Origin of the sequence: Rhodococcus sp. AH-ZY2, from assembly GCF_030916465.1 — a bacterium.
Classification (GTDB): domain Bacteria; phylum Actinomycetota; class Actinomycetes; order Mycobacteriales; family Mycobacteriaceae; genus Rhodococcus; species Rhodococcus ruber.
In genome coordinates, this window is sequence record NZ_CP126458.1 from 1,417,817 (window position 1) to 2,340,562 (window position 922,746).

Genomic DNA, 922,746 nt, shown 5'->3' on the forward strand with positions numbered 1-922,746 from the left:
GCGGGGCCGTTCCGTGGTGCCCTCGGCAGGATTCGAACCTGCGACTTCTTGCTCCGGAGGCAAGCGCTCTATCCCCTGAGCTACGAGGGCGTTCCGGACTCCACCGGTTGCGCGGTGGGGCGGGAGTTAGCGTAGCGCATTGTCGGCGATACGCCACATCGCCTGGTCGGAGCGGGTTTCTCCGGGGCCTCGCCGGGCATCCGGCAGGCGCGGATGCGCCGTCCGGAGACGAACTCTTCGGCGAGTGTTTCCCGGAACGGCCGGCGCGGGCCATCCGCGCGGGGCAGGCTCGACACGAGACCGGACACACACCTGCAGGAGAGGACCGTACGTGGACGCAGGACCCGACACGGCAACCCGCACCGGACCGCTGAGCCGCGAGGAGCTCGCCGCGCTCGACACCTGGTGGCGAGCCGCGAACTACCTGTCGGTGGGGCAGATCTACCTCATGGGCAACCCGCTGCTGCGCGAGCCGTTGCGTCCCGAGCACATCAAGCCCCGGCTGCTCGGACACTGGGGCACCACCCCGGGGCTGAACTTCGTCTACGCCCACCTCAACCGCGCGATCGCCGCCCGCGAGCTGGACGTGATGTACGTGATGGGTCCCGGGCACGGCGGTCCCGGGCCCGTCGCCGCGGCCTGGCTCGAGGGCACCTACAGCGAGATCTACCCCGACGTGTCCCAGGATGCGGACGGCATGGCCCGGCTGTTCACCCAGTTCTCGTTCCCCGGCGGCATCCCTAGCCACGTCGCCCCCGAGACACCCGGGTCCATCCACGAGGGCGGCGAGCTCGGGTACGCCCTGTCGCACGCCTACGGCGCCGCCTTCGACAACCCGGACCTCATCGTCGCTGCCGTGGTGGGCGACGGCGAGGCCGAGACCGGGCCCCTCGCCACCAGCTGGCACTCCACCAAGTTCGTCGACCCGCGCCGGGACGGCGCCGTGCTGCCGATCCTGCACCTGAACGGGTACAAGATCGCCAACCCGACCGTCCTCGCCCGCATCGACCACGACGAGCTCGAGCACCTGCTCCGCGGCTACGGCCACGATCCGGTATTCGTCGAGGGCTCCGATCCCGAGCGCATGCACCAGGCGTTCGCGGCGGCCCTGGACCACTGCGTCGATGCGATCCTCGAGATCCGGCGCCGCGCCCGCCGCGACGGGGTCACCGAGCGACCGCGCTGGCCGATGATCGTGCTGCGTTCCCCGAAGGGCTGGACCGGACCGAAGGAGGTCGACGGTCTCCCGGTCGAAGGGTACTGGCGCTCGCACCAGGTGCCCTTCGCCAATGCCCGCGACGACGAAAGCCACCGCAAGATTCTCGAGGAGTGGCTGCGCAGTTACCGGCCCGAGGAACTGTTCGACGACCACGGTGCCCCCGTGCCCGCGATCCGCGACCTGCACCCGGCGGGGGAGCGGCGGATGAGCGCCAACCCCCATGCCAACGGCGGGCCGCTCGTACGAGACCTGGCGTTGCCGGACTTCCGCGACTACGCCGTGCCGGTCGAGGCGCCCGGTACCGGCAGCGTCGAATCGACCCGCGTGCTCGGTACCTTCCTGCGCGACGTCATGCGCGAGAACACGAGCACCTTCCGCGTGTTCTCACCGGACGAGAACAACTCCAACCGGCTCGGTCCGGTCCTCGAGGCCACCGCACGCACCTGGAACGCCCGCATCCTGCCCGACGACGACCGTCTCGCCCCCGACGGGCGGGTCATGGAGATCCTGTCCGAGCACACCTGCCAGGGCTGGCTCGAGGGCTATCTGCTCACCGGCCGGCACGGCTTCTTCTCCTGCTACGAGGCCTTCGTCCACATCGTCGACTCGATGTTCAACCAGCACGCCAAGTGGCTGCGCACCACCAACGGCATCGACTGGCGCCGGCCGATACCGTCGCTGAACTACCTGCTCACCTCGCACGTGTGGCGGCAGGACCACAACGGCTTCTCGCACCAGGACCCGGGCTTCATCGACCACGTCGTCAACAAGAAGGCCGACGTCATCCGCGTGTACCTGCCGCCGGACGCGAACACCCTGCTGTCGGTGGCCGACCACTGCCTGCGCACCCGGCAGTACGTCAACGTGATCGTCGCCGGCAAGCAACCGCAACTGCAGTACCTCGACATGGATGCGGCAATCGTGCACTGCACCAAGGGAATCGGGATCTGGGACTGGGCCGGCACCGACCAGGGGGTCGAACCCGACGTGGTGCTCGGCTGCGCCGGCGACGTGCCCACCATGGAAACCCTCGCCGCCGTGGAGATCCTGCTCGAATGGTTCCCCGACCTGAAGATCCGCGTCGTGAACGTCGTGGATCTGATGCGGCTGCAGGACCACACGGAGCATCCGCACGGACTGTCGGACCGCGAATTCGACTCGCTGTTCACCACGGACAAGCCGGTGATCTTCGCCTACCACGGCTACCCGTGGCTGATCCACCGCCTGACGTACCGGCGTACCAACCACGACAACATCCATGTGCGCGGGTACAAGGAGGAGGGCACCACCACCACGCCGTTCGACATGTGCGTGCTCAACCAGATCGACCGGTTCGACCTCGCCATGGACGTCGTCGACCGGGTGCCCCGTCTGCATCCGATCTCCGCGTACGCGCGCGAGTACCTGAAGAACCGGCTCGTCGAGCACCACCAGTTCATCCGCACGCACGGGGAGGACATGCCCGACATCCGCGACTGGGAGTGGGGCCGGTCCGGCCGGTAGACGCGGAGGGGGACGGCCCGGACGGGCCGTCCCCCTCGTGCGGGTCCGATCGGTCAGTTCACGGGCAGCGGCTGCGCACCGCGCTCCGCGAGCATCGCCGTCATGAGCTCCGACTCGCTGGTCTGGGTGTCGACCATCGTCTGCGCCAGGGTGCGCACCGCCGGCTGGCCCGCGTACTGCGCGCCGTACTCCATCATCGGCAGCCCGCCCTCGTGGTGGCGCAGCATCAACTGCAGGAAAAGCACGTCGAGTTCCGGACCCGTGGCGCCACGCAGGCTCGCCAGGTCCTCGGACGTCGCCATACCGGGCATCCGGGCGGTCCCCGCCCCGTCCGTGTGCGCGGCGCCGTCCGCGTGGCCCACGTCGCCGTGGCTGTGGCCGGAGTCCTCGGTCATCCACGTCATGTAGTCCCCGGCCGGCAGCAGCGGCTGCCCCCACAGCGACAGCCAGCCCTGCATCTGGCCGACCTGGTTCTGCTGGGTGGTGAGAATGTCGTACGCCAGGTTGCGGACCCGCTGGTCGTCCGACGTCGTCAGCGCCACGGCGGACATCTCGACGGCCTGGTTGTGGTGGACGGTCATGTCCTGTGCGAACCCGACGTCGACGGAGCCGGCGCCCGGCGTCGCCGGCTGCGAGTCCTCGAGCGGGATGCGGGCCAGGAATCCGAGCAGGAACCCGATCGCGACGGCGGCGACCAGGCCCAGGATCAAGCCGGTCGTGCGCCGGCCCGTGCCGGCGGTGGCGGTGTCGCTCGTCACGTCAGCTCCCCGCCGGGGCCTGCATGTCGGCGGGCAGCTGCTCGGTGCCGTCCACCGTGCCGCCGTCCATCGGCACCGCGTCCGGGCCCGGCGTCGAAGGATCGAACGGCGGGGGGCTGCTCGGGTCGAACGAGCCGGGCAGGGTGGAGCAGCTCGCGCCGACCTCCGGGTAGGTGTAGCGGTTGAGCCGCAGCGACGCGATGAAGTGATCGATCCGCTCGTCGTCGGCGGCGTCCACCTTCAGCTGATGCCCCCACGACTGCAGGGCGATGGGGGAGTCGAGCCCAGGGTACGGCGACATCATCAGGTAGGACTTGCCGTTCACCTTCGCCGCGAGCGCATCGACGCCGGCCTGATCGACCAGGTCGGGGTTGTAGGTGATCCACACCGCGCCGTGCTCGAGGGAGTGCACGGCGTTCTCGGTGCGGATCGCCTCCGGGTACACGGTGCCGGTGCACGTGGCCCAGATCGCGTCGTGCGGCCCACCGAACGGCGGGGTCTGGTCGTACGCCACGCGCTGCGTGGACCCGATGTGCTGGCCCGCGGGGTAGTCGACCGTCACGACCCCCTCGATCGCGGTCGACGGATCCTGATTCGACTCGGACGGCGTCCACGCCGCCAGCGCCTGGGAGTCCTGGTACTTCGGGATGATGCTGGCGGCGATCACCGCGACCAGCGCGATCACCGCGACCACCCCACCGATCAGCAGCCACGGGATCTGCCGCTGCTTGGGCAGGCCGCGACCGCCGCTCTTCTTCTGGGCGGCCTTGATCGCCTTCGCAGACTTGGCACCGGACTTCTTGCCGGGACCGCCACTTACCGAACCGCTGGGCATCGTTGGGTGCTCTTTCGACGGATGGACAACGAGGGGCGCACGACGCTCGGTCCGCGCGTGCTCTGTCAACTCTACGGGCGGACGGTGGGCGGACGTCCCCGCGGCGGCCGGGCGGTGACCGCGACAACAGGCCGGACCGGCGTCACGGCGGGGGAGGCGGAGCCAATAGGATAGAGACCCGTGACTCCTGCCGACCTTGCCGAACTGCTCCACGGAACCGCTGCGAGGGTGCTCGCCGAGCGTGACCTCGACGTGTCCGTCCTGCCCGCGACCCTGACGGTCGAGCGGCCCCGCAACCCGGAGCACGGCGACTACGCGACCAACGTCGCGATGCAGGTCGCGAAGAAGGCCGGCGTGAATCCGCGGGAACTCGCGGGCTGGCTGGCCGAGGCCCTCACCGCCGCCGACGGCATCGAGTCGGCCGAGGTGGCCGGACCGGGCTTCCTGAACATCCGTCTCGCCGCCGACGCCCAGGGCGCGATCGTCGCCCAGGTGCTCACCCACGCGGCCGCGTACGGCAACGCGGACACGCTGGCCGGAACCCGCATCAACCTCGAGTTCGTCTCCGCGAACCCGACGGGCCCGATCCACCTCGGCGGCACCCGCTGGGCCGCGGTCGGGGACGCGCTCGGCCGGATCCTCACCACCCAGGGCGGCGACGTCACCCGCGAGTACTACTTCAACGACCACGGCGCCCAGATCGACCGGTTCACCCGCTCGCTCATCGCCGCGGCGCAGGGGCAGCCCGCGCCGGAGGACGGGTACGCCGGTGCGTACATCGTCGACATCGCGCAGGCCGTGCTGCAGCAGCGCCCGGACGCGCTCGCGCTGCCCGAGACCGAACGGCACGAGGTGTTCCGCTCGATCGGCGTGGACCTGATGTTCGCCCACATCAAGCGCACCCTGCACGAGTTCGGTGTCGACTTCGACGTGTACTTCCACGAGAACTCCCTGTTCGAGTCGGGTGCCGTGGAGAAGGCCGTCGAGACGCTCAAGACCTCCGGGAGCCTCTACCACCAGGACGGCGCCTGGTGGCTCAAGAGCACCGACTTCGGCGACGACAAGGACCGCGTCGTCATCAAGAGCGACGGCAACGCCGCCTACATCGCCGGGGACATCGCCTACTTCCAGGACAAGCGGGCGCGCGGCTTCGACCTGTGCATCTACATGCTCGGCGCGGACCACCACGGCTACATCGGCCGCCTCAAGGCCGCCGCCGCCGCATTCGGCGACGACCCGGACACCGTCGAGGTGATGATCGGGCAGATGGTCAACCTCGTGCGCGGCGGCGTCGCCGTGAAGATGAGCAAACGCGCCGGCACGGTCATCACCCTCGACGACCTGGTCGAGGCGATCGGCGTCGACGCGGCCCGCTACGCGCTGGTGCGCTCGTCGGTGGATCAGAGCATCGACATCGACCTCGAGCTGTGGGCCAGCACCACCAACGAGAACCCGGTCTACTACGTCCAATACGCGCACGCCCGGCTCTCGTCCATCGGGCGCGGCGCCGCGGAGCTCGGTCTCGGCGCCGAGGGCGCCGACCTGTCGCTGCTCGACCACGAGCGCGAGGGTGAGCTGATCCGCACGATCGGCGAGTACCCGCGCATCCTCGCCAAGGCCGCCGAACTGCGGGAACCGCACCGCGTCGCGCGGTACCTCGAAGAACTCGCCGGCGCCTACCACCGCTTCTACGACTCGTGCCGCATCCTGCCGCAGGGCGACGAGGAGCCGGGACCGCTGCACACGGCGCGGCTCGCGCTGTGCGCGGCGACCCGCCAGGTGCTCGCCAACGGACTCGGACTGCTCGGCGTCAGCGCCCCGGAGCGGATGTGAACGCGCACCCCGCCGGTCCCCGGCACGCCGAGATCCCGCACGCACCGGGCCTGACCGAGCGGCCTGCGAACGCCGCCGAACTGAACCTGCTGCACCCGAACGTGTGGCCCCGCAACGCCCGGCGCGGCGACGACGGTGTCATGACGATCGCCGGTGTGCCCGTGACCGAGCTCGCCGAGCGGTACGGCACCCCGCTCTTCGTCGTCGACGAGGACGACTTCCGCTCCCGGTGCCGGGAGATCGCGGCCGCGTTCGGGCCGGGCGCGAAGGTCCACTACGCGTCGAAGGCGTTCCTGTGCACCGAGATCGCGCGCTGGGTCGACCAGGAGGGCCTGTCGCTCGACGTCTCGACCGGCGGTGAGCTCGCCGTCGCGCTGCGCTCCGGCTTCCCGGCCGGAAAGATCGCCATGCACGGCAACAACAAGTCCGTGGCCGAGCTGCGGACCGCGGTCGCCGCGGGCGTCGGGCACATCGTGCTGGACTCCATGTCGGAGATCGACCTGCTCGACGCGTTCGCCGGCGAACTCGACGTGGTGCAGGACGTGCTGATCCGCGTCACCGTCGGCGTCGAGGCGCACACCCACGAGTTCATCTCCACCGCGCACGAGGACCAGAAGTTCGGCCTGTCCCTGGCCGGCGGAGTGGCCATGGCCGCCGTCCGCAAGGTGTTCGCGAGCGATCACCTGCGCCTGGTCGGCCTGCACAGCCACATCGGCTCGCAGATCTTCGACGTCGACGGATTCGAACTCGCGGCGCACCGGGTCATCGGCCTGCTGCGCGACGTCGTCGACGAATTCGGCGTCGACAAGACCGCGCAGATGAACATCGTGGACCTCGGCGGCGGCCTCGGCATCTCCTACGTGCCCAGCGACGACCCGCCGCCCGTGGAGGAACTCGCCGCCAAGCTGCGGCACATCGTGCAGACCGAGTCCACCCTCGCCGGCCTGCCCGAGCCGACCCTCGCCGTCGAGCCCGGACGCGCCATCGCCGGCCCCGGCACCGTGACCCTCTACGAGGTGGGCACCATCAAGGACGTCGCGGTGGGCGCGCACCAGGTGCGCCGCTACATCAGCGTCGACGGCGGCATGAGCGACAACATCCGCACCTCGCTGTACCAGGCCGAGTACGAGGCCCGCCTGGTGTCGCGGGCCGGCGACGGGGAGCCGGTCGTGTCCCGCGTCGTCGGCAAGCACTGTGAGAGCGGCGACATCGTCATCCGCGATGCCTGGATGCCCGCCGACCTCGAAGCCGGCGACCTGTTGGCCGTCGCCGCGACCGGTGCATACTGCTACTCGATGTCCAGCAGGTACAACCTGCTGCCCCGTCCCGCCGTCGTGGCGGTCAAGGACGGCGCCGCTCGCGTCGTCCTGCGTCGGGAAACCGTGGAAGATCTGCTCAGCTTGGAGGTTACGGAGTGACGACCGAAGCGGTGACCAGCGAACCGGGGCAGCGCCCGATCGGTGTGGCTGTGCTCGGGCACGGCACCGTCGGAGCCGAGGTCGTGCGCATCATCCGCGACGATGCCACCGATCTCGAGGCGCGCATCGGTGCGCCGCTCGAGCTGCGGGGGGTGGCCGTGCGCACCGTCCGCGACGACCGCGGCATCCCGCAGGACCTGCTCACCACGGACGCCGAGGGTCTGATCACCCGCGACGACGTGGACATCGTGGTGGAGGTCATCGGCGGCATCGAGCTGCCGCGCAAGCTCGTGCGCGCGGCTCTCGACTCGGGCAAGTCCGTGGTCACCGCCAACAAGGCGCTGCTCGCGGAGTACACCGGCGAACTCGCCGAGGCCGCCGAGGCCAAGCGCGTGGACCTGTACTTCGAGGCGGCCGTCGCCGGCGCCATCCCGGTCATCCGGCCCCTGACCCAGTCCCTCGCCGGTGACAGGGTGAACCGGGTGCTCGGCATCGTCAACGGCACCACCAACTACATCCTCTCGGCCATGGACGAGACCGGTGCCGACTACGCCGAGACGCTCGCCGAGGCGGTCCGGCTCGGGTACGCCGAGGCAGACCCGACCGCGGACGTGGAGGGCTTCGACGCCGCGTCCAAGGCCGCGATCCTGGCCTCGATCGCGTTCCACACCCGCGTCACCGCCGGCGACGTCTACCGCGAGGGCATCTCGAAGATCACCGCCGCCGACCTGACCACCGCGCGGGCACTGAACTGCACCGTCAAGCTGCTGGCCATCTGTGAGCGGATCACCACCGACGGCCGGGACCGGGTCTCGGCGCGCGTCTACCCGGCGCTGGTGCCGCGTGAGCATCCCCTCGCCGCCGTCAACGGTGCCTTCAACGCGGTCGTCGTCGAGGCCGAGGCGTCGGGCCGCCTGATGTTCTACGGCCAGGGCGCCGGCGGCTCGCCCACCGCGTCCGCCGTGATGGGCGACCTGGTGATGGCTGCCCGCAACCGGGTGCACGGGGGCCGGGGACCGCGGGAATCACGGTACGCGGACCTCGAGATCGCCCCGATGAGCGACATCGTCACCCGCTACTACGTCAACCTGCAGGTCGCGGACCGGGCGGGTGTGCTCTCGGCGGTGGCCGCCGAGTTCGCCAAGCGGGACGTGAGTATCGCCGCCGTGCGCCAGGAGGGCGCCGGCGAGGGGGCCCGCCTCGTGGTGCTGACGCACTGCGCCACCGACAAGGCGCTGTCGGACACCGTCGCAGCGCTCGACCAACTCGAATCCGTGATCGCTGTGACCAGCGTCCTGAGACTGGAGGGATCCGCCGAATGAGCGCGCCCGAGAAGAACACCGCCACCCCCGTGCACACCCCGTGGCCGGGTCTGATCGAGGCGTACCGCGACCGGCTCCCGATCGGTGACAACTGGAAGACCGTCACCCTCCGCGAGGGCGGCACCCCGCTGCTGCCGGCCGCTCACCTGTCGGAACTGACCGGGTGCGAGGTCCACCTGAAGGTCGAGGGCCTGAACCCGACCGGTTCGTTCAAGGACCGCGGCATGACGATGGCCGTCACCGACGCCCTCGCCCGCGGTCAGCAGGCCGTGCTGTGTGCCTCCACCGGCAACACCTCCGCGTCCGCGGCCGCGTACGCCGTCAAGGCCGGCATGGGCTGCGCGGTGCTGGTCCCGGACGGCAAGATCGCGATGGGCAAGCTGGCCCAGGCGGTCATGTACGGCGCAAAGATCATCCAGGTCCAGGGCAACTTCGACGACTGCCTCGAGCTCGCCCGCAAGACCACCGCCGAGTTCCCCACGATCGGCCTGGTGAACTCCGTCAACCCCGTGCGCATCGAGGGGCAGAAGACCGCGGCGTTCGAGATCGCCGACGCGCTCGGCGACGCACCCGACGTGCACGTGCTGCCGGTCGGCAACGCCGGCAACATCACCGCCTACTGGCGTGGCTACACCGAGTACTTCGCGGACGGTCTCACGACCCGCAAGCCCCGCATGCTCGGTGTCCAGGCCGCGGGCGCGGCGCCGCTGGTGCACGGTGCCCCCGTCAAGGACCCGGAGACGATCGCCACCGCCATCCGGATCGGCGCCCCGGCGTCGTGGAACGGCGCCGTGACCGCCAAGGAGGAGTCGGGGGGTGCGTTCCGGGCGGCCACCGACGAGGAGATCCTCGAGGCGTACCGGCTCGTCGCCGCCACCGAGGGCGTGTTCGTCGAACCGGCGTCCGCCGCCTCGATCGCCGGACTGCTCGCCGCCCGCAAGGAGGGCTGGCTCGATTCCGGGCTGAAGGTGGTGTGCACCGTCACCGGCAACGGTCTGAAGGACCCCGACACGGCACTGCTCGGGATGCCGCAGGTGGAGCCGATCCCGGTCGATCCGGTCGCGGTGGCCGCAGCGCTCGAGCTGGCCTAGTGACCGCCTCGCCCTCCTCCGTTGGGAAAGACGACATGACGCAGACGTTGCCCGTCGGGATCTCCGTGACCGCCCGGGTCCCGGCCTCGAGTGCGAATCTGGGACCGGGTTTCGATTCGCTCGGGCTGGCCGTCGGGTTGTACGACGAGATCACCGTCACCACAACCGCATCGGGCCTCGAGGTGCGCGTCGAGGGCGAGGGCGCCGAAGAGGTGCCGTGGGGGCCGTCGCACCTGGTGGTGCGGGCGGTCGAACGTGGCCTCGAAGCCGCCGGCGTGTGGGCGGACGGCCTGGATGTGTTGTGCCGCAACGTAATTCCGCATTCGCGGGGGCTGGGCTCGTCGGCGTCGGCCGCCGTCGGGGGTCTGGCGGCCGCCAACGGGCTCGTGCGCAAGGTGGCGCCCGAGCGCGTGCTCGACGAGTCGCAGCTCGTCCAGCTCGCCTCCGAATTCGAGGGCCACCCGGACAATGCCTCCGCCAGCATTCTCGGGGGCGCGGTCGTGTCGTGGAGCGAGTCGGTCGTCGGCGACGAACAACGCACCTACCGCGCGGTGCCGCTCGCGGTCCACCCGGCGATACGGGTCGTCGTGCTGGTGCCGTCCTCGCGCTCGTCCACCGCCCACACCCGCGGCCTGCTCCCGGATCTCGTGCCGCACCGCGACGCGGCGTTCAACGTCAGTCGCGCGGCACTCGCCGTCGTCGCCCTCACCGAGCGGCCGGACCTGCTGATGCCGGCGACCGAGGACCTGCTGCACCAGGCGCAGCGCGCGCCGGCGCTGCCGCTGACCACCAAGTGGATCGCCACCCTGCGTGCCGCGGGCATTCCCGCCGCGGTCTCCGGTGCCGGTCCCACGGTGCTCGCCCTGACGACCGAGCCGCTCCCCGCGGACCTGCGGGCGGCCGCGGAGGCGGACGACATGACCGTGCTCGAACTCGACGTCGCGGACGGCGTGCAGGTCGTATGACCGAGCCCCAGGGCCTGTCGAGTCGGGAGCCGACCCCCGGCGACACGGCCGGGGGTTCTCCTTGCTCAACGTACAGTTCGTCGCTATTCTGTGCTTAGTCCGCACGTCGTGCGTTTCCGTCGCTGGCTTTCCAGGGCATTCACTCCAGATTCATCGGGGCGATCGATCCTGGATCGATCCTCTCCTGACATCGTTTCGGGGAGACGGACCGACCGCATCTGCCGGAGGATGGCGTGATGGCGGGCGTGCCGACCGTTCGATCCGTGAACACGTACGGCAATCCCAGATCGATGCCAGATCTGCGGAACGAACCCTCGACTCTGCGTGGCGCGAGTGAGGGAAGGAAAGGATCTCCGTGACAGATACGGACCTGATCGCTACGCCTGTTCTCGATACCACGGATTCGTCCGCGGGAGCGCAGGCCACCGATCCTGCACAGACTGCACCGCGTGCCGGCCGGCGTGGTGCCGGTCTCTCCGGCATGGTGCTGGCCGAGCTGCGGACCCTCGCGGCCGAACTCGGCATCAAGGGAACCTCCGGGATGCGTAAGGGCGATCTCATCGCCGCGATCAAGGAGCGGCAGAGCGGCGGAGCCGCCGAGCCGGCTCCTGCGCCGGAACAGCCCGCCCGGACCGCCCGGACTCGTCGCGCCCGTGGTGCCGCCCAGGACGGGGCCGGCGCCGACACCGCCGCCTCTGCGGACACTGCCGCCTCCGCCGCCGAGTCGGCGCAGGCGCAGCCCGCTGCGACGACGTCGCCCGAACGGCCTGCCGCGGCGGAACAGCCCGCCGAGGGCGAGGCCGAGGGTGGCCGCCGGGGTCGTCAGCGTCGCGGTCGCCGAGGTGGCGACCAGGCCGCCGAGACGGCCACCACCGAGGCCCCCAAGGACGCCGCCGAGGCACGAGCCGACGAGAAGCCGCGCGCCGAGGAGAAGGCCGAACCGTCCGACGGCGGTCGCCGCGAGCGCGGTCAGCGCGACGGCCAGCGTGACCAGGGCGAACGCCGCCGCGAGGACCGTGGTCAGGGTCCCCGTCAGGACGGCCGCGACGGCCGGGGTGGCGACGACGACGAGGACGGCCGCGGACGCCGCGGCCGGCGCTTCCGGGAGCGTCGTCGCGGACGCGACCGCGGCGAGGCCGGCGGGGACACCCGCGAGCCCGAGATCCGCGAGGACGACGTCCTGCAGCCGGTCGCCGGAATCCTCGACGTCCTGGACAACTACGCGTTCGTCCGGACCTCCGGGTACCTGGCCGGTCCCAACGACGTGTACGTCTCGATGAACATGGTGCGCAAGAACGGCCTGCGCCGCGGCGACGCCATCACCGGCGCGGTCCGCGTGCCGCGTGAGGGGGAGCAGGGCAACCAGCGGCAGAAGTTCAACCCGCTGGTCCGGCTCGACACGGTCAACGGCGGCGACGTCGAGGCCGCCAAGCGCCGCCCGGAGTTCAACAAGCTCACCCCGCTGTACCCGAACCAGCGGCTGCGGCTCGAGACCACCCCGAACATCCTCACCACCCGCGTGATCGACCTGATCATGCCGATCGGCAAGGGCCAGCGTGCCCTGATCGTCTCGCCGCCGAAGGCCGGCAAGACGACGGTGATGCAGGACATCGCGAACGCGATCACGACCAACAATCCCGAGTGCTACCTGATGGTCGTGCTGGTGGACGAGCGGCCCGAAGAGGTCACCGACATGCAGCGTTCGGTCAAGGGCGAGGTCATCGCCTCGACCTTCGACCGGCCGCCGTCGGACCACACGTCCGTCGCCGAGCTGGCCATCGAGCGTGCCAAGCGGCTCGTCGAGCAGGGCCGCGACGTCGTCGTCCTGCTCGACTCGATCACCCGCCTCGGCCGCGCGTACAACAACTCGTCGCCGGCGTCGGGCCGCATCCTCTCCGGTGGTGTCGACTCGACCGCCCTGTACCCGCCGAAGCGGTTCCTGGGCGCGGCTCGCAACATCGAGAACGGCGGCTCGCTCACCATCATCGCCACGGCCATGGTGGAGACGGGTTCGACGGGCGACACGGTGATCTTCGAGGAGTTCAAGGGCACCGGCAACGCCGAGCTCAAGCTCGATCGCAAGATCGCCGAGCGACGCGTGTTCCCGGCGGTGGACGTCAACCCCTCCGGCACGCGCAAGGACGAGCTGCTGATGAGCCCCGACGAGTTCGCGGTGGTGCACAAGCTGCGCCGCGTGCTCTCCGGCCTGGACTCGCACCAGGCCATCGATCTGCTCATCGACCGGCTCAAGAAGAGCAAGAGCAACATCGAGTTCCTCCTGCAGGTGTCGAAGACGGCGCCGGGAGCACTCGACGACTGATCGCCGCGGCCGCGGCGGCGCATGCCCGGGACGGAATTTCTCGTCCCGGGCCTGCGTTTGGCATAATCGAACAGCTCAGTCCGGTCCCGGTTCACGTCTTCGATCCGCGGAGGCGACCCGGCGGCCACGAAAGGGACACCATGAAGGCAGGAATCCACCCCAACTACGGGACGACCACCGTCGTCTGCGGTTGCGGGAACACGTTCGAGACGCGCAGCACCGCGGAGTCGGGACGGATCACCGTCGAGGTCTGCTCGCAGTGCCACCCGTTCTACACGGGCAAGCAGAAGATCCTCGACACCGGCGGACGCGTCGCCCGCTTCGAGGCTCGCTACGGCAAGCGCGCCTCCAAGAAGGCCGCTGCCGACCAGTAGCTGTCTCGCCGACGCCCGGTTCTGTCTCAGTCACAGGCCGGGCGTCGGCTTTTTTTCTCCGGATCCGTGCGCGGCACGGGCCGCCACGACGGACGAGTGGAGCGAATCACATGGCGGGGCAGACCAAGCCGTCGGCCATCGACGACATCCTGGCCGAACACGCCGGACTCGAGCAGCAGCTGTCCGACCCGGCGCTGCACAACGACCCGGCGGCGGCGCGCAGGGTCGGCAAGCGGTTCGCCGAGCTCGCTCCCGTCATGGCCACCTACACCAAGCTGCGGGCCGCGCGCGACGATCTCGAGGCCGCGCGGGAACTGGCCGCGGACGACGCCGCGTTCGCCGCCGAGGTGCCGGCTCTCGAAGAACGCGTCGGCGAGCTCGACAAGGCCCTCACCGACCTGCTCGCCCCCCGCGACCCGCACGACGGGGACGACGTCGTGCTCGAGGTCAAGTCGGGGGAGGGCGGGGAGGAATCCGCGCTGTTCGCCGCCGACCTCGCCCGCATGTACATCCGGTACGCGGAACGCGCCGGCTGGCGCGTGGAGGTCCTCGGCGCGACCATCTCCGATCTCGGCGGCTACAAGGACGCGACGCTGTCGATCAAGTCGAAGAGCGATGTGCGTGACGGTGTCTGGTCCCGCCTGAAGTTCGAGGGCGGGGTGCATCGTGTCCAGCGCGTCCCCGTCACCGAGTCCCAGGGCCGCGTGCACACCTCCGCGGCCGGCGTGTTCATCTATCCCGAGCCGGACGAGGTGGAGCAAGTCCAGATCGACGAGTCGGATCTGCGCATCGACGTGTACCGCTCCTCCGGCAAGGGCGGTCAGGGCGTCAACACCACCGACTCGGCGGTGCGCATCACGCACCTGCCCACGGGCATCGTCGTCACCTGCCAGAACGAGCGGTCCCAGCTGCAGAACAAGGCGCGGGCGATGCAGGTCCTCGCCGCGCGGCTGCAGGCGGCGGCGGAGGAGGCCGCCGAGGCGGAGGCGTCTGCGGGACGGGCCAGCCAGGTGCGCACGGTGGACCGCTCCGAACGCATCCGCACCTACAACTTCCCCGAGAACCGGATCACCGATCACCGCATCGGCTTCAAGGCCCACAACCTCGACGCGGTGCTCGACGGCGACATGGACGCCCTGCTCGATGCACTGGGCACGGCCGACCGGGAGGCCCGGCTCACGGCGGAATGACGCGTGAGCCGGGTACCGGTCCGTTACGGAGCGGGCTCGCCGGGCTCGTCACCCGGGTCGTCGTCCCCGGGCACCTGCGAGATGTCGATGCCGGGAAGCAGGAAGCAGTTCTCACCCTTCGCGTTCCGGTGCGGTCCCCACACGGCGGACACGACCGTGCCGGGCCCCGTGTTCAGGAGCGCGACCGGAACCTCGCTGCTCTGCGGCGACGCGGTCAACGAGGCGCCCCCGGTCTGCCAGGTGGCCGTGTTGACCCAATTGAGCTGCCCGTTCTGCGCCTTCTGCTCGCCGACCGCGAAGAACAGCTGACCCTCCTCGAGGGCCTCGCTGTCCGTCTCGGTCACGCTGTGGACCGGCGCGACGTAGCTGCAGAGCAGCGGGGTGGGTTGGACGTCGATCGGCGACGCGGACGCGAGTCCGGGTGCCGCGAGGGCGCCGGCGGCACCGAATGCGACGACGGACGCTGCCCGAACCGTGAATTTCGACTTCGTCACAGGAAGATCCTCTCCGTAGTTCCGTAGTCCTGGTCCGAATCGGACGATTCCGATCATGCCGTACACCGACCCGATGAGTGACCTGTCCGTTTCCGTCGCGTGACCGGCATGGCAGTCTGTACGCCGTGACTCGTCAACCCCTGCGCCTGGCGATCCTCGAAGCGGTGTCGGTGCTCGAGGAAGCCGGTGTCCCCAGTCCGCGTGTGGACGCCGAACTGCTCGCCGCGCACCTGCTCGGCATCGAGCGCACCCGTCTCGGGCTCGTGCCGCTCGTCGACCCGGCCATGGTCGACGCGTACCGGGCGATGATCGCGCAGCGCGCCAAGCGGATCCCGTTGCAGTACATCACCGGCAGCACGGGAATGGGGGAGATCGACATCGAGGTGGGTCCCGGCGTCTTCGTCCCGCGACCCGAAACCGAACTACTGCTGGCCTGGGCCCTGGCGCACCTCGAGGGCCTGCAGGAAAATCCGCCGGTCGTGCTCGACCTGTGCACCGGCTCGGGCGCCCTCGCGCTGGCGATCGCGCACGCCCGGCCCGACGCGATCGTGCACGCGGTCGAACTCGAGCCCCATGCCCTCGCCTGGGCGCGGCGGAACGCGGAACGCTGCGCGGCGGCAGGAGACACGCCGATCCTCCTGCATCAGGGAGACGTGACGGACCGCAACCTGCTCACCGCCCTCGAGGGCCGGGTCGACGTCGTGGTGTCGAACCCGCCCTACATCCCCGAGGGCACCGACCTCCCGCCCGAGGTGATCGAGCACGATCCGCACTCGGCGCTGTTCGGCGGCCCGGACGGGCTGTCGGTGATCAAACCGATGGTCGCGAACATCGCCCGGTGGCTGCGCATCGGCGGTGCGGTCGGCATCGAGCACGACGACACCAACGGGCCCCTGGTCGCGGAGCTGTTCGCGCAGCGCCGCGTGTTCGGTGAGGTGACCGAGCACCCGGATCTGGCGGGGCGGCCGCGGTTCGTCGTCGCCCGCCGGGTCCCGACCGACGTGGAGGCGCGACGTGCCCGAGCGCAGGGGGAGTCCGGTGTGTGATGCCGGACTCGTTCGCCGCAGTGGAAGGATGAACCCGTGAGCACTGTCTACGACTGCAACAGCCCCGATTCCCGGGCCGCCGGCCTGACGGCCGCCAAGGGCGCGCTGAAGGCCGGCAGGCTCGTCGTCGTCCCCACCGACACGGTGTACGGGCTCGCGGCGGATGCCTTCGACAGCGATGCGGTGACCGGCCTGCTGCGTGCCAAGGGCCGGGGCCGGGACATGCCGGTGCCGGTGCTCGTCGGGTCGTGGAACACGATCGACGGCCTGGTGAACACCGTCCGCCCGCAGGCGCGGGAACTGATCCGCGCGTTCTGGCCCGGCGGTCTGAGTCTTGTTGTGCACCAAGCTCCCTCGCTCGCGTGGGACCTGGGGGATACGCGCGGCACCGTGATGCTGCGCATGCCACTGCACCCCGTGGTGCTCGAGCTGCTGCGCGAGGTGGGCCCCCTGGCGGTGTCGAGCGCGAACGTCTCCGGCCGGCCGCCGGCCACCACGGTGGACGAGGCGCGCGCCCAGCTCGGCGGATCGGCCAGCGTGTACCTCGACGGCGGCCCGGCCGAACACGCCGTCGCCTCCACCATCGTCGACCTGACCGCCGATCGTCCGCGCGTGCTGCGCGAGGGGGCCGTGGCGGTCGAGGACATCGCGGAGGTGCTGGGCGAGGATCCGGCGCAGCTGCGTACCGGCGGGGAGTGACGGCGGGGACCGGACGAAGTGACTGTCGCCGACACGGCATCCCTGGTGCTGGCCCAATCGGGCCGCGGCGCCGGCGTGCCCATCCGCGAGCTGTTGCTCGTGCTCCTCACCGCCGCGGTCGTCACCTTCCTCTCGACGGGGGCCGTGCGGATCGCCGCGATCCGGTTCGGCGCCGTCGCGGTGCCCCGGGACCGGGACGTGCATGTGCAGCCGACACCGCGGCTGGGCGGCGTCGGAATGTACTTCGGCTTGGTGGCGGGCCTGCTGTTCGCCCAGCAACTGCCCGCCCTGACCCGAGGGTTCGAGTACACCCCCGACATGGGAGCGGCGCTGGTCTCGGGCACCATCATCGTGATCGTCGGGATCATCGACGACCGTTGGGGACTCGACGCGCTGACCAAGTTCGTCGGGCAGGTCACGGCGGCGGGCGTGCTCGTCGTCATGGGCGTGAGCTGGATCGTCATCTACGAGCCCTTCGGTGGCAGCACCCTCATCCTCGACCAGCTGCAGGCGGGACTGTTCACCGTCCTGGTCGCGGTGGTGATGATCAACGCGATGAACTTCGTCGACGGTCTCGACGGTCTCGCGGCCGGTCTCGGGCTGATCGCGGCCGTCGCGATCTGTGTGTTCTCCGTCGGGCTGCTGCACGATCAGGGCGGGGATGTGGGGGCGTATCCGCCCGCCCTGATCGCCGCGGCCCTCGCGGGAGCCTGCCTCGGCTTCCTGCCGCACAACTTCCAGCCGGCCCGGATCTTCATGGGCGACTCCGGATCGATGCTGATCGGCCTGATGCTGGCGGCGATCTCGACGAGCGCGTCGGGACGCATCCCCTTGGCGGCCTACGGCACCCGCGACCTGCTCGGCCTGCTCTCCCCGCTGATCCTCGTGGGGGCGGTCATGTTCATCCCCATCCTCGACCTGCTGCTGGCGGTCGTCCGGCGCACCCGGGCCGGGGTCAGCCCGTTCAGCCCGGACAAGATGCACCTGCACCATCGACTGCTGCAGATCGGGCACTCGCACCGCCGGGTGGTGCTGTTGATCTACCTGTGGGTCGGGGTGCTTGCGTTCGGGGCCGTCGGTTCCTCGCTGCTCGACCGGCGGGCCGTCGTACTGCTCATGGCGGGTGGACTGGTATTCGCGCTGGTCGTCACGGCGGTGCCGTCGCTGCGTCACGACGACGCCGGCCGTCCCCGGCGACGCCGGCGCCGGGGACCGGTCCGTTAGGCTTGACTCCCGTGACCTCCCCGGATCAGCCCTTGCCCGCCCTGCCCGATTCCTCCGCGCCGATGCGCGCCGCCGTCCGGTACGGCGTGCTCGGGCTCATCGTGCTGACGGTCGTCGCCACCGTGATCGGTGGCCTCGTCGCCGGTCTGCCGGGCGTGTGGGGTGCGCTGATCGGCGCTGCCGTGGGCGGCGGCTTCATCCTCTTCACCGCGCTCGGCGTGCTGCTCACCGCCCGTCTTCCGGCGACGACGGCGGGTGCGGTGCTGCTGGGCACCTGGCTGCTCAAGCTGATCCTCGCGATCGTGGTGATGATGCTGCTCAGGCCGCTCGACTTCTACGACAAGGGCGTGCTCGTACTCACGATCGTCTTCGCGCTCCTCGTCGTCCTGGGCGCCGAGACCTACGGCGTGCTGTCGCAGCGCGCGCTCTACGTGGAGCCTGCCGGTAGCGCTGAGCAGGGGAACAACGACGAGCGGTAGTACCGTCGTTGTCAATGACCTCGCGGTACGGGCACCCGCCTACACAACGTCGTAGAAGTGTTGATAAGGTCGTCCCAAGCGAGTGCGACTGCCTGCGATTCCCGAGGAGTCGAGTGCGGTTGTGTCCTCGCAGGCGGTCGTGTTCGAATGGCCGCCGAGTCGACGAGAGTCGCCGACACCGACAGACGCTGGCCCCGATCGGGAGCCGACAGCAGCTGGCGAATACGCGAGCCGACCTGGTCGACTTGTTGGATCGTCAATGTCCGATCGAACCGCAGACGGCAATGCCTGCGGCCGACTACGGGAGAGAGCGCTGAGCGTCACCACCTTGGCTGCCGGAGAATTCCACGCGCCGTCACTAGCCGATTTCTTCCCCCCAGCAGTTCTGTTCGAAGGCACCCCCTTCGAAATGGACCGCCTGATGCTCATCCGCGTCGTCGTGGCCGTGCTCGTGGCGCTGTTCTTCGCGCTCGCGATGCGCAGCCCGAAGATCGTGCCCCGCGGTGTGCAGAACGTCGCCGAGATCATGATCGACTTCGTGCGGATCAACATCGCCGAGGACATCCTCGGCAAGCAGCAGGGCCGCCGATTCCTTCCGGTTCTCGTGACCATCTTCTTCCTCGTGGTCGGTCTCAACCTGACGTCGGTCATCCCGTTCCTGAACATCTCGTCGAACGCGCGTATCGGCATGCCGATCGTCCTGGCCGCGCTCGCCTACGTCGTCTTCAACTACGTGGGCATCAAGAAGTACGGGTTCTTCCGCTACGTCAAGAGCAGCATCGTCGTGCCGAACCTGCCGCCCGCGCTGCACGTGCTGGTCATCCCGATCGAGTTCATCTCGACGTTCCTGCTGCGCCCGTTCACGCTCACCATCCGTCTCATGGCGAACATGCTGGCCGGCCACATCATGCTGGTGCTGTTCTTCAGCGCAACCCAGTTCTTCTTCTTCAGCGCCGACGGCGCGATGAAGATCTTCGGTATCGGCTCGCTGATCGGTGGCATCGCGTTCACCTTCTTCGAGCTGCTGGTGATCGTCCTGCAGGCGTACATCTTCGCGCTGTTGACTGCGGTGTACATCGACCTCGCGCTGCACGCCGAAGAGCACTAGCACGCCGACCGGCACTACCCACACAACACACAGACTGACTCGGTTGCCGATCCCCGGGGCCGAGCCACAAGAAAGGGAATGGAACACCAATGAGCGTTGCGCTTCAGGCAGTTGACGTCCTCGCCCAGACGGAGAGCACCATCAGCGGTCTCGGTGCGGTCGGCTACGGCCTCGCGGCCATCGGCCCCGGCATCGGCATCGGCATCGTCGTCGGCAAGGCGATCGAGGGCATGGCCCGCCAGCCCGAGATGGCCGGCCAGCTGCGCACCACCATGTTCCTCGGTATCGCGTTCACCGAGGCCCTGGCGCTGATCGGTATCGTCGCCGGCTTCATCTTCTGATCTGACGACCATGGCTGACAGCATCCTGTTGCTCGCGGCGGAGGCAGAGGACCAGAATCCTCTGCTTCCCGCGACGTACGACATCGTCTGGTCGCTGGTCGCCCTGATCATCGTCGGGCTCGTCTTCTGGAAGTACGTGCTTCCGCTGTTCCAGAAGGTGCTCGACGAGCGTTCGGAGCTGATCGAAGGCGGCATCAAGAAGGCCGAGGAAGCTCAGGCCGAGGCAAAGGCCGCGCTCGAGCAGTACCGCGCGCAGCTCGCCGAGGCCCGCACCGAGGCGGCGCAGATCCGTGAGGAGGCCCGCGCCCAGGGCCAGCAGATCATCGCGGACATGAAGGCTCAGGCCCAGGAGGAGAGCGACCGCATCGTCGCCGCCGGTCACAACCAGCTGCAGGCCCAGCGCCAGCAGATCGTGACCGAGCTGCGCGGTGATCTCGGCCGCACCGCCGTGGATCTGGCCGAGAAGGTCATCGGGGAGTCCCTCTCCGACGACGTCAAGCGTGCCGGCTCGATCGACCGCTTCCTCAGCGAGCTCGACTCCCTCAGCGCTGACTCTGCATCCCGAAAGTGAGCACCATGTACGCAGCAAGCCGTGAGGCACTCGCTCAGACGCGTTCCGCGCTGCAGGGCGCGTTGGCGTCGAGCACCGCATCCGCTGCCGCGGGTGCCGCAACTGCAGCTGCGGCGCAGGCCGGCTCCGAGCTGTTCTCGGTGGTCGAGGTGCTCGACGATCAGCGCACCCTGCGGAGTGCGCTGGCCGACGCCTCGGCCCCGGCAGCCGGCCGGCAGGCGCTGGCCGAGCGGGTCTTCGGGAGCAAGGTCTCGCCCGTCACCCTCGCGACCCTGAAGGCGGCGGCAGGGCAGGACTGGTCGACCCAGTCCGACCTGACCAACTCCCTCGTTCAGCTGGGTCGCGAAGCCCTCCTGACGGCAGCGGCCGACCAGAACCAGCTCGACACCGTCGAGGACGAGCTGTTCCGGCTCGGTCGCATCGTGGCCGGCAACGCCGAGCTCGAGCAGGCCCTCTCCGATCGCACCAAGCCGCTGGCGGCCAAGCGCGAGTTCCTCTCGCGGTTGCTCTACGGCAAGTCCACCGCGATCACCGAGGCCCTGGCCGTGCAGGCCGTCGGACGGCTGAAGAGCAAGGCCCCGGCCGATGCGTTCGACGAACTGTCGAACCTCGCCGCCACCCAGCGGGACCGCGCCGTCGCCCATGTGCGCAGTGCGGCACCCCTCAGCGCGGCGCAGACCGAACGGCTCACCGGTATCCTGACCAGAACGTACGGCAAGCCGGTCACGGTGCACGTCGAGGTGGTTCCCGAGCTTCTCAGTGGATTGGTCGTCCGGGTGGGCGACGAGGTCATCGACGGCACCGCCGCGGGTCGACTCGCCGCAGTGCGCAAGAGCCTCACGTAGTCCACTACCGAACACACACACATTGCGATCTTTTCGAAGACCAGATACCGAGAGCAGGAAGAACATGGCGGAGCTGACGATCTCCTCCGACGAGATCCGTAGCGCGATCGACAACTACACCGCGAGCTACTCCCCGGAGGCCTCCCGCGAGGAGGTCGGCGTGGTCGCCGACACCAGTGACGGCATCGCGCACATCAGCGGTCTGCCGTCGGCGATGGCCAACGAGCTGCTGGAGTTCCCCGGCGGTGTGCTGGGCGTGGCCCTGAACCTCGACGCCACCGAGATCGGTGCTGTCATCCTCGGCGACTACCAGGACCTCGAAGAGGGCCAGGAAGTCAAGCGGACCGGCGACGTTCTGTCGGTGCCGGTCGGCGACGGCTACCTCGGCCGCGTCGTGAACCCCCTGGGTCAGCCGATCGACGGCCTCGGCGACATCGAGGCGACCGAGAACCGGGCCCTGGAGCTGCAGGCCGCGACCGTGCTGCAGCGCCAGCCGGTCGAGGAGCCGCTGCAGACCGGCATCAAGGCCATCGACGCGATGACCCCGATCGGCCGCGGCCAGCGCCAGCTGGTCATCGGTGACCGCAAGACGGGCAAGACCGCCGTCTGCGTCGACGCGATCCTGAACCAGAAGGCCAACTGGGCCACCGGCGACCCGAAGCAGCAGGTCCGCTGCATCTACGTCGCGATCGGCCAGAAGGGCTCCACCATCGCGGGCGTCAAGGCTGCCCTCGAGGAGCACGGCGCGATGGAGTACACCACCATCGTCGCGGCCCCCGCGTCCGACTCCGCCGGCTTCAAGTGGCTCGCCCCCTACACCGGTTCGGCCATCGGCCAGCACTGGATGTACCAGGGCAAGCACGTGCTCATCGTGTTCGACGACCTCACCAAGCAGGCCGAGGCGTACCGCGCCATCTCCCTGCTGCTGCGCCGCCCGCCGGGACGTGAGGCCTACCCGGGCGACGTGTTCTACCTGCACTCGCGTCTGCTGGAGCGCTCGGCCAAGCTGTCCGACGAGCTCGGCGGCGGTTCTCTGACCGCCCTGCCGATCATCGAGACCAAGGCCAACGACGTCTCGGCCTACATTCCGACCAACGTCATCTCCATCACCGACGGCCAGGTCTTCCTCGAGTCCGACCTGTTCAACAAGGGCATCCGTCCCGCCATCAACGTCGGTATCTCGGTTTCCCGAGTCGGTGGCGCCGCGCAGACCAAGGGCATGAAGAAGGTCTCCGGCTCGCTGCGTCTCGAGCTTGCGCAGTTCCGCGAGCTCGAAGCGTTCGCCGCCTTCGCCTCCGACCTCGACGCGGCGTCGAAGGCGCAGCTCGAGCGCGGCCAGCGTCTGGTCGAGCTCCTCAAGCAGGACCAGTACGCCCCGGTCGCCGTCGAGGACCAGATCGTGTCGATCTACCTCGCCGGTCAGGGTGTCTACGACTCGGTGCCCGTCGGTGACGTGCGCCGCTTCGAGACCGAGCTGCTCGAGGACCTGCACCACAGCGCGTCGGGTGTCTACGAGCAGATCGCCGGCGGCAAGGCGCTGACCGACGAGTCCGCCTCCGCGCTGCTCGCCGCGACCAACAAGTTCAAGGAGGGCTTCATCGCCTCCGACGGAACCCGCGTCGTGAACGAGGCCGAGGCCGAGGCCCTGGGCGCCGACGAGGTCGAGCAGGAGCAGGTTTCCGTCAAGCGCACCACTGTTCGCAAGTGAGCGTGGAGACCATGACCCAGCGTCCTGTGAAGGGAGTGTGATCGACGAATGGCAAGCCTGCGCGAGCTCCGCTCGCGGATCAAGTCGGTCAACTCGACCAAGAAGATCACCAAGGCGCAGGAGCTGATCGCGACGTCGCGGATCACGAAGGCTCAGGCCCGAGTGGCAGCGTCCAAGCCGTACGCCGAGGAGATCACCAAGGTGCTCTCCGAGCTGGCAAGTGCGTCCGCGTCGCTGGATCACCCCCTGCTCAACGAGCGGCCCAACCCGAGGCGTGCTGCGGTCCTGGTCGTCACCAGCGACCGCGGTATGGCCGGTGGCTACAACGCCAACGTCCTCAAGGAGGCCGAGGAGCTGCGTCAGCTGCTGGTCAGCGAGGGCAAGGAGCCGGTGCTCTACGTGCTCGGTGCCAAGGGCCTGAGCTACTACACCTTCCGCGGCCGGCCGGTCGCGGGGGCGTGGACCGGGTTCTCCCAGGAGCCGCGCTACACCGATGCGGCCAAGGCGAGCCGTCACCTGGTGGAGCTGTTCATGGCGGGCTCCGGCAACGAGGTTCCCGCGCCGAACGGTGAGGGCACGATCGAGGGCGTCGACGAACTGCACATCGTCTACACCCGCTTCGTCTCGATGCTGACCCAGAGCCCCGAGGTGCGCCGCATGGCGCCGCTCGAGGTGACCGTCACCGAGGACGAGATCGACCTCGGTGAGGACATGCTCACCGACGGCCGGCACGTCGGCAGCAACGGCGGTCCGCGGCCCGGCTACAACTTCGAGCCGGAGGCCTCGACGCTGCTCGCGGCCCTGCTGCCGAAGTACATCAGCACCCGCATCTTCGCGTCGCTGCTCGATGCCGCGGCGTCGGAGTCGGCCGCACGGCGTACCGCCATGAAGGCGGCCACCGACAACGCCACGGAACTGGTGAACACCCTCAGCCGTCAGGCCAACCAGGCCCGCCAGGCCCAGATCACCCAGGAAATCAGCGAGATCGTCGGCGGTGCCAACGCGCTCGCCTCGAGTGCAGGAAGTGACTAAGCACATGACCGCAGCAGCAACCGATAACTACGGGGCGGGGGTGGCCTCGGCCACTGCCGGCCGCGTCGTTCGGGTCATCGGGCCCGTCGTGGACGTCGAGTTCCCGCGTGGTGCCGTTCCCGATCTGTTCAACGCCCTGCACGCAGAGGTCACTCTGCCGTCCGTGGCGAAGACCCTGACCTTCGAGGTCGCGCAGCACCTGGGTGACAACCTGGTGCGCACGATCTCCATGCAGCCCACCGACGGCCTGGTGCGCGGCACCACGGTCGTCGACACGGGCCGCCCGATCTCGGTGCCGGTCGGCGACGTCGTCAAGGGCCACGTGTTCAACGCCCTCGGTGACTGCCTGGACGCCCCGGGCACCGGACGCGACGGCGAGCAGTGGGGCATCCACCGCAAGCCGCCGGCCTTCGACCAGCTCGAGGGCAAGACCGAGATCCTCGAGACCGGCATCAAGGTCATCGACCTGCTGACCCCGTACGTCAAGGGCGGCAAGATCGGTCTGTTCGGTGGTGCCGGCGTCGGCAAGACCGTTCTGATCCAGGAGATGATCACCCGTATCGCGCGTGAGTTCTCCGGCACGTCGGTGTTCGCCGGCGTCGGCGAGCGCACCCGTGAGGGCACCGACCTCCACCTCGAGATGGAGGAGATGGGCGTCCTCCAGGACACCGCCCTCGTCTTCGGCCAGATGGACGAGCCGCCGGGAACGCGTATGCGCGTCGCCCTGTCCGCGCTGACCATGGCGGAGTACTTCCGCGATGTCCAGGGCCAGGACGTGCTGCTGTTCATCGACAACATCTTCCGCTTCACCCAGGCCGGCTCCGAGGTCTCGACGCTGCTCGGCCGCATGCCGTCGGCCGTGGGTTACCAGCCGACCCTCGCGGACGAGATGGGTGAGCTCCAGGAGCGCATCACCTCGACCCGTGGTCGTTCGATCACCTCGCTGCAGGCGATCTACGTGCCCGCCGACGACTACACCGACCCGGCGCCGGCCACGACGTTCGCGCACCTCGATGCGACCACCGAGCTCTCGCGTCCGATCTCGCAGATGGGTATCTACCCCGCTGTGGACCCGCTGACGTCGACCTCGCGCATCCTCGAGCCCGGCATCGTCGGTGCCGAGCACTTCCGGGTCGCCAACGAGGTCAAGCGGATCCTGCAGAAGTACAAGGAGCTGCAGGACATCATCGCCATCCTCGGCATGGACGAGCTCTCCGAGGAGGACAAGGTCCTCGTCGGCCGCGCCCGTCGTATCCAGAAGTTCCTCGGCCAGAACTTCATCGTCGCCGAGAAGTTCACCGGCGAGCCCGGCTCCGTGGTGCCGCTGCGTGACACCATCGAGGCGTTCGACCGCGTCACCAAGGGTGAGTTCGACCACCTGCCCGAGCAGGCGTTCAACAGCTGCGGTGGACTCGACGACGTCGAGGCCGCTGCCAAGAAGATCGCCGGGAAGTAGTCCGCGATGGCTGAAATGACCGTGGACCTCGTTGCCGTCGAGGAGCGCCTCTGGTCGGGCACCGCCCGGCTGGTCAGCGCCCAGACGACCGAGGGCGAGATCGGTGTCATGCCGGGCCACGAGCCGGTCCTCGGCCAGCTCGTGGAAGGCGGTGTCGTCTCCATCACCACCGCCGACGGCGATCGGGTCGTCGCGGCCGTGCACGGCGGTTTCCTCTCGGTGACCGCCACGACGGTGACGATCCTCGCGGAGGCTGCGGAGCTGACGGAGAACATCGACGTCGAGTCCGCGCGCGCCGTGCTGAGCGACAGCCAGGACGAGGCCGAGATCGCGGCAGCCCGGGGCCGACTCCGGGCCGTCGAGCGGGCCTGACGGATACGACAAGCCGCGACGGAGCCGACGAGCAGTGTCAGTTGGAATGATTGTTCTCATCGTTCTGGTGATACTGCTCGCGGTTGCCGTCGCGGCTTTTCTGTATCGCCTCCTCACCCTGCGGGGCGGGGGTACCGCAGCGATACTGCGCCGGCTGCCCAACGGCGCCGGCGCCGGGTGGCGGCACGGCGTCATCCGTTACGGCGAGCGCACGCTCGTCTTCTACAAGCTCTCGAGCCTGCGTCCGGGTCCGGACTCGCGGCTGGCCCGGCAGGGCGTCGAGGTACGCAATCGTCGAGCGCCCGAGGGCAGCGAGTACGACATCATGACCGAGGACATCGTGATCCTCGAAGTCCAGGATGGCGCAAGCAGTTTCGAGATTGCACTCGACAGCGGCGCGCTGACCGCCTTCCTGTCCTGGATCGAATCCCGTCCGTCGGACCGGTCCGTGCGCGGTCGGCCGAACTGACGCCCGGCCGACCGTTCTTCACGCGCCCGCGCCCGGCTTCCAGAGCACATCCCCGCCCGGGTTCGCGACCCGGCCGAGGATGAAGAGCAGATCCGACAGCCGGTTGAGGTACTTCGCCGGCAGCACATTCGTATCGTCCGGGTGAGCGGCCACCGCCGCCCACGCCGAGCGCTCCGCCCGCCGTGCCACCGTCCGCGCCGTGTGCAGCTGGGCCGCCAGGACGGTACCGCCGGGAAGAATGAAGGAATCGAGCGGCGCCAGACCCTCGTTGAACTCGTCGCACCAGCGTTCGAGCCGATCGATGTACGCCTGGGTGATCCGCAGCGGCGGGTACTTCGGCTCCGGTACCACCGGCGTCGACAGGTCCGCTCCGGCGTCGAACAGGTCGTTCTGGATCTGGCGCAGGACAGGCGCCATCCGCTCCGGTACCTCGGCCGACGCGAGCGCCACCCCGAGTGCCGCGTTCGTCTCGTCGCAGTCCGCGTACGCGACCAGTCTCGGGTCGTTCTTCGACACCCGGGAGAAGTCGCTGAGGCCCGTCGTACCGTCGTCGCCGGTGCGGGTGTAGATCCGTGTGAGATGGACAGCCATGCAGGTCACGGTACCGCTCCCGTATTCCCGCAGTGTGGTCGATAGGCTGTGGCGTTGTGAGTGATCGCTTTCTTGTCTCCGGTGGTAACCGGCTTGTCGGTGAGGTTGTCGTCGGGGGCGCCAAGAACAGCGTGCTCAAGCTGATGGCGGCCGCTCTGTTGGCGGAGGGGACGAGCGTCATCACCAACTGCCCCGACATTCTCGACGTCCCGCTGATGGCCGAGGTCCTGCGCGGGCTCGGATGCGACGTCGAGCTCGAGGGCGACGAGGCGCGCATCACGACTCCCGCGCAGCCGAAGTATCAGGCCGATTTCGCCGCCGTCCGGCAGTTCCGGGCGTCGGTGTGTGTCCTCGGGCCGTTGGTGGCCCGGTGCCGGAAAGCCGTCGTCGCGCTGCCGGGCGGTGACGCCATCGGTTCACGCCCCCTCGACATGCACCAGACGGGGCTCCGACTGCTGGGGGCGCACAGCACCATCGAGCACGGCTGCGTGGTGGCCGAGGCCGACGCCCTGCACGGCAACGCGATCCGGCTGGCCTTTCCGTCGGTCGGGGCCACCGAGAACATCCTGATGGCCGCCGTCCTGGCGAACGGCGAGACCACGATCGACAACGCGGCCCGCGAGCCGGAGATCGTGGACCTGTGCAACATGCTCGTTCAGATGGGGGCCCGCATCTCCGGGGCCGGCACCTCGACACTGACGATCACGGGCGTTCCGCGTCTCGAACCCACCACCCACCGTGTCATCGGAGATCGCATCGTCGCGGCGACATGGGGGATCGCGGCGGCGATGACGCGCGGCGACGTGCGCGTGCGTGGCGTCAACCCGAAGCACCTGAGCCTCGTGCTCGACAAGCTCCGTGCCGCCGGTGCGGAGGTGACCCCCGAAGTCGACGGCTTCCGGGTCGTCCAGCACGACCGTCCCCGAGCGATCAACTTCGCGACCCTGCCGTATCCGGGATTCCCCACCGACCTCCAGCCCATGGCGATCGGTCTCGCGGCAGTCGCCGACGGAACGTCGATGATCACGGAGAATGTCTTCGAGGCGCGGTTCCGGTTCGTCGAGGAGATGATCCGCCTCGGGGCCGACGCTCGCACCGACGGACATCACGCCGTGGTCCGCGGAGTCGAGGAGCTGTCGAGCGCGCCCGTGTGGTCGTCGGACATCCGGGCCGGCGCCGGATTGGTCCTGGCCGGGCTGTGCGCCGACGGCGTGACCGAGGTGCACGACGTGTACCACATCGATCGCGGCTACCCGAGGTTCGTGGAGATCATCGAGGAACTCGGGGGCGTCATCGAACGGGTGAACTCCGAATCCTGATCTCGTTGCCTCGAAAGTAGTTGTGCGCCAAGGTGTTTCATACATCACGTTGAGCGAGATCCGCCTCCGGAGTCGAGTGTGCCGCGCATCACTGGGAACGGGCAACGCGGCGAAGGTGCCGGAGACGGTCTGCCACCAGGGGAAACGGCACCGCCTACGAGCCTGACCAGCGGATTTGGCGTCCAGTTATTCGTCCCGTAACTTATTCCAGGTCAGAGCGACACGGACACCGACCCGGCCCGCAGGGGCTCGGGACAACGAGGTTGGACGCAGGCGCCTGATTGTTCGGTTCGGAATCTTCTGGTAGGGTTCTGGGCCGTTGCCGATCCCACCGAGTGCGTCGGGTTTGTTCCCGGCGGGTGGTGTGGGTAGGCTGGAACGGTTGCCCCGGAGCGCCGCGGACGTTGGTTCGCGGGGTGATGGTGTGTGCGTGTTCTTTGAGAACTCAACAGTGTGCCGATGAATGTCAGTGCCAAATTATTTTGGTGCGGCCACTTCACTTTTGTGGGGTGGTTGTTGCTGGCTGCCGCATTCTTCCGTCTGTGGTGGTCAGTGTTTTTGCTAGTTTGAGTTTTTTGCTAGTGATTCGGCTCTACGCTTATGGCTGATCGGCCCTTCGGGGTTTGATTGAGAGTCTTCAACGGAGAGTTTGATCCTGGCTCAGGACGAACGCTGGCGGCGTGCTTAACACATGCAAGTCGAACGATGAAGCCCAGCTTGCTGGGTGGATTAGTGGCGAACGGGTGAGTAACACGTGGGTGATCTGCCCTGCACTTCGGGATAAGCCTGGGAAACTGGGTCTAATACCGGATAGGACCTCGGGATGCATGTTCCGGGGTGGAAAGGTTTTCCGGTGCAGGATGGGCCCGCGGCCTATCAGCTTGTTGGTGGGGTAACGGCCCACCAAGGCGACGACGGGTAGCCGGCCTGAGAGGGCGACCGGCCACACTGGGACTGAGACACGGCCCAGACTCCTACGGGAGGCAGCAGTGGGGAATATTGCACAATGGGCGCAAGCCTGATGCAGCGACGCCGCGTGAGGGATGACGGCCTTCGGGTTGTAAACCTCTTTCAGTACCGACGAAGCGCAAGTGACGGTAGGTACAGAAGAAGCACCGGCCAACTACGTGCCAGCAGCCGCGGTAATACGTAGGGTGCGAGCGTTGTCCGGAATTACTGGGCGTAAAGAGCTCGTAGGCGGTTTGTCGCGTCGTCTGTGAAAACCCGCAGCTCAACTGCGGGCTTGCAGGCGATACGGGCAGACTTGAGTACTGCAGGGGAGACTGGAATTCCTGGTGTAGCGGTGAAATGCGCAGATATCAGGAGGAACACCGGTGGCGAAGGCGGGTCTCTGGGCAGTAACTGACGCTGAGGAGCGAAAGCGTGGGTAGCGAACAGGATTAGATACCCTGGTAGTCCACGCCGTAAACGGTGGGCGCTAGGTGTGGGTTTCCTTCCACGGGATCCGTGCCGTAGCTAACGCATTAAGCGCCCCGCCTGGGGAGTACGGCCGCAAGGCTAAAACTCAAAGGAATTGACGGGGGCCCGCACAAGCGGCGGAGCATGTGGATTAATTCGATGCAACGCGAAGAACCTTACCTGGGTTTGACATACACCGGACCGCCCCAGAGATGGGGTTTCCCTTGTGGTCGGTGTACAGGTGGTGCATGGCTGTCGTCAGCTCGTGTCGTGAGATGTTGGGTTAAGTCCCGCAACGAGCGCAACCCTTGTCCTGTGTTGCCAGCACGTAATGGTGGGGACTCGCAGGAGACTGCCGGGGTCAACTCGGAGGAAGGTGGGGACGACGTCAAGTCATCATGCCCCTTATGTCCAGGGCTTCACACATGCTACAATGGCCGGTACAGAGGGCTGCGATACCGCGAGGTGGAGCGAATCCCTTAAAGCCGGTCTCAGTTCGGATCGGGGTCTGCAACTCGACCCCGTGAAGTCGGAGTCGCTAGTAATCGCAGATCAGCAACGCTGCGGTGAATACGTTCCCGGGCCTTGTACACACCGCCCGTCACGTCATGAAAGTCGGTAACACCCGAAGCCGGTGGCCTAACCCCTCGTGGGAGGGAGCCGTCGAAGGTGGGATCGGCGATTGGGACGAAGTCGTAACAAGGTAGCCGTACCGGAAGGTGCGGCTGGATCACCTCCTTTCTAAGGAGCACTTCTCCCGGCGAGGGTTCACACAGGTGAATGCCTCTCGGGCAGAGACTGTTTCGTTCCCACACGTGGAACGGCAGGAGCTCATGGGTGGAACGCTGACAGGTATTTTCTTCGTCACCGCCGGTCCGAGTGCCGGCGGGAAGAGAGTTATATCGGTGCACTGTTGGGTCCTGAGAGAACACGCGAGTGTTTTGTCAGCGACGATGACCGGGAACGGGAAGGGTTCTTCTTTCCCCAGTATCGGTTGTTGTGTGTTGTTTGAGAACTGCACAGTGGACGCGAGCATCTTTGTTGTAAGTGTTTATGAGCGTACGGTGGATGCCTTGGCACCAGGAGCCGATGAAGGACGTGGGAGGCTGCGATATGCCTCGGGGAGCTGTCAACCGAGCTGTGATCCGAGGATTTCCGAATGGGGAAACCCAGCACGAGTGATGTCGTGTTACCCGCGCCTGAATATATAGGGCGTGTGGAGGGAACGTGGGGAAGTGAAACATCTCAGTACCCACAGGAAGAGAAAACAACATGTGATTCCGTGAGTAGTGGCGAGCGAAAGCGGAAGAGGCTAAACCGGGCACATGCGATACCCGGCAGGGGTTGTGTGTTCGGGGTTGTGGGGTTCGATGTGTCGGTGCTGCCGCACCGGCCGACAGTGAGAAATCGCCTGTGTTAGTCGAAGTGGTCTGGAACGGCCCGTCGTAGAGGGTGAGAATCCCGTAGACGAAAACACGGTGACTGTCGATTCGGATACCCGAGTAGCAGCGGGCCCGTGAAATCTGCTGTGAATCTGTCGGGACCACCCGATAAGCCTGAATACTCCCTGGTGACCGATAGCGGACTAGTACCGTGAGGGAAAGGTGAAAAGTACCCCGGGAGGGGAGTGAAATAGTACCTGAAACCGTGCGCTTACAATCCGTCGGAGCCTTCGAGCAGTTTGGTCTGCTGGGGGTGACGGCGTGCCTTTTGAAGAATGAGCCTGCGAGTTAGTGGCATGTCGCGAGGTTAACCCGTGTGGGGTAGTCGTAGCGAAAGCGAGTCCGAACAGGGCGTATCAGTGGCATGTTCTAGACCCGAAGCGGAGTGATCTACCCATGGCCAGGGTGAAGCGACGGTAAGACGTCGTGGAGGCCCGAACCCACTTAGGTTGAAAACTGAGGGGATGAGCTGTGGGTAGGGGTGAAAGGCCAATCAAACTCCGTGATAGCTGGTTCTCCCCGAAATGCATTTAGGTGCAGCGTCGCGTGTTTCTCACCGGAGGTAGAGCTACTGGATGGTCTAGGGGGCCCACAAGCTTACCGAAATCAGCCAAACTCCGAATGCCGGTGAGTGAGAGCGCGGCAGTGAGACTGCGGGGGATAAGCTTCGTAGTCGAGAGGGAAACAGCCCAGATCGCCGGCTAAGGCCCCTAAGCGTGTACTAAGTGGAAAAGGATGTGGGATCGCTGAGACAACCAGGAGGTTGGCTTAGAAGCAGCCACCCTTGAAAGAGTGCGTAATAGCTCACTGGTCAAGTGGTTCTGCGCCGACAATGTAGCGGGGCTCAAGTACACCGCCGAAGCCGCGGCACTCACACAACACCCACTCGTTTCTGCGGAGACGGGTGCAGTGGTGTGGGTGGGTAGGGGAGCGTCGTGCCGCCGGGGAAGCGCCGGAGTGATCCAGGTGTGGAGGCGGCGCGAGTGAGAATGCAGGCATGAGTAGCGAAAGACGAGTGAGAAACTCGTCCGCCGAATGACCAAGGGTTCCTGGGCCAGGTTAATCCGCCCAGGGTGAGTCGGGACCTAAGGCGAGGCCGACAGGCGTAGTCGATGGACAACGGGTTGATATTCCCGTACCCGTGTGAACGCGCCCCTGGTGAATCAGTGATGCTAACCGTCCTGAAGCCGGCCGGTTCCTTCGGGAATCGGTCGTGTGGATGCACGGGACCTTCGGTGGTAGTAGCCAAGCGATGGGGTGACGCAGGAAGGTAGTGGGGCCGGTCAGTGGTTGTACCGGTGTAAGCCTGTAGGGCGTGACATAGGCAAATCCGTGTCGCACGAGCCTGAGAGGTGATGCGTAGCCGAATGAGGCGAATTCCATGATCCTATGCTGCCGAGAAAAGCCTCTAGCGAGCTTTCACACGGCCCGTACCCCAAACCGACACAGGTGGTCAGGTAGAGAATACCGAGGCGATCGAGAGAACTGTGGTTAAGGAACTCGGCAAAATGCCCCCGTAACTTCGGGAGAAGGGGGACCAGCCCTGGTGAAGACCTTCGCGGTCGGAGCTGGGGGTGGTCGCAGAGACCAGAGAGAAGCGACTGTTTACTAAAAACACAGGTCCGTGCGAAGTCGTAAGACGAGGTATACGGACTGACGCCTGCCCGGTGCTGGAAGGTTAAGAGGACCGGTCAGCGGAGCGATCCGCGAAGCTGAGAATTTAAGCCCCAGTAAACGGCGGTGGTAACTATAACCATCCTAAGGTAGCGAAATTCCTTGTCGGGTAAGTTCCGACCTGCACGAATGGCGTAACGACTTCTCTGCTGTCTCAACCACAGACTCGGCGAAATTGCATTACGAGTAAAGATGCTCGTTACGCGCGGCAGGACGAAAAGACCCCGGGACCTTCACTACAGCTTGGTATTGGTGTTCGGTTCGGTTTGTGTAGGATAGGTGGGAGACTGTGAAGCGGTGACGCCAGTTACCGTGGAGTCGTTGTTGAAATACCACTCTGATCGTATTGGACCTCTAACCTCGGACCCTGATCGGGTTCAGGGACAGTGCCTGGTGGGTAGTTTAACTGGGGCGGTTGCCTCCCAAAATGTAACGGAGGCGCCCAAAGGTTCCCTCAGCCTGGTTGGCAATCAGGTGTCGAGTGCAAGTGCACAAGGGAGCTTGACTGTGAGACCGACAGGTCGAGCAGGGACGAAAGTCGGGACTAGTGATCCGGCACCGGCATGTGGAAGCGGTGTCGCTCAACGGATAAAAGGTACCCCGGGGATAACAGGCTGATCTTCCCCAAGAGTCCATATCGACGGGATGGTTTGGCACCTCGATGTCGGCTCGTCGCATCCTGGGGCTGGAGTAGGTCCCAAGGGTTGGGCTGTTCGCCCATTAAAGCGGCACGCGAGCTGGGTTTAGAACGTCGTGAGACAGTTCGGTCTCTATCCGCCGCGCGCGTTAGAAACTTGAGGAAGGCTGTCCCTAGTACGAGAGGACCGGGACGGACGAACCTCTGGTGTGCCAGTTGTCCCGCCAGGGGCACGGCTGGTTGGCTACGTTCGGAAGGGATAACCGCTGAAAGCATCTAAGCGGGAAGCCTGTTCCAAGATGAGGTTTCTCACCCCCTCGAGGGGGTAAGGCCCCCGGCAGACCACCGGGTTGATAGGCCGGAACTGGAAGTGCGGCAACGCATGCAGGTGACCGGTACTAATAGGCCGAGGACTTACCACGAAGAAGCTACGCGTCCACTGTGCGGTATCTGAAACAGCACACACATCAGATACCGAAGCCCGACAAGGGTATTCGAGAACTCTGATGCGTGACGTTTCGCAGAGTTACGGCGGCCATAGCGACAGGGAAACGCCCGGTCCCATTCCGAACCCGGAAGCTAAGCCTGTCTGCGCCGATGGTACTGCACCCGACAGGGTGTGGGAGAGTAGGACACCGCCGAACACCCGTTACCGGAAGCCCCCCGACCTCGTCGGGGGGCTTCCGGCATTTCCGGGTCCGCCGGGACCACCGAAAGCCCTGGAAATGCCGGCGGGGTCAGTCCTGAGTTAGGACATTACTGGCGGGTAGAACACCTGTCGAGGCTTCCACCTGCGCATTCACGACGTCGACGAAGCGGATCGGGACACTAAGCAGGTAGGTTCGGGCCGTGGCATTCGTGCGGAAAGTGCGCACCGCATCCGGAGCGGTCGCGGTGCAGGTCGTGCGCAAACACCGCGGCCGGCACGAGATCCTCGCTCACGTCGGGTCCGCGCATACCGACGTCGAGCTGGGCATTCTGCTCGAACGAGCCCGACACCTGCTGCACGGCGATCAAGGCGTGCTGGAGCTGGATGTGCCGACGCCCGTCGAGCAGATCGCCGATGTTGCCGACTGGCGGACCGGCCAACTGCCCGGCCCGACGACGAGCAAGGGTGGCGAGCTCGCCGGGGCGGGACGAACCGTGCGCACCAGCGCCCGGTTGCTCTACGACGTGCTCACCTTCGTCTACGACGGGCTCGGCTTCGACATCATCGACGACGCGGTGTTCAAAGACCTGGTCATCGCCCGGATCGTCGAACCGACCTCGAAGATCGATGCCCTGCGCGTCCTCGGCGATCTCGGCGCTGATCCGGTGTCGTACAAAACGATTCAACGCCACCTCGCGCAGATCATCACCGGCGACTACCGCGACCGGATCGCCCGCCGCTGCTTCGAGTACGCGGCCAGCACCGGCGGGTTGGGATTGCTGCTGTTCGATGTGACCACCTTGTACTTCGAGGCCGAGAAGGAAGACGACCTGCGCAAGGTCGGCTACTCCAAAGAGCGCCGGGTCGATCCACAAATCGTGGTCGGGTTGCTCGTCGACCGCACCGGGTTCCCACTGGAGATCGCCTGTTTCGAAGGCAACAAGGCCGAAACCCACACCCTGGTCCCCATGGTGCGTCAGTTCCAGGCCCGGCACGACCTCGAGGGCGTGGAGATGGTCATCGCCGCCGACGCCGGCATGCTGTCGGCGGCGAATCTCACCGCTCTCGACGAGGCCGGCCTGAAGTTCATCGTCGGCTCCCGGGTGACGAAGGCGCCCGCTGATCTGACGTCCCATTTCCATTGGCACGGTGATGTGTTCACCGATGGGCAGATCATCGACACCGTCACCCCCCGGCACGCCCGCAGCGTGGTCAACACCGTGAAAAGGCGGGCCGAACCGGTCTGGGATCCGGTTCGGCATCCCACCTCGTGGCGGGCGATCTGGCAGTACACCCGCAAACGTGCCGTGCGCGACAACCAGACTCTCAATGCCCAGGAGGCGAGGGCGCGGGCGGTGGTCGAGGGCACCCAGAAGTCGAAGGCGACGCGCTTCGTCAAGACCACCAGCGCAGGTCAGCGACTCGATGATGCCGCGCTGGCACGAGCTCGATCGCTGGTCGGCTTGAAGGGATACGTCACCAACATCCCGGTCACGCTCATGGAACCGGGCGAGGTGATCGGCAAGTACCACGACCTCTGGCATGTCGAGCAGTCGTTTCGCATGTCGAAGACCGATCTGCGGGCACGGCCGATGTTCCACCGCACCCGCGACGCCATCGAGGCGCACCTGACCATCGTGTTCGCCGCTCTGGCCGTCGCCCGCTGCGCCCAGGACCACACCGGTGTCGCGGTCGCGAGGCTGGTCAAGCAACTGCGGCCGCTGCGGACCTCGACCATCGCCATCAACGGTGCCGTCCAGGACTTTCCGCCGCAGATCCCTGCTGCCGAGCTGGAGATTCTCACCCGTCTCGGGTTCGAATCGGGACACTAAGCCAAATGTCCTAACTCAGGCGGCACGAAGAAAGCCAAGGCCACTCGGTTCGTCAAGACCACCACGGCCGGTCAGCAACTCGATGGTGCCGCCCTGGGCAGGGCCCGGTCCCTCGTCGGCCTGAAGGGATACGTGACCAACATTCCGGTCACGCTGATGGAACCGGGTGAGGTGATCGGCAAGTACCACGATCTCTGGCATGTCGAGCAGTCGTTTCGCATGTCGAAGACCGATCTGCGGGCACGGCCGATCTTCCACCGCACCCGCGACGTGATCGACGCACACCTGACCATCGTGTTCGCGGCATTGGCAGTCGCGCGCTGTGTTCAGGACCGGACCGGTGTCGCGATCGCACGAGTGGTCAAGCAACTGCGGCCGCTGCGGACCTCGACGATCGCGATCAACGCCGCCGTCCAGGACTTTCCGCCGCAGATCCCGGCCGCCGACCAGGAAATTCTGTCTCGCCTCGGGTTCGAAGCGGGGTACTAAGCGAAACGTCCTAACTCAGGAGGGAAACGCCCGGTCCCATTCCGAACCCGGAAGCTAAGCCTGTCTGCGCCGATGGTACTGCACCCGACAGGGTGTGGGAGAGTAGGACACCGCCGAACACCCGTTACCGGAAGCCCCCCGACCTCGTCGGGGGGCTTCCGGCATTTCCGGGTCCGCCGGGACCACCGAAAGCCCTGGAAATGCCGGCGGGGTCAGTCCGCCGACGGCACCGCCAGTCGGGTCACTTCCGACCGCCCGCGCAGGGTCACTTCACCTTTCGGCGCCCATCTCGTGCGCTCGTGATCGGCGGCCGCCTCTACTGCCCGGGACGAGGCGACGACGTGGCCGGGGATCGTCTTGGCCAGATCCGAGAGTCGCGCAGCTTCGTTCACCGGATCGCCGATGACCGTGTACTCGAACCTCTCGTGAGCCCCTACGTTTCCGGCCACTGCGAGTCCGGCTGCGACCCCGATCCCCGCCTCGCACTCGGGGACGTCGGTGCGCAGTCGATGTGCCATCGTCCGGGCGGCCACCAGGGCGTTGCCCGGCGGATCGTCCATTGCCACCGGGGCGCCGAAAATGGCCAGTGCCGCGTCGCCCTCGAACTTGTTGACGAAACCGCCGACGCGGTGGACCTCCTCGACCACGACTTCGAAGAAGCGGTTGAGCAACTGTACGACCTCGGTCGGCGGACGATCTGCAGCCATTGCCGTCGAACCGATGATGTCGATGAACAGCACCGCGACATCACGTTCTTCGCCGCCGAGCCGCGGTGACGAGGCCAGCGCCGCCCGGGCGACGTCCTGCCCGACGTGCCGGCCGAAGACGTCGCGGATCCGTTCGCGCTCACGCAGGCCGTCGGCCATGCGATTGAATCCGGCCTGCAATTCGCCCAGTTCCGTCCCGTCGTAGACGACGACCTCCGCATCGAGGTCGCCCCCCTCGATGCGGGCCATGCCCGCCCGCACGGACTCGATCGGCGCGATGCTTCGCCGGGCGGTGAGGAACATCAGCAGCGATCCCAACACCAACGCCAGTCCGCCGATCGTCAGGATCGTCACCGCGAAGCGGACGGGCGACACGGGACGGACGAAGCTGAAGACCGCGACGAGCATCAACCCGATGACGGGAACGGCGCTGCCCAGCACCCACGCCACCATGATGCGTCCGCTGGTGCCGGTGAGACGGCGCCGCGGGGTCGCGCCGGCCTCGAGGGCCCGGGCGGCGATCGGTCGCAGTGCGAACTCGCTGAAGAGGAAGACGAAGCCACAGACCGTCAGTCCCGCGAGAGCAATGGTGAACGCGACCTTCGGGATGGTGCGCGGATCGAGCACCCCGAAGGCGGTCGCGAACAGCACCAGTCCCAGGGCCCAGAACGCGCCCTGCTGGGCGGTGAGCCGCATCGGTAACCGCATCGTGGCGCGACGTTCCTCCGGCGAGGGATCCCGGTCCTCGAGGATCCAGCGCAGTTGTGCGAGCCCGCGTCGCGTCCCGACGATCGTTCCAAGGACGATCGCCCCCACGACGTACACCGGCGCGACGACACCGGTGACGACGACGAACTCCGGGCGCAGCACCGAGGGACCCGGGATGACGACATTGATCAGTACCGCCGTGATCGCAGCACCCGCGATGTTCGTGCCCAGCAACAGCAGGGTGAGCAACGTCTGCACGCGAACACGTTGGCGCTGGACGGATTCCGCGGGTGCGCCGAGCAGCGGTGAGCCGAGTGGCGAGATGCGACGAGTGCGAGGCATGGTCGTTCGAGAGTAGTCCGGGGCGATCCTCTAGGGTGGCAACGTGCGCCTTGTGATTGCCCGCTGTCGAGTCGACTACATCGGACGTCTGACGGCACACCTGCCGATGGCGCGTCGGCTGCTCCTGGTCAAAGCCGACGGATCGGTCAGTGTGCACGCCGACGACCGCGCCTACAAGCCCCTGAACTGGATGAGTCCGCCGTGTTGGCTGGTCGAGGAGTCCGCGGAAGATGCGAACGCTCTGTGGGTGGTGACCAACAAGGCGGGTGAGCAGCTGCGCATCACCATCGAGGAGATCGAGCACGATTCCAGCCACGAGCTGGGCGTGGATCCCGGCCTGATCAAGGACGGTGTGGAGGCGCACTTGCAGGAACTGCTCGCCGAGCACGTCCAAACCCTCGGGCGCGGCTACACCCTCGTCCGGCGTGAGTACCCGACGGCCATCGGTCCGGTGGACCTGCTGTGCCGGGACGCGGACGGCGGCACGGTGGCCGTCGAGATCAAGAGGCGAGGCGAGATCGACGGCGTCGAACAGCTCACGCGGTATCTCGAGCTGCTCAACCGGGACCCGCTGCTCGCGCCGGTCAGCGGTGTCTTCGCGGCACAACAGATCAAGCCGCAGGCCAAGACCCTGGCCACCGACCGCGGTATCCGCTGCCTCGTGCTCGACTACGAGGCGCTGCGCGGCACCGAGAGCAACGAGTTCCGGCTGTTCTGAGATGCCGCGCCGCAATACCCCCCGATCACAGCGCAGGCGCCGGCCCGAGACCGGCGCGTCGGCGTTCTCCGGGGCGACGTCCCGCACCGAATCGGGCCCGTGGGGTGCGGAATCCGAGCGTTACACCGTGCGCACCGTCCCCGGCTCGCGAGCAACGAAGGCGTACCGGTGCCCCGGATGCGATCACGAGATCGCGCCGGGAACGCCGCACGTGGTTGCCTGGCCCGCCGACGACATAGGGGGAGCAGACGAACGCCGGCACTGGCACAACGGCTGCTGGTCCGGCCGCGGCACCCGCGGACCGACCCGACGGTGGTCCTGACGGCTCGCCGTCGTGGTCCTGACGGCTCGCCGTCGTGGTCCTGACGGCTCGCCGTCGTGGTCCTGACGGCTCGCCGTCGCGGTCCTGACGTCGGCTCAGTTGCGGACCTTGCTGGCCACCGCGGGTGACCGGCCGAGCCGGTCGGTCGCAGGTGCTTCGTTGCCGGACCGCTTCCCCTGTTCGCCCGGCCCGCTCTTCCGGTCGCTGTCCTCGGACGTGCCGGCCGTCGCCGGCAGTTCCTTGGTGGCCGGTTCCTTCTCGGATTCTTCGGTGGCGATCTCCGTGGTCGCATCGGTGTCGCCGTCGGTGGTGGACGCGTCCCGGTCGCGGTCGAGCAGCTCACCTTCGCGCGTCACGGCAGCCAGCATCGAGGGCACCGCCTCGAGCTGACCGCGCACACCGTCCAGCTGGCTGAGGATGCGGCCACGCAGCACCCGCAGTTCCTCGGTCAGATCGCGGGCGTTGGCGATCTTCCGTTCGGACTGTTCGGTGGCGATCTCGAGCCGGCGTGCCGCCTCGCGTGATGCGATCTCGAGACGCTGTTCGGCCTCGGCCTTGCTGGATCGTTCGAGTTCGTCGAGAGCGCCGAGGACCTTGCTGCGGCGCTCGCTCATGGCGATCTCGAAATCCTGCTGAACCTGGTCCCGCTTGGCCTCCGCCTCCGCCGCGAGACGATCGCGCTCGGCTTCGGCGGCGGCGACGATCCGGGCGGCCTGGGCACGTGCCTCGGACATCGTCCGGGCGTGCTCGGCTTCGAACGCCTTACGCCGCTCGGCGAGTTCGGCGATCATCGCCTCGTAGTCGCCGCGCAGCCGGATGCCTTCCTGTTCGGCCAGGGAGATCATCTCGGCGGCATCGGCCTCGGCCCGGGCCCGCAGCTCGGACGCCTCGTCGGAGGCGAGGCGCAGCATGCGGGAGATTCGGTCGCTCATACCCTCGGCCGTGGTGGGCGGCACCGAGAGACGATCGACATCCTTGCGCAACTCGTCGATCTCGTTGCGAGCGTTCTCCAACTGTCTCGCCAGGTCGCGCGCCTGGGCGGCGGCCGCATCCCGGTCCGTCGCGGTCACGCGCAGCTCGGCTTCGAATCTGGCGAAGTAGTTGGTCACCTCGTCGCGGTCGAATCCCTTGCGCACGATCGAGAAGGGCAGGTGGCTGGGGGTGCGATCGCGATCGAAGACCATGGCGCCAATCTACCTGCTCGCGGCAGCCGGAGCTGCGCGTGCCGCCTCCCTGTGCTAATGCTGCGGCAGCGCACACCGGGCGGGTCGACCGGGCGGGACGCGGGTTGTCAGTGCGATCCGTGTGCGGCGGGTTCGACGAGTTCGACGAGCACGCCGCCGGCGTCCTTGGGGTGGAGGAAGTTGATGCGCGAATCGGCGGTGCCACGTCGCGGGGCGTCGTACAGCAGGCGCACGCCCCGGGCACGGAGCTCGGTGGACACGGCATCGATGTCGCTGACGCGGTAGGCGAGCTGCTGCAGGCCCGGGCCGCTGCGGTCGATGAATTTCGCGATCGTCGAGTTCTCGTTCAGCGGGGCGAGCAGCTGGATCGCGGTCGCGCCCTCGGGCGAGCCGGGAACCGACAGCATCGCCTCGCGCACGCCCTGCTCCTCGTTGACCTCCTCGTGGGTCGAGACGAGTCCGAGGTTCTCGGCGTACCAGGTGAGGGCGGCGTCGAGGTCGGGAACGGCGATACCGACGTGGTCGATGGCAGTCACGAGCCCGGAGCTCAGAGCCGCGAGCGGAGTCGAAGTGGGGGAGGTCTCAGTCATGAATAAAGACGTTAGCGCTAACGTTAGATCAGTATGCGCCGGGATGGGGCTCGTCCGCCCGCAGCCCCGCGCAGGAGCCGTGACCCCACCACCGGAGGAACCCTCGTGACCAGTTCTGTCATCGTTGCCGGAGCCCGGACCCCGATGGGGCGTCTGCAGGGCGCCCTGAAGGACTTCTCCGGCTCGGACCTCGGCGGGGTCGCCATCGCCGGGGCCCTGGCCAAGGCCGGGGTCGCCCCCGAGCAGGTCGAGTACGTGATCATGGGGCAGGTGCTCACCGCCGGGGCCGGGCAGATCCCGGCCCGCCAGGCCGCCGTCGCCGCCGGCATCCCGATGGACATCCCCGCCCTGACCGTGAACAAGGTGTGCCTGTCCGGCATCGACGCGATCGCGCTGGCCGACCAGCTCATCCGCGCCGGCGAGTTCGACGTCGTCGTCGCCGGCGGCCAGGAGTCGATGAGCCGGGCCCCGCACCTGCTCGCCGACTCCCGCGCCGGGTTCAAGTACGGCGATGTGACCCTGCGCGACCACCTGGCCTTCGACGGGCTGCACGACATCTTCACCGACCAGGCCATGGGTGCCCTGACCGAGGCCGCCAACACCGGCGCGGCGGCCGTCTCCCGCGCCGAGCAGGACGCGTTCGCCGCCGCCAGCCACCAGCGGGCGGCCCGCGCGCACAAGGACGGGCTGTTCGACGACGAGATCGTGCCGGTGTCGATCCCGCAGCGCAAGGGCGACCCGGTCGTGGTCACCGCCGACGAGGGCATCCGCCCGGACACCACCGCCGAGTCCCTGGCCAAGCTGCGGCCGGCGTTCGCCCCCGACGGCACCGTCACCGCCGGCTCGGCCTCGCAGATCTCCGACGGCGCGGCCGCGGTGGTGGTGATGTCCAAGGCCAAGGCCGAGCAGCTCGGCCTGTCCTGGCTCGCCGAGATCGGCGCGCACGGGGTGGTCGCCGGTCCGGACTCGACGCTGCAGTCCCAGCCGGCGCGGGCGATCGCGAAGGCCTGCGCGCGGGAGGGCCTCGAGCCGGCCGAGCTGGACCTGGTGGAGATCAACGAGGCGTTCGCCGCGGTGGGGATCGCCTCGGCCCGTGAGCTCGGGATCGACCCGGCCAGGGTGAACGTCAACGGCGGGGCGATCGCGCTGGGGCACCCGCTGGGGATGTCCGGGGCCCGGATCGTGCTGCACCTGGCCCTCGAGCTGGCCCGCCGCGGCGGCGGGGTCGGGGCCGCGGCCCTGTGCGGCGGCGGCGGCCAGGGCGACGCCCTCATCGTCCGCGTCCCCAAGGCGTAACCCGCCGCTCCTTACTCCTGTCACGGCCTCGACGCAGTGCGTCGGGGCCGTGACGTCTCTCACAGCAACGACGGGTCGTCGTAGGCGATCGGCACAATGGTGTGCATGGCGAACTTCTTCGATCTCAGCACCCCGGCCAAGCGGTTCCGCTTCGTCGCAATCCTCGAGGCCTTCACCTGGGCCGGCCTGCTCGTCGGTATGGCGTTCAAGTATCTGCCGGAGAACGGCAACGAGATCGGCGTGAAGATCTTCGGGCCGCTGCACGGCGGCGTGTTCGTCGCCTTCGTCCTCGTCGCTCTCCTCACCGCACGGGCGCTGAAGTGGAACCTGGTCACCACCGGCCTAGCCCTGATCTCCTCCATCCCGCCGTTCGGCACGATCGTCTTCGAGTGGTGGGCTGCGCGCACCGGCCGTCTCGCGGAGTTGTCCACGCAGGCGCGTCCGGCCGACGCGCCCGCACTCGCCTGACCTGCTGTCACCTGTCGCGCGGAACGTGACAGACTGGACACCGTGACTCGACCAGGTTCCCGTCCGTCAGCACGTTCCGCCGCGACCGCCGCGGCAATGTCCGGCGCGGTGGATCTCGCGCCCCTCAAGGAGCGGGCCGCCGCCCCCCCACCTCCGCCGCAGTCCGACTCCGGCGCCGCCGTCGCGACCGGCCTCGCGCCCGTCGTCGACGTCACCGAGGCCACGTTCGAGGCCGAGGTGCTGCAGCGCTCGATGCAGGTCCCGGTCATCGTGGACCTGTGGGCCACCTGGTGTGGCCCGTGCAAGCAGCTCTCACCGGTTCTCGAGAAGCTGGCGCACGAGGGCGGCGGCAACTGGGTTCTCGCGAAGGTCGATGTGGACGCCAACCCGCGGATCGCTCAGGCGTTCGGCGTGCAGTCCGTGCCGACCGTCGTCGCCATCGCCGCGGGACAACCCCTCGCCGACTTCCAGGGCGTCCAGCCCGAACCGCAGCTCCGGCAATGGCTTGCCGCCATCCAGGACGCGGTCGCCGGCAAGCTGTCCGGCCCGCCCGGAGGGGAGGTCGCGGAGGAACCGGCGGAGGACCCGCGATTCGTCGCGGCCGAGCAGGCCCTCGATGCGGGGGACCTGGCGGGTGCCGAAGCGGCGTACGAGCTGATCCTCAATTCCGAGCCCGCCAATGCCGACGCTCTGGCCGCGTTGCGGCAGGTCCGGTTCCTCGCCCGGGCGCAGACTGTGCCGGCCGACGCGATCGCCCGGGCGGATGCCGCCCCGGCCGATCTCGATGCACAGCTCGCTGCGGCCGACGCGGAACTGTTCGCGCAGCAGCCCGAGGCTGCGTTCGCGCGGCTGATCGGGTTCGTGGCCCGCAGCGCGGGTGACGAGAGGAACGCGGCCCGTGCGCGGCTGCTCGAATTGTTCGAGCTGTTCGACCCGGCAGAGCCGTTCGTTGTCGCGGCGCGGCGCAAGCTGGCGTCGGCGCTGTACTGAATTCTCCCCCGTGCGGTGGGCGCTCCGGCTTTCCGGATCGCCCACCGCACACTGTTCGGTGGCGGCGGCTCAGTGGCGGCGGCTCGGCGGTGGCGGCTCAGTGGTAGCGCCCGGAACAGGCGGCCTCCCCGCCGAGAACCCCCGTCCGGAACGCGTCGACCCGGGAGAACCCGCTCGGCACGGTGTTGCCGTTGACATCGCTGGCGGCGAGACCGTCGGCCAGCAGACCGGAGACGGCCTCGTCCAGGTCCCCCGGTGACAGCCACACCATGTCCTCGGCCGGTTGCGAGCCGGTGCTGTCGGGGCTCAGTTCGGCGCTGATCACACCGGCGAGACAGGCCGCCTGCAGCGCCGTCCGAGGCTCGACGAGCGCCTGACCGGCGGCGTTCTGCACGGCCAGCGCATAGCGCGATGCGAGCAGGACGTACGCGGCGTAGTCGCCTCGCACGTCGGTCGTGATGCCCCCGGCGCCGGTCTGCAGCGGAGTGCCGCGGTCCGCAAGTTCCTCGACGTCGACGCCGATGGTGTTGGTGGCGGGACAGTACGACACCGGGGACGTGGGCTTCGCATCCGGGCAGCCGAGGTCGGCCCCGGTCAGGTCCAGTTCCGGTTGCCGCGGCAGATCGAACACCCGGCGGAACGACGCCATCAGCGCCTCCACCGACTCCTCGGTCACGGGGAGTTCGCCGTCGTCGGAGCTGTCGAAGAACTGCGGTAGATCGGCGCGCCGGGACTCGATCTCGGCGGCGTCGATGCGGGTGCACGATCCCGCACCGTCGGTGAAGCCGATCTGGAACGCGGTGACACGTTCGAATGCCGACCCGTGGATCGCACCCGGGTCGTTGGGATCGCTGTCGCGGAAGGACACCATCGACGCCAGCACCGAGTTCAGCCCGTCCGAGGTGTTGAGCCGGAAGTGCTCCGAGTTGCCGGCGGCGACGTGCCGCATGAAGGCGCCCGCGAAGCAGTCCGCCTGCTGTTCGAACACGATGCCCGGATCGTCCTCGGCAACCGTTCCGGCCTTGAACTGCACGGCGTGACCGTACTCGTGGGCGAGCACCGTCACGGCCGCCATGGGACCGAACGTCTCGATGAGCTGCGGCATCAGGTAGGTGCGGTCCCAGCCGATGACGTCGTCGCGGTTGCAGTATGCGGCGTTGACGAATTCGAACGTGGATTCCCCGCAGAATCTCGGGCCGCGCTCGTCGGGATCCCACGAGACGATCGTGCCGACGGGCTCGAACGCTCCTCGCGCGATGCGGGGGAACTCCTCGGTCCAGTAGGCCTCGATGTCGGCGACGGCGTTGCCGGCGAGCACGTCGACGTCCCCGCCGTCCGAGTTCTCGATCGTCACCGGCGCATCCGTGGCGCCGGGCCGCGGACCACTGGGGCCCGAGGAGACCGGCAGACCGGCCACGGAGAACGGGTTGTCGTAGATGGAGACGGCGGTGCCCTCGATACGAGCGGCACATCCGGCGAGCACCATCACGGCCAGCGCCGGTACCGCGAGGCGGAACGGCAGCCGCGTCCGAGTCACCTGGTCTTCTCCTGTCGTCCGAGGACGGCGGTCACCGCTGCAGCGTCAGCCAGATCGCACCGTAAGCAGGCAGCGTCACCTCCGCCGACGCCGGGCGCCCGTGCCAGGAGCGTGCCGTGGCCGTCACGGCACCGAGGTTGCCGATGCCGTTGCCCTGGTAAGCCGTCGAATCCGTGTTGAGGATCTCCGACCACTGTCCTGTTTCGGGTAGTCCGACACGATAGTCCGAATGGGTCGATCCGGAGAAGTTGAACAAGCACGCCACGACCGAACCGTCGCTCCCGTGCCGGAGGAAACTCAGCACGTTGTTCGCCGAGTCGTTGGCGTCGATCCACGAGTACCCGCTCGGTGAGGTGTCCAGCGTCCAGAGGGCGGGGTGTTCCCGGTAGATCCGGTTGAGGTCGGTGACGAGCTGGTGGACGCCCTGGTGCAGCGGCCCGTTGTGCGGATCGTCGAGCTGCCACCAGTCCAGGCCCCGTTCCTCGGACCACTCCGCGGTCTGGCCGAACTCCTGTCCCATGAACAGCAGTTGCTTGCCGGGGTGCGCCCACATGTACGCGAGCAGTCCGCGCAGGCCGGCGGCCTGTTCCCGGTCGCCGCCCGGCATCCGGGTCCAGAGCGTGCCCTTGCCGTGCACGACCTCGTCGTGGCTGATGGGCAGGACGAAGTTCTCACTCCAGGCGTACACCAGGGAGAAGGTGATCTCGTGGTGGTGGTACGTGCGATGCACCGGGTCCCGGCCGATGTATCCGAGAGTGTCGTGCATCCAGCCCATGTTCCATTTCATGGAGAACCCGAGACCGCCCGCATGGGTCGGCCGGGTGACGCCGGGCCAGGCCGTGGACTCCTCGGCGACCGTGACGACGCCGGGGTGGAGCTTGTGCACGGTCGCGTTCATCTCCTGCAGGAAGGCCACCGCTTCGAGATTCTCCCGGCCGCCGTACACGTTGGGGGTCCAGCCGCCCTCGGGCCGCGAGTAGTCGAGGTAGAGCATCGAGGCGACCGCGTCGACGCGCAGGCCGTCGATGTGGAACTCGTCGATCCAGTACAGCGCGTTGGCGACGAGGAAGTTGCGCACCTCCCGGCGACCGAAGTCGAACACGTACGTGCCCCAGTCCAGCTGTTCGCCGCGGTGCGGATCCGGATGTTCGTAGAGGGCGCTGCCGTCGAACCGGGCCAGCGCCCACTCGTCCTTCGGGAAGTGGGCGGGCACCCAGTCCACGATCACGCCGATGCCGGCGGCGTGCAGCCGGTCGACGAACGCACGGAACTCGTCGGGCGTGCCGAATCGCGCAGTGGGTGCGTAGTACGACGTGACCTGGTAGCCCCACGAGCCGCCGAAGGGGTGCTCGGCGACCGGCAGCAGCTCGACATGGGTGAAACCGGCCGCCGCGACGTACTCGGCGAGCTGGTCGGCCAGCTCGCGGTACCCGAGACCGGGCCGCCACGAGCCGAGGTGCACCTCGTAGACGCTCATCGGCTCCTGCCACGGGCGGGATTCGGCCCGGGCGGCGAGCCAGGCGTCGTCGCCCCACTCGTAGCTGCTCCGGTGCACCACCGAGGCCGTCGCCGGGGGTACCTCGGTGGCGAACGCCATCGGGTCGGCCTTGTCCTGGACCGAGCCGTCGCGGCCGTGGATCCGGAACTTGTACAGCGCACCCGGCTCCACGTCGGGCAGGAACAGTTCCCACACGCCGCTGGAACCGAGGACCCGCATCGGCGCGAGCCGGCCGCCCCAGCCGTCGAAGTCGCCGACGACCGTGACGCCCCGCGCGCCGGGCGCCCACACCGCGAACGACGTGCCCCGGACCGGGCCGTCGGGGGTCTCGTACGAACGCTGATGCGCCCCGAGGATCTCCCACAGCCGCTCGTGCCGGCCCTCGGCGAACAGGTGCAGGTCCAACTCCCCGAGCGTGGGCAGGAAGCGGTACGGGTCCGCGACGACGACGGTGTGCTCGAACGGGTAGGTCACCACGAGGCGGTAGTCCGACAGGTCGTGCACCGGGACGAGCGCGCTGAAGACATCGTGACCGAGGGGCTCGAGGGGATGATCGATGCCGCCGATGCGCACCGCCACCTTCTCCGCCTGCGGGCGCAGAGCCCGGATGATCGTGCCTTCGGGGTGTGGATGGGCGCCGAGCACCGAGTGCGGATCGTGGTGCTCGCCGGCCGTCAGCCGGGCCAGGTCGTGCGGGCTGGGGGAGTGGCGACGAATCGGGGGCACGGTCACGAGTTCCTCCTGTAGGCGAGGGTGGTTCGCGTCGGCACCCCGATCGGCGGCAACGCCAGAATGTGCGCGACGGCGCGCCAGGGTTCGAGCCGGACGAAGTTGGCCTGACCCCACGAGTACTGCGCGCCGGACACCTCGTCGAACACCGTGAGCTGGTCGTGCCATTCGTGACCGAGCGCCGGCATGTCCAGCCAGATGGTGCCCTGCTCGGCCCCGAAGGGATTGAGGTTGATCACGGCGAGGACCGAATCCCCGGTCCGGGGATCGAATTTCGAATACGCGATCAGGGCGTCGTTGTCGATGTGGTGGAAGTGGATGTTGCGCAGCTGCTGCAGAGCCGGGTGGGCCCGCCGGATGCGGTTGAGCGTGGCGATCCACGGCTCGAGCGATTCACCGCGACGGCGGGCCTCGTCGAACCGTCGCGGACGTAGCTGGTACTTCTCCGAGTCGAGATACTCCTCGCTGCCCGGTCGCAGCGGGATGTGCTCGTAGAGTTCGTAACCGGAGTACACCCCCCACGACGGTGCGAGCGTGGCGGCCAGTGCCGCGCGCAGCGCGAACATCCCGGGGCCGCCGTGCTGCAGGGTCTCGTGGAGGATGTCGGGGGTGTTGACGAACAGGTTCGGACGCGCCTCGTCCGCCTTCGCCGCGATCTCCTGGCCGAACTCGGTCAGCTCCCACTTGGCGACGCGCCACGTGAAGTACGTGTAGGACTGCGTGAACCCGCGTCGGGCGAGCCCGTACATGCGGGCGGGCCGGGTGAACGCCTCGGACAGGAACAGCACGTCGGGGTCGGTGCGCTTGACCTCGGCGATCAGCCACTCCCAGAAGTTCGGTGGCTTGGTGTGCGGGTTGTCGACGCGGAAGATCTTGACGCCGAAGCTGATCCAGTGCCGCACCACGCGCAGTACCTCGGCGTAGATGCCGTCCGGATCGTTGTCGAAGTTGACCGGATAGATGTCCTGGTACTTCTTGGGCGGGTTCTCCGCATAGGCGATCGTGCCGTCCGGCAGGACCGTGAACCACTCGGGGTGCTCCTTCGCCCACGGGTGGTCCGGGGCGCACTGCAACGCCAGGTCGAGAGCGACCTCGAGATCCAGTTCGCGCGCACGGGCGACGAAGGCGCGGAAGTCGTCCTCCGTGCCGAGCTGGGGGTGGATCGCGTCGTGGCCGCCCTCGTCGGAACCGATGGCCCAGGGCGAGCCCACGTCGTCCGGGCCGGCGGTGAGGGTGTTGTTCGGTCCCTTCCGGTTGATCTTGCCGATGGGATGGATGGGCGGCAGATACACCACGTCGAATCCCATCGCGGCGACCCGCGGCAGCTCCGCCGCGGCGGTGGCGAAGGTGCCATGCCGGGGTGTGCCGTCCTCGTTCCAGCCGCCCGTCGAGCGGGGAAAGAATTCGTACCAGGAACCGAACAGTGCCCGTTCCCGGTCGACGACGGCGGTGTATGCCTTCCCGCGGGTGACCAGCTCGCGCAGGGGATTGGCCCGCAGGATCTCGGTGATGTCGGCGGCGAAGGCGGGCGCGATCCGGTCGGCCAGCGGCCGCTCCGAACGCAGCGCCGCGGCGACGGCGAGCAGGGCCGGCCGGTTGGGGCGCGGCGCGGTCTTGGCGGCCTTCTCGAACAGCCGGGCGCCGATCTCGATGTCGTTCGCCAGGTCTTCCGGGCCCTGCCCGGCGGCGACCTTCGCGTCCACCGCGTGCCGCCACGTGGTGACCGGGTCGCTCCAGGCCTCGACGCGGTAGGTCCACAGTCCCGGACTGGTGGGGGTGAATACGGCGTGGAAGGTGTCGGGTGCTTCGCCGGGAACCATCGGAATCCGGATCAGCTTTCCCTCGCTTTCCGGGTCCGAGCCCGGCCCGCGCACGGCCAGGGTGGCGGCGACGGCGTCGTGACCCTCGCGCCACACGACCGCCGACACGGGAAGCACCTCCCCGACGACGGCCTTGACCGGATGTCGCCCGCCCGAGATGTCGGGACGGACATCGTCGATGCCGAGCCGTCCTGTTGCGCTGGCTCCGATTCGACCTGTCACGCTCGCTCCGTTCCGTCTGTCACGCTGGCTCCGTTCCCTTGCACGGACTGCTGACGAGCCCGTCGGACGCGGCCCGTCTCCAACCGTAATGGAGGGGCGCACCGCCGTCCCCTCGTGCGACGCGTAACGTCGCCGGAGCTCCCAGACAGCTGTTACCCGGCGCCGACGCGACTAAACGGGAGGGGCATCGGCGCCCTCGTCCGAGTCCTGCCGCCGACACGAACCGCCCCGTCGAGGCGCGGCACGGAAACGTCCCCGGCCTGTTCGCCGGCCACCCGGCCCGGCCCCCGGACGTCTGCCGCATTTGCCGGTCTTCGCGGACGGCGGATTGTCGGTAGTCTTCCCGGGGTGAGAGCCTTGCGTCGGTTCACCGTACGAGCCCACCTTCCCCAGCGGCTGGCCGGCCTGGGCCCGCTCGCCGTCAACCTGCGCTGGTCGTGGCACACACCCACGCAGGACCTGTTCGCCTCGATCGATCCCGGCCTGTGGCGTCGCGTCGAGCAGGACCCGGTGCGGATGCTCGGCGAAGTGCCGCCGGCCCGTCTCGACGCGCTCGCCGCGGACGAGGAGTTCCTCGCACGGCTCGACGCCGAGTCGGCCGATCTCGACGACTATCTCGCGAGACCGCGCTGGTACCAGCACGAACAGAACGAGGGCACCCGGCTGCCGTCCGGCATCGCCTACTTCTCCATGGAGTTCGGTGTTTCCGAGGTCCTGCCGAACTACTCCGGCGGACTCGGCATCCTGGCCGGTGACCACCTCAAGGCGGCCTCGGACCTCGGACTGCCGCTCATCGGTGTCGGCCTGCTCTACCGTTCCGGCTACTTCCGGCAGTCCCTGACCGCCGACGGATGGCAGAGCGAGCACTACCCGAACTACGACCCGCAGGGGCTGCCGTTGCGGCTGCTGACTGAGGCGGACGGCACCCCCGCGCTGATCCAGGCCGCGATGCCCGGCCATCGCACCCTCACCGCCCGAGTGTGGATCGCCCAGGTCGGTCGCGTTCCGTTGCTGCTGCTCGACTCGGACATCGCCGAGAACGACGAGGAACTGCGCGGGGTTACCGACCGTCTCTACGGCGGCGACCAGGACCATCGCATCAAGCAGGAGATCCTGGCCGGGGTCGGCGGAGTACGCGCCGTCCGGGCCTACACCCGCATCGCGGGACTGCCCGATCCCGAGGTGTTCCACATGAACGAGGGACACGCCGGGTTCCTGGGTGCCGAACGCATTCGCGAACTGGTCACGGGCGCCGGTCTGGACTTCGACGAGGCGCTCGCCGCCGTACGCGCCGGCACCGTCTTCACCACCCACACCCCGGTGCCCGCGGGCATCGACCGGTTCCCGGCGGAACTCGTCCGGCACTACTTCTCCGGGCCGAACGGCGAGAACGAGTCGGCGCTGCTGCCCGGCCTGGGAGTGGACCGCATCCTCGCCCTCGGCCGGGAATCGGACTCGCGGGTGTTCAACATGGCTCATCTCGGTCTGCGGCTCGGCCAGCGCTGCAACGGCGTGTCGAAGCTGCACGGCCGGGTCAGCCGCGAGATGTTCGTCGACCTGTGGCCCGGCTTCGACGCAGGCGAAGTCCCGATCGGGTCGGTGACCAACGGCGTGCACGCGCACACGTGGGCCGCCCGGGAGTGGCTCGAGTTCGCCAACCGCCTCGCCGGTCCCGACCGGGTGGAGGAAGCCAAGGGTTGGGAACTGCTGCAGACGGTCGAACCGCGCGAGCTGTGGGTCACCCGTAACACGTTGCGTGCGCAACTGGTGGAGGAGATCCGCCGGCGGCTGCGCCGGTCCTGGCTCCAGCGCGGCGCCACCGAGGCCGAACTCGGCTGGGTGGACGGGGTGTTCGACCCGCACGTTCTCACCGTCGGGTTCGCGCGCCGGGTGCCGACCTACAAGCGGCTCACCCTGATGCTGCGCGACCCGGAACGACTGCGGGCCCTGCTGCTCGACGAGGACCGTCCCGTGCAACTCGTCGTCGCCGGCAAGAGTCACCCCGCCGACGACGGCGGGAAGGCACTGATCCAGCAGGTGGTGCGGTTCGCCGATGCGGCCGACGTGCGTCACCGCATCGTCTTCCTGCCGGACTACGACATGTCCATGGCCCGGTATCTCTACTGGGGCTGCGACGTGTGGCTGAACAATCCGCTGCGTCCGCTCGAGGCATGCGGGACGTCCGGGATGAAGTCGGCTCTCAACGGCGGGCTCAACCTCTCCATCCGCGACGGCTGGTGGGACGAGATGTACGACGGTGAGAACGGCTGGGCCATCCCCACCGCGGACGGGGTGATGGACGAACATCGCCGGGACGATCTCGAGGCCAGCGCCCTGTACGAGTTGCTCGAGCGGTCGGTCCTGCCGCGGTTCTACGACCGGGACGGCAGCGGTGTACCCAGGCGATGGATCGAAATGGTGCGGCACACGCTCCAGAACCTCGGTCCGAAGGTGCTCGCCTCCCGCATGGTCCGGGACTACACCGTGCAGTACTACGCGCCGGCCGCTGCCGCCGCACGCGAGGCGGTCGCCGACGGCTTCGCCGGGGCGCGGCAGCTCGCCCACTACCGGCGCCGCGCCGAGGCCGCATGGCCGGCCGTGCGGGTGGCCCAGGTCGACAGCGCCGGACTGCCGGACATCCCGGAGATCGGGTCCAAGCTGGCCCTGACCGCCCACGTGTACCTCGGTGGTCTCCGTGCCGGCGACGTGGTCGTGCAGGCGGTCGTCGGCCGGGTCGGACCCGACGACACCCTGTCCGACGTGGTGACGGTGCCGATGCGGCACACGGGCACGGATCCGCTGGGCGAGGTCTTCGAGGTCGAGGTCGCGCTGCCGATGGCCGGGTCGGTCGGCTACACGGTGCGGGTGCTTCCGCACCACGAGCTGCTCGCGTCGGACGTCGAACTCGGCAAGGTCGTGCTCGCCTAGCTGGTCCTCAGCTCGGGGTTCGGGGGCCGCTCGCGTCGAGCAGGACGCGTGCGGCGTCGCGGGCCTGCCGGGCGACGGCGGGGGAACCGGAGATCGCCGCCGTCGCCATGGCCCCGTTGGCCAGGATCGCCAGCTGGTCGCCCAGTGCCGGGGGGCTACCCGCGTCCGCGACGAGTCCGCGCAGGTAGCGCCGGAACGCGTCCTTGTGCGCGCGGGCGATCTCGGCGACGTCGCCGGAGATGCCGCCGAGTTCGCCGAACGTGTTGATGAACGTGCAGCCGCGGAAGTCGCTGCAGGCGAACCATTCCTCGAGAAAGTCGAACACCGCGAGAACCCGCTCGCGCGGATCGGCGCGGGCGTCGACATACCGGCGCAGATCCGTCAGCACGGTGTGATCACGCCGGGTCAGTACGGCCGCCACGAGCCGGTCCTTGGCGGGGTAGAGCTGATAGAGCCGCTTGAGCGACACCCCGGAGCGGGACCGGATCGTGTCCATGCCGACGGCCTGGATGCCGTGCTCGTTGAACAGTTCCTCGGCGGCATCGAGCAGCCGGGTCTGCGCGGTGTCCGCGTCCATCGAGCCCCTCCTCTTGCGTAGAGAACCATCGTTCTCTACGCTACACCCCGTACTGGAGAACGATCGTTCTCCGACCGATCCGAGGAGGACTCATGTCCGCTTCCGCCGTCCGTCACCGCACCGAAACCATCGACGGGCTCGACGTCTCCTACCGCGAGGCCGGGGACCCGGGCGCCCCCGCACTCGTTCTGCTGCACGGCTTCCCGTCCAGCTCGCACATGTTCCGGCATCTGCTCGGCGAGCTCGCCGACGAGTATCACCTCGTCGCCCCCGACCACATCGGCTTCGGGCGATCGGCGATGCCCCCTGTCCACGAGTTCGACTACAGCTTCGACCGTCTCGCGCAGGTCACCGCCGCGCTGCTCGACCGGATCGGGCTGACCCGCTTCGCCCTCTACCTCCACGACTACGGCGCCCCGATCGGCCTGCGGATCGCGGCCGGGAACCCCGAGCGCGTCACCGCGCTGATCACCCAGAGCGGCAACGCCTACCGCGAAGGGTTCACCCCGTTCTGGGAGCCCCTCTTCGCCCATGCGCAGGACCGCACCGCCCACGAACCCGCCGTCCGTGCCCTCCTCGAGCCGGAGGCGACCCGGTGGCAGTACGTCCACGGCGTGCCCGAGGACCGCCTCGACCGGGTCGCCCCGGAAGCCTGGCTGCTCGACCAGATGGGCCTCGATCGACCCGGCAACAAGGAGATCCAGCTCCAGTTGTTCTGGGACTACCAGTTCAACCTCGACGCGTACCCGGCGTTCCAGGAGTACTTCCGCGCCTGGCGGCCGCCGACCCTGGTGACGTGGGGTCGGGGCGACGAAATCTTCGGTCCCGCGGGTGCGGAAGCATTCGCCCGCGACCTCCCCGATGCGGAGATCCACCTGCTCGACGCAGGCCACTTCGCCCTTGAGACGCACGGGCCGGAGATCGCGAACCTCGTCCGCGGATTCCTGGGACGCACTCTGCCCGGACGCACCCCCGAGGCGGAAGGAGCCTGGTCGGATGCCCGCGCTGCTCGATGATGCACCGGACGGGTCCGGCCGTGCTCTGGCGGCCGCCCTCGCGCCGGGGGCGGTCGCGATCGGCGCGGCCGGCGCGCTCGCCGCCCTCGAGAATTTCGCACACTGGGCGGTGTTCGGGCTGCCGTACGTTGCGTCCGCAGCCCTCATCGCTCTCGCACCCGGCACCCCGGCCGCCCGGCCCGGAGCGATCGTGCGCGCCTACCCCGCGGCCGCGGCCGCGGCGCTCGTCGTCGCGGCCGTTGCCGGTCCGTCGCAGGCCGGAGCCGCCGTCTCGGCGGGCCTCGCGGTCGTCGCCATGGCGCTGCTGCGGGCGCCGCACGTGCCCGCCGCCGTGTGTGCCGGCGCGATCGGGCTCACTGACCCGGGGATCGGCTACGTGGGAACCACGCTGGTCCCGGCGCTCCTCGTCGTCCTCGGCGTCGCGACCGTGGCCGGGCGGGTACTGCCCGGATTCGTCTATCCGGCGCGGGTCGCCCCTGCCGCCTGACCGGGACGGTCGCCGTCGCTGTGCGCACATGCTCGCTTCGAGGTATGGGACCGCGCCGCCGTGGGTATACACCGGATGCGTCCGACCGAGGACGCATCGAAATTCGAGGAGGAGGATGCACTCGCGACACGCCTCTCAGGCGTTCACATCGACCGGGATGTTCTACCGTGGGGTCCGCGCCGAGCCGGGCCAGGTGACGATGCTCCGGCAGGCCCTGGACCGGTGGCTGGACCGCCTCCACCTCGAGGCCGAACTCGGACAGGACGTGCTGCTCGCCAGCTACGAAGCGCTGGCCAACGTCGTCGAGCACGCGTACGCCGACGGACCCGGAGATCACCGCGGTGCGGTCGACCTGGAGGCCGTGTACCGACCCGACGAGCACTCCGTCGAGGTGGTCGTCACCGATCACGGCCGATGGCGGACCCCGGCGTCCGGCGACAGTTGCCGCGGCCATGGGCTCGCGCTGATCCGGACTCTGACGTCGCACACCGATGTCGTCTCCGTCCCCGACGGCACCTCGGTCTCGATGAGGTGGGACGTGGCGGATCACCCCGCGCTCGTCGCGGCACCGTGACCCGAGAGTGCGCGGCACCGTGACCCGAGAGTGCGCGGCACCGTGACCCGACAGTGACGGATCACCGGCTTCCGGAAGCGCCCCCCTGCGGCGCTGTCCGGAAGCCGGTGATCCGGTCGGAGACCACCGACGCCGGGAGAACGTCGGTGGTCAGCTTCTGGGGCCGCGCCGGCTCGACGCCCATCCCGGGCGCCGCCGGGTCGCGGCGGGTGTGCGGTCGACGCGTGTGTGGTCGTCCGCGAACATCGCGTCGATACGAGCCTTGATCTCGGCCGTGCTCATCGCCGAACCCGGGACGGTGCTCCGGTGGGCGAGGTGATCGGGGTGGTTCATCGGTTCCTTGCTCGGGTGGGCTCGGCAGAGCCGGTCGGATCGGGTGGTCAGGGGCGGATCATCAGGGCCGCGCCCGCGACCGTCGCGACCGTGAGGAGTGCCGCCAGGGCGCCGAGGGCGAGAGAATGACTGATTGCGACGACGAGCCCGCACGAGAGGGTGCCCGCGCCGGCGACGATCGCCGGCACCGAGAGCAGCGGCGAGCCATCGGCGGGGGTGGCGGAAGGGGCGACGTGAACCATGGGTGTTCCTTCTTCGCGGATCGTGTCCAGGAGGTACACCGACGTGGAACGACGAGCAGCCGACGTGTCGCGGTGTTCTCCCGAGAACTTGTCCACACGATTCGTGGAGAGCGAGAGGGGGAGCACCGGGGGTCGGGGCGGCTCCGATTAGAGCGTCGCCGGGATCTGGGGCGGACGCTCTGTGTATCAGGATATGTCATGTGACCCGAACGGCGCCAGCCGATCACTGTGATGTATGTCACTATTTGTGGGTACTGATGAAGGGACCGCAGCGTGTTCGACCAGGACGAATTCATGGCGGTACTGTCTCGATTCGCGCGCCGGCTGCCCACCTCCTACGACGTCGGGGCAGCGCTCGACGAACTCGTCGACGGAGTGACCGGCGTTCTGGGCCTCCTCGGTTGCGGGGTGAGCCTGCAGTGCGAGGGCCGGCTGCAGTTCGTCACCGCGGCCGCGGAGGTGGTAGGGAAGATGGAACGCTGCCAGGAGGACACCGGCGTGGGACCGTGCCGGTACGCGTTCGATCGTGGCGAACCCATCGCGGTCGCCGACGTGCGGCAACGCCAGGACCTGTGGCCGGAGTTCGCAGAGAAGGCGCGCGAGTACGGGATCGCGGCGGTGGCCGGGATCCCGATGCAGCTCGCGGACGAGAAGATCGGCGCCCTCGACATGTACGCGTGCGAACCACGCGACTGGGCGGATCGTGAGATCGCGGCGGCGCAGGTGTGTGCCGACATGGCCACCGGTTACATCGTCAACGCCAACAAGCTTCGGCAGCACGAGCAGTTGAACGCGCAACTGCAGACCGCTCTCGATTCGCGCATCGTCATCGAACAGGCGAAGGGCGTCATCGCGCAGGCCCGGAAAATCACCCCGGACGAGGCGTTCCGGCTGATCCGCGGCCACGCCCGCAGGAATCAGGCGCCCGTGCGGTCGGTCGCCAAAGCCATCGTCGACGTAGGTCTGCGGGTCTGAATGCCGCGCCGCGGCGGCGGCGCCGGTTCTCACACCGGGCGGACGTTCTCCGCCTGAGGTCCCTTCACGCCCAGCCCGACCTCGAACTCCACGCGCTGGCCCTCCGTCAGCGAGCGGAAGCCCGTGCCGGCGATCTCCGAGTAGTGGACGAAGATGTCGGGACCACCTCCGTCCTGGGCGATGAACCCGAACCCCTTCTCCTCGTCGAACCACTTGACGACGCCCTGTGGCATATCCGAAAGCTCCCTGTCCCTGCGGCCTTCGAATCCGGCCGCTGCGCCTGCTTCGATGCTGCCGCGAAACAGCCGGAAATTCCGGGAATCCCGGGAACGAATCGGGGAACCGACGCGTCGCGGCTCGGTCAGCCGCGCAGCCGGGTGAGCGCCTTGCGCACCACCTCGGGGTCGGCGGTCTCCCAGAACGGTGGCAGCGACGCGCGCAGGTATCCGCCGTACCGGGCGGTCGCCAGGCGGGGATCGAGCACCGCCACGACCCCCCGGTCATCCGTGCTGCGCAGCAGCCGCCCGACGCCCTGCGCGAGCAGCAACGCCGCATGGGTGGCCGCCACCGACAGGAAGCCGTTGCCCCCGCGCGCCTCCACGGCCCGTTGCCGCGCCACCAGCAGCGGGTCGTCCGGCCGAGGGAACGGAATCCGGTCCAGGATCACGAGCGAGAGCGACGGCCCCGGGACGTCTACGCCCTGCCACAGCGACAGAGTCCCGAACAGGGACGTCGGTTCGTCGGCCGCGAACTTGTCCACCAAGGCGCCGGTTGCGTCCTCGCCCTGGCACAGGACGGGTGTGTCCAGACGCTCCCGCATCGCCTCCGCGGCCGCCTTCGCGGCGCGCATCGACGAGAAGAGTCCGAGCGTGCGCCCGCCGGCCGCGGCGACCAGCTCCGCGATCTCGTCCAGGTACGCGGGGGAGAGCCCGTCGCGGCCCGGCGGCGGCAGGTGCCTGGCGACGTACAGGATGCCGGACTTGGCGTGGTCGAACGGTGATCCCACATCCAGGGAGTTCCACCGCAGGTCCCCGTCGTCGGACGGCGGTTCGGTCCCCGACGCTGCGCCCGTGTCGCTGCGGGCCGGAGACTCCGGGGGCAGCCCCCAGTTGACGGCGAGCGCGTCGAACGAACCGCCGACCGTCAACGTCGCCGAGGTCAGCACGACCGTCGCCTCGGCGAACAGCCGGGAGCGCAGCAGTCCGCCGACGGACAGCGGCGCCATCCGCACCGTGTGCCGAGTGTTGCCGCGGAACTCGTCGGCGGCATGCCAGACGACGTCCCGACGCGCGGCGGGATCGGTCTCCTCGAAGGCGGTCAGCACCCGCACCGCGCAGTCGTGCACCTCGTCGACGTCCGCGAGCGCCTGGTTGCGGGCGGCGGCGGCCTCGGCGTCGAGCCCCGGCTTGGGCGGACCCAGTGCGGTGCGCACGGCCCACGCCGCGTCCCGGATCGCGGCCAGCGCCGCGCCCGCACCGTCGGGCAACTCGTCCCACCGTCCCGGCGGCAGCTCCTCGAGCAGCGCCTCCCAGTTCTCCGCGGCCCCCTCGAGACGGTCCACGTCCGCGTCCTCGACCAATTTCACGCAGCGCCGCGCAGCTGCCGAGACGGTGCCGCCGGACAATTCGGCCGTCGCGACGCCGGTGACGCGGTCCACGAGTTCGTGCGCCTCGTCGACCACCACCACGTCGTGCTCGGGGAGGATCGACAGCCCGCTGATCGCGTCGATCGCCAGCAGGGCGTGGTTGGTGACGACAACGTCGACCTGCCCGGCCTCGGCCCGGGCGATCTCCGCGAAGCAGTCCTCACCGACCGGGCACCGCGACTTGCCCAGGCACTCGCGTGCGCTCACACTCACCTGACGCCACGCCTGGTCCGACACGCCCGGCACGAGGTCGTCGCGGTCGCCGGTGTCGGTCGTCGACGACCACTCCGTGACCCGCCGCACCTCCCGGCCGATCCGCGACAGCGCGAACGCATCGAACAACTGGTCGTCGGCCGGGGGCTCCTCCGCCAGACCGGTGTGAATCTTGTTCAGGCACAGGTAGTTACCGCGGCCCTTGAGAATCGCGAACCGGGGACGCCGACCCAGCGCCGTCGCCAGCGCGTCGGCCAATCGCGGCAGGTCCCGGTCCACCAGCTGACGCTGCAGCGCGATCGTCGCGGTGGAGACCACCACGGTCCGGCCCGTCTGCACCGCATACCGCACCGCCGGCACGAGATAGGCCAGCGACTTACCGGTGCCGGTGCCGGCCTGGACGGCCAGGTGCTCACCGGTGTCCAGCGAATGCGCCACGGCCGACGCCATCGTCAGCTGGTTGCGCCGTTCCTTGCCGCCCAGCGCGTGCACCGCGGTGCGCAGCAGGTCGGGCACATTCGGGAGTTCGGGCACCGCGCCAGGGTACTGGGCACCACCGTCAGCTTCGCGGGCCGACCTGTCCGACCAGGTCCACACCCGCCGCCTGGAGCGACGAGAGGGCCGACTCGACGGTCGTCGCGCTCACCCCCGCGGTGTACGGCAGCAGCACCCGGGTCTCGAACCCCGCGGCCGCCGCATCGAGCGCGGTCGCCCGCACGCAGTGATCGGTCGCGATGCCCACGATGTCGACCTCGGTGACGCCGTGCCGGCGCAACCACTCGTCGAGCGACTCGCCCGTGTCGTGACTGCCCTCGAAGCCCGAGTACGCGGCCTCGAACCTCCCCTTGGAGAAGACCGCCTCCACGCGGGCGGTGTCGAGCGCCGGATGGAACTCCGCACCCGGCGTTCCCACGCGGCAGTGCGGTGGCCACGAGTCGACGAAGTCCGGCTCGTCGGAGAAGTGCGCACCCGGATCGACGTGGTGATCCCGGGTGGCGACCACGTGCGCGTAGTCCCGCGCGTGCGCCGTCAGATACCGGCTGATATCGGCGGCGACCGCGGCACCGCCGGCCACGGCCAGCGACCCGCCCTCGCAGAAGTCGTTCTGTACGTCGACGACGATCAACGCCCGCGACATCGTCCTCACCTCACGAATCGGGTCGGCACCGCCGCGTCACCCGCCGACAGGGTCAGACCCTCCCAGGGAAGACTGATCAGCCCGTGGGCGAGCAACGCCCGGCTCTCCTCCAGCGTAGCCACGTCGTCGACGCGCTCGCCGTCACAGATCAGAGGAACCATCAGCTCGTGCACCACCTCGCCGTCGCCCTCCGGGACCGGGGCGTCCGCCGGGTAGATCACCTCTTCCACCAACGTGCCGGTCGGGCGCGCGAACCGCACTGCCCGCTTGGCGCCGCCCCGGGACTCCTTGTGGGCACTGCGCTTCTCCACCGGAATGCCGTCGACCTCGACCAGCTTGTAGACCATCCCGGCCGTCGGCGCGCCCGACCCGGTCACCAGCGACGTACCCACGCCGTACACGTCGACCGGCTCGGCGCGCAGACCCGCGATCGCGTACTCGTCCAGGTCACCCGACAACACGATCTTCGTGTTCGTCGCGCCCAGCTCGTCGAGCTGATCGCGCACCTGCCGGGCCAGCACGCCGAGATCACCCGAATCGATCCGGACGGCCCCGAGGTCGGTGCCGGCCACCTCGACGGCCGTGCGCACCCCGTTGGTGATGTCGTACGTGTCCACCAGCAGCGTGGTTCCCACCCCGAGCGTCTCGACCTGACTGCGGAACGCCGCCGCCTCGTCGCGACCCGCACCCGTCGTGTGCACCAACGTGAACGCGTGCGCCGCAGTACCCGTGCCCGGCACCCCGTACCGGCGTACCGCCTCGAGATTCGACGTCGCATCGAAGCCCGCCAGATACGCGGCCCGCGCACACGCGACCGCCGCCTCCTCGTGGGTGCGGCGCGACCCCATCTCGATCAGTGTGCGGCCGTCCGCGGCGCTGACCATCCGGGCCGCCGCCGAGGCCACCGCGCTGTCGTGGTTGAGGATCGACAGGATCAACGTCTCGAGCAGCACGCACTCGGCGAACGTGCCGCGCACCGCGAGCACCGGCGAACCGGGAAAGTAGAAGTCGCCCTCGCGGTAGCCCTCGATGTCGCCGGAGAACCGGTAGTCCCGCAGCCACTCCACGGTCGACGCGTCGAGGAATCGTCCCGCGACCGCGAGTTCCGCCTCGCCGAAGCGGAACGTCCCGAGCGCATCGATCAGCCGGCCGGTCCCACCGACCACGCCGTACCGGCGCCCGGGCGGCAGACGCCTCGCGAACACCTCGAACGTGCAAGGGCGGGAACCGGTGCCGTCCGCAAGGGCAGCCTCGAGCATCGTCAGCTCGTAGACGTCCGTGAACAGGGCGGTGCTCGCCGTCGCGGTCGGTCGGAGAAGGGAATCGGGCACCCGATCACTGTAGAGGGGCACGGTGGGATGCCGCTGTATCGGCAGGCGCGGACGCCGTACCCTGGAGCCATGGCGATGTGTTCCTCGACAAGCCCGTTCGACACCGCCCCCACGGAGCCGTCCGACGCAGTCATCGTGGCTTCGTTCCCCACGGTCACCCTGGCGGCAGGGCAGGCAATGCCGGCGGAAGCCGAAGCCGTCGAGGAGATCGAAGCCGTCGACCGGCCCTGGGTCACCGTCGTGTGGGACGACCCGGTCAACCTGATGCACTACGTGGCGTACATCTTCCAGAAGCTGTTCGGGTACAGCAAGGCCAAAGCCACCGAACTGATGCTCAAGGTGCACAACGAAGGCAAGGCGGTCGTCTCGAGCGGTTCGCGTGACAAGATGGAACACGACGTGCAACGCCTGCACGCCGCGGGGCTGTGGGCGACGATGCAGCGGGCCGAGTGACCGGCCGCCCGTTCGCCGACAATTCCGACCGCGGAGCCAGGAGGAGCCGACCGACGTGCGGCAGTGGAGCAGGAAGAACTCGCTCGGAGGCGTGAAGCTGCGATCCGAGATGGACGCACACGAGGCGTCGGTGCTGCGTTCGCTCGTCGCATCCGTACTCGGCATGCTCGAAGAACGCGCCGACGGCGCACCCCAGGACGACCTCGCCGCGCTCACCGGCCTGCGCACCGGCAACTCCGCCCCGCCGGACGTCCCCGCCCTGCGGCGGTTGCTGCCCGACTTCCACCGGCCCGACGCCGACGCCACCGTGCATCCCGACGACGAATCGGCCGACCTCAACGGCGCCCTGCGCAGCCTGCACGAACCCGACATCATCGACGCCAAGCTCGCCGCCGGAGCCGTCATCCTGCGCACCGTCCCCGAATCGGGCGGGAAGGTGGTGCTCACCCCCGAACAGGCCGATGCCTGGCTGTACGGGCTCAACGACCTGCGGCTCGCGCTCGGCACCACCCTCGGCATCGACGACGACACCCCCGAGGCGCTCGACGAAGACGACCCGCGTGCCCCCCACCTCGACGTCTACCACTGGCTGACCTGGATGCAGGACTCCCTCGTCCAGGCGCTGATGCCGTGACGGCCGCGCCCGGACCCACCGACTCGCTCACCGACGTCGCCGGCATCCGCGTGGGGCACTGGCACGCCCTCGACGCCGAGGTCACCCTCGGCTCCGACGACACCTACGGCACGGGACGGGCCACCGGATGCACCGTCGTCGTCCCCGACCGCGCCGTCACGGCCGCCGTCGACGTCCGCGGCGGCGGTCCCGGCACCCGGGAAACCGACCTGCTCGACCCCAGCCACTCCGTGCAGCGCGTCGACGCCGTGCTCCTCACCGGCGGCAGCGCCTACGGTCTCGCCGCCGCCGACGGCGTGATGCGGTGGCTCGAGGAACAGGGACGCGGCATCGCGATGGGGCCGCCGGGCGCCGTCGTGCCCATCGTGCCCGGCGCAGTCGTCTTCGACCTGCCCGTGGGGGCATGGACCGCCCGCCCCACCGCCGACAGCGGATACCGGGCCGCCGCGGCGGCCGGCACGACCGTCGCGCGCGGCACCGTCGGCGCCGGGGTCGGTGCACGCGCCGGCACCCTCAAGGGCGGCATCGGCACCGCGAGCCTGACCCTGACCGACGGCCCCGCCGCCGGCGTCACCGTCGCCGCCCTCGTCGTCGCCAACCCCGTCGGGGCCGTGTTCGATCCCGAGACGGGCCTGCCGTGGGGCCTCGGGCCCACCCGGGCCGCCCGGCTCGGACTCGTCGCCCCGGCCGCCACCGAGATCGCCGCCGCCAACGCCCTCACACCGAAGGGCACCGCCTTCAACACCACCATCGGCGTCGTCGCCACCGATGCCGACCTGACCGCCGCCGCCTGCCGCCGCGTCGCCGTCGCCGGGCACGACGGACTCGCGCGGGCCGTCCGCCCCGCGCACTCGCCGCTCGACGGCGACACCCTCTTCGCCCTGGCCACCGGGACCGCGACGGTGCCCGCGCCGGCGCGCCCGATCCCCGACGCCTTCGCCCCCGAACTACCCGTGCTGGCCGCCGTGTGCGAGGTGGCCGCCGAGGTCGTCCAGCATGCCGTCGTCGACGCGGTGCTGCACGCGACCGCGGTCGCGGGCATCCCCGCCTACCGCGACCTGTTCCCGTCCGCCTTCACGACCGGGGGCGCCACGTCGCGCTGACGGGCTCAGCCCGGCGCACCCTCCGGCACACGCTTCATCTGGTCACCGCAACAGATCTCCGAATGCGCCATCTCCTCGTTGCACGGGCACGACTTCTCGTAGACGAGCTGCGCACCGCACTTCTCGCAGGCGTAGCGATCTCCGACGCTTCTGGGCACGACTGCCTCCCCGGGTGGACGGTGAGTTCCACGGTAGCCACCGCACCGCCGGAATACTGCGCTTTCCCGGGGCTCGCGCCCGGTGCCGAGCGGGGCGCACGTCGGTAGGCTCGAAGGCCAGGAACACCACGCAGGACACACGCGAAGGGCGAGCGCATGACCGTACCCGACGGTTCCCGTCCCGGGCTCCGGCCCGTCTGGCAGCGCGCCGCGCTCCTGATCGCCGGATTCGTCGCCCTGCTCTACGCAATCGAGGCCGTCGACGCCGCCGCGCCCGCCGAACTCGACTCCGCGGGCATCGAACCGAGAAGCGCCGACGGACTGTGGGGAGTGGTGTTCGCCCCCGTGCTCCACGCCGACTGGGCGCACTTGAGCGCCAACACCATTCCTCTGCTCGTGCTCGGATTCCTCGTGCTCGTCTCCGGGATCGGCCGCGGTCTGGCCGCCACCGCGATCATCTGGATCGTCGGGGGACTCGGTACCTGGCTCACCGCCGGTGCCGGCTTCGTGCACATCGGTGCGTCGATCCTCGTCTTCGGCTGGCTCACCTACCTGATCACGCGCGGCATCTTCACCCGGCAGGCGAACCAGATCGTCATCGGCGTGATCGTGCTGTTCGTCTACGGCAGCATCCTGTGGGGCGTGCTGCCCAGCGACCCGCGTGTCTCCTGGCAGGGGCACCTCTTCGGCGCCGTGGGCGGCGTTCTGGCCGCGTGGCTGCTCTCCGCCGACGAGCGTCGCCGGCGGCGTTCGCCGGCCGTGCCGACCTCGCCGTACCGGTGAGACGCACCCCCTCCCGGCAACTGACCGATCGGTAGGATCACAGCGTCGGCGCGACTGTGACATCTCTCGATCAATACCCGTGTTGGCTTCGTCGCAACCACAGGGACGTGGCAGCATGAGCCCCATGCGCATGACCGTCCTGGGGTGTTCCGGCAGCGTGGCCGGTCCGGATTCCGCCGCGTCGGGCTACCTGATCACCGCCCCGGGCACCCCGCCCCTGGTGATCGACTTCGGCCCCGGGGTCCTCGGGGCATTGCAGCGGTACGCCGATCCCGGCGAGGTCTCGCTGTTGCTCTCGCACCTGCACGCCGACCACTGCCTCGACATCCCGGGCCTGCTCGTCTGGCGGCGCTACTCCCCGAACCGCCCCACCGGACGCACCCTCGTCTACGGCCCCTCGGACACCAGCGTCCGCATCGGAGCCGCCTCCGCCGAGATCGCCGGCGAGATGGACGACGTCAGCGACACCCTGGACGTGCGTCCCCTCGCCGACGGAGAAGCCTTCCGCTTCGGCGCACTCACCATCCGCCCCGGCCGGGTCGACCACCCGCCCGAGGCATACGGATTCCGCATCACCAGCGACTCCGGACGCACCGTCGTCTACACCGGCGACACCGGCATGTGCGACGAGGTCGTCGACCTCGCGCGCGGTGCCGACGTCCTGCTGTCCGAAGCCTCCTGGACCCATGCGCCCGACGACCGGCCCGGCGGCATCCACCTCTCCGGCACCGAAGCCGGCCTGGTCGCCGCGCGTGCCGGGGTGGGGGAGTTGCTGCTCACCCACATCCCGCCGTGGACCTCGCGCGAGGACGTCATCGCCGAAGCCAAGGAGCAGTATTCCGGGCCCGTCCACGCGGTGTCCGCCGGGGACGTCTACCGCATCTAATAGGCTCGTCCGGGTGACCACACGAGAAGACGGCAGAGCGGACGACGAACTCCGCCCCATCCGGATCACCCGAGGATTCACCAACCACCCCGCGGGCTCGGTGCTCGTGGAATTCGGCCAGACCCGCGTCATGTGCACCGCCAGCGTCGAAGAAGGCGTACCGCGCTGGCGCAAGGGTTCCGGTCTCGGCTGGCTCACCGCCGAATACGCGATGCTCCCCGCCGCCACCCACACCCGCAGCGGCCGCGAATCCGTCAAAGGCAAGCTCGGCGGGCGCACCCAGGAGATCAGCCGCCTCGTCGGCCGCGCCCTGCGCGCCTGCATCGACCTCGCCGCGCTCGGCGAGAACACCATCGCCATCGACTGCGACGTCCTGCAGGCCGACGGCGGCACCCGCACCGCCGCCATCACCGGCGCCTACGTCGCGCTCGCCGACGCCGTCACGTGGCTCAGCGCCGCGGGCCGCCTCACCGATCCGCAGCCCATCTCGTGTGCCATCGCCGCCGTGAGCGTCGGCGTCGTCGACGGCCGCGTCCGTCTCGACCTGCCCTACGAGGAGGACGTGCGTGCCGAGGTCGACATGAACGTCATCGCCACCGACACCGGCACCCTCGTCGAGGTCCAGGGCACCGGGGAAGGTGCGACGTTCGCCCGCTCCACCCTCGACAAGATGCTCGACTCCGCGCTCGCCGGCATCGCCGAACTGTGCGAGATCCAGAAGCAGGCGCTCGAAGCGCCCTACCCGGGCACGCTCCCGCAGCCCGTGACACCCGAGCGCACCCGGAAGAAGTTCGGTGTCTGAGATGGTGCGGGTGCTCGTGGCGAGTCGCAACGCGAAGAAGCTGCGCGAGCTGCAGCGCGTCCTCGACTCCGCCGGGATCGCCGGGATCGACCTCGTCGGCCTCGACGCGGTGCCGCCCTACGACGAGGCGCCCGAGACCGGCGCGACGTTCGAGGAGAACGCGGCCGCCAAGGCGCGCGACGGCGCAGCCGCGACCGGAATGGCTTGCGTCGCAGACGATTCCGGTCTCGAAGTCGATGCCCTCAACGCGATGCCCGGGGTGCTGTCCGCGCGCTGGTCGGGACGGCACGGCGACGACCACGCCAACACCGAACTGCTGCTCGGGCAGCTGCAGGACGTCCCCGACGAGCGACGCGGGGCGGCGTTCGTCTCCGCCTGCGCCCTCGCCGTCCCCGGTGACGACGGCGAGATCGCGGTGCACGTCGTGCGCGGGGAGTGGCGCGGCGCCATCGTCCACAGCCCCCGAGGCGCCAACGGGTTCGGCTACGACCCGGTGTTCCGGCCGGAAGGCGAGGACCGCACCGCAGCCGAACTCAGCGCCGAGGAGAAGGACGCGTCGTCGCACCGCGGGCGGGCGCTGGCACAGCTCGTGCCGGACCTCGCCGCGCTCGCGCGCTAGACCGCCGCACCGAGCCGAGGATTCGAGCGCTGAGGATTCGAAGGCTGGGATTCGAGGGCTGGGGATTCGAGCGGATAAACGGAATCCGCCCACGCCGTGGCGTGGGCGGATTCCGGTCGATCGCGTGGATGTGGGCCGGCGTCAGACGCCGAAATCGGCCTTGACCTGTTTCGTGCGCTGGTGCTCGACGAAGAACGACAGGAACGGGATCGTCCCGGCGAGGAGGGTGCCGATCGTGCGGCCCGCGGGCCAGCGCACCTTGATCGCCAGGTCGAGCGTGAGCACGAGATACACCGCGTAGACCCAGCCGTGGACCACGGCGATCCAGCCGGGAACGTTCTCGACCTTCAGGATGTACTTCGCGACCATCTCGCCGGTGAGCACGAGCAGCCACACGCCGGTGATCCACGCGAGCGCGCGATACCGGGTCAGGGCCGAGGCGATCTTCTTCTGGTCGGCTTCCGGGCGGGACTGCGGCGTGGTCGAACCGCTCGTCTGGTCGGGTGCCTGCTCGGGGGTCGTGCTCACTGAGCGCTCCTATCGGACCTGCGCGCCAGCTGCGCGAGGTAATCGTTGTACTCCAGCATCTGCCGGGCCTCCGGGTCGTCCGGATCGACGTCCGCGTTCGGATCGAACTGCACGCGGGGCCGCTGGGGGAGGAGATCCTCGGGAATCTCGGTGGGTTCCTTCGGTTCCGACGCGCGCGGCGCCCCCGTGGCCTGACTCTCGGCGTCCTCGGACTCGAGCTTCACGAACCGGCGGTAGGCGTAGACACAGAAGAAGGCGAACGCGGGCCACTGGAGTGCGTAGCCGAGGTTCTGGAACGTGCCGCCCACGGCCTCGAACCGGGTCCACTGCCAGAAGCCCAGACCGAGACAACCGGCCGCGGCCACCGTCACCAGTACGACGAGGGCAAGGCGACGCGGCGGACGGTTCTCGGACACGTCATCAAAAGTACCCGAGCGGCCCCTCGACCTGCCAAGAGCGGTCGAGGGCCGTGGGAGAGGTCACGTGGTGCGCGAGGGGGGACTTGAACCCCCACGTCCGAAGACACGGCGTCCTAAGCGCCGCGCGTCTGCCTGTTCCGCCACTCGCGCGTACCAGCGTCACTTTACGCGATCACATCGGTGCTTCTTCGCTCGACCTAGGGGGCTCCGAAGCGCTTTCTCGCGGCCCACGTCGGGGTTTGACTATGGCAGTTGGGGCACAGGAATCGGATGTTCTCCGGACGGGAGTCGTTCGGATTCCCATCGATGTGATCGACATGGAGCGTGATCGGATAATCGCACCACTGATCCCCGAGGCCGCATCTCTCGCACTTGTACGCGCGGCCGGACTCGACGAGGGCGCGGCGGAGTAGAGGCGGTTTCTGTCGGGGAGCGTCAATCGGTTTGCGGACCAGGACTTCTTTCCATTCGAGACGGTTCAGTGCACGCCCACCCCTGGTGTGCGCCGATCCAGTGAAGTGGGACGTGTCGATGCCCAGCTTCTTGATCCGCCGGCTCAGGTGGTGGTGCGAACCCCCGCTCGGAACGAGACCGAGGTAGCGCATGACCCCCGCCACGCTCGTCGAGTTTCGGACCGCCTCCTCGAGGATTTCCAATGTGTACTTCGTCGACCGCCCCATCGCCCCCCCTGGATCGAATGTGTGTTCGATACGAAGACTGTATCCGACGGTTCTGACAAACCGCGGAAAACGCCCTCATGCACGCGTTTCGCGGCCCGTCAAGATGGTAACGATTGTGTAACGATAAACGTGAGGGATTCCTCAGGTTGATGGACGTCCTCGTAGCCGCGCAGCCTGCGCCGACTCTCCCTACCGGTGAGTCACTTCTCCGACCTGCTGTGAGTGATCTCACGCGCCCTTCCGTACCCGGTAACCCGCACGGAACAAAACATGAGGAACCCCTCATGATTTTGTGTCACTCTTGGGTAGCCCGAACGAGCAGATCAGAGCCATCAGAACGCTAACGGCGGCGCGGGCGGCCAACGAGAGAACCACGCCCTCGAGGTGTTCAGGAGAGGAACTACACGCGTGACGATCGACGAGACCACACCAGCCGACAACGGACGGAACTCGAAGGCATCACGACGCACCGGCGACCGGGGGATCGGCCCCGCCTCCCGAAAGGGCGCGCTGGTCGACAAGCTCCTCGCCGGGGAGTCGTACGCCCTCGCCTTCGGCGGCCAGGGTGCCCCGTGGCTCAGCTCCCTCGAGGAACTCAGCCGCGACAACGGACTCGAGCCGGTCCTGACCGAACTGGTCAACGAGGCCGACGCGCTGCTCGCGCCCGTCGCACACGACCTCGTCGTGGTGCGCCCGAGCGGCTTCGACCCCATCGCTTGGATGCTCGAGCAGGAAGTCGCCGACGAGGACGAGACGCCCGTCGCCGGTCCCTCCGAGACCACACTGACCTCTGCCGCGGTGTCGCTGCCCGGCGTGTTCCTGACCCAGGTGGCCGCGCTGCGCGCGCTGGCGAACCAGGGCCTCGACGTGACCGCGCAGGCCCCGGCCGCCGTGATCGGCCACTCCCAGGGCGTGCTCGCCGTCGCGGCCACCGAGGCCGCCGGCGCCAAGGACGGGCAGATCCTCGCGATCGCCCAGCTCATCGGTGCCGCTGCCACCCTCGTCGGCCGTCGCCGCGGCATCATCTCCGGCGCCGAGCGCTTCCCGATGCTCGCCGTCGCCAACGTCGACCCCGAGCGCCTGCGCGCCGTCGTCGCCGAGGTCTTCGCCGACCAGGATCCGCAGCGGTCCGCCGTCGTCGCCATCCGCAACGCCCGTCGCCGCGTCGTGCTGTCCGGTCCGCCGGCCGCACTGGCGCGCGTGCAGCAGCGCTGCGAGGAGATCGCCGCCGCGGAGACCCGCGAGCGGGAGGCGAAGAAGCGCGGCGGTGCCGTGTTCGCCCCGACCTTCGAGCCGGTCTCGGCCGAGATCGGTTTCCACCACCCCGCGCTGGCCGACGCTGTCGAGCAGGTCGCCGACTGGGCGTCGCGCTGCGGCCTGGACGCCGACCTCGCCCGTTCGCTGGCGCAGGAAGTGCTCGTCGACCCTGTCGACTGGGTCGCCCTCGTCGACGACGCCGTCGCGGCCGGTGCCTCGTGGATCCTGGATCTGGGTCCCGGTGAGCTGCTGACGCGGATGACCAGCTCGGGCCTGCGGGGCCAGGGTGTGGGCATCATCGCCGCCGCGACCCGCGGCGGTCAGCGCAACCTGCTGACCCCGGGCGCGGAGCCCGAGGTGCCGCAGCCGTGGTCCGCATTCGCGCCGAAGCCGGTCACCCTGCCCGACGGCCGTCAGGGTGTCGAGACGGCGTTCACGCGCCTGACCGGCCGTTCGCCGATCCTGCTGGCCGGCATGACGCCGACCACCGTCGATCCGAAGATCGTCGCCGCCGCGGCCAACGCCGGCCACTGGGCCGAGCTCGCCGGTGGCGGTCAGGTCACCGAGCAGATCTTCGCCGACCACGTCGAGGAGCTGAAGGGGCTGCTCGAGCCGGGCCGCGCCGTGCAGTTCAACTCGATGTTCCTCGACCCGTACCTGTGGAAGCTGCACGTGGGCGGCAAGCGGCTCGTGCCGCGGGCCCGCGCCGCGGGCGCACCGTTCGACGGTGTGGTCGTCACCGCCGGCATCCCCGAGCTCGAGGAAGCCGTCTCGATCATCGAGGAGCTGACCGAGGCCGGCATCAGCTACGTCGCGTTCAAGCCGGGCACCGTCGCGCAGATCCGCTCGGTGATCCGCATCGCGAACGAGGTGCCGAACTACCCGGTCATCGTCCACATCGAGGGCGGCCGCGCCGGTGGCCACCACTCGTGGGAGGACCTCGACGACCTGCTGCTCGCCACCTACGCCGAGCTGCGCACCCGGTCCAACCTGGTGCTGTGCGTCGGCGGTGGCATCGGTACCCCCGAGCGGGCTGCCGACTACCTGACCGGCCGCTGGTCCACCGCCCACGGCTTCCCGGCGATGCCGCTCGACGGCATCCTGGTCGGCACCGCGGCGATGGCGACCCTCGAGGCGACCACGTCGCCCGAGGTCAAGCGGATGCTCGTCGAGACCCCCGGCACTCCGGACTGGGTCGGCGCCGGCACCGCCTCCGGCGGCATGGCCTCCGGCCGGAGCCAGCTGGGCGCGGACATCCACGAGATCGACAACGCGGCGTCCCGCACGGGCCGCCTGCTCGACGAGGTCGCGGGCGATGCCGAGGCCGTGGCCGCACGCCGCGACGAGATCATCGCCGCGCTGGACGTCACCGCGAAGCCGTACTTCGGCGACGTCGCGGAGATGACCTACGGGCAGTGGCTCACCCGCTACCTCGAGCTCGCCGTCGGCTCGCAGGAGGTGGCCGACGCGGCCGAGAACCCGTGGATCGACGTCACCTGGCGTGAGCGTTTCCGCGAGATGCTGCAGCGCGCCGAGTCCCGGCTGCACCCGGCCGATCGTGGCCCGATCCCGACGCTGTTCGCCGACGATGCGGCCCTCGACCGGCCGTACGCGGCGCTGGCGGCGCTGACCGGGCAGTTCCCGGATGCCGAGTCGGTGGTCCTGCACCCGGCCGACGTTCCGTTCTTCGTCGCGCTGTGCCGCACCCCGGGCAAGCCGGTGAACTTCGTGCCGGTGGTCGACCAGGACGTGCGTCGCTGGTGGCGGTCCGATTCCCTGTGGCAGGCCCACGATCCGCGCTACAGCGCCGATCAGGTCTGCATCATCCCGGGCACCGTCGCCGTCGCGGGCATCACCCGCGCCGACGAGCCCGTCGGTGAGCTGCTCGACCGGTTCGAGAAGGCCACCGTCGACGAGTTGGTCGCGGCCGGTGTCGAGCCGGTGCAGATCGCCGCTCGCCGTCACCAGGACCTTGCGTCCGGTCTGCTCGACGCCGTGCTGTCGGCTCCGGATGTGAACTGGGCCGGCCGGCAGACCGTGAACCCGGTGCACCGCCTCGGCGACCTGGACGAGTGGTCCGTCGAGTCCGACACCGCCGCCGTGCACGCCGCGACGGGCGCCACCCTGAGCGTCCTCGACGCCGAGCACGTGGGCCTGACGGTGCCGCTCGCGGGGGACAAGACCGTCGAGATCCGCCTGACCGTGCCGGCCGCCGTGCACACCGGTGGCGCTCCCGTCGTCACCGCGGAGGACGCGTCGGCGTCCATGTCGGCGCTGCTCGGTGTCGCCGCGGGCCAGGAGCTGCCCGCCGTGAAGAAGGGCGCGGCCCGCATCACCCTCGGCTGGCTGCCGGAGAAGATCGCCGACCATGCCGGTGTCACGGGTTCGGGACTGCCGTCGACCCTGACCCCCAGTGCCCACGGTGTCCCCGACGTCCTCGTCGGCGCGTGCTGGCCGGCGGTGTTCGCCGCGCTCGGCGCCGCGCAGACCGACGACAGCCTGTCGGTGATCGAGGGCATGCTGGACCTGGTCCACCTCGACCACGCCGTGGACGTGAAGGACGGTCTGCCGACCGATCCGTCCATCCTGGGTGTCAAGGCCGAGGTGCAGGACGTGGTCGACACCGACCTCGGCCGGGTGGTCGAGGTGCACGTGGAGATCACCGCCGACAACGGCAACGGTTCCGGCGACGCCACGGTCGCGACGCTGATCGAGCGCTTCGCGATCCGTGGCCGCATCGGCAAGGCGGAGCTGGCCGATCCGGTCCGCGCCGGCGGTGCCGTGAGCGAGGACGCGGTGGAGACCCCGCGTCGTCGTCGCCGCGACGCCGTGATCGTCGCCCCGATCGACATGAGCGCCTTCGCGCGTGTCTCGGGCGACCACAACCCGATCCATACCTCGGACAATGCCGCCCTGCTGGCCGGCCTGGGCACCCCGATCGTGCACGGCATGTGGCTCTCGGCCGCCGCCCAGCAGGTCGTCACCGCCCTCGAGGCCGACGCCAAGCTGCCGGCCCGCCGCCTGACGGCGTGGACCGCGCGGTTCCTCGGCATGGTGCGCCCCGGCGCGCAGATCGACGTGCGAGTCGACCGCATCGCGACCGACCGCGGCGCCGAGATCGTCGAGGTGGGCTGCCGCGTGGACGGCGACCTGGTGATGGTCGCCACCGGCCGCACCGCTGCCCCGCGCACGGTGTACGCGTTCCCCGGCCAGGGCATCCAGCGGCCCGGCATGGGCCTGGACGCGCGTGCCCGCAGCAAGGCCGCCCGGGAGATCTGGGATCGCGCCGACAAGCACACCCGCAAGGCCCTGGGCTTCTCCATCCTGGCCGTGGTGCGCGACAACCCGACCGTGCTCAAGGCCCGCGGTGTCACCCACAAGCACCCGGACGGCGTGCTGCACCTGACCCAGTTCACGCAGGTCGCGATGGCGACCCTGGGTGTCGCCCAGATCGCGGAACTGCGTGAGGCCGGCGCCTTCGTCGAGGGCGCGTTCCTGGCCGGTCACTCGGTGGGCGAGTACAACGCCCTCGCCGCGGTGGCCGGGGTGCTGCCGCTCGAGGCGGTGCTCGAGGTGGTGTTCAGCCGTGGCTCGGCGATGCACGCCCTCGTGCCGCGCGACGAGCACGGCCGCTCGAACTACCGCATGGCCGCGATCCGTCCGTCGCAGTTCGGTGTCGCCGATGCCGATCTCGAGGCGTTCGTCGCCGGGGTCGCGGAGGAGACCGGGGAGTTCCTGCAGATCGTCAACCTGAACCTGCGCGGCTCGCAGTACGCGATCGCCGGCACGGTCGCCGGTCTCGAGGTCCTCGAGTCCGTGATCGAGCGCAAGGTCGCCGAGTTCGGTGGCAAGCGGGCGTTCATCCTGGTTCCGGGTATCGACGTGCCGTTCCACTCGACCGTCCTGCGCGGCGGCGTGGACGACTTCCGGGAGCGTCTGCTGAACCTGCTGCCGGAGCAGATCGATCCCGACATCCTCATCGGCCGCTACATCCCGAACCTGGTGCCCAAGCCGTTCGACCTGGGCCGGGAGTTCGTCCAGGAGATCGCCGACCTGGTGCCGTCCGAGCCGCTGGCCGAGGTCCTCGCGGACTTCGACACCTGGGCGGCCGATCGCTCGAAGCTGTGCCGCGTGGTGCTCGCCGAGCTGCTCGCGTGGCAGTTCGCGTCCCCGGTCCGCTGGATCGAGACGCAGGACCTGCTGTTCGCCGACGAGGCCGACGGTGGCCTGGGCGTGGAGCGGTTCGTCGAGGTCGGCCTCGGTGCCGCCCCGACGGTCGCGAACCTGGCGTCGCAGACGCTGAAGCTGCCGGGCCGCTTCGGGCAGCCGGTCGAGGTGCTCAACATCGAGCGTGAGGCCTCGGTCGTGTACTCCACGGACGTCGATCCGGCGCCGGTGGAGGACGACGAGCCGGCCTCGGCCGAGACGTCCGCTGCCGCCCCGGCCGCGGCTGCCGCTCCGGCCGCCGCACCTGCCGCTCCGGCGGGTGGACCGCGCCCGGACGACATCGCGTTCAAGGCCGCCGACGCCACGAAGGTGCTCATCGCCCTGTGGACGAAGCTGCGCCCGGATCAGGTCGGTCCCGCCGACACGATCGAGGCGCTGTGCGACGGGGTGTCCTCGCGGCGTAACCAGCTGCTCGTCGACCTCGGTTCGGAGCTGTCGCTCGGTGCCATCGACGGTGCGGCCGACGCCGACATGGGCGCGCTCGCCGGCACGGTCGATCGCCTGGCCCGCACCTACCGGCCCTTCGGCCCGGTGCTGTCGGATTCGATCAACGACCACCTGCGCAAGGTGTTCGGCCCGTCGGGCAAGCGTCCCGCGTACGTCGCCGACCGCGTCACGAAGGTGTGGGGTCTGGGCGAGGGCTGGGCGTCGCATGTGACCGCGGAGGTCGCGCTCGGCAGCCGGGACGGTTCGTCCGTCCGCGGCGGTGCGCTCGGCGGCCTGTCCGACGGCGCGCTGTCCGACGGCGGTGCCGTCGACAAGCTGATCGATGCGGCGGTGCAGTCGGTCGCCGGTCGCCGGGGCGTCGCGGTGTCGATGCCGTCCGCCGGTGGCGGTGGCGGCGCCACCGTCGACGCCGCCGCGCTCGGCGAGTTCGCCGAGGGCATCACCGGCTCGAACGGTGTGCTCGCCAAGACCGCGCGTCTGATCCTGTCCGAGCTGGGCCTGGCCGACGCGGTCTCGGACCTCGCGGACAAGGCGGACACCGAGCTGGTCGACCTGGTCTCGGCGGAGCTCGGTTCCGACTGGCCGCGGCTGGTCGCCCCGGCGTTCGACGCCCGCAAGGCCGTGCTGATCGACGACCGGTGGGCGACGGCCCGTGAGGACCTGGCCCGCGTGTGGCTCGGTGCCGAGATCGCCGCGGAGCGCTTCGCCGGTGCGGGCGCCACGGTGGCCGCGCACGCCACGTTCTGGGCGGGTAAGGCCACCGAGGCCGGCCGCGCGGAGCTCGCGCCGACCTTCGAGGCGATCGCGACGGCTGCCCGGCAGACCGGCGACGCCGAGTACGCGGGCGAGGTCGCCGTCGTCACCGGCGCCAGCAAGGGCGGGATCGCGGCCGCGGTCGCGGCGAAGCTGCTCGCCGGCGGCGCGACGGTCGTGGTCACCACCTCGAGCCTGAGCGACAGCCGCCTGGGCTTCTACAAGGAGCTGTACGCAGGCAACGCGCGGTCCGGTGCGGCCCTGTGGGTGGTCCCCGCCAACATGGCGTCCTACTCCGACGTCGACGCGTTGGTGCAGTGGCTCGGCACCGAGACCGTGGAGACCGCGGGCGGCGCCAAGAAGCTGATCAAGGAGGCCCTGACCCCGACGCTGCTGTTCCCGTTCGCCGCGCCGCGCGTGGTCGGGTCGATGGCCGACGCCGGTGCCCGCGCCGAGATGGAGATGCGGGTCCTGCTGTGGTCGGTGGAGCGGCTCATCGCGGGGCTGGCCGACATCGGCTACGACCGCGACGTCGACACCCACCTGCACGTCGTGCTGCCGGGTTCGCCGAACCGCGGCAAGTTCGGCGGCGACGGTGCGTACGGCGAGGCGAAGGCCGCGCTGGACGCGATCGTCAACCGCTGGCACGCCGAGCGCACGTGGGCCGAGCGGGTCACCCTCGCCCACGCCCTCATCGGCTGGGTCCGGGGCACGGGCCTGATGGGCGGCAACGATCCGCTGGTCGAGGCCGCCGAGGCCGCCGGGGTGCGCACCTGGTCGACCGACGAGATGGCCGTCGAGCTGCTCAAGCTCGTCACCGCCGGCTCCAAGGAGTCCGCCGCGGCCGCGCCGCTGGTGGCGGATCTGACCGGGGGCCTGTCCGAGGCCGACATCGACCTGCCGGCTCTGGCCAAGCGGGCCCAGGAGGAGGCCGAGGCCAACGCCGCCGCGGAGCCCGAGTCCGACGAGGTCACCATCGCGGCGCTGCCCGCGCCGCCGCGCCTGGACGCGACGACGCCCGCGCCGGAATGGAAGGCGCTCGACGTCGATCCCGCCGATCTGGTGGTCATCGTCGGCGCCGGCGAGCTCGGCCCGTACGGCTCGGCCCGCACCCGCTTCGAGATGGAGGTCGACGAGGAACTGTCGGCCGCCGGTGTGCTCGAGCTGGCCTGGGTCACGGGCCTGGTGGCATGGGAGAACGATCCCACCCCGGGCTGGTACGACGCGGAGACCGGCGAGCTGGTGCCCGAGGCGGAGATCGCCGACCGGTACCACGACGCGGTGGTCGAGCGCTGCGGCATCCGCCGCTACGGCGACGACGGCGCGATGATCGACAATGCGGCGCCGCTGCTGACCTCGGTGTTCCTGGACAAGGACCTGTCGTTCGTGGTCGGGTCCGAGGCCGAGGCCCGGGCGTTCGTCGACGCCGACCCGGAGAACACCGTCGCAAACTCGGTTCCGGACAGCGGTGACTGGACCGTCACCCGCAAGGCCGGCACCGAGATCCGGGTGCCCCGCAAGATGAACCTGACCCGCACGGTCGGTGGCCAGATCCCGACCGGGTTCGACGTCACCAAGTGGGGCATCCCCGCCGACATGGCCGAGTCCGTGGACCGGGTGGGCCTGTGGAACATCGTGACCACGGTCGACGCGTTCCTCTCGAGCGGTTTCACCCCGTCGGAGCTGATGCGCTGGGTGCACCCCTCGTATGTGGCGAACACCCAGGGCACCGGCATGGGCGGCATGACCTCGATGCGGTCGCTGTACATCGACACGCTGCTCGGTGAGTCCCGCGCGAACGACATCCTGCAGGAGGCCCTGCCGAACGTCATCGCCGCGCACGTCGTGCAGTCGTACGTCGGCGGCTACGGCGCGATGGTGCATCCGGTGGCGGCGTGCGCGACGGCCGCGGTCTCGGTCGAGGAGGGTGTCGACAAGATCAAGCTGGGCAAGGCGCAGCTCGTCGTCGCCGGCGGTTTCGACGACCTCGGCATCGAGGGCATCGTCGGGTTCGGTGACATGTCGGCCACCGCGAAGTCGGACGACATGACGGCCAAGGGCATCAGCGATCGCCGGTTCTCCCGGGCCAACGATCGCCGGCGCGGCGGGTTCGTCGAGTCCGCCGGTGGCGGCACGGTCCTGCTCGCCCGCGGCGACCTGGCGCTGGAGATGGGCCTGCCCGTCCTCGGTGTGGTCGCCTGGGCCGGTTCCTTCGCCGACGGCGTGCACACCTCGATCCCGGCCCCGGGCATCGGTGCCCTCGGCGCGGGTCGCGGCGGGCTCGAGTCGGGCCTGGCGCGGGAGCTGCGCAAGCTCGGCGTCACCGCCGACGACATCGCGGTGATCTCCAAGCACGACACCTCCACAGCGGCCAACGACCCGAACGAGGCGGAGCTGCACGAGCGCCTGGCGGGGTCGCTGGGCCGCAGCGACGGTGCGCCGATGTTCGTGGTGTCGCAGAAGTCGCTGACCGGTCACGCCAAGGGTGGCGCGGCGGCGTTCCAGCTGATCGGCCTGTGCCAGGTCCTCAGCCAGGGCGTCGTCCCGCCGAACCGCAGCCTGGACTGCGTCGACGACAAGATGGCCGGGTTCGAGCACCTGGTGTGGCCGCGCACCCCGCTCCGCTTCGGCGAGCGGTACGCGCTCAAGGCCGGTCTGCTGACCAGCCTCGGGTTCGGCCACGTGTCGGGGCTGATCGCGGTGGTCCACCCGCAGGCGTTCGTCGAGGCGATCCCGGCGGAGCGCCGGCAGGCCTACGTCGAGCAGGCTCAGGCCCGCGCCGTCGCCGGTAAGCGCCGCCTCGCGGAGGCGATGACCGGGGGTGCGGCCCTGTACCAGCGGCCCGCCGACCGCCGCTTCGGCGGGGACTCGGTGCCGGCGGACGCGGCACGCCAGCTCGAGGCCGACGTGCTGCTCTCGCCGCAGGCACGACTGGGCGACGGCGACGTGTACCGTTCGGGTCTGCCCGGCTGCAAGTAGCCGCCGGCCGCACGGTCACAGAGAGCGGGTCACGGGACGGATGGGAGTTGCGGGGATCGGGTTCGACCTGGTCACGGTGTCGGAGTTCGAGGAGCAGCTGGGCCGCGCAGGTACGGCGATGCTCTCGAACTTCACGCCGGGCGAGCGTCGGGACGCGAACACCCGCAGCTCCCGTCCCGGCCGGCACTTCGCCGCCCGGTGGGCTGCGAAGGAGGCGCTGATCAAGGCGTGGTCGGCGTCGCTGTTCGGCAGCCCGCCGGTGCTGCCGGAGACCGTGCACCGGCAGATCGAGGTGGTCTCCGACGCGTGGGGGCGGCCCGGGATCCGGCTGCACGGCGACGTCGCCGCGCACCTGACCGGGGTGCGGATCCACGTCTCGCTCACGCACGACGGAGACATGGCGGGGGCGTTCGTCGTGCTCGAGGAGGACCCGCAGGGGTAGCGGCCCGGGTTTCAGGCGGAGGAAGTGCGGACTTCCTCCGCCTGCCGCGTTTCGGGGTCGTCGGCCCGGCGGGACTCCTCCGCCCGGGAGGCCTCCTCACGGCGCTTGCGTCGCTTGGCGCTCGTCCGGGACTCCTTCTCGGCCACCATCAGGTATGCGCCCATCAGCCGCTTGAGTTCGACGACCGCGTCGGCGTGGCTCTGGTCGTCCTGCACGGAGAAGTTCAGCATCGAGTACACGACGTGCACGAGCACCTCGGCCATCAGGGTGCGGCGCTCGCGGGGGGTGTCGGGCATCAGCGGAGCCAGCATCCGCGCGATCTGCTCGGCGAACTCCTTCTCGTGGATCGCGCCGGTCGCCCGCGTCGACGGGGTGGACTGCATCGCCAGCCACACCTCCCGCCGCGACGGGTCCGACATCCACAGCCCGGCGAGATGGTCGACGAAGGAGTTGAGGAACCGCAGCCAGTCCACGGACGGGACGACGCCGTCGAACTTGGCGAGTTCGTCCTGCACGCCCACCAGGTCCTGCCGGTTCAGTTCACAGACGATGACGTACTTGTTGGCGAAGAACTGGTAGAGGGTGCCGATGGGGACGTCGGCCCGGGCGGCCACCTCTTCGCAGGTGAACGACTCGAAGCCGACCTCGGTGAGCAGTTCGCGGGACGCGGCGAGCAGCGCGTCGAACTTGCGCCGGCTGCGCTCCTGCGTCGGGCGGCGGCGCGGCACGAGCTCCTGGGGGGCCGCCTGGACCTCCAGCGCCGGGTCGATTCGGCGTGGGGTACGGCCGCGCTTCGTTGCAGACTCCACGCGCCCAGGCTAGCCGGAGGTTGTCCGAATTCCGAACTTCTAGCTGTGAGGGCGAGTCCCAGCTAACACCGCGGAGCCGCCGTCGGCTCACTTGACGAGGGTGAACTGCATGACGTCGATGTGTCCCGTCCGGAAGTGCTCGGCGGAACCGTTCAGGTACTTCATGAACCGCTCGTACATCTCCTCCGACGACAGGGCGACCGCCTCGTCGCGGCGGGCCGACAGGGCCGCGGCCCAGTGTTCGAGGGTGCGGACGTAGTGCGGAGCCAGGGCCTGGATGCGGTCGACCCGGAACCCCGACCGCTCCGCGCCGTCGACCACCGTCTCCGGCTGCGGCAACTGCCCGCCGGGGAAGATCTCCCGTTTGATGAAGATGTGGAACAGCGCGTTCTCGCGGGTCACCGGGATTCCCCGCTCGCGCAGGGTGGTGAGCCGGTGCCCCACGATGGTGTGCAGCAGCATCCGGCCGTCCGGCGGCAGCATGTCGTGGCACTTGGTGAAGAACTGGTCGTAGCGTTCGCTCCGGAAGTGCTCGAACGCGCCGATGCTCACGATGCGGTCCACCCGCCCGTCGAACTCCTCCCAGCCCTGCAGACGCACGTCCACGGTGCGGGGGCCGGGCAGTCGCGCGGCGAGATCGCGGACGTGCTCGTACTGGTTTCGGCTGAGGGTGAGCCCGATGGTGTCCACGTCGTAGTGCGTGGCCGCACGCAGCATCGTCGAGCCCCAGCCGCATCCGACGTCGAGCAGTGTCATGCCCGGGTGCAGGTCGCACTTGCCGAGCGACAGGTCGACCTTGGCGGCCTGGGCCTGCTCGAGCGTCATGTCGTCCCGCTCGAAGTACGCGCAGCTGTAGGTCATGGACGGGTCGAGGAACAGGGTGAAGAACTCGTCCGAGAGGTCGTAGTGGGACTGGACCTGCCGGTAGAAGGGCGTGAGTGCGGTCTGCGGACTGGGTGGCATCGCAGTGCCTTCCGTTCGAGGGTCGGCCGGCCCCCCGCCTCCCGTGGACCGTTCCGCCCGTTGGCGACCCCGACATCGCGAAATGTACGCCGGATATCGGCGCGCCGGGCATGCTTCGATCGGGACGGGCTGTACCCGTACCGAAAACGAGACACAACGATCGGGAGGTGCCGTGGACGTCGCGGAGATGTGCGAGCGGGTGCGCCGGCTCCTGCCGGCAGCGCGCGCGGACCTCGCGGAACTCGTGGCCTTCCGGTCGGTGGCGGATCCGCGTCTGTTCCCGCCCGAACAGTGTGTCGCGGCCGCGGAATGGGTGCGCGACGCGTTCACCGCCGTGGGCATCGAGGGCACGGGGCTGATCGAGACCTCCGACGGCTCCCTCGCGGTGTTCGGGCACACCCCCGCACCGCCGGGGGCGCCGACCGTGCTGCTCTACAGCCACTACGACGTGCAGCCCCCGGGCGACGAGTCGCTGTGGCACAGCCCGCCGTTCGAGCTCACCGAACGCGACGGCCGGTGGTACGGCCGCGGTGCCGCGGACTGCAAGGGCAACCTGGTGATGCATCTGCTCGCGCTGCGGGCGCTGCGTGAACTCGGGCCGCTGCCGGTCGGGGTCCGGATCGTCGGCGACGGCTCGGAGGAGACCGGCGGCGGTGGTCTCGAGGACCTCGCCCGGGCGCGTCCCGAGCTGTTCGCCGCCGACCTGGTGCTCGTCGCGGACTGCGGCAACGCGGAGGCGGGACGGCCGACCCTCACGACGTCGCTGCGCGGCCTGGCGAACGTCGTCGTGCACGTCGACGCCCTGGCCGGGGAGATCCACTCGGGGCAGTTCGGCGGCGCGGCCCCCGATGCTCTCGCTGCGCTGGTGCGCCTGCTGTCGAGCCTGCGCGACGAGGCCGGCGACACCGTGATCGACGGCCTCGACAGCCACGGCACGTGGGAGGGCGAACCCTATCCGGACACCACGTTCCGCGCGGATGCCGGTGTGCTCGAGGGAGTCTCGTTGCTGTCGTCCGGGACGGTCGCCGACGCCGTGTGGGCGCGGCCCGCGGTGACGATCCTCGGGATCGACGCGCCACCCGTCGTCGGCTCGGCGGCCGCGGTCGTGCCGCGCGCGTCCGCGCGGCTGAACCTGCGGGTCCCACCGGGGACGGACCCGCTCGCCGCGCAGGATGCCCTCGTCGCGCACCTGCATGCGCACGCGCCCTGGAACGTGCGGGTGCGGGTCGACCGGGAGGGTGTGAGCGAACCGTTCCGGGCGGCGACCGGCGGGCCGGGATACGCCGCGCTGCAACGGGCGCTCGGCGCCGTCTACGGACGCGAGGTCGGCACGGTCGGGCAGGGCGGCTCGATCCCGCTGTGCACCGTGCTGCAGCAGGTGCTGCCGGACGCGGAGATCGCGCTGCTCGGCGTGGAGGAGCCCGGCGCCCGCATCCACGCGCCCGACGAGAGCGTCGACCCGTCCGAACTCGAGCACATGGCCGTCGCGGAGGCGCTGGTCCTCGCCTCACTCGGCCGGTGAACCGGAGGTCAGACCGACAGGTCGCGGCGCAGTTTCGCGACGTGCCCCGTGGCGCGGACGTTGTACTGCGCGACCTCGATCCGGCCGTCCTCGTCGACGACGAACGTCGAACGGATCACGCCCGTGACGGTCTTGCCGTACATCTTCTTCTCACCGAACGCACCCCATGCCGTCAGCGTGGTCCTGTCCGGATCCGACAGCAGCGGGAACGTCAGCTGCTCGGCGTCCCGGAACTTCGCGAGCTTGGCCGGCTTGTCGGGGGAGATGCCCACGACGGCGAGCCCGGCGCCGTTCAGGTCGGCGAGGCTGTCGCGGAAATCGCAGGCTTGCTTGGTGCACCCGGGAGTGCTTGCCGCGGGGTAGAAGTACACGATCACCTTGCGTCCGCGGTAGTCCGACAGGGATACCTCGTTGCCGTCCGCGTCGGGGAGGGTGAATTCGGGAGCCGTGTCGCCGGGAGCGAGCCTGCTGCTGTTTTCCGTCACCTCCGAGAGGGTAACGGACCTGTGCGTCCACTACCGTGGTCGCAGCACAGTGCAGCGACCAACTGGAGGATCACGTGGGTAGGGACACCGAGGCCATCGAACGGGACATCGAGAACGCCCGCAACCAGCTTGCGAGCACCCTCGACGAATTGAGTGTGCGCGCCAGCCCGAAGAACGTGATGGCGCACACCAAGCAGACCGTGATGGAGAAGGTGAACCAGCCCAACGTCAAGTACGCGCTCGTCGCGGTGGGCGCCGTCGTCGGTGCGCTGGTGCTGCGCAAGCTGTTGCGCTGAATTCTGTCGCGCCGAGTTCTGTCGCGCCGAGTTCTGTCGCGCCGAGTTCTGTCGCGCCGAGTTCTGTCGCGCCGAGTTCTGTCGCGCCGAGTTCCGGCCCCGAAGGGCACCGTCGTCCGGCGTACCGGACCGCGGTGCCCTTCGTCGTCTCCGGGCGGCGTCGGCGCGCGGGCCGATCGGTGACCTTGGACCGTTCCGAGTTCGATCATGGCGTGATTGACTGAGAGTGAGCCACACCGCGCCATCTCGGAGGGGGCTGACGGCCATGCCGAACGCACAGCGGATTGCACGACTTCTTCTCGTCTCGATCCTGACCGCCGTGGCCCTGCTCGGCTCCGGGGCTGCGGCCACTGCTGGGACGCTCGGCGGTGCTTCGCCGACACGGCTGCCCACGTCGGCGCTCGAGCCGGCGAACGGCGCGGTGGTGGGGGTGGGGCACCCGGTGACCATCCGGTTCGGCGCCCCCGTCGCCGACCGCGCCGTCGCCGAGCGTGCCGTCGAGATCACCACGTCGAAGCCGGTGAGCGGCCACTTCGCGTGGCTCGACGACCGCCGGGTGCAGTGGGTTCCCGACGACCTCTGGCCGGGGCACACCACCGTGACCGTCGCCGTCGCCGGAGCGCGCACCCAGTTCCAGGTGGGCGACGAGTTCGTCGCCGTCGCGAACCGCTCGACGCACCAGTTCACGGTCCTCCTCAACGGCGAGGTGGTACGGACGATGCCGGCGTCGATGGGCAAGCCCGGCTACGAGACCCCGGTCGGCACGTTCTCGGTGCTCGAGAAGTTCCGCGACCTCGTCATGGACTCGTCCACCTACGGCGTCCCGATCGACTCCCCGGAGGGCTACCGCATCGACACCGAGTACGCCGTGCGGCTCACGTGGGGCGGCATCTTCGTGCATGCCGCGCCGTGGTCGGTGGACTCGCAGGGGTATGCGAACGTCAGCCACGGGTGCATCAACCTGAGCACCGAGAACGCGCAGTGGTACTTCGACCGGGTGAAGATCGGCGATCCCGTGATCGTGGAGGGCTGACCGGCGGGCTTCGCCCGCCGGCGCACCGGACCCGGGACGGCTACTTGATCACTGCGCCCGCGTCGATCGGCAGCTGCACCCCGGTGACGTAGCGACCCGCGTCGCTGACCAGGAACAGGATCGCGTTGCTGATGTCGACCGGTTCGACCCATTCGATCGGCAGGGCGTTCATGGTCTTGAACGACTCGCCCGCTTCCTCCCGGGTGATCTCCGACGGCTTCTTGTCCGGGTTGAAGACCGCGTAGGTCTGCTCGTTGTGGATCATGTCGGTGTCCACCGACGTGGGATGCACCGAGTTGACCCGGATCATGTGCGGGGCGAGCTCGTTGGCGAGGGTCTTCGTCAATCCCACCACGCCGTGCTTGGCCGCGACGTAGTGCGCCAGGTTCGCCAGTCCCTTGATGCCGGCGGTGGAACTGGTGAGCACGATCGCGCCGCCGCCGTCGTTGGCCTTCAGGTGCGGCACGGCTGCCCGCACCGTCTTGAACACCCCCGTGAGATTGATGTCGATCATGTCGTCCCACATCTCGTCCGTCAGGTCCTCGACGGGCGCGAAGGTGGCGATGCCGGCGTTCGCGAGGACGATGTCGAGCCGGCCGAGCTGGGCGACGCCCTCGTCGACCGCCGACTTCAGGGCGGCACTGTCGCGGACGTCGGCCTGGGTGGCGACGATCCGCCGGTCCAGCGCCTCGACCTGCCGAACCGTCTCGGCCAGGTCGTCCGGCGTGGCGAGGGGATAGCCCACGGAGTCGACCTGCGCACAGAGGTCGACCGCGATGATGTCGGCGCCCTCCTCGGCCAGCCGGACCGCGTGACTGCGGCCCTGCCCGCGTGCAGCACCGGTGATGAATGCGACCTTGCCCTCGAGCTGACCCATGGTGGTACTCCTCCGGCATTCGGTGTGATGTTCGTCCCACAGTAGGTGGGTTCGACGGGCATCGGACCGAAATCGCAAGGCGGCTCGGCACACTCAGTCGTCGCGGCATGCCGGTGCGAGCCGGACACGCACGCCTCGTCGTCATCTGATGTGCGGCGCGGATACTGCCTCGTTCACGAGGGAGAGGAAGCGCCGTCCTCCTTTCGGGGGGAGTGGTGGTGTCGGGCGAACCTGTCGGTGGGGTCGGTTAGCGTGCCGGGCATGGGGGTCGAGGTGGTGCGCTACAACTACCGGTTGCGGCCGGGCACCATCGCCGAACATGCACTGATGCAGGAGTGGCATCGCTGCCGGTTCCTGTGGAACGAGGCGGTGCACCAACACAAGGCCGGTCGCCGGCCGACGTTCGGGAAGCTGGCCAAGCAGTTGACCGACGCCCGGGCCCGCTCGTCGTGGTTGCGGGACGGCTCCCAGGTCGCCCAGCAGCAGATGCTGCGCACCTACGCGCACGCGCTCGACGCGTCGTGCACGGTCGAGGGCCGGGGCCGGCCCAGGTACAAGGCGCGGAGGAAGACCCTGCCCTCGCTCGAGTACACCCGCCGCGGGTTCCGGATCCGCCACGGCCGGTTGGTGCTGCCCAAGGGCGTGCGTGTGCCGGTGGTGTGGTCGCGGGTGTTGCCGTCGGCGCCGTCGAGTGTGCGCATCACCCGCGATTCGTTGGGGCACTGGTACGCCTCGTTCGTGGTGACCCGCGAGGCCGAGCCGATCCCGGCCGCCGACCCGAACAGCGCGGTCGGGATCGACTGGGGCGTGGCCCGCACCGCGACGGCCACCGAGGAGCGGTTCGACCTGCCGCAGCACGGGCACCGGAAACGGTGTGCGGCGCAGGTGGCGAGAGCGCAGCGGACGATGGCGCGGCGCCGCCGAGGCACGGGGCACCCGCCCTCGAGGGGCTATCGCCGGGCCCGCACCCGGGCCGCGAAGGTGCAGAAGAAAGCGGCCCGGCGCAGCCGGCACGACGGCCGGATCTGGGCCCGGGCCGTGGTCGAGGCGCATCATCTGGTCGCGGTGGAGGATTTCCGACCCCGGTTCCTGTCGAGGTCGACGATGGCGCGCACGGCCGCCGATGCCGCGGTCGCGACGGTGAAACGGGAGTTGATCGAGCGGGGCAGGCGGGCCGGCCGGAAGGTGGTGCTGGTGCGGCCCGCGTACACGACCATGACGTGTTCGAGGTGTTTCGCGAGAGCCAAGCAACGCCTCGGACTCGGGGAACGTATCTTCCGGTGCTGGGCGTGCGGGCATACCGCGTGCCGGGACCGGAACGCTGCCAGGGTGATTCTGGCTGTGGCGGAGCGTGGCCACACCGGTGTCGACGACGTGAGTCAAGCGGATCACCTCCCTCCCGGTGGTGGTGCGGTTGCGGTCTGAGCCGGGAATCTCCTTCTGGAAGGAGAGGCGTCAACGGAGGAAATCGAGGATCACGACAGCTGTCTGCGCGGGCTGCCCCAGCCAGGGCGCGTGTCCGCCCGGGAGGACTGCCAGCTTCGCCGAGGGGATCAGGTCGGTCACCCCCCCGCGCGACGGTGACGTCGCCGAGCGGCTCGTCGCGGCCCCAGACGAGAAGCGTGGGCATGGTCAGGCGGCCGAGTTCATCGGGACGTACGCGCGTCCGCCGGCGGAACCCGGACGGCGTCAGCAATGCCAGGGGAGACACGAGTGCGTGTATCTCGTCGCGCGCGGCCGACTCGGCGACGGGGTCTCTGCGCATGGCAACGAGCAGATCGATCAGGTCGGGATGCCGGACCAGCGTCGCGCGTTCCCCCATGACGGCGGCAAACCGGAGCACGGACTCCCGGCCGGGCGGAACGAGACCGGCCGCCAGCCTGCCGAGCCCCGGAGTGGCGAGTACCCGGTGCGGCAGCGGGCACCGCGTCCCCGGAAAGGCGGGCGGCCCGACTAGTACGAGCCGGCCGACCCGCTCCGGGTGCGCGAGTGCGTACCAGGTGGCCCACACACCGCCCGCGGAGTGCCCGAGCAGCACGGTCTCTTCGAGGCCGAGGCCGAGGACGTCGAGCAGGCGATCCAGCCACCCGACCGCCGCTGTGCGGAAGTGCCGTCGGGGGTGGTCGATCGGGTCGCTGAGGCCCCGGCCGGGCAGGTCCGGGGCAATCGCGCGGACGCCGTCGAGTTCGGCGAGTAGCGGCAGAAAGAATCCGGCAGCGACCCCGGTGCCGTGGAGCAGGATCATCGGCGGTCCGGCGCCCTTCTCCAGGACGTGCACTCGGGTGGGCAAGTCCGATTCCACCCTGCGGCTGTATCCCGAGCCGTCCGGAAGCACTCGTTCGTACCATGCTCGCAGGCCCGCGTGGCCGTCGTCCGCCGACGTCCCAGCGTCTCGCACAATGCTCTTCGTGAACATGGCCCCAGTTTGTTCGCGACGGCCGAGCGCTCGCATCGGGCGAATTGTGCAGTCCGTCATCCCGCACAGGGGAAATCTGTGTACGACACCGCCGGCGAAGTGCCGGATCGGCGGGACCTGCTTCGCGGGATGCACGAGTTCGTGTCGGGCTGGACGGGGATGACAGCGGACACGACGGAAAGAAGAAGGAAGGCTGGCGATCTCGCAGATCGCCGGCCTTCCTTCGTGCTGTGCGCCATCAGGGACTCGAACCCCGAACCCGCTGATTAAGAGTCAGCTGCTCTGCCAATTGAGCTAATGGCGCTTGGCGGTGCGTCTCCGGGCGTTGTCCCGGCGACGAAGGAAAGACTACACACCTTCCAGGAGCGCACCAAATCGGCTGGTCATGCCGCATTTCGGTGGAAGCGGGACGTAACGCCGAGGGGGCCGGCGGCGATTGGTATTCGAACGTTATTCGCGTCGTCGACGTCGCGGCGGCTGTGCCTCGAGCGGGGCTGGCATCATCGAACGCACGCGCATCGACGTGCAGTTTTGCGGCCCGGGGGAGGCCCGGAATCGGAGGGTGAGAGTGGTTGGGAACAGTGCGGCGCCGCGCCGCCGGCGGAATCGGCATGCCGTCGCGGCGGTGCTCGGGGCGGTGTTGGTCGGCGTCATGACCTTCGTCACGGCCTGCTCCGGCGCGTCCGGCGCCGGCGGGGCCGAGGAGGTGCCGATCGATTCGAATCCCCTCGCCGCGCTCATCAAGCCCACGGTCTCGGCGAGCGTGGTCGACGGGGGAGTCGGCTTCTCGCCCATCGAGCCGGTGACCGTCTCGGTGGTCAACGGCAAGCTCGAGTCCGTCACGCTGCTCAACCCGGACGGGGAACCCGTAGCCGGGGCACTCGGTCCGGACGGAGCCACGTGGGCCAACACCGAGCCGCTCGGCTACAGCCGGCAGTACCGGCTCGAGGCCGTCGCGTACGGGCTCGGTGGAGCGACGACGACCGTCGTCTCGTTCACCACCAGCGCCCCGGGAAATCTCACCCAGCCGTACGTGATGCCGGGTGAGGGCGCGGTCGTCGGCATCGGCCAGCCCGTCGCGATCCAGTTCGACGAGAACATCCCCGATCGTCTCGCTGCCGAGCAGGCCATCACCGTCGTCACCGAGCCGCCGGTCGACGGCGCGTTCTACTGGCTGAGCAACCGTGAGGTGCGGTGGCGGCCCGAGAACTACTGGGCGCCGGGCACGAGGGTGACGGTGGACGTGAAGGTCTACGGTCGCGATCTGGGCGACGGTCTGTTCGGCCAGTCGGACGTGCACTCGAGCTTCACGATCGGCGATGCGGTGGTCATCACCGCCGACGACAACACCAAGCAGGTCACCGTCAACCGCAACGGGGTCGACGTGATGACGATGCCCACGTCCATGGGCAAGGACGGCACGCCCACCCCCAACGGCGTGTACACGATCGGCGACCGGTTCGAGCATCTGGTGATGGACTCGTCGACCTACGGCGTCGCCGTCGACTCCGCGGAGGGGTACCGGACCCCGGTGGACTGGGCGACGCGGATGTCCTACAGCGGGATCTTCTTCCATTCGGCGCCGTGGTCCCTCGGCGACCAGGGCGTGCGCAACGTCAGCCACGGCTGCCTCAACCTGAGCCCGGCCAACGCCAAGTGGATCTTCGACAACACCAAGCGCGGTGACATCGTCGTCGTGCAGAACACCGTCGGCGGCATCCTCTCGGGCACCGAGGGACTCGGGGACTGGAACATTCCGTGGTCGACGTGGAAGGCCGGAAACGCGCGCGCCTGATCCGGCGCCCCGGCGTGAGGCAGGCCGGGTCCGCCTCCTGCGGTAGCGGTTGGCACGAGACCCCCGGGATCGACGATCCCGGGGGTCTTCCCGTGTCGGGTGCCGACCGCCGGGCAGCCCGACCGTGGAGGGTCGACATGCGGTCCTGCGCGGCGGAGAATCAGGGAGAAGGCATGCCTACCTGTGACGTCGACCGACCGTGGACCACCGAGCGTGGCCCGGCGGACAGGTCCGAGTCGAGGAGGATTCATGTCTGCGACGACAGATCCCACGTTCTACCGCAGCCCGAGTGACGCCGTGGCAGCCGCGCCCGAGCGGCTTGCCTATGTGGCTGCCTTCGATCCGGCCGGCCGGGCGAAGGACGCGATCGCAGTGGTCGATTGCGAGCCGGGTTCGCCGACATACGGTGGTGTGATCGGCTGGACCGAGCTGCCGACGGCGGGCAACGAGTTGCACCACTTCGGATGGAACGCCTGCTCGAGCGCGCTGTGTCACGAGGGGCACGGTCACGAGGGGCACGGTCACGAGGGGCACGGCGATCACCACGGCCAGCCGCTCGAGCGGCGGTACCTGGTGGTGCCGGGCATCCGCTCGTCGAGAACGTATGTCCTCGACACCAAACCCGATGCGCGGCACCCGGTGGTGACACGCACGATCGAGGCCGCCGAGCTCGCCACGAAGGCGGGATACTCGCGGCCGCACACGGTGCATTGTGGACCGGGTGGCATCTTCATGTCCGCCCTGGGAGGCGCCGACGGCGCCGAGGGTCCGGGTGGTGTCGCGCTGCTCGACCACGACACGTTCGACGTCATCGGAGCCTGGGAGGCCGAGCACGGCGAGCAGTCCCTGGCGTACGACGTGTGGTGGCACCTGAAGCACGACACGGTGATCACCTCCGAGTGGGCCACGCCGTCGATGATCGAGAACGGACTGAACGCCGAGGACCTCCTCGGCCGCAGGTTCGGACACCATCTGAACTTCTGGAGCATGTCCGAGCGCAAGCCGACGCAGCGCATCGATCTCGGTGACGAGCATCAGATGGTTCTCGAACTCCGCCCGGCGCACAATCCTTCCGCGGCGTTCGGGTTCGTGGGCGTCGTCATCAGCGTGGAGGATCTGTCGGCGTCGGTGTGGATGTGGCACAAGAGCGACGACCGGTGGGCGGTGGAGAAGGTGATCACCATTCCGGCGGAGCCGGCCGACCCCGACGATCTGCCGCCGGCGCTGAAACCCTTCGGCGCGGTACCGCCGCTCGTCTCCGACATCGACCTGTCGGTCGACGACCGTTGGCTGTACGTCTCGTGCTGGGGCACCGGAGAACTCAAGCAGTACGACGTCGGCGACCCGTTCCACCCACGGGAGACGGCATCGGTGCGCCTCGGTGGGATCGTGGGCCGCGCGCCGCACCCGGCGGTTCCGGACCTCCCGATCGCGGGAGGCCCGCAGATGGTGGAGATCAGTCGCGACGGGCGCCGGGTCTACGCCACCAACTCGCTCTATGCGGCCTGGGACGAGGTCTTCTACCCGGACGGTGTGGGGGCGTGGATGGCGAAGTTCGACGCCGATGTCTCCGCCGGCGGCCTGGTCGTCGACGGCGGGTTCTTCCCGCACGGCGACGACTTCCGCGGACTTCGGGTGCACCAGACGCGCCTGCAGGGCGGGGATGCGTCCAGCGACTCGTACTGCTTCACCGGGTGAGCGTCGTCGCACGGCGCCTTCCGCCCCATCGTCTGGGTACACCCGATGGCTGCCCGGACCGTGTTCGGACGGGGGCACTGGTGCGGAGTTCGACACACGGCGCCGAAAACAGGCGAGTCCCTGACCGGCTTCCGCCGATCAGGGACTCGCCCTGTGGGGGTGAGTGACGGGACTCGAACCCGCGACAGCCAGGATCACAACCTGGTGCTCTACCAACTGAACTACACTCACCATCGCATTCGCGATCGGCCTGGGCCGGTTGCGCCTGCGGTACAGATACTAGCCTGAGTTTGCCGGAAACGGCGAATCCGCAGGTCAGGCCGGGCCCAACTCCTTCGTGACGGCGGCGATCTCGGCGGACGGGGGGCCCGGAGGTGCGACGAACGCGGTACGCCGGTAATACCGCAACTCGCGAATCGACTCCTTGATGTCGGCGAGCGCCCGGTGTGACAGGCCCTTGGCCGGTTGGCCGAAGTAGATCCGCGGGTACCAGCGGCGGCACAGCTCCTTGACGGAGCTGACGTCCACCATCCGGTAGTGGAGGTAGGCGTCGAGCTCGGGCATGTCGCGAGCGATGAACCCGCGGTCCGTCGCGATCGAGTTGCCCGCCAGGGGCGCGGTGCCGGCCTCCGGGACGTGTGCCCGGATGTAGTCGAGCACCATCTTCTCCGCCTCGGCGACGCTCACCGTGGACCTGCGCACCTCCTCGGTGAGCCCCGAGCGCTCGTGCATCTCGGTGACGACGTCGGGCATCGCGGCGAGTGCCTCGTCGTCGGCGTGGATGACGATGTCCACCCCGTCTCCCAGCACGTTGAGATCACTGTCGGTGACGAGGGCGGCGATCTCGATCAGCTGGTCGCTGTCGATCCGCAAGCCGGTCATTTCGCAATCGATCCACACAAGTTTGTCCTGCACGAAACACAGCGTAGTCAGCCCGGTCGTGGCGATACGGTCACGGTGACCATTCCGCGGCCGCACGTGGACGAGGAGGACACCGGATGACGGTCGATCCGACGCCGAGTCCGGTGTGCCGTTTGGGCTGCTCCCGCAGCCCAAACGGCACACCGGGCGCTACGCGCCCAGCTTCTTGTAGAAGGCGCCGACGATCGGCGCGACGACACCGCGCGGGGTGTAGTTGCCGGCGACGGACATCGCCTTGCTGATCAGGCCCGGCACGATGCGCATCTTGTTCTCCGCGAGCGCGTCGAGCGACACCTTCGCGGTGTGCTCGCTCGAGATCCACAGGAAATCCGGCACGAGCCTGTCGACGATCGACGCCTCGGCCGGGTCCGGGGTCTCCGTGCGCACCGGGCCCGGCGCCAGCAGCGTCACGTGCACGCCGCTGTCCTTCAGTTCCCCGCGCAGCGACTCGGAGAAGGTGTTGACGAACGCCTTCGTCGCCGCATAGGTCGCGTTGTTGGGTATCGGCATGTTGCCCGCCGCGGAACCGACCATCAGGATCGCCCCGGATCGGCGCTCGACCATCTGCGGCAGCACCGCGAGGGTCAGATCGTGCACGGCGACGGCGTTCAGTTCGACCTGAGCCCGTTCGTAGGCCGGATCGAGCTGGGCCACCGGGCCGAACGTCGCGATGCCCGCGTTGTTGCACAGGATGCTGATCGGGCGCTTGCCGAGTTCCTCGACGAGCGCGGTTCGTGCGTCGCGGTCGGACAGGTCGCACGCGCGGACCTCGACGGTGACGCCGTGCTTCGCCCGCAGCGCCGCCGCGAGCTCCTCCATCACGTCGCCGCGGCGGGCGACCAGGATCAGCGAGTGCCCGCGCGCGGCGAGTTCGGCGGCGAGAGCCTCGCCGATGCCGGAGGAGGCGCCGGTCACGACGGCTCGGGCGTCGGGGGTGGGAGTCGGCAGAGTCATGGTCGCTCAGCGTAGCGGCGGCCGGCTCAGATGCGATCCGCCAGGCGGGTGCCCTGCTCGATCGCGCGCTTGGCGTCGAGCTCCGCGGCGACGTCGGCCCCGCCGATGACGTGGGTGGTCACGCCCGCGGCGGTGAGCCGATCGACGAGGTCACGGACCGGTTCCTGCCCCGCGCAGATCACCACGTTGTCGACGTCGAGCACCTTCGGGTCACGGCGCTCCGCACCGAAGCTGATGTGCAGGCCGGCGTCGTCGATCCGCTCGTAGTTGACACCGCAGATCTCGTGCACCTTCTTGTGCTTCAGGGACGCCCGGTGCACCCATCCGCTGGTCTTGCCGAGGCCCTTCCCGATCGGGCCGGGCTTGCGCTGCAGCAGGAACACCTCCCGCGGCGACGGCGACGGGCGGGGCGCGGTGAGTGCCCCCGGGGCGGCCTTCGGGTCGGTGACGCCCCACTCGCGCTTCCATTCGGCCAGGTCGAGGGTGGGGGAACGGTCGTGGGTGAGGAACTCGGAGACGTCGACGCCGATCCCGCCCGCCCCGATCACGGCGACACGGGCGCCGACGGGCGCACCGTCCCGGACGACCTGCGGGTAGGACAGCACGCTGGGATGATCGATGCCGGGGATTGCGGGCACGCGGGGGGTGACGCCGGTCGCGACGACCACCTCGTCGTACGCGCCGATCAGGTCGTCGGCGCCCGCGCGGGTACCGAGGCGGACCTGCACCTTCGTCAGCTCCAGCTGGCGGCGGAAGTACCGCACGGTCTCGGCGAACTCCTCCTTGCCGGGGATGCGGCGGGCGATGCCGAACTGGCCGCCGATCTCGTCGTCGGCTTCGAACAGGGTGACGGAGTGGCCGCGACGGGCCAGGTTCACGGCCGCCGCGAGTCCGGCAGGTCCGGCGCCGACGACCGCGACGGTCTTGCGGCGGCGGGTGGGGGCGAGCAGCAGTTCGGTCTCCCGGCCGGCGCGGGGGTTGAGCAGGCACGAGACGTGCTTGTTGACGAAGGCGTGGTCGAGGCAGGCCTGATTGCAGGCGATGCAGGTGTTGATCTCGTCGGGTACGCCGGCGGCGGCCTTGCGGACCCATTCCGGGTCGGCCAGCATCGGCCGCGCCATCGAGATCAGCTGTGCGTCGCCGCGAGCGAGGATCTCCTCGGCCGTCTCGGGCATGTTGATCCGGTTGGAGGCTGCGACCGGGATCCCGACGTGCTTCGCCAGCTCGGCGGTGACGTCCGCGAACGCGGCGCGCGGGACGGAGGTGACGATGGTGGGCACCCGCGACTCGTGCCAGCCGATGTCGGTGTTGATCAGCGTGGCGCCCGCGCGTTCGATCTCCTGGGCGAGGGCGACGATCTCGTCCCAGCGCTGGCCGCCTTCGACGAGGTCGGCCATGGACAGCCGGAAGCAGATCCCGAAGTTCGGCCCGACGGCCTCGCGGGTGCGGCGGACGATCTCGACGGGCAGCCGGCGACGGTTCTCGGCGCTGCCGCCCCACGCGTCGGTCCGGCGGTTGGTGCGCTCGGCGAGGAACTGGTTGATGAAGTACCCTTCGCCGCCCATGATCTCGACGCCGTCGTAGCCGGCCTGCTGGGCGAGGCGGGCGCAGCGGACGTAGGCGCGGATCTGCCGCCGCACCCCCCACGAGGTGAGCCTGCGCGGGCGGAACGGGTTGATCGGTGCCTTGATCGACGACGCGGACACACTCAGCGGCCAGTAGCTGTAGCGCCCGGCGTGCAGGATCTGCAGCAGGATGCGGCCGCCTTCCGCGTGGACCGCATCGGTGATCGTCCGGTGCCGGCGGGCCTCGAGCCGGTTGGTGAGTTTGGCGCCGAACGGCAGCAGCCAGCCGGTCCGGTTGGGGGCGTAGCCGCCGGTGACGATGAGGCCGACGCCGCCGCGGGCGCGCTCGGCGAAATACGCGGCGAGGCGACCGGTGTTCCTGGCCCGGTCCTCGAGACCGGTGTGCATCGAGCCCATCACGACCCGGTTGGGCACGGTGAACGGCCCGAGATCGAGGGGGGAGAGCAGGTGGGGATACGGATTCGTCACGTGTTGTCCTCGATGGTGAGGGCGTCGAGCACTTCCTGGCACCAGTCCGCGAAACCCTGCTCGACGCGGATGCCGCCGCGCAGGACCAAGTACTGGTGGAGTGAGGGCCCGGTGAGCCGGTGAGGTGCGGGGAAGTCGCGTTTCTCGATGGTGCGGTACACCTCGAGGCGTGCGGCGTGGGCGTCGCGGTGGCGGGTGAGCTCCGCGAGGAGGGCGGGGAGGGTGTCGGGCCCGGCGGCGCGGATCTTCACGGCCAGGTCGCTGCGTAGTTGCTCGGGGTCGGAGGGCTGGGAGATCCAGCGGTCCAGTTCGGTGCGTCCAGCGGCGCTGACGCGGTAGACCTTCTTGTCGGGTCGCCCGTCCTGGGGCACGGTGCGGCCGGTGATCCAGCCGCTCTCCTCCATCCGCCGCAGCACGCGGTAGATCTGCTGGTGGGTTGCGCTGTGGAAGAAGCCGATCGACTTGTCGAACCGGCGGGCGAGCTCGTAGCCGGAGCCGGACCGCTCGACGAGTGCGGCGAGCAGCGCGTGTTCCAGTGCCATGCCGCGAGTATGCACCGAGGTGCATATGCAATCAAGTGCACATTGGAGAGGACGTCCGCGAACCACCCGGTCAGTCGCGAACGCGATTGTGTTCGCGGCTGACGGGGGATCGCGCGGATCGTCAGAGGCCGGTTCTCGGCGCGACGATCTCCTAGGCTGCGGGCATGAGTGCGCACACGGACGCCGTCGCCGGGATCGGGGAGGCCACCTCGCGGCGCCAGGTCTTCGCCTGGGGCATGTGGGACTTCGGGTCGTCGGCCTACCACGCGGTGGTGCTGACCTTCGTCTTCTCCGTGTATCTCACCGACGCCGTGGGCGACGACCTGCCGGGGTCGATGTCGGCGAGCACGTGGCTCGGGTGGGCGCTGGGCATCTCGGGGTTCGTCATCGCGATCACCGCCCCCGTCTCGGGGCAGCGCTACGACGCGGCCGGCCGGCGCAAGCGGTCCCTCGCGGTGCTGTCCTACACCGGCGTCGCGCTCATGGCGGCGATGGTGTTCGTGCGCGACGACCACCGTTACCTGTGGCTGGGCCTCGTGCTGCTGGGGGTGTCGTCGGTCGTCGTCGAACTCGCGCAGGTGCCCTACAACGCCATGCTCCGGCAGGTCTCCACCGAGGAGAACATGGGCCGGGTCTCCGGTCTGGGCTGGGCCATGGGCTACGTCGGCGGGCTGCTGCTGTTGCTGCTCGGGTACTTCGGTTTCATCGCCGGCGACGGCGACACCCGCGGCTTCCTCGGGGTGAGCACCGAGGCCGGTCTCAACATCCGCCTGGTGGTGCTGGCCGCGGCGGTGTGGTTCGCGATCTTCGCCGTCCCGGTGCTGCTCGCGGTGCCCGAGGTTCGGCCCACCGGCGCCGATCCCGGCGCGGAACGGACCGGGATCGTGCACTCCTACCGGGTGCTGCTGCGCGACCTCCGCGAGCTGTGGGCGATGGACCGGCGCACCGTCGGCTATCTCGGCGCGTCGGCACTGTTCCGCGACGGTCTGGCCGGGGTGTTCACGTTCGGCGCGGTGCTCGCGGTGAACGTGTACGGCATCGACGCCGCCGACGTACTGCTGTTCGGTGTGGCCGCGAACGTGGTGTCGGCGCTCGGTGCCCTCGCGGCGGGGCGCTTCGACGACCGGGTCGGCCCCAAGGCGGTGATCGTCGCCTCACTCACCGCCATGATGGCCGTCGGCATCGTGCTGCTTCTGGTGTCGGGGCCGGTGATGTTCTGGATTTTCGGTCTGCTGCTGTGCCTGTTCGTCGGGCCCGCGCAGTCGTCGGCCCGCACCTTCCTCGCACGCATCACCCCCGCCGGACGGGAGGGCCAGATGTTCGGGCTCTACGCGACGACGGGCCGCGCCGTGTCGTTCCTGGCCCCGACCCTGTTCGGGCTCTTCGCCTGGACGTTCGGCGCGGACCGGGCCGGAATCGCCGGTCTGCTCGTCGTGCTCGGCGCCGGGCTGGTGGCGCTGCTCGCGGTGCGGGCCCCGGAAGGTCAGTCCTTGAAGTAGGCAAAGACTTTGCGGGAGCGTCCGTTAAGGTTCGTTGTCGCTGCTCGCGTGCGGTCTAGCCCTCCGGGTGCCTTCACTGTTGTTCGCTCGGATTCGCTGGCCCGACTGACACGCACGTGACACGAGCCGACGGCGCGTATACGGGATCGGGCGCGGTAGCGCCGGCGGGCTCAGTGCTGAGCCGTGGCACCGAGCCGGCGCAGCTCGACGACGAGCTCGACGACGAGCTCGCCGGCGGCGGCACGCACGGCAGCCACACGGCCGGCGATCGCAGCCGTGGTGTGGGCGGCCTCGTGCACGGCGCCACGGTTGGCAGGATGGACGTTCGCGAGCTGGTCGACCCGACTCCGAGAGCGGTCGGCGAGCATCGCGGCGCGGTGTGTCACGTGGGCGGCCCGGTCGAGCTGTGCGGCCAGCTCGGCGACGAGCTCGTCAGCGGCGGCGATCGAATCAGCGCGGCTCGTGCGGGCGAGCTGCAGCAGCTCGTCGACGGTCATTCCGTGAGGTCGCATCGGTCCTTCCGGGGAGATCGTGAGGGCGTCACAGCCTGGGGCCGTCTTGCGTTGCGGACGCTATCACCGCGAATGGACCCGACAGGCAGCGAGTTGAGCTCGCCGATGAGGCGACGGCGGCCCCGGCAGACCTACACGCCGCCGAGGTTCCTCGGGTGCTCGAGGCGGCCGACGAGGATCGCATCGGGCATGGGTGGCACCGCTGTGCGGGCTGCGGTGCGGCGAGATCGCTGGGCTCCGGTGGCCCGACGTTGATCTCGGCGCCGGCACGCTCACGATCGCGAACAGTCGGGCACGGGCCGGCTCGCGCACAGTCGAGGGTGAGCCCAAGTCTGCGGCCGGACGGCGCACACTCCCGATTCTGCCGGCGCTACGGGTGGCGCTCGAGGCGGCACGCCGGCGACAGCAGCGCGAGCGGCTCGCCCTGGGCCCGGACTACGGCGCCGGCGCTTACGTCGTGTCGAACGAGGCCGGCGAGCCGTATTCACCCGAGGTGATCTCGGAATACTGGCGCCGGCATGTGCGCCGGGCCGGTGTGCGCCCCATCCGGCTGCACGATGCGCGGCACACGGCGGCGACGGCGCTGCATTTGCAGGGGGTGCCGGTGGCGGTGATTGCGGCGTGGATCGGGCACAGTGACGGGAGTTTCACGCTGCGCACGTACGCGCACAGTCAGCACGAGGCGCTGCAGGCTGCGGCCGCGGTTCTCGGGGGTGTTGTGACAACGGCGTGACACTCGGGCGGCCTGCAGCGGCCCCGGTCTCGGATTCATGCAGCTCGTGAGCGGTTTCGAATGCGGGAAGGATGGGGTGCTTGTCAGTCCTTGAAGTAGACGAGCTGGTGGCTCGTGGCGAGCAGCGTGCCGTCGCGGCTCCACAGCTGGGCGGCCTGGTCGAAGTAGCCCTGCGAGAAGCGGTGCGTGCGCGCGGTGCCCAGCACGAAGTCGTCGCCCTGGGCGTCGAGCTGTGCGGCGTCGGCGTGGAAGTACACGGTCAGGGACACGGTCCCGGCCGGCATGTACCGGCCGCGCCGCAGGAACACCCTCGGGTAGAAGACGTCGCACAACGCCGTCAGCGCCGGGAAGTCGAGTGGGCGGACCGGTGCGTCGCGCACCCACAGTGTCGTGGTGGAGTCGGGGTGCTCGGCGGCGTCCTGCTCGGGCACCGCGCCCTCGACGAACCGCATCTCGTAGTTGCGGGCCCAGGCGATGAAGTCCGGAAAGGTCCGGGCGGGAACCGTCTCCGCGGGCGGCACCTCCGGAACGTCGAGCTCGGTGTCCGACCAGGTGTCGCGGCGGGTGCCGAACACCGCGGTGGCGGTGGTGGTGACCATGCCGTCCTGCGTCAGCTCGAGCAGCCAGTGCTGGTTGGTGCGGTTGGTGCGGACCGCCCGCAGGGTGATGTCGAACTCGCCGTCGGCGACCGGGCCGGCGTAGTTGACGGTCAGGGAGATGGGATCGCCGAGCCGGTCCGGGTGCTGCTGGACGGCCCGCAGCAGGGCGGCGGCGGTGACGCCGCCGAACGGGCCGACCATGTTCGTGTACTCGGGGCTGGTCCGCCCCCGCGTGTGACCGTCCTCCGCGGGCTCGAGCGCCACGGCGGCGTCGAAGGGGTGGGGCGGGGCGGCGATCTCGGTCACGACGACTCCTCGGGAAGAACGGGTCCGTTCCGGCGCGAACCGGACTTAAGTATGACAACATACATAGAAATCGGCGGCAAGAGCGGAGCAGGAACATGGCGAGGCGCAGCGACCCGACCACCGGCCCCCGTGCCGCGATGATCCGCAGCGCGATCCGGCTCATCCGGGAGCGGGGCGTCGCCGCGACCTCGTTCGCCGACGTGCTCGCCCACAGCGGAGCGCCCCGCGGGTCGGTGTACCACCATTTCCCGGGCGGAAAGGCGCAGCTCGTCGAGGAGGCCACGCGCAGCGCCGCCGATCACCTGGGCGACGGCGTGACGCGGGTGCTGGAAGCCTCGGACACCCCCGGTGCGCTGCGGGCGCTCGCCGACCTGTGGCGCCGCGGGCTCGAGGACGGTGACTACGCGGTCGGCTGCCCGATCGTCGCGGCCGCCCTCGGCACCGAACGCGGCGCCCGCGACGTCGCAGGCGTCGCGTTCGAGACCTGGTGCGACCTGCTCGCCGACGCTCTCGTCGCGGACGGGGTCGGTCCGGAACGCGCACGGTCGCTGGCGGTGCTCGTCGTCGGCGCGCTCGAGGGCGCGCTGGTGCTCGCCCAGGCACAACGCACCTCGGCGCCGCTCGACGCGGTGGTCGACGAGCTCACGGTCCTGTGCCGATCGGCGATCGACCCTGCTGTCGGGCCGTGTTTCGGAAGTGTGGAATCACCAGGCCGTTCGGGCGGTGAGGCGTGTCGCGAGCGCTGAATGAGCGGAGATTCCGGAGAGGGTTCATCGAGGGAGGGCCCGGCACCGCTGCGACGGGGATCGAATGCCTTCTGTTGCAGCACACCGGCTGAGTGCTTCGAGTGTCAGCACCGTCGACTATTCGGTGGACTTGGGGTGCGCAGTGCCGGCGGCCTTGATCCACAGGGTGCGGCGAGCGGTGTCGACGAGATACCACAGCCGTCCGCCGGCGGTGACCTCGTACTGCCACTGCTCCGTCACCGTCCCGCCGTGCGCGGCGGTGGCCAGAGAGCCTTTGAGTTGATGGTGTCGCGAGGTCGGTGCCGGTGTCTCGGGGCGGGCGCGCAGCTCGTTCCACGCGGTGAGGGTGTTCGACGGCGCCTGCTGACACAGCGCTTCCCACCCTTGACGGCGTCGGTAGTGGCGAACCGTAACTCCCACCCGCCGGTGGGGTCGGCGGGCGGGGCGACCCGGTCACCGCGTTCGGGGCTCACGCAGCGCCCGGCGGGGAAACCACACCGTGGTCTTCGTCGGTGTCGGCGGCGAGCAGGGCCGCAAGGTCCGGATCGGCCAGCGCTTCGGCGGTGTGCCGCCAGGCATCGATCACCTGTACCGCCGGGGCCGGGTTGTCGAGCGATTCTGCAGCGCGCAGCGTCGAGACCAGCTCGAGCACCAACTCCTGGACCTCCTCGCGGGAGAGGAACGTCACCCACGGGAACACCTCGGGCAGCACCTCGGTCACCAGCTCCCGCGCGCGGGTGTCACGTCGCATCACCGCCACGAACATCCGCGTCGTCACCGACGCCGCCGCGTGCTCGAGCTCCGCCCGCGCCGCGGTGGTGAGCACCAGGTCCTCCGCATCGCGCCGGCGCACCCGCAGCGACTGCGCCGGTGAGCGCCGGAGCCGCTCGACCGTGGCCTTGCCCCGCAACTGCAGGTCCGGGAACGACACCTCATCCATGCGCATACTTTAGAATTGCTTCTAAAGTCATGGTCTGTCGAGGCCCGCCACTCCTCGGATGGACCGAAGCGACGATCGCGATCCGGTCCGATCTAGTCCGCGATGGTGACCAGCACCTGTTCCGCGGCGTTGCGATGGCCGTCCGCGTTGGGATGGAGGGGGGCCGCCGGCTGGGACGGGAACAGGCCCTCGGTCCAGCGTTGCGCGGCCGGCTGGCACGCATCGTGCCCCACTGTGGACTCGCGCAGGTCGACGTAGTCGACACCCGCCGCGTCGGCCTGCTGCCGCATCGCGGCGTTGAGCCGGTCGATCTTGGCCTGCAGGTACGTCGCGTCGTCCGGCAGGATCGGCTGATCGGGATAGCAGCCGCCGTCCCGGATCCCGGTCGGGTAGCCGACCAGCAGGATGCGCGCCTGCGGGGCGCGGTCGCGGATCTCCTGCGCGATCGCGCCGTAGGTCGGCGCGAAGTCGTCGATCGCGCGATCCACGAGATCGACGCCGTCGCGGACGTTCGCGGTCGCGCACAGGGGTCCGGCCGGTGCCGAGGCCCTTCCGGACGAGCGATCGAGCGCGAGACACGACCCGGCCAGCGCGACCAGGCCGATGTCGTTGCCACCGATCCCGACGGTGACCAGCTCGGTGTCGGGGGTGAGCGCCTCGTACTGGGCGGCCACGGTGGAGCCCGACGAGACTACTTGGGGCCCTGACAGGTTCGCTGTCGTCGCGGAACTGCACGACACGTCGCGGAAGTCGTCGATGCCGAGTGTCCGGGCCACGGCATGGGGATAGTTGCTGCCCGAGCGGGCGCATGCCGGGTCGACCCGGGGCGGGATCATCGGGCCTGCCGTGAACGAGTCCCCCAGGGCCACATAGGAACTGTAGGCCGGACCCGGATCGGACCCGGTCGACGCCCCGGACCCGGTCGACGGCCCGGGATCGGTGCAGGCCGCGGCGGCCAGCACGGAGAAGGCGGCGGCCGCGACCGCGCCGAGCCGGCGGTGCCGTGCCGTGGTCACGGCGTCTCGTGCGGACATCCGCTCACGGCCGGTCGTCGATCCGGGCGAGGATCGCCTTCGCCAGCGCGTCCGGCGCCTCCTCGGGAACCCAGTGGCTGACGTCGTCGAGGACGACGAATTCGTATGGCGCGTCGACGAACTCGCCGCAGCGCTCGGCGCCCGCCCGGCCGAGGGCCGAATCCGCTGTGCTCCACACGTAGGTGGTGGGCACCCGCACCGGCGCGAGTTCGGCGAACTCGCGTGTCATGGCGCGGTACCAGTTGAGCGTGGCGGTCAGGGCGCCGGGCTCGGACAGCACGCGCACGTACTCGTCGATCGACTCGGAGCTCACCCGGTCGCCGTACATCGCGCGCAGCCGACGAGCTTCGTCCTCGAGCAGGACGTGCTCGGCCTTTCCCTCCTGCCGGAGCAGCTTGATGTAGGCCGCGCGGGCCTGCTGATCGGCGTCCTCGCGCAGGGCCCAACCGTAGGCCGCGGGGTGCGGCACCGACACCGCGGTCAGGGTCGTGATGCGGTCGGGGTGGTGTGCCGCGACCTGCCAGGCCACGGCCGCCCCCCAGTCGTGCCCCACCAGGTGGGCCCGGTCGAGCCCGGTCGCGTCGAGCAGCCCGACGACGTCGCCGACGAGCAGGTCGACGGTGTAGGCCGCCACGCCGTCCGGGCGGGCACCGGGGGAGTAGCCCCGCTGGTCGGGCGCGAGTACCCGGAGTCCCGCCTCCGCGAGCTGCGGGGCGACGGACTCCCAGCTGCGGGCGGTCTCCGGGAAGCCGTGCAGCAGCACGACCGGCGTGCCGTCGACGGGCCCGGCGGTGTGTACGTCGAAGGTGAGGTCTCCGAGGGTGACGCGCGTGGTCTCGAACATGGCGCCCACCGTACGGGTTGCCGTCAGCGGTGGGTAGGTCTCCAGGCCCCCATGCCGAGAACGATGAGACGCATCTGTTTCTCGGCGCGCGCCAGGACCTCGGCTTCCGCCGGTCCGCCGGGCCGGTCCACGTCGAGCAGTTCGAGCACCACCTCGAGCATGGCGGTCACCAGCAGGTCGGCCGCCATCTCCAGGTCGTCGACCTCCCAGTCCGCCATGCCGGGCATGCGGGAGAGGTCGACGGAGAGTTCGCTGGTGATCAGCCGCAATTCGACGGTGACGGTGCGCGCGACGGCCGGTTGCCCGCCGTGGCGCTCGCGGGCGAGGAACCGGAACGCCTGTTCGTGGGCGCGGACCTGCCGCACCAGGGTCTCGAGCGATGCTCGCGCCGAGGACGGGCCGCGCGCACGCCGGGCCTCGCGCAGCAGCCGGCGGAGCATGCGCATGGTGTCGGCGGCGAGCGCGACGCCGAGTTCTTCCATCGAGTCGAAGTGGCGGTAGAACGCCGTGGGCACGATTCCGGCCCGACGGGCCACCTCGCGCAGGCTCACCGTGGCGAAGCTGCGATCGGCCGAGAGCTCGAGCGCGGCGTCGAGCAGGGCCTGGCGGGTGCGCTCCTTGCGCGCAGCCCGCGTCGCGGGTTCGGGAACGGGGGCTGCGGACACGGGTTCGAGTCTAGGCAGTGCGGTGAACCGGTGGCCGGGGACGGGGGTGACGGCGGCCACATCGACGTTGACAGCGGGCCGGGCGGGCCTGGCACACTGAGTTCAGTGCACGTTTGTACACTGAAATTGGAGACTCGCTCGAGAGGAGCGACGCCATGACACTGCTTCATCGCGCCCGACGCGCCGCGGGGCCGGATATCGGACGAAAAGCCCTGATCAAGGCGCTGAACGTGCTCTCCGCCCCGCATCACCCGGACCGGTACCTCGAACTGGCCGATCCTCTCCTGGCCGTGCAGCGCACCCGGGCCCGGATCACGCACGTTGACCGAACCGTCCCCGGGTCGGTGACGCTCGAGCTGCATCCGGCCCGGCCCCTCGAGTTCCGGGCCGGCCAGCACGTGCAACTCGGCGTGGTGGTGGACGGCGTGCGGCACAGCCGCACCTACTCGCCGGTCGGTTCCCAGCATCGCCCCGACGGGCGCATTCAGCTCACCGTCGGGGTGCGGCCGGACGGTGTCGTCTCACGGCACCTGCACGAGAACGCCGCCGCGGGCGACGTCGTCGACCTCGCGGCCGTCGCCGGCGAGTTCTGCCTGCCGGCGCAGCGGCCGGACCGGCTCGTGCTCGTCAGCGGCGGCAGCGGCATCACTCCGGTGCTGTCGATGCTGCGCACCCTCGCCGACGAGGGCCATTCCGGGACCGTCGCCTTCCTGCACTACGCGCCGACCGCCGCGCACGTGCCGCACCGGGAGGCCATCGAATCCCTGGCCGACGCCCACCCCGGTATCGACGTGACCTTCGGCTACACCCGGGCGGCGGACGGTGCCGTGCGAGGCCACTTCGAGCGGGACCACCTCGAGCAGGTCGCACCCTGGTTCGCCGGCGCGCCCGCCTACGTCTGCGGCCCGGCAGCCCTCGTCGACGGCGTGCGGGCGGTCTACGGTGACGCCGACGCCACGCATCTGCTGCACACCGAGCAGTTCACGCCGCCCGCGGTGGTCCGCGACGACGACGCGAGCGGCACCGTGACCTTCGCCGCCTCCGGGATCCGCGCCGACAACAGCGGCGTCACCGCCCTCGAGCAGGCCGAGGCGGCCGGACTCACCCCGCAGCACGGCTGCCGCATGGGAATCTGCCACTCCTGTACGGTGACCCGGCTGTCCGGCTGCACCCGCGACGTGCGCACCGGCGAGACGGACGACGAGCCCGGCGCCGAGGTGCAGATCTGCGTCAACGTCCCCCTCGGCGACGCGGCCTTCGACCTTTGACCCCATCGAAACACCTGGAGGACAGCATGTTCGGTTTGTCCCTTCCCCTTCCCGCATTCCTGGCCGGCCGTCGCGAACCCGACCCGGCACCGGTCGTGCTGCGCCGCGAGCAGGTCGAGGAGATCGGCCGCGAACTCGACGCGCTGCGCGAACGCACCGTCGCCTCGCTCGGCGCGGCCGACCGTGAGTACATCTATCGCATCGTCGGGACGCAGCGACGCTTCGAGATCGCCGGTCGCGCACTGTTGTTCATGGGCTTCCTGCCGCCGGCCTGGGTGGCGGGCGTGGCGGCGCTGAGTGTGTCGAAGATCCTCGACAACATGGAGATCGGCCACAATGTGATGCACGGCCAGTACGACTGGATGCGGGAACCGGAACTGAACTCCCGCAACTTCGAGTGGGACACCGTATGTCCCGCCGACCAGTGGCGGCACTCGCACAACTTCCTGCACCACACCTACACCAACATCCTCGGCATGGACCGCGACGTCGGCTACGGCATCCTGCGGATGGACCCGGCGCAGCGCTGGCACCCGTACTACCTCGGCAATCCCGTCTACGCGACGGCACTGATGCTGTTGTTCGAGTGGGGCGTGATGCTGCACGACGCCGAGGTCGAGAACGTGGTCGCCGGCAAACGGAGCTGGCGCGACGTGATCCCGCTCGCCAGGGGCTGGTGGCGCAAGGCGCGTGGCCAGGTGGTCAAGGACTATGTCGCCTTCCCGCTGCTGTCCGGGCCGATGTTCGTGCCGACGCTGCTCGGCAACGTCGCCGCGAACCTCGTCCGCAACGTGTGGGCCTTCTCCATCATCTTCTGCGGGCACTTCCCGTCGGGGGTGCAGTCCTTCACCGAGGAGGAGACCGCGCACGAGACCCGCGGCGAATGGTATGTGCGCCAGTTGCTCGGCAGCGCGAACATCACCGGCACGCCGTTGTTCCACATCATGTCCGGCAACCTCTCGCACCAGATCGAGCACCACCTGTTCCCGGACCTGCCGGCGCACCGGTACCCGGAGCTGGCACCCCAGGTGCGGGAGCTGTGCGAACGGCACGGCCTGCCCTACAACACCGGCGGACTGCTCGCCCAGGTCGGTTCGGTGTGGCGCAAGATCGTGAAGCTGGCCCTGCCGCCGAGTTGGGTCACGGAGGAGCCCACGACGTCGGTGCTCATCGAGCGCAGCGTGCCGGTCGCGGGTACCCTCGCCCACGACAGCGCCTGAAGGGGGTACCGCCATGGTGGGTAGGTTCGAACGCAACAAGGACACGTTTCAGGAACTGACCGAATCCGCGGCGACGCACGTCGGCAATATCGCCGGCATCATCACCGGCGCGGTCCGGGAGGTCACCCGCGAAATCGGGGACTGGATCAGCGACGGCATCGAGATGCGCGAAGCCGCCCGCAAGGCCGGCGCCGACGACGAGCGCGGAGCGGGTCCGTCGTCCGAGCCTTCCGGCGGGCAGGTGTAGCACACGGACCGATCCGAGAACGCAGAGACGGCGAGGGTTCGGGTCAGATGACGCCGAGCGCGAACATCGCGTCGGCCACCTTCACGAAGCCGGCGATGTTGGCGCCGTGGACGTAGTCACCGGGCTTGCCGTACTCGGCGGCGGTGTCCACGCAGTTCTGGTGGATGTCGCGCATGATGCCGGCGAGGCGCTCGTCGGTGTAGTCGAAGTGCCACGAGTCGCGGGAGGCGTTCTGCTGCATCTCGAGGGCGGAGGTCGCCACGCCGCCGGCGTTGGCGGCCTTGCCCGGGGCGAACGCGACGCCCGCCTCGCGGAACACCGCGATGCCGCCGGGGGTGGTGGGCATGTTCGCGCCCTCGGCGACGACGCGCACGCCGTTGTTCACCAGGGTCTTCGCGGCGGTCTCGTCCAGCTCGTTCTGGGTGGCGCAGGGGATCGCGACGTCGCACGGCACGTCCCAGATCGAACCACCGGGGAAGTACTGCGCGTCGGGACGCTCGTCGACGTACTCGCTGATGCGGCCGCGACGGACTTCCTTGATCTCCTTGAGCAGCTCGAGGTCGATGCCGTTCTGGTCGACGATGTAGCCGGAGGAGTCGGAGCAGGCGATGGCGATGCCGCCGAGCTGGTGCACCTTCTGGATCGCGTAGATCGCCACGTTGCCCGACCCGGAGACGACGACCTTGCGACCCTCGAGCGAGGAGTTCACGGACTTGGCCATCTCCGCCACGAAGTAGGCGACGCCGTAGCCGGTCGCCTCCTTGCGCACCTGCGAACCGCCCCAGGTCAGACCCTTGCCGGTGAGGACGCCCGACTCGTAGGAGTTGGTCAGGCGCTTGTACTGGCCGAACAGGTAGCCGATCTCGCGTCCGCCGACGCCGATGTCGCCGGCCGGGACGTCGGTGTACTCGCCGACGTGGCGGTGCAGCTCGGTCATGAAGGACTGGCAGAAGCGCATGACCTCCTGCTCCGACCGTCCCTTGGGGTCGAAGTCCGAGCCGCCCTTGCCGCCGCCGATGGGCAGGCCGGTGAGGGCGTTCTTGAAGATCTGCTCGAACCCGAGGAACTTCACGATGCCGAGGTTGACGCTCGGGTGGAAGCGCAGGCCGCCCTTGTACGGACCGAGCACGCTGTTGTACTGCACCCGGAAGCCGCGGTTGACGTGCACGTTGCCCTGGTCGTCGGTCCACGGCACCCGGAAGATGATCTGCCGCTCGGGTTCGGTGAGCCGCTCGATGAGTCCGGATTCGAAGTACCGGGGGTGGCGCTCGAGAACGACGTGCAGGGACTCGAACACCTCGGCGGCTGCCTGATGGAACTCGGGTTCACCGGCGTTGCGCGCCTTCACCTGTTCGTAGATCTCTGCAATGCGGTCCGCGGTCGACACGCTCACCTACCTGACTGTGAGGAGACTGTTACATGGCGTTAACACGTTGATTCTAGGCGCAGCCACGAGAGGTCCCGTAGAGGGGTGGCGAGCACCCACATGCGTGCGGCGTCGGCCCGGCACGGCGGGGGAGGTGGTTACGCAGGCTCCGGGAGGGTGGCTTCCGGACCCGGGCTGCCGCCGAGTGCGGCGACGAGGCGTTCCCGTGCGCGTCCGAGGTGGCGGGTGATCGCCTCGACCGCCGCCTCGCCGTCGCCGGCCAGGACGGCGTCGAGAATCTGCTGGTGTTCGGCGGCGATGCTCGCGGTGGTGAGCAGTTGTTTGCCCTGCACCTGCACCATGCACAACCGGACCTCGGACACGAGCGAACCGAACATGCGGCTGGTGCGCGGGCTGCCCAGCGCGTCCACCAGGGCGGCGTGGAAGCGCATGTCGGGATCGACGACGGTGAGCGGGTCCCCCTCGGTCATGGCGGCGATCTCGGCATTGGCAGCCGACGCCGCCGCCGGCACCGTGCGGGTCTCGGCCAGCGCCCGCAACACCACGGATTCCAGGTGGGCTCGGGTGCGGTAGATGTCGCGCACGTCGTCGGGACCCAGGTGGGGCACGCGGGCGGTCTTGTGGACACTGCGCTGCAGCAGACCCTCGCCCACGAGCTTCTCGATGGCCGCCTTGGCGGTCGGCCTGGCGACCTCGTAGGCGCGCGAGACCTCGGCCTCGGTGAGCGCATCCTCGTGTGTCAGCTCGCCGGCGAAGACCCGTCGGCGGAGTTCGAGGGCGAGGGCGTCGACGATCGACAGGGCTTCGACGCGTCCGGCCAACGCTCCGCTCCTTCCGGCTCTCCGCGCACCCGCACGGACCTGCACGAATCCCTGCATTCTTGCACGACGCCGCACATACATCCTTGACACGCTTGTGTACTTGTCTGACAATTCTTCGCGATCGGCAGCAGGCCTCACGACGAGAGGGCGTTCATGGACCAGCAGACACTCGACCCGACCGGCGGTTCCCTCGCCTGGTCGGCCGTGACCGGCCAGGCCGGGGCCGTCGTCCCGTGCCGCCTGATCGACTGGAGCCTCGGGTCGCTCGGGTTCGCCGTCGCCTACCGGCAGCCCACCCCCGTTCTCGATCGGACGGTCCCGTGAACGCCGGCGCCGTAACTTCTGTCCCCGGCACCGGGCAGGCCGTTGCCGCACTCGTCGCCGCCCTCGGCGACGTCGTCGTCACCGATCCGGACCGGATGCTCGCCTACCGGCGCGACCAGTCGCTGCTCACGCCCGCCGGGACGCCGCTCGCGCTGGTCCGGGCCCGGGACGCCGACGACGTCGTCGCCACCCTGACCGTCGCGCACCGGCACGGCATCCCCGTCGTCACCCGCGGCGCCGGCACCGGCCTCGCGGGCGCGGCCAACGCCCTCGACGGCGGCATCGTGCTCAGTGTCGAGAAGATGAACGCCATCCTCGACATCGACACCGAATCACGCACCGCCACAGTGCAACCCGGCGTGATCAACGGTGATCTTGCCGCCGCGGCCGCTGAGCGGGGGTTGTGGTACGTGCCGGATCCCGGCAGCCGCGCCGTCTCCACCATCGGCGGCAACCTCGCCACCAACGCCGGCGGCACCTGCTGCGCGAAGTACGGCGTCACGGCCGACCATGTCGCCCGCATCAAGGCGGTGCTCGCCGACGGGCAGATCATCCACACCGGCGCCACCACCCGGAAGAACGTGGCGGGACTGAACCTCACGCAACTGCTCGTCGGCTCCGAGGGCACCCTCGCCGTCATCGTCGAGGCCACGGTGCGGCTGCGCGCCGCCGCAACCGCGGCGGCCACGGTGGTCGCGAGCTTCCCGGGCACCGCGCAGGCCGTCGCCGCGGTCCTGGCCATCCGTGAGCAGGCCGAACCGTGCCTCGTCGAACTGATGGACCGGACCACCATCGCCGCCGTCGACGACATGACGCACATGGGGCTCGACCGCACGGCCGGCGCGCTGCTGCTCGTCCAGTGCGACGGGCGCGACGCCGCCGCCGAGGCCCAGGTGTGCGCGCTGGCCTGCACCGCGGCGGGCGCGACGGAGGTGTACGACACCGCCGACCCGGTCGAGGGGGAGGAATTCATGGCCGCGCGGCGGGTGGCGCTCACCGCGCTCGAGCGGTGTGGCAGCACCCTGCTCGACGACCTGGCCGTCCCCGTGCCCCGGCTGCCCGAGATGCTCGCCGCCATCGAGGCGATCGCCGCGCGGCACGACCTGCTCATCGGCACGTTCGGGCACGCGGCGGACGGAAACCTGCACCCCACCATCGTGTTCGACGCCGCCGACGAGGCCGTCGCGCGACGCGCCCGGCAGGCGTTCGACGAGATGGTCGCCGAATGCCTGGCGCTCGGCGGGTCGATCAGCGGTGAGCACGGCATCGGAGTGCTCAAGCAGCTGTACCTCGAAACACAGGTCGGCCCCGTCGAGCGCGCCCTCATGCACCGCGTCAAGGCGGCGTTCGACCCGACCGGGATCCTCAACCCGGGACGCGGGATCTGACGGGACGGCGACCCGGGACCGACTTCCGTCCCTACCGGCCGACGGCTGAGGGTGGCACGGTGAAGGTCGACACAACGGCCCAGGTGCGGAACGGGAGAGTGCGGCAGTGGCGACGCAACCGGAATCCGCGCGGCGGGAGAAGCTTCGCCGTGCCTTCGAACCCACGCTGCTCGCCGTCACCCTCACCGCCCTGACGGCCGGGGGCATCGCGTGGCTTCTCGACGCGCACGCCGTCGCCGACGCGTGCTGGATCGCCGGCACCGTCGTCGCGATCGTCCCCGCCACCTGGTGGGTGATCGATGCGCTGCGGCGCGGACGCGTCGGGGTGGACCTGATCGCGGTGCTGTCCCTGGTCGGCACCCTGCTCGTCGGCGAATACGTCGCCGGGGCGCTCATCGGCGTGATGCTCGCCTCCGGGCAGGCCCTCGACGCGGCCGCGGAACGTCGTGCCACCAAGGACCTGCGTGCCCTGCTCGAGCACGCTCCGCACACCGCCCGTCGCCGCGTCGGCGACGAGGTGGAGGTCGTGCCGCTCGGCGACGTGGTGCCCGGAGACACCCTGGTCGTGGGGCCGGGGGAGGTGGTGCCGGTCGACGGCTGGGTCGCCTCCGAGCTCGCGGTGCTCGACGAGTCGGTCCTCACCGGCGAACCGATGCACGTGCAGCGCCGCACCGGGGAGGCCGTGCGCAGCGGCGTCGTCGCCGCCGGCGGCGCCTTCGAGCTCCACGCCCGCGCCACCGCCGAGGACAGCACCTACGCCGGCATCGTGCGCCTGGCCCGCGAGGCCGCCGCCGAGAGCGCCCCGGTGGTGCGGATCGCGGACCGGGTCGCCGCGTGGTTCCTGCCGCTGTCGCTGACGGCGGCGGGACTCGCGTGGCTGATCAGCGGCTCGGCCACCCGCGCCGTCGCCGTGCTGGTGGTGGCCACCCCGTGCCCACTGCTGCTCGCCGCGCCCGTCGCGATCGTCTCCGGCCTCTCCCGCGCCTCGCGACTGGGGGTGGTGATCCGCAGTGGCGGCGCACTCGAGAACCTCGGGCACGCGACCACCCTCGTGATGGACAAGACGGGCACGCTCACCAGCGGCCGGCCCGCCGGAACCGACATCGTCACCGCGCCCGGCGGCGACGGCACCGAGGTGCTGCGCCTGGCGGCGTCCGCCGACCAGCTCTCCCCGCACGTGCTCGCCGAGGCCATCGTGCAGGAGGCGAAGATGCGAGGGCTCGTCCTGTCGCTGCCCACCGACGTCGCCGAGCAGGCCGGCACCGGCGTGGCCGCGACCGTCGACGGCCGCCGCGTCACCGTCGGCAGCCTGGTCCTGCCCGACGACGCGCCGGGGTGGGCGCGGGCGGTGCTCAGCCGTGCCGCCCTCGACGGCGCCGTCGTCGCCTGGATCACCGTCGACGACGCTCTGGCCGGCGCCCTGCTGCTCGTGGACCCGCTGCGCCGCGACGCCGCGCGCACCCTGCGGCGGCTGCGCGCGGCCGGCCTGGACCGGCTGGTCATGCTCACCGGCGACCGTCGCGAACCGGCCGAGGAGATCGGCTCCGTCCTCGGCCTCGACGGCGTATACGCCGAGCAGACCCCGGCGGACAAGGTCAACGGCGTCCGCGCCGAGCGGGAGGCGGCGGTCACGGTGATGGTCGGCGACGGTGTCAACGACGCCCCGGCCCTCGCCGCGGCGACCGTCGGAGTCGCGATGGGTGCCCGCGGATCCACGGCGAGCTCGGAGGCGGCGGACATCGTGCTCACCACCGACCGGCTCGACCGGCTCGCCGATGCGATGGAGATCGCCCGCCGCTCCCGGCGCATCGCCGTGCAGAGCGCCGTCGTCGGCATGGGCCTGTCGCTGGTCGCCATGGGATTCGCCGCGTTCGGATACCTGCCGCCCGCGGTGGGCGCGTTGCTGCAGGAGGGCATCGACGTCGCGGTCATCCTCAACGCCCTGCGTGCCCTGCGCGGTGACCGGGACCGGGAGCTGGCCCTGCCCGACGACACCGAGGCGATGCTGCACCGGTTCTCGGCCGAACACGATGTGCTGCGGGACGACCTCGCGATCCTGCGCGACACCGCCCAGCTGCTCGCCTCCGGTGATCTGCCGGCTGCTCATGCCGCGCTGCGCCGCACCGATGCGTTCCTGTTCGACACGCTGCTTCCGCACGAACGGGCCGAGGACGCCGAGTTGTACCCGGCGCTCGCGGTCCCGCTCGGCAGCGGAGAGGCGACCGCGACGATGAGCCGGATGCACGCCGAGATCGACCGGCTCAGCCGCCGCCTGCGCACTCACCTGGCGCAGGCCGACTCCGGCGGCGGCCTGAGACCGGACCAGTGCGACGACCTGCTCGCCTGCCTGTACGGGCTGTACGCGCTGCTGCGGTTGCACTTCGTGCAGGAGGAGGAGAACTACTTCGCCCTCGCGCCCGAGGCCGAACGGACGGACGGCTCGGCCTGAGCGGCGCGGGCGGACGGCGGCGGACGCTCGTATCCGGTTCTGCCGACGCGACGTTCGCGGTGGAGCCGTCGGTCAGCGTCGGGCCTCGGCCGCGATCATCGACAGAGTCGGCCGTGCCATGGCCCGCACGAACGGCCCGGCCGCCGTCCAGTAGCGGCGGAAGAGTCTGCGGGCCTTTTCGTCGGTGCCGTGCACCCGGATCTCGGTGAGCAGGACGCAGGTCTGCGCGCCGTACGGCAGAACGGTGAAACTCCATGTGCCGACCCCGCATTCGGGAACCGAGATGCTCGACAGGGGCGTGCCGGGATCCCAGTCGACACGGCCGTACCCCGGCTCCCACCACCGGCCGACGAAGCCGAGCACGAGTTCGCGCCCCGGTTCCTCGGCGACCACCTCGAAGCCGCCCTGCGGACCGATCAGGTCCCCGAGACGGACCGCGCGGCGCGCCCGCACCGTCCGGTGCCGCGGCGCGCGCACGGCGTCGAAGGCCATCCGGGCCAGATTGGGGGCGGCGATCACCGGGGATCGCATGAAGTCGATGCGGCGGATCGCGGCGAACGTGTCCCCGGCGGGGGCGTCGACCACCCGCGCGCGTACGACCCGTTGCTCGAAAACCGGCAGCTGCCGGTCGGTCGCAGTGGAGTCACCGTCCGGCATTGTTGCTCCTCGGGAGCTGCGCCGTCCGATTCGCCGACAGCTGCCGGACCATCACCCAGCGCGCGACGAGGTAGCCGAGGACACCGCCGTAGACGGCCTTCAGTACCAGGAACCATCCCGTCGACAGCCCGGACACACCGAGCAGGTGCAGCACCCAGATCGCGAGCACGGAGACGGCCGCGGCGGCCGCCCCGAGCGACAGACCCAGAGACCAGGTCCCGGACGGCAACCGCGACAGCCACCGACCGGCCTGCGGGGCGTCTGCGGTGGTTGCGTCGAGCCCTCCGCGCAGCGCCCGACGCACCCCGGCGGCGGAGAACCCGGCGACGAGCACGGAGAGGATGATCGCGGTCAGCGCGATGTCGACGACGATCCCGTCCGCGGACCACAGCGGCACGAAGGACGTGCCGCGCTTGCCCGCCCACGCCAGCAGTGGATTGACGACGACGTTCACCAGGCCGGTGACGACGGCCTGCTTCCGGACATACGAGGCAGCAGAATCCACGGCCCATCCTCCCGATCCCGGCCCGCGGGAGCGGGCCCCCTCTCATCGTGAACCGCGGAACCGTGCTCGTTCCAGGGCCGTAGGTCCCCAGCGACGCCGCACGGGCGATGCCGACGCGGCGAAGGCCCGACGTCCTGCCCTCGGTCGCGGGTTAGTCGTCGTCGCACTAGCTCAGGCGAACCGTGCCTCCCGGGTGCAGTTGGGCGACCCGGCCGCGGCATTCGATCTCGATCGGCGCCTGCATCCCGGGACCGGCGCTCACCTGGACCTCTCTGCCTTTGATGCGCAGGCGAAGACGGTAACCCCGGTAGAAGATGGGGAACTCCAGGGCGCCCAGCGGCTCGGGCCACTGCGGGGAGAACACGAGCCGGCCGCCGCGGGTTTCGAGGCCGGGGACGCACCGCTGCAAGAAGTCGACGCTGCCGGCCATGGCCGCGAGATGAATGCCCTCCATGGTGGTGCCGCCCTGGATGTCGGCGATGTCGGCCTTCAGCGCCTGGTAGAAGTAGTCTACGGCCTCGTCCCGGTGGGCTCGGGCCAGCACCCAGGAATGGACCACCCCGCTCAGGGTGGAGCCGTGCGAGGTTCGCGCCATGTAGTAGTCGATGGTCCGCGGGATCTCCTCGGTCGGGAACCGGTAGCCGAGCCGTTCGAGCAGTTCCTGCAGTTCGTCGGCGGACAGCAGATAGAACAGCATCAGCACGTCGGCCTGCTTCGACGCCCGGTAACAGTTGACGTCGTCGCCTTCGGCCTCGAGGATCCGGTCGAGTCGCTGGATGTCGCCGTAGCGGCGCCGGTAGCCGTCCCAGTCCAGCTCGGCGAGCTCGTCGTACCCCTCGAACTGGCTGAGGACACGGTCGTGGAACGGGACGAACATCTTGCGTGTGATGTCCTCCCAGCGTGTCGTCTCCTGCGCGTGCAGCCCCAGCGCCTGGGTCAGATACGAGCGGATCTGCAGCGGGAGCAGGTCGAGTGTCTCCAGCGCCCGCAGGATCACCCAGACCGACATGACGTTGGTGTACGCGTTGTTGTCGATCCCGTCGTACGGGGCGCCGGGGTAGCCGGAGTGGAACTCGTCGGGGCCGATGACTCCCCGGATGCTGTACCGGTCGCGAGTCTCGTCGTAGGACGCGAGGTCGGCGTAGAAGCGGGCGATCTCGACGAGCATCTCGGCGCCGTACTCGATCAGGAACTCCAGGTCGCCGGTGACCTGGTAGTACTGCCACACGTTGTAGGCGATCGCGATGCCGATGTGGTGCTGGCGCCGGCTCGGATCCGGGTTCCACCGCCCGGATCTGGGGTTGAGGTGGAGCTGCGGGCTCTCCTCGCGGCCGTCGCTGCCCGACTGCCACGGGAACATCGCGCCCCGGTGCCCGGCTTCGCGTGCCATCCGGCGCGCCTCCCGCAGGCGACGGTAGCGGTAGCGCAGCAGCGACCGGGTCAGCGCGGGCAGCCGCAGGTTGAGCACCGGGAACACGAACAGCTCGTCCCAGAAGACGTGCCCGCGGTACGCCTCACCGTGCAGCCCACGGGCCGGCACGCCCACGTCGAGGTCGGTGGTGTTCGCGGAGACGGTCTGCAGCAGATGCAGAAGATGGAACCGGACGACGCGCAGGGCGTGGCCGTGACCCGGACCCTCGTAGTCGATGCCCAGGTGATCCCACAGGTATCCCCAGGCGAGCACGTGGCCGTCGAGCAGTTCGTCGAACCGGCCCAGCCGGGGGAGCCACCGCGCGGCTTCGTCGGCCGGTTCGGACACCGCCGGGTCACGTCCGGTGAACACCGTCACGATCTTCTCGAGCGTCACGGCCCGGTCGGGGTCGACGTCGACGACGATCTCGTGTCCGATCCGGTCGCCGCCGTCGACCAACCGGCACTCGGCCGCAACCGGTTCCCCGCCGCACCACACCGTGTGCCGGGCCGCCATCGCCACCGGGATCCGCGACTGGTTGGTCTGCACCGCCAGCAGCACCGAGTCGGCCGACAGGGCGGTGGCCTGCAGCGGCCCGAGGTGCTCGTCGGCGAGGGCGCGGTAGCGCTCGACGAGGGAGTTCCGGACCGTGCCGTCCAGCAGGGAACGGATCTCGAGCCGGCCCGACCAGTCCTCGGCCGCGATCGTCGTCTCGAGGGCGCAGGCGTGCGGGACGTTCATGGCGACGAACCGCCGCTGCCGCACCGAGGTGGTGCGGCCCGCGGCGTCGCGGAAACGCAGCCGCCGGGTGAGGACGGCGCGGCGCAGATCGAGGTACTGGTGGTAGTCGAGCAGTTCGGCCGAGTCGAGGTCGAACCACTGCCCGCCGTCGACGCGGAAGGTCACCGGCAGCCAGTTCGGCAGGTTCACCAGACTCTCGTGGTCGACGATGCTCCCCGAGACCTCGTCGTCGAGCCGGTTGAAGATGCCGGCCACGTAGGTGCCGGGGTAGTGCACGCCGTCGGCCCGGGATTCGGGAGCGCAGCCGCGGGTGGCGAAGTAGCCGTTGCCGACCGTGCAGAGGGCCTCGCGCAGCTTCTCGGTGGACGGGTCGTAACCGTCGAAGAACATCGTCCAGGCGTCGTCCGGGGGCGGCGCGATCCCCGGGTCGCTGCCGAGCAGATCCGCCAGCCGCTGCAGGATCTCGCGAACCCGGTCCGGGCCGTCGACCGCGAACTGGGCCGTCGACCGCCGGTCACCCTCCCCGGGGTGGCGCACGACGACGCCGATCCCGGTCGACGTCAGGGCCCCGAACGCCTCGTCGCCGGTGAGGTCGTCGCCGATGTAGACCGGCATGGGGTCGCCTGCGCCGCGGACGTGCTCGAGTACCCAGGCCACCGCCCGTCCCTTGTCCCACTCGACGTCGGGGCGCAGTTCGGTGACCCCGCGCCCGTGCGTGACCCGCAGCGGGCCGTCCCGGCCGGCCGCATCGCGCACCGCCGCGAGGACCTCATCCATCCGGTCCCCGGCGACGTGGCGATGATGAACGGCGACGGTGAAACGCTTGGGCTCGACCAGAACGCCGGGCACGGCGGCCAGGCTGTCCCGGAGGGCGACGGCGAGCTGCCCGAGGTCGGGCACCGCGCGATCGGCGGCCTCGTGCCGGTGGTACGTGCCGTCCGGACCCACGAGCTCGAAACCGTGGCTACCCGCGTACCAGAGGCCGGGCACGCCGACCCGCGCCTGCAGGTCGGCCACATCGCGGCCGCTGATCACGCCGACCGGGCAGTACCGGGCGAGCCGGGCGAGCTCCTCCGCCGCGCCGTCCACGAGGGTGGCCGCACTGGGATCGTCCGCGAGGTGGGCGAGGGTGCCGTCGAAGTCCAGGAACACGGCGTAGCGGCGGGTGCGCAGCATGGCGGTCGCCTGGTGCCGGGATGCCAGGGCGTCCGGGATTTCCGACAGCCGGCGGTCACGGGGACGCGGTTCGACCGTGGGGGTGGTCATCGGCTCGGCTCGGATGATGAGTGCATGGCAGTCTGTCCCTCGGCGCCGTTGCGGAACAGGCCCACAGGAGTTTTCCCGATTCTACGATGTGCTCGCCGGTGGGCAGGCCCGTTTCGATGCGGCCCGCCGCCGGTCGGGTCGGCTACGACCAGGTCCTCGGGTTGAAGACGACGTAGAACCAGGCATTCGCCGCGGGATCCCACGAACACGACACGAGGACGACAGCACCGATGGACCGATCGAACGCCTCGGCCTTGGAGCAGACGGCGCTGCCTTCCGGCCCCGCGAATTCGGCGCGGTAGAGCGGACCGATGCGCCACGGCGCCGCAGCGGCGGTCCCGGGTCCCACGGTGGCACCGAGGACGACCGGGGCGGCGACCAGACCGGCGAGGGCGGCGGCCCGGCGGGCGACCTTCTTCGACACGAGGACTCCTTCGGTTCGGGAACGGTCCCGGCAGCCTGTCGCGTCCTCCGCCGGAACCCGCCCCTCGATGATCACCGGCGGACACCCGCCGCGCAGGCGTTCGCCCGAACCGGCACCGCTGTCCGGAATCAGACCTCCAGCTGCTCGGCCTCCTCGATTGCCGCCTGCAGCTGGTCCAGTAGCGCTCGGGCCTGCGCGATGTCGAGAGCGACACCGAGGCCTTCCGGCAGGTCGAGCACGACGCCGGGTCCGTTCGCGCGGGCGGTGACGGGATGATCGCCGGTCGTATCGGTCACGGCTGGGTCCTTCCGGTTCGGGGGCACGGTTGCCGGGTCTCAGTCTGCCCGGAAGAACTACCGTGTGGGTGCGGGCGCACAGGCCGGTGCCGGAAAGGTGGATCGATGGCTGTCACGAGCGCCGGGATTCTGCTGTACCGGATCGACGATGCCGGTGTGCTCGAGGTGTGGATCGTGCATCCGGGCGGCCCGTACTGGACCGGCAAGGACGAGGCGGCCTGGTCGATTCCCAAGGGTGTGTACGGCGAGGACGAGGATCCGTTCGCCGTGGCGCTACGGGAATTCGAGGAGGAATGCGGAATGCCCGCGCCCTCGGTGGACTACGAGATGCTCGGGCGGTTCAAGCAGCCCTCCGGGAAGATCGTCACCGTCTACGCCGCCGAGACCGCCGCGGAGCTGGCCTTCCTGGGCAGCAACACCTTCGATCTGGAGTGGCCGCCGCGGTCCGAAAAGGTGCAGAGCTTTCCCGAGGTGGACGACGCCCGCTGGTTCCCGCTCGCCGTCGCGGACGTCAAGCTCGTGAAGGGGCAGCGCCCGATCCTCGCCCGGCTCGGCGAGCGGGTGCACGCGGCCGGCCGGGCGTCCGCGGGGACGTCCAGCAGCGGAACGGAGGACGCGGGTACGTGAGCAAGACCGTGCTGATCACCGGGGGAGGGCGGGGACTCGGCCGGGTCACGGCCGGGAAGCTCGCCGCCCGAGGGCACAACGTCCTGCTCACCGCGCGTACCCGGGCTGCCGCGGAGGACGCCGTCGCGGCGATACGGCGGGAGCATCCCGGTGCGCGAGCCGAGCCCCGCTGGGTGGACCTGTCCTCCCTCGAACAGGTCCGCTCCTTCGCCGTCGCGGAAGCCGCGCGGGGCGCACCGATCGACGTGCTGTTCCACATCGCCGGAATCCTGCAGACGAGCAAGCAGCGCCGGCTCACCGTCGACGGGTACGAGGAGACGGTGGCCGTCAACGTCCTGGCCCCGTTTCTGCTCACCCGCCTGCTCCTACCGGCACTCGAACGCAGCGAGGCCGCGCGCGTCGTCACCGTCGGCTCGCGGCTGCATCTGCCCGGATCCCGCGGTGCGCCGGTCGACTTCGACTTCGCCGACGTCCAGCTCGAGCACGGGTACCACCCCGATCGGGCGTACAAGAATTCGAAGCTGGCGGTGCTGTGGTTCACCTACGAGCTCCAGCGCCGCCTCGAGGGGCGTCCGATCACCGCGAACGCCGTGTGCCCCGGTTTCGTGCCCACCACCGCTGCGGCGAGCACCCGCGGTCTCATGCGGCTGTTCATGGCGCACGTGTTGCCGCACATGCCGTTCGCCACGTCCGTCGACGCGGCCACCGACTCGCTGGTGTTCATGGCCGTCGACCCGTCGCTCGACGGAATCGGCGGCCGGTTCTTCGGCGAGTGCCACGAGATCGACTCCAGCCCGCAGTCCCACGACGTCGCTCAGGCCCGGCGGTTCTGGGAACTCGTCGAACGCCTCACCCGCGCGGCGTGACCGCACAGCCCGCGACCGGCACAGACGCGCGGGCGCCAGTCAACCGCGGCGACTATCGGGGCCGCGGCTGACTGGGAACGCCGCGGATACTGGACCCCGGCCGGAGGCCGGCAGTGTCACCGCGGCCGGAGGCCGGCAGTGTCACGGTGCCCCCGGCAGGACTCGAACCTGCCCTCGTGTGCTTTCCGTCGTAGCGGATGACGTGGCCTTTCGTACCGAATCACCTGCTAGTCATGCAATCTACACTGTGGACACTTGGAGACGCCAGTAGTCGGTTCACGACATGTCTATAGCAGGGAGATTGCACACACATGCCAGCCAAGAAGGGAATGAGAGGGTGGGGGAGGCTCCGGCAGCTCCCCTCGGGACGGTGGCAGGCCGGCTACGTCGGACCTGACGGGGTGCTCTACCGGCCGCGCTCGACGTTCGGCGCCAAGATGGACGCTGAGGGGTGGCTCGCGCACGAACGCCGCCGAATCGACCTCGGGGTGTGGGCACCACCTGGCGCCGAACCGGAACAGGCCGAAGCCCCCACCCTCGAGGCGTACGCCGCACAGTGGCTCAGCGAACGCAATCTCAAACCGCGTACCCGCGCCCTCTACCGCGACCTGCTGCGCCTGCACATCCTTCCCGTCCTCGGGGATGCGGAACTGCCTGCGATCACCCCCGCGGCTGTCCGAAGCTGGCACGCCGGACTCGGGACCAAGACACCGACCCGCAACGCACACGCCTACGGGCTGCTGCACGCGATCCTGTCGACAGCCGTGGACGACGAGCTGCTCGACGTGAACCCGTGCCGTATCCGCGGTGCCAGCAAGACCAAGCGCGCCCGCACCATCACCTTGCTGACGCCGGCCGAACTCGACGAGCTCGCCGCCGCCATGCCCGACCGTCTGCGCTGCTCTGTGCTGCTCGCCGCCTGGTGCGGTCTGCGCTGGGGTGAAACCTCGGAGCTGCGCCGCAAGGACGTGTCCGCCGACCGGGCCGTGCTGCATGTGCATCGGGCCGTGGTCTACCGCAACGGGCAGTTCATCGTGTCGACTCCGAAGACCACCGCGGGCCGTCGTGATGTTGCCATACCGCCGCACGTCGCCGGCCTGATCGCCGAGCACCTGGACGAACACGTGAGCCGCGGGAAAGAGTCCCTGCTGTTCCCCTCGGAGAGGGGTGGGCACATGGGCGACTACGAGTACCGGAAGGCGTTCAAGAAGGCCGCAGCGTCGATCGGCCACGACGGACTGCGGGTGCATGACCTTCGGCACGTCGGGGCCGTTCTCGCCGCGCAGGCCGGCGCGACCACCGCCGAACTCATGCTCAGGTTGGGGCACACGACGCCGGCAATGTCGATCCGATACCAACACGTTGCCGCGGGCCGGGATGCTCAGATTGCTGCGAGGATGTCCGTCCTGTCACGAAAAGACAGTGGCGTCTAGTGCGACAAAATCGACGTGTGACGCAAATCACTCGTTGCAGTGTGGAGCAACGTTTTTTGCAGTACTTGCAGGTATTTGCCGCCCCGCCGTGTTGCATGACGACACACCGGGCGCGCTCGCTGGTTCACCCATTCGAGTTGTCGACCGAATTTCTGTCGGGGCCTATGTGCTCTTATATGGACATGCGGGAATAACCCGTACAGCGGGAGGATCTGACCAGCCCTGAGGGGGAATCGAATTGCCTAAGAACAAGTCTCAGCGACGACTGGTGTCCATCCCAATTGCCGCCGACGAATACGGCGTCTGCACAAAGACGCTTCGCCGGTGGATCGCAGATGGACGCATCACCGGATACAGGTTCGGGCCGCGCATGATCCGAGTCGACCTCGACGAAATCGAACAGGCCGTCCTCAAGCCGATGAGCGCGGCGTGACCGGCCCCGCGCCGACCATAAAGACGTACACAATTCACCGTTTCCCCGGCCGCAACAAGCCGCCAAGCAACCACGGCCGGGGACGGCACGAACGCCCACAACTCCGAATGAGGGGACATTCATGCCCGAAAGTAGGCGCACACGCGCCGGTCGTCAACACGTACCCGTGAATGGCGCCGCCCCCGGCGGGATAGACCAGGGGCAGGCTCAGGAGATCACCGGGGGGACGGTATCCAACGTCGATCATATCCTGTCACTCGGACTTGATCGCCGCTACGACGTACCGCCACCGTCCGAACGGCAAGTGCTCGCCGCCCTGGCCGTCGTCGCCGCGGCCGGCTACAGCATCGCCGTTCGCTGCACCCGCTGCGGACACCCCCTCGTGACTGCGACAAGCGTTGCCCGACACCAGGGGCCGCGCTGCGCCGCCAAGGGGGTGCAGGCATGAGTGACCAGGCCAATGAACTGCTCGAGGCCGTCCTCGGCACCGATCCGGCGCTGACACGGCCGATCCCGTCGTCGACCGTCCTGGCCGACTACGTCATGCCCCACATTCTGCGCACCCGCGACGACGGCACCGGCAACCTCCGGCAACTGCCGCTGATCGGCTCGCAGGAGTGGCACCGGGCATCGGACGGGGTGAAGTGGGCCGTGATCGCCACCCTCGCCCTGCAAGGCGTATGGGCCGCGGAACGGGGACCGGACGAGCGCGTCGCCTACGCCGAATCCGGGGACCGGGTCGACTCACTGATCGACTGGGCCGCCGAAGCGTACCGACTGGGATTCGAGGCCGGTCGCCGCGACCAGGGAGGCCGGCGGCGGGGGGTGGCAGCCGCGTGACCCTCGCCCCGGTCGTCGACCTCAACTCAACGGACACGTTCTGGTCGTGCCGTCCCGCCCTCGCCCATGTCCTCGAGTTCGCCCGCGGCCGCCGCGCTGGACCGTGGGCCGTGCTCGGGGTCGTGCTCACCCGTGCCGTCGCATCGGTCGAACCGAACGTGATGCTGCCGCCGACGATCGGCAGTTCTGTGTCTCTCAACATGTTCTGCGCCCTCGTCGGTCCGTCCGGTGCCGGCAAGGGCGCGGCCGAGGGAGCCGCCCGCGACGCAATCCAGTTCCGGGACTTCGGTGGCAGTCTCGTCGACACCGACACCTTCCCGCTCGGGTCCGGGGAAGGACTCGCGCGCACGTTCCGCCCAGCCGGTGCCGACGACGACGAACCCAACGACCGCACCAGGGCACTGTTTTCGGCACCGGAGGTCGACACGCTCGCCGCCCTCGGGTCGCGCCAAGGATCGACCCTCATGCCCGAACTGCGGAAGCTGTTCATGGGGGAGCCGATCGGCTTTCAGAACGCATCGAAGGCGACCCGGTCGGTGCTCCCGGCACACTCCTACCGGGCGTGCGTCACTGTGGGAGTGCAGCCCGTCAAAGCCGGTCCGCTGCTGCACGACGCGGACGGGGGTACTCCGCAGCGGTTCGTGTGGATGCGCGTCGACGACCCGGATGCCCCAGACACCCCGCCGGCCGAGCCGGCACCTCTGGTCGTGAAGATGCCCCGCTGGGGAGCCGGGGCAGCACACCTCGAGGTGCCGGAGGTGGCACGCGAGGCGATGGACCGGCACCGGCTCGCCACCCTGCGCGGCGAACCCGTCGACCCACTCGACGGGCACCGGATGCTCACCCGGCTCAAGGTGGCCGTGGCATTGATGATCCTCGACGGCAGGACCGTGCCGACCGCCGAGGACTGGACGCTGGCCGGCACCGTCATGCGGGTATCGGACCGCACCCGCGCCGGCATCGAACACACCCTCGCGGAGAAGACCAGGGCAGCGAACCGGGCGCGTGCCGAGGCGAAAGCCGCCGAAGCGGAGATCATCACCGACCGCACCGACGAGAGCGACCGGAGGCGCATCCGCGGCGCCGTCCTGCGGTGCCTCGGCAGGCGCGGGTCCGCCACTCGCAGAGAGCTGCGGAACACCCTCAAAGCCAACCTTCGGGACCGTCTCGACGACGTACTCGACGAGGCGCTCGAGGCCGGCGCAATCGCGTTCGACGGCACTGTCTACCGGCTCTCGGATGCGTAGGACGGGGGTAGGACCGTAGGACTTCGCGTCCTACCCGCTGACCTGCGGAAATGGGGTAGGACTACCGGTCCTACGGTCCTACCCCCTCTACATCTCACCTGGGGAAACGAAGGAAATCATGACCGGAACCGCCCGATTCGTCCGCCCGTCCACCCACACCCGAGCACTCACCGCAGAACCGCGATTGCAGGCCATCGAAGCCATGATCGACGCGCTCTGCGAACTCGTTCGCCCCGCCGACACGATGTGCGCCGGCTGCATCTGGGACACGATCGTCAAACCGCTCGCAACACCGCTCGTCGGGTGGGGCCGCGGCTACGAGCCGAAGCAAGCACGAGACCCGAGAAGGGCCGACGAACCTCGATTCCGCATCCTCACCGTGTCCGAGATCCGAGCCGAATCGAAGGATAGGCCGGCGCCCATTTCTGAGACCGAAGCATGGATGCGGACGACGGAAGCGTGGGACGCCGTCACCGGCCCTTGGCTTGCGCGCCTCGAGGCCGCAGACCCCGCCAACGGGCACGGCATATGCCGGCACCGGAGGAACCGGTGACCCGCCGGCAAGCCCGCCTGTACCCGATCCCGCCGACGCTCACCGCTCTCGTCGATCCTCGTCTGACCGGCGCTGCCTGTACCGGGAGGGCACCGTACTTCGACGCCGAGCTCCCCGACGAACAACCCGAACACCGATCGGCACGACTCGCGTGGGCCACCCGCGAATGCACCCGATGCCCCGTCCAGTCCGCGTGCCGTGTCGCCGTCACCGAACTCGACCAACCCACCGGCCTGTGGGCCGGACACCTCACCGACCCGGCCGGCACTCCCGGCCGCCCACGAAAGGCTGCAACAGCATGACCAACAACGACATCCCGAACCCGCTTCCCTCCCACGCGATGATCGTCGACGACGACGGCCAACCGCGCAGTGTCGTGGACATCGACCGGATGCAGTCCGACAGCATCGAACTCGCCTACGAAATGGCGATGCACTGCGGAGACGAGGATGCTCTCGACGCCATCTCCTCGAAGTGGCTCGACCGTGTCGGCGTCGAGGGGTTCGGATACGTCACCGCCGGCGCCCTGCGCATGATGACCCACTTCATCCTCGACCCCACATTGCAGACCGTCGACCAACTCGCCCCGCAACTGCGCTTCCGCGACAAGCTCGTCGATGCCTACCGCAACTCCAAGGCCACGCTATGAAGCTCCGCGCCCGCAACATCCGACCCGAAGTCCTCACCGACCCGACCGCCGCCCGGCCCGTACTGATCCGGCTCTGCGGTCTGTGGCTGGCCCTCACCCCCACCGAGGCATACGCCCTCGCCGACCAACTCCACGACGCTGCGGAGGAGACACACCATGCCTGAACCGACACCACCGACACCCGACAACGTCGCCACCGCCCACCTCGAATTCCTGGCACTGGTCGACGCCGTCCTCTCCCACGACCACAACCGCGTGCGCACCCTCGTCCACGGCAGCGACCTGCTCCCCTGGGAACTCGCCATCGCCGGCGCACAACTGTTCGCAGCGATCACCCCCAACCTCGCCGACGACTGGCTCGACCAGCTTCGCCACCACGTCATCACCCACCCCGCAAAGGACTCCTCCCATGACTGAACCCGTCACCGGCATCGGCCCGCAGAAACCCCAACCCGACCCCCGCGGCATCCTCACGTTCGACTACCTGCCCGAGCATATGCAGGCCCTCGAGGACGCCCGGCAGGCCGCCGACTACGACGACGCGCTCCACCACCGCGGCCCCTGGACCCGCCCGGCCACCGACACCGAACGAGAACTGCTGCTGCACCTCGGCTACGAACTCCGCGACGGCCTGTCCACCACCGTCGAATACCTCACCCCAGGGGTACGTCGCCGCACCTGGAACCTCCCTGAACCCACACCACAGGAGTCAGCCGGGTGAACGTGCGCGTGAAATCCGTCAGCCGCGGCGAAGTCCTCGCCTTCGTCGGCCGCGACGAGATCCGAGTCCGACGCCGACGCAACCACATTTGGCGGTGCGACCACTGCCCCGATCACACCACCTGCCCCCATATCGACGCCACCCGACAGACCCTTCGCGAAGGAGCCATGTAGATGACCACCCCGAACCCCACCCCCGCCGACACCGACCCGAACACCCCCGGACAGACACCCGTCGACACCCCGCCCGCCGACCCCACCACAGAACCGTCAGCCGAACCACCGGCCGAACCCAAGTCCGGCAACAGTGAAGCGGCCCGCTACCGACGCCAACTCCGCGACACCGAAGCCCAGCGAGATCAACTCGCCGAACGCATAACCGTCTACGAACGCGGCGAAGCCCAACGTCACGCCGACCGGCTCGCCGACCCCACCGACCTGTGGACCGCCGGCATCGAACTCGACGAGCTCCGTGGCGTCGACGGCACCATCGACCCCACCAAGGTCGCCGCCGCGGTCGACCAAGTGCTTCGGGACCGCCCCCACTGGGCCAAGTCCCGCACCCCGCAACCCGACCGCCGGCAAGGCGCATCCGGTGAACCCGTTCACCCCGGCCGCGGTTGGTCCGGCGTCCTCAAACGCTAGAATGAACGGTGGGTGATCACCCAGGCCAGGCGCCGGAGATCACCCACCGTTCGCCCCAGGGGGCACCGCGAGAGCGCCGGGAGCGCCAGCGACACACCATCCGATCCCCCTGTGAAGGACACATCATGGCTCTCGCCACCGACTCCGTCAACGTCCACGGCATCCTGCCCGACGAGATCTCCGCACTGATCGTCCAACCCGTCGCCCGCAACTCCGCCGCGATGGAAGCGTCCACGGTCGTCGACACCGGCGTCCACGAGTACCGCATCCCGATCGTCGCGGCCGACCCCGCCGCGGCGTGGGTTCCCGAAGGCGGTGAGATCACCGCGTCCGACGCTGCCCTCGACGAACTCGTCGTCGAATTCAACAAGCTCGCCGGACTGTCGATCATCTCCCGCGAACTCGCCGAAGACTCCAGCCCCCAGGCACAGGAAATCGTCGGTGCCGGCCTCGCCCGCGACATCGCCCGCAAGCTCGACAGCGCATTCTTCGGCAGCACCACCACCAACGGCCCCGACGGCCTGCTGTCCCTGACCGGGGTGCAGAGCGTCGACACCGGCGGCACCATCACCAACGTCGACCCGTTCGCCGAAGCACTATCCAAGGCCGAAAACGTCGGAGCCGAGATCAACACGTTCATCGCCCACCCCGACACCGTGCTCGCCCTCGCCAAGCTCAAGACCGGAACCGGACTGAACACCCCGCTGCTCGGCAACGACCCCTCCGCACCGACCAAGCGCGTCATCCAAGGCGTTCCGCTCGTGTCGTCCCCGGCCGTCGCCGCCGGCGACATCTGGGGAATCCCCCGAGACCGCGTGCACATCGTGCTCCGCCAGGACGTGACCCTCGACGTGGATCACTCGGTGTACTTCACCAGCGACCGTGTCGCCGTGCGGGCCACGATGCGCGTCGGGTTCGGGTTCGTGCACGAGGCCGCGATCGTGCGCATCCACGACGCCGTGTAACGAGCCGCTGACCGTGGCCCCGGTGCGCAACCTCCCCAGCGTACCGGGGCCGCTCCCGTCTCACCCCCACCCCCATACCCCCGAAGGACCCCCTCTCCCCGACCGCGGGAGAGGTGAGAAATCCGCGCGGTGGGTTCAGACATTCCGGGGACCGCGCCCCGAACGGCCCGATCTATCCCGCCGATCATGAGTCCGACCGGAAGGCCAGCCGCGGGGTGGACCGACGGCCACCGCGGGCCGTCGTGGTGCCGGGACTCGATTCCGTCGTCCTCGAAGCTGTCCCAGTCGTGACCTTGGTGTGTGCACCAGGCCGGGCATAGCGGTGGGAGCGGAGCGCTGGCAAGGTCGATCGGTTCGTTCAGCACGTGGGTTCCTTCTGTCGATGCTGTTGATGTTGATACTGGCAGTTCACCGCGTCACGGCAGGGGGTGCGAGTTGGACCGGCTACGCCGGACTGTGCTTGACCGAGCGGACACCGCAGAGCGGTGCCTGTGCTGCTGGCCCCTTCCCCAACGTCGCCCGGTCGCCATGCCCTCATAGACCGTCTGAGCCAACACGAGTAGCCCCACGCCCTCCTGAGCGTGCGGCTGTGCTGGACCCGGCCGGAGGTGTGCACTCCCGTGCGGTCGGGTGCCCCGCGCCGTTCGCGGGGACTAGGGATGGATCACGGACCGTCTCGGTTTACGTCGGAGGCGGCAGAAGCGACGTGCAGAGGCTCGCGGACCGCGGCGTGCAGGGCCGTGGGGGTACGCGAAAGTGCGGACCCCCACGACGCAACAGGCCGGGGGTACTCGCTCAGCGAGTAGCGGACAGTTGCTCCACGCGGCGCCGTCGGCGCGCGTTCTCGTCGGACCGGCGCAGACAGTCGGGGCACATCACGGTCGGTGCGGATCCGTGCCGGTCGTGGCCGTCGAGCGGGGTGTGTGCCTGGAACGGTGCGGTGTGTCCGCACAGGGCGGGAACGTGGACGCCTTCGGTCTTGACGCGCTCGAGGTTGTGGCGCAGGACGATGTGGCTGAGTTTGTCGATGCTCATGCCTCACCATGCTTCTCGGTGACGGCACCGAAAAGGCCGTGACGTGCCACGTTGTCGACGCCAGGAGTCTGGTTCCGGGCATCTTTGTCGGGGCCGACAAAGTTGTGGTCGACACGGAGAAGGTGGTGCAGCCGCTCCGGGTAGTCGCAGCGCGTGCAGGTCGGTTCGTCTCCGAAGTAGCTCATGCGTGCCACCCGAGGGTGACAGCGGCGTCCAGCGCTGCGAGGGGCAGGCCGTAGACCAGGCCGAAGCCCAAGACCGCGGCTACCGACAAGACCGCAAGGTTCCCGGCGCCGGGAACCGTTTCCTGCGATCCCAGAAGAAGGGGGTGAGTGGTGCGCGCACCCTTTTCCGCGGCGCCAGGAAATAGCCCGTGAGGTGCCACGTTGTCGGCGTCGTCATCCTGGTCTACCTGCGATTTTGTCGGCGCCGACAAAGTTTCGATGTGCAGCTGCTCGACGGGGATGCAGCACTCGAGGGCGGGGCAGCCGTCGGCGGGCTCGAGGACGACGGTGGCGCACAGTTCGCCGGCGCACACGTGGAAGTCCAGGACCTCGAGGACACGTTCGCCGGGACCGGCGGTGAGGGTGGATACACTGCTGGGACGGTTCATCGGACTACCTTCCGATCGGGCCGAGGCCCTGGAAGGTGTTGTGAGCACCGACCGGGGCCGCTCTGTTTCGGTGACGGAAGGCCCGTTCGGGTAGGTCGATTGCTCGGAGATTGCACCCACCCCCCTGCTAGAGTGGCGGAAACCGCCGCTGAGCTGCGGTTTCTGTGGTGCCCCCGGCAGGACTCGAACCTGCGACCTAGAGATTAGAAGGCTCTTGCTCTATCCAGCTGAGCTACGGAGGCGCGGCCAGAATCTTAACTGTTTGCCGGTGCGTGCCCGACCGAGGCCCCGCCGCTGCCGGCGCGGTGGGCGCGTGCGTCCCGATCGGGCGGCGAATCCGCCCGTCGCGCCGCGAGCGCGGGCATACACTCCGTAGGTAGCTGAAATGTGAGGTATGCCACATGCAAGTACCTTCGGCTTTCGAATACGAGCGCGCCACCGGCATCGAACACGCCATCGCTCTACTGGACGAACGCGGCGAGGAAGCCCGAGTCGTCGCTGGTGGGCACAGTCTCCTGCCGATGATGAAACTGCGGCTCGCCGGCCCCGAGTGTCTGATCGACATCAACGACCTGGCCGGCGAGCTCGGCTACATCGCCGTCGAGCCCGACGTCGTGCGGATCGGCGCGCTGGCGCGGCACCGCGAACTCCTCGAAAACGAGGCGCTCGCCGAGATCTTCCCGATCTTCCGCGACGCCGAACGCGTCATCGCCGACCCCGTGGTGCGCAACCGCGGCACGATCGGCGGGTCGCTGTGCCAGGCCGACCCCGCCGAGGACCTGTCCACCGTGTGCCAGGTCCTCGACGCATCGGTCGTGCTGCGCGGTCCGCGCGGCAGCCGGACGCTGACGATGGAGGAGTTCCACCTGGGCCCCTACGAGACGACCGCCGCCGCCAACGAACTGCTCGTCGAGGTCCGGCTGCCGCGACGGGGCCGCGGGTCGAGCGCCTACGCCAAGGTCGAGCGACGAACGGGGGACTGGGCGATCGCCGCCGCCGGCGCGGCGGTGTGGATGAGCGACGGCGCCATCGACGACGCGCGCGTCGGCCTCACCGCGGTCCGGGCGGACGCGCAGGCCCTGGCCGGCATCTCCGACCGGCTGCGCGGCGCGACGCCGTCCGAGGACCTCTACCGCGAGGCCGGCGAACTCGCCGCCGCCGCGAGCGACCCGGTCGCGGATCAGCGCGGCACCGTCGACTACAAACGCCACCTCGCCGCGGAGCTCACGGTGCGGACCCTGCGCCGCGCCGTCGAGCGGCTCACCACCTCCGAAAGGGGTTGACCCGATGCGTGTTTCGATGACCGTCAACGGAGACGAGGTCAGTGCCGAGGTGGAACCGCGGCTGCTGCTCGTCCACTTCCTGCGCGATCACCTCGGCCTGACCGGCACGCACTGGGGCTGCGACACCAGCAACTGCGGCACCTGCGTCGTCGCGGTCGACGGCGAGCCCGTCAAGTCGTGCACCATGCTCGCTGCCATGGCGAGCGGCCACGACGTGCGCACCGTCGAGGGACTCGAGCGCGACGGCGTGCTCGACCCCGTCCAGGAGGGCTTCATGCGCTGCCACGGGCTGCAGTGCGGCTTCTGCACCCCCGGCATGATGATCACCGCCCGCGCCCTGCTCGACCGCAACCCGGACCCCGACGAGCAGACCATCCGCGAGGCGATCTCCGGGCAGATCTGCCGCTGTACCGGCTACACCACCATCGTGCGGTCCGTCCGCTGGGCCGCCGAACACCCCGCCACCGAGAAGGCGCCGTCATGACCGCCGTCGACCCGACCCCCGAGCTGCTCGACACCGTCGACAACGACGAGAAGCCGTGCGGCCACGGCCGCATGCTGCGCAAGGAGGACCCGCGATTCATCCGCGGCCACGGCCGCTTCGTCGACGACGTGCAACTACCCGGCATGCTGCACCTGGCGATCCTGCGCTCCCCGGTCGCGCACGCGAAGATCCTCGGCATCGACACCAGCGCCGCGCAGGCCCACCCGAAGGTGCGGGCCGTCGTCACCGGCGCCGACCTCGCGGACAAGGGCCTGGCCTGGATGCCGACCCTGTCCAACGACGTCCAGGCCGTCCTCGCCACCGACAAGGTCCGCTTCCAGGGCCAGGAGGTCGCCTTCGTCGTCGCCGAGGACCGGTACTCCGCCCGCGACGCCCTCGAACTCATCGACGTCGAGTACGACATCCTCGATCCGGTCGTCGACGTCCGTCGTGCCCTCGCACCTGAGGCCCCGGTGATCCGCACCGACCTCGAGGGCAAGACCGACAACCACTGCTTCGACTGGGAGACCGGGGACGCCGCCGCCACCGAAGCCGCGTTCGCGAAGGCCGACGTGATCACCCGGCAGGAGATGGTCTATCCCCGGGTGCACCCGGCGCCGATGGAAACCTGCGGTGCCGTGGCCGACTACGACCGGATCACCGGCAAGCTCACGCTGTGGTCGACGAGCCAGGCGCCGCACGCCCACCGCACCCTCTACGCCCTCGTCGCGGGTCTGCCCGAACACAAGATCCGGGTGATCGCCCCGGACATCGGCGGCGGGTTCGGCAACAAGGTGCCCATCTATCCCGGGTACGTCTGCGCGATCGTCGCGTCCCTCGTCACGGGCAAGCCGGTCAAGTGGATGGAGGACCGCAGCGAGAACCTGGTGAGCACCGGCTTCGCCCGCGACTACGTGATGGTCGGTGAGATCGCAGCGACCCGCGAGGGGAAGATCCTCGCGATCCGCACCCAGGTCCTCGCGGACCACGGCGCGTTCAACGGCACCGCCGCCCCGGTGAAGTACCCGGCCGGCTTCTTCGGGGTGTTCACCGGCAGCTACGACATCGAGGCCGCCTACTGCCACATGACCGCCGTCTACACCAACAAGGCGCCCGGCGGCGTGGCCTACGCGTGCTCGTTCCGCATCACCGAGGCCGTCTACCTCGTCGAGCGGCTCGTGGACTGCCTGGCCTACGATCTCGAGCTCGATCCGGTGCAGCTGCGGCTGCAGAACCTGCTGCGGCCCGAACAGTTTCCGTACACCAGCAAGACCGGATGGAAGTACGACTCCGGCGACTACGCGACCACCCTGCGCAAGGCGGCGGAGATGGTCGGGTACGAGGAGTTGCGCCGCGAGCAGGCCGAGCGCCGCGCGCGGGGCGAACTGATGGGCATCGGCGTGGCGTTCTTCACCGAGGCCGTCGGTGCCGGCCCCCGCAAGGACATGGACATCCTCGGTCTCGGCATGGCCGACGGCTGCGAGCTGCGCGTGCACCCCACCGGCAAGGCGGTGGTGCGGCTGTCCGTGCAGACCCAGGGCCAGGGGCACGAGACGACGTTCGCGCAGATCGTCGCCGAGGAACTCGGCATCCCACCCGAGGACATCGACGTCGTGCACGGCGACACCGACAACACCCCGTTCGGTCTCGGCACCTACGGCAGCCGGTCCACCCCGGTCTCCGGCGCGGCCGCCGCCCTCGTCGCGCGCAAGGTCCGCGACAAGGCCCGGATCATCGCCTCCGGCATGCTCGAGGTGTCCGTCGCCGACCTCGACTGGACCAAGGGCTCCTTCCACGTCAAGGGCGATCCGACCGCGTCGGTGACCATCCAGGACATCGCGATGCGGGCGCACGGCGCGGGCGATCTGCCCGAGGGTGTCGAGGGCGGACTCGAGGCCCAGATCTGCTACAACCCCGAGAACCTCACCTACCCGTACGGGGCGTACTTCTGCGTCGTCGACGTCGACCCCGGCACGGGTGAGGTGACGGTCCGCCGATTCCTCGCCGTCGACGACTGCGGCACCCGCATCAACCCGATGATCATCGAGGGCCAGGTCCACGGCGGACTCGTCGACGGCATCGGGATGGCGCTGATGGAGATGATCGAGTTCGACGAGGACGGCAACTGCCTCGGCGGCTCGCTCATGGACTACCTCATCCCCACGGCCATGGAGGTGCCGCACTTCGAGACCGGGTTCACCGTCACCCCGTCGCCGCACCACCCGATCGGCGCCAAGGGCATCGGCGAGTCCGCGACCGTCGGCTCGCCGCCCGCCGTGGTCAACGCCGTCGTCGATGCCCTGCGCCCCTTCGGGGTGCGGCACGCCGACATGCCGCTGACCCCGTCCCGGGTGTGGGAGGCGATGCAGGGCCGGACCACCCCGCCGATCTGACCCACCGGCCCGAACCAGGGAGAGCCGTATGGACCTGACGATGCGTGCCGCGGAACTGACCCGCCGGCGCCGGGCGTTCGTCCGTGCCACCGTGGTGCGCGCCCAGCGGCCGACGTCCGCGCGGCCCGGCGACTGCGCGCTGGTACTCGACGACGGCACGATCGAAGGCTTCGTCGGTGGCCAGTGCACCGAGACCTCGGTGCGGGACGCCGCGCGACAGGCCCTGACCACGGGGGAGAGCACCCTGCTGCGGGTCCTGCCCGGCACCGCGCAGACCTTCCCCGACACCCCGGGGGCCACCGTCGCGGTCAATCCGTGCCTGTCGGGCGGTGCGACGGAGATCTTCCTCGAGCCGCAGCTACCCGCCCCGATGCTCGTCGTGTCGGGGTCGACGCCGGTGGCCGAGGCCGTCGCGGACTTCGCCGCGCGGCTCGACTTCGTGGTCGACCGCCTCGAGCCGGGCGCCACGCCCGCCGCCGACGCCGCGGCCGTCGTCGTCGCGAGCCTCGGTGGCGAGGAGCCGGGCGTCATCCGGGCCGCCCTCGACGCCGGGATCGGCTACGTCGGGCTCGTCGCCAGCCGGCGGCGCGGCGCCGACGTGCTCGCGCAGGCCGAGGTGCGCCCCGACGAACGAGCGCGCGTGCACACCCCCGCGGGTCTCGACATCGGGGCGCGCACCGCCGCGGAGATCGGGCTGTCGATCGTCGCCGAACTGGTGCAGGCGGTCCGCCGCGAGAATCTCGGGTCGCCCACCGCGCCGATCGCGGCCCCGCACACCGCGGTGGACCCCGTGTGCGGGATGACCGTCACCGTCACCGCCGACACGCCGCATCTGTCCGACGCCGGCACCGATGTGTGGTTCTGCTGCCCGGGATGCCGCCGCGCCTACCAGAAGGAACACGCCACGTGTTCGTGACGGGACCGGCTCCGGGAGCCGGCCGATGAGCGTGTTCGCCGACGTCGACGACGTCGTCCGCCGGTTCGACGACCGGGACTACCTGCTCGACGAGGGCACCGCCACCGCCCTGTATCTCGCGGTGGAACTCGGCCGGCCGCTGCTGCTCGAGGGCGAACCCGGCGTCGGCAAGACCACCGCCGCCAAGGCCCTCGCCGCCGCCGTGGGCACCGAGCTGATCCGGTTGCAGTGCTACGAGGGTCTCGCCGCGAGCGAGGCCCTCTACGACTGGAACTACCAGCGGCAGCTGCTCGCGATCCGGCTCGCGGAAACCCGCGGCGAGACGCTGCGCGAGGCCGACCTCTACACCGAGGAGTTCCTGCTCGAACGGCCGGTGCTGCGCTGCGTGCGCCACCGCGGGCCCACCGTCCCGGTGCTGCTCATCGACGAGATCGACCGGGCCGACGACGAATTCGAGGCGCTGCTGCTCGAGTTCCTCGGCGAGTACTCGGTCACGATCCCCGAACTCGGCACCCTCGCCGCCGCTCGGCCCCCGATCGTCGTGCTCACCTCCAACCGCAGCCGCGACCTGCACGACGCGCTGCGCCGGCGCTGCCTGTACCACTGGATCGACTATCCGGACCGGCACCGCGCCGTGGCGATCCTGCGCCGCACCGTCCCCGCCGCGAACCTCGCGCTGGTCGAATCGGCCGCCGACTTCGTCGCCTCCGTGCGCCGGCTGGACCTGGACAAGGCGCCGGGCATCGCCGAGACCATCGACTGGGTGTCCGCACTCGTGGCGCTCGGAGTGGCGGATCTGGTCCACCCGGGCGCGGTGGCGACACTGACCGCGCTCGCCAAGACCCCCGACGACCGGACCACCATCCGCGCCGAATACGAGGAGTTCCGCGCGTGAGCAGCGCGCTGCTGCTGCGCGGCGTCGACCTCGCCGCGTTCACCGTGGCGCTCACCGACCGGTTGCGCCGCGCCGGCGTGCCCGTCGCCGCGACCGCCACCGCGACCCTGGTGCGGGCACTGCGCCTGCACCCGCCGCGCACCCGCAGTCGCCTGTACTGGACGGCGCGGATCGCCCTCGTCGACCGGCAGGACGCGCTCGAGGCATTCGACGCCGTCTTCGCCGAGGTCTTCGACCAGCAGGCGCTCGCCGTCGACCCGCACGCCCGGCGCACCGGACCCGACGGGGCGACGGGCGCGGGGGAGACCACCGTGCCGGCGCCGCACGCGCCGCCGGGGGCGCCGCAGTCCGGTGTGCCGTGGCACACCGGCGCCCCGCGTCGATCCGGCGGACCCGGCGAGACGGGCCGGCCCGGGCCATGGGCGCCGAGCCCCGTCGAGATCGTCGCCGACCAACCGTTCGGCGACCTCCGGCCCGAGGACCTGCGCCTGCTGGGGCAGTGGCTCGAGCAGGCCCGGGTGCGCTGGCCGCGGCGCCTCGGCCGCCGCCGCACGCCGCACCACCACGGCCGCCTCGACGTGCGGGCCACCCTCGCCGCCTCCCGGCACACCGGGTTCGAGCTGATCCGTCTGTGCCGGGCGCGGCCGATCCGCCGGCCGCGCCGGATCGTGGTGCTGTGCGACGTGAGCCGGTCCATGCACGGCTACGCCGACACCTACCTGCACCTGATGCGGGCCGCGGTGCGCGCCGGCGACGCCGAGGTGTTCGCGTTCTCCACGAGCCTGACCCGGCTCACCGCGACCCTGGCGCACCGCTCCGCCGAGCACGCCGTCGCCCGCGCCAACGACACGGTCGTCGACCGCTACGGCGGCACCCACATCGCCGGGAGCCTCGAGGCGTTGCTCGCCTCCCACCACGGCAACCTGCTGCGCGGCGCCGTCGTGTTCGTCGCCTCCGACGGGTGGGACAGCGACGATCCGCAGGCGCTCGGCCGGGCCGTCGCGCGGATCCGTCGCCGCGCCCACCGGCTGGTGTGGCTGAACCCGCGGGCCGGCCGGCCCGGCTACCGTCCCGAGACGGGGCCCATGGCGGCAGCGCTGCCGCACTGCGACGCTCTGCACGCGGCCGACACCCTCGACGCCCTGCGCGTGGTGTTCGATCTCGACCCGGTCGCCGGGTGGGTGGCGCACGTCTCCGACGGTGCGTCGTAGCGGCGCTCGCCGAGGTCCTACCCTGGTACCTATGGCATCACCCGAGCTCGCGTCGGCCGCGCCGACCTCCTCGCCGCCGGCCGGGCGGCGCAACACGTCGGCACTGTACGTCCTCCTCGGGCTCGTCGCCGCGGTCGTCGCGCCGATCGTGGTCGGTCTGTCCGCCGCGCAGGCGCTGGTGCTGCTGGGCATCCCGGACCCGGGACCGCTCACCACCTACGGACTGCCCGCGGTGCGCGCGATCGCGGAGGTCGCGGCCGTCGCCGCGGTCGGATCGTTGTTCTTCGCCGCGTTCCTGGTGCCGCCGCAGCGCAGCGGGGTGCTGGACGTGGGCGGCTACCGGGCCGTGCGGACCGCGGGCGCCGCCGCCCTGATCTGGGCGTTGTGCTCGGCGGTGCTGGTGCCGCTGACCCTGTCCGACACCTCCGGGCAGCCGCTGGCCGAGGCGCTGAAGCCGGAGAACCTGTGGGGCGCGATCGGGCAGGTCGACACGGCGCTCGCGTGGGCGTGGACGTCGGCGCTCGCCCTGATCCTGGCGGTGCTGATCCGCGCCGCGGTGCGCTGGTCGTGGGTGCCGTACCTGCTGCTGCTGTCGCTGGTGACCCTGATGCCGCTGGCCCTGACCGGGCACTCGTCGTCGGGCGGGTCGCACGACATGGCCACCAACAGTCTCGTGCTGCACCTGGTCGCGGCGTCGGTGTGGGCGGGCGGGTTGTTCGCCCTGCTCGCCCACGGGTGGCGCCGCGGCACGCACACCGACCTCGCGGCCCGCCGGTTCTCGTTCGTCGCCGGGCTGGCGTTCGCGGTGATGGCCCTGAGCGGGGTCGTCAACGCCGCGGTCCGGCTGCCCGCGGACGAGCTGCTCACCAGCACCTACGGCCGGCTGATCGTGGCCAAGGCGCTGGCACTGATCGCCCTGGGTGTCCTCGGGTGGATGCAGCGGCGCCGTGCGCTGCCCGCGCTCGAGGCGAACCCCGACGATCGGGGCGCGCTCGTCCGGTTCGCGGCCGTCGAGGCCGTCATCCTGGCCGCCACGGTCGGCCTGGCCGTCGGGCTGGGCCGCACCCCGCCGCCCCCGCCCGCGACGGTGCCGTCGCTGCTCGAGGTGGAGCTGGGCTACAACCTGGACGGCCCCCCGACACTCGGCACCCTCTTCTTCGGGGCGTGGCGCTTCGACCTGATCTTCGGCACGATCGCCCTCGTCCTCGCGGTCGCCTACGCGATCGGGCTGTGGACGCTGCGCCGGCGCGGCGACAGCTGGCCCGTCGGCCGGTCGATCGCCTGGTTCTCCGGCTGCTTCGTGCTGCTGGTCGCCACGTCGTCGGGCGTGGGCATGTACTCGCCGGCGATGTTCAGCGTCCACATGGGCGCCCACATGGCGATGTCGATGCTGGCGCCCGTGCTGCTCGCCCTCGGCGGGGCGATGACCCTGGCGCTGCGGGCCTTCAAACCGGCGGGCCGCGACGGCTACCCCGGCCCGCGGGAATGGCTCCTCGCGTTCCTGCACAGCCCGCCGTCGCGGTTCTTCACCCATCCGGTCGTCGCGTCGGTGATGTTCGTCGGCGGCTTCTACGCGTTGTACCTGGGTGGGATCTTCGAGGCCAACGCCGACAGCCATGCCGCGCACGTGCTGATGAACCTGCACTTCCTGATCAGCGGCTACCTGTTCTACTGGGTCGTGATCGGCGTGGACCCGTCGCCGCGGGACGTGACGCCGGTGACGAAGCTGGCGATGGTGTTCGGCTCCCTGCCGTTCCACGCGTTCTTCGGCGTGACGTTGATGAGCATGGGCTCGGTGATGGCGGAGTCCTACTATCGCGGGCTCGGCCTGGCCTGGAACAGCGACCTGTTCGCCGATCAGAAGGTGGGGGGCAGTATCGCCTGGTCGGCGGGGGAGATCCCGCTGGTGCTGGTCATGCTGGCGCTGCTGGTGCAGTGGTCGCGCAGCGACGAGCGCACCGCGCGACGGGTGGACCGCGCCGCCGAGCGCGACGACGACGCCGATCTCGCCGCCCACAACGCGATGTTCGCCGAGCTGGCGCGGCGGGACCACGAGGGCCACTAGGTTCGCCGGCGCCGCGCGGTGTCGGTGCGCCGCCGCCGCGCGGCCTCGGTGCGCAGCCGCACGATCACCGCGGACAGCACCGCCACGGCCGCCGCGCCGCCCGCCGCGACGGCGGCCGGGACTGAGGTGAATCCGGTGTCGCCGCTGCGGGCCACCGCGATCCACACCAGGCCCCACGCCATGGCCGCGGCGACGGCGAGCCGCCCGTGCCCGGCGATGGCCAGGAGCACCGACACCGCGGCGACCGCGACCAGGACGATCACCGCCCAGGCGTCGGCGCCCAGCGAGAACGGGTCGACGTCCGCGGCGCGCAGCGCCGCCGCCGTGTTCGCGACGGTGGCCACCGCGACCCAGCCCAGGTACAGGAACATCGTGCCGTCCACGACGACCGCTTCCACGCGGGACGACGGCGCGGTGCGGGTCAGGCCGAGGAAGATCCGGACCAGCACGGCCAGCAGCGCGACGATGACCGCGACGCTGAGCGCGAGCAGTTCGAGCTGCACGACGAGGATCCACGCGGCGTTGAGCAGCATCGACGCGGCGATCCACCAGCCGAGCGCCCGCTGGCGGGGGTCGGCGTGGTGCGCGGGCAGCGCCTGCCACACCGCGAGCGCCAGCAGACCCGCGTAGATCACCGACCAGATCGCGAATGCCGGACCGCCCGGCGCCACCGCCGTCGCATCGGCGGAGAGCGCCCCGTCGGCCACCTCGGAGATCGGTGTGCCCACCACGGCCCCGGAACCGAGGAAGGACAGAGCGACCGCGGCGATCGCCGACACGGCGACGCCTGCGACGCGGAGCCGATCGGCGGCGGTGGCCTGTGGGGTCGTCGAGCTCGCCGGGAAAGTCGTCATGCCTCGGAAGATGCCCGGCGTCACCGTGCCCGAAACGTCCTGTCCGGCTGGGCGCCGCTGCTAGGTTTGAGCGCCTGTAGGTTCGAGCGCCTGCACCGACGACGGGAGGACACGATGAGGGGAATCGGGTGGCGGCTGCGGGCGCTCGCGTGCATCGGGGCCGTGGCGGCCGGGCTGGTCGTGCCCGCGACGGCCGGCGCGCAACCCGGGCCCGGCACGGTGGTCGCGGTCGAGTCACTGCCCGGTGAGCTGTCGGTGCCGGGAGCGGCCACGGCCGAGCGACTGGCCTTCCGCACCCAGTGGCGATCGGGTGCGTCGACGACCGCCTCGGGTGTCCTGTACCTGCCTCCGGGTCAGGCGCCCGAGGGTGGCTGGCCGGTCGTGTCGTGGGCCCACGGCACCGTCGGCGTCGGCGACGACTGCGCCCCGTCGCGCAACCCGCGCACCGACCGCGACCGGGCATATCTCGGACACTGGCTGTCCCGGGGCTACGCCGTGGTCGCCTCCGACTATCCCGGCCTGGGCAGCGACGGGCTCCACACCTACCTCGACGGGCCGAGTGCCGCGAACAGCGTCGTCGACGTCGTCCGGGCCGCCCGCGCCGCCGAGCCGTCGCTGTCGAACCGGTGGATCGTGATCGGCCAGTCGCAGGGCGGCCACGCGGCCCTGCACACCGCGCTCCTGGCGACGTCGCGGGCCCCCGAACTCGACTTCCGCGGCATGATCGCCACCGGCGCGCCGTCGAACCTCGAGACGCTGTTCCCGTTCGGCGGTCCCGGCTTTCCGGATCTGGGCCTCGACGGCACCACCGTGTTCCTGTCCTACGTCCTGGCCGGTCTGCGAGTCGCACGGCCCGACGTGGACGTGAACAGCTACCTCACCCCGGTCGGACGGGACGTGGTCGACGACGCGGAGCGGCTCTGCTACGCCGAACTCAGCGACCGCGTCGACGGCATCGGAGTGGGGGAAATCCTCGCCCGCCCGCTCGGCGACGACCGCATGCGCGCGGCCCTCGCCGACTACATGGGAGTGCCCACCCGTGGCTACGACCGGCCGCTGTTCCTCGGCCAGGGATTGCGCGATCAGGTCGTGCCGGCGCCGCTGTCGTTCAAGCTCGTCGCCGACCTGTGGTCCGGGGGTACAAACGTCGACTACCGCACCTACCCCAACGGGCATTCCGAGACCATGTTCGACGCACTGCCGGCCACCACGCCGTTCGCGGCGACCCTGTTCGGCGGGTAGAGCCGCTGTTCGTGCGGGGCCCGGTGATTGTCGAGGCTGCTGCGGGTCGACGCGTCAGCTGACGCGGGCGCAGGGCCGCAAGATGTTCGACCTGCACGAGGCCGGCGCGAAGACTGTGGTCGCCGGCGGATCGGCCCAGTCAGCCGAATCCGGCGACGATGAGGGTGTCGCCTTCTCGACAGGTGGCGAGGGCTTCGCACAGTCCGGGCCGATGTCGTGGCCCCGTCCCGCGGTGCGCGAGTGGTGTGCTGTTGTGTTACAGGGCGTCGGGTCGACGGCCGTCGATCCGTATGACAGGCAGCCACGTCGCGAGGGTCCGGCCCAATGAACCGACAGGACGTTCGCCGAACACGCACAGGGTCTGCTCCCACGGGTGTCCGAACGTGCCCTCGCTGAGGTCGTCGCGCAGAAAGAGGTGGTAGTCGCCGTTGGGGTAGACCGGAACCCGCCACTCGGTGTCCGGGGTGGCGGCATGCACGGCCGTATCGAGCCGATAGCAGGTGTGCTGCCAGTCCAGCACCACGAACATCGGGTCCTCGGGGAAATCGGAGACGAAACAACGTAACGCTTCGGCGTTGATCGCATCGAAGCGGCTCTGCCACGCGCCTGCGATGTCGGCAGGCGCGGTGAGATCGAACGTGATCGACGGTGTCGGTTCTGCCATCGCCGGCCAATCCGACTCGGTAAGACCAGGCCGGAACCTGAACCGGTCGGTGAACTGATCCCAGTACCGGTTCTGGTCGTCGAGTGTGGTCCAGCCCGGGGGCAACGGGCTACCGAAGTCGAGTGTGTGTCTCATCATGGCGCGTCTCCTCGTAACCGGTACCGCCGCGCCCACAGCGATACCTCTGTTGCTGTGCGGGACCATCACAAGGGCGGGGTCACACGTGGCGTCGCCGCCAGGTCCACACGCACAAGGCAATTCCCACGAGTGATATCGCAGGTAGTACCCATCTCCACCGACGCAATGTCATGAACCGCTGGTACTGCTCGTTCGACAGGAACTGCAAACCCGGCTGATTCACGGTGGGCGGATCCCACCAGTAACTGCCCGAGCCGGTCAGCACCTGAGGCCATGCGAAGACACTCACCGCAGCCGCGATGACGATGCAGGTCGCCGGGAATGCCACCCAGAACCACGGAAACCCGGAAGCGCGTTCCACCCGGTCTCGCTGTCGCACCACCACGCCCGCCACCAGCCCCATCAGCGCCAGAACTCCGAACACCAACCATGCCATGCGCTCGGACGATACGGCCCTTCCGCTGGAAGGTCGGGAAACCAACGTACGGAGTGCTGTTCGAAGATCGTCGAACAGCACAGCAGCCTGGGCCCACGGAGCGGTGACATCGAGACCACAACCGGCCGATCCCGAGCTCCGGGTGGCCGGCGGAGCGTAGCGTGCGAAACGTGTGATCCGGCGGCCGTAATTCGGTGACAGTCAGGACGGAAGGGATCGGACCGATGGCGAAGATGAGCCGCACCACCACGATCGAGGCGCCCGTGGCGGAGGTGTTCGAGTTCGCGAAGGACGTCGGGAAGTTGTGGGTCTGCTTTCCCGACTGCGCAGTGAGGGACGTCGACCTCACCCCGGACGGGGTCGGGACGAGTGCCGAGTGGTTCGAGAAGCTGCTGGGCCTGCACCTGAAAGGACGCGTGGAGTACACCGAGGTCGTCCCCGGCGAGCGCATCGTGGCCCGATCCAGCATGGGACCGGTCTGGACCTTCACGTTCGCGCCGCAGGACGGCGCGACGAGCCTGACCTTGGACTGCGAATGGACACTCGACGTTCCGGTCGTCGGGGTGCCCGTCGAGGAGTTGATGTTCAAGTTGAGCGGGGGTGACATCGAACGGATGCTCGCGACCGTGAAGGCACGGGTCGAGGGTGCCCGGACTCCGGCCGCGCCGCCGAGCGCGCGTGCGGCGCAGAGCATCACGATCGATGCCCCCGTCGAGAAGGTGTTCGGGTTCGCGCGCGACATCGGGAAGCTGTGGTCCGCTCACCCGAACATGGCGGTCCGGGAGGTCCACTCGACCCCGGACGGTGTCGGGTCGAGCGCCCAGTGGTTCGGAGGACTCCGGGGCCTGCATTTCGAGGATCACGTCGAGTTCGTCGAGGTCGTCCCCGACGAACGCATCGTCGTCCGGTCGACGCCCCGGGCGGGCATCGAGTTCCTGTGGACGCTCACGCTTGCGCCCGCCGACGGCGGCACCGAGGTGACGCTGGCAGGAACCTCGCATGTCGCCGTCCTCGTCGCCGACGTCCCCCTCGGCGATCATCTCCCGAAATGGACCGAGAGCAGCATGCAGCAGATGCCGGCCCACCTGAAGACCCGGATCGAGCGTGTGGGCTGACCCGAGCCGGTCGCGCCGGGTGCCGGATCGCACCGTCGCAGCGGCCGGCACGCCGTCCCCGACCGCGCGTCGTCGGCCGTGTTGTTCCCGTCCGGGCTGTGCCCGGCCGTCGCGGTCGCCGAACCGGTGCCCGGGGCGGTGATGTCCGTGGAACCGCTGCCGGCCGAGCTGTCCGTGCCGGGCGCTGCGGTCGCGGAGCGGCTCACCTACCGCACCCAGTGGCGCTCCGGTGCCGCCGCCGTCGACACCGGGGTGCTGTTCCTGCCGCCGGGCCCGACACCCGAGGGTGGCCGTCCGGTGGTGTCGTGGGCCCACGGCACCGTCGGTCTCGGCGACGACTGTGCCCCGTCGCGCAACCCACGCGTCGACCGGGAACAGCGGTATCTCGCGCACTGGCTGTCGCAGGGCTACGCCGTGGTGGCCGCCGACTACCCCGGACTCGGCACCGACGGCCTGCACACATATCTCGACGGGCCCACGGCCGCGAACAGCGTGATCGACATCGTGCGGGCGGCGCGCGCAGTGGAGCCGTCCCTGTCGCCCCGCTGGGTCGTCGTCGGTCAGTCGCAGGGCGGGCACGCGGCGCTGCACACCGCGCACCGGGCCACGGCGCGCGCGCCGGAGCTCGACTTCCGCGGCGCGGTCGCCACCGGTGCGCCGTCCAACCTCGAGCTGCTGTTCCCGTTCGGTGTGCCCGGCTTCCCCGACCTCGACCTCGACGGGCTCGTCTCGTTCAGCGCGTACATCATGGCCGGTCTGCGGACGGCCCGTCCCGACGTCGATGTGAACAGCTACCTCACGCCCGTCGGACGCGAACTCGTCGATGCCGCCGAGCGCCTCTGCTACAGCGAGCTCGAGGACCGCGCCGCCGGTGTGGCCGTCGGGCAGCTGTTGTCCCGGCCGCTCGGTGACGACCGGATGCGCGCCACGCTCGCGGACTACCTCGGCGTCCCGGCCCGCGGTTACGACCGGCCCCTGTTCCTGGGCCAGGGCCTGGAGGACCGGATGGTGCCGGCCCCGTTGTCGTTCAAGCTCGTCGCCGACCTGTGGGCCGGCGGCGCCGACGTCGACTACCGCACCTATCCGGCCGACCACTTCGCCACCCTCTTCGAGGCCCTCCCCGACACCACGAGGTTCGTCACCGCCCGATTCGTCCGGTAACGCCGGACGGTCGGGGACCGACGTGCGAGGTGGTGCCTGCCGACGACCGGCACGCGCGTCGGACGAGCGGAGGACTTTCATGGGCCGGACCAGGCGGTGGCGATGGGCGCTGTGTGCGGTCGGTGCGGTGCTGGCGGGCGGGCTCACTCCGCCCGTCGCCGGGGCCGAACCCGCAGCCGCCGACCCCGGCGCGATCGTCTCGGTCGAACCGTTGCCACCCGAACTGTCGGTGTCCGGCGCCGCGGTCGCCCAGCGGCTCACGTACCGCACCGAGTGGCGCTCCGGTGCGCCGGCCGTCGGCACCGGAGTGCTGTTCGTGCCTCCGGGCCCGGCCCCGGAGGGCGGCCGGCCGGTGATCTCCTACGCCCACGGCACCGTCGGCATCGGCGACGACTGCGCACCGTCGCGGAATCCGCGCGCCGACGTCGAGCGCGCGTACCTCGAACACTGGCTAGCCCAGGGGTACGCCGTCGTGGCGGCCGACTACCCGGGACTGGGCACCGACGGCGTCCACACCTACCTCGACGGCCAGAGCGCCGCCAACAGCGTCGTCGACATCGTGCGCGCGGGCCGTGCCGCCGAGCCGTCGCTGTCGCCGCGGTGGGTCGTCGTCGGCCAGTCGCAGGGCGGGCACGCCGCGCTGCACACCGCACACCGGGCCTCGTTGCGGGCGCCGGAACTCGACTTCCGCGGCACGGTCACCACCGGGGCGCCGTCCAACCTCGAGCGGCTGTTCCCCTTCGGCGGGCCCGGATTCCCCGATCCGGGTTTCGAAGGTCTGGTCGCGTTCAGCTCCTACATCTTCGCCGGACTCCGCGCCGCCCATCCCGACCTGGACGTGAACAGCTACCTGACCCCCACCGGGCGGGAGTTCGTCGATGCGGCCGAACGACTCTGCTACAACGAGCTCGACGCGCTCGCCAGCGACGTCCGGGTCGGCGACCTCGCGGCGCGGCCCCTGTCCGAAGGCCCCTTTCCCGCCGTGTTCACCGACTACCTCGGCGTCCCGACCAGCGGGTACGACCGCCCCATGTTCCTCGCCCAGGGCATCCACGACACGATGGTCCCCGCGCCGTTGTCGGCCGGGCTCGCAGCCGACCTGCTGGCGGCGGGTGCCGACATCGACTATCGGGTGTACGTCGCCGGCCACAACACGACCATGACCCGTTCCCTGCCCGACACCACCCCGTTCGTGGCGCGGCTGTTCGCCTCGTAGCCGGGCCGCTTCCGGGTCTTACCGACCGGGCCGATCGTCCGGGATGTGGTGTCCGCGGGTCGGCCCGATACGCTGGACCTATGGCGGAGTTCATTTACACGATGAAGAAGGTGCGCAAGGCGCACGGTGACAAGGTCATTCTCGACGACGTCACCATGAGCTTCTACCCGGGTGCCAAGATCGGTGTGGTCGGACCGAACGGCGCGGGCAAGTCGTCCATCCTCAAGATCATGGCCGGGCTGGACCAGCCCAGCAACGGGGAGGCCTTCCTCGATCCCGAAGCCTCCGTCGGCATCCTCCTGCAGGAACCGCCGCTCAACGAGGACAAGACCGTCCGCGGCAACGTGGAGGAGGGTCTCGGCGAGATCAAGGTCAAGCTCGACCGGTTCAACGAGATCGCCGAGCTGATGGCGACCGACTACTCCGACGAGCTCATGGAGGAGATGGGCAAGCTCCAGGAGGAACTCGACCACGCCAACGCCTGGGACATCGACTCGCAGCTCGAGCAGGCGATGGACGCCCTGCGCTGCCCGCCGCCGGACGAGCCGGTCACCCACCTGTCGGGCGGTGAGCGCCGCCGCGTCGCCCTGTGCAAGCTGCTGCTGAGCAAGCCCGACCTGCTGCTGCTCGACGAGCCCACCAACCACCTCGACGCCGAGTCGGTGCTGTGGCTCGAGCAGTTCCTCGCGAGCTACCCCGGTGCCGTCCTCGCCGTCACCCACGACCGGTACTTCCTCGACCACGTCGCGCAGTGGATCTGTGAGGTCGACCGCGGCAAGCTGCACCCGTACGAGGGCAACTACTCCACCTACCTGGAGAAGAAGGCCGAGCGCCTCGAGGTGCAGGGCAAGAAGGACCAGAAGCTGCAGAAGCGCCTGCGCGAGGAGCTCGAGTGGGTCCGGTCCGGGGCCAAGGCCCGCCAGACCAAGAACAAGGCCCGTCTGGCCCGCTACGAGGAGATGGCCGCCGAGGCCGAGAAGTTCCGCAAGCTGGACTTCGAGGAGATCCAGATCCCGACGCCGCCGCGCCTGGGCGACGTCGTGGTCGAGGTCGACCACCTCGACAAGGGGTTCGAAGGCCGCGTGCTGATCAAGGACCTGTCCTTCACGCTGCCGCGCAACGGCATCGTCGGCGTGATCGGCCCCAACGGCGTCGGCAAGACCACCCTGTTCAAGACCATCGTCGGCCTCGAGAAGCCGGACTCCGGCACCGTGAGGGTCGGCGACACCGTCAAGCTGAGCTACGTCGACCAGTCCCGCGCGAACATCGACCCGAACAAGACGGTCTGGGAGGTCGTGTCCGACGGGCTCGACTACATCGAGGTCGGCCAGAACGAGATGCCCTCACGGGCGTACGTCAGCGCCTTCGGCTTCAAGGGACCGGATCAGCAGAAGAAGGCCGAGGTGCTCTCCGGTGGCGAGCGCAACCGCCTCAACCTGGCGCTGACCCTCAAGGAGGGCGGCAATCTGATCCTGCTCGACGAGCCGACCAACGACCTCGACGTCGAAACCCTCAGCTCGCTCGAGAACGCGCTGCAGAAGTTCCCCGGCTGTGCCGTCGTGATCTCCCACGACCGCTGGTTCCTCGACCGCACCTGCACCCACATCCTCGCGTGGGAGGGCAACGTCGAGGAGGGCAAGTGGTTCTGGTTCGAGGGCAACTTCGAGTCGTACGAGGCCAACAAGGTCGAGCGGCTCGGAGCGGAGGCGGCGCGTCCGCACCGCGTCACCCACCGGAAGCTCACCCGTGACTGAGCGGAAGACCTTCACCTGCACGCTGGAGGTGCGCTGGGCCGACTCCGACCGCCTCGGGCACGTCAACAACACGAAGTTCGTGGAGTACATGCAGGAAGCCCGGATCAAGTTCCTGCAGAGCGGCCCGTTCGCGCGCGGCGCCGTGGTGGTGCGGAAGATGGACGTGGAGTTCCTGCGTCCGCTCAAGGACGACTCCGGTCCGATCACCGTCGCCATCTCGGTACTGCATGTGGGCAACAGCTCGTACACCCTGCGGCACGTGATCACCGATGTGCAGGGCCACCCGTGCGGCTCCGGGGACGCGGTGCTCGTCGGGTTCGACCCGCGCACGGAGACCGCCCGGCCGCTGTCCGCCGAGGAGCGGGCGGTTCTCGAGGAGTACGTCGCCGCCCCGGTCGCCTGACCGCCCGGCGCGGGATTCCCCCCTCACACCCGGCGCCGCGGATAGGCTCGCACCAGAGCCTGTCCGCGGCGCTGCCGGTTTCCGGCCGCGAATGAGGGAGTGAGCACCATGGCCGAGTCCGCCCCACCCCACGGGGTTTCGCCGAACCGGCAGCTCGCGGCATCCGCTCTCGAGGACAGCTACCGGCGCTACGCGGACACCGTCGACGCCCCCGAGCGCGCCCTGGCCGCTCACCTGGACCTCGGCCGGCAGCGGCACGAGGCCGAGGTCCTGACCCGCGTCTACCGGCCCGGCGACCGATGGGACATCGGTGCCGCCCTGCAGATCGTCACCGACGACATGCCCCTGCTCGTCGAATCCGTCATCGCGCTGCTGACCCGGCTCGGCGTCGCCATCCGCGAACTTGTCCATCCCGTCGTGTCCGTCCGGCGCGACGAGGACGGCGGCCTGCGCGAGATGGTGGCCGACACGACGCCCCCGTCCGGCTTCGTCACCGAGTCGTGGATACACGTCCAGTTGCATCCGGCCACCGCCGAGGCCGCCCTCGACGCGGTCGGCACCGAGATCGGGGGCGTGCTCGCCGACGTCCGGCAGGTCGGCGCGGACACCGCCGAAATGCTCGTCCGGGAACGCGATCTCGCCACCGAACTCGACGCGCTCGCCGAGAACCCGCCGCCGCGGCGCGCCGCGGAGGATCTGCGGGAGACGGCGGCGCTGCTGCGCTGGTTCGCGCGGGGCAACTACACCGTCCTCGGCTATCGGCGCTACGACGTCGTCGCCGACGCCTCGGGAACGCGCCATGCCCGCGCCGTGCCGGGCAGCGGACTCGGGGTGCTGCGCTCCGACCTGGCCGCCGACGACGTGATCGACATGTCGGCAACGGTCGAGGCCGCCGACCGCCCGCTGCTGGTGCTCACCCAGGCGTCCCTGCCTGCCACGGTGCACCGCTCGGTGTACCCGTACTTCGTGGGAGTCGCCGTTCTCGACTCCGACGGCCGGGTCGTCGGCGAGCACCGGTTCCTCGGTGTGCTCGCCGTGACCGCGCTGCACGAGAACGTGCTCGACATTCCGGTGCTGGCCCGGCGGGTACGAGAGGTGGTGGCCCGCGCCGGCGTGGAACTGTCGTCGTTCACCGGACAGGCCATGCTCGAGGTGCTGCAGGCGCTGCCCCGGGTGGAACTGTTCTCCGCCGACACCGAGACCCTCCACGAGACCGTCACCGCGGTCGTCGCGATGCGCCGGCAACTGCGGCTGTTCGTGCGGGTCGATCCCTACGGCCGCTTCGTCTCGTGCCTGATCTACCTGCCCCGTGACCGCTACAACACCCGCGTGCGGGTCGCGATGCAGCAGATCCTGCTGCGCGAGTACGGCGGAGGTGCCATCCACTACACCGCCCGGGTCACCGAGGGCGATCTGGCGTTGCTGCACGTGACCATCCGGACGCCGCCGGGCCAGGCCCTGCCGCGGATCGACACCTCCGAGGACAATCGGCTGCGCATCCAGGCCCTGCTCGCCGAGGCCAGCCGCAGCTGGGACGATCACCTCGCCGACCTGGCCGCCACCGACCACACCGTCGATCCCGTGCTCGTGCAGCGGTACGCGGAGGTGCTGCCCGACGGCTACAAGGAGGACTTCGACGCAGACCGGGCGCTGGCCGACATCGCCCGTCTCGAGGCGCTGCGGGACGGCAGCATCGACCTGCTGCTGTACCGGCGGCCCGGCGCCGACCCACGGCGTTGGCGTTTCACGCTCTACATCGGAAGTGAGGGCATCACCCTCAGCCAGGTGCTGCCGGTGCTGCAGAGCCTCGGCGTCGAGGTACTCGACGAGCGGCCGTACCAGATCATCCGCGCCGACCGGATGAGCTGCTGGATCTACGATTTCGGACTGGTCCTGCCCGTCGACCTCGAACCCGACCCGAAGGTGACCACCCGCTTCACCGCGGCGTTCGCCGCCGTGTGGCACGGACTGTCGGAACCGGACCGGTTCAACGAACTGGTCCTGCGGGCCGGAATGGGCTGGCGGCAGGCCATGATGCTGCGCGCCTACGCCAAGTACCTGCGGCAGGCCGGCTTCCCCTACAGCCAGTACCACATCGAAGGAGTCCTGCTCGCCGACCCGGCCACCACCGCGCTGCTCGCGGAGCTGTTCGAGGCGATGTTCGACCCGGACGAGGCGTCCGCCGACCGCGAGCAGGACACCACCGCCGAACTGGCCGGCCGGATCGACGCCGTCGTCGGTCTCGACGCCGACCGGATCCTGCGCGGCCTCTTCGGCCTGATCCGGGCGACGTTGCGTACCAACTACTTCGTGTCGGGCGACGACGGGGCCCTCCCGCCCGCACGCGCCGACGCCGCACCCGCCCGGGCCCTGTCGTTCAAACTCGACCCGACCCGCATCGACGAGTTGCCCCAGCCGCGACCGAAGTTCGAGGTGTTCGTCTACGCCCCCGACGTCGAGGGTGTGCACATGCGTTTCGGGGCGGTCGCCCGCGGTGGCCTGCGCTGGTCGGACCGGCGGGAGGACTTCCGCACCGAGATCCTCGGTCTCGCGAAAGCGCAGGCCGTGAAGAACGCCGTCATCGTCCCCGTCGGCGCCAAGGGAGGCTTCGTGGTCAAGCGTCCGGTCTCGCCGACCGGCGATGCGGCCGCCGACCGACAGGCGGTCCGCGCGCAGGGCGAGGCCTGCTACCGGCGGTTCATCGCCGGTCTGCTCGACGTCACCGACAACCTCGACCGCGCGCGGGGTGTGGCCGTGCCGCCGCCGCGGGTCGTCCGCCGCGACGGCGACGACACCTACCTCGTGGTCGCCGCCGACAAGGGCACCGCCACCTTCTCCGACCTCGCCAACGAGGTCGCCCGCGAGTACGGGTTCTGGCTCGGCGACGCCTTCGCCTCCGGCGGCTCCGCCGGCTACGACCACAAGGCGATGGGCATCACCGCCCGCGGAGCCTGGGAGAGCGTCAAGCGGCACTTCCGTGAACTGGGCGTCGACACCCAGAGCGAGGACTTCACCGTCGCCGGCATCGGCGACATGAGCGGCGACGTGTTCGGCAACGGAATGCTCCTGAGCACGCACATCCGGTTGGTGGCCGCGTTCGACCATCGGCACATCTTCCTCGATCCCGATCCGGAGCCCGCCGCTTCGTACGCCGAGCGGCGCCGCCTGTACGAGCTGCCCCGTTCGTCGTGGGCCGACTACGACACGGACCTGATAAGCACCGGCGGCGGGGTATGGGAGCGCTCCCTCAAGTCCGTCCCCCTCAGCGCCGAGGTGCGGAGCGTGCTCGGACTCGACAACGACGTCACCGAGCTCTCGCCCCCCGAACTGATCCGCGCGATCCTGCGCGCCCCGGTGGACCTGCTGTGGAACGGTGGCATCGGCACGTACGTCAAGGCCGCTCCCGAAACCGACGCCGACGTGGGCGACAAGAGCAACGACGCGGTCCGCGTCAACGGCGGCACCCTCCGCGCCCGGGTGGTGGGGGAGGGCGGCAACCTCGGCGTCACCCAGCGCGGCCGCATCGAGTACGCCCGGGCCGGCGGCAAGATCAACACCGACGCGATCGACAACTCCGCCGGGGTCGACTGCTCCGACCACGAGGTCAACATCAAGATCCTGCTCGACTCGATGGTCACCGCCGGCGCGCTCGCCGCCGCCGACCGCAATCCGCTGCTCGAATCCATGACCGACGAGGTCGGGCGAATCGTCCTCGAGGACAACATTTCCCAGAACAACCTGCTCGGCTACTCCCGCACCGGCGCCCCCACGATGCTCGCGGTGCACCAGCGGCTGATCGCCGATCTCGTCGCCGAGCGCGGGATCGACCGGTCCCTCGAGGCGCTGCCCGGCGACGCCGAGATCGAGCGGCGCCGCCTCGAAGGTGAGGGACTCACCTCGCCGGAGCTGTCCACCCTGCTCGCCCACGTCAAACTCGCCCTCGCCGACGACCTGCTCGACACCGACCTGCCCGACAGCGAGACCTTCGCCGGACGGCTACCCGGCTATTTCCCGAGGCAACTGCGCGAACCCTTCCGCGCCGGCATCCGGTCCCACCCCCTGCGCCGGCAGATCGTCGCGACCATCCTCGCCAACGAGACCGTCGACAACGGCGGGATCAGCTACGTCTACCGGCTCTCCGAGGAGGCCGGCGCATCGAGCACCGACGCCATCCGCGCCTACGCCGCCGTCACCGAGATCTTCGACCTGCCCGGCGTGTGGGCCCGTATCCGCTCCGCCGACACGACCACGGCCGTCGCCGACGACCTGCTGCTCGAATCGCACCGCGTCCTCGACCGGGCGTCGCGGTGGCTGCTGTCGAACCGGCCGCAACCTCTGGCCGTCGGCGCCGAGATCAGCCGGTACCGGGCGATGTTCGCGCGGCTCGCCCCCCGCGTGGGGGAGTGGATGCAGGGTCACCACGTGCAGGACCTGAAGGAGCGCGCCGAGCCGCTGCTCGCGCGCGGCGCCCCCGAGGAGTTGACGTGGGACGTGTTCCGCCTCCTCGACCAGTTCCCGCTGCTGGACGTGATCGACATCGCCGACATCGCCGAACGGGACGAGGCCGAGGTCGCCGAGCTGTACTACGCGATGGACGCGCACATGGGGATCGACTGGCTGCTCTCGGCGGTGACGTCCCTCGAACGCGGCGACCGCTGGCACTCGCTGGCGCGGCTCGCCCTGCGCGACGAGCTGTACGGGTCGCTGCGCACGCTCACCCTCGACGTGCTCGCCACGGCCGAACCCGGCGAGAGCACCCGCGAGATGATCGAGGACTGGGAGCTGACCAACGGCTCGCGGCTCGGCCGCGCGAGGTCGGCGCTCGAGGAGATCTTCCTGTCTGGAAACCTGGACCTCGCGACGCTGTCCGTGGCGGCGCGTCAGGTCAGGAGCATGGTGCGCGCCGGCGCACCCGACAGGAGGTAGACAGTTGAAGCACGCCGGGGCCGACCACCGTGGAGCCGTGGGGACCGCGCAGTGAGCGACGCGACCGAACAGTTCGGCTTCCACACCGCGGTGGAGGTCCGCTGGTCCGACATGGACGCGTTCCAGCACATCAACCACGCGCGCATGGTCACCCTCCTCGAGGAGGCCCGCATCCCGTGGTTGTTCGCCGACGGCCGGCCCACCGTGAACCTGCGGGAAGGCGCCGTGATCGCCGACCTGCACGTGCGGTACCGCGGCCAGTTGCGGCACGAGGACAGCCCCCTGGACGTGCTGATGTGGATCGAGCGGGTGCGGGCGGTCGACTTCACCATCGGCTACGAGGTCCGGCCCGGTGGTGCGCCGGCCGACGCCACGGCCTCCGTCGTCGCCTCGACCCAGATCGCGGCGTTCGACATCGGAACCCAGCGGCTGCGCCGGCTCACCGATCCCGAACGCGAGTACCTGCAACGGTGGCGTCGTGACTGACGCCGTCGGAGCGGCCGGGACGGCACCCGAACGGTGGTTGCAGATCCCGGACCCCGTCGACCGCGCCGACCTCGTCGCGTTCCTCACCCGTGCGGTCCGTCTCGACGAGGCCGCCGTGGTGCGGCTGCGGCAACGGCGCGACGGCCTCCTCTCGGCCTGGGTGAACACCGGATTCGATGCCCTCGCCGTCCGGGTGCTGCGCGGCACGGTCGCCCCGCCGGACACGACCGTCGCCGCGGACGGGCTGCGCGCGATCCTCGTCGCCGCCGGCGACGACGGGGTGGATCCCGGGTGGGCGATGGACTCGGTGTGGCGCGGCGCGCTGCCCCCGGAAACCGGGTACGTCCACCTCGACGACGTTCCCGCCCGCATTCTCGTCGACCTCGCGCAGCGCGGCGTCGCGCTCAGCCGCGAGCAGGGACAGGGACCGCCGTCGTCGCTGCTCGCGCAGGAGGTGCTCGAGGTCGCCGGCGGGGGAGAGCGGGCCGGGGTGCCGATGCGGCTGGTGTTCGCGCTCAACGCGATGGGGTTCGTGCCCACCGGCGGCGCCCGCGCGACGGCGGAGATCGACCTGGACCGGATCGATCCGGCCGAGGTGGTGCGCGTGCGGGCGACGGCGACGTGGCTGCGGCTCGACGCCCGCTACGGATCGGTCTACCTCCGTCGCGGGGGCGGTCTCGGCCTCAGCGTGCGCTGACGCCGCCGGCACCAGGGTGAGTGGCCCGGTCGGCGTGCAGTGTGCCGTCAGATCAGCCACGCCGCGCAGTTGCCGCGCAGCTGTCCGTCCACGAGCGGAGCGCTGGACAGGATCACCGTGCCCGGCGGCATCTCCACCGGGTGCTCGGTGGTGTTGAGGGCGCAGATCAGCCCCCCGGGCCGGCGGAAGGCCAGGCATCCGGGTGGGCTGCCGTACCACTCCACGTCGGGGCCGTCGAACTCCGGCCGTCGCCGTCGCGCCTCGAGCGCCGCCCGGTACAGCGACAGGGTGGACGAGACATCCTCGAGTTGCGCCTCGACGGTCAGCTCGGACCACTCGTCCGGTTGCGGCAGCCACGTCTGTGCTGCGGTGGTGAAGCCGAACGGCGGCCGGGCGCCCTCCCACGGCATCGGCACCCGGCACCCGTCCCGGCCGCGGTCGGTGTGCCCCGACCGCTCCCACACCGGGTCCTGCAGCACCTCCTCGGGCAGGTCGTCGACGTTGGGCAGACCGAGTTCGGCACCGTTGTAGAGGAAGGCCGCGCCGGGCAGTGCCAGCTCGACGAGGATCATCGCCCGCGCGCGGTCGCGCCCGAGCGGCCCGCCGCCGTAGCGGGTCACCTCACGCTCGATGTCGTGATTGGACAGCGTCCACGTCGCGACCCCACCGATGGGTGCGACCGCGGCGAGCGACGTGTCGATCGCCTCCCGGATCCGGGCGGCGTCCCAGCTCGCGAGTGCCAGATGGAAGTTGAATGCCAGGTGCAGTTCGTCGGGGCGCAGGTACTCCGAGAACAGCACATGGTCGTGCACCCAGATCTCGCCGACGGCCACCGCGTCCGGGTACTCGTCGAGCACCGTGCGGATCCGGCGGTGGATGTCGTGGACCTCGGCGTTGTTGAAGCGGGGATCGTCGTCGAAGTGCCGCAGCAGCCGGTTCTGTTCCCAGTGGTCGAAGTCGGGCAGCCCGCCGGGTTTGGCCATGCCGTGCGCGACGTCGATGCGGAAGCCGTCGACGCCGCGGTCGAGCCAGAAGCGCAGGGTCTTCTCCAGGTCCTCGAACACCTCGTCGTTGCGCCAGTTCAGGTCCGGCTGCTCCGGCGCGAACAGGTGCAGGTACCACTGGCCGGGCGCGCCGTCGGGGTCGGTGACGCGGGACCATGCGGGGCCGCCGAACACACTCGGCCAGTTGTTCGGCGGCAGGTCGCCGTTCGGCCCGCGTCCGTCCCGGAAGTGGTAGCGGGCCCGCGCGGGGCTGCCGGGCGCGGCGGCCAGGGCCTCCCGGAACCAGGGATGTTCGGAGCTCGTGTGGTTGGGGACCAGGTCCATCACGACACGGATCCGGCGCGCGTGCGCGGCCTCGATCAGGGCGTCGAGGGCGGCCAGGTCGCCGAACAGGGGGTCGACGTCGCGCGGATCGGACACGTCGTAGCCGTGGTCGGCCATCGGGGAGCGCATCACCGGGTTCAGCCAGATCGCGTCGACTCCCAGCAGCTCCAGGTATCCGAGCTTGTCGCGGATCCCGTCGAGGTCGCCGACGCCGTCTCCGTCGGAGTCGGCGAACGAGCGGGGGTACACCTGGTAGAAGACGGCGTCCGCCCACCAGCGTTGTTCAGGGGTGCCGGGGGGAGTGCTCACAGCCACCCATAGTGCCAAACCGACAGGTGGGCCACGACTCGAATGTCGCCGCCCCGGCCCGTCGTCAGATCGGCGAGTTCATCATCGAGTCCGCCGCCATCTCCATGTACGCGATCAACTGGCTGCGGTGCGCGTCGTCGAGCGTCTGCGAATCGATCGAGGCGATGGCGGTGTGCATGCAGCGCAACCAGGCGTCGCGTTCGAGCGGACCGATCCGGAACGGGTGGTGGCGCATCCGCAGCCGCGGGTGCCCGCGCTCGTCCGAGTAGGTGCGCGGTCCGCCCCAGTACTGCTCGAGGAACATCCGCATGCGACGTTCCGCGGGCCCGAGGTCCTCCTCGGGGTACAGCGGGCGGACGATCTCGTCCTTGGCCACTTCCTCGTAGAACCGCGCCGTGAGCTTGTGGAAGGTCTCGGCGCCGCCGACCGCGTCGTAGAAGGTCTGCTCGTCACTCATGGGTTCTGCTCACCGTTCCTCTCGCTCGTCCATTGTGCCGGTTCGGTGGGGACGCGCCCGAGCCGCATGTCGCCGGTACCGGATGTTCACCTCCGCGACCCGGAAAGTCCGCAGAATCGGGGTGCGACGTGCGTAGATCCGTGGTCAACTTGTGAGCAGTCTTCCGGAGGTCGTATGAAGCACCGACGCAGCGCACATCGACAACTCCCGCCCGCCGACGCCCCCACCGGGGCGCCGGGGGCCAACTCCCTGTGTGTCGTACGCGACGACGCCGTCCCGGATTGGGTCAAACGCCGCGTACTTCTGCTCAATGCCACCTACGAGCCGCTCACCGCGTTGCCCGCCCGTCGTGCGGTCGTGCTCATGGCCGGCGGCAAGGCCGACACCGTGCACGACGACCCGCTCGGCCCGTTGGTGCGCTCCGCGGAGTGGGCCGTGCAGATCCCGTGGGTGATCCGCCTGCGGACCTTCGTGCACGTGCCGTACCACGCGCGGGTGCCGATGACGCGTGCCGCGCTCATGCACCGCGACCGGAATCGGTGCGCCTACTGCGGCGCCAAGGCCGAGACCATCGACCACGTGGTGCCACGCAGCCGCGGTGGGGAACACTCGTGGGAGAACTGTGTGGCGTGCTGCGCGTCGTGCAATCACCGCAAGGCCGACAAGCTGCTCAGCGAACTCGGCTGGACGCTGCGCGCCGCGCTCGTGCCCCCCAAGGGCAGGCACTGGCGGCTGCTGGCGACGCTGCCGGAGTTGCATCCGACCTGGTTGCCGTACCTCGGCGAGGGCGCGGCCTGACCGACGTCGCCGCAAGTCGGGGCAAGCGCGCCGGGATCGGACATGCTGGGCTACCGTTTGCGGTGTGAGCATTCTCGAGACAACCCTCATATTCGTTGCCATCCCGGTGGCGATCATCGTGATATTCGGGGTCTTCTCCGTCTTCACGAAGCCGATTCCGGGCACGCGGCCCGCCGAGTACAAGCTCGGGGAGAAGTGGGACCACGAGCCGATGCTGTGGAGCGCGGTCGACGAGGTCACCACGCACGGCCATCACGGTGGGCATCATGAACTCGTCGCCGGCGCGCCGGTCGACCCGATCGGAGGTAGGGCAAGTGGCAAGTGGTGACGTGATGCACAGCCGGACGGCTGTCGCTCCCGCGGAGCTGCCGTACGGTGCGGCCCTGACGTCGAGCGGCCGTATCTCCCGGACCCGTGTCCTCGACGGCCTGTTCGAGGGCCCGCCGTTCAGCGACCGCGACATGATCGCTCTCGACGATGCGCTCACCGAGGCCACCCGGGCGACGAAGGTGCGCTTCAACGTGTACGTCGCGGACGCCGCAGATCCCGCGATCACGACCGACGCGGTGTTCCCGACCACGCCGGAATCGTCGAACTCGGTGCTCATCGCCGTGTACCCGAACCAGCGCGCCATCGAGATCCGCAGCGGACGCGGCGTCGCCGACCGCGTCGACAACCGGATCGCGCAGCTCGGCGTGACCGCGGCGATCTCGTCGTTCGGCCAGGGCGACCTGATCGACGGCATCGTCAGTGCGATCCGCGTGATGGCGAACGCGATCACCGCGCCGTAGAGCCCCTCGTTGCTGTGGCCGAATGTCACATCGGGTCGATTCCGTCGACCGGATGTGACATTCGGCCACACGCGTAGGGCGGCTAGGACGCGTCGAACGCCCGGGCCTTCAGCGACCGGACGATCCCCGCGCGACCCTCGCTGATCAGCCGGCGCAGGGCCGGCGGGTGATCACCGGCGAGGAACTCGTCGGCCGCCGCCACCGACGACTCGCTGATCGACCACGACGGGTACAGCCCCACGACGACGGTCTGCGCGACCTCGCTGGAGCGGCGCTCCCACACGCCCGGCACGTCGGCGAAGTACCGCGCGACGTACCGTTCGAGCAGCTCACCCTGTCCGGCCGGCGCGAAGCCGCCGATGATCGCGCGAGCGGTGATGTTCGGGATCGAATCGTCGCCCACCACCGTCTCCCACACCTGCTCCTTGACGGCCTCCTGCGGCCGCGCCGCCCGCGCGGTGGCGGCCTGCCGCGCGCCGGCAGCCGTCGGATCTCGCTCGGCCTCGGCATCGATGAACGGCGACTCCACCCCCTCGGCGTCGATCTCGCCGGCCGCGGCCAGCGCCTGCACGATCCGCCACCGCAGATCCGTGTCGACGACCAGTCCGGCCAGCCCGACGTTCGCCGGATCGGCACCGAGCAGCTCGCCGAGCACCTCGGTGTGCCACGGCGCGAGCCGGGCCGTGGTCAACGCGTTGACGAACGCGAGCTGATGATCCGAGCCCGGCTGCGCCTCGCGGGCCAGTTCCAGCAGCCGGTTCGCGTAGTCGTTCCAGCCCCGCTCGGTCGCCCAGCCGGGGTCGGCGTAGCTGCCGAGCGCGGTGTGCGCCTGCATCAGCAACCGCTGCACCACGCCGACCTCCGTCTCGGTCGCGATACCGCGCTGCACCAGCGCCACGAAGTCGCGGGCCTTCATCTCGGCCTGCCGGGTCATCTCCCATGCGGCGGACCATGCCAAGGTGCGTGGCAACGGCTCGGCGATGTCGCCGATCCGGTCCGTCAGCACCTCGAGCGACCGGGGATCGAGACGCACCGAGCAGTAGGTGAGGTCGTCGTCGTTGACGAGCACGAGCCGGCCGCGGTCCACGCCGACGAGTTCCGGCACCTCGGTGCGCTCGGTGGCGTCGAGATCGATCTCGACGCGGTGCGTGCGGAGCAGCTTGCCCGAGCCGTCGTCGTCGTAGACCCCGATCGCGAGCCGGTGCACCCGATGTTCCCCGGCGCCCGGATCGGCACCCTCCTGGATCACCGCGAAACGGGTGAACCGCCCGTCGTCGTCGACGTCGAAGTCGGGACGCAGGATGTTCAGGCCGGTGGTCTTGAGCCACTGCGCGCCCCATCCCGACAGGTCCCGGCCGGACGACTTCTCCAGCGCCGCGAGCAGGTCGTCGAACGTGGCATTGGCGAAGGCGTGCTCGCGGAAGTACTCCCGCAGGCCCGCCAGGAACGGTTCCTCCCCGACGTAGGCGACGAGCTGCTTGAGCACGGACGCGCCCTTGGCGTAGGTGATGCCGTCGAAGTTGACCTCCACCGCCGCGAGGTCGGGGATGTCCGCGGCGATCGGATGGGTCGAGGGCAGCTGGTCCTGGCGGTAGGCCCATGACTTCTCGACGTTCGCGAACGTGGTCCACGCGTTCGTGTACTCGGTGGCCCGCGACTGGCACAGCACCGACGCGAAGGTCGCGAACGACTCGTTGAGCCACAGGTCGTCCCACCAGCGCATGGTCACCAGGTCGCCGAACCACATGTGCGCCATCTCGTGGAGTACGGTCTCGGCGCGGCGTTCGTACGAGTAGCGGGTGACCTTGGAGCGGAAGACGTAGTCCTCGAGGAACGTCACCGCGCCGGCGTTCTCCATCGCGCCGGCATTGAACTCGGGGACGAACAGCTGGTCGTACTTGCCGAACGCGTAGGGCAGGCCGAAGTTCTCGTGGTAGAACGCGAAGCCCTGCTTGGTTTCGGTGAACAGCCGGTCGGCGTCCATGAACTCCGCCAGCGAGGCGCGGCAGTAGATGCCGAGGGGGATGGTGCCGTGTTCGTCGGTGTAGACGTCGGTCCACTGCGCGTAAGGCCCGGCGATCAGCGCGACGAGGTAGGTGCTCATCCGCGGGGTGGTACGGAAGACGTGCCGGCCCGGCTCCGCGGTGACGTTGTGCACGGTCTCGGAGTTGGAGATCACCGACCAGTCCGCCGGCGCGGTCACCGCGATGTCGAACGTGGCTTTCAGGTCCGGCTGGTCGAAGCACGCGAACATCCGCTTCGCGTCGGCGGTCTCGAACTGCGAGTACAGGTAGACCGCGTCGTCGGTGGGGTCGACGAACCGGTGCAGGCCCTCGCCGGTGTTCGTGTAGAGGCAGTCCGCCTCGACGGTGAGTTCGTTGCGCGCGGCCAGTCCGCTCAGCGCGATCCCGTTCTCCTCGGTGTATCCGGAGACGTCGACGGACTTGCCGTTGAGGGTGGCCGAGTGCACGGACTGCGCGATCAGGTCGACGAAGGTCGACGCACCGTCCGTGGCGTCGAATGTGATGGTGGTGGTCGAACGGAACGTGGTCGTTCCCGCAGCGCCCGCGCCGTCGGTCAGATCCAGCTCGATGCGGTAGTTGTCGACGGTCAGGACCGCGGACCGCTCGGCCGCCTGCTCGCGGGTCAGATTCGGTGGTGCCACGGAAGACTCCTTCTCAAGACGGGATGCGACTCGGGTGCCATCCCATCATGTGAGGGACCGGTTCACCCGGCGACCTCCGCGAGGGGCACCTGCGGATCGGAGAGTCGGTGCGGGTCGACGGATTCGCCGGAGGAGATCAGCGCGCGGATGTCGTCGCCCGCGTCCCAGATGTTGACGTTCATCCCGGCGCGGACCCGGCCGGCCGCGTCGAGCCAGAACGCGAGGAACTGCCGGGAGCCGACGTCGCCGCGGGTGATCACCCGCGCCTCGGCGGGTGCGTGCCCGACGTACTCCATGCCCAGGTCGTACTGGTCGGTGAAGAAGTAGGGCAGGCGGTCGTAGGAGGCGGGCCGGCCCAGCATGGTGGCGGCCGCCACGTCGGGCTGGTTGAGCGCGTTGGCCCAGTGTTCGACCCGGATCCGGGTCCGCAGCAGCGGATGCTCGGCGGCGGCGATGTCGCCGACCGCGACGATGTCGGGATCGCTCGTCGCGAGAGACGCATCGACTGCCACGCCGTCGCTCGCCACGGTCAGTCCCGCGTCGCGGGCGAGTTCGACGTTGGGCTGCGCCCCCACGGCGACGAGGACCGCGTCGGCCCGGATCTCGGTGCCGTCGCCGAGGCGCAGGCCGGTGGCACGGCCTTCGACGGTGAGGATCTCCGACACCGTCGTCGACAGACGCAGGTCCACACCGTGGCTCCGGTGCAGGTCCGCGAACACGGCGCCCATCTGCTCGCCGAGTGCGCCGGACAGCGGCTGGGCGGCGGCTTCGACGACGGTCACGTCGGCGCCGTGTCCGCGCGCCCCGGCAGCGATCTCGAGACCGATCCAGCCGGCGCCGACGATCGCCAGGTGCGGCGCCGGACCCTCGTCGCGGCGGACGGCCGCGAGCAGCGCGTCGGACTGCTCGACGGTGCGCAGCATGTGCACGCCCGCGGCGTCGATGCCTGGCAGCAGGATCCGTCGCGGGCGCGAACCCGTCGCGAGGGCGAGCTTGTCGTAGCGCACGGTGGAACCGTCGGGCAGGGTGACGGTGTGGGCTCCCGGGTCGAGGGCGGTGACGGTGACGCCGAGTTCGACCTCGACCCGGTGGTCGCGGTACCAGTCACCGTGCTGCACGGTGAACTCCGCAAGCTGCTTCTTGCCGGCGAAGTAGTCCTTCGACAGCGGTGGTCGCTCGTAGGGGAGGTGTTCCTCCTCGCCCAGGAGGAGGATCCGGCCGGGGAAGTCGCGGGCGCGCAACTGCTCGGCCGTCTTGGCGCCGGCGAGCCCACCGCCGACGATGACGAAGAGCTTCTCGTTGGACATCGCGCATCCCCGTTCCGTGCGGCACCGGTCCTTCGACGGTACGTCGGTGGAGGCGCGGGAACCGGCGGTTCGGGAAGAATCCGACGACGACCGGCGTTGAATCGGACCGTAGTCCGAATTTCTGCAGCGAGGAGACCCCGTGAGCGACCCGATCTCGAAGGACACCGCCGACTTCTGGTTCGACCCGTTGTGCCCCTGGTGCTGGATCACCTCGCGCTGGATCCTGGAGGTGGCGCAGGTCCGCGACATCGAGGCGAAGTTCCACGTGATGAGCCTTGCCGTGCTCAACGAGGGCAACGACGACCTGCCCGAGAACTACCGGGAACTGATGACCAGGGCATGGGGCCCGGTGCGCGTGGCGATCGCCGCGGCGCAGAAGTACGGCGACGAGGTCCTCGAACCGCTGTACACGGCGATGGGCACGCAGATCCACGACGAGGGCAACAAGGACTTCCCGGCGGTGATCGCCAAGTCCCTCGCCGACCTGGGCCTGGATCCGGACCTCGCGCGAGCGGCCGAGACCGACGCCTACGACGAGGCGCTGCGCACCAGCCACGCCGCCGGCATGGACGCGGTCGGTCCGGATGTCGGCACGCCGACCATCCACGTCAACGGCGTGGCATTCTTCGGTCCGGTTCTCTCGCGGATCCCGCGCGGCGAGGAGGCAGGGCGGATGTGGGACGGGGTGGTGGCCATGGCGTCGTACCCGCACTTCTTCGAACTCAAGCGCACGCGCACCGAGGACCCGAGCTTCGAGTAGGCGCCTTCGGCGCCGGTGTGTCCTTTGGGCGGCTACAGCCGCCCAAAGGACACACCGGCGGCGCAGCCGCCTATTCTCGACGCCATGCGCGTTTACCTGGGTGCCGACCACGCCGGCTTCGAACGTAAGAACCAGATCATCGAACACCTCACCGCCAACGGCCACGAGGCCGTCGACTGTGGCGCGTACGAGTACGACGCCCTCGACGACTACCCGGCGTTCTGCATCGAGGCCGCGCGCCGCGTCGTCGCCGACGAAGGCAGCCTCGGCATCGTTCTCGGCGGCAGCGGCAACGGCGAGCAGATCGCGGCGAACAAGGTGCCGGGTGCCCGCTGTGCCCTCGCGTGGAGCGTGGAGACCGCCAAGCTGGCCCGCGAGCACAACAACGCGCAGCTCATCGGCATCGGTGGGCGCATGCACAGCCTCGAGGACGCCTTGGCCATCGTCGACGCGTTCGTCGCCACCCCGTGGTCGGGGGAGGAACGGCACCAGCGGCGCATCGACATCCTGAGCGAGTACGAGAAGACCGGGCAGGCCCCGGAAGTTCCCGGCGCGCCGTCCTGACGAACGGAGCCTGATCGACCGTGCCGGAGGGACCATCCCTGCACCGGCTCGCCCGGTTGCACCAGCGGCGTTTCTCGGGTGCGCCCCTGCGGGTGTCGAGCCCGCAGGGGCGCTTCGCCGGCGATGCGGCGCTCGTCCACGGCCGGGTGCTGCTCCGGGCCGAGGCTCTCGGCAAGCATCTGTGGCACCACTACGACAACGGCCTGACGGTGCACGTGCACCTGGGTCTGTACGGCTCGTTCACGGAGGCGCCGGTTCCGATGCCGGACCCGGTCGGGCAGGTACGGATGCGCATGGTCGGCGCCGAGTACGGCACCGACCTGCGCGGTCCGACCGCGTGCGAGGTCCTCACCCCGGACGAGGTGGCGGCGATCGCCGCGCGGATCGGCCCCGACCCGTTGCGGAAGGACGCCGACCCCGAGCGGGCGTGGGCGCGAATCTGCAAGTCCCGCAGTGCCATCGGCTCGCTTCTCATGGACCAGTCGGTGATCTCGGGGGTGGGCAACATCTACCGGGCCGAAGTCCTGTTCCGGCACGGCATCCATCCGCAGCGCCCCGGACGTGATCTCACCCGAGCCGAGTTCGACGGCATCTGGGACGATCTCGTCGTGCTGATGCGGACGGGAGTGCGACGCGGCGCGATCCACGTCGTGCGACGCGAACACGACCGCGGGGCACCGGCCTACGCGAAGGGCCGTCCCCGGACCTACGTCTACCGGCGTGCCGGTGAGCCCTGCCGGTTGTGCACCACACCCGTCCTGCACTCGATCATGCAGGGCCGCAACCTGTTCTGGTGCCCCGCCTGCCAGACGGGCTAGAAGTCGAAACCGCCGAAGTCGCCGCCGGCCCCGAAGTCGCCGCCACCGTAGTCACCGCCGCCGTAGTCACCGCCGCCGTAGTCACCACCGGCGTCGCCGTAGTCCCCGCCGTCCTGGCCGGCCTCGAGGCCCTGGTCGTATCCGGAGTCGAAGCCCTGCTCGAACGCCTGTGCGTCGTAGGGCACCCCGGCCATGCCGGAGAACATCGCCGAGAACAGCAGCATCGATCCGACGCCCCACGCCCCCGCGACGAGGGCGGGCTTCCACCAGGGCTCGGAGTACCAGCCGGCCGGTACCGGCCGGCCCGCGACGCGACCGCCCGGGAAGTAGTTCGGGGTGCGCGACGACGGGGCCGGTGAGGCCGCCACCTTGCGTCCCTCGAAATCGATCTCTCGGTTCTCGGTCACCCGGCCGGCCGTCTGCTGGCCGTCCAGCGTGGGGATCTCGGGACCGGGATCCATGCCCATCGCGAGACGAGCGGCGCGGATGTAGTACAGCCCCTCGAGAGCGGTCTGCTTGGCCAGCCGCGCCTGCACCGGCGTCCGGGCCTGCTCGATCTGTGATCCGGCGGCGGTGTAGCGCTCGGACGCATCGGCGAGCGCCTGCTTGGATGCGGCGTCCGTGCCGGAGAGGTTGTAGATCTGCCCGCCGAGCCGTTCGATGGCCTGGCGGGCATCGGCCTTCGCGTCGTCGAGTTCGTGGGCTCCGCGCCCCGACTTGTTCCGTTGCGCCGCGGACACCAGGAACACGACGGCGACGAGGACGGCGACGATCAGTAGGAGTTCCACGGCGGTCCCTTCCGGCGGACTGGACGGTCGACGTCCAGCCTACCGGCGGCTCAGGCGTCGAGGACGGCGTGGAATCCGCCGCGCATGCAGTCGTCGAACACCTCGAGGTCGGGAACCGCGCCCGTGTCGAGAGTGAATCCGACGCAGCACGTGTGCAGATACGACATCAGGGTGACGTTGAACGCCGAGCCGAGGGTGGGACCGAACGCGTAGTACCGTTCGACCTTCGCGCCGGCCATGTAGAGCGGCACCGGCGACCCCGGCACGTTCGAGGCGAGGAAGTCGACGTGCTTGAGCATCTCGCCGACGACAGCCGGGGGGAGCAGATTGAGAGGGGTGGCGAGGGCCTGCGCCATCGGCACCGCAGGCTCGTGCCGCCAGCCCTCGACGATCTTGTTCACCTCCTGCATGAGCGTGAGGGGATCGTCGGAACGCACGGGCAGCGGGAAACGCGCGAGGTTGATCCGGTTGCCGCCGAGGGTGTCCTGCTCGGTGCGGATGCTCAGCGGCATCGTGACCCGTAGCTCGTCGACGTCGGTCCCGTGGCGGCGGTGGTAGTCGGCGAGGCCGACGAGGACTGCGGTGAGGAAGGCGCTGTTGAGGGTGGCGCCGCCGCGGTGAGCGGCATCGCGCAGCCGGTCGAGCGGCACGTCGATCACGTGGAGCCGGCGGCTGAGGCTGCGTTGCGTCATGACCGGGGATTCCAGTCGCAGGATCGGGCGCAGGTAACGGGCGACGGACACCGCGACCCCCGCGGCACTACGGGCGGAACCGATCGGGTTCGTCACGACGGCCCGGGTGGTCGGCCAGATCGAGGCCAGCCCGCGTCCCGCCAGTCCGCGGAGCTGCGACCAGTCCCAGCCGATCGCCTCGGCGGCCAGGTCCAGGCTGTCCGGGGACTCCGGGGCGGGCGGTTCCGGGGCGGGTTCGCGGGGCGTGCCGTCGCGGTCGAAGTCGACCAGCCGCGCAGTGATCTGCATACCGCCGATTCCGTCGGTGAGCGCGTGGTGCACCTTGATCAGCAGCGCGGCCTGACCGCCGGCGAGTCCGTCGACCACCGTCATCTCCCACAGCGGCCGGTCCTTGTCGAACGCGGCCATGGCCGTGGTCCGAGCGAACTCCAGGACGTCGTCGAAGTTTGCCGGCCCGGGCAGCGAGACCCGGCGCATGTGCCAGGACAGGTCGAAGTTCGCATCCGCGACCCATCGTGGCGGCGCGAGCCCGAAGGGCACCTCGACCACGCGATGGCGGAAGCTGGGCACCTCGCGGGTGCCGCGGTCCATCATCTCGCACAGACGGTCCCAGTCGGGTGAGGCGTCGAGCAGGACGACGGCCACGATCGTCGAGCGCAGCGCGGGGTCGCGCTCCATGCTCCAGGTGAGGTAGTCCGTCTGCTGCATGTGACGGTCGGCTGCGTTGCTCATCTCGGTAACTTCTCACACGGGCCGCCGGGACGATCGGGTTTCGCTCCGTCCGCACCGTCGGACCGGGGACGGCACCACGGCCCGGCGCGGAATCCGGAGCGGATACTCCGAACTCTAGGCGCCGGGCCGTGGTATCGATAGTGACTTTCGTCCGGGTTGTGCGGCCGTCAGGCGGCCGAGGTGGCGGCTTCCGTCCGTCGTCCGAGTCGCTGCAGGGGGCAGTGGGTACTGCGGCTGCAGGCGAAGGTGGTGCCGGCGGCGACGAGGGTGAGTACCGCTGCGGCGATGCCGACCAGAGGATGAATCTCCTGGGCGAGGATGACCGAGGACATGATCAGGACGAACCAGCCGAAGCCCTTGCGCAGCGAGTCCGGGTCGACCATGGAGGTCAGGCGTCCGCCGATGAGGCTGCCGACGACGGCGGCGGCGGTGACCATCGCCGCCAGGCGCCAGTCGATCTGCACGGTGGACAGGTAGCCGCCGAGGCCGGCGAAGGACTTCATGGCGATCACGATCAGCGAGGTGCCGACGGCGACGGGCATGGGCAGTCCGCCGAGCAGGGCGAGGGCCGGCACGACGAGGAACCCGCCGCCGGCGCCGACGAGGCCGGTGACCAGGCCGACGACCACGCCGTCGAGGAGGATCTTGCCGACCGGCATCGAGTGGGTGCCGTCCGAAGCCGCGGTCTTGTTCTTGCGGCCGCGGAGCATCGCGATGGCGGTGGCGATCATCATCGCGGCGAAGGCGAGCAGCAGGATGCTGCCGGGAACGAAGCGCGAGAGCAGGCCGCCGGCGTAGGCGCCGACCATGCCGGCCAGGCCGAACAGGATGCCGGTGCGCCACTGGACGCGGCCTGCCCGCGCGTGGGAGATCGCGCCGACCGCGCTGGTGACGCCGACGACGAGCAGCGAGGTGGCGATGGCCTCCTTGGCGTCCATACCGGCGACGTACGCCAACAGCGGGACGGTGAGGATCGATCCACCGCCGCCGAGCAGTCCGAGGGTGACGCCGACGAGGACCGCCAGCGCAACGGTCAGCGCGATCATGATCAGTTCCTTTCGGCCGGAGCGGTCTTCGAATCGACCAGCTGGGCGACGATGGTCTGCGGATCACACGAGGCGCCGCGGTTGTAGGGCAGCTTGGAGAGCAGCATCCCCATCGCGCAGGTGTTGGACAGCGCGGCGAAGGTGAGGCCGCCGCCGACACCGGCGGCGAGCCACTTGAGCTTGGGGACCGCGATGCTGCCCAGGACGGAGGTCAGCACGAGGGAGCCGGCGACGAGGCGGACCTGCCGTTCGAGGTCCCAGCGCTCGACGCCGCGATTGACGGAGAAGCCGTTGGCTTCCCAGCCCGTCATGCCGCCCTCGAGGATGTGCACGTTGAACAGCCCGGCCGTGCGGAGGGTCTCTTCGGCCTGGGTGGCGCGCTGGCCCGACCGGCACACGAGGACGACGTTCTCGTCGAGGTGGGCGAGGAACTCGTCCCGGTGCTCGCGCAGCAGGTCCAGGGGGACGTTGTAGGCGCCGGGGATGTGCACGGACTCGAACTCGCCGGGTGTGCGGACGTCCACGACGCGGACGTTCTTGCCGGAGTCGAGGAGCTCGCGCAGGGCGGCGGGATCGAGGGTTGCGGGGCTCGGCTCGGTCATGGGGGCCTTTCGGGTCGGTGGCGCGAACGCGCGAGGGGCGATCGCCGTGGGCAATAAACCCCGGGGGGTATGTCGGCGACAATGATAAGCATACGGGAGGGGGTATATGCAAGGCGGACACAGGCCGTGGGTCGCCTTCGTGACGCACTCCACCCGCATACCCCAGGGGGTACTTGACATACCCAGGGGGGTATATGTCAGGATGGGGTCAACGCAGAACGCGACCGGTCTTCGCGGCCGAGGAGAGGGAGAACCGAATGATTCTCGAGCAGTACTACATCGAGTGCCTGTCGCACGCGTCGTACCTGATCGGTGACGAGAGCACCGGCCGGGCGATCGTGGTCGATCCGCGCCGGGACGTCACCGAGTACCTCGACGACGCGCGCAGGCACGGGCTGAGCATCGAGGGTGTGATCAACACCCATTTCCACGCCGACTTCGTCTCCGGGCACCTCGAGCTGCTCGAGGCGACCGGGGCGTGGATCGGGTTCGGCGAGGCCGCCGAGGCGGACTACCCGATCCGCCGGCTGCGCGACGGCGAGCACCTCTCGCTCGGGGAGGTGGACCTCGAGATCCTGTCCACCCCGGGGCACACCTGGGAGTCGATCTCGGTGCTGGTGCGCGAGCATCCGGGGGCGACGCCGACGGCGGTGCTGACCGGGGATTCGCTGTTCATCGGGGACGTGGGCCGGCCGGACCTGGTGAACCTGGGGGATTCGTCGACCGAGGACCTGGCCCGGGCGATGTACCACACGGTGCACGAGAAGCTGCTGACCCTGCCCGATCAGGTCACCGTGATGCCCGCGCACGGCGCCGGCTCGTCGTGCGGGAAGAACCTGTCGGCGGAGCTGACCTCGACGATCGGGGAGCAGCGGGTGAGCAACCCGTCGGTGCAGCCGATGAGCGAGGAGGCGTTCGTCGCGCTGGTCACCGAGGGCCAGCCCGCGGCGCCGTCGTACTTCTCGGTCGATGCCGGGTTGAACAAGAGCCTGCATCCGCTGCTCGATCAGGGCCGGGCCATCCCGGCGCTGAGCCCGGAGCGGGTGCGCGCGGAGCTGGCCGCCGGGACCCGGGTGCTCGATGCGCGCAGCGTGGACGAGTTCGCGGCGGGGCATCTGCGCGGGTCGGTCAACGTCGGGTTCGACGGGCGGTTCGCCGAGACCGGCGGCATGGTCGCCGAGGTGGGGGAGCCGATCGTGTTGATCACCTATCCGGGCGAGGAGCAGGACGCGGCGGTGCGGCTGGCCCGGATCGGGTCGGACAACGCGCTGGGGTATCTGACGGTCGATCACGACGGGGTGTTCCCGGCGGAGCTGGCGGAGCTGGTGCAGAGCGCGCCGCGCACCACCGTCGCCGAGCTCGACGAGATGCTCGCCGCGGAGGCGGTGGCGTTGGTCGACATCCGCAATCCGGGGGAGCGGGAGTTCGGGACGATTCCGGGGGCGGTGCCGATTCCGTTGGCGCAGCTGCGGGCGCGGCTCGAGCAGGTGCCCACCGGCAAGCCGATCGTGGTGCACTGTGCCGGCGGGTGGCGGTCGAGTGTGGCCGCGTCGCTGCTGCGGGCGCAGGGCTTCGAGAACGTGTCGGACCTGCTCGGCGGGTACAACGCCTGGGCCGAGGCCCACGTCCCCGCCTGACCGGCGCCGACGAGAACGAAAGGAACCATCCGATGGCAACGAAGAATCTCACCCTCGCGGACTTCGAGTCCACAATCCTCGGCAACGACATCGTCCTCGTCGACTTCTGGGCGTCGTGGTGCGGTCCGTGCCGCGCCTTCGCCCCGGTGTTCGAGAAGTCGTCACAGGCGCACCCGGACATCGTGCACGCCAAGGTCGACACCGAGGCCGAGCAGCAGCTCGCCGCGATGGCCGACATCCGCTCGATTCCGACGATCATGGCGTTCCGAGAGGGCGTCCTGGTCTTCTCCCAGCCCGGCGCCCTGCCCGCGGCCGCCCTCGAAGACCTCATCGGGCAGATCGAGGCGCTGGACATGACCGAGGTCCACGCCCGGATCGCCGACCAGAAGGCCGCCGCCGGCGCCTGACGCCGACCCTGTCACCCCTAGGAGGACCCCATGTGTTACCCCGTCACCTGCCCGAACTGTGGGAAGACCGGCTGGGGCGGCTGCGGCCAGCATGTCGATGCCGTCATGCGTTCCGTGCCCGCACCCGAGCGCTGCACCTGCGGCCAGGACACCACCCCCGGTGCGCAGGCACACACCCTCGGCGGACTCTTTCGCCGCTGACCGCACCTCGACGAGACTGCGCCTCCACCGCATTCTCCGCCGCGGCAACACCCCGCCCTGCGCGAGCTGGGCGGGGTGTTCGCGTCGCGGTCCGAGGGCCAATGACCCTTCCGCGGTCCGCGTGCCGGTGAAAAACTCGTAGACGCCCACTCGAGAAGGGACATCCGTGGTGAACAGAGCGATGGGGCCGGTGGACACCATCTGGCTCAACATGGACCGGCCCGAGAACCTCATGATCATCGACTCGCTGATGTTCTTCGAGGGGCCCGTGGACTGGTCGCGCGTGGTGTCCCTCGTGCAACGCCGCTTCGTCGACGCCTACCCCGCTTTCCGGCAACGCCCGGTGCAACCGCGCACCCACATCGGGTCGCCGCACTGGGAGGACGACCCGGCGTTCGATCTCGACAACCACCTGATCCGGACGACCCTGCCCCGCAGTGACGACGCGACGCTGCAGCGGTACATCGAGCAGCGGATGCCGGTGCCGTTCGATCGTCACCGCCCGCTGTGGGAGATGCACCTCGTCGACGGATACCGGCACGGAGCCGTCGTCTACACCCGGCTCCACCACTGCATCGCCGACGGCATCGCGCTCAACCAGGTGATGCTCTCGATGACCGGCGAGACTCCGGACAGTGACCTCGACGCCCCCGGGGCTACCGAGCCCGAGCACCGTGCCGGTCTCCTCGAGGGCGCGGCCAAACTGGCCGGCACCGCGATAGCGACCACCGCCGGTGCCGCGTCCGGAGTCGCCCACATGCTGTGGGACCTGCCCAAACTGCTCGACCCGCATGTCCTGGGCGACGCCTTCACCCAGGTCGAACGCACCGGCGGGATCGCGGACAAGCTCGTGCTCGGTCCCAAGCCGCACACGCCGCTCAGTGGCCGACCGGGAACGGCCAAGCGCGCGGTGTGGTGCGAGCCCTTTCCGCTCGACGACATCAAGCACATCGGTCACGAGACCGGCACCACCGTCAACGACGTGCTCATGGGAGCCGTCGCCGGCGCACTCGCGACGTACATCCGTGAGCACGGCGGCGAGCCGCAGGACGTACCCACGATGGTGCCCGTCAACGTTCGCCCCCTCGACCAGCCCCTCCCGAAGGAACTCGGGAACCAGTTCGCACTGGTGCTCTTCAAATACCCGTCGGCGCTGGCGACTCCGCTCGAACGCATCGTCGAGACCCACCGGCGCATGGAGGTCATCAAGCACTCACCGGAGGTGACCCTCACCTTCGGCCTGATCAAGGCGATCGGGCGTACCGGCCCGGAACTGGAGAGGTTCTTCGTGGACTTCTTCTCCGACAAGGCGATCGGGGTCACCACCAACGTCCCCGGCCCGACGGGCGACCGGTACCTGGGAGGAACGAAGATCCGCGGTGTGCTCGCCTGGGTGCCCGGCGCAGGCGAGCAGACCCTGGGTGTCTCGATCTTCAGCTACAGCGGCAGGGTCCGGGTCGGCTTCAAGGCGGACGCGGACCGGGTGCCCGATCCCGAGAATCTCGTCCGCGCCTTCACCGACGAGATCGACGGGCTGCTGCGGCTCTCGCACGCTGTGTGACACGCCCCGAATCCGCCGATTCGATGCCCGCGCCGGGGGTGGATGTCTACCGTCGGCTCATGAGCGAGCACGGGCACTACCAGGAAATCCTCAACGTACTGAATCCGCAGCACCGGGCGCTGCGTGCGGCGATCCCCGAGGTCTATCAGGGTTTCAACGCACTGAGCAAGGCCGCCTTCGCTCCCGGAGCCCTGGATACCAGGACCAAGGAACTGATCGCCCTCGCGATCGGCGTCGTCGACGAATGCGACGGCTGCATCGCCTCCCATGCGCGCAGCGCCGTCCGTGCCGGAGCGAGCAGGCAGGAGGCGGCCGAGGCGATCGGCGTCGCATTCCTCATGCAGGGAGGTCCCGCGACGATCTACGGTTCGCGGGCGTACACCGCGTTCTGCGAATTCGCCGACGCCGAGGAGCGGCGGGACCGGTGACGGTCCGGTGGAGGGGATGACGGGAATCGAACCCGCGTAGCCAGTTTGGAAGACTGGGGCTCTACCATTGAGCTACATCCCCATGCATGCGATCGACCCGGGTTTCCGGGTCCGCCGCGTGCAGGAACAGACTGTACCGAACCTCGCTTTGGATTTCATAATCGGGGGGCCGTAGGATTCTCCCGCGGGTCCCCGGAAGGTTCCGGGTGCCGGTGTTGACGGGATGTGGCGCAGCTTGGTAGCGCATCCGCTTTGGGAGCGGAGGGTCGCAGGTTCGAATCCTGTCATCCCGACCAGGAAGAACTGGGTGGAAGACCGCGCACCCGGTGACAGCTTGATCGAACGACACACGAGCACGAACAGAACGACACACGAGCACGACAGAAGGAGCATGTCCGTGAAGAGCACCGTCGAGCAGCTCAGCCCGACGCGAGTCCGTATCAACGTTGAGGTGCCCTTCGAGGAGCTCCAGCCTGATTTCGACCGCGCGTTCAAGGCACTCGCCAGCCAGATCCGACTGCCCGGCTTCCGGCCGGGTAAGGCTCCGCGCAAGCTGCTCGAGGCCCGCGTCGGGCGGGGCGCCGTGCTCGAGCAGGTCGTCAACGACGCCATCCCGGCCCGCTACAGCGAGGCAGTGACCGCCAACGAGGTCAAGGTCCTCGGCCAGCCCGAGGTCGACATCACCAAGCTCGAGGACAACGTCGAGCTCGTCTTCACCGCCGAGGTGGACGTCCGGCCCGAGATCGCCCTGCCCGACTTCTCCACCATCGAGGTCACCGTCGATCCCGTGGAGATCACCGACGAGGCGGTCGAGGAGCAGCTGCTGTCGCTGCGTCAGCGTTTCGGCACCCTCACCGGTGTCGAGCGTCCGGTGCAGGACGGTGACTTCGTGTCCATCGATCTGTCCGCGACCGTCGGCGGCGAGGCGGTCCCCGAGGCCTCCACCACCGGTCTGTCCCACGAGGTGGGGTCGGGTCAGCTCATCGACGGCCTCGACGAGGCGCTCGTCGGCATGTCCGCGGGCGAGTCGAAGGAGTTCACCACCACGCTGGTCGCCGGTGACCATGCCGGCGACGAGGCCGTCGTCACCGTCACGGTGAACAGTGTCAAGGAGCGCGAGCTGCCCGCCGAGGACGACGAGTTCGCCCAGCTCGCGAGCGAGTTCGACACCCTCGACGAGCTCAAGGCGGACCTGCGCGAGCGGGTCTCCCGGGTCAAGAAGGTCGAGCAGGCCGGTCAGATCCGCGACAAGGTTCTCGACGTGCTGCTCGAGACGGTCGAGGTGCCGCTGCCCGAGGCCGTCGTCCAGGCCGAGATCGACGGCGCCCTGCACGACGCCATCCACGCGCTCGATCACGACGAGACCAAGCTCGACGAGCTCCTCGAAGAGCAGGGCTCGAGCCGCGAGGAGTTCGACAAGGACACCCGTGAGTCCGCCGAGCGCGCCGTGAAGGTGCAGCTGCTGCTCGACGCGATCGCCGAGGCCGAAGGCACCACCGTCGAGCAGGAAGAGCTCACCGAGCGCATCTTCTTCCAGGCGCAGCGCTACGGGATTCCGCCGGAGCAGTTCATCCAGCAGATCGGCCAGGCGAACCAGCTGGGCGCCGTCTACGCGGACGTCCGTCGCGGCAAGGCCCTCGGCAGCGTCGTCGACCGCGCGACCGTCACCGACACCAGTGGCGCCACGGTCGACACCTCCGAGCTGTTCGGCACGAAGAGCGACGACGAGTCCGAGGACGCCGAGGCTCCGGGCGGCGAGGGCGAATCCGAGTAGTCGGCCGAGATCCGTTGCCGCACCGCGCGATTGCATGCGGGGCGTGGCAACGGTCCTCCGCCGGGTACGCCGAGTGGAAATTTCCGCTTTGAGCGAAGTGGGGCGGCACCGGGCATCCGGTGCCGCCCCACTTCGTTACTGTCAGTGTCAGCAATCCACGATTGACGAGAAGGCAGGTACCGTGACTCCTCAGAATCCGGCGACATCCATCGGTCCCACGATGACCTCGGCCACCGCTGGGCTCAACCTCAGCGACTCGGTCTACGAGCGGCTGCTGCGCGAGCGGATCATCTTCCTCGGTACCCAGGTCGACGACGACATCGCGAACAAGCTCTGCGCGCAGATCCTGCTGCTGTCCGCGGAGGATCCGACTCGCGACATCTCGCTCTACATCAACTCCCCGGGTGGATCCGTCACAGCCGGCATGGCGATCTACGACACCATGAAGTTCGTCGAGTGCGACGTGGCGACCTTCGCGATGGGTCTGGCTGCCTCCATGGGGCAGTTCCTGCTCTCGGCCGGCACGCGGGGCAAGCGGTACGCCCTGCCGCACGCGCGGATCATGATGCACCAGCCGTCCGCCGGTATCGGCGGTACCGCGAGTGACATCGCGATCATGGCGGAACAGTTCGCGCACACCAAGCGGGAAATGGCGGAACTGATCGCCGAGCACACCGGCCAGACCGTCGAGCAGATCACGAAGGACTCGGACCGCGACCGCTGGTTCACCGCCAAGGAAGCGCTCGAGTACGGCTTCGTCGATCACGTCGTCTCGCGGGCGCAGCAGGCCGGCGGCACCGGCAACTAGTTCCGAGCCCCCCGATCCGCTCTACGCCCCACGAATTCCTGGAGAAGCGATGACCAACCTGTTCGATCCGCGCCAGCTCGGCGGCCAAGCTGCTGCCGCACCTGGGGGCACCGCCCCCGCATCCCCGGCGAGCCGCTACATCCTGCCTTCGTTCATCGAGCATTCGAGTTACGGCGTCAAGGAGTCCAACCCGTACAACAAGCTCTTCGAGGAACGCATCATCTTCCTCGGCGTGCAGGTGGACGACGCCTCCGCGAACGACGTCATGGCTCAGCTGCTGGTGCTCGAGTCGCTGGACCCGGACCGCGACATCACGATGTACATCAACTCGCCCGGCGGCTCCTTCACGTCACTGATGGCGATCTACGACACCATGCAGTACGTGCGGGCCGACATCACCACCGTCTGCCTCGGCCAGGCCGCATCGGCGGCGGCGGTGCTGCTCGCTGCCGGCACCCCCGGCAAGCGGCTCGCCCTGCCCAACGCCCGCGTGCTCATCCACCAGCCCGCCACCGGCGGCATCCAGGGCCAGGTGTCCGACCTGGAGATCCAGGCAGCGGAGATCGAGCGCATGCGCCGCCTGATGGAGACGACGCTGGCCAAGCACACCGGCAAGGATCCCGACCAGATTCGCAAGGACACCGACCGCGACAAGATCCTCACCGCCGCGGAGGCCGTCGACTACGGTCTGATCGACAACGTGCTCGAGTACCGCAAGCTCTCGGCTCAGAAGTAACCGCCTCGGCCCGGCCCGGAGTGCGCCCCGCGCGCCTCCGGGACCGGGCCGGTGTGCTCGAGCGGCGTTGCCGCTGCGGCGCACAAATAATGGCCCGAATCGCCCGGAACCGGTCGACCGCCGTCGCTGTCTCCGGGTACGGTCGTTCCAAGGGCCCGCTCCCCGGACCGGCGCTGTCGGCGGTCGCGGGATCGGTTGCACGCTCACGAGGAAGTAGGGACCTGACAGATGGCACGTATCGGTGACGGGGGCGACCTGCTCAAATGTTCTTTCTGCGGAAAGAGCCAGAAGCAGGTCAAGAAGCTCATTGCGGGCCCAGGGGTCTACATCTGCGACGAGTGCATCGACCTGTGCAACGAGATCATCGAGGAAGAGCTGGCCGAGTCCAACGAGGTCAAGCTCGACGAGTTGCCCAAGCCGGCCGAGATCCGCGAGTTCCTCGACAACTACGTCATCGGGCAGGACTCCGCGAAGCGGACCCTGGCGGTGGCGGTCTACAACCATTACAAGCGCATCCAGGCGGGCGAGAAGGCGCGCGATACGCGTGGCGAGTCGGTCGAGCTGGCCAAGTCGAACATCCTGCTGCTCGGACCCACCGGCTGCGGCAAGACGTACCTGGCGCAGACCCTGGCGAAGATGCTGAACGTGCCGTTCGCGATCGCCGACGCCACCGCCCTGACCGAGGCCGGCTACGTCGGTGAGGACGTCGAGAACATCCTCCTCAAGCTCATCCAGGCGGCCGACTACGACGTCAAGCGCGCCGAGACCGGGATCATCTACATCGACGAGGTCGACAAGATCGCCCGCAAGAGCGAGAACCCGTCCATCACCCGCGACGTGTCCGGTGAGGGCGTCCAGCAGGCGTTGCTGAAGATCCTCGAGGGCACCCAGGCGTCGGTACCGCCGCAGGGCGGGCGCAAGCACCCGCACCAGGAGTTCATCCAGATCGACACCACCAACGTGCTGTTCATCGTCGCCGGTGCCTTCGCCGGACTCGAGCGGATCGTCTCGGACCGGGTGGGCAAGCGCGGGATCGGCTTCGGCGCCGAGGTGAAGTCGAAGGCCGAGATCGATACCACCGATCACTTCGCCGAGGTCATGCCCGAAGACCTGATCAAGTTCGGGCTCATCCCCGAGTTCATCGGTCGCTTGCCCGTCGTCGCCTCGGTGACGAACCTCGACAAGGATTCGCTCGTGCAGATCCTGTCGGAGCCGAAGAACGCGCTCGTCAAGCAGTACGTCCGGCTCTTCGAAATGGACGGGGTGGAACTCGAGTTCACCCAGGACGGCCTGGAAGCCGTCGCCGACCAGGCGATTCTGCGTGGTACCGGCGCCCGCGGTCTGCGCGCCATCATGGAGGAGGTCCTGCTGCCGGTGATGTACGACATCCCGAGCCGCGACGACGTCGCCAAGGTGGTCGTCACCGCCGAAACCGTCAACGACAACGTGCTTCCTACGATCGTGCCGCGCAAGCCCGAGCGCGAGCGTCGCGACAAGACCGCCTGATCGCGGAACACGGAGTAGGCCCCGGCACACGACGTGCCGGGGCCTACTCGTATGGCCGGAACCTGTGTGACCGAATGTCACATCGCATCGATGTGATCGACGCGATGTGACATTCGGTCCCTGGGGGGAGGGTCAGATCCGGTTGCCGAGCTCGCGCAACGGGGTGCGGAAGGTCTCCTTCGCGGACAGCGCGGAGACCGCACACACCAGGCAGGCGCCGGAGGTCAGGATGGCGACGGGCAGCCAGTTCGTCGGGTCGCCGCCCATGAGCGCGGTGCCGATGGCGGGGGCGAAGCCGGCGATGGCGAAGCCGAGCTGGGTTCCGATCGCCATACCGGAGTAGCGGACCTTCGTGTTGAACATCTCGGCGTAGAACGACGGCCAGATCGCATTGGGTGCGGCGTAGAGCAGACCCATCAGGGCGATGCCGGCGGCGAAGATCAGCGCGACGTTACCGGTCGAGATGGCTTGGAAGTACACGAAGACGAACACCGCCGAGCCGAGGACGCCGGTGACGAAGACGGGCTTACGGCCGACGCGATCCGACAGGGCGGCGAGGGCGGGCTGACTGAACAGGGCGACGGCGTTGGCGGCGATCGCGACCGCGAGCATCGTCGACTTGGCGATGCCCACTTCGTCGCTGGTCGCGAACGCCAGGCCGAAGACGGCGAAGATCGTGCTCACGACCGCGACGAAGGCGCAGAAGACCACGCGAGCCAGGTTGGCGGAGTGGGTTCGCAGCAGGTCGGCCACCGGCAGCTTGGCGACGTCGTCGGCCTTCTTGGTCTCCGCGAACTCCTCAGGCTCCTCGAGCTTGCGCCGCATGACGTACGCGGCGACGAGCACGAGCAGGCTGCCCCAGAACGGGACGCGCCAGCCCCAGCTGTAGAGGATGTCGTCGGGCATGGCCGCGACGGGCAGGAACACCAGGCTGGCGAGGATGAAACCCGCTTGGGTGCCGTTGAGCGTCCAGCTCGCGAAGAATGCGCGACGGTTCTGCGGGGCGTGCTCGAGGGTCAGGGAGCTGGCGCCGGACTGCTCGCCGGCGGCGGAGATGCCCTGGAAGATGCGCATCAATACGAGCAGGGCGGGGGCGAGCACGCCGATCGACTCGGCGCTGGGGATCAGGCCGATGCCGAAGGTGGCGACACCCATCAGGATGAGGGTGAACAGCATGACGTTCTTGCGCCCGACCCGGTCACCGAAGTGGCCGAGGACCACGGCGCCGAGGGGACGCGCGACGTAGGCGACGCCGAAGGTCGACAGGGACAGCAGTGCCGCGTGCCCGCTGTCGGGGAAGAACACCGTCGGGAAGATCAGGGCAGCGGCGGAGGCGTAGATGTAGAAGTCGTAGTACTCGAGCATGCTGCCGAGAAAGGCCGACGACGCCGCGCGCTTGACCTTGGTGGTGTCGTGCGGGCGGGCAGCGGTCGTCATACCGGAATTCTCCGGCGTGTCGAGGGTGTGCGCGGTCATCGCGTCTCCTGTGCGGAAAAGATGGGGGATGTTCGAGATACGAACCCGGGTTCGTTCTGCGTCGTTCCGAATGTAGGCGCCATCACACGCCCGCCGCAAGATGTATGAACTAGATAGTTCATAAATTTTCGGGAGGCGTGCCGGTGTGCCGTGGCGTCGGGGTCGCTCAGTCGGGCGCGGTCGTCAGGTAGGCGACCACGAGATCGCCCAGCATCCGCCGGTGCCGGGTCCGCAGTTCGTCCGTGGCGAGATCCTGGTCGAACAGTGCCTGCCAGGTGTACCGGTTGGCGGTGCGGAAGACACAGAAACTGCTGATCACCAGGTGGATGTCGAGAGCGTCCACGCCGTCGCGGAAGATCCCGTCTGCCCGGCCGCGTTCGAGGATGCCGGTGAGCACGTCGACGGCGGGCGCCCCCAGGCCGGCGAGCCGGGTCGACCGGCGGATGTGCTCGCCGCGGAGCATGTTCTCGTTGGCGACGATGCGAATGAAGTCGGGGTGCTGGTCGTGATGGTCGAACGTGGCCTCGGCCAGCGTGCGGATGGCTTCCACGGGGCCGAGGTCCGCGAGGTCCAGCTCCCGCTCCTGGGCGCGGATCGTTCCGTACGAGTTCTCGAGGACGGCCCGGTAGAGGCCCTCCTTGTCGCCGAAGTAGTAGTAGATCATCCGCTTGGTGGTCTGCGTGCGCTCGGCGATCTCGTCGACCCGGGCTCCGGACAGCCCCTTGTCCGCGAACTCCGCCGTGGCCACCTCGAGGATGTTCTCCCTGGTGAGGTCGCTGTTGCGGCGGCGTCGGCCGGTGGTCTGCTCGGTTGCCATGGCGCCACCCTATCGACCGGGTGTTGTGCCGGCGCCCTCCGTGGCCGTACGCTGTGTCTTGTAACTCACTAGTTCGTACATTGCGCTGGGAAAGGCCCGCCATGACCGACTCCATCCTCTGCGGCCTCATCGGAACCGGCATCGGTGCGTCGTTGACCCCGCCCATGCACGAGGCGGAGGGCGCGCGACAGGGTATGCGCTACGTCTACAAGATCGTCGACCTCGACGTGCTGGGTCTGGCGGTGGCCGATCTGCCGCGGCTGCTCCGCTCCGCGCACGACCTGGGCTTCCGTGGCCTGAATATCACCCATCCGTGCAAGCAGGCGGTCATCGAGCACCTCGACGACCTCTCCCCGGAGGCGAGCCGGCTCGGTGCCGTCAACACCGTCCTCTTCGACGGAGGCCGGGCGATCGGGCACAACACCGACTGGTCGGGATTCGGTCGCAACTTCGACCGGGGTCTGGGCGGTGTCGCCCTCGACAGGGTGGTCCAGCTCGGGGCCGGGGGAGCCGGTGCGGCGGTCGCCTATGCGGTGCTCACCCGCGGCGTGCGCGAATTCACCGTCGTCGACGCCGATCTCGCGCGAGCCACCGCACTGCGCGACAAGCTGACCGTGTTGTTCCCGGGCGCCGCTGTCGGTACGGCGACGCCGGACGAGCTGCCCCGATTGTTGGCCGCCGCCGACGGCCTCGTCCACGCGACGCCCGTCGGCATGGCCACCCACCCCGGGACGGCCTTCGACCCGGCGCTGCTGCGGCCCGACCTGTGGGTCGCCGAGGTCGTCTACCGGCCCATCGAGACCGAGCTCGTCCTGCGGGCTCGGGCGCTCGGCGCCCCGACGCTGACCGGGGCGGGGATGGCCGTCTTCCAGGCCGTCGACGCATTCCGCATCTTCACCGGCGTGGAGCCCGATGCGGAGCGGATGCTCGCGCACATGACCGCCCTGATCGAAGCGGAGAAGGTCGCCGTCTGACCGGCACGTCCGGGTGCGTCCTCCGGGGCGTCTACCGTTTGGGCACGCGGAGCATCGCGCAGGCCAGATCGACGATCTCCGACTCGAACGCTCCCAGTTCGGGCGCTTCCCCCACGTCGTGGGCGCGTTCCCAGGCGGCGTAGGAGCCGATGACGAACCGCACCGTCAGGCCGACCCGGCGCCGGGCCTCGGCCTCGGCCAGCTCGAGACTGTGCACGATCGCCTCGAACAGCGACGTGAGCACCGTGAGCGACTCGTCGGTCGGGTAGTAGTCGGCACGGGACGCGCCGGAGGCGGGGATCGTCAGGAACTCCAGGGGCGCCACGGCGAGCCACTGCTCGTTGAAGCGGGCCCAGTAGCTGGGCCGGCCGCGGGCGACCTCGGTCGTGAGGGGGTGGACGTAGGCGAAGACCAGCCGTTCCAGGCGCGGCGGCGTGTCGAGGCGGGCGGCGTCCACGAGGGCGGCCCGTTCCGCGTTGACTCGCGGTGCGTGCCGGGTCCACACCGCGTCGAGCAGTCCGTGCCACGACCCGAAGTGGTACGCGACGGCCGAATTGTTGCGCTGACCGGCGGCTTTGACCACCTCCCGCGCCGAGACGCCGTGAATGCCGCGGTGCGCGATCAGTTCCTCCGCGGCATCGAGCAGGGCGAGACGACCCGTTGACACGACCATGACGTCCACTGTACTAAGAAGCTCAACTTTCCATTTAATACGAGCATCTTAACGGAGGAACTCGTGACCCGACTTTCCGGCAGGCGCATCGTCGTCGCGCTCGCTCTGTCCTCGGTAGTGGCTGCATCGGCGTGTTCGGAGTCGAATCCGCCGCCGTCCGAGCGCGCACCCGGTGCACTCGTCAGCTCCCGCCCCCTGACCACCGCTGCGGCACTGCCCAGTGCGGCGCGTACCGACCTGATCACCTACCTGTCCGAGGATGCGGCCGGCCGCACGATCCTCGTATCCGGGACGGTCGCAATCCCCCGGGGCGATGCGCCCGACGGTGGGTGGCCGGTGATCAGCTGGGCCCACGGCACCACCGGTGTCGGGGACGCCTGCGCACCGTCCGCCGACACGGTCGGCGGGCCCGCCCACGGCTACCTGTCCCGCACCACCGCCATGCTCGATCGGTGGGTCGCGGACGGCTACGTCGTCGTGCAGACCGACTACGAGGGGCTCGGCACGCCCGGCGGCCACCCGTACATGAACGGCGACAGCGCCGCGAACACCGTCGTCGACATCGTGCGGGCGGCACGCGAAGCCGATCCCGGGGTCGGCACCCGGTGGACGGCGATGGGCCACAGTCAGGGCGGGCACGCCGCGCTGTTCACCGCCGCGCACGGCGCCGAGCGCGCCCCCGAGCTCGAACTGCAGGGAGCGGTCGCCTATGCGCCGGGCAGCCGCACCAGCGAGACGGCCGCCTACTTCGAAACCGGCGGTCCGGGCATCGCGCAGGCGCTGAGCTTCCTGCCCGTCCTGCTGCTCGGCGCCGAGGCCGCCGACCCGGACATCGCGGCCGACGCGATGCTCACCGACGCCTCCCGGCCGCTGCTCGCGGCGGCGCGCACCGGGTGCATGGACGACGTGCGCGCCGCGGCCGCAACCGTGCCCGTGGACCAGGTGTTCGCGCCCGGCGCCGACGTCGGTCGCCTGACCGAGTACTTCGCCACGCAGGAACCCGAAGCCCTGACGCTGACCGTGCCGACGCTCGTCGTGCAAGGGACGACCGACGTGCTCGTCTCCCGCCAGATCACCGACGAGGTCACGAACTCGTTGTGCAGCAATGGATCCCCTGTCTCGTACGAGGTCTACGACGGCGCCGACCACCGCGGCGTGCTCGAGGCCGCCCACGACGACGTGCGCTCGTTCGTCGAGGAGGTGAGCTCCGGCGAGGCGCCGGCGGCCGTCTGCAGCTGAGGTCCGGACCGTCGATTCACGCGACGGTGCCGGTGTAGACGTTCATCGAGTCGCCGCGGAGGAAGCCGACCAGTGTCAGGCCCGCCTCCGCGGCGAGATCGACCGCGAGCGACGACGGGGCCGAAACCGCGCCGAGCGCCGGTACTCCCGCCATCACGGCCTTCTGCACCAGCTCGAAGGACGCCCGCCCGCTGACGACGAGCACGCTGTCCGACAACGGGATCCGGTTCTCGGTCAGCGCCCAGCCGAGCACCTTGTCGACCGCGTTGTGCCGGCCCACGTCCTCCCGTAGCGCCAGCAGGGTGCCGTCGGGGGTGAACAGCGCTGCGGCGTGGAGGCCCCCGGTGCTCTGGAAGACCTTCTGCCGCTGACGCATCCGTGGGGGCATTCCGGTGAGGGCGCGGGCGGAGACCGCGAAACCGTCGGTCAGCGGGAACCGGGTACGGGTGCGCACCTGATCGAGGGACTCCTTCCCGCACACCCCGCATGCGGAACTCGTGACGAAGTTGCGTGCGCCCGCCCCGTCCGGCACCGCGACCCCGGGCGCGAGCTGCACGTCGAGCACGTTGTACGTGTTGGCGCCGGTGTCGTCGACCCCGTCGCAGTAGCGCACCACGGCGACGTCCTCGCGGCCGCCGATGATGCCCTCCGCGAGGAGGAAGCCGTGGGTGAGTTCCACGTCGTGTCCCGGGGTCCGCATGGTCACCGTGAGGGCGCGGCCGTCCAGGCGGATCTCGAGCGGTTCCTCCACCGCGAGGCTGTCCGGCCGGCGCGCCTGCCCGTCCGCGGTGATCCGCAGGACGGGCCGGCGGGCGGTGACTCGGCCCATCAGTCCGTCCCGGCCGGTTCGAGCCGCACGACGATCGCCTTGGAGACCGGGGTGTTGGACTTCTCGGCGACGTGGTCGAGCGGCACCAGCGGGTTGGTCTCCGGGTAGTAGGCGGCGGCGTTGCCGCGCGGGGTGTCGTAGGCGACGACCCGGAAGCTCTTCACCCGGCGTTCTTCGACCGTGTCCCCGGTCTGCCACTCCGACACGACATCGACGAGATCGCCGTCGGTCAGGCCCAGTTCGGTGATGTCCTCGGCGTTGACGAAGACGACCTTGCGGCCGTTCTTCACGCCGCGGTAGCGGTCGTCGAGTCCGTAGATCGTGGTGTTGTACTGATCGTGGCTGCGCAGGGTCTGCAGGACGAGCCGGCCCGGGGGAGTGGGCACCCAGACGAGGTCGTTGACGCTGAAGTTGGCTTTGCCGGTGGGGGTGTCGAACTCGCGGTTGTCGCGCGGCGGGTGCGGCAGCTGGAACCCGTCGCGTCGGCGGACCTTCGTGTTGTAGTCCTCGCAGCCGGGCACGACGCGCCCGATCGAGTCGCGGATCAGGTCGTAGTCGCCCTCGAACGCCGACCACCGGACGGAGTGGTCGGGGCCGAACAACTCGCGCGCGAGCCGGCACACGATTGCGACCTCGCTGCGCAGTTCGTCGCTGACGGGGTGCAGCCGGCCGCGGGACAGGTGCACCATGGACATCGAATCCTCCACGGAGACCAGCTGTCTGCCGCTCTTCTGCACGTCGAGGTCGGTCCGGCCGAGAGTGGGCAGGATCAGTGCGGTGCGGCCGTGCACGAGGTGGCTGCGATTGAGCTTGGTCGAGATCTGCACCGTCAGGTCGCAGCGCCGGAGCGCTTCCTCGGTGGCACGGGTATCCGGGGTCGCGGCGACGAAGTTGCCGCCCATCGCCATGAAGAAGCTCGCCCGTCCGTCGCGCATCGCACGGATCGCGTCGACGGTGTCGTACCCGTGTGCGCGGGGACTCGTGATGCCGAACTCGCGGTCGAGCGCGGCGAGGAACGACTCGGGCATCTTCTCCCAGATGCCCATGGTCCGGTCGCCCTGCACGTTGGAGTGTCCCCGCACCGGGCACACACCCGCGCCGGGCTTGCCGATCATTCCCCGCAGCAGCAGGAGATTGACGGCCTCGGCGATGGTGGCGACGGCATGGGTGTGCTGGGTCAGTCCCATCGCCCAGCACGCGACGGTGCGCTGCGAGCGCGCCAGGTCCGCGGCGGTGGCGCGCAGCTGCTCCTCGCTCAGCCCGGTGGCCTCGACGACCGTGCCGAGATCCACCGCGCGGATGTGCCGCTCGTACTCGTCGAAGCCCGCGCAGTGGGCGTCGACGAAAGCCCGGTCGATCACGGTGCCGGGGGCCGCGTCCTCCGCCTCGAACAGGAGCCTGCCGAGTCCCTGGAACAGGGCCAGGTCGCCGCCGAGGCGGATCTGCAGGAATTCGTCCGCGATGTCGGTGCCGTGCCTGAGCACGCCGTCGACGCGCTGCGGGTCCTTGAACCGGAGCAGCCCGGCCTCGGGCAGGGGATTGATCGCGATGATCCTCGCGCCGTTCTCCTTGGCCTTCACCAGGGTGGAGAGCATGCGCGGATGGTTGGTGCCGGGGTTCTGTCCGGCGATGAGGATCAGGTCGGCCTGTTCGAGGTCGGGCACCGACACCGAGCCCTTGCCGATTCCGATGCTCTCGACGAGTGCGCTGCCCGACGATTCGTGGCACATGTTGGAGCAGTCGGGCATGTTGTTGGTGCCGTAGCTGCGGATCAGCAGCTGGTAGAGGAACGCGGCCTCGTTGCTGGTGCGGCCCGAGGTGTAGAAGACGGCGTGGTCCGGGGTGGGCAGGTCGCGCAGGTGGTCGGCGATCAGCCGGTACGCGTCGTCCCACTCGATCGGGGCGTAGTGGCTCGCGTCCGGGCGCAGCACCATCGGATGGGTCAGCCGGCCCTGCTGTCCGAGCCAGTAGTCGGTCTTCTGCGACAACTCGGCGACGGAGTGCCGGGCGAAGAATTCGGGCGTGACCGTGCGCAGGGTGGCTTCCTCGGCGACGGCCTTGGCGCCGTTCTCGCAGAACTCCGCGGGTTTGCGGTGACCGGGAGTCTCGGGCCAGGCGCAGCCCGGGCAGTCGAAGCCGTGCCGCTGGTTCAGACGCGGCAGCGTCGCGGCGGTGCGGGCGACGCCCATCTGTTCGTAGGCGCGCTTCAGCGACACCAGGACCGCCGGGACACCGGCGGCGTGGTCCTTCGGCCCGGTGACCTCCAGGTCGGATTCCACGATGTCGTGCAGCGGACCGTGTCGAGTCATGTGTCCATCCTCACCCGCGGGAGATGCGCATACCAGTTCGAACGCTACCGGTTGCCGCCGAGCGAGCGATCGGGGGTGGCAGTTCCGGGCGCGAGCTGCCGTTACACGAAGTTCACCGGCGGCTCCCACGCACATTACACAGCGAGTTCACTCTCAGGTGACGGTGATTAACAACATAAGACAGTCACCGCGACACGGACGAGGGGCGATCCCTCGGGACTGGACAAGGTGGACACCTATGGAAGAGGCAATCGCTGCCGCCGATACCGCCTGGATTCTCGCGGCCTTCACGGCGGTCTCGCTGATGGTTCCCGGGCTCGCGCTGTTCTACGGCGGCATGGTGAGCGTCCGCAGCACGCTCAACATGATCATGATGACGTTCGCAGGATTCGCACTGGTCGGAGTCCTGTGGGTGCTGTTCGGCTACTCGGCCGTGCTCGGAGACTCGCTCGGCGGTGCCGGACTGCTCGGCAACCCGCTCGAGTATCTCGGGCTCGGCCAGCTGCTCGCGGCGCCGGCCGAACCGGGGCTGCCCCCGGCCCTGATAGCAGGATTCCAGCTGCTGTTCGCAGGCATCACCGTCGCCCTCGTGTGCGGCGCCCTTGCGGACCGCATGAAGTTCTCGGCCTGGATGGTGTTCGCCGGGCTGTGGGCAGTGCTGGTGTACTTCCCCGTCGCGCACTGGGTGTTCGCGTTCGACTCGGAGGACGGGTCCGTCGTCGGCGGGTGGATCGCCAACACCCTCGGCGCGGTCGACTTCGCCGGCGGCACCGCCGTGCACATCAACGCCGGCATCGCGGCTCTCGCGGTGATCCTCGTGCTCGGCAAGCGCCGCTCGTTCCTCAATCCGCCTCGGCCGCACAGCCTTCCGCTGACCGTTCTCGGTGCCGGCATCCTGTTCTTCGGCTGGTTCGGCTTCAACGGCGGTTCCGCGCTCGCCGCGAACAACAGCGCCTCCGTCGTGGTGCTCAACACCCTCGCCGCGGCGTGCGCCGGCATCTGTGGCTGGCTGATCGTCGAAAGGTTGCGGGAGGGCCACGCCACCACCCTCGGTGCGGCGTCCGGCCTCATCGCCGCCCTCGTCGCGATCACCCCGGCCTGCGGGGCCGTCTCGCCGATCGGCGCGCTCGTCGTCGGCGCCCTGGCCGGCGCGCTGTGCTGCTTCGCGATCTCGTTGAAGTTCCGCCTGGGCTACGACGACGCGCTCGACGTCGTGGGCATCCACCTCGTCGGCGGTGTCCTGGGCACGATTCTCATCGGATTCCTGGCCGTGCCGGCGGCGCCGAGCGGTGCCACCGGGCTCTTCTACGGCGGCGGATTCGGTCTGCTGGGCACCCAGACCGTCGCCGTGCTCGCGGTGCTGGCCTATTCCTTCGCGGTCACCTGGATCATCGCCAAGGGTCTGGACCTGGTCATGGGCCTGCGCGTCGACCCGGAGACCGAATACGAAGGCCTCGACGTCGTCGTGCACGGCGAAACCGCGTACGTGCTCGACGCGGTGGGCTTCACCGGCACGTCCCGTACGGAGGCGGCGTCGGTCGCGGAGGCGGCGACGGCACTCACGTCCAAGGCGGCAGCCGAGAAGCTCTGACCGAGGACCGACAACGGGTGAGGCCCCCGCTACGGCGGGGGCCTCGTTCGTCGTCGAGCGGGAGATTCTCGCGACGAGGGGGCGGTTACCGCTGCCTGCACCCGCGATGCACCGCGGCGGTGTCCCTCTCGACGCGGAAACCCCCCGCTCGTGGTGGAGAGCGGGATCAGTCCTGGTGTTTGTCCGGGTACGCGGTGACCGCGAGGAACCGGATGGGCAGGGTGACGAGCTCGTTCGGCCCGTGGATGCCCTCGCCGTCGAGCAGCAGGGCGTCGCCGGGTTGGAGCCGGTACTCGGATTCGCCGTGCCCGTAGACCATCTCGCCCTCGAGCATGTAGAGCAGCTCGGTCCCCGGATGCTGGAACAGCGGGAAGACCTCGCTCGCGTCGGTGAGCGTCACCAGCACGGGCTCGAGCCGCTTGTGCTGGCCCCGCAGCGTGCCGAGCAACTCGTAGTGGTGTCCGACGCGGGTGCCGCGGCCGACGATCTCCGCGCCCTGGCCGGCCCTGACGAACACCGCCTCGCGCTGCGCGTCGGCGCCGCGGAACAGCGACGTCACCGGTACGTCGAGACCTGCGGCCAGGCGGGCGAGGGTCGAGAGGCTGCACGACGTCTGGGCGTTCTCGATCTTCGACAGCATCGCCTTGGAGATGCCCACCTTCGCGGCCATGTCGCCCACGGAGAGCCCGCTGGCGATCCGCAACTTGCGGACCTCCTGTGCGATGGCGCGTTCCAGGTCCACCCCGGTCGGGGTGTCCCGCGGGACCTCCCGGCCCGGCGCGTCGTACAGTACGGGGCGCTCGGGGCTGCTCATGTCCTCACTGTACGTGCTGTTTCCCGACAGTGGACGATCGTGCGAGGGGCAGGCACACGGAACGAGCGAATGTGCCTTACCGTCGGACAGGCCGACGGTAAGGCACATTCGCTCGGTGGAAGGCGGGCAGCGGCTCAGAAGCCCTGGCCGGGCACCCAGTTGGTGCCGGCCAGTGGCACCCGCGCCATGGCGGCCGACTCGATGGTCAGGGCCACGAGGTCCTGCGGCTCGAGGTTGCGCAGGTGCGACTTGCCGCAGGCGCGTGCGATGGTCTGGGCCTCCATGGTGAGCACGCGCAGGTAGTTCGCGAGGCGGCGGCCGCCCTCGACCGGATCGAACCGGGCCTGCAGGTCCGGATCCTGCGTGGTGATGCCGGCGGGGTCCTTGCCGTCCTGGAAGTCGTCGTAGAACCCGGCGGCCGAGCCGAGCTTCTCGTACTCCGCCTGGTACCGGGGGTTGTTGTCGCCCAACGCGATCAGCGCCGCGGTGCCGATGGCGACGGCGTCCGCGCCGAGGGCCATGGCCTTGGCGACGTCGGCGCCGGACCGGATGCCGCCGGAGACGACGAGCTGCACGCCACCGGGGGTGCGGTGCATTCCCATCTCCTGCAGCGCCTGCACGGCCTGGGGGATCGCGGCGAGGGTGGGAATGCCGACGTGCTCGATGAACACGTCCTGCGTGGCGGCCGTGCCACCCTGCATGCCGTCGACCACGACGACGTCGGCCCCGGCCTTCACGGCGAGCTTGACGTCGTAGTAGGTGCGGGTCGCGCCGACCTTGACGTAGATCGGCTTCTCCCACCCGGTGATCTCGCGCAGTTCGATGATCTTGACGGCGAGGTCGTCCGGGCCGGTCCAGTCGGGGTGCCGGCACGCGCTGCGCTGGTCGATACCGACGGGCAGGGTGCGCATTCCGGCGACGCGCTCGGTGATCTTCTGCCCGAGCAGCATGCCGCCGCCGCCGGGCTTGGCGCCCTGGCCGAGGACGACCTCGATCGCGTCGGCCTTGCGCAGGTCGTCGGGGTTCATCCCGTAGCGCGACGGCAGGTACTGGTAGACGAGGTGCTTGGACTGACCGCGTTCCTCCGGCGTCATGCCGCCGTCGCCGGTGGTGGTGGACGTGCCGACCTCGCTGGCGCCGCGCCCGAGAGCCTCCTTCGCCCGCCCGGACAGCGCCCCGAAGCTCATGCCGGCGATGGTGACCGGGATGTCGAGGTGCAGCGGGTACTTCGCGTGCCGGTCGCCGAGGACCACGTCGGTCTCGCACTTCTCGCGGTAACCCTCGAGCGGGTACCGCGACATCGACGCGCCGAGGAACAGCAGGTCGTCGAAGTGCGGAAGCTTGCGCTTGGCGCCCCATCCGCGGATGTCGTAGATGCCGGTCTCGGCGGCACGCTGGATCTCGTGGATGACGTTGCGGTCGAAGGTGGCCGACTCACGAAGTCCGGGCTGGAAGGTCATGGGAGTCTCCTGGGATGCGGTGCGGGCGGTGCGATCAGTACGCCGAGGCGTTGTCGACGTGGAAGTGGTAGAGCCCGCGGGCGGAGCCGTAGCGGGTGAACTCGGCGGGGTCGGCGTCGAAGCCGGCCGCCCGGAGGAGTTCGCGCAGTTCCTCGAGGTGCTCGGGCCGCATCTCCTTCTTGACGCAGTCCGCACCGAGGGAGGCGACGGTGCCGCGGACGTAGATGCGCGCCTCGTACAACGAATCGCCGAGGGCCTCGCCGGCGTCGCCGAGGACGACGAGCCGTCCGGCCTGTCCCATGAAGGCGCTCATGTGGCCGATGCTGCCGCCGACGACGATGTCGACGCCCTTCATGGAGATGCCGCAGCGGGCGGCGGCATTGCCCTCGATCACCAGCAGCCCGCCGTGGGCCGTGGCGCCGGCGGACTGGGAGGCGTCCCCGGTGACGCGCACGGTGCCCGACATCATGTTCTCGGCGACCCCGACCCCGGCGTTGCCCGCGACGGTGACGGTCGCATGCTTGTTCATCCCGGCGGCGTAGTAGCCGACGTGGCCTTCGATGCGCACGTCGATCGGCCGGTCGAGCCCGCACGCGAGGGCGTGCTTGCCCTGGGGATTGGTCACGGTCACCGCGGCCGGGGCTTCGGTGGCCTGCAGTGCGGCGTTGAGTTCGCGCGTGGTGGTGACGTCGAGGTCGTACGTCGTGCCGGCGGGAAGCATGTCGGCGGGAAGCGTGTCGGTGGGCAGGGTCTCGGAAGGCAGGGTCTCGGCAGGCATGGTCGTCTCCGGCGTCGAAGAGATGGGGGAAGCGTCGGTGCTGGTCAGCGGTGCCATACGTAGACCCGCTCCGGCTCGGGCTCGAAGATGTGAGCGTCCGCGATGCCGGGCAGGCCGGCGAGGGCCCGGAACTCGGAGGCCATCGCGACGTACGCGTCGGTCTCGGCGACGATCGCCGGCTTGCAGGCGATCGGGTCGCGTACGACGGCGAACGAGTCGGACGTCGACACGAGGAGGGTGTAGAACCCGTCGAAGCGCTCCCCGAGCAAACGCAGGGCCTTCTCCAGGTCGGCGCCCTCGGCGAGGTGCTTGGCGACGAACCGTGCCCCGACCTCGGTGTCGTTCTCGCTGTCGAATGCCACACCCTCGGCCTCGAGTTCGCGCTTGACCGACAGGTGGTTGGAGAACGAGCCGTTGTGCACCAGGCACTGGTCCGGGCCGACGGCGAACGGGTGCGAGCCGGCGGCGGTGACGGCCGATTCGGTGGCCATGCGGGTGTGGCCGACGCCCTGCCAGCCGGAGGCGGCCGGGATCCCGAAGCGCTCGGCCAGCGCCACCGGATCGCCCATGCCCTTGAGGACGGTCACGTCGTCGCCGAAGCCGATGATCGTTGCACCGGGGTCGACGGCGCGGACGGTGTCGGCGAGCAACTGGGCCGGGACCGGCGCGTGGAGCACGGTGGTGGGGGCCAGGTCGATCGCGGTCACGGTCACGCCGAGTGCGGCACCGGCGGTGGCGGCGACGTCCGGGGCGGCGCCGAGCAGGGACACCGACGCGTGGCCGGCGGGGGAGAAGGTGGGGTCGCCGTAGAGGGCGACTCCGGCCGAATCCGGTCCCCGGTCGACCATCTGGCCGAGCATGCCGGTCAGCAGGCCACCCAGCCGGGGGGCGAGGGAGGCGTCACGCAGGTGAAGCCCGACGATTCCGCACATGGGTCGTCTCTCCTTTACAGGTCGTCGTTCGCGGTGGCCCGTTCGGACCGAACGGGTCAGAAGGCGGTCAGGTAGCTGTCGATCTCCCACGAGGTCACGGTGTTGTGCCAGTGGAAGAACTCCTCCCGCTTGAGGGAGGCGAAGTACTCGGCGACGCCCGGGCCGGCGGCGTCGAGGGCGCCGGTGACGACGGGGTCGGCGGTGAGCGCGTCCATCGCGTGCAGCAGGGTCATCGGCAGCGTCTCCGAGTTCGGGGTGCCGCCGGGTGCGCCGGGATCGAGCTTGCGGTCGATGCCGTCGAGGCCCGCCGCGACGGTCGCGGCGGCAGCGAGGTACGGGTTGGCGGAGCCGTCCCCGCCGCGCAGCTCGACGCGGTTGCCGTCCGGAACGCGGAGGTAGTGGGTGCGGTCGTTGCCGCCGTAGGTGGCGTGCCGCGGCGACCACGTCGCGCCGGAGCTGGTCGCGGTGGCGCCGGTCCGCTTGTAGGAGTTGACGGTCGGGGCGATCACGCCCTGCAGGGCGCAGGCATGGTCGAGGATGCCGGCGATGAACGCGTAGGCGGTCTCGGACAGGCCGAGACCGCGGGGGTCCTCGGCGTCGGGGAAGGCGGAGCCGTCCTCCCGCCACAGCGACAGGTGCATGTGCATGCCCGAGCCGGTGCGGTCGGCGAACGGCTTGGGCATGAAGGTCGCGGTCATGCCGCGCTGCTCGGCGAGCACCGAGATCAGGTAGCGCAGGGTGACGACGCGGTCGGCGGTGGTCATCGCGTCGGCGTACTGGAAGTTCTGCTCGAACTGCCCGTTGCCGTCCTCGTGGTCGTTGGCGTAGTTGCCCCAGCCGAGGGAGTTCATCGCCGCGGAGATCGAGGTCAGGTGCTCGTACATGCGGGTGACGTCACGGGCGTCGTAGCAGGGCTGCCGGGAGGTGTCGAGCACGTCGGCGGTGCGCAGCGTCCCGTCCTCGTCGCGCTGGACGAGGAAGTACTCGATCTCGGCGCCGACCTTGACGGACAGGCCCCGTTCGGCCGCCTTGCCGAGAACCTCCTTCAGGATCACCCGCGGGGCGTAGGGCCAGGGCTTGCCCTCGACGTGGGGATCACAGTGCACCAGCGCAAGGCCCGGGCGCACGAACGGGATCGGCGTGAAGGAGGTGGGATCCGGGATAGCGACGAGGTCGGGATCCCTGGGGACCTGACCCATGGCTCCGGCGGCGTAGCCCGCGAAGCCGACCCCGTCGGACTGCAGCTCGTCGACCGCCTCGACCGGGACGAGCTTGGCGCAGGGCTTGCCGGCGAGGTTAGTGAACACCGCGAGGATGAAGCGGGTGTCGGTGGCGCGGGCGAGTGCGGCGAGATCGGCGGAGCCGGCGGCATCGGCGGGGGCGTCCGTGGAGGGCAGACGCATCACGGGGAGGTCGGTGGCTTCGAGCGTCATGGGGACTCCTGGGGTTCGGCTGCGAAGTTTCATAAGGTGAATCGCTGTCGAATGCAATGAAACATAGCATGCATGACGGGCGTGTTACGCCGCCGTGAGTTTGTGGTGACGGTCCGACTCGGCCCGTGCCGCTCGGGGGAGAAACGAATGTTCCTGACGCTGAGAGGATTCGGTTACACGCGTTAACGCGTCGGCAACCGTCGGTGCGTTTCATCTCATTACTGTCTGTTTCACGTCAGCGATCGACGTTCCGTCCTCCCGCCCACGGCCGGTGCAGCCGGCCTCGTTCCTAGGAGCACTCATGGCAGAAACCACCACGGTTCCCGCATTCCGCGTCACCGCCGACTTCTGGAAGACCCTGCCCCAGATGTCCACCGAGGAATTCCCGGGCACCGAGGGCTTCATCGACGACGTCTATCCCAACCCCGAGGGGTCGGAGATGGCCGCGGGCTACTTCAAGCTCGCGCACACCGACGCCCCGCTGGACTATCTGTACGAGTACGACGAGATGAAGGTCGTCCTCGAAGGGGAGTTCCGCCTGGAGAACCTGGATACCGGCCAGGTGGAGATCGCCCGCGCCAAGGACGCGATCTTCTTCCCCAAGGGCTCGCGGATCCGCTTCACCACCCCCCACGGCGCCCTGGCGTTCTACGTCGGCCAGCGCACGTTCGCGCCGTAAGGATCCGGCCATGAGCGTCTGTATGGAGACCACCAGCGTGCCGCGCTGGGACGAGGAGCGGACCGTGGCCGACGGCGGCAGGACGGTCACCGTCCTGTCGTTCGGCGACGCCGCCACCGACCACGCCCGCCGCCTGGTGACCTCCTTCGAAGGCCGGCGAGTGAGCTGGCTACGGGCGCCCGCCACCTGGGGCGACGCGGCCGCGGAGGTGCTGCAGCGCCAGCTCTCCGCGGCCCGCGTCGGCTGGCGGCTCGTGCTGGTGGGCGACGAGGCCGCCGTCCTCGCCGCCCGGGCCGTGGCCGTCGCCGCGGGGGCGCTCGACGACGAGATCCTGCCCGAGGTGCTGACCACGGACACGCGCACGGTGTACTGCGCCCACTGCCGACACACCCACGACGCCACCGCCGCGATCGGGCAGACCAGCACGTGCCCCGCGTGTTCGGCGGAACTCGTCGTGTACCACCACGTTTCGCGCCACCACGGCGCATATCTCGGCTACCAGCTCGACGCGGAGGAAAGCTGATGACCCTCGTATCCGATGCCGGAACGGCCGTCCGGCGCAGCGACGCGACCCTCGCCCTCACCGTCGCCGAGGTGGCCACCGTCGCCACCGGAGTGCGGCACGTGCGGTTCGTCGACCCCACCGGTGCGCCGCTGCCGTCGTTCACCCCGGGCAGCCACGTCGTGCTCTCCTGCGGCGCCCACGACGACGGCCGGCCCCGCCGCAACTCCTACTCCCTGACCGGTCCGGAGCTCGAACCGCAGAGCTACTCGATCTCCGTGCGGCTCGACGAGACCGGCCGGGGCGGCTCCCGCTGGATCCACGCCCTCGAGGTCGGGGACGTCGTGGAGGTCAGCAGGCCCCGAAGTGCCTTCGCGCCGATCCTCACCGCGCGTCACCACATGCTCGTGGCCGGCGGTATCGGCGTCACACCCATCCTCTCGCACGCCCGCGCCGCCGCTCAGTGGGGCCGCTCCTTCGAGGTCCACTACACCTTCCGCGAGGGCGACGGCCCGCACCTCGGCGAGTTGCGCGAACTGTGCGGAGACCGCCTGCACACCTACCACACCCCCGAAGAGTTCTGGGCCGCACTCGGCCCGGCCCTGCTCGATCAGCCGCTCGGCACCCACCTGTACGTGTGCGGGCCCTCCGGTCTCATCGACGAACTCACCCGTCGCGCCCGCGGCGCGGGCTGGCCGGACGCCCGCATCCACTACGAGCACTTCGGTGTCGGCGACCTCGAGCCCGGAACCCCGTTCACCGCGCATCTGCGCCGCACGGGGGTCGACATCGCCGTGAACTCCGGCGTGAGCCTGCTCGAAGCGCTCGAGGCGCGCGGGGTACCGGTGCCCAACCTGTGCCGGCAGGGGGTGTGCGGCGAGTGCCGGATCCCGGTGGCGGACGGCGCGATCGAGCACCGCGACCTGTACCTGACCGACGCGGAGAAGCACGCCGGCGACTGCATGATGCCGTGCGTCTCCCGCGCCGGCGGCGAGCGATTGGAGCTGGACCTGTGACTGCCGCAACCGAATTCGAGGTGCTCCCGGAACGCGTCGCGCGGTTCCCGTTCCCCTTCCCGCGGGACACCTACCGGTACAGCACCAACGTCGAGCCGGCCGGGACCCGCGCGGACACGGCGGCCGGCGGCTGGGGCGAGCACCCGGTCGACATGGACGGCTTCCTTCTCGACGACCTCGCCGAACGACGGCGCGTGCTCGACGCCGACCCGAGCCGCTTCCAGGCGCTCGGGCACATGGAGGTCGCGCAGTGGGACGCGATGCTCACCCTCATGAAGATGCTGGCCGAGGCATACCCGCAGACGTTCGCGCTCGACCGTGACGGCACCGTCCGGCGGTGGAGCAACCGCGCCCTCGACCTCGAGCAGGCGTTCGTCTACGGGCAGTCCGCCACCCTGCCCGAGCCGCCGCTGCTGTACATCGGCCGGCAGATCCAGGAGGACGTCGTGCTGCTCGATCAGCGCGACGGCGCCCTGTGGGGTGACGCGGGCCTGGTGACGTTCGCCGCGGACTGGTCGCTGCGCTTCGACGTCGGGATGAGCTTCCTGCAGATCCACGGTCCCGTGCCCCGCATCCACGCCGAAGGGGTGATCACCCGCGCCCAGTCCTTCCTCATGGGACTGCACGCCGGGCAACGGTATCGGCGCACCAACTGGACCCTCACCGTGGACCGCCGGCTCGACACGGCCACCGAGACGTATCCCGAATGGGGACGCGATCGGCGCCTGCTCGCCGAGGGCCCACTCGACGACGTCGGCCGTCGCCTGCACCTGCGGGTCGAGGTGCAGCACCTGATCCGTCTCGGCGCGTCCGGCGCGATCATGTTCCTCATCCGCACCTACCTGCTGCCCTTCGAGGAGATCGCGCTGGTGCCGGAATGGGCCGACCGGCTCTACCGGGTGCTCGAGGAACTGCCCGAGGACATGGCCGACTACAAGGGCATCACGCGCACCCGCGAACCCGGTCTGAAGTGGTTGCGCGAGTTCGGAGGTGTGCGGCCGTGAAGAACTCGGGATTCGTCACCGGTGCGGTGCCCCCGATCGATCCGGGCGGGCGCATCCACCTGCTGTTCAGCCTCGGCGACTGCGCCGACGCGCGGGCCGCGGTGACGGCCTGGGCGGCGCAGGCGCTCGCCGCCGGCCGCGTCGCCACCGTGGTTCCGGACGCGAGCGCTGCGGAGGTGGCGCGGCTCGTGCGCGAGGCTCGCGCCGGTACCCGCGTGCTGATCGCCGGACCGCGGCGGGAAGCGATGGCAGCGACGGCTGCGGCGCGCACCGCCGGCCTGCTGCCGTGTGAGACGACCACCTACGTCACCGCCGCCGACGGAGTGTCGCTGTTCTGCCCGCACTGCGCCACCACCCAGTCCGTCGACGCCGCTCCCGGGGCGGTCGTCGCCTGCGGTTCGTGCGGCCTGGACCTCGAGATCCGTCCTCATCTGTCGGGACATCACGGCACCTACCTCGGCGCCGTGGCCTGACCCGCCATCCGGAAAGGAACCTTCGTGACCACCTCCGTCGCCAGCGACCTGTCCTGCCTGCCGTGGCCTTTCCCCGAGGGCGACAGGACGTTCCGTTACGCCGTGAACGTCGAACCGGCGCCGCGCCGCACCGAGACCGCCGCCGGGGCCTGGGGCGAGCACATCGTCGACCTGGGCAAGAGCCACGACGAGTACGTCGAGATGATGCGGTTGCGTCGCTCGATCGTCGAGGCCGACCCCGGGCGCGTGCAGATGCTGCCGCACATGACGCCGGCGTGCTGGGACCTGATGCTTTACTACATGCGCGACATGGCGGCCTCGTTTCCCGACGTCATGCACCTCGACGTCGAGAACGGCGGATACCGCTGGCGCAACGACCTTCTCGGAATCGATCAATGGCTCGTGCCGGGGGATTCGGGCACCCTGCCGGAGCATCCGCTGGTGTTCATCGGGTGTCAGCTGCCCGACGACGTGCTGCTGGTGACCGAGCGCGACGGGCACCTGTGGTTCGACGCGGCGCTGGTCACGTCGTCCGCCGACTGGTCCGTCAAGTTCGACATCGGCATGAGCCTGCACGAGATCCACCGGCCCGTTCCCGGCCTGACCCCGAACGGGGTGACCGACCGCGCCGAGCAGTTCATGCGGCGCCTCACCACCGAGCGGCCGTACCGGCGGGTGAACTGGACCTTCTCCGCGGTCGGTTCGCGGCGCCGGGACACCAGCCTCGAGACGATGCCCGAGTGGATGGACGACATGCCGCGGCTGATCGCCGAACGCGACTGGGGCCGCATCCAGCTGCGCATCGAACTCGAGCACCTGATCCGCCTGCCGATGACGGGGGCGCTGGTGTTCAACATCCGCACCTACATGGCACCGCTCGAGGAGATCGCGCAGGTCCCGGCGTGGGCCGAGCAACTCGCCGACATCGTCGAGGAACTGCCCGCCGAGATCGCCGCGTACAAGGGCATCGACTCCTACCGCAGGCCGGCGATGGCCTGGCTGCGGGAACGGACACGGACCTACGCCGCGTAGGACCGCACGACCGTGCCCGGTGGCCGGTACGGTGACGAAGGAGACGGCTCCGGCGAGGGGAGGGTCGAGCGTGCGAGCCTGGAACGAACCGGTCGACGGCGGTATCGCCGTCCTGGGGGCGGGCCTGAGCGGGCTGTCGCTGGCGGCCCATCTCGCCACCGCCCCGGCGCGACCCGGTCCGGTGGTGCTCGTCGACGACGGCGCCCGCGACATCCGAGAAGTCGGATGGGCGTTCTGGTCCCGCCGGCCCGGACTCCTCGACGCGGCCGTCTCCGCGCGGTTCGTCCGGATCCGGGTTCACGTCGGCGGACGGTCCCGCACCCTCGGTCTCGGCCGGTACCGGTACGGCGTCGTCCGCGGCGCCGATCTGGTGCCGGTGGTCGACGAGATCACGGATGCAGTCGGCGACATCGGGTTCCGCACCGGGCATGTGACGCGGGTGCACGACGGGGCCCGTCCGCGCGTCGGCCTGTCCGACGGCACGGAACTGCACCCCGAGTGGGTCTTCGACGGCCGCGGCCCCGACAGCGGTGACCCGCGCGACGGGACGGGCCCCGATGCGTGGCTGGACTTCCGGGGGTGGCGGATCCGCGCCGATGCACCCCTGTTCGATCCCGGCGTCCCCACCCTGTTCGACTTCCGCACCGATCAGGGCCGGGCCGCGTCCTTCGTGTACGTGCTGCCCACCGACGACCGTCGCGCCCTCGTCGAGCACACGTGTTTCGCGCGTCCCGACGCCGGGCCCGTCGGCACCGCCGTCCACGACGAGGCACTCCGGGAGTACCTGGCGGCCGTGCTCGGCGCGGACGAGGACACCTACGTCGTGGAGGCGGACGAGTCCGCGCGGCTGCCGTTGGCGTCGCGGCCGCCCGCGCGGCGCCGCGGCAACATCGTGCGGATCGGCGCCGCGGGCGGGATGCTCAAGGGCAGCAGCGGATATGCCTATCAGCGGATCCAGCGCGACAGTGAGGCCCTCGCGCGGTCGCTCGCCCGGCACGGGCATCCTTTCGACGTGCGCCCTGCCCCGTCCCGGTTCGCCCGGTACGACCAGGGGCTGTTGCGGGCCGTCGTCGAGCGGCCCGCCGTGCTCGAGCGCGCCTTCGCGGGCCTGTTCGACCGGTCCTCCGCGGAGCCGATCCTGCGGTTCCTCGACGAGGAGTCGTCGTGGCGCGACGAGGCGGCGCTCTTCGCGTCGCTGCCCGCCGCCCCACTGCTCCGGGCGATGGCCGGCCGCTGACCGTCCCCGGCGGCTCCGCGCGACCGGACGCGGGTCCGGGTCCGAGGAGGGCACCGCCGCGTCGCCCCGCGAACAGGCGGTATGCGGGTCGGGGACCGGGCGGGCGGTCGGTCCGGCCCCCAGTTTCGTGGATCTTCGACAAATCTCTCTCTCTGTTGGCATGAATTCCGGCGGCGTGGGGTACTCCCCGGTCCATGAGATCGACGAACCGAGACCCGGCCCTTCGCGGGGGTCGCGGCGCGTGGATCGAAGTGAACGAAAGGTCGCAGACTTTCGTCCGGTCCGCTCGCACTGCGTGCGAGCCTGCTGTCAAGGAGAGCCCCGTGCCATTGTCACCTCACCCCCTCCGGCCGACCGTCGATGTCTGGAACTGGCAGATGCAGGGCTTGTGCCGCGGTGTCGACTCCTCGGTGTTCTTCTCGCCCGACGGTGAACGGGGCCGAGCGCGTTACCAGCGGGAGTCGAAGGCCAAGGAGATGTGCCATCGGTGCCCGGTCATCGAGCAGTGCCGCGAGCACGCGCTCACGATGGGCGAACCCTACGGGGTGTGGGGTGGGATGTCGGTCGCCGAGCGGGAGAAGTACGTGCAGTCCCGGAGACGGAAGATCGCGAGCTGACGAGGATTTCGCCCGGCATCGACATTTCGTCGGTGCCGGGTTCACGTCTCCGGGTCGCCTGAGGGTTCGGCGATGCCACCCGCGGGGTGCGGCCCGGCCGTGGAGTCCGACCAGGGTGAGCACGTGGTGCGCGGTGGTGCCCGGCGGCGCCACCAGGGTCACGGCGGTGTGCTGCCCGGCCGCACGCTCACGGGCCGTCGAGAGCAACGAGACCCCGGCGGAGCCGAGATGGGTGACCTCGCTCAGATCCACTGTCACCGAGAGTGTTCCGCCGCGTGACGCCACGTCGAGGTGACCCTTGAGGATGGGGGCGGTGTCGATGTCGACATCGCCCCGCACCGCGAGGCGGCCGGGTGCGGTCTCGTCGACGGCGAAGTCGCGCGAGGACTCGGGACGGCCGACGATCGCGCCGTCGGTGAACTCGGTGACGACGCGGGCGCTCCGGGTGAGCCGGAACGTGACCGTCGCAGTCGTGCCCGTGTCGTCGCAGTCGATGCGGAGATCGTCGGCGAAGAGCCGGACCATCGTCAGTCCGCGGCCGCGGCTGTCCGTCAACCGGTGGGACTCCGGGGTTGTCGCGGGGGTCTTCCAGCGGCCCCGGTCCCGTACGCGGATCCGGAGGCAGCCGTCGGCGTCGAGAACTCCGCCGATCTCGACCGGGCTGTGCTCGGCGTCGGTGCCGGGATAGGCGTGCTCGACGACGTTGGACACCAGTTCGGAGACCGCGTGTTCGACGGCCACGGTCCCCGCATGGTCGGCCCCGATACGCACGAGCCACTGCCACAGCGCCGACCGCGCCGCCTTCGGCGCCTCCCGGTCGGCGTGCAGGTGCACGTGCAGGGGATCCGGCATCGCCGTCCGCTGAGCCGCGACGATGGTCACGTCGTCGCTGTATCCGGTTTCCCGAAGCAGGAATTCGAGGACCTCCCCGCACACCCGATCCACCGTCCGGGCGCGTGTGTCCGGGATCGGGAACGAGCGGCCGGCCACGCTCAGAGCCGCCCGCTCGGCGAGTTCGGCGGTGCTCGCCGGGGGCGGCCGGCCGGGACGCTCGATCAATCCGTCCGTGTAGAGCAGCACGACGTCGCCGGTGGCGAGGGCGTCGGTGGCGACGGGGAACGTCGAGCCGGTTCCGATCGGCGTCGCGCCCGAGGGAGGCAGGTAGCGGACCGTCCCGACCGGGCTCGCCACCAGCGGCGGGGGATGCCCGCCCGTGCAGTAGCGGACTCGGCCGCTTCCGGTGTCGAGGACGGCGACACACACCGTCGCGGTGCGGGCGCCGGGGACGTGCGCCGAGAAGGCGTCGAGCGTGGACAGGGCGCCGGCGACGTCTGCACCCGCGAGGATCTGCTGGCGCAGAACCGCCCGGAGTTGTCCCATCACGGCGGCGGCCTCGACGCCGTGCCCGACGACGTCTCCGGTGATGAGCGCGAGCTCGCCGCCGGGGAGGGCCAACGCGTCGAACCAGTCACCGCCGGCGGCCGTGTCCTCCGCGGCGACCAGGTAGGCCGCCGCCACCTCGGCTCCCGGCACGACCGGAACGGACGGCGCCAGCAGGGCCTGCTGCATCACCGTCACCGCGTCGCGGGCCTGTTCGTACTTCTCCGACATCAGCTGGGCCCGGGCCTCGGCGACGTGCCGCGCCAGGACACTGTCGGTCACGTCGGAGGCGAAGAAGAGCAGTCCGGCGACGCCGCAGCCGGGGTCGCGGCAGGGGGCGACGGTGAAGTCGAAGTAGCGCTCGCGGACCACGCCGCTGCCGTCGGTGTCGATCTGCATGCGCCATTCCTTGGCGGTCTCGGCGACGCCGGTCGCCGCCACCCGGTCGAGCAGCTCGAAGAACTGCTGACCCTCGAGTTCCGGGACGGCCTCGCGCACCGGCCGGCCCAGGAGATCGCCCCGTCCGAGCAGCGCACGGTAGGCGGCGTTGGTCGCGACGTACACGTGGTCGTGTCCCTGCCACGCTCCGAGTGCGAACGGCAGCGCCTCGAACACGCGGAGAACCGTGTCCGGCTCTCCCGTGGCCGAGAACAGATCCTCGTCGTCCGGCATGACGTGTACCTTCTCCGGTTTCCGCGCCGAAGCCTCACCTTCTGTTCTATACCCCGCCCGGGCCTCGGTACAGCGGCGTGTCCGGCGGTTCGTTTCGTCAGCGCATCTCCCCGGCCCCGACGTACGGGTTCAGGCTGGCGAGGGGCTTGCCTTCGGCGAAGCGCGAGTACCGGAAGTCGGTGCCGTCCACGGCGGGGTCGCTGCTGATGCCGTCGAGCAGGAGGTCGGCGGCGAGCCGGCCCACGGCAGGGGAGATCTTGTAACCGTGGCCGCTGAAGCCCACGAGCAGGAACAGTCCCGGCGCCGGGGACGGGCCGATGATCGGGTTGTAGTCGGGTGTGGTGTCGTAGCATCCCGCGTACGACGAGGCGAGCCGCGGATCGGGCATGGCCGGCAGCAACCGGTCGAGCTTCGCGACGGCGGTTTCCACGAACGGGTCGTCGGCGCGATTGGCGTAGTCGTCCGGGTCCGCCCACTCCGGCGCGGAGTGATCGCTGTTGCCCACCAGCAGCTCTCCGTTGGGCTCGCGGCGGATGTACTGGAGGTTCACCAGGTCGGAGAAGGTGGGGATGTCGGGGGTGGGTTCGCCCTGGTCGACGAGCAGGAGTTGTTCCCGCTGGGCCCGGATCGGGAGGTCCACGCCGGCGGTCGCGCCGAGTGCCGGTGACCACACGCCGGTTGCGAGCACGACGGTGCCCGCGTGGATTTCGGAGCCGTCCGCGAGCCGCACCCCGTAGACCTCGCCGCCCTCGCGCTGCAGGAGGGAGGCGACGGGGGTGCCCTGGCGCACTCGCACGCCGAGGGCTCGGGCGCGGGTGCCGTAGGCCATTCCGGTCATGTAGGCGTCGCCGTGGCCGCCGAGGGGCTCGTACGCGAAGGCCGCGAAGGGATCGAGGGCTATCCCCGGTAGCAGGCGGCGGACCTCGCCGGCGTCGATCGTCTCGACGGGCACTCCGAGGGCCCGGTGCATCTCGACGTTCGCGGCGAGCGGGGCGGTGTTCTGGGGCCCGACGCCGACGACGTATCCGGTCTGCCGGAAGCCGATGTCGGCCCCGAAGATCTCCTCGGCTTCGGAGAACACCTGCACGCCGTGCCAGGCCATCGCGGCCAGCGACGGAACGCCGTAGTGGCAGCGGACGATGCCGCTGGACTTGCCGGTCATGCCGGAACACATCGTCCCGCGTTCCAGGACGAGGACATCCGTTTCGCCGCGCTCGGCGAGGGACCAGGCCGCAGCCAGGCCCTCGAGTCCGCCGCCGACGATGACGATGTTCGCGGTTTCGGTCATCGCATTTCCTCACAGCTCGCACTTCGGTTGTTTCTTACAGGGAAACAGTGTTGCATAAAACGAAACACGCGCGGTTCTCGCTGTGTGACAACGACGTAAAACCTGCTGGGCGGCAACGATGCTCCGTCGAGGCCGGTAGCCTCGTCCGCATGACCCCTGTCGTCCGCCCGGCCACCCGACGGGACATACCGGTCTTCGCCCGCACCCTCGCCGACGCGTTCTTCGACGATCCGGTGATGATGTGGATGTGGCCCGACGACGAGCGCCGGCGCCGAGGTCTGCCACGCATGTTCGCCGCCGAGGCGCAGCATCATCTGCTGTCGCACGGCGGACTCGAACTCGCCGAGGGGCCGGACGGTTCCGCCGGAGGCGCGACCATGTGGGCGCCGCCGGGTCGCTGGAAAGCCACGGGGTGGCGGTCCGTGCTGGTCACTGCGGGGATGATCCGCGCGCTCGGGCGCCGGGCCCGCGTCGGCGCCGAGGTCGACGGCGCGCTCGACGAGGCGCATCCGGCCGAGCCGCACTGGTACCTCTCCGCCATCGGAACCGGAAACGCGGCGCGTGGCGGAGGTTTCGGGAAGGCCCTGCTGCGGTCGCGGCTGGACCGCTGTGACGCCGACGGGATGCCCGCGTATCTCGAATCGAGCAAGGAGAAGAACATCTCCTACTACGAGCGGTTCGGGTTCCGGGTCACCGGCGAGATCGCCGTCCCGAACGGAGGGCCGACCCTATGGAAGATGTGGCGCGAACCCGTGACGCGATGAATCGGCCGATCCCTTGATATGCAAGCAGTTGCTTGCATATAGTCGGTATCTGTGAGTGATGTCTCGCGGACAGCCACAGGACCGAGCGGCGTATGCGAAGCCCCGGCCCGGGTCGGGGGCACGACGTGAGCGCGCCCCTCGAGCGCCCGAACGCCGTGGACGGTCACGGCCGCAAGACCGGCGAATGGGCGGAGCCCGACCCGCACGGCGGGCTGATGGTGGGCACCTACGTCGACGGCGAGCGTCACGGAACGTGGCGGCACTTCTCCGCCGGTGGGGCGCTACGTTCCGAGGGTGGTTACGACCGCGGCGTCCTGCACGGTCCCTGGACCTGGTACCGCGCCACCGGTGGTCTGCTGCAGCGCGGCGGGTTCGCCCACGGTGACAAGCACGGCTACTGGGAACGCTGGACGGCGGCGGGGACACTCGTCGACAGCGGACACTGGGAGCACGGCAGGAAGACCGGTGAGTGGACCTACTACGACACCGACGGGAGCATCAGGAAGACGACCACCCACCGGCCGAGGCCGCCGCGCGGGTGACCGAACGAGGGGGAGCGGTGACATCGACCTTCGACCGGGATCGAGCCCTGCTGATCCGGCTGTGGCGCTCCTGGGCCGAACGGGCCCGGGCATTGAGCGACGAGCAGTGGACGGCCCCGACCCGGCTGCCGGGCTGGACCGTTCGGGACCTGTACGTCCACGTCGCACCCGACGCCCTGATCGCCCTGCTGGCCGACCCCGCGCCCGAGGGCACGGCGAAGGTCACCAGCGCCGCGGAGATGCTCCGCGTCTTCAACGCCGACCCGGTCGCCGCCGAACCGATGCACCGACGGATCGCCGAGATGGTCCGCCGCGCCGCCACCGACGCCGGCCGGGAGACGCTCGTCGAGCGATTCGCCGTCGAACTGCCGCAGGCCTTCGATCGCCTGACCGGCCTCGATCGTGAGACCGTCGTCCCACACCCTCTGCTGGGCTCGGTGACGCTCGGCGCACTCCTCGACCTGGCCATCCTCGAAACGACCGTCCACCTGCTCGACGTCGTCGACACGGTCGGCGGACCGCCGCCCGAATCGGAGGCACTCGAACGCACCCGCAACGTGCTCGCCGCCGTCCCGGACGCGCGGGACTTCATCGAAGCGGCATCGGGCCGGTCGGGCGCGCGGATCCTGCCGGTGATGCGATGAGGCAACCGCGCATGTGACGCGGCGCCAGGAGTCCGACCGTGGGGGCAGCGCCCACGCGGCGCCGGCGACGGCGCAGACCACAGTGCCGGTCGGCAGGGGCATTCGCCGTCCGAAACGGCCGTGTCGGCTCCCCGGTGACGCCCCCGGCGCGCACTACCCTCGGGCACCATGACCGCATTCGACGACCTCGACGACTATCTCGCTCTCCCGCGCGTCACCGCGCTCGCGCTGTCGCCGGACGGGACCCGTGTCGTGATCGCCCAGTCCACCCTGGACGAGGAGGGGACCGGGTACGTCGGGGCCTTGTGGGAGGTCGACCCGCACGGACAGGAGCCCGCCCGGCGGCTCACGTGGGGTGCGAAGGGCGAGTCGAACCCGGTCTTCACCGCCACCGGTGACCTGCTGTTCACCGCGGCCCGGGCCGACGGGACGGACGGCGACGATGCCCCGGTCGCACTGTGGCGGCTGCCGGCGGCCGGTGGCGAAGCGCAGCGCGTCGTGTCCCGCAAGGGCGGGGTACGCGCAGTGCACGCGGCGCGGGCCGCCGACCGGATCGTGGTGACGGCGGACGTGCTCGGCCGTACCGACGGCGACGACGAACGGATCCGGGACGCCCGCAGGAAGCACAAGATCTCCGCCGTGCTGCACACCGGATACCCGATCCGGCACTGGGATCACGACCTCGGCCCGGCCGAGCCGCACCTGCTCGCCCTCGCGGACGGCCTCCACCCGCCCCTGTCGGACCTGACTCCCGGACCCGGGGGCGCGCTGCGCGAGGCCACCCTCGACCTCGCCCCGGACGGCACGTTCGTCGTCACCACCTGGTCGGTCCCCGGGCCGCTCGCCTCCCGCCGCACCACCCTGGTGCGCATCGACACGGACACCGGACTGCGCACGGTCCTCGTCGACGACGAGACCGCCGACGTGTTCGCCCCCGCGATCTCGCCGGACGGCACCCGGATCGCATTCCTGCACGAGACACACTCCGATCCCGAGACCGCGCCGACAACCACGTTGCGGCTGTTCGATCTTCGATCCGGAGACACGACGGTTCTGGTGCCCGGATGGGACCGGTGGCCGACGTCGGTCGTCTGGCGTCCCGACTCCGGGGCGCTGCTCGTGACCGCCGACGAGCACGGCCGCGCGCCGATCTTCCAGGTCGCGTTGTGGGCCGACGTCCCCACCCCGTTGACCACCGACCCGGCCGCCTACACCGACCTGCGCGTCGCACCCGACGGAACGTGCGTCTACGCCCTGCGTGCGGCCTACGACGCTCCGCCGCACCCGGTGCGGATCCCGCTGGACGGCTCCGGCGCCGTCACCGTTCTGCGCGCTCCCGCCGAGCTGCCGGACCTCCCCGGCCGCCTCACGGAACTGACCACTGCCGCCGCCGACGGCACCCCGCTGCGGGCCTGGCTGGCCCTGCCGGCCACCGCCGACCCCGACGCCCCCGCACCGCTGCTGCTGTGGATCCACGGTGGCCCCCTCAGCTCCTGGAACACCTGGTCGTGGCGATGGAACCCGTGGCTTCTCGTCGCCCGCGGCTACGCCGTGCTGCTCCCGGACCCCGCCCTGTCCTCCGGCTACGGGCAGGACTTCGTCCGGCGCGGGTGGGGCAGATGGGGCAAGGAGCCCTACACCGACCTGATGGCGCTGACCGATGCCGCGATCGAGCTCCCCGAGATCGACGCCGACCGCACCGCCGCGATGGGCGGCTCCTTCGGCGGGTACATGGCCAACTGGGTGGCCGGGCACACCGACCGGTTCCGGGCGATCGTCACCCACGCGAGCCTGTGGGCTCTCGACCAGTTCGGACCCACCACGGATTCGGCCTGGTACTGGGCGCGGGAGATGACCCCCGAGATGGCGGTGGAGAACTCACCGCACCTGTATGTCGCCGACATCGTCACTCCCATGCTGGTGATCCACGGCGACAAGGACTATCGCGTGCCGATCGGGGAGGGGCTGCGACTGTGGTACGAACTGCTCTCCGAGTCGGGGGCACCCGCCGCCGAGGACGGCTCCACCGTGCATCGCTTCCTCTACTTCCCCGACGAGAACCACTGGGTGCTCGGCCCCCAGCACGCGAAGATCTGGTACGAGGTGGTCGAGGCGTTCCTCGCGGAGCACGTGCTCGCGCGTCCCCGGGAACTGCCCGAGGTGCTCGGCTGACGCGGATCCCGGCGGTGCGCGGCGCGGGAGTCGAACGGCATCTCCGTCGGGGGCGACGCTCACCCGCCCAGCGTCCGCACCCGCTCGAGCACCGGGGCGAACGCCTCGAGGTACGGCCCGTGGACGGTGTAGTAGGTGAAGCCGTAGCGGTCGCGGTCGCGCAGGACCTGATCGGCCATCCGTTCCACCGTGCCGATCAGTGCGAACGGCGTGTCCAGCAGTTCCTCGACGCTCGTCATCGGACCGAAGCGCTCGAGCAGTGCCCGCGCCGCGGCCTCTCGGTCGTCGGTCACCACGACCGCCTGGACCAGCACCTGCCACTCGAGGCGGTCCGCGCGGGCGCCGGCGCGCTCGCGGGCGAACCGCACGCGTTCGTCGGCCTCGGCGGCCGTCGCGATGCGCAGCACCCCGGGCGCCTGTCCCGGCACCTGCACGGCACCGGCCACCCCCACGATGTCGGCGCGCTCGGCCGCCAGCTGCAGCACCCGGTCCCCGGTACCGCCGATCAGCAGCGGGGGACCGGTGCCGCCGAACCCGCACCGCTGGACCGGCTGCAGCGGTGCCAGGTCCAGGCCGGCGCGCAGCTCGGCCTGTTGTGGGTACCCGCCCTCCGCGAAGCGGCGCCCCAGACCCTCGATCAGGGCCTCGAGCCGATCGACGCGGCGGCCGATCGGATCCCAGCCGATGCCGGCCTCGTCGAATTCCCACTTCATGTGCCCGGCGCCGAGGCCGAGTTCGAGCCGGCCACCGGTGAGGACGTCGGTGGTCGCGACGTCGCGGGCCAACAGCTCCGAGTTCCAGAACGGAGCGTTGAGGACGAGCGTGCCCACTCGCAACCGCTCGGTCGCCTGCGCCGCGGCGACGAGCGTGGGAAACGGCGCGACGACCCCCAGGTGGTCCGCGGCGAACAGCGTGTCGTACCCGAGCGCCTCGATGCGGCGGCATCGGCCGGCGAACGCGCCGGCCGACTCCAGGGTGAAGACGTTCGTGGCGAAGCGGAACTCGTTCACGTCTGCCACGGTGCCGTACCCGTGATCCGCAGTCCAGCAGGCCCGATCCGGGCACGTGGGGCGTGTGCAGGCGGTTTGCCTCCGCTGACTACGATTGCGGGGTGACCAGTGCGCCAGAGAACCACCAGAACCCCGCCGACGCCCTCCCCAAGAGCTGGGACCCCAGCGCCGTAGAGGACGAGCTGTACCAGGGCTGGGTGGACGCCGGTTACTTCGCCGCCGATCCGTCCAGCGACAAGCCCGGTTACTCGATCGTGCTGCCACCGCCGAACGTGACCGGCAGCCTGCACATGGGTCACGCACTCGACCACACCCTCATGGACGCGCTCTCGCGCCGTAGACGCATGCAGGGCTACGAGGTGCTGTGGCTGCCCGGCATGGACCACGCCGGCATCGCCACCCAGACCGTCGTCGAGAAGCAACTCGCGGTGGACGGGAAGACCAAGGAGGACTTCGGTCGCGAACTGTTCGTCGAGAAGGTCTGGGACTGGAAGCGCGAATCCGGCGGCACCATCCAGGGGCAGATGCGCCGCATCGGGGACGGCGTCGACTGGTCCCGCGACCGGTTCACCATGGACGAGGGTCTCTCGCGGGCCGTGCAGACGATGTTCAAGCGGCTCTACGACGACGGGCTGATCTACCGCGCCGAGCGACTGGTGAACTGGTCGCCCGTGCTGCAGACCGCGATCTCCGACATCGAGGTCAAGTTCGAGGAGGTCGAGGGCGAACTCGTCTCGTTGCGCTACGGCTCCCTGGACGACGACGAGCCGCACGTGATCGTCGCCACCACCCGGGTCGAGACCATGCTCGGTGACACCGCCGTCGCGGTGCACCCGGACGACGAGCGCTACCAGCACCTGGTCGGCACCACCCTCGAGCATCCCCTCACCGGCCGGCGTATCCCCGTGATCGCCGACGAATACGTCGACCCCGAATTCGGCACCGGCGCCGTGAAGATCACCCCCGCCCACGATCCCAACGACTTCGAGATGGGCGTGCGGCACAACCTGCCGATGCCCACCATCATGGACAAGGCCGGCAGGATCGCCGACACCGGAACACGATTCGACGGCATGGACCGGTTCGAGGCGCGGGTCCGGGTGCGCGAGGCGCTGGCCGAGCAGGGCCGGGTCGTCGCCGAGAAGCGTCCCTACCTGCACAGCGTCGGTCATTCCGAGCGCAGCGGCGAGACAATCGAGCCCCGGCTGTCGATGCAGTGGTGGGTCAAGGTCGATGCGCTCGCCAAGGCCGCGGGCGACGCGGTCCGCAACGGCGACACCGTGATCCACCCGGCCAGCCAGGAGCCGCGCTGGTTCGCGTGGGTCGACGACATGCACGACTGGTGCATCTCGCGGCAGCTGTGGTGGGGTCACCGCATCCCGATCTGGTACGGCCCGGACGGCGAGGTCGCGTGCTTCGGACCGGACGAGACCGCGCCCGAGGGCTGGGAGCAGGATCCCGACGTCCTCGACACCTGGTTCTCCTCGGGTCTGTGGCCGTTCTCCACGATGGGCTGGCCGGACAGGACGCCGGAGCTCGAGAAGTTCTATCCCACCAGCGTTCTCGTCACCGGATACGACATCCTGTTCTTCTGGGTGGCCCGGATGATGATGTTCGGCCTGTACGTCGCGAACGACGAGGCGATCACCGCCGGCGGGAAGTCCGGCGTCCAGGTGCCGTTCAAGGACCTGTTCCTGCACGGCCTCGTGCGCGACCAGTTCGGCAAGAAGATGTCCAAGTCGCGCGGCAACGGCATCGATCCGCTGGACTGGGTGGAGCGGTACGGCGCCGACGCGCTGCGCTTCACCCTGGCCCGCGGCGCCAACCCGGGTAGCGACCTCGCCGTGGGCGAGGACCACGCGCAGTCCTCCCGCAACTTCGCCAACAAGCTGTTCAACGCGACCAAGTTCGCCCTGATGAACGGCGCGGTCGTCACCGAGCTCCCGGCGCGCACCGCCCTCACCGACGCGGACCGGTGGATCCTCGACCGGCTCGAGCAGGTCCGCGCCGAAGTCGACGAGGCGTTCGAGCGGTTCGAGTTCTCCAAGGCGTGCGAGGCGCTCTACCACTTCGCATGGGACGAGGTGTGCGACTGGTATCTCGAGCTCGCCAAGGTGCAGCTGGCCGACGGCAGCGAGTACGCGCAGGGCACCAAGGCGGTCCTCGGCAACGTCCTCGACCAGCTGCTCCGCCTGCTGCATCCGGTGATCCCGTTCGTCACCGAAACCCTCTGGAAGGTCCTCACCGGCGGCGAGTCCGTGGTCGTCGCGTCCTGGCCGAACGCCACCGGCACCGAGCCCGACGCCGACTCCGCGCGTCGCGTCGAGGATCTGCAGAAGCTCGTGACCGAGGTCCGCCGTTTCCGCAGCGACCAGGGCCTCAAGCCGTCGCAGAAGGTCGCCGCACGCCTCACCGAGATCGACGCCGCCGACCTGGTTGCGCAGGTGCCGGCCGTACGGTCCCTGGCGCGGCTGACCGAGCCTGCGGAGGAGTTCGCCGCCACCGCCGCCATCGAGGTGCGCCTGTCCCGTGCCACCGTCACCGTGGAACTGGACACCTCCGGCACCGTCGACGTGGCGGCCGAGCGCGCCCGTCTCGGCAAGGACCTCGCGGTCGCCGAGAAGGAGCTCGCGGGCACGTCCGCCAAGCTCGGCAACGAGGCGTTCCTCGCCAAGGCGCCCGCGGCGGTCGTGGAGAAGATCACCGCCCGCAGGCAGATCGCGGAGGAGGAGATCGCCCGGATCACCGCGCGCCTGCAGGAACTGGGGTCGGCGTGAGCGAGGACCGGTCCGCGGCCGGCCCGGCGACGCCGTCGCCGGTCGACCTGGCCGAGCTGACCCTGGTCGAGGCCGAACTCGACAAGCGCTGGCCCGAAACGAAGATCGAGCCTTCGCTGACCCGGATCGCGGCGCTGATGGATCTGCTCGGATCCCCCCAGCGCAGCTATCCGTCCATCCAGATCGCCGGCACGAACGGTAAGACGTCGGTGAGCCGCATGATCGACGCCCTGCTGACCCGGTTGCACCGGCGCACCGGCCGCACCACGAGCCCGCACCTGCAGCTGGCCACGGAGCGGATCAGCATCGACGGGGCGCCGGTCTCCCCGCGCACCTACGTCGACACCTATCGCGAACTCGAGCCGTACGTCGCGATGATCGACGCGCAGTCGCAGGCCGCGGGCGGCCCGGCGATGAGCAAGTTCGAGGTGACCACGGCCATGGCATTCGCCGCGTTCGCCGAGGCCCCCGTCGACGTCGCCGTCGTCGAGGTGGGACTCGGTGGCACCTGGGACGCCACCAACGTCGTCGACGCGCAGGTCGCGGTCGTCACCCCGATCGGGCTCGACCACACCGAATACCTCGGCCCCGATCTCGCGACGATCGCGGGGGAGAAGGCCGGGATCATCAAGAAGGCACCCGACGACGGGCTCGTGCCCCGCGACACCGTCGCAATCCTGGCCCAGCAGGAACCCGAGGTGATGGAGGTGCTGCTGCGCCGGGCCGTCGAAGCGGACGCCGCCGTCGCACGCGAAGGCGCCGAGTTCCAGGTCCTGGCCCGGCGCATCGCCGTGGGCGGGCAGCAACTCGAGCTGCAAGGCCTCGGCGGGGTGTACACCGACATCTTCCTGCCGCTGCACGGCGAGCACCAGGCCCGTAACGCCGCGCTCGCGCTCGCCGCCGTGGAGGCGTTCTTCGGGGCCGGCGCCGACCGGCAGCTCGACGCCGACGCGGTGCGCGCGGCGTTCGCCTCGGTGCTCAACCCGGGCCGGCTCGAACGGGTGCGTAGCGCTCCGACGGTGTTCCTCGACGCCGCCCACAACCCCCACGGGGCGAAGGCTCTCGCTGCGGCCCTCGCCGACGAGTTCGACTTCCGCAAGCTGGTCGGAGTGGTGTCGGTGATGGCCGACAAGGACGTGCCCGGTCTGCTCGACGCCCTCGAGCCGGTGTTCGACGAGATCGTCGTGACCCACAACGGCTCGCCGCGGGCGATGGACGTCGACGAGCTCTCAGACCTGGCCGTGGCGCGGTTCGGCGACGAACGCGTGGTCGTCGCGCCGACACTGCCCGACGCCCTCGAGACCGCCGTCGCCATCGCCGAGGAGGTCGCCGAGCCGGGTGAGGCAGTATCGGGGGCGGGTGTCGTGGTCACCGGCTCGGTGGTGACCGCCGGCGCCGCCCGCACTCTCTTCGGAAAGGACCCCGCGTGAGCGAGGCAGCTGACAACTCCGCCGCATCGCCGGACCGGGACTCCGCCGTCCGGCCCCCCGCGAAGGACCCGTGGAAGGGGCTGCGAGGCGTCATGGCCGGCACGCTCGTCCTCGAAGCCATCGTGGTCCTGCTGGTGCTACCGGTTGTCGCGGTCGTCGGCGGGGGACTCACGTGGCTCTCGGGTGGCTACATCGTGTTCCTCGCCGTCGCGATGATCGCGGGCGCCGGGCTGCAGGGCCGGCCCTGGGCGCTCCGGTACAACCTCGCGCTGCAGGTGCTGACCCTGCTGGGCTTCTTCGTCGACCTCGCGCTCGGCATCGTCGGCGTGATCTTCAGTGCGGTGTGGGGCTACATCCTGTACCTGCGCAAGGACATGAAGGACCGCGAGGCGCGGGGCCTGCTACCGGGGCAGCGGGGCTGACCACTACGCTGTGCGCGTGACTGAGCGGACCCTGGTACTGATCAAGCCCGACGGCGTGGCCCGTCGTCATGTCGGCGAGATCCTCTCGCGCATCGAGCGCAAGGGACTCGACATCGTGGCACTCGAGCTGCGCACCGCCACCGAGGAGGTGGCCGCCGCCCACTATGCCGAGCACGAGGGCAAACCCTTCTATCCCGGCCTGATCGAGTTCATCACCTCGCGGCCGCTGGTCGCGGCGGTCCTCGAAGGGCCCCGCGCCATCGCCGCATTCCGCCAGCTCGCGGGCGGCACCGACCCCGTCGAGAAGGCCGTACCTGGCTCGATTCGCGGTGATCTCGGGCTCGACGCCGGCGAGAACCTGGTGCACGGTTCCGACTCGGTGGAGTCGGCCGAGCGTGAAATCGCTCTGTGGTTCCCGGCCCTCGCCGGGTCCTGATCCGTCCGTCGACCTACGTGCCACGGCGCCCTTCGGGGCGCCGTTGGCGTATTCACGGACCTCTGTGTGGGATACTGAGGTAGGTCGCCCCGCTTCGGAGTGTTGCGGAACGACCGAACGACATCACGGATCGATGCCCGACATCGCTGTGACCGGGGACGCAGGAGACACCTCGCCCGGTGGCACGCTGGATGCACCGGCGCTCGATCCGCGATCCAGCCAGGCACCGCTCGGCCGTGCAGTGAAAACGGGCACCGGACGACCGTGCGATGCGAGACCGCACATCTCGCGCCTCCCGGTGCGAGCCCACACAGACAGCGCCCCCGCGTGGCCGCGTCACATCGCTCGAGATCGAGGATGGACGCGCCCGGGGGCCCGAGGAGACCTACGTGGCCGAACAAGCGCCGCCGAACGACACTTCCATCGATGAGGGCACCGTGGTGCTGCCGCCGAAGATGCGCGTGCACGCACTCGCCAAACTGCTCGGTCTCACGAGCAAGCAGGTCATGGCCAAAGCCGCCGACCTCGGCACCGAATTGCGCAGTGCCCACTCGAGCCTGCAGCGCGACCTCGCCGAACAGATCCGCGCCGCTCTCGGTGCGCCCGCCGAGACCGGGACGGAAGCCGCACCGGAACCGGTGGGTGAGGTACCCGAGGTGCCCGCCGCCGAGACCGCCGAGGCTCCCCTCGGAGAACCGGCCGGCGCCGAGGGGCCCGCCGGGGAACCGGCCGCCGAGCCGGAGACCGCGGTCGAGGACACCACCGCTCAGGAACCCGCCGCGGCACCTGCGGCTCCGACCCTGTTCACCGGCATGGAACAGGAGACCCCGGCGTTCACCGCGCCGGAACCGGGCGCCGTCGAACCCGTCGTCAGCGCGCCACTGTTCCTGCAGCCGGAAGTCACCGCCCCCGCCGAGGCGGCACCGCGCCGCCGCCGTTCCCGCCGGGCGGCCGAGGCGCCCGAGCCCACCGTCGTCGAGGAAGTCGCCGAGGAGGTCACCGAGGAGACCGCTGCGGCGGAGCCGGGTGAGGAGTCCGCCGAGGAGGAGCCGCGCCGTCGCCGTCGTGGTCGACGCGGCCGGGGCCGTGGACGTGGCGAGCAATCCGAGACGTCGGAGGAGACCACCGCCGAGGAGACGTCCCCCACGGAGACTGCTGCCGAGGAGGGCGCCGCTCCGGAGAAGGGCGCTGCGCCGGAGAAGGGCGAGGGCCCGGAAGCAAAGCCCGAGGAGCCGGCGACGGAAGAGGTCGCGACCGCCGAGCCGAGCGCGGACCAGGTCGAAGGCGAGCAGAAGGAGTCCGGGCAGAAGGAGTCCGGACAGACGGAGCCCGAGCAGAAGGAGTCCGGGCCGGGCGAGGACGAGTCCGGGGAAGGGTCTTCCCGTCGTCGCCGTCGTCGTCGTCGTCGCAAGGGCAGTGCGGACGGAGCCGACACCGCCGTCGAGGACGACTCGGTCCCCACTGTCGTCCACGAACGTGAGCCGCGATCCAAGACGCGCGCCCCCAAGGACGAGGTTCAGGGCATCACCGGTTCCACCCGGCTCGAAGCCAAGCGCCAGCGCCGCCGCGACGGCCGGGACGCAGGCCGCCGTCGGCCCCCGATCCTCACGGAGTCGGAGTTCCTCGCCCGCCGCGAGTCCGTCGACCGCGTCATGGTGGTGCGGGAGAAGACCGGTGACACCGCGAACCCCGGGAACATCACCCAGGTCGCGGTCCTCGAGGACGGCGTCCTCGTCGAGCATTTCGTGACCAGCGCCGGCTCCGGTTCGATGGTCGGCAACATCTTCCTCGGCCGCGTCCAGAACGTGCTTCCCTCGATGGAGGCGGCGTTCATCGACATCGGCAGGGGTCGCAACGGCGTCCTCTACGCCGGCGAGGTCAACTGGGACGCCGCCGGGCTCGGTGGCAACTCGCGCAAGATCGAGCAGGCCCTCAAGCCGGGCGACCGGGTGCTCGTGCAGGTCAGCAAGGACCCGGTGGGGCACAAGGGCGCCCGGCTCACCACGCAGATCAGTCTCGCCGGCCGATTCCTGGTGTACGTGCCGGGCGGCTCGTCCACCGGCATCAGCCGCAAGCTGCCCGACACCGAGCGCAAGCGGCTCAAGGAGATCCTGCGTGAGGTCGTCCCGGCCGAGGCCGGTGTGATCATCCGTACTGCGGCGGAGGGCGTGAGCGAGGACGAACTCGCCCGCGACGTACAGCGCCTGCAGACGCAGTGGGCCTCGATCGAGGAGCAGGCCGCCAAGCTCGAGGCCGACGGTTCGGGACAGCCGAAGACCCTCTACGAAGAGCCCGACCTGCTGGTCAAGGTGATTCGCGACCTGTTCAACGAGGACTTCTCCAAGCTCGTCATCGAGGGTGAGAACGCCTGGAACACTGTCGAGAACTACATCCGGACCGTCGCCCCGGACATGCTGCCCCGCGTGGAGCGGCACGATTCCGAGTCGGGCGCGCGTGACGTGTTCGCCGTACACCGCATCGACGAGCAACTCGCCAAGGCGCTCGACCGCAAGGTGTGGCTGCCGTCCGGTGGCACTCTCGTCATCGATCGCACCGAGGCGATGACGGTCGTCGACGTCAACACCGGCAAGTTCACCGGCGCCGGAGGCAACCTCGAAGAGACCGTCACGCGCAACAACCTCGAGGCAGCCGAGGAGATCGTGCGGCAGATGCGGCTGCGCGACATCGGCGGCATGATCGTCGTCGACTTCATCGACATGGTGCTCGAGTCGAACCGGGACCTCGTGCTGCGACGCCTGACCGAGGCGCTCGGCCGGGATCGCACCCGTCACCAGGTCTCCGAGGTGACCTCGCTGGGACTCGTGCAGATGACGCGCAAGCGGCTCGGGACGGGGCTCGTGGAGGCGTTCTCCACCACCTGCGAGCACTGCCACGGCCGCGGCATCCTCGTGCACAGCGAACCCGTCGAGGTCGCCGCCGCCGAGGACGGTGGCCGGCCCGCGCGCAGCGAGAGCGGCTCCCGTCGCCGCCGCGGCCGTGATCGGGGCACCCAGCCGGAACCGGCGACGACCGAGACGGCCGCACCCCAGCCGGCCCCCGAGGCGCCGGTGGTGGACGCGACGGTCAAGCGCGCCCACCCGGTCGCTCTGGCGATGGCCGCGCACCACGACAACCACGACGAGCACCCGACCGAGTCCGGTGCCGAGCCGGCGGAGGCAGCGCCCGCGCAGACGCCCACCGAAGCCGCGTCGGCACCGGTGACAGAACCCCGCGAGGCGCGCCCGGTCGAATCGCGCGAGGCGCCGGCCGAATCGGGCGAGGCGCAACCGGCAGAAGCACCGGAGGCCGGTAAGCAGGCCGCCGAGCCGGCGGCCCGTCGCCGTCGCCGGGTCTCGCGGGCTCCTTCGGCTCCGACGGGCGACGGCACCGGCACCGTCTTCGTGGTGCCGGCTCCGGCCCCGGAGCCCGTGGCCACCGCTCCGGCCCCGGAGCCGGTGACCACCGCGGCGGTTTCGGACGGTGACAGCGCCGAACCGGTGACCGTTCGACGGCCACGTCGTCGCCGGGCCGCCGGCCGGCCTGCCGGCCCGCCGGTCGAAGCGCAGGCATGAGGTCGAACCGGGCCCGACCGCGGCCGGGCCCGGTTTGACCCTGGCAGTCACCTTCCCGTAATCTTGGTCAGTCGCTACTCGGCGATACGGCCCTGCTGCGCCCGATGCGGGATTGTGGCGGCCCCGAGTCAGCAACCACCAGACCAGTCGCGTTGCACACCGTGGCGCGAGCACGTTCGAACTAGCAAGGGGTAGCCGTCCGATGGCAACGTACGCGATCGTCAAGACCGGCGGTAAGCAGTACAAGGTCGCTGAGGGCGATCTCGTCAAGGTCGAGAAGATCGAGGGTGAGCCCGGCACTGCTGTCTCGCTTGCTCCGGTCCTCGTCGTCGACGGAGCCGAGCTGACCACCGACGCCGACAAGCTGGCGCAGGTCACGGTCACCGGCGAGATCGTCGAGCACACCAAGGGCCCGAAGATCCGCATCCACAAGTTCAAGAACAAGACCGGCTACCACAAGCGCCAGGGTCACCGTCAGAAGCTGACGGTCCTGAAGGTCACCGGCATCAAGTAATTCGGGCTTCCGCTTCAAACCCCAGGAGGGTTCGTCATGGCACACAAGAAGGGTGCATCCAGCTCCCGCAACGGTCGCGATTCGAACGCCAAGCGTCTCGGCGTCAAGCGCTTCGGCGGCCAGGCCGTCAGCGCCGGTGAGATCCTGGTGCGCCAGCGTGGCACCCACTTCCACCCCGGCGTGAACGTCGGTCGTGGCGGCGACGACACGCTCTTCGCGCTTGCTGCCGGTGCCGTCGAGTTCGGCACCAAGCGTGGTCGCAAGACGGTCAACATCGTTCCGGTCGCGGCAGACGCCTGATCTGCCGTCCGAATCGGACACCGCGAAGGTCTCCTTCGCACATACTCCCAGTAGGGGCGGACCAGGGTCGCACACCCGGGTCCGCCCCTACTGTTTTCGGACCATCGGCAGCGCGGTGGTCCCGGCACGACTCCGGTGATCCCGGCACAGCGGGAGCACCGGCCGACACAACAGTTCCACCATTCGACGGAGGTCCACCCATGTCCCGCTTCATCGACCGGGTGGTGCTGCACGTCACCGCCGGCAAGGGTGGTAACGGCTGCGCCTCCGTCCACCGGGAGAAGTTCAAGCCGCTCGGCGGCCCCGACGGGGGTAACGGCGGAAACGGCGGCAACGTCGTGCTCGAGGTGGACGAGGGTGTCCACACCCTCCTCGACTTCCACTTCCACCAGCACGCGAAGGCCACGAACGGCACCCAGGGCGCGGGCAGCAACCGCGACGGCGCCAACGGCGGCGACCTCGTGCTGAAGGTGCCCGACGGTACCGTCGTGCTCGACAAGGACGGCCGGATCCTGGCCGACCTGGTCGGCTCCGGCACCCGCTTCGTCGCCGCGCACGGCGGCCGCGGAGGTCTCGGCAACGCGGCCCTGGCGTCGAAGGCCCGCAAGGCCCCCGGCTTCGCCCTGCTCGGCGAGGAGGGGGAGGAGCGCGACCTCGTCCTCGAACTCAAGTCCGTCGCGGACGTCGGGCTGGTCGGTTTCCCGTCGGCGGGCAAATCGTCCCTGGTGTCGGTGCTGTCCGCGGCCAAGCCGAAGATCGCCGACTACCCGTTCACCACCCTCGTCCCCAACCTCGGGGTCGTGCAGTCGGGCGACACCACGTTCACCGTCGCCGACGTGCCGGGCCTGATTCCCGGTGCCAGCGAGGGCCGCGGGCTCGGCCTGGACTTCCTGCGCCACCTCGAGCGGTGCGCTGTGCTGGCCCACGTCGTCGACTGCGCCACGCTCGAGCCGGGCCGCGACCCGATCTCCGACATCGATGCGCTCGAGGCCGAGCTGGCCGCCTACCGGCCGGCGCTGTCCGGCGACAGCAGCCTGGGTGATCTCGCCGACCGTCCCCGCATCGTCATCCTGAACAAGGTCGACGTGCCCGACGCCGCCGAACTCGCGGACTTCGTCACCCCGGATCTCGAGGAGCGGGGCTGGCCGGTGTTCAGGATCTCCGCCGTCAGCCGGGAGGGGTTGCGGCCACTGACGTTCGCGCTGGCGCGAATGGTGGAGGAGTACCGGAAGGCGCATCCGCCGGCGGCGCCGCGACGGCCCGTCATCCGGCCCGTCGCCGTCGACGAGACCGGGTTCAGCGTCGTTGCCGATCCCGAGACGCCGGGCGGCTTCATCGTGCGCGGCACCCGGCCCGAACGCTGGGTGCGGCAGACCGCATTCGACAACGACGAGGCCGTCGGCTACCTCGCGGACCGGCTGGCCCGCCTCGGTGTCGAGGACGAACTCGTCAAGCAGGGCGCCGAACCGGGCGCGTCCGTCACGATCGGCGACGTCTCCTTCGAGTGGGAGCCGCAGACGCAGGCCGGCGTGGACGTCGTGCCCACCGGACGCGGCACCGACGCCCGCCTCGACCAGGTCGATCGCGTCGGGGCGGCCGAACGTCGCCACGCCAAGAAGGTGCGACGCGGTCTCGCGACCGACGACGAGTTCTGACCACCTCGAACCAGAAGCAGGAGATCGTGAGCGATACCCGGGAGGCCGTCGCCGGCGCACGCCGCGTCGTGGTGAAGATCGGCTCGTCCGCCATCACCAGCCTGGTCGGCGGACTGGACCGGGACCGACTCGACCGTCTCGTCGACGCGCTCGAGGGGCGCATGCGCGGCGGCTCGGACGTCGTGGTGGTGTCCTCCGGTGCGGTCGGTGCCGGACTCGCCCCGCTCGGCCTGACCGTCCGGCCCCGTGACCTGGCCACCAAGCAGGCCGCGGCCAGCGTCGGGCAGCTCGCCCTCGCCCACGCGTGGGGTACCTCCTTCGCGCGGTACGGCCGCACCGTCGGGCAGGTGCTGCTCACTGCCGACGACATCGCGCGACGCACCCAGCATCGCAACGCCCAGCGCACCCTCGACCGGCTGCGCGCGCTGCACGCCGTGCCGGTGGTCAACGAGAACGACACCGTCGCGACCGCCGAACTGCGCTTCGGTGACAACGACCGTCTCGCCGCGCTCGTCGCGCACCTCGTCGGGGCGGACGCGCTGATCCTGCTCTCCGATGTCGACGGCCTCTACGACGGCGATCCCCGCAAGGGCGATGCGCACCTCATCGCGGAGGTGACGAGCCCGGAGGACCTCGACGGCGTCGTCGCGGGGTCCGGGGGCGCCCTCGGCACGGGCGGGATGGCCTCGAAGCTGTCCGCGGCGCGACTGGCCGCCGACTCGGGGGTGCCGGTGCTGCTCACCGCCGCGTCCCAGGCCGACCGCGCCCTCGGTGCCGCGGATGTGGGGACCGCGTTCGCCCCTCGGCCCGACCGGATGTCCGCGCGGCGATTCTGGGTGCGGCACGCTGCCGACACCCACGGCACCCTGCACCTGGACGCGGGCGCGGTGCGGGCAGTGGTCGAACGGCGCCGTTCGCTGCTCGCGGCGGGCATCACCGGCATGAGCGGTCGCTTCCACGGCGGGGACGTGGTGGCGCTGGTCGGTCCCGACGGTCGGACGGTGGGGCGCGGAGTAGTGGCCTACGACGCGGCCGAACTGGACTGGATGATCGGGTTCTCCACCCGGCAGCTGCCGGCGGACCTGCAGCGGCCGGTGGTGCACGCCGACGACCTCGTGACCCTGTAGAGGCGGGCGCTCACCGGACCGGTGCGGCAGCCGGCGATCCGGCAGCGAGGGCCGTGAGCACCTCCGAGCACCCGGCGTCGACCTTCACCGTGGCCAGCGCATCGCCCCGGGTGGTGCCCCGGTTGACGATGCCCACGGGCTTGCCGAGTTTCGCGGCGTGCCGCACGAAGCGCAGTCCGGACATCACGGTGAGCGAGCTGCCGACCACGAGCAGCGCATCCGCCTCGTCGACGAGCGCGAACGCGCGCTCGACACGTTCGCGAGGCACCGATTCACCGAAGTACACGATGTCCGGTTTGAGCATTCCCCCGCACCGCTCGCAGTCCACCGGGCGGAAGCTGTCGGTGTCGTCGACGACCGCATCGGCGTCCGGGGCCACCTCCAGGCCTGTCGTCCCCCGGACCCGGTCGAGGAAGCCCGGATTCGCGGCGGCGAGTTGCTCGGCGAGGGTGAACCGCGAGAGCCGGTGGTTGCACGCCAGACAGCGCACCTGCGCGTAGCAGCCGTGCAGGTCGATCACCCGCCGGCTGCCGGCCTTGGTGTGCAGCAGGTCCACGTTCTGGGTGAGGACACCGAGGACGACGCCGCGCCGTTCGAGCGCGGCGAGGGCACGGTGCCCGGCGTTGGGCCGCGCGGAGTCCATGTGCCGCCACCCGACGTGGTTGCGCGCCCAGTAGCGGCGCCGGAACTCGGGATCGCCCACGAACTGCTGGTAGGTCATCGGGTTGCGGGGTGGCGCGCCGGGACTGCGGTAGTCCGGGATGCCGGAATCGGTGGAGATCCCGGCGCCGGTGAGCACGCACAACCGCCGGCCGTCGAGCAGGTGGTGCAGCGGTTCGATCACCCCGCCCAGGATAGCGGTGCGTCAGTACCCGGCGCTCGGGTCGACGACCGCGGCGAGGTCGAGGCCGGCCGCGAAGCGCGTGACGTTCTCGGTGACGTGCTCGGCGAACGCGGGGATGCGCAGCGCCGGGGGATTGGAATCGTGTGGCGTGATCATGGCATTGCGCAGGGACCACAGGGGGTGCCCGTCCGGCAGCGGTTCGGGATCCGTGACGTCCAGACCGGCGCCCGCGATGACACGGCGGCTGAGAGCATCCACCAGCGCGTCGGTGTCGACGAGGCTACCGCGGGCAACGTTGATCACCCACGCGGTGGGCTTCATCGCGGCGAGTTCGTCGGCCCCCACCAGCTGCTCGGTCTCAGCCGTGGCCGGGGCGGCGATCACGAAATGATCTGCGCGGGACCATACTTCGTCGATCCGTGCGACGGGGACGGTCTCCACGGCGCCCGGGACCGGACGGCCGCTGCGGGTGACCGCGAGCGCCTGCGCGCCCAGCGCGCCGAGCATGGGGATCAGGGCCCGGCCGATGCCCCCGGCGCCGATGATGCCGACGGTGGCGCCGCGCAGGGTTCCCAGCTGGGGGTAGAACACGCCCGGCGTCCACGACGTCGCGGCCAGATGGTCGGGCAGCGCCCGCACCCCGGCGAGCAGCAGCATGAGCGCATGCTCGGCGACCGTCGCGGCGAACGCCCCGGCAGCCGACGTCCACGTCACCTGGGGGTGAGCGCGGATGATGCCGGCGTCGAGCCAGTCCTCCACGCCGGCGGCGGGTAGCTGGACCCATCGCACCGACGTCGGCAACGCCGCGGGGAATTCGTCCGATCCGCCGGTCCAGACCACCGCGTCCGGGTGGTCGTCGAACCCGCATACGCGACCGCCGCCGGCCCCGATCGCCCGGTCGAACACGATGTCCGGGGCGGGGCCGACGGCGATCCGCGGCTGTCGCTCGTAGGTCATGGATCCGACTCTAGGCGCGAAGGGCCGGCCGGTCACACGCTGCGGGCGCTCAGACGACCTCGACGAGGGGGTACACGCCGTTCTCGTCGTGGACCTCCCGGCCGGTGACCGGCGGGTTGAACACGCAGAACATGCGCATCCGGGTGTCGGGCTCGACCCGGTGCCGCTCGTGGCCGTCGAGCAGGTACATCGTGCCGGGCGCGAGCGGGTACACGGTGCCGGTCTCGAGGTCGGTGAGCGTGCCGGTGCCCTCGATGAGCCACACGGCCTCGACGTGGTTGGCGTAGTGGAACTCGTTGACGGTGCCGGCCTCGATCGTGGTCTCGTGGAACGAGAAACCGACCTTGTCGCCGCCGAGCACGATGCGCTTGCTGCGCCAGTTGCCGTTGTCCGACGTGATGTCGCGGTCGGTGCCGGTGATTTCTTCGGTGGTACGGACGATCATGGGCAGGTCCTTCCGGTGCTCGTCTTCGCGTGCGGGGTTCGACGGTGGCCGGGGCTCAGGCCCGGACCACCGAGGTGGCCTCGCACAGGATGTTCAGGCCGTGCTCGAGCTCGTCGTCGCTGATCGTCAGCGGCGGGAGCAGCTTGACGACTTCGTCGGAGGGGCCGGAGGTCTCCGCGAGCAGGCCCTGCTCGAACGCCAGGGCACACACCTTCTGCGCGTCGCTCGGCTCGTCGAACACCAGGCCCTGAACCATGCCGCGGCCGCGGGTGGAGACGCCGTCGAACATGTCGGACAGGTTCATGAAGGTCTGCCGGATCCGCTCGCCCTTGCGCAGCGTGTCGCGCTCGAGACGGTCGTCGGCCCAGTAGTGCTGCAGCGCCTTCGCCGCGGTGACGAACGCCGGGTTGTTGCCGCGGAACGTGCCGTTGTGCTCGCCCGGGCCCCACACGTCGAGTTCACGCTTGAACAGCGTCAGCGCGAGCGGCAGGCCGTACCCGCCGATCGACTTCGACAGGGTCACGATGTCCGGGGTGATCCCGGCGACCTCGAACGAGAAGAACGGGCCGGTGCGGCCGCAGCCCATCTGCACGTCGTCGACGATGAGCAGGATGTCGCGCTCGGCGCACAGGTCCGCGAGGGCTCGCAGCCACTCGGGACGGGCGACGTTCACGCCACCCTCGCCCTGCACGGTCTCGACGATGACCGCCGCCGGGCGGTTCAGGCCGCTGCCGGAGTCGTCGAGCACGCGGGAGAACCAGTGGAAGTCCTCGGTGACGCCGTCGAAGTAGTTGTCGAACGGCATGGGGGTGGCATGCACCAGCGGCACGCCGGCCCCGGCCCGCTTCATCGAGTTGCCCGTCACCGACAGCGCACCCAGCGTCATCCCGTGGAACGCGTTGGTGAAGTTGATGATCGACTCGCGACCGGTGACCTTGCGGGCGAGCTTGAGGGCCGCCTCGACCGAGTTGGTGCCCGTGGGGCCGGGGAACTGGACCTTGTAGTCGAGGCCGCGCGGAGCCAGGATGTGGCTCTCGATCGACTCCAGCAGTTCCCGCTTGGCGGGGGTGGCCATGTCCAGGCCGTGGGTGATGCCGTCGCCCATGATGTAGTCCACGAGCGCGGTCTTCAGAATCGGGTTGTTGTGCCCGTAGTTGAGGGCTCCCGCACCGGCGAAGAAGTCGAGGTAGTCCTTGCCGTTCTCGTCGCGGATCCACGATCCGGATGCCGTTTCGAACACGGCCGGCCAGCCACGGCTGTAGCTGCGCACCTCGGATTCGAGGTGATCGAAAATGCTGTGCTTGGCGGGGGTTTCGGGGTGCTCCAGGATGGTCATTCCTCGTCCTCCTGCGGCGAATTCGTTTTCGCCGGTCGTGTATTCATTCGCCGATCGTGTAGAGATCCTCGGCCATGTGTGAATCGGGAAAATCCGAAGGGGTGAACAATTCGCTCCGGGTGATGCGCAGTCCGCGTCGCCGGGCGAGCGCGGTGAACATCGCGATCGATGCCTCGTTGTCCGGGCTGACCGTCGTCTCGAGCCGGGTCACACCGGCGTCGGTGAGTCGGTCCCACAGGCTGTCGAGCATCCGGCCCGCGACGCCGCGGCCCCGTTGGTCCTGGTCCACGGCCACCTGCCAGACGAACAGCGTGTCCGGTGCCTCCGGACGGCGGTAGCCGCTGACGAAACCGACCGCCTCGTCGTCACCAGCGGTGGCGACCACCGAGGTCGCCGCGAAGTCGCGGCACCACAGCACGTACGCGTAACTGGAATTGACGTCGAGCACTTTCGAATCGCGCGCGATCTGCCACATGCGAATTCCGTCGGAAATGCGCGGTGCGCGGAAATTCGGCTCGGCAGGTGCGTTCACCGTTTCGGCAGGCGCGGTGGGCGGGGTACTTCTCGGTGTCACAGGCGTCATAAGCGGTCTCGAACCTAACAACTTCGCGGGCGGGATTCACCCGCCTTGTCGGAATCCGTCACCGGATACCCCGCCTCCGTGCAGGTGAGACGCGGGTGTGAGAAGGATCACTCGATGTAGCGCCCGGACCGGTCGCGGCGATTATTTCGGGCTCGCGAGAGCCAGCGGGAGCACCGCGGACGCACCCGCGCGGATCAGGGTCCGGGCCGCCATCGTCAGCGTCCAGCCGGTGTCGGTGACCGCGTCGACGAGCAGGATCGGCCCAGGGTTTCCGTGGAGGTCGGGGCTCTCCCACGCGTCCACGAGGCCGGCGATCCGGTACGCCGAGTTCGCTGCCGTCACCGCGGGCCGGCCGGGCCGGGCACGCAGCACGCCGAGATCCTCGAGCCGGCCCAGCTGCGCCAGGCGCGTCGCGAGGGAACCGACCAGCAGGGGCCGGGTCGCCGACTCCAGGGCCATCACCGCGGTCGGCCGCTGCGTCCAGTCCCATGCTCGGAGCACGTCCACGGCGGCCTGCACGACCGCATCGGGCACCGGCGCGTCCGGGCCGTCCAGCAGCGCCCGCAGCCGCGGCCCCCATCCCAGGTCCGACAGCCGGCCGAGGACCCGCCCCGGCTCGGGTCCGTCGGTGATCTTTCCGGACAGCGCCACGCCGAGCTTGGCCATTCCGGTCGGCCACTGCCGCCGCGGCGGTAGGTCCACCCCCGGCCGATCCAACCGGGCCCGCACCCGGCCCAGTTCGGTGTCGTCGACGTCCGCCGACCACCGGGCCCCGCAGCAGTTGTCGCACCGACCGCAGCCCGCGGTCTCGGATGTCAGGCCGGGATCGTCGAGCTGGGTGCGCAGGAACACCATCCGGCACCCGGTGGTCCGCTCGTACTCGAGCATCGCCTCCTGCTCGGCCGCACGCGCCTGCTCGAGCTTGGCGTACCGGTCGGCGTCGTACTCCCACGGCGCACCGGTGGCGATCCAGCCGCCCTTGACCCGGCGCACCGCACCGTCCACGTCGAGCACCTTGAGCACCATCTCCAGCCGGGACCGGGTGAGGTCGACCAGTGGCTCGAGGGCCTGCGTGGACTGCGGCCGCTCCGGCTCGAGCACCTCGATCACCCGCCGCACCACCTCCTCCCGCGGGAAGGCCACCGACGCGAACCAGCTCCAGATCTGCCGGTCCTCGGGACCCGGAAGCAGAATCACCTCCGCGCGCTCGGTCGCGCGCCCCGCGCGCCCGACCTGCTGGTAGTAGGAAATCGGCGACGACGGGGCTCCCAGGTGCACGACGAACCCGAGATCCGGTTTGTCGAAGCCCATGCCCAGGGCCGAGGTGGCGATCAGCGCCTTGACCCGGTCGCCGAGCAGGTCCGCCTCGAGCTGTTCCCGCTCGGTGGGGTCCGACTGCCCGGTGTATGCCGCGACGGTGTGACCGTGCTCGGACAGCAGCGCGGCCAGGTCGTGCGCGGCCGACACGGTGAGGGTGTAGACGATCCCGGACCCGGGCAGCTCGTCGAGGTGCTGGGCGAGCCACGCCGCCCGGCGGGCGGGCTCGTCGATCCGCAGGACCGACAAGTGCAGCGACGGCCGGTCGAGGCCCCCGCGCAGTACGAGGGTCTCGCCCCGGCCCTCCCCGACGCCGAGTTGTGCCGCCACGTCCGCGACGACGCGGTCGTTCGCGGTCGCGGTGGTCGCGAGCACCGGGATGCCCTCGCCGAGGTCGGCGACGAGGGTGCGGATACGCCGGTAGTCCGGGCGGAAGTCGTGGCCCCAGTCCGAGACGCAGTGCGCCTCGTCGACCACCACCAGCCCGGCGTCGCGGGCGAGCGACGGCAGCACCTGGTCGCGGAAGTCCGGATTGTTCAGTCGCTCCGGGCTGACGAGCAGCACGTCCACCGCGCCGTCGGCGACCTGCCGATGGATCTCTTCCCACTCGGTGACGTTGCCGGAGTTGATCGTGGCGGCATGGACACCCGCGCGCCGCGCCGCCTCCACCTGGTTGCGCATCAGGGCCAAAAGGGGGGAGACGATCACGGTCGGCCCGTGCCCGCGGGCACGGAGCAACTTGGCGGAGATGAAGTAGACCGCCGACTTGCCCCACCCCGTGCGCTGGACGACCAGCGCTCGCCGGCGATGCACCACCAGTGCCTCGATGGCGTTCCACTGGTCCTCGCGCAACCGGGCCCCGGGTCCGGCGAGATCGCGGAGCAGTCGTTCGGCGTCGTCGCGTAGATCCGTGGTGGCGGTGCTCATGGGACCCATCGTGCCGGACGGTGACGACATCGGGGCGCCGGCGAGGCCGGCGGTGGTGTCCGCTTCGGGGACGAACGTGCCCGGTTCCGCGACGAACGGGGTCGTTCCGGCGGCGAACGACCCGTCGGGCCGGTCGGGATGCCGCGTCCCGTCCCCGCGTGGACGCGGGACGCCGTTCGCGTCGGGACCGTCGGCGTCCCAGCCGCCCGGAGCCGGGAGCGGTGCAGTCGCGATGGTAGGACCGACTGCCGCACAGGCACTTTCGGGCACCGTCGCGGGGGTGGCGTGCGGCCGCGTGGATCCGGTGGGGTGGCCTGCGGCGGGGGAGTGGTCCGCGCCCCAACCGGCCGATCGCTGTGACGGAGACTTCGTCGACTGCCGGGCATGCTCGTACCCTGTTCGCTATGCAGACGCAGTTCCTCCGCCCCGCATCCGACTCTTCCCCGAGCCGAATCGACCACCCGGCGTTCCGGCAGAAGGTCGTCTCCGCGGAGGAAGCCGTCCGCTGGATCCAGCCCGGCCACACCGTCGCCATCAGCGGCTTCGCCAGCGCCGGCACGCCGAAGGCGATCACCCCCGCGCTCGCGGAACGCATCGGGGCGGCCCGCGCGGCCGGCACCGACTTCACGGTCAACCTCCTCACCGGCGCGTCGGTCTCCGCCGAGACCGAGCGGATGCTGTCCGAGGTGGCCGGCATCTCCCTGCGGATGCCGTACCAGGCCGAACCCACCGCCCGCCGCAACATCAACAACGGCCGGATGGACTACGTCGACATCCACCTGTCCCACGTCGCCCAGCAGGTCTGGGAGGGCTACTACGGACACGTCGACGTCGCGGTCGTCGAGGTCTCCGGCGTGACCGAGACCGGGGAACTGATCCCGTCCGCGTCGATCGGCAACAACAAGACCTGGCTCGACGTCGCCGAGAAGGTGATCCTCGAGGTCAACTCGTGGGTTCCGGCCGCGATGACGGGCATCCACGACGTGTACTACGGCACCGCGCTGCCGCCGCACCGCAAGCCGATCATGCTCACCGACGTCGAGGACCGCATCGGCCAGAGCACGTTCCGCGTCGACCCCGACAAGGTCGTCGCGGTCGTCGAGACCCATGCCCGCGACAGCGCCAGCCCGCTGACCCCGCCGGACGCGGTGAGCCGGGCGATCGCCGCGCACGTGCTCGACTTCTTCGAGCACGAGGTCTCCCGCGGACGGCTGCCCGCGGATGCGCTCCTGCCGCTCCAGTCCGGCATCGGCAACGTGGCCAACGCGGTCCTCCAGGGGCTCGACGCCGGACCCCACAAGGGGCTGACCTGCTACTCCGAGGTCATCCAGGACGGCATGCTGCACCTGATCAAGCACGGCACCGTCCGCTTCGCGTCCGCCACGTCGCTGGCGTTGAGCGAGGCCGGGATCGACGAGCTGGTGTCCAACATCGACTTCTACCGCGAGCACATCGTGCTGCGTCCGCAGGAGATCAGCAACCATCCCGAGATCGTGCGCCGCCTCGGCATCATCGCCATGAACGGCATGCTCGAGGCCGACATCTACGGCAACGTCAACTCCACCCACGTCATGGGCACCAAGATCATGAACGGGATCGGGGGATCCGGCGACTTCGCGCGCAACGGCTACCTGTCGATGTTCCTGAGTCCGTCCACCGCGAAGGGCGGGAGCATCTCGTCGATCGTGCCGATGGTGCCGCACGTCGACCACACCGAACACGACGTGCAGGTCCTGGTCACCGAACAGGGACTTGCGGACCTGCGCGGGCTGTCGCCGCGGCGCCGGGCGCGGGTCGTCGTCGACAACTGCGCCCACCCGGACTACCGGGACATGTTGCACGACTACGTCGACCGGGCCGAGGCCGTGCCGGATGCGGGACACACCCCGCATCTGCTCGGCGAGGCCCTGTCCTTCCACCAGCGTTTCCTGGAGACGGGATCCATGCTGGGGCAGTGAATCCCGCGGGTCGCCGACCGGCGTCAGCCGCCGGCGACCGGCGCGGGATCGATCGGCTGCTGGGGCAGCGACTGCGTGACCGCCGCCGACACCGTCTGCAGCGGAGTCGGACCCGAACCGTTCGGCACCGTCAGCGCCACGTACACCGGCCGGTCCACGACGAACCACGTGCTCGCGTCGATGCCCTCCGCGGCGCCGGACACCTCGAACCACTGGACGCCGTCGACCACCTGCAGCGCCGCCGCGCGATCGAACTCCGCGGGCCGCTCCAGTCCGCACCGCAGCACCACCGGCTCGCCCTCGACGGGCTGCCACGCCGCGGCGCCCGCGGGGGCCGGGTCCGTCAGCTCCGCGCGGCGCAGGTCGCCGACCTCCTCGGGCAACGCTCCCAGCAGGGCCGCGCACTCCGGTGACTCGGCCTGCGGCGCCACCACCGGTCCCAGCGCCACGGGCGCCAGTTCCGGGGTGCGGTTCGCCAGCACCGCCGCCACCACGATGCCGATCAGCAACGCCACCGGCAGCGCGACGGCCGTGGCGACGAGGGCAGGGCTGCGGCGGTGCTCGTCGTCGCCGGACGTGCCGTCGGGATCGGGGTCGGGGGAGACTGTCGGCTCGGTCATGATCTCTCGGAGTCGGGGAACGGTAGCGTGGTCGAAACTACCGTGTCCGCCACCGCCCGCCCCGCATCGACCCACGAACGGGAGGATCGCATCACCGCGCCCGACCGCCCCGGCCCCACCGTCGCCGACCTCGGCGAGTTCCCCGTGATCGACCGCGCGGTCGCCGGACGCCGCCAGCCCCCCACCACCCTCGTCGGACCGGGACACGACGCGGCTCTCGTCGCCGCCGCCGACGGACGGGTCGCCGTCTCCACCGACATGCTCGTCGAGGGCCGGCACTTCCGCCTCGACTGGTCCACCCCGCACGAGGTCGGGCGTAAGGCCGTCGCCCAGAACGGTGCCGACGTCGCGGCGATGGGCGCTCGCCCCACCGCCTTCCTCGTCGGGCTCGGCTGCCCGCCCGACACCCCGGTCGGCGTGCTCGACGGCGTCTCCGCCGGGATCGGGGAGGCCGCCGAGGCGCTCGGCGCCGGCGTAGTCGGCGGCGACCTGGTGCAGGCGTCGCAACTGGTCGTGGCGGTGACCGTCCTCGGCGACCTCGGCGGGAACCCGCCTCTCCTGCGGTCCGCGGCCCGGCCCGGCGACATCGTCGCGCTGGCCGGTCCGACCGGGCGTTCCGCCGCCGGACTGGCCGTGCTCACCGCCGGACTCGCCGGTCACCCGGATCTGGTGGCCGCCCACAAGGTGCCGTCGCCCCCGTACGCCGCGGGCCCCGCCGCGGCCGCCGCCGGGGCCCACGCCGCAACCGACATCTCCGACGGCCTGCTCGCCGACCTCGGGCACATCGCCGCCGCGTCCGGCGTCGCGATCGACGTCTCGCACGAGCTGCTCGAGCCCGGACCCGGGCTGCGGTCCGCCGCCGCGGAACTCGGTGTCGACGTGTGGGAGTGGGTGCTCACCGGCGGCGAGGACCACGCCCTGGCCGCCTGCTTTCCCCCGGACGCGTCGCTACCCGCCGGCTGGCGTCCCGTCGGCACGGTGCGTGAGGGCCGCGGCGTCACCGTCGACGGTCACGACCGGCCGGGCCCCGGAGGCTGGCAGAGCTTCTCGAGATAGGTTTCAGGACATGGCTGTGTATGCGCTCGGCGACCGTGTGCCCGATATTCATCCCGACGCCTGGGTCCATCCCGATGCGGTGGTCATCGGCGACGTCACCCTCGGTGCCCGCGCCTCGGTGTGGCCCACCGCGGTCCTGCGCGGCGACTACGGCCGGATCGTCGTCGGCGCCGAGAGCAACATCCAGGACGGGACGATCATCCACTGCACCGCCGTGGACGCCACCGTCATCGGCGCCGGAACCGTCGTCGGCCACAACGCCCACATCGAGGGCTCCACCATCGGCGACGGCTGCCTGATCGGTTCCGGCTCCCTCGTGCTCAACGGCTCCGTCGTCGGCGACGGGGCGATCGTCGCGGCCGGTGCGCTCGTGGCTCCCCGCTTCCAGGTCCCGCCGCGCTCGATGGCGATGGGTGTCCCGGCGAAGGTCCGGGAGGGATACGAGGTGCCGGAGGGGCACATCGACGCCAACGCCAAGATGTACGCGGCGAACGCCGAGTACTACCGCGGCGCGCTGCGGCGGATCGACTAGAAGGACCGGGCACCACCGATGGCTGTACGACCCTTGCCGGAGATCGTCGAGGAGGGCTGGGCGCGGGCACTGGCCCCCGTCGCCGACGACATCGCCGCGATGGGTGATTTCCTGCGCGCCGAGAACGCCGCCGGACGTGGCTACCTGCCCGCCGGCGCGAACGTGCTGCGGGCCTTCACCGAGCCGTTCGACCGGGTGAAGGTGCTCATCGTCGGCCAGGACCCGTACCCGACGCCGGGTCATGCCGTCGGGCTGAGCTTCTCGGTCGCACCGGACGTACGTCCGGTGCCGCGCAGCCTGGCCAACATCTACCGCGAGTACAGCGACGACCTCGGCCTGCCGACACCACCGAACGGCGACCTCACGCCGTGGTCGGCGCAGGGGGTGCTGCTGCTCAACCGCGTCCTGACGGTGCAGCCCGGCCAGCCCGCGTCGCACCGCGGCAAGGGCTGGGAGCGCGTGACCGAGCAGGCGATCCGAGCGCTCGTCGCGCGCACGGCACCACTCGTCGCGATCCTGTGGGGTCGGGACGCGGCCACGCTCGAGCCGATGCTCGGCGACGTGCCCACCGTGAAGTCGGCGCACCCGTCGCCGCTGTCGGCCTCCCGCGGGTTCTTCGGTTCCCGCCCCTTCAGCCGAGCGAACGCGTTGCTGGCCGATCAGGGCGGGAACCCGGTGGACTGGCGCCTGGCCTGAACCGGGTGCGGCTGAGCCCCGGTCGTTCAGGCCCGGTCGTTCAGCCCCGGTCGCTCAGCCGCAGTCGCTCAGCCCCGGTCGATCGACTCGAAGTCGGGGCGCCGCTTCTCTACGAACGCGTCGACACCCTCGATGCCCGTGGGGGTGGTGGCCGCCGCGGCGATCGCCTCGGCCTCCGCGTCGAGCTGCTCGGACAACGACCGTCCCGTGGACTCGGCCACCAGTCGCCGGATGCCGGCGTAGGCGGCGGTGGGACCGTTCGCGAGGGTGCGAGCCACCCGCATCGCCTCGCCCTGCACCTCGTCGTCGGCCACGAGACGGCTGAGCACCCCGAGCCGCACGGCCTCGTCGGCGTTCAGGACACAGTCGGTCAGGATGATCTCCCGCGCGCGGGCGACCCCCACGACGCGCGGCAAGGTCCACGACATCCCGCCGTCGGGTGTGAACCCGATCGACGGGTACGCCGGGCGCAGCTTCGTCGAGGGACCGCCGAGTGCGATGTCTGCGTGCAGCACGATGCTCATGCCCGCGCCCGCCGCCCAGCCCTGGACCGCGGCCACCACGGGCATGCGAGCCGCGTCGAGGGCACGGACGAAGTCGTGGAACAGGCGTGCGACGTCGCCGACGAACTCGCCGCGGTCCGGCGCGGCGGCGAACGCACGGACGTCGCCGCCCGCGCAGAAGTTGGCGCCTTCACCGACGAGCAGAACGGCGCCGACCCCGGCGCCGGCGGATCGCAGGGCCTCGATCCCCTGGGCCATGCCCGCGGGGGAGAGGGAGGTGCCACGCTCGGCGGTCGCCACGGCGATGCGCAGCACGCCGTCCTCGATACGGACGTGGGACAGTACTGATTCGGTCACCCGGGGCACCCTACCGGGTGCCCCGACGGTCGGTGCGAGGCCGTCGCTACCGTCCGGGCGAGCCTCTTGTGACGGGTGGTTGCGAGTCCCTCGCGAGGGGGACCGGACACGACGAGGCCCCGGCGTCGCAACGCCGGGGCCTCGTCGAACCGGATATCAGCCGCGGACGACCTTGCCTGCCTTGAGGCAGGAGGTGCACACGTTGACCTTGCGCGTGTTGCCCGGGGCAACCTGAGCGCGAACGCTCTGGATGTTCGGGTTCCAACGACGGTTGGTACGCCGGTGCGAGTGCGAGACCGACTTACCGAAGCCGGGGCCCTTGGCGCATACGTCGCAGACGGCAGCCATAGTCGCGAACTCCTTGGTGAGTAGTGGATATTTTCGTGTCTTCGTCGGCCTGCGAACACGGGAAGGCGTCCGCCACCCGTGCGAGGCAACCCTGCAAGCGTAGCGGGTGGGTGTGGCAATGGCCAAACCGGCCGGCCTGCGGGCACACCGTTACCCTTGCGTCACCGGTTGCGTGGTGGGCGAAGAGGGGGAAGCAGGTGCTCGAGGTCGGGGAAGCAGTCGACGGGACCGCCCTGCGCAGATGGGTGGATCTCGGGTTGCGGGTCCTCGCCGAGCGCCGCGACGAGATCAACAGCCTCAACGTCTTCCCCGTCCCCGACGGCGATACCGGCACCAACCTGCTCGTCACCCTGCGCTCCGCGGCAGCGGAACTCGACACCTCCGCGGCCGACGCCGACGATGTCGCCACGATCGTCGGCGCCCTGGCGCGCGGCGCCTTCCACGGCGCCCGCGGCAACTCCGGGGTCATCCTCGCCCAGATGCTGCGTGGCCTGGCCGATGCGCTCGACGGTGCCGTCGTGGTCGACGGCGCCGAACTCGGGCGCGCCTGGTGTCATGCCGCCGACCTCGTCACCCGCGCCCTGAGCTGCCCCGCCGAGGGCACGATCGTCAGTGTGCTGCACGCGGCCGCCGACGGCGCGCACGCGGCCGGCGGATCCGGTTCGCTCGTGGCGGTGGCGACCGCGGCGGCCGATGCCGCCGCCGAGGCCGTGCAACGCACCACGGCACAGCTCGACGTGCTGGCCGAGGCTGGGGTCGTCGATGCCGGTGGACTCGGTCTGCTCCTGCTGCTGGACGCGTTCGTCGAGACGGTTTCCGGCCGGCGTCCGGACCGGGCGCCGATCGCGACGTCGCGGCCCGGCGCCCCCGTCCGGCATGTCGGGCACGACGGGCGCGGCCTCCGCGACGACGGCCAGGACTTCGAGGTCATGTACTTCGTGGAAGGCTCCGACACCACCCGCATGGACGTCCTGCGTGCCCGTCTCGACGCGCTGGGGGACTCGGTTGCCGTCGTCGGTGACGGCGCCGGCACCTGGTCCGTGCACGTGCACTGCTGCGACGCGGGAGCCGCCGTCGAGGCCGGCCTGGAGGCCGGGAGGCTGCACCAGGTCAGCGTCACCTGCTTCGCGCTGGAGGCTCGGCAGCGGAGCGGCGTCGATCCGGTCGGTTCCGGTGCCGGAACTCGCTCGGTGCTCGCCGTCGTGGCCGGCGACGGAGCGGCGGAACTGTTCGAAGCCGAGGGTGCCGCGATCGTGCGAGCGGACCATCCGATCACCCGCCGGCATCTGCTCGACGCGATCCGCCGGCTGGGCAGCCGCGACGTGATGGTTCTGCCCAACGGTGCGCTGCCCGCCCAGGAACTCGTCGCCGTGGGTGCGGCGGCCCGCGACCACCGGCGTGAGGTGATGTTCCTGCCCTGTTCGTCGATGGTGCAGGGGCTGGCGTCGCTCGCGGTGCACGACCCGAGCCGCGATTCCGCCGACGACGCCTTCGCCATGTCGGAGGCGGCCGCCGCGACGCGGTGGGGCTCGTTGCGCATCGCGAACGAACGCGCCCTGACCTGGGTGGGAACCTGCGAGCCGGGGCACAGCCTGGGCCTGTCGGGTCACGATGTCGTAGTCATCGAGCATGATCTCGTGACGGCGGGAGCGTCGCTGCTCGACAAGGTGCTCGCCGCGGGCGGAGAGCTCGTGACGATGCTCGTCGGTCTCGACGCCCCCGACGGACTCGCCGAGCAGCTGACCCGGCACGTCAACGACCGCCACCCCGAGGTGGAGGTGCTGGTGTACCACGGAGGGCAGCGCAGCGACCTGCTGCAGCTCGGCGTGGAATAGCCGGCACAGGAACAGTCGGACGCCGGATACCGGTGTCGATCGGAGCGGAGAGGACGGCAGTGGCGACACTCGCGGACCGACTCGATCATCTTCTCGGCCGCAAGACCGCGGAGGCACTCGCCGAGTCGTTCGGCATGACCACCGTCGAGGACCTGCTGCGCCACTACCCCCACCGGTACGCCACCCAGGGCGCCGAGCTCGGCGACTCGCAACCGGCCGAGGGCCAGCACGTGACGATCATCGCGCGGGTGGCCAAGGCCGACGAGGTGCGGATGAAGAGCCGCCCCGGTACCCGTCTCGCTGTCGTGCTCGAATCGGACCGGCAGAAGATCGACGTGACCTTCTTCAACCCGCACAAGGTCAAGTACAACATCAAGCCCGGGGTGCGCGGCATGTTCTCCGGCACTGTCAAGTACTTCCGTGACAAGTGGAGCCTGGCCCACCCGAGCTACATCATCCTGCCCGAGCCCCGCGGCCCCGAGATCGGCGGCGCGGCCCCCCGGCCCGCCCGGGTACGTGGCGCCGGCGCCCTCGCCGGGATGGCCCGCAGTGCCCAGGGCGACGGCGGCATCGACATGTCGATCTTCGACCGGGCCCTCATCCCGATGTATCCCGCCACCCGCGACGTCGAGTCGTGGACCGTGATGCGATGCGTGCGGCAGATCCTCGACCAGCTCGAGACCGTCGACGACCCGCTGCCCGACTGGGTGCGTCGCGAGCACGGCCTGATCGGGCTGGACGAGGCGCTGCGCCGCATCCACCTGCCCGACGACCGGGACGACGTCACCGCCGCCCGCGAGCGCCTGCGGTTCGACGAGGCCGCGGCGGTGCAGCTCGTGCTCGCCCGGCGCCGACACGACGTCGCGGTGCGCACCGCCCCGGCGTGCCCGCGCCGCAGCGGCGGTATCGCCGACGAGTTCGATCGGAGGCTGCCGTTCGAACTGACCGCCGGCCAGCTCGCCGTCGCGGGCGAGATCGCGGCCGACCTCGCCGGCGAGCATCCGATGAATCGGTTGCTGCAGGGCGAGGTCGGTTCGGGCAAGACGATCGTGGCGCTGCGGGCCATGCTGCAGGTCATCGACGCGGGGCACCAGTGCGCGCTGCTCGCCCCGACCGAAGTTCTCGCCGCCCAGCATGCGCGGTCGCTGACGAGGATGCTCGGCGACCTCGCCGAGGCGGGCGAACTCGGTGCCCACGAACTGGCCACGAAGGTCACCCTCGTGACGGGATCGATGGGCACGGCCCGCAAGCGGCAGGCCCTGCTCGACATCGTGAGCGGCGACTCGGGGCTCGTGATCGGCACCCACGCGCTGATCCAGCAGGGCGTCGAGTTCCACGACCTCGGGCTCGTCGTCGTCGACGAACAACACCGCTTCGGGGTGGAGCAGCGCGACGTGCTGCGCAACCGCGGCCGCGACGGTGCCAGCCCGCACGTGCTGGTGATGACGGCGACACCGATCCCGCGCACCATCGCGATGACCGTCCTCGGCGACCTCGAGGTGTCCACATTGCGGGAACTGCCCCGCGGCCGGTCGCCCATCACCAGCCGGGTCGTGGCGGCGAAGGTGCATCCGAGCTGGGTGACGCGCGCCTGGGAACGCATCGGCGAGGAGGTCGCGGCGGGCCGGCAGGCGTATGTGGTGTGCTCGCGCATCGGCGACGGCGACAGCGACGAGGACGCCGACCTCGTCGACGTCGACGTCGACGAGGCGGAGACGACCGGCGGGCGCAGGGGAAAGGGCACGCCCCCCGAGACGAAGTCGGTTCTCCAGCAGTTCGAGGAGCTCGCCGGGGGGCCGCTCGCCCATCTGCGGGTCGGGCTGCTGCACGGGCGCCTGCCTGCCGACGAGAAGGACGCGGTGATGCGCGACTTCGCCGCGGGCGACATCGACGTGCTGGTGTGCACCACCGTCGTCGAAGTGGGCGTGGATGTGCCCAACGCGACGGTGATGGTCATCGTGGATGCCGATCGCTTCGGGGTCAGCCAGCTGCATCAGCTGCGCGGCCGGGTGGGCCGGGGCGGGCATGCGGGGCTCTGCCTGCTCGTGACCGATTCAAAACCGGGCGCGCCCGCCATGGCCCGCCTCGAGGCCGTCGCCGCGACGACCGACGGATTCGCGCTCGCCCAGCTGGACCTGCAGCAGCGCCGCGAGGGGGACGTGCTCGGCGTCGCCCAGTCGGGCACCACGTCGACGCTGCGGATGCTCTCGCTCGTCGACGACGTCGAGGTCATCTCGGCCGCGCAGGCCTTCGCCCGTGCGGTGACCGACCGTGATCCGCGGCTCGAGGACCACCCCGGTCTGGCCCGCATGGTCTCGGCCGCGCTCGACACCGAACGGGTCGCGTACCTCGAGAAGTCGTGAGGTTACGTTTCGCGCACGTCGGGTGCGGCGCCCGCGTGAGGTGACGGCGGACGCCTCCTCCGTGTTTCCGGCGCGTTAAAGATCTCTCGACCTGCATCGTTTCAGTCGGCCGAAGACTGCCGTTCGTCCCACGATCTGGGATGCAGGCGCCGAACGGAGTGTTACGTCGCGGTACCGTCGTCCAATGTTCTCCAAAGTGCTTGTCGCCAACCGAGGCGAGATCGCGATCCGCGCGTTCCGTGCCGCCTACGAACTGGGTGCCGGTACCGTCGCGGTGTTTCCGTACGAGGACCGCAATTCCCTGCACCGGCTCAAGGCCGACGAGGCCTACCAGATCGGGGAGCAGGGGCATCCGGTCCGCGCGTACCTGTCCGTGGCTGAGATCGTCGCCGCCGCCAAGAAGGCCGGGGCCGACGCGGTCTACCCCGGCTACGGCTTCCTGTCCGAGAACCCGGATCTGGCGGCGGCGTGTGCGGCGGAAGGCATCACCTTCATCGGTCCGTCGGCGCACGTGCTGGAGCTGACCGGGAACAAGGCCCGGGCGATCGCCGCGGCGAAGGCGGCGGGCCTGCCGGTGCTGGCGTCGTCCGAGCCGTCGGCCGACCTCGAGGAGCTGCTCGAGGCGGCCGAGTCGATGGAGTTCCCGATCTTCGTCAAGGCCGTCGCCGGCGGCGGCGGACGCGGCATGCGGCGCGTCGCCGAGCGCAGCCAGCTGCGCGAGGCGATCGAGGCGGCGTCCCGAGAGGCGGACGCGGCGTTCGGCGATCCCACGGTGTTCCTCGAGCAGGCCGTGGTCGATCCCCGGCACATCGAGGTGCAGATCCTGGCCGACGGCCAGGGCAACGTCATGCACCTGTTCGAGCGGGACTGCTCGCTGCAGCGCCGCCACCAGAAGGTCATCGAGCTGGCCCCGGCACCGAACCTCGCGCCCGAGCTGCGCGAGCGGATCTGCGCGGACGCCGTCGCGTTCGCGAAGCAGATCGGCTACAGCTGCGCCGGCACCGTCGAATTCCTCCTCGACTCCCGCGGCAACCACGTCTTCATCGAGATGAACCCGCGCATCCAGGTCGAGCACACGGTCACCGAGGAGATCACCGACGTCGACCTGGTGCAGGCGCAGCTGCGCATCGCCTCCGGCGAGTCGCTGACCGACCTGGGCCTGTCGCAGGACAAGGTCGCCATCCGCGGCGCGGCGCTGCAGTGCCGCATCACCACCGAGGATCCGGCCAACGGCTTCCGGCCCGACACCGGCCGCATCAGTGCCTACCGCACGCCCGGCGGCGCCGGCATCCGCCTCGACGGCGGCACCTCCGTCGGCGCCGAGGTCTCCGCCCACTTCGACTCGATGCTGGTCAAGCTCACGGCCCGCGGCCGCGACCTGCCCACCGCCGTCGCCCGCGCCCGCCGCGCGGTCACCGAGTTCCGCATCCGCGGCGTGTCGACGAACATCCCCTTCCTGCAGGCCGTGCTCGACGACCCGGACTTCCGGGCCGGCAACGTCACCACGTCGTTCATCGACGAGCGACCCCAGTTGCTGACCGCCAAGACGTCCGCGGACCGCGGCACCAAGATCGTCGAGTACCTGGCCGACGTGACGGTGAACAAGCCGCACGGCGAGCGCCCGACGACGGTGTACCCGCACGACAAGCTGCCGAAGATCGACCTCGACGTCGCCCCGCCGGCAGGCTCGCGGCAGCGGCTGCTCGCCCTCGGCCCGGACGGCTTCGCGAAGGCGCTGCGCGAACAGAAGGCCCTCGCCGTCACCGACACCACCTTCCGCGACGCGCACCAGTCGCTGCTCGCGACCCGCGTGCGCAGCAAGGACCTGCTCACCGTCGCCGGTCACGTCGCGCGGATGACCCCGCAACTGCTGTCGATCGAGGCGTGGGGCGGCGCCACCTACGACGTCGCGCTGCGGTTCCTGCACGAGGATCCGTGGGAGCGTCTTGCGGCGTTGCGCGAGGCCATCCCCAACATCAACCTGCAGATGCTGCTGCGCGGCCGGAACACGGTCGGCTACACCCCGTACCCGGAGGTGGTCACCCGCGCGTTCGTCCGTGAGGCCACCGACACCGGCATCGACATCTTCCGCATCTTCGACGCGCTGAACAACGTCGACCAGATGCGGCCGGCGATCGACGCGGTCCGCGAGACCGGGACCGCCCTGGCCGAGGTCGCGATGTCCTACACCGGGGACCTGTCGAATCCCGGAGAGACGCTCTACACCCTCGACTACTACCTGCGCCTGGCGGAGCAGATCGTCGAGGCCGGGGCCCACGTGCTGGCGATCAAGGACATGGCCGGACTGCTGCGCGCCCCCGCGGCCGCCACCCTGGTCTCGGCGCTGCGCAGCAACTTCGACCTGCCGGTGCACGTGCACACCCACGACACCCCCGGCGGCCAGCTCGCGACGTACCTCGCGGCGTGGCAGGCCGGCGCCGACGCCGTCGACGGGGCGTCCGCCGCGCTGGCCGGCACCACCAGTCAGCCCGCGCTGTCGGCGATCGTCGCCGCGGCGGCCCACTCGGAGCACGACACCGGCCTCGACCTGCAGGCCGTGTGCGACCTCGAGCCGTACTGGGAGGCGCTGCGCAAGGTGTACGCGCCGTTCGAGTCGGGCCTGCCCGCACCCACGGGCCGCGTCTACACCCACGAGATCCCCGGCGGGCAGCTGTCGAATCTGCGGCAGCAGGCCATCGCGCTGGGCCTGGGTGACCGGTTCGAGGAGGTCGAGGCAAAGTACGCCGCCGCCGACCGGATGCTCGGTCGGCTGGTCAAGGTCACCCCCTCGTCGAAGGTCGTCGGTGACCTGGCTCTGCACCTGGTGGGCTCCGGCGTCGCCAGCGAGGAGTTCGCGGCCGATCCGTCCCGCTTCGACATCCCGGACTCGGTGATCGGATTCCTCCGCGGCGAGCTCGGCACTCCGCCCGGCGGGTGGCCCGAGCCGTTCCGCTCGAAGGCCCTCGAGGGCCGGGGCGCCCCCAAGGCCGAGGTGCCGCTGACGTCCGAGGAGGAGAAGGCCCTCGACGACACCTCCACCGAGCGCCGCGCCACCTTGAACCGGCTGCTGTTCCCCGGCCCGACCCAGGCGTTCCTCGAGCACCGGGACCGCTACGGCGACACCTCGGAGCTGTCGGCCAACCAGTTCTTCTACGGGCTGCGGCGCGGGGAGGAACACCGGGTGCGCCTGGACAAGGGCGTCGAGCTGCTGATCGGGCTCGAGGCGATCTCCGAGCCGGACGAGCGCGGCTTCCGGACCGTGATGTGCATCCTCAACGGGCAGCTGCGCCCGGTGTCGGTGCGCGACAAGTCCGTCGCCAGCGAGGTTCCGGCCGCGGAGAAGGCCGATCGCGCCAACCCCGGGCACGTCGCCGCGCCGTTCGCCGGCGCCGTGACCCTCCTGGTCGCCGAGGGTGACCGGGTCGCCGCCGGCGACACCGTCGCCACCATCGAGGCGATGAAGATGGAGGCCGCGATCACTGCTCCGCGCGGCGGCGTGGTCACTCGCGTCGCCCTCGCCGGGGTGTCCCAGGTGGAGGGCGGTGACCTGCTGGTCGTCGTGTCCACCGAGGAGAGCGCGGAGTGATCGGACGGTTCTCCGGGACGGTGCGATGACCCGGATCGTGGCCGGCCGGGCCGGGGGGCGGCGCCTGAAGGTGCCGCCCCGCGGGACCCGCCCCACCTCCGAGCGGGTCCGCGAGGCGCTGTTCAGCTCGCTCACGGCCCGGATGGAGCTCGACGGCGCGTCGGTGCTGGACCTGTACGCCGGCTCCGGCGCCCTCGGGCTCGAGGCGTTGTCCCGGGGCGCTGCCCACGCCCTGCTCGTCGAGTCCGACGCGCAGGCCGCCGCGGTGATTCGCCGGAACATCCGCGAACTCGGGCTGCCTGCGGTGCTGCGGGCGGCGCCGGTGGCCGCGGTGCTCGGCGGTGCCCCGGACCGGGTCTACGACCTCGTGCTCGCAGATCCGCCGTATGCGGTGACCGAGCAGGCGGTGTCCGCGATGCTCACCGTTTTGGTCGACGGGGGCTGGGTGGGGGAGGGCTCGGTGGTGGTGCTCGAGCGTTCTTCCCGCTCGCCGGAGACGGTCTGGCCGGACGCCCTCGAACCGGAACGCGTCCGCAAGTACGGTGAGACCCGGATCGAGATCGCCACCTGCTACGGTTCGGACTCATGAGCAGTGCGGTCTGCCCCGGTTCGTTCGATCCCGTGACCAACGGCCACCTCGACGTCATCTCGCGGACTGCCGTGCAGTTCGACGAAGTGACGGTGACCGTCGTGATCAACCCCAACAAGCAGGGAATGTTCACGGTCCCCGAGCGCATCGAGATGCTCACCGAAGCCACCGCCCATCTCGGCAACGTGCGCGTCGACTCCTGGCAGGGCCTGCTGGTGGACTACGCACGCGCCCACGGGATCACCGCCATCGTCAAGGGCCTGCGCGGGGCCAACGACTTCGACTACGAGCTGCAGATGGCGCAGATGAACCACAAGCTCACCGGCGTCGACACCCTCTTCGTCGCGACCAACCCGGCCTACAGCTACCTGTCGAGTTCACTCGTCAAGGAGGTCGCCACCTACGGCGGCGACGTCGCCGACATGCTTCCGGCAACGGTGCACAAGCGGCTCCTGGCGCGGATCGCGGAGCGGACAGCCGCGCAGCGCTGATCGGACCCAGCCGCGCAGCGCTGATCGGATCCGACGGGCGGGTCGGCGCGGCCCGTTCGATTGCCGACACACCGGGTGCGCGATGCGCGACTCGGACGGTACCTGCGGCAGACTTGCATCCGGCGCCGGTCGCACCGGCCGCGCCGGGACGACGATTGGGGTTGGGCGTGTACCGCGTATTCGAGGCACTCGACGAGCTGGTCGCGATCGTCGAGGAAGCACGCAGTGTCCCGATGACCGCGAGCTGCGTGGTCCCGCGCGGCGACGTACTGGATCTGCTCGACGACGTCCGCGACGCGCTGCCGGCGGAACTGGACGACGCGCAGGACGTTTTGGACCATCGCGACAAGCTCATCGGGGACGCGCGGACTCAGGCCGACAAGACGGTCGCGGATGCCGACGCGGAGGCCCGCGAGACTCTCGACAACGCCCGCGCGGACGCGGATCGCATGCTCGCCGACGCGAAGGCGCAGGCGGACCGGATGGTGCAGGAGGCCCGCGCCCACGCCGACGATCTGCTGCGCGACGCCCAGGCCGAAGCCGACGACACGATCGCCGACGCCAAGGACCAGTACGAGTCCGTGACGGCCCGCGCGCAGGCCGAGGCCGACCGCATGATCGAGGCAGGCAAGGCCTCGTACGAGCGGTCGGTCGCCGACGGCGAGGCCGAGCAGGCCCGGCTGGTGTCGCAGACGGAGGTCGTCCAGGCCGCGCACGCCGAGTCGGCCCGGGTCATCGACGCCGCACACGCCGAGTCGGATCGGTTGCGGTCGGAATGCGACGAGTACGTCGACTCCAAGCTCGCCGAGTTCGAGGACGTGCTCGGCACGACCCTGCGGTCGGTGGGCCGCGGCCGGCAGCAGTTGCGAACAGGCGCCGGGGTGCCCGACTACACGGAGGCCGAACGCCGGTCCGAGCGGCGCCGCTGACGCCACCGGCGTCCGCGCGGGGGCGATTTCGCCGAGCCCGGGTCCGTCGCGTATCGTGGAGTGGTTGCCCAGCCGCCCCGCGGCATCCGCCACCTGGAAAGAGGAAGAAGCATTCCCGTGTCTGCCCGCCGTCACAGCTCCCAGCATCCCGCCCGGGATTCGGGTCTCGTGCTGGACGTACTCTCGCTCGGCCGCCGTCCGGGCTCCATGCGCACCGTCCACGAAGTGGTACCCGCGCCGGTGCGGATCGGACTCGACGCGATCGCGATCGCGGAAGGCACGGATGTGGAACTCGACCTCCGGTTGGAAGCGGTCTCGGAGGGGGTCCTCGTCACCGGGACCGTGCGTGCCGATACAGTCGGCGAGTGCTCGCGCTGCCTCGAACCCTTCGAGGACTCGGTGGAGTTGTACCTGACGGAGCTGTTCGCCTACCCGAACAGCGTCACGGAGCAGACCACCGACGAGGACGAGGTCCACCGCCTGGTGGACGACACGATCGACCTCGAGCCGGTCATCGTCGACACCGTCGGACTGGAACTTCCGCTGCGGCCGTTGTGTAGTGACGACTGCGCGGGACTGTGCCCCGAATGCGGCATTCGCCTGGCGATTGCGGAATCCGGGCACGGGCATGAGAGAATGGATCCTCGCTGGGCTGGGTTGGCAGCCGCTTTCGGCGCAGGCTCCGAAGAACCCAGCAGTGCACCCGACAGCAAGAACAACGAGGAGAAGTAGACGTGGCCGTCCCCAAGCGCAGAATGTCGCGTTCGAACACCCGGTCGCGGCGGAGCCAGTGGAACACCACTGCGCCGACGCTCGTCACCTGCCCGAACCGTGGCTGCGGTGAGAAGAAGCTGCCCCACGTGGCGTGCCCGTCGTGCGGCACCTACAACGGCCGTCAGGTGACCGCCGCCGTCTAGTTCTCGAATTCTGAGACATCGTGACGAGCGATTCGACCACCGCATCCGAGGGCGGCGAAGGGGAACACGTGTCCCTTCTCGCCGCCCTCGGTGTCGATGTGGATCCGGAGCTGCTGACGCTTGCGCTCACGCACCGCTCCTACGCCTACGAGAACGGCGGCCTGCCGACCAACGAGCGTCTCGAGTTCCTCGGTGACGCCGTCCTGGGCCTCACCGTCACCGAGAAGCTGTACCTGTCACACCCGGACAAGTCCGAGGGTGAACTCGCGAAGATCCGCGCTTCGGTGGTGAACATGCACGCCCTCGCCGAGGTCGCGCGCTCCCTCGGGGAGGGGGGCCTCGGTCCGCACCTGCTGCTCGGCAAGGGTGAGGAACTCACCGGGGGCCGTGACAAGCCCAGCATCCTCGCGGACGGCATGGAGTCGCTGCTCGGTGCCGTCCACCTGCAGCACGGCATCGACGTCGCACGCACCGTCGTGCTGCGCCTGTTCGCCGAACTCCTGGAGCGGGGCCCGCGCCTCGGCGCCGGCCTCGACTGGAAGACGAGCCTGCAGGAACTGACCGCGGAACGCGGCGTGGGCGTGCCCGCGTACGAGATCACCGCCACCGGCCCGGACCACGACAAGGAATTCACCGCGACCGTGATCGTCGCGGGCGACGCCCGTGGTGTCGGCGTGGGACGCACGAAGAAGGAAGCCGAGCAGAAGGCCGCCGCCGCGGCCTGGCAGAGCCTGTCCGACAGCGACGCCGCCCCCACCGGCGCCGCCGCCGACCAGAACTGACCCGACGTGCCCGAACTGCCCGAGGTCGAGGTCGTCCGCCGCGGCCTGGACGCGCACGTCCGGGGCGCCACCATCGAGTCCGTCCAGGTGCTGCATCCGCGTGCGGTGCGCCGGCACGAACCCGGTCCGCGGGATCTCGCGTTGCGGCTGACCGGGCAGGCCGTCGCCGCGGTCCAGCGTCGCGGCAAGTACCTGTGGCTCGTCCTCGAGCCCGCCGACGTCGCGCTGGTCGTGCATCTCGGGATGAGCGGACAGATGCTGGTCCAGCCGCCTGCGGTGCCGGACGAGAAACACCTGCGCATCCGTGCCGTTCTCGACAACGGCACCGATCTGCGGTTCGTGGATCAGCGCACCTTCGGCGGCTGGGCCCTCGCCCCGCTCGTCGAGGTCGACGGTGCCGTCCTGCCGGAACCCGTCGCGCACATCGCCCGCGACCCCCTGGACCCCGCGTTCGACGCGGCCGCCGTGGTGAAGGTGCTGCGCGGCAAGCACTCCGAGATCAAGCGCCTCCTCCTCGACCAGACCGTCGTGTCGGGCATCGGCAACATCTACGCCGACGAATCGCTGTGGCGGGCCGGCGTGCACGGCAACCGTGCCGCCGACCGGCTCGGGGGACCGACCCTGCGCCGGCTCCTCGACGCGGCCCGCGACGTGATGGGCGAGGCACTCGCGCAGGGTGGCACCTCGTTCGATGCCCTCTACGTCAACGTCAACGGCGAGTCCGGATACTTCGATCGGTCGCTGAACGTCTACGGCCAGGAGAACCTGCCGTGCCCACGGTGCGGTACGCCGGTCCGGCGCGAGAAGTTCATGAACCGCTCGTCGTTCAGTTGCCCGACCTGTCAGCCGCCGCCCCGGAGCGCGCGGCGAGTCTGAGCTTCCGCCCACCTCCGAAACCGTCGAAGCGGCGAATCCGCCTCACGATCCCGCTCCGGGCAGGCACAGTGGGAGCGGCGGAGGAGGACGCACATGCGAACATCGAGGACGGCCGTGCCCGTGACTGCGGCAGCGCTGGCGGTGGCACTCGCGGTCGGCGGCTGCGGCACCGACGACACGTACCCGAGCGAGTCGGCGCAGACGACCACCGAGACAGCCCCGGAGACGACCCCACCGACCGGGACGGCCGGGTCCGAACCCGGGCAGCCGGGCACCGAGCCGCAGGTCACCGAAGCGACGGGTGGGATCCCGGCCTATCAGCCGTCGACACTCGTCAGCCGATCGATCGGCTCGACCGTCCTGACGACCTCCGACCCGATCGAACAGGTCGGCGCCTTCTACCTCGACTTCGTGGACCGGGAGGGGTGGCAGACGGTCTCCGAAAGTGTCACTCCGTACAGCACGAGTCTCACGATCAGGAAGACGGGGGAGGGCGCCTCCATCTCGGTCTCGTCGGGTGGTGACGGGACGCTGATCTCGATCAGTACCTATCCGTCTCCGTAGCGGCGCTGCTCAGCCGTCTCCGAGCCGGCGTGGGCGGAACAGCGCCTCGGCGTCGTCCGTCGCGTAGGCGGACCGGCGTTGATCCGCCAGGCCCAGCATGTATTCGGCGACCTGCTCGGGGGCTGTGCGGTAGACGTCCCAAAGGTGTTTCGGGCCCTCGGGGAAGGCGATGATCCCTTCCCCCGCGGCGACGGCGTCCAGGATCGTCCGCGCGGCCTCGTCGGCGGTGATCGAGTCGTCGGGGGCTCGGCCCGCGACGGGATCTCCCATGAGCGAGGTCTCGAAGATCCGGGTGGCAACGTTGCCGGGGCACACCACCGAGACCCGGATGCCGTCGGCGGCAAGTTCGTACCGCAATGCTTCGCTCAACCCTACGATCCCGAATTTCGTTGTGCAGTAGAGCGATTGATATGGGAACGGCACCAGCCCCGCGACCGATGCGGTGTTGACGAGGTGACCGCCGCCCTGCCTCCGCATGATCGGCAGGGCGGCATGGATCCCGTAGATCACACCCCACAGGTTCAGATCCACGATGCGCCGCCACTGTTCGAGCGTCGCCTCACCGATCGGCAACGTGCCGCCTACCCCCGCGTTGTTGAACAGGAAGTCGAGGCGGCCGTGGCGGGAGGCCGCCTCCTCGATCAGGTGCTGGACCTCCTGCTGCCGCATCACGTCCACGGTTGCGCACTCGACGCGGCCGGCGTGCTCGACGAGGGACTCACGTGCCGCGGCGAGCCGCTCCGAGTCGCGGTCGGCGAGCACGACGACCGCGCCCGCGCGCGCGAGCGCCTCGCCGACGGCGCGGCCGATCCCCGAGGCCCCGCCCGTGACGACGCACACCCCTCCTTCGAAATGCCCGCTCATGTCCACAACCTCCGTGCCGAGGCGACCTGGAGGGCCTGGTGGCCGCGCGTGACGTCGTCGATCGGCAATCCGGCCGGAGCGTCGGCGACGTGCCTCTGGGTGGGGTTCTCCTCCCAGGTGAGCAAATGCCGGTCGATCGTTCCCTCCGCTTGCCCCTCCTGCGTGTAGGTGAGATCGATCGGGTACAGCGTCGGGTGGCTCAGGGCCGTGCCGGGCCTGCCGATGTGTGGGATGTAGCCGCCGCCGGCCATCGACCCCACGCCGCGGTTCATCGCGTATCCGATCTCGACGACCGCTTCGGTGATCTCGAAGCCCCCCCCGGACGTGACGCGTCGGGCCTGCGGATCTGTGCGGTACCGTGATGGCGACACCGGTCACATCGCAGTACGTCCACGACCCCAGGGGCGCGGGGGGCGAAGTGGGCAGGCTTCGAATATGTCTCGACCTCGGAGACGGTGAACACCTTCCGGAGCGTATCCCGTTCGTGCGGCATGCATTCTGATTCGCGGCGATCGGGGACCCACGCACTCGCGCGTCTGCTTGCAGAATGCCTCGCTCGAGCTGCCGGGTCCGGTACGGGGGCGATGCCAGGGCGACGGGAAGACCGTCCGGCGTTTCGCGCGGACGCCCGGTGTGCACCGCATCGTCGACGCCGAGGACCCGCATTGCCGTCTGCGTGGCGATGTCGCCTTCGGTGCCTCTCGGCTCGGATCGGGGGCGCCGGGTGGGATACGGTGGACTCGGTGCGCCGGGAAGTCTGGTCGGCAAACGATGACCGCTGCGCGAAATCCGAGGACGATCGATGACGACACCCTTCTCCCGCCTGCCGTTGCTCTCACGTGGATCGTGGGAGGAATCCAAGCGGGTGACCGAGATTCTCCGCAAGGAGACGGTCGGCGGCATCCTGCTGCTCATCGGCGCGCTCGCGGCCCTGATCTGGGCCAACACGCCGTGGTCCGACGCCTACCACAGCCTCCGTGACACCACGGTGGGCCCGTCCGCCCTGCATCTGGACCTGTCTCTCGGGACGTGGGCGGCCGACGGCCTGCTCGCCATCTTCTTCTTCGTCGTCGGCCTGGAACTCAAGCGCGAGTTCGTCGCCGGCGACCTGCGCGATCTACGGCGCGCCGCGGTGCCGATCACTGCCGCGGTAGGGGGAATGGCGGTTCCCGCCGTGGTGTTCGTCGCGGTGAATCTGCGTGGCGGAGGGGACGCCCTGGCGGGATGGGCCGTGCCCACCGCCACCGACATCGCCTTCGCCGTGGCCATCCTCGCCGTCATCGGGACGCACCTCCCGGCCGCCCTGCGTACCTTCCTGCTGACGCTCGCCGTCGTCGACGACCTGCTCGCCGTCACCGTGATCGCGGTGTTCTACACCGACGACCTCGACTTCGTATACCTCGGACTGGCGCTGCTGCCGCTGCTCGCCTTCGCGCTCGCGGTGCAGCGAGGCATCCGGTTCTGGTGGCTGCTGGTGCCGCTGGCGGCGCTCACATGGTTCCTCGTCCACGAATCCGGCGTGCACGCCACCGTGGCCGGCGTCCTGCTCGGGTTCACCGTGCCGGTCGCCCGCCGGACACGCACCGGAACCGAAGCCATGGCCGAGCAGTTCGAACATCGCCTCCGGCCACTGTCGGCCGGGGTGGCTGTCCCGATCTTCGCGTTCTTCGCCGCCGGCGTGACGATCGGTGGCCTCGACGGCCTGGGTGAAGCGCTCCGCGACCCGATCTCGATCGGTGTCGTCGCGGGCCTCGTGCTCGGCAAGGTCGTCGGGATCTTCGGCGTCACCTACCTGATGGCCCGGTTCACCCGCGCCCACCTGGACGAGGGTCTGAGCTGGCTGGACGTGCTCGGAGTCGCGCTGCTCGGCGGCATCGGCTTCACCGTCTCCCTGCTCATCGGGGATCTCGCGTACGGCGCCGGCACGGTCGCGGCCGACCACGTCAAGGTCGCCGTCCTCGTCGGCTCCCTCACGGCGGCGCTCGCCGCCTCGGTCGTGCTCCGCTCCCGGAACCGGGCCTACCGCAGGATCGCCGAACTCGAGACCGTCGACGCGGATCACGACGGCATCCCGGACGTCTACCAGCGCTGAGGCTCCGCCGGGTCGCGTGACAGGGATCGGCGATTCCTGGGCGAGGCGATCGACCCCGCCTAGAATGGACGGACGGACATCGCGGCGGCACCCGATCCCGCGCCGCCCCGGCCACCGCGGTGTACGCGGGTGATCGGAGGTGGACGTGCATCCCTCCGAACCCGCGCGTGTGCTACCCCGCCGGGCGTATCGGGCGCTCGTCGCGTTTCTGGTCCTCTTCGCTCTGCTCGTCGTGGGACCTCGGCTGGTGGCGGTGTACACGGACTGGCTCTGGTTCGGGGAAGTCGGCTACCGAGACGTGTGGGGCACCGTCCTCGTGACCCGGCTGGTGCTGTTCGCCGTGGTGACGCTGGTGGTGACGGGGCTGCTCTTCGGAGCGACGGTGTGGGCGTACCGATCGCGCCCCCTGTTCGCCACCGGTCCGGACGATCCGATCGAGCGATACCGGATCATGGTGCTGCGGCGCCCGAAGCTGTACGCGATCGGCATTCCGCTGCTGCTGGGACTGTTCTTCGGCCTGAGCGCACAGAGCCAGTGGGCCAGAGTGCAGCTCTTCCTCCACGGCGGAGCATTCGGTAGCTCCGACGCCGAGTTCGGGCACGATATCGGGTTCTACGTCTTCGACCTGCCCTTCTACCGGCTCCTGCTGACGTGGGCGTTCGTCGCGCTGTTCCTGGCACTCGTGCTCTGCGCGGCTACCCACTACCTCTTCGGTGGACTCCGGGTGCCCTTCACGACCGGCTCCGAGACCCGACGCGGTACCACCGGCGCGACGACGCGCGCGGCCCGGATCCAGATCGCGGTTCTCGCCGGGAGCTTCGTCGCGCTCAAGGCGGTCGCGTACTGGTTCGACCGGTACGAGTTGTTGTGGAGCGGCCGGAAGGAACCGACGTTCACCGGGGCCGGGTTCACCGACATCAACGCGGTCCTGCCGGCGCGCCTGATCCTGGTGGCGATCGCCGTGCTCTGCGCGGCGGCGTTCTTCGCCTCGATACTGCTGGACGACCTGCGGGTGCCGTTGATGGCGACCGCGCTCCTGGTCCTGTCGTCGATCGTCGTCGGCGGTGTCTTCCCGGCGCTCACGGAGCAGTTCTCGGTGCGCCCGAATGCGGCCGATCGCGAGAGCCCGTACATCGAGCGCAACATCGCCGCGACCAGGCAGGCGAACGAGATCGAGGCCGATCGCGTCGAGTACCTCGACTATCCCGGGGTCGGAACCCGGCCGCCGCGGGAGATCCCGGCCGACGTCACCACGATCGCCAATGCCCGGCTGCTGGACCCGAACGTGCTCTCCAGGACCTTCACCCAGCAACAGCAGCTGAAGAACTTCTACGGGTTCACTCCGCAGCTGGACATCGACCGGTACACCATCGACGGGAAGGTCGGTGACTACATCGTCGCCGCCCGGGAACTCTCCCCGGACAGTCTGAGCGGCAACCAGACCCAGTGGATCAACCGGCACACCGTCTACACCCACGGCAACGGATTCGTGGCGGCGCCGGCGAACCGGGTCAACGCCGCCGTCCGGGACGCGGCCGCGGCCGGCAGCGGAAGCGACAGCGGTTACCCCATCTACACCGTCAGCGACATCGCTTCCCAGGCCTCCGGCCGGCAACTGATCCCGGTCGAGCAACCGCGCATCTACTTCGGTGAGCTGATCGCGGCGTCGGACCCGGACTACGCGATCGTCGGCGGGCCCGCCGGTGCGGCGCCGCGCGAGTACGACACGGACACCTCCCAGTACACCTACACCGGAAGCGGGGGAGTGCCGATCGGGAGCTGGATCAACCGGCTGGCCTTCGCGGTGCGCTACGGCGAGCGCAACATCCTGTTCTCCGGCGCCATCGGGGCGGATTCGAAGATCATCTTCGATCGTGATCCGAAAACCCGCGTGGAGCGGGTCGCGCCGTGGCTGCGCACCGACGGCAACCCGTACCCGGCGGTCGTGGCCGGCCGGATCGTCTGGATCGTCGACGGCTACACCACCCTCGCGCACTACCCGTACTCCCAGGCCGGCGCGCTGCCCGGCGCCGGCGTCACCGAGACCGGCCGGCTGTTGCCGGGTGAGGCCGTCTCCTACATCAGGAACTCGGTCAAGGCCACGGTGGACGCCTACGATGGTACCGTCACCCTCTACCAGGTGGACACGAACGACCCGGTCCTCGCGGCGTGGATGGGCGCCTTCCCCGACGCCGTGCAACCGCCGGAATCGATCAGCCCGGAACTGCGCTCCCACTTCCGTTACCCGGAGGACCTCTTCGGTCTCCAACGGGACCGGCTCGCGAAGTACCACGTCGACGACCCACGGGAATTCTTCACCAACAGTGCGTTCTGGTCCGTTCCCAGCGACCCCACCTCCGAGGCCGTGGGGTCTCAGCCGCCGTACTACGTGCTGGTCGGTGACCGCGAGAGCGCGGAACCGTCCTTCCGTCTGGCCAGCGCGATGGTGGGGTTCAACCGAGAATTCCTCTCCGCCTACATCTCGGTGGACTCCGACCCGGACAACTACGGCCGGATGGAGGTGCTGCAGCTGCCGACCGACACGCAGACCCAGGGTCCGCAGCAGACCCAGAACTCGATGATCTCCGACACCCGGGTGGCCTCCGAACGCACCCTGCTCGAGCGGTCAAACCGGATCCACTACGGCAATCTGCTGACGCTGCCGATAGCGGAAGGCGGGGTGCTCTACGTCGAGCCCCTGTTCACCGAACGTCTCACGAGCACCGCCGACGGTTCGACGTTCCCGCAGTTGTCGCGGGTGCTGGTCAGCTATCGCGAACCCAGCGCCGGCGGCGTCCGTGTCGGGTACGCGCCCACCCTCGCCGAGGCCCTCGACCAGGTCTTCGGGGCGGGAACGGGCCGGGTGGCGACCGCGCCCGGAGGAGACGCCGCGACCTCGCCGGATCCTGCGACCGCGCCGCCGCCCGAGGACGGCGCCGCGGTGCCGCCGACCACCGCGCCCCCGCCGGCCGCGGAGCCGACCCCGGAGCAGCTGACCGCCGCCGTCGTCGAACTGAACAGCGCCCTGGCGGATCTGCGCGAGGCTCAGCGCACGGGCGACTTCACGTCGTACGGCGCCGCGCTCGACCGGCTCCAACGCGCCGTCGACAACTTCCTGGCGGCCGGGGGAAGCCCCAACTGAGGTTCACCGCGGCCGATGCCGGTGTCGTGGAGCCGCTCGCAATCGTGGCTGCCGTGGGCGGCGACCTCGCGCATCAACGGATCGGTGTCGACGACCACGATCTCGGACGGCGGGACGTCGTCCCGGGCGGCACGTCCACCGCGGCACGGCCCATGGTGCCTCCCTGGTCGTGAAATGCGAGCACCGATCGCCGACCGGATTTCCCGGCACTCCGGGCATCAGGCCCGGATCGAGGGAGCCTCGGTCCCGCCTGAAGTCACTGGTGCACGAGGCTGAGCCGACGCCACGACCACAGGGTCAGGCCCGCCGAGACGACCGGAACGGTGAGGGCCAGCGCGAGCTGCGGAGCGGTCACGGAACCGGCCTGCGGTCCCGCCGCCCACAGACCCGGAGCGGAGAACGGGAACCAGCCGCCGGCTCCCGTCATGACCGCCATCTGGGCGGCGATCACCACGGCGATGATCGTCCCGATCGCGGGCAGGTATCCCCGTGCCACGGTGGCGACCCAGGCGCAGGGAACGGCGAGCCCCGCGGTGAGCAGGGCTACGGCGAGGAATCGGCCGACGAGCGCAGCCGTCCCGGGGTCGAGGGGATCGTCGTCGACGAACGTTCCCGCGACCGCAAGCGCGGCGCCCGTCGCGACGCTGACGGCGACGGACCAGGTCAGCAGGATCAGCAGTTTCGCTGCAGCGACGGCCGGGCGGGAGACCGGGGCGGCCCACAGCCCGCTGATCGCCCCGTCGGTGAACTCGCGGCCGAAGACCCAGCCGACGACCACACCGAACCCGAGAAGCCCGCCCACCGAGACGATGGTATCGGCTGCGGCGAACAGCCCCGCACGGCCGCCGTCCTCGACGATCGCCTGCGCCTTGCCCGCCATCGTGGCGTCGGCGCCGTGCACGGATCGCAGGGTCAGCACGCACATGGCCACCACCCCCGTCGTGAGGAGGACGGTGGTGACCCACACGGGACGCGCCCGCCGGAACTTGGCCCATTCCACCGCCAGTGCGGCCCGGACCTGCTCGGACGTGGTCATCGGCGCGCCTCGCTGTCGCGGTACACCAGGTCGAAGAACTGCCGCTCGAGATCGATGCCGCGAGGGTCGAGGGCGCCGACGGTGCGCCCCTCGTTCACGACTGTGATGCGGTCGGCCACGCGGGCGACCTCGTCGAGGTGGTGACTCGACACCAGCGTCGCCGTGCCACGCTCCCGGCTGCGCTGCAGCAGCGTGCGCAACAGCATGATCCCGGCCGGATCCAGCGCATTGGTCGGCTCGTCCAGGATCAGCACATCCGGGTCCGCGATCAGTGCCGCGGCCAGCCCCAGTCGCTGCCGGTTGCCGAGGGACAGTTTCCGGGCACCGGTCCGCGCCCACCGGGCCAGGACGAGTTCCTCGATCCACCGGTCGGCCGCGGCGGTGGCGCCCGCCGCGGACAGGCCGGCGAGACGCCCCGCGATGCGCAGGTTCTGCACGACGGTGAGTTCGGGGTAGAGAAGCGGTGTTTCGACGAGGTGCCCGACCCCCGTCCAGTGCCGAGCCGGCATCGACGCCGGTGCCAGGCCCCGGACGCGCACGATTCCGTCGTCGGGCTCGATCATGCCGAGGAACAGGCGCATCAGGGTCGTCTTGCCCGCCCCGTTGAGGCCCACGAAGGCGTGCACCTCGCCCGCACGCACCTCGGTGGAGACGTTCTCGAGCACCGTCGTGGAGCCGTAGCGTGTGCACACGTCGCGGCACTCGAGCACGACGTCGCCGACCGTCGTCATGACGTCTCCCGCGACTGCCGCGAGGGATGGGCCTGCGGTACGAGCTGGCGCAGGGCCGACGCGATGCGGTTGCCGAGCGTCCCGTCGCCGGTCTCTGCCCAGTCCGTCAGCGCCGCCATGAGGGCGCCCATGCAGGCCCCGGCGGCGACGGCGGCTTCGAGTCGTCGGGTGCCCGGTTCGGCGAGCGCGGCGGCGACGGCCTCCTGGGTGCGCAGCGTGTTCTCCCACATCCGCGCGCGCAGCCGGGGATGCGTCGCGACGATTCTCAGGCGGGTGCGCACGTCCCCGAGGTCGCTCTCGGGAATCTGCGCCCAGGCCTCGAGGATCCCCCGGCACGCCCGTTCCAGCGGGCTCCGGTCCGCCGGTTGCGCGGCCACGGCCTCCGCGATGACCGGATCGTAGGGGTCGTCGAGCAGGACCGCATCCTTGGACGGAAAGTGCCGGAAGAACGTCATGTGCGACACCCCGGCGGCGGAGGCGATCCGGTCCACGGTGACGGCGTCGTAGCCGTCCTCGGTGAACAGGTGCACCGCCGTCGCCTGGATGCGCTGACGGGTTCGCGCGGACTTGGACACCCCATAATGTTAGCTACTAACATTACGGAGGGGCAAGGAGAGTCCGCCGCGGGTGGGTCATGCGCTCCGGAGGTCGCGCCGCCGGAACGCGGCCAGCCCGGCCGCCGTGACGAGCGCGGCAAGAACGACGAGTGCGACGAAGGAACCCGCGGCGAACGGTTCGAGCGGCATCTGCCGTACATGGTTCAGCGGGGAGAGAGCGCCGGCGCTGCCGGGCAGATCCAGGATCGGTCCGAAACTGCCCACCAGGTAGCCGTAGACGACCAGCACCCAGACCAGATCGAAGGCGCGAGGGACGAGACCGAACAGCGCCGCTGCGATCGCCGCGACACCGAGCACGGCGGGAACGTAGCCGAGAAGCGCCCATACCGACGCGGCCACCCGGATCGGCTCGCCGGTGGACGCCGCAGCCCCCAGCCCGGTCCCCAGGCCGGCGAGTGCGAGGAGCGCCACCACGCCCAGGGCGGTCACGGACAGCCCCGCTGCCATCCATCCGGCCCGGCCCGTCGCGGTCGCCAAGACGGGCTCGATTTGGCCCGACTGCTCCTCGCTCCGCAAGCGACGGACGGACAGGATCGCGAAGCAGGAGGCGAGGAAGGCCATCGTGTACCCGGTCAGGCCCAGGAAGCCGTCGACGAGATTCGCGGTCGAACCACCCATGAGCACAAGAATGTCCTCGGGCAGGTTCGCGAAGCTCTCGGCGATCGAGCCGGTCAGGGAGCCGTAGAACAATCCCGTCAGTGCCAGGCCCGTGCCCCACCCGGCGATGCTGCGGCGCTGTAACCGTAGCGCCAGCGCGAACGGGGTCGCCAGCGCCGGTGCCGCCTCGTCGCGGCCCGGCCGCGGGGGCACCAGTCCGGCGCCGAGGTCGCGACGGTCCACGACCCGGTACGCGGCCGCTGCGGCGACCGCCGCGAACCCGAACGACAAGGCCAGCGGTCCCCATCGCGGATCGACGAATGCTCGCGTCTGCTGAGACCAGGCGATGGGGGACAGCCAGGACACCGCGCTGCCGTGCCGCTCCAGGACGTCGCCGACGCCCCGCACGACGAAGGCCGTTCCCAGTGCCGCTGCAGCCAGTCCTGTGGCAGTGCGCGCGTGTTCGCACACCTGGCACACCAGGGCGGTGAGTGCGGCGAAGAACAGCCCCAGCGCCGCGAACCCGGCGGCGAACAGCACCGCCCCGCCGGCGTCCACCCCGGCCGCCGTCATTGCCGCGCCGCCGGCCACGACGAGGGCGGCGTTCGCGACGAGCGCGGTGACCAGGGCCGCGGTCAGCGGGGCGCGCCGGCCCACCTGACCCGCCAGGACGAGTTCGGTGCGACCGTTCTCCTCCTCGCCCCGGGTGTGCCGGACGACGAGGAGGATATTCATGAACCCGGCGGCGACCAGCAGGTACAGCCCGTACTGGTTCGCCACGAATGCCTCGAGCGTGGGGTCGTCCATGCCGTAGCCGGGACCCGACATCATCACCCCCGCTGGATTGTCGGCGAAACCGGCCACGCTGCGGAGGTCCTCGGTGTCCGGGTACGCCAGCCGCAGGGCCGCGACGAAGTACGCCGCCAGGGCCGAGATGCCGATCACCCACAGCGGCAGCCGGATCCGGTCCCGGCGCAGGTCGAAGCGGACCAGGAAGGCGGTCCCGGCGAAGGCGTTCATCGTCCGCCGCCCACGCCGGCGACCTGTCGATCGCTGCCGTAGTGGCGCAGGAACAGCTCCTCGAGCGACGGCGGTGCGCTCTCGAGGCTGCGGACGCCGTACTCCGCGAGCCGGCGGACCACCTCCTCGAGGTGACCGTTGTCGACCTCGAACACGGTGTGCCCGTGCTCGTTTCGCAGCTCGTGTACGCCTTCGACCTGCGCCAGTCCGGACGCGTCGAGGTCGGTGCGGACCGTGATCGTCGACCGGGTGAGATGCCGCAGCTGGGCCAGCGACCCGGATTCCACGGTCCGTCCGTCCCGGATGATCGTCACGGTGTCGCAGAGCTTTTCCACCTCGGCGAGGATGTGACTCGACAGCAACACCGACGACCCGCGCTGGGTCGCTTCGGCAACACAGTCCTGGAACACCCGCTCCATCAACGGGTCGAGGCCGGACGTCGGCTCGTCGAGGACGAGGAGATCCACGTCCGAGGCGAGTGCCGAGATCAGCGCCACCTTCTGGCGGTTGCCCTTGGAATAGGCGCGGCACTTCTTGCGAGGGTCGAGTTCGAAGCGTTCGACCAGCTCGGTGCGACGTGCGCGGTCGGCCCCTCCCCGCAGTCGGCACAGGAAGTCGATGGCCTCGCCGCCGGTGAGCGACGGCCACAGGTTCACCTCGCCCGGGACGTACGCGAGGTGCCGGTGCAACTCGACGGCATCGCGCCACGGATCGAACCCGAGCACGGTTGCGGAGCCGCCGTCGGCGCGCAGGAGCCCCAGCAGAATCCGGATGGTCGTGGACTTGCCGGCACCGTTGGGGCCGAGGAAGCCGGCCACCTCACCGCGGCCGACCTGAAAGCTGAGACCGTCCAGCGCGGTCGTGGCGCCGAACGTCTTGGTGAGGTCGTGGACCTCGACGATCGTGTTCATGACTGTGTCCTGAGGGTAGGCGGGTTCCGGATCAGGAAGGGGGAGCGGCGGATTCGCCGCCCCCGGCGCCCGCCGGTGGGTCCGGGACGTACATCAGGTAGTCGTCGAGCAGCTTGCGGCTGGTGAGCAGGCCCTCGGAATACAGTTCGAGGGCCGGGGCGGTGACGGTCTCGGTCAGGTGCCGGAAGAACCCGGTGAAGTCCCCGCCCCGCAGGAGATCCGGGTGCAGGGTCATCTGCAGCAGCATCGACCCCACGTTCATGGCGGTGAGCAGGCGGGCCCGGGCGCGGTTGTCCCGGGACGGCCGGATCAGGCCGCTGCGTTCGCCCTCGGCGAGGTAGTCGACCGCGTCGTCGACCAAGTGGTCGAAGAACTCGGCCGCGCTCTCGCCGCCGGCCTGAAAGGTACGGGCGACGTAGACGGCGAGCGGAGCGTACCGCTCGGCCCGGCCGAGTTGGGCCGGCCACGGGCCGGAGTCGCCGTCCGCGAGCGTCGTCCGCTTGGAGTCGCGGATCTGTTCCAGGACCCACGCGTCGCACGCCCGTCGCAGATCCTTCTTGGATCCGAAGTGGTGCACGATCAACGCCCCGCTCACGCCCGCGTCCGCGGCGATGGTCCGCAGGGACGCGCCGAACCCGTCGCGGGCGAAACGGAGGATTGCGGCCTCCCGGATGCGCGCGGCGGACGTGAGATCCCGGCGCTCGGCCGCCGAGAGCCGACCCGGCGTTGAACTCATGATCAGTATGTTAAACGCGTGTTCAGTCGCTGACAAGAGGGGAGCGCTTAACCCGCCTGTCGAGGACGAGGAGCGCCTACGGCGGGCCCTGCGCGCGCGCGTCGTCGAGCATGCGCATCACCCTCGTCGCGCTCACTCCGTGCACGAGAACGGAGAAGACGACGGTGAAGGCGACGGCGGCCCACAGCTCCTGCTCCTGCGCGATGTCGAGCTCCGCCGCGGCGTACGCGAGGTAGTAGACGGAGCCGATGCCGCGCACGCCGAAGAAGGCCGTGACGCGGCGTTCGCGGACGTCCATCTCGTCACAGCCCAGGAGCGAGAGCCAGCCGACCACGGGCCGGATCACCAGGACCAGGGCGGCCCCGACGAGAACCGAACCCCAAGACAACTCGGCGAGCAGGCCGGTGGTGAGGCCGGCCCCCAGCAGGAGCAGGACCGCAAGCGTGAGGACGTGCTCGAGCTGCTCGACGAGGCTGTGCATCTCCGCGTGGTACTCGTGTGCGCGTTCGATGCGCCGCATGGCGACCGCACACACGAAGACGGCGAGGAAGCCGTAGCCGCCGACCAGTTCGGCGATTCCGTACACCGCGAAGGTGGCCGCGAGCGCGACAATCGGTTCACCCCGGTCGGCCAGCCGCACGTGTGCGACGGGGAAGTGGAACACCGCCCGCCCGACGAGATGGCCCGCCAGCGCGCCCACCACGGCGCCCAGGACGATCTTGCCGAGTAGCTCCCACAGGACCCAGGACACGATCCAGTCCTCGATCGGGCCCTTCGTGAACAGGAAGAGGGCGAGGTAGACGAAGGGGAACGCCAGCGCATCGTTGAGGCCGGCCTCGGACGTGAGCGCGAACCGCACCTCGTCGTCCTCGCGGTGGGAACCCTCCCCGGACGTGGGCCCCTCGACCTGCACGTCGGACGCGAGGACGGGATCGGTCGGGGCGAGGGCGGCCCCGAGCAGCACGGCGGCCGCGGGAGTCAGCGCCGCGGCCCACCAGCCCAGCACCGCGACGGCCACGATGCCGAGGGGCATCGCGACCAGCAGCAGCCGCCGGGTGGACTTCCACGACCGCCACCCGAGCGGGCGGTCGATCGCGAGGCCGACTCCCATGAGCGCGACGATCACGCAGACCTCGCTGAGGTACTCCGCCACGGCCGGGTGCCAGCCGGGGGTGACGGCTTCGACATTGTCGAACAGCAGCCCGAGCAACGCGCCGGCCACCAGCACGATCATGGGTGCCGAGATCGCGCGGTTGTGGAAGAGCCGAGGCACGGTGACGGCGAAGAGCAGCGCGAGCCCGGCGGAGACGTAGATGATCGCGGTGTCCAGTGCCGGGCCTTCGTTCGCTGCGATGTGGTCGGCGCAAGGATGCCCACGCGGCCACTCCCCGAAACGCGCGCCCTCGCCCGTGGATCCCGCTCAGATGTCGAAGAACACGGTCTCGTGGCCGCCCGCCGGGGTGTCCTGCAGGTACACGTCGAAGGTGTAGATCACCTTGCCGTCGCGTTCGGAGCGTGTCGCGATCAGCGTGTCGCGGCGGGTCTCCCACTCGATCCCGGTCAGGACGGGGTCGGCGGCGTTGGCGTCGGCCTCGTCGTCGAAGTAGACCCGGGTGTGCAGGCCGAGGTTGATGCCCCGGGCGAACAGCACCATAAGGATGTGCGGGGCCTGGGTCCCGCCGTCGTTCGCCGGCACCGGCCCCGGCTTGATCGTCTCGAAGGTGTAGACGCCGGTGTCGAAGTCGCCGCCCGTGCGGCCCCAGCCGCGGAAGGTCGGATCGATCTCCCGAGCCTGGGTACGGCCGCCCTGGGTGTGGCCGTCCTGGGAATCGCCGGGGTGGGCGTACCTGCCGGCGGCGTTGGCCTGCCAGATCTCGATCAGCACGTCGCGCACGGGGGTGCCGGTGCCGTCGAACACGCGGCCCTCGAGGGTGATGTGCTCGCCCTTCGTCTCCGGCGTGGTGAGGACGTTGCCGAAGTTGTGGTCGAAGATGTCGAACCCGGCCTGCTGCGGCGCGAGCCCGATGTGGACGTACGGGCCGCCGGTCTGCGAGGGGGTCTCCGGGCGGCGCGCGATCATGCTGTGCGGGGAAAGGCTCATCGGGGGGCTCCGGGAAGGGTGATGTTGTCGAAGAAGGTGGCGCGGCGGCCGCGCAGGGTGAGGTCGAAGCGGTAGGTACGCGCGTCGAAGGGAGCGTTGTTGGCGGGATCCTCCTGTGCGATCAGGCTGCGCAGCTGGTCCAGCGTCGGAACGGTCTTCGCGATGGGGCAGCGCTCGATGAGCGGGTCGCCCTCGAAGTACATCTGGGTGATCAGGCGCTGTGCCCAGCCGGTGCCGTTGATCGAGAAGTGGATGTGCGCGGGCCGCCAGGCGTTGGTGCTGTTGGCCCACGGGTACGGCCCGGGCTTGATGGTGCGGAAGAAGTAGTAGCCGTTCTCGTCGGTGATCATGCGGCCGCAACCGCCGAAATTCGGGTCGATCGGCGCGAGGTAGCGGTCCTTTTTGTGGCGGTAGCGGCCGCCGGCGTTGGCCTGCCAGGCCTCGACCAGGGCGCCCTTCACCGGGTTGCCGAACTCGTCGCGTACGTAGCCGTGCACGATCAGGCGCTCACCGATCGGCAGGCCGTCCTTGGCGAAGTTGAGGATGAGGTCGTTGTCCTTCTCGCCGAGCTCGCGCGGGTCGAACACCGGCCCGGTCGTTTCCGAGAGCGTGGGGCGCGGTGCGATCAGTGCATTGCGTGGGGAACGCAACACCGATGTGCGGTATCCGGGGGTCAGCGCGGGCGGGTGCTGGGTGTGGTCGCGTTCGACGAACTCGCCGGACGCGGCGCCGGGGGCGGCGATGATCATGAGGCGGTACTCCTGGGAACTGTCGCACTGCGACGGACGGGATGTGCATCACGCTATGGGTGAGTAAGAGTCATGTAAATTGACGATTTCGGCGATCTTGCATAACTTTCAGTGATGCAAAGTGAGGGCGTCCCACCGGGTGACCGGGCATCGCGGCTTCTCGATCGCATCCGGTTACGTCACCTGACGTGTTTCGTCGCCGTCGCCCAGGAGGGCAACCTCGGCCGGGCTGCCGCCCGGCTGCACCTGAGCCAGCCGGCGGTCACCAAGACCCTCAACGAGCTCGAAGCGCTCTCCGGCGCGCGCCTCGTGGACCGGGGACGGCACGGCGCCCGGCTCACGCGGGCCGGGGAGGAATTCCTGAGTCGTGCCGTCGAGGTCACGGATGCGCTGGCATCCGCCGCAGGCGTGCTGGCCGGAACGGGACAACCGGCCGTTGCCCCGGTGCGGGTCGGCGCCCTGCCCACCGTCGCGAGCACCCTGCTGCCCGGCGCGATCACCCGGTTTCGGGACCGGCGCCCACACGTCGGCGTACAGATCCGCACGGGCCCGAACACCGCCCTCCTCGGCGCGGTGCGCGCGGGCGAACTCGACTTCGTCCTCGGCCGGACGGCCGACCCGGAGACCATGCGGGGGCTCTCGTTCGAACTTCTGTACGCCGAGTCGCTGGCCCTGGTCGTGCGCCCGGATCATCCGCTGGCCGAGGGTCCGGTGTCGGTGCCGGCGGTGCTGGATCATCCTCTCGTCGTCGCCACCGCCGGCACGGTGCCGCGGCACCACACCGAGGGCTTCCTCGCCCGGCACGGGCTGCGGCTGCCGTCCGGCATCATCGAGACCCTCGATGTCTCGGTCGCGCGCGGGCTGGTGCGCACCGGCGACGCCGTGTGGCTGACCCCCGAGCGGGTCCCGCAGGGCGATTTGGACGACGGCACGCTCGTGCGGCTGCCGGTGCCCACGCCCGGCACCGCCGAACCCGTCGGGCTGCTGCGCCGCACCAGCGCCGACACGCCCGTCGCCGCCGAGGAGCTCGTCGCGATCCTGCGCGAACTGGCCGTCGGGTGATCATGGCAGGATCTCCCGCATGGCTGAACAGACTTCCGACACCCCGACGACCGAGCTGTGGGTCGAGCGCACCGGCACCCGCCGCTACACCGGTCGCAGCTCCCGCGGTGCCGAGGTGCTGATCGGATCGGAGACCGTCGACGGCGTCTTCACCCCCGGCGAGCTGCTGAAGATCGCGCTGGCGGCCTGCTCGGGGATGAGCTCGGACTTCCCGCTCTCGCGCCGGCTCGGCGACGACTACGACGCCACGATCCGGGTCTCCGGCGCTGCGGACCGGGAGAACGAGGTGTACCCGCACCTCGTCGAGGAGATGGTGCTGGACCTCAGCGAGCTGGACGAGGAGGCGCAACGGCGTCTTGTCGCGCTCGTGGAGCGATCCGTCGACAAGGTGTGCACCGTCGGCCGTACCCTCGAGGCCGGCACCAAGGTGACGTTGAACATCGTTCGGGACGCGTGAGCGGCGGATATCGGCAGGGAGGGCGGATGGATCGCAAAGCGGCCGGACTCGCGCTCGCCGTCGGGCTCCTCGCGGGCGGAGCGCCGGCGGCGGCCGCGTCCGCCCCGACGAGCTGCACGCCGTGGCGGGTGGACGTCGTCGCGTCCGGGCTCGGCATCCTCGAGAACCTCGCCTTCGACGGTCGGGGCGGACTGCTGGCCTCGGCGTCCACCCCGGCGGGCGGCGGGTCGCTGCTGACCCTCACCCCCGACGGGCGGGCCGACACCGTGGTGGCCGAGGTCCCGGCGCCCGGCGGCATCGTCGTCGACGAGGGCACCGCGTTCTTCACGACGGGCAACGGCACCGTCTCCGGGCTGCTCGGCCGCACCGACGGCACCCTGGAGGCCGTCGACCTCGACACCGGGGCGCGCCGCACCGTCGCGGCGGGCCTCACGATGCCCAACGGCCTCGTCCGCCTCCCCGGCGGAGACTTCCTCGTCAGTCGGAATCTGGGCAGCCCCCCGGGCCTGACCCGCGTCCCGGTCGACGGCCGCGCTCCGGAGACGCTCCGCACCGACCTCGGTTCCGTCAACGGACTCGCGATCGAAGGCAAAACCGTGTATGCAGCAACAACATTCGATCCGACCACCCGGATTCATGCGCTCGACGCCGACGATCTCGACGGCCCGGCCCGGACTCTGGACCCGTCCGGTCCCGGCCCCCTCGAAACCGCCGACGACCTCGACGTGGGGCCCGACGGTGCGCTGTACGTCCCGCTCAACGTCGCCGGCAGGATCCTGCGCGTCGACCCGGTGACCGGCGCCGGCTGCACGATCGCCACCGGGGTCCCCTTCGTCTCCGCCGTCGCGTTCGGCGACGGTCCCGGCTGGGACCCGGACGTCCTCTACACCACCGGATTCGACGGCTCCGTCCACGCCGTGCGTCCGGTCCGCGATGCCGGGGAGCCGTCGTGATGCAGTCGTCGCCGGATGCGGTCCGGCTCACCGCCTGGGTGCACGGGTACGTCCAAGGTGTGGGATTCCGCTGGTGGACCCGCTCGCGCGCCCTCGAACTCGGCGTCGTCGGTCACGCCACCAACCACCCCGACGGACGCGTGCTCGTCATCGCCGAGGGCCCCCGCGACGCCCTCGAACGCCTGCTCGCCGCGCTGCGCTCGGGCGAGACACCGGGCACGGTGCGGCTGGTGGTGGAGAGCTGGGAGCCGGCGCGCGGCGACCTGACCGGCTTCGTCGAGCGGTGACGGCCCGCCGGTAAGGTTCTCGCACATGTATTTGAAGGGTCTGACGCTCAAGGGCTTCAAGTCTTTCGCGTCCGCGACGACTCTGCGGTTCGAACCGGGCATCACGTGTGTCGTAGGGCCGAACGGTTCCGGCAAGTCCAACGTCGTCGACGCCCTCACCTGGGTGATGGGCGAGCAGGGCGCCAAGGCGCTGCGCGGCGGCAAGATGCAGGACGTCATCTTCGCCGGCACCGCCGGCCGGCAGCCCCTGGGCCGGGCCGAGGTCACCCTCACCATCGACAACTCCGACGGCGCGCTGCCCATCGAGTACTCCGAGGTGTCCATCACCCGGCGGATGTTCCGCGACGGCGCGGGGGAATACGAGATCAACGGGACCTCGTGCCGGTTGATGGACGTGCAGGAACTGTTGTCCGACTCCGGCATCGGCCGGGAGATGCACGTCATCGTCGGTCAGGGCCGCCTCTCCGCCATCCTCGAGTCCCGGCCGGAGGACCGCCGTGCCTTCATCGAGGAGGCTGCCGGTGTCCTCAAACACCGCAAGCGCAAGGAGAAGGCGGTCCGCAAGCTCGACGCGATGCAGGCCAACCTGGCGCGCCTGACCGACCTCACCGCCGAGCTGCGCCGCCAGCTCAAACCGCTCGGCCGTCAGGCCGAGGTGGCGCGCCGCGCCCAGACCATCCAGGCCGACCTGCGCGACGCCCGCCTGCGGCTCGCCGCCGACGACCTCGTCACCCGGCGCGCCGAATTCGCCGATCAGGACGAGCAGGAACGCGTCCTGCGCGAACGACTCGACCACGTCGCTGCGGAGCTGGACGACGCCAACGCCGAACTCGCACGCCACGAGGAGGCGGTCGCTCGGCTCACCCCCGGCGCCGAGGCCGCGTCGCAGACCTGGTTCCGCCTGTCCGCGCTCGCCGAACGCCTCGGTGCCACCGTGCGCATCGCCCAGGAACGCGCCCGCCACCTCGACACCGCCCCGGCGGCCCGCGACGGCCAGGACCCGGACGAGATGGAGGCCCGCGCCGACCGGATCGCCGAAGAGGAGGCCGACCTGCTCGAGGCGGTCGAGATCGCCCACGGCACCCTCGAAGCCGCGAAGGAGCAACTCGCCGCCCAGGAGGAGGCCGCCGCGGCCGCCGAGCGGGCGCACCTGGCCGCGGTGCGGGCCGTCGCCGACCGGCGGGAGGGACTCGCGCGCCTGGCCGGACAGGTCGAGACCGTGCGCACGCGCGCCGAGTCCATCGACGCGGAGGTCACCCGGCTGACCGTCGCCATCGAGGAGGCCCGGCTGCGGGGTGTCGCCGCCCAGGCCGAGTTCGAGACGGCCCAGGCCCGCATCGACGACCTCGACGCCGGCGAGATCGACGCCGACGCCCAGCACGAACGCGCCCTCGAGGCCCTGCGGCGCGCCGACGCGCGCGTGCAGGAACTGCAGGACGCCGAGCGCGCGGCGGGCAAGGAGGTCGCCTCCCTCGGGGCGCGCATCGAGGCGCTGTCGATGGGCCTCGAACGCAAGGACGGCGCCGCCTGGCTCCTCGAGCACCGTCCCGATCTCGGACTGGCGGGGCCGCTCGCGGAACGCGTCCGCGTCGAGGCCGGATACGAGGTCGCCGTCGCAGCGGCGATGGGCCCGGCCGCCGATGCGCTCGCCGCGGACTCCGTCCCGGCGGCCGCCGCGGCCGTCGCCGCGCTGGTGGACGCCGACCAGGGCCGGGTCGCGTTCGTCGCCGGCGGCACCACCGCACCGTCCGAGCCGGCGAGCCTGCCGGCCGGGGCACGCTGGGTGCGGGGCGTGATCGACTGCCCGCCGGAACTGCGCGGCGGACTCGACGCGTTGCTCGCGCGCACCGTCGTCGTGGACGACCTGCCCTCCGCGATCGAACTGTGCCACGTGCGTCCCGACCTGCGGGCCGTGACCCGCAGCGGTGATCTCGCGGGCTCCGGCTGGGTCGTCGGCGGCTCCGGGCGCGCGCCGAGCACGCTCGAGGTGCAGGCCGCGATCGACGCGTCCCGCACCGACCTCGACCGCGCGGTGCGGCGCTCCGAGGAACTCTCGGCGGCCCTCGCCGGGGCCCTGGCCGAGCAGGCGGCACGTGCCGAGGTGGCCGAACAGACCCTCGCGGCCCTCAACGAATCCGACGCCGCGATGTCCGCGGTGTACGAGCAACTGGGCCGGCTCGGGCAGGCCGCGCGCGCCGCCCACGCCGAGTCCGAGCGGCTCGCCGCGCAGCGCACCCGCGCCGAGACGGAACGGGACACGGCCCGCCGGGAGGTCGTCGAGCTCGAGGAGCGGCTGCGGCTGGCCGAGCAGGAGCAGGGCGACGACGGCGCCGACCCCGGCACGGACGCGACGGCCCTCGACCGGGAGGTCGCCGCGGCCGCCCTCGCCGAGGTCCGGGCGGTGGAGATGGAGGCGAGGCTTGCGGCCCGCACCGCGGAGGAACGCGCCCAGGCGCTGCGCGGCAAGGCGGACTCGCTGCGCCGTGCCGCCCGGGCCGAACGGGAGGCGCGGGCCCGCGCCGAGCGGGCGCAGCGGGCCCGCAGGCAGGCCGCGACCGTCGCCGCGGCCGTGGCCGAGTCCGGAGCCCGGGTCGCCGCCCACCTGGACGAGGTGATCGCCGCCGCATCGGCCCACCGCGACGAGCTGACCCGTCAGCGCGCCGAGCGCGCCGAACAACTCGACCGGGTCAAGGAACGGGTACGCGACCTCGGCGCGCAGCGCGCCCAGCTCACCGACGCGGTACACCGGGACGAGGTCGCCCGCGCGCAGGCGGCGCTGCGGATCGAGCAGCTCGAGCAGGCCGTCGTCGAGCAGTTCGCCATAGCACCCGACGACCTGGTCGCCGAGTACGGCCCCGACGTGCCGCTGCCGCCCAGCGAACTCGAGATCGCCGAGTTCGAGCAGGCGCGCGAGCGCGGCGAGCAGGTCGTCGCGCCGCAGCCGCAGCCGTACGACCGTGCCACCCAGGAGCGGCGCGCCAAGCGCGCGGAGAAGGACCTGGCGACCCTGGGAAAGGTCAACCCGTTGGCGCTCGAGGAGTTCGCCGCCCTCGAGGAGCGGTACAACTTTCTCGCCACGCAGCTCGAGGACGTCAAGAACGCCCGCAAGGACCTGCTCGGCGTGGTCGCCGACGTCGACGCCCGCATCCTGCAGGTGTTCACCGAGGCCTATGCGGACGTCGAGCGCGAGTTCGAGCAGGTGTTCGCCAAGCTCTTCCCCGGCGGCGAGGGCCGCCTCGTGCTGACGGATCCGTCGGACATGCTCACCACCGGCATCGAGGTCGAGGCCCGGCCGCCGGGCAAGAAGGTCAAGCGGCTGTCGCTGCTCTCCGGAGGCGAGAAGTCGCTGACCGCGGTGGCGATGCTCGTGGCGATCTTCCGGGCCCGGCCGTCGCCGTTCTACGTGATGGACGAGGTGGAGGCCGCCCTCGACGACACGAACCTGCGCCGGCTGATCGGGTTGTTCGAGCAGCTGCGGGAAAAGTCCCAGCTCATCGTCATCACCCACCAGAAGCCGACGATGGAGATCGCCGACGCCCTGTACGGAGTCAGCATGCGCGGTGACGGCATCACCCGTGTCATCTCCCAGCGGATGCGCGGTCAGGATCTTTCTCGCCCAGAGCTGAACGCCGCCGCCGCGCCTGACAGTATGGGGGCGTGAGTACCGGAGCCTGGATAGCCATCGCGGCGGCGCTTGCCGTCCTCCTCGTCGCGCTCGTCGTCGGCTTGACGCTGTACCGGAGGCGGCAGGTGTCGCTGACAGCGCAGCAGACACCGCAGCTCGAAAGCACCGAGCAGAAGGACCGATCCGGCGGCTACAAGGCTGCGGGCGGATTCAGCTTCAGTCAGGGTGCGACCGCGACGGCGCCACCGCAGCCGGTCGAGCGGCCGGCCCCCACACCTCCGGTGATCCCGGAACCGCCGGCGTCCCCCAAACCGCCGGTCGCTCCGGAATCCACGGTGCTCCCGGAACCGAAGGTCGTGCCACTGCCGGCGGAGGTCTCGGAGGCTCCGGCACCGACGGTCGAACCCGAGCAGGCTCCGGAAGCCGGCGCCGCCCCCACCGTCGAACCGGCACCCCGGGTCGAGCCCGTCCCCGGCGTCGAGCCGCAGACGGCGCCGGCACCGTCCGAGGTCGTCCCGCCGGTCGAGGAGACCGCACCGGTGGAGGAAGCCGCGCCGGTGGAGGAGGCCCCGCCGGTGGAGGAGGCCCCGCCGGTGGAGGAGGCCCCGCCGGTGGAGGAAGCCCCGCCGGCTCCCGCCGCCGAACCCGAGGTCATCGCGCCACCGGCCGTCGAGCCCGAGGTTGCGCCGGTCCCGCAGGTGCCGCCGATCGAGGAGATCGCCCCGACCGAGGGCCGGCTGGACCGGCTGCGTGGCCGGCTCGCGCGGTCGCAGTCGGCCGTGGGCAAGAGCCTGCTCGGTCTGCTCGGCGGTGGCGACCTCGACGAGGACTCGTGGGAGGAGATCGAGGACACCCTGCTGATCGCCGACCTCGGCGCCGCGACCACGACGCAGATCGTCGAGCGGCTGCGCGTGCAGATGGCCGCCCGCAGCGTGCGCACCGAGGCCGAGGCCCGGGCCGTCCTGCGGGACGTGCTGGTCGAGGCGCTGCACCCGGAGCTGGACCGGTCGATCCGGGCCCTGCCGCACCAGGATCACCCGGCGGTGCTGCTGGTCGTCGGGGTCAACGGCACCGGGAAGACCACCACCACCGGCAAGCTCGCCCGGGTCCTCGTCGCCGACGGCCGCCGCGTCCTGCTGGGCGCCGCCGACACCTTCCGGGCGGCGGCCGCCGACCAGTTGCAGACGTGGGCCGAGCGGGTCGGGGCCGAGGTCGTGCGCGGCAAGGAGGGGGCCGACCCGGCCGCGATCGCCTTCGACGCCGTCGCCCGGGGTACCGAGCAGGGCGTGGACGCCGTGCTCGTCGACACCGCCGGCCGCCTGCACACCAAGACCGGTCTGATGGACGAGCTCGGCAAGGTCAAGAGGGTCGTGGAGAAGAAGGCCGCGGTCGACGAGGTGCTGTTGGTGCTCGACGCGACGATCGGGCAGAACGGCCTGATGCAGGCGCGCGTGTTCGCCGAGGTCGTCGACATCACCGGCGTGGTGTTGACCAAGCTCGACGGCACCGCCAAGGGCGGAATCGTGTTCCAGGTCCAGCACGAACTCGGGGTCCCGGTGAAGCTCGTCGGACTCGGGGAGGGCGCGGACGATCTCGCGCCGTTCGAGCCGGGGGCATTCGTCGACGCCCTGCTGGGCTGACGCCCCGGCACCCCGCCGCCTCGCGACCGACCCCGGCCACCCGGCCTCCGACCGGGTGGCCGGTTTTTGTCACGGAAAGATAACAAATCGTCACTCGGTTCCCATCTGCCACTCGGGTTCGGTAGAAACAGGTGCCGGACGGATCCCGCGGGAGCGGGTGGCGACGGGGAAGCAGCGACGAGAGGCTCCTGCGGGAGCTCGCCGCGCTGGCCACCCGGTCCCGCCGGATCCGTCCGGCCCGAGTCCCGCCGACCCGCCGCCGTCGCCTCCCGCGACCACCGTCGGGGAGACGCGGAGGACGGTCCACGGCGGCCGGGTTCGCGGCGAAACACGAACGAAACACATGTCCGATTTGCGTTCACTGCGCTGAAACAGCGCGGCGCTCCCACCGAAACATCACCACAGCATTCTTCTCTCGACGACGCGCTGACCGGCGCGGCCAACAGGGAGGTTGCAAGTGGAGGAAGTGGTGAACACCGGCGACGCGGCATGGATGCTGATATCGGCGTCCCTGGTGCTGTTGATGACGCCCGGTCTGGCGTTCTTCTACGGTGGCATGTCGCGCACGAAGGCCGTCCTGAACATGATGATGATGTCCTTCGGGGCGATGGCGGTCATCGCGGTGATCTACGTGCTGTGGGGCTGGTCGATGTCCTACGGCACCGAGGACATCGGGGGCATCTTCGCCAACCCGTTCCAGATGTTCGGTCTGCAGGGCGCCATCTACGACGACGCCGGTGAGTTCCTGCCCGGTCTCGGCGACTATCCGCAGATCATCGACATCGCCTTCCAGGTGACCTTCGCGGTCGTCACCACCGCCCTGATCAGCGGTGCCCTCGCCGAACGCGTGAAGTTCGGCACCTGGCTGACCTTCGCCGCCGTCTGGGTCACCGTCGCGTACTTCCCCCTCGCCCACATGGTGTGGGGTGGCGGCCTGCTCTCCGGCTCCGAGGACGGCCTCGCCGCCAAGATCTTCGGCACCTCCGACGACGGTGAGGGCGGGCTCGTCGCGACCGTCGCGCCCATCGACTTCGCCGGTGGCACGGTCGTGCACATCAACGCCGGCATCGCCGCGCTCGTCCTGGTGCTGATCATCGGCAAGCGCGCCGGGTTCGGCCGCACGGCCTTCCGTCCGCACAACCTGCCGTTCGTCATGCTCGGCGCCGCGCTGCTGTGGTTCGGGTGGTTCGGGTTCAACGCCGGCTCCGCGTTCGCCGCCGACGGCGTGGCCGGCCTGGCCTGGGTCAACACCACCACGGCCACCGCCGCCGCGATCCTCGGCTGGCTCCTCGCCGAACGGATCCGCGACGGCAAGGGCACCAGCCTCGGTGCCGCCTCGGGTGCCGTCGCCGGCCTGGTCGCCATCACTCCGGCGGCCGGTGCGCTCAGCCCGGTGGGCTCCATCGTGCTCGGCGCGGTCGCGGGCGTCCTGTCCGCCCTGGCGGTCGGCCTGAAGTACAGGTTCGGGTACGACGACTCCCTCGACGTCGTCGGCGTGCACCTCGTCGCGGGCCTGTGGGGCACCGTCGCGATCGGTTTCCTCGGCACCGAGACGGGACTGTTCTACGGCGGCGACTACAAGCAGCTCGTGATCCAGATCGTCATCGCAGTATTCGCCCTGGTCTACACCGGCATCGTCACCGCGATCGTCGCCTTCGCGCTCAAGCCGCTCGGCTGGCGGGTGTCGGAGGAGGAAGAGGCACGCGGCATCGACGAGGCCGAGCATGCGGAGTCGGCATACGACTTCGCGGCCGCCCTCAAGTGATAAGAAGACAGCAGGGCACTGGAGACTGGGAAGGGATGAGGATATGAAGCTGATCACGGCAATTGTCAAGCCGTTCACCCTCGAGGACGTCAAGGCAGGCCTCGAGCAGGCGGGTGTGCTCGGCATGACCGTCAGCGAGGTGCAGGGATACGGTCGCCAGAAGGGCCACACCGAGGTCTACCGTGGAGCGGAGTACTCCGTCGACTTCGTTCCCAAGGTCCGCGTCGAGGTCGTCGTCGACGACGCCACCGTCGACAAGGTGGTCGAGACCATCGTCGAGGCATCCCGCACCGGCAAGATCGGCGACGGCAAGGTATGGGTCACCCCGGTCGAGACCGTGGTCCGGGTGCGCACCGGTGAACGAGGTGCCGATGCACTCTGACCCCAACGGGTCCGGAACTCGCGGCCCTGGTCCCGCTGCCTCCGCAGCGGGATCGGGGCCGCCGGTGTCTGCGGGACCGGCCGGAACCGGCACCGCCGCCACCGACCTCGCCCGAGCCCGAACCCAGCTGCTCTCCGGTGGTGCCCGCCACCGCCGACTCGACGCCCCGGCCCTGCGCCACGCCCTCGTCGACCTCCACGAGTTCTGGCTCGTCACCAAGGGCGCCGAACTCGGCATCGCACCCGACTGCGGCTTCGCCGTCGTCGCCGTCGGCGGCCTCGGCCGTCGCGAGATGCTGCCCTACTCCGATCTCGACCTCGTCCTGCTCCACGACGACATGGACCCAGCGGTCGTGTCCCGCGTCGCCGACCGGCTCTGGTACCCCCTGTGGGACGCCCACATCAAGCTCGACCACAGCGTCCGGACCGTTCCGCAGGCTCTGCAGGTAGCGGCATCCGACCTGACCGCCGCGCTCGGCATGCTCGAAGCCCGCCACATCGCCGGCGACCCCGAACTGAGCAACCTGCTGATCGGGGGTGTGCGGCGGCAGTGGCGCACCGGCATCCGCAGCCGGTTCGACGAGCTCATCGCACTGACCGAGGCCCGATGGGAGCGCAGCGGGCAGATCGCGCACCGGGCCGAACCCGATCTCAAGAGCGGCCGCGGCGGGCTGCGGGACGTGCAGCTGCTCAACGCCCTGTCCGTCGCGCAGCTCACCGACGGCATGCCGGGCCTCGGCCCCGACGTTCCCGGCGGCGGGCTCGCGGCCGCGCACCGCCGCCTGCTCGATGTGCGCACCGAGCTGCACCGCGTCGCCGGTCGTCCCCGCGACCAGCTCCGTGCCCAGGACGCGGACGAGATCGGCGCCGCCCTGCGCATCGGCGACCGATTCGACCTGGCCCGGGTGCTCACCGAGGCCGCGCGGACCGTGAGCTACTCGGTGGAGGTCGGCGTACGCACGGCCGGGAACGCGCTGCCCCGCAAGGGACTGTCCCGGTTGCGGCGCGTCCCCGTCCGCCGTCCCCTCGACGAGGGTGTCGTGGAGCACGGCGGGGAGGTGACGCTGGCCCGTGACGCGAACCCCCGCAAGGACCCCGGTCTGATCACGCGGGTCGCGGCGGCCGCGGCGCAGCACGACCTGCCCATTTCCGCGTCGACTCTCGGCCGGCTGGCCGACAACGCACCGGAACTGCGCGAACCGTGGCCGCGCACCGCACTGAACGACCTCCTCGTGCTGCTCGGTTCGGGGACCCGCGCGATCGACCCCATCGAGGCCCTCGACCGGACGGGACTGTGGGGCCGCCTGCTGCCCGAGTGGGGCGCCGTGCGGGATCTGCCCCCGCGCGATGCCGTGCACATCTGGACGGTGGACCGGCACCTGGTGGAGACCGCCGTGCAGGCAGGAGGCCTGACCACCCGCGTCGCGCGCCCCGATCTGCTGGTGCTCGGGGCGTTGCTGCACGACATCGGCAAGGGCCGCGGCGGCGACCACAGCGTCGTCGGAGCCGAGCTCGCCACCCGGATCGGACGCCGGATGGGCCTGTGGCCCTCCGACGTCGCCGTGCTGTCCGCGATGGTCCGCCACCATCTGCTGCTTCCGCACACCGCGACCCGGCGCGATCTCGACGATCCCGCCACGGTGGAGTCCGTCGTCGAGGCCATCGACGGCGACCCGGTGCTGCTCGAACTGCTGCACGCACTCGCCGAGGCGGACTCGCTCGCGACGGGCCCGGGAGTGTGGGGCGACTGGAAGGCGGCGCTCATCCGGGAACTGGTCCGGCGCTGCCGGCTGATGATGGCGGGGGAGGAGCTGCCGCACCCCGATCCGATCGACCCCCAGCTCGCCGGGCGGGCGGAACAGGGCGGCATCCACGTCGACCTGCAACCCGGGGAGAACCCGCACGCCTACACCGTGACGGTTGTCGCGCCCGACGAGCCGGGCCTGCTGTCCGACGCTGCCGGAGTGCTGGCACTGTACGGCCTGCGCGTGCTGTCCGCCTCGGTGGGCAGCCACGCCGGCAGCGCGGTCAACAGTTTCGCCGTCGCCCCGCTGTTCGGGGCCCCGCCGGCGGCGGGCCTACTGCGGCAGGAACTCGTCCGGGCCCGCTCCGGGGACCTGGACCTGCTCGCCACACTCGCCGCGAAGGAGCAGGCCGCCCGCGAGGCGCAGCTGCCCGAACGACCGGAGCGGGCCGTGCCGGGCACCTACGCGCAGGCGCCTCCGCACCTGATCTGGATCGACGCCCCGGAGCAGGGGCAGGCGATTCTCGAACTGCGCGCCGAGGACCGGCTGGGCATGCTGTGCCGGCTCGCGGACGCGTTCGAACGGTGCGGTGCCGACGTGCGCTGGGCCCGGGTCGCCACTCTCGGACGCACCGTCGTGGACGCGTTCTGCATCGACCTCGCAGGCTCCGACACCCGGGAGAACCGGGAGCGGATCGAGCGGGCCGTGCTGGCCGTGGTGCCCGCGCCGGAACCGAAGAAACCCGAGGACAACGGCTGAGCGTGGGGTGGGCGCTCGTGCACGTGCGAGAACTCGTGCCGCGAACGGCTACCCTGGAACGCAGAACTGTCCGCATCTTCGCCAGACCCAGGAGCGCATTCGGTGTTCGAATCCCTTTCCGACAGGTTGACCGGAGCCCTCAAGGACCTGCGCGGCAAGGGGCGCCTCTCCGACGCCGACATCGACGCGACCGCCCGGGAGATCCGCCTGGCGCTGCTCGAGGCCGACGTCGCGCTTCCCGTGGTGCGCTCGTTCATCGCCAAGATCAAGGAACGTGCCAAGGGCGCCGAGGTGCACGGCGCGCTCAACCCCGCCCAGCAGGTCGTCAAGATCGTCAACGAGGAACTCGTCGGGATCCTCGGCGGTGAGACCCGCCGGCTGCAGTTCGCCAAGACCCCGCCCACGGTGATCATGCTCGCCGGTCTGCAGGGTTCCGGTAAGACCACCCTCGCCGGCAAGCTCGCCAAGTGGCTCAAGGACCAGGGACACACCCCGCTGCTCGTCGCCTGTGACCTGCAGCGACCCGGTGCGGTCACCCAGCTGCAGATCGTCGGTGAGCGCGCCGGCGCGACCGTGTTCGCCCCGCACCCCGGCACCTCGATCGGCGGAGGCGAGAACCCGCTCGGCATCACCGCCGCCGACCCGGTGAACGTCGCCCGCGACGGCATCGCAGAGGCCCGCGCCAAGCACTACGACGTCGTCGTCGTCGACACCGCCGGCCGTCTCGGCATCGACGAGGAGCTGATGGCCCAGGCCGCCGGCATCCGCGACGCCGTGCAGCCCGACGAGACGCTGTTCGTGCTCGATGCCATGATCGGCCAGGACGCCGTGAGCACCGCCGAGGCGTTCCGCGCCGGTGTCGGCTTCACCGGCGTGGTGCTCACCAAGCTCGACGGCGACGCCCGCGGCGGTGCCGCCCTCAGCGTCCGTGAGCTGACCGGCCAGCCGATCCTGTTCGCGTCCACCGGTGAGAAGCTCGAGGACTTCGACGTCTTCCACCCCGAGCGCATGGCCAGCCGCATCCTCGGCATGGGCGACGTGCTCACCCTCATCGAGCAGGCCGAGCAGGTCTTCGACGCCCAGCAGGCCGAGGCCACCGCCGCGAAGATCGGTTCCGGTGAGCTCACCCTCGAGGACTTCCTCGACCAGATGATGGCCGTGCGGAAGATGGGGCCGATCGCGAACCTGCTCGGCATGCTGCCGGGTGCGGGCCAGATGAAGGACGCCCTCGCGAACGTCGACGAGAAGCAGCTCGACCGCATCCAGGCGATCATCCGCGGCATGACCCCGGCGGAGCGCGCCAACCCGAAGATCATCAACGCCTCCCGGCGGCTGCGGATCGCCAACGGCTCCGGCGTCAAGGTCTCCGACGTCAACCAGCTCGTCGACCGGTTCTTCGAAGCCCGCAAGATGATGGCCGCGATGGCCGGGCGCATGGGCATGCCCGGATCCCGCAAGCCGCAGCGCGCGAAGAAGGGCAAGAAGGGCAAGAAGGGCGGCCGCGGGCCGACCCCGCCGAAGATCAAGGGCGGGTTCCCCGGCGGCATGCCCGCCGGCATGCCCGGCATGGGTGGGATGCCCGCCGGGTTCCCGGACCTGTCGAAGATGCCGAAGGGCCTCGACGAGCTGCCGCCCGGTCTCGAGAACTTCGACCTCTCGCAGCTGAAGTTGCCGAAGAAGTAGACCGCCGTGGCGTTCACCCTGCGCGGACGGTCCCTGCCGGACGGCGAACCGATCGAGCTGTGGATCGACGACGACGGCACGTTCGCCGCCGAGCCGATCCCCGGGGCCGAACTGCTCACCGCCGACGGCTGGATCCTGCCCGGTCTCGTCGACGCCCACTGCCACGTCGGGATCCGCTTCGGTGGCGGCGCGGAGGACGCGGACGGGCTGATCGCGCAGGCCGTCACCGAACGCGACGCCGGGGTACTGCTACTACGCGACGCGGGATCCCCGGTCGACACCCGGCACCTCGACGCGCGGGCCGACCTGCCGCGGATCGTGCGCGCGGGACGGCACATCGCCGCGCCCAAGCGCTACATCCGCGGCCTGCCCGTCGACCTCGACGACGAATCGCAACTGCCGGACGAAGTGGTGCGCCAGGCCCGCGCCGGCGACGGCTGGGTCAAGCTCATCGGCGACTGGATCGACCGCGGCACCGGCGATCTCGCCCCGCTGTGGTCGGACGCGATCCTCGTCGAGGCCATCGCCGCGGCCCACCGGGAGGGAGCGCGGGTGACCGCGCACGTGTTCGGGGAGGACGCGCTGCCCGGCCTGCTCGCCGCCGGGATCGACTGCCTCGAACACGGCACGGGCCTGACCGACGACACCATCGCCGCGATGGCCGCGCAGGGCACGGCCCTCGTGCCGACGCTGGTCAACATCGACAATTTCCCGGAGATCGCCGACTCGGCCGCCCGGTTCCCGGTCTATGCGGCGCACATGCGGGACCTGCACGCCCGCGTCGCGGACACCGTCGGCGCCGCCCACGACGCCGGAATCCCGATCTATGCCGGCACCGACGCCGGCGGCTCGGTGCGGCACGGGCGCATCGCCGACGAGGTCGCCGCCCTCGGGAAGGCGGGGCTGACCCCGACCGAGGCGCTCGCCGCCGCCAGCTGGGCGGCCCGCACCTGGCTGGGACACCCGAGCCTCGAACCGGGCACGCCGGCCGACCTCACGGTGTACGCGGACGACCCGCGCAGCGGCCCGGACGTGCTGGCCCGGCCCGATCTGGTGATGCTCCGGGGTGCCGTCGTCACCCGCCGCGCCGCCCGCACATGACCGCCCCCGAACCGCCCGACCCGGGGACCGCTGCGGCTCCCGCGCTGCCCGCACCGTCCCGGCCCGCACACCGGTGGGGTATCCCCGCCGCGCTGGCGGTGCTGGCCGTCAACCTCGTCGGATTCACGTTGGGACCGATCCTGGCCGGGGAGGGCTTCGTCGCCGAGACGTACGTGCTCGCCATCATGGCCCCCACCCTGCTCGCCGGGGCGGCGGCCCTCGCGTTCAGCGTGTGGCGGGGCTGCGGGCCCGTCGCCGACTTCGGTCTGCCGCGGTCGTGGGCGGAGTTCCGCGACCAGCTCGGGGTCGGTCTGCTCGGCGGGGGGATCGCGCTGCTCGGCGCGTTGATCCTGGCGGCGATCCTCGTCGTCGCCCTGGGAATCGACGCCGCCGATTCCCCGCTCACCGCGCTGGTCGGGTTGCCCACGGGGTGGAAACTGCTGCTCGTGGCCTGGGTGTGGTTCGGCGCCCCCCTCGGCGAGGAACTGATGTTCCGCGGCATGCTGTGGGGGGCGCTCGAACGCCGGCCCGACCGGTGGTGGGGACGCCCGATCGGCGTCCTGACGATCACCACCGTCGTGTTCGCCGTGTGGCATCAGGAATGGTGGCGGCTGCCGGTGCTGCTGTGGGGCGGCGCGGCGATGGGGTTCGCGCGGCTGCGCGGCCGGTCGGTGTTCTCGTCCTGGGTGGCGCACTCGCTCAACAACACCCTGCCCGCGTTGGGTCTGCTGCTGCTGCTCTGACCTGTCGTTTTCGTCCCGCCGGGTGGATCTGGCAGAATGGACCGCTGTCGTCGCATCCGGTTACGCACCGCGCGGCGGTCACAGGATAGAGGCAAAACCGGGCGTGCCAGAAGGGCGCGTCGTCCGAATTGCACGTGACAGGCGTATTTCGCATGCGCCGAAGGAGATTCGCAGCAGTGGCTGTCAAGATCAAGCTCACCCGTCTCGGCAAGATCCGCAACCCGCAGTACCGCATCGTGGTTGCCGACTCGCGCACCCGCCGCAACGGCCGCGCCATCGAGACCATCGGCAAGTACCACCCGAAGGAAGAGCCCTCGCTGATCGAGATCGACTCGGAGCGGGCCCAGTACTGGCTCGGCGTCGGTGCACAGCCGACCGAGCCGGTCGAGAACCTCCTCAAGATCACCGGCGACTGGCAGAAGTTCAAGGGCCTGCCCGGCACCGAGGGCACCCTGCGCAAGGCCGAGCCCAAGCCGTCCAAGCTCGAGCTGTTCCAGGCTGCCCTCGCGCAGGCCGAGAACGCGCCGGCTGCCGAGGCCATCACGCCCAAGAAGAAGAAGGCCGCCAAGGAAGACGCCGCGGAGGAGTCCTCCGAGTCCACCGAGGCTGCCGAGTAATGAGCGCCGTTGTCGCCGATGCCGTCGAGCATCTCGTCCGTGGAATCGTCGCCAACCCCGACGACGTGCGCGTCGAGCTGATCACGGGCCGTCGGGGGCGCACCGTCGAGGTGCACGTGCACCCCGACGATCTCGGCAAGGTCATCGGTCGCGGTGGCCGCACCGCGACCGCCCTGCGGACCCTCGTCTCCGGCATCGGTGGCCGAGGGATCCGCGTCGACGTCGTCGACACCGACCAGTAGGCGCGCCGCGGTGGAGCTCGTGGTGGGCCGTGTCGCCAAGTCGCACGGCATCAAGGGTGAGGTGGTCGTCGAGATTCGCACCGACGAACCCGAGGAGCGCTTCGCCGTCGGCGCGGTGCTGCACGGCCGCAAGCCCCGCGAGCAGACCCTGCAGACGTACACGGTGGAAGCCGCCCGGGAACACTCCGGGCGGCTTCTGCTGCGCGTGCGGGGCGTCACCGATCGCAGCGCCGCCGACGCCCTGCGCGGCACCCTGTTCGTCGTCGACAGCGCCGATCTGCCGCCGTCCGACGACCCGGACGAATTCTACGACCACGAACTCGAGGGACTGTCCGTACGTATCGTCGGGGGCCGGCCCGACGCCGGCACCGAGATCGGCACCGTTCGCGAGGTGCTGCACACCGCCGCCGGCGAACTGCTCTCCGTCCGGCCGGCCGGCGACGAACAGCGCGAACTGCTGATTCCGTTCGTCACCGCGATCGTGCCGACGGTCTCGCTCGCGGCCGGTGTCGTCGAGATCGATCCGCCCGAGGGTCTGCTCGACCCCGACTTCGGTTCGGAGACATAGCCTCCCGTGCGTTTCGACGTCGTCACCATCTTCCCCGAATACCTCGAGCCGCTGCGCGTCGCGCTGCTCGGCAAGGCGATCGACAAGGGGCTCGTCTCCGTGGGGATCCACAACCTGCGGGACTGGACCCACGACGTGCACAAGGCCGTCGACGACGCCCCGTACGGCGGGGGACCGGGCATGGTCATGAAACCCACGGTGTGGGGGCCCGCCCTCGACGACGTGCTCGCCGGGCCCGACGGCGAACCCGACCCCGACGTGCTGCTCGTCGTCCCCACCCCGGCCGGTGTGCCGTTCGACCAGGCCACCGCGCAACGCTGGGCCGGCGAGAAGCGCATCGTATTCGCCTGCGGCCGCTACGAAGGCATCGACCAGCGCGTCTTCGACGACGCCGCGCGCCGGGTACGCGTCGAAGAGGTCAGCATCGGCGACTACGTGCTCATCGGCGGCGAGGTCGCCGTCCTCGTCATGACCGAGGCCGTCGTGCGGCTGCTGCCCGGCGTCCTCGGCAATCAGCAGTCCCACCAGGAGGACTCGTTCTCCGACGGGCTGCTCGAGGGCCCCAGCTACACCCGCCCCGTCAGCTGGCGCGGCCTCGACGTGCCGCCGGTACTGCTGTCCGGGGACCACGCCAAGGTGGCCGCGTGGCGGCGGGAACAGGCGCTCGAGCGCACCCGCGAACGCCGACCCGACCTGCTCGCCGACTAATGGGAGATACCAGGTCCAGCCGATCCGGCAGACTTGGTAACTGGTAGCCGCCGGTGGGTGAACACTCTCGCCGACCGGACCGTTGTCGAGCCCTAGGGTCAGATCGTGTCCTCGCCGGCGTGCCAGGAGGTCTGCATCGCTGATGGGATGTCGTGCCCGACCAGAAGATCGTGAGCACTTGACCATTAGTCCGCGAACCGACGTCCTGCAGGCTGCCCCGACCGATGCTCGACGTTCGACGGAGGTGGCACGGTGTTGTTCATCGGAGACGACTGGGCAGAAGACCACCATGACGTGGAGGTCCAGGACGATCAGGGCCGGGTGCTGCGACGCGAACGATTACCGGAAGGGATCGCAGGGATCGAGGGGTTCGGGGAACTCGTCGGCCGGTTCGCCGAGGAGGACACCGATGTCACCGACGTGCTGGTGTGCATCGAAACCGACCGCGGACCGTGGGTGCAGGCCCTGCTGGCCGCCGGCTACCGGGTATTCGGCGTCGACCCGAAACAGGCTGCCCGGCATCGGGAGATCCTCGGCAGTTCCGGCGCCAAGAGCGACAAGGGCGACGCACACGCCCTCGCCGACATGGTCCGCACCCGCCGGCATCAACTGCGTCAGGTCGCTGCCGATTCCGAGGTCGCGGAGGCGGTCAAGGTCGTCGCCCGCGCCCACCAGACGTTGATCTGGGAACGTACCCGACACATGCTGCGTCTGCGGGTGGCGCTGCGGGACTACTTCCCTGCCGCACTTGAGGCCTACACGCCGTTCGGGCTCACCTCCACACCCGTGTTGACCCTGTTGGCCCAGGCCCCGACCCCGGAGGCCGCAGCCAAGCTCACCCTCCGGCAGATCGCCGCCGCGTTGAAGGGACGCCGCGGCATCGACGCCAAAGCGGCGGCGATCCAGCAGGTACTGCGCGCCGAGCACCTCGGCCAACCTGCCGCGGTGGCCACGGCATATGCGGCGACGGTCCGGTCGCTCGTTGCGATCCTGACGACGTTGAACACCGAGATCGCGAACCTCGAGAAAGATGTGACGGCGCATTTTGGCCAGCACCCGGACGCTGAGATCCTGCTCAGCCAGCCCGGTCTCGGCGTCGTTCTCGGTGCCCGGGTGCTCGCCGAGTTCGGTGACGCGCCCGGGCGCTACGCCAGCGCGAAGGCACGCAAGAACTACGCCGGTACCAGCCCGATCACCAGAGCATCCGGCAAGACCCGTGTCGTCTCCGCCCGGCATGTGCACAACAACCGGCTCCTCGATGCCCTGCACATGCAGGCTGCGTGCGCGATCCTGCACGACAAACAGGTGCGGCTCTACTACGACCAGTTACGTGCCCGCGATGTCGGCCACAACGCCGCACTACGACAGGTCGGCAACCGGCTCGTCGGCATCCTTCACGGCTGCCTGAAAACCCACACTCCTTACGACCAGGCGATCGGGTGGGCACACCGCGAGGCTGCCGCCGTCGCTGCTTGACGTCAAAGGTTCAGGGATGTCTGACCCACGCTCAGTGCGTCCCGGCGCTGCCGAACACCGTGCGGACCACCTCGGTCACCGTCTCCCGCGCGTGCTGCGCGCTCGCATCCCCGGTCGCATCGAACAGCGCCGTGTCCGGCAGATCGGTCCACCGGTCGTCGTCCGCGTCGTAGTGCACGAGTTCGCGGGAGAGCACCACCAGCACGTACCGCTCGTCGTCCCCGACGAACCCCGTGGACAGATGGATCCAGCGCCCGTCCAGGCAGCACATCCAACCCTGCTTCACGCCGAGCCCGGTGGTGTCGCTCAGCCCGTCCGGCAACCCGAATCGCTGGTCGTACCCGTCGGCGCCGACGGGGCCGGCGGCACGCAGGTGCCCCACGATCGTCGCCCGGCCCCACTCGTCGAGCCCGCCCGTGCCGTCGAGCAGATCCGCGTACCAGGTGAGCAGGTCCGACGCGGTGGTGACGGTGTTCCACCACAGCCCGTCCACCGGCGCGACGGTGCCGGTGAGCGCGTGCCGCGCGGCGGTACGCTCGACGATCTCCGAGTCGCCGTGCCGGAACCACAGGTCGTTCGCCGCCGAATCGTCCGACGACTCGAGCATCGCGGTGATCCGGTCGTAGTCGCTGCCGCCGAGCGGCAACTCGCCCGTCGCCGCCCGGTACAGCAGGTCGTCGGCGATGAACAGCTTGGCCACCGACGCGGTCTCGACGGGTGTGTCGACGCCGCCGACGACCCGGAGCCCGGTCCGCCGGTCGAGCGCGGCGATCGTGACGTCGGCGCCGCGCCCGGCCGCGGTCGCCGCCGCGGCCGTCATCCGATCGGGCAGCGAACCGAGTGGTTCGAGCGGACCGGGGGACTCGACGCCGGCGGACGGCAGGGCGACCGGCGACCCGACCGGCTCCGGGCCGCACGCCCCCACCGTCGCTGCGGTCAGCAACGACAGCGCCAGCATCGCCCAGCGTCCGCCGCGCACCCGGGACATATCCACCCTCCTGTTGTCGATTGTCCGACGAACTCGTCCCACCGTCGAGGAGACGCGCACGCCCCTCCGCGTCACCGAGGGCGGAGGAAGGATAGCGGTAGGGTCGACCGCTGTGACGACCGCTCTCAAGACCGTGAATCAGCGCATCGCCGAGGAACTCGCCGTCCGGGAAGGTCAGGTCGCCGCGGCGGTCGACCTGCTCGACGGCGGCGCGACGGTGCCGTTCATCGCCCGTTACCGCAAGGAGGTCACCGGCGGGCTCGACGACGCCCAGCTCCGGCAGCTCGAAGAACGCCTGCGATACCTGCGTGAACTCGACGAGCGCCGCACGGCGGTGCTCGAGTCCGTCGAATCCCAGGGCAAGCTGGACGACGAGCTGCGCACGCAGATCCTGCTCGCCGACACCAAGGCCCGGCTCGAGGACATCTACCTGCCGTTCAAGCCGAAGCGCCGCACCAAGGCGCAGATCGCGCGGGAGGCCGGTCACGAGCCCGTCGCCGACGCCCTCCTCGGCGACCCCACCACCGACCCCGCGCAGTACAGCGCCGAACAGCTCGACGGCGCCCGCGCCATCCTCGTCGAACGCTTCGCCGAGGACGCCGACCTCGTCGGCGAGCTGCGCGAGGCGATGTGGACCCGCGGCCAGCTGAAGTCCACCGTGCGTCCCGGCAAGGAAACCGAGGGTGCCAAGTTCGCCGACTACTTCGAGTTCTCCGAGCCCTTCCCCGACCTGCCCTCGCATCGCATCCTGGCGGCGCTGCGCGGCGAGAAGGAGGAGGTGCTGAGCCTGTCGCTCGAACCGGACTCCGAGGAACCCGAGCCCGGGCAGCGCACCTACTACGAAGGCCGCATCGCCACCCGCTTCGGCATCGCCGACGAGGGCCGGGCCGCCGACAAGTGGCTCCTCGACACCGTCCGCTGGGCGTGGCGCACCAAACTGCTCGTCTCCCTCGCCCTCGACATCCGCATGCGGCTGCGGCAGTCCGCCGAGAAGGACGCCGTGGACGTGTTCGCCGCGAACCTGCGCGACCTGCTGCTCGCCGCCCCCGCCGGCACCCGGCCGACGATGGGACTCGACCCCGGCTTCCGCACCGGCACCAAGGTCGCCGTCGTCGACGCCACCGGCAAGGTCGTCGCGCACGACACGATCTATCCGCACCAGCCGCACAACAAGCGGGACCAGGCCCTGGCCACCCTGGCGCGGCTCGTCGCGCAGCACGGTGTGGAACTGATCGCGATCGGGAACGGCACCGCCTCCCGCGAGACCGATGCCCTCGCCACCGAACTGATCGCGAAGTCCGGCGCCACGAACCTGACCAAGATCGTGGTGTCCGAGGCCGGCGCGTCCGTGTACTCGGCGTCGGCGTACGCCTCGAAGGAACTGCCGGACCTCGACGTGTCGATCCGCGGTGCCGTGTCCATCGCCCGGCGCCTGCAGGACCCGCTCGCCGAACTCGTCAAGATCGATCCCAAGTCGATCGGCGTCGGCCAGTACCAGCACGACGTGTCCGAGACGCTGCTCGCCCGCTCCCTCGGCACGGTCGTCGAGGACGCGGTCAACGCCGTCGGTGTGGACGTCAACACCGCGTCGGTGCCGCTCCTGGCCCGGGTGTCGGGCATCACGTCGTCCCTCGCCGAGAGCATCGTCGCCCACCGCGACGGGAACGGGCCGTTCCGCACCCGCAAGGACCTCACCGCGGTGCCGCGCCTCGGCCCGAAGGCGTTCGAGCAGTGTGCCGGCTTCCTGCGCATCCCGAACGGCGACGATCCGCTCGACGCGTCGAGCGTGCACCCCGAGGCGTACCCGGTCGTGCGGCGCATCGTCGACACCGCGGGCGGCGGCGTGCGCGAGCTGGTCGGCAACACCGCAGTGCTGCGGCGCCTGCGCGCGGAGGACTTCGTCGACGACCGCTTCGGTCTGCCCACGGTCACCGACATCATCGCCGAACTCGAGAAGCCGGGCCGCGACCCGCGCCCGGAGTTCAAGACCGCGACGTTCGCCGCCGGCGTCGAGAAGGTCGCCGACCTGAAACCCGGCATGGTGCTCGAGGGCGTCGTCACCAACGTCGCGGCGTTCGGGGCGTTCGTCGACGTCGGGGTGCACCAGGACGGTCTCGTGCACGTGTCCGCGATGTCCCGCAGCTTCGTCAAGGACCCGCGCGACGTCGTCAAGTCCGGCGAGGTGGTCAAGGTCAAGGTGCTCGATGTGGACGTGCCGCGGCAGCGGATCGGCCTGACGCTGCGCCTCGACGACGAGATCCCCGCTGGCGCCCCGTCCGGCGGCGGCGACTCGCGCGGTCCGCAGGACCGGGGCGGACGCCGGCCGGGTGGCCGGCAGCAGGGCAAGCGTCAGGGCGGGCAGGGGCAGGGTGGTCACCGCGGGGACCGTCGCCAGGACGCCCCGCCGGCCGCCGGCTCGATGGCGGACGCGTTGCGGCGCGCCGGATTCGGCAAGTAGACGCCGCCGGGCCGCGCCGACTACCGGCGCGGCCCGGTTCCTGACATCCTCGGGAGCATGCAGCCCACGGTGACGACCGGCCGCGCGCCGAAGGACCCGCCCCGCCCCGCCGACGAAGTCCCGAGGGCGATCGCGCCGTGACGGCCGTGACCGAGTGGCTGCAACGCGAGATCATCGACCGCGGGCGCCTGCCACTGCTGTTCTTCCTGCTCGGATTTCTCCTCGCGTTCCTGTTCATCCGGTTCAGCGTCCGCATGATCCGCGCCCAGGTGCGCTGGTGGCCCGGCAACGTCACCCCCGGCGGCCACCACGTGCACCACGTGGTGTTCGGCGTCGTCACCATGGTGATCGCGGGCGGATCCCTCATCGCCGTCTACGAGGACGGCACGCAGACCACCGGGGCGGCCCTGGCCACGCTCTTCGGCATCGGGACCGCGCTCGTGCTCGACGAGTTCGCCCTGATCTTCTACCTCAACGACGTGTACTGGGAGCAGGAGGGACGCGTCTCGGTCGATGCGGTCTTCGTCGCGATCGCCGTCACCGGCCTGGTGCTGCTCGGCCTGCAGCCCCTCGAATTCGCCGACATCACCAACTTCCGGGAGGACCCGTCATGGGTGACCCGCACCCTGATCGCCCTCTCCGCTGTCGGAAATCTGGCCCTCGCGGCGGTCGTGCTGGCCAAGGGCAAGATCTGGACGGGCCTGGTCGGTCTGTTCGTCTTCCCCCTGCTGCTGGTCGGGGCGGTGCGCCTGTCGCGGCCCGGCGCACCCTGGGCCCGCTGGCGCTACACCGGCAAGACCCGCAAGATGCGCCGCGCGATCGAACGCGAGCGGCGCTACCGACGCCCGGTGATCCGGGCGAAGATCTTCGTGCAGGACCTCGTGGCAGGCAAGCCGACGATGGACACCGTGCAGGGAGCCGTCCAGCACTCCCGCGTCGCCGCCGAAGCCGAACTGGCCCGCACCGTGCACGCCGCACCCCCGCCGATTTCCGCCACCCCGGCACCGTCTGGCACAATTGACGGGTTGCCCGGCTCGGGCACGCATACCTGACCTGGGCACGAACCAGTCGAGCACCGCCTTCCGGTGGATGCCGCTCGGTTCCTCTGCTCATGCGAACAAGCGAGGATGACAACCGATGAACACCCTGGACTTCCTGGACGCCAAGTCCCTGCGCGACGACATTCCGGACTTCCGTGCCGGCGACACCCTGAACGTGCACGTCAAGGTCATCGAGGGCTCCAAGGAGCGCGTGCAGGTCTTCAAGGGCGTCGTGATCCGTCGCCAGAACGGTGGCATCCGCGAGACCTTCACCGTGCGCAAGGTCTCGTTCGGTGTCGGCGTCGAGCGGACCTTCCCGGTGCACAGCCCCAACCTCGCCAAGATCGAGGTCGTCACCCGTGGTGACGTGCGCCGCGCCAAGCTGTACTACCTGCGCGAGCTGCGCGGCAAGGCCGCCAAGATCAAGGAAAAGCGCTGATCGTCACGCGCTGACCGTCAGGCCCCGAGTAGCCCGGTCCGGATCCGTTCCGGGCCGGGCTACTCTGATTCGGTGGCAGATTCCTCGCGAGACCCGGCCGTGCCGGAGATGCAGCAGCACAGCACCGACGACACGCCTGGACGCGATCGGAAACAGGACAAGAAGGAGAAGTCGTTCCTGCGGGAACTGCCCGTCCTGATCCTCGTCGCGCTCGTGCTGAGCTTCCTGCTCCAGACCTTCGTCGCGCGGGTGTACCTCATTCCCTCGGAGTCGATGGAGCCCACCCTGCACGGCTGCCCCGGCTGCACCGGCGACCGGATCGTCGTCGAGAAGATCGGCTACCGCTTCGGCGATCCCCGGCCCGGCGACGTCGTGGTCTTCCGCGGCCCCGACTCCTGGTCCACCGGATACGTCTCCACCCGCTCCGACAACGTCGTGATCCGCGGCGTGCAGGAGGTGGGTTCCCTCGTCGGCCTCGTCCCACCCGACGAGAACGACCTCGTCAAGCGCGTGATCGCCGTCGGCGGGCAGACCGTCGAATGCTGCGACGACCAGGGCCGCGTCCTCGTCGACGGCCGCCCCCTCGACGAGCCGTACATCGAGATGGACTTCCCGTTCACCCCCGGCGTGGTCACCTGCGAGACCGAGGTGCGCTCGGGCCGCTGCTTCGGTCCGGTCTCCGTGCCGGACGGCCACATCTGGGTCATGGGGGACAACCGCTCCAACTCCGCGGACTCGCGCTACCACGTCGCCGACGAGAACCAGGGCACCATCCCGGTCGACAACGTCATCGGCAAGGCCCGGTTCATCGTCCTGCCGCCCTCGCGGTGGGGCACCATCGATTCCCCGGAGATCCAGCAACCGTGACCCCGTGGCCGCCGCGCGCTGTGATCCGCAGGTCTGCGGGCCTGCGCACCATGGAGTCGACGCTCGTGCGATGCGGGCTCGGGCCGGTCGCGGGGGTCGACGAGGCAGGCCGCGGCGCCTGCGCCGGGCCGCTCGTCGTCGCCGCGTGCATCCTCGATCGCCGACCACATCCGACGCTCGCGCGTCTCGACGACTCCAAGAAGCTCACCGAGAAGACCCGGGAGGAGCTGTTCCCGATCATCCGACGCCGCGCGGTGGCGTGGAGCGTGGTGATCGTGCCGGCTGCCGAGATCGACGCCATCGGTGTGCACGTGGCCAACATCGAGGGCATGCGCCGTGCGGTGATGCGGCTGTCCGTCGCGCCCGGGTACGTTCTCACCGACGGGTTCCGGGTCCCGGGCCTGCCGGCGCCGTCGCTGCCGGTCATCGGCGGGGACGCCGCGGCGGCCTGCATCGCGGCGGCGAGCGTGCTCGCCAAGGTCACCCGGGACCGGATCATGGTCGACCTGGACGGCGAGCTGCCCGGCTACGGCTTCGCCGTCCACAAGGGTTACAGCACCGCCGCGCACATGGCGGCGCTGCGCGATCTCGGCCCCAGCCGGGAGCATCGCCTGCGATACGCCAACGTCGCCGCCCTCCTCGGCGACGACTCCGGCCACGGCCGATTCGGCTCCGACGAGGCGGATGCGGGATGATGGATCGACACACCAGAACGGGAGGACACCGAGACCGATGAGTGCCGAGGATCTCGAGAAGTACGAAACCGAGATGGAGCTCTCGCTGTACCGGGAGTACCGGGACATCGTCGGTCAGTTCGCGTACGTCGTGGAGACCGAGCGACGGTTCTATCTCGCCAACGCGGTCGAGCTGCTCCCGCACAATTCCGGCGGCGAGGTGTACTTCGAAGTGCGCATGTCCGACGCGTGGGTGTGGGACATGTACCGTCCGGCCCGCTTCGTCAAGCACGTCCGGGTCATCACCTTCAAGGACGTCAACATCGAAGAGCTCGACAAGCCGGACCTGCGCCTGCCCGACAAGCTGGGATAGCCGGCTCACCCCATCCGCGCCTTCGTGGCCGAATGTCACATTCAGTCGATTCGATCGAAGCGGTGTGACATTCGGCCACGGGCCGTTCCCCGGCCTCGCCCCGTCGGCAGGAGTTGTCCACACCCGGCGAGTTCATCCACAGATTCCGTGATCCGGACCGGCGGGGGCCGCGGGCGTCCCTCCTGTGCCGCACAGTGGTTGCCACACAGGGAGGGACGGGGATGGGACGTAATCAGCAGGTGGGGGCGCTGGGGGAGGACCTGGCCGCCGAGTTTCTCGAGTCGGCGGGCTTGGTGGTGCTCGCGCGCAACTGGCGTAGCCGGTACGGCGAACTCGATCTGATCGCCGAGGACGGCGACACCGTGGTGTTCGTGGAGGTCAAGACCCGCACCGGCCTCGGGTACGGCACGCCGGCCGAGGCGGTGACCGCGGCGAAGGCGGACCGCATCCGGCGGCTGGCCGCGCTGTGGCTTTCCAGCCACGAGCGACGATGGCGGCGCATCCGGGTCGATGTGGTCACGGTGCTGCTCCCGTCCCGGGGCGCACCCGTGATCACCCATCGCCGGCAGGTGCTCTGATGGCGCTGGGGAAGGCCTACTCGGTGGCGGTCACGGGGGTGGACGGACAGGTCGTGGAGATCGAGGCCGACATCGGCCGCGGACTGCCGGGAGTGAAGATGGTCGGTCTGCCCGACACTGCGCTCCAGGAGTCCCGGGACCGAGTCCGGGCGGCGGTGACGAATTCCGGTGGCGAATGGCCGGATTCGCGGGTGGTGCTGGCCCTGTCGCCGGCGACGCTGCCGAAGGTGGGCAGCGTCTACGACCTCGCCCTCGCGTGCGCCGTGCTCAACGCCGCCAAGTCGATTCCACCGGAGTCGGTTGCGCGGACGATTCTGCTCGGGGAGCTGGCGCTCGACGGCCGGGTCCGGTCGGTGCGGGGAGTCCTTCCGGCGGTGCTCTCCGCCAAGCGTGCCGGGTGGGAGCGGGTGGTGGTGCCGGCCGCGACGATGCCCGAGGCCGGCCTGGTCGACGGCATCGACATCTACGGGGCGGGCACTCTCACCGAGGTGGTGCTGTGGCTGCGCGGCGACGGACCGCTCGAGCGACCCGGTCCCCGTCCACCGGGGGAGCGGCCGGGACGGGCGGACATGAGCGAGGTGGTCGGTCAGCACGAGGCACGACGGGCCATCGAGATCGCGGCCGCCGGTGCGCATCATCTGATGCTCACCGGCCCGCCCGGCATCGGGAAGACGATGCTCGCCCAGCGGCTTCCCGGGGTGTTGCCGGCGTTGACGGAGGAACAGGCGCTCGAGGTGACCGCGATCCACTCCGTCGCCGGAACGCTGTCGGCGGATCAGCCGCTCGTCACCGACCCGCCGTTCATCGCTCCCCACCACACCGCGTCGGTCACCTCGCTCGTCGGCGGGGGCAGCGGCACGGCCAAGCCTGGTGCGGTCAGCCGTGCCCACCGGGGCGTCCTCTTCCTGGACGAGGTCGCCGAGATGGGCACCAAGGCGCTCGAGGCGTTGCGGACCCCGCTCGAGGACGGTGAGGTGCGCATCGCCCGCCGCGACGGCGTCGCGCGCTATCCGGCGCGCTTCCAGCTGATTCTCGCCGCCAATCCGTGCCCGTGTGCGCCGCCTCGCGACGCCGACTGCGTGTGCCCGCCCGCCGCGCGCCGCCGCTACCTGGGAAGGTTGTCGGGCCCGCTGCTCGACCGGGTGGACCTGCGGGTTCGGATGGAGACGGTAGCGACCGGCGCGCTCATGGGGGAGGCGGGGGAGAGCACCGAGGATGTTCGCGCCCGGGTGGCCCGGGCCCGGGCCGCCGCGGCAGCCCGCTGGAACGCGCACGGATGGAGCACCAACGCCGAGGTCCCGGGTCCCGCGCTGCGGCAGAAGTTCCGCCTGCCGCGCGCGGCGCTGGGGCCCGTGGAGTGGGCGCTGCGGAAGGGGGCGATCACCGCGCGCGGCGCGGATCGTGCGTTGCGAGTCGCGTGGACGCTGGCAGATCTCGCGGGGCTCGACGCCCCGGGAGAAGTGCAGGTGGCGACGGCTCTGGATTTCCGGGATCGGGGGACGGTGTGAGCGCGACGGATCCGCGCCGGCTGGCGTGGGCCTACCTGTCGGTCGTGGCGCAGGGGGCGTCGCGCATGCTGAACGCCGCGATCGCGGAGGCCGGCCCGGAGGTGGTCGCGGCAGCGGTGCGCGACGGTTCGATCGGCGGTCCCCTCCGCAGGCGTACCGCCGCCCGTGCCCATCTCGACTCCGCGGCGAGGGACCTCGAGCTGGTGGAGCGGCTGGGCGGCCGTCTGGTCACACCCGACGACGACGAGTGGCCGGCGTGGCAGTTGCTCGCGTTCGACGGTCTCGACGGCGCGGACGCCGATGCCGCGCCGCCGGCGTTGTGGGCGCTGGGGCGACGGCGGATCGACGAGCTGGTGGAGCGGTCCGTTGCCGTCGTCGGCACGCGTGCGGCCAGTGGCTACGGCGAGAACGTGACCGCGGAGATCGCCGGGGACCTGGCGACCGACGGGTGGGCGGTGCTGTCGGGGGCGGCCTTCGGGATCGACGCGGCGGCGCACCGGGCGGCGCTGGGGGTCGGTGGCGCGACGATGGCGGTGCTCGCGTGCGGAGTGGACCGCGCCTATCCGGCAGCGCACACCGGGTTGTTGCGGCAGATCGCCGAGCAGGGGGCGGTGGTCAGCGAGTATCCGCCCGGCACGCTGCCGGCGCGGTTCCGGTTCCTGGCCCGCAACCGACTGGTCGCGGCGCTGGGCGGGGGCGTGCTGGTGGTGGAGGCGGGCTGGCGCAGCGGGGCGCGGAACACGGCGGCGTGGGGGAGACGGCTGGGACGGCCGGTACTGGCGGTTCCGGGGCCCGTGACGTCGGCGGCGTCGCAGGGCTGTCATCGGATGATCCGGGAACAGGAGGCGCGACTGGTGGGCACCGCACGCGAGGTGGTCGAGGAGGTCGGCCCGATGGGTGTGGCCGACGACGGTGACGGGCGGTGGGCGCGAGCGCTCGACGGGCTCTCGGGCGACATGGCGGCCGTGTACGAAGCTCTGCCCGCGGTGGGTGCGGTGTCGGTGCAGCAACTGTCGGTGGCGTCGGGGCTGCTCCCGGAGCGGGTGCGGGCCGCGCTTCCGCTGCTCGAACTCGAGGGACACGTGCAGCGGGAGGCAGCCGGGTGGGCGCGCGGCGGCGGGTGAGCGTCAGGACTGCTCGTGCCCGCGTAGCTCCTCGGCTTTGGCCAGGATGGGCTTGTAGTACTTGTCGCCGAGCACCCGGGTCACCTGGGCCGCGAGCTCGGTCTCCCCGGTCTGGAGTAGGACGTACTCGAGCTCGGCCAGCTGTGCGCCGATCGCCTCGCGCCGGCGGTCCGTCTCCTCGAGGGCGCCGACGAGGCTGGTCAGGTACTGCGACGTGACGGTGTTCATCGTTTCTCGCATACCGCAACGATGGCGGAATTCCGGGGCGATGTCGGCGGATCGGCCGATCCCGGTGGTGTCGCGTCGATGCGGGGGGCGGTGGCCGCCGACGAACGGCACGCGTACGCTGCAGTGGTTAGGTAAGGCTGAGCAAATATGGAGGTGGGCGTGGCCCCGAAGTCCCCGCGATCGACGACCCTGACGGTGACGGGCAGCGAACGCCTGACCCCGCACCTGGTGCGGGTGTACCTCGGCGGTCCCGGGTTCGACGAGTTCGAACCCGGCCCGCACACGGATTCGTACGTCAAACTCGAGCTGGAGGCCGACGGCGAGACGGTCCTGCGTACGTACACGGTGCGGGCTGTGGACCGGGAGGCCGGGCAGATCGCGATCGATTTCGTCGTCCACGGCGATCAGGGTGTCGCCGGCCCCTGGGCGGCGTCCGTACGGCCGGGGCAGACCGTCGTGGTCCGTGGCCCGGGAGGCGCCTACCGTCCGGATCCGGACGCCGACTGGCACCTGCTCGCCGGGGACGACACCGCGATTCCGGCCGTCGCCGCGGCGCTCGAAGCCCTGGCTCCGGATGCGCGGGGCCGGGTGTTCCTCGAGGTGGCCGGCCCCGACGACGAAATCGCCCTCGCGGCGCCCGCCGGAGTCGAGGTCACCTGGCTGCACCGCGGCTCCGCTGCCGGAAATGCCGGGCCGGACCTGTCCGGCGCGAGCGCGCCCCTGGTCTCGGCCGTGACCGGCGCGGAGTGGCTGCCGGGAGACCCGCACGTGTTCATCCACGGGGAAGCGGAGACGGTCATGCAGTACCTGCGGCCGTACGTCCGCAAGACCCGCGGGGTTCCGGCGGCACGCGCGTCGATCTCCGGGTACTGGCGGCGCGGCCGCAGCGAGGAGGGCTTCCGGGAGTGGAAGCGCGAACTCGCCACGGCCGAAGCGCGGTGAGCGGGCTCAGGGGCGGTCGCGGGTGAGGGTGAGCAGAGCGGTCATCGACAGCGCGGCCGAGGTCGCGATCGCCAGCGCCATCGGCAGCGCGGTGTCCTCCCCGCCGAGGCCGACCAGCGGCGACACCAGGGCGGCCAGGCCGAACTGCGAGGCGCCCATGACCGCGGAACCGGTGCCCGCCGTCTTCGGAACCTGCCCCTGCGCCAGCGCCGTCGCGTTGCCCATGACGAAGCCGAGGCTGGAGACGACGAGGAACAGCAGGGGCAGCACCAGCCAGCGGGCGGTGTCCGCGACCAGGACCGCGAGCACCAGCAGGATTCCGGCGGCCAGCATCTGGGCTACGCCGTACCGCAACAGGTTCCGCACCTCGAAGCGGCCGATGAGCCGGGTGTTGACGATGTTGCCTGCGACGAGGCCCACCGAGTTGACGGCGAAGATCAGGGAGAACTGTCCCGGCGTCATTCCCAGGACCTCCTGGACCACGAACGGTGACGCGGAGATGTACGAGAACATGGCGCCGAAGCCGAGCGCGAACGTCGCGGCGTAACCCACGAACTGCCGATTGCCGATCACCGTGCCGAAGTTGCGGGCGAGCGTGGCCAGGCCCCCGCTGTGGCGGCGTTCGGGCGGCAGTGTCTCCGGAACGACCGTGAGCACCGCGACGACCATCACCACCGCGAGGCCCGTCAGAACCCAGAAGATGCCGCGCCAACCGATCGGCCCGAGGAGGACGCCGCCGAGCAGGGGTGCGACGATCGGTGCCACTCCGCCGATGATCATCATGATGCTGAACAGGCGGGCGGCCTCGTTGCCGCGGGAGCGATCCGCAATCACCGCGCGCGCCAGCACGATTCCCGTGCCGCCGCTGAAGCCCTGGATCAGGCGCGCCGCGATGAGCACCTCCACTGTCGGCGCCGTCGCGCACAGGGCGCTGCTCAGGGCGAGGACGACGGTGCCCGCCAGTAGCAGGCGACGCCTGCCCCACCCGTCGGAGAGCGGTCCCACGACGAGCTGCCCGACGCCGAGGCCGGCCATGAAGGTGGTGAGCGTGAGCTGGATGCCGACCGTGCTGGTGCCGAGACTCTCCGACATGATCGGCAGTCCCGGCAGATACATGTCGGTGGCCAGCGGTGCGGTGGCGGAGAGCAGTGCCAGACCGAACAGCATCGGCAACGGAATCGTTTTACTCACGAACTAACCTTAGTGTGGGCCCGATCGGCGTGTTCGGTTGCGTGGGCGGTACCCACGGCGCACGGTGACGGCCATGGACACCGCGCTGCCGCCGCCTCTCGCCGTGCACCTCGAGGAGTTCGTCGAGCACCTCGACCTGCAGGGCGGCCGGTCTGCCCACACGATCCGCGCGTACACGACCGACATCCGCACCCTCCTCGCCCACCTCGAGGCCGGCCACCCGGATGCGCGGATCGACGACCTCACCCTCGAGGTGCTGCGCTCCTGGCTGGCCGACCAGGTCGCGGGTGGCGCTGCCCGTACGACCCTGGCGCGGCGCACCTCCTCCGCCCGGACCTTCTGCGCGTGGCTGGCCCGCACCGGCCGGCTCGACCACGATCCCGCGGCTCGGCTGGTGTCGGCCCGCACCCATCGCACCCTTCCGCCGGTGTTGCGGGCCGACCAGGCATGCGAGGTGATGGCGGCTGCGGAAGCCGGTGCGCGCGAGCTGGACCCGGTGGCGCTGCGCGACCGGCTCGTGCTGGAGCTGCTGTACGCGACGGGGATCCGGGTCGGGGAGCTGTGCGGGCTCGATGTCGACGACGTCGATGCCGATCGTCGGGCGCTGCGCGTGCTCGGCAAGGGCAACAGGGAGCGGACCGTGCCGTACGGTGCGCCCGCCGCCACTGCGCTCGACGCGTGGCTGCACAGCGGACGGCCCGCCCTCGCGCGCCCGGACTCCGGGCCCGCACTTCTGCTCGGTGCACGCGGCGGGCGGCTGGGCCCGCGCCAGGTCCGTTCCGTGGTGCACGAGAACGTGGCCGCGGTCCCCGGCGCGCCCGACCTCGCGCCGCACGGGCTGCGGCACAGCGCCGCCACCCATCTGCTCGAGGGCGGGGCCGACCTGCGGGTGGTGCAGGAGTTGCTCGGACATGCGAGCCTCGCGACGACCCAGCTCTACACCCATGTGTCGGTAGCGCGGCTGAGGGCGGCGCACGAACAGGCGCATCCGCGGGCGTGACCCGGGCGACGACGAACCCGAGGTTTGGTACGGTCGCCGCCGCACCTGCTGCGCAATCCGGGGGGAATTGTGGGACACGAGGAGTCGACGCACGCTCTGCCTGCCTGGCTTCGGGACGAACCGGCGCCGGTCGGCCGCCGCGGAAGGCGACGGGGTGGCGACCGTGCGGTCGTGCTGCCTGCGCATCCGGAGCTGCCTGCGCAGCCGGAGCCGCCTGCGCAGCCTGTACATCCGCCGTCCCGGCCCGCGCCCGTCGAGGTGGACCGGTCGACGGGTCTGCCGGATCCGGTGCCGTCGGTCCCGTTCGGCATGCCTCCTCGAGAACGTCCCGCATCTGTGCCCGAAGCGCGGATCGTCGATGCAGCGGTTCCCGAACCGTCCCGTGTCGAACCTGTCACCCCCGAACCCGTCACCCCCGAACCTGGGGACCCCGAACCTGGGGAGCCCGAACCTGCGGACCCGGAACCCGCCCTCGAAGCCGCAACAACAGAACCGGTGGTGCCGGAACCGGTTGTCACCGGACAACCCGCCGACGCCGCGGTGGCCGGGCCCGCGACTGCGACCGGTCCGGAGGAGGCGGCGGGGCAGAACGGTCCGGGGGAACATCACCGCACCGAGCCCGCACCGCGTCCACCCACGCCCGGCGCGGACGCCGCCGGGTCACCCCTGCGAGCGGCGGACGATCCCGAACGCCCGACGTCGTCGACCCCTCCCGGGCATTCCACCCCAGGACACCGCCGGGAAACCGGCACGGTGGAGTCCGGCGCGCCGGAGCCCCGGCCGTCCGATCAGGACCTGACCTCCGGCGCCCTGGTCCGGCGGTCCCGGCGCTCTCCGGCAGCCGGTTGGCGGCGCAGCGTGCACCGGCTCACCGGCGGGATCCTCGCGCCCGGCGAATCGACCGACGAGGCGTACCGGCGTGAGCTCCGGGACCGGGTCCGGCAGCCGATCAGCGGCGACTACCGGATCGCGGTGCTCTCCCTCAAGGGCGGTGTCGGGAAGACGACGACCACCGTCGGTCTCGGCTCCACGTTCGCCTCGTTGCGGGGGGACTGCGTGATCGCGGTCGACGCGAATCCCGACTTCGGGACGCTCGCGCAGCGAGTGCCCCAGCAGACCGAGTCCACGGTGCGCGACCTGCTCGCCGCGGCCCCGCGGATCTCCCGCTACGCCGACGTCCGCGCGCACACGTCGCAGGCGCCGAGCCGTCTCGAGGTGCTTGCGAGCGAACGCGACCCGGCCGTGTCCGAGGCGTTCAGCGAGGACGACTACCGCCGCGTCGTGGACATCCTGCGGGTGTACTACAACGTCGTCCTCACCGACTGCGGCACGGGCATCATGCATTCGGCGATGCGGGGGGTGCTCGATCTCGCCCACGCGCTCGTGCTCGTCGCATCCCCGGCGATCGACGGGGCCCGGAGCGCTGCCGCGACGCTCGACTGGTTGCAGCACCACGGTTTCGGGGCGCTCGTCGAGCGCACCGTCGTGGTGATCAGCGCTGCCCGGCCCGGGGCCACCAACATCGACATGCAGGCACTGACGGGCCACTTCCTCGCGCGGTGCCGGGCCGTGCAGGTGGTGCCGTTCGACGAGCACCTCGCCGAGGGGGCCGAGATCGACCTCGCTCTGCTCCGGCCCGCCACTCGTCGCGCCTTCCTCGAACTCGCCGCCATGGTCGCCGACGACTTCGCCGCGGTGTCGGGACGTCACGCCGCGGGCCGCGGCCCGGAGCCGAGCCGCGGGCGCGCCTGAGCGGTCCCGCCGCCGCGCCCGGACACGGGCTCGAGACGGATCACCGACCGCACGAGCGGCAACGGGTCGAGGTAGTCGTCGCGGCCTCGGCGCATTCCCCAGTGCAGGCAGGCCACCGCGGGGCAACCCTCGTGGCCCGGCTCGAGGGTGCCGAGCGGGTCACCCCGTTCCACGCGCCGGCCGGCGGTGACCGTCGCGGTCACCGGCTCGTAGGTGGTGCGCAGCCCGCCGGCGTGCTCCACCGAGACCACGGGTTTGCCGGCGACGGTCCCCGCGAACACCACTACACCGGCACCGGCGGCGAGCACCGGCTGCCCGGGCCGGCCGGCGAGGTCGGCGCCCCGGTGCCCGGGAAGCCAGTCGTGCTCGGGACCGTCGAAGGGGCGGGCCACCGCCGGCCGTGGCTGCAGCGGCCAGCCGAACTCGCGGGGGGACGCCGCGGCGGGAATCGACCCCGCCAGTGCGGCGAGCGCGGTCAGGACGGCGATCCCGGTGATCTTCATCCGCCCAGCGTGCCGGGCGGTGCCTGCGACGGACAGAGTCTGCCCGGCATTGTGGACAACCCTCCGATTCGTCCACAGATCGTCCGAACCGGCCCGCTGATCAGGCAGTTGTGGTTCCCGCAGGGCAAGGCCGTACACTGTTCGAGCGGTCTGTGTTCGCAGATCGACTTCGCGCGTCCGCGCGCTGATCGCCGCCCGGTGCTCCGGGCGCCATCGGAAATTGGCCGTCGGCCGGTCCCGCAAGGGTCCGACGGGCATGCGGACGCCAGGGCGGGGATCACCCGATCTCCCGCGGCAACCGAACCGAAAGAGAGAACAGCCATGGCTGTCGTAACAATGAAGCAGCTGCTCGACAGCGGCGCCCACTTCGGTCACCAGACCCGTCGCTGGAACCCGAAGATGAAGCGGTTCATCTTCACCGACCGCAACGGCATCTACATCATCGACCTGCAGCAGACCCTGACGTACATCGACAAGGCGTACGAGTTCATCAAGGAGACGGTCGCCCACGGTGGCACCGTGCTGTTCGTCGGCACCAAGAAGCAGGCGCAGGAGTCCATCGCGGAAGAGGCCACCCGGGTCGGGATGCCCTACGTGAACCAGCGCTGGCTCGGCGGCATGCTCACCAACTTCTCCACCGTCCACAAGCGCCTGCAGCGCCTGAAGGAGCTGGAGTCGATGGAGCAGACCGGTGGGTTCGAGGGTCGCACCAAGAAGGAAATCCTCATGCTCACGCGTGAGAAGACCAAGCTCGAGCGCACCCTCGGTGGCATCCGCGACATGGCCAAGGTGCCGTCGGCGATCTGGGTCGTCGACACCAACAAGGAGCACATCGCCGTCGGCGAGGCCCGCAAGCTGAACATCCCGGTCGTCGCGATCCTCGACACCAACTGCGATCCCGACGTCGTCGACTACCCGATCCCGGGCAACGACGATGCGATCCGTTCGGCTGCGCTGCTGACCAAGGTCGTCGCCTCCGCCGTCGCCGAGGGCGTGCAGGCCCGCGCCGGCCAGAGCGCCGACAAGGACGCCAAGCCGGAGGCCGGCGCCGGCGAGCCGCTCGCCGAGTGGGAGCAGGAGCTGCTCGCGCAGGCCACCCCGGCCGCCGAAGCCGAGGCCCCCGCCGCCGACGCGGCGCCCTCCGCCGAAGCCTGATCCGATGCGCGGCCCCGACCGGTAGATCCTGAGATCATGGTCGGGGCCGTCGCACGCGACCGCGCCGCATCAGTGCACCCGCACGCGACCGAGCCGCATCAGAGGAAACTTCCGCGCGAGCACCCATCGCGCACAACAGACACAGGAGGCTCGCTTCCCATGGCGAACTACACCGCCGCCGACGTCAAGCGTCTGCGTGAGCTCACCGGCTCCGGAATGCTGGCGTGCAAGAACGCCCTCGCCGACAACGACGGCGACTTCGACAAGGCCGTCGAGCAGCTGCGCATCAAGGGCGCCAAGGACGTGGGCAAGCGCGCCGAGCGCTCCACCGCCGAGGGCCTGGTCGCCGCGAAGAACGGCGTGCTCATCGAGCTCAACTCCGAGACCGACTTCGTCGCCAAGAACGACGAGTTCCAGGCTCTCGCCGAGAAGATCGTCACCGCTGCGGCCGAGGCCAAGCCGGCCGACCTCGAGGCCCTCAAGGCCGTCGAGGTCGACGGCAAGACCGTCGACACCCTCGTGCAGGAGCTCTCCGCCAAGATCGGCGAGAAGCTCGAGCTGCGCCGTCTCGCCGTCTTCGACGGCCCCGTCGCGGTGTACCTGCACAAGCGTGCGTCCGACCTGCCGCCGGCTGTCGGCGTGCTCGTCGAGTACTCCGGTGAGGGTGACGCCGCCGCAGAGGCCGCCCGTGCCGCCGCGATGCAGGTCGCCGCGCTGAAGGCGAAGTACCTCTCCCGCGACGAGGTTCCGGCCGACACGGTCGAGAACGAGCGCCGCATCGCGGAGGAGACCGCCAAGAACGAGGGCAAGCCGGAGGCCGCCCTGCCGAAGATCGTCGAGGGCCGGCTCAACGGCTTCTTCAAGGACGTCGTGCTGCTCGAGCAGGCCTCGGTGACGGACTCGAAGAAGACCGTCAAGGCGCTGCTCGACGATGCCGGTGCCACCGTGTCGCGCTTCGTGCGTTTCGAGGTCGGCGGCAGCTAGACCTCTCGTTTCCTCGACCCCGTCGGCGCTCGCCGGCGGGGTCGAGGCGCGTCGGCGACCCGATTTCGGGCCGATCGGACACTCGCGCCCCCGTCTCGGTTCCACGGGGTCGGATGAGGCAGGATGAAAGGGCCGACCCACCGCTCGACCCGAGGAGAACCATGTCCGAACACGCCCAGGAACGTCCCGGTTTCCGTCGGGTGCTGCTCAAGCTCGGTGGGGAGATGTTCGGCGGGGGCAAGGTCGGTCTCGACCCGGACGTGGTGACGACCGTCGCCGAGGAGATCGCCGAGGTCGTCCGCTCCGGGGTGGAGGTAGCCGTGGTCATCGGCGGCGGCAACTTCTTCCGGGGCGCCGAACTGCAGCAGCGCGGTCTCGACCGCGCTCGCTCCGACTACATGGGCATGCTCGGCACGGTAATGAATTCCCTTGCGTTGCAGGATTTCCTGGAGAAGCAGGGCGTGGACACCCGTGTCCAGACCGCTATCACGATGGGGCAGGTCGCCGAGCCGTACCTGCCGCTGCGTGCCCGCCGGCATCTCGAGAAGGGCCGCGTGGTGATCTTCGGTGCCGGCATGGGCATGCCGTACTTCTCCACCGACACCACCGCCGCGCAGCGCGCCCTCGAGATCGGCGCGGAGGTGGTCCTTATGGCCAAGGCTGTCGACGGGGTCTACTCGGCCGACCCCCGGATCGACGCCGACGCGACCCTGTTCACCGAGATCACCCACCGCGAGGTCATCGAGAAGGGCCTCAAGGTCGCGGATGCGACCGCCTTCAGTCTCTGCATGGACAACGACATGCCGATCATGGTCTTCAACCTGCTCACCGAGGGGAATATCGCTCGGGCTGTCGCCGGTGAGAAGATCGGAACACTCGTACGGTCATGAACGGACAACGGAACATGGAGGAACAGCCGTGATCGATGAAGCTCTCTTCGAAGCCGAGGAGAAGATGGAAAAGGCCGTCACGGTGGCCAAGGACGATCTCGGATCCATCCGCACCGGCCGCGCGAACCCCGGCATGTTCTCCAGGATCGTCGTCGACTACTACGGCGCGCCCACCCCGGTCACGCAGATGGCCAGCATCAACGTCCCCGAGGCGCGCATGGTGGTCGTCAAACCCTACGAGGCCTCGCAGCTCGGCCCGATCGAGACCGCGATTCGCAACTCCGACCTGGGGGTCAATCCGACCAACGACGGGTCCCTGATCCGCATCTCCATCCCGCAGCTGACCGAGGAACGCCGCCGCGAGCTGGTCAAGCAGGCCAAGGCCAAGGGTGAGGACGCCAAGGTGTCCGTGCGCAACGTGCGACGCAAGGCGATGGAGGAGCTGCACCGCATCCAGAAGGACGGCGAGGCCGGCGAGGACGACGTCACCCGCGCGGAGAAGGAGCTCGACAAGACCACGGCGAAGTACGTGGCGCAGATCGACGAGCTGGTCAAGCACAAGGAAGCCGAGCTGCTGGAGGTTTAACCGTGGGTACCGCCGCCGGGTCGTCCGATCCGCAGCTCCCCCTGGGCGTCACCGACGCCGACTCGGCGGCCGACGCCGCGAAGGCGGGCACCGAGGTCCCGCCGGGCCGGCCCGATCCGACCCCTGCCGCGGAGCCGGAGAAGAAGGCGTCCCGCGCCGGCCGGAACCTGCCCGCCGCCGTGGGCGTGGGCGCCGGGCTCGGTGGCCTCGTCATCGGCGTGCTCGCGTTCGCCCCCAAGGCCTGGCTCCTCGTCGTCGCGGTGGCCATCGCGATCGCCACCTGGGAGGTCACCAAGCGCCTGCGTGAGGCGGACGTCCTGGTTCCCCGGGTCCCGCTCCTGGTCGGGGGGCAGGCGATGATCTGGCTCGGCTGGCCCTACGGCACCACCGGCGTGCTCGGCGCCTTCGCCGGCACCACCGTCGTGTCGATGCTGTGGCGGCTGTTCGACCGCGGACTGCGCGGCCGGCCCCGCAACTACCTGCGCGACACCGCGGTCACCGTCTTCACCGCGGCATGGGTACCTTTCCTCGCGTCGTTCGCGACGCTGATGGTCCTCGAGGACGACGGTGCCGCCCGGGTGTTCTGCCTGATGATCGTGTGCGTCGCATCCGACGTCGGCGGATACGCGTCCGGGGTGCTGTTCGGCAAGCACCCGATGGCGCCCGCGATCAGCCCGAAGAAGTCCTGGGAGGGTTTCGGCGGCTCGGTTCTCGCCTGCACCGTCGCCGGTGTGCTCACGGTGACCCTGCTGCTCGACGCCGCCTGGTGGATCGGTGTGCTCCTCGGCGTCGTGCTCGCCGCCACGGCCACGGCGAGCGACCTGATCGAGTCGCAGGTCAAACGGGATCTCGGCATCAAGGACATGGGCACCCTGCTGCCCGGCCACGGCGGGATCATGGATCGGCTGGACTCCATCCTGCCGTCCGCGTTCGTCACCTGGCTCGTCCTCGGGGCCTTCGTCTAGGCCGGTGACGAGAAGGCAGCGGTCCGACACGCACGGGGTGGTGCCCAGCCCCAACATCTGGCACTGGCCGGAGGTCTACGAGGAAGAGAACCGCGCCCAGGACGTCCACGGCGTCGTGTACACGGCGCTGCGCGAGGCATACGACTGGGCCGGTCGGGACGTGGTCGACGTGGGCTGCGGCACCGGCTTCCACCTGCCGATGTTCGCGGCCGCGGCGCGCACCGTGACCGGTGTCGAACCGCACCCGCCGCTGGTGGAACTGGCACGGCGACGGACGCGGGGCGGGCCGGGCGTGCGAGTGCAGACCGGTTCGGCCGAGCACCTGCCGCTCGCGGACAGCAGCGTGGACCTCGTGCACGCCCGTACCGCGTACTTCTTCGGTCCCGGGTGCGGGGCAGGTATCGCCGAGGCGATGCGCGTGCTGCGGCCCGGCGGCGCCCTCGCGATCGTCGATCTCGACGCGACCGCCCATCCGTACGGCGAATGGATGCGCGCGGACCTGCCGCACTACGACCCGCGCACAGTCGAGGCGTTCTTCGACGCCCAAGGTTTCGACCTGCGCCGGCTCGACACGGAGTGGCGTTTCCCGGACCGCGCCACGCTCGAGCGCGTACTCGGCATCGAGTTCGGCCCGCGGGTGGCCGAGCGCGCGGTGCGTGGCACGGCAGGCACCGCCCTCACGGTGCGCTACCGGCTGCACGTGCGCCGCAAGCCCCGGGGACTGGAGATCGCCTGACCGTGCCGTGAACCTGCCGGGGGTCGCGAACCTGCCGGGGCCGCGAACCTACCGGTGGTGGGTGCCCCGGATGCGGAACACCCGGGCCAGTTCGCTGATCCTCTTGGCCTTGGCCAGGCGGGGCAGGTCACTGCCGTCGCGCACACCGCGGCCGTCCTCCCCGAGTGTGTCGATCACGTCGCGGGCCCAGCCGACCTCGTCGGAACTGGGGCTCAGGGCGGCGTTGGCGAACGGTGCCCGGGCCGGGGTCATGCACAGCTTCCCGGTCATTCCCATGGAGGCGGTCAGCTTCGCCTCCCGCTCGAGAACCTCGGGGTCGTCGGTCAGCGACGGTCCGTCGACGGGACCGGGCAGGCGGGCCGCCCGGCTCGACACGACCAGGCGGGAACGCGGGTACGCCATCGCGAGCGGGGAGTCGTCCATTCCGGTGTCGCGGCGGAAGTCGCCGCTGCCGAAAGCCAGCCGGAACGTCCCGTCGGCGCGGGCGATCTCGGGCGTGGCCTCGAGGCCCACCGCCGACTCGATGAGCACGAGGATGCGGGTTCCGGGCGGCAACTGAGCGGCGGTGGCGTCGACCTGCTGGCCGCTTTCGGTCTTGGCGAGCATCACGCCCTGCAGGCCGGGAACCGCGGCGAGCGCGGCGAGATCGTCGGCCCAGTGCACGGTGGTGGCGTCGTTGATCCGCACCCAGGCACGGCCACCGCCGCGCAGCCATTCGACGACGTGACCCCGTGCGGCGGCTTTGCCGGCCGCCGGCACGGCGTCCTCGAGGTCGAGGATCACGGCATCGGCTGCGGACGCGGCAGCCGCCGCGAAGCGCTCCGGGGCGGTGCCCGGAACGAGCAGCCAGGATCGGGCGAGCTCGGGTGCGACGGTGGCGGAGGCGGGGGCATCCAGGTGGGCGGTCACGTCAGGCTCCTCGGGTGAAGGTCTTGTCTCCAGGGTGCCCTCTTGTCGCCGCGTTGGGGAGATTGGGTGCGTTGTGTTCGTCACCCGCCGCTGGGCGGCGCTGTGTCACCGCCGCTTCGCGGCACGCTTGATCTGCAGGATCCGCACACCGCCCGCCAGCGCCATGACGAGAGCTCCCGCGATGGCCGACAGCAGCAGGCTCACCCCCAGCGGCAGGGTGAACTCCCAGGCGAACAGTTCCATGGTGACCGAGTCGAGGTTCTGCAGGATGAACACGAGCAGCAGGATCAGGACCAGAACACCGATGACCAGGCCGGTCCACGTCGATGCCGCGCGGCTGCGGTCGAGGGGAATCTCCGGCGCGGGACGGAGGTCGGAATCGGGCGTGGCCTTCGTCGAGCCCTGCCGGTCGGGCCGATCCCCGCCGGGCAGGTCCGGTACCGGATCGGGCAGATTCGCGGGGCGGTCGGTCATGGATCGATCATCTCGCTCCGGCTGCCGCTGCACACCGTATTCGGCGAGGAAGACCGGCTCCGCCGCCGTAATGGATAATGGGTCATTATGCCCTCCTCTCTTCCCCTGGTTTTCGACGCGCCCAAACGCGGTATGCCGCCGCGTCACCTCGCCGACCTCGACGCCGAGCAGCGCCGGGCGGCCGTGCGTGAACTGGGCCTGCCGGCCTTCCGGGCCGATCAGCTGGCCCGGCACTACTACGGGCGGCTCGAGGCCGATCCGGAGAAGATGACGGATCTGCCGGCGAAGGTGCGCGAGCAGGTGGGGGCGGCGTTCTTCCCCGCGTTGCTGACACCGGTCAAGCACGTGGCGTGCGACGGCGGCGAGACCCGCAAGACGCTGTGGCGCGCCGGGGACGGCACCCTCCTCGAGAGTGTGCTCATGCGCTACCCCGACCGCGCCACCCTGTGCATCTCGAGCCAGGCCGGCTGCGGGATGGCCTGCCCGTTCTGCGCGACCGGCCAGGGCGGCCTGGATCGGAACCTGTCCACCGCCGAGATCGTCGATCAGGTGCGCGCCGCGGCCGCGGCCCTGCGCGACGGTGACGTGGCCGGGGGACCGGGTCGTCTGTCCAACGTGGTGTTCATGGGGATGGGGGAGCCGCTGGCGAACTACAAGCGGGTGGTGGCCGCGGTGCGGCGCATCACCGCCCCGCCGCCGGAGGGACTGGGCCTGTCGCAGCGGTCGGTCACCGTCTCCACCGTCGGTCTGGCGCCGGCGATCCGCCGGCTGGCCGACGAGGGACTGCACGTGACCCTCGCCGTGTCGCTGCACACGCCGGACGACGAACTGCGCGACACGCTGGTGCCGGTCAACAACCGCTGGCCCGTCGCCGAGGTGCTCGACGCCGCGCGCTACTACGCCGACCGGACCGGTCGCCGTGTCTCCGTCGAGTACGCCCTGATCCGCGACGTCAACGACCAGCCGTGGCGGGCGGACATGCTGGGCAAGAAGCTGCACAAGGCGCTCGGCCCGCTGGTGCACGTGAACCTGATCCCGCTCAACCCGACGCCGGGCAGCGAATGGGACGCCAGCCCGAAGCCGGTCGAGCGCGAGTTCGTTCGTCGCGTCCAGGCTCAGGGGGTCTCGTGCACCGTGCGGGACACCCGGGGCCAGGAGATCGCGGCAGCCTGCGGCCAGCTCGCCGCCGAGAACTGAACACGGACTCGCGGCAAGCGAAGGGTCCGCCCGGGACGAACCGGGCGGACCCTTCGGTGTTGCTGTGGGGACGTGCGGCTACCTGCGGCGCCGGCGCTGGACGATGTCGCGCACCAGGATGGCGACGAGCAGCGCGGCGAAACCGATCAGGAACCAGTTCTCGACGTTGCCGTTGTGGTTGCCGATGATCATCGCCAGCAGGAACAGGGCGATGAGCCAGCCCATGAAACGGAACAGGCGGGGCGCCTCGCCACTCCAGCCCCACTCCGCCGACGGCACCTCGGCCGTGTCGACGCCAGTGGTCTTCAACTCGGTACCGGCCACCGCTTGTCCTCCTGGTCGCAAAGATCTTCGCTGTTGGGCCAATCGTGACATACGACCGCCCGTCGTACGAAGTGGGGGCGCGCTCCCGCGCGCCGGGCGGGTGATTCAGCCTCCCCTCAGGGCGGTCGGGAACAATGTCGGCGTGGCCGACTCGCAACCCAGCTCCCGCACCCGTGTCCTGCTGCTCGGCAGCACCGGCTCCATCGGCACCCAGGCACTCGAGGTGATCGCCGCCAACCCCGACCGGTTCGAGGTGGTCGGTCTCGCCGCCGGTGGTGGCAACATCGATCTGCTCGCCGAACAGATCCGCGTCACCGGTGTGACCGAGGTGGCCGTCGCGAACGCACAGGCCGCCGCGCGCCTCGACCTCCCGGGCCTGCAGGTCCGCAGCGGGCCGGAGGCGGTGACGAGGTTGGTGCGCGACGTGGAGGCCGACGTGGTGCTCAACGCCCTCGTCGGATCCCTCGGCCTGGAGCCGACGCTGGCCGCACTGGCGACGGGCGCACGCCTGGCGCTGGCCAACAAGGAGTCGCTCGTCGCGGGCGGCGCACTGGTCACCGCCGCCGCGGCCCCGGGGCAGATCGTGCCGGTGGACTCGGAGCACTCGGCGCTGGCCCAGTGCCTGCGCGGCGGCAGCCCCGACGAGGTGGCCCGGCTCGTGCTGACCGCCTCGGGTGGTCCGTTCCGCGGCTGGACGGCCGAACGGCTCGAGTCGGTCACCCCCGAGCAGGCCGGCGCCCACCCGACCTGGTCGATGGGCCCGATGAACACCCTGAACTCGGCGACGCTGGTGAACAAGGGCCTGGAACTGATCGAGACGCACCTGTTGTTCGGCATCGGCTACGACCGGATCGACGTCACCGTGCACCCGCAGTCGATCGTGCACTCGATGGTCACCTTCACCGACGGGTCCACGCTGGCCCAGGCGTCGCCGCCGTCGATGAAGCTGCCGATCGCGCTCGCGCTGGGCTGGCCGCACCGGATCGCGGACGCGGCGCCGGCCCTCGACTTCACGACCGCCTCGACGTGGGAGTTCGAACCCGTGGATCACGACGTCTTCCCCGCGATCGAACTCGCCCGGGCCGCCGGGGTGGGCGGCGGATGCCTGACCGCGGTGTACAACGCCGCGAACGAGGTGGCCGCGGAGGCTTTCCTGGCGGGGGCGCTGCCGTTCCCCGGGATCGTGCGCACGGTGGCGGCGGTGCTGGCCGACGCCGACGCCTGGTCCGCGGCACCCGCTACCGTGGAAGATGTGCTCGCCGCCGACGGCTGGGCTCGGGACCGAGCCCGCGCGCTCGTGAAGTAGGAGGACCGGCCACCGATGATGTTCGTTCTGGGCGTCGTGCTGTTCGCCCTCGGCATCGCCGTATCCATCGCCCTGCACGAGGCCGGGCACATGTGGACCGCGCAGCGCCTCGGCATGAAGGTGCGGCGCTACTACATCGGGTTCGGGCCGCGGCTGTACTCGTTCCGGCGCGGTGAGACCGAGTACGGCCTCAAGGCGATCCCGGCGGGCGGCTTCTGCGACATCGCGGGCATGACGGCGCTCGACGAGCTGGCTCCCGACGAGCACGAGCGCGCCATGTTCAAGCAGAAGGCATGGAAGCGCGTGGTGGTGATGTCCGGCGGCATCGCGATGAACTTCCTCCTCGGCATGGTGCTGATCTTCGGGCTCGCCGTGGCGTGGGGTCTGCCGCGGCTGGGGGAGACCCCGGCGGAGATCGGGGAGCTCTCGTGCGTCGCACCGACCCAGGCCGGTGAATCCGGGGGCTACGAGCTCGCGCCGTGCAGCGGGCCGGGTCCGGCCGCTGCCGCCGGCCTCGAAGTCGGGGACGTCGTCGTCTCCGTCGGCGGCACCGAGGTCGCGACATTCGCGGACCTGGTCGAGGTCACCCGCGCCGCGACCGGCACGGTGGATTTCGTCGTCGAGCGCGACGGTCGCACGTTGACGATCCCGGTGCCGGTCCAGTCCGCCCAGCGCTGGGTGCAGGATCCCGAGACGGGCGCGATCACCTCGGAGACCGTCAGCGCCATCGGGGTGGCCGCGCCGCCGTCCGTCACCGAATACAACGCGTTCACCGCAGTGGGCGGCACGCTGCAATTCACCGGCGACATGTTCGTGCTCACCGCGCAGGCCCTCGCCGACCTGCCCAGCAAGGTGGGGGCGCTGTGGGAGTCGGTGACGGGCGGCGAACGCGACCCCGACACCCCGATCAGCGTGGTCGGTGCCTCCGTCATCGGTGGGCAGGTCGCCGAGCGGGGCATCTGGCAGATGTTCGTCCTGCTGCTCGCCCAGCTGAACTTCTTCCTGGGCATGTTCAACCTGCTCCCGCTGCTGCCGCTCGACGGCGGCCACATCGCCGTCGTCGTGTACGAGAAGGTCCGCAACTGGATCCGCGGGCTGCGCGGGCTGCCGGTCGGCGGCCCGGTCGACTACACGAAGCTGCTGCCCGTCACCTACGTGTTCGTCCTCATCGGCGGCGCGTTCATGCTGTTGACACTCACCGCGGACATCGTCAACCCCATCCAGCTGTTCTGACCCACACCGCTAGAATTGCCGCGTAGCTACGAAAGAAGGCGAAACGTGACCAGCCCCGTCGGTTTGGGCATGCCCGAAGTTCCCGCCGTCCTCGCGCCCCGGCGCAAGACCCGTCAGCTCATGGTCGGCGACGTCGGCGTGGGCAGCGACCACCCGGTGTCGGTGCAGTCGATGTGCACCACCAAGACGCACGACGTCAACGCGACGTTGCAGCAGATCGCGGAGCTCACCGCGTCCGGTTGCGACATCGTCCGGGTCGCGTGCCCGCGGCAGGAGGACGCCGACGCGCTCGCCGCGATCGCGAAGAAGAGCCAGATCCCGGTCATCGCGGACATCCACTTCCAGCCGCGCTACATCTTCGCCGCCATCGACGCCGGCTGCGCCGCCGTGCGCGTCAACCCCGGCAACATCAAGGAGTTCGACGGCCGCGTGAAGGAGGTCGCCAAAGCCGCCGGCGCCGCGGGCATCCCGATCCGTATCGGAGTCAACGCCGGCTCGCTGGATCCGCGCATCCTGAGCAAGTACGGCAAGGCCACGCCCGAGGCGCTCGTCGAGTCCGCGCTGTGGGAGGCGAGCCTGTTCGAGGAGCACGGCTTCGGCGACCTCAAGATCTCGGTCAAGCACAACGACCCCGTCGTGATGGTCGAGGCCTACCGTCAGCTCGCCGCGCAGTGCGACTACCCGCTGCATCTGGGTGTGACCGAGGCAGGGCCCGCCTTCCAGGGCACGATCAAGTCGGCCGTCGCGTTCGGTGCGCTGCTCAGCGAGGGCATCGGCGACACCATCCGGGTGTCGCTGTCGGCGCCGCCCGCCGAGGAGATCAAGGTCGGCACCCAGATCCTGCAGTCGCTGAACCTGCGGCCGCGCAAGCTCGAGATCGTCTCCTGCCCGTCGTGCGGCCGCGCGCAGGTCGACGTCTACACCCTCGCCGACGAGGTCACCGCAGGCCTTCAGGGCATGGAGGTGCCGCTGCGCGTCGCGGTCATGGGCTGCGTCGTCAACGGCCCCGGTGAGGCACGCGAGGCCGACCTCGGCGTCGCGTCCGGCAACGGCAAGGGCCAGATCTTCGTCAAGGGCAAGGTCGTCAAGACCGTCCCCGAGGCCCAGATCGTCGAGACCCTCATCGAGGAGGCCATGCGCATCGCCGAGGAGATGGAAGGCGACGCCGGCACCGGAAACCCGGTGGTCTCGGTCGGCTGAACCGGTTCGGCGGGCACAGGACTCCCGCGCGGCCCCGGCTTCTGGCAGTCTGAGTGCGTATCCGCAGTCGACAGGTGGTGGGACGTGCTCAAGCTTCTGGGAGTCCGGTCTCTCGGCGGCCGTGACACCGCACACGTGCTGCGGGTGCTGGCCCGCGATCCGGTGGCGGCGTGCATGGTGGCCGGCCGGATCGAGGAGTACGGCCTCGACTCCCGCGCCGTCGGCGGTGACATGTGGAGCCGGGGCGGACCCGACGAGTCGCTGTGCTTCTCGGGGGCGAACCTCGTCCCGCTGCTCGGCGATCGCGACGACCTGCATGCCTTCGCGGACCGCGCCGCCCGCGGCCCCCGCCTGTGCTCGTCGCTCGTCGGCCGTGCCGAACTCGCCTTGCCGATGTGGGAGGTCCTGCAGCCGGAATGGGGTCCCGCCCGCGAGGTGCGGGCCGAGCAACCGCTGCTGGTGCTCGACCGGGAACCCCTCGTCGTCCCCGACCCGCTGGTGCGGCGCGTGCGACCGGACGAGATCGACGCCTACATGCCGGCCGCGATCGCGATGTTCCGCGAGGAGGTCGGTGTGGATCCGTGCGCGGGTGACGGCGGAGCGGGATACCGCCGCCGGGTGCAGAGCCTGATCGCCACCGGACGCGCATGGGCCCGCTTCGAGCACGGCCGGGTGGTGTTCAAGGCCGAGATCGGCTCCCAGTCCTCGTCTGTGGGGCAGATCCAGGGCGTGTGGGTGGACCCCGGCAGGCGCGACGCCGGCCTCGGCTCGACCGGCACCGCGGCCGTCGCCGCCGCCGTCACCGCCGGTGGCCGGCTGCCGAGCCTGTACGTCAACAGCTTCAATCACCGCGCTCGCGCGGCGTACGCCCGGATCGGCTTCCGGCAGGTCGCGACCTTCTGCACGGTTCTGCTGGACTGAGGGGCCGCTCCGTCCGGGCCGTGTCGCCTCCCCGATCCCGGGTGCCACCGGTCCTACGATGACGGCGATGAGAACTCGACCCGTCTGCGCCCCGGTCCCGTCCGTCCGGTTCGTCCAGGCACCGCGTCGGCTCCTGCCGATCCTGGCAGCCGCCGTCGCATTGGCCGGCGGCGTCGTGGCATGCACCCCCAAACCCGCCGGACCGGAGCCTGCCGCACAGGAGTTCCTCACCGACTTCGCCGAGCGGGACTTCGCTGCGGCCGCTGCCCTGACCGATCGTCCCGACTCGGCCGAGGAGGCGCTCGCGGCGACGTGGACGGGGCTGCAGGCGGAGGGTCTCGAGGTGGACACCGACGGGGTGCGGATCGACGGGGACACCGCGACCGTCACCTACGTCTACGAGTGGGACCTGCCCGGCGAGCGCGTGTGGCGGTACTCCGGGCAGATGAACATGGGCCGCAGCGGCGAGGACTGGGTGGTGCGCTGGACGCGGTCGAACCTGCATCCCCAGCTCGGGGACCGGCAGCGGATGCAGCTGCGGACCAATCCCGCCCCGCGTGCCCGCGTCAACGAGCATTCCGGCTCGGACGTGCTCGTTCCGGGCATCGTCTACGGAATCGGTTTCGATGCGGCGCAGGCGGGCGATGTCCGGGCCGCGGCGCGGGCGCTGTCGGCGGCGCTGACCGAGTTCGACCCGTCGCTGACCGCGCAGTCGATCGCCGAGACCGCGACCGCCGCCGACGGCGCCTACTCGGTCGTGCGGCTGCGTGAGGAGGACTACGAACGCGTCGCCGACACCCTCGCGGCGGTGCCCGGGGTCACGATCACCGAGCAGGCCGATCTCGTCGCCACCGACCGTACCTTCGCCCCCGACCTCGTCGGCCAGGTCAAGAAGACCGTGATCGACGAGGTGGACGGCAAGGCCGGGTGGAGCGTCGTCGCGGTCAACCAGAACGGTGTCGACACCGGGGTCCTCACCGAGACGCCGCCCGAACCCGCGCCGTCCTTCTCCGTCAGCCTGGACCGTCCCATCCAGGTGGCGGCGCAGGCCGCCGTCGACGCCCGCACGGAACAGGCGATGATGGTGGTGATCGAGGCGTCCACCGGCGCGGTCCTCGCCGTCGCGCAGAACAAGGCCGCCGACCGCGACGGGCCGGTCGCGCTGGCCGGACAGTACCCGCCCGGCTCCACCTTCAAGATCATCACCTCGGGTGCCGCCATCTCCAGCGGGCTCGCGGGACCGGGCACCATGGTGGCCTGCCCGGGCCGGATCACGATCGGCGAGCGCAGTGTTCCGAACTACAACGAATTCTCGGTCGGCACCGTGCCGATGGCGACGGCGTTCGCGCGCTCGTGCAACACCTCGTTCGCCAAACTCGCCTCCGAGATGGCGCCCGACGCCCTCACCGTCGCGGCCGCGCAGTTCGGCATCGGACCCGAGTACGACGTGGTGGGCATGCCCACGTTCTCCGGATCGGTGCCGCCCGCGGAGGACCTGGTCCAGCGCGCCGAGGACGGCTTCGGTCAGGGCAGGGTCGTCGTCAGCCCGTTCGGGATGGCCCTGGCCGCGGCGACCGTCGCGCACGGCAGCGCACCCGTGCCCTACCTGCTGCAGGGACGCGAGACCGTCGTCACCGGCGACCGGCCGCCGGTCACCCCGGAGATGGTCGACGGCCTGCGCGGCATGATGCGCCTGGTGATCACCAGCGGTACCGCCGACCGGATTCGCGACCAGGGCGAGGTGTACGGCAAGACGGGTGAGGCCGAGGTCGCGGGCGGCTCCCACGCATGGTTCGTCGGATATCGCGGTGACCTGGCCTTCGCGACGCTCGTCGTGCGCGGCGGCAGCTCCGACAACGCCGTCGCCGTCACCCGCGACATGTTCGCGGCGCTGCCGGAGGGCTACTGACCGGCCCGCCCGCGCCGCGGCAGAGCCCACCGGCCGCCGGTCAGGGCAGCAGCCCCAGGCGTCGCGCCGACACGACGGCCTCGTGCCGGGTGTGGGCGTCGAGCTTGCCCATCGCGCTGCGCAGGTAGCTCTTGACCGTCTCCGGGCCCACCGACAGCCGGTCGGCGATCTCGGCGTTGGTGCATCCCAGCGCCACGTGCGCGAGCACGTCGGTCTCGCGCGGCGAGAGCACCACGTCGCTCTGGAGCGGTGCCGCGCCGCCGAGCGCCCCGGCCAGCCGGTCCGACAGGTCCCGCAGCTTACGCTGCAGGCCGGCATCCTCGACGCACTGGGCGAGACCGCGCAGTTCTGCGTGCACGTCCCGGATCTGGGCGGCCGCGACCGGGCTCTCGGCCGGGCGGTCGAGGGAGCCGAGCATCGCCAGCCGCCGGTCCACCTCGTCCCGGACGGCGATCTCGCTGCTGAGCCGTCGCGCCGCCTGCACGAAGGCTCCCACCGCGCGGTCGCCGAGCGGTGAACACTCCCGGATCGCGCCGTAGAGCACGGCACGAGCCGCCCCGCTCACCATCACCGGCACCGCGAGGATCGAGCGCAGCCCCTCGCCGAGGACCGGCCGATCGAAGTGGTGGGTGATCGACGACGACCGGCCGTAGTCCGGCACCGTCGCCGGCCGGGCCCGGTCCACCACGAGGCCGCCCAGACCGGCCCGCGGCGGGACCACGACCCCCTCGAGAGCGTTGGTGCGGGTGCCGAAGAACTCGGTCAGGTGCAGGTTCCCGTCGCGGACCTCCCCGGCGAACACGACGGGGATCAGGGCCTCGGCCGCGGTACGGCGAAGCTCCCCGCGCAGGGCGTCGCTGTCGCGGGGACGAAGGAGAGGCGAGGTGCCGGCCGGCGCCATCGGTCACCCCTTTCCGGGGGTATCGGGACGGACGTGTGACTTGGATCATAAAGGAATCGATCCTCGGGACGTTCACCCCGGGGCGCTTCACGAGAGGACGGATTCGATGACCACCGAGACCACCGCGCGTGCGCATTCCGGGCAGGAGGCACGGGTGCGGGAACTGCTGGACCGCTACGACACCGCCGACGCGTGTGCCGCACAGCTGCTGTGCGACGGGCATCCCGCGGACGCCGTCGCGTTCACAGTGGTCGAGGCGGATCTGACCGCGACCGACCTGACCTTCGGCGAGCTGCGTGAGCAGTCCTCCCGGTTCGCCGCGGCCCTGGCCGATCTCGGCGTCGAGCCGGGCGACCATGTCGCCACCCTGATGGGCAAGTCCGCGGACCTGGTGGTGGCGCTGCTCGGCATCTGGCGTCGCGGTGCCGTGCACGTGCCGTTGTTCACCGCCTTCGCACCCCCGGCGATCGGCTTCCGGCTGCAGGCCAGCGGGGCGAAGGTCGTCGTCGCCGACGCGGACCAGGTCGGCAAGCTCGCGCCCGGCGAGGACATCCCCGCCGACGCGCCGTGGCAGATCGTCGTTGCCGGTCCCGCCGAGGCCGGCACCGCCGGCATCGGCGTCCGCTTCGCCGACCTGGTGGCCTCGCACGATGCGGACGATCCGCGCGGCGCCGCGGTCGCCGTCGGTGGGCACGGCGGGCTCGTGCAGCTGTTCACCTCCGGCACGACCGGCACCCCGAAGGGGGTGCCGGTGCCGGTGCGGGCGCTCGCGTCGTTCCACGCCTACCTGGACTTCGGCCTCGACGTGCGTGAGGACGACGTGTTCTGGAACGCCGCCGATCCCGGCTGGGCGTACGGGCTCTACTACGCGCTGCTCGCGCCGCTGGCCGCCGGTGTGCGCAGCCTGCTGCTGCACGCCGGGTTCTCCGCCGCCCTCACCTGGCAGGTGATGGAAAAGTTCGGGGTCACCAACTTCGCGGCCGCGCCCACCGTCTACCGCAGCCTGCGGGCGGACTCGGCGCCCGTGCCGGAGTCGATCTCGCTGCGGCGCGCCTCGTCCGCCGGCGAGCCGCTCACCCCGGACGTCGTGGCATGGTCCGAGCAGACCCTCGGCGTGATCGTGCGCGACCACTACGGCCAGACCGAGCACGGCATGTTCGTCGTCAACGCGTGGGCCGACGGGCTGCGCGAAGAAGTGCGGCCCGGATCGATGGGCAAGCCGCTGCCCGGGTGGTCCTGCGCCGTGCTGTCCGACGACTCCGACGACATCGCCGCCCCCGGCGTGCCCGGGCGCGTGGCGATCGACACCCACGCCAGCCCCCTGCTGTGGTTCACAGGGTACGTGGACGCCCCGGAGAAGACCGCGCAGCGGTTCACCGAGGACGGCCGCTGGTACCTCACCGGCGACGCCGGACAGGTCGACGAGGACGGCTTCTTCTACTTCTCCGCCCGCGACGACGACGTGATCATCATGGCGGGCTACCGGATCGGCCCGTTCGACGTCGAGAGCGTGCTGGTGATGCACGAGCACGTCGTCGAGGCCGCCGTCGTCGGCATGCCCGACCAGCTGCGCGGCGAGGTGCTCGAAGCGTTCGTGGTGCTGCGCGACGGCGTCGACGGCACCGACGAGCTCGAGGCGGCGCTGCAGCAGCTGGTCAAGCGCAAGTTCGCGGCGCACGCCTACCCGCGGACCGTGCACTTCGTGCCGCAGCTGCCGAAGACGCCCAGCGGCAAGATCCAGCGCTACATCCTGCGCCAGGGCTGAGCCGCCCGCGTGGGGGCGGCGCGGCCGGCGCCGCGTCGCCCCCCGTCGGTCGGGGCCTATCCTGGTGACCATGCCTGTTCGCACCGCACTCGTCCCCGGAACCGTCTCACCCGTCCGCGCCGTCCCCAACGGGATCGAGCGACCGGAGTACGCGTGGAAGCCGACGGCGAACGAAGGGCACGAGCCGTGGGTGCAGACCCCGGAGACCATCGAGAAGATGCGGGTCGCCGGCCGCATCGCCGCGCAGGCCCTGGCCGAGGCGGGCAAGGCCGTCGCGCCGGGCGTGACCACCGACGAACTGGACCGGATCGCGCACGAATACATGTGCGACCACGGCGCGTATCCCTCGACGCTGGGGTACAAGGGCTTCACCAAGTCGTGCTGCACGTCGCTGAACGAGGTGATCTGCCACGGCATCCCGGATTCGACGGTGCTCGAGGACGGCGACATCGTCAACATCGACGTCACCGCCTACATCGGGGGAGTGCACGGTGACACCAATGCCACGTTCCTGGCGGGCGAGGTCTCCGAGGAGCACCGCCTGCTGGTCGAACGGACCCGTGAGGCGACGATGCGGGCGATCAAGGCGGTCAAGCCGGGCCGGGCCCTCAACGTCGTCGGCCGGGTCATCGAGTCGTACGCGAACCGGTTCGGGTACGGGGTGGTGCGTGACTTCACCGGTCACGGCATCGGCGAGACGTTCCACAACGGGCTGGTGATCCTGCACTACGACCAGCCGTCCGTCGACACCGTGCTCGAGCCGGGAATGGTGTTCACGATCGAGCCGATGATCAACCTCGGCACCGTGGACTACGAGATCTGGGACGACGGCTGGACCGTGGTCACCAAGGACCGCAAGTGGACCGCCCAGTTCGAGCACACCATCGTCGTCACCGACAGCGGAGCGGATATCCTCACGCTGCCGTGACGCGGCCGGGTGCCGGGCGCAACGCCTTGTCGCGTACCGTGCTTCGGCATGGAACCGACTGACGTGGCGATCCCGGCCGGCACCTTCACCGTGCGAATCGACGGCCCCGAGAGCCGGCACGCGGTGCTGCTGCTGCCCGGCGCCGGGGAATCCGCCGACGTCTACGACGCGGTGTGCGCGCGGCTGCACCATTCGGATCTGCGTACGTTCGTACCGGAGACCATCGAGGGTCTCGACGTCGCGGGCGTACATGCATTGCTCGACGCCCTGCAGTTGCCGTGGGTGCACCTCGTCGGCAGTGGGGCAGGAGCGGAGCTGGCGTGGGCGGCCGCCTCGGGCCGGTTCGGCCGGTTCGCCAGCCTCGTGGTCGCCGACCGGGGCCACCCGGCGGTGCCGGACGTCGAGGGCGTCGTACGGGACGCGGACGCCGCCCCCGCCGAGGTGCCCACCACCGTGCTCGTGGGCAGCGCCGCGCGCCGCCCGGAGGCCGACGCCTCGATGCGGTACGTCCTGTCGGAGTTCCGCGTCGTCGAACTGAGCGGAGTGGCCAACATCCCGGCCGAGGCGCCGGCGGAACTGGCCAGCGCGATCGCCCTGCGCACCGGCAGCTGGTAGGCGGCTTCGCCGCCGGTGTGTCCTTTGGGCGGTGGGAGCCGCCCAAAGGACACACCGATCACAACCCGAGGAGAGCGTTCTCGACCAGTTCCGGCAGGGCCGGGTGGATCCAGTACTGTCCGGTGGCCGTCTCCCGGGCGGTGAGACCGAAGCTCATGGCCTGGATCAGCGGCTGGATCACCGACGACGCCTGGGCGCCCAGGATGTGCGCGCCGAGCAGCTTGCCCGTGGTGCGGTCGGCGATCACCTTGCAGAAACCCTCGGTGTCCTCCATCGCCCAGCCGTACGCGACGTCGCCGTAGTACTGGATCTTCACCGCGACGTCGTAGCCCTGGGCGCGGGCCTGTTCCTCGGTCAGGCCGACCGTCGCGATCTGCGGGTCGGTGAAGACCGCGGACGGCACGAACCGATGGTCCGAGCGGCGCAGGACCGAGACGTCCTCGCCCCACGCGTCGTGGAGCAGGTTGTGCTGTACGACGCGGGCCTCGTGATTGGCGACGTGCTTGAGCTGGTGCGGCGACGAGACGTCGCCGAGCGCGAAGACCCCGCGCGCGGTGGTGCGCTGGAACTCGTCGACGACGATCCGGCCGTCGTCGTGCAGCGCGATGCCGCCCGCGGCGGCGTCGAGTGCGTCCCCGTTGGGTGTCCGGCCGACCGCGACGAGCAGCGCGTCGCCGCTGACGGTGGTGCCGTCGGCCAGTTCCACCTCGACGCCGTCGCCGACGGGACGGAACGCCGTCGCGGGGTTGGACAGGTGCACGTCCCACCGGTCGGTGGCCAGGCCGGTGAAGTGCTCGGCGAGGTCGTGGTCGAGGTGCCGCAGCAACTGACCGGTGCGGGCGAGCACCGACACCCGGGTGCCCAGGGCGGAGAAGACGTGCGCGAACTCCATCGCGATGAACCCGGAGCCGAGGATCACCAGCGATTCCGGCAGTTTCGGCAGCCGCATGATGTCGTCGTTGGTGTAGTAGCGGACCCCGCCGTCGAGTACCTCCTGCGGGATCGCCGGACGCGCGCCCGCTGCGACGACGACCTGGTCGGCGGTGATGATCTCGCCCGTGCCGGTGTCGAGGGTGCGCTCGCCCTCGAACCGGGCGTGCCCGCGGTGGACGGTGACGTTCGCGCAGTCCTCGGTGCGGTAGCGGTCGCCGCCGGCCGCGATCGGGTCGATCCGGCCGAACACCCGGTCGACGATGTCGCTCCACCGGACCCCGTCGATCGTCGCGTCGACACCGTACTTCGCGGCCTTGCGCACGGTCTGCGCGACCTCCGCCGCATAGACGTACATCTTGGTGGGGATGCAGCCGACGTTGAGACAGGTGCCACCGAAGGTGCCCTGCTCGAGGATCGCCACCTTCCGGCCGTCGAATCGCTCGTCGAGGATCGAGTTTCCGGAGCCGGTGCCGATGATGGCCAGGTCGTAGTGACTCACTGTTCTCCCGTTGTCAGGTTCGCGTGGACGATCACAGGGATCTGCTGTGACCGTCCAACCAGTCCAGCCACAGATCCAATTCCCGGAACGCCACGTCGAGCACGTCGGGTGTGGAGAGGAACACATCGTGCCGGGCGCCGGTGATCGGAACGATCGTCGTGCGGTCGCCCAGGCATCCGGCCCACCGGGCGATCTGCTTGACGTCGAGGACCGCGTCGGCGGTGTCCACCGTGGGGTCGTACGCGGGGGCCCAGCGGGTGTCCTTCGACCGCAGGATCAGCGACGGGACGCCGACATCGAGGCCGCGGTGCAGTGTCGCGTGGCCGCGGCGGACGGCACGGAGCCAGCCGAACGTGACGGGAAACCCGGCCAGCGGCTTCCAGTCCAGGTCGTACTCCCAGTGGCCGTTGGCGTCCTTGTGCAGACTCATCCCGTAGGTGTCCAGGCTCTGCCCCGGGATGACGGCGCGGCTGCGCACCCGGCCGACGGCATCGACCGCGACGGTGCCGAGGCCGCGCAGGATCGACGGTCCCTGCAGGTCGAACCACGGGCTGTTGAGGATCAGGCCCTGGATCCCGGCGCCGCCCGTACCGCCCGGTCGGCGGTTCATCCGATCGAGCCACAACGGCAGGACCAGCCCGCCCGTGGAATGCGCCACGAGCAGGATCCCGCCGCCGACCTCACCGCGGACGATCCGCAGTGCCTCCTCGAGTTCGGCGTCGTAGTAGGTCAGATCGGTGACGAAGTGCGGGGTCTGCCCGGGTTGCCGCGAGCGCCCGCACTTGCGCAGGTCCAGGGCGAAGAACCGGTACCCCTGGGCGGCGAAGTGCTCGGCGAGGTGCTGCTGGAAGAAGTAGTCGGTGAAGCCGTGCACGTAGATCACCGCGCGGTCCGGCGCGGACTCGCCGCCGGGGTAGACGGACGGCTGGTAGCGGACGAGGGTGGCGGTGGCCTCGCCCTCGCCGTCCGGATCGGGGCCGAGATGCAGCGTGAGCTGCTCGTATCCGTCGCCGAGGATATCGGGCTGCCAAGTAGTCACGATCACACTGTATTGGTCGGTACGCGGACCTGTCGTGGGGGCACAATTGGGTGAAGACAAACGCCGGACAACGCGCGGGTAACCTGTTCGTCGCAGTCGGCGCGGCCGCGACGTCGCCGGGATCCGTGAGTTCAGCGAGACCCGGCGGACGAGCACGGACGTGCACGGGACACTCACGCGGTGCAGTGCGGAACGCAGCGGCGCGTGCGAACAGACAAGGAAGTCGATCCTCCAGTGTCAGAGAACGTGGTAGAGGCCAAGACCGATGTAGTGCTCGTGGGTGCGGGCATCATGAGCGCGACACTCGGCGCCATCCTGCGCCGGCTGCAGCCCGACTGGTCCATCACCGCTTTCGAGCGGCTCGACGCCGCGGCGGCCGAGAGCAGTGATCCCTGGAACAACGCGGGCACCGGCCACTCGGCGCTGTGCGAGCTGAACTACACGCCCGCCAAGCCGGGCGGTGGCGTGGACATCACCAAGGCGATCAACGTCAACGAGCAATTCCAGGTCTCGCGCCAGTTCTGGGCGTTCGCGGTGGACAACGGCATCCTCACCGATCCCAAGAACTTCATCAATCCCGTTCCGCACGTCAGCTTCGTCCACGGCGCCGACAACGTGAAGTACCTGCGTGCCCGCTACGACGCGCTGGCCGGGCACCCGCTCTTCGCCGGCATGGAGTACTCGGAGAGCCCCGAGTACTTCTCGGAACGGCTGCCGCTGATGGCGCAGGGCCGGGACTTCTCCGAGCCCATCGCGCTGAACTGGACCCAGGACGGCACCGACGTCGACTTCGGCGCCCTCACCAAGCAGCTGCTGAACAACGTCGCCGCGTCCGGCGGCACCGTGCACTTCGGCCACGACGTGACGGATCTGGACAAGCAGTCCGACGGAAGCTGGAGCGTCAAGGTCCGCAACCGCCGCACCGGCCAGGCCCGCAAGGTGCACGCCCGGTTCGTGTTCGTCGGTGCCGGCGGTGGCGCGCTGCACCTGCTGCAGAAGTCGGGTATCGCGGAGGCCAAGGGCTTCGGCGGCTTCCCCGTCTCCGGTCAGTTCCTGCGCTGCACCAATCCGGAGCTGATCGCCATGCACAGCGCCAAGGTGTACGGCAAGGCCGCCGTGGGTGCACCGCCCATGTCGGTCCCGCACCTCGACACCCGCGTGATCGGCGGCAAGCAGGGCCTGCTGTTCGGCCCCTACGCCGGCTGGTCCCCGAAGTTCCTCAAGAACGGCAAGTTCACCGACCTGCCCGGGTCGGTCAAGCCGAACAACCTGCTGTCGATGATCGGCGTCGGCCTCACCGAGATGGGACTGACCAAGTACCTGATCGGTGAGCTGATGCAGTCGCCGCGCGACCGCATCGGCACCCTGGGCGAGTTCGTGCCGCAGGCCCGCATGGCGGACTGGGAGCTCATCACCGCCGGCCAGCGGGTACAGGTCATCCGCCGCAAGGGCGCGGGCGGAGTGCTCGAGTTCGGCACCGCCGTGGTCAATGCCGGCGACGGCACGATCGCCGGCCTGCTCGGCGCGTCGCCGGGGGCCTCGACCGCGGTTCCGGCGATGCTCGACGTGCTCGAACGGTGCTTCCCCGACCGGTGGACGGCATGGCAGGACACCCTGCGGGAGATGGTGCCGTCCCTCGGAGTCAAGCTCTCGGACGACACCGCACTGTTCGACAAGGTCTGGCGCTGGGGTACCAAGTCCCTGCAGCTCGATGTCGCCTCCCCGGTCGACGCCCCCGCCCCGGCGGAGCCGGCGACGGTCTGACCGTCCTGTCGTCGAGGCGGCCCGCGCGGGACCCGGCTGGGTCCCGCGCGGGCCGCCCTCGTCCGCCGGAACATGCTGGTGTCCCCGCCCGGCGGTCTACGCTGGTTCCAGCGTGGAGAGGGGCAGGGCTGTGAGCACCGCTAGGGAACGGATCTGGCTCGCCAGCTACGCCGAGGGCGTGCCCTCGGACATCACGCCTCCGGAGCACTCGCTGGTCGACATGCTCGAGACTTCGGCAGCCCGGTTCGGACCACGTCCGGCGCTCGAGTTCTTCGGCGCGGAACTGACCTATTCGCAACTCGCCGACCGGGTGCACCGCGGCGCGGAGGGGCTACGGCGGCTCGGTGTGCGCCCCGGTGACCGGGTGGCGCTCGTCCTGCCGAACTGCCCGGAACATGTGATCGCGTTCTATGCTGTCCTGCGGATCGGCGGCGTGGTGGTCGAGCACAATCCGCTCTACACCGAGGAAGAGATGGCCCGCCAGTTCGCGGACCACGGCGCCACGGTGGCGATCGCCTGGGACAAGGTCTGTCCGCTGCTGCAGCAGATCGCCGGGGACACGGCCGTCGAGCACATCGTGGCGGTGGACATCACTCGTTCGATGCCGTGGTCCAAGCGGCTCGCGCTCGCCCTTCCCGTTCCGAAAGCGCGTGCGGCGCGGGACGCGCTGACCGGCTCTGCGCCCGGGACGATTCCGTGGAAACGGCTGCTGGCGGACGGGCCCGTCGACCCCGATCGACCGGGGCCCTCGGTCGAGGATCTGGCGGTGATCCAGTACACGAGCGGCACCACCGGCGTCCCGAAGGGCGCGATGCTGACCCACCGCAACCTCGGCGCCAACGCCGCCCAGGGTCGTGCGTGGGTACCGGGCCTGGTGGACGGCGAAGAGGTCGTGTACGCGGTGTTGCCGATGTTCCACGCATACGGGCTCACGCTGTGCGTGACCTTCGCGATGAGTATCGGCGCCCGGCTGGTCCTGTTCCCCAAGTTCGACGTGGATCTGGTGCTCACCGCCGCCGCGAAGCACCCGCCCACGTTCATGCCGGCGGTGCCGCCGATCTACGAGCGGCTCGCTCGCGCGGCCCGGGAGCGATCGGTGGACCTGACGTCGGCGCGATGGTCGATCTCCGGGGCGATGCCCTTGCCGACGACGACGCTGGAACTGTGGGAGGAGGTCACCGGCGGGGTACTGGTCGAGGGGTACGGGCTCACCGAGACGTCGCCGGTGGCGATCGGCAATCCCATCGGGCTCACTCGCCGGCCCGGCGCCGTCGGGGTGCCCTTCCCGAGCACCGAGATCCGGGTGGTCGATCCTGCCGATCCGGCGCGCGACGTCGAACCCGGGGAGCGGGGAGAGTTGCTGCTGCGGGGACCGCAGGTGTTCTCCGGATACTGGAACAAGCCCGAACAGACGGCGGAAGCACTGCTCGACGGCGGTTGGTTCCGGACCGGGGACATCGTCCAGGTCGACCGGGACGGATTCGTCACGGTGGTGGATCGGATCAAGGAACTGGTCATCACCGGTGGATTCAATGTCATGCCGTCCGAGGTCGAGGCGGCGTTGCGGTCGTTCCCGGGGATCGTCGATGCCGCCGTGGTGGGACTGCCGGCTTCCGACGGCGGCGAGGACGTGGTGGCGGCGGTGCTGGTTTCGGGTGAGGACTTCGACCCCGAGGCGGCGCGGGAGCACTGCCGGTCGCGCCTGGCCGCCTACAAGGTTCCGCGACGTGTGGTGGTGGTGGACGACCTGCCGCGCTCCCAGATCGGGAAAGTACTGCGCCGGCAGGTCCGCGAGTCTCTCCTCCCCGGCTGATCCTCCGGGAGCCGTACGGGTCGGGACTGCGGCGTCGCTCACGAAGTTGGTACGGCGGATGGCGCCGCAAACCACCCTGCCCGTAGTGTTTGTGCGTTCCACGCAGCGTGATGCGCGTTGCAGACAGTGCCGAAAGATGGGAAGTGCCGGTGTCCAGTGCTGCCGACGACGAGACCAACTACCTGGTCGGGCTCAATCTGCGGGGCCGGCGCGTGGTGGTGGTCGGCGGCGGTACCGTCGCACAGCGGCGGCTCGGCCTGCTCGTCGCCGCCGGTGCCCACGTGCACGTGATCACCCGTGTCGCGACGCCCGCCGTCGAGGGCATGGCGACCGCCGGGCAGATCACCCTGGAACTGCGCGACTACCGCGCCGGGGATCTGGACGGCGCCTGGTATGCCATCGCCTGCACGGACGAACCGGACACGAATGCCGCGATCGTCGCGGAGGCCGAACGCGACCGCATCTTCTGCGTCCGGGCCGACAACGCCCGTCGCGGCACCGCGGTCACCCCGGCCACCGCCCACTACGACGGGATGACCGTCGGTGTGCTGGCCGGCGGCGACCACCGCCGCTCCGCGGCCGTGCGCACCGCGATCCGCGAGGCCCTGCAGTCCGGCGCCGTCGTCGCAGACGCCGAACCCGCCCGTCCCGGGGTCGCGCTGGTCGGGGGTGGCCCGGGCGATCCCGACCTGATCACCGTCCGCGGGCGGCGCCTGCTGGCCCGAGCCGACGTCGTCGTCGCCGACCGGCTGGCCCCACCGGAACTGCTCGCCGAGCTCGGCCCGCACGTCGAGGTGATCGACGCCGCCAAGATCCCCTACGGCCGGGCGATGGCGCAGGAGGCCATCAACCAGGCCCTCATCGACGGCGCGAAGGCCGGGAAGTTCGTCGTCCGGCTCAAGGGCGGCGACCCGTACGTGTTCGGCCGCGGCTACGAGGAACTCGAGGCATGCGTTGCCGCCGGGGTGCCCGTGACGGTCGTTCCGGGCATCACCAGCGCCATCTCGGTGCCCTCCGCGGCCGGGATCCCGGTCACCCACCGCGGGGTCACCCACGAGTTCGTCGTGGTCAGCGGGCACGTGGCCCCGGACCACCCGGATTCGCTGACCGACTGGGGTGCGCTCGCGCGCCTGCGCGGCACGCTGGTGCTGCTGATGGCGGTCGAGCGGATCGAGCAGTTCGCCGCCGCCCTGCTCGAGGGGGGCCGGCCCGCGCAGACGCCGGTCACCGTGATCCAGGAGGGCACGCTGCGCACCCAGCGGGTGCTGCGCGCCGATCTGGCGACCGTCGCCGCGCGGGTCCGGGAGGAGCAGATCCGCCCGCCGGCCATCGTCGTCATCGGCCCGGTGGCCGCGTTCGACGTCGGGCCGGTGGCCGAGGTCGCCTCGGACGCTCGGTAACGTTGATCCACATGGCCGAAACCTCCTCGCCCGTGAGCTACCCCGTCACCACGCGTGCGCTGGGTCTGGCGATCGTCGTCCTCAGCGGCCTCCAGTTGATGGTCGTGCTCGACGGCACGGTCGCCAATCTCGCGCTGGCCCCGTTGCAGGAGGACCTCGGCCTGAGCGACGCGGGCCGCAACTGGGTGCTCACGTCGTACGCGCTGAGCTACGGCGGTCTCATGCTGCTCGGCGGACGCCTCGGCGACGCCTTCGGTCGCAAACGCATGTTCATCGCCGGCGTCGGGTTGTTCACGCTCGCCTCGCTGCTGTGCGGACTCGCCGTCAACGAGGGCACCCTCGTCGCGGCCCGCGCGCTGCAGGGCGTCGGCGCCGCTGTGGCCTCGCCCACGGCCCTGGCGCTGGTCGCCACCACCTTCGCACCCGGACCGGCCCGCAACCAGGCGATCGCCATCTTCGCGGCCATGACCGGTGTCGGCTCGATCGCCGGGCTGATCATCGGCGGTGCTCTGACCGAGGTGTCCTGGCGCTGGATCTTCCTGATCAACGTGCCGATCGGGATCCTGATCGTGACCCTGGCCGTGATCGCGCTCCGCGAGACCGCCGCCGAGCGGCTGCCGCTGGACGTGCCGGGCGCGGTGCTCGCCACGCTCGGCTGCACCGGTCTCGTCTTCGGGCTCACCGAGGGCCCCGAGATGGGGTGGAGCAGCCCGGCGGTGGTCGGCGCGCTGCTCGCCGGTGCCGCGCTGCTCGCGGTGTTCCTCGTCGTGGAGCGCCGCGCCGAGAACCCCCTGCTGCCGTTCGTGCTGTTCCGCAATCCCGACCGGGTCGCGACGTTCGTGTCGATCTTCTTCGCCGGTGCCGTCATGTTCAGCCTCGCCGCGTTCGTCGCCCTGTTCGTGCAGGACATCCTCGGGTACTCGCCGCTGCAGGCCGGTCTGGCGTTCGTGCCGTTCGCCTTCGGGCTGGGCGCCGCCGCTGCAGTCGCGTCGAAGCTTGCGGTCCGGGTGCGGCCCCGGTGGCTCGTCGTCACCGGAGCCCTGATCATGGCGGTCAGCCTGCTGTACGGGTCGACCATGTCGCACACCGTCGCGTACGTGCCGACGCTGTTCGTCCTGGTGCTCGTCGTCGGATTCGGCGTGGGCCTGGCCGTGGTCCCGCTGCCGCTGTGTGCGATCGCCGGCGTCGGCTCGCACGAGATCGGCCCGCTCGCTGCGATCGCCCAGGTGGCGCAGACGCTCGGCGGCCCGATCGGTCTCGCCGTGATCGGCGCGATGGCCACCTCCCGGACCCTGGCCCTGGGGGGTACGTCCGGCGCCGTCGCCGACATGGACCCCGCCCAGCTCTACGCGCTGGGGGAGGGCTATCTGTTCGCTCTCGTCGGCTGCGCGGTGTGCGCCGTGATCGCGGGGGCTGCGGCGTTGTTCATCCGCTTCACCCCGGAGCAGGTCGCGCAGGCCCAGGAAGCGGAGAAGGCGGCGCAGGGTACATAGACCTCCGCCGCCGGAGGCACAGGGTACATAGACCTCCGCCGCCGGAGGCACAGGGCACACAGACCTACGCCGCCGGAGGTGCAACAGCACACAGACCTCCGCCGCGGTGGCCGCCCGCAGCGGGGTGTGACCGCCGTGCGTCCCGGGTAGCCGGAGCACATGCTGTCCGCCTTCACCGACCGGGTTCGATACTCGGCGTCGTGGACGGTACGTGCCGTCCGCGAACGAGGCCACGAGCGCCACATCGCCACCCAGGCTGCCAAGGCGTCCGTCGCTGCGATGATGGCCTGGCTCGTCGCCGCCGAGTGGCTCGCGCTGCCGCAGGCCTATCTCGCGCCGTACGTCGCGGTGTTCCTCGTCGAGACGACGGTGTTCCGGTCGGTCCGGCAGGCGTTCGTGCAGATGGCGATCGTCCTGTCCGGGGTACTGCTCGCCGCGGCGGCGATCGCGCTCGTGCCCGGACCGACGCTGTCGATCGGCGCAGCCGTGCTCGTCGGCTGGTTCGTCGGCCGGTGGCGGGTGTTCGGCACCAACGGGATCTGGGTAGCGATCACCGCCCTGTTCGTCATCGCGACGGGCGTCGCGGGCGATCCGGTGATGCTGGGAGACCGGTTGATCGAGACCGCCATCGGCGCGGTCTGCGGACTCGTGGTGACCGCGGTGCTCTTCCCGCCCGTCTACCCGGTCGGAGACGAGCTCGAGGTACTCACCCGGGAGATCCGATCCCTGCTGTGCGACATGGCCGCCGGGACGGGCGACGACGCGGGGCCGGGCACCGGGGGCTGGGCGCGCTGGGCGGAGGAGATCGACCGGATGATGGAGCGCGCGGCGGAATCCTCGCAGTGGGCACGCGAGAGCGCGCGGCTCAATCCGCGTCCGATCGCAGACCGGGTCCGGGACCAGGCCACGGCCTCCCAGGGCGTCCTGGACCGGCTGTGGTACGCCGTGCCGGCGCTGCGCGAACTCGCACGTGTCGCCGAGGCGGCGTCGGACGGTGTTCTCGCCGAGGCGGACGACGCGGCGCGGTGTTCCGTGCCCACCCTCCTGACGGCCCTTGCCGGGCTCGTGGACCGGATCGGGGACGCCCACGACGACCCCGCGCGATTCGACGAGGCCCGCGACCGGTGCGCCCGCCGGCTCGCCGAACTGCAGCGCTCGGCCGCCGGGTCCGGTGATCCCCGGGTGGCGGCCGTGCTCGGGAGCTTCTGGCACCCGGCGCACCGGTTCCTCACCGCGGTGCAGGACACCGGGCGCACACCGCAATCAGGTCAGAATCACGAGTTCGGTGGCTGACGCCGTCTCCACCCGCAGACCCGCGCGGGCCGCGACCCGCGCGACACCGTCGACGTCCGCCGGCTCCGCGCGGGTCAGCACGAGCGCACGTGCCAGCAGGCCCTTGTGGTGCTTGTTGAAGTGGCTGACCACCTTGCGGCTGCCGTCCGGCTGCTCGGTGAGCACGGTTGCCGTGACCGCACCGGGGACAGGTCCGAGTTGCTGGTACACCCCCGAGCGCAGGTCCACGACGAGCTCCCCGGCGGCCTCCGCGGACAGTGCGTCGCTCAGTTCCGGGCGCCACAACGACGCGAGGGTGCCGAACCCGGGCAGCTTCGATCCGCCCGACAGGCGATATGCAGGGACGGGATCGCCCGCACGGACCGCGCCGAACAGCGCCGACCCGATCGCGAGCCGCCGGTAGGCCTTCGCCCGCTGCGCCCTGGTGAACCCGGCGGCGTCGAGGGCGTCGAACAGCACTCCGGTGTATCGCGCGAGCGCCGGTCGCGTGGGCGAGACCCACAGCTTGGCGTTGCGTTCGATCTCGTCCGCCTGCGTGGGACCCAGGCCGAGCGCCACGGTCGACGCCTCGTGGTCCGCGGCCAGGTCGACGAGTGCCTGCACCAGCGCCTCGCGAGTCACGGTCAGCTGCGGCATCGACAGTTCGCCCAGGTCGAGGGGCGCACCGTCGCCGCCGTCGGACTTGGTTTCGGAAGGAGGCAGAAGCACCAGCACAAGCGGTAACCGTACCGAGGCCGGTCCGGGGGCGGCAGGTAGGCTGCTCTCCCGTGATCACCCGCATGTCGCACCTGTTTCTCCGCACCCTCCGCGACGATCCGGCCGACGCCGAGGTCGCCAGCCACAAGCTGCTCGTGCGCGCCGGCTACGTCCGCCGCATAGCGCCGGGGGTGTACTCGTGGCTGCCACTGGGTCTGCGGGTGCTGCGGCAGGTCGAGCGCGTCGTGCGCGAGGAGATGAACGCGATCGGCGCGCAGGAGATCTCGCTGCCGGCACTGCTGCCGCGCGACCCCTACGAAACCACGAACCGGTGGACCGAGTACGGCGACGGGCTGTTCCGGCTGCACGACCGCAAGGGCGCCGACTACCTGCTCGGGCCCACCCACGAGGAGATGTTCGCGCTCACCGTCAAGGGCGAATACAACTCCTACAAGGACTTTCCGGTCACGCTGTACCAGATCCAGACCAAGTACCGGGACGAGGAGCGGCCGCGTGCCGGGATCCTCCGCGGCCGCGAGTTCGTGATGAAGGACTCCTACAGCTTCGATCTCACCGACGAGGGCCTGGCCGAGTCCTACCGGGCCCACCGCGACGCCTACGAGCGGATCTTCGCGCGTCTCGGGGTGAAGTACGTCATCGTCTCCGCGACCTCGGGCGCGATGGGCGGGAGCGCGTCGGAGGAGTTCCTCGCCGAGAGCGAGGTGGGTGAGGACACGTACGTGCGCTGCCTCGAGTCGGGCTACGCCGCGAACGTCGAAGCGGTGCGCACTCTGGCTCCCGAGCCGGTCGCGTTCGACGGGCTGCCCGAGCCGGTGGTGCACGACACCCCCGACACCCCGACCATCGAGACTCTCGTCGAGTGGGCAGCCGGGGCGCTCGACCGCCCGGTGACCGCCGCCGACACCCTGAAGAACATCCTCGTCAAGACGCGGCGACCCGGCGGGGAGTGGGAACTGCTCGGTATCGGCATCCCCGGCGACCGAGAGGTGGACGACAAGCGGCTCGGGGCATCGCTCGAGCCGGCCGAGTACGAGCTGCTCACGGACGCCGACTTCGCGGCCCACCCGTTCCTCGTCAAGGGGTACATCGGTCCGAAGGCGCTGCTGGACAACGGGGTCCGTTACCTCGTCGATCCGCGGGTCGTGGACGGCACGTCGTGGATCACCGGCGCCGACGAACCCGGCAGGCACGTCGTCGGACTCGTCGCGGGCCGGGACTTCGTCCCGGACGGCACGATCGAGGCCGCCGAGGTGCGCGACGGTGATCCGTCGCCCGACGGTGCCGGGCCCCTGGTGTCGGCGCGCGGCATCGAGATCGGCCACGTGTTCCAGCTCGGCCGCAAGTACACCGATGCCTTCGCCGTCGACGTGCTCGGCGAGAACGGCAAGCCGGTGCGGCCGACCATGGGTTCCTACGGTGTCGGCGTCTCGCGGCTCGTCGCGGTGATCGCCGAGCAGCAGCACGACGACAAGGGTCTGCGCTGGCCGGCCGAGGTCGCTCCGTTCGGCGTGCACCTGGTGATCGCCAACAAGGACGAGGCGGCCCGGGCGGGCGCCGAGAACCTGGCGGCCGAACTCGACAAGGCCGGAGTCGAGGTCCTGCTCGACGATCGCAAGGCCTCGCCCGGGGTGAAGTTCAAGGACTCCGAGCTGCTCGGCGTGCCGCTGGTGGTCGTCGTCGGACGGGGATGGGCGGACGGCAAGGTCGAGCTGCGCGACCGGTTCGGCGGCGAGTCCCGGGAGGTTCCGGCCGACGAGGCGCTGCAGGAGATCCTCGGCCGCTGAGGCGCGTCGGACCCCACAATCGGTGTCATGACCGACAGCGACACGGCCGACGACTGGGCCGCCACCGACAGCTACCTCGCCGAGCTCCTCGTCGGCGACGACCCCGCCCTGACCGCGGCGCTCGAGGCCAACGCCGCGGCCGGGTTGCCGCCGATCGACGTGGCACCGGTGCAGGGCAAGCTGCTGCACCTGCTGGCCCGGATCCGCGGTGCCCGGCGCATCCTCGAGATCGGCACGCTCGGCGGGTACTCGACCATCTGGCTGGCGCGGGCCGTCGGCGACGACGGGCGCGTGGTCACCCTCGAGTACGAACCGCGGCACGCCGAGGTCGCCCGCGCCAACCTCGACCGCGCCGGGGTGGGGGAGCGCGTCGAGGTCCGCGTGGGCGCCGCCCTCGACCTCCTGCCGTCCCTCGAGGTCGAGGCCCCGTTCGACCTGGTCTTCGTCGACGCCGACAAGGAGAACAACCCGCACTACGTGCGGTGGGCGCTGCGGCTCGGCCGACCCGGAACCGTGATCGTGGTCGACAACGTGATCCGCGGCGGATCGGTGACCAATGCCGACCTCGACGACGAGCGTGTGCGCGGCGCCTGGGAGGTGCTCGAACTCATGGGGGCGGATCCCCGCCTCGACGCGACCGCGCTGCAGACCGTCGGGGTCAAGGGCTGGGACGGCGTGGCGATCGCCGTGATGACCGGCTGACCCGCCGCGCCGGACGGCTCAGGGTTGCCCGGGCAGCGCGACGGACGGCGGGGCGATCCCCAGGTTGACGCGCCACCGTGCCGCCCGCATCGCCGACTCGGTGAGCGCCTCGATCGCCGCTCCACGGGTGTGCTCGCTGCGGGCCCGCTCGACGACGGAACGCCACGCCACGGCGACATCGGCCTCGATCTGTACCGCCAGCTGTGCTGCCGAGACCGGATCGGTCACCGGGAAGGGCGTGGTGTACCCGGCGGCAGCGGGGGGCGGGGTCACGCCCGCGGCCCGCAGCGCATCCGTGGTGGCGTCGCGCCGGGCGCGGTGGGCCGCGGTGTCGGCCGAGACCTCGGCCGCCCGGGCGGGGTTGGAGAAGGCGGCGACGATTCCGTACCCGAACACCGCGGCGTACTCGGCGTTCAACGCGTCCACGAGGGCCTGCTGCTCGACACCCAGCGACTGCGAACTCACGGCAGCAGCACCCCCGTGTGCACGGCGCACGCGGCGCTGATCGAGGCGAGCAGGCCCGCCCGGTACCCCTGCAGGGTGCGGGCGAGATCGGCGGCGGCGCGCCGCGAGGTGCCCAGCCGGTCGCGCATCAGATCGAGGGTCGGTGGATCCGCGGCCGGAGCGACGGTCGTCGTCGTGACGTCCGACACCGTCGGGTCGGTCCCGGCGAGCCGGGCCACTTCGGCGTCCAGGGTCTGGGCGTGGGTCGTGCGTTCGGCGGCGACGGCCTGCAGCGCCTGCGCACGGTCCGGAAGCAGCGCGACGAGCAGGGCGGCGGTCGCGGCGTCGACGCGCGCCCGCTCGGCCTGCGCGATCAGCGGATCGACCTCTCCGCTGCCGTCGTCCTCGCCGGCAGCGCACCCGGCGACGGCGAGCGCGCCGAGACCGCCGAGCGCGGCGCCGGACCACCGCAACACGGTGCGGCGGGATACGGGCGGTGAGGATGCGAGCGTCGGCACCGCACCATCGTGCCAGCCCGGTCCGCGTGGATCCGACGGTGGTCGGCCGCGGGGGTTGGTCACGGGGGCACCGAATGCGCGATATCCTGGGATACCTGCCGGTCCGCTCGTGCGCCGGCATGTCGTCCGCTGCGATCACAACTGAACGAGGAGCTTGTCGCGATGCCGGTGCCGCCCCCGGAGAGAATTGCCGAACTCGTCTCCGGACCGATCGAGCGCGAGGGATACGACCTCGAGGACGTCGTGGTCACGTCTGCGGGCAAGCACAGCACGGTGCGGTTGTTCGTCGACAGCGACACCGGACTGAGCCTCGACGAGGCCGCCCGTCTGAGCACTCTCGTCTCGGAGGTTTTCGATTCCGTCGCCGACTTCGGCGAGTCGCCCTACGTGCTCGAGGTGACCAGCCCCGGCATCGGCCGCCCGCTCACCCTCGAACGGCACTGGCGCCGGTCCCAGGCCCGCAAGGCGCGGATCGACCTGGACGACGAGACGATCGTCGGCCGCATCGGTGAGCTCGTCGGCGACGAGGTCCGGGTCGTCGTCCCCGGCCGCAACGGGCCGTCCGTGCGGGTGCTTCCGCTCGCGGATGTGCGCCGCGCCGTTGTCGAGGTCGAGTTCAACGCGCCGAATCCGCGCGAACTCGAACTCGCGGGCGGGGTGCCGGACGGCCGGGTGCGTGCGGGCGAGATCGCCGAGAGCGACGGCGAGGATCCGGACGACGAGAACGGCACCGACTACAACGGCACGGACGAAGTGAAGGTGGACAAGTGAATATCGACATCGCAGCCCTGAAGGTCCTCGAGGCCGACAAGAACATCCCGTTCGATGCGCTGATCGAGACGATCCAGACGGCCCTGCTCACCGCCTACCGGCACACCGACGGGCACCAGCCGCACGCGAGTGTCGACGTGGACCGCAGGACCGGCGCTGTGCGGGTGATGGCGCAGGAGTTCGACGCGGACGGCAACCTCGTCTCCGAGTGGGACGACACCCCCGAGGGCTTCGGCCGCATCGCGGCGACCACCGCGCGCCAGGTGATCATGCAGCGCATTCGCGATGCCGAGCACGAACAGCGGTTCGGGGAGTTCGCGACGCACGAGGGTGAGGTCGTCGCCGGCGTCGTCCAGCGCGACACCCGCGCCAACGCCCGCGGCATGGTCGTGGTGAAGATCGGTGGCGAGACCACCGGCGCCGAGGGGCTGATCCCGCCGGCCGAGCAGGTGCCCGGCGAGACGTACGAGCACGGTGACCGGATCCGCTGCTATGTCGTCGGGGTCTCCCGTGGGCAGCGCGGTCCTCAGATCACGCTGTCCCGGACGCACCCCAATCTGGTGCGCAAGCTGTTCGCCCTCGAGGTGCCGGAGATCGCGGACGGGTCGGTGGAGATCGTCGCCGTCGCGCGGGAAGCCGGCCACCGTTCCAAGATCGCGGTCCATTCGCGAGTGCCGGGGCTCAACGCCAAGGGCGCGTGCATCGGCCCGATGGGGCAACGGGTGCGCAACGTCATGCGTGAACTCGGGGACGAGAAGATCGACATCATCGACTTCGACGAGGACCCGGCGAGGTTCGTCGGCAACGCACTGTCCCCCTCGAAGGTGGTATCCGTCACAGTCGTCGATCCCGACGCGCGTGCGGCCCGGGTCGTCGTCCCCGACTATCAGCTCTCCCTCGCGATCGGCAAGGAGGGGCAGAATGCCCGCCTGGCTGCGCGGCTGACCGGGTGGCGGATCGACATCCGCAGCGACGCCGCGGCCGGTGGTTCGGAGTCGGCGGGGTCGCCCGCGACAGGCAGGTAGGGGTGGAATGCACGGTTCCGGCCCGATCAGCGGTAGAGTGGTCGATGGCTCAGCATGAGCTGCCCTCGGCCGGCCGAGAGCGCATCGCTCCGGTGCGCACCTGCGTCGGGTGTCGGCAGCGGGTGCTGGCTGCCGATCTGCTGAGGGTCGTGGCGCGGGCGACGGAGTCGACAGGTTTCGTGCTGGTGCCGGATCCGGGGCGGAGGATGCCCGGTCGGGGCGCGTGGCTGCACCCCGATCCGGAATGCCTCGGTCAGGCGGAGCGGCGTCGAGCATTCGGCAGAGCGCTGCGGGTGTCGGGAACAATCGACCCGTCCGCGCTTGTTCAGCTGGTCGGGGTCCGGAACGAGGGGAACTCGGCGTAGCGATACGCGCCGGACCGGGGACACCAACTCTGAGAAGAACAGGTACGAACACTCATGAGCACACCGTGAAGCACCAGCGATGAACGTCCATCGGAGATAACCCGAGGTCGTGCGGGCACCAGCCGCTCGACCTCATCAGTGAGGAGAGCAGTGGCAGGCAAGGCCCGTGTACACGAGTTGGCCAAGGAACTCGGTGTCACCAGTAAGGAACTTCTCGCCCGTTTGAAGGAACAGGGCGAATTCGTGAAGTCGGCGTCCTCGACAGTCGAGCCGCCGGTGGCGCGCCGACTGCGCGAGTCCTTCGCGAAGGCGAACGGCGACGGCGCAGCCCCGTCGGCGGCCCCCAAGCCCGGGGCGCCGCGCCCCGGTCCCCGTCCGGCTGCGCCCGCCCAGGCCGCACCGGCACCCGCCCCGGCCCCGCAGCCGGAAGCCGCCGCCCCGGCGCCCAGCCCGGCTCCGGCGGCGCGTCCCGCCGCGTCCGGCCCCAAGCCCGGCGCTCCGCGCCCGGCCGCCCCGAAGCCGGCCACCCCGGAGGCCCCGGCCGCGCAGGCCGCGCCGCAGGCACCGGCCCCGCAGGCGCCGGCCCCGCAGACGCCGAGCCCCGGTCCCAAGCCGGGCGGTCCCCGTCCCGGTCCCAAGCCGCCGCGCGTCGGCAACAACCCGTACTCGTCCGCCCCCGCGGAGCGTCCTGCGCCGCGTCCGGGCGCCCCGCGTCCGGTTCCCGGTCAGGGTCGCCCCGCTGGCGGTCCCGGTGGTGCCCGTCCGGCCCCCGGTCAGGGTCGCCCCGCGGCCGGTCCCGGCGGTCCCCGTCCGGCCCCCGGTCAGGGTCGCCCCGCGGCCGGTCCCGGCGGTCCCCGTCCGGCCCCCGGTCAGGGTGGCCCCCGGCCGTCCCCGGGATCGATGCCCCCGCGTCCGAACCCGGGCGCGATGCCGCAGCGTGCTGCACGTCCCGCCCCGACCGGTCGTCCCGGTCGGCCCGGTGCCCCCGGCGGGCGTCCGGCCGGCGGTGGCGGCGGTTACCGCGGTGGTGGTGGCGGCGCTCCGGGTGCCGGCACCGGTGCCGGCGCTCCCGGTGGATTCCGCGGTCGCCCCGGTGGTGGCGGCGGTGGTGCCGGTCGCGGTGGCCGCGGTGGCACCGCGGGTGCCTTCGGCCGTCCCGGTGGCGCTCCGCGCCGTGGCCGCAAGTCGAAGCGGCAGAAGCGGCAGGAATACGATTCGATGCAGGCACCGTCGGTCGGCGGTGTGCGGCTGCCGCGCGGCAACGGCGAGACCATCCGTCTCGCTCGCGGGGCGTCCCTGTCCGACTTCGCGGAGAAGATCGACGCGAACCCGTCGGCCCTCGTGCAGGCGCTGTTCAACCTCGGTGAGATGGTCACGGCCACTCAGTCGGTGAACGACGAGACTCTCGAGCTGCTCGGCTCCGAGATGAACTACAACGTTCAGGTCGTCAGCCCCGAGGACGAGGACCGCGAGCTGCTCGAGTCGTTCGACATCACCTACGGCGAGGACGAGGGCACCGAGGAAGACCTCGTGCAGCGCCCGCCGGTGGTGACCGTCATGGGTCACGTCGACCACGGCAAGACCCGCCTGCTCGACACGATCCGCAAGGCCAACGTCCGCGAGGGCGAGGCCGGCGGCATCACCCAGCACATCGGTGCCTACCAGGTGATGACCCACCTCAACGGCGAAGACCGGCTGATCACCTTCATCGACACCCCGGGTCACGAGGCGTTCACCGCCATGCGTGCCCGTGGCGCGAAGTCGACCGACATCGCGATCCTCGTGGTCGCGGCCGACGACGGCGTCATGCCGCAGACGGTGGAGGCGATCAACCACGCTCAGGCTGCGGACGTGCCGATCGTGGTCGCGGTGAACAAGATCGACAAGGAGGGTGCGAACCCTCAGAAGATCCGCCAGCAGCTCACCGAATACGGCCTGGTCACCGAGGAGTACGGCGGCGACACCATGTTCGTCGACATCTCGGCGAAGCAGGGCCTGAACATCGACCAGCTGCTCGAGGCCGTGCTGCTCACCGCGGACGCGTCCCTCGATCTGCGGGCCAACCCGGACATGGAGGCGCAGGGCGTCGCGATCGAGGCGCACCTCGACCGTGGCCGCGGCCCCGTGGCCACCGTCCTGGTCCAGCGCGGCACGCTGCGGGTCGGCGACTCGATCGTCGCGGGTGACGCGTACGGCCGGGTCCGCCGCATGGTGGACGAGCACGGCGACGACGTCCTCGAGGCGTCGCCCTCGCGGCCGGTCCAGGTCATCGGCTTCACGTCGGTGCCCGGCGCCGGTGACAACCTCGTCGTCGTCGAGGAGGACCGCATCGCACGGCAGATCGCGGACCGCCGCAATGCGCGCAAGCGCAACGCGCTGGCCGCCAAGAGCCGCAAGCGGATCAGCCTCGAGGACCTCGATGCCGCGCTCAAGGAGCACAACGAGCTCAACCTCATCCTCAAGGGCGACAACGCCGGTACGGTCGAAGCCCTCGAGGAGGCCCTCATGGGTATCGAGGTCGGGGACGAGGTGCGGCTGCGAGTCATCGACCGCGGTGTCGGTGGTGTGACCGAGACCAACGTCAACCTGGCTGCCGCGTCCAACGCTGTGATCATCGGCTTCAACGTCCGCGCGGAGGGCAAGGCCACCGAGCTCGCCAACCGCGAGGGTGTCGACATCCGCTACTACTCGATCATCTACCAGGCGATCGACGAGGTGGAGAAGGCGCTCAAGGGCATGCTCAAGCCCATCTACGAGGAGGTCGAGCTCGGCCGCGCCGAGATCCGGGCGATCTTCAAGTCGTCCAAGGTCGGCAACATCGCGGGCTGCATGGTCCAGTCCGGCATCGTCAAGCGCAACGCGAAGGCCCGTCTGCTCCGCGACAACAACGTCGTCGCCGAGACGGTCACCATCTCCTCGCTGCGGCGCGAGAAGGACGATGTGACCGAGGTGCGGGAAGGCTTCGAGTGCGGTCTGACGGTCACCTACTCCGACATCAAGATCGGTGACGTGATCGAGGCGTACGAGCTGCGCGAGAAGCCGCGCGACTGACGCGGCCGGATACACCCGACGGTCTCGTCGGCGGCGGTGGGCGAGATGATCGCCCGCCGCCGTCGGCGTGCCGGAGATCGGCACCGCACGACATCGGAGGACGGATGTATCTCGGGGCTCTGGAACTGGACGTTCTGCTCGGCGACGTGCGCTCGCTCAAGCAGAAGCGGTCCGTGATCCGTCCTGTGCTCGCCGAGCTGCGGCGGATGACGGTCAGTGCCGCCGAGACCGGTGACCAGGACCTCTACCGCCGCGCCGAGATCGGGGTGGCGGTGGCCGCGTCCGCGGTGCCGTACCTCAACGAGGTGCTCGACACGTGCGAGCGGCTCGTCGCCGAACGCCCGGAGTTGCAGCTGCTCTCCGTGCGGCGAAGAATTTTCGGTCCGGAGGACTGACCGGACCGGTCGAACAACATGTGGTCGCCGTCGGCGGCCGGGGAGAGGAACCGACTGACATGGCCGATCCAGCACGGGCACGCCGACTGGCCAAGCGCATCGCCACGATCGTCGCCACGGCCATCGATCACGAGATCAAGGATCCGAGGCTGGCGTTCGTCACGGTGACCGACGCGAAGGTCACCGCCGATCTGCACGACGCCACCGTCTACTACACGGTCCGCGGCGAGAATCTGGACGCCGAACCCGACCTGGCCGCGGCTGCCGCCGGCCTGGAGAAGGCCAAGGGTGTGCTGCGCTCGAAGGTCGGAGCGGGAACCGGAGTGCGATTCACCCCCACGCTGACCTTCGTCACCGACACCGTGCCGGACACCGCCCGGCACATGGAGGAACTTCTCGAGCGCGCACGGGCTGCCGACGAGGAGCTGGCCAAGGCCCGGGAGGGAGCCGCACCCGCCGGCGAGCCCGACCCATACAAGGAGCCCCGGACCCGTCCCGACGGTGACGATCTGTCGCGTCCCGACGACGGTGACGATCTGTCGCGTCCCGACGACGGTGACGATCTGTCGCGTCCCGACGACGGTGACGATCTGTCGCGTCCCGACGACGGTGACGATCTGTCGCGTCCCGACGACGGTGACGATCTGTAGCGCACCGATGGCCGAATCGACGCAGGCCGCCCCGGCGGTCGATCTCCGCGACGCCGTCGCGCTCCTCGAGGACGCGACGTCGGTGACGATCCTCTGCCATGTCCAGCCCGACGCCGACACCTTCGCCTCCGGCCTGGCCCTCGGCACGGTGCTCGAGCGGCGTGGCACTCCGGTGCAGGTGGCATTCGCGTCTCCGGCTGCCGTTCCGGCCTCGATGCGCGACCTGCCCGGCGGTCACCTACGGGTGCCCGCCGGGCAGGTCCGTCACGAGGTGGATCTCCTCGTCACCGTGGACTGCGGCACGGTCGGCCGACTCGGGCAACTCGCGGGCCGCCTGGCCGGAGCGAAGCGCATCCTGGTGATCGACCACCACCGCTCCAACACGCGGTTCGGCACCCACAATCTGATCGACGAGGCCGCCGAATCCACCACCGCCGTGCTCGCCGATCTGTTCGACGAGTGGGGCGTGCAGATCGACGCGGACCTCGCCCACTGTCTGTACGCGGGGCTGGTCACCGACACCGGATCGTTCCGCTGGGGGCGTGCGGGCTCGCACCGCCTCGCGGAACGGCTGCTGGCGACCGGGATCGACGGCGCCGCGATCACCCGCCGGCTTCTCGACACCCACCCGTTCGGGTGGCTGCCCATGCTGTCGATGGTGCTCGCCTCGGCGACGCTCGTCCCCGATGCCGCCGGCGGTCGCGGACTCGTCCACGCGACAGTGCGCCGCGCGGACTCCGCGCATCTGGGAGCCGAGGAGATCGAGAGCGTCATCGACATCGTTCGAACGACGGCAGAGGCGGAGGTCGCCGCCGTATTCAAGGAGTGCGGGCCGGACGTGTGGACGGTGTCGCTGCGATCGAAGCGGCACATCGACGTTTCCGCGACCGCCGCCGCGCTCGGGGGAGGCGGGCACCGGTTCGCATCCGGCTACACCGCGTACGGCGACCGCGACCTGGTCGTCGCGGCACTGCGCGCGGCACTGGACTGACGATGCCGGCGCCGCAGGACACCGCCGGCCCGGAACCGGACGCCGCGTCCCACCTCGTCCCCGAGGCCACCGCAGGACGCATCTTCGGGCTCGCGGTGCCGGCACTCGGAGTACTCGCCGCCGAACCCCTGTACCTTCTGTTCGACATCGCCGTCGTCGGCCGGCTCGGCGCCCTGGCCTTGGCCGGACTGGCCATCGGCGGCCTCGTCCTCGCCCAGGTCAGTACCCAGTTGACCTTCCTGTCCTACGGCACCACCGCCCGGGCCGCCAGATTCCACGGCGCCGGACGGCGGGACGCCGCCGTCGCCGAGGGGGTGCAGGCCACCTGGCTCGCACTCGCCGTCGGGACGGCGATCCTGATCGTCGGCCAGCTCCTGGCCGAACCGGTGGCCGCGCTGATCGCCGGCGACGAGCAGATCGCCGAGGCCGCGGTGTCGTGGCTGCGCGTCGCCCTGTTCGGCGCACCGCTGATCCTCGTCGGCCTCGCCGGCAACGGCTGGATGCGCGGTGTGCAGGACACCGCCCGCCCCCTGCGGTACGTGCTCGCCGGGCTCGCGCTCTCGGCGGTGCTGTGCCCGCTGCTCGTGCACGGCCTGGCCGGAGCCCCCCGCTGGGAACTCGTCGGCTCCGCCCTCGCCAACGTCGCCGGCCAGAGTGTGTCCGCAGCGCTGTTCGTCGGGGCACTGCTCCGGTCCGGTGTGCCGCTACGACCACAACGGACGGTGATCGCCGCGCAGGTGCGGCTCGGCCGCGACCTGATCGCCCGCAGCCTGGCCTTCCAGGCGTGCTTCCTGTCCGCGGCCGCGGTCGCCGCCCGGTTCGGGGCGGCCGCCGTCGCAGCACACCAGGTGGTGCTGCAGTTGTGGAACTTCGTCTCGCTCACCCTCGACTCGCTCGCCGTCGCCGCCCAGGCGCTGGTGGGCGCGGCCCTGGGGGGAGGAGCCCGCTCCGATGCGAAGCGCCTGGCGTGGCGGATCACCGCGTGGTCCACGGTGTTCGCCACCGGCCTGGCGCTGGTGTTCCTCGGGGGCGGCGACGCGATTCCGGCGCTGTTCACCAGCGATCCCGGGGTGCTCGAGCAGATCGACGTCGCCTGGTGGTTCTTCGTCGCGCTCCTACCCGTCGCCGGTGTCGTGTTCGCGCTCGACGGCGTGCTGCTCGGCGCCGGCGACGCCGCCTTCCTCCGCACCGCCACGCTCGCGTCCGCACTGTTCGGATTCCTGCCCCTCGTGTGGTGTTCGCTCGTGTGGGACTGGGGTCTCGCGGGTATCTGGACTGGGCTTACGGTGTTCATCGTGTTCCGGATGGCGGCCGTCGTGTGGCGGACGCGGTCGGGGCGGTGGGCGGTGACCGGTGCGGACCGGCAGGCTCGGCCCCCGCACGAGACGGCGCGCGACGAGACGAAGAAGGAGAGCCGGTGACGGGGAAACTGTGGGCGGTCAGCGACATCCACGTCGGGCATCGAGGCAATCGCCCCGTCACCGAGGATCTGTACCCGGAATCGCCGGACGACTGGCTGATCGTCGCCGGCGACGTCGCCGAGAAGTCCGACGACATCCGCTGGGCACTGTCGCTGCTGCGCAGCCGTTTCGCGAAGGTGATCTGGGTTCCCGGCAACCACGAACTGTGGACCACCGCCAAGGACCCGGTTCAGATGCACGGCGCCGCCCGGTACGACTACCTGGTGACGATGTGCCGCGAACTCGACGTGCTCACCCCGGAGGACCCGTACCCCGTGTGGCACGGCGAGGGCGGACCGGTGACGCTCGTGCCGATGTTCCTGCTCTACGACTACTCCTTCCTTCCCGAGGGCACCGCGACGAAGGCCGAGGGCCTGGCGCTGGCCCGTGAACGCAACGTCGTCGCCACCGACGAATTCCTGCTCGCGCCCGACCCGTACGTCACTCGGGACGTGTGGTGCCGCGTACGGCTCGACGAGACCCGCAAGCGTCTCGACGCCCTCGATCCGTCGCTGCCGACGGTGCTGATCAACCACTTCCCGCTGGTGCGCGAGCCCACCCGGATGTTGTTCTATCCGGAGTTCTCCCTGTGGTGCGGCACGACCGAGACCGCCGACTGGCACCTGCGCTACCGCGCCCTCTGCGCCGTGTACGGGCACCTGCACATCCCGCGTACCACGTACTACGACGGCGTCCGCTTCGAGGAGGTCTCTCTCGGCTATCCGCGGGAATGGCAGCGCCGGGGCCTGCCGGATCGACTGTTACGCCAGATCCTGCCCGTGCCGGAGTACCCGCCGGGATCGTTGAACAAATGGGGCGGACACTTCCGGGTCACGCCCGAGATGGAAGCCGAAGTCGAGAAGATGCGTGCAGCGCGCACTGCACAGAGCATGCGCGCGGGGCGCGAAGGGAAGTTGCGATGACCGACCCGACCACCGCGACCCGCACCGGGCTGATCAGCCGGATCCTGCCCGACGGGATCGCCGCCGCGGAGTTGTTCGAGGACCCGCCCGGTCTGCGACCGCACCCGCAGGAAGAGCCGCTGGTCGCCCGCGCGGTGGACAAGCGCCGGCGGGAGTTCGCCGGGGCACGGCACTGCGCCCGGCTGGCCATGCGGCAGCTCGGGATGGAACCCGGCCCGGTGCTCAAGGGCGACAAAGGGGCACCGGTCTGGCCGCGAGGGGTGGTCGGCAGCCTCACCCACTGCGACGGATACCGCGGAGCTGTTCTGGCCTATGCGTTGCAAGTGCGGTCGCTGGGGATCGACGCCGAGCCGCACGGACCTCTCCCCGACGGGGTGCTCGAAGCGGTCTCCCTGCCCCAGGAGCGCACCTGGCTCGCGGGCACCGATCCGAGTCTGCACTGGGACCGCCTGCTCTTCTGCGCCAAGGAGGCCACCTACAAGGCGTGGTTCCCGCTCACCGGACGCTGGCTCGGCTTCGAGGACGCCCACATCACGTTCGAGCGCGACGGCGCGGCCGCACCGGGCGCAGTCGCGTCGGGCACGTTTCGCTCCGACCTGCTCGTCCCCGGAGACACCCGGACGGGTGCCCCCCTGGCCGCGTTCGACGGGCGCTGGCTGATCGCCGACGGTCTGGTGCTCACGGCGATCGTCGTGCGCTGACGTCGCAGTCGTCGTGGCAGAATCGGGCCCCGTGTCTGCCTCCGAGAACCCCGCCCTCACCCGTGCCGGTCTGCTCGTCGTCGACAAGGACGCGGGCATGACGAGCCACGACGTGGTGGCCCGCTGCCGGCGACTGCTCGGCACTCGCAAGGTCGGTCACGCCGGCACCCTGGATCCGATGGCGACGGGCGTGCTCGTCCTCGGGGTGGAGCGCGCGACGAAGATCCTCGGTCTGCTCGCCCTCACCACCAAGGCGTACGCGGCGACGATCCGGCTCGGCCAGAGCACCGTCACCGACGACGCCGACGGCGAGGTGCTCGCGACCACCGACGCCGCCGCGGTCACGGACGAGGCGATCGCTACGGCCGTCGCCGCGCTCACGGGGGACATCTCCCAGGTGCCCGCCAGCGTCAGCGCGATCAAGGTGGACGGCAAGCGTGCCTACGCCCGGATGCGCGACGGGGAGGCCGTCGAGCTGGCGGCCCGCCCGGTCACGGTCTCCCGTTTCGCGGTACTCGCCCGGCGTGAGGTGCGCGCGGACCGCGGGTGTTTCGTCGACCTCGACGTCGAGGTGGAGTGCTCGTCGGGCACCTACATCCGGGCGCTCGCCCGCGACCTGGGGTCCGCGCTGGGTGTCGGCGCGCATCTGACCGCGCTCCGCCGCACCCGGGTCGGCCCGTTCGGGCTCGAGCACGCTCGCACGCTCGCCCAGCTCGAGGACGACCCGACCGTGAGCCTGGACATCGACGCCGCGATCCGGACGGCGTTCCCGTGCCGGGACGTCACCGCCGCGGAGGCGGCACTGCTCGCGAACGGCCGGTGGCTGGACCCGGTGGGGATCCCCGGCGTGTACGCGGCGATCGATCCGTCCGGCCGCGCCGCGGCGCTGCTCCAGGAGAAGGGCACGCGGGCCTCGGCGGTGTTCGTCGTGCGCCCGGCCACCATTTGACGTCCTCCCCGTCGTGAACAGCGGGGATTCCGGTCTGCGCCGCTCATGCGGTGCTCCCGGCGGGTTCTCGCTTCACGGCCGGGTGCGGGACCGGGGTCCCGGCTGACACCGGCTCCACGAGCGTTGGGCTGTCCGCGCGTCCCGCGGCCAGGATGTTCTTCGCGGCGTTCACATCTCGGTCGTGGACCGCGCCACACGGGCAGGTCCACGACCGGACGTGCAGGGGCTTGGCCTCCCCGATGGCCCCGCACACCGAGCACGCCCGCGTGGAGGGGAACCACCGGTCGACCCGGGCGAAGGTGCGCCCGTGCCGCCGTGCCTTGTACTCGAGCATCGCCGTGAACGTCGACCACCCGGCATCGTGCACCGAGCGGGCGAGCTTCGTCCGGGCCAGCCCGGACACGGCGAGGTCCTCCACGTACACCGCTTGGTTCTCGCGGACGATCGTGGAGGAGAGCTTGTGGAGCCAGTCCCGGCGGGTGTTCCCGACCCGGGCGTGGCAGCGCGCCACCTTTCGGCGCGCACGCTCCCGGCGGGCCGAGCCCTTCTGCCGCCGGGCGAGTTCCTTCTGCGCGGTCCGCAGCTTGGCCTGCGCCTTGCGGGCGAGGCGGGGGGCGTCGACCTTCGTGCCGTCCGACAGTACCGCGAAGTGTGTCAGCCCCAGGTCGATCCCCACCTCGTGCGGCACGAGGGGCAACGGCTGGTCGGGGACGTCGACGACGAACGAGGCGTGGTACCGCCCGGCCGCGTCCATCGTCACCGTCACGCTCGACGGCGCCGAGGGCAGGTCGCGCGACCAGCGCACCGGGACGTCCCCGACCCCCGGCAGCCGCAGCCGCCCGTTCGGGAGCACCCGGAAACCGGGCGGCCTTGGTGAACCGGATCGACTGGGCCCGGTCCGTCCGTGACCGGAACCGGGGCGCGCCGAGCTTGCGACCCTTCCGGGTGCCGTCGAGGGAGGCGAAGAAGTTCCGGTAGGCGGCGCAGGCGTCGGCGAGGGCCTGTTGCAGGACGACGGCGGACACCTCGGCCAGCCATGCCCGTTCCGGGGTCCGTTTCGCCGCGGTCAGCGCCTTCGACAGCGCCGCGTCGGTCGGGAACGGCGCCCCCGCCTCGTGCGCCGCCCGCCGAGCGGCGATGGCGTCGTTGAACACCACCCGGGCGCAGCCGAACACCCGCGCCAACACTCGGCGCTGGGCCGGGGTCGGGTCGAGCCGGTAGGCGTACCGGAGCTGCACACAGACCACTGTACCGTATTGGTTTATGGGCGATGACGACGACATCCGCACTGGCAGACACTGCACGTTCCTCATGCATGTGCACTTGGTTTTCGTCACGAAGTACCGGCGCCAGGTGTTCGGTGACCGGCACCTGAACCGGATGGAAGAGATCATGCGCGCGGTGTGCACGGACTTCGAGGCCGAGTTGGTCGAGTTCCACGGCGAGGCCGACCACGTACACCTGCTGGTCCACTACCCGCCCAAGGTCGCCGTCTCGAAGCTGGTCAACAGCCTGAAAGGCGTCTCCTCCCGTCGTCTGCGCCAGGAGTTCCCCGAGCTGGTCCGGCACTACTGGCGCGCGCAACGGCTGTGGTCCGGGTCCTACTTCGCCGGGTCCGTCGGCGGCGCGCCGCTGAGCATCGTGCGCCAGTACATCGAGCAGCAGAACCGTCCCGTCCAGGGCACGGCTCGGCCCTGGCGGCCCTTCCCGCGCGGGCCTTCACCACCGCCGTGAACGGCGGCGCACTGACCCACATCCCGGTAGCGGCGGAGCCGCCTACACCAGCCAGATCGCGTCGGCGGCGGGATGTCCCAGGTCGACCGTGCTGCCGGCGTCGCCGCCGATGCGAACCGCGACGGTGCCTGCGAAGTCGCGGCGTTCGACGACGCGGATGTCGGTGTCGAGGGCGATGCCCACGTCGTCGAAGTAGCGCAGCATTGCCGGGTCGGCGTCGGAGATGCGGGCGACCCGGCCGTGCTCACCGTCGACGAACGCGCTGAGCTGGCGGGCCGGCGGCGTGGGGATCGTGCCGTCGACCGCCGGGATCGGATCTCCGTGCGGGTCCCGTTCCGGATGGCCGAGCTTGGCGTCGATCGCGGCGACGAGCCGGTCGGAGACGGCGTGCTCGAGCACCTCGGCCTCGTCGTGCACCTCGTCCCAGCCGTAGCCGAGTTCCCGGACCAGATACGTCTCGAGCAGGCGGTGCTTGCGGACCATGGCCACGGCCGCCGCGCGCCCGGCCTCGGTGAGCGAGATCGCGCCGTAGCGTGCGTGGTCGACGAGACCCTGCTCGGCGAGCTTGCGGACGGCCTCGGAGACGGTCGAGGCCGACACTCCGAGCTTCTCGGCGAGCAGCTTCGTCGAGACCTTCTCACCCGACCATTCCCGGACGGTCCAGATGATCTTGAGATAGTCCTGCGCGACCGGCGTCAGCATGTCCGTCGCCGCCACCTCGGTCGCCCCGCTCCTGTCGCCCACGGGGACAGCTTAGGCAACTCTCACCGTCGAATCATCCGGCTCGCGCAGCCGAGTGCGCCGTCGCAGGGCTCCGGTGACGAGTCCCTGGTGGGGCGAGAACAGATAGGCCATCGTGAACACGACCGCTTGGGCCAGAACGACGACGCCGCCGGTGGAGGCATCGGTGTAGTAGCTGACGTATACGCCGGTCGCCGACGTCAGTGCAGCCAGGGTGGGAGCGAGCACCAGCATCCGCGACAGCCGTTCGGTGAGCAGGTACGCCGTCGCACCGGGGATGATCAGCATCGCCACGACGAGGATGACCCCGACGGCCTGGATGGCGGCGACGATGGTGACCGCCAGCAGCGCGAGCAGCAGCGCGGACAGCCGGGCCGGGGAGATCCCGAGGGCGTGGGCCTGCCCCCGGTCGAACGCGAACAGGGTCAGGTCGCGGCGCTTGGCGATCAACACGACGAGCACCATCACTGCGAGCGCGGTGACCTGCCACATGTCCGCGGTGGCCAGGCCCAGTAGGTTGCCGAACAGCACATGGTGCAGGTCCACCTGGCTCGGGTTCTTCGAGATCAGCACGACACCGAGGGCGAACAACGTCGTGAAGACCACGCCGATCGCGGCGTCCTCCTTGACCTTGGTGGTGTTGCGGACGAGCCCGATCAGAGCGACGGCGGCCCCGGCGAACAGCAGCGCGCCCACCGCGAACGGCGCTCCCACCAGGTAGGCCAGCACCACGCCGGGCAGCACGGCATGGGAGACGGCGTCGCCCATCAGCGACCACCCGATGAGTACGAGCCAGCAGCTGAGCAGGGCACACACGATCGTGGCGGCCACCGCGACGACGAGGGCGCGCTGCATGAAGCCGTACTGCAGAGGTTCGACGATCAGTTCGACGAGGTTCACCGTGCCTCCTGGGCGACGTGGGGGGCCGGCAGCAGGGGGTCGACGCCGAAGGCGCGCGCGAGGTTCTCCGGCCGCAGCACCTCGTCCGGGGCGCCGTGGACGAGGATGCGCCGCTGCAGCAGCGCGGCCTCGTCGCACAGCAGCGACAGTCCGGCGAGGTCATGGGTGGCGACGAGGATCGTGTGCCCCGAACCGGCAAGGTCCCGGATCACCTCCGTCAGGGCAGCCTCGGTGCGCTTGTCCACGCCGGCGAACGGCTCGTCGAGCAGGAGCAGGGGAGCGCCCTGGGCGATGGCACGGGCGACGAAGACACGCTTGCGCTGACCCCCGGAGAGCTGGCCGATCTGCCGCTGCACGTAGCCGGCCATGTCGACGCGTTCGAGCGCGGCCCGGACGGCGGCGTGGTCGGCGGGCCGCGGCCGGCGCAGCCAGTTCTGCCGGCCGTAGCGGCCCGTCATCACGACTTCGCCCACGCTGATGGGGAAGTCCCAGTCGACGGCCTCGCTCTGCGGCACGTACGCGACGGCACCGGCCTTCCGGGCGGTGACGGTGTCGGTCCCGCCGATGGACACGGTGCCGGTGCTCGGTCGCACGATGCCCATGATCGCCTTGAAGAGGGTGGACTTGCCCGAGCCGTTGGTACCGACGAGCCCGCACACCCGGCCGGGGATGAGCGTCAGGTCGACGCCGTCGAGCGCCGTGACGGTGCGATAGTGCACGCTGAGCCGCGAGACGGCCAGGGCGGGGGTGGGTGTCGCGGTCATGGACGCAGCCCTTCGGTGATGGTGCGGACGTCGTGCCGGAGCAGGTCGAGGTAGGTGGGCACGGGACCGTCCGGCTCGGAGAGCGAGTCGACATACAGGGTTCCGCCGAACCGGGCTCCGGTGTCCTCGGCGACCTGCCGCTGGGCCTTGTCCGAGACGGTGGACTCGCAGAACACGGCAGGCACGGCGTTGGTCCGGACGAAGTCGACGGTGCGGGCGATCTGCTGCGGGGTGCCCTGCTGGTCGGCGTTGACCGCCCACAGGTAGGCCTCGCTCAGGCCGGCGTCGCGGGCCAGGTAGCTGAAGGCCCCCTCGCAGGTGACCAGCGCCCGGTGGTTCGGCGGCAGCACGGCCAGATCGGCGACGAGTTCTTCGTGCAGCGCCTGTAGTTCGGTGCGGTACGCCGCGGCGTTGGCGGCGTAGTCCGCGGCGTGCTCGGGGTCGAGGTCGGTGAAGGCGGCGGCGATGTTGTCGACGTAGGTCTGGGCCGCCAACGGGGACATCCACGCGTGCGGGTTGTGCCGCCCCGCGTAGGCGTCCTCGCCGATCGGCAGCGGCGGAACCCCGTCGCTGAGCACGGCGTGGGCCGCGTCGGTATCGGCGAGGAACTGCTCGAACCAGCGCTCGAGGCCGAGGCCGTTGTCGAGGACGAGGTCGGCGCGGGAGGCGTAACGCAGGTCGCCCGGGGTGGGTTCGTAACCGTGGACCTCGGCGCCGACCTTGGTGATCGACTCGACCCGCAGGTGCTCCCCGGCGACGTTGCGGGCCATGTCCGCGAGCACGGTGAAAGTGGTCAGTACCAGGGGCCGGTCGTCGTCGGAACTCTGCGCCGCGGCACAGCCCGCCAGGACCGTCGTGGCCGCGACGACCACCACGATTTTGCGTAGTCCAACGAAAATGTTCGGCATGCCGAAATTATGGCGGGACACTGGCGGAGTTGTCCATGAGGCGCTCCGGGCGAGCCGGAGATGACCGCCCGGCCGCCGGGTCGTAGGCTGCAGCGTGTGCAGAGATGGCGAGGTCTCGACGAAATTCCTGCGGATTGGGGTCGTTGTGTCCTGACGATCGGGGTGTTCGACGGTGTGCACCGCGGGCATCAGCAACTGATCGCGCGGGCGGTGAAGTCGGCGAAGGAACGCGGCACGGCCAGCGCCCTGATGACGTTCGATCCGCACCCGATGGAGGTCGTCCGGCCGGGCAGCCACCCGGCGCAGCTCACGACCCTGGCGCGACGTGCCGAACTGGCCGAGGAACTCGGCATCGACGTCTTCTGCGTCATGCCGTTCACGCCCGAGTTCATGAAGTTGTCCCCCGAGCGGTACGCCCACGAGATCCTCGTCGAGCGGCTCCATGTCGCCGAGGTCGTCGTCGGCGAGAACTTCACCTTCGGCAAGAAGGCCGCCGGCAATGTGGATCTGCTGCGCACCATCGGCGAGCGTTTCGGCTTCGCCGTCCAGGGCCTGACCCTGCTCAGCGAACATGCGGTGACGTTCTCGTCCACCTATATCCGCTCGTGCGTGGACGCCGGCGACGTCGCCGCCGCGGCCGACGCGCTGGGCCGCCCCCACCGCGTCGAGGGCGTCGTGGTGCACGGCGACGGCCGGGGCCGCGATCTCGGCTTCCCCACCGCGAACGTCGCGCCGCCCATGTACTCGGCCATTCCCGCGGACGGCGTCTACGCGTGCTGGTTCACCGTCCTCGGTCCGGGTAGCGGTGGACTCGGCACCGTCACCCCGGGGGAGCGGTACCTCGCGGCCGTATCGGTGGGCACCAACCCGACCTTCTCCGGGCGTACCCGCACGGTCGAGGCGTTCGTCCTCGACGAGGAGGCCGACCTGTACGGCCAGCACGTCGCGGTCGACTTCGTCGAGCGGCTGCGCGGGATGGAGCGGTTCGAATCGGTGGAGGCCCTCGTCTCGGCGATGCACCGTGACGCCGAGCGGGCACGCGAAGTGCTCGAGCGCGCTCGCGGCTAGGGGCCGTTCCGGCCCGGGATCGCGCCCCGATCGGGGACAATTCCCGGTGTGTCGATACGTCAGTGGCGGCACGCGCGCCTGACCTGGGCAGATGCCGCGAACTACTACGAGTCGAAACCGGGCCGGCCGACCGACTGGTCCGCATTCGTCGTGTTCGATGAGCAGGACAGGACCGTTCGCGGCCCCGGGGACGCGCTCGCTCACCTGCGTTCCCGGACGCATCTGCTGACGGCGCTGGACCGGCGGATCGTCGAGGCGCCCGGCCGGCTGGACTACCCGTACTGGGTGCGGGCGCAACTCCCGCCCGAGCAACGTATCGAGTACCGCGAGTGGGCCGGCGGCTCGTTCACGGACTGCATCGACGCCATCGCCGACCTCTGCGCGGACCCGCTGGACGTCCGGCGGCGTGCGTGGTGCCTGCACGTCTTCGCCGGAGTGTCCGACCCCGACGACCCGACGGCGACCGTGACGGTCGTCGTGCTGCAGGTCAGCCACGCCGTGATGGTCGGTTCGGCGTTGGGTGCCTTCCTCGGCGCACTGTTCGGCGCGGACGGGCAGCCACTGCGCGTTCCCGGTCTGGCGCCGGCCGCGACGCGCCCGCACCACGCCGCCGCAGCGGTGTCGGGGGTGGCACGCTTCGCTCGCTGGTACCTGGGGCTCGGCGCGGTCCTGGTGCGGCGGGCGGCATCGGCGCGGTCCGCGGACACCCCGGCGGTCCCGTCGCCGGCGGCGCGGCCGATGCTCGCCCGCGCCCCCGGGCGCGACCGGGCGATCCGGATCGTGCGTCCGGACCTGGGCAGTCTCGTGGGCCGGACCTACACCGTGACAGCCATGGGCCTGGCGGCGGTATCCCTGGCGCTGCAGCGCTACCTCGGCGAGCACTGCGCGCCCGTCGTCGATGTACGCGTCGCGGTTCCGGTCGCGGTGGGCGCGGCCGGTGTCGCGCTGGGCGTCAACCGGCTGACTGCCGCGATCGTTCCGTTGTGCACCGAGGTCGCCGATCCCCGCGACCGGGTGGCGGCCGTGGCCGACGCGCTCGCCCACGAGCGGCGGATCGCGACGTCTCCCGAGGTGTTGGACCGCCTCGCGGGCGCGGGTGCGGTGCCGTATCCGGTGTACCGCCGGGTGACGGACCGGCACGACCGCGCGGCGTCGGCAGGTGGAGCCCCGGGCCCGGCCCAGACGGCGGTCACCAGTGTCGACTGTGGCGGCGAGGCCGACTGGACCTACGGCGGCGCGGCATTCCGATTCGTCGCCGGCATCCAGTCTCTGCGTCCGGGGATGGGTCTGGTGCACTCCTTCAGCCGGGCCGGCGATTCGTTCGCCGTCACCGTCATGAGCTCCCCGCTGCTGATGCCGGACCTCGATCGGTACGCGACCCTCCTCGAGGAGGGATTCGCCGAGGTGATCGAGGCCACCGGCGGCCGGCGATCCGGCACCGGCCCCCGGGGGCGAGGGTGACCGAAGCGGGTGCGCACCCCTCTGGTACGCTCATCCGCTGGTGTGTGCTGTGGTTCGCGGTGGCCGCACCGACGGGTTCCGGCCCGTTTCACGAAGCGCGCGGACGTCATCGATCAGGAGTATCACCAGTGGCATTGACCACCGAGCAGAAGAAGCAGATCCTCGGCGAGTACGGCCTCCACGAGACCGACACCGGATCGCCCGAGGCGCAGGTCGCGATGCTCACCAAGCGCATCCAGGACCTGACCGAGCACCTGAAGCAGCACAAGCACGACCACCACTCCCGCCGCGGCCTGCTGCTGCTGGTCGGTCGTCGTCGCCGGCTGCTCAAGTACGTCGAGAAGGTCGACGTCAACCGCTACCGTTCGCTGATCCAGCGTCTGGGTCTGCGTCGATAGGAGCGCGACGAAGCGACGACGCGATCTGCGTTCGCTGATCTTTCCGATAGCCAACGAGGCAATGCTTAGACTGAGCCTCGTTGGCTATCGGTGTTTGGCCGCTGTGCGGTCGGAGACGGGCTACGTGCCCGTCGGACACCGGCAGCGGCACCCGCGGACGGCGACACCGCCCGCGGAACCGTATGCACCGACGGTGTCGGTCTTCGGTAGTGACCTTCCGGACCCGGTCCGGACGGTTTCGATCGACGACCGCCTCCGCACGCTCGGCCCGTGAGACGCGGGTACGGGCGATCGGTGCGCAGCTGCAGCCACGAGGGTTGTGGCGCCCGCGCGGGTACGGCGAAGACGAGAGGGAAGAGAAGAGTAGAGATGACCAGCAATTCCGCAGTCGAGGTCGACGAGGGCGTGTTCGAGTCCGTCGCGGTCCTCGACAACGGGTCCTTCGGCACCCGTCAGATTCGTTTCGAGACCGGCCGCCTCGCCCAGCAGGCCGCCGGCTCCGTCGTCGCGTACCTCGACGACGAGACCATGCTGCTGTCGGCGACGAGCGCCTCCAAGCAGCCCAAGGAGCACTTCGACTTCTTCCCGCTGACGGTGGACGTCGAGGAGCGCATGTACGCCGCGGGACGCATCCCCGGCTCGTTCTTCCGTCGTGAGGGCCGGCCCTCGACCGACGCGATCCTGACCTGCCGTCTCATCGACCGGCCGCTGCGCCCGTCGTTCGTCGACGGCCTGCGCAACGAGATCCAGGTCGTGGTGACGGTGCTCAGCCTGAACCCGAACGACCTGTACGACGTCGTCGCCATCAACGCCGCGTCGGCATCCACGCAGATCGCCGGCCTGCCGTTCTCCGGACCCGTCGGTGGCGTGCGGGTCGCGCTGATCACCTCGGAGGAGAACAAGACCGGCCAGTGGGTCGCGTTCCCCACGGTCGAGCAGCTCGAGAACGCCGTGTTCGACATGGTCGTCGCGGGCCGCATCGTGGGTGGCGGCGACAACCCCGAGACCGCCGACGTCGCGATCATGATGGTCGAGGCCGAGGCCACCGGGAACGTCGTCGAGCTGGTGGCCGGCGGGGCGCAGGCACCGACCGAGACCGTCGTCGCCGAGGGCCTCGAGGCCGCCAAGCCGTTCATCGCGCGGCTGTGCATCGCCCAGCAGCAGCTCGCCGCCGCCGCGGCGAAGCCCACCGGTGACTTCCCGGTGTTCCCGGCCTACGAGGCAGACGTGTACGAGGCCGTCGAGGCCGCCGCGTCGGCCAAGCTGTCCGAGGCGCTGACCATCGCCGGCAAGCAGGAGCGCGACGAGCGGACCGACGAGGTCAAGGTCGAGGTCCTCGAGCAGGTGGCCCCCAACTTCGAGGGCCGCGAGAAGGAGATCGGCGCGGCGTTCCGTTCCCTGACGAAGAAGCTGGTCCGCCAGCGGATCCTGCGGGACCAGTTCCGCATCGACGGCCGCGGTGTCACGGATATCCGTGCCCTGTCCGCCGAGGTCGCGGTGGTGCCGCGCGCGCACGGCTCGGCGCTGTTCGAACGCGGCGAGACCCAGATCATGGGTGTCACCACGCTGGACATGGTGAAGATGGCGCAGCAGATCGACTCGCTCGGTCCCGAGACCAGCAAGCGGTACATGCACCACTACAACTTCCCGCCGTACTCCACCGGTGAGACCGGCCGCGTCGGCTCCCCGAAGCGCCGCGAGATCGGCCACGGCGCCCTCGCCGAGCGGGCCCTGATCCCGGTCCTGCCCAGCCAGGAGGAGTTCCCCTACGCGATCCGTCAGGTCTCCGAGGCGCTCAGCTCGAACGGATCCACCTCGATGGGCTCGGTGTGTGCCTCCACGCTCTCGCTGCTGAACGCCGGCGTGCCCCTCAAGGCGCCCGTCGCCGGTATCGCGATGGGCCTGGTCTCCGACGAGGTCGACGGTGAGACCCGTTACGTCGCACTGACCGACATCCTCGGCGCCGAGGACGCGTTCGGTGACATGGACTTCAAGGTGGCCGGCACGAAGGACTTCGTCACCGCGCTGCAGCTCGACACCAAGCTCGACGGGATCCCGTCCCAGGTGCTCGCCGGCGCGCTGGCGCAGGCTCGCGACGCCCGCGCCACCATCCTCGAGGTGATGGCCGAGGCCATCGAGACCCCGGACGAGATGAGCCCGTTCGCTCCGCGGATCACCACCATCAAGGTCCCGGTGGACAAGATCGGCGAGGTCATCGGCCCCAAGGGCAAGATGATCAACTCGATCACCGAGGAGACCGGCGCGAACATCTCCATCGAGGACGACGGCACGGTGTACGTCGGCGCCGCCGACGGCCCGTCCGCCCAGGCCGCGATCGACAAGATCAACGCCATCGCGAACCCGCAGCTGCCGAAGGTGGGCGAGCGGTTCCTGGGGACCGTGGTCAAGACCACGGCGTTCGGTGCGTTCGTCTCGCTGCTGCCGGGCCGCGACGGCTTGGTGCACATCAGCAAGCTCGGCAACGGCAAGCGCATCGCCAAGGTCGAGGACGTCGTCAACGTCGGCTCGAAGATCCGCGTCGAGATCGCCGACATCGACAACCGGGGCAAGATCAGCCTGGTGCCGGTGCCCGACGAGGACACCGCCGGCGCTTCGGACGCGACACCCGCAGTTCCGGCCGAGTCCGGCGACACCGCCGAGAGCTGACACTCGGATCCCGGCCGCCCGCGTCTCCGTCTGTCCCTGGGACGGACGGAGACGCGGGCGGTCGCGTGTTCTCCCGCCGGCGCGGCGCCTGCTACGGCCCCTGGGAGGTAGTCGGGGCGCCTGCGCTCGACAGCAGTCCGAGTTCCCGCGCCCGCACCACCGCCTGGCGGCGACTCGTGGCACCGAACTTGCGGTACAGAGACTTCAGATGTGCCTTGACGGTGTTCACTGACACGAAGAGCTCGTCGGCGATCTCGGCATTGCTCATCATGGTGGGCAGGAGCAGAAGGACAGCCCGTTCGCGACTGGTCAACGGCTCGAGCAGTTGCGGGGCCTCGGACCGGTCGGCGGTCCCGCCCATCCTGCCGATCAGCATCGAGACGAACTCGCGGTGGGCGTCGTCGAGGCGGTTGTGTCGTTCCAGCAGTGCTCGGACTCGGCCCCCGGCCAGGAGGAACGGCCGCGCGATTCCTTCGGGCGCGGCCACGACGAGGGCATGTGCCAGGGCAATCTCGGCTTCGCCATCCGCCTGCAGCCGGTCGTGTGCGAGTGCGGTGAGCAGCCAGGCATCGACGGTCGGCCCGTTGTCGATCGGTTCTCCCCCGAGCAGCGGTGCCACCAGTTGCAGGCATCGGCGCGGTTCGTCGGACGCCAGGTACGACCGCGCCACGAGGACCACACGGTGCGCGCCGGGGCGCGCGAGATCCGCTCGTCCCTTCTCGGCGGACAGCAGCGCCGCAACCTCGTGGGCCCGTCCTTCGGCGAGCAGGATCTCCGCCTCGACGAGTTCGTACCACTCGGCAAGGAAGCGCGGGATGACCCAGTCGGACATGCGCTGCCGCAATCGCCCCAGGTGCGCCCGTGCCGCCGCCGGGTTGTCCGCCGAGAGCGCGAGCCGTGCCTGTACGAGCCCGAAGCTGGTTTCGATGTAGCGGTCGCGGAACTCGCCCAGGCTCGTGTGCCCCCGCTCGACCGCAACGGAACAGGCCTCGATGTCCGCCTCGAGCAGGCGGATCATGGACTCGGCCAGCAGCGCCGTGGCCGACGGCGGCAGGAAGGTCCATCCCAGCTCGTCGGCGACAGCCAGTCCGAGATCGACCTCTCTGCGTGCCGCCCGCAACCGGCCGGCCATCGCCATGAGCACGGCTGTGTTGCCGTGCAGGTGCAGCGCGAGTACCGGTGTCATCGCCGATCCGGCGGCCAGCGCCGAAGTCGTGGACGCGAGCATCGCCTCGGCGGCATCGAGTTCTCCGGACCACAGCTTGCCCATCGCGAGGACGGTGCCGGCGGCGATTCGGTATACGGGAGAGGCCGGCATGTCCGCCGGCGAGATCCCCTCGAGTTGGCGGATCGCTTCTCGTGCGGCGCTGACCTGCCGCGACGGATCTGCCTTCATCCAGGCGAGCACCGCATCGAGAGTGACCAGGACCGTCCCGGTGAGCCGCGCGTCGGCGGTCGGGAGAGGGTCGAGCAGCTCGCGGGCGCGGGCCATGTGGGTGGCGACGCCGACCGGATCGTACTCCGCATACGCGGCGACCGCGGCGGCCGCCGCCACCTCGGCATGCCCCCCGACCAGCTCGGCGGGTGCGTCCCGCAGCAGTGCCACCAGCGCCGGACGTTCCGGACCCAGGATTTCTGCTCCCGCCGCTCGCAGGACGAACCGGGCAAGTCCGAGCCAGTCCTCCGCGGCGCGCAGGTGGCGGGCCGCCTCGAGGAGTTCGCCGTGGTCCGCGAACCACCGGGCGGCACGCCGGTGCAACACGCGGCGGCGCTCGGGATCCTGGGACTTGAGTCGGTGTCGCAGCAGGTCCCCGAACAGTTGGTGATAGCGGTACCACTCCCGCCGGTGGTTCAACGCGACGACGAACAGGTTGTCCCGTTCGAGCCGAATCAGAAACTGCTGGCCGTCGGTACGTCCCGTCAGGACGTCGGCCAGTTCGGCGGAAATCCGCCCTACGACGCACGTGTCGAGCAGGAACCGGCCCAGTGCCGGATCCTGGTTGGCCAGAACCTCTTCCGCGAAGTAGTCGGCGACCGACCGTTCGTCCCCCGCAAGCGACTCCACGGTGGCCTCCACATCGTTCGAGGTCCGGAGCGACAGGGCCGCGAGCCGCAGGCCGGCCGCCCATCCCTCGGTCTTGGTGAGGAGGGTCTGCATCTGCGCGGGTTCGAGGAGGACATCGTGGTCGGCCAGGAGCTGTTTCGCCTCGGCGGCATCGAACCGCAACGCTTCCGCGCGGATCTCGGTCAGCTGACCGCTCAGGCGGAGTCGTTGCAGGGGCAACGCGGGATCGCTGCGAGTGGCGATCACCAGTCGCACGTTGCCGAGCCCCCTGCGGACGGCTGCCGCGAGCGACTCCACGGCCGGCGTCCCCGCGAGCAGGTGCATGTCGTCCAGCACCAGGACGACGGGATGGGGAAGCCGGCCACACGCATCGGCGAACACGGAGACGAATCGGGGGTCGAAGCTGGGTGGGACCTGCATCGTCGCCAGCAACGACCCGGCGGGGAACCCGCCGACGGCGCGGAGCGAGTCCAGGACCCGGCTCCAGAACTGCGTCGGTTCGGCGTCCTCACGTTCCACCGAGAGCCATGCCACGGGCCCGGGATGTGCCGCTGCCCAGGAGGCCAGCAACAGCGTCTTACCCGACCCGGCCGGTGCCGACACGAGCACGGTGCCGGCACTCACCCCGTCTTCGAGGATGCGTTCGAGACGCGCGCGCCGCACCACCCGGCCGGGAAGCCGAGGCACGAGGGAACGCACCATCGACAACGCGGGAGCATGCTCGTCCTGCGCGCCGGCCGGTGGCCCCGTCATGCGACGAGAGTAGTCCTGTGCGGCGGCCGGTGCCCTCGTCATGGGACGGGTTCGGTGATCCGCGGTGAACGGAGGCGGATCGGAAGCCGGGTCACGTGCCCGGCGAGCCGGTGACGGATCGACCGCGCTCCGGCGCCTGCGACCGTTCCTCCGCGGCGCGGTCGGACCCGGGAACAGTGTCGTTCCCGTAGTCGAACATCGCGGTGATCCGGGTCTTGATCTCTTCGGTCGTCATCGTGGCCGTCGGGGTGAGGCCACCCGCGGTCTGTCGTCTCCTCATGGGGTCCTTCGGGAGTTTCCGGTAGGGATCGTCGAGGGCTGAGGGTCAGGCCCGGATCATCAACGCGGCGGACGCCACGGCCGCGGTCGTTGCCGCCGCAGTGACGACGCCGGCGAAAACGGAGCCGGTGTACGCCCCCACGGGTGCCGCGGCGGCCGCTGCGGCGCCGAGGACGATGGCCGGAATCGGCAGCGACCAGGGCATGTCGTGGCGGGACGCACCGCCCCTGCGTGACGTCGCGTTCTGCGCGCGGGTACGGACGGTGGAGTGAGTGGGTGCGGTCATCGTCGATCCACTTCGTTCGATCGGGACGCGGGTGCGCCTTTCGGCCGCGAGTGAATCCGCGGTCGATTCCGACGGTAGGTCGTGCCCCTGTGCGGCGCCTCACCCCTGGGGGGTGAAACCGCAGGCCGAAACCGCAGCCCGAAACCGCAGCCCGAGGGTGAACACCCGGCCTCGAACAGGAGGAGCACCCGCCCCTGCCGCGGCTCCGGGGCGGAACGGACCGTCGGTATTTTCCTCGAATTCACCCCGCGTGCGCGTATCGATGATTCGCTGGATCCGTGACGGCTTCGGTAGGTATTACAGAGGCGCGGCGGAGCTCGAACCTCGCGCTGGCAACGTGGGTCTCGGCAATCAATTTCTGGGCATGGAACATGATCGGCCCCTTGTCCACGACGTATGCGGGCGACCTCTCGCTCAGCAGTACGCAGGCCTCGATCCTCGTCGCGACGCCCATTCTCGTAGGATCCCTGGGGCGCATCGTGGTGGGCTCGCTCACGGATCGTTACGGCGGCCGCGTCATGTTCATCGCGATCTCGCTGGCCTCGATCGTCCCGGTGCTCGCCGTCGGTGTGGCCGGCAGCGTCGGCTCCTACCCTCTGTTGCTCGTCTTCGGCTTCTTCCTCGGTATCGCCGGAACGATCTTCGCAGTGGGTATCCCGTTCGCCAACAACTGGTACGAGGCGTCCAGGCGGGGCTTCGCGACCGGCGTCTTCGGAGCCGGCATGGTGGGGACGGCCCTGTCCGCGTTCTTCACTCCGCGGTTCGCAGAGTGGTTCGGGCTGCTGGTAACCCACGTCATCGTCGCCGCGGCGCTTGCCGTCACGGCAGGGGTGTGCTTCCTCGTGATGCGTGATTCGCCGCAGTTCCGCCCGAACACCGACGCGGTCGTCCCGAAGCTTGCCGCTGCGCTGAAACTCCGCGTGACCTGGGAGATGTCGTTCCTCTACGCGGTCGTCTTCGGTGGCTTCGTGGCCTTCAGCAACTACCTTCCCACCTACATCAAGACGATCTACGGCTTCTCCGCTGTCGACGCCGGCGCGCGGACAGCGGCGTTCGCTCTGGCCGCAGTGCTGGCCCGGCCGATCGGGGGTGCCCTGTCCGACCGCATCGCCCCGAAGTACGTCGTGCTCGTGTCGTTCGCCGGGACGGCAGCGATGGCCGCGATTGCGATCGCCCAGCCGCCCCCGGACGTGTGGTCCGCGGCGACGTTCATCCTGCTCGCGATCTTCCTCGGCATCGGCACCGGTGGCGTCTTCGCGTGGGTGGCGCGTCGCGCACCCGCCACGTCCGTGGGATCGGTCACCGGCCTCGTCGCGGCGGCCGGCGGGCTCGGCGGGTACTTTCCGCCGCTCGTCATGGGCGCCACCTACGACTCCGCCGACAACGACTACACCATCGGTCTGCTGCTGCTCGTGGCGACCGCGCTCGTCGCGCTCGTCTACACCGCGGTGAAGCTGCACGCGCACGAGCCCGTGCAGGCCGACAGCCGCTGACGATTCCGTCCCGAAGGAGTGCATGTGACCATCCACCACACCGGCGGTGCCGCCGAAGAGCTGCTGCGCAGCAGCGGACGTTTCTTCACCTCGGGGGAGATCTCCGCGGACGGTCGTACGATCACCCGCCGCGGCGGCCGCGAAGGTGACGTCTTCTACCGTGACCGCTGGAGTCACGACAAGGTGGTTCGCTCCACCCACGGCGTCAACTGCACCGGGTCGTGCTCGTGGAAGATCTACGTCAAGGACGGGATCATCACCTGGGAGACGCAGGAGACGGACTATCCCACGGTGGGACCGGACCGTCCCGAGTACGAACCCCGCGGCTGCCCGCGCGGGGCGGCGTTCTCGTGGTACACCTACTCGCCGACGCGGGTGCGCTATCCCTACGCCCGCGGCGTGCTCGTCGAGATGTTCCGCGAGGCCAGGGCCCGGCTCGGTGACCCCGTGCTGGCCTGGGCCGACATCCAGAACGACCCGCAGCGACGCCGCCGGTACCAGCGGGCCCGCGGCAAGGGCGGTCTGGTCCGGGTCACGTGGGCCGAGGCCACCGAGATGATCGCCGCCGCGCACGTGCACACCGTCAAGGAGTACGGCCCCGACCGGGTGGCCGGATTCTCGCCCATCCCGGCGATGTCGATGGTGTCGTTCGCGGCCGGTTCCCGGTTCGTCGAGTTGATCGGCGGCGTCATGACCTCCTTCTACGACTGGTACGCCGACCTGCCCGTCGCATCGCCCCAGGTGTTCGGCGACCAGACCGACGTGCCGGAGTCCGGCGACTGGTGGGACGCGGCGTACCTGATGATGTGGGGATCGAACGTCCCCGTCACCCGGACACCGGACGCGCACTGGATGACCGAGGTCCGTTACCGCGGCACCAAGGTCGTCGTCGTCAGCCCCGACTACGCCGACAACACGAAGTTCGCCGACGAGTGGATGCCGTGCGCGGCGGGCACCGACGGGGCGCTGGCCATGGCGATGGGGCACGTCGTGCTCACCGAGTGCTTCGTGCGACGGCGGGTGCCGTTCTTCGTCGACTACGTCCGCCGGTACACCGACCTGCCGTTCCTGGTCCGGCTCGAGGAACGCGACGGCAGGCTGGTGCCCGGCAAGAACCTCACCGCCGCCGACCTCGGCCAGGACGTGGAGAACGCGGCGTTCAAGCCGGTGCTGCTCGACGGTGCCACCGACACGGTCGCGGTGCCGCACGGCTCCCTCGGGTTCCGCTACGGCGACGACGGAGCCGGAAAATGGAACCTGGACCTGGGCGATCTCGTGCCGGCGCTGACCGTCGCGCATCGGGACGACGCCGCGGACGAGACCGCGCTCGTCCATCTGCCCGGTTTCGACACCGTCGACGGCCACGGCGAGACCGTCGAACGCGGCGTCCCCGTGCGGCGGGTGGGCGGACATCTGGTGTGCACGGTGTTCGACCTCATGCTGGCCCAGTACGGCGTCGCGCGTCCGGGACTGCCCGGACACTGGCCCAGCGGGTACGACGACCCGGCCTCGCCGTACACCCCCGCCTGGCAGGAGCCGATCACCGGGGTCTCCGCCGCACAGGCCGTCCGGATCGCGCGCGAGTTCGCCCGCAACGCGGAGGAATCCGGCGGCCGGTCCATGATCATCATGGGTGCCGGCATCTGCCAGTGGTTCCACGGCGACACCACCTACCGGGCAATTCTCGCCTTGCTGATGCTCACCGGTTCCATGGGCCGCAACGGCGGCGGCTGGGCACACTACGTGGGTCAGGAGAAGTGCCGTCCGGTCACCGGGTGGGCCGCGATGGCCATGGGAACGGACTGGTCCCGCCCGCCTCGGCAGATGGCGGGAACCTCCTACTGGTACGTCCACACGGACCAGTGGCGCTACGACGGGTACCGCGCCGACGCGCTCGCGAGCCCGCTCGGGCGGGGCCGGTTCCGCGACAAGCACACGATGGACGTGATGGTCTCCGCCGTCGCGATGGGGTGGACTCCGTTCTACCCGCAGTTCGATCGCAACACGCACGACCTCGCCGACGAGGCGCGAGCAGCAGGCGAGGACATCCCCGCGTACGTCGCCCGGAAACTCGCGAGCGGCGAGGTGAAGCTGTCGGTCACCGACCCGGACAACCCGCGCAACTGGCCGCGGGTGCTGAACGTGTGGCGGTCCAACCTGCTCGGCTCGTCCAGCAAGGGCAACGAGTACTTCCTGCGGCACCTGCTCGGGACCGACGCCAACATCCAGGGCGCCCCCACCGGCCCGGACCAGCGTCCACACGACGTCGAAGGTCCGGACGAGGTGCCCGAAGGCAAACTCGACCTGCTGATGTCGATCGACTTCCGGATGACGTCGACCACCCTGTTCTCCGACGTGGTGCTGCCCGCCGCGACATGGTACGAGAAGGGCGACCTGTCGAGCACCGACATGCATCCCTATATCCACGCGTTCAGTCCCGCGATCGACCCGCCGTGGGAGACCCGTTCCGACTACGAGGCATTCGGCGCCGTCGCGAAGGTGTTCAGCGCGCTGGCGTCGAAGCACCTCGGCACCCGCACCGACATCGTGCTCGGCACTCTGCAGCACGACACCCCGGGGGCGATGGCGTATCCGTCGGGCACGGAGAACAACTGGCGCGTGACCGGGGAGGTGCCGGTCCCGGGCAGGACCATGGGCCCGCTCGCGGTCGTCGAACGGGACTACGGGGCGATCGCCGACAAGTGGTCGACCCTCGGGCCGCTCGTCGACACCCTCGGCCTGACCACCAAGGGCGTCACGACGCACCCGGTGCAGGAGGTCGCGGAACTCGCCGAGAAGTTCGGCGTGATGAATTCCGGTGCGGGCGAGGGCCGCCCGGCGGTCACCAGCGCCGAACGCATGGCCGACGTCATCCTCGCGCTGTCGGGCACCTCGAACGGACGGCTCGCGGTCGAGGGCTTCCGCGAACTCGAGAAGCGTACCGGCCGCCGGCTCGTGCACCTCGCCGAGGGCAGTGAGGAACGCCGTATCACCTACGCCGACACCCAGTCCCGCCCGGTCCCCGTGATCACCAGCCCGGAATGGTCCGGCAGCGAGACCGGTGGGCGCCGCTACGCCCCGTTCACGGTGAACATCGAGGAACTCAAACCGTTCCACACGCTCACCGGCCGCATGCACTTCTACGTCGATCACGACTGGATCGAGGAACTCGGCGAACAACTCCCCACCTACCGCCCGCCGCTGGACATGTCGCGCCTGTTCGGTGAACCGGCCGTCGGCAGCGGCAGCGGCAGTGAACCGGCCGTCGGCAGCGGCGACGGCGTCGGACTGACCGTGCGGTACCTGACCCCGCACTCGAAGTGGTCGATCCACTCCGAGTACCAGGACAACCTGTTCATGCTCTCGCTCTCGCGCGGCGGACCGACCATGTGGATGAGTCCGGCGGACGCGGCGAAGATCTCGGTGCGGGACAACGACTGGGTCGAGGCCGTCAACCGCAACGGCGTCGTGGTGTGCCGCGCGATCGTCTCGCACCGCATGCCCGAGGGTGTCGTGTACGTCTACCACGCGCAGGAGCGCACCATCGATGTGCCGCTCACCGAGACCACCGGTACTCGCGGCGGCATCCACAACTCGCTCACGAAGATCCTGATCAAACCCACTCACATGGCGGGTGGCTACGCGCAGACCGCCTTCGCGTTCAACTACCTCGGGCCCACCGGAAATCAACGCGACGAGGTGACGGTCGTACGCCGCCGGTCGCAGGAGGTCAGGTACTGATGTCGATGCCCACGACCACGACCAGCGAAGCGAGGCCGGCATGAAGGTGATGGCCCAGATGGCGATGGTGATGAACCTCGACAAGTGCATCGGCTGCCATACCTGCTCGGTCACCTGTAAGCAAGCCTGGACCAACCGATCCGGCACCGAGTACGTGTGGTTCAACAACGTCGAGACCCGCCCCGGCCAGGGATACCCGCGCACCTACGAGGACCAGGAACGCTGGCGGGGCGGATGGATCCGCGACCGCAACGGGCGGCTGCGGCTGCGGGACGGCGGCCGGTGGAACAAGCTCTTCCGGATCTTCTCGAATCCGAAGATGCCGGCGATCGACGACTACTACGAGCCGTGGACCTACGACTACGAGAACCTCACCACCGCGCCGCTCGGCGACCAGATCCCGGTGGCGCCGCCGCGAAGTCTGATCAGCGGCAAGCCGATGAAGGTCGAATGGTCGGCGAACTGGGACGACGACCTCGGCGGCTCCCCGGAGATCGTGCCCGACGATCCGGTCCTGAAGAAGGTCGGCGAGCAGGTCCGGCTCGAACTCGAGCAGACCTTCATGTTCTATCTGCCTCGCATCTGCGAGCACTGCCTGAACCCGTCGTGCGTCTCGTCGTGCCCGTCGGGAGCGATGTACAAGCGCGTCGAGGACGGCATCGTTCTCGTCGACCAGGACCGCTGTCGCGGCTGGCGGATGTGCGTGTCCGGATGTCCGTACAAGAAGGTGTATTTCAACCACAAGACCGGCAAGGCCGAGAAGTGCACGTTCTGCTATCCGCGCGTGGAGGTGGGCCTGCCGACCGTGTGCTCCGAGACCTGCGTGGGCCGGCTGCGCTACATCGGCCTCGTGCTCTACGACGCCGACCGGGTGCTCGAGGCCGCGTCCGTCGAGGACGAGAAGGACCTCTACGACGCACTGCGACAGGTGCTGCTCGACCCTGCAGACCCGGAGGTGATCGCCGGCGCCCGCGCCGAGGGCATCTCCGACGAATGGATCGAGGCCGCCCAGCGGTCACCCGTGTACGCGTTGATCAACACGTACCGGGTCGCGTTGCCCCTGCACCCGGAGTACCGCACGATGCCGATGGTCTGGTACGTGCCGCCGCTGTCCCCGGTGGTCGACGCGGTCTCGCGCGACGGTCACGACGGCGAGGACATGGGCAATCTGTTCGGTGCCCTCGAATCGCTGCGCATCCCGATCGAGTATCTGGCGGGACTGTTCACCGCGGGCGACACCGATGCCGTCGAAGCAGTGCTGCACCGGCTCGCCGCGATGCGGTCGTACATGCGGGACATCAACCTGGGCCGGGACACGCGACCGGAGATCCCCGACGCCGTCGGCATGACCGAGGAGCAGATGTACGAGATGTACCGCCTGCTCGCCCTGGCCAAGTACGACGAGCGGTACGTGATCCCGACCGCCTACGCCGCCGAGGGGCACCGGCTCGAGGAATCCGCCACCGACTGCGCCCTGTCGTACGACGGCGGCCCGGGCATGTACGACTCCGGGCCGTTCGGCGAGGCCAGCGGAGGCCCGGTCCCGGTCGCGGTGGAGACCTTCCACGCGCTCCGGCAGCGACAGACCTCCGAGGGAATGGCGGCGAACGCGTCGAATCCCTCCCGCGTGAACCTGCTCAACTGGGACGGTAAGGGCGTGCCCCAGGGGTTGTTCCCGGCCGGGCATCGTGTCGACGACCGGGGGAGTGGGCAATGAGGGCGCGGATACGCCGGGGGCGCGACACCGCGTCGCGGCAACTGCAGCACCGGCTGATCCGGCAGGCGGCTTCGCTGCTGCTGGCATACCCCGACGACGGGCTGCGGTCGCGCCTCGCGACGGTCGACGGTCTTCTCGGGCACATCACCGGGGCACCGGCGCAGCTGTTGAGCCGGACTCTCGCCGCCCTGCGCGACGCCGATCCGTTTGCTGCGCAGGCCGACTACGTCGACACCTTCGACATGCGCCGGCGGTCGACGATGTATCTCACGTACTGGACCGGCGGTGACACCCGCAACCGCGGCACGGCAATCCACGCGTTCGCGCAGGCCTACCGGGAGGCCGGCGTCGAGCCACCGACCGGCGAGGCGCCCGATCATCTGCCGGTGGTGCTCGAATTCGCCGCGACCGTCGACCCGGATGCGGGGGAGCGACTGCTCGCCGCGCACCGGGTCCCGATCGACGTGCTCCGCATCGCACTCGAGGAACGCAATTCCTGCTATGCGGCGACGATCGGGGCGGTGTGTGCGACGTTGCCTCCGGTCGGCGATCAGGAAGTGCACCGCGCCCGGCACCTCGCCGAGGCCGGTCCACCCGCCGAGGCGATCGGTCTCGAACCGTTCACCCTCACGGTCCCGCCGCGCCGGACCGCACCCGCCGCGGCGCAGACCCGAGTCGAAGGAGCCGGCTGACCATGTCCGCAGGGGAGATCTTCTGGGATGTCGCGCCGTACGTCACGATCGCCGTGGTCGTCGTAGGTACGTGGTGGCGCTACCGTTACGACAAGTTCGGCTGGACCACGCGTTCGTCTCAGCTCTACGAGAGCCGGCTGCTGCGCATCGCCAGCCCGATGTTCCACTTCGGGATCCTCGTGGTGATCGTGGGCCACGTGATCGGTCTGCTCATTCCCCAGTCCTGGACCGAGGCGGTCGGCCTGAGCCAGCACGCGTATCACGTGCAGGCGGTGACGCTGGGCACCATCGCCGGGATCGCCACCCTCGTCGGGATCCTGTTGCTGATCTACCGTCGCCGCACCCGTGGTCCGGTGTTCATGGCGACGACGGCCAACGACAAGCTCATGTACGTCGTCCTCGTCGCCGCGATCGTCGCGGGACTCGCCACGACTCTGATGGGCTCGGGTGTCGTGGGGGAGGAGCACAACTATCGCGAGACCGTCTCGCCGTGGTTCCGATCCATCTGGATCCTGCAGCCGCGCGGCGATCTGATGGTGCAGGCACCCCTGTCGTTCCAGCTGCACGCGCTGATCGCCTTGATCCTGTTCGCGCTGTGGCCGTTCACCCGCCTGGTGCACGCCTTCAGCGCGCCCGTCGGATACCTGTTCCGGCCGTATGTGGTCTACCGGAGCCGGGACGTCGCCGCGAAGGGACAGCTCGTCGGGTCGCAGCCTCGCCGCCGCGGGTGGTGACCGGATCGGGTGCACGGCGCCGCGTGTAGTGTGAGTCGTTCAGTCCAGCACACCCACTCGCCTGTAGGACCGTCGAACATCTTCATGGCTGCCACCCGCCGCTCCGCCGCCCCGTCCGTCGCCGCATCCACCTCGGCGCCCACCGAACCCGACGCCGGGGTTCGGCGCACCCTCCTGCCCGGGGGGCTCCGCGTCGTCACCGAGCACGTGCCCGGCGTGCGGTCGGCCGCCGTCGGTGTCTGGGTGGGCGTCGGCTCCCGCGACGAGCAGCCCTCCGTCGCCGGTGCCGCCCACTTCCTCGAGCACCTGCTGTTCAAGGCCACCCCCACCCGGACGGCGCTCGACATCGCCGAACTCGTCGACGGAGTCGGCGGTGAACTCAACGCGTTCACCGCGAAGGAGCACACCTGCTTCTACGCCCACGTGCTCGACGACGACCTGTCCCTGGCCGTCGACCTCGTCGCCGACGTCGTGCTGCGCGGCCGATGCCGCAGCGCCGACGTCGACCTGGAACGACAGGTCGTTCTCGAGGAGATCGCGATGCGCGACGACGATCCGGAGGATCTGCTCGGGGACGCCTTCCTCACCGCGCTGTACGGCGACCACCCGATCGGCCGGCCCATCATCGGCTCGGTCGAGTCGATCGAGGCGATGACCCGCACCCAGTTGCACTCGTTCCACGTGCGGCGGTACACGCCGGACCGCATGGTCGTCGCCGTCGCCGGCAACGTCGACCACGACCACACCGTGGAACTGGTCCGTCGTGCCTTCGCCGGGCACCTCGACCCCGCCGCGACCGCCGCCCCCCGGCGGGAGGGCAGTCTCCGCCTGCGTACGGCGCCGACGCTGAGCATCACCGACCGCGACGGCGAGCAGGCCCACCTGGCGGTCGGTGTGCGGTCCTTCGGCCGCCACGACTCCCGGCGCTGGGCGCTGTCGGTGCTCAACGCCGCGGTCGGTGGCGGCTTGAGCTCACGGTTGTTCCAGGAGATCCGGGAGCAGCGCGGGCTCGCCTACTCGGTGTACTCGGGCGTGGACACCTTCGCCGACACCGGGGCGTTCTCCGTCTACGCCGGGTGCCAGCCCGAGAACCTCGGCGAGGTGGCCGCCCTCGTCCGCGAGGTGCTCACCGACGTCGCCGACAACGGCGTCACCGAGGCGGAGTGCGCCCGTGCCAAGGGCTCGCTGCGCGGCGCCCTGGTGCTCGGCCTCGAGGACACCGGGGCCCGGATGAATCGGATCGGCCGCAGCGAACTGAGCTACGGCACCCACTGGAGCGTCACCGAGACACTCGAGCGGATCTCGTCGGTGAGCGCGGCGGAGGTCCGAGAGGTCGCCGCCGAACTGCTGCACCGGCCGTTCGCTGCGGCCGTCGCCGGGCCGTACCGGCGGCCCCGGGACCTGCCCGCGTCGGTGCGCGCCCTCGTCGCGTGACCGCGGCCTGACCACGGACAGGGACGTCCGGTTGCGTAGGCTGCTGCGGGACGGAGATCGGACGAGGAAGCGTGGAGAGTCAAGTGAACGCAGCAGCAATCCGGGTGGGTGTGCTCGGCGCCAAGGGCAAGGTCGGACAGGCGATCTGCGCGGCCGTCGAGGCGGCCACCGACCTCGAGCTCGTCGCCGCGGTCGACCGGGACGACAGCCTCGAGGACTTCGTCACCTCCCGGGCGCAGGTGGTGGTGGACTTCACCCATCCCGACGTGGTGATGGGCAATCTGCAGTTCCTCGTCGAGCACGGCATCCACGCGGTCGTCGGCACCACCGGATTCGACGAGGCACGGCTCGACCGGGTCCGCGCCTGGCTGGCCGCGAAACCTGAGGTCGGCGTCCTGATCGCGCCGAACTTCGCGATCGGTGCCGTGCTGTCGATGCGCTTCGCGCAGGCCGCAGCTCGGTTCTTCGACTCCGTCGAGGTCATCGAGTTGCACCACCCCAACAAGGCGGACGCGCCCTCGGGCACGGCGTACCGCACCGCGGCGCTCATCGCCGAAGCCCGCGCCGCGGCCGGCGTGGGCCGCAGCCCGGACGCCACGACCACCGAACTCGACGGTGCCCGCGGCGCCGACGTGGCGGGGGTGCGGGTGCACTCCGTGCGTCTGGCCGGTCTCGTCGCCCACCAGGAGGTCCTGCTCGGCACCCAGGGCGAGACCCTGACCATCCGCCACGACTCGATCGACCGCTCCTCCTTCGCACCCGGCGTGCTGCTCGGCGTACGCGAGATCGGCGGCCGGCCCGGCCTCACCGTCGGCATCGACCCGCTCCTCGACCTGTGAGACGCGACCTGGTCAAGGTCCTGGCGCCGATCGTCTTCATCGTTCTCGCGCTGGGGTTCTACTTCGTGCTCCTCGGCGGGCGTGGGCTCGAACTGGTGCGCTCGGGCGAGGCTGCGGCCGTCGGCCTCGGTATCGGCGTGCTGCTGCTGCCGTTGGTGGGTGTGTGGATCGTCTACGCCACCCTGCGGGCCGGTCTCCAGCACCAGCACCTGGCCCGGCGGATCCACGACGAGGGCCTCGAACTCGACGTGAGCGATCTGCCACGCCGGCCCTCGGGACGGGTCGACCGCGACGCCGCCGACGCCCTGTTCGAGCAGGTCAAGGAGGAGTGGGAGGCCGACCCGGACAACTGGCGCCACTCGTACCGGCTGGCCCGCGCCTACGACTACGCCGGTGACCGCGGCCGGGCCCGGGAGACCATGCGCCGGGCGGTCGCCCTCGAGAAGCTCGAACGCACACAGTCCCCCGACTGATCCCGCGCCGAGCGAATGTATCGGTCCTCTCCTCGGCAGTCGCGGGCGGTACATGCGCTCGATCCACGTCGGCGGCACCCGCACCCGGCCCGGCGCGGGTGGCGGGTGCCGTTGCGGGGCACGGACACCGCGCGGCCGGCGACGTACCCTGCAGGGTGTGACCGAGGCTCCTGCCGACGGCGAGCGCACGCTGCTCGTCGTCCACCACACCCCGTCCCCGTCGACCCGCGAGTTGCTCGAGGCGGTGCTCGCCGGGGCGCACGACCCCGACATCGCCGGGGTGCGGGTGCGGACGGTGCCCGCGCTCGGTGCGACGGTGCCGGATGTGCTCGCCGCCGACGGCTACGTGTTCGGCACCACCGCGAACTTCGGGTACATGTCGGGGGCCCTGAAGCACTTCTTCGACACCGTCTACTACCCGTGCCTCGACGCGGTCGCAGGGCGGCCGTACGGGCTGTGGGTGCACGGCAACAACGACACCGCGGGCGCCGTTGCCTCCGTGCGGAAACTCGTCACGGGCCTCGCCCTGGCGCAGGTCACGCAGGACCTCGAGATCACCGGTCCGATCGACGCGAAGGTCCGGGAGCGCTGCTACGAGCTCGGGGCGACCGTCGCGGTGTCCGTGTCACCGGAGGTCTGACCGCGCGGACACCGCGCGGCGCGTCAGAGCAGCTTCTCGACGAACTTCGTCAGACCCTTCTCGGCGGTCTCCATCGCCATCCTCTGCGCCTTCTTCACCATGAAGCCGGGCAGCGGGATCTTCGGGTCGATCGTGAGGGTGAAGTCCACCCGGGTGCCGCTCTCGGTGGCGGTGAGGGTGTAGGTGCCGTCCTGCTGATGCTGCTGGTGGCTCTCGATCAGGGTCCAGGACATCGACTCGTCGCCGTTCCAGAAGTAGTCCACCACCTGTTCGTCGTGAATTCCGATGATGGACACGGTCATCCGGACGCGGTGGGGGCGGCCGTCCGGGTGGGTGGTCTCGACGACGACGGTCTTGTGCGGACCGGACCACTCCGGCAGTCGATCGACCGCGGCGATGCCCGCCATCACGCGACTCGGGTCGGCCTTGATCTCGAAACTGCTGGAACTGCTGACGGCCATGCGCTCACTTCCTCGGCTTTCGGGTGACGTGCGTCGGCAATGTACCGCACCGCCTCCCGCTCAACCGTCCTCGCGCTCGGAGGTTTCGGACGGACCCGCTCCGGTTTCGTCGGCGGGGCGCCTCGTGGCGCGCTCGTCGGCGCGGCGCTGGTATCGCATCTGTTCGCGCAGCGCCCCCTGGACGGCCTGCGACACCCACGAGTTCAGCGACACGCCGTTCTGGGCCGCCGCCTCCTCGGCGCGGGCCTTGATCTGCTCGACCAGGCGCAGGGTCACCCGGCTGATGTCTCCGGTGACGTCCTCGAAAGTCTGGGCAGGGCTGGGGGTTTCGGCGGACATCTCCGACCGCACCTCGAGTACGGCGTCGTCGCCGTCCAGACGTACGGTGACCACCCGGTCGCCGAGTTCGCCCGAGATCTCCGCCGCCATGTCCGACAGTGCCTGCAGCACGGCCAGGCGGGCGGGCGCAGCGACCGCTGCGGCGAGGGCCGCCGCGGTCCGGCGGGTCTGTTCGTCGCCGAGTTCCGCGGCGGCGACGAGGGAATCGGTGATCGCATCCAGATACGGATCGAGGCGCATGACGCCATCATGACGTCATATGTGATGTCAGTCAAGGCGTCGGAATGCAGCCCGCGGTCGGGTGCCGCCCCGCGCGGCGCTACGGTCGACTGGATCGACAACCTGGAGGAGAACCGATGGCGCCCGAGCCAGTCACGCTCAAGGTCAGGCTGGTGGCCAAGACCGAGTTCGTCCCGCCCGCCGACGTGCCCTGGGAGACCGACGCCGACGGCGGAGAGGCACTCGCCGAGTTCGCAGGCCGGGCGTGCTACCAGAGCTGGTCCAAGCCGAACCCCCGCACGGCCACCAATGCCGGATACCTGCGCCACCTGCTCACGGTCGGGCACCTGTCCGTGCTCGAGCACGGTTCGGTGAGCTTCTACATCACCGGCATCTCCCGGTCCTGCACCCACGAACTCATCCGGCACCGCCACTTCTCCTACTCGCAGCTGTCCCAGCGGTTCGTCCGCGGCAGCGACGCTCCGGTCGTGGTCCCGCCGGCCGTGGCCGGGGACCCGCGACTCGAGGACCTGTTCCTCGCCGCCACCGAGTCCAGCCGGGCCGCGTACATCGAACTGCTCGACGCGCTCGACGAGAAGCTGTCCCATCTGCCCGAGGGGCCGATCCGTGCGAAGCAGGCCCGCGAGGCCGCGCGATCGGTACTGCCCAACGCCACCGAGACCCGCGTCGTCGTCACCGGCAACTATCGATCCTGGCGGCACTTCGTGGCGATGCGTGCGACCGAGCACGCCGACGTCGAGATCCGCCGCCTCGCCGTCGAGTGCCTGCGCCAGCTGCAGGACGCCGCGCCGAACATCTTCGGCGACTTCACTATCACCCGTCTGCCCGACGGTTCCGAGGTTGCCGCCGGTGCCTTCGCGACCGAGACCTGACCGGCAGGTGTGTGTGGAAGAGCCCGGGTCACGCGGTAGCCTTCTGACCATGACCAACGGTGATTCCGCTTCTGCTGTCGAGCTTCCGTTCGGCACCATCGCCACAGCGATGGTGACCCCGTTCACCGCCGACGGCAAGCTCGACGTGGACGCGGGTGTGCGTCTTGCCGCCTATCTGGTCGACGGCGGCTGCGATGCGCTGGTCCTCGCGGGTACCACCGGTGAATCGCCGACCACCACCGAGAACGAGAAGCTCGAGCTGATGCGCGCCGTGCTCGCCGCGGTGGGGGACCGCGCGAAGATCATCGCCGGCGCCGGCAGCAACGACACCGCCCACAGCGTCGAACTGGCCCGCGACGCCGCGCGAGCCGGCGCCCACGGACTGCTCGTCGTCACCCCCTACTATTCCCGGCCGCCGCAGGCCGGGCTCTACGCCCACTTCACGGCCGTCGCGAACGCCACCGACCTGCCCGTCATGCTCTACGACATACCGCCGCGCTCGGTCGTGCCGATCGAAACGGAGACGCTGCGCCGGCTCGCCGAGCACCCCCGCATCGTGGCGGTCAAGGACGCCAAGGGCGACCTCAACGCCGGCGCCGAGCTCATCGGCACCACCGACCTGAAGTTCTACTCCGGAGACGACCCGCTCAACCTCCCGTGGCTGTCGGTCGGTGCCGTCGGATTCGTCAGTGTCATCGGTCATCTCGTGCCCGGCCGCCTGCGGGAGCTGTACGACGCCTTCCAGGCCGGTGATCTCGTCCGCGCTCGCGCGATCAACCTGAGCCTCATGCCGATCCTGCGTGCCGTCTCCCGCCTCGGTGGGGTGAGCGCGTCGAAGGCGGGGCTGCGGTTGATGGGCCTCGACGTCGGCGAGCCCCGCCTGCCGCAGGTGGCGCCGACCTCCCTGCAGATCGACGCACTGGCCGCCGACCTGCACGCCGCAGGGGTGCTCGCATGAGCCGCCCGTCGCGCGGCCGGGGCCGCGCCACCCGCAACGCCGGACCGCCCAGCACCCGGCCCGTCCGCCGGACCGTGCAGAATTCGGCCGACACCCAGCGGCCCGACCCGCGCAAGGTCGCGGACATGTCGGTGCGTCTGGGCACCCCGCCGAAGGCACCGCGCAAGGGTCTGCGCGTCGTCGCGCTCGGCGGCATCGGCGAGATCGGCCGCAACATGACGGTCTTCGAGCACCAGGGCAAGCTCCTCGTCATCGACTGCGGCGTGCTCTTCCCCGAGGATCAGCAGCCCGGCGTCGACCTCATCCTGCCGGACTTCCGGCACATCGAGGACCGCATGGACGACGTCGAAGCCGTCGTCCTCACCCACGGGCACGAGGACCACATCGGGGCGGTGCCGTTCCTGCTGCGGCTGCGTCCCGACATCCCGGTCGTGGGTTCGAAGTTCACCCTCGCACTCGTCGCCGCGAAATGCCGCGAGCACCGGCTGCGTCCCAACCTCGTCGAGGTCGTCGAGGGGGACAGGACCACGCACGGGCCGTTCGAGTGCGAGTACTTCGCCGTCAACCACTCGATCCCGGACGCGCTCGCCGTCGCCGTCCGTACCGAGGCCGGCCTCGTGCTGCACACCGGCGACATCAAACTCGACCAGTTGCCGCTCGACGGCCGCCTCACCGACCTCGCCGGCTTCTCCCGGCTCGGTGACGAGGGCGTCGACCTGTTCCTCGTCGACTCCACCAATGCCGAGGTTCCCGGCTTCGTGATGCCGGAACGCGAAATCGGCGGCGTGCTGGACAATGTCATCGGCAAGGCCACCCAGCGCGTGATCGTCGCGTCCTTCGCCAGCCACGTGCATCGCATCCAGCAGGTCGTCGACGTCGCCGAGCGGTACAACCGCCGCATCGCCTTCGTCGGGCGGTCGATGGTGCGCAACATGCAGATCGCGCAGGACCTCGGTTACCTGCGGGTGCCGGACGGGCTCGTCGTCGATCTCGACACCGCGGCGACGTTGCCCGACAACCGGCTCGTGCTGATCTCCACCGGCTCCCAGGGGGAACCGCTGTCCGCGCTCTCCCGGATGGCGCGGGGCGAACACCGGCAGATCAACATCCGGGCCGACGACCTCGTCGTCCTGGCGTCCTCGCTGATCCCGGGCAACGAGAACTCGGTGTTCGCGGTCGTCAACGGCCTCGCCAAGCGTGGCGCCACCGTCGTCACCCAGCAGAACGCGAAGGTGCACGTCTCCGGCCACGCCTCCGCGGGCGAACTGCTGTACCTGTACAACGCGGTGCGCCCGACGAACGCGATGCCGGTGCACGGTGAATGGCGGCACCTGCGGGCCAACGCGGCGCTCGCCGAGGCGACCGGGGTTCCGCGGGAGCGGATCGTGCTGGCGGAGGACGGCGTGGTCGTCGACCTCGTCGACGGGCTCGCGGAGATCGTCGGGCAGGTACCCGTCGGCCACGTCTACGTCGACGGCCTGTCGGTCGGCGACGTCGGCGAATCCACCCTGTCGGACCGGCTGATCCTCGGCGAGGGCGGCTTCATCTCCATCTCCGTCGCCGTCGACGAGAACGGCCGCGCCGTGAGCACGCCGGGGGTGTCCGGCCGCGGGTTCTCCGACGACCCGGGGGCACTGTCCGAGGCCGCGCAGCTCGTGGACAAGGTCCTCAACGAACTCGCTGCCGAGGGCATCGACGACGCCCACCGCATCGCCCAGGCGATCCGCCGCGTCGTCGGGCGCTGGGTGTCCGACACCTACCGTCGCCGGCCGATGATCGTGCCGACGGTGATCACCGTTCCGGGTCCGGCGTAGCGGCACTCCACGGCGCGGACGGTCCGGCGGCAGCGGTGGTCCGACGCTACAGTGGGCCGTGTGAGCCTCGCCCGTGACGAACGACACGCACTCGTCCGCACCATGACGCAGACCGGTCCCGACGCCCCCACCCTGTGCGGGGACTGGACCACCCGGGACCTGGCCGCCCATCTCGTGGTCCGCGAACGCCGGATCGACACGATGCCGGGCATCGTCCTGCCTCCGCTGGCCGGGCACACCGAGCGGGTGCGCGCCGGGGCGGCGGACCGACCGTGGGAGCAGTTGCTCGCCGACATCGAGTCCGGCCCGCCGGTCTGGTCGCCGTTGTACCTCGTCGACGGGATCGCCAATGCCGCGGAGATGTTCGTCCACCACGAGGACGTGCGCCGCGCCGCGCCCGGGTGGCAGCCGCGACCGCTCGACGCACCGACCCAGGACCGCCTGTGGCAGATGGCCCGGCAGATCGGCCGGCGCGGTTACCGCGGCACCGACGTCACCGTGGTGTTCGAGCGCCCCGACGGCACCCGCGCGACGGTCCGTCGGCGCGGTCCGCGCACCGTGATCCTGCGCGGCGAACCGTCCGAGTTGTTGCTGCACGCCTTCGGCCGTGACGAGGTGCGCGTCGAGACCACCGGGCCGGCCGCCGACGTCGCGGAGGTTGCCGCGTCCGGTCGCGGCATCTGATCCGCCCGTGTGACCACCGCGCGCGGCTGATGCCGGTGTTGCGGATGGTTCGGTTGTGGACATTGCGACTAACCTGACGGGTATGGCAGGAAAGTCGGGTGCCCGCGGATCGTCGTCGACGACCTCACGGTCGAGGTCGGGGGCGCGCGGCTCGTCCGGGGCCTCGGGCGCGTCGCGGGCGAAGGGCAGCACCCGCAAGCCCGCCACGACGACCCGCCGGCAACCCGCCGCACGACGCCCGGCTCGCAGCACCGCCGGCCCCCGGCGCAAGGCGCCCTCTCGTTCATCACGGCCGGGCGTCCTGCAGACGCTCGGCCGCGGGATCGGCACCGGCTGGACGATGATCGCCCGCGGGGTGGGTGCCACCACCCGCACGGTGGGCAGGGTGACGGAGGTCGAGCACGGCCACCGCCGCGACGGCATCGCCCTCGGGCTCATCGCCGCGAGCGTCGTCGTCGCCGGCAGCGTCTGGTTCGCCGTCGGCGGCCCGCTCGGCGGCTGGATCGAGGCCGCGGTCCGCGCGCTCGTCGGCGGCGCCAGCGCCGTGCTGCCGCTGACCGGTCTCGTGATCGCGGTCGTCCTCATGCGCACCGAGCCGCGGCCGGAGATCCGGCCCCGGCTCGTCCTGGGGTCGATACTCGTCGCCCTCCCCGCGCTCGGCCTGTGGCACATCGCCTCGGGCATGCCCACCGACGGCGCGGGCCGGGCAGGGGGCGCCGGCTTCCTCGGATATCTGGTGGGCGGGCCCCTCACCGACGGTCTGACGGTGTGGTTGTCGGTGCCGTTGCTGCTGATGGCAGCCGGGTTCGGGATCCTGCTGCTCACCGGCACGACGATCCGGGAACTGCCCGGGATGTTCCGCGAGTACTTCGGCCTGCACTATCGGGCCGACGACGAGTACGGCGCGTACGACCCGGACCACGCCGACGACTACGACCCGGAGCACGACCCGACTCTGTTCGACGCCGACGGCTACCCGGTCGAGCGGCGTACCCGGGGCCGGCGGCGTACCCCCGTCGAGAACTACCCGACGGACGAATTCGACGGCGACGCCCGCACCGAGGTGCTGCCGGTGTGGGATCCGGAGCCGGCGCCCGCCGCGCCTCCGGCGCCGGAACCCGCACCGGAACCGGCACCCGAGCCGCCGCGCGCCCGCGCTCGGTCCAAGAAGGCTCCCGCGCCGGTCCCGCCGGTCGAGGAACCCTCCGACGACGGCAAGCTCGAGCCGCTCGTTCCCGACCGGGTGGTGGAGGGCGACTACGCTCTGCCGTCGCTCGGGCTGCTGCTCGAGGGCGATCCGCCCAAGAAGCACAGTTCGGCGAACGACCAGATGATCGAGGCCATCACCGAGGTGCTCGAACAGTTCAAGATCGACGCCGCGGTCACGGGCTTCACCCGCGGCCCGACGGTCACACGGTACGAGGTGGAACTCGGACCCGGCGTGAAGGTCGAGAAGATCACCGCGCTCGCCCGCAACATCGCCTACGCCGTGGCCACCGACAACGTGCGCCTGCTCGCGCCGATCCCCGGCAAGTCCGCGGTCGGCATCGAGGTCCCGAACTCGGACCGCGAACTGGTGCGTCTGGCCGACGTGCTCGCCGCTCCGTCGACACGCAAGGATCACCATCCGCTGGTGATCGGGCTCGGCAAGGACATCGAGGGCGACTTCGTCTGCGCGAACCTGGCCAAGATGCCGCATCTGCTCGTCGCCGGCTCCACCGGCTCCGGCAAGTCCAGTTTCGTCAACTCGATGCTCGTGTCGCTGCTCGTGCGGGCCACCCCGGACGAGGTCCGGATGATCCTCATCGACCCGAAAATGGTCGAGCTCACGCCGTACGAGGGCATCCCGCACCTGATCACGCCCATCATCACCCAGCCGAAGAAGGCAGCCGCCGCTCTCGCGTGGCTGGTGGAGGAGATGGAGCAGCGCTACCAAGACATGCAGGCCAACCGGGTCCGGCACATCGACGACTTCAATACCAAGGTCCGGTCCGGCGAGATCACCGCGCCGCTCGGCAGCGAGCGGGTCTACCGGCCGTACCCCTACATCCTCGCGATCGTCGACGAACTCGCCGACCTGATGATGACGGCCCCCCGTGACGTCGAGGACGCCATCGTGCGGATCACGCAGAAGGCCCGGGCCGCCGGCATCCATCTGGTGCTCGCCACCCAGCGGCCCTCCGTCGACGTGGTGACCGGTCTGATCAAGACGAACGTGCCGTCGCGACTCGCGTTCGCCACCTCGTCGCTGACGGACTCCCGAGTCATCCTCGACCAGCCCGGTGCCGAGAAGCTCATCGGCATGGGTGACGGCCTGTTCCTGCCGATGGGTGCCGGCAAGCCGATCCGAATGCAGGGCGCGTTCATCACCGACGAGGAGATCGCGGCCGTCGTCGACTTCGCCAAGAACCAGAAGGAACCGGAGTACACCGAGGGTGTCACCACCGCGAAGCCCGGCGAGAAGAAGGATGTCGACCCCGACATCGGTGACGATCTCGACGTGTTCCTGCAGGCGGTCGAGCTGGTGGTGTCGAGTCAGTTCGGGTCGACGTCGATGCTGCAGCGCAAGCTGCGGGTCGGGTTCGCGAAGGCGGGGCGCCTGATGGATCTGATGGAGACCCGCGGGGTCGTCGGTCCCAGCGAAGGCTCCAAGGCGCGGGAGGTCCTGGTCAAGCCGGACGAACTCGACGGCCTGCTGCTCTCCATCCGGGGCGGCGGGGACGCGGACGCGCCGGCACCGGCGGAGTAGGGGCGGCACGGATCGATGCCGCTTCCCGCATGTGGTTGAATGGACGAAGTGGAGGGGAGTATCCCCTAACTCGCGGCAGTTCCGTCAACACGTGCGACACCGATGTCGTCCCGGGGCTGTCGACCTCGAAGCCGCTCCTCGGAGCCGTGAGTCGAGGTGGGAGAGACCTCCGGTGGTTTGCTGTGCCTACCGGAGGAATGCCTGCAGATGCATGTCACCCCGCTCGTCTGGATCGTCACCATCCTGGTGATCCTGGGACTGTTCGTCTTCGACTTCTACGCGCACGTCCGCAAACCGCACGCGCCCACGTTGCGCGAGTCGGGCTTCTGGTCGGCGGTGTTCATCGGCCTCGCCGTGGTGTTCGGCGTCGTGGTGTTCGCCGTCTGGGGACCGACGTACGGCGGTGAGTACTTCGCCGGGTACGTCACCGAGAAGGCTCTCAGCGTCGACAACCTGTTCGTCTTCGTGATCATCATGTCGACCTTCGCGGTGCCGCGCGAGTACCAGCAGAAGGTACTCACCATCGGCATCGTCCTGGCACTCGTGATGCGCGGGGCGTTCATCGCCGTCGGAGCCGCGGCCATCAACACCTACAGCTGGGTGTTCTACCTCTTCGGCGCATTCCTCATCTACACCGCGATCAAGCTGATCCGCGAGCACGGTGAAGAGGTCGAGCACGAGAAGGAGCGGGAGAACCGGATCGTCTCCCTGGTCCGCAAGGTGTACCCGACCACCGACGAGTACCACGGCGACAAGCTGTTCACCCGGATCGACGGCAAGCGGTTCGCGACCCCGATGCTGCTCGCCCTGGCCGCCATCGGCTTCACCGACATCCTGTTCGCGCTCGACTCGATCCCCGCGATCTACGGCCTCACCAGCGAGCCCTACCTGGTGTTCACCGCCAACGCGTTCGCTCTGATGGGCCTGCGACAGCTGTTCTTCCTCATCGGCGGCCTGCTCGAACGGTTGGTCTACCTGTCCTACGGCCTGTCCGTGATCCTCGGGTTCATCGGGATCAAACTGGTGCTCCACGCGCTGCACGAGAACACGCTGTCGTTCGTCAACGGCGGGGAGCACGTCGCGGTGCCGGAGATCTCGACGTGGTTGTCGCTGGGCGTGATCGTCGGTGTGCTCGTGGTGACGACCGTGGCGAGTCTGCTCAAGACGCGCAGCGAGAAGGCCGACCTCACCTGACCTCGCGGCACCGGTGAGGGGCGTCAGTCGTTGAAGACGCCCATCACCGGGAGCCACTCCGTGATCCGGACGTCGTCGACCAGGCCGCGACGCGCGAAGGGATCCTGCGCCATGACCTCGCGCACGGCCGGCTCGTCCGCAGCCTCGACGACGATCAGCGCGCCCGACCCGTCGGCCCACGGGCCGGTCGCGCGTACCGTCCCGGCGTCGACGAGTTCTCCGAGCCAGCCCCGGTGGGCGGGCCGGTGCTCGTCGCGGCCGTCGGCGGTGGCCTCGGAGTAGGTGTACTCGACAGCGAACAGCGGCATGGATCCTCGCATTCGTGGTGGGGGAAGAGGCTCAGAGGGAGAGCAGCATCCGGGTGTTTCCGAGGGTGTTCGGCTTGACGTAGCTCAGGTCCAGGAACTCGGCCACACCGGTGTCGTAGGAACGGCACATCTCCGCGTACACCTCCGCGGTGACGGGAGTGCCGTCGATCTCGGTGAATCCGTGCCGGCCGAAGAACTCGACCTCGAAGGTGAGTACGAACAGCCGCTCCAGTTCGAGGTCGCGGGCGACGTCGATCAGGTGGGAGACGACCAGGTGGCCGACTCCGCGGCCCTTGACCCGCGGATCCACCGCGACGGTGCGGATCTCGCCCAGGTCGGACCACAGCACGTGCAGGGCCCCGCAGCCGACGACGGTGCCCGCCGTCTCGGCCACCCAGAACTCCTGCACGGACTCGTACAGCGTGACGAGATTCTTCTCGAGGAGGATCTTGCCCGCATAGATGTCGACCAGTCGCTTGATCTCCGGAATGTCGCCGGTTCGCGCCCGTCGCACGACTATGCGGTCGTGGGGTTCCGGGTCCGTCGTCCGCGAATTCATAGTGGTGAACAGTAGCCGGTCGCTCTACCGATATTGTGTCCGTGTGCCGGTCGGATCTCCATGCTCACGTGTCGCCCCGGCGGACCCGGGTCCGCGTCGTCCCCCGGCGCCGTCCGCGGCAGGGAGGCCGGTGTGAGCGCGCCGCATCCCGAGGTGGCCGGGACCGGTGGGGCCGCGGCGGCCCCCGGGCCGCACGCGCCCGCGGCCGCGGAGCCGGTGCCGCTGTGGAACATCGCCAACATCCTCACCATGGTGCGGATCGCTCTGGTGCCGGTGTTCCTGCTGGTGTTGTTCGCCGGCGACGGCCACGATGCCGCGTGGCGCCTCGCCGCCACGGCCGTGTTCGCCGTCGCGGCGATCACGGACCGGATCGACGGCCAGCTCGCGCGCAAGCACGGACTCGTGACGGATTTCGGCAAGCTCGCCGATCCGATCGCCGACAAGGCCCTCATCGGCGCCGCCCTCGTGGGCCTGTCGCTGCTCGGTGACCTGTCGTGGTGGGTGACCGGCATCATCGCGGCGCGCGAACTCGGCGTCACCGCACTGCGCTTCTTCGTGTTGCGGCACGCGGTGATCCCCGCGAGCCGCGGCGGCAAGGCCAAGACCCTGTTCCAGTCCCTCGCGATCGTGCTGTACCTGCTGCCGTTGCCGGCGGCGGCGACGCCGTTCGCGGTCGCGCTGATGGCGCTGGCAGTGATCCTGACGGTCGGCACCGGCATCGACTACGTCGTCCAGGCGGTGCGGCTACGCGCCGGCGTGCACCGCGTCGAGCAACAGCACGGGCAGTGAGTGGGATGGTGCCCGACCCCCTCGTTGCCGGTACCGCGGCCGCGGAGCTGGTCGCGGCCCTGGCCGCGCAGCGGCAGACGGTGGCGACGGCCGAATCTCTCACGGCCGGGCTGATTGCGGCGACGATCGCCGGGGTACCCGGTGCAAGCGTGGTGCTGCGCGGCGGGCTGATCGTCTACGCCACCGACCTCAAGTCCACCCTGGCGGGGGTGGATGCGGGGCGCCTCGCGGCGGACGGGCCGGTCTCCGAGTCGACCGCCGCGGCCCTGGCCGAGGGCGCCGCGGCGCGCTGCGCCGCGACGTGGGGCGTGGGCGTCACCGGCGTGGCCGGGCCGGATCCGCAGGACGGGCATCCGCCGGGCACGCTGTACCTCGGGATCGCCGGACCGGGAGGCACGGTGGTCACTTGTCCGTCGGTGTCCGGAGACCGGTGGGACATCCGGTCCGGTGCCACCCACGCCGCCGTGTCGGGCCTACTCACCCGCGTGCACGCCGCCGCGGGGATGTAGTGTCTTGACACCGCGGTACCGGTGGCAACCGGACCCGTGCGGAGCCGCGCCCGGCAGGGGTTTTCGTGCCCGGGCGGGGAGCCGGGAACCCGGCGACGTGCGTCGTGCGTTGACGGGTTGAGCGACGACGGACGAAGGAGGATGGGATGGCGCTGTTGTTGCGTGAGGCAATCGGTGACAGCCTTCGGCGCACCCGCGTTTCGCAGAGCCGCACCCTGCGTGAGGTCTCCAGCAGCGCCCGGGTCAGCCTCGGTTACCTCTCCGAGATCGAACGCGGACGCAAGGAGGCGTCGAGCGAACTGCTCGCCGCGATCTGCGACGCCCTCGACGTGCCCTTGTCCGACGTGCTCTTCGACGTCAGCGAGTCGCTCGCCGATGCGGTTCCCGCCCGCGGCCGGACCCCGGTGGGAGCGGCGGTCGTCGGAGCCGAGCCGGCTCCCCGCGACTCGGAGGCCCTCGCCGCCGAGCACGCGGCACTCGTGGCGCAGGACACGCGGGTGGTGATCCCGCCGCCGGCGGCACGCGCGCTGGCTGCCGCATAACATGGAGGTCGGACCGCGACGGCCTGGCCGGACGCGGACGAAAGCGACACACTCCGGGTCACCACCGGGGGGTGGCTCGGGACACACGACGGCCGGGTATGCGGGGCTCCCGGGACCGTCCGGAAACGGTGCGCGAGGGCCGTGCATCGGGTCGCGTTCGCCGCGGCGTACCAGATGGAGGCAGGATCACACCCATGGCTAATCCGTTCGTCAAGGGTTGGAAGTACCTGATGGCACTGTTCAACTCCAAGATCGATGAGAAGGCCGATCCGAAGGTCCAGATTCAGCAGGCGATCGAGGATGCGCAGCGTCAGCACCAGGCGCTGTCCCAGCAGGCCGCGTCCGTCATCGGCAACCAGCGTCAGCTGGAGATGAAGCTCAACCGGCAGCTGGACGAGGTCGAGAAGCTGAACGCGAGCGCGCGGCAGGCCGTGCTCATGGCCGACCAGGCCAACGCGGCCGGCGACACCGAGAAGGCCATCCAGTACACGAACGCCGCAGAGGCCTTCGCTGCCCAGCTGGTCACCGCCGAGCAGTCCGTCGAGGATCTGAAGGTCCTGCACGACCAGTCGCTGCAGGCTGCGGCACAGGCGAAGAAGGCCGTCGAGCAGAACGCGATGGCGCTGCAGCAGAAGGTGGCCGAGCGCACCAAGCTGCTCAGCCAGCTCGAGCAGGCCAAGATGCAGGAGCGCGTGAGCGAGTCCCTGCGCTCGATGGACTCGACGCTCGCCGCGCCGGGCACCACGCCGAGCCTGGACGCGGTCCGCGAGAAGATCGAGCGTCGCTACGCCACCGCGCTCGGGTCGGCCGAGCTCGCCCAGAACTCGGTGCACGGCCGGATGCTCGAGGTCCAGCAGGCCACCGTCCAGATGGCCGGCCACAGCCGTCTCGAGCAGATCCGCGCCTCCATGAAGGGCGAGGCGCTGCCCGGCGCCGCGGCGCCCGCGACCCCCGCGGTCAACCCGACCAAGGAACCGCCCTCGGCGGCGGGTAGCGCCGGCTCTCAGTAGCGCCGGCGTCGATCACCGACTGCAGAAACGCGACATCGTCATGAACATTCCCGCACGCGGCCGGACCGGACAGTTTCCCGGTCCGGCCGCGGCCGCGCTCCGGGACATGACCGGCAACGTGGTCGAGGCGGCGCGCCGCTGGAACGACCCCGCGGCCCGGCTGCGGCGCAAGAAGCGTCGCGCGCGTCGCCGTGCCCGCATCTTCGGCACTGCCTCCGGAATGGGTGGGGTCGGCACCGCGACCCTGGTGGCAGCGTCGGCTCCCGACTGGACCGTCGTCGCCACCGGCGGCACGACGGCCGCGCTCGTCGTGCCCGCCGCACTCGCGTTCCGTACCTTCCGGCGTCTCGACGCCGTGGCGCTGCCGCCGCCGGCGCCCGCCCGCCGGGCCCTGCCGCCGTCGGGTTCCGTCGCGCGGTCCCCGATGGCCCGGCTCGCCAGCGACGAACAGAGTCTCGCCCAGCTGCTGACGGTGCTGGCCCGGTCCCACACCGTCGCCGCCGACGATCTGGAGGAGATCGCGTCGGCCGCCCGAGACGCCGCCGGCGCCCTCGAAGCAGTCGCGGTCGACGTGGTCGCACTCGAAGCCGCGGCCCGCGACAGCGCCGCCGCCCAAGCCCACCTCGGTCCGGCCGTCGCGGCCGCCGGGAAGCGGCTCGACACGGGCGTCGACCAGTTCGAGGAACTCGTCGCCGCCGCGGCCCGGCTCGCGGCGGCCCCGGACGGGACCCGTTCGATGGATCTGCTCGACCGTCAGCGCGCCGAGCTGATCTCGGCGTCGGATCGACTCGAGGGCTGGGCCCAGTCGTGGCGGGAGATCCAGCAGATCGAGAGCCGCTACCGGAACTGACGGCGCGCCGGCGACTAGTCGTCCAGGCCGCGGGCCACGAGGGCCTCACCCATCGCCTCGGCGGTCAGCAGCGCCCCCACCACGACGGGCACCGCCAGGGCCCGCAGCGAGAAGCCGAGGCCGCGGGCTTTCCGCGCCTCGGTGACCTGCGCGACGATCGCTCCGAGCATCGGGACCGCCCGGACGGTCATCACCAGGACGAGACCCACCCGCTCCGGGTCGACGCCGACCCGGCGGAGCGGACGAAGTCCCGTCACGATCGCGTCGAGCATGTCGCTCACCCGGGTCGTCAGCGTGACCAGCGCGGCCAGGGCCACCGCGACCAGCAGCTGGCCGCACACCACCACCGCCCGTTCCCAGCCGGCGAGCAGCACCTGGAACGCCGCGATCACCACGAGCATCCACAGCAGCGGCCGAAGCTGTCGCAGCGCGGGACGGGGCGGGATCCGGGCCAGCAGGTAGAGCCCGAGCACGAGTGCCGAGGCGGCCGGCACCTGCCACGGTTGCCGCATCCACACCGTGAGCGCCACGATGAGCGCGGCCGTGACGAGCAGCTTCGGTCCCGCCGGTGCCCGGTGCACCGGCGACGACGCGCGGTGGTACAGCCCCAGGGTGCTCACGAGACCAGCTTGCGGTAGAAGTCGATCGCCGGGCCCGGCGCATCGTCGGCGACGACGCGGCCGCCGTCGACGACGAGCACCCGATCGAAGCCCGCCAGTAGATCCAGATGGTGGGTGACCACGACCAGTTGCTGCTCGAGGGCGGCGAAGGTCCGGGCGATCAGCCGGGCGTTGCGCAGGTCCAGCAGCGTCGTCGGCTCGTCCGCCACCAGTACGTGCGGCTCGGTGACCATGATCGCCGCGAGGGCGAGGAGTTGCTTCTGCCCACCGGAGAGCAGGTGACTCGGGTGGTCGTGGTGCCCGGCCAGCCCGAAGTCGGCGAGCACCCGCAGTACCCGTTCCGCGCGCTCGTCCTTGCCGAGTCCGCTGCGGCGCAGGGAGAAGGCGACGTCCTCCGCGACAGTGGGCATCACGATCTGATGATCGGGATCGGTGAACACGAATCCCACGCGCCGGCGCACCTCGCGGGCCTTGCGGGCGGTGTCGAGGCCGTCCACCGTGACGGTGCCGGAGGTCGGGACCACCAGTCCGTTGATCATCCGCGCCAGGGTGGACTTGCCGCTGCCGTTGGCACCGACGATCCCGACGCGGCGTTCGGTGAGGGTCACGTCGATGCCGTCGAGGACGGTGCGCTCCCCGTAGGCGTGCCCCACCTGCCGGAAGCGGATCTCGCTCATGCGGTCGTGTCCGGCGCGACGTTCAGTGCGCGGGATCGGCGGCCGGGCGCGCCGGTGCGCTCGGACTCGACAGGGCGGGGTAGGCGCGGTGCACCTGCGCGGCGACGACCGCCGCCACGACGGCCTTGAGCAGGTCGCCGGGCAGGAAGGTGGCGTTCGCGCTCAGGGCCGCCCACAGCGTGAGATCGGTGCGCGCGAGCATGCCGGCGATCCCGAACGCGTAGAGCACGACGATGCCGCCGAGCACGTTGACGGCGATGCCCGGCAGCACCCGGTAGCGGGGCAGCATGCGCGCCGAGAGCCAGCCGATCACCGCCACGGCGGGCAGCCAGCCGAGCAGGAAGCCGACCGTGGGCCCGGCCAGCGCCGTGAGCGTGGTGCGTCCCCCCGCGAGCACCGGCAGCGCCAGGCCCAGCACGATCACCGTCGCCACCGACAGCACGCCCCTGCGGACGCCGAGCAGGGCGCCGGCAAGCATGACGCCCAGCGTCTGCAGCGTGATCGGCACGCCCGACGAGCCCACGGTGATCTGTCCGGGCAGGCCCAGGGCGATGATCAGGGCGGCGAACACGGCGATCTGTGCCAGGTCGCGGGCGGGCGTGCTGCGGGTCGAGGACACGATTCTCAGCCTTCTGACGAGGGGACCGAACCTGTCGAGGGTATGTCGCCGCGGCGTGCTCCCTGTCACCACCCCGCTCCGGGCCGGGCCCCCAGCAGTGCGGCTCCGGTCTCCGGGTAACCACCCATCTTTCCCTGATCTCTGCGTTGACCTGGTGTTTTTCGGTGCGGGGAGTGTCAGGATCGACCTCGACGGCAACGAGGCAAGGAGTGGACGATGTTCTGGAAGATCGTGGGTGGGGTGGCGCTGGTGTGGATCGCTCTCGTGGTGATCGGGGCGCTCGCGGAGCACCTGTTCGGAATTCTCGTGGTGAGTGCGCTGATCTTCGGCGGCTACATGGTGTACAAGGCCGTGAGCGGCAGCAAGGACGATCACATCACCCGGGTGTGAGGTCACGCCGGCTCATCGGCGCAGCAACTGCGCGACCAGCCGGCGTCCCTGCCCGAGCGACACGTCGGGCAGATACGCATGCCCGACGGCGAGTCCGATCGTGGGCAGTGCTGCGGCGTCGGGGAAGACCATGTACATGGGCCGGTGCTGCGGCTGGAACTTCGTTTTGAAGGCGAGTAGGGACCGGAATCCGTAGACCGGCTCGAGGGTGCGGCCCAGCAGATCGAGCAGCGCGTCGAGTGCGCCGCGGTCGAGTGCGTCGGCCGCCGGGTCGGTTCCGGCGAGCGGCGCGCCCGACAAGCTGAGGAACTCGAGACCCTCCTCCTGCGCGGACATCGCGGCGGAGGCGATGAGAAATTCCATTGCGGGACGGAATCCCTCCGAGCGGCGGCGCATGAAGTCCAGCGTCAGACCGATCAGGGCGCCGTCCCGGTAGACCGGCAGCCACGACGTCACCGCGTGCACGCGGTCGTCCGCGTCGATCGCCAGGAGCAGTCGCACCTCCGGGTCGCGCAGTTCTTCGAGGCCGCCGAGGGTGAAGCCCATCTCGGGGAGGCCCTTGTCGGCGACCCACTCCTCGGAGATCGCCACGATCTGTTCCGTCACCGCCAGCGGAGCCTCGGCGAACGTCGTCCACCGTGCCTGCACTCCGTCCTTGACGGCGCGGTTGAGGGCGGTGCGCACGTCCTGGAACTTTTTGCCCTTGAAGGCGAGGCCGGGTAATGCCACGACCGTCTCCTCGGCTACCCGCAGGCAGCTCCAGCCGTGACCCCGGCCGATTGCGGCGGTGTCCTCCCCGACCGAGTAGAAGCACGGGGTCCAGCCGTTGCCGAGACAGTACGTGGCGAACTCGTCGACCGCCCGCTCGAGGTCGGCCGGATTGCCCACGGGGTCACCGGTGGTCAGCGCGACACCCGAGTGCACCCGGTAGGCGACGGCGTGCCGGCCGTCGGCGGTGAACCAGTACCGGTTGCCGCTCCACGTGGTCATCCAGGACAGGGAACTACCCCCCGGGCGGTGCAGCAGCGCACGGACGCGAAGCTCGTCGCGGGGATCGTGCCCGACGGCGGGGACCACGAAGCTGCGGAGCATCAGCATGCAGAATGTGACCCACACGAGCACTCCGACCCACTCGAACAGCAGTGTGGCGGGTGACGTCAGCGGCAGTACGGGGGGTTCGAACAACTGCAGGTACACAGGCGGCACGAGCCGTCGCGGCGCGTCGCGCAGCAGCGTGCCGATGCCCGGATCGCGGTCGAAGTCGTCGGAGAGCAGCGTTCCCAGCGCCACATAGGTGACGAGGGCGACGCCTGCGGCGGCCCCGGTGCCCAGCCACACGCGGGGATAGGTGCCGCGCGGTGCCTGCACGCCGAACAACCGCCGGGTCGCCAGCAGCAGCACGAGCACCGCGACAAGGGCGAGCAGCGGTGCGAGTTCCATGGAGACCGAGCTGCTGCGGCGCGCGCCGTACAGCAGTGAGCGGGTCTCGTCCTGCTCGGTGATCTGCACGATCACGCTCACTGCGGCCACGGCGATCAGTGCGACGTGTCCCCATACCGACAGGAGCCAGGCGACGCGGCGCCCGCGACGCAGACCCTCCGCCCCGACCAGTAGCACCGCCGACGGCATGAGGTTCATCACCAGGGGCCCGATGCCCGACAAGCGCAGCGCCTGCTGCCCCTTGCGGCACTCGTCACGCAGAGCCGGGTCCGCGCAGACGTCGACCAGCTCCCGTGCGGTATAGGGGACCTGGTCGAACAGCTCGCGCAGCGCGGACAGCGGGCCGATGGCGTGTGGCGAGAACGCCGCGAGGACGGGCCCGAGGACGCTCGCCGCCACGACGAGCGCCACCAGGGTGCGGCGCTCCCGCACCGTGCCGCCGAGTGCCGGACCGCGGGCGGCCCGCCCGAACAGCACCGGACCGAGGAAAAACCCCGTCAGCGCCGCGCAGAGGCGCGTGACGTCCTGCAGGTGGCCGGCGAACAGCGCGGTCGTGACGAGGAACACCAGCACCAGTGTGCGAATACGGCGACGCCACAGAGTGCCCATCCCCGCGGTGGCCGCGAGCAGGGCGCCCAGGATCCACGGCAGTGGGTCCTCGATCAGGTGACCGTGCAGTTCGAATCCCCACGAGTTCGGTACGGAGGACGCGAGCAGCGCCACGACGAGCGCGAGCGTGGCACCTGCGCCCTGCGAGACCACGGCGGCCACCGCGAACCTGCCGGCACCGATCCGGTTCTCGACGGGCACGGCCACCGCAAGGATCGCCGCAGTCGCCAGAATGTACTCGCCGAGACCGGAGGCGAACAGCCCGGAGGTCCACAGCACCCATACGCGGCCTTCGCCGATGCTGCCGGTACCCAGCGAGATCTGGAGGGCCAACTCGCGCGACGGGCCGTGCAGCACCGAACCAGTGACGAGTCCGGCCACCCAGAACACCGCGAGCAGGGTCAGGGACACCGGAGCCCGGCGCAGCACCCCACCGGCACGCGCCGTCATCGAGCGACGAGGCCGAGTCGTCGGCTGAGCCACGGCAACTCCTTCTCCAATCCGGCGGACCACACCGCGAAGCTGTGTGCGCCGGGAAGCTCCGTCAGGTGGACGTCCATTCCGGCGGCCGCGGCCGCTGTCGTCAGCTGCTCCAGCCCGGAGCGATATTCGCGGTCGTCGAGACCGACGACGAAGACACCCGCCGATCCGGGGTACCGGTTACGCGTCAGCAACTCGGCCGGGTTGTTGCGCGCGAAGGCGGCCGCGTCGCCGCCGAATACCTCCCGGACGGTGCGGTCCCGGTCTCCGATGGTGGGTTCCGCCTGCCCCGACAGGTCGAGGAAGGTCGGGTAGACGTCGGGCCGGGTGGTCGCCAGTTGCAGGGCGCACGTCCCGCCGTAGGAGAAGCCGCCGATCGCCCATCCGGACGGATCCGGGTCGACCTGCAGTTGCCTGCGCACCCAGGCCGGCACATCGACGGTCAGGTACGTCGCGACGTTGCCGAGATGCGAGTCGACGCACAGCGGGTTGTCGAACTGCCCGCCGGTTCCGTCGGCCAGCACGACGACGGGTGCGAGGCCGTCGTGCTCCGCCGCGTAGGCATCCATGATCTGCGTCAACCGTCCGCCGACGAGCCAGTCTTCGGTGCCACCGGGCTGGCCGGCCAGCAGCACCAGCACGGGCAGTTCGGGTCGCGGGTCGGCGAAGTACGCCGGGGGGAGGTAGATTCGTGCGTCCCGCGCACGGAATCCGGAGACAGCGCCCGGTATCCGTGCGGTCGTCACCGCCCCGGTTTCCGGCAGGTCGCCGCGCGGTGTCCAGTTCTCCGACAGAGGTCGCCGGTCGATCGTCGCCGCCGCCGAGCCCAAGGCCTCGGCGAGCGGCACCGTGCGGTAGTTGCTCAGACCCAGAGCCGCACGCACCGTCGGGTAGGCGTCGTACACCGCGTTGACCTGCCCCGCGGCGGCCACCACCACCGCTACGACGGCCACGACGAGACCGGCCGCGGCCAGCGGTCGCCGGTCCCGGTGCCGGACGACCCAGCGGCCGGCGCCGAGCGCGATTGCCAGGACGGCCAGGCCGGACCACACGTACACCGAGCGCGGCAGTCGGTCCGGAAACGGTCGCCACACCTGCTCGACGAGCACGGCCGCCGCGAGCACGAGCACAACCGTGGACACGACGGCCACGGGAACCCACACGACGAGCCATCGGCGGCTACGGCGTGCGACGAGCGCGGTGAAACCGCCGACGGCGAGGACGACAAACACCACGGCGGCAGCCGTCGTGGTCAGATGCACGTCGAGCGCTGCTTCGACGAGTCCGGACCACGACACGACATCCAGTATGCGCGAGGCTCCCACCGGCGCACCGGGATCGGCGATAGTAGAGGAATGGAACCGGTACCCGAGGACTGGCAGCGTGCGCTCGTGATCGCCGCGCACCCGGACGACATCGAGTACGGTGCGGCCTCGGCGGTGGCGCGGTGGACCCGCCAGGGCAAGGACGTGCGGTACGTGCTGGCGACCAGCGGTGAGGCCGGCATCGCGGGTCTGCCGCCGGCCGAGTGCGGGCCGCTGCGTGAGCAGGAGGAGCGGGCGTCGGCTCGCGTCGTCGGAGTCGAGGTGGTGGAGTTCCTCGGGCACCCGGACGGCCGCCTGGTGGCCGGGCCGGACCTGCGTCGCGATCTTGCGGCGGCGATCCGGCGGCACCGTCCCGAGATGGTGGTGACCGGCCACTTCGGGCTCACGTGGTTTCCCGGTGTCCTCAACAGTGCCGACCATCGGGCCCTGGGACTGAGCGTGCTCGACGCGGTCGCCGACGCGGCGAACGAATGGATCTTCCCGGAGCTGGCCGAGCAGGGGCTGCCGCCGTGGCCCGGGGTGCGGTGGGTCGCGGTGAACACGACGTCTCCGACTCACGCGGTGGACGTCACCGACACGGTCGAGGCCGGCGTCGCGTCCCTCGCCGAGCATCGCCGCTACCTCGAGGCGCTCGCGGCCGACCCGGTGATCGACCAGGCCCGGGCGCAGGTGGAGTCGGCCACCGCGGCGCTGCCCGGCTTCGACCAGGCCGCCGGTTTCGAGCTCTACACGTTCGGGGGCTGAGCACCGGGCACGAGGACGACTCCGGCTCCGGGTACGGCCTCCACGTCGACGGGCAGCGGGCCGAGCGGCTCGCCGTCCGCGTAGGCGGAGATGCCGGGACATTCGAGCCGGACTCGCCGGGTGCGGCGTACGGTCACCTCGTCCAGCTCGACATGGGTGCCGCGATAGACGGTCGGGAACAGGCGCAGCAGGCGGGTCCTGTTGGCCGAGGTCACGATCACGATGTCGAGGAGGCCGTCGTCGAGACGTGCGGCCGGGGCGATGCGCATGCCGCCCCCGTAGGTCGAGGCGTTGCCCACGGCCACCATCGTCGCCGCCACCTCGAGGTCGCCGTCGTCCAGCGTGATGCGGTACGGCAGCAAGCGCAGATGCGCCAGTTCCGCGACCATCGCGACGTTGTAGCGCAGTCGGCCGCGCGGCCGCCGCATCCGGTTGGCGCGGTCGGTGACCAGTGAGTCGAAGCCGCTGGCGAGCACGGTGCCGAACCAGTGGTCCGGCCGGCCGGCCGCCCGGACCCGGCCGAGATCGATCGTCCGCGTCGACCCGTCGGCGACCACGTCGGCCGCGGCCACCGGGTCCGACGGCAGCTGCAGGACGCGGGCCAGATCGTTCCCGGTCCCGGCCGGGACGATGCCGAGCGGTATGCCGCTCTGCGCGAGTGCCTGCCAGGCGAGCCAGACGAGCCCGTCCCCGCCGACCGCGACGAGTGCCCCGGTACCGGCGGCCACGGTGCGCCGGACCAGTTCGAGCGAATGCTGCGGGGTGTCGCCGGCGATCTCGGTGACGTGCAGGCCCCGTTCGCGCAACCGGGTCGTGGCAGCCCTGGTCGCGCGCGCGGTACGCGGACCCGCGGCCGGATTCGTCAGGACGGTGACGGATTCGATCACGGCAGCAGCTTCCCAGGGTTGAGGATGCCGCGCGGGTCGATTGCGTCCTTGACCGCACGCAGCAGGCCGGTGCCGAGTGTGCCGATCTCCTCGGCCATCCAGGGCCGGTGGTCCCGGCCGACGGCATGATGGTGGGTGACCGTGCCGCCGGCCGTCACGATCGCGTCCGTGGCGGCGCGTTTGGCTGCCGACCACTGCGCGAGGGGATCGTCCGCCTGTGCGCACACGACGGTGAAGTACAGGGATGCCCCGGTGGGGTACGTGTGCGAGATGTGACACAGCACCAGAGGCGGGGTGCCCTGATCCTGCAGCGATGCGGTGAGCGCGTCGGTCACCGCGGTCCGCAACCGCGCCAGATTACTCCACGTGGTGGCGGTTTCGAGGGTCTCGGCGAGCGCCCCGGCCCCCAGCAGCGCGTCGCGCAGGTGCGGTGCGTCGAACCGGCCGTCCTCCCAGGTCCGGGCCGGTTCTTCGCCGAGGTCGGTGCCGCCCGTGGCTGCGAGCAGGGCATCGACCTCGGCGGCGCGGGCTCGCACGTGGTCCGCGGTGCCCTCGACGGTGGTCACGGCCAGGCAGCCGGTGGGGGCGGTCGAACCGATGTGTTCGTGCAGCGCGAGATTGACGGCGGTCTCGGACTCGTCCGACAGACGCAGCACGGTGGGGACGGCGCCGGTCTGCACCAGGGTGCGCAGGGCGTCCGCACCGGTGGCGAAGTCGGGGAACGACCAGGCGCGACGGGCGACCGCGGCGGGGACCGGGTGGATTCGCACGCCGACCTCGGTGACGATGCCGAACAGTCCCTCGGAGCCGAGGAACAACTGCCGCAGGTCCGGTCCGGCGGCCGAGGCCGGCGCGCGCCCTGCGCGCACGGTACCGCTCGGCGTCGCGACGACGAGATGCTCGACCATGTCTTCGAACCGGCCGTAGCCCGCCGATGCCTGGCCGGAGGACCGGGTCACGGCGAACCCGCCCACGGTCGCGTGGCGGAAGCTCTGCGGGAAGTGCCCGAGCGAGAAGCCGTGGGCGCCGAGCAGTTCCTCGACCTGTGGTCCGGTGGCGCCAGCCTGCAGCGTCGCCACGCCGGAGACCGGATCGAGATCGGTGAGCGCATTCATCCGTTGCAGGTCCACGGCGACGACGGCGTCGAATCCGTCGCGCACCGGGTCCAGGCCGCCGACGACGCTGGTGCCGCCGCCGAACGGGACGACGGCGATCGCCTCGCCGGCGCAGTAGTCGAGTACGGCGAGTACCTCGTCGTGGCTGCCGGGCCGCACCACCGCGTCGGGAGCATCCTGCGGTCCCGGGTCCTGTCGTCGCAGCAGGTCGAGGGTGCTCTTGCCGCCGGCGTGACGGAGGCGGGCCGCGTCGTCGTCGCCGACGTGCCCGGGGCCGACGATGCGGCCGAGGCCGTGGCGGTGCCGCGTGTCCAGGCGGGAGGGGAGGAGTCGCACCGCGCTCTCGGCCAGGGACGGGGCCCGGTGGGTGTCCACGCCGAGGGCCTGCTGCAGCAGGGTGCGGACGCCGTCGCCGAGTTCCTTCCGGCGATCCGCCGTACCCCACGCGTCCCACTCCATCTCGGCGGCAGCGGACGGATGGCGGGGTGTGAAGCTCACAGTCATGCGTTACAGTGTTACATACAATGTCTATCCGTAACGAAGAATTCCGGTCGTCGGGTGCGCCGGCAACGACCGTCGAGGATCAGATCCTCGACGCCACCCGCTCCTGCCTGCTCGACTTCGGACTGCGGCGCACCACCCTCGCCGAGGTGGCACGCCGCGCCGGTGTCAGCCGCCCCACGGTCTATCGCCGCTGGCCCGACACCCGTGCCCTGGTCGCGGACCTGCTCACCCGGGAGATCCGCGCCGTACTCCCGGATCTCGACGGCGAGGGACCCGTCCGGCCGCGGATCGTACGGGCCGTCGTGACGGCCGTCGACGAGATCGGCGCGCACCCGCTGTTCGAGAAGATCCTCCGATCGGATCCGGACCTGCTCATGACGTACATCGTGGACCGGCTCGGCACCAGCCAGAACGCGGTCCTCGAGGTGCTGACCGGTGCGCTCACCCGCGGTCAGCGCGACGGCACCGTCCGCAGCGGCGACGTCCGTGCGCTCGCCGCGTTCGTACTGCTCACCGCCCAGTCGGTCGTGCAGTCCGCCGGGATGATCGCCGAGGTGGTCGACCGCGAGGCACTGCTGACCGAGCTGGCGCACGCCGTGGACACCTACCTCGCACCTGCCGGAGAGGATCGACCGTGACCGGACCTGCCTCCAGTGCCCTCGACGCCGCCCGCAGACGCCGGGAACTCGACGACCTCGCCGCCGACCCCACCGTCGACGTGCTCGTCGTCGGCGGCGGTGTCACCGGCACGGGCGCCGCCCTCGACGCGGCGTCGCGCGGCCTGAGCGTCGTCCTCGTCGAACGTCACGATCTCGCCTTCGGCACGAGCCGGTGGAGCTCGAAGCTCGTCCACGGCGGACTGCGCTACCTCGCCACCGGGAACATCGGCATCGCCCGCGAGAGCGCCGTCGAGCGGGGCATCCTCATGACCCACACGGCGCCGCACCTGGTGCGGGCGATGCCGCAGCTGGTGCCGCTGCTGCCGTCGGTGGGACGCGGCGAGGCCGCACTCGTGCGCGCCGGGTTTCTGGCCGGCGACGCCCTGCGCGTCTCCGCGCACACCCCGTCCGCGGTGCTGCCGCGCTCGCGTCGCATCGGCGCGGGACGCGTCGCCGGCCTGGTGCCCGCCGTCCGGCGCGACGGATTGCGCGGGGGCCTGCTCGCGTACGACGGTCAGCTCGTCGACGACGCCCGGCTCGTCGTCGCGCTCGCCCGCACCGCCGCCTCCCACGGCGCCCGCATCCTCACCCGCGTCGACGCGCAGTCCGTCACCGCCGGCGGCGCCGTCCTGCGTGACATGCTCACCGGCACCGAGATCCGGGTGGCGGCCGCCGCCGTGATCAATGCGGCCGGCGTGTGGGCCGGACAGGTCGATCCTTCGATCCGGCTACGGCCCAGCCGCGGCACGCACCTCGTCCTCGACGCCACCGCCCTCGGCAACCCGACCGCCGCGCTGACCGTGCCGATTCCCGGTGCCACCAACCGATTCGTCTTCGCGCTGCCCGCCCAGTCGGGCCGGATCTACCTGGGTCTGACCGACGAGCCGGCGCCCGGCCCGCTGCCGGACGTCCCGCAGGCCACCGACAACGAGATCGACTTTCTCCTCGACACCGCCAACACGGCCCTCGCCACACCCCTGACCCGCAACGACGTCCTCGGGGCCTTCGCGGGACTGCGGCCGCTGCTCGACTCGTCCGCACCGGGCACCGAAATCGGGGACGCCACCGCGGACCTGTCACGCCGGCACGCCGTCGTGCGGTCCGAGCACGGTCCGATCGGCATCGTCGGGGGCAAGCTCACCACCTACCGGCGGATGGCGCAGGACGCCGTCGACGCGGCGGTCGAGGCCGCCGGGCTGCGCGCCGGACCGTGCCGCACCACGCGGCTTGCCCTCGTCGGCGCAGCCCCGCCCGGCGTGCTGCGCACCGTCGCGGCCCCGCCGAACCTGGTGCGGCGTTACGGAACCGAAGCTGCGCTGCTCGCCGCGGGTCCGCACGCGCTCGAGCCGATCGCCCCCGGACTCGACGTCAGCCGGGCGGAACTCGAGTTCGCGGTCACCCACGAGGGCGCCCTGGATGTCGACGACATCCTCGACCGCCGCACCCGGATCGGACTCGTACCCGGTGACCGGGCCAGGGCGCTCGCCGTCGCCGGTGACGTGCTGGCTGACGTGCCGGACTGACCCCGGCAGCGACCGGTGTGACACCTGCCGCACTCCGATCGGGAATCGCAGGTGTGCCCGCACCCGTTGCCCCTGCCATGGACCTGTTCACATCCGTCACTCTCGGAGATCTCGAGCTCGCCAATCGGGTCGTCATGGCCCCGCTGACCCGGCTGCGGTCCGGACCGTCGGGTGTTCCCGGCGACCTGGTGGTCGAGCACTACCGGCAGCGGGCGAGCGTGGGGCTGATCATCACCGAAGGCACCTACCCCAACCACGAGTCGCAGGCCTTCGTCGGCCAGCCGGGAATCGTCACCGACGCGCAGGTGGCCGGCTGGCGACGGGTGGCCGACGCGGTGCACGCCCGCGGCGGCCACATCGTGATGCAGGTGATGCACGGCGGACGCGTGACCCACCCCGACGTGAACGGCGGCCGACGGGTCGTCGCTCCGAGCGCGATTGCGATCGACGGCGTGGGACACACCGAGAAGGGCAAGCAGCCGTACCCGATACCGCACGCGCTGACCACCGACGAAGCGCGCGGGATCGTCGAGGACTTCGTCGCCGCGGCGCGGCGGGCGATCGAGGCCGGGCTGGACGGGGTGGAAATCCACGGCGCCAACGGCTACCTGCTGCACGAGTTCCTTTCACCGGCCGCCAATCAGCGTACGGACGAGTACGGCGGCTCTCCGGAGAACCGGGCCCGCTTCGTCGTCGAAGTGGTCACGGCGGTGGCGTCGGCCATCGGCCCCGGCCGGGTCGGACTGCGGATCTCGCCCGAGCACAACATCCAGGACGCCTACGAGACCGACCGCGACGACGTCCTCGCCACCTACGGCGCCCTCCTCGATCGACTGCGTCCACTGGGCCTGGCATACCTTTCCGTGCTGCACAAGGAACCGGCCGGCGAACTGGTGCAGGAGCTGCGCCGGCGGTTCGGCGGCAAGTTGATCGGCAACAGCGGCTTCGGCTCGCCGACCACCCGGGACGAAGCGGTGGAGCTGATCGAGGCCGCCCACGCCGATGCCGTGGCCGTGGGCCGGGCGGTCCTCGCCAACCCGGACCTGGTCGAGCGGTGGGCGGGGGAGCACCCGGAGAACCAGCCGCAATCGGCGCTGTTCTACTCGTCGGGCGCCGAGGGCTACACCGACTACCCCTTCCTGCACGCGGGCTGACCCCACGGTTCTGCCCGGCTCCGGCAGCCGGGCAGAACCGGCCAGGTGGCTGCGTGCCTCGTGCCCTCGTGATCACCTGCCGCCGACCGGGCCACCGACGCCGGGTGCGGGCGACGCTGCCGCGCCTCGGGCGACATCGGTTAGCACCGCGATCCGATTCGGAGCATTCGGGTGCGGGTCCTGCGTCGGTGCGCGATATTCTGAGACGGCCGTCGGGCGGGCGCCACGACGGACTCGGGAGTGGACGACACCGTGGGAGAATTGCAGCCCGGTTCCGTGTTCGCCGGGTACCGCATCGAACGCCGCCTCGCGACCGGGGGCATGGGCAGCGTCTACCTGGCGCGGCATCCCAACCTGCCGCGTTTCGTTGCACTGAAGCTGCTCGACCTGTCGGCGAACGCGAATCCCGGCAACCGCAGCCGGTTCCTCCGGGAGGCCGATCACGTCGCGCGGCTCGAACATCCCAACATCGTCACCGTGTACGACCGCGGCAACGTCGGCGACCAGTTGTGGATTGCGATGCAGTACGTGGACGGCACCGATGCGGTGGGCGCTCTGCGAGAGGGGCCGATGCGTCCGGCGCGCGCCGTGCGCATCGTGTCCGAGACCGCTCGGGCACTCGATCACGCGCATGCGCACGGTGTGCTGCACCGCGACGTCAAGCCCGCGAACATCCTGCTCGCCCCGAGCAGCGGAAGTGAACCGGAGCGCGTCCTGCTCGCGGACTTCGGGATCGCCAAGAGTCTCGGCAGCACGGCGGTCACCGAGACCGGCAACCTCGTCGCCAGCCTGCAGTACGCCTCCCCGGAGCAGATCGAGGGACGGCCGCCCGGCCCTCGCACCGACGTCTACGCCCTGGGGTGCACGCTCTATCAGTTGCTCACGGCGCGGCCCCCCTTCCCGGGAACCGAGGCGGCGCATCTGGTCCACGCACATCTGCATCTGGCCCCGCCACGTCCCACCGCGGCGCGGCCCGAGCTACCACCCGCGCTCGACGCGGTGATCGCCCGCGCGATGGCCAAGCGGCCCGAGGATCGTTTCCCCACGTGCGGCGCGCTGGCCGCAGCCGCGCGCGCCGCTCTCGACGAGCCGGTCACCGAGCCGACGCGGACGGTCTCCGCCGCGTCGACCGCCACCCCGGTGTCTCCCGGGCCCCCTGCCGCGTCCGGACATCCGGGGGCGCGTTCTCCGCGGCCGCTGCTCGTGCTGCTGGGCGTGGTGGCGGCTGTCACGCTGGCCGGGGCACTGACCGGGATCCTGCTCGCCCGCGACGGCTCGCAGGACGCGGACGTGCGGGCCGGCATCTCGGCCACCGGACGGGTCGACACCCCCGGCCCGGCCACGCTTCCTTCGGTGTCCGTCCCGGCCACGGCGGAGATCACCGACATCACCACCTCCGCCCTCGCACCGACGACCACCGCCGCGCCACAGAGCCGCCCGGACCGCATCCCCGTCGCGCAGGCAGGTATCCGGGGCTTCGACGACGACATCGGGCCGCGCTGCAACGCTGCCGACGAGGCCGTCGCGGTGGCGCGCACTTCGGAATCTCGGGTCTTGGTGTGCCGCAACGGCTTCGACGGCCTCTACTACAAGGGTCTGCGACTCGGCGACGGCGCCGACATCGAGCTGGCCGATGCCGTCCCGGACGCCGCCGGATTCACGGTCGTGTCGGGACCTGTGCGCTACACGTTCGACCGGAACGAACTGCTGATCATCGAGAACGGAACGGTCACCACCCGCGAACAGGTGCTCCAGTTCTGGTCGGCGTATCCCTGAAAGGCCGCTCGCCCGGGGCGACCGGAACGGAGTGATCACCGGAAGCGACCGCCATACCCGTCTTCGAAGGGACCGACCACCGATCGGTGAGCCGACCGTCGAAGAAGCCACCCGTGCGGGGACCTGCCCGCTCGCTGTGGGGGAGCGGCCGTCCGCCGGACCCGGCATCACGGGCGCGTGCGCGACGAACGTCGGCTGGGGACGGTGCCACGCTGCGTGCTCGTCGACGTGCCCGCCTGCGACGACCTCGTCGCACCGTCCGGGCGGGCCGACGGGATCGGCACGTCCGGGTGCCCCGCCGCCGGCCCGATCCTCGCTGTCCGCAGAGTGCGGGAACCCGGTGTGGCAGTCTGAATCGATGCGAGTGGCAGTGGTGGCCGGGCCGGACGCGGGGCATGCGATCCCCGCGATAGCCCTGAGCCTGCGGCTGGCCGAGGCGGGCGACGACCCGGTTCTGTTCACCGGCGAGCGGTGGCTGGGCCTGGACCTCGACGGCGTGACCCTGGCCCCGCTCGCCGGCCTGGCGCCGCGCCCGGAGGACGACGATGCCGATGCCGGCGCCCGCATCCATGCCCGCGCCGCGCACATCGCGGCGGAGATGCTGCCCGGGCTCAGCGCCCTGCTTCCCGATCTCGTCGTCTCGGACGTCCTCACCGCCGGCGGCGGCATGGCCGCGGAACGTCTCGGCATCCCGTGGGTGGAGTTGTCGCCCCATCCGCTGTATCTGCCCTCGCGGGGGTTGCCGCCCGTCGGGAGCGGTCTCGCCCCCGGCACCGGCCTGCGCGGCCGGGCGCGGGACGCGGTGCTGCGGGCGGCGACCGCCCGCTCGATTCGGCAGGGGGAGCGCGAACGGGCGCAGGCGCGCGTCGGGATCGGCCTGGCCGCGCGGGATCCGGGACCGGCAGCCCGGCTCGTCGCCACGCTTCCGGCCCTCGAGGTGCCGCGACCGGACTGGCCCGCGCAGGCGCACGTCGTGGGCCCGCTGCTGTGGGAACCCACCCGCGAGGTCCTGGAGCCGCCCGCCGGCGACGGACCCCTGGTGATGGTGGCGCCGTCCACCGCGGCCACCGGCGTGCCCGGCCTGCTCGACGCCGTGTGCGCGGGTCTCGGCGGCTCCGGGATGCGGATCGTCGTCGCGATGCTCGAGCCGCCCGAGCGGGCCTGGCCGGACGGTGTCGTGGCCGGGCACGGCCGGCAGGACCTGCTGCTCGAGCAGGCCGACGTGGTGGTGTGTGGCGGCGGGCACGGGATGCTCGCCAAGGCGCTGAGCGCCGGGGTGCCCGCCGTGGTGGTGCCCGGCGGCGGCGACCAGTGGGAACTGGCCAATCGGGCCGCCCGGCAGGGCAGCGCGGTCGTCGTGCGGCCACTCGAGCCGGGCGCACTGCGGGCGGCTGTGGACACCGTGCTGGCCGAGCCGCGCTTCGCCCGGTCGGCGCGCCTGGCCGCCGCGACGGCAGCGCAGGTCGAGGACCCGATCGCCGTCTGCCGCGGCGTCGTGCCCGAGGTACGGTGACGCGGGTGCGGTGACGCGGGCGCGGTGATGGGACAGGCGCCGGGCGCCGGGGCCCACGCCGGAGAGCGACTACCGTGGCTCGGGTGCGACTGACCGAATTCCACGAGTATGTCCGCAACGAGTTCGGGCAGATGCGTGGCGACGCCCTGCTCCGTGACCACGTCCTGCTCTCCCTCGGCGGGCACACCGCCGCCGAGGCCATCGAGGCCGGGCAGGAACCCCGCGAGGTGTGGCGGGCCCTGTGCGACGAATTCGACGTCCCGCCCGCACGCCGGTGAACCGCCGCGCCGTTCCGTTCGAACAATTGTTCGCCTATGCTGGGGCGCGGGTGGTGGAGAAGTAGTCCACAGGCGTCCGATTCATCCACAGATCCGGCCGCTCGCCGGTCGGGACGGCGAACTTGTCGGTGCCGGACTCTAACGTCATCGGCAAGCAAGACGAGACTCGAAAAGGGGACCACGATGGCACCACAGGCACACGATCGCGACAAGGCGCTCGAACTGGCGCTCGCGCAGATCGACAAGAGCTTCGGCAAGGGCTCGGTGATGCGCCTGGGGGAGGAGTCCCGCCAGCCCATCGCCGTGATCCCGACCGGCTCGATCGCACTCGACGTCGCGCTCGGCATCGGTGGCCTCCCGCGCGGACGGGTCGTCGAGATCTACGGCCCGGAATCGTCCGGTAAGACGACGGTCGCGCTGCACGCGGTCGCCAACGCCCAGGCCGCCGGCGGCATCGCGGCCTTCATCGACGCCGAGCACGCTCTCGATCCGGAGTACGCCCGCAAGCTCGGCGTCGACACCGACGCCCTGCTCGTGTCGCAGCCGGATACCGGTGAGCAGGCACTCGAGATCGCGGACATGCTGATCCGTTCCGGCGCGCTCGACATCATCGTGGTCGACTCGGTGGCGGCCCTGGTGCCGCGCGCCGAGATCGAGGGCGAGATGGGTGACAGCCACGTCGGACTGCAGGCCCGCCTGATGAGCCAGGCACTGCGCAAGATGACCGGCGCGCTCAACAACTCCGGCACCACCGCGATCTTCATCAACCAGCTGCGCGAGAAGATCGGCGTCATGTTCGGGTGCTTCTCCTACGGCACCCGGGTCCAGCTGGCCGACGGCACGACGGAGAAGATCGGCAAGATCGTCAACCAGAAGATGGACGTCGAGGTGATGTCCTACGATCCCGACACCGACAGCATCGTGCCGCGCCGGATCGTGAACTGGTTCGACAACGGCCGTGCCGACCATTTCCTGCAGTTCACTGTGGAGAAGTCCGGAGGGAACGGTCGGTCTCAGTTCGCCGCGACTCCGAACCATCTCATCCGTACACCGGGAGGGTGGACCCCTGCCGGTGAGATCATCGCCGGTGACCGCGTCCTCTCGATGGAACCGCATCGCCTGAGCGACCAGCAGTTCCAGATCGTCCTGGGCTCGTTGATGGGGGACGGCAATCTCTCCCCGAACCGGCGTGACCGCAACGGCGTTCGCTTCCGCATGGGGCACGGTCCTGCGCAACACGCGTACCTCGACTGGAAGACGAATCTGCTCGGCAACATCGGGCACTCCGTGCGGGAGAACGACAAGGGTGCGAAGTTCGTCGACTTCACGCCGCTGCCCGAGCTGGCGGAGCTGCAGCGCGCCGTGTACCTCGGGGACGGCAAGAAGTTTCTCTCGGAGGAGTATCTGAAGTCGCTCACACCGCTTGCGCTGGCGGTCTGGTACATGGACGACGGGTCGTTCTCTGTGCGTTCCAAGGGAGTGCAGCAGCGTACCGAGGATGGAAGTGGCCGTATCGAGATCTGTGTGGAGGCCATGAGCGAGGGCTCGCGCGCACGTCTGCGCGACTACCTGCGAGATGTCCACGGACTCGACGTTCGGCTGCGACTCGCCGGCGCCGCGCAGAAGGCCGTGCTGGTCTTCTCCACGTCGGCCTCCGCGAAGTTCCAGGAGATCGTTGCGCCGTACATGGCCCCTTCGATGGAGTACAAGTTGCTGCCCCGCTTCCGCGGTCTCGGCATCGTGGCTCCCGAATTCGTGGAGCCGACTCAGCGGCTCGTCCCCTCGCGTGTGCTCGACGTGCACGTGAAGCCGCCGACCCGGTCGATGAGCCGTTTCGATATCGAGGTCGAGGGCAACCACAACTACTTCGTCGACGGTGTAATGGTTCACAATTCACCCGAAACGACCACCGGCGGTAAGGCTTTGAAGTTCTACGCGTCGGTGCGACTGGATGTGCGGCGCATCGAGACCCTCAAGGACGGCTCCGATGCGGTGGGCAACCGCACCCGCGTCAAGGTCGTCAAGAACAAGGTGTCGCCGCCCTTCAAGCAGGCCGAGTTCGACATCCTCTACGGCCACGGCATCAGTAAGGAGGGCTCGCTCATCGACATGGGTGTCGAGCAGGGCTTCATCCGCAAGTCCGGCTCCTGGTACACCTACGAGGGCGATCAGCTCGGTCAGGGCAAGGAGAACGCCCGCAAGTTCCTGCTCGAGAACACCGACATCCGGGACGAGATCGAGAAGAAGATCAAGGAGAAGCTCGGGATCGGGGCGGATATCACCGCCGAGAACGCCGACGAGCCCGCCGACTTCTGAGTAGGGCATTGGACGGCGACTCCCGTCGCGGTGACCGGCGCGGCGGCGACCGGCCCGGTGGTGGAACAGAGGCACAGGCCAAGGACCTGTGCCTCCGTCTGCTGACCGACCGGGCTCGCAGCCGCGCCGAACTCGCCGCGAAGCTCGAACAGAAGGGCTTCGCCGCGGACGTCGCCGAGCGGACCCTCGACCGGTTGACGGAGGTCGGTCTCGTCGACGACGCCGAGTTCGCCCAGCAGTGGGTACGCTCCCGCCACCTGTACGCCGGGAAGGGCAAACGTGCCCTGGCCATGGAGCTGCGCCGCAAGGGAATCGGGCAGGTCGAGGCCGCGGAGGCACTCGAGCAGATCGACGGCGACGACGAGCGCGCCCGTGCCACCGAACTGGTGCGCAAGAAGCTGCGCACCCAACCGCCGCTGCCCACGGAGGGCGACCGGCGCGAGATCGCTGCGGAGCGGGACAAGGTGGTGCGACGGCTGGTCGGCATGCTCGCCCGCCGGGGATACCCGCAGGGCCTGGCCTTCGAGGTGGTCCGCAACGAACTCGCCGGGCACGATTCCGGGCCCGGCGAATTCGCCGCCGACTGACGCGTTACCGGCGCTTGTCGTGGTCGCTCGTGATGTCCACCCCGGGCACGGTCATGCCGGACAGCACGTTGTCGGGCGCGTTCTCGTCGGCCTCCGGCATCGCGGCCCGGTTCTTGCGCCCGGTGCGCAGGCGACGTTCGAGCCGGGTCGCGAGGATCGTCAACGCGCCGTTGAGCACGATCATGATCGCCGCCACCACGAGCAGCGACGGCAGGTAGTTGCCGAAGAACGCACCGAGCTGCTGACCGGATCGCACGACTTCGACGTAGCCGATGAGGTAACCGAGTGCGGAGTCCTTCAGGGCCACCACCATCTGCGAGACGATCGCCGGCAACATCGCGGTGACGGCCTGCGGCAGCAGGATCAGGCGCATGATCTGGCTCTTGCGCATGCCCAGCGCCGAAGCGGCCTCGGTCTGTCCGCGGGGCAGGGACCGGATGCCGGCACGCACGATCTCGGCGATCACCGAGCCGTTGTAGAGGGTCAGGCCGGTGACCACCGCCGCCAGTGCCAGATACTCCGACTGGAAGACCTGGTACTCGGCGAACAGCTGGTAGGCGAAGATCATCAGGATCAGCACCGGGATCGCCCGGAACAGCTCGACGACGAACCCGGACACGGCGCGCACGGGCCGGTGATCGGAGAGCCGGCCGATGCCCAGTGCGGCCCCGAGAAGCAGGGCGAGCACGATCGATATCGCCGCGGCGACGAGGGTGCCGCGGATGCCGGGGATCAGGTACGTGGTCCACGAACTCGATTCGAGGAACGGGTCCCACTTGTCGCTGGTGAGCTGACCCTTGTCGTCGAGCGCCCGGTAGACGAAGTAGCCGACGGCGACGAGCAGCACGGCCACCGCCGCCGAGGCGACGTGGTAGAGGGTTCGCGCCCGGGGACCGGGAGCGTCGTAGAGGACGGTTGCGCGGCCGGTGCTCACCGGGACACCTCGAATCGCGTGCTCAGCCAGCCGAACAGCAGGCCCGTGGGCAGGGTCAGGATCACGAAGCCGAGGGCGAAGATGCCGCCGATGACGAAGATCTGCGCCTCGTTCTCGATCATGGTCTTCATCAACAGGGAGGCCTCCGAGACGCCGATGACGGACGCGATCGTCGAATTCTTGGTCAAGGCGATCAGCACGCTACCGAGGGGGGCGATCACCGCACGGAACGCCTGAGGCAGCACGATCAGGCGCAGATTCTGGCCGAAGGTCAACCCGAGGGAGCGGCCTGCCTCGGCCTGCCCGACGTTCACGGTGTTGATGCCCGAGCGCAGCGACTCGCAGACGAACGCCGCGGTGTACACGCTCAGTCCCAGCACGGCGAGCCGGAAATTGTTGTCCACCAGGAACGTCGGCGACGACTGCGGTGCCAGGCTGATGCCGAGCGTCTGCGACAAGCCGAAGAGACAGAAGATGATGATCAGCGTCAGGGGGGTGTTGCGGAAGATCCCCACGTACACGGTGCCGACCGCCCGCGCCACCGGTACCGGGGACACGCGCATCCCGGCGAGGATCGTTCCGAGGATCAGCGCGCCGATCGCCGAGAGCACCGTCAATTGCACAGTGGTCCAGAAGGCGTCGATCAACTCGTCGCCGTACTTGCTCAACAGATCCACAGGTCAACTCCACCGATCGGGGACTGGGGTCCGGCCGGCCCGCGACGAGTCGTCGCACGGGCCGGCCGGACGGCATGGGACGGTCAGTAGCGGTCGACCTGCGGCGGCTCCGGCAACGGGTACCCGGACGGGCCGACGGTGGACTCGAGGGCCGCCTGCCAGGCACCGCTCGCGATCATCTCCTCGATCGCGTCGTTGAGCAGAGTGCGGGACTCGGTGTCACCCTTGGCCAGGCCGATGCCGTAGCGCTCCTCGGTGAACGGCTCGCCCACGACCTTCAGCTGCCCCGGGTACTGCGCCGCGTAACCCGCGAGGATGATGTCGTCGGTGGTCACGGCGTCGACCGCGCCGTTGCGCAGCGCCTCGACGCAGGCGGAGTACGTGTCGAACTCCTGCAGCTGCACATCCTGCGCGTAGGTGTCCTTGACGTTCTGGGCGGGAGTGGAACCGGCCACCGAGCACAGCCGCTTACCGCCGCTGAGCGACTCCGGTCCGGTGATGTCGGTGTTGTCGGCCCGCACGAGCAGCGACTGGCCCGCGACGAAGTACGGCCCGGCGAAGTCGACCTTCTCCTTGCGCGCGTCGGTGATCGAGTAGGTGGCGACGATGTAGTCGACCTCACCGTTCTCGATGAGCGTCTCGCGCTGCGGGGACGGAGCCTCCTTGAACTCGATGTTCTCCGGCGCCACCCCCAGCTGCTGCCCGACGTACTTCGCGACCTCGACGTCGAACCCGCTGAAGGTGCCGTCGGGGTTGCGCAACCCGAGTCCGGGCTGGTCGAACTTGATGCCGACGACGAGGGAGCCGCTCTCGGCGGACTGCGACACGCTGCGCTGCTCGTCTCCGCCACACGCGGTGGCGAGCACAGCGACGGCGATCGCGCCGATGCCCAGGCGAACCGAGCGGGTGATTCTCATCGAGTACCTCCGTGTTGTGGGTGGTGCCGCCGGATGCGGCAGCGACGCCGGGTCAGTGACTGAGGATCTTGCCGAGGAAATCCTGGGCGCGGGCGGACTTGGGCGCGGTGAAGAACGTGTCGGGATCGGTGTCCTCGACGATCTGCCCGTCCGCCATGAACAGCACGCGGTTGCCGGCCTTGCGGGCGAAACCCATCTCGTGGGTCACCACGAGCATCGTCATGCCCTCCCGGGCCAGGGACGTCATGACGTCGAGCACTTCCTGGACCATCTCGGGATCCAGCGCCGACGTCGGTTCGTCGAACAACATGACCTTCGGGTTCATCGCCAGGGCCCGCGCGATCGCGACGCGCTGTTGCTGCCCGCCCGAGAGCTGGGCGGGGTACTTCTCCGCCTGGTTGGCGATGCCGACCCGGTCGAGAAGCTGCAGCGCCTGCTCCTTGGCCTCGTTCTTGCCCTTGCGACGGACCTTCACCGGGGCGAGCATGACGTTCTCGAGGATCGTCTTGTGCGCGAACAGGTTGAACGACTGGAACACCATGCCCACGTCGGCGCGCAGCGCCGCGAGCGCCTTGCCCTCCGCGGGGAGCACCTTGCCGTCCACCCGGATCTCACCCGAGTCGATCGGCTCGAGCCGGTTGATGGTCCGGCACAGGGTGGACTTGCCGGACCCGGACGGCCCGACCACGATCACGACCTGCCCCGCAGGTACGTCCAGATTGATGTCCTGCAGCACGTGCAGGGCTCCGAAGTGCTTCTGCACCTCCGACATCGAGATCATCGGGGGTGCGCCGCCCGTCGAGCCGGAGGGCTTCTCGGATTCGACCGCCGCTGGTGTCATGGTCAGAACCCTATGCTGCCCGTGCCGCCGTGCAGCAACTTTCGGAAGCCGAGTTCGGACTGCGTAATGGAAAATTTACGGTCGGCGCCGAAAGGCCGGAGCCGGTTCGCCCCGCGGCGACGGGCGATGGACTAAGTTGTCTCCCTTGGCGTTGTTTCCCTCGGCCCACTGCGGGGCCGGCCGGGTCCGTGAGCTAGGCTGAGACGTGTCATCGATCGACCGTGAACCCCCCAACGCCCCGGCCGCCCTCGACGCGACCGGCGAGGCCGCCGCCCGCACCTACGAGGTGCGCACCTACGGCTGCCAGATGAACGTGCACGACTCCGAGCGGCTGTCCGGGTTGCTCGAGGACTCCGGATTCGTCAAGGCCGGGCCGGGTGCGGCCGCCGACCTCGTGGTCTTCAACACCTGCGCGGTGCGTGAGAATGCCGACAACAAGCTCTACGGCAACCTGAGCCATCTCCGGCCGGTCAAGGATGCCAAGCCCGACATGCAGATCGCCGTCGGCGGGTGCCTCGCCCAGAAGGACCGCGAGGTCGTCGTGAAGAAGGCGCCGTGGGTCGACGTCGTGTTCGGCACGCACAACATCGGCAACCTGCCGGCACTGCTCGATCGTGCCCGGCACAACCGCCGCGCCGAAGTGGAGATCCTCGAATCCCTCGAGGCGTTTCCCTCGACCCTGCCGGCCCGGCGCGAGTCCAGCTACGCCGGGTGGGTGTCGATCTCCGTCGGCTGCAACAACACCTGCACCTTCTGCATCGTCCCGTCGCTGCGCGGCAAGGAGGTGGACCGCCGGCCCGGTGACATCCTCGCCGAGGTCCGCGCGCTCGTCGACGAGGGCGTGCTCGAGGTGACCCTGCTCGGGCAGAACGTCAACTCCTACGGCCGATCGTTCGCCGACCCCGAGCAGCCCCGGGACCGGGGCGCGTTCGCCGCGCTGCTGCGCGCGTGCGGCGACATCGAGGGCCTCGAACGGGTCCGGTTCACCTCCCCGCACCCCGCGGAGTTCACCGACGACGTCATCGAGGCGATGGCCGAGACCCCGAACGTGTGCCCGCAGCTGCACATGCCGCTGCAGTCGGGTTCGGACCGCGTCCTGCGTGCGATGCGACGGTCGTACCGCAAGGAGCGATTCCTCGGGATCATCGAGAAGGTGCGCGCGGCCATGCCGCACGCGGCGATCACCACCGACATCATCGTCGGATTCCCCGGCGAGACCGAGGACGACTTCCAGGAGACCCTCGACGTCGTCGAGAAGGCCCGCTTCACCAGCGCCTTCACGTTCCAGTATTCCAAGCGTCCCGGCACTCCCGCCGCGGAGATGGACGACCAGCTGCCCAAGGCCGTGGTCCAGGAACGGTACGAACGACTCATCGCCCTGCAGGAACGGATCACCCTCGAGGGGAACCGCGCGCTCGTGGGTGCTCAGGTCGAACTGCTCGTCGCCGCGGGGGAGGGCCGCAAGGATGCCGAGACCGCCCGAATGAGCGGTCGCGCCCGGGACGGCCGGCTCGTGCATTTCCGGCCCGAGGGGAACGTCGACCGTGCGGTCCGCCCCGGCGACATCGTCACCGTCGTGGTCAGCGAGGCCGCTCCCCATCATCTCGTCGCGGACACCCCGATCCTGACCCACCGGCGCACCCGCGCGGGCGACCGGTTCGAGCAGGGCCGCACACCCAAGACACCACCCATCGGTGTCGGACTCGGTCTCCCGCAGATCGGTGCGCCCGAACCGCTTCCGGCCCGGACGGGATGCGGGGCATGACGGCGGGCGGCCCCGACGAGGGCAGGACCCCCGGCGACGGTGCCGGGAACGACGGAAGGGATCCGATGGACGAAGTCCGTGCCGACCTCGAAGCGGCCGAACGCAAGATCGCCGGTGAGATCGACCCGGGCGCCCGGGCGCTCGTCGTCGCGGTCGGGGTGCTCGTGCTGCTCGGCTCGTTCAGCCTGCCCCACGCCGGGGCGGCCAACGGGTGGGAGGTGCTGTCCTTCGCCCCCGATGCGACCGCCGAATCCATTGCCCTGCCGTCCCGCATCTTCGTGTGGCTCGCCCTGGTCTTCGGCTCGATCTTCGCCATCCTGGCGCTCGTCACCCGCCGATGGGTGCTGGCGTGGCTGGCGCTGGCCGGCTCCGCGGTGTCGATCGTGTTCGGCATGCTCTCGATCTGGACCCGGCAGACCCTGCCCGTCGGCGACCCGGGAGCGGGACCGGGCATCGGCCTGATCCTGGGCTGGTTCGCCGTCATGGTGCTCACCTTCCACTGGGCGAAGGTGGTGTGGACGCGCACCGCGCTCCAGCTCGCCGCCGAGGCGGAGCTGCGGGACGCCGCCGCCCGGGACGAGAACAAGGGCCTGCTCGACGACTGATCGTCCCGGAACCGCACGAACCACGGTGCCCCCGGCTCGAACGAGCCGGGGGCACCGTGGTGTCCGGGCTCGGTCGTGCTCGCGGTTCGGTCGTGTCCGGGTTCGGTCGTGTCCGGGTTCGGTCGTGCCCGGGGTTCACCGCTCCCCGACGGCACCTTCCGCGGCGTCGGCCCACTCCCGCCACTGCTGCGCCTGCGCGAGGGCGCTCTCGGCGTCCTTCGGGCGGCCCGCCGCGGTGGCCTTGGCCGCCTGCTCCTCGAACTGGCGCACACGCTCCCGGAACTGGGCGGCACGGGCCAGCGCCTCCGGGTCGGTGCGCCGCCACTCGGACTCGGCGGCCTCGCGGACCCGCTTCTCGATCGCCCGCAGACGACTCTCGAGGTCGTGCATACGTTCCCGCGGGACCTTGCCGATCTCCTCCCACCGGTCCTGCAGTTCGCGAAGCCGGGCCCGGGCGGCGTCGATGTCCGCCGACGGATCGATCGACGCCGCCGACTGCAGCAGCGCCTCCTTCGCCCGCGCGTTCTCCTCGAACTCGGCGTCCCGCTCCGAGGCGGCGGCGTTGCGGGCGGCGAAGAACACGTCCTGGGCGCCCTTGAACCGCTTCCACAGCTGATCGTCGGCCTCGCGCGGGGCGCGGCCGGCCGCCTTCCACTCCGCCAGCAGTTCGCGGAACGCGGCCGCCGTCGCCCCCCAGTCCGTCGAGTCCTGCAGGTCCTCGGCCCGCGCGACGAGTTCCTCCTTGCGGGCCCGTGCGGCGGCACGCTCACGGTCCAGTTCGGCGAAGTGCGCGCCACGCCGTCGGTTGAACGCCTCGCGGGCCTTCGAATAACGCCGCCACAGCGCGTCGTCCACCTTCCGGTCCACGCCGCGGATCGTCTTCCACTCCTCGAGGATCTCCCGCAACCGGTCACCGGCGGCCTTCCACTGCGTCGACTCGGCGCCGATCTGCTCGGCCTCCGCCGCGAGGGCCTCCTTGCGGGCGGTGGCCGCTGCCCGCTGGTGCTCCTTCTCCTGTTTCGCGGCGAGAGCCGCCTTCTCGGAGTCCGCCACGATCGCCGCAAGCCGTGCGGCGAGGGTATCGAGGTCACCGATCACCGCGGCGGTGGGAAGGGACTCCGCGAGCGCCTGGGCGGCCGCCCGGGTCTTCTTCGCATCGCCGGTGCCCGAACTCAGCCGCGACTCGAGAATTGCCACCTCGGTCGCGAGGTCGTCGTATCGGCGGCCGAAGTGGGCCAGACCCTCGGCGGCGTCGCCCGCCTGCCAGGACCCGATGCACCGCTCGCCCTCGGCGGTCTTCACCCACGCCGTGCCGTCCTCGTCGACGCGGCCCCACCGGCTCGGATCGCTGGCCGGAACGGTGGGCTGCGGGTGGGGATGGGCAGCCGGGTGCGGTTTGGGAGCCGAGGTCTCGGCGGCCGGCCGCTGCCGACCCGGTTTGGGGGCGCCCGGCTTCGGAGCGCGGGATTCCTGGGTTGCGTTCGGGTCGGTCATCGGTCCTCATCTCTGCCGCGCGGCACGGCTGCCTGGTCGCATTGGTTCGCGTGGTCGGGCCGCGGAGGTCGCTCCGAGACCACGCCCGCCCACTATTGAAACAGGTCGCACGGCCGCGAGTCGGCGGGTCGGGTCGACTACGGTGGCCCGTGTGTTGATCGCCGCGGCGTTCGTGCCGTCCCCGCCCCTGCTCGTTCCCGAGCTGACCGGCTCCGCGGCCGCCGAGACCGCCGACCTGCGCGCCGCCGTGCTCGCCGTGGGGACGGAGCTGCGTGCCGCGGCACGGTGGGTCGTCGTCGGTGCGGGCACGGACGCCACGGACGTCCCGGACACCGCCGTCGGAACGTTCCGTGGCTTCGGCGTCGACCTGGTCGTCGCGCTCGGGCCGGCGGCCACGGGGACCCCCGATCCGCAGCTGCCGCTGCCGGCGCTGATCGCGGGCTGGCTGCGCGACCGGACCGCACCGGTCGTGCGCGCCACCACGCACGTCGTGCCGGCCGGGACGACCCCGCAGGACTGCGCCCGGCTCGGGCGGCAGCTGCGCAGCACCCTGGACGCGGACCGCACCCCGACGGCACTGCTCGTGGTGGCCGACGGTCCCGCCACGCTCACCGCGAAGTCTCCCGGCTCCTACCGTCCCGAGGCGCAGAACCTGGACGAGGCGCTCGGCGTCGCCCTCGCGGTCGGCGACGTCGCCGCCCTCGCCGCGCTCGACCCGGCACTCTGCGCCGAAACGGTCTGCGACGGCCGCGCGGCCTGGCAGGTGCTGGCCGCGGTGTTCGGTCCCGAGGGACCGGCGTCGGCCGCCACGACCCACAGCAGCGCGCCGTACGGGGTCGGATACCACGTGGGGATGTGGCGGCCGTGAGCGTCGACCCCGTCCGCCCGGTCGCCGTCGTCGGCCCGACGGCCACCGGAAAGTCCGACCTGGGCCTGGATCTCGCCGAGGAACTCGGCGGGGAGATCGTCAACATCGACGCGATGCAGCAGTACCGCGGCATGGACATCGGCACCGCCAAGCTCGCCGTCGGCGAGCGCCGCGGCATCGCCCATCATCAGCTCGACGTCCTCGACGTCACCGAGACTGCCACGGTCGCGCGGTATCAACAGGCCGCGACCGCCGACGTGGAGGCGATCCGGTCGCGCGGCGTCGTGCCGATCATCGTCGGCGGCTCGATGATGTACGTCCAGGCGCTCCTCGACGAGTGGCAGTTCCCCGCGACGGATCCGCAGGTCCGCGCCAAGTGGGAGGCGCTGCTCGCCGACGAGGGGGTGGCCGCGGTGCACGACGCGCTCCGCCGGGCCGACCCGGTGGCCGCGGCGACGATCCTGCCCACCGACGGTCGCCGCATGGTCCGCGCACTCGAGGTCGTCGAACTCACCGGGGCGCCGTTCGCGGCGTCGCAGCCGCAGATCGGCGAACCCAGATGGGGGACGGTCGTGCTCGGGGTGGACCGGGACACCGCGGCGCTCGACGACCGGATCGCGCGGCGCACGGACCGGATGTTCGAGCAGGGGTTGGTCGACGAGGTCGCGGCGCTGTGCGAACGGGGGCTGCGCGAGGGGGTCACGGCTCGCCGGGCGATCGGGTACGCGCAGGTACTCGAGTACCTGGCCGGGGAGTGCGACCTCGCACACGCGCGGGAGCGCACCTTCATCGGCACCCGGCGCTATGTGCGCCGGCAACGCTCGTGGTTCCGCCGGGACCCACGGGTGCACTGGATCGACGGCGCCGATCCTGCGCTGCGGGACGCGGCGCTTCGAGTTCTCGCCGGGGCGGACCGTCGTTAAGGTGGCGGCATGGACTTCAGCAAGGGCCACGGCACCGAGAACGACTTCGTGATCCTTCCCGATCCGGAGGTGCGGATTTCCCTCGAGCCGAAGCGGGTGGCGGCGTTGTGCGACCGTCGTCGTGGTCTCGGCGCCGACGGGGTCCTGCGGGTGGCGCGGGCCGGGGCGCTCGTCGACGCGGGGGTCCTGCCCGCGTTGCCGGAGGGGACGGCCGCCGACGACTGGTTCATGGACTATCGCAACGCCGACGGGTCGATCGCGGAGATGTGCGGCAACGGGGTGCGGGTGTTCGCGCACTTCGTCACCGCCGGCGGGTTCGAATCGCGTGACGCGTTCGTCGTCGGCAGTCGCGCCGGCGGCAAGCCGGTGCAGGTGCACAGCGCCGACGCGACGCACGGCGACGTCACCGTCGACATGGGCGTGGTGCGCGAGCTGGGGGAGTCGACCGCGACCATCGAAGGCCGGGTGTACCGCGGTCTGGGCATCGACGTCGGGAACCCGCATCTGGCCTGCGTCGATCCGCACCTGACCGCGGCGACCCTGGCCGCCCTCGACCTGTCCGGTCCGGGTTTCGACCCCGGCTTCTTTCCCCAGGGCGTCAACATCGAGTTCCTCACCCCGATCGCCGCGGGCGCGGTGGACATGCGGGTGTACGAGCGGGGGGTGGGCGAGACCCGGTCCTGCGGCACCGGCACGGTCGCCGCCGCCGCGGCGGCGCTGCGCTTCGACGGCGCCGACTCCGGCACCGTCCGGGTGCACGTCCCCGGCGGGGCGGTGCAGGTGCGCCTCGAGGACGGCCGGGCCGCGCTGCGTGGCCCCTCGGTGCTGGTCGCGTCGGGCACGATCGGCGATCACTGGTGGGACGGCCTGGACTGACTGTCACGGCGACGCCGCGTCGTCGCACGGTTTCGCCCTGCGCGGACACCGGGAAAGTCGCATGCGTCCGCGCGCCCGAAGTGGGACGATGGTCGTGTATGACGAACACACGACGAAACGAATCGGCCACCGGCGACACGGACCGCGTCCCCGGCTGGGCCGCCGCCGACCCGTCGGTCGGCGAGATGCAACTCGAGGACCGCAGCGCCCTGCGCCGCGTCGCTGGGTTGTCCACCGAACTCGAGGACATCACCGAGGTCGAGTACCGGCAGCTGCGCCTCGAACGGGTCGTGCTCGTCGGGGTCTGGACCGGAGGCACCGCGGTTCAGGCCGAGGCGAGTCTCGCCGAGCTCGCCGCCCTGGCCGAGACCGCCGGTTCCCAGGTGCTCGAGGGCCTGATCCAGCGCCGGGACCGTCCCGACGCCGCGACCTACATCGGTTCCGGCAAGGCCGAGGAACTGCGCCAGGTGGTTCTGGCCACCGGCGCCGACACCGTCATCTGCGACGGCGAGCTCACCCCCGCGCAGCTGACCGCCCTGGAGAAGATCGTCAAGGTGAAGGTCATCGACCGCACCGCGCTGATCCTCGACATCTTCGCCCAGCACGCGACCTCCCGCGAGGGCAAGGCGCAGGTATCGCTCGCGCAGATGGAGTACATGCTGCCGCGGCTGCGAGGCTGGGGCGAATCGATGTCGCGGCAGGCCGGTGGCCGTGCCGGCAGCAACGGGGGCGTGGGCCTGCGTGGTCCCGGCGAGACGAAGATCGAGACGGACCGTCGCCGTATCCGCGAGCGGATGGCCAAGCTGCGCCGCGAGATCAAGGCGATGAAGTCCGTTCGCGACACCAAACGCACCCGGCGGATGCGCAACCGCATCCCGTCGGTCGCGATCGTCGGCTACACCAATGCCGGCAAGTCGAGCCTGCTCAACAAGCTCACCGGTTCCGGTGTGCTGGTGCAGAACGCGTTGTTCGCGACGCTCGATCCGACCACCCGCCGGGCCGAACTCCCGGACGGGCGCGAGTACGTGCTCACCGACACCGTCGGGTTCGTGCGGCACCTGCCGACCCAGCTCGTCGAGGCGTTCCGGTCGACCCTCGAGGAGGTCACGGACGCGGACCTGCTGCTGCACGTCGTCGACGGGTCCGACCCGCTGCCGACCGACCAGATCAAGGCGGTGCGCGAGGTGATCACCGACGTGCTGCGCGAGTCCGACGCGCCGCCGCCGCCCGAGCTCATCGTGGTGAACAAGGTCGACGCCGCAGACCCGCTGACCGTCGCCGAACTGCGTGCCCTGCTCCCCGACGCGGTGTTCGTCTCGGCGCGCAGCGGCGCGGGACTCGACGATCTGCGCGAGCACCTCGCCGCGCTGCTCGAACACCCGGACGTCGAGGTGAAGGTGCTGCTGCCGTACACACGAGGGGACCTGCTCGCGCGGATCCACTCGGACGGGCAGGTCCTGACCTCCGCGCACGAGGTGGACGGTACGCGCGTGCACGCCCGCGTGCCGCGGGCCCTCGCGTCGGCCCTGGTCGAGTACGCCGCCTAGTGCGCGGCGCTCTCGTCGCCCTGGTGGTCGCGACGGTGTCGTCGCCGGCCGCCGCGGCGCAGACCACCGCCCCGGTCGCCGCGGCGCAGACCACCGCCCCGGCCGCCGAGGTCGACGGGAGCGTGTTGTGCACCCCCGCCGATCCTGGCCTCGCGGAACTGTCGGGCCTGGCCGTCGCCGGGGGGCGACTGTTCGCGGTGCCGGACGCCGGTGCCGACGAGGCGGTCTTCGAGCTGGGGGACGACTGTGCGGTGCTGCGACGCATCCCGCCGGCCGTCGACCCGTACGACGTGGAGGACCTGGCCGCGGGTCCGGACGGCCGGCTCTGGCTCGGCGACCTCGGCGACAATCGCGCCGCACGCGACACCGTCGCGTTGATCTCGGTCGACCCGCAGACCGGCGCGGGGAGTCTGCACCGGCTCGCCTACCCCGACGGCCCACGCGATGCGGAGACGCTGCTCGTCCCCCGCGACGGGGTGCCGCTGATCGTCTCCAAGCCCCTGTTCGGCAGCGCCGGCCTTTACCGGCCGGCCGGCGGACGAAGCGTGGACGAGCTGCCCGAGCCGGGTCCGGTCCCTCTCGAACGCATCGGGACCGTCACCCTCGGTCCCACGGACACCCCCGGTGGCCCCGTCGGCGGGGCGTCCTCCACGTTGATCACCGGCGGCGCGATCAGTCCCGACGGCACCGTCGCCGCGGTACGCACGTACACCGACGTCCACCTCTTCCACGCTCCCGACGGCGACGTCGCGGCGGCGCTCGCGGCGGGACCGTCCCTGCGGGTGCCGGTGCCCGGTGAACCCCAGGGCGAGGCGGTGGCCTTCACCGCGGCCGGGGATCTGCTGACCGGGTCCGAATCCGCCGGGGGTGCCCTGCCGGCGGTGCGGGTGTGGCGTGATGTGGTGACCCTTTTCCGGCCCGCGGCCGCGCCGGAGCCGGCGCAGGCCCCGCGGGGCGCGATGCCCGCGGCGATCGCCGCGGGCATCGTGGTGGTCGCCGCCGCTGCCGGCGGGCTGTGGCGACGGTCCTCGCGCCGGCGCCGGGGCTGAGGTCAGGCGTCGAGGTCCGCGGCCACCAGTTCGGCGATGCGGGCGAGCACGTCGGCGTCGTCGCTGGTGACGGTGACCTCGGTGCCCTGGGTGGCGCCGAGCGTCATGACGAGCAGCGCCGAGCCCGCGTCGACGGGTTCGCCGCCGTCCACGGCCAGGGTCACCGGGACGCCGGAGGCGACCACGGCTTCGGCGATGATCCCGGCCGGCCGGGCATGCAGGCCGATGGACGAGCCGACGGTGACGGTGGTGCTGGGCATGAGAACTCCTTCGGGGTAGGGACGGTCGTCGATCGGATCGGGCGACGTCGGATCAGGCGACGGCGGGCTGGGCCGCGGTGTCGCTGCTGCGCAGGTGGGCGGGTCGGTGCACCTCCTTGGCCAGGGTCACGCAGAGCGCACCCACGACGGTGCCTGCGGCGAGGGCGACGAGGAACCACAGCAGGTTGCCGATGGCGAAGAACACGAAGATGCCGCCGTGCGGGGCGCTGAGGGTTGTCCCGGTGGCCATCACGATCGCACCGGTGACGGCGCCGCCGGCCATCATGGACGGGATCACCCGCAGCGGGTCCGCCGCCGCGAACGGGATCGCTCCCTCGGAGATGAACGAGGCGCCGAGCAGCCAAGCGGCCTTGCCGTTCTCACGCTCGGCGGTGCTGTAGATCCCCGGCCGCAGAGTCGACGACAGCGCCATCGCCAGCGGCGGCACCATACCGGCGGCCATCACGGCCGCCATGATCTGCAGCGAGGCGTTGTTCGAGACGTCGAGCCCGGCGACGGCGAAGGCGTAGGCGGCCTTGTTGACCGGGCCGCCGAGGTCGAAGCACATCATCAAGCCGAGGATCACGCCCAGAATGACGACCGAGGTCCCGGACAGGCCGTTGAGCCAGTTCGTCAGGCCCGAGGTGATCGCGGCGAGGGGCTTGCCGAGGACGAGGAACATCAGGGCGCCGACGGCGAGGGTCGCGAACAGGGGGATGATCACCACCGGCATCAGGCCGCGAGCCCACACCGGGACGGGGATGCGACCGACCCACAGCGCGGCGAAACCGGCGATGATGCCGCCGACGAGGCCGCCGATGAATCCGGCGCCGACGAACACGGCCACCGCACCGGCGGTGAAGCCGGGTGCCAGGCCGGGCCGGTCGGCGATGGCGAAGGCGATGTAGCCGGCCAGTGCGGGTACCAGGAACGAGAACGCGAGCGAGCCGAGCTGGAAGAGCACCGCGCCGAGGTAGGTGGGCAGGCCACCGGCCGGCAGGTCGGCGAGCGAGTTGTTCACCACGATGTCGGCGGCGGAGTCGGTGATCTCGTATCCGCCGAGCAGGAAGCCGAGGGCGATGAGCAGGCCGCCCGCGGCGACGAACGGAATCATGTAGCTCACGCCGGTCAGCAGGATCTGCCGCAGCCGGATCCCCCAGCCCACCTCGCCGGAGGAGGGTTCGTCGGCGGCAGCGGCGGCGGCGGCCGCGTCGACGGTACTCGCGGACGGATCCTTCGCCGCGCGGACCGCCTCGGCGACCATCACGTCGGGCTCGTTGATGGCTCGTTTGACACCCGAGGCGATAACCGGTTTGCCCGCGAACCGTTCCCGGTTCTTCACACCGACGTCCGTGGCGAAGATGACGGCGTCGGCGCCGGCGATCACGGACGCCGGCAGCGGGGTGCTGCCGCTCGAGCCCTGGGTCTCGACCCGCACCGTGACCCCGGCACGCTCACCCGCGGCCTTCAGGGCATCGGCGGCCATGTAGGTGTGGGCGATCCCCGTCGGGCAGGCAGTGACAGCGACGATGGTGCGCTCGGCGGTCGCGGGGGCCGGCGTGGGTTCGGTGACGGGAACGGGCGGGGCAGGTTCGGCAGCCGCAGTGGTGGTCGGCGCGGGCTTCGGCAGCACTCCCTCGACCAGCGCGATCACGTCCGCGGCAGTGGCGGCCTCGCGCAGCGACCCGACGAAGTCCGGCCGCACGAGCGCTCGGGCGAGCGACGAGAGCAGCTTCATGTGCTCGGCGCCGCCCCCTTCCGGGGCGGCGATCAGGAACACGAGGTCCGCGGGTCCGTCGGGGGCGCCGAAGTCCACCTTGGGGGACAGCCGCGCGAAGCCGAGCGATGCGGTGACGACGGCGTCCGCGCGGCAGTGCGGGATGGCGATCCCACCCGGCAGGCCGGTGGCCGACTTGGCCTCCCGGTCCAGGGCGGCGGCCGTCAGTGCCGCCGCGTCGGTGGCGCGGCCGGCGTCGGCGAGCCGCGCGGCCAGCGCGGCGATGACCGACTCCTTGTCGGCGCCGAGGTCTGCGTCGAGTGCGATCAGGCCGTCGTCGATGATCGCGGGCCCGGAGGCGGGGCCGGAGGCGAGGTCTGGCATGGCGTGTCCTTACTGGTGGTGAGGGAGGGCCGGGGAGGGGGTGCCGAGGGGGCGGGGACTGATCGGGGTGACCTCGACGGCGCCGGTGTCGACGTCGTCGGGTCCGGGCAGCGTGGTGCCGGGGAGGGCCACGGCTGCCGAGCCGTATGCGACAGCGTGGCGGAGCCGCTCGGCGGGATCGAGTCCGGCCAGCTCCGCGACGAGATAACCGGCGAGGGAGGAGTCGCCGGCACCGACGGTGCTGCGGGCGGTCACGGGGCCCGGTACTGCGTGCCAGGCACCGTCGGCGGTGACCAGGACCGCGCCGGCCGCACCGAGTGTGGCCAGTACCGCCCCCACGCCACGTTCGACGAGCCGGCGTCCCGCGGCGACGACGGGTCCGGTGTCACCGGCGGCCGCCGCGGATTCCAGGGTGGTGGCGTCTGCGCCGGTGAGTTGCGCGAGCTCGTCCGAGTTCGGCTTGAGCAGATCGGGTGCGGCATCCGGGAACCCTGCCGCGAGCGACAGCAGGGGGGACTCGGAGGTGTCCACGGCGATTCGGCAGGCGGACCCGTCTACGGTGGCACGAACGGAGCGGACGAGGTCGGCGTACCAGTCGGCGGGCACGCCGGGCGGTAGGGATCCGGACATCACCAGCCAGTGAGCGGCGGCGGCGGTGTCGACGACGGTGTGGCGCAGCGACTCCAGGGTGCCGTCGGTGTACGCCGGCCCGGGTTCGTTGAGTTTGGTGGTGGTGCCGTCGGGCTCGGCGACGGTGATGTTGCTGCGGGCGGGACCCCCGGTCGGCACGGCGCGGTAGCCGATGCCGTGGTCGTCGAGCGCGGTGAGCAACGGGTCGCCGGTGTTTCCCGGCAGGACGGCCAGGACCGGTCGTCCGGCCGCGCGGAGCACCCGGGCGACGTTGACGCCCTTGCCGCCCGGGTCCACCCGGGTGGCGGCGGCGCGGTGCACGGCACCGCGGACGAGCGGGCCGGTCAGCGCGACCGTCCGGTCCAGGCTGGGGTTGGCGGTCAGCGTGACGATCATGCCGTCACCACCTCGATTCCGTTGTCGGTGAGCTCTTTGCAGTCGGTGTCGTCGATCTCGGTGTCGGTGACGAGCACGTCCACGGCGTCGACCGGGGCGAAGCTGATGAGGTGCTGTCGGCCGATCTTGGAGGAGTCGGCGAGGACCACGACCCGGTCGGCGCAGCGCACCATCGCACGTTTGACGGCGGCCTCGTCCGGGTCGGGAGTGGACAGGCCGTGGCCGACACTGAGTGCATTCGTGCCGATGAAGGCGACGTCGACGTGCAGCGCGCGAAGGAACCGCAGCGCGTCCTCGCCGACCGTGGCCTGCGTGATCCCACGGACCCGGCCGCCGAGCATGTGCAGATGCACCGATCCGAGGCCGGCGAGCCGTGCGGCGATGGGAACCGAGTTGGTGACCACCTCGAGGTCGACGTCGGCGGGCAGGGCCGCCACCAGGCGGCTGGTGGTGGTGCCGGCGTCGAACACCACGCTGCCACCGGCGGCGGGGAGGTACCGGGCTGCCGCGGCCGCGATCCGGTCCTTCTGGGCGGCGTGGGTGTGCTCGCGCTCGTTCAGCGCGGGTTCGGTGACGGTGAGTGCGGCGGTGGGGATTGCGCCGCCGTGCACGCGGCGCACATGTCCGAGCCGTTCGAGCAGGGCCAGATCCCGGCGGACGGTCTCGGTGGTGACGCGGAAACGGGTCGCGAGATCGGCGACGGACATCCGTCCCCGTCGGCCGATCAGCTCGGCGATCGCCTGCTGCCGTTCCTCCGCGTACACACCGGGCTCCTTGCTGCTGAATGTTGTTTCATGTTGTTTTACGCCCGTATGTGTTGACATGTCAATGGTTCGGAGTAATCTCGATCACAGAGTTACCCCGGACGCACATCCCGACACACCGGGCGGCGAGGAGGAGACATGGAGAAGGTGATCCCCGCAGCGGCGGCGATCTCGATCGTGCGGGGCACGCCGGTCGTGCCCGGGGTTGCCTACGGGCCGGTCGTACGCCCCGCGCCGCGGCCGCAGATTCCCACCACGTTCGAGCGCATCCCGGACACCGCGCGCGACGCCGAGGCCGAGCGCTTCCGGGTGGCTGCCGCCGCGGTCGCGGATCGGCTGCGCGGTCGCGCCGGCCGGGCCTCGGGCGCCGCCGCCGAGGTCCTGCTCGCCAACGCCCAGCTCGCCGAGGACCGCGGGTGGCTCGGCGCCGTCGCCGCGAAGATCCGCAACGGAGCCGGCGCGATCGAGGCCGCGGTCGGCGCCACCGATCAGTTCGCCGACATGTTCACCAAGCTCGGCGGGCTGATGGCCGAGCGCGTCACCGATCTTCTCGACATCCGCGACCGGGTGATCGCCGAACTCGCCGGCCATCCGGAACCGGGTCTCGACCTGCCCGACGAGCCGTCCATCCTGCTCGCGGAGGATCTCGCCCCCGCCGACACCGCGGGCCTCGATCCGACCCGGGTGATCGGACTCGCCACCACCCTCGGCGGGCCCACCAGCCACACCGCGATCATCGCCCGCCAGCTCGGTATCCCCTGCGTGGTCGCGGCGGCCGACCTCGACACCGTCCCCGCCGGCACCCGCGTCCTGCTCGACGGCGCTGCCGGTGAGCTCCGCCTCGACCCCGACCCCGACGAGGCAGCGGCCGCCGTCGCCGCGGACCGCAGCGAGCAGGCGCGCGTCGCGTCGTGGGCCGGTCCGGGCACCACCGAGGACGGGCATCGCGTCGAGATCCTCGCGAACGTCCAGGACGGTGCCGGTGCCCGCGCGGCCCGCGCGACCCCCGCAGAGGGGGTCGGGCTGTTCCGGACCGAGCTGTGCTTCCTGGACCGGGAAACCGAGCCGACCGTCGAGGAGCAGGCGGAGATCTACGCCGAGGTGTTCGGCGCCTTCGCCGGCCGCAAGGTCGTCCTGCGGACCCTCGACGCGGGCTCCGACAAACCGCTGCGCTTCGTCGACCATCCCGTCGAGCACAACCCGGCACTCGGCCTGCGCGGCATCCGGATTGCGACCGCCACCGAAGGTCTGCTCGACCGGCAGCTCGACGCCGTCGCCGCCGCGGCCGAGCGCACGAGCACCGAGCCCTGGGTGATGGCACCGATGATCGCGACCGTCGCCGAGGCCGCACACTTCGGCGCCGCCGTCCGTGCCCGCGACCTCGTGCCCGGGGTGATGGTGGAGGTGCCGGCCGCCGCGCTGCTCGCCGAACGTCTCCTCGAACACGTCGACTTCCTGTCGATCGGCACCAACGACCTCGCGCAGTACACGATGGCTGCGGACCGCATGTCGCCCCACCTCGCGTCCCTCACCGACCCGTGGCAGCCGGCCGTGCTGGCCCTGGTCGCCCGCACCGCCGCCGCCGGACGCGCCGCCGGCAAGCGAGTCGGGGTGTGCGGGGAGGCGGCCGCAGACCCGTTGCTCGGCTGTGTCCTGGCCGGCATGGGCGTCACCTCGTTGTCGTGTGCCGCCGCGGCCGTCGCCGGTGTCGGGTCCCGCCTGGCCGCGGTGACCCTCGACCGCTGCCGCGAGGCCGCGGACGAGGTCCTTCGCGCCGTCGACCCCGGCGAGGCCCGCGACGCGGCGGCCCGCGTACTCGCCTGACGCACGTGATCGGCGCCGGGAGTCACCGACGCGACCGGACCGGGGACGCCTACCATTCCCCGTTGTGAAGGAACAACTGAGGACGCGGACGGCCGGATTCGGCTGGACCCTGCACGGCGACGGGCGTCGCGTTGCCGACGGCGAGGTCGTCGCCCCGGACGAACGGCTGTCCTGGCCCCGCACCGTGGGCATCGGCATGCAGCATGTCGTCGCCATGTTCGGCGCGACACTGCTCGTGCCGACGATCACCGGCTTCCCGGTCACCACGACGCTGCTCTTCTCCGGCATCGGCACTGCCCTGTTCCTGCTGATCACCCGCGGGCGGGTACCCAGCTACCTCGGCTCGTCGTTCGCGTTCATCGCACCGCTCACGGCCTCGGCCGGTGCGGGCCCCGCCGCCCAGCTCGGCGGCATCGTCGCCGTGGGCCTCGCTCTCGGGCTCGTCGGGCTCGTCGTCAAGGCGTCGGGATCCCGCGTCGTCGACGCACTGATGCCCCCGGTGGTGACCGGCGCGATCGTCGCGCTCATCGGCTTGAATCTCGCGCCGGTCGCGGTCGGGTCCTTCGAAGCGCAGCCGCTCGTCGCGGCGATCACGCTGACCGCCATCCTGCTGGTCACCGTGCTCGGCCCCGGCCTCCTCGGTCGCCTCGGCATTCTCGTCGGTGTCGTCATCGGCTGGGTGTTCGCCGCCGTCACCGGCGGACTCGCCGAGGAACGCGTCACAGCCCTCCGTGACGCCGCGTGGTTCGGCCTGCCCGAGCTGCGCGCCCCGGCGTTCGAGTTGTCCGTCGTACTGCTCGCCCTGCCTGTCGTGGTGGTGCTCGTCGCCGAGAACGTCGGCCACGTCAAGGCCGTGGCGGCCATGACCGGACGAAACCTCGACGACGTCGCCGGCGACGCCCTGCTCGCCGACGGCCTCGCCACGACCCTCGCCGGAATCGGAGGCGGGTCGGGCACCACCACCTACGCGGAGAACATCGGCGTGATGGCCGCGACGCGGGTGTACTCGACCGCGGCGTACTGGGTGGCCGCCGCAACCGCCGTGGTCCTCGCCTTCTCGCCGAAGTTCGGTGCCCTCGTCTTCACCGTCCCCGACGGGGTGCTCGGCGGCGCCACCCTGGTGCTGTACGGCCTGATCGGCATTCTCGGCGTGCGGATCTGGATGGAGGCCGATGTCGACTTCACCGATCCGGTCAACCTCACGGTGGCCGCCGCCGCGCTGGTGGCCGGGATCGGCGATCTCACCCTCACCGTGGGCTCCGTCGAGCTCGGCGGCATCGCGTGGGGCTCGATCGGCATCCTCGTCGCCTACCCGATCCTGCGCCGGGCGGCGGATCTGCGCCGTCCGGCGCCCGGCGCGTCCGGTCACAAATAACGCTCGTTCCTGTCAGCGTCAGACGGGCCTTCCGATGTCTACCGTGAGCGTGACGTACGTCATCGGATACAGGAGCGCACATGGAACGCACCCTCTTCGAGCCCGAGCACGAACTCTTCCGGGAGTCGTACCGGAAGTTCCTCGAGCAGGAGGTGGCTCCCTTCCACGAGCAGTGGGAGCAGGACAAGATCGTCGATCGTGAGGTCTGGAAGAAGGCCGGCGCGCAGGGCTTCCTGGGCATGGCGGTGCCGGAGGAGTACGGCGGCGGCGGTGTCGAGGACTTCCGCTACAACACGATCGTCACCGAGGAGACCACCCGCGGAGGATTCAGCGGCATCGGTTTCATGCTGCACAACGACGTCGTGGCACCGTACCTGCTGAAGCTGGCGGACGAGGAGCAGAAGCGGCGCTGGCTGCCGGGATTCTGCTCCGGTGAGATCATCACTGCGATCGCGATGACCGAGCCCGGCACGGGCAGCGATCTGCAGGGCATCAAGACCCGCGCAGTGCGGGACGGCGACGAGTGGATCCTCAACGGTTCCAAGACCTTCATCACCAACGGCATCAACGCGGACCTGGTGATCGTCGTCGCCTGCACCGATCCGGAGAAGGGCGCGCAGGGTTTCTCGCTCCTCGTCGTCGAGCGCGGGATGGCGGGCTTCGAGCGGGGCCGCAACCTCGACAAGATCGGCCTCGCGGCGCAGGACACTGCCGAACTGCACTTCACCGACGTGCGGGTGCCTGCCGCCAACCTTCTCGGCGAGGAGGGCATGGGCTTCATCTACCTGATGCAGAACCTGCCCCAGGAACGTCTGTCGATCGCGGTGGTGGCGGCGGCGGCCATGGAAGCGGTGCTCGAGGACACGATGCAGTACTGCCGCGACCGCAAGGCATTCGGCAAGTCGATCGGCAGCTTCCAGAACACCCGGTTCGAGCTGGCCGAGCTGGCCACCGAGACCACCCTCGCGCGCGTCTTCGTGGACAAGTGCATCGAGCAGCTCAATGCCGGCACCCTGAGCGTGCAGGAGGCGGCGATGGCCAAGTACTGGACCACCGACAAGCAGGTCGAGTTGATCGACCGCTGCCTGCAGCTGCACGGCGGATACGGCTACATGCGTGAATACCCGGTCGCGAAGGCGTATCTCGACGCCCGCGTGCAGAAGATCTACGGCGGCACCAACGAGATCATGAAGGACATCATCGGCCGCGGTCTGAACCTCTGATCCCACCCGGAACGAGCAGGGCGGCGCCGCGGATCGCGGCGCCGCCCGTGCACGTTCGGCGGAAGTGGCGAGGTCAGATCTTGCGGATCACGGTCACGACCTTGCCGAGTATCACCGCGTCGTTGCCCGGGATCGGTTCGAACATCGGGTTGTGCGGCATCAGCCACACGTCGTTGTGTACGCGCTTGAACGTCTTCACGGTCGCTTCGCCGTCGAGCATCGCGGCGACGATGTCCCCGTTGTCCGCGACGTTCTGCTGGCGCACCACGACCCAGTCGCCGTCGCAGATGGCCGCGTCGACCATCGATTCGCCGACGACCTTGAGCAGGAACAGCGAACCCTGCCCCACCAGCTCTCTCGGGAGCGGGAACACGTCCTCGACGGACTCCTCCGCCAGGATCGGTCCGCCTGCGGCGATCCTGCCCAGCACGGGAACCATGGCAGCCGACGTGGGGGACTCGGCGGCGACGTCGACTCCGTCCACCGGCTGTCCCTGCGGCGCCGGCGGCTGCGAATCGTCGAGACCGCGCACGTCCACCGCTCGGGGACGGTTCGGATCGCGCCGGAGGAAACCCTTGCGCTCGAGGGTGCGCAGCTGGTGCGCCACCGACGAGGTGGAATTGAGGCCCACCGCGTCGCCGATCTCGCGGATGCTCGGAGGGTAGCCGCGCTCGGTGACCGATTCGCGGATCACCTCGAGGACGCGGCGCTGGCGTTCCGTCAGGCCGACGGCCGGATCCGCGGTGGTCGTCCGGCTCCGCCCGGCCGGGGGATGGCCGTCCGTCATGTCGTGACCTCCGTGCGTCGTGTGTCGGATGAGCTGGATGTGATGGAACGAATCTAGCTCTCCGCGGCCCGGTTATCAAACATCTGTTCGACGTTTTCCGCCCGTTGTGCTGACTTTGCCGGGGCGACGTGGTACACATCGAACATACGTTCTTTCGAACACGTGATCGAACAAACGTCGACCGAGCGATGACCGAAGTTCCGCCGCGGGTCCTGTCCCGCGGACATGTGACACGGACGAGTGACACGGAGGCCTCGATGAGGACATCAGCAGTGCGCCGGACCGAACGGAACCACCCGCAGTTCGACGACCCCGGGCCGCACGACACCGGGGGCGGGGCACGCCGCGCCGGGACGACGCGTCTCGTGCGACGCCCGCACGATGCGGCAGACCGCCGGCTCCCCGTCCGTCCGGACGCGGGGATCGTGGACTACCGGCGCGTTCCGGTCCGGGTCTCACGCGTTCCGCACCGGCCGGCCGGGGTCGCGCGCACCCGCCCGGGCACGGTACTGGCGACGGCGCTGCTGACCGCGCTCGTGACCGCGGGACTGCTCGGCATCGCGCACCTGCGCACCAGCCAGGTCGCGGCCGGCGCCGCACGCACCGAGGTCACCGTCGTCCAGGCGGGCGAGTCGCTCGGCGACGTCGCGGCCCGGGTGGCTCCGGATGTGTCCCGGTCCGAGGCGATCGAGCGGATCCTCGACCTCAATGCCATGCCGGACGGCCGCCTCCGCACCGGCCAGACCCTGCTCGTCCCGGCGTCCGCGCCGCGGTGAATTGGCATGGGCAGGCAGGCACCGGGTTCGGCCGACGACCCGGGTATGCAGGTATTGTCGACTCTTGTCAGTGACACCACCTCGTGTGGTCGCGCCGAGAGCGATTCGCCTGCCGGTGGGTCCGGTCTCGGGAGGACGGCATCGGTTCCACGCCGACGTCGCGGCCAGCACGGCTACGACGAAGGAATCGACATGTACTGCCCGTATTGCCGGCACCCCGATTCCCGCGTCGTCGATTCCCGGGAGGCCGACGAGGGTGCTGCGATCCGGCGCCGGAGAGCATGCCCCCAGTGTGGCAGGCGGTTCACGACGGTCGAGACGGCGGTGCTGTCGGTCGTCAAGCGCAGCGGCGTCACCGAACCTTTCAGCCGCGAAAAGGTGGTGCGCGGCGTAGCTCGGGCCTGTCAGGGGCGCGACGTCGACAACGATGCCCTCAACCTCCTCGCCCAGCAGGTCGAGGACGCGGTGCGGGCCAAGGGGTCCCCGGAGATTCCGAGCAACGAGGTCGGTCTGGCCATCCTCGGACCCCTGCGCGACCTGGACGAGGTGGCGTACCTGCGATTCGCCTCCGTCTACCGGTCCTTCAGCTCTGCAGAGGATTTCGAGCGCGAGATCAAGGAGTTGCGCGAGCACCAGCACCGGCGCGAGACCGGATCCGAGGACTGATCGCCCGGCGGGACACGGTGCCGCTCAGCGAATCGCCGCGACGGCCTTGAGGATCCGCTGCTCCGAAATCGGCCCACGGGTCCCGAGGTGCTGGGCGAACAGGCTGACCCGCAGCTCCTCGATCATCCACGAGATCGCCACCACATCGGGGGCGGTGGTCCGCTCCTGCGGCAGTCGTGCGAGCAGGCGGTCGTACTCGGCGTAGACCCGGTCCAGCACGTCCATGCCCTGCCGGTCACGGTGCGCGCTCGCCGGCAGCGCTTCGAGCCGGTATGCCGCCGCGGCCAGATAGCGGGGCAGGTCGGCGAGCCGGGCACTGCCCAACTCGGTGACGAATCCCTGGAATAGCAGCGAGGCCAGCTGTTCCCGCACGTCCTCGGCAGCCTCGCCGCGCACCTTCTCGAGCAGTACTTCCACGTCGTGTGCGCGCGCCAGCGCGGGCACGACGAGTTTCAGGAGCGCCGCGACCCGGTCCGGCAGCTGGGCCCGCACCACCTTCACCAGCGCGGTGAAATCGTCGGGTGTGCGTACCGGCTTGCCGTGCCGGGCGATCGACTCGTCCACCGCACAGGCCCGGCAGTCCTCGAGCAGATCCTCGAACGAGCCGTCGGGGTTGCGTCCGAGCGTCAGCCGCTCGCTGTTGCTCAGACCCGTCGCCGCAGCGCGCGCCTGCACGGGGACCGCCTCGAGGAGCAGCGCCCGCAACCCGGTGCGCATCGCGGCCTGCTGCGCCTGCGGGGTGCTGAGCACCCGGACCGCCACCCCACGATCCTCGGAGACCAGCGTCGGATATCCCGTCACGCGTTGTCCGGCCACGGTGCGTGTCACCGTGGGTTCGAGGGTGCCGAGGGTGTCGGCTGTCCAGACCAGTGCCGGCTCACGTTCGGTGCTCGACGCCGCCCGCGAAACCTCGGCCTCGACGCGGGTTTCCAGCCGTCTGCGCAGGTCGGTCAGGCTCTTGCTGCGCGCGAGAACCGACCCTCGTTCGTCGACGGCGGCGAACGTCATCCGCAGGTGGTCCGGCAGCGCGGTTGGGTCGAAGTCGCCCGGCTCGATCCGTGTCGCACCGAGCCGCGACAGCTCCCGGGCCATCGCGTTGACGAGGGGCTCGGATCGGGCCCGGACCGACGCGAGGGCCGCCGCGGCGAAGTCTGGTGCCGGAACCACTTGGCGGCGAAGATGCTTGGGGAGTGTCTTGATGAGGGCAGTGACGAGCTCGACGCGCATGCCGGGCACCGACCAGTCGAAGCCGACGGGCCGGACCCCGGCGAGCAGTGCCACGGGAATGCGGACGGTGACGCCGTCCTCTTCCGTGCCGGGCTCGAATTGGTAGGTGAGGGGGAACTGCAGATCGCCCTGCCGCCACGCGTCGGGGTAGTCGCCGCCGAGGATCGCGGCGGCGTCCTGGTTGACCACCGTGTCCGGGGTGAAGGTGAGCAGTTCGGGATTCTTCTGCCGCTCCTTCTTCCACCACGTGTCGAAGTGCCGCGCCGACACGACTTCCGGTCCGACGCGCTGGTCGTAGAAGTCGAACAGGGTCTCGTCGTCGACGAGGATGTCACGCCGGCGGGCCCGGTGCTCGAGCGCCTCGACGTCGTCCAGCAGCGCGCGGTTGGCATGGAAGAACTTGTGACGCGTCCGCCACTCGCCCTGCACGAGGGCGTGCCGGATGAACAGCTCGCGGGAGGTCTCCCGGTCGATCGCCCCGTACTGCACCGGCCGTTGCGCCACGAGGGGGATGCCGTAGAGCGTGACCCGCTCGTAGGCCATCGCCGCCTCGCGCTTGGTGGACCAGTGCGGTTCGGAATAGGTGCGTTTGACCAGGTGCGGCGCGAGCTTCTCGGCCCACTCGGGTTCGATGCGCGCCGCCGTCCGGGCCCACAGCCGCGACGTCTCGACGAGCTCGGCCGCCATCACCCAGCGCGGCGGTTTCCTGGCCAGCGACGAACCGGGGAAGATCCCGAACCGGGTTCCGCGCGCGCCGAGGAAGTCCCGCTTCTCGCCCTCGCGCAGGCCGACGTGCGAGAGCAACCCCGCCAGCAGCGACTGGTGGATCGCGTCGGGCCCCACGTCCTGGTGCCGGGTCTCCCAGCCGAGGTTCAGGGTGATCTGACGGAGCTGGCCCTGCAGGTCCTGCCATTCCCGGATCCGCAGCCAGTGCAGGAACTCGTCGCGGCACATCTTGCGGAACCTGCTGGACGACAGTTCCTTCCGCTGCTGCTTGAGGTAGTCCCACAATTGCAGGTACGCGAGGAAGTCCGAGCCCTCCACGGCGAACCGGGCGTGTTTCTCGTCGGCCGCCTGCTGGAACTCGGCCGGTCGCTCGCGCACGTCCTGGATCGACAGGGCCGCGACGATGATCAGGACCTCGCGCAGGCATCCGTTGCGGTGCCCCTCCACGATCATCCGTGCCATCCGCGGATCGACCGGCAGCAGCGCGAGTTCGCGCCCGGTCCCGGTGAGCCGGGGCAGTTCGTCCTTCGCGGCCCGCTCGAGCGCCCCGAGCTCCTCGAGCAGCGCGATGCCGTCGCGGACGGCGCGCGGGTCGGGGGCTTCGACGAAGGGGAACGAGGCGATGTCCCCGAGTCCGAGCGCCGTCATCTGCAGCACGACCGAGGCGAGGTTGGTGCGCAGAATTTCCGGCTCGGTGAACTCGGGGCGGGCCTCGAAGTCCTCCTCCGAGTACAGCCGGATACAGATGCCGTCGGCGACACGACCGCAGCGCCCGGACCGCTGCCTGGCCGAGGCCTGCGAGATCTCCTCGATCGGCAGTCGCTGGACCTTGGTGCGCACCGAGTAGCGGGAGATCCGCGCGGTGCCGGGGTCGACGACGTAGCGGATGCCCGGGACGGTGAGCGAGGTCTCGGCGACGTTGGTGGACAACACCACTCGCCGGCCGGTGTGCGGGGTGAACACCCGGTGCTGCTCGGCGGCCGACAGCCGTGCATACAGGGGCAGGATCTCGGTGCCCCGGAGTCTGCGGTCGCGCAGGGCATCGGCGGTGTCCCGGATCTCGCGTTCACCGGAGAGAAAGACGAGGATGTCCCCGTCGCCTTCTGCGGCGAGTTCCTCGACCGCCTCACAGACGGCGTCGACCGGGTCGCGGTCGACGAGTGCGTCGCCCACCTCGATCGTCAGGGGCCGGTAGCGGACTTCGACCGGATAGGTGCGGCCGGAGACTTCGACGATGGGTGCGGGCGTGCCGTCGGCTGCTGCGAAGTGGTTCGCGAACCGCTCGGGGTCGATCGTCGCCGAGGTGATGATCACCTTCAGGTCCGGTCGCCGGGGCAGCAGTTCCTTGAGGTAGCCGAGGATGAAGTCGATGTTGAGGCTGCGTTCGTGTGCCTCGTCGATGATGAGGGTGTCGTATCGGCGCAGCAGCCGATCGCGCTGGATCTCGGCGAGGAGGATGCCGTCGGTCATCAGCTTGATCAGGGTTGCGTCCGACACCTGGTCGGTGAACCGGACGGTGTAGCCGACGGTGTCGCCGAGCTCGGAGTCGAGTTCCTCGGCGATGCGCTCGGCGACCGCGCGGGCGGCGATGCGGCGCGGCTGCGTGTGCCCGATCAGGCCGCGCACCCCGCGCCCCAGTTCGAGGCAGATCTTCGGGATCTGGGTGGTCTTGCCGGACCCGGTTTCCCCGGCGACAATGACGACCTGGTGGTCGCGGATGGCGGCGGCGATGTCGTCCTTGCGCTGCGAGACCGGGAGGTTCTCGGGATAGGTGACGGTCGGCGCGGCGGCCACCCGCGCGGCGAGCCGCAGTCGGGCCTGCTCGATCTCGACGGCGATCTTCGCCAGGTCCCCGGGCCGGCGGGCCCGGTCGAGCCGCCGGCGAAGGCGATGCTCGTCGCGCAGCGACACGTCGGTGAGGGCCGACTTCAGGTCACGGCGTGTCGGCCCGGGCGGGGCGGGGGAGTGCGGAGTCTCGCGTGAGGTGGACATGCTGGATGTACAGCCTAGCGAAGCGCGCGTTCTCGCTGCGCGCCGCCCGGCGCATAAGATGGCGGTTTCATCGCCGTTCGTGGAACAGGAGCAGATCGTGGGCGCGTTGTGGCACGGGTTCGCAGACATGGGTGCCGTCGAACGGGACGGTGCGTTCGTCGTCGCGCGCGGCGAGGGCGCCTACATCTGGGACCGGGCCGGCACCAGGTATCTCGATGCCACCGCCGGCCTCTGGTTCGCGAACGTCGGTCACGGCCGCTCCGAGATCGGTGACGCGGTGGCAGCGCAACTGGCGAAGGTGGCGCACTACTCCAACTTCGGCGACCTGGCCGCGGAGCCGACCGTCGAACTGGCGGAACGGCTCGCCACGATCGCACCCGTTCCCGGCAGCAAGATCTTCTTCACCTCCGGCGGTTCGGATTCGATCGACACGGCGGCCAAGCTGACGCGCCGCTACTGGCAGGAGCTGGGACGGCCGGAGAAGACCCTCGTCGTCAGCCGGGAGAAGGCCTATCACGGCATGCACGTCGGGGGCACGTCCCTCGCCGGAATCCCGGTCAACGCCGAGGGGTACGGCGACCTCTGGGACGACGCCGCCAAGGTGTCGTGGGACGACGCGAAGTCGCTGCTCGCCCTCATCGAACGGGTCGGGGCCGACCGGATCGCGGCGTTCTTCTGCGAGCCGATCATCGGCGCGGGCGGCGTGTACCTGCCGCCGGAGGGCTATCTCGCCGAGGTCCGCGACATCTGCCGTGAGCACGACGTGCTCTTCGTGGTCGACGAGGTGGTCACCGGCTTCGGCCGCATCGGCGGCTCGTGGTTCGCCTCGGACCGGCTCGGTCTGGAACCGGACCTGATGACCACGGCGAAGGGGCTCACCTCCGGGTACGTGCCGATGGGCGCGGTGTTCGTGTCGCCCAAGGTGGCCGAACCGTTCTTCGCCGGCGGGGTGTGGTGGCGGCACGGCTACACCTACGGCGGGCATGCCGGTGCCGCGGCGGCGGCCCTGGCGAACCTGGACATCCTCGAGCGCGAGAACCTGCTCGCCGAGTCGGCGCGGCTGGAGCGGACCCTGCACGAGAAGCTGTCCCCGCTGGCCGAGCACCCGCGCGTCGCGGAGGTCCGCAGCGGTCTCGGTGCCGTGGCCGCAGTGCAGCTCGCCGACGCGTCCGAGGCGCTGCAGTTCGTGAAGACGCTTCGGCAGCACGGGATTTCGAGCCGGGCCGCGGGGCAGGGTGCACTGCAGATCTCGCCGTCGTTCGTGATGACGGACGAGCAGGTGCAGGACCTCGCGGACGGGTTCGCCTCCGCCCTGGGGTGATCGGCGGCCGGCGCAGCCGCCCGGCCGGGCGGGTCGCCTCAGCGGCGGATCCGGATCCCCCGGAACCCGGTGCGGATCCGCGTGCACAGTCCCGTGGTCACCTCGTCCAGGGGCACCGCGCTCTGCGTGTCGTGCGCGGCGGCGACGCGGGCGTAGCGGTCGTGCAGCTTCGTGCGTACCTCGTCGGGGGTGTACGCACGCCGCCTGCGCTCGTCGCGCATCACGACTGCGCCCGTCGCGGCGACGCCGACCGCTCCGGCGAGCCCGACGAGTTTCCACCACTGCCTGCCCTTCAATGCCATGCGCGCGAGCCTAGACGGCAGGGGTCGGGCCGGGGCCGCGCTCACCTGTGACCGATGCTCGTCACCGTCGACCGGCGCGATCTCCCGGACGCTCCGGGCGGACAGTGTGTTTCAGGGCCTGTCCGGTGATCCGTTGCGTCCCGGTCGTATCCGGCTGCGGGCGTGTCCGGAACTCGAATCGACTACCGACGGCATTGGGGTGGAACGCGTCCGGGAGGGCGGTGAACAGCGCGTGCTGCGCCTTCCAGGACGTGCAGTGGGCGGGCACGACCACGGCCGGGTCCGCCGCCGCGAGGGCGGTCACCGTCCGAGGGACGATCGGACCGTCGCGGAGATGGAACCCGCCGAGGACGGCGTGGAGCCGGCCGACCCCGGTGAGCCGCTCGGCGTGCTCGAGGATGTTGATCAGCCCGGCGTGCCCGCATCCGGTGAGAACGACGAGTCCCCGCTCGCGGAGGTGCAGGACGACGGCCTGGTCGTCGTCGATCAGCGGGTCGGGCCGCCAGCGGCCGTCCCGGTGGACTTGATGGCCCGGCATGCCGGTCTCGTACCCGGTGGTCCGCGCGATCCGGCCGGTCACCAGGAGCATTCCGTCGAGCAGGAAGGAGGGGCGCCGGTTCTCGACGACGACGAACCCCGCGCCCTCGATCGCCGCGCGGCTCGGTGTCGGTAGCTCGAAGGCGCCGCCGGGACCGACGATGCGCCGGCGCGTCCAGAAATCGGGGTGCACGAGGATCGGCAGGCGCCGGGAGCCGAGCCGGCGGGCGAGGCCCTGCAGACCCATGACGTGGTCGAAGTGGCCGTGGCTGAACACGATCGCCTCGATGCCGTCCGGGGAGATCGCCAGCCGATCGAGGTTCGCCATCAGCCCGTCCGGCGTGGCCCCCGCGTCGTAGAGGACGCGGTGCGTGGTTTCGCCGACCCGGATCTCGATCAGTACGGAGAACCCGTGCTCCGCACGGAGGAGGTCGACAGTCCGGAATCCGACCGCCAGATCGCTGGGGACGATCGGGAGCGGACCTGCCGATCCGGCCAGCCCCCAGCGGCGGACGGGCCCCACGTCGGGCAGAAGCACGTCGGAGGAGTTGTCCACCAGCGTCGTCACATCGACCGCGTCGACCGGCCGGAGCTCCACCCGTACCGGGTCCCGCTCCGGCAGCTGTCCGGCGGATCGTCGATCGCGGGTCTCCGCTCTCGTCGTCACCCCTCCTCCTTCCGGTGGATACGGTGAAACAGCCGTCGGCGCCGGGCCGTCAGCGCTCGGATCCGAGGTCGGTGAAGTCGGGACGGAAGGGCGCCTCGCTCCCCGTCCGCAGATCGAACGTGCTGCGGTTCTGCGTGAGAATGTCCGTGCCGTAGACGTGGATCGAGATCGCATCGGTCCCGTCGAGCGCCTCCACCGAGTGGATCGTTCCGTCGGGTACGACGGTCACCGTGCCCCGCGGGTTCACGAAGGTGTCGGCAACCTGGAGCCGGGCCCTGCCCGGCACACGCCCGTCGTCGAGCCGGCGATACCACGTCTCACGTTCCCGCCCCCGGTACACGCCGACCACCGCCCACGCACCGTGATTGTGGACCGGAGTGCTCACTCCGGCCCTGAACACCGCCACCAGGATCGACAGGTGCCCGTCCGAGGCCCGGTGGACGGGGTACAGCACCCAGTCCCGCGTCTCGGGACGCTCCTGGTACTGCGGGTCCAGCCAGTCGCTGTCGTCGGCGACTGCCGCGGCCAGAACCGCACGGACCGACTCCGGTCCGTCGCGCAGTGTGGACGCCTGTCGCAGGCGAGGGATCAGATCGTGGATCGACTGCCGGTGGCCGAGTTCGGCGTGCCTGTTCATGATGCACCTCCTGCAACCGCTTTCGAAGAGAACGGTATGCGCTCACCAGAGATGAGTGCATCGGTACCAGTACGGACGTCGCGCGCCGTCCCGGCGGTGCCGGAGGCCGGCTCACAGACCGAAGTCGACCGCTCGCCGCACCAGCTCCACCCTCGAGTTGATGCCGAGCTTCGCGTAGATGTTGGCGAGGTGGGTCTCGACCGTCCGCTCGCCGATGAACAGGCGCCGGCCGATCTCCAGGGAGCTGAGTCCGGCGACGGCCAGCGCGCCCACCTCTCGTTCCCGGGTGGTCAGGGCCTCCGGCCCCCACGCCGGGCGGTTCCGGCGACCCCGCCGTACCCCCGTCAGGAAGGCCTCGATCTCGATCAGCACCGCGTCCATGTCGCCGATCCAGGGCCAGTGATCGATCCCGGGTAGTTCGACGAGCGTCGCGCCCGGGATGCGCGCCGCGACGTAGCGGGAGTGTTCGACCGACAGCCACGGATCGTCGACGTGGTGGAGCAGAAGCGTCGGAACTCGGATCTCGTGCAGCCTCGGACGAAGATCGGTCGCGGCGCAGAGCCGGAACAGTTCCCGTGCCTGCGCCGGGCCCGCCGCCGCCCGGGCGTGACGCGCGAACCAGGATCGATACCGCTCGTCCCCGGCCAGTGTCGGATTCATCGACGCGATACCGGAGCCCGTCGCCCACCCCTCGTCGATGCCGGCCAGGACCGACGAGAAGAACTCCTCGCTCCACCCCGCCGCATACCCGTCGTCCTCCAGGAGCCGGGCATCCGCGTCCCACAGGATCATCGAACGTGTGCGGCCGGGGTACTTCAATGCGAACGAGGTGCAGATCCCGGCGCCGACGGCGACCCCGAACAGGGTCGCCCGCCGGGACCCGGCGGCGTCCATCACGACCCGGACGTCCTCGACGCAGGCGTCCATGGACACCTCCTCCCGTGGCACGTCCGACAGGCCGGTTCCCCGCTTGTCGAACCAGATCAGCCGGGTGAACGACCCCAGGCTGCGCAGGAAACGCGCGAAGAACCGCTCTTCCCAGGCGAGGTCGAGGTGTGAGACGAATCCCGGAACGAAGACGAGGTCGGGTCCCGCTCTGCCCAGCACCTGGTATGCGATGCTGACATCTCCGCCGGCGGCGTACCGGACCTCGTGGTCCATCCCTGCACCGTAGCGCCGTCTGCCGCACTGTCAACCTCGGGCGAGGCGTATCGATGCGGGGTGGCGCCGGCGGGTCGGCCGCTGCCGCGATCCGGCGCCGGATCCCGCTACCTCCCCGCGTGAGAGGCTGTCGATCATGCAGCAGCGGCGCTCAGCGCAGGCCCGGATCACCCTCGACGACGCGGTGGCGGTGACCCGCACCGGTGATCTCTGGATCTTTCGCGGCAGCAGCCACGCCGACCGCGCGATCCAGACGCTGACCAACGCCCCCGTCAACCACGTCGGCCTGGCAGTGGTGCTCGACGACCTGCCCCCACTGATGTGGCACGCCGAGCTGGGCAGGAGCCTGCCCGACATGTGGACCGGCCGGCACCACCGCGGTGTGCAGCTGCACGACCTGCGCGAGGCGGTGCAGGTGTGGAGCGCCCGGTACGGGCAGCGCGGCTGGCTGCGCCAGCTCGGCGTCGAGGTGACGCCGGCGCAGGAGGATCAGCTGCTGCGCACCGTCGCCCGGCTGGACGGCACGCCGTTCCCCTCGACGGGCCGGCTGGCGGGGCGCTGGTTCGCGGGCCGGCTGCCGTGGCGCACACGTCCGGCGGACGCGGGCCTCGAGCGCGCGTACTGCGCCGAGGTGGTGGGCGCGACCCTCGAGGCGATGGGCCTGCTCGAGCAGCGCGGACGCGGCAGCAACTGGTACGACCCCGGACGGTTCTGGAGCGGAGACCGGCTGCCCGCCGCTCCCGGTGTCTCGTGGGGACGCGAGATCGAGGTCGTGCCCCCTGGGACCGGGTGAGAGCCCGCACGGCCTGTGCCGTCGACGGGAGCCCGCGCCGTCGAATGGCCGCGTTCCCCGGCCCCGGCCGGTGACTTCGCGGGATCATGAGCCCATGTCGCGCCCCGCCATCGCACTTCAGGTCTACGTCCTCGACACACCGGATCCGTCCGGGCTGGCCTCGTTCTATGCCGCGCTGCTCGGCTGGGACATCGACGACGCCGCCACCGACGACGACTGGGTCCAGTTGCGTGCCCCTGCCGGTGGGGGCCTGGCGTTCCAGCTGGCACCCGAATTCACCCCGTCGACGTGGCCGGACGGCGGGGTGCGGTTGCAGGCGCACCTGGACCTCGAGGTGGACGACCTCGAGGCCGCGGAGGCGTGGGCCCTGCGGCACGGCGCGACCCGCGTCGCGGGTCCCAATCCCAGCCCTACCTTTCGTACCTACCGTGATCCGGGCGGCCACGTGTTCTGCCTCGTGCGTTCGGGGTGAGCCGCCGGGTACGCCGGGCTCTGCGCGCGGTGTCCTGCAGCCTCCCCGCTCCGAGACCGGTCACCGCGCCGGACCCGCTATCGACGCCGCCGCGCACGTCCGGCGCTCTTCGGGCGTCCCGCATTGCCGCGGCGGGTCTTCGGCTTCTTGTCGCCGACGACCTTCCTCGGTTGCGAACCCTGGCGTTCCCCGCGCCGCTTCTGCTTCGGCTGGGATTCGTCCTGCCGGCCCCGCGAGCTGTTGGCGGTGCGGCCCCGCACGATCCCGACGAACTCCTCGACCAGCTCGGTGGTCCGCTCCGACGGCCACACCAGTCCCACCTGGGACTGCGGGGCGTCGGTCACCGGCCGATACGTCAGATCCTTGCGGTGGTACAGCCGCGCCAACGACTGCGGCACGACCAGCACCCCCACCTCCGAGGCGACGTACGACACGGCCGCCTCCGTCGTAGCCGGCCGCTCGAACGCCTCCTGTCCCGGCAGGCGCGCCCAGTCCAGCACGTCGTCGCGCGGGTGCAGCACCGTTTCCTCCGCGAGATCCGCGACGTCCAGTTCGTCGACTGCCGCGACCGCATGGTCTTCGGGCACGACCACCACCGACGTCTCGGTGTAGAGATTGATCACCGACAGTCCGTCGCGAGGCAGCGGCAATCGCAGCACCGCGGCGTCGACCGTGCCGTCGCGCACCGCGCTCTCGCCGGCCGCGGCCGCCACCGGTACCAGTTCCAGGGGGACGTCGGGTATCCGTTCCGCCCACACCCGCGCCCATTTCCCGGGGGTGACACCGGGGACGTAGCCCAGCCGGAACGCCGGGGCGGACTCTTCGCTCACCCGCTCAGGCTAGCGGCCCGTGCGTCCAACGGCCGCCGAGCATCGTGCCCCACACCGCCGTCGCGGCCAGCTCCGCGCCGGAGCGGGGCAGCGTGTCCGCGTCGAGCACCACGAGGTCGGCGACGTCACCGGCGGTGACGCGGGTCCGGCCGCCGGTGGACGCTGCGAGCGCCACCTGCAGATCCAGTTCCTGCTCGCGGTGCCAGACGCGGCCGTCGGGCAGGGTGCGGTCGATCGCGGCGGCCAGGGTCCGCCACGGATCGAGGGGTGCGACCGGTGCGTCGGAGCCGAGGACGAGGCGCGCGCCCGCCGCGTGGAGCGTCGCGTACGGAAACGAGCGGTGCGTCCGGCCGGGCCAGTACCGCTCGGCCAGGTCCACGTCGTCGTACACGTGCGCCGGCTGGATGCTCGCCGCGATACCGGACCGCGCGAAGCGTGGGACGTCGCGCTCGGCCACGAGCTGAGCGTGTTCCACGCTGCCGTGTGCCCCGGTGGCGGCGAACGCGTCGAGCACGTGCGCACACGCGTGGTCGCCGATCGCGTGGACTGCGCTCTCGAACCCGTGGTCGTGGGCGTGGCGCATCAGCGGCTCGAGTTGTTCCGGAGGCACCGTCAGCACCCCGTGCTCGCCGTCGGGATACGGCTCGTGGCAGTAGGCGGTGCGGGTACCGAGCGACCCGTCGACGATCACCTTCACGGGACCGACCGTCGCCAGACCCGCCGTGCCGGGCACCGGGTCGCCGGTCCGCATTCCCGCCGCGATCGCGGCACCGAGCCACCGGGGCCAGATGCCGCACCGGACACGCAGGTACCGCGTCCCGGCGCCGATGCGGCGTGACCAGGCGGCCAGATTGTCGGCGATCTCGAAGTCGACGACCCCGACGACACCCCGGGCCGCGGCCGCTCGGGCCGCGGCGTCCACGAGCCGGTCGCGCACCTCGGCGTCCACGCGCTGGATGTCGTTCATCAGCGGCATGAACTCGCTCTCGCGCAGCAATCCCGTGGGATGTGGGTGCAGCGAGAAGTGTTGTAGCGCAGAAGTATTGAACCAGGCGCAGTGCAGGTCCGCGCTGAGCGCGACGACCGGCCGGGCGGGGGCGATCGCATCGAGCACCGCTGCGGTGGGTGCGTCCGGCCACAGCCCGTCGCGAAAGCCGCGCGCGACCACGACGGGAGCGGGGTCGACGACCAGGCGGGCGGCCACCAGCGCGACCGCGTGCGCGGCCGACGTCGCGCCCGACAGGTCGAGCGCGGCGTGCGTGAGGGCCCACTGGTCGAAGTGCACGTGCGCGTCCCACAGTCCCGGCAGTACCAGTCGTCCGCCGACGTCGACGGTCTCGGCGCCGCCCGCGGGATCGGAGACGACGCGGTCGCCGGTGATCGGCAGGTCGACCGGGTCGGCGCCGGGGGCGGTGCGGGCATTGCGCAGGACGAGGTGCGGCGGCACGGCTCAGCCTTCGACGATCTCGAACTCGTCGAACACGACCTCGCCGGCCGCGTCGGATTCGGCGAGGTTCACCTCGCCGAGCAGCGCCCAGCCGTGGTCGCCTTCGGGGTCGGCCAGGGTCTGCCGGACCCGCCACAGGTCCTTCTCCTCGACGACGGTGAACAGCTGCGGGCCCCGCGCGTCGGGACCGGTGCCGATCTCGTCGTACTCCTCGAAGTACAGTTCGAGGAGATCGGCCCAGTCCTGCGCTTCGAGTCCGTCACCGAGGCCGGCGAGTGCGTCCCAGCGTCGTCGCGACGCCAGTTCCACCCGCTTGAACATCGCGTTGCGCACCATCACCTTGAACGCCCGTGGGTTCGCCGAGATCGGTTTGGGCACGTCCGCACCGAAGGCCACCTGCTGATCGTCGGATTCGATGCCGGGATTGGTCAGCGACTCCCACTCGTCGAGCAGGCTCGAATCGACCTGGCGGATCAGCTCGCCCAGCCACTCGGTGAGGTCTTCGAGTTCCTCGGTGCGGGCCGCGTCGGGAACCGTCTGGCGCAGGGCCCGGTAGGCGTCCGCGAGGTAGCGCAGCACCAGCCCCTCCGAGCGGGCCAGCCCGTAGTGGCCGACCAGTTCGGCGAACGTCATGGTGTGCTCGACCATGTCCCGCACGACCGACTTGGGGGACAGGGGGAACTCCGAGACCCACGGGTGCCCCGTGCGGTACGTCTCGAAGGCCGGCTCGAGCAGGTCCGCGAGCGGCTTCGGCCAGGTGATCTCCTCGAGGAGCTCCATCCGCTCCTCGTATTCGATGCCGTCGGCCTTCATCTGCTGCACGGCCTCGCCTCGGGCGGCGTGCTGCTGGGCCATGAGGATCTGCCGCGGATCGTCGAGCGTCGACTCGATCACGGACACCACGTCCAGCGCGTAGGTGGGGGAGTCGATGTCGAGCAGCTCGATCGCGGCGAGCGCGAACGGCGACAGGGGCTGGTTCAGCGCGAAGTCGCGTTGCAGGTCCACCGTCAGTCGCGCCGTCCGGCCGAACTCGTCGGGCTCGTCGAGCTGCTGCACCACGCCGGCCTGCACGAGCCCCCGATACAGCGAGATCGCCTTGAGGATGTGCCGGCGCTGGGCGGGGCGCGTCTCGTGGTTGTCCTCGAGCAGGTGACGCATCGCCTCGAAGCAGCTGCCCGGACGGGCGATCACGTTCAGCAACATGGAATTGCTCACGGAGAAGCGCGAGGTGAGGGGCTCGGGGGAGGCGGCGACGAGCTTGTCGAACGTGCCCTCGCCCCACGAGACGAACCCTTCGGGAGCCTTCTTACGCTGCACCTTGCGGCGCTTCTTCGGGTCGTCACCGGCCTTGGCGAGGGCCCGCACGTTCTCGATCTCGTGCTCGGGTGCCTGCACCACGACGGTGCCCATCGTGTCGAACCCGGCGCGGCCGGCGCGGCCGGCGATCTGATGGAACTCGCGGGCCTTGAGCTGCCGGGTCCGGGTGCCGTCGAATTTCGTCAGGCCGGTCAGCAGCACCGTCCGGATGGGCACGTTGATGCCCACGCCCAGCGTATCGGTGCCGCAGATGACCTTGAGCAGGCCGTCTTGGGCCAGCCGCTCGACGAGTCGCCGGTACTTCGGCAACATCCCGGCGTGGTGCACGCCGATACCGTGCCGCACCAACCGCGAGAGCGTCCTGCCGAAACCGGTGGAGAACCGGAACGCGCCGATCGCCTCGGCGATCGCCTCCTTCTCCTCGCGGGAGCACATGCTGACGCTGGTCAGGGCCTGCGCTCGTTCCAGGGCGGCGGCCTGGGTGAAGTGGACGACGTAGACGGGGGCCTGATGGGTGGTGACCAGTTCCTCGATCTCTTCGCCGATCGGCTTCTGGGAATAGGTGAACGACAGCGGCACCGGCCGCTCGGAGCCGGAGACCTCGGTGGTGGGGCGGCCGGTGCGACGGGTCAGGTCCTTCTGCAGGAACGTGACGTCGCCGAGGGTCGCCGACATCAACAGGAACTGCGCACGGGGCAGCTCGACGAGGGGCACCTGCCAGGCCCAGCCACGGTCCGGCTCGGAGTAGAAGTGGAACTCGTCCATCACCACCTGGCCGATGTCCGAGTCGGCGCCCTCGCGCAGCGCCAGATTGGCGACGATCTCGGCGGTGGCGCAGACGATCGGGGCACCGGGGTTCACCGAGGCGTCACCGGTCATCATCCCGACCCGATCGGCGCCGAACACCTCGCACAGCGCGAAGAACTTCTCACTGACCAGGGCCTTGATCGGGGCCGTGTAGAACGTGCGCTTACCGGTGGCCAGGGCGAAGAAGTGCGCACCGAGTGCGACCATCGACTTGCCCGACCCGGTGGGCGTCGCGAGGATGACGTTCGACCCGGAAACCAGTTCGAGCAGCGCCTCCTCCTGCGCCGGATACAGCGAGAGGCCGCGCCCGGTCGTGAAGGCGGTGAAGGCGTCGAACAACGAGTCCTCGTCGACGATGTCGGGGATCAGTTCCGGAAGCAGCACTGCTCCAGGCTAGTTGTTGCCGGCGGGACCGCGCCGACGCGCCGGCCGGCCGCGGACCGCGGCGCCCGTCCCCGTCGAGTCCGCCGCTCGCCACGGTGGGCGGGGCGCTCAGGTGGCGCTGCGCTCGTCGGCGCCCATCGCACCGAGCACGGCCTGCCGGGTGGCCGGGCCGCCGGTGATCTGGCTCTCGCTGACGCCGTTGATCAGCAACTCACGCCAGCGCTCCTCGTCGAACACGAGAGGCGCGGTCGAGTCGAGGAACTCCTCGACCACCCGCAGGAACCGGATGGGGTCGTCGCGGAACGGGAAGTGACCGGCGCCGCGGAAGACGTCGAGCCGGGAATTCGGCATCGCCGAATGCGCCAGGTAACCGTGGCTCACCGGGATCACGCTGTCGTGATCTCCCCAGATCAGCTGCACGGGCAGGTTCTCGGTCAGGTAACAGCGGTCGAGCATCGTCACCACCTGCCCGCGCCAGTCCACGACGGCCCGCAGTGTGCGCAGGAACGCCTCGTAGGCGGTGGGATCGGGCAATCCGCTCAGGACGCGGATCAGATCCGACGTGTCGTGCAGGAAGACTCCCGGCCGCAGCGGCGTGTCGTGCAACTGCCCCAGCAGGCCGCCGGCGACGCGTACCGCGGGCATCGCGCCCGGCAGCCGGAGCAGCTTGAGGACCTCGCTCAGGCCCGGCATGGACAGCAGGCGCAGGGCGGGATGGACGTCCTTGGTGACGCCGCCTGCCGAGACCAGGATGAGCCGGTCGACCATCTGCGGGAACTGGTACGCGAACTGCATCGCGACGCCGCCGCCGAGGGAATGCCCGACCACCGTGACGTGCTCGATGCCCAGGACCGACAGCAGATCTCGGACCCCGTTGGCGTACGCGGCGACCGAATAGTCGGCGCGGGGCTTGTCGGAGCGGCCGTGGCCGAGCAGGTCCGGGGCGATGACGGTGTACTTACGGGCCAGGTGCGGGATGACTTCCTGCCAGGTCGAGGAGTTGTCGCCGATCCCGTGGATCAGCAGCAGCGCGGGCCCGTCGCCGGCGAGCCGGAACGCGCGGCGGTAACCGTGGATGGTCCGGAAGACCACCCGAGTCTCCGCATCCGGTACCGGCCGGAGCGTGCGTGTGCGTGATGAACCCATGTGCGTCTCCTGACCGCCGGATCCTCGTCGACCTGTGTCGTCCGAGGCGCCGGACCGTCGCCGGCCCGACCCTTCCGCTCAACTCGTCGAACCGAGCGTACTGACTGTATGTGACCTGCACAACGTCAAAGGTAACGAGAGAGTAATGATCAGGGGTCGGACCGGCGGCGATTCGAACCCGGTCAGGCGGGCGGTTCCGCCTCACCCGGCCCGTTTCCGCCGCGATCCTCGTACTCGGCGAGGAAACGTTCGAACTCGGCGCCGATCTCCTCGCCGGTCGGCAGATTCTCGTCCGTCGGCAGCTGGGCAGCCTGCTGCTCCTGCGCGGCGACATAGCTGTCGTACTGCCGCTCGAGTCCCCGGACCACCGCCTGCACTTCCTCGTTCTGGGCGATGTGCTCGTCGATCTGCTCGCGCACGCGCGCGGCGGCTTCGCCGAGCGCGGCCAGGGGCAGCCCGAGGCCCCCGGCTTCGGCGACGTTCTCGAGCAGCGTCTCGGCGGCACCCGGATAGTCGGTCTGTGCCAGGTAGTGCGGCACGTGGACCGAGAACCCCACCGACTCGTGACCGTGCTGCGCCATCCGCAGCTCGAGCAGTGACGACACCCCCGCCGGCACCTGCAGTTCGCCCGTCCAGCGATGGTGATCGGCGATCAGGTCCTTGTTCGTCGAGTGCGCGGTCACGCCCAGTGGGCGGGTGTGGGGAATCGCCATCGGGATCGCGCTGATCCCGATCGTGCGCCGGACGCCGAACTGCTCGGCCAGCAGGCGCACCGCGGTGATGAACCGCTCCCATTTCAGGTCGGGCTCCGCGCCGGCGAGAAGCAGGAAGGGAGTACCGGCGGTGTCGATCAGGGCGTACAGGTTGAGTTCCGGGGCGGCGTAATCCGAGAAGTGATCGGCCTTGAACGTCATGGTCGGGCGCCGGGACCGGTAGTCGATCAGCTCGTCCACGGCGAACGACGCGACGAGCTCGCTTTCGAGGCTCTCCCGCAGGTGTGTGGTGGCGAGCCGTACCGCATGCCCCGCGTCGGCGAACCCTTCGAGGCCGTGCACCAGGACGGGGCCCTCGCCGTCCGCGGACGTCAACCGGGGCGCAGGGAACTCGAGCTCGTACATGCGGGACTGGTCGTCCATGCGAACATCCTCCGTTCGATCCGGGGCGCCGTGATACCGCCGGGTCCCCGGCGTGGCATGGTGGAGTTCGAGTCTAGTTGAACTGATGATCAGCTTCCGCCGGGGCGCGACCCGGCGGAACGCGACAGCGGAGGTCCGGTGGCACCCCACAGCGCAGGAGACGACGTCCGGCCGCCGCGCCGCCCCCCGGCCCCCGGCCGCCGGCTGGGCGCCACCGCGTTCGGCGCGGTGCTGCTGCTCGCCGCCGGGTGCTCGTCGACCGTCGGCGGGACACCCCAGCCCGAGCCGGCCGCGCTGGCCACCACGGGCGACGCCGCGACCGCGAGCCGCCCCCTCGCCGAACTGCTGCTGCCCCCCGAGGAGTTCCCCGAGCCGTACGACGCGGTGGTACTCCCGCCGCAGGCGGTCGCCCAGGCCGCTCCCGATCTCACGGGCGTGCCCGAGGGTGCCAAGGTGGATCCACCCGGCTGCCTGCCACCGCCGCAGAATTTCGGCCCGGACGGGACCGCGATGGTGGTCGGCACGGACAACGACAGCCGGGCCACCATCTCGGTGGAACTCGTCGCCGTCACCGACGAGCTGGCCGCCTACCGCGAGCATCTCGTCGAATGCCCCGTCGTCGCGGCGACCCGCCGGGGCGTCACCGCCACCGTGACCACCACGCTCGACCCGTCGGCGCCCCCGGCGCCCCCGGGGGTCGAGACCCTCGCCTTCACCCGGACCGTCCGGTCGGGGGAGGGCCGGGAGGTGGTCACCCAGTCGATGACCAGCCGCATCGCCCAGCTCGGCGACGTGCGGGTGCTGGTGACCTACATGTCCTTCGGTGCCGGGCCCGCCGACACCGGCGGCCTCACCCGGGTCTTCGACGCGAGCGTGGAGCGTGTTCGCGCCGCCTGAGTGCAGTCGCTCGAGCGCGGCACGCTACCAGCGCCCGCCGACAACGGGCGGTCCGGACTCCCGCAACCGCCGTAGTTGTCCACAACCGGGGCGTTCGTCCCCAGATTCGGCGAATCCGGGTCGCACGGTCTCCGGGGGCGCGGACCGTCGGGGACAGTCGGGCCATGACCACATCGACTTCCTCGCCCCGCCCGCTGCGACTCACCGATCCGGGTGAACTGATCGCCGCCGTGCCGGCCATGCTCGGCTTCCTTCCCGCGCGGTCGCTGATCGTGCTGAGTCTCGCGTCCGACGCGGGTGGCGGACGCGACGGCGCCCGGTCCGCGGCCGTCGGCGCCGTCATGCGCCACGACCTGATGCTGCCTCCCGGCGAGGACGATCCGGTACCGGCCGCGATGCGTGACGTCTTCGAGCGGTTCGGTGCGCTCTGCGACCGGGAGGGCGCCGACGCCGTGCTCGTCGTCCTCGTCGACGACCGCCTCGACCATCCGGACGCCCCCGCCGTCGCCGCAGCCTGCCGCTTGCTCGACGACTTCGCCGTCCGTCTCGATCGTCACGGGATCCGCATCGCCGGCGCCCACGCCGTCTCCGAAGTCGCCTGTGGCAAGACATGGTTCGCGCTCGTCGGCGGCGTGCACGGGACGGTGCCGGACCCGCAGGCCTCACCCGTCGCCGCCGCTCGGGTCTTCGAGGGCGGAGCCATCCGACGGTCGCGCGCCGAACTCGCCGACCTGCTGGCCCCCGTGCCGATGCCCGGACGGCTGCAGGTCGCCGACCACATCGACGAGGCGATCGACACCCGCGACCTCGCCTACGAACTCGCCGTCCGTGCCGGCGGCCGCGAGCGCGCCGACCGTCAGGAACTCGAGGCCGTCCTGAGTCACATCGCCCGGCACGGCGACGGCGCCGAACTGCTCGCCCCCGAACTCGCCGAACTCGCAGTCCTGCTGTCGAACTCGACCGTGCGGGACGCGGTGATGGCCCTCGCGACGGGTGCCGAGTCCGACACTGCCGAACGATTGTGGATCGCGCTCACCCGGCGTCTCCCGGACCCGGAACGAGCCGAGGCCGCCGCTCTCGTCGGCTACAGCGCATACGTACGTGGCGACGGGCCGCTCGCCGGGGTCGCTTTGGGTGTCGCACTCGAATCGAATCCGCGGCACCGGCTGGCCGACCTTCTCGACCAGGCCCTGCAGGCCGGGTTGCGGCCGCACACCGTGCGCGGTCTCGCCGACACCGGCTACGAGATCGCCGCGCGGCTCGGGGTGCGAATGCCCCCGCCGGAGCCGGCGGCGTGACCTCGGCCGCTCAGCGCCGTGCCGCGTGCGACCGGTCGCCGAGCCCCTGCAGGTAGGCCCACGCGTCGGTGACGATCTCGTCGAGGCTCGTGTGCTGCGGCTTCCAGCCCAGTTCCTCGACGGCGCGGCGGCTCGAGGCGATCAGCACGGCCGGGTCCCCGGCACGCCGGGCGGCGTCGACGACCGTGATAGGCAGCCCCGTCACCCGGCGACACGCCTCGATGACCTCCCGGACGGTGAAACCCTCACCGCTGCCGAGGTTGTAGACGGCGTGTTCGCCGGGACGGGCGGACTCCAGTGCCAGAAGATGGGCGTCGGCGAGGTCCTTGACATGGATGTAGTCCCGCACCGCCGTACCGTCCTTGGTCGGCCAGTCGGTGCCGAACACCGAGATGTGCTCGCGCTGGCCGAGGGCCACCTGCAGCACGAGCGGAATCAGGTGGGTCTCGACCACGCGGTTCTCCCCGGCGCCGTGGTACGCACCCGCGACGTTGAAGTAACGCAGGCTCGTCGCGGCCAGCCCGTAGGCCCGCGTGTAGGACGAGATCGCATGGTCGATGGCGAGTTTCGTGGCGCCGTACGGGTTGGTGGGACGGGCGGGGGCGTCCTCGGTGATCGGGACCTGCTCCGGTTCGCCGTACGTCGCCGCCGTCGACGAGAACACCAGCCGCGGAGTTCCCGATCGCCGGATCGCGTCGAGCAGGGCGAGGGTCGCGACGACGTTGCCGTGCCAGTACTTGTCCGGCTGTTCGACGGACTCGCCGACCAGCGACTGCGCCGCGAAATGCAGCACACCGTCGAATCGGGGCCGAGCGCCGTCGCCGAGCACCGTCGCGGCGGCGGTGGCGATGTCGCCCTCGACGAACTCCGCGCCGGCCGGCACGGCGTCGGCGTTGCCGGTGGACAGATCGTCGAGGACCACCACCTCGTGTCCCTGCTCGAGCAGCACCGTGCTGCAGACGCTGCCCACATACCCGGCGCCGCCGGTCACCAGAAGCCTCACGCTGTGCGCCCCTTCTTCGCCGGCCCGCGCAGGGCCGGCGAACGGGCCTGCCTCAGACCTGCTTCACCTGCACCGCGTGGGCCATTTCGTCGGAAAGTTCGAAGCCGTCGTGGCCGGGCACGTTGATGACCACCGACCCAGGCTTCGTCTCGACTGTAACGCGTGCGTCGGGCACGATCCCCGCCTCCCGCAGCCGGCCGATCACCTCGTGATCGGACTGCACGTATTCGGCGAGCCGTCGCACGACCACGGCGGTCGGCTTACCCGGCGGAATCTCGGTGAGCCGGACCAGCGGCTCGTCCGCCGCCACCGGCCGGTCCAGGCCGAGCTGGTCCAGTCCGGGGATGGGGTTGCCGTACGGCGACGTCGTGGGGTTGTGCAGCACCTCGACGAGGCGGCGCTCGACCTCCTCGCTCATCACGTGTTCCCAGCGGCAGGCCTCGGCGTGCACGTTCTCCCAGTCGAGGCCGATCACGTCCACGAGCAGCCGCTCGGCGAGCCGATGCTTGCGCATGACCGACACCGCCAGATCGCGGCCCTTCTCGGTCAGCTCGAGGTGCCGGTCGCCCGCCACCCGCAGCAGCCCGTCCCGCTCCATCCGGGCGACGGTCTGACTCACAGTCGGGCCGCTCTGCTCCAGGCGTTCGGCGATGCGCGCACGCAGCGGCACGACGCCCTCTTCCTCCAAGTCGTAGATCGTCCGGAGGTACATCTCCGTGGTATCGACCAGGTCCTTCACTCTCACACCCCTTCGTCTGCGGCCGATTCTAACCGGGCGAAACCCCCGGCGGGTGAACCCCGAGCGGCCCCGCCCGGCGCGGCGGGCGGTGGGCACGCCGAGGTCTTCGGGCACTCGCGTCACCCGGAGCGGCGCAGTAGCTTTGTGGCCATGACCACGACCTCCGCCGCGACGGGCGATCCGACACATCCGAGCGGCGACCGAGTGGTGGTGTGGAGTCCGGACTACCTCGACTACCGGTGGGGTCCGTCCCACCCGATGAACCCCACCCGGCTCGATCTCACGATGGCGTTGTCCCGGGGTCTCGGCCTGCTCGAGGGGGTGGAGACCCTGCGCCCGCCGGCCGCGACCGACGCCGATCTGCTGCGCATCCACACCCCCGCCTACGTCGAGGCCGTCAAGCACGCCGGCAACCTGCCTCCCGGCTCGACCGCCGGACCGGAGGCCCCGCACGGTCTCGGCACCGAGGACAACCCGATCTTCCCGCGCATGCACGAGGCGAGCGCCGTCCTCGCGGGCGGCACCCTCGCGGCCGCGCGCGAGATCGCGGCCGGCCGCACCCGGCGGGCGGTGAGCATCGGCGGCGGGATGCACCACGCGATGGCCGACTGGGCCGCCGGATTCTGCGTCTACAACGACGCCGCCATCGCGATCTCGTGGCTCCTCGACAACGGCTTCGACCGGATCGCCTACCTCGATGTCGACGCCCACCACGGCGACGGAGTGCAGCACGCGTTCCTCGGCGATCCCCGGGTGCTCACCGTCTCCGTCCACCAGCACCCCGCGACGCTGTGGCCGAACACCGGCTGGTCCAGCGAGATCGGTACCGGTGCCGCCGAGGGCACCGCGGTCAACCTGCCGGTCCTGCCCGGCACCGTCGACGCCCTGTGGCTGCGCGCGTTCCACGCCGTCGTCCCCGCGGCGGTCGCCGCGTTCCGGCCGCAGATCATCATCAGCCAGTGCGGCGCCGACAGCCACCGGGAGGATCCGCTGGCCGACCTCTCGTTGACCGTCGACGGTCAACGCGCGGCGTACCTGGCGATGCGTGAACTCGCGGACCGGCACTGCGAGGGCCGGTGGCTCGCCGTCGGAGGGGGTGGCTACGGGCTGGTGCGGGTGGTACCGCGATCGTGGACCCACCTGATCGCCGCCGTGCTCGACCGCGAGATCGACCCCGCTACGCCGATTCCCGGCGAATGGCGGGAGCGGGTCGCTGCGATGGCACCGGGGGTCGATCTGCCGACCGTGATGGGGGAGGGCGGCGACGTGGCGTATCTGCCGTGGGACGGTCCCGGCGGCACCCCCGAGACCGGCGTCGCCTCGTTCGATCGTGCCCTCAGCCGAGTCGACTCGGCCATCGTCGCCACCCGTCGGGCCTGCTTCCCGCTGCTCGGCCTGGACCCGGAGGACCCGCGTGACTGAATCCGAGAGCACAGCATCCGAGGGCACAGCATCCGAGGGCACAGCATCCGAGGGCACGCCTCACGGCCCCGCGGGACAGACGCCCGACGGCGACGCACCCGCCGGCACGCAGGCCGACGCCGCAGCGCGCGCCCAGGCGGAGAAGGACGCCGCCCGGGATCGGGCACTCGCCGTCGCGCGGAACTACCCCAAGCACTGGGTGGCGGACGTCCTGGCCTCCGACGGGAAGGCCGTGCACCTGCGGCCCATCGTCCCCGAGGACGCGGACCTGCTCGTGGATTTCCACAGCAAACTCTCGGAGCGCACCCGCTACCTTCGCTACTTCGGTCCCTACCCGACGATGTCGAAACGGGACCTGTTCAACTTCACCGTGGTCGACCACCACCGCCGCGTCGCCTTCGTGGCCCTGCTCGGCGGGGAGATCATCGCGGTCGGCCGCTACGAGGGACTGCCCGAGGGCGACGGCCTGTCCGCCGAGGTCGCCTTCACCGTCGCCGACGCGCATCAGGGCCGCGGTCTCGGCCCCATCCTGCTCGAGCACCTGGCAGGCGCCGCCGCCGAGAACGGCATCCACACCTTCGTCGCGGAGGTACTCGCCGAGAACCGCAACATGGTCACGGTGTTCCGCGAGGCCGGATACCAGGTCAGCCGTAGTTTCGAGGGCGGCGTGGTGCGGCTCGAATTCGCCATCGACCCCACCGAGGCGCTGGTGTCGGTACGCAATGCCCGCGAACGGGCCGCCGAGGCGCGGAGCGTCCGCAACCTGCTCAGCCCGGGCAGCGCCGCCGTCATCGGCGCGTCCACCGACAGTCGCAAGGTGGGTAACGCGGTCCTGGTCAACATGCTGCGCAGCGGCTTCACCGGCCCGGTCTATCCGGTCAACGCCGAGCACCGCTCGGTGCGCGGCGTGCGGGCCTATCCGACCGTCCGCGACATCCCCGACGACATCGACCTCGCGATCGCGGCGGTCCCGGCCGAGGCCATCGACGCGGTGCTCGACGACTGCCTCGCCAAGGGCGTCAAGGCGCTGCTCGTCGTGTCGTCCGGCTTCGGCGAGACCGGACCGGAAGGCCGGGCCGCGGAACGCCGCCTCGCGCACGCGGCACGGGCACACGGCATGCGGCTGATCGGTCCGAACGCCCTCGGTGTCGCCAACAACGACCCCGAGGTCCGTCTCAACGCCACCCTCGCGCCCGTGCTGCCCGCGGCCGGCAACGTCGGCTTCTTCTGCCAGTCCGGCGCGCTGGGCATCGCGATCCTCGACGAGGCCGCCAAGACCGGCGTCGGCCTGTCCTCGTTCGTCTCCGCCGGCAACCGCGCCGACCTGTCGGGCAACGACCTGCTGCAGTACTGGGACACCGATCCGGCCACCGAGGTGGTGCTGCTGTACCTCGAGAGCTTCGGCAATCCGCGCAAGTTCTCGCGCATCGCCCGGCGCGTGGCTCGCAGCAAGCCGATCGTCGCCGTCAAGAGCGGTCGGCACGCCGTGCCCCCCGTCCTGGCCGCCCGGACGGGGGAAATGGACGACACCATCGTGCGGGACCTGTTCGAGCAGGCCGGGGTCGTGCAGGTGGGTTCGATCTCCCAGTTGTTCGATTCGGCCCTGTTGTTCGGCTATCAGCCGCTGCCGGCCGGCCCGCGCGTCGCGGTGGTGGGCAACTCCACGGCGCTGGGTGTGCTCGCCGTCGACGCCGCCCGGAGTGAGAGCCTGCACGTCGGCGAACCCGTCGATCTGGGGGCCGCGGCGTCCCCACAGCAGTTCGCGGCGGCCGTCACCCACGCACTCGAATCCACCGATGTCGACGCGGTGATCGCAGTGTTCGTACCGCCGGTCGCCGTGACGGTCGAGCCGTACGCGCAGGCCCTGCGCGACGCCGTTGCCGGCACCGACAAGCCGGTGCTCACGACGTTCCTCGCCACCGAGGGCCTGCCCGACGTCCTCGCGGTGCGCGGACCCGACGGTCACCCCACCCGAGGTTCGGTGCCCTCGTATCCGGGTCCCGAGCGGGCGGCCCTCGCGCTGGCCCGGGCATGGCGGTATGCCAAGTGGCGCAGCCGTCCCGCCTCCCAGGTCGTCCGCCCGGCGGGCATCGACGCAGAGAAGGCCCGCACCCTCGTCGAGGGGTGGCTCGCGACGTCGCCGGAGGGGCGCTGGCTCTCGGACACCGAGGCCGCACTCCTGCTCGCGTGCTACGGCGTGCACATCGCGGAGTTCCGGGCGGTGACCACTGCCGAGGAAGCCGTCGCCGCCGCGGAGGAGATCGGGTTTCCCGTCGCGGTGAAGGCCACCGGCGCCCACTGGCGGCACCGGCCGGACCTGAGCGGTGTGCGGCTGGATCTGCTCGGACCCGAGGCGGTGCGGATCGCGTACCGAGACCTCGCCGCGGTCTCGGGGGAGCCGTTGCTGCACGTGCAGAAGATGGCCACCAAGGGCATCGGATGCGTCGTGCAGGTCCAGGACGACCCGTCGTTCGGGTCGCTGATCTCGTTCGGTCTGGCCGGAGTCATCTCCGACCTGCTCGGCGACCGCGCCTTCCGGGTCCTGCCGGTCACCGAGGACGAGGCCGTCGAGCTGATCGACGCCCCCAAGGCGGCGCCACTGCTGTCCGGCTACCGCAACACCGAACCGGTCAGCAAGGCGGCACTCGTCGACCTGGTCCAGCGCATCTCCGCCCTTGCCGACGACCTACCGGAGGTACGGGAGATCGCGTGCGAACCGGTCCTCGCGTCCCCCACCGGCGCCGAGCTCACCGACGCGCACCTGCGGATCGGTCCCGAGCCGCACCCACTCGACCTCGGCCCGCGCCGGCTGCGTTGAACGGACCACGGCGGTCCGGCCGGCTCTGCCAGACGGACCACGCCGGTCCCGCCGGCTGCGCTGGACCGGCCACAGAGACAAAGATCCCCGAGAACCCAGCCCGGTTCTCGGGGATCGTCCGGCCGACTGCCCGGTCAGCTGGCGTAGGCGCGCAGACGTTCGGCGCGGTCGCCCTCGCGGAGCTTGCCCATCACCTCGCGTTCGATCTGGCGGACTCGCTCACGGGAGAGGCCGAAGAGCTTGCCGATCTGGTCGAGGGTGCGCGGCTGGCCGTCGTCGAGGCCGTAACGCAGACGGATCACCTGCTGCTCGCGCTCGTCCAGGGTGGCCAGGACGCTGCGCACGTCGCTGTGCAACAGCCCGGCGATCACCGCGTTCTCCGCGGACGTTGCCTCGGCATCCTCGATGAAGTCGCCGAGCGGGGCCTCCTCGTCGTTGCCGACCGGCATGTCCAGGCTCACCGGGTCGCGGCTGTGGTCCAGCAGGTCACCGATCTTCTCGACCGGGATGCCGGACTCCGCGGACAGTTCGTCGTCGGTGGCCTCCCGGCCGAGCTGCTGGTGCAGTTCCCGCTTGATCCGGGCCAGCTTGTTGACCTGCTCGACGAGATGGACGGGGAGCCGGATCGTGCGGCTCTGGTCGGCCATACCGCGGGTGATGGCCTGACGGATCCACCAAGTGGCGTAGGTCGAGAACTTGAAGCCCTTGGCGTAGTCGAACTTCTCCATGGCGCGGATCAGTCCGAGGTTGCCCTCCTGGATCAGGTCCAGCAGCGGCATGCCACGGCCGGTGTAACGCTTGGCCAGGGACACGACCAGACGCAGGTTCGCCTCGAGCAGATGGCTGCGAGCGGCCTGTCCGTCGCGCACCAGGATCGCGAGGTCGCGCTTCTTCGCTGCGGTGAGCCGCTTCTTGGTCTCCAGCAGGTGCTGGGCGTACAGGCCGGCCTCGATCCGCTTGGCCAGTTCCACCTCGTCCGCAGCGCTCAGCAGGGCCGTGCGGCCGATCCCGTTCAGATAGACGCGGACCAGGTCTGCGGCCGGGCTCTGGCTGTCGAGGTCGGAATCGACGCGGGCGGTGGTATCGGGGCGTGCCATGACGTGCCTCCTCATCGGTGGTGTCTCGAAGCGTTCAACGCGCCAGGCCCCTGGGAAAGTTCCCGAGGTTCCATTGCCGGAACTGCTCTGACCTGCGCAAACGGCACGGAGGTCCTGAGAAGTTGCTGAGAACACACCACCGGGGGAACCGGCCGGTAACTTTCGGCCCGCCCGGAACGCCCTACCGGACCGGCTCGACGAGCCCGTGCCGCACGAGCGCCTGTACCAGAGCCACCGCCCGTTCGGTCAGCGCCTGTTCGTCCTCGCCGTGCGCGACGGCGAGCAGCGCAACCAGGTCCGCCAGCGGCAGGCCGTCGGCCCGCATCCCCGCCAGCAGCGCTGCCGCCGGCTCGTCCACCTCGTGCTGCCAGTTCGGGCCCCCGCCGCGGTGCACGCGCGTCACCACCTGCCGCCAGCCGTCCTCCCCGGGGAGGTACACCCGTTCGAGGGCGGTGTCGGGCCGGACGACGAACCGCGCCTCCAGGACGTCGTGGTCACGCAGCCAGGCCAGCCGGTCGAAGTACGCGACGGCCTCCGCCCCGAGCGGGTCCGTGAAGCCGTGCCGCAGGTCCTCGGCGAGGACGTCGCTCGGCGCGTCGGTGCGCCGCAGGTAGACGAATCCGAAGCCGATGCCCTCGACCCGGTGCCGCGCGAAGTGGTCGAGCCAGGCCTCGGCGCGTCCCGCCACCGCCGGATCCCGCGGGTCGGCGTCGCCGTCGCGCAGCCACGTGCCCACGTAGAGGGCGGGGTCGGCGACGTCGCGCTGCACGATCCACGCGTCGACGCCGTGGGCGGGCAGCCAGGACGCGATCCGGCGGCGCCAGTCCTCGCCTTCGAGGTGCACCCACGAAGCCAGTATCGCCGCGGTCCCGCCCGGGTTCAGGTGCTCGGCGGCGCGCGAGATCATCAGTTCGCTCGCGCCGTCGAGGTCCAGGCCCGAGTCCCGGTAGGTGTGCTCGACCCGTCCCGTACTCACCACGAACGGCGGGTTCGCGACGATCCGGTCGAAGCGACGGCCGGCCACCGGCTCGAACCACGACCCCTCGAGCAGTTCGATCTCGACCTCGTTGAGCGCGGCCGTGGCGGCGGCCAGAACCAGTGCCCGGGCATTGACGTCGGTGGCGGTGACAGTGTCGGCGAAATCGGTCGCGCGTACGGCCTGCACGCCGCAGCCGGTGCCCAGGTCCAGCACCGAGCCGACCGGATCGGTGGGCATGGCCTGCAGCAGCGACAGCGACGCGTGTCCGACGCCGAGCACATGATCCTCGCGGGCGCGCCGGGGACGCATCGCCCCGTCGAGGTCCGACAGCATCCAGCGCGTCCCGGTGCCGGCGTCGAGCGGTCGCAGATCCAGCGCTGCGCGCACACCATCGCCGTCGCGTTCGAGCAGCCCGGACGCGATCGCCGTCGCCACGTCGAGTGGTGCGAGCGCGTCGCCCACCTCGTCGGCGGGAAGCGTGTCGCACACGAGGAACAGGCGCACGAGGGTGCCGAGATCACCGCCGCCCGCCGCGGCCCGTCGCACCGGCACGGGTTCGCCGCGTCCCAGCGCGGCGTGCGCGTCGGGACCGAGCAGCTCGAGCATCGTGTCGGTGTCGAACCGTGCGCGAGTGAGTGCCGTGCGCAGCGCGGGACAGATCGAAAGCAGCAGGTCGCGGTCCATCCACGCATTGTGGCAGCACCCTGGTGCCGCGCCCCGGGCCGGGGAACCGGGTCAGCCCTCGATGATGCGCGGCTGTGGGCCCTCGAGCGCCGTGGTGTCGTCGGCGCGGCCGTCCCAACGGCTGGGCTCGTCCTTCGACCGCGGTGGGCGATCGTTGGCGATGAGCACCGCCACCCAGGGAAGGGGGACCGACAGAGCGAGGATGCCCACCGAGAGCCACGGATTGGCGAACGCCGCGTACGCGAGCGCAGCGAGGATCATGGCGGGGATGCGGAAGGACATGAGCGTCAGGTACTTGCGGACCCTCGCTCGGTGCTGCTCCTCCAGCGACGACGCCGCCTCGGTGATCAGAACCGGTTTCTCGGGTGACCCGTCGTCGTAGTCCCCATGGAAACCCGGAGTTCTCGACATCCTTCTACTGTCCCACTCGCGTCCACGGAATGCACATACACATCCGCACCCGGGGTGCGGCATCATGTAACGGTGAGCACCGACATCAAGGAACGGCCGGATACCACCACCGACGAAACCACCGACGACGACACTCCCAAGTTCTTCCACTACGTCAAGAAGGACAAGATCGCCGAGAGTGCGGTCATGGGTACCCATGTCGTCGCGCTGTGCGGCGAAGTCTTCCCGGTGACGCGCTCCCCGAAGCCGGGGTCACCGGTGTGCCCGGAATGCAAGAAGGTCTACGAGGGTCTGCGCAAGGGCGACTGATCGACCGTCTCGTCCGGGGCCGCCGGCGCGGGTTCGCCGACGATGCCCTCCGCTGCGCGTGGGTGCGGCGCGTCCACGGGGCACGACTCGGGTTCCCGCTGCCCCGGCCGCATGATGTCCGGTAGCCGGATCGGGATCGGTGCCGTCCCCAGCCGCCGGGTCAGGCCGGTCACCGCGGCCGGTGCGGGCGCTGCGGCCGCCCGCTCGGCGAGCCACCGGCGCATCTGTTCGATGCGGGTCTCGCGCGCCGGCCAGAACTCCTGCACCGTCGCGTTGAACTCGGCGCCCAGCACGACGGCGAAGCCGAGGAAGAAGGTGAACAGCAGGAACGCGATCGGGGTGGCGAGCGCTCCGTAGGTGTATCCGGTCCCGGAGACCCATCGCAGGTACCAGCGCAGCGCCGCGCTCGATGCCATGAAGAACGTGCCCGCCAGGATCGCACCACCCAGCAGGCGGTGCCACGGCAGGGACCTCGGCAACGCCACCTTGTACAGCGTCGTCAGGCCCACGAGCAGCAGCAGGCCCACCCCGGGGTAGTAGAAGGTGTCCAGCAACTGGGACCCGACGTCGTACCACGCCTCCGGCAGTGCCCGTCCGATCATGGTCGGCCCGAGCGCGACGAGCGGCAGCGTGAACACCGCCAGGACGAGGAACACCACGTACAGCAGCAGGGCGAAGAACCGCTGCCAGACGGGATGACGGTGGTCGTGCTGGTCGTGTGCCTCGTCGATGGAGTCGACGAACGTGGAGATCGCCGACGAACCCGCCCACAGCGACAGCAGGAATCCGAGGGACATCACGTCGGCGCGGCCCCGCAGCAGCACGTCCTGCACCGTGGGCCCGATGATGTCGTCGACCACGTTCTCGCTGAACATGGTGCGGGAGAACGTCACGATCTTGGACTGGATGATCTCCACCGTATCGGGTCCGAACCACCCGGCGACGTAGCCGAGACTGCCCAGCAGCCCCAGCAGCAGCGGGGGCAGCGACAGCGTCTGCCAGAAGGCGGCCGCCGCGGCCTTGCTGAAGATGGAGTCGTCCCATGCCTTGACCGCCGTCCGGGCGAGCACCTGCAGCCCGCGATGCACCGGCCGCCGCCGCGGGCGCGGTGCGGCGGTCGATCCGGCCGGAGGAGGTGTGTCGCTCATGGGTACTTCCAGCATTCCTGACGACACGCCGCAGTGCGCGGCGGCGGGCCGACGACACCGCGAATTCTGACATGATCGTCTCCTGTCGCCCGCGTCACGGCCGGCGGCTCGGATGCGGGCGGGGCCGGCGGACCGGGATAGGCTGCTCGACGGCCGTCGTCCGTCCGGCGACCGCACGGCGGTGTCCGTCCGCCCGACGGCGGGCCGCAGAGCGAGACCACCCGCACGACCGGAGAAGGAGCACGAGTAGCCGGTGAGCACCGAGACCGTCGGAACAGCGCCCTCCGCCCCGGCCGGACAGCTGCGCGCCTGGCAGCGCCGAGCCCTGACGAAGTACCTCGCGACGAGCCCGCGGGACTTTCTCGCCGTCGCGACCCCCGGCGCCGGTAAGACCACGTTCGCGCTTCGAGTCGCGGGCGAACTGCTGCGCGACCGCACCGTCGACCAGGTGACGGTCGTCGCCCCCACCGAGCATCTCAAGCACCAGTGGGCCGCTTCGGCCGCGCGCTCCGGCATCGCCCTGGACTCGAACTTCACCAACTCCACCGGCCAGACGTCGAGCGACTTCCACGGCGTCGTGGTGACCTACGCGCAGGTGGCCTCGCACCCGTTCAAACACCGCGTCCGCACCGAGGCCCGCCGCACCCTGGTGATCCTCGACGAGATCCACCACGGCGGCGACGCCAAGAGCTGGGGTGAGGGAATCCGGGAGGCGTTCGGCGACGCCACCCGCCGGCTCGCCCTGACCGGTACCCCGTTCCGCAGCGACGACAGCGCCATCCCGTTCGTGACATACGAACCGAACACCGACGGCTTCATGCAGTCCAGGGCCGACCATGCGTACGGCTACGCCGACGCCCTCGCGGACGGTGTCGTGCGTCCGGTGGTCTTCCTCGCCTACTCCGGCGAAGCCCGATGGCGCAACAACGCGGGGGAGGAGTACTCGGCACGACTCGGTGAGCCGCTCAGCGCCGAGCAGACCGCACGCGCGTGGCGGACCGCTCTCGATCCGGCCGGCGACTGGATCCCGGCCGTCCTCACCGCCGCCAACACGCGGCTCGAGCAACTGCGCCAGGGCGGGATGCCCGATGCGGGCGGACTGGTCATCGCCAGCGACCAGACGGTGGCCCGCGCGTACGCCAAGATCCTCGAGCAGCTCACCGGTGAGACGCCCGCCCTCGTCCTGTCCGACGACCCGACCGCGTCGCGGCGCATCTCGGAGTTCGACGCGAGCACGCAGCGCTGGATGGTGGCGGTGCGCATGGTGTCCGAAGGCGTCGACGTCCCTCGGCTCGCGGTGGGCGTGTACGCCACCAGCGCCTCGACGCCGCTGTTCTTCGCCCAGGCCATCGGCCGTTTCGTGCGGTCGCGACGCAAGGGCGAGACCGCGAGCGTGTTCCTGCCGTCCGTGCCGGTGCTTCTCGACCTGGCCAGCCAGCTCGAGGCGCAGCGGGACCACGTGCTCGGTAAGCCGCACCGCGTGAAGGAGGGCTTCGACGACGACCTGCTCGCCGACGCCAACCGGACCAAGGACGAACCGGGCGAGGAGGAGAAGGCGTTCACCGCGCTCGGCGCGGAGGCCGAACTCGACCAGGTGATCTACGACGGCTCCTCGTTCGGCACGGCGACGTTCTCCGGCAGCGAGGAAGAGGCCGACTACCTGGGTCTGCCCGGGCTGCTCGACGCCGAACAGATGCGGGCGCTGCTGCGTCGCCGGCAGCAGGAGCAGCTGGACAAGCCGACGCCGGTCCCCGCACCCGCTCCGCCGCCGCAGGTGGCCGAGCGGGTGGCGACCGCCGACTCGCTGGCCCGGCTGCGCAAGGAACTGAACTCGCTCGTCGCGATGCACCACCACCGGACCGGTAAGCCGCACGGGGTCATCCACGGGGAGTTGCGACGGCAGTGCGGGGGTCCGCCGACCGCGATCGCCACGGCCGAGCAACTCGGCGACCGCATCGCGCTGCTGCGCCAGTGGTGAACCCACTGCCGACGCACCCCCGAAACGGCGAAACGGGCGACCACCCGCGGTGGTCGCCCGTTTCGGCTCGGGTCTCGGAGTCGTCCGGCTCCGGAACGGTGGATCAGACGGCGGCTTCGGCGTCGGACTCGATCGTGGCGCCGAGTTCACGCAGCCGGTCGGTGTGCTCCTTGGCGTGGTGGCCGCAGAAGAGCAGCTCGCCACCGGTGGCAAGGACGGCACGGACGCGAGCGGCTGCACTGCACCGATCGCAGCGGTCTGCGGCGGTCAACTTCGGGCTGGTCAACGTTCCGGGCATGACTCCTCCAAACTGGCCACCACTGTCGTCGGTTGCCTGGGGTCTGGTCCGCCGCACCGGGCCGGCGCGGTGGAACTACTGTGTCAGACGATTCCCGTTCACGCGTTGTTCCAATCCTCCGAAAATCGTGTCGAGTTTCACCCCCGACCCCCCCGAACGCCCACGACGTGCGGTTTCGGGGCTGCGGGTGTTCGCTCACAGCGCAGAGCCCTCGGCGGTGTCGCGGGCCCGGAACGGCCACCGGGAGAGGCTGCGGTGACGAATCGGCTGGTACACATCTGCGCGCGAGCCGACTGGGAGCGGGCGCAGCGCCAAGGAGAGCTTGCCCCCGACTCGCTCGCCACGCACGGGTTCGTGCACCTGTCGACCCCGGAACAGGTGCACCTGCCGGCGAACCGGTTGTTCGCCGGCCGCACGGACCTGGTGCTGCTGCATCTCGACCCGGCGCGGCTCGCGGACGAAGTGCGATGGGAGCCGGGCCTCCCGGACGATCCGGAGGGGATGACGTTTCCGCACCTCTACGGCCCGCTGCCGGTCGCTGCGGTCACCGCGGTGGTGGACTATCGCCCCGGGGGAAACGGACTTTTCGGGGATCCCTGAGGGTGCGCCGTCACCCGGGTGGACTGTGAGTCCTACTCTGGCGGCATGAACGTCGAAGTGACGCCGCTTCCCGGAATCGGCGTGCGCAAGGACTTCGAGCTGGCGTCGGGTCGGCGGATCGGGGTCATCACGCATCGGGACGGCCATTCGGACCTCATCGTCTCGAAGGCGGACGATCCCGATGCCTGTGCGGCCTCCCTGCCGCTGACCGTCGAGGAGGCCGCCACCCTGAGCAACCTGCTCGGCGCGCCGCAACTCGTCGCCCAGCTCCAGGAGGACCACCGGGAACTGCCCGGGATCATCACCCGGCAGCTGCACATCCACGACAGCTCCCGTTTCGACGGGGCAGTGCTCGGGGACACGGCGATGCGTACCCGCACGGGTGTGTCCGTCGTCGCGGTGATGCGCGCCGGGCAGGTGACGCCCTCGCCGGGGCCGGACTTCGTACTCACCGGGGGAGACATCCTCGTCGCCGTCGGCACGGCCGACGGCCTGGACGCCGCGGCCAGGATCCTGCGCAACGGCTGACCGATGAATTCGACCACGCTCGCCCTGATCGAACTGGGGGCGGTGTTCTTCGCCCTCGGCGTGCTCGGACGCCTCGCCGCGCGCTTCGCCATGTCGCCGATCCCGTTCTACCTCCTCGGCGGTCTCGCGTTCGGCACCGGTGGGTTCATCCAGCTGGGTGACATCAGCGAGTTCAGTCACGTTGCCAGTGAGATCGGCGTGGTCCTGCTGCTGCTGCTCCTCGGCCTGGAGTACACGGCCTCCGAACTCGTCACCGGGCTCAAACGGTCCCGCGCGGCAGGCCTGCTCGATCTCGTACTCAACGCCGCGCCGGGAGTGGTGATCGCGCTGCTGCTCGGGTGGGGCGCGACGGGGGCGTTCGTCCTCGGTGGCATCACCTACATCTCGTCCTCAGGCATCATCGCCAAGACCCTGACCGACCTCGGTCGCCTGGGTAACCGGGAGACTCCCGTGGTGCTGTCGATCCTCGTCTTCGAGGACCTCGCGATGGCGGTGTACCTGCCGATCCTGACCGCGGTGCTCGCAGGGGTCAGCCTGATCGGTGGGCTCGAGGCCGTCGCGATCGCGCTGGGGCTGGTCACGGTCGTGCTCGTGCTGGTGCTGCGATACGGGCGTTACGTCTCCGCGGTGCTCGACAGCCCGGACAGCGAGACGCTGCTGCTCAAGCTTCTCGGCGCCGCGCTGCTGGTCGCCGGTGTCAGCTCGGCGATGCAGGTCTCGGCGGCGGTCGGCGCGTTTCTGCTCGGCATCGCGATCTCCGGCTCGACCGCCCACAACGCGGCCCGCGTCCTCGAGCCGCTGCGGGATCTCTTCGCGGCGATCTTCTTCGTGTTCTTCGGCCTCAACACCGATCCGACCGCCATTCCTCCGGTACTGGGGTGGGCGGCGCTGCTCGCCGTCGTCACGGCGCTGACGAAGGTCGCCACCGGCTGGTGGGCGGCGCGACAGCACGGCATCGCCACCATGGGCCGCGCTCGCGCGGGCGCCGCCCTCATCGCCCGCGGTGAGTTCTCCATCGTCATCGCCGGACTCGCCGTCACCTCGGGTCACGTGGACGCCGAGCTCGCAGCCCTCGCTTCGGCGTACGTGCTCATCACGGCGGTGCTCGGCCCCGTGGCGGCGCGGTTCGTCGAGCCGGCGACCCGCGCCGTGGTACCCCGGCTACGCGAACGGCCGCCGGCTGCGGAGCCGACGGCCGATCGCCGTGAAGCGGAGGAGTTCTAGGTGGATCCTCAGTCGAGGTAGTCGCGCAGCACCTGCGACCGCGACGGGTGCCGCAGCTTCGACATGGTCTTCGACTCGATCTGCCGGATCCGCTCGCGGGTGACCCCGTAGACCTGCCCGATCTCGTCGAGGGTCCGCGGCTGACCGTCGGTCAGGCCGAACCGCAGCCGGACCACCCCGGCCTCACGTTCGGACAGTGTCTCGAGTACCGACTGCAGCTGATCCTGCAGCAGCGTGAACGACACCGCGTCCACCGCCACCACGGCCTCGCTGTCCTCGATGAAGTCGCCGAGCTGGCTGTCGCCCTCGTCGCCGATGGTCTGGTCGAGCGAGATCGGCTCCCGGGCGTACTGCTGGATCTCCAGTACCTTCTCCGGCGTGATGTCCATCTCCTTGGCCAGTTCCTCCGGAGTGGGCTCGCGCCCGAGGTCCTGGAGGAGCTCACGCTGGATGCGGCCGAGCTTGTTGATCACCTCGACCATGTGCACCGGGATGCGGATGGTGCGGGCCTGATCCGCCATGGCGCGGGTGATGGCCTGCCGGATCCACCAGGTGGCGTACGTGGAGAACTTGTAACCCTTGGTGTAGTCGAACTTCTCCACCGCGCGGATCAGACCGAGATTGCCCTCCTGGATGAGATCCAGGAAGGCCATCCCCCGGCCGGTGTAGCGCTTGGCGAGTGAGACGACGAGTCGCAGGTTGGCCTCGAGCAGATGGTTCTTGGCGCGGTTGCCGTCGCGGCAGATCCAGTTCAGGTCGCGGCGCTGCGCGACCGGCAGCTTCTCGCCCTTGTCGGCGTACTCCTGCAGCCGGTAGGTCGCGTACAGGCCGGCCTCGATGCGCTTGGCGAGCTCGACCTCCTCCTCGGCGTTGAGCAGGGCAACCTTGCCGATCTGCTTGAGGTAGGCGCGCACCGAGTCGGCGGAGGCGGTCAGCTCGGCGTCCTTGCGGGCCTGCCGCAGCGCCTCCGACTCCTCTTCGTCCCAGACGAAGTCGCCCGACGCCTTGTCCTTGTCGCTGGGCTCGTCGTCGGCGTCCGCCGCCTCCACGACCACGTCCTCGGCGCCTTCGAGTTCGGCCTCGGCGACGTCGATGTCCTCGAGCGCGGCTTCCTCGCCCTCGAACTCGTCGCCGGCCGGCTTGCCCGCCTTCTTGGCGGCGGCCTTCTTCGCCGTCGTCTTCTTGGCGGCGGCCTTCTTCGCCGGGGCCTTCTTGGCGGCCGCCTTCTTCGCCGGGGCCTTCTTGGCCGGGGCCTTCTTCGCCGGCCGCTTCGTGGCGGGTGCGGTACCGGTCGCGGATTCCGCGGCGTCCGCGGAGGCTGCCGATTCGTTGGGGGAATCAGCCGTGTGGATGTCGGTGGCTGCCACGTACGCCCTTTCGTGACGAGGTAGTGCGGCGTCGCGCCAGAGGGGTTCCGGCGGAGAGGTCTGTCGGGATCAGGCCGGTTCGCAGCCGGCTGTGCACCATTGTAACGATCGCCGTCGTGCGCGATGTGCAGGACTCAGGGGTGGACGCCTGTTTTCGCAGCCCACGCGGCCCCGATGATGCCGGCGGTGTTGCGCAACGCGGCCGGAACGACGGGCGTGCGGTTGGTCAGCAGCGGGATCCACTTCTCGTGCTTGCGGCTGATGCCGCCGCCGGCGATGAACAGGTCGGGCCACAGCAGGGCCTCGAACCGCGACAGCACCAGCGAGACCTCCTTGGCCCACCGCTTGTACGACCACTCGTTGCTCTCCTTGACCGACGACGCCGCGCGGTGCTCGGCTTCCATCCCGTCGACCTCCATGTGCCCGAACTCGGTGTTCGGCAACAGAACGCCGTTGTGCAGCACCGCCGAGCCGATCCCTGTTCCGAAGGTGAGCAGGACGACCACTCCCGACGCGTCCCTGGCCGCACCGAAGCGGTCCTCGGCGAGACCGGCGGCATCCGCGTCGTTCAGCACGCTGATTGGGCGATCCCCCAGAGCCGAAGCGAACAACGCCCGGGCGTCGGTGCCGATCCATGCCGGATCGATGTTCGCGGCCGTACGCGCCACCCCACCGGTCACCACACTGGGCAGGGTGACCCCCACCGGTCCGGTCCACTGCGCCTGCTCCACGATTCGGGCGACGGTGTCCGCGACCGCCTGCGGAGTCGACGGCTGGGGAGTCAGGATCTTGATGCGCTCACCCACCAGAACACCCGTGGACATGTCGACGACCCCGCCCTTGATGCCGCTGCCCCCGACGTCGACACCGAATCCCAGAAGGTCCGGATCCGGCATGGCCGGCTGGGTCGTCTGCGTCATCTCGCGCTCCCTCTCGTCACCGGAACAGTCACCGCGGGCAACCGCTGTCGTGACGTCACCCTAATGCGAACGCGGCGGCAACGCGGGTGGTGCCGTACCGCGCAGTGTGTTCGGATACTCGGGTGCCCGACACCCCGGATCCCCACCCTTGCACCCTTTCCCGCGACGCCACCACGGACCCGGCCCGGCTGCGGGAGATCGCCGTGGACGTCGCGGTGGCGGCCGCCGCCCACGTGCGCGCCCGGCGGCCCGAGCTGTTCCCGGCCGCCGACCCGGGTGCTCGCACGGCCGGCGCGGTGCGATCGAAGAGCACCGACACCGATCCGGTGACGATGGCGGACACCGAGACCGAGGACCTCATCCGGCGACTGCTGACCCGGTCGCGGCCGGGCGACGCGATCCTCGGAGAGGAGGGCGGCGCCGATGCCGGGTCGACCGGTGTCCGATGGGTTGTCGACCCCATCGACGGCACGGTGAACTTCGTGTACGGCATCCCCGCGTACGCGGTCTCGATAGCAGCCCAGGTCGGTGGAAGATCCGTGGCGGGAGCGGTGGTCGATGTCGCCGCCGGAGATGTCTACTCGGCCGCGCGCGGAGAGGGGGCCACCCGCACCGACGCCGGGGGATCGGTGACGCGTCTGCGCTGCAACCCGGTCGGGGACATCGCCCACGCACTCGTCGCGACCGGCTTCTCCTACGCGCCGCACCGGCGCGAACGACAGGGCCTTCTGGTGGCGGAGCTGCTGCCGAGAGTGCGGGACATCCGCCGGATCGGCGCGGCCGCCCTGGACCTGTGCATGGTGGCTTCGGGCCGGGTCGATGCCCACTACGAACACGGGCTGCAACCGTGGGACTGGGCCGCCGGTGCGCTGATCGCCGCGGAGGCGGGCGCCTGGGTGCGGCTACCGACCGGTGGCGGCGACGTCGGCGAGATCACCGTCGCCGCTGCACCCGGCGTCGCAGCACAGCTCGCGGACCTGCTCGCCACGTTCGGCGCCGACGCTCCGATCCCGGCCTGACGGTCCGCGGCGCTCAGCAGCGGGCGTCGCGGGCCGCCGCCAGCAGGTCGATGTCCAGCGGCGCGGCGACCGCACCCACCGGCGCCTCCCGCAGCGACTGCAGCACCTCCTCGGCATCGGCGTTGGGCGCGATCTCCTTGGAGTAGGTGCCCAGGGCGAGGTCGACGGTGTCGTCGGCACGGTCGTCGCGGACGAGTTCGGCGCACGGTGCGACCAGCCACACCGTGCTGGCAGCTGCGGCTCCGGCGGCCCCGAACCTGATCTGACCGTGGCACTGCATGTTCTGGTCGACGTAGACGGGGTCGTTGCCCGCCTGGACGTCCGGTGCGCTCGCGAAGCCGTACTCGGCCAGCTGGGTGGCCACATGGGTCGCCTGGCCACGTTCACCGTTGGCGTTGAACACCCGCACCCGCGTCGCCGCCAGGGGAGCGGGCTCGACGTCGAGCAGGACGGACCGGTCGACCACCTCGCCGAGGGGGGCCGGTTGCGGTCCTCCGGGCTCCGACGGCACGGTCGGCGGGGCGTTGCATGCCACGGTCCGGGATACCGGGTCGGAACCGGCGAACACCGATGCCCACACCACGATCCCGACCGTAGCCAGAATCGCGAACAGTGCCGCGGCCGGCACGACGCGGCGGCGGGGGAACGGCCGGCCGCGTTCGTCACGCGCCCGGCCTTCGGTGATCAGGGAAACCACGGCGCCCTGCCTCTCGCATCTCCAAGGGGTGTGTGCGACCACTGTAGAGGGCATCCCGGGGGGGGTCCGCGAAGGCGGGCGAACGGTGGAATGTCTCGAGTTGCTGTGGTGTTGGTGACAATTGACCGACATTTCCCCGGATCGCGTGTATCGGTTACGGCTTCTGTGGGTACTTCCGCTATTGTTCGGCGGCCCAGGTCGTCGAAGATTCGATGATCGGGCTTTCGACAGCGGGAGGCCCGGGTCGTGTCCGGGACCCGGACACGGTCGGCGGGAACTTCCGGAGACGGTCGGGCGTTGCCCCCGCCGAAGGACATGAACAGTGTCCTCCGGCCGGGCACCTGCACGAGGACTAGAGGTAGAGGAAATGGCGACTGACTACGACGCACCGAGGCGAACCGAAACCGACGAGGTGTCGGAGGATTCACTCGAAGAACTGAAGGCGCGACGCAACGAGGCGCAGTCCGCCGTCGTGGACGTCGACGAGTCGGATACCGCGGAGTCCTTCGAGCTGCCCGGCGCCGATCTGTCCGGCGAGGAGCTGTCGGTCCGGGTGGTGCCCAAGCAGGCCGACGAGTTCACCTGCTCGAGCTGCTTCCTGGTACACCACCGCAGTCGGCTCGCCAGCGACGAGAACGGCGTGATGATCTGCCGGGACTGTGCAGCCTGAGTCCCGGCGGGACTGTGCAGCCTGAGTCCCGGCGGGACTGTCCACGCTGAGTCCCGGACGATCGCGCTGACCGGCCGCGCCCGGTTCAGTGTCCGGAGTGGTCGGCGCATCCCAGGGCGGCCTGCAGCTCCGCGGGCCGCCTGGTGCTGATCAGCCAGTACGGGGTGGGGTCGTCCGGGTCGTCCAGCACGACGAGCACCATCGTCCCGATCCACGGGCGGTGCTGGACGTATGCCGCCGGGTCGAGCTGGCGGCCCAGGGCGGCGCTCTTCGCCGACGCCGGCACCACGACAGCGCGGGAGATCACCTCGAGCGGCAGGTGCGCCCGGCCGACGATCAGTTCCCCGCCCGTCACCTCCAACCGCAGACGGGACAGCCACACGAGCGCCCAGACAGGGAACGGCAGCAGCAGCACGTACGGCAGCCAGGCTTGCAGACCGGGCGCCCCCATGTGCAGTTCCGCGGCCAGCAGCGCGGCCACGCCCAGGCCGAGGGGCCACCACCACAGCGGCACCCACATCCGTTCGGAGTAGACCGGCACGTCGGTCGTCTGCTGCGCATCCGCGTCGGGTCGAGAGGTTCGAGACACGTCCATCAGAGTAGTCTCGGTGCACGTGACCGATCTTCCAGCCGTCCCTCTGCTCCGTCTGGACCCGGGGATTCCTGTGCCCGCCCGCGCACACACCGGCGACGCTGGCGTGGACTTGTGCACCACGGTGGACGTGACCCTCGAGCCCGGGCGGCGAGCGCTGGTGGGGACCGGCATCGCGGTGGCCCTGCCCGTCGGCACGGTGGGTCTGATCCATCCGCGTTCCGGCCTGGCCGCGAAGTTCGGGCTCTCGGTGGTCAATACCCCCGGGACGGTGGATGCGGGCTACCGCGGCGAGATCAAGGTGTGCCTGATCAACCACGATCCCGACCGCGCGGTCGAGCTGCGTCGTGGCGACCGCATCGCCCAACTGCTCGTGCAGAAGGTGGAACTCGTCGACTTCGTCGAGGTCGACTCTCTCGACGACACCAGCCGAGGCGCCGGAGGATACGGATCGAGCGGTGGGCACGCAGGTCTGGTGAAGGAAGGTTCCTGACATGTTCGGACGACGCCGGAAGAACCGGGACGCCGAAGCACCCGGACTCGCGGACGAGGCTGAGTTCGCGCCCATGCCCGGGGAAGACGAGACACCGGTGCCGCAGGGCGGTCCCTACGACATCGACGACATCGGCGAGGACGCGGTCGGCGGCCGGCTCGACCTCGGGTCGGTCCTCGTGCCGCTGCCGCCGGGTGGGCAGATCCAGGTGGAGATGGCGCCGAACGGTCAACCCCAGGCCGTGCATCTGGTGACCCAGCACGGACGGATCACCGTCTCCGCGTACGCGGCGCCGAAGTCTCCGGGGCAGTGGCGGGAGGTGGCTGCCGAGCTGGCCGAATCGCTGCGCCGCGACAATGCGACGGTCAGCATCGAGAGCGGACCGTGGGGCCGGGAACTGCAGGGCAGCACCCCGAACGCGGATCTGCGCTTTCTGGGGGTCGACGGTTACCGGTGGATGATCCGCTGCGTGGTCGCCGGGCCGGCCGGTTCGGTGACGGCTGATTCGCCGCTGGTGGAGACCGCACGCAGCATCGTCGCCGAAACCGTCGTGCGTCGCGGCCAGGATCCGCACCCGGTGCGCACGCCGTTGCCGGTGGTGCTGCCGAAGGCTCTTGCCGAGCAACTAGCCGCCGCCGCACAGCAGCAGCAGCACGCAGCCGCGCAGCAGGCAGCGCAGCCGACGCCCCAGCAGCCGGGACCTCAGCAGCCGGGACCTCAGCAGCCGGGACCTCAGCAGCCGGCACCTCAGCAGCCGGCACCGCCTCAGCAGCCGGCACCACAGACGCGCCCGCGGCACGGCGAGTCGGGCTCGGCGATGCAGCAGCTCGGTTTCTGACGGTCCGATCCGTCAGCCCCGGACGCGCCGCAGCGCCTTCAGGCAGGTCGTTCCCAGTACGGACGGGTCGGCGCCGATCTCGGCGAGGGTGACGGTGCCCAGCGCGGCCCGCGTCAGGTGGGCACACCATTCCTGCGCGACCGCGAGGGGATGGACCGCGTCGTCCACGGCGGCGGCGATGCCGACCGGCACCTCCACGGCCTGCAGCTCGTGCAGGTCCAGGGCCCAGTATCGGGATGCCTCGTCGAGCGCCGCCGGCAGGCCCGGCCACTGCGACCGCCAGGAGCGGGCCAGTTCCGTCCCGAGCCACGCGGGGCTGGACGCCACCATCGCGGCGGTCACCGCAGCCAGCCCGTGGGTACGTAGCTCCCCGGCGGTCCATCGGGCGCTCGCCGCCGCCGGTGCGGCGTCCGGTGAGCCCGTCCACGCCGGCAGCGCAGCCAGCACGCCGACGGTGCGTCCGGGATTCTCGGCCGCCCATCGCAGTGCGACCGCGGCCCCGAGCGATACGCCGCCCACCAGCACCGGCCCCTCGGCCGCGGCCCGGTCGAGGGCATCGACGTAGCTGCCGACCACGCGTGCCGGATCCGGGTCGACCGCGACGGTGCGTACTCCGGTGGCGGCGAGCGGACCCGCGAACGCACGCTCGGCGAAGTGCGCGTCGGAGCCTGTTCCGGGCAGGATCACGGCGACGACAGCCCTGGTCGCGTGGCGTTCGGGGGAGCTGTTCACGGAGGGCATGCCCCGATCCTGCCGGACCCGTCGGCGCAGGTGGGAACCGGAGTGGTTGCCCTGTCCCGATAGGTCTACAGTGGCCCTCAGGAAAGCCCCATGCGCGGCCCGCGACCCGTGCCGCGCCCGTTCCAGGAGCACGCTATGGCAACCGCCGCAGCCGGTTACTTCCGCCGACTCACCCGTCGGCTCACGGAAGATCTCGAACAGCTCGACGCCGAGGAGATCGCCGAAACCGCCCAGGCGACCGGGGCCCGCCGCGCTTGCGACTGTGCGCGCGGGGAGGAAGTGACCATGTTCGGCCGCCTCCGCAGTGTCGAGGCGTGCCCGAAGGCCGCCAGCGCCGCCGTCGAGGCGGAACTGTTCGACGGCACCGAAGCCGTCAAGCTCGTGTGGATCGGACGTCGCCGCATCCCGGGCATCGAGCCGGGCAAGACGCTGCTCGTGCGCGGCCGCGTCGGCGAACGCGACGGCGCGAAGGTCCTCTACAACCCGTATTACGAACTGCGCGAGCGGGCCTGACCCGGTCGTCGCCCCGCGCCCGTACCCGGCGCCACCCGCCCCTGAGCTGAGCTGTGGCACCCTCGTAGGAGTGAGCGAGAAGCAGCAGACGGTTCTGGAACAACTCGGTGGACTCAGCGGGTTGGTCTCGTCGACCGTGCCCGTGCTGGTGTTCGTTCCGGTCAACAGCATCTGGGGTCTGACCGCCGCGATCTGGGCCGCCCTCGCCGCGGCCACCGCCGTGCTCGTGTGGCGGCTCGTCCAGCGCACTCCCGTCCAACCCGCCGTCTCAGGGTTCCTCGGTGTGGGTGTGTGCGCGTTCATCGCCTATCGCACCGGCGACGCCAAGGGATACTTCCTCTTCGGCATCTACACCAGTCTGCTGTACGCCGCCGGCTTCGTCCTGTCCGTCCTGGTGCGGCGACCCCTGGTCGGCGTGATCTGGGGCATGCTCAACGGGCAGGGATCGTCCTGGCGGCGGCACCGTGTCGCCGTGCGCGCCTACGACATCGCGACGGCGGCGTGGGCGCTCGTGTTCGCGGCCCGCTACCTCGTGCAACACGAGCTGTACGACGCCGACCGGACCGGCTGGCTCGCCGTGGCCCGCATCGGCATGGGATGGCCGCTGACTGCGGTGGCGTTGCTGGTCACGTTGTGGGCCGTGCGCCGCGCTGATCGGGTCGTCGAACCGGCGCCCGAGACGGTCGACGAGCCGATCGAGACCGGGCCGGGCCGGGCCGCCGACGGCCCCGACCAGGACGTCCGCTGATCCGCTAGAGCCCGAGCGCTCCCCGCAGTTCCTGTTCCACCTCGTCCGCGGCGACGAACAGCAGTTCGTCGCCGCCTTCGAGCGGGTCGTCGGGCTGCGGGACGATGACGCGGCCCCCGCGCAGGATCGTCACCAGGGCCGCGTCCCGGGGCAGTTGCAGTTTGCGCACCGGTTTCCCGGCCAGCGCGGTGGTGTCCGGCAGGGTGATCTCGACCAGGTTCGCGCCCTTGCGCAGTGTCATCAGCCGGACCAGATCGCCGACCGAGACGGCCTCCTCGACCAGCGACGCCAGCATGCGCGGCGTGGAGACGGCGACGTCGACCCCCCACGACTCGTCGAACAGCCACTCGTTGCGCGGGTCGTTGACGCGCGCGACGACCCGCGCGACCCCGAACTCGGTGGTGGCAAGCAGGCTCAGCACCAGGTTCGCCTTGTCGTCGCCGGTCGCGGCGATCACCACGTCGTACTGCTCGAGTTGTGCGGCCTCGAGCAGGCTCAGCTCGCAGGCGTCGGCGTGCACCCACTTGGCATCGGGCACGGAGTCGGGCTCGACGTGCTCGAGCTTGCGCTCGAGCAGCATGACGTCGTGGTGGTTGCGGATCAGTTCGCGCGCGATGGAGCGCCCGACGGCTCCCGCCCCCGCAATGGCCACCTTCATCGGCGATCCTCTCGGTGATGTCCGGGTCGTGTGTTCGGCTGCGCCTGCTGGCACCGGACGGTCAGTCGTCGGCCGCGGGGGGCTGTTCGGCGAGGGCGATCGCCTCGGCGACGGTGCCCGAGACGGCCGCGATGTAGACCTGGTCGTCGGCCTGCAGCACCGTCTTCCGGTCGGGTAGGACCCCGGTGCCGAAGCGGATGACGAACGCGACCCGCGAATGGGTCGCCGCCTCGAAGTCGGTGACGTTGCGGCCGATCCAGTCCTCGTGCACCGAGACCTCGGCGACGGCGACGGTGCCCGTCGGATCCCGCCACTTGGCGGTCTGGCTCTCGTGGGTGAGGTTGTGCAGGAACCGGTCGGTCGTCCACGGCACCGTGGCGACGGTCGGGATCCCGAGGCGCTCGTACACCGCGGCGCGCTTGGCATCGTAGATGCGGGCGACGACGCGCTCGACACCGAAGGTCTCCCGGGCCACCCGGGCCGAGATGATGTTCGAATTGTCTCCGGACGAGACCGCGGCGAACGCGTCGGCCCGCTCGATGCCGGACCGCACCAGCACGTCCCGATCGAAGCCCATCCCCACGATCGTGTGTCCCGGGAAGTCCGGGCCGAGCCGAAGGAACGCGCTCGGGTCGCGATCGATGACGGCCACCTCGTTGCCCAGCCGGACGAGCGCCGCAGCCAGGGAGGAACCCACCCGGCCGCAACCCATGACCACCACGTACACCGTTCGCTCCGATTCTCTTGCTTGCCGTGTCGCCCGGTCGCGACGCGCAGAACCGAACCGTACCGCTCGCGCAGGACCGGTGTGCAGTGCCCGGCGAAGGTGCCCCGGCAGCGGTGCATTTCGGACACGACCCCGGGCGCCCGGCGGGTGGCCGGCGGGACGGCTTAGGCTTTGCGAGTGTCCAAGCTCTCGACCGCCACGAAGCGGTTGTTGTTGGGTAGGCCGTTTCGCAGCGACACGCTCGGTCACACGTTGCTGCCCAAGCGAATCGCCCTGCCGGTGTTCGCATCCGACGCGCTGTCGTCGGTGGCGTACGCCCCGGAGGAGATCTTCCTCGTCCTGTCGGTCGCGGGTCTGTCGGCGTATGTGTTCACCCCGTGGATCGGCGTCGCGGTGGCGCTCGTCCTCGCGGTCGTCGTCGCGAGCTACCGGCAGAACGTGCACGCCTATCCGTCGGGGGGCGGAGACTACGAGGTGGCGACCAAGAATCTGGGCCCGACCGCCGGCCTGACCGTCGGCAGCGCCCTGATGGTCGACTACGTGCTCACCGTCGCCGTCTCGATCTCCTCGGCTGCGGCGAACATCGGCTCGGCGGTCCCGTTCGTGGCGCAGCACAAGGTGCTCTTCGCGGTCGCCGCGATCGTCGTGCTGACCGCGATCAATCTGCGTGGCCTCCGCGAGGCCGGCACGGCCTTCGCGATTCCCACCTACGCCTTCATGATCGGCATGCTCGTGATGTTGGGCTGGGGGCTGGTGCGCATCTTCGTGTTCGGCGAGGACGTCCGGGCCGAGTCGGCCGGCTTCGAGTTGGTCGCCGAGCAGTCCGGTCTGACGGCGATCGCGTTCGTGTTCCTCATCGCCCGCGCGTTCTCGTCCGGGTGTGCGGCCCTGACCGGGGTCGAGGCCATCAGCAACGGGGTGCCCGCGTTCCGCAAGCCGAAGTCCCGGAACGCTGCCACGACCCTGCTCATGCTCGGTGGGATCGCGATCGTGCTGCTTCTCGGCATGATCCTGCTCGCGAACAAGGTGGGTGTGGTCATCGCCGAGCATCCCGAGACCCAGCTGCGCGGCGCGCCGGACGACTACCAGCAGAAGACGCTCGTCGCACAGTTGGCGCACGCGGTGTTCGAGGGCTTCCCGCTCGGCTTCGTGCTGATCACCGTCGTGACGGCGCTGATCCTGGTGCTGGCCGCCAACACGGCGTTCAACGGCTTCCCGGTGCTGGCCTCGGTGTTGGCGCAGGACCGCTACCTGCCCCGGCAGCTGCACACCCGCGGCGACCGGCTGGCCTTCAGCAACGGCATCCTGTTCCTCTCGGGCGTGGCCATCGTGTTCGTGTGGGCCTTCGACGCGGAGGTCACGAAGCTGATCCAGCTCTACATCGTCGGTGTGTTCGTCTCGTTCACCCTCAGTCAGACCGGCATGATCCGGCACTGGACGAGGCATCTGGCGTCCGAGACCGATCCCGAGCAGCGCAGACGCATGCAGCGGTCGCGGATCGTCAACACGATCGGCCTGGCCATGACCGCGTCCGTGCTGGTGATCGTGCTGGTGACGAAGTTCGCGGCGGGCGCGTGGATCGCGATCGTGGCGATGGTCGCGATCTTCGGCGTGATGAAGGCCATCCACCGTCACTACGACAGCGTGGCCGAGGAACTGGAGAACACCGAATGGGACGGGGTGTTGCCCAGTCGCACCCATTCGATCGTGCTGGTGTCCAAGCTGCACATGCCGACCCTGCGAGCGCTGGCGTACGCGCGGGCGACCCGTCCGGACACACTCGAAGCGGTCACGGTCAACGTCGACGACGCCGACACGCGGATGCTGGTGCGCGAATGGGAACGCAGCGACATCACCGTCCCGCTCAAGGTCGTCGAGTCGCCGTACCGGGAGATCACCCGTCCCGTCCTCGAATACGTCCGGCGGGTGCGGCGGGATTCACCGCGCGACGTGGTGACCGTGTTCATCCCGGAGTACGTCGTCGGTCACTGGTGGGAGCAGATCCTGCACAACCAGAGCGCGCTGCGGCTGAAGAGCCGGCTGTTGTTCCAGCCCGGTGTCATGGTCACCAGCGTCCCGTGGCAGCTGAGTTCGTCCGCCCACGCCCGCGCGGAACGTCTGGATTCCGCGCCGGGATCGGTGCGGCGGGGATTCGAGGAGGAACGATGAGTGTCGACTGGTCCGGACGCCGGCTCGAGGTGACACTGGGCAACCCGGCGCACGGGGGGTTCTGCGTCGCGCGGCACGAGGGCCGGGTCGTGTTCGTCCGGCACGGCCTACCCGGCGAGCGGGTCGTCGCGTCGGTGACGGAGGACCGAGGCGGCTCGTTCTGCCGCGCCGACGCCGTGCACATTCTCGAGGCCTCGCCGGACCGGAGGGAGCGGGTGTGCCCGATCGCCGGGCCCGGCGGATCGGGATGCTGCGACCTGTCCCACGCGACGGTGCCGGCCCAGCGGGCCTTCGGGGCCGCGGTGGTCGCGGAGCAGTTGCGCCGTCTCGGCGGGGTCGAGCGGGACGTGCTCGTCGAGGAGTTGCCGGGTGGTGCGCTCGACGGCACCCGGTGGCGCACCCGGGTGCGCCTGGCGGTCGACGCCGCGGGCCGAGCGGGGTACCGGCGCTACCGCAGCCACGAGATCGAGACCGACCTGGCCTGCCCGCAGATCGAGGCCCGGGCCTACGAGGGGCTGGCGGAACGGGTGTGGCGACCTGGTTCCGAGGTCCAGGTGGTCCTCGATGCGGACGGGACGCGGCACGTGATCGAGATCGCACCGCCGCCCGTGTCCCGCACGGGCCGTCGCAGCCCGGGGCGGCGGGGAGCGGCAGCCCGCCGCGCGGCGGCCGGTGCGCCCCGCGCCGAGAAGGTGGTCGAAGGCTCGGGGCGGGCGGTCGAGCGCGTCGGCGGCCGCGAATGGCACGTGGCGGCAACCGGCTTCTGGCAGGCGCATCGCGGGGCAGCGCAGGCCTATTCGGACACCGTGGGGGAGTGGGCAGCGGTGTCGCCGGGCGCGACGGCGTGGGATCTCTACGGCGGGGTGGGGGTGTTCGCCGCCGTCCTGGCCGATCAGGTCGGCACCGGCGGCCGGGTCGAGGCGGTGGAACTGTCCCGCCGGGCGGCGCAGGACGGGGCCGAGGCACTCTCGGATCTCGGACAGGTGCGGTTCCATGCGGGCCGGGTGGAGCAGTTGCTCTGGGAGCTTCCCGCCCCGCAGGTCGTGGTGCTCGACCCGCCCCGGGCCGGCGCCGGGCGGGATGTGGTGGCGGCCGTCGCGGCGGCGGGGCCGGAGCGCGTCGTGCACGTCGGATGCGATCCGGCGGCCTTCGGCCGCGATGTCGGCCTGTACCGGGACCACGGCTTCGAGCTTGCCGACCTGCGCGTCTACGCGGCGTTCCCCTCGACGCACCACGTGGAGTGTCTGGCCTTGTTCACCCGCTGATGTTCACCCGCTGATGTTCACCCGCTGATCGGGGCTGCCCTCGTCGTAGGGTCCCGCGCCTTCGTGGTTGCTTGCAACACGCAACTAAATGTATAGTTGCGTGTTGCAAGCAATTAATATCGATTCGGAGGCGATCCGTGGCCGTCCAGCCCGACACCGCGCACGCGCTCGTCGACGCGATCTTCCTGTTCGGTCGCACGCTGCGCACGGCCCTGGCCAACTCGACGGGCGACGAGCTGCCCAACGCCCTGACCGGAGTTCTGTTCGTCCTGTGGCGGATGGGGGAGTGCCGTCCCAGCGAACTCGCCGCGGAACTGTGTATGAGCCAGTCCGCGTTGAGCCGGCAGCTGGGCGAACTCGTCGAACGGGGAATGGTGGACCGTCACCGCGACCCCGACGACCGGCGGGCCCACCGCGTCAGCGTGTCGGAGACCGGGCACAGAGCCCTGCGCGAGATCCGCGACCGTCGCGCCTCCCGATTGCACGAGCTGCTCGGCGGCTGGGACCAGGCGCAAGCCGAATCCGCCCTCGGCGCGCTCGCGCACCTGAACGACACCCTTTCCGTCCACGACACCACCGGAAGGAACTGCCTGTGAGCGCCGCAGCTGTCAGTCCCCCCTCCTCGATGAGCGCCCCGGGCGCCGCCGAAACCACCATGACGCACCGCGAGATCCTCGAGGCTCTCGCGGGGCTGCTCGCCGCCCTCTTCACGGCGCTGCTGAGCAGCACCATCGTGGCGGTTGCGCTCCCCACGATCATCGCGGACCTGAACGGATCCCAGACCCAGTTCGCGTGGATCATCACCACCGCCCTGCTCGCCAACGCGGCCTCGACGCCGATCTGGGGCAAGCTCGCGGACCTGTTCAACAAGAAGCTGCTGGTCCAGACGGCGATCCTCATCTTCGTGGCAGGCTCGATCGTTGCCGGCCTCGCCACCAACGTGCCCGTCCTGCTCGCCGCCCGCGTGATCCAGGGCATCGGGATGGGCGGCCTCACCGCGCTCGTCGTCGCGGTCATCGGCAGCATCATCCCGCCCCGCGAACGCGGCCGGTACTCCGGTTACATGGGCGCGGTGATGGCCGTGTCCATGTCGGGCGGGCCGATCCTCGGCGGCGTCATCGTCGACAGCCCGCTCGGCTGGCGCTGGTGCTTCTTCATCTCCATCCCGATCGCCGTCGCCGCCATGGCGCTGCTGCAGCGCACCCTGCACATCGTGACCGAACGCAAGCAGGACGTGAGCATCGACTGGCTCGGCGCCACGCTGCTGACGGCCGGTGTCAGCGTCCTGCTGATCTGGGTGTCCTTCGCGGGCAAGGCCGGCTACTACGGGTGGCTGTCGTGGGAGACCCTCGCGTACGTCGGCGTCGGTGTCGGACTGCTCGCCGCCACCGTCGTCGTCGAGTCCAAGGTCGCCGACCCGATCATCCCGCTGAAGATCGTCACCGAGCGCACCACCGCACTCGCGATCATCGCGTCGGTCGCCGTCGGCGTCGGGATGTTCGGCGCCACCGCCTTCCTCGGCCAGTACTTCCAGACGGCCCGCGGCTACAGCCCGACGGCCGCCGGCCTGCTCACCATCCCCATGGTGTTCGGCTCGCTCGTGGCCTCGGTGGTCTCCGGTCAGCTCATCACGCGCTTCGGCCGGTGGAAGCCGTTCCTGGTGCTCGGCGCGGTCCTGCAGGTGGTCGGCTTCGGTCTGCTCGGCTTCCTCGACCACGCCACCCCGATGTGGCTGATCGGTGTGTACATCGCGATCGTCGGCCTCGGCACGGGCATGCTCATGCAGAACCTCGTGCTCGCCGTGCAGAACACCGTCAGTGTCCGCAACATCGGAGCCGCGAGCAGCTCGGTCGCGTTCTTCCGCACCTTCGGCGGAGCGATCGGGGTGTCCGTGCTCGGATCGATCCTCGCCACCCGGGTGACCACGCTGTCCGCAGACGGCTTCGCCGCCCTCGGCATCGACACCGGCTCGGCCGGCGGTGGCGGCAACCTCGACCTCGCGGCCCTGCCCGAGCCGGTCGCGGAGATCATCCGTCACGCCTACGGCGACGCCACCGGGTTGCTGTTCCTCGTCGCCGCGATCATCGCGCTGGTCACCGTCGCCGCGGTCGTGTTCATCCCGAACCGTCCCCTGCGGAAGACCATCGATATCGTCACCGAGGAGCAGCCCGCCGCGGCGGGGCGCTGATCAGGACCGGCGGTTGTACAACCACATCGTCGCCGGGCCGAACAGCACCACCAGCGCCGCGCACCACCCGAACACCATCGCGAGGTGCGCGGCGTCCGGCGTACCCGCCGTCAGGTCCCGGACGGCTGTGACGAGGCGGCTGATGGGATTGACCGTCACGAAGCCCTGCAGCCAGCTCGGCATCGTCGCGGGATCGACGAACACGTTCGACGCGAAGGTGAGCGGGAACAGGATGGTCATCGACACACCCATGACCGCCTGCTCGGTGCGCAGCAGCATCGCCAGCATCGTCCACACCCACGAGAGACTGAACGCGAACAGCAGCACGAGCGCCACCGCCGCGGCCGCGCCGACCGGACCGCCCGCCGGCCGGAACCCGAGCACGATCCCGAGCGTCAGCACGATCACCGACGCCAGCGTGTAACGGGCGAGATCGCCGAACAAGGCGCCGACGAGCGGTGCGGGCCGCCACACCGGCATGGACCGGAACCGGTCGAACACCCCCTTCTCGATGTCGCGGTTGAGCGTCATGCCCGTGTACATCGTGATGGTGCACACCGTCTGGACCAGGATCCCGGGGATGAGGAACTGCACGTACGCATCGGTCGATCCGGCCAGCGCACCGCCGAACAGGAACGTGAACAGCAGCGTGAACATCAGCGGGAACACGGTCACGTCGAACAGCTGCTCGGGAACGTGCTTGATCCGCAGCAGCGCCCGCCACCCGAACGACAGCGACGCGGCGAACGCGGACGCCGGAGTCGGGGGCGGTCCGGCGACGTGCAGGACGTCCACGACGGCGGCGGGCGTGCCTGCCCGTCGGTCGGCGGTCGAGGTCACGATGCGATCTCCTCGTCTTCGTCGGGAACTTCCGTGGGATGGCCGGTGAGGGCGAGGAAGACCTCGTCGAGGCTCGGCTGCCCGAGGGCGAACGTCGTGACCCCGATGTCCGCGGTGTCGAGGGCGGTCAGAGCCGCCGCCGCGGCCCGTGGATCGTCCACCCGCGCGGTCAGCGCCGCCGGGTCGGAGCCGGCCGTCACCGCCATCCCCAGCGCCGCGCCCAGCACGGCCGCCGCATCGTCCCGGCGCGCAGGATCGACCACCCGCACGTGCAGCGAACCGGACCCGACGGACGCCTTGAGTTCGCCCGGGGTGCCCTCGGCGATCACCCGGCCCCGGTCGATGACCGCGACCCGATCGGCGAGCTGGTCCGCCTCGTCGAGGTACTGCGTCGTCAGCAGCACCGTCGTCCCGGCGGACACCAGGGCTCGCACGATCTCCCACACCTGGTTCCGGCTCCGCGGGTCGAGTCCCGTCGTCGGCTCGTCCAGGAAGATCAGTTCGGGTGCGACGATGAGGCTCGCGGCGATGTCGAGACGCCGCCGCATACCTCCGGAGTACAGCTTCACCTGACGGCCCGCGGCCGCTTCCAGGTCGAACGCGGCCAGCAGCTGTCCGGCCCGGGACCGGGCACCCGCCCTGGAGAATCCCAGCAGCCGCGCGAGCAGCACCAGGTTCTCGGAACCGGTCAGATCCTCGTCGAGCGAGGCGAACTGACCGGTGAGCGAGACCCGGCGGCGAACCCGCTCGGGTTCGAGGCGCACGTCGTGCCCGAGGACGGTCGCGGTGCCGCCGTCCGGTGCAAGCAGTGTCGCGAGCATCCGGATCGTGGTCGTCTTCCCGGCGCCGTTCGGGCCGAGCACGCCGTAGACGCCGCCGGCGGGCACGGCGAGGTCGATGCCGTCCACGGCGGTGTCCGCGCCGAAACGTTTGATCAAGCCCGAGGTCTCGATGGCCAGTGCAGGGGGCATGGCTCCAGCCTTGCCCACGGTGCCGGGCGCGGCAATCGGTTTTGTCGGATTCGACCGGCCCGCCGTGGCCGCGGGTGGTGCCCACCCCCGGCGACGAGGGATCCCGCAACCGGCCCCGTCGGAAGGGTGTGCAGCATCACAGCACCGGCATAATGAGGTGAGGGACACGGTGTGAGACGGACCGGCGGCGCGACGTGACGAGTCGGCCACCCCCGACGCTCCGTAGACTGGGTGGAACCGCCCGCGCGGAAACGTGCGGGACCGAGCCGGAGGGAGCAATACCAGTTGGGTGTCCTGTCCCGCATCGAGTCGCCCGAGGACCTGCGCCGGCTCAGCCAACCCGAGATCCGGGAACTCGCCGAGGAGATCCGGCGGTTCCTGGTGGAGAAGGTGGCGGCGACCGGGGGACACCTCGGCCCCAACCTCGGCGTCGTCGAACTGACCATCGCACTGCACCGGGTGTTCGACTCACCCCACGACCCGATCATCTTCGACACCGGCCATCAGGCCTACGTCCACAAGATCCTGACCGGCCGCAAGGACGGCTTCGACACGCTGCGCAAGCAGGGCGGCCTGTCGGGATATCCCTGTCGCGCCGAAAGCGAGCACGACTGGATCGAGTCCTCGCACGCCTCGGCGGCCCTGTCCTACGCCGACGGCCTCGCCAAGGCCTACGAGCTGTCGGACCAGCAGGACCGGACCGTGGTCGCCGTGGTCGGCGACGGCGCGCTCACCGGCGGAATGTGCTGGGAGGCGCTGAACAACATCGCAGCCGGACGGGACCGCCCGCTCGTGATCGTCGTCAACGACAACGGCCGCTCCTACGCGCCCACGATCGGGGGACTCGCCGAGCACCTCGCGGCGCTGCGGCTGCAACCCGGCTACGAGCGGGTCCTCGACAACGGCCGCCGCTTCGTGAAGCGGCTGCCGTGGATCGGGGCGGCCGCGTACTCCGTGCTGCACGGGATGAAGGTCGGTATCAAGGACGCGGTCAGCCCGCAGGTGCTGTTCACCGATCTCGGCCTGAAGTACCTCGGGCCGGTCGACGGGCACGACGAGGCCGCGCTCGAGGCGGCCTTCCGGCGGGCCAAGTCGTTCGGCGGGCCGGTGATCGTGCACGCCGTCACCCGCAAGGGCGCCGGGTACGCACCGGCCGAGAACCACGTCGCCGATCAGATGCACGCCACCGGTGTCATCGACCCGGTCACCGGCCGCGCCACGGCGGCAGCGTCGGCACCGGACTGGACGTCGGTGTTCTCCGACGAACTGCTCGTGCAGGGCGGCCGCCGCCAGGACGTCGTGGCGATCACCGCCGCGATGCCGGGACCCACGGGCCTGTCGGCCTTCGGCGAACGCTACCCCGACCGGATGTTCGACGTCGGCATCGCCGAACAGCACGCCGTCACCTCCGCCGCGGGCCTCGCGCTCGGCGGGATGCACCCCGTGGTCGCGGTGTACTCGACGTTCCTCAACCGTGCCTTCGACCAGCTGCTGATGGACGTGGCGCTGCTGAAACTCCCCGTGACCGTCGTGCTCGACCGGGCGGGCATCACCGGCGCCGACGGCGCCAGTCACAACGGCATGTGGGACTTCTCCCTGCTCGGTGTGATCCCGGGGATCCGGGTGGCGTCGCCACGCGACGGCGCAACCCTGCGCGAGGAGTTCGGCGAGGCGCTCGCCGTCGCGGACGGCCCGACCGTACTCCGGTTCCCGAAGGGGGCGGTCGGTCCCGACATTCCCGCGGTCGAGCGCATCGACGGCACCGTCGACGTGCTGCGGATGCCGTCCGGGCGCCGCGGTGACGTGCTGATCGTCGCGGTCGGAGCGTTCGCCGGCCTGGCCCTCGACGCGGCGGAGCGACTCGAGCAGCACGGCCTCACCGCCGCCGTCGTCGACCCGCGCTGGGTGCTGCCCGTGCCGGCGGCCCTCGCCCGACTGGCGCGGGACTTCCGGCTCGTCGTCACCGTGGAGGACGGCGGCATGCACGGCGGCGTCGGTTCGGCGGTCTCGTCGGCACTGCGCTCGTCCGGCGTGGACGTTCCCACGCGCGAACTCGGTGTGCCGCAACGGTTCCTGGATCACGCATCGCGGGAGCAGATCCACCGCGAGCTGGGTCTGACCGCGCAGGACGTCGCACGTCAGGTCACCGGTTGGGTGGTCGGGCTCGGCGCCGCCCAGAAGACAGAGCCGGCCGTGGACGGATCGGCCGGCGAGGAGTCCGCGGGCGACGTCGTCGTCCGCCGGGACCCCGGCCGCTGAGTGCTGCTGTCGGCGGGCCGACCGCACCTGCGGTCGGCCCGCCGATCGTTCAGCCGGCTTCCTCGAGCGTCCGTCCGCGGGTTTCGGGCACGAACTTGATCACCACCAGCAGCGACAGCGCGGCCATCGCCGCGTAGCCGGCGTAGGTGAACGACAGGTTCCAGTCGGCCAGCGCGGGGAATGTCGCAGACACGAGGAAGTTGGCGATCCAGTTGGACGCGGTCGCGATGCCGACGGCGACGGCGCGCACCCGGTTCGGGAACATCTCGCTGATGAGGACCCATACGACCGGCCCCCACGACAGGGCGAAGAAGAACACGAAGGCGTTGGCCGCGAGCAGGGCGATCATCCCGTAGGTGTCGGACAGCGTAGCGACCTTCTCCCCGTCCTCGTCGACGACGAACGTCGCCGAGTGGAAGCACACCGCCGCGGTGCCCAGCGAGAGCGCCATGCCCACCGAACCGACCAGCAGCAGCGGCTTGCGTCCGATCTTGTCGATCACGGCGATGGCCACGAAGGTGCCGACGATGTTGACCAGCGCGCTGACGACGCTGATGAGCAGGGACCGATCCTCACCGAACCCGACTGCCTGCCACAGCGTCGACGAGTAGTAGAAGATCACGTTGATGCCGACGAACTGCTGCAGCGCGGCCAGGGCGATACCGACGTAGACGAGTGTGGCGACGCCGAAGCGCCGGGTGAACACGTCCCGCACGCCGGGCCGCGCCGCCTCGAGATGCAGGGTCTCGCGGATGGTGGCGATGCGCTCGGCGACCGCCACCTGGTCGCCGCCCTCGACCGCCGAGACGATCCGCCGCGCCGCGTCCTCCCGGCCGATCCGCACGAGGAACCGCGGCGACTCCGGGATGGGGAAGGTCAGCAGCAGATACAAGCCGGCGGGAACGACCTCCAGCGCCAGCATCCACTGCCAGGCCTGGATGCCGAGCAGGTTCTCGCCGGCCCCACCCGCGGCCGCGGCCAGCGCATAGTTGACGAGCTGGGAAATCGCGATACCCAGGACGATGGCGAGCTGGTACATCGAGCCGAGGCGGCCGCGCACCGCGGCCGGCGAGATCTCGGCGATGTAGGCCGGCGCGATGACGGAGGCGAAGCCGACGCCGACACCGCCGACGGTGCGCCAGAACGTCAGGTCGTAGATGCTGAAGGGGAACGCCGACCCGAGGGCGCTGATCATGAACAGGATCGCGGCGATCTGCATGACCCGGATCCGGCCCAGCCGGTCGGCGACGCTGCCCGCGATCCACGCGCCCAGCGCCGCGCCGACCAGGGTCAGCGACACCGACAATCCGATCGCGCCGGCACCGACCTCGTAGCGCTCACGGATGGCTCCGACGGCGCCGTTGATGACGGCGGTGTCGTACCCGAACAGGAATCCGCCGAGTGCGGCCGCGGCGGCGAACAGCACCGCCCGGGTCACCGTGTGCTGCTGTTCGAGCCTCGAATGGGGGAGGTGGGAACTGTCGGTCACAGGCTGGACGGTACGCCTGACGGTGCACCGAGGGGGCCGCTTCGGCGGGCACCGTGGCCGGGGCGATATGCACCGAGGGCGGCCCGCGGTCCGCAGCGGAGTGCGCGGACCGCGGGCCGCCCCGACGAGCAACCGGACGTCAGACGCTCGCCACTCCCGGTGCGAGGAAGCGTGCGCCGTTGACGGCCTCCGAGGTGCCGGTGCGATCCAGGTACGGCGTGATGCCCCCGTTCCAGAATCCGAAGCCGCCACCGAGGATCAGGCACAGGTCGATGTCTTCGGGGGCGGCGACGACGCCCTCCTCGAGCATGATCCGGATCTCCTCCGCGAACGCGCGGCGGGTCCGCTCGAGCACCTCCTCGGCGGTGGAGGGCCTGTCGCCCTGCGGCCAGAGCGCGGCGACGTCCGGGTCGACGACCTGCTTGCCGTCGACGTACGTCCACACGCCGGGCTTGCGGGCCTCGACGAGTGCCTCGAGGCCCGGGGAGGAGACGAAGCGCTCGGGGTAGGCGGCCTGCAGGGTCTCGCCGGTGTGCAGCGCGACGGCCGGGCCGACGAGCGCGAGCAGGGTGAACGGGCTCATGGGCATGCCGAGCGCGCCGACGGCGTTGTCCGCCACCTCGAACGGGGTGCCCTCGTCCACGGCGGTCATGACCTCGCCGAGGGTGCGGGTGACGAGGCGGTTGAACACGAATCCCGGCTTGTCCGCGCACAGTACGGCCGACTTCTTCAGTGCCCTGGCGGTGGCGAAGGCCGTGGCCAGGGTCGCGTCGTCCGTCTGCGCGCCCTTGATGATCTCGAGCAACGGGAGCACGGCGACGGGGTTGAAGAAGTGGAAGCCGACTACGCGCTCGGGGTGCTTCAGATCCGCAGCCATCTCCGTGATCGACAGCGACGAGGTGTTGGTCGCGAGAATCGTCTCGGGCGAGAGATGCTGCTCGAGATCGGCGAACACCTGCTTCTTGACGTCCATGTTCTCGAACACGGCCTCGATGACGAAGTCGGTGTCCGCGAACGCGGCCTTGTCCAGCGAGCCGGACACCAGCGCCTTGAGGCGGTTCGCCGCGTCGGGCGAGAGCCGGCCCTTGCCCTGCAGCTTGTCGATCTCGGTATGGACGTAGCCGACGCCCTTGTCGATGCGCTCCTGGTCGATGTCGGTGAGGATCACCGGCACCTTCAGCTGCCGGACGAACAGCAGCGCCAGCTGGCTGGCCATCAGGCCCGCGCCGACGATGCCGACGCCGGTGACCTTGCGGGCCAGTGACTTGTCCGGGGCCCCCGCGGGACGTTTGGCGCGCTTGTTGACCAGGTCGAACGCGTACAGTCCGGCTCGCAGTTCGTCGGACATGAGCAGGTCCGCCAGCGCCTCGTCCTCGGCGGCGAAGCCGGCCGACAGCGACTGCGGGTCACCGATGTCGGTGTTGCGGGCGAGATCGAGCAGCTCGATCGCCCGGGCGGGGGCGGGCGCGAAGCCGCGAGTCTTCGCCGCGACGAGCGCCTTCGCCCGCTCGAGGGCGCTGTCCCAGCCTGCGCCGCGGTCGATCTCGGGGCGGGCGGGGGTGATCTGCCCTGCGAGTACCTTCGCGGCCCAGGCCAAGGACTGCTCGAGGAAATCCGCCGATCCGAACACCGCGTCGGCGAGGCCGATCTGCTCGGCCTGCTTCGCACGGATCACTTTGCCGTTGTCGAGCGGGTTCTGGAGGATCAGGGTGACGGCCGCGTCGGGTCCGATCAGATTCGGCAGCAGCTGCGTGCCGCCCCAGCCGGGAACCAGGCCGAGCATGGTCTCGGGCAGACCGAGCGCGGGCACGTTGTCGGCGTAGGTGCGGTAGTGGCAGTGCAGCCCGACCTCGAGGCCGCCGCCGAGCGCGAGCCCGTTGACGAACGCGAAGGTCGGGACGGCCGACTCGCGCAGCCGCCGGAAGACCCGGTGGCCGAGCCGGCCGAGTTCGATGCCCTGCTCGCGGGTGGTGATCGCGGGCACGCCCTTGAGATCGGCACCCGCGGCAAAGATGAACGGCTTGCCGGTGACGGCGACGGCGGCAGGATCGGCGGCGAACGCCTCGTCGAGCGCGGCGTCGAATGCGGCGAGGCCGGCAGGGCCGAACGAGTTCGGCTTGGTGTGGTCGAACCCGTTGTCCAGCGTGATCAGCGCGACGGGACCGTCGATGCCGGGCACCCGGAGGATCTTGGTGTAGGCGTTCGTGACGACCTCGTCGGCGAACAGGGACGAAAGCTCGCTCATGACTACTTGTCTCCCTCGAAGTTGGGGTTCTCCCAGATCACGGTGCCGCCCATGCCGAGGCCGATGCACATCGTGGTCAGGCCGTAACGCACCTCGGGGTGCTGCGCGAACTGCCGGGAGAGCTGGGTCATCAGACGCACGCCGGACGAGGCGAGCGGGTGGCCGCAGGCGATGGCACCGCCCCACTGGTTGACTCGCGGGTCGTCGTCGTCGATGCCGAAGTGCTCGAGGAAGGCGAGGACCTGCACGGCGAAGGCTTCGTTGATCTCGAACAGACCGATGTCGTCGATGGTCAGACCGGTGCGGGCCAGGACCTTCTCGGTCGCCGGCACCGGGCCGATGCCCATCACGGCCGGATCGACACCCTGGAAGGCGAACCCGACCATGCGCATCCCGATCTGCAGGCCGAGTTCGCGGGCGGTGTCCTCGCCGGCGAGGATGCAGGCCGTCGCGCCGTCGTTGAGGCCGGCGGCATTGCCGGCGGTGATGCGGCCGGCGGGACGGAACGGGGTCTTGAGCGTCGCGAGATCCTCGAGCGTGGTGCCCGGACGCGGCGGCTCGTCCTCGGTGGCCAGGCCCCATCCGCTCGCGGACCGCGTCGCGACGGGTACGAGGGTGTCGGCGAGGTGGCCGGCCTTCTTCGCGGCGTCGTACTTGTTCTGGCTGGCGACGGCGTAGGCGTCGGTACGGGCCTTGGTGATGCCGGGGAAGCGGTCGTGCAGGTTCTCCGCGGTGTTGCCCATCACCAGGGCGCTGGGATCGACGAGCTTGTCGGCGAGGAAGCGGGGATTCGGATCGGCGCCCTCGCCCATCGGGTGGCGGCCCATGTGCTCGACGCCGCCGGCGACGACGACGTCGTACTGGCCGAAGCCGATCCCGGAGGCGGTGGTGGTGACCGCGGTCATCGCGCCCGCGCACATCCGGTCGATCGCGAAGCCCGGCACGGTCTCGGGCAGGCCGGCGAGGATCGCGGAGGTGCGGCCGATGGTCAGGCCCTGATCGCCGGTCTGGGTGGTTGCGGCGACGGCGACCTCGTCGATGCGCGCGGGGTCGAGCTGAGGGTTGCGGCGCAGCAGTTCCCTGATGGTCTTGACGACGAGGTCGTCGGCGCGGGTCTCCGCGTAGATGCCCTTCGGGCCCGCCTTCCCGAACGGGGTGCGTACGCCGTCGACGAAGACGACAGTGCGTTGAGTTGTGGTGGTTGACGCCACGCGTATTCCTCCCGATGGAGCGATGCTCGCCGCCGTGGGCGAGGCCAGGGTTCCGGGAACATCCGGCGACGGGAGCCCGGACGCCGGCGTGTTACCGACCGGTAACTTACCACCCGTGTCCGGGGTGGCGGGAGGGGTGCGCCGCGGGCTGCCGTTCCGGCGGCGCGGCCGACGGCCGTGGACGGTCGTGACCGGCGATCCTGCCCGTGGCAGTTCTCGTCGCCGGCTTCGGACGGCTGCAGCACCGGCGCGAGCGCGCTCGGGGGCACCGGCGAGCGCGCGCTCGGGCACGAGGCGGACGGTGACGATCGCGGCGCGCCGAGCTCGACCGTCGCGAAGGAGGGGATCCGGGGGGTCAGTCCGCGGACAGCGCCTTCGCCAGCCGCGGCACCGTCAGTTCCCGCTGCCAGGGCCGTGCCCCGTCGGCGGCGAACCGTTCCTCGATGTACGCGACCACGTCCGCATCCGCCGGCACCTGCCACTCCCAGCACAGCCGGCGCACCATTTCGGGGCCGACCAGATTCTCCACCGGCACCTGCACCTGCTCGCTCAGCTCGGCGAGCGCGGACCGGGCCGCGGTGAGCCGCGCCGCGGCTTCGGGGTCGTGCCGGGCCCAGCGGTTGGCCGGCGGCGGGCCGGTGAACGGCTGCGTGACGGGGGGCAGGTCCGATTTCGGCAGTGCCCGGGCCCGCTCGATCGCGCCCAGCCATATCCGCGACGACCGGCGCTGACGGGGGCCTCCGAACACCGGCAGGGCGCGCAGTTCCTCGACCGTGCGGGGCGCGGCCTCCGCGGCGGCGACGATCGCCGAGTCCGGCAGTACCCGTCCGGGTGCGATATCGCGCCGCGCCGCGAGTTCGTCTCGCGCAGTCCACAACTCGCGCACGATCGCGAGCCGCCGCGAATCCTTGAGGGTGTGGATCCGGGAGGTGCGGCGCCAGCGGTCGGGTTTGGGGGCGGGGGGCCCGGCGCGACGGATGTGCTCGAACTCCTGCGCGGCCCACTCCGACTTGCCCTGCCGCTCGAGCTCGTCCGCCATCGCGTCCCGGAGCTCGACGAGGATCTCGACATCGAGTGCCGCGTAGTTCAGCCAGGCGTCGGGAAGCGGCCGGGTGGACCAGTCCGCAGCCCCGTGCCCCTTGCGCAGTTCGAAACCGAGGGTGCGTTCGACGATGGCGGCCAGCCCCACTCGATCGAAGCCGGCCAGCCGTCCGGCCAGCTCGGTGTCGTAGAGCACCGCAGGTCGCAGCCCCAGCTCGTCGAGGCCGGGCAGGTCCTGGTCGGCGGAGTGCAGCACCCACTCGAGATCGTTGATCGCCGAGGCGAGCGGGGCGAGCGCCCCGGCCGTCGGGATCGGGTCGAGCAGTACCGTGCCGGCGCCGGCCCGTCGCAGTTGCACCAGGTAGGCCCGCGCGGAGTACCGGAAACCCGAGGCGCGTTCCGCGTCGACGGCGAGTGGTCCCCGGCCCGCGGCGAGTGCTTCCGCGGCCGCGGCCACTCCGGCAGCCGTGGTGACGACCTCGGGGACCCCGTCCCGCGGGGTCAGCAACGGGACCGCTGCCCGCGCGGGCTCGTGCTCGTTGGCTACCGACATGCTTCGTGACTCTATCCGGGTGGCGGAAACGGGGGCGTCGACCCGGTCAACCGCGCGGTCCCCACGTCGATTCCCGGCGTGACGAAAGGCACAGGGCGGATCATCGGCTCGTTTCGAGTTCCTCGAGCGCCGCGGGGAAACCGTCGACGAGCGACCAGAGGTCGGGAACCAGTTCGGGGCACGCGAGTACGCCCACATCGAGCGCGCCGTCCAGCGACATCACGGTGACGTTGAGTCCGACACCGTGGAAGATCGGCCCCAGCGGATACATGCCCCGGATCCGTGCGCCGAGAAAGTACAGGGGCGCGGCGGGACCCGGCACGTTCGACACCACCAGGTTGTGCACGACGGGGTGGCGTTCCGCCAGCCGCAGCGACGCGTACATGCGCATCGCGGTGCCGAACACCGCCGGTGCCATGAACTGCGTCCAGTCCTGCAGCAGGCTCGCACCCAGTGCCGAATTGTGTTCTTTGGCGCACGCGTTCGCATCGGCGATCGCGTGCAGTCGCTCGATCGGATCCGTGATGTGGGTGTGCAGGCTCGCGAACATCGGCGAGACCTGATTGCGCCCGGGCCGGTCCGACGTGCCGCGCACCGACACCGGGACCATGCCGATCAGTGGGGAGTCGGGAAGTTCGTCGCGCTCGGTGAGGTAGCGGCGCAGCGCCCCGGCGCACACCGCCATGACGACGTCGTTGACCTTCACGCCGTGCGCGTCCTTCACCGCCTTGACCCGGTCCAGGTCGAATTGCGTGAACCCGACACTGCGGTGACCGGTGATGGTGCCGTTGAAGGACGTGCGCGGAGCGGTGAACGGCGCCGGCATGGCCTCGCCCCTGCGGGCCCGGCTGATCCACCGGGGCAGCAGTTCCACGGTCTTGGGCAGCGCCCGCACCAGACCCAAGGGGCGGGTGGCGACGTTGAACAGGCCGCCGAGGGCGATCTCGAGCGCCGACCCCCCGCCGGCACCGTCGGCGACCGGATCGGGCCGCGGTGCATCGGGTTCGAGACTGCACAGCTGTGCCACGAGTTCGGCGCCGGTGACGCCGTCCGCGCCCGCGTGGTGGATCTTCGTCATGACGGCGACCGACCCGTCCTCGAGACCCTCGATCACGGTCATTTCCCACAGGGGCCGGGAGCGGTCGAGCGGCTGCGCAGCGATGTGCCCGCACAGTTCCGCGAGTTCCTCCCGGCGCCCGGGCGCCGGGACCGCGACCCGGTGCAGGTGCCGGTCGAGGTCGAAGTCCGGATCGTCCACCCACACCGGATGGTCGAGATTGAACGGGCTGTCGGCGATCTTCTGCCGGAACAACGGCACGGCCGGAAGGCGGACGGCGAGTCCGGCGCGGAGCGTCTCGAAGCGGTATCCGTCCGGAATCGTGGTCGGGTCGAGGACGATCAGTCCGCACACGTGCAGCAGCTGCGTCGGCGTCTCGAGGTACAGGAATCCGGCGTCGAGGCCGCTGAGTCGATGCATGCCCTCATGGTAGAACGAGTTCTAGAATCTGCACGGGAACGATCGCTCCACGTGCGCGAACCCACCCCGGCCGGCGTTCTCCGGGTGTCCGCAGCCGCGGCGGCAGTCAGCCCGGCGTGGCGAGCGGGGCCGGCGGCGTGCCGGGAAGCCGGTCGGCCAGCTCCGCGAGCGCGGCCGGGAAACCGCCGGCCAGCTGCCACAGGTCCGGTAGCAGGTCCGGGCACGACTGCAGACCGAAGTGCAGGCCGCCGTCGAGCGACAGGACGGTGATGTTCAGGCCTGCGCCGTGGTAGATCGGCCCGAACGGGTAGAGCGCGGTGATCCGCGCGCCCAGGTAGTACAGCGTGTCCTTCGGCCCGGGGATATCGGAGACGACGAGGTTGTTGAGCACGGGGAGCACGTCGGGCAGTCGCAGCGCCGAATACAGCCGCAGCACCGCACCGAACGCCGCTCCCGGGGTCACCTGGCCCCAGCTGCCGAGCAGATCCGGGTCGAACGTGGCCTGATGCGCCTTCGCCGCGGTCTGGTCCGCCGCCACGGCATGCAGCCGCACCACCGGGTCGGCGATCTCGGTGTGCAGCCGCCCCATCAGTACCGAGATCTGGTTGCCGGCGTCGCCCCGGGCGCGTCCGTGCACCGAGACCGGGACGGCCGCCAACAGGGGAGAGGCCGGCAGCTCACGGCGGGCGGCGAGATACCGGCGCAGAACCGAGGAACACAGCGCGAGCACGACGTCGTTGACGGTGACGCCGAACGCCCGCTTGACCGCCTTCACGGCCGTGAAATCCAGCGTCACGAATGCGACGTTGCGGCGGCCGGTCACGCGGCGGTTGAACGACGTCCGCGGGGCCGTGAGCGGAACCGCCATCGCCTCGCCCCGCCGGGCCCGGCCCACCCAACCGGGCACCAGCGCCGCGCTGGACCGTACCGCCCGGGCCAGGTGCAGCGGACGCGCGGCGAGATCGGCGATGCCGCCCGCGGCGACGCTCAGGCGGTTGCCCCCGCCGACGCCGGGCGACTCGGGTTGCGGGGGCGGCGCCCCCGGTTCGAGGTCACACAACTGCGCCAGCAGGGTCGCTCCGGCGAGGCCGTCCACCACGGCGTGGTGGATGCGTGTCAGCACCGCGACCGAGCCGTCGGCCAGCCCCTCGAACACCGCGGTCTCCCACAGTGGCCCGGACCGGTCGAACCGCTGCGCGAAGCGCTGCCCGCAGAGCACCGCCAGTTCGGCGGCGGTACCCGGCGGTGGCACGGTGAACCGGCGCAAATGCCGGCCGACGTCGAAACCCGGGTCGTCCACCCACGCGGGGTGGCCGGGATTGAACCGGGAATCGACCACTCGCCGGCGCAGCAGCGGCACTGCCGCGACCCGCGCCGCCAGGTCGGATCCCAGCCGTTCGAAGGAGTAGCCCCCCGGCACGGTGGAGACGTCGAGCAGGGCGAGGCCACCGATCTGTACCGGCTGCCCGGGTGTGTCGGTGTAGAGAAGCGCGGCGTCGAGCCCGCTGAGCCGCCGCATGCCTCGATCATAGGACCGCGACGTGCCCCGTACACCCGTTCCGGCCCGTCGGGAACCCGGGCGCCGGCGGCGACGATTCCGTGCCGACGATTCCGTGCCGACGATTCAGGGCTGAAGCTGCGTCACGCCCGCCGGGGGCAGGCCCGCCGCGTACGCGAGCACCTCGCAGAACGCCTCCACGTGCGGGCCGAGTTCACCGGACTGCGCGGTCCACGAGGCCCGCAGCTCGAGCTGATGCGCTCGGGCCGGGCCGGCGATGTCACCGAAGCGCACCGAACTCGTCGACGTCACGGTGCCGCCGAGCGCCGTCAGCGGCTCGCCGTGCGCGTCGAGGGCATCGACCAGCCAGCTCCAGGCCACCTCCGGAAGCAGGGGATCGGCAGCCAGCGAGGCGTCCACGTCCGCCTGGATGTAGGCGACGAGCCGCATGGTGCCGTTCCAGGCCTCGTCGCCGTCCGGATCGTGCAGCAGGATCAGCCTGCCGAACGCGTCGCCCTCCGACTGCTCGGGCACCAGATCGGTGTCCGGATGAAGCACCTCCGCGCCCAGCGCGTAGCTGTACGGAGCCAGCCGCTGCGGCGGCCGGATCGGACCCACCTCGATTTCCGGCCGCACGGTGGCCGCGTTCATCGAGTCGATGGCCGCGCGGAACTGAGCCGGCTCGGCGGGCGAGGTGGTCACGACTGCGGACGTTAGACCGGGTGACCGGGGCCACGCGGGAGGCGCGCCGATTCCGGAGGGGTGGCCGGACGTGGCAGCATGGGCGGCGACCCGTGCCCCTGGACGAACGAGGATCGATGACCGGCCTGGAGAACACGAACGTCGGCTCCACCCCGCGTGTGGAGTACCCGACGCGGCGCCAGCTCCCGCAGGCGCCCCTGCTCGCCGCCGCGCGGGGACTCGAGCCGGCACACCGGCCCGTGTGGTTCATGCGACAGGCCGGTCGCTCGCTTCCCGAGTACCGGGAGATCCGGGCGAACATCGGCATGCTCGAGTCCTGCTTCGATCCCGAGCTGGTGTGCGAGATCACCCTGCAGCCGGTGCGCCGTCATCGCGTCGATGCTGCGATCCTGTTCTCGGACATCGTAGTTCCGCTCAAGGCCGCGGGGATCGACCTCGACATCGTGGCCGGGACCGGACCGGTGATCGCCGACCCCGTGCGCACCGCGGCGGACGTGGCGAAGCTGCCGATCCTCGAGCACGACGAGGTCGGTGCCGTCGCACGGGCGGTCGGGCTGCTCACCCGCGAGCTCGGCGACGTCCCGCTCATCGGTTTCGCCGGGGCGCCGTTCACCCTCGCCTCCTACCTCGTCGAGGGCGGTCCCAGCCGCAACCACGAGCGCACCAAGGCCCTCATGCACGCCGAGCCGCGCACGTGGCACGCCCTCCTGGGGCGGCTCGCCGACATCACGATCGCGTTCCTGCAGGCCCAGCTGCACGCCGGCGTCGACGCGGTCCAGCTGTTCGACTCGTGGGCGGGCGCGCTGTCGCTGGCCGACTACCGCGAGTTCGTGCTGCCCCACTCGGAACGGGTGTTCGCCGAGGTCGAGTCCGCCGGCGTGCCGCGCATCCACTTCGGCGTCGGCACCGGCGAGCTGCTCGGCGCGATGGGTGAGGCCGGCGCCGACGTGGTCGGCGTGGACTGGCGGGTGCCGCTGGACGTCGCCGCCACCCGGGTGGGGGCCGGAAAGGCCTTGCAGGGCAACCTCGATCCCGCGATCCTGTTCGCCGGACCCGACGTCGTCCAGGCAGAGGTGCGGCGCATCGTCGCCGAGGGGGACCGCGCCCGCGCCGCGGGAGCCACCGGGCACATCTTCAACCTCGGGCACGGTGTCCTCCCGGACACCGACCCGGACGTCCTCACCGCGGTCGTCGACCTGGTGCACTCGTTGTGAGCGGTACGCCGAGCGTCGCCGTCGTCGGGGGCGGCATCACCGGGCTCGTCGCGGCGTACCGGCTCCGTCGCCTGCTCGGCGCGCACGCCCGGATCGTCCTGCTCGAGGGCGCCGATCGGCTCGGCGGAAAGCTGCACACGGTGCCGCTCGCCGGCGATCCGGTCGACGTGGGAGCGGAAGCGTTCATCGGTCGCCGCCCCGAGGTCCCGGCGCTGCTCGCGGAGCTGGGCCTGAGCGACCGGATCGTCCACCCGTCCGGGGCCCGGCCGCTGATCTACGCCGGCGCCGCGCTGCACCCGCTGCCCGGCGGCACCCTGATGGGGATCCCCGCCGACGCCGGGGCGCTCACCGGTCTCGTCGACACCGAGACCCTTGCGCGAATCGCCGCCGAGCCCACCGTTCCGCTGCACTGGGACCGCACCCGCGACGTCTCGGTGGCCGACCTGGTGACCGCCCGGTTCGGCGAGCAGGTGGTGCGCCGCTCCGTCGACCCCCTCCTCGGCGGCGTCTACTCCGGGCTCTCGGACACCGCAGGCGTGCGGGCCACCCTGCCGGCTCTGGCCGCAGCCCTCGACGCGGGGGCCCCGAGCCTGAGCGAGGCGGTCGTCCGAGCCCTGCCCGAGCCCTCGGACACACCCGTGTTCGGCACCCTGCGCGACGGCTACGGCACGTTGCTCGACGCGCTCGAGAAGGCGGCCGACGCCGAGATCCGGCACGTCACCGCGAGCGGACTGCGCCGCAGCGGCGGCCGCTGGGACCTCGACCCGATCGGGCCCGTGGACGGCGTCGTCCTCGCGGTGCCCGCCGACCGCGCCGCCGAACTGCTCGCCGACGCCGTCCCGGCGGCAGCCGCCCAGGCGGCCCGGATCCCGCTCGCATCGTCGGCGGTGGTCGCGCTGGCACTGCCGGACGGTGCCGCACTGCCGCAGAACTCGGGGATCCTCGTGGCCACCGGCGAGGATTTGTCCGCCAAGGCGTTCACCCTGTCGAGCCGCAAGTGGCCCCACCTGGCCGGGCGCGACGTCGCGCTGGCCCGCGCATCGTTCGGCCGCTACGGCGAGGCCGCGATCGTCGACGCCCCCGACGACGAGCTGATCGCCCGCGCGCGCATCGACCTCGCCACCGTCACCGGTGTCACCGACGAGCCCGTGGCCGCGTTCGTCCAGCGCTGGCACGGGGGCCTGCCGCAGTACCGGGCCGGGCACCTCGACATCGTCGCGGCGCTCGAGGACGCGGTCGCCGCCGTCGACGGCCTCGAGGTCGCCGGCGCGATGCTCCACGGCGTGGGTGTGCCGGCATGTGTCGCATCAGGCACGACGGCCGCGACGCGCCTGGCAACCCGAGTGGCAGGATGAGCGGTATGGCACGTCTCGACTACGACAAGCTCAATTCCACCCTGCGCTACGCGATGTTCTCGGTGTTCCGGGTCCAGCCCGGTGCCCTCGGCGACGACCGCTCCGCGGCGATCGAGGACGCCCAGAAGTTCTTCGCGGCCTACGACGGCACCGATCTGGTCGTGCGCGGCATCTACGACGTCGCCGGGGTGCGCGCCGACGCCGACTTCATGATCTGGACGCACGCCGAGCGACTCGAAGACCTGCAGAAGCTCTACGCCGATTTCCGCCGGACCACCGTCCTCGGCCGCACCACCACCCCGGTGTGGTCGAACGTGTGCCTGCACCGGCCGGCCGAGTTCAACAAGAGCCACCTGCCCGCCTTCATCGCCGGTGAGGAACCCGGCAACTACGTCTGCGTCTACCCGTTCGTGCGGTCGTACGAGTGGTACCTGCTCCCCGACGCCGAACGCCGCCAGATGCTCGCCGACCACGGCAAGGCCGCGCGCGGCTACCCGGACGTGCGGGCCAACACCGTGCCCGCGTTCGCCCTCGGCGACTACGAGTGGATCCTCGCATTCGAAGCCCCCGAACTCGATCGCATCGTCGACCTCATGCGCGACCTGCGTGCCACCGAGGCCCGCATGCACGTCCGGGAGGAGACCCCGTTCTTCACCGGACCGCGCGTCGACCTCGAGACGCTGATCACCGCGCTGCCCTGACGCCCGCCGTCACCCCCCGGAGACGCCGCCCTTGCGCGGACTCCGGGGGCGCCGTCGGCTCGCCGGAAGGACGCGGTGCACCCCCTGGCAGACTGTGCACCATGAGTTCTCGGCCCGTGCGGTACCAGCACATGGCGCACTGGGGGATGTTCGAGGTCGAGACGCACGAGGGCGATGTCAGCGCCGTGCATCCCTTCCGCGGCGACGCCGATCCGTCACCGTTTCTCGACAATGCCGTCGGCTCGGTGCGGCACCGCTCGCGGGTCGCGGGACCGGCGGTGCGCCGGGGCTGGCTCGAGCACGGACCGGGGCCGAGCGATCGCCGCGGCGACGACGAATTCGTCGCGGTGTCCTGGGACGAGCTGACCGAACTGCTGGCCGGCGAGCTGCAGCGCGTGATCGACGCGCACGGCAACCGGGCGATCTTCGGCGGTTCGTACGGGTGGTCGTCGCCGGGCCGGTTCCACCACGCGCAGAGTCAGGTGCATCGCTTCCTGAAGATGCTCGGCGGCTACACCCGCTCGGTGCACAGCTATTCGCTCGGTGCGACCGGCGTGATCATGCCGCGCGTGGTCGGCACGCACTGGAAGCTGTTCGCCCGTGCGACGAACTGGGACGTCATCGCCCGCGACACCGACCTGATGGTGTGTTTCGGCGGGGTGCCGCTCAAGAACACGGCCGTCAACGACGGCGGCACCAGCAACCATCCCACGCGGGGGGCGCTCGACGCTCTGCGCGCCCGCGGCGGGACGGTCGTGTCCGTCAGCCCCCTGCACGACGATCTGCACGGCGCCGCCGAACGCCTCGCGCCGCGACCCGGGACGGACGTCGCGATCATGCTCGCCCTCGCCTACGTGCTCGCCACCGAGGGCCTCGCCGACCGCGACTTCCTCGACCGCTACTGCGTCGGCTACGACAAGTTCGAGGACTATCTGCTCGGCCGCACCGACGGCGTCGCCAAGACACCGCAGTGGGCGGCCGCCCTGTCCGGGCTGTCCGCCGAGACTCTCGCCGCGCTGGCCCGGCGCATGGCCGCCGGCCGCACCCTGATCACCGTCACCTGGTCGCTGCAGCGGGTCCGGTACGGCGAGCAGGCCCCGTGGGCGGGGGTGACCCTCGCCGCGATGCTCGGCCAGATCGGGCTGCCCGGCGGCGGGTTCGGTCACGGCTACGGCTCGATGAACGAACCCGGCATCGCGCCCGTCCCGTACCCGCTCCCGACCCTGTTCCAGGGCGACAATCCGGTCGGTGACCTGATTCCCGTGGCCGCGATCTCCGACCTGCTGCTGCGGCCGGGCCAGGAGTACGACTTCGACGGCCGGCGCCTGACGTACCCCGACATCCGGCTCGTGTACTGGGCCGGCGGCAACCCGTTCCACCACCATCAGGACCTGGGTCGGCTGCGCCGCGCCCTGGCCCGCCCGGACACGATCGTCGTGCACGACCCGTACTGGACGCCGACGGCCAAGCACGCCGACATCGTCGTGCCGTCCACCACATCCCTCGAACGCGAGGATCTCAGCTGCACCCGCAACGACCCGCTGCTGGTCGCGATGCACGCCGCCGCCCCGCGATTCGCCGCCGCCCGCGACGACTACGACACGTTCTCGGCGCTCGCGCACCGTCTCGGCTTCGGGGACCGGTTCACCGAGGGCCGCACGGCGCGGCAGTGGCTCGAGCACCTGTACGAGCAGTGGCGCGGATTCGTCCTCGCCGACGACGCCCGCGTCGAATCCCCTCCGGAGTTCGACGAGTTCTGGGTGCGCGGACACGTGCGGATGCGCACCGAGGACGAGCTGACACTGTTCGAGGAGTTCCGCGCCGACCCCCAGCGCAACCCCCTGCGTACCCCGAGTGGGCGCATCGAGATCTTCTCCGCCGACATCGACGGCTTCGGCTACGACGACTGCGCCGGGCACCCTGCGTGGTTCGAGCCGGAGGAGTGGCTCGGCGGCCCCCGCGCGCAGCACTACCCGCTGCACCTGATCGCGAACCAGCCCAAGACCCGCCTGCACAGCCAGCTCGACCACGGCGGCGTCAGTCAGGCCTCGAAGATCCGCGGGCGCGAACCGATCCGCATGCATCCGGCCGATGCGGCCGCCCGCGGTGTGGCGGGCGGCGACGTCGTGCGGGTGTTCAACGACCGCGGCGCATGCCTGGCCGGCGCCGTCCTCGACGACGGCCTGATGCCCGGGGTGGTGCAGCTGGCCACCGGCGCCTGGTACGACCCGCTCGATCCGGCCGATCCCGGCTCGATGTGTGTGCACGGAAATCCCAACGTGCTCACCGCCGACGTGGGCACCTCGAGTCTGGCCCGCGGCTGCACGGGCCAGCACGCGCTCGTGCAGATCGAACGCTTCGACGGGGACCTGCCGCCGATCCGCGCCTACGACCCGCCGGTGATCCGCACCCGCTGAGGCGGGGTACCTGCCCGAGCCACCCGGGTACCTGCGGGCCGAGCGACGGTATCCGTCGCTACCCGGGAGATGGACGATGCGTCGGTCGGAGCCGGGCCCGGCGGTCACAACCCCAGCGAGCGCTGCACCTCCCGCAACGTCTGCGCCGACGCCCGCAACCCGGCGGCCTCGTCGGGCGAGAGGGGGATCTCGAGTACCCGGCCGGCGCCGCGGCCGTCGACGATCGTCGGCAGCGACAGGCACACCCCTTCGATCCCGTGCACGCCGCGCTGCAGCGTCGAGACCGGCAGCACCCGGTGCTGATCCCGCAGCACCGCCTCCACGATGCGGGCGGTGGACAGGCCGATGGCCAGGTTGGTGGCGCCTTTGCCCTGGATGATCTCGTACGCGCTGCGCATCACCCGGGTGGAGATCTGCTCGCGGACCGCGGCGTCGAACACCGCCGCTCCGTGCTCGTCGCGGTACTCGGTGGCCGGAACCCCACCCACCGTCGCGCTCGACCACAGGGTGATCTCCGAATCGCCGTGCTCGCCGACGATGAGGGCGTGCACGTTCTCCACCGCGACGCCGACGTGCTGCGCGACGAGGAAGCGCAACCGTCCCGAGTCGAGGACCGTGCCGGACCCGAGGATCTGCCCGTCGGGGGCGTCCGTTGCGCGGATCGCCGCATACGTCACCACGTCGACCGGGTTGCTGACGAACAGCACCACCGCCTCGGGGGAGAGCGCGAGCAGCGCCGGTGTGAGTTCCCGGACGATGCGCACGTTCGCTGCCGCCAGCTCGAGCCGTGACTGGCCCGGCTTCTGCTTGGCGCCCGCCGTCACGACGATCAGATCGGAGCCGGCGGTGACGGCGAGGTCGTCGGCGCCGTCGATGCGGCACGCGGGGGCGAACTGGGTGCCGTGGTTCAGGTCGAGCACCTCGGCCCGCACCTTGTCGGTGTTCGGATCGAACAGGGCCAGCGAATCCGCCGAGCCCCGGATCAGGCATGCGTAGGCGACGGCGGTGCCGACGCTGCCGGCGCCGACGATCGAAACCTTGGACTTGGACGCACGGGTCGTCGACATGGATTCGATCGTCGTCGCTCCGCGCTCGATCCGCACCCCGACGGTGCAGCCGTTAGCCTTCGCATCATGAACGTTCAACCGTTCGACGCCGTGCTGTTCGACTTCTCCGGCACGTTGTTCCGGCTCGAGGAGGACGAATCCTGGCTGGCCGACCTCACCGACGAGCGGGGCGAGCCCTTCGACGTGCACCGGCAGGCCGAGCTGATGCGCCGGATGACCGCCCCCACCGGTCAGCCCGTCGAGATGGACGCCGCCGAGCATCACGCCTGGATCAACCGCGACCGCGACCCCCGCTGGCACCGGGACGCATACCTGACGGTGCTGCGCCGTTCCGGAGTCGCCGACGAGGGGCAGGCCCTCGGCCTGTACACCAAGCTGACCGATCCGCGCTGCTGGACGGTCTACCCGGACACGGTGCCGGTGATCGAGGCGCTCGCCGGCGAGGGCCTCGCGGTGGCCGTGCTGAGCAACATCGCCTTCGACATCCGGCCGGCGTTCGCGGCGCTCGGTATCGACGATCTGGTGTCGGAGTTCGTGCTTTCCTTCGAAGTCGGCGCGGTCAAACCGGAGCCGGAGATCTTCCGGCACGCGACCGCGGCGCTCGGGGTGTCCCCGGAGCGCACCCTGATGGTGGGCGACAGTGAGGAAGCCGACGGTGCGGCCCGCCGCATCGGCTGCTCCTTCGCCCTCGTCGAGCCGCTGCCCACCGCCGAGCGTCGCCGCGGACTGTGGCGCGCGTTGTTCGCGGCGGGCCTCAGTCCCTCGGAACCAGGCGCAGGGAGATCGAGTTGATGCAGTACCGCTGATCCGTCGGAGTCGGGTACCCCTCGCCCTCGAACACGTGCCCGAGATGGCTGTGGCAGGACGCGCACAGTACCTCCACCCGGCGCATGCCGAGGGACGTGTCGGAGCGCAGGATCACCGCGTCACTCGACGCCGGGTCGAAGAACGAGGGCCACCCGCAGTGCGAATGGAACTTCTCGGTGCTGCGGAACAGTTCGGCTCCGCAGGCGCGGCACTCGTACACACCCTCGGTCTCCGTGTCGGTGTATTCGCCGACGAAGGGCCGCTCGGTGCCGGCCTGCCGCAGCACCGCGTACTCCGCGGCGGTGAGGCGGGCGCGCCATTCGTCGTCGCTGCGGGATACCTTCGGCGCGGGTTCGGTCGGGACAGCGTCAGCCATGAACTCCACGCTAGCCGTCACCGCGGTTCGTCGCCACGAGCTCGCCCTGCGGTGCGGGCTCGTGTGCCGGCAACAGGAACGACGGTTCGATGCCGTCCGCCAGCCGGCCCTCCCGCCGGGCGGCCAGATAGCGGTCGAGCAGCACGGCGAAGATCACGATGAGCAGCAGCGACCACCCGAACGTCGTCTTCATGTACTCGGCGGCGCGCCCGGCCTCCGGCCACCGCCCCGACAGCCAGCTGTCGTAGCTCATGAAGCCGTAGACCGCCAGCCAGGCCGGCCAGTTCCGCATCACCGAATTGGGCAACACGACCGTCATCAGCAACGGGAACAGCATCATCGAGTAGTACATCTGGCCGAGCGAACCGAGCAGGAACGACGCGGTGAGCAACACCCCCGTGCTCGTGCCGACGAAGAAGAGCTCGTCGTGGCGGCAGTACCGGTACAGCAGCCACAGCGAGACGACGACCATGAGGCCCAGGACGACGCGCAGCCCGAGGATCAGCCACGCCGGCAGGCCGTAGTACATGCCGTTGCCGACGATGGCGCTGTTGAAGTAGTCGCGTGCCTCGAACAGGTACGGCGTGGTGCGCTCGACGAACGCCCAGGCGTCCACCGAGAGCGGCCACGCGACGAGCGTCAGGCCGAGCGGCACCGCCGCGGCAGTGGCGAACACCTTCCACTGCCGGCGCACGAACGGAATCAGCAGCAGGGGCGCGAGGATCGGTTTGACCGCGAACGTCAACCCGATCGCGACGCCCGCCCACAGATCGCGCCGGCTCAGCAACAGCGTCAGGAAGGCGACCTCGCCGAGCAGGACGAGGCCGTTGATGTTGGTGAAGACCAGGGTGTTCGTCACCGTCTCGGAACTGAACGCCGCCAACAGGAGGATCGGGGCGAGCACCGAGTCGAGACCGTAGCCGAACATTCGCAGCAGCAGGTACAGCGCCACGATGATCGCGATCGCGTTGGCGATGATGAACAGCCACCGGGAGCGTTCGGGGTCGATCACCGCGATCGGGGAGATCAGCAACGTCCCGGACGGGGGGTACAGATAGTGCGGGTCCACCCACTCGAAGTTCGCCGTGTACACCGGCCGGCGGTTGAGAAACGCCAGGGCCGCGTTGTAGACGGGAGTGAAGTCGTCGGTGCGGAATCCGTTGACGGCTTTGACCACCACACGGTGCAGCACCGTGAGCACGGCCAACGGCCACACCACGCACTTGACCACCTCCGCGGTGGTGCGGGCGGTGCGGGGCTCGAGGCGGCTGAGGAACACTACGGCACGGTACACCGAGAGCCGGGAGCGGCCGCCCACCGTCCCCACCCGACGGCGCCGGGCCCGGGACGCGGCGCACGCTGATTCACGCCGGGCACAGGCTGCCGTTCGGCGGCAGGGCACCGGTGTCGAGGTAGGCCGCCAGGCGTGCCTGGACGCAGCCGGAGTGCAGGACCGCGGAGTATCCGGCACCCTGCCAGGACAGCGCCGCCCACCGGGCCGAGACGGCGGTGAGGGCGCCGGTGACCGACTCGAGGCCCGCGCTGCCGACGAGCGGATCGGCGGCACCCGTCGTCACCAGCACGGGTACGCGCACCTCCGGCGGCAGCGGCGGTGTCGGCATGCTCGGCCAGGCGCTGCACGCGGTGAGACCGACCGCGCTGTCGCCGCCGAACAGGGGGTAGTTCGCCGACCACGTTCGCTGCAGCTCGGTGGCCCGGGCCGTCGTGGGCCATCGCTGACCGTCGCTGCAGCGGGAGACGAACTGCCCGTCGGACGACAGCACGGCCTCGGCGGCGCCGACGAGTTCGAGCATCGGCGTCACGTCTCCCGCACCGGCGGCGGACAGAGCGTCGGACAGCTCGCGGACCCGGGCCTGCGCGTCGCTGCGGGGGGTTCCCAGAAACCACGTCACCGCGGTGAGCAGGGCGTTCGACGAGAGCGGTGCAAGAGCGCCGGTCGCGGCGCGGGCGTGCAGGTCTTCGAGCGCGGCCCGCGGGTCCGGCCCCAGCGAGCACGCCAGCGCGACGCACTGGCGGGCGAACGCGTCGACCGCCGACTCCGCGCCGCGCACCCGGCTCTCGGCCAGCAGTTCGGCGTCGGCCGTCGCGGCGGCGGGGGAGTCGAGGACGAGGCGGCCGAGGGTGGTCGGGTACTTCGACGCGTAGGCGAGGGCGACCGTGGCGCCGTTGCCGATGCCGAGCACGCCGATCCGATCGACGCCCCACGTGGTTCGCAGCTGCTCGAGATCGTCGGCGGCGTGGGCGGCGTCGAACAGCAGTTCCTGCGGCTGCAGGTAGTCGGTGCATGCGATGGTGGCCTGCCGCCCGAGTTCGGCGACCCGCTCCGGACCGTCGCCGGTGCGGCCGAACTGTCCGTGGTCGGCCAGGGCGCGCCGGTCCGCTCCGAAGATGCACTCGATCGGCTGGGAGGCGCCGAGGCCGCGCCGATCCACCGCGACGATCGGCCGGGAGGCCACGAGTTCGGCGAGCGAGCCGGTCGACAGTGCGGCCAGCGCCCGCGAGGAGGGCATGTCCGCGCCCGTCGTCATGACGAGCGGGGCCGCATCGGTGGGAGTCTGTGCCAGCCGGGCGCGCAGCACGTCGAGCGGAAACGAACCCGGCACGGTGCCTGTGGCGTCGATCGCAGCGGGAAGCTGGGCGCATTCGAGGACGAGACCGGTGGGTCCCGGCGGCAGCTGCTGGGCGGCGAGGGTGTCGGCGGTGCAGTCGCGCCAGTCCAGGTCCCGGGCCGGCACCGGTAGCTCCGGGGCGAGGGCCGGATCCTCGCCGGTGGGAGTGGCCCGGCCGTCCGCCTCCTGCACCACCGCGACGTCGGGGCGTACCGAAGGGCCCGCCCCGCACGCGGCGGTCATCGTTCCGAGCACGACGATGCCCACGGTGAGCACACGGGTTCTGCGCATGCGCACAGCCTGCCAGGTCGGTGCGCGGGCCCGCGCACGTGACCGGATCGTCCGATCCGCCGGATGTGACGATCAGGTGTACGTGGTGTGAAGTAGGTCGCAATCTGCCCCGGGTGTACCGGTCGCCTCGAGCGACGGCCCTACCCTGGAGAAATGCACGAACGTCTCGTCGATCGCAATCCCGTGGTGCCGTCCGACCAACTGGTGGCCCAGATGGTTCCGCCCGCGATGTTCGACGACGTGAGCTTCGCGTCCTACATCCCCGATCCGAACGAGCCGAGCCAGGCGACCGCTGTCGCGACGGCGGAGGAGTTCGCCCACAAGATCGCGAAGATCCGGGGGGGCGGCCGGCGCGGCCTGTTCGGACGGAAGGCGCCGTCCACCGGCGCCGGTCTCTACCTCGACGGCGGCTTCGGCGTCGGCAAGACCCACCTACTGGCCTCGATCTTCCACGCGGCGCCGTCGCCGAAGGCGTTCGGCACCTTCGTGGAGCTGACCCACGTCGTCGGCGCTCTCGGCTTCAACAAGGCCGTCGAGGAGCTGTCCGGCCACAGCGTGCTGTGCATCGACGAGTTCGAGCTCGACGACCCGGGCGACACGATGCTGGTCTCCCGCCTGCTGACCGAACTCTCGGCGCGGGGCGTGTCCATCGTCGCCACGTCCAACACCCTGCCCGGGCAGCTGGGAGAGGGGCGATTCGCGGCGCAGGACTTCCTGCGCGAGATCAAGAAGCTCGCCTCGATCTTCGAGACCATCCGCGTGGACGGCCCCGACTACCGCCATCGCGACCTGCCGCCGGCCCCGGACCCGATCAGCTCCGAGGAGCTGCTCGATCGCGCCGATGCGGTCCCCGGCGCCACCCTCGACGACTTCGACGAGCTGTGCGCGCACCTGAGCACGCTGCATCCGTCCCGGTACGGCAAGCTCGTCGAGGGCGTCGCGGCCGTCTTCCTCAACGGGGTTCATGCCGCCCACGACCAGTCCGTGGCGCTGCGTCTGGTGGTGCTCGCCGACCGGCTCTACGACGCGAGCATTCCGGTGACCGTCGCCGGCGCGAAGCTGGACGAGATCTTCACCGACGAGATGCTCGCCGGCGGCTACCGCAAGAAGTACCTGCGTGCGACCTCGCGCCTGTTGGCGCTGTCGCGGTTCGAGACCGCCGCCAGCTGAGTCGGGTTCCCGGCTGCCCCCGCCGCAGGCGGCGCCCGCGCGTCACAGGGTGCGTTGCATGACGTAGTCGTGATGGGTCTGCGAGCCGACCTGGAACGTGCGCGTTCCCACGACCTCGAACTCGTTCTTGGCGTAGAACCGCCGGGCCCGAGAGTTCTGCTGGTTGACCCCCAGCCACAGCCCCCGGCAGCCGGCTGCCCGGGCATGCTCGACGACGGCAGCCATCAGGGCCGCCGCCACTCCGGTGCCGTGCTTGCCCGGCAGCACGTAGAGCTTGCTGATCTCGGTGGTGGGCAGCGCGGTCACGGCTTCACGGACTTCCGGGTCCGTCGGTTCGGCATCGACGGCCATGAGGTAGCCCACGATCTCGCCGCCGACGGTCGCCTTGAGCACGATGCGGGTCGGGTCGGTGAGGTACTCGCTGAACCGTTCCGCCGAGAGGGTGTCGTCGATGAATGCGGCGATGTCCTCCTGGGAGGCGTCGGCCGGGCAGGCCAGGGGGAACGTGGTGGCTGCGACATCGGCGATGGTCTCGGCATCCCAGATGCCGGCCTGCTCGACGGAGACGTTCGCGGTCGATTCCTCGAGTGACGGAGTGGACATGGGAACCAGTAGATCACTCGGCGGGGCACCGCGCCGACGGTCGGGGCAGGTATCCGTTCGACGTCCGGAAATGGCTGAACCCCAGCCTTGGATGGGGGGTCATGGCTGGGGTTCATTACCATCGGGGGGATGGCATCTCCGACAATACATGAGGAATCCCTCAGGTTCCAACCGGGGTGGTCACGGTTGGGTCACGGGCCGGCCGTCCGGGTGGTTGCCTTCCGCCGGGCAACGCTCTACTGTGGGCTCTCATGAAGCGCGTACTCGTAGTTCACCGCCGTAGCGGGGTCTGATTCGGACCGACCCCTCGCTGCGGGTCGTCGAGCTACCTGTCGGTCCTCCCTTCACGCGGAAGACCTCCTACGATGAACGCCTTCACCTCCACCGCTCCCCGCACCTCCTACGCCGCCGGCGACGCGGAGACCGCATACTCGGCGCCGATCGATCCGTTCGCCGCCCGCTACGGACGATCCCTGCCGCGCGAGTTGCGTGCCGAGGCGCTCGGCACGAGCTGGACCGAGTTCACCGCGACCTATGCACCGCACGGGCCGGTCCGTCTCGGTGGCTGGTCGGCCGGGGCTCCGTGCGCCGGTCGGCGGAACTTCGAGGCCACTTTCGGCGTGGGAGAGACCATCCACACGGCGGCGGCGACGGCCACCGGTCCGGTGGCCGCCATGACCGTCATGATGCACACCCTCGGGATGCCGCTCGAGATTCTCTCGTTCCACCAGTTCGACCTCGGCGACACCCACACGACATTCCTGCTGTGCGAGGCGGACGGGCGCCGGCTCTGGAGCATGGGTGCCGCGGCGAGCGGAACCGAATCGGCACTGCGCGCGATGATCGCGGGAGCCAACCGGCTGCACGCTTCCCGCTGAGGGGGCGGTGACACGACGAAGGCCCTCCCGACCGGGAGGGCCTTCGCCGTCGAGTGGTGTGGGCGACCGGGACCGGCGACCTCGTCCGGGTGGCACACCGGGGGGTGGAGCGGATGACGGGATTCGAACCCGCGACCCTCACCTTGGCAAGGTGATGCGCTACCAGCTGCGCTACATCCGCATGCGCACTCCCCGGCCCGAGGGACCGGGCGACGGAGTGCAGCGTGGAAAGGGTGGATCGTGGTGCGCGATACTGGGATCGAACCAGTGACCTCTTCCGTGTCAGGGAAGCGCTCTCCCGCTGAGCTAATCGCGCCGGGGGGTGGAGCGGATGACGGGATTCGAACCCGCGACCCTCACCTTGGCAAGGTGATGCGCTACCAGCTGCGCTACATCCGCATGCGCACTCCCCGACCCGGTGACCCGGGTCGAGAAGTGCAGGGTGAAACCTGGTCGATCATGGTGCGCGATACTGGGATTGAACCAGTGACCTCTTCCGTGTCAGGGAAGCGCTCTCCCGCTGAGCTAATCGCGCGAGGTGGAGACGGGAATCGAACCCGTGTGCACGGCTTTGCAGGCCGTTGCCTCACCACTCGGCCACTCCACCGTAAAAGGTCGAGTCCAACCTCTCGAGCGGATGACGGGATTCGAACCCGCGACCCTCACCTTGGCAAGGTGATGCGCTACCAGCTGCGCTACATCCGCATCGCACCGCCCGGCGCCGTGCTCTCCGTGGTGCGGTTGAGAACATTAGCCGACCATCGTCAGAACACACAAATCTGCAGGTGAGGGCATGGACGAGCCGTCCTGGTGGATCCTGCCCGGCCCGTTCCGGCGGCGGGTCGGGCCAGCGAGCGCCGGCTGGGCGATCCGTTCGGTGAGGGGCACGGAACTCGCGCCCCCTCGGGGCGCGGCATCCCGACGCGGTATCGAAAACACAGGCGACCAGGCGATTCGTGTTCATCCGATGGGCGTGTTAATGTTCCTTCTCGTTCGAGCCGCTGCGAAGCGGCCCGGTCCCGTGGCTCAGTGGAAGAGCGTCCCGTTCACACCGGGGAGGTCGCTGGTTCGATCCCAGCCGGGACCACAGCACCGACGAAGGGCACCCCACGGGGTGCCCTTCGTCGTTTCCGGGCCGGCGCGGTTCGCGTCCGGCCGGAACGTGTCGGCGACGGAGCGGCGGTGACCTGCGCGTTCACCGAACCGCGCTGCGCTGATGGCAGGATTGCGGTCGGTGTGAGGAGGATGCGACTGATGAGCGTCGCCGACAACAACTGGCCCCTGGTCGGGGCCACAGGAGCACGATTCGGATCGGCCGGCCGCCGGCGCAAGGATCACCCGGCACCCGGCGCCGCCGACCGCGGAGCGGCCACGCCCGCGGTGGACGCCCCGACCACGGGGACCTCCGCGGCCGTCGCCGTCCCCGCGTCGCAGCCGATGCCCGCGGTCCCGAGGCACACGGCGGCCACGAGGGAGGAAGAACCGATCGGGCAGCAGCCCTCCTTCGTCCGTCCCTTCGTGCGCAGCCAGGGCCGGACCCGCTCCGAGGTGGATCTCCCGCTCGAGGTCCTCGTCTCCGCCGTGAGCGACGCCGAGGGAACTGCGGGTCTCGAGGAGCACCGCACCATCCTGGCGCTGTGCGCCGAACCGCGGTCCATCATGGAGATCGCGGCCCTGGCCCGACTGCCTCTGGGCGTCGCACGTGTCCTGGTGGGAGATCTCGCCGCCACGGGAGAACTCACCGTCCACCGCACCGCCGACGGACTCGGACCCGACGCCCAGTTGCTGTCTCGGGTCCTCGGCGGCCTGCGTCGGCTCTAGCCCGCCCGACGCCCGGCAGTGCCCGGGTGAACTGCCGTTCCGGGTGGTGTCGATAGCATGGTCTGGTTGCCGGACGCGTGGCATACCCCGCGGCGTCGGCGGCACCCATCACCGGCACGAGCCCGAGGAGCCCACCACAGTGACGACGCCCGCATCCGTAGACCCCACCGTGCTCGTCCGGGTGCCCGCGGGGACCACTGCCGGTGCCGCCCTCCGGGAGGCGGGCCTGCCCAACAGCGGGCCCGACGCGGTCGTCGTGGTCCGCGACGAGGAGGGGCGGCTGCGGGACCTGTCGTGGACGCCGGAACAGGACACCCAGGTCGAGCCGGTCGCCGCCGCCACCGAGGACGGCCGCTCCGTCATCCGGCACTCCGCGGCACACGTCCTCGCCCAGGCGGTGCAGCAGGAGTTCCCCGAGGCCAAGCTCGGCATCGGTCCCCCGATCAAGGACGGCTTCTACTACGACTTCCAGGTCGACCGCCCCTTCACTCCCGAGGACCTGACGAAGCTCGAGAAGCGCATGAAGCAGATCGTCAAGGGGGCGCAGCGGTTCTCCCGCCGCGTCGTCGAGAGCCTGGACGACGCACGCGAGGAACTGAAGAACGAGCCGTTCAAGCTCGAGCTGATCAGCGAGAAGTCGGCCGGAAACAGCTCCCTGGACGAGGACCCCGAGATCATGGAGGTCGGCGGCAAGGAACTGACGATCTACGACAACCTCAATCCGCGCACCGGCGAGAAGATCTGGGCCGATCTGTGCCGCGGTCCGCACATCCCCACCACCAAGTACATCCCGGCGTTCAAGCTCACCCGCAGCTCCGCCGCCTATTGGCGCGGCGACCAGGACAATGCCGGTCTCCAGCGCATCTACGGCACCGCGTGGGAGTCCGCGGAGGCGCAGGAGCGCTACCTCGAGCTGCTCGCCGAGGCCGAGCGCCGTGATCACCGCAAGCTCGGCAACGAGCTCGACCTGTTCAGCTTCCCCGACGAGCTCGGCTCCGGCCTCCCGGTGTTCCACCCCAAGGGCGGCATCATCCGCCAGGAGATGGAGAACTACTCCCGCAAGCGGCATGTCGAGGCCGGCTACGAGTTCGTGTACTCCCCGCACATCACGAAGGGTCACCTCTACGAGGTGTCCGGCCATCTCGACTGGTACCGCGACGGCATGTTCCCCGCGATGCACATCGACGAGGAACTGGCCGAGGACGGCACCGTGCGCAAGCCGGGCCAGGACTACTACCTCAAGCCGATGAACTGCCCGATGCACAACCTCGTCTTCCGGTCCCGCGGCCGGTCCTACCGCGAGCTGCCGCTGCGGCTGTTCGAATTCGGCTCGGTGTACCGGTACGAGAAGTCCGGCGTCGTCCACGGTCTGACCCGGGTGCGTGGCATGACGCAGGACGACGCGCACATCTACTGCACCCGCGAGCAGATGCGCGACGAGCTGACCACGACCCTGAACTTCGTCCTCGACCTGCTCAAGGACTACGGCCTCGAGGACTACTACCTCGAGCTGTCGACGAAGAACCCCAAGAAGTTCGTCGGCGACGACGCCCTGTGGGAGGAGGCCACCGAGACCCTGCGCGAGGTCGGCGAGGCCTCCGGGCTCGATCTCGTGCCGGATCCGGGCGGTGCCGCCTTCTACGGCCCCAAGATCTCCGTCCAGGTTCAGGACGCGCTCGGGCGCAGCTGGCAGATGTCGACGATCCAGCTCGACTTCAACCTGCCCGAGCGATTCGAGCTCGAGTACACCGGCCCCGACGGCAGCAAGCACCGGCCGGTGATGATCCACCGGGCCCTGTTCGGTTCGATCGAGCGCTTCTTCGGCGTGCTCACCGAGCACTACGCGGGTGCCTTCCCGGCGTGGCTCGCCCCCGTCCAGGTCGTCGGGATTCCCGTCGCGGAGGCCTTCGAGGATCACCTGTTCGACGTCACCCGGCAGTTGAAGGCCGCCGGGGTGCGGGCCGAAGTCGACACCAGCGACGACCGGATGCAGAAGAAGATCCGCAACCACACCACGCAGAAGGTGCCGTTCATGCTGCTCGCGGGCGAGCGTGACGTCGCCGCCGGCGCGGTCAGCTTCCGGTTCCGCGACGGTACGCAGGTCAACGGGGTACCCGTGGCCGACGCGGTCCGTCTGGTGACCGAGTGGATCGAGCGGCGGGAGAACGCCTCGCCCACCGCGGAGCTCGTCGCTCCCGTCGACCGCGGCGGCGCCGCATGAGCGGGGACTGCTCCGACGACGCCCTCGTCGATCGGGGTGCCGGCGAACCCGATCACCTCCAGCGACTGTGGTCCCCGCACCGCATGTCGTACATCGCGGAGGCGCCCCGCTCCAAGGAGGCGCCCTACGAGCCCTTCACCGACATCCCGAAGATGCGGGACGAGGAGGGCCTCGTCGTCGCGCGCGGCGAGCACGTGTACGCGGTGCTCAACCTGTATCCCTACAACCCCGGCCATCTGATGGTCGTGCCGTACCGGCGGGTCGCCAACCTCGAGGACCTCACCCCCGAGGAGAGCACCGAGCTGATGTCGTTCGCGCAGCGGGCGATCCTGGTCATCAAGAGCGTCTCGCGGCCGCACGGCTTCAACGTGGGGCTCAACCTCGGGGCCGCCGCCGGGGGCTCACTCGCCGAGCACCTGCACCTGCACGTGGTGCCGCGGTGGGGTGGCGACGCCAACTTCATCACCGTTCTCGGCGGCGCCAAGGTCATGCCGCAGCTGCTGCGCGACACCCGCGCGTTGCTCGCTGCGGCCTGGAACGACTGACACCGGCCCGAACCGAACGCCGTCCCCGCGACTGTATGGTTGTCGCCGTTCGCAGGCATGGCAGGATCGTGTCCCGGACGCAACGATGTGACGAAAGACGGGGGTCGGTGGGATGCTCAGCTTCTTCGGGCGTGCGTCGGTGTCGAAGGTCACCGCGCCGCTCGGCAGGGCCCTGATCCGCACCGGCCTCACGCCGGACGCGGTGACACTGATCGGCACCGTCGCCACGATCGCCGCCGCCGTGACGCTGTTCCCGATGGGGCAGTTGTTCTGGGGTGCGATGGTGATCGGGCTGTTCGTGATGTTCGACATGCTCGACGGCGCCATGGCGCGGGCCCGAGGTGGCGGCACCCGCTTCGGCGCGGTCCTCGACGCCACCTGTGACCGGGTCGCCGACGGTGCGATCTTCGCCGGGCTCGCCTGGTGGGCGGTCTACGAGGAACAGAGCCGGCCGCTGCTGGTCGCCACCCTCATCTGCCTCGTCACCTCCCAGGTCATCTCCTATGCCAAGGCCCGCGCGGAAGCGAGCGGCCTGTCCGCCGACGGCGGCTTGATCGAACGTCCCGACCGGCTCGTCATCGTCCTGGTCGGCGCCGGCTTCACCGGGCTCGGCCTGTGGTGGGCGATCCACGCCGCAATGTGGCTGCTCGCCGCCGGTTCGGTGATCACCGTGTTCCAGCGGGTGCTCGCGGTGCGGCGCTCCCCGGAGGCCCGCGAGCTGCTGCCCCTGCCGTCGTCGACTCCGGCCGACGGAGCACCGTCGTCGGCCCCGGCCGACGGAGACGCCCGATGAGCGTGACGGAACGCGCCTCCGACCTCGGCTACGCCGCGGGATGGCGGCTCGTGCGGGCGCTGCCCGAGTCCACTGCGCGCCGGCTGTTCGACGTCGGGGCCGAGTACGCCGCCCGTCGCGGCGCCGGCCCGCAGCAGTTGCGTCGCAACCTGGCCCGCGTCCTGGGTGTGCCCGCGGCGCAGGTCCCGGACGAGCTGATCCGGCAGTCCCTGCGGTCCTACGCCCGGTACTGGCGGGAGGCGTTCCGGCTGCCCTCCATGGACCTCGCCGCGACGGCTGCGGCACTCGACGACGCCGTCGAGGGCCGCGAACACATCGAACAGGCCCTGGCGGCCGGGCGCGGTGCAATTCTCGCCCTGCCGCACAGCGGGAACTGGGACATGGCCGGTGTGTGGTGCACGCAGACCTACGGCGGACTGTCCACGGTGGCCGAACGCCTGCGCCCGGAATCGCTCTACCAGCGGTTCGTCGCGTACCGCGAAAGCCTCGGCTTCGAGATCTTCCCCCTCAGCGGCGGTGAGACCCCGCCGTTCGACCGGCTCGAGACCCGGTTGCGCGAGAACCGGATCGTCTGCCTGCTCGGCGAACGCGACCTGGCCCGCAGGGGCGTGCCGGTCACGTTCTTCGGTGAGCCCACCCGCATGCCCGCCGGCCCGGCGAAGCTGGCCGTCGAGACCGGGGCGCCCCTGCTGCCGGTGCACTGCTGGTTCACCGTCGACGGCTGGGGTTTCCGGGTCCATCCCGAGATCGATGTCACCGGCGGGATCGGACCGGCGACCCAGGCGCTGGCCGACTGCTTCGCCGCGGACATCGCCGAACACCCGGCGGACTGGCACATGCTGCAACCGCTCTGGCTCGACGACCTCTCCGAGGCCCGCCTGGCCCGGATGGAGGCGCGGTGAAGATCGGCATGGTGTGCCCGTACTCGTTCGACGTACCGGGCGGGGTGCAGGCGCACGTCGTGGACCTGGCGACCGTGCTCATCGAACGCGGCCACCGGGTCAGTGTCCTCGCTCCGGCATCCGACCGCACGGAACTGCCCGACTTCGTCGTCTCCGCCGGACGCGCCGTCGCCATCCCCTACAACGGGTCCGTGGCACGTTTGAGCTTCGGCCCCGTGTCCTACGCGCGGGTCCGGCGATGGATCAACGACAACGACTTCGACGTCCTGCACATCCACGAGCCCAACGCCCCGAGCCTGTCGATGCTCGCCCTGAAGATCGCGGAAGGGCCCATCGTCGCGACCTTCCACACCTCGACGACCAAGTCGCTGGTACTGAGCACGTTCCAAGGTGTGCTGCAGCCGTATCTCGAGAAGATCAGCGGTCGCATCGCCGTGTCCGAGCTCGCCCGCCGCTGGCAGGTGACCTCCCTCGGCTCCGACGCCGTGGAGATCCCCAACGGAGTCGACGTGTCGTCGTTCGCGCACGCCCCCGCGTTGCCCGGGTATCCCCGCGCCGGCCGCACCGTGCTGTTCCTCGGCCGGTACGACGAACCGCGTAAGGGCATGGGGGTGCTGCTCGGCGCGCTGCCCCTGCTCGTCGAGCACTACCCGGACCTGCAGGTCCTCGTGGTCGGCCGCGGGGACGAGGAACGGCTGCGCAAGGAGGCCGGACCGCACGCACGGCACCTGCGGCTGCTCGGCCAGGTGTCCGACGCGGAGAAGGCCTCGGCCATGCGCAGCGCCGACGTCTACTGCGCCCCCAACCTCGGTGGGGAGAGCTTCGGCATCGTGCTCGTGGAGGCGATGGCCGCCGGTACCGCGGTAGTGGCCAGCGAACTCGACGCGTTCCGCCGGGTGCTGCGCGACGGCCGCGCCGGCGTACTCGTCCCGGTGGGCGACTCGGCGGCGCTCGCCGCTTCGATCCGCGGCCTGCTCGACGACGCAGCCCGGCGCCGCGCCCTCGTGGAGGCGGCGAACGAGATCGTCGGCGCGTACGACTGGCCGGTGGTGGCCGAGCAGATCCTGCGCGTATACGAGACCGTCACGGTCGGGGCCGGGCCGGTCCGCGAGGTCCGGTCGTGACATGCAGCCGGGCGACGCCGCCGCGTGAGGGGAGTGGGACGTGACGCTGTCCGCGCTGACCGTACTCGTCCTCGCGCTGGTCACCGCGCTCGTCGTCGCGCTCGGGCTGTGGGCGTACGGCACGGCCAACCGGCTGGACCGGCTGCACGTGCGGTCGGACCTCTCCTGGCAGGCGCTCGACGCCGCCCTGGCTCGCCGCGCCGTGGTGGTGCGCGGGATCGCGGCCTCCGTCCCGGTCGCCGAAGGCCGCCGGCTGGCCGCCCTGGCCGACCGTGCCGAGCGGGCGGACCGTGCCGAACGGGAGTCGGCGGAGAACACGCTGTCGGCCGCCGTGGCCGCGGTCGACACCGAGCGGCTCCGACCGCAGCTGGTGGCCGAACTCGCCGACGCCGAGGCGCGGGTGCTGATCGCCCGCCGATTCCACAACGACGCCGTCCGCGACACCCTGGCATTGCGTGCCCGCCGTCCGGTCCGGTGGCTGCACCTCGGTGGCACGGCGCCGTTGCCCACCTACTTCGAGATCACCGAGCGCACCGGCCCGGCTGCCGCGACGGGCCTGTCGCTCGACGAGACGCGCACCTCGGCGCGGGTCGTGCTGTTCGACCACGAGGGGCGGGTGTTGCTGCTGCGCGGCCACGACCCGACCACGCCGGACGTGCACTTCTGGTTCACCGTCGGCGGCGCCGTCGAGGTGGGGGAGACGTTGCGCGCGGCCGCGGCCCGCGAGGTGGGGGAGGAGACCGGTCTGCCGGTCGCGCCCGGGCAACTGTGCGGACCCCTGTGGCGCCGAGTGGCGGTATTCCCCTTCAACGGGGAACTCATCCGTTCGGAGGAGCTGTTCTTCGCCCTGCAGACGCCCGCCTTCGAACCGGGGAGCAGCGGATTCACGGACCTCGAGCGCCGCATGAGCCTCGAACACCGTTGGTTCGCCGAGAACGAGATCCGGGACCTGCAGCGACGCGGGGAGGCCGTGTACCCGCAGGATCTCGCCGATCTGCTGGGCGAGGCGCGTGACGTCGCCGTACGCCGCGTGGAACCGGAGGTTCGTGCCATCCGGTGAGCTGCGGCGCTCGAGGCAGGCCGTGTCGATGCCCGCGAGGCAGGCCGTGTCGATGCCCGCGAGGCAGGCCGTGTCGATGCCCGCGAGGCAGGCCAGGGCCTCGCGACTGGCTATGGGACGGCCGTCCGGCCGCACCTAGAATCGGGAGCGGCGTCGTGACGTGCCCGAATCCGTCCGCCGCGCCAGTCTCTGCAGGCCATACCCCAGGAGTTTGTTGCTGTGAGCAGCCCCGAGTCCGTCCCCACCACCGGTACCGCCCGCGTCAAGCGCGGCATGGCCGAGATGCTCAAGGGCGGCGTGATCATGGACGTGGTCACCCCCGAGCAGGCGAAGATCGCCGAGGACGCGGGTGCCGTCGCCGTCATGGCGCTCGAGCGCGTCCCCGCCGACATCCGCGCCCAGGGAGGCGTGTCCCGCATGTCCGACCCGGACATGATCGAAGGCATCATCGAGGCCGTGTCCATCCCCGTGATGGCCAAGGCGCGTATCGGTCACTTCGTCGAGGCACAGATCCTGCAGGCCCTCGGCGTGGACTACATCGACGAGTCGGAGGTGCTCACTCCCGCCGACTACGAGAACCACATCGACAAGTTCGCGTTCACCGTGCCGTTCGTGTGCGGCGCCACCAACCTCGGTGAAGCGCTGCGCCGGATCAACGAGGGCGCGGCGATGATCCGTTCCAAGGGTGAGGCCGGCACCGGCGACGTCTCCAACGCCACCACCCACATGCGGAAGATCCGGCAGGAGATCCGGCGGTTGACCTCCCTGCCGGAGGACGAGCTGTACGTCGCGGCCAAGGAACTGCAGGCCCCGTACGACCTGGTCGTCGAGGTCGCCCAGGCCGGCAAGCTGCCGGTGACCCTGTTCACGGCCGGGGGCATCGCCACCCCGGCGGACGCGGCGATGATGATGCAGCTCGGCGCCGAGGGCGTGTTCGTCGGTTCGGGCATCTTCAAGTCCGGCAACCCGGCCGAGCGTGCCGCCGCGATCGTCAAGGCCACCACCTTCTACGACGACCCGGGCGTGCTCGCGAAGGTCTCGCGCGGCCTGGGCGAGGCCATGGTCGGCATCAACGTCGACGACATCCCGGTGCCGCACCGCCTCGCCGAGCGAGGCTGGTGACCCGCACGACCGCCGGCTTTCCCGGGTGCGACGGGAGCCTCCACCGTGTCGGAGGCTCCCGTCGCTCCGTTCCGGGCACCTGCCGCTAGCCTGTCGCAGGACTGGGAAGGAGCCCGCATGGCGAAGATCGAGGAGATCCTGGCGCTCGAACATCTCGAGAAGAACATCTTCCGGGGCGTGGCGACGGAGACGTCGCTGCAACGCACCTTCGGGGGCCAGGTCGCCGGGCAGGCGCTGGTGTCCGCGGTGCGCACCGTCGATCCGGCGTACTCGGTGCATTCGTTGCACGGATACTTCGTCCGTCCCGGTAACCCGGCGAAGCCGATCGTGTATCTCGTCGACCCGATCCGCGACGGCCGGTCGTTCGGCACCCGGCGGGTGACTGCCGTTCAGGACGGGCAGGCGATCTTCACCATGTCCGCATCGTTCCACGTCCAGGACGAGGGCATCGAGCACCAGGACGAGATGCCCCCGGTGCCGGATCCCGAGGAACTCTCCGGCCTCGCGGACTCGGAGGACCCCGGAAACGAGTGGGCCAGGCGGGAATGGCCCGAGTGGGACCTGCGGCGGGTGCCGGAGGACCGCATCTTCCGGCGCACCGGCATCGTGTCCCAGCAGCAGGTGTGGTTCCGGGTCCGGGACCCGCTCCCGGACGACAACGTGCTGCACGTGTGCACCCTGGCGTACATGAGCGACATGACGTTGCTCGGTTCCGCGAGCGTCGCGCATCCCGACGAGAAGACCCAGGGCGCCTCCCTCGACCACGCCATGTGGTTCCTGCGCTCCTTCCGCGCCGACGACTGGTTGCTGTACGACCAGACCTCCCCGTCGGCCGGCTTCGGGCGGGCCCTGACACAGGGACGCATCTTCGACCGGAACGGGCGCATGGTCGCCGCGGTGGTACAAGAGGGATTGACCCGCTACCTGCGTTGATGAGCGGGTGCCCGGTTCCCGGTCCGTGAGCCGGGGCACCTCGCCCCGGCTGCTAGCGTGGACGTCCAGGTTCCGGGCGGGCGTTGCCCGTCCCCGACAGAACAGGCGACAGTGGAAAGTTCTCCGACCATCGGCGTGCTCGCTCTCCAAGGCGACGTCCGCGAGCACCTGACCGCACTCGAAGCGGCCGGCGCCCGCGCGATCGGCGTGCGCCGGCCCGGCGAGCTCGACGCCGTCGACGGCCTGGTGATCCCCGGTGGGGAGTCCACCACCATGAGCCGGCTGTTGCAGGTGTTCGACCTCCTCGAGCCGCTGCGTGCGCGCCTGAAGGCCGGGCTGCCCGCGTACGGATCCTGCGCCGGGATGATCCTGCTCGCCTCGCAGGTCCTCGACACCCGTCCGGACGCCGAGCATCTCGACGCCCTCGACATCACGGTCCGACGCAACGCCTTCGGTCGCCAGGTCGACTCGTTCGAGGCCGACCTCACCGTCGCGGGCATCGAGGGCGACCCGGTGCGTGCGGTGTTCATCCGGGCCCCCTGGGTGGAAGAGGTCGGCCCCGGCGTGGAAGTTCTGGCCACCGTCCCGGAGGGGCCGGCCGCCGGACGGGTCGTCGCCGTGCGCCAGGGCGCCGTGATGGCGACGTCGTTCCACCCGGAGGTCACCGGTGACCTCCGGGTGCACCGGCTGTTCGTCGACACCGTCCGTTCGGGGTCACTGCTCGCGGAGTAGAATCGACCCTCCGAACCAGTCGGACCCGGTCCGACCTCACCTCGCCGGAAGGGGCTCCAATCGAATGAGCGGCCACTCCAAATGGGCCACCACCAAGCACAAGAAGGCGGCCATCGACGCCAAGCGCGGCAAGATGTTCGCGAAGCTGATCAAGAACATCGAGGTGGCGGCCCGGACCGGCGGTGGTGACCCGGCGGGCAATCCGACGCTGTACGACGCCATCCAGAAGGCGAAGAAGAGCTCGGTCCCCAACGACAACATCGAGCGGGCCCGCAAGCGTGGCGCCGGTGAGGAAGCCGGCGGCGCGGACTGGCAGACGATCACCTACGAGGGCTACGGCCCCAGTGGCGTCGCCGTCCTCATCGAGTGCCTCACCGACAACCGCAACCGCGCGGCGGGCGAGGTCCGCACCGCGATGACCCGCAACGGCGGCAACATGGCCGACCCCGGTTCGGTGTCGTACCTGTTCACCCGCAAGGGTGTCGTCGTGCTCGAGAAGAACGGCCGCACCGAGGACGAGATTCTCGAGGTGGTGCTCGAGGCCGGTGCCGAGGAGATCAACGACCTCGGCGACAGCTTCGAGATCGTCTCCGAGGCGGGCGACCTCATCGCCGTGCGCACCGCGCTCGTCGAGGCGGGAATCGACTACGAATCGGCCGATCCGGACTTCCGGGCCTCGGTCGAGGTGCCCGTCGACGCGGAGAGCGCCCGCAAGGTGTTCAAGCTCGTCGACGCGCTCGAGGATTCCGATGACGTGCAGAACGTCTACACCAACGTCGACGTCTCCGACGAGGTCCTCGCCGAACTCGACGCCTGAGTCGGACGGCTCCCGGCCGGGGCTGCGTGTCGGTACCGCGACGCGCCGCCCCGGCCGCTATGCTCTCGAACAATTGTTCGTAGCGGTCGAGAGGTGAACGGGTGCGCGTGATGGGTGTGGACCCGGGACTGACGCGATGTGGTTTCGGCATCGTGGACACCGGTCGCGGGCGCGAGGTCGCTGCCGTCGCAGTGGATGTCATCCGCACACCTCCCGAGATGGACCTGCCGTCCCGGCTGCTGTGCATCTCCACGGCTGCCGAGGAGTGGCTCGACCGCTTCGAACCAGAGGTCGTCGCCGTCGAGCGGGTGTTCTCCCAGCACAACGTCCGTACCGCGATGGGCACCGCCCAGGCGGGGGGAGTGGTGGCGCTCTCCGCCGCCCGGCGCGGCATCCCGGTGGCCTTCCACACCCCGAGCCAGGTCAAGTCCGCCGTGACCGGAAACGGCTCGGCCGACAAGAAGCAGGTCACGGCGATGGTCACCAAGATCCTGGGCCTCGCCGCCGCCCCGAAGCCCGCGGACGCCGCGGACGCCCTCGCCCTGGCGATCTGCCACTGCTGGCGTGCGCCCATGCTCGCGCGCATGGCCGCCGCCGAAGCCGCCGCGGCCGAACAGAAACGACGGTACGAGGCGCGGCTGCGGGAACAGGCCGCCGCGCGGAAGGCAGGTGCACGGTGATCGCCTCGGTGCGCGGGGAAGTGCTCGAGATCGCCCTCGACCACGTCGTCATCGAATCCGCGGGGGTCGGCTACCGGATCCACGCCACGCCCGCCACCCTCGCCACGCTCCGTCGTGGCGAGGACACCCGCCTGGTCACGGCGATGATCGTGCGCGAGGACTCGATGACGCTGTACGGGTTCCCCGATCCCGACGCCCGGGACCTGTTCGGGTTGCTGCAGACGGTCTCCGGTGTCGGACCCCGACTCGCGATGGCCACCCTCGCGGTGCTCGATCCGGACTCGTTGCGTGCGGCCCTCGCCGACGGCAACACCGCTGCCCTGACCCGGGTCCCGGGCATCGGCAAACGCGGCGCCGAACGCATGGTCGTCGAACTACGGGACAAGGTGGCGGCGTACGCCGGCGCCTCCGCCCCGACGGCGGTGGTCGGCTCACCGATGCGGGACCAGGTGGTCGAGGCTCTCGTCGGGCTCGGTTTCCCCGTCAAGCAGGCGGAACAGTCCACCGACACGGTTCTCGCAGGTGACCCGCACGCCGATACCTCGACCGCGCTGCGGTCGGCGCTGGCTCTGCTGGGCAAGAGCCGATGATCGAGGACTTTCCCACCGAGGGAGCCTCGGACGAGGCTCCGATGACCGCCGAGTACACCGCCGGCGACGGCGACGTCGAGGCGAGTCTGCGGCCCAAGAATCTCGACGACTTCATCGGCCAGCCCCGGGTGCGGGAACAGCTGCAGCTGGTGCTGCGCGGGGCGAAGCTGCGCGGCGGCACCCCCGACCACATCCTGCTGTCCGGCCCACCGGGCCTGGGCAAGACGTCGATGGCCATGATCATCGCCGCCGAACTCGGGTCGTCGCTGCGGCTGACGTCGGGCCCCGCCCTGGAACGGGCCGGCGACCTGGCCGCGATGCTGTCCAACCTCGTCGAGGGGGACGTGCTGTTCATCGACGAGATCCACCGCATCGCGCGTCCCGCCGAGGAGATGCTGTACCTGGCGATGGAGGACTTCCGCGTCGACGTCGTCGTCGGCAAGGGTCCGGGTGCGACGTCGATCCCCCTCGAGGTGGCCCCGTTCACCCTCGTCGGAGCCACGACCCGTTCCGGGGCGCTGACCGGCCCGCTGCGCGACCGGTTCGGCTTCACCGCGCACATGGACTTCTACGAACCGGCGGAGCTACAGCAGATCCTGCTCCGCTCGGCCCGCATCCTCGGCATCGACCTGGGCGAGGAGGCGAGCGCCGAGATCGCCGGCCGTTCCCGCGGCACCCCGCGCATCGCCAACCGGCTGCTGCGACGGGTCCGCGACTACGCCGAGGTCCGCGCCGACGGCGTCATCACCCGCGAGATCGCCCGGGCCGCCCTCGCCGTCTACGACGTCGATGCGCTCGGCCTGGACCGACTCGACCGGGCCGTGCTGGGCGCGCTCGTCCGAAGTTTCGGGGGCGGACCGGTGGGCGTGTCCACCCTCGCGGTAGCCGTCGGTGAGGAGCCCGGCACCGTCGAGGAGGTGTGCGAGCCGTTTCTGGTGCGGGCGGGCATGATCGCGCGTACCCCGCGCGGGCGGGTCGCGACCCAGGCGGCGTGGCTGCAACTCGGGCTGACCCCGCCGCCGGAGGCCGCAACCGGCGGCATCGAGGTGCGGGCCCGCGAACCGCAGCCCGGCCTGTTCGACGACGACTGACCGCTCCGCCACCGGCGCCGGTACAGCAGCCGCGCCGGTAATGGCACACTGGTCTACTGCGCCGGTCCGCGACGACCGGCGCCCGATGCCGGACGACTTCGAGGACTGACTTCAACGATGGAACTGCTCTTCCCGCTGCTGATCCTTGCCCTGCTGGTGCCGACCTTCCTCGGCATCCGGCGCCAGAAGAAGGAGATGCAGAAGACCGCGGAACTGCAGGATGCGTTGCAGGTCGGCGACCGGGTGATGACCACGGCGGGACTGCACGCCACCATCACCGCGCTCACCGACACCACCGTGGAGCTCGAGATCGCACCCGGCGTGGTGACCACCTGGGCCCGGGTCGTGGTCCGTGAGCGGATCACCGATCAAGGCTCGGCGGACGAGACCGGTGGACTCTCGCTCGACAAGGGCGACGACACCGAGCCGCCGGCCGGGCGGCCGACCGAGCACTGAAGAACCGAGCACTGAAGAACCGAGCACCGAACAACCGAGCACCGAAGAACCGAGCACCGAAGAACCGAGCACCGAACGGCCGGACTCTGCCCGGTCGACATCCCGGCCGATGTGCGGGCCGGGCGGGGGCCGCGCCCGACGGGTGCGATGGCCCCGTGACCAGCGCATCACTCACTCGCATCGAGGAGACTGACAGACCGTGGCACCTTCCAACGGATCGGTGCATCCAGTTCGCTCCCTCGCCCTGTTCGGGGCGATCCTGGTGGCGCTGTATGCACTGATCTTCTTCACCGGGGACAAATCGGCGACGCCGAAGCTCGGCATCGACCTGCAGGGCGGCACCCGAGTAACCCTCACCGCCCGCACCCCGGACGGCAGTGCGCCCAGCCAGGACAGTCTCCGGCAGGCCCAGCAGATCATCGAGACCCGCGTGAACGGTCTCGGGGTGTCCGGTTCCGAGGTCGTCATCGACGGGGACAACCTGGTGATCACGGTGCCCGGCGACGACAGCTCGCAGGCCCGGACCCTCGGTCAGACCGCGCGCCTGTACATCCGGCCCGTGATCGGCCAGCCCATTGCGAGCGCGAACTCCGCTCAGCCCGCGCCCGCGGACTCCCCGGCTCCCGTTCCCGGGACGCCGGCACCCGGCGCCGCGACGCCCGCCCCGGAACCGGCCGCACCGGAACCGCAAGGCCGGCCGTTCCCGGCGCAGGATCCCACCGACACCCCGACCCCCGACACCCCGACCCCCGACAGCCCGGAGACCGGCACCCCGGCACCCGCCACGGACACCCCGGCCCCCGCTCCCGCGGAGGACCTCGACCCGCAGGCTCGGGCGGCCGCGGACATCGCGGCGGCGAAGGAGACGCGGCAGAGCGAGGACCCGGCCGTCCTGCAGGAGGCGATGGCCAACTTGGACTGCTCGGCCGCCGACCCGCTTGCCGGCAACGACGATCCGGCCAAGCCGCTGGTGGCCTGCTCCACCGACGGCACCGCCGTCTATCTGCTCGGCCCGAGCATCATCGACGGTCAGCAGATCACCGACGCGTCCGCCGGCTACAACTCCCAGCAGTCCCGCTACGAGGTCAGCCTGACGTTCGACTCCGAGGGCAGCAGCACCTGGGCGCAGTTCACCGCCGCCAACATCGGCCAGCAGGCTGCGTTCGTCCTCGACTCCAAGGTGGTCAGTGCGCCCGTCATCCAGGGCGCCACCCCCGCCGGAAGCGCAACCTCCATCACCGGCAACTTCAGCAACACCGAGGCCACCGAGCTCGCCAACACCCTCAAGTACGGCTCGCTGCCCCTGTCCTTCGCGGCGTCGGAGGCCGAGACGGTGTCCGCAACCCTCGGTCTGGCGTCCCTCGAGGCCGGGCTGATCGCCGGCGTCGTCGGACTGCTCCTGGTGCTGATCTACAGCCTCGTGTACTACCGCATGCTCGGGGTACTCGTCGCGCTGTCGCTGGTGCTGTCCGGCCTCGCCGTGTACGCGGTGATGGTGCTGCTCGGCCGCTACATCAACTTCACCCTCGATCTCGCGGGCATCGCCGGCCTGATCATCGGTATCGGCATGACCGCCGATTCGTTCGTGGTCTTCTTCGAACGCATCAAGGACGAGATCCGTGAAGGACGCAGCTTCCGCTCCGCCGTGCCCCGCGGCTGGGCGCGGGCCCGCCGGACCATCCTGTCCGGCAACGCCGTGAGCTTCATCGCGGCCGCGGTGCTCTACATCCTCGCGGTCGGCCAGGTCCGTGGCTTCGCGTTCACGCTGGGTCTGACCACCATCCTCGACGTCGTGGTCGTGTTCCTCGTGACCTGGCCGCTGGTGCACCTCGCGTCGAAGTCGAAGTTCTGGTCCAAGCCGAGCGTGAACGGTCTCGGCGCCATTCAGCAGGTCGCCCGTGAGCGCCAGCTCGCGGCTGCCTCGGCGAAGGAGGCGTGACGATGACCGACACCACCACGACCGCACCCCGGCACAGCACCCTCTCGCGCCTCTACACCGGCACGGGCGCGTTCGAGATCGTCGGCCGCCGCAAGTTCTACTATCTGCTCACCGGCGCCATCGTGCTGGTGGCGCTGCTGAGCATGCTGATCCGCGGTTTCACCTGGGGCATCGACTTCGAGGGCGGCACCCGCATCCAGCTCCCGGCCGCCGAGGGCGTCACCACCGAACAGGTGGAGACGGTGTACTCCGACACCCTCGGCGCGGAACCCGAATCGGTGCAGACCGTCGGGTCCGGCGCCGGCGCCTCCATCCAGATCCGGTCGGAAGCCCTCGACCTGGAACAGGTCCGGGCGCTGCAGAACGCGCTCTACGACGAGTTCCAGCCCACCGGGCCCGACGGCGTGCCGTCGCGCGACGCGATCAGCGTCGCCGACGTCAGCGAGACGTGGGGCGGACAGATCACCCAGAAGGCCCTCATCGCACTCGCGGTGTTCCTGGTGCTCGTCAGCATCTACATCGCGGTGCGCTACGAGCGGGACATGGCACTCGCGGCGCTGGCCGCGCTGTTCTTCGACATGATCGTGACCGCGGGGGTGTACTCCCTCGTCGGCTTCGAGGTCACCCCGGCCACCGTCATCGGCCTGCTCACCATCCTCGGCTTCTCGCTGTACGACTCCGTGGTGGTGTTCGACAAGGTCGAGGAGAACACCCGCGGCATTCTGCACCTGCATCGACGGACCTACGCCGAGCAGGCCAACCTCGCCGTCAACCAGACCCTCATGCGGTCGATCAACACCACCGTCATCTCGGTGCTGCCGGTGCTCGCGCTGATGGTGATCGCGGTGTGGCTGCTCGGCGTCGGCACCCTCAAGGACCTGGCCCTCGTCCAGCTCGTCGGCATCGTGGTCGGCGCCTACTCGTCGATCTTCTTCGCGACTCCGCTGCTGGTGACCCTCAAGGAATGGCGCGGGCCGGTGGCCGCACACACCCGCAAGGTGCTCGCCAAGCGCGGCGCCGCCGGATCGCGGGCCGTGCTTCCCGCCGGGGAGGCGGTCGGCGCGCACGCCGGCGCGACACCCGTGTCCGTGACCAAGCGCCTCGGAGCGACCACGACGGCGGGCGTCGGGGCCGCGCCGGTGGCCGAGCGCACCCCCAGACCGGGCGTCCGGCCCACCGGAAAGCGCGCCAAGAGAAGGCACTGACATGTCGGCACCCGAGCACACACGTCGAGCCCGGCGCCGCCGGCCCGTCCGCGCGGCGATCGCGGGCGCGGCCGCCGCGGCGGCGCTCGCCGCGACCATCGTCGCCTGTGGCACGACGGAGGAGTCCCTGCCCTCCATCGGGTATGCCGTCGACAACACGGTGACCACCTACAACGCCAACACCGTCGACGGCGCCGCCTCGGGAGCCCGGCAGGCCCTGGCCCGTGTGCTGCCCGGGTTCGGCTACGTCGATCCGGCCGGCCAGGTGATCTCCGACACCGACATCGGGACGGCCACCGTCGTCGCGCAGGACCCGCTGACCGTCCAGTACCGGCTGTCCCCGGACTCCGTGTACTCGGACGGGGTGCCGATGTCGTGCGACGACCTGGTGCTGACCTGGGCGGCCGCCAGTGGGCGATTCACCGCTCCCGACGCGTCGGGAGCAGCGGAGAACCTGTTTGCCGCCGCGCGACGCTCGGGTTATGTCGACATCGAACGGATCGACTGCCAGACCGGATCCAAAGACGCCACCGTCGTCTTCCGCGCAGGCCGCGCCTACGCCGACTGGCGGGCCCTGTTCGGCGCCACCGAACTGATGCCTGCGCACGTCGCGGCCCGCGTCTCGGGGGTGCCCGACGTGGTCGCCGCAATCGGCGGCGGCGACGTCGAGGCGCTGCGCCGGCTCGCCGACTTCTGGAACACGGGATGGAACCTGACCCCGGGCGCGGTGGATCTGTCGCTGCTGCCGGCCTCGGGTCCCTACCGGATCGAGTCGTTCACCGTCGAGGACGGACTCGTCCTCGTCGCGAACGAGCGCTGGTGGGGCAACAAGCCCGGCACCGACCGGATCGTGGTGTGGCCGCGCGGCACCGACGCCGCCGCAGCCGCCTCCGACGGCCGCGTCCACGTCGTCGACGCCGCCACCGGAGCCCTGGACCTGTCGCTCGGCGACGACGCGGAAACGACGGACACGGCCTCGCGCAACGTCGAACAGCTCGTGCTGGGCACCGAGGGCGGGAGCCTCGGCGCCCCCGCCGCGCGCCGGGCGTTCGCGCTGTGCGTGCCCCGGTCGCAGTTGTTCGACGAGTTCGGCCGGGTCGGGGACGTCCCCGCCACCGGTCTCGGTTCCGGGACCACCTCGTCGCGGCTGCTGCCCGCCGACTCGCCCCTGTACCCGGGTGTGTCCGGGCCCGCGGCCCGTTACGACGAGGCGGACACGACCGCGGCGCAGGCCGAGCTCGCCGCGGCCGGGACGGACCGCATCACCGTGCGGATCGGGTACCTCGGTCCCGACCCGCGCCGCGCCCGCACCGTCGAACTGATCGCCCAGTCCTGTCGCGAGGCCGGCATCGAGGTGGTCGACGCCGCCTCCGACACGTTCACGCCGTCGCAGCTCGCGGCGGGTCAGGTCGACGCCGTACTGGCCGGGACCGCCGCCGCCGCGGGCGCGGGCGGCACGGCCGACATGCAGGACGCCCGCGGTTCCCTCAACTCCGCCGCCGGCGCCAACGTCGGTCGCTTCGCCGATGCCCGAGTCGACCGGATCCTCGATGCCCTCGCCGTGACCACCGACGACGCCACGATTTCCGGCCTGGTCGGCGAGGCCGAGACGATCCTGTGGACCGAGATGCCGACCCTGCCGCTGTACGCGCAGCCCCGGGAGACGACCTTCGCCGGCGGCCTTCGTGCCGCCGTCGTCAACGCCAGCGCCGCCGGTGCGGGCTGGAACATGGACAGGTGGATCCTCAACCGATGAGCAGCCTTCCCGCCGGAGCGCACGCGCTGATGGACCGTGCCGCCACAGCGGTCACCGCCCACACCCGCTGGGTCGACGACTTCCCGACACCCGGGGTCCGCTTCGCCGACCTGACCCCGGTCTTCGCCGACGGCGAGGCGTTCGGGGCGGTGATCGCGGCGCTGGCCGCCACCGCACCCGATGCGGAACTGGTGGCCGGGGTCGACGCCCGCGGCTTCCTGCTCGGCGGCGGGATCGCCCACGCACTGGGCACCGGCGTCCTCGCGGTGCGCAAGGCCGGCAAGCTGCCCCCGCCGGTGAACACCCGCGAGTACTCGCTCGAGTACGGCACCGCGGCGATCGAGATTCCGCAGGATTCGGTTCGGCTGCGCGGCCGACGGGTACTCGTCGTCGACGACGTGCTGGCGACCGGCGGCACCCTCTCGGCGACGGCGGAGTTGCTCGACGCGGCCGGCGCTCTCGTCGTCGCGGTGGCCGTGGTCACCGAGATCGAGGTTCTCGGCGGGCGCGCGCGGCTGGAAAAGTACCCGGTGACGTCATTGGTCCGGCTCTGAGAGCTAGAGTTGGCGCAGGTGCCGGTGGTTCCGGACGACGAGGAATGCGCGACGGTACGCCCGGTGTGCATCGGCGACGGGAGGTGTGGGCATGACCCAGAATCTTGATCGGTCCCAGAACTCCGGTCCGACCCCGACCTCGGCATCCACCTCGGCGTCCCGCCGGGTGCGGGCCAGGCTGGCGCGCCGCATCACCGGGCAGCGCAGCACCAACCTCAAGCCGGTGCTCGAGCCGCTGGTCACGATCCATCGCGAGCTGTACCCGAAAGCCGACCTGTCGGAGCTGCAGCGCGCCTACGACGTGGCGGAGGAGCGGCACGCGTCGCAGAAGCGCAAGTCCGGTGACCCGTACATCACCCACCCCCTCGCGGTCGCGACGATCCTCGCCGAACTCGGCATGGACACCACGACGCTGATCGCGGCGCTGCTGCACGACACCGTCGAGGACACCGGCTACAGCCTCGAACAACTCACCGCCGAGTTCGGCGAGGAGGTCGCCCACCTCGTCGACGGTGTCACCAAACTGGACAAGGTGGTGCTCGGCACCGCGGCCGAGGGCGAGACCATCCGCAAGATGATCATCGCGATGGCACGCGACCCCCGGGTCCTGGTGATCAAGGTCGCCGATCGACTGCACAACATGCGCACCATGCGCTTCCTGCCGCCGGAGAAGCAGGCCCGCAAGGCACGCGAGACCCTCGAGGTGATCGCTCCGCTCGCGCACCGTCTCGGCATGGCCACGGTCAAGTGGGAACTCGAGGACCTGTCCTTCGCGATCCTGCATCCGAAGAAGTACGAAGAGATCGTCCGGCTCGTCGCCACCCGGGCGCCGTCGCGCGACACCTACCTGGCCAAGGTCCGCGCGGAGATCAACTCGACGCTCTCGGCGTCGCGGATCGAGGCCACCGTCGAGGGCCGGCCGAAGCACTACTGGTCGATCTACCAGAAGATGATCGTCAAGGGCCGCGACTTCGACGACATCCACGACCTGGTCGGCGTGCGAATCCTGTGCAACGAGATCCGCGACTGCTACGCCGCAGTGGGTGTCGTGCACTCGCTGTGGCAGCCGATGGCAGGCCGCTTCAAGGACTACATCGCCCAGCCGCGGTTCGGGGTGTACCAGTCGCTGCACACCACGGTGATCGGCCCCGAGGGCAAGCCGCTCGAGGTGCAGATCCGGACCCGGGAGATGCACCGCACCGCCGAGTTCGGCATCGCCGCGCACTGGCGGTACAAGGAGACCAAGGGCAAGCACTCGGGCGACGCCGCCGAACTCGACGACATGGCGTGGATGCGGCAGTTGCTCGACTGGCAGCGTGAGGCCGCCGACCCCGGCGAGTTCCTCGAGTCGCTGCGTTACGACCTCGCGGTGAAGGAGATCTTCGTCTTCACCCCCAAGGGGGACGTGATCACGTTGCCGTCCGGGTCGACCCCGGTGGACTTCGCGTACGCCGTGCACACCGAGGTGGGGCACCGCTGCATCGGCGCACGGGTCAACGGCCGGCTCGTCGCGCTCGAGCGCAAACTCGAGAACGGCGAGGTCGTCGAGGTCTTCACTTCCAAGGATCCCAACGCCGGGCCGAGCCGCGACTGGCAGTCCTTCGTGGTCTCGCCGCGTGCGAAGGCCAAGATCCGGCAGTGGTTCGCGAAGGAACGCCGCGAGGAGGCGCTCGAGACCGGCAAGGACGCCATCGGCAAGGAGGTCAAGCGCGTCGGGTTGCCGCTGCAGCGCCTGATGAACGCGGACCTGATGCAGGCGGTGGCAAAGGAACTGCGGTACGCCGACGTATCGGCGCTCTACACCGCGGTCGGGGAGCACCATGTCTCGGCGCACCACGTCGTGCAGCGTCTCGTCGCGCTCCTCGGCGGGGTCGGTGGGGTCGAGGAGGAACTCGCGGAACGGGCCACGCCGTCGTCCATTCCGACCCGGTCCCGGCAGAGCGGCGACTCCGGCATCCTCGTGCCCGGCGCCCCGGGCACGGTGTCGAAACTGGCCAAGTGCTGCACCCCGGTACCCGGCGACGAGATCATGGGCTTCGTCACCCGTACCGGCTCGGTGAGCGTGCACCGCACCGACTGCACCAACGCCGGATCCCTGCAGCAGCAGGCCGAGCGGATCATCGACGTCGAGTGGGCACCGTCGCCGTCGTCGGTGTTCCTCGTGGCCATCCAGATCGAGGCGCTGGACCGGCACCGGCTGCTCTCGGATGTCACGAAGGCCCTCGCCGACGAGAAGGTGAACATCCTGTCGGCGTCGGTGACCACGACGGGCGACCGGGTCGCGGTGAGCCGCTTCACCTTCGAGATGGGAGACCCCAAGCATCTGGGCCACGTCCTCAACGTCGTCCGCAACGTGGAGGGCGTCTACGACGTGTACAGGGTGACCTCCGCGGCGTAGGCCGGTTCCGGGGCCGCGCCGGTCGCGTCTCATCCCACGTCGGTGATGACGAGCGGAGCGAGGGGGCGCCCGCCGCCGAGCGGGCTCGAGCCGTCGTTGCCGGCCGCGGCGACCTCCTCGAGCACCGGCAGGCCCGGTTCGGCGACGGTACCGAACACCGAGTACTGCGGATGGAGCAGCGAGTCGCCGAAGACGAGCAGGAACTGGCTGCCGTTGCTGTCCCGGTGCCCGGCGCCTGCCATCGCGACGGTGCCGCGTGGATACACGACCGGGGCGGGCAGATAGCCGTTCTCCCCGCGGACGACCGTGACGGGGTACTCGTCGGCGAACGTGTAGCCGGGCCCGCCCACCCCGGATCCGCTCGGATCGCCGCACCGGAGCATCTGCATGCCCGGTTCGTCCGTCACGTGATGACACTGCGTCCCGTCGAAGAAGCCCTGCCGCGCGAGACCGGCGAAGCTGTGCACCGCGCACGGGGCTGCGGCGCGCTCGAGAACCAACGGGACCGGTCCCGCGGAGGTCGTCAGCGTGAGCTCCACCGTTCCGGTCGCAGGCACGGACGTCGATCCGGGCATGGTCGCCGTCCGCGCCGCCGGTCCGGCGGCAGGATACGTGCAGGTGACCGTGGCGGCACCCGGTTCGGGACGCGGCGGCAGAGCGGCATAGGCGGACGGGTCGAACCCGGCGGGCCCGGCGACCGTAGCGGTCGTCGTCGCCCGCAGCGCGGCAGGGGCGGGCGCGGTCGCGGACGCGGCACACGCTGCGGTCGCGAGTGCCACGGCCACGCTCAGGGCCGCACGCACAGCGATGGAGGTACCAGAGGTCACAGACACGGCACAGTAGACGATCCCGTCACAAACCGACAGACCCCTGCCCGCGGCGGGGACGCGAACGCCCCGCTCACCGGCGGGTGGGCGGGGCGTTGCGGAACGCGCCGGGTCAGGCCGTGCGGACGGCGGTCAGCGTCGTCGTCGCGGCCGGTGGGCCGTCGGGTCCGCCGCCGTCCACCCCGGCCGCGGCGATCTCGTCGAGCGTCGCCAGGCCGGTCTCGTCGATGGTGCCGAACACGGTGTACTGCGGCGGCAGGATCGAGTCGCCGTACACCAGGAAGAACTGGCTGCCGTTGGTGCCGGGGCCGGCGTTGGCCATCGCGAGCGTGCCCCGCGGGTAGACCATCGGATTCTGCGCCTGTGGATCTCCGGGCGCGTACTGGTCGGTGGGGAACTCGTTGGCGAACTCGTAGCCCGGTCCACCGGTGCCCGTGGCGGTGGGATCGCCGCACTGCAGCACCGACAGCGTCGGGTCGGTGGTCAGGCGGTGGCAGTCGGTGTCGTCGAAATATCCCTGCGACGCGAGCGACAGGAAACTGTTGACGGTGCACGGGGACAGCTCGCCCCGGAGAGTCAGGCCGATGTCGCCCTGGGTGGTGGTGACGGTGACGCCGGTGTCGGTGGTGGGGACATTCTCGGCGCGCGGCGGCTGCGCCGGCTTCGCGGCCGTCCGTCCGTCCGACGGGTACGCGCAGCTCACCGTCTCGGGCAGCGGCTCGGCACGCTGGACGGGCAAGGCGGGGAAGTCGGACAGCGACGGGGCGGACGTCGGCGCCGCGGCGCTCGTCGCGGTCGCGGACCCGCCGTCCGGATCGTCCGAGCACCCCGCGAGCAGCAGCGCCACGCCCACTCCGGCCACGGCCGTCCGGGCGACGACGGATCGAGTACGAGTCATCAGTCCATCCTGACACTGGTCAGCGAGATCGGCTGGGCCGGCGCGCCGTCCTGGCCGCCGCCCTCGACCCCGCCCGCGGCGACCTTGTCGAGGGTCGCGAGGCCGGTCTCGTCGATGGTGCCGAACACGGTGTACTGCGGCGGCAGGACCGAGTCGCCGTACACGAGGAAGAACTGGCTGCCGTTGGTGTCGGCGCCGGCGTTGGCCATCGCGACGGTCCCGCGGGGATAGGTCAACGGCTGCGTGGCCGCCGGATCCTCGGGTGCGTACTGGTCGGTGGGGAACTCGTTGGCGAACTGGTAGCCGGGACCGCCGGCCCCGGTGCCGGTGGGGTCGCCGCACTGCAGCACGGCCAGCGTGTCGGACGTGGTCAGGCGGTGGCAGGCGGTGTCGTCGAAGTACCCCTGCGACGCCAGCGACAGGAAGTTGTTGACCGTGCACGGGGAGGTGTCGTTCTGCAGGACCAGCCCGATGTTGCCCTGGGTGGTCTCCACGCTGACGCTGATGTCGGTGTTGCCCTCCCCGGTGGTGAGGATGCCGTCCGTGCGGGGCGGCTGCACGGGCCTGGCGGGCTCACCGGCGGCCGGATAGGCACAGGTCACGGATTCGGGCAACGGTTCGGACCGGGCCGCCGGCAGCGCTCCGAACTCCGGCGGCGCCGGCTCGGTCGTCTCCGACGCCGCGGTCGAGTCCGCGCCGTCGTCGCGGGTGAGCATCCAGACACCGACGCCGGCCGCGACGACCGCGACCACACCGAGCGCGGACAGGCCGATGGTGAGCTGGCGGCGCTTGCGCGCCCGCTGGGCCCGTCGTTCGAGCTGCCGCTCGAGTTTGCGTTTGGCGGCCTGGCGCCGCTGTGCGTTACTCGGCACTGCAGTAGTCCTCCCGTAACCGATCGTCGTTGCCGGATCCATCGTCGCCGCTGGCCCCCGGCTCGAGCCGGATCGAGTCTGCCACCCCAACCTGAGAGCCGGTCGCCGGGGAGCCCGGCCTAGGCTGTAGGAGCCACACCGAGGCCCACACCGTAGGAGCGATGCCCGTGCTCGTCACCGGATTCCCCGCCGGGATGTTCCAGACGAACTGTTACATCCTCGCGCAGGACGACGCCGAGGACTGCGTCGTCGTCGACCCCGGACAGGATGCCGCCGAGCCCCTCGCGGACTTTCTGACCCGGTCCGGGTTGACGCCGCGCGCGGTGCTGCTCACCCACGGGCATCTCGACCACATCTGGTCGGCGCAGGCCGTCGCCGACCGCTACGACATCCCGGCCTACATCCATCCCGAGGACCGCTACATGCTGACCGATCCCGGTCGCGGTATCGGCCCGACGCTGAAGCCGTTCCTCGAAGGCGCCGAATTCACCGAGCCGCGCACCGTGATCGAACTGGCCGACGGCGATCAGGTCGAGCACGCCGGCATCCGGTTCGTCGTCGATCACACCCCGGGGCACACCCAGGGTTCGGTGGTGCTGCGCACCCACGCGACGACCGCCGACGGCGACGACGTCGAGATCGCCCTCACCGGCGACACCCTGTTCCAGGGTTCGATCGGCCGCACCGATCTGCCGGGCGGCGACCACGAACAGCTGCTCGCCTCCATCGCGGCGAAACTGCTCGTGCGCGACGACTCCACCGCGATCCTGCCCGGACACGGCCCGACCAGCACCATCGGTCAGGAGCGGACGTCGAACCCCTTTCTGGCCGGGCTGACCGGCTCCCGCTGACCCGGCCTCCCGACCCACCGACGAGAGAAAGCAGCGACAGTTGAGCAAGCCCTCCACGTTCTCGGCGCCCAAGGGTGTACCCGATTACGTCCCGCCGCAGTCGGCGGAGTTCGTCGCCGTGCGCGACGGCTTGACCCGCGCGGCGCGGCTGGCCGGCTACGGGCACATCGAGCTGCCGATCTTCGAGGACACCGGGCTGTTCGCGCGCGGCGTCGGCGAGTCCACGGACGTCGTGAGCAAGGAGATGTACACCTTCGCCGATCGCGGCGACCGGTCCGTCACGTTGCGGCCGGAAGGGACCGCCGGGGTGATGCGGGCGGTGATCGAGCACGGCCTCGACCGTGGCCAGCTGCCCGTCAAGCTGAGCTACTCGGGCCCCTTCTTCCGGTACGAACGTCCCCAGGCCGGGCGGTACCGTCAGCTGCAGCAGGTGGGGGTCGAGGCGATCGGCGTCGACGACCCCGCCCTCGACGCCGAGGTCGTCGCCGTGGCCGACGCCGGATTCCGCAGCCTCGGCCTCGACGGATTCCGCCTCGAGATCACCTCCCTCGGCGACGAGACGTGCCGCCCCAAGTACCGGGAATTGTTGCAGCAGTTCCTGTTCGGGTTGGACCTGGACGAGGAGACCCGCCGGCGCGCCGAGATCAACCCGCTGCGGGTCCTCGACGACAAGCGCCCCCACGTGCGGGAGATGACGGCCGACGCCCCGCTCATGCTCGACCACCTCTCCGACACGGCCAAGGCGCACTTCGACGAGGTGCTCTCGCACCTCGACGCGCTCGGCGTGCGCTACACGATCAACCCGCGCATGGTGCGCGGCCTCGACTACTACACGAAGACCACCTTCGAGTTCGTTCACGACGGCCTCGGCGCCCAGTCCGGGATCGGCGGCGGCGGACGCTACGACGGCCTGATGGCTCAGCTCGGCGGGCAGCCCCTCTCGGGCATCGGGTTCGGTCTCGGGATCGATCGCACGCTGCTCGCCCTCGCCGCCGAGGGCAAGAGCGCGGGCAGCCCCGCCCGCTGCGAGGTGTTCTGCGTGCCGATGGGCGACTCCGCCAAGTCGACGCTGGTCCCGATCGCCCATCGGCTGCGCGCCGCCGGCATCCGGGTGGACCTGGCGTACGGAGGGCGCGGCGTCAAGGGAGCGATGAAGGCCGCCGACCGCTCCGGAGCCGTCGTTGCCCTGGTCCTGGGGGAGCGAGAGCTCGAAGCCGGCGAAATCGTGGTCAAGGACCTGCGCACCGGCGAACAGCACACCGTGCCGCTCGACGACGTGGTCGCCCGGGTCGGGGACGTCGTTGCCGGCACCTGACCCGTCGGGACGTCCTGCGCCGACCCGTCTGGACCTGATCCCGGCGCGGGTGCTCGCACCCCGCGCTGGGAGGGTCGCGGCGTTCTCCCTCCTGATCGGCGTGGTGGCCGGTTTGCTGGTGTATCTGGTGGCCAGCCCGCTGGTCGCGGTCGTGTCCGGGATGATCGTCGGGGTGCCGCCGGCAGTGGGCGCCCTGGCGGTGCTGCGCCGGCGCCGCTGGATCGACGGCACCACGATCACGGCGAAGGGGGCACTGCGCACCCGGCGGGTGCAGCTGCGCAACCTCGCCGGGGTCGAACTGGTGGTGTCGGCGCTGCGGGTCAGTCAGGTGGTGCTGCGGCTCAACGACGGCGACCGGATCGTGTCGGTCCCGCTGGCGTTGTACGCGAACGGCGGCTGCCGGGAGCTCGATGTGCTGGCGTTGCGCCGGCTCGCAGACGCGCTCGCGGCGAGTGAGCTGGCCTCGGCCGCGGCGATGTCGTCGGTACTGGTGGAGCAGCTGCGGGCGGAGGCCCGCGAAGCGGGACTGGAGCAACGGCCGCTGTACCGGGCGGTGTTGCTGGCCCGGGACGCCGGGCGCGTGCCGCAGACCACGCTCACCGATCACGAGGTGGCTTCGCTCGTCGAATGAGCGCACGCCGATTGGTGTGGCGGCACCCCGGGTATGCGGGGCGCATGATCTCGATGCACGCGGTGTTCGCCGCGCCGTTCCGGGCTGCCTCCGCGTTGCGCGGCGCCCGGGTGTTCCACCCGCACGGGGTGCTCTTCCAGGGGGAAGCGGAACTGGCGCCGGGCTGGTGGCCGCGCTCGGTCCCGGCCCGGGTACCGGTGACCGCCCGGTTGTCCGGTGCCGTGGGCACGCCCGACGGTGTGCCCGACATCCTCGGTCTGGCGCTGCGGTTCTCGCTCGAGAGCGGTCCGTGGGACATCCTGCTCGCCACGCTGCACGTGCCGACCAGGGCGGTGCTGCTGCCGGCGCGAGGCTGGTCGACGGCGCGGTACGGCTCCCTGATGGCGTATCGCACGAACGTCGATCTCGCGCCGCGGTGGATCTTCGCGTTCCCCGAGGGGGAGCAGCCGGCGTCGACGTCTGTGCGGGAACTGGCTCGGCGCGGCGGGCCGCTGGTGTTCTCGTTGCACGTGGCGTCGGCCCGCGGGCGGCTCGTGCCGGCCGGGCGCGTCACGCTCGAGAGCGAGGTACGCGCCTCCGACGAGGCGCAACCGTCGTTCGACCCGGTGCTCAACCACCCGGCCTCGGTCGACCTGTGGCCACGGTGGCTCGTGTCGTTCCGTCGCGACGCCTACCAGGGCAGCCGCGCGGGTCGCGGCGCGGCCGACGGGTCCGCGCGGAGCGATCTGCCCGACTCCGCCGCCGCTCCGTAACGCCGGACCGCTGGGGCGCCGGACCGCTGGGGCGCCGGACCGCTGGGGCGCCGGAGCGCAGTAGCCGGGGGTGCGGAGCAACTCCACACCCCCGGCCTTCGTGAACCGGACCGGTAGCGGTCCGGCGACGTGTCAGCTGACGACGGCGTCGATCGTCTTCTTCAGGGCCGACGGCTGCGCGGGGGAGCGGGGTGCCTTCTCCTTCAGTTCGAGCATCCGCGCCCCGATCTCCTGCAGCTTCTTGCGGCCGAGTGCCTCCCGCACCTTCGGGAACCACTCCTCTTCCTCCTCCTCGATGTGGTGCTCGACGTTCTCGATGAGGACCGTCGTCTTCGCGTCGAACCGCTCGGCACCGGGCTTCATCCCCGCCAGTTCCATCACCAGCACATCCGCGACGTGGTGCTCCTCGAACGACTCGAGGATGTCCGATTCGAGGTCGGGCAGGAGCGAGCGCACCTCGGGGTACATGCCCTCGTTCTCGATGTAGGTGTGCACGGTCAGCAGTTCGATGATCCGTCCGACTATCCGACCCTTCTCCTCGTCGTCGTCGTCCGCGCCGCGGAACTCGCGGAACAACTTGCGGATCTCCTTGTGGTCTTCCTTCAACAACACGATTGCGTCAGTGGACACCGGGCCTCCCGCCGAAGTGGTTCTCGAGTGCTCGCCCGTGCGGGGCGTGCGCTCCAGATACCCCGGCGGGAACCCGGTTACACCGATCCGGCCGACCGGTCAGGTGCTCTTGGGTGTCCGGTCGGCGGTGTCCCGGATGTGGGGTTCCTCGGCGACCTCGGCGGCGTGCCGCCGGCCGACGCCCACGTGCGCCTCCGCCCGCATGACCTCCACCATGTGCGGGTAGTGCAGCTCGAACGCGGGCCGCTCGGAGCGGATGCGCGGCAGCTCGTAGAAGTTGTGCCGCGGCGGCGGGCAGGTGGTCGCCCACTCGAGGGAGTTGCCGTAGCCCCACGGGTCGTCGACGGTGACGACCTGCCCGTACCGGTAGCTCTTGAACACGTTCCACAGGAACGGCAGCGTCGAGACGCCGAGGGTGAACGCCCCGATGGTGGAAATGGTGTTGAGCGTGGTGAATCCGTCCGACGGCAGGTAGTCGGCGTAGCGGCGCGGCATGCCCTCGTTGCCCAGCCAGTGCTGCACCAGGAACGTGGTGTGGAAGCCGACGAAGGTCAGCCAGAAGTGCCACTTGCCGAGGCGCTCGTCCATCAGCCGCCCGGTCATCTTCGGGAACCAGAAGTAGATGCCGGCGTAGGTGGCGAACACGATGGTGCCGAAGAGCACGTAGTGGAAGTGCGCGACGACGAAGTACGAGTCGTGGACATGGAAGTCGAGCGGCGGGCTGGCGAGGATGACGCCGGTCAGGCCACCGAACAGGAAGGTGATGATGAACCCGACCGAGAACAGCATCGGCGTCTCGAACGTCACCTGCCCCTTCCACATGGTGCCGATCCAGTTGAAGAACTTCACGCCGGTGGGCACCGCGATCAGGAACGTCATGAACGAGAAGTACGGCAGCAGCACGGCGCCGGTGGCATACATGTGGTGCGCCCAGACGGCCATCGACAGGGCACCGATCGCGAGGGTCGCGTAGACCAGGCCGGTGTAGCCGAAGATCGGCTTCCGGGAGAAGACCGGGATGACCTCGGAGATGATGCCGAAGAACGGCAGCGCGATGACGTACACCTCAGGGTGACCGAAGAACCAGAACAGATGCTGATACAAGAGCACCCCGCCGGTGGCCGGGTCGAAGATGTTCCCGCCCAGTACCCGATCGACCATCACCCCCATGAACGCGGCCGTCAGCAGGGGGAAGATCAGCAGGATCAGGATCATCGTGATGAAGATGTTCCAGGTGAAGATCGGCATCCGGAACATCGTCATGCCCGGGGCGCGCAGGCACACCACCGTGGTGATCATGTTGACCCCGCCGAGGATGGTGCCGAGACCGGCCACCGCGAGGCCGGTGAACCAGAGGTTGGCGCCGATGCCGGGGGTGTGCAGATCGTCCGCCAACGGAATGTACGACGTCCATCCGAAGTCCGGTGCACCGCCGGGAGTGATGAGGGAGGCGGCGACGACGGTTGCGCCGAACAGGTACAGCCAGTAGCTGAACGCGTTCAGGCGGGGGAACGCGACGTCGGGCGCGCCGATCTGCAGCGGCAGGATGTAGTTCGCGAACCCGAACACGATCGGGGTCGCGTACATCAGCAGCATGATGCCGCCGTGCATCGTGAACAACTGGTTGTACTGCTCGTTGGACAGGAACTGCAGACCCGGGACGGCGAGCTCGCTGCGGATCAGCAGTGCCATCAGGCCGCCGATGAGGAAGAACGTGAACGACGTGACGATGTACATCAGACCGAGCATCTTCGGGTCGGTCGTGGTGACGAGTCGGTAGAACGTCGAACCCTTCGGCGCGTACCGCGGCGGGTACGGCCGGACGGCCTTCGTTTCGGTGACAACCATGGTGCCTCCTTGCGCTGCCCCGGGGCGGCGACGTCGCTGCGGCGCCGCGTGCTCCGTGAGGCCTCAGGGCATCCCGGAACCGCCGCGGCATCATGCGGTAGGTCGAGCGTAGCCGGACACAGCCGCGCACGGGAGGTTTTGCGTCGGCGGATTATGGCCCGGCGACGCGGAATTCGCGCCGGTTCCGGGAACAAACCCTTGCCTTCGTATGTTGTGAGTGGTACAAGAAAGGTGTAGCGGCAGACATAGATCGGCTGCTCTCCTCAACCGGCACGAAGAGAGTCTGTGGAGGTGGAAACGATGTTGATGCGCACCGATCCGTTCCGCGAGCTCGACCGCTTCGCGCAGCAGGTTCTCGGTACGGCGGCCCGGCCCGCGGTGATGCCCATGGACGCCTGGCGTGAGGGCGACAAGTTCGTCGTCGAGTTCGACCTGCCCGGTGTGGCCGAGGATTCGCTCGACCTCGACGTCGAACGGAACGTGCTGACGGTGCATGCAGAACGACCGGCGCGCGACCAGAGTCAGGAGATGGTCGCGGCCGAGCGTCCGCGCGGCGTGTTCAGCCGGCAGCTGTTCCTCGGGGAGAACCTCGACACCGACAACATCGAGGCGACGTACGACGCCGGTGTGCTGAGGCTGACGATCCCCGTGGCGGAGAAGGCCAAGCCGCGCAAGATCGAGATCGCGGTGGGCGACAAGAAGGCGATCGACGCCTGACCCACCGGTGTCCGCGGAGACAGTCATGGACGCACTCGACCTGATCGCCGAACCGCTCGTCGGGCCCGAAGAACCCGTCGACGGTGCGGACCTCGAGCTGCTCCTGCTCGAACTCGAGCTGGACATGCTCGAGGTGCCCCGGCCGCGATCGCCGGTGGACATCCCGGGATGCCGGGCCGCCGCAGTCCGGCCTCCGCGCGAGGCGGCATGCTCCCGGGGACCGCTCGGACGAGTCGGGACGCGAGCCCCGGGGGAAGTGGTGGCCACGCAGCGCTCTCCTCCGGGTCGTACCGGAAACGATCCCCGGAATCTCGTCGTGAAAGGACGGTGATGCGACGTCGCAGCAGTAGTGCGAGGCGCTGACGTGCGTGCCGCCCGCCCGGACGACAACCACGACGCGCCGAGCCGGTCACCGGCCCGCAGCCGGAACCGGTCGGCGCACCGCCGGTACTCGGCACACCCAGTGCGGGCCGCACCCGTTCATCGCCGACGCCCGGCGACCCTCTCCGTCGCGAGGTGGGTCGCCGGGCGTTCGCTCCTGTGGCCGCAGCGGTCCGTCGTGGGCGAACCCGCCGACGACGACACGAAGGAGGCGCAGCCGTGTCCGGCAGCGAACCCGATCTCTACGCGGCGCTGGACGTCTCCGATTCCGCCGGGCAGGCGGCCATCACGGCAGCCTTCCGCCGCAAGCTGCGCGCGCACCACCCCGACCTGCGCAACCCGGCCCTCCCGTACGGCCCGGACGAGGACGAGGAACTGCGCCGGATCGTCGAGGCGTATTCCGTCCTGCGCGACCCGGATCGTCGCGCGGAGTACGACCGTCGCCGCGCCGGCCCGCTCACCCGGTCCGTCCGCGTGACCGTGCACCGTCCGGACCCGCCCCCGGCGGCGGATCCACCCATCCGGGCCGGACCCGTCCGCCGCCACCGGTGACCCCGCGACGCACGGGCGCGTCTCGCGGAGCCCGTCGCTCCCTCGCTCGGTCCGGCCGCACGGTTCATTCGCTCGGGTCAGGGGTACGGGGTTCGTGCTTTCCGCCGTAGGCGAGGGCCAGCAGGGTGCGTGCCCCGTGCGCCAGGGCTCGTTCGTCCAGTACGAAGTCGGGCTGGTGAAGATCGTGCCGCGGACTCGTCCCGTCCCAGACCCCCAGCCGCGCCATCGCGCCCGGGACGTGCTCGAGATACCACGCGAAGTCCTCGCCGCCGCTGGACTGTCCCGCCTCGGCGAGGTTCTCGAGGCCCACCACGGACTCGATCGCGGCGAGCATCTCGGCCACCGCCTCGGGGTCGTTGACCACCGGCGGAACGCCCTGCACGTACTCCAGTTCGTGGTCCACGTCGTAGGGGGCGAGCAGTTCGGCGACGCTGCGTCGCACCAGGGGCTCGACCGTCGCCCACGTCTCGTGCGACGCGCTGCGCAACGTGCCCACCAGTTCGCCTTCCTCGGGGATGGCGTTGCCGACGTGCCCGGCCCGAACCCGTCCCCAGGTCAGGACGGTGGCGGTACGGGCGTCGAGGCGTCGATCGAGCACCGATGCCAGACCGGTGACGAGGACGGCCGCCGCGTGGATCAGGTCCCCGGTCAGATGCGGACGGGCCGAATGGCCCCCGGGGGAGGACAACCGGACCGTGAGCACGGCCCCGGACGAGGTGATCGGGCCGGCGCGGGTGGCGAGCTTGCCCGCCTCGAGTTGCGGGGCGCAGTGCAGCGCGAAGATCCGGGACACCCCCTCGAGACCACCCGCCGCGACGACCTCGAGGGCGCCGCCCGGCGTGGTCTCCTCGCCCGGCTGGAAGATCAACCGCACCCGTTGCGGGGGTGGGTCCGCCGCGAGCACGGTGGCTGCCTCGAGCAGCATCGCGGTGTGGGCATCGTGCCCGCACGCGTGGCACACGCCCGCCACGGTCGATGCGTACGGCAACCCGGTGGTCTCGGTGAGCGGCAGGGCGTCGAGGTCGGCCCGCAGCGCGAGGCATTCGCTCGTGTCCGGGCCGACGTCGCACCACAGTCCGGTGCCCCCCGGCAGGGTCACCGGGCTCAGCCCGAGCGAGACCAGCTGATCGCGCACCAGCGCGGTCGTCCGGAACTCCGCGAACGACAGCTCCGGGTGGGCATGCAGGTCCCGTCGCCAGGCGACGACGCGGTCGTGGTCGATCGTCATCCCTCGAGAACTCCGTCGGGTCGGTGACAACTACGGGCCGGTCGAGAGGGGACCGGTTCGTCAGTCAGTTCACCACGGTCGGGGCGACCACGTCCCGGTTCTCGCGTTCGGTGACGCCGTGTGCTCGTCGCGCCCAGGACTCGGCGCCCTCGCCACCTCGACGGCGATGCCCGCACCGAACCGCCGCTACGGCCACGCCGGTCACGAAAGGCCCGGTTCCCGCCCCACACCCCGGCGGGACGGGAACCCGGGGATCACCAGTCGTCACCGCCCCCGATCACCGGGGCCGTCGCCGGCGGGAGCTCGCCGATCACGGCGGTGCTGTTCGCCGCGGACACCAGGATCGCCGGACGGGTCCGCCGGGGCGTGTCGTCGTCCGCGCGTCCGGTGGCCGGGAGGGCGGCCGCGAGCGGATGACGGGCGGTCGAAGCCACGGTGGACACGGGAGCAGTCGCGGTGGACCGGGGGTTCGACGGGGCGCCGCCGAGACCGCCGACCGCGCCCCCGAGGGCCGCCGCGCCTGCCGCGCCCAGCGAGACACCGCCCCCGCCCGGTGCGACGCCACTCGCGCTGCTCGCCGGGGCGGTGGCGGCGGCGAGCGTCGGGGTCGCCGGTCCGGTGCCGCCTGCGAACGCCGCGGCCTGCGTCTGTGCGGGCAGATCGCCGGGCGCACCGGTCGCGGCGACGATCTCCACGGCCTTCGTGGCGGTCGCGGCGACGTCCGACGGAGCGGGCAGGCCGGGCGTGGCGACGGGCGCAGGCACGGTGATCGGCGCGGCGAGCGCGTTCATCGCCGCGGTGTGGCCGAGCAGTTCGCCGCGGGTACGCGCGACCACCGCCAGCGCCGCGGACACGTGCTCGGCGGCGGCGGTGAGCAGCGCGACCTGTCCCGGTGGTGTCAGCGCGACGGGCGCCGTCGCCGCGGCGAACGCCAGGAAGGACTGCGCGATTCCGCCGAGTTCGACGTTGCCGCGCTCGACACTGGCGGTCGCGGCGCGGGTGACCGCTCCGATCTCGTCGCCCCGCTCGCCCAGCTCGACCGCGCTCAGCTGTGCCTGGCGACCCTTGTCGAGCGCGGCCTCGGCGGGTGCCCCCTCCCACGAGTCCGGCAGTGCATGCAGTGCCGTGCGCGTCAGCGACGCCGCGCCCTCGAGCACCCGCGACGACTGCTGCAGCACCGCAGACGGGTCGAGCGCCTCGACGATCCCGGTGCCGAACAGGTCGCCCAGATCGCGCAGGGGACGCAGCAATTCGTCGATTCCCGGCACCGGTGGAACCGGAATCGACTGCAGCACCTCGGATAGTGCATCGAGCCCGGATTCCGGCGACCACGTCGGCGGGGCCGGGGCCGGCGCGGGCAGGGGCAGGTCGAGGACCGGGCCGGCAGGGGACGCGCGGAGCGCGTCGAGGACGGTGGGCGAGGCGACCGGCGCCCCCTGCGCCGTCATCGCGCGCCCCCGATTCCCGCGACGGCCGTGCCGAGACCCGCGGCGGTCGCCGCGTCGAGCGCCTCGTACCGGGCGGCGGCGTCGTGCGCGGCGACACCGCCGGAGGCGTAGACGTACGCCAGCTGGGCGACGGCGCGAGTGTGTGCACCCTGCGCGACGGCGAACGCGGCGACGAAGTCCGCACCGATCAGGCCCATGGCCGGGCTCAGCGACGAGACATTCGCCTGCAGATCCACTCCGCCCGCACGGGCGACCTCCTCCGCGGCGCGCAGGGACGTGCTGCCGAACGCCCGCACCCCGTCGGGCACGACACGGACGCCGCCCCCCGTCGAGAACGAGCCGGCAGCGTCGAACAAACCGCTCATGATGACCCCCCAATCAGATTCGCGTGCGCAGCACTCTAACTCGAGGGGGCGACACGGGCGACGAGCGCGCGGGCGACGTCGCGCACGGGCTCTGTGGGGCCGGTGAACCCGAGCACGCGCAGGGCCGCCTCCGCCAGCACCTCCGGCAGGTCGGCGACGTCGTCCCTGCCCCCGTCCGCCCGGGTGTTGATGGCGGATTCGACCAACCGGAACGGCAGGTCGGCCCGGGGATCGTCGGCCTCGGCTCCGGCGGCGCGAGGGCCGAGGACGGTGACCGCGAGCCGGCGGTAGCACGCGCGCAGACCGGCCCGGGCGGCGTGGAAGTGTGCGAACCGGTCGGTGCGGACCTCCGGGAGCAGATACAGCGCACCGAGATTCCACCGTCCCGTGACGAGTTGTGCGGTGTCGAACAGTGCCAGGGCGTACAGCCGTGCCTCGGCCGGCGCGTCGTCGCCGAGCTGCTCGCAGAACGACAGGGTGGGGGCGACGGTCTGCTCGAGCAGCGCCGCGAGGATGTCGTCCTTGGTGGCGAAGTGGTTGTACAGGGAGGCCTGGCGGACGCCGACCGCCTCGGCGACGAGTCGCGTCGAGGTGGATGCGAATCCGCGGGTGGTGAACAGTTCCGCTGCGGCGTCGAGGATCTCGGCGCGTGCGGTGGCACCGGGTCGGCGTGGCCCGTGCAGTCGAGGGCGTCCGGGGCGGGCATGGGTCACGCCGTCGACGATGGCACAGATCCGGCGACCGCGGCCGAGCGGGCGCGCGGTGAGCAGACCGTCACACGGTGGAAACGTCGGTCACGAACTCGTTACGCCGCGGTCATTCGGACAAGACGTGGCCTCGCGAAAACTGTCACTCGACAGTTTTTCGACGGTCATCCGGCCGCCGCACCGCGCACAGAAACGGACACCGCCATGAGCCTGACGCTCACCCGGCCGGCTGCCGCTGCACCGGCCGCCCCGCACCAGGACGCGGGCGACCTGGGCGAATTCGGCTACCAGCAACAGCTGCACCGCAACCTCGGCAGGTTCGCCTCCTTCGCCGCCGGCTTCTCGTTCGTCTCCATCCTCACGACCATCTTCCAGCTGTTCGGCCTCGGCTTCGGCTTCGGCGGCCCCGCCTTCTTCTGGACGTGGGTGGTGGTGTTCGCCGGCCAGTTCACGGTCGCCCTGAACTTCGCCGAACTCGCGGCGCGCTACCCGATCTCCGGGGCGATCTACCAGTGGTCCCGCCGGATGGGCGGCGAGGTGGTCGGCTGGTTCGCCGGCTGGTTCATGATCCTCGCGCAGATGGTGACCGCCGCGGCCGCCGCGATCGCCCTGCAGGTGGTTCTCCCGGCCGTCTGGAGCGGATTCCAGATCATCGGCGACGACCCGTCGCTGACCTCCTCGTCCGGGGCCGCCAACGCCGTCCTGCTCGGGTCGGTGCTGCTCGTGCTCACCACGATCATCAACAGCATCGGCGTGAACTGGATGTCGCGGATCAACAGCATCGGCGTCACCTGCGAGATCGTCGGCGTCGTCGCCGTGATCGGCATGTTCTTCACCCATGCCGTCCGCGGCCCGCAGGTCGTCCTCGACACCGGCGTGCCCGGGGCGAGCCCCGGGTACGGCTGGGCCTGGATCGTCTCGGGTCTCATGGCCGCCTACGTCATGGTCGGTTTCGGCTCGGCCGGCGAACTCGCCGAGGAGACCCGCAACCCGCGGCGGGTCGCCCCCCGCACCATCCGCCTCGCCCTGTCCGTCTCCGCGATCGGCGGCGGCCTGATGATCCTCGGCGCCCTCATGGCCGCCCCCAGCCTCACCGACGGTCGCCTCGCCGCCGAGGGCCTGCCCTACGTGCTCGGCGCCATCCTGTCCTCGCCGTGGGGCACGCTGCTCCTCGTCGACGTGGCCATCGCCGTGTTCATCTGCACCCTGGCCATCCAGACCGCCGCGTCGCGCCTGATCTTCTCGATGGCCCGTGACGAGCGCCTGCCCGCGTCGAAGGTCCTGTCGCACGTCAACGCCCGCACCGGCACTCCCATCGCGCCGGCCGTGCTGATCGGTGTGGTGTGCATCGGCATCCTCGCGGTGAACATGGGCAACAGCGCGATCTTCGCCACCCTGTCGAGCGTGTGCATCGTGCTCATCTACCTCGCCTACCTGATGGTCACCGTCCCGCTGCTGCTGCGCCGGCTGCGCGGCCGGCCGCACGACGCCGCGACGACCGACGCCGACGGCAACCCGCTGTTCTCCCTCGGCCGATGGGGTCTTCCCGTCAACGTCCTCGCCGTCGCGTACGGCCTGCTGATGGTGATCAACCTGTCCTGGCCGCGCGCCGAGATCTTCGACCCGGACGGCACCATGCCGCTGCTGCAGTGGGCCGCGCCGCTCACCGTCGCCGCCGTCGTCGCCCTGGGCGCCCTGTGCTTCCCGCGCCGCACCGCGCACCCGAACCCCGTCACGATCGGAGCCCGAGCATGACCGACACCGCGACCACCCGCGCCGCGAAGGCACACGCCCGAGCGCAGGCCGGCACCGTCACCGCCGGCATGCCCACCGTCCCCGCCTCGGCGCACCCGACCCCACCCGGCGGCCGCACGGCCCCCATGACCTGGGCCGAGACCGTGCCCGGCGGCCGCTACACCACCAAGGTCCTCGCCCGCGGCACCCGGCTGCGCCTGCGCGACCTCGACGGCGCCGCCTGCGCCCACCTGCTGCTCTTCCGCGCCGACGCCCCGCACGAGCGCCTCAACGTCGCCGACACCGTCAAGGTGCCGTGGCAGGCCTACCTCGGAGTCGGACATCCGCTGCTGTCGGACCAGGGCCGGGTGCTCGCCACCGTCGTCGCCGACACCTCCGGCCGGCACGACGCGCTGTGCGGCACCACCCACCTGGCCGGGAACACCACGAAATACGGTGCGGGCAGCCTGCATTCGCACGCGCCCGCGGGTCGGGAGCTGTTCACCGTCGCCGCGGCGAAGCACGGCCTGGCCCCCCGCGACCTCCCGCCGTCGCTGTCGTTCTTCCACGGCGTGCACGTCGGCGGCGACGGCGCGCTGACCAGCACCGGCAGCGCCGGGGCCGGAGCCTGCGTCGAGCTGCTGATCCACCTGCCGGTCATCGCGCTGATCGCCAACACCGCCCACCCCCTCGACCCGGCGCCACGTTTCTCCACCACCACCCTCGAAGTGCTCGCCTGGCACGCCCCGCGCGACCTCGACGCCCTGCCGAACACGGACCCCGAATACCGGCGCGCCGTCCTCAACACCGAGGACGCCTGGATCGCCGCCACCGGAACGGAGCACTGATCATGACCTCGACCCTCGACCTGCCCGCCCTCGTGCCCGGGACGGTGATCCGCGACGAGATCGCCGGCGCCCGCGGACCCTGGTCGGCCGTCGTCGCCGCCGGCGACGTGCTCACCGTCGTCGACCTGCACGGCAACCAGGCCGTCGACACCCTGATCTACGACGCGCACGACACCGCCGTCCGCTACAGCGCACCCGCCACGATCGCTGCCCAGCGACACCTGTTCCTCACCACGGGATCCGTGCTGCGCGCCGGCGACGGCGAGGCCCTCATGACCCTCGTCGCCGACGAGGTCGGCAATCACGACACCGTCGGCGGCGCCTGCTCGCAGGAATCGAACACCCTGCGCTACGGCCATCACACGAAGCATCAGCACGCGTGCGTCGAGAACTTCCTCGCCGAAGGCGCCCGGTGGGGCCTGGGCAAACGCGACCTCGTCTCCAACATCAACTTCTTCATGAACGTGCCCGTCGACCCCGACGGCACCCTCGGCATCGTCGACGGCCTGTCCGCCCCCGGCAAGCGCCTCGCACTGCGCGCCGACCGCGACGTGCTCGTCCTCGTCTCCAACTGTCCGCAGATCAACAACCCGTGCAACGGTTTCGACCCGACCGAGGTACGGATGATCGTCACCCGACCGGAGGCTTGCCCGTCATGACCACCAAGATCACCGTCGACCGGCCCGGCATGCTCACCACCGTCCAGGACTACCCCGGACGCACCGGCTACTGGCAGATCGGGGTCCCGCCGTCCGGCCCGATGGACGACCTGTCGTTCCGCCTCGGCAACGCCTCGCTCGGCAACCCCGACGGGGCGCCCGGTCTCGAATCCGTCATGGCCGGGCCGGCACTGCGCTTCACCGACGCCACGCGGGTGTGCGTCACGGGTGCCCCGGCGACCGTGCGGGTGGACGGCACGGTGGTCCCGCAGTGGCGCCCCGTCACCGTCCCCGCCGGTGGCGTGCTCGACGTCGGAGCCCTCGCCGGCCCCGGGCTGCGCGTGTACGTACTCGTGCAGGGTGGTCTCGACGTCCCCGAGTTCCTCGGCAGCGCAGCGACGTTCACGCTCGGGCGGTTCGGTGGTCACGAGGGGAGGACGCTCGCCGAGGGGGACGTGCTCGTCGTGGGGGAGTCGGCGAGCGGCCCGGCGGTCCCGGTTCCCGCCGAGCACGTCCCGGCCATGACCACCCGCTGGGACATCGCCGTCACCGAAGGTCCGCACGGTGCCCCGGAGTTCTTCACCCGCACCGACATCGACACGATCTACGCCACCGAGTACGAGGTGCACTTCAACTCCGACCGCACCGGTGTGCGGCTCGTCGGGCCGAAGCCGCGGTGGGCCCGGCCCGACGGCGGGGAGGCGGGGCTGCACCCGTCGAACATCCACGACAACGCCTACTCCGTCGGCGCCCTCGACTTCACCGGCGACACCCCCATCCTGCTCGGGCCCGACGGGCCGAGTCTGGGCGGATTCGTCTGTCCCGTCACCGTCGTCGCGGCCGAGCGGTGGAAGCTGGGTCAGCTCGCCCCCGGGCACCGGGTGCGGTTCGTCCCGGTCCGGGCCGAGCACGCCGCGTCGCGGCGGGCGCTGGGGGTGGCCCGCCGGGCGGGGCTGTCGCTGGTGGTCTCGCCCGGTGGGGACGGCGACGACGGCGTGCTCGCCCGTCGCGACGGCGACACCCCGGTGACCTATCGGCGCAGCGGGGACGACAACGTCCTCGTCGAGTACGGCGACATGACCCTCGATCTCGCGTTGCGCGCCCGGGTGCACGCCCTGCACCAGCGGCTCGACGCCGAACGCCCCGCGGGTCTGCTCGAGCTCACCCCCGGCATCCGGTCGCTGCAGGTCAAGGTCGATCCCGACGTGCTGCCGGTGCCGGCGCTGCTCGACCTGCTCGCCGACGTGGAGGGGCAGCTCCCGGCGAGCGACGAGCTCGTGGTGCCGAGCCGGCAGGTGCGGCTGCCGCTCTCGTGGGACGACCCGGCCACTCGTGAGGCCATCCAGCGGTACATGCACGGGGTGCGGGCGGATGCGCCGTGGTGCCCGTGGAACATCGAGTTCATCCGGCGGATGAACGGCCTCGCCTCGGTGAACGACGTGTTCGACACCGTCTTCGCCGCCGACTACATGGTGCTCGGCCTCGGTGACGTGTACCTCGGGGCGCCCGTCGCGACGCCGCTCGACCCGCGGCACCGGCTGGTGACGACCAAGTACAACCCGGCGCGGACGTGGACGCCGGAGAACGCCGTCGGCATCGGTGGGGCGTACCTGTGCATCTACGGGATGGAGGGTCCGGGCGGCTACCAGTTCATCGGCCGCACGACGCAGGTGTGGAACCACCGGCATCCGCAGCCGGCTGGGCCGTTCGAGGCGGGAACGCCCTGGTTGCTGCGCTTCTTCGACCGGATCTCCTGGTATCCCGTCGAGCCGGAGGAACTGCTGGACCTGCGCGCCGACCTCGCCGCCGGCCGGGGCGGGGGAGTCGAGATCGTCGACGGCACCTTCTCGCTCGCCGAGCACGAGCGGTTCCTCGCGGACCACGCCGCGTCGATCGACGCGTTCCGGCGGGTGCAGTCGGTGGCGTTCGGCGCCGAACGTGCCCGCTGGGAGGCCGGAGGCGCATAGCGCCGGTGTGCCCTTTGGGCTGCTGGGACAGCCCAAAGGGCACACCGGCGGCGCAGCCGCCTGCGCTTGACTGCGATTAGCACGTATGTTCGACTGTCTGCATGCGGTGGGCGGCACAGACTCTCGACGTCGACGACGGCGCGCTCCCGGGTCTCGAACGGGCCGGGCTCGTCCGCAGCGTCCGGACCCCCGAATTCGACGGAATCACCTTCCACGAGGTGCTGTGCAAGAGCGCGCTGAACAAGACGCCCGAGGCCTCACAGCTTCCGTTCCGCTTCACCGTCAACACCTTTCGCGGGTGCTCGCACGCCTGCCGGTACTGCTTCGCCCGGCCGACCCACGAGTACCTCGACCTCGATGCGGGCCGCGACTTCGACAGCCAGATCGTCGTCAAGACCAATGTCGCCGCGGTCCTGCGCCGCGAACTCGCCCGACGGTCGTGGAAGCGCGAGCACGTCGCCCTCGGCACCAACACCGACCCGTACCAGCGGGCCGAGGGCCGCTACCGGCTCATGCCCGGTGTCATCCGTGCCCTCGCCGAGTCCGGCACCCCGTTCTCCATCCTCACCAAGGGCACGCTGTTGCGCCGCGACCTGCCGTTGCTCACCCTGGCCGCCGGGCAGGTCGACGTCGGGGTCGCGGTGTCGCTCGCGATCGGCGACCCCGAACTGCAACAGCAGATCGAGCCCGGCACGCCCACACCGAAGGCGCGGCTGGACCTGATCCGCGCGATCAGCGACGCCGGCCTGCCCTGCCACGTCATGGTCGCCCCCGTCATCCCGTGCCTCACCGACTCGAGCCGGCACCTCGACGACCTGCTCGGCGCGCTCTCCGCCGCCGGGGCCACCGGCGTGACGGTGCTGCCGATGCACCTGCGCGGCGCCACCCGCGGCTGGTTCCTGTCGTGGCTGGGCCGGGAACATCCGGCCCTGATCCGGCGGTATCGGCAGATCTACGGCCGCGGCGCGTACGTCTCGCCGGAGTACAGGACGTGGCTGAAGGGCCGCGTCGATCCCCTGGTGGCCCGCTACGGACTCGGCGCACGCGTGACCGAGCACCGGCGCCCGGCCGCGGCATCCCCGCGGCCGGGCACCGCACCGGCGGATCCCACGCTGTTCTGAATCAGGTGGTTTCCGGGACCCGGACGGCGACGTCGGCGTTCGCTTCCACCGACGGCGCGGGACGACGGCGCTGGCGGTAGATCCCGACACCGACGACGACGGCGGCGAGGGCCGAGGACGTCAGCATCTGACTGCGCGTGCTCTCCAGGGCGACCATGCCCACGCACAGCGCGACGATCGCGGCAATGGTGACCCAGGTGAGGTAGGGGAACAGCCACATCTTCGGCGACAGCTCCCGGCCCTGGGCCTCGAGGGACCGCCGCATACGCAGCTGCGATGCCGCGATGACGAGCCACACGAACAGCGCGATCGCGCCGGAGGAATTGACCAGGAACAGGAACACCGTCTCGGGGTAGAGGTAGTTCAGGCCCACGGTGAGGAATCCGACCACGGTGGAGACGAGAACCGCGTTGCGCGGCACCCCGGACCGCCCGATGCGGGCCATCGACGGCGGGGCGTCCCCGCGGCGCGACAGGGAGAAGATCATGCGGCTGGCGGTGTACAGGCCCGAATTCAGGCACGAGAGCACCGACGTCAGCACGATGACGTCCATGATGGTGGCGGCCGCGGGGATGCCGTAGGAGTCGATGACCGCCACGTACGGGCTCAGCGCCACCGAGGCGTCGTCCCACGGCAGCAGGGTGACGACGACGGCGATCGAGCCGATGTAGAAGATCAGGATCCGCCACACGACCGACCGCACCGCCTTGCGCACCGCCTCGGCGGGGTTGGCGGACTCGCCGGCGGCGATGGTCGCGATCTCGGCTCCGAAGAACGAGAACACCACGACGAGGACGCCGGCGAGCACGGCACCCGTCCCGTTGGGGAAGAAGCCGCCGTGACCGGTGAGATTGCTCATTCCGGGCGCGTCGACGCCGGGCAGCAGGCCGCAGATCGCGAGGACGCCGAGCACGAGGAATGCGACGATCGCCGTCACCTTGATCGCGGCGAACCAGAACTCGAACTCGCCGAACGATTTGACCGACGCGATGTTGGTCAGCGTCAGCACGATCATGAGCGCCAGCGCCCACGTCCACTGGGGCACGCCGGGCATCCAGCGGTTCATGATGACCGCGCCGGCGGTCGCCTCGATGCCCAGCACGATGATCCAGAACCAGGCGTAGAGCCATCCGATGGAGAAGCCGGCCCACCGCCCGATGGCGCGGTCGGCGTACGCCGAGAACGACCCGGTCTGCGGATTGGCCGCCGCCATCTCGCCGAGCATGCGCATCACGAGCACGACGACGACCCCGGCGAGTGCGTAGGCGACCAGCACGCCGGGGCCGGTCTCCCGGATCGCAGCGCCCGAGCCGACGAACAAGCCTGCACCGATGACTCCCGCGATCGCGATCATCGACAGATGTCGCTTCTGGAGCGTGTGCCTCAGTCCGGGTTCGGCACTGTTCGACATGGGATCCCCTTCACAACCAGGTTCGGTATCGAGTGTGATGCACCTCTCGACTGCCTGAGTCTGAGGTTCCGCGTCCGGCGCCGTAATGGACACATCGGCGAGCCGAGGGGTCCGAGGCTCGACGAAACGGCAGATGAGCGCCCACGGCCTGGGGTTTTCCGGCGGTCCGGAGGGCCGCGCGCGGGCCGACTTAACGGGAAGTTAACGGACGCCGTCCGGGCAAAGTCGGCATTTCGCCCGGCGGCCGTACCGCCGCACGGCTACCGCGGCTCGGCTCGCTCCCGCACCAGGATCCACCGGTTGACACCGCCGCGCCTCCGGTACGACAACTCGTCCAGCGCCGCCATGGCGATCGCCAACCCGCGCCCCCGCTCGGCCAGCGCATCCGGCAGTTCGACGGCCTCGAGATCCACCCGGGCCGGCCGCCCCTCGTCGGTGAATTCGGCCTCGAGGCGCTCGGGGAGCGCACGCAGCTGCAGGCTCATCGACACAGCCTGCCCGAGGGCGGCGTGCTCGATGATGTTCGCCGCGATCTCGGCGACGGCGATCTCGAACGGGAAGCGATCCGCGTCCTCGACACGCCCCGCGGACATCATCTCCTCGATCAGTGCGTGCACCCGGGTGAGCGTGTCGGCGTCCGTGACGGTCGTCAGGGTCCAGGAGCGTGTGCCGTCGTCAGTCGCCATCGAACGCGGCGTCCGCGGAGTCGTAGGTGCGCAGCACCCGGTCCAGGCTCGTCAGCGACAGCACGCTGCGCACCTGGGCCGTGGGCGACGCCAGCCGAAGATCACCGCCGGCCTGCCGGGCGGCCTTGAGCCCGGACACCAGTGCCCCGAGCCCCGAGGAGTCGATGAACTCCGTGGCGGCGAGGTCGACGACCACCCGGGCGGACCCGCTGTCGACGAGGTCGCGCAGCTGTTCCCGCAGCCGTGGTGCGGCGACCATGTTCAGTCGGCCCTCGGGCCGCACCACCACCACGTCCGAGCCGGTGGTGCGGGTTGCGAAGTGCGTCATCCGTTTCCTTCCGTGTCGGGCCCGCGGTAGCGGACCGCCGGTATCACCACACTGAGGATCGCCAGGTCGAACAGCACCCAGAACAGGTTGACGCCGACGCCCAGCACCGAGCTCGCACCCAGATACAGGCGCACCACGCCCACCGCCGACGCGAGCACCAGCAGCACCATCGCCGCGATCTGGTAGCGCACCTTGCCCCAGGGCGGCCCGGCACGGCGCTGCCGCGTCTTCGGGGTCACCGCGAAGTCGAGGGGCTTGTGCAGATACACGTTGCGAAACGCCGTCCAGCACGCCTGGATCCACACCGGGAACAGCGCCAGACTGTACTGCTGCCCCCGCCAGGTCGGGGTGCCACGACTGACGACGACGAACAGCACCTGGTTCAACAGCAGGAACGGGACGAGCCGGCCGAAGAAGTCCCAGCTGTAGGCCTGCACGGGCAGGACTCCGAAGATCAGGTAGATCACCGGCGCGGCGATGTAGGCGAGGGCCGCGAATCCCGCGAGGTAGCTCCACATCGTCGCCCAGTACATCAGACGCTGCGCGATCGTCAATCCCCGCTGCACGAGCGGATTCTCACGCAACATCACCTGGATCGTGCCCTGCGCCCAGCGCAGCCGCTGGGTGAGCATCGTGCCCACGTCCTCGGGCGCGAGACCGTGCGCCAGCACCTCGTGGTGATAGACCGACTTCCAGCCCATCCCGTGCAGGCGCATCGACGTGGCCATGTCCTCGGTCACCGAGATCGTCGCCAGCGCCAGCGTCGGCTCCGCCTCGTCGTCGCGGCTGACGTCGACGGCGCGGATCATCGTGCGAATCGACTCGAGCGCCCCGAGCGGCGACCACTCGCGGTCGGCGAGGCGCGACAACGTCGTCTCGTCGAGCAGAACTCCGTCGGCGTCGGACCCGGGGGTGGCGGTCAGGGCGGCGATCGCCTCCAGGTCTGCGCGGATCGATCCGGCGTCCGCGTCGACCACGGCACGTGCGGCCTCGTCCACGCTCTGCTGGAACCGGTAGGTCACCTCGGCGAGCGGCTGTCCCTGCCGGACCGCCGCGCGGGCTGTGCGCACGGCCACCCGCACCGAATCGAGGGCGGCGAGAACCTCCGGCTGGTTCGCGCCGAGCTCGGATCGCGCCCGGTCGAGCACCTTGCCGGCCGTGCGCAGCGCCCGCACCACGCCCTCCTCGACGGCACGGACGTAGCCGGTGATGCCCAGCTGCATCAGCGCCTCGCGGCGCAGGATCGCGTTCGAACCGCAGAAGAATGCGGCATTCCAGCCGTCCTTGCCCTGCTGGATCGGGCCGTAGAACAGCGGGGCCTGGCTGCCCAGCGGATCGGACTCCGGCACGTTGACGAAGTACTGCGGCGTCTGCACCAGGGCCGTGCGCTCGTCCTGGAAATAGCCCAGGGTGCGGTGCAGGATCTCCGGGTCCGGCACCTGATCTGCGTCGAGGACGAGGATGAACTCGCCGTGTGTGTGCAGCAGGGCGTTGTTGAGGTTGCCCGCCTTGGCGTGGCGGGGCTTGTTCGTCCAGCTGGCCGCCCGCGTCATGTATCGGACGCCGAGTTCGGCTGCTGCACTTTGTAATTCGGGTCGCTCACCGTCGTCCAGGATCCAGGTCTCGTGCGGGTAGCGGATGCGCGCCGCGGCCTCGGCGGTCCGTGTCACCAGGTCGACCGGCTCGTTGTAGGTGGTGATGAAGACGTCGACGGTCAGCCCGTCCGGTGCGGCCGGCGGCGCGGCGCGCCGTCGCCACCGCCACATCGTGAGCCCGAACAGCATCGAGTCGATCAGGCTGTACGTCTCGGCGACGACGAGAGGCACCGCGATCCACCACGCGGACCAGTTGACGGAGAACAGCCAGCGCCACACCACGTAGTTCAGGCCGAGCAGTACCGTCGCGGCGATCAGGATCCGCAGGCCCGGCGACGGGTAGCGGTCCGCGCCGGCCGCACTCACGCGTCCTCGCAGCGACGCACGGCGACGACGGTGACGTCGTCCATCGGTGCGTTCCCCTCGGCCAGTGCCCGCGCCGCCCGGGTCAGGTCGTGCGGCGTCGCATGTTCGGCCACGAACCGGTACAGGGCCGCCCGGTCGCTGTGCTCGTCGAGCAGGTCGAGCAGCCCGTCGGAGCAGATCACCAGCGTGTCACCGGGTTCGAGGCGCGTGCACTGCGCCTGCCACGATGTCTCGCGGAGCACGCCGACGGGTAGCCCGGTGCCCGCCAGCGGCGCCACGGAGCCGTCCGTGCGGCGGATCGCGGCCAAGCCGTGCCCGGCGTCGACGTAGTCCACCGACCCGCTCGCGAACTCGACGGCGGCATGGAACACGGTGACGAAGGTGCCGGTGTGCTCGCAGTCGTCCGTGAGGTTCTCGGCCGCGGCGCTCAACGCGGCGCCCGTGTCCAGGACGCTGCATGCCTCGGCGTGGCTGAACCGCTCCATCACCCGGGACGCGCCGCGGAACGTGGAGCGCACCGCCGAGGACAGGATCGCCGCGCCGAGGCCCTTGCCCATCACGTCGGCGACGGTGACGACCAGTCCGCCGCGCAACAGATAGTGGTCGTAGAAGTCGCCGCCGACCACGAACGCCGGAATGCACACAGCCTGCACCTCGTATCCGGGCAGCCCGGTCAACGGTCGCGGCAGCAGCTGGGACTGCATCGCGGCGGCGCGATCGAGTTCGTCGGCGCGCTGCAGTTCCCGCTGCGCCCATTCGGCGAGTTCGGCGAACGCGTCGAGCTGGTCGGGTCCGAGTGTCCGCGGCTCGGTGTCGTAGATGCAGAACGTGCCGACGGGATGACCCGCCGGACCGTACAACGGGTAACCCGCGTAGAAGCGGACGCCGTCGTCGCCGCCGACCCCGGGAATGCCGGCGAACCGGGGATCGGCGGCGGCGTCCTCTACGATCAGCGTCGGATCACCGGGGTGACGGTAGATGCGCGCAATCGTGGTCTTGCACATGCTCTCCTCGCGCGGCACCTGCACGAGGTCGAGCCCCTGGAGGGACTTGAACCAGAGCCGGTCCCGGTCGAGCAGCGCGACACTCGCCATGGGCACCCCGAACACGTGCCGGGCCATGCGGGTGATGTGGTCGAACCGGTCCTCCGGCGGCGTGTCGAGGACCTCGAGCCGTTCGAGGTCGCGCACGCGCTCGTCCTCGAGGTCGTCGGGGATGTGCGAGGTGTCGGTCGTCATGTCAGCGCTGCCTCCGCTGCAGGGCCTCCGCCAGCGCCGCCGCCGATTCCGGGGTACTCGCCAGCCGCCAGTCGGTCTCCTTGTCGTGATCGAACCAGACGAACGCCGCGACGTCCGCTCGATCGTCGAGAAACGAGATCAGGTCGGCGACCCAGTCCGGCTTCGACCCGCCCACGTCGGTGCTGCCCACCTCGGTGACCGCGATCGGCTTGCCCGGCGCGATCCGGCCGAGTTCGTCGAGGGTCTCCTCGAACAGCTCCCGCGGCGACGTCCAGCGGCTCCACGGCTGCGTGGCGCCCCAGTTGTACCCGTCGACCCCGACCACGTCGACGTACTCCGCCCCCGGGTACAGGTCCGCGATCGCGCTGCTGCCCTCGAACGAGACGTTCGGAGCCCACACCCATTTCACGTTGGCCACCCCTTTCGACGCGAACAACTCGTGCACGTGACGCCACGCTGCGACGTAGACGTGCGGCGGTGTCCCCCCGGTCGGACTCCAGGGGTACCAGGTGCCGTTCGGCTCGTGCGCGAAACGCAGGTAGACGGTCGAACCCCACGCGGCGAGCTCGTCGGCCCAGCGGTAGAGGTAGTCGTCGTGCACGCCCGCCACGATCGACGCCATCGTGAACTCGCTGCGCTCGTACCGTCCGTCGCCGAGCCAGCGCCACGGCTCCCACGTGACGATCGGGTCGGCGCCCAGCCGCCGTACCGCGGCGAGTCCGGCGACGGGCGGCGGTGAGGCGAAGTCGGAGAACGACAGCACCACGGTCGGGGGAGTGCCCGCGATCTCGGCGACCCGTTCGAACTCGTCGACGGCGGTCGGGCCGCCGGGCGTACTCACACCGAATCGCAGGCACGCGCCCACCGGCTCGTGCAGCGGCGTGACCACGGCGCCGCAGTCGACGGCCGGCGCGCATCCCACGGCCGCCGACACCGCGACGGCGAGACCCGCCGCGACCGACGCCGGGCGAGCATGTCCGCTTCTCACCGTTCCACCCTCGCATCCCGGACGAACCGCCGCCGGGTTTGCGGCTTCTCGATGCGAGACGACCCGCGTCGATGCGGGGTTCCCGGATCCGTCGGCCGTGTGCAACACGATGCAACGCTGGCCGCACCCACCCCCCGTGCGGTGTGCTCTGAGTCACAAGCCGTTCAGGACGAGGAGCACGCAATGACCGACACACTGACCCCACCCGACGCCGCGCTCGCCGGACCGCAGGAACGGGTCGACGCCTGGCTGGCCGACTTCGAGGCCGCGCTGGCCGCGCGGGACGTCGAGGCCGCCGCGGGCATGTTCGCCACCGACAGCTTCTGGCGCGACCTGGTCGCCTTCACCTGGAACCTCAAGACCGTCGAGGGCCGGGAAGGCGTCGCCGACATGCTCCACGCGCGGCTGCACGACACCGACCCGAGCGGGTTCCGCACCACCGAGCCGCCCACCGAGGACGGCGGGGTCGTCAGCGCCTGGATCGCCTTCGAGACCGCGGTCGGCCGCGGCGTCGGGCACCTGCGGCTGAAGGACGAGGGTGCCTGGACCCTGCTGACCACGATGCAGGAGCTGAAGGGGCACGAGGAGAGCAAGGGTGTCCGCCGGCCCAAGGGTGTGCAGCACGGCGCCGACCGCAACCGCGTCACCTGGTCCGAGAAGCGCGAGGCCGAGGAGCGCGAACTCGGTTACACCACCCAGCCGTACGTCGTGATCGTCGGCGGCGGCCAGGGCGGCATCGCTCTCGGCGCCCGTCTGCGCCAGCTCGGCGTGCCCGCGCTCGTGCTCGACAAGCACGACCGGCCCGGCGACCAGTGGCGCGGCCGCTACAAGTCGCTGTGCCTGCACGATCCCGTCTGGTACGACCACCTGCCGTACATGCCGTTCCCCGAGAACTGGCCGGTGTTCGCGCCCAAGGACAAGATCGGTGACTGGCTCGAGATGTACACCAAGGTCATGGAGGTGCCCTACTGGTCCAAGACCACGTGCACCTCGGCGTCCTACGACGAGGCGACCGGCGAGTGGACCGTGAACGTGGTCCGCGACGGCGAACCCCTCGTGCTGAGGCCGAAGCAACTGGTACTCGCCACCGGCATGTCCGGCAAGCCCAACATCCCGACCTTCCCCGGCATGGACAGGTTCCGCGGCGACCAGCACCACTCCAGTCACCACCCCGGACCGGACGCGTATGCGGGCAAGAAGGCCGTGGTGATCGGCGCGAACAACTCGGCGCACGACATCTGCGCCGCGCTGTGGGAGGTCGGCGCCGACGTGACGATGGTGCAGCGCTCGTCGACGCACATCGTCAAGTCCGACTCACTGATGGACCTCGGCCTCGGCGACCTGTACTCCGAGCGGGCCCTGGCCGCGGGGATGACGACGGCCAAGGCCGACCTGACGTTCGCGTCCCTGCCGTACCGGATCATGCACGAGTTCCAGATCCCGGTCTACAACGCGATCCGTGAGCGCGACGCCGACTTCTACGCCCGGCTCGAGAAGGCCGGGTTCATGCTCGACTTCGGTGACGACGGCTCCGGGCTGTTCATGAAGTACCTGCGCCGCGGGTCCGGCTACTACATCGACGTCGGCGCCGCCGAACTCGTCGCCGACGGCGAGATCAAGCTGGCCCACGGCGGCGTCCGCGAGCTCACCGAGAACAGCGTGATCCTCGAGGACGGCACCGAGCTCGAGGCCGACCTGGTGGTCTACGCGACCGGCTACGGCTCGATGAACGGCTGGGCGGCGGATCTGATCGGCCAGGACGTCGCCGACAAGGTCGGCAAGTGCTGGGGCCTGGGCTCGGACACCACCAAGGACCCCGGCCCGTGGGAGGGTGAGCAGCGCAACATGTGGAAGCCCACCCGGCAGGAAGGGCTGTGGTTCCACGGTGGCAACCTGCACCAGTCGCGGCACTACTCGCTGTACCTGGCGCTGCAGCTCAAGGCCCGGCACGAGGGGATCCCGACGCCGGTGTACGGGCTGCAGGAGGTCCACCACCTGAGCTGATCCCGGGACGCGACGAGCCGCCGGCGCGCACGACGCGCCGGCGGCTCGGCGTGCCGGGGCCTGTGCCGGGTCAGGCGTAGTGCCGCAGGACGAACTCGGTCAGGCCCTTGCGGATGGTCTTGATCGCGTGCTTCTGTCCCTGCCTGAGCATGAAGCCCGGCACCGGGATCTTCGGGTCGGTGGACATCGTCACCCGCACGCACGTCCCGCGCTCGGTGCGCGTCAGGAGATACTCGCCGTCCTGGGAGTGCTGCATCTCGCTCTCGAGCAGCGTCCACGAGGTGGACTCCTCGGTCCACTCGTGCTCGATCACCTGTGTGTCCGAGATGCCGAACAGGGCGAGCGTCATGCGCACGACGCGGGGCCGGCCGTCGTCGTGTCGGGATTCGACCTGCACGTCCTTGTGGGAGGACGACCATTCCGGGATGCGCTCGATGTCGGTCAACGCGCGCATCACCTGCTCGGGCGTCGCCTCGATCTCGAACTCGTCTGACACCGATGCGGCCATATGCCTTCCCACTTCCTGGTCGATTCCCATGCCGGTGTTCCGGATACCCGCCTCGCGGACCCACGACACGTGTTCCGACGAACGAGTCCCCCGGATCGCTCCCGATAGTGACATAGATCACAAAACCGCCGTACGCTGGTCCAATGAGGCACGTGACCACCGGACCCCGGGACCTGCAGGTCGCCGTGGGCGACACCATCGAACTGCACCTGCCGGAGAACACCTCCCGCGACTACACCTGGTGCCCGACCCACATCGGCAAGGGGCTGCTGCTCAGCGACGTGCGATTCGTGCCGTCCCGGAATCCGCTGCCCGGAGCCGGCAGCGAGCGCATCCTCTACCTGCGCGCCAAGCGGGCCGGGACCTGGCCGGTGTCGCTGCAGCTGCAGCGGGCCGAGCACATGTCGGCGGACGAGCGGAGCATGACCGTCACCGTGACTTGACGGACCACCGCTCGTCGACCCCGGCCGGGTGCGGGTCGCCCAGGCTCCGGCAGTGCGCCAGGTAGCGCCGTGCCCAGTAGTGCACCGGGCGATGGTCGCCGGCCGCGGTGAGCCGGGCGAGGGCGCGGGTGCGGTCCACCAGCTGCTCGTGCAGGACCCGTTCCAGGATCGCCACCTGGCGCCGGTCGCCGGACGTCGCGATCTGCTCCACGCAGCGACTCAGGCGCGCGGTCCGCGCCGAGGGGCGCTCGGGCGGCGCGCCGCCCTCCCAGAGGGCCTGTTCCAGGGCGTCCCGGTAGCCGAGCGCGTACTCCAGTCGGTGGCGAAGCCCACCGAGCTCCACCGGGTCGCAGGTGCGTCGACGACGCGCCTCCAGTACCTCGACCTGCGTCCGCGTCAACTGCAGCACCGCCCGAAAATGCGTGGCCAACGTGCTCTCGTCCATCGTTCTTCCTCGCTCGCCCGTATCGTCACCGTCGAGCAAACCCGGTGGCGCTTAGCTGCGGCTTAGCGCGGATCGGCCACGATCGGGCGGGTACACCCGTTCGCGGGGACTACGCTGAAGCCGTCCGGTCGCACAGGAGGCGAACGCCATGGCAGGACGCATCGTGCACTTCGAGCTGCCCTACGACGACGGTGACCGCGCCCGGTCCTTCTACCGCGACGCGTTCGGCTGGTCGCTCTCGGACGTTCCCGGCATGGACTACACCCTCGTCACCACGGGGCCCGTCGACGAGACCGGCTCCTCCACCGAACCCGGGTACATCAACGGCGGCATGTTCCGGCGCGACGAACTGAGAAGTCCCGTCGTGACCGTCGACGTCGAGGACATCGATGCCGCGCTGCAGAGGATCGAATCGCTCGGCGGGAAGACGATCTCCGCCCGAATGCCCGTCGGCGACATGGGATTCGCGGCGTACTTCTCCGACACCGAGGGAAACGTGATCGGGTTGTGGGAGTCGAGGCACGACTCGTAGGGGGCCGTCGCTTCGCGGCGTTCGACGAGCGCGGGTGGCATGGGCTTTCCTGGACGCCGACCGAGCACCGACCGCCGGGGCCACCGTCACCCTCGACCGGGAACAGGTCGCCGATCAGGACACCTACCGGTACAGAGCGATCGAGCAACACCCCGGCGGTCACCGCTCGCCCGCATCGTTCACGGTGACGCGCGCCTGTCCAGGATCACGGACGCGGTCGTTGCGATCACCCGGTCGTGGTGGCCGGTCAGTGCGACGAGGACGTCCCGCGCCGCAGGTCCGGGAATCTCGGCGAGCGCCTGCGTGACGCGCAAGCGTGCGGCTGCGTCGAGCGTGCCGTCGAGCACCTCCTGCACGGCTCGGACGACGTCGACCGTGGACGCCGATGCGGCGGCCAGTATGCCCAGAACCTCGGCGGCTTCGACGTCGGCCCGGCCCTCGACGACCATCTCCAGCAGGATCGGCACGGCCTCCCCGGCGCCCCGGGAGCCGAGGGCCACGGCGGCACGGTCGCGCACGGTGGTGTCGCTGTCGTCGAGTGCCTTCTTCAGCAGTGCGGTCGCGTCCGGGAGGTGCATCTCCGCGACAGCGACGATCGCCCGCCGCCGGACGTCGGCGTCTGCCGAGTCCAGCCCGGCGGCCAACTCAGCCAGCCCGGCAGCCCCGGCCCTCGCCAACGACCAGCGCAGCGCCCCGGCGACGTTCGGGTCGTCCTCTGCGAGCACTGCCTCGGCCAGGGCTTCGACGGGCAGCGCGGCGTTCTCGTGCTGCGACAGGACGGCCTGCTGACGGTGGGACCCCGACTCGGAGTCGAACGCGTGCAGCAGTGTGACGATGCGCAGGACGTCCTCCCACGCCTCCGGCGCGGCCGAATCGACCCGCTCGAGTCGCGCGAGCAGTTCCGTCTCGGCGGCGATCCGCGCCCGGGTGTGCCGGATCAGGTCGTGCACCAACTCGGCCGGCGCGAAGTCGAGTTCGTCCAGCGCGCGCTTGGTTTCGTGCAGTGACAAGCCCAGACTCCTGAGACTCTCCACATGGAAGAGGCGGCGGATGTCGTCGGTGGTGTACTCGCGGTAGCCGCCGGACGTGCGGCCCGTCGGCGTCACCAGACCCAGGCCGTCGTAGTGGCGCAGCATGCGAGTGCTCACGCCGGAACGCCGCGAGACCTCACCGATCAACATCCCATCACCTGCCGGCTCGGTCCGGTGCGGTGGCGGCGACCCGTTTCGCCAGCTCCAGCGACAGCGTGAACCCGCTGTCGGGATCGAGGCGGAGCCGTTCGGTGGCTTCCGCATGCGCCCGGATGCCGGGGTCGGAGCTCGCGGTGGCAGCTTCCAGGACCGGCACGGCCGCCTCGTCGAGCATCGCCAGTGCACGGCTGAGGCTGAGCTGCAGGTCGTGGTCGCCTCGTCCGAGTGCGATCCCCAGAGCCGCGGCGAGCCGGCCCTCGCTGCCGGCCGGCACGAGCGCGACAGCGGCCCGCCATGCGCTGCGGGCGACGTCGTCGTCTCCGTCGTGCAGCATCGTCGACACCGCAGGCCAGGCCTTCCGGTCGCCGATCTTGGACAGCGTGTGCAGGGCCTGGCTGCGGGCCTGCGCGGTGCCGGAGTCGAGTTCCTCGAGGAGTCTCGGCACGGTGACGTCGGCCGGGAGCCGGCACAGTGCCCACGTCAACATGTCGCGGACGAAGAAGTCCGGTTCGACGCCGCACCGGTCGACGAGGATGGTCGTGAGCCGCTCGTCGGCGACGGTGCCGGCCTCGAGCGCCGCCCGCAGACGAGTCGCCGGATCGTCACCGGTGAGGGCATCGACGAGGCGAGCATCCGGCTCGCCGTAGCTGGCTGTGTTCATGGGAAGCACCTCCTTCGCAGACCATTCGAGCGCTTGTCACAGTGTGAAGGTCAAGGGGCACGCTCGCCGGCGGGAGCATCCCCCTCGGTCGCATCCGCCGTGTGTGGAATCGGAACTGTGCGTGGGCTGTCCGGCCCTGGGGTCACGGCTCGTTCACGCGGCGTGCCAGGTCGCGGTGCCCGACTGCACGGTGATGCTTGTTCCGTCGATGGTGACCGTGGCCGTGATGGTGCCCGCTCCGGTCTGCGCCGGCAGCAGGTCGGTGAAGGGGTCGGCGGTGCCAGTGACGCCGGTCGTCTCGTTGCGCCAGTGCACCGTGCACGGGCAGTAGTCGAAGTCCATGGTCCACCCGCGCAGCGGCGGAGTACTCGGATCGGTGCGCATGTATACCGCCGCGTTGATGAAGGGAGTGATATTGCCGACCGAGCCGGTGTTTCCGATGAAGATGCCCGGAATGTCGTGCACGCCGACGGTGCGGGTGAACGTCGACGCGGACGCGGTCGGGGCGGTGAGCGCCGTCAGCCCGGTCGCGGCGGCGACGGTCGCGGTGACGGCGGCAAGGCGGCGCAGCGACGTGCGCAGCGGAGATCGTGTCAGCATGGTGCGGTCCTGTCCTGGCAGCGGGTATCCGGATGCCGGAACAAGCGGGTACGGCTTCGAGGCGGCTCGAGGTGTGCTCGAGACCGGATGGACGTGTTGGCGCATCGTCACTTCGCCGCGCGTCCTGGGTCAGCCGGCGCTGCCGGTAGCGATCGGGTTGTACGCCCATACCTGGCAGATGCTCTGGCCGGGGGCGGGAAGGGGACTGAGCCGGATCAGCGGGTTCGTCTGCCCGCCCGGGATGTGCTGGATGCAGTTGGCGGTCTGCCCGTGGAAGGACTGGCATTCGATCCGGTGTCCGGTGCCGTACGGGCTGAGAATCAGTGCCTTGTGCGCGTTCTCGCCGAACGCCCCGGGATCGAACGGGGTGACGAAGAATTCGGTCGCGTCGTAGCGCGGAGCGCCGTCCTGAGCGAGGGCGACCGCAGGCGCGATCGCCATGGTGGCGGCCACGGCCGCGACCGTGACTGTCAGAATTCGTCCGATCACTGCAGGGTCTCCTTCGCTCGGTGCCGATCCGGCTCGTTTCATGATCGGGAAGGGCCGGTCCGGCGTTACGGGGTCCGGCGAGGCTGAACGGTGCGGAAGTCCCTGTGACACAACGCTCGCGGTCGACGAGGTGGCGGCACTGGCGGATTCGAGGATCAATGCCCTGAGGCGTTGTCGCAGTACCGAAAGGCGAGCTGGCGGTGAGACGGGGCGCGACAGTCACGGCGCGCTCGGACGGCACCACCATCGACGTGGTATTTCCGAATGTGAGGAGAATGAAGGTGCATGTCGCATGATCAATCCCCGGCTCGAGCACTTCCTGCTATACGAACTGTCCGACGACTGGATGCCCCTGGGATCGTTCGTCGCCCTGACGGAACGGATCACCCCCGACGACTGCTCGTCCGGTCGGGTCCTCGCGATCATTCGCGACCTGGCGGAACGCGGATTCCTCTGCCTCGGCGGCTGGCCCGGAGACGGTCGGCCGTGGGAGCCGTGGGACGTTCCACTGGACGAGGCAATGGACCGGATCGCGCACGGCTTCGACGGTGAGGTCGGCTACCTGGAGGCGTCCCCCCGTCAGGCGGCGACCACGGAGGTGTTTCGCGCGGCGATCACCGCCCTCGGCGAGACGCGGCTGCGTGAACTCGGCGATCCTTACGAGCTCTACGGCGACCCATGGTGGGACGATCCGAACATGCGCGCGGAGGGGGAGTTCCCGCCGTGGCAGGACTGAGCCCGAGCACCGTGCCCTGAGGCGGACCCGCTCGACGACCCTGGCTATCTGCCCGCAACAGGGTGCTCGAGGTAGGCGCGTTCGGTACCGAGTACGTTGCCGACTACCGCGTCGTAGATCGGATACAGCCGGGGACGCTTGCGTGCGATCAGCTTGGACGCGGTAGTGCGGCGGACGCTCGGCACGATGCGCAACGCTTGCTCGAGCTGCCACACCAGTGACGCAGGAATCATCTCGTCCTCCTCGTCGACGAGGTCGCGGTCCGGCCGCGGTGGGCAGCGCACCGAACTCATCGCGCTGTTCGGCGACGCCGTAGGGGACGGGCGTCTTGCGCAGCAGCGCCTCGAGTCAGAGACGTCTGTTGCGATACCCGTCGGAGCCGTCGGCCACCACCTGAGCCTTCGCCGGATCGAGCACCTCGATCCGGTCCAGATTCGAGTAGAACGCGGCGGTGCTGTCGGCGACGAGTTCCGACAGGCCCCGCGCTCGGACGAGCCACCCGTCGGAGCCCCCTCGGCCTGGGTGACCAGCCACTCCTCGTCCCGCACCACGACGATCGAGCCGGGGGCGACGTCGAGTTCCGCCGCGTCCACTACCGGCGACTCGGCGGAACTCGACGTGGCGCTCAACTCGGATACCCGCTTTCTGGTGTGATCGACAAGGACCGGTCCGTTGCGAGGAATGATGCCGGCACCCTCCTCGGCGCCGCGTGCGCCCGGTCGGGGACGGACGGTGTCGTCCTCCCCGCGCTGTCCGGTCGGTGGGTGGTCGCCGCCGTGTCGATCGCTGCTCGCGGGCCGGGCTCGTCGTGTCGGTCCACCTCACCGACCTCGATCAGTTCCGCCCCTACGATGTCCCGCAGTGTCTTGGAGTTCCTCAGATTCCGGAGGTACGTCATCTGGGCCCTGGTGCCCTTGGCCAGGCCGTGTTCGTTCCGCGCCTTTTGGAGCGCGTCGACAATCCGGTGCCGGGATTCCTTGTCGCTCCGGAGCCAGGATTCCCTGAGCGTGGGCCACGCCTCGCGAACGAATTCGACTGTGGGGCGGGCGCCGTAGACCGTTCGCAGCGCGTCGGCCGGGCCTGCATCGGGGTCGTAGATCTCGAGGAGCGCATCGCTCAGGTCCCGAAAAAGCACGGGTAGGAGGTTCGACCACTTGAACTTGAACCTGGGCGCCGCAACCTCGAGCTTCCGCGTGAACCGTTGTCGGACTTCGGTCCGTCCTCGGACGACCCGAGTGGAACGCACTTCTCATCGCGGGACTCGCAGGACACGTTAACTCCCGGCCGGCGGCGGCTGTGCCGCTGGTGGTCGGGGACGACCGTGAACACACCCCAGCGCGGTGCCGACGAGGTATTCGGCGAGAACGCCTCGCATCGCGTTGCCGAGCAGGTCCGAGTACGCCCACGCCCAGAAGTCCCGCAACTGTTGCCCGAGGAGGCGCCCGGACTCGTGCAGCGGTTCGTTCCCCGCCTTCGGGACCGTGGGCGTTGCGTCGAGGCTCGGTACATCCATTCCGCGACACTTCCACACGGCGACACTTCCACGCAGCTCCCGTCCGGACCGGTCCGAACTGACAGAATCCGTTCCCGTCGCGGCGACCGCCGTCGCACCCGAGTGCCCGAGGAGCCCCATGTCGAGTCGCACAGCCGGTCTCAGCGTCGTGTCGGTCGCCGCGATTGCATTCCTCGCCGGATGCGCGCAGACCCAGGACGGGCAGCCGGTGGCCGAACCGGCTACCGCGACTTCCTCACGCCAGGCACCTGTCGGCGGGTCGGTGGCGGCCACGACGGCGGACGAGCAGCCGTGCGATCCCGCCGTCGACCTCGACGCGCCGGAGGTGTTCGCGGTGATCGAGCAGCTGCCCCCGCCCCAGCAGATCCCCGACGCGACATGGCTGCGGGCGTACAACGGCAACTACAACCGCTGCAGCGACCTCAGTTACGCGCAGGTCGGCATCGTGGGGGCGACCGGGTCGTCACCGACCCTCCTGCTGCTGTTCCACCGCGGCGAGTACGTCGGCACGGCCACGCCGTGCGCGCTGAACCCGGCGGTGGTCGCCACGGCCTTCGACTCCCTCGACGTCGAATACACCTACCCGCGCGAGGGCGAGCCGCACGCGGCCGCCACCGGGTTCGCGGAGCTGACGTTCACGTGGACCGGCGGTGAGGTCGTCACCGAAGGACGGCTGCCGGACGAGTACCTGGAGTCGACGGGGTGCGACGAAATGCGGTGACGCCGCCCGGCGATGCGGGTGCGCCGGGATCGGCGCGGACGTCGGTACGATCACGGCAAGTTCGGGACGCCACCCCCGGGGCTTCCCGACGGAACAGACAAGGCAGGAACGATGGCAGTCGCCCCCATTCCCGTGGACCAGCGCGTGATCGGCATCGATTCGCGACGCTTCGCCTCGATCGAGAAGGCGCTCGTCGAGCTGATCACCAACAGCGACGACAGCTACTCGCGTCTGGGCAACGGCGGCGCCGCAGCCGAGGCCCGCATCGACATCACCTACGAGCGCCACCAGTCGGGTGCGGTCCTGCAGGTCACCGACCACGCCGAGGGGATGCCGTTCGACCAGGCCGCCCGCATCCTGGCGTACGGGGGCGCGCACAGTCCGCTCTCGCGCGGCGAGGGACACGGCCGCGGCTACTTCGGGCGCGGCCTCAAACAGGCCGTGTTCGGGGTCGGCGCCGGGACGCTCGAGACCGTCAGGGGCGGCCGGTTCACCCGCATCGACCTCTTCCGCGGCGAGAACGGCGGCTACCTGTACGACGACCACGGGGGCGACCGGCCCGTCGAGGACGACGACCGGGAACGCCTCGGTCTCGACGGCAACGGCACCCGGGTGACCCTGGTCGTGGAGAACCCGCACGTGGTCATCTCCCGGTTCCAGACCGTGGTGCAGGCACTGTCCGACAACGTGTATCTGCGGGAGGTGCTGTCGCGGCGCACCGTCGAGGTGGTGCACGTCGCCGGCCGGCGGGAGATCCAGCGCAGCGGCAGGGTGCTCTTCGACGAACCCCCGGCGGTCGTCCTGATCGGTCCCGAGGCGCCCGGCAGTTTCGTCTACGACGGCACCGAACACAGCTTCACCCTCACCGTGAAGCGGGCCAAGGGCGTCGAACTGACCATGTCGGGCGACGAGCGCACCAACGGCCTCGTCGTCGTGTCCGGCCTCGCCGTGCTCGACTGCCAGTTGTTCGCGTACGAGAACCAGGTGGGCGCCGAGTACCTGTTCGGCACGGTGCGCTGCGAGGCGTTGATCGAGCGGCTCGGTCGGGGCGAGCCGGTCGTCAGCGACGAGCGCGAGGGCCTCAACGAGAAGGATCCGTTCGTCGCCGCGTTCGCGAAGGCGGTCAGCGCCCGGCTCACCGAATACGTTCTCGCCGAACGGGATCAGCTCACACGTCTCGAGCACGCGACGACCTCCGGGACCACCGCGCACATGATCGACCGCCTGCTGCACCGGATGAGCGAGTCCGCGATCCGGGACCTCGGTCTCGGCCCGTCGCCGGCCTCGGCGCCGCCGGCGGCAACCGGAACGGAGGACGCGGTCGTCCTGCAGTTCACGACGCCGTTCTACTACCGCCGGCCCGGCCACCCGTTCCACGTCACCCTGGAGGTCGACACCGAGCGCCTTCCCGGCGACGACCGGCTGACGATCTCGTACACGCTGCCCGACTCGCTGCGGATCGACCCACGGCCCACCGAGATCGCCGTGGAGCAGAGGACCGGTGTGCAGCGGCTGGAATGGACCGTCGTGGGCGACACACCCGGGGAGCGCGGCGAGATCATGGTGCGGTCCGGTGCGTTCTGGGCGTGGTGTGAGATCGTCGTCGCCGAGGACGCGCCGTCGCCGCACCATGTCCCGCGGCCGCACCCGGCGCCGCCTCGTCCGGTGCAGCGCCGGCGGGTGTCCCGGGACCACGGCGAGGACATGTTCGTCGGCTACGACCTGCGTTATCTCGGGGACGACGGTGGACGCGCCGTGTACGACCCCGAGCATCGCACGATTCTCATCAACACCGGCGATCCCACCGTGCAGCTGTACCTCGACGGCCGGGGCCGGTTCCGGGACTCGGCGCGGCTGCTGCTGGCCGAGTTGTTCCTCGATGTGATCGCCGGCGAACTCGCACGACGATCCCTCGAGAACAGGGGCTTGCAGGACGACGTCCACGCCTACACTGCGACCAAGCAGAAGATCGTCCGCCGCTATGGCGCGCAGATCCACAAGTCGTTCACCTGACCGGGATTCGGGGTGGTGCCGTGACGAACGCACGCGGGTCGGTGGGGAGCCCTTCGGCGGACGCGATGCTCGACGTCGCGTTCGCGGAGGCCCGGCTGGGCCTCGCCGAGGGCGGCATCCCGATCGGCGCGGCCCTGTTCGCCGCGGACGGGACCCTGCTCGGCCGCGGTCACAACCGGCGCGTGCAGGAGGACGACCCGTCGCTGCACGCCGAGATCGCCGCCTTCCGGTCCGCGGGCCGCCGCCGCGACTACCGTGCGACGATCATGGTGACGACGTTGTCACCGTGCTGGTACTGCAGTGGCCTGATCCGGCAGTTCGGGATCGGCGCGGTGGTGATCGGGGAGAGCGTCACCTTCACCGGCGGCCACGACTGGCTCGCCGAGCACGGCGTCGAGGTGACGGTGCTCGACGATCGACGCTGCATCGACATGATGACGACGTTCGTCGCCGAGCACCCGGATCTGTGGCACGAGGACATCGGCGCCGCGCCGGCCGGGTAGGGGCGCTCACCGGGCCGGCGGCGGGGGAGCGGACGGTGCACAGTCCTCGACGGTGATGCGGGCCAGTTCCGCGACGAAGTCCGCGGCGGTGCGGGACATCGCGAGCGCGCGCCGCTGCCGTCGCGCGCCGTTGCCCCGGCGCAGGATCCGCCGCACGGACGCGCGGGTGGACGTGAAGTCGCCGGTTTCCTCGAGGCCGGGTCGCACGTGTGCGAGCAGCGAACCCAGTAACCGGGCGGCAGGGACGGGCCGTTGCGTCAGCGGGTCCATTCCGTGTCCGTCGGTGCCCTCGTGGGCGGCGCGCCAGCACGCGGCTTCGAGCCGCTCGGCCTCGAGCCGGGGTGCCGGGTCCCCGCGGTGGACCGCGGTGAGTGCGGTGGACACGAGCCCACGGACGAGTGCGGCGGCGGTGACGGTTTCCTCGATCGTGGCGGGCACGTCGCAGATCCGGATCTCGAGAGTGGGCAGGTGCGGTGAGAGCCGGATGTCCCAGTAGACCATCGCGGGGTCGAGGACGACGCCGGCGTCGAGCATCATCGCGACGACGTCGTCGTAGTGCCGAGCCGACCGGAAGTAGGGCGGCGGCCCGCCGCTGGCCCAGCGCCCCCACTGGATGTGTCGCCAGCTCGCGTAGCCGGTGTCGGCGCCGGCCGTGACGGACGAGTTCGCCGTGAGCGCGAGCAGGGCGGGCAGCCAGGGCCGCAGGTGATTGCAGACCTGCACGGCAACCTCGCGATCGGGGACGCCGATGTGGACGTGGCAGCCGCAGATCACCTGGTCGGTGACCGCCCCGAAGTGCCGGGCCATCCGCCGGTACCGGGCGGCGTCGGTCAGCGCCCCCGGCGGGGTGGTCTCCAGTGGAGGTACGGCCGCCGCGAGCAGGCGGGACCCGGCGCTCGCGGCGGCGGCCGCCGCGACCGCCCGCGAGACGCGCAGTTCCCGGCGCAGCTCGTCGATCCGTGTGCAGACCGAGGTGGCGGTCTCGACCTGGCAGCGCGACAGTTCGAGCTGAAGGTCGAGCCCGGCGTCGCGGGCACCCGCCACGACGGCCGCGCTGTTGAGCCGGGGCCGGCCGGAGTCGGCATCGACGAGCAGCAACTCCTCCTCGACGCCCATGGTCAGCATCCGGACATCGTCGCGGTCGGATCCGGCACGTCGAGGCAGCGTGGACGTCATCGTCTCCTCCAACCGGGCCGCCGACACAGCTCGGCAGGACCGTGGCTCCAGCCTGGCACGTCACCCCGGCGGGCGGGACGGAAACGGCAGCGGAATCAGGCGGCGCCGACGGAGTGGAGTCCACGTGCCCACTGCTGCAGCGGCCGGTCCCCGAGGGCGATCGCGAGGGATTCGAGGGTGTGGAGCCGGTCGGCCAGCTGGTCCGCGAGGACGTGTTCGAGGGCGACGACGCTGCGCCTGTCCGCCGACCCGGCGATGGTGGCGATGCAGTCGCTCAGCCGCGCTGCCCGGGACGACGATCCGGTCGCAGAGGTCGTGCGCGAATGCAGAATTCGTTCGAGCGCGTCGCATCGTTCGGAAACGTGGCGGATGTCCGCCGCAATGTGCCGCTTCGCCCTCGGACGTGTGCTGTGCGCGTGGCGGATTTCGAGGATGCGCAGTTGCGTGCGTACCAACTGGTGTACGGCCCGGACCTGGTCGTCCAGTGCGTTCGAATTCGTGTTCATCGGGTTCCCTCGCCGTATTCGATGGTAGTCCCTGCGCCACGACGATCCGGCGCATATCGGAGAAACGCGACCTTTCGGCTCCGGGTGGCGCATCCCGGATTCGGGCCGGATTCGAGAGAATTCGGACGGCGATGTCGAGAACCCGCGACCGACTCCGTCCCCGAATCGAATGCGACCACAATGGGTCGCACCAGCACCGAGGAGAACACGATGGCCAAGTACCTGCTGCTCAAGCACTACCGCGGCGCCCCGGCTGCCGTCAACGACGTGCCCATGGACCAGTGGACGCCGGCGGAGATCTCGGCCCACATGCAGTTCATGCACGATTTCGCGGCCCGGCTCGAAAAGTCCGGCGAGTTCGTCGACGGTCAGGCACTCGCCCCGGAGGGGGTGTTCGTGCGGTACGACGGCGAGGGCCGGCCCCCCGTCACCGACGGCCCGTTCGCCGAGACGAAGGACCTCATCGCCGGCTGGATGGTGATCGACGTCGACAGTTACGAACGCGCCGTCGAGCTCGCCGGCGAGTTGTCGGCCGCCCCCGGCGCCGGGGGAAAGCCGATCCACGAGTGGCTCGAGGTGCGCCCCTTCCTGACGGTACCGCCCAACGTGACGGAGTGACCGTCCGGTGAACGAGCTCGAACTCCGCACTCTCGTGCCCAGCGTGCTCGGAATCCTCGTCCGCCGCGGAGCAGATTTCGCGGCGGCCGAGGACGCCGTGCAGGACGCGCTCGTCGAGGCGATCCGCACCTGGCCGGCCGACCCACCCCGGGACCCGAAGGGCTGGCTGATCGCGGTGGCCTGGCGCCGGTTCCTCGACGCCGCCCGCACGGACGGCGCCCGCCGGCGCCGCGAGGACCTCGTCTACGCGGAGCGAAGCCGGCCGAGCGGTCACGGCGCCGAGCCGGCGCCTGTTCCTGCGGTGGACGACACTCTCCAGCTCTACTTCCTGTGTGCCCACCCGTCGCTGACGCCGTCGTCCGCGGTCGCCCTCACGTTGCGTGCCGTCGGCGGACTGACCACCCGTCAGATCGCCCGCGCGTATCTGGTGCCCGAGGCGACCATGGCGCAGCGCATCAGCCGGGCCAAGCGCACCGTCTCCGGGGTGCGGTTCGACCGGCCCGGCGACGTCGCCACCGTGCTGCGCGTGCTCTATCTCGTCTTCAACGAGGGGTACTCCGGCGACGTCGATCTCGCGGCCGAGGCCATCCGGCTCACCCGGCAGCTCGCCGCCGCGATCGACCATCCCGAGGTGGCGGGGCTGCTCGCTCTCATGCTGCTCCACCACGCCCGGCGCGCCGCCCGGACGGCACCCGACGGCAGTCTGGTGCCCCTCGCCGAGCAGGACCGCAACCGATGGGACACCGAGTCGATCGCCGAGGGTGTCGAGATCCTGCAGGCGGCGCTCGCCCGTGACCGGCTGGGCGAGTTCCAGGCCCAGGCGGCCATCGCGGCACTCCACGCCGATGCCCCCAGCGCCGAGGAGACCGACTGGGTGCAGATCGTCGAGTGGTACGACGAGCTCGTCCGGCTGACCGACAACCCGGTCGTCCGGCTCAACCGTGCGGTGGCCGTGGGTGAGGCGGACGGGCCGCAGGCCGGCCTCGCCGCGCTCGCGGCGCTGGACGACTCGCTGCCCCGCTATAGCGCGGTGGCGGCGTACCTCCACGAGCGTGCCGGCGACCCGGCGACGGCGGCGCGGTTGTACGCCGAGGCAGCCCGGAAGGCTCCGAACCTCGCCGAGCGTGACCACCTGACCCGCCAGGCGGCCCGGCTCAACGCCCGGGTGCGCCGCTGAACGGGAGAGGCCGCTGAACGGGGAGAGGCCGCTGAACGGGAGAGGCCGCTGAACTGGGTGGCGGTACCCGGGTGAGCGGCGGGGGCGGGCCATGCTCGCATCGCGGCGGCGCGAGCTCAGTCCTCGGGCAGGGGAGCCGACCACAGCACACGGGTGCCACCGGTGGCGAGCGCGGCAGCGGCGAAGGTGCCGGCGGCGTCCTCCGCCCGGGAGGCGAGGTTGTGCAGTCCACTGCGCGCGACGGTGGCCGGAAGACCGATGCCGTTGTCGGTGACGTCGAGGGTGAGGTAGTCGTCGACCGACACGTGACGGTGACGGTGTCCGCGCCGGAATGGTGCACCACGTTGCTCATCGCCTCCCGCAGCACCGCCTCCGCGTGGTCGGCGAGCGGACCGGTGATGACGTTGAGCGGCCCCGACATGCGCACCACGGTGCGCAGGCCCGCATCGGCGGTCTGTTCGGCGACGATGTCCTGCAGGGCCTGGCGCAGTTGCCGGCCGCTCTCCGGCCCGCTGTGCAGGTCGAAGATCGCGGTGCGCACATCGGTGATGATGCTCTGCACGTCGTCGATCATGTCGGCCAGGCGCCCGCGGATCTCCGGGGAGCGGGTGCGGGCATGCGTGCTCTGCAGGTTCAGGCCGTGGGCGAACAACCGCTGGATGACATGGTCGTGCAGATCCCGCGCAATCCGGTCCCGGTCGGCGAACACGGTCAGGGAATTGAGTCGCCGCTGGTCGTCGGCCAGCTTCAGCGCGAGCGCCGCCTGGTCGGTGAAGGACGTGGCGAGGAAGAGCTGACGGTCGTCGAAGGGTTCCCGACCCGCGGTGCGAACGACCGACAGCACCCCCGACACGGTGTCGGCCGAGGCACGCAGGGGCAGCAGCAGCGCCGGTCCGTGCCGGTCGCCGTCGCCGTCGAACTCCGTGACCTGGAGCGGTCGCCCGCCCCGGTACACGACCCCGGTCGCGGTGCCCTCCACCCGGATCCGTTTGCCCTCGAACGCCGCGGGGTCCGAACCGGCGTACGCGGTGACGACCAGGGCCGAGACCTCCTCCGGCGGCACGTCGGTGTCCTCGGGCTGGGCGATCTGGACGTGGTCCGCCTCCGCCAGCACCAGCGCGCGCCGGGCGATCAGGTCGAGCACGTCCTGCGGGGCGGTATCGGCCAGTAGTTCCGCCCGGATCTCGCTCGTGGCCTCCTGCCAGCGCTGCCGCAGCCGGGCCTCCTCGAACAGGCGCGCATTGTCCACCGCGATGCCCGCCGCGGCCGCGAGGGCCTGCACGATCACCTCGTCGTCCTCGGTGAAGGACTGGCCGTTCGCCTTCTCGGTGAGGTAGAGATTGCCGAACACCTCCCCGTGCACCCGGACCGGGACACCCAGGAAGGTCCGCATCGGCGGGTGGTGGTCCGGGAAGCCGGACGAGGCCACGTGCTGGGCCAGGTTGTCGAGACGGATCGGTTTCGGTTGCTCGATCAGCAGCCCGAGCAGGCCGTGACCGGTGGGGAGGTCGCCGATCGACGCGCGAGCGTCCTCGTCGATGCCCTCGTACACGAAGTTCTGCAGTCCGTCGCCACGGCGATTGAGCACGCCCAGGGCGCCGTAACGACAGTCCACGAGTTCGATGGCCGCGTGCACGATGCGTGCGAGCGTCGCCTCGAGCTCGAGGCCGGACGCGACCGTGAGCACGGCCTCGAGCAGCCCGTCGATCTGATCGCGCGCGACGATCACCTGGTCGATGCGGTCCTGGACCTCCGCGAGCAGCTCCCGCAGCCGCAGTTGGGACAGCGTGCCCGAGAGCGACGGTTCCTCGTCGGCAGCCATCGCTCACCCCTTCAGTGGATCCCGGGCCCCGGGCCCCGCCCCGGCCGCTTCGGAAGGCCCGGTTTCTCCCATTGTGCCGAGGGTAATCCGCGGACCGCCGCCGCCGCGGTGACTTGCGCCCCCACGGTGACGACTTTCGACCCTGCTGCTTGCGGACACGACGGACCACTGTGGAGTCGGAGAACGTCTCCACAGGTGAAGAAGGTCCAGGATGACGACGGGTCCGGAATCCCCGCTCCCCCCGGGGCGGTGCATGGCGCTGTTGCGCTCGGTGCCGACCGGCCGTCTGGTCTACACCGACGGCGCACTGCCGGCGGTGCATCCGGTGACCTTTGCCGCCCCGAACGGCGAGATCGTCGTTCCCACCGGGGACGACGGGTGGTTCGAGCGCTTCGACGGCGGGCTGCTCGCCTTCCATGCCGAGCAGCTCGAGGAGGCGGTCCGGACGGGATGGAGCGTGGTCGCGATCGGCCGCGCCCGGCTCGTGCGGGGCACCGACGGCCTCCTCGGATTCGACGGCGACCACGGTGTGCCGTGGGGCATCGGCCCGACGGATCCGCTCCTCGTCATCGACGTCGAGCACATCAGCGGGCGGCGCACCACGCTGCCGTGGTGGCCCGGAGCGGGCAGCTGATCGTTCTGCGGCCGTCGACCGCCCGGTCCGAGCCGGTGTGAGCGGGCTCACCGTGCGGTACCGTGCTGTCCGGGGATTGGAGGCTGCCGCATGGTCAGGGTCTTTCTCGTCGACGACCACGAGGTGGTCCGCCGTGGCATCGCGGATCTGCTCACCACGGATCCCGACCTGACGATCGCGGGGGAGGCGTCGTCGTACGGCGAGGCCCTCGTCCGGGTTCCGGCCGCGGAACCCGACGTGGCCGTGCTCGACGTCCGGCTCCCGGACGGCAACGGCATCGAGCTGTGCCGGGAGCTGCTCTCACAGATGCCGCAACTGCGCTGCCTGATGCTGACCTCGTTCACCGACGAGCAGGCGATGCTCGACGCGATCCTCGCCGGCGCGAGCGGATACGCGCTCAAGGACATCCGCGGCACCGAGCTGATCCGGGCCGTGCGGGACGTGGGCGCCGGCAAGTCCCTGCTCGACAGCCGCGCCGCGACCACGCTGATGGCGAAGCTGCGCGCCGACACCAGCGGCGGCGACGGCCCGTACGCGAACCTGACCGAGCAGGAGCGGAACCTGCTCGCGCTGCTCGGCGAGGGGCTGACCAACCGTCAGATCGCCGAACGGATGTTCCTGGCCGAGAAGACGGTGAAGAACTACGTGTCGCGGCTGCTGGCCAAGCTCGGTGTGGAGCGCCGCACCCAGGCCGCGGTCCTGGCGACGAAGATGCCACCGAGACGCCCCGGGGGGCGCTGAGCGGTCCCCGGGCCCCGCGCGGCCACGACGGCAGGACGAATCCATGGCGGAGCAGCGGCCCCGGTTCGAGCGGCTGAGTCCGCTCGACGTGGGCAACCTGCGCGTCGAGGACCGCGGGGTGCCGATGCACGTGGCGGCGCTCGTCGTCGTGGATGGGACGCCGCTGTGCGATGCAGCCGGACGGCTCCGCCTGGCGGCGATCCGCGACCACGTCGAGCGCCGCACCCGTCGAGCACCGCGGCTGCGCCAGCGGCTGCACCGGCCGCCGCCGGGTGCCGGACCGCCGGTGTGGGTCGACGACCCGCGCTTCGACATCTCGTACCACGTCCGGACCCGCGCCCTGCCCGCGCCCGGCGACGAGGCAGCCCTGGTGCGCGCGTGCGCGGAACTCGACGAGCCGCGCCTCGACCGGTCGCGGCCACTGTGGGAGATGTGGCTGCTCACCGGTCGCGACGACGAGACGATCGCGCTGCTCGTGCGGCTGCACCATGTGGTCGCCGACGGTATCGCCGCCCTCGAACTGTTCGGCGCGCTCCTCGACACCGCCTCCGTGCCGGCCGACGAGGGGCCGGCCGACGAGGGGCAGGTTCCCGTGCCCACCCCGGTGCAGGTGCCCTCGGTGCACGCCCTCGTCCGCGACAACCTGCGCCGCCGGACCACGGCCGCGCGGCATCGGATCCGGGCGGTGCGGCCGACGGTGGCGGCGCGACGGGCCGCCCTGCGGATGCGGCAGGTGCGCGCGCTCGTGCGGCGCAGCAAGGCCCCGAGGGTACCGTTCGACGGTCCCGTCGGACCACACCGCCGGCTGAGCCTGGTGCGCTGCGACCTCGCCGAGATCCGTCGCGTCGCCCACGCGCACGGAGCGACGGTCAACGACGTCGTACTCGCCGCCGTCGCGGCCGGCGTGCGGCGCCTCCTCGACGCACGCGGCGTACGCGACCCGGACCTGGTGCTGACGGCGTCGGTGGCGGCGTCGTTGCGTACCGCCGAGGACCGGAGCCCGGGAAATCGGGTCGGGATCCTGCTCGTGGCCCTTCCGGTGGGCGCCGGATCGGTCGCCGCCCGCCTCGCGGCGATTGCCCGCGAGACGGCCCGGCTCCGGCGGGAGCCGCCGCTGCAGCCCGGGGGCCGGCTGCTCCAGCGCTGGACGGTGCGGGTCATGCGGCGTCAACGACTGGTGAACCTGTTCGTCAGCAATCTGGTCGGCCCGCCCGTGCCGCTGCACTTCGCCGGTGCCCGCATCCGCGAGATGTTCCAGATCGGGGTGGTGCAGGGCAATGTCGGGCTCGCCGTCGGCGTCCTCTCCTACGCGGGCCGGCTGAATATCGATCTGGTTGCGGACGCGGTGCTCGTTCCCGATCTCGAGATCGTGGCCGAAGGATTCTCCGCCGCCGTCGACGAATTGTGTGCGGCGCCGATTGCGCGCCCCGAAGCGGGACGACCTGCGTGAATTGCGACGCGACGGGCATTGCCACCGCGGTCCGTATTGCGGGAATTCCGCGGAACGTCGTATCTGCCGGATTGTGTCTCGAATTGCAGACGCTCGGAGCCTCCGGTAACAATTGAGCCGGTGCGCGACCCGCACCGCCGTGTACAGCATCAGAAATGGAGTTACCTAATGGACCTCGCTTTCCTCAGCGAATTCTTCGACGCCGTGTCGACGCTCTTCGACGCGCTCGACTTCTTCTCGGGTTCGGCTGAGGCCGCCGGCAGCTCCGAGGCTGCTGCGTAGGCTCGACTCGACGAGCAGGCGGCCTGCGGTTGCACAACCGCAGACTCGACGAGCAGGCGGCCTGCGGTTGCACAACCGCAGGCCGCCTTCTTGTGAATTCCCGCGGGTAAATATCTCGATTTCGGAAAACAAACAATCGGTAACGTCGCCGTCGCGGCAGTTTCAGCCGACGTCGCCCTCGGCCAGGGTCACCGGTCGCATGTACTCGGTGATGTATTCACGCACCCACCACGCGCCGGTCTCCCGGCGCTCGCGCCGCGTGGTGTACCGATAACTGAAATACCGGGCCCGCACCCACCGCGGCGGCTCGTCGGGAAACGGATTACGGCGCAGCAACGCCGTCACCTGCTCGTCGTTGGTCAGCAGCTTCTCGAGCAGCCGCCCGAACCAGGACCGCGCGTAGTCGGGGGACAGCGCAGCGAACCACATCAACCAGTCCAGCCGTAGGTGGTACGGCGCGTACTGACGGGGCCGGCGGTGCACGTCGCCGGGCTTGCCCTTGAACTCGTACTCACGCCACACGGTGCCGGGACCGACGTCCCGATCCGAGGTGCCCTCGACGATCACCTCGTGCCGGTGCCGGGTGATGCTGCCGAACGCGCCGTAGGTGTTGACGAAGTGCCATCGATTGAACGAGGCGTTCATCGCCTGCCGGTGGGAGAGCATGTTCCGCACCGGCAGGTAGCTCAGCACCGCGACCGCCCCGGTCAGGGCCAGGACCGCGGCCACGAACACCGTCGGTGTCGGCCCGTACCCCGTGCCCGGCTCGAGCGGCAGCAGACGCTCCCACCAGTCGTCGGGGATCACCGACAGCGCCAGCACGATCGCCAGCCAGTTCAGCCAGGAGAAGTTCCCGCTGGCCACCAGCCACAGCTGGGTGACGATCATGATCGACGCCGCGATCCCCGCGATCGGCTGCGGCGCGAACAGGAAGAACGGCACCACCAGCTGGGTGACATGGTTCCCGGCCACCTCGACCCGGTGCAGCGGCTTCGGCAGACGATGGAAGTACCAGCTCAGCGGGCCCGGCATCGGCTGGGTCTCGTGGTGGTAGTACAGGCACGTCAGATCCCGCCAGCACCGGTCGCCGCGCATCTTGATCAGGCCCGCGCCGAACTCGAGCCGGAACAGCAGCCAGCGGAGCAGGATCAGGACCAGCAGCGGCGGGGCGGTGTCCGCGTTGCCGAGGAAGATCGCCAGGAATCCGGTCTCGAGCAGCAACGATTCCCAGCCGAACGAGTACCAGACCTGACCGACGTTGACGATCGACAGGTACAGCAGCCACATCAGGAACCAGACGAGCATCGAGGCGATCAGCGGCAGCCGGTCCGTCACCCCGAGGGCCGTCGCGGCGGCCAGGACCGCGCCGAGACCGGCGACCGCCGCGAAGAGACGGTCCGAGTAGCGCAGGTGGAACACGCTCGGGGCACGCCCGAACGACGTCGCGCTCAGGAAGCGGGGGATCGGCGTCAGGCCGGCGGATCCGAGCAGCGCCCGGAACTGATTGAGCGCCACGAGGAACGCGACGAGGTAGACCAGGGCGAGCGCGCGCGTGCACAGCAACCGTCCCAGCGAATACCCCTCGGCGTCGTACCATTCCACGGCAGGTCACCTCGTACCGGTGCGGACCCCTCGAGCATGGCACGCGCACCGCGTTCCGGGTACGGAATCCCCGCGGTGCGAGGCGGCGTCAGCGCAGCGCCGGCGGGTTGTCCAGGTCCCGCGCCGTGTACGTGTCGCACGCCGCGATCTGCCCCGTCGTGTACCCGGCGAGGAACCACTTCTGCCGCTGTTCGGACGAGCCGTGCGTCCAGCCCTCGGGGTTGACCCGCCCGCCGGCGGAGGCCTGGATCCGGTCGTCGCCGACGGCGGAGGCCGCCGACAGGGCGTCGCGGATGTCCTGGTCGCTGAGCGGCTGCAGGAACGGCTGCCCGGTGTTCGGATCCGGCTGCTTGTCGGCGTGGTACGCCCACGCGCCGGCGTAGCAGTCGGCCTGCAGTTCGGTGCGGACCGCCCCGGAGTCGGCGCCACGCGGATCGGCCTGCGCGCGGCCGAGGTCGCCGAGCTGGTTCTGCAGATGGTGACCCACCTCGTGCGCGACGACGTATTCCTGCGCGAGCGGGCCCGCGTTGGCACCGAACCGGGTGACCAGATCCTGGAAGAAGCTGGTGTCGAAGTACGCGGTCCGGTCGGCCGGGCAGTAGAACGGGCCGACGTCGCTCGTGGCGTTGCCGCAGCCCGTCGCGACCGCGCCGGAGAACAGCACGACGTCGGGCCGGACGTACTCGACGCCGGTCTGCCGACCGAGCTGCTGTTCCCACACCGCGTCGAGGCTGCCGACGGTGAACTGGACGCGGCAGTCGACGCTCGCGTTGGCGTCCGCACCCGTCTCGCAGCCCTCGAGGGTGCCCGAACCGTACTGTCCGGACTGCTCCGGGGCGCCGCTGCCGAGCAGGGAACCGGGGTCACCCCCGAACAGCAGTGCCAGGATCAGCACCACGAGGCCGCCGGCGCCACCGCCGATCGCGATCCGCCCGCCGGGGCTGCCCCCGCCGCCGAGCTGGATCCGGCCGCCCTCCATCCGCGCGCCCTCGTTGAACGTCATCGCCGCCTTCGCTTTCTCGTCGCAGGGTGACCGACCGGTTCAGCTTGGCACGGCCGATCGGGTACGGGTGTCCTCGGCGGATATGTGCCTTTCGTAGGATTGCAGCGACGACGTCCCTCGCCAAAGTTGTTTCGAAAGGAATTCCGTGCTGCGCACCCATCTCGCCGGCTCGTTGCGAGCCGAGCACGCCGAGCAGACCGTCACCCTCACCGGCTGGGTGGCCCGGCGCCGCGACCACGGCGGGGTGATCTTCATCGACCTGCGCGACGCGTCGGGCGTGTCGCAGGTCGTCTTCCGCGAGGGCGACGTCCTCGAGCAGGCACACCGTCTGCGCGCCGAGTACTGCATCAAGGTCGTCGGGGTCGTCGAGGTCCGCCCCGAGGGCAACCAGAACTTCGACATCCCCACCGGCGCCGTCGAGGTGAACGCGACGCAGCTCGAGGTGCTCAACGAGGCCGCACCGCTGCCGTTCCAGCTCGACGACCAGGTCGGGGAGGAAGCCCGCCTCAAGTACCGCTACCTGGACCTGCGACGCGAGGGCCCCGGCAAGGCGATCCGGCTCCGCAGCAAGGTCAACGCCGCCGCGCGTGCCGTGCTCGCCCACCACAGCTTCGTGGAGGTCGAGACTCCGACGCTGACGCGCTCCACCCCCGAGGGCGCACGCGACTTCGTGGTGCCGGCCCGGTTGCAGCCCGGCAGCTTCTACGCGCTGCCGCAGTCGCCGCAGCTGTTCAAGCAGCTGCTGATGGCCGGCGGCATCGAGCGCTACTACCAGATCGCCCGCTGCTACCGGGACGAGGACTTCCGCGCCGACCGTCAGCCGGAGTTCACCCAGCTCGACATCGAGATGGCCTTCGTGGGCCAGGACGACGTGATCCTGCTCGCCGAGGAGATCCTGCACGCGCTGTGGCGCCTGATCGGCCACGAGCTGACCACACCGATCCCGCGCATGACCTACGCCGAGGCGATGCGCCGCTTCGGCTCGGACAAGCCCGACCTGCGTTTCGGTCTCGAACTGGTCGAGTGCAAGGAGTTCTTCAAGGACACCACCTTCCGGGTCTTCCAGGCCGAGTACGTCGGTGCGGTCGTCATGCCCGGCGGTGCGAGCCAGCCGCGGCGCCAGCTCGACGCCTGGCAGGAGTGGGCCAAGCAGCGGGGTGCGAAGGGCCTGGCGTACGTACTGGTCGGTGAGGACGGCGAGCTGTCCGGACCGGTCGCGAAGAACCTCACCGACACCGAGCGGGCCGGGCTGGCCGCGCACGTCGGTGCAGCGCCGGGGGACTGCATCTTCTTCGCCGCCGGCCCCACCAAGCCCATGCGTGCGCTGCTCGGTGCCGCGCGCGGCGAGATCGCCCGCAAGCTCGATCTCATCGATCCCGACGACTGGAAGTTCGTGTGGGTCGTCGACGCCCCGTTGTTCGAGCCGGCCGCCGACGCCACCGCGTCCGGCGACGTGGCGCTGGGCACCTCCGCGTGGACCGCGGTGCACCACGCCTTCACCTCGCCGATGCCCGAGCACCTCGACACGTTCGACACCGACCCCGGTTCGGCGCTCGCCTACGCGTACGACATCGTGTGCAACGGTCACGAGATCGGCGGCGGCTCGATCCGTATCCACCGCATGGACGTCCAGCAGCGGGTGTTCAAGGTGATGGGAATCTCCGAGGAGGAGGCGAACGAGAAGTTCGGCTTCCTGCTCGAGGCGTTCAAGTACGGCGCGCCGCCGCACGGCGGCATCGCCTTCGGCTGGGACCGCATCACCGCCCTGCTCGCCGGCGCGGACTCGATCCGCGAGGTCATCGCGTTCCCGAAGTCCGGGGGTGGCGTCGATCCGCTGACCGACGCCCCGGCGCCCATCACCGCCGAACAGCGCAAGGACTCGGGCATCGACTTCAAGCCGGAGCCGAAGCCGGCCGGGAAGTAAGAGGTGCACCGGGTCACGGGACCGGCATCCGTTCGTGCTGCCCACGCACGTTTCGGTCAAGATGCGGTTCGTGCACGAACTGATCGTCGTCCGAACCGGGTAGATTGTCAGGCGATGACTGCAACATTGGCGGAGCCCATGTCGGAAGTGGTGGAGGCGGCGGAGAAGCTGCTGACCCGGCGCACCGGCGCACCCGTGACCTTGGCCGATCCGGTGGATCTCGGCGGCAGCGGCCGCTCGGTGGTCCTGCGCGTGCGGGTCGCGGCGAACCCGTTCTCCCTGCCGCGCACCCTCGTGCTCAAGCAGGTGCCGCCACGCGCGAACCGGCAGGTGGGTTTCCGCGGTGCCGCCACCGACGACGAGGTCGCGTTCCTCCGGGAGGCGGTGTCCTACCAGTTCGCTACCGCCCTGCCCAAGGACGACCGGCCCGGCGCCGAACTCCTGGCCTACGACTTCGAATCCCGTCTGCTCGTGCTCAGCGATCTCGGCGACGCCACTCCGATCGCGACGCTGCTGCGCAGCGACGACACCGACACGGTCACCAACACCCTCATGGCCTTCGCCCAGGCCCTCGGCCGGATGCACGCCGCGACCGTCGGGCGCGACGAGGACTTCGCCGCGCTGCTGCGTCGCGCCGAGGTGGCGCACTTCGCCGACGCCGTCGTCGAGCAGGCCACCGGCGCGCTCCGCGGGGTGCCGGACCGCTTCGCCACCGAGTTCGGGTTCGAGGTGCCGCAGAGCGTGATCGACCGCGCCGAGCGGGCCGCGAAGCTGTTCACCGCCGGCCGGTTCCGGGCGTTCAGTCCCTCGGATCTGTGCCCGGACAACATCGTCGTCGGGGACGAGGGCGTGCAGTTCCTCGACTACGAATGGGGCGGCTTCCGCGACGCCACCCTCGACATCGCCTATGCCCTGACCTCCTTCCCGGCCTGCCTGTGCAAGGCACCGCTCACCCTCGAGCGGGCCCGCGCGATAGCCGACGCGTGGCGCGCCGAGGTGGTGGGCATGTGGCCCTCGCTCGGCTTCGACGAGGTGCTCGCCGAGCGGTTGCTCGACGCACAGCTCGCGTGGGTGTGGTTGAGCACCTACCTGTTCGTTCCCGAGGACCCGGCCCGCATCGCTGCGGTGCGTGACCACCATCTGTCGGTGCCGTGGACCGACGCGCTGCGCACCCGCTGGTCGCTGCTCGCCGACTTCGCCGGCGACGCCGGACACGACGACGTCGCCGGGCATGCCCGGGACGTCCTCGACCGGCTCGAGCAGCGCGTCGGCGACTGACCACACCACGCCCGGAGCGCCCCGGAGCGGGACGCTCGAAAGGCTCCGGCGCGGGAGGCTCGAAGGATTACGGAGCGGTGCGTGCGCAGATCGCCTCGACGAACCGGCCCACCTCCGACTCGGGCAGATGCACGGCCAGGTCGGCCTCGCTGATCATCCCCACCAGCCGATGCTCCTCGACGACGGGCAGCCTGCGGATGCGGTGTTCCTCCATCACCGTCAGGACCCGGCCGACGTCCGCGTCCGCGTCGACCACGTAGGGCTTGCCGTGGGCGAGCGCACCGGCCGTCATCGAACGCGGGTCGCCGCCCGCTGCCACGCACTCGAGCACGATGTCGCGGTCGGTGATGATGCCGTGGAGCCGATTGTCGTCGCCGCAGATCGGCAACGCGCCGATATCCAGTTCCCGCATCCGCCGGGCCGCGGTCTCGAGGGTGTCGTGTTCACCGATGCAGACCGCGTCACGGTGCATGATGTCGCGTGCGGTGGTCATCACTGCCTCCTCCGTTGAAAACGGTTACTGCCCTTCCATTGTCACGCGCGGCGGCGGGCGGTGGAAGGGGGGAGGGGCCATCGAACTCACCCGGCGAAGGCGTGCGTCGCCGCGCGGCCGTCCCAGCCGCCCGGCGGCTCGGCCAGCCCGAACAGCGCCGCGACCGTCGGGGCGACGTCGAGGGTGCGGACGGGGTCGGAGACCGTCGAGCCCCGGTGGAGGCTGGCGTGCCCGCCGGCGACGAAGAACGGGATCTCGACGGTCGCGGCGTGACCGTGATTGCCCGGGATGGGATTCGACAGCGGGCTCGGATCGGAGAACCGCCACCCCGCGTCGCACAGCGCGACCAGATCGCCCGCGGCCGCCCCGAGACCCAGATCCGCTCCCGTGTACAACTCGGCCACGCCCGGCACGGCGGAGGTCACCTCCCGCATCCGCGCGACCGCCTCGAGACGGGCCGCCGGATCGCCGACCCAGTACAGCAGGTTCGCGCCACCGTTCTGCGCGGTGCGCACCGAGCGGGCGAGCAGCGGGTCGGCGCCGAGCACGTCGACGAGTCCGATCACCTGGTCCGGCGCCGACCAGTCCATCCCGTGGTCGGCCAGCACCATCAGCACCGAGCGTTCCCACCGCCCTGTCGCGCGCAGGAACTCGACGAACCGCGCCACCTGCTCGTCCGCCGAGCGCAGAGCCGCCGTCCGGGCGAGCCGCAGTGACGCGCCGAGCACGTCCAGGTGCCCGACGCGGTCCACATCGCCGAGATTGGTGAACGTGAACCGCGGAGACCGCTCGTCCACCACGGAGATCAGCGCGTCGACCGTGAACCGGTCCGGGGCGTGCTCGGTGAGCGGGAGCAGCGGCACCGGATCCCACGCCACCGACGCGCGACCGCCGAACAAGCCGTGCAGGTACCGCTTGGACAGCACGCTCGCCGTCGTCAACCCCAGTTCGCGGGGCAACCGGTCGAGCACCGTGGCGGCGCGCAGGTCGGCCGGCCGATCCAGGTCCCGGGTGCGTCCGAGCGCCGGGTCGAAGACCGAATTCGCGGGCACCCCGTTCCGGTGCGGCAGCACACCGGTCATCATCGCCGCATGGTTGGGCAGCGTCTCGGCCACCGGAATCGCCCGGGCCGCGGTGTACCGGGTGCCGGCGTCGGCGAGCGCCACGAGATGCGGCGTGAGACCCGGCGCGAGCTCGTCCGGACGCATCCCGTCGACGACGAGAACGTGCACGTCCGCGTCCGGAACCAGCGCCGACGTGGCCGCCCTCGCCGGTGCCGCGCCGATCAGGGCCGCGCCGGCCAGCACGGCCGTGCCCGCGAGCATCGTGCGCCGGTCGATCGCCCCGGCGGGCCGCCTCACGGCCGGTCCGCCCGGCGGTGCGCACCGGGGTCGAGCGGGCCGGCCGGGGCGAGCCGCGGCGTGCCGGCTGCGACCCGTCGGCTCGTGCCGTACCGCGCGCCGGTCCCCGGGTCGGTCGGATCGAGGACGTAGAACCAGTCCATCTGCACCGCGTCGGCGGTCACGTCCAGGATTCCGAAGCCGTGCGAATCCAGCTCGACGTACCCGATGTGGCGATTCGTCGCCTGTACCGCCGCCTCGATCGACGGGGAGACGGTGCGCGGCGCGACGCCGAGCAACTCGTCGATGTTCGCCGAGGTCACCGAGGGCACCACGAGCTCGGTGGCCACGGTGCCTGCGCCCGGATAGTTCGCGGCGTCGACAGGGATGTCGGCGGCCCACGACGAGTGGATGTCGCCGGTGAGGAACACCACGTCCCGGCCGGAGGCGCGAATCGCGTCGAGCAGCCGTCGCCGGTCCGCGGGGTAGCCGTCCCACTGGTCGACGTTGAACGGCGCCCCCGCAGCCGGGATCCCCGCGACGGCGGTCAGCGCCGCCGTGGTCCGCTCGTCCAGCGGCGGCAGCAGCACGGGTGCGATCATCACCGGGTTCCCGACGAGCTGCCATCGCGTGCCCGAACTGGCGACGCCCGCGGTCAGCCACGCCATCTGCTCGGCGCCGGTGATGGTGCGCTCCGGGTCGTCGAGGCGGCGCCCGTTCACCTGCTCGGATCGGTAGCTGCGCAGATCCAGCATCGACAACTCGGCCAGGCTCCCGAACTGCAGCCGCCGGTACAACCGGGGCGCGTCGGTGGTGCCGCCCGGCCGGACGGGCTGCCATTCGAGGTACGCCTGCAGGGCCGCGGCCCGCCGGTCCGCCCAGATTCCCTCGACGGCCGGATCGTGATTCTCCGCGCCGCCGGACCAGGCGTCGTTGGCGCTCTCGTGGTCGTCCCACACCACGATCCACGGCACCAGCGCGTGCAATCGCTGCAGGTCGGGATCGCTCTTGTACTGGCCGTGCCGGATCCGGTAGTCCGCCAGGGTGACGATCTCGTGTCGCGGATCGTGCGGGCGCACCACCCGGTCACCGGCGGCGTACTCGCCCGTGCCGTACTCGTACAGGTAGTCGCCGAGGTGCACGACGGCATCGAGGTCCGGGCGCGCCGCCAGATGCCGGTAGACGCCGAAGAACCCGGCCTCCCAGTTCGAGCACGACACCACCGCGAACCGCAGGCGGTCCGGGTCCGTGTCCGGCCCCGGCGCGGTGCGGGTACGGCCGACGGGGGAGGACACGTCGCCGGCGGTGAACCGGTAGACGTAGGCGGTGTCCGGTTCCAGGCCCGTCGCGTCGACCTTGACGGTGTGGTCGGACACCGGGGACGTGGTCACGGACCCCGAGGCCACCACGTCGCGGAAATCGCCGTCGGTGGCGACCTCCCAGCGGACCGCCGTCGCCGCGCCGAGGCCGGAACCCGGCACGGCGTCCGGGGCGGGGGTCACGCGGGTCCACAGGATCACCCGGTCGGGCAGCGGGTCGCCGGAGGCGACGCCGTGTGCGAACACGGAGTTCTGCGCCGAGGCGGGGGAGGCGCAGACGGCCGCGAGGGCCGCGGCGCCGAGGACGGCGCCGCCCGCGCGCAGCGCGGTCCGTCGCGACACGGCACGAGGTTCGGTGGGGGGCACCGGACGATCAGACCAGCGTGCCCGGCGATGAGCAAGCACCACAGCCGAACGTCCTGAACGTTCACGGTCGGTTCACGGTCCCGTCGGCCCGGACCGCCGTCGGGACGGGACGGTAGCTTCGTGGGGTGAGCACCTTCTTCGGAGCGGAGGAACCCACCGGCCCGGACGCCTTGTTCGAGGCCCCCCGCCCGGCCGAACCCGAACCCGACCCCGCGCAACCGGCGGCGCGTCCGCCCCGCGGCGGCGGACCGAACGCACCGCTCGCCGCCCGCATGCGCCCGGCCGACCTGAGCGAAGTCGTCGGCCAGCAGCACCTGCTCGCCCCCGGCGCGCCGCTGCGCCGCCTCGTCGAGGGCTCCGGCGCCGCGTCCGTCGTGCTCTACGGCCCGCCCGGGACCGGCAAGACCACCCTGGCCTCCCTCATCTCCGGCGCCACCGGTCGACGCTTCGAGGCACTGTCCGCGCTGTCGGCCGGCGTCAAGGACGTGCGGGCCGTGATCGACCTGGCCCGTCGCCGCCTGAGCGCCGGCGAGCAGACCGTGCTCTTCATCGACGAGGTGCACCGCTTCTCCAAGACCCAGCAGGACGCGCTGCTCGCCGCGGTGGAGAACCGGATCGTGCTGCTCGTGGCCGCCACCACCGAGAATCCGTCGTTCTCCGTCGTTGCTCCGCTGCTGTCCCGCTCCCTGGTGCTGCAGCTGCAACCGCTGGGCCCCGACGACATCCGGGCCCTGCTCGAGCGGGCCCGCACCGACGAACGCGGCCTCGGTGGAAGCGTGCAGATCACCGACGACGCGCTCGAGCACCTGGTGCGCCTCGCCGGTGGCGACGCACGCCGCGCGCTGACCGCCCTCGAGGCGGCCGCCGAGACCGCCCTCGACCGCGGCGGTACGGGCGCGACGATCGACCTGCCGACCGTCGAGTCGAGCATCGACAAGGCCGCGGTGCGCTATGACCGCGACGGCGACCAGCACTACGACGTCGCGAGCGCGTTCATCAAGTCGCTGCGCGGCTCCGACGTCGACGCCGCGCTGCACTACCTCGCGCGGATGATCGTCGCGGGGGAGGACCCGCGGTTCATCGCGCGGCGGCTGATGATCCAGGCCAGCGAGGAGGTCGGCATGGCCGATCCGACCGCGCTGCAGACGGCGACCGCGGCCGCGCAGGTCGTGCAGCTCGTCGGCATGCCCGAGGCCCAGCTCGCCCTGGCGCAGGCCACCATCCACATCGCCACCGCACCCAAGTCGGGTGCGGTCACCGCCGCGCTCGGCGCCGCGATCGCCGACGTCAAGGCCGGCCGGTCCGGGTCGGTGCCGGCGCATCTGCGCGACGGCCACTACGCAGGCGCCCAGAAGCTCGGCAACGCCGTCGGCTACCGCTACCCGCACGACCACCCCGACGGCGTGCTGGCACAGCAGTACGCGCCCGACGAACTCGTCGGCGTCGACTACTACACCCCGACCGGCCACGGCGCCGAGCGCGAGCTGGCACAGCGGGTGCCGAAACTCCGACGGATCGTGCGCGGCGCGCGTTAGCGTGATCCGGGCACCGAGGCGAGGAGGCGACCATCGACACGGCGCACGCGGAGTGGGATCCCCGCTCGGAGGCGGTGCAGGCGGATCAGGTCGCCGGGTACGACGCGATGCGGGCCCGCGGGCCGATCGCGTACGACGGTGACCGCAGCTGGACCGTTTTCGGACACGCCGAGGCCGTGCGGATCCTGGACGACCCCGCGACGTTCTCCAATGCCGTGTCCCGGCACCTGCAGATCCCCAACGGACTCGACGGGGAACGGCACCGCGCGTACCGCGCCGTCGTCGACCGCTATTTCACCGCCGAGCGGCTCGCCGCGTTCGAACCGGCCTGCCGCGCCGTCGCCGCCGAACTGGCCGCCGCACTGCCCCGCGGACGCGCGGTCGAGGTGATGTCCGTGCTGGCCGAGCCGTTCGCCGACAACGTCACGTGCGCGTTCATGGGCTGGCCCGATGCGCTGCGGGCGCCGCTGCGGGCGTGGGCGGAGAAGAATCGTCGCGCCACCCGCGCCGGGGACCGGACGGCGCTGTCGACGATCGCCGTCGAGTTCGACGGCCACATCCGCGCCCAGCTCGACGCCCGTCGCGGCGAGCCCGTCACCGATCCCACGGGCGAACTGCTGCACGAAACCGTGGACGGCCGGCCGCTGCGCGACGAGGAGATCGTCTCGATCGTGCGCAACTGGACCGTCGGCGAGCTGTCGACGATCGCCGCGAGCGTCGGCGTGGTCGCCGGCTTCCTGGCGAACCACCCCCAGGTGCAGGACCGGCTGCGGGCGGACCCGACGCTGCTCGTTGCCGCGAGCGACGAGATCCTGCGGATCGACCCGCCGTTCGTCGCCAGCCGCCGCCGGGTAACTGCCGAGCGCCGGGTCGCCGGTTGCCCGCTGCCCGTCGATGCGCGGGTACAGGTGCTGTGGGCGTCGGTGAACCGGGACGGGGCGGTCTTCGGTGACCCCGACGAGTTCCGGCTCGACCGCGACCCCGCCGACAACCTGGTCTACGGCCGGGGCGTGCACTACTGCCCGGGCGCCCCGCTGGCCCGGCTCGAGCTGAGGGTGCTGTTCGAGGAGTTGCTCGGCCGCACCGCGCGGATCATGCCGGCCGACGGGTGCGCCGCCGTGCGCGCCCGCTATCCGATCGGCGGATTCGCGAAGCTGCCGCTGCAGTTCGACTGAGCGCGTACCGCCGGGTGTCAGCCGGTCCGTCGACGGTCGCTGTGCCGCCTCGGGCCGCCGGTCGACAGGGCCGAACGATACTTCGCTCACGCCCGGCGGATGCTCACGGCGGCCGCCGACGTCGGCGCGATAGGCTGAACGATGGCCGATTCGCCGTGTCCGGACGGGCACGGTAGTCCACACCGTCAGACAAAGAGGACCATCGACGTGCAGACCCACGAGATCCGCAGGCGCTTTCTCGACCACTTCGTGAAGGCCGGCCACACCGAGGTGCCCAGCGCGTCGCTGATCCTGGCCGATCCGAACCTGCTGTTCGTCAACGCCGGCATGGTCCCGTTCGTGCCCTACTTCCTCGGCCAGCAGACCCCGCCGTTCAGCACCGCGACCTCGGTGCAGAAGTGCGTGCGCACCCTCGACATCGAGGAGGTGGGCATCACCACCCGGCACAACACGTTCTTCCAGATGGCCGGCAACTTCTCGTTCGGCGACTACTTCAAGGAAGAGGCGATCGGGCACGCGTGGTCGTTGCTGACCGGCTCCGTCGACGACGGCGGCTACGGCATCGATCCCGAGAAGCTCTGGGCGACGGTGTATCTGGACGACGACGAGGCGTACTCGATCTGGCACGACAAGATCGGCGTCCCCGCCGAGCGCATCCAGCGCCGCGGCATGAAGGACAACTACTGGTCCATGGGCATCCCCGGTCCCTGTGGCCCCTGCTCGGAGATCTTCTACGACCGCGGCCCCGAATACGGCGCCCCGGGCGGCCCCGAGGCCGACGAGGACCGCTACATCGAGATCTGGAACCTCGTGTTCATGCAGAACGAGCGCGGGGAGGGCGGGGCCAAGGAGGGCTACCCGATCCTCGGGCCACTGCCGAAGAAGAACATCGACACCGGCATGGGTGTCGAGCGAGTCGCGTTCCTGCTCCAGGGCGTCGAGAACGTCTACGAGACCGACCTGCTGCGCCCGGTCATCGACAAGGCCGCCGAGCTCACCGGCAGCGTCTACGGCGCCGACCACGCCTCGGACGTGCGCTTCCGGGTCATCGCCGACCACGCCCGCACCGCCGCGATGCTCATCGTCGACGGCGTCAACCCCGGCAACGACGGTCGCGGCTACGTCCTGCGCCGCCTGCTGCGCCGGATCGTGCGCTCCGCGCGTCTGCTCGGCGCCGACACGCCGACGATGGCCGAGTTCATGGCCGTCGTGCGCGACACCATGAGCCCGTCCTACCCGGAGCTGGCGACGGACTACTCGCGCATCGAGACCGTCGCCGTCGGTGAGGAGACCGCATTCCTCAAGACCCTGGGCACCGGCAGCAAGCTGTTCGAGGGCGCGGTCGAGTCCGCGAAGGCCCAGGGCAGGTCCGTTCTCGGCGGCACCGAAGCCTTCACCCTGCACGACACCTACGGGTTCCCCATCGACCTGACGCTGGAGATGGCCTCCGAGGCCGGCCTGACCGTCGACGAGGACGGCTTCCGTTCCCTCATGGCCGAGCAGCGTCAGCGCGCCAAGGACGACGCCCGTGCCCGCAAGCACGCCCACGCCGACCTGACCGTCTACAAGGAACTGCTCGACCGCGGCCCCACCGAGTTCACCGGCTTCACCGAACTGGTGACCGAGGCGACGGTGCTGGCCGTCATCACCGGCGGAGAACGGTTGCACGCGGCGCAGGCCGGCCAGAACGTCGAGCTGATCCTCGACCGCAGCCCCCTCTACGCCGAGGCCGGAGGTCAGATCGCCGACGTCGGCACCATCACTGCCGGCGGTCTGCGCATCAAGGTCGACGACGTCCAGAAGATCGCCAAGCAGCTGTGGGTGCACAAGGTGACCGTGCTCGAGGGTCAGGTCACCGAGGGCGACGCCGTCCTCGTGCAGGTCGACCCGTCCTGGCGCAAGGGCGCTACGCAGGGCCACTCGGGCACTCACCTGGTCCACGCCGCGCTGCGCGAAGTCCTCGGCCCCAACGCCGTGCAGGCCGGCTCGCTGAACAAGCCGGGCTACCTGCGGTTCGACTTCTCCTGGCCCGGAGCGCTCAGCGAGCAGCAGAAGGCCGACATCGAGGCTGTCACCAACGAGGCCGTCGCGGCGAACTACCCGGTCAACACCTTCGTCACGGACCTGGACAAGGCCAAGAAGATGGGTGCGATGGCGCTCTTCGGCGAGAACTACGGCGACGAGGTCCGCGTCGTAGAGATCGGCGGCCCGTTCTCGATGGAGCTGTGCGGCGGCACGCACGTCGAGCACTCCTCCCACGTCGGCACCGTCACTCTGCTCGGCGAGCAGTCCGTCGGCTCGGGCGTGCGCCGCGTCGAGGCATACGTCGGCCTGGACTCGTACCGGCACCTGGCCAAGGAACGGGCCCTGCTCGCCGGCCTGTCCTCGACCCTGAAGGTGCCCTCCGAGGAGGTGCCCGCGCGCGTCGAATCCCTGGTCGAGCGGTTGAAGGCGGCCGAGAAGGAACTCGAACGCACCCGCGCCGCCGCGGTGCTCGCTTCGGCCGGCACGTTCGCCGAGAAGGCGGAACGCACCGGCGATCTGCTCGTCGTCGCCGAGGCGGCCCCCGAGGGCGTGGCCGGCAACGACCTGCGCAGCCTCGCCTCCGACGTCCGCGGCCGGCTCGGCAGCGAGCCCGCCGTGGTGCTGCTCCTCGGTTCGGCCGACGGCAAGGTGCCGTTCGTCGTCGCCACCACCAAGGCCGCCCAGGCCAAGGGCATCAAGGCCGGCGACCTGGTCTCGAGCTTCGGGCCGGTCATCGGCGGCCGCGGCGGTGGCAAGCCCGACATGGCACAGGGATCCGGATCCGACCCCGCCGGTATCCCCGCGGCGTTGACCGCGTTCCGCGCCCGGCTCAGCGAGCTGGCCGGCTGATCGTGGCCGACTTCGCCGGTCCCGACCGTCCGGGTGTCGACGACCCCGGCCGCGGCCGCCGCATCGGCATCGACGTCGGAAGTGTCCGGATCGGTGTGGCCTCGTCCGATCCCGACGGGATCCTGGCCACCCCGGTCGAGACCGTGCCGCGCTCGAAGGAACGCGGGCCCGACGCGCCGGATATCCGGCGCATTGTGGACATCGTCACGGAGTACGAGGCCGTGGAGGTTATCGTCGGTCTGCCGCAGACCCTGCGCGGGGAGCCCGGCAAGGCCGCGAAACTGGCCCGTGACTTCGCGGGACGGTTGCGTCGGCGGATGACCGGGATTCCCGTGCGGATGGCCGACGAACGATTCACGACGGTCACTGCGGCGCGGGCCCTCCGCGAGAGCGGAGTCAGTGCGCGCGGTGCGCGGCCGGTGATCGACCAGGCCGCCGCCGTCGCCATCTTGCAGGGTTGGTTGGACGAGCGGAGTGCAGTGGTGAACGTGGCCGAGGACGGCAAGCCGGAGAACGGACGATGAGCCGGCACGGGAGGCCGGACGACGAGTCCACCGGGGCGGACCACGCCTCCGGGGACCGTCCCGGGTTCGGGCCCGCCCAGCAGGACGAGTGGTACCGGCCGCGGCACGGGACCGACGCTTCGCCGCCGCCCGCCGCCGGGGGCGGCCACCGCTACGAGCCTCCGACCCCTCCGGCCGGCGGGCACCCCTTCGACGACGCCCCCACCACCGAGCACGTCTACCGGCTCGACGAGTACGACCCCGGCACCCCGTCGCAGCCCGAGCTCCGCCCCTACGGCGGACACCCCGCCGACCACCCGGGTGCCGAAACCGAGGTCTTCGAGGCTCAGACCTACGAGCCCCAGGGATACGGGCCCAGCGACTACGATCCCCGCGACCGCGACGGATACGACCCTGCACCGGGCACCTACCGACACGACGACCACGAGCAGCCGCCCACCTACGACGAGTCGGGCTACGACCAGTTCGGGTACGCCGCAGTCGACGACGATCCGCGCGGCTACCCCGAGGTGTCCGCAGCGGGACGGGACTGGACCGACTCCGCCGATCGCGCCGCCCCCGAACCTGTCGGGATGTCCCCGGCCCGCCGGGCCCACGCCCACTCGGCCCGGGCCCGCCGCACACGCGGCCGGGTCGTGGGCGTGCTCGCCGTCGCGGCCGTGCTGGTTCTGCTCCTCGGCGGCGGATTCTTCGCCTACCAGAAGTTCACCGGCCCCGACCTGCCACCCGACTACACCGGTGCGGGCGGTCCCGCCGTCGTCGTGCAGGTGCACCCGGGTGACACCGCCGAGCAGATCGGCGCCGCCTTCAAGGAAGCGGACATCGTCGCCAGCTCCGACGCCTTCTACAATGCCGCCGTCCAGAACCCCGGGATGAACTCGCTGCAGCCGGGCTTCTACTCGATTGCCAGCCGGCTTCCCGCCCGCGAGGCTGTCGCCGCCCTGGTCGACCCCGCGAACCGGGTGGGGGCGCTGGTGATCTCCGAGGGCCGGCAGTTGCACGACATCCGCGACGTCAACACCGGCGCGGTACGCAAGGGGATCTACACCCTCATCGCGGAGGCCAGTTGCCTCGAACGCGACGGGCAACGCACGTGTCTGACCTACGAGGAACTCGACGCCGCGGGTGCGAGCACCGACCTCGCCGCGCTCGGTGTGCCGGAATGGGCGCGGGCCGCCGTCGCGAACGTGCCCGATCGCACTCGACAGCTCGAGGGACTCATCGCGGCCGGCCGCTGGGACTTCGATCCCACTGCCGGGGCCGCGGACATACTCCGGTACCTCGTCTCCACCAGCGCCGAGCGCTACGACGAGACGGGCATCACCCAGGCCGCGGCCAAGGTGGGGCTGACGCCGTACGAGATGCTCGTCTCTGCGTCCCTCGTGGAACGCGAGGCGCTGCCGGACGACTTCGCGAAGGTCGCCCGGGTGATCCTCAATCGCCTGAAGATCGGGCAGCCGTTGCAGTTCGACTCGACGGTCAACTACGCCCTCGACGAAACCGAGCTGGCGACGACCGATGCCGATCGGGCGCAGGTCACCCCCTGGAACACGTACGCGAGCCCGGGACTGCCCGCCACCCCGATCTCGTCGCCGAGCATCGAGGCGCTGCAGGCCGTGGAGAACCCGGAGACGGGGAACTGGACGTACTTCGTGACCATCGACGCTCAGGGCACGACCCTGTTCGCCGACAACTACGACGAACACCTGACGAATACGCAGCAGGCGCTGGACAGCGGAATCCTCGACAGTGGCAGATGACGACAGTGGCAGATGACATCGTGACCGGCGCCCGCAGGGCCGCGGTCCTCGGCAGCCCCATCGCGCATTCGAAGTCCCCGTTGCTGCACCTGGCTGCCTACCGGGCGCTGGGTCTGACGGACTGGACCTACGAACGCATCGAATGCACGGGCGAGCAGCTGCCGGCCCTCGTGTCCGGACTCGGGCCCGAGTGGGTCGGGGTGTCGGTGACGATGCCCGGCAAATTCGCGGCCCTCGAGTTCGCCACCGAGCGCACCGACCGGGCCGTGCTGATCGGCTCGGCGAACACCCTGGTGCGGACCGCGGACGGCTGGCGGGCCGACTGTACCGACGTCGACGGCGTCACCGGCGCGCTGCGCGCCGCCGGCGTCGGGGACCTGGCCGGCGCTTCGGCGGTGGTGGTCGGGGCCGGGGGGACCGCGCGGCCGGCCCTGGTGGGGCTCGCCGAGCTCGGGGTCACCTCGGTGACCGTCGTCGCCCGCAACGAGGTCCGGGCCGCCGAGACGTTCGACTGCGCCGAGGCGGTAGGTATGAAGCCGCGTTGGTTGCCGTTCGACGCCCCGGAACTCGCGGACGTGTGCGCGAGCGCGGGTGCGCTCGTGAGCACCGTGCCGGCGGCCGCGGCGGCGCCCTACGCGCAGCAGCTCGGCCGCGCACCGTTCGTCCTCGACGCGATCTACGACCCGTGGCCCACCCCGCTCGCCGAGGCCGCAACGGCGCACGGATCCGTCGTGGTGGGCGGCCTGCAGATGCTGCTGCATCAGGCATTCGGCCAGGTCGAGCAGTTCACCGGTCGTCCTGCACCGAAGGCGGAGATGGCCGCGGCCCTCGCCGGTTGACGACGCGGCGGGTTCGGCTCCGGCCGGCGACGGTCGTCGCAACCGGCGTGATCGATGGAGCGGGGGTCGATGCAGTACTGAGGAACGACTGCATCGACGCCACCCGCGCGACGCCGCGGATCGTGCGACGGGACGGATCGCCGTCGCACGACCCGGTGCCGGGCGCGGTCAGTAGTAGTCGGCTCGGGGGTTCCACGTCGAGATCGCCCAGATGACCACGACGTCCAAGGCGATGATCAGGATCGACCACCACGGGTAGTACGGCAACCACAGGAAATTCGCCAGAATGGACAGCGCGGCGATGATGATGGCCGCCACCCGTGCCCACGTCGCGCCGGTGATCAGCGCGATGCCGACGACGACGATCACGACACCCATGACGATGTGGATCCATCCCCAGGTCGTGAGATCGAACTTGAAAGTGTACTCCTGGCCCTGGACGATCACTTCGTCCTCGGCGACCGCCGCAATCCCCTGGAAGAACTGCAGGACTCCGATCGTGGCCATGATGACCGCGGCTCCGATCGACGTCCCCGCCGCGACGGCCTGTTTCGTGGACATGGGTTCCGGTTCGACATGCACGTTGTGTGACACGGTCGTCTCCCTCTCCGAACGGATCTGACGGGTCGAGTGTGCGCCGGGTTGCACAGGTCCAGCAGGGACTTTCGTCCCATTCTCGGTATCGGCGCGGTCACGCACCCCTCGCGCTCCTTCTTTCGGCGACGAGGCGGGAGCAATCCGGTTGCCTGCCCGAAGACAGCCTGCCCGAAAACCGGATGCGCGCAGACATGTGCGAGCTATCGTCGAACATGCAGTGGACCGGTTCTCCGTTCCCCGGTCGGCGTCGCCACCATGCGGGTGTGGCGCCGTGAAACCGCCCGAACTGCTGCCGAAGACCGATCCCGTCGCTGAAACGAGGCACCCGGTGACCGATTCCGACATCGACGAGATGGGTCCGGTCGACTATCTCGTCATCGAGTTCCCCGCCGACCGTCCGCCCGACGGGTCGGCGCTGCCCCTGCTGCGCGATCTCGTCGAGCGCGGCATCGTCCGAGTGCTGGACCTGGCGTTCGTCCAGAAGGATCCGGACGGCTCCGTCGCCGGGATCGACATCGCCGACGTCGGGCTCGAAGGCGAGGTCGATGTCACGCTGTTCGCGGAGGCCGCCTCCGGTCTGCTCGACGACACCGACTTCGCCGAAGCCGGCGCCGCACTCGAGCCGGGCTGTTCGGCGGCTGTGCTCGTGTACGAGAACACGTGGGCAGCACCCTTTGCTCGCGCTCTGCGCCGCAACGGCGCCCAGCTCGTCGCGTCGGGCCGGATTCCCGTGCAGAGCATCCTGTCGTCCCTGGATCGGATCGAGTCCGAAAGCTGAGAACAGACAGAGGGATTCGGCTACGTCGATCCTTCGAGTATGCAGAGGAGTGCGTCATGCCCGGACTGCTGCGGGGCGTCGCCCGCACGGCCGTGGTGGCGGGAACCGCCACCGCCGTCTCCAACCGTGTGTCCCGGCGACAGGGCCAGCGCTGGGCGGGGCAGGAGCAGGCGCGATACGAACGCTACGAGCAGTATCCGCCTGAACCCGCCCCGCCGCCCGCCGCCCCGGCCGCGCCCGTCGCCCAAGGAGGGACGGACCGGATCGCCGCATTGAAGGACCTCGCCGAGCTGAAGGCGCAGGGCGTGCTCACCGAGGCCGAGTTCGAAGCCGAGAAGGCCCGAATCCTGGCTTCCTGACCAGCCGACGGCACGCCCGACCGCGGTGAATCATCCTGCGGGCGGGCGTGTCCCGGCGCCTTCGGGCCCCACATGCTCGAAGTCTCGGTCATCCGCTTCCCGAGTCGTACGTGCGGCCGGATCGTAGGTGCGCGATCGTGATTCGCTGTCAGCGGTGATGGACACGCTGCGGTGCCACTGCGGCCGCGACGGGGATGGGGGCCGTCGGCGCCGAACGTCGGCGTCGCCGCAGTACCTTCTCGCCTTCGATGACGACCGGAACGAGGAGCGACCAACCCACGCAGGCGAGCCACTGGCCGCCGGTCAGTGAGGTGGTCATCAGCAGATCCTGGAGGAAGCCGGCCTCGACGGCGAACACTGTGACGACGACGGGGATGGACAGGATTCCGAGCGCCCTCAGGACCGGAGCGGTCATCCCCGAGTCCGGGTCTCGGCGCAGGGCGAGTCCGCTCAGGATGGAACCGAACGACAAGACCACGAATGCGGTCGTCATCGGGACGTTGGCCGCGGTGGGGCTCATCTCGCCGGGAGCGAGGAGCATCGCAGCGAGGGTGACGGCGAACTGCAGGATGCCATATGCCAGCCACTGCAGTAGCGCCGTGCGGTTCGCGATCGGCACCCCGGGGTCGCGGGGCGTCTTGGTCATCAGGTTCGGCGGTGGCGGGTCGAGCATGATGACCGCAACCGGAAAGAGGGTGATGAAGAAGTGCTGGAACAGCACCATCAGCGGCGTGAGCGCGACGCCGTCGTTGATGTCGAAGATGCTCGCGACGAGGAACAGCAGGACGAGTGAGAACAGCTTGGACATCTGGTAGCGGATGTAGGACACGATCTTGTCGTAGATGCTGCGTCCCAACCTGATCGCGGTGATCAACGTCCCGAAGTTGTCGTCCGTGAGCACCATCTTGCCGGCCTGCTTGGTGACCTCGCTGCCCGAGCCCATGGCCACCCCGATGTCGGCCTTCTTCAGGGCCGCGGCGTCGTTGACGGCATCGCCGGTCATGGCCACTACCGCGCCGCTCCGCTGCATGAGGTCGGCCAGCCGCAGCTTGTCCTGCGGAGTGACGCGGCCGAAGACGTGCAGGTTCGGCAACGCTGCCGTCAGTTCCTCGTCCGACATGGCGTGCAGTTCGGCCCCGCCGATCGCGCCCGGCCCGAGACCGAGTTCGGCACCGATCGCCGACGCTGTGATCGCGTGGTCGCCGGTGATCATGCGGACCTCGATGCCGGCCGCTCGCGCGGTGCGGACCGAGTCGACGGCCTCCGGGCGAAGCGGATCGATGATGCCGACCATCCCGACGAAGATGAGCTCACCGACGAACGACATCGGGTCGGCCTGCACCGCCTCTTCCCGACCGTCGAGCAGGCGGACCGCGAACGCCAGCACGCGCAACCCCTGCTCCGAGAGAGTTCGGTTGGCCGCGCCCAGGTCGTCGCGGACCTCCTCGATCGGTACCTCCCGACGGCCCGGCTGGTAGGCGCTGGTGCAGCGGGCGAGGACGACATCGGGTCCACCCTTGACGAGTTCCACGAATCGGGTGGTGCCGTCGACCGGTAGGTGGTGGAACGTCGCCATGAACTTGTAAGCGGAGTCGAACGGCACCTCCGCGACCCGCGGATACGTCCGCCGGGTCAGCGGAGCGTCGATCCCGATCTTCGCGGCGAGCACCACGAGCGCGGCCTCGGTGGGATCGCCGACGATGTCGCCGGTGTCGGAGACGGTGGCGTCGCTGTCCAGGCACAGGCCGTACGCGAGCAGGGTGAAGTCCGGAACCTCCAGGCCAGCAGCCTGGGCAATCCTCCCCGTCTTGTCGTAGCCCTCGCCGTCCACGGTGTACCAGCGGCCGTGGAAGTACAGGGACCGGACGGTCATCTGGTTCATGGTCAAGGTGCCGGTCTTGTCCGAGTTGATCGCGCTGGTGGCACCGAGTGTCTCGACGTCGGTGAGGTTCTTCACGACGGCCTTGGCGTCCGCCAGTTGACGAGCCCCGAAGGCGAGCATGGCCTGGACGAACGTGGGCAGACCGGTGGGGATGGCGGACACCCCCATGGAGATGCCCAGCAGCAGCAGCGTCGCCAGTTCCTGCCCCCGAACCAACCCGATGATCACGATGATCGCGACCGCAGCCCACGCAATGATCCCGAGAATCTTGGTCAGTGAGTCCAGCTCGCGCTGAAGCGGCGACTTGCTCGGTGCGACGGCCGACAGCATCGACGCGATCCGGCCCATCTCCGTGTGCATGCCGGTTTCCGTGACGATCATCGTGGCGGTGCCCCGGGTGACCGACGTGTTCTGGAAGACCATGTTGCTGCGGTCGCCGAGGGCGACATCGGTGGTGTCGAGCGTGTGGGGGTCCTTCGGGACGGGGGTACTTTCACCCGTCAGCGCCGCCTCCTGCGTCTCGAGGGTGGCCGTCGTGAGCAGCCGACCGTCGGCGGGCACGATGTCGCCGGCCTCCACTTGCACGATGTCGCCCGGGACGAGGTCGGTGGCGGCGAGCTGAACCAGGATGCCGTCACGGATCACGCGCGTCTGCGGGGTCTGCATCCTCGCGAGCGCATCGACGCTGGCACGAGCCTTCAGTTCCTGTTGCGTGCCCAGCACGATGTTGAGTCCGACGAGCACCACGACCACGATCGCCGTCGGTACCTCACCGATGACGATGCTGACGACGGCGACCGCGACCAGCATCAGGTTCATCGGATCTTCGAGCTGCCGAAGCGCGATCGCCCACATCGACGGTCCGGGCTCGGAGGCGATCTCGTTGAGGCCGTACCGGCGGCGGCGGGCACCGGCTTCTCCCGCGGTCAACCCCGAGTGCCGATCCGAGTTCAGCACCGCGACAACGGTATCCGGCTCCTGGACGTGCCAGGTGTTCCGCTCGGCCTGCACGTCGTCGGTGTCGGTGGGATGCCCCTGATCCGGGGGGTGTTCGGTGAGAGCCATGATCGCTTCTCCTCGCCGGAGACGACTCGTCGGAGACGACTCCTCAGAAGGGCGTGGGGATCCAGTGCAGTTGCTGCCTGGGCGTCCGGTATCCGTGCGGACCCCGACGCTCCGGCAGGGTGATGTCGCGGTGTTCGAGCGGTTCGTAGGGAATCTGGCTCAGCAGGTGGCTGACGACATTGAGCCGGCCGCGCTTCTTGTCGTCGTTGTCGGCGACATACCAGGGTGCCCAGCCGGTGTCGGTGTAGCGGAACATCTCGTCGCGTGCCCGCGAATAGTCGTACCACCGGCTGTACGACTGTAGATCGAGGTCCGAGAGTTTCCAGATCCTGCGCGGATCGTCGATCCGGCGTTGCAGCCGCACCGTCTGCTGTTCCTGACTCACCTCGAGCCAGTACTTGAGCAGAACGATGCCCGAGTCGACGATCGCCCGTTCGACCGCGGGCGTCATCTCGAGGAAGTGCCGCGCTTCCTCGTCGGTACAGAACCCCATCACCCGTTCGACTCCCGCGCGGTTGTACCAACTGCGGTCGAAGATCACCACCTCGCCACCGGCCGGCAGATGCGGAAGGTACCGCTGCACGTACATCTGGCTCTTCTCGCGCTCGGTCGGCGCGGGCAGGGCGACCACGCGGAACACACGCGGGCTGACGCGTTCGGTGATCGCCTTGATGACGCCGCCCTTTCCGGCGGTGTCGCGGCCCTCGAACAGAATGCAGACTTTCGCGCCGGAGGATCTGACCCATTCCTGCATGGCGACGAGTTCACCCTGGAGCGGTTTGAGACGTCGTAGATACTCCTTGTTCTTCATCGGCTTCTTCGCCGGCGTTCCCGGTTCCGCAGCGGGCGAACGGAGCTCCCCGGCTTCGTCAACGCGCTTCCGGCCGTGGCCGCCCTTCGGTGCCTTCTTCCGGGCCGATTTGGAACCCATGACCGACTCTCCCGATGTGTGGACTGGAGGCGAGGGGCCTCATCGAACGGCCGGCACTTCCGGAGCGATCGCCGGAAGGTGCATGGAAGCGATTTTCCATCAGTGCCGAGAAATCCGCCGGATTTCGACCATTTCGCCGGCTCGATCGGGGCGACGCAACGGCGGCGGTGGACGCTCGAAATTGCCACCTTGGGTTCTTCGAATGCCCCAGAATGTCACTGGCCACGTTGTGCACGAGTCAGTGCATCTCTTTGTCGAGCGGAAGGGCTCGCCATGCCGGACAGTCTCGACTCTCCGCGCCCGTCCTCGACCCTGCGGCGGATGCTCGTGCCGCTCGCTCTGGCACAGTTCATCTGCAGCTTCGCCGGGTCGAACATGAACGTGATGATCAACGACATCAGTGCGGATCTCGGGACGACCGTGCAGGGTGTGCAGACCGCGATCACCGTGTTCCTGCTGGTGATGGCCGCGTTCATGATCCCCGGAGGCAAGCTGACCGACCGGTGGGGGCGTAAGCGGTGCTTTGTGCTCGGTCTCGTTCTGTACGGCATCGGAGCATTGATCAGCGCGGTCTCGCCCAACCTCGGGGTACTGATCATCGGCAACTCGATCCTCGAAGGGGTGGGCACCGCGCTGCTGATTCCGCCGGTGTACATCCTCACCACGATGCTCTTCAGTGATCTGACCTCTCGAGCGCGGGCATTCGGTGTCATCACCGGGATGGGCGGCATCGGAGCGGCAGCAGGTCCGCTGATCGGTGGTGTCATCACCACCGGCATCGACTGGCGCGCGGCCTTCGTGTTCCAGGCGCTGATCATCGGAGCCATCCTCGTGCTCAGCCGGGGGATCGTGGACCCGGTGCCTCCCGACCCGGCGCGACCGTTCGACGCCGTCGGCGCCCTCCTTTCCGCCGCCGGCCTGGTCTGTCTCGTGATGGGGATCCTGCAGGCAGACACCGATGTCGTCCTGATGGCGATCCTGGTCGTGGTGGGAGCGCTGTTCATCATGGGGTTCCTGCTGTACGTGCGGGCCCGTGAACGGGCCGGCAAGGAGCCACTGCTGTCGCTGTCACTGTTCCGCAACCGCACCTCGAACCTCGCGCTGGTGACGCAGAACATCCAGTGGCTGCTGCTGATGGGGATCGCGTTCGTCGTTTCCGCCTTCCTGCAGGTCGTCCGGGGATACAACGCGATCGAGACCGGCGTGATCTTCACCGCGGCCACCGCCGGCATCCTCGGTGCCTCGCTCGTGGCGGAGCGGCTGACGGCGAAGTACCCGCAGCGCACGCTGATCACAGCCGGGTTCGTCACCACCCTCGCGGGTGTCGGTGTCCTTCTCCTGCTCGTGCGGGCTTGGACGAGTGCATGGGCATTCACGCCAGGGCTGCTGCTCATCGGCATCGGACTCGGGACGATGCTGACGCCGTCGGTCAACGTGGTGCAGTCCGCATTCGCGGAGGAGCGTCAAGGCGAGATCTCGGGGTTGTCGCGGTGCGTCTCCAATCTCGGATCGTCGCTGGGTACGGCTGTGGCGGGTACCGTCCTGGTCGCCGGGTTGACCTCGCCCGACCGCGCGTACGCGCTGGCCATGACAGTGCTGGCCGTCCTCGGTCTGATCGGGTTGGTGGCGGCGCTGCTTCTCCCCGGCACACCCGATCGAACTCCGGCACCACGTTGACGGTTTCGGGGGCTTTGCGTATATGGGCGGCGTACGATATGTACGGTCGTCCCGCAAAAGGGGCCACATGGATGCGAGATGAGCATGCCGGGTGCTGGTGCCGACGCTGTCACGGTCGATCGGCTTACCACCGATTTCGGTGGCGATGTACCACCCGCGGTCCTCGAGGCCGCGGTGGTGGTGGGCGTCGGTAATTCGAGCGGGGTTCCGGAGTCGGATCTGCCGGAACCCGGGGGACGGTTCCTCCGTCGGGGTCCGCTGAACTCGGTCGAGTCGCGGACGACGGCGGTACCGTAGCGCGCCGGGATCGCCGTAGCAGGATCCGAGAATTTCATTCCGGCCGGATTCGAGTTGATCACCTTGCCGGTCCGATCGAGGAGGCTGACCTGATGGATTCCTTCTGGGATTACGTGTGGTACACGGTCGTCGTATTCGCCTTCGTGGCGTATCTGATCGTGCTGTTCCAGATTCTCGTCGACCTGTTCCGCGATCACACCGTATCCGGCTTCGCCAAGGCGGTGTGGGTGGTCGTGCTGGTGCTCTTCCCGTACATCAGCGCACTGGTCTACCTGATCGTCCGAGGCCGGGGGATGGCGCTACGGGCGCAGCAGGCACAGGCAGAAGCCAAGCAGGCCACCGACGAGTACATCCGGAACGTCGCGGCCGGCAAGTCCCCGGCCGAGCAGATCGCCGACGCCAAGGCGCTACTCGACTCGGGTGCGATCACGGCCGCCGAGTTCGAGCACCTCAAAGCTCAGGCGCTGGGACGGGGTACCGCTGGTCGTGACGGCGTCCCCGTCGGCTGAGTCGGCCGGTGCACGCGGAAGGAGTGCGACATGGTCTACAGTGCCCTCGACCCGAGGAGCGATGTCCGTCCCGCGTCGGCGCGGTCGGCTCCGCAGCCGGCCACCAGCGACCTGAGGCGGGTCCGCACCCGGGACGTGCCCCCACCGGGCGGGGACGAAGCCGTGCAGCTCGAGCTGATCGTCACTCGCCTCGCCGTGCGCTTTCCGTCGATGTCGCGCGGCGACATCGAGGTCGTGGTGCGGACCGTCGAGAAGCGGTTCGCCGACGCGAAGGTCCGGGACTTCCTGTCCCTGTTGATCGAGAAGGCAGCCCGCCGCGAGATCGATGAGGGCACAGCGTCGTCTCGGATCGAACTCGCGTAGGCGGACGGCGATGACAGCGCACGGACCCAGGGTGGAGGACGAACCGGCGGCGAGCACGCCCGGGAAGCAGAACAGCGGAGTCCGTGCTGCCGGCACCGAGCCCCAGGACGCGCCGAGTGCGGACGACACGGATCGCGAGACCGGGCGCCGCCGGAGGTTGCTGTTCGTCACCCTTCCGGGGTGCTGGGGCGCACTGCTCTTCGCGTGCCTGTCGTTCACGCCGTCGCTGCTGCCTCGAGGAGGCCTGCTCCAGGGCGTGATCTGCGGCATCACCGCCGCGATCGGCTACGGGCTGGGAGTATTCGCGGCGTACGTGTGGCGCGCCTTCGCCGATCGCGGTCCCCGGCGCCCGCGGCGCGGCTCCTGGTACGTCTTCCTCGCCGCGGCGACGGTGCTGTTCGTCGGCTCCTTCGCCGCCGGACAATACTGGCAGCACCAGATCCGCACGTTGATGGGAGTCACCGAGTACAACGTCGCGCTCGTCGTCCTCTCGCCGTTCGTGGCAGTGCTCGTCTTCGGTCTCCTGCTCGCGATCGGACGTGGCGTGCGGGGCGCGTACCGGTGGCTGACCACTCTGCTCGACAGATGGATCGGGCATCGCGCGGCGAGGGTGCTCGGGTGGATCGCGGTCGCCTGGCTGGTCTACGCGGTCGTCTCGGGTGTGCTGCTCGGTGGCCTCGTCAACGTCGCCAACTCCGCATTCTCTCTGCGCGACACCACGACTCCCGAGGGCGTGCAGCAACCCGAGACGAGCCTGCGATCGGGTGGACCGGGTTCGGTGGTGCCGTGGGACTCGTTGGGGTACCAGGGGCGCACCTTCATCGGCTCGGGCCCCACCACCGAGGAGATCGCACAGTTCGTCGGCCGCCCGGCTGTGGAGCCGATTCGGACGTATGCCGGTCTGGCGTCGGCGGACGACTCCGAGGCTCGGGCAGCGGCGGCGGTCCAGGATCTGGAGCGTGCCGGAGGCTTCGAGCGGGCGAATCTGCTCGTGGTCACGACCACGGGGAGCGGGTGGGTGGACCCGGCGCTGGTGGATTCGTTCGAGTACCTCACCGGGGGCGACGCGGCGACCGTGACGGTCCAGTATTCGTACCTGCCGTCGTGGATCTCCTATCTGGTGGACCAATCGAAGGCTCGGCAGGCCGGTCGCGATCTGTTCGACGCGGTGTACGACGTGTGGTCGAAGCTGCCCCAGGACGCCCGTCCCCGACTGTTCGTCGCCGGAGAGAGTCTCGGCTCGTTCGGCGGCGAGACCGCCTTCAGCGGCGAATACGATCTGCGTAACCGCACCTCGGGAACCGTGTTCGCCGGGCCCCCCAACTTCAACACGCTGTTCCGGGAATTCAGCGACCGGCGTGAACCCGGCAGTCCGGAGGTCGAACCGGTCTACAAGGACGGGCGCACCGTGCGGTTCACCAACGATCCGCAGGGCGGCATTCCTCCCGCGGATCGTCCGTGGGACGGCAGCCGGGTGCTGTACCTGATGCATCCGTCCGATCCCATCGTGTGGTGGAGCCCGAATCTGATTCTCCGCGAACCGGACTGGATCGGGGAGGCACCCGGCCGGGACGTGCTCGAGGACATGGTCTGGATTCCGTTCGTCACGTTCTGGCAGGTCACCGCCGATCTGCCGTTCTCCACCGGAGTGCCCGGCGGCCACGGCCACAAATACACCGGCGAGTACGTCGACGGCTTGAACACGGTCGTGCAACCGGTGGGGATCACCACCGAGCAACTCGCCACCCTCCGGGACATCATCGACGCGGGGGAGTAGGGCACCGGTCGATGCGGATCGCCGTCCTCCCGCGCACGGCGTTCGGGATCCGGTCGACGCAGCGCGGCACGAGCGGCCGCGTCCCGTCGGATGCCGGCGAGGCCGTGCCACGAAATTCGTTCGCGCGGCAGCAGGTATGCGGACTGCCCGAAGTGCGGTGAGCGCCCTGTGGGCGGTGCCATACTTGCGGAATGTCTCGGAGGCGAGCTCTCGCTCGACTGCCCGGAGTCGAGACGGTACGCGGCTACCGTCGGGACTGGCTGCGCTCGGATCTCGTCGCGGGTCTCGTTCTCACTGCCCTGTTGATCCCCGCCGGCATGGGATACGCCGAGGCGGCGGGACTGCCCGCGTACGCGGGGCTTTACGCGACGATCGTTCCGCTGCTCGCCTACGCGATCGTGGGGCCGTCCAAGATCCTCGTCCTCGGCCCCGATTCGTCGCTGGCGCCGTTGATCGCGGCGGCGGTGGTGCCGCTGGCCGTGACCGACGACCCCGAGAGCGCCCTCGCATTGGCCGGCGTCCTCGCCGTGCTCGTGGGTGCCATCATGATCGCGGGCGGATTCCTGAACCTCGGCTTCGTCACCGAGCTGCTGTCCAAGCCGTTGCGGCTGGGATACCTCAACGCCATCGCGCTCGTCGTCATCGTCGGGCAGTTGCCGAAGCTGCTGGGCTTCTCGGTGGACGCGTCCGGGTTGCTCGGTGAGATCGGCGCGATCGCCCGCGCGGTGGGGGACGGGCAGGTGGATCCGACAGCTGCCTGGGTCGGAGTCGCATCGCTGCTGGTCATCGTGGGTTTCAAGGTGCTGCATTCGAGGGTCCCGGGGGTGCTCGTCGCGGTCGTGGGAGCCGTGATCGTGGCCGCGGTGGCGGATCTGAGCGACGACATCGACATGGTCGGCGCACTGCCCGAGGGCCTGCCGCGTCCCTCGTTCGGCGGGGTCGACTGGGGTGACGTCGCGTCTCTGGTGGGACCGGCCGCGGGCATCGCGCTGATCGCATTCGCCGACTCCGGTGTGCTCTCCCGCACCTTCGCTGCCCGGCGGGGGGAAAGCGTCGACGGGAACACGGAGATGAAGGCGATCGGGGTCGCCAACGTGGCCAGTGGCATGTTCGGGGGGTTTCCCATCTCTGCCAGCGGATCGCGCACGCCTGTGGCAGAGCAGAGCGGGGCGCGTACCCAGCTTGCCGGCGTGGTCGGCGCCGTGGCGGTGCTGTTGTTCGTCCTCCTGGCACCGGGAGTGACCGCGTACCTGCCCCAGGCGACCCTCGGAGCGGTGGTGATCGTCGCGGCGACGGCGCTGGTCGACGTCCGCGGGCTGGTGCAGATGTGGCGTATGAGCCGGACGGAGGCGTTGCTCGCGGCCGCGGCATTCGTCGGCGTCGCACTGGTGGGAGTCCTGCAGGGCATCCTGGTCGCGATCGGACTGTCGTTCCTCGCGGTGGTGGTGCGGGTGTGGCAGCCGTACCGGGCCGAATTGGTGGCCGTGCCCGATCGGGAGGGCTTCCACGACCTCGCCCGTCATCCCGAGGGCCGGCGCATCCCGGGATTGGTCATCGTCCGATTCGACGCACCGCTGTTCTTCGCCAACGGGGAGATGTTCGATCGCTACGTTCGCTCGCTGGTGACCGATTCTCCCCGTCCGGTCGAATGGGTCGTGCTCGCCGCCGAACCCATCATCGGATTGGACACCACCGCGGTCGACGAACTCGTCGACCTCGACCGCTACCTGGAGAGTTGCGGCATCAGGCTGGTGTTCGCGGAGATGAAGGGCCCGATCAAGGATCGGCTGGTGCGGTTCGGTGTGGGCGACCGCTTCGATCCGTCCCGCTTCCATCCCACGCTCGAGGCTGCCGTGGACGCCTTCGAGTCCCGCGATCGGCTGCACGACCCGATCCGACCGGGAGACGACGACGGCGCGGAATCGTGACACCCGGAGCGGTCCGCTCGACCGAACGGCACGTCGCTGTACGACGGTCCCACGATGTGACCTGCGAGCCACGGCTCGATCCGGTTGAGGAGAAAGGTGGGATCCGATGGGAACCGATACGCACGCGCTGCTTCACGGCCCGTTGTTCTCGCGCCGTCGACCGTTGGACCGCGAGAACGCGGCGAGTCGGATCAGCGCCTACGTCTACGGCAATGTCCTCGTCCTTGCGGCGCTGGTGCCGATCGCCACTTCGAGTGAGCGCGTCGGGATTCTCGTCGTCCTCGGCACGGCCCTGTCCACCTTCCTTGCCCATGCCTTCGCCGAAGGCGTGGGTCAGAGTGTCCGAGAAGGAATCACGGTGACTCGAGCGGACAAGATCCGCGAGCTGCGCAACTCCGTACCGATTCTCAGTTCCGCTGTGCTGCCGTGTGCAGTCCTCGGGACCGCGCTGCTGGGATGGCTCGAGCCGAGGACCGCCCAGATCGTGGCCGAAGTCGCGGTGCTGGTCCGCATCGGAGGAATCGTGTGGGTCATCGGCCGGTTGAAGGGCGAACGTCCCACCCGTGCGTCGGTGGTTGCTGCTGCGCTCTTGACCGCGATCGCGACCGTCGTCGTGATCGTGAAGATCGTGCTCACTCACTGACCCTTGTCACGAGGGGGTACCGGACCGCTCGGTTCCGGCGGCAACCTCGGCATTCTCGAGCCGGGGATGGCGCCGGTGTGATGCAATGAGGTGGTGTGCAGATGGATGGCCTACTCGGGCGATCCGATCCTCGTGGAGGACTTGCTGTTCAAGCCCGAGCATTCCCTGATCGACCAGAGCCTGCACTCGCGGCTCGGGGCGACCACCACCAACGGTGACGGATTCGGGATCGGGTGGTACGGCGAGGAGGACGAGCCGGCCGTGTTCAAAGGGGTCGATCCGGCGTGGAACGACCGCAATCTCCGGGAACTCGCCGCCCATGTGCGCACGCCGCTGCTCCTCGCGCACATCCGCGCCTCGACGGGCACACCGGTTCAGCGCAGCAACTGTCATCCGTTCCGTCACGGCCGTTGGCTGTGGATGCACAACGGGGTGCTGAGCGAATTCCGGCGCATCAAACGCGATCTGGTGCTGGCGGTCGATCCGGAACTGTATCCGGACATCGAGGGGTCGACGGATTCGGAGGTACTGTTCTTCCTCGCCCTGACCTTCGGCTTGTCGGACGATCCGATCACCGCGGTCTCCAGGGCCGTCGGGACCGTCGAACATGTCGCTCGCGCCAAGGGCGTCGACGACCCGGTGCAGATGACCGTGGCCACCACCGACGGCGAATCCCTGTGGGTCTTCCGGTACTCGAGCGTGGGCCGCAGCCGCTCGCTGTTCTTTTCCACGGCGGTCGACAAGGTCCGGGCGCTGCATCCGGAGGTGGAGGTGCTGCATCGCCTCGGCCCCGAGACCCGCTTCGTGGTCTCCGAACCACTGCGCGACCTGCCGGGTGCCTGGAACGAGGTGCCCGAGGCGTCCGTCGGAATCGTCCGGCCCGGGGCGGACGAGATCCTCCCGTTCCGGCCGCTCGAGCCGGTCTGACATTCACCGGAAGGAATGTCGCGAGTCGTGCTGGGCACCCGGCCCGGCGGACACATCCGGCAATCAGGAGGAGGCGGCGTGTACACGTACAAGGTGATCGAAGTTCGCGAGAAGATGCTCGGCGGCAAGATGTCGGGTGACAAGCTCGAGCGGCTCCTCAACGAACAGGCCCGACAGGGGTGGCGCTTGAAGGCGATCACGTCGGCGGACATCAAGGGCCGGCTCGGTCCAGGCGGCGTCGAGGGAATGCTCGTGACGTTCGAGCGCGAAGACTGAGACACGCCGGCGGCGCCCGGCGCGTCACCGGAACCGCACGTGTGTGCATCACCGGCGGTACACGACCGACCAGCGGGAGTATGCGATGCGTATCGAAGACTACGGTCTGATCGGAGATCTGCAGAGTGCCGCGCTCGTCGGCCGCGCCGGCAACATCGACTGGTTGTGCCTGCCTCGGTTCGATTCGCCGTCGTGCTTCGCCGCGCTGGTCGGTGACGATCGGCACGGGCACTGGAGTCTGCGCCCGGCAGCCGAGATCACGGGGGTCACGCGGCGGTACCGCCCCGGAACGCTCATCCTGGAGACCGACTTCGAGACCGCGGACGGTGCGGTCCGCGTGATCGACTTCATGCCGCGCCGCGGCGACGGACCTCCGCGGCTCATGCGCATCGTCGAGGGGTTGCGCGGCAGGGTGTCGATGCGGATGCGTCTGTCGCTCCGACCGGACTACGGCACGATCACGCCTTGGGTCGAGCCCGCTGCCGACGGTGTACTCGCCACCGCGGGACCCGACTCGTTCCGGCTGAGTACTCCGGTGCCGCTGGGGATATCGGATGGTGATGCGACGGCGGACTTCACCGTCGCCGAGGGGCGACGCGAGCGCTTCACGCTGTGCTGGCACTACTCCTTCGGTCCCCCGCCGTCGGTCGAGGACGCGGACTCGGCGCTGGCCCGCACGCAGGCGTGGTGGCACGAGTGGAGCAGCCGGCTCGAGTACGCCGGACCGTACCGGGACGAGGTACTCACCTCCCTCATCGTGCTCAAGGCCATGACCTACGAGGTGACCGGCGCGCTGATCGCAGCGCCGACGACGTCCCTGCCCGAGGACATCGGGGGAGTGCGCAACTGGGACTACCGGTTCTGCTGGATCCGTGACTCTGTGCTGGCCCTGGAATCCCTTCTCGCCGGCGGATACACCGAGGAGGCGTTCTCGTTCCGCAGTTTCCTCCAGCGGGTCGGCACGGGAGACCCCGCGAAGATCCAGATCATGTACAGCATCGGCGGTGAGCGGCGCTTGACGGAGTTCGAGCTGCCCGACATGCCGGGATACGAGGGATCCGCCCCGGTACGGGTCGGCAACGCCGCCTCGGAACAGTTCCAGCTCGACGTCTACGGCGAACTGATCGGCGTCGCCTTCCTCAGCACCGAGGCCGTGGGGCGGGTCGAACCGCACCTGTGGCCGCGCTGGCGCACTCTGATCGAATACGTCGAGTCGATCTGGGGTGAACCCGACGACGGAATCTGGGAGACCCGCGGGCCGCGGCGGCACTTCACCCAGTCGAAGGTGATGGCATGGGTGGTGTTCGACCGGGCGGTCCGCCTGGTCGAACGTTACGACCTGGACGGTCCGGTCGAACGGTGGAGGCGGCTACGGGACGAGATCCACGACGAGGTGTGCGAGCGCGGCTACGATGCGCAGCGCAACACCTTCACCCAGTACTACGGATCGGAGGAACTCGACGCCAGCGTGCTGACGATTCCGCTCGTCGGCTTCCTGCCGGGCACCGACGAGCGGGTGACTGGCACGATCGACGCGGTCACCCGCGAACTCGGGCGCGACGGGTTCGTCTCGAGGTACTCGACCTCCCGGACGGACGACGGTCTGCCCGGCGACGAAGGCCAGTTCCTGGCGTGCTCGTTCTGGCTGGTCGCTGCGCTCGCCCGCAACGGCCGTGTCGAGCAGGCTCGGACGTTGTTCGAGCGGCTCGCCGCCTTGAGCAACGATCTCGGGTTGCTGGCGGAGGAGTACGACGTCGGACGTCGTCGCCAGGTCGGCAACTTCCCGCAGGCGTTCAGCCACCTGACCCTGATCGGTGCGGCCTACGCGATCGCCGCGGCAGAGGGCGCAGCCGACGAGAGGTGACCGGTACGCGGCACGAGATGTCAGGACTGCCGGCCTCGGTGCCTCGGCACGGCCGGTGGAGGTCAGGACGAGTCTCGCGCGGACAGTTCCTCCAGCAGGATCGGCACGCCGAGGTTGAGCGAGTGGATTTCGACGGTCGTGGCGAGTTTGAGGACTTCGAGAATTTCGTGTGCGGTGACGCCCAGATCGAGTGCGGCCCGGATGTGCCGCTGCAGTCCGGGGCCGTACATGTGGGTGCAGGAGGCATCGACCGCAATGCACAGCAACTGGACGACCTGCGGCGGGAGCACACCGCTTTCGTAGGGTTGCATCGTCGCAGTCAGGTAGTGCTCGGTCCATCCGGGATCGAGTTCGTCGAGTCCGTCCCACATCGGATTCCAACTGCCCTCGCGCTTGAGGCGGTCGACGATGGACGAAGCTGCTTCGTGGGTTGTCATCGGCCACTGCCCTGACCTGCGACGGCTGGAACCAGTTCGCGTTTGAGGATCTTTCCGGTGGCGGTCATGGGCAATACGGTGGCGAACTCGATGTGACGGGGATACTTGTAGCCGGCCATCTGCTCCCTGCACCAGGCGATCAGCTCGGGTTCGGTGATCGGTGCGCCCGGTTCGCGGATGACGAACGCCTTGACTTCCTCGCCGTGACGATCGTCGGGGACGCCGACGACGGCGGCGAGGGAGACGGCCGGGTGGGTCATGAGGACCTCTTCGATCTCGCGGGGGTAGACGTTGAAGCCGCCGCGGACGATGAGGTCCTTGGCGCGGTCGACGATGTAGTAGAACCCGTCCTCGTCACGCCGGGCCAGGTCGCCGGTGCGCAGCCAGCCGTCGCGCATCACCTCGGCGGTCGCCTCGGGTCGTCCGAGGTAGCCGGTCATGATGTTGTGGCCGCGCAGGGCGAGTTCTCCGACGCCGTCGTGGACGGGATTCCAGTGTTCGTCGACGAGAGCGGCCTCGATGCCCCACACCGGTACGCCGATCGAACCGGGACGCGGGGCGCGTTCGGGGTCGCTGAACATCGCCAGCGGCGAGGTTTCGGACAGTCCGTAGCCTTCGAGGATCTGGACATCGAACCTGTCCTTGAACTGCGTGAGGATCTCCACCGGCAGCGCCGCGCCGCCGGAGATCGCCCGACGCATGGTCCGCGCGATCTTTTCGACGTCGACGCCGGCCGCCTTCGCGGCGTCGAGCGCACCGAGCAGCGCCCAGTACATTGTCGGCACCCCGGCGAACACGGTGATGTCGTGCTCGTCCATCAGTTGCAGCGCCGCGGGGGCGTCGAAGCGGGGCATGAGCACGCAGGTGGCACCGACCGACAGTGCGGCGTTCATCGTCACGGTCTGGCCGAAGGAGTGGAACAGCGGCAGGGTGAGCAGATAGGTGTCCGGACGCTGCGGGGTGCTGTCGAACAGGCGGTTCGCGGTCAGGGCGTTGAGCACCATGTTGGCGTGGGTCAGTTCGGCGCCCTTGGGCCGGCCGGTGGTGCCGCTGGTGTAGAGGATCACGGCGGTGTCGACGGGTTCGCGCACGGCGGTGGCGAACGTGTCCGGCTGCTCGGCGGTGGCGTGGGCCAGGGTGGCGACGCCGTCGAGCGGGGACGGGGCCTGCGGATCGCGGGTGATCAGCAGCATGGTGCGGCAACGGTCGGCCCGGTCGAAACCGGCCCTGCCGTATTCGCCGACGGGAAGTTCCGCGGTCCCTTCGAAGCAGAGGTAGAGGGCGGCACCGGAATCGTCGAGGTGATAGGCGATCTCGCGAGGCGTGAGCTGAACGTTCAGGGGCACGACCACCGCGCCGGCCTTGAGGATGCCGTAGTAGACGGCGGGAAACTGGGGGACGTTCGGGCACGAGAGCGCGACCTTGTCGCCCGGCGCGACGCCCTCGGCGACGAGCAGGTTGGCGATCCGGTTGGCCTGCGCGTCGAGTTGCGCGTAGGTGAGTCGTTCGCCGCCGAGGACCAGCGCGGTCCGGTCGGGGTAGCGGCGCGCGGAGTCCTCCAGCAACACGGAGAGATTGAGCATACGAATCGATGTCCTGTCGGAAGGGGACGAGGGGATCAGACGAGGGGAGCGCCGGTGGCGGCGCGGACCTGCTCGTCGGTGACGCCGGGCGCGGTCTCGACCAGGACCAGTCCGTGGTCGGTGACGTCGACGACCGCGAGATCGGTGACGATGCGCTGCACCACGGCTCGGCCGGTGAGGGGCAGCGTGCACTTCTCGACGATCTTCGGATTGCCGTGCTTGTCGGTGTGTTCCATGAGCACGATGACCTTGGCGGCGCCGTGGACCAGGTCCATCGCCCCGCCCATGCCCTTGACCATCGCGCCGGGCACCATCCAGTTCGCGAGGTCACCGGTGGCCGAGACCTGCATCCCGCCGAGCACCGCGGTGTCGATGTGACCGCCGCGGATCATCGAAAAGCTCGTCGCCGAATCGAAGAACGACGCGCCGGGCTCGACCGTGACGGTCTCCTTGCCCGCGTTGATCAGATCCGCGTCCACCTGCTCCTCGGTGGGGTAGGGGCCGGTGCCCAGGATTCCGTTCTCACTGTGCAGGGTGACCTTCACCCCGGCGGGCAGATGGTTCGGGATCAGTGTCGGCAGTCCGATACCGAGGTTGACATATTGGCCGGGCGAGAGTTCGGCCGCGGCACGGGCGGCCATCTCGGTCCGCGACCATCCGAGGATCTTGGGTTCTGCTACTACGGTCACGTCAGGCTCCTTTTCCCGTCGAGACGGTGCGCTTTTCGATCTGCTTGTCCTGGGCGCCGGTGTGCACGATGCGATCGACGAAGACGCCCGGCAGGTGTACCTGGCCCGGGTCGATCTCGCCCGGTGCGACGAGCTGTTCGACCTGGGCGATGCAGATGCGTCCGGCCGTCGCGGCGAGCGGGTTGAAGTTCATTGCGGCCTTGTTGAACACCAGGTTGCCCTCGGTGTCGCCGCGCAGGGCGTGTACCAGTGCATAGTCGGCGGTGATGGACTCTTCGAGCACGTACTGCTTGCGGCCGAACTCGCGGATCTCCTTCGGTGGGGACGCGACTGCCACCGAGCCGTCGGGGTGGTAGCGCCACGGCAGGCCACCGTCGGAGACGGGGGTGCCGACACCGGCCGGGGTGAAGAAGGCTGGGATGCCGGCGCCGCCGGCGCGCAGCTTCTCGGCCAGGGTGCCTTGCGGCGTCAGTTCCACTTCGAGTTCACCGGAGAGGTACTGCCGGGCGAACTCCTTGTTCTCGCCGACGTAGGAGGCCGTCACTCGTCGGATCCGTCGTCGTTCGAGGAGGATTCCCAGTCCGCGGCCGTCTACGCCGCAGTTGTTGGAGAACACCTCGAGGTCGGTCGCGTCCCCGGCGGCGATCGCGGCGATCAGCTGGTCCGGGATGCCGGACAGGCCGAACCCGCCGACGGCGAGGGAGGCTCCGGAGGGAACGTCGGCGACCGCCTCGGCGGCCGTTTCATAGATCTTGGTCATTTCGTGGTTTTCCGGACGTGAGCGAGGCGCTCGGAGTGTGGACGGGGACGGAGTCGCGGTGCCGGTGGGGTTCAGCTGTGTACCGGGAGGGCGGTGCTGTCGAGCAGTTGCCGGAGCAGGTTCTCGGCGTCGGGCCAGTAGCCGTATCCGGCGGCGGGATTGAGGTGCCCGACGTCGCCGAGGTCCACCAGGCGGCTGCCCCACGTTTCGGCCATGCCGGCGATGCGCCGGTAGCCACCGAGCGGATCGGTGCGGCTGGCGGCGACGATGCTCGGAAACGGCAGCCTGCGGCGGGGGATGGGGTTCCATCCGCCCCGGTCGAGGTCGTCGGTGGTCGGGTAGCCCTCGGGCAGGGGTAGTTCCAGGTCTGCCGGCGTGGCCAGCAGCGCGCCCTGGATCGGACGCGTCGGGTTCTGCGCCCAGTGCACGGTGATCATCACGCCGGCGCTGTGGGCGACGAGCACCACGGGTCCGTCGATCTCACGCAGGACGTCGTCGAGTGCGGCGACGCGGGCAGCGCGGCTGAGCTTGTCGCGCTCGAGCGGAGGAACGGTCCGGACGTCGGAAAGACGTTCGGCGAGCAGGGTCTGCCAGTGATCGGCGACGTGGTCGCGCAGGCCGGGGACGATGACCACGGTCGGGGAGTGGGAGGGGTTCACGGGTGACTCCGGGAGATGGGGTGGGAACGGGACGACAGTCGTTCAGGCAGCCGTGCCGGGGCCGGTGCCGAGGGTGGTGAACTTGCGCAGGCCCAGCGGGTAGAGGCGTTTGCCTGCTACCAGTGCGCCGATGGCGAGGACGTAGACCAGCGGGGACAGCTGCAGCGCTTCCCGCAGGCCGAGTCGGTCGGCGAGGATGCCCACGACGAAGGGCCCGAGGGCGAGGCCGAGCAGATTGTTGGCCACGGTCAGCGTCCCCATGGCGGACGCGCGGACGGACGAGTGCGTGAGGTTGGCGACCATGGCCGCGGTGGGTCCGGAGGATCCGGCGGAGAAGAACGCACCGATGCCGAGCAGCACCAGTTGCGCGGTGCCCGTGTCGAGACGGAACGCGAGGGCCAGGCACGCCAGGGAGATGGCGCAGAAGGCGATCGCGGTGGTCCACTTGCGGGTGATGTCGTGCCGTCCGACGCGGTCGGTGACGATCCCGCACACCACCATGCCGCTGCCGACGAGCAGGACGACGATCGAGGCGGCGACGCCGGCCTTGTCCGGGGCGAGGCCGTAGTAGCGGTTGAAGAAGCTCGGCGTCCACGACAGCAGGACCGCGGCGGTGAACATCTGGAGGCCGCCGCCGGCGTAGGCGCACAGCACGGCGGGGTTGGTGAACAGGCTCGACACCGGCGCGCGGAATCCGTCCGGCGGTGTGGTCGCGGCACCGGCGGGTCGCTCGTCGCCGGCAGCGGGCCGGTCGTCGGCGGCGTGCGCGGCGAGCCTGCGCTCGGTGACCAGGGCGCGGAACAGTGCCACCAGGATGAGCCCGAAGACCGCCATCGCCGCGAACGACCACCGCCAGCTCAGATGAACGGCGATGACGCCGCCGAGGGCGACACCGAGGACCGAGCCGAACGAGCCGCCGGCCATGAACGCCCCACTGAGGGAGGCGTGGACCCGGGGAGCGAACACGCTCAGTACCACCGCGATTCCGACACTGCCGTAGGCGGCCTCGCCGACGCCGACGAGGAATCGCGCGCCGAGCATCTGCTCGAAGTTGGTGGCCACCGCACACATGAGAGTGGCCACCGACCACAGCACCGCCATGAGCACCAGGCTCTTGACCCGGCCCCACCGATCGGCCAGCAGCGACAGCGGGAGGGTGAGCAGTCCGACCATGAGCGCCACGATGCTCGTCAACGATGCGAGCTGGGAATCGGTCAGGGCCCATTCGGCTTTGAGGAACGGGAAGACGGCACTGAGAACCTGCCGGGACATGTAGTCCGACAACAACAGTCCGAAGGTGAGAGCGAACACGAGCCACGGGTACTTCCGCGATCGGGTCCTCGGACCGGCAGGGGTGGTGGCGGTGTGGTTCTCCAGCGAGGAGATGGGCAAACCCATGGGTGCTCCTGGGAGGCTGGGGCGGCGGGCGGGGATACGCATCGGGGAGCGCCCACCGCGGGAGGGGTGAGGACGGGGAGGGCTCGACGGACTCGGTCACCGGCCGGGTCCCCGGGGCGCACGGTGCGGGTCGCGTGCCCCGGGGGTCGGCGGTTCAGCCGTGGTGGGTGAAGCCGACCTGTCCCGGCCGGCGGTTGGGGGCGTAGCCGAGCCTGGCGAGGGTTTCGTCGGCGTCGCGGTAGGTCTCGCCGATCCGGTAGATCTCGCGGGCCTCCTTGCCGGTGGCGACCTCGCGGCCCAGTTCCCCGGCGATGCGGACCAGCTGCCGGATCTGCTGCACCGACGTCATCTTCTCGCCCTTGCGGCCCCAGATGGTGTCCTCGTTGCCGCAGCGGGTGTGCAGGCCCATCGCGATGGCCATCGCGTTGACCGGGAGCACGGACCGCATGAGCGTCTCGAGGGTCAGGCAGGCGCCGTCCGGAACCCGCTGGACGAAATTCATGATGTTGTACGGATTGGGGCCGTCGAAGCCGCCGCCGATACCGACCCACGTCAGGTTCAACGGTCCGGTGTAGACCCCGCGCCGGATCAGGCGTTCGACCGTCTCGAGCTGCGGGATGGACGAGAGCTGGAAGTGCGGCTGAATACCCTTGGCCTGCAGTCGCTTCAGATGCTCCGCAACCCATTCCGGACCGGCGGGCACGGTCATCTCCCGGTACGTCGCCGCGAGTTCCGGACGCTCCATCGAGGTGCCGGCGATGTCGTCGGCCGTCATCAGCTCCATGATGTTCATCTGGCTGGTGTTGATGGCGATGGTCACCTGGTCCGGCGCCGGGTCGAGTTCGGCGAGCATGTGCCGGGTGTCGTCCGAGAGCCACTTCGCCTCGGCGCCTTCACCTTCGGGAGCAAAGGAGATGGATCCGCCGACCTGCAGGATCATGTCCGGCACCGCTTCGCGCAGGCCGGCGAGCAGCTCGTTGAACTTCGAGAGCCTCTTGCTGCCCTTGCCGTCGAGTTCACGGACGTGGATGTGCAGCACGGTGGCGCCCGCCTCGTAGCAGTCCACCGCCTGCTGGATGTGCTCGTCCATGGTCAGGGGAAGATCCTCGCGGAAGTCGTCGAGCTCCCATTCCGGGCCGTAGGGCGCGGCGGTGATGACCAGCTTCTCCTGGTTCTCGGGGAAGAGGGCGTCGTCGTGGAAGTGCATTGTCGGGTCTCCGTTTCGGAATGTGGACGGTGTAAGGGAAGGAAGGGAAGAGCTCAGAAGGGCCGGTCGCCGACGATCCCGGCGCGTTCCATCTTGCGAACGGCGGGCCAGTAGTCCTGCACCGCGTAGTGCTGCGTGGAGCGGTTGTCCCAGATGGCGATGCTGTTCTCCGTCCAGCGCCAGCGCACCTGGTACTCGGGAATCGACGCCTGGCTCGTCAGGAACTGCAGCAGGTTGCCGGCACCCGGGGCGTAGTCGATGCCGAAGCGGACGTTCTCGGCGGTGTGGTAGTTGACCAGGTGGGTGGTGAAGGAGTTGACGAACAGGATCTTCTCGCCGGTTTCGGGGTGGGTACGCACCACCGGATGTTCCGCATCCGGGTAGCGGGCGTGCAGCGCATGGCGCTGTTCGAGCGGCAGCTGGGCGCCGAAGCTCGCCTCGATGCTGTGCCGGGCCCGCAGGCCGGCGATCTGCTCCTTGACCGAGCCGGGCAGGCGCCGGTAGGCCTCGGCCATGTTCACCCAGATGGTGTCCCCGCCCACCGGCGGGGTCTGGACACAGCGCAGCACGCATCCCAGCGGGGGGTTGTCGCGCCAGGTGGCGTCGCAGTGGTAGGCGTTCTCGTAGTGCTCGGGCGCGCTGTCGAGGTCCTTGTAGATCCGCACCAGCCCGGGATGGTCGGGGTCGCTGCCGACCACCGGGTGATCCTCGAGTGGGCCGAACCGCTCGGCCAGGGCGACGTGCTCGGCACGGGTGATGTCCTGGTCGCGGAAGAACAGCACCTTGTGCTCGAGCAGCAGGGCCCGCAGCTCGGCGAACAGCGCGTCGTCGCGCGAGACCTCGCCGAGGTCCACGTCGAACAGTTCGGCGCCGATCGTGCAGGTCAGTGGTTCGACCCGGAAGGCCGTGGAGACCGGACTCGGCGGTCGGGTGGTGGTGGTCATGGATGGTCCTTCGGAAGTGGGCGGACTCCGGGTACGGCCCGGACGGGGTCAGAGGGCGAAGACCGACGAGCCGATGCTGCGGCCGGCCTCGAGATCGCGATGCGCCTGCACCGCGTCCTCGAGTGCGTAGCGCTGGTTGATCTCGATCGCGATTTCTCCGGTCGCGACGTGCGAGAACAGCTCCGCGGCGAGGGCGGCCCGCTCGGCCGGGTCGGCGATGTAGTCCGCCAGCGCCGGACGGGTGACGTACACCGACCCCTTGATCGCCAGCTGCATGGCGTCGATCGGCGGAATCGGCCCCGAGGCGGTGCCGAAGCACACCAGCAGGCCGCGGCGGGCCAGCGAGTTCAGCGAGGTCTCGAAAGTCGTGGCGCCGATGCTGTCGAACACCACGGGAACGCCCTTGCCGTCGGTCAGTTCCCGCACCCGCTGCGCCACATCCTCCTCGGTGTAGATGACGACCTCGTCGCAGCCGTGTGCTCGGGCGACCTGCGCCTTGCGCTCGCTCGAGACCGTGCCGATCACCCGGATGCCCAGCAGCTTCGCCCACTGAGAGAAGATCAGGCCCACGCCGCCGGCGGCGGCGTGCAGCAGCACCGTGTCCCCGGCCGCCAGCGGCCAGATGCGCCGCAGCAGGTAGGCGGTGGTCAGGCCGCGCATCGTCATCGCCGCGGCCGTGTCGAAGCCGATGGCGTCGGGCAGTGCGATCAGGTGGTCGGCGGGCATCACCCGTTCGGTGCTGTAGGCCCCGAGTGGGCTGCCGGTGTAGGTCACCCGGTCGCCTTCCCGGACCGACGTCACGCCTGGACCCACCTCCTCGACCACCCCGGCGGCCTCGACGCCCATCCCGGCGGGCAGCGGTGCCGGGTACAGGCCGGTGCGGAAGTAGGTGTCGGCGAAGTTCAGGCCCACCGCCTCGTGCCGGATGCGGACCTCGCCGGGGCCCGGTTCGCCGACCTCGACGGCCTCCCACTGCAGAACCTCCGGACCACCGGTCTCGTAGAAGCGGACAGCCTTTGCCATGTTTCCTCCTGAACGCGCACTCGCAGGCCGGGGGCCGGCGGAGGGCAGATGTGTATGAACTCGGTGGGACGGGAGCGCCGGTGGCGGCGATCCCGGCTCTCGGCCGTGGGTGCGGCCGAGGACCCCGGGGCGATGGAAGCGGAGCTGCTGGGGCGTCTGGACTCTCGATCCGCTCCGTCACACTTCGCCGTACCTTGTGATGCAACTAACAGTAGGGGGTCCCGAGGCGATATGCTTATCCCCTGGGGACGGATTGCCATTCATTTCGGGACAGGACCGGTAGTGAAACCACTGGCGCGCTACGCCGCACTGAACAGCTATGTCGAACTGGCACATTCGTCGAAGATCGATCCGGCCACGTTGCTGCGCGCGTCCGGTCTCGACCTGGCCGGCCTGAGCCTGCAGGACCGGTGGGTACCGGCCGAGGCGATCGCGGACCTGCTCGAACGTTCCGCCGCGGCAGCCGATCGCGACGACTTCGGCCTCGTGCTGGCCGAGCGACGACGGTTCTCCAACCTGGGCCCGCTGAGCCTGGTGGTCCGCGAGGAGCCGGACGTCCGCAGCGCGCTGCGAATCCTCGTGCGCTACGAGCACATGTACAACGAGGCCCTGCACACCCGCCTGACCGAGCAGGGCGGTATCGCCACCATCCGCATCACCCTCGACGTCGGCCGGACCGGGGAGTTCCGCCAGTCCGTCGAACTCGCGGTAGCGGTGATGCATCGTCTGCTGCAGGGCTTCCTCGGTCCGCAATGGCGTCCGCTGTCCGTCTCGTTCGCGCATCCCGCACCCCGGCACCGCGAAACTCACCACCGCGTCTTCGGCACCGCCGTCGACTTCGATCAGGACTTCGACGGAATCGTCCTCTACACCGCGGATCTGGACGCGCCCAATGCCATGGCGGATCCGCTGCTGCGGTCGTACGCGCAGCAGTTCCTCGACTCGGTCGGAAGTCCCCGCGAGACGACCACGGTGGACCGGGTGCGGGAGCTGATCGAGTTGCTCCTTCCCACCGGCCGGTGCTCGGTCGGCCAGGTGGCCCGCAGTCTCGGCATCGACCGCCGGACCGTGCACCGCCGACTCGCGGACGAGGGGGAGACGTTCTCGTCCGTCCTCGATGCCACCCGCGCGGACCTGGCGGTACGGATGGTCGGGAGCGGACGGCACTCGCTCACCGAGGTTTCCGACCTGCTGTCGTTCTCCGCGCCCAGCAACTTCTCCCGCTGGTTCAGGAACCGGTTCGGGTGCAGCCCGAGCCGATGGCGTGCGGAGGAAGAGGGACGTTCCGAGCCGGCGCGTGCGATGTCGATTCGGCGGCCCGCCGATCGTGTAGAGGGTGGATCACCGGCGCCGGTCCGGCGATCGTGAGGAGGAGTGCCATGCCCCAGTACCTGCTGAGCATCTACCAGCCGGACGGCGACCCGCCGCCGGCGGAGATCCTCGAGCCGATCATGCGCGAGGTCGAGGCCGTCGACGCCGAGATGCGCGCGGCCGGCGCCTGGGTGTTCGCCGGTGGCCTGCACCCGCCGAGCACGGCCACCGTGGTCCGGCTCGACGGCGACGGAATCCTCACCACCGACGGCCCGTACCTCGAGGGCAAGGAACACATCGGGGGGTTCACGGTCGTCGAGGCGCCCGACCTCGACGCCGCCCTCGAATGGGGTCGCAAGCTCGCCCGCGCGATCACGCTGCCGATCGAGGTGCGGCCGCTGGCGGGCGGGCACTGCGGGTGAGACGTCCGTGCCCGCGGTGACGGACGCGGAGATCGCGCGCGTGTTCCGTAGCGAACACGGTCGCGCGGTCGCCGTGCTCGTCCGCGTCTTCGGGGACATCGACCTCGCCGAGGAATCCGTGCAGGACGCGTTCACCGTCGCCGTCGCCCGGTGGCCCGCCGACGGACTGCCGCCGAGTCCGGCCGGCTGGATCGTCACCACCGCCCGGCGCCGCGCGATCGACCGCCTCCGCCGGGAGAAGGCCCGCGCAGGCAAGCACGCCGAGGCCGCCCGCCTGCACGCCGCCGTGACCAGCGACATCGGCGGCGAGGACGATGCCGTGCCCGACGACCGGCTGCGCCTGATCTTCACGTGTTGCCATCCCGCGCTGGCGCCCGCCGCCCGCGTCGCTCTCACGCTCCGGCTGCTCGGCGGCCTGAGCACCGCCGACATCGCCCGAGCCTTCCTCGTTCCCGAGAAGACGATGGCGCAGCGGCTGGTGCGCGCCAAGGGCAAGATCCGCGACGCCCGGATCCCCTACCGCGTTCCGGGCCCCGCGGAGCTACCCGGCCGCCTCGCATCCGTCCTCGCCGTCGTCTATCTCGTCTTCACCGAGGGGCACACCGCTGCAGGCGGGGACCGTCTGGTCCGCGACGACCTGTGCGCCGAGGCGGTCCGGCTCGCTCGCCTGCTGGCCGAACTGCTGCCCGACGAACCCGAGGTGCTGGGCCTGCTCGCGCTGCTGGTGCTCACCGACGCGCGGCGACCGGCCCGCACGAACGCCCACGGCGATCTGATCCCGCTCGCCGCGCAGGACCGCACGCTCTGGGACCGAGACCTGATCAGCGAGGGGCAGGCCCTCGTCCGCCGCTGCCTGCAGCTGCGCCGGCCCGGCCCGTACCAGATCCAGGCCGCGATCGCCGCCGTCCACAGCGACGCCGCCACGGTCGGGGCGACCGACTGGCGCCAGGTGGTCGCGCTCTACGATCAACTGCTCGTCGTCGCCCCCACCCCGGTCGCCGCCCTGCACCGCGCCGTCGCGGTGGCCGAGGTGGACGGCCCCGGCGCGGGTCTGGACCTCGTCGACAACCTCGACCTGGACCGCTACCACCTGTGGCACGCGGTGCGGGCCGACCTGCTCCGCCGGCTCGGCCGTCTCCCCGAGGCCGCCGCGGCATACGACGCCGCGCTCGCCCGGGCCACCAACGCCGCCGAGCGCGGCTTCCTGCAACGTCGCCGCGCCGAACTCAGCTGACCGGTGCCTGCTCGGGCCGCGGTTCGCTCCTGCCGTTCTGCCACGGCCACCGCCCGGAGATCTCGAGCTGCAGCGACCAGCTCAGGAAGGTCCGGATCAGGACGATGATCGCCAGGACCCCCACCGACGTGAAGGTGGGGGTCACGGCGACCGTCTTGATGATGTCCGCGGCCACCAGGAACTCGAGGCCGAGCAGGATGGACCGTCCCAGATCACGCCGGTAGCGTTCGTAGATCGGCGCGCCCGGCGAGCGGCGCCAGGACCGCAGGGCGATCCAGCTCGCCACCGCCGCACCGACGACGATCACCGCCACCCCGACGACGTCGACGGCGCCGCCGACGGTCTCGAGAACGCGGGCCAGCTCCATGCGAACCTCCGGGATGCGGACGGGACGATTCGGTCATCGTCGCAGGTCCGGCTCGATCCGTCCCGGCAACCGGGTTGTCCACAACCAGCCCGTCCGTCCACAGATTCCGGTCGTGGGCGGCAAGATCGTCGTTCCGGCGCGACCCGGACGGCACGCTGACGGCATGACCGTCGTGTTGTTCGCCGTGCTCGGCGCCGCGGCCGGAACCGGCATGCGGCGGCTCGTCGCCCGCCTCGTCCGGCGGCTCCCACCGCGCGGGATGTGCGAGGCGGCCGGCGCGGCCGGTGGCGCCGTGGCCGTGCTCGCGACCTCGACGATGCCGGGCGCGTTCGCCGTCGCGGCCTTGATCTGGTGGTGCCTGTGCCTGAGCGCGGCCGACCTGTCGGCGCGGCGGCTGCCGAACGTGCTGACCGTGCCGGGCGCCGGCGTCGTCCTCGCGGTCGCCGCGGCAGCGGGGCAGGGAGCCCCGGCGCTCGCCGGGGCGTGCCTGCTGGCGGGTCCGTACCTGCTTGCCCATCTGGCCGTCCCGCGCAGTCTCGGCGCGGGCGACGTGAAGCTCGCCGCCGGGCTGGGGGCAGCCGCGGGCGCCGCCGGCGCGGGGGCGTGGACGACGGCGGCCCTGCTGCCGCCGCTGCTCACCGCCGCGGCGGGCGCCGTCGCCGTCGCCGTGGGTTGGGTACGGGCACACCGTCGCCCGCGCGGTGTGGTGCTGCCGCACGGGCCGTCGATGTGCGCGGCAGCCGTCGCCGGGGTCCTGGCGGCGGCTTGACCGGGGCGGCGTCCCGCCGGTGGCGGCGAACGTGGAAGGATGGTCCTGTGCTGCGCTGGATAACTGCTGGAGAGTCCCATGGTCCCGCCCTCGTCGCGATGCTCGAGGGGATGGTCGCCGGTGTCGAGGTGACGTCGAGCGACATCTCGGAGCAGCTCGCGCGGCGGCGCCTCGGCTACGGCCGCGGCGCACGCATGAAGTTCGAGGCCGACAAGGTCACCATTCTCGGCGGCGTCCGGCACGGCCACACCCTCGGTGGCCCGGTGGCCATCGAGATCGGCAACACCGAGTGGCCCAAGTGGGAGACCATCATGTCCGCCGACCCGGTGGACGCCGAACTGCTCGTCGGACAGGCCCGCAACGCACCGCTCACCCGCCCGCGACCCGGTCACGCCGACTACTCGGGGATGCTCAAGTACGGCTTCGACGACGCGCGTCCCGTCCTCGAGCGCGCCAGCGCCCGGGAGACCGCGGCCCGGGTCGCCGCCGGCACCGTGGCCCGCAACTTCCTGCGCCAGGTGTTCGGCGCGGAGGTCGTCTCGCATGTGATCTCCATCGGCGCGTCCGAACCCTACGTGGGAGCGGAGCCGACCGGGGCCGATCTCGCCGCCATCGACGCCAGCCCCGTGCGGGCCTTCGACAAGGCGGCCGAGGAATCGATGATCGCCGAGATCGAGGCCGCCAAGCGCGACGGTGACACCCTCGGCGGTGTCGTGGAGGTCGTGGTGCACGGCCTGCCGGTGGGCCTGGGTTCGTTCATCAGCGGTGCGGACCGGCTCGACGCCCGGCTCGCCGCGGCCCTCATGGGCATCCAGGCGATCAAGGGTGTCGAGGTCGGCGACGGCTTCGAGACCGCCCGCCGGCGCGGCAGCGTCGCCCACGACGAGATCCGGCCCGGCCCGGACGGCGTGCTCCGCTCGACCAACCGGGCCGGCGGCCTCGAGGGTGGCATGACCAACGGCGAGGCGCTGCGGGTACGGGCGGCGATGAAGCCCATCTCGACGGTGCCGCGCGCCCTCGCCACGGTCGACATGGCCTCCGGCGAGGAGGCCGTCGCGATCCATCAGCGCTCCGACGTGTGCGCCGTGCCCGCGGCCGGTGTTGTGGCCGAAGCGATGGTGGCGCTCGTCGTGGCGCAGGCCGCGCTCGAGAAGTTCGGGGGCGACTCGATCGACGAGACCCGCACCAACGTCCGCAACTACCTCGAGGCCGTCGCGGCCCGGGTGCCACGGTGACGCCATGACGCCACGCGCAGTCCTGATCGGGCCGCCCGGGGCCGGCAAGTCGACCATCGGCCGGCGGCTCGCCCAGGCGCTCGATCTGCCGCTGCTCGACACCGACGCCGAGATCGAGCGCACCACCGGCCGCACCATCCCGGACATCTTCGGCACCGACGGCGAACCGGCGTTCCGGCGGATCGAGGAGGAGGTGGTGGCCGACGCGCTCGCCCGGCACGACGGCATCGTCTCCCTCGGCGGCGGCGCGATCCTGTCCGAGCGCACCCGCGCCCTGCTGCAGGGCCGAACGGTGATCTACCTCGAGATCAGCGTCGCCGAGGGCCTGCGCCGCACCGGAACCAACACCACGCGACCGTTGCTCGCCGGGGCGGACCCCGCGGCGAAGTACCGGGAGCTGATGCGCCGGCGCCGCCCGCTGTACCGGCAGGCGGCCACCATCCGCGTGCGCACCGACGGACGCAGCCCGGGCCGCGTGGTGCAGCAGGTCCTCGCCAAGCTGGAGGCCCAGTCGGATCTGGCTGCCACCGGCGCCCACCCGTCCGCGCCCAGCACGACCAGTACAGAGAATCGGAGCAATCAATCGTGACCGAACCGGTACGCGTCGACGTCCAGACGGCCCAGCCCTACCCGGTGATCATCGGTCGGGGCCTGCTCGGTGAGCTCGTCGACGAACTCACCGGCACCCGCACCGTGGCGATCCTGCACCAGCCGCCGCTCGCGGAGACCGCCGAGGCGGTCCGTGCCGCGCTGGCGGAGAAGGGAATCGACGCTCACCGCGTCGAGATCCCCGACGCCGAGGACGGCAAGGACCTCGCGGTGGCGGGGTTCTGCTGGGAGGTGCTCGGGCGCATCGGGCTGACCCGCAGCGACGCGATCGTCAGCCTCGGCGGGGGAGCGGCCACCGATCTGGCCGGGTTCGTCGCCGCCACGTGGATGCGCGGCGTGCGGATCGTGCACGTCCCCACCACGTTGCTCGCCATGGTCGACGCCGCGGTCGGCGGCAAGACCGGCATCAACACCGAGGCGGGCAAGAACCTCGTCGGTGCCTTCCACGAACCGTCCGCGGTGCTCGTGGACCTCGCCACGCTCGAGACGGTGCCGCGCAACGAGATCGTCGCCGGCCTCGCCGAGGTGATCAAGACCGGCTTCATCGCCGACCCGAAGATCCTCGAGCTGATCGAGGCGGATCCGGAGGCCGCGCTCGACCCGACGGGAACGGTGCTGCCCGAACTGATCCGGCGCTCGGTCGAGGTCAAGGCGAAGGTCGTCGCCGCGGACCTCAAGGAGTCGAGCCTGCGCGAGATCCTCAACTACGGGCACACCCTCGGTCACGCCATCGAACGGCGCGAACGCTACCGGTGGCGGCACGGCGCCGCCGTCGCCGTCGGTCTCGTCTTCGCCGCCGAGCTGGGACGCCTCGCGGGGCGCCTGGACGACGCCACCGCCGACCGGCACCGCAGCATCCTCGAGCTCGTCGGCCTGCCCACCACCTACGATGCCGACGCCTTCCCCCAGCTGCTCGAGGGCATGCAGACCGACAAGAAGAACCGCGCGGGGATGCTGCGGTTCGTCGTCCTCGACGGCCTCGCCAAGCCCGGGCGCCTCGAGGGACCGGATCCGTCGCTGCTCGCCGCGGCGTACTCGGCGGTTGCGCGGGAGGGCACCGCGGACGCAGGCACCGTGCTCCTGTGAGCTGCTGACCGGCTGAGCTGCCGACCGTCGTCGACGGGCCGTCGCACCCTCGGGGTGCGACGGCCCGCGTCCTCGTCGGGGATCTTCCCGGTTCACCACCGCGCGGATAATTCGCCCTGGACGGAACGCAGGAATTCTCCGAATTCCTGGTCCCCGCCCGAGCTGAACGGCCGCCTACCGAAAAGACGATGAAAAACCCGGGCGCGCAGGAGCTCCGGGATGCGATCGCTCTTCGCCGTTGATTTCTGGGCGAAACCGGCCGTACGATTCCGGTCGTGATGAACGCTCAGCAGGTCACGACGACGCCGGATGCCTTCCGGCGCCGCGTCGCTCACTGCTGACCCACCAAGCGAGCCCCGGGAGTCGACGTCCCGGGGCTTTCGTCGTGTTCGGGCACGTCGCTCCCTCTCGCCGAGACGAGAGTCGAGGAACAGGAAATGAACGGTGCAGATCACCGAGTGCTCGGTCGCGAACTCGACATGTTCGCCGGCGCGCCGATTGTGGGTGCGGGTCTTCCGCTGTGGTTGCCGGACGGTGCGGTGATCCGTGCCGAGCTCGAGGCCTTCGCCGCCGAGGTGGCGGCCGAGTCCGGCTGTCGCCGCGTCTACACCCCGGTGCTCGCCAAGAAGGAGCTGTTCGTCCGGTCGGGCCACTGGTCCAAGTTCGCCGACGACATGTTCCCCGAGATGCGGGTCGGCGGCGAGAGTTTCGTCCTGCGGCCCGCCAACTGTCCCCATCACGCCCAGATCTTCGCCTCGCGGGCCCGCAGCTACCGCGACCTGCCGATCCGCCTGTCGGAGCTGGGATCGATGTTCCGCAGCGAACTGTCGGGCGTGCTCGGCGGCCTGAGCCGGGTCCGGCAGATCGGTCTCGACGACGCGCATGTGTTCTGCGCGCCCGAACAGGCCGGTGCGGAGGTGGAACTCGCGTTGAGTGCGATCGAGCGCTGCTATCGGGTTCTCGGGCTCGACGCCCGGCGCTACCGCCTCTCCCTCCGCGGTGCCGGGGGCAGCTATCTCGGCTCCGGCGAGCAGTGGGCGCATGCTCAGGGTCAGCTGCGCGGTGCGCTCGAACGGTGTGGGCTGGACTTCTTCGAAGCCGAGGGGGAGGCCGCGTTCTACGGTCCGAAGATCGACGTCCAGGTCGCCGGGGCGCACGGGCGCGAGGAGACCGTGTCCACCGTCCAGTTCGACTTCACTCAACCCGAGCGTTTCGGCCTCGAATACACCGGCGAGGACGGGCACAGGCACCGGCCCGTGATGATCCACCGGGGTGTGCTCGGATCGATGGAGCGGCTGACCGCGATGCTCGTCGAACGCTTCGAAGGGCGCATGCCGCCGTGGCTCTCGCCCCGCCAAGTGGCGGTCCTGCCGGTCCGTGACCCACACCGCGACGGGGCCGGCGCGTTGCGGGACAGGCTGCTGGACGAGGGGATTCGCGCCGAGGTGCTCTCCGGTGGATCGCTGGGCAGCCGGATCCGCGCTGCGCGCCTGCACCGCGATCCCTACCTCGCGATCGTCGGCGACGAGGAACTCACGGACGGCACCGTCAGCGTCCTGGTGCCGCAGTGCGGTCAGCGGGCGCGCATCGGGCACGAGCAGTTCGTGCGCCGGGTGCTGGCCGACGTCCGGGGCCGGGTCCTGGGCCCGTCCGCACTGCCGTGAGGGTGCTCTCGCCGTCGTCGAGCCGGACCATGATCGATCGGGCCGGGTCGGGACGGCGACGCGCGCGCGGACCGGTCACCCGCGCGTCGGTCGCCGGCGCGGCCGGCCCCGGCCGGGCTACTCGGCGCCGTGCACGACCTGCAGGCCGGGACGGGTCGCCCGCGCCGACGGAGGTGCCCCGCGGCGGGCCCGTTCGTCCCGGTCCGGGCGGGCGATCCGGTGGGCCTGCAGATAGGCCACGCCGACCCGGGAGTACCAGGCGGCGGTCCAGGACGGGATCCCGCCCAGCATCGACAGGGCGAACCCGTGGTGGCGCTCGACGAAGTCGACGGTCACCGCATACAGATCCACCCCCGGGCACTTCCTGGCCGCCGCCTCGAGATCGAGATCGTCGGGCCACCAGTTCGCCGGCAGGACGGGGTCGGCCGCCTCCCTGGCCCCCGGGTGACGGAGACCGAGCACCCGTCCGCCCACCGCCACCGCGGCACTGCACGTTCCTTTCGCGAGCCCCCGCGTCGTAGACCAGAGCCCGCCTGGGCGCGTCAGCGGCAGTATCGCCCCGAGCAGTCGCCCCAGCTGTGGCTCGCCGCCGGTCCGCGAGGCGAAGGCTCCGGCCTCCTCCGAGCCGTTCGGGGCCGTCTTCCGGTCGGGACGTATCGGAGCGCGCTCTCCCATGCTTTCCCACCTTAAATGCACTGGGCGCCAGAGTGATTGGTTTTCGCCGATCGCACGGATGGGGGAGCGGCGGCCGCTGCGCCCGATGTCCCGGTGCGCGCTCGGTCGTCGGCGCGGGCGGTGCCGCGGGCCGGACTCATCCGGCGTCGACGCTCCGGTGGGCCAGTTCCTCGCGCGCGGCGGTCTCGACGGCGACCGGAAGTGTCAGGGTGCGGCCCAGTTCGAAGTCGGCCACGAATTCGGCGAGCAGGTCGGTCGGCCATCGATCGAATTCGGCCATCGCAATCCCCCCTCGGTGCGTGCGATCGAGGTGACCGGCGTGCCCCTGCCGGTCCCCGGTTCTCGATCCCGACAGTTCACATTTACACCACCGGCACGTCCCGTGACACTGCTTCCGGCCGAATCGGTCCGTTCCGCCCGGCGAGTCCGGTTCCGTCCGACCTACCCGTCCTCCGAGGGAGTGACGGCACGCCGGACGAGCAGGGCGCAGTGCTCGACGAGCGCGTCTCGCTCGACGTCGATCTGCCCGTCGATCCACGCGACGATCAGCGCCCCGATGCCCAGGCCCAGGACGGCGCCGGTGATCAGCCGGGTCTCGGCGTCCGGCTCCGGCGCGGTGACGTCCACGAGCAGGGCGCCGAGTAGGGCGGGCGCTGCATGCAGACCCTGCTGCGACAGGACCGGCTCGGTCATGGCCTCGCGGACCAGCACCCGGCCGCGACGGCGGTCGGCGGCGAAGAAGTCGATCGCTCCGGAGACGAAGGCGCGGGCCCGCGCGGCGACCTCTGCCGGGGCGGACGCCACGACATCTTGCATGTGACGCACGAGACCGTCCGCCGTCGTCGCGAAGACCGCGGCGACCAGGTCGTCGCGCGAGGGAAAACTCTCGTAGAAGTAGCGCTCGCTGACCCCGGCGGCGCGGCACAGGGCGCGGACGGTGACCGCGCGGCCTCCGCCGGTGCCGAGCAGTTCGGTGCCCGCCGCAAGGATCCGGGTGCGGCGCTGCGCGCGCCGGTCGTCGGCGCTGACGCCGTGCCAGCTGCGGCTCGGGGGTGTGCGCATGGATCCCATCCTGCCGGACCGGGCGGCCGGAACGGGAAAGGCCGTTGACCACCCCGTAGTGGACAACATATGTTGTCCACTACGGGGTCCGGGAGAGCAACGGAGGACGAATGAAGAATGTGACGATCGGACGGCAGGTCCGACGGGAGATCGAGCGGCTCGATCCGGTCCGCGACGATCGCGCCGTCGCGCGGCTCTCGCTCGAGGTCCTGCACGGGAACGCGATGCTCGTGAACGCACTGTTCACGGTGTCGTTCATCCGGCAGGTGGCCGTGCCCACTGTCGCAAAGGTCCTGCACCGCCGCGGCCGCGGCGACATCGTCGTCGACACGGCGAAGCGCAACGACGACACCATGGTGTTCTTCGGCAAGTTCCTCGAACTCGGCTACGACACCGCCGAGGGCCTCGCATGGATCGAGCGACTCAACGAGATCCACGGGCACTTCCCGATCCGCAACGAGGACTCGCTCTACACCCTCGCGACGCTCGCGCTCGAACCGCAGCGCATCGCCGCGCTCGTCGGGTCCCGGCCGTTCTCCGAGACGGAACTCGAAGCACAGTGGCGCTTCTGGAGCGGCGTGGCAGCCGCCCAGCGGATCACGGACATTCCCGAGTCCCGCGACGAGCTCATCCGCTGGACGGCCGCCTTCGAGACCGCGCAGTATGCGCGCACCGACGACGGGCTCGCCGTGACCCGTCGACTCGTCGCCGACTTCGCGGACCGTTGGTTTCCCGGACCGTTGCGAGCGCTCGCGCCGGAGGTGCTGTCGACGTTCTGCGACGACCACCTGCGCCGCGTGCAGAACCTGCCCGAACCGCGGCCCGCTCTCGCCTACCTCGCGCGATCCGCGGTGCGCACCTACTTCGCTGCCACCACGCTGCGCCCGGTACGGCGCGACCGCAGTTTCGTGGAGACCTTCGGGACGGCGCGGTACGGAGCCCGTGACCGGGACGCGGTGGGATATCGGCGCCCGGACCCGGCGCGACGGCGCTGACCGCCCGGATCGGGGCGGGAATCAGGCCCGGAGCTCGGCGGCAGCCTGTGCGGAGCTCGGTTCGGCGCCGTGTTCGCGGCCCAGTTCGGCGATCGCGCTCGTGAATTCGGGGTCGAACAGCAGGAAGCTGAGCAGGTCGCCGCGATCCTCTTCGTCGCCCCCGATCAATCGTGCGACGACGGACGGCGCGGGATTGCGCACGAACTGGCGCACGAGGGACTGGTTGCGCACCACGGCGTGGGCGATCTCGGCGATCCGTCCCGCATCCTCCAGCGGCGGGCCGGCGAAGTCGATGCCGATCGGGCGGTCGGTGGGGGCCACCGCCCGGGTCTCCGCGATCCGCGCGTTGCGGAATTCGAGCTGATGCAGATCCTCGATCATCCGGTAGCCGAGCATGGCTCGCAATGCGAGGGCCGCGACGCCCGCGACGTCCGGGGCGGGCCGCCGGTGCCGGTTCGGGCGGGGCACCACCGGGGGCGGCCAGACCCGCGGCTGCGTCGCCACCACCCCGACGTGTCCCGCGCCGAGCAGAAGCGCGGGCTTGATAGGGGTGTTGAGGAGCAGTCCGCCGTCGATGTACCACCCGGTGCGCTGCGGCGCGCACGGGTCGGTGATGTGGACGGGCCGGAACAGGATCGGCACCGCGGAGGACGCCAGCAGGTGGTCGACGGTCAAGGTGGTCTCGACGTAGCTGATGTTGCGGCGGAGGTCGTACTCGGGCAGCCGCACCGAGTCGTTCTTCTCGACGAACACCACCGTGCCGCCCGAATCGACGGACGTCGTGGCCACGGCGACCGCATCCACGAGTCCGGCACGGATGTTCTCGTGCAGCCGGTCCCACGGGAGGAGACGCTGCAGGGTGTGCCGGATCGGGCTCGTGTCCAGCAGGCTGACCAGACGAGTGAGCGGGAAGCCCAGGGCCTGCCCGACGAAGGCGGCGCCCGTTCCCAGAATGCTGTGCACCGTCGAGTACACGTCCGACGAGTCCACACCGGTCCACAGGTCCACCAGCCGCTCCGAAGCCGCGGGGAACCCCTCGTCGGCGAAGGCGGCGAGTCCCACCACGTTGATCGCGCCGGCGCTGGTGCCGACGAGAAGCTCGAGCGGGCCGTTGTGTGCGGTCATTCGTGGTAGCAGCGTGGTGATCGCCCCGGCCTGATACGCGCCGCGCGCACCCGCGCCCGCGACGACCAGCGCCGACCGCCGGCGTCCGTGGGTGCCGCTCGTCCCGCGTCCGGCCATGGGCCGAACGGTACCTGCCCGCTCCGGGCCGCGGACCCGATTCCGTCACCGTTGCGGACCGCGGCCGGCGGGCAGGCATCAGGGGCGGCGGTCCGGATCGATCCGCTCGAACACCTCGGTGGGCGCGTCGTCGTCACGCCACTCCCGGTCCGGGGCCGCGGACGCTGGGACCGGTGCCTGCCTGTCGTCCGGCTTTCCCGGCGCCGCAGACTTGCGCTGGTCCCGGCGTACCAGCAGCCGCCCGAGCATCACCGCGGCCGTCGCGGGGACGAACACCAGCAGCACGGTGAACGCCGCGCCCGAGGTCAGTTCGAAGAGCAGCGACTTGACCCCGACCTGGATCGGGCTGACCGTGTCGATCAGCCACGTCAGCAGGCCGGCGAGGAGACCGGTGACCGCCGCGGCCTTCAGCCACAGCATCGTCAGGTCCGCCCCGTCCTCCGACTGCGGGTGCGCCCGCTGATCGCGGATCCCGTCGAGCCCGGCCCACACGATCGCGGCGAGCACGACGACGGCCAACGCGACCATCCGCAGCATCGAGCCTTGCAGCGGCCATTGCACCAGGGCGACCCCCAGCAGGACCCGTACCAGCACGTGCACGAGGGTCAGGCCGAGCCCGCGAAGCAACCAGGGTTTCATGTACCTCAGAGTAACGTCTGGATCGGCGCGGATGTGTCCCGCCCCACATTCGTGACCGTCGACGGCCGTCCCGGCTGTCGGCGCGGGAGTACGTTGACCCCATGTCCGCCGATCACTCCGCCCGCCGCGCCGCGCTGCGCCGGTTGCTCGCCGACCGCGACCTCGATGCGCTCCTGGTGACCGACCTGCTCAACATCCGCTACCTCACCGGATTCACCGGCTCGAACGCCGCGCTGCTCGTCACCACCGACGACGACCTCGACGAGTCCCGCACCGTCGTGTGCACCGACGGCCGCTACCTCACCCAGGTCGCCGCGCAGGTGCCCGATCTGCGGGCCGAGATCGCCCGCGCCAGCGCCGATCACCTGGTCCGTTCCGCGGCGACGCCGGCCCGGTGGGGCTTCGAGAGCCATGTCGTCACCGTCGACGCGCACGTGCGCTGGGCCGGGCTGGACAGCCCGCTCACCCTCACCCCCGCGCCCGGGCTGGTCGAGCAGTTGCGCATGGTCAAGGACGAACACGAGGTCGGGCTGCTCGCGGCGGCGTGCGCCGTGGCCGACCGGGCACTGGCCGATCTCGTCGCCGCCGGCGGCCTGCGCCCGGGCCGCACCGAACGGCAGGTCGGCCGCGATCTCGAGGCCCGCATGCTCGACCACGGCGCCGACGGCATCTCCTTCGAGACGATCGTCGCGACCGGGGCGAACTCGGCCGTGCCGCACCACCGGCCCACCGACGCCGTGCTCGCCGCCGGCGACTTCGTCAAGCTCGATTTCGGTGCACAGGTCGGCGGATACCACTCCGACATGACCCGCACCTACGTCCTCGGCCGGGCCGCCGACTGGCAGCGTGACGTGTACGACCTGGTCGCGCGCGCCCAGGCGGCCGGGCGGGCGGCGCTCGTGCCGGGCGTCGACCTGGCCGCCGTGGACGCCGCGTCCCGCGACGTGATCGCCGCCGCCGGCCACGGTGAGCTGTTCCTGCACGGACTCGGCCACGGCGTCGGTCTGGAGATCCACGAAGCACCCGGAATCGGCCAGGCCGCGACCGGTACACTTGCCTGCGGTGCGGCGGTGACCGTCGAACCGGGCGTGTACTTCTCCGGGCGCGGAGGCGTGCGGATCGAGGACACGCTCGTGGTGCGTGAGCAGGGACCGGAGCTGCTCACACTCACCGACAAGACATTGACCGTCGTATAAGGGCGGTACCTCGACTCTAGGAGACGCGAAACCAAGTGGCCGATACCAGCGATTTCAAGAACGGGCTCGTGCTGAAGATCGACGGTCAGCTGTGGCAGATCATCGAGTTCCAGCACGTCAAGCCCGGCAAGGGGCCGGCGTTCGTCCGCACGAAGATCAAGAACGTGCTCTCCGGCAAGACCGTCGACAAGACCTGGAACGCCGGCGTGAAGGTCGAGACGGCCACCGTCGACCGTCGCGACATGACGTACCTGTACCACGACGGCACCGACTACGTCTTCATGGACGGCGAGACCTACGACCAGATCTCGATCAGCGAGGAGACCCTGGGCGGCGGCGCCCGATTCCTCCTCGAGAACATGCAGGTGCAGGTGGCCACCCACGAGGGCACCCCGCTGTTCGTCGAACTGCCCGTCACCGTCGAACTCGAGGTCACCCACACCGATCCCGGCCTGCAGGGCGACCGCTCGACCGGCGGCACCAAGCCCGCGACCCTCGAGACCGGCGCCGAGATCCAGGTGCCCCTGTTCATCAACACCGGTGACAAGCTCAAGGTCGATTCCCGTGACGGCAGCTACCTCGGGCGAGTGAATTCCTGAGTGTCCGGTACGCAGAAGAAACTCGGAGCCCGGCACAAGGCGCGTAAGCGCGCCGTGGATCTGCTGTTCGAGGCCGAGGCCCGCGACATCGATCCGGTCGGTCTCGCCGCCGACCGGATCGCGCTCGCCGTCACCGACGACCAGGTCGCGCAGGTCCCGCCGTACACGCAGACCGTCGTGCGCGGCGTGGCGGAGCGACTCGACGAGCTCGACCAGGTGATCGCCGAGCACCTGCACGACTGGACGCTCGAGCGGCTGCCCGCCGTGGACCGGGCGATCCTGCGCATCTCGGTCTGGGAGCTGTTCCACGCCCCCGACGTGCCGCCGGTGGTGGCCGTCGACGAGGCGGTCGAGCTGGCCAAGCAGCTGTCCACCGACGATTCGCCGGCCTTCGTCAACGGCATCCTCGGTCAGATCGTGGCGCTCGCCGACCAGGTGCGTGCCGCCGCGGCGGCCACCTCGTCGCGCGCCGCCGACCCGGCCGGGCCCGCTCGCCGCTTCGGGGACCCCGGCCTGTGTCGGGCCTCACCCCGCATCCGTGTCTGGCGGGCACCGGCCGCTGCTAGGCTGGAGCACCGTCAGGCATCCTTTAACGATCCGTCCAGCGAGGCGGAGAAGGAGGTCGCAGTATGGCCATGTCCGAAGACGGGTCACCGGCATCCCCGCCCGGTCCGGCCCGCGAATTGCTCTCCGCAGCCGACGTCGGTCGCACCGTCGCCCGCATCGCGCACCAGATCATCGAGAAGACCGCGCTCGACGCCCCCGCGGGTGAAGCCCCCCGCGTCGTCCTCGTCGGCATTCCCACCCGCGGCACCACCCTCGCGCACCGGCTCGCCGAACGCATCGCCGAGTTCTCCGGGGTGCGCGTGCCCGTCGGCTCCCTGGACATCACCCTCTACCGCGACGACCTGCGCACCAAGCCGCACCGGCCGCTCGAGCGCACATCGGTGCCCGAGGGCGGCGTCGAGGACGCCCTCGTCGTCCTCGTCGACGACGTCCTGTTCTCGGGTCGCTCGGTGCGCGCCGCCCTCGACGCCCTGCGCGACCTGGGCCGGCCCCGCGCGGTGCAGCTCGCCGTCCTGGTCGACCGCGGGCACCGCGAACTGCCGCTGCGCGCCGACTACGTCGGCAAGAATGTCCCCACCGCCCGCGCCGAGGACGTGCGGGTCCTGCTCACCGAGCAGGACGACCGCGACGCCGTGGTGATCTCCGGAGGCAAGATTTCGTGAAGCACCTGCTCTCCATCGCGGACCTGACCGAGCAGTCCGCGACCGAGCTTCTCGACGAGGCCGAACGGTTCGAGCAGGCGCTGCTCGGCCGTGAGGTGCGCAAGCTGCCGACCCTGCGCGGCCGCACCGTGATGACGGTGTTCTTCGAGAACTCCACCCGCACCCGGGTCTCGTTCGAGGTCGCCGGCAAGTGGATGAGCGCCGACGTCATCAACGTCAGCGCGTCGAGTTCGTCGGTCGCCAAAGGCGAATCGCTGCGCGACACCGCGCTGACCCTGCACGCCGCCGGCGCCGACGCCCTGATCGTGCGGCACCCCGCGTCGGGCGCCGCGCACCGGATCGCCGAATGGACCGGCGACGGCGACGGCGGGGGACCGGCGGTGATCAACGCCGGCGACGGCACCCACGAACACCCCACGCAGGCTCTGCTCGACGCGCTCACCCTCCGGCAGCGGCTCGGATCGATCGCCGGCCGGCGCATCGCGATCGTGGGCGACATCCTGCACAGCCGGGTCGCGCGCTCCAACGCCCTGCTGCTGTCCACGCTCGGGGCCGAGGTGGTGCTCGTCGCGCCGCGCACGTTGCTGCCGGTGGGCGTCGAGACCTGGCCCGTCACCGTCTCCCATTCCCTCGACGCCGAACTGCCCGGCCTCGACGCGGTGCTCATGCTGCGGGTGCAGGCCGAACGCATGAACGGCGGGTTCTTCCCGTCGGCGCGCGAGTACTCGATCGGCTACGGGTTGTCGGAGAAGCGGCTGGCGATGCTCGCCGAGCACGCCGTGGTGCTGCACCCCGGCCCGATGCTGCGCGGCATGGAGATCGCCTCCGCGGTCGCCGACGCCCCGCAGACCGCGGTGCTGCAGCAGGTGAGCAACGGGGTGCACGTGCGCATGGCCGTGCTGTTCCGGCTGCTCGTCGGCACGGAGAGCGCAATCGCATGACCGACGCGTATGCGGACCGGACGTCCGCGCAGAAGACGAAGAACAGTGGGACAGGAGAAGATTCGGTGTCGCCGCAGGTGCTCATCCGCAACGTGCTCGTCTACGGGGAGGGTGCGCCGACCGACGTGCTGCTCGGCGACGAACAGATCCTCGCCCTCGGCCCCGACCTCGAGGCGAGCCCCGACGCCGAGGTGATCGACGGCGCCGGACGGATCCTGCTGCCCGGCTTCGTCGACCTGCACACGCATCTGCGTGAGCCCGGCCGCGAGGACACCGAGACCATCGACACCGGATCCGCGGCCGCGGCGCTCGGCGGCTACACCGCGGTGTTCGCGATGGCCAACACCGACCCCGTCGCGGACTCCGTCGTCGTCACCGACCACGTGTGGCGACGGGGGCAGGAGGTCGGCCTCGTCGATGTGCACCCCGTGGGTGCCGTCACCGTCGGGCTCGCCGGCACGCAGCTCGCCGAGATGGGCACCATGGCCGCCGGCGTCGGCCGCGTCCGGATGTTCTCCGACGACGGGCACTGCGTCCACGATCCGCTGATCATGCGGCGGGCGCTGGAGTACTCGAGTTCGCTCGGGGTGCTCATCGCCCAGCACGCGGAGGAGCCGCGGCTGACCGCCGGGGCCGTCGCGCACGAGGGGCCCACCGCGGCGCGTCTCGGGCTGGCCGGCTGGCCGCGCGCGGCCGAGGAGTCGATCGTCGCGCGCGACGCCCTGCTCGCCCGGGACGCCGGGGCCCGCGTGCACATCTGCCACGCCTCCACCGCCGGCACCGTCGAACTGGTGAAATGGGCCAAGGCACAAGGGATCCCGATTACCGCCGAGGTGACCCCGCATCATCTGATGCTCGACGATTCGCGGCTCGAGACCTACGACGGCATCAACCGGGTCAACCCGCCGCTGCGCGAGCGTTCCGACGTCGAGGCGCTGCGCCGCGGACTGGCCGAGGGCGTGCTCGACTGCATCGCCACCGACCACGCCCCGCACGCCGAGCAGGACAAGTGTTGCGAGTTCTCGCAGGCCCGGCCCGGCATGCTGGGGCTCGAGACGGCCCTGTCGATCGTCGTCGAGACGATGGTCCGTCCCGGGCTGCTGGACTGGCGCGGCGTCGCGAAGGTGATGAGCGAACGGCCCGCCGAGATCGTCGGCCTCGACGACCAGGGGCGCCCGCTCGAGGTGGGCGAGCCCGCCAACGTGGTGCTCGTCGACCCCGACGCCGAATGGACGGTGCGCGGACCGGAGCTGGCCTCGGTGGCGCACAACACGCCGTACGAGGCGATGACGCTGCCCGGCAAGGTCGTTGCGACCGTGCTGCGCGGCCGCATCACCGCACTCGACGGAGCGGTCCGGCCCGGCACCGGAAGCGGGGTGCGGTGATGGACCGCCTGTGGCTCACGCTCGGCTTCGTCGCCCTGTGGGTGGTGCTGGTCCTGCTGATGTGGAAGGGCTGGCGCGGCCGCGGCCGCCGCCAGGCCGAGGCCGTCGGTGCCCTCCCGCCGGTGCCGGCCGAGCTGGGGGAGCAGCTGGTGGCCCCGAGCACCGGCCTGTACGTGGGCAGTACCCTCGCGCCGAGCTGGCAGGACCGGATCGCCGTCGGCGACCTGGGCCACCGCGCGGCCGGCGAGATCAGCCGCTACCGCGCCGGGGTGCTGCTCGAACGGGACGGCGCCTCGCCGATCTGGATCCCGCAGGACTCGATCCGAGCGGTGCGCACCGAACGTGGCCTCGCGGGAAAGGTGATGACCAAGGACGGGGTGCTGGTGATCCGCTGGCAGCTGCCGTCCGGCACCGAGATCGACACCGGATTCCGCGGCGACGACAAGACCATCTACCCCCAGTGGGTGCAGGAGACGAACGAGAATCACCGGGACAGTGACAGCTAGGACGACAGCCTGGACGGCTGGTACAGCGACGACGGCACGCGAGATTTCGGCTGATGCGGCGAGCTCCGGTGAGGTCGAGCAGAACGGAGAGAACGCATGAGCGGCAACAACTTCGACACGGACACCGCGATACTGGTGCTCGAGGACGGTCGCACGTTCCGCGGCACCGTCTTCGGTGCGGTGGGCCAGACCCTCGGCGAGGCGGTGTTCAGCACCGGCATGACCGGCTACCAGGAGACCCTCACCGACCCCAGCTACCACCGGCAGATCGTGGTGTCCACGGCCCCGCAGATCGGCAACACCGGGTGGAACGCCGAGGACAACGAGTCCGTCGGCCCCACCGGTGACCCCGCCGGCGCGAAGATCTGGGTCGCCGGGTACGTCGTGCGCGACCCGTCGCGCCGCACCTCGAGCTGGCGCGCGGCCGGCTCCCTGCAGGACGAACTCGAGCGGCAGAACATCGTCGGCATCGCCGGGATCGACACCCGCGCCCTGGTGCGGCATCTGCGCACCCGCGGCTCGATGCGGGCGGGTGTCTTCTCCGGCGACGCCCTCGCCGACGACGCCGAGCTGCTCGACCGGGTCCGGAGCCAGCCGTCGATGCTCGGCGCCGACCTCGCCGGCGAGGTCACCACCACCAGCGGCTACGTCGTCGAGCCCGACGGCGAGGCCCGCTTCACCGTCGCCGCGATCGACCTCGGTATCAAGACCAACACCCCGCGGATGTTCGCCGAGCGCGGCATGCGCGTGCACGTGCTGCCCTCCACCGCGACGCTGCACGACATCCTGGACCTGAAGGCCGACGGCGTCTTCCTCTCGAACGGTCCCGGGGACCCGGCCACCGCGGACGGCGCGGTGCACCTGACCAAGGAAGTGCTCGGGCAGGGACTGCCACTGTTCGGCATCTGCTTCGGCAACCAGATCCTCGGCCGCGCCCTCGGTCTGGGCACCTACAAGATGAAGTTCGGGCACCGCGGCATCAACATCCCGGTCATCGAACACGAGACCGGGCGGATCGCGATCACCGCCCAGAACCACGGCTTCGCGCTCGAGGGCGAGGCGGGCCAGGAGTTCGACACCCCGTTCGGCCGGGCCGTGATCAGCCACACCTGCGCCAACGACGGCGCCGTCGAGGGCGTGCGCCTGCTCGACGGGTCCGCCTTCTCCGTGCAGTACCACCCCGAGGCGGCGGCCGGCCCGCACGACGCCTCCTACCTGTTCGACCGGTTCACCAGCATGCTCGAGGGAGAGAAGAACTAGATGCCACGCCGTACCGACCTCTCCCACATCCTCGTCATCGGCTCCGGCCCGATCGTCATCGGCCAGGCCTGCGAGTTCGACTACTCCGGCACCCAGGCGTGCCGCGTGCTGCGCGAGGAAGGCCTGCGGGTCTCCCTCGTCAACTCCAACCCGGCCACGATCATGACCGACCCGGAGTTCGCCGACTCCACCTACGTCGAGCCCATCACCGCCGAGTTCGTCGAGAAGGTCATCGCCGCCGAGCAGGCGAAGGGCACCCCGATCGACGCGGTGCTCGCCACCCTCGGCGGGCAGACCGCGCTCAACACCGCCGTCGCCCTGCACGAGCAGGGCATCCTCGCCAAGTACGACGTCGAGCTGATCGGCGCCGACTTCGACGCCATCCAGCGCGGCGAGGACCGGCAGAAGTTCAAGGACATCGTCGCCAAGTGCGGCGGCGAGTCCGCGCGCTCGCGGGTCTGCTACACGATGGACGAGGTGCGCGACACCGTTGCCGAGCTCGGCTACCCCGTCGTGGTGCGCCCGTCGTTCACCATGGGCGGCCTCGGCTCCGGCATGGCCTACGACGAGGCCGACCTCGAGCGCATCGCCGGCGGCGGCCTCGCCGCGTCGCCCACCGCGAACGTGCTCATCGAGGAGTCCATCCTCGGCTGGAAGGAGTACGAGCTCGAGCTCATGCGCGACGGCCGCGACAACGTCGTGATCGTCTGCTCCATCGAGAACGTCGACCCGGTGGGCGTGCACACCGGCGACTCGGTCACCGTCGCCCCCGCCATGACCCTGACCGACCGCGAATACCAGAAGATGCGCGACCTGTCGATCGCGATCCTGCGCGAGGTCGGCGTCGACACCGGCGGCTGCAACATCCAGTTCGCGATGGACCCGCGCGACGGTCGTCTCGTGGTGATCGAGATGAACCCGCGGGTGTCGCGGTCGTCCGCGCTGGCCTCGAAGGCCACCGGCTACCCGATCGCGAAGATGGCCGCCAAGCTCGCCATCGGCTACACCCTCGACGAGATCGTCAACGACATCACCAAGGAGACGCCGGCCTGCTTCGAGCCGACGCTCGACTACGTCGTCGTCAAGGCTCCGCGCTTCGCGTTCGAGAAGTTCCCCGGCGCCGACGGCACCCTCACCACCACCATGAAGTCGGTCGGCGAGGCCATGTCGATCGGCCGCAACTTCACCGAGGCCTTCGGCAAGGTCCTGCGGTCCCTCGAAACCAAGCGTTCCGGGTTCTGGACCGGCCCCGAGGTCGAGGCGGCCGATCTCGGCACCCTCCTCGGCGAGCTCGAGGTCCCGCACGACGGCCGCTTCTACGGCATCGCCAAGGCCTTCGAGCTCGGCGCCACCGTCGAGCAGCTGTTCGACGCCACCAAGATCGACCCGTGGTTCCTCGATCAGATCCAGCAGATCGTCGAGCTGGGGGAGACGGTGCGCGCCGCCGAGACGTTCGGGGAGCGGGAACTGCGCTTTTCCAAGCACCACGGCTTCTCCGACCGGCAGATCGCGGCGCTGCGCCCCGAACTCGGCGACGAGGACGCGGTGCGGGCCCTGCGCGAGCAGCTCGGCGTGCATCCGGTGTACAAGACCGTCGACACCTGCGCCGCCGAGTTCGAGGCCAAGACCCCGTACCACTACTCGACGTACGAACTCGACCCGGACGCCGAGACCGAGGTCGCCGAGCAGCGCGAGCGGCCGAAGGTGCTCATCCTCGGCTCGGGCCCCAACCGCATCGGTCAGGGCATCGAGTTCGACTACTCGTGCGTGCACGCCGCCCTGACCCTGTCGCAGGCCGGCTACGAAACCGTCATGGTCAACTGCAACCCCGAGACGGTCTCGACCGACTACGACACCGCCGACCGTCTCTACTTCGAGCCGCTCACCTTCGAGGACGTCTTCGAGGTGTACCGGGCCGAGTCGCAGTCCGGCACCGTCGCCGGGGTCATCGTCCAGCTCGGCGGCCAGACCCCGCTCGGGCTCGCGCGACGGTTGAAGGCCGCCGGGGTGCCGATCGTGGGCACCAGCCCCGAGGCCATCGACCTGGCCGAGGACCGCGGCGAGTTCGGCCGGGTGCTCACCGAGGCGGGCCTGCCGGCCCCGAAGTTCGGCACCGCCACCACCTTCGAGGGCGCCCGCGACATCGCCGCCGGCATCGGCTATCCGGTGCTGGTCCGTCCGTCCTACGTCCTCGGCGGGCGCGGCATGGAGATCGTCTACGACGAGAACGCGCTCGAGAGCTACATCTCCCGCGCCACCGAGATCTCCGAGGACCGGCCCGTGCTGGTCGACCGCTTCCTCGACGATGCGGTCGAGATCGACGTCGACGCCCTGTGCGACGGCACCGACGTCTACATCGGCGGCATCATGGAGCACATCGAGGAGGCCGGCATCCACTCCGGCGACTCGTCGTGCGCGCTGCCGCCGATCACCCTCGGGCGGTCCGACCTCGAGAACGTGCGCCGCTCCACCGAGGCCCTCGCGCACGGTATCGGCGTCAAGGGCCTGCTCAACGTGCAGTACGCCCTCAAGGACGACGTCCTCTACGTGCTCGAGGCCAACCCGCGTGCCTCCCGCACCGTGCCGTTCGTCTCGAAGGCCACCGCCGTGCAGCTCGCCAAGGCCTGCGCGCGGGTCATGATGGGCGAGAGCATCGCCGACCTGCGCGCCGAGGGCATCCTGCCCGCCCACGGCGACGGCGGGCACGCCCCGGTCGACGCCCCGGTCGCGGTGAAGGAGGCGGTGCTGCCGTTCAACCGGTTCCGCCGCGCCGACGGCACCGGCATCGACTCGCTGCTCAGCCCGGAGATGAAGTCCACCGGCGAGGTCATGGGCATCGACGACGACTTCGGCACCGCGTTCGCCAAGAGCCAGACCGCCGCCTACGGTTCGCTGCCCACCTCCGGCTCTGTGTTCGTCTCGGTCGCCAACAAGGACAAGCGGTCGCTGATCTTCCCCGTCAAGCGGCTCGCCGACCTCGGCTTCCGGGTGCTCGCCACCATCGGCACCGCGGAGGTGCTGCGCCGCAACGGCATCCCGTGCGAGCACGTGTACAAGGTGTCGGAGGAGGAACGGCCCGAGGGGGCCCACACCATCGTCGAGAAGATCCGCGCCGGTGAGGTCGACATGGTGATCAACACCCCGTGGGGCAACTCCGGGCCGCGCATCGACGGCTACGAGATCCGCACCGCGGCCGTCGCCGCGAACATCCCGTGCATCACGACCGTGCAGGGTGCCTCCGCGGCCGTGCAGGGCATCGAGGCCGCCATCCGTGGCGACATCGGGGTCCGTTCCCTGCAGGAGATGCACGCCGGGCTCCGGGAGGACCAGGGCAGCCTCCGCGAGGACGCCGGGGCGTCCGGCGGCGTCGGAGGGCTGCGCGACGGACTCGCGGACACGGCGTCGTGACGACGTTCGGGCAGCGTCTGCACGCGGCCCTCGCCGAGCGCGGGCCGCTGTGTGTGGGCATCGACCCCCACCCGGAACTGCTCGCGGCGTGGGGGCTGCCGGTCGACGTCGCGGGCCTCGAGCGGTTCGCCGGGACGTGTGTCGACGCGTTCGCCGGGCGGGTGGCCCTCGTCAAGCCGCAGGTCGCGTTCTTCGAGGCGTTCGGTGCCGCGGGCATCGCGGTGCTCGAGCGCACCGTGACGGCCCTGCGCGGCGCCGGCACCCTCGTCCTTGCGGACGCCAAGCGCGGCGACATCGGCTCGACGATGGACGCGTACGCCCGCACGTGGCTGACCGATGCGTCCCCGCTGGGCTCCGACGCGGTCACCGTCTCGCCGTACCTGGGGTTCGGCGCGCTCGAGCCCGCGCTGCGCCTCGCCGTCGACGGGCGCGGGGTGTTCGTCCTCGCCGCCACCTCCAACCCCGAGGGCGCCCAGGTGCAGCAGGCGCGCACCGCCGACGGGCGCAGCGTCGCGCAGGTGATGGTCGACGAGGCCGCGGCCCGCAACGCCGGCGCCGACACGCTCGGCTCCGTCGGCGTCGTCGTGGGCGCGACCCTCACCCGGGCACCGGACCTGAGCGCGCTGCACGGCCCGATCCTGATGCCCGGGGTGGGCGCCCAGGGCGGCACCGCGGAGGACGTGCGCCGGCTGGCGGGCGACCGCCTCGACGCCGTCGTGCCCAACGTCTCCCGCGAGGTGCTGCGGGCGGGCCCGACGCCCGCGGCGCTGCGCGACGCCGTGTCCCGCACCGTGGACGCGTTCGCCTTCCTGCGGGCCTGACGGCCCGGACATCCGGCCCGGATCCGGCTCCCGGCTCCGGGCCGGATGTCCGTTCCGGTGCAGGTGGGAGCCCCCCCGACACGCTCGTGCGCGGAAATTTTTCCGGGCCGTTTCCGGCGTGGACGCGCCGGAAACGGCGCCGGCCCGCAGACCAGCACCCGCGCCGGGCCGAACTGCCATCCACAACGCCGCTACCTGCGGCGATGCCGGGTTCGCCGAGGTGAGGGGCGGTGCCTACGTCCCCGGGCCGGACCTGCCCGCGGGCCACGCTGCGGGCGCACTACCGCACGTGTTTTCGAGCCGAAACGCCGGGGGGTGGGTTCGCAATCGTCGTCCGGCGTGAGTACGGTCGCTATCGCCGCTGGTTAACCGGCGGATGAGACTGATTGCCAACGATGAGACGGAGGAACCGTGGCCCTTCCCCAGCTGACCGACGAGCAGCGCGCCGCTGCTCTGGAGAAGGCGGCTGCTGCCCGTCGCGCCCGGGCTGAGCTCAAGGACCGCCTGAAGCGCGGCGGCACCGACCTCAAGCAGGTCCTGGCCGATGCCGAGAACGACGAGATCCTCGGCAAGATGAAGGTGTCCGCCCTGCTCGAGGCCCTGCCGAAGGTCGGCAAGGTCAAGGCGCAGGAGATCATGACCGAACTCGAGATCGCCCCGACGCGCCGCCTGCGCGGCCTGGGCGACCGTCAGCGCAAGGCGCTGCTCGCCAGGTTCGACTTGGACGCCTGAGCGACCGGTGGTAGCTGACGCACACACCGTGTCGGACAGCGGTTCCATGACGCGGAGGGGCCGGCTGGTGGTGCTGGCCGGCCCCTCCGCCGTCGGGAAGTCCACCGTTGTCCGCCGGCTCCGCAGCCGGGTGCCCGACCTGCTGTTCAGCGTGTCGGCCACCACCCGCGACCCCCGGCCCGGCGAGGTGAACGGGGTGGACTACCACTTCGTCAGCCGCGACGAGTTCGATCGGATGATCGAGTCCGGGGACCTGCTCGAGTGGGCCGAGATCCACGGCGGGCTGCAACGCTCGGGCACCCCCGCCGGTCCCGTGCGGGACGCGCTCGCCTCGGGACGCCCCGTGCTCGTCGAGGTGGACCTGACCGGCGCCCGCTCCGTGCGCGCCGCCATGCCGGAGGCCGTGCTGGCCTTCCTGGCGCCGCCGAGCTGGGATGTGCTGGTCGCCCGCCTCACCGGCCGCGGCACCGAATCGGACGAGGTGGTCCGCCGCCGGCTCGAGACCGCCCGGACCGAACTCGACGCCCGCGACGAGTTCGACACGGTGATCGTCAACGAGGACGTCGACCGCGCCTGCGACGAATTGGTATCCTTGTTGGTCGGTCCCCGCGACGATCGCCCCGACCGTCCGCAGCCGATCACGACCTTCCCCGCCTCGAACCCGAATCCCGGGCCCCACCAGAGCTCCGGAACGACACAGGAGAACACCGAGTGAGCAGCACCCAAGCAGCCGTGTCCGACACCGCCGGCCACGACCTGCCGGCCTACGACACCCCGCTGGGCATCACCAACCCGCCCATCGACGAGCTGCTCGAGCGCACCTCCTCGAAGTACGCGCTGGTGATCTACGCAGCCAAGCGTGCCCGGCAGATCAACGACTACTACAACCAGCTCGGCGACGGCATCCTCGAGTACGTCGGCCCGCTCGTCGAGCCCGGCCTGCAGGAGAAGCCGCTGTCGATCGCGCTGCGGGAGATCCACGCAGACCTGCTCGAGCACGCCGAAGGCGAGTGAGCCAGCGCGCCGCGGGCACCGCGGACCACTCGGAATTCGCGCAACGCCGCCGCATCGTCGTCGGCGTCGGTGGCGGCATCGCCGCCTACAAGGCCTGCGCGCTGATCCGGGCGTTCACCGAAAGTGGACACCACGTGCGGGTCATCCCGACGGACTCGGCGCTCGAGTTCGTCGGCCGCGCCACCTTCGAGGCCCTGTCCGGCAACCCCGTGCACACCGGCGTGTTCGCCGACGTGCCGCAGGTTCCGCACGTGCGGCTCGGACAGGAGGCCGACCTGGTGGTCGTCGCCCCCGCCACCGCCGACCTGATGGCCCGCGCCGCCCACGGCCGTGCCGACGACCTGCTCACCGCCACGCTGCTCACCGCGCGGTGCCCGGTCGTGTTCGCGCCTGCGATGCACACCGAGATGTGGGAACACCCGGCGACGGTGGACAACGTCGCCACGCTGCGCCGCCGCGGCGCCGTCGTCGTCGAGCCCGCCTCCGGCCGGCTCACCGGGCACGACACCGGCGCCGGCCGGCTCCCCGAACCCGAGGAGATCTTCGGACTGGCGTCGCTGCTGCTCGAACGACCGGACGCGTTGCCGCGGGATCTGACCGGGCGGCGCATCGTCGTCTCCGCCGGCGGCACCCGCGAACCGCTGGACCCGGTGCGGTTCCTCGGCAACCGCAGCTCCGGCAAGCAGGGCTATGCCCTCGCCCGGCTCGCCGCCCAGCGCGGCGCCGACGTCACCCTCGTCGCCGGGGCGGTGGCCGGGCTGGCCGATCCCGCCGCGGTGGAGGTGGTGCAGGTCCAGACCGCCGCCCAGATGCAGGCCGCGGTCACCAAGCATGCCGCCGGTGCGGACGCGGTCGTCATGTCCGCCGCCGTCGCCGACTTCCGGCCGAGCACCTTCGCCACCAGCAAGATCAAGAAGGGCGCGGGCGAGCCGGAGGCGATCGCGCTGACCAAGAACGAGGACATTCTCGCCGGGCTGGTCGCCGCCCGCACCGAGGGCACGCTGCCGGCGAGCACCGTCATCGTCGGTTTCGCCGCCGAGACCGGCGACGCCGAGGGCGACGTCCTCACCCACGCCCGCGCCAAACTGGCCCGCAAGGGCTGCGATCTGCTGGTGGTCAACGCCGTCGGCGACGGGAAGGCGTTCGAGGTCGACCACAACGACGGGTGGCTGCTGGCGGCAGACGGTTCCGAGACCGCCCTCGCGCACGGCTCCAAGGCGCTGATGGCCAGCCGCGTCCTCGACGCACTGCGCCCGCTGCTGGCGCAGGACCGGTCGTGACCCTGGCAGCGGCGCGCCCGTGACGTCGGGGGCGGCGCGCCCGTGACGCGGGGGCGGCGCGCCCGTGACGTCGGGGGCGCGCCCGTGAGCGAAAGTCTCGCGTCGGCGCGGCCGGAACAGTAGCGTCGCCCATATCGTTCGAGCTAGACACAACCAGTCGAGAGGGAGTTCCGTGAGCAAGACCGGCGGTCGGCTTTTCACCAGTGAGTCCGTGACGGAGGGACACCCGGACAAGATCTGTGACGCGATCAGCGACTCCGTCCTCGACGCGCTGCTCACCGAAGACCCCCGCGCCCGCGTCGCGGTCGAGACCCTCGTGACCACCGGGCAGGTGCACGTGGTCGGGGAGGTCACCACCTCGGCCTACGCGGACATCCCGAAGATCGTGCGCGACCGGGTCCTCGAGATCGGCTACGACTCGTCCTCGAAGGGTTTCGACGGCAACTCCTGCGGGGTCAACATCGCCATCGGCGCGCAGTCCCCGGAGATCGCCGGCGGCGTCGACGTCTCGCACGAGGCCCGCACCGGGGTGCTCACCGACGACGAGGTGGCCCGGCAGGGCGCCGGCGACCAGGGCCTGATGTTCGGCTACGCCTGCTCGGACACCCCGGAACTGATGCCGCTGCCGATCGCGCTGGCGCACCGGCTCTCGCGCCGGCTCACCGAGGTCCGCAAGAGCGGGGTGCTGCCGTACCTGCGGCCGGACGGCAAGACCCAGGTCACCATCGAGTACGACGGCGACCGCCCGGTCCGCTTGGACACCGTGGTGATCTCCACCCAGCACGCGGCGGACATCGACCTGAACAACCTGCTCACCCCGGACCTGCGTACCCACGTCGTCGAGGCGGTGCTGGCGGACCCGAGCCTCGCGGGCCTGGACACCACCGGCCTGCGGTTGCTGGTGAACCCGTCCGGGTCGTTCGTGCTCGGCGGCCCGATGGGGGATGCGGGCCTGACCGGCCGCAAGATCATCGTCGACACCTACGGCGGCATGGCCCGGCACGGCGGCGGCGCGTTCTCGGGCAAGGACCCGTCGAAGGTGGACCGCTCGGCCGCCTACGCGATGCGGTGGGTCGCCAAGACCGCCGTGGCCGCGGGCCTGGCCGGCCGGCTCGAGGTGCAGGTGGCCTACGCCATCGGCAAGGCCGCCCCGGTGGGACTGTTCGTCGAGACGTTCGGCACCGAGAAGACCGACCCGGCACGGATCCAGCAGGCGATCACCGAGGTGTTCGACCTGCGACCGGGTGCGATCATCCGGGACCTGGACCTGCTGCGGCCGATCTACGCACAGACCGCCGCGTACGGGCACTTCGGCCGCACCGACATCGACCTGCCGTGGGAGAACACCGACCGGGCCGAGAAGCTGCGCGCCGCCGCCGGTCTGTAACCCGACCCCTCGACGGTCCGGGTGGCCACCGACAGGACCGCGGCCGAGACGGATCCGGTGGCGCGGATCCTGCCGCTGCTGCCGTTGCCGCACCTCGACCGCGAATTCGATTACCTGATCCCGCGTGAGCTCGATGCCGAGGCGCGACCGGGCGTGCGGGTGCGCGTCCGGTTCGCCGGCAGGCTCGTCGACGGCTTCCTGCTGTCCCGCGCGCCGACCAGCGAGCACACGGGCCGGCTCGGCTGGCTCGACCGGATCGTCTCGCCCGAGGTCGTCCTGACCCCCGAGATCGCCGCCCTCGCCGACGCCGTCGCCGCCCGCTACGCCGGTACCCGAGCCGACGTGCTGCGACTCGCGGTGCCCCCGCGGCACGCCCGGGTCGAGGCGGAGGACCCGCCACCCGCACCGCCCACCGCGGCACCGGCCGTCGACCGGATCGCCTGGTCCCGATACCGCCACGGCGAGAACTTCCTCGACGCCCTCGCCGCCGGCCGCGCCCCCCGCGCGGCCTGGCAGTCCCTGCCCGGAGAGGACTGGCCCCGTCGCCTGGCCGAACTCGCGGCGGCGGTCGCCGCCACCGGCCACGCCGCGGTGCTCGTGGTGCCCGACCAGCGCGACCTCGACCGGGTCGTGACCGCCTGCGCCGACATGGCCGGCGCCGACTGCGTCGTCGGGCTCGCCGCCGGGCTCGGTCCGGCCGTGCGCTACCGGCGCTGGCTCGCGGCGCTGCGCGGAACCGCCCGCATCGTCGTCGGCACCCGGGCCGCGGTGTTCGCTCCCACCCCCGCCCTCGGCCTGCTCGTGGTGTGGGACGACGGCGACGACCTGCACTCCGAGCCCCGGGCGCCGTACCCCCACGCCCGAGAGGTGGCGCTGCTGCGAGCCCACGCCACCGGTGCCGCCGTCGTCCTGGCCGGGCACGCCCGCACCGCCGAGACCCAGGCCCTCGTCGACACCGGATGGGCGCACGACCTCGCCGCCCCCCGCGACGTCGTCCGTGCCAGCGCCCCCAAGATCACCGCCCTCGCCGACAGCGACCAGGCCCTCGCCCGCGACCCCGCCGCCCGCGCCGCCCGCCTGCCGGCCATCGCCTTCGCCGCCGCCCGCGCCGCCCTGGGCGCCGACCGCGGGGTGCTCGTGCAGGTGCCCCGCCGCGGCTACGTGCCTGCGCTGGCGTGCGCCAAGTGCCGGACCCCGGCCCGCTGCCGGCACTGCAACGGCCCGCTCGCGTTGCCGCAGGCCGCCGGCCCGGACGGTGCCGCGACCCCCGCCTGCCGCTGGTGCGGCATCGCCGACGCCACCCACCGCTGCCACGCGTGCGGTGCTCGTGCCCTGCGCGCCGTCGTCGTCGGCGCCGGGCGCACCGCCGAGGAACTCGGCCGGGCGTTCCCCGGTGTCCCAGTGGTCACCTCCGGTGGGACGGAGGTCAAAGCCACCGCCCCGGCGGGACCGGCGCTCGTCGTGGCCACGGTGGGCGCCGAACCCGTCGCCGCCGGGGGGTACGGCGCGGCGCTGCTGCTCGACGGGTGGGCCCTGCTCGGCCGCGCCGACCTGCGGGCCGCCGAGGAGACGATGCGTCGCTGGCTCACCGCGTCGTCGCTGGTGCGGCCCTTCGCCGACGGCGGCCAGGTCGTCGTCGTCGCAGACGCCGGCATCCCCACCGTGCAGGCACTGGTGCGGTGGGACCCGATCGGGCACGCGCAGTCCCAGCTCGCCGAGCGCGCCGAGGTCGGCTTCCCGCCGGCGGTGCACATGGCCGCCGTCGACGGCACCGCCGCCGCAGTCGCCGACCTGCTGGCCGCCGCGACGCTCCCGCCGGAGGCGGAGGTGCTCGGGCCGGTGCCGTTGCCGCCGGGGGAGCGGCTGCCGTTCGGGGCCGACGATCCCGAGCCGGACGAGGTGCAGCGCATGGTGATCCGGGTGCCGCGCGGCCGGGGCCTCGCGCTCGGCCGCGCCCTGCGTGAGGCGCAGGCCGCCCGCAGTGCCCGCCGCGGCGAGGGGGCGTTGCGGGTGCAGATCGATCCGCTGCGCGTCGGGTGACGGCCGCCACGGCCTCCGGCGCCGCGCGGAGGATCGCCCCGGGTGGCAGGACGGGAAGAACCCCCCGTCACCTGCGGAAAGATGACATGCCGGTGGGGCGCACCTGTGTCACGATAGGTCCCGAGGGGTCGATTCTGGTGACGGGAGCCCGGCTGCGGGCGAGCCGGAGGGAGGGGCCGTGAACGGCGCACGCAGGATTGCCGGGGCGCTGGCCGGTATCGCGGTGGCCGCCGCGGCCGTCACGGGCGCCGCGGCCGTCACCGCCGCGCCGGGGTCGTCGGCGTCCGTACCCGTCGACCCGGGCCCCGTGGCCACCACCCACGCCCAGGCCGCCGGCTACGCCGAGGAGCATCCCGGAACGGCGCCGGCGCGGTCGAACGACTTCGGGTGCGTGCCGTCTCCGGAGTATCCACGACCGGTGGTGCTCGCCCACGGCACCGACTCCAACTCCTACTCGGACTGGGCCGCGGTCGCACCGATGCTCGCCGATGCCGGATGGTGCGTGTTCGCCCTCGACTACGGCAAGGCCGACGGTGCCGACGAGTACGGCACCGGCGACATCCGGGTCAGCGCCGCGCAGCTCGGGACGTTCGTCGAGCGGGTGCGTGCCGGCACCGGCGCCGACGAGGTCGACCTCGTCGGCTACTCGCAGGGTGCGACCGTCGCGCGGTACTACGTCAACCGGCTGGGCGGCTCGGCCGTCGTGGACCGCTGGGTGGGGGTGGCCTCGCCGAGCTACGGCGGCACCTTCTACGGGCTCGGCGCCGCGGTCGTGGCCGCTCCGGGCGCCACCGGCGCGGTCGAGGACTTCTTCTCGGTGGCCCTCGCGCAGCAGCTGCAGGGCTCCGAGCTGCTCACCGAGCTCAACACCCCGGTCGACACCGTTCCCGGCGTCCGCTACACCACCATCGGATCCCGCGTCGACGAGGTCATCCAGCCGGCCACCAACGTCGCGTTGCGCGGACCCGGGGCGGTCAACCTGATGATCCAGGACCTGTGCCCACCGGATCAGACCGGGCACTTCAACATGGTGTACGACCCGTTCTCGCTCACCGTGATCCGGCACGCCCTCGACCCCGAGCGGTACGCCCCCGGCGAGTGTGTCCCGGTGCGGCTCGGCACGGGCATCCCCGAACTGATCATCGAGAGCAACTCCTGAGCCGTTCCGTCCCCGGGGCGTGTCCGGTACCCCGATCATGGGTATGCGGGCGGCACGAGCCCCTGCGGACGACGGTCACCGGCGCCCGGGACGGCGCGCCGAAGGGAGGTAGCGGTGAACGCCCCCTCGCTTCCGGCCCGGGCTCTCGCGGTGATGCGGGCGCCGCAGCTCGTGCCGCCGCGGCAGTACCTCCGGGTGGCCGCGCGGTGCGGGTACCTCATCGCGCTGGTCGGCACCGTCGTCACGATGGGCATCCCCGCCGACCGGGTGTACCAGGCGGCCTGGATCGTCGCCGGGCTGATCGCCTTCGCGATCGACCGGCCGTGGCGCGGGCACGTGCGCGTCGTCGTCGACTGGTTGCCCCTGGTCGCGGCGCTCGTGGTCTACGACCACACCCGTGGCATCGCCGACGAACTCGGCCTGCCCGTTCGAATACACGAACTGGTCGCCGTGGAGAGCTGGCTGTTCGGCACGGTCCCGACGGTGTGGCTGCAGGAACGCCTGCTCGGCGCGGACGGGGAGCGGCCCGGCTGGACGATGCTCACCTCGGTCGTCTACACCAGCCATTTCCTCGTGCCGTGGTTGCTCGCGGCCGTGCTGTACCTGCAGTCGCGGGCGCGCTGGGCCGGATACATGCGACGGGTGCTGCTCCTGTCGTACTTCGGGCTGATCACCTACATCCTCGTGCCGGCGGCCCCGCCGTGGTATGCGTCCGAGGTGGGCGTCCTGCCGGAAGGCGTCGGCCGGGTCACCGGCTTCGGGTTCGGCGTGGTGCCCATCGACGTCGGCACCCGATGGTTGGAGGCGCAGGGCAACCCGGTCGCCGCGCTGCCGTCGCTGCACTCGGCATTCGCCCTGCTCGTGGCGGTCGCCCTGTGGCCGATCGCGCGGCGCGCCTGGATGCGGGCCCTGCTGGTGGCGTTCCCGCTGGCCATGGCCTTCACGCTCGTCTACGGCGGCGAACACTACCTGGTCGACGTGCTGCTCGGCTGGGGTTACGTCGGGCTCGCCGTCCTGGCCGCCCGAGCCTGGGAGGCGCGCCGCGGGGCGCGGCGTGCCCCGCAGGTCAGTCCACCTGCTCCAGCGGCATCGCCAGCGTCACCCAGTCGTGCAGGCCACCGCGGTAGTACGCCAGCGCGGACGCCGGGTACCCCGCCTCGAGCAGCTCCCGGATCGCCATCGGGGACTGCGGACACTGCGGGCCGTTGCAGAACAGGATCGACACCCGGGACGGATCGAGCCGGTCCCGCAGCTCCGTGATCCGGCCGTGCGGCAGATTGATCGCGCCCGGAATGGACCTGCCCTTGCGCGAGTCCGGGACCCGGGTGTCGACGAGCACCGCTCCGTTCGCGACCAGCTCGGTCAGTTCCAGCTCGCCGACGGTCACCACCCCGGGCGCGCACTGCAGCGGCTGCAGCTCGCCCCACGTGGTGTCCACCAGGACCACGTCCTGCTCCTGCGCCGCCGGCCAGGGCACGCCCGCGGGATCCGCCGAGCGCACCCGGGGAGACCGTTCCATCCGTTCTCGCGTCTCTGCCATCGGCTCAGCCTATCGACGCGGCGCGGCGGGTGCCGGGATTCGTCACGCCCGGCCCGGCCCGTCGGGTTCGCGGACGGCTGTCACCGCCCGCAGGCCCGGTCCCTAGACTGAGGGCACCATTCGTCGTCGAGATCCGGGAGCAGCATTCGTGAACAGTTCGGTCGGCCCAGCACGGTCCTCGTCCCGGGGCCGGGGCCTCGTTTCCCGCCCGCGGACGGGCCGCTGACGTGCGGCTGGTGTTCGCCGGGACCCCCGAACCGGCCGTACCGGCCCTGCGCCGCCTGCTCGACTCGCCGCGCCACGAGGTGGTCGCGGTGGTGACCCGGCCCGACACCACCGCCGGCCGCGGACGGCGCGTCGTCCGCTCGGCCGTGGGGCGGCTCGCCGACGAACACGGCATCGAGGTCCTCACCCCGGAGCGGCCCCGCGACCCCGACTTCGTCGCCCGGCTGACCGAACTCGCCCCCGACTGCTGCCCGGTCGTCGCCTACGGCGCGCTCATCCCGCAGCCGGTGCTCGACATCCCGAAGTTCGGCTGGGTGAACCTCCACTTCTCGCTGCTGCCCGCCTGGCGCGGCGCCGCGCCCGTCCAGGCCGCGCTCGCCGCGGGGGACGAGGTGACCGGCGCGAGCACGTTCCGGCTCGAGGCGGGCCTGGACACCGGCCCGGTCTACGGGGTGGTCACCGAGACGATCCGGCCCGACGACACCGCGGGAGATCTGCTCGCCCGGCTCGCCGACTCCGGAGCCGTGCTGCTCGAATCGACCCTCGACGGCCTCGAGGACGGGATGCTCACGGCGGTGCCCCAACCCCCGGACGGCGTCTCGCACGCCCCGAAGGTCACCGTCGAGTCGGCTCGGGTGAGCTGGGACCGTCCCGCACACCTCGTCGACCGCCACATCCGTTCGGTCACGCCCGCACCCGGGGCCTGGACGATGATCGACGACCTGCGCGTGAAGCTCGGACCCGTGACCGGCACCGACGAGACCCTCGCGCCCGGGCAGATCCTGGCCCGCAAGGACGGTGTCCTCGTCGGCACCGGCAGCACCGCCGTGCGACTCGGGCAGGTCCAGCCGCCCGGTAAGAAGACGATGGCGGCCGCGGACTGGGTTCGCGGCGCCCGCCTCGACCCGGAGGTACGCGCCCAGTGACCGAGTCCCGCCGCCCCGCCCGCCGGTCCCGCCGCGGGCCCGGGGACCGCAACAACAAGCCCCGGCAGGCCCGCCGGCCGTCGCCCGCCGAGGCCGGCCTCGACCAGGCTCGGCTCGCCGCCCGGGACGTGCTGCGCGCCGTCCGGGAGCGCGACGCCTACGCCAACCTGGTGCTGCCGGCGCTGCTGCGCGAGCGACGACTCGACGGGCGCGACGCCGCCCTGGCCACCGAGCTGACATACGGCGCCGCCCGCGCCCAGGGCCTGCTCGACGCCGTGATCGCCGCGTGTGCCCACCGGCCCGTCACCGAGATCGACGGGGCGCTGCTGGACACCCTGCGGTTGGGCACGTATCAGCTGCTGCGGACCCGCATCGCCCCGCACGCGGCCGTCGCGACGAGCGTCGACATCGTCCGCGGCGAATTCGGCCACGGCAAGTCCGGCTTCGTCAATGCGGTGCTGCGCCGCGTCGCGGAGAAGCCGGAGGAGCAGTGGATCGCCGAGCTCGCCCCCGACCCGGCTCGCGACCCGGTGGGACACCTGGCCTTCCGGTATGCGCACCCGGAGTGGATCGCGAAGGCCTTCGCGGTCGCGCTCGGCCCGGACGCCGGGGAGCTCGAGGAGGTGCTCGCGGCGGACGACGCCCGACCGGTGGTGCACCTGGTGGCCCGCCCGGGGGTGATCACCGCGGAGGAACTCGCGCTGGCCACCGGTGGCGAGATCGGGCCCTGGTCGCCCTACGCCGTGCATCTCGATGCCGGCGGTGATCCCGGCAAGCTCGACGCCGTGCGCGAGGGCATGGCCGCAGTGCAGGACGAGGGCAGTCAGCTGGTGGCGCGGGCGCTCACCCTCGCCCCCCTCGACGGGCCCGACCACGGCCGGTGGCTGGACCTGTGTGCCGGCCCGGGCGGCAAGGCCGCCCTGCTCGGCGCGCTCGCCGACATCGACGGCTTCACCGTCGACGCCGTCGAACCGGTCGAGCACCGCGCCGAACTGGTCCGCAAGTCCACCCGCGGCCTCCCGGTCACGGTGCACGTGGCCGACGGCCGCGAGCCCGGCCTGGGGGCCGGCTACGACCGCATCCTGGTCGACGCGCCGTGCACCGGGCTCGGCGCCCTGCGTCGCCGGCCCGAATCCCGGTGGCGGCGCAACCCCGGCGACGTCGCCGAGCTGGTGCGGTTGCAGAAGCAGCTCCTCGCCTCGGCGATCGGGCTGCTGCGGCCGGGTGGGGTGGTGCTGTACGCGACGTGCTCGCCGCACACGTCCGAGACCCTCGCCGTCGTCGCCGACGCCGTCCGGCGGCACCGGGTCGAGCAGCTCGACACGCGCGAGCTCGTGCCCGGCGTGCCGCGTCTCGGCGACGGTCCGTCCGTGCAGCTGTGGCCGCACCGGCACGGCACCGACGCGATGTTCATGGCCGCGCTGCGCGCCCCGGCGAGCTGACCGGCGAGCTCGCCGCGCGAACGCCGGGAGAATCGGTCCGCGCTCGGATACGGTCGGACGCGACCCGCCCGCTCCCGGCAGGAGGCACGTCGTGCCCGACATCGTCACCGTGACCATGAACCCGGCGCTCGACATGACCACCTATACCGAGCAGGTGCGGCCCACCAGTAAACTGCGCTGCGAGGCGCCGCGACTCGAGGCCGGCGGCGGCGGGATCAACGTCGCGAAGGTCGCCGGGGTGCTCGGTGTCTCGGCCGCAGCGGTGTATCCGGCCGGCGGCCCGACCGGGGACATGCTTTCGGCGCTGCTGTCCGGCGGCGGCGTCGACAGCCGGCGCATCGACATCGACGGCATGACCCGGGAGTCGTTCACGGCGATCGAGCGCAGCACCGGCCAGGAGTATCGGTTCGTGCTGCCCGGCCCGGAGCTGAGCGTGCGGGATCAGGAACGGTGCCTGGACATGCTCGTCGAGACCGCCACCGGTGCGCGGTACGTCGTCGCCAGCGGCAGCCTGCCGCCGGGTGTGCCGGGCGAGTTCGTCCAGCGCGTGGCCGACGCGGCCACCGATGCCGGCGCCCGCTTCGTCCTCGACTCGTCGGGGGACGCGCTGCGCCGCATCAAGTCCGGTGTGCACCTGGTCAAACCGAGCCTGCGGGAGCTGCGCGAGTGGGTGGGCCGGGAACTGCGCACCCCGCACGAACAGGCCGCGGCCGCCCACGAGCTCGTCGACGCCGGCATCGCCGAGGTCGTGGTGGTCTCGCTCGGGCCGGACGGGGCGCTGCTGGTCTCCGCCGACACGACCGCGCGGGTGAAAGCGCTGGACGTGCCCGTGCGCAGCGCCGTCGGCGCGGGCGACAGCATGGTCGCCGGACTGGTCGTCGGCTTGCTGCGGGGGCGGTCGCTGCGCGACGCCCTGGCACTGGGCATCGCCGCCGGCTCGGCGGCGCTGCTCACCCCGGGCAGCCAGGTTTGCCGGCGCGAGGACGTCGAACGGTTCGACGTCCTCGCGCGCGAGCGGTGACACCCGATCGTCCCCGTCGTCCGGGCGGTGCCGAGCGGGCCGACGGGTCCGGTCGCCCGGGGTCGTCAGTGCTCGTGCCGGGCGCGGTCCAGAACGATCCGCTGCTCGGCCCGCGCCACCGTGCGCCGGGTCTGTGCGGCCGCGTCCGGCGTGACCGACACCGACGTGATGCCCCGGCGCACGAGATGCTCGGCGAGCTCGGTGCTGGTGGAGACGGCCTGCCCGCACAGCGACGTGGTCAGGCCGGCCGCCGACGCGCGTTCGATGATGTGGTCGATCGCGTCCAGCACCGCCGGGTCGAGCGTGTCGAACAGGTCCTTGCACATCTCGGAGTCGCGGTCGACGCCGAGCACGAGCTGGGTCAGGTCGTTGCTGCCGATCGACACGCCGTGGATGCCGAGCTTCGCGTATTCGGGCAGCCAGTACACCACCGACGGGACCTCGGCCATGATCCAGCGCAGCATCCGCCGATCGGTGCCGAGCGGATGCGCGTCGAGCTGGCCCAGGCATTCCTTCAGCTCCCAGCGGGTGCGCACGAACGGGATCATCAGGTGCACGTTGGGATGCTGCGCGCGTACGCGATGCAGGACGTCGAGGTCGAGCGAGAACAGCTCGGGGTCGCGCACGTAGCGGAAGCAGCCGCGGTACCCGATCATCGGGTTCTCCTCGTCCGGCTCCGTCTCGCCGCCCTCGAGGTTCGCGAACTCGTTGCTGCGCAGGTCGATCGCGCGGTACACCACCGGACGCGGGGCGAAGGCCGCCGCGATCCGCGCGACGCCGTCGGCCATCTTCGACACGTACTCCTCGCGCCGGCCCTGCGCGATCATGTAGGCGGGATGCTGGCCGGCGAGCGCCTCGGTGATCATGAATTCCGCCCGCAGCAGCCCCACCCCGTCGACGTCGGTGTCGGCGACGGCCTGCGCGGCGTCCGGGGTGGCGAGATTGACGTACACGGCTGTCGCGGTGACGGTCGGCGCGGATGCGGCGGCCGCCGGGGCGGCGGTCTGGGCCGCGGCCGGCCGCTCGGCGCGGACCTCCCCGTCGAAGACGACGCCGGCGTCGCCGTCCACGGTGATCAGCTGGCCGTCCTGCAGGTCCTGCGTCGCGGTGCGGGCACCCACGACGACGGGTTTGCCGAGTTCGCGGCCGACGATCGCGGCGTGGCAGGTGATGCCGCCGCCGTCGGTGACGATGCCGCCGGCGCGGCGCAGGATCGGCAGCCAGTCGGGGCGCGTCATCGGGGCCACCAGGATCTCCCCGTCGCTCAGGCGCTTGCCGTCGACCAGCTCGTGCAGCACCCGGACCCGTCCGGTGGCCCGGCCGGGGCCGGCACCGAGCCCGGTCAGCAGCGGCGCCGCCTGTCCGTTGCCCGACGCCGCAGCGGCGGCAGGCATCCCGAGGGTGGTGATCGGGCGGGTCTGCACGATCCACAGCTCACCCTCGGCGAACGCGAACTCGAGGTCCTGCGGCCGGCCGTAGTGCTGTTCGACGTCCGCGGCGAGCCGCGCGACCTTCCCGAGCTGCTCCTCGTCGAGCACGCGGATCTGCCGTGACGAATCGACCGCGACGCGGCTGTCGCCGGCGTCGGTGGAGGCGATCTGGAACTCCTGATGCCCGAGATGTACATCGAGCACCGTGAAGCCGTCCTTGGCGACGACGTAGGTGTCGGGCTCGACCTGCCCCCCGACGACGACCTCGCCCAGACCGAGGGCGGCCTCGACGACGATGCGATCGAGTTCGCCGGTGCGCGGATCGGCCGTGAACGCCACCCCCGACGATTCCGAGCGCACCATCACCTGCACCACGACGGCGATGGACGGTTCGTCGGTCACCCCGCGCAGGCCGCGGTAGGTGCGGGCGCGTTCGGACCACAGCGACGCCCAGCACGCCTGCACGGCGCGCACCACCGCGTCGGCACCGGCGATGTTGGTGTACGACTCGTGGATTCCCGCGAAGGAGGTGTCCGCGGCGTCCTCGGCGGGCGCGGAGGACCGCACCGCCACCGGCACGTCCACGCCCAGCTTCTCGTAGGCGGCGACGATGGCGGCGCGAATTTCGTCGGGCACCGTGGACTCGGTCACCAGCGCCGCCAGTTCCGCCGAGGTGCGGATCAGCGTCGCGTCGTCGATGTCGGGGGCCGGGACGGCCTCGGCGCGCAGCCGGTCGCGCACTCCCGCCGCGGCCATCGCATCGAGATAGGCGGCGGTGGTGATGGCGAAGGCGGGCGGCACGGGGAACCCGGCGCGGGTCATCTCCCCGAGGTTGGCGGACTTGCCGCCCACCGTCGGCGCGTCCTCCGCGCCCACGTCGCCGATCGGTCGAACCCACACCGTGTGCGTGGCCATTCTCGCTCCCCACTGCCGCATCGGGCCCAGCGGTTCCGGACCCGCCATCGTCCACTCAAGCATCGCCCAGCAGACCGAACCAGGGGTCGAAAGTCATGAAAACCCGCGCCGGCGGCGCGGGCACCGTGACGGGCGGCAGAGTCCGCCGCCGGGACCGTTAAACTCGGTGGACGTGGCCCACCCGATGATTGCTCCCTCCATCCTCTCCGCGGACTTCGCCCGGCTCGCCGACGAGGCCGCCGCGGTCGCCGACGCGCACTGGCTGCACGTCGACGTCATGGACGCGCACTTCGTCCCGAACCTGACCCTCGGCCTTCCGGTCGTGCAGTCGTTGCTGAAGGCGACCGACATCCCGCTCGACTGCCATCTGATGATCGAGGATCCGGGTCGCTGGGCGCCGCCCTACGCCGAGGCGGGCGCCCACAACGTCACCTTCCACGTCGAGGCCACCGACAACCCCGTCGCCGTCGCCCGCGACATCCGGGCCGCCGGTGCGCGGGCCGGGCTGAGCGTCAAGCCCGGCACCCCGATCGAGCCGTACCTCGAGATCCTCGAGGAGTTCGACACGCTGCTGGTGATGAGCGTCGAGCCCGGATTCGGCGGCCAGTCCTTCATCCCGGACGTGCTCGACAAGGCCCGCGCCGTCCGCCGCCTCGTCGACGCCGGCGAGCTGACCCTGCTCGTCGAGATCGACGGGGGCATCAACGCCGACACCATCGAGGCGGCCGCCGAGGCCGGTGTCGACTGCTTCGTCGCCGGGTCGGCCGTGTACGGGGCCGACGACCCGGGCGAGGCGGTGCGCAAGCTGCGCGAGCGGGCTGCGCACGCCTCCCCGCACCTGACCCTGGCCCCGTGAGCGGTGCTCCGCGCGGGGCGGCGGTGAGCGGCGCACCGCTCGACGCGGCCCTGCGCCTCGCGCTCGACGCCGGCGAATCGGTGCGCGGCACCACCACCCCCAACCCGCCGGTCGGCGCGGTGATCCTCGACGCGGCCGGGCAGGTCGCCGGGGTGGGGGCGACCCGCCCGCCGGGCGGCCCGCACGCCGAGGTCGTGGCCCTGACCGAAGCGGGGGAGCGGGCCCGCGGCGGCACCGCGGTGGTCACCCTCGAGCCGTGCAACCACACCGGCCGCACCGGGCCGTGCGCCCAGGCGCTGCTGCGTGCCGGCGTCGCCGCCGTCTACTACGCGGTGACCGATCCGAATCCGCCCGCCGCCGGCGGCGCACAGACCCTGCGCGCCGCCGGGGTGAGCGTGCACGGCGGGTTCGGCGCCGAACTCGCCGAGGCGGGCGCGCTGCGCGCCTGGCTGCACCGGCAGCGCACGGGACGTCCCCACGTGACCTGGAAGTACGCGGCGAGCCTGGACGGGCGCAGCGCCGCGGCCGACGGCACGAGCCGCTGGATCTCCGGCCCGCAGGCACGGGCCCGCGTACACGCCGAGCGTGCCCGCCTCGACGCGATCGTCGTCGGCACCGGCACCGTCCTCGCCGACGACCCGTGGTTGACCGCCCGGCGGCCGGACGGCTCGCTGGCCCCGCACCAACCGCTGCGCGTCGTCGTCGGCCGAAGTGAAATCCCCAGGACCGCACGGGTTCTCGACGACGCCGCGCCGACCCTGGTGCTGCGCACCCACGACCCCGACGAGGTGCTCGGCGCGCTCGCGGACCGGGCGGACGTGCTGCTCGAGGGCGGCCCGCGCCTGGCCGGGGCGTTCCTCGCCGCCGGCCGGGTCGACCGCATCCAGGCCTACCTCGCGCCGGTCCTGCTCGGGGCCGGACCGTCCGCCGTACGGGACGCGGGCGTGGGCACGATCGCCGAGGCGCTACGGTTTCGTCGGGAGCGCGTCGAAACCGTCGGCGCCGACGTGTTGCTGACCCTGGTCCCCGACCGGGAGTGAAGGAGCGGGTACGTGTTCACCGGGATCGTGGAGGAACTGGGGGAGATCGTCGCGCGGGAGGACCTCGCCGACGCGGCGCGGTTCACCGTCCGCGGGCCCGTGGTGACCTCCGACGCCGGCCACGGCGACTCCATCGCCGTCAACGGTGTGTGCCTGACCGTCGTCGACGTCCAGGGCGGTGACTCCTTCACCGCCGATGTGATGAAGGAGACCCTCGACCGTTCGAGCCTGTCGCAGCTCGGTCCGGGCAGCCGCGTCAACCTGGAGCGGGCCGCGGCGCTGAACAGCCGTCTCGGCGGGCACCTGGTCCAGGGGCATGTCGACGGCACCGGCACCGTGCTCTCCCGCACCCCGTCGGAGAACTGGACCGTGGTGCGGATCTCGCTGCCGGCGGAGGTGTCCCGGTACGTGGTGCACAAGGGCTCGATCACCGTGGACGGGGTCTCGCTGACCGTTTCCGCCCTCGGCGGGACGCCCGGCGACGAGTGGTTCGAGATCTCCCTGATCCCGACGACGTTGTCGCTGACCACCCTGGGCAGTGCCGCGCCCGGCACGCTCGTCAACCTCGAGGTCGACGTCATCGCCAAGTATGTGGAGCGGCTGCAGGCCGCCGGCCGCTGAGTCGTACTGTTGAACTCGGCAATCAGTTTGTCCGTACACGAGATTTTGGAGCCCACGCAAGTGACGAGGTTCGACACCATCGAGCGCGCGATCGCCGATATCGCAGCCGGCAAGGCGGTCGTCGTGGTCGACGACGAGGACCGCGAGAACGAGGGCGACCTCATCTTCGCGGCCGAGAAGGCCACCCCCGAACTCGTGGCGTTCATGGTGCGCTACACCTCCGGGTACCTGTGCGTGCCGCTGGCCGGCGAGGACTGCGACCGCCTCGGCCTGCCCCCCATGTACTCGACCAACCAGGACAAGCACGGCACCGCCTACACGGTGACCGTCGACGCGCGCGAGGGGATCGGCACCGGCATCTCCGCGTCGGACCGGGCCACGACGATGCGCCTGCTCGCCGATCCGAACAGCACCGCGCAGGACTTCACCCGCCCCGGGCACGTGGTGCCGCTGCGCGCCAAGGAGGGCGGCGTGCTGCGCCGGCCCGGCCACACCGAGGCCGCCGTCGACCTCGCCCGCATGGCCGACCTGCGTCCGGCGGGGGTGATCTGCGAGATCGTCTCGCAGAAGGACGAGGGCCACATGGCTCAGACCGAGGAACTGCGGGTCTTCGCCGACGAACACAAGCTCGCCCTGATCTCCATCGCCGACCTGATCGCCTGGCGCCGCAAGCACGAGAAGCACGTGGTGCGCATCGCCGAGGCCCGCATCCCCACCCGGCACGGCGACTTCACCGCCGTCGGCTACCAGAGCGTCTACGACGAGGTCGAACACGTCGCGCTGGTGCTCGGCGACATCCCCGGCCCGGACGGCGAGGGCGCCGACGTGCTCGTGCGGGTGCACTCGGAGTGCCTGACCGGCGACGTGTTCGGCTCGCTGCGCTGCGACTGCGGTCCGCAGCTCGACGCCGCACTCGAGATGGTGGCCATGGAGGGCCGCGGCGTGGTGCTGTACATGCGCGGACACGAGGGCCGTGGCATCGGGCTGATGCACAAGCTGCAGGCCTACCAGCTCCAGGACTCCGGCTCGGACACCGTGGACGCGAACCTGCAGCTCGGCCTGCCCGCCGACGCCCGCGACTACGGCATCGGCGCGCAGATCCTCGTGGACCTGGGCATCTCGTCGATGCGGTTGCTCACCAACAACCCGGCCAAGCGGGTCGGCCTCGACGGTTACGGGCTGCAGATCACCGAGCGGGTGGCGATGCCGCTGCGCGCGAATTCCGAGAACATCACCTATCTGCGCACCAAGCGGGACCGCATGGGCCACGACCTGATCGGCCTGGACGACTACGAGGCGGGGGACGCGTAGATGAGCGGCGAAGGACTGCCCGAGCTGCAGCTGTCCGAGGCGGCCGGGCTGAAGCTGGCCATCGTCGCCGGCCGCTGGCACACCGAGATCTCCGAGGCGCTCGTCGCCGGGGCGCAGCGCGTCGCCGAGCGGGCCGGCGTCACCGACGTCACCGTCGAACGCGTCGCCGGTGCGATCGAGCTGCCGGTCGTCGCCCAGCAGCTGGCCCGTACCCACGACGCGGTCGTCGCCCTCGGCGTCGTGATCCGCGGCGGCACCCCGCACTTCGAGTACGTGTGCGACGCGGTCACCTACGGGCTGACCCGCATCGCGTTGGACGAGGGCACCCCCGTCGGCAACGGCGTCCTGACCACGAACGACGAACAACAGGCCCTCGACCGGGCCGGACTGCCCGGCTCCGTCGAGGACAAGGGCGGCCAGGCGTGCGCCGCCGCCCTCGACACCGCCGTCACCCTGCGGCGGCTGCGCGGGGCCGCGCGGTGACCTCCGCCGCCGACACCGTCTGGGACCTCGAGGTCCGCAGCCGCAAGATGACCCGGTGGGCGATCGTCGCGGCGGTCCTGCTCATGCTCGGCCACATCGGGGCCGCGCTCGTGCTGCGCGCCGGCGGCGACACCGGCGTGAACCTGCGCCTCGCCGATCAGATCGCCATCGTCTGCGTGGGGGTGGTCGTCTCCGGCGGTGTGCTGCTGCTGACCCGGCCCCGGCTGCGCGCCGGGGCCGCCGGCGTGGCGGTCCGCAACATCCTCGGCGAGAAGACGTTCGGCTGGGATCAGGTCCGGGGCATGAGCTTCCCCCAGGGCAAGCCGTGGCCGAGGCTCGAGCTGCCGCAGGACGAGTACGTGCCCGTCGTCGCGGTACAGGCCCGCGACGGCGAGCACGCCGTCGCGGCGCTGACCGCGTTCCGCGAGCTCGAACAGCGGTACGGCGGGAGCGTCGGCACCGCCGACTAGCCTGGACCCGTGCCCGACCCCTCGACCTATCGCCCTGCTCCCGGCACCATCCCGGTGGAGCCGGGGGTGTACAAGTTCCGCGACCCGCACGGCCGCGTCGTCTACGTCGGAAAGGCCAAGAGCCTGCGCTCGCGGCTGAACTCGTACTTCGCCGACGTCGCGTCGCTGCACCCGCGGACCCGCCAGATGGTGACCACCGCCGGGTCCGTCGAGTGGACCGTGGTGGGCACCGAGGTCGAGGCGCTCCAGCTCGAATACAACTGGATCAAGGAGTTCGATCCGCGCTTCAACGTCCGCTACCGCGACGACAAGACCTACCCCATGCTCGCGGTGACGCTGAACGAGGACTACCCGCGGCTGTTCGTCTACCGAGGACCGCGCCGCAAGGGCGTGCGGTACTTCGGGCCCTACTCCCACGCCTGGGCCATCCGCGAGACCCTGGACCTGCTGCTGCGGGTGTTCCCGGCCCGCACCTGCTCCGCCGGGGTGTTCAAGCGTCACGCGCAGATCGGCCGCCCGTGCCTGCTCGGCTACATCGACAAGTGCTCGGCGCCGTGCGTGGGCCGCGTCGACGCCGACGAGCACCGGCGCATCGTCGAGGACTTCTGCGACTTCCTCGCCGGCCGCACCGACAAGCTGGTCCGCGACCTCGAACAGCGCATGCAGGCCGCCGCCGAAGACCTGGACTTCGAGACCGCCGCGCGCCTGCGCGACGACCTCGGGGCGCTGCGCCGGGCCATGGAGAAGCAGGCGGTGGTGCTCGGCGACGGCACCGACGCCGACCTCGTCGCCTTCGCCGGCGACGAGCTCGAGGTGGCCGTACAGGTGTTCCACGTGCGCGGCGGCCGCGTGCGCGGACAGCGCGGCTGGGTGGTGGAGAAGTCCGGGGACGTGGTCGACCGGCCCGAGACCGCGGCAGGCGCGTCCGACGCCGAGACGGAGGTGTCGCTGCTCGTCGAGCAGTTCCTCACCCAGTTCTACGGCGAGGAGGCCGCGCTGTCGGCGGCCGGGGCCGAACCGGCCGGCAGCGCGGTGCCGCGGGAGGTGCTCGTGCCCGCCCTGCCGCCCGACCCGGAGGAGATGAGCCGCTGGCTCGGCACCCTGCGCGGGGGGCCGGTGCGGCTGCGGGTACCGCAACGCGGGGACAAGAAGGCCCTCGCCGAGACCGTGCAGCGCAACGCGCACGAGGCGCTGACCCAGCACAAGCTGCGCCGCGCCGGTGACTTCACCGCCCGCTCGGCCGCCCTGCAGGGCATCCAGGAGGCCCTCGACCTGGACTCGGCCCCGCTGCGCATCGAGTGCGTCGACATCAGCCACGTCCAGGGCACCGACGTCGTGGCGTCGCTGGTGGTGTTCGAGGACGGCCTGCCCCGCAAGTCCGACTACCGCCACTACGCCATCCGCGAGGCCGCCGGCGACGGCCGCTCCGACGACGTCGCCTCCATCGCCGAGGTGACCCGGCGCCGATTCCTGCGGCACAACCGGGACCTCGCCGCGGCCGGCGGTGACCTGGTCGCGGCCCGCCGCGGTGACCCGGACGCGGCCCGCCGCGGTGACCCGGACGCGGCCCGCCGCGGTGACCCGGACGCGGCCCGCCGCGGTGACCCGGTCGCCGCCCGCGACGGCGACGGCGGTGACCTCGCCCCGGAGGCCGCGCTCGACCCGGCCACCGGGCGGCCCCGCCGCTTCGCGTACCCGCCGAACCTGTACGTCGTCGACGGTGGTGCCCCGCAGGTCGCCGCCGCGGCGGAGGTGCTCGACGAACTCGGCATCACCGACGTCGCGGTGATCGGCCTGGCCAAACGGCTCGAGGAGGTGTGGGTGCCGGGAGAGGAAGACCCGGTCATCCTGCCGCGCACCAGCGAATCGCTCTACCTGCTGCAGCGGGTGCGCGACGAGGCGCACCGCTTCGCCATCACCTACCACCGCAGCAAGCGGTCCCGGCGGATGACCGCGTCCGCGCTCGACGGGGTTCGCGGGCTCGGGCAGGCGCGGCGCAACGCGCTCGTCGCGCACTTCGGGTCGGTGGCCCGGCTGCGGGAGGCGAGCGTGGAGGAGATCACCGCGGTGCCGGGCATCGGTGTCGCCACCGCCCGCGCCGTGCTCGACGCCCTGCGCGGCGACGCCCCGGACACCGAGACGGCGGGCGAGGCTGCGCCGGACACGCCGGTGAGTGATGATGGCACCGTCGGCGTGTCGGGCGGACGAACGGAGACGGAACGGTGACGCAGCAGGCGCAGACGGCGCAGCCTCGACCCCGGCCGCGGGGTGAACTCCGCCCGCGCGCCGAGGTCGCCCTGGTCACCGGCCTGTCCGGGGCCGGCCTGAGCACCGCCGCGACGGCACTCGAGGATCTCGGCTGGTTCGTCGCCGAGAATCTGCCCCCGCAACTGGTCACCTCGATGGTCGATCTCGCGGTGCAGGCCGACCCGCCCCTGCAGCGCCTCGCCGTGGTCATGGACGTCCGCAGCCGCCTGTTCACCGGCGACCTCGGCTGGGTCGTCACCGAACTGGCCGCCCGGCCCGTGCGCACCCGGGTGCTGTTCCTCGAGGCCACCGACGAGGTCCTCGTGCGTCGTTTCGAGCAGGTCCGGCGCAGCCACCCGCTGCAGGCCGACACCGCCGACCGCACCCTCACCGACGGCATCGCCGCCGAACGCGCCCAGCTCGCCGGGGTGAAGGCGGCCGCCGATCTGGTGGTCGACACGTCGTCGCTGTCCGGTCCGGAACTACGCCGCAAGATCGACTCCGCGTTCGGGGACGGCGACGCCGACTCGATCCGGGTCACCGTCGAATCCTTCGGGTTCAAGTACGGTCTGCCGATGGACGCGGACGTGGTGTGCGACGTGCGGTTCCTGCCCAACCCGCACTGGGTGCCCGAACTGCGCCCGCACACCGGCCAGGACGACGACGTCCGCGACTACGTGCTGAGCCGGGACGGGGCCCAGGACTACCTGCAGACCTATCATCGGCTCCTCGAACTGACCACGGCCGGCTACCGCCGGGAGGGAAAGCGCTACATGACGATCGCGGTGGGATGTACCGGCGGCAAGCACCGCAGCGTGGCGATGAGCGAGGCCCTCGCCGCGCGCCTGGAAACCGACCCGACGCTGGCGGTGCACGTCGCGCACCGGGATCTGGGGCGCGAATGACGGGCCCCGGCACCGCGGCCCCCGCACCCGGGCCCGGCGGGCAGGTCGCCGCGCCGGAACCGTCGATCGTCGCCCTGGGCGGCGGCCACGGCCTGTACGCCACCCTCAGCGCCGTCCGCCGGCTCAGTAACCGCGTCACCGCCGTCGTCACCGTCGCCGACGACGGGGGGTCCTCCGGGCGGCTGCGCGCCGAACTCGGCGTCATCCCGCCCGGCGACCTGCGCATGGCCCTGGCCGCGCTCGCCGCGGACACCCCCCGCATCCACACCTGGACCGAGACGGTCCAGCACCGGTTCGGCGGCACCGGCGCCCTGGCGGGACACTCGGTCGGCAACCTGATCCTGGCCGGACTGACCGAGGTGCTCGGCGACCCCGTGGCCGCGCTCGACCGCGTCGCCGAGCTGCTCGAGGTGCGCGGCCGGGTGCTGCCGATGTCGCCGATCGCCCTCGACATCGAGGCGGACGTCTCCGGCCTCGAATCCGATCCGCGCGCCAGCCGGATCATCCGCGGGCAGGTCGCCGTCGCCACCACCCCCGGCAAGGTGCGGCGCGTGCGGCTGATCCCGGCCGACCCGCCGGCGTGCCCCGACGCGCTCGACGCGGTGGGCGCCGCCGACCTCGTCGTGCTCGGGCCCGGCTCGTGGTTCTCGAGCGTCATCCCGCACGTGCTCGTCCCCGAGCTGCACGAGGCGCTGGTGGCGGCGCCCGCCCACAAGGTGCTGGTGCTCAACCTCGCTGCCGAACCGGGGGAGACCGCCGGATTCTCCACCGAGCGGCATCTGCACGTGCTGGCCCAGCACGCCCCCGACTTCCGGGTCGACCACGTGGTCGTCGACTCCGCGTCGGTACCCGAAGGACGCGAACGCGAACACCTGTGCCGGGCGGCCGCCGGATTCGGCGCCCGGGTGGTCTACGCCGACGTCGCCGAGACCGGCACCCACCGACACGATCCCGCCAAACTGGCGGCGGTCCTGGAACGACACCTGCCCGACGCGGCCCGCCCCCGGGATCTCGCGCAGCGGGACGGAAGGGAGATCCCGACGTGGCAATGACAGCGGAGGTCAAGGACGAGCTGAGCCGGCTGGCGGTCACCCGCACCAGCAGCCGCAAGGCCGAGGTGTCCGCCCTCCTGCGCTTCGCCGGCGGGCTGCACATCGTCGGCGGCCGCGTCGTCGTGGAGGCCGAGGTGGACCTCGGGTCGATCGCCCGCCGGTTGCGCCGCGAGATCTTCGAGCTCTACGGCTACTCGGCGGAGGTGCACGTCCTCGGCGCCGGCGGACTGCGCAAGAGCTCACGTTACGTGGTGCGCGTCGCCAAGGAAGGCGAGGCCCTCGCCCGTCAGACCGGCCTGCTCGACGTGCGTGGCCGCCCGGTGCGGGGCCTGCCCGCCCCGGTCGTCGGCGGCAGCATCGCCGACGCCGAAGCGGCGTGGCGCGGCGCCTTCCTCGCCCACGGCTCGCTCACCGAGCCGGGCCGCTCCTCCGCCCTCGAAGTCAGCTGCCCCGGCCCGGAGGCCGCGCTCGCGCTCGTCGGCGCCGCCCGCCGCCTCGGCATCGCCGCCAAGGCCCGCGAGGTGCGCGGCGCCGACCGGGTCGTCGTGCGCGACGGCGAAGCCATCGGGGCGCTGCTCACCCACATGGGTGCCCAGGACACCCGGCTGACCTGGGAGGAGCGCCGGATGCGGCGCGAGGTCCGCGCCACCGCCAACCGGCTCGCCAACTTCGACGACGCCAACCTGCGCCGCTCCGCGCGCGCCGCCGTGGCCGCGGCCGCCCGCGTCGAACGGGCCCTGGCGATCCTCGGCGACGACGTGCCCGACCACCTCGCCGCGGCGGGCGCCCTGCGCGTCCAGCACCGGCAGGCCTCCCTCGAGGAACTGGGCCAGCTCGCCGACCCCCCGATGACGAAGGACGCCGTCGCCGGACGCATCCGCCGACTGCTGTCCATGGCCGATCGCCGCGCCAAGGATCTCGGCATCCCCGACACCGAATCGGCAGTGACCCCGGAGCTGCTCGACGAGGCCTAGCTGTGATGTCCAGGCACGCTGGCTGGCCGGCCCGGGCCTCCTGCCGCACTCCGCCGGCACCGCAGATAGGGTAGGGGTCACATCGACCGATGAGTCCTGCCGGTGGGCGCCGATGTCTCCGGCGCCGCGGCGGGCAACACTGGCACAACCAGAAGAAATGGGCAAAGGAGCGTAATTGTGACTGTCCGGGTAGGCGTGAACGGCTTCGGTCGTATCGGACGTAACTTCTTCCGGGCTGTCGAGGCGCAGAAGGCGCTCGGCACCACCGACATCGAGATCGTCGCGGTCAACGACCTCACCGACAACGCGACTCTGGCCCACCTGCTCAAGTACGACTCGATCCTCGGCCGGCTGCCGCAGGATGTCAGCCTCGACGGTGAGGACACCATCGTCGTCGGCGACCACCGGATCAAGGCCCTCGAGGTCAAGGAAGGCCCGGCCGCGCTGCCGTGGGGCGACCTGGGCGTCGACGTCGTCGTCGAGTCGACGGGCATCTTCACCGACGCGTCGAAGGCGAAGGGTCACCTCGACGCCGGCGCCAAGAAGGTGATCATCTCGGCGCCCGCCAAGGGCGAGGACCTCACCGTCGTGATGGGTGTCAACGACGACAAGTACGACGGCAGCCAGAACATCATTTCCAACGCCTCGTGCACCACCAACTGCCTCGGACCGATCGCCAAGGTCCTCGACGACAGCTTCGGCATCGTCAAGGGCCTGATGACCACGGTCCACGCCTACACCCAGGACCAGAACCTGCAGGACGGCCCGCACAAGGATCTGCGCCGCGCCCGCGCCGCCGCCCTGAACGTCGTGCCCACCGGCACCGGCGCCGCCAAGGCCATCGGTCTCGTCCTGCCGCAGCTGGTCGGCAAGCTCGACGGCTACGCCCTGCGCGTGCCGATCCCCACCGGCTCGGTCACCGACCTGACCGCCAACCTCGCCACCCCGGCCTCCGTCGAGGAGATCAACGCGGCGATGAAGGCGGCCGCCGAGGGCCCGCTCAAGGGCATCCTCAAGTACACCGAGGACGAGATCGTCTCCTCGGACATCGTCACCGATCCGCACTCGTCGATCTACGACGCCGGCCTGACCAAGGTCATCGACGACCAGGTCAAGATCGTCTCCTGGTACGACAACGAGTGGGGCTACTCCAACCGCCTGGTCGACCTCATCGGCCTGGTCTCGAAGTCCCTCTGACCGAACAGGACAGTCGAACAGTGGCAGTTCAGACTCTCGAGGATCTGCTCGCCGCCGGCGTCGAGGGCCGTGGCGTGCTGGTGCGCTCGGACCTCAACGTCCCGCTGGACGGCGCGACGATCACCGACCCCGGTCGCATCATCGCGTCCGCCCCGACGATCGCCGCGCTCGCCGAGGCGGGCGCGAAGGTCGTCGTCACCGCCCACCTGGGCCGGCCCAAGGGCGAGCCCGATCCGAAGTTCTCCCTCGCCCCGGTCGCGGCGAAACTCGGCGACGTGCTCGGCCGCAACGTCCAGCTCGCCGGCGACGTCGTCGGGCAGGACGCGCTGGCCCGCTCGGAAGGCCTGACCGACGGCGACATCCTCCTGCTCGAGAACATTCGCTTCGATCCGCGCGAAACCAGCAAGGACGAGGCGCAGCGGCAGGCGCTGGCCCGCGACCTCGTCGAACTCGTCGGCGACGACGGGGCTTTCGTCTCCGACGGCTTCGGCGTGGTGCACCGCAAGCAGGCCTCGGTGTACGACGTGGCGAAGCTGCTCCCGCACTACGCGGGCAACCTCGTCGCCGCCGAAGTCGAGGTCCTCGCCAAGCTCACGAGCGACCCGGAGCGGCCCTACGCGGTGGTGCTCGGCGGCTCGAAGGTCTCCGACAAGCTCGCCGTCATCGAAGCCCTCGCCCCCAAGGTCGACACCCTCGTCATCGGTGGCGGTATGTGCTTCACCTTCCTTGCCGCGCAAGGCATCCCGGTGGGCAACTCGCTGCTCGAGGAATCGATGACCGAGACGTGCAAGGACCTGCTCGAGCGGTTCGGCGACGTCATCCACATCCCGCAGGACGTGGTCGTCGCCGACTCCTTCGCCGCCGACGCCGAGGCGAAGACGGTGCCCACCACCGAGATCCCCGACGGCTGGATGGGCCTGGACATCGGACCCGAGTCGGTGGCCCGGTTCGCCCAGTACCTCACCGGCGCCAAGACCGTGTTCTGGAACGGCCCGATGGGCGTGTTCGAGTTCGAGAAGTTCGCGGCCGGCACCAAGGGGGTCGCCGAGGCGATCGTCGAGGCCACCCGCTCCGGCGCGTTCAGCGTCGTCGGCGGCGGCGACTCGGCCGCGGCCGTGCGTCTGCTCGGCCTCCCCGAGGACGGGTTCTCCCACATCTCCACCGGCGGCGGCGCCTCCCTCGAATACCTCGAGGGCAAGGAGCTGCCCGGGATCAGCGCCCTCGACGACACCGCACCGGAGGCCTGAGATGACCCGAAAGCCGCTCATCGCCGGCAACTGGAAGATGAACCTCAACCACCTCGAGGCCATCGCCCTCGTGCAGAAGATCGCCTTCGCGCTGCCGGAGAAGTACCTCGAGAAGGTGGACGTGACGGTGCTGCCGCCGTTCACCGACATCCGCAGCGTGCAGACGCTGATCGAGGGCGACAAGCTGCTGCTCACCTACGGTGCGCAGGACGTCTCGGCCCACGACTCGGGTGCCTACACCGGAGAGATCAGCGGCGCGATGCTGGCCAAGCTGGGGTGCACCTACGTGGTGGTCGGCCACTCGGAGCGACGCACCCTGCACGGCGAGACCGACGAGATCGTCCTCGCCAAGACCAAGGCGGCGTTGCGGCACGGCCTGACCCCGATCGTGTGCATCGGCGAAGGCCTCGACATCCGCGAAGCCGGTCAGCACGTGTCCCACAACGTCGCCCAGCTGCGCGGATCCCTCGCGGGGCTCTCGTCCGACGACATCGCGAAGATCGTCGTCGCGTACGAGCCGGTCTGGGCCATCGGCACCGGCAAGGTGGCCTCGGCCGCCGACGCCCAGGAGGTGTGCGCGGCGGTACGCGCCACCCTCGCCGAGCTCGCCTCCCCGGAGACCGCCGACGCCGTCCGCGTGCTCTACGGCGGCTCGGTCAACGCCAAGAACGTCGGCGAACTGATCGCCCAGCTCGACATCGACGGCGGTCTCGTCGGCGGTGCCTCGCTCAAGGCCGACGAGTTCGCCCAGCTGTCCGCCATCGCCGCGGGCGGGCCGCTGTAAGGCACCCGCGGTGCCCTTCCGGATCCCCCGAGGCCCGGAAGGGCGCCGCGACGGCGCCCTGTAGTCTGGCGCCATGGCACTGTTCCTCGACATCCTGCTGATCACCACCAGCCTGCTGCTGATCCTGCTCGTGCTGCTGCACCGCGGCAAGGGCGGCGGTCTGTCCACCCTGTTCGGTGGCGGTGTCCAGTCCAGCCTGTCCGGCTCCAGTGTCGCCGAGAAGAACCTCGACCGGCTGACCGTGTTCACCGGCATCGTCTGGCTGATCGCCATCCTCGGCATCGGCCTGCAGATCAAGTTCAGCTGAGCACTGCGCACGACGGCGCGACCCGGACTTCCGGGTCGCGCCGTCGTGCGTCGGCCGCGATACTGACCGGATGACGGATACCGCCCGCCCGGCCGACCCCTCCGGGTCCCGCTCCGCCACCGAACCTCTGCGCCAGGACATCCGGCTGCTCGGCGGGATGCTGGGCCGCATCGTCCGCGAACAGGCCGGCGAGCACCTCTTCGCCCTCGTCGAACGCGCCCGCGTCGAGAGCTTCCGCGTGCGCCGCTCCGAGATCGACCGCGCCGAACTCGCGGCGATGTTCGCCGACGTCCCCACCGACGACACCCTCCCCGTCATCCGGGCCTTCAGCCACTTCGCGCTGCTGGCGAACCTCGCCGAGGACCTGCACCGGGAACGCCGCCGCGCCGTGCACGTGCGCGCCGGGGAGCCGGCACAGGACAGCTCCCTGGCCGCCACCTACCGCAAGCTCGACGCCGCCGAACTCGACCCCGCCGAGGTCGCCGCCGCGCTCGACGGCGCCCTCGTCTCCCCGGTGATCACCGCCCACCCCACCGAGACCCGCCGCCGCACCGTCTTCGACGTGCAGACCCGCATCACCGATCTCATGCGCCGCCGCGAACGCGCCGAACCCGACGAGCGATCCGACATCGACCTGCACCTGTGGCGGCAGATCCTCACCCTGTGGCAGACCGCCCTCATCCGGCTCGCCCGCCTGCGCATCCAGGACGAGATCGAAGTGGGCCTGCGCTACTACGACGCCGCCCTGTTCCGCGTCGTCCCGGCCCTCAACGCCGAGGTCCGGCGCGCCCTGCGCGAACGCTGGCCCGGCGTCCCGCTGCTGCCGGACCCGTTGGTGCGCACCGGAACCTGGATCGGCGGCGACCGCGACGGCAACCCCAACGTCACCGCCGAGGTCGTCCACCGCGCCACCGACCGGGCCGCCGCGACCGCCCTCGGCCATCACCTCGCCGAGCTCGAACGGCTCGAGCAGGAGCTGTCGATGTCCGCACGTCTGGTCCGCGTCACCGACGACCTGGCCCGCCTCGCCGACGCCTCCGGTGACGCCGCCCCGTCGCGCGCCGACGAACCGTACCGCCGCGCGCTGCGCGGCATCCGGGGCCGCCTGACCGCCACCGCGGCGCGACTGCTCGACGACCCACCGCCGCACGCGGTGCCGAGCCGGCTGACCGCCTACGACACGCCCGCCGAACTGCTCGCCGACCTCGACATCCTCGACGCCGCCCTGCGCGCCGGCGGCAGCGCGGTCCTCGCCGACGACCGGCTCGCGCACGTGCGCGGCGCCGTCGAGGCTTTCGGCTTCCACCTCGCCTCCCTCGACCTGCGGCAGAACGCGGAGGTGCACGGCCGGGTGATCGCCGAACTGTTCAGCTGGGCCGGTGTCACCGACGACTACCCGGCGCTGCCCGAGGAGGAGAAGGTCGCGCTGCTCGCGGCCGAACTGCGCACCCGCCGTCCCCTCAGCGCGCCCGGCGCGCGGCTCGGCGCCGACACCGCCCGTGAACTCGGCGTGCTCCGTGCCGCCGCCGACGCCGTGACCCGGTTGGGCCCGGATGCCGTGCCGCACTACATCGTCAGCATGTGCAGCTCGGTCTCGGATCTGCTCGAGGCGCTGGTTCTGCTCGACGAGGCCGGCCTCGTCGAGCACGACATCGCCGGGCCGCGCTGCCCGGTCGCGGTGATCCCGCTGTTCGAGACCATCGACGATCTGCGGCACGGCGCCGAGATCCTCACCGCCGCCCTCGCCGTCCCCGAGTTCCGCAACCTCGTCGACTCCGCCGGCGGGGTCCAGGAGGTCATGCTGGGCTATTCGGACTCGAACAAGGACGGCGGCTACCTCGCCGCGAACTGGGCGCTGTACCGGGCCGAACTCGACCTGGTGGAGGCCGCGCGCACCGCCGGGATCCGGCTGCGCCTGTTCCACGGCCGCGGCGGCACCGTCGGTCGCGGCGGCGGACCGAGCTACGACGCGATCCTTGCGCAGCCGCCCGGGGCCGTCGCCGGCTCGCTGCGCCTGACCGAGCAGGGTGAGGTGATCGCGGCGAAGTACGCCGAGCCGAAGCTGGCGCGCCGCAATCTCGAGTCCCTCGTCGCCGCGACCCTCGAGTCCACCCTCCTCGACGTCGAGGGACTCGGCAGCGACGCCGGCCCGGCGTACGCGGTGCTCGACGAGCTCGCCGAACTTGCCCGCGCCGCCTACAGCGATCTCGTGCACGAGACCCCGGGCTTCGTCGAGTACTTCCGGACGGCCACGCCGGTCGCGGAGATCGGGGCCCTGAACATCGGCAGCCGGCCCACCTCGCGCAAGCCGACGTCGTCGATCGCCGACCTGCGGGCGATCCCCTGGGTGCTGGCATGGACCCAGTCCCGTGTCATGCTGCCCGGCTGGTACGGCACCGGGACGGCCGTCGAGACCTGGATCGCGGGCGACGAGGCGCGCCTGGCCACCCTCACCGGCCTGTATCGGCGCTGGCCGTTCTTCCGCACCGTGCTGTCCAACATGGCGATGGTGCTGGCCAAGTCCGACCTCGGTCTCGCGGGGCGCTACGCCGAACTGGTGCCGGACCCGGACCTGCGGGACCGGGTGTTCGACAAGATCACCGCGGAACACGAGCGCACCGTGCGCGTCTACCTGGCGATCACGGGGCACTCCGAGCTCACCGCGGACAACCCGGCGCTCGCCCGGTCGGTGCACAACCGCTTCCCGTACCTCGAGCCGCTGAACCACCTGCAGGTCGAGTTGCTGCGCCGGTTCCGGGCGGGGGAGGACACCGACCGGGTCCGCCGCGGCATCCAGCTGACGATGAACGGCCTCGCGACCGCGCTGCGGAACAGCGGCTAGCGCCGGGCAGCAGGCCGGGGCGGCAGCGGCCGGTCCGGCCGGGCCGGACCGGCCGGAGCTGCCCGCTCAGCGGGACGACGGCGCGCCGAACGGCCGTGACCCGCTACACCTGGACGGGTGACTCATGACCGCGAACAGATCGTCGAACGGCTCGCCGAACTCGCCTCCGCCCTCGACCGCCGGGACTGGGCCGGTCTCGGTGCCGCCTTCACCGACTCCGCGACCGGCTACGGCGCGGCGGGGCGCGACGGCATCGTCGCCGTGGTCCGCGCCCATCTCGGCGGCTGCGGACCCTCGCAGCACTTGCTGGGCAACCACCGCATCGAGGTCGACGGCGACCGGGCCCGGTCGCTGACGTACGCCCGCGTCCACCACGTGGGCGCGGGCCCGGCCGCCGGGGCGAGCTACGAGTGCTTCGGCGAGTACGACGACCGGTGGGTCCGCACCCGGGACGGCTGGCGCCTGACGTCGCGCACCTTCACCATCTCCCACGACCTCGGCGACTTCGGCGTCCTCCGGCCCGGCTGACCCGCGGCGCGTGCACCGCAGGTCCGGCCGAGGCGGACGTCAGGGCGTGACGATCGCGAAGTCCGGATCCACCGGTGCGAGTACCTCGACGAGCCGGGCCACCACTGTCGGGTCGCCCGTCACCGCGATCGTCCCGTCCGCGAGGGCCGCCGCCGCATCCAGCTGCCCGGTGAGGGCACCGATCAGGGCGCGGCGGGTGAGGGTGAACACGGTGCTGTCCGGCGGCGGCTCGGGCACGGTCCGATGGTTGAGCACGCCGTGGCGCAGTTCCGTGAGATACGTGGTCCCGAGGTCGGTCAGGACCCACGTGATCACCAGCTGCAGATCCCACGCGCGGGGTCCGTCCACCCGCACCGCCAGGCTGTCGAACAGCTGCGGGACGGTCAGCGCATCGAGGAAGTCGCCCGAGGACTGCACCGGCGACCCGAAGATTCCCTCGCGGAGTTCCTTCGCGCCGGCCAGATAGACGCAGCGCCAGGTGCCGTTCTCGGCGCCGTACGCGAGTTGCTCCATCGCGTCGGCCTGCAGGTCCCGGGCGGCCTGATCGGTGTCGTCGGTGAACAGCAGATGTTTGCAGACCTCGAGCACCCAGCGGTAGTCGCCCTCCTCGAAGGCACCTCGCGCGACGGCGAGGGCGGCGTCGGCGCCGCCCATGGCGTCGACGTACCGGCGGGCGGCCTCGGCCGGGGGATGGGCCCACAGGTTGGCGGGGTTGCCGTCGTACCACCCCATGTACCGCTGGTAGATCGCCTTGACGTTGTGGCTCACCGAGCCGTAGTAGCCGTGGGTGTGCCACGCCGCCGCCAGGGCCGGGGGCAACTCGAACCGTTCGGCGATCTCCGCGCCCACGAGGCCCTGATTCATCATCCGCACCGTCTGATCGTGCAGGTACAGGTACATGTCGCGCTGCACGGCGAGGAATTCGAGCGCTCGCTCCCGGCCCCAGGTCGGCCAGTGGTGCGAGGCGAACACGACCTCGAGCGCGTCGCCCCACAGGCCGATCGTCTCGTTGAGGTAGTGGCCCCAGGCGTGCGCGTCGCGCACCACCGCACCGCGCAACGTGAGGATGTTGTGCAGGGTGTGGGTGGCATTCTCGGCCGCGCACAGCGCGCGCCGCTCGGGGAACCAGATGTTCGTCTCGGCGGGGGCCTCGGTGCCGGGGGTCAGCTGGAAGACCATCCGTACCCCGTCGACGGTGAGCTCCTGCCCGGTCGCGGTGATGTCGACGGTCGGCGCGATGAGCGTGACGGTGCCGGCCGACGTGGTCTGGCCCAGCCCGGCACCGATCTGACCGGCCGGCCCCTTCCCGAGCGCCGCCCCGTACATGTAACCCGAGCGCCGCGACATCGCCGTGCCCGCGAACAGGTTCTCCGACACCGCATGTTCGAGGAACCCGGCCGGGGCGACGACCGGGACCGTCCCGGCCGCGACGAGTTCCGCGTCGAGCACCCCCTCGACGCCACCGAAGTGGTCGACATGGGAGTGGGTGTAGATCATTCCGGACACGGGCCGGTCGCCGCGGTGCCGCCGGTACAGCGTCAGCGCCGCCGCGGCGGTCTCCGCGCTGATCAGCGGGTCGATCACGATCACCCCGGTGTCACCCTCGACGACGGTCATCACCGACAGGTCGAACCCGCGCAACTGGTAGATCCCCGGCACCACCTCGAACAGGCCGTCCTCGGTGAGCAGCCGGCTCTGCCGCCACAGACTCGGATGCGCCGTCGGCGGGGCGGGCCCGTCGAGGAACGCGTAGGCGTCGAGGTCCCACACCACGCGTCCGTCCGCGGTGGTGATCGTCCGTTGCTCGCTGCGGCCGACGAACCCGCGCGTCGCATCCTCGAAGTCCTGCCCGTCGTCCGCGGGCAGCGTGGCCGCCGCGGCCTGCAGGTTCCGCCGAGTGGTCTCGCTGGCACCGGAAGCGCTCATGGCCGCCGTCCTCCCCGGAAGTTGCGCGGTGCCCCGAGCGTAGAGGACGTTGCCGGCGCAGGCCGGTGATCACCGGAATCGGGTGCGACTCACCGATACTCGTCGGCGAGTTCGAGGTAGCCCTCCCAGTGCGGCAGGGCCCGGCCGCCGAGCACGGCGTCGAGCCGGTCGAGGTAGTACTGCCAGCCGGGACCGATCTCCGAGGTCTCCGACCGCGGGACGTGCCGGTGCGAGAACTCGAGGGTGGTGACGACCCCCACCTGCTTCGTCGTGAGCTCGAGTTGCCACCCGTCCTGGTCGACGACGAGGACGTGGGGCGGGTCGCAGCGCAGGATCCGCACGTCCGTCGTCGCCGTGTCGTGCTCGTCGGTCATCGTCAGCTGCACCCGTCCCGAGGCGGGGTCGCCCGTCCACCGTCCGTACCAGTGTTCGAGCCGGTCGGTCAGCTCCGCCCACACCTCGCCGACCGGCAGGGCGAAGCTGCGCACGTAGTGCAGGGTGACGAGGGAGGACCCGTCCGGACAGCCGTGCTCGGGCCGGATCTCGCCCAGGACGGTGGTCGGGGTGCTCATCGAAGGCTCCTTTCCACGCAGTGCTGTCCCCATTGTGGTCCGCCGGAGCGCAGCCCGCCGGGTATGCGCCGGGCCGTCCCGCGGGAACCGCGGGGGTGGCCGCGGCGTCGAACTGGGCAGGGAACACGGAACTGGGAACACCGAACTGGGCAGGGAACACCGTAGGGGAGGAGCTTCGCGATGGACCGTAGGACGGAGCGATGCCGCCGTGGCCGCCTCACCGGGCTGCGCGCGACCCGCAATCCGAGCTGGGCGGCACGCCTGCGTTGCGGCGTGACCGACGGCCGTGTGCCCCCGGATCCGCGGTCCGGCGGACCCGACCGGGACGGGCGGCGGTGGTGACGGTCAGCCCGCGGGCAGCGCCGCGGCGGCCTCCGTGTCGAGGAACCACACGGTCTGTTCGCGGCCCCGCGCCCCGGCGGCCGGGATGTCCACCGCGTCGGCGCCGCCCACCGCGGCCGCGACGGCCTCGGCCTTGGCCGCGCCGGTGACGAGGAGCCACACCTGCCGGGCACGGCGGACCGCCGGGAGGGTGAGCGTGACCCGCGCGGCGGGCGGCTTGGGGGAGTCGTCGACGCCGACGACGAAGCGATCCTGCTCGCGCACCGCGTCGGTGTGCGGGAACAGCGAGTTGACGTGTCCCTCGCCGCCCATCCCCAGCAGGTGCACGTCGAACTCGGGGGTGCTGCCGTCGGAGGAGTTCGCGGCGAGCACCTGCGCGTACGCGCGGGCCGCCGACTCGGGGGAACCGGCCCCGGCCTCGTCGAGGGTGGGCATCGCGTGCACCCGCGCCGGATCGAGCGGCACGTGGTCGAGCAGCGCCGCGCGGGCCTGGACCTCGTTGCGCTCGGGATCGCCCGGCGGCAGGTACCGCTCGTCACCGAAGTACACGTCGACCGCGGACCAGTCGATTCCGCCGGGAGCCCGCAGGACCGCGTCGAGCACGGCGATGCCGGTGCCGCCGCCGGTCAGCACCACCGCGGCGTGGCCGCGGTCGCGCTGCGCGGCGACCACGGTCTCGACGAACGCTGCGGCGGCCGCCCGCGCGAGCTCGTCGCCCGACTCGAAGCGCCGCACGTGGACGTTCCCGGAGATGTGGCGCGCGTCAGACATATTCCACCTTCGACAGGGCCGTCAGGGCCGCGTGGTACACCTCGTCGGGATCGAGCCGCCGCAGTTCCTCGGCGAGGCATTCCGAGGAGTCGCGGCGTGCGAGCGTGATCAGCGAATCGGGTTTGCCGGTGCGCCGCAGCGTGGCCACGCGCCCGTCCTGAGGCCGCTCGAGCGAGATCGTCTGGGTTCGGGTGCGCAACTCGACCCGCAGATCGCCCACCGCGCGGTGCACCGGGCCGTCGATACGGCTCGCGAGCCAGCCCGCGAGCAGATCCACCGCCGGTTCGCTGCCGAGTCCCGATACCAGCGCCGACTCGACCGGCTCGAACGGTGGCTGGTCGAGCGCGGAGACGAGCAGCGCCCGCCAATACGTGATCCGGCCCCACGCGAGGTCGGTGTCGCCGGGGGTGTAGCCGGACAGCCGCGAGACGATCTCGGTCATCGGGCGCGACGAGTTCGTCGCATCGGTCAGGCGTCGCACGGCGAGCCGCCCCACCGGGTCCGCCGCCGGCACCTCGGGAGGGGTGTTCGGCCACCACACCACCACCGGGGTGTCCGGCAGCAGGAACGGCACGATCACCGATTCCTGGTGGTCGGCGAGCGGGCCGTGCAACGCGAGGATCAGCACCTCCGAGGCCCCGGCGTCACCGCCGATGCGGATCTCCGCATCCATGCGCGGTTCGTCGCCCGCGCGGCCGCGGCCGACGACGATCACGCGGCACGGATGCTCCCGCGACGCCCCGATGGCCGCGGTGATCGCGGCCTCGAGGCCGCGTGGACCGTCGGTGCACACCACCAGGGTGAGCACGCGCCCCTGCGTGACGATGCCGCCGGTCTGCCGCAGCTGGACGAGCTGTTTGCTGATGTCGATCGCGGTGGCGTTGCGCAGCTGCATCCTCACGGGCGTCTCCATTCGCGGCCCGAGCGGCGGAGCATCTCGTCGGCCGACGACGGCCCCCACGTGCCGGCCTCGTACGGCTCGGGCTTGCCGTGCGCCGCCCAGCGCTCGAGCACCGGGTCGAGGATCCTCCACGACAGCTCGACCTCGTCGTCGACAGGGAAGAGCGACGGCACGCCGAGCAGCACGTCGAGGATCAGCCGCTCGTACGCCTCGGGGGAGGACTCGGTGAACGCCTGGCCGTAGCTGAAGTCCATGTTGACGTCGCGGACCTCCATGCTCGAGCCGGGCACCTTGGAACCGAAGCGGAGGGTGACCCCCTCGTCGGGCTGCACGCGGATGACGAGGGCGTTCTGGCCGAGCTCGGTGGTCATCGTCTGGTCGAACGGCAGGTGCGGGGCCCGCTTGAACACGATCGCGATCTCGGTGACGCGCCGGCCCAGACGCTTGCCGGTGCGCAGGTAGAACGGCACTCCGGCCCAGCGGCGGGTGTCGATCTCGCAGGTGATCGCCGCGTAGGTCTCGGTGGTCGAGTCGGCGGCGAAGCCCTGCTCCTCGTGCAGGCCGACGACCTGCCCGCCGTTCTGCCAGCCGGCGATGTACTGGCCGCGCGCGGTGGTCTCGTCGAGGGGCTCGGCGAGCCGGGTCGCGGACAGCACCTTGATCTTCTCCGCCCGCAACTCCGCCGGGTCGAAGCTGATCGGTTCCTCCATCGCGATGAACGCGAGCAGCTGCAGCAGGTGGTTCTGGATCACGTCCCGGCCGGCGCCGATGCCGTCGTAGTAGCCGGCGCGGCCGCCGAGACCGATGTCCTCCGCCATCGTGATCTGCACGTGGTCGACGTAGTGCGCGTTCCACAGCGGATCGAACAACTGATTCGCGAATCGCAACGCCAGGATGTTCTGCACCGTCTCCTTGCCGAGGTAGTGGTCGATGCGGAACACCGCCTCCTCGGGGAACACCTCGGCGACCAGCCGGTTCAGTTCCTGGGCGCTCGTCAGGTCGTGACCGAACGGCTTCTCGATGATCACCCGGCTCCAGGTGCCGTCTTGCGCGATCGCGAGTCCGGACCGTTTGAGCTGCGCGGACACCACCGGGAACGCGTTCGGCGGGATGGACAGGTAAAAGGCGTGGTTGCCGCCCGTGCCGCGGGCCTTGTCCAGCTCGGCCAGCGTCGAGGCGAGTTCGGTGAACGCGGCGTCGTCGTCGAAGCTGCCCTGCACGAACCGGATGCCCTCGGCCAGACGATTCCACACCTCCTCCCGGAACTTGGTGCGCGAGTTGGCCTTCACGGCATCGTGCACGACCTGACCGAAGTCCTCGTCGGCCCAGTCCCGTCGCGCGAAGCCGACGAGCGCGAACCCGGGCGGCAGCAGACCGCGGTTGGCCAGGTCGTACACCGCCGGCATCAGCTTGCGGCGGGCGAGGTCGCCGGTGACCCCGAAGATCACCAGGGCACACGGCCCGGCGATCCGGGGTAGCCGACGATCACGCTCGTCCCGGAGTGGATTGACCCACGCCGCCGTCTCGGGTCCGCGCACCGCGTCAGCTCTTCGCGCCGTGCGCGATCAGCTGCTCGGAGGTGGCGGCGAGCAGCTCGTTCCAGGACACCTCGAACTTCTCGACGCCCTCGTCCTCGAGCTTGCGGAACACCTCGGGCAGGTTCACCCCGATCGTCGACAGCGCGGAGAACACGTTCTCGGCCGCCTTCTCGGTACCGGTGACCGTGTCGCCGGTGACCTCGCCGTGGTCGGCGACGGCCTCGAGGGTCTTCTCCGGCATCGTGTTGACCGTGTTCGGGGCGACCAGTTCGGTGACGTACAGGGTGTCCGAGTAGTCGGGGTTCTTCACCCCGGTCGACGCCCACAGGGCGCGCTGCGGACGCGCACCGGCCGCGGCGAGCTGCTCGAACCGGGCCCCGGACTCGAACGCCCGGCGGTACGCCGCGTACGCCAGGCGGGCGTTGGCGACGCCGGCCTTGCCGCGCAGCGCCAGCGCCTCGGGGGTGCCGATCGCGTCGAGCCGCGCGTCGATCTCGGTGTCGACGCGGGAGACGAAGAACGAGGCCACCGAGTGGATCGTCGACAGCTCGTGCCCGGCCGACTTGGCGGCGGTCAGACCGTCCAGATAGGCCTCGATGACCCGTTCGTAGCGCTCGACCGAGAAGATCAGCGTCACGTTCACGCTGATGCCCTCGCCGATCACGCGGGCGATGGCCGGCAGGCCGGCCACCGTCGCGGGGATCTTGATGAGCAGATTGGGCCGGTCCACGATGCGCCACAGCTCGATCGCCTGCTGCACGGTCGCGTCGGTGGAGTGCGCCAGCCGCGGGTCGACCTCGATGGAGACCCGGCCGTCGACACCGTCGCTGGCCTCGAACACCGGGGCCAGGACGTCGCACGCGGAGCGCACGTCGTCGGTGGTGACGGTGCGGATGGTGGTGTCCACATCGGCGCCGGCCAGCGCGAGCTCCCGGACCTGGGCGTCGTAGACGTGGCCCTTGCTGAGCGCCGCCTGGAAGATCGACGGGTTGGTGGTCACACCCACGACGCTGCGGGTGGCGATCAGCTCGGCGAGGTTGCCGGTCTCGATGCGGTCCCGGGACAGGTCGTCGAGCCACACGGACACCCCGGCGGCCGAGAGCTGGACGAGATTCGCGTTCTGGGTTACCTGCTGGGTCATCGGGATCATCCCTTCACTCGGGTCAGCGAGCGGCGGGCGGCGTCGACGACGGCCTCGGCGGTGATGCCGAACTCGCGGAACAGGGTCTTGTGGTCGGCGGAGGCGCCGAAGTGCTCGAGCGAGACGGCCTCGCCGGCGTCGCCGAGCAGGCGGTGCCACGGCATCGCCAGTCCGGCCTCGACGGAGACACGCGCACGCACCGCCGGCGGGAGCACCTCGTCGCGGTACGCCTGGTCCTGCTGGAGGAACCAGTCGAGGACCGGCACGGAGACCACGCGGGTGGGCACACCGTCGGCCTCGAGTACCTCGCGGGCGGCGACGGCGAGCTGCAGCTCGGAGCCGGTGCCGAGCAGGATCACCTCGGGCGTGCCGGTGGACGCCTCGGCGAGCACGTACGCGCCGCGGGGCAGGCCCTCGGCGGCCTTCTCCCGGGTGCCCGCGAGCACCGGCACATCCTGGCGGGTCAGGGCCAGGGCGGTCGGGCCGGTCTTGTTCTCCAGCGCCGCGGCCCACGCGAACGAGGTCTCGTTCGCGTCGCCGGGACGGATCACGGCCAGATTCGGGATCGCGCGCAGCGCGGTGAGGTGCTCGACCGGCTGATGGGTCGGGCCGTCCTCGCCGAGACCGATCGAATCGTGGGTCCACACGTAGATCGCCGGGGTCTGCATGAGCGCGGCGAGCCGCACGGCGGGACGCATGTAGTCGCTGAACACCAGGAAGGTGCCGCCGTAGGGGCGGGTCGGGCCGTGCAGGGCGATGCCGTTGAGGATCGAACCCATCGCGTGCTCGCGCACACCGAAGTGCAGCGTCCGCCCGTAGGGCTGGGCGTTCCAGTCCTTCGTGGAGATCGACACCGGGCCGAACGAGTCCGAGCCGGGGATCGTGGTGTTGTTCGAGCCCGCCAGGTCGGCCGAACCGCCCCACAGCTCGGGCAGCACCGGGCCGAGCGCGGCGAGGGCGCTGCCGGACGCCTTACGGGTGGCCGGGCCCTTGGCGACCGGCTCGTAGGTGGGCAGGACCTCGGTCCAGCCGGCGGGGAACTCCCCGGCCTGTAACCGGTCGAACAGTTCCTTGCGCTGCGGCTCCCGGCCGGCCCACGCGTCGAACTCGGCCTGCCATGCGGTGCGGGCCGCCGCGCCGCGCTCGACGACGCCGCGGGTGTGCTCGATCACCGCCGGGTCGACGTCGAAGTGCCGCTCCGGGTCGAACCCGAGGGCGGTCTTGACGGCGGCGACCTCCTCGGCGCCGAGGGCGGCGCCGTGCACGTCGCCGGTGTTCATCTTGGTCGGCGCCGGGTAGCCGATGATCGTGCGCAGCACGACGAGCGACGGCTTGTCGGTGACGGCCTTGGCGGCCTCGACGGCGTCGAGGATCGCGGTGACGTTCTCGCCGCCCTCGACGGTCTGCACATGCCAGCCGTAGGCCTCGTAGCGCCGGGCGACATCCTCACCGAGGGCGATCGCCGTGTCGTGCTCGATGGAGATCTTGTTGTCGTCGTAGAAGACGATCAGGTTGCCGAGCTGCTGCACGCCCGCGAGGGACGAGGCCTCCGACGTCACGCCCTCTTCGATGTCGCCGTCGGAGGCGAGGACGTAGATGTGGTGGTCGAACGGGCTCGCGCCGGTCGCGGTGTCCGGATCGAACAGGCCGCGCTCCCGGCGCGCCGCCATCGCCATGCCCACGGCGGAGGCCAGGCCCTGCCCGAGCGGGCCGGTGGTCATCTCCACCCCCGCGGTGTGCCCGAACTCGGGGTGGCCCGGCGTCTTCGAACCCCACGTGCGCAGCGCCTCGAGGTCGGCGAGTTCGAGCCCGTACCCCGACAGGTACAGCTGGATGTACAGCGTCAGGCTCGAGTGTCCGCACGAGAGCACGAACCGGTCCCGTCCCACCCAGTGCGGGTCGGTCGGGTCGTGCCGCATCACTTTCTGGAACAGCGTGTAGGCCACGGGGGCAAGGCTCATCGCCGTGCCGGGGTGCCCGTTGCCCACCTTCTGGACCGCGTCGGCGGCGAGCACGCGGGCGGTGTCGACGGCCTTGGTGTCGAGGTCGGTCCAGTCGGCGGGGTGCACTGCCTGGGTGAGGGAGCGGATCTCGTCTGTGATCGACACGAGCAGAAGTCTCCTGACATGGGTATACGGGGAGCGTGCGGGCGCGAGAGCCTCGAGCGCCCCTCCAGAGTAATGTGCTGCGCTTTGCGGGTCGATTCGGTCCGGGCCTGCGCGACGTCTACCATCGTTCGTAGTAGAGCGACGGCGAGCGAAGGTGCGTAATCGCGTGGTGCAAGGAGACAGGGTGCGGGCAGGGCAACGGCCGGGAGGTCACGGCTTCGGCGCCCCCGAGGCACCTGGACCGCCTCGCCCCGACACGATGTGGGGACGCGTTTCGGGCACGGTGCTCGCCTATATCGCGCTGACCAAGCCGCGCGTGATCGAGTTGCTGCTGGTGGCGACGATCCCGGCGATGCTCTTCGCCGACCGCGGCGAGGTGGACCTGGTGCTCATCGCGAGCACCCTGTTCGGCGGGTGGATGGGTGCGGCGAGCGCGAATGCCCTCAACTGCGTCGTCGACGCCGACATCGACAAGGTCATGAAGCGGACGGCGCTGCGGCCGCTGGCCCGGCAGGCCGTCCCGACCCGGCACGCGTTCGTGTTCGGCGCGGTGCTCGGCGTCGTGTCGTTCCTGTGGTTGTGGTGGCGGGCGAATCTGCTCGCCGGCCTGCTCGTGGTCGCCACGATCGCCTTCTACGTCCTGGTGTACACGATGGTCCTCAAGCGCAGGACCTGGCAGAACGTGGTGTGGGGCGGGGCCGCCGGGTGCATGCCCGTGATGGTCGGCTGGGCCGCGGTCACCGGCTCGCTGAGCTGGGAACCGATCGTGCTGTTCCTGGTGATCTTCTTCTGGACACCGCCGCACACCTGGGCGCTGGCGATGCGGTACAAGGAGGACTACAAGGCCGCCGGCGTGCCCATGCTGCCCGTGATCGCGAGCGAGCAGCACGTCACCAAGCAGATCCTGCTCTACACCTGGGCGACCGTCCTGGCGACGCTGGTGCTCGTGCCGGCCGCCGGCCTGGTGTACGCGGCGGTGACCGTCGCCGCCGGCGCCTGGTTCCTGCTCGTCGCGCATCAGCTGTACCGCAGCGTCCGGGGCGGGGCGGCGGTCAAGCCCCTCAAGCTGTTCCTGCAGTCGAACAACTACCTCGCCCTGGTGTGCCTGGGCCTGGCCGTGGACTCGGTGCTCGACCTGCGCACCATCGCCTCGTTCTTCTGATCCGCCTTCCGCGCGGCTCCGGGACCCGGCGAATGTACCGTCCGCTGCCGGAGAGCGACGGAAGCGGTACTTCCGCCCGGAGCGGACCTTCAGGGGAGCAGCACGATCGAGCCGGTCGTGCGACGGGCCTCGAGGTCGCGGTGTGCCTGCTCCGCCTGTGCCAGCGGGTACCGCGCGCCGACCCGGACGGTGAGGGTCCCGTCCGCGACGGCGGCGAACACCTCGCCCGCCCGCCACATCAGCTCCTCGCGGGTGCGCACGTGGTGCGCGAGGGTCGGCCGGGTGACGTACAGCGAGCCGGCGGGGTTGAGCCGCTGCAGATCGAACGGCGGCACCGGACCGCTGGCCGCGCCGAACAGCGCCAACGTGCCGCGGATGCGCAGCGAGGCGAGCGACGACTCGAACGTGGCCGCGCCGACGCCGTCGTAGACCGCCGCGACGCCCTCCCCGCCGGTGAGATCCCGGACCTGCTCGGCGAGGTCGTCGGTGTAGCGCAGCACCTCGGCGGCGCCCGCGCCGCGCGAGAGGGTTTCCTTCTCGTCGGAGGAGACGGTCGTGATCACCCGCACGTCCTTCGCGGCGGCGAGCTGGGTGAGCAGCAGGCCCACCCCACCGGCGCCCGCGTGCACGAGCACGGTCTCGCCGGGCTGCGCCGGATACGTCGAATTGAGCAGGTAGTGCGCGGTCATGCCCTGGAGCAGCGCCGACGCCGCCTGCTCGGCGGGAACCGCGTCGGGCACGGGCACCGCCACCGCCGCCGGCACGAGCACCTGTTCGGCGTAGGAACCGTCGGCCGCTGCCCAGCTCACCCGATCGCCGACCGCGACGCCGCCCACGCCCTCACCGACCGCGACGACCCGTCCGGTGCCCTCGGATCCGGGAATGTACGGCAACTCCCGGGGGTAGAGCCCGGTGCGGAAGTAGGTGTCGATGTAGTTGACGCCCACGGCGTCGGTCCGGACCAGCAGCTCGCCCGGCCCCGGCTCGGGAGCGGGGAGCTCGACGGGGGTGAGCACCTCGGGGCCGCCGAACCGTGCCACTTCGATTGCACGCATACGTTCACAGTATTCTGCAGGCATGAGCGCCGATACTCAGGTCGTGGCCGCACCGGCCGACATCGTGAAATCCCTCCGCAGCTTCGTCGCCGCGCACGGTGGCTCCGCCAAGGCGGTGCTGCAGCCGGTCGCGCGGGGCGCGGTGCGCATCACCGTCGTCGCCGAGGACGGGGTGCTCGGCGACCGGGTGGTGCGCGATCTCGCCACGGCGCACGCGGTGGTCGAGGCGCTGCCCGGCGTCACGGTCTCGGAGTGGGATCGCGAAGTGACCAGCATCGCGACGCCGCAGCAGGGCCACTGGAAGAAGATGGCCGGCTGGGTGGCCCGTCAGACCCGGTTCCCGCGGGCCCGCAACGAACGCTGACCGATCCTCGAACGGCTCCGGGGGTCACCCGTCCTGGGTGGCCCCCGGAACCGTTTCTCCGGCGCGCGTGCGCCCGGGGGTCAGACGGCGACCGGTTCGCGGGCCGGTTCGGTGGTGCGGACCCGTCCCGCCGCCCACACCGCTGCCGTCGCGGCCGTGCACAGCCCGGCGCCGGCGACGTGCACGGCGACGAGGGCGGCGGGCACGTCGGTGAAGTACTGCACGACCCCGACGAGGGCCTGGGCGACGACGAGGGCGAGCAGCACGTGCAGGCGCGTCTTCACCGCCTGCGGCGCGGCCACGGCGTACAGCGCGAAGGCGAGGCCGACGAGCAAGCCGAGGTATCCGACGAGCAGTTCGGCGTGCAGGTGCACCAGGGACTCGATGTCGATCTCGAGGCGCGGCACCGGCCGATCGGCGCTCTTGTCGCCGGCGTGCGGGCCGGCGCCGGTGACCATCGTGCCCGCGACGAGCACCCCGGCGAGCAGTACGGCGGACAGCGCGGTCAGGGTCCGGAGCGGGCGCGGGATCGTCTCCACGACCGCCCCGTCGTCGGGCTCGCCGACCTTCGCATGCAGCAGCACCGCCAGCCACACCATCAGCATCGACGCCAGCAGGTGCACCGCGACGGTCCACCAGGCCAGGCCGGCGAGCACGGTGATGCCACCGATGACGGCCTGCAGGACGGTGCCGGCGGGCATCAGCCACGCGTAGACGAGAACCTCGCGGCGGCGCCGGGCCCGGGTCACGGCCAGCACGACCGCCGCGGCGGACGCGACGACGACGAACGTCAGCAGCCGGTTGCCGAACTCGACGACCTGGTGCAGGGTGGCGACCTCCTCGGAGACACCGACGGGCACGAAGCTGCCCGGGAAGCACTGGGGCCAGGTGGGGCACCCCAGGCCGGACGCGGTCACGCGGACGATCGACCCGGTCACGGCGATGCCGCCCTGGGTCAGGATCGCGATCAGCGCGAGCAGCCGCTGGGTCCGCAGGGACGGCAGGGGCAGACGGTCGACAAGGCGCAGGAAGCCGCGATACAGCACATCGACGATGGTACGGGCCGGTCCACTACAGCCTGTAGTGGGGTGCCGGTCAGACGAACCGGAACAGTCTGCTCGCCAGGACCCCGCCGGCGGCCGCCCACGCGCCGAGGATCGCCACGGCCAGCCAGTCGACGCTGCCGCGCAGCGCCGCGTCGAGGGCGAGGGCGAGCGCCCCGGACGGGACCAGGCGCGCCAGATGCACCACCGCATCGGGCAGACCGCCGCCGGCGAGGACGACGCTGCCGATCCCGAGCAGCACGAACCAGATGATGTTGGCCAGCGCCAGCACGATCTCGGCGCGCAGGGTGCCGCCGAGCAGCAGACCCAGGGTGGCGAACGTCACGGTGCCCAGGGCGATGACGGCGGCGCCGAGCAGCAGCCCGACCGGGTCCGGGCGCCAGCCGAGGGCGAGACCGATGCCGCCCAGCAGAATCGACTGCAGTGCGACGACGAGGGCCACCGCACCGCTCTTGCCTGCGATGATGCCCCATTTCGGCAGGGCGGTGGCGCCGAGTCTTTTCAATGCACCGTATCTGCGGTCGAATCCGACCGCGATGGCCTGCCCGGTGAACGCCGTCGACATCACCGCGACCATCATCACCGCCGGCAGCACGCGCTCGACGCGGGCCTCGCCCAGATCGCCGATCGGGAGCAGGGTGAGCCCGATCAGCAGGGTGATCGGGATGAACATCGTCAGCAGCAGCTGCTCGCCGTTGCGCAGCAGGAGCACCAGCTCCATGCGGGTCTGCGCGGCGAGCATCCCCGCCGGGCCGTTCGGGCGGGGCGCGGGAGCGAAGGTGCCGGGCGCGAACCGGTTCGCCGCCAGGCGCTCGTGCGAGGTGCTCATCCGCGGATCTCCCGTCCGGTCAGGTCCAGGAACACGTCCTCGAGGCTGCGCTGGTCCACCCGGATCTCGCGGGCCAGGACACCCTGGTCGGCGCACCACGCGGCGGCCGCCGCGACGACCTGCGGATCGATGGGGCCCTCGACGAGATACCGGCCGGGACCGGCCTCGCGCACCCGGAACGCGTCCGTCACCGCGGCACGCAGGGGAGCGAGATCCAGCCCCGGGGCGGCGGTGAGCCACAACTGGCCCTCCGCGCCGGTGCTGGCGACCTCGGCGGGGGTGCCGGCGGCCACGATCCGGCCGTGATCGATGATGACGACCTCGTCGGCGAGTTCCTCCGCCTCGTCCATCAGGTGCGTGGTGAGCAGCACCGCGACGCCGTCGCGCCGCAGGGCGTCGATCAGTTCCCACACCAGCAGCCGCGCCTGCGCGTCCAGACCGGCGGTCGGTTCGTCAAGGAAGACGAGTTCGGGCCGGCCGACGAGGGCGCAGGCCAGCGCGAGCCGCTGCTGCTGCCCGCCGGACAGCCGCCGATAGGGGGTGCGCCGTGCCTCCTCGAGCCCGAGGCTGCGCAGCAGCCAGGCCGGATCGAGCGGATCCGCGGAGTAGGCGGCCACCAGATCGAGCATCTCCCCGGCCTTGGACCCCGGATAGGCGCCGCCGCCCTGCAGCATGACCCCGATCCGCGGGCGCAGGGCCTCGGAGTCGGCGATCGGGTCGAGCCCGAGGACCCGCACGGTCCCGGAGTCGGGGGTGACGAAGCCCTCGCACATCTCCACGGTGGTGGTCTTGCCGGCACCGTTGGGGCCGAGCAGCGCGAGCACCTGGGCGCGGTCGACGGTCAGGTCGAGCCCGTCGACGGCGGTGAGGTCGCCGAACCGCTTGACGACGCCCTCGAGGCGGACGGCGGGCGGCGCAGCGACGGGGGATCTCGAGGTCACGAGGTTCCAGCGTAGGCGCCGGGCGAATCGGCGGGACGCGGTGGTGCGTCGTCCTCGTCGCGCCAGGGCAGCCGGTTGCGGGTGGCGAAGATCGCGAGCCCCACCACGACGACCGTCGCGATGGCCGCCTGCACGATGATGAACGGCTGGTACTCGCCGCCGTTGGGCATCAGGATCACGCTCACCAGCGACGAGAACGCCACGGTGGGGAGCCGGAAGATCGGCCGGGTGGCCCACGCGGCCAGCGGGATCACCGCCCACAGCAGGTACCAGGGCTGCACCACCGGGAACAGCAGCACGATCGCGCCGAGGGACACCCCGAGCGCGCCCACCGGATGCAGCCGGCCGGTGAGCACCGCCAGCATCATCCGCACCGTCACCAGCGCCGCGATCAGCGCGGCGACGGGCCGGGTGAGCGACAGGATCGCGGTCGTGTGATCACCGAGACCGAGCAACACCCCGGCCAGGCCGGTGCCCAGGCCGAGCAGCGTCGGGATGGACATCCAGCTGCGCACCTCCGTCGCGGTCCCGAGGGTCTGCGTCCAGCCGAACCCGAGCCCGCTGCCCCAGCTGACCGCGCCCACGACGACGACGGCGACCACGGCGAGCAACGCGGCGGCGGAGACCACCGCGCGCACGGTGCCGCCCCAGCGGTGCGCGAGCGCCATCCCGACGAAGCCGAGGGCGAGCAGCGACGGCACCTTGACCATCGCCGACAGCGCGATCACCGCGGAGCCCGCCAGCAGCCAGCCCAGCGCCCGGCCGCGCAGCGGCGCCGCCGGATCGGCGGTGTGGATGCCGCGCAGCGCCAGCTCGAGACCGGCCAGCATGAGACCGAGCATCAGGGCCTCGTTGTGGATGCCGGCGACGAGGTGGAACAGCAGCAGGGGATTGGCCGCACCGAGCCACAGGGCGCTGACGGCGGCGACACCGCAGCGGCGCGCGAGCCGCGGCAGCGCCCACACGATCAGCGCGACCCCGGCGAGCGCGGTCACGCGGTGCAGGAACACCCCGGCGACGATGTTCTCGCCCGTCAGGTCGGTGATCCGCTGCCCGAGCCACAGGATCGCCGGCCCGTACGGCGCCGGCGTGTCGCGCCAGATGTTGGGCACGGTGCGGGTCAGGACGTGGTCGACCCCCAGGGCGCCGGCGGGGCCGATCCCGTAGGGGTCGAGGCCGCGGGCGGCGATCTCGCTCTGCGCCAGATACGAGTAGACGTCCTTGCTGAACATCGGGGGCGCCACCGTCAACGGCAGGATCCACAGCAGCAGGGTGCGGTCGAGCTGGGACCGGCTCAGGCGTCGGGGCACCCCGTCCGGGTCGCGGCGGCCGACGGCGAAGCGACCGAGCAGCAGCCAGGCCAGCACCACCAGCACGGTGCCCGTCATGGTCAGCGTCAGCGCGGCGCTGGGCATGCGCGCGGGCAGCCCGAGCACCCGCAGGCCCTGGACGGGGTTCTGCAGCACCGGCTGCGCTCCCGCGCCGAGCGCGCCGACCGCCATGAGCACGGTGCCCGTCGCGCCGAACAGCCGGATGCGGTGCAGCTGGGTGGTCTCGGTGGCGTCGAGACCACGCCCCTCGAGTTCGTCGCCGTGCAGGATCGTGGCCACGGCGGGGCCGCCGCCGCGCCCGTCGAGTCCGAGGGCGCGCCGGCCGAGTTCGGCGGCGCGGGCCCCGAGGGCCGCGGCGCAGCGGCTCGGCGCCGGCCCGGTCGGGTCGGGTTCCACGGTGGACGGCACGCGAGCAGCGTAGCGGGGACGGAAACCGGGACTTTGCCGCCTGTAAGGTAGGGCACCCTTTGTAGACCGGCCGGGGCAATTCCGTCACACTGGTGTTGTGAAAACGACGTCCGATACCGGGGTGCACGGGGAACGCGCAGGTCATCCGCCTGCCGGGTTGCCGGTCGCCCAGGTGCCGGGCGCCCACGAGGGGCAGACCCGGGCGGCGGTGGTGCAGCTGCTGCTCGAGGAGGGACCGATCACGGCCACCGAGATCGGCGCCCGTCTCGGACTGAGCGCGGCCGGGGTGCGCCGCCACCTCGACGCCCTCATCGACACCGGCGAGGCCCAGGCGGCTCCGCCACCTCGGCGGGAGGGCCGGGGGCGGGGACGGCCGGCGCGCCGCTTCCAGCTCACCGCGGTGGGCCGGGCACGGCTGGGGCATTCCTACGACGACCTGGCCAGCGCCGCGATGCGGCACCTGCGGGAGGTCGGCGGCGAGGCGGCGGTCGAGGACTTCGCCCGGCGTCGCGTGCAGTCCCTGCTCGGCGGGGTCACCCCGGTCGAGTCCGGGAGCGGCGCCGAGATCGAGGACACCGCCGAGGACATCGCGGCGGCGTTCACCGATGCGGGGTTCGCGGCCTCGACCCGGCGGGTCGGCACCGGCGTGCAGATCTGCCAGCACCACTGCCCGGTCTCGCACGTCGCCGAGCAGTTCCCCGAGCTCTGCGAGGCCGAGCTCGAGGCGTTCACCCGGATTCTCGGCACCCACGTCCAGCGGCTGGCGACCATCGCCAACGGCGACAGCTTCTGCACCACCCACGTGCCGGTGCCGCCGTCGGACGCCCGGAAGACCTGAGCAGGACCCGCACATCCCCGACAGAAGCACGACGTTGTCCGCCGGCGACCAGCCCTCGCCGGCACCGAACAAGACTCCGGAAGGAGCTCACATGACCGTCACATCGGATCAGGCGTCGGCCGGCGCGCCGCTGACACAGGAGGAGACCATCGCGTCCCTCGGTCACTACGGCTACGGCTGGTCGGATCCCGACGCGGCCGGCGCCACGGCCCAGCGAGGGCTGTCCGAGGCGGTCGTGCGCGACATCTCCGCGAAGAAGAACGAGCCCGAGTGGATGCTCGACATCCGCCTCAAGGCGCTGCGCACCTTCGAGAAGAAGCCGATGCCGGGGTGGGGTTCGAACCTCGAGGGCATCGACTTCGACAACATCAAGTACTTCGTGCGCTCCACCGAGAAGCAGGCCACGAGCTGGGAAGAACTGCCGGAGGACATCAAGAACACCTACGACAAGCTCGGCATCCCCGAGGCCGAGAAGCAGCGCCTCGTCGCCGGGGTCGCCGCCCAGTACGAGTCCGAGGTGGTCTACCACCAGATCCGTGAGGACCTCGAGTCCCAGGGCGTGATCTTCCTCGACACCGACACCGGCCTGCGCGAGCACCCCGAGATCTTCAAGGAGTACTTCGGGTCGGTCATCCCGGCCGGCGACAACAAGTTCTCCGCGCTGAACACCGCCGTGTGGTCGGGCGGCTCGTTCATCTACGTCCCGCCCGGCGTGCACGTCGACATCCCGCTGCAGGCCTACTTCCGGATCAACACCGAGAACATGGGCCAGTTCGAGCGGACCCTGATCATCGTCGACGAGGGCGCCTCCGTGCACTACGTCGAGGGCTGCACCGCCCCGATCTACAAGTCGGACTCGCTGCACTCGGCGGTGGTGGAGATCATCGTCAAGAAGGGCGGGCACTGCCGCTACACGACGATCCAGAACTGGTCGAACAACGTCTACAACCTCGTCACCAAGCGCACCAAGGTCGAGGCCGGCGGCTCGATGGAGTGGATCGACGGCAACATCGGCTCCAAGGTCACCATGAAGTACCCGGCCGTGTGGATGATGGGCGAGCACGCGCGCGGCGAGGTGCTCTCCGTGGCGTTCGCCGGCGAGGGCCAGCACCAGGACACCGGCGCGAAGATGCTGCACCTGGCGCCGCACACCTCCTCGACCATCGTGTCGAAGTCCGTGGCCCGCGGCGGTGGACGCGCCTCCTACCGCGGCCTGGTGCAGGTCAACAAGGGCGCGCACGGGTCGAAGTCGACCGTCAAGTGCGATGCGCTGCTCGTCGATCAGATCTCCCGCTCGGACACCTACCCGTACGTCGACATCCGTGAGGACGACGTGACGATGGGGCACGAGGCGACCGTCTCCAAGGTCTCCGACGATCAGCTGTTCTACCTGATGAGCCGCGGCCTGACCGAGGACGAGGCGATGGCGATGGTGGTGCGTGGCTTCGTCGAGCCCATCGCCAAGGAGCTGCCGATGGAGTACGCGCTCGAGCTCAACCGCCTGATCGAACTGCAGATGGAAGGGGCAGTCGGCTAAATGACTGCGGAAGCGAAGAACACCCCCGCCACCGGCTCGCCGGTCGTCGCCACCGGGGTGCAGGGAGCCGCGCGCTCGGAGAAGGCCGCCGGGCCGGCCGTGAACAAGGGGGAGGTGTTCACGTCGTTCGACGTGGACGCCTTCGAGATCCCCTCCGGCCGCGACGAGGCGTGGCGATTCACCCCGCTGCGCCGCCTGCGGGGCCTGCACGACGGCACCGCGGTCGCCGACGGCACCGCCACCGTGGAGGTCACCCCCGTGGACGGCGTGCAGGTCGAGACCGTCGGCCGCGACGACACCCGCCTCGGCGAGGGCGGCGTGCCCGCCGACCGCGTCGCCGCCCAGGCCTACTCGGGCTTCACCACCGCCACCGTCGTCACGGTCGGCCGCGAGGTCGAGGTTCCCGAGCCCGTCACGATCACCGTCACCGGCCCCGGCGAGGGCAAGGTCGCGTTCGGGCACCTGCAACTGCGGCTCGAGCCGTTCGCGTCGGTCACCGTGGTCCTCGACCAGCGCGGTTCCGGCACCTACGCCGAGAACGTCGAGTTCGTCCTCGGCGACAGCTCGCGCCTGAACATCGTCGCCGTCCAGGACTGGGCCGACGACGCGGTGCACGTGGCGGCCCACCATGCCCGCCTCGGCCGCGACGCCGTGCTGCGGCACTTCACCGTCGGGCTCGGCGGTGACCTCGTGCGCGTGTCCCCGACGGTCCGGTACGACGCACCCGGCGGCGACGCCGAGATGCTCGGCCTGTACTTCGCCGACGCCGGCCAGCACCTCGAGCAGCGCCTGCTCGTCGACCACGCGCAGCCGCACTGCAAGTCCAACGTCGTGTACAAGGGGGCGCTGCAGGGCGATCCCGGCTCCGGCAAGCCGGACGCGCACACGGTGTGGATCGGGGACGTGCTCATCCGCGCCGAGGCCGAGGGCACCGACACCTTCGAGCTCAACCGCAACCTGGTGCTTACCGACGGGGCTCGCGCCGACTCGGTGCCCAACCTCGAGATCGAGACCGGCGAGATCGTCGGTGCCGGCCACGCCAGCGCCACCGGCCGGTTCGACGACGAGCAGCTGTTCTACCTGCGTGCCCGCGGCATCTCCGAGGAGCAGGCCCGCCGGCTGGTGGTCCGGGGGTTCTTCCACGAACTCGTCGAGAAGATCACCGTGCCCGCCGTCCGGGAGCGGCTCGAGGCCGCCATCGAGGCCGAACTCGCCGCCGTCGGCGCCTGACCCCCACCCGTTCTCCCATATTCGCGAAGGAACCGTTACCGACATGTCCACCGAGCAGAACGTCCTCGAGATCAAGGACCTGCACGTCCGCGTCGCCCAGACCGACGACAACGCCGAGCCGATCGACATCCTCAAGGGCGTGAACCTCACCGTCCGGTCCGGGGAGACCCACGCCATCATGGGCCCCAACGGCTCGGGCAAGTCCACCCTGTCGTACGCCATCGCCGGCCACCCCAAGTACGAGGTGACCTCCGGGTCGATCACCCTCAACGGCGAGGACGTGCTCGCGATGGGCGTGGACGAGCGGGCCCGCGCCGGCCTGTTCCTGGCCATGCAGTACCCCGTCGAGGTCCCGGGCGTGTCCATGTCGAACTTCCTGCGCACCGCCGCGACCGCGGTCCGCGGTGAGGCCCCGAAGCTGCGCCACTGGGTCAAGGAGGTCAAGTCGGCGATGACCGAACTCGACATCGACCCGGCGTTCGGCGACCGGTCCGTCAACGAGGGCTTCTCCGGCGGCGAGAAGAAGCGCCACGAGATCCTCCAGCTGGGCCTGCTCGCGCCGAAGATCGCCATCCTCGACGAGACCGACTCCGGCCTCGACGTCGACGCCCTGCGCGTGGTCTCCGAGGGCGTCAACCGCTACCAGGAACGCGAGCACGGCGGCGTGCTGCTGATCACCCACTACACCCGCATCCTGCGCTACATCAAGCCGCAGTTCGTGCACGTGTTCGTCGGTGGCCGCGTCGTCGAGTCCGGCGGCCCGGAGCTCGCCGACGAACTCGAGACGAACGGTTACGTGCGCTTCACCCAGGCCGCCGCGGCCGCGGGTGCCGACAAGTAAGGAACGGTGAGCCGATGACGGTGCAGGTGCCCACGGTGGACGTCGCCCGGATCCGGGCCGACTTCCCGATCCTCGGGCGCACGGTGCGCGACGGGAAACCCCTGGTCTACCTCGACTCCGGGGCCACCTCGCAGCGCCCGACGCAGGTCCTCGACGCCGAACGGGCGTTCCTGACCACCTGCAACGCGGCCGTGCACCGGGGAGCGCACGAGCTGTCCGAGGAAGCCACCGACGCCTACGAGGGTGCCCGCGCCGTGATCGCCGACTTCGTCGGCGCGGACGCGGACGAGCTGGTGTTCACCAAGAACGCCACCGAGTCGCTCAACCTCGTCGCCTACGCCTTCGCCGACGCCCGGTTCCCCCGGCGGGTCGGGCCCGGCGACGAGATCGTCGTCACCGAGCTCGAACACCACGCCAACCTGGTGCCGTGGCAGGAACTCGCCCGCCGCACCGGCGCCACGCTGCGCTGGTACGGGGTGACCGACGACGGCCGCATCGATCTCGATTCCCTCGAGCTCACCGACCGGGTCAAGGTCGTCGCCTTCACCCACCAGTCCAACGTCACCGGGGCCGTGGCGCCGGTCGAGGAGCTGGTGCGGCGCGCGAAGGCCGTCGGCGCGGTCGTCGTGCTCGACGCCTGCCAGTCGGTGCCGCACATGGGCGTGGACTTCCACGCGCTCGGGGTCGACTTCGCGGCCTTCTCGGGCCACAAGATGTTCGGCCCGTCCGGCGTCGGCGTCCTCTACGGACGCCGCGAGCTGCTCGCCGACGTGCCACCGTTCATCACCGGCGGCTCGATGATCGAGACCGTCACCATGGAGGCCTCGACGTTCGCGCCGCCACCTCAGCGCTTCGAGGCGGGCTCGCCGATGTCGTCGCAGGCCGTCGGACTCGGTGCCGCGGTGCGGTACCTGCAGCAGATCGGCATGGACGCCGTCGCCGCGCACGAGCACGAGCTCACCGCGGCGGCCCTGGCCGAACTCGCGGGCATCGACGGCGTGCGGATCGTCGGCCCCACCACGGCCGAGCAGCGCGGCGGGGCCGTGTCGTTCGTCGTCGACGGGATCCACGCGCACGACCTCGGACAGATCCTCGACGACGAGGGCGTCGAGATCCGCGTCGGTCACCACTGCGCGTGGCCGCTGCACCGCCGATTCGGGATCGCGGCGACCGCCCGGGCCTCCTTCGCCGTGTACAACACGCTCGACGAGGTGGCCGCGCTCGGTGCGGCGATCCGCCGGGCCCAGGACTTCTTCGGAGCACGCTGATGCGGATGGAACAGATGTACCAGGAGGTCATCCTGGACCACTACAAGCACCCGCACCACCGGGGCCTGCGCGAGCCCTACGGAGCGCAGGTGCACCACGTCAACCCCACGTGCGGCGACGAGGTGACGTTGCGGGTGCAGCTCGCCGGCGACGGCACCGTCGCGGACGTCTCCTACGACGGGCAGGGCTGCTCGATCAGCCAGGCGTCGACCTCGGTGCTCACCGACCAGGTGATCGGGCTCCCGCTGGACCGCGCCCTGGCCACCGTCGACGCGTTCGCGGAGATGGTCGGCAGCCGGGGAACCGTCGAGGGTGACGAGGACGTGCTCGGCGACGGCATCGCCTTCGCCGGGGTCTCGAAGTATCCGGCGCGCGTGAAGTGCGCGCTGCTGGGCTGGATGGCGTTCAAGGACGCCGTCGTGCAGATCACCGACGGCACCGACAGCACTCACCGGACCGCACCCGTAGCCAGTGGAGGACAGAACTGATGACCGAACCCGTGACCCCGGCGGACGAGACCGCCCCCGCCGCCCCGGACGCGTCCCCCGCCCTCGATCCCGAGCGGTACGACGAGCTCGAGGAGGCGATGCGCGACGTCGTCGACCCCGAACTCGGGATCAACGTCGTCGACCTGGGCCTGGTCTACGGCATCTCCGAGGACGACGACGCCGTCACCATCGACATGACGCTCACGTCGGCGGCCTGCCCGCTCACCGACGTCATCGAGGACCAGTCCCGCAACGCCCTCGTCCGCAGCGGACTGTGCGACGAGCTGCGCATCAACTGGGTGTGGATGCCGCCGTGGGGACCGGACAAGATCACCGACGACGGTCGCGAGCAGTTGCGCGCGCTCGGGTTCACCGTCTGACGCGGCCGGTGACCCGGCACGTCCCCCAGGTGTCCCCGGACCCGGGAGCCGCCGGCTCCGCGGACCCGGGAGCCGCCGGCTCCGTGGATCCGATCACCGCACTCGAACACGAGTTCATGGCGCTGATGCGCCGCGGCCGGGACCAGATGGGGGTGCGGGCCCGCGCCGTCCACCCCCAGCTGGATCCCGCGTGCTACCCGCTGCTGGTGCTGCTCGGCCGCGCGGACGCGGTGGCGATGTCGGAGCTGCTCCGCGATCTCGCGATCGAGAAGTCGACGTTGACGCGACGCATCGACGCCGCCGTCCGGCTCGGGCTGGTCGAGCGGACGCCGGATCCGCACGACGCCCGCGCACGGCTCGTCGCGCTCACCGCCGACGGCCGGGAACGGTTGACCGCACTGCAGCGCGAACAGACAGCGCGGTGGCGGCGCCGCCTGTCCACCTGGGATCCCGCCGACGTCGAGCAGCTCACCGCTCTGCTGCGCCGGCTCGGCGACGGACTGGACTGAGGACGTACCGCCCGACGCCTGAGGCCCCGGCCGGTGCCGGGGCCTCAGGCCCGCTTGCGGGCGGTGGACTTCTTCGCGCTCGACTTGGTTGCCGCCGTCTTCTTCGCGGCCGACGTGCCGCCGGACTTCGCGGCGGTTTTCTTCGCCGGAGTCTTCTTCGCGGCGCTCTTGCGGGCGGGTGACTTCTTCGCCGCCGAGCCGCGGCCCGGCGCAGCCTCCTCCTCCTTCTTCTCACCGGACGCGGCGTCCACGCTGCGCTGCAGCGCAGCCACCAGATCCAGCACCTCGGCGTCCTCGGCCGCGGGTTCGCCCGCCGGGGTCACCGGCAGCACCTTCTCGCCGCCCCGGGCGATGATGTCGTCGATCAGCGACCGCAGCTCGGCCTGGTACTCGTCGGTGAACTCGTCCGGCCGGAAATCGTCGGCCATCGACTCGACGAGCATCTCCGCCATCGCCATTTCCTTCTGCTTCGGCGGCTCCGCGTCGTCGAGCACCGGGAACGACACCGACCGCACCTCGTCCGGCCACAGCAGGGTCTGCAGCACGAGCACGCCGTCCCGGTTGCGCAGTGCCGCCAGCCGGGTGCGTTGGCGCAGCGTGAAGTGCACGAGCGCGGTGCGATCGGTCTGGGTGAGCGTCTCGGCGAGCAGCGTGTACGCCTTCGGCGACGACGAGTCCGGCTCGAGGTAGTAGGACTTCTCGAAGAAGATCGGGTCGATCTGCTCCGACGGGACGAACTGCAGCACCGGGATCTCGTGCTTCTCCGCGACGGGCAGCTTGTCGAAGTCCTCGTCGGTGAGCACGACCCGGACGCCCTCGTCGGAGTCGTAGGCCTTGTCGATCTCGGCGTAGGGCACCGACTCGCCGCATTCGGTGCAGACACGGTCGTACTTGATCCGGCCGCCGTCCTTCGCATGCACCTGGTGGAACCGGATGTCGTGGCTCTCCGTGGCGGAGTAGACCTTCACCGGCACGTTCACCAGTCCGAACGCGATGGCACCCTTCCAGATCGAACGCATGGTTCCATCATGATCGAGATCGGCGTCCGCCGCGCGGAACCCGGCGAACTCGTCACCACAGGGCGCGCAGCATGGCCCCGCGCAGGGCCGGCGAGCCCGTCGTGAACATCCGGGTCATCGCCGCCACCGTCCCGCCGAGGTCGGTGCGACCGGACAGGTAGGAGCGCTGACGCTCGGGCGGCAGCGTGAAGAACCCGGCGAAGAACGCCGGGGTCTGTTCCGGGTGCAGTTTCAGCAGCACCCGCAGCCCCGAGGCGCGCAACTGCGCGACCGCCCGCGCCGAGGGCGACCACAACGCCGCCGTGGCCTTGCGGCCCCCGGCGAGCGCGTGCGCCACGGGATCGGCCGCCGCCAGCGAGGCCGCCACCGCGTACCCGGTGCCCGGGTGCATCAGACCGCCGCGGGCCCCGAACCGGGCCACCCCGCGCGTCGATTCCGGCGGCGGCTGCACCCCGAACCGCACCCGCTCGACGGGCTCCGATCCGCTCAGTTCGACCCCGCGCGCGGCGAGCCGGACCTCGAGTCGCCGCCGCAGCTCGGGGAGGGGTAGCGCCGGCCGGCCCACCAGGCAGGTCTCCTCGAGCAGCATCCGGTCCTGCCCGAGCGGCACCGCGTACAGGAACGACGGCGCATCCCCCGAGTCGGTGCGGTTGTCGCGCCGCCAGTCCATGAACCAGGCGTCGCGACCCTGCAGCGCGGGTGCAGCGGTCGCGGTGTCGACGATCACGCCGAAGGCGGTCTGCTGGGCGCGGGAGCGGTGGGCAGGCACCCCGCGCGCGTCGATCACGGCCCGCGCGCGCAGCGCCGCACCGTCCGCGAGGACGACGTGGTCGGCGGCGACGACGTCCGCCCGGGCGGTGCAGACCCGCACGCCGTCCAGCGACAGACTTCGCTGCAGTGCCGATGTGTCGAAAACACCGTAGGGGCGCGGAATTCGGTGCGGCCGCACGGTCCACGCCGACGGTTCCGCCACCCGCGCCGCGAGTACCGACTCGGGCAGCCAGGGAGGCAACTCGTCGAGCCACGCCGCGTAGGTCGCCGTCCACGGCCGGTCCGGCCGCGGATCCACCGCGAGCACGTCGAGACCGGCCGCGGCGGCGCGGTGGGCCAGCGCGCGCCCGGCGGGCCCGAGCCCGACGACGATCACCTCCGCATCGATCACCTTCGCGTCGATCACCCGCTACATCGCTCCCGTCGCCAGCAGTCCACCGTCCACCCGCACAGTCTCCCCGGTGATCCACCCGGCCGCATCCGAGACGAGGAAGGCGACCAGTTCGGCGACGTCGGCGGGGGTGCCGAGCCGGCGCATGGGGTACCGGGCGGCGGCGCTGTCCTCGCCGTCGGCGACGAGTGCGGCCGCGAACTTCGTCTTCACCACCCCGGGCGCCACCGCGTTGACGCGCACGCCCGGGCCGAGCTGCCAGGCCAGCTCCTCGGTCAGCCGGATCAGCGCCGCCTTCGAAGCCCCGTACGCGGCGATCACCCCGGTCGACCGCAGGCCCGCCACGCTCGCGATGTTGACCACGGACCCGCCGTGCTCACCCATCCATGCGCGGTAGGCCTGCTGCACGAATCCCAGCGCGGCGACGACGTTGACGTCGAAGATCTTGCGGACGGCGTCGAGGTCGGCGTCCATCAGCGCCCCGAAGACGGGGTTGATGCCGGTGTTGTTGATCAGGATGTCCAGGGTGCCGAGCTCGGTGACGGTGCGCCGCACCGCCTCGGCGCGGGCCTCGGCGTCCCCGGCGTTGCCGGGCAGCTCGAGCACCCGTCCGCGGTGACCGATGGCGCGCAGCTCGCCGGCGGCCTCGGCGAGCGGCTCGGCCTTGCGGGCCGTGAGGGCCACGTTCGCGCCGCGGGCGAGCAGCGCCGCGGCGATCGCCTTGCCGATCCCGCGGCTCGCTCCGGTCACCAGTGCCGTCCGGCCCGTCAGGTCCGAGCCGGCGGGATATAGGGGGGAAGTCGTCATGCCGGGGAACGTAGCGCATCTCACGTCGGGAGTCGGCGCTGCGGACGGTAAAATGAATGGTTCGTGCGCCTGCCCCTGCGGCATCATCGGCAACCGATCCGAAACATCCCTGAGGAGTCCCACGCGTGATCACCGCCACCGATCTGGAAGTCCGCGCCGGCGTGCGGACGCTGCTCTCGGCGCCGGGACCGGCGCTGCGGGTGCAGCCGGGCGACCGGATCGGGTTGGTCGGACGCAACGGCGCCGGCAAGACCACCACCCTGCGCATCCTCGCGGGGGAGGGGGAGCCGTACGCGGGTGCCGTCGTCCGCTCCGGTGACCTGGGGTACCTGCCGCAGGACCCCCGCGAGGGCAACCTCGACGTGCTCGCCAAGGACCGCGTGCTCTCCGCCCGCGGCCTCGACGAGATCCTGCGGGCGATGGAGAAGCAGCAGGCCGTCATGGCCGAGGCCGTCGACGAGAACGTCCGCGACCGGGCGGTGCGCAAGTACGGGTCGCTCGAGGAACGCTTCTCGGCCCTCGGCGGGTACGAGGCCGAATCCGAGGCGGCCCGCATCTGCACCAGCCTCGGCCTGCCGGACCGGGTGCTGGGCCAGCCGCTGCGCACCCTGTCGGGCGGCCAGCGCCGCCGCGTCGAACTGGCCCGCATCCTGTTCGCCGCCTCCGACGGTTCCGGCAAGTCCGCCACCACCCTGCTGCTCGACGAGCCCACCAACCACCTCGACGCCGACTCGATCACCTGGTTGCGCGGATTCCTGCAGAACCACGACGGCGGGCTGGTCGTCATCAGCCACGACGTGGACCTGCTCGCCGACGTCGTGAACAAGGTGTGGTTCCTCGACGCGGTGCGCGGTGAGGCCGACATCTACAACATGGGCTGGAAGAAGTACCTCGACGCGCGGGCCACCGACGAGGCGCGCCGTCGCCGCGAACGTGCCAACGCCGAGAAGAAGGCGTCCGCGTTGCGTCAACAGGCGGCCAAGCTCGGCGCGAAGGCCACCAAGGCCGTCGCCGCGCAGAACATGGCCAAGCGCGCCGACAAGCTGCTCGCCGAACTCGACGAGGTGCGGGTGGCCGACAAGGTGGCCAAGATCCGGTTCCCGGACCCGGCGCCGTGCGGCAAGACCCCGCTCACCGCCGAGAGCCTGACGAAGGTGTACGGCTCGCTGGAGATCTTCACCGGCGTGGACCTGGCGATCGACCGGGGCAGCCGCGTCGTCGTGCTCGGCCTCAACGGTGCCGGCAAGACCACGCTGCTGCGGCTGCTCGCGGGGGTCGAGACCCCGGACGCGGGCGGGCTGGTGCCCGGACACGGCCTGAAGATCGGATACTTCGCCCAGGAGCACGACACCCTCGACGACGATGCGACAGTGTGGGAGAACATCCGGCACGCGGCACCGGACGCCGGGGAGCAGGACCTGCGGGGGCTGCTCGGGGCGTTCATGTTCACCGGCCCCCAGCTCGACCAGCCCGCCGGGACGCTGTCCGGTGGCGAGAAGACCCGCCTGGCGCTGGCCGGGCTCGTATCCTCCGCGGCGAACGTGTTGCTGCTCGACGAGCCGACCAACAACCTGGACCCGGTCTCGCGGGAACAGGTGCTCGACGCGCTGCGCAGCTACGCCGGTGCGGTCGTGCTCGTCACCCACGATCCCGGGGCCGCCGAAGCGCTCGATCCGGAGCGCGTCATCCTTCTTCCGGACGGCACCGAGGACCACTGGTCGCAGGAGTACCTGGAGCTGATCCAGCTCGCCTGAGCTTCGACCTGCGCGGCGGGTGCGGGCGCATCTCCGGTGCGGCCCCGGAGTCGGCCGCTGCGGCCCGGACCTGCGCGATTCCTCCCGGTGCCCCGCGCCGTGAACTAGCCTGGGAGGCGGGGCCTTGCCGAGCCGACGGGAGGATCCGATGGCACGCAAATCCGAGCACGCCGGGAGCGTACTGACCAAGGGCACACGGGTCACGGGGGAATCGCGTGACCGTCTGCAGGCAGAACTGAAACGCCGCTACGAGGCCGGGGCGAGCATCCGGACGCTGGCGCAGGAAACGGGCCGTTCCTACGGGTTCGTGCACAACGTGCTCGTGGAGTCCCACGTCGCGCTGCGCGGCCGGGGCGGACCGAACCGGCGCAGCGCGGCACGCGCCTCGACCTGACCGGGTCAGCCGGCGGCGGTGCGCCGCACGGACTCCTCGACCAGGTCCAGTACCGCCGCCAGCTCGCCGTCGGCGGTGCCCGAGGCAAGCCGCGCGATCAGCCCGTCGAGAACCAGGTCCAGGTAGCTGAGCACGACCTCGGTCGGCACGTCGTCGCGCAGCCGGCCGGCCTCGCGTTGCCGTTCGAGCCGGCCCACCGTCGCCTTGGTCAGCTCCGCGGAGTGCTGGGTCCAGGCCTTCGCGAAGTCCGGGTCGGTGCGCAGGCGCCGCGTGATCTCGAGCCGGGTACCGAGCCAGTCGAACTGCTCGGGTGAGGCGAGCATGTCGCGCATCACCTGCACCAGGCCCTGCTCGGCGGCGACGTCGGCCATCCGCGCGGCGTCTTCCTGTGCCAGGGCCAGGAAGAGGCCGTCCTTGTCCTTGAAGTGATGGAAGATCGCGCCGCGGGACAGTCCCGTGGCGTCCTCCAGGCGGCGCACCGTGGCGCCGTCGTAGCCGAACTCGGCGAAGCACCGGCGGGCGCCGGCGAGGATCTGTCTCCGGCGCGCGGCGAGGTGGTCCTCACTGACCTTGGGCACCGCGAACGTCCTTTCGGGGCGGAGACGGCGGGCCCGAGACGAAGTCGCCCCGAGCCCGCCGCCGGTGCACAGCGTGGTCCGCCCGCGGGTGCGGGCGGCCGATCCGGGGGGTGTCAGCCCCGGATCATGTTGCGCAGCACGTACTGCAGGATGCCGCCGTTGCGGTAGTAGTCCGCCTCGCCGGGGGTGTCGATGCGCACGACCGCGTCGAACTCGACCGTGCTGCCGTCCGCCTTGGTGGCGGTGACGTGCACCGTGCGCGGCGTCGTGCCCTGGTTGAGCTCCTCGATGCCCGCGATGTCGAACACCTCGGTGCCGTCGAGTCCGAGCGACTTCGCCGACTCACCCGCGGGGAACTGCAGCGGGATGACGCCCATGCCGATCAGGTTCGACCGGTGGATGCGCTCGAACGACTCGGTGATGACCGCCTTGACACCGAGCAGGCGGGTGCCCTTGGCGGCCCAGTCGCGGGACGAGCCGGAACCGTACTCCTTGCCGCCCAGGACGACCAGCGGGATGCCGGCCTTCTGGTAGTTCTGCGAGGCGTCGTAGATGAACGCCTGCGGAGCACCGTCCTGCGTGAAGTCGCGGGTGTACCCGCCCGAGACCCCGTCGAGCAGCTGGTTCTGCAGGCGGATGTTCGCGAACGTGCCGCGGATCATCACCTCGTGGTTGCCGCGCCGCGACCCGAGCGAGTTGTAGTCCTTGCGCGCGACCCCGTGGGAGTCGAGGTACTGCGCGGCGGGGGTGCCGGGCTTGATCGGGCCGGCCGGGCTGATGTGGTCGGTGGTGACCGAATCGCCGAGCAGGGCCAGCACGCGGGCACCCTTGATGTCGGAGACCGGAGCCGGATCCATCGTCATGCCGTCGAAGTACGGAGCCTTGCGGACGTAGGTCGAGTTCGCGTCCCACGCGAAGGTGTCGCCCTCCGGGGTCTCCAGGTTCTGCCAGCGGTGATCGCCCTTGAAGACATCGGCGTAGGACTTGCGGAACATGTCCTGGCTGATCGCCGACTTGATGGTGTCGTCGATCTCCTGGGCCGACGGCCAGATGTCCTTCAGGAAGACGTCGTTGCCGTCCTGGTCCTGTCCGAGCGGATCGGTCTCGAAGTCGAAGTCCATCGTGCCCGCCAGGGCGTACGCGATGACGAGCGGCGGGGACGCGAGGTAGTTCATCTTCACGTCGGGGGAGATGCGACCCTCGAAGTTGCGGTTACCGGAGAGCACGGCGGTCACCGACAGGTCGTTGTCGTTGACGGCCTTGGAGATCTCCTCCGGCAGCGGCCCGGTGTTGCCGATGCACGTGGTGCAGCCGTAGCCACCGAGGTAGAACCCGAGCTTCTCGAGGTACGGCCACAGCCCGGCCTTCTCGTAGTAGTCGGAGACGACCTGCGAACCGGGTGCCATGTTGGTCTTGACCCACGGCTTCGACGACAGGCCCTTCTCGACGGCGTTGCGGGCGAGCAGCGCGGCGCCGAGCATCACCGACGGGTTCGAGGTGTTGGTGCACGAGGTGATGCCCGCGACGACGACGGCGCCGTGGTCGAGCACGAACTCGCCACGTTCCTCGGAGACGACCCGCACCGGCTTGGTGGGCCGGCCGTCCGCGCCGTTGGCGGCGGACTGGACGTTGACGGCACCGTCGTCGGCGAAGGACAGCGCGACCGGGTCGGACGCCGGGAAGGACTCCTCGACGGCCTCGTCGAGCTGGGTGTGCTCGACGGGGTGCTGCTCCTCGACGTAGTTGTGGATGTCCTTGCGGAAGGCGGTCTTCGACTCGGTGAGCGGGATGCGGTCCTGCGGGCGCTTCGGGCCGGCGATGGACGGGACCACGGTGCTCAGGTCCAGCTCGAGGTACTCGGAGTAGGCGGGCTCCTTGTCCGCGTCGTGCCACATGCCCTGCTCCTTGGCGTACGCCTCGACGAGCGCGAGCTGCTCGTCGCTGCGGCCGGTCAGGCGCAGGTAGTTGATGGTCTCGCCGTCGATCGGGAAGATCGCGGCGGTGGATCCGAACTCGGGGCTCATGTTGCCCAGGGTGGCGCGGTTGGCCAGCGGCACCTCGGCGACGCCCGCGCCGTAGAACTCGACGAACTTGCCGACGACGCCGTGCTTGCGGAGCATGTCGGTGACCGTGAGGACGACGTCGGTGGCGGTCACGCCCGGCCGGATCTCGCCGGTCAGCTTGAAGCCGACCACGCGCGGGATGAGCATCGAGACCGGCTGGCCGAGCATCGCGGCCTCGGCCTCGATGCCGCCGACGCCCCAGCCGAGCACGCCGAGGCCGTTGACCATCGTGGTGTGCGAGTCGGTGCCGACGCAGGTGTCGGGGTAGGCCTGGCCGTTGCGCACCATCACGGTGGGGGCCAGGTACTCGATGTTGACCTGGTGCACGATGCCCATGCCCGGGGGAACGACCTTGAAGTCGTCGAAGGCGCCCTGGCCCCAGCGCAGGAACTGGTAGCGCTCGCCGTTGCGCTCGTACTCGAGGTCGACGTTGCGCTCGAGGGCGTCGGCGCGGCCGAAGACGTCGAGAATGACCGAGTGGTCGATGACCATGTCGGCGGGGGAGAGCGGGTTGACCTTGTTCGGGTCGCCGCCGAGGGTGGTGACGGCCTCACGCATGGTGGCGAGGTCGACCACGCAGGGCACGCCGGTGAAGTCCTGCATGATCACCCGGGCGGGAGTGAACTGGATCTCGACGCTCGGCTCGGCCGACGGATCCCAGTTCGCGAGGGCGCGGATGTGATCGGCGGTGATGTTCGCACCGTCTTCGGTGCGCAGCAGGTTCTCGGCGAGAACCTTCAGTGCATAGGGCAGCTTCTCGGTGCCGGGAACGGCCGAGAGGCGGAAGATCTCGTACGAGTTCTCTCCGACCTCCAGCGTCCCCTTGGCGCCGAACGAATCAATACTGGTGCTCACGTCAGCTCCACTCGTCGATGAGGCTCGCCGCCGACGGGGCTGTGTCGACGGCCGAAGCGAGGCTCCGCAGCCGGGCCGGGCCGCAGAACAGGGCCGGACGGCGTCGGAGGCGTCTCGCGGCAAGTCTAACAGTACGCTTGTCCTGTGAAGCGGTGGGACGGAACCGCCGATCCGGCGTCCGGCCGCCGCGATCGCCTCGTCGCGTAGGGTACGAACGGCGCCGCACGAGCGGTGGCCGTCGAGTACCACGGAGAGAGATGTCTGCGCCCCTGCCACGTGTCCTGACGCCGTCGGCCACCGACCTCCCGCCGGGCGTCTCGCTCGAGCAGGTCCTCGCCGAGCTCGCCGACGACCAGGTCTCGGCACCCCCGGAGCGCGTCGACGATCTCGTCGCCGTCGTCGAACGCGCGCAGCAGCACGGGATCGACCTGAGCATCGTCGTGCTCGACCGCGATCCGCGTCTCGATTCGCAGCTGCGCGACCTCGCCACGGACGTCGCCGGCGAGGACGGCGGCACCGTGCTCGTGCTCAGCCCCGGCTGGGTGGGCGCGCACAGCGACAGCATCGATCGGGTGGTTCTCGAGTCCGCGCAGGACCGTACCTACACCGGCGACCCGGTCGTCTCGGCGTCGAATTTCGTCGACGCTCTCACCGAGCCCGCGCCGCCCTGGACGTTGCTCACGCTGCTGCTGCTGCTCGCGGTCGCGGGCGCGGCCGGGGCCACGTATCTCGCCAAGGCGGTCCGTCGCCGTCACGACACCGACACGACGACGGCGGCCGCCGACCGGATCCCGCGCTGACGCGACGGAGAATTTTCGCCCCCGACTGTGGCCGTCGTCACAGCTCAGGCCGTTGACACAGGTCTCAGTACGCTTCCGTCTTCTGTGACTGGAGTTTCCTCGGGGTGCGAAGTGTCGTACGGTGCACTTGGCGCTCTTGGGGAAGGGGTGTCACACATACCCGGTGCCGGGTTGCGGTGCGAACCGTGAGTCGACGCCGGGCCGTCGAGCGGTGCAACCGCGGCCTCGTCCGCGGTGGATCGCTGCTGCACCGACCCCTTTCCCGGTTGCGCTCGGGTGCGTCCCGCCGGCGCGACCGAGGGAGGGCGATGTGAGGCGTAGCGGAATACGGCAGGCGATGTCCCGGCAGTCGTCGCGGACGCCCCGAAGACGCCGGTTGCCCCGCACGGCGCGGCTGGTCCTCGGCATCGGCCTGGCCGCCTCGCTGATCGCCGGCACTGCCGCGTCCGCCGGGGCGGTCCCGCCCCCGCCACCCAATCCGAGCGATGCCGATCTCGCGGCCGCCGGGGGTGCCGTCGCCGCCGGGCTGGACCAGGTGGGCGGTCTCATCCTCCGCATCGCCGCAGCCGACCAGCACCTCGCCGAACTCGAGAACCAGGTGGCGATCAAACGGGAGAACGTCAACCGCGCCCTGGTCGACCTGCAGTCCGCCCGCGACGCCGCCGACGCCGCCGCCCACGCCGTCACCCTGTCGCAGCAGGCGCTGAAGGACGCGGGCACCCGGATCCGGCAGGCCCAGCAGGACTTCGACGCCTTCGCCCGCGACAGCTACGTCCAGGGCACCAATGTCGCCTCGCTCGCCTCGTTCATCGGCTCCACCGGGCCCGACGATCTGCTCGACCGCGCCCAGATCATGCGTTTGCTCTCCGCGGGCCGCACCGCCGTCCTCGACGCGCTCGAACGTGCCCGCACCGAGCAGGCCAACCGGGACTCGCGAGCGCGCGCCAGCAAGCAGGAAGCGGACGCCGCCGCCGCGGCGGCGGAGGAACGTCGTGCCGCCGCCGAGGCCGCCATCAGCGAGGCGCGCACCGCGCTGGCCGCGCAGACGGCCGAGAAGCAACGCATCGAACAGGACCGCGCACAGGCGCAGGCCGAACTCGACCGGGCCCGCGGCACCGTCACCGGACTCGAGGGTCAGCGCGCGCAGTATGCGGAGTGGGATCGGCAGCGGCAGGCCGAGGAGGCCGCGACGGCGGCGGCCGAGGCTGCCGCGCGGCAGGCGGCGGCCGACGCCGCCCGGCGCGTCGCCGCCGACGCCGACGCCAATGCCCGCGCGGCCGAGTTGGCCAACGGGCAGCGCCCCCACACCCAGATCGACGGCTACGTGCGGCCCCAGGCCGCGGCCGCCGACTCCGGGGAGTCCGAGGTCGGATTCGAGTCGCCGCTGCCGCCGACCTCCGGCACGACCCGGCCTGGGCGCGCCACGTCCGGGCAGGACGGATCGGACGCCGACGAATCCGGTGCCGACGAATCCGGTGCCGACGCATCCGGTGCCGACGGATCCGGCGCGGACGGGTCGGGTACGGGCGGGTCCGATACCGATGGTGCGGGCAGCGACGGCTCGGGCACCGACGATTCGGGCAGCGACGGCTCGGGCAGCGACGGCTCGGGCAGCGACGGCTCGGGCAGCGATGGTGCGGGCACCGACGGCTCGGGCACCGGCGGCTCGGGCGACTCGTCGACCGACGGCAGCGACGAGTCCGGCTCCGAGGACGCGACGAGTCCCGACCGCGCCGACCCGGTGGTGGAGGAGGACACCACCACCACTCCGCCCACCCGCAGCCGGCCCCGGACCAGCCCCGAGCGGGGCTCGACCCTCACCGGCGCGGCCGCCGTCGAGACGGTGATCGACCGGGCGATGTCCCAGATCGGGGTGCCTTACGCGTGGGGCGGTGGCGACGAGAACGGTCCGACCCTCGGCATCCGCGACGGCGGCGTCGCGGACAGCTACGGCGACTACAACAAGGTCGGCTTCGACTGCTCCGGGCTGATGATCTACGCGTTCGCCGGGATCGGGATCTCGCTGCCGCACTACACCGGCTACCAGTACACCGCCGGCGAGCAGGTGCCGTCGGCTCAGATGCGCCGCGGCGACATGATCTTCTACGGCCCGAACGCCAGCCAGCACGTGGGCCTGTACCTGGGCGACGGGCAGATGATCGAAGCCCCGCAGTCGGGTTCGCACGTGAAGATCTCACCGGTACGCTGGGACGGCATGACCCCGTACGTGGTACGGATGGTGTCCTGACACACTGCTCCCACCCGGCCGGAGGAGGCTCGTCCGACACCGGTGACCGCGGGCACCGGCTCGGCGACGGCGCCGACGTCCGCCACCTGGAATAGTGGTGTGGGTAGGTGACTTCCAGCAGCAACGAGGCGAAAGCGGTGGATTCTTGGTGACCTCACGCGAGGGTGGCACGTCGGGCACGGCAACGTCGGACGCGAAGACCGCCGCGTCCGCCCCGACCGGGGAGGCGGGCCGCACGTCGGACCAGGCACACGATGTGCGGCTGCTCGAACAGGCCATCTACGAGGTCAAACGGGTGATCGTCGGTCAGGACCGGCTCGTCGAGCGGATGCTCGTCGGCGTCCTCGCCCGCGGCCATGTGCTGCTCGAGGGAGTCCCCGGCGTGGCGAAGACCCTCGCCGTCGAGACGTTCGCCAAGGTCGTCGGCGGATCGTTCTCGCGGGTGCAGTTCACCCCCGACCTCGTGCCGACCGACCTCGTCGGCACCCGCATCTACCGGCAGGGCCGCGAAGCCTTCGACACCGAACTCGGCCCCGTCGTGGCGAACTTCGTGCTCGCCGACGAGATCAACCGTGCCCCGGCGAAGGTGCAGTCCGCCCTGCTCGAGGTGATGGCCGAACGGCACGTCACGATCGGTGGCCGGACCTTCCCCATGCCGGACCCGTTCCTGGTGATGGCCACCCAGAACCCGATCGAGAACGAGGGCGTGTATCCGCTGCCGGAGGCGCAGCGCGACCGGTTCCTGTTCAAGGTCCTCGTCGACTACCCCACGGTGGAGGAGGAACGCGAGATCGTCTACCGCATGGGGGTGGCGGCACCCGAACCCAAGCAGATCCTCGACAGCGACGAGTTGATCCGCCTGCAGCAGGTCGCCAACCGCGTGTTCGTCCACCACGCCCTCGTCGACTACGTGGTGCGGGTCATCTTCGCCACCCGCGCTCCCGGCGAGATCGGTCTCACCGAGGTCGACGGCTGGATCGCCTACGGAGCGTCCCCGCGGGCGACGCTCGGCATCATCTCCGCCGCGCGGGCCCTGGCGCTGCTGCGCGGCCGCGACTACGTCGTGCCCCAGGACGTCGTCGACGTCATCCCGGACGTGCTGCGGCACCGGCTGGTGCTGTCCTACGACGCCCTCGCCGACGACGTCTCGCCCGACCAGATCATCGCCCGCATCCTGCAGACCGTCGGCATGCCGCAGGTGGCCCCGCAGGCCGAACCGCCCGTCCCCGCCCCGGCGCCGGTCGGGGTCGCGGCCGCGCCGGCGGCAGGGATGCCCGGGCCGGAGGCCGGTGCGGGGCAGCGGTGAGCCGACGCCCCCCGGTCACTCCGCCGACCTTCCGTTCCGGCGAGCTGCGTGACCCCGCCCTGACTGCGGCGCTGCGAACCCTCGAGCTGACGGTGCGGCGCCGCCTCGACGGCGTGCTGCACGGCGACCACCTCGGACTCATCCCGGGCCCCGGCTCCGAGCCCGGCGACGCCCGCGAGTACCAGCCCGGCGACGACGTGCGCCAGATGGACTGGTCCGTCACCGCTCGCACCACCCACCCGCACGTGCGGCAGACCGTCGCCGACCGCGAGCTCGAGACGTGGCTGGCGATCGACCTCTCGCCCAGTCTCGACTTCGGCACCGGGGTCTGTGAGAAGCGGGACCTCGCCGTGGCCGCCGCCGCCGCGGTCGGCTACCTCGCCGGCGGCGGCGGCAACCGGATCGGCGCGGTGGTCGGGACGGGGGCGCACACCCGCCGCGTGCCCGCCCGCGGCGGCCAGCTGCACACGCAGGCGATGCTCCGCGCCATCGCGACGACCCCGCACGCCCCCGACGGCACCCGCGGGGACCTGCGCGGCCTGATCGAGTCGCTGCGGCGCCCGCAGCGGCGCCGCGGCCTCGTCGTCGTCGTCAGCGACTTCCTCGGCCCCCTCGACTGGGAACGGTCGCTGCGTGCCCTCTCCGGCCGGCACGACCTGCTCGCGGTGGAAGTCCTCGACCGCCGCGATCTCGAACTCCCCGACCTCGGCGACGTCGTGCTGCACGACCCCGAAACCGGGCGCACCCGCGAGTTCACCACCACCGAGCAGCTGCGCGCCGACTACGCGCGCGCCGCCACCGAACACCGCGACGCCGTCCGCCGGGCGGTCCGCAGCTGCGGCGCCCCCCTGCTGAGCCTGCGCACCGACCGCAACTGGATCGACGACGTGGTCCGGTTCGTCGCCGCCCGCCGCCACAGCTTCGGCGCGCCCGTGAAGGGGGCCCGGTGAGCATCTCCGACTTCACCGCGCCGTGGTGGCTGCTGTTCCTGGCCGTCGTCCTCGCCCTCGCCGCCGGGTACGTGGCGGTGCAGCGCCGCCGCATGCGGCACACGCTGCGGTTCACCAACTTCGAACTGCTCGAGAAGGTGGCGCCGCAGCGGCCCGGCCGCAGCCGGCACGTCCCGGTCGCGTTGCTGCTGGCCGGTCTCGCGTTGCTCACCGTCGCCGCGGCCGGGCCCACCGCCGAACAGCGGGTCCCGCGCAACCGCGCCACCGTCGTCCTGGTGATCGACGTGTCCTTGTCGATGCAGGCCACCGACGTCGAGCCGACCCGTCTGGCCGCCGCGCAGGCGGCCGCCAAGTCCTTCGCCGACGACCTGACACCCGGCATCAATCTCGGCCTGGTGGCGTTCTCCGGCACCGCGTCGGTGCTCGTCTCGCCCACCACCAACCGGGAGGCCACCAAGACCGCGATCGACAACCTGCAGCTGAGCGAACGCACCGCCACCGGCGAGGCGATCTTCACGGCCCTGCAGTCCGTCGACACCCTCGCCGCGGTGCTCGGCGGCGGCGACCAGGCACCCCCGGCCCGGATCGTGCTGCTCTCGGACGGCAAGCAGACCGTCCCGGAGAGCCCCGACGACCCACGCGGGGGATTCACCGCCGCCCGGCAGGCCGCGGACAAGGACGTGCCCGTCTCGACGATCTCCTTCGGCACCGAGTACGGCACCGTCTCGATCGAGAACGAACGCATCCCGGTTCCGGTGGACGACCCGTCCCTCAAGGAGATCGCAAATCTCTCCGGCGGCACCTTCTTCACCGCATCGAACCTGCAGGAACTCGAGGACGCCTACAACACCCTCGAGGAACAGATCGGGTACGAGACCACCCGCGGGGACGCCAGCCGCCCCTGGCTGATCCTCGGCGTCCTCGCCGTCACCGGTGGGGTCGGCGCCGCCCTGCTGCTGCGCCAACGCCTGCCCTGACCTGCGTAGCAGCCGGTCCGCCCGCCGCTCGGGGCGCCTTGTTACCGACCCGTACCGCCACCAGATAGGGTTTGACCCCATGACTGACGCAAGCAGCCCCGCCGGATCGCCGCGCCCCGCGGCCACCCCCCGCTCGGTTCTCGTCACCGGTGGCAACCGTGGCATCGGCCTCGCCGTCGCCCGCCGCCTGCAGGCGGACGGCCACAGGGTCGCCGTCACCCACCGCGGCTCCGGCGCCCCGGACGGGCTGTTCGCCGTCCGCTGCGACGTCACCGACAGCGACTCCGTCGACGCCGCGTTCAAGGAGGTCGAAGAGCACCAGGGACCGGTCGAGGTTCTGGTCGCGAACGCCGGCATCACCGACGACACGCTGCTGATGCGGATGACGGAGGACCAGTTCACGAAGGTCGTCGACGCCAACCTCACCGGTGCGTTCCGGTGCGCGAAGCGCGCCAACCGCGCGATGCTGCGAGGGCGCTGGGGCCGGATGATCTTCCTCGGCTCGGTCGTCGGCATGGCCGGTCAGGCGGGGCAGATCAACTACGCGTCCTCGAAGGCCGGCGTCATCGGCCTGGCCCGCTCGGTGACCCGCGAACTCGGCTCGCGGTCGATCACGGCCAACGTCGTCGCGCCCGGCTTCATCGAGACGGACATGACCGCCGAACTCTCCGACGACGTCCGCGACACCGCGAAGAAGTTCATCCCGCTGCAGCGTCTCGGCAGACCCGAGGACGTCGCCGCCGTCGTCAGCTTCCTCGCGTCCGACGACTCCGCGTACGTCTCCGGCGCGGTCATCCCCGTCGACGGCGGCCTCGGCATGGGCCACTGACACCGGCGCACGCCACCACATCCGAAACTCACTGGAGGACCGACACACTCATGGGCGGACTGCTCGAGGGCAAGACCATTCTCGTCACCGGCATCATCACCGACGCCTCCATCGCCTTCCACACCGCGAAGGTCGCGCAGGAACAGGGCGCGAAGGTGATCATCACCGGCTTCGACCGGCTGCGCCTGATCGACCGCATCGCGCAGCGGCTGCCGCAGCCGGTGCCGCCGGCCCTCGAACTCGACGTGCAGAACACCGAGCATCTCGCCACCCTCGCCGACCGGGTGCGCGAACTCGCCCCCGACGGCCTCGACGGCGTGGTGCATTCGATCGGGTTCGCGCCCCGCTCCTGCCTCGGCAGCCCGTTCCTCGACGCGCCGTGGACCGACGTCGCCGTCGCCCTCGAAGTGTCCGCCTACTCCTACGCCGCACTGGCCAAGGCGCTGCTGCCCGTTCTCAGCGACGGTGCGTCCCTGGTCGGCATGGACTTCGACCCGGCCCGGGCCGTGCCCTTCTACAACTGGATGGGCGTGTCCAAGGCCACCCTCGAGTCCGTCAACCGCTACGTCGCCAAGGAGGTCGGCGGCCGCGGCATCCGTTCCAACCTCGTCGCCGCCGGGCCGATCAAGACCCTCGCCGCCAAGGCCATCGCCGGCGACGCCACCGGTCCCGGGGCGGAGATGAACCGGCTCAACGAGGGCTGGTCCGCGGCTGCCCCGATCGGCTGGGACGTCGAGGATCCGACGCCCGTCGCCAAGACCGTGTGCACGGTGCTCTCGGATTGGCTGCCCGGCACCACCGGGTCGATCGTCTACGTCGACGGGGGCTTCCATTCCCAGGTCGGCTTCGGTGCCGGCGCCTAGGGTCGAGCCATGACCCGTACCCCCGAGCCGTACGACGCGCTGCTGGTGCTCTCGTTCGGCGGCCCGGAAGGGCCGGACGACGTGCGCCCGTTCCTCGAGAACGTCACCCGCGGGCGGGGGGTGCCACCCGAACGCCTCGACGAGGTCGCCGAGCACTACCTGCACTTCGGCGGTGTGTCCCCGATCAACGCCCTCAACCGCGACCTCATCGCGCGTCTCGAGGTGGATTTCGCCGCCGCCGGGCTGGACCTGCCGATCTACTTCGGCAACCGCAACTGGCACCCGATGATCGAGGACACCGTCGCGGCCATGCGCGGCGACGGGGTGCGCAACGCCCTGGTGTTCCCGACCTCGGCCTGGGGTGGCTATTCGGGGTGCCGGCAGTATCACGAGGACATCGCCCGCGCCCGCGCCGCCGTCGGCGACGACGCGCCCGCGCTGACCAAGCTGCGGCACTTCTACGATCATCCGCTCTTCCTCGCCGCCGTCGCCGACGCCGTCGCCGCGGCCCGGGCCCAGCTGCCCGCCGACCGTCGCGACGCGGCGCGCCTGGTGTTCACCGCGCACTCGGTGCCCACCGCCGCCGACGCCACCGGTGGCCCCCCCGATCTGGGTGGGCACCTCTACAGCCGGCAGGTCGCCGAGGCGGCCCGCCTGGTCGCCACCGCCACCGGCACCGGCGACCACGACCTGGTGTGGCAGTCCCGGTCCGGACCCCCGCAGGTGCCGTGGCTCGAGCCGGACATCGTCGACCACCTCGACGCTCTGCACGCCCGCGGCATCGACGCGGTCGTCGTCGTGCCGGTCGGATTCGTCTCCGACCACCTCGAGGTCGTCTGGGATCTCGACACCGAGGCGCGCGACCGGGCCGCGGAACTCGGCATGGCATTCGTCCGCGCCGCCACCGCCGGCACCGACCCGCGGTTCGTGCAGATGGTGCGTGAGCTGGTGCGCGAACGCCTCGACGGTGCCGCCCCCGTGCGGCGCGGCACCGAACCGCTGCTCGGCGTCGGGTGCAACGGTGAGCTCTGCGCCCCCGAATGCTGCCGGCCCCCGGCACGGCCGCGCCGCTGACCGGGCGGGCCCGGCCCGCGGGCCCGGCGTGCGGGCTCCGGCCGACAGCCACCACCTGCCGCGCCGGGTCGACTCGCCGACCGTGCTGCCCGGTGCCCCGAGCCGGACGGGCAGGCGGTCGCGCCGATATCGGGCTCGGCCGCCACGACCCGGGGGAAGATGTCGGCATGACCGTCGACGACGCCGCCCTCACCCGCGTCGAGGTCTTCCTCGTCGCCACCGTCGCGACCGTGCTCGTCACCCGCGGCTACCTCGCCGCGACCGGCTATCCGCAGATCGGCGGCGGCACCCTGCACATCGCGCACGTGCTGTGGGGTGGGCTGCTCATGGCCGTCGCCCTCGTCGGCGCCCTGATCCGGCACGGCAGCCGGGTGCGGATGCGCGCCGCGCTGCTCGGGGGGATCGGCTTCGGGCTGTTCCTCGACGAGGTCGGCAAGTTCCTCAGCACCGACGTCGACTACTTCTTCCGGCCCGCCGTGGCCGTGATGTACGTGGTGCTCGTCGCGTTCTACCTCGGTGCCCGCGTGGCACTGGCGCGGCGCGGCCCGACCGACCGGCAGCGCCTCGCCGTCGGTCTCGAGGCGCTGACCGATCTCGTGCTCGGCCGGCTCGACGAGCTCGGGCGCCGCCGCGCGCTGGACGTCCTGGCAGGGGTTCAGGATCCGGCGCAGCGTAAGCTGGCCGGCTCGGTACGGGCCGCGCTGGCCGCGCCGGTCGCGGCGACGACCGGATTCGACGGGCGCATCGCCGCGGCCCGGGACCGGATCGAGCATCGGGTCACGGCCTGGGCGGCGACCGCCGCGGCCCGCCGGCTCGTGCTGGTGGTGTTCGCCGTGCACGCCGCCCACACCCTCGTCGGACTGGCGATCGTACTGGCCGGGTCGGGGTGGGAGGCCGAGGACGCCGGCATCTCCGAGATCGGCGCCGAACTCTCCGGTGCCGTGAGCGCCGTGCTGATCGTGGCCGGACTCTGGCAGCTCGCGCGGCACCGCGATCTGTCCGCGCTGCGGCTGCTGTACGCCTCCGTCGCGGTGAACCTGCTCGTCACCCAGGTGTTCCTGTTCGACCTGCGCCAGTTCGGCGCGCTGGCCGGGTTCGCGGTGTCGTTGCTGCTGCTGATCGTGGTGCGGGCGGCGATCCGGACGGAGAAGAGCGCCATCGTGCCGGGGGACGTCCCGGGCGGGGTGTCGCCGGCAGTGCGTCAGGCGTGATGGCCGGCCCGGACCGTGGCCGCCACCGCCCCGAGGCGGGCGGCGCGCACGGCGGCCCACAGCGGGCGCAGCGCCTGCTCCCGCGCCGCCTGCCCGGTGGCCGAGGCCGCGTCCGGTTCCGCGCCGCGGCCGGCGACGGTGAGGATCGCCGCGACCTGATCGGCCGAGTCGAGGATGCGGGCGGCGCGTTCGGGCATCGACTCCGGATAGCGGTGCCGCGCATGCTCGGCGATCTCGGCTGCGATCTGCTCCCGGGGATCGGCGGCGCGGCCGCCGGCGCCCACGGTCAGCACCCCGCCCACCCTGGTCGCGGCCTCCCGCACCGCCTCGCGCATGGCGAACTCGGCCTCCCCGAGGCCGGGCTCGGCGGGCGGCTCGGGCACCGCCGGGACCGCGAACAGGGTCCAGCGCAGCACGTCCGGGCCCTCCACGGAGGGGACGAAGCCGAGACCGGGTGTTCCGGGTGCGCCCGCGAGCACCGCCTCGCCGGCCGCGACCGCGGCGCGGGCCAGCGCGGTGCCCGGGGGCAGGCCGCGCACGTCGCCGGGGGCGGGCAGCACCAGCCGGATCCCGTCCGCGCCGGCCGGGTCGGCCCGGCGCAGCGCGGTGAGCAGCACGGCGGCGCCGTCGACGGGGGAGCGTGCGGGCACGCCGGAGACGTCGCCGGCGGGCTCGTCGTGGGAGACCACCAGGTGCAGCGGCGCCCAGGCGTGCAGGGCGTCGAGGACGTCGTCGGGCGCGGCGTGTCCGGCCAGCCAGGAACCGGCCCACACCGTCAGGGTCTGACCGGGGGAACTCACGGTTTCCGAGCATAGGCGCCGTCCCGACGGCGCAGTCACGACCGTCGGCGTGCCCTCCCGCGGCTGCGGCCGCGGCGGCCCTAACGTGGCGCGGGTGAGTCCCGACATGTACGGCGGCGACATCTTCGCCGGCCATCCGCGCGCCCGTAGACCCGCAGTTCCCGAGGTGGCTGCCGAGAAGGACCTCGTGGTCGAGGACGCCGCGTCCGGGTGGTGCGGTGCGGTCGTCGGCTTCGAGCACACCTACGACGGCGACTTCGTCCGGCTCGAGGACGCCGCGCGGCGCACCCGGTTGTTCGCGCTGCGTCCGGCGGCGTTCCTCCTCGACGGCCGCCCGGTGACCCTGGTGCGGCCCACGCCGCGCCCCGCGGCGGCCGGCGCCGCCCGGTCCGCGTCCGGGTCGACGAAGGTCGCCGGGCTGCGGGCGCGGGTCGCGCGCGGAAGCCGGATCTGGGTGGAGGGGGTGCACGACGCCGCCCTGGTGGAACGGGTGTGGGGGCACGATCTGCGTGTCGAGGGTGTCGTGGTCGAACAGCTCGAGGGTCTCGACAACCTGGGGGAGCGGCTCGCCGGGTTCGCCCCCGGTCCCGGTCGCCGGGTGGGGGTGCTCGCCGACCACCTCGTCGCCGGTTCCAAGGAGGAGCGGCTGACCGCGAATCTGGGGCCGCACGTGCTCGTCACCGGGCATCCGTTCGTCGACGTGTGGCAGGCGGTGCGGCCGAAGGCGCTGGGCATCGAGGCGTGGCCGACGATTCCGCGTGGACAGGACTGGAAGACCGGGGTGTGCCGGGCACTGGGGTGGGGCAGCCCGCAGGACGGGTGGCGTCGCGTCTATTCGGCGGTGTCGAGCTTCCGCGATCTCGAGGCGCCGCTGATCGGGGCGGTCGAGCAGCTCGTCGATTTCGTCACCGAGCCCGCCGGGGACTGACGGCACCGCGGCCCTGGCCTGCGGTTCCACCCGGGATGTCCGATTTGTGGTTGGATGGCGTCGTGTCGGCATTGATTTGGCTGATCGCCGGGCTGGTGCTCGCCGCCGCGGAGGCGTTGACGGGCGATTTCGTCCTGCTGATGCTCGGTGCGGCCGCTCTGGCCACGGCGGGGGTGTCCGCTGCGACGGACCTGCCGGTGTGGGCCGACGCGTTGGTGTTCGCGGTCTCGTCGCTCGTGCTGCTGGGCGGGGTGCGGCCGGTGCTGCGCCGCCGCTACGCGCTGCCACCGGCGAAGGCGACGAACGTGGACGCCCTGCCGGGCAAGCAGGCGCTGGTGCTCGAGGAGGTGGCCGCGCATTCCGGGCAGGTGAAGCTGGACGGGGAGGTGTGGACGGCGCGTCCGCTCGACGTCACCGAGGTGTACCCGCCCGGCACGACCGTGACCGTGATGCAGATCGACGGCGCGACGGCCGTCGTGTGGAAGGGACCGTAGATGGAAGCGCTGATCGTGCTCGCCGTTGTCGTGGCGTTCGTCGCGCTGGTGGTCGTCAAATCGGTGGCGCTGGTGCCGCAGGCCGAGGCCGCGGTGATCGAGCGGCTGGGCCGGTACTACCGGACGGTGTCGGGTCAGCTGACGTTCCTGGTCCCGTTCGTGGACCGGATCCGGGCCAAGGTGGATCTGCGCGAGCGGGTGGTCTCGTTCCCGCCGCAACCGGTGATCACCCAGGACAACCTCACCCTGAGCATCGACACGGTCGTGTACTTCCAGGTGACGAACCCGCAGGCGGCGGTGTACGAGATCAGCAACTACATCGCGGCGGTGGAGCAGTTGACGGTGACCACGCTGCGCAACGTGGTCGGCGGCATGACCCTGGAGGAGACGCTCACCTCCCGCGACTCGATCAACGGCCAGCTGCGCGGGGTGCTCGACGAGGCGACCGGCCGCTGGGGTCTGCGGGTGGCCCGGGTCGAGCTCAAGAGCATCGATCCGCCTCCGTCGATCCAGGAGTCGATGGAGAAGCAGATGAAGGCGGACCGCGAGAAGCGGGCGATGATCCTCACCGCCGAGGGGCATCGGGAGTCGGCGATCAAGACCGCCGAGGGTGACAAGCAGTCCCGGATCCTGTCGGCCGAGGGTGCCAAGCAGGCGGCCATCCTCGAGGCGGAGGCGGACCGCCAGTCGCGGATCCTGCGCGCTCAGGGTGACCGCGCCGCGAAGTACCTCGAGGCGCAGGGTCAGGCGAAGGCCATCGAGAAGGTGTTCGCGGCGATCAAGTCCGGCCGGCCCACCCCGGAGTTGCTCGCCTACCAGTACCTGCAGACGCTGCCGCAGATGGCGCAGGGCGACGCGAACAAGGTGTGGATGGTGCCGAGCGACTTCGGGGACGCCCTCAAGGGCTTCGCCCGGCATCTCGGCGCGCCGGGCGAGGACGGGGTGTTCCGCTTCGAGCCCAGCCCGGTCGACGAGCGGCTCCCGCGACCGGAGGAGGACACCGACGAGGTGGCCGACTGGTTCTCCACCGCGCGTGATCCGGAGGTCGCGCAGGCCGTCGCCGCCGCGGAGGCCGTCGCCCGCAAACCGGTCGATCCGGCGGTGCACAACCCGACCGGCGCCGAACGCCGGGGCGGGGAGCCCCCGTCGGCGGCGTTGCCGCCGTCCGAGCCGATCACGGGCGGATGGGTGCAGCCGCAGCCCGGGCAACGGCACGGCGAACCCCAGTGACCTGGACCCGGTGACCTGAACCCCGGGACCCGGATCCCGGGGTTGCGCGGCCGCTCAGGTGAGCAGGCCCCGTCCCACCCCGCACACCGCGATCGCCCACAGCACGCTGGTGAAGGTGCCGATGATGAACTGCTCCGAGGCCTGGGGTTCGCGCAGTTCGGGATAACGCGCGAGGCCCTTGACCGCGAGCACGACGGCGATGCCCTCCGGCCATCCGGCCAGGATCGCGGCGGCGACCGCCGCCCGCTCCAGCAGGCCGATCACCCGGCCGCCGCGCAGCGGTCCGGGCGGCGGTTCGGGTCCGGCCGGGGACGGCGGGACCGGTCCCGCATCGGGTTGCCGACGTGCGATGCGGAACGAGGCCAGCACGGCGGGGCCGCCGCCGGTGACCGCCGCCGCGGTCGTGAGCACGAGGGTCGCGGCCAGGGCGACGCCACGGACCGCGGGGGTGGCGGTCGCGGCGAGTGCGGCACCGGCAAGGGCCGCCGCGGCGAGTCCGGCGACGAGCCACACGGGGGTGCCGCGGCGCAGACCCAGGACCGGGGCCAGCGCGGCGACGGCGAGCAGAACCAGGGTGACGACAGTCAACGATCGGCCCTTTCCAGGAGACGGCGGGCGAGGTCGCGGCCGGCCGGTTCGGCCTGCCATCCGGCGGCGGCCAGACGCTGCGACACCGCCTGGGTGCTGATGCCGAGCCGCGTGGCGGCCTCGGCCTGGGTGAGCCCGCGGCGGACGAGTTCGACGGCCTCGTGCCCGGCATCGGAGCGGCGGGTCACCAGCAGCGCCGTCAGGGTGAGGGCGGCGTCCGCGTCGGCGGCCGCGGCGGCGTCCGGTCCCTCCACCGCGACCCGGGCGGGTGCGTTCTTGGCGCGGTCGACGGCGCGGCGGGCATGTTCGAAGGCCGGGCCGCGGCCGGCGCGGGTCTGCGCGGGCAAGGGCTGCTCGACGGGCCCGACGCCGATGCCGACGCTCCAGTGGCCCCGGCGGACGAGGTCGAGGGCGAGATCGACCACGACGGCCGGGTCGGCTGCGACGGCCTGCACCTCGTCGCCGGCGGTGCGTTCGAAGGGGCGGAGCAGCTCGGCGCCGCGCAGCTCGCCGAGCAGGTCCGCGACCCGGTCGACGTCCCGTCGGCTGCCGCGCTGATCGACAGTCAACACGAACATTCATCAAGGATGGAGCCTTGAATAGCAAAAATCAAGCTTCAGGGCTTGATGACACGGTGGTGGTCGCGGGGCGGGGCGCCGGGAGGCGGGACTCGAGCCACAGTCCCGAGGCGCCGACGGCGATGCACACCGCCGAGATCCCCAGGAGCGCGGGATGGGTGCGTCCCGTGAGGGCGTCGCCGAGCAGGACCACCCCTACCGTGCCCGGCAGGATGCCGGCGGCGGTGGCCAGCGCGTACGGGGCCACCCGTACCGACGAGATCCCGCAGCAGTAGTTGACCACCGCGAACGGCAGGGGCGCGATCAGCCGCAGCGACCCCACCGCCAGCCAGCCTCGCCGCGCCAGTCGCTCGTCGACCGCCTGGACCGTGGGGTGGCTCAGATGCTCCTCGACCACCCCGCGGCCGATCGCACGCACCAGCAGCAGCGCCAGCACGGCGCTGACGGTCGTGGCGGCGACGGTCACCGCGATGCCCGTGGCCGACCCGAACAGCACCCCGGCGCTGAGGGTGAAGATCGTGCGGGGGAACGGGGCCACGGTCACCACGGCGTGGATCAGGAAGAACAGCAGCGGAAGCAGCGGCCCGGCCGCCTCGGCCCAGGCGCGCACCTCGGCGACGGACGGGTGGGGCAGGAGCAGGGCGACGAGTGCGAGGACGGCCAGCGCGGCCGCCGCCGCGAGAATCCGCCGGTCCCGCAGCATCTTCGTCACGACCGGTCACGATACCGGGCTTCGCGCGCCGGGGCGCGGCCGTGCACGGCCGGGGGCGGGGCCCCTCGGGCCGTCGCGCCGGCGCCCGGTAGATTCCTTAGGCGACGACATTATCGATCGCTAGGGAAACTGTGGTGATCCCCACAATAGGGGCGGCGTGTATGCGGCTAGCATCACAACGGAATCAGTTTAAGGTTTCCACGGCCGTGTTCGGCGAGCCCGCCCGCTGCGTACGAGAGGACCTCACGTGTCATTAGCTTCAGAAGCCGAGGATGCCGCGCGCGCCTACGCGCAGTGGCAGGAGGCGGTGGCGGGGGTGCTGGCCAAGTCCCGCCGCGTCGACCCCGCGGAGCTCGGACCGGAACCGCAGCGGCTGCTCGAGACCACCACCTACGACGACGTCGCCGTCGCGCCCCTCTACGGCCTGCGCGACGAACGTCCCGAGGCGCCGTTGCCCGGCTCCTTCCCCTTCGTCCGTGGCGGTTCCGCGGTCCGCGACGTCAACACCGGATGGCTCGTCAGCGCCCGCTTCGGCGACACTCCCGGCGAGGTGAACGAGCGCATCCTCGACGCCCTCGAGAACGGCGTCAGCGCCCTGTGGCTGCGTGTCGGCGCGGACGGCATCGCGATCGCCGACCTGCCCGCCGCGCTCGACAAGGTCCTGCTCGATCTCGCGCCGCTCACCCTCGACGCCGGCGCCGACACCGCCGCCGCCGCGGGCGCCCTCTACGCGCTGCTCGATGCGCGCACCGACGTCGCCGAGCGCGCCGCCGTGCGGTTGCATCTCGGGGCCGCCCCGCTGACCAGCGCCTTCTCGGGACGCGCCGACGTCACCGTCGCCCAGGCCGTCGAGCTCGCCCACGCCGCCGCCGGCCGCGCCGAGACCGTGCGGGCCCTCACGGTCGACGGCACCGCATTCCACAATGCCGGGGCCGCCGACGCCGAGGAACTCGGTGCCGCCGTCGCCGCTGGACTCGAGTACCTGCGCGAGCTGACCGGCAGCCGCCAGTCCGCGGCCCGGGCTCTCGGCCAGATCGAGTTCCGGTTCGCCGCCACGGACGACCAGTTCCAGACCATCGCCAAGTTCCGCGCCGGCCGGCAACTGTGGGCCCGCATCGCGCAGGTCGTGGGTGCGGCCGACGCCGGTCACGCCCCCCAGCACGCCGTCACCTCGGCCGCGATGATGACCCAGCGCGACCCCTGGGTGAACATGCTGCGCACCACCCTCGCCGCGTTCGGCGCCGGCATCGGCGGCGCGGACGCGGTCACCGTGCTCCCGTTCGACGCCGCCCTGCCGGCCGGCGCGCTCGGGGTGTCGGAGGCCTTCTCCGCGCGCATCGCCCGCAACACCCAGCTGCTGCTGCTCGAGGAGTCCAACCTCGGCCGCGTCCTCGACCCGGCCGCCGGGTCCTGGTACGTCGAGGAACTGACGGCGCAGATCGCGGCCAAGGCGTGGGAGTTCTTCCAGCAGATCGAGGCGGCCGGCGGCTACCGCGCCGCCCTCGACGCCGGCCTGATCGCCGAGCGGATCGCCGCCACCCGCGCCCGCCGCGAATCCGACATCGCCCACCGCCGGACCGCGGTGACCGGCGTCAACGAGTTCCCCAACCTGGCCGAGGCGCCGCTGCCCGCGGAGACCGCCGACGCCGGGGCCGCCGTCGCCCGGTACGCCGCCGCCTTCGAGGCGCTGCGCGACCGCTCCGACGTCCACCTCGCCGCGCACGGCGCCCGGCCCCGGGTGCTGCTCGCCCCGCTGGGGCCGATCGCCGAGCACAACATCCGCACGACGTTCGCCGCGAACCTGCTCGCCTCCGGCGGCATCGAGACGGTCAATCCCGGTCCGCTGTCCGTCGACGACGACAGCATCGCCGCCGCCGTCCGCGACGCCGACGTCACCGTCGCCGTGGTGTGCGGCACCGACAAGCGCTACGGCGAACAGGCCGGCGCGGCCGTCACCGCCCTCCGCGACGCCGGCGTCGGCACCGTCCTGCTCGCCGGGCCGGAGAAGGCCGTGAGCGAGACCGGCGGCGCCGCGCGCCCGGACGGGTTCCTCACCGCCAAGATCGACGCGATCGCCGCGCTGACCGACCTGCTGAACACCCTGGGAGCGTAAGTGAGCATCGAACACAAGATCGGCAGCTTCGCCGACGTCCCGCTGACGGATCCGGCGGCGCCGGCCCCCGCCGCCCCCACCGAGGAGCAGGCCGCAGCGCTCGTCGACGGGGTCGCCGCCGCCAACCACTACACGACCGAGCAGGTGGTGTGGTCCACGCCCGAGGGCATCGACGTCAAGCCCGTCTACACCAAGGCCGACCGCGACCGGATCGTCGCCGAGGGCTACCCGCTGGGCAGCTACCCGGGTCTCGAGCCGTTCGTCCGCGGCCCGTACCCGACGATGTACGTCAACCAGCCGTGGACCATCCGGCAGTACGCCGGGTTCTCCACCGCCGCCGAGTCCAACGCCTTCTACCGGCGCAACCTCGCGGCCGGGCAGAAGGGCCTGTCGGTGGCGTTCGACCTCGCCACCCACCGCGGCTACGACTCGGACCATCCCCGCGTGCAGGGCGACGTCGGCATGGCCGGCGTCGCGATCGACTCGATCCTCGACATGCGGCAGCTGTTCGACGGCATCGACCTGTCGCAGGTGTCGGTGTCGATGACCATGAACGGCGCGGTGCTGCCGATCCTGGCGCTGTACGTCGTCGCCGCCGAGGAACAGGGCGTCAAGCCCGAGCAGCTGGCCGGAACCATTCAGAACGACATTCTGAAGGAGTTCATGGTCCGCAACACCTACATCTATCCGCCCAAGCCGTCGATGCGGATCATCTCCGACATCTTCGCCTACACCAGCGCGAACATGCCGCGCTTCAACTCCATCTCGATCTCCGGCTACCACATCCAGGAGGCCGGTGCGACCGCCGACCTCGAGCTGGCCTACACCCTCGCCGACGGCGTCGAGTACATCCGCGCCGGCCTCGACGCGGGCATGGAGATCGACAAGTTCGCCCCGCGCCTGTCCTTCTTCTGGGCCATCGGGATGAACTTCTACATGGAGATCGCCAAGATGCGCGCCGGCCGCCTGCTGTGGGCCGAGCTCGTCGAGAAGTTCCACCCGAAGTCGGCCAAGTCCAAGTCGCTGCGCACCCACTCGCAGACCTCCGGCTGGTCGCTCACCGCGCAGGACGTGTTCAACAACGTCGCCCGCACCTGCATCGAGGCGATGGCCGCGACCCAGGGCCACACCCAGTCGCTGCACACCAACGCCCTCGACGAGGCGCTCGCGCTGCCCACCGACTTCTCCGCCCGCATCGCCCGCAACACCCAGCTGCTGCTGCAGCAGGAGTCGGGCACCACCCGGCCGATCGACCCGTGGGGCGGCTCGTACTACCTCGAATGGCTCACCCACGAGCTCGCCAACCGCGCCCGCAAGCACATCGCGGAGGTCGAGGAGGCCGGCGGCATGGCGCAGGCCATCTCCGAGGGCATCCCGAAGCTGCGCATCGAGGAGGCCGCGGCCCGCACCCAGGCCCGCATCGACTCCGGCCGCCAGCCGGTGATCGGCGTCAACAAGTACCAGGTCACCGAGGACCACGAGATCGAGGTCCTCAAGGTCGAGAACTCCCGCGTGCGGGCCGAGCAGCTCGCCAAGCTCGAGCAGTTGCGGGCCGACCGCGACCCCGAGGCCGTGCAGGCCGCGCTGGACGCCCTGACTCGCGCCGCCGGCGCGACCGACACCGGGCCGGACACGAACCTGCTGGCCCTGGCCATCGACGCGGCCCGCGCCAAGGCCACCGTCGGCGAGATCTCCGATGCCCTCGAGAAGGTCTACGGCCGCCACCAGGCCGAGATCCGCACCATCAGCGGGGTCTACCGGGACGAGGCCGGAAAGGCGGTCAACATCAGCACGGCAACCGAACTGGTCGAGAAGTTCGCCGAGGAGGAAGGCCGCCGGCCGCGTATCCTCGTCGCGAAGATGGGCCAGGACGGCCACGACCGCGGGCAGAAGGTGATCGCCACCGCCTTCGCCGACCTCGGCTTCGACGTCGACGTGGGACCGCTGTTCCAGACCCCCGAGGAGGTCGCCAACCAGGCGGCCGACAACGACGTGCACGTCATCGGCGTGTCGTCGTTGGCCGCGGGACACCTCACCCTGGTGCCCGCGCTGCGGGAGGCCCTCGCCGAGGTGGGCCGCCCGGACATCATGATCGTCGTCGGCGGGGTCATCCCGCCCGGCGACTTCGACGAGCTGTACCAGGCCGGTGCCGCCGCGATCTTCCCGCCGGGCACCGTCATCGCGGACGCCGCGGTGGGGCTGCTGCACAAGCTCGCCGACCAGCTCGGCCACGACCTCGGGGCCTGACCCGCAATGGGCAGCACCCCCGTCGGCAGTCACACCCGCCGGCCCGCGGTCGACGTCGACGCCCTCGCCGAGGCCGTGCTCGCCAACCGGCGGGCCGGCCTGGCGAAGGCGATCACCCTCGTCGAATCCACCCGCGACGACCATCGGGAGCAGGCGCAGCAACTGCTGCTGCGCCTGCTCCCGAAGGCGGGCGGCGCGATGCGCGTCGGCATCACCGGCGTTCCCGGCGTCGGCAAGTCCACCTTCATCGATGCGCTGGGCATGTACCTGCTCGGCAAGGGGCACCGGGTGGCGGTGCTCGCGGTGGATCCGTCGTCGACCCGCACCGGCGGCTCCATCCTCGGTGACAAGACCCGCATGGCGCGGCTGTCGGTGCAGCGCGACGCCTACATCCGGCCGTCCCCGACGGCCGGCACCCTCGGGGGTGTCGCCAAGGCCACCCGCGAGACGATGGTGCTGCTCGAGGCCGCCGGGTTCGACGTGATCCTCGTCGAGACCGTCGGGGTCGGGCAGTCCGAGGTGACCGTCGCGAACATGGTGGACTGCTTCACCTTCCTGACCCTCGCCCGCACCGGCGACCAGCTGCAGGGCATCAAGAAGGGCGTCCTCGAACTCGCCGACCTGGTCGCGGTCAACAAGGCGGACGGCCCCTTCGAACGCGACGCGCGGGTCGCGGCGCGGGAACTGGCCGGCGCCCTGCGGCTCGTGCATCCGCACGACGCGGTGTGGAAGCCGCCGGTGATCACCATGAGCGGCCTCGAGGGCGCCGGCCTGGACACGTTCTGGGACACCGTCCTCGAGCACCGCCGGGTCCTCACCGCGGCGGGCCTGTTCGAGGAGAACCGGCGCCGCCAGCTGGTGGACTGGACCTGGACGATGGTGCACGACCAGCTGCTGCGCCGGCTCGAGACCAACCCCCGGGTGCGTGCGCTCCGCGGCGACGTCGAACGCGCCGTGCGCGACGGCTCGCTCACCGCGGCGCTGGCCGCCCAGCAGATCCTCGACGCGTTCGACGCCGCACCCTAGACCACCCGGCCCCTAGACCACCAGGCCGCCGGATCGCCGCCCCAGGCCCGGGCCGGGAACGGATAGTCCGGGTACTCGGCGAGCACCGGACGGGCCGTGGTCACCGCCGCGTGCGTGGCCACGGTCCGTGGCCCGGGACGCGCCGGCACCGGCGGGTGCGGGTCCCGGCCGGGCGCCTGCAGCAGCCACGCCGCGGTGCGGGCCAGCGCGACCGCCACGTCGCGGCCCCGCCCGTCCCGGTGCCGCGCGGCGAGCGCATCGAGCACCCCGGCCGCCAGCAGGTAACCGCTCGCGTGGTCGAGGACCTGCACCGGCAGCGCGCCGGGCGTGTCGGAGTCCCCCTCGGCCACCGCGATCCCGGACGCGGCCTGCACGATCGAGTCGAAGCCGCGGCGGGCCGCCCACGGCCCGGACCATCCCCACGCGCACACCCGGCCGTGCACGAGACCGGGCCGGATCGTGCCGGGCGCACCGGTCAGCGCGTCGAGCGCCCCGGGCCGGTAGCCGGTGAGCAGCACGTCGGCGTCGGCGAGCAGACGGCACCACGTCTCCCGCCCGCGACGAGTGTGCAGGTCGAGCAGCGCCGTGCGCTTGCCCTGCCCGTTCTCGGCGTGCTGCCAGGTGATCTCGGGGAGTGCGGGCGGATCGATGCGCAGCACCTCCGCTCCCAGCAGGGCCAGCGCGCGGGCGGCGACGGGCCCGGCAATCACCCGGGTCAGGTCCAGCACCCGGAGCCCGGTCAGGGGCCGCGCCGGATCGTCGCCCGCGACGGTCCGGTCGGCGGTGTCGTCCCGCGCGAGCATCCGGACCAGCGGGCCCGACGCCGCGGCCCGGCCCGGCGGGCTCGTCGCCCACTCGTGCTCGGTGCGCACCCGCACCGCGATCGCGTCGTGCGCGGCGGCTGCGTCCTCGACCGCCGCCGCCGGCAGCTGCCGGAGCCGGGCGGCGCAGCCGGCACGGTCGGTGCCGTCCGGCAGGTCGAGGGCGCGCAGCAGGCGCGCCCGGTGATGCGGGTAGTTCGCGTGGGTGCGCACCCACCCGTCGGCGGCGGCGAAGAACCCGGACAGCGCCGCGAACCCCTCTACGGGCCGGCCCGCCATGCGCAGCATCCGGTCCCCGGCGAACGACGCGGCGATCCGCTCCGGGTCGAGCCGCGCCCCCTGCGGGGCGAGTCCGCGGGCATGGCGGTAGCGGTCGGCGGCCGCCGCGAAGGCCGCCACGGCCCCGGTGGCGAGGTCGGCCACCGGCAGCCGGGCGGTGAGGAACCGCCCGGCCGGGGCGCAGTCGATGCCGGGCGCCGGCTCCACCGGGACGTCGAGGCCGGCGGCGGCGAGGGCGACGCCGTAGGCGTCGAGCACGGCGAGGGGGCTCGTCATGCGCCGAGCGTAGAGGGGGACGCTAGCTCGTGCGGTCCGCGGCCGGCTCCCGCAGCTCGGGGCGGGCCGGCTCGAGGCGCTCGAGCGCCCCGGCGGATTCGGCGCGGGTGAGGCGCGACCGGCGCCACGAGACCGTGAGCAGCGCGATCCAGCCGGCCACGATCAGCAGGTACAGCAAGGTAGTGGCCGTGGCGGAGATCTCGAACGAGGTGCACAGCTTCTGTGCGTTGGTCAACACGATGACGCCGCCGACGGCGGTGCCGAGCAGGGTGGCCGGTACCCGGCTGACCAGCCACGCCGCGATCGGTGCGGCGATGGCCCCGCCGAGGGCGAGACCGGCCACGACGAGCAGGTTGCCGAGCGATTCCCGGCCGAGACCGACGAGGAAGCCGATGCTCGCGGCGAGTGCGACGAGGAACTCGGAGGCGCTGACCGAGCCGATCACGGTCCGGGGGGCCGTCTTGCCGCGGGAGAGCAGGGTGCTGGTCGTGATCGGCCCCCATCCGCCGCCGCCGCTGGCGTCGATGAACCCGCCGAACAGGCCCAGCGGGGACAGGAACTTCGCCGAGTGCGGTGAGGTGCGGGCGTGCGCGACGGCCGGTGGCCGGACCGAGAACCGCAGCGCCACATAGACACCGATGGCGAGCAGGATCGTCGACGTCACCGGGATCGCGGCCGCGGTGGACAGGCTCGAGAGCACCGTCGCGCCGAGGAAGGCGCCGAGCGCGCCGGGCACGCCCAGCTTCGCGACCACCCCCCAGTCCACATTCCGGAACCGCCAGTGCGAGGCGCCGGAGACGAGGGTGGTGCCGACCTCGGCGAGGTGCACGGCGGCACTGGCGTGCGCGGGACCGATCCCGCTGAAGATCAACAAGGTGGTGGCGGTGACCCCGAAGGCCATGCCGAGGGCCCCGTCGACGAGCTGCGCACCGATACCGACGAGCGTGAACACCAGAAGAGCGAACATGCAGAAGACTCCGACCACGAAGGAGCGAACCGGGGAGGGGAGAGGGCGGCGGACGCCGCTCAGCAACACTCCTGGTCGAAGCACGCGCCCCGGCGGGTGGGCCAGAACGCCATCAACGCGAGCAGGGTGGCCGGAGCCGCCGCGATGCTCGTCGTGTGCACGTTCGTGTCCCTTCCCAGGTCTGCCGTTCGCCGCTCTCGCGACGATCCGTCCGAGCATAGCCGGTCGCGCGCGGCGGCGCCGTCGCCGGGCGGCGTGTCGCCGCCTCCCGCGACGGCGCCGCGGCGGTCACGGCAGGCGCCGGGCCGTGATCTCGAATCCGGCGGCGCGCAACCGGTCGGTGAGTACGTCCCCGAAGGCGGTGGCGGGGGTGAGCACCCCGCCCCCGGCGTGGAGGCGGTCGCCGCCGAGGACCAGCGACAGTGCCGATTCGCCGAGCATCACCGCGGTCGCCTTGTAGCCGGGGTCGCCCTGGGCGGCGACGCGGGCGCGGTAGCGGGCACCGGTGCTCGTCGTGGTGTAGAGGTCGATGGTGAAGAAGCCGCGCTCGCGGGCAGACTCGGACGGGCCCTGTCCGGGCGCGGGCAGCAGCTTGTCGAGCACGAACCGGGTCGGGGGAAACGCCAGCCCCGCCACCAGCGCGCCGAAGCCCGCGGCGACACCGGTCGCCACGAGCGGCGACAGCCGCGACGAACCGACGCTCATGGTCTCCCGGTAGCGGAAGCGCGGCCCGTACGCCCAGCCGCTGAGCGCGTTGCTGCGGCGCACCACCCGGGTGTTGTAGGGGCCCATGAAGAACGGCGCGAGCCGGCCGGACAGGTCGGGCGCGACGGATCGGCCGTCGACGGTCGCCAGGTCGTTCTGGCGCCCGAGGTCGGGTTCGCGGGACCGGTCCGGCGACAGCGAGTAGGGGGCGAGGGCGACCTTGCGGGCCGCGGCGTCCCGGCGCACCACGTCCACCTGGGTGCGCATCGAGTCGATCGTGCCGCCGCTGACGCCGCCCCGCATCGCCCGCACCACCAGCGTCGTGTCGGTGAGATCGCCGGCGTCGTCGGCCTGCACGGCCCGGTGCAGCGCGTGCACGCCGAGATCGGAGGGGATCGAGTCGAATCCGCAGGAGTGCACGATGCGGGCGCCGGTGCGGCGCGCCAGGTCGTCGAACCGGTCGATGCTCTCGCGGTGGAACAACACCTCGCCGGTGAGGTCGACGTAGTCGGTGCCCGCCTCGGCGCAGGCCTGCACCAGCGGCAGCCCGTACTTGGCGTAGGGGCCGACCGTGGTGACCACCACGCGGGTGCGGGCGGCGAGCGCGGCCAGCGACTGCGGGTCGCCGGCGTCCGCCTCGAGTACCGGCCAATCCCGCGCGGCGGGCCCGAGCTCGGCGCGGATGCGGTCGAGACGGGTGCGGGAGCGGCCGGCGAGGGCGATGCGCACCCCTTCGGGGGCGTGTTCGGCGAGGTAGGCGGCGGTGATCCGGCCGACGAAGCCGGTGGCGCCGTAGACGACGATGTCGAGATCGCGGGAGGCAGTCATGCGCCACACCCTACTGCCGGGTAAGTCAGGATGCGACGCGGCTCACACGACGGCGCCGCAGCCACCACCCGAACCAGGACACGACGATCGTCACCGCCACCGCGGCCCGCACGAGTCCCACCGCCGAGTCCGGGTAGATCACCCCGGTCAGGTAGTGGTCGATGAACCCGCTCGGCGGCAGGCCCTCGATCCCAGCGCGGCGGCGCGCCCAGTTCTCCAGATCGGTCAGCGGGCAGTCGAACCCGGCGAGGACGGTGGCGAACCCCCACACCACCGCCACGACGTGCAGCGCCAGCGTGCGGGGCCACCGCCACGCCAGGAAACCGCCGAACGTCACATACAGCAGGAAGGCCAGGTGCGCGGCCACGGTGACGTCGGCCAACAGCCGGTACGCCATACCGCCAGCCTAACCGGATCGGGCGGGGCAGCGGCCGTTCCGGACGACTACTCGTCCGCGTCGGTGCCCTTGACGACCAGGACGGGGACCGGCGCCTCGAGCAGCAACCGCTGCAGGCGCCGTTCGAGCAGGAACTTGCCGAGCGCGTTGCGGTCGCGGCTGCCCACCACGAGACGGTCCGCGCCGGACCGCTCGACCAGGTCGACCAGCGCGGCGACCGGGTCCCCGTCGTGCACCGCCGTCCGCAGTTCCCACCCGTCGGCACCCAGGGCGGCGGCGACGTCCGCGCGGATCGAGTCGAGTTCGCGCTGCCCGGCCGCGCCGTCGTCGTCGACCGCGACGAGCACGAGGGTCGTGCCGTCGCCGTGGGCGGCCTCGCGGGCGGCCGTGGTGAGCGCGGCGTGTCCTTCCGGGGTGTCGGCGTGGACTACGGCAACGGGCATGGGATCCTCCGGAGGCGGCGACGGCGTATGTCTCCAGTATCCCCGTCCCGGGGCGCCCCGGCCGCTCCCGGCGGTGTGGAACTGGTCTCTACCTGCGCGGACGTGTCGGGTGGATCTCACCCGGCCGGCGGGACGCGCTCACCACGGGGCCGGGCGGTAGTCCTTGAGGAAGCAGCCGTACAGGTCCACCCCGGCCTCGCCCTGCACGATCGGGTCGTACACGCGGGCCGCCCCGTCCACGAGATCGAGCGGGGCGTGGAACCCCTCCTCGGCCAGGCGCAGTTTGGTGTGGTGGGGCCGTTCGTCGGTGATCCAGCCGGTGTCGACGGCGGTCATGAGGATCCCGTCGGCGCGCAGGTCCTCGGCGCTGGTGCGGGTGAGCATGTTCAGCGCGGCCTTGGCCATGTTGGTGTGCGGATGCCCGGCCCCCTTGTACCGGCGCCCGGCGAACTGCCCCTCCATCGCCGAGACGTTCACCACGTACGTGCGGCGGGCCGGGGAGGCCGCCAGCGCCGGCCGCAGCCGATTGACCAGGATGAACGGTGCCACGGAGTTGCACAGCTGCACCTCGAGCAGCTCCAGCGGCTCGACCTCCCCGACGGTCTGCACCCAGCTGTTGGTGTACACCAGATCGGGCAGCAGCCCCCCGGCGTCGACCGCGACACCGGCGGCGATCCGGTCGGCCGTGGCCGACCCGGCCACCAGCGCGAGCGAGGTGAGCGACTCCGCGGTCAGCTGCGACGGCAGCGACCCGGCCAGCGCGGCCGGGTGGGCGTCCGAGGGCTTGCCGAAGGTGAGCACCTCCGGCCGCGGGCCGGCGGGCAGGGGACCGGACTCGGCCTCGGCGAGGGCGGAGTACGCGCCGGGGGAGCGGCGCACGGTCTGGGCGGCGTTGTTGACGAGGATGTCGAGCGGACCCTGCGCGGCCACGTCGTCGGCCAGGGCCACGACCTGGGCGGGGTCGCGCAGGTCGATGCCGACGATGCGCAGGCGGTGCAGCCAGTCGGCGCTGTCCTCCATGGCCGCGAAACGACGGATCGCGTCGTTCGGGAAACGGGTCGTGATCGTCAGGTGGGCGCCGTCGCGCAGCAGCCGCAACGCGATGTACATGCCGATCTTGGCGCGGCCGCCGGTGAGCAACGCACGCCGGCCCGTCAGATCGGTACGGGCGTCCCGCTTCGCGTGGTTCTCCGCGGCGCAGCGCGGGCACAGCTGATGGTAGAACGCATCGACCCGGGTGTACTTGTCCTTGCACACGTAGCAGGCCCGCGGCCGGATCAGGGTGCCCGCGCTCGCGCCCGGCGCGTTCGAGCTCAACGCGATCCCGGCGGTCTCGTCGTCGATGCGGGTGGGCGATCCGGTCGCGGTCGTCGCGAGCACCTGCCGGTCCGCGGCGACCTTGGCCCGGCGGGCCTCGTTGCGGCGCAGCCGCTTCAGCTTCTTGAACATGTGCCCCACGGCGCGCTGCACCGCCACCGAATCCGGGTGGTCGGCGTCGAGCTCACCCACGAGGGACAGGACGCGGAGGCAGGTGGCGAGGTCGGTCGGGTCGATACCCGACGCGTCGGTGTGCGAAGTCATGGGCCTGTTCGTCGTGTGGGGCGGTACGGACCGATGGTATCGGGCGGGCGACGCCGGCCGACCTCGTGGGACCTGTGGCTCTGCCCGCGACGCCGCGAACCTGGCAGGCTCGGGGTGCAAGCAATCCTCGACCCAAGGAGACGACGATGACCGCACGGCGCCGCCGGAAGTTCCGCGACCTGACCCCGGGGCAGCAGACGCTCGTGCTCACCCTCGCCGCTGTGCAGCTCTCGCTCGCCGCGACGGCGTGGACCGATCTGGCGCGGCGCCCCGCGGACCGGGTCGCGGGCAGCAAGGCGAAATGGGCCGCGATCATCGCGGTGAACTGGATCGGCCCGATCACCTACTTCCGCCGGGGCCGGATCGGCTGAGCCGCCCACCCGCCGCGGGCGGCGAACGCCCACCGCCGCGGGCGGCGAAGGCCCCGAACCTGCTCGGTTCGGGGCCTTCGTCGACGATCTCGATTCGGAGTGTCCGAGGGGGGACTTGAACCCCCACGTCCGTTAATAGGACACTAGCACCTCAAGCTAGCGCGTCTGCCATTCCGCCACTCGGACATGCTGATGCTCCCCGCTCCGCGGGTGCCGTTTCAGCGTAGCCTACCCGGGCGCCCCGTCCCAATCCGCTGGTCGACGGCCCGGCCGGCTCCGGCGGCGACGCACGGCCGATCCGGCGTGGCCCGGCGCCGCAACGGCGAAGGCCCCGAACCTGTTCGGTTCGGGGCCTTCGCCGTCTGTCTCAACTCAGAGTGTCCGAGGGGGGACTTGAACCCCCACGTCCGTTAATAGGACACTAGCACCTCAAGCTAGCGCGTCTGCCATTCCGCCACTCGGACCTGCTGCGCTCCCACGTCCGTGGGCGCTGTGAAAGAGTAACCCACCGCGTCGCGGCGCCCAAATCGCCCCGCCCACCTGCGGGTTTGCCGAGATCGATGGTAGACAGGGGACCGTGTCCACAACATCGAATCCCGCCCAGCCGGCCGACGGATCCCGCGCCGAGGCCGAAGTCGTCGACCTGGTGTCGCAGCTGATCCGCTTCGACACCTCCAACACCGGAGACCTGGCCACCACCCGCGGGGAACGGGACTGCGCGATGTGGGTGGCGGCGCGGCTCGAGGAGGTCGGTTACACCACCGAATACGTCGAATCAGGCGCTCCCGGCCGCGGCAACGTGTTCGCCCGCCTGCCGGGTGCCGACCCGTCCCGGGGTGCGCTGCTGTTGCACGGGCACCTCGACGTGGTGCCCGCCGAACCGGCGGACTGGAGCGTGCACCCGTTCTCCGGGGCCGTGGAGAACGGCTACGTGTGGGGGCGCGGCGCGGTCGACATGAAGGACATGGTCGGGATGATGCTGGCCATCGCCCGCCGTTTCAAGGCCGAGAACATCGTGCCGCCACGCGACCTGGTCTTCGCGTTCCTCGCCGACGAGGAGGCCGGCGGCACCTACGGCAGCCACTGGCTCGTCCGGCACCGCCCCGACCTGTTCGACGGCATCACCGAAGCCGTCGGCGAGGTCGGCGGGTTCTCCCTGACGGTGCCGCGCCGCGACGGCGGCGAGCGCCGCCTGTACCTCGTCGAGACCGCCGAGAAGGGCCTGGGCTGGATGCGGTTGACCGCCAAGGGCCGCGCGGGCCACGGCTCGTTCCTGCACGAGGACAACGCCGTCACCGTCCTCGCCCAGGCCGTCGCCCGCCTCGGCACGCACACCTTCCCGCTCGTGCTGACCGACTCGGTCGCCGAGTTCCTCGCCGCCGTCGCCGAGGAGACCGGACTCGACTTCGATCCGGCCTCCCCGGACCTCGACGGCACCCTCGCCAAGCTCGGGTCCATCGCCCGCATCGTCGGCGCCACCCTGCGCGACACCGCCAACCCGACCATGCTCGACGCCGGGTACAAGGCCAACGTCATTCCCCAGACGGCGCAGGCCGTCGTCGACTGCCGCATCCTGCCGGGCCGGCGCGCCGAGTTCGAACGCACCGTCGACGAGCTGATCGGCCCGGACGTCACCCGCGAATGGATCACCGACCTCGACTCGTACGAGACCACGTTCGACGGGGACCTCGTCGAGGCGATGAACGCGGCCATCCTGGCCCACGATCCCCTCGGGCGGACCGTGCCGTACATGCTTTCCGGCGGCACCGACGCGAAGGCCTTCGCCAAGCTCGGCATCCGCTGCTTCGGATTCGCCCCGCTGCAGCTGCCCCCGGAACTGGATTTCGCGGCGCTGTTCCACGGGGTGGACGAGCGTGTCCCGGTCGACGCGCTGCGCTTCGGCACCCGTGTCATGGAACACTTCCTGCTGCACGCCTGAGCACACCAGCACCCAGAGAAAGGACCGGTATGGCCCACGACCCGTATGCGCCGCTGCCCGACCTGCCCACCTTCGATCTCACCAGCGAGGACATCACCGACGGTCGCCCGCTGAAGCCGGAACAGGCCAGCGGGATCTTCGGGGTGCCCGGCGGGCAGGACATCTCCCCGCAGCTGTCGTGGTCGGGCTTTCCCCCCGAAACCAAGAGCTTCGTCGTCACCGTGTTCGACCCCGACGCACCCACCGCGTCCGGGTTCTGGCACTGGGCGGTGGCGAACATCCCGGCGTCGGTGACGTCGCTGCCCGCGGGGGCCGGCGACGACACCGGCTCCGCGCTGCCCGAGGGTGCGGTCACCTTGAAGAACGACGGCGGCCTGCACCGCTTCCTCGGCGCGGCCCCGCCGGCCGGGCACGGCCCGCACCGCTACATCGTGGCCGTGCACGCCCTCGACGTGGAGACCCTCGACGGGGTCGGCCCCGACTCGACCCCGGCGTTCCTCGGATTCAACGTGTTCTCCCACGCGATCGCGCGCGCGACGCTGCACGGCACGTTCGAGCAGTAGACCCGTTCGGCGGGCCGGCTCCGCACCGGAATCGGGCAGGCGCACCCGTCCCGAGGGGTGTGCCTGTCCGGCGGTGTGGCCCGGCCCGCCGGATCCGGGCGCGGCGGATCAGACGCGGGCGCCTGCGCCCACCGCGTCGCCGATCGACGCGAACCCGGCTGCCCGCACCTTCCGGGCGAGACCCTTGTGGACGCGGCGTGCCCAGAACGGGCCGCCGTAGATGAAACCGGTGTAGCCCTGCACCAGCGACGCGCCGGCGAGGATCCGCTCCCACGCCTGCTCGGCGGTCTCGATGCCGCCCACCGAGATCAGCACCAGCCGGTCCCCGACCCGCGCGTGCAGCCGGCGCAGGACCTCGAGGGAGCGCTGTGCGACCGGGGGACCGGACAGCCCGCCGGCGCCGATCTCCGCGACCAGGGCCGGATCGGTGCGCAACCCGTCCCGCCGGACGGTGGTGTTGGTGGCGACGATGCCCGCGAGCCCGAGTTCGACGGCGAGGTCGGCGACCGCGTCGACGTCCTCGTCGGACAGGTCGGGGGCGATCTTCACCAGCACCGGTACGTGCACGGTGTCCAGCACCGCCGCGAGCAGCGGCCGCAGCGACTCGACCGCCTGCAGGTCGCGCAGCCCGGGGGTGTTGGGGGACGAGACGTTGACGACGACGAAGTCGGCGAGCGGGCCGAGCAGCCGGGCGCTCGCGGTGTAGTCCTCGGCCGCGTCCGCCGGCGCGACCACCTTGGTCTTCCCGATGTTCGCGCCGATCGGGACGGTGTGCGCGCGGGTGCGCAGCCGGTTCGCGGCCTCCCCGGCCCCGTGGTTGTTGAAGCCCATCCGGTTGATCAGCGCCCGGTCCGCGGGCAGGCGGAACAGCCGGGGCGCCGGGTTGCCGGGCTGCGCCTGGGCGGTGACGGTGCCGATCTCGGCGAACCCGAAGCCCAGGGGACCCCAGGCGTTCACCCCGGCCGCATCCTTGTCGAAGCCGGCCGCGAGACCGAGCGGGGCCGGGAACGTCACCCCGAACACCGTGTTGCGCAGCACCGGATCGTCGACGACGAGAACCTTCGCGATCAGCGTCCGCAGCGGCGGGACCCGGGTCGCGAGCCGCATCGCGGTGAACGCGAGGTGGTGGATCCGCTCCGGCGGCAGCAGGAACAGCAGTCGAAGGAACAAGCGATACACGGAACACTCCCTGCTGGCCCGGGCGGCGCCCGGGGTCGGCGTCAACGAACGGTGGGTTCGGGCACGTGGTGGCCGGTCTTGCGGCGGCGCAGCAGCACCCGGCGGCTGCCGTCGGGATACAGCCGCACCCGCGTCAGCTCCCACCCGTGGAACTCGGCCTGGATGGCGAGCCGGAGCGACGCGCTGACCCGCGAGACGTCGCGCGGCAGCCGCAGCGGCACGTAGTCGTACTCGTCGTTGCTGGTGTCCCAGCCCACCGGCATCCGCGTCCACCGGCCGCCCACGTCGCGTGGACCTGCCATCACACACCCCCGATCGGGATCCTCTGCAGCCCGTCCCCGGTCCCGGATCCGATCACCAGGACGGCGCCGGCGGTGTCGACCACCACCGAGTTCGGTTGCCGCACCGTCGCGTACCGGCCTCGCTCCTGCGGAATCCCGGTCGACAGATCGTAGCCGACGACCTCGTTGCTCCCGGTCGAAGTGACCCACACGAGGTCGTTCGCGCTGTCGTAGGCGACGCCGTACGGGGCGTTCGGCACCGGATACCGCTGGCGCAACACCAGCGGATCGAGCGTGTACACGTGCAGCTCCCCACCCCGGGTGTCGGTCACCAGCACCCGGCCGAACGGGTCGGTGGCCAGCTGCGTGGCACCCTCCCCGGCGCGCAACGCCAGGCCGAGATCCCCGTCGGCGACGTCGACCTCGGTCAGCGACGTCTGGCGACGGTCCAGCGCGGCCAGCTCGGTGCCCACGGCGGCGAGCGCGTCGACCGAGGCCAGGCCGGGAACGGTCTGCGTCGCACCCGACGCCGGGTCGACGAGGAGGGTGACGCCGGCCGCGGTGCCCACGGCCAGACGCCCGTCCGCCAGCACGGCCGCCGAGCGGGCCTCCCCGTCGACCGGCACCTCCGTGACGGCGCCCGACCGCACATCCACCCGGGCGACGACGCCGGGACCGGGGGCGAGGACCTCCCCGTCGGCACCGGGAAGCACGGTCACCGCCGCGGCGGGCAGGGCGACCTCGCGGGGCGCTGCCGCCGGGTCGGCGGCCCCCAGCAGCAGCAGCCGCGACCCGTCGCCGGCGAGCGCGGCGACCGTACTCGTGCCAGGATCGACGGCGAGGGCCTCGACGGCGCGGCCCAGTGCCTGCACCGTCCCCGCCGGCGGGACGGCCGGTTCCGGCGCCACGGCCGGGGTCGCCGGGTCGATGGTGGGCAGGCTGTCGCCGCCGCTGGAGGAGGAACACCCGGTGACCAGCGCCAACGCGAACCCCACCGCCGCGGCGGTCGCACGTGCTGCCGGTCTGCCCATCGTCTCGCTCCTCGTCGTCGCCCGGGGTCGGTGGCGTGCGGCACCGTCGCCGGCGGCGCACCCGACCCCCAGTGTTCCTGATCGCCGTGGCGGCGCCGCAGCCGCCTCGCCCCCCGTCACCCAGCCAGGAGGCCGATGTGACCTGGCCCACCGGTTCCCCCGACCCGCCCCCCGACGGCTTCGTCGTCGAGTACCTCAGCCCGGGTGTGCACGCGCACGGGTTCGGTCGCACCGAGGAGGGCCGGCCGTTCTCGTTCCGGGTGCGCCGCGCCACCCTGCGGGTGGAGGTGTACCGGCCCGCGGGCCCGTCCACCGTGCCCACCGCGGCGGACGTGATCGCCCGGGCGCGGGCGTCGGTCGCCGAGATCGACCTCGGCGACGAACGCAGCGTGGCGGCGGCGGTGCGGGACACCGTCGCCCGCGCCCGGCCGTGCCGGTCACCGACGTGGCTCGACCGCGTGCTCGGCTGGCTGCCCGGCCGGTGACGCCGCCGCGTCGCCGGCCCGCAGCGGCAGCACCAGCGGTGCGCCGGTCCCGGGATGGGGATGGACCCGCACCGGGTAGTGGTACACGCGGGTGAGCAGCTCCCCGGTCAGCACCTGCGCGGGCGGACCGTCGGCGGCGACGCGGCCTCCGGCGAGCACACAGACCCGGTCCGCGTACGCGGCGGCCAGATTCAGATCGTGCAGCACCACCACCACGGCCGTGCCGGCGTCGGCGCGGCCGCGCACCACCTGCATCACCGTCTCCTGATGCCCCAGATCCAGGGCCGCGGTGGGCTCGTCGAGCAGCAGCGTCTGGGTGTCCTGCGCCAGCACCCGCGCCAGCGCCACCCGGGCCCGCTCGCCGCCGGACAGGGCCGGGAACGGCCGGTGCGCCAGGTGCGTGACGTCCGCCTCGGCCAGCGCCGCGGCCACCGTCGTCTCGTCGTCCCGGCTGCGGTCGGTGCGCGCCCAGGCCGCACGGCCCATCCGCACCACCTGCAGGGCGGTGAAGGCGAACCCGACCGCGTGCTGCTGCGGCAGCACCGCCCGTCGTCGCGCCAGGGCGGCGGCCGAGAACTCGGCCAGCGGACGGTCGCCGACCGTCACCTCGCCCGCCGCGACGGGGTGATCGCCGGCGAGCGCGGCCAGCAGGGTGGACTTGCCGGCGCCGTTGGGCCCGACGAGCGCGAGCACCTCCCCGACCCGCACCTCGAGGTCGACGCCGTCGAGGACGACGCGGTCGCCGCGGCGGACGGCCACCTGCTCGGCGCGCAGCGTCACCGCGCCCCGCCCGGCTCGGGCGGGCACCTGCCGGTCCGGCCACGGCCGCCGCGGACTCACGCCCAGCCGCCCTGGCGTGCCCGGGTGCGGCGCAGCATCCAGAAGAACACCGGGCCACCGACCAGCGAGGTCAGCATGCCCAGCGGCAGGTCCGCGTTCGGCACCAGGGTGCGGGCACCGAGGTCCGCGGCAAGCAGCACCACCGCGCCGCACAACGCGGCGGCCGGGATCAGCACGCGGTGCGCGGGCCCCAGCGCGATCCGCATCAGGTGCGGCACCACGAGCCCGACGAACAAGATGATGCCGGTGAACGCCACCCCGGAGCACACCAGGACGGCGACGACGACGATCGCGGCCTGCCGTACCCGCTCGACGTCGACCCCGAGGTGGCGCGCGACGTGCTCGCCGAGGGCGAGCAGGTCCAGCTTCGGGGCGAGCACGACGGCCGCGACGACGCCGCCGACCGCGAGCGGCGCGACCACCGACACGACCTCCCACGTGGCCCCACCCAGGCTGCCGAGCTGCCAGAACACGATCTGGTCGCGCGCGGCGGGGGAGGCGACGAACGTGAACAGGGCGATCAGGCCGCCGGCGAACGCGTTGACTGCCACGCCGGTGAGGATGACCGTGACCACCTCGGTGCGGCCCTCGGACCGCGACAGCACGTACACCAGGGTCGTGGTCAGCAGCCCGGTGACGAACGCGGCGCCCGCCAGCGCCCACCCGGCGGTGAACGCCCCGCCCAGCACGATCGCCGCGCACGCGCCGACGGCGGCCCCGGCGGAGACGCCGATCACCCCGGGCTCGGCGAGCGGATTGGCGAACACGCCCTGCAGCAGGGCGCCCGCGCAGCCCAGCGACGCCCCCACCACGACGGCGAGCACCACCCGCGGGAACCGCACCTCCCACAGGGTGACCTCACCGGCCGGGTGGGCCGGCAGCGGCCCGAGGTCGAGCCCGAGGCGGTGCAGCACGCTGCCGATCACCTCGGCCGGCGAGGTGGGCACCTGCCCGAGGCACGCCGAGAGCACCGCCAGCACCACCAGGGCGGCCGTCAGGCCGGCGACCACCGCCGCGGTGCGGCCGCGGTGGGCGGCGGCCGGACGGACGGGGGCGGGGGAGTCGACGGCGCTCATGCCGGTGCGGCCGGGTAGAGCGCCGCGGCGAGCGCGGCGAGCACCCGGCCGGTGTCCGGGCCGAAGCTCAGCAGCACCGAGTCGGCCATGTCGACGATGGTGCCGTCGCGCCCGGCCGGGGTCTGGGCGACGCCGGGCAGCCGGGCGAGGCCCTCGGGCCCGCCCACGGAGGCCAGGCTCTCGGTCATGATCAAGATCACGTCCGGGGCGGAGGCGATCATCGCCTCGCTGGTGATCGGGGTGAACTCGGACGTCAGGCCGGCGACGGTGCCCGCGTCGCGGCCGCCGAGCGCCTCGACGAGCGCGTCCGCGCCCGATCCGGGACCGCCGAGCATCTTGATCGCCGACCCGCGCAGATACAGGAACGCCACCGTCGGGGGTGTCCCGTCGTCCGGCACCGCCGCGCGGGCCGCGGCGATCTCGTCGTCGGTGCGCTGCGCCAGTGCCTCACCCGCCGCGGGCACGCCGAGCGCCCGGGCGACGAAGCGGATCTGCTCGCCCACGGTCGCCAGGGTGCGGCGCGGGTCGACGAACACCACGGGCACCCCAGTGGCCCGCAGCTGTTCCTGCACCGCGAGCGGCCCCACCGACGTGTCCGTGAGCACCACCGTCGGGGCCAGGGCCAAGATCGCCTCCGTCGAGAGCCCGTGCCCGCCGGGGGTGACGTTGGGCACCTGCTCGACGGCGGGGAAACCCGCCGTCGACCGACCCACCAGCCGGTCCCCGAGACCGAGCGCGAACACGGTCTGGGCGAGGGTGCCCGACCGGTCGGCCGTCACGATGCGGGAGGCGTCGGTGACGGTGACGTCGACCCCGTCGACGCCGCGGACCGTCACCGGCAGCGCCGGCACGGGAGCCTCGGCGATCGGCCGCGGATTCGGGTCGCCCACCACCGCGGTGCGCGCCCCGGTCCCGCCGCCCCCGGTCGGGGCGGTCGAACACCCGACGAGCAGCGCGACGAGCGCGAGCGCCGCGGCGAGGAACGCGAGGATGCCGCGTCGCGTCATGGCAGGGCGGAAGTCGTGCGGTACCGGTCCAGGTCGGCGGCCAGATCGGCGAACAGGTCGGCGTTGAGCCCGAACACCAGGTTCGCCTCGTCGATCACCGTGCGCCGCCGGCCCTCGTCGAGCGGCGCCGCGTCCAGCTTCGCCCGGTAGGCGTCCTTGAACGGCTTGGGGTGGGGAATGTCGTCGAAGATGTAGAACCGCAACCCGTCCCGGTCCAGCCCGTACGCGCGCTCGAGCAGGCGCCGGATGATCTGCCCACCCGACAGATCCCCCAGATACCGCAGGTAGTGGTGCGCCAGGAACACCTCCGGGCGCACCGCGGCCACCTGCTCGAGCCGCGCGACGTACCGCTCGGTCGCGGGCAGCGGCGCGATCGTCTCCCGCCACCGCGGGCCGAGCAGGAACGTCAGATCCGCCTCGAGCGCCGGAGTGCGCAGCAACGCGTCGTCCAGGAACGGCCCGGCGATCGGGTCACCCGCGTGCGAGCGGCCGACCCGTTCGAGCGTCTCGTAGACGAACCACGACTGCGCGAGCAGCGCCGCATACCCCTGCCGGGTGAGCCGGCCGGCCAGCAGTTCGGTGACGAACTGCGCGTTCTCGGTGTCGCTGTGCGCCTGCGCGGTCTCCCGGCGGAGCCGTTGCGCGAACCCCGCGGCCTCGATCGCGGTCATCGACCGGTCCCTCCTCGTGCCCGCCGTCCGGTGCCGGTGCACCGACCTCGACCACAGGCTAACCTAACTTCGTGGCGGGGTCGCGGGCCCGGGGGCCCGACGTCACGCACTGACGTCGTCGAGCGCCGCCGCGATCGCCGCCGGCAACTCCAGTTCCTCCGTCACCAGCACCCCGGTCAGCTGCGCCAGATCCCGCGCACCCACCACCGTCGACGCCACTCCCGTCCGGTCCCGCACCCACGCCAACGCCACCGCCAGCGGGGAGGTCCCCAGTCCGTCCGCGGCCGTCGCCACCGCCTCGACCACCCGCGCCGCCGGCTCGGTCAGATAGCTGCGCACCTCCTCGGTGTGCAGGTCGTCGGCGCCCCGCGAGTCCGCCGGGATGCCGTCGCGGTACTTGCCCGTCAACACCCCGCCCGCGAGCGGCACCGCCGCGAACACCCCCACCCCGTGGTGCAGGGCCGCCGGGATCAGCTCCTCCTCGACCCCGCGCGCGAGCAGCGAATACTCCACCTGCGTTCCCACCAGCGGTGCGTGCCGCGTCGCCACCGACGCGGCCGTCGCCAGCTGCCACCCCAGGTACCCGCGCACCCCCACGTACCGGGCCCGGCCGCTGGTCACCGCGAACTCCAGCGCCGCCGCCACCTCGTCGACCGGCGTCCGTGGATCCCACGTCGCCACCTGCCACAGATCGAGATGGTCGGTGCCCAGGTCCCGCAGCGTGCGGTCCAGCTGCGTGAGCAGACCCGCGCGGGAGCAGTCCACCCGCCCCGCCCCGACCTTCGAGGTGTCGATGCCCGAGCTGCCCGACACGACCAGCTGATCGCGCGGCACCACGTCGTCGAGCAGCTCCGCCAGGATCCGCTGCGCCACCCCGTCACCGTAGGCGGGGGAGGTGTCGACCAGGGTGCCACCGGCGTCGACGAACGCCGACAGCTGCGCCGCCGCCTCGTCCCCGTCCGTGCCGCGTCCCCAGCTCAGGGTGCCCAGGCCGAGCCGCGAGACCCGCAGCCCGCTCGCACCCACCGTTCTGTGTTCCATATCCGCCCGCGCCTCGTCACGATCCGACCGACGGGGTCGAGCCGCCGTCACCGCGACCGCCGCCCCTGACCCAGCACCCTAGTGCCGTGAGGCCGCGAAAACCGTTCCGCCGCGCCGCGTACCCTCGCCCAGGTGAAAATCGACCCCACCCCCGGCGACCGTCCCCACGAGCACCCGGAGGGCACCGCGTGACCGGCGAATCCATGACCTGGCTGCAGGCGCTCGTCCTCGGCCTCGTGCAGGGCCTGACCGAGTTCCTGCCGATCTCGTCCTCCGGCCACCTGCGGATCGTCTCGGAGATCTTCTTCGGCACCGACGCCGGCGCCTCCTTCACCGCCGTCACCCAGCTCGGCACCGAGGCGGCCGTCCTGGTCTTCTTCGGCAAGGACATCGTCCGGATCGTCGCCGCCTGGTTCCGTGGCCTCGCCCACCGCGAACACCGCAGCGACCTCGACTACCGCATGGGCTGGTACGTGATCGTCGGCACCATCCCCGTCGGCGTCCTCGGCTTCCTGTTCAAGGACCAGATCCGCACCGGCGCCCGCAACCTGTGGCTCATCGCCACCATGCTCATCGTGTTCGCCCTGGTCATCGCCGCCGCCGAACGCTACGGCCGCAAGACCCGCAAGCTCGACGAACTCACCCTCCGCGACGGCATCGTCATGGGCTCCGCGCAGGCCCTCGCCCTGATCCCCGGCGTGTCCCGCTCCGGCGGCACTATCAGCGCCGGCCTGTTTCTCGGCCTGACCCGCGAGGCCGCCGCCCGGTACTCGTTCCTGCTCGCCATCCCCGCCGTCGTCGCCTCCGGCCTGTTCAGCCTCCCGGACGCGTTCGAACCCGCCGGGGAGGGCCTCAGCGCCTCCGGCGCCCAGCTGTTCGTCGCCACCGCCGTCGCGTTCGCCGTCGGCTACGCCTCCATCGCCTGGCTGCTCAAATTCGTCGTCGACCACTCGATGTACTGGTTCGTCGGCTACCGCATCGCCCTCGGCACCCTCGTCCTGGCCCTGCTCGCCACCGGCACCATCTCGGCCACCTGAGGCCGGGACCCCGCCGGGCCCGCTCGTCGGGCGCCCGGCCCATTAGGCTGGCTTCATGACGGTCATCCTGCTGCGGCACGGGCGCTCGACGGCGAACACCGCCCGGGTCCTCGCCGGACGCACCCCCGGCGTCGAACTCGACGAGGTCGGCCACATCCAGGCCAAGGGCCTCGTCGCGCGGCTCGCCGGCCTCACCATCGCCGAGATCGTGCACTCGCCGCTGCTGCGCTGCCACCAGACGGTGACCCCCCTCGCCGCCGACCGCGGCCTGACCCCCCTCGTCGACGACCGCCTCGTCGAGGTGGACTACGGGCAGTGGACCGGCCGCGAACTCGGCGAACTCCTGCAGGAACCGCTGTGGAAGGTGGTCCAGCAGCACGCCTCGGCCGCCGTGTTCCCCGACGGCGAGGGCCTCGCGCAGGTCCAGGCCCGCGCCGTCACCGCCGTCCGCGAACACGACAGCCGCCTCGCCGCCGCCCACGGCGGTGACGTCGTCTGGATCGCCTGCACCCACGGCGACGTCATCAAGGCCGTCCTCGCCGACGCGCTCGGCACGCACCTCGACGGCTACCAGCGCATCGTCGCCGAGCCCGCGTCCCTCAGCGTCGTCCGCTACACCGAGACCCGCCCGTTCGTGCTGCGGGTCAACGACACCGGCTCGGACCTGTCCGGGCTCGCACCGCCCGCCCAACCGGCGCCCGCGCCCGGCGGGGAGGTCGCCCCCCGCGGCGGATAATGGGAGAGCGACACCGGATGGATACGACAACGAGGAGGTGCGATGGCCCGCGCGATACATGTCTTCCGGACCCCGGACCGGTTCGTCGCCGGCACCGTCGGTGAACCCGGCGACCGGGTGTTCTATCTGCAGGCCGTGCACGCCTCCCGGGTGGTGAGCGTCACGCTCGAGAAGCAACAGGTGCAGATCCTCGCCGACCGCATGGGCCTGCTCCTCGAGGAGGTGCACCGCCGCTTCGGCACCGACCTGCCCGAGGACCCGGACGTCGACATCAGTCCGCTCGTCACCCCCATCGACGCGGAGTTCCGCGTCGGGACCATGGGCCTGGGCTGGGACGCCGACAGCGGCAACGTCGTCGTCGAACTGCTCGCCGTCACCGAGACCGAGGTCGACGAGTCCGTCGTCCTCGACGACGCCGAGGAGGGCCCGGACGCCGTCCGCGTCTTCCTCACCCCCCAGCAGGCCCGCGACTTCGCCGCCCGCTCCGAACTCGTCGTCGCCGCCGGCCGCACCCCGTGCCCGCTGTGCGGCGAACCGGTCGGCGGCGGCCACATCTGCGTCCGCACCAACGGGTACCTGCGCACCGAGGGCTTCGACCCCGCCGCCTGGCTCGGCGAGGAGACCTGACCCGGTGGGCAGCCCCGACCTCCGCACCGTGCTCACGGACGGCGAACTCACCGTGGTCGGCCGCGTCGTCCACGCCAGCAACGCCACCCTCGTGTGCGACGCCACCCTCGGCGCGACCACCGTGCGCTGCGTGTACAAACCCGTCCGCGGGGAACGGCCCCTGTGGGACTTCCCCGACGGCACTCTCGCCGGCCGGGAAGTCGCCTCCTACCTCGTCTCCGAAGCCCTCGGCTGGGGCGTGATCCCCACCACCGTGCTGCGCGAGGGACCCTTCGGGACCGGCATGGTGCAGCAGTGGATCGACACCCCCGATCCCGCCGACCCGCCCGGCCGCCTCGACCTCGTCGACCTGTGCCCGCTCGACGCCGTCCCTCCCGGATGGCTGCCCGTCCTGCGCGCCCGCGACCTCGACGGCACCGACGTCGTCCTCGTCCACGCCGACGACCCGCGCCTGCAGCGCATGGCCGTGCTCGACGTCGTCCTCAACAACGCCGACCGCAAGGGCGGACACGCCCTCGAAGGCCTCGACGGCGGCGTGTACGGCGTCGACCACGGCATCTGCCTGCACCAGGAGAACAAGCTGCGCACCGTGCTGTGGGGCTGGGCCGGCAGCCCGATCGACCCGTCGCTCCTGGTCGACCTGGACAAACTCGCCCGCGAACTCGACGGCGAACTCGGCCGGCGGCTGGGCACCTACATCACCGCCCGCGAGGTCGCCGCCCTGCGCGGCCGCATCGCCGCCCTGCTCCGCCGCCCCGTCATGCCCCGCCCCGTCGGCGACCGCCGGATACCCTGGCCCGCATTCTGAAGGACCCGGCCTCCGTCCGGAGCCGCCCGCGCCCTCCACTAGGCTCGTGCGCATGCTGTCATGGTCCGACATCGCGCTCCCGTCCGTCCCCGGCCAGGGCCCCCCGCTGCGGCTCTACGACACCGCGGACCGCGCGGTCCGCCCCGTCACCCCGGGCCGCACGGCCACGATGTACGTCTGCGGCATCACCCCCTACGACGCCACCCACCTCGGCCACGCCGCCACCTACCTCGCCTTCGACCTGGTCCATCGGGTGTGGCGCGACGCGGGCCACGACGTGCACTACGTCCAGAACGTCACCGACGTCGACGACCCGCTGTTCGAACGCGCCGCCCGCGACGGCGAGGACTGGATCGTCCTCGGCATGCGCGAGACCGCGCTGTTCCGCGAGGACATGGAGGCGCTGCGCGTCCTGCCGCCCCGCGACTACATCGGCGCCGTCGAATCCGTCGGTGAAGTCGTCGAACTGGTCGAGAAACTCGTCGCCTCCGGCGCCGCCTACATCGTCGACGACGCCGAGTACCCCGACGTGTACTTCCGCGCCGACGCCACCGAGCAGTTCGGCTACGAGTCCGGCTACGACCGCGCCACCATGGAACATTTCTTCGCCGAACGCGGCGGCGACCCCGACCGCCCCGGCAAACGTGACCCGCTCGACGCGCTGCTCTGGCGCGCGCAGCGGCCCGGCGAACCGGCCTGGCCGTCCCCGTTCGGCGACGGCCGCCCCGGCTGGCACATCGAATGCGCCGCGATCGCCCTCAACCGCATCGGCAGCGGCTTCGACGTCCAGGGCGGTGGCAGCGACCTGATCTTCCCGCACCACGAGTTCTCCGCCGCCCACGCCGAGGCCGTCACCGGCGAGCGCCGCTTCGCCCGGCACTACGTGCACACCGGGATGATCGGCCTCGACGGCGAGAAGATGTCGAAGTCCCGCGGCAACCTCGTCTTCGTCTCCAAACTCCGCGGCCAGGGCGTCGACCCCGCCGCCCTCCGACTGGGTCTGCTCGCCGGGCACTACCGCACCGACCGGGCCTGGACCGACCAGGTCCTCGCCGACGCCCAGGCCCGCCTCGCCCTGTGGCGCGACGCCGCGGCCCTGGGCTCGGCCCAGTCCGCCGACGACACGATCGCTCGGCTGCGTCAGCACCTCGCCGACGACCTCGACACCCCGAAAGCCCTCGCCGCGCTGGACAGCTGGGCGACGTTCGCGGTCGAGCGCGGCGGCGACGACCCCTCGGCGCCGGGCTTGTTCGCCGACGCGGTGGACGCACTGCTCGGCATCCCACTGCGATAGAGCTCATTTCGAGTGTGCACATCTCGTCGCGACACGCCGAGACGTAACGACGAGATGTGCACACTCGACCCTCTATACATGGGTGACGGATGAGAGCGAGAGGTGCGGGGCCAGGTGCAGAGTGACCGCTGGGTCGAGGTCAGTCCCTCCCCGTTCGACCACGAACGCGAAGGGCTCGAACGGATCAAGGAGATCCTTCCCGACGCCCCCCCGTTCCGGGCGTGGTCGAACTTCGAGTTCCGCGACAACCGCGGCCGCTGGCACGAGGTGGACCTACTGGTCCTCGCCCGCGACACCCTGTACCTGATCGAACTCAAGTACTACAGCGGCATCTTGCGCGGCAACGACCACGTGTGGACACGCGGCAATCGCTCCGAGGATTCGCCGCTGCTCCTCGCGCGCAAGAAGGCGCAGTACTTCTCGTCGCTGCTCAAGGACCGACTGGCGGAGAAGACCGGGCAGAAGAACCTCAAGGGCATCATCCCGTTCGTGCAGGAACTCGTGTACCTGCATCATCCGGACTTCGTGTGCGCACTGCCGACGAGTTCCAAGATCAACCTCTACGGCATCGACGGAAACGATGACCACAGTCGACTGCCGGGTATCAGCGAGCGGCTCCTCGCCCCGGCTAAGCACGGGCCGGTGTCCGAGGAGAAGTCGCTGCTCATCCGCGACCTCATGACCGCGATCGGCCTCGCCCCGCGCCGCCAACGCGAGGTCGGTTCGTGGGTGATCGACGACCAACCCCTCGGAGACGGCGACGGCTGGCAGGACTGGCCGGCCTTCCACCACGTCGACATGGAACGCGCCGCGCGTATCCGCTTCTACCTGCCCAAACCCGGTGGGACCTCCGGGGAGGAGCACGCCCGGGCGCGCGGCGTCGAGCACGAATACAAGCTGCTGTCCCGGCTCAAGCACGACGGCCTGCAGGTCCCTGTCGACGTGGTCAAGGACAAGGAACTCGGCATCGGCCTGGTGTTCCCGAAATCCGACACCGACGTGCGCCTGGACCTGTGGCTCGCCGACCACCACGGCGAGATGACCCTCGAGCGGCAACTCGAGTTGCTCACCGAGGTCGCCGAGGTCGTCCACTATGCGCATCGGCACCGCGTGGTGCACCGCACCCTCAATCCGCGGGCGATCGTGGTCCGCGACCGCAAGTCCGGTCCGCAGGCGCAGGTCACCGACTGGGACACCGCCGGGGTGCTGCCCGCCAACGCGGAAACCGGGGTCACGCGCCTGTCGGCGGGACCGCTGAGTCTGATGGCCGGCAGCCTGAGCGACCAGGCCAAGTTGTTCACTTCCCCCGAGGGCGTGAACCCCACCGACCCCGCCCGCATGGACGTCTTCGGTCTCGGTGCGCTCGCGTTCTACCTGCTCACCGGTGGACAGTCACCGGCGACGGAACGCGGCGAACTGCTCGACCGGTTGCGCCGCGACGGCGGTCTCGACCTGGCGGTGGAATTGCCGCAGGTCCCGTCGATCCTGCGGCAACTCGTACTCGACGCCACCGATCCGAGCCCCGCAGAACGGATCTCGTCGGTCGCGGACTTCCTCGAGCGACTCGAGGCGGTGCGTTCGGATCTGTTCCGCGCCGAAGGGGAAACCGATCCGCTCGAAGCGAAGCCCGGTGACGAACTCGGCGACGGCCGCTTCGTCTACAAGCGGCGCCTGGGAGCAGGGTCGACCGCCGTCGGCATCCTTGTCGTGGACCGCAAGGCGGGCGACCACGAGCGGGTCCTCAAGGTCGCCCGCGACGACGAGGCCGCCGCTCGGCTTCACGCCGAGGCGCAGGTGCTCGGCAAACTCGACGATCCTCGCATCGTGCAGCTGGCCTCCGAGGAGAACGTCGGCGGCCGCGCGGCTCTCGTCGTGCACTACGCGGGACGCACCACCCTCGCGGAGGAACTGGCCGCCAAGGGCGGGCGGCTGTCGATCGATCTGCTCGAACGCTGGGGTACCGATCTGCTGCAGGCGCTCGTCGCCCTCGAGCGTGCCGGGGTGGTGCACCGCGACCTCAAGCCGTCGAATCTCGGTGTGCACCAGTCCAGCTCGCGTGCCGACGCGCACCTTCGCTTGTTCGACTTCTCGATGGCCGGGGTCGATCTGCGCCACACCGACGCCGGAACCCCGCCCTATCTCGACCCGTTTCTCGGTACCGGTGGACGCAACCAGTACGACACCGCTGCCGAACGCTATGGTGCCGCGGTCGTCCTGTTCGAGATGGCCACCGGCGGCGCCCCACAGTACGGACCGGACCCACAGGCGAACCCGGCCACCGTGCAGGACGACGTCACCGTCGACCCCTCCCTGTTCGAGACGCCCGTCGCGGCAGGTCTCGCCGCGTACTTCAGCTCGGCGCTGTCCCGCGACGTCGCGACCCGCCCGGACACGGCCGAGGAGATGCTCCGAGACTGGCGCCGGGTGTTCAACGACCTCGACGCCGCTCCCGCGAAGGCAGACAAGACCACGCGCGCAGTCAAGGTGGTCGCCGGCACCTCCCTTGCTGCCGCCGGGCTGAGCGCCAGGGCCGTGTCTGCTCTCGCCGCGGCGCAGGTCACGACGGTCGGCGAGTTGTTGGTGCTCGATTCCACCCGACTCAACCGGCTGGTCGCCAAGGAAGCAAAAGCCACCCGCACCGAGATCCGCGACCGGCATCGCACGTGGGTCAAGGAACTCGGCCGATCTACCGCAAAGCCACAGGATCAGCAGGGACTGCTCGGCCTCGACGACGCCGTCGCCCTGTTGGTATCGGCGGTGGGCACGGGTAGGGCCAGTACCCGCCGCAGCGCAGCGGAACTGCTCCTCGGTGTCGCCGGCACTCTCGATGCGTTCGCGTCCGGCAACGAACTGGCGTCGGCGTTGAAGAAGAGCGGTCCTCGAGGAAACCAGCTCCTCAAGGAACTGCAGTCCGACTGGGCGGAGAACCCGGCGAGTCGGGAGCTGCTCGACGAACTCATCGACGTCGCCGACCAGGTCCTCCGCGATTCCGGTGGGGTAGTAGCGATCTCCACCCTCACTGCCGAGATCCGCGCCCGGCTGCCCCAGGCCCCGGCCGCTGCCGCCGATGCCCTGGCCCCGCGTCTCGCGGAGCGTGCTGCCGCCGGGCTGTTGCGCCTCGCCCTGGATCGGCTCACCGAGCACGAAACCGCTGAGGGAACGCGACGGTGGGTGCGCCGGCGACACGGTGGACGCCTCGCGTTGGTTGCCGACGACGAACTTCTGCTCGCCGGAGCCGAAGCCGCGGGCCGTCGCGCCGACGACCTCATGGTTGCTACCCCGATGTCTCAGGTGGTCCCGATGGGCACCGCGGCACGGGAGCTGCGCGGCGCGTTCGCTCGCGCCTACGCAGCCGCGGCCGGACCGGACGTGCCGGTGCCGTTGCCACCGGACGGGCGTCTTGTGCGCTTGGCGGCGGCAATCTCCAAGTTCGCCGCCGTCTCCGGTCGCGGTGAGCTGCACAGCCGCAGCCTCGGCCCGTCCGACGCGCTGCGCATCGCCCTTGCCGGACTCGCCCAGACCGAGGCGTTGTCGCCGACGGAGATCCGGGCGCGTGTCGCCGCACGATTCCCGGAGCTCGATCGGCTCCCTGCCAGGCCTGCGCTCGACGCGCACATCGACCGTGCCGGCCTCGGTCTCACCTGGGATGGCGCCGCCTACCGCTACGAGCAGGCCGCACCGCCGAGCGAAACCTCCCTGCACACCCGCACGGCCACGCACACCGGTCCGCCCGCCGGGACAGTCGCGTCCGCCGCGAACGGTGATGGTGGTGCGTCGCGGAACTCGCTGGTGACGCGCTCCTTGGCCGAGAACGGCTTCCTGGTGTTTGGGGTGCCCGTCCATCGGCCGGGCGACCATCAGACCGTCGCGCGGGAACTCGTCGAGACCCATGAGGGTGAGGTTGTCGACGTCACCGGGGCGATCATCGACGCGATGCGGACTTTCTCGTCCGAGCGGGGTGTGCCGTGGGATCTCGTGCGAAGCGCAGATGCTGCGGCGGCGGGAAGCAAGGATGCGCGGGGCCTGCGCGCGGTGCTCGAACAGGTGATGCCGCGCGTATGCGCGGGCCTCGAGGATCGGGTGTTCGGCGACGCCGCGCAGCCGAGGCCGCTGGTTCTCACCGAGATGTCGCCGCTGGCCCGTTACGGCTACCTCGACGTATTGGCGCGGTTGGCGGATCTGTCGGCGCCGCGCCGCCGTCCGGTGTGGGTGGTGTTGCCGCAGATGCGTGGCCAGCGCGGCGCGCTGGTGGATGGTCAGCCGATCCAGTTGGGTTCGCCCGGTGGACAGTTCGTTGTGTACCCGGTCTGGAAGACCGGGATCGTGGAGAGCGAGAAGGTGTGATGGCGGACTTTTCCGCGACCGAGTTGGTGAAGGCGCTGCGCAAGCAGGTGACGGTCCTCGAGGACGATCTGCGTGCGCGCGTCGACGGTGCGGACGTCGACATCCGCCAACCGGGGGTGGAGCAGCGGTGGCGCGCCGAGTACACCGCGGCACTGCAGGCGAACCGGACGGCGGCGTCGTGGCAGGCGTGGCGCGACGAACGGATCACGCAGGCCGCGGTCGCGTGGGTGCTGCTGACAGTATTCGCGCGCTACTGCGAAGACCACGCACTGGTGTCGAAGGCGTGGATCGGCGGTCCGAACCCCGATGCGCGCCAGCAGGCACTCGACGCGCGGCGCGCGTATTTCACGGAGTTCCCGGAGCACACCGACCGCGAGTGGCTCGACACGATCACCGCACATTTCGCGAAGATGGAAGCCACCCGCGGGTTGGTCGACAGCTATTCGCCGATGCATCAGGTGGCGCCCTCGGGCGACGCAGCGCGGGGTCTTCTCGAATTCTGGTGGGACAAGGACGCTTCCGGCGAGCCTTTGTGGAGCTTCGCCGGTGTCGACACCCGCTTCCTGGGTGACGTGTATCAGGACCTGTCGGAGTTCGCAAAGAAGACCTACGCGCTTCTGCAGACTCCGGAGTTCGTCGAGGAGTTCATCCTCGACCAGACGATGGAACCGGCGCTGAAAGAGCGGCCACTCGAAGGCGTCACGGTGATCGACCCGACCTGCGGGTCGGGCCACTTCCTGTTGGGTGCGTTCCACCGACTGCTGGAGCGGTGGGAAAACGAGGCCCCGGGGCTCGGCCGTCGTGTACTGGTGCGGAATGCCCTCAAATCGGTGTTCGGCGTGGATATCAACCCGTTTGCAGTGGCGATCGCTCGATTCCGGCTGATGGTTGCGGCGCTGGACGCGAGTGGGGACAAGTCGATCGAAAAGCTCATCGACATCGAGTTGAACCTCGCAGCGGGTGACTCGTTGTTGTGGGGTTCGGACAAGGAAGCGCTTGGCGATGACCTTCTCTCCATCGGGCAGGAGGAGTTCGCTCTGTCGACCGAAGACACAGACACGCTCAAGCGGATTCTGCGCCGGGAACATGATGTCGTAGTGGGCAATCCGCCGTACATCAGCATCAAGGATGCGGCGTTGCGCGACCTGTACCGACGCCACTACGACACCTGTCACGGCAAATACGTGCTCACCGTCCCCTTCATGGAGTTGTTCTTCCGACTTGCCAAGCGAGATGGTGCTGTTCCTGCTGGTTGGGTCGGACAGATCACGTCGAACTCGTTTATGAAGCGGGAGTTCGGTACGAAGCTGGTGGAGGAGTTCCTCGCGTTCAAGGACCTGCGGAGAGTGATCGACACGTCCGGCGCTTATATTCCCGGCCACGGCACACCGACAGTGATCCTGGTCGGCCGCAACAAGGGCACTGAGAACGCCACGTTGACAGTGCGGGCTGTGCTTGGTGTACGCGGCGAGCCTGGTCGTCCAGATGATCCCGCCAAGGGAATTGTGTGGTCGGCCATTCTGGACCACATTGACGACCCCGGCTTCGACAACGGGTGGATCAGCGTTGCAGACTTGCCACGATCTGCGCTTCGTGAGCACCCGTGGAGTCTGTCCGGTGGTGGAGCGGTGGAGCTTCTCGGCGCAGTCGAGACGGCGAGCAGCAAAATTCTAGATCGGGCTGCAGCATCGATCGGGATTACGTCCTTCACCCTTGAAGATGACGTATTCATCCAGCCCCGCCGTGTCGGCGAACGTGATCTCAGTGGTGAGTCCGTGCGTGACATGGTCGTTGGCGACGAGCTCCGTGATTGGTCCCAGGCCCCCCATGAGCAAGTAATTTGGCCGTACGATTCAGACTTCCAGTCCGTCGACCTGGCCGACCTTCCGTCAACCGCAAAGTTCATGTGGCCATTTCGAAACCAACTGTCACAGAACAAAATGTTTGGCGGCAAGACGAAAGTTCAGACGGGGCTTAAGTGGTACGAGTTCGGCCGCATGACAGCCGCCAAGTTGCGAACCCCCCCTTCCATCACCTTCGCCTTCGTCGCGACGCACAACCATTTCGTCCTGGACCGCGGCGGCAAGGTGTTCAATCGTTCCGCCCCGGTGATCAAGTTGCCGGAGGGGGCGAGCGAGGACGACCACCTGCGACTGCTCGGGGTGCTGAACAGTTCGGTGGCGTGCTTCTGGCTCAAGCAAAAGAACTATGCCAACAGCGGTGATTCAGTGGGTTCAGATGGTGCGAGGGTCGTGTCCGAACAATGGGACCGGTTCTTTCAGTTCACCGGCACAACCCTCAAGGGCTTTCCGCTTCCGTCGTCCTACCCCTTGAAACGAGCCTGCACCCTCGATGACCTCGCGCAGGAACTCGCGGCTCACACCCCGGTTGCCGTCGCCGCGACCGGTGTGCCGACCGTCGGAGCGTTGGAACACGCACGTGGCGAGTCGGAGCGGATTCGCGCACTGATGATCGCGCATCAGGAGGAACTCGATTGGGAGTGCTACCGACTCTACGGCCTCATCGACGAGGACCTCACCTACGCTGGCGAACTGCCCGGACTCGCCCTGGGGGAGCGCGCTTTCGAAATTGCTCTCGCTCGAGCCGTCGAAAGCGGCGAGCACACAGCGTGGTTCGAGCGGCACCGCTCCACCCCGATCACCGAGCTTCCGCCGCACCTACCTTCCGACTACCGGGACCTGATTCAGCGCCGCCTCGACGTGATCGAATCGAATCCGGGCATCCGTTTGTTGGAGAAGCCGGAGCACAAGCGGCGCTGGGCTTCCGAGCCGTGGGACAAGCGTGTCACCGAAGCGTTGCGCGACTGGCTGTTGGATCGCGTCGAGAACCGCGATCTGTGGTTCGAAGGCGACCATCCGACTCCGCGTAGCATTGCGCAACTCGCCGACCGGCTTGACCGCGACGAGGATTTCCGTCAGGTTCTACGGTTGTGGGCCGGCAGCAACGAGGTCTCCACCTCGGCGGCGTTGGCCAAGCTCCTCGATGAGGAGGGCGTCCCGTATCTCGCGGCGCTGCGGTACAAGCCATCCGGTCTCATCAAGCGCGAAGCGTGGGAACACACGTGGGAGTTGCAGCGTCGCGAGGACGCGGGGGAGACGCTGGACGGTCCAATCCCGGTGCCGCCGAAGTACAAGCCCACGGATTTCTTGAAGGTCTCGTACTGGTCGCAGCGCGGCAAGCTCGATGTACCGAGGGAACGGTTCATCTCCTACCCGAACGCGAACCGCGACACCGACCCGACGATGCTGCTCGGCTGGGCGGGTTGGGATCATGCCGAGCAGGCCCTCGCGCTCGCCGGCCTCGTGGATGAACGCATCGCTACCGACGGCTGGGACCAGGCGAGTCCCGAGAAGCTGACTCCGATGCTGGCCGGCATCGCCGAACTACTGCCGTGGGTGCGGCAGTGGCACGGCGAGATCGACCCGGATTACGGCGAGTCCGTCGCGGATACTATTGAGGAGGCTTTGCGCGCTCACAGCGCCGACGTCGGTACCACTGCCGAGGACCTCGCTGCTTGGCGGCCCGAAGCGCCAACCCGTGGTCGTCGCACCATTAAGACGGCGTAGTAGGTTTATCAGCAGGCATGAACACCGGCACCCAGCTTCCTCTGCGTCCTCACCAATGCCAAACAGCGGCAGGTGATGCCTAAAACTGACTTTCCGGTTTCCAACTCGCGACTGCGTCATACACGTCATTATCGGACAGCTTGCGTACAAGGTATTTCACCCATGCGGGCGTATAAACGTGCTTCCCTACCAGCTCATTCATGTAGCAAAATTGCGACTTCGTCTTGTAAGGGTCTTCGCCGTTTGGAAGCCGAACCCCGAAGTATCGCCACGCCTGTGTGTGCATGTGCAGCGTGAAAGGTCTGTCAATCTGAGCGTCAACCTGCTCAACGACCTGTCCGGGTAGATACTCGTCCGCCCCACTGACAGGAACCTTTCTGTCTCGGATGACGGTCTGAACCCTTTCGACTACCGCGCGCTCGTCGTCGGTCAGCTCGTCGTACCGGACGAAGGTCATGGCAGCATCGGCTTCTGTCTTCGTTCCAGTATGGGGAATGAGGTAGACCTTGAAGTCGTACCGCTGGTCTTCGGCGATCCCCGCCTCAATGGCTGTATCGAAATCCTGAACCCACTCGACTACACCCCTCGGCACGCGCTCACGCACCTTCTTGATGGAGGCGACGGCGTCACCGGTGATCGACGAGAGAAACAGCGGAAACCGGAGCTCGTCGGCGAGACCTTCATCCTCACCGAATAATTCGACCACCGTCTGCTCGTAGTTCAGAAGGTACGCTTGTGTGCGGCCAGCGATGAGAGCTGCAATGTCGCGCTCGTATCGATGCTCGATTTGGTTTCGTAGCCCAGTAAAGAACTCCAGATTCGCCTTTCGCGGGTCGTTGGGGTCAAAGAACTCATTGCTAAGGTCACGCAGACTGCGATGTTTGAATCCGCCGTCATCATGCCGCACACGGTGCCCGCGATTGTTTCGGATGTAGATATCCTTGGCGGCTTGCTCGAAGTGTGCCTGGAGGAGCTTGAGCCATCCCATCGACATGTGCACGATGAACGCTTCTAGCTGTCGTTCTACGCCGGATCGGTTATAGAGGTCAACCGCCAAACGGACTTCATTCTTCGAGTCTTGGAGGACATGCCACCATCTCGGCTTTCGTGCCATGCGCGCGAGTATTTCACATGGTTCCGGCAATCAATCAGAACCTCTGCAGGAGGCACTCATCTCGGCGGCAGCGATAGGGTTCCGAGACGGGAGGAGTGATCCGGCGCGGTTATGGGGGGGACGACCGCTAGTACGGCGGCGGATCAGTTCGCCAACAATGCCAAGCGGACGCACACCGCGAGATCGCAACGGCTTGTCGGGCCGGATACTGGCTTTACGACGGTGTGCAACGTGTGGGGCGTACGTGATCGATACAAGCTCGCTTTGGGTGGACGACCGGGTCGGGTCTTGCCTGCGGGCTCTCGTTGTTGTCGAGAGGTGAATGTATATGGACGCCCTGCAGGCGGCTGCGCCCAACCGATCGGAGACCCTACGGGTCCCTGTATTGCCTTCGGCCCCTTCCCCAACGCTGCCCGGTCACCATGCCCCGATAGACCATCTCGGCCAGCACTTCTGGCCCCACGTCGGAAGTGACGTGCGGCTTGTGCTGGACCCGGTCGTTCGTGTCGACCCTCACGATCGGGTGCTCCACCGCCAGAATGGAGACGAAGGATACTGGCGCCCAGTCGGTTTCACGCAGGGGAATGGCACCCCTGCGTGCAGCGTCGAAGCGCTGACGTCGGACCTCGGGAGATGAGCGACGAGTGCCCGACATGCCGCGGCTACCGGAACGGCCCGCGCACACGTCGCAGCGAAACACCTCGAGCCCCTCGACCGGAAAGGTCGAGAGGCTCGCTAGGTCAGGACGTCAGTGAGAACCCAGGCGGGGTGAGAATGAGGAGGTCGGCGTCGAATGCCGAACCATGAGAATTGCGCCCTGGGGGCGTGTGGATAGACTCCACCCTACGGTGCATGACAGTCCAATCTGTCGTGTGCCCAGACCCCGGTTCGGTGTTCCCGCACCAGCCGGGGTCGACCTGTATTCAGGCCGGTGCTGGGATGGTCCCACGTGTGGTGGGGAGCGTCAACCTCGAACGCATGTTCGTGTCGCGCGAACTGGGGAGCCGCCGGATCCGGGTCCGCCGCGCGCCCACTGTCGAGGATGTGGCGGTGTCACCGATCCGCCGCGCGCGTGGGTGGTGCCCGGTAACGTCGCCGTTCTTTGGCAGGATGAACTTCACAGCGATCTCCACCACGGCCGCTGTCTCGAGAATCATGAAGGAGGGGCGGAGTAAGCGTGAGCATTCTGCTGCGGGACGTCATCGACATTCCTGAACGGGTTGGCGCCGACGACTACGTGCTGCGCTTGACCGACAGCACCGACAACGACGCACACATCCGCGCCACCGTCGACTCCTACGTGCTCACCGACTCGCTCAAAGACAACTTCGCGGCCGCGATCTCTCTCATCTCCGACGCGATCACCAAGAACACCTCCCGCGGCGCCTACCTCGCCGGGTCGTTCGGCTCCGGTAAATCGCACTTCATGGCGGTGCTCTACGCCCTCCTCGGCAATCACCCGGGTCTGCGCACCGAACGATTCCGTGATCTCACCGACCGCTACGACGCCAACATCGCCGGCAAGAAGATCCTCAGCCTCACCTACCACTTCCTCGGCACCAAGTCGATGGAAGAAGCGATCTTCCGCGGCTACGTCGACCAGATCCGCCGCCTCCATCCCGAAGCGCCGCTGCCCGCTCTGCACGTGTCCGACACCCTCCTCGCCGACGCCGAGCACCTGCGCGAAAAGATGGGTGATGATCGGTTCCTCTCCGGACTCGGCGGCGACAGCGGGGACGGCGACGACGCCTGGGGCGGACTGGTCTCGGACAGTTGGACCCTCGAGCGGTACCGGGCCGGGCTCGTCGCCCCCGCGGAGAGCGAGGAGCGCAAGGAACTCGTCTCCGCGCTGGTGCGCAACTACTTCTCGTCGTTCCTCGAGCAAGCCGAGTACGTCGACCTCGACCGCGGCCTGAGCGTCATCTCCGAGCACGCCAGAGAACTGGGCTACGACGCCGTGGTGCTGTTCCTCGACGAACTGATCCTCTGGCTGATCTTCTACGTGCGCAACAACGAGATCTTCAGCCGCGAATCGCAGAAGATCACTAAACTCGTCGAAGGTTCCGGTAACCCACGCCCCATCCCGCTGGTCTCCTTCATCTCCCGGCAGATGGACCTGCGCAAGTGGCTCGCCGACGCGGGTGCCTCCGGTGCCGAGCAGGACGCCACCGACCGCGCCCTGCAATACCAGCAGGGCCGATTCCGCACCATCGAACTCGGCAACGACAACCTCGCCGAAGTCGCCAACATCCGTCTGCTGCAACCGAAGAACGCCGACGCCAAGCAGATCCTCGACGATGCGTTCCGCTCCGTCACCCGCAGCCCCGACGTATGGGACGTGCTGCGCGATTCGATGAACACCACCGAGGAGCATCGCGGCGCCTCCGAACAGGAATTCCGGCTCACCTACCCGTTCTCCCCGGCGCTGGTGGCCACGCTGCGCGAACTCGCCTCGGTGATGCAACGCGACCGCACCGCGCTGAAGGTGATGCAGCGCATGCTCGTCGAACGCCGCGACACCCTCACCACCGCCGACCTCATCCCCGTCGGCGACGCCTTCGGTCCCATCGTCGACGGCGATGAACCCATCGACGGTGTCGCGTCCACCCTGTTCAAGGCGGCCGACTCCCTCTACCACGACAAGCTGCTGCCGCTGCTGCTCACCCGCCATCAGGTGACCCAGGAGCAGCTCGACACCGACCCCGATTCGGTGCCCGCCGGGTTCCGCGCCCACGACCGTATCGCCAAGACCCTGCTGCTGTCTGCGATCGCCCCGAAGGTCCCTGCGCTGCGCGACATCACCGCGTCCCGGCTCGCCGCGCTCAACCACGGCTCCATCAAGACCCGCATGAAGGGCGGCGAAGCCCGCGTCGTCCTCGGCGTGGTGCGCGAATGGTCCAAAGACGTCCCCGAGATCACCGTCTCCGAGGGCACCAACCCGATCATCCGGGTGCAGCTGTCCAACGTCGACTACAACTCCGTCCTCGAACGCATCCGCGGCGAAGACAACACCGGCAAGCGCAAGGTGCTCATCCGCACCCTCGTCCACCAGGCGCTCGGTGTCGACACCAAACAGGACGACCTCGCCGGCGGTGCCACCCGCACCGTCATCTGGCGCGGTTCCCGCCGCGAAGTGGATGTGGTGTTCGGCAACGTCCGCGACGCCTCGTCGGTGCCCGAACAGAACTTCGACAACCGGCCCGGCACGTGGCGGCTCGTCGTCGACTACCCCTTCGACGAGGGAGAGTTCTCCGCGGCCGACGACATCGCCCGCATCGACCGACTCCTCGCGGGCGGCGACCGGCACACCATCGTGTGGCTGCCGAAGTTCTTCTCCGACGAAGCCAGACAAGACCTCGCGCTGCTCGTCAAGCTCGACTGGCTGTTCGGCGGCACCGGAGACCGCTGGCAGGAGAACACCGATCACCTGTCGCCCGCCGACCGGGCGCAGGCCCGAGGCATCCTCGAAAACCTCTACCGGGGAACGCTCAACGCCTTCCAACGACTCCTCGAGCAGGCTTACGGTATCGAAGCGCCCGACCCGAAATACTTCGTCGACGACCCCGGCCACACCGAGATCCTCGTCTCGCTCAGCAAGGACTTCAGCCCGAAACTGCCCACTGCGCTGAACCTGCGGGACGCCTTCGACAAGGTCGTCGACCAGGCATTCGGGGCGCTATACCCGAATCATCCGCAGTACCCGAGCCCGGATGACGAGGTCACCACTCGCCACTACGAGATCGTGCGTGGTTTCGTCGAGGAGGCGGTCGCGGATCGTCAGGGCCGGGTACCTACCGCCGGCGCCGAACGCAAGGTTGCGCAGCGCATCGCCGCGCCGCTGAAGGTGGGCAAGGCCACCGAAGACCACTTCCTGTTCGGGGAAGACACCTTCGCCTACTGGGCCGGTGAACTCGACCGCGCGGCCGCCGAAGCGGACCGCGTCACCGTCGGCGCACTCCAACATCGCATCGACGCCGTCAGCCCCGCATGGGGTCTGCGTCCCGAAGCCCGCGACCTGATCGTCGCTGCATGGGCGTTGCTGCGGAAACGCGCCTGGTTCGAGGCGGGCGCGCCCGTTCCGGCACCGCCGCTCGGTCGGATGCGAGAAAGCACCGAACTGCGCGCCGAGGAACTACCCGAGCAGGCAGCATGGGACGCCGCCCGAACCACCGCCACCTACCTGCTCGGCTACACCATCCCGCGTACCTTCCTCACCGGCGCGAACGTCGCCGACTTCGCACAGCAGGTGCGAGCCAGGGCAGGGGAGAAGACCTCAGACCTGCGTCAGCTCGCCGACCGGCTCGCCGACGCCCACCGCGCCCTGAAGCTGGACGTCGCCAACACCGACCGCATCAGCGTCGCCCGCGCGCTCGTCGACTACCTCGACACTCTCGCCTCCACCGCCGGCAACGTTGCGCTGATCGACCTGCTCGCCACCACACCGGTGCCGGGTTCCGCGGAATCCGCGGGGCGGATGCGGACCGAAGCCGCCCACGACGCCGCAGCGCTGCGGGGCTTCCAGTGGAGACTGATCGGAGCTTTGCTTGCCGGGGCCGAAACCGGCGGTGAGCGCGGAGAATCTGCGCGGGTGATCGTGAAGAAGCTCGAGGAGCTGATCACCACCCCCGGCGTCTCCCTGGCCGACGAACTCAACCGCACCGAGACCCGCGTGGTCGAGTGGGTGGTGAGCGAACGCGTCGACGACGATCCCGATGACGACGCTGACGACGAAGTCGACGACGACACTTCCGATGACGAGGTCGTCACGGACCCCGACGAGGTGATCCTCGACTACATCGTCGACATCGAGTCCGTCACCAAACGACTGCGTGCAGCCCACAAGAAGCACGGCAAGCGTCTGCACGTGAAGTGGTGGGTGGAGTGAACACCCTCACCGCCACTCGTCCGATCATCACCGCCAAGCTTGCGAAAGCCGTCGAAAAGCGTTACAAGAGCGGTGTTCTCGGTCTCCGTGCCGTGCCTGCGTGGGACGGCGGTACTTTCCAGCACGACGGAACCCCGGTGACGGTCGTGCCGTGCCCATCCACCCTCGCCGTGTGGGAAGCCCTCGAATCCCGCGCCGACGATCAGTGGCTCGTCATCCTCACCCCCGTCGACGACAAGGATCTCGGCGACGGGGTGCTGTCCCACCTCATCGACGGCCGGCTGCTCAGCCCCGACCCGTGGGACGCGCTGCGCTCGACGTTCGCGGCCACCACCATCGAACCCGCCCTCTACCGCGTACCCAACGACCGGGCATTGGCTCTCGGACTGCTCGCGGCGATCCCCACCGCCGCGATCACCCCCGCACCGGGTGGTGTGCTCACCCGCACGCACGTGATGTCCACCCTCGCGCGCGCCGTACTCGCGATCACCGACGATCCCGCCACCGAGATCGACACTTTGGCGATCCTCGAATGGAGCCGTCGTTCCGACGTGACCGACAACCTCGCCCGCCTCCGCGTAGACGGTGGCCCCGAGGTGATGAAGGCCGTCGCGGAGTGGCTTGCCGAACGAGCGGGAAGACTCGGCAAGTCCGTGGCAGCGCTGCTGCAGTCCCAGCGGATCACCGAGCTGGTGCCACTCGGACTTCTAGCCGGGCTGGTCACCGACCCCACCAGCACCCTCGAGCGGGGCCTGTTCCTCGGCGAGTACGGACTCCGTCGCCTCGACATCGAGGACCTCGAAGCCTGGCACGACGACACCTCCGGGCTCGTCGTCGGCACCCTGATCGAACGGGAACGGCGGGCGGTCCTCGAATCCGCAGCCGCGCACGTTCGCGAATTGAACATCGAACATCTCGCCGAGCGGTCCGAACTGCTTCCCCAGGGACTAACCGCGCGCCTCGAGGAGCTCGCGAGGGCGATCGAGGTTGCCCTGCCCGGCGACGCCTCGTACGGCCCGAAGCAGGGCGGCATCGACAGCGTCGAACTAGCGTGGCAGAGGGTCTTGCAGCACCTGTCGGCGCGCACCTCCACGTCCTGTCGAGCTGCCGAAGCGGCCGTGCGATTGCTGCGGTGGCTCGCCGTGGACGCCCCCACCGCAGGTGGGCTCGACACGTTGACCCACCGGTACGTCGACGTCGACGGCTGGGTCGACGCCGCCCTCGTGACGGCGCATCGAGGTTCGGATCATCGGCGTCTGGCCGAGGCGATCACCCGGGTCATCGCCCTGGTCACCGCGCGCCGTCGCGGTCACGACCGCCGGTTCGCCACCGCCCTCGCCGACACGCCGCACCCCACCGGGGCACTCGTCGAACAGTTGCTGCCGGCCGTGGTGCTGCCCCTGGCCAAATCGGCGCCCACGCTGCTGATCGTGGTCGACGCGCTGCCCGTCGCGGCCGCAACGGAACTTGCTGCGGCCGCTGCGGAAGTCGGTTGGACTGAGGCGGGTGTGCTCGGATCCTCCCGTCGGACGGGTGCGCTCGCGGTCCTGCCCACCCTCACCCAACGCAGCCGCTGCTCGCTGCTAGCCGGTGAGCTGCGGGAAGGAAGCGACGCGACCGAACGCACCGGCTTCCTAAAGCTGCTGCGTGATGCGAAGTTGGAGGCGGCCCCCGGGCGCACCGACCCGATCTTCCACAAAAAGGCACTCGACACCGTGCCCGCCGGTGCGGACCTGGCCACCGACGTCGCCAACGCCATCGCCGACACCACCGGCCGTCCACTCGTGGCCGCGGTTCTGAACTTCGTCGACGACACCCTTCACCACACCGACCCGGGTGGAACCGACTGGGGCATCGACACCATCACCCACCTGCGCGCCCTCCTGCAGGCCGCGCAGCGGGCCGGTAGGGCGGTGATCATCACCTCCGACCACGGGCACATCATCGAGCGTCGCACCTCAGTTAAACGCGACCGCGTCACGGTGTACGGGCAGCGCGCGCACGGGGATCTCGACCGCGTGGAAGACGGCGAAATCCTGGTGCGGGGGCCGCGGGTGCTCACCGACAGCGGCGCGGTCGTGCTCGCGGTTGACGACACCATCCGTTACGGACCCGTCAACGCCGGTTACCACGGCGGAGCCAGCCCTGCGGAGGTCGTGGTGCCGGTGCTCGCCCTGCACACCGGCGAGTGTCCCGACACGCTCACTGCGCTCGACCCCGTCGAACCGCGCTGGTGGCACAGCCCCGTCCGGCTCGACACCCCCGAGGCGAGCCCCGCACCGGCTGTGAAGCAGGCGGCGCCCACATTGTTCGACAACGACGAACCCGCCGCCCCCGACAACGGGACGGACGTGGCCGCGCAGGTGCTCGCCACCACCGTCTTCGCCGATCAGATTCGTCTGGCAGGCCGGATCGTGGTGCGCGAAGACCAGATTCGCGCGCTGCTGACCGCGCTGCTCGCCGCCCCCGCGCGGGAGGTGACCACCGCCCACGCTGCCGCCCTTCTGGGACTGACCCCGAGTCGCGTCGGCGGGGCGCTGCTGCAGGTCAAGCGAGTGCTCGACGTCGAGGGCTACGAGGTGTTGCTGCTCGACAGCGGGGTCGTCGGACTCGACGAGGCGGCGCTGCGCGAACAGTTCGGGATCGGGTCGTGACCGCGGCGGTGTCGCCACGTCGGCGACGAGAAATCCTCGACGCGCTGCGCCGCGGCACCGTCCCCGCGAACGGCCTCGACCAGCTCGCCGTCGGACTCGGCCGGTTCGAATCCGAACTCGACGCCGAGCTCGACGTGGTCGCCGGCGGGGGAGCGATGTTCAAGGCAGTGCGCGGCGACTACGGCTCCGGCAAGACATTCTTCGCCCGCTGGCTCGCCGATCGCGCCACCAAACGCGGTTTCGCCGTCGCCGAGGTCCAGATCAACGAGATCGACACGCCGCTGCACAAACTCGAAACCGTGTACCGGCGCAGCATCGAATCTCTGCGCACCGCCTCGATCCCACCGTCCGCGCTGCGTCCCATCCTCGACGCGTGGCTGTTCACGATTGAGGACGACGCGACGGAGCAGGGTGTGGGCGTCGACGACCTGCTCGAACGGCGCCTCGCCGACGTCGCCGCGCGCGCACCGGTATTTCCCATGGCGATTCGGGCCTATCGGCAGATGGTGGCCGAGGGGGACAACGACGGTGCCGACGGGCTGGTCGCGTGGCTCGGCGGTCAACCGCACGTCGCGGCGTCGGTCAAGCGCCGCGCCGGCATCAAGGGCGACCTCGACCATTTCCTGGCACTCGGCTTCCTCCGAGGACTCCTCGCGGTCCTTGCCGACGCCGGCAACGCCGGCCTGCTGCTGGTGCTCGACGAGGTGGAAACTCTGCAGCGGGTGCGCTCCGATGCCCGCGCCAAAGCACTCAACGCGCTGCGCCAGTTGATCGACGAGATCCACGACGGACATTTCCCGGGCCTGTATCTGCTGATCACCGGCACACCCGCGTTCTTCGAGGGTCGTCAGGGCATCCAGTTGTTGCCGCCGCTCGCCGACCGCCTGCACACCGATTTCTCCCGCGACCCGCGCTTCGACAACCCGCGCGCCCCACAACTCAGGCTGACCGGCTTCGACCTGGATCGGCTCGTCGAACTCGGCGGCCGGGTACGGGATCTGTTCTGCAGCGGAATCGACTCCGCCGAACGGGTGCGGACGATCGCGGACGACGAGTTCCTGCGCCGGTTCGCCGGTGCCGTCGCCGGCAGTCTCGGCGGTCGCGTCGGCATCGCGCCGAGGCTGTTCCTGCGCAAACTCGTCGATGTCCTCGACGTCATCGAACTGCACCCGGATTTCGACCCGTACACCGATTACGAGATCAAGATCGGGGCATCCGAGTTGTCTGAGGCCGAACGCGAGGTCGTGTCGGCGGACGACATCGATTTGGAGTTGTAGAGGGGGAAAGATGGGGAACATTGTGCAGCACCTGTCCGTGCGGGTTCCGTGGCACGACTCGGGATGGAACGGCACCGTGTGTATCGACCCGGCGCGCAACACAAGTTGTGTGCTGCTCAACAACATCGGCGAGAACCGCAACGACGGTTTCGAAGAGTCCGTAGCCGGTCTGCCGCTTCATGAAGTCCCCAAGAAGCTCCCGCCTTGTGTCGAGGAACGCGTCACTTTCTTGAGTCCCCACACGGTGCACATCCCCAAGAAGCACCCGTACGGATGGACGGCAGCGCTCGAGGGTGTCGCCGAGGCGACGCTCACGCTGCCCGCGTGGTCGGTGCATGCCACTCCGTACTACTGGATGGCGCGGGTCAACACTGAAGGACTGATCGCTGAGGAACGTGTCGACGCCTACAGCGACGAAGCCGAGCAACAAGCTTTCGAAAAGATCGGGTTCAAGAGTCCGGACAGAATGACGTGGGTTCTACACGGAGACAACCAGAAGGCGCTCATAGAGACCTTCTTTCGTCACGTCACTCCGAAGCAGTCTCTCGTCTTCTTCTACCTGCGACATTCTCCATTCGAGGACTCCGGCCGTTTGTTGGTCGGTGCTGCGCTCGTCGATGATGTACGCCTGCCGGACCGATGGCCCACAACCAAACCCACCACCTTCCCGAATCACATGTGGGAAACGACTCTTCGCCATACCCTGCGTCCCGATGGTTCCGGCGGCATCCTGTTGCCGATGCAGGACTTGGCGCGACTGTCTGCACAGGGTGTGGATGTCTCCGCCGCGCTCGCGCCGGCTCCGGAACGCGACCGGGAATTTTCGTATGTCACCGAACATGTCTCGCCGGACAGTGCGGTCGCTGCGCTGATGTCGTTGCGCGCGGCCGCGCTCGCGGCCCGTGAATTCGGATGCGAAGTTCCCAGTAGGTCGCTCGACTGGCTCGACGCCCAGATGAACGCGGCATGGCACAGACGTGGAGTCGCGCCGGGTCTGCCCGCTGTGCTCCATCGCCTCGGGTTCGAACACCCCGCCTACAGCGCCAGGCTGATCGTCGCAGCAACGCCGGAGGACGAGGATCCATGGACGACCCTGTGCGCAGGTCTCGAGGGCAAGAGGCTGCCGGGTGAAGTCCGCAAGTTGTTTACCGACACACGACGCAAGATCTGGGGCAAGACCTCACAACTCGGTCGCGATGCACTTCGGATGATGGCCCGATTCGACCTGACCCACGAGCAGGTCGACGCGGTCCTTGACCGACAAACATCTGTGATCCTCGAACCGGACGAACTGCTCGAGAATCCGTACTATCTCGTCACCTGCAGCCTGGACGACGATGACCCCGTCGACTTCGACACCGTCGATCGCGGTTGCTTCGGCTCCCCCGAACTCTTGTCCCGTCATCCGCTCCCGATTACCGATGAGCTCGACGATCCTGTCGACGTTCGTCGCGTCGAAGCCTTGTTGGCGTCGGAGCTGGCAGCGGCAGCTTCGGAAGGCGACACCGTGGTGTCGCTGCCCGACATGCTGGGCAGAGTCGAACGGCGCGCACTCGTTCGACCGTTGCCGTTGACTCGCCAGATACTCGAGGGTCTCGACCTGGAACCGGAGTACTTCGACGACGACCCGAACGAATCTTGGCCTGTGATCGCCGGAACGCGTCTGGCGGACGGCAGCGCTGCCTACAAGTTGCGGACCCTCCTCCTCGTACGCGAGACCATTCGAGAGATGTCGCAGATGCTGCAGGGCCAGCCGCGGCACGCCGTGCCGAACGACCTCGAGTCGGCACTCGACACCATGCTCGGTCCTCTGGAGAAGCACGACCCGAACGACATCGAGCTCGAACGCCGTGCCCGCAGGGAGAAGACGGCCGCACTACGCGAGCTGTATGCCGGGCGCTTCACCGTTCTCAACGGGCCCGCCGGCACGGGCAAGACCACGCTCATCAAGGCGCTGATCCATCATCCGACGGTTGCAAACCGAGGCGTGCTGCTTGTGGCACCCACCGGCAAAGCCCGCGTGCAGTTGGCGAAGAAGGCCGACCACGATGCTGTCACCGTCGCACAGTTCCTCGCTCGCACGGATCGGTACGACGGAAACACCGGACGGTACCGGGTGACGGGTGATCCGGGCGATCGTGCCAAGTACGGCACGGTTGTGGTGGACGAGGCCTCGATGCTCACCGAGACAATGCTTGCTGCGTTGATGGATGCTCTCGTGCCGCCGGGCCGACTGATCCTCGTCGGCGATCCGCGCCAACTCCCCCCGATCGGAGAGGGCAGACCGTTCGTCGACCTCGAACGGGCGGCGCGCGCAGGACACGACGGACGTTGGCCTGCTGTCGCACCGGGATGGGCCGAGCTGACGGTCCTGCGCCGTCAGCAAGGGCACATCCGCGACGATTTGATGCTGGCGAAGTGGTTCGCAGGTGACGAAATTCCGGAGGGCTTCGACGACGTCTGGGAGCGAATCCGTCGTGGAGACGAGATGCCCTCCCTGCGTGCAGTGTCATGGGAGGGTCGGTCCCCTGAGCAGGTCATCGATGATGTCCTGACCGAAGAGCTCGGGGTTCGCACCGACGACGACGGTCGGTCGTTCGCGGCGTCGTACGGGGCTACTGTCGAGCCGCATGTGAACTACTTCGATGCCGCTGCCCACATCGAGAAGTGGCAGATCCTCTCCCCGTTCCGCAACTACACCTACGGCACGGTCCGGTTGAACCGGCACCTGAAGGAGACGCACCGCGGCTTCGAACTCCGCAAGGCCCAGACGTGGGGTAAGAGCCGAAGCGTGCCCGAACCACTCGGTCCGGAGCGAATCGTGCTGGGCGACAAGGTTGTCAACACTCGAAACCGGTCTCGGGCTTGGTTCTGGTCCAAGGCCGAAGGTGAATCCAAGGGTTATCTCGCGAACGGCGAGATCGGCGTCGTCATAGGGCAGATCAAGACCAAGGCGATGAAGAAGCCGCCGTGGAAGACTCAAGTCGAGTACTCCAGTCAGCTCGGCCGACGGTTCACGACGTCGATGGGATCCTCCGAGACGGACGCACCCGTCGAACTTGCATGGGCACTCACCGTCCACAAAGCACAGGGTTCCGAGTTCGGCCTGGTCGTGGTCATGCTCCCAGCGGGTGCTCGTCGAGTATCCCGCGAGCTGCTGTACACGGCGTTGACCCGCCAGACCGACCGGGTGGTGCTGTGCCATGAGGGACCGATCGACGAACTCCTCGAGCTGACCCGTGCCAGTGGATCGGACACCGGTCGCCGGATGACGGATCTCACGCTCCCACCTGCTCCGGTAGCCGTTCGGACGTCGGCCGGACCTGATATGAGCAGGTTGGATGCCGGCTTGGTGCACGTCAGTAAGACCGGTGTGCTGGTACGGAGCAAGAACGAATTGATCATCGCCGGGATCCTTGAAGAGCTTGCTCCGGGATCATGGGTCTACGAACAACCTCTGGTAGGGGGCGACGGTCGTACCCGTGTTCCGGACTTCACCATCACGACCGCCGATGGCCGCACGGTGTATTGGGAGCACCTGGGCATGCTCGACAATCCTGCTTACGCAGCAGCTTGGGAGAAGAAGCGCGCCTGGTACGCCGAGCAAGGTGTCACCGAAGCAGGCGGTCCGCTCGGCGTTCTGTTCACGACGGATGACCGCGAGGGGGTCGACGAACCTCGCTGGCGAGAACAGGCTCGAGAGATCATAGGGAAAGCGCGCGTGTCCTCGCCTCGGGCGGTCAAACGCGTGGCAGCGAAGAAGAAGCGCTGATGCGGCAAAGCGGCGGAGCGCTATGCGTTCGCCAATCGCTGGACGGCTAGCTGGTTGAGCGAGACGTGACGTTCAGCAGCTTCGATTGCGAGACGTCGATGCAGGTCGGGCGAGGTGCGAACGTAGATCGTGCCGCTGTAGGAGCGTTCGGAGAACGGGCGGGGCACAGTCTCGTCGTTGGCGATCAGATCATCGATCACGCCTTCGACGAGACGCACGACGCCGTTCAGTGCTTCACTCTGGTCGCTTTCGATCCGGGACAGACCCGGAAACTCGAGCACGGTGGCCACGTACTCGTTGTCCTCCGGCGACCATTGGACCCGGTAGCTGTAGTGGCGGGCGTCTGGGTGGTTCACGGTTCCTCCTCCATCTTCTAGAGTGCGGCCGGCACCTGCCTGACCTGGTACGGCGTGGCCTCGCCCTTTTCCGCGCTGGATGTTCACGCGTGGATCGCCCGGCCACGGGGTTCGACACACGGCAGGGGCTGCTCCCGTCGTGCCGGGGTGGCCCGAAGACTTCCACGCACGACCGGTGCAGATCCTCGGAGCGGACGTTCCGGGGGTTCCGTGCGATAGCCGCCCGAAGCGTGTCTGCTTTCGACACCCACCAATGCTAGCGGGAGCGCTAGCGCCATGTAGTAGGGAAGTTGCTACCGACCGGGCTGGCGCGAATGATCGAGCGGTGTCCCTCAACGCGCACGTCATCGACCGATTCGATTCATGACCGTCGACAGCTTCGGCCTGCTGCATCCCGGCGTGCGATACCACCTCGTCAACACGCTGCGTTGGGACGGTCTTCGCCCCACCCAAGCCGCCGCCGTCGAACCGATCCTCGCGGGCGAGGACGCCCTCGTCCTCGCCCCGACCGCGGGAGGCAAGACCGAGGCCGCCGCCTTCCCACTGCTCTCGGCAATGGCCGAGCAGGACTGGCAGGGCACGTCGGTGCTGTACGTCTGTCCCCTGCGGGCGCTGCTGAACAACCTCCAACCACGCTTGCACAGTTACGCGCAATGGCTCGGTCGCACCGCCGAAGTGTGGCACGGCGACGTCGGGCAGTCCGCGCGGCAGAGAATCCTCCGTGAGCGCCCCGACATCCTGCTCACCACACCGGAATCGCTCGAAGCGATGTTGGTGTCCACCAAGGTCGACCCGCGCGTGTTGTTCGCGGGACTCCGAGCCGTCGTCGTCGACGAGGTCCACGCGTTCGCCGGCGACGACCGGGGCTGGCACCTCCTCGCCGTGCTGGAACGGCTCGCGCGCATCGCCGGCCGCCCCCTGCAACGGATCGGGCTGTCGGCGACGGTCGGCAATCCCGACGAGCTACTGCGATGGTTGCAGGGGGGGACTCCCGGACGTCCTCGTCGCGTCGTCGACCCCGCGGTTCCTGCTGCATCCACGCCCCCCGAGATCACCGTCGACTACGTCGGCTCGATCGACAACGCCGCCAAAGTCATCGCTGCCCTGCACCAGGGCGAGAAACGCTTGGTGTTCGTCGACTCGCGACGCCGCGCCGAAGAACTCGGTGCGGCCCTGCGCGAACGGGGAGTGTCCACCTTCCTGTCGCACTCGTCCCTCTCTGCTGGCGAGCGGCGCCGATCCGAAGCGGCGTTCGCCGAGGCGCGGGATACGGTGATCGTCGCGACGTCCACCCTCGAGCTCGGTATCGACGTCGGCGACCTCGACCGTGTCATCCAGATCGGTTCGCCACGCACCGTCGCATCGTTCCTTCAGCGTCTCGGCCGCACCGGACGCCGCCCAGGCACCACGCGCAACTGTCTGTTCCTCGGCGTCGACGACGAACAGGTACTGCTCACCCTGGGCATGCTCGAATGCTGGTCGCGCGGATGGGTGGAGCCGATTGTCGCACCCCCGTCCCCGCGGCACATCGCGGCGCAACAGATGCTGGCGCTGTGCCTGCAGGAACACCGACTCGGAGAGAGGACCTGGCGGGACTGGTGGGGTTCTCTGCCGATCTTCGACGAGCACGCCGACGAGATCATGGCGTTTCTCTGCGCGCAGGGTTTCTTCGAGCGCGACGGGAGTTTTCTGCACATCGGACCCGAGGCCGAGCGCCGATTCGGACGGCGATACTTCTCGGACCTGACGGCAGTCTTCAGCGCCCCTCCGGAATTCACCGTGCTGGCCGGACGCAACGAGGTCGGCACCGTGGGCACCGATCTGTTGGTCGAAGAAGTCGACGGCCCCCGCGTGCTGTTGCTCGGTGGTCGCTCGTGGATGGTGACTCATATCGATTGGCAGCGGCGCCGGTGTTTCGTGGAACCTGTGGACGGCGGTGGGAAGGCCAAGTGGTCTGGCACCGGCGGCGGATTGTCCTACGACATCACGCAGGGCATGCGCACAGTGCTGCTCGGCGCCACCCCTGCGGGAGTGACCATCACCCGACGCGCGGACACGATGCTCACGGAACTACGCCAGAGCTACGCGCACACCGTCGATCCGGATGCCTCCGTGCTCACGATGCCGTCGGAAGGCTCGGGTCGGTGGTGGACCTGGGCAGGAACCGCGGCCAACCGCACATTGCAGGCGTCGCTTCCGACGCTGGTCGATCCCCGTCAGCGGGTCGATGAGAAGTCGTTGCGTCTCCTTCCGAACATCGCCCCGGCAAACGTGAGTGTGGCTCTGGCCGATCCTCGTTGGACCCTCCCGCACGTCGCGCAGAGCGCCGTGACCGGACTGAAGTTCTCCTCCGCACTACCACCTGGACTCGCCGAGAAAACCCTGGCGGTGCGGCTCGCGGACGAACCGCATGCCCGAGCAGTCATTGCGACGTGTCGCCGGATCCATCGGACCGACCACGACGATTAAGCACCCGTCCGAGTCATGCACTACTCGCACACAGCGCCCGGTGAGTGAGGTCGTGGGCGGAGCCGGCTTCGGTCACCTTGCGTGCGCTCGGCACTCCGAAAATTGCCTCCGGCCACTCGAATCCGGTGCGGTGGCACGGGCAGCGAACTGCTCTGCCGAGCTCGTCGTCGGAACGCGAGCCGTACTCGTCGCAGTTGCTGCAGGTAGGTGGACGTTTCAAGCGTGGTGGACGCAGTTCCAGCCAGGTGTGGATCCACGCCGCCGCCGAGTGGCGGGGTCGTGTGGTCGATGGCGTTCGAGTGCCGCGCGCACGAGCGCGTTGATGCTGTGGACGTCGACCGAGTGCGCGATCAGCGAGGCCTTCTCCGCGTAAGGGTGTCGAACCGCGTGAAGTTGATCATCTTTACATCGAAACGGAGGGCGTCAACGATCCTCATCGGCATTCAGCCCGCGGCGTGGAGCCGGGTTTCTCCGCCAGCGTTTCGCGGGATTGGCTGCTACGAGGAAGAAGTTCACTGTTCGCTGGTCGTAGGAGCGAATCCGTAGTAATTGACACCATTCCAGTCGGTGTCCACAACCATGACCAACCCGCTTTCGATCTCGATGAGCTCTACGAGCTCATCCGGTTCGAGATCCTCCGCATTATCCGGCAACTGGTCCGCTAACCGAGGGCTGATGTAGTCCCAGACGGTAGCGTTGCCGTAATAGACGAACAGCAAGGTTGGGTCGCCGTCGTTCGGACCGTCCTCCGTCTCGGCCGCCTCGCCGCTGAACGGCGAGTGAATTGTGCCGAGATAGTTGAATTTGATTTCTGGAGGGGGCATCGATGGTTCCTCTTCGATTGCTCTTGTCTTGCTTGGGTGGGCCTTTGGTCTACCGGTCGGACCTCCGCCTCTGGTGGCCTGACGCGGTCATGCCAGTTGGACGCAGCGGCTGCACTCGAACGGTCTACGCGATTGTGTGGTCAGCATCAGGTAGTTTGCGGTGAACCGCATGCGTGTTCGATGGAGTTCGGAGGTCAAGATGGTCCGTGCGCGCCGAGCCGGGGTCCATTTGCATACCGGTGCTCCCGCGAGCAAAGCACGTACGCCCGTGTGGGGTGCCCGGGACATCAAGAGTGCCGTCGTCGATCCGGATGCACCCCGAAAAAGTGCACCGCGAGCGCGGCCCGCGAAGTGCAGTTGGTGCGGTTCGCCGAACGCTCGTGCCGGATCCGATCCCAAACGCTGCAAACGTTGCGTCAGACACGAAAGCACCATCGCTACAGCGGAGAAGTATCTGGCCTCCAAGGGGCTGCGTCCGCTCAGTGGTTCCTTCGCTTCGGACAGCCCAGAAGAGGAACAACACCGCAGAGCCGCTGCGAAGGCACGTACCGCACTCAACAATGTGCGTCGACAACCGTCGAAGAAGAAGTCCGGCAAGACCCCTGAGAAGTCTTGCTCAAGTCAACCCGACGCCAAGCGTACCGCCAAGGTGCCGGCGACCACCGGCGTGACACCCAAGAAGAAGCCGAAGAGGAAGACGAAGACTACAGGGAATGCGGCGATACCCGATCCGACGGACGACCGACGAATTCTCGCATCGGTGCAGTTGCGCATTCGAGACGAAAAGAAACAAGGCTACGACCAAACGTCGAGCGGTCGAGCGCGCCTTGCCGAACTCCGCGAAATGGAACGCAGATTGCAGCGCCGTCTTGCGAACCGAGGTGATATTCCCGACGTGACGTATCGACACTGAGGAATGTACAAAGTGTGCTGACCGTCGTCGCTGTGTACCGCTGCCGTCAAGGTTCTTCCTGGTCATCCGTGATGCACGATGTCGCGCCGCACAACCGGTACGTCTTTCCTTACCGGCTTTGGGGGAGGGGTGCCACTGGTTCCGCCAGCGGCCACGCACCACCGATCGCGTTACTCGCGGCCCGTGGGCGTCGGTGGATCGGTCCTGCGCGACCGGCAGGACAATTGCTCGAGAGTCCGGAGCTCGTCCGAAATCGGAAGCCATTGTGCCCCAAGGTGTCCGAGACGATCCCACACTTGTCGCCGTAGCTCCCAGTGAGTGCGGACAGGAGTGCCTTTACGTACCGGTCGGTCAGCTCCTCGGCGTCCACGTCGCCTTTGATTCGAGAGCGCGCAGCGCCGACGACCGGGTGGCGACGAACGATATGTGGCGTAGTCGGGAGGCCCGCCCCGATGTCGGCGGCCACCGGTCCGCGACGCGCCACAATGGCACCGTAAGAATCCGAGCGCAGCGGAACCATGTGAAAAACCGAATATCAAGTCGTCTCGATACCTGTCCGGCTCCCGCAGCCCAGAGACAAGGCCAGCCCGACGCATCGGAGCAGAGGGGGATGCGCCGCCTCCCGCATCGATCCGGGAGTACCCGCACCCCTACGCGAACTCGAGCGCCCCCTTCACCGGCGCCGGCACCCGCCGCGTCCCCGGCGACCCCAGCGCCGCCGCCAGATCCGACCCGTCGTGCTCGGCGAGCAACCCGCCCTCCGACCACACCAGCAGCGTCGCCCCGACCGTGTGCTCGGCCACCGAATGCGCCAGATCGTAGTGCGCGCACGCCGGCACCCCGGCATAGGTGATCCACAGGTCGTAGCCGGTCATGAACAGATCCAGATCGAACTGCACACTCAACCCCAGCAACTCCGCACGCCCGTTGTCGTCCACCCCGGCGAACGCCTCGTCCAACGCCAGCAACCGCGGCGCCTGCGGATCCGCCGAATCCAGCATCACGTGCGCCGCCGCGAACAACGGCAGATGCAGCGACACCGACTGCTCACCCCCCGACAACGCCGAATGCCGCGCCACCGTCAACCGATCCTCCGTGCCGTCCGCGCCGATCAACCCGAACGAGAACACCCGCCACCGCCGGTAGTCCAGCGTCGTCGCCAGGATCTCCGGATACGACCGCTCCGGATGCGCCGCCCGCTCCGCCCGGATCCGCGCCGCGAAATGCGCCCGCACCCGCGCCAGCTCCTCCGGACCCAGCGCCGACACCTCCCGATCCAGCAGCCGGCACACCGCCCGTGCCTGATCGTCGAGATGATCGGCCAGCACCCATCGCACTCCCACCGTCGTCCCCGACGACATGCGCCGTTGCCGCATCTCCGTCCCCATCCGGGCGATCAGCTCCCGCGCGTCCTCGGTGCGCTCGTGGATCTGCTGCGCCAAGCCCGCCAACAGCGCATCCTCGAGGATGCGCCGCTCCGCGTCGGTCAACAGCAGCTCCTGCTCCCGCCGCGCCGCCCCGATCCGCACCGCGAACTCCGCCACCGACGAGAACCCCTGCTCGTCCTGCACCCGCACCACCGTCAACCCCTCCGGCGCATCCCACTGCAGCCGATAGTCCTGACCGGCCGCCGCGAGCTGACCGTCGAACTCCTGCAACGCCGCCGTCAACGCCGACCGGGCCGCCTTGCGGGCCCCGTCCCCGCCCTTGACCGTCGCCGTCGCCGCCGCCAGCGCCGCGTACAGCGCCCCCACCGCCGCGGGCACCGCAGGCACGTCCCCGGCCGCCCGGGTGAGCCGAGCCTGCTCCGGCGCCGGCCACTCCACTGCCGCCGACGGCCACCGCAGCTCCTCCGAGATCCCCAGCAGCGCCAGCACATCCGGCCGCGCATACGGCGCCAGCTGTGCCGCATCGGCCCGCGTCTCGGTCAACGCCGACCGCAGCGCCTGCTCCGCCGCGACATGCGCCGCCTCCGCCTTCCCGAGCCGTTCGACCGCCTCGTCGTGCGCGCGGCGCGCGGCGCGTTGCTCCGTCCGCGCCGCCTCGATCCGTTCGCGGGCCTGTGCGAGTTGCGCGTCGATCTGCTGCGCGTCGGCGCCCAACGCCTCACGCAGTGTCGCCAGCCGCTGCTGCTGTTGCCGCAGCGACTCCTCGGCCGTGACCGCCCGTTCGGCGGACGCACCGGCCGCCACCCGGGTGTCGTCGCGCCGCGCCTGCGCCTCCCGCGCCCGCTCGATCGCGGCCACCCGCTCCCGCCGGGCACGCAACAACACCTGGCCCTGCGACTCGAAGAACCGGATCGCCGCCGCCAGCTGCTCGAGCTCGCGGACCGTGTGCGGCGCCCGGTGCCGGGCCGCCACCGACCGCACCTGCCGCTCCTTCACGGAGCATTCGGCGATCACCTGATCGAGGTCCCGGTCCGCCGCGGCCGCCGCCTCCCCGGCGGTGCGCAACGCCCCCGCGCACTCACTGACCTTCCGCAACGCCGCAAGCACCGCGCCGGTGCGCGGCACCGCCGACGCGGCCCCATCCAGCTGCGCCAGCCGTTCGCCGACCGCCACCCGCGCCGACTCCGCGTCCGCCACCCGCGCCCGCACCTCGGCGATCTCCGCGTCGAGTTCGGCCGATCGCAGGCGCCGGCGACGGGCCCGCGCGGTCGCCCCGATGTACTCGGCCTGCGCCTTCGTGTACCGACCCAGCTGCACCCCCTGGCGGTAGCCGCCACGCTCGTCGACCGCCGGGCCGGTCTCGTCCGTCACCACGTCCGGCACCGCGACCGACGCCAGCACCTCCCGCACCCGCTCGGCCGGCACCCCGGTATCCGGTTCCACGACCAGCACGTCGGCCAACGTCCGGCCCACGGGCCGCTGCGCCGCCGGCGCCGGCACCAGCACCGCCGCCCCCGCGGGCACGTCTCCCGCCCCGCCGCACACCCAGCCCGTCAACAGGTTCGCCGCCTCCAGCGCCGCCTCGAGGCCCGCGGCCGCCTCCGCGCTCACCGCGTCCGCGAACCGCACCAGCCGCCACAGCGGCGCGCCCGACGTGCCGGTCCCCGAAGTCGACGCGGGGAACGCCGGGGGAGCGTCGTCGCGCTCGGCCTCGATCATGTCCCGCTCGGCCTCCAACAGCGCGATCCGCTCCCGTCCGTGCGTGATCTCCGCCTCCAGGCCACGGCCGCGGAACCGCAACTCCTCGACCACCGATGCCGTACGCTCGGCCAGCACCGCCGCCGGTGTCGCCGCCTCGTCGTCGCCGGCCGCCGCGATCGCCGCAGCCAGCGCCTCGAACAGCTCCTCCGGCCCGTCGACCCCCGACCATGCGTCCCGATGACCGGTCCACCACTCCCGCAACAGGGTCGACGCCTCCGCGCGGGCCGACTCCACCGCCGCGTCCGCCGCGTCCACCGCCGCCCGGGCCGACTCGCGCTGCGCCCGGGCGCGCTCGGCCGCGGCCTCCGCCCGCACCCGCGCCGCCGACGCCCCCTCCGCGGCCGCCACCGCCGCCCGCACCGCGCGCACATCCGCGGCCCGCTCCTCCGCACACGCGGCGACCGTCGCCGCGATCTGGTCACCGCCGGTGTCCCCGCCCGGCCCCGCCCACTCGACACCCGCATCGCGCGCCGCCCCGGCGAGCGCGTCCTCGGCGCGGTGTGCCGCGGACGCCGCGTCCGCGGCCGCCTCCGCGGCCCGCCGCGCCTCCTCCTCACGCTGCGCCAGCTCCACCCGCGCGCGCTGCGCCTGCTCCGCCTGCCCGGCCGTGGTGCGCTCGAGATCCGCCACCACCTGCGCCAGATCGTCGAGCTGCTGCTTACCCTCGTACGCGCTCGACCGCTGCAGCGCCTCGAGCGTCGCGCGGGTCTGCTCGAGGTCCCGCTCCGCGACCTCGAGCCGCTCGAGCGTCAGCGCCCGCTCCACCCCGGCCCGCTCGAACGCCGCCACCGACGCCGTCCACTCCGACGTGCCGGCGTCGACCGCCGCCAGCCGGGCCCCCAGCCGGTCCACGTCGGCGCGAGCCTGCTGACCCAGGTAGGTCGTATACACCGCGACGAACCTCTGCGCCGCGTCGTCGGCCGCCGCCAACGACTCCAGCGTGCGGGACACCTCCTCCATGTCGGCGAACGACCGCGCCGCCTCGAGCACCAGCTGCTCGTCGAGCGGCCGCAACCCGTCGGTGAGCGCCTGCGACAACCCCTTCGGATCCAGATTCTTCGCCAGCTGCGGCCGGCGCAACGTCAGGATCAGGTTGATCAGCTGCTCGTAACGCTCGATCCCGAGCCCGAACAACCGCGCATCGATCGCCGCCCGGTAGTCCACCGGCCGGTCCGTGACCGCATCGGCACCGACCTCCTCGATCAGCTGCCGCCGCGTCAGCGGACGATCGGCCGCATCCAGCAGCGAGAAGTCCACACCGACCCGGCCGTCGACGACGAAATACCACCGCGTGACCTTGTCGTGGCCGCGCGCCGCGCGCATCCCGACCCCCACCGTCACCGCCTCCGGATCGTCCCGGCGCCCGCGGCAGAACTCCATCCACACATACGAATACGCACTGTCCTGCCCCTGATACAGCAGGTTGGACCGCATCGTGCGCTCCTCGCCGGCGAACGGGTTCAACCGCCGCGGCTCGATGCGACCGTCGAACACGAACGGGAACAGCACCTCGAGCGCCTTGGTCTTGCCCGACCCGTTGGGCCCCCGCAGCACCAGCCGACCGTCCGCGAACGAGAACTCCTGATCCCGGTAGTCCCACAGGTTGATGATCCCGGCCCGGGTGGGCCGGAAACGGGCACTGCTCACGACATCTCCGCTTCGTTCGAATCCTCGCCGGCCAGCGCGAGACGCGGATCGCGTTCGCGCACCGTCACCACCACCCCCCGGAACCGGGCCAGCGCCGGCAACGCCAGCACCCCGCCGGGCACCCGGGCCACCAGCCGCTGCCGCTCCAACACCGTCACCGCCGCCTCCAGCAGACCGGCCGGATCGGCCTGCCACTGCGCGGCGAAGGTACGGCCGAACTCGTCGGCCAGCCGCGCCACCGTCTCCGCCAGCCAACTGTCCTCGACCAGCGGATGCGCCGGCGCCGGCCGCGGCCCCGGGGGCGCATCCGCCGCAGCCGCGTCACCCGCCAGCGGCGCGAACACCCCGGCCGCCGGGATCGCGGCGTCCAATCCCGCCTCGAGCTCGGCCTCGGCGTCCACCGGCCGCGGCAACCGCACCGGTTCGCACCCCGGCTCCGACACCCGCGCGCAGATCTCCCCGGCCAGCAACAACGCCACCTGCGGAACCGTCCCCACCCCCGGAAACCGCAGATCCGACATCCGCCCCGACGAGTCCACCAGCGCGACGCCCTCCGCGCGGCGCTCGGCCACCAGCCCCGTCAACAGCTCGATCCCCGCGGTCGTGCGCGGCAGCGCCAGCTGCAGCCGCGCCTCGTCGTCGAGTTCCTCGGCATACACCACCGGCCGCTGCACCAGCGCCCGGCGCACCCGCCGCGCCACCTCCGCGGTGCCCACGCTCCGGTCCCCGTCGCGGCGGTCACCGGCGGCGAGCAGGCCCCGCACCGAGTGCAGGTGCTGCAGCGCCCGCGGCGGCCGGAACAACGCGGCCACCACGGGCCGGTCGATGTCGTAGAGGGCCTCACCTCGCTCCGGGTCCGACACCCAGCCCCCGGCGTCGCCGTCCGCCAGTGCGATCGCCCCCCGCGCCGCCAGCCACGCCACCGCGTCGACGAACGCGTCCCGGTCCGTCGCCCGCTCGGGAGCCAGTTCGACCCCGGGCACCTGTCCCGCCTCGGACGCGACCTGCTCGGCCAGCTCCGACAGGGTGATCTGCCCGCCCGCGCGGCCCAGCGCCGCCAGCGCCAGTGCCAGATATGCGTACCGGCGACGGTCGAAGGGCCGGTCGGTCACCGAGCGCGCCCCGCCCCCGGGATCGAGCCGGTCGGCGACGGTGAACAACCGCGCGGTCGTCTCGGTCACCTCGAGCCGGTACCCGAACAACTCGAGCAGGTCCTCCCGCAGCTCCGTCGCCCACCGGCGCAGCAGGGGCAGCGCGGCCCGGTCGGGGTATCGGGTGGTCACCAGGTGGTGCGAGAGGATCAGCCGTGCCGCCCGCTGGTAGGAATCCCGGTCGAGCGGCGAGATCCGCCGGGCGCTCACTGCACGCTCACCCGCAGCCCGTCCAGATGCAGCCGGCCCCGCGCCGTCCGGACCACCGTGCCCTCCGGGGCCGGGCTCAGCGTCAGCCGCACCCCGTTCTGGGTGCCCGTCGCACCCGGCACGGTGCCGCTGACCGGAACCCGCGCCGACAGCGCCGCGTCGAGCAGACCCAACAGCACCTCGGTCTCCGGCTCGGACAACTCCCGCTCGTCCACGCCGCCCGCCGCGAGGGAGCGTGCCGCCTCGGCCCGCGCCCGCTGCGTCGCCAGCTGCCGCTCCCGCAACCGCCGGATCCCGGATTCGTTGCGCTGCACCCGCGCCGGCGCTCCCGCCGACGGGGTGCGCCCGGTCTCGGCCAGCGTCCGGGCGATCGGCACGGGTGGCGCGTCCCACCACGACGTCGTCACCGGGACCGTCTCCGGGTCGGGATGCACGACGGAGAAGTGCCGCGGGCGGCCCAGGTCGAACACCGCGTCGAACAGCGCGTGCGCCGACTGCTCGTCCGGCGCGGCCGCGAACCAGGCGGCCAGGTGCCGCAGCTGCGATTCGCGGCTGACCCCGCCCCGGCGGGTCTCCGTCAATCGCCGCAGCAGCGCCAGCACCGCCGCGATCGCGCTCATCGTGCCGTCCCGGAGCCGCTCCGACTCGCTGGGCACGTCGGCGGCGCCGACGAACCACCGCTCGAGCCCACGCCACCGGGCCCGCCAGTCCGCGTGCCGCTCGGCCACGGACAACAGCATCCGCTCGTCGTGCGCGGCGGCGAACCCGAGCATGCGGTCGATCCCGGTCTCCTGCACCCGCGCCAGCGCCGCCGCGAGTTTAGGACCGTAGCGGGCCAGGTCGGTGCTGAACTCCCGCATGTGGGCCAGCACCGCATCCTTGTGCGCCAGGAACGACTCGGGTGTGACCTCGGTGGTGCGCACCAGGTCGCCGAGCATCAGGTAGAACCCGGCGGCCCGCTCGGCCATGTCCGACAACGTCGTGTCCAGCCGCGACAGTTTGCGGTAGACGAGCTCGCCGTCCCCGGCGTCGTTCGCCGCCGCCAGCTCGGTCAGGTCGGCCAGTAGATCCGCCAGGGCGAGACGCGACAGCGACGCGTCCTCGCCGCGCGCGCTCAGCACCTCTTCGACCGCCCGGAAGGCGTGGTAGCCGGCCCGGCCGAACTGATACACGTAGTGCCGGTTGCGGTACTCGGCCAGCGACGCCACCCGGGTGCCGTCGTAGCTGCGTTCGAGCACCCCCCAGGCGTGCAGCTGCTCGAGGAGGGGCGCCACGTCCTGAGCGGACAGTGCCGCCGCCGGATCCGTCGAGCCGGTCCGCTCGAGGATCGCCGCGACCTCGGCGGCGTGCAGCAGCACGACGTAGTTGGCCCGAGCGATGTCGAAAGCCCGTAGCACCCAGAGGTACTCGGCCCGCTTCTCGGCCGTGGCGAACGAGAACAACCGGAGCCGATCGTGCTGCACCCCGGGCCCCGGGTCGGTGTGCCCGGCGGGCGGCTGCGTTTCGTTCACCGTGACAGGGTAGGCGGGGGCGGCCCACGTGCCACGCAACCCCCGGTGCCGTGCGTGCCACACCCGGGGCGGGAGGCGCCGCCGTGCCTCGCGTGGGCGTCCGGTCGTCGCCGGGGTCGGGAACGTCGCCGCTCGGTCAGCTCTCGGCCGGCGTCGTCTCCGTCGGGTCCGCCTCGCGGCGGGTCTCGGCCGCCGCGGCGTGTGCCGCGGCGAGCTCGCCCCGGAGCCGGTCCCGCTCGCCGCGCAGGTCGACGATCTCGGCCCGCAGTTCGTCGCCTCGATCGCGGGCCGCGGTCTCGGCGGCCCGCGCGGCGGCCGCCGCGACGCGAGCCTCCTCGAGGGCGCCGCGCAGTTCCTCGACGCGGGCGCGTTCCGCCGTGAGATCGGTGTCGAGCCGGGCCACGGCCGCGGCGGCCGTGGCCGCCTCCTTCTCCGCCGCGGCGCGGGTGTGCGCCAGTTCGTCACGCAGGGTCGCGAGCTCCGATTCGAGCCGGGCGAGCTGCTGTTGCTGGGTGGTGACGGTCGACCGGTACTCGGCGATCTCCGCGGCGTGCGCGGCCGCGGTGGCGTCGATGCGTTCCTGCCAGGTGCGCAGTGTGTCCGCGTGCTCCTCGGCCGCTCGTGTCGACTCGTCGCGATGCGCGGTCTTGAGGTCCCGGATCCGGGTGTCGTGCGCGGCGCGGGCGTCCGCCAGCTCGCGGTCGACGGCCTCGACGGCGGCCTCCGCGTTGTCGCGGTCCTCGGTTGCCTGGGCGAGTTGCTCGCGCAGGCGGGCGATCCTGGCATCCGCGTCCGCCTTCACCTTCGCCAGCTCCGTGGTGGCCCGGGTCATCTGCGCCTCGAGTGCGTCCGGGTCGGTGAGCTTGTCGACGGCCGCGGTGATCTGCGCGGCGACGGCGTTGTACTGCGCGAGCGACGTCGCGTTCAGGGTGCGGAGCGCGGCGACGGCGGACGCCAGGTTGGTGGCTGCTTCGGCCGGGCCCGGGGGAGTGGTCAGCTCGGCCAGGGAGGCCGCCTCCCTCTTCTGCCGTTCGCGTTCTCGGTAGGCCCGGACCCGGTCTGCGGCGGACGCGTACTTGCGCGGCCGTCCCGGCTTCGGGCGCGCGTCGGGCATGCGTTGGTCGGGCATGCGCTGGTCGGGCAGGGAGTCGCCGGTGCTCGCTTCGCTCACGGATTCCTCATCTCGGTCGGTGGTTGCCGCCATATCTATCAGGGGGAGGGAGAGGCCAGGAGGCGTTAGTGGAATCGGCTGCCTACGGAATTCCTTGATTAGCCGAATCACTGCCCAGCTCTTTCTCGACCGAGCTCACCAGCCGAGCACACGAGGAGGGGGCCTTCCGGCGGGCTGAATACGGGCCCCGGCGCGTCCTATGGGCCGCAGTGTACGTGTCTTAAAACGAAATGAATTACGAAACGAAATGAATGAGAAAAAATAATAGCAGTTAGATAACTGGTGCTATGCGGACGAAACTCGAAACGTTACGAAGACCCATCCAGTCGACCTCCGAAAGGGCGCATAGATTCGCATATATGCATGGATCGGGCATGATCGTCATAACCCCCTCTTATAGTGAGTCAGAACGCCGTGGGTGGGCGAAAAGCGGGGAGGGGTTCCGTGCCGGGGCTCAGCGGTGAACCATCGGCCCTTCCGTGCCCACACGGGAGCGGGAGATCTCTACGGATCGGACTGGCGCGGAACAGGTTTCGTGGCCGGACGGGCGCGAAGATGCGCTCGTTCACCCTGCTTGCCGAACAGGCTGAGGAACTCGACCGGTTCGGCACCGGCGGCGCCGAACCAGTGCGGCACGCGAGTGTCGAACTCGGCCGCCTCCCCGGGGGAGAGAACCAGGTCGTGCTCACCGAGGACGAGCCGTAGCCGTCCGTCGAGGACGTAGAGCCACTCGTACCCCTCGTGGGTCTGGGGATCCGGTTCCCCGCGGCTGCTGTCGGCGGGGAGCACCAGCTTGTACGCCTGGATCCCGCCGGCTCGCCGGGTGAGCGGCACCATGGTCATGCCGTGCCGGGTGACGGGACGCAGGTGAATGCGCGGGTCGCCCGTCGGCGGGGCGCCGACCAGTTCGTCGAGCGTCACCCCGTGCGCTCTGGCCAGGGGCAGCAGCAGCTCGAGCGTCGGTCGGCGGGTCCCGGACTCGAGTCGGGACAGGGTGCTCACCGAGATGCCCGTCGCCGCCGAGAGATCGGTCAACGTCGTCTCGCGGGTACGCCGCAGCGCGCGGAGCCGGGGTCCGACCGTCGCGAGCGCCTGGTCGAGATCGTCCATGCGGCAATTTTGCCATATCGGCAAATTATGTTGCCAGACCTTCGGGTCGGCACGCACAGTCGTCGTGGAGGTGGTCGAGATGAGCGACGTGCTCGGATACGGATACGACGTGGTAGTGATCGGCGGGGGAGCCGCCGGGTTGAATGCGGCACTGATGCTCGCCCGCGCGCGACGGTCGGTGGTCGTCGTCGACGCGGGTGCGCCGCGCAATGCACCGGCGACGGGTGTGCACGGGCTGCTGGGCCGCGAGGGGATCCCGCCGGCCGAACTGCTCGAGCGCGGCCGGGGCGAGGTCCGCGGATACGGCGGTGACGTGGTGCGCGCCGGCGTGGATGCTGTCACCCGCAGAGACGGCGGGTTCGAGGTGGCGCTGTCCGACGGCCGGGTGACCCGGGGGCGTCAGGTGCTGGTGGCCACCGGGGCGGTCGACGACCTGCCCGACGTACCCGGCCTGCGGGCACGGTGGGGACGAGACGTGCTGCACTGCCCGTACTGCCACGGCTGGGAGGTCCGCGACCAGGCGATCGGCGTGCTCGCGAGCGGCCCCATGTCCGTGCACCAGGCCCTGCTGTTCCGGCAGTGGAGCGCCGACGTCACCTTCTTCACCCACACGGCGCCGGGGCCCGCCGCAGAGGAGGCGGAGCAACTGGCCGCGCGTGGCGTCCGGGTGATCGACGGTGAAGTCGTGGCAGTGGAGACCGTCGACGACCGACTTGCGGGGGTACGGCTGCGTGGGGACCGGATGATCGCCCGGGAGGCGCTGGTGGTCGCGCCGCGGATGGTGGTGCGCGCCGATTTTCTCGCGCCCCTCGGGGTGCGGCCGGCGCAGCATCCGGCCGGGGTGGGAGAGCACATTCCGGCGGACGTGACCGGCCGCACCGACGTCCCCGGCGTCTGGGTTGCCGGTAACGTCACCGATCCCGTCGCCCAGGTGGGTGCCGCCGCGGCGGCAGGCGCGGCCGTCGCCGCCCGGATCAACGCGGACCTGATCGCCGAGGAGACACGGCAGGCAGTCGAGGCCCGTCACGGTCGAGTCCCGGGCCGGTCGCACACGCCCGCGCGCTGACCGGCGGGAACAGCTGCTGCCCGGGGCGCCGCACGGGTGCGTGCGTCGCACCCCCGAGCCGGGCACGACGCGCCAGCCGGTGTCGTCGACGCGAGGGGCGCGATCGACGCGTATCGTCCGTGCGCGAAGGGTCGGGCAGAGGAGTGGTGTCACCGTGACGAATCAGTTGCCGGGCAATGATTCCCCCGAGTCGCCACTGCCTGCGCCGGCGCTTCCCCCCGGTGTGGAGGAGGCGATGCGCCGGCTCCGCGCCAAGGCCGCATCGGAGAACACCCGCGCCGCCGTGACCAGCGACTGGAACAAGTTCGCCCGATGGTGCGACACCGTCGGTCACGTCCCCCTTCCGGCCGCGCCCGAACTCGTGGGCTGGTACCTGACCGAGAAGTCGGGCGAACTGCGACCCGACGGGCGGTGGGCGTACGCCCCGTCGACCCTCGCGCGATGGGTCGCGACGATCAACAAGATGCACGCCTTGGCGGGACTGCCGAAGCCGGGACACCACGAGGCCGTGCGAGACGTGGTGCGGGGCATCCGGCGGACCCGTGCGGCGCCACCGGCGCGCCGCACACCCCTGCTCACCGACGACATCCGGGCGATCGTCGGAGCGATGCGCACCGCCGCCACCGAGTGGCCGGATCGGGTAGCCGAGCGCCGCGACTCCGCCCTGCTACTGCTGGGGCTCGCCGGTGCGATGCGCCGGTCGGAACTGTCGGCACTGGCCATGTCCGATGTCGTCGCCCATCGGTCCGACGGGTTGTACGTGACGATTCGTCGCTCGAAGGCGGATCGGGACGCGCGCGGGCGCACCGTCACGCTCCCGTACGGCCGGGATCCGCAGACCTGCCCGGTGTGCGCCTACCGGCGCTGGCGCGAGGTGCTCGACGCATGGGACGCGGACGGTGGGGCGGCGGTGCGGGAGTTGGTGAGCGACGAGTGTGCCGCCGGCGACGAGCACTGCTGCCGCGGTGTCGCGCCGGGGACGGGGAGTGTGGAACGGCCGCTGTTCCGCACGATCCACCGCACCGGTGCCGTCGGCAGCGGCGCCCTGAGCGGGCAGTCGGTGCACTCGATGATCCAGCGCCGGGCGCGGCAGGCGGGGTTCGCGCCCGAGGTGGTTGCCACCTTGGGCGGGCACAGCCTGCGCGCGGGGTTCGTCACCCAGGCCGTCCGCAACGGAGCCACGACCCAGACGATCATGACGCAGACGGGGCACGCCGACGAGCGGATGGTGGCGCTCTACAGCCGCCAGCACGCCGGACTCGCCGGCAATGCCGTCACCGCGCTCGGCCTCTGACCACGGTCAGGTGCGCCCCACGGGCCGGCGCCACGCGCTCGGGTCGGCGGTGAGCGCCGCGAGCAGGTGTTCGGCGGCGTTCGGATTGCGGAACGGTCCGGCCAGCAGGTCCGCATAGACCTGGGACGGTGCCGCGAAGCGTAGTCCGTCGCGTCGCTCCATCCGCTCGAACACCACCGGCGACCACGGCGTGGCCACCACGACGTCGGCGCCGCGGTCGACCGGGCGCAGACCCAGGGCCTGGGCGAACGTGTCCGGGTCGTCGGCGTACACCTCGAGGACCTCGGCGCCTGCGTAGTCGGTGGCCCCGAGACCGGTGATCGCATAGCTCAGGTCGAGCGGTTCGGACAGATCCGCCCGTACCGTGCCGATGCCGTCGGGCGCGGCGAATCCCCTTGTGACGCAAGGCTTACGGTCCGCAGCCCACGCGCGCAGCATCTTCTCCCAGTGCACCATCGTGATCGGGCCGCGCGGAATGCGGCGGATCAGTTCCCGTTCCCCGAGGACCTCGACGACGCGGTAGGTGGCGCCGGTGGAGGCACCGGAGAGCCGGATCAGTTCCGGTACGGACATCTCCCCGGTGAAGTCGGCGAGCGCCCGGACCACGCGTTCGGACGGTTCGCCGGTGAGCACGCCCGACGGCCGGCCGGGCCCGCGCCACGGGTCGGCGTCGGCGCCGCGGTTGCGCACCCACATCGCCGGACGGGACGCGACGAGCGTGAGATTCCCGGTCGCGTCGGAGTACGAGATGCCGTGCTGATCGAGCTGGCGGCGGACCGGATCGGAGAGATAGTGAGCGCACACGAATCCGCGGTCGGACTCGGACAGTTCCGCGGCGATGCGCGCGACGTCTCCGCTGAGGACGCCGCGGGACGCGATGACCGCGTACGACACCGATTCGCCGTCGGGCGCGGTCACGAGGATCCGGTCGGGGGCCGCGGGGGAGCGGGGGCGGTCGGAGGTGACCGTCCAGCCCAGGGGCAGGCACGCCTCGACCACGGCGATGGCGCGGCGGTAGATGTCGATGGGCCGCTCCGGGCGGGGGCCCGTCGCGCTGTCGGCTGGTTCTGCGAGCGGTGCGGACGCGGTCATGTCCCCACCATAGGTAATCGGTACGACACGGAAGCCCAACAATTTGCGAACACTCGTTCTCGGCCCGTAGTGCAGGGGGAGCGGAGCGGCAGGCGACGAGGCGCAGAGTCTCGGAACAGCAGAATCCGGAGGCCGATGTTCCGTCCGGTCGGTCCCGAGCCGGCGAAGCCATGTGAGGACGTCGAGGGTGGTGCGAAGTGGAGGCCGACTCGGCGGTCGCCCGGAACGACGGGAATTATTCCGAACAATACGGAACATACAAAATTACCGAAACCTTCCTCGCTCCCAGGGGTAGCCGTAGCATTTGCCGAAAATCGGGCGGATATGGCGTAGTGCCCGGTCGGTGATCCGCTCGGCCTGTTGGGTCGAAACGATCGTCTGTCTCGCCACCGGCTCCTGGCGGGCGCGGCGTATCCGCCCAGCTCGCCGACGATCCGATTCGGGCCAGAACTCGTGTGGGACGTAAGGGCCCGCAACCCAAGGTTGTCAGGAAGTGCAAAGTAGCGGGATCCTGACGACAGGCTGGTGAATTCTCAGGCTCGTGGTGCAGCACTGCTGACGATGCGGTGGATGGTGGAGCGGCCGACGCTGTATTCCTCGGCCAGGTCCGCCAGGCTCGCGTCGTCGGCGGGGTCGTGGTAGCGGCGGTGGATTGTTTTCCGTGCCGTGAGAGGAAGTTTCGGCTGCTTGCCCTTGAGCCTGCCTTTCGCGCGGGCCTTGGCCATGCCCTCGCGGGTGCGTAGGTGGTTGAGGTTGGCCTCGAATTCGGCGACCATGGCCAAGGTTTGCAGGAAGAGCTTGCCGAACGGGTCGTTCCAGTCGTAGATCGAGCTCCCGAGTCCGAACAGCACCTCGCGCTCGCGCAGTTCGGTCAGGGTCTGGCCTGCTTCGGCCATGTTGCGTGCGAATCGGTCGAACTTCGGCGTGGTCAGCACTACCTGTCGCCCGTCGATGGCCGCCGCGGCGGAGGTGACGGCGGCGAGTGCGTTGTCGAGCCCGGCCCGGTTCTTGCGGGTGGTCCCGGAGAACCCTTTGTCGATGAAGATCCGCTCACGCGGCACTCCGAGCGCCAATAGCTGCTCGGTTTGGATCTCGACGTCTTGTTCGTCGGTGGAGCAGCGGCAGTATCCGACGCGGAACGGCTCACCCATGCCGAAAGTGTTCCAGATAGCGGGGGTTGACCGGCACAGTCAGCGGAACACCTCTACGGAACACCGGTGAGCTGGGCCGACGTTGGCTCTGCGTGGTGTTCCGGTGGCCGATCCGGTTACGGAACAGGTCAGGGGGTGTTATCGGTGTGTGGGGGTGTGTTGTGGGTGAGGAAGTGGTTGACGTCGACGGTGAGGAACAGGGCGGTGGCGGTGGTGATCACGTGGGCGTGGTCGTTTTCGATGGTGGCTTGCAGGTGGAGTTTGCGGCCGTCGCGGGCGTGGATGTGGGCGCGGAGGGTGTAAGGGGTGTCGAGCAGGATCGGGGCGAGGTAGTCGATGGCAAGGTGGCGGGTGACCGCGGGTTCCCCGACGGTGTAGAGCAAGAGTCCGAACAGTTCGTCGAGGACGGTGGCGACCGCGCCGCCGTGGGCGATCGCGGGGGCGCCGACGTGGCGAGAGTCGAAGCGGTGGTGGGCGTGGACGCCGTGTGCGTCGCGGCGGGCGCGTAGCTGGTGGCCGTGGGGGTTGGCCGGTCCGCAGCCGAGGCAGTGGTCGTGGTGGGGTGGCAGGTCGGCGGAGTCGGGTGCGAGCACAGGGAAGGCGGGAATCCAGTCCGGGACCTGTCGGGGCTCGGGTGTATGGGTGCTGGGTGTGTTCTCGGTCATGGGCGCTTTCTGTGGGGTGTGTCTACCGTGCGGTGGTGAAGAGGATGTCGCAGTGGGCTTTGCGGGCGAGCTCGATCGGTGGGGTAGTCAGCAGCCGGGCCAGCAGCGGTGGCCGGTGGGGATCGGCGGTGACAATGAGGTCGGCGCCGGTGGCGGCGGCCAGGTGCAGCAGCGCGTGCGGGGCGGGTTCGGACAGGATGTGGGTTTCGATGTCGGTGGCGCCGTGGGCGAGGGCGTGCTGGTGGGCGGTCCGCAGGATGGCCTCGGTGGGAGTGGTGCCGCGTAGCTGGTAGGCGTCGGGTCCGAGCCGGTCGAGGTCCGCCCCGAGCTCACGTGCGTCGATGTGGTGGCGGGCGCAGATGATCAGGAGCCGGGCGTGGGTGGCGTGGGCGAGTTCGGCGGCGTGGTCGACCACACGGTAGGAGCGGTCGGATCCGTCGGTGTCGACGATGATCGTGCGATAGGCCGTCATGACGGGCGTCTTTCACGAGAAGGGAGCGTGTTTTGCGGGGGAAATGGTCGAGATGTATCGGCGGCGTGGTGCGCGGCCGGGGGCCAGTACTGCCAGCACGATCGCCCCGACGGTGGTGAGGGCGGCCAGGGCGAGCGCGGCCTGGCCGCTGCCGTGCACGAACGCGGCCTTGGCGAACTCGGCCAGCGGTGCGGCCACCGGTCCGGCCTGGTCGGCGACCTGCAGCGCCGCGGCCAGGGAATCGGCGACCGGGCCGCGGGCGGGCTCGGGCAACTGGGGCAGGGCGGGCTGGATGCGGTGGGTGTAGCCGGCGGCCAGCACGCTGCCGGCCACGGCGATCCCGATCGCGGCGCCGATCTCGCGGGCGGCGTCGTTGACCGCGGCGGCGACCCCGTGTTTGGCCTCGGGGGTGTCGGCGACGATGGCATAGGTCGCCGGCGCGGTGCACAATCCCAGGCCCGCGCTCATGATCAGCAGCGGCCACAGCAGGTCGAGGTAGTGCGCGGCGAGTGTCAGCCGGCTCACCAGCACCAGCCCGGCGGCGATGGTGAGCAGGCCGGCCACGGTCATCACCCGTAACCCGACCAGGCTCGACAGCCACGGCGCGATCACCGAGATCACGACCAGCGGCACCACCATCGGCGCCAACGCCAGCGCCGAGGCCAGCGGCCCGTAACCGAAGACCAGCTGCAGGTACTGCACAAGCAGCAGGAATACCCCGAAGGTGACCAGGAACTGGATGGTCACCGACAGCGACCCGGCACCGAAACCACGGCGGGCGAACAACCGCACATCCAGCAGCGGCGCCGCCGAGCGCAGCTCGACGACCACGAAGGCCGCCGTCGCGGCCACGCCGACCCCGGCGGCGGCGGCGACGAGCGGGTCGGCCCAGCCGCGCGCGGGGAACTCGATCACGGCGAACACGATCGCCGCGACAGCGACCGCCACCGCCACCGCGCCCACCCAGTCCACCTGCGGATGCTCGCGCTGGCGGGACTCGGCGATGGTGCACGCCAACCCCGCCAGCACCGCCCCGGCCACGGTCAACCCTACGAACACCGATAGCCACGACCATCGTTCGAGCAGCACCCCGGCACCGAGAATCCCCAGTATCGCCCCGGATCCGGCGACCCCGGCCCATATCCCCACCGCCCGGCCGCGATGAGCGGGGGCGAACCCTGCAGTGAGGATCGACAGCGTCGAGGGCATCACCAGCGCGGCGCCTGCCCCGGCCAGCGCGCGCGTCGCGATCAACCAGGCCGGGTCGGACAGCAGCAGCGGCAGCGCCGAGGCGGCGGCGAACACCACCAACCCCACCACCAGCACCACGCGGCGCCCGTAACGGTCACCGACGGCGCCGGCGGGCAGCACCAGACACGCCAGCACCAGCGTGTAGCCGTCGACGATCCAGGTCAGCTGGGCTTGGGTGGCCCCGGTCGCAAGCGCGATCTGCGGCAACGCCGAATACAACGCCGCCATCGCCGCGACCACCAGCGCCACCGCCAGGCACGACACCGCCAGCATCCACCACTGGGCCCTGGTCCAGCGGGCGATCTCGACAGTGTCCGTTCCGGGTGTGGCCACCGGCACCTCCCCGACTTTGAAGACCAACGGTATCTGTACGAGACCATTCGTATCATAGTGGTTGGGGGGTGGGATAGAGTTCACCCATATCAAGAGTTCAACGACACGAATTCGGAGGAAGGCGCGTCCATGACCGACCCAGGCCCGGCGGCGACCGACCCGCTCGCCGCGGACGACGAGCAGGCCGATCCGCGACTGGCGCGCTCACGCAACCGGTTGCTCGACGCGGCCACCCATCTGCTGTCCACCGGCGGTGTCGAGGCGGTCACCGTCGAGGCGGTCACCCGCGTGTCGAAGGTCGCCCGCGCCACCCTCTACCGGCACTTCGGCAGCACCACCCAGCTGCTCGCGGCGACTTTCGAACGACTACTTCCCCAGGTCGACACACCGACCGGCACCGGGCCCGTGCGTGAGCGGCTCCTGGCGCTGCTCGCCAGCCAGGCCGACCTCATCGAACAGGCTCCGGTGCAGATGACCACCCTGGCCTGGCTGGCGATGGGTTCCATCGGCGAGGACCACCCCGACCCGGCCGCGGTCACCTCGCTGCGCGCGCGCGTCATCGAGCAGTACCGCCACCCGTTCGACCAGATCCTCACCAGTCCCGAGGCCCGCGCGATGCTCGGCGAGCTCGACACCACCTTCGCCATCATCGAACTCCTCGGCCCGATCGTGTTCGCCCGTCTCACCGGATTACGCAGCATCGACCACGACGACTGCACCCGGCTCGTCGACAACTTCCTCACCGCCCACCGAACACCCACGCCAGCAGACACCGCTATCGACATCGCCACGCCGTAACCACGGGCCCCGGTTCCGCGCGGTCAGAACAAGGTGTCGCGCACCCGCAGCGGCCGGTACCCGGTCGGGCCCAGCTGGGCCAGCTCGGCGTCGATGTCGACCTCGATCGCGCCGAAGAAGTTGATGTTGGCACTGTGGGCCGGGCTGATGTGGGCCAGGACCTCGTCATCGATACGCTGCCCGGTCCGGCGCATCTGCTCGACAGCGAACCCGTAATACTCTGTGGTCCAGGCGATCACAGCGTTGGTCGTCAAGGTCAGGCACCAGGCCTGCTCGGTCTGGTCCTCGAGGTGGCGCGCCCGGATCATCCCCTCATGGGCATAGAGCAGGTCGCGGCGCAGCGCGTGCAGCGACTCGCCCTTGTTGAGCTGCCGCGAGATCTTGCGCCGGTAGTCCGGATCGGAGAGGTATCTCGCGGCGTAAATGGTGCGCCGCAGCGCCCCGTACTCCTTGAGCGCCGCGGCCAGGGTGTTCTGCCGCCCCGACGCCGACAGCTTGCCGACCAACAGCGACGCGGTGGCGTGCCCGAACTTCAGCGATCCGGCCAACCGCAGCAGATCGTCCCAGTGCTCGGCGATCAAACCCAGGTTGGCCTTGCGGGTCATCAGCGGGCCCGCGTGCGGGAACCGGGCCTCGGCCTCGGCGCGCGGGCCCGGCCGGTACAGGGTGATCCGCCCCAGATCCCGGATCCGTGGCGAGAGCTGCATCCCGAGCAGGTCGAACAACCCGAAGTTGACCAGGGTGACCCCGTGGGTGTCGGTGGCGTGCTCGGTGATCGGCAGATCGGTGGCGTTGCCCAGGATCTCATCGAGCACGTAGTGGGCTTCGCGTTTGGTCGCCACGATGACCTTGGTGCCGTAGGTGGCGTGGGTGTCGCTGACATGGGTGTAGGTCGACAGGCCCTCGCTGGCGAAATAGCGGCTCAACGGCCGCGCCGTGGTCGACTTACCGCGCGTCGGGAAACGCTGCCCGTCGCTCGACGACAGTGTTCCGGCGCCGAACACCGCGGTCAGCGGCAGCCGCTGGTGGTAGCCGACCAGTACCAGGTTGGCCGCGCGCAGGGTCTCCTCGCGCACATACCACTCGTCGGTCCAGGCCAGGATGTCGTAGGTGATTCCGCACGCCTCGGCCATCCGGGTCAACCCCAGGTTCGTCGAGTGCGCCAGCAGTACCGCGATCAGGTTGCGTTTGAGCTCCGGCGTCCGGGTGGCCTGACCGCCGGCGTGGGTGAAGCAGTCCAGGTAGCCGGTGCGTTTGTCCAGCTCGATCAGCAGCGACACGATCGGCGCGAACGGCAGCATTTCGGTCAGCTCGGCCTTGAGCGTGATCGCCTCGGCGGGAACATCTTCCGCGCTCAGCGGCGAGATCACCAGATCCCCGCCCTCGTCCAGCCGGACCGGGCCGTCCCCGCCGGCCAGCACCTCCTCCAGCTCACCGAGAGCGTCGTGCAGTTCGGCGACCACGGTGGCCAGCGCGACGCCAGGATCGGCGGATCGCCCGACCAGGCCGCAGAACTCAACGCGTTGCGGTTCCCACTGCCCGGTGGTGAGCAGGTAGGCGGCCGGGTCGGCGTAACGGCGCGAGCCCGGCACGAACACATCCCCGCTGCGCAACCCGTCACGCAATCCGAGCAGCACACACAACTCCCAGTAGTGCCGATACGCGGTCGCGCTGCCGGATTTGCGGGCCTCGTCGAGGTAGCCGCGCCACTTCATCGGCACGAACCCGGTCGGGGCGTCATCGAAGACCTTGCGCCGCCCGGTCGCGTTCAACTCGCGCAGCATGTTCACCGCGATCAGCAACTCGGTCGCGGCGGTACCGCCGCAGAAGCGCACCGCTTCGAGCACCGCGGGGGTGAACTGACGCAGGTAGTTGTAGGAGGAATCCAACGCCGCCAGATGCCCGTGATCACGCGGCAACCTGGGCTTGGCCTGGGCGATCGCCGCGCGCAGGCGCTCCCACCCGATCTTCTCGCCGCGGATCAGCGCACCGATCTCCTCATCCGGAACGCCGGGGTCGGTGACGATTTCCAACAGATCGTCCAGCAGCGCCTGACGGTCCTCTCCAGTCTTCCCTCGTTCGGCCAGCCGCTGCTGCATCTTCCGTTCGGCAGCACCGAATTTCACCGAGATCGCCTGATCGAACAACGCCACGACCTCATCGAGGACATCGGTGCCGGACTGGGCCAGCACCGTGAGCAGGATCGGATACCGGCGTTGCGGATCCCGACGTTGCAGCGCTTGCGGACTCAGGCGCCGGCCCATCGTGGCCAAAAACCGGCGCCGCTCGGCGGGCAGCACCGACATATCCAGCCGATCAGCGCCCAACCCGCGCAGGAAACCCAGCTTGTCGACCTCGGCGCGGACCGCGGCCGCCGAGGCCTCCACCGGCCCGGTCGACAGCCACCGCAACCGCGAGATCCCCAGCGAAGCGTCGGTGACAAGCAAGCCGTCCAACTCCGCGCACCGCGCCGCAGTGAACTCGTGAGCGAGCCGGTCATAGGTTTCGGTCTGGGCCTGGTGGCGGGCGTGGGCGACCCGCTCGACCACGGTGACCGGGCCTGGCCGGATCACCTTCGCCGAGATCAGATACTCACACGCCAGCCGGAACAGCAGAGTCGGGGAATCGTGCTCCATCGCCCGCGCGAGCAGGAACTCATCGAGCTCCTTGAACTCGAGCGCACCGACCGCACGCCATCCCAGGTACCGCGCGGCCAGGCGCACATGCTCGGTGCGGGTCTTGGCTCGCCTGCCGTAGGCACCGATCACCACCGGATCCAACCGCAACTGCTCGGCGACACGAGCCACCGCCACCGGCGGAGCCGTGACCAGCCGATCCGGCACGAATCCCAGCCACGGCAGCGTACACAACGCGATCGCCAAGCCCAGCCGCTCGGCTGGGCCCCGGCCCCGGCCCGGATCCACGAACGCCAGATCCGCAGGCGTCAGCGTGAAGTACCGGAACAGCTCCTCGCGGCTGATCTCCGGGAATCCCCGCAGTCGTTCCAACTCCTCGTCCGCGAACATCCGCGTCGCCACGACCCCAGCCTTTACCAACACCGACCAACATCATCATCGGCAGTCAAGCACCAACCAGTCGACAGCGCATGCCGAACTCGAAACCCCGTGCCCACCAGTCGGATACGCCAAATCCGCCCGATTTCCGGCGGATGCTACGGCTACCCCTCCCACGACAACTCGCCAACAAACAAAGCAAAGACCCCCGGGCGGCACCTGCGGACTACAGTCCGGGAGTGCCTGCGCCGCGTCCGAATCGCCCGTCTCGCCGGTCTGTGCTGATGTCGCTGGTGGCGGCGGCGATCGCTGTGTATGCCGGCGTACTCCTCCTGTTCGGGGTGAGTTCGCACGAACGGCGGGAGTGGCGGCCCGTGGAGGTGGCTGCCGACTCGGTGCTCGTGGTGGTGACGATGAAGTCGCTGCAGCCGACGGTCGACCGGGTGCATGCGGAGGTCACCATCTATCCCGGGGAGTCGTTCCTCGATGCGAACGGGGCCACGCTCGCCGTGCCGCTGAGTGTGCTGCTCGTGCCGGCTGTCGCGCAGTCGGAGTTGTTCTTCCCGGCTCACACCGTGCCTGTCGCCTACCCGGTGGAACTGCTGGCGCGGGGGCAGGCGATCCGCTGGCCGTTCGACGTCTTCGACGTCACGCCGGTCGTCGTGGAGGTCGACGTGGGGGAGGGAGCGGAGCGGGAGCCGGTGCCGTCGGCGGTGCTGATCGACGGCCGCATCGACGGGTGGTCGATCGACCGTAGAGCGGTCGTGGCGGCCCCGGAGCTCGGTTTCCCCGAGGGGGTGGACGGCACCGAGGTGGTGTTCGTGCGCACCGGGGGCACTCTGGTGTATGCGGCGATCCTGCTGCTGATGATGGTCGTCCTCGCGGTGCTCGCCGCGTTCGTCGCGGTGCAGACGTTCCGGCGGCGCCGGGCAGTCGAAACCGACATGCTCGCCTGGATGGCGGCCATGCTGTTCGCCGTGGTTCCGCTGCGAGGCATCCTGCCGGGTTCGCCGCCGATCGGGTCGTGGGTCGACGTGGCGGTGACCATCTGGGTGGTCACCGCCCTCGTCGCCGCGCTGACGCTGTACGTGTACTGCTGGTGGCGTGACAGCCACCCGTCGCTCACCCGACGGTGACGACGATCCGGCCGTCGTGCACCCGCGCGGGGTAGATGTGGACGGGGTCGATGCCGGGTGCGGTGCACCGTCCGGTGTCGAACCTGAACGCGTACTGGTGCAGGGGGCACACGACGAGGTCGGGGTCGATCTGGCCGTCGGCGAGCGGTCCGCCCCGGTGTGGGCACACCGCGTCCAGCGCCCGGACGGTGCCGTCGCCGAGCAGGAACACGGCGATCTGCCGTCCGCCCGCCGTGTAGGTGCGGCCTTCGCCCGGGGTCAGGTCGCTCAGCGCGCCCACCTCGTACTCCCGCGCGGTGGTCCGGCTTTCGGTGGTGGTCATCGGACCGGCACCTGCGGCAGCGGGAGCAGCGGCAGCGCGGGACGGAACTGTGCCGGCGACTTCGGGGCTGTCCGTTCGAGCCAGGGGTCCCGGTATGCCGCGACGGCGGCGCCGATGCGGTCGTCGAGTCCGGTCACGATGTCCTCCTCGTCTCGGACCAGCAGCGCCTGGAGCCGGTCGATGCCGACGCGGGGCACGAAGTCGTAGGTTCGCTCGAGCCATGCGGCGTTCTCGCGGTAGTACTGGATGAACCGGCCGGCCAGGGCCAGGACGTCGTCGCCGGACACGGGGCCGGCGAGCAGGTCACCCTTGCGGATGTGGGCGCCGGCGGCGCCGCCGACGTAGATCTCCCAGCGTCCGTCGCCGACCGCGACGACGCCGAAGTCCTTGCACAGCGCTTCCGAGCAGTTGCGGGGGCATCCGGCCACGGCGAGTTTCAGCTTGGCGGGTGTCTCGAGTCCCTGGAAGCGTTCCTCGAGGGCGATGCCGAGCGCGGTCGAGTCGCCGAGGCCGAAGCGGCAGAAATCGCTGCCGACACAGGTCTTGACGGTGCGGAAGCTCTTTCCGTAGGCGTATCCGGAGGGCATGTCCAGGTCGGCCCACACCTTCGGCAGGTCCTCCTTGCGGATGCCGAGCAGGTCGATGCGCTGGCCGCCGGTGACCTTGACCATGGGCACGTCGTACTTGTCGGCGACGTCGGCGATGCGCCGCAGCTGGTCCGGGGTGGTGACCCCGCCCTTCATCTGCGGCACCACGGAGAAGGTGCCGTCGCGCTGGATGTTGGCGTGGACGCGGTCGTTGATGAACAGCGCACCCCGTTCGTCGACCCAGTCCGGGCCCCACACGGTGCGCAGCAGCGACGCGAGCGGCATCTTGGCGGTGGCCTCCTCGCGGCCGCCGGGGGCGAGTTCGGCGAAGACCTGGGAGACCGCACGCAGGTCGCGGCGACGGATCTCGGCGATCAGGTCCGGCTTGGCGAGCGGGATGCACGGCACGTACCAGTTCGCGGCGGGGTCCGCGGCGAGGGCGCCGCCGGCGGCGCAGGCGACGATGTCGGCGACCAGGCTCTTGCACGAGCCGCAGCCCTTCCCGGCGCGGGTGCGGGCGCACACCTGCGCGAGGGTGCCGGCGCCGTCGTGGACGCAGGAGACGATGTCACCCTTGCTGACGCCGTTGCAGTTGCACACCTGGGTTTCGTCCGGCAGGTCGGCGGCGACGTCGGCGCCCTGCGGGTCGCCGAGGTCGAACAGCAGCGCCGCGCGGTCCGCGGGGATCTCGATCCTGCCGTCGAAGGCCTGGGTCAGGGTGGTGGCTCTGCTCACGTCGCCGAGCAGCATGGCGCCGACGAGCCGGTCGTCGCGCACGACGATGCTCTTGTAGATGCCGCTGCGCGGATCGTAGAACTGGACGAACTCGTCGTCTTCGTGTTCGGGTCCCTTGATGCCCATCGCGACGACGTCGATGCCGGCGACCTTGAGGGCGGTGCCGGTGCGCGAGCCCTCGTACGCGGCGTGGGGATTCGTGCCGGTGAGGTGCTCGGCGAGGACGACGGCCTGTTCCCAGACGGGTGCGACGAGGCCGTACACCTCGCCGCGGTGCTGGGCGCATTCGCCGACGGCGTAGATGCTCGATTCTTCCTCGCAGCGCATCTGGTCGTCGACGACGATGCCGCGTTCGACGACGAGGCCGCCGGCGCGGGCGAATTCGGTGTTGGGACGGATGCCGGCGGTGACCACGACCATGTCGGTGTCGACGACGGTGCCGTCGGCGAAGTGCACGGCGGTCACGGCGCCGCGGTCGTCGCGCAGGACGGCGGTGGTGCGGGTGCCGGTGTGCACGGTGATGCCGAGTCGTTCGATTTCGGTGCGCAGTACCCGGCCGCCGCGTTCGTCGAGCTGCTGGTTCATCAGGTGGGTGGGCGAGTGCACCACGGTGACGGTCAGGCCCTGGGTGCGCAGCCCGTAGGCGGCTTCGAGGCCGAGCAGGCCGCCGCCGACGACCACGGCGCGGACGTCGTCGTGGGCGTCGGCCATCTGCAGCATGCCGTTGGTGTCGGCGAGGGTGCGGAAGCCGAAGACCCCGCGGCCGAGCCGTCCGTCCGGTTCACGCAGCCCGTCCATGTTGGGGAAGAAGGTGTTCGATCCGGTCGCGACGACGAGCAGGTCGTAGGGGACCTGCCGGCCGGACTCGCACGTGACGGTCTTGCCGAAGCGGTCGAGACGGGTGGCGCGGTCACCGGCATACAAGGTCACGCCGTTCGCGCGGTACCAGCTCATCGGGTTGAGGACGAGGTCGTCGTCGACGTCGGCCTCCCCGGCCAGCACGTGGGAGAGCATGATCCGGTTGTAGTTGCCGTACGGCTCGTCGCCGATCATGGTGATGTCGAACTGGTCCCGGCCGCCGCGCGCGAGGATCTCCTCGACGGTGCGGGCGCCGGCCATGCCGTTGCCGACGACGAGCAGGCGCCGGCGCGGGCCGTGGTGGTGCGACGCGGTTGGAGTCATGCGTCCAGGGTTGCCGGGGGCGGTGACGGCTCGGCGGCACCGGGGTTACGCGGCGGTCAGGAAGTGCTCACCGCCGCCGGGGTGAGGATGTCAGCGGGAGGGGGAGTCGCGGCGCGGCATCGCGAGCGGGGCGACGACGGCGAGCACGAGGGCGGGCACGACGAAGCTCGCGACCGGGGCGGCGGCGTAGAGGGGGGTCAGTGCCAGCGGGGCGACGGCGCCGCCGGAGAACCGGAACGCCTGCACCACCGAGACGGCGCCGCCGCGGTTGCGGCCCGAGGAGCCGAGGACGGCGGCGTTGACCCCGACGAGCACACACTGGGAGGCGATGCCGGCGACGAACCACGCGGCCGCGACCAGCCACAGCAGTCCGGCGGTGCCGACGACGACGACGAGACCGGCGCCGGCGAGGGCGCCGAGCAGCACGGTGCGACGGGCGCCGATGCGGTCGATGAGGGTGCCGACCCGGCGGGCGGTGAGGATGCCGGCGACGCCGAAGCCGGTCAGGAGCAGGCCCCGTTGCGTGGGGGTCAGACCGAAGACGTCCTCGGCGCGGAAGGCGAGCAGGAAGTTCAACCCGCCGAGTGCTCCCCAACCGAGCAGGGCGACGACCCCGATGCGCACCACGTCGGGGCGCAGCGCGTCGCGCAGCCGTGGCGGGGCCTCGCCGGTGGGCGCGGTCAGCTGCTCGGGCAGGCCGATCACGGCGAGGACGGCGGCCGCCACGGCGATCACGACGAACGCCCACCGCCAGTCGACCTCGGCGGCCAGCCCCCCGACGAGCGGGGCCGAGGTCTGTCCGGCGGCCTGCATCGCCCCGAACAGGCCCAGGGCGCGGCCGAGGCGGGCCCGCGGGACGAGCGCGGCGAGCGCCGCGAGCAGCAGCGGGGTGGTGAAGGCGTTGGCGACGCCCTGCAGGGCCCGGGATGCGAGCAGCAGCCCGAGGGTGGGGGCGAGCGCGGACGCCAGCGACGCGACGGCGTAGACGATGTACGCGGTGCGGACGGTGCGGACCCGTCCCCACCGTGCCCCGAGGGTGCCGGAGACGAGCATGGTCAGCGCGAACGGTCCGAGGTAGGCGGTGAGGGTGCTCGCGGCCGCGCCGGCGCTCACGCCGGTGGAGGCGCCGATCTCCGGCAGCATCGACGCCACGACACCGCCGCCGAAGGGTCCGAGGAATCCTCCGGCGTAGAGGGCGGCACGCGGCAGCGAGGCGCGTGCCGCCCTCACTGGGTGAAGCCGCCCGGGCCTCGTCGCCGCAGGTAGCGTTCGAACTCGGCGGCGAGGGCGTCGCCGTCGATCTTGGCGATGACCTCGGAGATGTCCGATTCGGCGTCGCCGCGTTCCTCGAGGGCGCGGACGTATTCGGCGATCTCCTCGTCGTCCTCGGTCATCGCGGTGACGGTCTGTTCCCATTCCTCGGCGAGGACCGGCAGTTCGCCGAGCGGGACCTCGAGGTCGAGGACGTCTTCGACGCGGCGCAGCAGCGCGACGGTGGCCTTGGGGTTCGGGGGTTGCGAGACGTAGTGGGGGACGGCGGCCCAGAACGACACGGCGGGCACGCCGGCGCGGACGCACGCATCCTGCAGGACCCCGGCGATGCCGGTGGGCCCTTCGTACCGCGAGCCTTCCAGGTTGAAGCGTTTGGCGGCGTCGGTGCTGTAGGCGGTGCCGGTCACGGGGACGGGCCGGGTGTGGGGGGTGTCGGCGAGCAGGGCACCGAGGATGACGACGGTGTGCACGCCGATCTCGTCGGCGAGTTCGATGATGGCGTCGCAGAAGCTGCGCCAGCGCATGTTGGGTTCGATGCCGCGCAGCAGCACGACGTCGCGTGTGCTGCCGGGCGGCGAGCACACCGACAGGCGGGTGGCGGGCCATTCGATCTCGCGGGTGACGCCGTCGACGAGACGCACCATGGGGCGGTTGACCTGGTAGTCGTAGTAGTCCTCGGAGTCCAGTTCGGCGAACGGTTCGGCGTCCCAGATGAGCTCGAGGTGTTCGACGGCGCCGCTGGCCGCGTCACCGGCGTCGTTCCACCCTTCGAATGCGGCGACCAGCACCGGGTCACGCAGGGTCGGCACGTCCGGTTCCGGGGTCTCGGCGAACTCGCTTGCACTCACCTGTCCAGCCTACGGCGAGAGCCGGACGGGCCGCCCACTAGTCTGGAACGCATGTCCACCCCATTGCACTCTGCCTTGCTCGATGCGCTCTCGCAGCGCGTTGTCGTGGGAGACGGGGCGATGGGCACGATGTTGCAGGCCGCGGATCTGAGTCTGGACGACTTCCGCGGCCTCGAGGGGTGCAACGAGATTCTCAACGACTCCCGGCCCGACGTCATCCGGGGAATCCACCGGGCGTACTTCGAGGCGGGAGCGGATGCCGTTTCCACCAACACCTTCGGTTGCAACCTGCCCAACCTCGCCGACTACGACATCGCCGATCGCATCCGGGACCTGTCCGAACGCGGCGCCCGCCTGGCCCGGGAGGTGGCCGACGAGATGGGTCCCGGCCCGGACGGCATGGGACGGTTCGTGCTGGGCTCGATGGGTCCGGGCACGAAGCTGCCCACCCTCGGTCATGCCCCGTTCGCCGTGTTGCGTGACGCCTACACCGAGTCCGCGCTGGGCATGCTCGACGGCGGCGCCGACGCCATCCTCGTCGAGACCTGCCAGGACCTGCTGCAGGCGAAGGCCGCGATCGTCGGTAGCCGCCGCGCGATGGAGCGGTCCGGTCGGCGCATTCCGATCGTCACCCACGTGACGGTGGAGACGACCGGCACGATGCTGCTCGGCAGCGAGATCGGGGCGGCCCTGACGGCGCTCGAGCCGCTGGGCATCGACCTGATCGGGCTGAACTGTGCCACCGGCCCGGAGGAGATGAGCGAGCACCTGCGGCATCTGTCCAAGCATGCCCGGCTGCCGGTGTCGGTGATGCCGAACGCGGGCCTGCCGGTGCTCGGGGCCAACGGCGCCGAGTACCCGTTGACCCCGGAGGAACTGGCGCAGGCGCTCAGCGGGTTCGTCGCCGAGTTCGGGCTGGCGCTGGTCGGCGGCTGCTGCGGCACCACCCCCGAGCACATCCGGCAGGTCGCCGAGGCGGTGCGCGAGACCGAGCGCGCCGAACGCGCTCCCCGGCCGGAGCCGGGCGTGTCGTCGTTGTACTCGGCGGTGCCGTTCGAGCAGGACTCGTCGATCCTGATGATCGGCGAGCGCACCAATTCGAACGGGTCGAAGGCGTTCCGGGAGGCGATGCTCGCCGGGGATCATCAGAAGTGCCTGGACATCGCGAAGGATCAGATCCGCGACGGCGCGCACCTGCTGGATCTGAACGTGGACTACGTGGGCCGCGACGGCGCCGCCGACATGGCGGATCTGGCGAGCCGGCTGGCGACGGCGTCGACGTTGCCGATCATGATCGATTCGACGGAGCCGGACGTGATCCGGGCCGGTCTCGAGCATCTCGGGGGCCGGTGCGCGGTGAACTCGGTGAACTACGAGGACGGCGACGGCCCGGGTTCGCGGTTCGAACGGATCATGCAGCACGTGGTCGAGCACGGTGCCGCGGTGGTCGCGTTGACGATCGACGAGGAGGGTCAGGCGCGTACCGCCGAGCACAAGGTGCGCATCGCCGAGCGGCTGATCGCGGATCTGACCGGCAACTGGGGCCTCGGCGAGGAGGACATCGTCGTCGACGCCCTGACGTTCCCGATCTCCACCGGGCAGGAGGAGGTCCGCCGGGACGCCATCGAGACGATCGAGGCGATCCGCGAGATCAAGCGCCGGCATCCGCGGGTGCACTTCACCCTGGGCATCTCGAACGTGTCGTTCGGACTGAACCCGGCGGCGCGGCAGGTGCTGAACTCGGTGTTCCTGCACGAGTGTGTGCAGGCGGGGCTGGACACGGCGATCGTGCACGCGTCGAAGATCCTGCCGATGGCGCGGATCCCGGACGAGCAGCGCGAGACGGCGCTGGACCTGGTGTACGACCGGCGGCGCGAGGGATACGACCCGCTGCAGAAGCTGATGGCGCTGTTCGAAGGGGTGTCGGCGGCGTCGTCGCGCGAGTCCCGCGCGCAGGAGCTCGCTGCGCTGCCGCTGTTCGAGCGGCTCGAGCGGCGGATCGTCGACGGCGAGCGCAACGGGCTCGAGGCGGATCTGGACGAGGCGATGCAGACGACGCCGCCGCTGGCGATCATCAACGACACGCTGCTGTCGGGGATGAAGACGGTCGGGGAGCTGTTCGGCTCGGGGCAGATGCAGCTGCCGTTCGTGCTGCAGTCCGCCGAGGTGATGAAGGCGGCGGTGGCGTACCTCGAGCCGCACATGGAGTCCACCGGCGACGAGGGCAAGGGCCGGATCGTGCTGGCCACCGTCAAGGGCGACGTGCACGACATCGGCAAGAACCTCGTCGACATCATCTTGAGCAACAACGGCTACGAGGTGGTCAACCTCGGCATCAAACAGCCGATCGCGACGATCCTGGACGCGGCCGTGGACAAGAACGCCGACGTGATCGGCATGTCCGGGCTGTTGGTGAAGTCGACCGTGGTGATGAAGGAGAACCTCGAGGAGCTCAATCACCGCGGGGTGGCGCAGCGGTTCCCGGTGCTGCTCGGCGGTGCCGCGCTGACCCGCTCGTACGTCGAGAACGACCTGGCCGAGATCTACGACGGTGAGGTGTCCTACGCGCGCGATGCGTTCGAGGGGCTGCATCTGATGGACCGGGTCATGGCCGTCAAGCGCGGCGAGGGCCCGGCGCCGGACAGCCCGGAGGCGGTCGCGGCGAAGGAGAAGGCCGCCGAGCGCAAGGCGCGGCACGAGCGGTCCAAGCGGATCGCGGAGAAGCGCAAGGCCGCCGAGACGCCGGTGGAGGTGCCGGAACGCTCCGATGTGGCCGCCGACCTCGAGGTGCCCACCCCGCCGTTCTGGGGCACCCGGGTGGTCAAGGGGGTGGCGCTGGCCGACTACGCGGGCCTGATCGACGAGCGGGCGCTGTTCCTGGGACAGTGGGGGCTGCGCGGGCAGCGCACCGGGGACGGGCCGACGTACGAGGAGCTGGTGGAGAGCGAGGGCCGGCCGCGGCTGCGGTACTGGCTCGACCGGTTGTCCACCGAGGGGATCCTGGCGCACGCCGCCGTGGTGTACGGGTACTTCCCGGCGGTGTCGGAAGGCGACGACGTGGTGGTGCTGGCCGAGCCGCATCCGGACGCCGCCGAGCGGTACCGGTTCACCTATCCGCGGCAGCAGCGCGGCCGGTTCCTGTGCATCGCCGACTTCGTGCGGTCGCGGGCGGACGCGCGGGCGAAGGGGCAGGTGGACGTGCTGCCGTTCCAGCTGGTGACGATGGGGCAGCCGATCGCGGACTTCGCGAACGAGTTGTTCGCGGCGAACTCCTACCGGGACTACCTGGAGGTGCACGGCATCGGCGTGCAGCTGACCGAAGCGCTGGCCGAGTACTGGCACCGGCGGGTCCGGGAGGAGCTGGTGCTCGCCGGCGGTCACAACCTGGCCGAGGAGGATCCGGCGGACGTGGCCGAGTTCTTCAAGCTGGGCTACCGCGGGGCGCGGTTCGCGTTCGGGTACGGGGCGTGCCCGAACCTCGAGGACCGCATCAAGCTGGTCGAGTTGCTCGAGCCGGACCGGATCGGGGTGGAGCTGTCGGAGGAGCTGCAGCTGCATCCGGAACAGTCCACCGACGCGTTCGTCCTGCATCACCCGGAGGCGAAGTACTTCAATGTCTAGCGCGGTGGCCACGTCGACGCTGCGAGCGGTCCTGTGGGACATGGACGGCACGCTGCTCGAGTCGGAAACGTTGTGGGACATCGGGATGCGGGAGTTGTCGCTGCGCCTGGGCGCGCCCATGACGGACGAGACACGGCGGGCGACGATCGGGGCGTCGAGCGCGTTCGCGTTGCGGACGGTGTTCGAGTCGCTCGATCTCGTCCCGGACCCCGACGCCCTGGCCGCGGCGAAGGCGTGGCTGTACGGGCGCATGGGGGAGTTGTTCGCGCAGGGGCTGCCGTGGCGGCCCGGGGCGCGCCGGACGCTGGGGGCGGTGCGCGCCGCCGGGCTCGGGTCCGCGCTGGTGACCAACACCGACCGGGCGTTGTGCGAGTTCGCCCTGGACACGTTGGGGCGCGAGCACTTCGACCATTCGGTGTGCGGCGACGAGGTGCCGGCCGGCAAGCCGGACCCGGCGCCGTACCTGCGGGCGGCACAGCTGCTCGGTCTCGATCCGGTGCACTGTCTGGCGGTGGAGGACTCGCCCACCGGGGCGGCGGCCGCGGAGGCCGCGGGCTGCACGGTGCTGGTGGTGCCGTCGTTGACGGAGGTGCCCGGCTCGCCGCGACGGGTGTTCCGGGAGAGTCTGGACGGGCTGACCGCCGCGGACCTGCACGCGCTGCACCTGCCCGGAGCGTACTGAGGTGGCGATCCCGAAGATCGTGTTGTTCTACCGGTTCACCCCGCTGGCCGATCCGGAGGCGATCCGGTTGTGGCAGCACACCCTGGCGGCGTCGAACGGGCTCACCGGCCGCATCCTCATCTCCGAGCACGGCATCAACGCCACCGTCGGCGGCGACATCGCCGCCGTGAAGCGGTACGTGCGCGGCACCCGCGCGTACGCGCCGTTCGCCGACGCCGACATCAAATGGTCGGACGGGACCGGGCGGGACTTTCCGCGCCTGTCGGTGCGGGTGCGGCCGGAGATCGTGACGTTCGGGGCGCCGCACGAGGTGAAGGTCGACGAGCACGGGGTGGTCGGCGGTGGTGTGCCGCTGTCGCCGCACGGGCTGCACGAGTTGATCGGCGAGCGCGGCGACGAGGTGGTGTTCTTCGACGGACGCAACGCGTTCGAGGCGCAGATCGGCCGGTTCCGTGGGGCGGTGGTGCCGGACGTGGCGACCACGCGCGAGTTCGTGTCGGTGCTCGACAGCGGCCGCTACGACCATCTCAAGTCGCGGCCGGTGGTGACCTACTGCACGGGCGGGGTGCGCTGCGAGGTGCTGTCCGCGTTGATGCGCAACCGCGGGTTCGAGCAGGTGTATCAGCTCGACGGCGGCATCGTCCGCTACGGCGAGACGTTCGGCGACGACGGGCTGTGGGAGGGTTCGCTGTACGTCTTCGACGGCCGGATGAACGTCGAGTTCTCGGACGCGGCGGCGGTGCTGGGGCGGTGCGCGGTGTGCGGGGCCCCGACCTCGCGCTACCGCAACCACCCGGACATCAACGGCCGGGAGCTGAGCCTGGTGTGCGAGGCGTGCGTGCCGGACCCGGCCGGGCCTTGACCGTGGCCGCGCCGCCGCTGCCGGTGCGCGACGGTCTCGGCCCCGATCGGCTGCGGCTGCCGGTGACCGATCCGGCCCGCACGATCCTGGGGTTCCTGCACCGCGCCGAACCCGGTGAGGACTGGCAGCGCCACGTCGCGGCCGGGGAACTCGTCGACGAGCACGGCCGGCCGGTGACCGAGGACACCGGCTACCAGCCGGGCCGGTTCGTGTACTTCTACCGCGAGCCGCCGCCGGAGGTGCCGGTGCCGTTCCCGGTGACCGTCCTGCACCGCGACGAGGGGCTGGTCGTCGTGGACAAGCCGCACTTCCTGGCGACGATCCCGCGGGGCGCGCACATCCGGGAGACGGTGGTGGTACGGCTGCGCCGCGAACTCGGTCTGCCGGAGCTGGTGCCGGTGCACCGTCTGGACCGGATGACGGCGGGCGTGCTGCTGTGCACCGTCGACCCGGCGTTGCGGGGGCTGTACCAGCAGCTGTTCGAACGGCAGCGGGTGCGCAAGGTGTACGAGGCGATCGCCCCCTACCGGCCCGGACTCGAGTTCCCCCGCACGGTGCGCAGCCGCATCCGGAAGCGGCACGGTGAGCTCACGGCGGTGGAGGAGCCCGGCGAGGCCAACTCCGAGACGTGGATCGAGTTGGTGGAGCGGCGCGGCGCGCTGGCCCGGTACCGGCTCCATCCCCGGACCGGGCGCACCCATCAGCTGCGGCTGCACCTGAACTCGCTGGGCGCGCCGATCGTGGGGGACAACTTCTATCCGCGGCTGCGGCGCCGCGCGCCGGACGACTTCTCCGATCCGTTGCGCCTGCTGGCGCGGACCGTCGAGTTCGACGATCCGCGCACCGGGCGGCGGCGCCGGTTCGACAGCGGCCTCACCCTCGGGTTCTGACGGTCCGGCGGGGGACACTGGGTGCGGGAGCGTGCCGCGGTCATGAAACAATGAACCCCCGTGAAGACCTTCGATTCCCTGTTCGCCGAGCTGTCCGAGCGTGCCGTCACCCGTCCCGAGGGGTCCGGCACCGTCGCCGCCCTCGACGCCGGGGTCCATGCCCAGGGCAAGAAGGTGATCGAGGAGGCCGGCGAGGTGTGGATCGCCGCCGAGTACCAGAGCGACGAACAGCTGGCGGAGGAGATTTCGCAGTTGCTGTACTGGGTGCAGGTGCTGATGGTCGGCCGGGGACTGAAGCTCGAGGACGTCTACAAGCATCTGTGACGGCGCGCCGCCGGGCCGTGGCCCGTGGCCGGCCGTCGTGCCCGCGAGACCTCCCGCACGTTTTCCCGCCCCTTGCTGTTCGCACCGTTGCCGAAAGGACCGTCCATGCTGCGCGTCGCAGTTCCGAACAAGGGCTCGTTGTCCGAGTCCGCCGCCGAGATCCTGCGTGAGGCCGGATACCGGCGCCGCACCGACTCGCGCGATCTGACCGTCATCGACCCGGTCAACGACGTCGAGTTCTTCTTCCTGCGCCCGAAGGACATCGCCATCTACGTCGGGTCCGGCGAGCTCGATCTGGGGATCACCGGCCGCGATCTGGCGTTGGATTCGGCGGCGCCGGTCACCGAGCGTCTCGCGCTGGGTTTCGGGTACTCCACGTTCCGGTACGCCGCGCCCAGGGGCCGGGACTGGAAGGTCGAGGATCTGGCCGGTCTGCGGATCGCCACCTCGTATCCGAATCTGGTGCGGCGGGACCTGGCGGCGCGGGGGATCGAGGCGACGGTGATCCGTCTCGACGGTGCGGTGGAGATCTCCATTCAGCTCGGCGTCGCCGACGCGATTGCCGATGTCGTCGGCTCGGGCCGGACGCTGCGCCAGCACGATCTGGTGGCGTTCGGGGAGTCGCTGTGCGACTCGGAGGGTGTGCTGATCGAACAGGAGGGCGCGAGCCGCGGGGATTCGGCGCGCAATCAGCTCGTCGCCCGCATCGAGGGCGTGGTGTTCGCGCAGCAGTACGTGATGCTCGACTACGACTGCCCCAAGCCGGTGCTCGACGAGGCCGTGCAGATCACGCCGGGGCTGGAGTCACCGACGATCTCCCCGCTGGCCGACGATTCGTCGGTGGCGGTGCGGGCGATGGTGCCGCGCAAGGGTCACAACGCGGTGATGGATCGGCTCGCCGGGATCGGGGCGCGGGCGATCCTGGCCACGGACATCCGGTCGTGCCGCGCGATGCGCGGCGTCGAGTAGCCGCGGCCGAGCGCCCGGCGCGTCAGCGCCCGGGGCAGGTGCCGGGGGCGGCGGTGCCGGCGAGACGCTGTTCGGTCCAGGTGAGCAGGTCGGGTACGAGCGGGGAGTCCACGGCGACGAGCCCGAGGTGGTCCCGGCCGGGATAGGTGCGGTAGTCCAGGGCCCAGTTCTCGGCGCAGCGGTCGCGCACGTAGCCGTCCTGCACGGCGGCGGTGACGAGGGAATCGGTGGCGCCCTGCGCGAGCAGGACGGGCACGGCCATCGTGCCGGTGGGGACGTTCTCCGCGAGGCGGCGGCCGAGGGGTCCGGTAGTGGGGTCGGTGCGCAGCACGGATCGGTCGCGACTGAGCGAGAGTGCCGACAGGACCGAGACGTAGACGGCGGGTTCGGACAGGCACCTCGTCGCCATCTCGCGCACGAGGGTGCGGGCGGCGGGCCCGACGTAGGTGTCGCCGTCGACGTCGTCGTAGACCGCGGTGTAGGCGGCGAGGACGTACGAGGCGAACACGCTGCCGCCGGGAACGGTGTCGAGTCCGGTGGTCAGCGCGACGGTGTCGCTGGCGGGGGCCATCACGGCGATCCCGGCGACGGGTGTGTCCGGGGCGTAGGTGGGGGCGAGCAGCCCCGCCCACAGGGCCGCGTGCCCGCCCTGCGAGTGCCCCCACACGACGGTGCGGTCGGCGAGGTCGAGGTGGTCGAGCTGGTGGGCTGCGCGCACAGCGTCGAGCACCGAGCGTCCTTCGCCCTGCCCGATCAGGTACGGGTGCGGGCCTGCGGTGCCCAGGCCGACGTAGTCGGTGGCCACCAGAGCCCAGCCGCGGTCGAGGAGCGCGGACTCGGCGGGCAGGGCGCCGGCGCCGAGCGGGTCGTCGAGGAGGGTGGGCGCGCAGGGTTCGGCGAAACCGGTGGTCCCGTGGGCCCAGGCGATCACCGGTCGAGGTCCGGGCGGGGCGTTCTTCGCGACCACGACCAGGGCGCTGGCCACGGCGGGCTGGTTGTCGTCGCGGGTGGTGGTGTAGAGGATGCGCCAGGCCTCGGCGCCGTCGGGGACGGCGCGGGTGAACGGTTCGGCGCGCAGCAGCGCGCCGGGATGATCGGGCATCCGGTGCGGTGCGGTGTAGAACGCGTCGACGACGGGGGAGCCGGCGCGCAGGCGGACCGCGACGCCGGCTGCGGCGACGGCCACGAGCAGCGCGAGAACCGCCACGGCCGGTCGCCGGTACCGGGCCGGGGTGCGGCGGGGCGCCGTCGGGGTGGGGCCGGGGGTGCGGTCGTCGAGGGCGGCGAGTCCGTCGCCGATGCGGGTGAGGCCGAAGAACACGGTGCGGATGCCGAACAGGAAGGCGACGACGAGGACCGTGACGTCGGGCCAGCGCCAGGCGAGGACACCGAACACGATGTCGGCGAGGCCGAGGACTGCGGTGGTGAGTCGCTCGTCGAGGTCGCCGCGGGCGGCGCGGGCCAGACGCAGGGCGCCGCCGACGACGAGGGCGAGCGCGACGGCGGGGGCGAGCAGATCCAGGGTCCGGCCGAGCCAGGCGAGGACGACGATGCCGAACCCGATCCAGGCGAGGGCAGTGGCGATGGCCGCCGCACCGGCGTGGGAGCGGTGCGCGGCGAGCAGGTCGGCGGCGCCGGCGGTGATCGCGGCCAGGCCGATCAGCAGGCCCAGCGCGGACAGTGAGGTCAGCGGTCTCGTCGTGAGCAGCAGGCCGAGCAGCAGACAGACGAGTCCGAGGAGCACGGACGTCCACCACGGTGCCGTGCGCAGCGCGGCGGTGGCGGCGCGGGCTCGGCGGTGGGGACCGGTCGCGGGCATGTCGTCCTCCCCTGGCGCCGACCGAAATGTCCGGTCGAGTGTGGCACGGTCCGCGGGCGTCCGCCCGGTGATCGGTGGTCGGTGCCCGCGGCGGGGTCAGCGGGGGCGGACCTGCACGGTCTGCGCGATCCGTCCGACGGCGCCGTCCTCGTCGTACAGCACGCCGGCGGTCATGCCCACCCCGTCCGGGCCGGTGGAGGTCTCGGCGCTGATGCCGATCCATTCGCCGGTCGGTTCCCGGAACAGGTGCACCGTCAGGTCGGTGTTGAGGAATGTCCACTCGGCGGGGTCGAGCTTGGAGCCGACACCGTTGGCGACGTCGGCGACGGTGAACAGCCGCTCCACGGGGGTGGGGGCTTCGCCCTCGACGAGTGCGACGTCGGTGCGCAGCCACGCTGCCGACGGCCCGGGCGCCCCGATGGGGGTGATGGTGCGCCAGTCCAGGGTGCGCACGAACCCGGTCTGCCAGAAGTCGGCGTCGGGGTGTTCGACGGTGCCGCGAGCGGGTGGCGGCAGCGGCGCGTCGGCGGTGTGGGCGACCTCGGGCAGTTCGGTGGTCTGCATGCGCCAGGCGGTGCCGCGGGCCACGGCGCGGGCGGTGCCGTCGGGGCCGGCGGCCCACAGCTCGGCGACGACGAGTTCGACCTTGCGGCCGGGGCGGTCGATGCGGGTGCGGACCTCGATCTCGGTCAGCGGCACCGGGCCGAGCAGTTCGACGCAGATGCGGGTCAGTCGGGCGTCGGGTCGTCGGCCGTGGCGGTCGAGGGCGCGGGCCAGCAGCGCGGACGGCGGGGCGCCGTGCTGCATCGTCGGTGCCCACGTGCTGACGGTGTGCGCGGTGGGCTGGAAGCGTTCGACGTCGGCGCTGGGGTTGCTCCCGTCGATCGGCACGAAGTACGCCGCGTCGCTCACTCGTTCGTCTCCTCCTCGGTGCGGTCCGCACCGGCGTGTTCGTCCGGGCGGTCCGGATAGGGCGGGGCGGTGCCGCCGAATGCCGGGCACCGCACCCGATGATCGCACCACCGGCACAGCGGTCCCGGGTTGGGCCGGAAGTCCTGTGCGTCGGTCGCGGTGCGCACGGCCGCCCAGAGGGCGCGCAGGGTGGTCTCGAAGCGGCGCAGCTCGTCCCGGTCGGGGGTGTAGTCGAGCACCTGTCCGTCCGCGAGGTACAGCAGTCGCAGCCGCGCCGGCACCACGCCGCGGGTGCGCAGCATCACCAGGGCGTAGAACTTCAGTTGGAACAGTGCCGCCGCCTCGCCGTCGGGCCGGGGGGAGCGGCCGGTCTTGTAGTCGACCACGCGCAGCAGGCCCTGCGGGGAGATGTCGAGCCGGTCGACGAAGCCGCGCAGCCGCGGCCCGTCGTCCAGGTCGGTCTCCACCCGCAGCTCGCACGCCTCGGGGGTGAACGCGGTGGGGTCCTCGAGGGTGAAGTAGCGGGCGAGCAGGGCGCGGGCCTCGGCGAGGAACCGGTCGCGCTGGTCCTCGCCGATCACCTCGGCGAGGGCGGGTTCGTGCTCGACGAGCCGCCGCCAGGCCGGTGCCACCAGCTCGGCGGCGGGGGCGGGCAGCCGGTCGGCGGCGGGCAGGGTGAACAACGCTTCGAGGGCTGCGTGGACGAGACTGCCGCGCAGCTGGGCTCGCGACGGGACCTCCGGGATGCGGTCGATCGCCCGGAACCGGTAGAGCAGGGGGCAGCGTTTGAAGTCGGCGGCACGGGACGGCGACAGCGCCGGTGGCCGCGGTGCCGCGGGCCGGTCGTCGGTGGGGGGCGTGGTCGCGGCCGGGTTCACACCTGGCAGGGTATGGCCCGGGACCGACACGGTGTCGGTCCCGGTGGAGCGGACGAAGGTGGATACGGCGATGGCAGCAGGTGGACTCGGGCGCAGCGGACCGTTCGAGGTCGGTGACCGGGTGCAGCTCACCGACGCCAAGGGCCGCAAGTACACGGTGGTGCTCGAGGCGGGCAAGGAGTTCCACACCCACCGGGGCGGGATCCTGCACGACGCGCTGCTCGGCGCGGACGAGGGCAGCGTCGTCACCTCCACGAACGGCACCCCGTATCTGGCGTTGCGGCCGCTGCTGACGGACTACGTGCTGTCCATGCCGCGTGGGGCGCAGGTGATCTACCCGAAGGACGCCGCGCAGATCGTGCACGAGGGTGATGTGTTCCCCGGCGCCCGGGTACTCGAGGCCGGTGCCGGTTCGGGTGCGCTGACCTGTTCGCTGCTGCGGGCGGTGGGACCGACCGGCCGGGTGGTGTCCTACGAGGTGCGCGAGGATCACGCCGAGCATGCGGTGCGCAACGTCGAGACCTTCTTCGGGCAGCGTCCCGGGAACTGGGATCTGACGGTGGGGGACGTCGCGGACTACGACCTGGACCGGCACGGTCCGGTCGACCGGGTGGTGCTGGACATGCTGGCCCCGTGGGATGCTCTGCCGACGGCGGCGAAGGCGCTGGTGCCCGGTGGGGTGCTGATCGTGTACGTGGCGACGGTGACTCAGCTGTCGAAGGTGGTCGAGGCGCTGCGGGAGCAGACCTGCTGGACGGAACCGCGGTCGTGGGAGTCGATGGTGCGCGGCTGGCACGTGGTGGGTCTGGCGGTGCGGCCGGAGCACCGGATGCAGGGGCACACCGCGTTCCTGGTCAGCGCCCGCCGTCTCGCCGAGGGCACCGTCACGCCGAAGCCGCAGCGCCGGCCGAGCAAGGGCTGATCCGGCCGGGGGCCGAGCGCTCGGTCACCGGCAGGTCAGGGACCCCATCGCCAGGACCTGGCAGGTGCTCTCGTCCGCCAGGTGCCAGGTTCCGTCCTCCCGCTCGAACGTCATCGGCATCGGGGCGCCGCCGTGCGGGCCGGTGACCTGCACGGTCGCCGTGACCGTGTCGCCGTCGACGGACTCGACGGTGTCGACGTCGGCGGTGAGCGGGTAGCCGGCGAGCACCCCGTTGAACTGTTCGAGCAGCGCGGCCCGCGCCGCGCCGTTCTCGACGATCGCGGTCTTGTCGGCCGCCGGCACCGCCGGGTCGAAGAACGTCGCCAGCACGGCGTCGAGTTCGGCCGCGGACGCGGCGGACGGGGCGGCGGTGGACTGGACGGCGGTGGACTGGACGGCGGTGGACGACCCGCCGGCACCGGTGGAGTCGCCGGTGGCGCAGGCCGGCAGCGCGGTCAGTGCGGTGGCGGCGACGGCGGCAGCTGCCCACCTGGTGCGAGTGGTCACGGAAGTCCTTTCGACCCGGCTGCGAGAAAGGCAAGGCTAACATCGGTCGCGGGGTCCTGGATCGCCGCCGTGAGGAATCCGACACGCATTCGCCGCATGCCGATTTCGCGTCGCACCACACAGTCGGCCGTCTGCCGGTAGCGTGGAATGACCGATAGTGGAGGGAGTCGCACATGAGCTCGACAGAGAACCCGGATTCGGTTGCGGCGGCACAAGAACTCGAAGCGCTGCGCGCCGAGGCGACCGCCCTGCGGCGGCGGCTCGTCGAACCGTCCGAACAGGTCCGTGACCTCGAGGCCCGGATCGACTCCCTGACCGTGCGCAACGGCAAGCTGATGGACACCCTCAAAGAGGCCCGCCAGCAGCTGATCACCCTGCGCGAGGAAGTCGACCGGCTCGGTCAGCCCCCCAGCGGTTACGGGGTGCTGCTCGGCATCTACGACGACCAGACCGTGGACGTGTTCACCTCCGGCCGCAAGATGCGGGTCACCGTGTCCCCGAACCTCGAACCCGAGTCGTTCGTCTCCGGACAGACGGTCCGGTTGAACGAGGCGCTGACCGTCGTCGAAGCCGGCGGCTTCGAGCGGGTCGGGGAGATCACCACCTTGCGCGAGGTCCTCGACGACGGCACCCGCGCCCTCGTGGTCGGACACGCCGACGAGGAACGCATCGTGTGGCTGGCCGCGCCGCTGGCCGCCGCGGCGGCAGCCGCGGCCGGGATCGTCGAGGTCGGCGAGGGCGGCGAGGACACCGAAGCGTCGTTCAAGCTGCGGCCGGGCGACTCGCTGCTGGTCGACAGCAAGGCCGGGTACGCCTTCGAGCGCATCCCCAAGGCCGAGGTCGAGGACCTCGTCCTCGAAGAGGTTCCCGACGTCGACTACAACGACATCGGTGGCCTCGGCCGGCAGATCGAACAGATCCGCGACGCGGTGGAACTGCCGTTCCTGCACAAGGACCTGTTCCGGGAATACGCGCTGCGCCCACCCAAGGGGGTGCTGCTCTACGGCCCGCCCGGCTGCGGCAAGACCCTCATCGCCAAGGCCGTCGCCAATTCGCTCGCCAAGAAGATCGCCGAGGCCCGCGGCGAGGATTCGAAGGAGGCCAAGTCCTACTTCCTCAACATCAAGGGCCCCGAACTGCTCAACAAGTTCGTCGGCGAGACCGAACGCCACATCCGGTTGATCTTCCAGCGGGCGCGGGAGAAGGCGTCCGAAGGCACCCCGGTGATCGTGTTCTTCGACGAGATGGACTCGATCTTCCGCACCCGCGGCTCCGGGGTGTCCTCCGACGTCGAGACCACGGTGGTGCCGCAGCTGCTGTCGGAGATCGACGGTGTCGAGGGCCTCGAGAACGTCATCGTGATCGGCGCGTCCAACCGGGAGGACATGATCGACCCGGCGATCCTGCGGCCCGGCCGGCTCGACGTGAAGATCAAGATCGAACGGCCCGACGCCGAGGCGGCACTGGACATCTTCTCCAAGTACCTCACCGAGGGACTGCCGGTGCACGCCGACGACCTCGCCGAGTTCGGCGGGCACCGCGGTGCGTGCGTGCGCGCGATGATCGAACGGGTCGTCGACCGGATGTACGCCGAGAGCGAGGAGAACCGCTTCCTCGAGGTGACGTACGCCAACGGTGACAAGGAGGTCCTGTACTTCAAGGACTTCAACTCCGGGGCGATGATCCAGAACATCGTCGACCGCGCCAAGAAGTACGCGATCAAGTCGGTGCTCGAGACCGGGGCACCGGGTCTGCGGGTGCAGCACCTGCTCGACTCCATCGTCGACGAATTCGCCGAGAACGAGGACCTGCCCAACACCACCAACCCGGACGACTGGGCACGGATCTCGGGCAAGAAGGGCGAACGCATCGTCTACATCCGTACCCTGGTCACCGGTAAGAACGCCAGCGCCAGCCGGGCGATCGACACCGAGTCGAACACCGGCCAGTACCTGTGACGCGGTCCCGGTGGGGCCGCCGCACCGAGCGGCGGCCCCACCGGGCCCCGACGCGACCGGCAGGAGGGTGAGCGTGCCGCTGCCCTTTGCCCTCGCCCGGTTCAACCGGGTGGTCACCAACCGGCTCGCCCGGCCCGTCGCCGGGCACCTGCCGGGCACGGCGGTCGTCGAACATCGCGGCCGGCGCAGCGGGCGCCGCTATCGCACCCCGGTGCTGGTGTTCGGCCGCGCAGGCGGCTACCGCATCGCACTGACCTACGGTTCCCGGACCGACTGGGTGCGCAACGTGCGTGCCGCGGGCGGCTGCACCCTGCACCACCGCGGCCGCCGTCTCGACCTCGTCGACCCCGTCCTCGGCCGCGACCCGACGGCGGGCTGGGCGCCGCCCGGGGTCCGCCAGGTTCTGCGCGCGACCGGCTCGGTGGAGTTTCTCGACACCGCCGTCGCCCCACCTTCCGCCCGTCCCGGCCCGCCCGACCCGGCGCCGATCGCCTAACCTCGACGTCATGCAGCGGATCATCGGCATCGAGGTCGAGTACGGGATCTCCTCACCCAACGAGCCCACAGCGAACCCGATCCTCACGTCCACCCAGGCGGTGCTGGCGTACGCGGCCGCTGAGGGCGTGCCCCGCGCCAAGCGCACCCGCTGGGACTACGAGGTCGAATCCCCCCTGCGCGACGCCCGCGGCTTCGACCTGGGCCGGTTCAACGGCCCGGCCCCGGTCATCGACGCCGACGAGGTCGGCGCCGCCAACATGATCCTCACCAACGGCGCCCGGCTGTACGTCGACCACGCCCACCCGGAGTACTCGGCGCCGGAGGTCACCGACCCCCTCGACGCGGTCATCTGGGACAAGGCCGGCGAACGGGTGATGGAGGCGGCCGCCCGGCACGCCTCGAGCGTGCCCGGCGCGCCGCGCCTGCAGTTGTACAAGAACAACGTCGACGGCAAGGGCGCCTCGTACGGCACCCACGAGAACTACCTCATGGCCCGCGACACGCCGTTCTCGGCGGTGGTCGCGGGGTTGACCCCGTTCTTCGTCTCCCGGCAGGTGATCACCGGCTCCGGCCGGGTCGGCATCGGCCAGTCCGGCGACGAGGCCGGATTCCAGTTGTCGCAGCGCGCCGACTACATCGAGGTCGAGGTCGGGCTCGAGACCACCCTCAAGCGGGGCATCATCAACACCCGCGACGAGCCGCACGCCGACGCCGACAAGTACCGGCGCCTGCATGTGATCATCGGCGACGCCAACCTCGCCGAGATGTCGACCTACCTCAAGGTCGGCACCACCGCGCTGGTGCTGGATCTGATCGAGGCCGGTGTGGACCTGTCGGATCTGCAGCTGGCGCGGCCGGTCACCGCCGTGCACCACATCAGCCACGACCCCACGCTGCGCAAGACCGTGGCCCTGACCGACGGCCGGGAGCTGACCGGCCTGGCCCTGCAGCGGATCTACCACGAGCGGGTCGCGACGTTCCACGACGGCACCGACGACAAGCGGGTCCGCGACATCCTCGACAAGTGGGCGATGGTCCTCGACCTGCTCGAACGCGACCCCATGGACTGCGCGCACCTGCTGGACTGGCCGGCGAAACTGCGCCTGCTCGAGGGGTTCCGCAACCGGGAGGGCCTGGCGTGGTCGGCACCGCGGCTGCATCTGGTGGACCTGCAGTACTCCGACGTGCGGCTGGACAAGGGCCTGTACAACCGGCTCGTCGCCCGCGGCTCGATGGAGCGCCTGGTCGCCGAGCAGGATGTGCTCGACGCGGTGCATACCCCGCCGTCGGACACCCGCGCGTTCTTCCGCGGCGAATGCCTGCGCCGGTTCGGCGCCGACATCGCCGCCGCCAGCTGGGACTCGGTGATCTTCGACCTGGGCGGCGAATCGCTGGTGCGCATCCCCACCCTCGAGCCGCTGCGCGGCAGCCGCGCGCACGTCGGCAAGTTGCTCGACTCGGTGGATTCGGCGGCCGCGCTGGTCGACGAACTGACCAGCTGACCCGCCCGGGCGGGCGCGACACGCGCGTAGTCGCGCGGAGTGTCGCATCTGCTCGGTAGGGTGGAGGTCCGAGCAGTCGGTGCTCGCGCCGGTCGCGGCCGGGGCGGGCCCCACGAACGAACGAGGAGGTCGACCGCTATGGCTCAGGAGCGGACCACACGCGGTGGCGGAGGCGACGACGACGAGGTCGTCGGCGACGGCGGTGCCGGTCAGGAACGACGCGAGAAGCTCGCGGCCGAGACCGACGACCTGCTCGACGAGATCGACGACGTGCTCGAGGAGAACGCCGAGGACTTCGTGCGTGCGTACGTGCAGAAGGGCGGCCAGTGACAGCGGAGCGTTCGCCGATCCCGTTCCCCGTCCACCCGCCGCACATGCCGTTCGGTTCCCCGCTGTCCTCGTTCTCCGACCACCTGCGCCTGCACGCGCCGGAACTGCTGCCGGAGAACCGTCCCGGGCTGCGCGGCGCCGACGCGGACATCGCCCCGCACGGCACCACGATCGTCGCGGTGACGTTCGCCGGTGGGGTGCTGATCGCCGGTGACCGGCGCGCCACCATGGGCAACATGGTGGCCAGCCGGGACGTGCAGAAGGTGTTCGTCACCGACAGCTACTCCGCGGCCGGGATCGCCGGCACCGCCGGGCTGGCCGTCGAGCTCGTGCGCCTGTTCGCGGTGGAACTCGAGCACTACGAGAAGATCGAAGGTGTCCCGCTGACCTTCGACGGTAAGGCCAACCGGTTGTCGTCGATGGTGCGCGGCAACCTCGGGGCCGCGATGCAGGGCCTGGCGGTGGTCCCGCTGCTGGTCGGCTACGACCTCGAGGCACCGGACCCGCAGCGCGCCGGCCGGATCGTGTCCTACGACGTGGTGGGGGGCCGCTACGAGGAGCGCGCCGGCTACCACGCGGTGGGCTCGGGGTCGTTGTTCGCCAAGTCGTCGCTCAAGAAGCTCTACCGCGCCGACGCGGACCAGGCGGCGGCGCTGCGCACCGTCGTCGAGGCCCTCTACGACGCCGCCGACGACGACACCGCCACCGGCGGCCCGGACACCGCCCGCGGCATCTATCCCACCGCGGTGGTCATCACCGCCGACGGCGCTGTCGAGGTACCGGAGCAGACATTGTCCGAGCTGGCCCGCACCGTCGTCGCGGACCGCACCGTCACCGAGTCCGGGCAGGGAGGTGCGCTGTGACGCTGCCGTACTATGCGTCCGCCGAGCAGATCATGCGCGATCGCTCGGAACTGGCGCGCAAGGGCATCGCGCGGGGCCGCAGTGTGGTCGTGCTGATCTACGCCGACGGGGTGGTGTTCGTTGCCGAGAACCCGTCGAAGGCCCTGCACAAGGTCAGTGAACTGTACGACCGCATCGGATTCGCCGCGGTCGGCAAGTACAACGAGTTCGAGAACCTGCGGCGCGCCGGGATCGTGCACGCCGACATGCGCGGCTATTCCTACGACCGGCGCGATGTGACCGTGCGGTCGCTGGCCAACGCCTACGCCCAGACCCTGGGCACCATCTTCACCGAGCAGCCCAAGCCGTACGAGGTGGAGATCTGCGTCGCCGAGGTCGGCCGCGCCGAGTCCGCCGACACGGCGCAGCTGTACCGCATCACCTACGACGGGTCGATCGTCGACGAACCGCAGTTCGTGGTGATGGGTGGGCACACCGAACCCATCGCCACCGCGCTACGCGAGTCGTACCGGCCGGGGCTGTCCCTCGCCGAGGCGGTGCAGGTCGCAGTGCAGGCCTTGCAGCAGGTGCCCGCCGCCGGACCCGAGAACGGCACCCGGGTGCTCGGCCGCGCCGAACTCGAGGTGGCGGTGCTCGAGAAGCCCCGCCCGCGCCGCGCGTTCCGCCGCATCACCGGCGCCGCGCTCGACCAGTTGCTGCCGGGCAGTGACACCGCCGGGGCGGGCAGTGACACCGCCGGGGCGGACGGAGCGGAGCCCGCTCAGGGTTCCTGATCGACGGGCCGGTAGACGGTCAGCGCGCCGGGGGCGCTGCGGAACTCGAACCGCGTGCCCTCGGCGAGGACCTCACCGTCGGTGGCCAGGGCGACCCGCCCGTCACGCACCCGCACCGACAGCGCCGGCGCATCGCGCCGCACGTGGATCGGGGACCCGGCGAGGCTGCCGGTGGCCGCGGCCGCGAGCAGTCGCGTCCGCGACCAGTGCAGATCGGCCCGCAGATACCGCACGTCCAGGGTCCCGGTGTCGAGGCGGGGCCGTGACATCGGCACCCGATCGTCCGGTGCGTACCGTCCGTTGCCGACGAACAGCAACCACACCGCGGTGGGCACCCCGTCCAGCGACACCCGCAGCGGGCTCGCGGTCGCGAGGACCGCGGCCAACGCCGCCGCGGCGGCCGGCCACTTGCCGATCCGCGGCTCCCAGCGTTCGCGCAGCCGCACCGAGTCCGGATAGCCGCCCACGCTGGCGGTGTTGACGAACACCGGGCCACCCTCCGGCCCGGACCTGTCGACCTGTACCCGGCCGAGATCCACGCGCTGGGCCTGCCCGCGCTCGACCGCGCGCACGGTCTGCTCCAGGTCGAGCAGCCCGGCGTCGCGCGCGAAATGGTTCAGGGTGCCGCCCGGGAACACCGCCAGCGGCAGGCCGTGCGCCACGGCCGCGCCGGCCGCGGCCCGCACGGTGCCGTCCCCGCCGTGTACGCCGAGCGCCGCGGGGGCGTGCTCGGCGACGTACCGGTCGAGTTGGGCGGTGAACTCCTGGTCCGGGTCGAGGACGATCACCCGTGCCCGGGGCAGCGCCGCGGCGATCGCGTCCGCGCCGTCGTCCCGGCCCGCGTCGGGGTTGACCAGCACCAGCAGGTCCCGGCCCTGCGGCAGGGCGGGGGCCGGGGCGGGTGGGCCCAGCCGGGCGGGCTCCTCGGTGCGGACCGCCCACCAGCGCCGTGTGGCCAGGGCCACCGCCGTGCCGAGGGCGACGCCGGTGACCACGTCGGCCGGCCAGTGCACCCCGGTGTGCACCCGGGAGTAGGCGACCGCCGCGGCCACCGGCGCGAGCACGGCCCCCGCCAGCGGGGATTCGAGGGCCATCCCGGTGGCGAAGGCCGCCGCCGACGCCGAATGCCCGGACGGGAACGACGACGAGCGTGGCGTCGGCAGCGAGCGGCGCAGCGGCCCGTCCTGCCGGGCCGGGGGGCGGCGGCGCGGCAGCAGCGGCTTGAGCACCCCGTTGGCCAGGGCGCTGGCCCCGCCCAGGGCCAGCAGGCCGCGGACGGCGCCGCGCCGGGGCCGTCCGCCCATCGCGGCGCACGCCGCGGCGCAGCCCAGCCACAGCCGACCGTGGTCGGCGGCGCGGCTCAGGCCGCGCAGCACGGGGTCGGCGGGGGAGGGCCGCAGGGCGGCGCTGCCCGCGAACAGGGACCGGTCCAGGCGTGTCAACAGTGCGGGGGCGAACATCACGGGTTCGACGGTAATCCCGTTGCGGCTCATGCTCGGTGATTCCGCGCGGTACTGTCGAAGTGTGCAGCGACGAATCATGGGCATCGAGACGGAGTTCGGCGTCACGTGCACCTTCCACGGGCACCGGCGGCTGAGCCCGGACGAGGTCGCCCGGTATCTGTTCCGCCGGGTGGTGTCCTGGGGGCGCAGCTCGAACGTGTTCCTCCGCAACGGGGCGCGCCTGTACCTGGACGTCGGGTCGCACCCGGAGTACGCCACGGCCGAATGCGACGACCTTCTCCAGCTCGTCGAGCACGATCACGCCGGCGAGCGGGTGCTCGAGGAACTGCTGATCGACGCCGAGCAGCGCCTCGCCGAGGAGGGCATCGGCGGGGACATCTACCTGTTCAAGAACAACACCGACTCGGCCGGCAACTCCTACGGCTGCCACGAGAACTACCTCGTGGTGCGGGCGGGGGAGTTCTCCCGCATCTCGGACGTGCTGCTGCCGTTCCTGGTGACGCGGCAGTTGATCTGCGGCGCCGGGAAGGTGCTGCAGACCCCCAAGGCGGCCACGTTCTGCCTGTCGCAGCGCGCCGAGCACATCTGGGAGGGCGTGTCGTCGGCGACCACCCGGTCCCGGCCGATCATCAACACCCGCGACGAGCCGCACGCCGACGCCGAGAAGTACCGGCGGTTGCACGTGATCGTCGGGGACTCGAACATGTCCGAGACCACCACGATGCTCAAGGTCGGCTCCGCGTCGCTGGTGCTCGAGATGATCGAGGCCGGGGTGGCGTTCCGCGACTTCGCGCTCGACAATCCGATCCGGGCCATCCGGGAGGTCAGCCACGACCTGACCGGGCGCAGGCCGGTGCGCCTGGCCGGTGGCCGGCAGGCCAGCGCCCTCGACATCCAGCGCGAGTATCACGGCCGGGCGGTGGAGTACCTGCGCACCCGCGAACCCGATCCGCACGTCGAGCAGGTGGTGGATCTGTGGGGCCGGGTGCTCGACGCGGTCGAGTCGCAGGACTTCGCGAAGGTCGAAACCGAGGTCGACTGGGTGATCAAGCGCAAGCTGTTCCAGCGCTACCAGGACCGCTACGACCTGGAGCTGTCCGACCCGAAGATCGCCCAGCTGGACCTGGCGTACCACGACATCAAACGCGGGCGCGGGGTGTTCGACCTGCTTCAGCGCAAGGGCCTGGCCACGCGGCTGACCGACGACGAGTCCGTCGACGCGGCCGTGCACACCCCGCCGCAGACCACCCGGGCGAAGCTGCGCGGCGACTTCATCGCCGCCGCGCAGGACGCGGGCCGCGACTTCACCGTGGACTGGGTGCACCTCAAGCTCAACGATCAGGCGCAGCGCACGGTCCTGTGCAAGGACCCGTTCCGCTCGGTCGACGAACGCGTCGAACGGCTCATCGCCTCGATGTAGGAGCGCCCCGGGGTCGCCGGCAGAGGGGCCTGCGTCCGGTAACCGGGTCGACCGGCGGGCGGGGGATTAGGCTGCACCGCGTGGCGAATTCCAAAGTCGAGCGGCTGGTGAACCTGGTCATCTGCCTGTTGTCCACCCGCCAGTTCCTCACCGCCGAGAAGATCCGCGCCTCCGTCGCCGGATACGACGACTCGGGCAGCGACGAGGCGTTCAGTCGCATGTTCGAACGCGACAAGAACGAGCTGCGCGATCTGGGGATCCCCCTCGAGACCGGCATGCCGTCCCGGTTCTCCACCGTCGAGGGCTACCGCATCAACCGCGACGCCTACGAACTGCCCGAGATCGAACTGACCAGCGCCGAGGCCGCGGCGGTCGCGGTGGCGGCGGCGCTGTGGGAGTCGCCGGAGCTCACCTCCGCGGCGCAGGGCGCGCTGCTCAAGCTGCGCGCCGCCGGGGTGCAGGTCGATGCCGATCCGGCGGGCGCGATCACCGCGATGCCCACCCGCAGTCGCGGTTCCGAGCCGGTGCTGGGGCGGTTGCTCGCCGCCGTCGACGCGCGCCGCGCGGTGCGGTTCCGGCACCGCAGTTCCCCGACCGACCCGTGGACCGAGCGCACCGTCGAGCCGTGGGGGGTGGTCACGGTGCACGGTCGCTGGTATCTGGTGGGGTTCGACCGGGACCGGGGGGCGCCGCGCACCTTCCGGCTCTCCCGGATCGACGACGACATCACCGAGTTCGGTCCTGCCGGGGCCGTGCGGATCCCCGAGGGGGTGGACCTGCGGGCGCACGCCCGCGCCGCCACCGCCACCGGCGACGTGACCGGTCATGCCCGGGTGTGGGTCGCGGACGGGCGCGCATTCGAACTGCGCCGGCTCGGCACCGAGCACGAGCGCCGCGTGGTGGGCGCCCGGCCCGGCACGGTCCTGGACGTGCCGGTGCGGTCGTGGGAGTGGATCGGGCGGGTGATCGCCGGGCAGGGCGCCGACGCGCTGGTGCTCGACCCGCCGGAGTTGCGCGAGGAGGTGCGCCGCACCCTGGGCCGGGTGCTGGCCACCCCGACGGTCGCGGCCGGCGCCGGCACGAACAGCGGCGTGGCCGCCGAGCGGGGGGAGCACCGATGAGCACACGTCTGTCCGGTCGGCTGACCCGGCTGCTGAACCTGGTGCCCTACTTCCTGGCCCATCCGGGGATCAGCGCCGCCGAGGCCGCGCGCGATCTCGGGGTCACCCCGAAGCAGATCATGGACGACCTGAATCAGCTGTGGGTGTGCGGGCTGCCCGGCTACGGTCCCGGCGACCTGATCGATCTGTCGTTCTCCGAGGACAGCATCGTGGTCACCTTCACCGCCGGGATCGACCGGCCGCTGCGGCTGACGTCCACCGAGGCCACGGCGCTGCTGGTGGCGTTGCGGTCGCTGGTGGAGATGCCCGGTGTGGTCGACCCCACCGCGGCGCTCGGGGCGATCGCGAAGATCGAGGCGGCGGCCGGCACGGCCGCGGCCACCGCCCGCCCCCCGGCCCCCACACCTCCGGTCGCCGAGGATCCGGTGGCGGCGACGGTGCGGTCGGCCGTGCAGCACGGACGGGCGCTGCACCTGACCTACTATTCGGCCTCCCGCGACGCGGTGTCCGAACGCGACGTCGATCCGATCCGGATCGTGCTGGTCGGGGAGCAGACCTACCTGCAGGCCTGGTGCCGCGCCGCCGACGGGGTGCGGCTGTTCCGGTTCGACCGCATCGACGCCGCCACCGAACTCGACGAACCGGCGGATCCGCCCGAGCGGGCGCTGGACGAGGACGACCACCTCGACCTGTTCGCGGGGGACCCGGCGCTGCCGGCGGCACGGTTGCGCATCGAGTCCGGCTACGGGTGGCTGCTCGACTACTATCCGCTCACCGATGTGCAGGCCCACGAGGACGGCGTCGTCGACGCGGTGATGCACTACGCGTCGCTGGACTGGATGGCGCGCCTGGCCGTCGGCCTCGGCGCGGGGGTGCGGGTGCTCGGCCCGCCGGAGCTGGTCGCGGCGGTGCGGGACCGGGCGCAGGCGGCGCTGACGGCGTACGACGCGCTCGCCGGGAACGGTGTGTGAAGCCGCTGCGAACTCCCTGTGAACGCCCCTGTGCGGCGCGCCGCGGCAAGGGCGGTCCGGTAGCATCGACGCCAGCAGATCAGTGGAGGTTGATAATGGGTGCAATGAGCCCCTGGCACTGGGCCATCGTCGCGATCGTCGTGATCATCCTGTTCGGTTCGAAGAAGCTGCCCGATGCGGCTCGCGGTCTCGGCCGGTCGCTGCGCATCTTCAAGAGCGAGGTCAAGGAGATGCAGAACGACGATGCGCGCCCCGCGCAGCAGCCGGCTCCGAGCCCGTTGCCGCCGGCCCAGCCGCCCCAGGCCCCCGTGGAGCCGCAGACGCAGACGTCGCAGCCCGAATCGCGTTCGGCCTGACCGTACTACCCTGACCGGGACATCCGCGCGGATGTCCCGGTCCTCCGCTGATCCCGGCGGCCGTGACAGGAGCTGAGAACCGCACCGTGCGCATCCCGTTCGATCCGCGTCGAAGCCGACGCAAGACCAATCCCGACGGCACCATGTCGCTGGTCGAGCACCTCTACGAACTGCGCACCCGTCTGCTCATCGCCCTCGCCGCGGTGGTCCTCACCACGATCGTCGGGTTCGTCTGGTACAGCACCGGCCTGTTCGGGCTGCCGAGCCTCGGCGAGATCCTGCGGGGCCCCTACTGTGATCTGCCGGCGTCCGCGCGCGCCGACATCAGCCCCGACGACAGCTGCCGGCTGCTCGCCACCGGGCCGTTCGAGCAGTTCATGCTGCGGCTGAAGGTGGCGCTGACCGCGGGCATCGTGCTCGCCTGCCCGATCTGGCTGTACGAGCTGTGGGCGTTCATCACCCCCGGGCTGTATGCGAAGGAACGCCGCTACGCGATCGGGTTCGTCGTCTCCGGCGCGGCACTGTTCGTCGCGGGCGCCGTCCTGGCCTACCTGGTGGTCTCGCACGCGTTGTCGTTCCTGCTCACCGTCGGCAACGACGTGCAGGTCACCGCGCTGTCGGGCTCGGAGTACTTCGGGTTCATCATCAACCTGCTCGTGATCTTCGGGGTGTCCTTCGAGATCCCCCTCGTCATCGTCGCCCTCAACGCCGTCGGGATCCTCAGCTACGCCAAGCTCAAGGCGTGGCGGCGGGGGCTGATCATGGCGATGTTCGTCTTCGCGGCCGTCGCCACCCCGGGGCAGGACCCGTTCTCGATGCTGGCGCTGGCCGCGGCCCTGACCGTGCTGCTCGAGCTGGCCATCCAGATCGCCCGCCTCAACGACAAGCGCCGTGCCCGCCGCGACCGGGAACAGGGCTGGGGTGACCTCGACGACGACGAGAGCTCGCCGATCACCCCGCCGGCCCCGGTGCCGGCGCCCACCTCCACGCCGCCGCCCGGGCCCGCGTCCGCCGACTACTCCGACACCCTCTAGTCGCCTGTGACCGATTCACCCGACACCGGATCCACCACGCCCCCGCCGGCGTCCCGGCTCGCCGAGTTCACCGCCGGGCTGCCCTTCCCGCTCGACCCGTTCCAGGTGCAGGCCTGCCGCGCCCTCGAGGGCGGGCACGGCGTGCTCGTGTGCGCCCCCACCGGCGCCGGCAAGACCGTGGTCGGGGAGTTCGCCGTGCATCTGGCGCTGCGTGCCGGCAGCAAGTGCTTCTACACCACCCCCATCAAGGCACTGAGCAACCAGAAGTATGCCGATCTGGTCGCCCGCTACGGCAAGGCCGCGGTCGGGCTGCTCACCGGTGATCAGTCCGTCAACCCGGACGCCCCGGTGGTGGTGATGACCACCGAGGTGCTGCGCAACATGCTCTACGCGTCCTCGACCACCCTGATCGGGCTGACCCACGTGGTGATGGACGAGGTGCACTTCCTCGCCGACCGGTTCCGCGGCGCGGTGTGGGAGGAGGTCATCCTGCACCTGCCCGAGGACGTGCGCCTGGTCAGCCTGTCCGCGACCGTCTCCAACGCCGAGGAGTTCGGTGACTGGATGGAGACCGTGCGCGGGGACACCGCCGTCGTCGTCGACGAGGTGCGGCCCATTCCGCTGCACCAGCACGTCATGGTCGGTCCCCGCATCTTCGACCTGTTCGAATCCGCCGCACACCCGGACGCGGCGGACGGCACCGGTCGCCGCGGGGTCGTGGTCAACCGGGAACTCGTCGAGCAGGTGCGCCGCCGCGCCGTCCTCGACTCGGCCGGCCGGTGGGGCGGGCCCCGCGGGCGCATTGGGTTCCGGCCGCTGCCGCGCCCGGAGGTCGTCGCCCGCCTCGACCGGGAGGGGTTGTTGCCGGCGATCACGTTCGTCTTCAGCCGCGCCGGCTGCGACGCCGCCGTCGGTCAGTGCCTGCGCGCCGGGCTGCACCTGACCTCCGAGGCCGAGATCGCGCAGATCCGGGCGGTCGTCGACGAGCACACCGGCGACCTGCCGCGCGCAGACCTCGAGGTGCTCGGCTTCCGGGAGTGGCGCGCCGCCCTCGAACGCGGCATCGCCGCCCACCATGCCGGCATGCTCCCGGCGTTCCGGCACACCGTCGAGGATCTGTTCGTCCGCGGCCTGGTGCGCGCGGTGTTCGCCACCGAAACCCTCGCCCTGGGCATCAACATGCCGGCCCGCACCGTGGTGCTCGAGAAGCTGGTCAAGTACAACGGCGAAACCCACGCCGAACTCACCCCGGGCGAGTACACCCAGCTCACCGGGCGGGCCGGACGGCGCGGCATCGACGTCGAGGGCCACGCGGTGGTGCTGTGGCAGCCGGGTCTCGAGCCCGCCGACGTCGCCGGGCTCGCCTCCACCCGCACGTTCCCGCTGCGCAGCTCGTTCCGCCCGTCGTACAACATGGCGGTCAACCTGATCGACGCGGTCGGCGCCGAACACTCGCGGGCACTGCTGGAACGGTCCTTCGCGCAGTTCCAGGCGGACAAGTCGGTCGTCGGCCTGACCCGTGGCATCGAGCGCAACGAGAAGACCCTCGCCAAGCTGCGCGACCAGCTCGGCGGCGAGGACGGCGAGATCCTCGACTACCTGCAGCTGCGCGAGGAACTGACCCAGCTCGAACGTGCCCGCGAACGCCAGGCGCGGCAGGACCGCCGGCAGGCGGCGGTCGCGTCGCTGCTCGCGCTGCGCCGCGGCGACATCGTCGCCATCCCCGGCGGCCGACGCACGGGCCTGGCCGTCGTCCTCGAGACCGACACCGATGTCACCGATCCCCGGCCGCTCGTGGTCACCGCGGACGCCTGGTCCGGCCGGGTGTCGGCCGCGGACTTCCCGGCCCCGGCGACCGCATTGGGGAAGCTCCGGCTGCCCCGGCACGCCGACGCCCGCACCGCCCGGGCCCGCCGGGACCTCGCATCGGCGCTGCGCAGCACCGGGATTTCCGCGCCGCGCCGACCCAAGCGCGCCAAGCACGGCGACAGCCGCGAAATCGACACGCTGCGGCGGCGGCTGCGCCGGCATCCGGCCCACCAGCATCCCGATCTCGACCGTCTCGCCCGGCTCGGGGAACGCTACAACCGGCTGGGCCGGGAGGTGGCCCAGATGCGCCGCCAATCCGCGGCCACCACCAATTCCCTCGCGCGCACCTTCGAGCGGATCGTCGCGTTGCTGACCGAGCGGGGCTACCTCACCGCCGGCGACGATCCGTCGACCACCGAGGCGGGGGAGCGGCTCGCCCGCATCTACAGCGAGAGCGACCTGCTGGTCGCCGAATGCCTGCGCCACGGGGTGTGGGCCGGGCTCTCGCCCGCCGAGCTCGCCGCGGTCGTCTCGGCCGTGGTGTACGAAGCCCGCGCCGAGGAGGGCGCCACCGAGTACGGGCCGACCGGGCCGCTGCGTCGCGCGCTCGCCGACACCGTCCGTCTGTGCGGACAGCTGCGCGCCGACGAGGTCCGCTTCAAGCTGCCCCCGACCCGGGAACCGGATCCCGGATTCGTCGACGCCATCTACACGTGGGTGAGCACCCAGTCGTTGACCGAGGCTCTGCTCGCCGCCGGCACCGCCGGACGTGACCTGTCGGCGGGCGATTTCGTGCGCTGGTGCCGGCAGGTCATCGATCTGCTCGATCAGATCCGCACCGGCGCCGTCGACCCGCAGCTCGCCAAGACGGCCGCCCGCGCGATCGGCGCGATCCGGCGCGGTGTCGTCGCGGTCGATGCGGCGTGAAGACACCGCGTGTGGTTTGATACGCGCGCTGCCACACGGCTTCCTCGTGATGGGTGGGGTGCTACGACTACGGTAATTGGACACAGCGAAGGCAGGTGGAGGCGACAATGAGCGGTCCGCACGACCCGCAGGATTCCGACGATTCGACCAAGCAGTGGGCGCCGTCGCCCCCGCCGTCCTCCGGAGCCGAGCAGGGGCCGGCACCGACGCAGGCGTTCGGCACACCGCAGCAGGGCCAGGCTCCCGGGCAGTCGTGGGCTCAGCAGGGCCCAGGCCAGCCCCAGCAGGGCCAGCCGCAGTGGGGGCAGCCGCAGCAGGGCCAGCCGCAGCAGGGCCAGTGGGGACAGCAGCAACCCGGTCAGCCGCAAGGCCAGCAATGGGGGCAGCAGCCCGGCCAGCAGTGGGGACAACCGCAGCAGGGCCAGCCGCAGCAGGGCCAGTGGGGACAGCAGCAACCCGGTCAGCCGCAAGGCCAGCAATGGGGACAGCAGCCCGGCCAGCAGTGGGGACAACCGCAGCAGGGCCAGCCGCAACAGGGCCAGTGGGGACAGCAGCAACCCGGTCAGCCGCAAGGCCAGCAATGGACCGGCGCGAACCAGTGGAATGCCGGTGCACCGCAGACGAAGTCGAAGACCGGCCTGATCGTCGGCCTGGCCGTCGCTGCGCTCGTGCTGATCGGGGCGATCATCGGCGCCGTCCTGCTCTTCGGCGGCACCGACACCCTCGACCCCGAGGCCGCGCAGGCCGGCGTCGAGAAGGTCCTCACCGAGTCGTACGGCGCAACCGACGTCTCCGACGTGCAGTGCCCGGACGGCGAAGAAGTCAAGGCGGGCAACAGCTTCGAGTGCACCCTCACGGTGGACGGGCAGTTCCGGACGGTGACCTTGACCTTCACCGACGACGAGGGCACCTACGAGGTCAGCCGGCCCAACTGAGCACGCCGGTCCGTCGCCCTCACACCCCGGCCGCCGCCGCGGTCAACCGGGCGGCGGACCGCCCGATCCCCAGATCCTGGGCCAGCCGCTCGAGTCCCTGCGGATCGACGGGGGCCCCCGGGATCGTGTCCGGGCGCGACACCCGGACCGGAGCGTCGGTGGCCACCCGCACCACCGGCACCGCCGCGTCCAGATACTCGCCGGCGTCGATCAGCTTGGCGCGCACCCCCTTCGCCAGCCCCGACGCCGGGTCCGCGGCCGCCGCGCGCAGCGCCGCGAGCGACCCGTACTCCTGCAGGAGCGTCGACGCGGTCTTCTCCCCGATCCCCTTGACGCCCGGCAACCCGTCCGAGGGGTCCCCGCGCAGCGCCGCCAGCTCGGCGTAGGCCGCTCCGGCCCGCCCGGGCGGAAGCCCGTACCGGGCCGCGACCTCCGCCGGACCGAACACCTCGGCCTTGGCCAGGCCCCGCCCGACGTACACCACCCGCACCGGCACCGCGCCGCCGCGCACCACCTGCAGCAGATCCCGGTCGCCGCTGACCACCAGCACCGGGTCGCGGGCCTCGCCGGCGGCGAGAGTGCCGATCACGTCGTCGGCCTCGAACCCGGCCGCCCCGGCGGTGGCGAGCCCGACCGCGGCCAGCACGTCGAGGATCATCGGCACCTGCGGCGGCAGCGCCGCCGGCACCTCCTCGGCGGTGCCGTCCGAACCGGCGGCCACCCGGTGCGCTTTGTAACTCGGCACCGCCGCCACCCGGAACGCCGGCCGCCAGTCCAGATCCAGGCACACCACCAGCCGCGCCGGCCGATGCTTGGTGATCAGCGACGCCACCATGTCGGTGAACCCCCGCACCGCGTTGACCGGGCGGCCGTCCGGGGCGGTGAGCGATTCGGGCAGCGCGTGGAACGCGCGGAACCACAGGCTCGCCCCGTCGAGCAGCATCAACGGGCCGGTGGGGGGCACGGGGGCGGCGGAGGCCGGCGTCGCAGTCACACCGGTCATCCTGCCAAACGCCACTACGCTGTCCGCATGAGTTCCCCCGAGCGCCGCTTCCCCGCCCCCGTCTACGCCGACCGCCTCGCCCGGGCCGCCGCCCTCGGCCACGACGCCGGTCTCGACGCGCTGCTCGTCACTCCCGGACCGGACCTGCGCTACCTGCTCGGCTCACGCGCGGAATCGTTCGAGCGGCTCACCTGCCTGGTGATCCCCACCGACGGGCAGGGCGCGTCCGTCGTCGTGCCGCGCCTCGAGCTGGCCTCCCTCACCGACTCCGCGGCCACGGACCTGAACCTGCCGGTGCACGACTGGGTCGACGGACAGGACCCGTACGCGCAGGTCGCCGCGCTGCTGCCGCAGCGTCCGCGCACCGCGGTCGTCGACGCCATGCCCGCCCTGCACCTGGTGCCCCTCGCGGCCCGGTTCGCGGTGCCGCCCGTGCTGGCGACCGAGGTGGTGCGGCAGCTGCGCATGGTCAAGGACGACGAGGAGGTCGCGGCGCTGCGCCGCGCCGGCGCCGCCATCGACCGGGTGCACGCGCAGATGGGGCGGTGGCTGCGGCCCGGCCGCACCGAGGCGCAGGTCGCGGCCGACATCACCGCCGCGATCGTCGCCGAGGGCCACACCGAGGCCGCCTTCGTCATCGTCGGGTCCGGCCCGCACGGCGCCGATCCCCACCACGAGGTCTCCGACCGGGTCCTCGAACCCGGCGACGTCGTGGTCGTCGACATCGGCGGCCCGGTCGAGCCCGGCTACTACTCCGACTCCACCCGCACCTACAGCCTCGGCGCGCCCCCCGACGACGTCGCGGCGAAGGTGGCGTTGCTCGAGGCGGCGCAGCAGGCGGCGGTCGACGCGGTCCGGCCCGGGGTCACCGCCGCCTCGGTCGACGCCGCCGCCCGCGACGCCCTCGCCGCGCACGGCCTCGCCGAGGTCTTCGTGCACCGGACCGGGCACGGCATCGGACTGTCCGTCCACGAGGAGCCGTACATCGTCGACGGCAATGCCGACGTGCTGCGGCCCGGGATGGCGTTCAGCATCGAACCGGGCATCTACTTCCGCGGCGAGTGGGGTGCGCGCATCGAGGACATCGTGGTGGTCACCGAGGACGGCTGCGAGCCGCTCAACCACCGTCCGCACGGACTGACGGTGCTGCCGGGGTGAGCGACCCTACTTGTCGAGTACCGAGCCCATCACCCGTGCCACGGTGATCTCCACCACCACGCGCGTCGGGTTGGGCCGCGGCGTCCGGTACCGCGCGGTGTAACGACGCACCCCCTCGGCGACGGCCTCCGGTTCCGCCCGCACCCGGGCGGGCCCCTCGAGGGTGAGCCAGCGGCCCCGCTCGACCTGACTGACGGCACCGTATCCGCGGCGGTCGGCGTTGAGCGCCTTCTGCGAGGTCGCATCGGTGATCACCCGCACCACCCCGGCCTCCGGATCCCACGTGAAACCGACGGCCACCACGTGCGGGCTGCCGTCCTTGCGCAGGGTCGTCAGCGTCCCGAGATGGTATTCGGTGAGGAACTGCAACGCGGCGTCGCCGAGCGCGGCGGGGGTGCGGGCCATGCCTGCGACGGTAGCCGAACCCGGCCCGCGCGCCCCGCGGCGCCACCCGGCACACTGGTGCGGTGAACAACGGGCAGGGTTCGATCGTCGTCTTCGGGGGCCGCAGCGAGATCGGGACGGCGGTGGCCGCCCGGCTGGCCCGCGGCCGCACCGTGGTCCTGGCCGCGCGTCGCGCCGGCGATCTCGAGGCGCAGCGCCGCGCCGTGCTCGACGCCGGTGCCGTCGCCGTGCACACCGTCGAGTTCGACGCCGACCGGCTCGACACCCACGAGCAGACCCTCGCCGACCTCGCGATGCTGTACGGGCCGATCGACGTCGCCGTCCTCGCGTTCGGCATCCTCGGCGACCAGCACCGCGCCGAACACGACCCGGCCCATGCCGTGGCGATCGTGCACACCGACTACGTCGCCCACGTGGCCCTGCTCACGCGGCTGGCGGGGCATCTGCGGGCCCAGGGATCGGGCCGGATCGTGGTGTTCTCGTCGGTGGCGGGGGTGCGGGTGCGCCGGGCGAACTATGTGTACGGCTCCGCGAAGGCCGGTCTCGACGGATTCGCCTCCGGCCTGGCGGACGCGCTGCACGGCAGCGGCGTGTCGCTGCTGCTGGTGCGACCCGGGTTCGTCGTCGGCCGCATGACCGAGGGGATGAGCCCCGCGCCGCTGTCGAGCACCCCGGACCGGGTCGCGGACGCGACGGTGCGGGCGTTGCGCCGCGGCCGCGGCGAGGTGTGGGTGCCGGCTGTGCTGCGGCCGGTGTTCGTCGGGATGCGGCTGCTGCCGCGGCCGATCTGGCGGCGACTGCCGCGCTGACCGGCGCGCTCAGCGGCGGCGCGACTCGAGCAGCCGCAACCACACCTCGCCGACCGTCGGATACGCCGGTACCGCATGCCACAGCGTCTCGAGCGGCACCGCGGCGACCACCGCGACCGTCGCGGCGTGCAGCAGCTCGGCGACGTCGGTGCCCACGAACGTCGCCCCCACCACGGTGTCGGCGGCGCGGTCGACCACGAGGGTGGCGCGTCCGGTGAAATCGTCCCGCGCCAGCGCGGATCCGGCCACGGCGATGTCGACCTCGAGCACCTCGACGTCGAGGCCGTCGGCGCGGGCGTCGGCCGCGGTGCGGCCCACGGCCGCGACCTCCGGGGTGGTGAACACCACCTGCGGCACCTGCCCGTGGTCGGCGCGCGCCCGGAACCGCGGCGCGTCGAGGTCGCGTCCCTCGGCGCGGGCGGCGATCACGTCGCCGCACACCCGTCCCTGGTACTTGCCCATGTGTGTCAGCGCGGTCCGGCCGGTGACGTCGCCGACGGCGTAGAGCCAGCGCCCGTCCACCCCGGCGACGGTCATGTGGTCGTCGGTGCGCAGCGGGCCCTCCCCGGCCCACCCGACCGTGTCGAGTCCGAGTCCGGCGGTCGCGGGCCGGCGCCCGGCCGCGACGATCAGCTCGTCGACCTCGAGGGTGCCACCGTCGTCGAGGCGCAGCCGCACCGGGCCGCCGTGGATGCGTCCGATGCCGGTGTCCGCGACGTCCGGGCGGGACACCTCCGCCGTCGTGGTGCCGAACCGCAGCCGCACGCCGTGCTCGCGCAGCGCCTCGGCGACGGCGGCGCCGGCGACCGGCTCGGTGCGGGCGAGCAGCCGGTCCCCCCGCACCAGCATCGTCAGGTCCTCGGTGCCGAGCTCGCGCAGCCAGGTCGCGATCTCGCAGGCGACGACGCCGCCGCCGACGATCGCGGCGCGCCGCGGCACCTGCTGCAGGTTCGTCGCATCCCGCGAGGTCCAGGGCCGGGCCGCGCGCAGCCCCGGCACATCGGGCACGGACGCGGTGCTGCCGGTGGCCACCACCACCGCGTGCCGTGCCCGCAGCCGCCGCGGCTGCGGGCCGTCCACGGTGACCTCGCACCGGGCGGTGAGGCGGCCGTGCCCGCGCACGACGTCGATCCCGGCGCCGCGCGCCCACTCGACCTGGGCGGTGTCGTCGCGGCCGTCGGTGAACGCGTCCCGGCGGGCGAGGACGTCGGCGACGTCGACGCCGTGGGCGGCGACCTTGGCGGCGACGCCGGGCATGTGCCGGGCCGCGGCCAGCACCTGTCCCGGGCGCAGCAGCGCCTTGCTCGGCATGCACGCCCAGTAGGAGCATTCACCGCCGACGAGTTCGTGTTCGACCAGGACGGCGGTGCGGTCGCTGCCGGCGATGGCGTAGGCGGCGGCGTTCTCCCCGGCGGGTCCGCCGCCGAGGACGACGACATCGAACACCTCGGACTCGGACCCCGCACCGATGCTCATGAACCCACGGTAGGCGGCGTGCGGGCGGTGCGGGCCCGGAACACGACCGCCGCGGCGCGGTTCAGCGCAGCTCGGGGGAGTCGGCGTCGAAGACCAGTCCCATCGGGGCGAGGACCCGCACCACCTGTTCGGCGGCCCACTCGTCGAGATCGCACAGCAGCACCACCGACCACGGCGTCACCACCAGGGGACGATCCACGGCCGCGAGGAACTCCGCGGTCCGCGCCGGCAGCACCGCCCCGGGCAGACCGCCGCCGAGGGTGACCGCACCGTCGGGCTGGTCCAACCAGCCCACGGGCCGGGCCGGGGCCGACGGGCGCCGCGCCGGCGGCGCCGACGGCTCCACGCCCAGAGCGGCGAGGGTCGCGGCGACCCCGGCCCGCGGCGGCCGCTGCGCCGCCGCGACCAGCGTCTCGACGACGTCGTCGGGGGGCAGGCGCACGCCGGTGTCGGTGCCGTCGAGCAACAGCGCCCACCGCCGGTCGGGCAGCGCCGCCGCCCCCACCTCGGGGGCCAGGGCCGCGATGTCGCCGCTGCCGTCGTCGATCCCGACGACGAGGTCGCGGCCGGGCGCGAGCGCGGTGAGTCGACGGTGCACCTCGGCGAGGATGTCCCGCACGTCGACATGCCCGCCGATGCGGCCGGACAGCGGCGAGGCGAGCAGGCGGCGCCGATGCGGTCCGGGCAGGTCGAAGCCGTAGCCGGACAGCTGCGCGGTGAGTTCGGCCCGGTTTCCGCGCAGCCCGAGACCGTCGGCGGTGAGGACCAGGGCGCCCCCGGCGTGGTCGTGGGCGAGCTCGGCGAGGATCTGCAGCTGCGCCGCCGCGAGCCGACCGCCGGGCAGGGACACCTCGACCAGGTCGACGGGTTCGTCAGCGGGCGCCATGGCCTCCAGGCTAGACGGCGGCGGTCGGCGCGGCCCGCCCGTCCGTAGGGTGTGGCCCATGACCCCGACCTTCGCCGACCTGGCCGCCGCGAAGTACGTGCTGCTGACCACCTTCCGCAGGGACGGCACCCCGGTGCCGACCGCGGTGTGGGCCGCCGCCGACGCCGACCGGCTGCTGGTGTGGACCGTCACCGACTCCTACAAGGTCCGGCGGTTGCGCCGCGATCCGCGGATCACCGTCGCGGTGTGCGACGTGCGCGGCACACCGCGCAGCGACGCGGTGCCCGGCACCGCCACGGTGCTCGACGCGGCCGGCACCGAGCGGGCGCGGGCGACGATCGCCCGCAAGTACGGGATCCTCGGGTGGCTCACGGTCAAGGGCAGTGTGCTGCGCCGCGGGCGCGCCGGCACCGTCGGGCTCGCCTGTGTCGTCGAGGCGGACGACCCCACCCCGGATCCCGGTCCCGGCGGGTGAGCGGACCGCGGCGGCACACGGGCGTCGCCGCGGGATCAGCGGGCGCGGCTGACCGACGACATGTGGAAGTCGGGGATCCGCAGCGGCGGCATCGCGGTGCGGGTGAACCAGTCCTTCCATTCCCGCGGCAGGGTGCGCTGCGTGCCACCGGCCTCGGTGGTGCGCCGCAGCAGATCCAGCGGGCTCTCGTTGAACCGGAAGTTGTTCACCTCCGCCGTCACCGCACCGTCCTCGACCAGATACACGCCGTCGCGGGTCAGTCCGGTCAGCAGCAACGTCGCCGGGTCGACCTCCCGGATGTACCACAGGGTCGTCAGCAGCAGTCCCCGCTCGGTGCGGGCCACCATCTCGTCCACGCCGGCCGTGCCGCCGCCGGTCAGGAGCAGGTTCTCCCCGGGCGCGGCGGCCGGCGCCCCGAACTCGGCGGCGGCGGCCCGCGGGTACGCCAGCGCGTGCACCGTCCCCGCCCGCACCCAGTCGACCCGCCCGAGGTCCATGCCGTTGTCGAACACCGACACCGAGTTCGACGACGCGGTGGCCGTGACGAACGGCGCGCATTCCAGGCCGGGGGCGGCGGGATCGGAGAACAGCGTCAACGGCAGCGCGGTGAGCCGTTCGCCGACGCGGGTGCCGCCGGGCCGCGACAGCGCGGTGTGCCCTTCCTCGGCGCCGCGGCCCTCCATCGACCACATCAGGTAGATCATCAGGTCCGCCACCGCCGACGGCGGCAGCAGCGTCTCGTAACGCCCGGCCGGCAGCTCGACGGTGCGGCGCGCCCAGTCCAGCCGCCGCGACAGTTCCGTCAGCAGGGCGGGGGTGTCGACGTCGGTGAAGTCGCGGGTGCCGGCCCCGGCCCACGCGCTGGCCCCGTTCAGCCCGCCCCGTTTGCCGTTGATCTCCACCGATCCCTCCGGCGCGCTGAACCGGCGTCGCACCCCGCTCGAGGTGCCCAGCCAGGTCGTCGAGATCCGGTGGTGGGCGAAGCCGTAGAGCTGATCGGCACCGTCGAATCCGGCGGCGAGATCGTCGACGAGCCGCCCGAACACCGTGATGTCGGTCCCGGCCGCGGCGTCGGCCCAGTCGCCGGGCTCGCCCTCCCCGCCGACGAGCGGCACCGCGTCCTCGGCGGGGGCCGCCGCCGCGGCCGCCGCCCCCGCCGCCCGCACGGTCGGGGCGATGTCGGCCGGGTCGACGCTGCTCGACGTCACCACCCCGACGCGAGTGGTGTCGCCGCGCAGGACCGCGATCACCGTCCAGCTGCGGGAACGAGAGATCCCGTTGGTGGTCATCGAGTTGCCGGCCCACCGCAGCGACGCCTCGCCGGTGTCGGTGACCAGCACGATCGTCTCGTCGGCGGTCGAGCAGCGCAACGCCCGCTCGAGCTGTTCCTGCGCCTCGATCATCGCCGGCCCTCCGCGCGGGTGTTGAGGACGTTCACCGACCGCAGCAGCGCCGACGGGCAGCCGTGGCTGACCGGCGCGACCTGCCCGGGCTGGGCCTTGCCGCAGTTCACGGCGCCGCCGAGTTGCCACGTCGACGGCCCGCCCACCGCCTCGAGCGAGCCCCAGAAGTCGGTCGTGGTGGCCTGGTAGGCCACATCGCGCACCTGCCCGGCGAGCGTGCCACCCCGGATCCGGTAGAACCGCTGCCCGGTGAACTGGAAGTTGTAGCGTTGCATGTCGATCGACCAGGACTTGTCGCCGACGACGTAGAGCCCGTCGTCGACGCGGGCGATGAGCTCGGCGGTGGTGGTGTCGGCCGCCGGGTCCGGCTGCAGCGACACGTTCGCCATCCGCTGGATCGGCACGTGATGCGCCGAGTCGGCGTACGAGCAGCCGTTCGAACGCGGCAGCCCCAGCCGCGGCGCGAACACCCGGTCGAGCTGGTAGCCGACCAGTATCCCGTCCCGCACCAGGTCCCAGGACTGGGCGGCGACCCCGTCGTCGTCCCAGCCGACGCTGGCGAGCCCGTGCGCGACGGTGCGGTCCGCCGTCACCTGCATCACCTCGGTGCCGTAGCGCAGCGTGCCGAGCCCGTCCGGGGTGGCGAACGAGGTGCCCGCGTAGGCCGCCTCGTACCCGATGGCCCGATCGTACTCCGTTGCGTGCCCGATCGATTCGTGCACCGTCAACCACAGGTTGGTGGGGTCGATCACCAGGTCCGTCGGCCCCGCCTGCACACTGGGGGCCGACGCCTTCTCCGCCAGCCACCCGGGGATCTGCGCCAGCTCCGCACTCCAGTCCCAGTGCGCGTCGCCGGCCGCATACTCCCAGCCCCGCCCCACCGGCGGGGCCAGGGTGCGCATCGTCTCGAACTCGCCGGTGCGCCGGTCCACGGCGGTCGCCTCGAGCTGCGGGGCCACCCGCACCCGCTGCTGGGTGATCGTCGAGCCGGCCAGGTCCGCGTAGAACGTCTGCTCCTTGACCTGCCCACAGTGCGCCGTCACATGATCGACCTCGTCGGCGGCGAGCAGGTGCCGGGAGAACTCCGCCAGCCGCGCCACCTTCTGCGCCGTGGGCACCGTGAACGGGTCGACCTCGTACGGCGAGACCCACACCGCGTCCGGGTAGACCGGCTCGTCGGCGAGCTCGACCCGGTCCCGGTTCAGCGCCCGCAACGTCCGGGCCACCTCGATCGCCTGCCGCGCCGTGGCCGCCGCGACGGCCGGGCTCAGCTCGGCGTGCGAGGCGAACCCCCAGGTGCCGTCGACCACCACCCGCACGGCCAGCCCGGTGTCGATGCTGTCGACGGCGGCCTGCACGGCGCCGTCCCGCAGGCTCAGCGACTGGCTGTGCAGACGGTGCACCCGCAGATCCGCGTGGGAGGCACCGGCGGCGCGGGCGGCGGACAGCGCCGCGTCCGCGAGCGTCCGCAACGGCAGGGCGAGGAAGTCGGCGTCGACGGTGCTCACGGGCACCACCGTACTGGGTCGCACCCGGCGCGTCGGCTCACCCGAACTGCTGCCAGCCCAGACGCACCACCATCACCAGCACCACGATCAGCAGCACCGCCCGCACGAACCCCGCGCCGCGGCGCAGCGCGGTCCGCGACCCGACGACCGCGCCCGCGATATTGCACACCGCCAGTGCCAGCCCCAGCGACCACCACACGTACCCGGCCGCCGCGAAATACACCAGCGCCCCGACATTGGACCCGAGGTTGATCACCTTCGCCATCGCCGCCGACCGCACGAATTCGGTGCCGAGCAGCGTCGCGAACGTGATGATCAGGAACGTGCCGGTGCCCGGGCCGAGCAGGCCGTCGTAGAAGCCGATCACCGCGGCCGCGGTCAGCACCACCAGGACCGTGCGCCGCATCGTCGGCGGTTCGTGCGCCAGGGTCGTGCCGACCTGCGGCCGCAGCGTCACGAACACCGCGACCGCCACCAGCACCACCATCACCATCGGAACGAACAGGTCCTTGTCGATCCGCGAGACCGTCGCCGCACCCGCCGCCGCCGCGACCGCGGCCAGGACCGCCGCCGGAGCCAGGACCGGCCACTGCAGCCGGATCCGCCGCGCGAAGGTCACCACCGCCGCGCCGGTGCCGCAGAGGGCGGTGAGCTTGTTCGTCGCCAGCGCGGCCGCCGGTGTCAGCTGCGGGGCGACGACGAACAGCGCCGGCAACAGGATCAGCCCGCCCCCACCGACGACGGCGTCGACCCACCCGGCGGCGGTCGCCGCCACCATCAGAACCGCCCAGTCGCCCGCACCCACGCGGCCATTCGATCACAGCGGCCGGGAGCAAAACCGCGGCGCCGCTCGTTGAGCGGATATGACCGCCGCACCGTTCCCGGCAGCTGGAAGGATCACCCCATGATCGCGCTGCTGTTCCTGGCCTACGTCGTCGTCGAGATCGGGGTGCTGGCGTGGCTCGGGTCCACCCTGGGCATCGGCACGACGATCCTGGTGTTCCTCGGGGTGAGCGTCCTCGGTTACCTGGTGCTCGCCGCGCAGGGCCGCCGTGCCCTGCAGAATCTGGGCCGGGTCCGCAGCGCCGCCGGCGCGGACCGGGCCCTGACCGACGGCGCACTGGTCGGCGCCGGTGCCGGGCTCGTGCTCGTACCCGGACCGGTGACCAGCGCCGCGGGAATTCTGCTGCTGCTGCCCCCGACCCGCGCGCTGCTGCGCCCGCTCGTGCGGGCGCTGGCCGCCCGCCGGGTCGCCGCCTCCGCCGCCCGGGGCGGCACCTTCCGCGGGGAACGCGTCGTCATCGTCGACGGCGAGGTCGTCGAGCACACCGTGGTCGGCCCGGCCCGCCTCGACACCCCCGCCTCCGGAGCCGGGACCGTGCTCGAGGGCGAGATCGTCGACCCCCCGCACCGTCCGCACCTGCCGTAACGGGGCACACTGGGTAGCCGTGAAGTCCCCCGCACCGCACACTCAGCTCCTCGTCGGCGGCCGCATCTACAGCGCCAGCGCCCCCGACGCCACCTCGATGGCCGTCACCGACGGGCAGGTCGTGTGGGTGGGGGAGGACCGGCCCGGCCGCGCCCTGCACCCGGACGCCGAGATCGTCGACCTCGACGGGGCGTTCGTCGCACCCGCCTTCGTCGACACCCACGTGCACGTCACCGCGCACGGCCTGGCCCTGACCGGTCTCGACCTGTCCGACACGCGGTCCCGCGAGGAGGCGCTGCACCAGGTGCGCGACCATGCCGCCCGGCACGCAGGCGCCGTCGTGTGGGGGCACGGGTGGGACGAGACCCGCTGGCTGGACCCCACCGCCCCCACCACCGACGACCTCGACGCCGCCGCCCCCGGCCGCGCCGTCTACCTCACCCGCGTCGACGCCCACTCCGCGGCGGCCTCCACCGCGCTGCGCGCCGCCGCCGACCTCGCCGGACTCGACGGCTACCACCCGCAGCGCCCGCTGACCGCGGCCGCGCACCACGGTGTCCGCGCCGCCGCCCGCGCCCTGCTCACCCCCACCGAACGCGCCCGGGCCCGCGCCGCCGCCCTCGACGACTACGCGGCACACGGCATCGTCGCCGTGCACGAATGCGGCGGCCCGGACATCGCCGGCCGCGACGACTTCGCCGAACTGCTCGCCACCGACCACGGGGTGCAGGTCCGCGGCTACTGGGGGGAGGCCGTCACCACCGCCGAGCAGGCCCGGGCGCTGCTCACCGCCACCGGCGGGCACGCCCTCGGGGGCGACCTGTTCGTCGACGGCGCCCTCGGCTCCCACACCGCGTGGCTCGCCGCGCCGTACACCGACCGCCCCGACTGTTGCGGCACCGCCTACCTCACCGTCGAACAGATGACCGCGCACCTGCGGGCCTGCACCGAAGCCGGCATCCAGGCCGGCTTCCACGTCATCGGCGACGCCGCCGTCGACGCCGCGGTGCAGGCATTCGCCGCGGTCGTCGCCGACCTCGGCGGCCCGGCCGTCGCGGCCCGCGGACACCGGCTCGAACACCTCGAGATGGTCACCGCCGCGCAGGGCGAGCGGCTCGGCGGCTGGGGCGTGATCGCCAGCATGCAACCGAGCTTCGACGCGCTGTGGGGCGGACCGGGCGGGCTGTACGCCACCCGCCTCGGCGCCGACCGCGCCGCCGGCCTCAACCCGTTCGCGCCGCTCGCCGCGACCGGCATGTCCCTCGCGTTCGGCTCGGACGCGCCGGTCACCGCGGCCCGGCCGTGGCCGATGCTGCGCGCCGCCGTGCACCACCGCACCCCGGGCAGCGGGATCTCCCCCCGCGCCGCGTTCGCCGCCGCCACCCGTGGGGCGTGGCGCGCCGGCGGGGTGCGGGACGGGATCGCCGGCACCCTCGACCCCGGGGCGCCCGCGTCGTACGCGGTCTGGGACGCGGACGAGCTCGTGGTCAGCGCGCCGAAGGACAGTGTGCAGCGCTGGTCCACCGACCCGCGGTCGCGGGTGGCGCCGCTGCCGGATCTCGAGCCGGGCACGCCCGATCCGGTGCTGCTGCGCAGCGTGCACCGCGGCCGCGTCGTGTACGCCCGGTGATCGGGTCGCGCGCCGCCGCCCGGCCGGTGGTGGTCCGCAGCCTCGCCGCCGTCACGGCGGGGCTGCTGTTGTTCGCGAGTTTCCCGCCGCGTCCGCTGTGGTTGCTCGCGCCGCTGGGCATCGCCCTGCTCACCGCGGTGCTGGGGGCGCGGACGCTGCGCCGCCGCGGCGGTTTCGGCTACGGCTACCTCGCCGGCCTGGGATTTTTCGTGCCGCTGCTGCCGTGGGTCGGGGAGTACGTCGGCCCGGTGCCGTGGCTGGCGCTCGCCGCCGCCGAGGCGGTGTTCGTCGGCCTGTTCGGGGTGGTCGCGGTGCAGGTGCGGGCCCTGCCGGGGGCACCGGTGTGGATCGCGGCCGGCTGGAGCCTGACCGAGTACCTGCGGGCGAGCGTGCCCTTCGGCGGGTTCCCCTGGGGCCGGCTCGCGTTCGGTCAGCCGGACGGGCCGCTGGTCGCTCTCGCCGCGGTCGGCGGTGCGCCGCTGGTGTCGTTCGCGGTGGCGCTGACCGGCACGGGGCTGTGGGCGTGCGCGCGGGCCGGGTTGCGCTACACCCGCGGGCACCGGGAGCGGTCGCCGCTGCTGCGGGCCGCGGCGACGACCGTCGCCGCACCGCTGCTCGCCCTGGCGACCTGGCCGGCGCTGCCCGCCCCCGAGGCGGGTGAGCGCACCGTGACGGTCGCCGCGATCCAGGGCAGCGTGCCGCGGCTGGGTCTGGACTTCAACGCCCAGCGCAAGGCCGTGCTGAACAACCACGTGGCGCGCACCCTCGAGCTGGCCGACCGGGTCCGGGGCGGCACCGCGCCGCGCCCGGACGTGGTGATCTGGCCGGAGAACGCCTCCGATATCGACCCGTTGCGCAACCGCGACGCCGCCGCCGACATCGGCGCCGCGGCGGCCGCGGTCGGCGCCCCGATCCTGGTGGGTGCCGTGCTGGTAAACGGGGACGGCACCACGACCAACTCGGTGATCGTGTGGGATCCGGCGACCGGGCCCGGGGAGCGGCACGACAAGCGCATCATCCAGCCGTTCGGCGAGTACCTGCCGTACCGCTCGTTCTTCCGGCTGTTCTCCGACTACGCCGACCGGGCCGGGCACTTCGTGCCGGGCAGCGGCGACGGCACCGTCCACGCCGCGGGCATCCCGATCGGGGTGGCCACCTGCTACGAGGTGGCGTTCGACCGGGCACTGCGGGACTCGGTGCGCGCCGGCGCGCACCTGCTGGCCGTGCCCACCAACAACGCGACGTTCGGCGACACGGAGATGACCTACCAGCAGCTGGCGATGTCCCGGGTGCGGGCCGTCGAGCACGGCCGGGCCGTGGTGGTGGCCGCCACGAGCGGGGTCAGCGCCGTGGTCGCGGCCGACGGCACGGTCACCACGCGCAGCGCCCTGTTCGTGCCCGAGGTACTGGTGGCGCAGGTGCCGCTGCGCGCGACGGCTACGCTGGCTACTCGGCTCGGACCGATCCCGGAGCTCGTGCTCTGCGTCGGGGCCGTCGCCGCCGTCGGCGTGGCGCTGGTGCGCACACGCGGGCGGAGCACCACCGTGCCGGCCGCAGCCGGCACCGCGAGATGACCGGCCGCCGGCCGGTGCGACAGGAAGGACCTTCGATGGCAGCGGCGACGCCGGCCGGGAACGACAGCGCGCCGAGCGCCCGGACCCTGGTGATCATCCCGACGTACAACGAACGTGACAACATCGGCCTGATCGTCGGCCGGTTGCACGCCGCGCTGCCGCACACACACGTGCTGATCGTCGACGACGGCAGCCCGGACGGCACCGGCGACGTCGCCGATCGTCTCGCCGCGGCGAGCGAGAACCGCATCCACGTGATGCACCGCACCGAGAAGAACGGTCTCGGGGCCGCGTACATCGCCGGTTTCCGGTGGGGACTCGAGCGCGGTTACACCGTGCTGGTGGAGATGGACGCCGACGGCAGCCACGCCCCCGAGCAGCTGCACCTGCTGCTCGAGAGGATCGACGCGGGCGCCGACCTGGTGCTCGGCTCGCGGTACGTGCCCGGCGGTGCGGTGGTGAACTGGCCGTGGCATCGGGAGGTGCTCTCCCGCGGCGGCAACATCTACTCGCGGCTCGCGCTGGGGGTGCGGATCCACGACATCACCGGCGGCTACCGCGCCTACCGGCGCGAGGTGCTCGAGCACCTCGATCTCGCCGCGGTCGCCTCGCACGGCTACTGCTTCCAGGTCGACCTCGCCTGGCGGGCGGTGCAGGCCGGGTTCACGGTCGCCGAGGTGCCGATCACCTTCACCGAGCGGATCATCGGCGAATCGAAGATGAGCGGCAGCATCGTGCAGGAGGCGCTGATCAAGGTCACCGTGTGGGGCGTGCGCAACCGGTGGACGAAACTGCGCGGCCTGCTGCGCCGCTGAGCGCCGCCGGGCTGGGGGCCGGTCGAGGACCGGTCACCCCCATCCGGGCGGCGGGGCTCATTCGGCGTTCTTGACCTCGATCTTCTTCCCGGCCTGCTGCTGCTCGGCCAGAGCGATCGAGACGGTGAGGATGCCCTTGGCGTAGGACGCCTCGACGTCGTCGTCCTTCGCACCCGGTGGCAGGGCCACCGAACGCCGGAACGAGCCGTAGTGGAACTCCGAGCGTCCCCCCTCGGATTTCTCCTCGGTCCGTTCGGCCGTGATCTCGAGCTGCCCGGCGTTGATCGCGACGTCGATGTCCTTCTCCGGGTCGAGGCCGGGCAGCTCGGCCCGCACGACGTACCGGCCGTTCTCGACACGGTCCTCGACCCGGATGAGGTTGCCGCCGAGAGCGGGACGTAGACCGGTGAAGGGGAAGGCGTCGAAGAACTCGGACAGGTCCGGGAACACCGAACGGGAACGGCGCGCTGGCACAGTGGACATGTCTGCTCCTCTCCTGGGAAACGGATCGGCGGAAGGTCGGTCCGTGTCCATTCGACTCCGTGCGGGACGCGCCCGACAGGGCCGGAAGTCCCGACCCCCGAGATCCGAACGTTCGCACCCCCGGTAGCCCTCCAAACGATCGTTCGGACTCGGGCCTACGCGTTCGGCGAACGTTCGTCAGTCGGGATCCGGTCCGGGCGGCCGCGTTCGCGCCGCAGTTCCGCCACCTGCATCCGCAGCTCGGCGATGTGGATCCGCGCCTCGCGTAGCTGGGTGGCCCGCTCGTCGGCCAGTTCGGCGCGCACCATCGCGAGATCGGCCTCGAGTTCGGCCACCCGCTGCCAGGCCTCGGCAGCCGAGCGCAGCGCCTCGTCGCGTTCGGTGCGCAGCCGGGTCGCCTCGAGGTCCACCGCCCCGGTGCCGGCCGCCCGGGGCGGGTCCGGGGCGGCGCCGAGGCGGGTACCCGCACGCTCCGGCGGCGAAGAGGACGCCGACCGGGGCGGGTCGGAGGTCGCTGCGGGTGGGGACGGGGTGGCGGTCCGGCGCTGGCGTTCGCGCCAGGCGCGCGCACGTTCGGCGCTGTTGGCGTACTGCTTGCGGCGGCCGCCCGTCGCGGGGGTGGCCCCGATCGGCGTGCCGGGCGCCGAGGAGGCGTCGCTCACCACCGCAGACTACCAGGACGAACCCCCGCACGAACGTTCGAGGAACGGCGCCGGGTCACGAACCGGACACCGCTCGAACGATCGTGTCGTTCGTTCGGATTCGATCGTTCTACCAGGTGACGGGCAGCTCGTCCACGACGCCCAGTTCGGTGCACAACCGGCGGATCGCGCTGCAGTCCTGCACCACCCGCCGCGGGGGTGTCGCGGCCACGTCCGCGAGCATCGCCCGCCCACCCGGAACGCGCTCCGCGTCCACGATCGCCGCCCAGGTGCCCAGATCCGAGCCGGTGAACGCCTCGATTCCCGCCGCCAGGGCCGCGAGCAGCTGCGCCCGGTCGCCGGGCCCGAGCTCGGTGAACACCATCTTCAGCAGCTCCGCGGCGAGGGAGGCGTGACTGAGTTCGTCCCGCCGGTGCAGCGCCACCGTCGTGCGATTGACCGGCTGCAGCTCCGCGTCCTCGGTCATCAGAGCGAGGAACGCGCTGATGGAGGTCTCGGCGACGGTGGTGAATGCCAACCGGATCAGCGCCTGCCCCCGCGGATCGGGCGCCGCCGCCACCGCGGCCCGGTGCTCGCGCACGGTCCGGCACGGCGGCAGCACCGACTCGGGCATGTGCCAGCCACGGCGGCGGCGGATCACCGCGCTCGCGTTCAGGTGCATGAGCGTGTGGTACTGCTCGTCGACCATCGCCTGCAGCACCCCCGCGGTCACGGTGTCCGACGGCCCGACCCCGAAGAAGTCCGTCGTGATCAGCGCGAAACCGGGGTTGACCACGTACTGCTCGATGTCCATGACATTCTTGTTGTACGCAATCCAGCCCCAGCCCCGCAGCCGGGCCCGGCGCCCCTCGTCCAGGGCGCGGTACGCGGGATGGGTGTGGAACGGCACGAGCTCGTCCGGGAAATCCAGCCGGCCCGGATCGAACAGCTCGTCCAGATCCGGTTCGCTCTTCTTGACCGTGGCGCGCCGCCCCCACGACCGGGCCAGTCCCCGCACCACGGCGCTCTCGACGACGTCGTGCGGATCGTGGTCGGGCAGCGCGGGTACGAGCAGCGGACCCTGCGCGGCGGGCAGATCAGGCTCGGCCATGACGGCTCTCCGTTTCCTCGTGCGTCAGTTCCGCGAACAGTTCCGCACACAGCTCACGATACCGGCCGGTGTCCGCGCCCAGCGGCGTTGCGGCCCGGCCCAGCAGGTCCGCGAACCCGGCCACCGATCCGGTCTCGACCACCGCCTCGAGCTCGTCGAGGGAGGCCCGCAGCGCCGACCGGGCCGCCGCCGCGTGCGGGTTGCCGGCCTGCACGTCGAGATACACCTCGGGGGCGCCGCCGGCGATCCGCGCCAGCAGCGCCCGCAGCAGCACGTGCGGGGGCGGGGCGGTCGCCGCCGCCACCGACGGGGGGACGCCGAGCCGTCCCAGCGCCAGCCCGAACGCCAGAACCGCCGCGTGCGTGGCCGCCTGGGTGGCCGCCGCGACCCGGTCGTGGTCGTCCGCCGTCATCCGCACCACCCGCGCGCCCCACCGGTCGAGCGCCGCGAGCAGCGCGTCGACGGCCGGGCCGGGCCGGTGCTCGACCACCGCCACCGGTCGTCCCGCCATGCCCAGCGCCGGCGCGAACATCGGGTTCAGCCCGACACACTGCGCGGACCACCCCCGCCCGCGTCCCGCCTGCGCCCACGCCGACTTCACCGACAGGGTCTCCACCAGCACCGCGTCCGGCGACAGCAGCGGACCGAGCCGGGCGGCGGCCGCCAGCGCCGTGGCCTCGGGCACGGCCAGCACCAGCATCGAGGCGCACCGCACCGCGTCCCGCACGGCCGCCGTGGGGACGGTGACATCGTCGCGCAGCGCGCCCGGATCGTCGCCGGCGGCCGGGTCGACCACCAGCACATCGGCGCCGTCGCGGCGCAGCGCCTCACCGAGCATCCGGCCGACCGCGCCGGCACCCCCGGCGACGACGACGAGGCCGGTCGTGTCGCTCACGCGCGGGAACCGTCCTCGGAGGGTTCGTTCACCGACAGGGTGCGGCGCATCGCCACCGCCTTGACCATCGTCTCCTCGAGTTCGTCCGCCGGGTCCGACAACGCGACGATGGCGCCGCCGATGCCGAAGCCCACCTCGTGTTCGGTGGCGACCATGGTGCGGATGACGATCGACAGGTCCGCCGCTCCCGTCGGGGACAGGTATCCCAGCGCACCCGAGTACACGCCGCGGGGGCCGTCCTCGAGCTTGTCGATGATCTCCATGGTGCGCAGCTTCGGCGCCCCGGTCATCGATCCCCCCGGGAAGGCGGCCCGCACGCAGTCCACCGCGGTCGCATCCGGGCGCAACGTCCCCCGCACCGTGGAGACCAGCTGGTGCACCGCCGCGTACGTCTCGACGTCGAACAGCTTCGGCACGTGCACCGAACCGGGCACGCACACCCGAGACAGGTCGTTGCGCACCAGGTCGACGATCATCAGATTCTCCGACCGGTCCTTCTCGCTGTCGAGCAGGCTCTGCCGCAACGCCCGGTCCGCGTCCTCGGTGGTGCCGCGCGGCCGGGTGCCCTTGATCGGCTTGGACTCGACCACCCCGTCCGGGCCGATCCGCAGGAACCGCTCCGGCGAGGCACTGAGCACCGACACCTCGGGGAACCGCAGCAGGGCACTGTACGGGGTCGGGCTCAGTTCGCGCAGCGTCTCGTAGGTGCGCAGGGGATCGACGCTGCGGTCCACGGTCGCCGCGTTGGTCAGGCACACCTCGTACGTCTCGCCGCTGCGGATCTCGGCGATCGACTGGGCGATCAGCTCGAGGTAGCGCTGCGGCTCGTGCCGCAACCGCACCCGCGGATCCTGCTCCGCCCGCACCAGCGGGGCCGCGACCGGTGCCGCGGCGGATTCGGCCAGGGACCCGAGCACGGCAGCGGTCGCGTCGAACCACGCGGTCGTGGCGGGCTCCCCGGCCCGCTCGCTCAGCGCCAGCAGGTAGCAGCAGCGTGTCTCGTGGTCGAGGACCACGGCGCGGTCGGCGAAGACCATCGCCGCGTCCGCGATGGGGGAGGTGTGCACGAGCTGCCCGCCGGTGTCGGCCTTGAGCTCGTACCCCAGGTAGCCCACGTAGCCCAGCGCGAACGCGAACGGCAGGTCGCCGCGCCGGGCGACCGTGCGCTCGGCGAGGCGGCGGTCGATGTGGTCGAAGAAGGTGGTGTGGAACTCGGCCACCGGCTGCCCGGTGCGCTGTTCGCGCACCAGGGTCTCGGCGACGCTGTAGGTGACGAACTCGGCGCGCGGACCCGACCCGTCCCCGAGGATGGAGAACCGCGAGTTCGGTTCGGTGGCGGCGCTGCCGTCCAGCCAGAAGCTGTGCGGACCGTCGGCGAACAACGTCTCGAACACCCGCTGCGGGTCGGGGTGGTGGTCGATCCGGCGGCTTTCGAGGACCAGCGCCGGGGGCGGCGCGGGCGGCGCGGGCGGCGGGACCGGCTCGGGTGGGTGCGGCCGGGCGGGGGTCGCGTCGCGGAAGTTCGCCAGCAGCTCGCGGCCGTACTCGGTGCAGATCGACTCGGGGTGGAACTGCACCCCCCACAGCGGCCGGGTCCGGTGGGCGACCCCCATCAGGAGTCCGTCCTCGGTCCAGGCGACGGCCTCGAGGTCGTCGGGCACCCGGTCGACGACCAGCGAGTGGTAGCGCACCGCCTCGAACGGGGAGGGAATGCCGGCGAACAGCCCGGTGCCGGCGTGCCGGATCCGTGACAGCCGGCCGTGCACCGGCTGCGGTGCCCGCACCACCTCGCTGCCCAACAGGTTGCACAGGCCCTGATGACCGAGGCACACCCCGAGCACGGGCAGACCGGAGTCGAGCAGGGCGTGCGAGCTGATCCCGAAGTCGCGGGCCCGGTCGGGGCGGCCCGGCCCGGGGGAGACGACGATGTTGTCGAACCGGTCCAGATCCAGGGACTCCCACGGGGTGTCGTTGCTGACGACCGTGGGCGGGACACCGTTGACCTCGGCCAGCAGACTGTAGAGGTTGTAGGTGAACGAGTCGTAGTTGTCGATCAGCAGGGTGCGGATCGAACCGGCGGGCGGCGGGGCGGCCATGACCGGTCTCAGGTCCGGGTCTCGCGCAGTTGGGCGGGCGCCGCGCCGGGACCGTCGATGATGAGGTCCTCGACCCGGCACGCCTCCGCGATGAGCAGCGCGTACAACGAGTGCAGGAATTCCGGCGACATGTCGTTGCGGTGCGCGTAGGACTCGGCGCGGGCATGCACGACCTGCATCCGGCCCGGTTGCAGCATCGGGATCGCGTGCCGCTGTTTCAGGTGCGCGATGCGGGCACAGATGCGCAGCCGGTCCCGAACGGTATCGAGGAGCCGGGCGTCGACCCGGTCGAGTTCGGTGCGCAGCCCGTCGAGCAGGTCGTCCGGTGCGGATTCGGCGGTGGCGTCCGCCCGGTGGTCGTTGCTGTTGTCCATCGCTTCTCGCCCCCTGTACCGCGGCCCGAAACCCCAGTGGGTCATTCCGTTTCGCGTCGTCCGAGGTCGCCGGTCCGAGAATCCGGCCGGTGTTCGATCATGATGACACGCGCGCGGAGCCGCTGTCGGCGTTTGATCCATTTGTGCCGTGCGCGCAACACGGCCGACCCGGCAGGACACGCACCGCCCCCGGTACGCACGAGGCCGCCCCCGGGACGGATCCCGGGGGCGGCCTCGTGCGTACCGGTCGACCTGAGGTCAGGCGCCGCGCCGCTTGGTCTTGAGCAGTTCGAGGCGCTCCTTGAGCAGCTCGTCGAGCTCGTCGATGGAGCGGCGTTCGAGCAGCATGTCCCAGTGGGTGCGCGGCGGCTTGACCTTCTTCGCCTCGGGCGCCGCGCCCTCGACCAGGGAGCCTTCCAGACCGTTCTTGCAGATCCAGGTGCCGGGGATCTCCGCGTCGTCGGCGAACGGAACGTCGAACTCCTCGCCGTTGTCACAGCGGTAGCGGGCGATCCGCCGCGGCGCCAGATCGTGGTCACGGTCGGTCTCGTAGCTCACCGCCCCGAGCCGGCTGCCTCGCAGTACACGATCTGCCATGGTGGTGTCCTCTCTTGTGTGCTCCGCCCGGTGCGCTCGCCTCCGGGGCGAGCGCGCGTCCACAGTGCGGTCGACATCGGCGGATGCCGACCTCTTCTGTCAACGCACACGCGGTCGAATCGGTTCCCGACCGCCCCGCGGCCGTGGGCGCGGGTGAGTCTACCGCCCCGGCCGCCGCGGCTCCGCCGGCCGGTAGGGTGGACGGCCATGACCGGACGTACCCGTGAACCGGAGAACTGCCTCTGGTGTGGCCGGCCGGTCGCCGACGCCCCCCTCGGGCGCCGTCGCCGCTACTGCCGCCGCTCGTGCCGTCAGCGGGCCTACGAGCAACGCACCCTCACCCGGGAAGCGGGACTGCCGGAGGACGCGGTGATCCTGACCGCCGCGGAGGCGAGCGCTGTCGCCGACCGTGCCTTCGAGGTGCGGTGCGCGGCCGAGGACGTCGCGACCGCGGTGGCGGAGGGCGCCGGTCCGGCGGAACTGGCCGCCCTGTGCGACGAGCTCGTGCGGCTGGCCCGCGCCGCCGAACGGCTCCGCTGAGCCGGCCCGCTCAGGCGAAGAACGCCCCCATCGTGTACACCACCTGGCAGAAGGTGCCGTCGACGTACTGCACGGACCCGAACAGTGCCGACAGCACCGGACCGGTGCCGGTGTCGAGGGTCTTCGACAGCTGCGGCACCCCGCCCACGGTGTCGTCGAGCGTGTCCACGCCGCCGCGGAAGTTCTCCATGTTCAGCCACACGAACTTCAGGTCGGCCCGCGCGGGCAGGGTGGGGATCGTGGGGGAGACGAAGATCTTCAGCTGGCCGATCTGCACCGGGGGCACCGCGTTGGGGCCGGGCTGGGCCCATCCGGTGGTCATCGCGTAGGGGGTGAAACCGCCCCCGCAGCCGAGCCCGAACGTGGGGGCGGGCTGCATGAACGGCTGCGGAGTGTTGCGCGGTGGCGGCTCGAACAACGCCGGGGTGCGAGCCGCGTCGAGCAGCGACTCCACCGCCCGCAGCGCCTCGGGGGACTCCGCGGCCGCGGCCGCACGCAACGCGTCCGGCGGCAGTCCCGGGGGCTCGGGTTCCGCGACGGCGTGCGCGGGCACGGCCACCGCCGCCGCGACAGCGGCTGCGGCGGTGAGCGAACGAACGGTCCATCGACGCTGCTGCATCCAGAGCTCCTCGAGGGTGGGACGGGCACGGGCGACGACGTGGTCGGCTCGACAATAGGGGGGTCGGGGCCGGCGCGGGCCGTTTCCGTGAACCGGCTCGAAAGACGGCTCTCGAAACCGTGATTCGCGCTCATTCGGTGACCGGACCGCGATGGAACGGTCACAGTTTCCCGTCGATCTGCGGTCGAGACGGCGACAGGTCCCCGTCGAGGTCTCGACTCGGAAACGATGCGGCCCGGGGGGTCGATTTTTCGCTCCGGTTTCGGGTCGGGATGTCGTCGCGGTGGTCTAGCTTGAGGGAGCGCCCGCTGTCACATCTTCGAGGGCGCGGACGATCGAAGGGGAGAGAGCTACAGCCACGTCGATCCGACCGAGAGGTTTTCCTGCACGGTGCCGGGGGGTGCCAGGACAGCACTGGAATCACTTTCGTGAAGGGGAGTTCGTTGCAAGAGCGGCCGTACATTCCGCCCGGGGCCTTCCCGTTGTCCTCCGCCCAGCGTTCGATCTGGGTCGCGCAACAGCTGGCACCCGAGGTCCCCGTCTGCATCGCCCAGTACGTCGACCTGCCCGGAGACCTCGACCTGGATCTGCTGCGCGCCGTCGCGCACGAGGCCGCGCGCGAGTTCCAGTCGCCGTACCTGCGCGTCGTCGAGGTCGACGGCGAGCCCTACCAGTACGTCGATCCGGACCTCGACCGCAGCGACGTCCCGCTGCTCGACTTCTCCGGGGCCCCGGACCCGATGGCCGCGGCGCAGCAGTGGATGAACACCGACTACGCCACCCCGGTCGATCTGGCCCGCGACCCGCTGGTGAACATGACGATCCTGCGGCTCGGCGAGCGACGGCACCTGTGGTACAGCCGGATCCACCACGTCGCCCTCGACGGTTTCGGCGCCATGACGATGGTCAACCGGATCGCCGCCCTGTACTCGGCGGCCCACGAGGACCGGGCCCCCGAGCCGCCCACCGCCGCCGACCTGCACTCCCTCTACCGATCCGACCTCGACTACCGCGGTTCGAGCCGGTACACGAGCGACCGCGACTACTGGATCGGGCGGGTCGCCGGGCTCGAGGACGGATCGACCCTGGCGCGGCGGACGGCCCCGACCGCCGCGCGCAGCACCCTCGACAGCGTCACCCTGCCCGACGACCTGGTCGCCCGGCTGACCGACGCCGACGCCACGAGCGGATCGTCGGCGGCCGCGACGGTGGTCGCGGCGTTCGCGTGCTACCTCTCCCGGATCACCGGCCGCGCCGACGTGATGCTCAACCTGCCGGTGTTCGCGCGGACCACCGTGGCGGCCAAGCGCTCCGGCGGCATGCTCGTCAACACCGCGCCGCTGCACATCCGCCTCGAGGACACCGACACCCGCGGCGACCTGGTGCACCGCGCCCAGCTGGAACTGACCGGTGCGCTGCGGCACCAGCGGTTCAGCCTCGAGGACATCCGCCGCGAGACCGGCACCACCGGCCGGGCCCGCAGCTACGGCGGACCGATGATCAACGTGATGCTCTTCCGCCAGGAGATCGCGCTCGGCCCCATCCGCGGCGAGTTCCACATCATGACCTCGGGTCCGGTCGAGGACCTGCTGGTCAACATCTATCAGAGCGGCACCCCCGCCCGGACGTTCGTGGATTTCCGCGGCAATCCCCACCAGTACGAGCCGGACGAGCTGCGCGAGCACCACGCTCGCTTTGTCGAGCTGTTCGGCGAGTTCCTGCGGGCCGAACCGGACACGCCGGTCGCGCGCATCCACCCCGCGACCGCCGCCGTCGCCGAGCGCCTGCGCCGCGACGCCGACCTCGAGCGGTTCTGGCGGGCCGCCCTGGCCGGGGCGCCCGAACACCTCGAGCTGCCCGCCGACCGTCGCCGCACCGGTCCGCGCAGCACCCCCGTCGCCGCCCGCCTCGACCTACCCGTCCCCGCCGAGCTGGGGGACCGGGTGGGCGACCTCGCCCGGCGCCACGGCGTCACCGCCACCGAGGTGCTGCACGCCGCCGCCGCGGTCCTCGTCGCCCGGCTCACCGCCGGCGCCGACACCCTCGTCGGACTGTCCACCCCGGCCGGGGCGCTGCCGCTGCGGGTGCGGCTCGACGAGAACGAGCCGTTCGCCGAGCTGCTCGGTCGGGTCGCGGCGATCCACGCCGCCGCCACCGCCCACGCCGACGTCCCGGCCGACCGGCTCGCCCGGTGCTTCGACGCACAGCACGTGCCGGCCCTGCCGGTGCTTCTCGACCCCGGCGGCACCGCCGCCGACGACGGCCTCGCGCACGCCGAACTCGCGCTGCACACCGCGACCGGCCCCGACGGCACCCACCTGCGGGGTACGTACGCCACCGACCTCTACGACCCCGCCACCGCACGATCGTTCTTCGAACGTTTGCTGCGGGTTCTGGGCACCGTCGCCGCCGACCCCACCGCCCCGGTCGGCAGCGTCGACATCGTCTTCCCGGACGAAGCGGCGCAGCTGAGCCCGGTCCGCGGACTGCCCGGCGTGTCCCCGCAGCTGTGGCCCGAGATCCTCACCGCGGTGGCTTCGCACGTCCCGGAGGCGAGTGCGCTCGAGTTCGAGGGCCGCACGATGACGTACGGGCAGCTCGACGCCTGGTCCGATCGGGTCGCCCGGGTCCTGATCGACGCCGGCGCCGGGCCGGAGACGTTCGTCGCCCTCGGCATCGCCCGATCCCTCGAATCGGTGGCCGCGATCTGGGCGGTGGCCAAGTCCGGTGCCGCCTACATGCCGGTCGACCCGACGTACCCGGCCGAGCGGATCGAGTACATGCTCGCCGACTCCGGGGCGGTGCTCGGGCTGACCACCACCGCCCACCGCGACGGCCTGCCGGACGACGTGCCGTGGCTGGTGCTCGACGACGCGGAGTTCGTCACGGCGCTGGACTCGGTCCCCGACGGCCCGTTGTCGGACCTCGACCGGCGCGGCGCGCTGCACTTCGACCATCCCGCCTACCTGATCTACACCTCCGGGTCCACCGGTCGACCCAAGGGCGTGGTGGTCCCGCATCGCGGTCTGGCGAACCTGTGCGCCGAACTGCACGGCCGGCACGGCCCCACCTTGCACTCGCGGGTCTCGCACTTCTCGTCGCCGAGCTTCGACGCCTCGGTGTACGAGTACATGACCGCCTTCGCGATCGGCGCCACCCTCGTCGTGGTGCCCCCGACGATCTACGGCGGCGAGGAACTCGCCCGCTTCTTCCGCGAGCAACGCATCACCCATGCCTTCTCCACCCCCGCGGCGCTGGCCTCGGTCGACCCGGAGGGCGTCGCCGCCGAGTCGGTCACCGTCGCCGGGGACGCGTGCCCGCCCGAACTCGTCGCCCGCTGGGCCCCGGGCCGACGGATGTTCAACGCGTACGGCCCGACCGAGGCCACCATCGTCGTCAACATCTGCGGCCCGCTGACGCCGGCACCGGCGATCCCGATCGGCACCCCCGTGCGCGGCACCCACGAGGTCGTCCTGGACTCCCGACTGCGGCCGGTGCCGGTCGGGGTCGCCGGCGATCTCTACATCGCCGGACCGGGCATCACCCGCGGCTACCGCGGCCGGCCCGGGCTCAGCGCCGAACGGTTCGTCGCCGACCCGTTCGGGGCGCCGGGGGAGCGGATGTACCGCACCGGCGACGTGGTGCGCTGGCGCACCGACGGCACCGTCGAGTACCTCGGGCGTTCCGATTTCCAGGTCAAGGTCCGTGGGTTCCGCATCGAACTCGGCGAGATCGACACCGTCCTGACCGCCCACGACGATGTCGCGTTCGCGGTGACGATCGGGCACACCACCCCGTCCGGCGACACCGCCCTCGTCGCCTACGTGCTGCCGCCGGCCGGGCACACCGCCGAACCCGGCGCCCTCCTCGCGCACCTGTCGCGGAGCCTGCCGGCGCACATGGTGCCCACGGCGATCGTCGTCCTCGACGAGATCCCCCTCACTCCCGTCGGCAAGCTCGACCGGCGTGCGCTGCCGGTGCCCGTGCTCGCGCCCGACGGCAGCACCTACGTCGCGCCGTCCTCCGACGTCGAACGGACGGTGGCGCAGGTGTTCGCCGAACTCCTCGGCGTCGACCGCGTCGGTGTCGACGACAGCTTCTTCGATCTCGGCGGGAACTCGCTGATCGCCACCCGGGTGGTCGCCCGCGTCAACGCCGCCCTCGGCACCGACCTGGGCGTGCGGGCATTGTTCGAGGCCCCCACGGTGCGGACCCTGGCCGCCCTGACCGCCGGCGCCGGCGCGGGCACCCGGGCGCCGCTGGTGGCCGGGCCCCGCCCGGACGTGCTCCTGGTCTCCGCAGCGCAGCAGCGGATGTGGTTCGTCAACCAGCTCGACACCACCTCCCCGGCCTACAACATCCCGATGGCGATCCGGCTGCGCGGCCGACTCGACCGCGACGCCCTCACCGCCGCCGTCACCGATGTGCTCGCCCGCCACGAGGCCCTGCGCACCGAGTTCCCGGCCACCGCCGACGGACCCGTCCAGCGGATCCGCCCGGTCGAGCAGGTGCCCGTCGATCTCACCGCGACGACCGTCACCGCCGATGGGCTGGCGCAGCGGGTGGCGGCGGAGGTGACCGCGGGGTTCGATGTGGCGGCGCAGGTGCCGGTGCGGGTGCGGTTGTTCGTGCTCGGCGACGGGGAGCATGTGCTGGTGTTCGTGGTGCATCACATCGCGGCGGACGGGGCGTCGATGGCGCCGCTGGCGCGGGACCTGATGACCGCCTACGCCGCCCGCACCCGGGGACAGGACCCGGCGTGGACGCCCCTCGAGGTGCAGTACGCCGACTACGCGCTGTGGCAGCGGGAGGTCCTCGGCGACCCGGCCGACCCGGACTCGCTCGCCGCCGCCCAACTCGACTACTGGCGCGAGACCCTGTCCGGGGCACCGGAAGTGCTGGCACTGCCCACCGACCGGCCCCGCCCGCCGCACCAGTCGTTCCGCGGCGCCACCGTCCGCTTCGACGTCGGTGCCGAGCTGTACCGGGCCGTAGGCGAACTGGGCCGCACCCACGGCGCCACCCCCTTCATCACCGTGCACGCCGCCCTGGCGGTGCTGCTGTCCCGGCTGTCGGGCAGCGACGACGTCACCGTGGGCACCCCCGTCTCCGGTCGCGGCGACCGTGCCCTCGACGATCTGGTCGGCATGTTCGTCAACACCGTGGTGCTGCGCACCCCCGTCGACGCGCAGCACACCTTCGCCGAACACCTGACCCGCGTGCGGGACCGGGACCTCGACGCCCTCGCCCACACCGACCTGCCGTTCGACGCCCTGGTCGATGCCGTCCCCGGCCACCGGTCCGAGGCGTACGCGCCGCTGTTCCAGGTGATGCTGGCATTCCAGAACACCGAGTCGGCCCGCCTGCAGCTACCCGACCTGACCGTCGACGTCTCCGAAATCGACACCGGCACCACCAAATTCGATCTGCACCTGACCCTGACCGAGGTCCCCGGCCACGACGGCGCCGCCCTCACCGGCGCCCTGTCGTATGCGACCGACCTGTTCGACCCCGGCACCGTCACCGCCCTCACCGAGCGGTTCGTGAGGCTGCTCACCGCCGTGACCGCCGCCCCGCACGTCCCCGTCGGCGACCTCGACCTGCTCGAGGGGGGAGAACGGGAGCTGATCCTGCGGCGCTGGAACGCCACCGACGCGCCCCGCACCGCGCACACCCTCGCCGACCTGTTCGCCCGGCAGGCCGCCCGCACGCCCGACGCCGACGCCGTCGTGTTCGGCGACGAGACCGTGACGTACGCCGACTTCGACGCCCGCACCAACCGGCTCGCCCGGCACCTGATCGCCGCCGGGGTCGGTCCGGACCGTCTCGTCGGTCTCGCGATGCGCCGCTCGGTCGAGCTGCTCGTCGGGATGTACGCGGTGATCAAGGCCGGCGGCGCGTACCTGCCGCTCGACCCCGACCATCCCGCCGACCGGCTCGAGTACGTCCTGGACAACGCCCGCCCGGTGTGCGTGCTCACCACCACCGCCGACCGGACACCGCTGCCCACCTCCGTCCCGGTCCTCGAGCTGGACCGGCTGGAGCCGAGCGGCGAGTCCGCCGCCGCCCTCACCCCGCAGGAGCGCACCGCCCCGCTGACGGGGGACCACCTCGCCTACGTGCTCTACACCTCCGGCTCCACCGGCCGCCCCAAGGGGGTCGCGGTCCCGCACGCCGCGATCGTCAACCGGCTGCGGTGGATGCAGCACGCCTACCCGCTCACCGCCGAGGACACCGTCCTGCAGAAGACCCCGTTCACGTTCGACGTGTCGGTGTGGGAGTTCTTCTGGCCGTTGCACACCGGGGCTCGGCTCGTCGTCGCCGCACCCGACGGGCACCGCGACCCCGCCTACCTGACCACCGTCGTCGAGCAGCAGCACGTCACCGTGGCGCATTTCGTGCCGTCCATGCTCGCGGTGTTCGTCGCGGCCACCGACGCGGGCCGCTGCCCGTCGCTGCGGCTGCTGTTCTGCAGCGGCGAGGCGCTGCCACCGGCCACGGTCACCGCCGCCCACGCGGCGTTCCCCGCCGCCGCGCTGCACAACCTGTACGGGCCCACCGAGGCCGCCGTCGACGTCACCTCGTGGGCGTGCACCGACGACGACGCCGACGTCGTGCCGATCGGTGCACCGGTGTGGAACACCCGCGTCCACGTCCTCGACGCGCGGCTGCACCCCGTCCCCGTCGGTGCCGTCGGCGAGCTGTACCTGTCCGGCATCCAGCTCGCCCGCGGCTACGTCGGGCGCGGCGACCTGACCGCCGACCGGTTCGTCGCCGACCCCTTCGGTCCACCCGGCACCCGCATGTACCGCACCGGCGACCTCGTGTCCTGGCGCCGCGACGGCAACCTGGTCTACCTCGGCCGTTCCGACTTCCAGGTCAAGCTCCGGGGGCTGCGAATCGAACTCGGCGAGATCGAGCACGCGTTGCTCGCCGACCCGGTCGTCGCGCAGACTGCCGTCGTGGTGCACCGGCCCACCGGCGCCGCCGACGGTTCCGACGGGGTGCTCGTGGCGTACGTGGTACCCGAGTCCGACCGCACCGTCGACACCGCGGCCCTGCTCGAGGCGGCCGCCGCCCGGCTGCCCGGCTACATGGTGCCCACCCACGTCGTCGTCCTCGACCGGCTCCCGCTGAACCCGAACGGCAAGCTCGACCGCAAGGCCCTGCCCGCCCCGGATCTCGCCGCCGACCGGGCGGCGGAACACGTCGCGCCGCGGACCCCGGTCGAACAGGTGCTGGCCGAGATCTTCGCCGATCTGCTCGCGGTACCGAGGGTCGGTGTGCACGACAACTTCCTGGAACTGGGCGGAAACTCGTTGCTGGCCATGCGGATGGCCGCGCGGATCGCCGCCGCGACCGGCGCCGAGGTGGGCGTGCGGGACCTGTTCGACGCACCCACCGTCGCGGCCCTGGCCGAGCGGCTACGTGACCGTGACGTCGCCGCCCGGCCCCCGCTCGCCGCCGTGACCCGGCCGCCAGTGGTCCCGCTGTCCCCGGCGCAGCAGCGCATGTGGTTCATCAACCAGTTCGACACGACGTCCCCGGCCTACAACATCGCCGTCGCGTTGCGCCTGGCCGGGACGCTGGACCACGCCGCGCTGCGGGCCGCCGCCGCCGACGTCGCCGCCCGGCACGAGACACTGCGCACGCGCTACCCGCTCACCGACGACGGCCCGGTACAGGTCGTGCTGCCCGTCGCGGTGTGGCAGCCCGACTTCACCGTCACCCCCGTCGAGACCGAGGACACGGTGCCCGCGCACATCGACCGGATCGTCGGCACCGGCTTCGACGTCGCCACCGAGGTGCCGGTGCGGATCCGGCTGCTCACCGTCACCGACACCGACCACGTGCTGGTCCTGGTCGTGCACCACATCGCCGCCGACGGATTCTCGATGGGACCGCTGGGGCGGGATCTGATGACCGCGTACGCCGCCCGCGCCGAGGGGCACGCCCCCACCTGGTCGCCGCTGCCGGTGCAGTACGCCGACTACACGCTGTGGCAGCACACCGTGCTGGGCGACGAGTCCGAGCCCGCCTCCCTCGCCGCAAGGCAGCTCGCGTTCTGGCACGACGCCCTGGCCGGGGCACCGGAACTGCTCGAGCTGCCGTGGGATCGGCCGCGCCCGGTGCAGCAGTCCGGCCGCGGTGCCCGCGTGGCCTTCGAGATCGGCACCGACACCCATCGCGGGATGCTCGCGTTGGCCCGCGCGCACGACGCGTCGCTGTTCATGGTCGTGCATGCGGCGCTCACGGTGCTGCTGGCCCGGCTGTCCACCAGCGACGACATCGTGATCGGCACCCCCGTCGCCGGCCGCGGCGACCGCGCCCTCGACGATCTCGTCGGCATGTTCGTCAACACCGTCGTGCTGCGGGCCCCGGTCGACGAACGCGAACGGTTCGATTCGCTGCTGCGGCGCGTCCGCTCGGCGGACCTGGCGGCCTTCGGCCAGGCCGACGTCCCGTTCGAGCGGCTCGTCGAGGCCCTCGACCCGCCCCGGTCGACGTCCTACCCGCCGCTGTTCCAGGTGCTGCTCGAATTCCAGGACATCGAGCGCCCCGACATCGCCCTGCCCGGGGCGACGGCCCGCGTGCTCGACCTCGATCCGGGCCTGTCCCCGTTCGACCTGCAGCTGTCGATCGCCGAACGGCCCGCCGGATCCGGCGTGCAGGCGGCGTTCACGTACGCCACCGACCTGTTCGACGCGGCCACAATCGCCTCGTTCGCGGACCGGTTCGTGCGGATCCTCGACGCCGTCACCGCGGATGCGGCCGTGACGGTGGGGGACGTGGAGATCGTCACCCCCCGCGAATTCGCCACCCTCGCCCCGGCGCGGGGCCGGCCCGCGGTCTCCCCTCAGCTGTGGCCCGAACTGCTGTCGTCGGTGGCGGCGATCGTGCCGGAGGCGGTCGCGCTGTCGTTCGAAGGCCGCACCGTCACCTACGGTGAGCTCGACGCCTGGTCCAACCGGCTGGCCCGGGTCCTCGTCGAGCGCGGCGTCGGACCCGAATCCTTCGTCGCGCTGGGGATTTCCCGATCGATCGAGTCGGTGGCGGCGGTGTGGGCGGTGACCAAGTCCGGGGCGGCGTTCGTCCCCGTCGATCCCGGCTACCCGCCCGAGCGGATCGCCTACATGCTCGACGACTGCCGGGCCGTCCTCGGGCTGACCACCACCGCCCACCGTGACGTGTGGCCCGTCGACTCGGTGCCGTGGCTGCTGCTCGACGACCCCGGCCTGCGCCGCGGACTCGACGACGTCTCGCCCGCCCCGGTCACCGACGACGACCGTCGGGCCCCGCTGCGGTACGACCATCCGGCCTACCTGATCTACACCTCCGGCTCGACCGGTCGGCCCAAGGGCGTCGTCGTCACCCACCGCGGCCTGACGAACCTCAATGCCGAAGTGCGCGAACACTTCTCGATCACCCACCGGGCCCGCGTGTCGCATCTGGCCTCGCCGAGCTTCGACGCGTCCCTGTTCGAACTGACCAAGGCGTTCTGCGCCGGCGCCACTCTCGTCATCGTGCCGCCCACCGTCTACGGCGGCGAGGAACTCGCCCGCATCCTGCGCGAGGAACACATCACCCACGCCTTCGTCACCCCCACCACCCTCGCCTCCCTCGACCCCACCGGGCTCGACGAGCTGCGCGTGCTCGTCGTCGCCGGGGAGGCCTGCCCACCGGAACTGGTCGACCGGTGGGCGCCGGGCCGGCACATGTACAACGGCTACGGCCCGTCCGAGGCCACCATCGAAACCAGCGTCAGCCCCGACATGCGTCCGGACACCACCGTCACCGTCGGCGGCCCCGCGATCGGTTTCCACGAGGTCGTCCTCGACGAACGACTGCGGCCTGTCCCCACCGGGGTCGCCGGTGAGCTCTACATCGCCGGCGCCGGCCTCGCCCGCGGCTACCATCGTCGCCCCGACCTGACCGCCGCCCGGTTCGTCGCCGACCCGTTCGGGGCGCCGGGGGAGCGGATGTACCGCACCGGCGACGTGGTGCGCTGGCGCACCGACGGCACCGTCGAGTACCTCGGGCGTTCCGATTTCCAGGTCAAGGTCCGTGGGTTCCGCATCGAACTCGGCGAGATCGACACCGTCCTGACCGCCCACGACGATGTCGCGTTCGCGGTGACGATCGGGCACACCACCCCGTCCGGCGACACCGCCCTCGTCGCCTACGTGCTGCCGGAGACCGGCCACCACGTCGACACCGCCGCGCTGCGCGCCCACGTCGCCGGGCAACTGCCGGCGCACATGGTGCCCGCCGCGGTCGTCGTCCTCGACGAGATCCCGCTCACCCCCGTCGGCAAGCTCGACCGCCGCGCCCTGCCGGTACCCGACCTGTCGGCCACCGGCGAATACCGCGCCCCGGCCACCGAGACCGAGACCGTCATCGCCGAGATCGTCGCCGAGGCCCTCGGCCACGAGAAGGTCTCCGTCGACGACAGCTTCTTCGACCTCGGCGGGAACTCGCTGATCGCCACCCGGGTGGTCGCCCGCATCAACGCCGCTCTCGGCACCGACGCCGGCGTGCGGGCATTGTTCGAGGCCCCCACGGTGCGGACCCTGGCCGCCCGCATCCTCGACGACCACGCCGGCGGCCCCCGCGTCCCCCTCACCGCAGGCCCGCGCCCGGATAGGATCCCGCTGTCCCCGGCGCAGCAGCGGATGTGGTTCGTCAACCAGTTCGACACCACCTCGGCCGCCTACAACATCCCCCTGGCGATCCGGCTGACCGGCCGCCTCGACCGGGCAGCGCTCACCGCCGCCGTGCACGACCTGATCGCCCGTCACGAAACCCTGCGCACCTGGTACCCGAGCGAGAACACCGGACCGGCGCAGCTGGTCACCGACCCCGTCCAGGCCACCCCCGACCTCGATCCGGTCCCGGTGTCCGCCGATGGGCTGGCGCAGCGGGTGGCGGCGGAGGTGACCGCGGGGTTCGATGTGGCGGCGCAGGTGCCGGTGCGGGTGCGGTTGTTCGTGCTCGGCGACGGGGAGCATGTGCTGGTGTTCGTGGTGCATCACATCGCGGCGGACGGGGCGTCGATGGCGCCGCTGGCGCGGGACCTGATGACCGCCTACGCCGCCCGCACCCGGGGACAGGACCCGGCGTGGACGCCCCTCGAGGTGCAGTACGCCGACTACGCGCTGTGGCAGCGGGAGGTCCTCGGCGACCCGGCCGACCCGGACTCGCTCGCCGCCGCCCAACTCGACTACTGGCGCACCGCCCTGGCCGACCTGCCGGAGATCCTGCCGCTGCCCACCGACCGGCCCCGCCCGCCGCACCAGTCGTTCCGCGGCGCCACCGTCCGCTTCGACGTCGAACCCGACCTGCACCGCCGCCTCACCGACCTCGCCGCCGCCCACGGCACCACCGTGTTCATGGCCGTGCACGCCGCCCTGGCGGTGCTGCTGGCGCGACTGTCGGGCAGCGACGACATCGCGGTGGGCACTCCCATCGCCGGCCGGGGGCATCGTGCCCTCGACGATCTGGTCGGCATGTTCGTCAACACCCTGGTGCTGCGTACCCCGGTCACCCCGGCCCTGCCGTTCACCGACCACCTCGAACGCACCCGCGAGGTCGATCTCGCCGCCTTCGGCCACGCAGACCTGCCCTTCGAGAAGCTCGTCGACGCTCTCGCCCCCACCCGCGCCACCGACCATGCCCCGCTCGTCCAGGTGGTCCTCGAATTCCAGAACAACGAACGCGCCCACCTGCAGCTGCCGGACCTGACCGTCGACGCCCTCGACGCCGACGCCCCCGTCGCCAAGTTCGACCTGCAGCTGACGATGGGGGAGAACCCGCCCGCCGGTCCCGACCCCGCCGGCATGACCGGCGCCTTCACCTTCGCCACCGACCTGTTCGACGCCGCCACCGTCACCACCTTCGCCGAGCGGTTCGTGCGGCTGCTCACCGCCGTCACCACCGACCCCGCCCGGCCCGTCGGCGACCTCGACCTGCTCGACCCGGCCGAACGACCCGCGCCCGCGCCCCGCCCCGTCCGGCACGCCGAGACCCTCACCGCCGTCTTCGCGCGGTCCGTCGCCGCCGGACCCGACACGGTCGCGATCACCGCCCCCACCGACCCGGCCACCCCGGCGCTGACCTACCGCGAACTCGCCGCGCGGGCCCGCCGCCTGGCCCGGGACCTGATCGCCCACGGCGCCGGACCCGACCGGCTCGTCGCCGTCGCCGTGCCCCGCTCCACCGACCTGATCGTCACCCTGCTCGCCGTCCTCGAGACCGGCGCCGGATACCTGCCCGTCGACGTGTCCTACCCGCCGGAGCGGCTCGCGTTCCTCTTCGACGACGCCCGGCCGGTGTGCATCGTCAGCACCACCGCCGACACCGCCGCCCTGCCCGCCGGGGACACCCCGGTGCTGCTGCTCGACACCCCCGACACCGCCGCCCGGCTCGCCGACCTACCCGACGGCCCGCTCACCGACGCCGACCGGCTCGGAGCGCTGCACCCCGACCACGCCGCCTACGTCATCTACACCTCCGGCTCGACCGGCCGCCCCAAGGGCGTCGTCGTCCCGCACCGCAACGTCGTCACCCTCCTCGCCGAAACCCAGGACCGGTTCGGGTTCGACGAGCACGACGTGTGGACCATGTTCCACTCCTACGCCTTCGACTTCTCGGTGTGGGAACTGTGGGGCGCCCTCGCCTACGGTGGCCGCCTCGTCGTCGTCGACCACCACACCGCCCGCTCCCCGGAGGCATTCCTCGACCTGCTGCGCCGCGAGCACGTCACCGTGCTCAACCAGACACCGACCGCGTTCTACCAGCTGATCGAGGCCGACCGCGCCGCCGGCGACCACACCCTGTCGCTGCGCTACGTCGTCTTCGGCGGCGAGGCCCTCGACCTCGCCCAGCTCGAACGCTGGTATCGCCGCCACCCGGACACCGCCCCGGCGCTGGTGAACATGTACGGCATCACCGAAACCACCGTGCACGTGACCCTGCAGCCGCTGGACCGGCAGTTCGCCGCGACCGCCTCGGCCAGCGTCATCGGCGACGCCATCCCCGGCCTGACGGTGCACGTCCTCGACCGGCGCCTGCACCCGGTGCCGACGGGCGTGATCGGCGAGATGTACGTCTCCGGGGACCAGGCCGCCCGCGGCTACCTCGGCCGCCCCGACCTGACCGCCGCGCGCTTCGTCGCCGACCCGTTCGCCGGCCCGGGCGCGCGCATGTACCGCACCGGCGACCTCGCCCGCCGCCGCCGCGACGGCCGGCTCGAATACCTCGGCCGCAGCGACTTCCAGGTGCAGCTGCACGGTTTCCGCATCGAGCTGGGGGAGGTGGAGGCGGCGTTGCTGCGCTGCCCGGGCGTCGCCCGCGCCGTCGTCGTGCTCCACCGCGACGAGCGGGCCGCCGACCGCCTCGTCGGATACGTGGTTCCGGAGACCGGCGCGACCGTCGACGTGGCCGCCACGCTCGAGCAGGTCGCCGTCGGTCTCGCCGCCTACATGGTCCCGGCCACCCTCGTCGTCCTCGACACCCTGCCGGTCACGGCCACCGGCAAACTCGACCGCAGGGCACTGCCCGACCCCGACTTCGGCGCGCTGGCCACCACGACCCGCGCCCCCGCCGGCCACCTCGAAAGGCAGCTCGTCGAGCTGTTCGCGCAGGTCCTCGGCCTCGACACGGTCGGCGTGGACGACTCGTTCTTCGCGCTCGGCGGGGACAGCATCATGTCCATCCAGCTGGTCTCACGCGCCCGCGCCGACGGCATCGAGCTGAGCCCCCGGGACGTGTTCGAACGCAAGACCCCCGCCTCGCTCGCCGCCGTCGCCACCCTCGGCGACGGCCCCGCCGTCCTCGCGGAGCTGCCCGGCCGCGGCGTCGGCGCCGTCCCCCTGACCCCGATCGTGCGGTGGATGCTCGAACGCGGCGGTAGCATCGACCGCTACTCGCAGGCCGCGCTGTTGCGGCTGCCCGCCGGGTTGGACCGTGCCACCCTGACGGCCACGCTGCAGGCGGTGCTGGACCGGCACGACATCCTCCGCGCCCGCCTCGTCCCCGACGTCGACGACCCCGCCGGCGTCGGCCTGCAGGTCCGCGGCCCCGGCGCGGTCACCGCCGACCCGCTCATCCACCGCGTCCCCGTCACCACCGCCGCCGACACCGACGACTTCTTCGCCCTCGCCGCCGCCGAACTCGACGCCGCCGCCGACCGCCTCGACACCGCCGCCGGAATCCTGCTGCAGGCGGTGTGGTTCGACGCCGCCGCCGGCGCCGGGCGCCTGCTGCTGGTCGTGCACCACCTCGCCGTCGACGGGGTGTCCTGGCGCATCCTCGTCCCCGACCTCGCAACCGCGTGGGCCGCCGCCCGTCACGGCACCGCGATCGAGGACACCCCCGCCGGCACCTCCGTGCGACGCTGGGCGCACGCCCTCGTCGACGCCGCGCACCGCGCCGACCGTGTCGCCGAACTCGACCGCTGGACCGCGATCCTCGACGGGGACGACCCGCTGCTCGGGGACCGTCCGCTCGACCCGGTCGTCGACACCAACGCCACGGTCCGCACCCTGGCCACCGACCTGCCCGCCGACGTCACCGCAGCGCTGCTGACCACGGTGCCCGGCGCGTTCCACGGCACCGTCAACGACGGCCTGCTCACCGCCCTGGCACTGGCGGTCACCGCCTGGCGCCGCGACCGCGGCACCGTCACCGACGACGTCCTGATCGCGCTCGAGGGTCACGGCCGCGAAACCGCCGTCGCCCCCGGCGCGGACCTCTCCCACACCGTCGGGTGGTTCACCACCATTCATCCGGTCCGGTTCGACCTGAGCGATGTCGACCTGCCGGATGCGCTCGACGGCGGCGACGCTGCCGGCGCCGCCGTCAAGGCCGTCAAGGAACAACTCGCCGCCGTCCCCGACCACGGCATCGGGTTCGGCCTGCTGCGCTACCTCAACGCCGACACCGCCGCCCGGTTGCGCACCCGCCCCGCCCCGCAGATCAGCTTCAACTACCTGGGTCGGCTCACCCCGGGCGTCACCGACGCGGACACCCCGTGGCTCCCGGTCGACGCCTTCGACCGGGGCGGCGCGCAGAGCCCGGATATGCCGGCCGCCGCGGTCGTCGACATCAACGCCGTCACCGTGCCCACCACCGACGGGCCCGTGCTGCGCGCCACCTGGTCCTACCCGCAGCACCTGCTCACCGACGCCGACGTCGCCGCCCTCACCGAGCGGTGGGCGGCCGCCGCCGCCGCCCTCGCCCGACACGTCCACCGCCCGCACGCCGGGGGCCTGACCCCGTCCGACGTGCCCCTCGTCGCCCTCGACCAGCCCGCCCTCGACCGCCTCGAACGCCACTACCGCGCGGCCGGGCACGCCAGCGGCCTGGCCACCGTGTGGCCCGTCGCCCCGCTGCAGGCCGGGTTGCTGTTCCACGCCCTGCTCGCCGAGCAGTCCGCCGACGCCTACGTCGTCCAACTCGTCCTCGACCTGCAGGGCACCGTGGACCCGGACCGGCTGCGCCGCGCCGCGCAACTGCTGCTCGACCGCCACCCCAACCTGCGGGCCGCGTTCGCCGACGACGGCTCCGGCGGCTTCGTGCAGGTCGTGCCCGCCCGCGTCGACCTGCCCTGGACGGTGCTCGACCTGACCGGCCTCGACGACCCGGACCGCCAGGCGGCGCGCCTGCTCGACGAGGACCGCCGCACCCGCTTCGACACCGCCGTCGCCCCGCTGCTGCGCGCCACCCTCGTGCGGGTCGCCGCCGACCGGTACCGACTGGCCCTGACCAACCACCACATCCTGCTCGACGGCTGGTCCACTCCGCTGCTGGTCAAGGATCTGCTGCTGCTCTACGCCACCGACGGCGACACCGCGGCCCTCGGCCGCCCGCGCAGCTACGGCGACTACCTGCGGTGGCTGGCCGGGCAGGACACCGACGTCGCCGCGGACGCCTGGGCCCACGCCCTCGCCGGCCTCGACGAACCCACCCTGCTCGCCCCCACCCACCGGCCCGGTCGCACCGCCGCGGTCTCGCAAGATCTCGACCTGGACCTTCCGGGTGGGCTCGCCGCGCGCCTCGACGCCGTCGCCGCCGACCGCGGCGTGACCGTCAACACCGTGGTGCAGACCGCGTGGGCGCTCGTGCTCGGTGCGCTCACCGGCCGCGACGACGTCGTCTTCGGTGCCACCGTCTCCGGCCGGCCCCCGCAGGTCACCGGAATCGAGTCGATGGTGGGGCTGTTCATCAACACCGTCCCGGTCCGGGTCACCGTGCGCCCCGCCGAGACCCTCGGCGCCCTGCTCGACCGAGTACAGGCCGAGCAGGCGGCCCTGCTCGACCACCACCACATCGGACTGAGCACCATCGAACGCCGGGTCGGCGCCGCCGCCGGCTTCGACACCCTCACCGTGTTCGAGTCCTACCCGGTGGACCGGGCCGGTCTGACCGAGGACACCGACATCGCCGGGATGCGGGTGGCCGGGATCAGCGGCCACGACGCCACGCACTACCCGCTGAGCATCGTCGCCCACCCGGCCGGCAGCGGGGACACCGCCACCCTGCACCTGCGGCTGAAGTACCTGCCCGAAGTCTTCGACCGTGCGACCGTCGAGACCGTCGCCCACCGCATCGAGAAGGTCCTGACCGCCCTCGCCGGCGATCTGCACGCCCCGGCCGCGGGCGTCGACGTGCTCGTCGGCGACGAACGCGCCGCCCTGGCCCCGGTCCGTGGTCCCGTCGGCGGCACCACCCACACCCTGCCGGAGCTGTTCGGCGCGACCGCCGCCGCGCACCCGGACGCCGTCGCGATCGTCGACGGCGCCACCCGGTGGACCTACCGCCGCCTCGACGACTGGTCCACCCGCGCCGCACGCGTCCTGACCGACCTCGGCGTGGGCCCGGAAACCTTCGTGGCCCTGGGCATCTCGCGGTCGCTGCATTCGGTGGCCGCGATGTGGGCCGTGACCAAGACCGGTGCCGCGTTCGTGCCCGTCGACCCGAACTATCCCACCGACCGCATCGCCTTCATGCTCGCCGACAGCGGCGCCGCCCTCGGGCTCACCACCGCCGCACACCACGACACCCTGCCCGGCACCGTCCGCTGGCTCACCGTCGACACCGACGACTTCGCCGCCCGGCTCGCCGACACCCCCGCCGGGCCCCTCGGCGACGCCGACCGCCGCGGCCCCCTGCGGCTGGACCACCCCGCCTACCTCATCTACACCTCCGGTTCCACCGGCCGCCCGAAGGGTGTGGTGACCACCCACCGCAGCCTCGAGAACTTCGCCCTCGACCAGCGGGAGCGGTTCGGGGCCGGACCCGACGCCACCGTCATGCACTTCTCCTCCCCGAGCTTCGACGCCTCGATCTTCGAGTACCTGCTCGCGTTCGGTTCCGGCGCCGCCCTCGCGGTCGTACCGCCCACCGTGTACGGCGGTGAGGAACTCGCCCGCGTCCTGCGCGAGCACAGCGTCACCCACGGCTTCATCACCCCCGCCGCCCTCGCCTCCCTGCCCGCCGCCGACCTCGACGCCTTCGCCGACCTCGCCGTCGGCGGTGAGGCCTGGCCGGCCGAACTACGCGACACCTGGGCACCCGGCCGGCGCCTGGTCAACGCCTACGGCCCCACCGAGACCACGATCATGGCCGCGATCAGCGCCCCGATGACCGCCGCCGGCCCCCTCACCCTCGGGGGACCGCTGCGCGGTGTCCGCGCCGTCGTCCTCGACGCCGCCCTGCGCCCCGTGCCCGCCGGCGTCGCCGGCGAGCTGTACCTCGGCGGCCTCGGCCTGGCCCGCGGCTACCACGCCCGCCCCGACCTGACCGCCGCCCGGTTCGTCGCCGACCCGTTCGGGACGCCGGGGGAGCGGCTGTACCGCACCGGCGACGTGGTGCGCTGGACCGACGCCCTCGAACTGGAATACGTGGGCCGCTCCGACTTCCAGGTCAAGGTCCGCGGGTTCCGCATCGAACTCGGCGAGATCGACGCCGCGTTGTGCAGCCACCCTGACGTCGCGTTCGCCGCGACCCTCGGCCACACCGCGCCCTCCGGGGAGACGGTGCTCGTCGCCTACGTGCTGCCCACCCCCGGCCACGAAATCGGCACCGACATCCTGCGCGCGCACGTCGGCGACCGGCTGCCCGCGCACATGGTGCCCGCCGCGGTCGTCGTCCTCGACGAGATCCCGCTCACCCCGGTCGGCAAACTCGACCGCCGCGCCCTGCCCGCACCGGACCTGTCCGGCGGCAGCGGGGACTACATCCCACCGGCCGACGAACTCGAAACCGCCGTCGCCGGGGTGTTCGCCGACGTCCTCGGCCTCGACCGGGTCTCGGTGACCGACAACTTCTTCGACATCGGCGGCAACTCCCTCGTCGCGACCCGCGCCGCGTCGCGTCTCGGCGCCGCCCTCGGCGTCGACCTCGGGGTACGGGCCCTGTTCGAAGCCCCGACCGTCCGCGCCCTCGCGGCCCGGCTCGCCGCGACCCCGGGCACCGAACCGGCCACCGGTGCCGGACCGGTCCGCCGCCCCCGCCCGGACCGCATCCCCCTGTCCCCGGCCCAGCAACGGATGTGGTTCGTCAACCAGTTCGACACCAGCTCCCCGGCCTACAACATTCCGCTCGCGATCCGGCTGACCGGTCATCTGTCCGTCGCCGCGCTCGACACCGCCGTCCGCGACGTCCTGGCCCGGCACGAGAGCCTGCGCACCGTCTACCCGGCCGGCCCCGACGGGCCCGTGCAGCGGATCCTCGACGCCGACGACGTCGGTCTCACCGTCGACGTCGTGCCCGCCACCGAGGACACCGTCCTCGCTGCCGCCGCGGAGTTCGCCGCCACCGGATTCGACGTCACCGTCGACGTGCCGCTGCGGGCGCGGGTGTATGCGCTCGGCCGCGACGAGCACCTCGCCGTCCTCGTTGTCCACCACATCGCCGGGGACGGCTTCTCCACCGGGCCCCTCGCCCGCGACCTGATGACCGCCTACCGCTCACGCACCCGCGGCGACGCCCCCGCCTGGGCGCCACTGGACGTGCAGTACGCCGACTACACCCTCTGGCAGGTCGGCCGCCTCGGCGACGCCGCCGTCCCCGGCTCCCTCGCCGCCACCCAGCTCGACTACTGGCGCACCGCCCTGGCCGGCCTGCCCGAAGTCCTCGCCCTGCCCACCGACCGGCCGCGGCCCGCACAGCAGTCCTTCCGCGGCGACGTCGTCCGCTTCCCGATCGACGCCGCCCTGCACGAACGCCTCACCCGCCTCGCCGCCGCCCGCGGCACGACCGTGTTCATGGCCGTGCACGCGGTGCTGGCGGTGCTGCTGGCGCGGTTGTCGGGCAGCGACGACATCGCGGTGGGCACTCCCATCGCCGGCCGGGGGCATCGTGCCCTCGACGATCTGGTCGGCATGTTCGTCAACACCCTGGTGCTGCGCACCCACGTTCCCGGACAGCGCACCTACGCCGATCTGCTCACCGCCGTCACCACCACCGACCTCGACGCCTTCGCCCACGCCGACGTCCCCTTCGAACAGGTCGTCGAAGCCGTCGACCCGGCCCGTTCCACGGCCCACGCGCCGCTGTTCCAGGTCTCGCTCGAATTCCAGAACACCGCACGTCCCCGCCTCGAACTGCCGCACCTGACCGTCAGTGGCGTGCCGCTCGACCCGACGGTCGCCAACTTCGACCTCGAACTGCTCCTCGGCGAGAACCACGACGACACCGGCGCCCCCGCCGGCTTCGACGCCGCCCTCGTCTACGCCACCGACCTGTTCGACGCCGACACCGTCACCGCCTTCGCGGACCGGTTCGTCCGCCTGCTCGACGCCGTCACCGCCGCCCCCGACACCCCCGTCGGCGACATCGACCTCGTCACCGACGAGGAGCGTCGTGCCCTGGTCCCCGCCCACGGCCCGCACACCCTCGGCACCCGGGTGTGGCCGCAGATCCTCGCCGACGCCGTCGCCGTCGACCCGGACGCCCTCGCCGTCGTCGACGGGCCCCGCCGCGCCACCTACCGCGAACTCGACGCCCACTCGAGCCGCCTCGCCCGGATGCTCGTCGACTACGGTGTCGGCCCCGAGACGGTCGTCGCCCTCGGTCTGCCCCGCAGCCTCGACTCCGTGACCGCCCTGTGGGCCGTGACCAAGACCGGCGCCGCGTTCGTGCCCGTCGACCCGAGCTACCCGCGTGAACGCATCGAGTACATGCTCACCGACAGCGGTGCCGCCCTCGGCCTCACCGTCACCGCCCATCGCGACGGGCTGCCCGCCACCGTGCCGTGGTTCGCGCTGGACTCCGCCACCACCGTCGCCGAACTCGCGCCGTACGCACCCGAGCCCCCGACCGACGCCGAGCGCACCGCGACCCTCGAACCCGACCATCCCGCCTACCTGATCTACACCTCCGGGTCGACCGGCCGCCCCAAGGGCGTCGTGCTCACCCACCGCGGCCTGTCCGACCTCGCCGTCGAGGAACACCTGCACCTCGACGTCCGGCCCGGCAGCCGCGTCTCGCACCTGGCCTCGCCGAGCTTCGACGCCTCGGTGTTCGAACAGATGATGGCCCTCTCGGCCGGTGCCACCCTCGTGATCGTGCCCCCGGCCGTGTACGGCGGCGACGAACTCGCCGAGGTCCTGCACGCCGAACAGGTCACGCACGCGTTCATCACCCCGACCGCGCTGGCCTCCCTCGACCCGGACACCGTCGACAGCGTGGGGGTTCTCCTCGTCGCCGGTGAGGCCTGCCCTCCCGAACTCGTCGCCCGGTGGGCCCCAGGCCGCCGCCTGGTCGACGCCTACGGCCCCACCGAGGCGACCATCATGACCTCCATCAGCGATCCTTTGGCGCCGGGGGAACCCGTCACCATCGGCCGGCCCACCCGCGCCTTCCACGCCGTCGTCCTCGACGCCCGGCTGCGACCGGTGCCCGTCGGGGTCGCCGGTGAGTTGTACGTCGCGGGACCGGGCCTCGCGCGGGGCTACCACGCCCGCCCCGACCTGACCGCCGCGCGGTTCGTCGCCGACCCGTTCGGGGCGCCGGGGGAGCGGCTGTACCGCACCGGCGACGTGGTGCGCTGGACCAAGGACCACAGCCTCGAATACGTCGGTCGCTCCGATTTCCAGGTCAAGGTCCGCGGGTTCCGCATCGAACTCGCCGAGATCGACGCCGCGCTCACCGGGCACCGGGACGTGGTGTTCGCACACACCGTCGGCCGCACCGCCCCGTCCGGGGAGACCGTCCTCGCCTCGTACGTCCTGCCGGCCCCCGGCCGCGCCCCCGATCCCGCCGACATAAAAGCATTTGCAGCGCAACAGCTTCCGGGCCACATGGTGCCGACCGCCGTGGTCGTGCTCGACAGGATCCCGCTCACGCCGGCCGGCAAACTGGACCGGCGGGCCCTCCCGGAGCCGGACTTCGCCGCGCTCGGCGGCACCTACCGCGCCCCGGCCACGGAACTCGAACACACCGTGGTGGGGGTATTCGTCGACTATCTCGGCCTGGACCGGGTCTCGGTCGACGACAACTTCTTCGACCTCGGCGGCACCTCGCTGCTCGCCACCCGGATGCTGCCGGCACTCGGTGAGCGCCTCGGGCGGCCCGTCCCGCTGCACTCGATCTTCACGCATCCGACCCCCGCCGGCCTCGCCGCCCACCTCGGGGGCCCGCAGGAACGCACCGGCATCGACGAGGCCCTGCAGGTGCTCGTCCCCCTGCGCGACGGCACCGGCGCACCGCTGTTCTGCGTCCACCCGGCCGCCGGGTTGTCGTGGGCCTACGCGCCGCTCGCCCAGCGCGTCGGCGGCGACCGCCCCGTCTACGGGCTCCAGTTGCCCACTCTCAGTGGTGGTCCCGCCCCGGAGTCGGTCACCGCGCTGGCCCGGCGGTACGTCGAGGAGATCCGCCGTATCCAGCCGCACGGCCCCTATCACCTGCTCGGCTGGTCGCTCGGCGGCGTCGTCGCCCACGCCGTCGCCGTGGAACTGCGCCGGGGAGGGGAGCGGGTGGACACCCTCGCCCTGCTCGACAGTCACCTCAGCGTCCGGGGCGCCGGCTCGGTCGGGATCCGCGACATGCTCCGCGATCTGGGCGTGCCGTTCGACGCCGAACAGGAACCGACCTACGAGCAGGCCGCGGAGCTGCTCGATGCGGCGCTGGGCGGCGACACCGGTCTGACCGCCGCGCACCTCGAGCGGATCCACCGGGGCTCGGCCGCCGCGTTGCGGGCCGCCCGCCGGCACGCGCCCGCCACCTTCGACGGGGACGTGCTGTTCTTCACCGCCGTCCGGTCCGCCGCCCCGGTCGCGGCGGTCGCGGCCTGGCACAACGTGGTGTCGGGGGAGATCCACCAGTACCGGATCGACTGCGATCACCACGAGATGGTGTCCCCGCACGCGGTCGAGGCGATCGTGCAGGTCCTGTCGGCGCGACTGGCGGACCCGGCGGTCACCGGCGCGGGCCCACGGAACTGAAATCGTCTTCGGGACAGCATCTTCCGTATCCCCGCGGACGGTCACGGACGGGGTGAGGTCCCGCAGCGAAGGAGGGGACCCCGGCGATCGACGGACGTGTCGCGGCGGTGCCCGAGATCAGTGCCCGGTCACCGTCCGAGACGCCCGATCACCGTCTCAGCGGGCTGTAGAAGACCAACCCGTTGCCCTTGTTGTCGTAGACCACGGCGCGGCGCTCGTGCGCGTCGTCGTACGGGCCCTGCACGATGCCGCCGCCGGCTTCTTCGATGGCCTTCGCGGCGGCATCGACGTCGGCGGTCTTGATGCCGACGACCACCTGGCCGTGGATCGGATGATCGACTGCGGTCGCGAGCGCGAGGGTGACCCCGCCCCCGTCGAGGGCAGCGAAATGGGCGCCGTCCCGGAACTTCAACGCCATGCCCAGGGTCTCGTTGTAGAATCTGATCGACTCGTCGAGATCGTCGGTCGACAGCACGATCATCTTCACTTCATGGCTGCTCACGGATGCCTCCTTCGGCGAATGTCCGGAAAGCCTAACGTGATCGACACCGTGACATCGAGGGTCGATCGTCCCGTCGAACACCGGTCGACATACCCGACTGATTTACGTCACTGTGACGAATTAGTCCCGGGAGAACCCCGGGCGAGGGGAGAGGATGGAGCCCGCATTGCGGACCCGGTCGACCGGCCCGCGCGACGCCGACCCGGTCGGGCGATTCCGAAGCGTGCCGCCCACGGTCGCGGACGGGTCACCGGACCACCGCGGGTCGAACTTCGGCACGCTGGAGCACGAGCGGTCGGACACGGGCCCGACCCGGTAATCGTCACCGTGACGAATTAGGTCCCGTCTGGGCCGGGGCCGTGGAGGGGCGAGGCGGGTAACGCCGGAACGTGAGCGAGGCCGCGTGGAGATCCGTGGAAGGCAGCCGGCGTCCGGTCCCGTCGGATGCCCGCACCCGCACGATCCGGTGGCGAACGCCGGCAGGAACGCCGGGCGGCGCGAGCGCCGCGGTTGCGGAAGCCGAGCGCCCGCAGTGCGGACACGGGTCGCCGGAAGCTTCGACACCCGAGCGGGCCGCGCGGACAAACGGCTGGTCAACCCCACATCCGAAATTGCCGATAATGCACATTATGTCAAGTAGTGTGCCGGAAGCCTCCCCGCGGGAAGGTGGACCCCGGGTGCTCGAACCGATGCAGGCGCTCGAACCGGTGGATGTGCTCGAACCGGGCGCGCACCGGAGTGCCCCCGGCGGACGCGTCCGGCCTCGCCGCACCGTCGGCCGGCGGCGCGGCGTCCGGCCGGTCGCCCGCGTCGTCTCGTCGATCGACCGGATCGCCGCTTCGCACCGGCGGTCGTCCGGCGTGTCGGTCGGCACCGCGCGACCCGTCGGCGCCCGTCCTGCGTGGGCCGGACGAGGCCCTCTCCCCGTCGAGCACTCCCGTGCGGACCCACTCACCTATTGCTGATAACAATACTGATGGATAATCACCGTTATCCATCACACGCCCACGGCGCGCGAGCATGCGCGCATTCCCGGCACGACGCCGCCGCCAACGCCGGGCCTCAGCACGCCCCGATTCGTTCCCCGCCCCCGGCCCCCGGACCGCCGCGCCCACGCCGCCCGCGATGTCCCGGCGGGGGCCGTCGCACACCACCACCACCACCTCCCCCTCGACGGGTGGATCGGCGACGTCGCCGGCCCGCTCCCCTCGTCGTACAGTCGGTTCGACGAACGGCAGGTCCGTGGGGCCGGCCCCGGATTCGGGAGGAACGGCGATGCCGCCGAACGTGTGGTTGACCCCGGGCGAGCTGTCGTCCCGGTCGGGGGTGGCGGTGTCCGCGCTGCACTACTACGAGGCCCGCGGCCTGATCGAGAGCAGACGCACCTCGGGGAACCGGCGCACCTACCGGCGCGACACGCTCCGTCGCCTGGCCTTCATCCGGGTCGCGCAGGGCGTGGGGGTCTCCCTCGACGAGATCCGGGAGGCGCTCGATTCGCTGCCGGACAGCCGGGTGCCCACCGCGGCGGACTGGGCGCGGTTGTCGCGGCAGTGGCACGACCGGCTCACCGAGCGGATCGAGGCCCTCACCGCCCTGCGGGACAGTTTCACCGAGTGCATCGGGTGCGGTTGCCTGAGCCTGGCGTCGTGCCCGTTGGCCAACCCCGGCGATGTGCTGGGCGCCCGGGGCCCGGGACCCCAGCGCCTGGGCGGGGCCGGGTCACACCGGTAGGCCGTGGCCGCCCGCCGGGTCGCACCGTTCCCGTCGGCCCCGGATGTCACACTGGTATCGCACAGGTGTACGACCGGGATGCGGGGAGGGTCATGACGGGCCGGGTGGATCCGGGGTTGCTGGACTGGGTGGCCGCGTACCTCGAGACGCTGCAGACGGCGAAGCGGTCCGCGCACACGATCAAGGCGTACCGGCTGGATCTGCAGGCGGTGTGCGGGGAACTCGCCGTCCGCCTCTCGGTCGCCCCGGACGAGCTGTGCGTGCAGGACATCACGATCCGGGCGATGCGTTCGGCGTTCGCCGCCTTCGCGCGGGAGCGGCAGCCGGCGTCGGTGCGGCGGGCCTGGTCGGTGTGGAACAGTTTCTGCAACTTCCTGGTCTCCGAAGGCGTGTCGGAGGGCAACCCGATGGCGTCGATCGCCCAGCCGAAGCGCCCCCAGCACACCCCGAAGTCGTTCACGCCCAAGGCGATCGGGCAACTCGTGGACACCCTCACCGTCGAGGCGCAGCGCCCGGCCGCCTCGGGCCGGGAGTGGCCGCAGCGCGACCTGGCGCTGATCGCGACCTTGCTGCTGACCGGTATCCGTTCGGAGGAGCTGATCCGCCTCGACCTCGGCAGCGTGCTCGGCGGCACCCGTGCCCCCGTGCTGCGAGTGATGGGCAAGGGCACCGTGGAGCGGCAGATCCCGCTCGAGCAGAGCTGGACCGCGATCGTCTCGGCGTATCTCGAGGAGCGCTACACCCGGTTCCCGCCGACGCATCGGCCCCGGCGCGGCGACGACGAGACACTCGCGGTGTGGGAGCGCTATCCCCCGGCCGATCCGCTGTTCGTCGGCGCCGACGGCCGGCGTATCACGCGCGGCACCCTGCAGTACCGGGTGCGGCGGATGTACCGGATGGCGGGCATCGAGAGCGAGCGCAAGCGCGGCGCCCTCGCCCACGCGCTGCGGCACACCTTCGCCACCAGCCTGGCCGACGGCGGGGCGACGATGGTGGAGCTGCAGCAGTTGCTCGGCCACCGGTCACTGCAGACCGTGCAGATCTACACCTCGGCGACGGACGACGCGGTCCGGCACGCCGCCCGGCACAACCCGGTCTACGGGCTGCTGGACCGGCGCGAGTGACGTCGGGGCGGCGCGGTCACGGGACGCGTAAGCCTGTGGCGAGTGGGTATAGCTGACAGACTGGGGGCGGCGCGGGAGCCCCGCTGCTCCTCCGCCACCGATTGCCCGGTCGACCCGAGACATCGAGGAGCACGGAATGAGCATCCAGTCGGTTGAGCCACGTCGTCATCATGTGGTGGTGATCGGATCCGGATTCGGGGGTCTGTTCGCTACCAAGGCCCTCGCACGTGCCGACGTGGACGTCACCGTCGTCGCTCGGACCACCCATCACCTCTTCCAGCCGCTGCTGTACCAGGTGGCGACGGGCATCCTGTCGGTGGGTGACATCGCGCCGCCGACCCGGCTGGTGCTGCGCAAGCAGAAGAACGCCCAGGTACTGCTCGGCGACGTCGAGTCGATCGATCTGACGCGGCAGACCGTGACGTCCCGATTCCTCGAGCGGGAGACGGTCACGCCGTTCGACAGTCTGATCGTGGCCGCCGGGGCGGGCCAGTCGTATTTCGGCAACGACCACTTCGCCGAGTTCGCGCCCGGCATGAAGACGATCGACGACGCGCTCGAGTTGCGGGGCCGGATCCTGGGGGCGTTCGAGCAGGCGGAGCTGGCCGAGGACCCGGCCGAGCAGCGCCGGTTGCTGACGTTCGTGGTGGTCGGGGCGGGACCGACCGGGGTGGAACTCGCGGGACAGATCGCCGAGTTGTCCCATCACACGCTCCGGGGCGCGTTCCGCAACATCGATCCGGCGGCCGCCCGGGTGGTGCTGCTCGACGGGGCACCGGACGTGTTGCCGGTGTACGGGGGCAAGCTCAGCGCCAAGGCCCGCCAGACCCTCGAGAAGCTGGGGGTGGAGATCCAGCTCAACGCGATGGTCACCGACGTGGATGCGACGGGCCTGACGGTCAAGGACAAGGACGGCACCGAGCGCCGGATCGAATCGCAGTGCAAGGTGTGGTCGGCGGGCGTGTCGGCGAGTCCGCTGGGCCGCCGGCTCGCGGAGCAGTCCGGCGCCGAGATCGACCGGGCGGGCCGGGTCCTGGTGAATCCGGACCTGTCGCTGCCCGGTCATCCGAATGTGTTCGTCATCGGCGACATGATGTCGTTGGACAAGCTGCCGGGCCTGGCGCAGGTGGCGATGCAGGGCGGCAAGTACGCGGCGCGGCAGATCGTGGCGGGCCTGTCCGGTCACGATCCGGCCGAACGCAAGCCATTCAAGTATTTCGACAAGGGGTCGATGGCCACGATCAGCCGGTTCAGCGCGGTCGCGAAGGTCGGCAAGCTCGAGATCAGCGGGTTCGTCGGCTGGGTGGCCTGGCTGGGGATCCACCTGCTGTACCTGGTGGGCTTCTCGAGCAAGCTGTCGACCCTGCTGTCGTGGGCGACGACGTTCCTGACCCGGGGCCGCAACGAGATGGCCTCGACGGAGCAGCAGGTGTTTGCCCGCAACGCGATCGACCGGCTGCAGCGGCGTACCGAGGAGGCCGAGCGCGGCAGCGCCGGGCGACGCGCCGCGGGCTGAGCGGCGGGCGCCGGGGGCTCGAGGCCCGCGGCGCCGGTCAGTTGCCCAGGGCGTCGGGATCGAGGATGTTGGCCAGGCGCACCTGCCCGTGGGCGACGGTGCGGTGCTGCTCGTCGGTGATCGCGACCTGCCACAGCTGCTGGCTGCGTCCGCGCTGGATGGGGGTGGCGGTGGCGGTGAGCACCCCGTCGCGGGTGGCGCGGATGAAGTCGGTGTTGTTGTTGACGCCGACCACCTTGCCGCGGTCGCCGAGCCAGATGCTGCCGGCGAAGCTGGCGACGGATTCGACGACGGCGCAGTAGACGCCGCCGTGGACGATGCCGAACGGCTGGTGCTGGTTCGGGGTGACGGTCCAGTGGGCGCGGACCCGGTCGGGGCTCAGTTCGGTGAACTCGAGGCCGAGGACGGACCCGAAGCCGTCGTTGTGCTGGGCGGTGACGGCCGCGGGGTCGGAGAGTTGTTCCTGGGTGGGCAGATCGGTCATGTGTCACTCCGTCCGGGTCGTGCCAGCTCCCTGGCGCGGGCCCGGCGCCGGTCGCCGGGTCTGGAAGGGATGCTAGGACATCGCGGGCGGCACGCAGTGCCGGGACGAGCCGGCGGGCCTCGCGTGGTGCACGCGAGGCCCGCCGTGGGAAGGACCGGGGGTCTCTGCAGCCCTCAGGACTCCGGCGCGGTCCGGCAGTAGCAACGCCTCGTAACTATAGGTAAGCCTTGCCTAATTTAGCAAGTCCGCGGACCGGCACCCCCAGCGTCAGGAACGCATCCAGCAGAACCTGGCCGCGGCGCGCCGCGACGGTGCGGGAGGTGCCGGCCAGGGCGGGGAGCTGCGCCGCGCCCGCCACGACGGTGCGGCCGAGCAGGGACCACAGGCGCAGTTGCTCGGCGGGGGCGCACTGCGCCAGCGACGCGTGGACGGCACGCAGCGCCGTGGTGGCACGGTGGGCGGTCCACCGGGCGAGCGCCTCCTCGCACGGCAGCACGACGACCGCGCCGTCGGCGACGGCGGGATCGTCGGGTAGTACACGCAGGGTGTCGTCCGCGACCGCGGCCCAGTCGATGCCGCCGTCGCTGTCCTGGTGGATCCACAGGTTCTCGAGCCCGGGATCCCAGCAGCGCGCCTCGAGCAGATAGGGGGCGAGGACCCGGCCCGCGACGACGTGGACGAGGGCGGCCGCCACCTGGTCGACGGCGATCCGCGGGTCCGCGACGTCCTCGAGCGCGCGGGCGTACAACAGCGCGATCCGCCGGTCCCGGTCGGCGTCGGCGAGCCGCCACCAGCGTCGGCGGGGTTCGTCGTCGATGCGGGCGACGGCGTAGACGCGGGGAGCGTGCGGCATCAGCAGCCTCAGGCGGGCGTCGGTGTCCTCGAACGCGGGGATCTGCACCGCGGTGGATCTCGGTGGCAGCAGGGTTGTCATCCACACCTCCCGATCGGCGGATCGTCACAATTAGGTAAGCCTAACCATGCCATTACGTCGTGGGGGATGCAAGCCTGGAAGATAGGCTTCGGTAACCTAACCTTCGTTCGGCCGAGTACGCGTCCCCGAGGAGCCCACCGCCTGTGACCACCCTCCGCCCCCCGGAGACGCCGCCGCCCGTCGCGGACGCCCCCTCCCTCCCCCGCCGTCTCGCCGCCGAAGCCGGCGACCTGGGTCTGCTCGCCGTGCCCGCCGTCGTCGGTGTGCTGCTCGTACGCGCCCTGTCCGACGCCCACGGCGGCGGACAGACCGACCGTGTCGTCTTCGGTGGAACGGCCCTCGCCGTCACCGTCGGCCTGTGGTGGTACAACCGCGGGCACCGCGAAGGCACCACCGGACGCAGCCTCGGCAAACAGTGGACCGGACTGGTCACCCGCGACCGCGGCCACGGCGGGCCGGTCGGCGCGCGGCGCGCCCTCCTGCGACGCGGCACCGAGGTCGTCACCGAGCGCGTCGCGGCCGCCGACGGATTCGTCCCCCTCGCCGCCGACACGAGCGTCGGCGCCGTCCGCCGTCGCCGCCTGCTCGGTCTGCTGGCCATCGCCGCGATACTGACGGTGGTGCTGCTCGCCGGGATCGCCGTCGGCGCCCGGCCGATGACCATCGCCGAGGTCGTCCACGCTCTCACCACCGACGACGGCTCCGACACCGACGTCATCGTGCACACCCTGCGGATCCCGCGCACCGTGCTCGGACTCGTGGTGGGCATCGCTCTCGGCGTCGCCGGCGCCCTCATCCAGGGTCACACCCGCAACCCCCTGGCCGACGCGGGCCTGCTCGGACTCAACGCCGGAGCAGCCTTCTTCGTGGTGCTCTCGATCTACCTGCTCGGGATGGCCACCCCCGGGCAGTACCTGTGGTTCGCCTTCGCCGGGTCGCTCACCGCCAGTGTCGTGGCCTTCGGGTTGTCCTCCCTCGGAGGCGGCCGCGCCGGACCGTTGACCCTGGCCCTGGCCGGCGCGGCCGTGGCGTTCTTCCTGCAGGCGATGACGCATGCGGTGGTGCTGCTCGACCAGACCACGCTCGACGGATACCGGTTCTGGATCGTCGGCTCGGTCGCCGGCCGCGACCTCGAGGTGTTGTGGCAGGTGCTGCCGTTCCTCGCGGCCGGACTGCTGCTGGCCGTGGTGAACACACCCGGCCTCAATGTGCTCGGCCTCGGCGAGGACGTCGCCCGGTCCCTGGGCACGAACGTCGTCGCCGCCCGCACCGTCGGCATCGTCGCCATCACCCTTCTCACCGGCGCCGCGACCGCGGCCTGCGGACCGATCGCCTTCGTCGGGCTCGTGGTCCCGCACGTCGCCCGGGCGATCACCGGACCGGACTACCGCTGGCTGCTCCCCTACGCCGGGCTGCTCGGCGGGGTGATGCTCGTCCTGGCGGACGTCGTCGGCCGGATCGTGGTCCGCCCCGGGGAGCTGCAGGTCGGCATCGTCCTCGCCCTGATGGGCGCACCGTTTTTCATCGCCCTCGTGCGCCGGCGCCGGCTGGTGGCCCTGTGACCGCCACCGCGCCGGCACGCACCGGCCCGACCCGGGCGACGGTCCCGTCCCGGCCGGCACTGCGGATCGGCACGCTCTCGCTCGTGTGGCGACCGCGCGCGGTGTTCCTGTGCCTGGCTCTGGTGGCGGCCACGTTCCTGCTGCTGTGCGTCGGGCTCGGCCGCGGCGACTATCCGCTGTCGGTGCCGCAGGTGGTCTCGGTGCTCGCCGGCGGTGGGGAGCAACTCGACCGGTTCATCGTCCTGGAGCTGCGCCTGCCGCGGGGCCTCGCGGCGGTGCTCGTCGGCGCGGCGCTCGCCGTCGCCGGCGCCCTGACCCAGACGGTGTCCCGCAATCCGCTGGCCAGCCCGGACATCCTCGGCGTCACCGCCGGTGCGAGCGCGGCCGCGGTCGCGCTCATCGTCGCCGCCGGTTCCGGGACGCTCGCCGGGATGCTCGGCGCGCTCGGGTTGCCCCTCGCGGCGCTGTGCGGGGCCCTGTGCACCGCCGCGGCGGTGTACGTCCTGGCCTGGCGTGGCGGCGTGGAAGGCTTCCGACTGGTGCTGATCGGGATCGGCGCCAACGCGCTGTTCGTGGCGCTGACGAACTGGATGCTGGTCTCGGCCGACATCAACGACGTGTCCCAGGCGCAGGTGTGGCTCACCGGGTCGCTCAACGGCGCCGGATGGTCGCAGGTCGTGCCGACGGCGGTGGCGCTGGCCGTCCTGACCGGTTGGCTCGCCACCGCCGCCTTCACGATGGGTGCCCTGCGGCTCGGGGACGAGACGGCCCGGTCGCTCGGCGTGCGGTTGCAGACCCAGCGGGCGGTGTTGCTGCTGTCCGCCTGCGCCCTGGTCGGTGTCGCCACCGCGGCGGCCGGGCCGATCGGGTTCGTCGCGCTCGCGGCCCCGCAGATCGCGCTGCGCCTCGTGCGCTCCCCCGGTCCGCCGTTGATCGCCTCCGCCCTGACCGGAGCGGCCCTGGTCACCGGCGCCGACATCCTCGCCCGCACGGTGCTGCCCGTCGCGCTGCCCGTCGGCCTGGTCACCTCCGCCCTCGGCGGTCCGTTCCTGCTGTATCTGCTCGTGCGCTCGAACCGGAAGGTGTCGCTGTGACCAGAATCCCCCGCACCGACGACGTCGCCGCGCCCACCGCCGCGCCCCCATCCGAGGCCGTGGACAGCGCCGCCCCGCCGCCGCGGCTCGTCGCGCGGGACCTCGCGCTCGGCTACGGCGACCGGCTCATCGTCGACGGCCTGGACCTGACCGTGCCCCCCGGGGTGATCACCACCGTGATCGGGCCCAACGGGTGCGGCAAGTCCACCCTGCTGCGGGCGCTGGCCCGGTTGCTGCGCCCGCGTCGCGGCAGCGTGCTGCTCGACGGGCACGCGATCTCCTCGATGCGCACCCGCGACGTCGCGCGGGTGCTGGGGATGTTGCCGCAGGCGCCGGTGGCGCCGGAGGGCCTGACCGTCGCCGACCTCGTCGCCCGGGGGCGGCATCCGCACCAGTCGTGGCTGCGGCAGTGGTCCGCCGACGACGAGGGTGAGGTCGCCGTCGCACTGGACCGGACCGGCATCACCGAGCTCGCCGACCGCCCGGTCGACCAGCTCTCCGGCGGACAGCGTCAGCGGGCATGGATCTCGATGGCGCTGGCGCAGGGCACCGACGTGCTGCTGCTCGACGAGCCGACCACCTATCTCGATCTGGCGCACTCGGTGGAGGTCCTCGACCTCGTCGACCGCCTGCACGCGGAACTCGGCCGCACCGTGGTGATGGTGCTGCACGATCTGAATCTCGCGATCCGCTACAGCGACCACCTGGTGGTGATGAAGGAGGGCCGGATCGTGCGCGCGGGCCCGCCGGCGCAGGTGATCACCGAGGAGCTGCTGCGGGAGGTGTTCGCGCTCGACGCGGCGGTGATCGACGACCCGGTCTCGGACCGGCCGCTGGTCGTGCCGATCGGCACCCGGCACGTGTTCGGCACGGCGGGCGGACCGCGGACGAGAACACGTACTACTTCGGGTAGTACGACACGCTCGTCGGAGACCCGGTAAACTCGTGTCATGGCAGCACTCGGAGAACTCGAACGCGCAGTGATGGACCACCTGTGGTCCTCCACCGAACCGCAGACCGTCCGGCAGGTCCACGAGGCCCTCGCCGCCCGGCGCTCCCTCGCGTACACCACCGTCATGACCGTTCTCCAGCGCCTCGCGAAGAAGAACCTCGTCATCCAGCAGCGCGACGACCGCGCCCACCGGTACGTCCCGGTGCACGGCCGCGAAGAACTCGTCGCCAGCCTCATGGTCGACGCCCTCGACCAGGCCGACGAGTCCGCCGGCCGGGTCGCCGCCCTCGTCCACTTCATCGGGCGTGTCAACCCCGACGAGGCCGCCGCGCTGCGCGAGGCCCTCGCCGCGCTCGAGGCCCAGCAGGACGGGCCCACCCGTCCCACCGTCGCCGACCCGGGTACCGGTCGGGCGAGCTGACTGGCACACTCGGTGCCATGAACGCGACCACCGCGCTGGTCTTCGGCATCCTCGCGCTGCTGCTGGCCGGGCCGGTCCCGGCCCTGCTCAGCCGCGCCACCTGGCCGTACCGCAACCCCCGCCCCGCCCTCGTGCTGTGGCAGGCGGTGGCGCTCGCGGCCGTGCTGTCCGCGTTCAGTTCCGGCCTGGCCATCGCATCGCTGCTGCTCGTCCCCGGTGAGGACGGCCGCCCCACCACCGCCCCACTCCAGGAGATCGACGCGCTCGGCCTGCCCCTGTGGCTGACCTACGTCGTGGTCTTCGCCCTCACCCTGCTCATCGGTGCACGGCTGATGTATTCGATTCTGCGCGTCGGTGTCCGCACCCGCCGCCGCCGGGCCCGGCACCGCATGCTCGTCGATCTGCTCGACCGGCGCGACAGCGGCGCCTCGGTGCGGCAGCTGTCCCACGTGCGCGTCCTCGACACCGCCGAACCCGTCGCCTACTGCCTGCCGGGCCTGCGGCACCGGGTCGTGCTCAGCGAAGGCACCCTCGACCACCTCGCCGACGATGAGATCCGCGCCATCCTCCGCCACGAGCACTCCCACCTGCGGGCCCGGCACGACCTCGTCCTCGAGGCGTTCACCGCCGTCTACGAGGCCTTCCCGCGGTGGGTACGGTCCCGGTCCGCGCTCGGCTCGGTGCAGCTGCTCGTCGAGATGCTCGCCGACGACTCCGCCGTGCGCGTCACCGGCCCCACCCCGCTGGCCCGGGCCCTGGTCGCCTGCGCCGGCGCCCGCACCCCCCAGGGCGCCCTCGCCGTCGGCGGCCCCTCCACCGTGCTGCGCGTCAAGCGCCTCGCCGAACCCGGCCCGGACCTGCGCACCGCCGTGACCGCCTACACCGCGGCCGCCGCCATCCTCGTCGTGCCCACCATCGCGGTCGCCGTGCCGTGGCTGACCGAACTGAGCCGCCTGCTGCGCGCCTGGTGACCCCCCGCCGTCCGCACCGGTAGCACGCCCCCGATTTCGATCCCGTCCGGGTTCGGGGGAAGCTGTACCCATGACCGTCGAACGCACCGAGAATCCCCGCGCCCAGATCGGCGTGACCGGCCTGGCCGTCATGGGGTCGAACATCGCCCGCAACTTCGCCCGCCACGGCCACACCGTCGCGCTGCACAACCGCAGCGTCGCCAAGACCGACGCCCTGCTCGAAGCCCACGGCGACGACGGGGACTTCGTACGCACCGAAACCATCGACGAGTTCGTCGCCGCCCTGCAGAAGCCGCGCCGGGTGCTCGTCATGGTCAAGGCCGGCGACGCCACCGACGCGGTCATCGACGAACTCGCCAACGCGATGGAACCCGGCGACATCATCATCGACGGCGGCAACGCCCTCTACACCGACACCATCCGCCGCGAAGCCGCACTGCGCGCCCGCGGCCTGCACTTCGTCGGCGCCGGCATCTCCGGCGGCGAAGAAGGCGCCCTCAACGGCCCGTCGATCATGCCCGGCGGCCCCGCCGAGTCCTACGAGGCCCTCGGCCCGCTCCTCGAGTCCATCTCCGCCCACGTCGACGGCACCCCGTGCTGCACCCACATCGGCCCCGACGGTTCCGGCCACTTCGTGAAGATGGTGCACAACGGCATCGAGTACGCCGACATGCAGCTCATCGGTGAGGCATACCACCTGCTGCGCGACGCGCTCGGCCACGACGCCCCGCAGATCGCCGACGTGTTCTCCGAATGGAACACTGGCACCCTCGAGTCCTACCTGATCGAGATCACCGCCGACGTCCTGCGCCAGACCGACGCGAGCACCGGCAAACCCCTCGTCGACGTCATCGTCGACGCCGCCGAGCAGAAGGGCACCGGCCGCTGGACCGTCAAGTCCGCCCTCGACCTCGGCGTCCCGGTCACCGGCATCGCCGAGGCCGTGTTCGCCCGCGCCCTGTCCGGCTCCCGCACCCAGCGCGCCGCCGCCCGCGGCCTGGCCTCCGGCACCCTCGGCGACAAGCCTACCGACGCCGCCCAGTTCACCGAGGACATCCGCCGCGCCCTCTACGCGTCGAAGATCGTCGCCTACGCGCAGGGCTTCGACCAGATCGCCGCCGGCAGCGCCGAATACGGCTGGAACGTCGACCGCGCCGCCCTGGCCACCATCTGGCGCGGCGGCTGCATCATCCGCGCCCAGTTCCTCAACCGCATCAAGGAGGCCTACGACGCCGACCCGCAGCTGCCCAGCCTGATCCTCGCCCCCTACTTCCGCGAGGCCATCGAGGCCGGCATCGACAGCTGGCGCCGCGTCGTCGCCACCGCCACCATGCTCGGCATCCCCGTCCCCGCGTTCGCCTCCTCGCTGTCGTACTACGACGGTCTGCGCGCCGACCGCCTGCCCGCCGCCCTCACCCAGGGCCAGCGCGACTTCTTCGGCGCCCACACCTACGAGCGCATCGACGCCGACGGCAAGTTCCACACCCTCTGGAGCGGGGACCGCACCGAGGTCCGCGCCTGACCACGCCCGCACCGGCACCCCGGTAGGGCATAGTTTGTGCCCATGAGCGGCACCGTCACGGCGTCCGTCGTGTGCGCGCTGGCCGCCGCGCTCCTGTTCGCGGCGGCCAGCGTCGCCCAGCAACGCTCCGCCGAAGCCGTCCCCGCCGGCGAGTCCCTCGTCGCCGCCCTGATCCGCAGCCCCCGCTGGTGGGCCGGGGTAGTCGGCGACGGCGGCGGCTACCTGCTGCAGGTCGCCGCCCTCGCCCTCGGGCCGGTCCTGGTGGTCCAGCCACTGCTGGTGTCGTCGCTGCTGTTCGCCCTGCCCCTGTCCGCCGCGTTCTCCGGCTCCCGCATCACCCGCCCCACCTGGCTGACCGCGGCGGCCCTGTGCGCGGCGCTCGTGGTGTTCCTCGTCGTCGGCGACCCCACCGCCGGTGAGATCGACGCCCCCTGGCACGAGTGGGTCCTCCCGCTCGGCGCGGTGTGCACCGCCGTGTCCGCCGCCACCGCGATCGGGCTGCTCGGCCACGACCCCGGCACGCGGGCGATGGCACTCGGCGCGGCCAGCGGCCTGCTCTACGGCGTGGCGGTGGCGTTCACCAAGTACGTCACCGACCTGTTCGAACACGGCCTGCGTCCCGTGGTCGGCGCCTGGCAGACCTGGGCCCTGCTCACCGCCGGCCTGCTCGGCGTCTACCTCCAGCAACGCGCCTTCCAGGCCGGCCCGCTCGCCGCGTCCCTGCCGGCGATCACCATCGGCGAACCCCTCGCCGCCGTCTTCCTCGGCATGACCGTCCTCGACGAACGGCTCCGGGTCGACGGCCCGGGACTCGCCCTGGTCGTCGCCTCGGTCGCGGTGATGCTGATCGCCACGGTGGCGCTCTCGCGCAGCCAGGCCCGGCTCACCGCGCCCGACGCCACCGGCGCGTAGCATTCGCCAGGTGCGCTTCCTCGACGGCCACCAGCCCCCGTACGACCTGACCTACGACGACGTGTTCCTCGTCCCGAACCGGTCCGCCGTCGCGTCCCGGTTCGACGTGGACCTGTCCACCGTCGACGGTTCCGGCACCACCATCCCCATCGTGGTCGCCAACATGACCGCCGTGTCCGGCCGCCGCATGGCCGAGACCGTCGCCCGCCGCGGCGGACTCGTCGTGCTCCCCCAGGACCTGCCGGCCGGCACCGTCGCCGAGACCGTCGCGTTCGTCAAGAGCCGCCACCTCGTCGCCGACACCCCCGTCACCCTCGGTCCCGAGGACTCCGTCTCCGATGCCCTCGCCCTCCTGCCCAAACGCGCCCACGGCGCCGTCGTCGTCGTCGACGACCACCGCCGCCCCGTCGGTGTCGTCACCGACGGCTCCTGCCGCGAGGTCGACCGGTTCGCGCGGCTGCGCGCGGTCGCCATCCGCGACTTCGCCACCGCCTCCGTCGGCTCGTCGCCGCGGGAAGCGTTCGCACTGCTCGAAGCCAAACACGACCCGCTGGTCGTGCTCACCCACGACGACGGCACCCTCGCCGGGGTCCTGACCCGCACCGGCGCCGTCCGCGCCGGCATCTACACCCCGGCCGTGGACGCCGACGGGGCCCTGCGCATCGGCGCCGCCGTCGGTGTCAACGGCGACGTCGCCGCCAAGGCCGCGGGGCTCGTCGACGCCGGCGTCGACCTGCTCGTCCTCGACACCGCGCACGGCCACCAGGAGAAGATGCTCGACGCCCTGAAACGGATCAAGGCGCTGGACCTGCCCGTCCCCCTCGTCGCCGGCAACGTCGTCTCCGCCGCCGGCACCCGCGAACTGCTCGACGCCGGCGCGGACATCGTCAAGGTCGGCGTCGGCCCCGGCGCCATGTGCACCACCCGCATGATGACCGGTGTCGGACGACCCCAGTTCTCCGCCGTCGCCGAATGCGCCCGCACCGCCCGGGACCTCGGGGCGCACGTCTGGGCCGACGGCGGGGTGCGGCACCCCCGCGACGTCGCACTCGCCGTCGCCGCCGGCGCCGCCAACGTCATGATCGGGTCCTGGTTCGCCGGCACCTACGAATCGCCCGGCGAACTGCGCTACGACGAGACCGGCCACCCCTACAAGGAAAGCTTCGGCATGGCCTCCAAGCGTGCGGTCGCCGCCCGCACCGTCGACGACTCCGCCTTCGACCGCGCCCGCAAAGCCCTGTTCGAGGAAGGGATCTCCACCTCCCGCATCCGCATCGACCCCCAACGGCCCGGCGTCGAGGACCTGATCGACCACATCTGCTCCGGGGTGCGCAGCACCTGCACGTACGCCGGTGCCCGCACCCTCGAGGACCTGCACGCGCACGCCGTGCTCGGGGTCCAGTCGGCCGCCGGATTCGCCGAGGGACGGCCCCTGCCGACCGGATGGTGACCGCACCGCACGAGGCCGGACACGGTCCGTAGAATGATGCCTCACCGTGAACGCCCGCACCTCGGGCCCGACGAGAGGAATCCGGTGCCCGCGGCACCCACCACCATTTCCACACGGCCTCCGGCCGCCATCATTTCGACACGGCCTCCGGCCGCCACGGCCGACGCGGAGTCCGACTCCGCCGGTTCGGAGGGTTCCCCTAGCGAGCCGGGTGACATACCCGGCCGGACCTTCGCGACATCGGAGCGGAGCTTGCCGCCGGCCCGGGAGCGGTGCTGATGTCCGTCCTGCTGTCCGTCCTCAGCCTGCTCGGGTTCATCGCCCTGACCGCCGGCACCGCGGTGTTCGTGGCGGCCGAATTCTCCCTCACCGCCCTCGAACGCAGCACCGTCGACGCGCACGCCCGCGACGGCGACCTGCGCGCACGCCAGGTTCAGCACGCCCACCGCACCCTGTCCTTCCAGCTCTCGGGCGCCCAACTCGGCATCACCATCACCACCCTGATCACCGGCTACCTCGCCGAACCGGTCCTCGCCCGGTTCCTCGACCCGTTGCTGCGCGCCGCCGGACTCGGCGCCGCCCTCGCCTCCGGCATCTCCCTGGCCCTGGCCCTGATCATCGCCACCTCGTTCTCGATGGTCTTCGGCGAACTCGTACCGAAGAACCTCGCCATCGCGCGGCCCCTGGCCACCGCCCGCGCCACCGCCGGCCTGCAGGCCGGGTTCTCGCTCGTGTTCAAATGGGCGATCCGCGGACTCAACGGCGCCGCCAACCGGATCGTGCGGCGCCTGGGTATCGAACCGGCCGAGGAACTGCGCTCGGCGCGCTCCCCGGAGGAACTCGGATCACTGGTGCGCGCCTCGGCGGAACGCGGCGCCCTCGACGAGAGCACGGCGCTGCTCGTGGGACGCTCGCTGCGTTTCGGGGAACGCACCGCCGAAGACCTCATGACCCCCCGCGTCACCATCGAGTCCCTCGACGTCCACGACACCGTCCTCGACCTCATCGACGCCTCGTCGCGCACCGGCTACTCCCGCTTCCCGGTCGTCGACGGCGATCTCGACGCCACCGTCGGCGTCGTCCACGTCAAACACGCGTTCACCGTGCCCGCGCGGCGCCGCGCCCACACCCAGCTGCACACTCTCGCCCGGCAGGTCCCCGTCGTGCCGTCCACCCTCGACGGGGACGCGGTCATGGAACGGGTCCGCTCCGACGGCATGCAGGTCGCGCTCGTCGTCGACGAATACGGCGGCACCGCCGGCATCGTCACCATGGAGGACCTGATCGAGGAGATCGTCGGCGACGTCCGCGACGAACACGACGAACCCGAGCCCGAAGCGCAGCGCGTCGAGCAGGGCTGGTCCTGCTCGGGCCTGCTGCGCATCGACGAGGTCGCCCACCTGACGGGATACCACGCACCGGACGGCGAATACGAGACGCTCGGCGGGCTGCTCCTCACCGAACTCGGGGAGATCCCCGAATCCGGCGACGAGGTGCTGCTGCCGCACCGGCCCGGCGACGCCGACCACCGCTGGCGTGCCCGGGTCCTCGACATGGACGGGCACCGCATCGACCGCGTCCTGCTCGTCCCCACCGAGCCTGCCGGTGAGGACGAGCACGCACCCGGCCGCGAGAACGGAGACCGGTGATGAACGACTGGCTCGCGGTGCTGCTCACCGTGCTGCTCCTCGCCGGCAACGCATTCTTCGTCGGTGCCGAGTTCGCCCTCATCACCGCGCGCCGCGACCGACTCGAAGCCCTCGTCGGGCAGGGCAAGAAACGCGCCCGCACCGTCATCGCCGCCGGGGAGCACCTGTCGCTGATGCTCGCCGGGTCCCAGCTCGGCATCACCATCTGCTCGATCCTGCTCGGCCGCGTCGGCGAACCGGCCATCGCCCACCTGATCGAAACACCCATGCACGCCCTCGGCGTGCCGGACTCCCTGCTGCACCCGATCGGCTTCGCACTCGCCCTCACGATCGTCGTGGTGCTGCACATCCTGCTCGGCGAGATGGTTCCGAAGAACATCGCCATCGCCGGACCGGAACGCTCGGCGATGCTGCTCGTACCGACCCACCTGCTGTTCATGAAGGTGGCCCGGCCACTGATCGCGTTCTACAACCTGTGCGCCAACCTCAGCCTGCGCCTGCTGCGGGTCGAACCGAAGGACGAACTGGACGTCACCGTCACCGAACTCGAACTGTCCGAGATGATCGGCGAATCCCGCTCGGAAGGACTGCTCGACGAGGAGGAACACCGGCGTCTGACCCAGGCCCTCCAGACCAGCGGACGGACCGTCGCGGACGTCACGATCCCCCTGTCCGGGGTCCGCACGGTCCCGCTCGGCCCGGCCGGCACCACACTCGGAGCTGTCGAGCAGGCCGTCACCGAGACCGGCTACTCCCGGTACCCGGCGGAGACCGCACACGGGGAACTGGCCGGCTACCTGCACCTGAAGGACGTCCTCGACCTCGTGCGCGACGAATCGGCAGGGCCGGACACCCTCATCGCGACCGCCGAGATCCGGCCCCTGCCGCCGGTGCCGGTCGACGCCCCCCTCGACGACGCGCTGTCGCTGCTGCGGCGCACCAGCGCCCACCTCGGCGGAGTCGTCGACGAGCACGGAACCGTGATCGGCATCGTCGCGCTCGAAGACCTCGTCGAACAGTTCGTCGGCACCGTGCGCGACACCACCCACCGGATGGCCGACCCCGGCCCGGGACCACGTCCGTGAACCTCCGCCCACCCGACACCCCGACGCGGCACAACAATCATTGCACCGTCGGTGCAGTCGATACCGGGGGGCAGCGGTGACCACCGTCCTCGAACCCGAGCACTGGCTGCCCCGCCGGGAGCGGCACCGCCACCGGCTGACGGCGCTGCTCGCCCCCTACCTCGACCAACGCGCGCACGGCACACCACACCCGGTGATCGACTTCCTGTTCACCTACTACAGCTACACGCCGTCCCAGCTCCTGCGCTGGCACCCCGGCTTCGGAACGACACTCACCGGCCCCGCATCCGCGGAGTACGCCTCCCTCCGGGGCTACCGGACCACCGGCGCCGGGGTCTCGGCCGACCCCGAACACCTCGCCCGCCGGCGCGACACCATCCGCTACGTCACCGACCTGCTCGAGGCCACGACCTCCCGTCCCGCGCACCTCGGCTGCTTCGGCCTGCACGAGTGGGCCATGGTGTACCGGACCGAGCCCGCCGACCTCCGCCACAGCGCCGTACCGCTGCGGCTCGGACACACCGGCACCGACGCCGTCGTCGAATCGTTGCAGCTGCGCTGCACGCACTACGACGCGTACCGGTTCTTCACCCCCGCCGCCGGCCCCCTCAATCTCGAACCCCTCACCCGCGACGACCAGATCCGGCGGGAGCAACCCGGGTGCCTGCACGCCGCCATGGACCTGTACAAGTGGTGCTACAAGCTCACCCCGCTGCTCGACTCGGACCTGACCGCCGACTGCTTCGAACTGGCCTACGCCGCCCGGGAACTCGACATGCGGGCCAGCCCCTACGACCTGAGCGACCACGGCTACCGGCCCATACGGATCGAGACACCCCGCGGCCGGGCAGAGTACGTCCGCGGACAGACGGAACTGGCCGACCGCTCCGCGCCACTGCGCGCGGCGCTGCTCGACCGGTGCCGCCGACTCCTCGACGCCGGCCGGGAGCACAGCCACCGCTGAGCGGACACCGCCGCCTGCCCTCTCCCCGGGACGTCCCCGGCGCGCGGCGCGGCCCCCGCGGGGAGGGATATCCCTCCCCGGGTCTAGGCTGAAGTCTGGAGAGGCCACGAGCTGATGCTGTACGTCTCCGTCCTGGGTGAGCAGTCGATCACCGACGACACGACCGGCGCCGTCGTGACGCGGTCCCCTCGCGGCACGACCCTGGTCGCCTTCCTCGCCCTCCACGCCGGAGTTGCACAGCCCCGCCAGCTCATCGCCCCCCCTGTTCTGGCCCGACTCGACAACCGCCCAGGCCCTGACCAACCTGCGCCGCGAACTGCACCACCTGCGCCGCGCCCTCGAAGACGACCCGGCCGTCGAGGTGACCTCCCGGGATCTGTGCTGGCGCGACACCGAGACCAGCCGGGTGGACCTACGGACCTTCACCGTCGAGTACCAGGCCGCCCGGGCGGCCGCGACCAGCGGCGACGACGAGGCGGCGCTGCGGCACGCCACCACCGCGCTCGCCGAATACCGCGGCCCCCTGCTGCCCGGCATGTACGACGACTGGATCCTCGAGGCCCGATCGGATCTCGAACGGCACTGCGTCGACCTGTGCGATCTGCTGTGCCGGCTCCGGACGCGCACCGGCGACCTCCCCGGGGCGATCGACGCCGTCCGCCGCCGGATCCCCCTCCGACCCCTGGAAGAGAGCGGGTACCGCACCCTGATGACCCTGCAGGCCGAGCACGGCGACCGCGCCGGCGCAGTGAGCACCTATCACCGCTGCGCCGCCGTCCTCGAACGTGAACTCGGGCTGGCACCTGACCCGGCGACGCGCACCCTCGCCGACCGCCTGCTCGCCCCCGCGGACCCCACCGCGACCGCCCGCCCCATCGCCGGACCGGCGGCCGAGCGGCCCGGACTCGCCGCCCCGACACTCGTCGGACGCACACGCGAACTCCGTCGGCTGCACGAGACGTGGCGCACGGCCGCCGCCGGGCACCCCACCCTCGTCCTCGTCACCGGCGGCGCCGGCGTCGGCAAGACCCGCCTGGTCGCCGAGATCGCCACCACCGCCCGCGCACAACCCGCGGCGGTGGTGGCCGGCACCCAATGCTTCGGAACGTCCGGACGGCTCGCCCTGGCCCCGGTAGCGGACTGGCTCCGTACCCCCGCGGTGCAGCCCGCGCTCACCGCGCTCGACCCGATCTGGCGCGCCGAGGTCGACAGGCTCGTACCGTCCGGCGCGGCCCGCCCGGAACCCGGCGCCGGCGTCCGAGCGATGGTCGACGCCTGGCAGCGCCTCCGGTTCTTCGAAGGCCTGGCGCGGGCGCTGATCGGCGGCGGCCGCCCCGTGTTGCTGACCCTCGACAGCATCCAGTGGTGCGACCCGGAGACGCTGACGTTCCTGACGTTCTGCCTGTCCCTGACACCCGACGCGCCCCTGATGGTGGCCGCGACAGCCCGCACCGACGACACCGACGAGAACCGGGACCTCGAGCAATGGGCAGACCGGATGCGGACCGCCGGTCTGCTCGCCGACCTGCCACTGCAGCCCCTGGGGGCCTGCGGCACCGCCCGCCTGGCCGAAACGCTCGGGGGGCGCCCGCTCGACCCGCAGGACGCCGAACTACTGCACGCGACCACCGGTGGCTTCCCCCTCTACATCATCGAAGCGATGCGCAGCGGACCGGGCGTCGCCCCCGCCGGCCGCCTGGCCGACGTGCTGCACGACCGGATCGGGCAGGTGAGCCCCGCCGCACGGGACGTCGCCGGACTCGCCGCGGCGGTAGGCCGCGACTTCACCCTCGACCTGCTCACCGAGGCCAGCGACCTCGACACCGACGCCGTGGTGCGCGCCGTCGACGAGCTGTGGCAACGCAGAATCCTGCGACAGTTCCGCGACGGCTACGACTTCTCCCACGACCTGCTCCGCGACGCCGCCTACGCCCGGATCAGCCCGCCCAGGCGCTGGCTGCTGCACCGCCGTCTCGCGCAGAGCCTCGAACTGCTGCACGCCGACGACTACGACAGCGTCTCGGCGCAACTCGCCGAGCAGTACGCCCGCGGGGGACGACCGGACCGGGCAGTGACCTACTACCGTCGCGCGGCCGATGTCGCCTCGAGCACCTTCGCCCACACCGAGGCGATCCGACTGCACAAGAAGGCACTCGCCATCGCTCGCACCCAACTCGAGGGGCGCGACGCCGCCGTACAGGAACTCGCCGTCCGCGAAGAGATGGCGGCGCCGCTCAACGCACGATACGGCTACTCCTCCCCCGAACTGCAGCAGACCCTCGAGCGCTCGATCCGGCTGGCCGAGTCCCTCGGCCGCAAGGACTCCCTCCTGGCCGGCCTCGTCGGCCTCTGGTCGTCGCGGTTCGTGCAGGGAAACATCGCCGGCGCCCACGAGGTCGCGACCCGCGCACTGACTCTCGTCGACCCCGGCTCCCCGCTGCGCGGGTCGGCCCACTTCGCATTCGCCGGGTCCGCGGTCGAGCTCGGCCGCCCCGAGGAGGCGCTCCACCACTTCGACCGTGCGGCCGCACTGACCCGGGGCGCTCCCTCGTTGACCGTCGGCACCCGGCCCGACGTGCACGGCAGCGCCTGGGCGGCCCACGCCCACTGGCTGCTCGGCCACAACGACGCCGCCCTGAGCTGCTGCAACGAGGCTGTCCGGCTGGCCCAAACGATCGATCATCCTTACAGCCTGGCCGTCGCCCTGGCCTACAGCGGCATCACCCACCACCTGCGCACAGACCCCGCCGCCCTCGACGCCGCCGTCGCGGAACTGACCGACCTGTGCATCCGGTACGGATTCGCCTACTACAGCGAGTGGGCGCTGATTCTCGGCGGGTGGTCCCGCGGCGGCGAGGCCGGCCTCGTGCAGATGCGGCGCGGCATCGACACGCTCCGCTCGGCCGGTTCGTTCGCCCGGATGCCGTATTGGCTCTCGCTGCTCGCCGACCTGTCGGTGCGGGAAGGGGAACCCGGCGCTGCCCGGGCCGCGCTCGATGCCGCGATAGTCGCCGGACAGGCCCGCGACGACCTGTGGTGGCTGCCCGAGGTGATGCGGATGCGCGCGGCGCACGACGACCACGTCGCCGCGATCGTGCGACTGCGTGCCGCCGCCCGGACCGCGGCCGCCCACGGCAGTGCCGCCCTGCTCCGGCGCTGCGCGCGGGACCTCGCCGAACACGGCGTCGACCTGCCGCTCCCGGGCGTTCCCCCGGCCCGGTGACCGGCGGCGCGCACCCGAACGCTGCGCGAACGCCCTCTTCCTAGGGTCGACGGTACAACGCCCGCACCGGCGAGCGACCGACCCGAGAGGGGCTTTCGTGACCACCATTTCGACCCGGCCGGCCGGCGCGGTGCCGTACGACGACCTGGCCGCGGCACTGCGCGGCGACCTGATCACCCCCGGCGACACCCGTTACGACACGGCGCGTGCCGTCTACAACGGCATGATCGACAAACATCCCGCGGCGATCGCACGCTGCCGGGACGCCGCCGACGTCGTTTCCTGCGTCCGCTTCGGCCGCGCCCACGCGCTCACCCTGGCCGTGCGCGGCGGCGGGCACAACGCCGGCGGTCTCGGCGTGTGGGACGACGCGCTCGTCGTGGACTTGTCCCTGATGCGCAGCACCACAGTCGATCCGGCACACCACACCGTCCGCGTCGACGGCGGATGCACCTGGGGCGACGTCGACCACGCCACGGTCGCCTTCGGCATGGCCACCCCGTCCGGCTTCCTCTCGTCCACGGGCGTGGGCGGGCTGACCCTCGGTGGCGGCATCGGCTACCTCTCCCGGCGCTTCGGGCTGACCGTCGACAACCTTCTGTCCGCCGACGTGGTCCTCGCCGACGGCACGCTCGTGACGGCCGACGAGAGCTCGCACAGCGACCTGTTCTGGGCGCTGCGCGGCGGCGGCGGGAACTTCGGCGTCGTCACCTCCTTCACCTTCCGCTGCCACGACATCGGGGAGGCCGGCATGATCGTCGGCGGCCCGGTGCTCTACGACCTCGCCGACACCGCCGACGTCATGCGCTGGTACCGGGAGCTGCTGCCGGCGCTCCCGGAGGAACTCAGCGGCTGGATCGCGCTGCTCACCGTCCCACCCGCCGCCCCGTTCCCCGAGGACCTCTGGGGCCGCAGGTGCTGCGGCATCGTCTGGTGCTACACCGGACCACACGCCAAGGCCGACGAGGTGCTCGACCCCATCCGGACCTACGGCTCGCCGCTGCTGGTCGGCCTGCACGACATGCCGTTCACCGTCCTGCAGAGCGCGTTCGACGCCCTCTACCCGCCCGGCCTGCAGTGGTACTGGCGGGCGGACTTCTTCGACGAGATCACCGACGCCGCAATCGACGTGCACTGCAGGTACGGGCCGCAGCTGCCGACCGGTCACTCCACCATGCACCTCTATCCCATCGACGGGGCCACCAGCCGCGTCCCCGAGGACGCGACCCCGTTCGCGTACCGGGGCGGCGGATGGGCGGGGGTCATCGTCGGTGTCGACCCCGACCCCGCCAACGTCGGCCTCATCACCCGGTGGGCTCGCGACTACTGGGAACAGCTGCACCCGACCTCCGCCGGCGGCGCCTACGTCAATTTCCTGATGAGCGAGGGCCAGGACCGGGTCGAGTCCGCCTACCGCGGCAACTACGACCGGCTCACCCGGATCAAGCGCCGCTACGACCCGGACAACGTCTTCCACGTCAACCAGAACATCCGGCCCGCCGCGGCCGAACGGTAGCCCGGAACCGTACCCGCCCGGAGAGGAACGGACTATGCCCACGCACAGGCTGGAAGCGGACTATCTGGTGATCGGCTGCGGCGCGGCCGGCATGGCGTTCGCGGACGCATTGATCACCGATTCCGACACCGACGTCGTCATGGTGGACCGGCGTCACGCCCCGGGCGGGCACTGGAACGAGGCCTACCCGTTCGTGCGGCTGCACCAGCCGTCCGCGTACTACGGCGTGAACTCGCTGCCGCTCGGGACGGACGTCATCGACCGCACCGGCCCGAACCGAGGCATGTACGAACAGGCGAGCGCACCGGAGATCTGTGCATACTTCGACCGTGTCATGCGCAGCAATCTGCTGACATCCGGAGCGGTGCGCTACTTCCCCATGAGCGAATACGTCGGTGACCATCGCTTCGTCTCCCGGATCTCCACCGACCGGTACGAGGTGGAGGTCCGCACCGCCCTCGTCGACGCCACCTACCTCGAGCCTGCGATACCCGCCACGTTCACACCACCGTTCGACGTGGCCCCCGGCGTCCGCTGCGTCCCCGTCGACGCCCTTGCGCGCGTGGCCGAACCGCCCGAACGGTACGTGATCATCGGGGCGGGCAAGACCGCGATGGACGCGTGCCTGTGGCTGCTGCAGCTCGGCCTGCCCCCGGACGCGATCCAGTGGGTCAAACCCCGGGAGGCGTGGCTGCGCAACCGACGGTTCGCCCAGGGCGGTGAACTGGTCGACGACTTGATCGAGGGACTGGCCCGGCAGATGGAAGCCGCCGCCCGGGCGAGGACGCCGGCCGAGCTGTTCGCCCGGCTCGAGGCGAGCGAACAGCTGCTGCGCGTCGACGAGCACGTCCTCCCCACCATGTACAAGGGGCCGACCGTCAGCACCGCCGAACTCGAGCAGCTCCGCCGCATCGAGGACGTCGTCCGGCTCGGGCACGTGCGACGCATCGAACACGACACGATCGTGCTCGACCACGGAACGATCCGTACCGGGCCCGGTCACCTCCACGTCCACTGCGCCGCCCCGGGCCTGAACCCGGCACCGGCCGTCCCGATCTTCGAGGAGGGCCGTATCACGTTGCAGCCCGTCCGCACGGGGCTCGTCCCGTTCAATGCCGCCCTCGTCGGATTCGTGGAGGCCACCGGCCGGGACCCGGCCGAGAAGAACCGGCTCTGCCCACCGAACCGGCTACCGGACGTCCCCCTCGACTGGATCCGCGGAACGCTCGTCGAGACGAACGCCGAGTACGCATGGTCGAAGGAACCGGACATGGCGGACTGGCTCGAGCGTTCCCGCCTCAACACGTCCCGGGGACTCCGGCACCGCGCCGACCGGCCCCTCGTCCGGGAAGCGACGAGACGATTCGCCACGCACGTCCGGCCCGCCCTCGCCAACCTCACCGGACTGCTCGACGACGCCCGGCAGGCGGCGTGACCGCGCGGCCGCCCGGCCCGCCCGGGCGGGCCGGGGTCGCGGACCACCCCGTATGATCTGAGCGATTGCGGCTACTCGCCGATCACGATCGAGACCGCTTCCGGGCGCGCACAGTACGCCCGCGAGCGGTCGGCGCTCACCATCGCGCCGCGGCCCTGGAGAGGAGCTGCTGAATCGATGTACCGCCCCGGCGGCGGGTCGAACCGGCCTGCCCGAAACTACCGGCGGGTAACGTGAGTGCTGTTCGTCGTGCTGCCCGTCGGCGCCGCCGACGCGAGCGCACAGGTCCCGGAAAGAGTGAGGCAGGTAATGACTGAACGCGTGCAAGTCGGTGGACTCCAGGTCGCCAAGGTGCTCTACGACTTCGTCGTCGACGAGGCGATCCCCGGCACCGGGGTGGACGCGGCCGAGTTCTGGGCCGGCGCGGACAAGGTGATCCACGATCTCGCCCCCCGCAACCGCGCCCTGCTCGCCACGAGGGACGAGCTGCAGGCACAGATCGACACCTGGCACCGCGACCGCAAGGGCCAGGCGCACGACGCCGCGGCCTACAAGGCGTTCCTCCAGGACATCGGCTACCTCGTCCCCGAGCCCGCCGACTTCCAGGTCACCACCGCAGGCGTCGACGCCGAGATCGCCACCACCGCCGGACCGCAGCTGGTGGTGCCGGTTCTCAACGCCCGCTTCGCCCTCAACGCCTCCAACGCCCGCTGGGGCTCGCTCTACGACGCCCTCTACGGCACCGACGCCATCTCCGAAGAAGGCGGCGCCGAGAAGGGCACCGGCTACAACAAGGTGCGCGGCGACAAGGTCATCGCCTGGGCCCGCGACTTCCTCGACACCGCCGCCGCCCTCGCCACCGGCTCGCACACCGACTCCACCCGGTACTTCGTCGACGGCGCCGAGCTGAAGATCGAACTCGGCGACGGCACGACCACCACCCTGGCCCAGCCGGAGAAGTTCGCCGGCTACCTCGGCGACAAGACCGCCCCCACCGCGGTGCTGCTGCGCAACCACGGCCTGCACGTCGAAATCCAGATCGACCCGGACTCCCCGATCGGCAGCACCGACGCCGCCGGGGTGAAGGACGTCGTCCTCGAATCCGCGGTCACCACCATCATGGACTTCGAAGACTCGGTCGCCGCCGTCGACGCCGAGGACAAGGTCATCGGCTACCGCAACTGGCTCGGCCTCAACCGCGGCGACCTCGCCGAGGAGATCTCCAAGGGCGGCAAGTCCTTCACCCGCTCCCTCGACGCCGACCGCGTCTACACCGCCCCCGACGGCTCCGACCTCACCCTGCACGGCCGATCGCTGCTGTTCGTCCGCAACGTCGGTCACCTCATGACCAACCCCGCCGTGCTCGACTCCGAGGGCAACGAGGTCCCCGAGGGCATCCTCGACGCGCTGATCACCAGCCTCGCCGCCGTGCACGGCCTGTCCGTCGGCAACGCGACCGGGCCGCTGATCAACTCCCGCACCGGCTCGATCTACATCGTCAAGCCCAAACAGCACGGCCCCGAAGAAGTCGCCTTCACCACCGAACTGTTCGGCCGGGTCGAAGAGGTCCTGGGCCTGCCGGCCAACACCCTCAAGGTCGGCATCATGGACGAGGAACGCCGCACCACCGTCAACCTGAAGGCCTGCATCAAGGAAGCCAGCGAACGCGTGGTGTTCATCAACACCGGCTTCCTCGACCGCACCGGCGACGAGATCCACACCTCCATGGAGGCCGGCGCCATGGTCCGCAAGGCCGAGATGAAGAAGCAGAAGTGGATCTCGGCCTACGAGGACTGGAACGTCGACACCGGCCTCGCGTGCGGGCTGCAGGGCAAGGCCCAGATCGGCAAGGGCATGTGGGCGATGACCGACCTCATGGCCGACATGCTCGAACAGAAGATCGGCCAGCCCCGCGCCGGCGCCAACACCGCCTGGGTGCCCTCGCCCACCGGCGCCACCCTGCACGCCACCCACTACCACCAGGTCGACGTGTTCGCCGTGCAGGACGAGCTGAAGGGCACGCGCCGCGCCACCGTCGACGACATCCTCACCATCCCGCTCGCCCCGTCCACCGACTGGAGCGACGAGGAAAAGCGTGAGGAGCTCGACAACAACTGCCAGTCCATCCTCGGCTACGTCGTGCGGTGGATCTCCCAGGGCGTCGGCTGCTCGAAGGTGCCCGACATCCACGACATCGCCCTCATGGAGGACCGCGCCACCCTGCGCATCTCCAGCCAGCTGCTCGCCAACTGGATCCACCACGGCATCGTCACCGCCGACGACGTCGTCGGCGCCCTGCAGCGCATGGCACCGGTCGTCGACCGGCAGAACGCCGGCGACCCGACCTACCTGCCGATGGCCCCGGACTTCGACTCCAGCATCGCCTTCCAGGCCGCCAAGGAACTGATCCTCGAAGGCACCACCCAGCCCAGCGGCTACACCGAGCCGATCCTGCACCGGCGCCGCCTCGAATTCAAGGCCGCCCACGGCCGCCGAGCCTGACCCCCAGCCACGGCCCCCGATCCACGGTGGATCGGGGGCCGTGGCGTCTCACAGCCGATCACTAGACTCCGGGAACGACGGCGGGCAGACACGACGACAGGCAGGAAACACGTGGGTCGACATCGCGGAACGGGCGGCGCCAGAGGTGTGAGCAAGGGCCCGATCGTTGCCGTCGCCGTGGCACTCGTCCTCGTCCTCGCCGTCGTCGGCTGGTTCCGCCTGCGCGAACGCATCGACGAGCAGGCGACCGAAGCCGCACAGACCTGCGTCGAAGGTGACGCGCTTCTCGACGTCGCCGCGGATCCCGCCGTCGCCCCCACACTGACCGCCCTCGCCGCCCGCTGGGTCACCGACACCCGCCCGGTCGTCCGCGACCACTGCATCGACGTGCGCGTCACCGCCGTCGCCACCACCCCGGCCACCACCGCCCTCACCGCCGCCGCAGACGCCTCAGCCGCCGACCCCCGCTGGGACCCCGCCCTCGGGCCCCCACCCGCCCTCTGGGTCCCCTTCAGCAGCGACGCCACCGCGCGCGCGGCACAGGCCCTCGACGGACAGTCCCGCTCCCTCGCCACCTCCCCGATCGTGCTGGCCGTCCCCACCGCACTCGGGCGTGCCCTCGACGCCGCAAACACCGCATGGCGTCAGCTGCCCTCCCTCCAGTCCGACGGCAGCATCCTCGCCGGTCTGGGCCTCGACGGCTGGACCGGCCTCCGTCTCGCCCTGCCCACCGGCCCCGACGCCGACGCCACCACACCCGCCCTCGAGGCCGTCGCCGCCGCAGTCACCGACGCCGGACCCGGCCCCCTGACCGCCGAACAAGCCGCCTCCCCGGCAACCACCTCCGCGGTCGGGACCCTCGCGCTCGGCGCCGACGCCCTCGGAGCCGGCGCCGGACCGACCACCGCCGCAGCCCTGGACACCCTCGCCGACGCGCCCGGCGCCGACGGCACGGTGCACGCCGTACCGATCACCGAGCAACAGCTGCACACAGCAGTCACGTCCGGCGGCGCCGCCGGCCTCGCCGAATTCGTCCCCACCGGTCCCACTCCCACCGCCGACTTCCCCGCCGCCGTGGTCGACGCCCCGTGGGTCGACGAGACGCTCTCGCGCGCCGCCGCCGAACTGACCGGCTATCTCCGCGAACCCGCCGCCGCCCGCGCCCTGGCCGACGCCGGTTTCCGGGTCGACGGTCAGCCCGCACCCCGTAGCGACGCGGTGCCCTTCCCCCGCATCGAACAGACCCTGAACCGCGCCGACCCGGCCGTGGCCGACATCCTCCTGGACCACCGGCGCGCACCGGTGGCACCCCGCACCACCACGATCCTTCTCGACACCTCCACGTCCATGGGAACCGTCGAAGGCGACGACACCCGTCTCGCCCACCTCGCCGCCGCCCTGGACCAGCACGTGGACCGGTCACCGGACGCCTCGAACCTCGCCCTGTGGGTCTTCGCCGACGACCTCGACGGCACCACCCCGTACCGCACCACGGTGGCACGCGGCGCACTCACCGCGGACCACCGCACCGCTCTGACCACCGCCCTGAGCGGCACCCGTACCACCGACGGTTCCGCCGTCTACCGGTCCCTGGCCGCCGCCTACGTCGACGCCGTCCGAAACTTCACGCCCGGGCAGCCCAACTCCGTCCTCCTGATCACCGACAGTGCCAACGACGACGACACCACCCGCCAGCGCATCCTCGACCTCGTCACCGCCGCCGGCGACCCCGACCGGCCCGTCCGGATCGACGTCGTGACCCTCGGCGACGACACCGACCGCAACACCCTGCAGACCCTCGCCGACCGCACCGGCGGCGCGCTCGTCTCCGTCACCACGACCGACGGGCCCGAACTCGCCCCCGCCCTCCGAAAGCTGATGTCCTGACACCGTGATCCGGCTACTCGTCGCGGGGACGTTCCTCGCCCTCGTCACCTTCTGGCTCCACCGCCGCCTCGTCCGTGCCCCCGGTCTGCGCGGGCGCGCGGCGATCGCCGCGAACACCGCGCTCGGCGTCCTCCTCGTCGTCGCGCTGATCGGTGCGCAGAGCGGCACCTCACTCGACCCGCGCTGGGCCCGCCCGTTCGGATTCCTCGGCTGGACCTGGCTCGCAGTAGTGCTGTACCTGGTCCTCGGCACGCTCCTGATCGGGATCGTGTCCCTCGCAGCGCGAGCGGTACGCCGCTTCCGTCGAGACGCCGCCCATCCGCCGGATTCTTCCCGGCGGCGCGCTCTGCAGGTCGCGACGGGCGCGCTGACCGTCGCAGCGGTCGCCGCCGTCGGCTACGGCACGGTCGAGGCCGCTCGGCCCCGGCTCGTGCACACCCGGATCCCGCTGCGCCGGCTCCCGGCCGGATTCGACGGGCTGCGCGTCGCCCTCGTCACCGACCTGCACGTCGGCCCGTCCCGCGGCCGCGAGTTCACCCGCCGCGCAGTGGACCTCGTGAACGCACAGCGGCCGGACCTGATCGTGCTCGGCGGAGACCTCACCGACGGCACCATCGCCCTCGTCGGACCCGACCTGGCGCCTCTCGCGGACCTGCGTGCCCCGCTCGGGGTCTACGGCGTCAGCGGAAATCACGAGTACTACGCCGACGACGCGATGTCCTGGCTGGATTTCTGGGAAACCCTCGGTGTACGCACCCTCCGCAACGAGCGAGTGACCCTCGAGCGCGGCGGCGACGCGATCGATCTCGCCGGCATCCACGACTATTCGGCGCCGGCCCCGAACGACGCGGACCTGACCGCGGCACTGCAGGACCGCGATCCCGAACGCTTCGTTCTCCTGGCCGCCCACCAGCCTCGCCACGTGTTCGAGGCGCGCGAGCACGGCATCGATCTGCAGTTGTCCGGGCACACGCACGGCGGACAGATGTGGCCGCTCGGATACGTCGTGCCCCTGCAGCAGCCGACGGTGACGGGTCTCGACCGGTTCGGAGACACGCTCGTCTACACCTCCCGCGGTACCGGTGCCTGGGGGCCGCCGGTCCGCATCGCCACCCCTCCGGAAGTGGCGATTCTCGAACTGACCGTAGGGACCGTCTGACCGTCCTCGAGTTTGGGGTCGGGTGTTGGAGGGTTGCCGTTCCGGGATGTTCGGTTATTTAATATGTTCCGTATGGCTCGGAATATTTTGGTCTGATTCTCGGGGGTGAGCCGCTCCGGCGGCTCACCCCCGAGAACTCACTCAGCTGCTGTACGCCTCCAACGGCGGGCACGAGCACACAAGGTTCCGATCCCCGTACGCCCCGTCGATGCGTCGCACCGCGGGCCACACCTTCGCGCGGGTCTGCCCCAGTGGATACACCGCGATCTCACGGCTGTAGGGGTGGATCCATTCCCCCACCAGGCACTGGGCGGTGTGCGGCGCCCCGCGCAGCGGGTTGTCGTCCACCGGCCACTCCCCTGCCCCGACGCGGTCGATCTCGCCGCGGATGGCGATCATCGCGTCGATGAACGCATCGAGCTCGGACAGGTCCTCGCTCTCGGTGGGTTCGACCATGAGGGTGCCCGCAACGGGGAAGCTCATGGTGGGTGCGTGGAAGCCGTAATCCGCCAGACGCTTGGCGACGTCGTCCACCGTGACGCCCGTGTCCTTCGTCAGGGGCCGCAGATCGAGGATGCACTCGTGCGCCACCATGCCGTTCTCACCCGTGTACAGGACGGGAAAGTACTCGTCGAGCCGGCGCGCGATGTAGTTCGCCGACGCGATCGCGGTCAGCGAGGCCCGCCGCAGGCCCTGCGCCCCCATCAGCTTGATGTACGCCCACGTGATCGGGAGGATGGACGCCGATCCGAACGGCGCCGCCGACACCGGTCCGCCCCCGCCGAGCCCCGGCTCCGCCGGGTGTCCGGGCAGGAACGGCACCAGGTGTGCGCGCACGCCGATCGGCCCCACCCCGGGACCGCCCCCGCCGTGCGGAATGCAGAACGTCTTGTGCAGGTTCAGATGACTCACGTCGCCGCCGAACTTGCCGGGTCGTGCCAGACCGACGAGAGCGTTCAGGTTGGCCCCGTCGATGTACACCTGACCACCGGCGTCGTGCACGGCGCCGCAGATGTCGGCGATCTCGTGTTCGTAGACGCCGTGGGTCGACGGGTACGTGATCATGATCGCGGCGAGACGTTCGGCGTGATCGGCGATCTTCGCACGCAGATCGTCGAGGTCCACGTCACCGTTCGAACGGCACGCGACGACCTCCACGCGCATACCGGCCATGACCGCGGAGGCCGCGTTGGTGCCGTGCGCGCTCGACGGGATCAGGCAGGTGTCGCGGTGCTCGTCGCCCCGGCTCAGATGGTAGTGGCGGATGGCCAGAAGCCCGGCGTACTCGCCCTGGCTGCCGGCGTTCGGCTGCAGGCTCACCGCGTCGTACCCGGTCACCGCGGCAAGCCACCCTTCCAGGTCCGCGATGAGCCGGCGGATGCCTGCGGTCTGATCCGCGGGGGCGAACGGATGCAGCGCCGAGAATCCGGGCCAGGTGATCGCCTCCATCTCGGCGGCGGCATTGAGTTTCATCGTGCACGAACCCAGCGGGATCATGGTGCGGTCGAGCGCGAGGTCCATGTCCGACAGGCGGCGCAGGTACCGCATCATCGCGGTCTCGGTACGGTACCGGGTGAACGCCTCGTGCTCCAGGTACGCGCTCGTGCGCGCGAGGTGCCGGGGAAGGGCGGGCGCGGCTTCCGCCGCGGTGTCCTCCGCCCCGAACGCGGCAACAACTGCAGCCACATCGGCCTCGCTGGTCGCCTCGTCGCACGAGACCCCCACCTGGTCGTCGTCGACCCGCCGGACGTTGATGCCGGCCTCGAGCGCCGCCGCGACCACCGCGTCGGCGCGGCCGGGAACGCGGACCAGAACGGTGTCGAAGAAGCTGTCGTGCACCACGTCGATGTCGGCGGCTCGCAGCGACGCGGCGAGCCGGGCGGCCTGGCCCGCCACACGGGTCGCGATCCCGGCCAGGCCTTCGGCGCCGTGGTACGACGCGTACATCGCGGCGAGGACCGCGAGAAGCACCTGCGCGGTGCAGATATTGCTGGTCGCCTTCTCACGGCGAATGTGCTGCTCACGCGTCTGCAGCGCCAGCCGGTACGCCGGCGAACCGTCGGCGTCGACCGAGACACCGACGAGCCGGCCAGGCAGGTTGCGGGCATGGGCGGCGTGCACCGCGAGATAGCCGGCATGCGGCCCGCCGAATCCCATGGGCACGCCGAACCGCTGGGTGGTGCCGAAGCATACGTCCGCGCCCTGTTCACCGGGCGGGGTGAGCAGCGTCAGGGCCAGCAGGTCCGCCCCCACCGCCACGAGGGCGCCACGCTCGTGCGCCGCCTCGACGAGGGGACCCGCGTCGAACACCCGGCCGGAGGCACCCGGGATCTGCAGGATCACGCCGAAGAACTCCCCCTCGGGCAGACCGTCGTCGACGAGATTCGCGGTGACGATCTCGATTCCCAGGGGTTCCGCGCGGGTCGCGAGGACCGCCGCGGTCTGGGCGAACACGTCGGTGTCCACGACGACCCGCGTGCTCCGGCACTTGCGGTTGGCGCGCGCGAGCAGCGTCATCGCCTCCGCGGCGGCGGTCGCCTCGTCCAGCATCGACGAGTTGGCGACCTCCATGCCGGTCAGGTCCGAGACCATGGTCTGGAAGTTGAGGAGGGCCTCGAGGCGCCCCTGGCTGATCTCCGGCTGGTACGGGGTGTATGCCGTGTACCAGGCGGGATTCTCGATGATGTTGCGCAGCAGGACCGGCGGAGTCAGCGTGCCGTAGTACCCCTGACCGATCATCGACGTCGCGACGGTGTTCTGCCCGGCGAGTTCCTGCAGGGCCTTCAGCACCTCGTGTTCCAACAGCGGCGCGTCGAGCGACTCGAGTCCGTCCGCGACCCCGTCGGTCCGCGCGTCGAGGATCCCGGCGGGCACCGCCTTCGCGGCCAGTTCGTCGAGGGATTCGACGCCGACGACGTCGTGAATGCGGCGCAGTCCCGCCGCGTCGGGGCCGACGTGGCGGTCGGCGAAGGTGTGGGTGGCAGCATCGGTCATCGCGACTCCCTGAGGTCGGAGGTCCGCATCCGGGCAAGGGTCGCACGGTGCGTGTCCTCCCCCTCTGTCGCGAGCTCGTCGAGCGAGCGCCTGAGAGATTCGGTACCGGAACGAACCGGCCCTTTCCCCGTGGGCGGGTGGGTGCTCCCACCGCTTTCCAGAGACGTCGGTGCCCGTACGGTCCTCGATGCCTGAGAGATTGACGGGGAGGTGCTGCTCCTTCGGCGCCCGGAACAGGTCCGGAACTCTCCCGCACGGCGGCGACGTACCCCCGATTCTAGGGCACCGGGAGGCCGCGGAACACGGAGGTCGCGGGCGTTTCCTGTGACGAGCGTCTACCCGATCCGCCGATTGACGCGTTCGCGGCGGCGAGAGGCCAGTTCGTCCTCGGGTCGCTGTTCCACGTTGCCACCGTCCGCGCGCTCAGCCGGGAAGTCGGCGATGCTGCCGGTCAGCTCCCGCATGGCACCGCTCACCGCGATCCCGAACACTCCCTGCCCGCCCTGCAGTAAATCGACCACCTCTTCCGGGGAGGTGCACTCGTACACAGTCGTGCCGTCGGAGAACAGGGTGATCTTCGCCAGGTCCCGCACTCCGCGTTCGCGGAGGTGGTCGACCGCCACCCTGATGTTCTGCAGCGAGATGCCCGTGTCGAGCAGACGCTTGACGATCTTCAGGACGAGGATGTCCTTGAACGAGTAGAGCCGTTGGCTGCCCGAGCCGGCCGCGCCCCGGATGGACGGAACGACCAGGTTGGTCCGCGCCCAGTAGTCGAGCTGGCGGTAGGTGATGCCGGCGATCTGACAGGCGATGGGCACGCGGTAGCCGACGAGCTCGTCAGGCACCGAATCGTCCGGGAACAGACCCGGCTGCATCTCGTCGGCATCGAGAGCTGCCCGTGACGGGGCATCGCGGTCGACGGCGTCGAAGCTGAGCTGCTGTCCCTGCGGCCGATCTCCCACTGTTGTGACTCCCTCTCGCGTGCACAGGCGTGCCCTGGAACGAACGACGGGCGGATCCCCACCCCCATCCGGTCGTCGAGCGCTCGCGTGACCCACCGAGTCGATCCGTAGCGATTCACTCAGCGTACGCCCCGTACGAAAAGTTGGGCAGCAACACGCCGACCGGACGACGACCTTCCGGTTCCGCGTCACACTCGCGGCGCGCGTCCCGGCCGTCGGGGCCGGAAGTCGCGACAGAACCTCGGCGGCGTTCGACGATCAGCCGTCCGTCGCCTTGAAGTCGTCGGGGGAGACGGATTCGAGAAACTCCTTGAACTTCTCGACCTCGTCCTCCCGCTCATCCGGCATGACGAGGCCCGCTTCCGCCAGCACCGGTTCCTCCACGAAGACCGGCGCGCCGATGCGCAAGGCTACAGCGACCGCGTCGGAGGGGCGGGACGACACGCGCAGACCGCCGTCGAAGACGAGATCGGCGTAGAACGTCCCCTCCTTGAGATCCACGATCCGGACCTCTTCGAGGGTACGGCCGAAGGCATCGACCAGATTCTTGATCAGGTCGTGCGTCAACGGCCGGACCGGCTCGACACCCTGCTGTTCCAGTGCGATCGCCGTGGCTTCCATCTGGCCGATCCAGATCGGCAGGTACCGATCTCCGTCGACCTCGCGCAGCAGCAGGACAGGCTGATTCTGCGGTTGCTCGACCCGGATCCCCACTACTCGCATCTCGCTCATCGAGCCGCCTCCCATCCCTGCTGTGCGACGGTGGCGAACCGTCCGCCGATATCCCCCTGAATTCTAGTGCCAAACGCGCCGTCGTCGAGGTCGACGCCCGCCGCTCACCGATCCAGAGCGCCCCGGACGGCGGCCTTGACGAGGCATGTGTGCATCGTCAACGACAGCGCGGCCAGTTCCCGTACCATCTCCTCGGCCCGAGCACGCGCACCGACGTCCCGGCCCTTTGCCACCGGACCCGCGATCTGCGCCACCAGGCCCGCCTCCCGGTCGGCCGCGAGCTTGAACGCACGCAGGTGCCGAACCTCGAGGCCGAACTCGGACATGGCCTTGGCGGTGCGCGCCAGCAGCACCGCATCCTCGTCGAAGAAGCCGGCCGCGCCGGGCACGATGAGCCCGGCGCGGATCAGCTCCGTCAGGAAGGACGACTCGATGCCCGCCCGCCCGCACAGGTCGTCCCGGCTGATCCGCACCTCCCGGTCCGTGCGCAGATCCTCCGGGGACACCTGCCCCGGCGCCACGGCCAGGGTCCGGGGCCGCTTCGGGCGACCCTCCACCGAGCCCACCGTCGCGACACCGCGGTCGATCGCCTCGAGCTGTTCCTTGATCACCTTCAGCGGCAGGTACTGGTCCCGTTGCGCGGTCAGTACGTACCGCAGACGCTCACAGTCCGCGATCGAGAAACGGCGATAACCCGACGGGGTGCGTTCCGGACTGATCAGTCCCTCGGATTCGAGGAAACGGATCTTCGAGATCGTCACGTCCGGAAACTCGGGCCGGAGCCGATCGAGCACGGAGCCGATCGACATCCCCCCCGGTGACGGCTGGCGGGCAGCGGTCATCAGCTACCCGTGCCCTGCGAACCCCGCGGGCCGGTGAGGAACACCAGCCGGAACTTCCCGATCTGCACCTCGTCGCCGTTCGCGAGAACGGCCGAGTCGACCGGCTCGCGGTTGACGTAGGTTCCGTTCAGGCTTCCCACATCGACGACCTGGAACTCGCCCTCGTCCTGGCGGAACTCGGCGTGCCGACGGCTCACCGTCACGTCGTCGAGGAAGATGTCACTGTCCGGGTGACGCCCGGCCGACGTCGTCGGCTGATCGAGCAGGAAACGCGACCCGGCGTTCGGGCCACGCTTGACGACGAGCAGCGCCGATCCTGTGGGAAGCCCCTCGACCCCCGAGACCGGCGCTTCGGTCGTTCCCGCGCCCGTGCCGGTGGTATCGAGCTCGTTCAGGAAGTCGGCACGAAACACCGAAGTGGTTTCCGCAGGGGTTTCCTCGTAGCCCGCGTTGCCGTTCTCGCTCACCGTATCTCCTTATCCGTTCGGCCCTTCGGGATCGCTCCCCCGGGGCCGCAGTTTCGTTCAGCCACGATCACTTCCGGTACGGACCCGCGCCCCGACCCGGCACACGCCTACCGATGACCGTACCCTGCACGACGTCCTTCGTGCAGGCAGACGCGGCCCCGGCCGGACGCGGGGTCAGTTCTGCGTGATTGCGCGGTATCCGTCGGCGTCGAGCGTGTCCGCCAGAGCGGCGTCGAGCTCGTCCTTGCTGCCGACCTCGACGTCCACCAGCCAGCCGGCCTCGTACGGATCCCCGTTGACGAGCTCGGGATTGCCGTCCAGATCCGAGTTCACCCCAACGACTTTCGCCGTGAGCGGAGCGAACACGTCGGACACGCTCTTGGTCGATTCCACCTCGCCGAAGGACTCCCCCGCGGTGAGCTCCGCACCGGTCTCGGGCAACTGCACGAAGACGACGTCGCCGAGCTGCGACTGGGCATAGTCGGTGATGCCGAGGCGTGCGGTCACGTCGCCGGTTCGGCGAACCCACTCGTGCTCCGCCGTGTAACGCAGATCGGCGGGTGTTCGGAACTCACTCACGACAGGTCCTTTCGGGCAGCGACATTCGCGTGGAACGCCGGGTTCAATTACCGGGCTGAGAGTATTGTCGCGGCTCGATCTCCCGCAAGGCGGGCACCTCGACCTGCGGCGACTGCTCGATCTGCACCGTCCCGCCGGCTCGGGCCACCGTGTCGACCACACCGCCGGGGATGTTCAGCGCCGCCGCCAGTGTGGGCGCGTCCCCGATCGCGGCGACGACGTAGGGCGCTGCGAGCGGTCGATCGTCGACGACCAGCGCACCTGCGGTTCCGCCCACCCAGGAGTCCACGCCGATACGCACGGCAGCGTCGCCGGTTCCGGCGACCTGCACCGCTTCCGCTCCCGCGGCGCGCAGTTCCTGGATCGTGTCGAGAAGGACCTCCGGACCGACCCCCCGCCGCGGGTCGGCGATGGTCAAGATCACTCCCGGACCGGTGGCCGGGGCGGCGCCGACCTGGATCTGCAGGGCCGACAGGCGCTGCTGCGCCTCCGCGAGCGCGGCCTCGGAGCCGTTGCGTTCCAGACTGGCCAGCGTCTGCTCCAGGGTGGTGATCTCCTGGCGCAGCTCCGCCTCGCGCCGGTTGAGGTTGTCGAGCACCACCAGCAGGTCGGCGGGCCGGGCGGAGTCGAGCGCATCCCCCGAACCGGTGTTCCTGACCTGGGTGGCGATCCCCACCCCGAGCAGAACCATGAGCAGCGCCGCCAGGGCGGAGAAGACGATCCGCGATCGGCGCGCTGTGCCGGTCTCGGCCGTGTCGTGTCGTTCGTGCTTGCCCTCGCCCATCCCGCTACGCCCCGAACAGCCTGCGGCGCAGTGCGGATGCGTTCCCGAAGATCCGGATACCGAGAACCACGACGATCGCCGTGGAGAGTTGGGTGCCCACCCCGAGTTGGTCACCGAGCCAGACGATCAGTGCGGCGACCAGCACGTTGAAGACGAAGGAGACGACGAACACCTTGGCGTCGAAGATCTCGTCCAGGTAGGCGCGCAGGCCGCCGAAGACCGCGTCGAGCGCCGCGACGACCGCGATGGGCAGGTAGGGCTGGACCACGTCCGGAACCTGGGGACTGACGATCACGCCCACCACGATGCCCACACCGAGGGCCAGCACCGCGTAGAGGGCATATCCGCGTTTGGTCACCACAGTCCTCACCGCTCTCCCGTTTCCCGTGCCGCTGCGACATCGCGCACCGTGGCGGCCGGCAGCGCCAGGTCTGCCGCGTCCGCGATGGTGAAACCTACCTCGTAGAGTTGCTGCACCCCCGCCATGCGCAGGTAGGCATCGCTGACCACGAACCCGGTCTGCAACTCGGCAGGAGACCCGACGGCGGAGACCGTGTAGGGCGAGAAGACCGGCCTGTTGTCCACGAGCATCGCTCCACCGGCCTGACGGACGGTGACACCCGGACCGATCCGGACCCCGTTGATCGCGACGGCCTCGGCGCCACTGCGCCAGAGCGCGTTGACGACCGACTGCAGGTCGCGGTCGAGAATCACCGAGGCGCTGCGGGCGCGGTCCTTCTCCGCCGAGTCCGTCAGGTCGGGACGCGACGCCGGATCGGCGAGGGTGACCGTGATTCCCGGCCCGTGCACGGGCGTCGACGCTGCGTCGTCCTCTGCGCGGGCGAGCCGGTCGAGCACCGCCCTCCCTTGTTCGTCGTCGGCGAGCACCGCGATGCGGCGCTGTTCCACCTCGGTGGACAAGTCGTCGCGGGAGGCCGCGAGTGCGTCGTTGCGGTCCTCGGTCGCGCGGACGGTGGCGAGGATGTCGTCGCGCGCCTGCTCCGTCCCGGATTCGCGCTCGATGTTCTGGGCGTATGCCACGCCGAGGACGAGGCCGGCAAGCAGACCACCGAGGACGAGCCACGCCCCGATGCCGGTGCGGGTCGGGCGGGAGTGGCCGGCGGCGCGGTCGCGCGCCGCGCCGGTGTACCCGGGATCGAGATGGTCCTCGAGCAGCGCTTTCAGCAGCGACGGGACGGGGTTGCGGCGGATCTGCTCCCAGTTGCGGTTCATCCGGTGGCAGGCCCTCCGGACACGGGCACCGCTCGAGCCGTCTGCACCGCCTGCAGCAGGTAGAGCGCGCCCGTCCACACGTAGAGGGCAGTGCCCCAGAGGAGGGCGGCCCACCCCGCGGGTTCGAGGACGTCGCCGGCGGCGGGAAGCGCCTGCGCGGCCAAGAGGAGCGGCAACGCGAACATGAGCAGGAACGTGGCGCCCTTGCCCAGGTACAGCACCTCCGGTGGCGGCAGACCGCGGCGTCGATAGACGGCCAGGGTCGGGGCGAGCACCATCTCCCGGCCGATCAGAAGAACGGCGATCCACCACGGCACGATGCCCCGGGCCACCAGCGCGAGAAGAGTCGTGACGATGTAGAGGCGGTCGACGAGCGGATCGAGCACCGCCCCGAGTCGCGACGCCTGATCGAGCAGCCGTGCGAGTTTGCCGTCGGCCCAGTCGGTGATCCCGCTGAGCATCAGAACCGCGAGCGCCCACCCGTCGGCATGCCGGACGAGGACCAGATAGAGGAAGATCGGGATTCCAGCCAGGCGGACGACACTCAGCACGTTGGGGACGGTGACGATGCGGTCGGATCGAGCCGGCGTACCGGTCGTCGTCGCGTCGTTCATCATCCGTCCTGTCGTTCGGGGAGTCGGTCCCGACAGCCTTGCACACCCCACGCCGCCGCTGCCCGTGCGACCGCTCACCTCCACGCGAACACGGGCTGTTCCAGGTCGTCGATGCGGGTGCTTCGGCGGTGGAGCACGACTTCACGGAACTGGTACATCACCGCCGCGGTCGGTGCGTGGACGAGATGACCCCGGAACGGCCACTGGATCACCGGCTTGTCCGACTCCGGGATGGTGACGAACCGGGGCTCGCTGTCGAGTTCGGACTCGGTGACGGCATAGAGGGCGGCAACCTCGTCCGGGTTGGGGACGAGATCGCCGATCGCCGCATCCACCCACACGACGTAGGGCGAGATGACGTAGCCCGAGCGGGTGATGTAGTCGTCCAGCCGGCCGAGAATGCCGCCGGGATCAGCGCGCAGTCCGAGTTCCTCGTGCAGTTCGCGCAGCGCGGCCACGTCGGGGGTCTCCCCGTCGTCGAGGCGTCCGCCCGGCAATGCGAACTGACCGGGATGAGATCGCAGGCGCGTGGGGCGGCGAGTGAGCGGCACGACCGGGTTGCCGTGCCCGTCGTCGAGCACGGCGACGACCACCGCGGCGTGACGCCGGCCGTCCAGGGGCAGGAAACGGGGTTCGAACGCGGAGAGTGCCGACCCGACCTCGCTCGGGTCCAGGGGATTCCGGACGGTCATGGCACCGACACTAGGCGGTAGGAATTGCGATTCTGCGCATGGATCCCCGAAACGGTCCGTTCGGCGTGCCCGGCCGATGCATAGTTGTTCGACGAAACGAACAGATCCAGGGGTACACGAGGACGTGAGCATGCAGCGCACCATCCGATCGATGGCAGAGGTCCGGCGGGGAGTCGCGGAGCGGGTGGTGGGCCGCGTCCGGGAAACCGATCTTCTGCTCGCCGCGATCGGGGCAGGCCGCGACGTGCTCCTCGAGGGTCCGCCGGGGACCAGCAAGTCCACCCTGCTCGGGGCCATCACCGCCGAGCTCGGCAGTCCGCTGATGTTCGTCGAGGGGAACGCCGACCTGACGCCGGCGCGCCTGGTCGGTTATCACGATCCGGCACGGGTGCTGTCCGAGGGCTACCACGAGGACAACTTCGTGCCCGGACCGCTGGTGGCGGCGATGCGCGACGGTGGAGTGCTCTACCTCGAGGAGTTCAACCGATCGCCCGAGGACACACTCAACAGCCTGCTGACCGCGATGGCGGAACGGCGGATCACGGTGCCGCGGGTGGGCACGGTGGTCGCCGATCCGGCGTTCCGCGTGGTGGCCTCGATGAACCCGTTCGACAACATCGGCACCGTCCGACTGTCGATGAGCGTGCACGACCGGTTCTGCCGACTGTCGGTGGGTTATCAGGACACGCAGGCCGAACACGAGATCGTCGTCCGGCGAACCGGATGTGGGTCGGCACGGCTCGTCGCCGACGCGGTAGCGCTCACCCGTGCCACGCGAGAGCACCCCGATCTGCGGGGTGGGTCCAGCGTCCGCGGCGCGATCGACCTGACCCTGGTCGCCATGCAACTGTTCGACATGCGGGGGGTTGCAGACGATCTGCCGGACTCGACCGATCCACCGCGGGATCTTCCGGTGGAGTACACCGGCGCTGTGCTCGACGCGCTGCTGGTGGCGCTGTCCGGACGGATCGCGGTCGACGAGGTCTCCGAAACCACGCCCGAAGCGGTCCTGCGGGAGATCTGGCAGGACCATTTCCTTCTCCGTCCTGCTGCCGCCGCCCCCGGTTGAAGGTCCGTCCCCGCCGAGGGCGCCGTGCACCATCGTGCTCAGCGCCACTCCACCGGCCGGGGAAAGCCGTTCCGGCGCAGACCGAAGCAGCTGTCGGTCGACCCGGCCCTGTACGAGCACCGCGGTGGCGGCCAGGGTCTGGTGATGGTGGGTGGCCCGCATCGAGCCGGACGTACCCCCGGATCGGGAGTCGGCGCGGGACCCGGGCAGACCGACGAGCCGGCCGAGGTATTGCCGCTGGCCGATCTCGATGCCTCCGGTCCGGTCGCGGACGCCGAGGTCCGACGCCGGGCACGCGAGATTGCTGCGCGGCTGTCCGTGCCGCGCCCACGACATCGTCGTGCGCCGCGGAGGGGCCTCGGCAGGCTCCGGACGCTGCCGTATCAGGACGGTGCCGAGGAACTCGACCTGGACCGCACCGTCGAGATACTTGCCGAGGACCCGTTCGCACGGTCCACGGATCTGGTGATGCGGGATCGGATCCGCGATCGCCGGAAAGTGGTGCTGGTCGTCGACATCTCCGGTTCCATGCGCGGCGAGCGCATCCGCACCGCCGCGGCCGCGGTCGGTGCCGTGGCCGGCGAACTCGGACACGACGATCTGGCCGTGGTGGCCTTCTGGTCCGAAGCCGCCGTTCTCAGTGCCCTAGGGGAGCCGGTCTCCCCTGCCGCGCTCGTGGACCTGCTGCTCCGGATCCCGAGCAAGGGTCTGACCAACGTCGGCTTCGCGCTCGACGTGGCGGGGGGTCAGCTGCGGGACGTACCTGCGGACGAGGGACGGGTACTGCTTCTGTCGGATTGCGTGCACAATGCCGGGCCCGATCCGAGGACCGCGGCCGGCCGGCTCCCCCGGCTCGACGTGCTCGCCGACATCTCCGGTGAACACGATCTGCTCACCGCCCGCGACCTCGCTCGGTCCGGGAGGGGATTCGCCCTGCCCATCCGTGGACACCGGGATGTCGCTGCAGCGATCTCGCGTGCATTCGGCGCCTGACAGGCCGGTCCGTGCGTGTCTTGCCCGTGATTGGAGTGCTACGTAGCTGGGGAATTCGGTAATTTATGCGATTCCGTCCGCGTCGGATTCTGTACATGTCGCCGGCCCCGCTTGTTCCTGAAAACACTAGAGTTCCGTGAGATCCGAAATGGGACGGTGGGTCCTTGCTGCTCCCGACGGTCCGCGTTCTGCAGGAACGGACGGGAGAACGTGCCTCCACGAGACGACTCGCCATGCACCGCCCGGCTTTGCGCGGCGTGACCTACCCGGCCCTCCCCCGCATCGGCATCCGCCCATGCCGGACGTCTCGTCGGCAGCTACAACTCCCGGCAGATGTCCCAGGACGTGCCACGGTCCGGCTACCGCCGGGACGACCGGATAGGGCCCGGGATCCGTTCTCGGCAGACGCGGCGTGCAGGGGCGCGGCGTGCAGGGCTTCTAGGCCGCGAGCGTCCCCGGAGGGGGCCGTCGGTGACCGACCGCGGGCTCGTGGAAGGCGCCGGGAGCGGATCCGGGTGGCACCCTACGCGGCCGGCGGGACGCGTCTGCGGGCGCTGCTGCCCTCCCCTTTCCCCGTTCAGCTCTCCAAGCGCTTCTTCAGTCCGGTGAGGGTACTGTCGACCAGGCCCTTGATCACTCGGTTCCGTAGGAAGCCGGGCAGCGGCAGGTTGTGATGGATCGTCAGTTCGTACGTCACCGAGGTTCGGTCGGGACCGACCGCGACGAGGTGGTAACGGCCCTCCTGTCCGGTCTGCAGGCGTCCCTGGAGCATCGTCCAGCTCATGCCGTCGTCGCGGTGCCGGTAGGTGAGGGTGTAGCTGTCGGTGCCGACGGTGGCCGACGCCTTGAACCGGGCGGTGTGCGGAAGTCCGGTCCCTTCCTCGGCCTCGAGCACCTCGGCCTCGAGGATCTCGGGAATCCACTCGGTCTGGCTCTCGATGTCACGGATGGTCGTGAGCACGGTCTCCAGGGGTGCGTCGACCTGAATCGTCTTGGTGGCGCTGTCAGTGGGCATGCTCGCCGTCCCCGTAGTAGCCGAGGCGCAGGAGTTCGGTGATCTCGCTGATGAGCGGCATCCGGGGGTTCGTACGATTGCTCAGATCCTGGAACGCGTTCATCGCCAGCTCCGGCAGCGCCGTGACGAATTCCTCCTCGGGGACGCCGATCTCCTTCAGCGTGCGCGGCACCTGCATGCGACGGAGCAGGTCCTCGACGCCCTGGAACAGCCGGCGGCGGCTCTCCTCGGGATCGTGCCCACCGAACACGATCCGTCCGAGCTGGGCGTACTTCTCCGGCGCGACGTACGCGGAATAGCCGGGGGCCGGCATGAACTTGGTCGGCAGGCCGGCGTTGTAGCGAAGGGTGTGGGGTAGGAACACGCCGTTCACCCGGCCGTGGGCGATCCCGAACCTGGCGCCGACGGAGTGTGCGAGCGCGTGGTTCGTGCCGACGAACGCGTTCGAGAATGCGAGACCGGCAAGGGTGGCGGCATTGGACATGTCGGTGCGCGCGGCCAGATCGTCCGGATCGTCGTACACCCGCGGCAGCGCCTCGAAGATCAAGCGCGCGGCCTGGACACAGAACGCGTCGGTGTAGGGCGAGGCGAAGATGGAGGCCACCGCCTCCAGCGCGTGGGTGAGGGCGTCGATTCCGGTGTCGACCGTCAATGTGCGTGGCATCGAGAGGGTGAGCATCGGGTCCACGATCGCCATGTCCGGAACCAGGGAGTAGTCGACCAGGGTCTCCTTGCGGCCGGCGACGGTGAGGACGGCCGCCGGTGAGACCTCCGAACCGGTGCCGGCGGTGGTGGGGATTGCCACCAGCCGCAGCTTGTGCGGATCCTGGGGGTAGTCCGCCATGCGCTTGCGCGGGTCGAGGAACGGCAGGCTCAGCTCGGCGAGGTCCTTCTCCGGGTGTTCGTAGAACAGCCGGATGGCCTTGGCCGCGTCGATCACCGACCCACCGCCGATGGCGACGAGCAGGTCCGGCGGATTTCCTTCCAGCAGGGTGACTCCGCGGCGGATGGTGGCCTCGTCCGGTTCCGGCTCGACCTCGCTGAACACCTTGACGTGTTCGGCGCGCAGGTGGGCGCGCAGTTCGTCGACCACTCCCCGCTGTTCACTGAGCGCGTCGGTGACGACCACGACGCTGGTGCAGGGCACTTCCCGGAGGTTCTCGAGGGCCCCTGCGTTGAAGAAGGTGTTCGACGGTACGCGGAACCACTGCGGCGGGGTGCGGCGGTGCGCGACGGTCTTGATATTGAGCAGTTGCTGGTAGTTGACGTTCTCGGTGGTGCTCGACCCGCCCCACGTGCCGCAGCCCAGCGAGAACGTGGGCGTGAGGTTGTTGTAGATCCCGCCGAGGGCCCCTACCGCGGTCGGGGCGTTGACGAGGATCCTGCCGGTCCGCACGGCCAGGCCGTAGGCGTCGATCACGGCCGGGTCGGTGGCGTAGATGGCGGAAGTGTGGCCGAGACCGCCGTGTTCGGTGACGAGGACGGCGGCGTCGATGCCGTGCTGGACGTCGCGGGCGCGCACGAGGCCGAGGACCGGCATCAGCTTCTCCTGCACCAGGGGGTGCGCCGCGAGCCGGTCCAGGTCGGACGGCAGCGGCGCGAGCAGCACCTTGACCGCGGGATCCACCGTGAAACCCGCCCGGGCGGCGAGTTCGGGAGCCTGCTGGCCGAGCGCGGCGAGGTTGACCTTGTCGCCGCAGCCGAACGCGAACTCGGCGATCGCCTCCGCTTGTTCGTCCGTGAGCAGGTGCGCCCCCATCCGCTCGAACTCCGCGACGGTGGCGTCGTAGATCTCGTCGTCGATGATGCAGGTCTGTTCGGCGGGGCAGATCACGGAGGCGTCGAAGGTCTTCGAGATGAGGATGTCGACGACGGCGCCCCTGATGTCGGCCGTGCGGTGCAGGTAGATGGGAGCGTTGCCTGGACCCACACCGAGGGCGGGCTTGCCGGCGGCGTTGGCGAGAGCGACGATCTTCTGCCCGCCGGTGACCCAGATGAAGTCGACCTTCGGATGCTTGAACAGGTAATGGGTGACTTCGTGAGCGGCGTCGGGGATGACCTGGAGCGCGCCGGGAGGCATGCCGGCGGCTTCAGCCGCCGCGCGCAGGATCTCCACCGTGCGTTCGCACGACCGCACGGCGAACGGCGACGGTCGGAAGATGACGGCATTGCGGGTCTTCGCGGCGACGATCGCCTTGTACAGCACGGTGGAGGTGGGGTTGGTGACCGGGGTGATGGCCAGGACGACGCCGATGGGTTCGGCGATACGGACGATGCTGTGTTCGACATTCTCCTCGATGACTCCGACGGACTTCTTGTCCTTGAGGTAGTCGTAGAGAAACTCGGTGGCCACGTAGTTCTTGACTACCTTGTCCTCGAAGACACCGAACCCGGTCTCCTCGATCGCCACCGATGCGAGTTCCGCGGCCGCCCGGATGCCGGCCCGCACCATGGCTTCGACGATCGCATCGACCTGCTGCTGGTCGAGTATGCGGAACTGGGCCGCTGCCGCGGTTGCCGTGTCGACGACCGCGTCGACCTGCTCGTGCCGGACCGGGCCGGCATCGACGGCGGGGGTGGTCTGCGCTGTGGCTGCGTCGCCGGAGCTGTTGACGGCCTGGGATCCGGTTCCGATCCGGGTTTCGGTCATGTTGTCTCCTCGTACTGGAGATGCCCGTCGTGCCTCGGTGTGGCCGCGGCTTCTGTTCGCGACAGTACTCGCGGCGCAGGGGGTTGACTGCGGTCTTTGGACCCTGACCGTGGGCCATTCGCGGACCTGTCCCGCCGCCGGGGAACGAATGTTGCCCGGGTGGAACGGCGCGGTGTGCCGGAAGGGATGTGCAGACGCGAACGAGGCGGCCCCGGGAAATCCGGGACCGCCTCGTTCGTCGGGCGGGCTGACAGGATTTGAACCTGCGACCACTTGACCCCCAGCCGGGGCTCGAGGACCTGAGCGTGAACCGACTGTCTGTAGTCGTCTGCCCTTGTCTGTCGCTGTCGGTCGTTCAGGCGTGAAATCGAGTGGTCGAACGTGGCGTTGGTCCCCGCCGGGTCCCCGGTGGCACAGCGCCTCGGCCGCTGGCTCCGCCTCCCCGTCGCTATGCGGTTTCGTCTTCGCCGAGGAGCCGTCCAAGTAGCGCGGCCAGGTCCCTGACGCGCGTCGTTGCGACCTCCCAGACGAGCTCGTTGTCAATGACGGCGTACCCGTGGATGAGCAGTTCCGGAAGGCGACGATCCGCGGCAGGTCCGGGATCAGGGTGGCGGTGTCCGGGTCGAGACGGCTGAGCCTGTTGAGCGCCTCGCCGATGATCTCGAACTGTCGCTCAACTGCTGAGCGGAGCATCGCGTCGCTCTCGTACTCGTGCCATGTCCGGTCCGCGACGAACTGGGCGATCAGCCGTGCGGCCTTACGGGCGTCCCATAGCAGCCCCGGCGCCTCAGGCCGCATAGACCTCGTGCCCGTTCTCCTCGACCGACGCAGCGAAGTAGGGATTCTCCAGGGCAACGGGAGAGACAAGATCGACCGGGTGGTCGAGCAGGGCTTCCAGAGACTCCTTGAGACCGAAGTAGGCGTCGAAGCGGTTCGCGACGTCGTCGCGGAACTCGACGAGGAAGTCGACATCACTGGTCGACTCGTTGAAACGTTCGGTGACGGCCGAGCCGAAGATGACCAGCCGCTTCACGCCGTACCGCTCGCAGGTCTCGGCGATCGCCGCGCGATCAAGCACGAGAGGCCCAGCCATGACGCTCTCCTTCCCCTCCCGGAGTCGACTTGCACCAGTCTGGCACGTCATGCATCGGCACCCGACAATTCTGCCCGCGGGACGGGGGGCTGACGCTCTCGAGGGGCACGCCAAATCGTTCCGGAGCGACCTCGACGGCCGCCGAAGCTGCGTGAGACAGAACGGCTGGCCGTCGAGGTTGATCCGTGTCCAGGGGTCCAGGGGGCGGGAGCCACTTGGTACCACTCCCCTCGCGTTGGGACGGCCCGAGGACGGCGCGGCAGCGCCGCCTTCTGGTCCCCAGCGTCCCAACCTTGCAGTCGTTCGACGGAGCCGCGGTGGGGACGAAAAAGGGGCCTGACCTGTATGAACAGGTCAGGCCCCAGAAAGTCGGGCTGACAGGATTTGAACCTGCGACCACTTGACCCCCAGTCAAGTGCGCTACCAAGCTGCGCCACAGCCCGTCCGCGCTCTCGTCGAGCGCTCGTTGAGATTACAACAGGGACGGACCGATTCACCAATCGCCTGGTCACGGCACTTGCGGACGCTACTTGCTCCGGCGGTCCCGCTTCTCGCGCACGCGCACCGAGATCCGCACCGGGCTGCCCTCGAAGCCGAACTCCTCGCGCAGCCGCCGTTCGAGGAAGCGGCGGTAGCCGGCTTCGAGGAAGCCGGTGGTGAACAGCACGAAGGTCGGCGGTCGGGTGCCGGCCTGGGTGGCGAACAGTACCCGGGGCAGGCGGCCGCCGCGCATGGGCGGCGGAGTAGCGGCGATGACCTCCTTGAGCCAGGTGTTGAGACGGCCGGTGGAGATGCGCTTGTCCCAGGACTCGAGGGCGGTCTCCATGGCCGGCACGAGCTTCTGCACGGCGCGGCCGGTCTTCGCGGAGATGTTCACGCGCGCCGCCCACGGCACGCGCAGCAGGTCGCGTTCGATTTCCCGGCTCAGCTCGTAACGTCGGTCCTCGTCCACGAGGTCCCACTTGTTGAATGCGATGACGAGGGCGCGGCCGGCGTCGGCGACCATCGAGATCACCCGCTGATCCTGCTCGGTGATGGGTTCGGAGGCGTCGATCAGCAACACCGCGACCTCGGCGGCCTCGATGGCGCCGCGGGTGCGCAACGAGGCGTAGAACTCGGCGCCGGAGGCGGTGTTGACGCGTTTGCGCAGACCGGCGGTGTCCACGAACCGCCAGGTCTTGCCGCCGAGTTCGACGAGGGAGTCCACCGGGTCGACCGTCGTGCCTGCGACGTTGTGGACCACGGATCGTTCGTCGCCGGCCAGCTTGTTGAGCAGGCTGGACTTGCCGACGTTCGGTTTGCCGACCAGTGCGACGCGACGTGGCCCCTGTCCCCCGGTGCCTTCACGCGGGGTGCGCGGCAGCACCGCGAGTAGTTCGTCGAGCAGGTCGCCGGTGCCGCGACCGTGGGTGGCCGAGACCGAGTACGGCTGCCCCAGGCCCAGCGACCACAGTGCCGCCGCCTCCGACTCGACGCGGTCGTCGTCGACCTTGTTCGCGACGAGCAGCACCGGCGTCTTGGACCGGCGCAGCACCTTGGCCACGGCCTCGTCGACGGCGGTGGCCCCGACGGTGGCGTCGACGACGATCAGGATCGCGTCGGCCGTGCGCATCGCGATCTCTGCCTGTCGCGCGACGGATTGTTGCAGGCCCTTGGCGTCGGGTTCCCATCCCCCGGTGTCCTGCACCATGAATCGGCGGCCGTTCCAGGTGGCCTCGTACGAGACGCGGTCGCGGGTCACGCCCGGCACGTCCTCGACGACCGCTTCGCGGCGGCCGATGATGCGGTTGACCAGGGTGGACTTGCCGACGTTGGGGCGTCCGACCACGGCGACCGTCGGCACGGGCACGAACTCTTCGAGTTCGGCGGCCCCGGCGAGCTCGAGGTCCCAGTCCGATTCCTCCGACCAGGTACCGTCGCCGGTGAATTCCGTCACGTCCTCGCTCACAGGGTCGCTCCCGTCTGTTCGGCGACCACGGCGGCGAGCGCGGCGATCACTTCGTCGATGTCCATCTCGCTCGTGTCGACGACGATCGCGTCGTCCGCCGCGCGCAGCGGGGACACCGCGCGGGTGGAGTCGAGGTGGTCGCGGCGCTGCACCGCGGCGAGCACCGCCTCGTAGTTGTCGCCGCGGCCTTCGGCGATGTTCTGCTGGTTGCGCCGCTGTGCCCGCGCCTCGGCGGAGGCGGTGAGGTAGATCTTCACATCCGCGTCGGGAAAGACGACGGTGCCGATGTCGCGGCCCTCGACGACGATGTGCCCCGCGTCGCGGCCGATGCGCTGCTGCGCTGCGACGAGGGTCCGGCGGACGGCGGGGACGGCGGACACGGCCGAGACGGCGCCGGTGACCTCGGCACCGCGGATGATCTCGCGGACGTCCTCCCCGGCGAGCCGGATGTCCTCGGCCTCCGGGTCGGTGCCGATCGACCAGGGCAGGGGCTCGGTGGCGGCGGCGATGGCGACCGGATCGGTCAGGTCCGCACCCGCACGCAGCACGTGCAGGGTCGCGACGCGGTACATGGCGCCGGTGTCCAGGTATGCCGCGCCGAGGAGCTGGGCGAGTCGCTTGGAGACGGTGGACTTGCCGGTGCCCGAGGGACCGTCCATGGCGACGACGAGCGAGCTCACAGGCCCACCGCCTGGTAGAGGCCGCCGACTTCCTTGCGGCCGAGCACCCGCAGGGTGCCGGGTCGCTGGTCGCCGAGCGCGACGGGGCCGATGTCGGTGCGCACGAGGCGGATCACGGGGTGGCCGACGGCGTCGAGCAACCGGCGCACGATGTGCTTGCGGCCTTCGTGCAGTTCGAGGCGGACCAGGGATTGGCCCTCGTTGACCTGGAGGAGCGCGAAGGAGTCGACCTTGGCGGGGCCGTCGTCGAGTTCGACGCCGGCGCGCAGCTGCTTGCCGATGCCGCGCGGAAGGACGCCCTTGACAGTGGCGAGGTAGGTCTTGGTCACCTCGTAGGAGGGGTGCATGAGCCGGTGGGCGAGTTCACCGTCGTTGGTGAGCAGCAGCAGTCCTTCGGTGTCGGCGTCGAGCCGGCCGACGTGGAAGAGGCGCTGGCCGGCGGCGACGCGTTCGGAGACGATGTCGCCGACGCAGGGGCGGCCGAGGTCGTCGGACATGGTGGACTGCCAGCCGCGGGGCTTGTTGAGCACGAGGTGGACGAGGTCCTTGTCGACGACGACGCGGATGCCGTCGACGCGGATCACGGCGTTCTCGGGGTCCACGCGCAGGCCCTGCTCGGTGACGATGGCGCCGTCGACCTCGACGCGGCCGGCGGCGATGAGTTCTTCGGCGGCCCGGCGGGACGCGACTCCGGCCTGGGCGAGGACCTTCTGCAGGCGCACGCCTTCGCCGGCGGGCAGTTGCGGGCGTTCGGCAGCGTGCTGGTGCCGGGCGGGTCTGGCGTTGCTGATCTTGGGCAGGGCCGCGGGGCGCTGGGCCTGGGGCTTGGGGGCGGCGGGACGGCCGCGCTTGTTGAGCGGGGTGTCGCCCTTGCGGTGTGCCTTCTTCGGTGTGGCCGCGCCGGCGGCGGGCTTCGATGTGGCCGCGCGGGCGGCGGGTTCGCCCCGGCGTTCGCGGGGTGGATTCCCTGCGCGGGAGTTGGTCTTTCTGCGGTCCGGTGTGCCATCACGGCGAGCGGGCTTGTGCACTTTTTTCCTGTCTCAATCGGGATCGAACGGCGCGGGCGAGGGGACCTCGGTGCGCGGGTTCCTTCCCATTCTCGCAAATCGTGGGTCGGCCTCGAGACTTTCGCTGATGTCGTCGATCACATCGACGTCCGGGAGCAGTGGCGCGAGCGGCGGCAGATCGTGCAGGGAGGCCAGTCCGAGGCGTTCGAGGAACAGTTCGGTGGTGACGTAGCGGGTGCCGCCGGTCTCGGGGTCGGTGCCGTCCTCGGCGATCAGGTCGCGGGCGAGGAGGGTGCGCATGACGCCGTCGACGTTGACGCCGCGCACCGCGCTGACGCGGGCGCGGGTGACGGGCTGGCGGTAGGCGACGACGGCGAGGGTCTCGAGGGCGGCGCGGGTGAGTTTGGTGCGGGCGCCGCCCTGCAGGAGTCGTTCGACGTAGGGGGCGTAGTCGCGGCGGGTGTAGAAGCGCCAGCCGTCGCCGGCGTAGCGCAGGTCGATGCCGGAGCCGCGCGCGTCGAGGTCGGCGGCCATGCGGTGCAGGGTGGTCTCGACGCGGGTGGCGGTGACGCCGATCGCGTCGGCGAGCTGGGCGTTGGGTGCGGGGGTGTCGACGACGAGCAGCAGTGCTTCGAGGGCGGCGGCGAGTTCGTCGTCGCTCATCTCGAGCAGTTCCGCGTCGAGTCCGTGCGCATCGGGGTCCGGTGTGGCGCTGCTCACCCGTAGTCCTCCTCGAATGTGGTGACGGTGTCGTCGTTCTCACCGGTCCAGGCCACGTGCAGCGGTCCGAGCGGTTCGGGTTGGTCGAAGGTGACGGCTCGTTCGCGGTAGAGCTCGAGCAGTGCGAGGAACCGGGCGACGACCTGGAGGCCGTTGTCGCATTCGGCGACGAGGTGACCGAAGGTGGCCCAGGTGCCGGCGCCGAGGGCGCGCAGCAGGGTGAGCAGGCGGGCGGCCTGTTCCGGGACGGAGACGCGGGGGGTGTGGAGGTGGTCGAGGCCGACGCGCGGGGGCGGTTTGGGCCGGAAGGCGGCGGCGGCGATCTCGGCGAACCGGGTCGCGTCGACGCCGAGGACGACCTCGGGCAGCAGGTTTTCGTACTGCGGTTCGAGTGCGACCGTGCGGGGGTAGCGGCGCAGGGCGGCGGCTTCGAACTCGGCGAACCGGTCGGCGATCTGTTTGAAGGCGCGGTACTGCAGCAGGCGGGCGAAGAGCAGGTCGCGGGCCTCGAGCAGGGCGAGGTCCTCGGGGTCGTCGACGTCGCCCGAGGGCAGGAGGCGAGCGGCCTTGAGGTCGAGCAGGGTGGCGGCGACGACGAGGAATTCGGTGGTCTGGTCGAGCCCCATCCGGGGGCCGAGGGCGCGGGTGTAGGCGATGAATTCGTCGGTGACCTCGTGCAGGGCGACTTCGGTGACGTCGAGGCGGTGCTGGGAGATCAGGGTGAGCAGCAGGTCGAAGGGGCCTTCGAAGTTGCGCAGTCGTACTTGGAATCCCGCGGGGGTCGCGGCGGGCTGGGCCGGATCCGGTGGGGTCGGGCCTGGGTTGTCCACGGTCACGGGTTATCGGCCGGAGCGATGGATCACTTCGCGGGCCAGGGCCCGGTAGGACTCGGCGCCGGCGGATTTCGGCGCCCAGGTGGTGATGGGTTCGCCGGCGACGCTGGTTTCGGGGAACCGGACGGTGCGGGCGATGACGCTGTCGTAGACGAGGTCGCCGAAGACCTCGACGACGCGGGACATCACCTCGCGGGCGTGCAGGGTGCGGGAGTCGAACATGGTCACGAGGATCCCGGCGAGGCTGAGCTTGGGGTTGAGCCGGTCGCGCACCTTGTCGACGGTGTCGTTGAGCAGGGCCAGTCCGCGCAGGCTGAAGTACTCGCATTCCATCGGGATGATGACCGCGTCGGCGCAGGCGAGGGCGTTGACGGTGAGCAGGCCGAGGGACGGCTGGCAGTCGACGAGGATGTAGTCGTAGCGGTCGAGGACGGGGTACAGGGCTCGGCCGAGGGCTTGTTCGCGGCCGACCTCGGAGACGAGCTGGATTTCGGCGGCGGACAGGTCGATGTTGCTCGGTAGCAGGTCCAGTCCTTCGACCCGGGTGTGCAGTAGGACGTCGTCGACGGAGATTCCGCGTTCGACGAGCAGGTTGTGCACGGTCAGGTCGAGGTCGTGGTGGGCGACGCCGAGTCCGGCGGACAGGGCGCCCTGGGGGTCGAGGTCGACGAGCAGGACGCGACGGCCGTATTCGGCGAGGGAGGCGCCGAGGTTGATAGTGGAGGTGGTCTTGCCGACCCCGCCCTTCTGGTTGCACATCGCGATGATCTTCGCGGGTCCGTGACCGGGCAGCGGCTGCGGTTCCGGGACGTACCGGCGGGGTCGTCCGGTGGGGCCGAGTTCGGCTTCGGGTTCCGCGGTGTGGGTGGGGTCCGGGTCGGTGTGGGCCGCGTCGACGTCGGGGCGGCCGTGGAGCAGGGCGTGCTGCGAGGCCGGCGCTGTGTCCGCCGCGGGCGCTGTGTCCGCTGCGGGCGGTTGTGGTGTCGCCACTGTCCCCTGCTCCCCCTGTCCTGCTCGCTCGGCTGTCGGGTCAACGCTACCGCTTCGGATGGTGCGATGGCGCCGTGGACACGCCCTGCCGCCGTGGTGGCTACCGGGCGCGGGGGTGGGCCCCGGCCCATACTTCGCGCAGCGCACCGGCTGTGACCTGCGTGTAGATCTGGGTGGTGGTCACCGAGGCGTGGCCGAGGAGTTCCTGCACCACGCGCACGTCGGCGCCGCCGTCGAGGAGGTGGGTGGCGAAGGAGTGGCGCAGGGTGTGCGGGGAGACGGCGGCGGTGATTCCGGCCCGGCCGGCGGCGGTCTGCAGTACCTGCCAGGCGCTCTGCCGGGACAGTCGGCCCCCTCGGGCGTTGAGGAACAGGGCCGGGGTGTGTCCGGTGGCCAGGGCGGGGCGGCCGCGGACCAGATAGGCGTCGACGGCGGCCAGTGCGGGGCGGCCGACCGGTACGACGCGTTGCTTGCCGCCCTTGCCGCGCAGCAGCACCGACCGGTGGGTGGTGTCGAGGTCGTCGACGTCGAGGCCGACGGCCTCGGAGATGCGCGCGCCGGTGGAGTACAGCAGTTCGAGCAGCGCCCGGTCGCGCAGGTCCCGGGGTCCGTCGGCACCGGTGCCTGCGGCGTCGAGGATGGCCGATACGTCGGCGACCGGCAGGGCCTTCGGCAGGCGCCGGCCCGCGGCGGGGGGTTTGACGGCGCGGGCGACGTCGACGGGGGTGCGGCCTTCGGTGGTGGCGAAGCGGTGCAGGCCGCGCACGGCGACGAGGGCTCGGGCGGCGGAGCTCGCGGCGAGGGCGGGCCTGCCGCGTTCGGGGTCGCCGCGGCGCAGCGCGGTGACGAAGTCGCCGACGTGTTCCTCGCGCACCTCGGCGAGGTCGGCGATGCCAAGGTCGGTGAGGTGTTCGAGGTATCGGGTGAGGTCGCGGCGGTAGGAGGCGAGGGTGTTGGGGGCGGCCCCGCGTTCGACGGTGAGGTGGTCGAGGTAGGCGTCGAGCTGTCGGGCCAGCACGGCGTCAGTTCCCGAGGCTCTTGGTGCGCAGCAGGGCGCGGGGCCGGTCGGGCCACTCGGCGTCGGCGGGACGCAGGGCCCCGTCGCGGCGGGTGGCGGCGAGAGCGAGGATTCCGGCGACCGCGGTGGCGTTGACGATCTGTCCGCCGAGCACCATGGCGACGGCCTCGTCGACGGGGACCCGGCGGATCTCGAGGTCCGCCTCCTCGTGTTCGGGGTCGGGCCGGTCGGCGGTGGACAGGTCCCGGGCCGCGTATACGCGCACGGCCTCGTCGGTGAACCCCGGGGACAGGGCGAGGTCGACGAGCAGGTCCCAGCGGGCGGCGGCCAGGCCGGTCTCCTCGGTGAGTTCCCGGCGGGCCGCGTCGAGCGGGTCCTCGCCGGGCGCGTCGAGCAGCCCGGCGGGCAGCTCCCAGAGGCGGTGGCCGAGCGGGTGGCGGTACTGGTGGATGAGGATCAGCCGATCCTGTGCGTCGACCGCGGCGATCGCGACGGCGCCGTGGTGTTCGACCACCTCCCGCTCGGCCTCGTGCCCGTCGGGC

General features: G+C 70.8%; 811 protein-coding genes, 17 tRNA genes, 4 rRNA genes, 9 pseudogenes and 1 riboswitch (1 of these 842 running past the window's edge). Of the genes and pseudogenes, 501 read left to right on the forward strand and 340 right to left on the reverse strand.

Annotated elements, in window-relative coordinates:
• Positions 1-14: 14 nt before the first annotated feature.
• Positions 15-90 (reverse strand) — tRNA-Arg (locus tag QNA09_RS07605).
• A gap of 241 nt (positions 91-331) precedes the next feature.
• Here QNA09_RS07605 and QNA09_RS07610 point away from each other — a divergent pair.
• Positions 332-2,722, forward strand: coding sequence for a phosphoketolase family protein (locus tag QNA09_RS07610; protein ID WP_308072386.1), 2,391 nt, complete (start codon positions 332-334; stop codon positions 2,720-2,722).
• 53 nt (positions 2,723-2,775) lie between these two features.
• Here QNA09_RS07610 and QNA09_RS07615 read toward each other — a convergent pair whose 3' ends face one another.
• The gene (locus QNA09_RS07615; protein WP_010595867.1) at positions 2,776-3,480 is read right to left on the reverse strand and encodes a DUF305 domain-containing protein; all 705 of its coding nucleotides are present in this window, start codon (positions 3,478-3,480) and stop codon (positions 2,776-2,778) included.
• A 1-nt stretch (position 3,481) separates the two neighbouring features.
• Positions 3,482-4,315 carry a DUF3105 domain-containing protein gene (locus QNA09_RS07620; protein WP_308072388.1) on the reverse strand — a complete coding sequence of 278 codons (834 nt, stop codon included), beginning with the start codon at positions 4,313-4,315 and terminating at the stop codon, positions 3,482-3,484.
• A gap of 180 nt (positions 4,316-4,495) precedes the next feature.
• Here QNA09_RS07620 and argS point away from each other — a divergent pair, with 180 nt between their 5' ends.
• From argS to prfA, 8 genes are all read left to right on the forward strand, one after another.
• Positions 4,496-6,148, forward strand: coding sequence for an arginine--tRNA ligase (gene argS, locus QNA09_RS07625; protein ID WP_010595869.1), 1,653 nt, complete (start codon positions 4,496-4,498; stop codon positions 6,146-6,148).
• Complete coding sequence (gene lysA / locus QNA09_RS07630; protein WP_308072389.1) at positions 6,145-7,566, forward strand: diaminopimelate decarboxylase; 1,422 nt, start codon at positions 6,145-6,147, stop codon at positions 7,564-7,566. Before argS ends, lysA begins: the two co-directional genes overlap by 4 nt.
• Positions 7,567-7,577: 11 nt before the next feature.
• Positions 7,578-8,888, forward strand: a complete 1,311-nt coding sequence (locus QNA09_RS07635) for a homoserine dehydrogenase (RefSeq protein WP_026138058.1) — start codon at positions 7,578-7,580, stop codon at positions 8,886-8,888.
• A complete protein-coding gene (gene thrC, locus QNA09_RS07640) occupies positions 8,885-9,979 on the forward strand; it encodes a threonine synthase (RefSeq protein ID WP_010595872.1) in 1,095 nt (364 codons plus the stop codon). Before QNA09_RS07635 ends, thrC begins: the two co-directional genes overlap by 4 nt.
• 35 nt (positions 9,980-10,014) lie before the next feature.
• Entirely contained in the window at positions 10,015-10,944 is a 930-nt protein-coding gene (thrB, locus tag QNA09_RS07645) for a homoserine kinase (protein ID WP_010595873.1), read from the forward strand.
• 355 nt (positions 10,945-11,299) lie between these two features.
• Positions 11,300-13,264 carry a transcription termination factor Rho gene (rho, locus tag QNA09_RS07650; RefSeq protein ID WP_308072390.1) on the forward strand — a complete coding sequence of 655 codons (1,965 nt, stop codon included), beginning with the start codon at positions 11,300-11,302 and terminating at the stop codon, positions 13,262-13,264.
• Between the two features lie 140 nt (positions 13,265-13,404).
• Positions 13,405-13,638 (forward strand): 50S ribosomal protein L31, encoded by a 234-nt coding sequence (rpmE, locus tag QNA09_RS07655; protein WP_010595875.1) that lies wholly within the window; start codon positions 13,405-13,407, stop codon positions 13,636-13,638.
• A 110-nt stretch (positions 13,639-13,748) separates the two neighbouring features.
• Positions 13,749-14,828, forward strand: coding sequence for a peptide chain release factor 1 (prfA, locus tag QNA09_RS07660; RefSeq protein ID WP_010595876.1), 1,080 nt, complete (start codon positions 13,749-13,751; stop codon positions 14,826-14,828).
• Between the two features lie 23 nt (positions 14,829-14,851).
• On the opposite strand, the gene QNA09_RS07665 is transcribed toward prfA, so the two are convergent.
• A complete protein-coding gene (locus QNA09_RS07665; protein ID WP_010595877.1) occupies positions 14,852-15,322 on the reverse strand; it encodes a hypothetical protein in 471 nt (156 codons plus the stop codon).
• Between the two features lie 125 nt (positions 15,323-15,447).
• On the opposite strand from QNA09_RS07665, the gene prmC reads away from it, so the two are divergent.
• The 13 genes from prmC (at position 15,448) to QNA09_RS07730 (ending at position 26,672) form a co-directional block, all read left to right on the forward strand.
• Complete coding sequence (gene prmC, locus QNA09_RS07670) at positions 15,448-16,368, forward strand: peptide chain release factor N(5)-glutamine methyltransferase (RefSeq protein WP_026138059.1); 921 nt, start codon at positions 15,448-15,450, stop codon at positions 16,366-16,368.
• A 36-nt stretch (positions 16,369-16,404) separates the two neighbouring features.
• On the forward strand, positions 16,405-17,067 hold the full coding sequence (locus QNA09_RS07675) for an L-threonylcarbamoyladenylate synthase (RefSeq protein WP_010595879.1): 663 nt from the start codon (positions 16,405-16,407) through the stop codon (positions 17,065-17,067).
• A gap of 18 nt (positions 17,068-17,085) precedes the next feature.
• Positions 17,086-18,291, forward strand: a complete 1,206-nt coding sequence (locus QNA09_RS07680; protein WP_040275913.1) for an MraY family glycosyltransferase — start codon at positions 17,086-17,088, stop codon at positions 18,289-18,291.
• 62 nt (positions 18,292-18,353) lie between these two features.
• On the forward strand, positions 18,354-18,770 hold the full coding sequence (locus tag QNA09_RS07685; protein ID WP_010595881.1) for a hypothetical protein: 417 nt from the start codon (positions 18,354-18,356) through the stop codon (positions 18,768-18,770).
• Between the two features lie 259 nt (positions 18,771-19,029).
• Positions 19,030-19,878 carry a F0F1 ATP synthase subunit A gene (atpB, locus tag QNA09_RS07690; RefSeq protein ID WP_172603547.1) on the forward strand — a complete coding sequence of 283 codons (849 nt, stop codon included), beginning with the start codon at positions 19,030-19,032 and terminating at the stop codon, positions 19,876-19,878.
• Positions 19,879-19,967: 89 nt separating this feature from the next.
• Positions 19,968-20,219, forward strand: coding sequence for an ATP synthase F0 subunit C (locus QNA09_RS07695; protein WP_003935756.1), 252 nt, complete (start codon positions 19,968-19,970; stop codon positions 20,217-20,219).
• Between the two features lie 10 nt (positions 20,220-20,229).
• Positions 20,230-20,790: a F0F1 ATP synthase subunit B gene (locus QNA09_RS07700; RefSeq protein ID WP_006944352.1), complete on the forward strand. Its 561-nt coding sequence runs from the start codon at positions 20,230-20,232 to the stop codon at positions 20,788-20,790.
• Between the two features lie 5 nt (positions 20,791-20,795).
• The gene (locus QNA09_RS07705) at positions 20,796-21,635 is read left to right on the forward strand and encodes a F0F1 ATP synthase subunit delta (protein WP_010595882.1); all 840 of its coding nucleotides are present in this window, start codon (positions 20,796-20,798) and stop codon (positions 21,633-21,635) included.
• A gap of 64 nt (positions 21,636-21,699) precedes the next feature.
• The gene (atpA, locus tag QNA09_RS07710; RefSeq protein ID WP_017682014.1) at positions 21,700-23,343 is read left to right on the forward strand and encodes a F0F1 ATP synthase subunit alpha; all 1,644 of its coding nucleotides are present in this window, start codon (positions 21,700-21,702) and stop codon (positions 23,341-23,343) included.
• 48 nt (positions 23,344-23,391) lie between these two features.
• On the forward strand, positions 23,392-24,375 hold the full coding sequence (locus QNA09_RS07715; RefSeq protein ID WP_010595884.1) for a F0F1 ATP synthase subunit gamma: 984 nt from the start codon (positions 23,392-23,394) through the stop codon (positions 24,373-24,375).
• 4 nt (positions 24,376-24,379) lie between these two features.
• Positions 24,380-25,831: a F0F1 ATP synthase subunit beta gene (gene atpD, locus QNA09_RS07720; RefSeq protein WP_203011623.1), complete on the forward strand. Its 1,452-nt coding sequence runs from the start codon at positions 24,380-24,382 to the stop codon at positions 25,829-25,831.
• Between the two features lie 6 nt (positions 25,832-25,837).
• Positions 25,838-26,203, forward strand: coding sequence for a F0F1 ATP synthase subunit epsilon (locus QNA09_RS07725; RefSeq protein WP_026138061.1), 366 nt, complete (start codon positions 25,838-25,840; stop codon positions 26,201-26,203).
• A gap of 46 nt (positions 26,204-26,249) precedes the next feature.
• Positions 26,250-26,672 carry a DUF2550 domain-containing protein gene (locus QNA09_RS07730; protein ID WP_010595887.1) on the forward strand — a complete coding sequence of 141 codons (423 nt, stop codon included), beginning with the start codon at positions 26,250-26,252 and terminating at the stop codon, positions 26,670-26,672.
• 18 nt (positions 26,673-26,690) lie between these two features.
• Here the strand turns inward: QNA09_RS07730 and QNA09_RS07735 are convergent, their stop codons facing one another.
• Positions 26,691-27,263 (reverse strand): cob(I)yrinic acid a,c-diamide adenosyltransferase, encoded by a 573-nt coding sequence (locus tag QNA09_RS07735; protein WP_010595888.1) that lies wholly within the window; start codon positions 27,261-27,263, stop codon positions 26,691-26,693.
• Positions 27,264-27,319: 56 nt separating this feature from the next.
• On the opposite strand from QNA09_RS07735, the gene murA reads away from it, so the two are divergent.
• The 7 genes and pseudogenes from murA to rrf (QNA09_RS07770) all read left to right on the forward strand — a co-directional run bounded on the left by murA (position 27,320) and on the right by rrf (QNA09_RS07770) (position 36,839).
• Positions 27,320-28,582, forward strand: coding sequence for a UDP-N-acetylglucosamine 1-carboxyvinyltransferase (gene murA / locus QNA09_RS07740; RefSeq protein WP_010595889.1), 1,263 nt, complete (start codon positions 27,320-27,322; stop codon positions 28,580-28,582).
• Positions 28,583-29,219: 637 nt separating this feature from the next.
• Positions 29,220-30,742, forward strand: a 16S ribosomal RNA gene (locus QNA09_RS07745).
• A gap of 300 nt (positions 30,743-31,042) precedes the next feature.
• Positions 31,043-34,176: ribosomal RNA gene (locus tag QNA09_RS07750) — 23S ribosomal RNA — on the forward strand.
• A gap of 105 nt (positions 34,177-34,281) precedes the next feature.
• Positions 34,282-34,398, forward strand: a 5S ribosomal RNA gene (gene rrf, locus QNA09_RS07755).
• The 16S, 23S and 5S rRNA genes sit together here, the layout of an rRNA operon.
• Positions 34,399-34,603: 205 nt before the next feature.
• Positions 34,604-36,235, forward strand: a complete 1,632-nt coding sequence (locus QNA09_RS07760; protein WP_203011628.1) for an IS1634 family transposase — start codon at positions 34,604-34,606, stop codon at positions 36,233-36,235.
• A gap of 21 nt (positions 36,236-36,256) precedes the next feature.
• Positions 36,257-36,724, forward strand: a pseudogene (locus QNA09_RS07765) (IS1634 family transposase); the annotation flags it as partial.
• Positions 36,725-36,839: ribosomal RNA gene (gene rrf, locus QNA09_RS07770) — 5S ribosomal RNA — on the forward strand.
• 97 nt (positions 36,840-36,936) lie between these two features.
• On the opposite strand, the gene QNA09_RS07775 is transcribed toward rrf (QNA09_RS07770), so the two are convergent.
• Positions 36,937-38,481 (reverse strand): adenylate/guanylate cyclase domain-containing protein, encoded by a 1,545-nt coding sequence (locus tag QNA09_RS07775; RefSeq protein WP_026138157.1) that lies wholly within the window; start codon positions 38,479-38,481, stop codon positions 36,937-36,939.
• A 43-nt stretch (positions 38,482-38,524) separates the two neighbouring features.
• On the opposite strand from QNA09_RS07775, the gene nucS reads away from it, so the two are divergent.
• Both nucS and QNA09_RS07785 read left to right on the forward strand, forming a co-directional pair.
• Entirely contained in the window at positions 38,525-39,199 is a 675-nt protein-coding gene (nucS, locus tag QNA09_RS07780) for an endonuclease NucS (RefSeq protein WP_203011630.1), read from the forward strand.
• Position 39,200: 1 nt separating this feature from the next.
• Positions 39,201-39,521: an ATP/GTP-binding protein gene (locus tag QNA09_RS07785; RefSeq protein ID WP_072786587.1), complete on the forward strand. Its 321-nt coding sequence runs from the start codon at positions 39,201-39,203 to the stop codon at positions 39,519-39,521.
• A gap of 95 nt (positions 39,522-39,616) precedes the next feature.
• On the opposite strand, the gene QNA09_RS07790 is transcribed toward QNA09_RS07785, so the two are convergent.
• Positions 39,617-40,705, reverse strand: a complete 1,089-nt coding sequence (locus QNA09_RS07790) for a hypothetical protein (protein ID WP_010596965.1) — start codon at positions 40,703-40,705, stop codon at positions 39,617-39,619.
• A gap of 107 nt (positions 40,706-40,812) precedes the next feature.
• Positions 40,813-41,295 (reverse strand): methylmalonyl-CoA epimerase, encoded by a 483-nt coding sequence (gene mce, locus QNA09_RS07795; protein ID WP_026138156.1) that lies wholly within the window; start codon positions 41,293-41,295, stop codon positions 40,813-40,815.
• 105 nt (positions 41,296-41,400) lie between these two features.
• On the opposite strand from mce, the gene QNA09_RS07800 reads away from it, so the two are divergent.
• The 3 genes from QNA09_RS07800 (at position 41,401) to QNA09_RS07810 (ending at position 44,049) form a co-directional block, all read left to right on the forward strand.
• The gene (locus QNA09_RS07800; protein ID WP_308072392.1) at positions 41,401-42,591 is read left to right on the forward strand and encodes an acetyl-CoA C-acetyltransferase; all 1,191 of its coding nucleotides are present in this window, start codon (positions 41,401-41,403) and stop codon (positions 42,589-42,591) included.
• A gap of 96 nt (positions 42,592-42,687) precedes the next feature.
• Positions 42,688-43,059, forward strand: coding sequence for a DUF3817 domain-containing protein (locus tag QNA09_RS07805; RefSeq protein WP_017681051.1), 372 nt, complete (start codon positions 42,688-42,690; stop codon positions 43,057-43,059).
• 96 nt (positions 43,060-43,155) lie between these two features.
• Positions 43,156-44,049 (forward strand): tetratricopeptide repeat protein, encoded by an 894-nt coding sequence (locus QNA09_RS07810; RefSeq protein ID WP_010596739.1) that lies wholly within the window; start codon positions 43,156-43,158, stop codon positions 44,047-44,049.
• Between the two features lie 97 nt (positions 44,050-44,146).
• Here the strand turns inward: QNA09_RS07810 and QNA09_RS07815 are convergent, their stop codons facing one another.
• From QNA09_RS07815 to QNA09_RS07825, 3 genes are read right to left on the reverse strand one after another with little or no spacing between them, the layout of a single operon-like run.
• The gene (locus QNA09_RS07815; RefSeq protein ID WP_010596740.1) at positions 44,147-45,586 is read right to left on the reverse strand and encodes a metallopeptidase; all 1,440 of its coding nucleotides are present in this window, start codon (positions 45,584-45,586) and stop codon (positions 44,147-44,149) included.
• A gap of 31 nt (positions 45,587-45,617) precedes the next feature.
• Positions 45,618-47,816, reverse strand: coding sequence for a 1,4-alpha-glucan branching protein GlgB (gene glgB, locus QNA09_RS07820; RefSeq protein WP_010596741.1), 2,199 nt, complete (start codon positions 47,814-47,816; stop codon positions 45,618-45,620).
• Positions 47,813-49,855 carry an alpha-1,4-glucan--maltose-1-phosphate maltosyltransferase gene (locus QNA09_RS07825; RefSeq protein ID WP_010596742.1) on the reverse strand — a complete coding sequence of 681 codons (2,043 nt, stop codon included), beginning with the start codon at positions 49,853-49,855 and terminating at the stop codon, positions 47,813-47,815. The genes glgB and QNA09_RS07825 overlap by 4 nt, the downstream gene beginning before the upstream one ends.
• A 348-nt stretch (positions 49,856-50,203) precedes the next feature.
• On the opposite strand from QNA09_RS07825, the gene glgP reads away from it, so the two are divergent.
• Positions 50,204-52,783, forward strand: a complete 2,580-nt coding sequence (glgP, locus tag QNA09_RS07830) for an alpha-glucan family phosphorylase (protein ID WP_026137841.1) — start codon at positions 50,204-50,206, stop codon at positions 52,781-52,783.
• A 7-nt stretch (positions 52,784-52,790) separates the two neighbouring features.
• Here the strand turns inward: glgP and QNA09_RS07835 are convergent, their stop codons facing one another.
• Positions 52,791-53,360: a TetR/AcrR family transcriptional regulator gene (locus tag QNA09_RS07835; RefSeq protein WP_010596745.1), complete on the reverse strand. Its 570-nt coding sequence runs from the start codon at positions 53,358-53,360 to the stop codon at positions 52,791-52,793.
• Positions 53,361-53,452: 92 nt separating this feature from the next.
• On the opposite strand from QNA09_RS07835, the gene QNA09_RS07840 reads away from it, so the two are divergent.
• The 3 genes from QNA09_RS07840 (at position 53,453) to QNA09_RS07850 (ending at position 55,437) form a co-directional block, all read left to right on the forward strand.
• A complete protein-coding gene (locus QNA09_RS07840; protein ID WP_040271604.1) occupies positions 53,453-54,376 on the forward strand; it encodes an alpha/beta fold hydrolase in 924 nt (307 codons plus the stop codon).
• Positions 54,357-54,863 (forward strand): HPP family protein, encoded by a 507-nt coding sequence (locus tag QNA09_RS07845; RefSeq protein WP_203011633.1) that lies wholly within the window; start codon positions 54,357-54,359, stop codon positions 54,861-54,863. Before QNA09_RS07840 ends, QNA09_RS07845 begins: the two co-directional genes overlap by 20 nt.
• 115 nt (positions 54,864-54,978) lie before the next feature.
• On the forward strand, positions 54,979-55,437 hold the full coding sequence (locus QNA09_RS07850) for an ATP-binding protein (protein WP_010596748.1): 459 nt from the start codon (positions 54,979-54,981) through the stop codon (positions 55,435-55,437).
• A gap of 150 nt (positions 55,438-55,587) precedes the next feature.
• Here the strand turns inward: QNA09_RS07850 and QNA09_RS07855 are convergent, their stop codons facing one another.
• A complete protein-coding gene (locus tag QNA09_RS07855; RefSeq protein WP_010596749.1) occupies positions 55,588-55,770 on the reverse strand; it encodes a hypothetical protein in 183 nt (60 codons plus the stop codon).
• Positions 55,771-55,817: 47 nt separating this feature from the next.
• The gene (locus tag QNA09_RS07860; RefSeq protein ID WP_225223441.1) at positions 55,818-56,012 is read right to left on the reverse strand and encodes a hypothetical protein; all 195 of its coding nucleotides are present in this window, start codon (positions 56,010-56,012) and stop codon (positions 55,818-55,820) included.
• A 273-nt stretch (positions 56,013-56,285) separates the two neighbouring features.
• Here QNA09_RS07860 and QNA09_RS07865 point away from each other — a divergent pair, with 273 nt between their 5' ends.
• Positions 56,286-56,987 (forward strand): GAF and ANTAR domain-containing protein, encoded by a 702-nt coding sequence (locus QNA09_RS07865; protein WP_010596751.1) that lies wholly within the window; start codon positions 56,286-56,288, stop codon positions 56,985-56,987.
• Between the two features lie 29 nt (positions 56,988-57,016).
• Here the strand turns inward: QNA09_RS07865 and QNA09_RS07870 are convergent, their stop codons facing one another.
• The 4 genes from QNA09_RS07870 to QNA09_RS07885 form a co-directional block, all read right to left on the reverse strand.
• Positions 57,017-57,220, reverse strand: coding sequence for a cold-shock protein (locus tag QNA09_RS07870; RefSeq protein WP_040271610.1), 204 nt, complete (start codon positions 57,218-57,220; stop codon positions 57,017-57,019).
• A gap of 128 nt (positions 57,221-57,348) precedes the next feature.
• On the reverse strand, positions 57,349-59,379 hold the full coding sequence (locus QNA09_RS07875) for an ATP-dependent DNA helicase (RefSeq protein ID WP_040271612.1): 2,031 nt from the start codon (positions 59,377-59,379) through the stop codon (positions 57,349-57,351).
• A gap of 25 nt (positions 59,380-59,404) precedes the next feature.
• The gene (locus QNA09_RS07880) at positions 59,405-59,983 is read right to left on the reverse strand and encodes an isochorismatase family protein (protein WP_017681063.1); all 579 of its coding nucleotides are present in this window, start codon (positions 59,981-59,983) and stop codon (positions 59,405-59,407) included.
• 5 nt (positions 59,984-59,988) lie between these two features.
• On the reverse strand, positions 59,989-61,335 hold the full coding sequence (locus QNA09_RS07885; protein WP_203011635.1) for a nicotinate phosphoribosyltransferase: 1,347 nt from the start codon (positions 61,333-61,335) through the stop codon (positions 59,989-59,991).
• Between the two features lie 48 nt (positions 61,336-61,383).
• Here QNA09_RS07885 and clpS point away from each other — a divergent pair, with 48 nt between their 5' ends.
• Genes clpS through QNA09_RS07900 form a run of 3 tightly spaced genes read left to right on the forward strand, consistent with a single transcriptional unit; the run spans position 61,384 to position 63,504 of the window.
• Complete coding sequence (clpS, locus tag QNA09_RS07890; RefSeq protein WP_010596756.1) at positions 61,384-61,767, forward strand: ATP-dependent Clp protease adapter ClpS; 384 nt, start codon at positions 61,384-61,386, stop codon at positions 61,765-61,767.
• A 55-nt stretch (positions 61,768-61,822) separates the two neighbouring features.
• Positions 61,823-62,401 (forward strand): DUF2017 domain-containing protein, encoded by a 579-nt coding sequence (locus QNA09_RS07895; RefSeq protein WP_203011637.1) that lies wholly within the window; start codon positions 61,823-61,825, stop codon positions 62,399-62,401.
• Entirely contained in the window at positions 62,398-63,504 is a 1,107-nt protein-coding gene (locus QNA09_RS07900; protein WP_119699645.1) for a P1 family peptidase, read from the forward strand. The genes QNA09_RS07895 and QNA09_RS07900 overlap by 4 nt, the downstream gene beginning before the upstream one ends.
• 5 nt (positions 63,505-63,509) lie before the next feature.
• Here the strand turns inward: QNA09_RS07900 and QNA09_RS07905 are convergent, their stop codons facing one another.
• Positions 63,510-63,662: a hypothetical protein gene (locus QNA09_RS07905; RefSeq protein WP_010596760.1), complete on the reverse strand. Its 153-nt coding sequence runs from the start codon at positions 63,660-63,662 to the stop codon at positions 63,510-63,512.
• A gap of 156 nt (positions 63,663-63,818) precedes the next feature.
• Between QNA09_RS07905 and QNA09_RS07910 the strand changes: the two genes are divergently transcribed.
• The 4 genes from QNA09_RS07910 (at position 63,819) to rdgB (ending at position 66,752) form a co-directional block, all read left to right on the forward strand.
• On the forward strand, positions 63,819-64,445 hold the full coding sequence (locus tag QNA09_RS07910) for a rhomboid family intramembrane serine protease (RefSeq protein ID WP_010596761.1): 627 nt from the start codon (positions 63,819-63,821) through the stop codon (positions 64,443-64,445).
• Positions 64,446-64,569: 124 nt separating this feature from the next.
• Positions 64,570-65,331, forward strand: coding sequence for a cyclic nucleotide-degrading phosphodiesterase (locus QNA09_RS07915; protein ID WP_010596762.1), 762 nt, complete (start codon positions 64,570-64,572; stop codon positions 65,329-65,331).
• Between the two features lie 13 nt (positions 65,332-65,344).
• Positions 65,345-66,133, forward strand: a complete 789-nt coding sequence (rph, locus tag QNA09_RS07920; RefSeq protein WP_010596763.1) for a ribonuclease PH — start codon at positions 65,345-65,347, stop codon at positions 66,131-66,133.
• A gap of 1 nt (position 66,134) precedes the next feature.
• Positions 66,135-66,752, forward strand: coding sequence for an RdgB/HAM1 family non-canonical purine NTP pyrophosphatase (gene rdgB, locus QNA09_RS07925; RefSeq protein ID WP_010596764.1), 618 nt, complete (start codon positions 66,135-66,137; stop codon positions 66,750-66,752).
• A gap of 141 nt (positions 66,753-66,893) precedes the next feature.
• Here the strand turns inward: rdgB and QNA09_RS07930 are convergent, their stop codons facing one another.
• The 4 genes from QNA09_RS07930 to QNA09_RS07945 form a co-directional block, all read right to left on the reverse strand.
• The gene (locus QNA09_RS07930) at positions 66,894-67,280 is read right to left on the reverse strand and encodes a DUF3817 domain-containing protein (protein WP_064066571.1); all 387 of its coding nucleotides are present in this window, start codon (positions 67,278-67,280) and stop codon (positions 66,894-66,896) included.
• Positions 67,277-67,696, reverse strand: a complete 420-nt coding sequence (locus QNA09_RS07935; RefSeq protein WP_064066572.1) for a hypothetical protein — start codon at positions 67,694-67,696, stop codon at positions 67,277-67,279. Before QNA09_RS07935 ends, QNA09_RS07930 begins: the two co-directional genes overlap by 4 nt.
• A gap of 68 nt (positions 67,697-67,764) precedes the next feature.
• Positions 67,765-67,849, reverse strand: a tRNA-Leu gene (locus QNA09_RS07940).
• A 47-nt stretch (positions 67,850-67,896) separates the two neighbouring features.
• Positions 67,897-68,379, reverse strand: a complete 483-nt coding sequence (locus QNA09_RS07945) for an HNH endonuclease (RefSeq protein WP_072786585.1) — start codon at positions 68,377-68,379, stop codon at positions 67,897-67,899.
• Between the two features lie 408 nt (positions 68,380-68,787).
• Between QNA09_RS07945 and QNA09_RS07950 the strand changes: the two genes are divergently transcribed.
• On the forward strand, positions 68,788-78,042 hold the full coding sequence (locus QNA09_RS07950) for a type I polyketide synthase (protein ID WP_203011645.1): 9,255 nt from the start codon (positions 68,788-68,790) through the stop codon (positions 78,040-78,042).
• Between the two features lie 40 nt (positions 78,043-78,082).
• Entirely contained in the window at positions 78,083-78,484 is a 402-nt protein-coding gene (locus tag QNA09_RS07955) for a holo-ACP synthase (protein WP_010596770.1), read from the forward strand.
• Positions 78,485-78,495: 11 nt separating this feature from the next.
• Here the strand turns inward: QNA09_RS07955 and QNA09_RS07960 are convergent, their stop codons facing one another.
• Positions 78,496-79,293 (reverse strand): TetR family transcriptional regulator, encoded by a 798-nt coding sequence (locus QNA09_RS07960; protein WP_026137844.1) that lies wholly within the window; start codon positions 79,291-79,293, stop codon positions 78,496-78,498.
• 87 nt (positions 79,294-79,380) lie between these two features.
• The gene (locus tag QNA09_RS07965) at positions 79,381-80,256 is read right to left on the reverse strand and encodes a cyclopropane mycolic acid synthase family methyltransferase (protein WP_010596772.1); all 876 of its coding nucleotides are present in this window, start codon (positions 80,254-80,256) and stop codon (positions 79,381-79,383) included.
• A 187-nt stretch (positions 80,257-80,443) separates the two neighbouring features.
• Between QNA09_RS07965 and QNA09_RS07970 the strand changes: the two genes are divergently transcribed.
• The gene (locus QNA09_RS07970) at positions 80,444-81,778 is read left to right on the forward strand and encodes a dipeptidase (protein ID WP_040271734.1); all 1,335 of its coding nucleotides are present in this window, start codon (positions 80,444-80,446) and stop codon (positions 81,776-81,778) included.
• 8 nt (positions 81,779-81,786) lie between these two features.
• Here the strand turns inward: QNA09_RS07970 and bcp are convergent, their stop codons facing one another.
• A complete protein-coding gene (gene bcp, locus QNA09_RS07975; protein ID WP_010596774.1) occupies positions 81,787-82,263 on the reverse strand; it encodes a thioredoxin-dependent thiol peroxidase in 477 nt (158 codons plus the stop codon).
• Positions 82,264-82,337: 74 nt separating this feature from the next.
• Here bcp and QNA09_RS07980 point away from each other — a divergent pair, with 74 nt between their 5' ends.
• Entirely contained in the window at positions 82,338-82,559 is a 222-nt protein-coding gene (locus QNA09_RS07980) for a DUF3618 domain-containing protein (RefSeq protein ID WP_003938940.1), read from the forward strand.
• 265 nt (positions 82,560-82,824) lie between these two features.
• Positions 82,825-83,592, forward strand: coding sequence for a L,D-transpeptidase family protein (locus QNA09_RS07985; RefSeq protein WP_010596775.1), 768 nt, complete (start codon positions 82,825-82,827; stop codon positions 83,590-83,592).
• Positions 83,593-83,632: 40 nt separating this feature from the next.
• Here QNA09_RS07985 and QNA09_RS07990 read toward each other — a convergent pair whose 3' ends face one another.
• Complete coding sequence (locus QNA09_RS07990; protein WP_102030794.1) at positions 83,633-84,469, reverse strand: mycofactocin-coupled SDR family oxidoreductase; 837 nt, start codon at positions 84,467-84,469, stop codon at positions 83,633-83,635.
• A 261-nt stretch (positions 84,470-84,730) separates the two neighbouring features.
• On the opposite strand from QNA09_RS07990, the gene QNA09_RS07995 reads away from it, so the two are divergent.
• Positions 84,731-85,894, forward strand: a complete 1,164-nt coding sequence (locus QNA09_RS07995) for a transposase (RefSeq protein ID WP_308072393.1) — start codon at positions 84,731-84,733, stop codon at positions 85,892-85,894.
• Between the two features lie 214 nt (positions 85,895-86,108).
• Here QNA09_RS07995 and QNA09_RS08000 read toward each other — a convergent pair.
• Positions 86,109-86,945, reverse strand: a pseudogene (locus QNA09_RS08000) (alpha/beta fold hydrolase); the annotation flags it as partial.
• A 171-nt stretch (positions 86,946-87,116) separates the two neighbouring features.
• A tRNA-Lys gene (locus QNA09_RS08005) sits at positions 87,117-87,189 on the reverse strand.
• A 348-nt stretch (positions 87,190-87,537) separates the two neighbouring features.
• Between QNA09_RS08005 and QNA09_RS08010 the strand changes: the two genes are divergently transcribed.
• Both QNA09_RS08010 and QNA09_RS08015 read left to right on the forward strand, forming a co-directional pair.
• Positions 87,538-88,680 carry an Ig-like domain-containing protein gene (locus tag QNA09_RS08010; RefSeq protein ID WP_225223300.1) on the forward strand — a complete coding sequence of 381 codons (1,143 nt, stop codon included), beginning with the start codon at positions 87,538-87,540 and terminating at the stop codon, positions 88,678-88,680.
• A gap of 249 nt (positions 88,681-88,929) precedes the next feature.
• On the forward strand, positions 88,930-90,378 hold the full coding sequence (locus QNA09_RS08015) for a selenium-binding protein SBP56-related protein (RefSeq protein WP_059174804.1): 1,449 nt from the start codon (positions 88,930-88,932) through the stop codon (positions 90,376-90,378).
• Between the two features lie 154 nt (positions 90,379-90,532).
• Here the strand turns inward: QNA09_RS08015 and QNA09_RS08020 are convergent.
• The 5 genes from QNA09_RS08020 to QNA09_RS08040 all read right to left on the reverse strand — a co-directional run bounded on the left by QNA09_RS08020 (position 90,533) and on the right by QNA09_RS08040 (position 94,849).
• Positions 90,533-90,610 (reverse strand) — tRNA-His (locus QNA09_RS08020).
• Positions 90,611-90,693: 83 nt separating this feature from the next.
• A complete protein-coding gene (gene orn / locus QNA09_RS08025; RefSeq protein WP_119699675.1) occupies positions 90,694-91,293 on the reverse strand; it encodes an oligoribonuclease in 600 nt (199 codons plus the stop codon).
• A 156-nt stretch (positions 91,294-91,449) separates the two neighbouring features.
• Positions 91,450-92,253 (reverse strand): mycolate reductase, encoded by an 804-nt coding sequence (cmrA, locus tag QNA09_RS08030; RefSeq protein WP_040271644.1) that lies wholly within the window; start codon positions 92,251-92,253, stop codon positions 91,450-91,452.
• Between the two features lie 26 nt (positions 92,254-92,279).
• Entirely contained in the window at positions 92,280-94,307 is a 2,028-nt protein-coding gene (locus QNA09_RS08035; RefSeq protein WP_040271650.1) for an NADPH-dependent 2,4-dienoyl-CoA reductase, read from the reverse strand.
• Positions 94,304-94,849, reverse strand: coding sequence for a PadR family transcriptional regulator (locus QNA09_RS08040; protein ID WP_010596341.1), 546 nt, complete (start codon positions 94,847-94,849; stop codon positions 94,304-94,306). Before QNA09_RS08040 ends, QNA09_RS08035 begins: the two co-directional genes overlap by 4 nt.
• Positions 94,850-95,013: 164 nt before the next feature.
• On the opposite strand from QNA09_RS08040, the gene QNA09_RS08045 reads away from it, so the two are divergent.
• Positions 95,014-96,348, forward strand: coding sequence for an MFS transporter (locus tag QNA09_RS08045; protein WP_010596342.1), 1,335 nt, complete (start codon positions 95,014-95,016; stop codon positions 96,346-96,348).
• A gap of 170 nt (positions 96,349-96,518) precedes the next feature.
• Here the strand turns inward: QNA09_RS08045 and QNA09_RS08050 are convergent, their stop codons facing one another.
• Entirely contained in the window at positions 96,519-96,860 is a 342-nt protein-coding gene (locus tag QNA09_RS08050; protein WP_203011647.1) for a hypothetical protein, read from the reverse strand.
• A gap of 193 nt (positions 96,861-97,053) precedes the next feature.
• On the opposite strand from QNA09_RS08050, the gene QNA09_RS08055 reads away from it, so the two are divergent.
• Positions 97,054-97,593, forward strand: coding sequence for a site-specific integrase (locus QNA09_RS08055; protein WP_238424146.1), 540 nt, complete (start codon positions 97,054-97,056; stop codon positions 97,591-97,593).
• Positions 97,594-97,676: 83 nt separating this feature from the next.
• Here QNA09_RS08055 and QNA09_RS08060 read toward each other — a convergent pair whose 3' ends face one another.
• Positions 97,677-98,498 (reverse strand): acyl-CoA thioesterase II, encoded by an 822-nt coding sequence (locus QNA09_RS08060; RefSeq protein WP_040271653.1) that lies wholly within the window; start codon positions 98,496-98,498, stop codon positions 97,677-97,679.
• Positions 98,499-98,593: 95 nt separating this feature from the next.
• Between QNA09_RS08060 and QNA09_RS08065 the strand changes: the two genes are divergently transcribed.
• Positions 98,594-99,244 carry a TetR/AcrR family transcriptional regulator gene (locus QNA09_RS08065; RefSeq protein ID WP_203011648.1) on the forward strand — a complete coding sequence of 217 codons (651 nt, stop codon included), beginning with the start codon at positions 98,594-98,596 and terminating at the stop codon, positions 99,242-99,244.
• A gap of 117 nt (positions 99,245-99,361) precedes the next feature.
• On the opposite strand, the gene QNA09_RS08070 is transcribed toward QNA09_RS08065, so the two are convergent.
• The 5 genes from QNA09_RS08070 to QNA09_RS08090 all read right to left on the reverse strand — a co-directional run bounded on the left by QNA09_RS08070 (position 99,362) and on the right by QNA09_RS08090 (position 102,787).
• Positions 99,362-99,664: a hypothetical protein gene (locus tag QNA09_RS08070; RefSeq protein ID WP_238424147.1), complete on the reverse strand. Its 303-nt coding sequence runs from the start codon at positions 99,662-99,664 to the stop codon at positions 99,362-99,364.
• A 49-nt stretch (positions 99,665-99,713) separates the two neighbouring features.
• A complete protein-coding gene (locus QNA09_RS08075; protein WP_237658197.1) occupies positions 99,714-100,184 on the reverse strand; it encodes a hypothetical protein in 471 nt (156 codons plus the stop codon).
• Positions 100,185-100,276: 92 nt separating this feature from the next.
• Positions 100,277-101,200 (reverse strand): SGNH/GDSL hydrolase family protein, encoded by a 924-nt coding sequence (locus QNA09_RS08080; RefSeq protein WP_040271737.1) that lies wholly within the window; start codon positions 101,198-101,200, stop codon positions 100,277-100,279.
• A gap of 22 nt (positions 101,201-101,222) precedes the next feature.
• The gene (locus tag QNA09_RS08085; RefSeq protein WP_203011649.1) at positions 101,223-102,062 is read right to left on the reverse strand and encodes an alpha/beta fold hydrolase; all 840 of its coding nucleotides are present in this window, start codon (positions 102,060-102,062) and stop codon (positions 101,223-101,225) included.
• Between the two features lie 23 nt (positions 102,063-102,085).
• Positions 102,086-102,787 (reverse strand): TetR family transcriptional regulator, encoded by a 702-nt coding sequence (locus QNA09_RS08090; RefSeq protein ID WP_010596349.1) that lies wholly within the window; start codon positions 102,785-102,787, stop codon positions 102,086-102,088.
• A gap of 95 nt (positions 102,788-102,882) precedes the next feature.
• Here QNA09_RS08090 and QNA09_RS08095 point away from each other — a divergent pair, with 95 nt between their 5' ends.
• From QNA09_RS08095 to QNA09_RS08105, 3 genes are read left to right on the forward strand one after another with little or no spacing between them, the layout of a single operon-like run.
• Positions 102,883-103,995 (forward strand): ferredoxin reductase, encoded by a 1,113-nt coding sequence (locus QNA09_RS08095; RefSeq protein ID WP_203011651.1) that lies wholly within the window; start codon positions 102,883-102,885, stop codon positions 103,993-103,995.
• Between the two features lie 26 nt (positions 103,996-104,021).
• Positions 104,022-105,215, forward strand: coding sequence for an acyl-CoA desaturase (locus tag QNA09_RS08100; protein WP_203011659.1), 1,194 nt, complete (start codon positions 104,022-104,024; stop codon positions 105,213-105,215).
• Positions 105,216-105,228: 13 nt separating this feature from the next.
• A complete protein-coding gene (locus tag QNA09_RS08105; protein ID WP_017681084.1) occupies positions 105,229-105,462 on the forward strand; it encodes a hypothetical protein in 234 nt (77 codons plus the stop codon).
• 43 nt (positions 105,463-105,505) lie between these two features.
• On the opposite strand, the gene gdhA is transcribed toward QNA09_RS08105, so the two are convergent.
• Both gdhA and QNA09_RS08115 read right to left on the reverse strand, forming a co-directional pair.
• The gene (gene gdhA, locus QNA09_RS08110; protein ID WP_048773892.1) at positions 105,506-106,849 is read right to left on the reverse strand and encodes an NADP-specific glutamate dehydrogenase; all 1,344 of its coding nucleotides are present in this window, start codon (positions 106,847-106,849) and stop codon (positions 105,506-105,508) included.
• Positions 106,850-106,986: 137 nt separating this feature from the next.
• A complete protein-coding gene (locus tag QNA09_RS08115; protein WP_064066577.1) occupies positions 106,987-107,670 on the reverse strand; it encodes a GntR family transcriptional regulator in 684 nt (227 codons plus the stop codon).
• Positions 107,671-107,823: 153 nt separating this feature from the next.
• Between QNA09_RS08115 and QNA09_RS08120 the strand changes: the two genes are divergently transcribed.
• From QNA09_RS08120 to QNA09_RS08130, 3 genes are all read left to right on the forward strand, one after another.
• Positions 107,824-107,994 carry a hypothetical protein gene (locus QNA09_RS08120; RefSeq protein WP_017681087.1) on the forward strand — a complete coding sequence of 57 codons (171 nt, stop codon included), beginning with the start codon at positions 107,824-107,826 and terminating at the stop codon, positions 107,992-107,994.
• A complete protein-coding gene (locus tag QNA09_RS08125) occupies positions 107,991-109,382 on the forward strand; it encodes an FAD-binding oxidoreductase (RefSeq protein WP_203011662.1) in 1,392 nt (463 codons plus the stop codon). The genes QNA09_RS08120 and QNA09_RS08125 overlap by 4 nt, the downstream gene beginning before the upstream one ends.
• 106 nt (positions 109,383-109,488) lie before the next feature.
• Positions 109,489-111,831 carry a heavy metal translocating P-type ATPase gene (locus QNA09_RS08130; protein WP_203011663.1) on the forward strand — a complete coding sequence of 781 codons (2,343 nt, stop codon included), beginning with the start codon at positions 109,489-109,491 and terminating at the stop codon, positions 111,829-111,831.
• 72 nt (positions 111,832-111,903) lie between these two features.
• Here the strand turns inward: QNA09_RS08130 and QNA09_RS08135 are convergent, their stop codons facing one another.
• The 5 genes from QNA09_RS08135 to QNA09_RS08155 all read right to left on the reverse strand — a co-directional run bounded on the left by QNA09_RS08135 (position 111,904) and on the right by QNA09_RS08155 (position 117,131).
• The gene (locus tag QNA09_RS08135) at positions 111,904-112,488 is read right to left on the reverse strand and encodes a hypothetical protein (protein WP_059174773.1); all 585 of its coding nucleotides are present in this window, start codon (positions 112,486-112,488) and stop codon (positions 111,904-111,906) included.
• Complete coding sequence (locus QNA09_RS08140) at positions 112,475-112,993, reverse strand: hypothetical protein (protein WP_010596356.1); 519 nt, start codon at positions 112,991-112,993, stop codon at positions 112,475-112,477. The genes QNA09_RS08135 and QNA09_RS08140 overlap by 14 nt, the downstream gene beginning before the upstream one ends.
• A 166-nt stretch (positions 112,994-113,159) precedes the next feature.
• A complete protein-coding gene (gene otsB / locus QNA09_RS08145; protein ID WP_119699679.1) occupies positions 113,160-116,411 on the reverse strand; it encodes a trehalose-phosphatase in 3,252 nt (1,083 codons plus the stop codon).
• A gap of 142 nt (positions 116,412-116,553) precedes the next feature.
• Positions 116,554-116,835: a hypothetical protein gene (locus QNA09_RS08150; RefSeq protein ID WP_029540205.1), complete on the reverse strand. Its 282-nt coding sequence runs from the start codon at positions 116,833-116,835 to the stop codon at positions 116,554-116,556.
• A gap of 128 nt (positions 116,836-116,963) precedes the next feature.
• Positions 116,964-117,131, reverse strand: coding sequence for a hypothetical protein (locus QNA09_RS08155; RefSeq protein ID WP_017681093.1), 168 nt, complete (start codon positions 117,129-117,131; stop codon positions 116,964-116,966).
• 105 nt (positions 117,132-117,236) lie between these two features.
• On the opposite strand from QNA09_RS08155, the gene QNA09_RS08160 reads away from it, so the two are divergent.
• The 14 genes from QNA09_RS08160 (at position 117,237) to QNA09_RS08225 (ending at position 126,109) form a co-directional block, all read left to right on the forward strand.
• The gene (locus QNA09_RS08160) at positions 117,237-117,758 is read left to right on the forward strand and encodes an NUDIX domain-containing protein (RefSeq protein WP_006554822.1); all 522 of its coding nucleotides are present in this window, start codon (positions 117,237-117,239) and stop codon (positions 117,756-117,758) included.
• A complete protein-coding gene (locus QNA09_RS08165; RefSeq protein WP_119699680.1) occupies positions 117,755-118,624 on the forward strand; it encodes an SDR family NAD(P)-dependent oxidoreductase in 870 nt (289 codons plus the stop codon). The genes QNA09_RS08160 and QNA09_RS08165 overlap by 4 nt, the downstream gene beginning before the upstream one ends.
• A 311-nt stretch (positions 118,625-118,935) precedes the next feature.
• Complete coding sequence (locus tag QNA09_RS08170; RefSeq protein WP_308072395.1) at positions 118,936-120,057, forward strand: site-specific integrase; 1,122 nt, start codon at positions 118,936-118,938, stop codon at positions 120,055-120,057.
• A 238-nt stretch (positions 120,058-120,295) separates the two neighbouring features.
• Entirely contained in the window at positions 120,296-120,490 is a 195-nt protein-coding gene (locus QNA09_RS08175; protein WP_308072396.1) for a helix-turn-helix domain-containing protein, read from the forward strand.
• A 444-nt stretch (positions 120,491-120,934) separates the two neighbouring features.
• On the forward strand, positions 120,935-121,330 hold the full coding sequence (locus QNA09_RS08180) for a hypothetical protein (protein WP_308072398.1): 396 nt from the start codon (positions 120,935-120,937) through the stop codon (positions 121,328-121,330).
• Complete coding sequence (locus tag QNA09_RS08185) at positions 121,327-122,577, forward strand: hypothetical protein (RefSeq protein ID WP_308072401.1); 1,251 nt, start codon at positions 121,327-121,329, stop codon at positions 122,575-122,577. The genes QNA09_RS08180 and QNA09_RS08185 overlap by 4 nt, the downstream gene beginning before the upstream one ends.
• Positions 122,578-122,695: 118 nt before the next feature.
• On the forward strand, positions 122,696-123,130 hold the full coding sequence (locus tag QNA09_RS08190; RefSeq protein WP_308072402.1) for a hypothetical protein: 435 nt from the start codon (positions 122,696-122,698) through the stop codon (positions 123,128-123,130).
• Positions 123,127-123,432: a WhiB family transcriptional regulator gene (locus tag QNA09_RS08195; RefSeq protein ID WP_308072404.1), complete on the forward strand. Its 306-nt coding sequence runs from the start codon at positions 123,127-123,129 to the stop codon at positions 123,430-123,432. Before QNA09_RS08190 ends, QNA09_RS08195 begins: the two co-directional genes overlap by 4 nt.
• Positions 123,429-123,779 carry a hypothetical protein gene (locus QNA09_RS08200; RefSeq protein ID WP_308072405.1) on the forward strand — a complete coding sequence of 117 codons (351 nt, stop codon included), beginning with the start codon at positions 123,429-123,431 and terminating at the stop codon, positions 123,777-123,779. The genes QNA09_RS08195 and QNA09_RS08200 overlap by 4 nt, the downstream gene beginning before the upstream one ends.
• A complete protein-coding gene (locus QNA09_RS08205; protein WP_308072406.1) occupies positions 123,776-123,943 on the forward strand; it encodes a hypothetical protein in 168 nt (55 codons plus the stop codon). Before QNA09_RS08200 ends, QNA09_RS08205 begins: the two co-directional genes overlap by 4 nt.
• Positions 123,936-124,196, forward strand: a complete 261-nt coding sequence (locus tag QNA09_RS08210; protein WP_308072407.1) for a hypothetical protein — start codon at positions 123,936-123,938, stop codon at positions 124,194-124,196. Before QNA09_RS08205 ends, QNA09_RS08210 begins: the two co-directional genes overlap by 8 nt.
• On the forward strand, positions 124,189-124,500 hold the full coding sequence (locus QNA09_RS08215; protein WP_308072408.1) for a hypothetical protein: 312 nt from the start codon (positions 124,189-124,191) through the stop codon (positions 124,498-124,500). The genes QNA09_RS08210 and QNA09_RS08215 overlap by 8 nt, the downstream gene beginning before the upstream one ends.
• 173 nt (positions 124,501-124,673) lie before the next feature.
• Positions 124,674-125,144: a hypothetical protein gene (locus QNA09_RS08220; protein WP_308072409.1), complete on the forward strand. Its 471-nt coding sequence runs from the start codon at positions 124,674-124,676 to the stop codon at positions 125,142-125,144.
• A gap of 125 nt (positions 125,145-125,269) precedes the next feature.
• The gene (locus QNA09_RS08225) at positions 125,270-126,109 is read left to right on the forward strand and encodes a phage major capsid protein (protein ID WP_308072410.1); all 840 of its coding nucleotides are present in this window, start codon (positions 125,270-125,272) and stop codon (positions 126,107-126,109) included.
• Between the two features lie 795 nt (positions 126,110-126,904).
• Here QNA09_RS08225 and QNA09_RS08230 read toward each other — a convergent pair.
• The 4 genes from QNA09_RS08230 to QNA09_RS08245 all read right to left on the reverse strand — a co-directional run bounded on the left by QNA09_RS08230 (position 126,905) and on the right by QNA09_RS08245 (position 127,999).
• The gene (locus QNA09_RS08230; protein WP_308072411.1) at positions 126,905-127,144 is read right to left on the reverse strand and encodes a hypothetical protein; all 240 of its coding nucleotides are present in this window, start codon (positions 127,142-127,144) and stop codon (positions 126,905-126,907) included.
• A complete protein-coding gene (locus QNA09_RS08235; RefSeq protein WP_308072414.1) occupies positions 127,141-127,329 on the reverse strand; it encodes a hypothetical protein in 189 nt (62 codons plus the stop codon). The genes QNA09_RS08230 and QNA09_RS08235 overlap by 4 nt, the downstream gene beginning before the upstream one ends.
• Positions 127,326-127,757, reverse strand: a complete 432-nt coding sequence (locus QNA09_RS08240) for a hypothetical protein (RefSeq protein WP_308072415.1) — start codon at positions 127,755-127,757, stop codon at positions 127,326-127,328. Before QNA09_RS08240 ends, QNA09_RS08235 begins: the two co-directional genes overlap by 4 nt.
• 165 nt (positions 127,758-127,922) lie before the next feature.
• Positions 127,923-127,999, reverse strand: a tRNA-Arg gene (locus tag QNA09_RS08245).
• A 159-nt stretch (positions 128,000-128,158) separates the two neighbouring features.
• Between QNA09_RS08245 and QNA09_RS08250 the strand changes: the two genes are divergently transcribed.
• Genes QNA09_RS08250 through QNA09_RS08280 form a run of 7 tightly spaced genes read left to right on the forward strand, consistent with a single transcriptional unit; the run spans position 128,159 to position 137,004 of the window.
• Positions 128,159-129,040, forward strand: a complete 882-nt coding sequence (locus tag QNA09_RS08250) for a xanthine dehydrogenase family protein subunit M (RefSeq protein ID WP_040271681.1) — start codon at positions 128,159-128,161, stop codon at positions 129,038-129,040.
• Positions 129,041-129,044: 4 nt separating this feature from the next.
• The gene (locus tag QNA09_RS08255; protein ID WP_003936856.1) at positions 129,045-129,524 is read left to right on the forward strand and encodes a (2Fe-2S)-binding protein; all 480 of its coding nucleotides are present in this window, start codon (positions 129,045-129,047) and stop codon (positions 129,522-129,524) included.
• Entirely contained in the window at positions 129,521-131,917 is a 2,397-nt protein-coding gene (locus tag QNA09_RS08260) for an aerobic carbon-monoxide dehydrogenase large subunit (protein ID WP_248957558.1), read from the forward strand. The genes QNA09_RS08255 and QNA09_RS08260 overlap by 4 nt, the downstream gene beginning before the upstream one ends.
• Positions 131,918-131,945: 28 nt before the next feature.
• Positions 131,946-132,833 (forward strand): XdhC family protein, encoded by an 888-nt coding sequence (locus QNA09_RS08265; RefSeq protein ID WP_248957559.1) that lies wholly within the window; start codon positions 131,946-131,948, stop codon positions 132,831-132,833.
• A 25-nt stretch (positions 132,834-132,858) separates the two neighbouring features.
• Positions 132,859-133,728 (forward strand): MoxR family ATPase, encoded by an 870-nt coding sequence (locus QNA09_RS08270; protein ID WP_010596385.1) that lies wholly within the window; start codon positions 132,859-132,861, stop codon positions 133,726-133,728.
• Complete coding sequence (locus tag QNA09_RS08275) at positions 133,725-134,939, forward strand: VWA domain-containing protein (protein ID WP_010596386.1); 1,215 nt, start codon at positions 133,725-133,727, stop codon at positions 134,937-134,939. Before QNA09_RS08270 ends, QNA09_RS08275 begins: the two co-directional genes overlap by 4 nt.
• A gap of 31 nt (positions 134,940-134,970) precedes the next feature.
• On the forward strand, positions 134,971-137,004 hold the full coding sequence (locus QNA09_RS08280; protein ID WP_017681990.1) for a cytochrome c oxidase assembly protein: 2,034 nt from the start codon (positions 134,971-134,973) through the stop codon (positions 137,002-137,004).
• Here QNA09_RS08280 and QNA09_RS08285 read toward each other — a convergent pair.
• Positions 137,001-137,858, reverse strand: coding sequence for a tryptophan-rich sensory protein (locus QNA09_RS08285; protein WP_017681991.1), 858 nt, complete (start codon positions 137,856-137,858; stop codon positions 137,001-137,003). The two genes, QNA09_RS08280 and QNA09_RS08285, sit on opposite strands and share 4 nt — an antisense overlap.
• A gap of 114 nt (positions 137,859-137,972) precedes the next feature.
• Here QNA09_RS08285 and QNA09_RS08290 point away from each other — a divergent pair, with 114 nt between their 5' ends.
• A complete protein-coding gene (locus tag QNA09_RS08290) occupies positions 137,973-139,100 on the forward strand; it encodes a S9 family peptidase (protein WP_010596389.1) in 1,128 nt (375 codons plus the stop codon).
• A gap of 256 nt (positions 139,101-139,356) precedes the next feature.
• Here the strand turns inward: QNA09_RS08290 and QNA09_RS08295 are convergent, their stop codons facing one another.
• Positions 139,357-139,902, reverse strand: coding sequence for a DUF2716 domain-containing protein (locus QNA09_RS08295; RefSeq protein WP_010596390.1), 546 nt, complete (start codon positions 139,900-139,902; stop codon positions 139,357-139,359).
• A 79-nt stretch (positions 139,903-139,981) separates the two neighbouring features.
• On the reverse strand, positions 139,982-140,338 hold the full coding sequence (locus tag QNA09_RS08300; protein ID WP_010596391.1) for a hypothetical protein: 357 nt from the start codon (positions 140,336-140,338) through the stop codon (positions 139,982-139,984).
• Between the two features lie 224 nt (positions 140,339-140,562).
• Here QNA09_RS08300 and QNA09_RS08305 point away from each other — a divergent pair, with 224 nt between their 5' ends.
• The 8 genes from QNA09_RS08305 to QNA09_RS08340 all read left to right on the forward strand — a co-directional run bounded on the left by QNA09_RS08305 (position 140,563) and on the right by QNA09_RS08340 (position 152,096).
• Complete coding sequence (locus QNA09_RS08305) at positions 140,563-141,453, forward strand: SRPBCC family protein (protein WP_010596392.1); 891 nt, start codon at positions 140,563-140,565, stop codon at positions 141,451-141,453.
• A 78-nt stretch (positions 141,454-141,531) separates the two neighbouring features.
• On the forward strand, positions 141,532-142,614 hold the full coding sequence (locus QNA09_RS08310; RefSeq protein ID WP_203011673.1) for a S9 family peptidase: 1,083 nt from the start codon (positions 141,532-141,534) through the stop codon (positions 142,612-142,614).
• Between the two features lie 79 nt (positions 142,615-142,693).
• The gene (locus QNA09_RS08315; protein ID WP_010596394.1) at positions 142,694-143,830 is read left to right on the forward strand and encodes a lipase family protein; all 1,137 of its coding nucleotides are present in this window, start codon (positions 142,694-142,696) and stop codon (positions 143,828-143,830) included.
• A gap of 80 nt (positions 143,831-143,910) precedes the next feature.
• Positions 143,911-145,584, forward strand: a complete 1,674-nt coding sequence (gene ettA / locus QNA09_RS08320) for an energy-dependent translational throttle protein EttA (RefSeq protein ID WP_017681995.1) — start codon at positions 143,911-143,913, stop codon at positions 145,582-145,584.
• The gene (locus QNA09_RS08325) at positions 145,577-145,987 is read left to right on the forward strand and encodes a thioesterase family protein (RefSeq protein ID WP_010596396.1); all 411 of its coding nucleotides are present in this window, start codon (positions 145,577-145,579) and stop codon (positions 145,985-145,987) included. Before ettA ends, QNA09_RS08325 begins: the two co-directional genes overlap by 8 nt.
• Positions 145,988-146,095: 108 nt before the next feature.
• Entirely contained in the window at positions 146,096-150,913 is a 4,818-nt protein-coding gene (locus QNA09_RS08330; protein ID WP_238424148.1) for an NAD-glutamate dehydrogenase, read from the forward strand.
• Between the two features lie 51 nt (positions 150,914-150,964).
• Entirely contained in the window at positions 150,965-151,399 is a 435-nt protein-coding gene (locus QNA09_RS08335; RefSeq protein ID WP_010596399.1) for a thioesterase family protein, read from the forward strand.
• A complete protein-coding gene (locus QNA09_RS08340) occupies positions 151,392-152,096 on the forward strand; it encodes a hypothetical protein (RefSeq protein WP_010596400.1) in 705 nt (234 codons plus the stop codon). Before QNA09_RS08335 ends, QNA09_RS08340 begins: the two co-directional genes overlap by 8 nt.
• A 47-nt stretch (positions 152,097-152,143) precedes the next feature.
• Here the strand turns inward: QNA09_RS08340 and QNA09_RS08345 are convergent, their stop codons facing one another.
• Positions 152,144-153,733: a glycoside hydrolase family 13 protein gene (locus tag QNA09_RS08345; protein WP_017681997.1), complete on the reverse strand. Its 1,590-nt coding sequence runs from the start codon at positions 153,731-153,733 to the stop codon at positions 152,144-152,146.
• A 64-nt stretch (positions 153,734-153,797) separates the two neighbouring features.
• Positions 153,798-154,190, reverse strand: coding sequence for a globin (locus tag QNA09_RS08350; protein WP_010596403.1), 393 nt, complete (start codon positions 154,188-154,190; stop codon positions 153,798-153,800).
• 174 nt (positions 154,191-154,364) lie between these two features.
• On the opposite strand from QNA09_RS08350, the gene QNA09_RS08355 reads away from it, so the two are divergent.
• The 3 genes from QNA09_RS08355 to QNA09_RS08365 all read left to right on the forward strand — a co-directional run bounded on the left by QNA09_RS08355 (position 154,365) and on the right by QNA09_RS08365 (position 155,779).
• The gene (locus tag QNA09_RS08355) at positions 154,365-154,988 is read left to right on the forward strand and encodes an HNH endonuclease (protein ID WP_010596404.1); all 624 of its coding nucleotides are present in this window, start codon (positions 154,365-154,367) and stop codon (positions 154,986-154,988) included.
• Between the two features lie 64 nt (positions 154,989-155,052).
• Positions 155,053-155,316, forward strand: a complete 264-nt coding sequence (locus QNA09_RS08360) for a hypothetical protein (RefSeq protein ID WP_003937126.1) — start codon at positions 155,053-155,055, stop codon at positions 155,314-155,316.
• Entirely contained in the window at positions 155,303-155,779 is a 477-nt protein-coding gene (locus QNA09_RS08365; protein WP_026138056.1) for a DUF5130 family protein, read from the forward strand. Before QNA09_RS08360 ends, QNA09_RS08365 begins: the two co-directional genes overlap by 14 nt.
• Positions 155,780-155,861: 82 nt before the next feature.
• Here the strand turns inward: QNA09_RS08365 and pepN are convergent, their stop codons facing one another.
• Both pepN and QNA09_RS08375 read right to left on the reverse strand, forming a co-directional pair.
• A complete protein-coding gene (gene pepN, locus QNA09_RS08370; RefSeq protein WP_203011688.1) occupies positions 155,862-158,444 on the reverse strand; it encodes an aminopeptidase N in 2,583 nt (860 codons plus the stop codon).
• Between the two features lie 62 nt (positions 158,445-158,506).
• Entirely contained in the window at positions 158,507-159,751 is a 1,245-nt protein-coding gene (locus tag QNA09_RS08375; protein WP_017682000.1) for an NAD(P)/FAD-dependent oxidoreductase, read from the reverse strand.
• Between the two features lie 139 nt (positions 159,752-159,890).
• Here QNA09_RS08375 and QNA09_RS08380 point away from each other — a divergent pair, with 139 nt between their 5' ends.
• The 3 genes from QNA09_RS08380 (at position 159,891) to QNA09_RS08390 (ending at position 161,893) form a co-directional block, all read left to right on the forward strand.
• Positions 159,891-160,511: a DsbA family protein gene (locus QNA09_RS08380; protein ID WP_059174766.1), complete on the forward strand. Its 621-nt coding sequence runs from the start codon at positions 159,891-159,893 to the stop codon at positions 160,509-160,511.
• Between the two features lie 84 nt (positions 160,512-160,595).
• Complete coding sequence (locus QNA09_RS08385; protein WP_010596409.1) at positions 160,596-161,075, forward strand: ribose-5-phosphate isomerase; 480 nt, start codon at positions 160,596-160,598, stop codon at positions 161,073-161,075.
• A 20-nt stretch (positions 161,076-161,095) separates the two neighbouring features.
• Entirely contained in the window at positions 161,096-161,893 is a 798-nt protein-coding gene (locus tag QNA09_RS08390; protein WP_308072417.1) for a DNA-formamidopyrimidine glycosylase family protein, read from the forward strand.
• On the opposite strand, the gene QNA09_RS08395 is transcribed toward QNA09_RS08390, so the two are convergent.
• The 4 genes from QNA09_RS08395 to QNA09_RS08410 all read right to left on the reverse strand — a co-directional run bounded on the left by QNA09_RS08395 (position 161,890) and on the right by QNA09_RS08410 (position 165,753).
• On the reverse strand, positions 161,890-162,681 hold the full coding sequence (locus QNA09_RS08395) for a hypothetical protein (protein WP_010596411.1): 792 nt from the start codon (positions 162,679-162,681) through the stop codon (positions 161,890-161,892). The two genes, QNA09_RS08390 and QNA09_RS08395, sit on opposite strands and share 4 nt — an antisense overlap.
• Positions 162,682-162,731: 50 nt before the next feature.
• Positions 162,732-164,105: a wax ester/triacylglycerol synthase domain-containing protein gene (locus QNA09_RS08400; RefSeq protein WP_010596412.1), complete on the reverse strand. Its 1,374-nt coding sequence runs from the start codon at positions 164,103-164,105 to the stop codon at positions 162,732-162,734.
• Positions 164,106-164,272: 167 nt separating this feature from the next.
• Positions 164,273-165,151 carry a sulfite exporter TauE/SafE family protein gene (locus QNA09_RS08405; RefSeq protein WP_017682004.1) on the reverse strand — a complete coding sequence of 293 codons (879 nt, stop codon included), beginning with the start codon at positions 165,149-165,151 and terminating at the stop codon, positions 164,273-164,275.
• Between the two features lie 2 nt (positions 165,152-165,153).
• Entirely contained in the window at positions 165,154-165,753 is a 600-nt protein-coding gene (locus tag QNA09_RS08410) for a rhodanese-like domain-containing protein (RefSeq protein ID WP_010596415.1), read from the reverse strand.
• Between the two features lie 257 nt (positions 165,754-166,010).
• Between QNA09_RS08410 and QNA09_RS08415 the strand changes: the two genes are divergently transcribed.
• The 5 genes from QNA09_RS08415 to QNA09_RS08435 all read left to right on the forward strand — a co-directional run bounded on the left by QNA09_RS08415 (position 166,011) and on the right by QNA09_RS08435 (position 169,987).
• Entirely contained in the window at positions 166,011-167,390 is a 1,380-nt protein-coding gene (locus tag QNA09_RS08415; RefSeq protein WP_248957411.1) for a rhodanese-like domain-containing protein, read from the forward strand.
• A gap of 32 nt (positions 167,391-167,422) precedes the next feature.
• Entirely contained in the window at positions 167,423-167,797 is a 375-nt protein-coding gene (gene trxA, locus QNA09_RS08420) for a thioredoxin (RefSeq protein ID WP_010592841.1), read from the forward strand.
• Between the two features lie 30 nt (positions 167,798-167,827).
• Positions 167,828-167,998 carry a hypothetical protein gene (locus tag QNA09_RS08425; RefSeq protein WP_162919307.1) on the forward strand — a complete coding sequence of 57 codons (171 nt, stop codon included), beginning with the start codon at positions 167,828-167,830 and terminating at the stop codon, positions 167,996-167,998.
• 169 nt (positions 167,999-168,167) lie between these two features.
• On the forward strand, positions 168,168-169,559 hold the full coding sequence (locus QNA09_RS08430) for a wax ester/triacylglycerol synthase family O-acyltransferase (protein WP_228287164.1): 1,392 nt from the start codon (positions 168,168-168,170) through the stop codon (positions 169,557-169,559).
• Between the two features lie 59 nt (positions 169,560-169,618).
• Positions 169,619-169,987 carry a carboxymuconolactone decarboxylase family protein gene (locus tag QNA09_RS08435; protein ID WP_010592839.1) on the forward strand — a complete coding sequence of 123 codons (369 nt, stop codon included), beginning with the start codon at positions 169,619-169,621 and terminating at the stop codon, positions 169,985-169,987.
• 8 nt (positions 169,988-169,995) lie between these two features.
• Here the strand turns inward: QNA09_RS08435 and QNA09_RS08440 are convergent.
• Positions 169,996-170,069: transfer RNA gene (locus tag QNA09_RS08440), tRNA-Gly, on the reverse strand.
• A 137-nt stretch (positions 170,070-170,206) separates the two neighbouring features.
• Between QNA09_RS08440 and QNA09_RS08445 the strand changes: the two genes are divergently transcribed.
• From QNA09_RS08445 to clpX, 5 genes are all read left to right on the forward strand, one after another.
• A tRNA-Pro gene (locus QNA09_RS08445) sits at positions 170,207-170,283 on the forward strand.
• Positions 170,284-170,384: 101 nt separating this feature from the next.
• Positions 170,385-171,761 carry a trigger factor gene (gene tig / locus QNA09_RS08450; RefSeq protein ID WP_203011693.1) on the forward strand — a complete coding sequence of 459 codons (1,377 nt, stop codon included), beginning with the start codon at positions 170,385-170,387 and terminating at the stop codon, positions 171,759-171,761.
• A gap of 181 nt (positions 171,762-171,942) precedes the next feature.
• On the forward strand, positions 171,943-172,569 hold the full coding sequence (locus QNA09_RS08455) for an ATP-dependent Clp protease proteolytic subunit (protein ID WP_003938127.1): 627 nt from the start codon (positions 171,943-171,945) through the stop codon (positions 172,567-172,569).
• Positions 172,570-172,618: 49 nt separating this feature from the next.
• Complete coding sequence (locus tag QNA09_RS08460) at positions 172,619-173,305, forward strand: ATP-dependent Clp protease proteolytic subunit (protein ID WP_003938128.1); 687 nt, start codon at positions 172,619-172,621, stop codon at positions 173,303-173,305.
• 228 nt (positions 173,306-173,533) lie between these two features.
• A complete protein-coding gene (gene clpX / locus QNA09_RS08465) occupies positions 173,534-174,811 on the forward strand; it encodes an ATP-dependent Clp protease ATP-binding subunit ClpX (RefSeq protein ID WP_003938129.1) in 1,278 nt (425 codons plus the stop codon).
• A 132-nt stretch (positions 174,812-174,943) separates the two neighbouring features.
• Here the strand turns inward: clpX and QNA09_RS08470 are convergent, their stop codons facing one another.
• Both QNA09_RS08470 and QNA09_RS08475 read right to left on the reverse strand, forming a co-directional pair.
• Positions 174,944-176,287: an MFS transporter gene (locus QNA09_RS08470; RefSeq protein WP_010592835.1), complete on the reverse strand. Its 1,344-nt coding sequence runs from the start codon at positions 176,285-176,287 to the stop codon at positions 174,944-174,946.
• 166 nt (positions 176,288-176,453) lie between these two features.
• Entirely contained in the window at positions 176,454-177,104 is a 651-nt protein-coding gene (locus QNA09_RS08475; RefSeq protein WP_010592834.1) for a TetR family transcriptional regulator, read from the reverse strand.
• Positions 177,105-177,205: 101 nt separating this feature from the next.
• On the opposite strand from QNA09_RS08475, the gene QNA09_RS08480 reads away from it, so the two are divergent.
• The gene (locus tag QNA09_RS08480; protein WP_017680499.1) at positions 177,206-178,078 is read left to right on the forward strand and encodes a shikimate dehydrogenase; all 873 of its coding nucleotides are present in this window, start codon (positions 177,206-177,208) and stop codon (positions 178,076-178,078) included.
• A 31-nt stretch (positions 178,079-178,109) separates the two neighbouring features.
• Here QNA09_RS08480 and QNA09_RS08485 read toward each other — a convergent pair whose 3' ends face one another.
• Complete coding sequence (locus QNA09_RS08485; protein ID WP_225222741.1) at positions 178,110-178,751, reverse strand: TetR/AcrR family transcriptional regulator; 642 nt, start codon at positions 178,749-178,751, stop codon at positions 178,110-178,112.
• 63 nt (positions 178,752-178,814) lie between these two features.
• Between QNA09_RS08485 and QNA09_RS08490 the strand changes: the two genes are divergently transcribed.
• Positions 178,815-179,990, forward strand: coding sequence for a S9 family peptidase (locus QNA09_RS08490; RefSeq protein ID WP_040271701.1), 1,176 nt, complete (start codon positions 178,815-178,817; stop codon positions 179,988-179,990).
• Positions 179,991-180,006: 16 nt separating this feature from the next.
• Here the strand turns inward: QNA09_RS08490 and fdhD are convergent, their stop codons facing one another.
• Complete coding sequence (gene fdhD / locus QNA09_RS08495) at positions 180,007-180,819, reverse strand: formate dehydrogenase accessory sulfurtransferase FdhD (RefSeq protein WP_017680501.1); 813 nt, start codon at positions 180,817-180,819, stop codon at positions 180,007-180,009.
• A complete protein-coding gene (locus tag QNA09_RS08500; protein WP_010592829.1) occupies positions 180,819-183,128 on the reverse strand; it encodes an FdhF/YdeP family oxidoreductase in 2,310 nt (769 codons plus the stop codon). The genes fdhD and QNA09_RS08500 overlap by 1 nt, the downstream gene beginning before the upstream one ends.
• 238 nt (positions 183,129-183,366) lie before the next feature.
• On the opposite strand from QNA09_RS08500, the gene QNA09_RS08505 reads away from it, so the two are divergent.
• Positions 183,367-184,719 carry an ammonium transporter gene (locus QNA09_RS08505; RefSeq protein ID WP_010592828.1) on the forward strand — a complete coding sequence of 451 codons (1,353 nt, stop codon included), beginning with the start codon at positions 183,367-183,369 and terminating at the stop codon, positions 184,717-184,719.
• A gap of 166 nt (positions 184,720-184,885) precedes the next feature.
• Here QNA09_RS08505 and QNA09_RS08510 read toward each other — a convergent pair whose 3' ends face one another.
• From QNA09_RS08510 to glnT, 5 genes are all read right to left on the reverse strand, one after another.
• Positions 184,886-185,533 (reverse strand): XRE family transcriptional regulator, encoded by a 648-nt coding sequence (locus QNA09_RS08510; RefSeq protein ID WP_010592827.1) that lies wholly within the window; start codon positions 185,531-185,533, stop codon positions 184,886-184,888.
• Between the two features lie 134 nt (positions 185,534-185,667).
• Complete coding sequence (locus tag QNA09_RS08515; RefSeq protein ID WP_006937284.1) at positions 185,668-186,993, reverse strand: FMN-binding glutamate synthase family protein; 1,326 nt, start codon at positions 186,991-186,993, stop codon at positions 185,668-185,670.
• 34 nt (positions 186,994-187,027) lie between these two features.
• The gene (locus tag QNA09_RS08520; protein ID WP_029539893.1) at positions 187,028-187,714 is read right to left on the reverse strand and encodes a protein glxC; all 687 of its coding nucleotides are present in this window, start codon (positions 187,712-187,714) and stop codon (positions 187,028-187,030) included.
• A 101-nt stretch (positions 187,715-187,815) separates the two neighbouring features.
• Positions 187,816-188,703 carry a glutamine amidotransferase gene (locus QNA09_RS08525; protein WP_006937281.1) on the reverse strand — a complete coding sequence of 296 codons (888 nt, stop codon included), beginning with the start codon at positions 188,701-188,703 and terminating at the stop codon, positions 187,816-187,818.
• Between the two features lie 56 nt (positions 188,704-188,759).
• Positions 188,760-190,136, reverse strand: a complete 1,377-nt coding sequence (glnT, locus tag QNA09_RS08530) for a type III glutamate--ammonia ligase (protein WP_010592825.1) — start codon at positions 190,134-190,136, stop codon at positions 188,760-188,762.
• Between the two features lie 301 nt (positions 190,137-190,437).
• On the opposite strand from glnT, the gene QNA09_RS08535 reads away from it, so the two are divergent.
• The 8 genes from QNA09_RS08535 to QNA09_RS08570 all read left to right on the forward strand — a co-directional run bounded on the left by QNA09_RS08535 (position 190,438) and on the right by QNA09_RS08570 (position 196,696).
• The gene (locus tag QNA09_RS08535; protein WP_006937276.1) at positions 190,438-190,815 is read left to right on the forward strand and encodes an ethanolamine utilization protein; all 378 of its coding nucleotides are present in this window, start codon (positions 190,438-190,440) and stop codon (positions 190,813-190,815) included.
• Between the two features lie 10 nt (positions 190,816-190,825).
• The gene (locus tag QNA09_RS08540) at positions 190,826-191,338 is read left to right on the forward strand and encodes a 50S ribosomal protein L32 (RefSeq protein WP_225222742.1); all 513 of its coding nucleotides are present in this window, start codon (positions 190,826-190,828) and stop codon (positions 191,336-191,338) included.
• Positions 191,338-192,333, forward strand: a complete 996-nt coding sequence (locus QNA09_RS08545; RefSeq protein ID WP_010592824.1) for a PDR/VanB family oxidoreductase — start codon at positions 191,338-191,340, stop codon at positions 192,331-192,333. Before QNA09_RS08540 ends, QNA09_RS08545 begins: the two co-directional genes overlap by 1 nt.
• Complete coding sequence (locus QNA09_RS08550) at positions 192,330-193,337, forward strand: DUF3445 domain-containing protein (protein WP_017680509.1); 1,008 nt, start codon at positions 192,330-192,332, stop codon at positions 193,335-193,337. Before QNA09_RS08545 ends, QNA09_RS08550 begins: the two co-directional genes overlap by 4 nt.
• Positions 193,334-193,810: a dimethylamine monooxygenase subunit DmmA family protein gene (locus QNA09_RS08555; RefSeq protein ID WP_010592822.1), complete on the forward strand. Its 477-nt coding sequence runs from the start codon at positions 193,334-193,336 to the stop codon at positions 193,808-193,810. The genes QNA09_RS08550 and QNA09_RS08555 overlap by 4 nt, the downstream gene beginning before the upstream one ends.
• A 24-nt stretch (positions 193,811-193,834) precedes the next feature.
• Positions 193,835-194,842, forward strand: a complete 1,008-nt coding sequence (locus QNA09_RS08560; RefSeq protein WP_308072418.1) for a DUF3445 domain-containing protein — start codon at positions 193,835-193,837, stop codon at positions 194,840-194,842.
• Between the two features lie 70 nt (positions 194,843-194,912).
• Positions 194,913-196,079 carry a lycopene cyclase family protein gene (locus QNA09_RS08565; protein ID WP_308072419.1) on the forward strand — a complete coding sequence of 389 codons (1,167 nt, stop codon included), beginning with the start codon at positions 194,913-194,915 and terminating at the stop codon, positions 196,077-196,079.
• A gap of 377 nt (positions 196,080-196,456) precedes the next feature.
• Positions 196,457-196,696 carry a WhiB family transcriptional regulator gene (locus tag QNA09_RS08570; RefSeq protein WP_017680511.1) on the forward strand — a complete coding sequence of 80 codons (240 nt, stop codon included), beginning with the start codon at positions 196,457-196,459 and terminating at the stop codon, positions 196,694-196,696.
• A gap of 41 nt (positions 196,697-196,737) precedes the next feature.
• Here the strand turns inward: QNA09_RS08570 and QNA09_RS08575 are convergent.
• Together QNA09_RS08575 and QNA09_RS08580 are read right to left on the reverse strand one after the other, a co-directional pair.
• Positions 196,738-198,748: pseudogene (locus QNA09_RS08575) on the reverse strand (SpoIIE family protein phosphatase).
• Between the two features lie 97 nt (positions 198,749-198,845).
• Positions 198,846-200,036 carry an FAD-binding oxidoreductase gene (locus tag QNA09_RS08580; protein WP_010592818.1) on the reverse strand — a complete coding sequence of 397 codons (1,191 nt, stop codon included), beginning with the start codon at positions 200,034-200,036 and terminating at the stop codon, positions 198,846-198,848.
• 149 nt (positions 200,037-200,185) lie between these two features.
• Here QNA09_RS08580 and QNA09_RS08585 point away from each other — a divergent pair, with 149 nt between their 5' ends.
• The 4 genes from QNA09_RS08585 to QNA09_RS08600 all read left to right on the forward strand — a co-directional run bounded on the left by QNA09_RS08585 (position 200,186) and on the right by QNA09_RS08600 (position 204,158).
• Positions 200,186-200,800 carry an N-acetyltransferase gene (locus QNA09_RS08585; RefSeq protein WP_040271714.1) on the forward strand — a complete coding sequence of 205 codons (615 nt, stop codon included), beginning with the start codon at positions 200,186-200,188 and terminating at the stop codon, positions 200,798-200,800.
• Between the two features lie 125 nt (positions 200,801-200,925).
• On the forward strand, positions 200,926-201,342 hold the full coding sequence (locus tag QNA09_RS08590) for a toxin-antitoxin system YwqK family antitoxin (protein ID WP_017680513.1): 417 nt from the start codon (positions 200,926-200,928) through the stop codon (positions 201,340-201,342).
• Positions 201,343-201,359: 17 nt separating this feature from the next.
• A complete protein-coding gene (locus tag QNA09_RS08595; protein ID WP_140188526.1) occupies positions 201,360-201,986 on the forward strand; it encodes a maleylpyruvate isomerase N-terminal domain-containing protein in 627 nt (208 codons plus the stop codon).
• Between the two features lie 168 nt (positions 201,987-202,154).
• Positions 202,155-204,158, forward strand: coding sequence for a S9 family peptidase (locus tag QNA09_RS08600; RefSeq protein WP_304433882.1), 2,004 nt, complete (start codon positions 202,155-202,157; stop codon positions 204,156-204,158).
• Between the two features lie 59 nt (positions 204,159-204,217).
• On the opposite strand, the gene QNA09_RS08605 is transcribed toward QNA09_RS08600, so the two are convergent.
• On the reverse strand, positions 204,218-205,168 hold the full coding sequence (locus tag QNA09_RS08605) for a TIGR03621 family F420-dependent LLM class oxidoreductase (RefSeq protein ID WP_040271716.1): 951 nt from the start codon (positions 205,166-205,168) through the stop codon (positions 204,218-204,220).
• 101 nt (positions 205,169-205,269) lie between these two features.
• Between QNA09_RS08605 and QNA09_RS08610 the strand changes: the two genes are divergently transcribed.
• The 9 genes from QNA09_RS08610 to proB all read left to right on the forward strand — a co-directional run bounded on the left by QNA09_RS08610 (position 205,270) and on the right by proB (position 217,401).
• Positions 205,270-207,945, forward strand: coding sequence for a valine--tRNA ligase (locus tag QNA09_RS08610; protein ID WP_010592812.1), 2,676 nt, complete (start codon positions 205,270-205,272; stop codon positions 207,943-207,945).
• Positions 207,942-209,375: a folylpolyglutamate synthase/dihydrofolate synthase family protein gene (locus tag QNA09_RS08615; RefSeq protein ID WP_010592811.1), complete on the forward strand. Its 1,434-nt coding sequence runs from the start codon at positions 207,942-207,944 to the stop codon at positions 209,373-209,375. The genes QNA09_RS08610 and QNA09_RS08615 overlap by 4 nt, the downstream gene beginning before the upstream one ends.
• A complete protein-coding gene (locus QNA09_RS08620; protein WP_010592810.1) occupies positions 209,372-209,797 on the forward strand; it encodes a DUF4233 domain-containing protein in 426 nt (141 codons plus the stop codon). The genes QNA09_RS08615 and QNA09_RS08620 overlap by 4 nt, the downstream gene beginning before the upstream one ends.
• Before the next feature lie 16 nt (positions 209,798-209,813).
• Positions 209,814-210,233, forward strand: a complete 420-nt coding sequence (ndk, locus tag QNA09_RS08625; protein WP_006937234.1) for a nucleoside-diphosphate kinase — start codon at positions 209,814-209,816, stop codon at positions 210,231-210,233.
• 389 nt (positions 210,234-210,622) lie between these two features.
• Positions 210,623-213,805: a translation initiation factor IF-2 N-terminal domain-containing protein gene (locus QNA09_RS08630; protein WP_308072420.1), complete on the forward strand. Its 3,183-nt coding sequence runs from the start codon at positions 210,623-210,625 to the stop codon at positions 213,803-213,805.
• Positions 213,806-214,007: 202 nt separating this feature from the next.
• The gene (rplU, locus tag QNA09_RS08635; RefSeq protein WP_003939076.1) at positions 214,008-214,319 is read left to right on the forward strand and encodes a 50S ribosomal protein L21; all 312 of its coding nucleotides are present in this window, start codon (positions 214,008-214,010) and stop codon (positions 214,317-214,319) included.
• A gap of 36 nt (positions 214,320-214,355) precedes the next feature.
• Positions 214,356-214,619: a 50S ribosomal protein L27 gene (rpmA, locus tag QNA09_RS08640; RefSeq protein WP_003939075.1), complete on the forward strand. Its 264-nt coding sequence runs from the start codon at positions 214,356-214,358 to the stop codon at positions 214,617-214,619.
• Positions 214,620-214,819: 200 nt separating this feature from the next.
• Positions 214,820-216,274 (forward strand): GTPase ObgE, encoded by a 1,455-nt coding sequence (obgE, locus tag QNA09_RS08645; protein WP_010592808.1) that lies wholly within the window; start codon positions 214,820-214,822, stop codon positions 216,272-216,274.
• A 26-nt stretch (positions 216,275-216,300) separates the two neighbouring features.
• Entirely contained in the window at positions 216,301-217,401 is a 1,101-nt protein-coding gene (gene proB / locus QNA09_RS08650; protein ID WP_010592807.1) for a glutamate 5-kinase, read from the forward strand.
• A 10-nt stretch (positions 217,402-217,411) separates the two neighbouring features.
• Here the strand turns inward: proB and QNA09_RS08655 are convergent, their stop codons facing one another.
• The 6 genes from QNA09_RS08655 to QNA09_RS08680 form a co-directional block, all read right to left on the reverse strand.
• The gene (locus QNA09_RS08655; RefSeq protein ID WP_064066182.1) at positions 217,412-218,245 is read right to left on the reverse strand and encodes an NAD-dependent protein deacetylase; all 834 of its coding nucleotides are present in this window, start codon (positions 218,243-218,245) and stop codon (positions 217,412-217,414) included.
• Positions 218,246-218,266: 21 nt separating this feature from the next.
• Positions 218,267-219,202 (reverse strand): D-isomer specific 2-hydroxyacid dehydrogenase family protein, encoded by a 936-nt coding sequence (locus tag QNA09_RS08660; protein WP_017680520.1) that lies wholly within the window; start codon positions 219,200-219,202, stop codon positions 218,267-218,269.
• Between the two features lie 49 nt (positions 219,203-219,251).
• A complete protein-coding gene (locus QNA09_RS08665; protein ID WP_010592804.1) occupies positions 219,252-219,647 on the reverse strand; it encodes an ectoine synthase in 396 nt (131 codons plus the stop codon).
• Between the two features lie 55 nt (positions 219,648-219,702).
• Entirely contained in the window at positions 219,703-220,983 is a 1,281-nt protein-coding gene (ectB, locus tag QNA09_RS08670; RefSeq protein WP_010592803.1) for a diaminobutyrate--2-oxoglutarate transaminase, read from the reverse strand.
• Between the two features lie 43 nt (positions 220,984-221,026).
• Positions 221,027-221,566: a diaminobutyrate acetyltransferase gene (gene ectA, locus QNA09_RS08675; protein WP_026137701.1), complete on the reverse strand. Its 540-nt coding sequence runs from the start codon at positions 221,564-221,566 to the stop codon at positions 221,027-221,029.
• A 141-nt stretch (positions 221,567-221,707) separates the two neighbouring features.
• A complete protein-coding gene (locus QNA09_RS08680) occupies positions 221,708-223,810 on the reverse strand; it encodes an ATP-dependent DNA helicase RecQ (RefSeq protein ID WP_203011704.1) in 2,103 nt (700 codons plus the stop codon).
• 404 nt (positions 223,811-224,214) lie between these two features.
• Between QNA09_RS08680 and QNA09_RS08685 the strand changes: the two genes are divergently transcribed.
• Positions 224,215-225,768 carry an acetyl-CoA hydrolase/transferase family protein gene (locus tag QNA09_RS08685; protein WP_119699702.1) on the forward strand — a complete coding sequence of 518 codons (1,554 nt, stop codon included), beginning with the start codon at positions 224,215-224,217 and terminating at the stop codon, positions 225,766-225,768.
• 23 nt (positions 225,769-225,791) lie between these two features.
• Here the strand turns inward: QNA09_RS08685 and QNA09_RS08690 are convergent, their stop codons facing one another.
• Positions 225,792-226,388: a DUF3515 domain-containing protein gene (locus QNA09_RS08690; protein ID WP_010592799.1), complete on the reverse strand. Its 597-nt coding sequence runs from the start codon at positions 226,386-226,388 to the stop codon at positions 225,792-225,794.
• 90 nt (positions 226,389-226,478) lie between these two features.
• Here QNA09_RS08690 and QNA09_RS08695 point away from each other — a divergent pair, with 90 nt between their 5' ends.
• The 3 genes from QNA09_RS08695 to QNA09_RS08705 are packed head-to-tail and all read left to right on the forward strand — an operon-like array spanning position 226,479 to position 228,672.
• A complete protein-coding gene (locus QNA09_RS08695) occupies positions 226,479-227,444 on the forward strand; it encodes a thiamine-phosphate kinase (protein WP_072786457.1) in 966 nt (321 codons plus the stop codon).
• A 10-nt stretch (positions 227,445-227,454) separates the two neighbouring features.
• A complete protein-coding gene (locus tag QNA09_RS08700; protein WP_010592797.1) occupies positions 227,455-227,976 on the forward strand; it encodes a gamma carbonic anhydrase family protein in 522 nt (173 codons plus the stop codon).
• An 18-nt stretch (positions 227,977-227,994) separates the two neighbouring features.
• Entirely contained in the window at positions 227,995-228,672 is a 678-nt protein-coding gene (locus QNA09_RS08705) for a uracil-DNA glycosylase (protein ID WP_010592796.1), read from the forward strand.
• A 68-nt stretch (positions 228,673-228,740) separates the two neighbouring features.
• Here QNA09_RS08705 and QNA09_RS08710 read toward each other — a convergent pair whose 3' ends face one another.
• Complete coding sequence (locus QNA09_RS08710) at positions 228,741-229,532, reverse strand: enoyl-CoA hydratase-related protein (protein ID WP_010592795.1); 792 nt, start codon at positions 229,530-229,532, stop codon at positions 228,741-228,743.
• A 156-nt stretch (positions 229,533-229,688) separates the two neighbouring features.
• Positions 229,689-229,880 carry a 50S ribosomal protein L28 gene (rpmB, locus tag QNA09_RS08715; RefSeq protein ID WP_003939060.1) on the reverse strand — a complete coding sequence of 64 codons (192 nt, stop codon included), beginning with the start codon at positions 229,878-229,880 and terminating at the stop codon, positions 229,689-229,691.
• 197 nt (positions 229,881-230,077) lie between these two features.
• Here rpmB and QNA09_RS08720 point away from each other — a divergent pair, with 197 nt between their 5' ends.
• The 11 genes from QNA09_RS08720 (at position 230,078) to QNA09_RS08770 (ending at position 242,812) form a co-directional block, all read left to right on the forward strand.
• On the forward strand, positions 230,078-231,715 hold the full coding sequence (locus tag QNA09_RS08720; protein ID WP_017680525.1) for a DAK2 domain-containing protein: 1,638 nt from the start codon (positions 230,078-230,080) through the stop codon (positions 231,713-231,715).
• A 59-nt stretch (positions 231,716-231,774) separates the two neighbouring features.
• Positions 231,775-234,078, forward strand: a complete 2,304-nt coding sequence (gene recG, locus QNA09_RS08725) for an ATP-dependent DNA helicase RecG (protein WP_010592792.1) — start codon at positions 231,775-231,777, stop codon at positions 234,076-234,078.
• Between the two features lie 184 nt (positions 234,079-234,262).
• Positions 234,263-237,664, forward strand: coding sequence for a pyruvate carboxylase (locus QNA09_RS08730; protein WP_010592791.1), 3,402 nt, complete (start codon positions 234,263-234,265; stop codon positions 237,662-237,664).
• A complete protein-coding gene (rsmD, locus tag QNA09_RS08735) occupies positions 237,621-238,253 on the forward strand; it encodes a 16S rRNA (guanine(966)-N(2))-methyltransferase RsmD (RefSeq protein WP_228287162.1) in 633 nt (210 codons plus the stop codon). Before QNA09_RS08730 ends, rsmD begins: the two co-directional genes overlap by 44 nt.
• Positions 238,250-238,744, forward strand: a complete 495-nt coding sequence (gene coaD / locus QNA09_RS08740) for a pantetheine-phosphate adenylyltransferase (protein ID WP_003939055.1) — start codon at positions 238,250-238,252, stop codon at positions 238,742-238,744. The genes rsmD and coaD overlap by 4 nt, the downstream gene beginning before the upstream one ends.
• Positions 238,745-238,911: 167 nt before the next feature.
• Positions 238,912-239,673, forward strand: a complete 762-nt coding sequence (locus tag QNA09_RS08745) for a DivIVA domain-containing protein (protein ID WP_010592789.1) — start codon at positions 238,912-238,914, stop codon at positions 239,671-239,673.
• A 117-nt stretch (positions 239,674-239,790) separates the two neighbouring features.
• Positions 239,791-240,405 carry a DUF177 domain-containing protein gene (locus tag QNA09_RS08750; protein WP_017680526.1) on the forward strand — a complete coding sequence of 205 codons (615 nt, stop codon included), beginning with the start codon at positions 239,791-239,793 and terminating at the stop codon, positions 240,403-240,405.
• Between the two features lie 2 nt (positions 240,406-240,407).
• Positions 240,408-240,590 (forward strand): 50S ribosomal protein L32, encoded by a 183-nt coding sequence (gene rpmF / locus QNA09_RS08755; RefSeq protein ID WP_003939052.1) that lies wholly within the window; start codon positions 240,408-240,410, stop codon positions 240,588-240,590.
• Between the two features lie 20 nt (positions 240,591-240,610).
• Complete coding sequence (rnc, locus tag QNA09_RS08760) at positions 240,611-241,372, forward strand: ribonuclease III (RefSeq protein WP_010592787.1); 762 nt, start codon at positions 240,611-240,613, stop codon at positions 241,370-241,372.
• Positions 241,373-241,378: 6 nt separating this feature from the next.
• Positions 241,379-242,248 (forward strand): bifunctional DNA-formamidopyrimidine glycosylase/DNA-(apurinic or apyrimidinic site) lyase, encoded by an 870-nt coding sequence (gene mutM / locus QNA09_RS08765; protein ID WP_017680528.1) that lies wholly within the window; start codon positions 241,379-241,381, stop codon positions 242,246-242,248.
• Positions 242,249-242,341: 93 nt separating this feature from the next.
• The gene (locus QNA09_RS08770) at positions 242,342-242,812 is read left to right on the forward strand and encodes a hypothetical protein (protein ID WP_308072421.1); all 471 of its coding nucleotides are present in this window, start codon (positions 242,342-242,344) and stop codon (positions 242,810-242,812) included.
• Between the two features lie 9 nt (positions 242,813-242,821).
• Here the strand turns inward: QNA09_RS08770 and QNA09_RS08775 are convergent, their stop codons facing one another.
• Entirely contained in the window at positions 242,822-243,676 is an 855-nt protein-coding gene (locus tag QNA09_RS08775; RefSeq protein ID WP_234420184.1) for an SDR family oxidoreductase, read from the reverse strand.
• Positions 243,673-244,047 (reverse strand): acetoacetate decarboxylase, encoded by a 375-nt coding sequence (locus tag QNA09_RS08780; protein ID WP_308072422.1) that lies wholly within the window; start codon positions 244,045-244,047, stop codon positions 243,673-243,675. Before QNA09_RS08780 ends, QNA09_RS08775 begins: the two co-directional genes overlap by 4 nt.
• A gap of 494 nt (positions 244,048-244,541) precedes the next feature.
• Between QNA09_RS08780 and nhaA the strand changes: the two genes are divergently transcribed.
• From nhaA to QNA09_RS08795, 3 genes are all read left to right on the forward strand, one after another.
• Complete coding sequence (gene nhaA, locus QNA09_RS08785) at positions 244,542-245,768, forward strand: Na+/H+ antiporter NhaA (protein WP_010592782.1); 1,227 nt, start codon at positions 244,542-244,544, stop codon at positions 245,766-245,768.
• A gap of 139 nt (positions 245,769-245,907) precedes the next feature.
• Positions 245,908-248,910 carry a UPF0182 family protein gene (locus QNA09_RS08790; protein ID WP_308072423.1) on the forward strand — a complete coding sequence of 1,001 codons (3,003 nt, stop codon included), beginning with the start codon at positions 245,908-245,910 and terminating at the stop codon, positions 248,908-248,910.
• A gap of 26 nt (positions 248,911-248,936) precedes the next feature.
• Positions 248,937-249,083, forward strand: a complete 147-nt coding sequence (locus QNA09_RS08795) for a hypothetical protein (RefSeq protein ID WP_017680532.1) — start codon at positions 248,937-248,939, stop codon at positions 249,081-249,083.
• 83 nt (positions 249,084-249,166) lie between these two features.
• Here QNA09_RS08795 and QNA09_RS08800 read toward each other — a convergent pair whose 3' ends face one another.
• The 9 genes from QNA09_RS08800 to pcaH all read right to left on the reverse strand — a co-directional run bounded on the left by QNA09_RS08800 (position 249,167) and on the right by pcaH (position 257,408).
• The gene (locus QNA09_RS08800; RefSeq protein ID WP_010592780.1) at positions 249,167-249,946 is read right to left on the reverse strand and encodes an ABC transporter permease; all 780 of its coding nucleotides are present in this window, start codon (positions 249,944-249,946) and stop codon (positions 249,167-249,169) included.
• Positions 249,943-250,677: an ABC transporter ATP-binding protein gene (locus QNA09_RS08805; protein WP_017680534.1), complete on the reverse strand. Its 735-nt coding sequence runs from the start codon at positions 250,675-250,677 to the stop codon at positions 249,943-249,945. The genes QNA09_RS08800 and QNA09_RS08805 overlap by 4 nt, the downstream gene beginning before the upstream one ends.
• Complete coding sequence (locus QNA09_RS08810; RefSeq protein WP_017680535.1) at positions 250,674-251,252, reverse strand: TetR/AcrR family transcriptional regulator; 579 nt, start codon at positions 251,250-251,252, stop codon at positions 250,674-250,676. The genes QNA09_RS08805 and QNA09_RS08810 overlap by 4 nt, the downstream gene beginning before the upstream one ends.
• Before the next feature lie 57 nt (positions 251,253-251,309).
• Positions 251,310-252,911, reverse strand: coding sequence for an ABC transporter permease (locus tag QNA09_RS08815; RefSeq protein WP_099527962.1), 1,602 nt, complete (start codon positions 252,909-252,911; stop codon positions 251,310-251,312).
• Entirely contained in the window at positions 252,908-253,822 is a 915-nt protein-coding gene (locus QNA09_RS08820) for an ABC transporter ATP-binding protein (RefSeq protein WP_010592776.1), read from the reverse strand. Before QNA09_RS08820 ends, QNA09_RS08815 begins: the two co-directional genes overlap by 4 nt.
• Before the next feature lie 31 nt (positions 253,823-253,853).
• Positions 253,854-254,558 (reverse strand): TetR/AcrR family transcriptional regulator, encoded by a 705-nt coding sequence (locus QNA09_RS08825; RefSeq protein WP_017680537.1) that lies wholly within the window; start codon positions 254,556-254,558, stop codon positions 253,854-253,856.
• A gap of 76 nt (positions 254,559-254,634) precedes the next feature.
• Positions 254,635-255,831, reverse strand: coding sequence for a sodium:proton antiporter (locus QNA09_RS08830; RefSeq protein WP_017680538.1), 1,197 nt, complete (start codon positions 255,829-255,831; stop codon positions 254,635-254,637).
• Between the two features lie 147 nt (positions 255,832-255,978).
• Positions 255,979-256,659: a protocatechuate 3,4-dioxygenase subunit alpha gene (gene pcaG, locus QNA09_RS08835; RefSeq protein WP_102030775.1), complete on the reverse strand. Its 681-nt coding sequence runs from the start codon at positions 256,657-256,659 to the stop codon at positions 255,979-255,981.
• Positions 256,656-257,408: a protocatechuate 3,4-dioxygenase subunit beta gene (gene pcaH, locus QNA09_RS08840; protein ID WP_017680540.1), complete on the reverse strand. Its 753-nt coding sequence runs from the start codon at positions 257,406-257,408 to the stop codon at positions 256,656-256,658. Before pcaH ends, pcaG begins: the two co-directional genes overlap by 4 nt.
• Before the next feature lie 114 nt (positions 257,409-257,522).
• Here pcaH and QNA09_RS08845 point away from each other — a divergent pair, with 114 nt between their 5' ends.
• The 17 genes from QNA09_RS08845 (at position 257,523) to QNA09_RS08925 (ending at position 277,220) form a co-directional block, all read left to right on the forward strand.
• Positions 257,523-258,470: a LysR substrate-binding domain-containing protein gene (locus QNA09_RS08845; protein WP_017680541.1), complete on the forward strand. Its 948-nt coding sequence runs from the start codon at positions 257,523-257,525 to the stop codon at positions 258,468-258,470.
• A 19-nt stretch (positions 258,471-258,489) separates the two neighbouring features.
• On the forward strand, positions 258,490-258,927 hold the full coding sequence (locus QNA09_RS08850; RefSeq protein ID WP_017680542.1) for an OsmC family protein: 438 nt from the start codon (positions 258,490-258,492) through the stop codon (positions 258,925-258,927).
• A gap of 26 nt (positions 258,928-258,953) precedes the next feature.
• A complete protein-coding gene (locus QNA09_RS08855) occupies positions 258,954-259,880 on the forward strand; it encodes an SMP-30/gluconolactonase/LRE family protein (RefSeq protein ID WP_010592768.1) in 927 nt (308 codons plus the stop codon).
• Complete coding sequence (locus QNA09_RS08860) at positions 259,880-260,167, forward strand: acylphosphatase (RefSeq protein WP_003939033.1); 288 nt, start codon at positions 259,880-259,882, stop codon at positions 260,165-260,167. Before QNA09_RS08855 ends, QNA09_RS08860 begins: the two co-directional genes overlap by 1 nt.
• Before the next feature lie 25 nt (positions 260,168-260,192).
• The gene (gene smc, locus QNA09_RS08865; RefSeq protein ID WP_308072425.1) at positions 260,193-263,828 is read left to right on the forward strand and encodes a chromosome segregation protein SMC; all 3,636 of its coding nucleotides are present in this window, start codon (positions 260,193-260,195) and stop codon (positions 263,826-263,828) included.
• The gene (gene ftsY / locus QNA09_RS08870) at positions 263,825-265,432 is read left to right on the forward strand and encodes a signal recognition particle-docking protein FtsY (RefSeq protein WP_017680545.1); all 1,608 of its coding nucleotides are present in this window, start codon (positions 263,825-263,827) and stop codon (positions 265,430-265,432) included. The genes smc and ftsY overlap by 4 nt, the downstream gene beginning before the upstream one ends.
• A 457-nt stretch (positions 265,433-265,889) precedes the next feature.
• Complete coding sequence (locus QNA09_RS08875) at positions 265,890-267,197, forward strand: ammonium transporter (protein WP_010592763.1); 1,308 nt, start codon at positions 265,890-265,892, stop codon at positions 267,195-267,197.
• Positions 267,198-267,240: 43 nt separating this feature from the next.
• A complete protein-coding gene (locus QNA09_RS08880; RefSeq protein ID WP_010592762.1) occupies positions 267,241-267,579 on the forward strand; it encodes a P-II family nitrogen regulator in 339 nt (112 codons plus the stop codon).
• Positions 267,569-270,082 carry a [protein-PII] uridylyltransferase gene (locus QNA09_RS08885; protein ID WP_026137708.1) on the forward strand — a complete coding sequence of 838 codons (2,514 nt, stop codon included), beginning with the start codon at positions 267,569-267,571 and terminating at the stop codon, positions 270,080-270,082. The genes QNA09_RS08880 and QNA09_RS08885 overlap by 11 nt, the downstream gene beginning before the upstream one ends.
• A gap of 102 nt (positions 270,083-270,184) precedes the next feature.
• Positions 270,185-271,765, forward strand: coding sequence for a signal recognition particle protein (ffh, locus tag QNA09_RS08890; RefSeq protein WP_010592760.1), 1,581 nt, complete (start codon positions 270,185-270,187; stop codon positions 271,763-271,765).
• Positions 271,766-271,771: 6 nt separating this feature from the next.
• Positions 271,772-272,866, forward strand: coding sequence for an amidohydrolase family protein (locus QNA09_RS08895; RefSeq protein WP_017680546.1), 1,095 nt, complete (start codon positions 271,772-271,774; stop codon positions 272,864-272,866).
• The gene (locus tag QNA09_RS08900) at positions 272,863-273,609 is read left to right on the forward strand and encodes a CPBP family intramembrane glutamic endopeptidase (protein ID WP_010592758.1); all 747 of its coding nucleotides are present in this window, start codon (positions 272,863-272,865) and stop codon (positions 273,607-273,609) included. Before QNA09_RS08895 ends, QNA09_RS08900 begins: the two co-directional genes overlap by 4 nt.
• A 176-nt stretch (positions 273,610-273,785) precedes the next feature.
• Positions 273,786-274,226 (forward strand): 30S ribosomal protein S16, encoded by a 441-nt coding sequence (gene rpsP, locus QNA09_RS08905; protein WP_017680547.1) that lies wholly within the window; start codon positions 273,786-273,788, stop codon positions 274,224-274,226.
• A complete protein-coding gene (locus QNA09_RS08910; protein WP_003939023.1) occupies positions 274,226-274,468 on the forward strand; it encodes an RNA-binding protein in 243 nt (80 codons plus the stop codon). Before rpsP ends, QNA09_RS08910 begins: the two co-directional genes overlap by 1 nt.
• A gap of 10 nt (positions 274,469-274,478) precedes the next feature.
• Positions 274,479-275,036, forward strand: coding sequence for a ribosome maturation factor RimM (gene rimM, locus QNA09_RS08915; protein WP_017680548.1), 558 nt, complete (start codon positions 274,479-274,481; stop codon positions 275,034-275,036).
• Between the two features lie 6 nt (positions 275,037-275,042).
• Entirely contained in the window at positions 275,043-275,744 is a 702-nt protein-coding gene (gene trmD / locus QNA09_RS08920) for a tRNA (guanosine(37)-N1)-methyltransferase TrmD (protein WP_003939021.1), read from the forward strand.
• Positions 275,745-275,996: 252 nt separating this feature from the next.
• On the forward strand, positions 275,997-277,220 hold the full coding sequence (locus QNA09_RS08925; RefSeq protein ID WP_119699708.1) for an IS110 family transposase: 1,224 nt from the start codon (positions 275,997-275,999) through the stop codon (positions 277,218-277,220).
• A 31-nt stretch (positions 277,221-277,251) separates the two neighbouring features.
• Here the strand turns inward: QNA09_RS08925 and QNA09_RS08930 are convergent, their stop codons facing one another.
• The gene (locus tag QNA09_RS08930; protein WP_119699709.1) at positions 277,252-278,208 is read right to left on the reverse strand and encodes a hypothetical protein; all 957 of its coding nucleotides are present in this window, start codon (positions 278,206-278,208) and stop codon (positions 277,252-277,254) included.
• Between the two features lie 112 nt (positions 278,209-278,320).
• Here QNA09_RS08930 and QNA09_RS08935 point away from each other — a divergent pair, with 112 nt between their 5' ends.
• From QNA09_RS08935 to dprA, 9 genes are all read left to right on the forward strand, one after another.
• A complete protein-coding gene (locus QNA09_RS08935) occupies positions 278,321-280,666 on the forward strand; it encodes a Tex family protein (RefSeq protein WP_010592753.1) in 2,346 nt (781 codons plus the stop codon).
• 146 nt (positions 280,667-280,812) lie between these two features.
• Positions 280,813-281,718, forward strand: a complete 906-nt coding sequence (locus tag QNA09_RS08940; RefSeq protein ID WP_026137709.1) for a hypothetical protein — start codon at positions 280,813-280,815, stop codon at positions 281,716-281,718.
• Positions 281,719-281,803: 85 nt separating this feature from the next.
• Complete coding sequence (rplS, locus tag QNA09_RS08945) at positions 281,804-282,145, forward strand: 50S ribosomal protein L19 (RefSeq protein ID WP_003939017.1); 342 nt, start codon at positions 281,804-281,806, stop codon at positions 282,143-282,145.
• A gap of 108 nt (positions 282,146-282,253) precedes the next feature.
• Positions 282,254-283,012: a signal peptidase I gene (gene lepB / locus QNA09_RS08950; protein ID WP_017680550.1), complete on the forward strand. Its 759-nt coding sequence runs from the start codon at positions 282,254-282,256 to the stop codon at positions 283,010-283,012.
• Positions 283,009-283,707 (forward strand): ribonuclease HII, encoded by a 699-nt coding sequence (locus tag QNA09_RS08955; RefSeq protein ID WP_029539889.1) that lies wholly within the window; start codon positions 283,009-283,011, stop codon positions 283,705-283,707. Before lepB ends, QNA09_RS08955 begins: the two co-directional genes overlap by 4 nt.
• Positions 283,708-283,744: 37 nt before the next feature.
• Entirely contained in the window at positions 283,745-284,059 is a 315-nt protein-coding gene (locus QNA09_RS08960; RefSeq protein ID WP_003939014.1) for a DUF2469 domain-containing protein, read from the forward strand.
• A gap of 221 nt (positions 284,060-284,280) precedes the next feature.
• A complete protein-coding gene (locus tag QNA09_RS08965) occupies positions 284,281-284,637 on the forward strand; it encodes a YraN family protein (protein WP_026137711.1) in 357 nt (118 codons plus the stop codon).
• Positions 284,637-286,145, forward strand: a complete 1,509-nt coding sequence (locus QNA09_RS08970) for a YifB family Mg chelatase-like AAA ATPase (protein ID WP_119699710.1) — start codon at positions 284,637-284,639, stop codon at positions 286,143-286,145. The genes QNA09_RS08965 and QNA09_RS08970 overlap by 1 nt, the downstream gene beginning before the upstream one ends.
• Positions 286,142-287,269, forward strand: a complete 1,128-nt coding sequence (dprA, locus tag QNA09_RS08975; RefSeq protein WP_010592747.1) for a DNA-processing protein DprA — start codon at positions 286,142-286,144, stop codon at positions 287,267-287,269. Before QNA09_RS08970 ends, dprA begins: the two co-directional genes overlap by 4 nt.
• A gap of 3 nt (positions 287,270-287,272) precedes the next feature.
• Here the strand turns inward: dprA and QNA09_RS08980 are convergent, their stop codons facing one another.
• Positions 287,273-287,509 carry a hypothetical protein gene (locus tag QNA09_RS08980; protein WP_225222748.1) on the reverse strand — a complete coding sequence of 79 codons (237 nt, stop codon included), beginning with the start codon at positions 287,507-287,509 and terminating at the stop codon, positions 287,273-287,275.
• Between the two features lie 135 nt (positions 287,510-287,644).
• On the opposite strand from QNA09_RS08980, the gene QNA09_RS08985 reads away from it, so the two are divergent.
• Positions 287,645-288,439: a siderophore-interacting protein gene (locus QNA09_RS08985; RefSeq protein WP_010592745.1), complete on the forward strand. Its 795-nt coding sequence runs from the start codon at positions 287,645-287,647 to the stop codon at positions 288,437-288,439.
• Between the two features lie 6 nt (positions 288,440-288,445).
• On the opposite strand, the gene QNA09_RS08990 is transcribed toward QNA09_RS08985, so the two are convergent.
• Positions 288,446-289,606 carry a multidrug effflux MFS transporter gene (locus QNA09_RS08990; RefSeq protein WP_119699711.1) on the reverse strand — a complete coding sequence of 387 codons (1,161 nt, stop codon included), beginning with the start codon at positions 289,604-289,606 and terminating at the stop codon, positions 288,446-288,448.
• A gap of 97 nt (positions 289,607-289,703) precedes the next feature.
• Between QNA09_RS08990 and QNA09_RS08995 the strand changes: the two genes are divergently transcribed.
• Positions 289,704-290,630 (forward strand): tyrosine recombinase XerC, encoded by a 927-nt coding sequence (locus QNA09_RS08995; RefSeq protein ID WP_017680556.1) that lies wholly within the window; start codon positions 289,704-289,706, stop codon positions 290,628-290,630.
• 753 nt (positions 290,631-291,383) lie between these two features.
• Entirely contained in the window at positions 291,384-292,382 is a 999-nt protein-coding gene (locus tag QNA09_RS09000) for a MinD/ParA family protein (RefSeq protein ID WP_010592742.1), read from the forward strand.
• Here QNA09_RS09000 and QNA09_RS09005 read toward each other — a convergent pair.
• Complete coding sequence (locus QNA09_RS09005; protein ID WP_010592741.1) at positions 292,337-292,885, reverse strand: M23 family metallopeptidase; 549 nt, start codon at positions 292,883-292,885, stop codon at positions 292,337-292,339. The two genes, QNA09_RS09000 and QNA09_RS09005, sit on opposite strands and share 46 nt — an antisense overlap.
• Positions 292,886-293,206: 321 nt before the next feature.
• On the opposite strand from QNA09_RS09005, the gene rpsB reads away from it, so the two are divergent.
• The 6 genes from rpsB to QNA09_RS09035 all read left to right on the forward strand — a co-directional run bounded on the left by rpsB (position 293,207) and on the right by QNA09_RS09035 (position 298,201).
• Positions 293,207-294,040, forward strand: coding sequence for a 30S ribosomal protein S2 (rpsB, locus tag QNA09_RS09010; RefSeq protein ID WP_003939003.1), 834 nt, complete (start codon positions 293,207-293,209; stop codon positions 294,038-294,040).
• 159 nt (positions 294,041-294,199) lie between these two features.
• Positions 294,200-295,024, forward strand: a complete 825-nt coding sequence (gene tsf / locus QNA09_RS09015) for a translation elongation factor Ts (protein WP_010592739.1) — start codon at positions 294,200-294,202, stop codon at positions 295,022-295,024.
• Between the two features lie 161 nt (positions 295,025-295,185).
• Complete coding sequence (gene pyrH / locus QNA09_RS09020; RefSeq protein ID WP_003939001.1) at positions 295,186-295,914, forward strand: UMP kinase; 729 nt, start codon at positions 295,186-295,188, stop codon at positions 295,912-295,914.
• 28 nt (positions 295,915-295,942) lie between these two features.
• Positions 295,943-296,500, forward strand: a complete 558-nt coding sequence (gene frr / locus QNA09_RS09025; protein WP_006937444.1) for a ribosome recycling factor — start codon at positions 295,943-295,945, stop codon at positions 296,498-296,500.
• Between the two features lie 2 nt (positions 296,501-296,502).
• Positions 296,503-297,465, forward strand: a complete 963-nt coding sequence (locus tag QNA09_RS09030) for a phosphatidate cytidylyltransferase (RefSeq protein ID WP_010592738.1) — start codon at positions 296,503-296,505, stop codon at positions 297,463-297,465.
• A 37-nt stretch (positions 297,466-297,502) separates the two neighbouring features.
• Positions 297,503-298,201 carry a class I SAM-dependent methyltransferase gene (locus QNA09_RS09035; RefSeq protein ID WP_048772758.1) on the forward strand — a complete coding sequence of 233 codons (699 nt, stop codon included), beginning with the start codon at positions 297,503-297,505 and terminating at the stop codon, positions 298,199-298,201.
• Between the two features lie 48 nt (positions 298,202-298,249).
• Here the strand turns inward: QNA09_RS09035 and QNA09_RS09040 are convergent, their stop codons facing one another.
• Together QNA09_RS09040 and QNA09_RS09045 are read right to left on the reverse strand one after the other, a co-directional pair.
• Positions 298,250-299,110, reverse strand: coding sequence for a CoA ester lyase (locus QNA09_RS09040; protein WP_017680559.1), 861 nt, complete (start codon positions 299,108-299,110; stop codon positions 298,250-298,252).
• Positions 299,111-299,215: 105 nt separating this feature from the next.
• Positions 299,216-299,584, reverse strand: coding sequence for a lipopolysaccharide assembly LapA domain-containing protein (locus tag QNA09_RS09045; protein WP_040271831.1), 369 nt, complete (start codon positions 299,582-299,584; stop codon positions 299,216-299,218).
• Between the two features lie 87 nt (positions 299,585-299,671).
• Here QNA09_RS09045 and rlmN point away from each other — a divergent pair, with 87 nt between their 5' ends.
• Positions 299,672-300,781 carry a 23S rRNA (adenine(2503)-C(2))-methyltransferase RlmN gene (gene rlmN / locus QNA09_RS09050; protein ID WP_010592733.1) on the forward strand — a complete coding sequence of 370 codons (1,110 nt, stop codon included), beginning with the start codon at positions 299,672-299,674 and terminating at the stop codon, positions 300,779-300,781.
• Between the two features lie 78 nt (positions 300,782-300,859).
• Here the strand turns inward: rlmN and QNA09_RS09055 are convergent, their stop codons facing one another.
• Positions 300,860-301,105: a DUF2631 domain-containing protein gene (locus tag QNA09_RS09055; RefSeq protein WP_010592732.1), complete on the reverse strand. Its 246-nt coding sequence runs from the start codon at positions 301,103-301,105 to the stop codon at positions 300,860-300,862.
• A gap of 142 nt (positions 301,106-301,247) precedes the next feature.
• Here QNA09_RS09055 and dxr point away from each other — a divergent pair, with 142 nt between their 5' ends.
• The 5 genes from dxr (at position 301,248) to QNA09_RS09080 (ending at position 307,674) form a co-directional block, all read left to right on the forward strand.
• Positions 301,248-302,411: a 1-deoxy-D-xylulose-5-phosphate reductoisomerase gene (gene dxr / locus QNA09_RS09060; protein ID WP_010592731.1), complete on the forward strand. Its 1,164-nt coding sequence runs from the start codon at positions 301,248-301,250 to the stop codon at positions 302,409-302,411.
• 15 nt (positions 302,412-302,426) lie between these two features.
• On the forward strand, positions 302,427-303,644 hold the full coding sequence (locus tag QNA09_RS09065) for an RIP metalloprotease (RefSeq protein ID WP_010592730.1): 1,218 nt from the start codon (positions 302,427-302,429) through the stop codon (positions 303,642-303,644).
• Between the two features lie 45 nt (positions 303,645-303,689).
• Positions 303,690-304,844 carry a flavodoxin-dependent (E)-4-hydroxy-3-methylbut-2-enyl-diphosphate synthase gene (gene ispG / locus QNA09_RS09070; protein ID WP_010592729.1) on the forward strand — a complete coding sequence of 385 codons (1,155 nt, stop codon included), beginning with the start codon at positions 303,690-303,692 and terminating at the stop codon, positions 304,842-304,844.
• 84 nt (positions 304,845-304,928) lie between these two features.
• Positions 304,929-305,765: a GNAT family N-acetyltransferase gene (locus tag QNA09_RS09075; RefSeq protein ID WP_017680563.1), complete on the forward strand. Its 837-nt coding sequence runs from the start codon at positions 304,929-304,931 to the stop codon at positions 305,763-305,765.
• 67 nt (positions 305,766-305,832) lie between these two features.
• Positions 305,833-307,674, forward strand: coding sequence for a penicillin-binding transpeptidase domain-containing protein (locus QNA09_RS09080; protein ID WP_010592727.1), 1,842 nt, complete (start codon positions 305,833-305,835; stop codon positions 307,672-307,674).
• Positions 307,675-307,714: 40 nt separating this feature from the next.
• Here QNA09_RS09080 and QNA09_RS09085 read toward each other — a convergent pair whose 3' ends face one another.
• Complete coding sequence (locus QNA09_RS09085; protein WP_010592726.1) at positions 307,715-308,575, reverse strand: LuxR C-terminal-related transcriptional regulator; 861 nt, start codon at positions 308,573-308,575, stop codon at positions 307,715-307,717.
• A 106-nt stretch (positions 308,576-308,681) separates the two neighbouring features.
• Here QNA09_RS09085 and QNA09_RS09090 point away from each other — a divergent pair, with 106 nt between their 5' ends.
• The 3 genes from QNA09_RS09090 (at position 308,682) to QNA09_RS09100 (ending at position 311,883) form a co-directional block, all read left to right on the forward strand.
• On the forward strand, positions 308,682-310,340 hold the full coding sequence (locus QNA09_RS09090; protein WP_308072427.1) for an AMP-binding protein: 1,659 nt from the start codon (positions 308,682-308,684) through the stop codon (positions 310,338-310,340).
• 70 nt (positions 310,341-310,410) lie between these two features.
• A complete protein-coding gene (gene map, locus QNA09_RS09095) occupies positions 310,411-311,268 on the forward strand; it encodes a type I methionyl aminopeptidase (protein WP_010592724.1) in 858 nt (285 codons plus the stop codon).
• Between the two features lie 48 nt (positions 311,269-311,316).
• Entirely contained in the window at positions 311,317-311,883 is a 567-nt protein-coding gene (locus QNA09_RS09100) for a hypothetical protein (RefSeq protein WP_026137713.1), read from the forward strand.
• Between the two features lie 58 nt (positions 311,884-311,941).
• Here QNA09_RS09100 and mtr read toward each other — a convergent pair whose 3' ends face one another.
• Positions 311,942-313,315, reverse strand: a complete 1,374-nt coding sequence (mtr, locus tag QNA09_RS09105; protein ID WP_308072430.1) for a mycothione reductase — start codon at positions 313,313-313,315, stop codon at positions 311,942-311,944.
• A gap of 31 nt (positions 313,316-313,346) precedes the next feature.
• Complete coding sequence (locus QNA09_RS09110; RefSeq protein ID WP_026137714.1) at positions 313,347-314,354, reverse strand: alpha/beta hydrolase; 1,008 nt, start codon at positions 314,352-314,354, stop codon at positions 313,347-313,349.
• 234 nt (positions 314,355-314,588) lie between these two features.
• Between QNA09_RS09110 and mqo the strand changes: the two genes are divergently transcribed.
• From mqo to QNA09_RS09135, 5 genes are all read left to right on the forward strand, one after another.
• Entirely contained in the window at positions 314,589-316,118 is a 1,530-nt protein-coding gene (gene mqo, locus QNA09_RS09115) for a malate dehydrogenase (quinone) (protein ID WP_026137715.1), read from the forward strand.
• A gap of 130 nt (positions 316,119-316,248) precedes the next feature.
• The gene (locus QNA09_RS09120) at positions 316,249-317,931 is read left to right on the forward strand and encodes a long-chain-fatty-acid--CoA ligase (protein WP_308072431.1); all 1,683 of its coding nucleotides are present in this window, start codon (positions 316,249-316,251) and stop codon (positions 317,929-317,931) included.
• A gap of 110 nt (positions 317,932-318,041) precedes the next feature.
• Positions 318,042-319,331 (forward strand): uroporphyrinogen-III C-methyltransferase, encoded by a 1,290-nt coding sequence (gene cobA / locus QNA09_RS09125; protein WP_269071619.1) that lies wholly within the window; start codon positions 318,042-318,044, stop codon positions 319,329-319,331.
• A gap of 11 nt (positions 319,332-319,342) precedes the next feature.
• A complete protein-coding gene (locus QNA09_RS09130) occupies positions 319,343-320,824 on the forward strand; it encodes an MFS transporter (protein ID WP_017680569.1) in 1,482 nt (493 codons plus the stop codon).
• Positions 320,825-320,983: 159 nt separating this feature from the next.
• Positions 320,984-322,117, forward strand: a complete 1,134-nt coding sequence (locus QNA09_RS09135) for an aromatic acid exporter family protein (protein WP_010592713.1) — start codon at positions 320,984-320,986, stop codon at positions 322,115-322,117.
• On the opposite strand, the gene yaaA is transcribed toward QNA09_RS09135, so the two are convergent.
• Positions 322,088-322,831 (reverse strand): peroxide stress protein YaaA, encoded by a 744-nt coding sequence (gene yaaA, locus QNA09_RS09140; RefSeq protein WP_010592712.1) that lies wholly within the window; start codon positions 322,829-322,831, stop codon positions 322,088-322,090. The genes QNA09_RS09135 and yaaA overlap by 30 nt on opposite strands.
• Positions 322,832-322,884: 53 nt before the next feature.
• On the opposite strand from yaaA, the gene QNA09_RS09145 reads away from it, so the two are divergent.
• Positions 322,885-324,618 (forward strand): proline--tRNA ligase, encoded by a 1,734-nt coding sequence (locus tag QNA09_RS09145; RefSeq protein ID WP_010592711.1) that lies wholly within the window; start codon positions 322,885-322,887, stop codon positions 324,616-324,618.
• 27 nt (positions 324,619-324,645) lie between these two features.
• Positions 324,646-325,320: an O-methyltransferase gene (locus QNA09_RS09150; RefSeq protein WP_248957565.1), complete on the forward strand. Its 675-nt coding sequence runs from the start codon at positions 324,646-324,648 to the stop codon at positions 325,318-325,320.
• Between the two features lie 18 nt (positions 325,321-325,338).
• On the opposite strand, the gene QNA09_RS09155 is transcribed toward QNA09_RS09150, so the two are convergent.
• Entirely contained in the window at positions 325,339-325,785 is a 447-nt protein-coding gene (locus QNA09_RS09155) for a ferritin-like domain-containing protein (protein WP_010592709.1), read from the reverse strand.
• Entirely contained in the window at positions 325,782-326,282 is a 501-nt protein-coding gene (locus QNA09_RS09160; protein ID WP_010592708.1) for a hypothetical protein, read from the reverse strand. Before QNA09_RS09160 ends, QNA09_RS09155 begins: the two co-directional genes overlap by 4 nt.
• Positions 326,283-326,444: 162 nt before the next feature.
• On the opposite strand from QNA09_RS09160, the gene rimP reads away from it, so the two are divergent.
• The 11 genes from rimP to truB all read left to right on the forward strand — a co-directional run bounded on the left by rimP (position 326,445) and on the right by truB (position 337,563).
• Positions 326,445-327,053: a ribosome maturation factor RimP gene (gene rimP / locus QNA09_RS09165; protein ID WP_010592707.1), complete on the forward strand. Its 609-nt coding sequence runs from the start codon at positions 326,445-326,447 to the stop codon at positions 327,051-327,053.
• The gene (gene nusA / locus QNA09_RS09170; protein ID WP_003938972.1) at positions 327,050-328,078 is read left to right on the forward strand and encodes a transcription termination factor NusA; all 1,029 of its coding nucleotides are present in this window, start codon (positions 327,050-327,052) and stop codon (positions 328,076-328,078) included. The genes rimP and nusA overlap by 4 nt, the downstream gene beginning before the upstream one ends.
• A gap of 44 nt (positions 328,079-328,122) precedes the next feature.
• Positions 328,123-328,443: a YlxR family protein gene (locus tag QNA09_RS09175; protein ID WP_010592706.1), complete on the forward strand. Its 321-nt coding sequence runs from the start codon at positions 328,123-328,125 to the stop codon at positions 328,441-328,443.
• 150 nt (positions 328,444-328,593) lie between these two features.
• Complete coding sequence (gene infB / locus QNA09_RS09180) at positions 328,594-331,494, forward strand: translation initiation factor IF-2 (RefSeq protein WP_082061257.1); 2,901 nt, start codon at positions 328,594-328,596, stop codon at positions 331,492-331,494.
• A gap of 104 nt (positions 331,495-331,598) precedes the next feature.
• Entirely contained in the window at positions 331,599-331,889 is a 291-nt protein-coding gene (locus QNA09_RS09185; protein WP_003935690.1) for a DUF503 domain-containing protein, read from the forward strand.
• 59 nt (positions 331,890-331,948) lie between these two features.
• Positions 331,949-332,539 carry a 30S ribosome-binding factor RbfA gene (rbfA, locus tag QNA09_RS09190; RefSeq protein WP_051059582.1) on the forward strand — a complete coding sequence of 197 codons (591 nt, stop codon included), beginning with the start codon at positions 331,949-331,951 and terminating at the stop codon, positions 332,537-332,539.
• A 7-nt stretch (positions 332,540-332,546) separates the two neighbouring features.
• Positions 332,547-333,530, forward strand: a complete 984-nt coding sequence (locus QNA09_RS09195) for a bifunctional oligoribonuclease/PAP phosphatase NrnA (protein ID WP_010592704.1) — start codon at positions 332,547-332,549, stop codon at positions 333,528-333,530.
• Between the two features lie 2 nt (positions 333,531-333,532).
• Positions 333,533-334,951, forward strand: coding sequence for an MATE family efflux transporter (locus QNA09_RS09200; RefSeq protein WP_010592703.1), 1,419 nt, complete (start codon positions 333,533-333,535; stop codon positions 334,949-334,951).
• The gene (locus tag QNA09_RS09205) at positions 334,948-335,913 is read left to right on the forward strand and encodes a metallophosphoesterase (RefSeq protein ID WP_010592702.1); all 966 of its coding nucleotides are present in this window, start codon (positions 334,948-334,950) and stop codon (positions 335,911-335,913) included. Before QNA09_RS09200 ends, QNA09_RS09205 begins: the two co-directional genes overlap by 4 nt.
• Complete coding sequence (npt, locus tag QNA09_RS09210; protein WP_010592701.1) at positions 335,910-336,614, forward strand: 4'-phosphopantetheinyl transferase Npt; 705 nt, start codon at positions 335,910-335,912, stop codon at positions 336,612-336,614. The genes QNA09_RS09205 and npt overlap by 4 nt, the downstream gene beginning before the upstream one ends.
• A 31-nt stretch (positions 336,615-336,645) precedes the next feature.
• Entirely contained in the window at positions 336,646-337,563 is a 918-nt protein-coding gene (gene truB / locus QNA09_RS09215; RefSeq protein ID WP_017680695.1) for a tRNA pseudouridine(55) synthase TruB, read from the forward strand.
• Positions 337,564-337,606: 43 nt separating this feature from the next.
• Here the strand turns inward: truB and QNA09_RS09220 are convergent, their stop codons facing one another.
• Together QNA09_RS09220 and QNA09_RS09225 are read right to left on the reverse strand one after the other, a co-directional pair.
• A complete protein-coding gene (locus QNA09_RS09220) occupies positions 337,607-338,416 on the reverse strand; it encodes an RNA-guided endonuclease TnpB family protein (protein WP_064066489.1) in 810 nt (269 codons plus the stop codon).
• 313 nt (positions 338,417-338,729) lie between these two features.
• Positions 338,730-338,876: pseudogene (locus QNA09_RS09225) on the reverse strand (helix-turn-helix domain-containing protein); the annotation flags it as partial.
• On the opposite strand from QNA09_RS09225, the gene tnpA reads away from it, so the two are divergent.
• The gene (tnpA, locus tag QNA09_RS09230) at positions 338,827-339,297 is read left to right on the forward strand and encodes an IS200/IS605 family transposase (protein ID WP_017680694.1); all 471 of its coding nucleotides are present in this window, start codon (positions 338,827-338,829) and stop codon (positions 339,295-339,297) included. The pseudogene QNA09_RS09225 and the gene tnpA overlap by 50 nt on opposite strands.
• Positions 339,298-339,339: 42 nt before the next feature.
• On the opposite strand, the gene QNA09_RS09235 is transcribed toward tnpA, so the two are convergent.
• From QNA09_RS09235 to QNA09_RS09250, 4 genes are read right to left on the reverse strand one after another with little or no spacing between them, the layout of a single operon-like run.
• Positions 339,340-339,999 (reverse strand): metal-dependent transcriptional regulator, encoded by a 660-nt coding sequence (locus QNA09_RS09235; RefSeq protein ID WP_040271917.1) that lies wholly within the window; start codon positions 339,997-339,999, stop codon positions 339,340-339,342.
• Positions 340,000-340,050: 51 nt separating this feature from the next.
• On the reverse strand, positions 340,051-340,938 hold the full coding sequence (locus QNA09_RS09240; RefSeq protein WP_248957566.1) for a metal ABC transporter permease: 888 nt from the start codon (positions 340,936-340,938) through the stop codon (positions 340,051-340,053).
• Entirely contained in the window at positions 340,935-341,702 is a 768-nt protein-coding gene (locus QNA09_RS09245; protein ID WP_010592695.1) for a metal ABC transporter ATP-binding protein, read from the reverse strand. The genes QNA09_RS09240 and QNA09_RS09245 overlap by 4 nt, the downstream gene beginning before the upstream one ends.
• A complete protein-coding gene (locus QNA09_RS09250; protein ID WP_072786447.1) occupies positions 341,699-342,610 on the reverse strand; it encodes a metal ABC transporter substrate-binding protein in 912 nt (303 codons plus the stop codon). Before QNA09_RS09250 ends, QNA09_RS09245 begins: the two co-directional genes overlap by 4 nt.
• A 96-nt stretch (positions 342,611-342,706) precedes the next feature.
• Between QNA09_RS09250 and QNA09_RS09255 the strand changes: the two genes are divergently transcribed.
• The 4 genes from QNA09_RS09255 (at position 342,707) to QNA09_RS09270 (ending at position 348,204) form a co-directional block, all read left to right on the forward strand.
• On the forward strand, positions 342,707-343,678 hold the full coding sequence (locus QNA09_RS09255; RefSeq protein ID WP_026137746.1) for a bifunctional riboflavin kinase/FAD synthetase: 972 nt from the start codon (positions 342,707-342,709) through the stop codon (positions 343,676-343,678).
• A 48-nt stretch (positions 343,679-343,726) separates the two neighbouring features.
• Entirely contained in the window at positions 343,727-345,139 is a 1,413-nt protein-coding gene (locus QNA09_RS09260) for a wax ester/triacylglycerol synthase domain-containing protein (RefSeq protein WP_010592692.1), read from the forward strand.
• 128 nt (positions 345,140-345,267) lie between these two features.
• Positions 345,268-345,537 (forward strand): 30S ribosomal protein S15, encoded by a 270-nt coding sequence (gene rpsO, locus QNA09_RS09265; protein WP_003935677.1) that lies wholly within the window; start codon positions 345,268-345,270, stop codon positions 345,535-345,537.
• A gap of 369 nt (positions 345,538-345,906) precedes the next feature.
• Positions 345,907-348,204: a polyribonucleotide nucleotidyltransferase gene (locus QNA09_RS09270; RefSeq protein WP_010592691.1), complete on the forward strand. Its 2,298-nt coding sequence runs from the start codon at positions 345,907-345,909 to the stop codon at positions 348,202-348,204.
• A gap of 91 nt (positions 348,205-348,295) precedes the next feature.
• On the opposite strand, the gene QNA09_RS09275 is transcribed toward QNA09_RS09270, so the two are convergent.
• The 3 genes from QNA09_RS09275 to QNA09_RS09285 all read right to left on the reverse strand — a co-directional run bounded on the left by QNA09_RS09275 (position 348,296) and on the right by QNA09_RS09285 (position 351,587).
• Entirely contained in the window at positions 348,296-351,022 is a 2,727-nt protein-coding gene (locus tag QNA09_RS09275; protein ID WP_052455267.1) for a LuxR C-terminal-related transcriptional regulator, read from the reverse strand.
• Positions 351,023-351,113: 91 nt separating this feature from the next.
• A complete protein-coding gene (locus QNA09_RS09280) occupies positions 351,114-351,302 on the reverse strand; it encodes a hypothetical protein (protein ID WP_124258794.1) in 189 nt (62 codons plus the stop codon).
• A 45-nt stretch (positions 351,303-351,347) separates the two neighbouring features.
• Positions 351,348-351,587 carry a hypothetical protein gene (locus tag QNA09_RS09285; RefSeq protein WP_119699716.1) on the reverse strand — a complete coding sequence of 80 codons (240 nt, stop codon included), beginning with the start codon at positions 351,585-351,587 and terminating at the stop codon, positions 351,348-351,350.
• Positions 351,588-351,865: 278 nt separating this feature from the next.
• Here QNA09_RS09285 and QNA09_RS09290 point away from each other — a divergent pair, with 278 nt between their 5' ends.
• From QNA09_RS09290 to QNA09_RS09330, 9 genes are all read left to right on the forward strand, one after another.
• Complete coding sequence (locus tag QNA09_RS09290) at positions 351,866-353,080, forward strand: NarK/NasA family nitrate transporter (protein WP_119699717.1); 1,215 nt, start codon at positions 351,866-351,868, stop codon at positions 353,078-353,080.
• A gap of 24 nt (positions 353,081-353,104) precedes the next feature.
• Positions 353,105-356,821: a nitrate reductase subunit alpha gene (locus QNA09_RS09295; RefSeq protein ID WP_017680688.1), complete on the forward strand. Its 3,717-nt coding sequence runs from the start codon at positions 353,105-353,107 to the stop codon at positions 356,819-356,821.
• A gap of 40 nt (positions 356,822-356,861) precedes the next feature.
• Positions 356,862-358,538: a nitrate reductase subunit beta gene (gene narH, locus QNA09_RS09300; RefSeq protein WP_010592686.1), complete on the forward strand. Its 1,677-nt coding sequence runs from the start codon at positions 356,862-356,864 to the stop codon at positions 358,536-358,538.
• A complete protein-coding gene (gene narJ / locus QNA09_RS09305) occupies positions 358,535-359,230 on the forward strand; it encodes a nitrate reductase molybdenum cofactor assembly chaperone (RefSeq protein ID WP_010592685.1) in 696 nt (231 codons plus the stop codon). Before narH ends, narJ begins: the two co-directional genes overlap by 4 nt.
• Positions 359,231-359,232: 2 nt before the next feature.
• Complete coding sequence (gene narI, locus QNA09_RS09310) at positions 359,233-359,964, forward strand: respiratory nitrate reductase subunit gamma (protein ID WP_010592684.1); 732 nt, start codon at positions 359,233-359,235, stop codon at positions 359,962-359,964.
• Between the two features lie 84 nt (positions 359,965-360,048).
• Positions 360,049-361,398, forward strand: coding sequence for a pitrilysin family protein (locus QNA09_RS09315; protein WP_010592683.1), 1,350 nt, complete (start codon positions 360,049-360,051; stop codon positions 361,396-361,398).
• Positions 361,399-361,481: 83 nt separating this feature from the next.
• Positions 361,482-362,237 (forward strand): 4-hydroxy-tetrahydrodipicolinate reductase, encoded by a 756-nt coding sequence (gene dapB / locus QNA09_RS09320; RefSeq protein WP_010592682.1) that lies wholly within the window; start codon positions 361,482-361,484, stop codon positions 362,235-362,237.
• Complete coding sequence (locus QNA09_RS09325; protein WP_010592681.1) at positions 362,234-362,710, forward strand: hypothetical protein; 477 nt, start codon at positions 362,234-362,236, stop codon at positions 362,708-362,710. Before dapB ends, QNA09_RS09325 begins: the two co-directional genes overlap by 4 nt.
• Before the next feature lie 157 nt (positions 362,711-362,867).
• Positions 362,868-363,350 (forward strand): flavodoxin family protein, encoded by a 483-nt coding sequence (locus QNA09_RS09330; protein WP_010592680.1) that lies wholly within the window; start codon positions 362,868-362,870, stop codon positions 363,348-363,350.
• A gap of 23 nt (positions 363,351-363,373) precedes the next feature.
• Here the strand turns inward: QNA09_RS09330 and QNA09_RS09335 are convergent, their stop codons facing one another.
• Together QNA09_RS09335 and QNA09_RS09340 are read right to left on the reverse strand one after the other, a co-directional pair.
• A complete protein-coding gene (locus QNA09_RS09335; RefSeq protein ID WP_010592679.1) occupies positions 363,374-363,811 on the reverse strand; it encodes an SRPBCC family protein in 438 nt (145 codons plus the stop codon).
• Between the two features lie 60 nt (positions 363,812-363,871).
• Positions 363,872-364,390: a toxin-antitoxin system HicB family antitoxin gene (locus QNA09_RS09340; protein WP_010592678.1), complete on the reverse strand. Its 519-nt coding sequence runs from the start codon at positions 364,388-364,390 to the stop codon at positions 363,872-363,874.
• 116 nt (positions 364,391-364,506) lie between these two features.
• Here QNA09_RS09340 and thyX point away from each other — a divergent pair, with 116 nt between their 5' ends.
• The 6 genes from thyX to QNA09_RS09370 all read left to right on the forward strand — a co-directional run bounded on the left by thyX (position 364,507) and on the right by QNA09_RS09370 (position 372,661).
• On the forward strand, positions 364,507-365,262 hold the full coding sequence (gene thyX / locus QNA09_RS09345; protein WP_010592677.1) for an FAD-dependent thymidylate synthase: 756 nt from the start codon (positions 364,507-364,509) through the stop codon (positions 365,260-365,262).
• 49 nt (positions 365,263-365,311) lie between these two features.
• The gene (dapA, locus tag QNA09_RS09350) at positions 365,312-366,220 is read left to right on the forward strand and encodes a 4-hydroxy-tetrahydrodipicolinate synthase (protein ID WP_010592676.1); all 909 of its coding nucleotides are present in this window, start codon (positions 365,312-365,314) and stop codon (positions 366,218-366,220) included.
• Complete coding sequence (locus tag QNA09_RS09355; RefSeq protein ID WP_017680686.1) at positions 366,217-368,034, forward strand: ribonuclease J; 1,818 nt, start codon at positions 366,217-366,219, stop codon at positions 368,032-368,034. The genes dapA and QNA09_RS09355 overlap by 4 nt, the downstream gene beginning before the upstream one ends.
• A gap of 60 nt (positions 368,035-368,094) precedes the next feature.
• Entirely contained in the window at positions 368,095-368,718 is a 624-nt protein-coding gene (locus QNA09_RS09360) for a TIGR03085 family metal-binding protein (protein WP_026137743.1), read from the forward strand.
• 82 nt (positions 368,719-368,800) lie between these two features.
• Positions 368,801-371,467, forward strand: coding sequence for a DNA translocase FtsK (locus QNA09_RS09365; RefSeq protein ID WP_190242362.1), 2,667 nt, complete (start codon positions 368,801-368,803; stop codon positions 371,465-371,467).
• A gap of 207 nt (positions 371,468-371,674) precedes the next feature.
• A complete protein-coding gene (locus QNA09_RS09370) occupies positions 371,675-372,661 on the forward strand; it encodes a TerC family protein (RefSeq protein WP_010592671.1) in 987 nt (328 codons plus the stop codon).
• Between the two features lie 23 nt (positions 372,662-372,684).
• On the opposite strand, the gene QNA09_RS09375 is transcribed toward QNA09_RS09370, so the two are convergent.
• Positions 372,685-372,969, reverse strand: coding sequence for a YciI family protein (locus tag QNA09_RS09375; protein ID WP_017680684.1), 285 nt, complete (start codon positions 372,967-372,969; stop codon positions 372,685-372,687).
• 31 nt (positions 372,970-373,000) lie between these two features.
• Positions 373,001-373,528, reverse strand: a complete 528-nt coding sequence (locus QNA09_RS09380; protein ID WP_082061259.1) for an amino-acid N-acetyltransferase — start codon at positions 373,526-373,528, stop codon at positions 373,001-373,003.
• A gap of 132 nt (positions 373,529-373,660) precedes the next feature.
• On the opposite strand from QNA09_RS09380, the gene pgsA (QNA09_RS09385) reads away from it, so the two are divergent.
• The 5 genes from pgsA (QNA09_RS09385) to QNA09_RS09405 all read left to right on the forward strand — a co-directional run bounded on the left by pgsA (QNA09_RS09385) (position 373,661) and on the right by QNA09_RS09405 (position 377,228).
• Positions 373,661-374,317 carry a CDP-diacylglycerol--glycerol-3-phosphate 3-phosphatidyltransferase gene (gene pgsA, locus QNA09_RS09385; RefSeq protein ID WP_010592668.1) on the forward strand — a complete coding sequence of 219 codons (657 nt, stop codon included), beginning with the start codon at positions 373,661-373,663 and terminating at the stop codon, positions 374,315-374,317.
• 8 nt (positions 374,318-374,325) lie between these two features.
• Positions 374,326-374,826: a CinA family protein gene (locus tag QNA09_RS09390; protein ID WP_026137742.1), complete on the forward strand. Its 501-nt coding sequence runs from the start codon at positions 374,326-374,328 to the stop codon at positions 374,824-374,826.
• Between the two features lie 146 nt (positions 374,827-374,972).
• Positions 374,973-375,368, forward strand: coding sequence for a helix-turn-helix domain-containing protein (locus QNA09_RS09395; protein WP_010592666.1), 396 nt, complete (start codon positions 374,973-374,975; stop codon positions 375,366-375,368).
• 194 nt (positions 375,369-375,562) lie between these two features.
• A complete protein-coding gene (locus tag QNA09_RS09400) occupies positions 375,563-376,378 on the forward strand; it encodes a PspA/IM30 family protein (RefSeq protein ID WP_003935651.1) in 816 nt (271 codons plus the stop codon).
• A 40-nt stretch (positions 376,379-376,418) separates the two neighbouring features.
• On the forward strand, positions 376,419-377,228 hold the full coding sequence (locus QNA09_RS09405) for a hypothetical protein (RefSeq protein ID WP_119699718.1): 810 nt from the start codon (positions 376,419-376,421) through the stop codon (positions 377,226-377,228).
• 14 nt (positions 377,229-377,242) lie between these two features.
• Here the strand turns inward: QNA09_RS09405 and QNA09_RS09410 are convergent, their stop codons facing one another.
• The 3 genes from QNA09_RS09410 to QNA09_RS09420 are packed head-to-tail and all read right to left on the reverse strand — an operon-like array spanning position 377,243 to position 379,144.
• Positions 377,243-377,848: an energy-coupling factor transporter transmembrane protein EcfT gene (locus QNA09_RS09410; protein ID WP_010592664.1), complete on the reverse strand. Its 606-nt coding sequence runs from the start codon at positions 377,846-377,848 to the stop codon at positions 377,243-377,245.
• Complete coding sequence (locus QNA09_RS09415) at positions 377,845-378,525, reverse strand: ABC transporter ATP-binding protein (RefSeq protein ID WP_308072433.1); 681 nt, start codon at positions 378,523-378,525, stop codon at positions 377,845-377,847. The genes QNA09_RS09410 and QNA09_RS09415 overlap by 4 nt, the downstream gene beginning before the upstream one ends.
• 22 nt (positions 378,526-378,547) lie before the next feature.
• Positions 378,548-379,144, reverse strand: coding sequence for a biotin transporter BioY (locus QNA09_RS09420; protein ID WP_010592662.1), 597 nt, complete (start codon positions 379,142-379,144; stop codon positions 378,548-378,550).
• A gap of 216 nt (positions 379,145-379,360) precedes the next feature.
• Here QNA09_RS09420 and QNA09_RS09425 point away from each other — a divergent pair, with 216 nt between their 5' ends.
• Positions 379,361-379,534, forward strand: a complete 174-nt coding sequence (locus tag QNA09_RS09425; protein WP_162919308.1) for a hypothetical protein — start codon at positions 379,361-379,363, stop codon at positions 379,532-379,534.
• A gap of 12 nt (positions 379,535-379,546) precedes the next feature.
• Here QNA09_RS09425 and QNA09_RS09430 read toward each other — a convergent pair whose 3' ends face one another.
• Together QNA09_RS09430 and QNA09_RS09435 are read right to left on the reverse strand one after the other, a co-directional pair.
• Positions 379,547-382,033 (reverse strand): DUF2156 domain-containing protein, encoded by a 2,487-nt coding sequence (locus QNA09_RS09430; protein ID WP_010592661.1) that lies wholly within the window; start codon positions 382,031-382,033, stop codon positions 379,547-379,549.
• Complete coding sequence (locus tag QNA09_RS09435; protein ID WP_017680680.1) at positions 382,030-383,361, reverse strand: alpha/beta hydrolase family protein; 1,332 nt, start codon at positions 383,359-383,361, stop codon at positions 382,030-382,032. The genes QNA09_RS09430 and QNA09_RS09435 overlap by 4 nt, the downstream gene beginning before the upstream one ends.
• 57 nt (positions 383,362-383,418) lie before the next feature.
• On the opposite strand from QNA09_RS09435, the gene QNA09_RS09440 reads away from it, so the two are divergent.
• Positions 383,419-384,132, forward strand: coding sequence for a PIG-L deacetylase family protein (locus QNA09_RS09440; RefSeq protein WP_119699719.1), 714 nt, complete (start codon positions 383,419-383,421; stop codon positions 384,130-384,132).
• Here the strand turns inward: QNA09_RS09440 and QNA09_RS09445 are convergent.
• Together QNA09_RS09445 and QNA09_RS09450 are read right to left on the reverse strand one after the other, a co-directional pair.
• Complete coding sequence (locus tag QNA09_RS09445) at positions 384,114-385,019, reverse strand: diacylglycerol kinase (RefSeq protein ID WP_119699720.1); 906 nt, start codon at positions 385,017-385,019, stop codon at positions 384,114-384,116. The genes QNA09_RS09440 and QNA09_RS09445 overlap by 19 nt on opposite strands.
• Entirely contained in the window at positions 385,016-386,638 is a 1,623-nt protein-coding gene (locus QNA09_RS09450; RefSeq protein WP_040271875.1) for an FAD-binding oxidoreductase, read from the reverse strand. Before QNA09_RS09450 ends, QNA09_RS09445 begins: the two co-directional genes overlap by 4 nt.
• A gap of 20 nt (positions 386,639-386,658) precedes the next feature.
• Between QNA09_RS09450 and QNA09_RS09455 the strand changes: the two genes are divergently transcribed.
• The 9 genes from QNA09_RS09455 to recX all read left to right on the forward strand — a co-directional run bounded on the left by QNA09_RS09455 (position 386,659) and on the right by recX (position 396,444).
• Positions 386,659-387,276, forward strand: coding sequence for a TetR/AcrR family transcriptional regulator (locus QNA09_RS09455; protein ID WP_010592656.1), 618 nt, complete (start codon positions 386,659-386,661; stop codon positions 387,274-387,276).
• Positions 387,273-388,820: a glycerol-3-phosphate dehydrogenase/oxidase gene (locus tag QNA09_RS09460; RefSeq protein ID WP_119699721.1), complete on the forward strand. Its 1,548-nt coding sequence runs from the start codon at positions 387,273-387,275 to the stop codon at positions 388,818-388,820. Before QNA09_RS09455 ends, QNA09_RS09460 begins: the two co-directional genes overlap by 4 nt.
• 77 nt (positions 388,821-388,897) lie before the next feature.
• Positions 388,898-389,974 carry an alkene reductase gene (locus QNA09_RS09465; protein WP_059174599.1) on the forward strand — a complete coding sequence of 359 codons (1,077 nt, stop codon included), beginning with the start codon at positions 388,898-388,900 and terminating at the stop codon, positions 389,972-389,974.
• A 240-nt stretch (positions 389,975-390,214) separates the two neighbouring features.
• A complete protein-coding gene (locus QNA09_RS09470) occupies positions 390,215-391,750 on the forward strand; it encodes a serine/threonine-protein kinase (protein ID WP_119699722.1) in 1,536 nt (511 codons plus the stop codon).
• 177 nt (positions 391,751-391,927) lie between these two features.
• Complete coding sequence (locus tag QNA09_RS09475; RefSeq protein WP_157179985.1) at positions 391,928-392,104, forward strand: hypothetical protein; 177 nt, start codon at positions 391,928-391,930, stop codon at positions 392,102-392,104.
• 4 nt (positions 392,105-392,108) lie between these two features.
• Entirely contained in the window at positions 392,109-393,263 is a 1,155-nt protein-coding gene (locus QNA09_RS09480; RefSeq protein WP_026137740.1) for a glycosyltransferase, read from the forward strand.
• A gap of 83 nt (positions 393,264-393,346) precedes the next feature.
• Entirely contained in the window at positions 393,347-393,541 is a 195-nt protein-coding gene (locus tag QNA09_RS09485; protein ID WP_010592651.1) for a DUF3046 domain-containing protein, read from the forward strand.
• A 183-nt stretch (positions 393,542-393,724) separates the two neighbouring features.
• Positions 393,725-395,857 (forward strand): intein-containing recombinase RecA, encoded by a 2,133-nt coding sequence (recA, locus tag QNA09_RS09490; protein WP_010592650.1) that lies wholly within the window; start codon positions 393,725-393,727, stop codon positions 395,855-395,857.
• An 8-nt stretch (positions 395,858-395,865) separates the two neighbouring features.
• A complete protein-coding gene (recX, locus tag QNA09_RS09495) occupies positions 395,866-396,444 on the forward strand; it encodes a recombination regulator RecX (protein WP_010592649.1) in 579 nt (192 codons plus the stop codon).
• Positions 396,445-396,448: 4 nt separating this feature from the next.
• Here recX and QNA09_RS09500 read toward each other — a convergent pair whose 3' ends face one another.
• The 4 genes from QNA09_RS09500 to QNA09_RS09515 all read right to left on the reverse strand — a co-directional run bounded on the left by QNA09_RS09500 (position 396,449) and on the right by QNA09_RS09515 (position 399,753).
• Positions 396,449-397,378 carry an amino acid ABC transporter permease gene (locus tag QNA09_RS09500; protein ID WP_010592648.1) on the reverse strand — a complete coding sequence of 310 codons (930 nt, stop codon included), beginning with the start codon at positions 397,376-397,378 and terminating at the stop codon, positions 396,449-396,451.
• Positions 397,375-398,055 (reverse strand): amino acid ABC transporter permease, encoded by a 681-nt coding sequence (locus tag QNA09_RS09505; RefSeq protein ID WP_010592647.1) that lies wholly within the window; start codon positions 398,053-398,055, stop codon positions 397,375-397,377. Before QNA09_RS09505 ends, QNA09_RS09500 begins: the two co-directional genes overlap by 4 nt.
• Before the next feature lie 83 nt (positions 398,056-398,138).
• The gene (locus QNA09_RS09510; protein ID WP_010592646.1) at positions 398,139-398,972 is read right to left on the reverse strand and encodes a glutamate ABC transporter substrate-binding protein; all 834 of its coding nucleotides are present in this window, start codon (positions 398,970-398,972) and stop codon (positions 398,139-398,141) included.
• A gap of 52 nt (positions 398,973-399,024) precedes the next feature.
• On the reverse strand, positions 399,025-399,753 hold the full coding sequence (locus QNA09_RS09515; protein WP_010592645.1) for an amino acid ABC transporter ATP-binding protein: 729 nt from the start codon (positions 399,751-399,753) through the stop codon (positions 399,025-399,027).
• 274 nt (positions 399,754-400,027) lie between these two features.
• On the opposite strand from QNA09_RS09515, the gene miaB reads away from it, so the two are divergent.
• Together miaB and QNA09_RS09525 are read left to right on the forward strand one after the other, a co-directional pair.
• Positions 400,028-401,578: a tRNA (N6-isopentenyl adenosine(37)-C2)-methylthiotransferase MiaB gene (gene miaB / locus QNA09_RS09520; RefSeq protein ID WP_026137739.1), complete on the forward strand. Its 1,551-nt coding sequence runs from the start codon at positions 400,028-400,030 to the stop codon at positions 401,576-401,578.
• Entirely contained in the window at positions 401,575-402,183 is a 609-nt protein-coding gene (locus tag QNA09_RS09525) for a hypothetical protein (RefSeq protein ID WP_010592643.1), read from the forward strand. The genes miaB and QNA09_RS09525 overlap by 4 nt, the downstream gene beginning before the upstream one ends.
• A gap of 135 nt (positions 402,184-402,318) precedes the next feature.
• Here QNA09_RS09525 and QNA09_RS09530 read toward each other — a convergent pair whose 3' ends face one another.
• Positions 402,319-403,677: a DUF349 domain-containing protein gene (locus tag QNA09_RS09530; protein WP_010592642.1), complete on the reverse strand. Its 1,359-nt coding sequence runs from the start codon at positions 403,675-403,677 to the stop codon at positions 402,319-402,321.
• Positions 403,678-403,828: 151 nt separating this feature from the next.
• Here QNA09_RS09530 and QNA09_RS09535 point away from each other — a divergent pair, with 151 nt between their 5' ends.
• The 5 genes from QNA09_RS09535 (at position 403,829) to QNA09_RS09555 (ending at position 408,940) form a co-directional block, all read left to right on the forward strand.
• On the forward strand, positions 403,829-404,545 hold the full coding sequence (locus QNA09_RS09535) for a hypothetical protein (protein WP_010592641.1): 717 nt from the start codon (positions 403,829-403,831) through the stop codon (positions 404,543-404,545).
• Complete coding sequence (gene miaA, locus QNA09_RS09540; protein WP_010592640.1) at positions 404,533-405,468, forward strand: tRNA (adenosine(37)-N6)-dimethylallyltransferase MiaA; 936 nt, start codon at positions 404,533-404,535, stop codon at positions 405,466-405,468. The genes QNA09_RS09535 and miaA overlap by 13 nt, the downstream gene beginning before the upstream one ends.
• A gap of 9 nt (positions 405,469-405,477) precedes the next feature.
• Positions 405,478-406,344 (forward strand): diaminopimelate epimerase, encoded by an 867-nt coding sequence (gene dapF, locus QNA09_RS09545; RefSeq protein WP_010592639.1) that lies wholly within the window; start codon positions 405,478-405,480, stop codon positions 406,342-406,344.
• A 98-nt stretch (positions 406,345-406,442) separates the two neighbouring features.
• On the forward strand, positions 406,443-407,891 hold the full coding sequence (gene hflX, locus QNA09_RS09550) for a GTPase HflX (protein ID WP_010592638.1): 1,449 nt from the start codon (positions 406,443-406,445) through the stop codon (positions 407,889-407,891).
• Positions 407,891-408,940 (forward strand): hypothetical protein, encoded by a 1,050-nt coding sequence (locus QNA09_RS09555; protein WP_119699723.1) that lies wholly within the window; start codon positions 407,891-407,893, stop codon positions 408,938-408,940. Before hflX ends, QNA09_RS09555 begins: the two co-directional genes overlap by 1 nt.
• 2 nt (positions 408,941-408,942) lie before the next feature.
• On the opposite strand, the gene QNA09_RS09560 is transcribed toward QNA09_RS09555, so the two are convergent.
• The 4 genes from QNA09_RS09560 to QNA09_RS09575 are packed head-to-tail and all read right to left on the reverse strand — an operon-like array spanning position 408,943 to position 413,091.
• A complete protein-coding gene (locus QNA09_RS09560) occupies positions 408,943-409,200 on the reverse strand; it encodes an HPr family phosphocarrier protein (RefSeq protein WP_003935619.1) in 258 nt (85 codons plus the stop codon).
• Positions 409,201-409,252: 52 nt separating this feature from the next.
• Positions 409,253-411,301 carry a fructose-specific PTS transporter subunit EIIC gene (locus tag QNA09_RS09565; RefSeq protein WP_119699724.1) on the reverse strand — a complete coding sequence of 683 codons (2,049 nt, stop codon included), beginning with the start codon at positions 411,299-411,301 and terminating at the stop codon, positions 409,253-409,255.
• Positions 411,302-411,310: 9 nt separating this feature from the next.
• Positions 411,311-412,327 (reverse strand): 1-phosphofructokinase, encoded by a 1,017-nt coding sequence (pfkB, locus tag QNA09_RS09570; protein WP_119699725.1) that lies wholly within the window; start codon positions 412,325-412,327, stop codon positions 411,311-411,313.
• Positions 412,324-413,091, reverse strand: a complete 768-nt coding sequence (locus QNA09_RS09575; RefSeq protein WP_119699726.1) for a DeoR/GlpR family DNA-binding transcription regulator — start codon at positions 413,089-413,091, stop codon at positions 412,324-412,326. The genes pfkB and QNA09_RS09575 overlap by 4 nt, the downstream gene beginning before the upstream one ends.
• A 138-nt stretch (positions 413,092-413,229) precedes the next feature.
• Between QNA09_RS09575 and ptsP the strand changes: the two genes are divergently transcribed.
• The 3 genes from ptsP (at position 413,230) to QNA09_RS09590 (ending at position 417,513) form a co-directional block, all read left to right on the forward strand.
• On the forward strand, positions 413,230-414,915 hold the full coding sequence (gene ptsP / locus QNA09_RS09580) for a phosphoenolpyruvate--protein phosphotransferase (protein WP_119699727.1): 1,686 nt from the start codon (positions 413,230-413,232) through the stop codon (positions 414,913-414,915).
• A 64-nt stretch (positions 414,916-414,979) separates the two neighbouring features.
• Positions 414,980-416,290, forward strand: coding sequence for a uracil-xanthine permease family protein (locus QNA09_RS09585; RefSeq protein WP_003935614.1), 1,311 nt, complete (start codon positions 414,980-414,982; stop codon positions 416,288-416,290).
• Positions 416,291-416,370: 80 nt separating this feature from the next.
• Positions 416,371-417,513, forward strand: a complete 1,143-nt coding sequence (locus QNA09_RS09590; protein WP_003935613.1) for an acyl-CoA dehydrogenase family protein — start codon at positions 416,371-416,373, stop codon at positions 417,511-417,513.
• Between the two features lie 73 nt (positions 417,514-417,586).
• Here QNA09_RS09590 and lexA read toward each other — a convergent pair whose 3' ends face one another.
• Positions 417,587-418,300 carry a transcriptional repressor LexA gene (gene lexA, locus QNA09_RS09595; protein ID WP_119699728.1) on the reverse strand — a complete coding sequence of 238 codons (714 nt, stop codon included), beginning with the start codon at positions 418,298-418,300 and terminating at the stop codon, positions 417,587-417,589.
• A 257-nt stretch (positions 418,301-418,557) separates the two neighbouring features.
• Here lexA and QNA09_RS09600 point away from each other — a divergent pair, with 257 nt between their 5' ends.
• Both QNA09_RS09600 and nrdR read left to right on the forward strand, forming a co-directional pair.
• On the forward strand, positions 418,558-419,076 hold the full coding sequence (locus QNA09_RS09600) for a LysM peptidoglycan-binding domain-containing protein (RefSeq protein WP_244213244.1): 519 nt from the start codon (positions 418,558-418,560) through the stop codon (positions 419,074-419,076).
• A gap of 192 nt (positions 419,077-419,268) precedes the next feature.
• The gene (gene nrdR / locus QNA09_RS09605; protein WP_003935610.1) at positions 419,269-419,742 is read left to right on the forward strand and encodes a transcriptional regulator NrdR; all 474 of its coding nucleotides are present in this window, start codon (positions 419,269-419,271) and stop codon (positions 419,740-419,742) included.
• A gap of 24 nt (positions 419,743-419,766) precedes the next feature.
• On the opposite strand, the gene hrpA is transcribed toward nrdR, so the two are convergent.
• On the reverse strand, positions 419,767-423,687 hold the full coding sequence (gene hrpA, locus QNA09_RS09610) for an ATP-dependent RNA helicase HrpA (RefSeq protein WP_119699730.1): 3,921 nt from the start codon (positions 423,685-423,687) through the stop codon (positions 419,767-419,769).
• A 58-nt stretch (positions 423,688-423,745) separates the two neighbouring features.
• Here hrpA and QNA09_RS09615 point away from each other — a divergent pair, with 58 nt between their 5' ends.
• Positions 423,746-425,008 (forward strand): aspartate aminotransferase family protein, encoded by a 1,263-nt coding sequence (locus QNA09_RS09615; RefSeq protein ID WP_048772808.1) that lies wholly within the window; start codon positions 423,746-423,748, stop codon positions 425,006-425,008.
• 38 nt (positions 425,009-425,046) lie between these two features.
• On the opposite strand, the gene QNA09_RS09620 is transcribed toward QNA09_RS09615, so the two are convergent.
• The 4 genes from QNA09_RS09620 to QNA09_RS09635 form a co-directional block, all read right to left on the reverse strand.
• Positions 425,047-425,310, reverse strand: coding sequence for a hypothetical protein (locus QNA09_RS09620; RefSeq protein ID WP_010592622.1), 264 nt, complete (start codon positions 425,308-425,310; stop codon positions 425,047-425,049).
• A 61-nt stretch (positions 425,311-425,371) separates the two neighbouring features.
• On the reverse strand, positions 425,372-426,514 hold the full coding sequence (locus QNA09_RS09625) for an MBL fold metallo-hydrolase (protein WP_048772811.1): 1,143 nt from the start codon (positions 426,512-426,514) through the stop codon (positions 425,372-425,374).
• Positions 426,515-426,563: 49 nt separating this feature from the next.
• On the reverse strand, positions 426,564-427,151 hold the full coding sequence (locus QNA09_RS09630; protein WP_010592619.1) for a cysteine dioxygenase family protein: 588 nt from the start codon (positions 427,149-427,151) through the stop codon (positions 426,564-426,566).
• A gap of 111 nt (positions 427,152-427,262) precedes the next feature.
• On the reverse strand, positions 427,263-428,312 hold the full coding sequence (locus QNA09_RS09635) for an alpha/beta fold hydrolase (RefSeq protein WP_308072435.1): 1,050 nt from the start codon (positions 428,310-428,312) through the stop codon (positions 427,263-427,265).
• A gap of 136 nt (positions 428,313-428,448) precedes the next feature.
• On the opposite strand from QNA09_RS09635, the gene QNA09_RS09640 reads away from it, so the two are divergent.
• Positions 428,449-429,105 carry a hypothetical protein gene (locus QNA09_RS09640; RefSeq protein WP_119699731.1) on the forward strand — a complete coding sequence of 219 codons (657 nt, stop codon included), beginning with the start codon at positions 428,449-428,451 and terminating at the stop codon, positions 429,103-429,105.
• Between the two features lie 94 nt (positions 429,106-429,199).
• Positions 429,200-429,577, forward strand: a complete 378-nt coding sequence (locus QNA09_RS09645; RefSeq protein WP_040271111.1) for a VOC family protein — start codon at positions 429,200-429,202, stop codon at positions 429,575-429,577.
• A 77-nt stretch (positions 429,578-429,654) separates the two neighbouring features.
• On the opposite strand, the gene QNA09_RS09650 is transcribed toward QNA09_RS09645, so the two are convergent.
• The 5 genes from QNA09_RS09650 to QNA09_RS09670 all read right to left on the reverse strand — a co-directional run bounded on the left by QNA09_RS09650 (position 429,655) and on the right by QNA09_RS09670 (position 436,644).
• Positions 429,655-430,407 carry a LysR family substrate-binding domain-containing protein gene (locus QNA09_RS09650; RefSeq protein ID WP_017680655.1) on the reverse strand — a complete coding sequence of 251 codons (753 nt, stop codon included), beginning with the start codon at positions 430,405-430,407 and terminating at the stop codon, positions 429,655-429,657.
• Between the two features lie 4 nt (positions 430,408-430,411).
• Positions 430,412-431,854, reverse strand: a complete 1,443-nt coding sequence (locus QNA09_RS09655; RefSeq protein ID WP_119699732.1) for an amidohydrolase — start codon at positions 431,852-431,854, stop codon at positions 430,412-430,414.
• Between the two features lie 3 nt (positions 431,855-431,857).
• The gene (locus tag QNA09_RS09660) at positions 431,858-434,362 is read right to left on the reverse strand and encodes an RNA helicase (protein WP_017680653.1); all 2,505 of its coding nucleotides are present in this window, start codon (positions 434,360-434,362) and stop codon (positions 431,858-431,860) included.
• Positions 434,363-434,470: 108 nt separating this feature from the next.
• A complete protein-coding gene (locus tag QNA09_RS09665) occupies positions 434,471-435,508 on the reverse strand; it encodes an alpha/beta fold hydrolase (RefSeq protein ID WP_010592612.1) in 1,038 nt (345 codons plus the stop codon).
• Positions 435,509-435,690: 182 nt separating this feature from the next.
• On the reverse strand, positions 435,691-436,644 hold the full coding sequence (locus QNA09_RS09670) for a proteasome assembly chaperone family protein (RefSeq protein ID WP_010592611.1): 954 nt from the start codon (positions 436,642-436,644) through the stop codon (positions 435,691-435,693).
• A gap of 138 nt (positions 436,645-436,782) precedes the next feature.
• Between QNA09_RS09670 and QNA09_RS09675 the strand changes: the two genes are divergently transcribed.
• The gene (locus QNA09_RS09675) at positions 436,783-437,541 is read left to right on the forward strand and encodes a hypothetical protein (RefSeq protein WP_010592610.1); all 759 of its coding nucleotides are present in this window, start codon (positions 436,783-436,785) and stop codon (positions 437,539-437,541) included.
• A gap of 164 nt (positions 437,542-437,705) precedes the next feature.
• On the forward strand, positions 437,706-438,839 hold the full coding sequence (locus tag QNA09_RS09680) for a DUF4192 domain-containing protein (RefSeq protein ID WP_040271114.1): 1,134 nt from the start codon (positions 437,706-437,708) through the stop codon (positions 438,837-438,839).
• Positions 438,840-438,849: 10 nt separating this feature from the next.
• Here the strand turns inward: QNA09_RS09680 and galE are convergent, their stop codons facing one another.
• Positions 438,850-439,842, reverse strand: a complete 993-nt coding sequence (gene galE / locus QNA09_RS09685; protein WP_026137735.1) for a UDP-glucose 4-epimerase GalE — start codon at positions 439,840-439,842, stop codon at positions 438,850-438,852.
• 52 nt (positions 439,843-439,894) lie between these two features.
• Positions 439,895-440,581, reverse strand: a complete 687-nt coding sequence (locus QNA09_RS09690; protein ID WP_010592606.1) for a metal-dependent transcriptional regulator — start codon at positions 440,579-440,581, stop codon at positions 439,895-439,897.
• 150 nt (positions 440,582-440,731) lie between these two features.
• On the opposite strand from QNA09_RS09690, the gene QNA09_RS09695 reads away from it, so the two are divergent.
• A complete protein-coding gene (locus QNA09_RS09695) occupies positions 440,732-442,003 on the forward strand; it encodes an acetoin utilization protein AcuC (protein WP_010592605.1) in 1,272 nt (423 codons plus the stop codon).
• Positions 441,996-444,821, forward strand: a complete 2,826-nt coding sequence (locus QNA09_RS09700; protein ID WP_119699733.1) for a bifunctional GNAT family N-acetyltransferase/acetate--CoA ligase family protein — start codon at positions 441,996-441,998, stop codon at positions 444,819-444,821. Before QNA09_RS09695 ends, QNA09_RS09700 begins: the two co-directional genes overlap by 8 nt.
• Positions 444,822-444,955: 134 nt before the next feature.
• On the opposite strand, the gene QNA09_RS09705 is transcribed toward QNA09_RS09700, so the two are convergent.
• The 3 genes from QNA09_RS09705 to QNA09_RS09715 all read right to left on the reverse strand — a co-directional run bounded on the left by QNA09_RS09705 (position 444,956) and on the right by QNA09_RS09715 (position 447,992).
• Positions 444,956-445,918, reverse strand: coding sequence for a sigma-70 family RNA polymerase sigma factor (locus QNA09_RS09705; RefSeq protein WP_003935593.1), 963 nt, complete (start codon positions 445,916-445,918; stop codon positions 444,956-444,958).
• 181 nt (positions 445,919-446,099) lie between these two features.
• Entirely contained in the window at positions 446,100-447,581 is a 1,482-nt protein-coding gene (locus QNA09_RS09710; RefSeq protein ID WP_119699734.1) for a methyltransferase, read from the reverse strand.
• Between the two features lie 51 nt (positions 447,582-447,632).
• Positions 447,633-447,992: a DUF3099 domain-containing protein gene (locus QNA09_RS09715; RefSeq protein WP_003935591.1), complete on the reverse strand. Its 360-nt coding sequence runs from the start codon at positions 447,990-447,992 to the stop codon at positions 447,633-447,635.
• A 72-nt stretch (positions 447,993-448,064) separates the two neighbouring features.
• Between QNA09_RS09715 and QNA09_RS09720 the strand changes: the two genes are divergently transcribed.
• Complete coding sequence (locus QNA09_RS09720; RefSeq protein WP_003935590.1) at positions 448,065-448,301, forward strand: DUF3039 domain-containing protein; 237 nt, start codon at positions 448,065-448,067, stop codon at positions 448,299-448,301.
• Here the strand turns inward: QNA09_RS09720 and QNA09_RS09725 are convergent.
• Positions 448,274-449,449, reverse strand: coding sequence for a YihY/virulence factor BrkB family protein (locus QNA09_RS09725; RefSeq protein ID WP_119699735.1), 1,176 nt, complete (start codon positions 449,447-449,449; stop codon positions 448,274-448,276). The genes QNA09_RS09720 and QNA09_RS09725 overlap by 28 nt on opposite strands.
• A gap of 253 nt (positions 449,450-449,702) precedes the next feature.
• Between QNA09_RS09725 and QNA09_RS09730 the strand changes: the two genes are divergently transcribed.
• The gene (locus QNA09_RS09730) at positions 449,703-451,427 is read left to right on the forward strand and encodes a DEAD/DEAH box helicase (RefSeq protein WP_010592600.1); all 1,725 of its coding nucleotides are present in this window, start codon (positions 449,703-449,705) and stop codon (positions 451,425-451,427) included.
• A gap of 103 nt (positions 451,428-451,530) precedes the next feature.
• Here the strand turns inward: QNA09_RS09730 and QNA09_RS09735 are convergent, their stop codons facing one another.
• Positions 451,531-451,725, reverse strand: a complete 195-nt coding sequence (locus tag QNA09_RS09735) for a hypothetical protein (RefSeq protein WP_010592599.1) — start codon at positions 451,723-451,725, stop codon at positions 451,531-451,533.
• Between the two features lie 255 nt (positions 451,726-451,980).
• On the opposite strand from QNA09_RS09735, the gene QNA09_RS09740 reads away from it, so the two are divergent.
• The 3 genes from QNA09_RS09740 to QNA09_RS09750 are packed head-to-tail and all read left to right on the forward strand — an operon-like array spanning position 451,981 to position 454,077.
• Positions 451,981-452,325 carry a DUF952 domain-containing protein gene (locus tag QNA09_RS09740; RefSeq protein WP_010592598.1) on the forward strand — a complete coding sequence of 115 codons (345 nt, stop codon included), beginning with the start codon at positions 451,981-451,983 and terminating at the stop codon, positions 452,323-452,325.
• 45 nt (positions 452,326-452,370) lie between these two features.
• Positions 452,371-452,853: a cation:proton antiporter regulatory subunit gene (locus QNA09_RS09745; RefSeq protein WP_010592597.1), complete on the forward strand. Its 483-nt coding sequence runs from the start codon at positions 452,371-452,373 to the stop codon at positions 452,851-452,853.
• A gap of 3 nt (positions 452,854-452,856) precedes the next feature.
• Positions 452,857-454,077 carry a cation:proton antiporter gene (locus tag QNA09_RS09750; protein WP_010592596.1) on the forward strand — a complete coding sequence of 407 codons (1,221 nt, stop codon included), beginning with the start codon at positions 452,857-452,859 and terminating at the stop codon, positions 454,075-454,077.
• Between the two features lie 8 nt (positions 454,078-454,085).
• Here QNA09_RS09750 and QNA09_RS09755 read toward each other — a convergent pair whose 3' ends face one another.
• Both QNA09_RS09755 and ppgK read right to left on the reverse strand, forming a co-directional pair.
• Complete coding sequence (locus tag QNA09_RS09755; RefSeq protein ID WP_010592595.1) at positions 454,086-455,444, reverse strand: RNA polymerase sigma factor; 1,359 nt, start codon at positions 455,442-455,444, stop codon at positions 454,086-454,088.
• Between the two features lie 134 nt (positions 455,445-455,578).
• Positions 455,579-456,364 carry a polyphosphate--glucose phosphotransferase gene (gene ppgK, locus QNA09_RS09760; protein WP_010592594.1) on the reverse strand — a complete coding sequence of 262 codons (786 nt, stop codon included), beginning with the start codon at positions 456,362-456,364 and terminating at the stop codon, positions 455,579-455,581.
• 122 nt (positions 456,365-456,486) lie between these two features.
• On the opposite strand from ppgK, the gene QNA09_RS09765 reads away from it, so the two are divergent.
• The gene (locus tag QNA09_RS09765; RefSeq protein WP_010592593.1) at positions 456,487-457,383 is read left to right on the forward strand and encodes an inositol monophosphatase family protein; all 897 of its coding nucleotides are present in this window, start codon (positions 456,487-456,489) and stop codon (positions 457,381-457,383) included.
• 13 nt (positions 457,384-457,396) lie between these two features.
• On the opposite strand, the gene cei is transcribed toward QNA09_RS09765, so the two are convergent.
• On the reverse strand, positions 457,397-458,080 hold the full coding sequence (gene cei / locus QNA09_RS09770; RefSeq protein WP_119699736.1) for an envelope integrity protein Cei: 684 nt from the start codon (positions 458,078-458,080) through the stop codon (positions 457,397-457,399).
• Between the two features lie 367 nt (positions 458,081-458,447).
• Between cei and QNA09_RS09775 the strand changes: the two genes are divergently transcribed.
• A complete protein-coding gene (locus QNA09_RS09775) occupies positions 458,448-458,750 on the forward strand; it encodes a DUF4193 domain-containing protein (RefSeq protein ID WP_003935578.1) in 303 nt (100 codons plus the stop codon).
• A gap of 85 nt (positions 458,751-458,835) precedes the next feature.
• Here QNA09_RS09775 and QNA09_RS09780 read toward each other — a convergent pair whose 3' ends face one another.
• A complete protein-coding gene (locus tag QNA09_RS09780) occupies positions 458,836-459,345 on the reverse strand; it encodes a DUF3093 domain-containing protein (RefSeq protein ID WP_010592591.1) in 510 nt (169 codons plus the stop codon).
• A gap of 19 nt (positions 459,346-459,364) precedes the next feature.
• On the opposite strand from QNA09_RS09780, the gene dut reads away from it, so the two are divergent.
• Positions 459,365-459,835 (forward strand): dUTP diphosphatase, encoded by a 471-nt coding sequence (dut, locus tag QNA09_RS09785; RefSeq protein ID WP_082061237.1) that lies wholly within the window; start codon positions 459,365-459,367, stop codon positions 459,833-459,835.
• A gap of 1 nt (position 459,836) precedes the next feature.
• Positions 459,837-460,673: a DUF3710 domain-containing protein gene (locus QNA09_RS09790; protein ID WP_017682084.1), complete on the forward strand. Its 837-nt coding sequence runs from the start codon at positions 459,837-459,839 to the stop codon at positions 460,671-460,673.
• Positions 460,674-460,685: 12 nt separating this feature from the next.
• On the opposite strand, the gene QNA09_RS09795 is transcribed toward QNA09_RS09790, so the two are convergent.
• Entirely contained in the window at positions 460,686-461,414 is a 729-nt protein-coding gene (locus QNA09_RS09795; RefSeq protein ID WP_119699737.1) for an alpha/beta fold hydrolase, read from the reverse strand.
• Between the two features lie 135 nt (positions 461,415-461,549).
• On the opposite strand from QNA09_RS09795, the gene QNA09_RS09800 reads away from it, so the two are divergent.
• Positions 461,550-461,927 (forward strand): OB-fold nucleic acid binding domain-containing protein, encoded by a 378-nt coding sequence (locus QNA09_RS09800; RefSeq protein WP_003935573.1) that lies wholly within the window; start codon positions 461,550-461,552, stop codon positions 461,925-461,927.
• A gap of 70 nt (positions 461,928-461,997) precedes the next feature.
• A complete protein-coding gene (locus QNA09_RS09805) occupies positions 461,998-462,675 on the forward strand; it encodes a DUF3159 domain-containing protein (protein WP_017682083.1) in 678 nt (225 codons plus the stop codon).
• 4 nt (positions 462,676-462,679) lie between these two features.
• Here QNA09_RS09805 and QNA09_RS09810 read toward each other — a convergent pair whose 3' ends face one another.
• The gene (locus tag QNA09_RS09810) at positions 462,680-463,333 is read right to left on the reverse strand and encodes a TrkA family potassium uptake protein (RefSeq protein WP_010592585.1); all 654 of its coding nucleotides are present in this window, start codon (positions 463,331-463,333) and stop codon (positions 462,680-462,682) included.
• A gap of 61 nt (positions 463,334-463,394) precedes the next feature.
• The gene (locus tag QNA09_RS09815) at positions 463,395-464,060 is read right to left on the reverse strand and encodes a TrkA family potassium uptake protein (RefSeq protein ID WP_017682082.1); all 666 of its coding nucleotides are present in this window, start codon (positions 464,058-464,060) and stop codon (positions 463,395-463,397) included.
• Between the two features lie 177 nt (positions 464,061-464,237).
• Between QNA09_RS09815 and QNA09_RS09820 the strand changes: the two genes are divergently transcribed.
• The 4 genes from QNA09_RS09820 (at position 464,238) to QNA09_RS09835 (ending at position 469,682) form a co-directional block, all read left to right on the forward strand.
• On the forward strand, positions 464,238-466,229 hold the full coding sequence (locus QNA09_RS09820) for an APC family permease (protein WP_010592582.1): 1,992 nt from the start codon (positions 464,238-464,240) through the stop codon (positions 466,227-466,229).
• On the forward strand, positions 466,226-467,494 hold the full coding sequence (locus QNA09_RS09825) for a class I SAM-dependent RNA methyltransferase (RefSeq protein ID WP_119699738.1): 1,269 nt from the start codon (positions 466,226-466,228) through the stop codon (positions 467,492-467,494). The genes QNA09_RS09820 and QNA09_RS09825 overlap by 4 nt, the downstream gene beginning before the upstream one ends.
• Before the next feature lie 137 nt (positions 467,495-467,631).
• Positions 467,632-468,090 (forward strand): MarR family winged helix-turn-helix transcriptional regulator, encoded by a 459-nt coding sequence (locus QNA09_RS09830; RefSeq protein ID WP_010592579.1) that lies wholly within the window; start codon positions 467,632-467,634, stop codon positions 468,088-468,090.
• Between the two features lie 59 nt (positions 468,091-468,149).
• Positions 468,150-469,682, forward strand: a complete 1,533-nt coding sequence (locus QNA09_RS09835) for an MDR family MFS transporter (protein ID WP_010592578.1) — start codon at positions 468,150-468,152, stop codon at positions 469,680-469,682.
• Here the strand turns inward: QNA09_RS09835 and QNA09_RS09840 are convergent, their stop codons facing one another.
• Together QNA09_RS09840 and QNA09_RS09845 are read right to left on the reverse strand one after the other, a co-directional pair.
• Positions 469,683-470,522, reverse strand: a complete 840-nt coding sequence (locus QNA09_RS09840) for an ABC transporter permease (RefSeq protein WP_017681363.1) — start codon at positions 470,520-470,522, stop codon at positions 469,683-469,685.
• Positions 470,519-471,493 (reverse strand): daunorubicin resistance protein DrrA family ABC transporter ATP-binding protein, encoded by a 975-nt coding sequence (locus QNA09_RS09845; RefSeq protein WP_010592576.1) that lies wholly within the window; start codon positions 471,491-471,493, stop codon positions 470,519-470,521. Before QNA09_RS09845 ends, QNA09_RS09840 begins: the two co-directional genes overlap by 4 nt.
• A 285-nt stretch (positions 471,494-471,778) precedes the next feature.
• On the opposite strand from QNA09_RS09845, the gene dxs reads away from it, so the two are divergent.
• Positions 471,779-473,752, forward strand: a complete 1,974-nt coding sequence (dxs, locus tag QNA09_RS09850; RefSeq protein ID WP_017681362.1) for a 1-deoxy-D-xylulose-5-phosphate synthase — start codon at positions 471,779-471,781, stop codon at positions 473,750-473,752.
• A 49-nt stretch (positions 473,753-473,801) separates the two neighbouring features.
• Here dxs and QNA09_RS09855 read toward each other — a convergent pair whose 3' ends face one another.
• The 7 genes from QNA09_RS09855 to QNA09_RS09885 all read right to left on the reverse strand — a co-directional run bounded on the left by QNA09_RS09855 (position 473,802) and on the right by QNA09_RS09885 (position 483,968).
• The gene (locus tag QNA09_RS09855; protein ID WP_010592574.1) at positions 473,802-475,241 is read right to left on the reverse strand and encodes a sugar porter family MFS transporter; all 1,440 of its coding nucleotides are present in this window, start codon (positions 475,239-475,241) and stop codon (positions 473,802-473,804) included.
• Between the two features lie 139 nt (positions 475,242-475,380).
• Positions 475,381-477,486: a 3-hydroxyacyl-CoA dehydrogenase NAD-binding domain-containing protein gene (locus tag QNA09_RS09860; protein ID WP_064066486.1), complete on the reverse strand. Its 2,106-nt coding sequence runs from the start codon at positions 477,484-477,486 to the stop codon at positions 475,381-475,383.
• 2 nt (positions 477,487-477,488) lie between these two features.
• Positions 477,489-478,697 (reverse strand): thiolase family protein, encoded by a 1,209-nt coding sequence (locus QNA09_RS09865; RefSeq protein WP_010592572.1) that lies wholly within the window; start codon positions 478,695-478,697, stop codon positions 477,489-477,491.
• Between the two features lie 355 nt (positions 478,698-479,052).
• Positions 479,053-480,291, reverse strand: a complete 1,239-nt coding sequence (locus tag QNA09_RS09870; RefSeq protein ID WP_010592571.1) for a ribonuclease D — start codon at positions 480,289-480,291, stop codon at positions 479,053-479,055.
• A gap of 100 nt (positions 480,292-480,391) precedes the next feature.
• Positions 480,392-481,768, reverse strand: coding sequence for a wax ester/triacylglycerol synthase family O-acyltransferase (locus tag QNA09_RS09875; protein WP_010592570.1), 1,377 nt, complete (start codon positions 481,766-481,768; stop codon positions 480,392-480,394).
• Between the two features lie 106 nt (positions 481,769-481,874).
• On the reverse strand, positions 481,875-483,287 hold the full coding sequence (locus tag QNA09_RS09880; protein WP_010592569.1) for a wax ester/triacylglycerol synthase family O-acyltransferase: 1,413 nt from the start codon (positions 483,285-483,287) through the stop codon (positions 481,875-481,877).
• Positions 483,288-483,392: 105 nt separating this feature from the next.
• Positions 483,393-483,968 (reverse strand): DUF3000 domain-containing protein, encoded by a 576-nt coding sequence (locus QNA09_RS09885; RefSeq protein WP_017681358.1) that lies wholly within the window; start codon positions 483,966-483,968, stop codon positions 483,393-483,395.
• A 116-nt stretch (positions 483,969-484,084) separates the two neighbouring features.
• Between QNA09_RS09885 and hemE the strand changes: the two genes are divergently transcribed.
• The 4 genes from hemE (at position 484,085) to QNA09_RS09905 (ending at position 489,655) form a co-directional block, all read left to right on the forward strand.
• A complete protein-coding gene (gene hemE / locus QNA09_RS09890; protein ID WP_010592567.1) occupies positions 484,085-485,182 on the forward strand; it encodes a uroporphyrinogen decarboxylase in 1,098 nt (365 codons plus the stop codon).
• The gene (locus QNA09_RS09895) at positions 485,179-486,537 is read left to right on the forward strand and encodes a protoporphyrinogen oxidase (RefSeq protein ID WP_010592566.1); all 1,359 of its coding nucleotides are present in this window, start codon (positions 485,179-485,181) and stop codon (positions 486,535-486,537) included. Before hemE ends, QNA09_RS09895 begins: the two co-directional genes overlap by 4 nt.
• A gap of 5 nt (positions 486,538-486,542) precedes the next feature.
• The gene (gene hemQ, locus QNA09_RS09900) at positions 486,543-487,238 is read left to right on the forward strand and encodes a hydrogen peroxide-dependent heme synthase (RefSeq protein ID WP_010592565.1); all 696 of its coding nucleotides are present in this window, start codon (positions 486,543-486,545) and stop codon (positions 487,236-487,238) included.
• Between the two features lie 101 nt (positions 487,239-487,339).
• Complete coding sequence (locus tag QNA09_RS09905; protein WP_040271159.1) at positions 487,340-489,655, forward strand: molybdopterin-dependent oxidoreductase; 2,316 nt, start codon at positions 487,340-487,342, stop codon at positions 489,653-489,655.
• A gap of 104 nt (positions 489,656-489,759) precedes the next feature.
• Here the strand turns inward: QNA09_RS09905 and QNA09_RS09910 are convergent, their stop codons facing one another.
• A complete protein-coding gene (locus QNA09_RS09910) occupies positions 489,760-490,722 on the reverse strand; it encodes an L-lactate dehydrogenase (RefSeq protein WP_026137915.1) in 963 nt (320 codons plus the stop codon).
• 66 nt (positions 490,723-490,788) lie between these two features.
• Here QNA09_RS09910 and QNA09_RS09915 point away from each other — a divergent pair, with 66 nt between their 5' ends.
• Complete coding sequence (locus QNA09_RS09915) at positions 490,789-491,514, forward strand: HAD family hydrolase (protein WP_010592562.1); 726 nt, start codon at positions 490,789-490,791, stop codon at positions 491,512-491,514.
• Here the strand turns inward: QNA09_RS09915 and msrB are convergent.
• From msrB to QNA09_RS09930, 3 genes are read right to left on the reverse strand one after another with little or no spacing between them, the layout of a single operon-like run.
• Entirely contained in the window at positions 491,477-491,905 is a 429-nt protein-coding gene (gene msrB, locus QNA09_RS09920) for a peptide-methionine (R)-S-oxide reductase MsrB (RefSeq protein ID WP_026137914.1), read from the reverse strand. The two genes, QNA09_RS09915 and msrB, sit on opposite strands and share 38 nt — an antisense overlap.
• A gap of 10 nt (positions 491,906-491,915) precedes the next feature.
• Entirely contained in the window at positions 491,916-493,223 is a 1,308-nt protein-coding gene (locus tag QNA09_RS09925) for a glycosyltransferase family 87 protein (RefSeq protein ID WP_010592560.1), read from the reverse strand.
• A 46-nt stretch (positions 493,224-493,269) separates the two neighbouring features.
• Positions 493,270-494,826, reverse strand: a complete 1,557-nt coding sequence (locus QNA09_RS09930; protein ID WP_162919310.1) for an alpha/beta hydrolase — start codon at positions 494,824-494,826, stop codon at positions 493,270-493,272.
• A 153-nt stretch (positions 494,827-494,979) separates the two neighbouring features.
• Here QNA09_RS09930 and zapE point away from each other — a divergent pair, with 153 nt between their 5' ends.
• On the forward strand, positions 494,980-495,996 hold the full coding sequence (gene zapE / locus QNA09_RS09935) for a cell division protein ZapE (protein WP_010592558.1): 1,017 nt from the start codon (positions 494,980-494,982) through the stop codon (positions 495,994-495,996).
• A 42-nt stretch (positions 495,997-496,038) separates the two neighbouring features.
• Here zapE and QNA09_RS09940 read toward each other — a convergent pair whose 3' ends face one another.
• Complete coding sequence (locus QNA09_RS09940; RefSeq protein ID WP_010592557.1) at positions 496,039-496,599, reverse strand: GNAT family N-acetyltransferase; 561 nt, start codon at positions 496,597-496,599, stop codon at positions 496,039-496,041.
• Positions 496,600-496,964: 365 nt separating this feature from the next.
• On the opposite strand from QNA09_RS09940, the gene QNA09_RS09945 reads away from it, so the two are divergent.
• On the forward strand, positions 496,965-497,477 hold the full coding sequence (locus QNA09_RS09945; RefSeq protein WP_102030738.1) for a 2-isopropylmalate synthase: 513 nt from the start codon (positions 496,965-496,967) through the stop codon (positions 497,475-497,477).
• 105 nt (positions 497,478-497,582) lie between these two features.
• Here the strand turns inward: QNA09_RS09945 and QNA09_RS09950 are convergent.
• The 6 genes from QNA09_RS09950 to QNA09_RS09975 form a co-directional block, all read right to left on the reverse strand.
• Positions 497,583-497,658, reverse strand: a tRNA-Gly gene (locus QNA09_RS09950).
• 60 nt (positions 497,659-497,718) lie between these two features.
• Positions 497,719-497,793 (reverse strand) — tRNA-Val (locus QNA09_RS09955).
• Between the two features lie 7 nt (positions 497,794-497,800).
• Positions 497,801-497,876 (reverse strand) — tRNA-Gly (locus tag QNA09_RS09960).
• A 61-nt stretch (positions 497,877-497,937) separates the two neighbouring features.
• Positions 497,938-498,012 (reverse strand) — tRNA-Val (locus QNA09_RS09965).
• A 1-nt stretch (position 498,013) separates the two neighbouring features.
• Positions 498,014-498,084, reverse strand: a tRNA-Cys gene (locus QNA09_RS09970).
• 25 nt (positions 498,085-498,109) lie between these two features.
• Positions 498,110-498,182 (reverse strand) — tRNA-Gly (locus tag QNA09_RS09975).
• Positions 498,183-498,492: 310 nt separating this feature from the next.
• Between QNA09_RS09975 and QNA09_RS09980 the strand changes: the two genes are divergently transcribed.
• The 21 genes from QNA09_RS09980 (at position 498,493) to QNA09_RS10080 (ending at position 520,216) form a co-directional block, all read left to right on the forward strand.
• Positions 498,493-498,564 (forward strand) — tRNA-Val (locus tag QNA09_RS09980).
• A 167-nt stretch (positions 498,565-498,731) separates the two neighbouring features.
• Positions 498,732-499,298 carry a DUF742 domain-containing protein gene (locus tag QNA09_RS09985; protein ID WP_010596833.1) on the forward strand — a complete coding sequence of 189 codons (567 nt, stop codon included), beginning with the start codon at positions 498,732-498,734 and terminating at the stop codon, positions 499,296-499,298.
• 139 nt (positions 499,299-499,437) lie between these two features.
• Entirely contained in the window at positions 499,438-501,519 is a 2,082-nt protein-coding gene (gene thrS / locus QNA09_RS09990; RefSeq protein ID WP_010596834.1) for a threonine--tRNA ligase, read from the forward strand.
• A complete protein-coding gene (locus QNA09_RS09995; RefSeq protein ID WP_010596835.1) occupies positions 501,516-502,064 on the forward strand; it encodes an HIT domain-containing protein in 549 nt (182 codons plus the stop codon). The genes thrS (QNA09_RS09990) and QNA09_RS09995 overlap by 4 nt, the downstream gene beginning before the upstream one ends.
• Before the next feature lie 112 nt (positions 502,065-502,176).
• Positions 502,177-502,857, forward strand: coding sequence for a phosphatidylinositol phosphate synthase (gene pgsA / locus QNA09_RS10000; protein WP_010596836.1), 681 nt, complete (start codon positions 502,177-502,179; stop codon positions 502,855-502,857).
• A complete protein-coding gene (locus tag QNA09_RS10005; RefSeq protein ID WP_017681354.1) occupies positions 502,854-503,759 on the forward strand; it encodes a phosphatidylinositol mannoside acyltransferase in 906 nt (301 codons plus the stop codon). The genes pgsA (QNA09_RS10000) and QNA09_RS10005 overlap by 4 nt, the downstream gene beginning before the upstream one ends.
• A complete protein-coding gene (locus tag QNA09_RS10010; RefSeq protein WP_010596838.1) occupies positions 503,756-504,883 on the forward strand; it encodes a glycosyltransferase family 4 protein in 1,128 nt (375 codons plus the stop codon). The genes QNA09_RS10005 and QNA09_RS10010 overlap by 4 nt, the downstream gene beginning before the upstream one ends.
• Before the next feature lie 40 nt (positions 504,884-504,923).
• Complete coding sequence (locus QNA09_RS10015; protein WP_010596839.1) at positions 504,924-505,943, forward strand: NUDIX domain-containing protein; 1,020 nt, start codon at positions 504,924-504,926, stop codon at positions 505,941-505,943.
• 219 nt (positions 505,944-506,162) lie between these two features.
• Entirely contained in the window at positions 506,163-507,065 is a 903-nt protein-coding gene (gene pdxS / locus QNA09_RS10020; RefSeq protein WP_010596840.1) for a pyridoxal 5'-phosphate synthase lyase subunit PdxS, read from the forward strand.
• 117 nt (positions 507,066-507,182) lie between these two features.
• The gene (locus tag QNA09_RS10025; protein WP_010596841.1) at positions 507,183-507,998 is read left to right on the forward strand and encodes an acyl-CoA thioesterase II; all 816 of its coding nucleotides are present in this window, start codon (positions 507,183-507,185) and stop codon (positions 507,996-507,998) included.
• Between the two features lie 111 nt (positions 507,999-508,109).
• Positions 508,110-508,730, forward strand: a complete 621-nt coding sequence (gene pdxT / locus QNA09_RS10030; protein ID WP_026137913.1) for a pyridoxal 5'-phosphate synthase glutaminase subunit PdxT — start codon at positions 508,110-508,112, stop codon at positions 508,728-508,730.
• Positions 508,731-508,794: 64 nt separating this feature from the next.
• Complete coding sequence (locus QNA09_RS10035; RefSeq protein ID WP_010596843.1) at positions 508,795-509,547, forward strand: YebC/PmpR family DNA-binding transcriptional regulator; 753 nt, start codon at positions 508,795-508,797, stop codon at positions 509,545-509,547.
• A gap of 101 nt (positions 509,548-509,648) precedes the next feature.
• Positions 509,649-510,227, forward strand: a complete 579-nt coding sequence (gene ruvC, locus QNA09_RS10040; protein ID WP_017681352.1) for a crossover junction endodeoxyribonuclease RuvC — start codon at positions 509,649-509,651, stop codon at positions 510,225-510,227.
• A complete protein-coding gene (gene ruvA / locus QNA09_RS10045; RefSeq protein WP_010596845.1) occupies positions 510,224-510,817 on the forward strand; it encodes a Holliday junction branch migration protein RuvA in 594 nt (197 codons plus the stop codon). The genes ruvC and ruvA overlap by 4 nt, the downstream gene beginning before the upstream one ends.
• A complete protein-coding gene (ruvB, locus tag QNA09_RS10050; protein ID WP_010596846.1) occupies positions 510,814-511,908 on the forward strand; it encodes a Holliday junction branch migration DNA helicase RuvB in 1,095 nt (364 codons plus the stop codon). Before ruvA ends, ruvB begins: the two co-directional genes overlap by 4 nt.
• Before the next feature lie 117 nt (positions 511,909-512,025).
• A complete protein-coding gene (gene yajC / locus QNA09_RS10055; protein WP_010596847.1) occupies positions 512,026-512,364 on the forward strand; it encodes a preprotein translocase subunit YajC in 339 nt (112 codons plus the stop codon).
• 199 nt (positions 512,365-512,563) lie between these two features.
• Positions 512,564-514,303: a protein translocase subunit SecD gene (gene secD / locus QNA09_RS10060; RefSeq protein ID WP_119699740.1), complete on the forward strand. Its 1,740-nt coding sequence runs from the start codon at positions 512,564-512,566 to the stop codon at positions 514,301-514,303.
• Positions 514,304-514,305: 2 nt separating this feature from the next.
• The gene (secF, locus tag QNA09_RS10065; RefSeq protein WP_244213245.1) at positions 514,306-515,508 is read left to right on the forward strand and encodes a protein translocase subunit SecF; all 1,203 of its coding nucleotides are present in this window, start codon (positions 514,306-514,308) and stop codon (positions 515,506-515,508) included.
• A gap of 1 nt (position 515,509) precedes the next feature.
• Complete coding sequence (locus tag QNA09_RS10070) at positions 515,510-517,264, forward strand: ABC transporter substrate-binding protein (RefSeq protein WP_119699742.1); 1,755 nt, start codon at positions 515,510-515,512, stop codon at positions 517,262-517,264.
• On the forward strand, positions 517,261-517,818 hold the full coding sequence (locus tag QNA09_RS10075) for an adenine phosphoribosyltransferase (RefSeq protein WP_010596851.1): 558 nt from the start codon (positions 517,261-517,263) through the stop codon (positions 517,816-517,818). Before QNA09_RS10070 ends, QNA09_RS10075 begins: the two co-directional genes overlap by 4 nt.
• A gap of 91 nt (positions 517,819-517,909) precedes the next feature.
• A complete protein-coding gene (locus QNA09_RS10080; protein WP_026137911.1) occupies positions 517,910-520,216 on the forward strand; it encodes a bifunctional (p)ppGpp synthetase/guanosine-3',5'-bis(diphosphate) 3'-pyrophosphohydrolase in 2,307 nt (768 codons plus the stop codon).
• A 29-nt stretch (positions 520,217-520,245) separates the two neighbouring features.
• Here QNA09_RS10080 and QNA09_RS10085 read toward each other — a convergent pair whose 3' ends face one another.
• The 3 genes from QNA09_RS10085 to QNA09_RS10095 all read right to left on the reverse strand — a co-directional run bounded on the left by QNA09_RS10085 (position 520,246) and on the right by QNA09_RS10095 (position 522,813).
• Positions 520,246-521,043: a peptidylprolyl isomerase gene (locus tag QNA09_RS10085; RefSeq protein ID WP_228287157.1), complete on the reverse strand. Its 798-nt coding sequence runs from the start codon at positions 521,041-521,043 to the stop codon at positions 520,246-520,248.
• 112 nt (positions 521,044-521,155) lie between these two features.
• Entirely contained in the window at positions 521,156-521,941 is a 786-nt protein-coding gene (locus tag QNA09_RS10090; RefSeq protein ID WP_010596855.1) for a peptidylprolyl isomerase, read from the reverse strand.
• A complete protein-coding gene (locus QNA09_RS10095) occupies positions 521,941-522,813 on the reverse strand; it encodes a peptidylprolyl isomerase (protein ID WP_010596856.1) in 873 nt (290 codons plus the stop codon). The genes QNA09_RS10090 and QNA09_RS10095 overlap by 1 nt, the downstream gene beginning before the upstream one ends.
• Positions 522,814-522,980: 167 nt before the next feature.
• Here QNA09_RS10095 and QNA09_RS10100 point away from each other — a divergent pair, with 167 nt between their 5' ends.
• From QNA09_RS10100 to QNA09_RS10115, 4 genes are read left to right on the forward strand one after another with little or no spacing between them, the layout of a single operon-like run.
• A complete protein-coding gene (locus QNA09_RS10100) occupies positions 522,981-523,664 on the forward strand; it encodes an MBL fold metallo-hydrolase (protein ID WP_026137910.1) in 684 nt (227 codons plus the stop codon).
• A 40-nt stretch (positions 523,665-523,704) separates the two neighbouring features.
• Positions 523,705-524,979 carry a histidine--tRNA ligase gene (gene hisS / locus QNA09_RS10105; protein ID WP_119699743.1) on the forward strand — a complete coding sequence of 425 codons (1,275 nt, stop codon included), beginning with the start codon at positions 523,705-523,707 and terminating at the stop codon, positions 524,977-524,979.
• Between the two features lie 49 nt (positions 524,980-525,028).
• A complete protein-coding gene (locus QNA09_RS10110) occupies positions 525,029-525,610 on the forward strand; it encodes a hypothetical protein (RefSeq protein ID WP_010596859.1) in 582 nt (193 codons plus the stop codon).
• Between the two features lie 44 nt (positions 525,611-525,654).
• Positions 525,655-526,362: a hypothetical protein gene (locus tag QNA09_RS10115; RefSeq protein WP_010596860.1), complete on the forward strand. Its 708-nt coding sequence runs from the start codon at positions 525,655-525,657 to the stop codon at positions 526,360-526,362.
• Positions 526,363-526,494: 132 nt separating this feature from the next.
• Here QNA09_RS10115 and QNA09_RS10120 read toward each other — a convergent pair whose 3' ends face one another.
• Both QNA09_RS10120 and ctaD read right to left on the reverse strand, forming a co-directional pair.
• The gene (locus QNA09_RS10120) at positions 526,495-526,992 is read right to left on the reverse strand and encodes a hemerythrin domain-containing protein (protein WP_048774318.1); all 498 of its coding nucleotides are present in this window, start codon (positions 526,990-526,992) and stop codon (positions 526,495-526,497) included.
• Between the two features lie 99 nt (positions 526,993-527,091).
• A complete protein-coding gene (gene ctaD, locus QNA09_RS10125) occupies positions 527,092-528,840 on the reverse strand; it encodes a cytochrome c oxidase subunit I (protein ID WP_017681344.1) in 1,749 nt (582 codons plus the stop codon).
• Between the two features lie 300 nt (positions 528,841-529,140).
• On the opposite strand from ctaD, the gene QNA09_RS10130 reads away from it, so the two are divergent.
• The 3 genes from QNA09_RS10130 to QNA09_RS10140 all read left to right on the forward strand — a co-directional run bounded on the left by QNA09_RS10130 (position 529,141) and on the right by QNA09_RS10140 (position 530,490).
• Positions 529,141-529,557: an Hsp20/alpha crystallin family protein gene (locus QNA09_RS10130; protein WP_010595223.1), complete on the forward strand. Its 417-nt coding sequence runs from the start codon at positions 529,141-529,143 to the stop codon at positions 529,555-529,557.
• A 25-nt stretch (positions 529,558-529,582) separates the two neighbouring features.
• The gene (locus QNA09_RS10135; RefSeq protein ID WP_010595222.1) at positions 529,583-529,888 is read left to right on the forward strand and encodes a hypothetical protein; all 306 of its coding nucleotides are present in this window, start codon (positions 529,583-529,585) and stop codon (positions 529,886-529,888) included.
• A 269-nt stretch (positions 529,889-530,157) separates the two neighbouring features.
• Positions 530,158-530,490 (forward strand): DnaJ domain-containing protein, encoded by a 333-nt coding sequence (locus QNA09_RS10140; RefSeq protein ID WP_017681342.1) that lies wholly within the window; start codon positions 530,158-530,160, stop codon positions 530,488-530,490.
• Between the two features lie 64 nt (positions 530,491-530,554).
• Here QNA09_RS10140 and QNA09_RS10145 read toward each other — a convergent pair whose 3' ends face one another.
• The 4 genes from QNA09_RS10145 to QNA09_RS10160 form a co-directional block, all read right to left on the reverse strand.
• On the reverse strand, positions 530,555-531,718 hold the full coding sequence (locus QNA09_RS10145) for an amidohydrolase (protein WP_017681341.1): 1,164 nt from the start codon (positions 531,716-531,718) through the stop codon (positions 530,555-530,557).
• 254 nt (positions 531,719-531,972) lie between these two features.
• A complete protein-coding gene (locus tag QNA09_RS10150; protein ID WP_010595219.1) occupies positions 531,973-533,166 on the reverse strand; it encodes a hypothetical protein in 1,194 nt (397 codons plus the stop codon).
• The gene (locus QNA09_RS10155; RefSeq protein WP_048774315.1) at positions 533,163-533,531 is read right to left on the reverse strand and encodes a type VII secretion target; all 369 of its coding nucleotides are present in this window, start codon (positions 533,529-533,531) and stop codon (positions 533,163-533,165) included. The genes QNA09_RS10150 and QNA09_RS10155 overlap by 4 nt, the downstream gene beginning before the upstream one ends.
• A gap of 35 nt (positions 533,532-533,566) precedes the next feature.
• The gene (locus QNA09_RS10160) at positions 533,567-534,244 is read right to left on the reverse strand and encodes a TetR/AcrR family transcriptional regulator (protein WP_048774313.1); all 678 of its coding nucleotides are present in this window, start codon (positions 534,242-534,244) and stop codon (positions 533,567-533,569) included.
• 198 nt (positions 534,245-534,442) lie between these two features.
• On the opposite strand from QNA09_RS10160, the gene QNA09_RS10165 reads away from it, so the two are divergent.
• The 5 genes from QNA09_RS10165 (at position 534,443) to QNA09_RS10185 (ending at position 540,567) form a co-directional block, all read left to right on the forward strand.
• Positions 534,443-535,993, forward strand: a complete 1,551-nt coding sequence (locus tag QNA09_RS10165) for an amino acid permease (protein WP_010595216.1) — start codon at positions 534,443-534,445, stop codon at positions 535,991-535,993.
• The gene (locus QNA09_RS10170; protein ID WP_010595215.1) at positions 535,990-536,820 is read left to right on the forward strand and encodes an urea amidolyase associated protein UAAP1; all 831 of its coding nucleotides are present in this window, start codon (positions 535,990-535,992) and stop codon (positions 536,818-536,820) included. The genes QNA09_RS10165 and QNA09_RS10170 overlap by 4 nt, the downstream gene beginning before the upstream one ends.
• Positions 536,821-536,822: 2 nt before the next feature.
• Positions 536,823-537,479 (forward strand): urea amidolyase associated protein UAAP2, encoded by a 657-nt coding sequence (locus tag QNA09_RS10175; protein WP_119699744.1) that lies wholly within the window; start codon positions 536,823-536,825, stop codon positions 537,477-537,479.
• Positions 537,476-539,446, forward strand: coding sequence for a 5-oxoprolinase/urea amidolyase family protein (locus tag QNA09_RS10180; protein ID WP_119699745.1), 1,971 nt, complete (start codon positions 537,476-537,478; stop codon positions 539,444-539,446). The genes QNA09_RS10175 and QNA09_RS10180 overlap by 4 nt, the downstream gene beginning before the upstream one ends.
• Before the next feature lie 101 nt (positions 539,447-539,547).
• Entirely contained in the window at positions 539,548-540,567 is a 1,020-nt protein-coding gene (locus tag QNA09_RS10185; RefSeq protein ID WP_040271206.1) for an Rv2578c family radical SAM protein, read from the forward strand.
• A 1-nt stretch (position 540,568) separates the two neighbouring features.
• Here the strand turns inward: QNA09_RS10185 and QNA09_RS10190 are convergent, their stop codons facing one another.
• From QNA09_RS10190 to QNA09_RS10215, 6 genes are all read right to left on the reverse strand, one after another.
• Complete coding sequence (locus tag QNA09_RS10190; protein ID WP_119699746.1) at positions 540,569-541,978, reverse strand: amino acid permease; 1,410 nt, start codon at positions 541,976-541,978, stop codon at positions 540,569-540,571.
• A gap of 260 nt (positions 541,979-542,238) precedes the next feature.
• Positions 542,239-542,664, reverse strand: a complete 426-nt coding sequence (locus QNA09_RS10195) for an ATP-binding protein (RefSeq protein WP_010595210.1) — start codon at positions 542,662-542,664, stop codon at positions 542,239-542,241.
• Positions 542,654-542,992 (reverse strand): STAS domain-containing protein, encoded by a 339-nt coding sequence (locus QNA09_RS10200; protein WP_010595209.1) that lies wholly within the window; start codon positions 542,990-542,992, stop codon positions 542,654-542,656. Before QNA09_RS10200 ends, QNA09_RS10195 begins: the two co-directional genes overlap by 11 nt.
• Complete coding sequence (locus tag QNA09_RS10205; protein ID WP_010595208.1) at positions 542,989-544,953, reverse strand: glycosyltransferase; 1,965 nt, start codon at positions 544,951-544,953, stop codon at positions 542,989-542,991. The genes QNA09_RS10200 and QNA09_RS10205 overlap by 4 nt, the downstream gene beginning before the upstream one ends.
• Entirely contained in the window at positions 544,950-546,191 is a 1,242-nt protein-coding gene (locus QNA09_RS10210) for a PP2C family protein-serine/threonine phosphatase (protein WP_010595207.1), read from the reverse strand. Before QNA09_RS10210 ends, QNA09_RS10205 begins: the two co-directional genes overlap by 4 nt.
• A gap of 1 nt (position 546,192) precedes the next feature.
• Positions 546,193-547,179, reverse strand: a complete 987-nt coding sequence (locus tag QNA09_RS10215) for a glycoside hydrolase family 26 protein (protein WP_017681691.1) — start codon at positions 547,177-547,179, stop codon at positions 546,193-546,195.
• A gap of 183 nt (positions 547,180-547,362) precedes the next feature.
• Here QNA09_RS10215 and QNA09_RS10220 point away from each other — a divergent pair, with 183 nt between their 5' ends.
• Positions 547,363-549,183 carry an NAD(P)/FAD-dependent oxidoreductase gene (locus QNA09_RS10220; RefSeq protein WP_119699748.1) on the forward strand — a complete coding sequence of 607 codons (1,821 nt, stop codon included), beginning with the start codon at positions 547,363-547,365 and terminating at the stop codon, positions 549,181-549,183.
• A gap of 70 nt (positions 549,184-549,253) precedes the next feature.
• Here the strand turns inward: QNA09_RS10220 and QNA09_RS10225 are convergent, their stop codons facing one another.
• Positions 549,254-549,691 carry an SRPBCC family protein gene (locus QNA09_RS10225; RefSeq protein WP_017681689.1) on the reverse strand — a complete coding sequence of 146 codons (438 nt, stop codon included), beginning with the start codon at positions 549,689-549,691 and terminating at the stop codon, positions 549,254-549,256.
• 143 nt (positions 549,692-549,834) lie between these two features.
• Here QNA09_RS10225 and QNA09_RS10230 point away from each other — a divergent pair, with 143 nt between their 5' ends.
• Entirely contained in the window at positions 549,835-550,134 is a 300-nt protein-coding gene (locus tag QNA09_RS10230) for a protease inhibitor I42 family protein (protein WP_017681688.1), read from the forward strand.
• On the opposite strand, the gene QNA09_RS10235 is transcribed toward QNA09_RS10230, so the two are convergent.
• A complete protein-coding gene (locus tag QNA09_RS10235; protein ID WP_119699749.1) occupies positions 550,121-550,579 on the reverse strand; it encodes a hypothetical protein in 459 nt (152 codons plus the stop codon). The genes QNA09_RS10230 and QNA09_RS10235 overlap by 14 nt on opposite strands.
• 148 nt (positions 550,580-550,727) lie before the next feature.
• Between QNA09_RS10235 and QNA09_RS10240 the strand changes: the two genes are divergently transcribed.
• Positions 550,728-551,111, forward strand: a complete 384-nt coding sequence (locus QNA09_RS10240; RefSeq protein ID WP_010595200.1) for a VOC family protein — start codon at positions 550,728-550,730, stop codon at positions 551,109-551,111.
• Positions 551,112-551,290: 179 nt separating this feature from the next.
• On the opposite strand, the gene QNA09_RS10245 is transcribed toward QNA09_RS10240, so the two are convergent.
• From QNA09_RS10245 to QNA09_RS10260, 4 genes are all read right to left on the reverse strand, one after another.
• Positions 551,291-552,292, reverse strand: coding sequence for a MerR family transcriptional regulator (locus QNA09_RS10245; protein ID WP_119699750.1), 1,002 nt, complete (start codon positions 552,290-552,292; stop codon positions 551,291-551,293).
• A gap of 4 nt (positions 552,293-552,296) precedes the next feature.
• Positions 552,297-552,962, reverse strand: a complete 666-nt coding sequence (locus QNA09_RS10250; RefSeq protein WP_010595198.1) for a HEAT repeat domain-containing protein — start codon at positions 552,960-552,962, stop codon at positions 552,297-552,299.
• A gap of 153 nt (positions 552,963-553,115) precedes the next feature.
• Positions 553,116-553,562 carry a hypothetical protein gene (locus QNA09_RS10255; protein WP_119699751.1) on the reverse strand — a complete coding sequence of 149 codons (447 nt, stop codon included), beginning with the start codon at positions 553,560-553,562 and terminating at the stop codon, positions 553,116-553,118.
• Between the two features lie 129 nt (positions 553,563-553,691).
• On the reverse strand, positions 553,692-554,051 hold the full coding sequence (locus QNA09_RS10260) for a hypothetical protein (protein WP_119699752.1): 360 nt from the start codon (positions 554,049-554,051) through the stop codon (positions 553,692-553,694).
• 292 nt (positions 554,052-554,343) lie between these two features.
• Between QNA09_RS10260 and QNA09_RS10265 the strand changes: the two genes are divergently transcribed.
• Positions 554,344-554,787, forward strand: a complete 444-nt coding sequence (locus QNA09_RS10265) for a hypothetical protein (RefSeq protein ID WP_010595195.1) — start codon at positions 554,344-554,346, stop codon at positions 554,785-554,787.
• Between the two features lie 44 nt (positions 554,788-554,831).
• Here the strand turns inward: QNA09_RS10265 and QNA09_RS10270 are convergent, their stop codons facing one another.
• From QNA09_RS10270 to QNA09_RS10285, 4 genes are all read right to left on the reverse strand, one after another.
• Positions 554,832-555,080 (reverse strand): DUF6308 family protein, encoded by a 249-nt coding sequence (locus QNA09_RS10270; RefSeq protein WP_010595194.1) that lies wholly within the window; start codon positions 555,078-555,080, stop codon positions 554,832-554,834.
• Positions 555,081-555,135: 55 nt separating this feature from the next.
• Positions 555,136-555,321: a hypothetical protein gene (locus QNA09_RS10275; protein ID WP_026137988.1), complete on the reverse strand. Its 186-nt coding sequence runs from the start codon at positions 555,319-555,321 to the stop codon at positions 555,136-555,138.
• 91 nt (positions 555,322-555,412) lie between these two features.
• Positions 555,413-555,922, reverse strand: coding sequence for a hypothetical protein (locus QNA09_RS10280; protein ID WP_017681685.1), 510 nt, complete (start codon positions 555,920-555,922; stop codon positions 555,413-555,415).
• Positions 555,923-556,060: 138 nt separating this feature from the next.
• Positions 556,061-556,300, reverse strand: a complete 240-nt coding sequence (locus QNA09_RS10285) for a hypothetical protein (protein WP_010595193.1) — start codon at positions 556,298-556,300, stop codon at positions 556,061-556,063.
• Positions 556,301-556,418: 118 nt separating this feature from the next.
• On the opposite strand from QNA09_RS10285, the gene QNA09_RS10290 reads away from it, so the two are divergent.
• The 3 genes from QNA09_RS10290 (at position 556,419) to QNA09_RS10300 (ending at position 559,537) form a co-directional block, all read left to right on the forward strand.
• Positions 556,419-557,021: an LppP/LprE family lipoprotein gene (locus QNA09_RS10290; protein WP_102030735.1), complete on the forward strand. Its 603-nt coding sequence runs from the start codon at positions 556,419-556,421 to the stop codon at positions 557,019-557,021.
• Positions 557,022-557,132: 111 nt separating this feature from the next.
• A complete protein-coding gene (locus QNA09_RS10295; RefSeq protein WP_040271257.1) occupies positions 557,133-559,034 on the forward strand; it encodes an ATP-binding protein in 1,902 nt (633 codons plus the stop codon).
• Between the two features lie 65 nt (positions 559,035-559,099).
• Positions 559,100-559,537 carry a nucleoside deaminase gene (locus QNA09_RS10300; protein WP_010595190.1) on the forward strand — a complete coding sequence of 146 codons (438 nt, stop codon included), beginning with the start codon at positions 559,100-559,102 and terminating at the stop codon, positions 559,535-559,537.
• A 6-nt stretch (positions 559,538-559,543) separates the two neighbouring features.
• Here the strand turns inward: QNA09_RS10300 and QNA09_RS10305 are convergent, their stop codons facing one another.
• Together QNA09_RS10305 and QNA09_RS10310 are read right to left on the reverse strand one after the other, a co-directional pair.
• Positions 559,544-560,713 carry a glutamate--cysteine ligase gene (locus QNA09_RS10305; protein ID WP_119700299.1) on the reverse strand — a complete coding sequence of 390 codons (1,170 nt, stop codon included), beginning with the start codon at positions 560,711-560,713 and terminating at the stop codon, positions 559,544-559,546.
• A gap of 95 nt (positions 560,714-560,808) precedes the next feature.
• Positions 560,809-561,219: a hypothetical protein gene (locus QNA09_RS10310; protein ID WP_017681682.1), complete on the reverse strand. Its 411-nt coding sequence runs from the start codon at positions 561,217-561,219 to the stop codon at positions 560,809-560,811.
• A gap of 210 nt (positions 561,220-561,429) precedes the next feature.
• On the opposite strand from QNA09_RS10310, the gene QNA09_RS10315 reads away from it, so the two are divergent.
• Both QNA09_RS10315 and QNA09_RS10320 read left to right on the forward strand, forming a co-directional pair.
• The gene (locus QNA09_RS10315) at positions 561,430-561,837 is read left to right on the forward strand and encodes a YciI family protein (protein WP_119700300.1); all 408 of its coding nucleotides are present in this window, start codon (positions 561,430-561,432) and stop codon (positions 561,835-561,837) included.
• Positions 561,838-561,844: 7 nt separating this feature from the next.
• Positions 561,845-563,014, forward strand: coding sequence for an RNA polymerase sigma factor (locus tag QNA09_RS10320; RefSeq protein WP_017681680.1), 1,170 nt, complete (start codon positions 561,845-561,847; stop codon positions 563,012-563,014).
• Positions 563,015-563,130: 116 nt separating this feature from the next.
• Here the strand turns inward: QNA09_RS10320 and QNA09_RS10325 are convergent.
• Positions 563,131-564,836: pseudogene (locus QNA09_RS10325) on the reverse strand (GAF domain-containing protein).
• Positions 564,837-565,047: 211 nt separating this feature from the next.
• On the opposite strand from QNA09_RS10325, the gene QNA09_RS10330 reads away from it, so the two are divergent.
• The 3 genes from QNA09_RS10330 to QNA09_RS10340 all read left to right on the forward strand — a co-directional run bounded on the left by QNA09_RS10330 (position 565,048) and on the right by QNA09_RS10340 (position 567,661).
• The gene (locus QNA09_RS10330) at positions 565,048-565,470 is read left to right on the forward strand and encodes a pyridoxamine 5'-phosphate oxidase family protein (protein WP_010595183.1); all 423 of its coding nucleotides are present in this window, start codon (positions 565,048-565,050) and stop codon (positions 565,468-565,470) included.
• Positions 565,471-565,560: 90 nt separating this feature from the next.
• Positions 565,561-566,211, forward strand: coding sequence for a response regulator transcription factor (locus QNA09_RS10335; RefSeq protein WP_017681677.1), 651 nt, complete (start codon positions 565,561-565,563; stop codon positions 566,209-566,211).
• Positions 566,212-566,254: 43 nt separating this feature from the next.
• Positions 566,255-567,661 carry a wax ester/triacylglycerol synthase family O-acyltransferase gene (locus QNA09_RS10340; protein WP_102030731.1) on the forward strand — a complete coding sequence of 469 codons (1,407 nt, stop codon included), beginning with the start codon at positions 566,255-566,257 and terminating at the stop codon, positions 567,659-567,661.
• A gap of 444 nt (positions 567,662-568,105) precedes the next feature.
• On the opposite strand, the gene QNA09_RS10345 is transcribed toward QNA09_RS10340, so the two are convergent.
• Both QNA09_RS10345 and QNA09_RS10350 read right to left on the reverse strand, forming a co-directional pair.
• Positions 568,106-569,545: a lipase maturation factor family protein gene (locus QNA09_RS10345; RefSeq protein ID WP_119699753.1), complete on the reverse strand. Its 1,440-nt coding sequence runs from the start codon at positions 569,543-569,545 to the stop codon at positions 568,106-568,108.
• Between the two features lie 88 nt (positions 569,546-569,633).
• Positions 569,634-570,548, reverse strand: a complete 915-nt coding sequence (locus QNA09_RS10350) for a neutral zinc metallopeptidase (protein ID WP_040271264.1) — start codon at positions 570,546-570,548, stop codon at positions 569,634-569,636.
• A gap of 145 nt (positions 570,549-570,693) precedes the next feature.
• On the opposite strand from QNA09_RS10350, the gene aspS reads away from it, so the two are divergent.
• Both aspS and QNA09_RS10360 read left to right on the forward strand, forming a co-directional pair.
• Positions 570,694-572,472, forward strand: a complete 1,779-nt coding sequence (gene aspS, locus QNA09_RS10355) for an aspartate--tRNA ligase (protein WP_010595178.1) — start codon at positions 570,694-570,696, stop codon at positions 572,470-572,472.
• Between the two features lie 138 nt (positions 572,473-572,610).
• On the forward strand, positions 572,611-573,750 hold the full coding sequence (locus QNA09_RS10360; RefSeq protein WP_308072467.1) for a kinase: 1,140 nt from the start codon (positions 572,611-572,613) through the stop codon (positions 573,748-573,750).
• Between the two features lie 67 nt (positions 573,751-573,817).
• Here QNA09_RS10360 and QNA09_RS10365 read toward each other — a convergent pair whose 3' ends face one another.
• From QNA09_RS10365 to QNA09_RS10375, 3 genes are all read right to left on the reverse strand, one after another.
• Entirely contained in the window at positions 573,818-574,243 is a 426-nt protein-coding gene (locus tag QNA09_RS10365) for a CBS domain-containing protein (protein ID WP_010595175.1), read from the reverse strand.
• Positions 574,244-574,329: 86 nt separating this feature from the next.
• Positions 574,330-575,604 carry an alkaline phosphatase family protein gene (locus tag QNA09_RS10370; RefSeq protein ID WP_010595174.1) on the reverse strand — a complete coding sequence of 425 codons (1,275 nt, stop codon included), beginning with the start codon at positions 575,602-575,604 and terminating at the stop codon, positions 574,330-574,332.
• The gene (locus QNA09_RS10375) at positions 575,601-577,244 is read right to left on the reverse strand and encodes an alkaline phosphatase (RefSeq protein ID WP_010595173.1); all 1,644 of its coding nucleotides are present in this window, start codon (positions 577,242-577,244) and stop codon (positions 575,601-575,603) included. The genes QNA09_RS10370 and QNA09_RS10375 overlap by 4 nt, the downstream gene beginning before the upstream one ends.
• A 149-nt stretch (positions 577,245-577,393) precedes the next feature.
• On the opposite strand from QNA09_RS10375, the gene QNA09_RS10380 reads away from it, so the two are divergent.
• The 6 genes from QNA09_RS10380 (at position 577,394) to QNA09_RS10405 (ending at position 585,975) form a co-directional block, all read left to right on the forward strand.
• Entirely contained in the window at positions 577,394-578,803 is a 1,410-nt protein-coding gene (locus tag QNA09_RS10380; RefSeq protein ID WP_010595172.1) for a replication-associated recombination protein A, read from the forward strand.
• 74 nt (positions 578,804-578,877) lie between these two features.
• The gene (locus QNA09_RS10385; protein ID WP_172603565.1) at positions 578,878-579,978 is read left to right on the forward strand and encodes a cytochrome P450; all 1,101 of its coding nucleotides are present in this window, start codon (positions 578,878-578,880) and stop codon (positions 579,976-579,978) included.
• A gap of 207 nt (positions 579,979-580,185) precedes the next feature.
• Positions 580,186-582,852 (forward strand): alanine--tRNA ligase, encoded by a 2,667-nt coding sequence (gene alaS, locus QNA09_RS10390; protein ID WP_119699755.1) that lies wholly within the window; start codon positions 580,186-580,188, stop codon positions 582,850-582,852.
• Positions 582,852-583,376 carry a Holliday junction resolvase RuvX gene (ruvX, locus tag QNA09_RS10395; protein WP_190242399.1) on the forward strand — a complete coding sequence of 175 codons (525 nt, stop codon included), beginning with the start codon at positions 582,852-582,854 and terminating at the stop codon, positions 583,374-583,376. Before alaS ends, ruvX begins: the two co-directional genes overlap by 1 nt.
• Positions 583,373-585,136, forward strand: coding sequence for an endolytic transglycosylase MltG (locus QNA09_RS10400; protein ID WP_003935460.1), 1,764 nt, complete (start codon positions 583,373-583,375; stop codon positions 585,134-585,136). The genes ruvX and QNA09_RS10400 overlap by 4 nt, the downstream gene beginning before the upstream one ends.
• On the forward strand, positions 585,133-585,975 hold the full coding sequence (locus QNA09_RS10405) for a shikimate dehydrogenase (protein ID WP_052033930.1): 843 nt from the start codon (positions 585,133-585,135) through the stop codon (positions 585,973-585,975). Before QNA09_RS10400 ends, QNA09_RS10405 begins: the two co-directional genes overlap by 4 nt.
• Before the next feature lie 168 nt (positions 585,976-586,143).
• Here the strand turns inward: QNA09_RS10405 and QNA09_RS10410 are convergent, their stop codons facing one another.
• A complete protein-coding gene (locus QNA09_RS10410; protein ID WP_225222415.1) occupies positions 586,144-586,536 on the reverse strand; it encodes a hypothetical protein in 393 nt (130 codons plus the stop codon).
• Between the two features lie 364 nt (positions 586,537-586,900).
• Between QNA09_RS10410 and QNA09_RS10415 the strand changes: the two genes are divergently transcribed.
• Both QNA09_RS10415 and QNA09_RS10420 read left to right on the forward strand, forming a co-directional pair.
• Positions 586,901-587,350 carry a DUF6325 family protein gene (locus QNA09_RS10415; protein WP_029540091.1) on the forward strand — a complete coding sequence of 150 codons (450 nt, stop codon included), beginning with the start codon at positions 586,901-586,903 and terminating at the stop codon, positions 587,348-587,350.
• A gap of 56 nt (positions 587,351-587,406) precedes the next feature.
• Positions 587,407-587,709 (forward strand): SHOCT domain-containing protein, encoded by a 303-nt coding sequence (locus QNA09_RS10420; protein WP_003935456.1) that lies wholly within the window; start codon positions 587,407-587,409, stop codon positions 587,707-587,709.
• A gap of 148 nt (positions 587,710-587,857) precedes the next feature.
• Here QNA09_RS10420 and QNA09_RS10425 read toward each other — a convergent pair whose 3' ends face one another.
• Both QNA09_RS10425 and ppk2 read right to left on the reverse strand, forming a co-directional pair.
• Positions 587,858-590,656, reverse strand: a complete 2,799-nt coding sequence (locus QNA09_RS10425) for a cation-transporting P-type ATPase (protein WP_010595163.1) — start codon at positions 590,654-590,656, stop codon at positions 587,858-587,860.
• Positions 590,657-590,699: 43 nt separating this feature from the next.
• Complete coding sequence (ppk2, locus tag QNA09_RS10430; RefSeq protein ID WP_010595162.1) at positions 590,700-591,587, reverse strand: polyphosphate kinase 2; 888 nt, start codon at positions 591,585-591,587, stop codon at positions 590,700-590,702.
• Positions 591,588-591,689: 102 nt separating this feature from the next.
• On the opposite strand from ppk2, the gene QNA09_RS10435 reads away from it, so the two are divergent.
• From QNA09_RS10435 to QNA09_RS10475, 9 genes are all read left to right on the forward strand, one after another.
• On the forward strand, positions 591,690-593,264 hold the full coding sequence (locus QNA09_RS10435) for an MFS transporter (RefSeq protein ID WP_234420186.1): 1,575 nt from the start codon (positions 591,690-591,692) through the stop codon (positions 593,262-593,264).
• A gap of 389 nt (positions 593,265-593,653) precedes the next feature.
• Positions 593,654-594,070 (forward strand): SHOCT domain-containing protein, encoded by a 417-nt coding sequence (locus tag QNA09_RS10440; RefSeq protein ID WP_003935451.1) that lies wholly within the window; start codon positions 593,654-593,656, stop codon positions 594,068-594,070.
• Between the two features lie 30 nt (positions 594,071-594,100).
• The gene (locus QNA09_RS10445) at positions 594,101-594,433 is read left to right on the forward strand and encodes a three-helix bundle dimerization domain-containing protein (RefSeq protein ID WP_003935450.1); all 333 of its coding nucleotides are present in this window, start codon (positions 594,101-594,103) and stop codon (positions 594,431-594,433) included.
• A 31-nt stretch (positions 594,434-594,464) separates the two neighbouring features.
• Positions 594,465-596,210: an alpha/beta-hydrolase family protein gene (locus QNA09_RS10450; RefSeq protein ID WP_003935449.1), complete on the forward strand. Its 1,746-nt coding sequence runs from the start codon at positions 594,465-594,467 to the stop codon at positions 596,208-596,210.
• Between the two features lie 191 nt (positions 596,211-596,401).
• Complete coding sequence (locus QNA09_RS10455) at positions 596,402-598,138, forward strand: SulP family inorganic anion transporter (RefSeq protein ID WP_099527974.1); 1,737 nt, start codon at positions 596,402-596,404, stop codon at positions 598,136-598,138.
• Between the two features lie 106 nt (positions 598,139-598,244).
• On the forward strand, positions 598,245-598,781 hold the full coding sequence (locus QNA09_RS10460; RefSeq protein WP_010595158.1) for a hypothetical protein: 537 nt from the start codon (positions 598,245-598,247) through the stop codon (positions 598,779-598,781).
• 105 nt (positions 598,782-598,886) lie between these two features.
• Positions 598,887-599,708 (forward strand): class II glutamine amidotransferase, encoded by an 822-nt coding sequence (locus tag QNA09_RS10465; RefSeq protein WP_003935446.1) that lies wholly within the window; start codon positions 598,887-598,889, stop codon positions 599,706-599,708.
• A 78-nt stretch (positions 599,709-599,786) separates the two neighbouring features.
• On the forward strand, positions 599,787-599,984 hold the full coding sequence (locus tag QNA09_RS10470) for a DUF4177 domain-containing protein (protein WP_003935445.1): 198 nt from the start codon (positions 599,787-599,789) through the stop codon (positions 599,982-599,984).
• An 85-nt stretch (positions 599,985-600,069) separates the two neighbouring features.
• Entirely contained in the window at positions 600,070-601,848 is a 1,779-nt protein-coding gene (locus tag QNA09_RS10475; RefSeq protein WP_029540090.1) for a glycoside hydrolase family 15 protein, read from the forward strand.
• Positions 601,849-601,910: 62 nt separating this feature from the next.
• Here the strand turns inward: QNA09_RS10475 and QNA09_RS10480 are convergent, their stop codons facing one another.
• The 9 genes from QNA09_RS10480 to QNA09_RS10520 all read right to left on the reverse strand — a co-directional run bounded on the left by QNA09_RS10480 (position 601,911) and on the right by QNA09_RS10520 (position 610,548).
• Positions 601,911-602,285, reverse strand: coding sequence for a carboxymuconolactone decarboxylase family protein (locus QNA09_RS10480; protein ID WP_208643871.1), 375 nt, complete (start codon positions 602,283-602,285; stop codon positions 601,911-601,913).
• Positions 602,282-603,868 (reverse strand): long-chain fatty acid--CoA ligase, encoded by a 1,587-nt coding sequence (locus QNA09_RS10485; RefSeq protein ID WP_119699757.1) that lies wholly within the window; start codon positions 603,866-603,868, stop codon positions 602,282-602,284. The genes QNA09_RS10480 and QNA09_RS10485 overlap by 4 nt, the downstream gene beginning before the upstream one ends.
• Before the next feature lie 35 nt (positions 603,869-603,903).
• Complete coding sequence (locus QNA09_RS10490) at positions 603,904-604,509, reverse strand: 3-oxoacid CoA-transferase subunit B (RefSeq protein WP_048773580.1); 606 nt, start codon at positions 604,507-604,509, stop codon at positions 603,904-603,906.
• A gap of 49 nt (positions 604,510-604,558) precedes the next feature.
• The gene (locus tag QNA09_RS10495) at positions 604,559-605,317 is read right to left on the reverse strand and encodes a CoA transferase subunit A (RefSeq protein WP_003935440.1); all 759 of its coding nucleotides are present in this window, start codon (positions 605,315-605,317) and stop codon (positions 604,559-604,561) included.
• 71 nt (positions 605,318-605,388) lie between these two features.
• The gene (locus tag QNA09_RS10500) at positions 605,389-605,976 is read right to left on the reverse strand and encodes an alpha/beta hydrolase (protein ID WP_010595154.1); all 588 of its coding nucleotides are present in this window, start codon (positions 605,974-605,976) and stop codon (positions 605,389-605,391) included.
• Between the two features lie 42 nt (positions 605,977-606,018).
• Positions 606,019-607,374: an MFS transporter gene (locus tag QNA09_RS10505; RefSeq protein ID WP_119699758.1), complete on the reverse strand. Its 1,356-nt coding sequence runs from the start codon at positions 607,372-607,374 to the stop codon at positions 606,019-606,021.
• Between the two features lie 154 nt (positions 607,375-607,528).
• On the reverse strand, positions 607,529-608,581 hold the full coding sequence (locus tag QNA09_RS10510; RefSeq protein WP_119699759.1) for a 3-keto-5-aminohexanoate cleavage protein: 1,053 nt from the start codon (positions 608,579-608,581) through the stop codon (positions 607,529-607,531).
• 53 nt (positions 608,582-608,634) lie between these two features.
• Complete coding sequence (locus tag QNA09_RS10515; RefSeq protein ID WP_048773549.1) at positions 608,635-609,525, reverse strand: TauD/TfdA family dioxygenase; 891 nt, start codon at positions 609,523-609,525, stop codon at positions 608,635-608,637.
• A gap of 48 nt (positions 609,526-609,573) precedes the next feature.
• Positions 609,574-610,548: a quinone oxidoreductase gene (locus QNA09_RS10520; protein ID WP_048773548.1), complete on the reverse strand. Its 975-nt coding sequence runs from the start codon at positions 610,546-610,548 to the stop codon at positions 609,574-609,576.
• Between the two features lie 282 nt (positions 610,549-610,830).
• On the opposite strand from QNA09_RS10520, the gene QNA09_RS10525 reads away from it, so the two are divergent.
• The 3 genes from QNA09_RS10525 to QNA09_RS10535 are packed head-to-tail and all read left to right on the forward strand — an operon-like array spanning position 610,831 to position 613,515.
• Positions 610,831-611,916, forward strand: coding sequence for an AraC family transcriptional regulator (locus QNA09_RS10525; protein ID WP_017681911.1), 1,086 nt, complete (start codon positions 610,831-610,833; stop codon positions 611,914-611,916).
• Between the two features lie 11 nt (positions 611,917-611,927).
• A complete protein-coding gene (locus tag QNA09_RS10530) occupies positions 611,928-612,281 on the forward strand; it encodes a YciI family protein (protein WP_102030721.1) in 354 nt (117 codons plus the stop codon).
• A gap of 7 nt (positions 612,282-612,288) precedes the next feature.
• On the forward strand, positions 612,289-613,515 hold the full coding sequence (locus tag QNA09_RS10535; protein ID WP_102030720.1) for an RNA polymerase sigma factor: 1,227 nt from the start codon (positions 612,289-612,291) through the stop codon (positions 613,513-613,515).
• On the opposite strand, the gene QNA09_RS10540 is transcribed toward QNA09_RS10535, so the two are convergent.
• Positions 613,508-613,882: a DUF1622 domain-containing protein gene (locus QNA09_RS10540; RefSeq protein WP_017681908.1), complete on the reverse strand. Its 375-nt coding sequence runs from the start codon at positions 613,880-613,882 to the stop codon at positions 613,508-613,510. The genes QNA09_RS10535 and QNA09_RS10540 overlap by 8 nt on opposite strands.
• Positions 613,883-614,045: 163 nt before the next feature.
• Here QNA09_RS10540 and QNA09_RS10545 point away from each other — a divergent pair, with 163 nt between their 5' ends.
• The 4 genes from QNA09_RS10545 to aroB are packed head-to-tail and all read left to right on the forward strand — an operon-like array spanning position 614,046 to position 617,581.
• Entirely contained in the window at positions 614,046-614,651 is a 606-nt protein-coding gene (locus QNA09_RS10545; RefSeq protein WP_061064871.1) for a prepilin peptidase, read from the forward strand.
• Positions 614,652-614,698: 47 nt separating this feature from the next.
• The gene (gene aroC, locus QNA09_RS10550; RefSeq protein ID WP_026138085.1) at positions 614,699-615,886 is read left to right on the forward strand and encodes a chorismate synthase; all 1,188 of its coding nucleotides are present in this window, start codon (positions 614,699-614,701) and stop codon (positions 615,884-615,886) included.
• Between the two features lie 4 nt (positions 615,887-615,890).
• On the forward strand, positions 615,891-616,475 hold the full coding sequence (locus tag QNA09_RS10555) for a shikimate kinase (protein WP_017682112.1): 585 nt from the start codon (positions 615,891-615,893) through the stop codon (positions 616,473-616,475).
• The gene (gene aroB / locus QNA09_RS10560; protein WP_010595142.1) at positions 616,472-617,581 is read left to right on the forward strand and encodes a 3-dehydroquinate synthase; all 1,110 of its coding nucleotides are present in this window, start codon (positions 616,472-616,474) and stop codon (positions 617,579-617,581) included. The genes QNA09_RS10555 and aroB overlap by 4 nt, the downstream gene beginning before the upstream one ends.
• Positions 617,582-617,673: 92 nt before the next feature.
• On the opposite strand, the gene QNA09_RS10565 is transcribed toward aroB, so the two are convergent.
• Positions 617,674-617,916 (reverse strand): hypothetical protein, encoded by a 243-nt coding sequence (locus QNA09_RS10565; RefSeq protein ID WP_162919311.1) that lies wholly within the window; start codon positions 617,914-617,916, stop codon positions 617,674-617,676.
• A 90-nt stretch (positions 617,917-618,006) separates the two neighbouring features.
• On the opposite strand from QNA09_RS10565, the pseudogene thrS (QNA09_RS10570) reads away from it, so the two are divergent.
• Positions 618,007-619,245, forward strand: a pseudogene (gene thrS, locus QNA09_RS10570) (threonine--tRNA ligase); the annotation flags it as partial.
• A 117-nt stretch (positions 619,246-619,362) separates the two neighbouring features.
• Here the strand turns inward: thrS (QNA09_RS10570) and QNA09_RS10575 are convergent.
• The 3 genes from QNA09_RS10575 to QNA09_RS10585 all read right to left on the reverse strand — a co-directional run bounded on the left by QNA09_RS10575 (position 619,363) and on the right by QNA09_RS10585 (position 620,982).
• On the reverse strand, positions 619,363-619,920 hold the full coding sequence (locus QNA09_RS10575; protein WP_119699762.1) for a hypothetical protein: 558 nt from the start codon (positions 619,918-619,920) through the stop codon (positions 619,363-619,365).
• A 136-nt stretch (positions 619,921-620,056) separates the two neighbouring features.
• Positions 620,057-620,200 (reverse strand): hypothetical protein, encoded by a 144-nt coding sequence (locus tag QNA09_RS10580; protein WP_162919312.1) that lies wholly within the window; start codon positions 620,198-620,200, stop codon positions 620,057-620,059.
• A gap of 161 nt (positions 620,201-620,361) precedes the next feature.
• Positions 620,362-620,982 (reverse strand): TetR/AcrR family transcriptional regulator, encoded by a 621-nt coding sequence (locus QNA09_RS10585; RefSeq protein WP_119699763.1) that lies wholly within the window; start codon positions 620,980-620,982, stop codon positions 620,362-620,364.
• A gap of 110 nt (positions 620,983-621,092) precedes the next feature.
• Here QNA09_RS10585 and QNA09_RS10590 point away from each other — a divergent pair, with 110 nt between their 5' ends.
• A complete protein-coding gene (locus QNA09_RS10590; protein ID WP_244213246.1) occupies positions 621,093-621,977 on the forward strand; it encodes a DUF2236 domain-containing protein in 885 nt (294 codons plus the stop codon).
• A gap of 21 nt (positions 621,978-621,998) precedes the next feature.
• Here QNA09_RS10590 and QNA09_RS10595 read toward each other — a convergent pair whose 3' ends face one another.
• Together QNA09_RS10595 and QNA09_RS10600 are read right to left on the reverse strand one after the other, a co-directional pair.
• Positions 621,999-623,219 carry a patatin-like phospholipase family protein gene (locus QNA09_RS10595; protein WP_119699764.1) on the reverse strand — a complete coding sequence of 407 codons (1,221 nt, stop codon included), beginning with the start codon at positions 623,217-623,219 and terminating at the stop codon, positions 621,999-622,001.
• A 78-nt stretch (positions 623,220-623,297) separates the two neighbouring features.
• Positions 623,298-623,858, reverse strand: a complete 561-nt coding sequence (locus tag QNA09_RS10600; RefSeq protein ID WP_119699765.1) for a B-4DMT family transporter — start codon at positions 623,856-623,858, stop codon at positions 623,298-623,300.
• A gap of 101 nt (positions 623,859-623,959) precedes the next feature.
• Here QNA09_RS10600 and QNA09_RS10605 point away from each other — a divergent pair, with 101 nt between their 5' ends.
• From QNA09_RS10605 to QNA09_RS10690, 18 genes and pseudogenes are all read left to right on the forward strand, one after another.
• Positions 623,960-625,054: a Xaa-Pro peptidase family protein gene (locus QNA09_RS10605; protein WP_010595135.1), complete on the forward strand. Its 1,095-nt coding sequence runs from the start codon at positions 623,960-623,962 to the stop codon at positions 625,052-625,054.
• Between the two features lie 35 nt (positions 625,055-625,089).
• Positions 625,090-625,653, forward strand: a complete 564-nt coding sequence (efp, locus tag QNA09_RS10610; RefSeq protein WP_010595134.1) for an elongation factor P — start codon at positions 625,090-625,092, stop codon at positions 625,651-625,653.
• Positions 625,654-626,130, forward strand: a pseudogene (gene nusB, locus QNA09_RS10615) (transcription antitermination factor NusB); the annotation flags it as partial.
• A 152-nt stretch (positions 626,131-626,282) separates the two neighbouring features.
• On the forward strand, positions 626,283-626,882 hold the full coding sequence (gene pyrR / locus QNA09_RS10620) for a bifunctional pyr operon transcriptional regulator/uracil phosphoribosyltransferase PyrR (protein ID WP_010595132.1): 600 nt from the start codon (positions 626,283-626,285) through the stop codon (positions 626,880-626,882).
• Positions 626,879-627,823, forward strand: a complete 945-nt coding sequence (locus QNA09_RS10625) for an aspartate carbamoyltransferase catalytic subunit (RefSeq protein WP_010595131.1) — start codon at positions 626,879-626,881, stop codon at positions 627,821-627,823. Before pyrR ends, QNA09_RS10625 begins: the two co-directional genes overlap by 4 nt.
• Positions 627,824-627,888: 65 nt before the next feature.
• Positions 627,889-629,208: a dihydroorotase gene (locus QNA09_RS10630; protein WP_010595130.1), complete on the forward strand. Its 1,320-nt coding sequence runs from the start codon at positions 627,889-627,891 to the stop codon at positions 629,206-629,208.
• On the forward strand, positions 629,208-629,714 hold the full coding sequence (locus QNA09_RS10635) for a hypothetical protein (RefSeq protein WP_017682104.1): 507 nt from the start codon (positions 629,208-629,210) through the stop codon (positions 629,712-629,714). The genes QNA09_RS10630 and QNA09_RS10635 overlap by 1 nt, the downstream gene beginning before the upstream one ends.
• A gap of 96 nt (positions 629,715-629,810) precedes the next feature.
• A complete protein-coding gene (carA, locus tag QNA09_RS10640; RefSeq protein WP_010595128.1) occupies positions 629,811-630,974 on the forward strand; it encodes a glutamine-hydrolyzing carbamoyl-phosphate synthase small subunit in 1,164 nt (387 codons plus the stop codon).
• Entirely contained in the window at positions 630,975-634,382 is a 3,408-nt protein-coding gene (gene carB / locus QNA09_RS10645) for a carbamoyl-phosphate synthase large subunit (protein WP_017682102.1), read from the forward strand.
• Positions 634,379-635,203 carry an orotidine-5'-phosphate decarboxylase gene (pyrF, locus tag QNA09_RS10650; RefSeq protein ID WP_010595126.1) on the forward strand — a complete coding sequence of 275 codons (825 nt, stop codon included), beginning with the start codon at positions 634,379-634,381 and terminating at the stop codon, positions 635,201-635,203. The genes carB and pyrF overlap by 4 nt, the downstream gene beginning before the upstream one ends.
• Before the next feature lie 411 nt (positions 635,204-635,614).
• Positions 635,615-635,935, forward strand: a complete 321-nt coding sequence (gene mihF / locus QNA09_RS10655) for an integration host factor, actinobacterial type (protein WP_119699766.1) — start codon at positions 635,615-635,617, stop codon at positions 635,933-635,935.
• A 46-nt stretch (positions 635,936-635,981) separates the two neighbouring features.
• Positions 635,982-636,650, forward strand: coding sequence for a guanylate kinase (gene gmk / locus QNA09_RS10660; protein ID WP_119699767.1), 669 nt, complete (start codon positions 635,982-635,984; stop codon positions 636,648-636,650).
• Positions 636,647-636,949 carry a DNA-directed RNA polymerase subunit omega gene (gene rpoZ / locus QNA09_RS10665; protein ID WP_003935406.1) on the forward strand — a complete coding sequence of 101 codons (303 nt, stop codon included), beginning with the start codon at positions 636,647-636,649 and terminating at the stop codon, positions 636,947-636,949. The genes gmk and rpoZ overlap by 4 nt, the downstream gene beginning before the upstream one ends.
• The gene (coaBC, locus tag QNA09_RS10670) at positions 636,946-638,229 is read left to right on the forward strand and encodes a bifunctional phosphopantothenoylcysteine decarboxylase/phosphopantothenate--cysteine ligase CoaBC (protein ID WP_010595124.1); all 1,284 of its coding nucleotides are present in this window, start codon (positions 636,946-636,948) and stop codon (positions 638,227-638,229) included. The genes rpoZ and coaBC overlap by 4 nt, the downstream gene beginning before the upstream one ends.
• A 172-nt stretch (positions 638,230-638,401) precedes the next feature.
• Positions 638,402-639,616, forward strand: a complete 1,215-nt coding sequence (gene metK, locus QNA09_RS10675) for a methionine adenosyltransferase (RefSeq protein ID WP_017682101.1) — start codon at positions 638,402-638,404, stop codon at positions 639,614-639,616.
• A gap of 21 nt (positions 639,617-639,637) precedes the next feature.
• Positions 639,638-641,656 (forward strand): primosomal protein N', encoded by a 2,019-nt coding sequence (locus tag QNA09_RS10680; protein ID WP_010595122.1) that lies wholly within the window; start codon positions 639,638-639,640, stop codon positions 641,654-641,656.
• A 178-nt stretch (positions 641,657-641,834) separates the two neighbouring features.
• Complete coding sequence (locus QNA09_RS10685) at positions 641,835-642,815, forward strand: triacylglycerol lipase (protein WP_026138117.1); 981 nt, start codon at positions 641,835-641,837, stop codon at positions 642,813-642,815.
• A gap of 114 nt (positions 642,816-642,929) precedes the next feature.
• The gene (locus QNA09_RS10690; protein WP_048773533.1) at positions 642,930-644,075 is read left to right on the forward strand and encodes a phosphatase PAP2 family protein; all 1,146 of its coding nucleotides are present in this window, start codon (positions 642,930-642,932) and stop codon (positions 644,073-644,075) included.
• Here QNA09_RS10690 and QNA09_RS10695 read toward each other — a convergent pair.
• Positions 643,975-644,355, reverse strand: a pseudogene (locus QNA09_RS10695) (rhodanese-like domain-containing protein); the annotation flags it as partial. The gene QNA09_RS10690 and the pseudogene QNA09_RS10695 overlap by 101 nt on opposite strands.
• Before the next feature lie 227 nt (positions 644,356-644,582).
• Between QNA09_RS10695 and fmt the strand changes: the two are divergent.
• From fmt to QNA09_RS10710, 3 genes are all read left to right on the forward strand, one after another.
• Positions 644,583-645,506 carry a methionyl-tRNA formyltransferase gene (gene fmt / locus QNA09_RS10700; protein ID WP_119699768.1) on the forward strand — a complete coding sequence of 308 codons (924 nt, stop codon included), beginning with the start codon at positions 644,583-644,585 and terminating at the stop codon, positions 645,504-645,506.
• On the forward strand, positions 645,503-646,948 hold the full coding sequence (locus tag QNA09_RS10705) for an RsmB/NOP family class I SAM-dependent RNA methyltransferase (protein WP_119699769.1): 1,446 nt from the start codon (positions 645,503-645,505) through the stop codon (positions 646,946-646,948). Before fmt ends, QNA09_RS10705 begins: the two co-directional genes overlap by 4 nt.
• A gap of 91 nt (positions 646,949-647,039) precedes the next feature.
• Positions 647,040-647,969 (forward strand): 1-phosphofructokinase family hexose kinase, encoded by a 930-nt coding sequence (locus QNA09_RS10710; RefSeq protein WP_017682237.1) that lies wholly within the window; start codon positions 647,040-647,042, stop codon positions 647,967-647,969.
• A gap of 65 nt (positions 647,970-648,034) precedes the next feature.
• On the opposite strand, the gene ppsA is transcribed toward QNA09_RS10710, so the two are convergent.
• Positions 648,035-650,314: a phosphoenolpyruvate synthase gene (gene ppsA / locus QNA09_RS10715; RefSeq protein WP_010595114.1), complete on the reverse strand. Its 2,280-nt coding sequence runs from the start codon at positions 650,312-650,314 to the stop codon at positions 648,035-648,037.
• Between the two features lie 172 nt (positions 650,315-650,486).
• Between ppsA and rpe the strand changes: the two genes are divergently transcribed.
• The 16 genes from rpe (at position 650,487) to QNA09_RS10795 (ending at position 667,178) form a co-directional block, all read left to right on the forward strand.
• Complete coding sequence (rpe, locus tag QNA09_RS10720; protein WP_026138115.1) at positions 650,487-651,170, forward strand: ribulose-phosphate 3-epimerase; 684 nt, start codon at positions 650,487-650,489, stop codon at positions 651,168-651,170.
• A complete protein-coding gene (gene ribD, locus QNA09_RS10725) occupies positions 651,167-652,210 on the forward strand; it encodes a bifunctional diaminohydroxyphosphoribosylaminopyrimidine deaminase/5-amino-6-(5-phosphoribosylamino)uracil reductase RibD (RefSeq protein ID WP_238423948.1) in 1,044 nt (347 codons plus the stop codon). Before rpe ends, ribD begins: the two co-directional genes overlap by 4 nt.
• Positions 652,211-652,222: 12 nt before the next feature.
• Entirely contained in the window at positions 652,223-652,831 is a 609-nt protein-coding gene (locus tag QNA09_RS10730) for a riboflavin synthase (RefSeq protein WP_010595111.1), read from the forward strand.
• A gap of 60 nt (positions 652,832-652,891) precedes the next feature.
• On the forward strand, positions 652,892-654,142 hold the full coding sequence (locus QNA09_RS10735; protein WP_006937680.1) for a bifunctional 3,4-dihydroxy-2-butanone-4-phosphate synthase/GTP cyclohydrolase II: 1,251 nt from the start codon (positions 652,892-652,894) through the stop codon (positions 654,140-654,142).
• Positions 654,143-654,625: a 6,7-dimethyl-8-ribityllumazine synthase gene (ribH, locus tag QNA09_RS10740; RefSeq protein ID WP_048773526.1), complete on the forward strand. Its 483-nt coding sequence runs from the start codon at positions 654,143-654,145 to the stop codon at positions 654,623-654,625.
• Positions 654,622-655,095, forward strand: coding sequence for a PH domain-containing protein (locus tag QNA09_RS10745; RefSeq protein WP_017682233.1), 474 nt, complete (start codon positions 654,622-654,624; stop codon positions 655,093-655,095). The genes ribH and QNA09_RS10745 overlap by 4 nt, the downstream gene beginning before the upstream one ends.
• 9 nt (positions 655,096-655,104) lie before the next feature.
• The gene (uvrC, locus tag QNA09_RS10750) at positions 655,105-657,321 is read left to right on the forward strand and encodes an excinuclease ABC subunit UvrC (protein ID WP_119699770.1); all 2,217 of its coding nucleotides are present in this window, start codon (positions 655,105-655,107) and stop codon (positions 657,319-657,321) included.
• 71 nt (positions 657,322-657,392) lie between these two features.
• Positions 657,393-658,247 (forward strand): RNase adapter RapZ, encoded by an 855-nt coding sequence (rapZ, locus tag QNA09_RS10755; protein WP_172603666.1) that lies wholly within the window; start codon positions 657,393-657,395, stop codon positions 658,245-658,247.
• Positions 658,244-659,299 (forward strand): uridine diphosphate-N-acetylglucosamine-binding protein YvcK, encoded by a 1,056-nt coding sequence (gene yvcK, locus QNA09_RS10760; RefSeq protein WP_010595106.1) that lies wholly within the window; start codon positions 658,244-658,246, stop codon positions 659,297-659,299. The genes rapZ and yvcK overlap by 4 nt, the downstream gene beginning before the upstream one ends.
• Positions 659,296-660,273 (forward strand): DNA-binding protein WhiA, encoded by a 978-nt coding sequence (gene whiA, locus QNA09_RS10765; protein ID WP_017682091.1) that lies wholly within the window; start codon positions 659,296-659,298, stop codon positions 660,271-660,273. The genes yvcK and whiA overlap by 4 nt, the downstream gene beginning before the upstream one ends.
• Before the next feature lie 177 nt (positions 660,274-660,450).
• The gene (gene gap / locus QNA09_RS10770) at positions 660,451-661,470 is read left to right on the forward strand and encodes a type I glyceraldehyde-3-phosphate dehydrogenase (protein ID WP_010595104.1); all 1,020 of its coding nucleotides are present in this window, start codon (positions 660,451-660,453) and stop codon (positions 661,468-661,470) included.
• Positions 661,471-661,490: 20 nt separating this feature from the next.
• Positions 661,491-662,717 (forward strand): phosphoglycerate kinase, encoded by a 1,227-nt coding sequence (gene pgk, locus QNA09_RS10775; RefSeq protein WP_010595103.1) that lies wholly within the window; start codon positions 661,491-661,493, stop codon positions 662,715-662,717.
• Position 662,718: 1 nt separating this feature from the next.
• Positions 662,719-663,501, forward strand: coding sequence for a triose-phosphate isomerase (gene tpiA / locus QNA09_RS10780; RefSeq protein WP_010595102.1), 783 nt, complete (start codon positions 662,719-662,721; stop codon positions 663,499-663,501).
• Positions 663,502-663,574: 73 nt separating this feature from the next.
• Positions 663,575-663,808: a preprotein translocase subunit SecG gene (secG, locus tag QNA09_RS10785; protein ID WP_003939471.1), complete on the forward strand. Its 234-nt coding sequence runs from the start codon at positions 663,575-663,577 to the stop codon at positions 663,806-663,808.
• Between the two features lie 70 nt (positions 663,809-663,878).
• Entirely contained in the window at positions 663,879-666,650 is a 2,772-nt protein-coding gene (gene ppc, locus QNA09_RS10790) for a phosphoenolpyruvate carboxylase (protein WP_119699771.1), read from the forward strand.
• Between the two features lie 117 nt (positions 666,651-666,767).
• Positions 666,768-667,178, forward strand: coding sequence for a nuclear transport factor 2 family protein (locus tag QNA09_RS10795; RefSeq protein ID WP_040271526.1), 411 nt, complete (start codon positions 666,768-666,770; stop codon positions 667,176-667,178).
• A gap of 39 nt (positions 667,179-667,217) precedes the next feature.
• Here the strand turns inward: QNA09_RS10795 and QNA09_RS10800 are convergent, their stop codons facing one another.
• Together QNA09_RS10800 and QNA09_RS10805 are read right to left on the reverse strand one after the other, a co-directional pair.
• On the reverse strand, positions 667,218-669,104 hold the full coding sequence (locus QNA09_RS10800; protein ID WP_010595099.1) for an alkyl/aryl-sulfatase: 1,887 nt from the start codon (positions 669,102-669,104) through the stop codon (positions 667,218-667,220).
• Positions 669,105-669,193: 89 nt separating this feature from the next.
• A complete protein-coding gene (locus QNA09_RS10805) occupies positions 669,194-669,676 on the reverse strand; it encodes an SRPBCC domain-containing protein (RefSeq protein WP_203010688.1) in 483 nt (160 codons plus the stop codon).
• A gap of 180 nt (positions 669,677-669,856) precedes the next feature.
• Here QNA09_RS10805 and QNA09_RS10810 point away from each other — a divergent pair, with 180 nt between their 5' ends.
• Positions 669,857-670,018 (forward strand): hypothetical protein, encoded by a 162-nt coding sequence (locus QNA09_RS10810; RefSeq protein WP_161800551.1) that lies wholly within the window; start codon positions 669,857-669,859, stop codon positions 670,016-670,018.
• Between the two features lie 3 nt (positions 670,019-670,021).
• On the opposite strand, the gene pgl is transcribed toward QNA09_RS10810, so the two are convergent.
• Genes pgl through tkt form a run of 5 tightly spaced genes read right to left on the reverse strand, consistent with a single transcriptional unit; the run spans position 670,022 to position 676,477 of the window.
• On the reverse strand, positions 670,022-670,789 hold the full coding sequence (pgl, locus tag QNA09_RS10815; protein WP_010595097.1) for a 6-phosphogluconolactonase: 768 nt from the start codon (positions 670,787-670,789) through the stop codon (positions 670,022-670,024).
• Positions 670,782-671,690 carry a glucose-6-phosphate dehydrogenase assembly protein OpcA gene (gene opcA, locus QNA09_RS10820; protein ID WP_371851032.1) on the reverse strand — a complete coding sequence of 303 codons (909 nt, stop codon included), beginning with the start codon at positions 671,688-671,690 and terminating at the stop codon, positions 670,782-670,784. Before opcA ends, pgl begins: the two co-directional genes overlap by 8 nt.
• On the reverse strand, positions 671,687-673,228 hold the full coding sequence (gene zwf, locus QNA09_RS10825) for a glucose-6-phosphate dehydrogenase (RefSeq protein WP_203010689.1): 1,542 nt from the start codon (positions 673,226-673,228) through the stop codon (positions 671,687-671,689). Before zwf ends, opcA begins: the two co-directional genes overlap by 4 nt.
• A gap of 4 nt (positions 673,229-673,232) precedes the next feature.
• Positions 673,233-674,369, reverse strand: coding sequence for a transaldolase (gene tal, locus QNA09_RS10830; protein ID WP_026138081.1), 1,137 nt, complete (start codon positions 674,367-674,369; stop codon positions 673,233-673,235).
• 5 nt (positions 674,370-674,374) lie between these two features.
• A complete protein-coding gene (gene tkt / locus QNA09_RS10835; RefSeq protein WP_010595092.1) occupies positions 674,375-676,477 on the reverse strand; it encodes a transketolase in 2,103 nt (700 codons plus the stop codon).
• A 184-nt stretch (positions 676,478-676,661) separates the two neighbouring features.
• Between tkt and QNA09_RS10840 the strand changes: the two genes are divergently transcribed.
• Positions 676,662-677,639 (forward strand): heme o synthase, encoded by a 978-nt coding sequence (locus QNA09_RS10840; RefSeq protein ID WP_026138082.1) that lies wholly within the window; start codon positions 676,662-676,664, stop codon positions 677,637-677,639.
• 89 nt (positions 677,640-677,728) lie between these two features.
• On the opposite strand, the gene QNA09_RS10845 is transcribed toward QNA09_RS10840, so the two are convergent.
• Complete coding sequence (locus QNA09_RS10845; protein WP_010595090.1) at positions 677,729-678,694, reverse strand: quinone oxidoreductase; 966 nt, start codon at positions 678,692-678,694, stop codon at positions 677,729-677,731.
• Between the two features lie 22 nt (positions 678,695-678,716).
• Between QNA09_RS10845 and QNA09_RS10850 the strand changes: the two genes are divergently transcribed.
• On the forward strand, positions 678,717-679,058 hold the full coding sequence (locus tag QNA09_RS10850; RefSeq protein ID WP_010595089.1) for a hypothetical protein: 342 nt from the start codon (positions 678,717-678,719) through the stop codon (positions 679,056-679,058).
• 80 nt (positions 679,059-679,138) lie between these two features.
• Here QNA09_RS10850 and QNA09_RS10855 read toward each other — a convergent pair whose 3' ends face one another.
• The 4 genes from QNA09_RS10855 to mptB are packed head-to-tail and all read right to left on the reverse strand — an operon-like array spanning position 679,139 to position 683,631.
• Positions 679,139-680,104 carry a heme A synthase gene (locus tag QNA09_RS10855; protein ID WP_010595088.1) on the reverse strand — a complete coding sequence of 322 codons (966 nt, stop codon included), beginning with the start codon at positions 680,102-680,104 and terminating at the stop codon, positions 679,139-679,141.
• 49 nt (positions 680,105-680,153) lie between these two features.
• A complete protein-coding gene (locus QNA09_RS10860) occupies positions 680,154-680,951 on the reverse strand; it encodes an ABC transporter permease (protein ID WP_119699772.1) in 798 nt (265 codons plus the stop codon).
• Positions 680,948-681,892, reverse strand: coding sequence for an ABC transporter ATP-binding protein (locus QNA09_RS10865; protein ID WP_010595086.1), 945 nt, complete (start codon positions 681,890-681,892; stop codon positions 680,948-680,950). Before QNA09_RS10865 ends, QNA09_RS10860 begins: the two co-directional genes overlap by 4 nt.
• Positions 681,889-683,631, reverse strand: coding sequence for a polyprenol phosphomannose-dependent alpha 1,6 mannosyltransferase MptB (gene mptB / locus QNA09_RS10870; protein WP_010595085.1), 1,743 nt, complete (start codon positions 683,629-683,631; stop codon positions 681,889-681,891). Before mptB ends, QNA09_RS10865 begins: the two co-directional genes overlap by 4 nt.
• 97 nt (positions 683,632-683,728) lie before the next feature.
• Here mptB and QNA09_RS10875 point away from each other — a divergent pair, with 97 nt between their 5' ends.
• From QNA09_RS10875 to QNA09_RS10910, 8 genes are all read left to right on the forward strand, one after another.
• Positions 683,729-684,469: a metalloregulator ArsR/SmtB family transcription factor gene (locus tag QNA09_RS10875; protein WP_228287153.1), complete on the forward strand. Its 741-nt coding sequence runs from the start codon at positions 683,729-683,731 to the stop codon at positions 684,467-684,469.
• Positions 684,470-684,560: 91 nt separating this feature from the next.
• On the forward strand, positions 684,561-686,006 hold the full coding sequence (gene sufB / locus QNA09_RS10880; protein WP_040271542.1) for a Fe-S cluster assembly protein SufB: 1,446 nt from the start codon (positions 684,561-684,563) through the stop codon (positions 686,004-686,006).
• Complete coding sequence (gene sufD / locus QNA09_RS10885; protein WP_017682206.1) at positions 686,007-687,236, forward strand: Fe-S cluster assembly protein SufD; 1,230 nt, start codon at positions 686,007-686,009, stop codon at positions 687,234-687,236. It abuts the gene before it with no gap.
• A gap of 43 nt (positions 687,237-687,279) precedes the next feature.
• The gene (sufC, locus tag QNA09_RS10890; RefSeq protein WP_119699773.1) at positions 687,280-688,077 is read left to right on the forward strand and encodes a Fe-S cluster assembly ATPase SufC; all 798 of its coding nucleotides are present in this window, start codon (positions 687,280-687,282) and stop codon (positions 688,075-688,077) included.
• A 14-nt stretch (positions 688,078-688,091) separates the two neighbouring features.
• Complete coding sequence (locus tag QNA09_RS10895; RefSeq protein WP_010595078.1) at positions 688,092-689,345, forward strand: cysteine desulfurase; 1,254 nt, start codon at positions 688,092-688,094, stop codon at positions 689,343-689,345.
• Entirely contained in the window at positions 689,345-689,833 is a 489-nt protein-coding gene (sufU, locus tag QNA09_RS10900; RefSeq protein ID WP_010595077.1) for a Fe-S cluster assembly sulfur transfer protein SufU, read from the forward strand. Before QNA09_RS10895 ends, sufU begins: the two co-directional genes overlap by 1 nt.
• Complete coding sequence (locus tag QNA09_RS10905; protein ID WP_010595076.1) at positions 689,833-690,213, forward strand: metal-sulfur cluster assembly factor; 381 nt, start codon at positions 689,833-689,835, stop codon at positions 690,211-690,213. The genes sufU and QNA09_RS10905 overlap by 1 nt, the downstream gene beginning before the upstream one ends.
• Before the next feature lie 8 nt (positions 690,214-690,221).
• On the forward strand, positions 690,222-690,722 hold the full coding sequence (locus QNA09_RS10910; RefSeq protein ID WP_202637527.1) for a MarR family winged helix-turn-helix transcriptional regulator: 501 nt from the start codon (positions 690,222-690,224) through the stop codon (positions 690,720-690,722).
• Positions 690,723-690,766: 44 nt separating this feature from the next.
• Here the strand turns inward: QNA09_RS10910 and QNA09_RS10915 are convergent, their stop codons facing one another.
• The 3 genes from QNA09_RS10915 to QNA09_RS10925 are packed head-to-tail and all read right to left on the reverse strand — an operon-like array spanning position 690,767 to position 693,710.
• Positions 690,767-691,741: a Ku protein gene (locus QNA09_RS10915; protein ID WP_059174634.1), complete on the reverse strand. Its 975-nt coding sequence runs from the start codon at positions 691,739-691,741 to the stop codon at positions 690,767-690,769.
• Between the two features lie 52 nt (positions 691,742-691,793).
• On the reverse strand, positions 691,794-692,918 hold the full coding sequence (locus tag QNA09_RS10920; RefSeq protein ID WP_119699774.1) for a lycopene cyclase family protein: 1,125 nt from the start codon (positions 692,916-692,918) through the stop codon (positions 691,794-691,796).
• A gap of 3 nt (positions 692,919-692,921) precedes the next feature.
• Entirely contained in the window at positions 692,922-693,710 is a 789-nt protein-coding gene (locus QNA09_RS10925; RefSeq protein WP_040271551.1) for an SDR family oxidoreductase, read from the reverse strand.
• Between the two features lie 125 nt (positions 693,711-693,835).
• On the opposite strand from QNA09_RS10925, the gene QNA09_RS10930 reads away from it, so the two are divergent.
• Both QNA09_RS10930 and QNA09_RS10935 read left to right on the forward strand, forming a co-directional pair.
• Positions 693,836-695,464 carry an ABC-F family ATP-binding cassette domain-containing protein gene (locus QNA09_RS10930; RefSeq protein ID WP_010595071.1) on the forward strand — a complete coding sequence of 543 codons (1,629 nt, stop codon included), beginning with the start codon at positions 693,836-693,838 and terminating at the stop codon, positions 695,462-695,464.
• Positions 695,465-695,612: 148 nt separating this feature from the next.
• A complete protein-coding gene (locus tag QNA09_RS10935; protein ID WP_010595070.1) occupies positions 695,613-695,858 on the forward strand; it encodes a helix-turn-helix domain-containing protein in 246 nt (81 codons plus the stop codon).
• A gap of 5 nt (positions 695,859-695,863) precedes the next feature.
• Here the strand turns inward: QNA09_RS10935 and QNA09_RS10940 are convergent, their stop codons facing one another.
• Both QNA09_RS10940 and acnA read right to left on the reverse strand, forming a co-directional pair.
• Positions 695,864-696,436 carry a TetR/AcrR family transcriptional regulator gene (locus QNA09_RS10940; protein ID WP_010595069.1) on the reverse strand — a complete coding sequence of 191 codons (573 nt, stop codon included), beginning with the start codon at positions 696,434-696,436 and terminating at the stop codon, positions 695,864-695,866.
• A 113-nt stretch (positions 696,437-696,549) separates the two neighbouring features.
• On the reverse strand, positions 696,550-699,354 hold the full coding sequence (acnA, locus tag QNA09_RS10945; RefSeq protein ID WP_119699775.1) for an aconitate hydratase AcnA: 2,805 nt from the start codon (positions 699,352-699,354) through the stop codon (positions 696,550-696,552).
• Between the two features lie 257 nt (positions 699,355-699,611).
• Here acnA and QNA09_RS10950 point away from each other — a divergent pair, with 257 nt between their 5' ends.
• The 9 genes from QNA09_RS10950 to QNA09_RS10990 all read left to right on the forward strand — a co-directional run bounded on the left by QNA09_RS10950 (position 699,612) and on the right by QNA09_RS10990 (position 709,612).
• On the forward strand, positions 699,612-700,154 hold the full coding sequence (locus QNA09_RS10950) for a DUF6676 family protein (protein WP_040271555.1): 543 nt from the start codon (positions 699,612-699,614) through the stop codon (positions 700,152-700,154).
• A gap of 337 nt (positions 700,155-700,491) precedes the next feature.
• Positions 700,492-702,402, forward strand: a complete 1,911-nt coding sequence (locus QNA09_RS10955; protein WP_119699776.1) for an NlpC/P60 family protein — start codon at positions 700,492-700,494, stop codon at positions 702,400-702,402.
• A 148-nt stretch (positions 702,403-702,550) separates the two neighbouring features.
• The gene (locus tag QNA09_RS10960) at positions 702,551-703,708 is read left to right on the forward strand and encodes a MoxR family ATPase (protein ID WP_010595064.1); all 1,158 of its coding nucleotides are present in this window, start codon (positions 702,551-702,553) and stop codon (positions 703,706-703,708) included.
• Positions 703,705-704,658: a DUF58 domain-containing protein gene (locus tag QNA09_RS10965; RefSeq protein WP_010595063.1), complete on the forward strand. Its 954-nt coding sequence runs from the start codon at positions 703,705-703,707 to the stop codon at positions 704,656-704,658. The genes QNA09_RS10960 and QNA09_RS10965 overlap by 4 nt, the downstream gene beginning before the upstream one ends.
• The gene (locus tag QNA09_RS10970) at positions 704,655-705,635 is read left to right on the forward strand and encodes a VWA domain-containing protein (protein ID WP_010595062.1); all 981 of its coding nucleotides are present in this window, start codon (positions 704,655-704,657) and stop codon (positions 705,633-705,635) included. The genes QNA09_RS10965 and QNA09_RS10970 overlap by 4 nt, the downstream gene beginning before the upstream one ends.
• A gap of 79 nt (positions 705,636-705,714) precedes the next feature.
• The gene (fabG1, locus tag QNA09_RS10975; protein WP_010595061.1) at positions 705,715-706,464 is read left to right on the forward strand and encodes a 3-oxoacyl-ACP reductase FabG1; all 750 of its coding nucleotides are present in this window, start codon (positions 705,715-705,717) and stop codon (positions 706,462-706,464) included.
• A 50-nt stretch (positions 706,465-706,514) separates the two neighbouring features.
• The gene (gene inhA / locus QNA09_RS10980; RefSeq protein ID WP_017682356.1) at positions 706,515-707,327 is read left to right on the forward strand and encodes an NADH-dependent enoyl-ACP reductase InhA; all 813 of its coding nucleotides are present in this window, start codon (positions 706,515-706,517) and stop codon (positions 707,325-707,327) included.
• Positions 707,328-707,336: 9 nt separating this feature from the next.
• Positions 707,337-708,401 (forward strand): ferrochelatase, encoded by a 1,065-nt coding sequence (locus QNA09_RS10985; protein ID WP_010595058.1) that lies wholly within the window; start codon positions 707,337-707,339, stop codon positions 708,399-708,401.
• Between the two features lie 167 nt (positions 708,402-708,568).
• Positions 708,569-709,612, forward strand: coding sequence for a hypothetical protein (locus QNA09_RS10990; protein WP_119699777.1), 1,044 nt, complete (start codon positions 708,569-708,571; stop codon positions 709,610-709,612).
• On the opposite strand, the gene QNA09_RS10995 is transcribed toward QNA09_RS10990, so the two are convergent.
• Positions 709,603-710,412 (reverse strand): hypothetical protein, encoded by an 810-nt coding sequence (locus tag QNA09_RS10995; RefSeq protein ID WP_010595056.1) that lies wholly within the window; start codon positions 710,410-710,412, stop codon positions 709,603-709,605. The two genes, QNA09_RS10990 and QNA09_RS10995, sit on opposite strands and share 10 nt — an antisense overlap.
• 106 nt (positions 710,413-710,518) lie before the next feature.
• Between QNA09_RS10995 and QNA09_RS11000 the strand changes: the two genes are divergently transcribed.
• The 3 genes from QNA09_RS11000 (at position 710,519) to QNA09_RS11010 (ending at position 713,064) form a co-directional block, all read left to right on the forward strand.
• Positions 710,519-711,340 (forward strand): DUF3097 domain-containing protein, encoded by an 822-nt coding sequence (locus QNA09_RS11000; protein ID WP_119699778.1) that lies wholly within the window; start codon positions 710,519-710,521, stop codon positions 711,338-711,340.
• A gap of 62 nt (positions 711,341-711,402) precedes the next feature.
• Positions 711,403-711,834 carry an NfeD family protein gene (locus QNA09_RS11005; protein ID WP_003934930.1) on the forward strand — a complete coding sequence of 144 codons (432 nt, stop codon included), beginning with the start codon at positions 711,403-711,405 and terminating at the stop codon, positions 711,832-711,834.
• On the forward strand, positions 711,835-713,064 hold the full coding sequence (locus QNA09_RS11010) for an SPFH domain-containing protein (RefSeq protein WP_010595054.1): 1,230 nt from the start codon (positions 711,835-711,837) through the stop codon (positions 713,062-713,064).
• A 54-nt stretch (positions 713,065-713,118) separates the two neighbouring features.
• Here QNA09_RS11010 and QNA09_RS11015 read toward each other — a convergent pair whose 3' ends face one another.
• The 3 genes from QNA09_RS11015 to QNA09_RS11025 are packed head-to-tail and all read right to left on the reverse strand — an operon-like array spanning position 713,119 to position 714,942.
• Complete coding sequence (locus tag QNA09_RS11015) at positions 713,119-713,652, reverse strand: hypothetical protein (RefSeq protein ID WP_040271564.1); 534 nt, start codon at positions 713,650-713,652, stop codon at positions 713,119-713,121.
• Positions 713,649-714,230 carry a hypothetical protein gene (locus QNA09_RS11020; protein ID WP_010595051.1) on the reverse strand — a complete coding sequence of 194 codons (582 nt, stop codon included), beginning with the start codon at positions 714,228-714,230 and terminating at the stop codon, positions 713,649-713,651. Before QNA09_RS11020 ends, QNA09_RS11015 begins: the two co-directional genes overlap by 4 nt.
• 31 nt (positions 714,231-714,261) lie before the next feature.
• Positions 714,262-714,942 carry a TVP38/TMEM64 family protein gene (locus QNA09_RS11025; RefSeq protein WP_119699780.1) on the reverse strand — a complete coding sequence of 227 codons (681 nt, stop codon included), beginning with the start codon at positions 714,940-714,942 and terminating at the stop codon, positions 714,262-714,264.
• 247 nt (positions 714,943-715,189) lie between these two features.
• On the opposite strand from QNA09_RS11025, the gene mutA reads away from it, so the two are divergent.
• From mutA to meaB, 3 genes are read left to right on the forward strand one after another with little or no spacing between them, the layout of a single operon-like run.
• Positions 715,190-717,055 (forward strand): methylmalonyl-CoA mutase small subunit, encoded by a 1,866-nt coding sequence (mutA, locus tag QNA09_RS11030; protein ID WP_040271566.1) that lies wholly within the window; start codon positions 715,190-715,192, stop codon positions 717,053-717,055.
• Positions 717,056-719,302 carry a methylmalonyl-CoA mutase gene (gene scpA / locus QNA09_RS11035; protein WP_017682218.1) on the forward strand — a complete coding sequence of 749 codons (2,247 nt, stop codon included), beginning with the start codon at positions 717,056-717,058 and terminating at the stop codon, positions 719,300-719,302. It begins immediately after the preceding gene.
• 6 nt (positions 719,303-719,308) lie between these two features.
• Positions 719,309-720,328 (forward strand): methylmalonyl Co-A mutase-associated GTPase MeaB, encoded by a 1,020-nt coding sequence (gene meaB / locus QNA09_RS11040; protein WP_040271567.1) that lies wholly within the window; start codon positions 719,309-719,311, stop codon positions 720,326-720,328.
• Here the strand turns inward: meaB and QNA09_RS11045 are convergent.
• The 6 genes from QNA09_RS11045 to QNA09_RS11070 form a co-directional block, all read right to left on the reverse strand.
• Positions 720,325-721,704, reverse strand: coding sequence for a CoA transferase (locus QNA09_RS11045; RefSeq protein WP_208643840.1), 1,380 nt, complete (start codon positions 721,702-721,704; stop codon positions 720,325-720,327). The two genes, meaB and QNA09_RS11045, sit on opposite strands and share 4 nt — an antisense overlap.
• A 22-nt stretch (positions 721,705-721,726) precedes the next feature.
• Positions 721,727-722,671, reverse strand: a complete 945-nt coding sequence (locus QNA09_RS11050) for a sulfite exporter TauE/SafE family protein (RefSeq protein WP_010595045.1) — start codon at positions 722,669-722,671, stop codon at positions 721,727-721,729.
• Positions 722,672-722,959: 288 nt separating this feature from the next.
• Complete coding sequence (locus QNA09_RS11055; RefSeq protein WP_119699781.1) at positions 722,960-724,204, reverse strand: trans-acting enoyl reductase family protein; 1,245 nt, start codon at positions 724,202-724,204, stop codon at positions 722,960-722,962.
• A 25-nt stretch (positions 724,205-724,229) separates the two neighbouring features.
• Positions 724,230-724,601, reverse strand: coding sequence for a DUF2784 domain-containing protein (locus QNA09_RS11060; protein WP_040271570.1), 372 nt, complete (start codon positions 724,599-724,601; stop codon positions 724,230-724,232).
• Positions 724,602-724,648: 47 nt separating this feature from the next.
• Positions 724,649-725,044 (reverse strand): universal stress protein, encoded by a 396-nt coding sequence (locus QNA09_RS11065; protein WP_010595041.1) that lies wholly within the window; start codon positions 725,042-725,044, stop codon positions 724,649-724,651.
• A gap of 138 nt (positions 725,045-725,182) precedes the next feature.
• Complete coding sequence (locus tag QNA09_RS11070; protein ID WP_119699782.1) at positions 725,183-726,625, reverse strand: SDR family oxidoreductase; 1,443 nt, start codon at positions 726,623-726,625, stop codon at positions 725,183-725,185.
• A gap of 146 nt (positions 726,626-726,771) precedes the next feature.
• Between QNA09_RS11070 and QNA09_RS11075 the strand changes: the two genes are divergently transcribed.
• Complete coding sequence (locus tag QNA09_RS11075; RefSeq protein ID WP_119699783.1) at positions 726,772-726,996, forward strand: hypothetical protein; 225 nt, start codon at positions 726,772-726,774, stop codon at positions 726,994-726,996.
• Positions 726,997-727,096: 100 nt separating this feature from the next.
• Here QNA09_RS11075 and QNA09_RS11080 read toward each other — a convergent pair.
• Together QNA09_RS11080 and QNA09_RS11085 are read right to left on the reverse strand one after the other, a co-directional pair.
• Positions 727,097-727,182 (reverse strand) — tRNA-Leu (locus QNA09_RS11080).
• A gap of 192 nt (positions 727,183-727,374) precedes the next feature.
• A tRNA-Leu gene (locus tag QNA09_RS11085) sits at positions 727,375-727,460 on the reverse strand.
• 113 nt (positions 727,461-727,573) lie between these two features.
• Between QNA09_RS11085 and QNA09_RS11090 the strand changes: the two genes are divergently transcribed.
• Both QNA09_RS11090 and QNA09_RS11095 read left to right on the forward strand, forming a co-directional pair.
• Positions 727,574-728,935 (forward strand): M20/M25/M40 family metallo-hydrolase, encoded by a 1,362-nt coding sequence (locus QNA09_RS11090; protein ID WP_048773512.1) that lies wholly within the window; start codon positions 727,574-727,576, stop codon positions 728,933-728,935.
• 29 nt (positions 728,936-728,964) lie between these two features.
• Positions 728,965-729,498, forward strand: a complete 534-nt coding sequence (locus tag QNA09_RS11095) for a YbhB/YbcL family Raf kinase inhibitor-like protein (protein WP_010596495.1) — start codon at positions 728,965-728,967, stop codon at positions 729,496-729,498.
• A 108-nt stretch (positions 729,499-729,606) separates the two neighbouring features.
• Here QNA09_RS11095 and QNA09_RS11100 read toward each other — a convergent pair whose 3' ends face one another.
• Genes QNA09_RS11100 through QNA09_RS11110 form a run of 3 tightly spaced genes read right to left on the reverse strand, consistent with a single transcriptional unit; the run spans position 729,607 to position 731,989 of the window.
• The gene (locus QNA09_RS11100) at positions 729,607-730,677 is read right to left on the reverse strand and encodes a quinone-dependent dihydroorotate dehydrogenase (protein ID WP_017682200.1); all 1,071 of its coding nucleotides are present in this window, start codon (positions 730,675-730,677) and stop codon (positions 729,607-729,609) included.
• Between the two features lie 41 nt (positions 730,678-730,718).
• Positions 730,719-730,979, reverse strand: coding sequence for a DUF5703 family protein (locus tag QNA09_RS11105; RefSeq protein WP_017682199.1), 261 nt, complete (start codon positions 730,977-730,979; stop codon positions 730,719-730,721).
• Entirely contained in the window at positions 730,979-731,989 is a 1,011-nt protein-coding gene (locus tag QNA09_RS11110) for a hypothetical protein (protein WP_119699784.1), read from the reverse strand. The genes QNA09_RS11105 and QNA09_RS11110 overlap by 1 nt, the downstream gene beginning before the upstream one ends.
• Positions 731,990-732,126: 137 nt before the next feature.
• Here QNA09_RS11110 and QNA09_RS11115 point away from each other — a divergent pair, with 137 nt between their 5' ends.
• Positions 732,127-732,474 (forward strand): hypothetical protein, encoded by a 348-nt coding sequence (locus QNA09_RS11115; RefSeq protein WP_017682197.1) that lies wholly within the window; start codon positions 732,127-732,129, stop codon positions 732,472-732,474.
• On the opposite strand, the gene QNA09_RS11120 is transcribed toward QNA09_RS11115, so the two are convergent.
• The 5 genes from QNA09_RS11120 to QNA09_RS11140 form a co-directional block, all read right to left on the reverse strand.
• A complete protein-coding gene (locus tag QNA09_RS11120) occupies positions 732,427-733,314 on the reverse strand; it encodes a heme ABC transporter ATP-binding protein (RefSeq protein WP_048773508.1) in 888 nt (295 codons plus the stop codon). The two genes, QNA09_RS11115 and QNA09_RS11120, sit on opposite strands and share 48 nt — an antisense overlap.
• Entirely contained in the window at positions 733,311-734,390 is a 1,080-nt protein-coding gene (locus tag QNA09_RS11125) for an iron ABC transporter permease (RefSeq protein ID WP_017682195.1), read from the reverse strand. Before QNA09_RS11125 ends, QNA09_RS11120 begins: the two co-directional genes overlap by 4 nt.
• Complete coding sequence (locus QNA09_RS11130; protein ID WP_010596489.1) at positions 734,387-735,397, reverse strand: hemin ABC transporter substrate-binding protein; 1,011 nt, start codon at positions 735,395-735,397, stop codon at positions 734,387-734,389. Before QNA09_RS11130 ends, QNA09_RS11125 begins: the two co-directional genes overlap by 4 nt.
• Positions 735,394-736,068: a heme oxygenase (biliverdin-producing) gene (locus QNA09_RS11135; protein ID WP_010596488.1), complete on the reverse strand. Its 675-nt coding sequence runs from the start codon at positions 736,066-736,068 to the stop codon at positions 735,394-735,396. Before QNA09_RS11135 ends, QNA09_RS11130 begins: the two co-directional genes overlap by 4 nt.
• Positions 736,069-736,170: 102 nt before the next feature.
• Positions 736,171-737,109 (reverse strand): aldo/keto reductase, encoded by a 939-nt coding sequence (locus QNA09_RS11140; protein ID WP_010596487.1) that lies wholly within the window; start codon positions 737,107-737,109, stop codon positions 736,171-736,173.
• A gap of 203 nt (positions 737,110-737,312) precedes the next feature.
• On the opposite strand from QNA09_RS11140, the gene QNA09_RS11145 reads away from it, so the two are divergent.
• The 7 genes from QNA09_RS11145 (at position 737,313) to pglX (ending at position 749,542) form a co-directional block, all read left to right on the forward strand.
• A complete protein-coding gene (locus tag QNA09_RS11145; protein ID WP_010596486.1) occupies positions 737,313-738,146 on the forward strand; it encodes an undecaprenyl-diphosphate phosphatase in 834 nt (277 codons plus the stop codon).
• 55 nt (positions 738,147-738,201) lie between these two features.
• Positions 738,202-738,882 (forward strand): histidine phosphatase family protein, encoded by a 681-nt coding sequence (locus QNA09_RS11150; RefSeq protein ID WP_010596485.1) that lies wholly within the window; start codon positions 738,202-738,204, stop codon positions 738,880-738,882.
• A 42-nt stretch (positions 738,883-738,924) separates the two neighbouring features.
• Complete coding sequence (locus tag QNA09_RS11155; protein ID WP_040269719.1) at positions 738,925-739,509, forward strand: DUF3090 domain-containing protein; 585 nt, start codon at positions 738,925-738,927, stop codon at positions 739,507-739,509.
• Positions 739,510-739,513: 4 nt separating this feature from the next.
• Entirely contained in the window at positions 739,514-740,317 is an 804-nt protein-coding gene (locus tag QNA09_RS11160) for an SCO1664 family protein (RefSeq protein WP_017682190.1), read from the forward strand.
• Between the two features lie 52 nt (positions 740,318-740,369).
• Positions 740,370-741,611 carry a cysteine--1-D-myo-inosityl 2-amino-2-deoxy-alpha-D-glucopyranoside ligase gene (gene mshC / locus QNA09_RS11165; protein WP_119699785.1) on the forward strand — a complete coding sequence of 414 codons (1,242 nt, stop codon included), beginning with the start codon at positions 740,370-740,372 and terminating at the stop codon, positions 741,609-741,611.
• A gap of 114 nt (positions 741,612-741,725) precedes the next feature.
• Positions 741,726-745,955, forward strand: coding sequence for a BREX system serine/threonine kinase PglW (gene pglW, locus QNA09_RS11170; protein ID WP_119700303.1), 4,230 nt, complete (start codon positions 741,726-741,728; stop codon positions 745,953-745,955).
• Positions 745,955-749,542 (forward strand): BREX-2 system adenine-specific DNA-methyltransferase PglX, encoded by a 3,588-nt coding sequence (gene pglX / locus QNA09_RS11175; RefSeq protein ID WP_119700304.1) that lies wholly within the window; start codon positions 745,955-745,957, stop codon positions 749,540-749,542. The genes pglW and pglX overlap by 1 nt, the downstream gene beginning before the upstream one ends.
• A gap of 79 nt (positions 749,543-749,621) precedes the next feature.
• Here pglX and QNA09_RS11180 read toward each other — a convergent pair whose 3' ends face one another.
• Positions 749,622-750,656, reverse strand: a complete 1,035-nt coding sequence (locus QNA09_RS11180; RefSeq protein ID WP_119699786.1) for a DUF3644 domain-containing protein — start codon at positions 750,654-750,656, stop codon at positions 749,622-749,624.
• Between the two features lie 1,177 nt (positions 750,657-751,833).
• Here QNA09_RS11180 and QNA09_RS11185 point away from each other — a divergent pair.
• From QNA09_RS11185 to QNA09_RS11200, 4 genes are read left to right on the forward strand one after another with little or no spacing between them, the layout of a single operon-like run.
• Entirely contained in the window at positions 751,834-755,541 is a 3,708-nt protein-coding gene (locus QNA09_RS11185; protein ID WP_119699787.1) for a DUF6079 family protein, read from the forward strand.
• Positions 755,538-758,195 (forward strand): BREX-2 system phosphatase PglZ, encoded by a 2,658-nt coding sequence (gene pglZ, locus QNA09_RS11190; RefSeq protein WP_119699788.1) that lies wholly within the window; start codon positions 755,538-755,540, stop codon positions 758,193-758,195. The genes QNA09_RS11185 and pglZ overlap by 4 nt, the downstream gene beginning before the upstream one ends.
• On the forward strand, positions 758,192-759,472 hold the full coding sequence (gene brxD / locus QNA09_RS11195; protein ID WP_162919313.1) for a BREX system ATP-binding protein BrxD: 1,281 nt from the start codon (positions 758,192-758,194) through the stop codon (positions 759,470-759,472). The genes pglZ and brxD overlap by 4 nt, the downstream gene beginning before the upstream one ends.
• A 10-nt stretch (positions 759,473-759,482) precedes the next feature.
• Positions 759,483-763,244, forward strand: a complete 3,762-nt coding sequence (locus tag QNA09_RS11200; protein WP_054373661.1) for an AAA family ATPase — start codon at positions 759,483-759,485, stop codon at positions 763,242-763,244.
• Positions 763,245-763,264: 20 nt separating this feature from the next.
• Here QNA09_RS11200 and QNA09_RS11205 read toward each other — a convergent pair whose 3' ends face one another.
• Positions 763,265-763,600: a type II toxin-antitoxin system HicB family antitoxin gene (locus QNA09_RS11205; RefSeq protein WP_054373660.1), complete on the reverse strand. Its 336-nt coding sequence runs from the start codon at positions 763,598-763,600 to the stop codon at positions 763,265-763,267.
• A gap of 363 nt (positions 763,601-763,963) precedes the next feature.
• On the opposite strand from QNA09_RS11205, the gene QNA09_RS11210 reads away from it, so the two are divergent.
• Positions 763,964-766,069: a DEAD/DEAH box helicase gene (locus tag QNA09_RS11210; RefSeq protein ID WP_054373659.1), complete on the forward strand. Its 2,106-nt coding sequence runs from the start codon at positions 763,964-763,966 to the stop codon at positions 766,067-766,069.
• A 512-nt stretch (positions 766,070-766,581) separates the two neighbouring features.
• On the opposite strand, the gene QNA09_RS11215 is transcribed toward QNA09_RS11210, so the two are convergent.
• A complete protein-coding gene (locus tag QNA09_RS11215) occupies positions 766,582-766,893 on the reverse strand; it encodes a hypothetical protein (RefSeq protein WP_054373658.1) in 312 nt (103 codons plus the stop codon).
• 160 nt (positions 766,894-767,053) lie between these two features.
• Between QNA09_RS11215 and QNA09_RS11220 the strand changes: the two genes are divergently transcribed.
• Positions 767,054-767,806, forward strand: a complete 753-nt coding sequence (locus QNA09_RS11220) for a hypothetical protein (protein ID WP_162919314.1) — start codon at positions 767,054-767,056, stop codon at positions 767,804-767,806.
• Positions 767,807-768,456: 650 nt separating this feature from the next.
• Here the strand turns inward: QNA09_RS11220 and QNA09_RS11225 are convergent.
• The 5 genes from QNA09_RS11225 to QNA09_RS11245 form a co-directional block, all read right to left on the reverse strand.
• A complete protein-coding gene (locus tag QNA09_RS11225; RefSeq protein ID WP_119699789.1) occupies positions 768,457-772,602 on the reverse strand; it encodes a TIGR02680 family protein in 4,146 nt (1,381 codons plus the stop codon).
• Positions 772,599-773,963: a DUF2398 family protein gene (locus QNA09_RS11230; RefSeq protein ID WP_119699790.1), complete on the reverse strand. Its 1,365-nt coding sequence runs from the start codon at positions 773,961-773,963 to the stop codon at positions 772,599-772,601. Before QNA09_RS11230 ends, QNA09_RS11225 begins: the two co-directional genes overlap by 4 nt.
• Positions 773,960-775,426, reverse strand: a complete 1,467-nt coding sequence (locus QNA09_RS11235) for a TIGR02677 family protein (protein WP_119700306.1) — start codon at positions 775,424-775,426, stop codon at positions 773,960-773,962. Before QNA09_RS11235 ends, QNA09_RS11230 begins: the two co-directional genes overlap by 4 nt.
• Positions 775,427-775,610: 184 nt before the next feature.
• Positions 775,611-776,645, reverse strand: coding sequence for a hypothetical protein (locus QNA09_RS11240; protein WP_308072438.1), 1,035 nt, complete (start codon positions 776,643-776,645; stop codon positions 775,611-775,613).
• Between the two features lie 504 nt (positions 776,646-777,149).
• A complete protein-coding gene (locus QNA09_RS11245; protein WP_048774377.1) occupies positions 777,150-777,755 on the reverse strand; it encodes a helix-turn-helix domain-containing protein in 606 nt (201 codons plus the stop codon).
• Between the two features lie 79 nt (positions 777,756-777,834).
• On the opposite strand from QNA09_RS11245, the gene QNA09_RS11250 reads away from it, so the two are divergent.
• Both QNA09_RS11250 and QNA09_RS11255 read left to right on the forward strand, forming a co-directional pair.
• Entirely contained in the window at positions 777,835-778,821 is a 987-nt protein-coding gene (locus QNA09_RS11250) for an NAD(P)/FAD-dependent oxidoreductase (RefSeq protein ID WP_244213158.1), read from the forward strand.
• 235 nt (positions 778,822-779,056) lie between these two features.
• Complete coding sequence (locus QNA09_RS11255) at positions 779,057-780,115, forward strand: tyrosine-type recombinase/integrase (protein WP_010596474.1); 1,059 nt, start codon at positions 779,057-779,059, stop codon at positions 780,113-780,115.
• Positions 780,116-780,121: 6 nt separating this feature from the next.
• On the opposite strand, the gene QNA09_RS11260 is transcribed toward QNA09_RS11255, so the two are convergent.
• The 5 genes from QNA09_RS11260 to QNA09_RS11280 all read right to left on the reverse strand — a co-directional run bounded on the left by QNA09_RS11260 (position 780,122) and on the right by QNA09_RS11280 (position 785,079).
• Positions 780,122-781,207: a hypothetical protein gene (locus QNA09_RS11260; RefSeq protein WP_010596473.1), complete on the reverse strand. Its 1,086-nt coding sequence runs from the start codon at positions 781,205-781,207 to the stop codon at positions 780,122-780,124.
• A 533-nt stretch (positions 781,208-781,740) separates the two neighbouring features.
• The gene (locus QNA09_RS11265; protein ID WP_006553200.1) at positions 781,741-782,358 is read right to left on the reverse strand and encodes a recombinase family protein; all 618 of its coding nucleotides are present in this window, start codon (positions 782,356-782,358) and stop codon (positions 781,741-781,743) included.
• Positions 782,359-782,486: 128 nt separating this feature from the next.
• Positions 782,487-783,023: a PaaI family thioesterase gene (locus QNA09_RS11270; protein ID WP_006553199.1), complete on the reverse strand. Its 537-nt coding sequence runs from the start codon at positions 783,021-783,023 to the stop codon at positions 782,487-782,489.
• A 22-nt stretch (positions 783,024-783,045) separates the two neighbouring features.
• A complete protein-coding gene (locus QNA09_RS11275; protein WP_006553198.1) occupies positions 783,046-783,495 on the reverse strand; it encodes a universal stress protein in 450 nt (149 codons plus the stop codon).
• Between the two features lie 12 nt (positions 783,496-783,507).
• Positions 783,508-785,079 (reverse strand): MFS transporter, encoded by a 1,572-nt coding sequence (locus tag QNA09_RS11280; RefSeq protein ID WP_039583601.1) that lies wholly within the window; start codon positions 785,077-785,079, stop codon positions 783,508-783,510.
• A gap of 129 nt (positions 785,080-785,208) precedes the next feature.
• Here QNA09_RS11280 and QNA09_RS11285 point away from each other — a divergent pair, with 129 nt between their 5' ends.
• Complete coding sequence (locus QNA09_RS11285) at positions 785,209-785,877, forward strand: TetR/AcrR family transcriptional regulator (protein WP_006554624.1); 669 nt, start codon at positions 785,209-785,211, stop codon at positions 785,875-785,877.
• Between the two features lie 23 nt (positions 785,878-785,900).
• Here QNA09_RS11285 and QNA09_RS11290 read toward each other — a convergent pair whose 3' ends face one another.
• Positions 785,901-788,915, reverse strand: coding sequence for a Tn3 family transposase (locus QNA09_RS11290; protein WP_039583599.1), 3,015 nt, complete (start codon positions 788,913-788,915; stop codon positions 785,901-785,903).
• Between the two features lie 260 nt (positions 788,916-789,175).
• Here QNA09_RS11290 and QNA09_RS11295 point away from each other — a divergent pair, with 260 nt between their 5' ends.
• Positions 789,176-790,027, forward strand: a complete 852-nt coding sequence (locus QNA09_RS11295) for a DUF4436 family protein (RefSeq protein WP_172603596.1) — start codon at positions 789,176-789,178, stop codon at positions 790,025-790,027.
• Here the strand turns inward: QNA09_RS11295 and QNA09_RS11300 are convergent.
• The 4 genes from QNA09_RS11300 to QNA09_RS11315 all read right to left on the reverse strand — a co-directional run bounded on the left by QNA09_RS11300 (position 790,014) and on the right by QNA09_RS11315 (position 794,973).
• Positions 790,014-790,349, reverse strand: a complete 336-nt coding sequence (locus QNA09_RS11300; RefSeq protein WP_010596471.1) for a Rieske (2Fe-2S) protein — start codon at positions 790,347-790,349, stop codon at positions 790,014-790,016. The genes QNA09_RS11295 and QNA09_RS11300 overlap by 14 nt on opposite strands.
• Positions 790,346-792,853: a nitrite reductase large subunit NirB gene (nirB, locus tag QNA09_RS11305; RefSeq protein ID WP_017681800.1), complete on the reverse strand. Its 2,508-nt coding sequence runs from the start codon at positions 792,851-792,853 to the stop codon at positions 790,346-790,348. The genes QNA09_RS11300 and nirB overlap by 4 nt, the downstream gene beginning before the upstream one ends.
• Positions 792,854-792,943: 90 nt before the next feature.
• Entirely contained in the window at positions 792,944-794,083 is a 1,140-nt protein-coding gene (locus QNA09_RS11310) for an MFS transporter (RefSeq protein WP_010596469.1), read from the reverse strand.
• Complete coding sequence (locus tag QNA09_RS11315; protein WP_010596468.1) at positions 794,080-794,973, reverse strand: PAC2 family protein; 894 nt, start codon at positions 794,971-794,973, stop codon at positions 794,080-794,082. The genes QNA09_RS11310 and QNA09_RS11315 overlap by 4 nt, the downstream gene beginning before the upstream one ends.
• A 51-nt stretch (positions 794,974-795,024) precedes the next feature.
• Here QNA09_RS11315 and metH point away from each other — a divergent pair, with 51 nt between their 5' ends.
• The 6 genes from metH to hisG all read left to right on the forward strand — a co-directional run bounded on the left by metH (position 795,025) and on the right by hisG (position 802,321).
• Positions 795,025-798,594 (forward strand): methionine synthase, encoded by a 3,570-nt coding sequence (gene metH, locus QNA09_RS11320; protein WP_040269736.1) that lies wholly within the window; start codon positions 795,025-795,027, stop codon positions 798,592-798,594.
• A complete protein-coding gene (locus tag QNA09_RS11325; protein ID WP_203010711.1) occupies positions 798,587-799,276 on the forward strand; it encodes an HAD family phosphatase in 690 nt (229 codons plus the stop codon). The genes metH and QNA09_RS11325 overlap by 8 nt, the downstream gene beginning before the upstream one ends.
• Before the next feature lies 1 nt (position 799,277).
• On the forward strand, positions 799,278-800,138 hold the full coding sequence (locus QNA09_RS11330) for a rhodanese-related sulfurtransferase (protein ID WP_010596464.1): 861 nt from the start codon (positions 799,278-799,280) through the stop codon (positions 800,136-800,138).
• Positions 800,139-800,140: 2 nt separating this feature from the next.
• The gene (locus tag QNA09_RS11335; RefSeq protein WP_026138018.1) at positions 800,141-801,028 is read left to right on the forward strand and encodes a pseudouridine synthase; all 888 of its coding nucleotides are present in this window, start codon (positions 800,141-800,143) and stop codon (positions 801,026-801,028) included.
• Positions 801,029-801,088: 60 nt separating this feature from the next.
• The gene (locus QNA09_RS11340) at positions 801,089-801,352 is read left to right on the forward strand and encodes a phosphoribosyl-ATP diphosphatase (RefSeq protein ID WP_003937712.1); all 264 of its coding nucleotides are present in this window, start codon (positions 801,089-801,091) and stop codon (positions 801,350-801,352) included.
• A gap of 105 nt (positions 801,353-801,457) precedes the next feature.
• Complete coding sequence (hisG, locus tag QNA09_RS11345) at positions 801,458-802,321, forward strand: ATP phosphoribosyltransferase (protein WP_010596462.1); 864 nt, start codon at positions 801,458-801,460, stop codon at positions 802,319-802,321.
• 22 nt (positions 802,322-802,343) lie between these two features.
• On the opposite strand, the gene QNA09_RS11350 is transcribed toward hisG, so the two are convergent.
• The 3 genes from QNA09_RS11350 to QNA09_RS11360 form a co-directional block, all read right to left on the reverse strand.
• Entirely contained in the window at positions 802,344-804,140 is a 1,797-nt protein-coding gene (locus QNA09_RS11350; RefSeq protein WP_308072439.1) for an alpha/beta fold hydrolase, read from the reverse strand.
• Between the two features lie 96 nt (positions 804,141-804,236).
• Entirely contained in the window at positions 804,237-805,052 is an 816-nt protein-coding gene (locus QNA09_RS11355) for a thioesterase family protein (RefSeq protein ID WP_010596460.1), read from the reverse strand.
• Positions 805,049-805,930 carry a RecB family exonuclease gene (locus QNA09_RS11360; RefSeq protein ID WP_203010712.1) on the reverse strand — a complete coding sequence of 294 codons (882 nt, stop codon included), beginning with the start codon at positions 805,928-805,930 and terminating at the stop codon, positions 805,049-805,051. Before QNA09_RS11360 ends, QNA09_RS11355 begins: the two co-directional genes overlap by 4 nt.
• A 70-nt stretch (positions 805,931-806,000) precedes the next feature.
• Here QNA09_RS11360 and QNA09_RS11365 point away from each other — a divergent pair, with 70 nt between their 5' ends.
• The gene (locus QNA09_RS11365) at positions 806,001-806,852 is read left to right on the forward strand and encodes a tRNA (adenine-N1)-methyltransferase (RefSeq protein WP_010596458.1); all 852 of its coding nucleotides are present in this window, start codon (positions 806,001-806,003) and stop codon (positions 806,850-806,852) included.
• A 24-nt stretch (positions 806,853-806,876) separates the two neighbouring features.
• On the opposite strand, the gene QNA09_RS11370 is transcribed toward QNA09_RS11365, so the two are convergent.
• The gene (locus QNA09_RS11370; protein ID WP_140188617.1) at positions 806,877-807,359 is read right to left on the reverse strand and encodes a nuclear transport factor 2 family protein; all 483 of its coding nucleotides are present in this window, start codon (positions 807,357-807,359) and stop codon (positions 806,877-806,879) included.
• A gap of 173 nt (positions 807,360-807,532) precedes the next feature.
• On the opposite strand from QNA09_RS11370, the gene arc reads away from it, so the two are divergent.
• The 6 genes from arc (at position 807,533) to prcA (ending at position 813,283) form a co-directional block, all read left to right on the forward strand.
• On the forward strand, positions 807,533-809,317 hold the full coding sequence (arc, locus tag QNA09_RS11375; protein WP_099527978.1) for a proteasome ATPase: 1,785 nt from the start codon (positions 807,533-807,535) through the stop codon (positions 809,315-809,317).
• A 73-nt stretch (positions 809,318-809,390) separates the two neighbouring features.
• On the forward strand, positions 809,391-809,813 hold the full coding sequence (locus QNA09_RS11380; protein WP_203010713.1) for a nitroreductase family deazaflavin-dependent oxidoreductase: 423 nt from the start codon (positions 809,391-809,393) through the stop codon (positions 809,811-809,813).
• A 10-nt stretch (positions 809,814-809,823) separates the two neighbouring features.
• A complete protein-coding gene (gene dop / locus QNA09_RS11385) occupies positions 809,824-811,317 on the forward strand; it encodes a depupylase/deamidase Dop (RefSeq protein WP_010596453.1) in 1,494 nt (497 codons plus the stop codon).
• Positions 811,318-811,455: 138 nt separating this feature from the next.
• Positions 811,456-811,647: a ubiquitin-like protein Pup gene (locus QNA09_RS11390; protein ID WP_003937722.1), complete on the forward strand. Its 192-nt coding sequence runs from the start codon at positions 811,456-811,458 to the stop codon at positions 811,645-811,647.
• Between the two features lie 44 nt (positions 811,648-811,691).
• The gene (gene prcB / locus QNA09_RS11395; RefSeq protein ID WP_017681810.1) at positions 811,692-812,510 is read left to right on the forward strand and encodes a proteasome subunit beta; all 819 of its coding nucleotides are present in this window, start codon (positions 811,692-811,694) and stop codon (positions 812,508-812,510) included.
• Positions 812,507-813,283 carry a proteasome subunit alpha gene (gene prcA, locus QNA09_RS11400; protein WP_064066610.1) on the forward strand — a complete coding sequence of 259 codons (777 nt, stop codon included), beginning with the start codon at positions 812,507-812,509 and terminating at the stop codon, positions 813,281-813,283. Before prcB ends, prcA begins: the two co-directional genes overlap by 4 nt.
• Here the strand turns inward: prcA and QNA09_RS11405 are convergent.
• A complete protein-coding gene (locus tag QNA09_RS11405; protein WP_203011872.1) occupies positions 813,271-814,743 on the reverse strand; it encodes a bifunctional phosphatase PAP2/diacylglycerol kinase family protein in 1,473 nt (490 codons plus the stop codon). The genes prcA and QNA09_RS11405 overlap by 13 nt on opposite strands.
• Positions 814,744-814,807: 64 nt before the next feature.
• Between QNA09_RS11405 and pafA the strand changes: the two genes are divergently transcribed.
• The 7 genes from pafA to QNA09_RS11440 all read left to right on the forward strand — a co-directional run bounded on the left by pafA (position 814,808) and on the right by QNA09_RS11440 (position 823,319).
• Entirely contained in the window at positions 814,808-816,166 is a 1,359-nt protein-coding gene (pafA, locus tag QNA09_RS11410; RefSeq protein ID WP_003937216.1) for a Pup--protein ligase, read from the forward strand.
• Positions 816,167-816,246: 80 nt separating this feature from the next.
• A complete protein-coding gene (locus tag QNA09_RS11415; RefSeq protein WP_119699797.1) occupies positions 816,247-817,287 on the forward strand; it encodes a YafY family protein in 1,041 nt (346 codons plus the stop codon).
• Positions 817,284-818,258, forward strand: a complete 975-nt coding sequence (locus QNA09_RS11420; RefSeq protein ID WP_017682296.1) for a YafY family protein — start codon at positions 817,284-817,286, stop codon at positions 818,256-818,258. The genes QNA09_RS11415 and QNA09_RS11420 overlap by 4 nt, the downstream gene beginning before the upstream one ends.
• 95 nt (positions 818,259-818,353) lie before the next feature.
• Complete coding sequence (gene tatA, locus QNA09_RS11425) at positions 818,354-818,614, forward strand: Sec-independent protein translocase subunit TatA (protein ID WP_026138124.1); 261 nt, start codon at positions 818,354-818,356, stop codon at positions 818,612-818,614.
• Between the two features lie 86 nt (positions 818,615-818,700).
• Entirely contained in the window at positions 818,701-819,648 is a 948-nt protein-coding gene (tatC, locus tag QNA09_RS11430) for a twin-arginine translocase subunit TatC (RefSeq protein ID WP_017682297.1), read from the forward strand.
• A gap of 6 nt (positions 819,649-819,654) precedes the next feature.
• Positions 819,655-822,384, forward strand: a complete 2,730-nt coding sequence (locus tag QNA09_RS11435; RefSeq protein WP_203010714.1) for an RNA helicase — start codon at positions 819,655-819,657, stop codon at positions 822,382-822,384.
• 107 nt (positions 822,385-822,491) lie between these two features.
• Entirely contained in the window at positions 822,492-823,319 is an 828-nt protein-coding gene (locus tag QNA09_RS11440) for a DUF4333 domain-containing protein (RefSeq protein WP_203010715.1), read from the forward strand.
• A gap of 19 nt (positions 823,320-823,338) precedes the next feature.
• Here the strand turns inward: QNA09_RS11440 and QNA09_RS11445 are convergent, their stop codons facing one another.
• Entirely contained in the window at positions 823,339-824,322 is a 984-nt protein-coding gene (locus QNA09_RS11445) for a 5'-3' exonuclease (protein ID WP_017682300.1), read from the reverse strand.
• Between the two features lie 27 nt (positions 824,323-824,349).
• On the opposite strand from QNA09_RS11445, the gene QNA09_RS11450 reads away from it, so the two are divergent.
• Positions 824,350-825,480 carry a Xaa-Pro peptidase family protein gene (locus QNA09_RS11450; protein ID WP_010596441.1) on the forward strand — a complete coding sequence of 377 codons (1,131 nt, stop codon included), beginning with the start codon at positions 824,350-824,352 and terminating at the stop codon, positions 825,478-825,480.
• A gap of 6 nt (positions 825,481-825,486) precedes the next feature.
• On the opposite strand, the gene QNA09_RS11455 is transcribed toward QNA09_RS11450, so the two are convergent.
• On the reverse strand, positions 825,487-825,885 hold the full coding sequence (locus QNA09_RS11455; protein WP_010596440.1) for a TIGR03618 family F420-dependent PPOX class oxidoreductase: 399 nt from the start codon (positions 825,883-825,885) through the stop codon (positions 825,487-825,489).
• 62 nt (positions 825,886-825,947) lie between these two features.
• Here QNA09_RS11455 and QNA09_RS11460 point away from each other — a divergent pair, with 62 nt between their 5' ends.
• Positions 825,948-826,694, forward strand: coding sequence for an SDR family NAD(P)-dependent oxidoreductase (locus QNA09_RS11460; RefSeq protein WP_010596439.1), 747 nt, complete (start codon positions 825,948-825,950; stop codon positions 826,692-826,694).
• Positions 826,695-826,703: 9 nt separating this feature from the next.
• Here the strand turns inward: QNA09_RS11460 and QNA09_RS11465 are convergent, their stop codons facing one another.
• The gene (locus QNA09_RS11465; protein ID WP_040269792.1) at positions 826,704-828,170 is read right to left on the reverse strand and encodes an NAD(P)/FAD-dependent oxidoreductase; all 1,467 of its coding nucleotides are present in this window, start codon (positions 828,168-828,170) and stop codon (positions 826,704-826,706) included.
• 61 nt (positions 828,171-828,231) lie between these two features.
• Positions 828,232-829,056, reverse strand: coding sequence for a precorrin-3B synthase (locus QNA09_RS11470; RefSeq protein ID WP_308072440.1), 825 nt, complete (start codon positions 829,054-829,056; stop codon positions 828,232-828,234).
• Between the two features lie 58 nt (positions 829,057-829,114).
• On the opposite strand from QNA09_RS11470, the gene QNA09_RS11475 reads away from it, so the two are divergent.
• Entirely contained in the window at positions 829,115-829,531 is a 417-nt protein-coding gene (locus tag QNA09_RS11475; RefSeq protein ID WP_017682068.1) for a PPOX class F420-dependent oxidoreductase, read from the forward strand.
• 35 nt (positions 829,532-829,566) lie between these two features.
• Here the strand turns inward: QNA09_RS11475 and QNA09_RS11480 are convergent, their stop codons facing one another.
• The 3 genes from QNA09_RS11480 to QNA09_RS11490 are packed head-to-tail and all read right to left on the reverse strand — an operon-like array spanning position 829,567 to position 833,247.
• Positions 829,567-830,934 (reverse strand): metallopeptidase TldD-related protein, encoded by a 1,368-nt coding sequence (locus QNA09_RS11480; protein ID WP_203010718.1) that lies wholly within the window; start codon positions 830,932-830,934, stop codon positions 829,567-829,569.
• Entirely contained in the window at positions 830,931-832,442 is a 1,512-nt protein-coding gene (locus QNA09_RS11485; RefSeq protein WP_203010719.1) for a TldD/PmbA family protein, read from the reverse strand. Before QNA09_RS11485 ends, QNA09_RS11480 begins: the two co-directional genes overlap by 4 nt.
• 37 nt (positions 832,443-832,479) lie before the next feature.
• Positions 832,480-833,247: a TSUP family transporter gene (locus QNA09_RS11490; RefSeq protein WP_010596431.1), complete on the reverse strand. Its 768-nt coding sequence runs from the start codon at positions 833,245-833,247 to the stop codon at positions 832,480-832,482.
• A 99-nt stretch (positions 833,248-833,346) separates the two neighbouring features.
• Between QNA09_RS11490 and QNA09_RS11495 the strand changes: the two genes are divergently transcribed.
• Genes QNA09_RS11495 through QNA09_RS11510 form a run of 4 tightly spaced genes read left to right on the forward strand, consistent with a single transcriptional unit; the run spans position 833,347 to position 837,890 of the window.
• Positions 833,347-833,871, forward strand: a complete 525-nt coding sequence (locus QNA09_RS11495) for an FxsA family protein (protein ID WP_010596430.1) — start codon at positions 833,347-833,349, stop codon at positions 833,869-833,871.
• A 19-nt stretch (positions 833,872-833,890) separates the two neighbouring features.
• Positions 833,891-835,501, forward strand: a complete 1,611-nt coding sequence (locus QNA09_RS11500) for an amidohydrolase (protein ID WP_203010720.1) — start codon at positions 833,891-833,893, stop codon at positions 835,499-835,501.
• Positions 835,498-837,075 carry an apolipoprotein N-acyltransferase gene (gene lnt / locus QNA09_RS11505; protein ID WP_203010721.1) on the forward strand — a complete coding sequence of 526 codons (1,578 nt, stop codon included), beginning with the start codon at positions 835,498-835,500 and terminating at the stop codon, positions 837,073-837,075. The genes QNA09_RS11500 and lnt overlap by 4 nt, the downstream gene beginning before the upstream one ends.
• A 35-nt stretch (positions 837,076-837,110) precedes the next feature.
• Positions 837,111-837,890 carry a polyprenol monophosphomannose synthase gene (locus QNA09_RS11510; RefSeq protein ID WP_017682073.1) on the forward strand — a complete coding sequence of 260 codons (780 nt, stop codon included), beginning with the start codon at positions 837,111-837,113 and terminating at the stop codon, positions 837,888-837,890.
• A gap of 57 nt (positions 837,891-837,947) precedes the next feature.
• On the opposite strand, the gene QNA09_RS11515 is transcribed toward QNA09_RS11510, so the two are convergent.
• The 7 genes from QNA09_RS11515 to QNA09_RS11545 all read right to left on the reverse strand — a co-directional run bounded on the left by QNA09_RS11515 (position 837,948) and on the right by QNA09_RS11545 (position 844,087).
• Entirely contained in the window at positions 837,948-838,373 is a 426-nt protein-coding gene (locus QNA09_RS11515; protein ID WP_010596426.1) for an Hsp20/alpha crystallin family protein, read from the reverse strand.
• Between the two features lie 155 nt (positions 838,374-838,528).
• Positions 838,529-839,035, reverse strand: a complete 507-nt coding sequence (locus tag QNA09_RS11520) for a hypothetical protein (RefSeq protein ID WP_234420188.1) — start codon at positions 839,033-839,035, stop codon at positions 838,529-838,531.
• Between the two features lie 109 nt (positions 839,036-839,144).
• A complete protein-coding gene (locus QNA09_RS11525; protein ID WP_017682076.1) occupies positions 839,145-840,125 on the reverse strand; it encodes a diiron oxygenase in 981 nt (326 codons plus the stop codon).
• Positions 840,112-841,020, reverse strand: coding sequence for a prephenate dehydrogenase dimerization domain-containing protein (locus QNA09_RS11530; RefSeq protein ID WP_010596423.1), 909 nt, complete (start codon positions 841,018-841,020; stop codon positions 840,112-840,114). Before QNA09_RS11530 ends, QNA09_RS11525 begins: the two co-directional genes overlap by 14 nt.
• Positions 841,017-843,116 carry an aminodeoxychorismate synthase component I gene (gene pabB, locus QNA09_RS11535; RefSeq protein ID WP_017682077.1) on the reverse strand — a complete coding sequence of 700 codons (2,100 nt, stop codon included), beginning with the start codon at positions 843,114-843,116 and terminating at the stop codon, positions 841,017-841,019. Before pabB ends, QNA09_RS11530 begins: the two co-directional genes overlap by 4 nt.
• Positions 843,117-843,124: 8 nt before the next feature.
• A complete protein-coding gene (locus QNA09_RS11540; RefSeq protein WP_010596421.1) occupies positions 843,125-843,490 on the reverse strand; it encodes a chorismate mutase in 366 nt (121 codons plus the stop codon).
• A 258-nt stretch (positions 843,491-843,748) separates the two neighbouring features.
• Positions 843,749-844,087, reverse strand: a complete 339-nt coding sequence (locus QNA09_RS11545; RefSeq protein WP_010596420.1) for an RNA polymerase-binding protein RbpA — start codon at positions 844,085-844,087, stop codon at positions 843,749-843,751.
• Between the two features lie 207 nt (positions 844,088-844,294).
• Here QNA09_RS11545 and QNA09_RS11550 point away from each other — a divergent pair, with 207 nt between their 5' ends.
• Complete coding sequence (locus QNA09_RS11550; RefSeq protein WP_010596419.1) at positions 844,295-844,627, forward strand: hypothetical protein; 333 nt, start codon at positions 844,295-844,297, stop codon at positions 844,625-844,627.
• A 10-nt stretch (positions 844,628-844,637) separates the two neighbouring features.
• Here the strand turns inward: QNA09_RS11550 and QNA09_RS11555 are convergent, their stop codons facing one another.
• Positions 844,638-845,246, reverse strand: a complete 609-nt coding sequence (locus QNA09_RS11555) for a hypothetical protein (protein WP_017682078.1) — start codon at positions 845,244-845,246, stop codon at positions 844,638-844,640.
• Between the two features lie 443 nt (positions 845,247-845,689).
• Between QNA09_RS11555 and QNA09_RS11560 the strand changes: the two genes are divergently transcribed.
• A complete protein-coding gene (locus QNA09_RS11560) occupies positions 845,690-867,694 on the forward strand; it encodes a non-ribosomal peptide synthase/polyketide synthase (protein ID WP_308072442.1) in 22,005 nt (7,334 codons plus the stop codon).
• Between the two features lie 148 nt (positions 867,695-867,842).
• Here the strand turns inward: QNA09_RS11560 and QNA09_RS11565 are convergent, their stop codons facing one another.
• Entirely contained in the window at positions 867,843-868,196 is a 354-nt protein-coding gene (locus tag QNA09_RS11565) for a VOC family protein (protein WP_048773801.1), read from the reverse strand.
• A gap of 1,275 nt (positions 868,197-869,471) precedes the next feature.
• On the opposite strand from QNA09_RS11565, the gene soxR reads away from it, so the two are divergent.
• The 3 genes from soxR (at position 869,472) to QNA09_RS11580 (ending at position 872,567) form a co-directional block, all read left to right on the forward strand.
• Entirely contained in the window at positions 869,472-869,927 is a 456-nt protein-coding gene (gene soxR / locus QNA09_RS11570) for a redox-sensitive transcriptional activator SoxR (protein WP_010596501.1), read from the forward strand.
• 92 nt (positions 869,928-870,019) lie between these two features.
• On the forward strand, positions 870,020-871,051 hold the full coding sequence (locus QNA09_RS11575; protein ID WP_017682306.1) for a tyrosine-type recombinase/integrase: 1,032 nt from the start codon (positions 870,020-870,022) through the stop codon (positions 871,049-871,051).
• Between the two features lie 136 nt (positions 871,052-871,187).
• Positions 871,188-872,567: an NAD(P)/FAD-dependent oxidoreductase gene (locus QNA09_RS11580; protein ID WP_026138129.1), complete on the forward strand. Its 1,380-nt coding sequence runs from the start codon at positions 871,188-871,190 to the stop codon at positions 872,565-872,567.
• Between the two features lie 37 nt (positions 872,568-872,604).
• On the opposite strand, the gene QNA09_RS11585 is transcribed toward QNA09_RS11580, so the two are convergent.
• Together QNA09_RS11585 and QNA09_RS11590 are read right to left on the reverse strand one after the other, a co-directional pair.
• Positions 872,605-873,051 (reverse strand): PaaI family thioesterase, encoded by a 447-nt coding sequence (locus tag QNA09_RS11585; protein ID WP_010596504.1) that lies wholly within the window; start codon positions 873,049-873,051, stop codon positions 872,605-872,607.
• Between the two features lie 214 nt (positions 873,052-873,265).
• The gene (locus QNA09_RS11590) at positions 873,266-873,985 is read right to left on the reverse strand and encodes a hypothetical protein (protein ID WP_119699804.1); all 720 of its coding nucleotides are present in this window, start codon (positions 873,983-873,985) and stop codon (positions 873,266-873,268) included.
• Between the two features lie 143 nt (positions 873,986-874,128).
• On the opposite strand from QNA09_RS11590, the gene QNA09_RS11595 reads away from it, so the two are divergent.
• From QNA09_RS11595 to QNA09_RS11675, 17 genes are all read left to right on the forward strand, one after another.
• Positions 874,129-875,547: an iron ABC transporter permease gene (locus tag QNA09_RS11595; protein ID WP_119699805.1), complete on the forward strand. Its 1,419-nt coding sequence runs from the start codon at positions 874,129-874,131 to the stop codon at positions 875,545-875,547.
• Positions 875,544-876,641, forward strand: a complete 1,098-nt coding sequence (locus tag QNA09_RS11600; protein WP_010596507.1) for an iron chelate uptake ABC transporter family permease subunit — start codon at positions 875,544-875,546, stop codon at positions 876,639-876,641. The genes QNA09_RS11595 and QNA09_RS11600 overlap by 4 nt, the downstream gene beginning before the upstream one ends.
• 59 nt (positions 876,642-876,700) lie before the next feature.
• Positions 876,701-877,582 (forward strand): ABC transporter ATP-binding protein, encoded by an 882-nt coding sequence (locus QNA09_RS11605; RefSeq protein ID WP_048773831.1) that lies wholly within the window; start codon positions 876,701-876,703, stop codon positions 877,580-877,582.
• Between the two features lie 9 nt (positions 877,583-877,591).
• Entirely contained in the window at positions 877,592-878,014 is a 423-nt protein-coding gene (locus tag QNA09_RS11610) for a BlaI/MecI/CopY family transcriptional regulator (protein WP_010596509.1), read from the forward strand.
• A 17-nt stretch (positions 878,015-878,031) separates the two neighbouring features.
• Complete coding sequence (locus QNA09_RS11615; RefSeq protein WP_010596510.1) at positions 878,032-878,985, forward strand: M56 family metallopeptidase; 954 nt, start codon at positions 878,032-878,034, stop codon at positions 878,983-878,985.
• A gap of 70 nt (positions 878,986-879,055) precedes the next feature.
• Positions 879,056-880,507, forward strand: a complete 1,452-nt coding sequence (gene gndA / locus QNA09_RS11620; RefSeq protein ID WP_119699806.1) for an NADP-dependent phosphogluconate dehydrogenase — start codon at positions 879,056-879,058, stop codon at positions 880,505-880,507.
• A gap of 42 nt (positions 880,508-880,549) precedes the next feature.
• The gene (locus QNA09_RS11625) at positions 880,550-881,419 is read left to right on the forward strand and encodes a DMT family transporter (protein ID WP_010596512.1); all 870 of its coding nucleotides are present in this window, start codon (positions 880,550-880,552) and stop codon (positions 881,417-881,419) included.
• A 10-nt stretch (positions 881,420-881,429) separates the two neighbouring features.
• Positions 881,430-882,869 (forward strand): GuaB1 family IMP dehydrogenase-related protein, encoded by a 1,440-nt coding sequence (locus QNA09_RS11630; RefSeq protein WP_203010724.1) that lies wholly within the window; start codon positions 881,430-881,432, stop codon positions 882,867-882,869.
• A 278-nt stretch (positions 882,870-883,147) separates the two neighbouring features.
• Positions 883,148-884,518 carry a hemolysin family protein gene (locus QNA09_RS11635; protein WP_040269845.1) on the forward strand — a complete coding sequence of 457 codons (1,371 nt, stop codon included), beginning with the start codon at positions 883,148-883,150 and terminating at the stop codon, positions 884,516-884,518.
• Positions 884,518-885,603 carry a hemolysin family protein gene (locus tag QNA09_RS11640; RefSeq protein WP_010596515.1) on the forward strand — a complete coding sequence of 362 codons (1,086 nt, stop codon included), beginning with the start codon at positions 884,518-884,520 and terminating at the stop codon, positions 885,601-885,603. Before QNA09_RS11635 ends, QNA09_RS11640 begins: the two co-directional genes overlap by 1 nt.
• Before the next feature lie 76 nt (positions 885,604-885,679).
• Complete coding sequence (locus tag QNA09_RS11645) at positions 885,680-886,567, forward strand: 3-methyladenine DNA glycosylase (protein ID WP_308072444.1); 888 nt, start codon at positions 885,680-885,682, stop codon at positions 886,565-886,567.
• Between the two features lie 232 nt (positions 886,568-886,799).
• Positions 886,800-889,790 (forward strand): BTAD domain-containing putative transcriptional regulator, encoded by a 2,991-nt coding sequence (locus QNA09_RS11650; protein WP_308072446.1) that lies wholly within the window; start codon positions 886,800-886,802, stop codon positions 889,788-889,790.
• A 97-nt stretch (positions 889,791-889,887) separates the two neighbouring features.
• Complete coding sequence (locus QNA09_RS11655) at positions 889,888-891,306, forward strand: FAD-binding oxidoreductase (RefSeq protein WP_140188629.1); 1,419 nt, start codon at positions 889,888-889,890, stop codon at positions 891,304-891,306.
• A 34-nt stretch (positions 891,307-891,340) separates the two neighbouring features.
• On the forward strand, positions 891,341-892,741 hold the full coding sequence (locus QNA09_RS11660; RefSeq protein ID WP_010596519.1) for a hypothetical protein: 1,401 nt from the start codon (positions 891,341-891,343) through the stop codon (positions 892,739-892,741).
• Between the two features lie 309 nt (positions 892,742-893,050).
• A complete protein-coding gene (locus QNA09_RS11665; protein ID WP_010596520.1) occupies positions 893,051-895,243 on the forward strand; it encodes a malate synthase G in 2,193 nt (730 codons plus the stop codon).
• Positions 895,244-895,390: 147 nt separating this feature from the next.
• Positions 895,391-897,130, forward strand: coding sequence for a VWA domain-containing protein (locus QNA09_RS11670; protein WP_017681702.1), 1,740 nt, complete (start codon positions 895,391-895,393; stop codon positions 897,128-897,130).
• A gap of 4 nt (positions 897,131-897,134) precedes the next feature.
• Entirely contained in the window at positions 897,135-898,289 is a 1,155-nt protein-coding gene (locus QNA09_RS11675; protein WP_010596522.1) for a metallophosphoesterase, read from the forward strand.
• 141 nt (positions 898,290-898,430) lie between these two features.
• Here the strand turns inward: QNA09_RS11675 and gcvP are convergent, their stop codons facing one another.
• From gcvP to QNA09_RS11730, 11 genes are all read right to left on the reverse strand, one after another.
• Positions 898,431-901,283, reverse strand: a complete 2,853-nt coding sequence (gene gcvP, locus QNA09_RS11680; RefSeq protein WP_308072448.1) for an aminomethyl-transferring glycine dehydrogenase — start codon at positions 901,281-901,283, stop codon at positions 898,431-898,433.
• A gap of 168 nt (positions 901,284-901,451) precedes the next feature.
• Positions 901,452-901,546: riboswitch (glycine riboswitch) on the reverse strand.
• 72 nt (positions 901,547-901,618) lie between these two features.
• Positions 901,619-902,245: a MerR family transcriptional regulator gene (locus QNA09_RS11685; RefSeq protein ID WP_003937271.1), complete on the reverse strand. Its 627-nt coding sequence runs from the start codon at positions 902,243-902,245 to the stop codon at positions 901,619-901,621.
• Positions 902,246-902,503: 258 nt separating this feature from the next.
• Positions 902,504-902,977, reverse strand: a complete 474-nt coding sequence (locus tag QNA09_RS11690; RefSeq protein WP_010596524.1) for a bifunctional nuclease family protein — start codon at positions 902,975-902,977, stop codon at positions 902,504-902,506.
• A 104-nt stretch (positions 902,978-903,081) separates the two neighbouring features.
• Positions 903,082-903,819, reverse strand: coding sequence for a MerR family transcriptional regulator (locus QNA09_RS11695; RefSeq protein WP_026137991.1), 738 nt, complete (start codon positions 903,817-903,819; stop codon positions 903,082-903,084).
• Complete coding sequence (gene garA, locus QNA09_RS11700; RefSeq protein ID WP_003937274.1) at positions 903,819-904,286, reverse strand: glycogen accumulation regulator GarA; 468 nt, start codon at positions 904,284-904,286, stop codon at positions 903,819-903,821. The genes QNA09_RS11695 and garA overlap by 1 nt, the downstream gene beginning before the upstream one ends.
• A gap of 174 nt (positions 904,287-904,460) precedes the next feature.
• Positions 904,461-904,865, reverse strand: a complete 405-nt coding sequence (gene gcvH / locus QNA09_RS11705) for a glycine cleavage system protein GcvH (RefSeq protein ID WP_010596526.1) — start codon at positions 904,863-904,865, stop codon at positions 904,461-904,463.
• Positions 904,866-904,908: 43 nt separating this feature from the next.
• Complete coding sequence (locus tag QNA09_RS11710) at positions 904,909-905,649, reverse strand: DUF881 domain-containing protein (RefSeq protein ID WP_010596527.1); 741 nt, start codon at positions 905,647-905,649, stop codon at positions 904,909-904,911.
• Positions 905,650-905,653: 4 nt separating this feature from the next.
• On the reverse strand, positions 905,654-906,010 hold the full coding sequence (locus QNA09_RS11715; protein WP_003937277.1) for a small basic family protein: 357 nt from the start codon (positions 906,008-906,010) through the stop codon (positions 905,654-905,656).
• A 5-nt stretch (positions 906,011-906,015) separates the two neighbouring features.
• Positions 906,016-906,882, reverse strand: a complete 867-nt coding sequence (locus tag QNA09_RS11720; protein ID WP_059174662.1) for a DUF881 domain-containing protein — start codon at positions 906,880-906,882, stop codon at positions 906,016-906,018.
• A complete protein-coding gene (locus QNA09_RS11725) occupies positions 906,879-907,496 on the reverse strand; it encodes a CDP-alcohol phosphatidyltransferase family protein (RefSeq protein WP_059174666.1) in 618 nt (205 codons plus the stop codon). The genes QNA09_RS11720 and QNA09_RS11725 overlap by 4 nt, the downstream gene beginning before the upstream one ends.
• Positions 907,497-907,570: 74 nt before the next feature.
• Positions 907,571-908,188 (reverse strand): CoA pyrophosphatase, encoded by a 618-nt coding sequence (locus QNA09_RS11730; RefSeq protein WP_017681697.1) that lies wholly within the window; start codon positions 908,186-908,188, stop codon positions 907,571-907,573.
• Between the two features lie 130 nt (positions 908,189-908,318).
• Here QNA09_RS11730 and QNA09_RS11735 point away from each other — a divergent pair, with 130 nt between their 5' ends.
• Together QNA09_RS11735 and QNA09_RS11740 are read left to right on the forward strand one after the other, a co-directional pair.
• Positions 908,319-909,257: a MoxR family ATPase gene (locus QNA09_RS11735; RefSeq protein WP_102030699.1), complete on the forward strand. Its 939-nt coding sequence runs from the start codon at positions 908,319-908,321 to the stop codon at positions 909,255-909,257.
• Positions 909,258-909,281: 24 nt separating this feature from the next.
• The gene (locus QNA09_RS11740; RefSeq protein ID WP_119699809.1) at positions 909,282-910,250 is read left to right on the forward strand and encodes a VWA domain-containing protein; all 969 of its coding nucleotides are present in this window, start codon (positions 909,282-909,284) and stop codon (positions 910,248-910,250) included.
• 577 nt (positions 910,251-910,827) lie between these two features.
• Here the strand turns inward: QNA09_RS11740 and QNA09_RS11745 are convergent.
• The 13 genes and pseudogenes from QNA09_RS11745 to QNA09_RS11800 all read right to left on the reverse strand — a co-directional run.
• The gene (locus QNA09_RS11745; RefSeq protein ID WP_059174660.1) at positions 910,828-911,265 is read right to left on the reverse strand and encodes an SRPBCC family protein; all 438 of its coding nucleotides are present in this window, start codon (positions 911,263-911,265) and stop codon (positions 910,828-910,830) included.
• Entirely contained in the window at positions 911,255-913,915 is a 2,661-nt protein-coding gene (gene adhE / locus QNA09_RS11750; RefSeq protein ID WP_010596534.1) for a bifunctional acetaldehyde-CoA/alcohol dehydrogenase, read from the reverse strand. The genes QNA09_RS11745 and adhE overlap by 11 nt, the downstream gene beginning before the upstream one ends.
• Before the next feature lie 636 nt (positions 913,916-914,551).
• Positions 914,552-914,713: pseudogene (locus QNA09_RS29180) on the reverse strand (DUF86 domain-containing protein); the annotation flags it as partial.
• Positions 914,703-915,008, reverse strand: coding sequence for a nucleotidyltransferase family protein (locus QNA09_RS11755; protein ID WP_225222424.1), 306 nt, complete (start codon positions 915,006-915,008; stop codon positions 914,703-914,705). The pseudogene QNA09_RS29180 and the gene QNA09_RS11755, both read right to left, overlap by 11 nt.
• A 369-nt stretch (positions 915,009-915,377) precedes the next feature.
• Positions 915,378-915,451, reverse strand: a tRNA-Pro gene (locus tag QNA09_RS11760).
• 83 nt (positions 915,452-915,534) lie between these two features.
• Positions 915,535-916,956 (reverse strand): ribosome biogenesis GTPase Der, encoded by a 1,422-nt coding sequence (gene der / locus QNA09_RS11765; protein ID WP_017682154.1) that lies wholly within the window; start codon positions 916,954-916,956, stop codon positions 915,535-915,537.
• Entirely contained in the window at positions 916,953-917,615 is a 663-nt protein-coding gene (cmk, locus tag QNA09_RS11770) for a (d)CMP kinase (RefSeq protein ID WP_040269849.1), read from the reverse strand. Before cmk ends, der begins: the two co-directional genes overlap by 4 nt.
• A 17-nt stretch (positions 917,616-917,632) precedes the next feature.
• A complete protein-coding gene (locus QNA09_RS11775; protein ID WP_017682153.1) occupies positions 917,633-918,664 on the reverse strand; it encodes a pseudouridine synthase in 1,032 nt (343 codons plus the stop codon).
• Positions 918,665-918,676: 12 nt separating this feature from the next.
• Complete coding sequence (gene scpB, locus QNA09_RS11780; protein WP_010596540.1) at positions 918,677-919,363, reverse strand: SMC-Scp complex subunit ScpB; 687 nt, start codon at positions 919,361-919,363, stop codon at positions 918,677-918,679.
• Entirely contained in the window at positions 919,360-920,199 is an 840-nt protein-coding gene (locus QNA09_RS11785; protein WP_010596541.1) for a ScpA family protein, read from the reverse strand. The genes scpB and QNA09_RS11785 overlap by 4 nt, the downstream gene beginning before the upstream one ends.
• Before the next feature lie 3 nt (positions 920,200-920,202).
• A complete protein-coding gene (locus QNA09_RS11790; RefSeq protein ID WP_238423952.1) occupies positions 920,203-921,186 on the reverse strand; it encodes a ParA family protein in 984 nt (327 codons plus the stop codon).
• A gap of 100 nt (positions 921,187-921,286) precedes the next feature.
• Complete coding sequence (xerD, locus tag QNA09_RS11795) at positions 921,287-922,204, reverse strand: site-specific tyrosine recombinase XerD (RefSeq protein WP_010596543.1); 918 nt, start codon at positions 922,202-922,204, stop codon at positions 921,287-921,289.
• A 4-nt stretch (positions 922,205-922,208) separates the two neighbouring features.
• Positions 922,209-922,746 carry the 3' portion of an NUDIX hydrolase gene (locus QNA09_RS11800; RefSeq protein ID WP_048773822.1) on the reverse strand. Its footprint extends 89 nt past the window's final position, so 538 of the gene's 627 nt are visible here — the last part of the coding sequence; its start codon lies beyond the right edge, outside the window; it ends in the stop codon at positions 922,209-922,211.

Excerpts from the sequence above, each read along its gene's own strand:
- QNA09_RS08505 (WP_010592828.1), top strand. The coding sequence starts at position 183,367 with ATGGAAGAGGCAATCGCTGCCGCCGATACCGCCTGGATTCTCGCGGCC.
- tatA (WP_026138124.1), top strand. The coding sequence starts at position 818,354 with ATGGGTGCAATGAGCCCCTGGCACTGGGCCATCGTCGCGATCGTCGTG.
- dapA (WP_010592676.1), top strand. The coding sequence starts at position 365,312 with ATGACCAACGGTGATTCCGCTTCTGCTGTCGAGCTTCCGTTCGGCACC.
- nirB (WP_017681800.1), bottom strand. The coding sequence starts at position 792,853 with ATGACTCCAACCGCGTCGCACCACCACGGCCCGCGCCGGCGCCTGCTC.
- QNA09_RS08460 (WP_003938128.1), top strand. The coding sequence starts at position 172,619 with ATGACCAACCTGTTCGATCCGCGCCAGCTCGGCGGCCAAGCTGCTGCC.
- ectB (WP_010592803.1), bottom strand. The coding sequence starts at position 220,983 with ATGACCATCCTGGAGCACCCCGAAACCCCCGCCAAGCACAGCATTTTC.
- QNA09_RS07880 (WP_017681063.1), bottom strand. The coding sequence starts at position 59,983 with ATGTCGCGGGCGTTGATCGTCGTCGACGTACAGAACGACTTCTGCGAG.
- QNA09_RS09620 (WP_010592622.1), bottom strand. The coding sequence starts at position 425,310 with ATGGCATTGAAGGGCAGGCAGTGGTGGAAACTCGTCGGGCTCGCCGGA.
- QNA09_RS10265 (WP_010595195.1), top strand. The coding sequence starts at position 554,344 with ATGATCAATCCCCGGCTCGAGCACTTCCTGCTATACGAACTGTCCGAC.
- QNA09_RS08170 (WP_308072395.1), top strand. The coding sequence starts at position 118,936 with ATGCCAGCCAAGAAGGGAATGAGAGGGTGGGGGAGGCTCCGGCAGCTC.
- QNA09_RS08930 (WP_119699709.1), bottom strand. The coding sequence starts at position 278,208 with ATGTCCCGGGTGCGCGGCGGACGCTGGGCGATGCTGGCGCTGTCGTTG.
- QNA09_RS09335 (WP_010592679.1), bottom strand. The coding sequence starts at position 363,811 with ATGGCCGTCAGCAGTTCCAGCAGTTTCGAGATCAAGGCCGACCCGAGT.
- QNA09_RS10580 (WP_162919312.1), bottom strand. The coding sequence starts at position 620,200 with ATGGCCGAATTCGATCGATGGCCGACCGACCTGCTCGCCGAATTCGTG.
- QNA09_RS10255 (WP_119699751.1), bottom strand. The coding sequence starts at position 553,562 with ATGCTGACACGATCTCCGCTGCGCACGTCGCTGCGCCGCCTTGCCGCC.
- yvcK (WP_010595106.1), top strand. The coding sequence starts at position 658,244 with ATGACGGGCCCCGGCACCGCGGCCCCCGCACCCGGGCCCGGCGGGCAG.
- QNA09_RS09425 (WP_162919308.1), top strand. The coding sequence starts at position 379,361 with ATGTTCTGGAAGATCGTGGGTGGGGTGGCGCTGGTGTGGATCGCTCTC.
- QNA09_RS11475 (WP_017682068.1), top strand. The coding sequence starts at position 829,115 with ATGACCCCGACCTTCGCCGACCTGGCCGCCGCGAAGTACGTGCTGCTG.
- QNA09_RS10210 (WP_010595207.1), bottom strand. The coding sequence starts at position 546,191 with ATGACGACCGACACCTCGCACATCCCCGACGACCTCGAGGACGAGCGC.
- soxR (WP_010596501.1), top strand. The coding sequence starts at position 869,472 with ATGCCGCCGAACGTGTGGTTGACCCCGGGCGAGCTGTCGTCCCGGTCG.
- QNA09_RS08730 (WP_010592791.1), top strand. The coding sequence starts at position 234,263 with ATGTTCTCCAAAGTGCTTGTCGCCAACCGAGGCGAGATCGCGATCCGC.
- QNA09_RS07835 (WP_010596745.1), bottom strand. The coding sequence starts at position 53,360 with ATGGACGCGGACACCGCGCAGACCCGGCTGCTCGATGCCGCCGAGGAA.
- QNA09_RS10150 (WP_010595219.1), bottom strand. The coding sequence starts at position 533,166 with ATGACGGCGCAGGGGGCGCCGGTCGCCTCGCCCACCGTCCTCGACGCG.
- QNA09_RS08270 (WP_010596385.1), top strand. The coding sequence starts at position 132,859 with ATGAGCGTGTTCGCCGACGTCGACGACGTCGTCCGCCGGTTCGACGAC.
- QNA09_RS08525 (WP_006937281.1), bottom strand. The coding sequence starts at position 188,703 with ATGTGCGGAATCGTCGGGCTTCACCTGCGTGACGCCTCCCTCGCCCCC.
- QNA09_RS08820 (WP_010592776.1), bottom strand. The coding sequence starts at position 253,822 with ATGAACACGATCGTCGAGGTCCACGACCTCACCAAGACGTTCGGCGCC.
- QNA09_RS11390 (WP_003937722.1), top strand. The coding sequence starts at position 811,456 with ATGGCTCAGGAGCGGACCACACGCGGTGGCGGAGGCGACGACGACGAG.
- QNA09_RS11720 (WP_059174662.1), bottom strand. The coding sequence starts at position 906,882 with ATGAACCGCAACTGGGAGCAGATCCGCCGCAACCCCGTCCCGTCGCTG.
- QNA09_RS08350 (WP_010596403.1), bottom strand. The coding sequence starts at position 154,190 with ATGAGTGACGAGCAGACCTTCTACGACGCGGTCGGCGGCGCCGAGACC.
- ptsP (WP_119699727.1), top strand. The coding sequence starts at position 413,230 with ATGGAGAAGGTGATCCCCGCAGCGGCGGCGATCTCGATCGTGCGGGGC.
- QNA09_RS10090 (WP_010596855.1), bottom strand. The coding sequence starts at position 521,941 with ATGACTCGTACTCGATCCGTCGTCGCCCGGACGGCCGTGGCCGGAGTG.
- QNA09_RS10360 (WP_308072467.1), top strand. The coding sequence starts at position 572,611 with ATGTCGGAAGTGGTGGAGGCGGCGGAGAAGCTGCTGACCCGGCGCACC.
- QNA09_RS11300 (WP_010596471.1), bottom strand. The coding sequence starts at position 790,349 with ATGACCACCACCGAAAGCCGGACCACCGCGCGGGAGTACGAGGTGGGC.
- QNA09_RS08100 (WP_203011659.1), top strand. The coding sequence starts at position 104,022 with ATGTTCGGTTTGTCCCTTCCCCTTCCCGCATTCCTGGCCGGCCGTCGC.
- QNA09_RS10575 (WP_119699762.1), bottom strand. The coding sequence starts at position 619,920 with ATGGGAGAGCGCGCTCCGATACGTCCCGACCGGAAGACGGCCCCGAAC.
- QNA09_RS09930 (WP_162919310.1), bottom strand. The coding sequence starts at position 494,826 with ATGCGCAGAACCCGTGTGCTCACCGTGGGCATCGTCGTGCTCGGAACG.
- QNA09_RS11550 (WP_010596419.1), top strand. The coding sequence starts at position 844,295 with ATGACCGGACGTACCCGTGAACCGGAGAACTGCCTCTGGTGTGGCCGG.
- secF (WP_244213245.1), top strand. The coding sequence starts at position 514,306 with ATGACCGACACCACCACGACCGCACCCCGGCACAGCACCCTCTCGCGC.
- QNA09_RS08015 (WP_059174804.1), top strand. The coding sequence starts at position 88,930 with ATGTCTGCGACGACAGATCCCACGTTCTACCGCAGCCCGAGTGACGCC.
- prcB (WP_017681810.1), top strand. The coding sequence starts at position 811,692 with ATGCCGTTCGGTTCCCCGCTGTCCTCGTTCTCCGACCACCTGCGCCTG.
- QNA09_RS09775 (WP_003935578.1), top strand. The coding sequence starts at position 458,448 with ATGGCGACTGACTACGACGCACCGAGGCGAACCGAAACCGACGAGGTG.
- QNA09_RS09515 (WP_010592645.1), bottom strand. The coding sequence starts at position 399,753 with ATGATCTCGATGTCGGAGGTGCAGAAGCACTTCGGAGCCCTGCACGTG.
- QNA09_RS11575 (WP_017682306.1), top strand. The coding sequence starts at position 870,020 with ATGACGGGCCGGGTGGATCCGGGGTTGCTGGACTGGGTGGCCGCGTAC.
- QNA09_RS08230 (WP_308072411.1), bottom strand. The coding sequence starts at position 127,144 with ATGAGCATCGACAAACTCAGCCACATCGTCCTGCGCCACAACCTCGAG.
- QNA09_RS11255 (WP_010596474.1), top strand. The coding sequence starts at position 779,057 with ATGCGCCGGCTCCGCGCCAAGGCCGCATCGGAGAACACCCGCGCCGCC.
- cobA (WP_269071619.1), top strand. The coding sequence starts at position 318,042 with ATGCGCGTTGCAGACAGTGCCGAAAGATGGGAAGTGCCGGTGTCCAGT.
- ppsA (WP_010595114.1), bottom strand. The coding sequence starts at position 650,314 with ATGGCCACGCACACGGTGTGGGTTCGACCGATCGGCGACGTGGGCGCG.
- QNA09_RS09370 (WP_010592671.1), top strand. The coding sequence starts at position 371,675 with ATGCATGTCACCCCGCTCGTCTGGATCGTCACCATCCTGGTGATCCTG.
- rlmN (WP_010592733.1), top strand. The coding sequence starts at position 299,672 with ATGCCCTCCTCTCTTCCCCTGGTTTTCGACGCGCCCAAACGCGGTATG.
- ppc (WP_119699771.1), top strand. The coding sequence starts at position 663,879 with ATGACGGATACCGCCCGCCCGGCCGACCCCTCCGGGTCCCGCTCCGCC.
- whiA (WP_017682091.1), top strand. The coding sequence starts at position 659,296 with ATGACAGCGGAGGTCAAGGACGAGCTGAGCCGGCTGGCGGTCACCCGC.
- QNA09_RS08705 (WP_010592796.1), top strand. The coding sequence starts at position 227,995 with ATGGCTGTACGACCCTTGCCGGAGATCGTCGAGGAGGGCTGGGCGCGG.
- rpmE (WP_010595875.1), top strand. The coding sequence starts at position 13,405 with ATGAAGGCAGGAATCCACCCCAACTACGGGACGACCACCGTCGTCTGC.
- QNA09_RS11465 (WP_040269792.1), bottom strand. The coding sequence starts at position 828,170 with ATGAGCATCGGTGCGGGGTCCGAGTCCGAGGTGTTCGATGTCGTCGTC.
- QNA09_RS09430 (WP_010592661.1), bottom strand. The coding sequence starts at position 382,033 with ATGACGGCGCGTGCCGGTGGGGTGCTGCGCCGGGCTCCGGTGTCCCTG.
- hemE (WP_010592567.1), top strand. The coding sequence starts at position 484,085 with ATGACCGGCCTGGAGAACACGAACGTCGGCTCCACCCCGCGTGTGGAG.
- QNA09_RS10025 (WP_010596841.1), top strand. The coding sequence starts at position 507,183 with ATGGCGAAGATCGAGGAGATCCTGGCGCTCGAACATCTCGAGAAGAAC.
- QNA09_RS09450 (WP_040271875.1), bottom strand. The coding sequence starts at position 386,638 with ATGACTGTGAGCTTCACACCCCGCCATCCGTCCGCTGCCGCCGAGATG.
- QNA09_RS08825 (WP_017680537.1), bottom strand. The coding sequence starts at position 254,558 with ATGAGTTCAACGCCGGGTCGGCTCTCGGCGGCCGAGCGCCGGGATCTC.
- QNA09_RS10540 (WP_017681908.1), bottom strand. The coding sequence starts at position 613,882 with ATGGAGCTGGCCCGCGTTCTCGAGACCGTCGGCGGCGCCGTCGACGTC.
- narH (WP_010592686.1), top strand. The coding sequence starts at position 356,862 with ATGAAGGTGATGGCCCAGATGGCGATGGTGATGAACCTCGACAAGTGC.
- QNA09_RS08580 (WP_010592818.1), bottom strand. The coding sequence starts at position 200,036 with ATGACCGAAACCGCGAACATCGTCATCGTCGGCGGCGGACTCGAGGGC.
- QNA09_RS09285 (WP_119699716.1), bottom strand. The coding sequence starts at position 351,587 with ATGACCGCACCCACTCACTCCACCGTCCGTACCCGCGCGCAGAACGCG.
- QNA09_RS09615 (WP_048772808.1), top strand. The coding sequence starts at position 423,746 with ATGGCGGTTTCATCGCCGTTCGTGGAACAGGAGCAGATCGTGGGCGCG.
- gmk (WP_119699767.1), top strand. The coding sequence starts at position 635,982 with ATGACGCGGAGGGGCCGGCTGGTGGTGCTGGCCGGCCCCTCCGCCGTC.
- QNA09_RS11610 (WP_010596509.1), top strand. The coding sequence starts at position 877,592 with ATGGCAGCACTCGGAGAACTCGAACGCGCAGTGATGGACCACCTGTGG.
- ettA (WP_017681995.1), top strand. The coding sequence starts at position 143,911 with ATGGCGGAGTTCATTTACACGATGAAGAAGGTGCGCAAGGCGCACGGT.
- QNA09_RS09080 (WP_010592727.1), top strand. The coding sequence starts at position 305,833 with ATGAGAACTCGACCCGTCTGCGCCCCGGTCCCGTCCGTCCGGTTCGTC.
- clpS (WP_010596756.1), top strand. The coding sequence starts at position 61,384 with ATGGCGATGTGTTCCTCGACAAGCCCGTTCGACACCGCCCCCACGGAG.
- QNA09_RS11625 (WP_010596512.1), top strand. The coding sequence starts at position 880,550 with ATGAGCGGCACCGTCACGGCGTCCGTCGTGTGCGCGCTGGCCGCCGCG.
- QNA09_RS08040 (WP_010596341.1), bottom strand. The coding sequence starts at position 94,849 with ATGGCACTGGAACACGCGCTGCTCGCCGCACTCGTCGAGCGGTCCGGC.
- QNA09_RS09405 (WP_119699718.1), top strand. The coding sequence starts at position 376,419 with ATGAACATTCCCGCACGCGGCCGGACCGGACAGTTTCCCGGTCCGGCC.
- QNA09_RS10810 (WP_161800551.1), top strand. The coding sequence starts at position 669,857 with ATGGACCGTAGGACGGAGCGATGCCGCCGTGGCCGCCTCACCGGGCTG.
- QNA09_RS11045 (WP_208643840.1), bottom strand. The coding sequence starts at position 721,704 with ATGACGAGCCCCCTCGCCGTGCTCGACGCCTACGGCGTCGCCCTCGCC.
- QNA09_RS08665 (WP_010592804.1), bottom strand. The coding sequence starts at position 219,647 with ATGATCGTCCGTACCACCGAAGAAATCACCGGCACCGACCGCGACATC.
- QNA09_RS08285 (WP_017681991.1), bottom strand. The coding sequence starts at position 137,858 with ATGACGACTTTCCCGGCGAGCTCGACGACCCCACAGGCCACCGCCGCC.
- QNA09_RS08680 (WP_203011704.1), bottom strand. The coding sequence starts at position 223,810 with ATGAGCACCGCCACCACGGATCTACGCGACGACGCCGAACGACTGCTC.
- QNA09_RS09235 (WP_040271917.1), bottom strand. The coding sequence starts at position 339,999 with ATGCTGACGCCGGTCGCGCAGGACTATCTCAAGATCATCTGGACCGTC.
- QNA09_RS10035 (WP_010596843.1), top strand. The coding sequence starts at position 508,795 with ATGAGCGGCCACTCCAAATGGGCCACCACCAAGCACAAGAAGGCGGCC.
- QNA09_RS10515 (WP_048773549.1), bottom strand. The coding sequence starts at position 609,525 with ATGACCACCACCACCCGACCGCCGAGTCCGGTCTCCACGGCCTTCCGG.
- QNA09_RS10805 (WP_203010688.1), bottom strand. The coding sequence starts at position 669,676 with ATGAGCACCCCGACCACCGTCCTGGGCGAGATCCGGCCCGAGCACGGC.
- QNA09_RS07685 (WP_010595881.1), top strand. The coding sequence starts at position 18,354 with ATGCGCGCCGCCGTCCGGTACGGCGTGCTCGGGCTCATCGTGCTGACG.
- QNA09_RS08240 (WP_308072415.1), bottom strand. The coding sequence starts at position 127,757 with ATGAACCGTCCCAGCAGTGTATCCACCCTCACCGCCGGTCCCGGCGAA.
- QNA09_RS08480 (WP_017680499.1), top strand. The coding sequence starts at position 177,206 with ATGACCGACTCCATCCTCTGCGGCCTCATCGGAACCGGCATCGGTGCG.
- QNA09_RS09870 (WP_010592571.1), bottom strand. The coding sequence starts at position 480,291 with ATGTCGGTAGCCAACGAGCACGAGCCCGCGCGGGCAGCGGTCCCGTTG.
- QNA09_RS08485 (WP_225222741.1), bottom strand. The coding sequence starts at position 178,751 with ATGGTCGTGTCAACGGGTCGTCTCGCCCTGCTCGATGCCGCGGAGGAA.
- QNA09_RS10155 (WP_048774315.1), bottom strand. The coding sequence starts at position 533,531 with ATGAGCGGTTTGTTCGACGCTGCCGGCTCGTTCTCGACGGGGGGCGGC.
- coaD (WP_003939055.1), top strand. The coding sequence starts at position 238,250 with ATGAGCAGTGCGGTCTGCCCCGGTTCGTTCGATCCCGTGACCAACGGC.
- QNA09_RS07620 (WP_308072388.1), bottom strand. The coding sequence starts at position 4,315 with ATGCCCAGCGGTTCGGTAAGTGGCGGTCCCGGCAAGAAGTCCGGTGCC.
- QNA09_RS08500 (WP_010592829.1), bottom strand. The coding sequence starts at position 183,128 with ATGACTCGACACGGTCCGCTGCACGACATCGTGGAATCCGACCTGGAG.
- QNA09_RS09845 (WP_010592576.1), bottom strand. The coding sequence starts at position 471,493 with ATGCCCCCTGCACTGGCCATCGAGACCTCGGGCTTGATCAAACGTTTC.
- QNA09_RS11755 (WP_225222424.1), bottom strand. The coding sequence starts at position 915,008 with ATGGCTGGGCCTCTCGTGCTTGATCGCGCGGCGATCGCCGAGACCTGC.
- QNA09_RS11455 (WP_010596440.1), bottom strand. The coding sequence starts at position 825,885 with ATGGCCCGCACCCCCGCCGCGCTCGGCGACGCCGCGTTGCAGTTCCTC.
- QNA09_RS07705 (WP_010595882.1), top strand. The coding sequence starts at position 20,796 with ATGTACGCAGCAAGCCGTGAGGCACTCGCTCAGACGCGTTCCGCGCTG.
- QNA09_RS11135 (WP_010596488.1), bottom strand. The coding sequence starts at position 736,068 with ATGACCGCGATCGAGGCCGCGGGGTTCGCGCAACGGCTCCGCCGGGAG.
- QNA09_RS07695 (WP_003935756.1), top strand. The coding sequence starts at position 19,968 with ATGAGCGTTGCGCTTCAGGCAGTTGACGTCCTCGCCCAGACGGAGAGC.
- QNA09_RS09800 (WP_003935573.1), top strand. The coding sequence starts at position 461,550 with ATGGCAACCGCCGCAGCCGGTTACTTCCGCCGACTCACCCGTCGGCTC.
- QNA09_RS08980 (WP_225222748.1), bottom strand. The coding sequence starts at position 287,509 with ATGCGAGAAACGATGAACACCGTCACGTCGCAGTACCTGACCAGCCTC.
- QNA09_RS10310 (WP_017681682.1), bottom strand. The coding sequence starts at position 561,219 with ATGAACACGAATTCGAACGCACTGGACGACCAGGTCCGGGCCGTACAC.
- QNA09_RS11690 (WP_010596524.1), bottom strand. The coding sequence starts at position 902,977 with ATGAGCGAGATGCGAGTAGTGGGGATCCGGGTCGAGCAACCGCAGAAT.
- QNA09_RS10350 (WP_040271264.1), bottom strand. The coding sequence starts at position 570,548 with ATGACGTTCAACGAGGGCGCGCGGATGGAGGGCGGCCGGATCCAGCTC.
- QNA09_RS07955 (WP_010596770.1), top strand. The coding sequence starts at position 78,083 with ATGGGAGTTGCGGGGATCGGGTTCGACCTGGTCACGGTGTCGGAGTTC.
- QNA09_RS08545 (WP_010592824.1), top strand. The coding sequence starts at position 191,338 with ATGACCCTCGTATCCGATGCCGGAACGGCCGTCCGGCGCAGCGACGCG.
- QNA09_RS09705 (WP_003935593.1), bottom strand. The coding sequence starts at position 445,918 with ATGGCACGCCCCGATACCACCGCCCGCGTCGATTCCGACCTCGACAGC.
- secG (WP_003939471.1), top strand. The coding sequence starts at position 663,575 with ATGGCACTGTTCCTCGACATCCTGCTGATCACCACCAGCCTGCTGCTG.
- QNA09_RS08135 (WP_059174773.1), bottom strand. The coding sequence starts at position 112,488 with ATGCCGGACGGTGACTCCACTGCGACCGACCGGCAGCTGCCGGTTTTC.
- QNA09_RS10245 (WP_119699750.1), bottom strand. The coding sequence starts at position 552,292 with ATGTTGATCGGTGAGGTCTCGCGGCGTTCCGGCGTGAGCACTCGCATG.
- QNA09_RS08050 (WP_203011647.1), bottom strand. The coding sequence starts at position 96,860 with ATGCGACCTCACGGAATGACCGTCGACGAGCTGCTGCAGCTCGCCCGC.
- QNA09_RS11245 (WP_048774377.1), bottom strand. The coding sequence starts at position 777,755 with ATGGACGATCTCGACCAGGCGCTCGCGACGGTCGGACCCCGGCTCCGC.
- QNA09_RS08475 (WP_010592834.1), bottom strand. The coding sequence starts at position 177,104 with ATGGCAACCGAGCAGACCACCGGCCGACGCCGCCGCAACAGCGACCTC.
- QNA09_RS09750 (WP_010592596.1), top strand. The coding sequence starts at position 452,857 with ATGAATTCGACCACGCTCGCCCTGATCGAACTGGGGGCGGTGTTCTTC.
- QNA09_RS07840 (WP_040271604.1), top strand. The coding sequence starts at position 53,453 with ATGTCCGCTTCCGCCGTCCGTCACCGCACCGAAACCATCGACGGGCTC.
- QNA09_RS08355 (WP_010596404.1), top strand. The coding sequence starts at position 154,365 with ATGAAGCACCGACGCAGCGCACATCGACAACTCCCGCCCGCCGACGCC.
- QNA09_RS09590 (WP_003935613.1), top strand. The coding sequence starts at position 416,371 with ATGGAACGCACCCTCTTCGAGCCCGAGCACGAACTCTTCCGGGAGTCG.
- QNA09_RS11695 (WP_026137991.1), bottom strand. The coding sequence starts at position 903,819 with ATGACCGCTGCCCGCCAGCCGTCACCGGGGGGGATGTCGATCGGCTCC.
- QNA09_RS10240 (WP_010595200.1), top strand. The coding sequence starts at position 550,728 with ATGGCAGGACGCATCGTGCACTTCGAGCTGCCCTACGACGACGGTGAC.
- QNA09_RS11075 (WP_119699783.1), top strand. The coding sequence starts at position 726,772 with ATGACCGCACGGCGCCGCCGGAAGTTCCGCGACCTGACCCCGGGGCAG.
- QNA09_RS09565 (WP_119699724.1), bottom strand. The coding sequence starts at position 411,301 with ATGCCAGACCTCGCCTCCGGCCCCGCCTCCGGGCCCGCGATCATCGAC.
- QNA09_RS10130 (WP_010595223.1), top strand. The coding sequence starts at position 529,141 with ATGTTGATGCGCACCGATCCGTTCCGCGAGCTCGACCGCTTCGCGCAG.
- QNA09_RS08400 (WP_010596412.1), bottom strand. The coding sequence starts at position 164,105 with ATGAGCAACGCAGCCGACCGTCACATGCAGCAGACGGACTACCTCACC.
- QNA09_RS08120 (WP_017681087.1), top strand. The coding sequence starts at position 107,824 with ATGGACCAGCAGACACTCGACCCGACCGGCGGTTCCCTCGCCTGGTCG.
- QNA09_RS07785 (WP_072786587.1), top strand. The coding sequence starts at position 39,201 with ATGCCGCGCCGCAATACCCCCCGATCACAGCGCAGGCGCCGGCCCGAG.
- QNA09_RS09825 (WP_119699738.1), top strand. The coding sequence starts at position 466,226 with ATGAGTGTCGACTGGTCCGGACGCCGGCTCGAGGTGACACTGGGCAAC.
- QNA09_RS08435 (WP_010592839.1), top strand. The coding sequence starts at position 169,619 with ATGAGCGAGCACGGGCACTACCAGGAAATCCTCAACGTACTGAATCCG.
- QNA09_RS10905 (WP_010595076.1), top strand. The coding sequence starts at position 689,833 with ATGACCGAACCCGTGACCCCGGCGGACGAGACCGCCCCCGCCGCCCCG.
- hisG (WP_010596462.1), top strand. The coding sequence starts at position 801,458 with ATGCTGCGCGTCGCAGTTCCGAACAAGGGCTCGTTGTCCGAGTCCGCC.
- QNA09_RS09600 (WP_244213244.1), top strand. The coding sequence starts at position 418,558 with ATGAGGACATCAGCAGTGCGCCGGACCGAACGGAACCACCCGCAGTTC.
- QNA09_RS08770 (WP_308072421.1), top strand. The coding sequence starts at position 242,342 with ATGCGAACATCGAGGACGGCCGTGCCCGTGACTGCGGCAGCGCTGGCG.
- pcaG (WP_102030775.1), bottom strand. The coding sequence starts at position 256,659 with ATGAGCCTTTCCCCGCACAGCATGATCGCGCGCCGCCCGGAGACCCCC.
- QNA09_RS09200 (WP_010592703.1), top strand. The coding sequence starts at position 333,533 with ATGCCGGCGCCGCAGGACACCGCCGGCCCGGAACCGGACGCCGCGTCC.
- QNA09_RS09745 (WP_010592597.1), top strand. The coding sequence starts at position 452,371 with ATGAACGTCGAAGTGACGCCGCTTCCCGGAATCGGCGTGCGCAAGGAC.
- QNA09_RS10915 (WP_059174634.1), bottom strand. The coding sequence starts at position 691,741 with ATGCGTTCGATCTGGAAGGGTGCCATCGCGTTCGGACTGGTGAACGTG.
- QNA09_RS10845 (WP_010595090.1), bottom strand. The coding sequence starts at position 678,694 with ATGCGTGCAATCGAAGTGGCACGGTTCGGCGGCCCCGAGGTGCTCACC.
- QNA09_RS10145 (WP_017681341.1), bottom strand. The coding sequence starts at position 531,718 with ATGACGATCGACCACGACCGCGTCGTCGCCTGGCGACGGGACCTGCAT.
- QNA09_RS10185 (WP_040271206.1), top strand. The coding sequence starts at position 539,548 with ATGCGGTGGGCGGCACAGACTCTCGACGTCGACGACGGCGCGCTCCCG.
- QNA09_RS08845 (WP_017680541.1), top strand. The coding sequence starts at position 257,523 with ATGCAAAGTGAGGGCGTCCCACCGGGTGACCGGGCATCGCGGCTTCTC.
- QNA09_RS09045 (WP_040271831.1), bottom strand. The coding sequence starts at position 299,584 with ATGACCGACCGCCCCGCGAATCTGCCCGATCCGGTACCGGACCTGCCC.
- QNA09_RS11730 (WP_017681697.1), bottom strand. The coding sequence starts at position 908,188 with ATGACCGTCCGGAATCCCCTGGACCCGAGCGAGGTCGGGTCGGCACTC.
- fabG1 (WP_010595061.1), top strand. The coding sequence starts at position 705,715 with ATGACTGACGCAAGCAGCCCCGCCGGATCGCCGCGCCCCGCGGCCACC.
- QNA09_RS10190 (WP_119699746.1), bottom strand. The coding sequence starts at position 541,978 with ATGTCGAACAGTGCCGAACCCGGACTGAGGCACACGCTCCAGAAGCGA.
- QNA09_RS09795 (WP_119699737.1), bottom strand. The coding sequence starts at position 461,414 with ATGCCCTCCGTGAACAGCTCCCCCGAACGCCACGCGACCAGGGCTGTC.
- QNA09_RS07735 (WP_010595888.1), bottom strand. The coding sequence starts at position 27,263 with ATGGCTGTCCATCTCACACGGATCTACACCCGCACCGGCGACGACGGT.
- msrB (WP_026137914.1), bottom strand. The coding sequence starts at position 491,905 with ATGGCTGACGCTGTCCCGACCGAACCCGCGCCGAAGGTATCCCGCAGC.
- QNA09_RS09135 (WP_010592713.1), top strand. The coding sequence starts at position 320,984 with ATGCTGTCCGCCTTCACCGACCGGGTTCGATACTCGGCGTCGTGGACG.
- QNA09_RS10475 (WP_029540090.1), top strand. The coding sequence starts at position 600,070 with ATGCGTATCGAAGACTACGGTCTGATCGGAGATCTGCAGAGTGCCGCG.
- QNA09_RS09735 (WP_010592599.1), bottom strand. The coding sequence starts at position 451,725 with ATGCCCGGAACGTTGACCAGCCCGAAGTTGACCGCCGCAGACCGCTGC.
- QNA09_RS08215 (WP_308072408.1), top strand. The coding sequence starts at position 124,189 with ATGACTGAACCCGTCACCGGCATCGGCCCGCAGAAACCCCAACCCGAC.
- pcaH (WP_017680540.1), bottom strand. The coding sequence starts at position 257,408 with ATGATCATCGCCGCCCCCGGCGCCGCGTCCGGCGAGTTCGTCGAACGC.
- QNA09_RS07855 (WP_010596749.1), bottom strand. The coding sequence starts at position 55,770 with ATGAACCACCCCGATCACCTCGCCCACCGGAGCACCGTCCCGGGTTCG.
- QNA09_RS10230 (WP_017681688.1), top strand. The coding sequence starts at position 549,835 with ATGAGGCACGTGACCACCGGACCCCGGGACCTGCAGGTCGCCGTGGGC.
- QNA09_RS09530 (WP_010592642.1), bottom strand. The coding sequence starts at position 403,677 with ATGACCGACCCGAACGCAACCCAGGAATCCCGCGCTCCGAAGCCGGGC.
- QNA09_RS08970 (WP_119699710.1), top strand. The coding sequence starts at position 284,637 with ATGGCGCTGGGGAAGGCCTACTCGGTGGCGGTCACGGGGGTGGACGGA.
- QNA09_RS11200 (WP_054373661.1), top strand. The coding sequence starts at position 759,483 with ATGGGGAACATTGTGCAGCACCTGTCCGTGCGGGTTCCGTGGCACGAC.
- QNA09_RS10545 (WP_061064871.1), top strand. The coding sequence starts at position 614,046 with ATGACCGTCGTGTTGTTCGCCGTGCTCGGCGCCGCGGCCGGAACCGGC.
- QNA09_RS07990 (WP_102030794.1), bottom strand. The coding sequence starts at position 84,469 with ATGGGTCAGCTCGAGGGCAAGGTCGCATTCATCACCGGTGCTGCACGC.
- QNA09_RS08205 (WP_308072406.1), top strand. The coding sequence starts at position 123,776 with ATGAAGCTCCGCGCCCGCAACATCCGACCCGAAGTCCTCACCGACCCG.
- QNA09_RS07805 (WP_017681051.1), top strand. The coding sequence starts at position 42,688 with ATGGTGTGCATGGCGAACTTCTTCGATCTCAGCACCCCGGCCAAGCGG.
- QNA09_RS09365 (WP_190242362.1), top strand. The coding sequence starts at position 368,801 with ATGGCAGGAAAGTCGGGTGCCCGCGGATCGTCGTCGACGACCTCACGG.
- QNA09_RS10895 (WP_010595078.1), top strand. The coding sequence starts at position 688,092 with ATGACGGTGCAGGTGCCCACGGTGGACGTCGCCCGGATCCGGGCCGAC.
- QNA09_RS10505 (WP_119699758.1), bottom strand. The coding sequence starts at position 607,374 with ATGGGTTTGCCCATCTCCTCGCTGGAGAACCACACCGCCACCACCCCT.
- QNA09_RS11150 (WP_010596485.1), top strand. The coding sequence starts at position 738,202 with ATGACGGTCATCCTGCTGCGGCACGGGCGCTCGACGGCGAACACCGCC.
- QNA09_RS11445 (WP_017682300.1), bottom strand. The coding sequence starts at position 824,322 with ATGACCGGTGTGACTGCGACGCCGGCCTCCGCCGCCCCCGTGCCCCCC.
- QNA09_RS09480 (WP_026137740.1), top strand. The coding sequence starts at position 392,109 with ATGCGAGTGGCAGTGGTGGCCGGGCCGGACGCGGGGCATGCGATCCCC.
- QNA09_RS11270 (WP_006553199.1), bottom strand. The coding sequence starts at position 783,023 with ATGACCGAGAACACACCCAGCACCCATACACCCGAGCCCCGACAGGTC.
- QNA09_RS10455 (WP_099527974.1), top strand. The coding sequence starts at position 596,402 with ATGTCTCGGAGGCGAGCTCTCGCTCGACTGCCCGGAGTCGAGACGGTA.
- QNA09_RS08985 (WP_010592745.1), top strand. The coding sequence starts at position 287,645 with ATGGAGGTGGGCGTGGCCCCGAAGTCCCCGCGATCGACGACCCTGACG.
- QNA09_RS11060 (WP_040271570.1), bottom strand. The coding sequence starts at position 724,601 with ATGGCGTACCGGCTGTTGGCCGACGTCACCGTGGCCGCGCACCTGGCC.
- QNA09_RS07850 (WP_010596748.1), top strand. The coding sequence starts at position 54,979 with ATGCACTCGCGACACGCCTCTCAGGCGTTCACATCGACCGGGATGTTC.
- QNA09_RS09280 (WP_124258794.1), bottom strand. The coding sequence starts at position 351,302 with ATGAGGAGACGACAGACCGCGGGTGGCCTCACCCCGACGGCCACGATG.
- QNA09_RS10520 (WP_048773548.1), bottom strand. The coding sequence starts at position 610,548 with ATGGCAAAGGCTGTCCGCTTCTACGAGACCGGTGGTCCGGAGGTTCTG.
- QNA09_RS11725 (WP_059174666.1), bottom strand. The coding sequence starts at position 907,496 with ATGAACGACGCGACGACGACCGGTACGCCGGCTCGATCCGACCGCATC.
- inhA (WP_017682356.1), top strand. The coding sequence starts at position 706,515 with ATGGGCGGACTGCTCGAGGGCAAGACCATTCTCGTCACCGGCATCATC.
- QNA09_RS08410 (WP_010596415.1), bottom strand. The coding sequence starts at position 165,753 with ATGACCGAGCCGAGCCCCGCAACCCTCGATCCCGCCGCCCTGCGCGAG.
- QNA09_RS10590 (WP_244213246.1), top strand. The coding sequence starts at position 621,093 with ATGAAGAATGTGACGATCGGACGGCAGGTCCGACGGGAGATCGAGCGG.
- cmk (WP_040269849.1), bottom strand. The coding sequence starts at position 917,615 with ATGGACGGTCCCTCGGGCACCGGCAAGTCCACCGTCTCCAAGCGACTC.
- rplU (WP_003939076.1), top strand. The coding sequence starts at position 214,008 with ATGGCAACGTACGCGATCGTCAAGACCGGCGGTAAGCAGTACAAGGTC.
- QNA09_RS08805 (WP_017680534.1), bottom strand. The coding sequence starts at position 250,677 with ATGACGACGGTCGGCGACGTCGTGCTCGAGTGCCGCGACGTGTGCACA.
- QNA09_RS08885 (WP_026137708.1), top strand. The coding sequence starts at position 267,569 with ATGCACTCTGACCCCAACGGGTCCGGAACTCGCGGCCCTGGTCCCGCT.
- QNA09_RS10180 (WP_119699745.1), top strand. The coding sequence starts at position 537,476 with ATGACCACCAAGATCACCGTCGACCGGCCCGGCATGCTCACCACCGTC.
- atpB (WP_172603547.1), top strand. The coding sequence starts at position 19,030 with ATGTCCGATCGAACCGCAGACGGCAATGCCTGCGGCCGACTACGGGAG.
- QNA09_RS08180 (WP_308072398.1), top strand. The coding sequence starts at position 120,935 with ATGAGTGACCAGGCCAATGAACTGCTCGAGGCCGTCCTCGGCACCGAT.
- ruvB (WP_010596846.1), top strand. The coding sequence starts at position 510,814 with ATGATCGAGGACTTTCCCACCGAGGGAGCCTCGGACGAGGCTCCGATG.
- QNA09_RS08200 (WP_308072405.1), top strand. The coding sequence starts at position 123,429 with ATGACCAACAACGACATCCCGAACCCGCTTCCCTCCCACGCGATGATC.
- QNA09_RS10250 (WP_010595198.1), bottom strand. The coding sequence starts at position 552,962 with ATGAACACAGCCAGCTACGGCGAGCCGGATGCTCGCCTCGTCGATGCC.
- obgE (WP_010592808.1), top strand. The coding sequence starts at position 214,820 with ATGTCCCGCTTCATCGACCGGGTGGTGCTGCACGTCACCGCCGGCAAG.
- adhE (WP_010596534.1), bottom strand. The coding sequence starts at position 913,915 with ATGACCGAAACCCGGATCGGAACCGGATCCCAGGCCGTCAACAGCTCC.
- QNA09_RS11055 (WP_119699781.1), bottom strand. The coding sequence starts at position 724,204 with ATGACTGCCTCCCGCGATCTCGACATCGTCGTCTACGGCGCCACCGGC.
- tsf (WP_010592739.1), top strand. The coding sequence starts at position 294,200 with ATGGCGAACTACACCGCCGCCGACGTCAAGCGTCTGCGTGAGCTCACC.
- npt (WP_010592701.1), top strand. The coding sequence starts at position 335,910 with ATGACCGACCCGACCACCGCGACCCGCACCGGGCTGATCAGCCGGATC.
- QNA09_RS11710 (WP_010596527.1), bottom strand. The coding sequence starts at position 905,649 with ATGGGCGAGGGCAAGCACGAACGACACGACACGGCCGAGACCGGCACA.
- QNA09_RS08375 (WP_017682000.1), bottom strand. The coding sequence starts at position 159,751 with ATGTCCAACGAGAAGCTCTTCGTCATCGTCGGCGGTGGGCTCGCCGGC.
- QNA09_RS10290 (WP_102030735.1), top strand. The coding sequence starts at position 556,419 with ATGTCGAGTCGCACAGCCGGTCTCAGCGTCGTGTCGGTCGCCGCGATT.
- QNA09_RS10315 (WP_119700300.1), top strand. The coding sequence starts at position 561,430 with ATGGCCAAGTACCTGCTGCTCAAGCACTACCGCGGCGCCCCGGCTGCC.
- QNA09_RS09995 (WP_010596835.1), top strand. The coding sequence starts at position 501,516 with ATGAGCGGGGACTGCTCCGACGACGCCCTCGTCGATCGGGGTGCCGGC.
- lexA (WP_119699728.1), bottom strand. The coding sequence starts at position 418,300 with ATGACGGACGGCCATCCCCCGGCCGGGCGGAGCCGGACGACCACCGCG.
- QNA09_RS10595 (WP_119699764.1), bottom strand. The coding sequence starts at position 623,219 with ATGGCCGGACGCGGGACGAGCGGCACCCACGGACGCCGGCGGTCGGCG.
- QNA09_RS10330 (WP_010595183.1), top strand. The coding sequence starts at position 565,048 with ATGACGACGGGTCCGGAATCCCCGCTCCCCCCGGGGCGGTGCATGGCG.
- hflX (WP_010592638.1), top strand. The coding sequence starts at position 406,443 with ATGACGAACACACGACGAAACGAATCGGCCACCGGCGACACGGACCGC.
- QNA09_RS11110 (WP_119699784.1), bottom strand. The coding sequence starts at position 731,989 with ATGGGCAGACCGGCAGCACGTGCGACCGCCGCGGCGGTGGGGTTCGCG.
- QNA09_RS08160 (WP_006554822.1), top strand. The coding sequence starts at position 117,237 with ATGGCTGTCACGAGCGCCGGGATTCTGCTGTACCGGATCGACGATGCC.
- QNA09_RS09315 (WP_010592683.1), top strand. The coding sequence starts at position 360,049 with ATGGCTGCCACCCGCCGCTCCGCCGCCCCGTCCGTCGCCGCATCCACC.
- QNA09_RS10070 (WP_119699742.1), top strand. The coding sequence starts at position 515,510 with ATGTCGGCACCCGAGCACACACGTCGAGCCCGGCGCCGCCGGCCCGTC.
- QNA09_RS10075 (WP_010596851.1), top strand. The coding sequence starts at position 517,261 with ATGAGCAGCCTTCCCGCCGGAGCGCACGCGCTGATGGACCGTGCCGCC.
- QNA09_RS08280 (WP_017681990.1), top strand. The coding sequence starts at position 134,971 with ATGGCATCACCCGAGCTCGCGTCGGCCGCGCCGACCTCCTCGCCGCCG.
- QNA09_RS08660 (WP_017680520.1), bottom strand. The coding sequence starts at position 219,202 with ATGACCTACGAGCGACAGCCGCGGATCGCCGTCGGCCCCGCCCCGGAC.
- QNA09_RS10135 (WP_010595222.1), top strand. The coding sequence starts at position 529,583 with ATGGACGCACTCGACCTGATCGCCGAACCGCTCGTCGGGCCCGAAGAA.
- QNA09_RS09375 (WP_017680684.1), bottom strand. The coding sequence starts at position 372,969 with ATGCCGCTGTTCGCTGTCGAGTACACCTACTCCGAGGCCACCGCCGAC.
- QNA09_RS07995 (WP_308072393.1), top strand. The coding sequence starts at position 84,731 with ATGGGGGTCGAGGTGGTGCGCTACAACTACCGGTTGCGGCCGGGCACC.
- QNA09_RS11275 (WP_006553198.1), bottom strand. The coding sequence starts at position 783,495 with ATGACGGCCTATCGCACGATCATCGTCGACACCGACGGATCCGACCGC.
- QNA09_RS07790 (WP_010596965.1), bottom strand. The coding sequence starts at position 40,705 with ATGGTCTTCGATCGCGATCGCACCCCCAGCCACCTGCCCTTCTCGATC.
- zapE (WP_010592558.1), top strand. The coding sequence starts at position 494,980 with ATGCACGAACGTCTCGTCGATCGCAATCCCGTGGTGCCGTCCGACCAA.
- QNA09_RS10005 (WP_017681354.1), top strand. The coding sequence starts at position 502,854 with ATGAGCGTGACGGAACGCGCCTCCGACCTCGGCTACGCCGCGGGATGG.
- QNA09_RS08910 (WP_003939023.1), top strand. The coding sequence starts at position 274,226 with ATGAGCGCCGTTGTCGCCGATGCCGTCGAGCATCTCGTCCGTGGAATC.
- yajC (WP_010596847.1), top strand. The coding sequence starts at position 512,026 with ATGGAACTGCTCTTCCCGCTGCTGATCCTTGCCCTGCTGGTGCCGACC.
- dapF (WP_010592639.1), top strand. The coding sequence starts at position 405,478 with ATGGACTTCAGCAAGGGCCACGGCACCGAGAACGACTTCGTGATCCTT.
- QNA09_RS08570 (WP_017680511.1), top strand. The coding sequence starts at position 196,457 with ATGCAGGGCTTGTGCCGCGGTGTCGACTCCTCGGTGTTCTTCTCGCCC.
- rbfA (WP_051059582.1), top strand. The coding sequence starts at position 331,949 with ATGGCCGATCCAGCACGGGCACGCCGACTGGCCAAGCGCATCGCCACG.
- thyX (WP_010592677.1), top strand. The coding sequence starts at position 364,507 with ATGGCGCCCGAGCCAGTCACGCTCAAGGTCAGGCTGGTGGCCAAGACC.
- QNA09_RS09880 (WP_010592569.1), bottom strand. The coding sequence starts at position 483,287 with ATGCGGCGGCTCAGCGGGCTCGACGCCGCGCTTCTCTACACCGACACA.
- pabB (WP_017682077.1), bottom strand. The coding sequence starts at position 843,116 with ATGGCCGCCCCGCCGCCCGCCGGTTCGATCCGCACCCTGCTGATCGAC.
- QNA09_RS10860 (WP_119699772.1), bottom strand. The coding sequence starts at position 680,951 with ATGAGCACCTCGCACGAGCGCCTGGCGGCGAACCGGTTCGCGCCCGGC.
- tal (WP_026138081.1), bottom strand. The coding sequence starts at position 674,369 with ATGACCCAGCAGGTAACCCAGAACGCGAATCTCGTCCAGCTCTCGGCC.
- QNA09_RS11125 (WP_017682195.1), bottom strand. The coding sequence starts at position 734,390 with ATGAGCGCCGTCGACTCCCCCGCCCCCGTCCGTCCGGCCGCCGCCCAC.
- QNA09_RS11095 (WP_010596495.1), top strand. The coding sequence starts at position 728,965 with ATGGCCCACGACCCGTATGCGCCGCTGCCCGACCTGCCCACCTTCGAT.
- QNA09_RS11640 (WP_010596515.1), top strand. The coding sequence starts at position 884,518 with ATGAACGACTGGCTCGCGGTGCTGCTCACCGTGCTGCTCCTCGCCGGC.
- nrdR (WP_003935610.1), top strand. The coding sequence starts at position 419,269 with ATGTACTGCCCGTATTGCCGGCACCCCGATTCCCGCGTCGTCGATTCC.
- dop (WP_010596453.1), top strand. The coding sequence starts at position 809,824 with ATGCAGCGGATCATCGGCATCGAGGTCGAGTACGGGATCTCCTCACCC.
- QNA09_RS09640 (WP_119699731.1), top strand. The coding sequence starts at position 428,449 with ATGCAGCAGCGGCGCTCAGCGCAGGCCCGGATCACCCTCGACGACGCG.
- QNA09_RS08850 (WP_017680542.1), top strand. The coding sequence starts at position 258,490 with ATGGCTGAACAGACTTCCGACACCCCGACGACCGAGCTGTGGGTCGAG.
- QNA09_RS09695 (WP_010592605.1), top strand. The coding sequence starts at position 440,732 with ATGACCACGACCTCCGCCGCGACGGGCGATCCGACACATCCGAGCGGC.
- QNA09_RS09340 (WP_010592678.1), bottom strand. The coding sequence starts at position 364,390 with ATGCGCCTCGATCCGTATCTGGATGCGATCACCGATTCCCTCGTCGCC.
- QNA09_RS09440 (WP_119699719.1), top strand. The coding sequence starts at position 383,419 with ATGGAACCGGTACCCGAGGACTGGCAGCGTGCGCTCGTGATCGCCGCG.
- QNA09_RS08515 (WP_006937284.1), bottom strand. The coding sequence starts at position 186,993 with ATGACCTTCCAGCCCGGACTTCGTGAGTCGGCCACCTTCGACCGCAAC.
- QNA09_RS08220 (WP_308072409.1), top strand. The coding sequence starts at position 124,674 with ATGACCACCCCGAACCCCACCCCCGCCGACACCGACCCGAACACCCCC.
- QNA09_RS11250 (WP_244213158.1), top strand. The coding sequence starts at position 777,835 with ATGAGCGACGTGCTCGGATACGGATACGACGTGGTAGTGATCGGCGGG.
- QNA09_RS10485 (WP_119699757.1), bottom strand. The coding sequence starts at position 603,868 with ATGCTCAATCTCTCCGTGTTGCTGGAGGACTCCGCGCGCCGCTACCCC.
- QNA09_RS08235 (WP_308072414.1), bottom strand. The coding sequence starts at position 127,329 with ATGAGCTACTTCGGAGACGAACCGACCTGCACGCGCTGCGACTACCCG.
- map (WP_010592724.1), top strand. The coding sequence starts at position 310,411 with ATGCCTGTTCGCACCGCACTCGTCCCCGGAACCGTCTCACCCGTCCGC.
- tpiA (WP_010595102.1), top strand. The coding sequence starts at position 662,719 with ATGACCCGAAAGCCGCTCATCGCCGGCAACTGGAAGATGAACCTCAAC.
- QNA09_RS09560 (WP_003935619.1), bottom strand. The coding sequence starts at position 409,200 with ATGCCCAGCACCACCGTCACCGTCGGCTCGTCCATCGGCCTGCATGCC.
- carB (WP_017682102.1), top strand. The coding sequence starts at position 630,975 with ATGCCACGCCGTACCGACCTCTCCCACATCCTCGTCATCGGCTCCGGC.
- QNA09_RS08965 (WP_026137711.1), top strand. The coding sequence starts at position 284,281 with ATGGGACGTAATCAGCAGGTGGGGGCGCTGGGGGAGGACCTGGCCGCC.
- hemQ (WP_010592565.1), top strand. The coding sequence starts at position 486,543 with ATGGCACGTCTCGACTACGACAAGCTCAATTCCACCCTGCGCTACGCG.
- QNA09_RS10270 (WP_010595194.1), bottom strand. The coding sequence starts at position 555,080 with ATGAGTTCGGTGCGCTGCCCACCGCGGCCGGACCGCGACCTCGTCGAC.
- QNA09_RS10955 (WP_119699776.1), top strand. The coding sequence starts at position 700,492 with ATGTCCCGGCAGTCGTCGCGGACGCCCCGAAGACGCCGGTTGCCCCGC.
- QNA09_RS11020 (WP_010595051.1), bottom strand. The coding sequence starts at position 714,230 with ATGTTCGTGTTGACTGTCGATCAGCGCGGCAGCCGACGGGACGTCGAC.
- QNA09_RS08095 (WP_203011651.1), top strand. The coding sequence starts at position 102,883 with ATGACACTGCTTCATCGCGCCCGACGCGCCGCGGGGCCGGATATCGGA.
- QNA09_RS09380 (WP_082061259.1), bottom strand. The coding sequence starts at position 373,528 with ATGAATTCGCGGACGACGGACCCGGAACCCCACGACCGCATAGTCGTG.
- QNA09_RS08425 (WP_162919307.1), top strand. The coding sequence starts at position 167,828 with ATGTGTTACCCCGTCACCTGCCCGAACTGTGGGAAGACCGGCTGGGGC.
- QNA09_RS08250 (WP_040271681.1), top strand. The coding sequence starts at position 128,159 with ATGCAAGTACCTTCGGCTTTCGAATACGAGCGCGCCACCGGCATCGAA.
- QNA09_RS11660 (WP_010596519.1), top strand. The coding sequence starts at position 891,341 with ATGCCCACGCACAGGCTGGAAGCGGACTATCTGGTGATCGGCTGCGGC.
- mshC (WP_119699785.1), top strand. The coding sequence starts at position 740,370 with ATGCTGTCATGGTCCGACATCGCGCTCCCGTCCGTCCCCGGCCAGGGC.
- QNA09_RS10440 (WP_003935451.1), top strand. The coding sequence starts at position 593,654 with ATGGATTCCTTCTGGGATTACGTGTGGTACACGGTCGTCGTATTCGCC.
- QNA09_RS11210 (WP_054373659.1), top strand. The coding sequence starts at position 763,964 with ATGACCGTCGACAGCTTCGGCCTGCTGCATCCCGGCGTGCGATACCAC.
- QNA09_RS09005 (WP_010592741.1), bottom strand. The coding sequence starts at position 292,885 with ATGAAGATCACCGGGATCGCCGTCCTGACCGCGCTCGCCGCACTGGCG.
- QNA09_RS09940 (WP_010592557.1), bottom strand. The coding sequence starts at position 496,599 with ATGTCCACTCCGTCACTCGAGGAATCGACCGCGAACGTCTCCGTCGAG.
- QNA09_RS10985 (WP_010595058.1), top strand. The coding sequence starts at position 707,337 with ATGACCCGTACCCCCGAGCCGTACGACGCGCTGCTGGTGCTCTCGTTC.
- QNA09_RS09780 (WP_010592591.1), bottom strand. The coding sequence starts at position 459,345 with ATGGACGTGTCTCGAACCTCTCGACCCGACGCGGATGCGCAGCAGACG.
- QNA09_RS09130 (WP_017680569.1), top strand. The coding sequence starts at position 319,343 with ATGGCCGAAACCTCCTCGCCCGTGAGCTACCCCGTCACCACGCGTGCG.
- QNA09_RS09195 (WP_010592704.1), top strand. The coding sequence starts at position 332,547 with ATGGCCGAATCGACGCAGGCCGCCCCGGCGGTCGATCTCCGCGACGCC.
- atpA (WP_017682014.1), top strand. The coding sequence starts at position 21,700 with ATGGCGGAGCTGACGATCTCCTCCGACGAGATCCGTAGCGCGATCGAC.
- sufC (WP_119699773.1), top strand. The coding sequence starts at position 687,280 with ATGTCCACCGAGCAGAACGTCCTCGAGATCAAGGACCTGCACGTCCGC.
- QNA09_RS11495 (WP_010596430.1), top strand. The coding sequence starts at position 833,347 with ATGATCGCGCTGCTGTTCCTGGCCTACGTCGTCGTCGAGATCGGGGTG.
- QNA09_RS11325 (WP_203010711.1), top strand. The coding sequence starts at position 798,587 with ATGTCTAGCGCGGTGGCCACGTCGACGCTGCGAGCGGTCCTGTGGGAC.
- QNA09_RS09725 (WP_119699735.1), bottom strand. The coding sequence starts at position 449,449 with ATGAGCGACACACCTCCTCCGGCCGGATCGACCGCCGCACCGCGCCCG.
- QNA09_RS10990 (WP_119699777.1), top strand. The coding sequence starts at position 708,569 with ATGACCGTCGACGACGCCGCCCTCACCCGCGTCGAGGTCTTCCTCGTC.
- carA (WP_010595128.1), top strand. The coding sequence starts at position 629,811 with ATGAGCGGCAACAACTTCGACACGGACACCGCGATACTGGTGCTCGAG.
- QNA09_RS10175 (WP_119699744.1), top strand. The coding sequence starts at position 536,823 with ATGACCTCGACCCTCGACCTGCCCGCCCTCGTGCCCGGGACGGTGATC.
- QNA09_RS11735 (WP_102030699.1), top strand. The coding sequence starts at position 908,319 with ATGCAGCGCACCATCCGATCGATGGCAGAGGTCCGGCGGGGAGTCGCG.
- sufB (WP_040271542.1), top strand. The coding sequence starts at position 684,561 with ATGACCGTCACATCGGATCAGGCGTCGGCCGGCGCGCCGCTGACACAG.
- QNA09_RS11540 (WP_010596421.1), bottom strand. The coding sequence starts at position 843,490 with ATGGACAACAGCAACGACCACCGGGCGGACGCCACCGCCGAATCCGCA.
- QNA09_RS09915 (WP_010592562.1), top strand. The coding sequence starts at position 490,789 with ATGAACGTTCAACCGTTCGACGCCGTGCTGTTCGACTTCTCCGGCACG.
- sufD (WP_017682206.1), top strand. The coding sequence starts at position 686,007 with ATGACTGCGGAAGCGAAGAACACCCCCGCCACCGGCTCGCCGGTCGTC.
- QNA09_RS11555 (WP_017682078.1), bottom strand. The coding sequence starts at position 845,246 with ATGCAGCAGCGTCGATGGACCGTTCGTTCGCTCACCGCCGCAGCCGCT.
- QNA09_RS11470 (WP_308072440.1), bottom strand. The coding sequence starts at position 829,056 with ATGGCGCCCGCTGACGAACCCGTCGACCTGGTCGAGGTGTCCCTGCCC.
- QNA09_RS08880 (WP_010592762.1), top strand. The coding sequence starts at position 267,241 with ATGAAGCTGATCACGGCAATTGTCAAGCCGTTCACCCTCGAGGACGTC.
- QNA09_RS10405 (WP_052033930.1), top strand. The coding sequence starts at position 585,133 with ATGACGACAGTGGCAGATGACATCGTGACCGGCGCCCGCAGGGCCGCG.
- mce (WP_026138156.1), bottom strand. The coding sequence starts at position 41,295 with ATGACTGAGACCTCCCCCACTTCGACTCCGCTCGCGGCTCTGAGCTCC.
- ppgK (WP_010592594.1), bottom strand. The coding sequence starts at position 456,364 with ATGACGCAGACGACCCAGCCGGCCATGCCGGATCCGGACCTTCTGGGA.
- QNA09_RS10480 (WP_208643871.1), bottom strand. The coding sequence starts at position 602,285 with ATGACAACCCACGAAGCAGCTTCGTCCATCGTCGACCGCCTCAAGCGC.
- QNA09_RS07970 (WP_040271734.1), top strand. The coding sequence starts at position 80,444 with ATGTGCGAGCGGGTGCGCCGGCTCCTGCCGGCAGCGCGCGCGGACCTC.
- QNA09_RS10225 (WP_017681689.1), bottom strand. The coding sequence starts at position 549,691 with ATGGCCGCATCGGTGTCAGACGAGTTCGAGATCGAGGCGACGCCCGAG.
- QNA09_RS09630 (WP_010592619.1), bottom strand. The coding sequence starts at position 427,151 with ATGAACAGGCACGCCGAACTCGGCCACCGGCAGTCGATCCACGATCTG.
- QNA09_RS08800 (WP_010592780.1), bottom strand. The coding sequence starts at position 249,946 with ATGACCACGTCCGAGCAGGTCCGGGCCGCACTGGCGGTGGAATGGGCC.
- QNA09_RS09510 (WP_010592646.1), bottom strand. The coding sequence starts at position 398,972 with ATGAGAATCACCCGCTCGGTTCGCCTGGGCATCGGCGCGATCGCCGTC.
- QNA09_RS08075 (WP_237658197.1), bottom strand. The coding sequence starts at position 100,184 with ATGGATGAGGTGTCGTTCCCGGACCTGCAGTTGCGGGGCAAGGCCACG.
- recA (WP_010592650.1), top strand. The coding sequence starts at position 393,725 with ATGGCACCACAGGCACACGATCGCGACAAGGCGCTCGAACTGGCGCTC.
- QNA09_RS10400 (WP_003935460.1), top strand. The coding sequence starts at position 583,373 with ATGAGCCGGCACGGGAGGCCGGACGACGAGTCCACCGGGGCGGACCAC.
- QNA09_RS08535 (WP_006937276.1), top strand. The coding sequence starts at position 190,438 with ATGGCAGAAACCACCACGGTTCCCGCATTCCGCGTCACCGCCGACTTC.
- QNA09_RS09065 (WP_010592730.1), top strand. The coding sequence starts at position 302,427 with ATGATGTTCGTTCTGGGCGTCGTGCTGTTCGCCCTCGGCATCGCCGTA.
- QNA09_RS11525 (WP_017682076.1), bottom strand. The coding sequence starts at position 840,125 with ATGGCCGAGCCTGATCTGCCCGCCGCGCAGGGTCCGCTGCTCGTACCC.
- QNA09_RS07845 (WP_203011633.1), top strand. The coding sequence starts at position 54,357 with ATGCCCGCGCTGCTCGATGATGCACCGGACGGGTCCGGCCGTGCTCTG.
- QNA09_RS11545 (WP_010596420.1), bottom strand. The coding sequence starts at position 844,087 with ATGGCAGATCGTGTACTGCGAGGCAGCCGGCTCGGGGCGGTGAGCTAC.
- QNA09_RS08470 (WP_010592835.1), bottom strand. The coding sequence starts at position 176,287 with ATGACCGCGCACACCCTCGACACGCCGGAGAATTCCGGTATGACGACC.
- QNA09_RS08330 (WP_238424148.1), top strand. The coding sequence starts at position 146,096 with ATGGCCGAGTCCGCCCCACCCCACGGGGTTTCGCCGAACCGGCAGCTC.
- QNA09_RS10460 (WP_010595158.1), top strand. The coding sequence starts at position 598,245 with ATGGGAACCGATACGCACGCGCTGCTTCACGGCCCGTTGTTCTCGCGC.
- otsB (WP_119699679.1), bottom strand. The coding sequence starts at position 116,411 with ATGACCACCCCCACGGTCGAACCGCGTCCCCGTGACCGCCGGCTGTCG.
- QNA09_RS09860 (WP_064066486.1), bottom strand. The coding sequence starts at position 477,486 with ATGAGCGAGCTTTCGTCCCTGTTCGCCGACGAGGTCGTCACGAACGCC.
- QNA09_RS10335 (WP_017681677.1), top strand. The coding sequence starts at position 565,561 with ATGGTCAGGGTCTTTCTCGTCGACGACCACGAGGTGGTCCGCCGTGGC.
- hrpA (WP_119699730.1), bottom strand. The coding sequence starts at position 423,687 with ATGTCCACCTCACGCGAGACTCCGCACTCCCCCGCCCCGCCCGGGCCG.
- QNA09_RS09715 (WP_003935591.1), bottom strand. The coding sequence starts at position 447,992 with ATGTCGAGAACTCCGGGTTTCCATGGGGACTACGACGACGGGTCACCC.
- QNA09_RS08225 (WP_308072410.1), top strand. The coding sequence starts at position 125,270 with ATGGCTCTCGCCACCGACTCCGTCAACGTCCACGGCATCCTGCCCGAC.
- meaB (WP_040271567.1), top strand. The coding sequence starts at position 719,309 with ATGGGCAGCACCCCCGTCGGCAGTCACACCCGCCGGCCCGCGGTCGAC.
- QNA09_RS08600 (WP_304433882.1), top strand. The coding sequence starts at position 202,155 with ATGACCGCATTCGACGACCTCGACGACTATCTCGCTCTCCCGCGCGTC.
- QNA09_RS11510 (WP_017682073.1), top strand. The coding sequence starts at position 837,111 with ATGGCAGCGGCGACGCCGGCCGGGAACGACAGCGCGCCGAGCGCCCGG.
- QNA09_RS09875 (WP_010592570.1), bottom strand. The coding sequence starts at position 481,768 with ATGCATCGACTCAGCGGCCTCGACGCCGGATTCCTGTACCTCGAGACG.
- pglX (WP_119700304.1), top strand. The coding sequence starts at position 745,955 with ATGGCGGACTTTTCCGCGACCGAGTTGGTGAAGGCGCTGCGCAAGCAG.
- fdhD (WP_017680501.1), bottom strand. The coding sequence starts at position 180,819 with ATGGGCCGAGTCACCGCCCGCCGGCCCGTCCTGCGGATCACCGCGGAC.
- QNA09_RS09465 (WP_059174599.1), top strand. The coding sequence starts at position 388,898 with ATGGACCTGTTCACATCCGTCACTCTCGGAGATCTCGAGCTCGCCAAT.
- QNA09_RS10220 (WP_119699748.1), top strand. The coding sequence starts at position 547,363 with ATGACCGACACACTGACCCCACCCGACGCCGCGCTCGCCGGACCGCAG.
- QNA09_RS08300 (WP_010596391.1), bottom strand. The coding sequence starts at position 140,338 with ATGGCATGGTTGGTGTTCGGAGTTCTGGCGCTGATGGGGCTGGTGGCG.
- QNA09_RS07860 (WP_225223441.1), bottom strand. The coding sequence starts at position 56,012 with ATGGTTCACGTCGCCCCTTCCGCCACCCCCGCCGATGGCTCGCCGCTG.
- rdgB (WP_010596764.1), top strand. The coding sequence starts at position 66,135 with ATGGTGCGGGTGCTCGTGGCGAGTCGCAACGCGAAGAAGCTGCGCGAG.
- QNA09_RS08255 (WP_003936856.1), top strand. The coding sequence starts at position 129,045 with ATGCGTGTTTCGATGACCGTCAACGGAGACGAGGTCAGTGCCGAGGTG.
- QNA09_RS08415 (WP_248957411.1), top strand. The coding sequence starts at position 166,011 with ATGATTCTCGAGCAGTACTACATCGAGTGCCTGTCGCACGCGTCGTAC.
- QNA09_RS11450 (WP_010596441.1), top strand. The coding sequence starts at position 824,350 with ATGAGTTCCCCCGAGCGCCGCTTCCCCGCCCCCGTCTACGCCGACCGC.
- QNA09_RS07775 (WP_026138157.1), bottom strand. The coding sequence starts at position 38,481 with ATGCCTCGCACTCGTCGCATCTCGCCACTCGGCTCACCGCTGCTCGGC.
- QNA09_RS09790 (WP_017682084.1), top strand. The coding sequence starts at position 459,837 with ATGTTCGGACGACGCCGGAAGAACCGGGACGCCGAAGCACCCGGACTC.
- QNA09_RS10235 (WP_119699749.1), bottom strand. The coding sequence starts at position 550,579 with ATGGACGAGAGCACGTTGGCCACGCATTTTCGGGCGGTGCTGCAGTTG.
- QNA09_RS09415 (WP_308072433.1), bottom strand. The coding sequence starts at position 378,525 with ATGAGCGAGATCCGCTTCCGGCAGGTGGGGCACGCCTACGGGGAGCGC.
- QNA09_RS09670 (WP_010592611.1), bottom strand. The coding sequence starts at position 436,644 with ATGGACGACCAGTCCCGCATGTACGAGCTCGAGTTCCCTGCGCCCCGG.
- QNA09_RS08995 (WP_017680556.1), top strand. The coding sequence starts at position 289,704 with ATGGACACCGCGCTGCCGCCGCCTCTCGCCGTGCACCTCGAGGAGTTC.
- QNA09_RS10635 (WP_017682104.1), top strand. The coding sequence starts at position 629,208 with ATGGACCGCCTGTGGCTCACGCTCGGCTTCGTCGCCCTGTGGGTGGTG.
- ppk2 (WP_010595162.1), bottom strand. The coding sequence starts at position 591,587 with ATGGGTTCCAAATCGGCCCGGAAGAAGGCACCGAAGGGCGGCCACGGC.
- QNA09_RS11155 (WP_040269719.1), top strand. The coding sequence starts at position 738,925 with ATGGCCCGCGCGATACATGTCTTCCGGACCCCGGACCGGTTCGTCGCC.
- QNA09_RS08085 (WP_203011649.1), bottom strand. The coding sequence starts at position 102,062 with ATGTTCGAGACCACGCGCGTCACCCTCGGAGACCTCACCTTCGACGTA.
- QNA09_RS10410 (WP_225222415.1), bottom strand. The coding sequence starts at position 586,536 with ATGTCCACGAAACAGGCCGTCGCGGCGGGGACGTCGATCGGAGCCGCG.
- QNA09_RS09910 (WP_026137915.1), bottom strand. The coding sequence starts at position 490,722 with ATGTCGACGACCCGTGCGTCCAAGTCCAAGGTTTCGATCGTCGGCGCC.
- QNA09_RS08190 (WP_308072402.1), top strand. The coding sequence starts at position 122,696 with ATGACCGGAACCGCCCGATTCGTCCGCCCGTCCACCCACACCCGAGCA.
- QNA09_RS11050 (WP_010595045.1), bottom strand. The coding sequence starts at position 722,671 with ATGTTCGCTCTTCTGGTGTTCACGCTCGTCGGTATCGGTGCGCAGCTC.
- QNA09_RS11365 (WP_010596458.1), top strand. The coding sequence starts at position 806,001 with ATGGCAGCAGGTGGACTCGGGCGCAGCGGACCGTTCGAGGTCGGTGAC.
- QNA09_RS09985 (WP_010596833.1), top strand. The coding sequence starts at position 498,732 with ATGAGCGTCGCCGACAACAACTGGCCCCTGGTCGGGGCCACAGGAGCA.
- QNA09_RS09185 (WP_003935690.1), top strand. The coding sequence starts at position 331,599 with ATGTATCTCGGGGCTCTGGAACTGGACGTTCTGCTCGGCGACGTGCGC.
- QNA09_RS07725 (WP_026138061.1), top strand. The coding sequence starts at position 25,838 with ATGGCTGAAATGACCGTGGACCTCGTTGCCGTCGAGGAGCGCCTCTGG.
- thrB (WP_010595873.1), top strand. The coding sequence starts at position 10,015 with ATGACGCAGACGTTGCCCGTCGGGATCTCCGTGACCGCCCGGGTCCCG.
- gndA (WP_119699806.1), top strand. The coding sequence starts at position 879,056 with ATGACCGTCGAACGCACCGAGAATCCCCGCGCCCAGATCGGCGTGACC.
- QNA09_RS10935 (WP_010595070.1), top strand. The coding sequence starts at position 695,613 with ATGGCACGCAAATCCGAGCACGCCGGGAGCGTACTGACCAAGGGCACA.
- arc (WP_099527978.1), top strand. The coding sequence starts at position 807,533 with ATGAGCTCGACAGAGAACCCGGATTCGGTTGCGGCGGCACAAGAACTC.
- QNA09_RS11265 (WP_006553200.1), bottom strand. The coding sequence starts at position 782,358 with ATGGGTGAGCCGTTCCGCGTCGGATACTGCCGCTGCTCCACCGACGAA.
- QNA09_RS08960 (WP_003939014.1), top strand. The coding sequence starts at position 283,745 with ATGAGTGCCGAGGATCTCGAGAAGTACGAAACCGAGATGGAGCTCTCG.
- QNA09_RS10200 (WP_010595209.1), bottom strand. The coding sequence starts at position 542,992 with ATGACGCACTTCGCAACCCGCACCACCGGCTCGGACGTGGTGGTGGTG.
- QNA09_RS09945 (WP_102030738.1), top strand. The coding sequence starts at position 496,965 with ATGAACGCCTTCACCTCCACCGCTCCCCGCACCTCCTACGCCGCCGGC.
- tnpA (WP_017680694.1), top strand. The coding sequence starts at position 338,827 with ATGGGCGATGACGACGACATCCGCACTGGCAGACACTGCACGTTCCTC.
- QNA09_RS08265 (WP_248957559.1), top strand. The coding sequence starts at position 131,946 with ATGGACCTGACGATGCGTGCCGCGGAACTGACCCGCCGGCGCCGGGCG.
- QNA09_RS08105 (WP_017681084.1), top strand. The coding sequence starts at position 105,229 with ATGGTGGGTAGGTTCGAACGCAACAAGGACACGTTTCAGGAACTGACC.
- QNA09_RS11420 (WP_017682296.1), top strand. The coding sequence starts at position 817,284 with ATGAGCACACGTCTGTCCGGTCGGCTGACCCGGCTGCTGAACCTGGTG.
- trxA (WP_010592841.1), top strand. The coding sequence starts at position 167,423 with ATGGCAACGAAGAATCTCACCCTCGCGGACTTCGAGTCCACAATCCTC.
- rpsB (WP_003939003.1), top strand. The coding sequence starts at position 293,207 with ATGGCTGTCGTAACAATGAAGCAGCTGCTCGACAGCGGCGCCCACTTC.
- QNA09_RS09150 (WP_248957565.1), top strand. The coding sequence starts at position 324,646 with ATGACCGACAGCGACACGGCCGACGACTGGGCCGCCACCGACAGCTAC.
- QNA09_RS08510 (WP_010592827.1), bottom strand. The coding sequence starts at position 185,533 with ATGAGCAGCCCCGAGCGCCCCGTACTGTACGACGCGCCGGGCCGGGAG.
- QNA09_RS11635 (WP_040269845.1), top strand. The coding sequence starts at position 883,148 with ATGTCCGTCCTGCTGTCCGTCCTCAGCCTGCTCGGGTTCATCGCCCTG.
- QNA09_RS08900 (WP_010592758.1), top strand. The coding sequence starts at position 272,863 with ATGACCGCCCCCGAACCGCCCGACCCGGGGACCGCTGCGGCTCCCGCG.
- QNA09_RS11295 (WP_172603596.1), top strand. The coding sequence starts at position 789,176 with ATGTCGCTGGTGGCGGCGGCGATCGCTGTGTATGCCGGCGTACTCCTC.
- QNA09_RS09090 (WP_308072427.1), top strand. The coding sequence starts at position 308,682 with ATGACCACCGAGACCACCGCGCGTGCGCATTCCGGGCAGGAGGCACGG.
- QNA09_RS09905 (WP_040271159.1), top strand. The coding sequence starts at position 487,340 with ATGAGTTCTCGGCCCGTGCGGTACCAGCACATGGCGCACTGGGGGATG.
- QNA09_RS08385 (WP_010596409.1), top strand. The coding sequence starts at position 160,596 with ATGCGCGTTTACCTGGGTGCCGACCACGCCGGCTTCGAACGTAAGAAC.
- ctaD (WP_017681344.1), bottom strand. The coding sequence starts at position 528,840 with ATGGTTGTCACCGAAACGAAGGCCGTCCGGCCGTACCCGCCGCGGTAC.
- pgl (WP_010595097.1), bottom strand. The coding sequence starts at position 670,789 with ATGTCTGACGCGCGCCACATCTCCGGGAACGTCCACGTGCGGCGCTTC.
- QNA09_RS10420 (WP_003935456.1), top strand. The coding sequence starts at position 587,407 with ATGCCCGGACTGCTGCGGGGCGTCGCCCGCACGGCCGTGGTGGCGGGA.
- QNA09_RS11000 (WP_119699778.1), top strand. The coding sequence starts at position 710,519 with ATGTACGGCGGCGACATCTTCGCCGGCCATCCGCGCGCCCGTAGACCC.
- QNA09_RS10300 (WP_010595190.1), top strand. The coding sequence starts at position 559,100 with ATGCTCGACGTCGCGTTCGCGGAGGCCCGGCTGGGCCTCGCCGAGGGC.
- QNA09_RS09710 (WP_119699734.1), bottom strand. The coding sequence starts at position 447,581 with ATGGACCGCGACCTGCTGCTTTCGATCTGTCCCGCGCTGCGCACGGCA.
- pyrH (WP_003939001.1), top strand. The coding sequence starts at position 295,186 with ATGTCCGAACACGCCCAGGAACGTCCCGGTTTCCGTCGGGTGCTGCTC.
- QNA09_RS08065 (WP_203011648.1), top strand. The coding sequence starts at position 98,594 with ATGGCGAGGCGCAGCGACCCGACCACCGGCCCCCGTGCCGCGATGATC.
- QNA09_RS11145 (WP_010596486.1), top strand. The coding sequence starts at position 737,313 with ATGACCTGGCTGCAGGCGCTCGTCCTCGGCCTCGTGCAGGGCCTGACC.
- QNA09_RS07700 (WP_006944352.1), top strand. The coding sequence starts at position 20,230 with ATGGCTGACAGCATCCTGTTGCTCGCGGCGGAGGCAGAGGACCAGAAT.
- QNA09_RS11745 (WP_059174660.1), bottom strand. The coding sequence starts at position 911,265 with ATGCCCACTGACAGCGCCACCAAGACGATTCAGGTCGACGCACCCCTG.
- QNA09_RS10490 (WP_048773580.1), bottom strand. The coding sequence starts at position 604,509 with ATGGCCGCCCGTGCCGCGGCCGAACTCTCGCCCGGCCAATATGTCAAC.
- cmrA (WP_040271644.1), bottom strand. The coding sequence starts at position 92,253 with ATGACTCTGCCGACTCCCACCCCCGACGCCCGAGCCGTCGTGACCGGC.
- QNA09_RS10850 (WP_010595089.1), top strand. The coding sequence starts at position 678,717 with ATGAGCGCCGATACTCAGGTCGTGGCCGCACCGGCCGACATCGTGAAA.
- QNA09_RS08045 (WP_010596342.1), top strand. The coding sequence starts at position 95,014 with ATGAGTGCGCACACGGACGCCGTCGCCGGGATCGGGGAGGCCACCTCG.
- QNA09_RS10495 (WP_003935440.1), bottom strand. The coding sequence starts at position 605,317 with ATGACCAAGATCTATGAAACGGCCGCCGAGGCGGTCGCCGACGTTCCC.
- QNA09_RS10285 (WP_010595193.1), bottom strand. The coding sequence starts at position 556,300 with ATGGATGTACCGAGCCTCGACGCAACGCCCACGGTCCCGAAGGCGGGG.
- QNA09_RS09395 (WP_010592666.1), top strand. The coding sequence starts at position 374,973 with ATGGCGCTGTTGTTGCGTGAGGCAATCGGTGACAGCCTTCGGCGCACC.
- QNA09_RS10195 (WP_010595210.1), bottom strand. The coding sequence starts at position 542,664 with ATGGCGACTGACGACGGCACACGCTCCTGGACCCTGACGACCGTCACG.
- QNA09_RS07870 (WP_040271610.1), bottom strand. The coding sequence starts at position 57,220 with ATGCCACAGGGCGTCGTCAAGTGGTTCGACGAGGAGAAGGGGTTCGGG.
- QNA09_RS10295 (WP_040271257.1), top strand. The coding sequence starts at position 557,133 with ATGGCAGTCGCCCCCATTCCCGTGGACCAGCGCGTGATCGGCATCGAT.
- QNA09_RS10510 (WP_119699759.1), bottom strand. The coding sequence starts at position 608,581 with ATGCACTTCCACGACGACGCCCTCTTCCCCGAGAACCAGGAGAAGCTG.
- QNA09_RS09175 (WP_010592706.1), top strand. The coding sequence starts at position 328,123 with ATGGCTCAGCATGAGCTGCCCTCGGCCGGCCGAGAGCGCATCGCTCCG.
- QNA09_RS09400 (WP_003935651.1), top strand. The coding sequence starts at position 375,563 with ATGGCTAATCCGTTCGTCAAGGGTTGGAAGTACCTGATGGCACTGTTC.
- clpX (WP_003938129.1), top strand. The coding sequence starts at position 173,534 with ATGGCACGTATCGGTGACGGGGGCGACCTGCTCAAATGTTCTTTCTGC.
- pyrR (WP_010595132.1), top strand. The coding sequence starts at position 626,283 with ATGGCCATGTCCGAAGACGGGTCACCGGCATCCCCGCCCGGTCCGGCC.
- QNA09_RS07910 (WP_010596761.1), top strand. The coding sequence starts at position 63,819 with ATGACCGTACCCGACGGTTCCCGTCCCGGGCTCCGGCCCGTCTGGCAG.
- QNA09_RS09635 (WP_308072435.1), bottom strand. The coding sequence starts at position 428,312 with ATGGACCACGAGGTCCGGTACGCCGCCGGCGGAGATGTCAGCATCGCA.
- QNA09_RS10170 (WP_010595215.1), top strand. The coding sequence starts at position 535,990 with ATGACCGACACCGCGACCACCCGCGCCGCGAAGGCACACGCCCGAGCG.
- QNA09_RS09245 (WP_010592695.1), bottom strand. The coding sequence starts at position 341,702 with ATGACCGCGACACCCACCCCCGCCCTGGCCGTCTCGCGGCTCAGCGTG.
- QNA09_RS11440 (WP_203010715.1), top strand. The coding sequence starts at position 822,492 with ATGAGCGGTCCGCACGACCCGCAGGATTCCGACGATTCGACCAAGCAG.
- QNA09_RS08260 (WP_248957558.1), top strand. The coding sequence starts at position 129,521 with ATGACCGCCGTCGACCCGACCCCCGAGCTGCTCGACACCGTCGACAAC.
- QNA09_RS10925 (WP_040271551.1), bottom strand. The coding sequence starts at position 693,710 with ATGACGACTTCCCCCCTATATCCCGCCGGCTCGGACCTGACGGGCCGG.
- QNA09_RS08700 (WP_010592797.1), top strand. The coding sequence starts at position 227,455 with ATGGCTGTGTATGCGCTCGGCGACCGTGTGCCCGATATTCATCCCGAC.
- QNA09_RS08305 (WP_010596392.1), top strand. The coding sequence starts at position 140,563 with ATGGCGAAGATGAGCCGCACCACCACGATCGAGGCGCCCGTGGCGGAG.
- QNA09_RS10340 (WP_102030731.1), top strand. The coding sequence starts at position 566,255 with ATGGCGGAGCAGCGGCCCCGGTTCGAGCGGCTGAGTCCGCTCGACGTG.
- QNA09_RS09250 (WP_072786447.1), bottom strand. The coding sequence starts at position 342,610 with ATGCCGAACATTTTCGTTGGACTACGCAAAATCGTGGTGGTCGTCGCG.
- QNA09_RS11665 (WP_010596520.1), top strand. The coding sequence starts at position 893,051 with ATGACTGAACGCGTGCAAGTCGGTGGACTCCAGGTCGCCAAGGTGCTC.
- QNA09_RS11105 (WP_017682199.1), bottom strand. The coding sequence starts at position 730,979 with ATGGCAGGTCCACGCGACGTGGGCGGCCGGTGGACGCGGATGCCGGTG.
- QNA09_RS10165 (WP_010595216.1), top strand. The coding sequence starts at position 534,443 with ATGAGCCTGACGCTCACCCGGCCGGCTGCCGCTGCACCGGCCGCCCCG.
- QNA09_RS08990 (WP_119699711.1), bottom strand. The coding sequence starts at position 289,606 with ATGCTGTTCGGTCTGGCACTGCTCTCCGCCACCGCACCGCTGGCCACC.
- QNA09_RS07965 (WP_010596772.1), bottom strand. The coding sequence starts at position 80,256 with ATGCCACCCAGTCCGCAGACCGCACTCACGCCCTTCTACCGGCAGGTC.
- narJ (WP_010592685.1), top strand. The coding sequence starts at position 358,535 with ATGAGGGCGCGGATACGCCGGGGGCGCGACACCGCGTCGCGGCAACTG.
- QNA09_RS10800 (WP_010595099.1), bottom strand. The coding sequence starts at position 669,104 with ATGAGCGCTTCCGGTGCCAGCGAGACCACTCGGCGGAACCTGCAGGCC.
- QNA09_RS11180 (WP_119699786.1), bottom strand. The coding sequence starts at position 750,656 with ATGGCACGAAAGCCGAGATGGTGGCATGTCCTCCAAGACTCGAAGAAT.
- QNA09_RS08775 (WP_234420184.1), bottom strand. The coding sequence starts at position 243,676 with ATGAGCGGGCATTTCGAAGGAGGGGTGTGCGTCGTCACGGGCGGGGCC.
- QNA09_RS09355 (WP_017680686.1), top strand. The coding sequence starts at position 366,217 with ATGAGCCGCCCGTCGCGCGGCCGGGGCCGCGCCACCCGCAACGCCGGA.
- ribH (WP_048773526.1), top strand. The coding sequence starts at position 654,143 with ATGAGCGGCGAAGGACTGCCCGAGCTGCAGCTGTCCGAGGCGGCCGGG.
- QNA09_RS11615 (WP_010596510.1), top strand. The coding sequence starts at position 878,032 with ATGAACGCGACCACCGCGCTGGTCTTCGGCATCCTCGCGCTGCTGCTG.
- QNA09_RS10605 (WP_010595135.1), top strand. The coding sequence starts at position 623,960 with ATGTCCGCCGATCACTCCGCCCGCCGCGCCGCGCTGCGCCGGTTGCTC.
- QNA09_RS11260 (WP_010596473.1), bottom strand. The coding sequence starts at position 781,207 with ATGACCGCGTCCGCACCGCTCGCAGAACCAGCCGACAGCGCGACGGGC.
- QNA09_RS07945 (WP_072786585.1), bottom strand. The coding sequence starts at position 68,379 with ATGGGGCGGTCGACGAAGTACACATTGGAAATCCTCGAGGAGGCGGTC.
- QNA09_RS09665 (WP_010592612.1), bottom strand. The coding sequence starts at position 435,508 with ATGGGTTCATCACGCACACGCACGCTCCGGCCGGTACCGGATGCGGAG.
- QNA09_RS11140 (WP_010596487.1), bottom strand. The coding sequence starts at position 737,109 with ATGGAACACAGAACGGTGGGTGCGAGCGGGCTGCGGGTCTCGCGGCTC.
- QNA09_RS11480 (WP_203010718.1), bottom strand. The coding sequence starts at position 830,934 with ATGATCGAGGCGCAGGAACAGCTCGAGCGGGCGTTGCGCTGCTCGACC.
- atpD (WP_203011623.1), top strand. The coding sequence starts at position 24,380 with ATGACCGCAGCAGCAACCGATAACTACGGGGCGGGGGTGGCCTCGGCC.
- QNA09_RS10555 (WP_017682112.1), top strand. The coding sequence starts at position 615,891 with ATGACGCCACGCGCAGTCCTGATCGGGCCGCCCGGGGCCGGCAAGTCG.
- QNA09_RS07715 (WP_010595884.1), top strand. The coding sequence starts at position 23,392 with ATGGCAAGCCTGCGCGAGCTCCGCTCGCGGATCAAGTCGGTCAACTCG.
- smc (WP_308072425.1), top strand. The coding sequence starts at position 260,193 with ATGTATTTGAAGGGTCTGACGCTCAAGGGCTTCAAGTCTTTCGCGTCC.
- QNA09_RS08315 (WP_010596394.1), top strand. The coding sequence starts at position 142,694 with ATGGGCCGGACCAGGCGGTGGCGATGGGCGCTGTGTGCGGTCGGTGCG.
- QNA09_RS08585 (WP_040271714.1), top strand. The coding sequence starts at position 200,186 with ATGACCCCTGTCGTCCGCCCGGCCACCCGACGGGACATACCGGTCTTC.
- QNA09_RS08690 (WP_010592799.1), bottom strand. The coding sequence starts at position 226,388 with ATGACCGAGCCGACAGTCTCCCCCGACCCCGATCCCGACGGCACGTCC.
- rpmB (WP_003939060.1), bottom strand. The coding sequence starts at position 229,880 with ATGGCTGCCGTCTGCGACGTATGCGCCAAGGGCCCCGGCTTCGGTAAG.
- QNA09_RS10530 (WP_102030721.1), top strand. The coding sequence starts at position 611,928 with ATGCCCCAGTACCTGCTGAGCATCTACCAGCCGGACGGCGACCCGCCG.
- QNA09_RS09810 (WP_010592585.1), bottom strand. The coding sequence starts at position 463,333 with ATGAAGGTGGCCATTGCGGGGGCGGGAGCCGTCGGGCGCTCCATCGCG.
- prfA (WP_010595876.1), top strand. The coding sequence starts at position 13,749 with ATGGCGGGGCAGACCAAGCCGTCGGCCATCGACGACATCCTGGCCGAA.
- QNA09_RS09270 (WP_010592691.1), top strand. The coding sequence starts at position 345,907 with ATGACCAGCAATTCCGCAGTCGAGGTCGACGAGGGCGTGTTCGAGTCC.
- QNA09_RS10585 (WP_119699763.1), bottom strand. The coding sequence starts at position 620,982 with ATGCGCACACCCCCGAGCCGCAGCTGGCACGGCGTCAGCGCCGACGAC.
- QNA09_RS10365 (WP_010595175.1), bottom strand. The coding sequence starts at position 574,243 with ATGACCACCGCACGCGACATCATGCACCGTGACGCGGTCTGCATCGGT.
- QNA09_RS08540 (WP_225222742.1), top strand. The coding sequence starts at position 190,826 with ATGAGCGTCTGTATGGAGACCACCAGCGTGCCGCGCTGGGACGAGGAG.
- QNA09_RS08815 (WP_099527962.1), bottom strand. The coding sequence starts at position 252,911 with ATGAACGCCTTCGCCGGGACCGCCTTCCTGGTCCGCTTCGACCTGCGC.
- QNA09_RS09085 (WP_010592726.1), bottom strand. The coding sequence starts at position 308,575 with ATGGCGCCGGCCGGCACCTCGCCTCTCCTTCGTCCCCGCGACAGCGAC.
- QNA09_RS09455 (WP_010592656.1), top strand. The coding sequence starts at position 386,659 with ATGTCTATCCGTAACGAAGAATTCCGGTCGTCGGGTGCGCCGGCAACG.
- QNA09_RS07985 (WP_010596775.1), top strand. The coding sequence starts at position 82,825 with ATGCCGAACGCACAGCGGATTGCACGACTTCTTCTCGTCTCGATCCTG.
- QNA09_RS10305 (WP_119700299.1), bottom strand. The coding sequence starts at position 560,713 with ATGACGTCCACGCTGCCTCGACGTGCCGGATCCGACCGCGACGATGTC.
- lepB (WP_017680550.1), top strand. The coding sequence starts at position 282,254 with ATGCAGCAGCACAGCACCGACGACACGCCTGGACGCGATCGGAAACAG.
- glnT (WP_010592825.1), bottom strand. The coding sequence starts at position 190,136 with ATGACGCTCGAAGCCACCGACCTCCCCGTGATGCGTCTGCCCTCCACG.
- gcvP (WP_308072448.1), bottom strand. The coding sequence starts at position 901,283 with ATGACCGATGCTGCCACCCACACCTTCGCCGACCGCCACGTCGGCCCC.
- QNA09_RS11585 (WP_010596504.1), bottom strand. The coding sequence starts at position 873,051 with ATGACCGATCTGCCCACCCAGGAACAACTCTCCGACCCCGCGGCCGTC.
- pfkB (WP_119699725.1), bottom strand. The coding sequence starts at position 412,327 with ATGATCGTCACGCTGACCGCCAACCCCAGCCTGGACCGGACGGTCGCG.
- QNA09_RS09525 (WP_010592643.1), top strand. The coding sequence starts at position 401,575 with ATGACGGCGGGCGGCCCCGACGAGGGCAGGACCCCCGGCGACGGTGCC.
- QNA09_RS11515 (WP_010596426.1), bottom strand. The coding sequence starts at position 838,373 with ATGTCCACTGTGCCAGCGCGCCGTTCCCGTTCGGTGTTCCCGGACCTG.
- QNA09_RS11215 (WP_054373658.1), bottom strand. The coding sequence starts at position 766,893 with ATGCCCCCTCCAGAAATCAAATTCAACTATCTCGGCACAATTCACTCG.
- rplS (WP_003939017.1), top strand. The coding sequence starts at position 281,804 with ATGAACACCCTGGACTTCCTGGACGCCAAGTCCCTGCGCGACGACATT.
- QNA09_RS08860 (WP_003939033.1), top strand. The coding sequence starts at position 259,880 with ATGCAGTCGTCGCCGGATGCGGTCCGGCTCACCGCCTGGGTGCACGGG.
- QNA09_RS10425 (WP_010595163.1), bottom strand. The coding sequence starts at position 590,656 with ATGGCTCTCACCGAACACCCCCCGGATCAGGGGCATCCCACCGACACC.
- QNA09_RS10600 (WP_119699765.1), bottom strand. The coding sequence starts at position 623,858 with ATGAAACCCTGGTTGCTTCGCGGGCTCGGCCTGACCCTCGTGCACGTG.
- QNA09_RS09275 (WP_052455267.1), bottom strand. The coding sequence starts at position 351,022 with ATGACGGGGCCACCGGCCGGCGCGCAGGACGAGCATGCTCCCGCGTTG.
- QNA09_RS10115 (WP_010596860.1), top strand. The coding sequence starts at position 525,655 with ATGATCTCGATGCACGCGGTGTTCGCCGCGCCGTTCCGGGCTGCCTCC.
- QNA09_RS08290 (WP_010596389.1), top strand. The coding sequence starts at position 137,973 with ATGAGGGGAATCGGGTGGCGGCTGCGGGCGCTCGCGTGCATCGGGGCC.
- QNA09_RS11070 (WP_119699782.1), bottom strand. The coding sequence starts at position 726,625 with ATGACTTCGCACACCGACGCGTCGGGTATCGACCCGACCGACCTCGCC.
- QNA09_RS09835 (WP_010592578.1), top strand. The coding sequence starts at position 468,150 with ATGACGCACCGCGAGATCCTCGAGGCTCTCGCGGGGCTGCTCGCCGCC.
- QNA09_RS07810 (WP_010596739.1), top strand. The coding sequence starts at position 43,156 with ATGTCCGGCGCGGTGGATCTCGCGCCCCTCAAGGAGCGGGCCGCCGCC.
- QNA09_RS10465 (WP_003935446.1), top strand. The coding sequence starts at position 598,887 with ATGGCCTACTCGGGCGATCCGATCCTCGTGGAGGACTTGCTGTTCAAG.
- QNA09_RS08685 (WP_119699702.1), top strand. The coding sequence starts at position 224,215 with ATGCAGACGCAGTTCCTCCGCCCCGCATCCGACTCTTCCCCGAGCCGA.
- thrC (WP_010595872.1), top strand. The coding sequence starts at position 8,885 with ATGAGCGCGCCCGAGAAGAACACCGCCACCCCCGTGCACACCCCGTGG.
- QNA09_RS08295 (WP_010596390.1), bottom strand. The coding sequence starts at position 139,902 with ATGATGAGACACACACTCGACTTCGGTAGCCCGTTGCCCCCGGGCTGG.
- rimP (WP_010592707.1), top strand. The coding sequence starts at position 326,445 with ATGCCGGTGCCGCCCCCGGAGAGAATTGCCGAACTCGTCTCCGGACCG.
- QNA09_RS08855 (WP_010592768.1), top strand. The coding sequence starts at position 258,954 with ATGGATCGCAAAGCGGCCGGACTCGCGCTCGCCGTCGGGCTCCTCGCG.
- QNA09_RS09645 (WP_040271111.1), top strand. The coding sequence starts at position 429,200 with ATGTCGCGCCCCGCCATCGCACTTCAGGTCTACGTCCTCGACACACCG.
- QNA09_RS11285 (WP_006554624.1), top strand. The coding sequence starts at position 785,209 with ATGACCGACCCAGGCCCGGCGGCGACCGACCCGCTCGCCGCGGACGAC.
- pgsA (WP_010596836.1), top strand. The coding sequence starts at position 502,177 with ATGCTCAGCTTCTTCGGGCGTGCGTCGGTGTCGAAGGTCACCGCGCCG.
- QNA09_RS11350 (WP_308072439.1), bottom strand. The coding sequence starts at position 804,140 with ATGCCCGCGACCGGTCCCCACCGCCGAGCCCGCGCCGCCACCGCCGCG.
- QNA09_RS08210 (WP_308072407.1), top strand. The coding sequence starts at position 123,936 with ATGCCTGAACCGACACCACCGACACCCGACAACGTCGCCACCGCCCAC.
- QNA09_RS07730 (WP_010595887.1), top strand. The coding sequence starts at position 26,250 with ATGATTGTTCTCATCGTTCTGGTGATACTGCTCGCGGTTGCCGTCGCG.
- QNA09_RS11580 (WP_026138129.1), top strand. The coding sequence starts at position 871,188 with ATGAGCATCCAGTCGGTTGAGCCACGTCGTCATCATGTGGTGGTGATC.
- QNA09_RS10080 (WP_026137911.1), top strand. The coding sequence starts at position 517,910 with ATGACCCAGAATCTTGATCGGTCCCAGAACTCCGGTCCGACCCCGACC.
- metH (WP_040269736.1), top strand. The coding sequence starts at position 795,025 with ATGTCCACCCCATTGCACTCTGCCTTGCTCGATGCGCTCTCGCAGCGC.
- QNA09_RS08010 (WP_225223300.1), top strand. The coding sequence starts at position 87,538 with ATGACCTTCGTCACGGCCTGCTCCGGCGCGTCCGGCGCCGGCGGGGCC.
- QNA09_RS10950 (WP_040271555.1), top strand. The coding sequence starts at position 699,612 with ATGTCTGCGCCCCTGCCACGTGTCCTGACGCCGTCGGCCACCGACCTC.
- QNA09_RS11405 (WP_203011872.1), bottom strand. The coding sequence starts at position 814,743 with ATGTTCGCCCCCGCACTGTTGACACGCCTGGACCGGTCCCTGTTCGCG.
- narI (WP_010592684.1), top strand. The coding sequence starts at position 359,233 with ATGTCCGCAGGGGAGATCTTCTGGGATGTCGCGCCGTACGTCACGATC.
- QNA09_RS11590 (WP_119699804.1), bottom strand. The coding sequence starts at position 873,985 with ATGACAACCCTGCTGCCACCGAGATCCACCGCGGTGCAGATCCCCGCG.
- QNA09_RS11065 (WP_010595041.1), bottom strand. The coding sequence starts at position 725,044 with ATGCCCGTTGCCGTAGTCCACGCCGACACCCCGGAAGGACACGCCGCG.
- QNA09_RS10445 (WP_003935450.1), top strand. The coding sequence starts at position 594,101 with ATGGTCTACAGTGCCCTCGACCCGAGGAGCGATGTCCGTCCCGCGTCG.
- sufU (WP_010595077.1), top strand. The coding sequence starts at position 689,345 with ATGCGGATGGAACAGATGTACCAGGAGGTCATCCTGGACCACTACAAG.
- QNA09_RS09100 (WP_026137713.1), top strand. The coding sequence starts at position 311,317 with ATGGAACCGACTGACGTGGCGATCCCGGCCGGCACCTTCACCGTGCGA.
- QNA09_RS11010 (WP_010595054.1), top strand. The coding sequence starts at position 711,835 with ATGGAAGCGCTGATCGTGCTCGCCGTTGTCGTGGCGTTCGTCGCGCTG.
- QNA09_RS08520 (WP_029539893.1), bottom strand. The coding sequence starts at position 187,714 with ATGCTTCCCGCCGGCACGACGTACGACCTCGACGTCACCACCACGCGC.
- QNA09_RS07915 (WP_010596762.1), top strand. The coding sequence starts at position 64,570 with ATGCGCATGACCGTCCTGGGGTGTTCCGGCAGCGTGGCCGGTCCGGAT.
- QNA09_RS09680 (WP_040271114.1), top strand. The coding sequence starts at position 437,706 with ATGACCACATCGACTTCCTCGCCCCGCCCGCTGCGACTCACCGATCCG.
- QNA09_RS11130 (WP_010596489.1), bottom strand. The coding sequence starts at position 735,397 with ATGACGCGACGCGGCATCCTCGCGTTCCTCGCCGCGGCGCTCGCGCTC.
- QNA09_RS08405 (WP_017682004.1), bottom strand. The coding sequence starts at position 165,151 with ATGATCGCGCTGACCGTTGCGCTGGCGGTCCTCGTCGGCGTCACCCTC.
- rpmA (WP_003939075.1), top strand. The coding sequence starts at position 214,356 with ATGGCACACAAGAAGGGTGCATCCAGCTCCCGCAACGGTCGCGATTCG.
- ectA (WP_026137701.1), bottom strand. The coding sequence starts at position 221,566 with ATGACGCCTGTGACACCGAGAAGTACCCCGCCCACCGCGCCTGCCGAA.